Source organism: Bacillus sp. FSL M7-1020 (assembly GCF_038050415.1).
GTDB lineage: Bacteria > Bacillota > Bacilli > Bacillales > Bacillaceae_G > Bacillus_A > Bacillus_A toyonensis.
Window position 1 is genome coordinate 2,029,261 of record NZ_JBBOTW010000001.1, and the last position, 922,746, is coordinate 2,952,006.

Genomic DNA, 922,746 nt, shown 5'->3' on the forward strand with positions numbered 1-922,746 from the left:
ATACAATATATACTTCAGGCTCAACAGGAAACCCAAAAGGTGTAATTGTTCCTATGAGAGGTTTAAGTAACTTTTTAATGGCTATGCAACAAAAGTTTTCATTAAATGAAAATGATCATTTATTAGCAGTTACAACTTTTGCGTTTGATATTTCTGCTCTAGAAATTTATTTACCTCTTATTAGTGGCGCAAGTTTAACAATTGCGCAAAAAGAAGACATACAAGAGCCATCAGCATTAACGACACTTTTACAAGAAGAAAGAGTGACCATTATGCAGGCTACACCGACGCTTTGGCAGGCGTTAGTAACTGATTATCCAGAAAAGCTACAAGGGCTAAACATACTTGTTGGTGGTGAAGCTCTTCCAGCGTATTTAGCAAATAAATTAAAAGAATTAGGTTGCTCAATAACTAATTTATATGGACCAACTGAAACGACGATTTGGTCTACTTTCATGAACATTGATGAAAGTGAAAAGGGTATACCACCTATTGGAAAGCCAATTTGCAATACAGAAGTGTATGTATTGGATGCAGGATTACAACCTGTTCCACCTGAAGTTATCGGTGAATTATATATTGCAGGAGAAGGAATCGCAAGCGGATATTTAGGAAAACCTGCGTTAACGGCTGAACGATTTGTTGCAAATCCATATGGAGAACCAGGGAATCTTATGTACCGCACAGGTGATCTTGTGAAATGGCGTAACGACGGTGTGCTAGAGTACATGAGTCGCGCAGATCATCAAATAAAAATTCGTGGTTTCCGAATTGAATTAGCTGAAATTGAAACGGTATTACAACGACATGAAAATATTCAACAAGCGGTAGTGATGGTACGAGAAGATCGTCCAAATGATAAACGCATCATTGCGTATATCGTTGCAGAAGAAAAGGAACCGATTAATCTTTCAGAAATTCGTTCTTATGTTTCAGAAAGTTTAGCGAATTATATGATACCATCGGCATTTGTTGTGCTAGAAGAATTACCATTAACGCCAAATGGTAAGGTTGACAGAAAGAAATTACCTGCTCCTGATTTTAATGGAATGAACAATGAGAGAGTTGCTAGAAATCCGAAAGAAGAAATATTATGTGATTTATTTGCAGAAGTACTTGGTGTTTCTCGAATTAACATTGATGATAATTTCTTTGAAATGGGTGGACATTCACTTCTCGCATCTCGTTTAATGGCAAGAATTCGTGAAACGTTAAGTGTGGAATTAGGAATCGGGAAACTATTTGAATCACCAACTGTTGCCGAACTGGCGAAACAATTAAACCATGCAAAAAGTGCAAGACCAGCTATTCAGAAAGCAAGTAGGCCAAATGAAGTTCCACTTTCATTTGCACAGCGTAGGTTATGGTTCTTAAATTGTTTAGAAGGTCCAAGTCCTACTTATAATATTCCGCTAGTCATTCGTATGAATGGAATATTGAATCGGCAAGCATTACAAGGTGCTTTTTATGATGTAGTTGAGAAACATGAAACACTTAGAACAATTTTCCCTAACGTATTAGGTAGTTCCTATCAGAAAATTTTAGATATGGAAAACTTAAATCTAGAAATGGTTATAACTAATACATGTAAAGATGAATTAGAAAGTGTACTTTCAGAGGCGGTAAGATATAGCTTTAATCTTGATGTTGAGCCAGCAGTTCGTTTACAACTTTTTAAAGTGAGTGACAGCGAACATGTTTTACTAATTCTTTTACATCATATTGTAGGTGATGGATGGTCATTACAACCGTTAACGAGAGATTTTACAGCGGCGTATAAAGCACGATGTCAAGGTGACAGAGTTCAGCTGGAGACACTACCAGTTCAATACGCAGATTATGCACTTTGGCAACAGCAATTGCTAGGTGATGAAACGACACCAGAAAGTCTTATTTCAACACAATTAGATTTTTGGAAAGAAGAACTTAAAGGTTTACCAGACCAAATGGAGTTGCCTACAGATTACCAGCGTCCGGTGGAAACGAGTTATCGCGGGGAAACAATTCATTTTCATATAGATGAAGGTATGCATAGTAGGTTAGTAGAGCTTGGTCGTAAAAATGGGGTTAGTTTGTTTATGGTATTGCAAGCAGGACTTAGTGCACTATTTACAAGATTAGGTGCAGGCACTGATATACCAATTGGAAGTCCGATTGCTGGAAGAAATGATGATGTACTTTCAGATATTGTTGGTTTATTTGTAAATACATTAGTGTTACGTACAAATACGTCAGGAGATCCAAGTTTTAAAGAATTATTAAATAGAGTGAAGCAGGTAAATCTTGCAGCTTATGAAAATCAAGATGTTCCATTTGAAAGGCTTGTTGAAGTGTTAAATCCAGTACGTACTCGAAACAGCCACCCGTTGTTTCAAGTTATGTTGGCTTTTCAAAATACACCAGAAGCAACGTTTAATGCACCAGATTTAGAAGCGAGCCTTGAAATTCAAAGCGTTGGTTCTGCAAAATTTGATTTAACATTTGAAATTAGTGAGAGTAACGAGGTTGATGGTACTCCGAACGGTTTACATGGATTACTAGAGTTTAGTACCGATTTATATAAACGTGAAACGGTTCAAAAACTAATAGAACGATTCATTTTGTTATTAGATGATGCAGCTACAAATCCGAATCAATCAATTGGCAGATTAGAAATATTAACTGTAGCAGAGAAAAATACAGTATTAGAAAAGTGGAATGGTGGTTTTCAAATTGCACCAGAAATGACATTGCCACAATTGTTTGAAAAGCAGGCTCATATAAATCCAAATTCTATAGCTGTTGTCTTTGAAGATAAGAAATTAACTTATGAAAAGTTAAATAGAAAAGCAAATAAAATAGCTCGATTCCTAATAGCAAAAGGGGTTGGTCCGGATCAACTCGTTGCTTTAGCGATGCCAAGATCTTTAAATATGGTTGTAAGCTTACTTGCTGTTCTTAAAGCAGGTGCCGGATACCTTCCGTTAGATCCGGATTATCCGTCAGATCGTATTTCATTTATGCTACACGATGCAAAACCATCATGTGTGTTAACAAATTCAAGTGTAGAAATTGAATGTGATGAGGCACTAAAGATTTTAGTTGATGATGTGAACGTAATAGAAGAAATTGAAAAATATAGTGAAGACAATATTGATGAAATGGAGCGCATGAAGCCGTTATCTCCTTCACATATTGCTTACGTTATTTATACGTCAGGCTCAACAGGTAGACCGAAAGGGGTTATGATACCTCATCAAAATGTAGTAAGACTTTTAGGAGCAACCGATCATTGGTTCCAATTTGACGCAGACGATGTGTGGACGATGTTCCATTCATACGCTTTTGATTTCTCGGTTTGGGAAATTTGGGGACCTTTATTATATGGAGGGCGTTTAGTTGTAGTACCACATACTGTAAGTCGCTCGCCGAAAGAATTTTTACAGCTTCTTGTTAAGGAAAAAGTTACTGTTTTAAACCAAACTCCATCAGCGTTCTATCAATTGATGCAAGCAGATCGTGAAAATGAAGAGGTTGGTCAAAAATTATCTTTACGATATGTTGTTTTTGGTGGAGAAGCACTTGAACTAAGTCGATTAGAAGATTGGTATAGTCGTCATCCTCATAACGCACCGAAACTTATTAATATGTACGGTATAACGGAGACGACGGTACATGTTAGTTATATTGAGTTAGATGAGAGTATCGTTTCTTTACGAGCAAATAGTTTAATCGGGTGCAGTATACCAGATCTTAAAGTATACGTATTAGATAACTATTTACAACCAGTGCCACCAGGAGTAGTTGGAGAAATGTATGTTGCAGGTGCTGGACTAGCTCGTGGATATTTAGGAAGAGCAGGATTAACGGCTGAACGTTTTATCGCAGATCCATTTGGTAAACCTGGTACAAGAATGTATCGCACAGGAGACTTAGCGCGCTGGCGTCAAGATGGGACGTTAGATTATATAGGACGTGCAGATCATCAAATTAAAATTCGTGGATTCCGAATTGAATTAGGGGAAATAGAAGCGGTCATAATGAAACACGATAAAGTTGAACAAGTGGCAGTTATTGTCCGGGAGGATCAACCAGGGGATAAACGATTAGTTGCTTATATCGTCGCATCAAATAATGAAACGATTGATACGAATGAAATGCGTCAGCATGCTAGTGGTAGTTTACCAGATTATATGGTTCCATACGCTTTTGTAGTAGTAAATGAGTTACCTTTAACTCCAAACGGTAAATTAGATAGAAAGGCATTGCCAGCTCCAGAGTTTATTGCATCATCATCTAGCCGCGGACCGAGAACACCGCAAGAAGAAATGTTATGTGACTTGTTTACAGAAGTTTTAAGTGTGTCTCAAATTGGAATTGATGATGGATTCTTTGATCTTGGTGGTCATTCACTTCTTGCAGTGCAGCTTATGAGTCGTATGAAAGAGGCACTTGGCGTTGAACTGAATATTGGAACTTTATTTGCAGCACCTACTGTTGCGGGGCTTGCTGAAAGGCTTGAGATTGGGAATGGTCAAAGTGCACTTGATGTGTTGCTTCCATTACGAGCAAGCGGGGATCAATTACCACTATTTTGTGTACATCCAGCAGGTGGATTAAGTTGGTGCTATGCAGGACTTATGAAATCTTTAGGAACAGATTATCCAATCTATGGTGTACAAGCACGTGGTATCGCTGAAAATGAAGAACTTCCAAAAAGTTTAGAGGAGATGGCGGCGGATTACTTGAAACATGTTCGTGAAGTACAGCCTCATGGACCATATCGTTTATTAGGTTGGTCGCTTGGAGGAAATGTTGTGCATGCAATGGCGGCGCAACTACAAAATGAAGGAGAAGAAGTAGAATTACTCGTTATGCTTGATTCTTATCCTGGACACTTCTTACCGAATACGGAAGCGCCTACTGAAGAGGAAGCGTTAATCGCATTACTTGCTTTAGGCGGATATGACCCAGACAACATGGATGGTAAACCACTGACTATGGAAAGTGCGATTGCAATACTTCGCAAAGATGGAAGTGCATTAGCGAGTCTTGAAGAAGAGACTATTTTAAACTTGAAAGAAACATATGTAAATTCGGTAGGGTTGTTAGGGAAGTACGTACCGAAAGTTTATAACGGGGATATTTTATTCTTTAGGTCTACTGTTATACCAGACTGGTTTGATCCCATTTCTCCAAATACATGGCTAAATTATTTAGATGGAGATATCGTGCAACATGATATTGATTGTAGACATAAAGATTTATGTCAGCCAGGGCCGCTTACAGAAATTGGGCAAGTACTAGCGAAATATTTACAGAATAAGAAAGGGGTAAATAGAGTATGACGAATCCATTTGAAAATGATAATTACACATATAAAGTATTAATGAATGAGGAGGGCCAGTATTCTCTCTGGCCTGCCTTTCTCGATGTACCAATTGGATGGAATGTCGTACATGAAGAAGCTAGCAGACAAGTTTGCTTAGAATACGTTGAAGTAAACTGGAATGATTTAGAGCCAAAAAAAAATCAAATTAGCGAAAAAATATTAGTAGGAAAACAATAATGAAAGTAAAAATAAATCCAAAAGTAGTTATAAGCATCGTGTATATAACAGCGATGTTTATGGCTGCGATGGATGCAACAATTGTGAATGTAGCATTGCAAACGATAAGCAAAGAACTGCAAGTACCCCCATCTGCAATGGGGACAGTAAATGTTGGGTATTTAGTTAGCTTAGCTGTTTTTCTTCCAATTTCCGGTTGGTTAGGCGATCGTTTTGGTACGAAAAGAGTATTTTTAACTGCTCTTTTCGTTTTTACAATTGCATCTGCATTATGTGGAATTGCGAATGATATTACTTCATTAAATATTTTTCGTATCATTCAAGGTGCAGGTGGCGGACTTTTAACACCGGTCGGGATGGCGATGTTATTCCGAACATTTTCACCAGAGGAAAGACCAAAAATTTCTCGATTTATTGTACTGCCAATTGCTGTTGCACCAGCGATTGGACCAATTATTGGTGGTTTCTTTGTAGATCAAATGTCTTGGCGCTGGGCATTTTATATTAATTTGCCGTTTGGTATTATTGCGTTGCTATTTGGACTTCTATTTTTAGCAGAGCATATTGAAAAATCAGCTGGTCGTTTTGATTCTCTCGGTTTTGTTCTTTCAGCACCAGGTTTTGCGATGCTCATCTATGCACTCAGTCAAGGGCCGTCAAAAGGATGGATTTCTCTAGAAATAATAAGTACTGGGATAGCTGGGATTGTATTCATTTCACTGTTTATAATAGTAGAATTGAAAGTAAAGCAACCGATGTTAGATTTACGCTTATTAAAAGAACCCGTTTTTAGAAAAATGAGTCTCATATCCTTGTTTTCATCAGCTGGTTTACTTGGAATGCTATTTGTTTTTCCGCTTATGTATCAAAATGTAATCGGAGTTTCTGCGCTGGAATCAGGTCTTACGACATTTCCAGAGGCGATTGGATTAATGATTTCTTCGCAAATTGTACCATGGACGTATAAGAAATTAGGTGCTCGAAAGGTAATCTCTATTGGACTAATAAGTACCGCGGTTATATTTGTATTATTAAGTTTTGTAAATCATGATACGAATCCATGGCAAATACGGGCATTATTGTTTGGCATAGGTATTTTCTTAGGGCAGTCTGTCGGTGTAGTTCAATTTTCTGCTTTTAACAATATCACACCACCTTCTATGGGTAGAGCAACTACTATATTCAATGTGCAAAATCGATTAGGATCTGCCATAGGAGTTGCTGTTTTAGCTAGTATACTGTCTGGTTTTGGAAGGAATAACGCACAATCAGATTTCTTACCATATCAAGCGGCATTAATTGGATCAGCACTATTTTTACTTATAGCATTACTATTTTCTTTACGTATTTCTGATAAAGAGGTAATGTCAAAGAAGAAAGAAAAAATGTTATCCGTATCACAAAAAGAGAAAGAACTCGTCAATGAATAGCAATATATGTATGCTACTTTAATTGAAATTGATATTAGTAGTAAAAAGGAGATTTTACATGATAGAAAGTAAAGTTGTAGATTCTATACCAACTTTGAATGAGAATGATTGTCAAATATGGTGGGCAAGAATTTCAGATTTACAATCATGGCATTACAATTTACTAAATGATGTAGAGCAAGAGAAAGCAAATTCATATCATCATTCGGCAGATCGTGCACGTTTTATAATAGGTTGCGTAATTAGTAGGTTAGTTCTTGGAAAGATACTTTCTATGTCGCCAGTTCAAGTGCCGATTGATCGATTGTGCCCAGTATGTAAGTTACAACATGGTAGGCCGCAATTACCAGAAGGTATGCCACAATTATCAGTTTCACATTCGGGTGAGTGGGTTGTCGTTGCATTTACAAAATCTGCATCTGTCGGTGTTGATGTTGAACAAATGAATCCAAATGTAGATGTGATGAAAATGGCAGAGGGCGTATTAACAGATATTGAAATAGCACAAGTTATGAAATTACCTAATGAACAGCGATTAGAAGGATTTTTAACGTATTGGACTCGAAAAGAAGCTGTGCTGAAAGCGACAGGTGAAGGACTATTGATTCCACCAGTTGAAATTACTGTATCAGCTCCAAATGATCCTCCTAAATTGTTGGTTTTTAGGGATAGACAAGAGTTAGCAGAAAATACAAGGATGGAAGATGTAAGGCCTAGTTTAGATTATATGGCTTCCATTGCAATATTTAGTAAAGAAGTAACTGAAATTACGCAGTTAGACGCGGTAGCGCTATTAAATTATAAATAAGTTTAATAAAATATTTTATAGAAGAGGTGTTCCACATGTTAGTGGCGGAAAGTAGAACAAATGAATTCACTTATAATGTACAAGCAATTAAAAATATTTTATTTTCTGGAGATACATCATCTATTCTTGCTTTAGAAAAGCTTTTGAATGATACAGTTCAATTTGATGTTCTAGAACAAGAGGTAATAGATAGGCAGTACATTCCGAAAGAAGCAAAAAATTTCTTTGATAAAAACGGAACATTTCTTTATCGTGTATCTAATGTTAGTTATAAAGGTAAGGTGTTATCTGAAAATCTAATTTTTGCGGATACTTCTTTTTTACCGGATACAATAAAAAGTGAATTAGAAAGTGGAACTATTCCTGTTGAAAACCTGATAGAAAAAATGGAAGTAAGAAGAAACGTATTATATGAAGGATATCAGCCATCTGGAAATATTATCGAATTGTTTGATGGATGTTCAGTTGCGGCGAATGTGTATCCAACTAGAAAATATCAAATTGTAAGTAACTGCAAATGTGTATTTTATATTTGTGAAGTGTATCATGCAGAAAATATAAAGGACTTGCTTAAATAAGAAATAAACAAGAAACCAGCCTATAAAATGGCTGGTTTCTTGTTTATTTAACAGCTTCTTTTAATTCTTTACCTGCTTTAAATGCTGGAACTTTACCAGCCGCAATTTGAATTTCTTCCCCAGTTTGTGGGTTACGCCCTGTACGAGCAGATCTTTCACGCACTTCAAACGTTCCAAAACCGATTAATTGAACTTTATCGCCAGATTGTAATGCGTTAGCAATTGTGTCAAATACGGATTGTACAGCTGCAGAAGCATCCTTTTGAGAAATATCAGCTGTTTGTGCCACATTTTTAATTAATTCTGTTTTATTCATGTTTTCACCTCATAAAAATTTTTTTAGAATGAATGTTTTAGTATAATGGATAGTAAAGATAAAGCTAGTTTTATGGTTGGAAAGAATACTATATAGTTATGTTAATTTCGTTGCAAGAGACTGAATCCCTGCTAATAATTGGGGATTAATTAAGAATTGATGCATACAAAAAGCAATAGTATGAGGATGAGGGGGAATATACGTATGATTTTTCGTGAAAAGAGTGAGAAAGAGAGTATATTAATTCGTCAACATGATCATGGTTTTTTGGCTGGAGAGATTGCTAGGCATATAAAAGAATGTTTTTTTGAAGATACAACATACTTAAAAGAGACAATTGATGCAATATATGAACATGATAGAGGATGGATAGAACTTGATAAAGTACCAATTTTGAATGATGCTAAAAATATTCCGTATACATTTATGGATTGTCCAAGCCCATTACGTTTTGTTTTTTATACGATTGGTTTGAATGAAATTGAAGATTCTAATCCATACGGGGCATTACTGTGTAGTAAACACTTTTTATCATTCCCATTAAATGAGGAAGATGAAGAGATGCTTTCTTTTTATAAACATGAATTAGAACGACAAAAAAGAATTTTGAAAACGTTAACAAAGGAACAGTTTGCGATGTTCGATAAACATTATAGATTATTAAAGTTTTGTGATGAACTTTCTTTATACGTATGTATGAATAAGCCTGGTGTCAAAAAGAAAGATGAAGTTGATTTATTTAAAGATGGTTTTGAAGGAACAGAAATGTTTAATAGTAAAGAGGAGAAACTTATTCAAGCTGAATGGGTGGACGAGGAAACAATTCGGATTACACCATTTCCATTTCAAACAGAATTTTATACATATGTAAAATATAAAACGATAAATAAACATGAAATTGAAGAAAAAGGGATTGTAAAAGCTGATAGAGAATCGGAAATGAAGGAGCAAAACATTCGTTTTATACAATAAGGAGGTAATATAAATTGAAAGATTATATATTAAAACAGTGTGATTACCATGCTTGGGCTAATACTAGATTATTCAATCGATTAAAAGAGTTACCAGATTATGAGACAATTTTTAATGAGCAGATACAGAGTGTATTCCCATCCATTAAGGATACTTTTGCGCATATTTATATTACAGATCAAGTGTGGTTACACATATTACATGGCAGAAGTATGAGTGAAGCAATACAAGATCGTGAAAAGTTAAAAAAACAAATCGATACAAAATCGCTAAATGAATTAGAAGAAATGTTTTTAAATATAGCTAATCAGTATAAAGAATTTCTAAGTACACAACAAGATGTACATGCTGAATTTGTTATTAAGAATCCATATGCAGGGACACTACATACTTCAATTTTAGAATTAGTGCAACACGTCGTAAATCATGGTACATATCATAGAGGAAATATAACAGCAATGATCCGTCAACTTGGTCATTCATCGACAATGATGGATTTTGTACTGTATTTACATATGATTCAGAAAAAGGGGGAGTAATATAGTTTGTAAGAAGGAGAGACTTTAATTGTAAAAGTCTCTCCTTCTATTTTATCCTGCATGAACTGCCTATAAAGTACCGATTAGTGTGGGAAAATAATCATTTGGGATGTACAAAGCCTCCAATAATTAAAGTTTCACTGTATTTCTTACGAAGCTTTATTTTCTTGTAATTGCTTAGCGTATTGTACAGCCTTATATGCATTGACTCTACCGTTTTTCCAGTACGTACCTGTACCACTAATTTTATCAGAAGTTGACTCAATAATTTGGCGGATTTGTGTATTGCTATATCCTTGATTTGCTAAAAGAGCAGCGACTCCTGCAACATGAGGTGTTGCCATAGATGTACCACTTAATGATTGATACGTGCTCCCTTTATATGTTGAATATATATTTGAACCTGGTGCTGCAACATCTACCCAGCTACCATAAGTAGAAAATGAAGATTTTCTATCTGATTGATCTGTAGAAGCAACTGCAATTACTTCGCTGTAATAAGCAGGGTAATTAGCTTTTGTATTTCCAGCATTTCCAGCAGCTGCAACTATAACAGAGCCTTTATTCCATGCATATTGAACTGCTTGTTGTAATGCAGTACCACCATTTGGAGCTCCTAAACTTAAACTAATTACTTTTGCACCCGAATCAGCAGCTTCTCGAATACCTTGCGCTACAGCATCAAGAGTCCCGCTTCCTTGATTATCTAATACGCGAACAGCGTAAATGGAAGTCTGCGGGGCAACACCAGCAATTCCGACGCTATTATTCGTAAGTGCTCCAGTAATTCCAGCGCAATGTGTACCATGACCATTACCATCATCAGATGTATTGTCGTTATCAACATAATCATGTCCGTAAATTACTTTAGAAGCTAAATCAGGGTGTGAGCCTTGAACTCCAGTATCAATGATAGCTACTTTTACACCAGGATCACTTCGTTGGCTATCCCAAGCTTGTGGAGCTTGGATCTTTTGTAATCCATATTGATTTTTAAAATATGGATCGTTTGGATTCCAAAAGGCGTGAACGTAATAATTCGGCTCTGCATATTCCACATCTGGATTGTTTTTATAACTCTTTATTTTTTCTTTTACAGTACCTTTTGAAAATTGAACGACTTCAAAACCTAATGTATCATCTTTAGATAAAACGTTAGCACCGACAGATTTGTGAAAAGATTGCACATTACTTAAAGTGGCGTTTTGTTTGAACTTAACGATTAATTGGTTAGGGACGTAATCAGTAGATGATGTTTCAGCACTTGAAGTATTCGTGTTAAAGAAGAAACCACCAATAATAAATGATAAAACGGATAGGAAAACAATGATTTTGTTTTTCAAAAGATTTTTCCTCCTTTTTCTTGGATGAGTTTTTCAGCGACACTTTAATGTCGCATTCCTTTTCAACTATATAGTTAGACCATACGATTTATGACATTTATGTGAAAAACTTTTATTGGAATAAAAAGGGGGGAAGATTGATATAAATTTATTTTAAATGATATTGGTTGAGTAAGAGAACGAAAAAAGGAATGCTCATTATGCATGAATCATTCCTTTTTTCATAGATTAATTGTGATTTCCAAATGAAGTTATACCATTTATAAATAGTTGTTACGTTTTATCCATCTTGATAAAAGAAATCTAAGTGGTTAAGAGGGAGTGACTCTATTTCTTGTCTATTAGAAACTTTGTTTCACATATCTTGTTGTGTTATTTGTTTCTGTATTTAATAATTGTAAGGTCTTACCATCGAAATTCTGTACCATATAAGGTATGTCTTTCTTAGAAACAGTGACTTCTTTACCGTTGTCCATTCGCTTCGTTATATGTAATTCAAAAGTCATAGAGTTTTTATCGTAAGACCATGTTCCTTCCGTTATATTGTCCTTGTTTGGGTAAGTTCCTGCTGTATATAACTCAAAAGTATTTCCACCTTTTATGATAAATGTTACTAGGAAACCACTAGAAGTTTCAAGTCCCCAGTCAGCAATTAACTCAGTTCCGTCTGTTACTTTACTCTTAACGTTTGCTTCGTTAACACCTGAATTAGTGTCTATTCCTGTTTTCTCACTAGCAGATATTCCGCCGCCGTTCGCCTTCGTTACTTCGTTACTTCGTTTTTCATGTTGTTATATACTTCAATCCAGTATTTGTCGCCTTCTTTAACTAACTTTTCAGCGTTTTCAATTACTTCTTTGTCAGTTTTACCACCAGTATTTTTCTCTGTGTTTTGTGAGAAAATACGTTCTACTCCCTCAAAGGCTTTTCTGTACTTAGCGGTTGCTTTCTCAATATCCTTTTGAGCATCTATATACTTGTTCGGTGGGTCGATTTCTTCAAACTTATCAATTGCTTTAAAGATGTTTTCGACACTAACTAATACGTCTTTTCGTGTCTTATTGCCTTTGCTAGCTTCCCCAACTATATTATTGTACTCTTTGAATAATCTATCAAACTCATTTCCTAAATCAATTAAATACATAGGATAGTCGTCTGCTAATACTCTTACTTTCTTCACATCAGAAGTTGACTGCTTTGAAGTACTAGAGTCAGCTTCTTTAGAAGTCTTAACTTCAGAATCCGTCTTAGCGGTTTTAGACTCTTCTGTCTTAGCGGTTTTAGACTCTTCTGTCTTAGCGGTTTTAGACTCTTCTGTCTTAGCGGTTTTAGACTCTTCTGTTTTAGCAGGTTTAGACTCTTCTATTTTTATGCAACCGTTCATTAACAACATAACTGGTATGGTTAATCCTATTAGTTTCTTTGCTTTCATGATTAAATGCCCCTTATCCTTAGTTAATAAATTAGCCGTATCTATTTACCTTGATTTCAGCCTTACTGTGTTTTTCTAGAAATACTATCTGTTGCTTCCTCAAAAAGCTTTGAACCATCTTTAGCTTTCGTTAATGACTGATTCATCTTACTTTCGTTTTGTTCTTCTATTGCATCAAAAAGAAGTGCAAATACTTCATTATAAAGTTCCATTGATTGTTTTATATTTTCTTGTTCTACTTTTAACTCAGGCGGTGCTTGGAGGTTTCTTAACTTTGTTACATATGCTTTTGCTCCACCTATACTTAATTGTACTTCACTTTTCTTTTGACTATATGACTTAACATCTGAACTTGCTACCTTTTCCATTAATTTCAAAACATCATCAACTTTAGTAGCATTTTCTACTATTTCTGACTTGTATTTCTCAACTTCTGAACCACTTAACTTTGCAGTGGATGAACTAGAGGAAGTAGATGATTTTGAATTGTTAGAAGAAGAACTTGGTTTACTACTTGATGAGTTACTGTTTGCATCTTTACCATTCGCTGCAGATAAGCTATCATCTTTTTTACTATCGGTTGACTTACTCTCTTTCTCCATCTTTTGCGTTTCTTCTTTCTTTGGTTCCGCTTTCTTACTATCAGTTTCAATTGTAATACAACCACTTAATAACATAACTGGTAATGCTAAACTTACTAATTTCTTTGCTTTCATGATTCTTAATACCCCTTTATTTGTAAGATTTAGTGCAAACAAGTTAACATACTTAACTAAGAAGTTTTCTCCGAATAACATCTTAGAATCGTCTATCTATAGATTACCTTTATATTACATAATCTTCAAGAGTTTTCCTTTTGTAATTTTCTGGTTATTAAGTTGTGATTTGTATTGATTTGTATATAATCAACTGGACTTTAAAGTTTTTTGATAATACTGCTTAAAAAAAGAGGGGATTCTTACAGAGATATTTATGTTGAGTTTTGTTCTATTTTAGCATTACTTCACTATAATTTATGTGTGATGCTAATGATTTTTAGAGTAACCAACACTGATCAATTTAAATGAAGTTTACTTAAAAAATAAAAGAATATGCTAAACATATTCTTTTATTTACTTTAATGGAATTTTTTTAATAATATAAAATAAAAAGCCCTACATTTTGACCAATTTCTTTTTCAAAATGTAGGGCTGTATTCTATATAAAATTAATATTTATAGTGAAATTTGAACTGCAGTTATTTTAAACATAGATTAACTTGCCTGTTTTTTATGATTTTCTTTCAATTTTTCTGCTTGTAAAAAGCGATTTGTTTCAGCGACAACGATACCACTTAATCCGATTAATCCGATTAAGTTTGGAATTGCCATAAGTCCATTTGCAATATCAGCAAATGTCCATACGATACCAAGTTTTAAATTGGCACCAATCGCAATCATCACGATAAAGATTGCTTTATAATATCGAACAGCACCTTCTCCAAATAAATAAGCGACACATTTCTCACCGTAATATGACCAGCCTAAAATAGTAGAGTAGGCGAATAAAATTATGGCAATACCAAGGATCATACTACCAGCGGTGCCGAATACAGATTGGAATGCAAGTGTTGTAGCTTCAACACCGGTTTTACCGGATTTCCATGCTCCAGTTGTAATTAATACAAGTCCTGTAATTGTACAGACGATAAATGTATCAAGAAAAGTACCAGTCATAGAAACTAAAGCTTGTTTTGCAGGTGAATCTGTTTTTGCTGCAGCGGCCGCAATAGGAGCACTACCTAAACCAGCTTCGTTCGCAAATACACCGCGCGCCATTCCGATTTGAATAGCTGATGCGACTGTTGCTCCAATAAAACCACCTGCGGCTGCTGTACCTTGAAATGCACCAGAAAAAATAAGTGAAAATGCTTCTGGAATTTGATCAAAGTGATAGAAAATAATAATAAGACCAGCAATTATATAAAAGAAAGCTTTAATAGGAACGATAAATCCCGTTACTTTCCCGATTTTTTTTACACCGCCTAAAATAACAATAGCGATTAAAAATGACATTAATATACCAGTTAAAGCAGGGGGGAAAGAGAAATTAATTCGCATTGCCTCTGCAACTGAGTTAGATTGCACCATATTACCGATCCCGAAAGAAGCAGTTGTACCGAATATAGCGAATAAAACAGCAAGCCATTTCTTACCTAAGCCACGCTCTAAATAATACATTGGTCCACCTGAATATTCACCATTTTCATTACTAACACGGTATTTCACTGCTAGAATTGCTTCGGCATACTTTGTTGCCATTCCGAATAAAGCGGTAATCCACATCCAAAAAATTGCACCAGGACCACCAATTGTAACAGCTGTTGCAACACCGGCGATATTTCCCATACCAATCGTTGCGGCCATAGCTGTCATGAGTGCTTGGAAGTGGCTAATATCTCCAGAAGATGACGTATCTTCTGACTTTTTAAATGCTATTTTGTGAGCGTATAATAGTTTACTAAACTGTAAACCTTTCAAACGCACTGTGAGAATGATACCAGTACCAACGAGTAGCAACAAAGTTGGCAATCCCCACACGTAATGATTCATTTGTTCTAATACTTTACTTACTGTCTCCATCTTTATTCTCCTTTTTTAGAAAAAATAAAAACCACTTCAAGTAAATGAAATGGTCTCTGGAGAAACAAGGAATAGAAAAATAAACCGATACAAATCGGCATTTTCCTTCGCTTGTCTCTGTCCTTTTTACCTGAGAGATTATCCGCTAAAATAGCGGATTTGCTCCTTCGGCGCTCTTTTTCCTCCGCGCTATTAAAAGCGAGAGGGAGTCTCTCCAGAGATTCGTCCCCATGCAGTTCTACTTGTAACCAAGACCTGAGAGTTTCAAAGTTGGTATTACAACTTTTTGCCCCGTCGGTAGATCAATTGACCTTCTCCTGAATGGTTCATCCGAATTATAAAATTAATATACACATTGAATGTAAATCAATAAAAATATTATAGACAGATAAACTGTGAATTGCAATCTTTTTTTATTTTAAAATAGTAAACAGTTTTATTTTTTAGAAATTCCTAATTTATCTTTAATTTCATTTAAAGTAGATAAAGCGATGACAATATGTTGATCGGCAAGCCCTAAAGCCTGTTTTGTATTTTCAATTATTTCATTGGCAGGAGTAGAATTATTGTATTTATCAATAATTAAATCTGCTGCATTTTTCATGTAATTTGATGCGGATTTAAACTGAGTTGTGAATTGGATTAGTTGTTTTTGTATATGTATATCCGTTATGTTTTCTTCGATTTTTATCGTGTCTATTTCGTTCATAAGTGTTTCATACTGTTTGGAAACAGCACTCATTGTAACTAATAGTTTATTTCTATCCACTGAATCTCCGTTCGTGTTCATCTCTTCCCAGGCAGGCAACCAATCTTTTTCGATAATGTCATTATAATTAGTAGTCAATTCCTTAATTTTAGGTTGTAATTTAGTTTTGAAAGTTTTTGTATCCACTGTTTCTACAGTTTCTTTTTCATTATCAGTTTTATTTTTACCATTAGTTACGTAGAAAATCGTACCGAAAATGATGAAAATAGAAATAACTACTGTCCATTTAGTAAAAAGAATTTTCTTCAATATGTAACGCCTCCAAAATTTAAAAACTTATAATTATAATATATAACAATAATGTTGTTTTAAATAGAGAAAATAAAGTTAGAAGTGATTTGAATTACATCTTTTTTATACGTAACTAATTAAAATTAGTAAAAAGATGAAAGGAATATGTAAGAAAGGGGAATCTTAGTGAAAGTGAATAAAAGAAAACTAGTTTTAAATATTGTAACGGCTATGTTATTAATTGGTGTATCTCGCATTAACGGGCAGTAAGACCCCCACTTCAAAATGCAGCGAAAGCAAAGAAGTTAGGTGGGGGATGAAGAATCCCAAAATGAGTAAAGTTTCACTTTATTTGCACTCATTTATGTAGACAAAGAATCTAAAATTGAAAAATTTCCAGTACCAATGTCAGCAATCCATATTAATGATGATAATGAAGAGGTTTATACATATATAAGTGTAATGCTTATTATAAAGGCAAGTGGATGGGAGCCAGCCTAGTTAGTTTTAAAAAAGTGGAACGAAAGGTAAATGTAAAACATTATCCGAGAGAAATTATGTATTATTTATTTGAGCAATAGATATACAAGGGAGAAAAGATTTCGATGTAATTCCTATAGAGCTACATTTTTTATATTCCGAATTATTTGAAATGAAAACAGATAGATGGTTTGATAGATATAGTGCAAAAAAATGATTATTTGTACAAAAGTAGAAGTTTTTAGTTACCATAGTTTTATTATGTAAATTAATTGTTGTAAGAGAGAGATTGTATAATAAGGGGGAAGTAGAAATGTTACTAAAAACAATATTTTGCAAAGTGGGAGAAGAGAAAAGGGAGATGTTTTCGGCTGCTCAAGAAAAATGGCGTGATTTACAACATTTAGATGGTTTTCATGGGCAATTTGGTGGATGGAATGAAGATGAGGCATGTGTATATACTTTATGGGAAGATAGAAGTGCATATCAATCATTTATGAACGGTGCTCACGATACAATTTATTTAAATAGTAATCAAAAAGATACGTTTCTTTCATGTGAAATTGAACTATTTCAAACGTTGTATGATATAAATGATAAGCCTTTGCAAAACGTTGTTACAGAAGGATCATTCGTAAGAGTTGCCATATGTGATGTAAAGGGAGAAAAAGAAAATCATTTTTTACATAAGCAAGAAACAATTTGGAATAAAGGAATGGAGAATGCAAAAGGGATGTTAGGTGGAGTAGTTGCGAAGTCTTTAAAAAATGAAACTCGTTACATAGTATTAACTTATTGGGAAGATGAAATGGCGCATCAATATTATGTGGAAGAGGGTTTTCCCATGTTGTATAAACTGGCTAACATTCATGAAGATATAGAAGAGATAAGAAGTAAACAAGCTGTATGTAAGGAAGAATGGCTTGTATATTAAGTGCAGAAAAAGTGTATAAATGAATGTATAATAAAGATAATTTCTTGTAAACAAGAAATTAATAGAAGACGTCATATACCCTTTCATGTTAATATATTTAAGTTAAAATAGGAGGCTTACCCTTTTGTATTGTACGGTAGAAGCAGTGTGAGCTTGAAATTTTTTATGAAAAGGATGTGCCTAACTTGCGTATCAATAAATTTATTAGTGAAGCTGGAAAAGCGTCTCGACGCGGAGCAGATAAATTAATTAATGAGAGAAGAGTAATTATTAACGGTAAGGTTGCAAAAATTGGTGACCAAGTAAATCCAGGTGATGATGTACGAGTGAATGGAGAGCAACTTCGTATTGCTCGAGACCATGTGTATATCGCTTTAAATAAACCAGTAGGTATTACATGTACAAGTGAAAAAGCAGTAAAAGGTAATATTATTGATTTAGTGAATCACCCTTTACGTATTAGTCATATTGGACGTCTCGATAAAGACTCAGACGGTTTAATTTTGTTAACGAATGATGGCGATATCGTTAATGAGATTTTACGTGCTGAAAACAAGCATGAGAAAGAATATATCGTTTCAGTGGATAAGCCAATTACACCTGATTTCTTAGAGAAAATGGCAGCGGGAGTTAAAATTTTAGGTACAAAAACACTTCCTTGTGAGGTTACACAGTTATCAAAATATGAGTTCCAAATTATTTTAACACAAGGGCTGAATCGTCAAATTCGCCGTATGTGTGAAGCTTTAGGTTATCAAGTATATACGTTAAAACGTACGAGAATTATGAATATAGAATTGAATAATTTACCAGTTGGGCAGTGGAGAGATTTATCGAAGAAAGAGAAAAGACGTCTATTTTCAGATTTAAATTACGAACCACAAGATTGGTAAAATTGTGAAGTGAAACCAAAAAAATTTGGTTTCACTTTTTTAAATTAAATAAATAATTTTTTTAAACACTTGCAAAAATAAAATGAATAAGATATATTAAATAACAATAAATGGATGTTTTATAAAAGCAAAGAAAAGGACACGAGTTATTTTACCCGGTTATACAGAGAAGGAAGGAAAGCTGAGAACTTCCTAACGCAGAAAAATAACTTACCACCTTAGAGCTGCACTGGGGAAATGAAGTATCTAGTGCCGTGTATGCGACGTTATCGCAAAAGAAGCCATTATGTTTTTTGTGATGGGAATCTGGGTGGAACCACGGATATAAGCATATTCGTCCCTATTTTAGGGATGAATATGCTTTTTTGCATTCAATTTCATAATAAGCGAAGAAAAGGACACGAGTTATTTTACCCGGTTATACAGAGAAGGAAGGAAAGCTGAGAACTTCCTAACGCAGAAAAATAACTTACCACCTTAGAGCTGCACTGGGGAAATGAAGTATCTAGTGCCGTGTAAACGACGTTACCGTAAAAGAAGCCATTGTAGGTTTACAATGGGAATCTGGGTGGAACCACGGGTAAAAGCACGCTCGTCCCTATTTTAGGGATGAGTGTGCTTTTTATTATGAAATGGAGAGATGAAAAATGAAAGAACAGATGATTGAAATTAAATTTCCAGATGGTAGTGTTAAAGAATTTGTAAAAGGAATTACTTTAGAAGAAATTGCTGGATCAATTAGTAGTAGCTTGAAAAGGAAAGCAGTCGCGGGGAAAGTAAATGATCAGTTATATGATTTACGCCGAAATATTGAAGAAAATGCGGAAGTAGAAATCATTACTATAGATTCAAATGATGGAGTAGAAATTGCAAGACACTCTGCGGCACATATTTTAGCGCAAGCTGTAAAAAGATTATATGGTGATATAAATCTTGGGGTAGGGCCTGTTATTGAAAATGGATTTTATTATGATATGGATCTTCCAAGTAGTGTAAACGTAGAAGATTTACCAAAAATCGAGAAAGAAATGAGAAATATTATAAAAGAAAATATAAGTATAGAACGAGTTGAGGTTTCTCGAGAAGAAGCAGCAAAACTGTTTCAAGAAATGAACGATCGCTTGAAATTAGAACTTTTAGAAGCAATTCCTAGTGGGGAAAGTGTAACACTATATAAACAAGGTGAATTTGTAGATTTATGTAGGGGGCCACATGTACCATCTACAGGTTATTTGAAAGCATTTCAATTAACTCACGTTTCCGGTGCATATTGGCGAGGTGATAGTAATAACCAAGTGCTTCAGCGTATATATGGTGTTGCATTCTCTTCTCAAAAAGAGTTAGAAGAGTATTTACATTTTGTTGAAGAAGCAGCAAAAAGAAACCACCGTAAGTTAGGTAATGAACTTGAGTTATTTATGTTTTCTGAAGAGGCTCCGGGAATGCCATTTTATTTACCGAAAGGCCAAATTATTCGGAATGAATTAGAAGCATTTTTAAGAGAAATTCAAAAAGAATACAATTATCAAGAAGTACGCACTCCGTTTATGATGAACCAAGAAGTATGGGAGAGATCAGGGCACTGGGGCCATTATAAAGATAATATGTATTTCTCAGAAGTAGACAACAAAAGTTTTGCATTAAAGCCAATGAACTGTCCAGGACACATGCTTATGTTCAAAAATAAATTGCATTCTTATCGTGAATTACCAATTCGCATGTGTGAGTTCGGTCAAGTGCATCGCCATGAATTTAGCGGAGCGTTAAACGGATTATTAAGAGTACGTACTTTCTGCCAAGATGATGCTCATTTATTTGTAACACCAGAACAAATTGAGGATGAAATTAAATCCGTAATGGGGCAAATTGATTACGTATATAAAACTTTTGGATTCGAATATGAAGTGGAGCTGTCTACTCGTCCAGAAGATTCAATGGGTGACGATAAATTGTGGGAGCAAGCAGAAGCCGCATTAGAAAATGTATTACAGTCATTGAATTATAAATATAGACTAAATGAAGGTGACGGCGCATTTTATGGACCGAAGATTGATTTCCATATTAAAGATGCCTTAAATAGAAGTCACCAGTGCGGAACAATTCAGCTTGATTTCCAAATGCCAGAGAAATTCGATTTAAATTATATAGATGTGAAGAATGAAAAGAAAAGACCAGTTGTTATTCACCGAGCAGTTTTAGGTTCGTTAGACCGCTTTTTAGCAATATTAATTGAACACTTTGGAGGCGCGTTCCCGGCATGGGTAGCACCAGTTCAAGTGAAAGTAATTCCAGTTTCAAATGCAGTTCATGTACAATATGCAAATGAGGTTGCAGATAAATTAGCACAAGCTGGAGTTCGTATTGAACGAGATGTGCGAGACGAAAAGTTAGGATATAAAATAAGAGAAGCACAAATGCAAAAAATTCCTTATGTTCTTGTTATTGGGGATAAGGAAATGGAAAACGGATCTGTAAATGTACGTAAATATGGGGAAGAAAAGTCAGAAGTTGTTGCGCTAGATGTATTTGCGGCAAGTATGGAAGAGGAAATAAAGAATAGAAAATATTGATTAAAAAGAAAACACACCATTAGAATTTGGTGTGTTTTCTTGTTTACCTTACAAAAATGTAAGGTAAATGTAAGAGAAATCGAATGAACGAGTTTTAGAAAAGTGAGAATATGAAGGAGGAAAAAGGTTCATGTTACTTGTGCATCTCTTTCTGTTTGAAAAGCTAAAAAATAGTAAGATTTTACATGAGTGAAAAATAAGGATTATATGAAAAAAATAATACTATACAAAAGGGATGGAGTGAAAGAAATGTCAACAAATGTAGTTACTGTAGAAAGTGTAGAAAAAACGTATGGGAAAAGAAATGAGAATCAGTCAAAAGCATTAAGAGGCGTATCATTACATATTAAGGAAGGGGAATTCGTCGGGATCATGGGTCCTTCTGGATCTGGAAAAACGACTTTACTTAATGTGATTAGTACACTGGATCAAGCGACAGGTGGTAGTGTGACGATAGCTGGTACAAATATTACTTCTATGAAGGGGAATGCATTATCAGATTTTCGTTCTCAAAAATTAGGATTCATTTTTCAAGATTTTAACTTACTAGAAAACTTATCAATTTATGAAAATATTGCTTTGCCTCTTTCTTTGCAAGGTGTACCGTCAAGTGAGATTACAGGAAAAGTAAATGAGGTTGCGAAGAAATTAGGAATTACTGAAATTTTAACAAAATATCCGACTGCTGTTTCTGGTGGGCAAAAACAAAGAACAGCGGCAGCACGAGCTTTAGTACATAATCCGGCAATCGTATTAGCAGATGAACCAACAGGAGCACTTGATAGTAAAAATGCAAAAAGTTTATTAGAAGCAATGCAAGATTTACATGAAAATCACAATGTAAGTATTTTGATGGTTACACATGATGCGTTTAGTGCAAGTTACTGTGAGCGTATTTTATTCATTCAAGATGGTCTTCTTTATAAAGAATTAAATCGTCAAGGCACTCGAGAGAATTTCTATCAAGACATTTTAGGTGTGCTCGCTCATATGGGCTCAGCTGCTGAGTCTAAGTAGGGGGCGAAACAATGTTATTTAAATTATCACGTCATAGTATGAAAAAGATGTTAAAAGATTATATGGTTTTACTGATTGGTCTCGTTATTAGTATTAGTATTTTCTATATGTTCCAAACGATGGCGATGAACAGTGAATTTACAAAAGATAATAGTCTCATTAGTAGTATTAGACTCGTCTTCTGGGTAGGTGCAATATTACTTTCTTTCATAACTGTATTTTATATTATATATGCCAATTCTTTTTTACTTACATTAAGAAGAAAAGAACTTGGTATGTATATGATGCTTGGAGCGAAAAAGAAAAAAGTAGCACAGTTATTATTTATTGAAACATTCGGTATGGGTATTGTCAGTATTATTATCGGTATTTTAGTAGGAATGTTACTTGCAAGTGTAGCAGGAAATTTTTTAATGAATGGCATGGAAATTTCAGCAAAAGGTAGTTACGCATCTGTATACACACCAGCTATTTTAGTTACATCTATTTTCTTCTTAATACTATTTTTCATTACGGGTATAATGAATAGCATTCGATTGTTACGTAAAACAGAACTAGAGTTAATTCGTGAAGATGAAACACTAGATGAAGTAAAGAAAAGTAAAACTCGCATTATTATAATGACAGTACTGGGTGTATTACTAGTAAGTACAGGGTATTATTTTATGGTAAATATAAGAACATATGCTGAACTTGGTTTTATAATAGCGACGATTGTTACAACACTTGGAACGTACTTTATTTTTAGTTCATTGCTCCCATTTTTTGTGATGAAAATTAAGGGAAATAAAAAACGAAATGAAATGGGCTTAAATAGTTTTACATATGCACAGTTACGCTTTCGAGTAAATAGTTTATCGAGAGTATTAGGAACTGTAGCGATGTTAATTGCATTAGGTGCAGGGGCAATGACAGCAGGTATGGCATTTCAAAAAAATGTAGGCATTATGACAGATTTCTCACGTGTATATGATGTCGTAATTCATGATCCAAATGATCAAGATACAGCAGCATTAAAGGAAATGGAAATAGTTGAAGAAAGCAAGTATAAGTATAAAGTAGATGGAGAAGCGGTGTATTACTTACGTGACGATTTAACTGCGAAACCGCCACTTATTTCCGACCGCTTTAATATGGAAACTTTAAAAGAGCCTGCGCGTAAACGGGTGGCTGAACCTTTAACTGAACCTGTATATTCTGCTTTGGAAGCTCCCGAAGCAGTGAATAAACTTCCTCGTATGCCAAAAGATTGGGAAGATGCGGTTGTAAGAGAAATACAAATTACACATAATCAATTTAACGGAAAGCCTGTAAGAATTGCTGATGAAGAGCATTATAAAGGAATTCAAGGAACAGAACATACTGTAACATTAGCAAAAGTAGATGATATGAAAAAATATAAACCATTATTGATCGAAATAGACAAGAGACAAAAAGAACAAATTGAAAAAACAACAGGTGCAAAAGTAGACTTATTTACGAAAATGACAATTTATCAGTTTATGAACAGTTTCATGAGTGGGACAATGTTTATGGGGTTTTTCCTCGGAATTGCCTTTCTAGCAATGATGGCAAGTTCGCTTATGTTCAAAATATTAACGGGTGCTTCTCGTGATGTACGACGTTATGAAATGTTACGAAAAATAGGTGTTAGACGTAGTATGCTGACAAAAAGTATTTATAAAGAAATTTCATATTTATTTATCTTCCCAGCAATCATTGGAATTTCCCACGTTTTAGTAGGGCTTAACTTATTCAGTTTTATTTTAGTTGACCCGTTTGTAAAAGTGTGGGTGCCAATAGGGATTTTTTTAGTCATTTATTTCATCTATTACTGGATAACTGTTCAACTTTATAAAGGGATGGTAATGCCGAAAGAAGAAGTAGCGAAATAGTTTATGAAAAAAGTCCTTGTTTTGAAAACAAGGGCTTTTTTCTATGTTTGTGATACATAAATACGGTATGCAAGACGTTATTAAGTCTTCATAATAATAAAATATTGAAAATTAAGAAAATATTAAGAGTTTATATAGCGGAAAGTTAAGATGTGTATGGGACATTAGTAATGTACAAAAACATTGAGATGAAATTGGAAAGTGTACTGGTTTAGTACTTTTATTTTCTTGAGGTAGTTTTGCAGAAATAAATTGATATTTTATAAATTTAACAGAAAGGAAGCGTATTATGAAAAAGATAAAAAAATCAATAAAACTTATTGGAGTCATTACTATACTATTACTAACCATAGCACTAATATTTCCTACATGGACTTCGCAAATAAAGAGTAATAACAGTATAAGTACATTAGAACAAGTAGAGATAAATGGAAGTGGTCATGAGATTATGATACGTGGCAAAGATAAGAGGAATCCAGTAATTATCTTTGTTCATGGTGGACCAGGTTCTTCGGAAATACCATATGCTCAAAAATATCAATACTTATTGGAAGAGAAATTCACAGTTGTTAATTATGATCAAAGGGCAAGCGGGAAATCGTATCATTTTTTTGAAGACTATTCGAAATTATCATCAGACCTACTTGTAGAAGATTTATTAGCTATGACAGATTATGTTTCAAAACGTCTCAGTAAAGAAAAAGTAATATTGATTGGGCATTCTTACGGTACATATATTGGAATGCAAGCTGCCTATAAAGCTCCTGAAAAATATGAAGCGTATGTTGGTATAGGGCAGATGAGTGACACAGTAGAAAGTGAGATGGATAGTTTAAAATACGTTATTGAACAGGCGCAAAATGGGGGAAATGCGGAGGAGGTTTCATATTTAAAAGAGTTAACCGAAAAAATTAAAAACGGCGATACATACACTCCGAGAGATTATGTTACAAAATATGGTGGAACATCAAGACTCATTGAAAATCCAGATGGTGATAACATTCAGATGTTACTTAGTAATGAATATAACTTGTTAGACGTAATTCGTTATAACGTTGGATTATCACATTCCCAAACGGTCTTATTAGAAAAAGATTTAAAGAATCCATTACCTACTAAAGTAACTAAGCTAAAGCTACCATTTTATCTTCTTATGGGTAAATATGACTATAATACTTCATTTCATGCAGCTAAAAAATATTTTGATTTGATTGAAGCGGATCAAAAGGAATTTATAGCTTTTGAAAACTCAGCACATTACCCTCAATTTGAAGAAAAGGAAAAGTTTTATGAGTGGATGTGTGATACATTCGTAAAATAGAATTAAATACAAAAAGCACTTAGTTTAAAAATAAGTGCTTTTTTATAGTATGGAATTGATTAGGAAGGAAAATATTGGATAATGATCGAAAGATATAATACAACTTCCAAAAAATGACGGGAATTGCTATGTTTTTTAGAAAGAGGAGTTAATTTGTTAAAAGGTATAGGTACTATACATGGATTTTATTTCTGAATATTCATTTAAATAGAAAGGATAATAGTTATGTTCATTCGAATTGGTAAGTGGTGTGGAGTTACATGTTTACAATTATTTGCGGCACTTATTTGTATCCTTTTTTTAGGGGCACTTCCGCGTTTATTTAAAGGACTGCAAATTGATTTAATCGGTTTTTGGGACACAGTTCTGTTTCTCGGGGAGAAGTTACTAAAACCGGGTGAAATTACGTATGGATTTCGGAACTCAAGAAAGTTATTTCCACAAATATGGATTCATTATGTAGAGACAATGTTTGTATTTATTTCGGCATTTATACTTTCTTTACTCATTGCGTATGTTATCGTTGTGTGGGTATTGCAGCGCTCTCAATCAAAGCAACGTATATGGAATGGAGTTTTCGTCGCACTTGAAAGTATCCCGGACATTTTATTAATTTTATTATCTCAACTTCTAGTAGTAATTATCTTTCAAAAAACAGGATTTATGCCAGTGAAACATGCGGGATTTGGTGAGGATAGAGCTCGTATGTTACCAATAATATGTCTTGCTATACCTACAACGTTATTATTTATGAAGCTACTATTATTACGTTTTAGAGAAGAATTAGAGAAAGATTATAGCATATTTGCAAAGAGTAAAGGACTGAGTTTAAGACATGTTTTGACGCACCATATTTCAAGAAATGTCTTGTTAACAACAGTCTATTATGCAAAAACAAATATTTTATTTATGTTATCAAATTTATATATTATTGAATGGCTATTTAATACGTACGGCATGTTTGTTTTTTTAAAAGAAAATTCCAAATTAGAAATATTTACAGTGAGTTTAGTTATATTATACGTACCGCTTTTTATACTATTTCGTTTATTACATACGCTTTTAAAAAATGTTATAAAGGAGCGTGTGTAACATGTGGCAAGTTGTAAAAAGAGATGTGAGATTTTGGCTAGGTGTTACTTTTTTGAGTGTATTAATGATTGTTAGTATTGGAAATACGGTGTTTTTTGACGGAAATATTCGTGAATTAACAATGATGTATAACGAAAAAGGAGAATTAGAGGCTGCTCCGTTTTCACCATCGAGTAAATTTTGGTTTGGAAGCGATGAGAAAGGACGCGACCTTTTTCAGTTAATAATAGAAGGAGCGAAATGGACAGTTGGTGCTAGTATCGTTATCGCAATTTTACGTGTAGTAATTGGCGGAACGATTGGTTTATTGCTTGGTATGTACAGTAAACGCTCATTTTCAGTTATCTCATCTTTTTTTGATCCGTTTAGTATTGTACCGATGATTATGATTTCCTATTTTATGTTAAATGAAGTTTTAATGTTTGAAAGTGGAGAGGAGGCTGCTCCGTTTCACTTACGGGTTACGTTTCAAATTATAGTTCTTGCGTGCCTTGCTGTACCAACTGTTATGTTGTATACGGCGCAAGAAGTAAAGCGTATTAAGAATGAAGAATTTATGTTGGCTGCTACTGTGCTCGGAGGGAGTAAGTGGCAGCGGTTGAAACGCCATGTATGGCCACATATGTTACCATCATTTCTTTTATTAGTAGCCCAGCAATTTGTAAGCACCCTATTACTTCTCTTACATCTTGGTTTGTTAGAACTGTTTTTCGGCGGAACAATAATCTTTGGTATAGAGGCGGATAGTGTAACAAAAGAATGGACAGGATTAATTGGTCAAAACTTCCGTCATTTAACTACTCATACTTGGATCGTGGTCATACCAATTCTTTTTTATAGTATGACAATCTTATCTGGAAATTTGATTAGTAATAGTATGCAAGATGCAATTAAATTAGGAAATGTGAGAAGGCCAAAGGGGGAAAAGAAAAAAGGGAAAGTAGAGAAATAAATACAACCAACTATGAATGATTTTTCATTCTATAGAGAGGTACAAAAATAAAAAAAGATAGCTGAAGACAAATCGTTTTCAGCTATCTTTTTTCGTTTAAAGTGGAGGTAAATCAATTTTACCTTCTTCAAATAATTCTTTTATCATATGTTTCGTATAACCAGCTGCTTGACCAAATGTGATTTTTGCTGGCATTGGTGCTTCGTTTACATCTACAACTACATCAATAATACACGGCCTGTTTTGTTTTACTGCACTTTCGAAAGCAGGTAGTAGTTCATCTAATTTCTCAATACGGTAGCCAATACCGCCGCACGCCTCTGCATATTTTGCGAAATCTGGATTCGTTAAATCGGTGCCGAATTCGATATTACCCATAACTTCTTGTTCGAATTTAATCATGGCAATTTTATTATTGTTCAATACGACGACAACGATTGGTAGTTTATATTTTACAGCTGTTACAAAATCGTTCATAGTCATTCCAAATCCGCCGTCACCACAAACTGCAAATACTTGTTTATTCGGGAACGCAATTTTTCCAGCAAGTGCACCAGGTAAACCGCAGCCAAGTGTTGCGAGCCAGCTTGAAATGATAAATTGCTGGTTCGTCATACGGAAGTGCCTTGCTGTCCAGACCGTTACATTTCCGACATCAACTGAAAGAATGGCGTCATCTTCTGCTACTTGCTGCAATGCATGCATAACGCGTTGTGGTTTAATTGGAGTAGAGGAATCTTCTTCCTGACCGTGTAATTTTTCTTCCCACTTTTTCATCATTTCTTGATGATCCTCTAAGAAGGAATGGTCCTCGTGTTTTTCTACATTTTCAATTAACCATTTTAATGTTTTATCAGCATCACCGGCTAAGCCGATATCTGTCACATAACGCTTCCCGATTTGGGCAGGATCTGTATCGATATGAATTGTTTTTGCCTTTTCAGGTAAGAAACCAGTGAACGGATAAGAAGTACCCACCATAATTAAAGTATCCGCGTGTTTCATTGCTTCATAAGATGGTTTCGTTCCAATTAATCCTAATCCACCGATGCAAAGTGGGTGTTCATCAGGAACAATTCCTTTAGCTGGCAATGTAAGTACGATTGGAGCGCCGATATGTTCTGCGAATGCAAGTAAAGATTCTCTTGCATGTTTTGCGCCTTTACCTGCTAAAATAACAGGTTTTGTCGCTTCATTTATTGCGAGTTTCGCTGCATCTAAATCTTCTTTTTGCGGAAATAGCTCAGGCAATGTAAAAGAAGTGTTTGTAACACGAGCCCCATTTTTCACTTCGAATTTCGGAACGTCATCCGGAATAGTGAGAACAGATACACCTTTTTTCGTATAGGCCATACGAATCGCTTGATTCACTACAGCAGGTAGTTGCTCCGCTGACATAATGCGCTGGTTATACACTGCAACATCATCAAACAATCTTTCTAAGTTTACTTCTTGGAAAAAATCCGTTCCAAGTAAATCGGTTTCTACCTGTCCTGAAATTGCTAGCACAGGAGCCTTATCGAGTTTCGCATCATATAAACCGTTTAATAAATGAATAGCTCCAGGTCCTGCGATTGCCATACAAACACCGAGTTTCCCTGTTAATTTCGCATAAGCGGCCGCTGCTAATGCGCCAGCTTCTTCGTGGCGAACTTGAATGAATTTAATTTTATCTTGTTTTTTTCTTAAAGCTTCAATTATAGAATTAATAGAATCTCCAGGCATACCGTATATATGTTCTACTCCCCATTCAATTAATAAATCAACTAATGCTTCACCAGCTGTTTTCCCAAACATAATTGTTCCTCCTCATAATAGGTAGATAACATTATGTTTTGAAGAAAAAGGAAAAATATACAAATAATAAATTTTTTAGCTTTAATGATGAACAGCGAATAAAGTAAACACTGTTATTAGTAAAAAACCACTAGTTGCCCACATGAGAAATATAAGGAAAGAGAGCTGTTTCTTAGCTTTCCAAAGCATTTCATGAATTGTGACATAACCAAGTGAACCGATAGCGCTTCCCATAATGAGACCTTGTAAATGAAGAGCTTTTCCTTCCATTAAAATGCCAAACACCGTACCGGTACCGAGAATAAGAGAAAGTAATAACGTTGTTAATAGAAATGAAATATATTTATGTTTTGTAAAAAGAAAGGGGATAATTAAAGCTAATCCTTCTGGAATATGGTGAACGACGATTGCTATTAAAAAGGGGATGGCTGAGTCAGCATGATTAATAAAAGCTGTGCCTAACGCAAATCCACTCGGTATATTATGAATAAATATAGCGAAAGAGAGAAACAGGAATGTTTGCCATGCTTGTTGATCCTTTTTATGTATCATTGGATGGTGACAATAGTTATCTAATAAGCTCATAACTAAAATACCGATAGCTATACCAAGTATAGGACCAATCATTTCATAGCTTGAAAATGTTTCAGGAATAATTTCAAGGGATAAAAGGCCAAGCAAAATACCACCACATAATGCATATAAACGATGCATCTTTTCTTCAATTAGTTGACGTGTTGCAACTCCAACAGCACCTCCTAATAGTAATCCACCGAACGAAAAAAATGTTACAATCATTGGAATCCATAAACGCTCCATAATATCACACTCCGATTGTAGTCCCTTATTTTTAACTTACGAAAAGTTAAGTTGGATTAGTCCAAGTAATTGTGTTTGAGTATAGAGAAAAAACTAGCAATTCGTTATAATTTATATATTAAATTTAAGTGGGAATATGAAAAGGGGAATTGATTATGCAGCAAATTAAAAAAATAGGAAACTCATTTTGGTATATGACACCTGTTTCTGAAACAGATAGACCTATATTAGGAATGGTCGTTGGAAAAGAAAAAACTTTAATGATTGATGCAGGGAATTCAGAAGAACATGCACAATTGTTTTTAGAAATGCTAAAAGAACAGAATGTATCGAGTCCTGATTTCGTAGCACTAACGCATTGGCACTGGGATCATATTTTTGGATTACCTGTACTACAAGAGGCATTGTCTATTGCACATTCTGAAACGAAAAAAGAGATGAGTACACTTGTTTCTTATGAATGGACAGATGAAGCGTTGGACACACGTGTAAAAGAGGGTACTGAAATTGAATTTTGTGCGGAGTGTATCAAAAAAGAGTTTAATGAAAAAGCGAGAAATATTAAAATTATTCCTCCAACTTTAACATTCCAGAATCAACTTGAATTAGATCTTGGTGAAGTGACATGTGTGCTAAAGCATGTGGGCGGAGATCATTCACATGACTCTGTTGTTATGTATATAAAAGAAGAAAAGATATTGTTTTTAGGAGACTGTATATATGCAGATATTTTTTCTTCGAAGTGGAACTATACGACGAAACGAACGGTTACATTAATAGATGAATTAGAAAAATTTGATGCTGAGACATATATTCTTTCTCATGGGACAGCTATAAATCGGGAGGAGTTTTTAAAAGAAATACAATTGCTAAAAACAGTAGGAACATACACAGAAGCTCATAAAGGCGATGAAGAGAAGATAAAGGCAGCGTATAAACAAGAGCTAGATAGAGAATTAAATGAAGATGAGTTAGAAACAATAACGTATTTTGTAAATGGTTATGAAATGGTTAGCCAGTAAAACGCAACTCTAATCAAATAGCCTTAAACTGTACAAAAAGAGTATTGAAGTTTACTTCAATACTCTTTTTAATAAGTAAATATTAAGCCGCAACCAATTTGAGTTTTTTTGCAGGCTTATCATCTGAAGTTATACGACTTTATTTATTTTTCGTATAGATAGAATTTCAAGTGGAAGCTTTCTTTGCTAAGTCAGTTATATAGTTGAAAAAAACATTGTGGTTTACATTATAAACGACATTTACAGGTCGCCCATCATCAGTTTCCACTGTACGCCCTTGGCTAGGTCCGTATGTATGAACAATACTTTTAATCGTTTGTACCTTTGCAAGGTCAGCTTTCCCAACAAACGCAGCGGTTAATACATCCCACAAATAGTAAGTAGAGTTCGTTGAAAAGTGAACGAGAGGAGGAACCATCGCATAGCATTGACCAAGGAAATCAACACCAATATATCTACGCTCTTTTGCCCACTGTTCACGGATGTCTATTGTTAACGGAACTTGATTTGTACTTTCTAGTGTTACTAAGTCGATTTCAATCTTCGCCTCCCATACACGATCTACTGCTTCAGGGTCCCAAAACGAATTCCACTCAGCCGTTCCATCGTGTTCCGGCTCATGTACATTGCCTGCGGTCCGAAATGTACCGCCCATCCAAACGAGACGTTCAATTTTATCTTCGATTATAGGAGCCTCATATAATGCACGGGCTAGGTCAGTTAGCGGCCCTGTAAATAATAAAGTTGTTTTTCCTTCCGTTTGTAGAAGAGTTTCTATTAAATGATGATGCGCAGGTTTGGCTGCTGCAGGTGTTGCAACTTTTCCATACTCATTTAAAATGGGTAAAGCATCTACATAAAATGCATGCATTCGCCAGTCTTTCGGAAATGGATTTTTTCCACGAGAGTTTGACGCTGCTACTTCGATATTACCTTTGCCGAAGCGATCAATAATTTTACGACTTGCAGACATTGCGGGTTCTAAATAACAATCTGCAGGGATAACTGAAACACCTGTAAGTTCGACATTACCCATCTGGAGTAATAAAAATAGTGAAATTAGATCATCTACACCACCATCATGATTGAAGTACACCTTTTTCATCATTGTAATCTCCATTCTCTAATATTTAGCCAAGAATTAAATTTTAATTTTGGAAAAATCATCGATAATTTCCACCACCTGAATTTTCCCATTAATCAGTAGTTCAGGTAATTCGCTTTTGCTATTTCCTTTCCAATAGTCTCTAGCCTGTTCAATTTTTCTGGAGAAAGAAATACCATCTTCTTTTGGTAAAAGATTTCCGTCGCTTTCAAAAGAATTTCCACTCACTAGTAGCTTAACAATCTGTAAAACATCTCGGTTGTAAGAATCAAATAACGCTTTCCATTTCAAAGCATCTTCATAGCTTTTAGAAGCATATAAGCAAGATAACCTTGAAGGGTATTCAGGATATTCTTGAAGCCTAACCATTTCGACAATCGTTTCCCTAACGGCTCTAATTGTTTGATCCGTATATTTCATAACTACTTGAGCGTTTTCATTATTTATATGTAGTTCGTTATTTATATAATTGCTTTTTAAAATTTGAATAGAATCTTCGCCAGTAGCATTTAAGTGTTCTCTTTCAAAAAAGAAGTGATATAAAGTGTTAGTTTGATTATTATCAAAATGAATGATTTGTCCGATATTCATTTTTTTCTTTGTAACGATGTGATATGCGTAAAATTCTGCTTCATTCATAGTTATCCTCCTAGTAGTAATATATTTCAATGTTAAATTTAGTAATTCAACATTGAAATATATAAAACCTTTATAAGCATACAGTTATAGAATGGGAAGATTAGAGTGAAGAGTGAAAGAAATAAACGTAAACGCTTTCGAAATGTTCACAAAATGTTCACTTACGAAGGAGTTTCCAATATCGATATAATGGCAAAGACTCAAAGAGAAGGGATGATGAAAGTTGCCAACAACAAGAAAGGAAAACCTCCAATTCGGTATGATGATGTGCCTAGGGATGGTTATCGTAATGACATTTTACAATTTATTATTGAACGGAGCAGGAGGGCCAATTCATATTAAGGAGATCGCATTAGAACTACTAATTGGATTTATGATTGCGTTATTAATTGAGATATGTATCGTTGGACCTTGTGCGAAAAAAATTGTATTCGCGATACCGTTTAATAAATCGAAGAAAATAAATATTATAGTAGCGATGGCTACAGCTATGGTAATCGGAATGGTTTTCTTTATGTCATTTTACGGAATGGCTATGATGTATTTACATGGTGGACTACAAGGGGAATCATTTGTTTCAAGTTATTTTTCAATTTTTATTAAAAATTTCATTATGGCTTATCCATTACAATTAATTATTATGGGGCCGCTTGTGCGTTTCTTATTTGCGAAGTTTGTTATGAAGAAGACTGTTAATGTAGCGTAGTTATAATATGTAAAAAATTATATATTAATAAAAATATAAAAACACATCTCAAATTTTTGAGATGTGTTTTTTGTTCATTTCTAATTATTTTCATAGTGATGTGATATTTGTCCTTTTGCCTTTTAGGGTCATAGCTTTTAATTAAGTTAGAAATAAAAAATTAGGAGATGATTTTTTGAAAGGCATTGTATTTGCTGTTTTTGCTGGTGTATGTATAACACTTCAAGGAACCTTTAATGCGAAACTTAGTTCACATATCGGCATATGGTCAACGAGTATTATAACGCATTTAATTGGGTTCCTTATTGCAATAACTATATTTTTGTTAAAGAAAGAAGAGAAAGTAACGGATTTAAAGGGTGTGAAAAAAACATATTTAGTAGCCGGTGCATTTGGTGGATTCATTATTTGTGCAGAAACTATAGCGATATATTCAATGGGGGTTACATTGACAGCTGGCACACTTATGGTTGCTCAATTGTTAACAGCAACTTTCATTGAAATAAAAGGACTGTTCCATATAAAAAAGATACAGATGGAGAGATATCATATTGTGGGAACAATAGTAATGATTATAGGGATTGTAATATTTAATATGTGAATAGAAGGAGGAAATGAGAATGGAGAATAGATCAGATTTAATTATTCATTATTTGAAAACTAATAAAATATTTGAGATTTTTTCAGAAATAGATACAGCTTATTTTCAAATAAATCATTTTGAAAAAGGCAAGTTTATTTGCAATATAGATGACGAAATGGATCGTTTATATTTTGTAGTGAAAGGTAAAGTAAAAGTTTATACGATTACACCAGAAGGAAAGAAACTAATTCTTCGCTTTATCAATCCATTGGCGGTTGTTGGTGATCTTGAATTGATACAAAAAAGCAAGACTCATAATGTCGTTGAAGCTTGTTCAGATGTTGTAGCTATCTCCATTTCTAATACGGTTATTAGAAACAAGTTATTACATGATCCTATATTTATGAACTTCTTGCTTGAAAACATTGCGAACACGTTAAAAATATCGACCCGTTTTACAGCTCTAAATTTACTTTATCCAGTAGAAGTGCGTGTAGCTAGTTATTTACTATCAATTTCAACAGATAGTAACGGAAATATGTATAAAGAGGATTTAGATGCAACTTCCATATCAAGTATTGCTGATTTTATAGGAGTAAGTTATAGGCACGTAATTCGGGTGTTACAAAAATTAAATAAAGAAAAATTAATTGAAAAGAAAAATGGAGTTATCGTAATTAAAGATTTTTCTAGAATGAAGGAAGTTGCTAAAGATAATATATATGAGCAATGAAAGGGAGAGGAATATTTTGATTGGATTTAGTTTAGCTATATTTGCTGGAGTATTAATTAGCTTACAATCTATTTTTAACACAAAGGTCAATGAATGTGTAGGACAGTGGTTAACAACTGCATGTGTTCTTGGAATAGGTCTCATAAGTTCTGGTCTATTTTATATCATAACAGAGAAAAGTATTAGCATTAATTTTTACACTACAAATTATTTGTTTTATATAAGCGGATTGTTTGGCATTGGATTAATTATTTGTATAATGGGTGCAATAAAGAGTTTAGGTCCAGCGTATACGGTGTTAATTAGTCTTATTACACAATTAGTTGTTGCATTATGTATTGATACATTCGGATTGTTTGGAATGGAGAGCGTTCCAATACAAATAAATAAATTAGTTGGAATAGGTGTATTAATTGTAGGGGTAGGAATTTTTAAAAATCTATTTTCGAATAAGAAAGCTATTCATATAAACAAGGATAGGGTCTAAAGAATTTAAAGGAAAAAGGTGTTAATGATTAGAATAATTACACTTAGCTCGAATGGCTGAGGAACAATTAACTGGCCAATATAGATTAGACTAAGTTAAAGAAATGAAAAAAGAAACTATATATAAAACGGGTTCTTTTTTACATAAATTTCAAGAATTTTGATGGTGAACTAGAAAAATGGCTTCTCAAATTCTTTTAAAACGATCCTTTAAAGTGGAGTTAATAACATAGTATCATTAGGGAAAAAACCTCATATGAGTAGTCAGAGGGTGTTTAAATAGCATTTTGTTTTTATTTATAGTATTTAATAAACTATAATATAACTTCATTTAAAGGTATTTTGATTCTTAATTAAAAATAAAGTGGAAAATTAAGAATATGTTGATGTGGTGCGGTATGAAAGCTAGGTAGCATAAAGATTAATAATACAAAGATGAACAACATATAAATAAAGTTTATTCATATGTTCTATCTCCCCTGCAATTCCTAGTATTTTTGAAATCTATATATTTCTTCCTCATTTGTGGAAAATAAAACTAATGTTGGGACCAGTAATATTGTGGGGATTAGATAAAAATAGTTGTCCCTATATCGCCAGAATTTTAAATATTCCATTCGTTTTTTATGTTTTCTTTTTTTATTTTTGTACTGATGATAAGATTCTTTTCTCAATTAGATCTTTAAATAACGTAGATCTATTTGGTGCTTGAATTTCTTCCAACGTGTACTTTCCGAAGCATAGTGGTTCATAAATAGTCTTATCATTGTCCTCTGTCGTTAATTTCCCGACTTTTTGTTATCTTTGTCTAAAATTTGAAACACAGTAGGTTTTCAGTTTTACATTTAAATTAGCATTATCTATTTTTGGAATTCAATTTGTACAAGTAATTGAATTGAAATTTTGATTGTTGGTTTTTGTGGTGGTACAGTATCTCTTGTTACTTTCGCTGTATTTTGAATCTTTTTTCCAGCTTGGTCCTCGCATGGAGTACCACTGTATTTTGTATGTTCTTCACTGTTTTCTCAAGTGTAATGATTAGATCTTGTAGAATTAAGAAATGACCTTCATTCATTTCATTTTCTTATCTACTCTGATATTTAGATGCTAATTACAATTAAATAATATATGATTTTCATAAAAAAGATATAGTAATATTTTGTCGTGAATTGTACTAATTTGATATTTTATAGTATTATTTGTCGTGAATTATACCTAGCAGAATATATATTATGAAACTATAAAAGGAACAATGAGGAAAATTATCAAATAATTTACTTAAAAGGAGAATGTAATGAATACTTCTATCGATATACAACACTTGTGTGATCTTGCACATAAAGCATTTAATGCCCCTGTACATATTTTATCTACAGACAAAAAAATTTTATATCATTCTACATCTGATGATGTTTATAGTCCTTTTTATTCTTCAAAAGAAGAACATCTTAGTGATATTTATCAAGAAAACGATCCCTTTAACTTACCACTTTTCAGATGTAACAGCTATCTTGAAAATTTTGTTCTAATACATATAGAAAATCATGATCACATTAAAGGGACTATTATTATCGGTCCCACTATACATCCAAAAGGTTCAGATGATATGACCATAAAACTTCAAAAAGAATTTAAATCAAGTGATAAAATTCAAGAAAGACTAGCCTATTATCAGTGTTTATCTGAGATTGAAAAAACTACATTAATTGATATGGGAATTTTATTACATTACATGATTTTCAATGAAAAGTTAGATGTGGGTATTGTTTTAGAAAAAAATAAAGTACTAGAGGAAGTTCCTAATAAAATTGTGAAACCTGATTTATATATTTTAAAACGCCGACAAAACAAACCTAAAACTCACAACATGGCATTAGTAAATGATTTCTTTTTGACTATCAAAGAAGGAAATAAAAAAAAGTTAATACAGTATATGTATGCAGTTTCACAAGAGGATGTTGAACTGATGTTAATAGAGGATCCGCTCAGGAACCAAAAAAACCTTGGAATTATTGCGATTACCTTAGCTACTCGATATGCGATAGAAGGGAACCTGCCACCAGATATTGCTTTTGCTCATAGTATTTTATATATACAAACTCTGGAACAATTAGATAACGTAGAATCTGCAAAGCGATTGTCAGGAGACGCTTTACGTACCTTTGCAGATCGTGTGAAAGAATTCAATGCACAAAAGTATTCATACGCGGTTACTACATGTATGAAACATATTAATAAAAATGTTTACGATGGAATAACTCTCAATGAACTTGCTAATCATTTGGAAATTACCCCTACTTATCTGTCTAAACTATTTAAAAAAGAAATGGGAATTACTTTAAGCGAATATATTCAAAGGGAACGAGTGGAAGAAGCAAAAAAATTATTAACTCTAACTACTTATTCGCTATCAGATATCTGTGCTTGGCTTAACTTTAATGACCAAAGTTATTTTACGAGGGTTTTCAAAAAAATTACTAGCATGACCCCTAGACAGTACCGTGAAAAATATACAATAATATAGGCTTGTTATCTGGTCTCAATGTAAAAACTTAAAAATAGGTGTAAGTAATCTCTAAAACTTGAAAATACTGAGCTTATTACTCTAGAAAAAGTGTGTGATTTGTTTAGATAAGGAACTTGTATTCAAATAGACGTATGATCAACCTGATATTATCTTGTTAGCGGAACAGTTTCAATTTTCAGGAGTTGGCAAAAATAATGGAGAAACGAAGCTTATCTATTTTTTAAATAATAATTAGGCGCTGGATTTATCAGTATAGTTCTGAATTAGACAAATGAGTCTGACGTCAGCTCAAACAAATAGCTTTTGAAGAGTCCATGAAACATATATCCAAGCAAAAGCACAATGGAAATGTTTATACCATATTGTTAACTTGAAACACTATTTTTCTAAAGAAAACAAAAAAACAGAAGGCTGCAAAGGATTTTTAAGAAAGCTTTGCAGCTATTTTATATTTTAAAATCTATGGTTATAACGATGGATAAGTTTATAGATTAATATCTCCATTTTAAATATTTATTAATGTTGATATTAGGGTATATTTCGTAAAAATTAATAATGTAACATATATCACATGATATATCTATGTTTTATGCAATTATAAATAACTAAATAAAGGTAAAAAAGTATAAAAAAACCTATTAAATTATTCTATAAGTATTTTTTCTAAAATATAATTTCTTGGTTAAGCTAAAATAGTTATTTTGTAACCTTATATATATTAATTTGTAATCATTACAATTACAGAGGTGAAATTTTTAATTAATTATATTTGTATAATATTTTTGGCTCGTGTTTTTACTTAACAGTTAAATTATTGAGTACAATCGACAAAATTTTGCTATTTACGCATTAAAAATTTAATGTTTTAATGAACAACATAACTGGTATGACCAGAGAGAAAGGAGAAGATGACGCTAATAGGAGTATAGCGAAGTTGTAAGTAACATTATGTCGAAAATAATTCTCTTAATAATCAGTTAATTAACGAGAGACCTAGAATCTCAAAATGATCAAGTTTGTAATAAAAGTGTTCTAAGTTTTTGCATAACAAAAGTGAATTTATTCCGCAATAAAAGTATAAGCAATGTACAGTATAAGTTCATCTTTTGTAGTCTTGTAAGGCTCTTGCTGACAAAACTAAGAGACATATTATGTAATTGATATTAAACAAGGTCAAAACAGGATTAACTGTCAGCATTGGTTTATCTATCCTCGCGGTTCTGTAAGTTAAACCGCAACTCTATGGGAGAATTAATATTTTACTACCCATTGGGTGTCTAATTCAAATATAGCTGATGAATTTTTATTGTTTATTTTTGAAAAATAGAGTATCTAAATGAGAGATGAGTAAAATTCTTACATCCTATTAGAAGTAAAAAATAAGGATAACACCCTATCTGAAAGACTTCTCTTTCCTCATCCGTGTACAAAGAGAGAGCCTAGTGCTAGGTCGTACAAGTTATATGAATCAATTTATAGAAAAAAATGGTAAAGGAGTGTACGGAATGAAGAATAAAATAATGACAGGATTTTTAATAACATCCATTGTAACTGGAGCGACTATTCCTATCAATACTCTCGCAACACCAATCGTTCAAGCAGAAACTCAACAGGAAAACATGGATATTTCTTCATCATTACGAAAATTAGGTGCGCAATCTAAATTAATCCAAACGTATATTGATCAATCTTTAATGAGTCCTAATGTACAGCTAGAGGAAGTCCCAGCTTTAAATACAAATCAATTCCTAATCAAACAAGATATGAAGGAATGGTCATCGGAACTCTATCCACAGTTAATTCTATTAAATTCAAAAAGCAAAGGATTTGTAACAAAATTTAATAGCTATTATCCGACATTAAAATCGTATGTAGACAATAAAGAAGATAGAGAAGGTTTTGTGGATAGACTTGAAGTACTTCAAGAAATGGCTATGACGAATCAAGAAAATGCGCAACGACAAATTAATGAGTTAACTGATCTTAAATTACAGCTTGATAAAAAATTAAAAGATTTCGATACTAATGTGGCAACTGCGCAAGGCATATTAGGTACAGATGGAACAGGAAAAATAGATCAGTTAAAAAATGAAATATTAAATACCAAAAAAGCAATTCAAAATGATTTACAACAAATTGCATTAATACCAGGAGCTTTAAATGAGCAGGGATTTGCTATATTCAAAGAAATTTATAGTCTTTCAAAAGAAATTATTGAACCGGCTGCTCAAGCAGGGATGGCAGCGTATAACAAAGGAAAAGAAATTAACAACTCTATTCTAGAAGCTGAGAAAAAAGCAGCGCAAGAAGCGACAGAGCAAGGTAAAACAGCTCTAGAAATTGAATCGGCAAAAAAAGCAGCTCGTGAAGCAATTGAGAAAAGCAAACAAGGTGAAATAGCTGCAGCTGCAGCTGCAAAAACGCAAGAATATGACCTGATGAAAGCCATTGATACTGAAAAGATTAAGAAAACATTTGGTGTCTTCGCAGAAGTAAATAAACTAACAGCAGAGCAGCGATCATATTTAGATGACTTAGAGAAACAAAACCAAAAAATATATGATTTAACAACGAAACTATCAATAGCAGATTTGCAAAAATCAATGCTTCTTCTTTCACAAAATGATTTGCATACGTTTGCAAATCAAGTAGATGTAGAACTTGACCTACTAAAGCGCTATAAAGAAGATTTGGATCTAATAAAAAATAATATTACAAAATTATCTACTAATGTTGATGCAACTAACGAGCAGTCTCAAAAAGATACATTAAGACAATTAAAAAATGTAATAAGTTACCTTGAAGAACAGGTATATAAATTTTGATATTACGTTTTTGGAAAAACTATGAAAATTCTAGGAATCTAGCGAAAAAAGGAGAAAAGTGATGAAAAAATTCCCATTCAAAGTGCTAACTTTAGCCACTCTGGCAACGGTTATAACTGCTACTACTGGTAACACTATTCATGCATTTGCACAAGAAACGACCGCTCAAGAACAAAAAGTAGGCAATTATGTTTTAGGTCCTGAGGGACTGAAGAAAGCATTGGCTGAAACAGGGTCTCATATTCTTGTAATGGATTTGTACGCAAAAACAATGATTAAGCAACCGAATGTAAATTTATCTAATATCGATTTAGGATCAGAAGGAGGAGAGTTGCTCAAAAATATTCACCTTAATCAAGAACTGTCACGAATCAATGCGAATTATTGGTTAGATACAGCGAAGCAACAGATTCAAAAAACAGCTCGTAATATTGTAAATTACGATGAACAATTTCAAAATTATTACGACACATTAGTAGATACTGTACAAAAGAAAGATAAGGCAGGTCTAAAAGAGGGCATAAATGATTTAATTACAACAATTAATACAAATTCAAAAGAGGTAACAGATGTAATTAAGATGCTACAAGACTTCAAAGGGAAACTATATCAAAATTCTACAGATTTTAAAAATAATGTTGGTGGTCCAGATGGGAAAGGTGGATTAACTGCAATATTAGCAGGTCAACAAGCAACGATTCCACAACTTCAAGCTGAAATTGAGCAACTTCGTTCTACTCAGAAAAAACATTTTGATGATGTATTAGCATGGTCAATTGGTGGTGGATTGGGAGCAGCTATTTTAGTTATTGCAGCTATTGGAGGAGCAGTTGTAATTGTTGTAACTGGTGGTACAGCAACACCGGCTGTTGTTGGTGGACTTTCAGCTCTTGGAGCAGCTGGTATCGGTCTAGGAACTGCGGCTGGTGTCACGGCATCTAAGCATATGGACTCCTATAACGAAATTTCTAACAAAATCGGGGAATTAAGTATGAAAGCAGATCGTGCTAATCAAGCAGTTCTTTCGCTTACTAACGCGAAAGAAACATTGGCATATCTATACCAGACTGTAGATCAAGCGATATTGTCTCTAACAAATATTCAAAAGCAATGGAATACAATGGGCGCAAATTATACAGATTTACTGGATAATATCGATTCTATGCAAGACCACAAATTCTCTTTAATACCGGATGATTTAAAAGCTGCTAAAGAAAGTTGGAATGATATTCATAAAGATGCAGAATTCATTTCAAAAGACATCGCTTTTAAACAGGAATAGAACTGAAAATGAAAACTTATATTGGAGGAATATAAAATGATGAAAAATATCCCGTACAAACTAATCGTCGCATCGGCTCTTTTAACTATGACAGCAACTTCTGTAGTCTCACCAGTAGCAACTTTTGCAAGTGAAATTGAACAAACGAACAATGGAGATACGGCTCTTTCTGCAAATGAAGCGAGAATGAAAGAGACCTTGCAAAAGGCTGGATTATTTGCAAAATCTATGAATGCCTATTCTTATATGCTAATTAAGAATCCTGATGTAAATTTTGAAGGAATTACTATTAATGGATATGTAGATTTACCTGGTAGAATCGTACAAGATCAAAAGAATGCAAGAGCACATGCTGTTACTTGGGACACGAAAGTAAAAAAACAGCTTTTAGATACATTGACTGGTATTGTTGAATATGATACAACGTTCGACAATTATTATGAAACATTGGTTGAGGCGATTAATACAGGGGATGGAGAAACTTTAAAAGAAGGAATTACAGATTTACGAGGTGAAATTCAACAAAACCAAAAGTACGCACAACAATTAATAGAAGAATTAACTAAATTAAGAGACTCTATTGGACAAGATGTTAGAGCATTTGGAGGCAATAAAGATCTTTTGCAGTCGATTCTAAAAAACCAAGGTGCAGATGTTGATGCAGATCAAAAGCGTCTAGAAGAAGTATTAGGATCAGTAAACTATTATAAACAATTAGAATCTGATGGGTTTAATGTAATGAAGGGTGCTATTTTGGGTCTACCAATAATTGGCGGTATTATAGTGGGAGTAGCAAGAGACAACTTAGGTAAGTTAGAGCCTTTATTAGCAGAATTACGTCAGACCGTGGATTATAAAGTAACATTAAATCGTGTAGTTGGAGTTGCTTATAGTAATATTAATGAAATGCACAAGGCACTTGATGATGCTATTAACGCTCTTACTTATATGTCAACGCAGTGGCATGATTTAGATTCTCAATATTCGGGCGTTCTAGGCCATATTGAGAATGCAGCTCAAAAAGCGGATCAAAATAAATTTAAATTCTTAAAACCTAATTTAAATGCAGCGAAAGATAGTTGGAAAACATTACGAACAGATGCTGTTACATTAAAAGAGGGGATAAAGGAATTAAAAGTGGAAACTGTTACTCCACAAAAATAGGGAAATATTTATTCTGTTGCAAAGTGACCCATAACATAGAGAGTCTATGATTACACTGATAAACAGTAAAGCGGTAATTAATAAATCCTTATATATTAAAAAGGCGGAGTCTCATTAAAGACTTCGCCTTTCACTTATATATAAGTTGTATCCAAATAAAAAGATAGCCATGTAGTTTACTTGTTTTTAAAAATTTGTAACAGAATCGATCAATAGGAGACAGGTTATATAGATTTGCTTAATAATATCGAATCTATGCAACAACATCTTCTTTTAATAAGAATAGGACTTGAAATCATACTCTATACAGGAGGAATAAGAAAAGATGAAAAAAAAACCTTATAAAATACTGGCTGTATCAGCATTTTTAATTATGACAACTACCTATGCACTCACACCAATAGCAACCTTTGCAATTGAAACTGAACAAACGAACACTGGAGATATGTCTCTTTCAGCAAATGAAGAAAAGATGAAAAAAACTGTACAAGATGCTGGGTTATTTGCAAAGGCTATGAATGAATATTCTTATTTGCTAATTAATAATCCGGATGTGAGTTTTGAAGGGATTTCTATTAATGGGTATGCAGATTTACCTAGTAAAATTGTACAGGATCAAAAGAATGCAAGAGCACATGCTGTTACATGGAATACAAAAGTAAAAAAACAGCTTTTAGATACATTGACCGGCATTATTGAATACGATACAAAGTTTGAAAATTATTATGAAACATTAGTAGAGGCGATCAATAATGGAAATGGGGATACTTTAAAAAAGGGGATTACAGATTTAAGGGTGGGGATTCAACGAAACCAAAAGTCCGCAAAAGCGTTAATAGAAGAATTAACTAAATTTAAAAACGCTATTGGAGAAGATGTTAGAGTATTTGGAAGCCATAAAGAGACCTTGCAATCGATTTTAAAAAACCAAGGAGCTGATGTAGAGACTGATCAAAAGCGTTTAGATGAAGTTTTAGGACAAGTAAACTATTATAAGAAATTAGAATCTGATGGGTTAATAATGGTGAAAGTCCCTTTTATCCCCACGCTTATTTCTGGTGGCATAATGATAGGTACTGCTAGAGATAATTTAGGTCGATTAGAGCCTGCTTTAGCAGAATTACGTAAAACTGTAGATTATAAAATTACATTAAATCGTGTAGTCGGAGTTGCATTTCATAATATTAGTGATATGCATAGTACGATTGATAGTGCTATTACTGCTCTTACTTATATGTCCACACAATGGGATGATTTAGACTCTCAATATTCGGGCGTAATGGGGCATATTGATAAAGTTGATGAAAAAGCTGATCAAAATAGATATAAATTTTTAAAGCCTAACTTGAATTCAGCTAAAGACAGTTGGAAAACATTAAGAGCAGATGTTGTCACATTACTAGAAGGTATAAAAATTGCAGAGAAGAAAGAACAAGATTTTATGAATCTACTTCGTCCATCAAACGTTTTTTACTTTTATAAAAAAATCCATAACGCATATACTTTTGAAATAAAGACTGGAACAAATGCACCAAATGCGTCTTATAAAGTTATGAATTTAACTAAAAACACTGTTCATCATATGTGGAGTGGAGGTGCTAATACAAGCATGTGGGCTGACTGGCTTTCATTCAATCCAAATGATGAATTTGCGGTGGTAGCAGTAGTGGATGGAAAAGAATATGTTGTATATAAAGACAAAGTAGAAAATATAATGAACTGAACCCGAAAAAATGTATTAATTGGAGATGGTACACTAAACTAGACACCAAGTTAATTGAAAAATTGACCGGCATATGGCTCCTTATTTCCTAGAACCCCTAGCTAAAGCAAAGGAATTCGTACATAGATTAGTTGACATTTATGTAGGTTTCATCCATTTTCAAAGATAGTTTTTCTTTTTTGTTTTATTTTTCAAAAATCACGAATGAAATTTCCGCATTTACGAACTCAGCACATAATGGTTGTTAGATGAATTGACATACCACGTCCCTTTAGAATTTCAGGCATATTATGATAACTTAAAGAAAAAAATAATAGTAGCAAATGGCTACTATTATTTTTCTTTAAAATATCACATCTATCATGTTCCTTATTTGCTTTCCCAGAATTTATTCTAGTTAAAAAAACCTTGCACCAGAACACATATTGTTCTGATGCAAGGTTCGCTGCAATATAAAATACACGACAGTAAGGGCAAGACATAAAATGTGATTTCAAATGAAACATATGTATATGTGAAGTAAGGTAAAAGAGGGGCTGCTCATAACCAGTAGCCCTTCTTTATAACGTTATTTTGCAGGGGAATGTTCAAATATACGTTATATATCATATTCCTCTTTTTCGGAAGAGCAACAAGAACATCTAGCTTAAAAATTTTCACAACAGAGCCAGATAACGTGTTAAAGTATTAATTACTGTGCATGTAAAGATAAAAAAAAGAGCCTTACAAAAAGATGTTTGTAATAGTTTAGCTTATACGATTTTAGGGGATTAATAGTACTTTGTGCCGTTATTATTAACCTAATTTCCAAGAAAAAGAGGTGAATGTAGGATGACTAAACCTTTTAAAAAAAATAGTCGTTATATGGTTGGATTGGACAGTCTAAGGGGCCTAGCTATACTAGGTGTTATTTTGTATCATATTAATTTTAATTGGATGCCTGGAGGATTTTTAGGAGTTACTGTATTTTTTGTACTTTCAGGTTATTTAATTACAGATATTCTAGCCATAGAGTGGAAGAGAAATAAGAGAATTGATTTAAAAAAATTCTGGCTTAGTAGGGCAAGGAGATTGCTTCCAGGAATGCTTGTTATGCTCGTTATAACGTTGGCATGGATTACAGTTTTTCATAGCTCTTTACTTGAAAAAATGCGCGGAGATTCATTAGCGGCATTATTTTATGTTAGTAACTGGTGGTATATTTATCATAAATTATCGTACTTTGATAATTTTAACCAGCTTTCTCCATTGAATCATTTTTGGTCGTTAGCAGTTGAGGAACAATTCTACGTTGTTTGGCCGTTTATCATTAGTTTAGGGCTTTACTACATAAAAAAACAATCCCGTATGATTTTATTAATTTGTCTGGGAGCCGTTGCTTCAGCTTTAGCGATGGCAATTTTGTATGAACCTGGAGCTGATCCGAGCAGAATATATTATGGTACAGATACGAGGGCCTTTTCCTTACTTATCGGAGCGGTACTTGCCTTAGTTTGGCCAAGCAATAGACTTGCAAATAAAATTATCCCAAAGGCGCGTTTCATTCTTGATGTAGTGGGGGGCATTGCCCTTATTATTATTTTGGTTATGTTTTGGAAGACCAATCAATATGATCCATTTCTATACAAGGGAGGAATGGTTCTCTTATCAATTGCAACAGCATTGTTAGTCGCAAATCTAGCTCATCCAGCTAGTCGTATTGCTCAATTTTTACGATTTAGACCTTTACGTTGGATAGGGATAAGATCGTATGGCATATACCTCTGGCATTATCCAATTCTTACATTGACGACTCCAAAGGTAAATGCTGGGGATTTTTCATTAATAAGAGCAATCCTTCAATTTCTTTTGATTATATTGATTGCGCAAATTTCATGGAAGTTTATTGAAAAACCAATCCGACAAGGTGCGCTCCGGAACATTCAGTTTAAGAATTTAAGAATTCAAAATGTCACTTTAGGTGTTAAGTTAGCTTTAATTTGTACATTATTCGTTTCGTCGATAGCGGTCGTAGGGTTATCAAAAGCTAGTAAGGCTAAGGAGAACTCTCAACAAGATAAGGTAAAAGCAGCACAAACACAACCGGCGCCACATCCAGTTGCAGTTTGGGAAAATCCAAATCAAGAGACGCCTCAAAAACAAGGGGAATCAAGAGAAGTAAATTCTGCGCAACCTAAAAATTCACTCACAGTTACTGCGATAGGCGATTCCGTTATGATTGATATTACTCCGTATTTAAAAAATACTTTTCCTGATATTAGGATTGATGCCCAAATTGGTCGCCAGCTGTCAAAAGCGATTCCGGTAGTTGAACAGTTAAAATATGAAGGTAATTTAGGAAATTATGTCATTATTGGATTAGGTACAAATGGAGCCTTTACTACTGAACAACTTGTTTCATTAATAAAAGTAATTGGAAACGAACGTAAAATCATATTTATTAATACGAGAGTACCACGTCCGTGGGAATCAATCGTGAATGAGAGACTGAAAGTAACGGTATCTGAATATCCGAATGTAACTCTAGTTGATTGGTATGCAGCAAGTGCTGGAAAGAAAGACTACTTTGCACCTGACGGTGTGCATTTAACCAAAGTAGGTGCAGAAGCATACGCAGCACTTGTAGCCAAAGCGGTGAAGCAATAATTAAATATGTTTTATTAACTTCTGTTGGGTAAGGAAATGGTTCTGAGTATGAGGTGCCACTCTGAGGTTTAATTACAATTCAAAAAAGAATATTATTCATGTTCTTCTAATCTAAGATTTAGAGTGGCCTGACTCACTTCTGTAATTTGACATGAAATATATGCAAACCTGAAAAAAAGAAAAGGAACTAGAAGAGGCAACAAAGAATACAAAATATGAAGTTGAAATATTAGGAAGAGACTCCGCAGGTAGAAGCACTGCAAATACATTAAAAGAACGACTTGCAATGAAAAAAATTAATTCAAATCCACAAAGAATAGTTCTAACGAGAATACCAATGACAGATTCTTGTTGACCCAAAGAAGGTGGCTAGGAATGGAACTCTTGTAGCAATTCATTATTTTAAAAATAATAGAACAGGCGAATTTAATGATTTTAAATTTAAAAATTAATTTTTTGTTGATAGGAGCTTGTATGTGAAGGTAATGTGTATAAAAAATTCAGGAGATACATTTTCAGAGGTTTTATTAGATCAAGGATATAATCGAGACTCTATTATAAATTTAGAAACCGATAAGGAATATGTGGTTTATGGTATTAGTTCATTGAATGGAGCATTAGACTATCTAATCTTGGGTGAAAATGAAAACTTGCCTTCATGGTACCCAGCAGAATTGTTTGAAGTATCGAACCCTTTACAACCTTTAGAATGGTATTTTGCGGATCATAAACATAGTAAAGCGACAACGATACAATATATATGGGGTTATAAAGAATTAGCTTTAAATGATAGACATGCTCTTGGTTTAATAGAAAGGGAGAATAAAGATATTGCAATATTTTTAAAGCGAAAAGCCGAAATTGAGGAATTAGAAGAATCGTAATAGTGAAGGAATTGATTAATTTATAAAAAACGTAGGAATTAAATATTCCTACGTTTTTTTGTACATAACATTTAAATAAACACCTTATTTTTGGGGATTTACAGGTTCAAATGGAAGATGCCCTGATTTTCGATTTGAATCAATATGATACTATTTACATGTATTGTCATGTACGGAATTATATTTTTTTGCACCTGAACTGTGTATATTATTTGTAGGATTTTCTGTTTTTATGTCGAATATATCTTTAATGCAGGGAGGGACATTACATGATTATTAAAGACTATTTCATCAATCTTTCTATTTTTTCTTTATTAGTTAGCGCAGCGATATTTATTCAAGTGTTTTTGATTCATTCCAGGCGATATTTCGAAAAATTCTATGGAGGGATTATTGCAGTTACTTTGATGCTCTTTTCTTTTCCATACATGGGATTTTCCTACGATCTTCGAGTTGTTCCTCTTATTCTATCTTTTATTTACTTTGGTCGCATTGCTGGTTGGATTACACTAATTAGCATAATTATAATGCGTATCTTTTTCATTGGTGGGTATTGGGAGCCACCTGTGATTGCATATTTAAGTATGAGTGTTCTATTTTTTACTTTTAAAACATATTTTAAAAACCTTCATCCTTTTAAAAGTGCATCTTTATATTTTTCTATTTTTGTCGGAATAAAGTGGTTAGTTGGTGTATTATTTAATACTACATTACTTTACACAGGAGGCTTATTATATATAGCGTTAGGACTTTTAATTGGGCTATTTCTTATGGAAGCCTACCAGAGATTGTATTATTTAACACAGGACTTATCTAAAATGAACCGGGAATTAAAAAAATCCAAGCAAGAACTTACAGATACCGTACATGAGCTTCAAGGAGGGATTTTTAAATTTAAAAAAGTGGGTAAGCACTTTATACACACTTTATGTGATGGACAGTTTTATTATCAAAAAGGATTTTACTCTGAACAGGTGGTAGGGAAAAGCTTACGGACTATTGATGCCTCTATTGTTCCACCACATTTAGTTTCACAATTGATGAAGTATTATCTTCAGGCATGGGAAGGGAAAGAAATTATATTCGAATTACCCTGGCCAGATGATAAAACAATTATTCTTATTGCACTTAGGCCGATTAAACGAAATGGACAAGTTATTGAAGTTGTTGGTTCTACAGTCGATATAACCGAAAGGAAAAAGGTAGAATCAGAATTAAGAGCTACCAAAGAATTACTAGAATCATTTATAAAGCATAATGTAGATGCTATTACCATATCTGATCGAGAAGGGCATATTTTACAAGCAAATAAAGCTTATGAAAAGATATTTGGATGGTCATTAGAAGAAATCATAGGTAAGAGATTACCTTGTGTACCAGATTTCTTAATGGAAGAATCACTCGAAAATATTCAGAAAATTCTAACGGGAGAATCCGTAGTTACTAGATTAGAAACTGTTAGACGACGTAACGATGGAAGTCTTCTTGATGTCAGTCTGACAGTTTCTCCTATATTAGACGTAAGAGGAAATGTGATAGCTTTATCTGCAATATGTAGAGACATCTCTGAAAGAAAACAAGCAGAAAGAGAGCGACATCAATTACATCAACAATTAAAAGATAGTGAAATGAAGTACCGTGCACTAATCGAACAAGCAACTGATGCAGTATATGTAGTAGAGCTGAATGAAAATTATGTTCCCAGTCGATTCATTGAGGTAAACCCTGTTGGTTGTAAAAGATTTGGATATAGTAGAGAAGAGCTGCTCTCGTTACCATTTCCAAATGTAGTACCACAAGATTCTAAAATGATTGTAAGGTTGTTAGAAAAAATTAGAGAGGGAGAAACTTCCTTCACTTTACAAGATGAATATGCTTTTCCAACAGGAAAAATAATAACAACTGAGTTTAGTGTCCGTGTTTTTAACTTAAATGGTAAAAAGGTTTTCCTGAGTATTTCTCGTGATATCACTGAACGGCTAAAAACAGAAGAATTACTACGGAAATCTGAAAAACTTGCTGTCGTAGGACAATTAGCGACTGCAATGGCTCATGAAATTAATAATCCATTAACCGCAATGAAAGGGTTTATGCAATTACTAAAATCAACGGAAACTGAGAATAATCAGGGGTATATAAATATAGTATCATCAGAGATTGAGCGTATAGAAAGTATTACTAATGAATTTATGGCGGTAGCCAAACCACAGGTGGTAAAGATACAACCTAATGATATTAGTGTGCTAATGGATCAAGTTTTAATGCTACTGCAACCTCAAGCAATGATGAATAATATAAAAATTAGAATTGATTTTACACCCGGTATTCCATTGATTCCATGTGAAGGAAATCAATTAAAACAAGTATTTGTTAATATTATAAAAAATGCAATTGAATCCATGCCAACAGGAGGAGAAATTTTGATTCAATTTGATAAACTTGATAATAATCAAATAAGGATTCGCTTTATCGATCAAGGATGTGGGATTCCAAAAGAACGTATACCATACTTAGGAGAACCTTTTTACAGTATTAAGGAAGAGGGAATCGGCTTAGGATTAATGGTATGTTATAAAATTATTGAAACACACCAGGGGAAGGTATTTATTGAGAGTGAAGTGAATAAGGGAACTATAGTTGAAGTCACTCTTCCAATTTGCACGCTTCAAAATTAAAACATTCTTTTACTGAAATTTTATAAATTAGTAAGCAGTTAGCTTTGGCTAGCTGTTTTTTTGTATATATTGTAATCGATTCTTCATATTACGGCTTTTTAATGTTTCATATATAGATTTTAAAAACTCTGTAAGTGTTTTGTAACATTTACGAGAGACTTTTTTAACAGTTATGAGAGAGAAAAGAAAGATTTGTTATATATGATGAAATTAATCTTACTAGTAGGTGTTCTAATTGACCTAGAAACCAAGGAGGAAAAATAACAATGAAACAATTGAAGCCAGCAATTAGTGTATTAGGTAGTGTATCGATGGCACTGACTTTAGCATCTCCTGCTTTAGCAGATGTAAAACAACCGAATCCAGGAGGTACAGTTGAAATATTCAAAGAGAATGTAAATGTAAAAAAAGAAGATAAGAATTTCACGCTCGGATCTGATGGGGAAATAGGTTCACTCATTACACAAAACATTGAAATGGCAAACAACGATTGGGATAAAGATGGTATTTCTAACGACTTAGAGATGAATGGATATAAAATTGAATTCAATTCACAAACTGGAAAAAATGAAGCGAAAGCATGGGATCCCGAGAAGGATAAAGGGAAACCAAAATTTATATCGAATCCTATGAATGCAAATACGGATGGTGATCCTTTTACTGATATGTATGAGGTTGAGAATTATAACAAAGATTCTGATACTAATTTCAATCCGATAGTTGCCAACATGCCGAATTTGCAAATTGGTGTCAAACGAATTGAAGTAATTCCTATTGCGACCATTACGGATAATAATGGCGGATCAGTCAGCAGAGGATGGGAAAAAAGTGTATCTACACAACATTCATTTAATGTAGGTTTAAGTGGTTCAGGTGGTGTAGAAGGCTCAGCAGCCGGTCCTGTTCCTTCCGGAAGTGTTTCAGCAAATGTGGGATACGGATATTCAAAAACAACTACGGAAACGGAGAGTTATACAAATAATTTTGATTGGTCTACTGCAACAACTGTGGATACAGCGAACGCAGCAAAATTACGGGTACATTTGGAATATAAGAATGTAGGAACAGCATCCGCTGAAAATGTTTCGCCTCATTTTAATATTCGTTTAGGAAACAAAATTATTAATACTGTAAAGGCAACACAAGATCGTTATAAAGCAAACTATTTAAGTACAGAAAAAGGTGGACGGAATAAAACAGAAGTAGTAATTGACAGTTTAGAAGGACAAGCAGATGCGAATATTGTCTTATCTTTGGATGAATTGAAAGCTGTTGAACAAGGGGAACTTCTTTCGATTGAAGTTTTACCTACAAGTACAATGGATTTATCTATTGAAAAAGGTGAAGAAATTATGCATTTGGGGGATTCAGGGAGATATGAGTCTAGAGTAAATGCAGCTACTGAACAATTAGAAACAGATATAGGAAATATACCAAAGTTTAGGGTATATACTCCTAAAGACAAATCCCTTGCTGATACGCCAGTTTTATCCTATAACGAAGTTTTTCAACATGTAAATATAGATACGAAAAAAGTAAATCATATTGTAAACAAGGCTAAAAGTACTAATAACGTATCAGTAGTTTCAGCTAATAATGGAACTGATGCATTGAACGATTTAAAAGCGGGACAGGGAAATCGCGGTTATTTACATAAAGACTCTGTACACGGTGCTTTTGCAAAACTACAGCAACCAACATTAGTAGAAGGTAGTTTTGATTCTGTGACGCAAAAGATTAGGGCAACAATTTTACCTGGTTTATTTGGTGTGAGTAAAGAGATTCCTACTACTTATAGTAAGAAATGGAATGCTCCGTCACAAACAGTAACACTAGTTAAACGTGAGAATGGATTTACATATGAGTCTAGAGAAAATATACACCCTATTAAATCTGAAATTGCTTCGCACAGAAAAGTTACATTTGAAATCAATGACGCACACAATCTAACCCCTACACAAAAGATTGATACTGAAATTAAAGCTAATAAAGAATTTGAAGATTATGTAGTAGATAATTCAGGTGAATTTGTTACAGAAGGGGTTCCTTATACCGTAGCTTCATATGGAAATACAGCTTATTGGGGAAGTCATCATGCCGGGAATAAATGGGAGTATCTTTGGGCTGAAAAATCTAGCGATGAAAAAGTGAATGTAATTATTGAAAGAGTAGGTCAACCTAAACCTGGAAAACCAATTAAAAAGGATGAAGAGGTATTAATTAAATTTCGAAATCCTATTTATTCAGATTATGCATATTTAAAACTTCAAGATAGTTATATCCATTTAGATCAAAAACAGAATGCAAGTACTTTTAAATTTAATCATGCATATCCAAAGAATTTCACTGGATACCATAAGCAATGGAACATACTATCTAATGGTAACAAGTTAAAGGTAGGATATTTAATCGATTATATGAAATATGGTAATGGAGAGAATGGGACTGATACTATAGCATGGAATCTATCAAGAGTTCAGTAATCGGTAACAGTTCTGTTGCTAAGTTTGAAAAGAGAACCGGAAATGAATTGAATCCGTAAAGTTAGATACAATAATTTAGGTTACTAATAAGGAATGAGTTCGATGTTGAATCGGACTCATTCCTTTTAATTTATATAATTTAGTAACTACTATTTTAAATACTTATCTAGTCATATAAGTAATCAAATGTTAAGATTACTATCTGTATTACAAAATTTATTTTCTGAATTTTCATTGGATAATAGAAACAATAAATTTTGCATTATTGGTGAAAAAGAAGTGAGGATAGTATATGAAGAAAAGAATTTTAATCGTAGAAGATGAAGAAAATATTCGAGAAGTATGCAAACGGTATTTAGAAAGAGAAGAATATGAAGTTTATACCGCTGTAAATGGTAAAGAAGGTTGGGATTTATTTCTTACACATCAACCAGATTTAATTATATTAGATTTGATGATGCCAAAAAAAGATGGATGGGAATTATGCGAGGAAATTCGTCAACAGTCAAATGTCCCTATTATTATGTTAACTGCTAAGGGAGAGGAAAGGGATCGAATTTTAGGCTTAACAATGGGGGCAGATGATTATTTAACAAAGCCATTTTCCCCTCGTGAATTAGTATTAAGGGTTCAAATTATACTAAGAAGAGGAAGCCATGTACCAATACAAGCGAAAGAATCTCTATTGGAAGTGATAGAGTTTCCAGATTTAAAAATATATCCAAAGACAAGATATGTACTTGTTTGTGATAAGGAAGTGGAGTTAACGGTGAAAGAGTTTGAGGTACTTTATCTCATGGCAAAGCATCCAAAACAAGTATTTTCTCGCTCGCAGCTTCTTGAATTAATTTGGGATTTTGGACATGAAGGAGCATCAAACACAGTTACCGTGTTAGTGAGTCGTTTACGTGAAAAGCTCGAAAAGCATACGATAAAGAATCGTTGGATTCATACGGTTTGGGGTATAGGATATCGCTTTGAGCCAAATGGAGGAAATGAAACATGAGATTACGTATTCAATTGTTACTCATGAATCTATTAAGTACTAGTATTATGGTAATTGCTATATGGTATAGTGAGACGAAAATGTTACTTGAACCGGAACAAACGCGGTTATTAACAGTAATTGCATTTGTGGCATTCATTATTTCAACGTTTATTTATTGGTTAATGACACGTCCTATCATGAAATCTATACAAAATTTAATAAAATTGACGAAACAATTTAGTGATAGACACTTTGAAACGATGTATATAATTGGGCAAGAACCACGTGAGTTTAAAGAATTGGCAACAGCTTTTCAACAGATGGCAAAAAAATTAGAAGAAGGGTTTACTAAGTTAGAGGAACAGGAAAACTCTCGTAAGGAGCTAATTACCAATATCTCACACGACTTACGAACACCTATGGCGAGCATGCAAATGATGATAGAAGCATTACAAGATAACCTGATTGAAGATCCTGAAATAAAAAAGCAATACTTGGCAACGGTTTTAAAAGAAATAGAAAGATTAAATGGATTAATTAACGACTTATTTGATCTTTCAAAGTTAGAGTTTGAGCAAGTAGATTTTCACCCAAGTTTCACACATTTAGATAAAGTTCTATTAGATGTATTAGAGTCACATTCTGTCTTATTAGGAGACAAACAAATCCATGTGCAATTGGATGTCCCTGATACATTACCTCGACTTTTGATTATGCCTTGCAAAATTGAAAGGGTCATAGGTAATTTATTACATAATGCAATTCGATATTCTCCTATCTCTGGAACAATTGAATTGACTGTAGTGGAAAATAAATCAACTCAACAGGTCCAATTCACTATGCGGGATGAAGGAATGGGAATTTCTCCAAATGATCAATTACGTGTATTTGAACGTTTTTTTAGAACAGATCGATCAAGAAGTTCACAATCTGGAGGTTCCGGACTTGGATTAGCTATTGCAAAATCATTAATTGAAATGCACAAAGGGGAAATTGGTGTAAGGAATCGCGCAGATGGTAAGCAGGGAAGTGAATTTTGGTTCACTCTTCCCATCACATCAGTAAAAAATAAGATGGCTGAAAGACTTTTGTAACATTTACGTTAGAAAAATGAAAGACCTTCTTGTTAACATACTACTACACAGTATGTTACAGGAGGTTTTTTACTTTATGAAAAGAAAATATGTATGGCTTATAGGTGGTTTAATAATTGTATTGGGGATTTTATGGTCATTGTTCCGACCAGAGAAATTATTTATTGATAAGCACGTAAATGAATCATTGCCACAAGCAGAGATACAATCAACTGAAGTAAGGCAACAAAGTGATCGAGTAATAAGGGAAGGTCAGTTTCAAAACGGTGTCCATGAAACAACTGGAACGGCAAAAATTCACCAATTAGCGGATGGAAAACGTGTTTTACGACTTTCTAATTTTGCAACATCAAATGGGCCAGATGTACGAGTTGTATTAGTTCCTACAAATCGTTTGAAAAATAATGAAGACGTAAAAAACTATCAGTATATTGAATTAGGAAAATTAAAGGGAAATAAAGGAGACCAAAACTACGAAATTCCTGAAGGGTTAGATGTAAATGAATATGGTTCGGTTTCTGTTTGGTGTAAAAGATTTAATGAAAACTTTGGTGCGGTTTATTTTAATAATTAAATATGAACTTAAAATTTCCTCTTACAGACGAAATTCATATGGGTTATGGTAAAAGCTGCAGCGGACTTAGTTGCTAAGAAGGGCACTCATAAGAGTGTCTTTTTCATATTTCTCAATTTTTGTATATTTTAGTGCAATTGGACGTTTACGAAGAGATTTTATTCGTGCATAAATAATTTTAAGAGTATGCCAGGAAATCTTTGATTTATCAAGAAAAATTAAATTTAAAATGTATTATATACAGAAGCTACTTGAGGGGTGTTAAGATGCTAAATTTCTCATTTTGGGGTAGTTGCTTTTCATAGCTATATGACTATGTATCGGTACCCCATAAGAAAAAGGCAGGAACATATCAAATATGTTCCTGCCTTTTTCTTAAGTTTAACATGTATAACCTAAATATAAATGTATTGCGGCCTTCTTTATTTATTATTTTTCAAACCGCAAATGAACAAACTTCAACATCTTTATTACGTTTACAATTCGCATCATAATACGTGTACTACCATCCCAATCTTTATTTGTAGGTATACCTTTAAAGAAAGGGGAGCAACTTAATACTTTTATGGAAGAAGACCATTTTTCTATTGATTTTGGATTGTTTACATAAAAATACATCATCGCGCCGTTATTACCAGATTTTTTTACGGTTGCATTCGAAAGGTTCAGTGCGAATTTTGATTCAGCATCAAAATATAGCTCTCCTCCAGGAAAACGTTTTGACATAGCAACTATGATCTCTTTTAAATCTTCTTCTTTAAAGTAATAAAATACACCTGCTGATATAAAAAGAATACCGTCGTTTGGATCATATCTTATATCGTCAAACCAAGAAGTATCAAAAAATGATTTAGTGATGCTAATATTCCTAGGTGTATCTTCAATTAAAGTCTTGCGAAAAGAGATTGCATCGGGTAAATCAAGGTTATACCAATGTATTGTACCGTTATCAATTCTTGAAAAAGTAGTATCTAGTCCTGAACCGATATTTACTATAGTGGCGTTCGGGTGTTTTGCTATAAATTGTTTTATCGTATCATCAATTTTTCGTGCACGGGTAATGTATGTGATACATCCGTATTCGCCAAATGTATTTGCTATTGTTGAGAAGTCAAAATCGCATTCTTTAATTATTCGAATAGCCTCTGTATCATCTAAAATATCCTTATTTTTCTCACTGCCATATGCTCGTCCCCATAGGGGAATAAGCATCGTACCTTGTACTGATTGTAAATCTAACTCTTTAACCATGAAACATCCTCCGTTGCATAATAAAACAATATATTTAGTCGTTATGTAACATTTTTGAGAGCATTGTATTTGTTTTATATAGTCCGTAAGTTAAATCCCGCCTATCTTCTTCAGATAACTTTTCGAGGTTTACTGTGAAATTTTTATAAATTTGTTTCCATCTCTCATAATGTACCTTTTCAGCCTTTTCTGTCAGAGAAATTAATACAGCTCTTTTGTCTACCGTATCTTGTTTTTTTACAATATAGCCGTTTAGTTCTAAATTACGTAAAGTTACACTTAATTGTTGCTTAGGAATGTTTAAATAATTAGCAATCATCTTTGAATTTACAGGTACTTTTTGCTGGGCGAGATACTCCACTACGTGTTGTTCTAAATGTGTAAATTCAGAGGATTTTTCTGATAGAAATTTGAAAGTACCTGACATATTTAATAATAAATTCATGTATTCGTTTAATAATTCTTTATGAGACATTATTTTCGCTTCCTTTTTGGATTTAGTCATTATTTTATTACTAATTTAGCTATAAATCAAATGTTTAAACTTATTATAGTAAATTAATATTTACTAATTTGTTATTTTGAAATTATATGAACTAAAGAAGAGGAGGATGAGAAGTGATTTTAGAAAAGACGAATATGGCCAAAAATAAAATATTACTAAATATACGTAACTAATGAATGCAATGTCTTTTTCAGTTATTATGTTGTAAATAATTTTATGATAAAATTTTTTACATAATGAAATAAAGGGGTAGTATTCTATGGGTTATTTCTCAAACAGTTTATTAGTTTTGTTCGTTCTTATTGTATGTAGCTGCATAATTTTTGGGTGATAATATAGTGGTAGATTTATATAAAAGAAGTGATCTCAGGTGAGGTAACTTCTTTTTATTTTATGTTGAGAAGGAATTCTATTTTTCTTATTGAAGTTTGTTCAAGTTAAGTTGATGATGGTTTAAAAATTTTAATAGAGCAATGTAAAAGAGGATACAAATAAATAGGAGAATAGGGAGGCGTTTATGAAAACTAAAATAAGCTACACAATTGAACATCCAACAAATTTCAATGAATTAGTAGCTTTATATGAATCTTTAGGATGGAATTCTCTAAAATTAACGGTTAATGAATTGGAACAAATGTGTAAACAAAGTTGGTATGTGATATATGCTTTTAAAGAGCAACAATTAATTGGCATGGGGCGTGTTATATCTGATGGTGTAATAACAGGCGTTATTTGTGGTGTATGTGTATTGCCAAAATATCAGTCCATTGGCATTGGAAAAGAAATAGTAGAACGATTAATCCAGCACTGTGAACAAAAAAAGGTTATTCCCCAACTGATGTGTGTGGAAAAATTGCAATCTTACTATGAATCTATAGGGTTTGAGGTATTCTCTGTTGGGATGACAAAACATATTAAAAGATAGTGGCGCTTTATATTTTCAGTTTACTCGTACATATTTTCAAACTTCAGTATAAAGGAGAATTGCTGTATGGAGATTGCTAAAGGGGTAGAAATGTTACAACTTGAATTACAAGAATTTATTATTCACCTAATTCTTTTATGGGATGATGAAATGGCAGTATTAATAGATACTGGCTTCCCTGGACAAATTGAAGATATACAAGTAGAGATGGAGAGAGTTGACGTATCGTTTGATAAATTAAAAGCAGTGATTTTAACGCATCAGGATATAGATCATACAGGTAGTCTTCCAGAGTTGTTGCAGAACTGTGGAAGTAATATTAAAGTTTATGCGCACGAGCTAGATAAGCCGTATATTGAAGGGGATTTACCTTTATTGAAAGGTGGAAATGTGGAGAATCTACCAAAAGGAAAAGTGAGTGATACTGTGATTGATGGACAAGAACTTCCGTATTGCGGTGGCATACTAATTCTCCATACGCCAGGACACACGCCGGGTCATATTAGTTTATATTTGAAACAAAGTAAAACTCTTATCGCTGGGGATTCAATGTATAGTGTAAATGGAATGTTAGGAGGAATTCATGCTCCAACTACTTTGGATGTTCAGGAAGCACAACAGTCTTTGAAGAAGTATTTAAATCTAGATATTGAATCCGTAGTTTGTTACCATGGGGGATTAAGTAAAGGGAATATAAATGCACAAATTCAAAATTTGTAAATAATAATTTTTTGCTAATTGGTGCTAAAGAATAATCTAATTGTAAGTATATAAATAAAACACGTAATTGATAAAAGAGCATGTTTGAGAAAAATTCAAATATGCTCTTTTATTAAAGGAAATCTATTTAATACGAATGACCTAACCCGTTCCAATAAAAAGAAACGATTTCTTGTGCTAATTCATCTATATTTGCAAGAATAGGATTGTGATTTTCATCCTTAAAATTCCCAATTGATAATAAAGATACAAAAGCATGGGCAGCAAATTTAGGATTGCCTTTACTTATTTCTCCAAGTTGCATCGCGTTATGAAGTGCTTTTTCCAACACTTCATACATGTTATCTTCGGCATTTTTTAATTCTTTCAACTGCTCTTCAGATAAAGAGTGTTTTGCATCTTTCATAAAGTTCTTCATGTCAATATCCATCGTTGCGTGTAAGTATACTGTAGCGAAGTCTAACAACCTTTCTTCCAAAGTTTTATTCGTGGAAAGTATTTGATCCATATTCTCTCTTATACGTATCATCATTTGAATCATAGTAGCGGTAAATAAATCAGCTTTTGTAGAATAGTAATAGTAGACGGTTGCTTTCGTAACACCGCATTCTTTCGCGACCTCATCCATAGAAACGACTTGATAATTTTGAGTAAGAAATAATCGAGTTGCAACTTCTAAAATTATTTCTTTTGTAGATTTTGTATTTTTATTTTGACGAGGTCTTCCGAGAGGACGTTGTTTTTGTTCCAAATACATTCGCTCCTGACATTTATTATTGAGATAATTATAACATAATTTTTAATCTTTCTTGATTAATTAACTGACCAGTATATATAATTAATATTGTAGGAAAAAAGGAAGGTGGGTTTTTATGAAAAAGCACCCGTTACATATGTTAGGGAGGATTGTAGCAGGGAAGAATACGCAATGGATAACTTTATCAGTTTGGATCCTTATTACATTAGTACTTTCATTTACGTTGCCACAAGTAAATAGTACGAAAGAACCGAATCCGAAAAATTTACCTGAAACAGCTATGTCACAGCAAGCGGAAGAACTTATGAAAAAAGAGTTTCCTAATAATGCAGGAAATCCGTTGTTAGTAGTATGGCATAGAGATGGTGGATTACAGTCAAAAGACTATAAACTTATACAGGACGTTTATAAAGAGTTAAAAGCTAGCCCTTTAAAAGAACAATCAATGTTACCACCATTTGATACAATTCCAGAGCAAGTATTATCAAAAAGTGCATCAAAAGATGGTACATCATTTGTCACATCGATATTCTTTAATAAATCAGCTGGTACGGATATATTAAAGGGAAATCTTGAAGATGTAAGAAAACTGGTGAATAGTAAGGTGGATGTTGATCCATTTAAACAAAAAATAACGGACTCTGGTTTACATGTTCGATTATCTGGCCCTGTAGGTATTCAAACAGATGCGGTTAGTTTATTTAGTCAAGCTGATGTGAAATTATTAGTCGCTACTGTACTATTAGTATTGGTTTTATTAATTTTACTTTACCGTTCACCAATTTTAGCAATTTTACCTATACTTGTTGTTGGCTTTGCATACGGTATTATTAGTCCTACACTTGGTTTTTTAGCTGATCATGGGTGGATTAAAGTAGATGCCCAAGCGATATCAATCATGACCGTATTATTGTTTGGCGCGGGTACAGACTATTGTCTATTTTTAATTTCAAGATATAGAGAGTACTTGTTAGAAGAAGAAAGTAAATATAAAGCGCTGCAACTTGCGATTAAAGCATCTGGCGGGGCAATTATAATGAGTGCATTAACTGTCGTACTTGGATTAGGAACATTATTACTTGCTCATTACGGCGCCTTTCATCGATTTGCAGTACCATTTAGTGTTGCTGTATTCATAATGGGGGTTGCTGCTTTAACAATTCTTCCTGCATTTTTATTAATTTTCGGCAGAGCTGCATTCTTTCCGTTTATACCAAGAACAACTGCGATGAATGAGGAGTTTGCAAGAAAGAAACAGAAAGTAATAGAAGTTAAAAAATCAAAAGGCTCCTTTAGTAATAAACTTGGAGATATTGTCGTACGAAGACCGTGGACAATAATTATGCTAACTATGTTTGTATTAGGTGGATTAGCTTCATTCGTACCACGTATTCAATACACATATGACCTTTTAGAATCGTTTCCGAAGGATATGCCTTCACGTGAAGGGTTTACGTTAATTAGTGATCATTTTTCAGCTGGAGAACTAGCGCCAGTAAAAGTTGTTGTTAATACGAAAGGAAAAGAGCTTCCTATTAAACAAGAGATAGAGAAATTTTCTTTTGTAAATACAGTGAAAGAGCCAAAAGAGGGAAAAGAAAATAAACAAATACAAATGTATGAAGTTTCTTTAGCGGAAAATCCGTACGCAATTGAAGCGCTAGATCAAATCCCTAAATTGAAAAATAGTGTAGAAAAAGTATTAAAAGATGCGGGGATTAATGATGTTGAAGGTCAATTGTGGATTGGTGGAGAAACAGCGTCACTATATGACACAAAACAAATTACGGAACGTGATGAAGCAGTTATTATTCCAGTAATGATTAGTATAATAGCTTTACTATTACTTGTCTACTTACGATCAATTGTAGCGATGATTTATTTAATAGTAACAGTTGTTTTATCATTCTTCTCTGCATTAGGAGCAGGATGGATATTACTTCACTTTGGTATGGGAGCGCCGGCAATACAAGGGGCGATACCGCTATACGCATTCGTATTTTTAGTTGCTTTAGGTGAAGATTATAATATCTTTATGGTTTCAGAAATATGGAAAAACAGAAAGACACAAAATCACTTGGATGCAGTAAAAAATGGTGTTATACAAACAGGAAGTGTCATTACATCCGCAGGTTTAATTTTAGCAGGAACTTTTGCGGTGTTAGGTACGTTACCAATTCAAGTTTTAGTTCAATTTGGTATTGTGACCGCAATTGGAGTTTTACTTGATACGTTTATCGTAAGACCGTTACTTGTACCGGCAATTACAGTTGTTTTAGGTCGCTTTGCTTTTTGGCCAGGGAAACTTTCAAAAAAGAGTGAAGAAATACAAAAAGTGGATGCATAGTTAAAAAAGCCGAGGATATTTTCCTTGGCTTTTTTCTATGTAGTTCATTAATTTTTTGAAGTCAAATCATCAGTTACAGCGTGATCAGCATCTTCAATGGTTGTTTCGGGCATTCCGTATAAGCCGTTCATTGCTTGTTCTTCGCTAGTTAGATTTGCAGTATTATTATTGTGAATAGATGTAGTGTTTTCGATAACATTTACTTTTTTATTTTCATTTTTATCATGCATGTTTGAATCCTCCAAACGTCATTTGATTTATCCCGCATTAACGGGCAGTAAGACCTCCACCTCAAAATTCGGCAAAAACAAAGAAGGTTAGGTGGGGGATCAACTGCCCCCCACTGATTAAAGTTTCACATTATTAATAGTATGTGGATGGATTGCAAGAAATATGTGAATGGATTTTTGCAAATGTTATATAATTAAATAAAAACGTGAGTATAAATGTAAACTATAAGGAGTGAACAAGTGTGGTGAAAACAAGGAAATTAGCCTTCTAAAATAAAAATGAAATTTTAGGAGGCTAATGAAATGAAGTTTCATGTAATTGACAGAGAAAATTGGAATAGAGAGCAGTATTTTGAACATTATTTAAAATTAAAGTGTTCGTTTAGTATGACAGCGAATGTTGATATTACGATGATGCTAGAGAAAATACATCAAAAGGAAATAAAATTTTATCCGACTTTTATTTATATAATTTCTAGAATGATAAATAAACATAAAGAATTTCGAACATGTTTTAATGATGAAGGAGTTTTAGGGTATTGGGAGGAAATGATACCTAGTTATACAATCTTTCATAAAGGTGATAAATCTTTTTCAAGTATATGGACGGATTATTCTAGTGATTTCCACATTTTCTATAAAAACTATGAAGAGGATATGAAATGTTTTGCTAATGTTCATGGTCTCTTCCCGAAAGAAAATATTCCGCCAAATGTTTATCCGATTTCTGGGATACCTTGGACTAGTTTTACAGGATTTAATTTAAATATTAATAATGATGGTGATTTTCTATTACCAATTATAACTTGCGGAAAATATTTCAATGATGGAAGCAAGGTAATGCTACCTTTTTCATTGCAAGTACATCATGCGGTTTGTGATGGATATCATGCGAGTCGTTTTATAGAGGATTTACAGGAACTAGTTAATACATGTAACGAATGGCTTTAAGTAATATCAAATTTTTAATTATATAAAATTGAAAATGAATAAGCGTAAAATAAAAAGAAGAGAACATGTGTATATTACATGTTCTCTTCTTTTTATTCATTCATACTAAGTAACAGTGGAAAATATAGGTTGATTTGTAGTTTAATAGTAAAGAGAGTGATTGATTTTAATTTTCTTTATTTTATAACTATATAGATTACAAAAGTTATGAGATTGTAACAATGAAGGGGAACACAAAAATGACAATAATATCTATAGAAAAAGCTACAATTTTAGATGCTGAAAAGTTAACAGAAATAATGAAAAGAACATTTGACGAAGAAGCGAAGCGGTGGTTATGCGGCCAATATGATGTAATTGATTATAACATTCAACCGCCAGGATATTCTTCAGTTGAAATGATGAAATATTCAATTGAAGAATTGGATTCTTACAAAGTGATAATGGATGAAAAAATAATCGGGGGAATTATAGTTACGATCTCTGGTAAATCGTACGGAAGAATCGATCGTATTTTTGTAGAGCCTTTTCTTCAAGGAAAAGGAATTGGATCAAGGATTATTAAGTTAATAGAAGAAAAATTTCCGAACATAAGGATTTGGGATCTTGAAACATCTAGTAGACAAGTTAATAATCATCATTTTTATAAAAAAATGGGCTATGAAATCATTTTTAAATCTGAAGATGAGTATTGCTATGTAAAAAGAAAAAATGTAGGTGCAGGTGAAGAGAACCTAATTAAAAATAAAGATATGAAAAATGGTCAATACGAAAACTGTAATTTGGTTCATACAGAATATTATCAAGTAAATTTAAAAAATAGTGCATTTGTTGGTAGTAATATAATGCATATGAATATGAGTAATTGTAATGTAAGTCAATCAAAGTTTAGGAATATAAACTTTAGAAGGTCTTCATATGCAGATTTAAATCTTTCTAGTAGTACATTTAATTTGGTGACATTAGGTGGAGTGCAATTCAAAAATACAAGTCTTGGAGATGAGAAGGAACCTCTTTCATTTGAAAACTGTGATTTGGAAGGTAGTACAATGCATAATAGTAACCTGAAAAATATTGAAATAGTAAATTGTGATGTAACTGGTATGAAAATAAATGGTATTCCAATAGAGAATTTGCTTGAGCTATATAATAAGGTGAAAATTTAAAGTATAGGGTTATTAGGTTGTTAGGATAAGGTGTTTGGAAACTAAGTGTTATACCAAAATAATTATGTAGAAATAACATAAAGAAATACAGGTGGGGAATGATTTAATATAGGTTTCTAGAATGATAATATAATTCTATTTATATGGAGGGTGAGGAATATGGAAATCAACATACGAGCAGTAGAAATACAAGATGCTAGAGCAATTCATCGTATATGTATACAGGATGAGGTTTTACCTTATATGGTTTTCTTACCTAGCATGCGTGTAGACGCTATGGAAAATAGAATTCGAAACTTAGCACCAAATCAATTTGAATTTGTTGCAGAATATGACGGGGAAGTAGTAGGGTTTATTGGCTTAACACAAAGTCCGGGACGAAGATCTCATTCAGGCGATTTATTTATTGGGGTAGACAGTGAATATCATAATAAAGGTATTGGCAAAGCACTTCTTACAAAAATGCTTGATTTAGCTGATAATTGGTTAATGTTAGAGAGAGTAGAACTTGGTGTATTAGAAACGAATCCGAAAGCAAAAGATCTATATGAAAAATTGGGGTTTGTAGTAGAAGGGGTAAAGGTAGGGAATTTAAAGGCTCACGGAAAGTTTATAAATGAAATTATGATGAGTCGTTTTAGACCTGATGGTTTAATTGTACATAATTAATATGTAAAAGCATGACAAATCAATGTCATGCTTTTTTAATTGTCATTTGCGATTCGCTAGTTTCGGTTGTAATAAAAATAATGTTAATCCAATGAAAATAATTGAAATTCCTAGTGCTTGTTGTAAAGTAATGGTTTCACTCAAAATAAAATATGCTAGAACACAAGTACCAATTGTTTCACCTAAAATACTCATTGAAATAACAGTAGCGCTCATCCATTTTAATAACCAATTGAATATCGTTTGTCCTAAAATCGTTGCAATGAAAGCTAGTCCAATAAAGGACAACCAAGTTTGTGTAGCGTAATGAATGAAAGATTGTTGCTGCATATAAGCAAATATACCGAGAAAGCATGCGCTACTTCCATAACTAATTACCGAATATGGTATAAGAGATAAATCTTTACGAATGTGTTGACTAATGAAAAAGTAAGCTGTAATAATGCCGGCCGCCATAAATGCTAAAATATCTCCGTATAAAGCGTCGCCACTAATTTGGAAATCTTGCCAACCGATGACGATACTTCCTGAAATGGCAATGAAGCAACCGATAACCGCTCCTTTCGTAAATCTCTCTTTAAATAAAAAGTAACCACCAACCATTGAAAATAAAGGTTGTAACGTTACGATAACTGTAGAACTTGCTACGGAAGTATATCGTAAGGATTCAAACCATAGTACATAATGTGTAGCTAAAAATAGCCCGGATAGAAATCCGAATCCCCATTGTTTTTTCGATAATGTTTTTAGTTCGTTTCGATTCCTTTTATTAAATAGTAATAACGGTAACAAAATTACTGTAGCAAATAATAATCGATAAAAAGCAATAATTGCCGCAGGAGCATCTGCCAATTTCACAAAAATTGCTGAAGTTGATAAGGCGAATACACCGAAAAATAAGATGAAATATGAAAAAATAGATGATTTCAAAGTCTGTCCCTCCGATAGAGTGTTTATTATAATATACTTAATGCGATATAATGCACAAAGGTAAGTATATAAGTCTCGAAGACGATAGAAAAGGATTATTTGCCCTTGTTTAGTAAGTCAGCACAAAGGGAATGAAACATACATTATGATGGACGAAAGGGAGTAGTTATTTTGATTCACTATCGACTTGGACAAACTGTTTTAAGTTATCGTAAGAAAAATAATATGACAATTCGTGAGTTTGCTGAGTATGCAGGGATCAGCACGTCACTGATTAGCCAAATTGAAAGAGGACATGCTAATCCTTCTTTAAATGTATTGGAATTAATTGCGAAAGCATTAAATGTGCCGCTATTTACACTTTTTATTAATGATATTGATACAGACTCACTCATTTCTAAGAAAAAAGATCGAAAAAAAGTATATCGGGAAAATAATGATCACATTGTATATGATGTATTAACACCTGATTTTATGAAAGCACGTATTGAAATGTTAATGATGGATTTAAATAAAAAAGCAAGCACAACGGAAAGTCACTATTCACATGAAGATAAGGAAGAGATTGCGGTTGTCATGAAAGGGGAAGTTTATGTGGAATTAGAAGGAAAAGAATATTTTTTAGAAGAAGGTGATGTTGTACGTATCCCACCAAACGTGAAGCATCGATTTTTGAATAAAAGTGATGAATCGAATCACATTTTATTTGTATTAACGCCATCTTTAGGATGAATATAAAGTGAGTTTTATTATGGGGGATAGAAAATGGAAAATAAAAGTTTGTTAAAAGGCGGCCTTTCAATTATTTCTCAATGCAAAAAACAAACAAAGGATATTTGGCATGCACATTACGGGGCAGCTGCAATTGCTAGTTATTTTTTCATGAAGGATAATAATATTGAAGAAGAGATAGCTCGTAATATGCATTCTCATACAAAAATGATGCTGAACAAGAAAAACTTAGATGAAATCATCGATAGTAAAGAAGAAATTGATTTTCAAAGTGCTGAAAAAAAGATAATAAAATCATTGGAATATACAATTGATGAACTTCATTGGGTCGGGCATAACGTCATTTATGCGGCATTAAGTTTATTAGCTATGAAAGAGCTACAAAAATGGGGAAATAATCAAGCGATAGAAGGGATAACTGATCTTATATTATCATTTCAAAAAACAATTCCTGGTAGATCGTGGATTGGTTTTACGACGAAAGAAGTTAAACAATTAAGTATATATGACGAGATACAAAGTGAATTAAGAAATCCAAAACAATTATCTAAGTTTATTTTAAATGAACTATCGGAGTTTAAGGTTATTTATAGAGCAGAATCACATCATGATTTAATTGGCCATATGCTTACTTTTTCCCACGCAATTAATATAATGTATGATTTAGGACATAAAGATGTATTTCAACGAGGGATACGTCCGCTTTTAAAACTAGTATACGTACTGCGTGCTAGTAAAAAACTTATGCTGAATACTAAAATAAATCTACATTCTCCTATAGATCATTTGCCTTTAATTGAATCTAAACGTGCTCACGTATTACCAACTGAAAATCAATTTTGGCTAAAGGACTATAGTGAATTTGATTGGGATTTTGGACATGTTTTCAAATTCTCATATAGTTATTTTGATCATATAAAGAGAGCTCCGGAATATAAAGGTATAACCTTAGAACAATTCCGGTATGTTATTCATTCGTAATGAATTTTAATAATCTGTAAAAAGGGAGGATATAAGTTTCTTTTTTTGTTAGTAGCATATTGTTTTTTCAAATATGTAAGATTTTACATGTGTATTTTACTTTTACTAATTATGTAAGTAGGCTATACTAAATAACATACATTTTATGTTTGGAGAGAAGTAAATCGACATGGAACTAGTAAAATTGGAAAAGGTAATTGAAATAAAAAAAGAAGAACTTTTATATTTAGTATCGGATTATGGAATTCAACATGAAAAAGTACTGGCATTAAGTCAAGAAATAGACAAACTGATCAATTACTTTATGTTTTTAAAATAGAGAGAACTATGACGTGATTTGTAAATGTTATAGTTCTTTTTTATATATTCATTTACAATGATGGTTATGTACGGATTAAATGTATATAAATGTATTTGTATATAGTGTCAAATTTTTTACAGAATGCGCAAGCCGCTAGTCGAATGTAAGGAGTATTGGGTATAATAAATAAAGGAATGATTAATTGTATCGGTTAGGAGCGCAGCACATATGAAAACAGTTGTTGTTATCGGTGGAGGTATAACGGGACTTTCTACTATGTTTTATTTAGAAAAATTAAAAAAGGATTATAATATCGATTTACATTTAATCCTTGTCGAGAAAGAAGAGTCTTTAGGTGGTAAAATCCATAGTGTTGAAGAACAGGATTTTATTATGGAATCAGGAGCGGATTCTATCGTTGCTCGCAATGAACATGTTATGCCGCTTGTAAAAGATTTAAACTTAGAAGAAGAAATGGTATATAACGAAACGGGTATTTCATACATATATTCTGATAATATTTTACACCCAATTCCTTCTGACAGTATATTTGGTATTCCGATGAGTGTCGAGTCGTTGTTTAGCAGTACGCTAGTCTCAACGAAAGGGAAAATTGTTGCTTTAAAAGATTTTATAACGAAAAATAAAGAGTTTACGAAAGATACATCACTTGCTCTATTTTTAGAAAGCTTTTTAGGAAAAGAGTTAGTGGAAAGACAAATTGCGCCGGTACTTTCAGGCGTGTATTCTGGTAAATTGAATGAGCTTACAATGGCATCAACATTACCGTATTTACTTGATTATAAAAATAAATATGGAAGTATTATGAAAGGTTTTGAAGAGAATAAAAAGCAATTTCAATCAGCAGGAAATAAAAAGTTTGTATCATTTAAAAGTGGACTATCTACGATAATTAATCGCTTAGAAGACAAGTTAACTGAAACTGTCATAAAAAAAGGTGCTGTAACGACGGCTGTAAGTAAACGAGGAGATCAATATGAGATTTCTATTGCAAATCAGGAATCAATCCAAGCTGATTATGTTGTTTTAGCAGCTCCGCATGATATAGCACAAACTTTATTACAATCTAATGAGTTAAACGAGCATTTTAATAAATTTAAAAATTCATCACTTATTAGTATTTATTTAGGTTTTGACATTCCAGATGAACAACTACCGGCGGACGGTACAGGGTTTATCGTAACAGAAAACAGTGATTTACATTGTGATGCTTGTACATGGACAAGCCGGAAGTGGAAACATACATCGGGTACACAAAAGCTTTTAGTAAGAATGTTTTATAAGAGTACCAATCCGATATATGAAACGATCAAAAATTATAGTGAAGAAGAATTAGTACGAGTCGCTTTATATGATATTGAAAAGAGTCTTGGAATTAAAGGTGAACCAGAAGTAGTTGAAGTTACAAATTGGAAAGATTTAATGCCGAAATATCATTTAGAACATAATCAAGCGGTTCAAGCATTAAATGAAAAATTGACTGCTCTATATCCTAATGTATATTTAGCTGGCGCTTCATATTACGGTGTTGGAATTGGTGCATGTATTGGAAACGGGAAGAATACGGCCAAAGAAATAATGACTACATTAAGTGAAGAGTTAAAATAATAATATAGAATACATATGTAAAAACTGTCCATTCAGTCTACTGGAGGGACAGTTTTTTATTTATTTCACTTGAATGGAAACTTTTTTAGTTCTTCCATTATTCTCTTTTATTGTTAATGTAATATTTCCAGACTCTTTAAATGAGTATGGTGAGAGTTGATAAATTTCTTTTATGTTGTGTTTTTCTTTTAGTTTATTTGTGGATATTGATACTATACTTGCCCTCCAAAATTCTTGTTTGCCTGAAGGATAATCTATGAATATTTCTGGATTTTTAAACTGTAATGTTTCCCAAGAGGCGAAATACAGTTCAACTTCTACATCTTTTTTCGGTAAGTTCGCTGAGAAATAACCGAACTCGCCCACATTACCGAAAACGGTGTAGTTTTGGTTATGTAATTTAATATCTAAATAACTAGGTTGATATGTTGCTGCGTGATAGATTCCATATGAAAGAGAGAGTGTGGCAGCGATTAATATACCAATTGAAAATGTCTTAAAGCTATTTCCTTTAAAGTTAGTCATCATGGATGAGTTTGGTGTGAATTTTTTTGCGAATAAAAAAATAAGCAAAATGAGTAAGAGGGCTAAGCTGATGAATATATACATAGAATTTTTACACCTCCATAATAGAATGGAATATTTTCTATATTTTAACATTAATGTATGAATTAGTATGTTGTTTTAGAATGGAAATTATTCTTATAATGAGCGAACGGATGTATCTGGAGGGATATTGGTATTATGTAAAGCGAAATAAGCAAAATATAAATTACATTATATGACCAAGGCGGTAATCAACAAGTAAGAAGGTATACTCTTACTTGTTATAGAATAAAAAGGAAAAGAGTCATTAGAAATATTTGATTAGTGGGACATTGAGGACTTGCCTAATTATGAATATTTTTTCTGGTATAATAAATTAGTAGAGAGAAAGGAGTGATCCTGTGGTATTCCCTATATTAGAAACAGAGCGCTTGCGTTTAGTTGAAATAGAACAATCTTATTGTCAAAAAATATATGAAATCTTTTCATTGGATGAAGTTACATGTTATTACGGTATGAATTCTTTTACGGAATTTGGCCAAGCTTCACGTATGATTGAATCTTTTTCGAAAAATTACTTTGAGAAAAAGGCAATACGATGGGGGATTGTGTTAAAAGAAACAAACACTTTAATTGGGACAATTGGGTTGAATAATTTACAATTATGGAGTAAACGATCTGAAATAGGGTATGATTTGCATCCGCGTTATTGGGGGCAGGGATATGCTTCGGAAGCAGCCGGGGAAATCATTCATTATGGATTTCAAGATTTAGGTTTATATAGAATTGGAGCTATTACATATCCTGAAAACGTTACTTCTTGTAAAATGCTATCTAAAATAGGTTTTCAAAAGGAAGGTTTGTTACGCGGCTATATTCATCAAGGAAATAAACAACACGATGCATTGTTATATTCTATAGTGCGAACAGATGTAGAGGAATTAAATATTTAATAAAAACCCCTCTTATTAAAAGAGGGGTTAAGTAAAATTAACCTAACTTAGGTAATAAACGTTCTCCGCTTTTCATGCTACTTTTACATAAAGGGCATTTAGGTTCTTCTTCAAATGAAAAGTTCTTTCTCATCCATCCTAAACAATCCTCTGATTCACATTCCCAAACAGGTGTTTGTTCTGGTGGTACTTCTGCTACATCGTTCTTTCGATTGCGATACATGTAACCACTCCTTTTATGTAAAAAATTTTAGTTATATATTAAAAAGGTTGTTAACCGAGCTGGTAACAACCTTTTTATTGTTTGAATTATAGCTTTACAACGTTTTTAGCTTGAGGTCCACGGTTACCGTCTTCAACTTCGAAGCTAACTTCTTGACCTTCGTCAAGAGACTTGAAGCCGTCGCCAGTGATAGCTGAGAAGTGAACGAATACGTCGTTACCGTCTGCAACTTCGATGAAACCGAAACCTTTTTCGCTGTTAAACCATTTTACTTTACCTGTTAATGTCATGGTAATGCCTCCTAAAATTTAAAAAGATTACAATATGATCGGCCTTATTTGAATGAAAATAAAAGTTCACATATTATCAAAAACCCATAAGGAGTACGAAATGGTCCTGATTGATACTTGATAATATGCAAAGAAAATATATTGTTAAATTGACCTTAATTACTATCTTACAACAAATGGTGTGAAATAGCAAGTGCTGGTAATACCAGTGAGTAATTTGGGCGATAATGGTAAAACGCACAAAGACATCTCTTTTATTTATATATTATTCCTAATCTGAATGTATTCCAAACAGAAATCATTTATATAAAAAAGTATGTTTAAAGGAAACGGTATATTTTTTAAGAATAAAGATGATTACAATAATTAGGAGGATGAATATTGCAAAATAAACAATTTAAAATAATCGAAGCAGCAAAAGAAGGAAGAAGGAAAGTTCACCCTGTCTTTGCTGTTATACTTGCAATTGTATTTTTGACTTTAGGTGAATTGTTTATGTTATTTATGCTGTTTTTACCGAAAACAGAAACAACTTTTATGAAGGCAATTTATAGCAATATTGAGATGATATTAACGTTTGGCGGGGCTATATTTTTTGTGTTTTTATGGATTAAATTTGTAGAGAAAAGGTCGTTTTCATCTATTGGTTTTTGGAATGAGCAATGGATGAGAAAGTATTTGAGAGGGGCACTAATAGGGTGTATTTTCATTTCGATACCAGTAATTTTACTCATATTAACAGGAAATGTAAAACTACAAATGCAAGAAATTACGATGACAGTTATATTTGGTATTGTAGGATCTTTAGTCGCATTTTTAATACAAGGGGCCACTGAAGAAATTGTTGTAAGAGGTTGGTTATTCCCAGTTCTTTCTGTTAGAAGCCGTATATGGATTGGAATTGTTGTGACGTCCTTTTTATTTGGTTTTCTTCATTTGCTTAATCCAGGAATTACAATTCTTTCAATATCGAATATAATATTAGTTGGCGTATTTGCAGCTTTTTACGTTTTAAAGGACAGTAGTCTTTGGGGGATTTGTGCATGGCATTCCATTTGGAATTGGGCACAATATAACGTTTATGGCTTTGCCGTTAGTGGAATGACGATATATTCAACACCACTATTTAAACCTGTAAAAAATGGCAATGAAGTCCTTCATGGAGGCTCATTTGGGATTGAAGGTAGTATTATTACAACAATAATGCTTTCTATCGCTTCAATTGTTTTATGGAGACAGTTATGGGGGAGAAGAGCGAAACAACGAGATTTTAGTTAATGAAAGTGGGAGAAACTATGGGGATTATAGCGTTTGAGGGAGCGAGTGCTGTTGGGAAAAGTACAACATGCCGTGAACTAGAAAACAATTATGGAGCCTTCATTATACCTGAAGTGAATTTTTTATTTGAAAGACCAAAAAATGAACATAGAACATGGTATTTTGAAAAACAAGTAGAGCGCTGGAATATGGCAGTGCAAAAATCGCAGCAATATGAATTAGTAATACTTGATGGGGATATATATCAGCCACTTAGTTATAATTGGTGTTTTCATTTTGATATATTTAATCAGCCTTTATCTTTAATAGAAAACTTTTATAAAGAAAAGATGATAAATAGGGAAATTGGTTTTCCAGATCAATATTTTTATTTGTACACGAATGATGAAGAACCTAGAAAACGAAAAGAATTTGATGAGACGAGAAGCAGAAGAAACTTTGAAAAACATTTACATATATCAAAATCGTTGCAGTGTTATTATGAAAATTTAAATACCGTCACAGACGGGTACTGTAAATTGATTGAAGCAAAAAGTATAAAGTCGAATGAATTAGAAATTGTGAAAAGTTTAAACAGCTTAAACGTATGTGAAGATAGACGTTTTGATGTTTCGAGGTTAGATGCTATTACGGAGTGGTTAAAAGAAAATCGTGCATAAAGTAAAAACAACGAGTGTTGTAGAAGGCGCTCGTTGTTTTTTGTTTCCATATAAATATAAAGGGAAATTTTGTAGAATATTTTTGGATTTTGACGGAATAATCTTTCAATTTTACAAAAAAAGAAATACAATATAAGGAAATATATATAAATAATATGGTAGGGGATGGGATGAACTATTTTGAATGAAGGAACTGTTTTATATAAGAAATAATGAGGTAGTAAGAACAGAGATATTTGGGAGGAAATAAGCGAGATGAAAACACTATTTAAAATAATCGGTATTATAGCTGGTATGGCAGTAATCGGAGTAGGTTTAACATATGGTATGCTTTATTATTTGAATAATAGTAAACCAGTTGCGAAAAAGTCAACGCCAGCAGCTCCGGCAGTAGAAGTGCTAGCTGATAGTAATGTAAAAGCCGAAGATGCGAAGCTTTTAGAAAATGGCAATCATTCATTACCTAATAGTGGTTTTAATAAAAATTTTAAATGGACAGATGAGAACATACAGACAGCGTTACATGAAATGGCACACCAAAAAACGAAAGCTGAACAAAAATGGGGCTATATTTTTATCACACAAGAACGTATTGAAAGTTTACTTGAAATTATAAATAGTAATGATGTTGCACAAAAAAATACATATGTGGATATTTTAGAACGATGGAAACAAGGGAAATATGAAAAGGTTGATGTGGATCATAATAAAATTTGGAAATTGCAAAGTGGGAATTTAGGAGAAGGAAAAGGAATAATGTCGCAAGCTGAACAAAAAGAATTAATTAATCAAGTGTTTATGCAAAAAGGTACATATTCAGGTAGTAAATTAATTGCAGGTGGGGGACAGGCTAACAAATAATATACTTATCAATGAAAAAGAGTAAGTGCTTTTTAGGCAGTTACTCTTTTTTTGTGCACATTTTTAATAATTTAGCCTCGCTCTAGTAAGGAAAGAAACGACTGTAGTACCGGGGAAATCCATCTAGATTTATGATAGATTACATGACTTTGAATAACGGCTGGAGTTTCGATAGGTTGAAAACGTATTTGTTCCTTTTGACAATTCTCTTGTACAACGATGTAAGGAAGAATTGAAATTCCTAATTCACACATAACAGCTTGTTTAATGACTTCAACATTAGAAGTTTCAAATGTTTTTTCTAGAATATTTCCACTTTGACGCAAAAAACGATCGACCATTGGTCGATAACCGCAGCTTTGTTCTGTAAAAATAAACTGAGTATCCTGTAATAAACGAAATGGATTTTCCTGTACGGGGGAATGAATAGGTAAAATCCATCCGAATGTTTCATTACAAAAAGTACGTATAATAAAATCGTTATGTGCTATACTTTCACCAATTAAGAAGATAACATCTGTTTCTCCTTCATGTAGCTTTTTCAGTGCATGTTCATTTGTAGTAGTCTCAAGAACGATATTTACTTTCGGATTTTGCTGTTTGTAAGTACGTAATAATTGTGGTAAACGGTACACTGCTAACGATTCGTTAGATGTAATACTTAACGTCCCTTCCAAATAATCATTATTTTGAGGGATTTCTTGTGCTTTTTCATAAATAGCAAGTAATTCTAATGCATAAGGATGAAATTGATGACCTGCTTTTGTAAGAAGTACTTTTTTCCCTAATCGATCGAAAAGAGGGATATGTAAGTCGTTTTCTAATGCTTTTATATGCCCTGTAACAGTAGATTGCGCATAACCTAATGCAAGAGCAGCTTTAGAAAAACCGCCATGCTTAACAATGGCACAAAATGTTTTAACATGTCTCATTTCCATAAGTGACCCCTCTTTTAATATCATGATTTGTGAATGATTATATCATGTATTTCAATTTTTCAAATGATTAAATTTCTTTTAATATTATGTTGTGGGGAAATTCATGTAAGCAGTATTGGAGGAGAAAAAATGAGTAAAAAGAGCTATCATGTAGCTGTTGTTGGAGCTACAGGTGCAGTAGGTCAGAAAATTATTGAACTGTTAGAACAAGAAACAAAGTTTAATATAGCTGAAGTTACATTCCTTTCGTCAAAACGATCTGCTGGTAAGAAAGTACAATTTAAAGGGCGAGAGATTATAATACAAGAGGCAAAAACAACTAGTTTTGAAAGTGTAGATATTGCCTTTTTCAGTGCTGGAGGAGAAGTGTCTAGACAATTTGTAAATCACGCAGTTTCTAGTGGCGCAATCGTAATTGATAACACAAGTGAGTACCGAATGGTGCACGATGTACCGCTCGTTGTTCCAGAGGTTAATTCACACACTTTAAAGGAGCATAACGGTATTATTGCAGTTCCGAATTGTTCAGCATTACAGATGGTAACAGCTCTTCAGCCAATCCGAAAATCATTCGGTTTAGAACGAATTATCGTTTCCACTTATCAAGCTGTATCAGGTTCTGGAATTCATGCGATTCATGAATTAAAAGAACAAGCTAAGTCGATGCTTACAGGTGAAGAAGTGAAGAGTGCTATATTACCAGTGAAAAAAGATAAAAAGCATTATCCAATTGCGTTTAATGTACTGCCTCAAGTAGATATATTCACTGATAATGATTTCACTTTTGAAGAAGTAAAGATGATTCAAGAGACGAAGAAAATTTTAGAAGACCCAAACCTGAAAATGGCAGCTACTTGTGTACGTGTTCCAGTTGTATCAGGTCATTCAGAATCAGTTTATATAGAACTTGAAAAAGAAACAACTGTTATAGAAATTAAAGAAGTACTGCTCGATGCACCAGGTGTTATTTTACAAGATAATCCTAGTGAACAGCTGTATCCAATGCCATTATATGCAGAAGGGAAAATAGATACGTTTGTCGGAAGAATTAGGAAAGACCCTGATACGCCAAAAGGATTCCATCTTTGGATCGTTTCCGATAATTTGTTAAAAGGTGCGGCTTGGAATTCAGTTCAAATCGCAGAGACGTTGGTGGAAAAGGGAATCATTTAGCATAATAGAGTTACACATGTATTATAAGAACTAGGAAACTATTGATTGTAAAAGTATCCTAGTTTTTATTTTAGTGAGAATTTAAAATGAATTAGTTTTTATAGTGTTTTTATAAATATCCATTAGTTTTGTAAAGAATGTACTGTTATTTTTAGTTGCTCAATAAATTCTCGAGTTGCAGCGCACATATATTTATCTTTTCTATAAATCAGTCCTATATCTATAGTTGGAGTAGGATCTTCTATTTTAATAGCTTGAATGTTTTCGTTTTGCAAAAAGTCTATATACGGTTTGGGTAACACTGTAATTCCCATACCTTTTGAAACCATTTGAATTAAAGATTCCATCGTACTAATTTCTAAAATTGGTTTTGGTTTGAAGCTAAAGTTTTGACAATAGGTCGTAAGTAGTTCTGTTAAATAAAAGTTTTTTGGTAGAAGGATTAAAGGGTAGTTCTGTAATTCTTTAATAGACACGTGATCAAGCTCACTTAAAGGATGACCGATTGGAATAACTAATGTAAGTTCACTTTTATATAGCGGGATAGAAACAATTTCTTTATCTTGTACCGGGAGAAATGTAATACCAATATCTAATTCGTTTTGAAACAATTTTTCGCGAATTTCTCCTGTGCGAAGTCCTAACACAGAAAGCTCAATGTTTGGATAAAGAGTATTGAAGTGTAAAAGGGTTGGCGGTAGTAAATAATTTACAACGGTTAACAATGAGCCGATTGTTAAGGATCCGTACTGTAATCCATTTAAGTCCTGGATAGCAGAACGGGCTTGTTCGACTTCATGAAAAATGGTTTTACTATGTGATAATAAAATCTTTCCTGCTTCAGTTAAAGATATCTTTTTACCAATTCGATCGAAAAGTGGCATTCCTACTTCATGTTCTAACGCACGTATTTGTTGACTTAGTGAAGGTTGGGAAATGTTTAATTTTTCGGCTGCCTTTGTGAAATGCAATTCTTTCGAAACAGCTAAAAAGTATTCTAATTGTCGTAATTCGATTGGAATCACCTCAAATTTAATCATAGGATATACCTATCATTATTATATAAATAATTGAATTGAACAATGGTTTTGTGCGATTTATAATCACTTTATTAGAAATAGATTGATGATAAAGATTAGATGAGGTGAAGAGGAATTGTTGAAATCGAGCGTATTACCAGGCAGTTATTCAAAAGTACTTCAAAAAAGGTATGAGGAGGCTGTACCGACAGGAATATATCATTTAACACCTTTATATGTAAAAAAAGCTAGCGGAGCGATCATTACAGATGTAGATGGGAATCAGTTTATTGATTTTGCTGGTGGTATTGGAATGCAAAATGTTGGTCATTGTCATCCGAAAGTTGTAAGAGCGGTACAAGAACAAGCAAAGTCATTTATTCATCCTTGTTTTCATGTAACTCCATATGAAAACTATATTGCTTTAGCAGAGAAAATTAATGAAAAAATACCAGGAACAAGTAAGAAAAAAACGATGTTTGCAAATAGTGGTGCGGAAGCGATTGAAAATGCTGTAAAAATCGCACGTAAAGTAACAGGGAGAAGTAAAGTAATTTCGTTTGAACGAGGATTTCATGGGAGAACATTAATGACGATGTCTTTATCAACGAAAGAAAACCCATATAAAGCAGGATTTGGCCCGTTCGTTTCAGACATGCATATATTGTCGTATCCGTACTATTACAGAGCTGCAGAAGGAGTTTCTTCTGAAGAAGTGGATTCTCAAGTCATCTATCAGTTTGAAAAATTTTTAGAGGAAGTATCACCTGAAAAAGTAGCGGCAATCGTAATGGAACCAGTACAAGGAGAAGGGGGATTTATTGTTCCTTCCATTTTATTTGTAAAACGAATCCGGGAAATTTGTGATCAATATGGAATTTTAATGATCATGGATGAAGTGCAAACTGGATTTGGCAGAACTGGAAAATGGTTTGCAACGGAACATTTTAATATAGAACCTGACATTATTGCATTATCAAAATCAATAGCTGGAGGCTTACCATTAAGTGCGATTGTTGGGCGCGCTGAGTTTATGGATGTTCCTGGAAGGGGTCAAATCGGTGGGACCTTTGCAGGAAGTCCGTTATCATGCGCAGCCGGTCTTGCTGTATTTGAAATTATGGAAGAAGAAAACCTAGTTGAAAGAGCTCAACAAATTGGAAATAGAATAATGTCACATTTACATGCAATGCAATTAAAATACGAAGTCATAGGTGACGTTCGTGGAATTGGTGCAATGGTTGCAATGGAACTTGTAACGGATCGTATAACAAAAGAACCAGCAAAAGAACTAACAGTACAATTAATTGATGAATTCTGGAAGAATGGGCTTATAAGTATTGGGGCAGGGATATTTGATAATGTACTACGTTTTTTACCGCCTCTAGTTATTTCAAATGAAGAAATTGATAAAGGTTTTGAAATAATAAATCAATCTTTTAAAAAATTGTGCGGAAAGTGAGAGAGGCAATTATGATGAATAAATTATATGAGGTATTATCACTAAATATAGGATTCCCAAAAGAAGTTATGTATGGAGGAAAATTAATTCATACGGGTATAAATAAAACGAAAACAAAGGAACCTATATATTTATCATTTTTAAAATTTAAAGGTGATGGTCAGGCGGATTTAGTTCATCATGGAGGGGTGGATAAAGCGGTTTGTGTGTATTCGGGTGAACATTATAGTTATTGGGAAGAAACATTGAATCAAGACCTTGAATATGGAGCATTCGGAGAAAATATAACAGTAAGTGGTATGCGTGAAGAGGATGTTTGTATCGGTGATACGTTTGAGCTCGGAGAAGCGATAGTACAAGTAACGCAACCAAGGCAACCTTGTTTTAAGTTAGCTAAGAAATACAATATTCCAAAGTTACCACTGTATTTTCAAGAAACAGGATATACAGGATTTTATTTTCGTGTATTAAAAGAAGGGTGGGTATCGCCAGTTGATACGTTAAAGTTGCTGAAGTCTGATCCAATAAGTATTACAGTAGCGTTTGCTAATCGTATTATGCATAAGGAAAAACAAAATATAGAAGGGATAAAGAGAATTTTAGAAGTACATGCACTTTCTACTAGTTGGAGAAAGACATTTGAAAAGCGACTGAGGGGAGAAGAAATAAATACGAAGGAGAGGCTTGAAGGAATAAAAGAATAAAAAAATATTTTTATAAATAGTGCATTTCTAATAGTAAAAACTAACTAGAAAGCACTGTTTTTATATAATAACCTTATTAATATACAAAAATCTTAATATTTTTTTATTCGACTTTTTTTCTAATTGTGAAAACATAAAATTAATTGGATTATTTTTTTATATTTTATGATAGTATATTGATTTGTAAGACCTATTATTTTAAGGTCAGGTCATATAACCATATATAATTTTATGGAATTGAAGTATGGAGGGACAACATGGGGAATGTTGAAAAATTTGCAAATCTTCTAATAGAAGAACCGAAAAGAGAGCAGTTATTTCCTTTATTTGAAGAAGTGTTTGGTATTGAGAGTCAAACATTACGTGATTTTACGGAGAAAGGATATTGGGATTATACATATAAAGCTTTATCATTTTTACAAGATAACAAAGTGATTGCGAATGTTGCTGCATTTTCACTTCCGCTTTTAATGAATGGTGAAAAAATAAATGCAGTGGGTATTCAATCGGTAATGACACATCCGAATCATCGTCGACATGGGTTAATGAAACAATTGTTTAGTAAGATGATAGAAGAAATTGATGAGCAATGTGAGTGTGCGCTTTTATTTACTGAAAATCCAGAACTATATAAACCATTTGGTTTTCAAATTGTGCAAGAATATTTGATGGAACTATCATACGAAAACAAGAGTGATAAAGATTCTCAACTTAAAAAGTTAGATTTTTATAATGAAGAGGATAGACAATTAATACATGAGATGATTGAAAATGGCCAAAGGCTTTCTAATACATTTTCAACGTTAAATTACCGCTCTTCGTTTTATTTAAATATGTATGATTCAACATGGAATGAAAACCTATATTATTCAGAGAAATTAGATACGTTGATTGTTTTTACAATAGAAAATCAAAAACTAAAATTATATGGAGTGTTTGCTCCGGTACTTCCGATTTTAGATGAATTATGTGAGGAAATCTCTGGGGAATTTAAGGAGATTGAATTTTATTTTTGCCCAGATCAATTAGGAATTGATGATGTACAATATACAGAATTACAGACTAGTAAGTATTTAATGGTTCGAAGTAATAAGGAATTAGATTTTAAAGGTTATAAATTCCCGGTGTTAACCGAGTTTTAAATATTAATTTAATTGCTTTTTTATGGAGGAATTATGAAAACATCATATATACCAAATCATATTGAGCAACTTACCGTAATGAATGTACCTAAATATTACAAACTGGAAGAAAATCATACATTCATTGTCCATTCGAAGGCAGAAACAGATTTTTGGCTGAAAACACATTATGGCTTTGAAATAATGAATGGTCATGTATTTTATAATGAGATTATGACAGATTTTCAGGCTGAAGTTCAGTTACGTATGAGTCCAAATGCGACATACGATCAAGCAGGTCTTTTTGTTATGATTTCGGAGAACTGTTGGTTAAAAACTTCTTTAGAGTATATCCCTGAGGGGCCATCTCATTTAGGTGCTGTCGTAACGAATAATGGATATTCTGACTGGTCAACGCAAGATTATCCAACTGAAGCAGCTAAGCAACAACTTCGTTTTCGAATTATTCGAAAACGCGGTGATTATTCAATATATGTGAAAATAAGTCAGCGATGGGAACAAATAAGAATCGCTCATTTAATGGAGGATATAGGGAATGAGCCTGTTAAAATAGGCTTTTACACGTGTAGTCCTTCTAAAAATAAAGGATTTGAGACTGAGTTTTTCGATTTTACAATTGAAGAAATATAGATAAAAAACCGCATTCTTTTCATTAAGAATGCGGTTTTTGTATTTGTATATTTATAAAGCACATTTATTGACCGAAAAGTCATTAATGCTTATCATTTAATAATGTTAAATATTAATTTGCATAATATAATAAAAGTAAAGAAGAAATTACAAACTATAGGGTTTAAATAAGGAGGGGTATGAATTACTCAGTGGTAATTTCATGGAAAAAGGAGATTATGTATGAAATCATTTCGCAAGCTATTACAGTATTTAAAACCATACATGTTCTTCGCTATTATTGGACCGCTATTTATGGTACTTGAGGTTGCGATGGACTTAATTCAACCGACTATTATGCAACATATTATTGATGTTGGGATTGCAAATAGGGATTTGAATTATGTAATAAAAATGGGGCTTCTTATGATAGGAGCAGCGGCACTTGGGTTAGTTGGAGGACTTGGGTGTATGATGTATTCTACAAAAGCAGCTGTAAATTTCGCTACAGACATACGAAAAGATGTGTTTACAAAAATAGAAACATTTTCTAGTAAAAATCGGGATACATTTGGAACCGGAAAATTATTAACGATTGTGACAAATGATATTACATCAATTCAATCGGCGATGACGATGACTTTACGTGTTCTCGTTCGTGGCCCTTTGTTATTTATCGGAAGTATAATTATTGTTTTTGTAACAGCGAGGGAGTTATTTCCAATATTACTTGTAGTTGTACCAATTTTATTACTTGCGATTATTTTAATTGCAAGTAAAGCGAGTGGAACGTTTAAAAAGGTGCAAGAAGCATTAGATAAAGTGAATACAAAGTTACAAGAAAATTTATCTGGTGTACGTGTTATAAAAGCGTATGTAAGACAAAAATATGAAATTTCTCAGTTTGGAAATGTGAATACAAATTTAACGAAGATAAATATTCGAGCTGTGCAACTTATTTCCTTAATGATGCCAATTATTATGCTAGTTGTAAGTGGTGGGATTGTCGCAACACTATGGATTGGTGGAGAAAAAGTATTTAATGGAACTCTTCAAGTAGGTGCGATTTTAGCATTTATAAACTATTTGAATATCATTTTAATGGCACTTATGTCTATTAGTATGGTATTTATTCAAATTGCTCGAGCTTTTCCATCTGCGGATCGTGTACAACAAGTCTTAAATACTGAAGTTGATATTATGAACGAAGCTAACGCAATTGAACCTGAGAAAATCGAAGGAAATATTGATTTTAAAGATGTTAGTTATAGTTATACGAAAAATAATGAATACGTTTTAAAAGATATTTCATTCAGCATACGTAAAGGTGAAAAAGTAGGAATTATCGGTTCTACAGGGAGTGGTAAGTCTACTTTAGCTAAACTGCTACCACGCTTATATGATATTGAGCAAGGTGAAATTTGTATTGACGGAATAAATGTTAAGAGGTACGATTTACAAAAATTGCGTGCTTCAATAGGTTTTGTACCTCAAACGGCATTGTTGTTCTCAGGAAGTATAGAAGAGAATTTACGTTACGGTAAAGAAGATGCAACACACGATGAATTGGAAACAGCAGCTTCATCTGCGTGTGCGACTGAGTTTATTAACAAGTTGGAAGAATCGTATCATTATAACTTAACACAAGGTGCGACGAATTTATCAGGTGGACAAAAACAACGTGTATCCATTGCGAGAGCGCTTGTGAGAAAACCATCTATTCTTATATTAGATGATTCTACATCAGCAGTTGATGCGAAATCAGAAGCGAACATTCAATCGGCATTAAGAACAGAATATAAAGGAACAACGACATTATTAATTGCTTCTAAAATCTCATCTATAATAGATGCTGATAAAATTCTCGTATTAGATAATGGTGAATTAGTTGGTGATGGTACACATGAACAACTGCTAGAACAATGTGAGGTATATCAGGAAATTTATCTTTCCCAAGGTGGTAATTTGCATAAAGAAGGTGGGAAAGAACATGCGTAATTTTCAAGGACAATTTGCTAATAAAGGTGGACGTAACTCGCCTAAGAGTGGAAAAGTTAAAAATACTAAAGGTACTGTAAAGCGGATTTGGAACTATATGGGGTATGAAAAGGCTGCTCTAATGTTCGTTATATTTCTAGTATTTGTTACGACATTACTTGGGTTATTAGGTCCATATTTTATGGGAGTAATTATAGATCAATATATTGTACCGAAAGATTTAAACGGTACGGCAAGAATGTGTATGTTACTTATTGCAATTTACGGTGTAACGGTGCTTTTAACGTGGTTACAAACGTATGTCATGATTAATGTTGCATTAAAGACAATTCAAAAAATACGACAAGATATATTTGAGAAAATCCAAACGCTTTCTTTACGGTTCTTTGATGTACGTTCTCAAGGTGATTTAATGAGCCGTGTGACAAATGATATTGACAATTTAAATCAAGCGTTGACGCAAAGTGTCGTACAGATTATTTCATCAGCGTTAACCTTTATAGGTGTGACGATTGCGATGTTCTCATTAAATTGGATTTTGGCACTTGTAACTTTAATTACAGTACCTATTATGTTTTTCGTTACAAAAAAACTTGTTGCATATAGTGGTAAAAACTTTGCAAAGCGTCAAAAAGATTTAGGAGAATTAAATGGTTTTATTGAAGAAGCTATAACAGGCGCGGATGTTACAACGTTATACGGGAAAGAAAAAGAAACCGTACAAAATTTCAATAAAATTAATGAACAACTAAGAATTTCAGCAACGAAGGCTGATACATTTTCAGCTTTTATTTTTCCGAGTATGAACTTTATTAATAACTTAGGAATGGGGCTTGTAATTGGGACTGGATCCGTTATGGTATTAAACGGTATGACAACAGTAGGTGTCATTGCGGCGTTTATTAATTATTCTCGTCAATTTTCAAGACCACTAAGTCAATTTGCAACGTTAATGAATACGATTCAAGCGGCAGTTGCGGGTGGAGAACGTGTTTTTGAAATTATGGATGAGGTACCAGAAATTCAAAATAAAAAAGACGCATTCGTTGTACAAAATATACATGGGCATGTTGAACTTGAGAATGTTTCGTTTGGTTATGTGGAGAATAAAACAATTTTAAAAGAAGTAAGTCTTAAGGCACAGCCTGGAGAGACAATTGCTTTAGTTGGTCCAACGGGATCGGGAAAAACAACAATCATAAACTTATTAACTCGATTTTATGATATACAGCAAGGACAAATTCATATTGATGGAAAAGATATAAAAGATTATGATATCAATTCTTTACGAAGTAAAATAGGAGTAGTTTTACAAGATACGTATTTATTTGCTGGGACAATTATGGATAATATCCGTTATGGACGATTACATGCAAGTGATGAAGAAGTAATCAATGCAGCAAAGGCTGCATCGGCACATTCTTTTATTAAACATTTACCGAAACAATATGAAACAGAGATTGCTTCAGAAGGATCGAATTTAAGTCAAGGACAAAAACAACTTCTTGCGATTGCAAGGGCAATTTTAGCAGATGCGGACATATTAATTCTTGATGAAGCGACATCTAATATTGATACGAGAACAGAATTGCAAATTCAAGCAGGATTAAACAATTTAATGAGAGGTAGAACGAGTTTCGTAATCGCTCATCGACTCAAAACGATTGAAAAGGCAGATCAAATCCTAGTTATAAAGGATGGGAGTATTTTAGAAAGAGGGAATCATGAATCTCTCATGGAAGATCGAGGATTTTACTTTGAATTGTATACGAGTCAGTTTAAAATTTAATAATAATATTCATGTGGTGCGGTTTCTGTAGAAAAGAGAAACCGCATTTTTAATGATTGTAAACATTGCTAAACCCAATAGTCTTTCATTAAATACTTTGACAGTATCACCTTGAATCTCTGGTAAAACATATGAATAGCGTTTGAGGTTGCAAAAATGCGGATTAAACATAGTTAAGTTACAAAAAGGGTAGAATATACAGTTGTTCAGGTATGTAATTTATGTGTTTTTTTAGAATTACGAGTTGTTAGCAAAAACTAGCGGCCTCAGTGACAGATGGTAGAAATAGTTTACGTGGTATTGTAATAATCTCAAGCGCTATCTGCGTTGAATATAGGAGTACTTGAGTTAAATCTAAAGCGAGTGTTAAAAGTATTATGAAGCTTGTAAGAATTACAAAACTACCCCAAAAGAAACTTTTTGAAGTGTTGCGGAAATCTTTTATTAAGGAAAAGAAAGAAAAAAATGCGGTAACAATAAGAATGAAAATTTTATACTTATCAGACATTATAACCCTCCCAAAGAACAGTAACTTATATTATACCGTATTTTTCAGTATTATTATAAATAGACTTTAAAGTGAATATTACGAAAAAAGAAAACCACAACTAATGTTTTAAGTTGTGGTTTTCTTTTTTGAGTACTTTGTTTTAGAAGATAGATAATCTAGAATTGAAAAAACTTTAAAGGGATTACCATACTTTATTTCCGATCCAGCATCAGGTGCTCAATGAAACGGTATGAAAGGTTATAGGCTGGTAATACGAGAATAAATAAGGGCGGATCTGTGTACAACAATATTCCCATATCAAAGTTCTACTAGAGAAAAGTAGTTAGTTAAGGGCAGTATGTGAATAAAAAACAGATGGGTGTGGAAACTAAATATTTATGACATTAAGGACAAAGATTAGGAAATATAGATTGGTATGAAAAAGTACAAAAATCTAAAATTAGAATGAGCATTGAACTAGTGTATAACGATTGAAACGGCACTGAAGACTAATAAAACGGCCATAATGATGTTAAATAATTGGTTATGTTTTATTAATAATTTTTGGAATATTGAACCAAATAAACTCCAACTACATGTACTCATTAAACCGACTACACCTAGAAATAATGAAAAAAGTAGAAAACTTGAATATGAATTGTAGTAAGGGAGTATGAAAGTCGATACTACAGTCAGTCCGAATAATATCCCTTTAGGGTTAACGAATTGAAGAGAAATCCCCACTGTAAATAAGTTTTTATTATCTTTTTCACTGGGATTCGTACTGCCTTTACTAGTGAGTATTTTAAAAGCTAAATATAACATGTATGTTACACCTAAAACTTTTAAAGGGAATTCGATTATGGGTAAGATATTAAGTAGTACTACATTAAAGAAACTACATAAAGAAGTGAGGATGAAAAAGCCGAAAGCTACTCCAAAGCAAAATTGCATGCTCCTCTTTAACCCGTATTGATTGGCGTATGTCATAGCTAAAAAATTGTTAGGGCCGGGTGTGAAACTACTTATAAAAACAAATAATAAAAAAGAAAATATAGGCATTTCAAAACCCCCTTATTATTTTTGTGTGTTATAATGACCGAAAAGAACAATATAACGTGTACTTTTTATTATACATAACGGTCGTTATATTGTATATAGTGTAGGGGTGTTTTTTTATGGAAGAAATTCAACTTATTCTAGCGAAAAATTTAAAAACAATACGAGAAAAAGAAAAATTAAGTTTAGAAAAGGTTTCTCAATTAACAGGAGTGAGTAAAACGATGATTGGACAAATTGAAAGAGGAGAATCAAGTCCGACACTAACAACAATATGGAAAATTGCTAATGGATTGAAAGTGTCTTTTACTTCTTTAATCAATAATCCACAACCCGATATAAAAGTTGTTTTACGGGATGATGTTCAAGTATTGTCTGAAGATAATGGGAGATATAAAGTGTATCCTTCTTTTCCTTTTCAAGATGATAGAAATTTTGAAATGTATACAGTTGAAATAGAAACAGAAGGGGAACTGAGTTCAGAAGGGCATAAAGAAGGAGCAGAAGAATTTATAACGGTATTTGAAGGAGAATTGACAATAAAAGTGAATAATTGTCAGTATAAATTAAATAGTGGAGATTCCATTCGTTTTAAGGCCGATAGATCACACTCTTATCATAATTTAGGGAAATCGTTGACTCGATTAAGCATGACAATTTATTACCCAGCTACATAAGTGTGCATTTATATATATAAAAGATAAAACCATCTATACAAGGTGGTTTTTATTTTGTGTTAAATTACAAAAAAAGACACTCGTTTGAGTGTCAACATAGTATTGCTCTCGCGTATAGGATTGGAGTACGTTTCTCAAATACGTATTGAGAGATGGTTCGTAAAGGAGAAACTGTCTTCATATTTAATGTAACATCGGTAAGGGTGAGTGTAAATTGATAATGTATATACGGAAAATTTAGTATAGATAGTTTCTACTATAAATATAGTGCAATTTGTTCTGTGTTACGTAATCAACGCCATGAAATAATTGAGTGGTTCTTATTATTATGACAGACTTGGTATTTAATAATGTGTATTAGAAAAAGAATGAATCATTTTTTAATCGATTCGTATAATTGTTAGAGAGGCACCTGTTGAACCACCTCCAACTAAATTAACAATGGATAATATACCGAATAATTGAAGTGAAATTGTATTACCAGCAATTAAATTAGTAATTAAATTATTATTATAATTTGAAGTTGATATAGCGGGAGAAAAAATAGAGCCAGAAAGTGGAGTTGAAGCGTTTAATAGTAACCTTGTTCCAGCGAGTAGAGAAGTTGTCGTATTAACTTGATAGGTTAAATGATATCTTCCGGTTACAGGAATTGTAAATACATCGTTTGAAGCGTTAACTGTAAAATTACCGAGGCTTTGGTTATTAGAAAGTGGAATATTAGTTCCACCTAATATAACTGAGATGGGACCACCTAATGTATTATTAGCGAACATAGAGTTTGTTGTAACTATTGACCCAGTACTTCCGGTAGGTCCAGTACTTCCGGTAGGTCCAGTACTTCCGGTAGGTCCAGTACTTCCAGTAGGTCCAGTACTTCCGGTAGGTCCAGTATTTCCGGTAGGTCCAGTACTTCCGGTAGACCCAGTATTCCCAGTAGGTCCTGTAAGTCTGTATGGAAGAATTATTTCAAGAGCCATTGATAGTAGTTCTTCTTTTATTTTTTCATTTTTATCTTGCATATAAATCACCTCATTTTTAAATTAGATACCAATAAGTGTAGTATTTTTAGAATGGAACTATCATTTTATTCTATTAATAGTAGTAGTTTATAGTAACGGTAAAATGTTTAATAAATATATGAATCATTTGGAAAGAAAAAGAATAGTTATGAAGTTATTTCTTAATAATAGAGTCATAATAATGTATGTTAGTTAAAAACGTGTGGAATGAGGTATTGAATTGAAGCGGAATGATAAATTATCAATGAATAAAGGTAGGATAGGACCTGAGAATATTGGACCTACATTTCCAGTTCTTCCACCAATTTATGTTCCGACTGGAAGTACAGGGCCAACGGGAGCAACGGGAGTAACAGGAGCAACGGGAGTAACGGGATCAACCGGAGTAACGGGGGCAACCGGAGTAACCGGAGCAACCGGAGTAACAGGGGTAACAGGAGCAACCGGAGTAACAGGGGTAACCGGAGCAACAGGAGTAACAGGGGTAACCGGATCAACCGGATCAACCGGATCAACCGGATCAACAGGAGTAACCGGAGCAACAGGAGTAACAGGAGTAACGGGAGTAACGGGATCAACCGGAGTAACGGGGGTAACGGGAGTAACCGGAGTAACCGGATCAACCGGAGCGACAGGAGCAACGGGAGCAACAGGAGTAACAGGAGTAACAGGAGCAACGGGAGCAACAGGAGTAACAGGAGCAACAGGAGTAACAGGAATAACCGGATCAACCGGAGCAACCGGAGTAACGGGAGTAACAGGGCCAACGGGAGCAACCGGAGTAACAGGGCCAACGGGAGTAACAGGAGCAACCGGAGTAACAGGAGCAACGGGAGTAACAGGGGTAACAGGGGTAACAGGAGTAACAGGAGCAACCGGAGCGACAGGAGCAACAGGAGCAACAGGAGTAACAGGAGCAACGGGAGCAACAGGAGTAACAGGAGCAACAGGAGTAACAGGAGTAACCGGAGCAACCGGAGCAACAGGAGTAACAGGGCCAACGGGAGCAACAGGGCCAACGGGAGCAACAGGGCCAACGGGAGCAACGGGAGCAACGGGAGTAACAGGGATAACAGGGATAACAGGAGCAACAGGTCCTACTGGGGGGATTGGCCCCATAACAACAACAAATTTGTTATATTATACTTTTTCAGATGGAGAGAAACTTATATATACAAACGCAGATGGGATAGCTCAATATGGTACAACGAATATATTATCACCTAGTGAGGTTTCATATATTAATTTGTTTATTAATGGGATTCTGCAACCACAACCATTTTATGAAGTTAGTACAGGTAAACTAACTTTATTGGATAATCAACCACCATCGCAAGGGTCTTCAATTATTTTGCAATTTATCATTATTAATTAAAAAAGACAGATTCTTATTATAAAAGGAATCTGTCTTTTTTGTTTTAAATTACATTCGTTAACATTAAGTGACGATAAATTCGATTGTGATTGGAATTCCGCCGTCTAATGCATCTCCACCAGGGATTGTAATAGCGCCAGTAGGGCCAGTAGTAACACTGGAGTTCACACTGGGCTGAAGGATACCGTTTACATATAGGTTGTAATACGTGAAAGTCGGAAATGCAGTTGCAGTAGTACCCGCATCGTTTAAGCAAGCTGTGGCAGCAACCGCAAAGGCTGCGCCTGTGCCAGTCCCAGCTCCTAGTGTAGATGTGAATCTTCTAGATGCCATAAATGGTTGAATGATAGGCAATTAATTCTCACTCCTATTCATATTTTATTGGAACGAAGTATTGAATAACTTGTCCACTATATTGTATGAGAGTTTTCTAGAATAGAAACGGCTTTAGGATTAGAAGAGTAGCATAATTTTATTAAAGGTATAACTTTTACTACAATTAAAAAGCGATGTTGGTATTTATGGAATATATGCTAAGGGTTAATTTGAATTTTTGTATTCAAATTAATATGTATTCTTTGGTTTAAGAGATAAACGTGGAAAAATAAAATAAACTCTTAAGTTTAGGTGTTTAATCTAAGCACTCAATTATTAAAAACATATAATTAATATGTGAGTCATGAACATAATTAAATAGCGTTTGCAAGTTTAATTATATTTCATGTTTCCTATTTTAAGTCAATATATAACACATACTCTTTTACAACTTTATGATCCTTATAATAGGAAAAACTCAAATATAAAACAAGTAAGGAGGACATAAATGACAAGTAATAATTGTTTTGGTCATAACCACTGCAATAATCCGATTGTTTTCACTCCAGATTGTTGTAACAATCCACAAACAGTTCCAATTACTAGTGAGCAATTAGGTAGATTAATTACTTTACTAAATTCTTTAATTTCGGCTATTGCAGCATTTTTTGCAAATCCAAGTGACGCAAACAGATTAGCTTTACTCAATTTGTTTACTCAACTATTAAATTTACTAAATGAATTACCACCTTCTCCAGAAGGTAATTATTTGAAACAATTAATTCAAAGTATTATCAATGTACTACAATCTCCTAATCCAGACTTAAGCCAATTGCTTTCCTTATTGCAACAATTCTACAGTGCTCTTGCACCATTCTTCTTCTCTTTAATTATTGACCCTGCAAGTTTACAACTTTTATTAAACTTATTAGTTCAACTAATTGGTGCTACTCCAGGAGGAGGCCCAACAGGAGCAACAGGAGCAACGGGAGCAACAGGAGCAACAGGCCCAACAGGAGCAGGAGCGACAGGCCCAACAGGTCCAACGGGAGACACAGGAGCAACAGGCCCAACAGGTCCAACAGGTCCAACGGGAGACACAGGAGCAACAGGTCCAACGGGAGATACAGGAGCAACAGGAGCAACAGGCCCAACAGGTCCAACAGGAGACACAGGAGCAACAGGCCCAACAGGTCCAACGGGAGACACAGGCCCAACAGGAGCAACAGGTCCGACAGGAGCAACAGGTGGCGGAGCTATTATTCCATTTGCTTCAGGTACAACACCATCTGCGTTAGTTAACGCGTTAATAGCTAATACAGGAACTCTTCTTGGATTTGGATTTAGTCAGCCAGGTATAGCATTAACGGGTGGAACAAGTATCACATTAGCATTAGGTATAGGTGATTATGCATTTGTAGCACCGCGCGATGGCATTATTACGTCATTAGCAGGTTTCTTTAGTGCAACAGCTGCATTAGCTCCATTATCACCTGTTCAAGTGCAGATACAAATATTAACTGCACCTCCAGCAAGTAATACGTTTACAGTACAAGGCGCACCTCTATTATTAACACCAGCATTTGCTGCAATAGCGATTGGTTCTACAGCATCAGGGATCATAGCTGAAGCTATTCCAGTAACAGCTGGAGATAAAATACTGTTATACGTTTCATTAACAGCAGCAAGTCCAATAGCTGCAGTTGCTGGATTTGTAAGTGCAGGTATTAATATCGTCTAATTTGTTACAATGTTTAATTAGAAATTAAACAGGGATTTGTATATAGTCCTTCCTAATAAAATTAGGGAGGACTATATTTTTGTAGAAAATAAATAATGAATCAATTGAACAATTACTCTTTGTTAAGTTCGTATAAAAAAAGTATAATTTACCCTTCCTCATTTGAGGAATAAGTTATGTAACTTTAAAAATTTCTGATCAGCAAAAAAAGATGAATTCTTTTAAAAAAGAATTCATCCATAAAATAAACTATTTATTTTTATTGCAGTTACATCCTTTTTTCTTTACATAGCCTTGCTCGGCTAAGTCTCTTTGCGATTGGGAATTGGAAGATTGGGCATTGGAAGATTGAGAGGATGCTGACGAGCTACTATTTTTATTATTTGAGTAGTTTTTTCGATAGTTATAATTACTCATAGTACTATCACCTCCAATTAATTATATAAATATTATATGTATGAACTCTATTATTTGTTACGATAAAAAATCTCCTTGGTATTTTCCAAGGAGATAAAGGATGGTTCTATTAAAATGATACTAATTAATACCCCCAGTAAAGAGGGAAGTAATAAGAATCTTGGTAATATAGATTTTGTTGTTGAGTAGGGGGCTGAGTTGACTGATTTATCATGTCGCGGTTTTGATTACAGTTTGCTGGAGGACCAATTACAGTAGTGGATTGAATTGGGGATACTGCTTGTTTCCATTGTTGTTCATTGAGACAATAAGTATGAGCCATCATATGAGCCGGAGTTAATCTTAAAATATCAGAGCCGAAAATAACTTCTGGGATAGGGGCATCAAAAATAGCTAATAAATGAGTATTATCTGCTGTAGCAATTTCATAATGCCACCACGCTTGTGGAATGTTGGCAACTTGCCCCGGTTTTATCGGTAAGTTTAATATTTGATTCGTAAATGGATTAAGTAAAGAAACAACAGCAGACCCTGAAATACAATAAACAAGTTCAGCTGCATTTTGATGAATATGTGGTTCTACAACATTGCCTGTACTTAAATAAATATCTAATAAAGAAGTATTTTCTAAAGTATTTAATTGTTTAATGCCAAGTACATTTATATAATTTTGGGCATCTTTCCGAAAAAAATTACTTTTATTTACATCATAAGTAAAATTGGTTGAGGGGGAGGTATAGTCGATGTTGGCAGTCAATTGTATTACCCGCCTTTCTATAGGTAAGTTAGGTTACAAAATTAGGATATGTGTCTAGTCTTTGTTTTGTGCTGTTGTCGGTAGTTTAATAAATTCACTTATTTCATAAAGAATAAGGTGTTAAGACTAAACTATATTCGTATTCCCATTCATACTTTGGATTGATGGAAAAAAGTAATGAAAATGTTAATTTAAAAGTACATCAATCATTTATAAGGAGTGAATGTTCATGTCATTTAGTGAAATGATTAGAAATGAAGTGCTCAGCTGGACGGGTGTTTCTGAAAAACCGCACCGATTTGGTGGTATTGAAATAAATTATGGTAAGAAAGAACTTGGCCATCTTCATGGTGATAAATTAGCTGATTTACCATTTCCGAAGTTAAAGCGAGATGAATTAGTGAAGCAAGGATTGGTAAAACCACATCACGTATTACCTGAATCAGGATGGATCAGTTATTATATAAAGAGTGAAGAGGATATTCCATTTGCAATTGAGTTATTTCGAATGCAATATGACCGAATAAAAAAATAATGAAAGTAAGTAGATAAATAAAAATATATTTTCATGTCACATCCCTCCTTAATCGTTCGTCTTGTATGTAGAACGATAAGGAGGGATTTTATTATGAAGAAATTTGATGTAGCAATTGTTGGCGGTGGGCTTGCTGGATTAACAGCATCTATATATTTAGCGAAAGCTGGAAAGAAAGTGATTGTATTAGAAAAGTCCAGGCGATTTGGTGGTCGAGGGATGACTATAAATAAAAATGGGATCTGCATGAATCTTGGTGCACATGCCTTATATAGAGGAGGAGCAGCATTTTTAACTTTTAATGAGCTCGGTATGAATCTTCCGGGTGGAATACCGACTACAAAAGCACATGGAATATGGAAAGGGGATATATTCACTATCCCAACAGATTTTCGCTCTATTTTATCAACACCACTACTTTCGTGGTCTGCAAAAGTACAATTCTCACGTCTTATGATTCGTTTAGGGAATTTAGATGTAGGAGAAGTTCCAAAAATGAGCCTAACTGCATGGGCGGAAAATGAAATAAAAGATCCAATGGTTCGCAATATATTTTATGCGCTATGCCGAACAACAACATATACGTTTGCTCCTACAATACAATTAGCTTCTTCAGTATTAAAGCAAATACAACTATCTATGAAAGAAGGCGTACTTTATGTAGATGGTGGTTGGGAGACGATTATAACAAAATTAAGAGATATAGCGAATAATGTCGGGGTGCAATTTTTGGCTAAAAAGCATGTTTTGGAGATAGAGCATTACGAAGATAAACAAAGAATACATTGTTTTGATGATGAGGTTTTTGAAGTAGGCACAGTCATCGTGACGACTCCGCCGAAAGAAGCTTGTAAAATAATAAAAGGTGCAGAAGGAACAAGTTTGCATAGATGGAGTGAACAATCGGTACCGGTTACTGTTGCTGCATTAGATATTGGCTTGAGACGATTACCCAATCCTACACATCAATTTGTAATAGGACTAGATCAACCTATATTTTTCACAAATCAATCGAGAGCAGCTAAATTAAGTGAAGATGGATCCATTGCAGTGAGTCTAATTAAGTACCATAATACTGTGCTAGAGATGAATCATATTCATGAAGATAAAGAACAGTTAGAAAGTACGATGGAGTTGTTACATCCAAATTGGAAAAGAGAAGTTGTTGCACAGCAATATTTACCGAAAATAACAGTAGCATATGATTTTTCTCATATTGAACGAGTTGAAACTCCAGGTCCTAATATCCCTGAAATGCCAGGTGTTTATGTTGCAGGTGATTGGACTGGGCAGGATGAATTATTAGCTGATGCTGCAGTAGCAAGCGGAAAACGTGCAGCGTTACACATTTTAAAGCAATTAGAAAGTGAGGGTGTTCATCATGGAAACGGAGCAGTTATATGAAGCGTATCAACCATTATTATTTTCGTTAGCATATAGAATTCTTGGGAGTGTTATGGATGCCGAGGATATCGTTCAGGATGTATTTATCTCGCTGAATAACATAGAGAATATTCAGTCTATCGAAAATATGAAAGCATATTTGTGTAAGATGGCAACAAATCGTTCAATTGATAAATTACGTTCGGCAGCGCATAAACGTAACGTGTATGTGGGGATGTGGTTACCAGAGCCACTTGTAGAAGAGAGTGATGAGCCATCAGAGTCATTTGTAATGAAAGAATCCCTTTCCACGGCATATTTATTACTTTTACAACAACTGTCTGAAGTAGAAAGGATTGTTTTCATATTAAGAGAGGTTTTCAGTTATGAATACGAAGAAATAGCTTCAATTGTTGATAAGAGTAGTGTGAACTGCAGGAAGATCTTTCAACGTGCACGAAAAAGCATTTTGGAGAAACCGAAGCAATCAAAATTAAGCACAGAGAAAATGGCTGCTTATGTTGAAAAGTTTGTATCATCATTACAGTGTGGGGATGCGGAAGGCATGCTAGAAGTATTAAAAACAGATGCTATACTCAAAGCTGATGGTGGTGGTAAAGTTACGACTGCGATCCATCCGATTTATTCTGCGGATCGAATTATACGTTTGTTCTTTGGAATTGCACAACGATTGACTGAAGAGTACACTGTTGATTTCAAAATGGTAAATGGTATACCAGGAGTTATAGTTACAATAAATAATAAAGTAACTTATGTTCTTTCGTTTGCATTTGAGGATGAGAAAATTTCAAATATTTATATGATGGTTAACCCTGAAAAACTTATGCATTTAAATGTAAAAATATAAAAAAGCGCATTTCTTCAGAAATGCGTTTTTTATTATTTTTCTAACATTTCAAGAGGTACATCTTTTTCGCCAGCTACCTCAAATTTAATTTCCCCGTCTTCTTCATAAATACGTGTAATAATCGGTATAGTAATCATTAATTTTTTATGCTGCTTTCGTTTTCGAGCAGCATCTAAGCTAATCACGTTCATTTGTAAGCATCCTTTCTTCTGGAAATATAATAAACAAAGAAAATGCGTCCGAAAAGGGCGCTTAATTGAATTTGAAATACCGATTCATTTAAATGGGGTTTATATAATTTAATAACTGCAATTTTAATGTGAAATAATATGAATGGAATAATTGCACGTAGAAATTAACTTTACCAAAAAACGAAACAATATGCTATAAAAAATTATAAATCTTTGTCATATAACAGGAAAAAGGTTTTTGTTTCGCATATAATAAAAAGTAGACGGGCAGCAAGAGCTTTTTCATCATATTGCTTGGAAAGGCGATGAAAAGAATGGATACAGTAGATTCATTATTATTGCAACTTGAACAATATGGAGAAGAGCATGATCGAAATAAAAAAACAAGGGAAGAAAAATTACGGAATGTTTCTCGTGAAATGGGGCAATTTTTATCAATTTTAGTAAAAGGGTGTAATGCAAAAAAAATTTTAGAAATTGGAACTTCTAATGGCTATTCTACATTGTGGTTAGCGAATGCGGTAGAAGAAACAAATGGAAATGTAACAACTGTAGAGCTTTCTTCAGAACGAGTTGGAGAGGCACTTGCCAATTTTGAAAAGGCACACCTGTTACAAAGAATCGATATTCATAATCAAGAAGCAGGGGCATTTTTAGATTTGCAATTAGATCATTCATTTGATTTTATTTTCCTAGATTCAGAGCGTACGCAATACATGTGGTGGTTTGAGCATATAAAACGTATGTTACAACCAAAAGGTTTTCTTGTTGTTGATAATGCAACTTCTCATGCGAGTGAATTAGGTGAGTTTATAAAAATGATTGAAGAAGATGATACGTTTGAAACGGTGTTATTAGCTTTTCAAAAGGGGGCATTTGTAGCGCGCAAGAATAAATAGAAGTGAACGTAATATAATTATCACATTGAAAGCGGGCAAATGTCAAAAGATTGACTACAGCATGACAGAAAGAATGTAAATTATATAGATAACATACGAAGAATCCGCCTTCAGCATGTTCTTCTCTAGGTCTTAAGTCTGAGGAAAATAATGTGGATAACAGGTATACTTATACTAAGAAACAGGGAATGACTGCATAAGCAGATATTTCTTGAAAAATCGATTTCAAACAGACTGATTGTACATGAAATACGATAAATGAAATGAAAAATAGTGCATATAAATTCGCACATATAAATAAAGGAGCGATTTTGTTGACTGAACTCGAGAAAAAAGAACCCGTATCAATTGTGAAAGATAATAATGTAGGAGTAGTAGTTGATACAGTTATAAAAGATGAAGAACTTGATGAATTGAATAAAGAAGCTGATCTTTATGTACACAAGTTAAATAGCGAGCAAAATACAGATTTATCAAAAGTATTGTCTCAGCTAGGAGATTTAGGGGATAAAGAGCAACAAGCGGCAGGACAAACGTTATCGGCGTTAAAACGTCCTGTAACAGCGATGATGAATGGGAAAAATGAAGAAATTCCAAATACATTGTTAGAGTTACGAAAAGTGGTATCAGAGCTTGATCCGAATTCATTAAAAGCAAGTGGTATGAAGAAAATAATGTTTAAAGTATTCAAAAAAAATCCACTTGAAACATATGTGCATAAATACCAATCTATAGATAAGCAAATCGAGGAGATTATTAGATCCCTTCTAATTGGCCGTGACAATTTGCAAGAAGATACGGTTGGCCTTGAAATGTTAAAAGAGCAATCGCATGATAAAATTCATGCTCTTGATAAACAAGTATACTTAGGGAAAAAACTTGCTGGGATGCTTGAAGCTGAGAAGCAAAACCCAGAGCGTCAAAGAGATATTCCATTAATAAACGATGCATTAGAAAAGATACTTGTACGTACACGTAATATGCAGCAAGCGAAAAGTGTACTATTACAATCGATTGCATCTGTAGATATCATTAAGAAAAATAATGAAAAGTTAACAGAGGCAATTCGTAATGCAATTACGATGACGCAAAACGTTGTAACAGTTTCAGCTGCTATTCAGCTAGCATTAACGAATCAACGTAAAACAATTGATGCTGTTAATGCGACAAATGAAGCAATTGAATCAATGGTATTAAGTAACTCTCAAGCATTGAAGCAAAATACAGAAGAAACAACAAAGTTGCTTGAAAATCCTGCTATTAGCATGGATAAATTACGTGAGTCATTCCAAAATGTATTCGCAGCGATTGAAGCTTCTGAGAAATCGTCAGAACGTATTATTGAGTCTAGTAAGAAATTTGTCATTGAATTAGACACATTTAATGATGAGATGAAGCAGAAACTCATTCAACGTCCAAGAAAATAACAGATTATTAGAGGAGGTGAAAAAATGAGTTTCATTCAAACAGTATTAGTACTATTAGGTACATTACTTTTAATCGCATTTACTGTCGTTGTTTTAGTAGTATATTTCGGACGTAAACTGTATTTTTCATGGACGAAACCATACAAGAGGGCGCAAGATTCTATAGAAAAGTTATCGAATAAATCGACACCGTTTTTACAAGAGTTTACGCAACATCCACTCTTTTATCGATGGATTCGTACAGAAGGAAAGAAAGAACAACATACATTGAATACTCTTTTCTGTACATCAAGTCAACGTACGAGAGAGCAAGTATTTTCAATGTTACCGAAAGAAAAACAGAAAAAAGTGCATGTAATGGCAAAAACAACGAAAAAGCTTACAAATGAAGATATCGATGTGGCCGCGATGAAAGTGAAAGATTTCTTAAGACAAGAAACGCAGCAAACTGTAAAACCGTCAGACCTATCGTTTTATAAATTGTATTTTTATGATCGATATCCAGATGCATTGAATACAATTCAAACGTATAAACGCTCGATAAATCCTTCATTACAAAGAACAGTTGATGATATTACAATTTCAGTATTAAATGCATTGCCGTATTATCAAGAGCAGCGTATGTATGAACAACAACATAAACTTGAAACGTTCTTAATGAAAGATTTAACTGCGATGTTATCTTTAGTGGTGCAATTACCTCCGTCACAACGACCAGAAAAAGAAGAAGAGTTAAAAGTCTACTTGCAAAATTTCAAAAAAGAAATGGAAGTAGTAGAGCGTGATATTCGGGACTCCATTGATCATGATTTGAATGTGAAGATGAGAGCAGCGACTGAGAAGTTTAAGAATAAATAGAAAAAGCGCCTTAAAAGCTAAGTGTTTCTCAGCTTTAAGGCGTTTTTTTGAGATTTTATTTTGCCTTAACGGTAGTATAACTAGAAGCACCACTTTCGTTATGCAATCGATCAACTGCAGTTACCACATACGTATAAGTTTCTCCAGAAATAGCCGTTTTATCTACGTAAATTTCTCCAAGTTTTGTTTTTCTTACAGTGGTAAGTAAATGTTTTGGGTTGTGTATATCCACTTCATTTTTTCCATTCACACGGTAAATGGCGTAATAAGCAGAGTCATTATCTCTATTGTCAATTATTCCTACAGCAATACCGTCATCTCTTGGAATGGCACCTTTTAAAGTAGGTTGTTTTGGTGGATCATGATCAAGCCAAGGCATGGGCGGGATTAATGCAGGATGTATATATATGTCTTTGGAGAGTCTATCTTTTATTCCAAGTGGATTGTTATTTATATCTTTTAAACTGAAATGCATACTACCTTTTATTTGTGGATATTGATGGTTTAATGCGATTTGCTTCGGATATTCTTCTGGATTAGACCAAGCAGGGACAGAGTTGTTATTAATTTTATAAGCCGCTTGACCGATGTAAAGGTGAATCGGTTTGTTATTTGTTTCTTTTACCCACCAATCTACTAATATGTCATATGCAGCAGGTGTGAAACCGATATTCCAATATATTTGCGGTGTAATGTAATCAATGTACCCTTTTTGTATCCACTCACGTGTGTCAGCATAAAGATCATCGTAGTTTCTTTGACCTGCGGCTGTATTAGAGCCAGTTGGATCGTCAGCTATATTTCGCCATACGCCGAACGGACTAATGCCAAACTTTACGTATGATTTTTCTTGTTTTATAGCAGTATTTAAACCTTTTACGAGTTCATTTACATTATTGCGACGCCAATCTTCGATAGTTGAAAAATTCCCGTTATTATATAATTCAAATGTTTTTTGATCAGGAAATTCTTCGCCAACTACTTTATAAGGATAAAAATAATCGTCCATATGAATTGCATCAACATCATAATTTTTTACGATTTCTAAAGCGCCTTCTGTTATAAAGTTTTTCACTTCTGGAATACCAGGGTTGTAATATAGCTTCCCGCCGTAAGGTACAACCCAATCGGGATGTTGTCTTGCAGGGTGATTTTCTGATAATCGATTTATATCAGTGTGATTCATCGTTATTCGGTATGGATTAATCCATGCGTGGAATTCTATATTTCTTTTATGTGCTTCTTCAATCATAAATGCGAGCGGGTCGTATCCAGGGTCTTTTCCTTGTGTACCTGTAATGTATTCAGACCAAGGACCGTAATTTGAAGGATAAAAAGCATCAGCGGTTGGTTTTATTTGTACAACGACTGCGTTCATACCAGTGTTTTTTACATCGTCTAATAATTTTATAAATTCTTGTTTCTGCTTTTCGATAGGTAAGCCAGTTTTTGAGGGCCAATCAATATTAAGAACAGATGCTATCCATACAGCGCGTAATTCATGCTTTTTGTAAGTAGTATTTACTTCAGCATAGGTAGAGTGAGGGGAAATGAAAGAGAAAGGAGTAAACAAGATGATGATACAACACATCATTAATAAACGTTTCATAATCATTTATACGCCTCCCTATTATACGATTATTTAAAATAATATATGATGTGAGGTTGGCCTTGCAATTGAGAAAAATAAATATTGAAACATTAATTTAATAGGAAAAATATTTTTAGTGAAATTTACTTTCAGTATAACTAAATCGTTTCATGTCTTCATATGCTTGTTAGTAAAGTGAAACTTTCTTTCATTTGAAGGAAATAATTTATAAGTATAGGAGGCTTCAATAATGAAAGTTTTATTCGTTTGTTCTGGAGGAATGTCCAGCGCAATTGTTGTAAACGCTTTAAAAAAAGAAGCGGAGAAAAAAGGTGTGAGCATGGAAGTGCATGCAATTGGAACGAATGAGGTAGAGGAAGAAGTGAAGAATGGTTGGGATGTTGTAATGGTTGCACCTCAAATAAGACACCGATTTGATTCTGTAAAAAAATTTGCAGAAGAGGAATCCATTCCGTGCGGCATTATTCCACCGCAAGCATACACACCGCTTGGTGGACCGACTTTGTTGAAAACTGTAAATGAATTAATTAGTTAGGGGGAAGCGTTATGAATAAGTTTGTCACGTTTCTTGATAAAAACTTATCTGGACCGATGGCAAGGCTTTCTGAACAGAGGCATTTACAAGCAATCCGTGATGGAGTTATTTCGGCGTTACCATTTATTATTGTAGGGAGTTTCTTTTTAATAGTAGCATTTCCCCCATTACCGAAAGATAGTTTCATATCAGTATGGGCATTGAAAAATCAAACAAGTATATTAATACCATATCGGTTAACGATGTTTATTATGTCTTTATATATAGCATTTGGAATAGGATATAATTTAGCAAAAAGTTATAAGTTAGATGCTTTATCAGGAGCACAGCTTGCGGTATGTTCACTGCTATTAACGTTAACCCCTGAATTAATTGATAAAAAAGGATTTATGCTTCCGATGACAAATCTCGGAGGTCATGGATTATTTGTGACGATGATTGTTTCTATTTTATCCGTAGAGATATTAAGGTTTTGTAAGACGAAAAATGTAATGATTAAAATGCCAGAACAAGTACCGCCATCTGTATCACGTTCATTTGAAGCACTTATACCTGCTGCATTCGTTATTATTATAATGAGTCTAGTAACTGTCGTTTTTAGCATTGATTTACACCATGTTGTTGATAAATTAGCAGCACCATTAGTAAAAGCTGGTGATAGTTACTTCGGTGTAATCATTCCAGTGTTTTTAATTACATTTTTTTGGTCATTCGGAATCCATGGTGTGTCGGTTGTTGGAACTGTTGCTCGGCCATTATGGGAAGTTTACTTAGGGAAAAATGGTGAAGCAATTGCTAGTGGAGCAGATCAGTTGCCATTCATATCACCAGAACCGTTATATCAATGGTTTATATGGATTGGCGGTTCTGGTGCGACGTTAGGGCTTGTATTAGCTATGATTGTATTTGGTCGATCAAAATATTCGAAAGCATTATCAAGAACTTGTATTGTTCCTGGTATTTTTAATATTAATGAACCTGTTATTTTCGGATTACCGATTGTACTAAATCCAATTTTAATTATCCCGTTTATCATTACACCACTCGTAACAGCAACTGTTGCATATTCAGCAACTGCGATGGGATTTGTAACGCCAACACATATTATGCCGCCGTGGACATTACCAGCTCCAATTGGCGCGTATTTAGCCACAGGTGGGGATTGGCGTGCAGTGGTATTAGTTTTTATAAATATAGCAATATCATTTCTTATTTACCTACCATTCTTTAAAATGTATGACAAAAATATGATTGAAATTGAAAAGAATGGTGACGGGGAATCTGTTAGTCCTTAAGCTTTATACGGTTATTTTGAGTGATAGACTTTATGTCTATCACTTCTTTCGTATTAAACTGAGAGAAGGTGTAAAGGAATGAATATAAAATTTAGTTATAAAGGTGTATTTATATTATTGTTTGGAGTAATATGTGCAAATTTACTCTTAGTACCTGTATTAAGAATACTAAATCTATCACAAATGCATAGTATATGGCTCGTTACAAGTATTGCGGCAAGTGTTTTGCTTACGATCGTTGTTTCTTTTATTGATGGCACATTTGTATCGAAAGTCCAGTTGTTTATTAGATTTGTATTGTTTTCTGTAGGTTGTACGTTGTTTACTTACATAATTGTTTTTTAGTGAATAGGGGGCATGCATAGTATGTATATTGCAGGGATAATGTCCGGTACATCGTTAGACGGAATAGATGTAGCGCTCGTTCATATTGAAGGAAACGGTGTAGATTCTAAAGTTGAACTCATTCATTTTACTACTGTTCCATTTTGTAAGGATATAAAAAATGAGATACAGCAGGCTTTATCAATTGATACATCTAATGTTCAATTGATATGCAGTTTGAACTTTAAGCTTGGTTTATGTTTTGCTAATGCTGTAAAGGAAGTTTGTAAAAAGGCTAATTTGTCATTGGAACGATTAGATTTAATAGGTTCTCACGGACAAACGATTTATCATCAGCCAAAACAAGAAGGCAATTTTATTTCTTCGACATTACAAATTGGAGAACCAGCAGTTATAGCATATGAAACGGAAACAACAGTAATCTCTAATTTTCGAACGATGGATATGGCAGCAGGAGGACAAGGCGCACCACTTGTACCATATTCAGAGATTATTTTATACCAGCATCAAACTAAAAATAGGATACTGCAAAATATTGGTGGGATTGGTAATGTTACAGTCATACCAAGTAAACGAAGTAATAAAAGTGTTATTGCTTTTGATACTGGTCCAGGAAATATGGTAATTGATGAAGTGTGTCAAAGATTATTTCATTTACCATATGATCGAAAGGGTGAAATTGCAAAACAGGGGGTAGTTGTAGATGAAATATTAACATACTGTATGAACCATCCATTCTTAAAAATGAAACCACCAAAATCAACAGGTAGAGAACAATTTGGAAAAGAGTTTGTGAGTGAATTATTAAAGCGATTTGAAAAGTATAGTAAAGAAAGTATATTGACGACTGTCACGATGTTTACAGCAAGTTCAATTGTTCAGCATTATAAGGAGTTTATTTTTCCATTGTATGAAATTGATGAGGTAGTTCTAGGTGGAGGCGGAAGCTATAATGACACACTTGTCGAAATGATACAGAATAAATTAAGAGAAGAAAGATGCAGAATATGTATTCAAGAAGATATTGGGTATTCTTCAGCGGCGAAAGAAGCAATCGCATTTGCAGTTTTAGCAAACGAAACGTACCATCGTAATCCGAGTAATGTGCCGAGTGCTACAGGTGCTAAGGAACCGGTTGTTTTAGGGAATATAACTTTCCATACGACTAGAAGATGAAAGTAGGGCAAGTAAATGAAGTATATGATTGGAGTAGATGGTGGGGGGACGAAGACAGAAGCAATTGCATTTGATCAAGACGGAAATGAGCTTGCGAGAGGTACAAGTGGATTTGGAAATATAGTAATAAATTATGAGAATGCACTCACACATATTATAGATGCGATTAATCAATGTTGGGAACGTTTAATAAATGAGCATTGCGTTTGTATTTGTTTAGGATTAGCAGGTATAAGTGGAGCAAATACAAATGAATTAACAATACGTCTAAAAAAGAAGTACGGAACACAAATTGAAGTTTTTAATGACGCAATGATTGCACATGCAGCTGCTTTAAAAGGGAAGGAAGGAATTTTAACAATTGGCGGTACAGGTGCGATTTGCCTAGGAAAGAAAGGGACAGTATACGAGTATAGCGGTGGATGGGGACATATTTTAGGGGATGAAGGAAGCGGATATTGGATTGCATTACAAGCTTTAAAGAAAATGGCATTACAATTCGATCAAGGAGTTAGCCTTTGTCCATTAAGCTTGAATATTCAAAGGCAGTTTCAACTTTTGACACCGTCTCATATAAAAAGCCTAGTATATACTTCTTCAAAAGATAAAGTTGCAGCAATCGCACCATTAGTTATTCAGGAAGCGAGAAATGGGAATGAGGGTGCACATGAAATTATGATGCAAGCTGGTAAGGAATTAGCGAGAATTACAGTAGATGTTTATAATAAGATGCAATGTAAGTTTTCAACTCCAATTGCAGTAAGTGGTAGCATATTACGTTTAGTTCCTGAAATATATGATGTATTTAAGAAGTGCTGTGAGGAAAGGATTGAAGAACTTACATTTGTATCACAATCAGAAATGGCAGTGAAAGGAACATACTATTTAATGAAGGATTTATATTTTAAAGTGTAAATAGATAAATGAGAATTTTTGTATGATTTGTAAAAATATGATGTTAAAATGTACAAAGGGATGTAGATTAAAAAATGTACAATATACGTAGTAATTGAATAGTGTATATGTATTCCCATGTAGAAAGTGAATGATTACATGATTAATAGTATGCAGTTTTTGTATTTGGTGGCTTCTTATTTATTTGGTAACATCTTGACCGCTTATATAGTAACAAAGTTGAGACATAATGTTGATATTAGGGATGAAGGAAGCGGAAATCCTGGCGCAAGAAATATGGGGCGCGTATATGGAAAATGGTATTTCGTCGCTACATTTTTAGGTGATGCCATTAAAGGTGCAATTGTAGTTTGTATAGCAAAATATCTTTTTGAAGATGCTACATTCGTAATGTTAACATTATTGGTCGTTATTATTGGACATATTTACCCAATGTTGTTTAAAGGTAAGGGCGGAAAGGGCATTTCAACATTTATCGGAGGACTCATCGCATTTGATTATTTGATAGCGCTTACTCTCATAGGTATTTTTATTGTTTTTTATTTAATATTTAAAGGATTTACAAAGCCAGGGTTAATTACAATCGCTTGTTTACCAATTTGTATGGTTTTTTATTCTTACTCTATTGGTACGAATATATTAAGTGTACTTATTATTGTTCTTATTTTATATGTAAATCGAGAATAAAGTGGACCTTTTATCCCGCTATTTGCCGGGCAGTAAGACCCCCACCTCAAAATTCAGCGGAAGCAAAGAAGTTAGGTGGGGGTCGGGCTGCCCGTAAAAGCCCGATTGGTGAAGGTTAATAATCAGTGGGGGATGAACAAAACCCCCACTGATTAAAGTTTCACTTTATAAGTGGGGGTATCTCCACTTATAATTTTTATGAATTAAACAACGAGCAATAAGTAGAGAGAAAGGGGATAGGACATGGGGATAATTTATAAAATTGCTGATCAAGCTTGGGAATTTGAAAGTATACATAAATTGAACTATAAAACATTTGTAGAAGAAATTCCGCAACATGAAGAAACGGAGGAACGTTTTCGTATAGATCGATTTCATGAAGAAAATACATATTTAATTTGTTTAGACGGTGTGAAGTTAGTAGGTATGGTCGCGGTAAGAGGAAAACGCCCATTCTCATTACATAATAAAATCTCAAATTTAGATGTATATTTAAACAAACATGGTGAAAACGTATATGAAATTCGTTTGCTTTCAGTAGAACGTGAATATAGAAATGGTAGAGCGTTCTTAGGATTAATTCGCTTTTTACATCGTTATTTGCTTCTAAATGGATATGAATTGGCACTCATTTCAGCTACAACACGTGAGCTGCCTTTATATGAGCAAATGGGGTTCAAATCTTTCCATACGTTAGTTGGAACAGAAGAAGCAGCTTTTCAGCCAATGTATGTTACACCTACTATGTTCGAAGAATCGAGTGTTGGAGGTATTATGACGAAAGAATTTACGTTTTTACCTGGTCCAGTAGACATGGAAGAGAATGTTCAAAAGGCGTTTTCTACTAAGCCTATTTCGCATCGTTCTAAGTCATTTCAAGTGACAATGGACAATGTAAAGAAACGATTACTTCAAATGACAAAAGCAAAACATGTACAAATTATGTTAGGAACAGGGACGTTAGCGAATGATGCGATTGCTTTACAGATACGTTCTTTAAAAAGTAAAGGGTTAGTTTTAGCGAATGGAGAGTTTGGTAATAGATTAATTGAGCAGGCAAAACGAGCACATTTAAATTTTGATACGTATAAAAAACAAATGGGAGAGTCGTTTAAACAAATCGAATTAGAAAAAATAATTGTAAGTGGAAATTATGAATGGCTTTGGTTTGTTTATCATGAAACATCAACTGGAATGTTAAATAATTTGGACGAGCTAAATGTCTTTTGTAAAAAGTATCATATGAAACTATGTGTAGATTGTATTAGTTCAATTGGAGCAATACCGATAGATTTGAAGGATGTATATTTTGCAAGTGGCGTTAGCGGGAAAGCGATTAAATCATTTACAGGATTATCTTTCGTTTTTCATAATCACAATATAGAGAAAAACGAAGCAATACCTGCGTATATGGACATTGGTATGTATGAAATGAATGACAGCATTCCATATTCACATTCATGGAATTTAATTTACGCACTGCAAGAAGCATTGAAGAAATTTGAGGATGAAACGGCGTTTGTAAAAATAAAAGAGACATATGCTTATATGGAAGAAGCTATTACTAATATGGGTTTAAAGCTTGTTTCACCTAAAGAGCACACCGCGCAAATTATACTCACCATTCAGTTAAATGAAGGGTATTCTTCTAAAACAGTAGGCGATGCATTAGCATTGCAAGGATACATTGTTCATTATGAGTCATCTTATTTGCAAAAAAATAATTGGATCCAAATTGCATGTTTAAATCATTATAAAGAACGTGATAGGAAGAGGATGTTGAATTGTTTGCAGGTGTGTGTTACAGAAAGTCCTTTTAGCGTAAATAATTATTTATAAATTTTATAAAGTTATAATTTACACTTGCTAAGCGAATAGAAGTACATGTATTGACAACAGTCTAAAAGAGAGCGAAAGCCCTCTTTTAAACTTACTTAAATGGACTACTCACAGATTGGAATACCGAGAACTCTCAAAGCTAGTGCTACTTGAAGAGTAATTTCCAATCTAGCAATTTCGATGCCAGCAACTGTGAGTACTAAAAAAGGTTGGCCGTTTACGAACACGATACAACTTTCCATATATACGCCTCCTTTCTAGTAATCTACTACAGTATATGAATAAAACTATAATACGTTATAGTCAGATTCGTGAATTTTATGAAAAATAATAGATTTAAACTATGTTCACGAAATAAATGGGCTCATAGTGTCAATCATATAATAAAAAGCATCTAAAATAAGATGCTTTTTACTATATGTACGTTTTCAGCGTGACAATAAATAAAGCGAATCAATAATCAATAGAGAGGGAAATGTATTGATAAATATTTGTATGAGGTAAACTAAGAAGGTTTTAGAAAAACAAAAAGGAATTTTTATACTTGTAACATAAAAATTCTAGGGGGATGTTAATATGGAAAAAACTATGATGGTAGAAACAACAAACATGATGATGTCTATGGAAAAAATGATGTGTGAAATGAAGTGTATGAAAATGATGATGAATAACATGATGCAAATGGATGTAGAAATGGATAAGGCAATGATGGTAAAAATGAACGAATGTGATGAAATGATGAAGACAACTATGTCTATGATGAAAGCGATGAAAGAGAAATGTTGTTGAAGTAACAAAGTATAGCGTAAAATGATGCGGATTTTGCAAATTTGAATTAGAAAAGAGCCTGTATTAGTTGGTACACTAAAATAGGCTCTTTTTAAAGATTGTTCAAAAATAAATTGATTTGATAAAAAAAGAACTAAAGATTATTTTAGTTCTTTTTTCTGTTTTAACACTGTTCAAATCATTGGATTAAAAGCTATAGAAGATGGATAAGTAGTGAACAAAGACAAGTGAGAGCCTATCTTTCTTCGTTAAATGTGTGCTGAAGTAAACAAGGACTCCATTTTAATTTTACTCTTTTCACGAATTTCAGCGTCTGCATGCCTCATAACGTATTTATGCGCTACAGCAATTGCTAAAACATCATCTAATAAGCCAATCCCGATAATAGCAGCTATATCTGGAATGAAATCGATTGTTAATACGTAATAGGATAAAGCAGCTAATATTATGAGTTTTGCTTTAGTAGGTAACGTTTTCTTTTTCATTGTGTAAAATAAAATAATACTTTCATATACGCTGGATTTTCCAAGGTTTGCGGAGCTTTTTTTGAATTTTTTCCAAAGCGTCTGTTTCTCCATATAAACACTCCTTTTACAAAAACATATATTTTTTAAAAGGATGGACAAAGAAGTGAGGGAATAATCCATTTTATTTTTGTTTCTTAATTTATAATTCCATAAGAATAGGAAATTACCTGTTCAAAATAATATAATGTTTATGATGCAACGACCTACAGTGTTTCATTACATAGTATGGATAATAAAATTTATGTAGTCAAAAATGGTGAGGTTGCTGATATTGTAAGAAAGGCTATTTTTCATGGGCATGGATTTGATCCGGTTCATTGTTTAGGAGAAGAGAACGGCAATACTTATAGGTTAGCTTTAGAATTGGGTGACATTATGTACTATAATCTCTATCACGGCTCATGAGGTGGAATATACGTTAGATGACATCGCTCAAATGAATATATCTAAATTAGCAATAAGATACCCAGACGGATTTAATCGAGAAGCTTGTCGGAAATCTGTTGATGGGAAGTGAGACCAAGTTTGAATTTTGTACAGAAACTAAAGAAGCCCATACTTCAATTCGTGATATGTATAGTAAAATGTATGTGGATGATGCAGTTATTATTAAACATTTAATAAACGGTATGGGGGAAGGGAAATGAAGATAATAGAATTACCAATTGAATTTGAATGTAACGGGCGAAAACAATGGATTTATCCGAGCTTAATTGTATTAAACAATGAATTAACTTTAGTAGATACAGGTTATAAAAATTTTTTACCTTTAATTGAAAATGAAATTTTAAAACATGGATATGAGATGAAAAACTTAAAAAATATAATTATTACTCATTATGATGATGATCATATAGGGTCTTTATACGATTTCAAAGTGAAATATCCTCAACTTCATGTTATTGCTAGTGAAATAGAATCCAACTACATTAATGGTGAAATAAAATCAGAGAGACTAGTTCAAGCTGAAGAAATGTTAGAACATATGCCAATTGAAGAGAAAGAATTTAGTGAATGGTTTATACAACAGTTAAAAAATATAAGACATATTTCTGTCGATGAAAAAGTATATGATGGTCAAATGATTTTGAATGATAAATGTCAAATAGTAGCGACGCCAGGACATACTTCGGGGCATATTTCATTATATTTTCCGGACTTAGACTGTGTAATTACAGGGGATGCGGCCGTTCAAGATAATAATGAATTAGTAATAGCTAATCCAAATTTTTGCTTAGATACAGAAAAAGCGGAAGAATCTTTAAAGAGAATTAAAAACCTTAAAGCAGCAAGTTATTATTGCTATCATGGAGGAAAACTCATTATATAAAATATATAAAAAAACCGATCTTTCTTATATTGAAAAGATCGGTTTTTTAATTCATAGATTCCGCAATTCTTATTAAATCAGTAACATTGTATTTTCTTTTTATGTATAGTTTGTTACCAAGGGCGATTTTATATTGAAAACCGTCCTTCTGAAAGATAAGTTCGTATGCTAAATCAAAATGAGGATTATATACTGCCTTTATATTATGTTTTAAAATGTAAAATTTAGTGCCCTTATGTACATATTGATCTAATTTATGTTGAACTGGTGAAACAGTGATTTTAAAAATCCCATTACTATCTTTATTGTAGTATCGTAGTTCTAAGTAATCGTTATAGATGTACCCTTGAAATTCATGAATTTCGAACGGGAATTTTGTAGGAGTAAGTATATGTTCCTTACACTTCATTTCATATTTTTTTACAATAGTAGCTTCTCTCATTAGAGGATTAGTTCCATCATAAATTTGATTAATTTGAGATATTTTATTGTTTTTTGTTATTATTTCTAAAATGTAACCGATAGTAAATTCATCATCAGTGTCTTTGAAATAGGAAATAAGAATTGTAGTATCCTCTTTTGGAGATGGTATTATTTTAATTTCATGAATAGGTTTTTCCTTTTGGAATGTAGGTAGTTCAATCCCTTCTGTTACATATGACCGCATAAATTTTTTATCATTTTGGAGTAAAGCTTGTTTAAATTCACTTATCACATTTGTTTGAGATTTCGCCATAATAATTGAGGTCGATTGAAAATATAGTAAGAACAATATACAAAATATCTTTATGAATGTATTGGTCAATTTTATCACCTTGTAACTATGTTTCCTTAACATTGAAATATATATGTATAGGAGGGGAAAAGATGAGTTTATTGCTTGATGTAATAATGGCTATAATTACATTTTATCCTCGAAATGATATGAAATTAAAACATCATATTGCAAAGTTAAGTGAATTCGAGTGGTTTCGAAAGCTACACGAAGATACAAAGTATACAAGACTAATTTGGAGTAATAGAAAAATTAAAATGTTCATTTTGTCTACTACTAACATGGAAGCATTAATAAATTCCGAGACAAAACAAAAAGAATTTGTCCACCTAGTACATGATGAATATAAAAAAAGAAGGTAAGAATTTTTTTATTTTTCATATTTGGCGAAACAAATGGTACAATGAAAGCTAATGTGAAAAATAAGGAAAAGAAGTGGTCTATTTGAAAAACTTTTTAGAATTAGGAATTAGTGAAACTTTTAATCATACATTACGTGAAAATGGAATTACGGAAGCAACACCAATTCAGGAAAAAGCAATTCCTGTTATTATGTCAGGTAAAGATATTATTGGGCAAGCGAAAACAGGAACGGGTAAAACATTAGCATTTGTCTTACCGATTTTAGAAAAAATCGATCCAGAGTCTAGTGATGTTCAGGCTTTAATTGTTGCACCAACAAGGGAACTAGCATTGCAAATTACAACTGAAATTAAAAAAATGCTTGTTCAAAGAGAAGATATTAATGTACTAGCGATTTATGGCGGGCAAGATGTAGCACAACAATTGAGAAAGTTAAAAGGTAATACACATATTGTTGTAGCAACACCAGGACGATTATTAGATCATATACGACGTGAAACAATTGATCTAAGTAATCTTTCAACGATTGTACTAGATGAAGCGGATCAAATGCTTTATTTCGGTTTCTTATATGATATTGAAGATATTTTAGATGAGACACCTGGTAGCAAACAAACGATGTTATTCTCAGCAACGATGCCAAAAGATATTAAAAAATTGGCGAAACGTTATATGGATGAGCCGCAAATGATTCAAGTACAAAGTGAAGAAGTAACGGTAGATACAATTGAACAGCGTGTCATTGAGACGACAGATCGTGCAAAGCCAGATGCACTTCGTTTTGTTATGGATCGTGATCAGCCATTTTTAGCAGTTATTTTCTGTCGTACAAAGGTTAGAGCAAGTAAGTTGTATGATAATTTAAAAGGACTAGGTTATAATTGTGCTGAACTTCATGGTGATATACCTCAAGCGAAACGTGAAAGAGTCATGAAGAGTTTCCGCGAAGCTAAAATTCAGTACTTAATCGCAACGGATGTAGCAGCTCGTGGACTTGATGTAGATGGTGTAACGCACGTATTTAACTATGATATCCCTGAAGATGTAGAAAGTTATATTCACCGCATTGGCCGAACAGGACGTGCAGGTGGATCAGGTCTTGCAATTACGTTCGTTGCAGCGAAAGATGAAAAACATTTAGAAGAAATTGAAAAAACGCTTGGTGCACCAATACAAAGAGAAATAATCGAACAACCGAAGATAAAACGTGTAGATGAAAATGGAAAACCGGTACCAAAGCCGGCTCCAAAGAAATCAGGTCAAAATCGTCAAAGAGATAGCCGTGAAGGTTCAAGACGTGATTCGAGAAATAGCTCAAGAAGTGATTCGAGAAATGGTTCGAGAAATGAAAATAATCAATCATTTAATAAGCCAAGCAATAAGAAAAGTAGTACAAATCAAGGTCAGAAAAGACGTGGGCGTTAAAATATGAAGTGGTAATTGGGATGAAGAGATATATTGTTTGTTAATAGAGAAATCGATATATAATAAAAAAATCCTGATACAATTATGAATGCAGAAGGAGTCACAAAAATTTGTGGCTCTTTTTGTATTTTAAGATTAGGTTGGTATGCATTTGCTCAATGCGAGTAAAGTTGATAATTTCATTTACCGTATTTAAAGTGAATTGAAAAATAAAGAAAGAATAAAATGTGGAGTTTCATTTGTCTGAATGTTCAGGAGGTTATATAATGATTTTCTGACTATTAAAATATGGAGGAGTGCAAATGAAAAATGAAACGTTACACACACAAGAAGACATTTTAAAAATGCTTGATTCATTATTAAGACCTGCAGAACCATTTTGGAATGAATTTTATGCCAATAGAGAAAAGGATGTTCCGTTTTTTGAAAATATTCCAGATGAGAATCTAGTTTCGTATATACAAAAAGAGAGAGTTTCAAAAGGGAAAGTATTAGAACTTGGATGTGGTCCAGGTAGAAATGCCATTTATTTAGCGAATGAAGGATTTGATGTTACAGCAGTGGATTTATCTGCAGAAGGCATTCAGTGGGCAAAAGAGAGGGCGTTGGCAAAAGGGGTACAAATTCACTTCATTTGTGATTCAATTTTCAATTTAGAGATTCAAAATGAATTTGATTTTATATATGATTCTGGTTGCCTTCATCATATTCCACCACATAGAAGAATGAATTATATAGAGTTAATTGATAGATATTTAAAATCAGGTGGTTATTTCGGATTAACATGTTTTGCAGCAGGTGATTTGGATGAACGAAATGGATCAGAAATAACAGATTGGGACGTATATAGAGGTTGGAGTTTACAAGGTGGTCTTGCATATTCTGAAGAAAAATTGAGAGAGATATTTAAAGAGTTTAAAGTAATTGAAATTAGGAAGATGAAACAAATGAAACAACCGAATGATATGTTTGGGGAATCATTTCTTTGGACAGCATTGTTTAAGAAGAAATGAAAATTAAATAATTGACAAATTTACCGTTTTTATAGACAATACATTTATAAGAATGTACGTTCGGTTTTGTTGAACGATGTATGTTTTGCATAAATACATAACAAGGGGCTGTCTCTATATGAGTAACACAAATCAAAAAATTACTACATTTTTAATGTTTGAAGGAAAAGCTGAAGAAGCGATGAATTTTTACACATCCCTATTTGATCAATCAGAAATTGTAAGTATCTCTCGCTACGATGAAAATGGACCTGGTAAAGAGGGAACTGTAATTCATGCAACTTTTACGCTAAACGGACAAGAGTTCATGTGTATTGATAGTTATGTAAATCATAATTTTACATTCACTCCAGCTATGTCTCTTTATGTAACTTGTGAGACAGAAGAAGAAATTGAAACGGTCTTTCATAAACTAGCGCAGGATGGAGCAATTCTTATGCCTTTAGGTGCCTATCCATTTAGTAAAAAGTTTGGTTGGTTAAATGATAAGTATGGTGTATCTTGGCAGTTAACGCTTGCTGAATAAAAAAGAAGCATCGCTTATTTGTATAATGTGTTTAGTTAAGAGTTTGAAAAATTAAATAACTTTAAAAAGCGTTCCAACTGTCAACAGGTTTGGAACGCTTTTTTGTTGGTATATCATTTTTGGGGAATTGTTAATTAATATCGCTTATTTTAAATGAATTGAATAGTTGTCTAATTTCATGTTTATTTAGAATGTTTTTATATTTACGGTCGATTATTTGTTAAGATAAATATATACAACTAAGTATTTACTATCTGGTAGGTTAATAAAAAAAGAAATGTATAAATAGTTAATAATCTTACAATTAAATTGCAACTAGGTAGTTAGGAGGAAAAATCGCAATGGATACTACACAACAAAACAGTAATGCATGGGATAAGAAGGTGGAAGAAGGTTCTAGATACACGCAGCCTGTAAGTAGCGAGATTATTGAGAAAAGCAAATCAGGTGAATGGGAGATTACAGTCACTACGGAAAAATCAGTTCCTAGAGAGTGGTTTCCAAAGTCATTAGATGGATTAAAGATACTTTGCTTAGCATCAGGTGGCGGACAACAAGCACCAGTTCTAGCTGCTGCTGGAGCAGATGTAACAGTTACTGATATATCTAAGAAGCAATTGGAACAAGATGAAAAGGTAGCAAAACGGGATGGTTTAACTTTAAAAACCGTACAAGGAGATATGTCAGACCTTGGTGATTTTGAGGATGAATATTTTGATATTGTCGTAAATCCTGTCTCTAATTTGTTTGTAAAAGATGTTCATCTTGTATGGAATGAAGTTTCTAGGGTTTTAAAGAATAAAGGTATTCTTATTGCTGGATTTACAAATCCGTTACTATGGATTTTTGATGATAACCAAGAACAAAAAGGTATTCTTGATGTTAAACATTCAATTCCTTCATCAACATTGGATTATTTACCAGAGGATGAAGTTCAAGATTACATCGATTTAAATCAAACAATAGAATATGCACATACTTTAGAAAACCAAATCCAAGGTCAAATTGAAGCTGGTTTTGTTATAGTGGGTTTTTATGAGGATGATTTTGGTGGAACAAGGATATTAGATAAGCATATTAAAACCTTTATTGCCACTAAAGCTATAAAGTTAAAGGTTGATTAAAAATTTTAGCTTGTTACACAGGGTGTTAGTCGAAGAAGGGATTTATAAATAGTAAAAGTTCAATATACAAGGAAAAGGATGGCACTTACGATCCTTTTCCTTGTATATTTTGAGTGGCAAAACAAGTTTTACAACTTGTAGCTGAACCCGTTATGATTTTTGTAGCGACGCTTTTTCTTTTTAAGAATTTTGGATGCCGAATCTTTTTCTAAGTTTAGCTAACAATTCAGGCTGATCCCCTTGGCTCATTACAACTTCAATAAAGATAAGTCGATTCATATTAAAACTTATTTTATTTAAGACTTCTGCTAACTCTATTTCATTTTCTACTTTAAATGTGAGACTTTTTTCTTCTGATCCGAATACATTTGGCAGTTTATTATAATCCCACATTTGTATGTCATTATATGGTTGGTCTCGTCCATGAATCGCTCGTTCAACAGTATATCCGTTGTTATTAATTAAAAATATGATTGGTTTTAAATTATGACGTAACATAGTGGATAATTCTTGAACAGTTAACTGGAAAGAACCATCACCAATAATTAAAATGTTACGCCGTGTTACATTAGCGAGTTGTGTTCCTAATAGAGCGGGAAGTGTATATCCGATAGATCCCCATAATGGTTGTCCTACAAATGAAGCGTTATTAGGTAAAGGGATAGCGGCACTACCGAAGTATGGTGTTCCTTGCTCTGCAATTAAGACGTCGTTTTCTTGTAAGAAGTGGTACAATTGTTGCCAAAAACGTTGTTGTGTAACGATTTGTGCTTTTGGATTGAACTCTTTAGTAATAGATGATGATTCTGAAATAAATGGCTTAATTTCAAACGTTTCTTCATTACGATGCTTGATTGAATTACTTAAATATTGTAATACGTCTTTCATTACAACCGGTCCGTATTTTTTATCTATAATTTTCACAGTATAGGGATGGATTTCTATAACTTGTTCTTTCGTAAAACCTTGTGTAAAGCCACCGGTAATAGTATCAGTTAATTTCACACCGATACTAATGATACAGTCAGATTCATCAACTCTTTTTCGCAAGTATGGAGGACTAACATCGCCAGTGTAAATTCCTATAAATTGAGGATGTTTTTCTGGGAATATGCCCTTGCCCATACTTAGTGAAGCGATAGGGAAGCCAGTTTTTTCTACGAGTTGATGTAAATCTTCTTCAGCATAAAAACGATTCACTTCAAAATCAGCTAATATAACCGGTTTTTTGGCGCTATTTATTTTTGAAATGGCATGTAGAAGCATTTTATCTAATGCGTCTTTATTACTTACTATGGGATGATTTAAGATTGGTTCCGTAGGTTTATTAATTGGTTTATTATATACATCGATCGGTAAATTAATATGGACTGGACGTTTTTCATTCCAACATGCACGGAGTACACGGTCAATTTCCTCAGCGGCATGCTCAGGGATTAAAGTTGTTTGTGCTATAGTAATTTCTCGATACATATTGGAAAAGTGATCGAACTTTCCATCACCTAATGTATGATGAACGAGTTCTCCATTTTCCATTACAGTTGTTGTTGGTGTACCGGTAATTTTTATAACTGGTACGTTTTCGGCATATGAGCCGGCAATGCCGTTTATGGCGCTCAATTCCCCCACACCAAAAGTGGTAATAAGAGCAGCAACACCTTTTATGCGAGCATATCCATCTGCTGCATATGCCGCATTTAATTCATTACAGTTGCCAATCCACTCTAAATTTTTATGTGCAATCACATCATCTAAAAAGGCAAGATTATAATCACCAGGAACACCAAATATATGCTCAATTCCTAATTCGTATAATCGATCTAATAAATATGTACTTACAGTATATTGCGTTTTCAAGAGAATCATCTCCTAATTATTTTAGTTCGTGTAGCGAATGCTTCAATGGACTACAGAAGTTCAAGTGCGTTGATTAAAATATTCATTACTGGATTGTGGTATAATTTACATACAGGGGGAAAGTAGATGACACAACATAAAGAAGAACAGATGAATGAGGCATTGGCATTATTTTATTTTGCATATAAGACATTTACTGAAAAGCCAGATGAAATTATAAAAGAATATGGTATACAACGAGTGCATCACCGAATTTTATTTTTTATCGCACGTTTTCCAGGGATAAGTGTAAATGAGTTACTATCGCTATTAGAAATAAGTAAACAAGCTCTTCATGGACCACTGCGTCAACTTGTGGAAAAGGGACTAATTGAAAGTAATGAAGCTACTCATGATCGTCGAGTAAAACAATTATCCTTAACAGAAGAAGGGACAGATTTAGAGAAAAAACTAAGTGATGTTCAAAGAAAGCAAATGGGTGCTATTTTTTCAAAATTTGGTGAATCATGTGAAGAGAATTGGCATCAAGTTATGAACGAAATGGCGAATAGCCGTTCAGGTCATGATGCATGGATAGCGAAAAGAGAAATTCCAGTTGATCAAAAATAATGAGAAATAGGCCTTTCTTTATAGTTTGAAAAAGAAAGAATTTTATCCATGCATTTGGCAACTATGGATAAATCATAGAGTGAATGGATAAAAAGGTGCATTACTAGATACTTTATACGTGTACGCGATGGAACAATAAAATTCACATTTCCGAGAGGGGAATTATAATGATAAAACTTGTACTAATTCGTCACGGACAAAGTTTATGGAACCTTGAAAATCGTTTTACTGGATGGACGGATGTAGATCTATCAGAGAATGGATTAAGTGAAGCAAGAGAAGCAGGAGCAATATTAAAGGAAAACGGTTATACTTTCGATGTTGCTTACACATCTGTATTAAAACGAGCAATCCGGACTGTATGGATTGTTCTTCATGAAATGGATCTTACTTGGGTGCCTGTACATAAATCATGGAAACTAAATGAAAGGCATTATGGAGCGCTACAAGGATTGAATAAAGAAGAAACTGCAAAAAAATACGGTGAAGAACAAGTTCATATTTGGAGAAGAAGTGTCAATGTAAGACCACCGGCTATTACTGAAGAAGATCCTAGATATGAAGCGAATGATCCGAGATACAAAACACTCAAAAAAGGTGAATTTCCATTGACAGAATGTTTAGAGGATACGGAGAAGAGAGTGCTGGAGTATTGGCATTCAGAAATTGCACCATCATTAAAAAGTGGTGAGAAAGTAATTATTTCATCGCATGGTAATACAATTCGATCGCTAGTGAAATACTTAGACAACCTTTCAAATGATGGTGTGGTTTCATTAAATATTCCAACTAGCATTCCGCTCGTTTATGAATTAGACGAAAATTTACGTCCGATTCGCCATTATTATTTAAGTATGGATGGAGAAGTACCTGAAGGGGAAATTCCGAAACATATTTCTTTTTAACATGAAAATTTGAAATGCATGCTTGTCTACATATACAATGTAGACTCATGATAAAAGACGTGGCCTCCTTCTAATGTATATGCGATGTAGCTAAATTTAGAAGCTTGTCCACGTCTTTTGTCATAAAGAGAGCTGCTTGCGCATGTAATGATATCGTGAGTAGTTTTTGAATGGAGGGTGATGTAATTGACGATCTCTAACATTCGAATTGGCTTATTTATTTTAGCAATCGTTTTTGTAGTTCTTGTTTTCTTTTATTGGAGAAATGAAGAGTTGTATGAAGAGAAAAAGCAGCGAATTCGAAAAACTTGGTATGGATTATTCATAACATCAGTCACAGTTTATTTCATGATTAAAGGAATCGATTTAACCCTCTGGAAAAATTTATTAATGTTCACTGCGATGGTCATTTTCGTTGATATTTCATTTATTTTAACACCTAACATTTCGGAAATATGGGGAGCGAAATTTAGCGATATCGGTAAAACTGTTCAATCCATAAAGCGGTCATTAATCGCTTCAAAAGCAAGAGGGGAAATATATACGAACATTATCCAAAATATTAATCCAGCAGCATTTGGGACGATGGAATGGCATACGGAAGAGGAATATACAAAAAGCTTAAACACATTTTTAGATTCATATGGGGAAAAAATCGGAGCGAAAATTGTTGTATTTGAAGCAGCGAATGAATTAAATACGGGCTTTCGTGGTATTCGTTCTCAATTTAGTATTACAATACCTATAGAGCATATAGAGCAATTGAATGAACAAAAAGCAGTACAAGTAGAAAACGTGGGAATTATACCAGCAAAAATAATGAATGATGTTTTTATCGTTATTGATGGGAAGAAGAATAGCCTGCAAGATCGAGATTTTGAAAATGTATATAATTTAACAATACATCATAGTTATTTTAGTAAGTAGGACAGAATCGTTTTTCTGTCCTTTTCTTCTATACATAAATTCAAAACAAAATTCGACAAAGTTGAATAAAATAGGACAATCATTCCTACACTAGCAGGTAGAGGTGATTGTAGTGATAAAAGATTATGACAATGATTTTTTTAAAAAAGAAAATGAAGATACAACAGATTTCTCTTTAATCAAAGGAGATACGTTGCAGCAAGTAGAAAAGTTAGAAGAAGAATTAAAAAGAAAATGATTCGTGTACACTGTGTCTTTATTTGCTATATAATATAAATAGAAGGTTGTATCTTTTTGAAAAGGGGGAGAAGAGATGGCTGAAATAAATGTACAAAAGTCTTCGTTTTTTAAAGAAAAAAAAGAAGAATCAAATACAGATTTCTCTCTAGTGAAAGGTGCATTAACGGAAAATATAAATCGGTTAGAAAAACTTATGAATAATAGCAGTTCAAAATATATACGAGTACAAAAAACAAAAGAAAATGCATAGAGCATTTTCTTTTGTTTTTTATTCCGTTATTTGCGGGTTAGTTTCAAGTTAGTTAACATTTAATTTTTCTTTTACTTTTCCGGGTAAATCTACTTTCTGAATTTCTTCATAGGACTTCACTTCAAAAGATGATATTTCATTTTTATCTATATCATCTTGATCTACATAAAGACGTAAAAACGCATTATCATTTAATTTATGGTCGTTTTCTTTTTTTGTACTTCTAAATGTAATTTGTTTTTTTCTCCGTCTTCATCATATGCGGGCAACGTATAGTTCCGTAAGCTTCTGCCTTCTACTTTTTCAATAGCGCCTTCACCTTTTATCTGTACGTAATATACATCCTTACCAATTCTATTTAGTGATGCTCTCTCACATCCAATAGTAATGCTTGAAAATAATAAACATAGTGTCATAACAGCAAAAAGCTTTTTCATATTATTTATCTCCTTCAATTTGTTTCTTTAAAAAGTATACAACTATTGTTAAATTAGAAAAATCGATATAGATTACAACATTCTTACAATGATGTAAGAGTATAAGGTATAGAGCGCAGAAGGATTAAATTGAACTGTTCATAATAAATTTTTAATACGTTTAAAGAAAGGTAAAATAATGAATCATGGTATAATGATAAAAGACTTACATACTATTTTTTCATTTTGAGAGGAGCTTGAAAAATGTATTCTACTTTAGAACAATTAACAAAGCACCCTGTATTTTATCATTTTGCAGAAATTTCAAAGATTCCTAGAGGATCAGGTAATGAAAAGGAAATTAGTGATTATTTAGTGCGCTTTGCAAAAGAGCGTAACTTAGAAGTGATTCAAGATCAAGCATTGAATGTCATTATTAAAAAAGACGCAACTGCTGGCTATGAGAGTGTACCAGCTATTATCATTCAAGGTCACATGGATATGGTTTGTGAAAAAAATCAAGCAACAGTACATGATTTTGAAAAAGATCCAATTGAGTTACGAATTATTGGAGACATGCTATATGCGAATCAAACAACTTTAGGTGCTGATAACGGTATTGCTGTTGCATATGCATTAGCTTTATTAGATTCAAAAGATATTCCGCATCCAGCACTTGAAGTAGTAATTACTACTGAAGAAGAAACGACAATGGGAGGAGCTTTTGCTGTTGATGCAAACCACTTTGATGGAAAGATCTTTATAAATATTGATTCTGAAGAAGATCATAAATTACTTGTAAGTAGCGCAGGTGGTGCGAAAGCAGTTGAAACAATTGCAGTAATTTGGGATGAGGCACCTGCACATATGGACGCATACCGTCTATATGTTGGTGGACTTAAGGGCGGACATTCTGGTATGGAAATTGATAAACAACGCGGAAATGCGAACAAAGTACTAGGACGAGTTTTACGTGATTTATCAATAAATATTCAATTTGATATATGTGAGGCTCACGGCGGATTAAAAACGAATGCAATTCCACGTGAAAGTGTAGCTACAATTTTATTACGTCAAGAAGATGTAGAGCAAGTTGAAGAAAAGTTAAAATCATGGACACGAGTATTACAAGAAGAAATGCGTGCTGTTGATCCAGATGTTCATGTTACACTGACAAAATTAGATGAGAAAGTAGAAAAAGTATTTGCTAAAGAAACACAAAAACAGCTGATTTCATCATTATTCTTAATTCCAAATGGCATTCAAAGTATGAGCATGGATATTAAAGGCCTTGTAGAAAGTTCAACAAATTTAGGGGTTATTGAAACGCTGCAAGATGAAATTAAATTGCGAAACGAAGTAAGAAGTTCTGTAAGTAGTTTAAAACGACATATTGCAGATGAAATTAAATATATTGCTGAATTAGTTGGAGCAACATTTGAATTAGAGTCAGAATATCCGGAGTGGCCATACAATCCAAACTCACAAATTCGTAATTTGTTTGAAAAAGTACATCAAGAAAAATACAACAAAGATGTTGAAATCTTCGCTGTACATGCAGGGATTGAATGCAGTGTATTCGTTCAAAAGATGCCTGAATTAGATGCAATTTCATTCGGGCCAGATATATTCAACGTCCACACTCCAGATGAGCATATTAGTATTTCTTCTGTTGTGAACAACTGGGGATTCTTCGTTGATGTAATGCAGGGAATGAAAGAATTAGCCAAATAATAACGATAAAATGAAAAGTAGCCTATAAAAATTTATAGGCTCTTTTTTTGTGTTGGAATTTATCCCGCATTAACAGGTAGTAAGACCCCCACCTCAAAATTCAGCGAGGGCAAAGAAGTTAGGTGGGGGTCGGGCTGCCCATAAAAGCCCGATTGGTTTAACTAATAATCAGTGGGGGATGAATAAAACCCCCACTGATTAAAGTTTCACTTTATGAGAAGTCATTTTTCGTTAGTATGTAATATTAAGCTTGAACAATTAATAAGGATGAATTGTTGATGTTTTTTAATACTTATGAAGGGGTGAAAAAATGAAGGGAAGAAAGCAATGTATTGTTTGTATGTTTTTATTGTTCTTTACATTTAGTTTCATTGGTGTTCACAAAATAATAGCAGAAGAAGTTGAATTTTCAGGAACAACTGCTCCATTGAATGTAAATGTTAGAGAAGAAAAAAGCTTGAATGCAAATATTGTAGAGGTGATTCCCGGAAATACAAAAGTATCCTTTAAAGGATGGGAGTATGGTGAAGCGGTTAAAGATTACTGGACAGGAAATTTAGATAATCGTTGGTTTTATTATTTTAAAGATGGGAAAAAAGTATATGTAACGTCAGCTTATATTAATGGGAATCCTCCAAATACATCAACAGATCGTAAATTATCTGTTCCTAACATATTACAAGAAAGATCAAATTGGTGTTGGGCGGGCACTTCGGTTTCAGTTTTAAATTATTTTGGGAAAACTCCTTCACAAGATCAGTATGTTAGGTATGTCAAAGGTGGATCATATAATAATCCTGCAACTTCACGTGAAATACAATATGGATTATCAGGATATGGTGTTAGCTCAGCTATAAGTTCTGGAGCAAAATCGTATGATTGGTTCAAAAATCAAATTAATAGTAATCAACCGATGATTGCACTCATTATGTGGCAAAATGGAGCTAACATCGGACACTTTCTAGTACTTGATGGATTCTATAAAGGTACAAATGGAACAGACTATATAACTTACATGGACCCTTGGTATGGTGATCATTATAATCATAATTTCAGTACGTTCCATAACAATAATAATTTTTGGTGGAATGAAACTGTTTATAATATCCGTGCAAATTAATAATATTAAAAGTGTGGGGGTTCATGAATGGGAAAACTACTTAGGCTTGTGATACCATGCATTTGTTTAATGACTGTTATTATTTTCGCTAGTAAAATTAGTTATGCATCAAAAAATAAAAGTGAGCCAGTACAATCGATCGCATTAAAAGATTATCAATATAGTAAGAGTAGTTCTTCTGAAAATGTAAGTTTTGAAAAAATAACAACCTCACCATTTTCGTTACCAATCTATGAAACAATTCCAGCACAGCAAATGTTAAATAGCTCTGAATTTAAGCATATACTATTACCAACAAATGAAAAGTTGTGGTTTATTATGAAAGGTGAGCAGCCGGAGGGACTAATTGTTGCGAATGATACTGAACCGATTCGAACGGGTGGAGAAAATAGAAGTAAAGATTTATATGGGCTATATAAAGCAATAAAAAATAATACAAATGAAACAAAAAATATTAGTTATTTTGAATTTGAAGGGCAAGGAATATTGGTAGTAAATCAAAATAATGACCAAGAAATATATCTTAGTAAGGGTGCTGCTGCTATATTAAAACTTCCTGCTGGTCAAAAAATAGTAAGCAGTGAAGTAATACAGAAAATGAAAGAGAGAATCGTAACTGCTTTTGAATAGTTAATTATAAACTGAATAAATATATACGTATGTAATATGAAATTTCATGTACTGTATTAGTTTTAGAAATGAATACATTCATAAAAAATACAGTAGACGGAGCAGAAAAGATAACAAGTGAAAAAAAGCGCGAGATGTTATAGGGGTCAATGGTGATTATAGTAGGAATTGTTGATTCTTATTTGTTATTTATATGAGGTTGAACAGGCAAAAGGATTGATGTTAGAGGTATAAACATAATAGTGCATATAAAAAGGTTAGAGAAGCTAATTCTTAAACCTTTTTATATGCATTCCAATTATTAGTTTTTATAAATGGTGGAGTTACACATGCTCATCAAGTTAACATTTCATACCACCCCCGGAGTGGATTTTTTGCACAGAAAGATATTGTTCGATTTAAATCGTGCTTCATACGTAATAATTTAATTAAAAAAGCTTGACCTTAACACTATGTAAAGGTTTACAGTGGAACAGAAAAGGAGGTTAAGAAATGCAAAAAATAACGAAATTGTGTATGAGTGCTGTACTAACCACATCTATTATTAGTGGTTATGCTCAAATTAAGGGAATTGAGAAAGTCCAGGCGAAGGAAATTGAAAAACCGCAGAGAGAAGATAGGAAGAAAGTAGAGGCGCAAAAAATAGTAGGAAAGTATACAATGCCAGATGAAAAAAGCAAACATGAAGGAACATGGCTACAATGGCCTCATGAACTTACATACGGGTCAAAATATCAGCAAGAAGTAGAACCGATTTGGATTCAAATGACAGAATCTTTAAGCAAAGGAGAAAAAGTTCATATTGTTGCATATGATCAAGAAGAGAAAGAAAGAATTATTGAAGTTCTAACGGATCAAGGGGTAAATATGGAGAAAATTGATTTCTTTATCGCACCTACTGACGATGTATGGGCTAGAGATACTGGACCAATTTTTGTTTACGATAATGACAAAAATTTAAAGATATTAGATCCAGGCTTTAACGGATGGGGAAAGAAAACGCCATATAAGAAAGATGCTCGTCTTCGTGAGAATCTTAGCAATCAGTTAGGCATTGAAAGAATAAATTGGAATAAATTTGTTCTTGAAGGTGGCGCATTTGAATTGGATGGTAATGGAACTGTTTTATTAACTAGAAGTGCTGTGACGAATAAAAATAGGAACGCTAAATTGTTAGAAAAGGATATTGAAAAATATTTTAGTGAACTTGGGGTAACAAATTTTATTTGGTTAGATGGAGCACCTAACTTAGATATTACTGATTTTCATATTGATGGATTTGCCAAATTCCACGATAAATCTACTATTATAACGTTAAAAGAAAAAGATTTGGCTGAATGGGGAGCGTCTGGCAAAGATATTAACAAGTTGCTGCAGGCAAAAGATGCTACAGGTAATAAGTACAAGTATGTATATCTACCGCTAAGTAAGAATAATGTTACATTAAAAAATGGGAAGAAGCTTGATTATAAAGGTTCCTATATTAATTATTATATAGCGAATGAAGTCATCTTAGTTCCAAACTATAATGATCCTAATGATAAAATAGCAAATGAGATGATTCAAAAACTTTATCCTGATCGTAAAGTGTTGGGGATAGATGTAAGAGAGCTGTATAAAAATGGTGGTATGATTCATTGTATTACTCAACAACAACCAATTAATTTAAAATAATATATTTATAATTCTTTGGGAAGTTGTCTATTTCTTATGAGAATCTGTTTATCCATAGGATAGGTAAAGACGCGATAGCATTTTTACCTATTTTATTGTATTTTTTTATGAGTTTAGTATAACTTTCCTATAAACTGAAGAAACCTACCCTTTTTGAAAAAATCTTAATCAAAATGATAGGTTTTTTAAATGAAAAGCTATACTTGCTGTTGCGGAAGAAACATTGTTTAAAGGTATGTTTTCACCTTTTAAAAGTTTCTAGTACAATCATTCTTACTAAAATATCTATAAGAATAAGATTTATATGTTTTTTTTAACAATCCATACATGCCCATCAACTTCAGAATGCAGAATTACCATAAATAATAAAAGTTCAGCGGTTTTTCTGTTTTTATTTGTAACTTAAACGAATTATACTTGGACAATTATTGTGCAATCTTTTCAAATAAATGACTTTCTTTATTTGAAAATAAGGGTGCATCTATAAACCCAAAATGATAAACTAAAATACCTAATTCCACTCTAGAATGAATACGCCATTTTTCTTTAATATGATTAATTATCGTTGAAATTCTTCTAGGGCTAATATATATCTTTTTGGAAATTTCTGCATCTGTTAATCCTTTTGCTACATAAATAGCCACTTCTAACTCTCTTTCGGTTAACATTCTTTTCATAAAATAAGCTCCTTCGAAATTATTCATATAAAAATCAAAAGAAACTATTATTTGAAATAAAGCTGAAAAATCATATCCAATACTCTTTATTCCCTTTAATTGTAATAATTTCTCTCATTTTAATACAAGTTTGTAAAAGAAACTATAAATCAATATAATTAGTAATTGTAACTATATTAATTTTACATCACATTAAAAGTTGGAAAATATTCTTATACTCATAAATTGTTACATTTGAGGGGGAGAAATGGAATTCTATAATCTCGGTATTATTATTAAAGAACTTAGAAAGAAAAAAAATATATCACAATCTGAACTATGTCGGGGAATATGTTCACAAAGTCAGATTAGTAAGATAGAAAAAGGTATTATTTATCCATCTAGCATATTGTTGTATCAATTATCTGAAAGACTTGGTGTTGATCCGAATTATATATTTGCGCTAACTCAAAATAAAAAATTAAAATATGTAGAAAACGTAAAATATGTAATAAGAGATTGCATAAAACAAAAACAATATGAAGAACTTTATGAAATAGTGAAAAAAGAGAAAAACGAAAATAATTTCGAGTCAAAAGAAAATAAACAATTTCTACTATGGCATGAAGCAATTGCTATATTTATGGTGAACAGATCAACAAAAACTGCTTTAAATCTTTTAAATCATGCATTAAAACTAACTGTAACCAATGCTGATTTTTTATCAGAAAGAGAAATAGATATTATGCATACAATGGCAGTAATCTATGCGGAAAATGGAGAATATGAAAAAAGTATAGGCATATTAAAGAAATGTTTAAGTAATTTTAATAAGATAGAATTTCCTAGAAATAAAGAAATTAAATTAAGAATTATTTATAACTTAACAAAATGTTTACATCTTACATATGAACATGTAGAAGCAATAAAGTACAGTGATATAGGTATTAAATTAGCCATTAATATAAATAGTTTATACTTATTAGGGGAACTAAATTTCGAAAAAGGTTCAAATTTATTAGAACTTCAGCAATCTAGTGAAGATGGTTTTAACTATATTAATAAGGCTTTATTTATTTTTGAACTAACAGAAAGAAAACAATATATTAAGATAATCAAGGATAAATATTTTAAAAACCAGAAATAAACATGAGAAAGCTTTAATATGAGCTATTCCTTATTGGAATTTCCTGTTAAAATAAGTGCTGTAATACGAACTATTCCTTATTGCTGTTTATTGCTAAAATAAGTCCTGTAATAGTAGATAAAAATAAAGGGTGACATTTTATGAAATCAAGAGGGAGTACTCGTAAAGCAGATAGTATGGGGCGTATTGTTATTCCAATGGAAATAAGACGGAGTTTAGGAATTGTAGAAAAAGATGCGCTAGAAATGTTTGTGGAAGATGATCAGATTATTTTGCGGAAATATCAATCTTCGCAAGCTTGTGCAATTACAGGTGATATTTCAGATAAGAATATTTCGTTAGCGAATGGGAAGATTATTGTAAGTCCAGAGGGAACAGAACTGTTAATAAAGAAGTTACAGCAATATCTTTTAAAATAAAAGATAAGTAAGAACATTAAAATAAAATATACTTGTAAAGAAGGTCCTCTATCATTCAGGGGACTTTTTTTATTGCAAAGACAGGTTGTTTAATTGTTATAAATAAAATAGAGGGGAATAGCTGGTCCAATGAAATGCGAATTATCCTAAAAGTAGTCTGACTATTTTTTATAAAAAATCCTAACTATTTACATTTTTTGGTTTCGTGTTATATTTTTACTGTTAGTATGAAGAAAATTCTGATTTCGATTTTCGGAAAGTTTTAGAAAATGAATTAGATTTTTAAATTAAATATGCTAATTCAAGGGGAATTCGTTGGAGAAATGTAACTAAGAGGAAATCTCGTATCATTCACGTTTAGTATCTGTAAATTGGTGGTTCTAATAGTTCTGACGAAAAGCAAAGGAGCAAAAAAGAAGTGGGTAGTTCATTTAACAGGAGATATGGTGTAGAAAAATAAAATAACGGAGGTTTTATAATGAATAAAGGAATACTGCAGATTACGGAAATTGAAGAAATTACTATTCCTAATGTATTAAAGGATAAAATCAAGAATCTGATAGACAATGAATTAAAAACTCATAATCCTTATACTTGTGATCAAGAAATAGCTGCAAGCTTTTCAAAAGAGTGGCTCATTTGTTTGATTGACTATTCAAAGAAAACTCCGAATTCAGATGTAAAAAAACTACTTCATATGATAAAAGAAGCGAATTGTGGTGGAAACGTACCGCCTATCCTTATTAAAAATATTCCGTGTGATCCTATGGAAACCCTATTACCTGGAGAAAATCGCAAAGGCTTTAATTATGGTGAAAACGAACACGATAGAATGAAAAAATATTTTTATGCTGAATGGGTCACATGGCTTTTTGCCACACTTTTTAATTATGATGCTTTGATTCATCCGTCCGAACATGCAGGGAAAAATAGATTTCATCTCATTTCCCCTTTAAACAATGATGAAGTTTTGCGAAATGTCGGTGCAAGCACTGGTGGCGGAAACTTTTATCAACATAACGATGCGACAGTGTATACAGATATGAAAGATCAATTACATATTGAAGAAAGATTGAAATCGTTCAATACGAATTTAGACATTGTATCGAATAGACTTAATAAATCCGTCGAACTAATAGTTTCGGAAATTACTTGCGGCAAATTTACGAGGGTTGATGCTCTTTTATTAAAAGGAGTGTTAAATTTAAAAACCAATACTCATATTGGAACACCAAAATTACTTCAAAAGCATCTTGAAGAAAATCACTTCAGTAAAGATGATATATTGGCGATAAGTAAAATGCCTATTGCTCATATCGCAGGAATGGCGGATGGTGAAATATCGGGATTCGTAGGGGAAATAAACCAAATTATATTTTTGGATGATAATGGTGATATTATTGCAACTTGTTTGAATGGAGCAGAAAATAGATTGATTTATGTGGGAGGAAGTGAAGAAGAAAAGTTAAAATTCGACATGTTTTTGGAACTGTTACGGACAATGCCTACTTATAAAGTCCCGCTTACATCTGAAGATTTATTGATTATGCCAAATTCATACTATGGTAAGCAAACAAATGTAACCCATGGTAGAGAAAGGTTATCGGAGGAAGAATATAAAATTCCGATTGGTGATAATAAGTATGGACGTAGAATTGTTTGCAGGCAATACGTTTCCAGCCGATTACGCGACCAGAAAGAGAGTTACTTTACAGATATCATAAACTAGTTTAAAGAGAGGAGGGAGAATGGGAAGGTTTGGGCTGTAATAGCTCAAACCTTCCCATTTCCTTTATATGGATTTTACTATTGAATTACTCATATTACTATTTTTAGTAGCTATTTTAGCAGGATGGATAGATACAATTGCTGGGGGCGGTGGTATGATAACTATCCCAGTAATGTTATTAGTAGGTATGTCTCCTTCTGTAGCGATAGCAACTAATAAACTACAAGGGAGTAGCGGAACCCTCATGGCAACTGTGATTTTTATTAAGAAGAAAGAAATTAATCTCAAAGAAATGCGTTTGTCCATCTTAATGACCTTTTTTGGATCTATTTTGGGTGGATGGCTTATTTTACAGATACGAGCAGAATATTTAATCATGATATTACCTTTCTTACTTATTATTATTGGTCTTTATTTTCTATTATCTCCAAATATAGCAAACGAAGATCAACCGAGAAAAATAAGTATGTTGTTATTTGCGTTAACAGTGGCTCCATTCCTTGGATTTTATGATGGTTTCTTCGGCCCAGGAACAGGTAGCTTAATTGCTTTAGCTTTCATTCTTTTATGTGGATATAGTGCTACAAGAGCAACTGCAAATGCTAAGATTTTGAATTTTACTAGTAATTTCGCTGCTTTGTTATATTTTATTATTTTTGGCCAAATTGATTGGACAATTGGGCTGATTATGATGCTTGGTCAAATTATAGGGTCATATATTGGGGCAAAGATGGTGCTTACAAAAGGGACGTCATTAATACGACCAATAGTGGTTATTGTTTGCTTTGTCATGGCAATTAAAATTTTTTTACAAAATATGAACTAAATGTAATCAATATATTATTTGTATCAAAGTCAGAGTGTTTTAATGTTCTTATTACAGTATTACGCTGTTTAAGATGTGTTCAAAATTAAACAATTTGACTAGTGTAATGTATTGCGGTATGCTTTTTTTAGTATAAAAGAAAGGCTTGAAGATAATGATTCGTCGTTTGAAAAAGTTTAAAAATGTAGCTGTCGTATTAAGCTTCTAAGTAAATTATTAAATCTACCATACTTAGAAGCGAGGAATGTAATTATGAAGCATCCATTATATAATCATTGGTCTGAAACGAAGTATTTAAAAGATATAGTAACAAATCCACTTATTGAAGTAGGAGAGTACTCCTATTATTCAGGATATTATGGCGATCAAAATTTTGAAGATGGTTGCGTTAGATATTTATGGGGCGATGCTAAGTCTCGAGTACTGTTCAATCCAATTGAACAGATGGGTTGGCAACTTGATAAACTCATTATTGGAAATTATGTTTGTATTGCAAGTGGAGTTGTCATTTTAATGGGTGGGAATCATAATCATCACCCTGAATGGATTACAGTTTATCCATTCATTGAGCAAATAGAACAATCATATGAACCGAAGGGTGATACAGTCATTAAAAGCGATGCCTGGATTGGTATGAATGCTATAATAATGCCTGGCGTTACAATCGGTGAAGGTGCAATTGTTGCGGCAGGATCTGTCGTAAGTAAAGATGTTCCGTCGTATACAATAGTTGGTGGAAATCCTGCTAAGGAAATAAAGAAACGATTCACTGATATAGAAATAAACATGTTAATGGAAATGCGTTGGTTTGATTGGGATAGGGAATTGATTGAGAAGGCAATTCCTCTTTTATCTAGTCCATCCATCGAACCATTATTTGCTTTTTATAAAAATGAAGTGAAAAATAAATAAATCAGTTAGAAAAACTACATCCAGTATAGGGTGTAGTTTTTTTATTACAAAAAACTAATAGTTTAGACTAAAGGAAATTTATCTCTAATTTAAGTCTAGCAAATAGCTGAATTGAATAATTAAAATCCTTGATAGCTAATAAACGAATGCTTGATTACCAGTGTGTCTCGATATTTAATCGGGACACACTTGTTTTATTTTTTGTAAATGTGGAACAAATGTATTATTTAGATTGTCTATTAAGTGTAATCCTAAAAAATATGAAAGTACGGATCATTTTGAAAAATACGAAGGTATTAAAAAGAGGGATGTGTGTGGGAGTACGAAGTGTCATTGTCCTAAAAGGGTTTGATGAGATGGTCTATATGAAAGTTATCCTAACGTCTTATATGTATATAGAATTTGATAACACTGTCTATTTTTTGAGGATTATGTTAGAAGAACGTTTTTTGAGTACAAAGATATTGGAGGTAACAGAAGTGAAAGGTATGTTTTGCAAGAGATTTATTGCAATAGTAACAGTGCTTGCACTATTTTGTAGCATTGTTGTTACATCTGGAAGAGCATCAGCGGAAACAGTTCCTGCTATAGACGTTGAAGCAGGATCAGCAATTTTAATAGAGGCAAATTCCGGAAAAATTTTATATCAAAAAAATGCAGATGAATCATTGGCAATTGCTAGTATGACAAAAATGATGAGCGAATACTTAGTGCATGAAGCGGTAGATAAAGGAAAACTTAAATGGGATCAAAAAGTTAAAATCTCTGAATATGCACATAAGATTTCGCAAGATCGTTCATTATCAAACGTTCCATTAGAAAATGGTGGCTCTTATACGGTAAAAGAGTTATATGAGGCAATGGCAATTTACTCTGCAAATGGTGCAACAATTGCTTTAGTTGAAGAGATTGCTGGTAAAGAAGTCAATTTTGTAAAAATGATGAACGATAAGTCAAAAGAGTTTGGAATGAAAGATTATAAATTTGTAAACTCTACAGGCTTAACAAATCAAGATTTAAAAGGATATCACCCAGAAGGGACAACTCTAGACGAGAAAAATAAAATGTCTGCAAGGGATTGTGCAATTTTAGCACAACGTCTTATTCAAGATTTCCCCCAAATATTAAATACAGCAAAAATTCCTAAAAAAACATTCCAAGAGGGTGGTAAATATCCAATTGATATGGCGAACTTTAATTGGATGTTAAAAGGTTTAATTAAGCAATATGAAGGTGTAGATGGTTTGAAAACAGGAACGACTCCAGAAGCGGGAGATTGTTTCACTGGTACAGTAGAAAGAAATGGTATGCGCCTAATTTCTGTAGTGATAAAAGCAAAATCTCATACAGCACGTTTTGATGAAACAAAGAAATTATACGATTATGGATTTGCGAATTTTGAAGTGAAGAATGTCTACGGAAAAGATGCAGTAGTAAAAGGACATGAAACAGTTCGAGTAGCAAATGCAAAAGATAAAGATGTAGTAGTTCAAACGAAACAAGCTGTTGCACTTCCAATGCCGAAGGGCAACAATGACGTTTATAAAAAAGAATTTAAAGTATCGAATAAAGAACAAGAAGCGCCTATTAAAAAAGGTGTAACAATTAGTAAAATGATTATCTCGCCTAAAGATAATATAGATCCTGGGTTCTTATCAGGTAAATCATTACAAATAGACCTTGTAACAAAATCTGATGTAGAACAAGCAAATTGGTTTACACGTTTTATGCGCCAAATCGGATCTTTCTTTAGTGGTATGTGGGATAGTGCGGTTGATATAGTAAAAAGCTAACTTTATAGGATAAAACTAAATAGTAATCTGGAACAAAAAGTTTCAAAGTACTATAGATTCTTATGAGGGTAGCTTGGAATGGAAGATTGTATTAATTCTCAAATTTGGTTCTTCGGAACTTTTCGTATTGCAATTAAGCTAAAATAAATTTGTATCCATATAATCAAAAAACGCTATTCTTTTTGTAGAAATATACAGTGGTCTGGCCCCATTTGGTGAGACAAAGAAAAAACACCTAGATAACATGTTTCCTATAAGCTATAGGTGACATATTATCTAATTTTCTCTGAATCCGTTCATTATTATAGTAGTGGATGTATTCATCCACAGTTTGTATTATACTAGCATTATTCGATTGTTTTATATTTTGCGCATAGAATCCTTCGGATTTCAAATGAGAATGAAAGGATTCTATGAGGGCATTATCATGGCAGTTTCCTGTACGAGACATGCTTGTGATAATGCCTTTTTCTTTGGCATATGTTTGAAATTGTTTTGATGTATACACCTTTCCTTGATCCGAATGTAAAATCGTATCAATCACATTTCGCTTTTTTAAAGCCTCTTTTAGAGTATCTAATACAAGAGAAACATCCTGTGTCTCAGCTATTTTATAACTTACAATTTCATTGTTAAACCCATCTATAATAGATGAAAAATAAAGAGTCTTATTGCCGAACATCAAATATGTGATATCAGTGAACCATTTTTCATTAGGCTTGGTAGCTTTAAATCTCCGTTGTATTCTATTTCTAGCTACCACTGGTTCATGACCGAGTACAAATATCTTTTTCTTTTTTCTAACCCGAGATAATACGTTGTATTTTCTCATGATACGTAATACTTTTTTATGATTCATTACGATGTTAAATTGATCACGTAGACAAGCTGTAACCCGACGATATCCATACCGATATTTATGATGTTGACATATTTCTATTACGGTTTTTTCTTCATGGTTAGTTACTGTTTTCTCCTGCTTTTTCCAACGATAATAAGTAGCACGTGAAATATTAAATATGGAACACAGTTCTGCAATTGTAAAAATTGATTGCCATTCCTTTATCATTTTCATTATTTCTTCTTTTCCTCCCACCTCCTTAAGATTTCTTGGCACTTTTCCAGCAATATAATCTTTGCCTTTAAATAACGTATTTCTAATTCTTTTTGTTCAAGTTCTGTTAACCTTTTTAAGCCTTTTCCATGTGCAGATTGTCTTCCAATAGATTGTTCAAACCGATAGGTTTCGCCTTCACGATACCATTTCATCCAAGTTTTAATTTGAGCTACATGTCTAATTCCTAAGGCATCCATAATTTCTTTATTTTTGAATCCTTGGTGTTTCATTTCAACTACTTTCCACTTTATTTCGGCGGGATAATGCACCTTTTTCCCCATACGAAAAACACCTCCATTAAAATCATAACTGATACTTACGATTTAGAGAGGTGTTTTTTATCGTCTCATTCTCAGGGTTCACTCCATACAGGAAGGATGGCGTTTATTATGAATATTTAGATTCAAAGGGTTCTGATGCAAGGTTAGTTTAATAAAGTTACATGATGAAAGAACATTCATTATTCCATCAGGTGAAAATAAAAATTGATACCTGGTACTTATTTCTGTTATTAAATTTTATAAAAATTTAATAAAATCTTTTCTTTCTATTAAATATTTTGTTTTAAATTAATTATATAAAGAAATGGAGGCTAGAAAATAGATGCATAGATTGAGTTTGTACTGCTTATATTAGAGATTTAAAGAAAGAATATGTACGATTCTCCCACTACACTAGTATAGTGGCCTTTATTAACAGCAAAATTTACAATTTACAAGGAGAATATTTTATGAGTAAGAGAATAAAAGAATTAGATTCCATACGAGGGTTAGCGGCACTTACAGTGGTATTTGGACATTTTTGTTTAATGCTACCATCGTTGCCTAATTCTATTAAATTTTCCCCGCTTAGGTTTTTATGGGCGGGTGGAGAAGCGGTAATCGTTTTTTATGTACTGAGTGGTTTTGTGTTATCTATGGCACTTTATCATTCAAAAACAAATTATTGGGGATATTTAATTAAGCGATTTGTAAGAATTTATATTCCTTACTATTTTTGGATAATCATTACCTTTGCGTTATTTATTTTGTTTTCACCGTATGAGGTGGCAGGACTACGGGATTGGTTCTATGATAGGTGGCAAGGGTCTATAACAAAAATAGATATTATAAACCACATTGTGCTTCTTAATAACTTTTTTACGGAAAATTACAATCCAGTTATTTGGTCATTGGCTCAAGAAATGCGTATATCGATTGTATTTCCTTTGTTATTCCTTCTTTTTTATAAACTGAGTTGGAAGAAAACGATATTAATTGCTTTGAGCTTTTCTTTAATTAGTGTTTTCCTTAATATGTTGCATATTGGGAAAGCAGAGGGATTTTATAATGGTTATGCCGATACACTGCATTTCACATCTATGTTTATGGTTGGAATGTTACTTTTTAAGTATCAGGAAAAACTTATTTACTTATATCAAAATATGAAAAAATATAAAAAAGGATTTCTTATTGCATTAGGGATTATTCTATATTTATATTCCATTTTAATTTATGGTTTTTTCCGTAATGATACTACTTTCTTATTCAAAGATTGGGGTGTCGTAATGGGGGTTAGTATATTTATTATAATGGCTATGAGTAACCTAAAAATAAAAGCATTTTTAAATAAGAGTGTATTTGTATATTTAGGAGAAATTTCATACAGTATCTATTTGTGTCATTTTCCAATCATGATGGTACTATTTAAACTTTTGTATACAAAGATACCTATTTTTTTCCTGCTCACTTTGTGCATTATAATGTCACTACTTTTTTCTATAGTTTCGTATCATTTAATCGAAAAGAAATGTATCAACTGGGCAAAACAAAGAACAACAAATTTTTTGAAAAAAGTATAATTCCTAGAGAGATTTTATTTCTTTAGTAAATATACGAATATGACTGATTCCTAAGTATACTTAGGAATCGGTCAATTTAGGATTCTAAATGTAAATATAGTAAAGTGGAATATAATTGAAAACGAAAACGAAAACCACTTAGAAATAACAATTACGGTGTGAGCTATTGTATAGTATAGATATGGTTAATAATAAAGGGGGAATACATATGTGGAAGCGATTTGTAGCAATTGGTGATAGTTTTACAGAGGGGATAGGGGATGAAGTTGAGGGAATAGCATTAAAAAGCTGGGTAGATCATTTTGTTCAACTGTGTGAAAACGATATAGAATATGCTAATTTTGCAAAGCGTGGGTTAGTAACTGAAGAAATTCGCTCGCAGCAATTGGAAAAGGCATTAACTTTTAATCCAGATTTGGTTAGTCTCATTGCAGGTGCAAATGATGTTTTAAAAGGACGTTGGAATCATGATGCATATAAGAACGATATGGAATTTATGATAGACACATTAAGTAAAACAGGCGCTGATATTATGATAGCAAACCTTCCAGATTTTACTGTTAGGCTTCCATTTCCTTCTGAAAAAAAACAAGTAGTAAAAGAACAATTATTAGAGGCAAATGAAGTTATACTTTCACTGAGTAGAGAGTATAAGCTTCATCATGTTGACTTTTGGAATCATCATTTAGTTAATGACAATACGCTTTGGTCTACGGATTTCATTCATCCAAACTCAAAAGGATATGTAAAAGTTGCTGAATTGATTTTTAGTAGTTTGCATGTACATGACTCTTCTAAATAAGCTATAGAATGAACTATGATGATACCGTCAGAAATCCCTGTCGCATACAGCGCAGGGGTTTTTAATGAGAAAAAGAAGGATGTAGGGCACCTATAAATTATACTTACCCGCATTAACGGGCAGTAAGACCCCCACCTCAAAATTCAGCGGAAGCAAAGAAGTTAGGTGGGGGTGGGGCTGCCCGTAAAAGCCCGATTGGTGAAGGCTAATAATCAGTGAGGGATGAACAAAACCCCCACTGATTAACGTTTCACTTTATTGTTTATATTTTTATTATTCTCTGCTAAGGAATCCTTGCTATAAGGATTCCTTTTTTGAATGCAGTTTAACAATAAAGTTAATTCTTTTTGCAAATGTGGAACTATTTCATTACTTACACTGTCTATTAAGCGATAAAACATTTTTTATTTAATATTTTAAGAAAGGAATAATCATTTTTAACTAAGGGAGAAGATTGAATTGAAAAAATTATGGATGCTGTTTTTCATTTGTTTCGCAGTTATGTTAGTAGGGTGTAATAAAAACGAACCGCCAAAACAGGCGTTTGAAGAATATATTAATTTATGGAATGATAAAAAATTTGCAAATATGTATGAACATTTATCAGAACATGCAAAAAAGACGATCTCTAAAAAGGATTTCACCGAGAAATATGAAAAAATCTATGAAGGTATTGGAGTTCAGAATTTAAAAATTAAAACGAAAGGAGAGAATACGAAAGATAAAGAACGTTTTCTTTTTGAAGTTAAAATGGATACGGATGGAGGAACAGTTTCATTCATCCATGAAGCAGAACTTGTGAAAGAAAAGGAATCTTGGAAAATAGATTGGACGCCAGACTTCATTTTCCCAGGAATGAAAAAAGATTACAAAGTACGTATGCAAATAGAACAAGGAAAACGCGGAGAAATATATGATCGAAATGGAAAAGGGCTCGCAACGAACGGTAAAGCGTCTGAGGTTGGAATAATTCCAGAGAAACTAGGTGAAACGGCAGCGCAAACGAAAGAAATAGTAGCGCAATTACTTGATATGTCTATAGAAGAGGTCGATCAGAAGCTCGCAGCGAAATGGATAAAACCAGATTCCTTTGTACCAATTGGTATTTTAAAAGAGGGAACCAGGCAGAATGATTATATTGAATTAGAAGGAGTTTCATCTCGTCCAGTAAATATTCGTACGTATCCATTAGGAGAAGCAGCGGCACACTTAACAGGATATATAGGAAAGGTGAATGCAGAGGAGTTAAAATCGCTTCAAAAAAAAGGTTATCAAGCAGATGATTTAGTGGGTAAGACAGGTTTAGAAAAAGTATTAGAGAATAAATTGCGTGGTGAAAAGGGTGGACGCGTATTTATGGAAGATGAGAACGGTAAAGAGATTAAAAACGTAGCAAAAAAAGAAGCAAAAGAAGGAGAAAATGTTACGTTAACAATTGATGCTGCAATTCAAGAAAAAATCTTTAATGAGATGAAAAATGAAGCAGGATCTAGTGCAGCGGTCAATCCTAAAACGGGTGAAACAATCGCACTTGTAAGTAGCCCTGCTTATAATCCAAATATAATAGTTAGAGGAGCGTCAAAAGCCCAAAGAGAAGCATGGAATAACGACTCGAAACTGCCAATGATGAATCGCTTCACAAAAGCATTTGTACCAGGTTCTGTATTTAAAACGATTACAGGTGCAATTGGTTTGGAAACGAAAACTATAAATCCTAAAGAAGAATTTAAAATTCAAGGATTAAAATGGACAAAAGATTCATCGTGGGGAAATTATTATATAACACGCGTGAAGGAAGCTAGTCCAATTGATTTTGATAAGGCAATGAAGTACTCTGATAATATTTATTTTGCTCAACAAGCTTTGAAAATGGGGAAAGATCAGTATGTAAGTGAATTTAAGAAATACGGATTTCATGAAAAATTACCAATCGAATACGAATTTCCTATTTCAACAATTGCAAAAGATGGGATAAAAAACGATATTCAACTAGCAGACACAGGATATGGACAAGGACAAGTATTAATGACGCCACTTCATTTAGCATTAACATATGCACCGATTGTGAATGAAGGGAATATTCCGTCGCCTCATCTGTTAAAAGAAGTAAAAGTAGCGGGGAATTGGAAAGAAAATGTACTTTCTAAAAAGAATCAAGAGATAGTAAAGAGTGCATTAATAAAAGTCATTAATGACCCTGATGGCGCTGGGAGAATTGCAAAGGTTGATGGTGTAACTCTTGCTGGTAAAACCGGTACAGCAGAACTGAAGGAGTCGAAAGAAGCAGACGGAAAAGAACTTGGATGGTTTGCAGCGTTTGATGCAAATGCACCAGACATGATTGTTACCATGATGATTGAAGACGTAAAAGGAAGAGGGGGGAGTAATGTTCCCGGCGAAAAAGTAAAACATATTTTTCAGAAATAACACTTAAGTATAAGGTGAAATCTATTACTACATTTATTATATGTATGCTTAACTCAAAGGTATAAATGGGGCAAAACAAAGAACAATTAAGTTTCAAAAAAAGCATTCTCCCTAATTGAGAATGCTTTTTCTATGTTATTGTGGCTCTAGAAAGTTGATATCGCATCATTTTCATTGTTTGCAAGTACGGGCTGATTGGTAGTTTGCCCTAAATACTGATTTAAAACTAGAGGATTCAGTCGGAAGTGCAAGTCTGATTGGGACAGGTACTAATACAGCTGGTGATAAAAAACTTGTTCATTTTTATTTTCATATTTGAAATCTTGGTGTTGCTAATAGTAAATATAAGAGAAGAACAAATTGAAATAGACAAACGAGGATGATTGTAAGCTTTAATAAAAGAGTTATTTAGAAAAAAATAAATAGAGCACACCAATAAGTATGCTCTTAGAAAAAATAGGTGATACAAATCGGGTGTTGCGTGAAATTTTAAAAATCATAATCAGATTTTTACGAGTGAATTTTTAACATTGTATGCATTACTTGTTTTTTGGAGCCTGTCATAAAAAAGAATGTAAAGGTGATTAAGTAATGAAATGTATTGCACACCTTTACATTTTTCAGGAGAATTCTTCTAGCAAAAAAAGATAAACAATGGAACAAATGAATCTTGTATCATGTCTATATATTGAAACCATATTAAAAGTGAGGGCAGTTTTATGTTTATTCAAATAAGTTTGAGGTGTGGAAATGGAACAGAAGTTTATTGAAAAATGTAATCATGATGAGCTTGACTATGTTATTAAAGACTATTGGCAAGATGTATGGAATTATTCATTTATTATTACGAAAGATCCACACTTATCAGATGACATCACACAAGATGTCTTTATAAAGGTTTTTAAACATTGGCATTCGTTTCGAAAGGAGTCATCTATTAAAACGTGGATATTAAAAATCACAAGAAATACAGCAATAAACTATTTGAAATCCTCTTATTTTAAAAGGATATCTTTAGTGGGGTTTTTTAGTGACGATAAGCAGTCTGCCTCGGCAGAACAAGAGTTTTTTAAGCAAGAGGAACTAAATGAAGTGTGGGAAGTTGTATTAAAACTACCTAAAAAACACCGTGAAATACTAATATTGGACGCGAAATATGAATTATCTTATGAAGAAATGGCTGAAACATTAGGTGTATCAATTGGAACAGTAAAATCTAGATTAAGCCGAGCGAGAAGTAAAGTTTCAAAACTAATAGGGGAGGGTAGAAGTGATGAACAGTAAAAAAAATCCTGACTGGTATAGTAAATTGAAAAAAGGCCCAATGGAGCATCGGAAAGATGAAGAAGAATTTATTTATAAAATTAAGCAATCGGTATATCAAAATAGTGAAGTAGATTCTGTAACAAATAAGAGACCATTTCGTAAAAAAGCATTGCCTGTTGTAGTTGTTTTGGTTTGTACAATGTTATTTTTTATTGTTCAACAACCTTGGCTTGATGATAATAAATCACCGGTACAAAGTAGTACTCAAATTAAGCCGAAAACAAAAGATGAATCTGCTCAAGATCCATCATTAAAACCATTTATGAATGATTTATATCAAAGCACAAATTCAAAAAATGAAAATGATTTGTATAGAGCATTAAATGATGAAGTTCTATTTAAAGGGAAGAGTTATAAGAAGGATGAATTGAAGTTTGATGAAGATATTTTTCATGAGTTGCAAGTCGCTCTTACAATGGGAGGAGAATTTGCAAATGATACAAAAAAAGTATACAAAGTACCAAGTGGATTGACAGAAAGTAACCAACCAAAGCAAGCGCATTTTATATATGCAACTATTACTGGAAATAAAACAAAAATTTTTGCTGAACCAAAACGAGAATCACAAGTTTTATATGAAGTATCTAATGAAATGGTAAAAGCTTGGATTCCAGAAAAAGTGCAAAATGATGGATATATAAAAATATCGACAATTAACGGCAATACTGGATATGTGCAAAAAGAGTATGTTTTAACTGATATTAAGTATTCATTTATGTTCGAAAAGAATGATAATGGTGAATGGAAAATAATAAATATAGATTCTATATGGTAAAAGAGGAAGGTTCACTTTAATGAACCTTCCTCTTTGCTATTATTTTCTTTTTGAAGTGTATGCCAAGAATCTAAAATTTCTGATGTCACGAGAGCAGCGATGTTTTTTTCTGAATTACTACCAGGAATAACGACAGAAATGGCGATTTGTGGATCTTCAGTAGGAGCATATGCAATGAAAAGAGAATGATTTATCATTTTTTCTTGCTCATTCGGAAAACCTGTAATACCCGTTTTACCTGCGACATGAAAGGGTAAGTTTTTAATCTCCTCTATATTTTGACTCATTCCGCCTTGCACGACACTCCAAAACTTCATAGGATAACGATTTGAGCTTTCTAAAATTGGTTTAAACTTTTTTGTTTCCTTACCGTCTGGACTCATAATAGCACTTACGATTTGAGGTTTATATTTATCACCTTTACTCGCCAAAGTTGCTGCATATTGAGCGAGTTGAAGAGGGGTATGCACTTCATTTCCTCCCCAAGAGGCATTTAATAAAGCGGAGATTCCATTTTCAAACTTATTAGATGGATGGAATTCATATTGTCCGTCTTCTTCAAAGGGTAAATCAATCCCGGTTTTAGAACGTAGGCCGAATTGCATTAAATAATCTGTCCATATATGTGCCACTTTTTCTATATTCCCATTATTTTGGTTGAATAAGGGCAGAGCTACTTTTGCTGTCATAAATGTATTAGATGAATTAATGATAGCCTGCCTCGGTGTAATTTCACCTGTTGGCGTTCCAGGTGCATTCGTAATGTTATTTTGATTATCATACTGAAAAGTACCCTTATCTAAATAAGTATCTTCAGGTTGAAAAAGCTTTTCGTTTAATCCAATTAAAATAGTAAGAGGCTTTATAGTAGAGGCCATATTTACATAAGATTCACCGTACTTTAATTTTTGAATTGCTTTATTTTGCGAAAGTGATTTAATGTTTTCATTTTTAGATGATACATGTGTATGTAATGTATTTGGATTAAAAACTGCCGAGTTGGCCATAGTTAAAATTGCGCCAGTTTTTACATCGGTTACTACAACATAACCAGCTTTAGCAGCAGGTATTTTCTTAATTTGAGATCTTAATGCTTCTTCTGTTTTTTGCTGCAATTCAGTGTCTAAAGCTAGCTGGACATCTTTTCCTTTTTGTACTTTTTGAATGTTCCATAAGAACTTTTTATTATTCATTTTAAAAATCAGAGTTTTTCCGGGTTTTCCTTTTAAATCATTTTCATATTGAAGCTCAATCCCACTTTTCCCAACAGGTCCATACTTAGAATTAAGGTCATTTTTTACATACCCAATTAGCTGTGAACCAATTTCGTGTTTAGGATAATATCGAATCCATTCATCTTTAATTATTACATTATCGGGTTTGTTCTTGTTTATGAATGTAAGTTCACTCTCATTTATGTCAGAGTATAACGGTATATCATTCATAGTCTGCTTTTTACAAGATTGTTGTAAGTGTGATTTTACGTCCTCTGCAGAAATGTCATGTTGAAACTCGTTTGAAAATTGATTAAAAAAAGCTAATGTGTTTGATGTATCTTGATTTGATAGCTTTTCATCATTAGAAGTGCAATATAGAGACTTAACTTTCTTATTTGTAGCTAGTATTACACCATTTTGATCAAAAATTTTTCCTCTTTCAGCTGAAGAAGTTGCGATAGTAATTGAAATGAAGTTGATTTTTACTAAAAGTAGTAAAATCAAACCTACAATAGAAAGAACCGCAAAAAATCTCCATCTTTTTGTATGTAACATATAACCCTCCCTTATGTAGCCTATTTCATCTTATAGTTAATTATTTTTTTTGTAAATGTGGAACAATTTTATTATTTAGGTTGTCTATTAAGTATTACAGCATGAAGAAAGGAATAATTAGTATGAAAAGTTACTAGCAAGTCTATGTGTAAGCTTAATATGAGTCATTATACAGTTTAGCATTTCTAATGCAAGTGATAAAAAAAGATAGAAAACAGGAAAGGAGATGTATCAATTACGCGGCTAAACGAAAGGGACTTGACGCTTACAAGGATGTATAAAAAAAGATAAGGCACTATTTATAACTGAATGGTGGTTTCTAATATATAGGGAACGTATTTATTTACTAAGTATTAGTGAGGAGTTCCGGAAGAATTATATGGAGGGTTTATGAAAAAACAAAAAGAAAAGAAGCTGCAGACATATATATCTATACGATTGAATATAATGTTCCTTTGCATATTTCTACTATTCTCAGCCATTATTATGCAGCTAGGAAAAGTACAAATCGTTGAGGGAGAGGCTTATAAGAACCAAGTGGAAAGCAGTCAAAATGAAACAACTAGTATACCCGTTCCACGTGGACAAATTCTAGATCGAGAAGGGAAAGCAGTCGTTAATAATAAATCTCTTCGCACAATTACGTATACAAGGGTGAAGGGGATTACGAGTGAAGATATTTTAAAAACAGCAAAAGACTTGGCGAAAGTACTTGAAATGCCCGAACAAGATATAAATAAGTTAACCGAAATCGATAAAAAAGATTTCTGGATGCAGTTGAATAAGAAACGCGCGGAGACAAAGGTTACTAAAAAAGATATAGAAAAGTTTAAAGAAAAGGGAATAGAGGGAAAAGAGTTAGATAAAAAAATTGATGACTTAAGACGAAGTCGCGTTACAGAAGTAGAATTGGCAGAATTAACAGCACAAGATTTAAAGGTGTTAGCTATTAAAAGCAAAATGAATGCAGGTTATCAATTGACACCACAAATTATCAAAAAAGACGTAACAGATGAAGAGTATGCGCGGATAAGTGAAAAGCTTGAGGAGTTTCCGGGAGTAGATGCAACGGTTGATTGGGAACGTAATTATGTAAATGGTAATTTATTTCGTTCCGTGTTAGGTAATATTACAAGCAGTGAAGAAGGATTACCGAAAGAAAACTTAGATTCTTATTTGGTACGTGGATATAACCGTAATGATCGTGTAGGAAAAAGCTATATTGAACAACGATATGAAGATGCATTACACGGTACAAAAGAAGAAGTGAAAAACATTACTGATAAATCCGGAAATATTGTTAGCACAGAAATAATCTCTAAAGGAAAAAGTGGTAATAGTTTAACATTAACGATTGATATGGAATTACAAAAAAAAGTGGAAGAAAGTATAGAGAAAAACTTGAGAGCTTTTAAGAGTTCAGAGCCACTGTTGGACCGAGCTTTTGTCGTCATGACGAATCCAAATAATGGACAGATTTTATCTATGGCAGGCAAAAAGATTGTAGAAAAAGAAGGGAAAATAGAGATTGAGGATTTGGCTTTAGGTAACATGACAACTTCGTATGAGCTAGGGTCAGCTGTAAAAGGTGCTACTTTATTAACTGGATATGAGACAGGGGCAATACAGCCAGGAGATCAATTTTATGATGCACCGATGAAATTTAAAGGTACACAAGCTAAGAAATCGTGGAATGTATCTGGATTTGGTAATGTAAATGATTTAAGAGCTTTACAAGTATCTTCGAATGTATACATGTTCCAAACGGCTTTACAAATCGCAGGGGTTAATTACGTACCAAATGGTACGTTGGATATTAAACAAGAAGCATTTGATACGATGCGCTATTATTTTAAACAATTTGGTTTAGGTGTCCCAACAGGTATTGATTTACCGAATGAAATAACCGGACAAACGAGAACGGTAGATAGTCAACCTGGGTTTTTACTAGATTTTTCTATCGGTCAGTATGATACGTATACGCCATTGCAATTGGCACAATATATTTCAACAATTGCGAATGGCGGTTATAGAATGCAACCTCAAATTGTACAAGAAATACGAGAACAATCAATAAAAGAAGAAGAGGTTGGCAAAGTTATACGCTCTATAGAGCCTGTCGTATTAAATCGAGTTGATATGAAGACAGAACATATTGATCGGATAAAAGAGGGGTTTAGATGGGTATTCCAAGAAGGTGATGGAACTGGCGTGAAACATTTCAAAAATGCTCCATATAAACCAGCAGGAAAGACAGGGACAGCTCAAACTGTATATGGAGGAGATGATCCAATTGGTAGAAATGCAAAAGGAGAACGTATGGAATGTTACAATTTAACATTAGTTGGATATGCTCCATATGATAATCCAGAAGTAGCATTTTCTATAGTAGTCCCATGGCTTCATGATGATAAAAGTGGAATTAATTCTATAATTGGAAAGGAAGTTTTAGATGTATACTTTGATTTAAAAAAGCAACGTATACATGGTGAAGCTACTAATACAGATAGTTCTAAGCAAAATTAGAGTACTTTTCTCAGGGAAGAGACCCTGTTTATATAAAGCCATTTATAAGTAAAAAAATGAAATGTGAAATAAGAGATAGCGGCGATCATAGCTACTATCTCTTATTTGTTAATAACTCTCATACTAGCTATAAATTTTTTTCGGTTTATGGAACAAATTTGGTTCCGTGATTGTCTATTATGTGTACGTATAAAAAGGTGCTGAAAATTTGAAAGGAATGATGATTTTGAAAAACAAGAGGATGCTAAAAATAGGAATGTGCGTTGGTATATTAGGTTTAAGTGTTACAAGTCTAGAAGCTTTTACAGGAGGGGCATTGCAAGTTGAAGCGAAGGAAAAGACTGGACAAGTGAAACATAAAAATCAGGCGACGCATAAAGAGTTCTCTCAACTTGAGAAAAAATTTGATGCTCGATTAGGTGTATATGCGATTGATACTGGTACAAATCAAACAATCTCTTATCGACATAACGAAAGATTTGCCTTCGCATCAACCTACAAGGCTTTAGCGGCAGGAGTATTACTACAGCAAAACTCAATTGATACATTAAATGAAGTCATAAAATTTACGAAAGAAGACTTAGTGGATTATTCACCTGTTACAGAGAAACATGTAGATACTGGAATGAAACTAGGAGAAATTGCTGAGGCTGCTGTTCGTTCAAGTGATAATACTGCAGGGAACATTTTATTTCATAAAATAGGCGGACCTAAAGGATATGAAAAAGCGCTTAGACAGATCGGGGATCGGGTTACTATGTCTGATCGCTTTGAAACAGAATTAAACGAAGCTATTCCAGGAGACATTCGTGACACTAGTACAGCAAAAGCAATTGCTTCGAATCTTAAAGCTTTTACGGTCGGAAATGCACTTCCGGCTGAAAAACGTAAAATTCTTACAGAGTGGATGAAAGGAAATGCTACAGGAGACAAACTTATTCGTGCAGGCATGCCAACTGATTGGATAGTTGGGGATAAATCAGGAGCTGGAAGTTACGGGACACGAAATGATATTGCTATCGTATGGCCACCAAATAGAGCACCTATTATCATCGCAATTTTATCTAGTAAAGATGAGAAAGAGGCTACCTATGATAATCAACTAATTGCAGAGGCAACTGAAGTGATAGTAAAGTCTCTTAAATGATAATTCCTCAATTCTTTATGTAACGTAATTGAAAATATGAACCTAGAAAGCGATTCTTTTTCATGTGAAAAGAATCGCTTTTTTGTATTCCTAGAATGAATAGTAAGTATATAAGCAAAAATTATTATTTCATGGATAATTTATCCCCTAAAGTGCATGAGGGGAGTTTTCTCCTGTGATGTTCGTAGTAACAAAAATATTATTTATACGATAATAATATTTTTGGCGTATGTATGCTAGTTACTCCTAGATGGATATGTAATTTTACATATCCATCTAAAAGACACATATGCGTCAATCACTATTAAATTATATTAAAATCATTTTCGGATGAGGGATTCATATAGGTTTTAGGGAATAAAAGGATTTTTATGTTTAATTATCATAGTATAATTATTTCACTTTATGAAATGAAATTTGGATTTAACTTTTTTAAATATAATATTTTATAATTTGAACAATGAATATCTGAAAAATCAAATTTAATAAAAGCGATTTTCTGGTTTACTTATGAAAAACATAGTGTTTAAAATGAGGGGGAAGTAAGGTCCTTATATTCTTTCAAAAATAAATAAAAAACGAGATGTAATTACTTTTTTGAAAAAATCTCAATCCTCAAGTATGTGTGAAGAAATCCTAACGTTATGTTGTACAACATTTACGATTAAAACTGTAAAAAACAATAGTGAAGAGGTGTACGGAATGAAGAATAAAATTATGACAGGATTTTTAATAACATCAATCGTTACTGGAGCGACTATTCCTATCAATACTCTCGCAACGCCAACCGTTCAGGCAGAAACGAAACAAGAAAATATAGATATTTCCTCAGCATTACGAAAAATAGGTGCACACTCCAAATTAACACAAACCGTTATAGATGGAGCCTTAGCAAATCCGAATGTGCAACTTGAAGAAGTTCCATCTTTAAATACAACTCAATTTCTAATTAAACAAGATATGAAAGAGTGGTCATCAGAACTATATCCAAAATTAATTCTACTAAATTCAAAAAGTAAAGGATTTGCAACCAAATTTAATAGCTATTATCCAACATTAAAAGGATTTGTAGATAATAAGGAAGATAAAGAAGGGTTTTTAGATAGACTGGAAGTTCTTCAAGATATGACTATAACAAACCAAGAAAACGTGCAACGTCAGATTAATGAGTTAACAGATCTTAAACTACAGGTAGATAAGAAACTGAAAAATCTTGATACAGATGTGGTAAAAGCACAAAGTGTACTTAGTTCAGAGGGAACAGGAAAAATAGACAAATTAAAAAATGAAATGCTAAATACCAAAAAATCAATTCAAAATGATTTACAGCAAATAGCATTATTACCAGGAGCTTTAAATGAACAAGGGCTAAAGGTATTCCAAGAAATTTATAGTCTATCAAAAGATATCATTGAACCGGCTGCTCAAACCGCAGTAGTGGCGTATAACAAAGGAAAAGAAATAAACAATGCTATTGTAGAAGCAGAGAAGAAAGCAGAGCAGGAAGCAACAGAAAAGGGAAAATCAGCTATAGAAATTGAAGCTGCAAAAAAAGAAGCACGTGAAGCGATAGAGAAAAGTAAAAAAGGTGAAATTGCTGCAGCTGCAGTTACAAAAACGAAAGAGTATGATCTTATGAAAGTGATTGATCCCGAAAAAATTAAAAAAACATATAGTACCTTTGCCGAAATTAATAAACTAACAGCAGAGCAAAGAGCATATTTAAATGATTTAGAGAAACAAAATCAGAAATTATATGAATTAACAACTAAATTAACAGTAGCAGATTTACAAAAATCAATGATTCTTTTCATGCAAAATGATTTGCATACATTTGCTAATCAAGTAGATGGGGAAATTGAGCTAATGAAACGTTATAAAGAGGATTTGAATTTAATAAGTAATAGTATTACAAAATTATCGACTGAAGTTGATACTAATAACACTCAGTCTCAAAAAGATACATTAAGACGACTAAAAAATGTAACAAATCAACTCGAAGAACAAGTTTATAAATTTTAATATTAAGAAATTAAATTTAATAAAAAATTATAATGCAACTGAAAATAAGGAGGAGAATCAAATAATGAAATTTCCATTTAAGGTCATAACTTTGGCCACGTTAGCAACGGTTATAACTGCTACGAATGGTAGTACTATTCATGCACTTGCACAAGAACAGACAGCACAAGAACAGAAAATAGAAAATTATGCGTTAGGACCTGAAGGGTTAAAGAAAGTGTTGGCTGAAACAGGCTCTCATATTCTTGTAATGGATTTGTACGCAAAAACAATGATTAAGCAACCGAATGTAAATTTATCCAACATTGAATTAGGTTCAGGAGGGGGAGAATTAATCAAAAACATTCACCTGAATCAGGAACTGTCACGAATCAATGCAAATTACTGGTTAGATACAGCGAAGCCAAACATTCAAAAGACAGCACGTAATATTGTAAATTATGATGAACAATTTCAAAATTATTACGACACACTAGTAGATACTGTAAAAAAGAAAGATAAGGCAGGCCTCAAAGAAGGAATAGGGGATTTAATCGGTACAATTCATACAAATTCAAATGAAGTTACGGAAGTTATTAAGATGTTAGAAGCTTTTAAAACAAAGTTGTATACAAATACTGTAGATTTTAAAAATAATGTTGGAGGTCCAGATGGACAGGGGGGATTAACGGCTATATTAGCGGGAAAACAAGCGTTAGTCCCACAACTTCAGGCCGAAATTGAGAATTTACGTTCTACGCAGAAAGCACATTTTGATAATGTATTAGCCTGGTCAATTGGTGGTGGATTAGGAGCAGCTATTTTAGTTATTGGAACGATTGCAGGAGCGGTAGTAATTGTTGTGACTGGTGGCACAGCGACACCAGCTGTTGTTGGTGGTCTAGCAGCTCTAGGGGCAGCTGGTATTGGTTTAGGAACAGCAGCTGGTGTTGAGGCATCGAATCATATGAACTCCTATAATGAAATTTCGAATAAAATTGGAGAATTAAGTATGAAAGCGGATCTAGCTAACCAAGCAGTTATTTCACTTACTAATACAAAAGACACTTTAACATATTTGTATCAAACAGTTGATCAAGCAATTATGTCTCTAACAAGTATTCAGCAACAATGGAATACAATGGGAGCAAATTATAAAGATTTATATGATAATATCGATCAAATGCAAGAACATAAACTTTCGTTAATACCTGACGATTTAAAGGCTGCAAAACAAAGTTGGAATGATATTCATAAGGATGCAGAATTCATTTCAAAAGACATTGCATTTAAACAAGAAAAAACAAACTAAAAATATATATGTATAGGAGGAATTAAAGTGAATAATAATTTTCCATATAAACTACTTGCTGTATCGACGTTTTTAACTCTGACAACAACTACTGTAGTTTCTCCAGTAGCAGCTTTTGCAAGTGAAAGTAAAATAGAACAAACGAGTGCTGAAGATATATCTCTTTCTGTAAACAGCGAAAAGATGAAAAAGGCTTTGCAAGATGCTGGGATATTTGCAAAATCCATGAATGATTACTCTTATTTGTTAATTAATAATCCAGATGTTAACTTTGAAGGAATTGATATTAAAGGATATACAAATCTACCTAGACAAATTCTACAAGATCAAAAGAATGCTAGAGAGCATGCTTCAAAATGGGATTCACACATAAAAAAACAACTTTTAGATACACTGACGGGGATTGTAGAGTATGATACTAAATTCGACAATTATTACGATACATTAGTAGAAGCGATTAATGAAGGAGATGCAGATACATTAAAAGAAGGCATTACAGATTTACAAGGTGAGATTAAACAAAATCAAGCATATACACAGAATTTAATACAAGAACTAGCTAAGTTAAGAGATAGTATTGGAGAAGATGTTCGAGCATTTGGAGGTCATAAATATATCTTGCAATCGATTTTAAAAAACCAAGCATCTGGAATAGATGAAGATGAAAAACGCCTAAATGATGTTTTAGAGCAAGTAAGACATTTTAAACAAGTAGAATCAGATGGAATAATAACTGTATCAGTTCCTTCAATCCCTACATGGATTGCTGGCGGTATTATGATAGGGGTAGCAAGAGATAATTTAGGTACGTTAGAGCCGTTGTTAGCACAATTACGTCAGACTATAGACTATAAAGTAACGTTAAACCGCGTAGTTGGTGTTGCGTATAATAATATTAATGAAATGCACGATGCAATTGGATCCGCTATTAATGCTCTTACCTATATGTCTGCACAATGGCATGATTTAGATTCTCAATATTCAGGAGTGCTTAGTCATATTGACAAAGCGTCCCAAAAAGCAGATCAAAATAAATTTAAATTCTTAAAACCAAATCTGAATGCAGCGAAAGACAGTTGGAAAACATTAAAAGCAGATGCGTTTACATTAAAAGAAGGTATAAAAACATTAAAAATGGATCCTGTTTCTTCAAAAAAATAGGGGAATACGGTTTTTGTTTCAATGGCATTTATACAGTCATAAAATGATTTTTTGTTCTTTATAAATTGAAAAGACAGAGGTGTAATTGGGCCTCTGTCTTCTATTTTTATTGAAATATTTCTTAGTGTAGTGAAGGCTCTTACATTAAGAGTAAATAAATATATGTATAACTCTATCCTATATGTAAAAAGTAGTTATACAAGTTTAAACTTTTAAGGTAAATGATTTTTATGAATTTTTCCATAAATAATAATCTATGATTAGTAAGCTTTATATTCTTATTTTACTAATTGAATACTTTTATACAATTAGATGGAAGTTAACAATACTGAATCAAAACATAATAGGTTGTTATTGATGAGTTTATCGCAAAGTTGTTATTTTATGTGTCATCAAATAACATTTATAAACAATTAGAAATAAAGAAAAGGAGATTAGTATGAGAAAAAATAGAGTATTAGATACAACATAAATAGCGTAAATAATTTTTGGTGTAAAAAAATAATAAATAAAATAATAATCCTTACATGCACTAAGGAAAAATGAGGGAGATAATATGGGGAATAATTCAAAATATAAAACTAGAAAAATACTTGCAGCTACTGCTACAGTAACTATGCTTGCGACTGGAATGATTTCTTCATCGGATGTCTTTGCAGAGGAAAGGCAGCAGCAAAAAAAAATATCAACATCACTGCAAGAAGAAAAATCAGTTAAATTAGAAAATAGAACATATACAGTCCCAGGAAAAGGGGATGTTGAGGCACTAAAACAACAGGAAAGAAAAAGTATGGCATTTAGCCCATATGAACCAACTGGTTTATATGCAAAGCCAAATGAACAAATAACGATAAATGTAGAAGGAAATCAAAATATTCAAGCATACATTGGAACGTATTCGTATGATGCTTCTTGGAGAGAAGATTCTAAAATAAAATCATTTACATTAAAACCTGGTACAAACACAATCCAATCTCCAAATGGGGGGATGATTTATTTTTATAATAAACAACAAGGTGGCACTATTCGAACAACAGTCACAACAGGTGGAACGACTACTCCTTTCTTTGAACTAGGCAAGCATACGAAACAAGATTTAATAAACATGCTGGACCAATATCCAAATGCACATGCAGTGGAGTTAAAAGGAGAACGTGTATTAATTACGGCCAGCCCGGCACGTGTTAAGAGATATTTGTTAGGTTCTAATACAGATCCTGTACAACTCTTAAAAAAGATGGATGAAGCTACTCGAATTCAAGACAAAGTGGCTGGATTATCTGAAGAACAAGTAGATAAACATTATATTCATTACGTAGAAGAAAATCATTCTCCTGATTATTATATGTATGCAACTTCTTATCGAACCGCATATGTAGGAGACGCAATCCAATACGTGTTAGATATTAATAAATTTATAAAAGATGGTTGGGGTCCATGGCATGAGGCAGGGCATTTGAGACAGCAATCACCTTGGAAGTTTTATAATATGACAGAAGTACAAAATAATATTTACAGCCTTTCTGTAGAAAAAGCATTTACATCTAATCAACCTTTTAGATTACAACAAGAGGGTGCTTATACTAAGGCATTTCAATACTTAGAACAATCTAATAAAAATTATGATGAAATTAGTGATGCTTTTGTTAAGCTTGTTATGCTTTGGCAACTACAGTTAGCATATGGAGAGGATTTCTATCCTAAATTGCATCAATTGTATAGAGACATGCCTTCAAATGAACTTCCACAAACTGATGAAACTAAAAAACAATTATTTATGATTTCAGCATCAAAAGTAGCTAAACAAAATTTGATTCCTTTCTTTGAGAAGTGGGGATTACGTCCAAATAACGATACCATTCAAAAAGTGACTGCATTAGGATATCCAGTTTTAACAGCAGAAATTTGGAAGGGTACGGATTCTAATCCAATTAAACCAGATATGCCTAATGGAATTAATATTTTAGAAGGAAAACAGTTTGCATGGTCACTAAAAGGAATTAGTGATTTCGAGTTTGCTAAAATCAATTTCAATAAGTCGACAGAAGAAATGCAAGTTGACTTAAAAACAGGCGTACCACATTATTATTTTAATGAAACATATGCGAGTATTAAAGTACAAAATGCATCAGGGAAAGTGATATACAAGAAAGACATTTATGGAAACAAACAACAAAGTGCTGAATCGCAAAAAGTCCCAGTCAAAATAGGAGATTATATTGAGTTAACACATCTAGAAGGTGTGCATAGAGCTACTCTCATAAATGTAGATAATAGTAAACAAGAGAGCTTTGGAAAAAAAGCAATGTATGAAGTTACAAAAGAGGGCTTGAAAAAAGTAAAAAAATGCCAGAAGTAACAATTTTAGATGGAAATCAATTTGCATGGTCACTAAAAGGAATTAGTGATTTCGAGTTTGCTAAAATCAATTTTAATAAGTCGACAGAAGAAATGCAAGTTGACTTAAAAGCAGGCATACCGCATCATTATTTTAATGAAACATATGCGAGTATTAAAGTACAAAATGCAACAGGAAAAGTAGTATACAAGAAAGACATTTATGGAAACAAACAACAAAATGCTGAATCGCAAAAAGTTCCAGTCAAAGTAGGAGATTATATTGAGTTAACACATTTAGAAGGTGTGCATAGAGCTACTTTCACAAATGTAGACAACAGTAAACAAGAAAGCTTTGGAAAAAAAGTTATGTACGAAGTTACAAAAGAAGGCATGAAGAAAGTAGAAAAAATGCCAGAAACAACGGTTTTAGACGGAAATCAATTTGGTTGGTCTTTAAAAGGATATAGTGATAGAGAAATCGCAAAAGTAGATTATAATAGGGCAACTGAGAAAATGCAGGTGAAGTTAGAAGCAGGCGTACCACATTCTTACTTTAATAATACGTATGCAAGTATTAAAGTACAAAATTCATCCGGTAGTATTGTGTACAATAAGGAAATAGTGGGAAATAGACAACAAACTGCCGAAAGCCAAACCGTGCCCGTAAAAGTGGGAGATTACATTGAGTTTACCCATATAGAAGGGGAAGCAGTAAAGGAAAAGACACGCGCTACACTTATTAACCTTGAGAATAATAAACAAGAATATATAGGCAAAAAAAGAACCTATCAAGTTACTTCAACGGGATTAAACAAAATAGATTAACATGAAGAACATTTAAATTATTAGTAAGAAGCCAAATAGTCGTTCATTATGAACGGCTATTTGGCTTTTGGAGCACTTTAAGTTTAAGTGTAAGCAATAGAATAAATATAATGCTTATACTGGCATGGATGATGTTGTTATTAATTGGAGGATTATTTCCAAAAAAACGAAGTAGTACAAAGAAAACGCTAAAGTTTGAAGCTGTTTATTATAAACGAAAAGGGAATTAAACGGATAGTTGGTTTAAATAAATATAAAACTAGTTAAGTTTGGATAGATACATAGGGTAAACTGAATTTATAAGAGGAAAAATAGCTAAAAATTATGTTGGAGAATAGAGCAATGTCTAGGAGCTATAAATTTGAGAAAAAAGAAACAGAATAATAAGGTAAATGAAGGAACTTATTCATGAAATTGATGAAAATGCCTTTGTCACTGTATATGATGTTGCGGAAGTAAAAGGAGAAAACTTTAAAAAGCAAGATATCCATTAAGGGTATTAACAAAGTTAAATATTTTATACATAGTTGATTATTGAAAAAGATGAAACCCACATTTAGATAGAAATCTGATACGTAATAAGGGGGACAACAGTAAGGCATAAGGGCAGTACTTTTTGTTTTTTAATAATTGATTATTATTTTTTGTAACTTTTTATGGATATGATATCTGATAATAATTAGTTATTGATATAGAAAAGCAAGAAATTTGAAATAATCTAAGGGGAAAAGTAATAAAATTTAATTGATAACAGGATAGGATATTTAAACTAACAATGATTTATTAAAGTCACATTAAACGAAAACATTATGCACAAATATGTTAATGTGTATCTATTATATCAAGGTACATAAAACAAAAACTAAGATATTCGTACGAACTCGAAAAGCTGAAATTCCTTAATTTAGGAATTTCGGCTATTATGTCATGGAGTTACAATTGGAATGGAATCTGGCATATATACTGCACTAGAGTTAAAAGTTCTTCAGTTCCTTAAATTAGAAACTTGTACTTGAATAGGCTAGTCTAATTTCTAATGGTCCCAGTATCTTTTATTTTGACGTGTGTCTTTACATTTATTTTAGCCTCTGCTAACGCTTGCAACCAATCTTCTTTTCGTTTTTTCCACTCTTTATATTGAAATGCTCTAGCATATAGGGATAATCCGATTGGATCAATTTTATTCTGCTGTATTTCATTCAACATATTTTGTAAATTCTTATTAATTTCTTTTTGAATAGCACTTTCTAAATTATTTATATTTTTTTTATTATCATAATGCTCCTTAATTAAATTCACATTGGTTTTTTCTATTAAAGCTACATTAGCATTTATATGGAGATTAAATACAAACTTTCCGTTTTGAAAATTAACATCCACCTTCCGTGTCGCATTTTGTACCAAGATAGAAGTGTTTGGTTTTTTGTTGGATTTTTTAGGAGGAAGCACAAGGTGTAGTATCATTCGGCCGCTATTTTTCGACTTATTTATAAGATTGAAAAATTTAACGTCTTTTTTAGGGATATGAGTTAAATATTTTCCTTGTCGATTTAAAAATGCAATGCCTACTGTGTCGATTTCATTCTTTGTTTTCTTGATAATCGGAACAGTTTGTGTCATTCCTTCTTCATTTCGTTCTCTCATTAATTGTTGAATTGTAGAAGAGACGGATTGATTATTTTGAATTGAAGATTCAATTACACCATTTATATAAGATGGCAGTGATGGTTTACTAGGCTTATGAACTTTAAAAATTTCTTCTGTAGGTCCATCTACAAGTACTACTTTAGCATTAATGGTAGCGTAAGGATCACGGTAAGAAGAATCAAGTTCCTGTAACCAATTTGATTCTTGTGCTAATTTTTTCCCAATTAAAATAATTTCAGCTTTTGAGGCTGTCATATAGCCCGTTAACTTCGTATCTATCTTACTGAATCCATTATATACAGTGGATGCCTGTGTCCAATGCTCTATAGTACTTTGTTGCTGTTTATGATGAAAGAGTGGGATGCTTGTGCCAACTTTTATGTCTCCATTAGGGGTTCTATCTAAGCCAATTAATAGGATTAATGAAACCTTCTCAAGAGGAATTCTCTGACTACAACCAATCAAATATACACAACAAATTACAATCCATATCCATTTTCGAATCAAAGTTGTTTCCTCCTAGTAACCCAAGCAAAAAGAATGCTGTAAGCGAAAAATAAGATTGGTAATAGAATAAAGAAAATGATATTTAAGATATCCATAAGAGAATATATAAATAAATATTGATCCACATTTGGATTTAGAAAAATAAATAAGCCGACTATTAATACCATAAAACCAACCAACGCCCAATTGCGAGCGTTTTTTTGAAGTGAAATGGTCACAGACTCAAAACTGAAAAATAAATATGGATATATTGTAGTGGAAAATACAATTAAATAGTAAGCGATATATATAATTTCTAATCGTTCTATGAAAGAAAAACGAACTCCTTTTAACAGATGAAATACTGGCCAAATTACGTCTTTTATCCCCTCAGGACTAAAGTATATATAAGAAAGAATAGTCACATAGAGATAGAAAAACATGCTTCCAGTATTCGCTATTAGTAGTCCCTTTATAGCTTGTTGTTTTTTTTGTAAGAATGGATATATATAATATGCAATTTCTAAGCCGGCATAAGGGGTAATGGTTTCTTTTGTTGCCTTTACAATAGGGTATAAGCCATCTTTAAAAATAGGTAGTAGATGTAAAGGAGCATACATACTCTTTAATGAAAAAAGAAGAAATAGTGGCATCCAAGTAGTGAAGAAGAAAACAAGCATAGAATAACTAGTAAGGGCCCTTAACCCACTTAGGGCTAAAATAATAAAAGGCAATAGTAATAATATGGTGATTTGATAAGCAGGAGTGGAAGGGAATATCCACACTTTTACAATATCAGTTGCCTTTAATAAAGTATTAAAGCCAGCAAAAAATAGATAAAAAGCATATAAAAGAAAAAAAATTGTCCCTAGCCATTTACCAAAGTATGTTTTTAAAATCTGTGAGAAATTTTTGTTAGGATTTTTTTGTAACATTAATATAGTAAATACGCCAATTATAGAAGTAGTTATCCAACCCAGAATGATAGAAATCCAGCCATCTGTGCCAGCGGTAGTAGCAAGTGGGCTCGGCATAATTAACATACCTGAGGCTAGTTGCAGTGAATGAATGAAAACAATAAATTCAAATAAAGTTATGTTTTGGAATTTAAGATTCCCCATGCGAACCACCTTCTTTTTTCTTTTTTTGTTTCGGCTGTCCAGTACTCGAGCGGGTGGTGATCATAGAAATAGGAAATCTTACAAATGAATCTTTTAACTCTTGGAGACGAAATGGTGCTATTGGCAATCCGTATGGTGAACCATAGGAAGTTAGTGAAACAAAATGAGCAAATAAGAGCATTAATCCACTAACAATGCCTACAATGCCATAAAAGTATGCCAATAACATCATTGGAAAACGAATAAGGCGTATAGAACTTGATAAATCGTAATTAGAAACAATAAATGATGCAATGGCTGTAATAGATACGATAATAACCATAACGTTACTCACAAGACCAGCTTGAACAGCCGCCTGCCCAATTACAATTCCTCCAACGATCCCAATAGTTTGTCCAATTGGTTGTGGTAAGCGAATACCAGCTTCACGTAGCATTTCAAGTGTAATTTCCATTATAAATGCTTCCAGCAGGGGAGAAAAAGGGACTTTGACTCTTGACGTTGCAATAGAAGTGTATAAATCTAAAGGAATGATTTCAAAGTGAAAAGAGACGATAGCAATATAAATTGCGGGTAAAAAAATCGCTATAATAAAACCAGCAAATCGTAATAAACGAAAAAACGATGCAATGAGCCAATGAATATTATAATCATCGGGGGTTTGAAAAAATGCAATTAAATTCATTGGAACAATCATTGCACCAGGGGATCTATCCATTAAGACTGCTACTTTTCCATCAAGGATATGATTTGAAATCGCGTCTGGGCGTTCGCTTAAATAGGCCTGTGGAAAAGGAGTCCAATTTTGATCTTTTGTATAATTAGATAGTTCTCCAATGCTCAATACCGCATCCGTTTTAATATTACAGATTCTAGTTTCTATTTCTTGGACTACGTCTACGCTTGCTACATCACCTAAGTAAATTAAATAGACTAAAGAAGTGGCTCGTTCTCCAATCGTCAGCTTTTTGATTTTTAACTCTGTAGAAGGAATATATCGACGAATTAGGCCTATATTTTTTGTGGCATTCTCAATAAAACCATCATGTGAGCCTTTAATAGTAACTTCTGAAATCGGTTCTTGAATGGATCTCTCTGCCCAGCCTTTTGTATTTATTAGAAGTGACCGCTTTTCTCCCTCCATAAACAGTACACATTGACCCTCAAGTAATCCTTCTTTAATTTCATTCCATGTATATACTATTTTGGTATGAGTAGCAATAATATTAGAATTAAATATTTGACTGTCTTCCTTTACTTCTTGTAATAATGGTGTAACAACATTGCTTTTTAATGCGACACCATCTGTAAGGCCTTCAAAATAATATAATAAAATATTCGTTTTTGTTTTTAATTGCAAAGGATGTTCAATCAAATCTGCACTAATATCAAAGATGTTATTTAGTGTATCTTTAAGTCTTTGTAAGTTACTCGTTTGGATCTTTTCAATGGTTTTATCTGTCTTCGTTTCTAAGGTCTCTTCATTTAAGGACAAAATTGACACCTCTTTAATATATAACGATTAGTTGTATTTATTATTTTTATATGATTGAATTTTATTCACTAATTTAAACTGATTGGGAACAAGAATAACTAAATTTGATGTGCAATATTATAAATGCAATAATTGAGAGCCAAAAAGTAGATGTAATCTGTGTGGAAATCTAAGTATCAAGATAGAATTGAAATTTGAATCATTATAATAAAAAAGAACCTTCGATAGGTTCTTTTTTATAGTTGGTAAATATATTGTCAACAATAGATGGCGTTAAAGGAAGTAATTTAGATGTTTTTATGCTACTCAGCTGAATTTTGTAGGAAGAATTCTTTTTTCATACCTCAATGCTCAATAAAAAAGGACATTTCATTTATTTGGGTGTTCTAGTGTATTTGAATTTTGCGTGCTAATAAATTTTGTTTAGGGACAAAATGTGTTTTCTTAATTATCAGAAAAATCAGCGCAACAAAATTCTTATTGGTTATTTTGGTAAGTATCAAATATTTCTTTGGCCTTATTTTCTTGAAAGTACCGTACGTTTATATGTTTCTAAGGGAAAGAAATACTATCATTTTTATTACCATCTATTGTTTGATTAAGATGTTAACATGAAATTGAAACGTTTACAACCAGAAAATAAAGAAAAAATAGTAAAATACGACTTTTTTCGACAATTATTCTTTACTTATATAATATTTTTATAGGAAAAGGCATAGGGAAACGTACCTTTTCCTATAAAATGTATTGTTAGAATTAGAAATAACTAAAGTAGTAATAATAGCCTAAAATTAAAATGAAATTCTGTGATAAAGTTATAATTTTTATTTTTGGAACCCAAGTGTTTTAAACTTTAATCCATTTTGCGTTTCTTCCTTTTGTAACCAGCTTAATATGGCCAAATAATTGCAATGAATTTAAAGCTTTACTGATTGTACTCTCTGCAATGTCTGGATATGTGTTACGAATACTCTCCTTAGTAAAGGGTTGTTTTTGTTTAAGTATATAACCCTGAATTCTCTCAACTTTAGTGTGTTTACATATAGAATCTAGAACTGTGTTATGAAGATCTTTGTAAGCCTCTAAAATAATAGTTAAAAACGTTTTTAACCAAAAGCTACTATTATGTTCCTCGCAATACCAATTCACAGAAGATTTATAAATCGAATTGTAATATTCAGATTCGTTTTTCTTAATATATTTATCCAAACATACATATTTTACAAATGTATGTCCACTCTTAATTAACAGCAATTGCATTAACATAAATGCCAGCCTACCATTACCTTGATTGAAAGGGACTATGCAATAAAAATTTAATATAAAACGAGCTATCAATAAAAGCGAATGGAGCCCCTTACTAGTATTTAATGAGTTGTATTGATCACATAATTGCTCCATAAACTGTGGAATAAGTTCATGCGGAAGAATGCGGTAACTATTCAAGTGCATTCCATGTTCTGGAATTCCTGGAATAATAAAAGGTTTTTCACGCCATTTGGCACTGTCCGAGGTAATGTAATGTATAAGTTGAAAATGCAATTCCTGTATAGTTGCTGGATTGATTAATAAAGTACAGGAATTTTTATGTACAAAAGAAAGTGTTTGATAATAACAAAAAATAGCATCTTCCGAAATATTTTGAGGTACTATATCATCTAAAATAAGTTCTTTTAATCTTTTATTAGGAACTTTTATATCCTCATAAATAGTAGTGAAATTTTTTATGTAATGTAGTGGTATAGTTTTTTCTAAACTATTAAATATGTCAGGGTTTTGTTCCTGATAAGCAGCTAATTTTCCTTTCAATTCGCTAATTTCACTTATTAAATGTATTAACCTCCTTTTTAATTCAATATTCTTATACTTATCATCAAAAAAGTCTCTCATTTTTGTTCCCCCTGTAACCCCTTAACACGTTGTTGCATACATCTGTCCATTCTAAAGGTATTTCACGACATTATTATAAAATAATGACATTTCCGTTCTGATTTTGAATATATTTCAGAATCTATAATTTTATTTAACAATTAAAATATGGAAATTATAAAGAAGAATCATTAGGATTCAATTTTAATAGGCATAATCCTAACATCAAATGTACAAATGTACAATAAAAAAATAAAAAATATAAAACTATCGACTCTTTTGAAAGATTATTTAAAAGAGTTTTAAGTAATTGTTGGTATAGATGCACTTTAGTTTAGGAGTAAAGATTGAAGTGGTAATAAAGTTTTTCAAAGGTAATCAATAAGTAGATAAACTATTAATTTGTGACAATTATGTGCCTGATCTATTATTTGCTATTATGAGAATTCTAAAATTAAATCCTAACGAGCTGAATTTTCTATATTTAGCATATGGATTAGGAGAGACGTGTTGATGAAATGTATCATTTTATATAGAAAGATGTAACGTTTAACACTTGTATTGTAAAATATTTTGACATACGTTAATTTAAATATTAGGTACAGGAACATTTAATAAAAACTCAGTACTAAAGTACCCTTTAAACGTTTCACCCTAAAAACGTTTATTTTTATATTTCAAGCACACTGAAGTTTACCCTTTGTTTCTGTACCTTATTAGATAAAAATAATATAATAAATTAGTGGTATTTGATAGGAAATGTCTATAAATGTATTACAAGAAATTATGTTAAGATGAATATTTTAAGTTATTTTATGGATAGTTAAGGTTTAGTTTGAATTAGTAGGGGGATATGTCTAAGATTAAACGATCTATGTGCATTAACCATATAAATCAAACCATATTATTTATGGTGTTTTTTAAGGTTCAGAAACTATGTGTCAACTTAACATTGGAAATGTCGTATTTGTATGTTGTATAACAGAAGTGTGAAGTCTGGAAGAAACTGATATAATCGGTGTCTTCCAGACTTCTTTTACTTTTTGGTAACATAAAAAGTTAAATTTTTCCTACATGAGATAATTCTCTAAAATAATATTTGAATTTTTTGTGAAATTAAACGAAGTTTTTATTCTTCTTTTAATACATAATGTTACAAAATAGAGTTATTGTATTTACTTTATTTTTATAAGAGATTAAAAATATTAATAAATGTACCAATTTATGAGAGATATTAATATATTAATTAGCGATTTGTTCGTTTATCCCTATATTGCTATTATATTAGCGTAAACAATATATTGGGGGGACAATAATGAATTTGAAATTAATATCTAAATTAGAAAGATTAAGAAAAAGTAAAAAAGGAATTGGTGCTTTTGTTCTGGCTGCAGGGGTGACGGCAATTACAATGGTTCCTCAAAGTGCGTATGCACATGGGTTTGTTGAAAAGCCAAGTAGTCGTGCTGCTTTATGTAGTCAGAATTATGGGGCATTAAACTTAAATTGTGGAAATGTAATGTACGAACCTCAAAGTCTAGAAGCACCTAAAGGATTCCCAGATGGTGGACCGATTGATGGAAAAATTGCTTCGGCAGGAGGATTGTTTGGAGGAACTCTTGACCAACAAACATCAAGTCGCTGGTTCAAAAACACAATTAAGGGTGGAGCAAATACATTTACATGGAAATATACAGCGGCACATTCTACAAGCAAATGGCATTATTACATTACAAAAAAGGGATGGGATCCTAATAAACCATTAACACGTGCTGAATTAGAACCAATTGGAACTGTGAAACATGACGGCTCGGCCGCATCAAATAATTTAACACATACAATTAATGTACCAACTGATCGTAATGGTTATCATGTTATTTTAGCTGTATGGGATGTAGCAGATACGTCAAATGCGTTTTATAATGTAATTGATGTAAATTTAGTAAATAATGAAACTCCTGATACAGTAGCTCCAAGTCAACCAACTGGATTAAATGCGTCTAAAGTTGCTGCCAATAGTGTTGAAATAACATGGAAGGCCTCTACTGATAATATAGGTGTAAAAGAATATCAAGTGTTACGCAATGGAGAAGTAATTGATACGGTACCAGGTACAACTTTTATTGATAAAAAACTAAAAGCAGATACGGAATATACCTATACAATAAAGGCATTAGACACTGCTGGAAACATATCAAAAGAAAGTGAAAAACTAAAAGTTAAGACAACAAATGAAACTCCAGATATAGAGGCTCCGACTCAACCGAAAGGATTACATAGTATGGGTACAACAGCGACAACTGTTGATTTGATGTGGAGTCCATCTGAAGATAATGTAGGTGTTGACCATTATATTGTATATAGAGAAAGCGCTGGGGTTATGAATAAAATTGGGACAGCGGATAATACATCCTTTATGGATAAAAATTTGAAGGCTAATACATCGTACAAATATGTAGTGACGGCGGTTGATTTAGCTGGAAATGAATCTAGTAGAAGTGATGTTTTGAATGTAACTACAAAGTCAGAGGATTCCACATATGAAAAATGGGATGCAAGAAAAGCATATACTAAAGGTGATAGAGTAGTATATGAGGGAAAAGTATATGAAGCGGTTCAAGATCATCAAGGAAATGGCGACTCAAATTGGATTTTTGCCCTATCGCTTTGGAAGCCAGTTATGAATAAATGATAAGCGGGAAAAGGTAGTTAACATTTTTGCACTTCTTTTTGAAAAGTAAGGGTCGTTTTAAGTATGGATTATCTAATGGTTTAAATGATATGTGAATAAATTTAATCACTTAATGTTTACGAAATGAAATCAAAAAAGAATCCCAATGGTATTCCATCAAAAAGGAATTCAGTTGGGATTCTTTATTTTCTAATTTGTAATAGCGTATATTTTCACTGTAAATTTGTTAGTGGCACCAATTGGACTTGCAATATAATATTTAGTATTTGTGTAAGCTTCAGTCCTAGATCCATGTGAAATATTTTTCCAACGAGTAGAATCTGTACCTAGGGAAACATCAATCATTACATTGAAAGAAATAGTAGAAGGATGATCTTTTTCTGAAGGCTCAATAATCCATTTTAATTCCTTAGTACCTACAGGTAAATTATCAATTCTAAAGTTTTGACTGGATCGATTTTGTTGTCCGGATAAAGGACTAGATTCGGATGAAATTTGCGAAATTAATAGTTCTTTTTCATTTGAATGTATACCATTTAATTTAATGATACTATCAATTAAACCTGGTCCAGGAAAATCAGCTGCGATGATACCAACATGTTTTATTTCACCTTGATGCAAGAGTTCGGTCCCAAGTGTATTCATTCCACCATAATATATTTGCCCACTTCTATCGCGAGGGAAATCACTCCACTCATGAGTGAAATTCGTTTGAATTAACTTAGGACTACTATCAGTATTTCTATTCTCTTTTCCGCTTGCAACAAACCAAGGATATACATTATTTAAAAATGCGGCTGCACCACCTGTACCACTAAAATGGTTGAGATATATTTTTCCGTTATTAAAGTTAGTATTTGCATTTTGTAGATGGCTTTTTACCGCATTCCATTTTCCATATATTTCGTCTGGACCACTTCCAATTTCAAATTTATCTTGTATATTCAAACTTTCGTAATCAATACCGTACAATTGAGAGGATGTAAAGTTTTGTAAGATTACAATTTTACCCCGGATATCTCCTAAAGTAGGGTTGTTTCTATCAGAATTTTGTACGGAATTAGGATCCCAAAAATATGAAGCATTAACGTTTTTATATTTTAAAAATATCTCTTCAAATGATAGTGATCCACTTTCAGGAGTAGTTTCTTCTTTTAAGCGCATTAAAATTGTTTCTGTCGGATAATCTTTTAAAAATTGAATTGCCTCTTTTAATACATCTTCAAACATTGCTTTTTGATTTACAATCCCATGGTACATTGCAAAAGAATCTTTTACACGTTTAACACGCATATCTACATATCGAATTCCAGAATTTAATTGTTGAGGTAGACTCATAGTTTGATTTCTTGTCAAATTTTCATCAAGAAAACTTGCTCCATGTAAAGCCATTGTACCGTGAGTCCCTGGAATAGATATTTTACTTAGTTTTGTTGAATCTTCTACTTTCGACATCCACGATGGATTTTGATATCCTATATTGGATTCATAGGAATAACCTGGATGACTATCAGCTAAAATAGGAGATGGTGTACTTAAACTTGCTAGTGTAAAACATGTGAGGATGCTAATTTTAAAGAAATTTATTATTTTTATTTTGTTCATTTTATCTCTCCTGACCTTTAAACAATAGATTAAGATGATTTTGTACTATATTTATTGTTTTCATTTTAAAGTAATGAAATTTTGTGTTTGAAAATAATTAAAAACAGGGGGAGTAACTTATTTGAGACTTTAATAATTTGTTGTTATGAATTGTACTTAATAACCAAACGGATTCTTAAAGAATCGAAGTATAGATTCGAAAAAACAACCTTTTATCGTATTGTATACAAACAAAACAGAAGCCTTAAAAAAGACTTCTATTCTGTGACATATAATGAATGATAAGGTGGTTAACAAATCAAGATAATGTGACTGAGTGGTAAAAATCTATTTATAGCTGTTTCAGAATCTCTTATAACAAGGTTACCTACGAAAAATGGGCCTCTGCAAGGCTAATAAAAATTAAAAAGTTCTACTCATTAAAACTTAAACTAACTACAGTTGCGATAGATTGGGCTGCATGTTCCCAGCTTCCATCTATAACTTTTCCAAGCTGCTGACCAAGTGCATTTAAATCATTTGGGTTAACTGGAATCCCATTATAGGCAGCAAGAATTGATAAAAGTGGAGCAGCAAATGGTGTCCAACCACCTCTATCAATATTAAATACAGGCTTATCTATTACCTTTCCATCTTGCACTGTAAACTCATAATAAAATTGATCATCTGGACGAAAACTTAAATGATGAGAAATTTGTCCCTTAACATATTTTTTTCCAGCACCTAGATTTACTACTTCTATTTCTTTTACATTAAATTCATGCTCAAATACTTTTATTTTTTTGACTTCTGGGCCATTTAAGGCAGCATTAACGGCTGTTTCCAAATTATTTTGTGCAAATGGTTGAATACTCACTTGTGCCTCTTTTTGTTGGATAGGAGCCTCTTTTTCAGCAGCAAACACCGATGTAGTTGGTAGTGCACCTGTAGCTAATGTAGCCGCAAGTGCTGTTGTCATCATGATTTTTCTTTTCATCTTCATAGTTTTCCTTCCTCTCTTAAAGTTATGATATATAATCTTTTAAAGACTGACACGGTGCAATATATTATTTCATAATGCACGCAAAAAATAGTTTAAGAATTATGTGAAACTGTGTCAGAAAATTAAAGTTAATTATATATTCATTTACAATGATATCTATCTACACGCATTTTTTCAATTTTCTAATAAATAATATAATAATAACTTTTCATAAGGGAATTTAATGTTTTAATTCTCTCTATATACGCTTTAAACAAATTAAAATCGTAGTGGTAATAATATATTTGCAAGCAAATGTCATATATACTTCGAGAAAAATACACAATTTTTTTATAAAAAACTTTAGGAATTATCATTATATCGTTATTAACTAAATAAGATAAATGATAATATGATGAAGAGCTTCCAGGGATTCGCTATAAATTCACTAGAGAATGAGCATGATATCATACACTCATGCAGGACGCCTAGGATATTAAAGCTCCACTTTATAGTAAGTTAATACGAAGGAGATTGGAAACAGCAGTAAGTGTTTATTAGAGACGTATAACACTATGAAAAATACTTCAAATTAATTGGAAAGTTTCAGTTTTTTGAATTCAAAGGGCACGGAATGTTTATTAGAATTGTAGTTCTGATTAAGATTTTAGGAGGAAAAATGAACAAGAAGACTAAAAGAATCATATTACTTATCGGTACAATAGTAGGTATTTGTATCTTTTTATATTTACAGAACAATTTAATAAGTATAACTGAGGTTAAAATAACCTCTAGTAAAATTCCCTCCGCTTTTAAAGGGTATAAAATTCTACAAATTTCAGATTTACATAATAAAAAATTTGGTGATAATCAAGACATTTTAATTCAAAAAGTAAAAAGCATAAATCCAGATATTATTGCTATTACTGGTGATTTAATAGACAGTAAATCGTACGATGAAGAAATTAGTATGCAAGTAATACGAGAACTTGTAAAGGAGTATCCGGTATATTTTGTAACAGGAAACCATGAAAAATGGTCAGGAAAATATAACAGTTTAGAAAAAGAATTAAAGAAAAACCATGTTACTGTTTTGAGAAATGAACATGTAATAATACAAAAAGGCGGACAAGAAATAAACTTGTTAGGTATTGATGATCCGGAATTTAATAACAGAGATATTAATGAAGGAAGTATTGTAAAAGATGCAATTGTAAAAGCGAAAATTGAAACGCAACCAAATAGATATAATGTATTATTATCCCATAGGCCAGAATTTATTGAGGAGTATGCAGAGGAGCGAATAGATTTAGTTTTCTCAGGGCATGCTCATGGTGGGCAAGTTAGGTTACCATTTATCAGCGGATTAGTTGCTCCAAATCAAGGTGTTTTACCTAAATATACAGCAGGTTTATATGAAGAACAAAATACATCAATGGTGGTTAGTAGAGGATTAGGCAATAGTATCATTCCGCAAAGAATTTTGAATAGGCCAGAAATTGTAGTCGCCCAGTTAAATTAAATTGGGCGACTTTTTATGTACAGAATGAGTAAAGGGGCTTTATGTATTTTGCAGGAGTTAACATTACAATTTTGTTAAAAATTTTCTACGTTACATAAAGTAACAAAATTTGACCTGAAGAGTTTGTTATAGTGTAAATAATCAAAAAACTTAAAAATTAGTCGAGTGAAAAGTGTGATAAGGAATTTATGTAAAAAACTTAAAGGGGTGTACACATGCATAAAGAATATGAAATTGAAGAGTATACGGCGATTGAGGAACAAATACATTATTATTGTCAATGTTTATTAGTGAGCCATCCTGAGCAAATTATAAAATATTTAGAAAAAAGATTAGAAAAATATGCAGAAACATTACAATATGCACATTTATATCCCGATACAGTTATTTTACCGTTACAGCAATTAGTTATCGAATATTCTTTAGACCTTGCTAGAATTAGGAAGTATATGAATTTAGAAACATAAAGTAAAATGCATAGTTTAAATGAAACAGAGTCGACTTTAAGAAATTATATTCTAATGTCGATTCTGTTTCATTGTTTAATATTGTTGATTGAAAATAAATACTAATCAATGAAGTTTGACATATAATTACGCAAGAGTAAAATAAAAGTGAGTACTCACTCATTTTATAGAAAAGAGGGATAATACATGCAAAAACCTTCAATTGTTTTACAGAATGTATCGAAAAGTTTTGGAAAAAAAGAAGTTTTACACGATCTTTCATTACAAATTGAAAAAGCAGAGATATTTGGTTTAGTTGGGCCTTCAGGATCAGGGAAAACGACGCTTATTAAATTGATTGCAGGTATTAATCAGGCATCTAAAGGTGATGTATTTGTATACAACATTAACATGCCAAATTTAAATGAGATGAAAAGAATTGGCTATATGGCTCAAGCTGATGCATTATACGAAGAACTATCAGCATATGAAAATGCAGATTTTATTGCAACGATGTATGGATTAAAGGGAAAGCATAAAAAGGAAAGAATCAAAGAGGTTTTTGACCTGGTACAATTATCACAACATATGAAAAAGCAAGTACAGCATTTTTCAGGTGGGATGAAAAAGCGTCTATCATTAGCAATAGCACTTCTTCATGAACCTGAAATATTAATTTTAGATGAGCCAACAGTGGGGATAGATCCGCTTCTTAGAAAAACAATCTGGGGAAAATTTTATGAACTTAAAAAGAAAGGCACAACTATTATTGTAACGACGCACATTATGGATGAAGCAGAGTTTTGTGAGCGTCTAGGGTTGATTAGAGAAGGGAACTTAGTTGCGGTTGGAACGCCAGAGGAATTGAAAAAACGTGTATCATCAGGACGAATTGAAGATGTCTTTTTGTTAGAAGAGGGGGTTGAATCGTGAGAGTTAATGGTGTAATCATTCGTATTATTCGTCAATTTTTTCGAGATAAACGTTCGTTAGCCATGATGTTTGGGGCACCAATGTTATTACTTTGGCTATTGTCTTTAGTATTTACACAAAAAGATTATAAACCACATATTGCTGTAGTTGATGTGCCCGCTTCTATAGTAAAAGTGATGAAAAATCAAGAAGCCTCAATTTATGAATATAGGAAAGAGAAAGCGATTTCTGAGTTGGAAAAACAAAAGATCGATGCAGTAATTCATTTAGAGAATGGAAAAATAAATCTTTTGTTAGAAGGCAGTGATTCGTCGAAAAACCGTGCTGTACTCCAAGTATTGCAAAAGAGCACAGAGAAGAATGATGTATCGATTATGAAACCTGAAGTGAATTATTTACATGGCTCTAAAGACTTTACGATGTTTGATGGGCTCGGTCCCGTGTTAATTGGATTCTTTACATTTTTCTTTGTATTCATTTTGTCAGGAGTTTCTTTCGTAAGAGAACGTTTAAGTGGTACATTAGAGCGATTATTGTCCACACCAGTTAGACGATGGGAAATAGTTGTTGGATATATAATTGGTTTTGGAATTTTTGCATTCATACAATCTGTTATAATTGTAAGTTTTTCAGTCTATGTTTTAGATTTATATGTAGCAGGTTCTATATGGCTAACGCTACTTATTACATGTATGCTCTCTTTAACGGCACTAACATTAGGGACGTTTTTATCAGCATACGCAAATAATGAATTTCAAATGATCCAGTTTATACCGCTAATTATTGTGCCACAAATCTTCTTTTCTGGCTTGTTTCCAATTGAATCTATGAATAAGTGGCTACAAATGTTAGGGAAATTATTTCCACTCACATACGGTGCTGATGCAATGAGGCAAGTGATGATTCGAAATCAAGGATTTACAGAAATTGCATTGGATCTTACTGTATTACTACTTTTTTCACTATTATTTGCAGTAGGGAATGTATTTGCTTTAAAGAAACATCGCAAAATATAATAATGACAAAAAGGAGCTTTGTACATGAAGAAGGATTGGCTTGAGGAATTGATTGCTGCAACTAATACTGATAATCGAAATGAACGTCAAATGCGTATTTTAGAAGCAGCTGTTGATATGTTTGGAGAAAAAGGATATGCTTCAACTTCAACAAGTGAAATTGCAAAGCGTGCTGGTGTAGCGGAAGGAACGATTTTCCGCTACTATAAGACGAAAAAAGATTTATTGTTAGCGGTCGTAATGCCAACTTTAACAAAGTTTGCTGCACCATTTTTCGTACAAGCTTTTGCGAAAGAGATATTTAAAACTGATTATGAATCGTATGAAGGGCTTTTAAGGGTAGTCATTCATAATCGATTTGAATTTGCCAAAAAGCACTTTCCAATGATTAAAATATTAATTCAAGAAGTGCCGTTTCAGCCAGAGCTAAAAAGTGAAATACAACAATTAGTAGAAACAGAACTGCTTTCACATTTTAAAAAGTTAATTGTAAAGTTTCAAGAAGAAGGGGGAATTATTGAGATGCCACCACCTTCCGTGTTACGGCTTACATTATCAGCTGTTTTAGGATTTCTATTAACTCGGTTTTTATTATTACCTGAAGAGAATTGGGATGATGAATTGGAAATTGAAAATACGATTCAATTTATTTTGTACGGACTAACGCCACGGAGGTAATGAAATGCGACAATTTGCAAAACCTACAATCGTCGTAAGTAAATGTTTAGAATTTGATGCTTGTCGTTATAATGGAGAAATGATTCCGGATGTAACAATACGAAATTTGCAGCCATTTGTTACATTTATACCTGTTTGTCCAGAAGTCGAGATTGGATTGGGAATTCCTCGTGAAACGATACGAATCGTAGAAGAAAATGGTGTGAATAAACTTGTGCAACCGTCGACAAGAGAAGACGTTACTGAAAAAATGGAGCAATTTTCAAATGGATTTTTACAAACGATATCCGATGTGGATGGATTTATTTTAAAGAATCGCTCGCCAAGTTGTGGTACGCGTGATGTGAAAATTTATTCTGGTTTTGAAAAAGCGCCAGCAAAAGGAAAGGGACCAGGCTTATTTGGCGGAGCAGTATTAAAAAATTTTTCGCACCTTCCAATTGAAGAAGAAGGTAGATTGTCGAATTTTATTATTAGAGAACATTTCTTTACAAGGTTATTTACAATCGCATATTACAAAATGATTAAACATAATAAAAATATGAAAGACCTTGTATCGTTTCAGTCGGACAATAAATATTTATTTATGGCATATAATCAGGTAAAACAAAAAGAATTAGGGCGTATTATTGCAAATCAAAAAAATGAAACGATTGAAATTGTATTTGATAATTATGAGAAGACTTTATATGAATTATTTTTGCGCGCGCCCCGCTATACATCGAATGTAAATGTATGTGAACATATTTTCGGATATTTTAAAACGAAATTAAAAAAACAAGAAAAAGATTATTTTTTAGAACTGATACAAAAGTATGCAGAAAAGAAAATACCACTTAGTAGTTTGCTTGCAATTTTAAAATCATGGGCCATTCGGTTTGATGAAAAGTATTTATTAAGACAAACATATTTTGAGCCATATCCTGAAGCGTTAGTAGAAATTTCTGATTCGGGAAAAGGTAGAGATTATTAAACAATAAATTACATAATTCGACATGAAACTTCCTATGTTGTTGTAGAACAATGTAGGAATTTTTTTGTGCATTAGTACAGAATCTGTTTTAAAATTAAGTTATGACAGAATTGTAGCAATTGTCTAACTAATATTCTTGTCTTTTAAGAAGTAATGTTTGTAGTAGAAACTCGCACGCTGTCGAAACTCAATATTCGATAAGGGGTGTGTAGCGGAATGGAATTTACTCTAACTCGCGAAAAACAAATGATTAAAGAAATGGTACGTGACTTTGCTGAAAAGGAAATCGCACCGAAAGCTGTGTATTATGACAAAACTGCAGAGTTTCCATATGAAACATTTCAAAAAATGGGCGAACTAGGATTATTAGGCATCCCATTCCCAGAAGAGTATGGAGGTTCAGGTGGCGATACAGTATCGTACGCGCTAGCAGTTGAAGAAATTGGTCGTGCTTGTGGTGGTACAGGCTTAAGCTACGCTGCAACAATTTCATTAGGTGCTTCTCCAATTTATTATTTCGGTACAGAAGAACAAAAACAAAAATATTTAGTTCCAATGGCATCAGGTAAAACGTTAGGCGCTTTCGGATTAACGGAGCCAAACGCTGGATCAGATGCAGGAGGCACACAAACGAAAGCTGTATTAGATGGTGATGAGTATGTAATCAGTGGTGAAAAGTGCTGGATTACAAACGCAGAGTATGCAAATACAATTATTGTAACCGCTATCAACGGTGTTGAAGAGAATGGTAGAAAACGTATTTCTGCATTTATCGTACCGACTACAAGTGAAGGATTAACGATCTCAAGTCCTTACGATAAGATGGGTGTTCGCGCTTCTAATACTTGTGAAATCGTACTTGATGGTGTGCGTGTACCGAAAGAAAATATTCTTGGTGATGTTAATAAAGGATTTAAACAATTCTTATATACACTTGATGGAGGACGTATTTCAATTGCAGCATTAGCAGTAGGTATTGCACAATCTGCATTTGAACGTGCATTGCAATATGCGAAAGAACGTCAACAATTTGGAAAAACAATTTCTAATTTCCAAGCGATTCAATTTAAATTAGCGGATATGGCGACTGAAGTAGAGTTAGCACGTAATTTAGTACATAAAGCAGCTTGGTTAAAAGATAACGATAAACCTTTCGGTAAAGAAGCGGCTATGGCAAAACTATTTGCATCTGAAGCAGCTAGTCGTATTGCGAATCATGCAGTACAAATTCATGGCGGTTATGGCTATATGCGTGAATATGAAGTTGAAAGACATATTCGTGATGCAAAACTGTTAGAAATTGGTGAAGGAACTTCTGAAATTCAACGTCTCGTAATTGCTAGACATTTAGGATGTAGATAAAAAGGAGGAATCACTATGTTTCAAAAAATATTAATTGCCAATCGCGGGGAAATCGCAGTTCGCATTATGAAAACTTGTCAAAAACTTGGAATTCGTACTGTCGCTATTTATTCTGAGGCTGATGAAAATGCCCTTCATGTAAAAATGGCAAATGAAGCTTATCTAGTAGGTGGTCCACGAGTTCAAGAAAGCTATTTAAACCTTGAAAAAATTATTGAAATAGCTAAGAAGACAAATGTTGAAGCAATCCATCCGGGGTACGGATTATTATCAGAGAATCCATCTTTTCCGATTCGCTGTAAAGAAGAAGGAATCGTATTTATTGGTCCTTCAGAAGAAATCATTACGAAGATGGGAAGTAAAATTGAGTCACGTATAGCAATGCAAGCAGCAGATGTACCAGTAGTTCCAGGTATTACTACAAATATTGAAACTGCTGAAGAGGCAATTGAAATTGCAAAACAAATTGGTTATCCATTAATGCTTAAGGCATCCGCGGGTGGCGGAGGCATTGGAATGCAGTTGATGGAAACTGAGCAAACGCTCACCAAAGCATTTGAAAGTAACAAAACAAGGGCACAAAATTTCTTCGGTAATGGAGAAATGTATTTAGAGCGTTATATTGCAGACGCGCATCATATTGAAATTCAGCTTTTAGCAGATACACATGGTAACACAGTGTACTTATGGGAACGTGAATGTTCTGTACAGCGCCGAAATCAAAAAGTAATCGAAGAAGCACCTTCACCTTTTTTAGATGAAGGTACACGAAAAGCAATGGGAGAAGTGGCTGTACAAGCTGCTAAAGCTCTTGGGTATACAAATGCAGGTACAGTTGAGTTTCTTGTAGATGATCAGAAAAATTTCTATTTCTTAGAAATGAATACGAGATTACAAGTAGAGCATCCCATTACAGAAGAAATTACGGGGTTAGATCTTGTAGAACAACAACTTCTTATCGCAAGTGGAGAGAAACTATCATTTACTCAGGATGATGTAAAACGTAGTGGTCATGCCATTGAAGCACGTATTTATGCAGAAGATCCGAAAACATTCTTCCCGTCACCTGGGAAAATTACAGATTTAACATTACCATCAAATATACGTATGGATCACTTTTTAGAGAATCATGTAACAATTACACCGTTTTATGATCCAATGATTGCGAAAGTCATTGCTCATGGTGAAACTCGTGAAGAGGCAATTTCAAAATTAGAAAATGCTTTAGAAGAGTTAAAAATTGAAGGTATTAAAACAAATACACCGATGCTACTGCAAGTGCTCGGAGACGATGTGTTCAAAAGTGGTATTTATACAACGGGTTTCGTAACGAAACAGCTTGTTAAAAAATAAGATTTATGAATATTAAGGGGGAAAAAATGATGACGAAAGTATATGCATCGATGGCAGGAAATGTTTGGAAGATAGTTGTAGGAGTAGGAGATACAGTAGAGGAAGAGCAGGATGTCGTCATTTTGGAATCTATGAAAATGGAAATTCCAATCATTTCGGAAGAAGCTGGCACAGTTATGAAAATTAATGTGCAAGAAGGCGATTTTGTAAATGAAGGAGATGTATTACTAGAAATTGAATAGGGAGATATAGGGGGAAGCGAATTGAAACTACCTAATTTTGCTGTCATTAAAGAAGTAGGGCCACGTGATGGCTTACAGAATGAAAAAAAGATTGTTGGCACAAAAGATAAAGTAAAATGGATTCAACTACTTACAGAAGCCGGATTGTCGTACGTTGAAGTTTCCTCATTCGTTCACCCAAAATGGGTTCCTGCCTTAGCGGATGCAAATGATGTCTTTTCTGAGCTAAAAAGGGATCCCAATGTTACATATGCTGCGCTTGTTCCAAATCAAAATGGTTTGGAACGAGCTTTTTTGCAAAATGTAGATGAGGTGAATGTTTTTTTATCAGCGAGTGAATCTCATAATAAAAGTAATATTAATAAATCAATTAAAGAAGCATTAACTGTTATTGAAGATATAACAAAACAGGCAATATTCGAAGGGAAAAAGGTTAGAGGTTATGTTTCTACTGTATTTGGATGTCCGTATGAGGGAGATATAAGTGCCACAGCAGTTGATGAAATATGTAATCAACTATTTTCATACGGCATTTATGAAGTTTCTCTCGGTGACACGATTGGTGTAGCGAATCCATTACAAGTAGAACAAGTATTAGAACATCTATTAAAGAAATATGATGCTTCGCAGTTTGCAATGCATTTTCATAATACGTATGGGATGGCACTTGCAAATGTAGTGAAGTCTTTAGAACACGGTATTACAACGTTTGATAGTTCTTGTGGTGGACTCGGGGGATGTCCATATGCACCGGGAGCATCAGGAAATGTTGCAACTGATGATTTAGTGCATATGCTCCATAAGTTAGGTGTCCAAACAAATATAGACGAAGAAAAGTTATGGAGAGCTAGTCAATTTATTCAAAGTAAGTTAAATATCCAATTACCGAGTCATGTGTATAGAGCGCTTCAACATAAAACGATAAGTAGGTGAGAAGATGCTACAATTACAAAATATTTCAGTTGACTATGTAACACCGCATGTTGTAAAGATTTCGTTATATCGTGAAAGACAAGCAAATTCTTTATCTTTAGCGTTATTAGAAGAATTGCAAACAATATTAACGGAAATAAGTGAAGAGTCAGATACACGTGTAGTTATTTTAACAGGGGCTGGTGAAAAAGCGTTTTGTGCTGGCGCAGATTTAAAAGAACGAGCTGGTATGAATGAAGAGCAAGTTCGCCATGCGGTTGGTATGATTCGTACTACTATGGAAATGGTGGAACAATTACCACAACCAGTTATTGCAGCTATTAATGGAATTGCTCTTGGTGGTGGTACGGAATTGAGTTTAGCCTGTGACTTTAGAATCGCTTCTGAAAATGCAAGCCTTGGTCTGACTGAAACTACCCTTGCAATTATACCTGGAGCAGGTGGTACGCAGCGTTTACCGAGATTAATTGGTGTTGGTAGAGCGAAAGAATTAATTTATACAGGAAGACGTATTTCGGCGCAAGAAGCGAAAGAATATGGTTTAGTAGAATTCGTCGTACCAGCTGATTTACTAGAAGAGAAAGCGATTGAAATTGCAAATCAAATTGCTAGTAATGGTCCTATTGCAGTTCGATTAGCAAAAGAAGCAATTTCTAATGGTGTTCAAGTAGATTTACATACCGGATTACAAATGGAAAAACAGGCGTACGAGGGTGTAATCCATACGGAAGATAGATTAGAAGGATTACAGGCATTTAAGGAAAAACGCAAACCGATGTATAAGGGGGAGTAAATGTGTTAGAACAAAAACAACAATCAAATAATTTTGAAGAACGAGTTGAAACGATTAAACAAGGTGGAGCACCGAAATATCATGAACAAAACAAAGCAAAAGGAAAACTATTTGTTCGAGATCTTTTAGCTCTTCTATTTGATAATGGCGAATATGTAGAAGATGCATTATTTGCAAATTGTGAGCAAACAGGGTTACCGGCTGATGGTGTTGTAACTGCAACTGGTAAAATACATGGGCGTACTGCGTGCGTAATGGCAAATGATTCAACTGTGAAAGCCGGATCATGGGGAGCTCGTACAGTTGAAAAGATTTTACGTATCCAAGAAACGGCTGAAAAGTTACGTGTTCCATTATTTTATTTAGTTGACTCTGCTGGAGCGCGTATTACAGATCAAGTAGAAATGTTCCCAGGGCGCCGCGGTGCGGGAAGAATCTTTTATAACCAAGTGAAATTATCAGGTAAAGTTCCGCAAATTTGTTTATTATTTGGTCCTTCTGCTGCTGGTGGTGCATATATTCCAGCTTTTTGTGACGTTGTTATGATGGTGGAAGGTAATGCATCTATGTATTTAGGATCTCCACGTATGGCTGAAATGGTTATCGGTGAGAAGGTAACTTTAGAAGAAATGGGCGGGGCTCGTATGCATTGCTCAGTATCAGGATGCGGAGACGTTTTATGTAAGACAGAAGAAGATGCAATTACACAGGCTAGACAATACATTTCATATTTTCCAAGCAACTACTTAGAAAAAACTCCATTGATGACACCTCAAGAACCGAAACAGTTCGATAAAACGTTAGAACAAATCATTCCAGAAAATCAAAATGCTCCTTTCAATATGAAAGATCTGATTAACAGAATTATAGATGACGGCTCATTCTTTGAAGTGAAAAAATTATTTGCTCAAGAACTCATTACAGGTTTAGCACGCATTGATGGTAAGCCAATAGGTATTATTGCAAATCAGCCGCGTATGAAAGGTGGCGTTTTATTCCACGATTCAGCTGATAAAGCAGCGAAGTTTATTAATTTATGCGATGCATACCATATTCCATTATTATTCCTTGCAGATGTACCAGGATTTATGATTGGTACGAAAGTAGAGCGCGCTGGTATTATTCGTCACGGTGCAAAAATGATTTCTGCAATGAGTGAAGCAACTGTACCGAAAATTTCTATCATTGTTCGAAAAGCATATGGTGCTGGTTTATATGCAATGGCAGGTCCGGCATTTGAACCAGATTGCTGCTTAGCATTACCGACAGCTTCTATTGCTGTAATGGGTCCAGAAGCAGCGGTCAATGCTGTATATGCAAATAAAATTGCGGCTTTACCAGAAGAAGAGCGTGCAAGCTTCATTGCTGAAAAACGTGAAGAGTATAAGAAAGATATTGATATTTATCATTTAGCATCAGAGATGGTGATTGATGGTATTGTTCATCCAAACAATTTACGTGAAGAGTTAAAAGGGCGTTTCGAAATGTATATGAGTAAATATCAAGTATTCACGGATCGTAAACATCCTGTATATCCAGTTTAAAAGCCCTATTTAGGGCTTTCTTGCTCAAAAAGTCAAGGAGGGGAAAACATTGAAACAAGCAGTTTGGTTTCCAACAGAAGAGTATAAGGAAAAAACACGTTTATATGGTTGGATGAAATCATTGGGATATGAAGACTATGAAACTTTTTATAATAAATCTATTGAGGAAACAGCTTGGTTTTGGGGAGAGGCAGAAAAAGCAGTTGGCTATCAATGGATGAAACCTTATACAGAAGTGTTAGATTTAGAAAATGGTACGCCATTTGCACAGTGGTATAATGGTGGAACATGTAACGTTGTAGAATCAGCTTTATCCCGCTGGATTGCGGATGAAGTGACAAGAAAACAGCCAGCACTTCAGTACGAAGGGGAAAATGGAACTTCAAAATCATTTACATATGAAGAGCTTGACAATTGGGTAAGCCGTGTTGCCAATGGTTTGAAACAAGCGGGTATTGAGAAGGGCGATCGTGTAACAATTTATATGCCGATGATTCCGGAAACAGTTGTTGCGATGCTAGCTGTAATGAAAATCGGAGCAATTATTTCACCAATATTTTCGGGATTTGCTTCGGATGCAGTTATGACACGCGTACAAGCAGCTGGTTCAAAAATGATTATTACCGCAGATGGATTTTCACGCCGCGGGAAAATTGTTTCTTTAAAGGATGAAGTAGATAAAGCTTGTGAACATTGCCCGACTGTTGAAAAGGTGGTAATTGTTCGTCATGCAGGAAATGATTTTACACCGCATCATTATGACTTTTCATGGAGTACGCTAGAAAAAGAAAAACCATTCATACATGCCGAAGAAATGCATAGTGATGATCCTTTAATGCTCATATATACATCAGGAACGACTGGTAAGCCGAAAGGAACGGTACACACGCATGCAGGATTTCCTTTGAAAGCAGCTTTTGATGCAGGATTTGGAATGAATATTAAACAAGGTGATCGTGTATTATGGGTAACTGATATGGGCTGGATGATGGGGCCATTTTTATTATTCGGTTCACTCATAAATGGTGCAACGATGGTTATGTACGAAGGTGTTCCAGACTTTCCAGAAGCAGATCGCTTATGGGAGACAGTTGATAAATATGAAATTACTCATCTCGGTATTTCGCCAACGTTAATCCGTGCATTAATGGCAAAAGGTGATGAGTATGTGAATAAACATTCTTTAAAGAGTTTAGAAGTATTCGCATCAACAGGAGAGCCTTGGAATCCTGATCCATGGATGTGGCTGTTTGAAACAGTTGGAAAAGGAAAAGTGCCAATCTGTAACTATTCAGGCGGAACTGAAATTTCTGGTGGGATTTTCGGTAATGTTCTGATTAAGCCAATCGCACCAATTAGTTTTAACGCATCGTTACCAGGTATGGCTGCGGTTGTACTTGATGATCAAGGTAAACCAATCCGTGATGAAGTTGGAGAATTATGTTTAGAGAAACCTTGGGTTGGAATGACGAAAAGTTTCTGGGAAGACGATGAGCGTTATGTGAACACATATTGGTCACGATTTGAAAATAAATGGGTTCATGGTGACTGGGTTATTTATGATGGTGAACAATATATCATTACAGGGCGTTCAGATGATACGCTAAATATTGCTGGTAAACGTATTGGGCCTGCTGAATATGAGTCTATTCTTGTGAAACATATTAATGTAATAGAAGCAGCTTCCATTGGTGTACCTGACGATGTAAAAGGTGAGGTTTGTCATTGCTTTGTAGTATTACGAGATGGTGTAATATTTACAGCAGAATTAAAGAAAGAATTAATGAGTTTAGTAAATTCTCATATCGGAAAAGCATTATGTCCAAAGGATATCCACGTTGTAGAGGATTTGCCAAAAACACGTAATTCTAAAGTAATGCGACGCGTCATCAAAGCGGCTTACTTAGGAAAAGAATTAGGAGATTTATCATCACTTGTAAATCCAGAAGTAGTTCCACATATTCAGGGTCTACAGTCTAGTAAATTATAAATGTAGGAATGAGCTCTATGTAAATGGAGCTCATTTTTCATGTTTATAAAAAGAGAAGAAGTAAATTTGAAGTAGTAAAATTCTACTTGTATTATTACGACGTATGTTTGTTTTATAGTTTTTATCAAAATAGGATTGTGGCATGTCTATTCATTGGAGTGATTGAATTGTGTTAAGGATGAAAATTTAGTGAAGCGAAAAGTAATGAATAAAAGGAGAAATCCCTGGGGGACAGGGATTCACTAAGGGAGAAAGTATTGTCGTGCAATGTCGAAATTTGGCGTATTCGACAAATTAATATTATCACGAATTTTCAGGAGATTGTGATAGGGAATGTGTCAAAAATGTGTACGTATTTCCTATTAAAGTGTTATGTAAATAGGAAAAGGGAAAAAATTAAGTTCACTCGTTCTTAAGAATTTTTCCCCTTAAAATTTAGTATTTGTTCGTTATTCTATATACGTCTTAATTTGGTAAATCTTCAACATGTAAAGATTGAGTATTGCCCTTTTTGTTTGAATTATGTGCCTTCTGAGATGTTTCTTGCATTTGCTCTTGGGCTTTACTAGGAGTATTCAGCGCATCAGATGATACATGATCAAGTTGTTGACTTAATAAATCTTTTTTATCCATGTTATGTAGCTCCTTTTTGAACTTTGATATAAAAACGAAGTGTTTTTAAATAGTTACGTGGGTATTATGTATCTTTGAATGGAATTATATACACAAACTACATTGAGAAGTTAACTACTTATAAAAATTACCTGTGATGACAAGCTGAAGAAATATAAAGATCATTAGTGATTAATAAAAGCATTATTTTAGTAGGGTGTTACGAAATTTCATTTAAAAAGAACATCCCAATGATAAAAAAGAGCACTGTAAATCAGTGCTCATCTTATCAGAAACTGCTTAGTCCTTAAAAACAAAACCATTACGGACAATTCACAATGGTAATAGTGACGCTAGCCATTGTTCCAGGAGAATCAAGAAGTGAAGCAGTAACGGTTACTGTTCCAGGCCCATTAGCGGCTAGAAATACAGCGGTAAAGTTACCTGAAGCATTGGTAATGACAGCAAGAGGAACCATGAAAGCAAGAGAAGGGTTACTAAATGAAAAACTGACCACTACCCCTGGAGTAGGACTACCGTTTACTAATACTTGCCCCGAAAAAAATAAAGTATTATTTCCTTGAGTGGATACACATGCTGTGGTTTCGTTAGAAGTCAAGGTAATAGATGCAGGTCCAGCAGGAAGATTAAATCCAGTTGGTCCAGTTGGTCCGGTTGGTCCGGTTGGTCCGGTTGGTCCGGTTGGTCCGGTTGGTCCGGTTGGTCCGGTTGGTCCGGTTGGTCCGGTTGGTCCGGTTGGTCCGGTTGGTCCGGTTGGTCCGGTTGGTCCGGTTGGTCCGGTTGGTCCGGTTGGTCCGGTTGGTCCGGTTGGTCCGGTTGGTCCGGTTGGTCCGGTTAGTCCGGTTGGTCCAGTTGGTCCAGTTGAACCAGTTGGTCCAGTTGGTCCGGTTGATCCGGTTGGTCCAGTTGAACCAGTAGCTCCTGTAGAACCTGTGGGACCAGTAGGGAATTGAAAGGGTTGAACAGGTGGAAGTGTAGGTCCAATAGAACCGGGATTATGTGCAACAAAAGATAAAAACTCGTCCATAATTTATCACCTCTAAAAATTGTATTACTATTAGTAAATGTACTGACAGAGCAAACTGAAATGGACAAGCGGTTGTATTTTAATAAATTAAACAAAATAGTTATTTGATAGAAAGAGAGAGTAGTATGATTCCTTTAGAAATTAAATATAAAAAGGCGATTATCTTCAAATCGCCTTTTGGGTAATGCAGTGTAATTTTATTCAGTTATTTGAAATATAGTTTCATTCGGTTTAGAAAATCCATACAATTTCCTTGCGAATTTTAAAATTTCTTCTTCACTACTTGTTAAAGCTTTAACATCATTCTTAAGGGAATGGCCATCCTTCTTTACAGAAGATAATTTTTGTTGTTCCGTATTCAGCGTGATTTGTTTTTCTTTAATCATTTCTTGTTGGTTATTCAGAGAATATTGAAGGACAAAAATTATAGGTAACATAATAGCCAAAGTAGTTATAATACGGCGTCTTGTTTTTTTTCTATTGCCTTGTTGTGTATTAGGGTTCACTTGCTGTGAGGGTATATTAGGACTTGATTGATGTGATGATACTTTTGGGATGTTTCCCATTAAAATGCCTCCATTACTGATTGTAGAATTTAAACCGTTTAAAAGTATTATAAATGTTTAATGGGAATTTTAGAAGATATTTTAATATAGTTGCATATCGTAAAGTTTAAACAAAATCCTTATTTACATAAAAGAAACACCGATTGTCTGCGAGGCTCCTAAGGATAATCATCAAGTAATGAAGTACTCGACTAATTAACGATATCACGAATTTTTGGGTAAAAACACTGAAAAATCCGTTTAAATTAATAGGAGTATCATTTGAAATAAAAACGCTATTTTAATAGGGAAGGGAATAATGATGATTCCATGGGATAAGCGAGTATACATTGTATCAAGGTGATCATTTTATTACAGAGGGGACAATTGTAGAGGTTAGTGAAAAGGCAAATAAATCATTATATTGGCTCCAGTGCATGATAGCTCCAAGTTATGAAAAAGTGTGCGGGAATAGTATAAAGCGACTTCGGTTGATTCGGATAGATAATGACGAAGAATGAGATGATTAAGGATAGGTATTGAATATGCCATATTTGTATGAATAAAGAGCAAAATATAGCCAATATATAGGTGCTGAAATTGTTCTAAAGGTAGGAATATCTGAAATATAAATAATTGAGGGGAGTGAATTAAAAATGGAAACTAGCACTTTTTTAGGATTGTTTTGGGGATGGATCACGGTTATCGTATCGGGAATACTTTTCGTACGCCCATCGGTATTACGTGAATTGAAAAAATTAGTGGTTGAAGACAGAGGGTTTGGTATTATGTACGGTTTTTTATCGATTTTCCTAGGGCTAGGTACTGTAATCTTACATAATGTATGGGCATTCAACTGGCAGGGGTTCCTAACGGTTATTGCATGGCTTGCATTATTAAAGGGAATTTACATAATTGCATATCCTGAACCCTCCAAGAAAACTGATTTTGAATTAAGGATACTATCTACACGTATAGCGCTCGCTATCATTGGCGCCTTGGCTTTATGGATGCTTATAGTAATCTATATAAAATAATCTTTTTCTAATGAGAAATATACTAAAATATGAGAAAAGGCTATAATAATAATTATAAATTTAGTCCTACTGGAAGAATCCGTGGACATCAAACTAAAAAGGGAGTTGTTATATTACTCTGTAGTTTGGTGGCCACTTTTTTATTTTTTATTAACAAAATAGATCAGGGTTATTTTTATAAATGACGCAATTAACTTCCGAATTAAAACTGACCGGAAAGAAATGTATGTTTGTTCGGGAGGGGTGTTAAAGAAATTATTACAACTGTGTAAGGTTAATGTAATATTAATCGATAGTAAATCAAGATACTTAAGTGTATTTTTAATAGGATTTGAAAGTACTGTTTTTAATATATTGGGTTAAATAAAATTTAATTAGGAAGTGTAATACAATGATTGAGATTAAATCTATGATTTATTCGTACAAACTAAAAAGAAGAATAGCTAAAGATTTATATGGCAGCAGAGATGAGTTGACGATGTTATTAAATGAATTTAATAATATGAAAAGTAAACTGAAGTCTGACAAAAAGAAAAATAATATGTTATCTCGTTTACAATTAATGTACCAAAATATGAAATTAGACAAGCAGTATTCTCTTCCGTTTGCTCTTAATAGTAGGTTATTGGAGCGATTAGAAGATGAATCTATTCAAACAACTGAAGAATGTGTATCATGTCTACACGTAATGTTAGAAATAAATTATGAGAAAATAAAACATTATGGATCTAATACAAGTAGGTCATTTGTTCCTTTATCACAGTCTTCCATTTGTCTTGCTGATTTTGTTTGTTTGACAGGATTTGTTTTATTAGGCTTACTAGGAACAATTACATTTGGAGGGATAATGTAATCTTTTTATTCACTTACATAAAAGACCACCCATTTAAGGTGTATTTTTTAGTTACATAGAAGAGCTCATGCGATAGACAGGGAAGAATGACACGGATGCTAATTTCTAGTTGCTCATTGTTAATGCATTGTGTAACTAGAAAGATAAAATGTTATGATGCTATGAATAACAAGGAATTTAGCGTTTGGGCTAGTTACACAAAATATAAGATATGGGTAACTCATAATAAACGTGAAATGATAAACCCTATGTTGTCGCAGCGATTAAGTGAGTATGCTGAGGGTTTGTTATTGATGCAAAATTAAGTGTTACAGGACTTAATTTTGCATCAATAACAAAAGGAAAACTTACTACTGTAAATAAAGTGTATGTGAAATAATTACAAAGTCGATTTATAAGAGTCAGCTTATATTTCGACACTCCACTCAACTTGTAACTATAGATGGCAGTATAAATCTTTATGTGTTAATATACAAAAAGCCGACTATACTCAGTCAGCTTTTTGTATATTATATTCTAGTATTTATCGATCCCAAAAGACATATTCTTTCCGTTAAGTTGACATTAAAATCTTACCAATGTTTTCTTTTACAATGACAACAAATAAAGAAACATTTACAACGACACTTATTTCGTTTAGAACTCCAATCATCATCACAATGATGCTTTTCTTTAGATTTCCACCAATCATCATTACAATGCTTTTCCTTAGAACTCCAATCATCATCACAATGATGCTTTTCTTTAGACTTCCACCAGTCATCACAACAATGCTGTTTCTTAGAACTCCAGCAATCATTATTCCAGGACATTTTTTTATACCTCCCTTCAATAGGATTACTATCATTCTATGTTTTAGTGAAGAAATGGCTTGTTTATAAACCTATTATTTTACCTTTATATGATAGAGTGCTTTCTACTACATATAGAATTCATAAAAACTATGCTAATTTCCAAGAGATAGTGGAGAGAATTACTGGTTATGACATTTATCAATAAACACATGTTGAAGAAAACATTCTGATTATAAATAATATCTTATTTTGGAGTACGTTTTTCTGAATGTATATTTCAAAACAGCGGAGAAAAAATATACTATATTGCTACAAACAAAGCCTATGTATATGTAAAGTAATAGGAAAAACAGCTAACTCTTAAAGGGGCTGGCTTATTAAAAGAAAAAAAGATTCTTTTGATAAAGAGGTTATCTAAACTTTAAATTCAGCAGAATTAAATCCAAGTCCCCTCACTAAACAAGCCGCTAACTGTTAAAGAATTGTTTTTATAATTAATAAAGAAAAAAATGTTTAGTACAATTGTTTGTTTTTTTCTTTCTATGTGTTTGCCTCGTACACTTTTAAGCTAGTGGACATACTTTACTAATAGAAAGGATTAGGGGGTGAGGTTTTGGGTTCTCGATTTAATAATTGTAAAAAGAAATGTACATGTAAACAGGATGATTGTTGGGAGATATTCGAAGAGTGTAAAAAGGAAAAGCATGAGAAATGTGATAATTCTTGTGTACAAGGAATTAGAGATGAGCTTAAGAAATTAATTAATCGAACAGTTCAAATTAATACAGAGGGACGTACTTATGTAGGTACTGTTGCGTCTGTAAGTTGCGATGTAGTTAAGCTTGCAGCTATTCCTGGATCTGTTGCAGTAATTATCTCCATTTGCAAAATTGAAGCAATTTTCCCTCCAGTTACAACGATTACTGCAGAGTTTGATTTTAATGGTGTTGACGTAGCAAATAAAGCATAATTATGCTTTGTTTGTAAAGCCATTCTGATGAATGGCTTTATTTTAATTTCGTATAAAAGGAGAATATATTCTTTATATAGAAATAAGTTTGAGGCTATAAAGAGTGATGTACGAAAGGAGAATGAGAGTGATTAAATTAGTGCCCTTTAAAAGATCTGATTTCAAACAATTAATAAATTGGATTCATTCCGAACAATTTTTAATACAGTGGTCAGGAAATGCATTTACATATCCTTTAAACGAACAGCAATTAGAGAAATATATAGAAAGTGCAAATACACTCGCTTTCAAAGTAATAGATGAAAAGACTGAAGAAGTACTTGGTCATATTTCACTTGGTCAAATAGACGATATAAATAAGTCTGCGAGAATTGGAAAAGTGTTAGTTGGTAATACGAAAATGAGAGGGCGTTCAATAGGAAAACATATGATGAAAGCAGTACTTCATATTGCGTTTGAAGAATTAAAACTACATAGAGTAACTCTTGGCGTGTATGATTTTAATACGTCGGCCATTTCTTGTTATGAAAAAATAGGATTTGTAAAAGAAGGTTTATTAAGAGATTCAAAAAAAGTAGGAGAAACGTATTGGAATTTATGGGAAATGAGTATGCTAGAATATGAATGGAATAATAAAAAATAATAGTTTCTTATAATTTTATTATGTTAATTAAAAGGGATTGGTGGGAAATTATGAATAGAAAGACTATAGTAATCACAATTGCAGCTGTTTCAGGGGGAGGTAAAACTACTATTACAGAAAGTTTAACTCATGAGTTAACAAATTCAAAAGCGCTATTTTTTGATAGTTATAACTTTGATAACTGTCCTGCTGATATTTGTAAATGGATTGATGATGGAGCGAATTATGACGAGTGGGTACTTACACCATTAATTCATGATATTCAGCATCTTATACGAGATAGTAAATTAGACTATATTATTGTAGATTATCCTTTTGCATACTTAAATAGAGAAATGGGGCAGTTCATTGATGTAACTATATTTATTGACACACCTTTAGATATTGCAATGGCTAGAAGAATTTTACGAGATTTTAAAGAAGATACTATGAGTGAAATACATAATGATTTAAAACATTACATGGCACATGCGAGAAAAGCTTATTTAGAGGCAATTCATACTGTTAAACCGAATTCAGATATCGTATTGGATGGATCTTTTTCTGTAAGTGAAATAATTGATCATGTTGTTGAGGAACTTGACCGAAGAGAAGTGATTGTCAATGGTTAAATGTATAGAGGAATATGTACAAGTTGATGATTTTAAAATGTATACGAAAGTATTTCAAGGAAAAAAGCGGCAGCCTGTTATTATAATGGAATCAGGCTACGGGGATTATTCAAAGGCATGGGATTATATTGCTGAAAGACTGACGGAATTTGGGACGATACTTACATATGATCGAGCTGGATTAGGGAAAAGTGGGAAGAGTTTCAAGCAACGTATTAGTTCTGAAATGGTCAAAGATTTAAGAACATGTTTAAATCTTTTACAACTGAAGCCACCTTATATTTTTGTAGGGCATTCTTTTGGTGGTATAAATGCACGGTTATTTACGGTTTTTTATCCCGAGGATATGTTGGGAACAGTTTTGGTTGATTCGACACCAGAAAATTATAAAGAAGTATTTTTGCCAATCATGTCTCCAGAATTTCAAGAAGCTTACTATAAACAATTTGCATATGAAAGTTCATATGAAGAGTTTATGTTTAGTCTAGGTGAAGCAGATAGACATTGTAAATCAATGAACGATATTCCCCTTGTCGTGCTAGCTGCTGGTAAAAAAGCTTTTTATTCGCAAGCTGCACAACTGAAATGGTTACAATTACAAAGAGAATTATTACAATTATCCAGTAAAAGTAAATTTATAATTGCAGAACATAGCGGTCACTATATTCAAAAGGATGAGCCACATTATATTATAGGTGCTGTTAAGTGGATACTTGGGGTAGGGGAGAGATAAATGTGTACACTGTATTTCAATATAACTGGCAAGTAAGAGAAGATTGGTTTAAGTGGTGTGAACAACTTACAGTGGAAGAATTACTTCGCAAACGTGTTGGTGGTGTTGGAAGTATATTAGAAACATTATTTCATATTGTAGATGTTGAGTATAGCTGGATTTGTGATTTGAAAGGAAAAGAAGTAGATGAGCCGCAATTTAAGGATTATCAATCTATTCAAAAAGTGAAAGCATTATCTCATTTGTATAATAAGGATTTAGAGGGATTTTTACAATCGTGGACAGAAGACTTAGAGAATAAAATATTAAAAGTTTCATGGACGGATAAAGAGTACAAGTATGGTGAAGTGTTACGACATGTTGTCGTACATGAAATTCATCATATAGGTCAGCTATCAATATGGGCAAGAGAGTTAAATCTTCAGCCCGTTTCAGCGAATTTAATTGGAAGAGGATTATAGACGTAAAAACCGACTTGTACTGTAAACGCAAGTCGGTTTTTATATGTAAGAAGATTTCTTAGTTGAAATCCTCGGATTTTCTTTGACGTAAATGTAAAAACATTAAAATTGTAATAATGAAAAAGATCATCATCGTTTGTATGATTAAATTTTTAAACTGTAACAATATTGCCCAAGATGTAAGAGTATCTTTAAAAGCTTGGAGTGCAGAGTACGAGGAAGGTTCAAAACCGTACTGAAGTAATTTTTTTGTTTCAATAAAAGTAGTGTTTTCTTCATCGGATTCTAATATTACTGAAATAAGCCTAGTATCTCCTAGTTTTGCAGTACCGACAAAACTATTATTACCGTTAGTTGAAAAACTAGTTTGCAAGCCATCAACACCTTGGAATTTAATGTTTTCATTGAGGGAATAAATCATTTTATTTGTGTTGAAAACTTGAAAATTTTTGAAGGTAAATTGGTAAGAGGTTAGTTTCGTCATATTCAGTACATTAGGGAAATCTTTTACTAAATGCGTTGCTAGTTTAGCTGCATCTTTCGCTGTTGTATTCGATTGTTTATTTGTATCTTGATTAGCTCCAGTAGAGTTTAGAAAAGGAGATGGCTGTGATAACTGTAGCTGTTTTGCTTTTTCATTCATTAACGTTGTAAAATTATCTTCATTGCCACCAATGTGTTCTGCCAGTGCGAGTGCAGAACGATTATTTCCTGTTAAAAGCAATGCATGAAGTAAATCACGAACCGTCGTTTTATCCTTTGCTGTTACTTGCATAGGAGTCGTTTCCGCTTGGAATAATTCGTTACTTATTTTTACGGATTCATCTAACTGTATTTTGCCGTCATTTAGTTGTTCCAATACGATATACTCTGTCATTAATTTAGACAAAGTAGCTGATTGTATAGGGGTTTCTTCATTTTTTTTATAAATAACTTCACCTGAATTAGCATCTATTAAAATAGCTGATTTAGCTTGAATAATTGGACCATTTACATAAAGATAAAAATATAAAACGATAAGTGCAGTAATAATAAAAGATAATAATAAAATTGTGAATTTTTTCAAGAATTGCATAAGCGATCCTCCTACTATGACATCAATAATAATATTGTAAAAAGGAATGCTTAATTAGGAAGAAAGAAAAGGTAAAGAATTTCTAAAGAATTATAAAAGATTATTAAACTTTGGATATTGATGGAAAATAAAAGGTTCAATTTCTTATCATATTAGAAATTGAACCTAAAATTATGGTGTATTAATTTTTATATGGTAGTAGTTTTACAGTGAAAGTTGTTTTCTTGTCATCACTATATACTTCAATCGTTCCTTTATGCAGTTCGACAATACTTTTTGCAATTGCTAATCCGAGTCCTGATCCACCAGTGTTTGTTGAACGTGATTTTTCAACACGATAAAAACGTTCAAAAATATGAGGTAAATCTGTACTAGGAATAGGTTGTCCGTAATTTGTTATATCAATTGTAATCATATTATTGCTTTCATAAGCGGTAAGGTCAATATAACCACCTTCGTTTCCATAAGCGATAGCGTTTATAATAAGATTTTCAAATACACGCACTAATTTGTCTCCATCAGCTAATACCATGAGTTTTTGAGAGGGGAAAGAAGGACGGCATTGAATATTTGCTTCTTGCACTTGTATTCGGAATTGAACAGTTAATTGTCCAAGTAGCTCTACAATATCAATGGGAGCAGAATATAAACTTAACTCTTTATTTTGAACACGGGTGTATTCAAACAAGTCATTCATTAATGCATTTAGACGTGTTACTTTACCATAAATGACTTGTATGTAATGACGTAATTCCACTTCATCTCTATAATTATCATGATGGATTAAATTCACGTATCCAACTATTGATGTAAGGGGAGTACGTAAATCATGTGATACATTTGTAATTAGTTCGCTTTTTGCTTGTTCTGCCTGTCTTTCTTCGTCAATTGACTCTTTTAATTGTTCAACAATTTGATTGACCCCAGTCGCTAACTCTTCTAAATAATTATGATTTACGATGGAAACTTTATGATTGAAATTTCCATTTGCAATATAACGAATCTCTTCTATCATTTTTTTTATACAAGTTTCATAGTAAAGCTTTCTCTCGTGACGATAAAAAATATATAGATAGGATGAAAAAATAGAAAATAAAAATAAATAAGAAACAATCATCATCCATAAAGATTCTTTAATCCCTTTATACTTTTCATAACCAAAAATCCGAATGAATTCTTTACCGAGTTCGGTTAGAGTAAGTGAACTCTCGATTACACTCGTAATGAGGCGATATATAATTAATTCAGTAATAGGTGTAAGAGTGATAGCTAATAAAAACCAAAAAATTATCTTCCATTTTGGGATATCTTTTAAAATATCAAATGCTTCATTTCTCAATTTTATAGCCTACTCCCCATACAGTATGAATAAATTTTTCTCCATTCATTACTGTTTCAAGTTTATCCCGTAAATTACTAATATGAACCATTACAGTTTTATTTGAACCATAACCATCTTCATTCCAAACACGTTCGAATATTTCTTCGGAACTAAATACTCTTCCTGTATTGCTCGCTAGTAAATATAAAATATCAAATTCAATAGATGTAAGTTTAATATATTCATTATTTACTTTAACAGTATGATTATGCTTATGGATTTCAGCTGTTCGAATACGAATGATACCATCGTCTTTCTTTTGAGTAGCAGCGTTTTGGAAAGTGGATCTTCTCAGCAAAGCTTTCACTCTAGCGACTAATTCTAGTGGATTAAACGGTTTAATCATATAATCATCTGCACCTGTCATAAGCCCTAATATTTTGTCCATGTCTTCAGCCTTTGCACTCAGCATAAGGATAGGTACAGTATTATTTTCACGCACTTCCTGACAAACTTCTAATCCATTTCGCTTTGGCATCATAATGTCCAAAATCATGAGGTCAACTTCATATGCAGATATCATTTGTATTGCTTCATCACCGTCATAAGCTTTAAAAATGTTATATCCTTCATTTCGTAAATAAACAGCGAGTAACTCTACAATATCTTTATCATCATCAATAATTAATATGCTTTTATTCATTATATAGTTAGTTCCTTTCCTTACAAATCATCAACACTACTATAATAACAAACATTTATGTACTTTGTAGCAATGATTTTATATAAAATTTCATGTAACGTATTAAAAAGGAATTAAAGCATTCATAACGAATTAAAAATAGAAGAATTATTTGAATTTCCTATTATATTGAAGGAACGTAATAAAGAGGAGATTAACGTGTTATATAATGAAAGATGTTCATTTACTCCAACTGGGAAAATAGAACACTCTATAAAAGAGTTTCTATTAAAGTACGATAAAGAATTTACATATCACCATTCAATTCGTGTGGCAAATGAAGCGCGAAAAATAGCGATAATGTTTCATGAAAATGAAGAAAAAGCAGAAATTGCAGGGTATTTACATGATATAAGTGCAATCTTTCCGAACGAGGACCGGATTAAAGTTGCTGAAGCAGTTGGAATCGAAATATTACAAGAAGAACGGAAATTTCCAATGATTATTCATCAAAAACTATCGAGAGTAATCGCAAGAGAGATATTTAAAGTGGAAGATGAAGAGATTTTAGGTGCAATTTGTTGCCATACTACATTGTGTAAACATGCAACGAAGATGGATTTAGTGTTATTTGTTGCAGATAAAATAGAATGGGATCAAAATGGGACACCATCATACTTAGTAGGTATAAAAAATGGATTAGAAAAATCTTTAGAACATGCTGCTTTTGTATATATTTCATATTTGTGGGAAAGAAAAGATACATTGAAAGTTATACATCCGTGGCTAGAAGAAGCTTATTGGCATTTAAAAGAACTTGTAGAGTAGAAAGGATACGAAAATGCAGTTAAAAGAATATATGAATCAAACATTTCCAGGAGTTACGTTAGTACCGTCCATATACTCTCAGTGGGAAAATCATCTACATTTTAATTTTGGGAAAGATAAATATCAAATTGTAGAAGGAACCGACGATTTAAATATGGAATACTTCTCTCAACTATATACATATAATAAATACTTATTTGAAGATATATTTTTAAAAGAAGATGTAGTGTTTATAGTAGCAAATGTTTATCGGTTTAAAAAGGAAAATATAAAAACTCCACAGAAAATAAATATATACAATAAATATATTAAAAAGAGAGATTTAAAGTTTCGTATAAGACAAGAAATGTTACCTTTTCTATTTGAAGATAAAGAAGCAGATTTATATTGTACATCTCAATTTTCTTTAAAATGTCTTGCGGAAGATATCAAATATGAACCACTTATTCAAGCTGTTAATCATGAGGATTTTCCAGATCTTTATCCTCGTTTTGGACGCAAAAAAGAGGTTTCTTATCCTGACGTATTTCTCATTAACGCAACGAAAGATATTGTCATGTTTATTTATGATGATAGAGGATGTGAAGTCATTGCGAAGAATAAAGAAATAATACGAGGCTTATATGAAAAATACAAAGAGTGGATTCCAGATTATGAACGAGAAAGTATAGATAGCTTATTTAAATGACAGTAGGGGAAGTGAAGTGTGTAATGAAACGTATCGCAATCGTATCCGCATGGGAACCAGAACTTACGCATTTGCATCAACATTATCCGAGTGAACGCATTGAAAAAAGAGCAGCTTGGGAATTTCATTTTCATTATATAAATGATCTGGAAATTATTTCTGTAATAACTGGTGTTGGCAAAGTAAGTTGTGCTAGTTGTGTACAATTATTAATAAGTGAATTTCAGCCGGACGAGCTATTTATGACAGGAATATGCGGAAGTTTATCAAATAAGGTGAAAAATGGTCACATTGTAGTAGCACTTAATGCAATACAACACGATGTTACTGCTGCTGGTTCAGGGGAAGATGTTTTTAATTTATATGATGGTAGAACAGCACCTATTGAAACAACAAAGTCAATTGTAAGAAAAATAAAAAAAATACGATCTTATGATCCAGTTCACTTCGGTACGTTCTTATCTGGAGATCAGCGTATTCGTAGTTCCGAAATGAGATATTTACTGCATACTGTATACGGAGCATTGGCGGTTGATCAAGAAGTCGCTGCTTTCGCTTACGTATGTCATATAAATAAAAAACCATTTTTATGTTTAAAAGCTGCTTCAGATCAAGCGAATGATAAAACGAAAGAAGAACAAAAGGTTTTTAAAATGTTAGCATGTGAACGAGCATGTGAGCATTTAATTGCTTTTTTACGTGTTTATGAGATTACTGTAGTAAATAATAGATAGTTAAAAGATTCAGGTGAAAGGAATTCATTTCATGTATTTGAATGTAGTATATAACAAGCCAAAGCGGAGGATTATATTTATATGATTCAATATAAAAGATGTAGTGAAGTAAGTATAGATTTAGTGTATGGAGCTTTTAAGGATGGATTTTCAGATTACATTATTAAAATGGATGTTTCAAAAGAAGATTTTATACAAAGATTTTTTGGACCAGAAGGTAACTCGCTAGAACACTCTTTTCTTGCTTTAGATGGTGACAAATCTGTTGGCATAATACTTGGTGGTATAAAGGTTTATGAAACTATAAAAACAATGCGTTGTGGAACATTAGCTGTTCATCCAGAGTTTCGCGGCATTGGAGTAAGTCAAAAGTTATTTGAGCTACATAAAGAAGAAGCGATACAAAATGAATGCCAGCAACTTTTTCTTGAAGTTATTGTAGGTAATGATAGGGCGATTCATTTTTATAACAAATTAGGTTATGAAAAAGTGTATGATCTTTCTTATTATAATTTATATGATGTAACTAAATTAACAAATAAAGATAATAAAAATATTGAAGTGCAAAGATTAGAATTTCAAACATTTAAACTTGAAATTCAGAAATGGCTTAACTTCCATATAAATTGGCAAAATGATATTGATTACATTGAAAAAACAAATAATACGTATTACGGTGCATATGTTGATAATGATTTAAAAGGCTCTGTATGTGTAAATGAACAAGGTAAAATTAGTTATATTTTCGTAGATAAAGATTATAGAAATATTGGGATTGGGATGAAATTATTACAAGTAGCAAGAGTAGAATCGAATTTATCAAGTTTATCTATTGGTTTTCCAAACAACAGTTTACTGGAAGGGTTTTTAAAGAAATCTGGGTTTAAAAAGAATTCTTTAGCACAATATGAAATGTATTTATTGTTATAAAAAGCGGAAGGAATTATTCTTTGCGCTTTTTATTTTTGCACTATGAGCGTAAAATGGTTCACACATATAATCCCCACATACTATATGTGCGTTTTTTTTATTAGAGGCTTATTTATAAAGTGACAGTAAAATAACGAGAGATTACATATTGAATAAGAAACGAGGAAGCAGGTTAGAAATTATATAACAGTTCCAGAAAGCAGGGAATAGTTTTTTGGAAATTAGATTTTTTTGAAAATAAAAAGGCGGTTGTTTCCGCAACCACCTTTCAGTAAAACAAAGCACTTTTTCAGAAATAAATTATGGATGATTCTAAAAAAAGTTATAGGATATAATCCCATTTTTATAACCGAAGTGACGAGCTTAATTTATAAGAAAGGAATGACTATATTATATGAAAATTTGTGTATAATGGTTACAAAGAAAAGAGCAGCTAGCAAAAGTGAACTGCTCCATTAAAGGCATATGGTTAAGAAATGGGTGTTTACAGTATTGATTGAATAGTAAGGTTTATCGAGACGAGAGGAATTATATAAATTAAATTATGATAGTCGATATTCTCCATATTGACCAGAAAAAAACTAAAAATTCTAGTGAAATTCCAAGCGTTCTTTTCTTAGGTTTTTGAATTTCTTTTATTAGATAACCTGCAGCACTAATTGCTATAAGTATGAAAAGAATGAGTTCTAATGTTTCTGGCATTACATCTACTCCTAATTATATATTTAGTTTATTATATAACAATTAAGAGATTATTTGAAGATTAAAAGTAAGGATTGAAAAGTTTGAATTTGTTTCTTCTTTCGTTATCTTTTTAAATGTCACTTTCATAATAATATTTTATTTTGTAAAATATTATTATTTTATGTAGAATAGATAGGATGGGAGGGAATGAAATGAATTATGGTTTAAAGTTTAAGATTCTTGAATTACAATGCTTCATTCAAAAGACTTATTCTGATATTAAAACAGCATGTGATATTGCTATTTATCAAGAAAACACTTCTAAATATTTAATTTCATTAGGATTTTTAAATAAATCATATATGACTTATATAGAAGCAAAAAGATTTTATCGTGAAAATGACGAGCTTGTAAGTGTAGAATTTGATAATTTCTTTGATGCGTATGACAAATTAGAACACGAATTAAAACAAGTTATTGCAAGAGAAGATAAAAATCCTTCATTGCTACATAGCAAATTTGATCAGTTTCAACAGAAAATTGAAAATATAAATGACCTAATAAAAGTTTTGGAAAATGCTCGTTAATAAATTATTTTTCTTTGTTACATAGAAATTATACATTATAAACATTTTTGGGGTAATATGTATTGCGAATCTATTGTAAGAAGGTGACTTTTGTTGATTACAGAAGTCACCTTTTTATAATATGCTTTATATCTGTAATTAATATATTGTGTTACACAATTCACTTTTATATGACTTCATTTATTGATGAAAATTAAAATAGAAAGATCTGAAAATAGAAACCTACTAAGGCTTATTTGCTATGCTAACCTTAAAAAACTCAAACTGGATCTTTAAAAAAAGAGAATTTACATGTGAAATTTAATTTATCGAATCTTATATATAGCGATGTAGTGCAACCATTATATATATCTATAAAAGAAAAGTTCATTAAAAGTAGTGATTTTTCTAGAATAACTATATTTAAATAATGAATTAACATCATTGAATTATACGATTTTGTTTAATTTTATATACTTTTTATTTTCTTTTTTTTGATACGAATGAATAGTATAATTTTTAGCAGTTTTATATTTTAGGAAATTATAAGAGGTAAATATCATGAAAAATAAAAAAGAAATAGCTATAGTTGCATTAACAACAGGATTGGCTTTAACAGCTGTAGCGCCATACGGAATAGGTCATGCAGAGGAAACAGATCAACTACAAGTTCAAATGCAGGAGGAATCGTTCCGCTCAGGTGAACTTACACAACCGTCACAAAAGGCACCAGAAAATGTAGTAAAGGATGCACTTAAGGAGAAAACAGAACAAGCGCTTTCTCCAAAGCAAGTCAATGGAGAAACAGGAGTAGATTATAAAGTCCTTCAAAAACGTGGTTCGTATGATGGGACTACACTCGTACGTATGCAGCAAACATACGAAGAAAAAGAAGTATATGGCCATCAATTAACTGCACACGTAGATAATAAGGGTGTTATTAAAAGTGTTTCAGGCGATAGCGCGCAAAATTTAAAACAAGAAGAATTGAAAAAGCCTATTAAGCTATCAAAAGAAAAAGCCAAACAATATATTTATACGAAGTACGGGAACGATATCAAGTTTATATCTGAGCCAGAAGTTAAGGAAGTTATTTTTGTTGATGAAAATAATGGACAAGCTTCAAATGCATATCAAGTTACATTTACTGCTGCAACACCAAGCTATGTATCTGGAACTTACTTAGTGAATGCCGATAATGGTGAAATGTTGAAGAATATGGTACAAGAATCAGGTTTAAAAGTAAGTGAAGAGTATGTTGAACCTTTAAAGGAAAGTAGAAAAAACAATTTCGTATCACTAACTGGAACAGGAAAAGATGATTTAGGTATAACTCGCACTTTTGGTATTTCTGAACAAAGTAATGGGAAATATTCGCTTGCTGATTACACAAGAGGGCAAGGAATTGAGACATATGATGTAAATTATAGAGATATTACAAATGAAGAAAAATATTATCCTGGTATATTAGTAACTAGCACTTCACCAACATTTACTGATCCAAAGGCGGTAAGTGCTCATTTTTTAGCAACAAAGGTATATGATTTTTACAAAGATAAATACAAGCGCAATAGTTTTGATAATAAGGGAAAAAAAGTAGTATCAGTTGTACATGCATGGGATTCTGGAGGAACAAATAACCCTAAAAATTGGGAGAATGCATTTAGTGCTAATATTAATAATATTAGTATGCTTATATATGGTGACCCCATGGTGAAAGCGTTCGATATAGTGGGCCATGAATTTACACATGCGGTTACCTCTAGCGAATCTAACCTTGAATTTTTCGGAGAATCTGGTGCAATTAACGAAGCGTTATCTGATATTATGGGAACGGCTATTGAGAAATACATAAATAACGGGGAATTTAACTGGACAACAGGAGAACAAACTGGATCGGTTTTCCGTAATATGAAAAATCCATCTTCAATCAATTATTCAAATGGAGTACCATATCCAGATGATTATAGTAAATATAATGATTTAAATGGAGAGGATAATGGAGGCATTCATTTCAACTCAAGTATTATTAATAAAGTTGCGTATTTAATTGCTCAAGGTGGTACTCATAACGGTGTAACTGTAAATGGTATTGGTGAGGATAAAATGTTTGATATTTTCTACTATGCAAATACTGATGAATTGAACATGACTTCTAATTTCTCAGAATTGAGATTAGCGTGCCTTAAAGTTGCAACAAACAAATATGGAGCGAACTCAATTGAGGTTCAAGCGGTCCAAAAAGCTTTTGATGCAGCAAAAATTAAGGGAGCAGTGACAGAAAACGAAAAAACTGCCGAAAACCAAGTCCCTGAGTTAACTGTACCGTCTACAATTACATTACATGTAGGTGACACGTTTGACCCGATGAGAAATGTAACAGCTGCTGATAAAGAAGATGGTAATTTAACAACTAGAGTACAGCATAAAGGTGATGTAGATACATCTAAACCAGGTAAATACATTGTGGACTACTTGGTTGTCGATTCCCAAGGGGGTAATGCAACGGCTACGCAGACTGTAATTGTAGAGGAAAATGGAGAAATATTAGATATAGAGCCTAAATTAACAGTGCCTGTTGGAGTGACTATTAATGTAGGAGATTCATTTGTTCCAATGACAGAAGTGTTAGCTATTGATAAAGAAGATGGCGATCTTACTTCTAAAGTAAAAGTAGATGGTAAAGTAGATACATCTAAAGCTGGTACTTACGTATTAACATACACAGTTACCGACTCTAAAGGTCATGAAGTAACTGCGAAACAAACTGTAACGGTTAAAGTTAGAGAAGAAGTTAAAAATGAAAAACCAATACTAAAAGTACCTGCTACAACTACAATTAATGAGAATGATCAATTTGACCCAATGGTAGGAGTATCAGCTACTAATAAAAAGAATGATGACCTTAGTTCTAAAGTAAAAGTAGATGGTAAAGTAGATACATCTAAAGCTGATACTTATGAAATAATATATAGTGTCAGAGATTCCGTAGGTAATGAGGTAAAGGCAATACAAAAAGTACTAGTGAAAGATAAAGACACTAGCAAAGCTAATGGCCTTGCTAATAATAGTAATATCTCAAACAATAGTAATTCAGATAAAAAAGAATATACATATAAAGAGCTTCCAAAAACGGGTGCAAGTACAACTAACAGTGCAGTAATGGGCATGTTGATGGTTATTGCAGGTACAGTACTCACTTTGATTCGTAAATTTAGAAAGACACATAAATAATAGTAGGTATAGGTATCATTCGTTTGAGGAAAAGAATTCATAATCCAGAAAAAACAAAGTGAAAAATATGTGAAACAAAAAAGGGAGTGTGTCTTAGGCGTAAATTATATTATCGGTACCGAAGGGCGAATGTCACTAGCTGATAAATAGTTTGGAATTTTGTACACACAATAATTATTAGATAAGGTTTTTACTTACTAAGATTTTAGTAGTTAGGAGGTACATTTGGCTTCCATAAAACTTTGCGCTTGGATGCGATTCTGTCTACAGAAATACATTACATATAAAACACGTTACTATTCTCATTAAAATAAAAGAATAGTAACGTGTTTTTTGTTTAAAAATGGCCTGAATAGTAAAGTTCATGAATGTTGGGGTAGTTTTAATTAGCCATGCATTAATTACTGAAAGCACTTTGTATTAATGGAAGTTTCACTTATATGACAACATGAGATTTCCGGTATTTACCAGGTGTTTCGTTAGTGAATTTTTTGAAAATTTTAGTGAAGTAGCTTTGATCAGTGAAATTTAGTGAAGCACAGATGTCAGATAAGGAAGAGGTTGTGAAAGTTAATAATTTCTTTGCTTCTTCAATTCGTTCACGCTGAATATATTCACTTAATGAAATACCAACTTCTCTTTTAAATAATATAGATAAATAATCCGAATTCACGTTTGAAAATGTAGCAAGTTGTTTAACTGATATTGGATTGTAAATGTTTTTGAAAATGTAGTTTTTGCAAATAGCAATAGTCTGTGAATGTTGCTGTGCTTTTTGTGCCTTTACACGGTCTGCAAAAGTACAGAAAACATTTTTTAAAAAATCCCAAACAGATTCTTTGTCTTTTAAATTTTCTGTTCTTTGGATATGTAGATCATAAATCTTGTAAGCAATTCCAGATGGAAGCCCTCCTTTTATCGCATATCTAGTAGCGAGTGTAATAGATGAAATACAAATGTTTTTATGACGTCTTAATTGATGGAATGAAGATAATGATGAAAGAGTCTCTTGTTGGAATACATAATAATATTTGAGTACTGTTTCTTTATCCCCGTTTTCTATAGCTCCAAGTAGTTGTTGCTCTAAATACAAATTATGACAGATAGATTCGTTTTTTTGCATTGAAGTATATACATCTTCGTTTAAGATACTGCTATGACTTACATGAAATGAGTCACTTTTATTTGCAAATGTACTTACATTTGAAATTTTTTTATAAAGAATGTTATGGAACAAAATCGCCATATTTACAAAGAAATATTGATCTTTGAGTGACAATGAAAAGTAATAGTCTCTTGTTTTTTTATAATTCGGCATAAAATGAAAGCTGCTATCCGTTTCGTTTTTAGAAAAGCTTACATCTGTTACAGGTCCAATAATAACAGTGCCGTTCACCATATAATCGCTCTTTATGTGAATTAAAATGAAGTGCCCTAGATGTTGATGAGTCCTGAAGATGGGAGAATTATATGAATCATTTCTCTGATAAAGCATATGTAACTGTTCTATTTTTGATGTATACAATGAAAGTGAATCATTTTTTGATGTAAAAGCTAAAAGAATATTTTTGTTGCAATCTAAAAAACAAACTGGAACTTCAAAAGATTGGAAAAACATATTGCAAATGTACTCTATCTCAACTAGACTGAGCTTTTTAGTCATATTCTTCCTCCTTACAGTTGTGCGTGATAGTTGAATAAACACATATTCCTTTTTTCATAAGTAGAAACGGAAAAACTTTATCAATAAAAATTATAAACTTCTAAGAATAATACCATAATTTAACATGGATAGCACATATTATTTGAATATACAGGTAATAGTTTTGGGGAGTAGCATAAAATATGAATCATCACACTTATTTGCTAGTTACTGCTAACATGTATCAAAAAATGTTTAAGATTGGATTCAAATAGAGATAAGAGGGGAGATTAACGAATTGGCGCCTAAGTAATTAGTAAAAATTAGCGATGAAAGCTACTATGTAACAATAATAATTATTTTTGAAGTAGAGACATAAGTGAAATGTAGGAGAGAAAATTACATATATCATACGGGGAGACGACGTAATAGTAGAAATAAGAACAGTGAATCAGTGATTGTAAACAATGGGGTGTGGGGACAACTATGTTTTATGTTATTCGTTCAAGGCTAATACTTTGTACACAATTTTATTTTTAGATGGTAATAGTAAAAAATAGATTTTTAAAATGATAGAAGTAGTAAAGGGGATAATAGAGAAATGAAAAAAATATTAAGTGTGCTTCTAGTTGTATTCTTAACATTTTCAGCGTGGTCTAATGAATTAGTAAAGGCAGCTTCACCAACCAAAGGTTCTTTAACAATTCATAAGTACGAACAAGAAAAAGAGGGAACAACAGGAGTAGAAGGTGATGGTTCCGCAAATCAAGAGGTGCCAACAAATGTGAAGCCGTTAAAAGGTGTAACGTTTGAAGTAAAAAAGGTTGCATCGTTTGAAAAAATTTCAAATGATGGGAAAATCGTGAAAGAAGATGTGAAACCTGTAACGGGGGCAACTCCATCTCAAGTAGTAACTGATGATAACGGACAAGCTGTATTAAAAGATCTTCCGCTAGGACGTTATGAAGTGAAAGAGGTGGCAGGCCCTCCACATGTTAACCTAAATCCAAATACGTATACAGTAGATATTCCATTAACGAATAAAGAGGGTAAGGTGTTAAACTATGATGTTCATATGTATCCAAAAAATGAGATTAAACGCGGTGCAGTTGATTTAATAAAAACTGGTGCAAACGATAAAGCATTAGCGGGTGCAGCATTCTCTGTATTTAAAAAAGATGGAACAGAAGTGAAAAAAGATTTAGTAACGGATGCTAATGGTCATATTCGTGTGCAAGGATTAGAGTATGGAGAATACTATTTCCAAGAAACAAAAGCTCCGAAAGGCTATGTAATAGATCCAACTAAACGCGAGTTTTTTATTAAGAACTCAGGAACAATTAATGAAGATGGAACAATTACTTCTGGTACAGTAGTTAAAGTAGAATTGAAAAACTATGAAGAACCAACTATTGATAAAAAGATTAATGGTAATTTGGAAGCGTTACCAATAAATCCGTTAACTAATTACAATTATGATATTAAAACATTAATTCCAGAAGACATTAAAGAATACAAAAAATATGTGGTAACAGATACTTTGGACAATCGATTAGTGATGCAAGGAAAGCCAATCGTGAAGATTGATGGAGCGGAAGTAAATGCAAGCGTTGTAGATGTAGCTGTAGAAGGTCAAAAAGTAACAGCTACAGTAAAAGATTTTACAAAATTAGATGGTAAAAAAGAATTTCATTTACAAATTAAATCACAAGTAAAAGAAGGAGTACCATCTAGTTCGGAAATTTTAAATATAGCAAAAATTGATTTTACAAATAAAAATGATGTAATTGGAGAAAAAGAATCTAAACCAGTAGTTGTTGTTCCGACAACTGGAATTATTGAGTTATCAAAAATTGATGGTGATAATAAGAAGAAATTAAAAGGTGCAGAGTTTGTACTTAAAGATAAAAATGGGAAAATAGTTGTTGTAGCAGGAAAAGAAGTAATAGGTGTATCAGATGAAAATGGTGTTATTAAGTGGTCTAACATTCCATACGGAGACTATCAAATTTTTGAAACAAAAGCACCAACATATACAAAAGAAGATGGTAAAACAGCTTCTTATCAATTATTAAAAGACCCAATTGATGTAAAGGTTAGCGAAAATAATCAAACGGTTAAATTAACGATAGAAAATAATAAAAGTGGATGGATTCTTCCAGTAACCGGTGGAATAGGAACGACTCTTTTTACTGTACTAGGCCTTACGTTAATGGTTACAGCAGCGTTTGTTTTCTTTAGAAAAAAATTTGCTAATAAATAAAGTTTTAGGAACATGTAACCATGTGATGTGAAAAGGGGAGAAGCAAAATGCTTTCCTCTTTTCGGTATTTTAGTATATACAGAGGTGGAAATATGAAACGAAATCTTTTTTTAGGAGGTATTTTTTTATTTGGATTAGGTATTTTTTTATATCCTACTATTAGTAATTGGTTGGCGACTCGTGCTCATTATTCTGAGATTAGTTCTTATGATAAGAAGATTAAAGCGCTACAAAAGAAAGAAATTGAACGTAGGGAAAAAGAAGCAGCCGACTATAATAAACAAGTTCAAACTTCCACGAAAACATTTGCAGATCCATTTGCTGAGGAAAATAGAAATCAACAAGCGTATGCCGATGCGTTAAATTTAGGTGATGTAATGGGGTATATTGAAATATCGAAAATTAAAATAAAACTGCCAATCTATCAAGGTACCTCTGAAGAAGTATTGAGTCGGGGGATAGGTCATTTAGATTATTCGTCACTCCCGGTAGGTGGTGAGAATACGCACACTATTTTAACCGGACATCGTGGTTTACCATCAACAAAGTTATTTTCAGATTTAGATAAGTTAAGTGAAGGAGATCTTTTTTATATTCACTCTTTAGACAAAATTCTTGCTTATAAAGTAGATCAAATTAAAGTAGTTTTACCACACGAAACGGACGATTTGAAAATTGTGGAAAATAAAGATTATACAACATTAATTACATGTACGCCTTATGGAGTAAATACAAATAGATTGCTCGTTCGAGGTGAGCGTGTAGAGTTCAACCAGAAAGAAAAACAAGAAATAAGTACAGAGGTATTTATGTTTAATAAGTGGACGGTAATAGTTGTAATAGTTCCAATCCTATTGTTATGTGCGTTTCTAGTCGTAATTTATAAGAAAAAAATAACTAGATAAATTGCATGTATCCCGCAATAACGGGCAGTGGATCCATTAATTTAGGGATAAGTAAGGAAGGTATAGAAGGGATGAAGTAAATCCACACTGATTAATGTTCACTTTTTTTGACAGTAGAAAAATACGGTAAAGGTGGGAACAAGGAAATTGAGGCTACGATTAAAGCTGGTAAGTATTCATTTAATGGTTTTGTTAATGATATGTGTAAGTTTTGTCATATATGTACCAAAAGAAGTTTATGGATCCATGGTAGACTTAAAAGGTTTAGGTGACATATCGCGTTATAATGCAGTTATCTTTGGTAACCATAAAGCAGTTGGTGGAGACGTTGAAGGTGCAATCGCAGTTCAAGGTGATATGGATGCATCAGGTTATACGATTGTAGGTGCAGCGGCAGGTACATCTAATATAGTTGGCGAAAAATGGAGTGATGAAGGATATCCGTCTTTGTTATTGTCTGGAAAATTTAAAAAATCAAGAGAGGAATCTTTTATCATTCAAAACGGAATAGTCGTTATGACAAAAGAGAGTGATCCAGATCGTACAATACAATCTTCTTATGATCGTATTGTTTTTAAAGAAAAACAAGAAATTGATGCGAAATTCAATGAGTTTCGTAACATAGTGAACCAAGTCAATCAAGATGCAGGTCAATATAAAACGAATACCCCAATTCCAAACATGAGTTTTGGCATTGGAAAAGAGATAAACAATCCTAATATTTATGTTTCATCAGAATTGACAGGGAAAATAAATTTAGAAATAAGAGATGTATTTTTACCCAATGCTAAGGACAAAGATTTTATTGTTATGTATTCGGATGCAAGAGAGATTACCTTTAATAAGGGGTCTATTTTATATGACACGAACGATATAGGAAGGGCTACGGATATAATTCCTACATCACAACCCTATTCTTCTGATTCACCATTTACTGAGCTATATGGGAAAGTGGTTTGGGTTTTTCCTAATGCGAAAAAAATCACAGCAGAGGGGTATGGTGTTGTTGGAAGTGTATTTGCTCCAAATGCTGTATTAGAAACAAAAGGCGGTTCAATTAATGGACAAGCATTTGTCGGTACAGTGCAACAAACTGGTGGATTCGAATTTCACAATTTCAAATTTAACTGGAAACATTGGAACAAGCCTAGTACAGGAAAAATAAAAATAAAAAAAGTAGATAGTAATAATGATGATAAAAAATTAGTGGGAGCAAAGTTTTATATAGAAGATTCAAACGGAAAAGTAGTTGGGGAGTTAATAACAGAGGAAAAAGGAGAAACGATATCTAAAGATTTACCAATAGGAAACTATAGCCTAGTGGAAATAGAAGCGCCTAAAGGTTATGAATTATTGAAAGATAAAGTAGCTGTAAAAGTAGAAAAAGATAAAGTAATAGAAATGAAAATAGGAAATAAAAAATTGCCAGATCCAATAGGGAAAATAAAGCTGGTGAAAGTAGACACAAATGATAAAAATAAAAAGCTAGCAGGAGCAAAGTTTTATATAGAAGATTCAAACGGAAAAGTAGTTGGGGAGTTAATAACAGAGGAAAAAGGAGAAACGATATCTAAAGATTTACCAATAGGAAACTATAGCCTAGTGGAAATAGAAGCGCCTAAAGGTTATGAATTATTGAAAGATAAAGTAGCTGTAAAAGTAGAAAAAGATAAAGTAATAGAAATGAAAATAGGAAATAAAAAATTGCCAGATCCAATAGGGAAAATAAAGCTGGTGAAAGTAGACACAAATGATAAAAATAAAAAGCTAGCAGGAGCAAAGTTTTATATAGAAGATTCAAACGGAAAAGTAGTTGGGGAGTTAATAACAGAGGAAAAAGGAGAAACGATATCTAAAGATTTACCAATAGGAAACTATAGCCTAGTGGAAATAGAAGCGCCTAAAGGTTATGAATTATTGAAAGATAAAGTAGCTGTAAAAGTAGAAAAAGATAAAGTAATAGAAATGAAAATAGGAAATAAGAAATTGCCAGATCCAATAGGGAAAATTGAAATTGAGAAAGTTGATGACAAGGATATCAATTTAAAACTAAAAGGTGCTGTATTTCAAGTGTTAAATAAAGAAGGGAAAGAAGTTGCTAGATTAAAAACAGATGAAAAAGGAAAGGTGATTTCCAGGCAATTAGTACTAGGAAAATATACGATTAAAGAAATAAAAGCACCAAATGGATATATGTTACTTAGAGATCCAATAGAGGTAGAAATTACAGAGGCAGTAAGGACACAAAAAATAACAGTAAAAAATGCGAAGAATAATTGGATGATTCCTAATACTGGTGGCAGCGGTACAACAATTTTTTATGTGGTTGGTATTTTGGTAATGTTTGGTGTGTTATATTTCTCTAAGAAAAATCATGTGTAAATAGTTATGAAAACAGTATATATAATGAACTGTTTTCATAAAATTAGACAGATTTTGCATTAGACAATTTTAATGGCATGAATTCGGTATTGTACCGGGCTCATGCTACTGAATTTCCCCTTAATTCGTTTGTTGTGATAATAATCATTATATTTTTATGACGTTTAACAATTTATTTTTTCGCTAAAGTACCACATAACGGAATAATAGAAAAGTTACATTCGACTGAATGGTTTTATTTAATAAATCCAATTTGCTTCTTAGTTCATTCGGAAACAACTTTAAACTTTTCTTTCATATTAGAGGAGGGATATATGTTTCTTAATTTGTTGAAGCAGGAAAGGTTATAGTAAACATAGAATATATTAATAAATCAAAATGTTTACGGGGTGAAAATGATGGTAATAAAACAAGATGAAATTAAAGTAGTAGTTGGAGCTGGAGTGTTTAATAATAATCCAGGTTGGATTCAAACGCAAGAAGAAGAACTTAATTTACTAGACAATACCACTTGGGAAGAAAGATTTGAATACAATTCCATTTCAGCTATTTTAGCTGAGCACGTATGGGAACATCTTACGTTTGAAGAAGGTGTAAAAGCAGCTGAAATTTGTTATGAATTTTTAAAACCATCAGGTCATATTCGATGCGGCGTCCCTGATGCATTTTTTCCGGATGAAACATACCAAAATATAGTTCAAATAGGCGGACCTGGGCCGAAAGATCATCCTGCTGCAAGTCATAAAATAGTTCATAATTACAAAACATTAACGAAAATGTTTGAAACGGCTGGATTTGAGGTAGTTCTACTTGAGTATTGTGATGAAAATGGTCAATTTTATTACAACGACTGGGATGCGAATGACGGGGTTATTTTCCGTTCGAAAAGGTATGATTCTAGGAATCGAGGCGATAAACTTGGTTTTCCATCGTTAATTGTTGACGCAATTAAAAGATAAGTCATTCAAATAAAGTAGGTATTAGTTCATGAGTCGCAAATGCGGCTTTTTTATTTATAATAAATCAATTTTCAAAATGTCATCTACACATTAAATTAATATTTAGTTGCCATATAGATTTCTTTTATGTATAAATTCGTGTAAAATAAGAACATATATTCTGCGCGAGAGTGAGGGGAATAAATATGTTAGCTGAGATAGAGAAACAATCTAATGGGTATATTGTAAAATTTCAACGCCAATTTCCTTATACGATAGAGGAAGTTTGGTCTGTGTTAACTGAAAACAGTAAGCTTAAAAAATGGATGTCTAATTTGCAGATTGAAAACCTTAAAACAGGTGGAATGATAAAGTTCGATATGATGGATGGTTCATTTTTAAATATTGATATTTTAGAGTGTCAACTAAATGCAGTACTTGAATTCAAATGGGATAAAGATCGTGTCCGATTTGAAATACATAAAGCAGGAAATGGATCCCTATTACTTCTTAAAGAATTCATTCATGAATTAACAGATCATACACCGAAAGATATTGCTGGTTGGCATATTTGTTTAGAACTTTTTTCTTCCGTGTTAGAAGGAAAAGAGAAAGAATTTCCAAAAGATGAGTGGCAACAATGGTTTGAAAAATACAAGGTCAAGATTCATGAACTGAAAGGATAATTACATAATAGGTAATATTAATTATGTAATTATTATATTATAAAAATGATTTTTTAAGAAGATAAGAATAGAGGTTAATATGAAAGTAAATCAATTAATTGCAAATAACATAAATAAATTGGATGCAACTATACCATTTAATAAATCGTTAGGAATTGCTGGTTTATCTGGATCAGGTAAAACAACTTTTTGCCAAACAATTGGTGAAGAGTCAAAAAAACGATTAGTTTCTTTATTACCAAAGGCTGAATATCAATATTTATTTCCTAACATTATGGAAACAAATTTTAGTGCTATTAAGATGGAAGAAATGCCATTAGTACTTTTTCTAGGAAAATCATCGATTTCGTCTAATCCGCGTTCAACGATTGGTACTCATACTGGTGTTTTTACAGCGGTTCGGGAAAAACTTGCTGAAGTATTTAATCTTTCTCCAGAGGTCTTTTCATTTAATAATCAACTAGGGTGGTGTACTGGTTGTAAAGGTCGTGGTACTACAAAAAATGTTGAGTGTAAAAAATGTAAGGGAAAACGTTATAGTGAAGAAATTGAACAATATGAAATTGATTTGTTCGCTAATCCGCATTCAATTTCAAATATTAATGATTTAAGTGTTGAATCTATTCTTTCACTAGCAAAAGAATTAAATATTAGTGAAGAAAAACAGCATATACTGCAAAATATTATTAATATGAACATTGGCTATTTAACATTAAATCGAATTATGGGTACGTTGTCAGGTGGAGAATTAACACGACTTTACTTAGCTGAATTCATGGCAGTAAGTGAAAATGCAGTAATTATTATTGATGAGATTTCTGTGGGGCTTGATCACGTAACATTATTACAAATATTAGAAGAGATCAAAAAATTAGGGTGCAAAAATCAAATTTGGCTCATTGATCATTCAGATACAGTACTGGATACAACTGATGAGCAATTATTCTTTGGACCTGGTAGTGGAAAATATGGCGGGAAAATTGTGAAAGAATCACCAAGGCCAAAGCCATTACTATCAGAACGAAATAACGAAATGCCAACAGAATATTATACATTCCATGAATTATATTGTCGAAATATCCAAATGACTAAGTTTCAGATTCCTAGAAATAGACTTGTAACTGTTACAGGGGAATCAGGATGTGGAAAATCTACACTTGTTAATGAATGTATCGCTAAAGATTTTCAAAAGCGATATCCAAAAGACAAACTTGTTATGGTAGGACAAGATCGCAATCAGTCAATTACAAGTCGATCAACCGTTGCTACTTTCCTTGATATTAAAAAGAAACTGACAAAGTATAGTGAAGAAATTGATGATATTTTTGAACGTTCAATTGAGGATATTATTGATGACCTTCCAAATGAAGATATCGCATATAAACGCTTGAGTTTACTAATCAAATTAGGACTCGGCTATTTAACATTAGAAAGAAAAACACAAACATTATCAACAGGTGAGTTTCAATGTGTTCATTTAGTGTCGGAGTTATTTGCCAACACAAGAAACCCACATACTTTATTTATTTTTGATGAGCCTTCAAAAGGTTTATCACAAAATATTTTAAATCAATTTATAGATAGTGTCAGAGGGATTTTACAAGATGAATCAGTCTCAATCATAATGATTGAACATAATAGTTACATGCTAGAAAGTTCGGATTACATTGTTGATTTTGGGAAAAGACAGCTTGAATCTGTAGAACATCTTGATGTTATTAGTCATAATGATTATTATCGTCAAAAGAGTAGTGTGAAAAAGGCTGCGCAAATACATATTTCTTCAACGCTAAAGCGTAAAGAAGGAATTCACTATGTAAAAGAAAATCATAATAACTATTTTAAAAATGCTGAAAACGTTTATAAGGGTGGTATTTTAAAAAGTTTATCATCAATGGCCCGATTAATTTATGGCGAATATGAATCTGATACAATTGCACCAATAATTGCTATTGATCTTGAAAGACATTTGTATAGTCAATATAGTTTCTTATATGAGATTGGTGGATTAATTAATCAAATTATAGCTTCCCATCCAACCAATAAAGATACGAGAAGTTTTGATTTTTATTCACAGGATAATCACTGTCCGTCTTGTTCAGGTCGCCTTAAGATTGAAATCTTTAATAAAGACATTACAATACAAGATAAAAATGTTCCATTTTGGGGTGGTTTATTCGATCCGGAAATCATGAAAGTATTGAAATTTTATCAATATGAAAAAATAGAATTTTTATTTGAAGAAATTAAAAATGAACTCGGTCATGATTTATCAAAGAGCTATAATGATATGTCAGAAGAGGAAAAACATACATTTTGGTACGGGTATTTTGAAAAATCATTTTATGATAAGAAAGGTAAGACACGTAGAACATGGGTAGGATTTAATACGATCATTGGTGGATATATTGTGATTTCTAAAGCAGCTATTAAAGAACAAATTAAGGAATCTAAAGAAATCGTGACATGTCCAATTTGTGAGGGGACGGTTTTAAATCATCATAAATCGCTTAAGTTTGGAAACTCAGATATTCGTGAAATAATTAATCAGCCTATGGATGAAGTGTTGAACACAGTTGGTAATTTACCGGCACTCGTTAAATTGAAGTCTATAATAGGTGGAGATATGAGATTGACGGAAGATGTTTCTTTATTGCCAAGAAAAGTGCAAGTTGCACTGAAAATGTTCGAATTAGAACAAGCAAGTTTTTCAAATTATGAAATAGTGTTACAAAATGTTTTACCATTCTGGGACGAAATTAAAGGGAATATAGAATCCATTAGCGCCAATAATCAAGTAACTATTTGTGATTTTTCTAATGTGTATGAAACAAGAGAAACCATTATAGATCAGTATTTCACAAATGGAAAATATAAAAAACTAACATATGTTTACGAAGCATTTGGTTACAAAAAATTAGTTACACAAATTAATAAAATTAAAAAAAGCAACCCATGTCCATTCTGTAACGGAAAGAAAGTTATAACTGAAGATAACCTACATGATGGCGTGTTTAAATTAACAATTCCATGTGTCACTTGTAATGCAAGTGGTATTAATGATGAAGGGCTTAAAGAAATTGTTGATGGCATAGATGTGCAAACATGGTTAACTGGAACAGTTAGTGATGTTGTGGATGAAAGTTTATTAACGGAGGCCGTTGCACAAATACCGATTTTTAATCGTATTCGTGAGTTGGATAAACGAGATATGATGGTGGTTTATGAATGTCTGGAGAAAAATAATTAAGTTGCACTACTTGTATTTAGTTGAACTGATCTGTTTTAAATTGATAATACGTGATTTTAATTATGTAAATATAATATATTTAATTGTTGTTTTAATCGTTAAAAGTAGTTGACTCTCACACGATGTCATTGTTTAAAATAAAGTTGAGATTCGAAGTAGACAGAATTTTTAGGAGGAAACCATGTTTAAAATTGGAGATTTTTCAAAATTATCTTCCATTAGTATACGTATGTTGAGACACTACGATAAAGTGGAGCTATTACAGCCAGTAAAAGTCGATGAGCAAAGTGGTTATCGATATTATTCAGCGGCTCAACTAAAGAAAGTAAATCAAATTCAAACGTTTAAAGATATGGGGTTTAATATCGCTACCATTAAAAAAATAATAGAATGCGATAATATGGATAGTATAAAGGAGCAATTTCTAAATCGTAGTACTCAAATTAAAGAAGACATGAATAACCTCCAAAAACAATTACGTCTCCTCGGAAACTCAATGAAAACGATGAGAGAGGATGTTGTTGAGATGAACTATCATGTTTCAATAAAAGAAATTCCAGAAAGAAATGTAGCTACTGTTAGAAAGGTTATTCCATCGTATAATTGTGAAGGCGATTTATGGAGTATTTTAATGCAAGAAATTCATATGAAAAATATTAGTATGGCTCACCCGAGTTATAGTATCGCTGTCTTCCATGATCAAGAATACAAAGAAAATGATGTGGATATAGAAATACAGCTAAATATCTTAGGAAAGCATGAAAATACAAAAGATGTTCATTTTCAAAAAATAGAGCCAATCAAAGTAGCTTCTATAACAGTAAGCGGAAGTTATGAACAAATGACAAACGTAAATGAAGCAGCCGCAAAATGGATTGAGACGGAAGGTTACGAATTAGCAGGCCCAATGTTTAATATTTATCATGTGAGCCCAGCGATGGAAACGGATCCTAATAAGTGGGTTACAGAGGTTTGTTATCCAATCAACAAATAAGCAAAAAAAGGCATATTTTATGCCTTTTTTATTTTATTGTACTCAAAAGTGTATAGAAAAATGGTGTGTCTGTTGGATTCATTCACTATAAGTTTGAATGTGAGAATAAATGAGGTACTTAAAAATATTTTTCATCTAATTGAAATTGTGTTTTAAGTAAAGCCCTTAAGATAATATACAGGTGAATAAAATTAATTTAATGATATGTGTATCCTCCATCAGGAAATAATACACTACCCGTAGTAAACTCATTTTGCATTAAAAACAGGACAGTATGTGCAATTTCATCATTATGCCCAGGTCTTTTTACAAGAGAAAGAGACTTATAATCTTCATAAGCAGCTAGTCTTTTTTCGTTTTGTTCATTCTCTCTTTGTATCGTTCCAGGAGAAACAACATTAACTCTAATCGAAGCTAATTCAACAGCTAAAGCTTTTCCTAAACTTTCAATAGCACCATTACAAGCTCCATAAGCAGGAGCACCTTTAAGTGGCCTTTGGCTAAATGCACCAGACATTAACACGATAGATCCTGATTTTGAAAGAAAAGGAATGGCATATTTCACGGCATAATATTGAGGCCAAAACTTTCCGATAAAGCTACTTTCAGCAATTTCCTCTGTAGTGGTTATTGGTCCAAGTGTGTAAGAAGCCCCCGGTGTAAATAAATGATCAAATTTCCCGACATCTTTGAAAAAATTTTGTAATTGCTCTTTATTTTGATTATCCAATACATAAGTTTGAAGGTGATTGTTATTTATTAATTCTTGAGCAGCCTTTAGCTTTTCTTCCGAGCGTCCGGCAATAATAACATGTGCGCCTTGTTCAACTGCTTGTGTTGCTGTCGCTAATCCAATACCAGAACTTCCACCAATAATAACGATTTGTTTATCTTTTAATGTAGTAAAAGACATGATTAAGCCTCTCCCTTAATATAAAATTAAAAATAAATATGTGTTGCTTTTATTATTCGTTAAAAAATGGTTATTGAAAAGTAGGCACTTTACTTGTACTTAGTCGCAACTTTCGTACTAATGAAGTAGTGAACGGAGAAATAAACATGAAAAATGATTTATTATGATCTATGATGGGATGGGAGAGGTGAGAAGATGGATTTACAAGAACCTAAATTAAAAGGGGTAATAGCGACATTACAAATAATCGGTGGGAAATGGAAGCCATTGATTTTATTTATTTTGCTAACAGATGGAACGAAACGGTTTGGTGAATTAAAGAGATTAATACCCGATATATCTCAAGGAACATTAGCGAAGCAGCTTCGTGAATTAGAGCAAGATCAACTAATAAAACGTGAAATGTATCAAGAAATACCACCTAAAGTAGAATATAGTTTATCTGAGCATGGAAAAACGGTAAGCACGGTGTTGGATAGTATGTGTGGTTGGGGTAGAGGACATTTAGAATTCATCGATAAAAATAGACTATAAAATTATTATGTAAACTAAATGATTTTGCGGAAAGGTATTTTTTTGATAATTTATATTTTATTATATATAATTAAACCATGTTATTATACATAGAATCTTCGAATTGAGATGGGGTAGATGAAATCCTATATTATTCGAAGTAACTAGTTGTTCGGGGCTGAAAAAATGCATACTAGATATAAAAGAAGCTTTACGAGAATATAAACTATGAGTCTATATCGAGGATCGTCAGTATTAAACATTTCATGCATTTTACAAAGGGGAAATAATAAAATGAACGAATTAGAATACAAAAACTTTTATGATAAAGTAGGAAGATTAAATGGGTGGGATTTCAGTAAGCTGAAATGTGAAACGGTAGGAGACACTTGGGACTTTTATGGCGAAGTGAAAGAAAGATGCAAACCATCAGACATGCTACTTGATGTAGGTACAGGTGGAGGAGAGAATGTACTTAACATAGCATCTTCAGCTAAATTGTTAATTGGAATAGATAATTCTAATGGCATGATTGAAACAGCACATTCCAACTTGAAAAAAGTAGGTGTACAAAATGTTGAGCTTCTCCAAATGGGTTCTGAAGCTTTAACGTTTCCGCATGCTTATTTTGATATTGCTTCTAGTTGTCATGCACCGTTTCTAGCATCTGAGTTAGCAAAAGTAATGAAAAAAGGTGCTTTTTTCTTAACACAACAAGTTTGTGAACATGATAAATTAAACCTTAAAGAAGCATTTGGCAGAGGACAATGCTTAGGTGAAAGAGATGGCACTTTAAAAGAAAAGTATATGAGTGAACTTATTAGTGCAGGATTTGAACTCGTGCAAGTACGTGAATATGATGTTACCGATTATTACAGTACACCTGAAGATCTCATTTTTTTATTAAAACATACGCCTATTATTCCTAATTTTGGAGAAGAGGAAGAGGATTTTACTATTTTACAAAAGTTCATCGACGCGAATAGTTCTGAAAAGGGGATTCGTACGAATTCAAAGAGGTTTATGATTATTGCTGTTAAATAATAATATACATTAGCGTAAAGGCAGATTTTCTTTTAAAGAAAATTTGCTTTTTTGTATAGAAAAAAGCAGGGTAAACTTGAAAAAAGTAGAAATAATCATAATGTAAATTTGAAAATTAAAATATGGAGGATAACTGTTTTGAAACGTTACTATATTAACAATGAAAAATTAAACGTACATATTACTGAGTGGGGAGAAAATGATAAACCCGTTATTTTTTGTTTACATGGATTAGGTAGTACAAGTTTAAGTTTTATATAAATCGCAGAAAAACTAAAGGAAGAGTATAGACTTATATCCATTGATGCACCTGGGCATGGTAAAACACCGCCATTTGAAAGAACAGAAGATTATGAGATGCAAAACTTAGCAAATTGGTTAAATGAAATAATAAATGAACTGAAAATTGAACATTTTTATTTTCTATCACATTCGTGGGGAAGTTTTGTAGCGCTATTTTATTTGTTACATAATCCAGAAAAGGTATTAGGGAGTATTCTCATTGATGGAGGGTACCAAACGAAAAGGCTTCAAGAAGAAACGTTGGAAGAAGAAATTGCTTATTATGAAAAGGACTTTGAAGAGTATGTATTTAATAGTTGGGATGATTTCTTTAAAAGTGAAAAAGAAGTGTATACAAGATGGTCTCCATTATTAGAACTTGCAGTTAAGGATCTTGGTATAGAAATAGATAATAAAGTATGTTGGCATGCGAGGGGTACAACAGCTGGTAATATCGTAAAGGGTATGCACAAGGATGAAATAATGGATATATATGAGGAGTTACCATCTAATATAATATTACTTCGTGCTACAGTACCAGAAATTTGGGATGAGTATAGAGGGAAGACAGCGAGTATTTTTAGTGAGAGAACAAAAGCGACAGTAAAACTAATCCCGAATTCTACCCATCTGTTACATTGGGATTATCCGGAGGTTATAGTAGAAGAAATAAGAAAACATTGGTAAAGTCCAATATAATTTAAAAAGGTTGATTCTTGTAATGTATTAGAATCAACCTTTTTGAAGTGGATGTAATAAAACGTATTGAGCAAGTTGTTTGCTTAAAGTGTTATTTTTTTGCCGGTGTATTTCCCATCGCGATAGAAATTCTATTCCAACTATTAATTTGATTAATAATCAAGACAAGGTCAATATATTGTTTTTCATCATAATGTTCACATACTCGTTTGTATAGGGAATCAGGAACTCTTTTAGTAGGAATAAGTGTAATATGCTCAGCTAATTCAATTGCGATTTTTTCCTCCGCTGTATAAAAAGTACATTCACCCCAAGTACTTAAGCAATAAATTCTTTGTTCAGTCTCTCCCATTTTTCGTGCATCAGATGTATGTAAATCTATGCAGTAAGCACAGCCATTGATTTGAGAAACTCTAATTTTAATAAGTTCTCTAGTCGTTCGATTAATCGTGGATTGTTTTGTGTACTTTTCCATGTCCATCATAATTTTCATAGCATCAGGTGCAGCATCATAGTAAGAAATTCTTTGCGTCACAACACAACACTCCTTTTAGCTTAAAATATTATTCATTATATCTTGAAGTGGTCGTTCATACTAATTATTTGTACTAAAACGCAAACTGCTTAAAGCTTAGATTGTATTAGCTGAAATGTTAACGCAACAGTTCTAATACAAAAGTAGTAGTTTGTTAATTAAAGTTTCAATCTCCAGATGGATTTTTCCTGTTAGTTTTTGAAATACAATACTAATAGAAATAATGAATTTGGAGGTTTATTATAATGATTACACACATTTCAGATATTAAACTACAAACTGTTTCTATAGAAGGAGTAAAACAAGTATACAGAGATATATTATCTTTTCCGATAAAAAAAGAAACAGCATCATTTATTCAATTTGAAGTAACGCCATACACAACAATTAGTTTTCAGGAAGTGTATGAACCAATTGCACCTGCGCATTTCGCTTTTGAGATTCCATATTCAAAATTTCAAGAAACAGCAAACTGGCTTGAAGGATCTGGTTTACTCATTGTGAAATGGAAAGATGGTCATACAATTGACGAGGAGAGCGGTCGATTCAATTTATACTTTAAAGACGGTGATGGAAATCTTCTTGAAATTATCGCACATAGTTATATTAATGAAGAGGTATTAGTTTCACATTCACCGTTAAACGTTTTATACGTAAGGGAAATTGGTCTTCCTGTTAAAAGTGTACCTGTATTTACGGAGTGGTTGAAATCAAATCTAAATATGAAAACGATGGAAGATGGGGACATTTTTAACTTTGTTATAGGTGGCACTGCATACATTGTTGCAACTTGGTGGCAGCGAGCTTGGATTCCAATTGCTATGAAAGCTTTACCACCAAAAGTACATGTTTCTTTCGGAACACCAGATCAAGCATTTTTACAACGAATACAAAATAATTTGAAGAAAAATAGTGTTCCATATGAATGTAAACATAATGAAGTATTATTTATTGAGCAGGGATATACGTTTACTGTCTTGTATACACCAGAGTTCCGTTCTGATATTGCTAGTAAATTACACTTACCACTTTCTATTTAGTTATAGAGAGCGGTAAGTTTATATTGTTTTAAAGAATATAAAATCTAGTTATTATGTTGATGTAACATTTGAGCTATTCCTTGACCAAATGACCAGTTCTCAATTGATGTCTCATGTAAAGTAATGAAAACATCAGCACTAGAGATGTGTAATATAGTAGCCGTGGTAGTTGCTATAGCATTATACAAATCCTTTTTTTGATTCATTGTTCTTCCTGGTCCACACGTAATTGAAACATAAATCATATTATTAGATCGTTTTGTTGAATCCTCTAATAGATAAGAAGAATCATAAAACAGCTGATGGGATGCATAAGGTAAAAACATTTGGAAATAATCGTTTTCGGGGATATTAAAATGTTCCATTAATGAATGATGGATTTTGATACTTACATTTTTTAATAACTTATTATCGGATAATTCTTCAGGATGATAAACAGTAACAAATGGCATATTAGAGCACTTCCTTTCTTTTGAATTCATTTTACTTCCAATCATTTCATTTGTATAATTGAAAATATATTAACTTATTATCAATAAAATCGATAAAGATGGTGTGTCAAATGGAAATAAAAGAATTAATTACATTTAAAAAAATTATTGAAGAAGGAACGTTTTCACAAGCTGCTAAACAATTAAACTATGCCCAATCAACTGTAACAGCACATATAAAAAAGCTAGAGAATGAAATAGGTTTTCTATTATTTGAAAGAGGATGGGATGCGAGATTAACAGAAGAGGGAAAACTCTTTGCAGAGGAAGTAGAAAACTTATTAACACATTGGGAGTATTCCAAATCTCAAGCACAACGTATTAGTAATGAAGAGAGAGGGAGTTTAAGGATTGGTCTATTAGAATCTTTTGCTAAAAGGTTAATTCCAATAATATTAAAGTTTTTAAACGATGAAAAACCATATATACATTGTGATTTTGTAGTGGGAAATACTGCACTTTTAGCAGAGATGATTAAACAAAATAAGGTCGATTTTGCGGTGTGTGGACATAATAATAGTTCGAATATAAAATTCACTCCAATAAGTGATGAACAAATTGAATTTATAGTAAACCATCCGAATCATCCTTTACTACAAAAAGATTTTGTTGAAGTATTTGATATTATAGATTACCCCATAATTGTAGGTGAAAATAGTTGTTTTTCATATCAATCTGTAAGTTCTTTATTAGCGGAAAATAATTTGTCTTTTAAGAGAGTATACAATTGTAGTGCTTTGAACCTTATTCCACAAATGCTCTTTGAGAATGCTATAGGAATTATACCAAAAGGTACAATTTTGAATGAAGAAGTACTATCTTTTAAGATTAAGGGTTTTAATTCTAACATTCCGATTGGTATATTAATATCTACTAAAAATAAAAATTATTTAAGTCAAACGAAACAAAAAATTATGAACATCATTAAAGTAGCCCTATAATTATGCAGAAAATAATTATATGGCTATTTTTAATACGTATTTTTCATTTATTATTTCAAAGGTTTTATAATGACAGGATTTATATGAGTAGAAGGATTCCCTAACATTACAGTGAATTTAAAATAAAGGTGTAGTAATAATACTATATAGTTTAAGGAGGAGAAGATTTGAATTTAGGTGAGTTGATAGCCAAAGGAAATACAGCGAAGATATATCTTCATGAAAATAAAGTTATTAAATTATTTGAGGAATACCTTCCAAACACAGAGTCTACAAATGAAGCAAAAAAACAAAAATATGCTTATTCATGCGGACTACCAGTTCCGAACGTATTTGAAGTGACAAAGATACAAAATAGACAGGTAATTATTATGGAATATGTAAAAGGAGAAAATATTGGCGAACTCCTGCTTAATAATCTAAATAAGGCAAAACATTACATCAATATTTGTGTTAATGAACAAAAAAAGATTCATGCTATACGTGTGAATATAGATGAAATGGAACCAATGAGAGAAAGGTTAGAGCGTCAAATTAAATCTGTTCATAAATTGGATGAAAACAAAAAGAAAAATATTTTACAAAAATTAGATTCAATTGTATTTGATTCTAGGCTATGTCATGGAGATTTTCATCCGTTTAATTTGATTTTGAGTAACGATAACGTAAAAATTATAGACTGGATAGATGCAAGTTCAGGTGATATCCGTGCAGATGTATTTCGTACATACTTATTGTACGCTCAGGTCTCAGTAGAATTAGCTGAAATGTATTTACATATGTATTGTAGAAATACTGGCCTATCAAGAGATGAGATTTTTCAATGGGCTCCAATTATTATTACAGCTAGATTTGCTGAGAAGATATCTCCGCATAACGCAGTTTATTTAAATGGAGTGTTAGATCAGTATGTATAATTAAAAAATAAATAAAATCCAGTAAGTAATTATCCTTATATAGGATGTGGTTTAACTATTGTAGCTAAACCACATTTGCTTTACATTTTGATTAATGAATCTTTATTTTCAAGTTTCATTCTATAAAGATTCATTATCCGTACTTGATTCTCAGTTAATTCTTCTTTATTCCAATACATGTGCATTAAACTATATTCAAATATCTCTTTTAATTTGATAAACAACGGAAGCTTGTCTATCATTTCTTTAGATAGTTCTCTTTCTTCTTGATACCCGTCAAGTATCGCTTTTGTAATAGAATTCTCATAGTCAACAATATTCCCATTTCCAGCAAATGAATATTCTATTGCACTATAAATTGGAACTGCTAAATCGAATATGTAAAAGTGTTTTTCACAGTCTTGAAAATCAATCATGGATAAGTTTGAATCGCTATCAACTAAAATGTTTTCTAACCATAAATCTCCATGGATCAGGCCATAGTTCGTAGATGTTTTTGGTAGGTTCTTAATGGAAGATAAAACATCGCATGCAATTTCTCTAATAATAGTCTCTTCATTAGGGATATATTTAAGGAAATTATATTCTTCATTTTCATACCAAGCGTTAATATGTTTAACTCGTTCAATACTTTCAAAGTCTTGAGATATCAGATGTAATTTGCCAATTTCTTGACCCAATTGTTTAAATACATCGGGATTCCATTCACTTCTTGGTAAGTGAATGCCAGGAGCAGCTTTATAAACTACAGCAAATACCTCCTTGTCTAATGTTAAATTTTCTACTAAATTCCCCTGTAAAGAAGGTATGATTGGTGGAACACCTAATCCAGTTTGATATAAAAAGTTTGTATATTTAACTTCTTCTAACTGTTCTTCATATGTTTTATAGTTTGTAATTCTAATGAAGTAATTCCCTTGTACTGTATTACATTGATACATTTCGTTTGTTATGGGTTTAATGTTAATAAAATGTAATGGATAACGTTCGTTTACTAATGTGAGTATTTCTTTTTCTAATTCCTTCATTTTGAATTCCTCTCTATATTTAAATTTTTTCAACCTAAAAACTAAAAGTTCCTTAATTTACAAAATTCGTGTTTTATTTTATGAAATCCTTTAAAAAGATATATCCTGTAATTTACGTGTTAATAATTAGTAGGGTAGGAACACTCCACAATGATTAAAGTTAAATTGAAAAGTGAATAGAATATATGACAAAATAAGATAGCTGAAAAAATATAAAACAAAGTATTTAAGGATTTTAGAGAATGGTTCGTGTTATAAACCACAAGAAACATCAAAAAAAAGAAACGTATCCCTCTTATAATTTTTAGTGGGGAGTGAAGTAAATGAATGAGTATATACAGCAAATGATTGATTGGATTGAGAAGAATTTGAGGAAGGGATTCTCATTGGAAAAATTATCGCATTACATGGGATATTCCCCTTATTATTGTTCTTTCAAATTTCATCAAGCAACAGGTGTCAGCATTAGGCATTATGTTCTTCTTAGAAGATTGTATTTATCTACGGAGGAATTGACGAACGGTAGAAAGATAATAGATATCGCAATGGATTACGATTACTCTTCGCAAGAGGCTTATGGTAGAGCTTTTAAAACTGTTTTTGGTATAACCCCAAAAGATTTCCAACTTAACAAGATGCCAGTTCAATCATTTGTTAAACTCAATATAAATAAAGAAGAGGAGTTTAAAATGAATATTTCTAGAAAAATAGAGGTTGAGCAGTTACGAAATAGGAAATGTGAACTGTTCGATAAAGACGTACTAAATATATTAAATGGCCAATTTATGTATGAAGAATTTAAAAACGAAAAATTAATGGGAGAGTCTGATTATGCCCCATTTAATGAAGCAATGTGTGTAAATGCTACTAGTACACAAGTTTTCGATGAAGAATTCATTGAAGTAAGAGCAAGGGGGCATAATAGTTCAGTAGAGAATTATATAAAAAAGGTTATAGATCCATTAGAAAAGTTTTTTAAGAATAATTATGAATGTATTGTTTTATGGTTTGGTGAAGATATGTTTTGCCAAATGAACCTAGTAACAATACTTTCTTATCTTGAGCAGTCAGGCTATGAGGGGAGAGTGATTTTAAATAGCTTTAGGGAAGATGAATTCAAAGTCAGTCAAACTGAACTTAAGTTAGGTAACTATTGTTCTGTATACAAAGAGGTATTGGTAAACCATAGAAAACCATCTGTGGATTTACTCCCAGTGATGTATCAGGCTATAAAGTTATATTTAGAAATGTTAAAAGAAGATAATGCTGTAACAAAATTCATCTACAAAAATAAAGAATTATCAAACCAAGAATTATTAATAAAGTTGTTCCATCTTTTTCACGCAATCGGATATGGAGATTCTCAGTACATAGAACTTATTAATAAAATAAAGAAGAAAGCTGCACCTAAAATATAGGTGCAGCTTTCTATTTATATACGTTCAAGTGAATCTAACTCTGCTTCTACAAATGTCATTAATTCTTTAATAGTTTCACCAGAGAAATCAAAACGAATACCAGCTGCTTCATACACTTCTTTTATAGATTTTGAGCTTCCTAGTGATAATGCCTTCCTATAATTATTTAGTGCTTGTTTAGGATTTTTTTTATATTGTTTATACATTTGCAGTGCACCAAGTTGTGCGATTGCATATTCAATATAATAGAATGGTACTTCAAAAATATGAAGTACTGGCAACCAACTCGTTGCTATCCAGTTTTCGTAACCATCAATATGTATGACGCTAGACTGATAATGTTTTTGAAGTTGTAAGTATTTTTCATTTCTTTCCTCAGTAGTATGATTAGGGTTTTCATACAGCCAGTGTTGGAACTGATCTACGATAAGCATAACAGGTAAATATGAAATAACATCTTTAAAGTAGTTGATTTTTGCTTGTTTTAAATCTTCTTTGTCTGTATAGAAAGTATCCCAATAGTCTATTGTGAATACTTCCATTGTCATACTAGCTAGTTCAGCCGTTTCAGCGGGAATTTCTATATACTGTCGTAATTCTAATGGTTTTACGCACTCGTTATGAATGCTATGACCCATTTCATGTATGAAAGTAATAATATCATCTTGTGTATAGTTTAGGTTCATAAAAATAAAAGATAATTGAGAAGCAGGTAAGTACTCACAAAAACCACCAGCTGCTTTTCCTTTACGACTTCCTAAATCTAAGCAATCATGAGTATACATTTGGTTTAATAAAGCTGAAAATTCAACATCTAGTTTATTGAAGATATAAGTGCATTTTTCAATTAAATCTTTTTCATTTGCAATTGGTTTAAGCACTTTTTGATCAGGTGCTACAGCTGTTACATCCCATGGGCGAAGCGTATCTACTTGTAGTTTCTCTTTTTTCTCTTGTAATATTTTATCTTTAAGTGGTACAACGTACTCTCGTATTGATTCGGCTAGTTCATAGCAATCTTTCGCTGTATAATCAAAACGCTCATATTTTTTAAACATATAATCACGATAATTCTCTACTTGAATGTTTTTTGCTTTTTGGTGGCGAATGTTAATTAATGTATTTAAGATGCTTTGGAGTTCTTTTTCAACAGATAAAAACTGTTCAGAAATAATTGTTTTTGCTTTTTTACGGATGTCACGATTCGGATTTTGTAAATAGGATTGTAATTCCGTTATCGTTTTTTCTTCGCCGTCCCAATTTCCACTTAGTCCTCCTGTAATTTCAAAGTACTCTGTTACTAATTGGTCTTCTTTAATTTCTAATTCGATATTTTCCTCGCAAAATAAAGTTTGAGCATTTTTTATTTTTACATCTAATAAACCATATACTTTAGAATCTAATTCCATTCGAAATGGTGACTGTAAGTATTTATTATTAAATAAATTTTGATAACGTTTTAAAAGTGGCTTTACAAATTGTTGATCATGTTCAAAAGTATCTTTTATTTCTTTATTATCTGTATTACTTTGAAAGGCGATATAGTGTAATCGTAATTGTTCTTCGATTTCCCAAATTAATGTAGATTGTTCTTTTAACCAGTGTTCAAGGTCTAGTTTTGAAGAAATCTTTTTATTTATTAAAGTTGAAAGAGCTTGTTCCAATTCAAGTATATTACTAATATCAATCGTATTTACGCGCAGCATTATATATCCCTCACTTTTTATTTACTTAAGGAAGTATTCTTTTTCTTTATTACAATCCCTTTTTTTCCTAAAAAGTTTGTGCCCACTACTCCAAGAACAATCAGAATTGTGCCGATGATATGGTAGTATGCGATTTGTTCATGTAAGAATGCAACTCCTGCGATAATGGTAATAAGTGTAGATAAATTGCTGAAAACACTTATTTTAGCTGCTTCAATATAAGATAATGAATAGTTTAATAACAATGCGGTCAGTAAAGAAGATAGTAATCCTAAATATAAAATGGAAATAAGAAATGTTCCATTCATAAATGGCTTAAAGAATATAGTTAATGTACCTTTGTTTATATGGCTAGTGATAGCAATTACATTAAAACTAATAAAACCAATCGCTGTCATTGTGTAAGTTAGATCCATTAGCCTGAAATTCTTTGTCATTTTTCGAGCTAACACATTATAGCAAGCAGATGATAATGCCGATAACAAAATAAGAATAACACCGATGAGACTAGTTTCATGTGCCTCTAAACCATTCATGATAAATATATAAATAACACCGATGACAGAAACGAGAACAGAGGTTTTTTGCCATATATTCGTATATTCTTTTAAAAAATAGGAAGCTAATATCATCGTAAATATAGGAATTGCCGCTTGGATAATTCCAGCTTCAGATGAACTTGTATACACTAAGCCAAACGCTTGGAAAGCAAAAAATAGTGCTGGATAAAATATTGCAATTGGTAAAAGGGCAAGTATGTTTTTAAATGATATATTTAACTTTACAAAACCGAAAATAACGGGAATGCTTGCAGCTACGAAAGCAATTGTAAAACGATGAGCAAGAGTATCGAGGGGACTCGTAACTGTTAGTGCTAATTTCACAAACATAAAGGAGAATCCAATAATAAATGAATAGAGTAATGCTGATAAATATGCCTTTGTTGTATGTTTCATAATTTCACCTCATAGTAGTTGATTTCATACTGGCCAGTATACGTACATAGTAATCTTTCTGATCTAGTGCTACAATGTGAACAAATACAAACTGTACCGGTACAAATTAAATGTTGAGGTGGTAATGATGTATAAGTATTTACATGTTTTAAACGACTTAGAAAGTATGATTCAAAATGGAGAGGTAAAAGAAGGGGAAAAATTACCGTCTATTCGGGCTTTAGTTACGCAATATGAATGTAATAAGGCGACAGTTATACGTGCACTTCATGAATTAGAAAAGCGTCATATTATTTATTCCGTCCCTCAAAGTGGATACTACGTTGTTAAGAAATCCGGGAGTATCATAGAAACTAACGAGATAATTGATTTTGCTTCCTCAGCACCAGATCCAGATGTGTTTCCGTATTTAGATTTTCAACATTGTATTAATAAGGCCATTGATACATATAAAAACGACTTGTTCATATATGGAACGCCGAAAGGTTTACCAATTCTAATTCCAGTTATTCAAAAACAGCTGACAAACTATCAAGTTTTCACAAAAGAAGAAAATATTTTTATAACGTCAGGTGTGCAGCAAGCGCTTGCTATATTAACATCAATACCATTTCCGAATGAAAATGAAACGATATTAATTGAACAGCCAACCTATCATCTATATATTGAATATCTAGTAATAAATAAAATTCCTGTAATCGGTATTAAACGTACGAATGAAGGTATCGACTTAAATGAATTGGAACGTATATTTCGAACAGAAAAAATAAAATTCTTTTATACGATACCGAGATATCATCATCCGCTTGGAACTTCTTATTCTAAAGATGAGAAAGAAAAAATAGTGCTATTGGCTAAGAAGTATAATGTATTTATAGTAGAAGATGATTATTTAGCAGATTTAGAAACTGATTCAAAAGCAGATCCGTTATATAGCTTGGATAATTGTAATCATGTCATATATTTGAAAAGTTACTCGAAGATTATATTTCCTGGTTTACGAGTCGGTGTGGCGGTTATTCCACCAGCTATTGCAAATGCTTTTCATAAATATAAAAAGATTTTAGATATCGATAGTCCAATGATATCCCAAGCTGCATTAGAAATTTATATAAAGAGTGGCATGTTCGAACGCCATAAAAATAAAATTAAATCTTCCTATTACGATAGATCAAAAAAACTAGCAGAAATATTAGAGAAAGTGCAAAATGAAAACCCACTTTTATTTACATATAAAAAGCATAGTACGATAGGAATTCATACTTGTTTAGAAATACATAAAACAAGTATTTCGGAAATGTTTTTTGAGAAATTGAGTGACATTCAAATAAATATTGATTCTATTGATAAAAATTACGTCAAAGGTTTTCCTAAAGAGAGATTGTTAAAGTTAAACGTATCGAATGTAAAAGAAGATAAGATTGAAGAAGGAATTCGCAAAGTAATCGAGGAAGTAAAGCAATCGGCACGTCTAGATTTTCAATTTAAAAAAGAATAATACGAATAAGGAGGTTTATTGTGAGAGGGAAAATAATAACCTTGTTTGTATGTATTGCTATAGGTATTGGAGCAATGGTAGTTATTAAATATTATATAGATGATGATCAGTGCATAGCAGTTGCAAAATATTCAAGAGGTATTATCGTAGATCAAAATAACGAACCTATATCTAATGTGAAAATTTATGAAGATTCTATTGAAAGTGAGGAACGTAGTATTTCAAATGCACAAGGTGAATTTGAGATACCACATGGTGTTTGTGGTGAAATTGCGTTACAAGTGGTTACTCCAGATGGCGGAATTTATACGAGAAAATATGATAGTGAACATATACCAAAAGTAATAAAGATGGAGTATAAAAAGTAAGAAGAATCATTTTAAACCAATGCAAGGTGAGTATGTTAAATCAAAATTGATAATTTTTTAGAGCACTCAATAGCTAAGTGCTCTTTTTGTGTATGACATAAGTGCATTGTATGGAAAAATATAACAATAAATGATATCCTTAAAATATAGCTTTTATTTTGAATAGGAGGGCGATGGAGTCTATGGCGGTACGTATAGTCGATGATTTACAGCAATTATCTTTGCTCCTTATGTTTTTAAGTACATTAATATTTTACAGATATTTAAAAAAGATTAAACGAGAGAGAAAATTGAGTTGTTTCGAATGGACAATGTATTTTGTCACTCAATTTGCGACATTAATTTGGGCAATTACTTATTTTATTAAACACTTAGCAGAATCGTAAATTCTAATCATTCAATCTAGCTTACTGTTATCTATTAGGTGTATAAATATAGTCTGTATCTAAATCGATGACAACATCGCTTATGACGTCTTCCTGTAATAATTTTGGAATTTTTTCGTATTGATATCGTACACAAAATAAGCTTAGAAGGTCCTCATTAGATATCTCTTCATTTTTTATATTTAAATACATTGTTATTAATTCGTTAATAGAACAGTTATGGCCAATAACATACTCATTTATTCCATATCCATCAAATTCAATTATCATGTTATCACTGCTGGGTGCTAGCCAACGTTTTAGCTTAAAATTTGGATAAAACATCCACATGAAATATATTATACTTCACTCACACAATGTTTTGAAGAATTGAGATCAGGGGTAATTAAACAAAAGTATATGTTTCATATGAATAACGAAAAAATAGAGAAAATATTTGTCACAAACCTCACATCTGTTTCGTCACATTTATGATTACTAAATGAGGAGGAACATATATGAAAATATTTGTAGCAGGTGCAACAGGTGTTATAGGACGTTCTTTATTACCTATGTTAATAAAAGAGGGGCATACGGTATTTGCAATGATTCGTAATGAATTACAAGTAGAAGCAATGAAGAAAATTGGTGCTATACCAGTAATAGCCGATGTGTTTAATCGACAGGCTGTATTTTCTGTATTGGAAGAAACAACTCCCGATGTAGTTATACATCAATTAACGTCATTGTCTACATGGAATTTTGAGGATAATGCAAAAATTAGAACAAAAGGCACTCGTAACCTTGTCGATGCCGCAAAAAATGTAGGGGTAAAGAAAATAATCGCTCAAAGTATTTCATGGGCGTATGAAGCAGGGGATACATTTGCGACAGAAAAAGATTCACTACATATTACTGCTCCTATGCCTCGGCAAATCACTGTTAATGGCATATTAAAATTAGAATCAGCTGTTTCTGAGTTACCAGAATCGATTATTCTTCGTTACGGTACACTATACGGACCGGGAACATGGTATGCGGAAAACGGCTTAGTTGCAAATCAAGTTCGTAATAATGAAATGATTGCAACAGATGGGATAAGCTCTTTTATACATGTCGAAGATGCCGCTAGAGCAACTATGTTAGCTCTTAATTGGCCTCCAGGAATCGTAAATATTGTAGATGATTCCCCAGCAACTAGTAAAGAATGGTTACCAATATACGCAGCTGCAATTGGGGCACCGGCTCCTAAAGCTCAAGCTGGGAAAAATAGTTGGGAAAGAGGAGCCTCAAATTATAAGGCACGTAAAGAGTATGGATGGACACCTTTATTTCCATTATGGTCTGAAGGATTTAAAAATTTGATAAGTATGTAAAATAATCCTTTAATGGGAATGCTAATAACATTCACCGTTAAAGGATTGGGCTATTATGAATATAATTTGGGAAAGTATTATTTTAACCCTTACTGGAATTATTGTTTTAAAAATGACAGGTAGTACATCTGTTAGCCAAATGACGAGAGCTGAAATAATTATAGTTGTATCAATTGGACGTATTATTGTAGAACCTGTATTAAGTAGGAAAGTAGTTCCATCTATCTTTGCCGCTATCATATTTTCGGGCATACTACTTATCATTCATTTCTTTGAATTGAAATCAAGGAAGGTGGAGCAATTCCTAAATGGAAGTAGCATTGTAATTGTTGAAAACGGAAAGATTGTAAAAGCAAATTTGATACGGGCAAAAATGTCAGAACAACAACTTTATATGCAATTAAGAGAAAAAGGGATTCATGATGTAAAGCGTTTACAGCAAGTTACAGCGGAACCGAATGGGCGTATTGGCTATCAATTAATAAAACAAGCACAACCAATAACTTTAGAAATGTTAGAAAAAGTATTAGATCAGTACAATATAAAAAGATAATTTTTCATGAGAAACAGCCAATACTACAATAAAAATATTGGCTGTTTTTTTATTTTCTATAAACGTAAGGATTAATAAAATAGGGGAGATTTTTAACCAATCTTTATAATAGATATAGGCTTATTATTATGCTATATTCAATGGGCTACGATGACTAAGGTAAGTCGTATGAATAGAAGAAAAAACTATATACCAACAATACAAAAAATTTACCTTTACTTTGATACTAAAAATGGATTGAAAATAAGGAGATAGATACATAATGGAATTTTGGGAATCAAGTTTTATTGAAAAACAAACGATGTGGGGATTTGAACCTACAGAATCTGCAATTATGACGAAAGATTTTTTTCTTGAAAAGAACGTTAAGGATATATTAGTTCCGGGTATTGGATATGGAAGAAATGCAAAGGTTTTTATTGATAATAGGATAAATGTAACAGGTATTGAAATTTCAAAAACAGCCATCGATTTAGCAAAGCAAAACGGACTAGAAAATATTAGTATGTATCACGGTTCAGTAAATGATATGCCTTTTGATAACAATCTTTATGATGGGATATTTAGTCATGCACTTCTTCATTTGTTGAATAAGCATGAGCGTGAGAAATTTATTAAAGATTGTTATAATCAGTTAAAACCAGGCGGATATATGGTTTTTACAACGGTTTCTAAAAAAGCGCCAATGTACGGAAAAGGGAAACAGTTGGACCAAGATTATTTTGAGATAATGGAAGGTGTAAAAATGTTCTTCTATGATTCTGAATCTATAAAACATGATTTTAATGAATATGGACTAGTACAAGTTTCGGAAATTGACGAACCAAATAAGAACATGGAAAATAAGCCTTCAATCAATTTTTTAATGATAAAATGTAAGAAAGAACAATAAATAAAGAATTGTAAGCATTACTAACAATCTCTATATGTTGAATATGAACCAATAAAGAGGACGAGCATATATTATAAATACCTCTTAACTTTCGTTAATAGGATATCTCAAAATCCCCGAAAAGAGCACTTGCGGAAACGAGTGCTCTTTTATTTATGTGATAATAGATTTTTATGGGTATTCTATTTGGAATTTTAAACCATAAATATAGAATGTAATGTTAAACTTAATGTAGCACTTGTTGAAATTAATAGTTGTGCTGTAATAGAGAATAAAGTACTTGAATGGAGTGTTATTGAATGCAAACAAGAAAAGCTTATTTATATGTATTTCATACGATGTCAGATTGGGAGTACGGACATTTAATTGCCGAACTGAATACAGGAAGATATTTCAAAAAAGGTTTAGCGCCTTTAAAAGTAATTACAGTAGGAGTAAATAAAGAAACGGTTATTTCAATGGGAGGCTTGAATATAAAGCCAGATATTTCCCTAGATGAATGTGTGTTTGAGAGTAACGATCTATTAATTTTACCTGGAGGAAATACTTGGAGTGAAAATATACATAAACCTATTTTGCAAAAAGTTGATGAAGCTTTAAAGATGGGCGTAATTGTTGCTGCGATTTGCGGTGCAACTATAGGGCTTGCAAATTACGAATTCTTAGATGATAGAAAGCATACAAGTAATAGTTTAGATTATATGAAAATGGTTTGCCCGAATTATAATGGAGAAAATTTGTATGAAATGGGACCTGTAGCATCTGACCAAAATCTCATTACTGCATCTGGAGTAGCCCCTCTGGAGTTCGCAATGGAAGTACTGAAAAAATTGGATGTACTTGCGCCGGATACACTTCATTCATGGTATAACTTACATAAGACTCATGAACCTGATTATTTCTTCCAGTTAATGAATTCTCTTAATAATTGAGTAGTTTTATAGTATCTCGAATAGGAACCATGCTTTAGATAGACAACGTCAAAGCATGTTTTTTTTGTTTTATTTCATGAATATTTAAATATACAAATCTCGTATAATAAAAATGAATTCGAGAGAAATATTCTTCTCTTTTTATACGATTATTGCTGAACGACAAAAGTAATAGCATTTGTTTTTAATTGAATCTTTCTTTCATTTCGAACTATATCATATAATTCTTTTATTTCAAGTTTTATTTCTTTCCATCCAGTATAAATGCTTTTTAATAGATGTATCATTTCTTCGGTAGGGAGATTAATTTCAATTAAAGCATCTAATGTTTGATTCGTTTTCTTGTCTATTTCTCGTATGTTCGAGTTGATAATTAAACAATTGATACCATCATTCTTTATGTCTTTTTTCGTAGATTGGAGCACGTTTTTAAAATCTTCTTCTGATTTAACATGCTCTAAACTTGATACTGCAACGATATAGTCATAAGTGTTAGGAACAAATAGTAGTTTTCAATTACTATTTGTTCCGTTTTTATTACTTCAAATACACCATGTACTTTGCTATAAACTTGTAACTTTGTTAAAGCAGAATGAAGTAAATCAACACAAGTAACAGTGCCGCTACAATTTTTTATTTTTTGTGCAATTGGAATACTATTTCTTCCAACGCCAGATCCGAGGTCAAGTACTTGCAAGTTGTTTTGTCCTTCGAAATAGTCCATCATGTCCATAACTGTTTTAACTGGTTTGTAAAGCCAAGATCCAGTCTCAAATAGTTTATATTGTTCATAACAAAGGTCATGATATTTCTTTTCTTCTTGTCTTATGTAATCGATACGATTCATATTGTTTCAGCTCCAATATGTTCACTGCAAAATGAATAGGTAGGACAGCCTTTTATATTCGTTTGAATTCGAAAGATACCACCAGCATGTGGGTACTTTTTTAATTCTTCATTCGTCATTCTTGTTCTGGCTGTCGTAACATATAAGTCAGTTGAATTATGGCCTCCAAATGTACACGACGTTACATATAATGCAGGAATTGGAACACTTAATATTTGTTCTCCAGTCAAAGGATTCCATCTAGTAATCTTCGAACCACCCCAATGTGCAATCCATAAGCAACCTTCTTCATCGATTGTCATCCCATCAGGTAAACCATCATTTTCAGGAAAAAGGATAACATCAGTTGGATTACTAATTTCTCCAGTACGTATATCATAATGAAAACGAACTACTTTTTTAGTAGGTGTATCAATAAAATAAAGGTATGTATGATCAGGTGACCAAGCGATTCCATTTGATGTATTTACATATGAAACTTTTTTCTCAACGCTCAAATTATTATATAAACAATATAAGGAACCTGCAGCATTTATTCCATTTAAATCAGTAGTACCCGCCCAGAAGCGACCAGCTGGATCACATTTCCCATCATTAAAACGATTTTCTACTAAATGTGGTTCAGGATCATAAATATGTGTCAGTTTTTCTGTTTTCAGGTTAAGAGAGTAAAATCCGTTTTCCGTTGCTAAAAGTACTACATCCTCTACATATGGAACAACACAGCCGATTTGCTGATTAAGGGCAATTACCCGGTTTGTATTGTTAGTGGGATTATAGATGCATAATGTTTTCTCCATAATATCAACCCAATATAAAAGTTGCTTTTTTTCATTCCAACATGGTCCTTCAGCTAAAGTTGCTTTAGCATCTAAAACTAATTCTATATTACTAAACAAGATGTTCACCTCGCATTATAAGATATTTATATAATTCGATAAAAATAGAGGTAAACCTTTTAGCGAGAGAATCTTAAGATTTGCAATGTAGAAAACAGACCTTTTCATATTAAAAAAGTGTATAAACACAGAGAGGAAAATGCATATGATGTTTTATGAGGTTGTTTGCTTTTCTTGTAAAAATATATTCCGAGTATATGAAGGTAGTGAACAATATAAGCGGTTTAAAGAGAAATCGAAAGGGATATATTGTTGTGATGAATGTAGCCACAAGATTCAATTAGAAGCGATAAAACATTTTTTCAGATAATTATATGTAATGTATTACCGTTCAGAAAAATTTGACAATAAACGTGTAATAAATTATCATATGTAAAAATCAACATTTAAAATGGCATGGAAGAGAAGAGTAGTTAAGAAAGAATACGTACAGAGAGCTCTGGTAGCTGAGAAAGAGCGGTATACATCTTAATGAAAAAAGACTTGGAGCTGCGCAAGGAACTAATTTATTTAGGGATGGTGCGACGGGTTCTCCCGTTATAGAGATAGGGTATAAGCATATTTTGCCGTACCTGAAAAGGTTAATATGGTGACGTATTAACAAACTGAGGTGGTACCGCGAAGCTAATAACTCTCGTCCTCAAGATGAATAATCTTGGGGGTGGGAGTTTTTTTGTTGTATAAAACTGAAAATGTGAAAACAAAAAATAATTGAGGTGAGTGACATATGCATTGGGCGTATGAAGTAGCACATGAATTAATTAGAAAACATCCAAATAAAGAAACTTTTGTTTGTGCATCTGGAATTAGTCCATCTGGTTCTGTTCACATTGGAAACTTCCGTGAAATAGTAACGACTTATTTTGTTGTAAGAGCTCTGCAAAATTTAGGGAAAAAGACTCGTTTTATCTTTTCATGGGATGATTATGACAGGTTTAGAAAAGTTCCTAAAAATATTGATCCATCTTTTGCAAGATACATTGGTATGCCGTACTGTGATATCCCTGATCCGCATGGGTGTCATAACTCATATGCAGAGCATTTTGAAAAAGAGTTTGAGAAATCGCTTCAAGCATTTGGGATTGAAGTGGAATTCATATATCAACATGCTGAATATAGAAGCGGAAGGTATAATGGCAATATATTAGAGGCTTTGCATAAAAGAAAAGAAATATATGATATTTTAATGCGTTTTAAAACAGGAGTTCACTTTGAAGAAGATAGAGAAAACTTTTATCCAGTTACGTTATATTGCGAGAGGTGCGGGAAAGATGCAACAACGATTACACAATTTGATGAAGTATTAGAAACAGTACGGTATGCATGTGAATGCGGAAATGAAAATGAATTATCGGTAGTAAATACAAATAAAATGAAACTGAATTGGAAAATTGATTGGCCGATGAGATGGATGATAGAGGATGTTATTTTTGAACCAGGCGGAAGAGATCATTCATCGGAAACAGGTAGTTACAATGTATCAAAAGAAATTGTAAGGGAAATATTCAATCGTGAAGCGCCTTATTACGTTGCTTATGATTTCATTGGTCTTAAAGGTAATCATGAAAAAATGTCTAGTTCTTCAGGAAATAGCATTACACCTAGCGACTTATTAAACGTGTATGTACCAGAAGTAATTCTTTTTATGTTTGCAAAATATAGGCCAGGCGCAGTTTTTCATATTGGCCTTGATGAAGATGTGATCCGAAATTATACAGAGTATGAACGATTGAAAGATAGTTATGAAAATGAAGCACTAAAAAATGAAGATTTATTTGATGCAATTAAACTTTCTAGAGTTGATAACCGATTTAATGAATATCCAAAGTTTAATCAAGTTGCAAGTACTTTACCACTATTAAATTTTGATTCCTCTATTTTACAAAATATATTAGAGAAAATAGATAGGAGTTATGCATTACCTGAAATGATTGCGATAAGTAATCGTGCAGAGTATTGGATAAGAAATTTTCAATCTGAAAAATTGATTACGGTAAATAAAGAGAAGAATACGGAGTTTTATAACACATTAGAAGATAGACAGAAAAACTGGGTGGAAGAAGTTTGTAAAACACTTCGTTCTAATAAAGAATATTCTAATTTAATGGAGCAACTGTATACGATTTGTCATCATGAAAATAAAAAAATAATGAAAGGAAATCAAAAGCTATTATTCACCATTATATATAGGCTCGTTATGAATCAATCAAGTGGCCCGCGTATACCGTTATTAATACATGTGGTAGGCATCAAAAAAATCATCACTTTATTAGATTTCTAATATATAGCTAAAAGCAACGCAAGTACTCAAAGATCTAAGTGCTTGCGTTGTAAATTTTACTACCGTGTATACAGTTTTGGACATTCATCACCACTTGGCTCATAAAAACAATGGCTTTTAAATTGCCCTACAAACGGCTGATTATACCATTCAGGTGGGCAAGCTCCAACTGGACGGAAATACCAAAGAGCCCATCGTGCTGGCCAGCGCCATTCACCTTGTAAAACCTTTCTTGCAATTTCTTTTTCTGACTCACGAGCGCGTTGATAAAAATATCCATATTGTACCGCTTCAAATCCACCGGGGCTTTGATATACAGCATCACGAACGGTACGGAGTTGTTTGAAATCTAAGCAATCGCAAAATACACGATTCACAACAACGCAGCCAACAAGCTGTTCACCTTGTCGGCCTTCTCCTTCAGCTTCAGCACGAATTAAACGAGCTAGTAAATCAACATCGCTTTCGTTATATGGAATAAGGGGCATAGTGATACCACCTTTCTGTTATAGTAAAGAGTGTATGTTATAAAATAAGCTACGTGCTTTTTTACATAAAAATAATATTTGATTTTAATAGGAGTTTGTATAAAAAAAGTTAATTAGTAATAGTAGATAAATAGAAAAGGGGAGAGGTATTATGTATCGAATTCATAAAGATGACATTATTTACGCAATGTCACCAGAAAATAAGCCGTGTATGGAAGTGGAAATTGGGAGCCGTCTTGTATTTGAAACATATGACTGCTTTGAAAACCAAATTGATTCTGAAGATGTTGTGTTCCAAGAATTAGATTGGAACCGAATTAATCCAGCGACTGGGCCTGTATATATTACAGGTGCAGAACCGGATGATATATTGGCCGTAACGATTGAAAAGATTAAAATTGCAGAGCAGGGTGTTTTAACTACAGGTGCGAACCTCGGTGTAATGGGTGAAGTGCTAAATGAAAATACAGTGAAAATCGTGCCAATACATAATAAACATGTTTTGTTTTCAAATGAACTGCAAATTCCGATTAATCCAATGATCGGTGTGATTGGTACTGCGCCGAAAGAGGAGAGTATTTCCTGTGGAACACCGCATGACCATGGCGGAAATATGGACTGTAAAGAGATAAAAGAAGGGACAACATTGTTATTACCTGTAAATGTTCCTGGTGCTCTATTAGCATTAGGCGATTTACATGCAGCGATGGGTGATGGTGAAATTGGTGTTAGTGGAGTAGAGGTTGCTGGTGAGGTGACGGTAACAGTTCAGATTATAAAAGGAAAGAAATGGCCACTACCAATGGCTATCCAAAAAGAAAAAGTAATGACGATTGCTTCAGAGAAATTGTTAGACGATGCAGCGAATCGTGCTGTACATAATATGGTGACATTTTTACATGAGGAATTAGAAATGTCTAAAGCAGATGCAACTCTTTTATTATCAGCAGCGGGTAATTTAAAAGTTTGCCAAGTAGTGGATCCACTAAAAACGACGCGGATGGAACTAGGAATGGAATATGCGGAAAAGCTAGGTTTTAATTGGAGTAAATTTAATATTAAATAAGAATACTAGAAGAAGGATGCTGTTTTTTAAAAGTATCCTTTTTTAATTTACGGATGAAATAAAAAGAGGTAGTATTTACTTTGTATAAGTATATTTGAGATTGTGAATTAAAAGGAGTTTAAGAATGGTCAAAATTATGATTGTTGAAGATGATATGAAAATTGCGGAGCTATTATCAACTTATGTTGCGAAATACGGTTACCAAGGAATTGTAATATCGGATTTTCAAAATGTGTTAGACATATTTTTAGAAGAACAACCAGAGTTAGTTTTATTAGATATTAATTTACCAAGCTTTGACGGTTACTATTGGTGTCGTCAAATTCGCGGAGTTTCCACATGTCCAATTTTATTTATCTCGGCCCGTGAAGGTACGATGGATCAGGTTATGGCGTTAGAAAATGGTGGCGATGATTTTATTCCGAAGCCTTTTCATTATGAAGTTGTAATGGCAAAAATTCGTAGCCATTTAAGACGTGCTTACGGTGATTATGCACCGAAACTAGAAGAAAGAATGGTTGAGCAACAAGGACTTAGTTTATATCCCGAAAGGCTTGTATTGAAGTTGCGGAATCAAGAGATTGATATAACGAGAAACGAAGCCATTTTATTAGAAATGTTAATGAAAAATTATCCGCGTGTTGTGAGTAGAGAAGTGTTACTTAATAAGTTATGGGATAGTGAATCTTACGTTGATGATAATACATTAAGTGTAAATACAACACGTGTGCGTAAAAAGTTAAAAACATTACATATTGAGGATGCGATTGAAACAATTCGTAGTGTTGGATATAGGTTGCATATTACTTGGGAAAATGGTGTGGAAAAATGATAAGGCTGTTTATACGTGACCATATACCACTTATTTGTTTTACAGTGCTCCAACTACTAGCCATATTCCTCGTATATTGGTTTGATGGACATAATCATATTACAACAGCATTATATGCAATGTTTTTAGGTGCTTTTTTTATGGTAAGCTACTTAATATTTCGTTATTTTACACATCGTTCTTTTTATGAGCGTTTAGCAAATCCATTGCAATCTTTGGATGAATCCGTTCAAAAATCTGATTTTGCAGTTGTATCTACTGCTCTCCAAGATTTGCTTGATGCACAATATCGTCATTATCAAAATCAACTGCAATTACAAGAAAGAAAAAATAATGATCATTTAACCTTTATGAATCAGTGGATTCATCAAATGAAAACACCTCTATCTGTAATAGAATTAATTACACAGGATGAAGTGGATTCGCGTTTTGAAAGTATTAATGAGGAAACAGATCGCTTGAAAAAGGGATTAGAGATGGCATTATATGTCGCGCGTTTAGAAGCATTTACACAAGATTTTTATGTAGAAAGAGTCCAACTACATAAAGTAGTAAATGATTCCGTGCATGAACATAAACGCTTCTTTATCCGGAATTTTGTATATCCAGAGCTTGAAATTGATAAAGGTATTACTGTAGAAAGTGATGCGAAATGGTTGCAATTTTTAATAGGACAAATTATATCGAATGCGATTAAATACTCATCAGGTAGTAGAGAAAAGATTAAAGTGAAAGCATGTAAGGAATGTAATACTGTTGTACTTGAAATAGCCGATAGTGGCGTCGGGATACCGAAGCAAGATTTACCAAGAGTATTTAAACCGTTCTTTACAGGAGAAAATGGTAGAGATTTTAAAGAATCAACTGGAATGGGGTTATATCTTGTATATGAAATTACGAAACAATTAGGGCATCGTGTAGAAATTCATTCAGAAGTTGGTAAAGGTACCATTGTACAAATAACATTTTTTAATGTGTAAAAAAGTGATCTAGGCTAAAGAACTTTGGAGTTAAGTTTTTTAGCCTTATTTTATAGCGAGTAAATGAAATGATAATAAATACGACTGTTAAATTAGAAGGATTTAATAATAAGTTAATTGATAGATAATTTTTTGTAAGAAACAAGCTACCCCTTTGAAAGAGCTAGCTTTATGAATTGTAATTAAGCAAACAAACTTAATAATTTATATCCAATTAAACCTAAAATAATGATAGGAATCACCACTAAAAAAGAAGAAATTCGATTAGCATTAGAGCGTTCCAATACAAGAATCAAGATAATTCCGACTATCACTTCGGTATATCCAACAGGTAACATGTGACTGTAGTCTTCAAAATTTAAAAGAATGTGAAGCCCATCCGTTACAAAAACTCCACTTATAAGTGCGCTTCCGAATTTATGAAGAGGATTTGTAGTATCTTTCCATAGAAAACCTGCAATTCCGAAGATAGTTCCTCCTATACATGCACATACAATCCATACAGATATAAAATAAATAGAGTGAGCTACATTTTTAATAATTATTGCATAACCATAATAGCCTAAAACCATACCTAGCAGCGCAAGTATACCGGAAAGCATAGCTGTACGCTTAGAATAACTAAGACTAGCCACAAAAAAGGATGGAACTAACCAAACACTTCCTAGGTTAGCTAATGAATTCCAATTTCCTGGAAGTATACCTTGACCCAATTTAGTTAGTATACCAACAATAATCCCTACTATAATCGGGATGAGAAAAATCTTTAAAAACATATTTGATTTTGTGATTTTTAATGTCTTGTCCATAAATTCAATCCTTACTTTCATATTTTCTGCAAACTTATAATAGCTTATTAAGGGAGAATAATCAATAAAATTTTATTGAAAAACAATAAAATTTTATTGAATAATAAATGATACTTTGTTTTTACAATTAGGTGAATACAATATCAAAAACTAGTTACTCAACTAAAATGGTAAATGAAATAATATATGCAAGTAATAAAATTGCTGAAAACATATAATTCAACTTATCATAAGATGCTCTTGAGGATAACATTCACTCTTATACTTGTAATTTAGAATTTTTAATGATTTTCATCTCGTATTTACAATGAAATGATTTATGATAAAAAAGAAAAGGGATTGATATATTTTCCTCCTGTTTTTTATTTACGATTTATTAGAAGGAGGGCTTCTTTGCTAGTTGTTAATAATAGGGGGGATTGCAATAGATATTCGGAAAATGAGATATTTTATAACAGTGGCAGAAGAATTAAACTTTAGTCGTGCAGCAGAGCGTCTTATGATGGCACAACCGCCTTTAAGCCAAGAGATTCGTAAATTAGAAGATGAATTAGGGGTTCAACTTTTTTACCGGACAAAGAGAATGGTTGAGCTTACCGATGCCGGGAAAATATTTTTAGAAGGTGCGCGACAAACGCTGCTTCAAGTAGATAGAACGATTAAAGAAACACAGCTTGCGGATGAAGGAAAGATAGGACATTTAATAATTGGGTTTGTCGATTCTACAGAAACCGTTATAAATGTATTAAAAAAATTTCGGGAACGGTTTCCTAAAATTAAGCTCATATTACGCGAAATGACAACAGATCAACAAATAAAAGCACTCTATGAAAAACAAATTCATATTGGATTTATTCGTTCCAAGCAGAATAATGAAATTTTAACTTCCGAAGTTTGTTCTGTAGAATATTTAAAATTGGTTTTGCATGAAGAGCACCCTTTCGTTATGTTACGTAACATTCCAATTAAATCATTAGTGGATGAACCATTTATTTTATTTCCACGTCATTTTGGTACAAACTTTTATGATGTAATTATTAGTTACTTTTGGGAACATGGAGTAAGTTTAAATATTGTTCAAGAAGCGATTCAAATGCAAACGATTGTGAATTTAGTTGCAGCAGGAATGGGGATTTCTTTCGTTCCATCATCAGTGGAAAGTTATAAAAAACCGGGAGTTACATATAAAGAAATTCAAGAAAATACCCCAAAAATAAATTTATATGCTGGATGGAGACTAGATGAACAGTCCGTTGTGTTAGAGAACTTTTTAATAGTTGTTAGAGAGGTTTATACAACTTCACAATGTGAATGTAAAAGATAATAACCCATCTGTATAGGATGGGCAGTGTAGATTTGAAAAGGAAAGCTTCTTTATAGGTAGAACAAAAAGGTGTTTTAACCTGTTTTGCTCGGATCATACTCAATGAAATCTTTTAGTACACCATCGATTTGATCAATAATTTTAGGTTGTAATTTAACGCTAGAAGCAATTACGTTTTCTCTTATTTGCTCTGGATTTGATGCACCAATAATTGCAGAGGAAACAGCTGGATTTTGTAATACCCAAGCAACTGCAAGTTGAGGTAAGGTAAGATTAGTTTCTTGCGCGATGGGATTAAGTTTCTGAATTGCATTGAGTACATCATCGCTCATCCAGCGTTGCACGAGTTTTTGGAAAAATGGTTTACCAGCATCAGAGTTAGCACGTGATTGATTCGGCAATGGTTTACCAGGTTGATATTTTCCTGTGAGAATACCTTGTGCAAGGGGAGACCAAACAACTTGACCAAGTCCCTCACGTTGACATGTTGGTATTACATCAGTTTCAATAACTCGCCACAACATCGAATATTGAGGTTGGCTAGCGATAAGTGGAATGTTCAATTCTCGTGCAAGTGCTGCACCACGGGTAATTTGTTCTGATGTCCACTCACTTACGCCTAAGTAAAGGACTTTACCTTGTCTTACAAGATCAGCAAAAGCTAACATCGTTTCTTCAAGGGGAGTTGTTGTATCAAATCTATGTGCATAATAGACATCAATGTAGTCTGTCTGCAACCGTTTTAATGATGCATTACAATTTTCAATAATATGTTTCCGCGACAATCCACGATCATTTTTTCCAGGTCCGGTCGGATGACATACTTTTGTACATAGTTCTATACTTTCTCGCCGTATGCCTTTTAAAGACCGGCCTAGTACTTCTTCGGCTATCGTGTCCGAATAAACATCAGCAGTATCAAACGTTGTAATTCCGACATCTAGTGCGGTTTTCACACAATCATTTGCAGTATCTTCATTTACCTTTCCGCCATGGTTTATCCAGTTCCCGTATGCAATCTTACTTACTGTTAACCCACTGTTTCCGAGTTTGCTAAATTCCATTGTAGAATCCCCCCTTAAAAATGATACCTTTATTATAAGAACTGAAATTTAGTATGTATAATATATGATTTATGATGAATCTATATAAAAATTATATAAGAGGGAGATGTTTAGAATTTTATTGTTAGGGGAATCTAAAGCAAGTAGTACAACAAATGTGGTTTATGCTTGCTTAATATGAAGTTTAGAATTGATAAATAGACCTTAAAAAAAAGCAATCTTTTTAAAAGCACATATAATTGCATTTACTCATACAGTACTATTATGGTACAATATGGTTACTAACGACGGAAAGGAATGATGGGTGGACGATGATTAACTAATCTTATTTTTAAATGTTGAAATTAAATAAATTTCAATTTGTAAAAAATAGGATTAGTCTGCCCAATTCCATTCAACGGTATTGCTATTTGATTTGCGTAATAGCTTATTTGGGTATAAATAATGTAATGACTAATCCTGCCAAAATTACTTTGGGAGGATTTTTTTGTTCTCCCTTTATGAAAGGGATCGGTAATATGAAAGAGCTTTTAAAATTAAATGATGTGTATGTTGAAATAAAGGAAAATACTTTGTTAGAAAAAATGAATGTAGTAGTAAAACAAGGGGATATAATCGGATTAATTGGTAAAAATGGTGCTGGTAAATCAACGTTACTTCAATTAATAAATGGGAAGATTGAGCCATCAAAAGGAATTGTTGAGTGGCAGCAAATGAATATGACAACAGCATATGTTGAACAAGAAATAGAATCTTTTATTAGTAAGGATGTGATTGCAAAAGAAGCAGAGCTTCTTGCAAAATGGGGCGTGCCAACGAACGATTTTCATACTTTAAGTGGTGGTGAAAAGCTGAAAGTTCGCTTAGCGAAAGGATTTGCGAAAAATCCTAATGTCTTAATATTAGACGAACCGACAAATCATTTAGATGAGATGAGTACGGAATTTCTCATTAAACAAATAAAAAATATGAAAGGTACAGTTATCGTTGTATCGCATGATCGATATTTTTTAGATGTTGTCGCAACAAAAATATGGTCAATTGAGGATAAAAAATTAATTGAGCATAGCGGTAATTATACGAGTTATATGAAAGCACGTGAGCAAAAAAGACTGACGCAACAACGTGAATATGAAAAGCAGCAAAAAAAGATTGAACAAGTAGAAACACATATAAAAGAATTAAGTTCATGGTCACAAAAGGCACACGCACAGTCTACAAAACAAGAAGGTGTTAAAGAATTTTATCGTGTAAAAGCGAAGCGAATGGATGCGCAAGTTAAGTCAAAACGAAAACGTCTCGAAAAAGAGCTAGAGAAAACGAAAGTAGAACGTGTGAAAGAGGAGTACTCAGTTGAGTTCTCTATTCAAGCGAGTAAAAAAGTAGGAAAACGCTTTTTAGAAGTAAAACAATTAAAAAAAGACTTTCATGGAAAAATATTATTTGAAAACGTTAATTTTACAATTCAGCACGGTGAGAAGGTTGCGATTGTTGGACCAAACGGTAGTGGGAAAACAACATTACTAAAGATGATTATGGGAACGGAAACTGTGGAAGGAGAAGTATGGGTTTCACCATCTGCAAACATCGGTTATTTAACACAAGAAGTATTTGATTTACCACTTGATAAAACGCCAGAAGATTTATTTTTTAAAGATTCATTTGAAAAAAGAGGGAAAGTCCAAAATTTAATGAAACATTTAGGGTTCCAAGCTTCTCAATGGAAAGAGCCGATTGAACATATGAGCATGGGAGAACGAGTGAAATGTAAGTTAATGGTTTATATTTTAGATGAAAAAGACGTACTCATTTTAGATGAACCGACAAATCACCTTGATCTGCCTTCACGTGAACAGCTTGAAAATACATTAGCGGAGTATAATGGAACACTAGTTATCGTTTCTCACGATCGATATTTTCTAGAGAAAACAACTAACACAAAACTCGCGTTTTCAAATCATACGATACAAAAACAGCTAGAAGAACCTCCTAAAACAAGAGATGAAATTGAAGAGCTACGTTTAACGTTAGAAACAGAGAGACAAGAAGTATTAGGAAAATTAAGCTTTTTAACTTCTAATGATAAAGAATATAAAAAACTTGACGAACGATTCATAGAACTTACGAAACAGATTAAGGCGCTATAATTATTTAGGGGGATTAACATGGGAGCAGAGAGTTCAACTAAGTTATTTAGAATAGACTGTGGAGATATATACCTACAAGAGTTTACTATGAAAGATGCTGAGAGTATTTATAAAATATCGAATCAACCGGAAATAGAAAAATTTTTGCCAGACTGGAAATCAACGAAAGAACAGAGGGTTAATTGGATTATCAATGATGAAATACCAGCAAACAAAGCATTTCTTGAGGCAGTGAAAACTACGAATAACATAGATAATCATATGTTAAAGCTAGGAATATTTAAGGAAGCTACAAATGAATTCATTGGATGGTGCTGCACAGGTATTAAAGAAGAACTCCCTACACCAAACAGAGAGATAATGTATGCTATCTCAAGTGAATATCAAAATACTGGCTATGCTACAAAAGCGACTAAAGGCTTAGTTGACTATTTGTTTAAAAACACCACTTTAGATGTCTTAAATGCGATAGCTTTAATTAACAATGTACCATCAAATAAAGTTATTGAAAAATGTGGGTTTACTTATATGAGTGAACAGACGATAGAAAATCAACTATATAATCATTATGTATTGAGTAAATCAGAGTGGATAAAAAATATAGCTCTTTGAAGGGAGCTATATTGCATATGAAATCAGTAAAAAGGCTTAGAGCTAAAACTCTGAGCTTTTTTTCGTACTATATGATAAGTTGTTATTCATTGTTTTGAAGTTGTATAGTTATTCTTTATAATATATTGCATGTTGCTAATAAAGAATACAAGTTGTTTCAGCGACTAGAAATAAGAAGCATTGTATTCCATACCACTATACAAATATTATAAGATAGATATACATTGATTATATATTGGAAATAGATTTGTTATCAGTTTTTTTAGAAATCTTACAAGCGTGTAAGATAAATGAAAGATGAATCAATATGTGCTATAAGACAATTCATTTACACTTTATAGTGAGCAGTGGAAATGAAGGGAGAATATAAATGGAAATTTTACATGCAAAAAGTATTAGTAAAGTATATAAAGGGAAAATACCTTTTAAAGCATTGGTAGATATTGATTTATCAATTCAAGAAGGTGAATTTGTAGGAATTATGGGACCATCAGGTAGCGGGAAAACAACATTATTAAATATGGTATCTACTATTGATTCTCCTACATCGGGAGAAATATTAATAAATGGTACAAATCCTTTTCAGTTATCATCAGACAGTTTAGCTTTATTTCGTAGGAAACAATTAGGATTTGTTTTTCAATCATTTAATTTACTTAGCACACTTACAGTGAAAGAAAACATTGTATTGCCGATGACACTAGATGGTGTATCTGTACAAGAAATGAACAAACGAGTGGAAGATATTGCAGAGAAATTAAATATTGCAGATATATTGAGTAAAAGAACGTTTGAAATATCAGGGGGGCAAGCTCAAAGAACTGCAATTGCTCGTGCTATCGTTCATAAACCACAATTATTACTTGCAGATGAACCGACAGGGAATTTAGACTCTAAATCTTCAAATGATGTAATGGAGATGCTAGATACTCTTAATAAAGAAGAAAAAGCAACGATGATGTTAGTTACACATGATCCGTATGCAGCGAGCTTTTGCAGCAGAGTTATATTTATTAAAGATGGTCAATTATATAATGAAATTTATTGTGGTGAAAGCAGGCAAGCCTTTTATCAAAAGATTATGGATGTCCTTTCTTTGTTAGGAGGCAAAAGGCATGACTTTTCGTCAGTTCGCGTTTAATAATATTTTTCGTAATAAGCGTACATATGCTGCTCATTTTTTAAGTTGTACATTTTCTATTATGATTTTCTTTACGTATGCCCTTTTATTATTTCATCCTGATTTACAAGGGGAGTTGAAATCGACAAGTGCAACAATAAGTGCATTTGGTACATTAGGATTTACAGTTTCGCAAGGCTTGATATTTGTTTTTTCATTTTTCTTTATTCTATATTCAGTAAGTTCATTTTTAAAAACGCGTAAGAAAGAATTTGGCATTTTAATGATGCAAGGTATGTCAATGAGGCAGCTAAAGAAATTATTATTAATTGAAAATATGTTAATTGGACTTGGGTCAATTTGTATAGGGATTTTCATCGGTCTCATATTTTCTAAACTAGTATTATTGATTAGTGCAAGTGTATTAATGATTAGTAATGGCTTACCTTTTTATATACCAGTGAAGGCCGTACTATTAACAGTCATCACATTTCTTTTCTTATTTTTAATCGTTTCGCTTGTTACTTTTAAAATGATAAAAGTAACGGAACTTGTGGAACTTATTCAAGCAGAGGAAAAGCCAAAGCCTGAACCGAAATTTTCCATTTTATTATCGCTACTTTCTTTAATTAGTATAGGCTATGGATATATTTCAGTATTTCGCTTTATCCCAAGTATTAATTTTATTACGCTCGGAATAGGTGTACTTCTAGTCATTATTGGAACGTACTTTTTATATACACAGTGTAGCGTGTATATATTGTATCTTGCTAAAAGGAGAGAATCTTTCTTTTTAAAGAGAACAAATATATTAACATTTTCAGAATTGATTTACCGTATGAAAGATAATGCAACGATGTTTTTTATAGTATCTATTATTTCAGCAGTTGCATTTACAGCAATAGGTACAACAGCCGCTCTTGGTAATAGGAATTTAGTGTGGATGACAAACCCATATACATTTCTGTATGAAAGCTCTGAAAACAACAAATTAGTAGATAAACATCTCTCTATTATAAAAAAACATCTCTCTGATGCAAATATTCCGTACCGAATGGCTTCATCTTCAAGTAAATTTACAGAAAGTAACGTAAATGTATTGAAATTAAGTGAATATAACGAACTTACGAGAGCACTAGGGTACCAACAAGAAACAATTGAAAAAGAAGATGAAATTTTACTAATTCCTGGGAGGGTGTCACAAAAACAAGAATTTAAAAATGGTGACTATAAAAAAAATATTGAAGTTATTCAAGGTGATTGGACAAAGACATTTCGTGTGAAAAAAACTGTTGGGGATTTAGTTTTACCACATGATTCTAGTAGTATTTATATTGCTGTTCAAGATCATGTGTATGATGAAATTCCTCTGACGAGTAATCCACAAGATGAAAATATTCAACATCGTACTTATGGATTTGTTGTAGATGATTGGATAAAAACGAAAGAGATTTCAAATCAATTAAAGAGTATACTCGATAAAGATATCAGGGACAGAGATTTCTACTTTGAAGCTTTAACATTAAACTTGTTGGAGGCAAAGCAAAAGAATGGTTTATTACTCATGGCAAGTGTTTTAGTCGGAATCGTCTTCTTTACATTTGCTGCTAGTTTTATTTATTTCCGATTATATACTGATTTGGACCGTGATCAACAACAATATAAAATGATTTCGAAAATGGGATTAAGTAAACGAGAGTTAAAAAAAGTTGTAACGAGACAGTTAGTATTAATGTTCTTCTTACCAATTATCATTGCAGTGATTCATACTGTAGTTGCGTATACGGCACTGCAACAATTAGTCAGTTTTTCTATTTTAAACAGCTCGATCTTTATTTTAATTTCATTTATATGTATACAAGTTTTATATTTTTTTATCACTCGTTGGCGTTACCTACAAAAGCTTTATAAGACTATGGAGCAATAAAGTGAAACTTTAATCAGTGGGGGTTTCCTTCATCCCCCACTGATTATTAGCCTTCACCAATCGGGCTTTTACGGGCAGTTGAGCCCCCACCTAACTTCTTTGCTCTCGCTGAATTTTGAGGTGGGGGTCTTACTGCCCGTTAATGCGAGATAGAGGATATTAACTAATAAAATTACAAAAAAACATGTAAAAAATGATATGAATTATGAAAGGAACCGTGATGAAAAGAACTTTAACTATTTTTATGTTAACTATAATACTTTTAATAAGCTTTAGTGCATGCTCTAAAAAGGACAACGCATTCCCTGCAAACGGTGTATTAATTATTGGAGATGAAAATAATATTTCACCAATTATTAATCGTTATCAGGAAATTACGAAAGAAAATGAAGTGTTTTCTGTGAAAAAAAGTGAAGTTGGAAATGGACATGTCTTAATTTTAAATGAATCTACAGCACTAGCGTTGATTAAAGAAAAAGTTTTTCGTAAACGAGATAATGACTCCGATTATATTATAGATACGTTACCGAAATTCCCAAAAGAAGGATCGCTACTGTTTACAAGTGAAGACGAAAAGACTATGAAAAGTATTAAAATAGAAGGAAAAGAGATTCCTGTTACATACGATAGTGACGCTTGGATAGGTAACACTCGTAAATATCCAACGCAATCGTATGTGATTGTAGCAAAAAATAGTGTATATAAGGAAATAAAAGCAAATGAAACGAAAATGCATCTTCTTCAATTTAAGAAATCTTTAGGTGACGAAAGGCCTAAAATGTCGACAGATAATACAATGGTTAATGAAAATGTCAAAGTAAAAAAGCTAATTAAAGGTTTGGAAGGAGAAGTATCTTTTCAGTTTGTAACGATTGGAGAAAAATCTTAAAAAAGAGTTCGAGGTTGATAGAAACTATATCAACCTCGAACTCTTTTTAGTTATATGCCATTTAGATTACATTACTTCATTTAATCGAGTCTCGTTTGTTTCCTCAATCACATTTGGGTTTTGAACCGAATTACTTTGAGCTTCTTTTTCTTTACGAGACTTTTGTAGCATTTCAAGAATGATCCATAATGGAACACCTTTATCCTTTAACATCTTCCATAAATCTAATTCGTTAAATTTATGCTCAGGCTGTTTCATTTCTTTTTCAGATGAACGAATATCGAACTTGATAGGATCATTTGCTTTCTTACCTTCAAGTTTAGTAGAAGAGATAGTATTATGCTCAAGGTTAGATGGAGTTATTTTAGTAGGTTGAGCTAATGTATGAATGTTTGATCCGATTTGCATGCTTTTTCCTCCTTTTCAAGCAATAAAATTAGTTTTCTTATGATTGTTAAATTCATGTAACATGAGGAAACTACATTCAATTATAAATTCAAATAATCAGATTTACAAGTTGTATTGTAAAAAGTAAATGTTTACTTGAATTAATATTTATCAACATTTGTGTATGTTTTCTATATATACAACGTATATAAAATACTTTACATTATGTGTAAGTTAAAAACTGAATGTGTCAATATTTTTCACGGAAAAATGAAAGCGTTTAATTAGGGGGAGAAAGTATGGGAAAGTTATTTTTAAAAGTATGTTTTTTCACATTAGTGACTGTTTGTTCATTCATAGCGAAAACAACTTACGCTGAAGAGAGGCAACAAAATAATTATCCTATCATTTTAGTGAATGGATTTGCTGGATGGGGTAGGGAAGAAATGTTAGGGGTAAAATATTGGGGTGGTGTTCATGATATACAGGAAGATTTAAAAAGAAATGGCTATACAGTACATACGGCTGCTGTTGGTCCTGTTTCTAGTAACTGGGACCGTGCATGTGAATTATATGCACAAATTAACGGTGGAATTGTAGACTATGGTGCGGCACACGCTGAGAAACATGGACATAATCGTTTTGGTAGAACTTATAGTGGATTTGCACCAAATTGGAGTGAAACAAATAAAGTTCATTTAGTTGGGCATAGCATGGGTGGACAAACGACAAGAACATTAGTGCAGTTATTAAAAGAAGGCAGTTATGAAGAAAAAAACTATGTGAAAAATCATCCGAACGCAAAGATATCACCACTATTTGAAGGCGGTAAATCGTATGTTCATAGTGTTACAACTTTAGCAACTCCTCATAATGGCACAACACTCGCGGACGGAAGTCTTCTATTGCCGTTCGTTAAAGATTTACTCATTACAGCTGCGAGTTTAGGAGGAAACAATAATTTATCATTATATGATTTTAAATTGGACCAATGGGGTATGAAAAAAAATGCTGGAGAGTCCTTCTTCCAATATACTGATCGGATTTTAAATAGTTCAATTTGGGAAAATACAAAAGATATTAGTCAATGGGATTTAAGTACTGATGGAGCAAGGGAGTTAAATAGTTGGGTAAAGACGCAATCGGATGTGTATTACTTATCGTATAGTGGACATGCATCACAAGCAGCACCTATAACAGGTTTACAACTACCTCATATTACAATGAACAAAGTGTTAATGGGGAATGCATTTTTCTTAGGTTCCTATGCAAGATTTGAAGAAAATCGCCCATTAATTGATACATCTTGGTGGCAAAATGACGGTGTAGTAAATACAAATTCTATGATTGCGCCTTCAACTAGTATTGCTGTAAATAATAATGAGTTTTTACAGGTTGGAAAATGGAATCATATTGAAACGAAAGCAAATTGGGATCATTTAGACATGGTAGGACTAAGCGTTTCAGACACGTTAGGTTTTTCTAATATTCAAGAGTTTTATAGAACAGTTGCAGAAAAGTTATCGCGGTTACCGCAATAGTTAATAATAAAGCGCTCTCGATGGAATTCGGGAGCGCTTTATATTATATTGAAAGAGGGATATGGAAGAAAAATATGGGGGGATATTATGAAAATACAAGTTGTTTTATCAGGATACGGGACAGTAGGAAGAGAGTTTATAAAATTAGTAAACGAAAAATATTTATATATATACGAAACATATGGAATCCATTTAGTTGTAAGTGGCGTATTAGGTAGAAATATTGCAATACATAATGAGGAAGGTTTGTCTATTCATCATTTATTAATGTATGGTAGCGGTACTGCATCAATTGAAAAGTATATAGAACATCACCCGAAAGACCGTGCAACAAGTGGGATAAGTGGTACTGTATTGGTAGAATCAACAGTTACAAATCTTAAAGATGGAAATCCGGGAAAAAAATATATAAAACAAGCGATTGAGAAACATATGGATATTGTTGCAATTTCAAAAGGTGCACTCGTTACTAACTGGAGAGAAATAAAGGCAGCAGCAAAAGAAGCGAATGTACGAATTCGCTATAGTGGCGCAACTGCTGCAGCACTACCGACATTAGATATTGGACAATTTAGTTTGGCTGGCTGCAATATTGAAAAAATAGAAGGAATATTAAACGGGACAACTAATTATATTCTTACAAAAATGTATGAAGAAGATGTTACGTTTGAAGAAGCACTGAAAGAAGCGCAAAATAAAGGAACTGCTGAGACGAACCCAATATTAGATGTAAGTGGTTCGGATAGTGCGTGTAAATTATTACTTTTGGCAAACAGCTTGATGGGTGTTGAGAATATGCTTACTGATATGCATATAAAAGGAATCGAAAATGTTACAAAACAACAAATTCGACATGCTAAGGAACAAAACAATTATATTAAATTAATAGCTTCAGCATATAAGGATATGGATGGTAAAGTGAATCTTAATGTAGAACCGCTTGAAATAGAAAAAGACCATCCACTAGCAAAAGTAAATGGAACTGAAAAAGGAATAACATTCTTTACAGATACAATGGGACAAGTTACTACAATTGGTGGAGCTTCTAATCCACGCGGAGCCGCAGCAGCTGCTTTAAAAGATGTAATTAACTTATATCGTAGAGATTTATAGAAGTAAAACTCACACCTTCAAAATTCGGATGGAGAAAAAAAGTTAGGTGGGAGCCTTTTTGCCCATATATGTCCGATTCGGGCTAAAAATCGGTGGGGGATGAATAAAATTCCCACGGATTAAAGTTTCACTTTATAAGACCGTACCGCTGTTAATAAAAAATACATATGTAGTGGACCTTTTGAGAATGAAATAAATATGCAAAAATAATTGCAGGGGGTAAGAAATTGTTTAAAGATTTTAAAGTTGTAAAAGATCGTCCCGTTTATATTCAATTAAAGGATTATTTTAAAAAGATGATTATGAAAGGGCATTTGCTCGGTGATCAAAAGATCCCATCAACAAGGGAACTGAGTGAATTATTATCAGTGAGCAGAAATACAGTACTCTCTGCTTATGCGGATTTAGAACAAGAAGGACTCATTTATGCAGTAAAAGGAAAAGGGAATTTCGTTGCGAAGGTGGATATATCTAACACTTCGTCTGTTGAAATAGATTGGAAAAATAAACTTAATACAGTTACCACATTAGCGGATGAATTAGACTTAATGAAGCATGGAGTCCGCTGGGAAAAAGGAATGGTTGTTTTTAATAGTATAGCCCCGGACGAAAAGCTATTTGATGTTGAAAATTTCAAAAGAGCTTTTCTTACTCGTATGTCCATTGAAGGGGATATCGTATTGAACTACGGATATGCAAAAGGTTACCGCCCGTTAATGAAATATCTACTTCATTACATGGAAATAAAAGGTGTAGATATTTCGAACAAAGATATTTTAATTACAAATGGATTTACAGAAGGATTAGATATTGTACTATCTTCCTTAGCGAAAAAATCAGGGCGTGTGATTTGTGAGAATCCAACTCACCATGCTGCATTGAAACTTTTTCGCTTACATGGACTTGAAGTTCATGGGATAGATATGAATGATGATGGTATTGATACGACTGAAGTAGAAAAAAGTTTACGTGAAAAGGATTTTGATTTTGCGTATTTAATTCCTTCTTATCATAATCCAACTGGTATTGTTACAAGTTCGGAAAAAAGAACGGAATTGATGAGGTTATTTTCGAAATATAAGGTTCCTATTATAGAGGACGGATTTAATGAAGAATTACGTTATTCAGGTTCACATTTATCGCCACTATTAACTTTTGCAGGGGCTGGTAATAATGTGATTTATATTAGTAGCTTTTCGAAGGTACTTTTCCCTGGTTTACGTGTAGGGTGGATTATTGCCGATAAAGAACTGATTCATTATTTAGAAAGTGTTAAAAGAGCAAGAACCATTCACACATCTACGTTAGATCAAGCTGTTTTGTTTCAATATTTACATGAAGGATATTTTGAAAAATATTTAAAAAAGGCAAGATCTGTTTACAAGAAAAAATATGAGTTAGCCGTTGGGGCTTGCAATCAGTATATTCCGTTTAAAAGGATGACTGGAGATGGCGGACTTCATTTGTTTATAGAGTTGGAAGAGAAAATTCACGCTCGCACACTTTTACAAAAGTGTTATGAGAAAGGTGTAACGTTTTCTCCTGGAGATGTTTTTTATTCTGATGGAGGGGGAGCGAATACATTCCGCTTAGGTTTTTCACGTTTGAAGGAGAAAGAAATAGTTAGTGGGATTCAAATAATTGGTGAAACTTTAAAAAATGAAACTTGGAGTTGAGAAAATGAGAATTGGCGTTATTATGGGAGGAGTATCCTCTGAAAAACAAGTATCAATTATGACTGGAAATGAAATGATTGCACATTTAGATAAAAATAAGTATGAAATCGTTCCAATTACGTTAAATGAAAAAATGGATTTAATTGAAAAAGCGAAAGACATTGATTTTGCATTGCTAGCATTACACGGAAAATACGGAGAAGATGGTACGGTTCAAGGGACGCTTGAGAGTTTAGGTATTCCATATAGTGGCAGCAATATGTTATCTAGCGGTATATGTATGGATAAAAATATTTCGAAAAAGATTTTGCGTTATGAAGGAGTAGAAACACCAGATTGGATTGAACTTACAAAAATGGCGGATCTAAAGCTTGATGATTTAGATAAGTTAGGATTTCCGTTAGTGGTAAAACCAAACTCTGGCGGCTCGAGTGTTGGCGTAAAGATCGTCAATGATAAAAATGAATTGATCTCAATGCTGGAAACTGTATTCGAATGGGATTCTGAAGTAGTAATTGAGAAGTATATAAAAGGTGACGAGATTACTTGTTCAATTTTTGATGGTAAACATTTACCTATCGTTTCAATTCGACATGCAGCTGAGTTTTTTGACTACAATGCAAAATACGATGATGTTAGTACAATTGAAGAAGTTATTGAACTTCCAACTGAAATTAAGGAACGTGTAAATAAAGCGTCATTGGCTTGTTATAAAGCATTAAAATGTAGTGTTTATGCAAGGGTTGATATGATGGTGAAGGACGGAATTCCATATGTAATGGAGGTTAATACATTACCAGGGATGACCCAATCAAGTTTACTGCCAAAAAGTGCAGATGCCGCGGGGATTAATTATAGTAAACTATTAGATATGATAATTGAAACTTCATTAAGAGTGAGGAAAGAAGAAGGTTTTTAAGATAATTATACAATTAAAACTTTTGATAGTTCCACGAAGTATGCTATGATAATTACAATACGACAACTAAATATTTATCCACTAGGGGGGCCTTTTGTAGGCTGAGATCAAACATAATTTTGAGACTCTTAGTACCTGATCTGGTTAATACCAGCGTAGGGAAGTGGGAAGACGATTATATTTAAAGAATACATTAATATTGTCTATTTCACTTTCTTTACGCCTGTAAAGAAAGTTTTTTTTGTTTTACAGATTTAATAACTGTGGATAAATACATATATTTTATACATTATTGGAGGAATTTAAATGACTTTTTCACAAATATTACGTAAAGAAGTAGATTCTATTTGGGAGGCAAGTTTTCATCATCCTTTTGTAAAAAAACTTGGTGAAGGTACGTTAGATTTGGCAAGTTTTCGTTATTACGTACTTCAAGATTCATATTATTTAAGTCATTTTGCTAGAGTACAAACTTTAGGAGCTGCAAAGGCTCTTGAATTAGAAACGACAGCTCGCATGGCACACCATGCTCAAAATACATACGAGGCAGAATTATCATTACATGAGAATTTCGCAAAGAAATTAGGAATTACGGAAGAAGAAAAAGGTCATTTTATCCCTGCCCCAACTGCATATGCGTATACTTCACATATGTACCGTGCGGCGTATGAAGGGCATTTAGGGGATATTATCGCAGCAATTTTACCTTGCTACTGGCTATATTATGAAATTGGTGAACGTTTAAAAGAATGTCAGCCAGAAGAGCCGATTTATAAAGAGTGGATTTCTGCTTATGGATCTGATTGGTTCCGTACTTTAGTTGAAGAGCAAATTACACGATTAGATACTATCGCTGAACAAGTGACAGAGTCTGATCGGAAGCGTATGAAACAGCATTTCATTATTAGTAGTCAATATGAATATTCATTTTGGGAAATGGCTTATACATTAGAAAAATGGCCAGTGGATACAGAAGTAAAAGATGTAATTAGATAAAGAGTAGAGGTATTGTTATACATATGTATGGATAAGACCTCTTTATATGATTTCAAAAAAGGGGTATCGCAAAAAAGACGTATCAATCTAAGTGCGTCTTTTTTTCAATTTTCTTCAATTAGCAATTTCATGGAGAGCTTGCTGAAAAAGTAGAATGAAAAGCCCTAATCAGGGCTTTTTTTGTAGGAATTTCTTAACCGTCATTGAGTCCTGTCACTAGTAGGTGTTTTGACGCTACGACGGACTAAATCGATTATTCGGCTAGTGAAGTATATAAAAAAGTTAGGAATATCTGAAGGTGCTCTCAGAAAGTATATGGAAGTGTTATAACGAGAGGCATTTACAGTACAGAAAAATCTAAGCGGCATACGGGAATACGTAGGATACGGCATCATGGTTATTGAGAAATGAATTGAACTTAGTAAGCATGAAGATATGACGCAAGCATTCACATTTTATAATTTCTATTTATAAAAATGAGCCCATAGTAAAAATAGGTATATGAACAAGGTGCACCGTCTAGTGATAGGTCATACTTTATAGGTGTACGTATTGAACTTAGTTTATAGCGTTATTTCTACTTAGATTTAACGAACAGAAATATTGGAAAGCATCGATGAGGTTAAAGTTTATAAACGGAGGTCATGAAAATGAATAAGTTTCAACAAGAACTACAAGCGTTAAGCCTTAATGATTACCAGTCTGGAAATATTGTGTATTGGGACCAGCAAAACCAATATCCATACTACTATTTTGAAGATGCTGCTCGTCGCTGTGGCGGTTGCGGTCGTTGTGGCGGTTGTGGAGGTCGTTGTGGTGGTGGTGGTGGTGGATTCCGTTGTGGTGGATTCCGTTGTATTGGTTGCTTCGGTTGTTTTGGTTGTGGCGGCTGTGGCGGTTGTGGTGGTTGTGGTGGTTGTTCTAATTGTTTTAATGGTACCACTGATACTACTGGTACTATTGTAACATATGAATATTGATAAGAGAGAAAAGGAATCTACTTTGTAAAGCGTTATACAATTTTATAAAAGAGATAAATCAAAACACACGTAGCATCTTTTAATTTAGAGAGATAATTTATCCAACCTTTTATAAACATTGTGACTTTATTTCAAATCAAAAATCGAATGTCTTTTTATGTTTTATACTCTTGACGCACTCTTTGACTTTTATAAGCAGATTTATTGCACCAGAACCAAAAAGAAGAGCTGCTATCAGCCCTTCTTTCTCTTTTCTTTTTAAGATTGTAATTCTTATAGCCTGTATAATATCTGTCCATAAATGCAACCATGTCACCAAAGAATCCCCATTTACCTACATTTATCCAACCTTTAACAACTGCCGATTTTAATGCTTTTTTCCCCGCATCTTTACGATCTTTTGCTGTTATATCTGATTTTCTGCTCATTCTCATACTTTATATGAAATATGTGAAAATCAGTATGAATGGTGGAAGTGAGCGCAACTTTAAAAGCTATTTATTGGGATTAACAAATTTAATAATCTATTTTTATTACTATTGATTAATTTTGAAACGTAACAAAACTACGTAACTGTTTGTATAAAATGCACTGCTCTAGTATTGAAAATTTAGAACATGGAATAGGGTGCTTTGTTTCTACAAGCTGTTTTTGTTTTACTTTTACTTCATATTACGATTTATAGACCGGGAATTACACTTTAAATGTTTATTACTGTAGCAGTTATGTTTCTTTCACTAATAGCGTTAGTGGATGTACCAATTCCCGTGGCATTCAGAGATAGCCTGTATACATAAGTACCAGGGGGAGGCGTATCTATCCAGACTATTGAAACGTTGTGTGTTAAATTTGTTGAAACATTTACTGGTTTTTAAATATCTTCTTGAAGCTCCATCTGAACCGCAATAGTAAAGACGCCTCTTTTTAGAGCGAGAATTGAAGATACAGTAAATTCTGTAAGGGGACTTAGGGAAACATAATCAGATCTGAAAACTCCTTCTAACTTTACTATTTGATTAACGCCTACACTAATAGCTGGTAATACGAGGTTAGTTGGGCTAGTTGCAGGAATATGACTTTGGTTAAATGTAACTGAAACAATGCCAGGTGGTCCGGTGTTACCGGTCGGTCTAGTAGGGAATTGAAAAGGTTGCATAGGTGGGAGTGTTGGTCCAATCGAATTCTGGTTTAATGCAGCAGAAGATAAAAACTCGTCCAATATAATTCACCTCTAAAAAATTTATATTACTGATAGTAAATGTAGGCGTTGAGCAAAGTGACATGGACAAGCGGTTGTATGTTAAAAATTAAACAAAATAGTTATTTTATTAAAGAAAAAACATGCACAAAAATTGCGCATGTATAATAAAAAGCTATTTCTTGTCTATGTAAATATATGATTGGCTTATACAAACCGTGAGTGTGTTTGAGAAAAATGGTTATTTATTAACAAATATAAAGAGCGCTTTTAAGGCGCTCTTTAACCAAAACTAATATTAAAAAAGAATACCGCATGATATTTTATGTATGTTCTTAATAAATGTGCGGTTTTTAAACAAAATCCTTATTTTATCTTAAATAAAAAGAGCACACATATAAGCGTGCTCTCAAATAAGAAAGGTAGAATGCTATGAATGGAAAGCCTCGATAGAATAACATATGCTTGTCCGGTTTAAATGTGAGAAGTTTTTAATAAAAACGCTATTTTAGTAAGGAACAAGTTTAAAAGGCCCTGATTGACACAGGACCTTTTAAAAGGGAACAACACTTGACATGTTAAAAATTATGACTGAAAGGTATTTTCATATTACCATTAGTGGGGTTTTAATTCCAATAATGGTTGTTGAGAAATAAAACCTTTATTTTGCACAACAAAGCAGCTAGCTGAAGTAGCTAATTGCTTTATTGTACAATTTTAGAAGTTCACTGGATACAGATATATGTTGTAACAAATAGTTACATCTATGGTATAAACAAATACCAAAATATTATGCAGGAAAGAAAACTAAATTAAAACTTCATTTTATAAAGAGAGAAGCACAAAATATTATATGTGTATCCAGTCAATTGAGTGCGTTTTTACTAACAAAGAGCATCTAGCAAAAGCTAACTGTTCGGTTCTCCAAGGGGGAACAAGGAGAAAGTAACTTAATGGGTTGTCTACATTATTGACGGAATCTGGAGGCTTATTCGGTCAAATAAAAAAGGTACTGTATATAAGTGCACTTTGGACCAAGTTTTTTATGGTAACAGTTATTGGTATTATGTGTAAGAACTAACGCGTATCTTGAAAATAATGATTATTTATTTAAATGTAAATTCATAATTAGAGTAGAATCGCATCAATACGCTCGCAGTTAACTACAGTGATATCTCCGTTTTCATCTATAAATGTAGCAAGGCGGGATCTATTATGGAATCCTACAAATATAGAAGCTTTTAATATTGTGCCGTTAACTAACAGCTGTTTTATTTTTTTTCCTAAGTAATATGTTTCTAAAAGATAGCAAATATTTTTAGAACTCTCTTTTTGGGTTGGGATAAAAGAACGTCGGTTATTTGGAAGATATGTTAGATTAGGATTGAATACTTTGGGAGTAATAGCATAGTTGATGAAAACTGACATTTTTCCGGCTCCTCTATTTTATAATTTATATTGAAATATGCTGTGTGAAATAGGGCTTTTTTCAAAGCCCCATCTTTACTCTACTCAGCTTCAATTCTAAGCGCTTGAATATCACGACAGTCCAAAACAATTATAGAGCCAGGTTCTGTTGTGTTATCCACAAATGTTACACAAAAATTATCTGGATTAAAGTTAGTAAAAATAAGATCCTCTAGTGTTGTTCCTGTAAGGAAAACATCTACTTCTGTACCTAACTGTAATCTTTCTAATTGTTCGCAAACACATTTTGTATGCTCAGCCATATAAAAACACCTCCTTTTCTCAAATTACTATTAATATATGTATAAATTAAATAGAACGATTGGAGTAATAGCTTAGTAATATTAATTATTTTGCTAGTTAATATTTTTATAAAATAATCCTTTGAAATGAATATCGTCCGGCTAGAAAACTAGAGGACACCAATTCATTAAAGCTGTTTTAGGAATAGGTGTCCTTTTTATTTTGAAAAGGGAGATGGGGAAATGAATGTGTTAAGAGATCAATTAAGTGAATAGAAAAAGTAATCGAAACAAATAAGGAAGAAAAAAATATAGAGTTCAAGTGGTTGTGAGATAAATTGAAAATAGAAATTGATAATTAAAAAGATAAATAATTAAAAATTTGGATGTAGTGAATGCAAATGAAATTAAAATTAAAAAGGTATAATTTTAATTTTTAAGTTAAGTATAGAAAAGAAATGAATCATCTAGATATAAAGAAAGGATGGATTTTTGCAATGAGCTCAAATGAATCAAATTTCAGTTTTACCAGTAACAAAGATATTGTAAAGTACCTTAATGTAAGAAAAGACCCTGTTGATTTAAGAGACAAAATATTTCGGAGTTACTTGTTTAGTAATGAGGCGGATTTGCCAACGCAAGTCGATCTTCGTCCTAAAATGTCAGGTATAGTAAAACAATGGAATATAGGTTCTTGTACGGCGAATGCAATTGTTTCAGGGTTAAGAGAATACCTATTATTACAATCAGGTCGTCCATTTACTTGCTTATCTCGTTTGTTTTTATATTATCATGAGCGAGAAATAGAAGGACATATTCAGGAAGATAGCGGAGCGAATGTTCGTGATGGTATGGATGTTCTTAAAAAAATTGGGGTATGTCCTGAAGAGGATTTTCCTTATACTGAGAATTTTAGAGATAAGCCATCACCAAAGGCTGAATCAGATGCAACGCTTTATAAAATTGGAACCTACCATCGTATTCAAGATTTATCGGGATTAAAGGCTGCACTTGCCCATGGATTAGTTGTTGTACTTGGATTTGCTGTGCCAAAATCTTTTATGTCAGAAGAAGTTAAAAAGACTGGTATAGTTCCGGTATCAGGAACAGATGATGTAATTGTTGAAGATGGTCAACAGGCAGGACATGCTGTTTGTGCTGCTGGATATGATGATAATAAGAAAACTGTTATTATTCGAAACAGCTGGGGAGAAGAGTGGGGAGATAAAGGATATTGTTATTTCCCATATGAATTATTTGAAAATGGAATTGTACAAGATATGTGGACAGGTCGTTAATTAGATAAAGAAGTGGAAGTATGGAAACAATAAAACACGTTATACATGTTACGGGTAGTATAAAAGAGCTTGAAAAAGATGTGGAAATAAAGGGAGTCAGGTTTGTTACCTACAACGGAAAAAGATATGAGTAATATTTTTATACAAGCTGGTATTTTAAGTGAACGAAAAACAAATATAGTCCGGCTAGAAAACTAGAGGACACCAATTCATTAAAGCAGCAATTCAAGCTGCTTTAGGAATAGGTGTCCTTTTTTTTTATTTTGGAAAGGGAGATGGGGAAATGAAGGTGTTAAAGAATCAGCTACGTGAATGGAAAAACCAATCGAAAAAGAAAAATAAGAAAAAACGAAAAGAGAAATTTAGTACTCGTGAAATTGAGGATTTGATGGGGGTGCATAGACCTTGTTATGAACGCAGACGTGGAGCATTAAGACAAAAGTAATTTAAAAATAAAAAGGAGTGGTCTTACATGACTAAACAATTATCTTTCTTACCAAAAATTGATAGAACAGCGACACAAGAGGAATTAGAAGGTGTGTTGGAAAGTGTACGTATACATAGACAATTTGGGATGATGCGTAAAGAAATGAAAGTCACTCCTTCTTATGAAATACGTGAGCACGGTCCTACACATACAGTTGGTAAGCTGTTAGAAGATGTTGCTATAGCAAATATTCAACAAAGCAAACGAGAAGAGTGGCTTGAAAGAATGTCAGTACGTATTGATCAGTTTCTAAATCGATTAGGGAACGGACGTGCAGGAAGCATTCAAAGAGATATTATTTATAAACGTTATTTAGAAGAAGAAGACGTATGTGATTACATGGTTTATAACGAAATAGGGATGTCTGAGCGTACTTATCGACGTTGGAAGTATAAAGCATTTTATAAACTTGCTTTTGCACTTGGGTTAGAAGTTTACGAGGCAGAAGAAACCGGAGGGAATGAATAATGAATTTTGTTCAGCCAATACGTGATCCAGAGCAAATACAACAAATTAAAGGGTATTTAAAAGAAAAGAGTGAGCGTAATTATATCTTGTTTGTAATAGGAATTAATACAGGTTTACGTATTAGTGACATTCTAAAACTGAAGGTTGGAGATTTAAAGGGCAGCCATATCTCAATGCGTGAAATGAAGACAGGTAAGCAGAAACGAATTCAGATTACAGCAGCATTGAGAAGGGAATTGAAATGGTACATTGAAGAGATGGAAAATCATGAATATTTAATCAAGAGTAGGCAAGGAAAGAATCGGCCAATAGGAAGAAGTATGGCATATAAAATACTTAGCACAACAGCAGCAGAATTTGGATTAGACGAGATTGGGACACATACATTACGCAAGACATTTGGGTATCATATGTACATGCAGACAAAGAATATAGCTTTGCTAATGGAGATATTCAATCATTCAAGTGAACGGGTAACATTAAGATATATAGGAGTAAACCAAGATGCAATGGATAAAGCAATGACTAGGTTTAAAATCTAATCATTGCTTTTTCTTTTTAGTTCGAGGATAGCATCACATACCTATCGACTTAAGAACAGAAACTTACGCTTGAACATAATATCAAATCTAGATGAGCAAAGCTATTTCATGTGAATAGAATTCACTCTTTAAGAATACATAAAATATATACATACAAGCTTAGTCTGATCACTACATCATTAATAAAAGTAGAATTCTATAAATTTTGGAGGAAGAGATATGCAAAAAAAGGTTCTCCTGTTCACAGATTTGGGGATTGATGATGCGTTTGCTATACTGTACACCTTTTTTCGTAAAGACATTCAACTTGTAGGAATTGTAGCCGATTATGGGAATGTATCAAGAGAAAATGTAATAAGGAACATTAACTATTTGAAGTACATTTCGGGAAGAGAAGAGATACCTGTATTCCTTGGTGCTTCTGTACCGTTGACAGGAATATTGATTCAGTATTTCCCTGAGGTACATGGAAAAGTCGGATTAGGACCTATCATTCCCCCTGAAATTTCATATCCAGTTTATCCTTTAAATGATATTTATCAAATTATAGAATCAAATTTAGAAGATCTTACAATTATCAATTTAGGAAGACTCTCTTCGCTAGCTACGACTTTTGTATTGAATTTAGAAACAATGCGAAACGTAAGAGAATGCATTTGCATGGGGGGAGCTTTTTTCTATCCAGGTAACGTAACTGCTGTGGCTGAAGCTAACTTTTACTCAGACCCTTATGCAGCAAACTTAATTCTGCAGCATGCAAAGAAGTTGACGGTTATTCCTTTAAATGTGACTCAACATGCGATTGTTACACCCGAAATGGTCCAGCAAATCGATGCATTTCATCGGAATACACAGGATCTTGCAGGACTCATCATCAAACCTATGTTAGATTATTATTATAATTTCTACTCCAAGTCTAATCCTGGTATAAGTGGAAGTCCTATGCATGATTTTGTAACGGTGTGGTATTTGCTGAATCAAGAGGCTGTTAGCCTGTCAAGGGTACCCATTAAAGTAATTCCTGATCAAGGGGAAGGATTTGGTCAAAGCATTGCAGACTTTCGTTTTGTTACTAATCCAGGCTATAAAACGCATGATGTAGCTTTTCAGTTTGATTATGAAAAGTTCAAGAAGGATATTATGGAAACGTTCCTAAAGAAGAGAGTGTAACAGACTTTATTAACCTCAGATAATATGGATTATATGAATGAAATATTACTGCACTTCACGTACAAGAATTCGACTTTTTTAGGTTAAAATTCGTCTAACATACAAAGCTTCCAAAATGTTGGCTGTATCCTATCACTATCAAGCTAACAGAATAAAATCTTCCTAATTGCTGGTACATTAAACTTTTAACTTGATGACCATGTGGTGCTACCCTATTCTATACGGTTACTCATTTTTATTATGTTGTGTAACTCAAAAGAGAAAGTGCTATGAAGCTATCAATATCAAGGGCTGTAACGTTTGGCTTAGTTACACAAAATATAAGATATGGGTAAGTGGCAGTATCAAGGTATCAAATGGTGTATATACATAAATATAAAATGTAAGGGGGAGGTAATTGTGATTCATGCTAAATGAAGAACTATTAGAAGTAATAATTAAATATAAAAGGAATACTGGAAGAAATCCTTATATGTTAAAGTTAAATCCAACTTATTTTAGAAATATTCTAGAAGAATTGAATTATCCACAGTGGATTATTAAAAAGAAAATGACAGAAATGAAAAAAAGCATATTCGGTGTACCAGTGGAATTAACAGGTGCAGTGGAAAAATTTGAACTATGAAGACGTTGGCAGAGTCGTGACCGCTTTTTGGCAGGAAATGTGTCGGTTATTTTGGAATTAACGTGTTATATTTGTATTGTGGGAAGTGGTGGGAAACACAACTCACTATGTTGTTCCTAAAATTCTAAACGGTTCATAATGACGGCACATAAAATCCGAAACCAGCAGATGGTAGTGATTGAATGATACCGCTATTAGGGAGAGCTTTTGCTCTTCTTCTAGTTACTTAGTATTGTGCAAACAGATTGTTGTAGCAGCATTAGGTGACTGGAAGAAGACTAAAACTTCATTTACCGTACTTAAAATACAAAATAATAATTGATAACAAAGCATCCAGTAGGGTGTTTTTTATTTTGGAACAAGAATAAAAGAAAGAACATTACCAGAGGATTATCTGTGATGAATAGTGCTGTTTTACCTTACAAAAGTGTAATGTAATGGCGCTAGTTATTTTTTTGTGTACCATCTATAATAAAGTTTGTAAGAGAACGGATGTACCCGCTCTTACAAAATATAAATAGATATATTGATTTAATAAGGAGATTAAACATTATGAATGTTACACATATTACCTTCGGGGATTCGGCACATGGAAATTTAAAGTATGTTTTTCAAAAAAATAATGAATACAAAAATGAAAAAGTTATTTGTATTAATGAGGATTTTTCAATAGGTCCTATTTATAAATTAGAATCTACAGAAGGAATGCAAGAAAGAAAACAATGGCTAAAAGAAGTACTAACAACAATAGGTCCAACTTCAGAATTAGATTATTTAGATTGGATTGAAACTACACTTAAACAAAATCCACAAATTGTAGAAGAAATCCCTAGTGGTAGTAAGGTAATCTTATGGCATGGGGAAAACGTATCTGATGCTATCGGTTTAAGGTTTGTGTTATCGCTTCTTCAAAATAAAAATATTCATTTTGAAGAAGTGAATGTTACAGATTTTAGCCATCATATCAAATATATAGTACAGGATTTACAAGACAAAGAGATTCCGTATGTACTAAGAAGTTTAAGTGAAATGCCTTCGGAATTAATTTTAGAAGCTCTTCAAATGAAAAAAGAATTATCTCATGTACAAGTTCACAGTCTAATACAAGATTGGGAAAAATGGTCTCAAACTAATGGTGTATTAAGAATAATAGAAGATGGACAAATAACTACTGTATTTGAAGATTATTATGATGTGTCCATCTTAGAAAATACATCAAATGAATATCAACGTGTATCTCGAATTGTTGGAGAGATAATGGGGAAAAATGAACAGCGTATAGGTGATACTTACTTAGCTTTCCGAGTACATCAACTAATTCAACAAGGAAAATTAAATTACCAAGGTGAAAGACCGAAGATGGAGATTCGATTACCATAAATAATCGACTATCTAGAACAGATAAAATACACTATTTCTTTTAGATGTTTTTAATTAAAGAAATAGTGTTTTTACTTTTGTGCGGAGAGTCAAACTTCATTTTCTATATTCAGAATAAAAGTATAGCGTTTCGAGAAAGGAGCATCCAATTGGATGCTTTTTATTATATAAAAATTACAAAGATGACGAAGAGGATGTGTGAAAGTAAATACTAATGAAAGAGTTTAAAACAAAAGAACAGAAGCGTAAGTTCTATGATAGTGGAGCTTGGAAACAATTACGTGAACAAGTAAAGAAGCGAGACAACTATGAGTGTCAGGAATGTAAACGAAATGGTCGTGTTCAAACAGACACCAATGAATACAGTGAGAGTGCAAAGCGTAAGAAGATACAGCTTGTTGTCCATCATATCAAAGAGCTTGAGCATCATCCTGATCTTGCATTAGAAATAGATAACCTTGAAACCGTCTGTGTTAATTGCCATAACAAAGAACATGGAAGAGTTTACGAAAAAAAACAAAATAAATGGGAACATGATGAAAAATGGTAAAACAATTTAAAAATAACACCCCCCTTAAAATATTTCATGAAAAATTCGTCTTAGGGGCACCGGAGGAGGGGGTCGATTTTCTAAATTTATAAGTAAATTCGCGCGTTATATCAAATTGGAAAACGATGTAAATCAGAAGGGAGGGATATTGTGGCTAGAGTTAAGCGTGAAACAATGAGAAAAAGGATTGAAAAGGATTTAATAAATCAATTGAAAGAAAAAAAGATTGTAGGTAATCATTATGCTGACTTAATTCAAGATTATTTATCGCTGTGGGATTTAAAATGTATTCTTGTTGATGATATTGAAGAAACAGGAATAAAAGTATCCGGCATGCACGGTCCGAAATCCAATCCTTCTATTAATGATTTACATAAAACTAACGATCGAATGATAAAGATTTTAGATGCACTTGGATTAGAAGCATCGGCAGAAGAAAAGAAAGTTCCTTCAAAACCTGTGCGCTCTGCTAGAGATTTAACATGATTCAAAATGAATATGTAACTGAATATATTGAAATGTATCGAGCGGGAAAAATTAAGCTAAATAAAGAGCGCATAATGCTAATTGATTACCTAGAGAAATACATTTTAATACGTGATGATCTGTATTTCGATAATGAAATGCATGATGATTATATAAAGTTTACAGAGAAATGGTATTTTGAATTACAAACATTTCAGAAGTTTTTAACCGCTTTTGTTTTTCTTTTTTATGAAGAAGACGATTCGGTTTTTTACGAGCAGTTTCTAATTATGATGGCTCGTGGTGGCGGTAAAAATGGTTTGATTTCATCATTATGTCATTTCTTTATTAGTCCACTACACGGGATAGAAGGCTACAATGTTTCAATTGTGGCTAACAACGAGAAGCAAGCTAAAGTTTCTTTTCGTGAAGTCTATGATGCTATTAAAGGAAAAGAAATACTAGAAGATATGTTTTATCGAACTAAGGTAGAGATACTGAGTAACGATACTCAAAGCATTATGCAATATCATACATCTAATGCTGGTTCTAAGGATGGACTTCGTGACGGTTGTGTTATTTACGATGAAATACATCGATATGAAAACTTTGATGTAGTAAATGTATTCTCTAGTGGACTTGGAAAAGTGCCAAATGCTAGAGAATTTTTTATTGGTACAGATGGTTTTGTTCGCGATGGGTTCTTAGACAAGACGAAAGAGCGAGCGATGAATATTCTAAAAGGCAAAGATTTAGAAGACCCATTGTTTCCCTTCATCTGCAAGATCGATAATCCAGAAGAAATTGATAATCCTGATGTGTGGGAAAAAGCAAATCCTATGTTCAGCGAGCCGAGAAGTTCTTACGCTAAACAATTATTTAAAAAGGTATTAACTCAATATAAACAATTAGAAAATAATCCTTCAAACCGTGAAGAATTTATAACAAAACGGATGAATTATCCCGAAACAGATTTAACAAAGTCTGTAGCTTCATGGGAAGAGATAATGCGTACTGGTTTTGAAGAAGATGGAGAAACGCGTTCGTTCATTATGCGGTTGACTGGAATGGAATAATCCAAATCGCAGATACAAAGTCCATTGCTTATGGTGGAGGTACTGCTGCTAATAAACGATTTGTACATGTAGAGTTATGCGAAACAGTGGACTATACAAAATTCAAACGCAGCTATGATAAATATGTTAAGTTACTAGCTAAAATCTTACGTGACCTTAGATTATCTGTAGAAAAAGGATTATGGACTCACTATGATGTAACGAAATACCTTGGTGGAACAGATTATGAAGATCCACTTGACTACTTAAAGTTTCATTTATTTTGTGCGGGCTGAAAGGGATGGTTGGTTAAATCTTGGTGGGGATCAGTGGATTAAGAACGATCCATCTTATGTGCAGTTTAATAAGAAAAGTACAGTTGATTCATCTATTGTAGGGAAGCGTGTGGTTTCTAAGGTTAATAATCTACGTTTCTATGATGCTCCATCTTGGCAGGTTTCGTAGATGCAGGTGAGGGATATACAATTGAAGGAAAGGTAAATATGGACGGTTCACTACAATTTAAGGTGCACCATTGTATAGGGAAAACATATTATATTACGATTAATGAAGTTTATGTGTATGTAAGATAACTGTATTACTACAATATAGTACAATCATAGGAGGTAGTTATGTGTTTGATAAAAATGAAATACAAAAGATAAATGGGATACTTCAAGCAAATGCATTAAATCCAAATGTAATTGGCCCTACACTTCCCCCAATCCCACCATTTACTTTACCAACCGGTCCCACGGGGGACAGGCCCAACGGGAGGAACGGGTCCAACAGGAGGGACAGGCCCAACGGGAGGAACGGGTCCAACAGGAGACACAGGCCCAACGGGAGGAACGGGTCCAACAGGAGACACAGGCCCGACAGGAGCAACTGAAGGTTGTCTTTGTGATTGCTGTGTTTTACCTATGCAAAGCGTTTTACAACAACTTATTGGAGAAACTGTTATTCTTGGCACTATTGCAGACACACCCAACACGCCCCCACTTTTCTTTCTATTTACTATCACTTCCGTGAATGATTTTTTAGTTACAGTTACAGATGGCACTACAACCTTTGTGGTCAATATTTCTGATGTAACAGGAGTAGGTTTTTTACCACCAGGACCACCTATAACATTACTTCCACCTACCGATGTAGGATGCGAGTGTGAATGTCGTGAACGACCAATTAGACAGTTACTGGATGCGTTTATTGGATCTACAGTGAGTCTTTTAGCAAGTAATGGTTCTATTGCAGCGGATTTTAACGTGGAACAAACGGGACTTGGTATAGTACTAGGGACATTACCTATAAATCCAACTACAACTGTTAGGTTTGCTATTTCAACTTGTAAAATTACAGCTGTGAATATAACTCCTGCTACGATATAGTGGATTTCTTTCAGAAGTATCTGTTCCTAATAGATTAAAAAGCAGAGTAGACAATCTACGTTTCTATAATGCTCCATCTTAGCAGGATAAAGATGGAGCTGGTTCTGTAGATACAGGATTGGGATTTATAATTGATGCAAAAGTGAGTGTCAATGGTTCGCCACAGTATAAAGTACATAACAGTAAAGGAAAAACATACTATACTACTACAAATGAAGCCTATGTATTTACTCATCTAACACAATGTATCTTCATGATTAATTAGCTGTGTCCTCTTGCTCTTTCTAAATCCTCTATCTGTAAATTCTCCACAACTATATTATTGGCGTACAATAATTAGGTAAATGTGTCTAAATGGTTTTCTAAGCGTACAAAATTCCCAAATTGATATGGTAAGTTTATGAAAATAATAGTGAAAAATAATATATATGTCTAATACACTATCGAGTTTTATCCATATTATCTTATTAAGAATTACAAAAGGAGGTGGAAAAAGAATGGACGAGCATATACAACCTCAACTTTCACCGCCATGGATCACATATTTTAATGAACTTAGAAATTCAGTAGGAGCTGATCCAACTGTAACAGTAGGTCCGCTAATACCGACTGATGGAAATTTTATTATTTTAGTACAAACTACGGATTTTGAAAAAGCGATTACATTAGCTACACTTCTTAAACCTACAGTGCAATTTGGCAATGTAACTATTATTGTTAGTGTTATTGGGGATGGGATTGTAAATCCAATTCCTTATCCTTTAGACGCTTTTGAACTTGTACAAGTTGTTGTACAGCCGCAGTTCTCGGGTGGAGCGAATGTTGTTTTTCCAGTTTTTTCTGCAGAAGTAATACAGTTTTTTAATGATGATATATCTAATCTGTGTCAAACTTTCACAGAAGTCGCTGCAAAAGTTTTTCGTGATGTAATGAATGATGCAATATGCGGTATACCGATTTTATACTCGACAAGTTGTAGTACAAGTACTGAAACTACATAATTTATTGGTGAAAAAACTGATCAAAATAAAGAAATACAACCAAAATTGTTTTATTAATTTAAAAGAAACATTTCCAATTTTAGGAGATGTCTTCTTTCATTTGTAAAACGAATACATGTCCTAAGAAATTTACTTCATTTATAAAAATTCTTATATATGATTAATAGAATAATTATAAAAAGTGCTAACAAGTTTGCAAACGAACTTACTAACACATATAAGAAATAGATAAAAAATATCGCTGATATGTCACCTTCAAATATAGACTTAATCATATAGAAAACACTAATACTGAATACTCATAAAATCATTCGTGATATCAAAGATAGATAATGTATTCAAGGAATTTTGATACCCGATATATCTAGAAGTCCATAATAAGTTTTTGAGAGTGTACGTACTAAAAAATATAGGCTGGTTAATAAAATTTTATTAAAATGCTGAAACTTCGATAGTCGCGGTTGTTATTAAAGTGATTGGGATAGTAAAGGTAATTGTATTTGTTGCTCCACCAGAAATAGTAAGTACGCCAGTGTCAATTACCCTATCGGTAAGAATTAATGTTGGTAGATCCGTATTACCGGTAGGTCCAATTGAACCTGGATTTAATGCGGTGGTATTGGTTTTAACTCGACTTCAAATAATTCACTTTCAAGTTCATTAAGTGCAAACATTGATACAGGGTATGGAGATGTATTAGACAAAATTTGTGATGAAATAGGTTCTCCTAATGATGAGAAAAATGTAACAAACACTTGTGAAAGTGGAGGGACCATAATGATAATACGATCAGTTTTTTGTAACGTATGAACCAACTCCAAAATTATATAGTTTATAAGAATTCAAAACTATATTCGATAAATATGAAGATATTTTTATTAAGGTTTTTCCATTAGTGAATTGAGAAAATTAATACATTCTATCTTTCTATGAGTGGGGGGTATACAATAGCGTATGCTTGTCCAATTTATATGTGAGAAGCTAACTAAAATTTTACTGGTTTCAGGATTTATATGAGTGATTATAGCATTATTAGTCATACTAATAAGGGTAAGACCGCATGTCCATCAACTTAATTTTTAAGTAGGTCAATTTTGAACAATAAGAAATTCTATTAGTTACAAATGGCTAGTTTAATTCTGTAGGACAAGGTGAAATGTCTAATTCGAAAAATTGAGCGCTGACTAATTCACAATACGGTTGTTCGTTATAAAACACTGTATTTTCGAAGAAGTATTTGTCTAAACGTGGTAAATCACCATTTTTAGGCTTAATAAGGTGAGACGTAATTGGATAAAGAATAGAGGAATTGCTAGTAAGTATAGGCAATACTTTTTTTATATTTGTTTTTTGTAAAATTATTGTAAAATATAAATACAGTATATAAATATATAGTATATAATGTGTACGTAATATGTTTGAGATGTTAGGGGTGATGTATATGATAATTACGTGTAACTTTTAAAAGTGTTTCTTTAATAACGTATTATTCTAATAAATAGTTTTAAATTCTTCTTTTAGATAGTTAGTTTTAAATTGATTAGATTAAGTAATTGTTATTTCTCATTTTTTGATAATCAAGACAAATGAAGAGAGGAAGTACTCAATACATGGAAAAATTACGGTTATTAACATTTAAAAATATAGTAGAGCCACTTTTAAAGGAACATGTCTCATTTATATATTTTCCTATTGAATGGCTAGACATTGTAGAGATACATTATAAGACATTTTTATTAACTAGTAAGTTAAAGCGTTTAAATGAAAGATTGTATGATATGTTTTCTGATATATTGTTTATTCAGCATAATCCGTATGTATTAAATGAAAATACGCCATGGATTGTGTCAAAAGAACCAATTAGGCAAGAACAACTTGATTATATATTTCAAAGTTGGTATGAGGTCATTCATGATTGGAAACCGAATCAATTAATGGAACCGCCAAAATATGAATGGCATGACGATTTGATTTCGAATGTAACAGTATTACATGATAGTGAAACGTTTTCTAAATGGGTACCCGCATTAATTTCACATGTTTTTTGTGTACAACCTATACGAATTGAGAATAAAAATGAAGAAATCTATTTTTCTCCACTTCGATCACAAAATATTTGTGAGGCAATGTCAGAGCCGATTAAAGATGAAAAAACACAAGACTTTTTCGCCTATGTATACCGATTTGAATGTATAACTCGTGGTGGTGAGAATATTCCATTATTAAAGGTTACAGTAGGTATTCGGAGATTCTACCAAGAATATAACCATCCCGATATCCCTTTACTTTTGCGACGAAAACGAGGCATGATATTGATTTCTACTTCAGAATTTGCATCAGATAATAAAAAAATGCGGTTTGTAAAGTTAAAAGTACAACAAGCTACAAACGGTATGAAATGGATTAAGTTATTTAGAACATTAAAAGATGATTTTCAAATAGGTGGAGAAATTGAATTAGACCATATTGTCCAATATCCGAAAGATTATATTGTCGGAACAAATAGAAGAGTATTACTTCCGTATAATGAGAGAATATATAAAGTGCAAGGTACTAAAAAAAAGCTAGGTATAAAAGTAAAGGAGAAAGGATATCTATTTAAAGAATTTCAGCGGAAATTCTCTCATTTCACATTACTGCCAGAATGCAAAAGGGTAGCAACAAATAATGAAAATGAATTATTTCCTTTATTTGCACCAAAAGGATTAGAGACCATAACATTAGAAATTTGGTCCGAAAATATAGTATTGGAAATAGAACAAGCATTATTTGATAGTGAAATAGTTTTAGCTAAAATAGGAGAAACATCTTATGTAGTAAATGCAGATTCACCAGTATTATTAAAGATTGTAAGATTTAATATGGAAAAAGTGTTACAAAATCCATATAAAATGCAGTATTGCCAAAAATATAAAACAAATCTTGTAGATGATGTTGTAAAAGCAGTTCATGCTACGGCAGGTAAGCGAAGTGATACGACGTTAGCATTAATTGCAATGAAGAAGTGTGATGGAAGAGAGAAGATTGATCCGAAACAAATTATTCGTGAAGGGTTTGCACGAACAAAACGTATTTCAACATTTATTAATTTATTTATAGGTCAAAGTGTATCTCGTGAAACAATTGTAACTAGTATTTTTAATTTATTAGAACAAAAAGGATTTTTGAAAGGCAATTGGAATAAGAGGAATTTACCTTGTACATATGTCAATTTATCAGTTGAACGAATCTCGAAGTTTGATTTCTTACCTATTATTTCAAAAATAAAAGGTAAAGAAATATCATATAAATTATATGGGGATACGGATTCGGAGTGGCAACCGATCGACTATATGTTATTACAAATAAATAAACATAATGTATTTTTACCACAACCATCAAAAAGAAATGATGTGGGTGCCCGTTTTAAGGAATTTGTATCTGAAACATTAATGGGAATGTTACAACATGCGCAAAAGGGAAATGAACAAGTTTATTTCATTGTAGATGCGAATTTGAGAAAATATTGGATTAAAGAGTTGCAAAATGAAAAAATTAATATAGATATTGCACCTGAGATTATTCCAGATATATTAAAGGTTCCGAATTTAAACGTTATAAGAATAAATACTGCTTTTGATGTACCAAGCTTTGTTGTAATAGATCGTGAAAATGATATGGATAGAACTGGATTATATGCGGATCAAACAGGGATGTATTATAGCACTGGTGAATATCGATTAAATTGTAGTGACACAATTCAACAATATATACTTGAAATTCTACCATTAGGTGTAAAACATGTAGAAAGGGAATATATCGCTAAAATGATACATTTCATGTGTTGTAATTCAAGTATACTTCCGGAAAAAAATGTGCATATGCCATATTCTATGCATATGGCTAAAGTAATAAAGAGTTATGCCACTGATATAGATGCAAGAGAGTTTAAAGAATTCGATGATGAATTAGATGTTGATGTAATAAAGAGAGAAAAGAAAGATTCAATAGTGCTAATTTAAATAATAGTAAATAAATCCTGTTCGTTATACTGATCAGGATTTGTCATTTGTTCATGTAAATATAGCTATCCTTTGTCATGTATCTTTTCTATTTTGTATTTACTTTATAAACATTCAGGATTAAGATGTTTTTTAGAAATACAAAAACTGAATCACATGGAAAATTAATTTTAAAACTTAATAGAAATTTGAAAGGAATGGGGAATTGTGAAGAAATTAGATGTATTATTAATGCTACTGAGCGGCCTCTTTCCAATTGCAGGAATGTTAAAGCAAATCCCTCTTGAACAATCTTTATATATTGGAGGACTTTTATTTTTTACTAGTTTCGGTAGTTACTTTGCAAAAAAGATATATTCACGTATTTGTAGCTGGATAGCATATGCACCATTTATAACACTACTGTTAGTTATTTGGAATCAGGATATTTCAACAAGTGCTATAATAGCAAATGCCAAAATTGCCGCCTGTATCGCTTTAATACCTTGTATATTTCGCTTTCGTACATACGGGCTTACTTTAGGTTTATTCTCATTATGGGCCGCTTTATTATGGGATATAAAAGAAGTACAGTCGTTAGTCATACTTGAGCGTATGACGAGTTTAATGACAAGCAATTACGTATATCTTCTACTCTTAGCTGGAGGACTTATATTAGGTGGATTACTTGCGACGTTTATACACCGTAAAGAGAAGGATGATAATAAAGAAAATATAAATCTATTTCAACAAAAAAAGAAACGCAAAAAACTATCATTTAAGATGCCACTTCCAAGATTACCGAAATTTAAGATGAAATTATTTAAGTTTGGTGGAAAAGGTTCTAAACGTAAAACGCCAGAAAAAATACGTAAGCATAATTACGAAGAATCAGCTCCAGCTGCAACATATGAAATGTCGGAGCAAATAGATCAATATAAAGAAGATACTGTTCAAGGACAAACGAGGATGGAACGTCGTAGAAATAGGTATAATGCATAATAAATTTCAGTAAACCTTTAATGATTTATCGTTAAATTGATAAATTATTAAAGGTTTTTTATGTAATTAAATATAGATTGCCAATGAGAAATTCATAGCATATTCTAAAGTTGAGGACTTAAATAAAATAATGGGAGGACAAAATGCTTATTATTGCATATATTTCTGTCTGTATATTATTTTCAGTTAGTTTTTTACATATTTATTGGGCTTTCGGGGGTAAGTGGGCGACAAATAGTGTCATTCCAACTAAAGCTGGAGAAAAGGCGTTTACACCAGGTACAGGAATGACATTGTGCATTGCGTTATTATTAAGTATGGCAGCAATGATTTTATTACAACAAGCAAATATTGTTCATTTCGCAGTTCCAAATATTTTTGTTCAAATGGGATCCTGGGTTTGTATGGTTGTTTTTTTCATAAGAGTAATTGGTGAGTTTCATTATTTTGGTATCTTTAAACGAAAAAAAGGTACGCAGTTTGCTAGAATGGATACTGTTTTATATATACCACTTTGTGCATTTTTATCATTATCCTTTTTATTATCAATTATAAAGTGAACTTAGGAAAGATAATCATGTAATGTATTTAGTAAATAAAGATGCGGATATTAAATAAGAGGTTTCTGTGCAATCAGAAACCTCTTATTTTTTGTGATTGTAAACATCGGTTATTAGGGAGCTTATTTATTTAATTAAGATAATAGAATGTTTATATTTGAAAGAAATGAATTGGGATTTAGTTATTACTTCTATGAATGATGCATTTTCTTCATTTTTTTGGTCCCTAAAATACAACTAATAATTGCGAGTAATGCATTTGAAGAAATAAAGTTTACGGTCCAATAAATTCCTGTTCCAGCGATTATATCGATAATTATAAATCGTTTAATTGCCGAACTTTTGACTACATGAAAAACAAATTGATTGTTATTGTTATCCAATGTTATCACATCCCTTATCTAATATATGACAAGGCATGCTTGTTCTAGTCTCGATGATAGATAATACACAAAAGAGTAATTAGCAGAAGCATATAAAGTAGTTATATATAAAGGATAACTTATTGGAAGTTAAATTCTTAAATTCAGTGAAAAAAATAAAAATCATAATTTATCCTGCGTTATTGATGGAATATTATGTTTTACTTAAGAGGTTATGCGGAAAGTTTGAAGAAGAATTCTTTCATTAAAAGTACGATTCCCAGCAGAAACAAGACTTCAATTGAGAACCAAAACATACTTTTTTGAGGTTTTTTAAACTCCATAATAATTGATGAAAATAAAAAAATTGCAATCAGTATGATGATTAAGAGTCGGATTATATCAACCATTCATAACACTCCTATTATTTAATCAATACTATTATATAATCTTTTCCAAAGATATAGAATGCTAGAAACATTTTATTATAATTTCAATAAATAGAACAGACGGTGTATAGTATCTGTTTTTCTGCAAATTATTTCAAACGTGTAGTGGAAAGTAATAAAAGTGATAAATCCACGTTTTAATAAAAGGATGTAAGCGTATTCTTAGCGAATTATAGATAATTAAGAGAGGCGGTGACACTATGAAATATGTAAAAGTTAGCATGAATGGTGGAAGTGAGCACAAGTTCTCAATGACTTTAGAACGATTTGAAGAGCTTATTACTACAGAGAATGGATTATTAGAAAATAAATTAGTTTGTATTGAAAATGTAATGATTAACCCAACTAATATATCTTCCGTAGTTGAAAAAATTGGTGTACCTGCTAAATTTATGGAAGTTTAAAGGTAATTAGATAAAAAACATCCATGGGGATGTTTTTTGTTTATAAATAAAGTAATTGTACAATGAATATATGAGCAGATTTTAATAGTAATCATGTAGGCTATCAAGAATGAATGGATATAGAAAGGTCTTTTCTACTACATACTCAGAAAAAACCTCTAATCACATTAGAGCATCCAATAGCAGGGTGCTCTTATTTTTTATGAAAAATGTAGCTTCATAAAGGTTTCGTTTCAATTATAGTTTTCATTAACTTTTGATTTTAAACTTATCTTTAACGTTAATAAATATTATGGTTAATATAATAGCAATAATTAAATTAGACAAATAGAAATTTTGGTGAATCAGTAGTTCGAAGATGACATCGAATGTATACAATAAAGCGACAGCAGGTAATATACAAATAAATATAAATCTCCAATTTTTTAAATAATGTTTATAATTAGTAAGTACTTTCTCCATTCATATTGCTCCTGTATTTTTTATTTTCTATATAATTATACATTTAAATAAAAAGATTTACAAAGTATTTAAAAAATATTTAGCAACTAATGTGATTTTGGGAGATAGATAAGGAGAAAGCAAAAAACATTATAGATCTATAGATTGAGAGAAATATAGAGAAAGCTTTTGTTAAAAACTTAGATGGTTGCAGCAATATGTGTAATAAACGATTTGGCTTTAAAAAGACTTTTAAACATCTAGACTAAAATGATACACTATAATCTACGTTATTTTAGAAATGAATAGAGGGATTTATATGATAGATAAAATTAAAAATGTTGTTGAGGATATGTATGAAGATGAAGCAAAACATTTACTTCAAAGTATTCTCATACAGTTAGATGTATTAGACGGTAATTATAGCGAAGATATGCTAAAAAATTTAACGAATATCCCTAAGCAATTGACGAGTCATACAACTCAGGAAAAGAATTTAGAAGAAAGTACACACATTCATATTGCCTTTGATGATTCAACAGCTGGATGTTTAAAATATATGTTGAAACAAGAAGGATTACACGAGGAGAATGTTGTTTCATACTCTGAATTCTTTTCAATTGGTCCCATACATCAATTACATACGAATGAAGGTCAATTAGAAAGGTCACAGTGGTTATTAAATAACTTAACTTCTTATGATTGTTATTTTGAAGAAGAGTATTTACCAAGATTTAAGGAGACTTTAGAAGAGCTACATTCAATTCCGAATGAAACACCGATTACCATTTGGAAGGCGGATAATGCCCATGAGCATGTAGGACTTTGTTTTGCAATTGCTCAATTAAAAGATAAGAAAAATATTCGTGTTATAAATACTTCTGAAGCGAGTAGAGAAATATTAAAACAAGATTATGATATTCGTGGAACTGGAGAATTATCTCCTGAAATTTTAGCTCTTTTTCTAAAACGTTTTGTGGAATTTCCGTATTTAACTGAAGAGAAGCGAATGAAGTTTGCACATGAGTGGGATATATTATCGCAAAGCATGGAGTTTTTAAGAGTTTGGAAAGACGATGAAGTGCATTCTGTACAAGAAGGTTATTTTGATCAATTCATTATTGAGTGTGCAAAAAATGTAGGAGCAGATAAAGAATTTCATAAAGCTCCGAGAGTAATAGGTGAAGCACTTGGTCTTGCAGATCAATTGGTTGGGGATACGTTTTTGGAATATCGCTTGAAAGAATTAATTAAGCAAGAAGTATTTGAATATGAAGGTTCATTAGATCAAATGCGTTTTTATAGTGTGAAGTTAAAAAAATAATAAATATATCCAGTGTATGAAAAAGTTCGTATTTTTAAAATGCGAACTTTTTTCAATTGAATTTAGGCTATACATAAGCTTCCTATAGTTAACGAATTACATATGAATGTTAAAGGAAATGAAAAGAAGGTGATTTGTTAATATGTATAATCAACAAAACTATCCATATGATCAAGGGATGTATTATAATCCACAAAACTACGGTTATGAATCTACAAATGAAGTGAGAGATATTGAACAAGAAGATTACAGACCAGATGATGCGGAAGATGCTCCAACGTCACCACCACCGTCACAAGCTCCGTCGTTACCGTCCACATTTGCTTCTCCTGCACAAGCAGGTAATATGAAATCATGGATGTGTAACTGTCTAGGAAGATGGGGCTATTTACGTTTACATCGATCTGGGCCTTTCGGAAGAGATTTATGGTTCTTTCCAACTGAGGTAAGAAGAAACGGGGTTTCAGGTTATACTTGGCAAGGTGGTCGCCGTCGTAAAGTAAGTTACCGATATCAACAAATTAGTAACTTTATGTGCTTCGCATAAAGAAAAGTGAGCGAGTAGAATACTTTTACTCGTTCACTTTTTTATTTTTCAATATACGAAGTAAGATTTTAATTAAAAATTTACAATTTTCACGTTTTTATTAGAGTATAATGCATATGTTGGTTGATTTTCAAAAACAAGTGAGAGTGAGGGAATGCAATGTCAATGAAAAACAAAGTGGGCCTAAGAATAGAGGATGGCATTAATTTAGCTTCAGCTCAGTTTAAAGAAGATGCGTATGAAATTTATAAAGAATCGAGAAAAGTGCAGCCTATATTATTTGTAAATCAAATTGAAATCGGTAAAGAATGGCTCATTACAAGATATGAAGATGCTTTGCCGCTTTTAAAAGATAATCGCTTAAAAAAAGATCAGGCAAATGTGTTTCCTCAAGATACAAAGAACATGTATCTTTCCGTTGACAATAGTGATCATTTAACAACGCACATGTTAAATTCGGACCCACCTAACCATAGTCGTTTACGATCTTTAGTTCAAAAAGCTTTTACACCGAAGATGATTTCACAGTTAGACGGAAGAATTCAGAGAATAGCGGATGATTTAATAAGTGAAATAGAGCGAAAAGGTACATTAAATCTTGTGGATGATTATTCATTCCCATTACCGATTATTGTAATAAGTGAGATGCTTGGAATTCCAAAAGAGGATCAAGCGAAATTTAGAATTTGGTCTCATGCTGTCATTGCATCGCCAGAAACACCTGAAGAAATAAAAGAAACCGAAAAACAACTATCTGAGTTTATTACATATCTTCAATATATAGTTGATGTAAAACGAAAAAATCCAAAAGAAGATTTGGTTAGTGCGTTAATACTTGCAGAAAATGAAGGGCAGAAACTTAGTGCTCGAGAGCTATATTCAATGATCATGTTATTAATTGTAGCCGGACACGAGACAACAGTGAATTTAATAACAAATACGGTATTAGCACTTCTTGAAAATCCGAAGCAATTACAGTTATTAAAAGATAATCCGAAATTAATTGATTCAGCTATTGAGGAAGGATTGCGTTATTATTCTCCAGTTGAGGTGACAACTGCAAGATGGGCGGCTGAGCCGTTTCAAATTCATGACCAAACAATCCAAAAAGGAGATATGGTTATTATCGCATTAGCTTCCGCAAACCGTGATGAAACAGTATTTGAAAACCCAGAAGTATTTGATATTATGCGTGAGAATAACCGTCACATTGCTTTCGGACATGGTAGTCATTTCTGTTTAGGAGCTCCACTTGCTAGATTAGAAGCAAAGATTGCTATTACTACTCTGTTTAAAAGAATGCCTGAACTACAAATAAAGGGCGATCGTGAAGATATTAAATGGCAAGGAAATTATTTAATGCGTTCTTTAGAGGAATTGCCTTTGACTTTCTAGAATAGTTAAAATGAGACATGCATACATTGAAAATGTTTTACATAGAGTATGTATGTGTAATTTAAATTCGAAACGGAAGGGTGAAACTATCCCAATGATCAACTAATTCTATTTTTAAGAGATCTTCGTTAAAAAACGAAATATTCTTCTGAATAGGATTAGTATGTACATATATAGAAAAGGGATGTGTTTCGCACTGCGAAAAATATAGTCTTTTCATATGATTTGTGCTGCCTCCTGTTCAGAACATGAAATAGGAGGCTTTTTTATGTCGACGACTATAGAACCGAAACAAAATCATGGGGTATCACAAGTATTGAAAAATCGATTTGTACAGGGAATTCTTGCATCAGCATTATTTTTACAAATAGGAATATGGGTTCGAAACTTTGCGGTATTATTGTATGTTATGGAAATGACGAAAGGTGATGCTTTCGCTATATCAATGATTTCAGTTGCTGAATTCGCCCCGATTTTTATATTCTCATTCATTGGTGGAACTTTTGCTGATAGGTGGAAGCCGAAGAGGACAATGATATGGTGTGAAACGTTAAGTTCTATTTCAGTATTCGCTGTATTAATTACACTTATGTTTGGAACGTGGAAAATTGTGTTTTTTGTGACGCTAATCTCTGCAATCCTTTCGCAGTTTTCTCAACCATCTGGAATGAAGTTGTTTAAACAACACTTATCGACGGAACAAATTCAATTAGCAATGTCGATATATCAAACGATTTTTGCGATATTTATGGTGTTAGGACCAATTCTCGGAACATTTATTTTTCATAGTTTTGGAATTTATATTTCAATCATTATAACAGGTATCGCGTTTTTACTTGCTGCAGGTGTATTGTTATTTCTTCCAAAAGATCTTGAAAACGAAGCAGAAAAGAAAGACATCACGCTGTTGCAGGAAATGAAGGATGGTATTAAATACGTCAAAAAGAAAAAAGCATTAACTTTACTTGGATTATGTTTTATGGCAGCAGGACTAGGAATAGGCTTAATTCAGCCACTAGGCATATTTATTGTAACTGAGCAGTTAGGGTTATCAAAAGAGAGTTTACAATGGTTACTAACAGTAAATGGCGCAGGGATGATTGTTGGCGGAGCTTTAGCGATGGTATTCGCAAAAAACGTTGCGCCGCAAAAAATGTTAATCGTAGGTATGCTTGGTCAGGCTATTGGAATTGGTATAATTGGTTACTCCACAAATTTATGGGTGACACTTACGGCACAACTTTTTAGTGGGTTAGCTCTACCGTGTATTCAAATAGGTATTAATACACTTATTATACAAAATAGCGATACGGATTTTATTGGTAGAGTAAATGGCATTTTAAGTCCACTGTTCACCGGTTCAATGGTAGTAACGATGAGTATTGCTGGTTCATTAAAGGAGATGTTTTCGTTAAGTATGATGTACGAGGGGACGGCTCTACTATTTGTTATTGGATTATTGTTTATTTTACCTATATACAATTTAAAGCCAGTAATAGCAGTAGAAAGTGAAATGAATGGTAAAGGAAGTGCTGTGCAACATGAATCCTAATCCAAACGTTAAATACCCAATTGAAGGAAATCAAAACGTTCATTTTATAAAAAATACAATAACGAAATCTAATATACTTGTTGGTGACTATTCTTATTATGATGCGAAACATGGGGAAACATTAGAAGATCGAGTATTATATCATTATGAATTTATCGGAGATCGTCTCTTCATTGGCAAGTTTTGCTGTATTGCATCTGGAGTTACCTTTATTATGAACGGAGCGAATCATCGAATGGATGGATTTTCAGCTTATCCGTTTAATATTTTTGGGAATGGATGGGAGAAGTTTACACCAGATTTGTCTGATTTACCGTATAAAGGAGATACAGTTATAGGAAATGACGTTTGGATTGGTATGGATACAACGATTATGCCCGGAATTAAAATAGGAGATGGTGCAATCATTGCAGCGAAATCTGTTGTGACTAAAGATGTCGCACCATATACAATTGTTGGTGGAAACCCTGCAAATAAAATAAAAGAGAGATTTTCAAATGAAATAATAGAAGAATTATTGCAAATTCAATGGTGGCATTTTGACATTGAAAAGATAACTGAAAATATCGATGCTATTGTACGAGGGCATATAGAAACATTAAGAAAGCTAAAAAGGTAATAAAAAATAGATGACAAAGAGTATCATACCTCCGAATTTTGTTAATGATAATAGAACAAGGAGGTGTGATACTATGGCACAAGACGTTTTATGTGAAGTAAACAATTGTAAATTTTGGGCTAACGGTAATAAATGTAGTGCAGATGCAATTTATGTAGTTAGTCATAAAGGGAAACAAGCATCTACAACGGAAGAAACAGATTGCAAAACTTTCGATCCAGAATTGTAAATTTTTGAAGGGTAGCCAAATCGTGGTTGCCCTTTTATTAATACTAGTATTGATAATAAATCTCATTTTCATTCATTATTTTTAACTTTTTCTGTTATTTTTTTATATTTTCTTCATAAGTGATGTAATCCAACGTAGTTCATGCTCAATACGTGATTTAGTAAATTCAACAACTTCTGTAATAAAAGGTGAGACAACGTCACGGGATTGGATGGCTGTAAGTTGTTTTTGAAGAACGTTTTGGCGCGTAGTTAAAATTTTTATTCTAGCCTCGTAATCAAGTTTGTCGAAAAGCGCGATACGTACAAGGACCTCAGTGTTGTTTGTCGCAATCTTTTCGGGGAATTCTCTTAACATTTCATAAAAAATTTCTTCTCCTCTTTCTGTTATATTGTACATATTTCGGTTTGGTTTTCCGACTTGTTTCTGTACATTTTTCATTATGGCTCCCATGTTTTCAAAACGCCGAAGAGTAGGGTAAAGCATGTTATGATTTAATTCAAAATTATTGCCTAACCGATTTTGAATATTTTTCTTTATTTCATAGCCATGTTTTGGCCCTGTTGTTAATTCTGCAAGTAATAAAATATCAACATACATAAAAAAGCCTCCTCATATATTTCTCAAGTTTTCATTTGAAAAGTTTTGCTATGTATATGTTAAAATAACATATGTTAGTTTATACAACTTTGAATTACCTACCTATCACTTTTATTGTAAAAGAAAAGGGAGGAAAGAACTATGGATTCACCTGAAAATGTTATTTTAGTTCATGAAATTTCAAAGCTAAAAACAAAAGAAGAGCTGTGGAACCCGTATGGATGGTATCAATTTATGAGGGATAATCACCAAGTACATTATGATGAAGAGCAAGATGTTTGGAATGTTTTTTTATATGAGGACGTGAATCGTGTTTTATCAGACTATCGCTTATTTTCAAGTAGAAGGGAGCGGAGACAATTCGCAATCCCTCCTTTAGAAACTAGAATAAATATAAACTCTACAGATCCGCCAGAACACCGTAACGTACGTTCAATTGTTTCTAAAGCATTTACTCCAAGAAGTTTAGAACAGTGGAAACCTCGTATACAAGCTATTGCAGACGAACTTGTAAAAAATATAAAAAAGTATGATGAAGTTAATATTGTTAATCAATTTGCTGCACCTTTACCTGTTACCGTTATATCAGACCTATTGGGAGTACCTACTACAGACCGTAAACAAATTAAAGAATGGTCTGATATTTTATTTATGCCGTATAGTAAAGAAAAGTTTAATGATCTGGATGCCGAGAAAGGGATCGCATTAAATGAATTTAAAGCATATCTTTTACCGATCGTTCAAGAAAAAAGATATCATTTAACCGATGATATTATTTCAGATTTAATACGAGCTGAATATGAAGGTGAAAGATTAACCGATGAAGAAATTGTAACTTTTTCATTAGGTTTATTAGCAGCTGGTAATGAAACGACTACAAATTTAATTATTAATAGTTTTTATTGCTTTTTAGTGGATTCACCTGGAATTTATCAAGAATTAAGAGAAGAACCTAAATTAGTTGCAAAAGCGATTGAGGAAGTATTACGCTATCGCTTTCCTGTTACATTAGCTCGGAGGATTACAGAGGATACAAACATATTTGGTCCTTTAATGAAAAAGGATCAAATGATTGTTGCATGGGTTAGTGCAGCAAATTTAGATGAGAACAAATTCTCACATGCTTCTAAGTATAATTTACACCGCATAGGAAATGAAAAACATTTAACCTTTGGTAAAGGTCCGCACTTTTGCTTAGGGGCACCGCTTGCACGTTTAGAAGCGGAGATTGCATTAAGTACCTTTATAAATGCTTTCGAAAAAATAGAGTTATCTCCATCTTTTAATTTAGAAAGATGTATATTGAAAAATGAGCAAACTTTAAAATATTTACCTATTCGCTTAAAAACTCAATAAAACGTTCAACAAGGTACATTGTATTGTACCTTGTTTTTTTATTTCTCAATTGTAAAATTTTGGTGTGTTTTATAGTATGGAGGTGTGTGAAAAAAGCGTAGAGGAGGATGCTTATGTTAACGTGCAATGGGAGTAAAACGTTTCAAACATTTATTAAAGCTGTAACTGATTTAATAAATGGTGATTTATTAGAAGAAGAAATCGTGTGTAAAATTGAAACATTACTAGAAGAACTTTTAGAAAAGAAAACATGGCTTCCGTTAGATAAACAGAAGTCAAATTCGGCTCAATATGCACGACACTTACTGTATGAAGATCCATTAAAACGTTTTGAAGTATTAGCTCTCGTATGGAAAGATGGACAATCTACACCATTACATGATCATGATGGTACATGGGGAGTAGAAGGCGTTTTTTCAGGAAGGATAATGGTGCAGAACTTTGTTCAAACGAAGCAGCTTGGAAATTCACTTTCTTATTTAACACATACAGGAAATCTTTATTTGGGAGAAGGCGAAACAGATAAAGTAATTCCACCAGCTGATTGTCATATTCTAGAAATACCCGAAAATGAAAGCGTAATCACTATTCATATATACGGAAAGCGTTTAGAAAAGTTTAAAGTATATATCCCAACAGAAGAAAAAAATGTATATATGTGTGAGACAAAATATATTAGTTATAATTCATAGCATAAAATCCAAAGCTTTTCTATAAAAAGAACAGCTTTGGATTTTATTTTTAATTATTTCTTGACCTGAAACGCTTTTCATAAATTATAAATAAGGAGTACTTCACGAGATTCGTATGAAAACGATACCTTTTATTTAATAAAAACTCGTGTATTTATAGAAAGTGGTGAAGAAATAATGAAATTAATCGCAATTGATCTAGATGGAACTCTTCTTTCAGGGAATAAAATGATTAGTAAAGAGAATGCAGAAGCAATTCGAAAATGTCAAGAAGCTGGCCATGTTGTAGCAATTTGTACAGGACGTTCTATTGTGGATATTGAACGACTATTGTTAGAAGTTGGTTTGGAGTGTCCGATTATCGCAGAAAATGGTGCGCTTATATATAAAGATAAAAAAATGATGAAGAGATATCCAATTCAAAATATGCAGGCACTTGAGATTGTAGAATATCTTGAAGAGAATGGTTTGTATTATCAGCTCTATACTAATAAAGGTGTGTATGTACCCGATTATGGAGTAGAGAGTGTACGTAATGAAATCGAGTATGTGAAGAATGCAAAAGGAAATTTCGATTTGAAAGAGTTAGAAACGATTGCTGCATTATACCTTGAGCATACAGCATTTCATAGCACAGAAAGTTGTAAACCAATTGTAGAAATGGATATACATGTGCATAAACTTTTACCGTTTTCTTATGACATAGAGAAATTAAAAAAATTAAAAGAAACGTTTCTGCATAATACGGATTTAGCTATTACATCTTCCTATTGGCATAATTTAGAGATTAATCATCGAGATGCTCAAAAAGGAAATGGATTATATACTTTAGCAGAACATCTTAATATTCCAGTTGAAAACACTGTAGCAATAGGCGATGGCTTAAACGATGTTTCTATGATGGAGAAAGCAAATATATCAATTGCAATGGGAAATGCAGTTGAAGAAATAAAAGCGATGTGTAAATACGAAACGTTAACAAATGAAGAACATGGTGTCGCACATGCTTTATATAAATATGTAATGTAATAAAAAGAAAAAAAGAATCCAAAAAGATTCTTTTTTTCTTTTTATTAGGGGTAAGGTATTCTATGAGATTCATAGAAGCCTTATTACACCTCATTATATAGAATATATTGGAATAAATGTTTATATTTTTCATGAAAGTTGTGAATTTTTTGTGAATTTTATGATTATTATATTTTTATCCCGCATTAACGGGCAGTAAGACCCCTCACCTCAAAATTCAGCGGAAGCAAAGAAGTTAGGTGGGGGATGAACAAAACCCCCACTGATTAAAGTTTCACTTTATACTTCTACTAGCAGCGCATAACATTCCCATATTATTTTCTGTTTTTAATTGAAAAATAGAATTTGTTTGAATAATTATTCTACAGCTATATACCTAGGAGCACTTTCTTCGTATAATGAAGAAGTATGAATTTTGAATTTGTATAAATTTTACATATTGAGGTGAAAAAGGAATGAATGCGCGGCTAATGGAACTTATTGATGTGAGTACAATAGAAACCATGGCAGAACAATTTTATAAATTAACCAACATATCACATCAACTTCTTGATGCTGAAAACGAATGTATATTTTCATTTGGAATTAATGAAATGAAAGTATGTAAACTTCCAAAAATTGAAATCCCCCTTTTCTTATACAATCAATATTTAGGATCTTTTGTTGTATGGTCCAAACGAAGCGAAATTTTCAATTGCCAAAAATATTTTGAAATGCTTTCTAACCTTATTATAACTGGGGTGAAAAAAGAAGTTCAAAGTAAAAATATATCGTTACTTTCTCGAAAAGAGGAAGAACTACATACGATCTTACAAAACATGCCTGTTATGGTTGATGCGCTTGACTATAATGGAGATTTTGTTTTGTGGAATCGAGAATGCGAGATTGTAACAGGTTATACTGCTGAAGAAATAATTGGGAATCCAAACGCTCTTCAATTACTGTATCCTGACCATAATTATCGCCATCAAATACAAAATAAATTTTTGACTCGTGGAAAAAATTTTAGAGATTGGGAAATGAGTTTAACATGTAAAAATGGAGAAATTAAAACGATAATGTGGTCCAATATATCAGAGCAATTTCCTGTAACAGGATTTAGTTACTGGGCTGTTGGGGTAGATATTACACATTTAAAAGCAATAGAAGAGCAATTAAAACAACAAACCTCTGAATTAGAATTAATTTTCAAAGCTTTACCAGATTTATGTTTTTTAACAAAAGATGATGGGACAATTATAGATTATAAAGCAGGATCCCCTACAAAATTTTACGTGCCCGCAGAAGCTTTTATGGGAAAAAAGTTTTACGAAATATTACCGTCTCCAGTAGCACAGCAATTTCAAGAAGCAATTCGCCAATTGAAAGATGAAGGAAAGAATGTAATTGTAGAATATCCTCTAACAATTAATGGAAGTATTGATTTCTTTGAAGCTAGATGTTTACCATTATTACAAGATAAAATTATGATCATTGTCCGCGATATTACAGAGCGGAAAAAGGCAGAAGAATTGCTAAATAAATCAGATACACTTGCGGCAATTGGTCAATTAGCAGCCGGTGTAGCTCATGAAGTGAGAAACCCATTAACTGTAATTAAAGGATTTATACAGTTATTCCAAATTAATAAAGAGGATCAAGAGAAATACTTTGACCTTATGCTTTCCGAAATAGAAAGAATAGAAGCAATTCTCCAAGAGTTTTTGTCGATTGCTAAAACTGATGAAATAAATACAGAAAAGAAAAATATTTATCAAATTTTTAAAAATGTCGTATCACTAATTAATACAAAAGCAATCATGACAAATATTCAAGTTGAACTATTTACAGATTCCGAAGAGATAATCATTGAATGCTCAGAAAATCAATTGAAACAAGTTTTTATTAATATTTTGCAAAATTCAATTGAAGCAATGCTAAATGGTGGGAAAATTTCAATTCATATAAAAGAAATACATAAAAATGGTGTCATTATTAGTGTAATAGATGAAGGAATAGGAATACCTGAAGAAAGAATTAAAAGATTAGGTGAACCTTTTTATAGTACGAAAGAAAAAGGTACCGGTATTGGATTGATGTTAAGTTATAAAATTATTGAAAGTCATCAAGGAACAATAAGTATAATGAGTGAGGTTGGTGTCGGGACAACTGTAACGATTTACTTGCCAAAAATGCAGAGTAAACAATCTCTATCAAATTGTGATGATAGATGTATTTCAATACGTTCTAATATTAAATCTTAAAATACTTAATACCCAATAACAAAGCTAAGCTTTTGTTATTGGGTATTTTTATATTTAATTTAGTAAACTTTACCTTTTCTTTATGTTTGTTTTAATTTCTATTAAGTTTTGAACGTTATATTTATATGCGTACAAAGTAATGTGTGGAAATTGTACATTACTTTTAATATAGAAAGCCTAAAAGTATTAAAAATGTTGTAAGGAGGAGATTATGACGAGGTGAAAAAGAAAGAGAAAAAGAGTGGTAGAGCAATACCGATGCGCTTAAATATTTTATTCTTTTGTGTATTTTTATTATTTTCTGCCATGATTATACAGTTAGGTAAAGTACAAATTGTCGATGGAGAGACATATAAAAATGAAGTAGAGAAGAGAGAAAAGGCAACTGTGAGTCTTTCTGTCCCGCGTGGGAAAATATTTGATCGAGAAGGGAATCCAGTTGTTGATAATAAGTCTTTACGCACGATTACGTATACAAAGATGAAAGGTGTAAAATCAGAAGATATACTAAAAACTGCAAGACAACTTGAGGAAATAATTGAAATGCCGCAAGAAGATATAGACAAGTTAACTGAGACGGATAAGAAAGATTTTTGGATGCAATTAAATCCAAAACTCGCACAAAATTTAATATCAAAAAAAGAAATAGACAAGTTTAGGGAAAAAGATATTACGGGTAAAGACCTAGATAAGAAAATAGAAGATTTAAGAAGAAAGCGTGTTACAGATAAAAATCTTCAAGAGTTAACAGCTCAAGATATAAAAGTGTTAGCTATTAAAAGTAAAATGACTGCAGGTTACCAAATGGCTCCTCAAATTATTAAAAAAGATGTGAGTGAAAAGGAATATGCAAAAGTTAGTGAAAATTTAGGAAATCTTTCAGGGGTAGACGCATCGGTTGATTGGGAGAGACACTATGTAAATGATGGCTTATTTCGTTCAGTCCTTGGAAACGTTTCGAATGCTGATGAAGGATTGCCACGTGAACGATTAGATTATTATTTAGTGCGTGATTATAGCCGAAATGACAGGATAGGGAAAAGTTACATTGAGCAGCAATACGAGGATGTGCTTCACGGCTCGAAAAAAGAAGTGAGAAGTGTAGCTGATAAGCAAGGAAATACAATGAGAATGGAAACAGTTTCTGAAGGGAAAAGTGGGAAAAATTTAACGTTAACAATTGATATGGAATTACAGAAAAAAGTTGAAGAGAGCATAGAAAAAATATTAAAGGCATATAAAGGTTCAGAATCAATGTTAGACCGTGCTTTCGTTGTAATGATGAATCCGAAAAACGGCCAAGTATTATCAATGGCTGGGAAAAAGCTTATAGAAAAAGACGGAAAAACGGAAGTAGAAGATTATGCTTTAGGTACGATGACAAGTTCATATGAGCTTGGATCAACTGTTAAAGGTGCAACAGTATTAACAGGATTTGAAACGAAAGCTATAACACCAGGTACATATTTTTATGATGCACCAATGAAGTTTAAAGGAACTAAGGAAAAAAAGTCTTGGAAAGAGTTCGGAAATATTGATGATCTAAGGGCGTTACAAGTTTCTTCAAACGTTTATATGTTTAATACAGCATTGAAAATTGCAGGTGTAGATTATGTGAAAAATAGTTCGTTAAATATTAAACAGGAATATTTTGATAAAATGAGATATTATTTCAGGCAATTTGGATTAGGTGTTCCAACTGGTATTGATTTACCGAACGAAACAGCTGGACAAATTGGTAAAAAAGATAATCAACCTGGTTTCTTACTAGACTACTCGATTGGACAGTATGATACGTATACACCACTTCAGCTTGTACAGTATATTTCGACTATCGCAAACGGCGGTTATCGAATGAAACCACAAATTGTTCAAGAGATTAGAGAACAAACCGCTCAAAAGGATGAAATCGGTAAAGTGATGCATGCAATAGAACCTGTTGTTTTAAATAGAATTGATATGAAAGAAGAATATATCAATCAAGTAAAAGAAGGGTTTAGAAGAGTATTCCAAGAAGGGGATGGAACGGGAGTAAGGGCGTTCCAAAAAGCACCGTATAAACCAGCTGGCAAAACAGGAACTGCACAGACTGTATACGGTGGAGAAAGTGATATTGGGAGAAATGAGAAAGGCGATCGTAGAGAATGCTATAATTTAACATTAGCAGGATATGCGCCATATGATGATCCAGAAGTAGCATTTTCCGTTGTAGTACCATGGGTTATAAATGATAAGTCTGGTATTAACTCTGATATTGGGAAAGAAGTTTTAGATGCTTATTTTGATTTGAAAAATAAGCGATTAACTGGCGAAGCACCAAAAACTTATGACTCTAAAGAGAATTAATATATACGAAACGTCTCTAGCATTTATATGAACTAGAGGCGTTTTTACATACGAATAGGTTAGAAATGAGGTATATATGAAGCAATTAATTCTAAAAGATTGGAGAAAAATATGCAGCTATATTTTAATTATAATAGGCATTCTTTTTATTAATAAGTCATTTTTATTTTGTATGGTAGAAGGAATTTCAATGCAACCTACTTTGAATGAAAATAATCGAATACTAGTTAATAAGGCTAGTATCTATTTTTCTTCTTTTCATCATGGTGATGTTGTAATAATAAAAAAAGAAGACGAGCCTACATACTACGTGAAACGAATTATTGGATTACCAGGGGATAATGTACAAGTAAGAAACGATGTGGTATATATTAACGGCAAAAAACGAGATGAGTTGTATATACAGTTAGATATGTCACAAGTATCAAATCGTTTTTCAAACTTTAGAGAAATGAAAGTTCCCACGCATAAATTATTTGTGTTAGGTGATAATCGAAATCATAGTAAAGATAGTAGGAATACGCTTGGACTAATTGATGAGTCAAATATAATAGGTAAAGTAAAAATGGTATATTATCCATTTGATCAAATAAAATGGTTAAAATAATTCTATTAACTATTCACGTTTTATAAAATAATTCATATATTGATAGCATAGGACAAGCAGAAAAGCTTATCCTAACCTCACAGAACACTCCTTATCACAGTTAGGCATCTACTTATGTAGATGCCTTTTCCGATGAATAATAATTATTTATCAACCTAAAGTAGTAAGCAAATTGGGACTATTAGGGGAAGATTGCTTGTAATAATTACAGTACGATTAATAAGAACATTGAATTGTAAGGAGTGAGAAATACGTGTTGAATATTTTAATAGTTAATTTTCCTGCAGAGGGACATGTAAATCCTACATTAAGTTTAGTAAAGGCTTTTACTGAAAGAGGAGATAAGGTACACTATATTACAACGGAAAACTTTAAGGAAAGGCTTGAAGTTTTGGGAGCTATTGTACATACTCATCCGGATTTATTAAAGGAGATTTCTATTGATAATGAAACTTCCTATGGATTAACAACTTTCTTTCATGTACATGTTCAAACTTCTTTATATATATTAGAAATTACGAAAGAATTATGTAAAAGCATAAATTTTGATTTCGTAGTTTATGATATATTTGGTGCTGGAGAGTTAGTAAAGGAATATTTACAAGTTCCAGCCATAGTTTCCTCTCCTATATTTTTAATTCCACCAGAAGTATTGGAAACCTTGCCTTTTCATCCAAATGCAGAAAAACAATTCCAACCCGATGAACTCTCTGAAAAATTACTGTATCAAATGGAACATGAATTTGGAGTAAAGCCCAAAAATCATCTTCAATTTATGCAAAATAAGGGAGACATTAGTCTCGTGTATACAAGTCGTTATTTTCAACCTAATAGCGATTCGTTCGGAGAAAAGAATGTTTTTATTGGGCCGAGTATGATAAAGCGCAAAACAAATATAAAGTTTCCACTTGAATTGCTTTCAAAAAAGAAAGTTATTTATATTTCAATGGGAACACTTCTTGAAGGGCTCGAACCATTCTTTAATACTTGTATTGATGCTTTTTCAAATTTCGAAGGGATTGTAGTAATGGCGATCGGTGATAGAAATGATATTTCAAAAATTAAGCAAGCTCCAGACAATTTTATTATATCCCCTTACGTACCTCAATCAGAAATATTAAGTGAAGCAAATGTTTTTATTACACATGGTGGAATGAATAGTGTACACGATGCAATTCATTACAATGTCCCATTTGTGATAATACCGCATGATAAAGATCAACCAATGATAGCGCAAAGATTAACTGAACTTGAGGCAGCACATAGATTATTGAAAGAGCATGTTAATGTGCAAACTTTAAAAGAGGCGGTAACAGACGTTCTTTCAAATGAAAAGTATAAACATGGCATTCGAAAACTGAATGAAAGTTTTTTAGGGTGTGGTGGTTCCAAAAGAGCCATTGCAGTTATTGATGCTCTTTTAAATAAATAGTTCGGACAATATACAAGCATAGAGGCTCTACCTTTATGCTTGTATATTATTATCCAGCAAATTGTACAGCAGTATTTGCATGTAAAAAAGCAGTATCAAAAACAGGAACAGTAAGGTCATTTTGGGAAATAAGTAATGGTATTTCAGTACAGCCTAGTAATATACCTTCCGCACCGTTTTGAATTAATGAATTGGTAATTTGTATTAGTTTCTCTCTTGAAGTTTCTGAAATAATGCCTCTACTTAATTCGTTTAATATGACGTGATGGATAAAAGTTCTTTCTTCGTCATTTGGGATAATTGTCTCAATGTTATATTTTGCTAGTCGTGATGTATAAAAATCTTGTTCCATCGTTTGTTTCGTTCCTAATAGTCCGATACGTTTTATATTCTGTTCTACCATTTCTTTAGCACTTACATCACCGATATGAAGAAGTGGAATTGATATTGCTTGTTCTACTTCCTCAGCAAATAAATGGACTGTATTTGAACACATTAATAAACATTCCGCCCCGGACTTTTCAACCTTTTTAGCAACTGTGACTAATTCGTTTTTTACTTCTTCATATTGATGGTTTTGTAATAAAGTAGTTACTTCTCCAAAATCCATACTATATAAAACGAGCTTCGCATTTTGATCGTATTGAGAGAGTGTTAGCGTATTAATATGTTTATAGTATAGTGATGTAGATTCCCAGCTTAACCCACCAATTAAACCAATTACTTTCATCATACATTCCCCCTTGTAACAATTTCGAATCCATTATTTCATAATTCCGATAAGAATACAATGATTTAAATACACTATTTAATAAAAAATAAAAATAATTAGAAAAGTGTTGAAATTTATCTTTCTTAGTGCCATAATACGAATTACAAATTAATACTTATCCAGAGAGGTGGAGGGAACGGCCCTAAGAAACCTCAGCAACCCCTATGTGCATTCATAGGAAGGTGCTAATTCCGCAGAGGACACGATGTGTTTTTTGAAAGATAAGAGGATTCTTGCACGTGAAAGAAAATGACCTCTTATGTAAGAGGTCATTTTTTGTTGTATAGAAAGGGAGTGTCGATGCATAATTCATTATTAAAATAAATATAGAGTAATGAAAGCTGACTAATTTGAGAGGAGAATTGAAATGAACAAATTATCAACAAAGTTAGTAGTAGCAATCGGAATCGGAGCAGCTTTATATGGGATATTAGGACTTTGGGGATTTACTATTGCACCAAATACATTTATTAAACCTGGATTAGCTATATTAACCATTTTTGGAGCGTTATTTGGTCCAGTAGCAGGACTGTTAATAGGACTTATCGGTCATACCGTAACAGATACGATCTCTGGTGGGGGGATTTGGTGGGGCTGGGTTCTGAGCTCAGGAATTATTGGTTTTGCGATGGGGCTCATTCAAAAAAGAGGTGGGTTTAATGTGAAAAATGGGTCGTTTAGTAAGGGAGATATTTCTTATTTAGCAATTACTGGTTTAGTAGGTATTGTCATTGCTATTATATTTGCTGGGGTATTCGATATTATCGTGATGGGAGAACCGTTTGACAAAATTGTTATACAAGTATTAGGGGCAACCATTGCTGATGTTATTGTTTTCTTAGTTCTTGGATTACCGATTACAATTGGCCTAGCAAAATCGAATAAAAAACATACACATTTAAAAATTGAAAAGTAGGGATGTTAACATGCAACCAATTATTTCGTTTGAAGAATTCAGCTTTCAATATAAGCATGCTGCGCAGCCTACTTTGAAAGATATTACATTTCATATCAACCCTGGAGAAAAAGTACTAATTGCTGGACGAAGCGGTTCTGGGAAGTCGACATTAGCTCATTGTATTAATGGGCTAATCCCATTTTCGTATGAAGGGATTAGTACTGGTAACGTATTAATTGCTGGTAAAGACCCGAGGAAAGGCAGTATTTTTGAACAGAGTAAGCATGTAGGAACAATATTACAAGATCAAGATGCTCAGTTTATTGGCCTTACAGTAGAAGAAGATGTCGCTTTTTATTTAGAAAATGAATGTGTAAATCAAGATGATATGAAAAAGAGTGTTGCAGACTCATTAACAAAGGTAAAGATGCATACTTTTCGTAAACAAAGTCCGCATGAATTATCAGGAGGACAAAAACAAACGGTTTCTCTTGCAGGTCTCTTAACAACAAATGCGGATATATTATTGTTCGATGAACCTTTAGCAAACTTAGATCCGCTAAGCGCCATACATACGATAGAACTTATGAAAGATATACATGCACAAACTAATAAAACAATTGTAATTATTGAACATCGAATAGAAGAAATATTAAAATTGGATTTAGATAAAATGATTTTAATTGATGAAGGTAAAGTCATTACGGTAGGGACTCCGGAAGAAATATTAGCATCAAATATATTGCCTCGTATTGGCTTAAGGGAGCCGATTTATATTGAAGCATTAAAGAGATTACATTTTGATAGTAATAATGCTGTAATATATCCACTGGAAAAAATTCAAAAGGAAAAAATTAGTGGCGTTTTAAAAGAATGGATGCAGAAGCAAGTTTTTTTAAAAGATGCTACTAAAAATAAAGAATTATTAAGAGTAGAGAATTTATCATTTTCCTATCCTAATAGACAAAGAGTATTGAAAAATATAAATTTTTCGATAAGTAAAGGAGAACTTATCGCTCTTTTAGGACACAATGGAGCTGGAAAATCAACATTAGCTCACAGTCTTATTGGTATAAATAAAACAAGTAATGCAGGGATTTTATTAGATGGAGAAAATATTAGTTCTTGGTCTATTCGTAAGCGTGGGGAGATGATCTCTTATGTGATGCAAAATCCAAATCATATGATTACACAACCTACTGTTTTAGAAGAGGTTTCATTCACATTAAAATTAAAAAAGTTTTCTAAGGAAGAAGTTAACTATAGAGCTGAAGAATCATTAAAAATCTGTGGTTTATATCCATTTCGTAATTGGCCAATTCAGGCATTAAGCTATGGGCAGAAAAAGAGATTAACTATCGCATCTGTATTAACAACAAATCCTAAACTTATCATATTAGATGAACCGACGGCTGGACAAGATTATTATCATTATAAACAGTTTATGTCATTTATTAGAAACCTGGCTAAAAAGGGAATATCCTTTATTTTCATAACACACGATATGAATCTAGCATTAGAATATGCAGACCGAGCGGTAGTTCTACATGAGGGAGAAATCATTGCGGATAATACTGCAACTACTGTATTAGGACATAAAGAAACGTTACAAAGAGCCAATCTAAGAGAGAGTTCTTTATTCGAGCTTGTTACATTTAGTGAAATTTCATGTCCAGAAAAGTTTATGGAACTTTATTGCGATGTTAGTAGGAGGGAGGAAAATGCATAATACGTATTTTCGTCGTATGGATGGGGCTGTGAAATTAGTTTTGTTTATATTTTGTATGACGCTTACTTTTATGTTTTTTGATTTTCGCATATTACTAATTTTATTTATGTTTGGATGTATCGGACTCTTACTTGCTAAAATTCCACTTCGTAAAATTTTACTTATTTTTACTGTTATATTTACATTTAGTTTATTAAACACTGTTATGATTTTATTAATTACACCGACTCATGGATCTGAATTAACTGGATCGTATACTTCGTTTTTACATATTGGTTATGCAACAATTACATATGAAACATTATTTTATGCAGTTACACTTTCATTAAAATATTTTACGTTGTTACCATTTACACTTATCTTTATTTACACGACAGATCCAAGTGAATTTGTAAGTGGCTTAAGTAAACTTGGTATTCATTATAAGATTACATATGCAATAAATATTGCACTACGTTATATACCTGATATTCAGTCCGAATATAAAATTATTAAACATGCGCAAGAAGCGAGAGGAGTAGCTTTTGAAAAAGGGGAAGCGAGCTTATGGATTCGTATGAAAAACCGTATTTTAATTTTCTGGCCGCTAATCATTCATTCTCTAGAAAGAATCGATACCGTTTCAAATGCAATGGATTTAAGAGGGTTTGGAAAGAAGGATAAACGTACGTGGTTCTATACAAGTAAAGCGGAAAGTGGTGATTTCATTGCTTTATTTACAGGTGTTTTTATTTTAATGGTTGCAGTATATTTAAAACTAAATGTATTTCAAAACTTTTGGTATCCATTTTAAAGCACTCGCAATCGAGTGCTTTTACTTATTTTTAAGTAGACATGCTCAAAAAAGGGATATATACATAATGTATAATACGAACCAGTTAAAATGATCAACTACCTATTAGTTTTCAAACCAAAAGGAGGAAAAAATATGAGTTACGGTGGTTCTTGTGGTTTTGGTGGAGGTTTCGCTTTATTAGTTGTGTTATTCATTTTATTAATAATTGTAGGATGCAGCTGTTGGGGCGGAGGATACTAATTTTTAATTAGTCTTCACAAATGTAAACTTAAAAAACATAGAAGATACTTATGTATCGAGACAAAGAAAAAAGGAGCTATTATGCTCCTTTTTTCTTTGTTATATATTTTTATCTTTTGGGAATGTAATCGTTAAAGCCGTTCCTTTACTAACGGTACTTTGGATTTTTAAATTACCATGCATCGTTTCAATAATTTTAACAGCAACCATCGTACCTAAACCAGTACCTTTTGATTTTGTACTAAAATAAGGTTCGCCAAACCTGTTAATTTGCTCTTGTGACATTCCAATTCCGCTATCTTCAATTCGTATTATAACTTTATTATTGCTTATAGTGGAGGATATATTTAAGGTACCACCATTAGGCATTGCTTCAATACTATTTTTTATTAAGTTTAAAAAACATTGTTGAAAGTGTTGTTTATTACCAACAATGGTTGCCTTTGAGAAATCTTTTGTAATATGTATCGTATTCATATTACATAATGGCAATATCATATTAATAGCTCGATTTAACTCTTGGTCTATTGAAATATGATCTAGTTTTTCTGGTGCTGGTTTAGCAAACGTTAAATAGTCATCAATAATCTCTTGCGCACGATTTAATTCTTCAAGTATATGTTCAATGTATTCGTCCCTTGATTCAGGAGATAAATTTGGTGTTTTTAAAAGTTGTGTAAATCCCTTTACGACAGTTAAGGGATTTCTTACTTCGTGCGATATACTAGCAGCAAGTTGACTAACGATCTCCATCTTTTCCATTTTAATTAATTTTGAGCGCATAAATACTGCATCTTTTAAAACTTCATTAAAATAAACAATAAATAACATTAAAGTAGTCGGTAATAATATGAAATAAATAATATATAAATTATTTACTTCAAATTCTGATAATGTTAGTACAATCACAGTTGTAAATATTGCTAGGAAAAAAGTTAAAAACATAGCAAAAGCTACTTTAACCTTTCTATTGTATCTATTAAATTTTGTAGATGCGAATGCTGTTATGATGAACATTGTGCCATAAACGATAACTGTTAACATGTTAAATCCATAAAATAAAACTCTTGTAATTAATAAAATAGTAAACAATATAATGCCGACAGGGAATCCACCATAAAGTGTACCTATTATTACTGGGATTTGTCTTAAATCATGAATACAACTTTCATCCATATAGATAGGGTATCTCATACATAAAATAAGTGGGATACTCGTACAAAGAATAATAAGCAGTCTTTTATATTTCTTCAAATAGCGCCTGTTATCATATATAAAATAAAAAATAAATATACTACTTAAAATGTAAAGAAGATTATTTAATACATTTTGATTAATATAAACAAAGTCCATAATATTAGCCTCGTCATTCTGAATTTCCATTTCATATGTATTATACATGATAAAAGTATAAACTCTATATTTGTTTTAAAAATATAAGCTTATATCATTTTAGCACTAGATACTTTTAACCATGCTTCATAAAATTCTTTTACTGATGTATACCGTTCTGCACGGTTTTCATTCACAGCACGAGAGGCAACCTCATATAATTCTTTACTTGCATCCCATTTTATAAAGGAACGATCTTTTTCACCACCTAAAAGTGCGAAAGCTACCGCGCCCATATTAAATACATTTGTTTTTTCATCAATTATAGCGTTTAACTCAAATTCTTCAGGAGACATAAAACGAGAGGAACCCCATAGTCTTCCCATTTTATTTATGTATGGTTTTTTAGAGTATAAATCAATATCACAAATCTTCGTCTCATTTGTACTAAAATTATGTAAAATACTACCGTCATAAAAATCTATAGCCACATAGTTTTTCTGTTCTACATGAGCATGGAAAGAAAAAATCGCATTTAATGAATAAATTCGTTCCACAACAGTTAAATGTCTAAATTTATAAAATGGAGAGTTTGGATTTTTATATTTCTCAGAAGGTGGGAAACTCCAATGTGGGTGAAGCGATTCCCCATCAAACCAATCAAATATTAAAACATATCCATTATGTACTGGAAAGTGTTCAATTAAAGTTATTAGTGATTCATGTTTTAATTCATCGTAAAGGGAAACCGATTTTATTAATGTTTCAATAGCGGCCTCTGGAGTTCCATTATATGCAATTGTTTGTGCTCCTGCATATTTAACAAATTTCTTATGACCATCCTTTTCTACACCAAAACATATATTACCCGAATCTTGTTGGTCAAAAACGGCAAATACAGTTCCTAATTTCAAAAGCCAATCAAAATTATGATGTTCTTTTAATTGTAATGTTACTTGATTCAACTGAATTTCAACTGGAATATCTTTCATAATGTACCTCGCATTTATTATAATAAAGTTGTATGTTTTAATATTCGACATATTTTGTGAAAATCCTATATTAATAACATGAAATTTTATAAATATAATGATAAAAGCTTTTTAGGAGGCAAATAAAATGGATCAAAAAATTATTATAAAATCCTATCAAAAAGACTGGCATGAAGAATACTTAAAGGAAAGATACAAATTTAATTCTTTATTAGGGGAAGAAATTGTTGCTATTGAACATATAGGAAGCACTGCCGTAGAAGGGTTAGGCGCTAAACCTCTTATTGATATGATGATTGGCGTAACGGATTTACAAATTACCGAAAAGTGGACTCATATCCTTTCGGAAATTGGATATGAGTATGTCCCAAAAGAAACACCAAGTTGGCGGTTTTTCAGAAAGGGGAAATGGAGAGGGGGTACTCATCATTTGCATGTTTATATTTATAATAGCGAGGAATGGAGAAATAATCTTTTGTTTCGAGACTTTCTAAAAAAACATGAATGGGCACGTAAAGAATATAGAGAACTAAAAGAGGGGCTTGCAGCTACATATCCTTTTGATCGTGTGTCGTATACAAATGCAAAAGCGCCATTTATTCGAAATATAATAGAATTGGCTAGAATCAATTAAAGTTAAATTTACAGTTTTTTATCTAAATAGTTTTGAAAATAGTACTGATAAATCCTTCTTTTGCTTTTTAAAAGGAAGGATGTTCTGTTTTGTCATAAAAATATACTTTCTTTCTATTTATTGGAGACAGATTGTTTTATTTATTTCAATGTTTCTAGTACATTAAAAATATTAAGGGGGAATGAAACAATGAAAGCAATTATACATCAATATAAAAAAGGATTAGAGGGGTTAGAATATAAAATTTTATCTGAATTAACTCCTAATGCTGGTGAAGTAAAAGTAAAGTTAAAAGCTGCAGGGTTAAATCATAGAGACTTATTTATAATAAATAATAGAAAAGAAATGGATATACCATTAGTAATAGGATCAGATGGATCGGGCATTGTTACAGAAATCGGAGAAGGGGTTTCAAATACTTCACTACATACCGAGGTTATTATTAATCCTAGTATTGGATGGGATAGTATTGCTAATGTGCCAGAGTTACCTGAAGTGTTAGGTGGACCGAAAGATGGAACGTTTGCTGAATATGTAATTGTACCAGCTGAAAATGTAGTGGAAAAGCCGTCATATCTTACTTGGGAAGAATCCGGTGTTCTATCATTACCGGCATTAACTGCATATAGAGCACTTTTTACAAAGGGGAGATTGAAGTGCGGTGAACATGTTTTAATTCCAGGAATAAGCGGTGGTGTGGCAACCTTTTCCATGTTATTTGCAAAAGCAATTGGCGCAAAAGTAAGTGTTACTTCAAGGTCAGAGAACAAAAGAGTGATTGCTGAAAAATATGGTGCAGACTGTTCTTTTAATAGTTCTGGAAATTGGGAAGAGAGTTTGCAAGGAGAAAAAGTAGATTTAATTATAGATAGTATTGGTCCTGCGACGTTCTTAAAATATTTTGATGTATTAAAACCAAATGGAAGAATTGTTAATTTTGGTGCAAGCTCAGGAGAGAAAATTGAATTGCCATTACGTGCATTATTTTATAATCAAATCGATATTATGGGAACATCTATGGGAAGCCGTGAGGAATTTAATGAAATGATTCAGTTTATAAAAAAACATAAAATTAAACCAATTATGGATAAAAGTTTTTCGTTAGAAGAAGCAGTTCAGGCATTAAATCGTATGGAACAAGGCGAACAATTTGGTAATATCGCTCTACGTATGGAATAAAAATATGATTTAACAACTAATATTTTTATATCAATATGGTATGTATTTTATGCATGTATAGATTTTTAATTTTGTTATTTAGAAAGGTTTTTTAACATTATATATTTTTAACGTATGTAAATAGTTACATAATTGTAAAATGAAAAATAGTAAAAACAAATAAAGTGAAAATCCAAATGTGACTAAATGTTGTATACTGTGTAAATCAAGTAAACTCGTATCTTTATTTTAAGTACGATGAGAAAAATTAAGGAGAGAGTAACGTGAATTACACAGTATTTCAATGGATAAACAATTTAGCTGGTACATCTACACTATTAGATAAGGTAATGATTGTTATTACAAATAGTGCTGCATATGTGGCGATTCTATTTATGTTTATCTTATGGTTTCATAATGGAAAAAAAGAGAAAGCGATAAGAAAACAATACACAGTGTTATATACGACACTTTCTGTAATGATTGCATTATTAGTAAATGTTTTCATTCATGCGGTATATTACCATCCGCGTCCGTTTATAGCACATGATGTGCATCAATTAGTACCACATGCAGAAAATTCATCATTCGTTAGCGATCATTCTGTACTTGTATTTTCGATTGCGTTCGTCTTTATGCTTAGAGGAGAAAAACTTAAATATATAGCGCTTATTTGGGCGGTATTAGTTGGCATATCACGTTTGTATGTAGGTGTTCATTTCCCGTTAGATGTAATTGGTGCCGCTGTAATAACAATTATAACAAGCAGCTTGTTGTTGCAGAATAAACGAATATTTGAACCAATCGCAAAAATCGTTTTCAAAATGTATGCGTTGGTAGCAAAACGAATTCCTTTTTTAGCAAAATATAACCATATAGCTTAGGGTTAAAATCTACTATTTATAAGTTTGGTTTAAAAAAGTTCCCACCTTGGGTATCAATAGGGGGAACTTTTTTTATTGAATAAAAGAATGGTATTGGAAATGAAATGTAGAAAAAACTGATGATTGTCAACAAGTAGTTAGAGTAAATAATGTAGGAAATATGAGTACAGTAGGGGGTGTAATAATAACATTATTATCGGTAATCTCAAATTTTTTTATTTAGGAGAGCTTTACATTATATATAATAACAGCCAGGTTACGAAAAATAGTTAAAAAGATACGGTATCGATAATATAAGGATTACACCTACAACAGTCACGGCTATAATTTTAATTACTTCGCTCTTTACTTCCTTCTCCAAAACAACACCTCCCGACGCGTTTAAAAATCTATTGTAATAATACTATCATTAGACAACCTTATTTTTCCAATTATAATATTCATGTTAAACACTTGAAGAAATTACTTATCTATATAGCAAATAAAGGTTTTTAGTCTCTCTTTACACGATAAAGGAAAGCTAACTTTAAAAAAAGTATTTTTATTTGAATATTCATTAATTTCACATACCGTACTATAAATGAATAAAATTAAACCCAAAATAATAATAGTTGGTTTTGTTTTAAAGGGATTAAACAGAAAACTTCGAAACATATAGTATCGAAAATAAAACAAAAACTACATATTTTAAAGCGCATCTTCGCAGGAATCAATTACAAATGAAAGGAGATAAATATGCATAAACTTCAAACGAATAAAGGTGCTCGTTATATGATGGTTGCTTTTATTGTTTTGTTTCTTACTATGCTTTTGCGTATATTCTATATACAAGCAGTAGGAGTCGTGCATAATGTGGATGTAAAAGATCTCGCGAATGAACAACATAATAAAAATGGAGTATTAGAAGCAAACCGTGGCACAATTTATGACCAAACTGGAAAGGTACTAGTACAAGATTCCGCAACGTATCGAGTTGTTGTGAATTTAAAAGGAAAAGATAAAGTGAAAAATAGTGATGAAACGGCACAACAATTAGCTGATGTACTTGAAATTGATAAAGAGGAAGTAATAAAAAATTTTCATGAAGGACGCACACAAGTTGAAATTGGAAAAATTGGTCGGAACTTATCTAGAGAAACGAAGGAGAAAATTAGGAAATTAAAAATACCGGGTGTATCTTTTATGCCTGAAAAAGCAAGAGTGTATCCAAATGAAGATTTTGCATCCTATATACTTGGTTTTGCTAGACCAGATGATAAAGGAAATACGGAAGGGAAATTTGGACTTGAAAAAAGTTTGGATAAATATTTGCGCTCTACGAACGGGAATATAGAATATGTAGGAACACGAAAAGGTATCCCACTTACAAATGACATAGGTAAAGTAGAACCTGCTAAACATGGAAATAACGTATATCTTACGCTTGATAAGCAAATTAATAGTTTTTTAGAAGAAGCGATGAACAAAGCACAACAACACTATGATCCTTCTATGTTAATAGGAATTATTGCAAATCCAAAAACTGGTAAGGTTTTAGCGATGTCTAGTAAGCCTAGTTATAATCCTAATAAAGGCGATATCGAATACTTTTTAAATGATCCAATTGCAAACGCATATGAACCAGGTTCAACAATGAAAGTGTTTACGTTAGCTGCTGCTATTAATGAAGGTGTATATAACGGGAAAGAATATTTTCAATCAGGAAAATATTCGGTTGGTTCAACAGATATAAAGGATCATAATGGTGGATTTGGATGGGGCTCAATTACATTTGATGAAGGCTTTGAAAGATCGTCAAATGTAGCTTTTTCTATTTTAGAAGATCAGTTATTAAAACCCAATAAATTTAAGCAATATATGAATAAATTTGGTTTCAATCAAAAAACAGGAATAGATTTACCCGGAGAAAGTAAAAATACATTATTATTAAACACACAAATCCAACAAGTTACAACTTCTTTCGGGCAAGGTTCCACTGTCACTCCTATTCAATTAATACAAGCCGCTACGGCAATAGCAAATGACGGGAAAATGATGCAACCATATATCGTTGATAAAGTTGTAAATCCAACAAACAAACAAGTTATTATGGAAAATCAACCGAAAGAAATTGGGAATCCGATAAAAAAAGAGACAGCGGACAAGGTAAGAAGCTTAATGGAGCGCGTTATTACGTCTTCAAAAGGAACTGGTACAATGTATAAAGTGGATGGTTATCCAATTGGGGGTAAGACAGGAACAGCCCAAATTCCGAACCCTGAAAATGGACGATATATGGAAGGGAAAGAAAATTATATTTTTTCATTTTTAGGAATGGCTCCAATTGATGACCCAGAGTTAATCGTATACTTAGCTATTAAGCAGCCAAAATTAAAGGGAGACGAGTATGGAGCTCAGCCTCTTGCTGAAATATTTAAACCAGTTATAAAAAATAGTTTAGAATATTTAAAGGTGAAACCATATACAGAAAAACAAATTGTCGATGCAACGAAGCAATCTCAATTAAAAGTACAAAGTTATGTGAATCAATCCATGGGGACAGTAGAAAAAAGTGCAGAAAAAGAGAAGCTACAGCCGGTTATTTTAGGAGAAGGAAAAATAATAAAACAATACCCACAGTCTGGTGAGGTAATGAGTGAAGGAGATCGTATATTTCTATTAGGAAATAACGCAAAAATGCCAAATATAAAAGGTTGGTCCATGCGTGATGTTATGTATTTCTCTAAGCTTTTGAAATTAGATTTAAAAACTTCAGGGACGGGTTATGTAACAAATCAAAGTATTGAAAAAGGGAAAGATTTACAAGAAGGTGATACGTTAAAACTAGAATTAGAACCACCGCTACAACCGTTAGTAGAGGCAAATACGAATTAATTTGGACATTGTGAAGGGCCTATATATAAGAGGCTCTTTTTTTAGAGATTCTAGTAATTTCACGCACCGTAATTTTTAGAAAAAATAATAAATAAGACTGTTAACATTGGCATAACTTGAAATATGTAATTATTTATTATTTACAGTTAAATATATATGTGATAATATGGAAAAAATCAAATGCAGTGAAGAGAAGAGTAAATAAAATGAATTTTTCACAGAGAGCTCCATAAAGCTGAAAAGGAGCAAAAATTCTTTATTGAACCAAGCCTCTGAGCAGTACATCGGAATCTTTTATAAGAGGATGGTGTGACGGGAGCTCCCGTTATAGAGCTACGGTATAAGCATGAAAACAATGCAGTACCTGATAAGTTTAATATGGCGACATATTAATAAACTAGGGTGGCACCGCGATGATAAATCTCGTCCCTAAGACTATAAGTCTTGGGGGTGGGATTTTTTTATTGTTTTAAAACAATATGGAAAGCGGGGACCTAAAGTGAAAAAAATACTTAAAGATTGGAAATATCCTTTATTACTACTGTCCGGAGTTGGTATTGCGAATTTAGGTGCATGGATTTACTTGATAGCACTGAATGTACTTGTCTATAATATGGGTGGCTCAGCCTTAGCTGTTGCTACTTTATATGTAATTAAGCCACTAGCCGCTTTATTTACAAACGCTTGGTCAGGAAGTATGATTGATCGTTTAAATAAACGAAAATTAATGATACACCTTGATATATATCGTGCAATATGTATTGCTATGTTACCTGTACTTCCATCACTTTGGATTGTTTATGTATTCGTATTCTTTATAAGTATGGCCAGCGCGATTTATGAGCCGACTACTATGACGTATATGACGAAATTAATTCCAGTAGAGCAAAGACAACGTTTCAATTCACTACGTAGCTTAATATCATCCGGTGCATTTTTAATTGGTCCGGCGGTAGCGGGAGCTTTATTAATAGTGAGTACACCAGAGTTTACTATATATATGAATACTATAGCATTTCTCTTATCAGGATTAATTACACTACTTTTACCTAATCTTGATAAAAAAGAAGATTCTCATTCACCTAGTAATACAATATCTATTTCACTATTAAAAAAAGATTGGAACACTGTTATAAATTTTAGTAAAAAACATGTGTATGTCGTATGTGTGTACTTCTTATTCCAAGGAATGATGGTACTAGCTACCGCAACTGATTCACTTGAATTATCATTTGCGAAAGAAATTTTATTGTTAACAGATAGTGAGTATGGCTTTTTAGTAAGTATTGGTGGAGCGGGCTGTATTTTAGGCGCCATAACAAATACAATTTTATCAAAAAGATTAGCACCTTCATTTCTAATTGGGATAGGATCATTATTCATCGCACTCGGATATTTAATCTACGCTTTTTCAAGTGGATTTTTAATAGCTGCTACCGGATTTCTTATTTTATCTTTCTCTATGGCATATGCAAATACAGGGTATTATACATTTTACCAAAATAACGTTCCTGTTCATATGATGGGACGGATTGGGAGTATATATGGGCTCTTTATTGCAGTAGTAACAATTTTTATTACAATATTGTCCGCTGTTGCAACGCAATTCATTTCTATACAACTTGTAGTCATTGTAGGAACATTAGGAATGCTGTTTATAACTATCGTATTGTGTGTATTTACTTTATTACCATCACAATTTAAGTGGGGTTCCGATGAATCAATAAATTCGAAATGAATTTTGTGTTCTTATTAATAATTTATCGTATTCAATTAAAGGGTTCTTTCCCCTTTATATGGAAAAATAATAAGGGGAAAGAACAATAAGGAAAGACAAGGGTGGTTGTCGTGATAAAAACAAAAGGGGAAATAGACAAAATTGTAAAAGAGATGTATCGGAATATAGATTTCTCTGGGGTAGTTTTAGTGAAAAAAGAAAAAAACTTAATCTATGAAGAGGCGTTTGGTTACGCAAATAGAAGTGAATGTATAAACAATACACTACAAACAAAATTCGGAATTGCTTCAGGATGTAAATTATTCACTGCAATCGGCATCTGTCAACTTGTTGAAAAAGGTGTAATTACTTTTCATACAAAGTTAAAAGATTGTCTACATATTAAATTTCCAAACTTCAATGATGATATTACAATACACCAACTTTTAACACATAGTTCTGGTATTCCAGATTATTTTGACGAAAGTATAATGGATAACTTTGAGGATCTTTGGAAGCAAACACCTATGTACCTTTTAAAAAGTTTAAAAGACTTTTTACCATTATTTCAAAACAATAATATGATGTTTGCACCAGGAAGTAAGTTTCACTACAACAATGCAGGCTTTATCTTACTTGGATTAATAATAGAAGAGCAAACAGGACTTGAGTTTGCGGAATATATAGAGCAAAAAATATTGAATCCAATTGGCATGAATGATTCCGGCTATTTCTCTTTAGATACATTACCAAAGCACACCGCTCTTGGATATATAAAAGATGTAAATAGCCAAAAATGGAGAACAAATGCATATTCCATACCGATAAAAGGTGGTTCTGATGGCGGTGCTTATATTACCGCACCAGACATGCTTAAGTTCTGGGAAGCATTATTTAACTATGAAATATTAAGCCAAGAATATACTAATTTACTTTTAATTCCTCACATTCAAGTAAATAATAATCAGTTTTACGGCTATGGAATATGGATTGAAACAAGACAAAATAATATTTTTAAATATCATATAATGGGCTATGATCCAGGTGTTAGTTTTCGCTCGGCTGTTTATCCAGACTTAGGAATTACATTAGTTATTCCTTCGAATAAAGGAGCAGGACCTGAAAAATTAATGAAAGAACTAGAAAAATATTTTTGAAAAAGTTAAAAGAGTTCATAATTGCATCTGCCTTGAAATGTACTCTGTATAAGTCTTCATTTTAATTATTAAATGAAGACTTTCTGTAATTGATTAACACTGTTTTATGATTGTATATCGATATTTATATGTAATATTAAAGAGGCGGGAAAAATTTGTATATATTAAACGGTAGTATGTTTATTGTTTTTGGAGTCATCTCCTATTTAATTGTACGAAGTATTTTAATTGGGATGAAAAATAAAAAACATGTAAATTGGTGGAAAGAATTAATTCGTTTTCTATTCGTAGTATACATTTGTATGGTTGTTGCCGTAACTTTATTTCCTTTACCAATTGGTTTTCCTTCTAGTGCTGAAAATCTTAGTCGTTCAGTTAATATTATTCCCTTTGCATCAATTTTTAAGGATATTGGTCAAATAGGAAGTGCTTATGATGGTGATGTCCTATTTATGATCGGTCTAATCGTAAGAAATGTTGGTGGGAACGTTTTATTATTAATACCTTTAGGTTTTTTAGCACCAATTATATGGGATACATATAAAAAGATTAAAAATACTATTTTATTAGGATTTACCATATCAGTTAGTATTGAATTATTACAACTAATTGAGTCTTTATTTAGTGGATGGGCACGTATTACTGATATTGATGATGTGATCTGTAACGTTCTAGGTTCTATTGTTGGTTATTTTATTTATAAAATCACTTTAAAGCTAGCTGCTACATTTAACATGCAAGTAGTAGATAAAACTAGTTCTAAAGATGTTAAGTAATGATAAAGGTTAAACGAGTTTATGAATGTAATAATAAAGACGTACGAGTAATAAGTATGTCTTTTTATTTTTATAACTAATGAGTAAGATTGATGGGAAATTACATTCCACATTATACACTTTAAAGTAGCTATCGTATTTCAAGTATGGGATGAAAAGAGGCGAATATAATTTTCAAAGGCAAACAAGTATATAGGAGGACTCTTAATGGATATTCTATTTGTTATTCTACTTGTTATTCTTATAATTATATTAATGCAAAGTAAGGAATATAAAGTGAATATTAATCGTATTTGGATCATTCCGGCTTTGCTGTGCTTCGTAACAATCCAGTCCATTATTCATATGGGACAATTAAATATATTACAAGTACTACTATTTGTTGCAATGCTCGGTATTGGATTGGGTCTTGGGGTTATTAGGGGAAAAGCATTAACATTTCGATTAGATAGTGAAACAGGTCATGTATTACGAAAGGGAAATTGGTTAAGTACAATTATTCTACTTGTTATTTTAGGTGCAAAAGTTGTGATTAAGCAGAGTATGTTTTCTGGCAGTACGCATCAAACATTAACGATTGTAACGAATGCCTTTTTATGTATCACATTAGGTACTGTAATCAGTAGAAGATATTATATTTGGAAAAAATATAATGATTTAACACAAAAAGCGTAATTTCATTCTTCCCTTGTTTAACAATGCTATGAACGGTAATACTAAATAACATTGAACATTTACAACAAGGGATGATAATATGATATTCATTTACACAGACTTCGGTGGTACACATACAACTTCACTAGCTGCAGCGTATCATTTAAATAAATTACCAACTGATCGGAAGTTAACGAAAGAAGAAATATTAAATGTAGAGTACTTCAATAAATTAAAAACAGAAGATATGGGGAAAATTATTTTTCATGGATTAGACGAAAATGGCAATCCTGTATATACGATTGGATGCGGCGCATCAAAAGTCGTTGTACCTGCGATGAAGCATTTAGGAGAGATTCTACAAAAACATTATGAAAGCCATGAAAAGATTATTTTTTCTAATACATCACCAACAGTGCCTTTACCAATGACTTTTGGTGGTCTGTTTTCTAGGAGGTTTCATATCGATTTTATCGGCGTACCCTTACTCGTATGGGGAGCAAAAATTTGTTGTGATAACATACAAAGGCTTGTCAGTTATACGAAAGAAGCTGGGCGATTGACGAATGATTATGTTGTAATTTTAGATAATGAAAATTTTAAATAATGTATGGAAGAAGAAAATCGGACATATGCTCCGATTTTCTTTTTTTATTGGTGAAACAGACAAGAAATAGTCACATTTAATTTTCATCTACTATAGCCAAAACAATAAAGTCCTGTTACTATTACAGGGATATTCTCTTTTCATAGCATAAATATATAGAAAAATTAGAAAAGAGGAATTGAATTAAGGGAGGAACAACATGAAGCGTGTTGCTTGGATTACTGATAGTACAACTGCGAGTTTTACAACAGAAGGAGATAACTTTGTTATCCCAATCGAGGTTATTATTGATGGTGTGTCGTACAAAGATTGTGAAGAAGGTGTACGTGAACGTGTTTATAATGCGTTAAACGAAGGTAAGACAGTCACTACATCACAACCTAACATTGGGGAAATGGTAGAGTTATTTACGAAATGCAAAGAAGAATATGAAGAAGGATTTGCAGTTGCTATTAGCGGAAAAGTAAGTGGAACCTATCAAAACATGAAATTAGCTGCAGAAATGGCTGGGTTCCCATTAACGGTATTAGACAGTGAAACGACAAGTTATCCAATGGATGAACTAATTAGAAAAGCGAAATTGTTATACAATGATGGTATGACTTTACAAGATATACACAAAACATTAGTAGATGAAAAAAGAAGACCTTTTCATGTATTTCCAAAGAGCTTAAAAGGTTTGTATGCAAGTGGACGTGTAAAGGGAGTTCAATTTTTACTTGGAAGTTTATTAAGTGTCAACTTAATATTAGAAGTAAAAGGCGGCGAACTTTTACTTGAAAAGAAAGTTCGTAAAATCCAAAAATGTCGAGAATATATTAAAAATGAGCTTGAAAAAGAATTACCTAAAGTACTTCATATGTTCCATGCTAATGACAAAGATGGAGCTGAAGAATGGATTTCAGATATAAGACAAGCATTCCCTGAAATGGACTTCAAACTATATCCATTACCGATTTCATTTGCTGTTCATGCAGGTGAGGGAACAATAGCAATTAGTTATTAAATAAAAAACCCGTGAATGATTCACGGGTTTTTTATTTAATTAAAATGAAATGGACCCCTGCCAAATCTCCATCGAGCTTAGAAATCGATAATTCCTCAATACCTCATAGAAAACTGTGGAATGCTCTTTTATGGCTTATCCGATTATTTCTTACAAGATTTAGGGAGGATCGAGTTGAAAACGGGATTATTTTAGTGTAAAATTACACTAAATAAAACATTAGTTACTTTTGGAGGAGAGAAAGTGAATAAAGATCATACAATTGAACTCATTTCAACGAAAATAAAGTTAATACGTACTGAAAAAAGATATACGCAAGATAAAATGGCTGAAATTCTCGGGATATCCAAAAAAACGCTTGTTCAAATTGAGAAAGGGAGAACGAATGCAGGCTGGACCAACACCATTGCTATTTGTGCATTGTTTAGAGATAGTGAAGTTTTACAGAATGCTCTTGGGGATGATCCATTAGTAGTAATCGAAACAATGGCCCACAGTAGCACTAGCAATTTCAAAGAAAAAACATTGGGAGGAAAAGTCTGGTGGAAACAGATTCAAGAAAAAGGGAACTTTCGTTTACAACAAAATCTGATTAGTCAGCATTATCGTATTTTAGACAAACAGGATTACCGTTGGTTTAATTCATTTGATTTAGAAGAAGCGCTAAATCAAATGAATCAATTAGCAACGAATTCAGACAGTCAAATAACCCCTTAAAATTATAGAGAATGCAGAAAAATTGGAGGGAATTACATATGATCATTTTGAGTTTACTTTGGATCTACTATATGCCTTATCTCGTGTTATGCGGATTTTTTGGAGGATTGTATTTAATTATTAATGGGATTAAACATCGTAACTTACTCGTAAGTATACTAGGATTACTTAGCCTTTCCTTTGTCGTACTGCCTTTTATTTTTTGGGGAATGGGGATTTCTGAGAATAAACTTCTTGATATTCCTACAGAATTATACTGGATTCTATTTTCTTTAACTGGGCTATTAGCTGGAATCATTGGATTACGGTCAAAAATTAAAGGAATACGTAATATGGGATTTATTATTTTTACTAGTGGAATAGTAGGAGACCTTTTTTATGTTTTAATGTCTGTACCTGATTCCATGTATATCAACTAGTTTTTTAAACTAAGCTCATTTTTATTTACTGCTACATGGTGACTTAATCCAAAAAAGATAGCACAACAAAGGTAGAGGAAGAATCGCTGTCTTTCTTTATGAATCAGTACATAAAAAGGAGATGCTATAGTACCTATAGCATCTCCTTTTTCACATGAATCATTTCCCTATTAGCTGGATTGCACATAAACGTTTGATTTCATCCAGTACGTAGTAGGTAGCATATCGATAGCTATCTGTAATTTCTACACCCTCTGACTTTAAATGATAAAGGTAATGTTATCACAGTTGTTCCTGCAAGGGAAAAAGAAAAAATAAATAGTGTAGTAAAAACATTCTAGAATAAAGAAGCTTAGGAATATGGGATATAAAATATGGTAAATACGAGTTGTTAGAAATTTTCAAGAATGAACGGAAGAATACAAAGCATAAGCGAGTTTACAATTTGCATGCCAACACTACAAACTTGACATGCTTATTGAGAAAGAGTGAGAATGAGTAATATAACACTTATCTAATACATTCAGGTGATATTAGTATTGGATTTATTTTTAAGGGGGATGTTTAATGAAACCAGAACTAATTGTTAGAAATTTCTTCAAAGAAGTGCGTTCAGGGAATAATCCAGACTTTTCAAATCGATATATGGCAGATAAAGTATTGGCACATCAAGTTATATCTGAAGAGGAACAAACAGTATACAGATCGCCAAAAGATTATGCTGAGCATGTAAGAGAGATGATAGAAGTATATGGAAATTTCTCTTTAGAAATTCAAGAATTATTAGTACAAGATAGTAAAGTATATGTACGCTGGAAGCAAGTAGGTACACACATAGGAGAAATAGATGGATACGAACCTACAGGCCTCCCTATAACTCAAATAGCAAGTGCGGTATATAGAATTGAAAACGGGAAAATTTCAGAGTATTGGATTCAAATTGATAGATCAGGAATTCAAAATCAATTAGAGTACAATAAGAACATTCAATAAATTATCTTTAAGAATAATAGTAAAAAGCACAAAAACAAGATTTTTAAAACGAGTATTTCTATTACATAAAGGATACTAAGTAATAGAATTGTAGAAACATATAATAGAATATTCGCACTAATATTTATACAGTTACAATCTATTTACATATAAGATTATTAGGATTATATTGGCAATGAAAGAGAAAACAATAGATGGAAGGGGATGTTTTTTATGTTTAAAAAAGCAGCACTAGGGATTTCATCGTTAGCAATCACAGCGTTCGTTGGGTTAGGAATGGCAACAGAAGCTTCGGCTGGACCTGCAGCTCCACTTACTTCACTAAACGTCGTACAAGTAGAGTCTGAGCTGGGCGGAGTAGAAACAATTAACCAAAACAGCTTTAGCACAACACGTAACCACGGGGGAAAATACTTATATATTACAACGAAAGAGATGGGATACGGTCAAAATCCATTTACTAAAATGAATGGTTCTAATGTAAAAAGTATTGGATCCACAATAATCGGCGGAAAACCAATCGTTGGCTGGTATTACAAATGGGATGCGTCTGGACATCAACAAGGAACATTTGAATACCAAAAAACATCTATAAACGCACCATTTAATACAATGCGTACGTCAATTTATATTCAATAATTTTTGAAAACGTTCGCACAGCAAGAACACTTCCCATAAAACAACATCCTAAACGTCTATGAAATTGATAGGAACGGGTAGTACAAGTCCTCTATAGTTAAAGTACGTAACCTTGCATATTCCAATTCAATGAGAACAGAAAAAGACTGTAGTACTTACGCCAAAATTCAAGATTAAAAAAGAATAGCTAAACTTATATAAGCTTAGCTGGATGAGTATGTGACGGAACCCTAAAATGAATTACATCTTTTTCATACCATAAATAATTTTGTATAGGGAGATGAAAGGATTTTTTAAAATAATAAAGAAGTATGTATAAACAAATATATAAATGGTAGTGATAGTATGAAAATCAGTAAGTTTGCAGAAGTAAATACTGTAAGTGTAGATACGATTAGACATTATATAGACCTCGGTCTCATTATTCCTGAAAAGAAAGGTGGGCACTATTTTTTTGATGAGTATTGTCAAAAAGATATGGAACTTATTTTAGAGTACAAAAGGCTAGGATTTAGCTTAAATGAAATTAAAGATCTTTTTCTTTATAAAAATTTAGGGAAATCTATAGATTACGAAAAAAATACTTTTTATCAATCTTTATTTAAATTGAAATATGAAAAGATTGAACAGGAAATAAAAAATTTAGAGGAACAAAAAGATAAATTAAAGAAAGCGTTAAATAATTTATCTATAAAAACTAAAATTTCGAATTCAATTTTAGGGATAGATTTAAACGTACTTAATGTATTTAAGTGTTTTAAGTGTAACGGAAATTTGATTCTTGAAGATGGCATTATCAATAAGAATCAAATTGTTGAGGGAAAGTTAATTTGTAATTGTGGTGAAGAATACGCGATTATTTCAGGGGTTTTAACAGCGGGAAACTCATGTAAAGCATATGAAAAGACATCACTTGAAGATTCTATTTCGGATTATATCCATGAAACTGATACTGCTTTTTTGGAAAATGTTCAAAGAGGAGGGGAATGGGCGAAAAAGAAACTAATGCAACTAGATTTAAATGAAAAAATACTACTTGATTTAGGATCTGGTATTGGGTTCTTTTTACGAAATATTTATGAGGAACTACCAGGAAATTGCCTATATATTGCTGTTGATCGAGATTTGAATAAACTTTTATTTTTAAAAGATGTAATTGAAAGAAGAAACCCGAAAAGAAACATTCTATTTATCTGTGCCGACTTTTTAAACATACCTCTTCAGAATTATTCTGCTGATATTGTCATTGATCAGTCTGGTACAAGTAATTATAGTTTTGAGCATAAAAACTTTTTGTTGCATGAATTAAATCCACTTTTTAAGCCAGAGTGTTATATGCTAAGCTCATATATTTTATTTAAAAATTTCAGCATACATAGTCATATATCAATTAGATTACGAGAGAATTTTACCTCTTCAAAAGTTAAGGGAGAAATTCAAAAACTACAGTTTCAAACCATTGATGAAAGAACTTCTAATTATTTGGAAAGAGGCGGGAAATACGAAAATTTCTTCGTTCAAGGAGAAGAAATTTATACATATTCATTTTTCGGAAGAAGATGGGGTTAACCCCATCTTCTTTTATTTTTCTTTTAAAACTTTTTAATAATAGCATATTGATATTGGGTTGACCCGAGAACTTACACTGTATGTAATACAAAGTTAAACGGGAGGAAAGAGGTATGGGACGTTTACGAATACATTCACAAAATGAGCAAAGTACTCAAGAACTAAGAAATATTTATCTCTATTCATTTGGGAAAACAGTATCAATATTTGGTAGCTCTATTTATAGTTTCGCATTAGGATTATATGTGTTACAAATAACCGGATCAGCATGGAATTTCGCAATTACGCTTATTTTAGGAACGATTCCAATGATTGTTATGAATCCATTTGCAGGTGTAATCGCAGATAAAGTTGATAAAAAGAAACTGGTCGTTTGTATGGATTTACTAAGTGGAGGCTTATTAATTACTGTTTATACATTGAGCAGTAATTATGGATTAAACTTATTCATCATTTATACTACTACTTTTCTTTTAACAGTATTTACAACGTTTTTTGGAATAGGATTAGAATCCGCAAAACCGAATATCGTCTCTAAAGAGAGGTTAATGAGTATTAATTCTATAAGTAAAATTATTGATTCTGTATCTTTAATTCTCGGTCCTATGTTAGGTGGTATCGTTTTTGCTGTTGTAGACATAAAACTTTTTATAATGATAAACGGTATTTCATTTATCCTTTCTGGCATATCCATACTGTTTATTCACTTTAAATTGTTCGGGCACGATATAAAGGAGGAATGTTCAATAAGAGAAATTAATTTTATTAAAGATATAAAAGAGGGATACTTTTACTTAATGGAGAGGGAAAGCTTAAAGAATACGTTTCATATTTTAATTTCGCTTAATTTCTTCTTAGGATTTGCTGTAACTGTTCCATTACCATACATTATTAACACAGTTCTCAATCTTAGTTCGAAGCAATTTGGTATCATTCAAGGAACTTTTCCAGTAGGGATGATAATTGGTGCAATTTTAGTGAAAAAGATAACTAATCGTTTTTCTTACTCTTATCTTTTGAAAAAGCTAAGTTCAATGTTGGCAGTTTTTATGATTATTTCAGGAATTCCAGTTTTATTCAAAAGTTTTGAAGCAAATGATTTTGTATGCGTTATTACGTATTGTGTTGTTATGTTCTCTTTCGGGCTAATAATAGCGTTAATTGATATTCCTTTAATTTATTTCATGCAAAAAGAAGTTCCTGATGAATATAGGGGAAGAGTGCTCAGTATTGGATTAAGTATAGGTAAAATGATGCAGCCGATAGCACTGGCATTATCAGGTCTATTATTAAATTATATTCCAGCCTACACGCTTCCAATTGCAGGAGGAATAGTATTTCTTATTTTGAATAAAGCTTATTCAAATAAGTTCAATTTAGAAATTCATTCCAAAGATTATAGTGTTTAACGTAACTATTTGATATTGTTACAGATAAAAAAGCGCAGGATCATCATCCTGCGCTTTTTTATCGTAATTCAGCTGTCTTTCTAATAACAATCTTATCAATATCATCTTCTTCATCACCAATAAATAATCCACGCTCTTTTAAATACATTTCAAAGTATAAATCTGCTTCTGCACGTTCATCATACGGTTTTACAGAAAGTACGAAACCTAATTTGTTTTGCTCATCTAAATGAGAAGTGGAGATATAAGCCGGTACATTATGGCGTAAAAAGAGTTCTTTAACGGGAATAATCATATCTTTCATTAACTTTGTTAACATACCCATTTCAAACTCAAAATTAAAGCGATCTATACTAGATAAATCGGCGAATACTACACCGATAAAACCTGTATTAAATACTTCTTGGTATTCTACATCTTCGTTACCATAAAAATTCTTTTCGATCAAATAATTTATAAAATAAGACACACCATCACTTTGTTCAAAAGGTTTTGTTGAAAGAACAAAGCCGATTTTCTTTTGGTTATGTAAATACACACATGACATATATGCAGTGATATTATGTTCTTTAAATAATGCGCTCATTGCTCCAGATAGACCATCAAGTACATGATGAACAATTTGAAGTTTTTTACGAGCGAAATAATAGGATTTCTTTTGTAACTCCAATGTATCAATAAAGACAGAGCCGATAAAGCCTGTATTTGAAATAATAGGTGTTTGCTTTTTTCTTCCTCTGCGCTTTGCTTGAGCCATTGTAAAAATCATCCCTTCATGTACAATTAAAGTAAAAGAACATTTGTTCGTATATGTATATTTTACTATTAAAACACTCTAAAGTAAAGGGTTTTTGATGAAAAAAACAACAAAAAAGACACCTGTAAAAGGTGTCTTAAACGCTGTAGGGAATAGGGTTTATCCCGTTTATTTATATTATGATACAGAAACAATCTCTTCTGTATCTTCTACATCTAAATGACAGTCCATAGTACGTACATCTTGATCTTCATGACTTCCGAAATAAATAGTAATTTTCATATGTATCGCTCCTTTATTCTAGGAATACCTAAAATAATTACTAGTAATGTTAATGTTTATTATATACCACTTTTTTCATTCCGACAACGTTATATCATTTTTAATTCTTTTAAGCTATCCCGCATAAATTAAAGAGATATTTTTATAGAAAAAGGTAAATAACTTATGTGTTATATTTAAAATCAAAGAGTTCGGATACTAATTTTTATGAAAGGAGCACAATTTATGAATTATAAACAGTTACTATTAGATAATTTTACATTTAAAATCTCATATATTGCTAGACTTGTGCAAGGAATGAATGTAAAAGAAACGAAGGATTACATTGCTGTCGACTGTGGTTTACCTGCAGATACATTTAATATCATTACTTTACTTAACAATAATGTAACAGATAGAGCTAAGCAATTAAATAAGGAGGTAGAATACTATAATCAAAAGAAGTTTCCAATGTGTGTTTGGCTTTGGGATGAAGAACAAGGGCAGACTATTAAGAGCGAGTTATTAAAATTTGGTTTAAAAGAAGCAGAACATAGTATTGCGATGGTTGCAGACTTAAAAACAATTTCTCCAACAATAGACACGCCAGTAGGCTTTACAATTCAACAAGCATCTTCGCTCGGACAAATACAAAGATTTGGAAAAACGCTAGCTGATCTATTCGGTACATCAGAGGAAGGTATACATGTACAATCATTCTATAATCAAATTTCTTCTTTCGATTTATGGAATAGTGAAAATATGAAGCTATACTTAGGTATGTATAAAGATGAAGTTGTAACTGTTGGTTCGTTGGTCTGTACAAAAGATAGTATTGGTATTTATGACATAGCAACTCAAGAAGAGATGAGAGGACGAGGATTTGGTTCTACTATGTTTAACTTCTTGCTGCAAGAAGCAAAGAAATTAAAAAATACTTATTGCGTTTTACAAGCTTCACCTGATGGAATCAATATTTATAAAAAGTCGGGCTTTCAAGCTGTTGGACGAATGACTGTTTTTGAAAATCGACATTTATTTGAGTAAATCATACAAGTCAAATTGTTTTAAATATAGGAGTTAACATACCGTTATGAAAAAAATATCTCTAATTACAATCATTTGTTTTTTCATAGTAATAAGTATCTTTGTTTTTCGGCAAATAAACGAACATAAATACACTAAAGCTATTAATCAATCAAATCATATAAAGAATATTGCACATAGAGGCGCTTCTGCGTATGCACCAGAACATACAATAGCAGCATATAAATTAGGCCAACAATTGAAGGGGGATTACATAGAAATTGATCTCCAAATGACAAAAGACGGACATTTACTAGCTATGCATGATGAAACCGTAAACCGTACAACAAACGGTAAAGGGTTAGTAAAAGAACATACATTAGAAGAAATGAAGCAACTAAATGTAGGCTCTTTTTTCAATGAAAAATATCCGAATTTAGCAAAGAAAGAATTTGAAAATGCTAAAGTTCCAAAGTTAAAAGAAATTATAGAAATGTTTGGGCATAATGCTAATTATTATATAGAAACAAAGTCACCAGATGAATATCCGGGTATGGAAGAAAAGCTATTAGAAATTATAAAGTACTACCAAATAAGTGATAAAGTTATTATTCAATCCTTTAGTGAAGAAAGTCTGCAAAAGATTCATAGTTTACATGCTAATATCCCACTAGTACAATTATTATCATATCAAAAGTCAGTTCAATTAAATGAATTAGAGATAGAAAAGTATAAAACATACTGCATAGGTCTTGGTATGAATTACAAATATATTGATTCAGCTTACGTAAAGAAAATAAAGAAACACGGATTAGAAGTTCATCCATTTACAGTAGATAATGAAAAAGATATGAAAAAGTTACTTTCATGGGGAGTCGACGGGATGTTTACTAATTATCCGGATCGTTTACATTCAATATTGGATTTAAAAAATCATAAATAAAAAGAATTACCCGGTAGGAAATGATATATGGCTGTTTTCATGATGGTAATATCATTGAATACATTGAGCCGAAGTTTAAATAACTATGCAAAAGAGAAAATAAAAAGAATCCAATAACTTTATTGGATTCTTTTTATTTAGTTCTATGCACCCATCGTGAAACAATAGGATAATGAAACTCTTTATTTTGTAATTCATATAAAATCCCTTTAATTGGTCCTAAAATTATAGCAGCTAAAAGTATTATATATAGTGGAATTGTTCCAAAAATAACAAACAAGGAATTTGTACTCAAGTCAATGTGTAATAAGGAAAACATGAGCGTACGGACTACTACGAAGTTCCAAAGAAATACAGCGAGCCATACTCCAAATTGAAAAAGGGCTGATTCTAGATTCACTTCTTTTATACTTTGTGATTTGAAAACGAAATAAAGTATGAGCGGTATAAAGAAAAGTGTATTACCAAAGAGGAAAAAGGCCAAGAAAGATAATAAAGTAATTCCATGTATCGCTAGTTTAATGTTTTTATCTTGTGATAGTATCATCAAAATCCTCCTATATTTAATGTAGATGGTAAAAAACAATACAACCCATTATATCATAGGAAACATGGAATAAAAATGAACTAGAAAGTAATCAAAATGTAACTAATTTTAACTACGCTTTTTATATTTTTTTGATACACTGACTACGAGAGGAATACCGATTAAAGTAGGTAAAAACCAAAACCATATAGGCGGCAGTAAATTAATAATAGGAATATGAATTCCGACGTTTACTAAAAGTGCGGTAACGGCACCGATATAGGAGCCTAACATGCCTCTAATATGGTGGCGAATCCAATTTTCCCAACGCTTTTTTCCTGCAATATAGCCATAAATCGCAAATGAATAAGAGAAAATTGCTACATAAAATAAATATGCGCTTTTATCCCAATTTATTATGGACAATATGATTGCAGTAAGGGTGATAACAACATAAGATGCATGATATATTTCGCCCCATTCTGTATGTTTACCTTTCTTCTTTTGAGCAACCATCGCTACAATACCGGTAATTAAGCATATTGTTCCAAATAAAATGTGTATGGATAAAAGAATGTTGAAAATGCTCATAATAATTCCTCCTTTTTTATTTTTATAGTATTGCAGTATAGGAGAAAAGTTGAAACATATTGTTTATTCGTCTTAATATATTGAAATAAAGGTACTCTTAGAACAAATTTAAACGGACAAATTTTCTTGAATTTAGTGAGTCACGTATTACGTGAAATGAAGGAGAGACTTCCATGTTTACATCTATTACATATTTACAATCAGGGAATGACAAGCAACAAAAAGTATATGATGTTTTGAATACATTAAACATAATGGAGGATTTAGCTTTGTATAGTCCCGTTCTTTGTGGGACAATACCTATAAGAATTGATACTCTTCAATCTGACTTAGATATTGTAATGGAAGTACATAACTTTGATGTTTTTGAACAGGAAATGAGATCTTTATATGGTTCTTATGAAGGATTCAAAATAAAAAAGAAAAAAATTAAAAATACTGAATCAATAAAGGTGAATTTTAAATTTGAAGGTTTTGAATTTGAATTATTTGCCCAACCTAAGCCAGTGCGTAGCCAAAATGCATATAAACATATGATTGTTGAGCACATGATATTAATGCAGAATCCACATATAAGGGAAGAAATTATTCGCTTAAAAGAACAAGGGATAAAAACAGAACTAGCTTTTGCTCAAGTATTAAAAATTGACGGAGATCCTTATGAAGAACTTATTTTATTGGGACAGGAAATGCGTTTGTGGTAAATAAGGTACACAAAAAATCCTCTTATAAATAAAAGAGGATTTTTGTTATATCATTAACTTACGGATTAATCCACTTAACAATTTTATCCCGGTAATTATTTGTTCTGGAGAAGCATATCCATACGATAAACGTATACATTGATCTGATTCTTCTTCATAAATACGTCCTGGGTTTAAAAGAATCCCTTTTGATAGTGCCTCTGAAAATAGTCTCTTCATCGGAATGTTAGGTACAACCTTTAGCCATATAAAAAATCCACCACTAGGAATATCCCAAGTTGCTATGTCTGCACAATACATATGTAAAGCTTGTACCATCATTTTTCTTCGTTCTTTTAAATGCGTTCTTACGTTCGCTACATGGTCTTCATAAAAACCTTTATTTATCCATTCAGCAGCAACTCTTTGAGATAAAGAGCTCGATCCATAGTCTGTTTGCATTTTTATATCTGATAATCTATCAATCACAGGTTCTGGTCCGATAATCCATCCAATTCTAAGTCCTGGAGTTAGTGTTTTAGAGAGGCTACCAACATATAATACATGTCCATGTTTATCTATCGATTTTAAAGGAGCTGGAGGTGGTTCATCAATCCATAACTCACGGTAAATATCGTCTTCGATGATAGGTAACTGTTCTTTTTCACATATTTTTAATATTTCTTTCCGGCGCTTTTCAGACATTAATATCCCTGTTGGATTTTGAAAACAAGGAATAGAATATAAAATATTTTTCTTTTGACTATATTTAGTGCATGTTAATAAATCGCTAGGTAAAATCCCGTACTGATCCATCGCTATACCAGATAGGTGTATATTTGCTGATTGAAAAACATGAAGTGAATATAAGTAAGAAGGTTGTTCGAGTAAAACGGTTGATTTTCTATGTAAAAGACCAATTGATATTAATTGTAATGCTTGTAATGCACCGGAGACGATTAATATAGAGTTAGGCGATACGTGTATTCCAAACGATTTTACGTAATTACTTATTGCTTTACGTAACGGAAAAAAACCTTTTTGTTCCTCATATCCGAAATAATCTAATTCCTCACTAACGTTTTTCATAATGGATTGCATCGTTTCTAGTGGGAAAAGATGCGGGGCAAGTTCGCCTTTACTAAGATGGATAAGTGTTTTATTTGATTCTGCTTCATTTATTTCACGTACCATTACCTTACTTGGTTTATGAATACCAGCCTTTACATATTCACTCCAATTAGGCGGGGGATTCGTTGCTAATAAGGACCACGTATTATTCATAACAATTGTTCCTGCCCCGATTTGCCCTTGAATTAAGCCGTCAGCCATAAGCTCTTCTAGCGCAGTTATTACAGTACTCCGATTTACATGAAATAACTTTGCTAACTGCCGCTGGCTAGGAATCTTACTTCCGATTGGCCATTCTCCGTTTTCAATTTTTTCTTTCATATAGTCTATTATCTGCCGATATTTGGGCACCTTTTTATCGATTGTCATATAAAAACTCCCTCGTTTATTTAAAAATGAAAAGTGGTTGGTTTTTTCGATAAATAACTGGTTGAAGACATTGTATCAACTATTAAATATGATGAAAAGAAATAATTGGCAATTTGAAAATGGTTGGTTTATTGGAGAGGAAGAGAAAACATGCTTAATAAAAAATGGGATTTACAAATCATATGTGCTCACGCTTTTACGATTCTAATATGGGGAACTGCATTTCCGACAATTCGTATGGGGCTTGAATCATACACACCTGAACATCTTACTTTACTACGCTTGTTAATCGCTTCATTCATACTTCTTGTGTTTTCCTTTATATACAAACTGCGATTACCTGATTTGAAAGACATTCCAGCGATTTTTATATTCGGTGCTTTAGGGTTTACTATTTATCACATTGCATTAAACTACGGCGAAAAAACAGTAAATGCTGGATCTGCAAGTTTAATAATTTCAGTCACTCCAATAGTGACGGCAATTCTTGCTTCTGTTTTTTTGAATGAAAAAATGAAATTAAATGGCTGGATCGGTGGTGTAATTAGTTTTATTGGAATTGCTCTCATATCATTTAGTCAAGGAGGTTCTATTCAATTTAATAGTGGAGGATTATTTATATTATTAGCAGCCGTTTCAGAAAGCCTATTTTTCGTTTTCCAAACTTCTTACTTGAAAAAGTACGGCTTTTTGCCATTTACCATATATACAATTTTATCTAGCACTGTATGTATGCTTATTTTCTTACCGGGAATTTATACAGAAACACTAGCAGCTCCTCTTGAAGTGAATGTGAGTGTTATATATTTAGGCTTATTTCCAACAGTACTCCCGTATCTTGCCTTAGCGTATATTATATCTCGTGCTGGTGCTTCCGAGGCAACAAGTTCTCTATATTTAACGCCAGTCACTGCGTGCTTTATAGCTTGGGTATGGTTAGGTGAAGTACCGACTTTTATTTCTGTAATTGGAGGTGGGATTACTATACTTGGGATATTGATTGCTCATATACGAGTAGTAAGAAAAGAAAAACATAGGAATCTAGTAAACAATAAATCGATATAACTTAATTAGATAATGATTTTATGATACTTTTTGATATAGTTTCTTTCTTATGTTGATAAATATAATATTTTGTATTTCAGTTAAATATTGTATGTTACATTTTATGTAGTAAACATTTTAAAAGGAGATGACAACATAATGAATAGAAAAAGAAATATTTTTATATGCCTTTCTATTATAGGTATCGGATTAGCTAGTGTTTCTAATTCTAGTTTTGCAGCAAATGTAACGGATAGTTCAGTACAACATTCTATCCCTGTCATGAATCAACAAGTAGCTGTTGCAACAGAAATGAAACCATTTCCTCAGCAAGTTAATTATGCAGGTGTTATAAAACCGAATCATGTTACACAGGAAAGCTTAAATGCTTCTGTAATAAGTTACTACGATAATTGGAAAAAGAAATATTTGAAAAATGATTTATCTTCTTTACCTGGTGGTTATTATGTAAAAGGAGAGATTACGGGTGATGCCGATGGGTTTAAGCCACTTGGAACTTCAGAGGGACAAGGGTATGGGATGGTAATTACAGTATTAATGGCTGGTTATGATTCGAATGCCCAAAAAATCTATGACGGTTTATTTAAAACAGCAAGAACTTTTAAAAGCTCTCAAAATCCTAATTTAATGGGGTGGGTTGTAGCAGATAATAAAAAAGCACAAGGACATTTTGATTCTGCTACTGATGGAGATTTAGATATTGCATATTCACTTCTCCTTGCTCATAAGCAGTGGGGATCAAATGGATCAGTTAATTATTTGAAAGAAGCACAAAACATGATTACAAAAGGTATTAAAGCTAGTAATGTTACGAATAATAACCGACTAAATTTAGGAGATTGGGATTCTAAAAGTTCACTTGATACGAGGCCATCTGATTGGATGATGTCACACCTTAGAGCATTTTATGAATTTACAGGTGATAAAACTTGGCTTACTGTTATTAATAATTTGTACGATGTATATACGCAATTTAATAATAAGTACTCTCCAAATACAGGGCTTATTTCAGATTTTGTTGTAAAAAATCCACCACAACCCGCACCTAAAGATTTCTTAGATGAGTCAAAATATACAAATTCATATTATTACAATGCTAGTCGGGTACCATTAAGAATTGTAATGGATTATGCGATGTACGGCGAGAAAAGAAGTAAAGTCATCTCTGATAAAGTCTCTTCATGGATTCAAAATAAGACGAATGGAAATCCTTCTAAAATTGTGGATGGCTATCAATTAAACGGATCAAATATTGGTAGTTATTCAACTGCTGTATTCGTTTCACCATTTATTGCTGCAAGTATAACGAGTAATAATAATCAAAAGTGGGTAAATAGTGGTTGGGATTGGATGAAGAATAAGCGAGAAAGCTATTTTAGTGATAGTTATAATTTATTAACGATGCTATTTATTACGGGAAATTGGTGGAAGCCTGTACCTGATGATAAAGAAACACAAAATCTAATAAATGATGAAATGTATGAAGGATATGATAAATAATAGAATTTGATAATGGTTAGCTGGGAGAAGGAATTAGCATGCGCTAGTTCCTTTTTAATATCCCGTAACACATTATCCATTCTAAAATTTGCATAGATATACTTGCATTTTTCATATACATAACTATTGTTTGCTTTATTTTTTTATGGAAGGAGAGTATTTCTTGGAAAAAGTATTATTTTTTGGAGATCCAGGAATTGATGACTCATTTGCCATTATGTATGGTTTACTGCATCCCGAAATTGAAATTGTCGGTATTGTAACTGGATATGGAAATGTTGAGCATATACATGCTGCACATAATGCGGTGTATATTTTACAGTTAGCAAATAGGCAAGACATTCCTGTCATTAGCGGCGCAACAAAACCACTTACTGAAGAAATTTCAACGTACTATCCTGAAATTCATGGATTAGAAGGATTAGGGCCCATACATGTTCCAGAAAGCGTATTATCTATTCCGATATATAATTTTGGTAGTATTGCTGCAATTCTTGTAAAGTATGGAAAAGATTTAACAATTGTTGATGTAGGAAGATCTACTTCATTAGCGATTGCTTTTAATTTATGGAATGACTTAATACTAAATGTAAAAGGAATATATTTCATGGGTGGTGTCTTTTTAGAAGTAGGAAACGTTACTCCATTAGCAGAGGCAAATGTGTATGGAGATCCTATAGCAAGTAAAATTGTTTTTCAGCAAGCAAAGAATTTATTCATATTCCCTTTAAATGTAACAAATAAAGCTGTGTTAACTCCAAATGTATTTAATTATATCCAAGCTAATTCAAAGAATCCATTTCATACGATAATGAAACCGATGTATGATTACTATTTATCTGCATACCAAAAACTTAATCCATCTATCGAAGGGCCTTTGCTACATGATGTGGTTGCTATAAGTGGATTAGTTAACCCAAGTTTTTTTGAATTTGCGCATCGTACAGTGAATGTAGATACATACGGAGATACGAAAGGACAAACATTTGCTGATTTTCGCCCTAGCTCAATATCTAAAGGGGCCCGTATAGCATTAGAAATAGATGAACAAAAATTTATTCAAGATTTTATAAAAATCATGTTATAAGCTGTTGTCGAAAAAGGGAATTATTTCACTACGTTGAATATAAAAATATATCCTCTTTATAAAGGAGCTTACAATATTGAATGTCCAGTTAAAGGTTGTTACGAGAGAGAATTGGGAAGAGGCATTACAGTTACAAGTTAAAGAAGATCAAAGGAAATTTGTCCCCGCCGTAGCAGTTTCACTTGCTAAAGTATATATAAAGCCAGATGGTGACAATGTAGAGTACATACCATTTGCTATATACGATGGTGACCTTATGGTTGGTTTTGTTATGCATGCTGTTGTAATAGAGACATCGGATATGTATTGGATTAACGGATTTATTATTGATCAATCGCAGCAAGGTAATGGTTATGGAAAAGCGGCATTACAAGAAAGTATTTATTTAATAAAAAATACGTTTAAGGCGTGTAAAGAAATAAGATTAACAGTACATAAAGATAATATATGTGCAAAGAAATTATATGAAAATTACGGTTTTCAACCATTGGGACATGATTATGATGGCGAGGAAGTATATCGTGTATTTGTTTAACTTTTATTAAGTATTGGCGTGAAATGAAAATGACTACTTTAATCAAGGGAATAGCGAATGACTAGGAGGAATATCAATTGAAAAGTAAATTCCATCATATTGTACGAGCAGTCGTGATAAAAGATGAGAAATTATTGGTTGCTGAATATATTGGGCATCATTATTTTTTACCAGGTGGCCATGTTGAAATCGGGGAATCAGCAGAGCATGCATTAATAAGAGAGCTACGAGAAGAACTTGGAGTAAACTGCAGTATAAAACAATTTTTAGGAGTTATAGAAAACCGATGGCAAGATAAAGGAATGCTTCATCATGAAATCAACCACATTTTTGAAGTATCTTCAAAAGAGTTGTATATTGATTTATCACCAAAGTCTAGAGAATCTCATTTAGCATTTCATTGGATAGATTATAGTAAAGAATCTTTAAAAACTTATAAAATCATGCCAATGCCCTCCGTTAAAGAATTACTAGAAAGAAAATTAAGTGATGAACTACTAAATTGTTGGATAAGTAATTTTTAAATCACTCTATTTTATAGTAAATACGTCCATCGAAAGGATATAAAGAAAATAGGCTAAAAAACAAGGTACATCACCTAGTGTAAGTTCATATTTTGTTGATGTACGTATTTAGTCTGTAGCTTTGTTTCTATTTGGTTTACAAAAATATATAAACTTTTTACATTTGGGCGGAATTACTTATAAATGGAGGGGTTCGTAATGAATCAGTTTCAACAAGAACTACAATCATTAAACCTTAATGATTATCAATCTGGTAATGTAGTTTATTGGGATCAACAACAAAATCAATATCCATACTATTATATTCAAGACGATGGACGTCGTTGCGGTGGCTGCGGAGGTTGTGGTGGACGCTGTGGTGGATGTGGCGGCAGATGCGGTGGTTGTGCAGGACGTTGCGGCGGATGTGTAGGTTGCGCAGGATGTTTCAGCTGCTTTAATTGCTGGAACTGGTGGATTATTTAAGTATAGAAAATCAATAATATTTCACATGAAAGAAAGGTGTTTATAGTAATACTTTTCTTTCATGTTGTGATTTTTTATGAGTATTAAGGGGGATTTATTTGTATACATACGATAAGTTGATTTCTTGGGTAGAGAGTATAAAAAAGAAAAACGATAGTTCTGCTACAGCGCTATGTATTATAAAGGATAACAAAATTGTACTAGAGCATTATAGTGGATATCATTCAAATACATCTACTAGTAAAAAAGTAACAGCATCTTCACAGTTCAACGTCGCTTCTGCGAGAAAAAGTTATTTAGGATTCATGGTAGCGTATGCGCTTTATGATGGGAAAATAAACTCTATTGATGATGAAGCGATAAAGTATTTTAAAGAATTTGATCCTACATTACTTGATAAAACAACGATTAGACATTTAGTAACTCATTCACACGGTCTAGGAGAAACGGATGACGGGACAATTTTCCGTGAATTTGAAGCTGGACAAGATTGGGCGTATAGAGATATTAATGTAAGAATGATGACGCAGCTCATTTATCGGCTTTATATTAAAAGTTTTCCTGAATTGTTAAAGGAGCGTGTATTTACTCCTGCTAATTTCCAAGAAACAGGATGGAGAATACAGCAAAATGAAAATTTAGTTAACGTTGTTAATAATCCAAATGAAGACGCGATCAGTGAGGTCGGTACAGTAGATGACGGTACCGAAAAAAATCTGTTTGTCTCAGCTAGAGAGTTTGCTTATTGGGGCAACCTTCATTTAAATCAAGGCATGATAAATGGTAAACAAGTTGTTCCAAAAGAAGTTATAAAAATTGCTACTAGCTTGCAGAGTCCAGCTTATAAAAATAATGAACTACCACAAAACGGGTTGTTTTGGTTCGTTCAAAATGAACCAAAACAATTAAGTGAACTTGGTGAACGTGTTCCAAAAGGTTCGTATCAAATATTAGGAATTACTGGACCAACCATTTTAGTAATACCTGAGTATAATGTAGTTGTTGCGAAAATGTACAATAAAAGATATAACTACGGCGGTGATAATTACTTATATTATTTACGTGAATTTAGCAATTTAGTCGCCGATACATTTACTAGCTGTAATAGGGCATAATTACTCCTATAACAAAAAGGAGGGAAAGAATTTGAAAGATAAAGTGAGTAAAGATAAAAAGCAAAATATTAAAGATGTAAATACAGAGCAAAATGCAATTTTTAGCGATCCGAAAGATGCAGCTAACATGCAAACTGTACCGCAGCCGAAAGATTTTGATGAAATCGAATATTAATTTCTCATCCGACTATATGACGAATAAAAAATACGTCTTAAGTCCCATCACATGTAAGAAAATATTTGATAACATATATACATAAGCACTTGAAAATGGCTTATCTTAACAAAGCTTTCTTTAAATGTATCTGATATAACCTGCGAAAAGACACTTCATTATGAAGTGTCTTTTTGTGTACATAAACTTAATTTCCATTTTCCGTACAGTATCTTGTATTTTTCAATGGAGATACTAACTGTGAAAATTCATGTCAAGATAAAAGAAGGGGACAGTTAGTATGAAACAAACTTCTATAAATCCGCTATTAATTGTTCTAGGTACAATCATTGTTCAAATTGGCCTTGGAACAATTTATACATGGAGTTTATTTAATCAACCCCTTGTAAGTAAGTTCGGATGGAATCTCAATTCAGTTGCGATAACTTTCTCCATAACAAGCTTTTCTTTATCATTTTCAACCTTGTTTGCAGCAAAGTTGCAGCGAAAATTAGGACTTCGTAAACTTATCGCTACTGCAGGAATTGTTCTAGGACTCGGTTTAATACTTAGTTCACAAGTTTCTTCCTTACCATTACTATATTTATTAGCTGGTGTTGTTGTTGGATATGCGGATGGAACAGCTTATATTACGTCACTATCTAATTTAATTAAATGGTTTCCAAATCGAAAAGGACTTATTTCTGGAATATCTGTTTCAGCATATGGAATGGGCAGTTTAATTTTTAGATATATAAACGGAAATCTTATCGATAGCCTTGGTGTATCACAAGCATTTTTATATTGGGGCATTATCGTCTTACTTTTAGTATTAATCGGATCGTTCTTCTTACGTGAAGCGATTGTAAGTAATACGGTAACAGAAACATTACACAATGACTATACGCCACGTGAAATGATGAGAACGAAACAAGTATATCTGTTGTTTTTCATGTTATTCACATCGTGTATGGGTGGTCTGTACTTAATTGGTATGGTAAAAGATATCGGCGTACAACTCGTTGGACTTAGTGCAGCAACCGCCGCTAACGCCGTCGCAATGATTGCAGTCTTTAATACAGTAGGTAGAATCATTCTTGGAACGTTATCAGATAAAATTGGTAGAATGAAAATTGTCTCTGCAACATTTATTATTATTGGAGTGTCCGTCTTTACTCTTAGTTTCATTCCATTAAATTACGGGATTTATTTTGCTTGTGTAGCAAGTGTCGCCTTTTGCTTCGGCGGTAATATTACAATATTCCCAGCTATTGTCGGAGATTTCTTCGGTTTAAAAAATCATAGTACAAATTACGGGATTGTATATCAAGGTTTCGGATTTGGTGCACTTGCAGGTTCATTCATTGGAGCATTACTTGGTGGGTTTCAACCAACCTTTATTACAATAGGTGTTTTATGTGCGATTTCTTTCGTTATTTCTATATTAATTCGTCCACCAAATATAGAGAAGAAAAAAGAAATCAAGCAGTTACATCGAAAAATAGCTTAGTTTTAAAAAGAGTCCTTATGGTAGGGCTCTTTTTCATTACAACGTTAACTATGCTCCTTTCATTATTTAGTAAAGACAGGACAATACAATTATGAAATGGAATAGATAAAATAAAAGGAGCGTGATATGTAAAATGAAGATAGTAAAACAATGGGTTCAAGAAGATAGTAATTACATACGAGAAAAAGTAATTGAATATAATCAAAAGCATCTTTCAAATGAAGAGAAAACACCTTCAGAAAAGGTTAGTTTTATAGTGAAAAATGAAAAAGAGGAAATAGTAGGAGGGATAACAGCTATAACATTTTGGCACCATGTACATGTTGATTTCCTATGGGTTTCTGAAGAATGCAGACACGAAGGATACGGAAGTAAATTAATAAAACTTATCGAAGAATTTGCAATTGAAAAAGGATGTAGGCTAATCAACTTAGATACGTTTAGCTTTCAAGCTCCGGATTTTTATAAAAAACATGGATTTAAAGTAATTGGAGTGAGTGAAGATCATCCAAAAGGACATAATCATTATTATTTAGAGAAAAGGTTATAAAGTGTATGGAATTAATTAATCTCAATATATAAAATTCAATAAATTAAAAAGAACGTATTTTGAATCATCTATATCAAAATACGTTCTTTTTAATTTGTATGTATCTGGTAAAATGAAATAGAGGCAGAAAATTCTTATTAATAAAGGGGTAAATATGAAAAAGGTTAATGTTACATACGCGCTTTTGTACGATAAAACGAACGAAAAAATCTTAATGGTAAAAAACAAAGGAAAAAATGGGTCTTATTACACATTACCAGGTGGCTCAGTTAAATTTGGGGAAACGTTAGAAGAGGCAGTCATTCGGGAAGTAAAAGAAGAAACAGGGCTACATATAACTGTAAAGGGGATTTGTTCCATAAGCGAAGCCTTTTTCGAGGAGAGAGGCCATCATGCCATTTTCTTTAATTTTTTAGGTGAAATAATCGGCGGAGAGACATATATATCCCGTCCAAAAGAAATCGAAGAGATTACTTGGATGGAATTACATATAGCAGCACCGTATTTACGTATACCTGAACAGTTACTAGATTTTTTACAAAGGAAAGAAACAGTACCTTACTTTTTTAACGGAACAATCGTTCATCAATCTTTATAAATAAATTATTTCATTTAAGGCGGGGAAAAAATGGAGTTTATCGTTAGTCACAAACATTTCACTCAAGCACTTTCAGAAGTAAGTAAAGCTATATCTACAAAAGTTTTAATTCCTATATTATCTGGTATCAAAATAACAGCCGATCAATCTGGAATTACTTTAATCGCAAGTAACTCGAATGTTTTTATTAAAAAATTCATACCTAATTCAATCGAAGACGAACAGATTGCAACTATATTACAAGCAGGAACTATTGTTGTACCTGCAAAATATTTCATTGAAATTATAAAGAAAATGCCAAGTGATATAGTAATAAAAAGTAAAAATGAGCAAATCATTACGATACAATCAGAAGAAATCACATTAAACTTAAATGGACTTCCAGCAAATGAGTTTCCGAATGTACCACTTATAGGGGATCATGCAGAAATACAAGTAGAAACAGAACAATTGATTGAAGTGTTTAAACAAACTGTTTTTGCAGTAGCTAAAAATGAATCCAGACCTGTTCTCACCGGAGTACATATAGAGTTAGATCACAATAAATTAGTTTGCGCTGCTACTGACTCACATAGACTAGCTATACGTGAAACGCCAATTTCTTCAGATGCGAAAGCAAATTGTATCGTACCAAGCGCAACTATTAGTGAACTTCTAAAATTAATGAACAGTAATACGGAATTCGTATACATATACCTTTCAGACAGTCACGTTATTTTTACATTCGGAACAACTACGTTATATTCAAGACTCATTGAAGGGAAATATCCTAATATATCTAATCTCATTCCAAATGAATTTCAAACGGTTATTAACGTAGAAAGAAAAAAGATTTTACAAGGTGTAGATCGATCGAGCTTATTAGCAAGTGAATGGGCAAATAACAACGTCAACTTAGAAATCATCAATGAATCCACAATTAAAATTTCTTCTAACGCTTCTCAGATTGGTAAAATAGCTGAAACACAACAAGTAGATGCGATTCAAGGTGAAAAACAATTAAATATATCTTTCGACGGACGATTTATGGTAGATGCTTTAAGGGCAATAACAGAAGAAATGGTTACTTTAAGTTTTGGTGGTTCAATGAGACCGATATTAATCGAAGCAGGAGAGCAATCTGCCGCAGTACATCTTATATCGCCAGTAAGAGCTTATTAGGAACAAAGGAAGGACTTACATTATGCACAAGCACACTTTATGCTTCATAAAAAGAAATGAAGAAATACTGGTGCTGAATAGAGAATATGACCCTGTAAAAGGATTATGGAACGGGGTAGGAGGGAAGATAGAACCGGGAGAAACACCTTTAGCAAGTGCAATTCATGAAATAAAAGAAGAGACTAATATAGATGTTAAGCTAAATCAAATTCAATTTAAAGGGATTATTAAGTGGGAAGACTCCTCATACTCTGGTGGCATGTATGTTTATGTGATAGAACTACAAAATGAAGTTACATATGATACACCTAAAAAGGTATCCGAAGGGATTTTAGATTGGAAAAGTGTGTCTTGGATATTAAGCGACTATAATTACGGTGTAGGAGAGATGTTACCTAAATTATTACCTGAAGTACTTCATAATGAATTCATATTAGAGCACAATTTTGTATTATCTAATCATAAATTAATAGATTATAGGAATGAAGAATTGGTTATTATTTAAGAAATATTTTTAAAGAAGTAAATCTTTTAACATAAAAGAGCGGATAATTTTTAACTAATAGGTGCGCTTAAATGCAAAGAAACCTAATTACAAAAAGAGCGAATCCCTTATAAAAAGGTTCGCTCTTTTTTACATATACAATTAAACTTCGCGCCACCAAGCTGATGAAAGATAGTTTGTAGGTTTTAATGTAATTGATTCACCAATTTGCGGCGTTGCAACTGTAACTCCTAAACGTTTTGCTTCTTTCGTAACACGTTCAATTGGATCGCTCCATTCATGCAACGCTAATGTAAAAGCACCCCAATGAATCGGAAGTAGTAATTCTCCTTTAACGTCAATATGAGCTTGTACCGTCTCTTCTGGCAACATATGAATAGCAGACCAACGTGTATCATATTGCCCGCATTCCATTAAAGTAAGATCAAATGGACCGTATTTATCACCAATCTCTTTAAAGTGAGGAGCATATCCGCTATCACCACTAAAAAAGACTTTAGTTTCTTGACCAAGAATAAGCCATGAACACCATAACGAACGATCTCTATCTGTCATACTTCGTCCAGAGAAATGCCTTGCAGGAGCGCATACTAACTTAATAGTATCAAACGTAATTTCATCCCACCATTTATGCTCACTAATCTTACTAGGTGAAACACCCCATTTAATAAGATATTGTGCAACTCCCGTCGGAACGTAAAAATGCTTCGTACGATCTTTTAACTCCATAATACTTTTATAATTTAAGTGGTCATAGTGATTATGTGAAATGATAATCGCATCAATTTCTTGAAGGTCTTCACGTTCTAAAGAAAACGCACCACTATACCGCTTACTATTAAAAATAGGAAATGGGGAAGAGGCATCACCAAGCATAGGATCTAATAACAGCTTTTTACCTTCTACTTTTAAAAGAGACGCAGAATGGCCAAACCATGTAACACTCTCTAAAGATTCATCGTCTTTATTTGATAAAACGATAGGTAAATCCTTTATAGGACGTAGCTTTGATTTCATTTTAAAATAATCCGTCATTAAACCTATAATATCTTTCGGTTTAAAACTCATATCAGTATGAATTTGATTTGTATATTTCTTATTCATTGGTTCTCCTTTTTACGTTTAACAATATACGTATGTTGTTATTGTAGCTATTTGTAGTTTAAACTATATCATTTTACCTTTCATCTTACATGCAGTACATTTCATAAATTCGTCAAATTCGTTATTCGTATATATAAAATGAAATTTATTCAGCAGCAGATAAAACTAATATGAAGTAAATGTAAATTATTTTAATTTAGTAAAATTCCTCTTATAAGAATAGAAGAACATATGTTTCGTTGTATGTTATAGAAGAGAATATGTCTCTAATGAACAATAGGAAGGAGAGGATGTAGATGCAAATAGAGAGAAAAAAGAAGTCAAAATGCAAACTATCAAAATCTGAAATCATCCAGCTGTATGCAGAAGGGAAGAGTACCTCAGAAATTGCTATACTTGCTAATGTGTCTGCAAGGTATATTCGTATGGTTCTAACAGACAACAACGTTCCAAGGCGCGCTATAGGGAGCTGGAGGAGAAAGTATGACATAACAGAAGATTATTTTAAAACGTGGTCAAATAACATGGCTTATATTTTAGGGTTTATAGCAGCAGATGGTGTAATCCAAAAAGAAAACCAATGTGTCAGTATCTCACAAAAAGAAAGTGACATTTTAGAAGATATTAAAAAAGAATTAAACACAAACCAGCCACTTTACCAAAATAAAAAAACTGGCGTATATATGCTAAACATTAATAGTAAAACAATAAAAGACGACATTATGAACATACACGGAATCATGCCGTGTAAATCATGTAACATCGAATTTCCTTTTGTACCAGAAGAATATTTACATCATTTTGTTCGTGGGTATTTTGATGGGGATGGACATGTAAACTCTCATAAATACTTTGTTAGCTTCGTTGGTGGATCATATAATTTTATGAATTCTTTTAAAGGTATACTTGAGAATAATAAATTCCAATTGAGTTTTGTTGACAAAGTAAAACAATATCGCATATACCTTAGTGGTAAAGAAAATGTTAATAAATTTTCAAAGTGGATTTATAAAGATAAAGGATTGTATTTAGAGCGTAAAAACACTATTTTTCAGCAAAAAGAAGAATAATATACTAATAAGTAAGAATTCTTTTATGATATAACATATTAGAAGATTGTTTATTGCAAAAGAAATTTTTGAATCCAGAAACGATGCCAGCCACTTTTGGATATTCACATATAGTCGAGGTTAGCAACACCAAACGGACCGTATATATCTGGAAAAATCGCTATAAATACTGATGGTCGAATAGTTGGAATTAACGATTTAAGTTTACAAACAAGACAAGTATTTGAAAATATAAAGACTACTTTTGAATCTTCCGGATTAAACTTTAATGAGGTTATAAAATTAACATTTTTTCTAACAGTCATTTCAAAAATGGCCATAGATAGAGAAATATGTAATCAATATATCAATACAAACAATCCACCAGCAAGTTCAGCTGTAGAAGTTAACAAACTAATTCACGACGAATTAGTAATTGAAATCGAAGCAATTGCTGTAGCAAACTAATAAATAAACATATATTAATCATTCTCAAAGCAACTTGTTCTTTAATTAAAACAAGTTGCTTTTTATTTGTTGTTTAATTAAAAAGCATTTTCAAGAACATATAAATTATAAATGCAAAGTCAAACAAATTGCACTGATTTAAAAGTAACGAACTAATCAATCACGTACAAACAAAGAAAAGGGGAGTATAAAAATACTAATATTTAATAAGTTTATTACTTTTTATTAGTTGACATAATATATATTATAGGCAGTTATAGAAACAAAGTGTTTACAGGTATCAAAAACCAAGTAAACTATACTTAATGAGACAAAACGGAGATTTTCAGTGAGATTCCCATAAAATCTAATCTATATGAATTTCTACAGTTTTATCGTTTATTTTGCTTTAAATGAATCATAGCAAATCCTAATCAATAATTGCTTAAGATTTAACGAATCCAAATCATTTTTAATCGACAAGAAATTTTTCTGCATAAAAATTATTTCTATACAAAATATAAATTAATAATTTTATTTTATGTTTTACTTATTCAATTTATTGCTATTTACACACGTTTTACAGCTTTACTTTATTTGTTGTTATTTCTATCATTTACGCTTGACTTTTAATGCGCTTATTGTTCTATACGCTAGTTAACATAACGTTTATTTGTAACATAAAAAAATCCTCCTCGCCTTCAGGAAGATTTTTTAACTTGCTATTAGATTATATATATCTTTTTAGTAGCAATCCCAATTGTAAATAACATTGGAAAAATCTAGATTTAACAAATCATCTTTCTTTATAAAGAAATTAGCAACACCAGAATCTCCCCACATAATATTTAATGAGTCGTCTGTATCGATTTGCAGCAATAACACATCATGCTGTTTGTATTTTTCTTGCCATTCTCTTGGATCTGTCTGTGTAAAAAATGGATAACCACCAATTTTATGCCCTTGATCTTCGCATAAATCATCATACAGTTCGCCTAATTCTGTATTGTTTTCTTTATCAACGATTTCTTCCCAATCAATGTTATCGTTAAAAATCATTTCAAATCGATAATCTCTAGATGTTACTGGTTGATAATTCAATTCAAACTTTAGTTTTGCTGCTTCAGGTATGATAAAATCCTCTGAATCTAAAGTGTTTAAATAACTGAAATCAGTAATAACCTTAGTTAAATCTTCTGTAATTGTAGAATGATGCATAATTCGAAAGTCTTTTTGGTCAGTTGGATGATCAAAATCTGCTCCAAAAAGCTCATCATCAGCACTTACGAAAAACTGTAACATACCATTTTGAGGCATATATTCAATATGAGGCATTTCTTCAAAGTTTAATTGAGCAAGTAGCATCATCGGTTGCCCATTTGAGTCTTTAGGATGCTCTTGATCTATAGGTAAATACGGATGACCACCAAACTTACTCTCAAAAAGAGTTGTCTCTGCTAATGTTCCAGAAACTTTAACATACGGTTTCACACTTTCTTCTAAAATACTACGATACTGTTCTAGTTCTTTCGGAATTTGAAGTTGATACGTATTCTTCATCACATTTGCCTCCCTTTAATAATGAATTGAAAATGCCTTACTTAATTATATAGTAAGAGATAGCTTCATTGAAAATTGTTAAAAGTCCGTTTTCATCCTCGTTTTTTGCGCACTTGGTGGACAAAGTAGATTATGTTCTAAAACCTTTTTATTAATAGTTCGAATTAAATCCGCTGCTTCTGCAGTATTTGTAGTTTCTTTTAGCCTTTCTTTTAAATCATCAATTTCCTTTGAAAGCTCAATCCACCTAGGTAAAACATGATTATTTTTCAAAGTTCTATACAGTTGTTTTTCAGGATTATACGAAAGATCTTTATCTAGATTTAGAGGTTTCCCTTTACCTGGCAAATTATCAAAAGACCCTTTCTTTTCTGCTTTTTTAACGATAGAACTAATATGATCCTCATACGTATAGGACCAAATTTTCTCATCTTTTACTAAAATCTCTTGCTTTTTTAGTTTTTTATCTAGTTCTTCTTGATTCATAAAATCTCTCTCCTTTATATTTTATAGTAGCGTTTTTGCAGGTTTTTACGCTTTCAATCCATCAAATAACTTTTCTCGCCACCAAACACCGTCATGACCGCCTTGAAATTCTTCATAAGTAATTTGGTATCTTTTTCTTTTAAAGCTTTATACAGGCGTCTATTGGCTGTTAAAAGAGGTTTGTTTTCAAGTTCTCCTGCTGCTATATAAAAATGAGGTTGCATCGCATTTGAATCTATAGATGAAATTTGATTTTCAATCCAAGGAATTATATTTTCATAACCATCCTTTTTCCAATGTACGGATCCAGACATTGACAACACGTTCCCGAAAACATGTGGATTTTGAAGCGCTGCATAAAAAGCTGCTAAGCCACCAAGACTGAAACCGGCAATTGTTGTATGTTTCGCGTCTTTATGCACACGATACTTAGCATGAATCCACGGCAGTAATTCCTCTGTTAAAAATATATTCATTTTATCGTTATAAGTTAGCTCTTCTAGCCGATCAACTGGTTCTATAGCAACAGCAATACAAGATGGGATTTCTTTTGTGTGAATTAAATAATTGAGTGTTCTTGCGATTGAAAGGTTATTAATGAATGAATTCCCATCAAATACAATGAGAAGTTCTTGAAGATGTGAAGTGTGAGAATAATCATGAGGCGTATAAATATGAATTTTACGTGTGTTATTTAAAATCGTACTATGAAAAGAATATGTTTCAATTTTTCCGGATGGATAATGTTTTGAAGGAAAACGACTGCTATACTGCACTTCCATTCCTGTGTTTAACATAGACGCTTTATTGGCACCTTCTCCAAATGTATTTCCATTAAATTGGTCTAGTTGGTACTGTCCACTACGCTTTATCCAATCATTTTTGAAAAAATCGTTTACTGAAAAATAGTACGTTGAAATAAAACTCTTATCCGTCCTAAACGTTTCATACCAAATATCTGTCTGTAACAATCGTTTTAATTGATTTACAGACAGATCCCAACCAGGAAAACTGCCGAATACATAAACATTTTCAGTTTTTCGGTCCCTTAACCAAATATACGTTATAAGCTTATACTGATTAGCTACAGGACATTGTTCTATTAGTGGCGTATTATTCGACTTTATTTCATGCAAAAAAGTATAAAAAGCTTTCTCGTTTCCATTTTTTAATTGATTATTCAGTTCCTCTAACTTAGGACTAATTATTGAAGTCACCCCCACTTCCTCCTTCGTTGTAGTTCTTTCTTTTTATTAGGAAAGTTTATCATTGCCTGAACAGATAGTTCCAACGCTTTTATTCTTCTTGTTAAAAGAGTTCTTTGCGGACTACCTACTTTAGACTTATCATAAGCCCTCTCCATTGATGGAAGCAAACCAACAAGGACATTACGAGCTTCTATTAACTCTTCTTGACTATACTGATGACTTTGTTGATTCCAAGCGTTTTCTAGCGCTGCTAACCCTATGCAAACAGCTTTAAATCGTTTTTTCACTAATGTAGTATTTGCACCTTTTTGAGTCATTTGTGACAGTGCATTTTCAAGTTTACGAATTGTTGATTGTAAAGATTTTATTGATTCCGATTTGTCTAGATTTGATACGTTTTCCATTTTACTGTTGTTCCTCCTGGCTTAACTTATTTAATACTGGATATAATAAGTACTTAATTTCACTCGAAATATTTTATCATAAATAACTAACTATATTCGAGGTGGATAATGGATTAAAGGAAAACGGTATCTAAGCGCCTCTCCCTCCCTTACATCATTCTATATGTACTTCTTCCTTCGTATTAGAATCCCTATATAAACAAGGTATTAAAATTGTATTTTTTATGAAAAAAAACGCACAAGCAGCATAACTTGTACGTTTTAATTTTTATTCAGTAAGATAATATAGTAATAGTTTTCGCGCTTTCTCATAATTCATGAAATTTCTATACAAAACGGGATACTTCACAATTTCTGTTTCTATAAAACGATATTGCGGAAACCATTCGAAAAATGATTTTCTCAGCCACTTTATTTGCTCAAACGAAATCTCCTTTTCGTTTTCATTAAGTACGTAACTCAAAGTCCCTGCTGTATGCATCCAATAATAATTTAAATCAGCGCTTATACAATCATCTTCTGTGAACATATTTTTATAATCTTTCCGTATTTTTTGAATGTCACAATTCGGAAATGGTTTATATAGAGGACTATGCATTTTTTGCAATTCATTAAACATAATTTGTTTTCCTAACTTCAAATACCCACTCCTTTATTTCTCTATCCAATTTAATAAGTTTTCATAGTGATATTGAGCATCGATATACCCAAGATTATATAGATTAACAAGCTTTTCCTTATTTCTTTCTATTCCGCTTATAGGAAGTTGTACGCTAGGCTGAATAACATAAGAATTATCTTTTTGTTCTTTTTGATTCATATAAGATATCGTCTCATTATAAAAACGATAATGCTCTACTAAAGTCTCTGCGATTTTCGGATATTTTCTATATAAAATTTTAGCCAGGCCAGAAAATTTATTTCGCTGCTTCTCATATCCTTCTGGTTTTGTCATAATAACAACGTTCTTTTCATAACCATCATTTTGCGCTTTAAAAACTGGTATAGGATCTATAATCCCTCCATCTAACAACTTTCGATTATCGTATTCTACAGCAGGTGCTATAAACGGGACAGAGCTTGATGCACGAATGATTTTTAAAATATCATTTCCATGTTCCTGTTTATTATAATAAACAGCCTGTCCTGAATCGCAATCGGTCGTTCCAATTACAAACTGTTCATTTGAATGTAGGAAAGTTTGAAAATCAAACGGTACAATTTTGTTTGGTACTTCATCAAATAGAAAATCCATACCAAATAATTCACGTTTTCTGATTAAATTTCGATAAGATATATATCTGTGATCTGCTACTAGCTCTGTATTCACTTTCTTATTCCTTCCTTTTTGACGTGACAAATAGGTTGCTCCCATACACGCTCCAGCAGATACACCGACTACATACGGAAAGAATAAGTTTTGTTCCATGAAATATTCGAGTACTCCTGCAGTATATAAACCTTTCATTCCTCCGCCCTCTAATACTAAACCAATATTCTTCATGCTATATCCCTCTACTCCTTTTTTCTTACTTACATATTAGCATAAGATTTTAAGATGAGGTTATATAATCGAATTGCAACAATAACCAGAAACTACTAAAGTAATGTCATAATTTCTTAGTAAGTAGCATGGTACAATATAAGTAACACATCCCACATATATTAAAGGAGGAATTTCATATGGGTTTATTTAGCGGTATTTTAGGAAATGCATCGAATGCGAGTACAGAAAGTGTAGAACGTGATTTAGAGAAGATTATGCTAGACGATGAGAAAGTTGAGCATGCTTATAAATTAATTCGCGATTTAATCGTATTTACAAATCGTCGTCTTATTTTAGTAGATAAACAAGGAATATCAGGTAAAAAAACAGAGTATCATTCTATTCCTTATAAAAGTATTACACAATTTAGCATTGAAACAGCTGGGCATTTTGATTTAGATGCAGAGCTTAAAATTTGGGTGTCTAGTATGGATGATCCAATTGCAAAAGAATTTAAAGGTGACGATAGTATTTTAAGCATTCAAAAAGCGTTAGTAACATATACGACAAAATAGTTATTTTGTATTTTTATTCATTTATGAAATTACTAACCCGAATATTTTGGAAGTATATACAAAGTATTTGTATATTTAATCTCTATTAACATAAAAAGGTAAAGCGTATTTCTAATGCTTTACCTTTCTTTTTTGTAATAAATAAGTGTAGCTTTATCATTTAATTTCTTTATAACTTCTGTTCTTTTATAACCTATCTTTTCATATAAAAAACAATTTCTCTCTTCTTCTAAAATAGTAGCAAGTTCCCAACTTATCGCTTCAGGAAACATCTCCTCAATTAATAATAATACTTTTTGAGCAATTCCTTTTCCTTGAAACTCTGGATGTATGAACATAGGACTTATCCAAAATTGATTTGTTTTTTCTTTGTAATATATACATATTGCCCCGACAAACTGACCATCTACGATAATTTTATAAAATCCACCATTCGGGTATTTAATTCTTGTCATCGTTCGTTGAATCGGCTCATTCGCTGGACTCGTCTCATAGTCTTGGTACTTCTCTAATAACGGATAAAATGATGTAACTTGCATTGTGAATATGTCCACTGCATCTTTCTCAGTTGCTCTTTTTAGTATAATATTCATCTTACCAATCTAGGCGCTTTCTTAATGAAGTAATATGTGCTGTATGATGACGACCGTGCCATGCGTATAATCCAATTGCAACAGCAAGTTTTGTTTCACCAGATTCAGGATGATTAAATGTCTTTTCTAAATCAGTAGGTTCTAATGAATATAAAAGGTTAACCCATCTTTTATGTAATGAATCTAGCATTACTAGTGAAACATCTACAGGTAGTTTCGAATCTGGCAATTCTGCCCACTTTTCTTCTTTATACGGTTTAATAGTTGGATTCTTTTCTGTTAGTGCTAATTTAAAGCGTATGTAACTATTCATATGGCTATCAACAACGTGATGAACAACTTGACGAACTGTCCATCCGCCAACGCGATACGGTGTGTCTAACTGCTTCTGATCTAAATCTTTAATTGCCTTTGCTAAATCAGTAGGTACATCCTCAATTTCTTGAATCCATTTATCAATCATTTCCTCAGTAATAGGACGCTTGTATGTAAATTGGCCAATTGGATAACGTAAATCATTCATGAATAAGTCCCCCCTATTATTTTGAACACAAAGTAGTTCTACAAATATAATGTACAAAATTTACACGTTCTCCGTTTAATTCTACAGAAGTTGTATCTGCTTCATTTTTAAAAGAAAATCCGCTTTTTTCTAGTACAATTTGTGATGCAAGATTATTAGTCGTTGTTTTAGCATGAACCTCATTAATTTCATTATTTTTCGCTACGTCTAAAATTAATTTTACAGCTGCTGTTGCAACTCCTTTTTTAGTGAATTTTTCTCCGACTCGATAACCTAACGAACTGATTCGAGTTTCGGTATCTATATTTACTAAGTTAATTCGTCCTACAATTTCTTTTTCTTCATTACGAATTAAATAAAAATAAGAATTTCCATCTGCCTGTTCTATTAATAAATCGTCTAATAGTTTTTGAAAATATTCAAAATCGAAATATTGCGAACCACGATTTGGTACCATCGTTTCAAAAAAAGATTTATTCGTAAGTTCAAACGTAAATAAATCCGCAGCATCTTGTTTTTTTAGTTGCTCGATGTATATTTCCATCCCGTATTCTCCTTCTTGATTTACTAACTGTTATACATTCTTTTTTAATCAATTATATTCCTGCTATTTCTTTCGATTAAGTAATACAGCTAGTAGCACTTTCGGATGAAAAAGGTGAAATGGACTACGAATTAAATTCATCACTCGTACTAACCGAATATAAACATCAGAATCACTTGCGGAAAGTCGATATATTTGTTTCGTATACCATAGCTGAAATTTTTGTTTCGTAGTTAATTCTCTCTTTAGCTGCGGGTGACGTGATATTTCCGTTGTTGTCATATCCCAAGGGATTTCTATTATGTCAGCTGTCTTTTTATAAAATTGTTGTGTAAATGTTTTATCGAGCTGTTTTCTACTTTGCAAAAGTAATTGCAATTGGTGAGCTTCCATAGCAGCAACTGAAACACCTTGACCGAAAACAGGATCAAAACGACATTGTGCATCTCCAACTACTAACAACCCTTCTGGTACATTGTTAACTAAATCAAATCGCCGGCGTACTTGATAGGGAATTTTGTATGTCTTTATATCAGTAATTCCCTCAGCCTTGTTTAGGAAGTCTGTAACATTAGAAATTGATAGGTTTTCAGCAAAATCATAAAACTCATCATCTGTTTGTGGTGCTTTCTCATTTGCGTATCCACTGAAAGTAACAAAATAACGATTATCTTCAATCGTTTGAATAAGAACGCCATAAGGGTTTTCAGGGAAACTCGGAGACATTAGCATATTACAACAGTCTAATTCCTCATTTTCTTTAAGTTGGAACATTTTCGTTGCGTAAAATAAATCAATACGAACCTTCTCTTCTTGTACTTCAATTTCATATTCTCGTAGCCACTCTATACTTTTCGAGCCAAATCCACTCGCATCAACTACAATATCTGCATGAACTTCTTCTTGCATGCCTGTCTCTAAATATTTAACTTTTACTCCACACACTTTGTTAAGCTTCCCATCTACTAATAACCCATTAACCAATGTTTTATATGTAATAGTAATATTTGAAATTTGATCAATTCGTTTTTGAATATGCCATTCTAATAAAGGACGACTTTGTTGAATTATATGAACTTCCCCTATGAATGGTTGTTTCCATAGACCAAATTGATGCCATTTCAAATCACGCGTAAAGTTATTTATAATACTGCCCGCTTTTATTAATTCATTCGTAATAGTAGGAAACAATTCTTCAATTGCTTTTTCTCCACCTTTTAATAACACGTGAGGATGATCGCTTTGTGGAACTCTTTTTCTTGAAGCTTTTCCATCCCATTTGTCACCGACTTCTAAAATGATTACTTCTTTAAAAGAAGTTGATAATGCCTTTGCTGCAAACTTTCCCGCCATACTTCCACCAATAACAATAGCCTTATTAAACATATTCTCCCCCTTAATAAAAAGAGATCCTGTCGTGTATAAATGAAACAGGACCTTAATTACATTGCTTCTTTATCATTATAATTAAAATACATGAGTAAATTGCAACGTTAAAATTAAAATACCTAATCCCCATACGTAATACGCGAATACTTTTAAGGAATGACGTTTTAAATATTGAATCATCCATGAAACTGCTATGTAACCAAAGAAAGCTGCTGATAACGTTCCGACAATTAATGATGTACTAGAAATAGATTCTGCTTTCCCTTGAAAAACATCTATAAATTGCAAGATGATTGCTCCGACTATTGCTGGCGTAGATAATAAAAAAGAAAAGTATGCTGCTGTTTCACGGTCTAGTTTTCTCCATAAAGCAGCGACAATCGTCATTCCAGAGCGAGAAATTGCCGGGAAAATAGCAGCCGCTTGAAATGAACCAATGATAAATGCATCTTTATATGTAATGTCGTCCATTTTTTTACGACCATCCTTTTGTTTATCGGCCATATATAGAAAGAAACCTGTCACTAAAAACTCCCAACCGATGGTAATGCCTGTTTTTGAAATATCTTCAAAGAAGTCTTTAAATAATAAACCGATTACAACCGCAGGTATCGTCCCAACGATAAGTAATAACATAAGCTTTGAAAATGGATTTTTCATTAAATATATAAATTCTTTTTTGTAATAAATAAACACGGCAAGCAAAGTCCCAATATGCAGCGTCGTATCTAAAAACAATCCCGCTTCATCTAATTGAAACAAATGCCGTCCTAAATAAAGGTGCCCTGTACTACTAATCGGTAAAAACTCTGTTAACCCTTGAATTATACCTAAAATAAATGCTTCTAACCAATTCATGATGGTCTCCTTTCTCGTTTGCTTGTACCAATATATGAAGGTTAAATTTTCGATATGAAAAAAACTATATTTCTCTATGAATTTACTTTTAAATTATGGATATATATGTAAAGAGAGTCGAGGTGGGTTAATATGTGGAGGCACACAAAATTCGGTAATGTATTACTTTGGGTGGGACCTATCCTTGTGTTTTTAGGATTATGTATGACTAATGTTATTTCAGACATTCCTTTCTTTGAAGGAAAACATAAAACGCTCGGAATAATAATTTTATTTATAGGGGTTTTCTGTTTAATTGCTGCTAATTATTTTAAAAAAGGAGAAAGAAATGAAGAATAAAGCTAAATAAAAAAACAATCCCAGTATAAATGCTAGGATTGTTTTTCGTTTATGTTGCTTATTTATAGAATACTTTATCAACGTTATATTTTGCTTTGTATTCATTAATGATATATGTTTCGTAAATTTCTCTTTCTGTTGGATCTTCTACGATACATGCATCAATACGGTATACTTCGTCACGATGATTTTTAATTGGTGAAACATTGTCTTCAAAGTGTTTTTTAATACGTTGTCTAATTTTACGAGCTTTACCTACGAAAAGCAGTTCGTCATTAATATTGTAAAACATAAAAATGCCGCCTTTATCTCTAGGGAACAAGTGGAAATCGATAAAACCATTAATTGGAGTAATGATTGCCTCGTCTCCTTTAATAACTTGTTTACGTTCAGTAATTGAAACATCAGCTTCAGGAATATTAATTTTAATCAAGTTCATTCACGTCCTCTTTTATTATAAAGATAAATAATAGCATACATACGTAAGAAAAGCTATGTCCAGAGGCATATTTCATTTTATAATTCAAATATTATAGGTGTATCATGTAAACTCTTCTTCCAAATCATATGATCACTTGATTTTCCCCAATAACCCTTCAGTACATAACTAGGTTCTCCAAACTTCTTTGTCCATATACTTTGTGCTTTTTTGTATCCACTATCTAAACAGTATTCTGTTATTCCTCTGCTAAGTAATGTAAGATACATTGCATGTAATAGTAAACTCCCTATACCCTTTCTTTGATACTCAGGAAGTATAAATACAGTTCCTATTTCATACAAATCCTTAAGTACACCGCCTGTACAACTAGTAATCAATGTACTTGCTGGACCAATTTCAATTGTTCCAATCATTTTATCGTTATTTGTATCTATCGCTAATAAAAAGTAACGATTTTCTCCATTACTATCAAAATCATCTTTTAAATATTGCTTTTTCAAGTTAATTTCATTTTCTATGTCACCCAATAATTGTGATAATCCTTCATTTTTATATGTATCCGTAATAACTATACGGAAAAACAAGTGAAGTTCCTCTAAATCATCCGAATTCGGTCTCCTAATTTCAACGTTATACATGTTTTAAATCTCCATTCTATACGATTGTTAAAACCAGACTTTATATACTCTATTCAACAATATTCTACAAAGCCCTGCATAGATCCAGCAGTATAGAAAGCTCAGTATAAATATTGATAAAATAATGTTTATATCCATAGTTGTATGAATAATAGGACCAAGTACGGGAAAACGGAAAATATCTAGAACAATCATAATTCCTATAAGTAGACAAATCGCAGAAAAGGAAACCACCCAAATTCTTCTCTTGAATTGTTTAAAGGAAAGCCCTAAGGCTATACCTAATAAGCCTGTAGTAAAGGGAAATACAATTAGTTCACTCGGCTCAATAATAAATAATAGGAGAATAGTAAGAAGATAAGAAAGTACTCCCTCACGAATGGAGTAGAAAATAGCAAAAAAAATTGGTAACGTCGCAAAAGGACTAATGAATAATCCTATACCTGGAATTAAATTACCCGCTGCTTGAAACATGGTGGCCAAAGCGCTCATTAAAGCTGTAATGACTATCTTATTTGCAAGGGACAATTTTCTTTTATGAACATAGTTCGCATCATTCTCTATCATAAGTTGACACAAATAACGTACAAACCGATTCATCGAAATACCCCCTAAAGATATCTAATTTATACACTTATTGTTTATTTGTTACCTTCTTCTAGAAAACAATCACTATACAATAGCCAATTCTAAAAAGAATGAATCTGAGAATTTATATCGTATCAAGGAACAATTTCAAAAATAGTACCTTTGTTAAAATCAGTTACTTTCATAGAACCGTAAACTCCTAAATATAACCTAGTTTGATCCAAATTTGTTCCTAAACTCATATAATAAGCTGCTTGCGTACCAAAATCATAATTAGTTTCAATAACATGAAAGTCATTATGTTTACCGTCTGTACCGGCTCTAGTATATGCTAAAACACCTTTAACTGGAGGACGAGACTCTTCTTTCCTAGCAAGGTCACTAAATACAACACTACCATTTAAATTCGGGATTGCAGTTCCCATATATGGCTGAACGCCTGTTAGTGAAGTTCCGCCAAACTTATCTGGTCTGGGGTCTTTATGAAAATAACTAATTAGTGGCTGAATACGCTTGGCGGATAATTCTATTGTTTCATTATAATAAGCAATTGTTCTCTCATCCAAAGTAGGATTCTCAGAACAGTGCCTTATAAAAGAAGTAGGTAATTCTCCTTCCCATCCTCTCCAACCAAAATTAATAAACCCATCTTGATTGGGAGTGAATCTCATTGCATGCGTTTGAACAAGTTTGGTAACCGGTATCGGTTTATATTGAACAAATGAAAAAATAGACTCTACAATATCCTGTCCGACATTACCTGCATATTTAATATATTGATTATAAAACCTTTGGAATGAAATACCGGTTATATTACGAATACCTTTCGCAATTACTGTAAGTGTTTCTTGTATAGATAAAGGAAGTTCATTAAAGCGCGAAACTACTGGAGGATTATTTATGACTGTATTTTTACTTACATCGACTTCAATTATTTTACCTGCTATTTCTAAATCATCTTGGCTTAAATTAAATGGATCATATCCCGATCCACCATCTCCATTTGTAAAAACAAGTTTTCCCGTTTCAGGAGAAAAGTTTAAAGTGTTTACTCCGTTATGATTAAAAAATGGGCGTTTTATATTAAGTAATGTTCTGCGTTTTTGAGGTTGACCATTTGATTGTAAAACCCATTCTTCAATTGTATCAATATGATCATATTGCGTATTTCTATTAACCCACTTTAAGTTTAACGTTTTAGGGTCACACGGATTCGGTTTAAATTGTTCAGAAAGTGCACCAGGTCCTTGAGTTCCAGCTACTGAATAATGAAGATAAAATAAACCGTTATGATGAAATTGAGGATGAAACGCAAGTCCTAGCAATCCTCGCTCATCATATCCACTACTAGCAACACCTTCTTCAAATGTACCTAATTTAATAATTCGTGGACGAATATTTAAAAATGTTTTTATAACACCGTTTCCTATGTAAAAAACCTCTCCTAATTGAGTTGCGATGAATAATCTTTCGGTCGATTCACCTGGAATTATGGCTGTTTTTATTACAGTTGGTAAATTTATATTATGAACAATGGGCCGTAAACGAATCTTAACTTTAGTCAATTAACTGTCCACCCCTTTTTCTTTTATTTAATAGAAGAGTATGATTAGAGTAGTCTTATTAGTATCAATTAACTCATATTCCTTTTTATTACAATTTTACATATAATATAATTATAAATAAACTAGGGGGACTACTTATGACACTTTTACTACAAATCATAGTACCACTTATATTTGCACTATATTTATTTACCATCTATCGTAATAATACTATTGGAAAAGCTGCTTTTCTTTTAGCGGTCATAATTGGGATTTTCGGTTTAGAGAATATTTTTCAATATGCTAGTTTAACAGATCATGCTGTTTATCCATATTGGGGCAGTTTGAAAGCTGTTGTTATCATTTTATCAGTCGTATTTCTATTTAAAAAAGGTGGTCTGACAGGAAAATACTAATTTGTAAAGCTATACATATTTTCTTGTCAGATTGCTTTTATTTTATAAAAGAAGAAATGTCCATGTAAAAACAAGAAGGAGTGTGTTACATATGTCTATAAATATTATTTCTATAGTTTCTATTATAATATGGATTGTGTTGATTACAGAACTTATAAAACCTTCAAAAGAACAGAATGGACGAAAAATCGTAACTTTATTATCTGCTGGTTCCGCATCGACAATTATTTTGACGGTTTCATTTATTCAAAATATCCCGTTTTGAAATTGGTAGTGATATAATTACAAGAAAATATTTATAAATAAAAAAGATTAGGATTCGCTCCTAATCTTTTTTATCATTCAATTGCACCAGCAACATCATAATCATTTAAATCCAATTCAATAGGCTGTCCGAGCGCTAGTTTAGCAAGTTCTGCTCCTAAGTATGGACCAGCTGTTAAACCTGAAGCTCCTAATCCATTCGCAACGAGAATTCCTTCAAAGTTAGGTATTGGTCCGATAACAGGTAAGAATCCTGGTGTGAATGGTCTGAATCCTACTCTCGTTTCAAGCATTGTAGCATCTTCTAAGCCAGGTGCAACTGCTAACGCTTTATGGAATACTTCATGTAAACCACCTGCAGTTACACGGTGATCGAAACCAGTATCATTCTCATGTGTTGCACCAATTACAACATGACCATTATCAAACGTTAATATATATTGATCGTTTGGTGGCATAACAACAGGCATATTTTCTGTTGCTGTATTTTCCATTTGCAGGTGAACAATTTGTCCTTTTTGGAACGTAACTAAGAAATTAATTCCTAATGGGTTTAATATTTCGTTCGCCCATGCGCCAGCAGTTACAATAACCTTTTCTGCTAAAATTGTCTCGTCATTTACTTTAACTCCAGTAATATGATTCCCTTCACGGACTAATACTGCATCTCCTTTTATGAAAGTTGCACCATGTTTTTTCGCAGCGCTTATTAATGCGTTGCGTAATAATCTTCCGTTTACTCTTGCAGCACCACTAATATGAACAGAACTATATTCTTCTGATAATGCCGGGAATAATTTTTTCGTTTCTTCAGCTGATAAACGCGTAATTTCACCAATCTCTGGTGCATCTTCACGTCGTTTATAAGCTCGCTCTTCCATTTGATCTAGTTTTTTCTCGTCAGTATGTAAACTAATTGCACCTACACGGTTGTAACCTGTATCCGTTTCACCGTCTTCTTCTAATTGTTGAATTAACGAAGAATAGTAACGTGCACCGCTTTTAACGATTTTATACCACGCTTTATTACGACGTTGTGAAAGCCATGGACATACTATACCTGCTGCTGCATCAGTTGCTTGCCCTAATTGTTGGCGATCCATGATAGTAACATTCGCACCAGCCTTAGCCAGATGATAAGCAGTAGACGCTCCTAAAATTCCAGATCCAACTACAATATACGATTTCATTTCAAACACCTTTTCTCTTTACTAATTATATAAATATAAGAACATTCTTAAGTATAATAGAAGGAATCCTTTTTTCAATGTACTCATCGCAATTAATTGTTTCATCATTGTGACTTTCCTAATCGTTATTTTTTCTTCTTACGGAATAATTCAATTGTTTTATAGCCTTGTGAAAGGATTTCAATCATTTTCTCAAAACGTTTTTCACGTGTTTTTTCTTGTTTCACAGAAAATAAATTACGTGCCCAATCTTTTTGATATCCAGGAGTTAAACTTTGATAAAATTTAAGTTCATTGGGATGATTAGCTAATAAAGCTTCAACATCTTTAATTCGATCTGCATAATCGGCAACACATTGACTCATAGCAGGCGTTTTCGTCGCTTTTTTCTTTTCACGCTTTAAGCCTACAACAGTAAAGACGTCATCCATACTTACCATTCGAGCAAATTTAATTTCGCTTTCTCCTACATATCCATCTTCACCAACGCTTAATGCTGGAAACATCTCATCACGGTGAATAAACGTACTGTAACGAGCATTACCTTTTTTCGGATATGCGAAAAACACATAACCTTTTTCAAGTAATAATGCTTCATTACTAATAATAAAATTCGTTTGTTTCACCATTTCATCAAGCGTTTCAACAAAAATAAAAATAGCATCGTGTTCTTTTGAAAATGCAGTTTCTTTACCTGTGAAAATGTCATAATCACTTGGTTCGTTAATAACAACCATATTCGTATACTTATCAAGTTTCAATTTATCGATAACTGACATAATAATCTTCCTTTACATTCGAAATTCATTGTACATACTTTTTTATACTGTTCTAGTGTATTATATCTAGTTAGAAAATCAAACTTTAAATAGTATTATTCTGTTTCAAAAGAACAAAAATCTTTATTTGAAGAGCTGGTTTTACAAGAGGATGATGGAAAAGAACCAGTTTTTAATTCATATGAAGAGGCTGCAGAAACATTAAAAACATTAGAAGAAAACCTTTTAAACCAAAAATTATACAAATAGCCGATTCCGAATAAGAACAGGCTATTTGTATAATCACAACTCAATAGCAAATAAAGTATATAAAAGCTCTCTATATTGATCTTCTGTAATTTCACGCTTAGTTTTTGCTCCATACATCATTTCAGTTAAACTAGAATTCGTTAAAGAGATATGGCCAGCGTTCGTCAACTTTACTGCAATTGGTCCTTTATTGAAAATAGACTTTTCATCTTCTACCACTCTTCTTTGAACATCGTTTACTACTGTCTCGTCAATAATATGAGTATAAAAAGCATGACAAATTTTCCATTCTCCATCAACATCTATTCTTTCTAGAACATAATTGCCTTTACTCGTATCTTTTCGTCTCACCCGGTACGAACCGTTTTTTGAAGAAACAGACTCACCAGTAAAAGGTACAAGAACGAGAGGTACTAACGAAGCTATACCTACATCAATTAAATACTGTACGTTATCTTTATTTAAAATAATTGTTATATGTCCGTCCTCAAGTGCCCAAGCATTTATATCATTTTTATATACAGTACCTAGTGCGAGTTGTACATCATAACCACTATCTTTTAAAAAATAATAAAAAAGAGTATTTAATTCATAACAAAGCCCACCGCGGGAACTAGTTAAAATTTTCTCTTGTAAGTTTTTCATAGAAATTGCATTTATATTACCTGCTATAACATCTAAATTCTCAAACGGTATTGTGTGAGCAAATGCAAAGAGTATTGTACTTAATTCTTCAAACTTTATTTCAGTACGTTTTTCAAGGTTTAATCTTGTAAAGAGTTGGTCTTGTAAATCTGTCATATTCAGCACTCCTTAATAAGTTATAAGTTAAAATAATATATGCTGATTGTATATGTGATGAGGTACTGTAACAATGTACATTTCGATTAACTGTACCGGTACAAAAATTCTAATTCACAAGATAACCTAATATAAGAAATTAAAATAAGAGGCATCATTAAAATGCCTCTTATTTACTCTGGGATGCTACGAATATAAATGTAATAGTTTGTCTATGGATACACTATTAATATTACTTAAATCAATAAAATATTGAAGTTGCCACATTTGGCTCTTTTTAGCTTGATTACTAACAGGGTTATCCCATATAGGATAAACTCTCATAGCCATCTTTCCTTTTTGACTTTGAGTTTTTAATATTTTTTCTTCAAGAAGAATCTCTTTCGGGAAAATAAATTGTCCTAGTTTATGATCATTAATACATGTGATAACTAATAAGTCAGGAGCAGCGTCATAAGAAAACGCTTGATTTTGCATGTTTTCATTTTTCTCCCAAAAAGAAACAAATTGACCAATTTTGTTAGGAGTAATTTTTGATACTCTAAAACGTATCGTTTTGTTATTTAAGTGAAATAACGCCCCAGCATACTCTGAGTTTTGTCTTTCTTCTTTTAGATTAGTGATTATTAAGTTATTAGGTTTATATACTATGTCATTTAAATTTTGAATGATATCATTAAAGTTGTTCAAGTAAACTCCCCCTTTATCCACCTTTTAGTTTATCACAAACATTAGTTCTTATATATCGTGTAGATAATATATAGTAATAACGACGTGAAAAAGAGGGTTATTTTAGTGGAATATGATTATGCAGGTTGACTAGATTATTTCAATGTACCCAATTTTTCAATTGCTTGTTGTTCAGTTGCTAAATAAAAAATATTATTACCTTTATTACATTCATAAATGAAGTCTTTTAAGCTTTTACTAGTGTACATAGAAAAATCCCCAACGATAGCAATCTTTACCTTGTAGTTTATAAACTTTTGAAGGATATCGCCCGCAAGCCGTGTTTTTAGATCAAAGAAATCTTCACTTATTAAAGATTTATGGATAATAATATGTTTCGCATCTACATCATATTGAACTGTTGCCATAGTATCTAATGCAGACTGAACATCCGATATTAATATCTTATCGTTTCTAATGACCGCAATATTGATTCCATCGATTACTACTTTCTTTATTTCCATAGTCCCACCCCTTTATAATTTACACAGTATGAGTAAAATTGTTTTACAAAACTTCGTATTAATCATAGATTAAATTAGCCGCAGCTATTAAAATCGCCTCTATTTTTTATTGTAAATATCTATTTTTTATTACTAATACGGTCAATGAAATTAATGATAGTTTCTTTTTTGTATTTTTGAATATATATATAATTTCTTTTACTTGTTATAAAAATATTGTGGAGTAACATAACTTAACAAACTATCCAAAGTGTTAATCTCGGCATATGGTTGTATTTTGGTAGTATTCTTGATTTTCTGAGGGTTAAACCACACACCTTTTATATTTGCATTTTGAGGACCAGCAATATCCTTTTCTAAGTCATCCCCAACAAATAAAGTATTTTCCGGTTGTAAATTTAGCTCATTTAATGCTAGTTCGAATATACGTTTATCAGGTTTACTAAATCCCACTTCTTCAGAAATAATAATTGTTTCAAAATACCTATTTAAATTCGTGTTAAATATTTTAGCTTTTTGCCTCTGAGTTGATCCATTTGTTATAATTCCAACTTTAAAGTGCTTCTTTATTTGATTTAAGAAATGAATAGTATTTTGGTCTATTGAAAAACATCTAGGGAAATTATTATTCCAAAAATCTTGGATGTAATTGCGTGGCAATCTATACCTTGGTGTGAATTCATCAAACAATGATTCTAAAACTGTCGTTTTATTACTTATGCCATATTCTCTTTTATCGTATTCTTTGAATTTCTGTAACATGTTGCTTTTAGCCGCACCATCTACATTTTCATAACACTTTTCTAACACAATTAAAAATAATGCCTCTACTGCTTTATCCCTATCAAGTAATGTATCATCTAAATCAAACAGCATCGCTTTATAACCCATCAAATAATTTCACAACCTTTCTCGCATGATTTAAATAATCCTTAGTTCACACCTTAAGCGTTTACTAAATTAGCAAAAAAACTCTAAAGTTTGTGACGTACACTCTATAATTTCGCTAGCTTTTTTTTATTGAAATTCATTTCCGTTTCCCCTTCTAGTAAGTAGCGAAAGTATATGTTCACACAGTTTAAGAAATCACATGTAGTTCCCAATATTATACATTAGTTTTTTAGAAATATAAATCGTTCAGCTTTTCATACGATAAGTTTTTTCAAGCATACAATTATTTTTTCATAAAACGGAATATGGCTAATAATATTTTTTTGGAGAATACACATTCTTGAAAATGAAGCTAATACGTTAAACGTCCTATGAAGTTCCTATTGTATCTCCACATAAACTCCAGATAGTACGGCTATAATGACTACCAGAGGTGATATTATGAAAAACTATCATATTCTCGTGGTAGAGGACGATCAAGAAATTCAGGAATTAATTAAACAATTTTTAATGACACAGCATTATACAGTGGTAGTCGCTTCAGATGGACTAGAGGGTATGACACAATTTAATAATCAATCATTTGATTTAATTCTTCTAGATGTCATGATGCCCAATCTTAATGGGTTTGAAGTTTCTAAAATGATTCGAAGTCAGTCAAACGTACCAATTATTATGCTAACTGCGTTGGAAGAAGAGGAAGATCAAATGAAAGGATTCGACCTTGGGATCGATGATTATATAACAAAGCCCTTTTCATTTCATGTTTTGATTAGACGAGTCGAAGCTGTACTTAGAAGAAGTTATGATAAAAATGTAAATAATCATTTGATATTTAAAGAAGTGCGTATTGATGTGGATGCATATAGAGTATATGTAAATGACGTTGAAATTATATTAACGACAAAAGAGTTTGAAATTCTACAACTACTATTTCAAAATGAGAGAAAAGTACTCACAAGAGAAAATATCGTTGAAAAGGTTTGGGGTTACGATTATTTTGGAGAAACACGAATAATCGATACACATATTAAAAACCTACGCAAAAAATTAGCTATCCCTTATATTAAAACAATAAAGGGTATTGGATATAAAATTGATGAATAGTATTGTGAAACTCATGAAAATGAAGCAAATTACTTATAAACTCTTTATGACTACATCTCTCATTTTATTATCCTTTGCAATATTGATTTATTTAACTTTATACTTCTTTCTTCCGACGTTTTATGAGCAATATAAAACAGATCAACTTCAAACAGGGATAAACGAAATCATTGATAAATCTAAAAATCTTACGTTTCAAGATGCGATACCACTTTTTGATGAATACGCCAAAAAAAATAATGCGATGCTTTATCTTCAAAATAAAGAAGGAATAATTATTTACTCTCCTTCATTTTCTTTTATTCAAAGTGGTACGCAAAAAACAGTAGTTACTAAAGCAACACGATTCGAGAATGCAAGTACCCTTAGCAATTCATATAACGTTACGAAACCAATTCAATTTCAAGATGGTAGTTTAACGCTTGTAGTGTTTGCTACATTTCAACCGATTGATGAAGCTTCACAGGTTTTAGTACGCTTTCTCCCCTATATTAGTATCATTGTGCTCGTTATTGGTATAGGGAGTGCTTATTTTTATTCCAGGTTTATTACAAATCCACTTATTTATATTAATGAAGGTGCACAAAAGATGGCAAATTTAGATTTCTCCGAAAAAATTGAGGTTCGCTCTACAGATGAGTTAGGAGAATTATCTAATAGTTTGAATGACATGTCTATTAACTTGCAACAAGCTATGTTTGATTTAAAAAAAGCAAATGAACAATTAAAAAATGATATTGAAAAAGAAAGAGAAATAGAAACAAAACGCAGAGAGTTTTTTGCGATTGTAGCACATGAATTAAAGTCCCCTCTTACTGTAATGAAAGGATACTTAGAAGGAATGATATACAATATTGGCCCTTATCAAAATCGCGATCAATATTTAAAGAAGAATCATCAAATTATTGAAAGTATGGAACAATTAGTTCGTGAAATTTTAAGCGTATCGAAATTAGAACAACACACCTTTAAACTAAAAGTAGAAAAAGTTAATCTTTCAAAGTTAATAAATACAATTACAAAAGATCTCGAATTTTTCGCTTCACAAAAAAACATCCAAATAATAAAAGAAATTGATTCTGACCTTTCCGTTTATACAGATTATGTTCTTTTAGAAAAAGCATGTAAAAATATTATCCATAATGCGGTTATGTATTCACCACATAATGAAAAAGTTTATATACAGTTAAGTAAGGATCCTAAACAAGGTCAAATTAAAATGCAAATTATGAATACAGGTGTCAATATTAAAGAAGAAGATATACAACAAATTTTCAAACCGTTTTATCGAATTGAAAAATCAAGGAATCGAAATACTGGAGGAAGCGGTTTAGGACTATATATTGTGAAACAAATTCTTGAAACGCTAGATATAAAGTATTCTATAAAAAATATGGAACATAGTGTGCAATTTTGCATGAACATTCCATTATCTAAACAAAAAACAAACAAACTCCCCTCTTAGTAGGACGAGTTTATTTGTTTTTGTAGTAAGTATAAACTTATGATGAAATCATTATAGTGGAAATAGATTATGAAATTGATTCAAGTTTAGGATAGTTCATTTTATAATTTGATTTTGGAGTTAGCATAACAATTGTATATATAAAATTTTTAAATGGATTTGATCACTAGTTGGTTTTAGAAAACCTATAGTTATTACCGTTGATGTTGAGGTACAGACCGCACATCAAAAAAACCACAATAAGAAAAATAAAAGCCTTGCTGCATTTGAAGTGTGGCAAAGCTTTTTTAAATTGCTCAATTGTTGTTCCACTAACGTCTTTGTTAGCTAACACTTTAATTGTTTTAATAGCCTTTTGTTTAATTCCCACAATGCTGTTTTGTTGCTATCCCATTTCAAAAGGGTTACTGCTTCCTCAAAGCATAACCATTTATAATTGAAGTGTTCCTTAGATAATGAAATATTTTTTGTAGGAACTTTAACTCCAAAAGAAAATTCTTTTATTACATAAACTTCTTCTCCCCAAAGGAATCCGTCAACTACATCCTCTACTGGTAATGACGACACAGAATCTAATGTTATATATGGGCATTCTCTTATAATACCAGCCTCTTCAAACTCTTCCCGTTTTGCTGATTCAATAGGAGTCTCACCATCTTCTCCACCACCAGCTATTCCTTGCCAATAACCATAATCACTTCGGTTAAAAATGGCATATTGAATGGAATCATCCGTTTTTATATAAGGAAAAATCAATACTTGATATGGTGCTCTCATTGTTTAAGCTCCTCCCGAAAATAAGCTTTAAATACATATGAACAATTTATTCACTAACTTGCCGTTTTAGTGAATAAAGAGCCGGCATCACAATTCTACATTAATAATGCAGGTTTATGGTCGCGGCTCTCCATTTTTAAAGAATTTTATTTTTCATAAACGGGGGTCACCATACATGTCCATCAACTCAAGAGGTTTTAATACCCTCAAATACTCAAAAGCGTCATCCTTTCTAATGAATCCCTCGATTCAAGATGAACTACTACCATTTGCAGAAGAATTAAAATGATATCACTCGTACGGTTTCCAAATCCATCATATTCATACGCATTGATCGTTCCATCTGCTATCGTATTCATAGGAAACAGTTCGTAAAGATTCGCCCTATATTTCTAACGCATCAAGATTTATAAAAGTTTTTTACAATTTTATATTTGATTTTTTAGTAACTCAACATATTATATCGTTAGAACTGAGTTACATATTTAAAAATCATAATCTGGAAAATCTGCAGATGTGCGGGTTCTTTTTTGTAACATAACATCAGAAAGTAGAGGTGAAACGAATAGGAACTTTAAAGTCTTTAAAACGTGATGCATATCTTTTTATTGCGATGTTAATTTATTTTTATGGCATCTTCATCTCAATACTTATTATGGACAGTACATTTAACTGGTTAAGCTTTATACTTGCATTGCTATCCCTATGTGCCTTAGTTTTCACCATACAAGACATTAAAAATAAGAATTACAGAATAAAATAAAAAAGCATCTGATTCAGATGCTTAACTCTCAATTTTATAAAATATTGACGCCCATGACCATACAGCTACCAAATACAATACATAGTAAACCTAACAGGATTAAAAACTCTGGTAGATCAAAGTGGTCTAGTAGCGCACCTATTAATAATCCAAAGGGATAGAATACAATTTCGATCCAGGTTACGCCCCCTGCTTTTTTTATTTCTCGGTAAGATACAATGCTAACAATTAAAATGCCTAACACAATCAATCCTATCCCTAACATCATTCATCAATTCACTCTTTTTAAAATTTAAAAATCTAGCTTTTCACTTTCATATACTGCTCTTTTACACGTGCCAGTAAGTCCCGCAGCTTATTTTCTACAGGATGTTCTTGATTTTCTGGTACTTCTCTTCCATTTGATGAAAAGCTTTGTGAGCATGCACTTTGTGTAACTTCAAATTTTGCATATGGGAAAGTGTGCTCATTTTCTTCACCAACGTTTTCAGTAGTGCTTCCATTTGAACCAGCGCGTATGCAGTTCTCGTCAAGTTTTGTGCGCTTCCCTTCCTTGTTTACCGTGTAATAGGTATCGTTGACCGTACCATATTTCATATCGGCTGTAGATGTTACTGCGGTTCCGTCTGCGGTGAATGTAACTACACGAAAACCATCTTCTTCTGGCAACAATTCCGCTCCAGGTACATTGTATAGTATCACTAAATCTCCTTCGTACGCTTCAGGAATGAGATAAATCGTATTTGTGGTGTCTTTTCCAAATCGGATACAACCGCTTAATACAATCATAAAAAAGATTCCGAAATAAATTATTACGTTTCTCATAGAGTCTCTCCCGTTATTTGTAAGAATGGTATAGTATTTATTATATAATGCAATATATTTCCTTGGATAGAATAAGTTTCTGGTTTAAAGACAGCTTTCCTTAGCTTGATGGTGATGTGGTATTCCCTAAAAAGAAAGACTAAGGAAGGTCCCATAAACTAAAGCTCTCCTTTAGTTGAAAAAAAGGAATCCTCTCATTGTTTCTCACTTTGTAAATCTTATTGTTTACTAAAGATAAAGTGGTCACGTGCAGATGGTCAGCAATGTATCTGCGTAGCCACAACATGACATTAATTCGTCTAGGATAAAAGCCATTTGAAAAATCATCGTCTTTAGATAATATTTCCGATGATATTGTGATGGAGCTTGTTGTTTTTGTGATTTTTATAAATAAAATTAATGGATATATTAAAAACCGTACTCATAAATGGAACAAATGTGTTACTTAGATTGTCTATTACGTATAAAAAGGTGTTCTTGGTAGTTCTCTCCTTTTGTAATGCAAGAAATACAAGATGAGTCCTATCCTGTACATTTGTTAATTGTATTGGTATGTAAAATACCAATACAAAATCCATAAATTCTTGAAAGAGGTTGAAAATGTATGATCGTTCCAAAGAAGTTTTTTCACATTTCGCATTATAAAAAGATGCTACCTGTAGTATTACTTTCATGTGTAACGCTTATAGGCTGTTCCAATAGTAATATTCAATCCGAACCTCCGAAACAAACAAAACAAGAAAATACAAGTAATCATTCTTTTGTTAAACTTGAAAAAGAATATGATGCTAAACTTGGTATTTATGCATTGGACACAAGTACGAATCAAACTGTTACTTATCGTTCAGATGAACGTTTTGCATACGCATCTACCCACAAAGCACTTGCTGTTGGAGCACTGTTACAAAAGAAATCAATAGAAGATTTAGAACAAAGAATTAAGTATACTAGCAAAGATCTTGTGAATTACAATCCAATTACTGAAAAATATATAGATACAGGTATGACTTTGAAAGAACTTGCGGATGCTTCCATTCGATATAGCGATAATACTGCACAAAATCTTATTCTTAAGCAATTAGGTGGGCCAAGTGAATTCAAAAAATCACTGAGAGAAATAGGAGATACTGTCACAAATCCTGAACGTTTTGAACCAGAATTAAACGAAGCGCAGCCAGGAGACACTCGTGACACTAGTACCCCAAAGGCATTAGCTACTAGTCTTCAAGACTACGCGCTAGGCGATATACTTTCAATTGAGAAACGAAACTTTTTAATAGATTTGATGAAAAGAAATACTACGGGGGACAACTTAATTCGTGCTGGAGTTCCAGGAGAATGGGAAGTAGCCGATAAGACTGGCTCTGGATCTTATGGAACAAGGAATGATATCGCAATCATTTGGCCACCAAATAAGAAGCCAATTATTCTTGCGATACTTTCTAATCATGCGAAAGAGGATGCGAAGTACGATGATAAGCTTATTGCAGATGCAACGAAAATAGTGTTAGATGTTTTAAAAGTAACGAATAAATAATAATAGTCATGAATGTAAGCTGCTCCTACTTTACGGTACATATCGTTTGAAAGACATTTACGTATATAAACGCTAAGAAGTATCATTGAATGTATTTAAATTATTCAATACCAAATAATAAGCATCTCTTGTTAAAAGGGTGATTATGTTTTAAATGAGCAAATACTTTATATATAGCTTTTGAGTAATCCAATTTTAGTTTTTTGAAATTTAGTATGCAGCACTGGAATACACGTTTATTCACTATAGTTGTCGAATATTCTGTGCTTAATTATCTCCAGACTGATATACTATAAACACAATTGTTCTTGAAGGGTGATGATATTATGTATGAACAACAAAATAATAGGGATAGAGATCAAAAAATGATGTTTTCTATGCAAGGAATTCCCACAAATAAAGTTAACATGAATCAATTACCTAAATGGATTAGAATTTTCGGCTATTGTGCGTTTGGTTGGATGATAGTATTTAGTTTCATTATGATTGTAGGTTTAATTCTTCAATAACTATACAGATAAACAATTAAACAGGACGGTATTTAGATCATATATCTAGGTAATGTCCTGTTTTTCATATATAATTCCTCATTGATATAGTTAACCGGTCATAACAAAAAGAACCTGTAGAATATTCTACAAGTTCTTTTTTTAATATTGTTAAAAAAGGAACAACAAACTATCTTAACATTCAATACAGGGAGACCATTTTGATTATGGCTTGGTTTTATTGTATATCAATTATTAATATTTGAAGAAATATTTTTTTAATATTATGTGAATTAAAAACCTAGAGTGTTTATTTTAAATTTCATTTACTACTAACTTCTTCTTACTTAAATAAACTGCACGATCAGATTTTTTAGCAACTTCCTGTGAGTGCGTCACAACAATAATACATTTATTTTCTTTATGTGCAAGTTCTTGAAACAGTTCTATTATATCCATTGCCGTTTCTTCGTCGAGGTTTCCTGTTGGCTCATCCGCAATCAGTAAATCAACATTACAAGATAATGCTCGAGCAATTGCTACACGCTGTTGTTGCCCGCCACTTAGTTGCAGAACGTTACGTTTCGCTTCTACTTCTGTGAGTCCTACCTTTTCTAATAATTCTAATGCCCTTGCAGTTTTATTTTGCACTTTAACACCTGTAATTTCCATTGCTGTTAGGACATTTTGAAGAGCAGTCATATAGGTAATCAAATTATAAGATTGGAAAATTACAGATACATGTTGATTGCGGTATCGATCCAAACCAATTTTTCGAATATCTTTTCCATTATACAGGACATAACCATTTTTAGGGACATCCAGTCCGCAACCTAAGCTCAGAGTTGTGGTTTTACCAGATCCAGATGGTCCTAAAATTGTGTAGAAATGCCCTTTTTGAAAAGAAAAATTAACATTATCTAGTATCGCTACATTTTTCCCATTACTTTCATAATAATAATCCAAATTTTTAAATTGTAAAATCGTTTCCATATCGATCCTCCTTATTCATCTTTTAAAAGAATTTGTTTTGGATTTAAACGTAGAATTGATAATGCTGGAAGAAGCGTTGCTAATATAGCAATAGCTAGTCCTATCCCTCCCATTTTGCCTACATCTTCTCCTGTTACACTTACATCAATTTTATCAATCGGATCCTCTTTTTGATTTTGTACAGTTCCACCAGGTCCAGACATCATTACAGTCCCATTTTGCGGGTTGTTTGTTTCTTCGCTTGCTGTAGCAACTTCACTTGAAAGTAAATTATCCCCTATATATTGAGAAACTTTAGCTCCTGTTGTTATGGATAATCCAAAAGCTAAAATAGCGATACATACTACTTCTACTACGAACTGCGCCATCAGCTTCCACTTTTTTTCTCCAATGGACAATAGAATCCCCATTTCTTTACGACGTCCTTTAATCGATAACATAATGATTAATCCTAATATAATCGCACCTGCAATTGATACAATATAAATAATCATTTGAGAAGTAGATGAGATATTTTCGATAGGCCCAATCATTTGTTTGTACAATGAATCATGTGCATCTAATTTATAGTAATTAAAATTAATTTTAGATTTTTTTGCTTCTTTTTTAAATGCTTCAATGTTTTGTGGGTCTTTCAAGAAATACACGACTTGAATGCTACTTATACCTTGATCTACTTCAAATTTTTTCATAGTTGAATGCGGCATATATAGTTTATTAGCTGGATCCATTATAGGAGGGGCCTGTTGACCCATTGCTTGCTCATTCGTTTCGTAAATACCGATAATTTCAACCTCGAGGGTTTCCTTCTTATCCCCTGATTGCACTTTAACTTTGTCTCCTACTTTCAAATTGTTTAATTCCGCTAATCGTTTTTCCATTAAAGCTACATTCTGATCTTTCATCTGTTCTGTAATTGGTTTCCCATCAATGATTTTACTTTTTCCGTTCTTAAAGCTTTCTTGTAATGCAGTCTTGCGAACTCCCTCAATCATAAAAGAAGCATTCATATCTATTTCTGTACCGGAGCTTGAACCGCCTCGTACAGCCGCCATTCCCGCTTTACCCTTTCCTTCTTCTTCTCCTTCTGAAGCTCCTACTAGTTTAAGTCCATCCGAGATTCCGAATGTATTGCTTATGTAATTATAGTCTTTTACATACTTTGACTTCGCTAACTGATCTGCTTCTTTCGTGTTGAGCTTCGGTGGATTAGGCATCTCTCCAGTTTCCTGAGCCTGTTGACCTAATTTGTCAAAATCAAGACTTAAAGTAACATCTGCACCTAGTTTTTTTCTTGCTGCATCCGCAGCTTTTTTTGATGCATTTTGGATTGTAAATCCTGCCAACACTAAATTTGTAACAATTAGGAAGACTGCCATCAAAATTAATGATGTTCCTACTCTTTTTTTCATACTGAGAATTGCTCTTTTCATAAAGTTCATTTTTTTCTTACCTCCTTGATAACTTATATTCTATATAGGTTATCTAGAGTCTATATGGAGCTAATCGGTAGTTTATCTAGAGATATAAGGAGTTTATGTGTAGTTATTCAATGACTTTGGTGAAGAATATTGGTAAGGAGCTAGTCCATATATATTAAGATTCATTGAATGAGAGCTTACAAATCTATGCTTATTATGTAATTTCTATAGAGCTAATTAAAAGCACCCTATTTGAATGGTTATATGTGGTTTGTTAAATATGAAAATCCATTAATGAATATGGCGTTTTATTGAAGTTGGTCGGATTTTTTAATAATAATATTGTGTTAAAAAGCCTAATATATCATTTTATAAGTTAGGCTTTTATGTTATCTATAAGAAAAAGTTATAGAGACTCATAATATTTTATAATTTAACCTATTGTATTTAAACAAGTAAAATAAAAGTAACAAGTGCATACATTAAGGAGGTTTTTTAATAGTGACAGAAACTATAACATTTAGGATTGCTACGGCAGATGATTTAGATGATATTGTAAAAATGCTTGCTGATGATGTTTTAGGCAATAAAAGAGAGCGCTATGAAACACCACTCCCTGATAGTTATATAAGAGCATTTCATGCTATTGATTGTGATCCAAATAATGAGTTGATTGTAGCGTGTGATGGGACGGAGATTGTTGGTCTTCAACAAATTACATTTACGCCTTACATTGCACGTCAAGGGGGTTGGAGAGCTACTATTGAGGGGGTACGGACAGTCTCATCAAAACGTGGTAAAGGTATAGGAACTAAACTTATTAAATGGGCTATTCAACGGGCTACATTGCGGGGATGTCATTTAGTACAGTTAACAACAGATAAAGAACGACAGGAAGCGTTGCAATTTTATAAGAAATTAGGATTTAAAGATTCTCATGAAGGATTAAAACTTTTTCTTTAATGAATATTGTTATTTATATACCCAAAAGATGCATATTGTAAGGTTCATTGACTACCGGCTTCGAAAACTATAGTAACTATCACTGAATAAAATATATTAATTGATACATTGTTCATCATTTAAATTACATTACTTCAAACGGTGTATCTTTTGATACGAAAATAAGCAAGTTAATGTTCTCTCATATAAATGAGAATATTAACTTGTCTTTTAAATTGTAGTATAAATTATTTATGGTTTTATTTTATTGTTAGTTTTATAATATAATATACAAATTTATCACCTGGCTTTATAATTCAAGCACGTACTATTAGACGAAAAAAATATTTTAAATTTAATTTACAGTATAAATAAAACATAAATTTTGTCCATGTTTTAAACAATATGTATTTTGGAGGAAGTTAATTTGATTTTTTCAAAACTCATTGATCGATACGCCTTGTATGATTTGCACAAAAAAAGAAGTGGAGAGTTTCAATATACTTCTCTTTCTAACACCGCACTAGATATAAAGGATATAGAATTTTTTTATAAAGTACAACCATCTAATATTCATTTTAACATTAAGCATGCAAAGCAAGAAAAGGAATACATGGTTGGACAGTTCAAATATAAAAGCTCGGTTCAATCTGGTGATTCACGCAACGATTCTGTAACTGGGGAATTATTTTTACATGAAAACGAAGATGCACCTCATGTCATCTTCGTTCACGGTTGGAGAATGGATTCTAACGAACGTGTAAAAAAAATATTTCACGACCATATGACTAACTTGAAGTGGAATATGTATTATTTTACTCTACCCTATCATTTTGAAAGAAAACCCAACCAATCCCTATTCAGTGGAGAGTACATGGTAAGTGCTAATATTGAACGAACTGTACAAGCCACTAGACAAGCGGTAGCTGATTTACGAACTTTGATTAAATGGATTAAAGCAAATAAAAATGGTCCCTTGATTTTAATAGGAATCAGTTTAGGTGGGGTTATTACAAACCTAACAGCTCTTGTTGAATCAGACATTGATGTATTGGCATCCATTTTCTACGCGAATCGACTTTCATATTCAATTTGGAAGACAAATCCAGGTAAATTCATTAGAAAAGATTTGGAACATCATGGTGTAACGTATAATGATTTAATAGATTATTGGAAAATCACTGAACCGAGTCAAGCATTACCAAAAGTGAAAAAAGAAAATATTTTATTAATTTCAGGCAAGCACGATCTATATGTGCACCGTGAGGATACGGACTACTTGTGGGCATCTTGGGAAAAACCTACTCGATATATTTATACATGTGGGCATGCTGGGATTGTTCTTAAACGTAAAAAAATTGCAACTGATACTATCAATTTTATTCAGAATCGATTGAACTCCCCACACTTTCCCAATGTCATGCTTTAATACAAGAGATTACTAAGTACAGGATTTTATACTTATAATGTTTTATTTTATACTGAGCTCATTTTTAAATCTTTCTATTGTCACCTCCCTTAACCTTGCATGATTGGAAAATGATATAGAATTTAAGAAGAAACTATGAAATAAACTCGCCATATGGAAAAGCGCTACTTATTCACCAGATATTATTGTTGTTTAGCTTGTTTATGCAATATTACATATAAAATGCTTTATTTGTTCTGTTATAATTTTAAGAGTAAGTTATTCATCCATTCATTTACACCATCCATATCTACAATTATGGAAACCCTAATTACACATAAAAAAAGAGAAGAACATTGGTGAGTTCTTCTCTTTTTTTATTTTTTTAAGATTCCTATCCAAAGTAATTATTGCAATTACTTCAAGCTGGCTTTTGAATTATAAATTCTGATTTTCATACTTCTTCATGATTCTATATAAGGAAAAAAGAATTTACTCCTTTTCTAACCAAATAAAAGGAATTTTTTTAAACAGTTATTTTAATTTGTACTGTTCTCCTATATTAATGCCGGCCCATGAGTATTTTCTTAAATTATATATTAAGGAATACAAATTTACTAATCCTTTCCGAATATGAATTCGAACATGTATCCGTTGCAATATGCCATTAAAATAAAACGGATCACCTCTTGGTTCAATTAGAAAACTACTTGTAAATAACTACAACGACATGAAAACACTTTACTCCTAAATTAATCACTTGTATTACTGGTTGCATGAAACTCCTTCTTGAGAAAGCTTCTAATTTCCGAATATTCTGTTGACTGCTAAGACATATTCAATTTACAATTTAATTGTGATGTTTTTTCACAATTAAACTACTTAGAATACACTTCATTTTTTTCGAAAACAATTACAAATAGAGGTGCTAAAATGAAAACAAGAGTAAATCCAGAGTTATTACAAGGGTTAGAGATGTTTCCAGATCTCGATTTACGCCCGGAAAACTTGCAATCAATCAGAGAAGGAATAGCTCAAATGAGACCACCTACCGTTGTTGATGAATCCCTTTCGTTAACTGATGAAATCATTATTGGACCTGATGATAATCCGTTACCATTAAGAATTTATCGTCCAAAATCAAATAATGAATTTTTACCTGTCTTATTATGGATACATGGTGGTGGTTATATCTTAGGTTCTATAGATGATAACGATGATACTTGTATGAGATTTGCAAAAGAAGCTGGCTGTGTGGTCGTATCTGTAGACTACCGCTTAGCACCTGAACACCCTTACCCAGCACCAATTGAGGATTGTTATTCAGCTTTAAAATGGATCGCTGATAATGCAAAGTCATTAAACATTGATTCGAATCGAATTGGGGTTGCAGGAGTAAGTGCTGGCGGTGGACTAACAGCAGCATTATCATTATTAGCGCGAGATCGAAAATATCCTTCAATTTGTTTACAAATGCCACTATATCCAATGATTGATGACCGAAATAATACACCTTCAGCGAATGAAATTAAAGAGGGATTTGTTTGGAACCAAAAAGCAAATGAAGCTGGGTGGAAAATGTATTTAGGAGAAATGTATGGAACGGATAAAATCCCTGCCTATGCAGCGCCTTCCCGAGCGGAGGATTATAGTGACTTACCATGTACTTACACATTTGTTGGCCAATTAGATCCATTCCGCAGTGAAACATTAACCTATGTAAGCAAACTAGCGCAAGCTGGTGTTGATGTCGAGTTTCATTTATATCCAAATGCCTATCACTGGTTTGAAGGGTTAAATCAAAATGCCGATGTATCTATTTACGCTGTAAACGAAATGGTACAAGCAGTAAAGACCGGTTTCAAAAGAGTCTCTAAGGTTGAGGCTTAATCCCTATACAAGAAAAACACTCGTAAATAGTATAATAGCCGATTCTCATTTAGAATCGGCTATTAATGTGTAAAATTCACCTAATATATCAAGGTTGAGAAACGGATATAAGATGTTTAGGCGATGTGTTTATTTCCTCTGCCAATGCTTTTATGTTCATCATGATTTGAATTATTTCTTCTTTTGTTGTCCTTGGGTTGATAGAGCAAAGTCGAATTACTACTTTTCCTTTTAATTTAGTCGTACTTAGCATAGCAAATCCTCTTTGATTAATTTCTTCCACCAGTTTTTTGTTTATTTCATGAATTGTATCTGTAGATGTTAGCTCACATGGAATATAACGAAAAGTAACAATTCCTAACTGTGCAGGTGTTACCACTTCCCAATCTTTTTCTTTCCTTAAAAACTCTTCAACTTGTTCAGCCAACATAATGCCATGATCAATTGCCTCGCGAAAAGCTGTGACTCCAAATACTTTAAAAGAAAGCCATACCTTTAATGCCCTAAATCTACGAGAAAGTTCAATTCCACGCTCCCCAAAATTCACTTTTTCTTCTATATTAGTTTCTGTATCCTTAATATACTCTGGGATCATACGGAATGTTTCACTTAAATATTGGCTATTTCGAATGAGTACACAACCGACATCATAAGGCTGAAAAAGCCATTTGTGCGGGTCTAACGTCAAAGAATCGGCACGATGAATTCCACTTAACAACTCCCTTCCTTTTTCGCTAAGAATTGCTGCAGCCCCATAAGCCCCATCCGCATGCAGCCATACATCTTCATCACTACAGAGATCAGCCAATTCATTAAGAGCATCAACTGCTCCGCAATTCGTTGTCCCTGCATTAGCAATAACACAAAATGGTTTTTTTCCTTTTAATCGATCTTCTTTTATTTGCCTTCTTAAAGTACTAACTGAAATTTTTAAATCTTCATCTGTTTCAATTCGGCAAATTTGAGAATTTTTAAAACCTAATACTTTAAGTGCTCGATCTACAGAAAAATGAGTTTGGTTAGAAAAATACACAACCGCATTTTCTATGTCATTATTCAACTTGACCTGTCTCGCTACAGTAAGTGCAGTCAAATTAGCCATGGAACCGCCACTGACAAATAGCCCTTCAGCTGAATCAGGGAATCCTAGCATTGATTTTAACCAGTTGATTGTCGTTAATTCAATTTGTTCCGCACCTGCACCTACTATCCAAGCTGTAGGGAATACATTAAACCCACTTGCTAAAAAATCTGCTACTACACCAACATAATTATTCGGACCTGGCACAAAAGCCATAAAATGAGGATGGTCCACATGAGTAATTTGATTAAACACATTGTTATTAAGAAAATGAAGTAACTCTTTTGGGTTGGATCCGTTTTCTGGAATTGTTTCAATTAGCTTGTCTCTAAAAATATTACTATCAATTGTTTCCGAAACTGGTTTACTTTTTAAATGATTCATATGATCAACAATCAAGTCCACAGCTTGATATCCTAACTGACGCATCTCTTCGGCTGATAACTGCAAGTTTTTTGTCATTTGGTTTACTCCTATTCTATTTAAAAAGGCGAGTTCTTGCTCGCCTTTTTATTTTTTATAATTTGTAATCACCGATTGCCTGTATTGGATTTTGAAGAATTGTGTTGATTAACTGATGGATGTGATTCAATATTTCCTGTATTTTTTCCGCTTCATATACGGTTTGATCATATCCAAACTTTATTGTAAGTTTCTCTTCAGGGAAGCACATAATTCCAAACTTTACATGCGGCTCATCAACAACTTCATAATCTGTGATGGCAAAATTTCTGTTTTCATTTGAAGAAAAGATAGCTGGGTTAGTCGGATAGTTTTCAAAAACCCAAAGATGGTCAGTCAACTGATTTTTTAATTCACTTTGTTTTTGTATATCAACAAATGAATAGTATGCATACTCATTACATTTCAATGTTTCTAGTTGTACTTTTTGCAGGAAGTCCACAAAAGATTGCGTTTCTGTCCATGCTAGTCGGATAGGCAAAACATTTGTGAACAGACCGAACATATTTTCAATCCCTTCTACTTCGGGAGGTCTGACTGATACTAGATTAGGTAATACTACTTCTCTCACTCCGTTGTATTTGCCAAGCAATATTCCCCATACAGCCAGTAATGCCGAATTCATAGTTATATTGTTTTTAGTTACAAATGTCTGTAACTGATTAGTCAAATCCTTATCTAATGTTAAATCCTTAAATGTGAAATTTAACCCTTCACTTTGAGTTGGTACTTTCTTTTTAGGAATGCTAATTTTCCGATTGTATCCTGATAAATAATCCCGCCAAAAATGACGTGCTTTTTCATGATCACGTGTTACAGTCCAATCTATGAATGTCTCAAAAGGTTTCACCATAGGTAACTCTGCCGTAGTTCCCGCATTTATTGTTTCATAGAGCTGGAATAATTCGTCTATCAAAATGCTGACGCTCCAACCATCACATAATAGATGATGGGAACTCCAAACCACCTTATGCTCATTATTACCTAGTTGGAATATACAGAGACGGGTCATGAGTTCATCATTTTTGAATCCTTGACTTAAATTTTCATTCATCCACTGGTCTAGGAATTCTTGCTGTTCTTGTTTCGTCATCTCAATCAAGTTTTTTATCTCTGAAATCATTTGAACATCTTGTAGAACAGCTTGCCAAGGTTGTGCTTGTTCATCTTGCACAATTATGGTTCTTAGAGAATCATGACGAGCAACTAATTGTTGGAAACACTGAATAAAGAGATTAATATCCAGCTCCCCCTCAAGTGCCCAAATTGTTTGTTCGAAATATGCATTTGTATCAGGTTCAGTCGCAGCATGCTCATAAATAACTTCCTGGAAAGGTGCCAATGGGTAAATACGTTCTATTTTTATTTCGGGCATTTTTTCTTGTAATTTGATGAGTGTATGTTGATTAAGCTGTTTATCTTTAACATCTAGTGATGTAACTTTATTATCGTTCATTTTGTTTACATCACTTGTTTGCGAATTTGGAAGATATTCTAGCTTTTTAACAAATTGAACCATGTCTCCTAATATAGGAAATGAAAATAAATTTTTTGGTTCTAGCTCAAATCCTTGTCTATACAGTCTGACGGAAACTTGAATAGCTTTTATCGAATCTCCACCTAAGGCAAAGAAATGATCATTTATTCCAATCCGATCTACTTTGAGTACTTCTTGCCAAACACTAGTTAATATTTTTTCCATTTCAGTTTTTGGAGCAATAAATACTTCACTTTTTTGTTTCGCCGGAGTAGGGAGTGCTTTTCTATCTAATTTCCCGTTTGGAGTCAAGGGCAATTGTTCCAAATAAACAAAATAAGAAGGAATCATGTAATCTGGCAAGTGATCTCGCAAATGCTTTCGTAGTTCTGTTGTGCTAATATTTTGCTCAGTTACCACATATGCGACTAAAAATTTTATTCCATACTCATCTGTCTGATCAATCACTACTGCATGTTCGACTTGTTTGTAAGTGAGAAGACAATGGGCGATTTCTTCTAACTCTACTCGATATCCTTGAATTTTGACTTGATAATCTTGTCGGCCTAAAAATTCAATATATCCCTCAGGATGCATTTTTCCACAGTCTCCTGTCTTGTATATAAGACCAAAATCAGGATGTGATACAAATGCTTCATTTGTTTTTTGTTCATCATTTAAATATCCTTTAGCAAGGCCCACTCCCCCGATATATAAATCCCCAATTACACCAACAGGGCACATTTTCTTTTCATAGTTCAACACATAATACGTTTGGTTTGCCAAAGGCATCCCGTATGGAATACTATTCCAATGTGATGCCACCTGATTGACCGGATAATAAATTGACCAAATCGATGCTTCTGTTGCTCCTCCTAGTGAAATTACTTCTGCAATTGGAAAATGTCGTTTTATTTTTTCTGGTAAAGAAAGTGGAATCCAATCTCCACTATGTAAAACTAAACGCAAGGAAGAATGTTCAAAATGAGAACCTACTTGCTCCAATGCCAAATCCATGATTGCAGGCACTGTATTCCAAATTGTAATTCCTCTACGTTCGACAGTACGGATTAATTCTTGCATGTCTCTTGGATCACGAATCATTACCAACATTGCACCTGTGCTCAAAGTTCCGAAAATATCGTATACAGATAGATCAAAACACATGGAAGAAATACCAATAGTACGATCATCTTCATTTACCTGATATTTTTGATTAATATCTTGAATTGTATTTGAAACCGCTTGATGAGTAATAATTACTCCTTTCGGTTTTCCAGTACTTCCTGAAGTGTAGATAATATAGGCAAGATCTTCCGGACCAGCAATGGCAGGCATATCTTCTGTTGTATATAATGACAAATGCCTTTCTTCATAAAGACTAGCTTCTAATAAAAGTTTGCATGTGCTATTTTCTAAAATATATGTTTGACGATCTAAAGGATGGTCAGGATCAATCGGTACATACGCGGCACCCGCTTTTAGAATACCTATCATATTAACAATTGTCTCAACTCGTCTTTGTGCTAAAAGACCAACTTTGTCACCTAGACCAATTCCTTGTTCTTTTAAAAAGTGCGCAACTTGATTGGAACGCTTATGAAGCTCCGAGTATGTTAACCAATCTTGTTCAAAAACCACTGCTACTTCATCCGGTGTGCGTTTTACTTGGTCTGTAAATAATTGATACAGAGTAGTTGAAGGTATTTTTTCTGTTGTCTCATTGTATTGCTCAGTTAAAGTTTGATCCGATTCTTTCATCTGCAAAGATGTTACGTCGCTTTGTTTCACCAATTGTTCCAATAAGTCAACAAATTGGGCGAACATTGCTTCTATCACATCAACATCAAACAATTCTTCAACATAGTTCCAGCTAATTAATAACTCTCCATTTTTTTCAATTACCACATTATCCAAATACACTTGTGGAGTCCGAGCATGAATATGGCGAAGTGAACCAAGCTGTTCCCAAGCAAAAGCACCCGCACCTGCTAGCATCGAGGTGAAAACAATTGGCATAACTGCTTTTGGCGTCATTTGATGATATCGAGTAAAATCTCGAATGAAATTAACTCCATCGTAATGGCGATGTTCAAGGCCATCTAATAAAGTAGATTGCGTTTCTTTTACTCTAGTAAAGAAAGATTGCTCTGGTTTTACATCAATATCCAACAAGATGAGTGAAGTGAAATCTCCCACAATTTTCTCTACTTCTTCATGAACAGGATAACGGTTAAATACAGTCAAATTAATTGCCAATCGATGTTGATTACTCCAATATGCCAACACATCACCATATATTGTACAAAGCAGAGCAGAAGGAGTTACTTCTTTCTCTTGTGCTAACTTTCGTAGCTTTGTCCATTTTTCATTGTCTAGGATTTTAGTAAGTGATTGGAATTTAGGAATAGCAATCTCTATCGGGTCCTTTTTTAACAGCAAGGAAGGCGCAAATGGAAAATCAGGAAGCTTACTTGTCCAATAATCTTTTGCTGTTTTATATTCTGTGCTTTGTTCCATTTCATTATAAATAAACATGTAATCTTGAAAATCAAAAGATAGAGGTCCTAATCTTTGCTCTGGTTTATAATAATAATGAAACAAATCCTGTCCAACAATGTTCATACTAGCTCCATCCATTAATAAAGCATCGTATCGAAAACATAATAAATACGTGTCTTCTTTTACAAGAAAGGCTTTTAATTCAAACAAAGGCCATTGCCCCAAAGGGAATACATGGTTAGTCATTCGAGAACGTTCTTCTCGCAAGCGAGCATTTTGTTTCCCATCATCTAAATCTATGAGGCTCACTATTTCAATCTCGTAATCAGGAACACTTTCTAATATTTGCTGTTTTCCCTCTGATAAAATTACAGCTCGCAACATTGGATGACGATGAATTACCTTTTGAAGACTTTTTGAAAGACGATTGATATCCAATTCTGTTTCATATTCAAAATATGTTTGAGGTGAAATACCACTTAATTCAAACTGTGAATTCCTTCCTAACATATACGCTGTCTGAACTTCTGTTAAGGGAAATGGCTTAGACAAATTTTTAACATGAGTTGGTCTATTTTCAAACCTTTCCTCTTTATGCTCTACCTCTATACAAGAACTAAGTTGAGCAATCGTAGGGTGCTTAAAAAAATCTGTTGTACTTATTTTCAAACAGTCTTTTCTTAATAAATTTATTACCTGTAATGCTTTAATCGATTCTCCTTTTAGTGCGAAAAAATTATCATGAATACCAATTCCCTCAATCTCCATAACTTTTTCCCATGCATGCACCAATTTTTGTTCAATTTCATTGCGCGGGGCAACGTATGGAATTGATACATAATCAGTTTGTGTTATATCCAATAACCTTTTCCTATCTACTTTCCCATTTGGATTCAACGGAATCTCTTCCACCTGAATCATTTTTTCAGGAATCATGAACTCAGGTAATTTATCACTTAAATATTTTCTGATTTCACCAAAAGGGACCTTATTATCCGATACATAGTAAGCAGCTAATAATTTCCTATTTCCATATACTTGATCAACAACAATAGCTTGGTTTATTTCTGGATACTCCCTTAACTGACTTTCGATTTCTCTTAATTCAATCCGATACCCCCGAATTTTCACTTGATGATCCATTCGACCTAGATATTCAAGCTCCCCATTAGGCAACCAACGAACAAGATCACCCGTATGATACATCATTTCTCCTACCATAAATGGACTCTGTACAAACTTTTCATCTGTCAGTTTAGGTTTACCAAGATACCCTCGTGCTACCGCCACGCCAGCAATGCAGAGTTCACCCGGAATTCCAAATGGTTTTAATTGACCATACTTATTCAATATATAGGAATGATAATTCGGATTGGGATTTCCAATCGTAACTTCTTTGGCAGTGCTTAAATCCTTTACTGTTGCACAAATAGTTGTTTCTGTAGGACCATAAATATTTAAAATCGTTGCTTCACTAATACATCGAATCTTTTCAACCAAATCAATGGAAAATGCTTCTCCAGCTAACAAAATAGATTTTAAATCTTTTAGAAAATTTGCCCCTTCTGGATCACTCAAAATAACTTCCATTCGCGATGGCGTTGACTCCCATAGATCCACATTATGCTCTTTGACCAAATGAGCCAATTCTTTTGTTGCAAACTGGTCCTCTGTAGCAATAACTACTTTCGAACCTTGAGTTAAAGGAAGACATATTTCTAACAGGGAAATATCAAAAGATACACTAGCAAGAAACAAGAATGAATGATTATCTTTTACTTTTTCTCTCATTACACTTAAAAAATGGACAAGAGATTTCTGTTCCACCATTACTCCTTTTGGATTTCCTGTCGATCCTGATGTGTAAATAACATAAGCCAAATCATTAGGATGACTTTCTCGAACTAAATTACTTTCTTCACCTTGGAAGAAATGCCCCTCATCAAGATACAGCACTTCACCCGCAAATTGTGGCAATTCTACTTCTGTTCGCTTGCTCAGTAAACATTTTGCTTGACTATCTTGTAACATATATTCAATTCGTTCATTTGGATAATTAGGATCGATTGGTAAATATGCTGCTCCGGCTTTCAATATCCCCACCATACCAATGATCATTTCTAATGACCGATCCACCATAACCCCAATAATACTTTCTGTCGAAACATCTTTACTTTGAAGAATAGAAGCCAATTGATTTGCTTTCTTATTCAATTCTCTATATGTCAAAGGTTGATCATTACAAACAACAGCAATTTGATCTGGGGTTTTTGATACTTGCTTCTCAAACAAATCTTGAAATGATTGAGACAATTCTATGTCCGCCTGACCTTGATTCAATTCTTTTAGCAACTCTTTCTCTTCTTCTGAAATGATACAAATATCTTTCACAGCCAAATTCGAATTTGTTGACACTTGCTTTAAAACATAAAGATATGAATTTGCAAACTGTTGCAAAGAAGAGAATGAATGAGACTTGAAAGAAATTTGAAATTCAAATTCATTATGTATTTCATTCCATTTTCTTCGTATCCATATGGCTAAATTATTCTCTGCGTATTCTTCTATCGAATTTTTATTATGTAATCCTTCCATCCCAATAACAATTTGAAAAGGAGTTAAATGGTGTTTCGCTAATAATTCAGAAAGTGGATAACTCTGATTGTCATACCCGAATAAAGTCGCTTGTTCAATCTGATTTACTACTTCTTTAAAGCTGTGATGAGGATGGATTTCACTTCCTAAAGGAATCAATTTATTAAGATTCTCGCTTTGTTCAAGATTTTTTTCAATTACAGGAATACCAATAGTAATTTTTTCTTGATCTGTATAGTGTGCCAAACAAATCCTTAACGTGGCCTGTAACCAACTAAATAATAATAAATCTTGAGACTTACTTACTTTTTGTATACTTTTACTAAACTCTACATTCATTATGACTTGAACGTGCTCGCAAGGATTTTCTTTATTTAGTTGGTAACCGCTATTAAATACAGAAAAATCGAGAACCTCGGAAGATAACTGCTCCTTCCAAAACGCCTCTACCCCTTTATTTTCATGAATCGAACTTCGATCTTTAATGTGCATTTTTATCTTTATCCCCCTAATATTCATTTCATCTATTCGTTAATTTTCAAGCCAACTTCAAGCCCATGGAGAAATACTTGATGGCTATCCAAACATAAAAATTGCTCAATCTCTTCAAATTTCATATGACCAACTGAACAAACGCCTAAATTCAAAGTCTCAGCCACCATATTTAAGGTAGCAGTGATAATACCAGACTCAATACAAGCAAATAAATATCCATCTGAACCGTATTTTGGGATGGAAGCGTTCGCATTATAAACCAAATAAACTGAAAAGGCAGACTGAGTAAATAAATCTTGGTTAATTAACTCATGATCACTTTTGATTACTTGATCAATATTATTTACAATCACAAGACAGTTTTTTGATGGGTTATAATAATAAAATCCAGCTTTCATACCTTCTATACGTTTTGGTTTTATATAAATAAAGATATCAATAGGGTAGAGCCCGCCTGCACTTGCGTAATGATAGTATATATTTTCTTTCCTAACCTGTTTTAGAGTTGATATGAATTGGGAAAATTCTAAAAAACTAATATGTTTTTTCATATCGAATTGGCGACAAGACCTACGCTCCTTGATTATAGTTGGTAGCTCATTTGTTGTTTCAAGTTGAATTTCGGCTGGTCGCGCAGAAACGTGCGTTCGATTCAATTGTTCACTCATATACATATCTAAATATTCTTTAGAAAAGCGAATCTGGTCGCTATATGGATTTGGAAAAATCTTTTCTTGTGTGGAAAATACTTCTCTTGGGTGTAATATGTTACTTACTAACACACGATTTTTTATCATAAGCTCTATTGTTTTTTGTGTCTCTTCTACATTTCCTAAAGAAAAGCGTTCTACTAGTTCACTAATTTTCACACCTTTTTGAGTCAAAAAATAAAACTCAGGAAACCACTCAGACAGAATACCTGTAAATCTCATTTCCCCTATCAAAACTTCATTATGCAACTTCTCCCAATGTTTAATAGGAGACCAATAATAAATTTTCTCGCTCATATAACCCTCCATAAACTTTTAACTTAATTTTCAAATACACTTTTCTAATCTACAAAAATAATTTTTAGATTCTTCCTCTTGTCTCGAAGTGATTATAAATACATGTACTTCAATAAAGCTTGAGAATAATAAAATAACTTTTTCTTCATTAAAATTTTTTATTTCATCATAAAAAATATTTTTTTATTAGACATTTCACATCCTTTCCCATAGTAATCCTATAAGGTATAAACCATTTAGAACATTGAGAATATTCGTGTATTTCCAATGTGAAATTATTGTAATGGATTGGAAAGCAGATGGATATAGTTATTAAACACAATAATATTGAGAAAGTTTTATTTGTTATAGCAATAAAATTTTCTAATGAGATTTATTACATATAGATTAAGAAAAGAATTTAATATTTTTCTTTTGAAGTTAGTGTGAAAATGCAACTTACTTTTACATACAAGTTATTTACTAACATATCGTATTTAAAATAGAGAAAAGACACCTTAAATGGTGTCTTTTCTCTATTTTAATTCCATATACTTTTTCATCTTTGCTATTTTTTAAACGATTTGTAGGAATTAATACAAAGATATCTTCTCCTCCTACTGTTACAATAGAAATAATTTCTTGTCTATTTCCTTTATTAAATTGTAATATAATTACAGTATGTGAAATTATATTAATTTAATTTTAAAAGCGAAGTGAAAATAACCGTCACTTCGCTTTTTGCATGTACAATCCTTATTACATGTACTCAATTCAGTATATACTTCCACATGACTTGCTTTTATTTAATCGGTTTCGCTGTTTTTAAAACGAATGAACTTAATGCAGGAACTTTAATTTTATTATTATGGACAACATAAAGTGTTTTACTACCTGCCTGCTTACCATCTACTAGTACTTTCCAAGGACCTTTCGATGGCAAAGTTATGTCAACGGATTCTCTATTTGCATTGTGAGCCACCATAAAGTTTTCATTTTTATTCCCATTGCCCTTTCCATCTATTGAATAAGCTATAACATTTTTGGGAGCATCTATAAATGATATATGCTTTTTAATTTGCTCAGTAGATGTCATTCGAAAAGCTGGGTACTTTTTGCGTAAATCTATTAAGCCCTTCATATAATCTACTTCATTATTATATGCTGCACGGCGTAACCAATCCATCTGGTTAATTGAATCAGGAGATTTGTAACTGTTATGATCACCATATTTCGTGCGCATAAACTCTTGCCCTGCATGTAAAAATGGAATTCCTTGTGATGTTAATAAAATTGAAGAAGACAATTTGTGCATTTGTTTTCGCACTTCTGCACTGTCACCTGGATTAGTTAACTCAAGTTTATCCCATAATGTATGATTGTCATGAGCTTCCACATAAGTTAATACCTGTTCCGGATCTTGATAGGTAGACGAATTTGTATCATAGTCAATGCCTGCTGTAATGCCTTTTTTAATACGGTCTTCCATGTTTTGCTTTCCATTTACAAAACCATTTTCTTTCTCTTCAAATACACTACCTTTCAATCCATCACGTATATTATCGTTAAAATGAGCAATCCCTTTCATTTTCTCCGCGTTTTTTTGATTTGCTTTCAACTCAGCTGCAAGAGGTGTATTTAAATCCCAGCCTTCTCCATGCAGTATAATGGAAGGGTCAATTTGATCAACAGCTTTACGTATCTCATTCATTGTTTCATAATCATGAATGCCCATTAAATCAAAACGGAATCCATCTAAATTGTATTCTTTTGCCCAATATGTGACAGAATCAACCATAAACTTCCTCATCATTTTTCGTTCTGAAGCAGTATCATTTCCTACTCCAGTTCCATTTGCAAATGTTCCATCTTCATTGTATCGGTAATAATAACCTGGAACTAACTTATGAAAATTAGATTCAGCCGCATTATACATATGGTTATATACTACGTCCATTACAATACGAAGATTATTATCATGTAGCACTTGAATCATTTGCTTTAATTCAGTTATTCGAACAGTCGGCTCATATGGATTTGTAGAATAGGAGCCCTCTGGGACGTTGAAGTTTTTCGGGTCATATCCCCAGTTGTATTGTGGTTCATTTAAAGTTTCTTCATTGACTGATGCATAATCAAATATCGGTAAAAACTGAACGTGCGTAACACCAAGATCTTTCATATGATCAAGTCCTGTTTTTACACCTTCAGGCCCTTTTGTTCCTTTTTCTGTTACCCCTAAATATTTTCCTTTCTGTTTAATGCCACTTTCAGGTTGGATGGAAAGATCGCGTACATGCAATTCATAAATAATAGCATCTTCCGGTTTTTTAAATTCCGGTTTTTTATTTGCTTTCCATTTTTTCGGATTTGTTTCGTTTAAATCAATGACTACACCTTTATCTCCATTTACAGAAGCAGCACGCACATATGGATCAACTGCTTCAGTCCATTTATCCCCAATTTTCACCTTATACGTATAAAAGAGACCTTTTTGGTTCCCTTTAATTTCTGCTTTCCAAGTTCCCTTTTCACCTTGTTGCATGTTTATTTCAGTACCTATTTTATCGTTCCATTTTTTATATGTAACTAACTTTGCTTCACTCGCAGTAGGAGCCCATACACGGAATTTTGTATGTTGCGGGGAATATAAATTCCCTAGATCGTTACCACTATAATAAAATAATTTATCAAACTCTTCGCTACGAATGACTTTACCGATTTCAGTATTCATATAAGCTAAGTTTTCTATTTTAACTTTGTATGTCTGTTTTAAATCAATTTTCTGTTCTGTAATTATTTTCACCTTATTAGTAATATCTCCACCATTTTTATCAAAAGGATTAATTTCCTTAATTTTAATGCCCTCAATTTCAATTTTCTGTTCCTTACTATTAAAAGGAACATTAGTCGTTACAGTGATTTCATTAAAACTATCAATAGTAGCTTTTTGAATTGTGAGATCTGAAGAAGGCTTAGAGTTATATACTTTTTCATCACCCGAAAGAATCCATACTTCAGCACGACCGTCCTTTATATTTTCAATCCAACGATCGCCACCATCTTTTTCCCACTCATTCGTACGAATAATAAATCCTACACGATTATAGTCACCATCTATTTTAATCTTTGCGTACTTTCCAAATTCATCTTCACCAGTAAATTCATATGATTTACCATTTGCATTTTCTCCCCACATCCAAAGATTCCAGTCTTTTGTGTTTCCAGACTGCTCTTTGTAATGAACGATAATTTCAGTTGTTTTTGAATTTGAAACTGCCTTCACATTCTGAAAAGAGAAAACAGATGATAACATAACGATTATAGTAAGTAATAAAACTGATTTGTTAATTAATCTTTTTGTTATTCGCACCACATACACCCTTTCTTTAAATAGTACGAGCGATTTATTATGCTCGTATAAATTACACTGCTTAAATTAAACTAGAAATCTCTTTTACTTCACCTCCATATTGGCTATTTTCACATATGTATTTCAATGACCTTTTAATACGAAAGCGTTTGCATTAAAACTTAAAAAAATAGATTTTTTATGCCTTTATATACTTATAAATACTAAAAGATCAGGGAAATCATTTTAAAGCAATCGTTTGTTATCGTTTTCATTCTATAGCACTTTCTATCAAGAGGTCAATATATTATTAATTTTCTGTTTTTATATACATTTAACCTTATATATTATTCGCAACGTATTGAAGATAGACAGCCTAATTATCGCTTAGTAAGTTTATTATCAATAATGCATTGCTGTGTAAAAAAACAGCTAATATCCTTAAAGTGACATTAGCTGTTTTTCATAATGTATTAATATAAGAATGAAAATAATACTTCTAACTTACTTAATTTTTGCTGCATCAAATGCCTTTTGAACTGCTTGAACTTCAGCTGTATTCGCTCCATATTTATTAGTTGCCACTCGAATACATGCAGACTTCAATTCTTTGAAATTAGAAGTCATGTTTAACTCATCTGTATTTGCATAATAGAAAATATCAAACATTTTATCTTCACCAATTCCTTTAACAGTTACTCCGTTATGAGTTCCACCTTTTGCAATGAGATACGCAACTTTATTAATAATGCTTGAATTAAAATGAACGCCGCCTTGATCCCAGCCATTAAAATCGTTAAATTCACTGTAATCATCTGGATAAGGTACTCCAAGTGAAGATTGCACAGAAGCTGGGTTTTCCATATCACGGAAAACAGATCCGGTTTGTTCACCCATTGTCCAGTTAAATGTTCCGTTATTTACGTATTTCTCAATAGATGTTCCCATAATATCAGATAGTGCCTCATTGATTGCACCAGATTCACCGTAATATTCAAGATTAGATTCGCTAGAAGTAACAGCATGTGTAAATTCATGTCCAGCTACGTCATATGCTTTAACGATAGGATCGCCATATACAAGCATACTTCCATTATTAGCACTTAATGCATTCTGCCAATTTTTCGGATCGTTCGTATCTTCAGAATCCCAAGCATGTACAACTGAAACTACCTTTTGTCCCTTATTATCAAAACTATTACGCTTGTATTTATCTTTGTAAAAATCAAATACCTTTGTTGCTAAGTAATGAGCACTTACTGCTTTTGGATCGTTAAATGTTGTTGAAGTACTAGTTGCTAATGTACCAGGATAATAGCTTTCTTCTTTAGTAATATCTTTGTAATTCACATCATAAGTTTCAATTCCTTGCCCTCTTGTATAATCAGCAAGCGCATATTTGCCATTACTTTGTTTAGAAATACCAAATGAACGAGAAATACCTAAATCATCTTTTCCTGTTCCAGTTAATGATGTAAGACTGCTTTTTTTACTTTCCTTTAAGGCCCCAACTAGTTTTTCACTTGCTTTTAAGTTAGATTCTTGTACCATATTTTTTAACATATTGCCATTTTGCGCATTTACTAAATAAGTTCCAGAAACATAGTTTGGTGTTGCAGCTTCAAATGTAACTTGGTATGCATTGCTAGCTTGTCCATTATTTTCATCAACAAAAATAACTTCCTTAATTTCTGGCTCAGAAATAAACTTGATATCGTTCCCGTACTTCGTAAAAATATATTGTTTTGCTTCATCTTTTGATAGATTAATAGTTTTTTTCAATTCTTCTTGTTTTAAATTTTGCGCGCTATCACCTGAAACACTTTTAATAACCCCCTTATTATCTACGTGTGCGGTTAATTGATGGCCATATACTTCTTTTCCTTCATATGTTTGCTGGATACGTACGAGTGTAGTCCCATCATACGAATCACGTTTTTGAAGAACTTTATAATCTACTCCTGTTTCTCCATTGACTTGTTTTTGGGACAGAGCTTGTTCTGTTTTCTCCTTAAGTGCATCCTTTACTACATTTTCTGGTGCCTTTTGTGACGGTTGTGTAAGTTCACCCGAACGGAACGATTCCTCCTGAATTTGAACTTGTAGTTGATCTGTTTCCTCTGCATGACCTATTCCGTATGGTGCCACAGCTGTTAAAGCTAATCCTGTTGTTAATGCTACCTTAGTTAATGTCTTTGTGTTTTTCATTTTTTCACCTCGTATAATTTTTGAAATAGAAAGCTTGTACAAAGTATACTGTCTATTTATGTCGAAAAAAAGAGAAAATACAAAATTTATGTAATATTATGCAAAATTACATAAATTGTGGTCAATATTGTAAATAATTAACGGAACACATAAGTACATTAATTTGAATAAAAAAAGAATCCTTTTTGGCAGCGCTCATCCAATTGGTTAGTTATTAATTACCTATATTTATTCTAATAAAAGTACACTTACATCTAAATAACAACATAAAAACCCACTCTTTACTATTGTAAGAGTGGGTTTAATGCTATTAAAATAACAATTACTATAAGAAACCTTATAATTTATATTTTTTTAGTAATCCTACTAAGTTTTTTATAAAATTCACCTTTTGTCTTTGTATGATTAAACTGATTTGGATTAATATTAGCTTTTTGCGAGAGTGCTACAATCTCTTCTTTTGTAATTGAATCTTTAGTATTTATAGATGCTATATTTGTATATTTTCCATCTTCTGTTTTTGGAATTTCTAAAATCCCTTTATTTACAAGATCAACTACAGCTTTATGCTCTGAAGAATGTGTATCTACACCAGTAATTTTCCAATTACGCATAACTTTTGGCGTATATACACCGTTCTTTACCTCTTTTAAATACGTAATAGCAAGGTTACGAATGGTTCCACCTGTTTCTCCGAATGCATTCTCTTGTTTAGATGACCAAGTTTGTTCAAATTTACGTCCCTCTAAAGCTCCCCCTTTTGCCTGTAGAGCCTCCATTCTATACGCATTCATTCCTAGCGTCATAACATCGCTCATTTTAATCGGTTTATTTGTACGAATAGAGCGTAAATTTGTAATTCTACTACCATATGGCTTTGTTAAATCAATTTCGTATTTTACGCCTCCAAAGAAATCATTCGTACTGTATTTAGACGCGCGACGGTTTTTATCAAAACTAACTGTTACATCTCCGGCACGAGATGAGTTAAAATATCCTGCTGCCCATTCCATATAGTCTTTTAAATCTTTTCCAGTTATCTTGTAAACTGTAATTTCTCCCAAAGCATATTGATAATTATACGCAATATCTTTCTTCTTTATAGGCCCTATATCCAAACGGGCAGAATCATTATCAATTTGATGGGCTACTACATCCGCTTTACTGTAATGGAGCATAACTTCATGAAAGAAATCTGATAAAGGTGTCTCTTGAATCTGCACACTTGGAATACCCTTTATTTCATTTTCAGGAACAAGGTTTCTCCCTTTTAATTGAGCAACTACAACATTTGCATCTCCTCTTGCATACTCATGAAAAGGTGTTAATGTTTCTTCAAGTGCAGAATCAGATAATACTGTTGTTCCATCAGCATTTTTTACAGGTATAGCGGTAGCTGTTTTATCTTTTAAAACAAGCTTTCCATCTTGCTTTGTAAAAGTAAGGTCAATACGTGAAATATGCGTTCCATATTTATCTGGTTCTGTAATAATTACGCCATTTACAACTTCTTTTTTTACAAGTTTATGCATATGAGCCGCAAAAATAGCGCTTAGTTCCGGACAAGCATTCGCAATATCTTGAACACCAGTACCTGGGATTCCATTCTCATTTTCTAGTCCCATATGCATAACCCCTACCATTACATCTACTTTACCTTCTAATTCTTTAATTGCCTTTTTTGTCTCTTCTACTGGATTTTTCACTACTAAACCATCCAAATGATCTGTCCCTTTTTCAAAATCACTAATCATTGGTGTATTCATACCAATAATCCCGACTTTAATTCCACCTTTTTCAACAATCGTATATGCAGGAAGAAAACGCTCTCCATTTTCCTTATAAATATTTCCTGCTAACGTCTTTCCTTTATATTGCTCACTAACTTTTTTCAATGTATCTAATCCAAAGTTGAATTCATGATTTCCAAATGCCCAGGCGTCATATCCCATTGTATTCATCGCTACCATCATTGGCGATTGTGGCTTATCGTTGAATAATTCTACTGAGTTTCCTTGAATTGTATCCCCGGCATCTACTAATATGGTATTTGGATTTTCTTGACGTACCTTCTTTATAACCGTATAAAGCTGCGTCAAACTTCCACTCATATTTGCTCCATCAAGCGCATAATCCCAAGGCATAAATCTACCATGAATATCTGCAGTACCTAACAATGTAATGTTAACATCAGATTCCTCAGCCTTAGAAATAGCTGGTTTGACTGTTACTGCTGTTACAAGAAGCATAAGAATAATAAAATAGCATACATAGTTCTTCCATTTCATTTTTTGCATAATAACAATATTTCTCCCCTTTTTGTACTGGCATAAAGTTGCTTGAACTTTAAAAATGTAACTTATTATTCGGAAAAATTCAACTACAAAAGATAATTTTGGAGGTGGTTTTACTGTGAAAATATAGAGAATCAAATGCATATTTCCCCTAACAGAATAGTATGTTATCGTTTTCTAACAAAATACTTCTTCCTCCAACGTGTGAAGAGCGCTAAACCAACGGTAGATGTATATGTGCTTTCAAAATTTTGGACATATAACTCATTTTCGGATTTCATTACCAATTTACTTCCTTCTATATGAAAATACTGAGATCACTTCCAAAAATAATAACCCCGCTCTTCATTTAAGACGGGGTTCCACTTATACAGCAAATCGGATTCAGTTTTTTTTCGAATGTTCGTTTCCTCTTCAGGAGTAAGATCTGCTAGTTTCGTATTTTCTTCTGCTTATTAGTTGCGTTCAACTACATTCATCATAATTTTAATCAGGATTTGAATTTTATCACTCGAACCCTTGATACTATCCCAAATCGCCCAATAAAAAGATAATGATTTTTACTTTTCAACTTCACAAAGCAATTTTATCTCTTTAATTTGTTCTATATGACGCTGTTCATGCAAATAGATCAGTTCTATCCACTGATCTAGAAGTAATTCTCCAAGAGCTGGATGCATCACTGATTTTTTCGCTAATATAGATTCATCTTCTATTGTACGCAGGAAACGCATCAATTCTTTTCTAGCGTTGTTTAACAAATCAATCATTTGCTGTACTTCAAATGTTTCTATACTTGGTTCAATCATTTCTGGAGCTATAAATTTTATCGATCTATCTAATACAATAGCGTGAATTTCTTTACGCTCATTTTGGATACTATCCATCTTTTTTAATCCTGACGAAATAACTGTTATAACTCTCTCGTCTAATAAAACTAAGTGATGACAAACTTGTGCTATACTCCATTTATCCTGATCTGGTTTTCTATTAAATTGAGCATCACTTAACAAAGTAATTTCCTCAAATAATTGCTTTCTCGTTTCATCAAACTTGTCATTTACAAATGTATTCATGTGAATTCTCCTTTCATTAGAACCTACATACTTAGATTCCTACGTTAGAAATATTCTCTATAGAAAAAAGATTTTCCTTCACTACTATTTCAATCAAATCTTTTCTTGCTTTAATAGTTTCTCTAATTCACGACGAAATATATGCGTTTTCTCAAAATCCTTGAGGTTTTCATGTGCTACAGTTACACCATAATACTTTCCACTGAATCCTTTCGATACAACTACGTAAAACGTTCCTAATTATCAATCTAGCATTAAGTAAATGTAAAAAATCACCCTATTTATTCATTTTTCATGCGTATGTATGTACATTTGTTAATTTATTCGATATATTATGGGTATTGAATGATTACGAAAAGATAATAGGTCGCTCGTATAACACCTTATATTTTTATATCCGTGAAAACTGCAAAATGTATGAAATTCCATTTGTCAAATGAATTTAATGCGGAAGGAGGTTTGTGGTTACTTCATCGGGATATAATAATCAGTTTTGAACTGATAAAAATATAGGAGGCGACATAATGTTTCGTACGATTTCAAATTTCATGAGAGTAGCTGAGATAAGAAACAAAATTCTTTTTACACTAGCGATGCTAATTGTTTTTCGAATTGGCACATTTATTCCAGTTCCTCATACTAACGCAGAGGTATTAAAGGTACAAGATCAAGCCAACGTTTTAGGTATGCTAAACGTATTTGGTGGAGGAGCATTGCAACACTTCTCGATCTTCGCTGTAGGTATTACACCATATATTACAGCTTCCATCATAGTACAATTACTACAAATGGACGTTATACCTAAATTTTCGGAATGGGCAAAGCAAGGTGAAATGGGCCGTAAGAAGTCAGCTCAATTTACTCGATACTTTACAATCATTCTTGCATTCATACAATCCATTGGGATGTCTTATGGTTTTAATAATATAGCAGGTGGACAATTAATAACAGATCAAAGCTGGACTACATACTTATTTATTGCGACAGTTTTAACTGCAGGTACTGCATTTTTACTTTGGTTAGGTGAACAAATTACCGCTAATGGTGTTGGTAATGGGATTTCAATGATTATCTTCGCAGGACTTGTTGCGGCAATTCCGAATGTTGCTAATCAAATTTACTTGCAACAATTTCAAAATGCAGGCGATCAATTATTCATGCACATAATAAAAATGGTTTTAATTGGACTCGTAATTTTAGCGATTGTTGTTGGTGTCATTTACATTCAACAAGCTGTTCGTAAAATACCCATTCAATACGCTAAAGCTGTATCAGGAAACAATCCATATCAAGGAGCAAAAAACACTCATTTACCACTTAAAGTAAATAGTGCTGGTGTAATTCCAGTAATCTTTGCTTCAGCCTTTTTAATGACGCCGCGTACAATTGCGCAGCTCTTCCCTGATTCAGGCGTATCCAAATGGTTAGTCGCAAACCTTGATTTTGCACACCCAATTGGAATGACGCTTTATGTCGGTCTTATCGTTGCTTTCACATACTTCTACGCATTTATTCAAGTAAATCCTGAACAAATGGCTGAGAATTTGAAAAAGCAAAACGGTTATGTTCCTGGTATTCGTCCTGGTAAAGCGACAGAGCAATATGTAACCAAAATTTTATACCGTTTAACATTTATCGGTGCAATTTTCTTAGGTGCAATTTCAATATTACCACTCGTATTTACGAAAATTGCTACGTTACCACCTTCTGCTCAAATTGGTGGTACAAGCTTACTTATTATCGTCGGTGTAGCACTAGAAACAATGAAGACGTTAGAAAGTCAACTTGTGAAACGTCATTACAAAGGGTTTATTAAAAAAGTGAATTAATTATAAAAACACAGTTGGTTATTTTCCCAGCTGTGTTTTTGATTTTACTAGCCCGATAATATACAGGGCCGTTACATTATCCAACTACATTTCCTTCTCTAATAACCGTCCTTGTTTGAAATAAGTCCGTAGTGTTGAACGATTGGCCAAAAATACACCTATCAATATGAAACAAGCACCTATACCCATTGCAGGATTTAATGGTTCTCCTAATACAATATATCCTACAATAATTGCTATTAATGGTGATACATATAACCACGTCGATGGGAATACAGGATTTGTTTTTGATAAAAGCCAGTAATATAATCCGTGCCCACCAATTGATCCGATAAATATGAGGTATAAAATAGGCCACTGTACGCTCCATGAGGTTAATACAGTTACATTCGGCTGCTCTACTATGAATGATACGATTAGTAGCAAAATCCCTCCATAAAACATTTGAATACCATTAATAAGAAATGGTGATACACTTCGTAAATCCGAAAGTATTTCTTTTGAGCGAATAGAACCTATTCCGTAAAATAACTCCCCTACTACTAAAATAATACAAGCAATACTCCATATGAAACTTACTTCTTGATGCATTCCTGGTAAAGAAACAAAAACAACGCCTATTAACGCAATAATTAAAGCGAAAAATTGCTCCTTTTGCAATTGTTTCTTATTTCTTCTTGCTTGTAATAATAAAATCATCATAGGACCTGTTGCAGAAAGTACAGCAGCTAACCCAGAAGAAATATATTGTTCAGCCCAGTACAAAGATGCGAATGTCATGAACGTTAAACAAAAGCCAGCATACATAATACGTTTTGAAAATACATGCGGCATAATTTCTTTTCGCTTCAACTTAAATATAAACATCAAGATTACTCCTGCTAAAAAGAAACGAATTCCTGCTGAAAATAATGGAGGCGCTCCTGCTTCAATTCCGATTTTTATCGTTAAAAATGTTGTGCCGAAAATAATACATACTAAAATATAATTGAAAATGACCATTTTTCTTCCTCCTTTTTACTCTTAACATGAGTATAGAGGGTTTCGTGTATAACAGTGTATCTATGCTTATAACAGTTACATCAAATTGTAGTTGATTCTCTTTCTTTTTTTCGCTTTAATTAAATAAAAAAGAAACAAGGTGAAGCCATGAAGATTGTAATACGGAAAGAATCCAACATACCGTATTATCAACAAATATATATGCAAATTGTTGAAAGAGTACAAAGTGGCATGCTTTCATATGGTGACTCCCTTCCATCATTACGTTATATGGCCGAAGATTTACAAATTAGCTTATTGACTGTTCGTAAGGCGTATAAGCAGCTAGAAACGAAAGGATATATACGCATCGAGCAAGGAAAAGGCGCTTATATATATAAACGTGTAAAGAAAGAGTTCAAAACTATTCCTTATAAATGGCAACAAACGAAAACTATTAATGTTATGCGTTCTCAATATGCAATGAATCAACACCGAAAATATTATGATTTTTCACAAGCGATTTTATATCCACGTCTATTACCAAATCCATTTCTAGCAGACGAAATGCACAAATTGCTGGATAAAAATCCGATGTTACTAGTAACTTATGGACCTATTCAAGGCGATTATGAACTTCGAGTTGAAATAGTTAATTATCTAAAAGAACATCAGAAATTAGTGACAGACCCCTCTCAATTATTAATTACAAGTGGTGCCCAGCAAGGAATTGATTTGATCGCTCAAACATTATTAAAACCTGGAGATATAGTATTAGTAGAAAGCCCTTGTTATGGCGCAGCACTTGATGTTTTTCTCAACAAAGGAGTGCAGATTATACCTATTAGTCTTGATAAAAACGGCATTCGCTCAGACTTAATAGATGACCTTTGTCAAAGAAAGAATCCTGTTTTGTTATATGTGAATCCTACTTTTCAAAACCCAACAGGTACAGTAATGAGTAAAGAACGGAGATTGGAACTTATAGAACTAGCGGAGTTATATGAGTTTTTTATAATTGAAGATGATTCTTTCGGAGAAATATATTTTGAGGATGCTATAGTTCCTCCTCCAATCAAAAGTTTTGATACGAATGGTCATGTAATATATTTAAAAGGTTTTAGTAAAACGTTAGCACCTGGACTACGTATCGCTGCACTTATAGCCGATGGGCCTATTTTTGAATGGTTATATGCTGTGAAGGGTTCGATGGATATCGGTAGCCCGTTATTAACGCAAAAAGCACTACTTCCTTTCTTACGTGCAGAACGTATGAAAAATCATTTAGAAAAATTACGCACCGCTTTACAAATTAGACGCGATTTAACAATCGCTATATTATCGCCACTAAAAGAAATACACTTTAAAATACCAAATGGCGGCTTTAATTTATGGATTACACTTCCTAATACAATTGATCCTTTTAACTTATTACAAAAAGCAAATGAAGCAGATGTCTCTTTTTTACCTGGAACAGCTTGTCTATTAAATAACGATACAAATAATAACCAATTAAGAATTAGCTATTCCATGTTAAATGAAAAAGATATGGCGATTGGATTAGAGAAATTACATGATACAATACGAAACTTTAATTTTTAAAAGTATGTTCACTAGCCCATCAAACTAAGAAAAGCTAATACCCCAAAATAAAAGTACTTTGGGGTATTATAAAATTATGGAGTACTCCAATTTATCTTTATTCACTACAAGTCAATATACAGCGGCTATCATCATTCCACTTTAATTACAATCTTACCTCTAACATGTTGCCCTTCACTCAAAATATGAGCTTCTCTAACCCCTTCTTCATTAAGTGACACAACTTTACTTATGATCGGTTTGATTTTTCCATGTACAATTAAATTTGATAACTCTTCTAATTGTTTTCCACTTGGTTTTAGCCATAAAAATCCTGATTTTATCCCTTTCATTTTATAATTTGGTTCATGAACAATCGAAACTAGAACACCGCCAGGTTTAATAATTTGAAAACTTTTTTCTTGTACTTCGCCACCGATTGTATCTAATACAATATCAAAATCTGATAGTAGCTCTTCAAATTTATCTTTTTTATAATCAATAACGAGATCCGCTCCTAAATCCTTTAAAAATTCTTCATTTTTACCACTTGCAGTAGTTGCAACAAAAGCTCCAAATGATTTTGCAATTTGGATTGCCAAACTTCCGACACCACCAGCTCCAGCGTGAATAAATACTCGGTCATTTTCTTTTATTTTTGCGTAATCTACAAGACTTTGCCAAGCAGTAAGTCCTGCGAGTGGAATAGAAGCTGCCTCTTCAAAACTTAGGTTAGTAGGCATATAAGTTACTAAATCTGATTTTACCGCAATGAATTCAGCATAAGATCCCTTCCCTATATTTTCAGGTTTCGTAAACACTTTATCTCCTATTTTGAAACCTTCTACCTCTTCTCCAACCTCTTCGATAACTCCAGCTACATCTAACCCTAAAGTAATTGGAAATGAAAATTGCAATTGTTGTTGTAAGTCTCCTTTTCTAGTTTTCCAATCAACTGGATTAACAGATGTTGCGAGAATGCGTATTAATACCTCGTTATATGTAACAACTGGTTTTAAAATTTGTCTTTCTTTTAGTTCTTCAACACTACCATATTCATCAATAACAATTGCTTTCATTTCCTCTCCTCCTTGCTGTTTATTTTAATAACTTACAATTATTTTTCAAATTTTTTTGCTTTGAATGACAATAAACATGTTTAGAGGTGGTATTTATGCTACGCTATTAATTAATGTGAGTTCCAAATTCAATTTTGTGTACATCTTAGAATCATACAGAATTTTATTTTCTATGTTTGTAATAAAATCCAAAAGAAATGGAGATAACACTATGACCGAAAAGATGATTAAAACAAACGGGACTGATATTTGTACAGAAAGCTTTGGAAATCCTAATAATCCAGCAATTTTATTAATTATGGGAGCTACGTGTTCAATGGTTTATTGGGATGAAGAATTTTGTGAACAGTTAGCTAGCACAGGGAAATTTGTCATTCGCTTTGATAACCGTGATGTAGGACGCTCTGTTACATACGAACCTGGAACTTCCAATTATACGGTAACAACTATGGCTGAAGATGCAATTGGGGTGCTGGATGCCTATCATATTGATAAAGCGCACTTATTTGGTATGTCATTAGGTGGCATGATTGCTCAAATTGCCGCTGTAAAACATCCTGAAAGAATTTTAACGTTAACTTTACTAGCAACAAGTGTTATAGGCTCAGATAACAACACTCGCGATTTACCTCCGATGGATGAAAGAATTTTAATACATCACGCAAATGGTGCAAATTTAGATTGGTCAAATCAAAACGCTGTGACAGAGTATTTAGTTACAGGCTCTCGTCTATTGTGCGGCTCAAAACGTTCATTTGATGAAAACAGAGTTTATACACAAGTAAAACTCGAAATAGAAAGGGCTAACAATCTATTAAGTATGTTTAATCACGCTTTACTTCAAGGTGATGATGCTTATGAAGGTGTACTTAGCTCCATACAAGCACCCACATTAGTAATTCACGGAACTGACGATACAGCACTACCATTTGAACATGGTCTCGCACTTATTGATGAAATTCCAAACTCAGCACTTTTAACTCTTGAAGGAGCAGGACATGAAAATCATCCTGATGACTGGAAAAACATTATTCAAGCAGTAACAGAACATACATCTAAAATATAGATAAATAATAAATAGAAGGGGCACAAATTTGTATTGTGCCCCTTCTATTTATTGGACTAGTGGTACACTAACAAAAACCCATCACTGTATCCATATGTATAGTGATGGGTTTACCTATATTTTTCTATGTTTAAAAAAATGGACAATCTAATTGATCAACAGATTCCCATGATTTTTTTTTTACACTTTCGGTGGATTTATTCGCTTCTAGTGGTACGTTTTTAAAAGGATTTACTTCGACTTTTAATAAGGATGAGGGCTCCATATATAATGAGAAAACATGGCTATTTGGTAAAGTTTTTGACACATCAATATCTCCTACTTGTTTAAATAATTGCTGTGCTGCAAAGAAAAAGAAATTAGTTGGGTTTGATTGTTTATTAAGCCATGCAAGCATTTCAGGTGATACTGATTTATGAATATTGATTTTCACTCGATCACCACGTTTATATCGCCTAGATCGCATGTTGCCACCAACTAACTTATCGTTAAGTTTGTAAACCCTAACTCTTTTTGTTTATGTTCTCTATACTTTGGCGAACAAGTGTAGACCAATAATCCTCTTGCATTTGTAAATAATGGATTATCGACAAAGATTACATTTGTTAAACGCCCTTTTTGTTTTAAAATCATTTTCAAGCTATTTTTAATGATAACTGCGCCCCCGCCATAAATAAACACGTATGGATCGTCTTTCATATCATCAATTTTGTTAATAATATCTGTTGCGACACGCGCCGCTAATCCTAATAGTGCTGGTTGTGATTCCTCAACTAATAATGCATTCCTAGGATGTTTATCATTTAAATAAATTTGATTGAATTCTGTAATACTGTCAATCGTCTTTGTTGGATACTTCCGGTTCCATCTCGTAATAATTTGTAGTAACGTTTCTTTTACACCGTACGATAATCCTTTACTTAATTGCGGACGGAAATTTACCCCTAACGAAACAACTTCTTCTGTTGTCCCCGCTCCAATATCAAAAGACAATAAAGTTTTATCAACAAAATCTATTTCTGAAATTTGATTTTGTTCACATTCTATTTTATGTTTCACAACATTTCCTTCTTCATCATATACAATGCCCCACGTCCCAGAAGCGCCCTCAGGCAGACATTTACAAAACTCAATAGAAACATTAATGGTAACATCACGACCGTTCGGATAATGGAAAACAACTTTATGATTTCCCATATAACGTTTTGCATTTTCGGCAGCTATTTCTTGTGTAATAAGCTGCATAGGAAGAGCGACAGATAAATCATATCGAATGTTAATATGACTAGAAGTTGGACTTTGACGCATAGCACTTACTGCTAAACCCGATAGTATTGTAATAACCATTAGCTCATCCGTCGACTTATTCGATTTCTTCTCCACTTCAGTACCTTTTAATTGATCTTGAATGACTTTTTCTCCAACGATGTACCGTACATTATTTAACATTAGCGATGGAGAACTAATGGTCACATCGATATGATTTTCTAATTCAGATAATGACACATCCCCCTCATCTAACAATCCTGTAGGCTCACCTATATATAAAGAATAAATACTCGGAATAAAAATAGGGTCTTGCCCTTTCACCATTAACTTCAAACCGTTATTTCCTGCATCTGCACCAGCTTTTAAAAGTATAGACATAACTACCCCCTAAATTAATCTGACATCCCTTCCAAATATATGCGAGCCTATTCTTTTACATTCAAATGTAATGTAATTTTTTATTTATCATTAAAACAAAATACTATATACCTTCGCCTTGCTTGTAAAAAGTATTTGACATGAACCTTTTCCAATTTTATACTATAAATGGAAAGAGTTTTTTACAATCGTGGGGGTGTTGTTCTAATATGAATCGTAAAAAATTCATTTTAATAACAATTGTTTTATCATTAGTCGGAGTACTTATACACGGAGCTTATAAATACATCAATGGAGGTGTAATTTTAGGTGGAACAATTTTTACAAGCGCTTTAATACTTAGCTACCTCATCAATCATATTACATGGGGAGATCCCCACGGTGTATCAGAAGAAAGTCAGGATGAAATGGGACAGCAAATTACATATAAAAGCTTTAAAATCGCGTATTTTGTACTTGTAGTTGTATTGTTCCTTCTATTACTCTTCTCGGAAGGTTTTTCTATGGGTTCCAATTTAGATGGAGTTAAAAACCTACCACTGTTTATCGCACTTTGTTCTTCATTCTTTATTTATCCTATTGTCGAACTCATAGTTGCAAAACAATATAAATAAAAGATGAGGTTTTCTATATATAGAAACCTCATCTTTTTATATTTACATACCCTCTACAATTGCTTTTAATTTATTAACAGTTCGCCAATTCCTTACTGTAGCTGGTGTATGTAACTTCTGAAATTGGTTCATTAATTTAGAATTCCGAATAGTATTTTTGAAATACAAATATACAACCTTCTCATCTATATAGCAATCTTCAAGTTCACTTTTGTACATAAGTAACTGCTTCCTCTCATCTTCAGAAAATGGATGAGCTAAAAAGGCAACGTGTATACTTTCTCCTTCTAACAAAGCATCCGCCTTATAAGGGGAATATTTTATAGTATTTATTAATTCTTCATTTGTTTTTAGGATGACTTGAACATCAAAATTAAATTCCTTTTTAATTTCAAATTCAATTTTTACTTTTAGAGCGTTTATATCTTCCTTAGATTCAAACACGATATTACCGCTTTGAATATATGTTTTCACTTGTTTTAATCCTATTGATTCAAACAATCGTTTTAAATCTGCCATTTTGATTATTTTATGTCCACCTACATTGATTCCCCTTAGTAACGCAATATAAATTGTCATATCATTACTCCTCGCATATTCATTGACCTTTCAACTATATATATTGAAACCTTTATCTTTTTTGATACCGACTTTCGTTTTTACTAACATAGCACAAAATAAAAAAAACTTACTACAAGAATGTTCAAGAGTAAGTTTTCTATCCCGTTATTTTATTATAGGTAAATGCATTATTATTTGTTGACCAATCGGTCCCATTCTTCTAAAGCCTCTATCTTCGAAGCCAACTTTTTCATATAACTTTTGTGCTGGCATATTTTTTTCATTTACAGCAAGTACAACTTCATTTTCTATTGGAAAATAACGTTTTACAAAATCTTTTAATAATGCCAATGATTTTTTAGCGTATCCTCTTCTTTGTTTATTATAATTTATAGAAAATGATGTTAAAAGTAAAGCATCTTCATTCTCTGTGAACTCTTGTACTCTTTCGCCTGTTTGTAATGCGAAAAGACCAACAGGTACCCCGTTGTAATCTAAAATAACAATTACATTTTTTGTGCGATCGCTTTTTGCTTTTTTCAATAATTCGCCTGGATCTGATGTGAATTGAACTTGTTCACTTGGTAAAGTAAATGATTGTATAATTTCTTTATACGTCTCCTTATACGGAACTAATTGTATTTCCCCAGTATGTATGTTCATGCTATACTCTCCCATTTTTATCAAATTAACTTAAACCTTGCTGTGATTTAGAATGCACTTTTCCATCCAAAAATGTAATTTCAACAAATGAATTTGGATTATTCCCCTTCCAAGCAAAAATTTGTTTAATTTGTGTAGAATGTTCTACCCCTTCTTCTATAAGTAAATTTCCTTCAAAACCGATTAAATCTTTCACTTCTGTATAAGTCATTCCTTCATCTATTTTTGAGAAATGATTTATATTGATAAATTCTTTCTTCTGACTTTCCATCACAGTAGAAGAAGTCGCTGTTTGCTTTTTCACTTCTTTCTTTTGTTCACAGGCTGTCATACTGAAACTTAGGCAGAAACCACATAAAATAAATGCACTTTTTTTCATCATAACAGTTGTCCCTCCCACAATAATTAAACCATATATTCCCTTAAAAATAAACTGAATATTTAATATTATATTTAAAAAGCCTCGTACAATTTAGTACGAGGCTCATTTTACTTATTCAAATGATTATTAGATTGGTCATTCTGTTCTTTTCTTAGTTCATGTTCTTCATCTTTTGGTAATTGCTTGTCATTATCTTTAATTGGATTCGTTTCTCTATTTTCAATCATATCATTCGGAACTTGTGGCATCACGCGGCCAACAATTGCTGCTAATTCATCCAGTATACCTTCGCCAGTTTTCCCTTTTTTAATTTGCTTTCCAATTTGTTTCAGCCGTTCATACGTATCAACATCAGCTACAACGACTGCATTCGCACCATCCGGATCGTTTTTTAAACTTTCTGCAACAGAGTACTTAATTGACTCAACACGAGTTCGGTCTAGTTTCGCTTTTACATCAATACCTACAATAGCATATTTTCCAACAACTACTGCTGTTGCATCATTCACACCTGGCACACTTGCCGCTAAAGATGCTAAATGATCCGCTGCTTTTTCATTTGGCTTATTTGATTTGTTTGTATAATTAACATTTTTCATTGAGACATTTTTTTGTTCTGGCTTTTCATTTGGATTGTCTTTTTTTCCAATACTGCATCCAGTTATAAAAAAGCAAAGCATCAACACATATATTAGGATTTTCATTCTTTTCACCACTTTACTATTAAGGTTTAATCATAAATTTTTTCAACAGCTTGCATTTTTTTCACTTTTTCTTCTGCTCCGCTATTCGCATTGATGAAAATTTGATACGTATCTTTCCCTAACGTTCCAACAAATTCATAGCAAAGTACTTCATTATGCAAATCATTTACTACAACTGCTTTTCGCTCTTCCATCACTTTCACATCAGGGTTAATTTTCTTCCTTGCTTCTGCTGCAGTTAGCTTGGCAGACGGAATTGTTCGTTTTTGATGTGATGCTAAATATTCTTTTGCAGAAAATCCAACGATAGATCCGTCGTCTAAAGCAATTTTCATTTGGATTGCTTCCGGATAAATCCGTACGCCATTCTCATTTACTACATAAGTAAACACGCCGATAGTATCATATTGAGAACTATCATAGAGCTCCATATTATTAAACTTATGATCCTTTAAAAACGTCAATCCTTTACTTCCTGCATCATTTAAACTAATTTTCTGTTCTTTAATTTCTCGATTATTCATTACCCAAATTGGATATCCGCCTTTTCCGGTAATATCCATGTAAAACTCATTATTCGTTGCAGAGTCTTTAATCTTCACACTATAGAATGATTCTTTCGCACCTTTTCCACTTTTCTCTACATCGACTTTTTCATTTCCTTTTAAATTTAAAAATGATTTTGCGATTTTTGCTGCTTCATCTTTAGAAATTGCCTTTCCTTCTGCTTCAAATCCACCTTTTTTATTTTTTTGTGCACTTGTAAAGGTCGGTCCGAAGTTTGTAGAAGAGTATGATGTTACGTTTTTCTCTACAGTTTTTAATCCATCAATAATTGTGTTATCTGCTGGATCGCGATTTGATGCAAGTGCCATTTCAACATCCATCCAGCGTAAATTATTTTTCAAAACAAGATGTTGTACTTTCCTTAGTTCATCTTGTATATTTCCCGCATTTGAATATAAAGTTTGCAACGTTTTATATTCTTGTTCATTTAACGGCTCTTTTTCTAAATCACGAATGGCTGCACGGTAACTAAAATCACCGATATTTGCTAAAAACTCTTCCGTTTTATTAAACGGCATTAATGTTAACGGGAGTTGTCCTACATCTGAACGAGCTTCAGATGTTAAACGCCATACATCTGCTAATGCAGGTGATAAAGATGAGCGTGAATTCATCGCAAGTGTTGTACCAATTTTATCGTGTAATAAATCAACTTCGTATGCTAAATCATGGAATGCTCGTTGATAACTATTTTCCGCTCGAATTAAAACCGCATTTTTCTCTTGGTGCTCTTTATAGCCCCAATATCCTGTTCCAACTACACCAACTGTTAATAATACAATGATAATACCTCTTAACATTGTCCCACCTCCGCTCTATTTACAGAAAATATGTTTACCAATTTTTTTAATTTGTGGACGAGTCCAAATCCATTTACTTGTCGCAGTATCTGGGTTGAAATAATATAAAGCATTTCCTGTTGGATCCCAGCCGTTTATCGCATCTAAAACCGCTTTTTTCGCTGTTTCATTTGGCGTTAAATATATTTGTCCATCAGCCACCGCTGTAAACGCTCTCGGCTCAAAGATTACACCTGAAACGGTATTTGGGAATGATGCGCTTGTAACACGGTTCAAAATAACTGCAGCTACTGCAACTTGTCCTAAATACGGCTCACCACGTGATTCTCCATATACTGCATTTGCCATGAGCTGAATGTCATTTTGGGAATAACCGTTCGGAACATTTGTCCCTTTATTTTGTGGTGGTTTATTTTCTTGTGCAGTGCCACCACTATTTCCTTTATTCGTTGTCGTCCCTTTATTCGCAGTCGACTTATCATACTTTGTTGCCTTTACGAGCATCTGCTTCGTTTTAGCACCCGCTAAACCATCAACAGGTAGTCCAAATTTCTCTTGAAAATTCCGAAGTGCCCAATATGTACCCCATCCGAAAACACCATCTACTTTTCCTGTATAAAATCCGTTATATTTCAAACGAGATTGTAGTTCAATGACATCTTCACCGGATGCTCCTCTTTGAATGACTTGATTAGAAAAAGCTTCTACATTCTTTAGTTGTATACTACTGACCATTAAAGACAGTCCTATGAACGCAAGTAAAACTACTATTTTAAAAATAGCTTTTTGGCGCATAATTTTCCCTCCTTAATTACAGAAATGATTTCTTGGTTATGTTTTGTAAAAGCCTCGCTTTTATGTAAAGAAGACAAAAAAATCCAAACTTATATCGTTGAAAGAATATGTAAACAATATACAAAAAGGAGAAAAGGAGTTCATTATGAAGCAATTGTTAAAGCGTATCGCATTCGTCATTCTTTTATTAACAACATGTTTAAATATATATACCGGGTCATCGATTGTTCATGCACAACCGCCTTATGCAAAATGGGGTAAACTTGCTGTAGAAAAGACGAAAGAACAATATCCGAAAGCAGAGATTGTTGATTATCTTCATATAGGTAGAAAACCAAAAACGGTTCAAATAACTGTTGAAAAGTTTAAATTGTGGCTACGTGAAGATGGAAAAGAATATGGTGTTTTTGTTGATGTAGAATTTGAAACGAAGACAGAGAAATTTATAAAGTTGTCGTTTCAGAAGACGAGTAGATAAAGTAAAACTTTAATCAGTGGGGGGTTTGTTCATCTCCCACTGATTATTAGTTGAACCAATCGGGCTTTTACAGGCAGTTGATCCCCCATCTAACTTCTTTGCTTTCGCTGAATTTTGAGGTGGGGGTCTTACTGCCCCGTTAATGCGGGATAAAATGAAACCCCACTATTAAAAACGGAAACAGTGGGGCTCCTTGCATTTCTAAAATTCTTTCCTAAAGTTTCGATTCCCTAAAAATCTTACCAATATACAAATAGCGCCAATTACAACCGCTATCCCTATACTGTATAAAAGTACTTTACCATACCCACCTATTCTTGGATCTAAAAACGGATATGGATACCAATTCACGATTGGGCCACGTATTAAGCTATATACAACGTAAAAAAACGGGAATAAGAGCCAGCTTGTAGATTGTTTCCAAGTGATTTTCTTAATAGGTGGATTTAAAATCCAATCTAAAAGCATTGCAATCGGCATGATATAATGTAGCACTGTATTTACCCATGGTATTGCCGTTTGAAGTGACTCTTCTAATCCTCTTAATAGCAAAAAATAAATGAGTCCTGTCGTAAGTATGTATACCGTTGCCGCACCTCGAAGTATACTAAATTGTTCTGAGCGACCAAATGTAGCTGTTCCGATACTGCTTAAAAGGAGAATACATACAACTAAAATGTTACTTTCAATCGTAAAGAAACTAAAAAAATTAACTGGATTGAACGGTTTCAATTGTGCCCTGATTATGAATTGCGTAATAATGGCACTACATGCTAGAAGACTTAAACATAGTCTAAATAAAGATAAAGTTTTTTCATCCCTCATACATTCCCTCCTTTTCTTATATATAATTGGAATTTCCCTGTACATGCTCAATAAATAATTTTAATGGAACGAGCCCACGTTTTGGCATATGACTACTTATAATAGCTACTACTTCTAACTGAGGAATGATAACGATGTATTGTCCGCCGTACCCCATAGCGAAATATATACAATACGGTATGTGAAATCTTTCGTTATGTAATACCCACCAGTGATATCCATATGCGCCAACATGTTCATATGTTTCAAATTGCGCCCTACTTGACTCTTCTAACCATTTCGCTGATACAATTTCTTTCTCATTCCAATATCCATTTTGCAAACATAATTTTCCTAATTTTAATAAATCGGTAGATTTCATTTTCATACCGAAGCCGCCGACATATATACCTTGCGGATCTTGTTGCCACTCATATTCGCTAATTTCTAATGGCTCAAATAAATATCTTTTCGCAAACTGCTCTGTCGACATCCCAGTAGCTTCTTGAATAATATAGCTAAGTAAATGTGAAGAACCTGAATTATAATTCATTTTTGTAGCAGGTTCTTCAATTATTGGCTTTTCTAATATGTACTGTACCCAGTTCTCTGATTCTACAAAGTCGTTTGGGAATACTACTCCATTCCCAAACTCTTTCCAATCCTCACCAGTAGTCATTGTTAATAAGTGATACAGCGTTAAATCATGTTTCTCCCCAGGTACATTTTCAATCCACTCTGTAATCGGTGTATGTATATCATTTATATAGCCCTTATCAATTGCAATACCAATTAATAAAGATACGATACTTTTTGTAATCGAATTTATTTTATATAAGTTATTTGCACATTCTGGTGTTTTATAATACTCAGTTGTTAATTCCCCTTTTTGATAAATAAGAAATGTGTTCACTTTTTTCTTTTCAAATTTATTTTGTAGTTGCTTAAAATCCAAAAATCTTACCTCCATTAAAATAGTTACTTCATTTATTATATCTTGTTCCTTTTATTAAAACATAATTGTGCTCAAATAAAAAAATAAGCTTATCAGCTATAATTAGCTGACAAGCTTATTCCTATAATTTCGTACGAACATTCCAAAGTTCAGGGAAGAACTGTTGATCAAGTACTCGTTTTAAATAAGATACACCTGAAGATCCGCCAGTTCCCATTTTATTTCCGATAATGCGTTCTACCGTTTTCATATGACGGAAACGCCATTGTTGTAGCCAATCTTCGATATCAATTAATTTTTCAGCAAGCTGATATAAATCCCAATATTGCTTCACGTCCGCATACACTTCTATCCAAGCCGCTTCTACAGTTGCATCTTCTTCGTAAGGCTGCGTAATATCACGATTTAACACATCTTTATGAATTGGGAAGCCTTCTTTAACAAGCGCCTGTATCGCAACATCATACAAACTTGGTGCGTGTAGCGCTTTATGAAGACGAGCGTGTAATTCTGGATCTTTTTCATAAATCTTTAATGCATGTGGTGTTTTATAACCAAGTGCGTACTCAATCATTCGATATTGATACGATTGAAAGCCTGAAGCTTGACCGAGTGAATCACGGAATTCAATATACTCAGATGGCGTTAATGTCGCAAGAATATCCCAAGATTGAATAATTTGCGATTGAATTTTTGATACACGTGCTAACATTTTAAATGCCGGTGCTAATTTATCGTTTTTAATCGATTCAATTGCTGCATTTAGTTCATGTAAAATAAGCTTCATCCAAAGCTCACTAGCTTGGTGAATAACGATAAATAACATTTCATCATGATGGTCTGATAATCTCTTTTGAGAAGATAGTAAACTATCTAATTGTAAATACTCACCATACGTCATATTTTCCTTAAAATCCGTGTGAATCCCTTTTTCCATAATTACCTTTTCATTTTCTTTCATATTAGTCAAACACCCCTTTTATATGTTTCTACTTATATTGGTCTAATGACAGCTCGAACTGGACTTCCATCTGCATCTGTTAACGCAAGTGGTAATGCAATTAATTCGTAATCGCCGTCTGCTACATGATCTAGTACGACATTTTCTAAAATATGAATTCCATATTTAAACAATTGATGATGTGCTGCTAGTTCTTTATCATCTAACGGATCAACTGATGGTACATCCACTCCGATTAAACGAATTCCCTTATCAGAAAGAAACGGTGCAATATCAGCACGTAAATGCGGGATCACATCTGGAAATTCTTCTACTTTACCATGTGAAGATGTACGTAATAATAGTCGTTCTACACCTTCTAAATGAAAACTTTCTAATTCTTTTTTTCCGATGCTTTCAAGATTAGAAACGTCAATGATTCGCGTAGGTCCGACATAAACTTGAACATCTAAATCTATTACTTTCTTTCCGTCATTATCAAAATGAAAAGGCGCATCAATATGAGTACCTGTATGAATACTCATCGTTAACTTTCCGACGTTTACTGAACCGCTCTCTTCTTTTGACCATGAAACTTCATACGAGAACGGTGTATCTCCTGGCCAAGTTGCAATATCATTATTTAATGGCTGTGAAATATCAATCCACTTTGATGTTTTCATTCTTATGCCACAACCTCTCGTTTATTTTCAAATTGTTTATACTCTTCCTCTTTCATAACTTTCTTTAAAATTTGAACAGACTTCCATACTTCTTCATACGTATTGTATAAAGCTACTGGCGCAAGTCTTATCCCATTTGGTGCTCTGAAATCTGGAATTACTCCATTTGCCTTTAGTGCTTTACAGATACGCGCTGCTTCCGCATGCTCTAAATAAATATGTCCACCTCGTTTTTCATCCTCTAACGGGTTTCCAATTGTAAATCCGAAATCTTTTAATTCATGATCAATTAAATCCAGCATGTATCTCGTAATATGTAAAGACTTTTTACGTAAACGTTCCATACCAGCATCTTTAAAAATTTCAAGAGAACCGATTAACGGTGCTGTACTTAATACGTGAGGTGTACCAATTTGATAAGCACCTGCATGATCAGCTGCAGTTAATGTATGCTCCATATCAAACTGTTTATCTTTTCTAGAACTAAACCATCCAGACAATCCTGGCAGTCTATTAAAATGTTTACTATTTACATAAAGACCTGCAACACCACCCGGCCCTGCATTTAAATATTTATAATTGCACCATACAGCGAAATCAACATCCCACTCTTTAAAATGATGTGGAATAGAACCAATTGAATGACATAAATCAAATCCGATATGAATGCCACGTTTATGAGCTTCCACTGTTAAACGTTTCATATCAAGAATTTGACCACTTCTATATAAGACTGAAGGTAATAAAATTAAAGCGATATCATCTTCCATTGCCTGAATAATATCTTCTTCAGAAAGTGTTCGACCATCTTGGCTTTTCACCCTTACTAAATGCTCATCTGGCTCTAAGCCTTTTAAACGAATTTGACTTTGAAGTGCATAAATATCTGACGGGAAAGTTAATTCATCCGCAAGAATTTTTGTACGTATTCCTTTCGGCTCATAAAACGTCGCAATAACTTGGTGTATATTCGCAGTCGTGGAACCGGTTACAATAGTTTCTTCTGGTAAAGCTCCAATAAGAGGTGCCGTCAGTTCACCTAATTTCTCCGAAAGGAAAAACCATGGATGTTCGCCTTCTGTCCAGCCATCAATGCCATACTCTTTCCATGAATCTAGTAAAGTAAGTAACGATTTTTCTGCTCTTTTCGAAAGTAGTCCTAATGAGTTTCCATCTAAATATATAGTTCCTTCTTTTTTATAGAATTCAGTTTGAAAATCTTTCAGTTCATCATGTTTATCACACTCAAGCGCATACTCATAAGTTGGTTGAAATGGTTCTTTATACATGGTGTCACCTTCTCTTAATTTTCTTTTTATTCTAACTAATTGAAATATATCACCTTAGTTGATATAACGTCAATGATATTATGTCAGTTGACTTTACATACTATCTTCTTTTACAATACAATTATATTTTCAGATATTTCAGTATAAAGAGGTGATTCTTTGAAAAACACTACTCTTTCAACAAGAAAACACCGCTCCTTAGAAACAAAAAAGAAACTATTACATTCGGGTTACACTATTTTTATTACTAATGGATTTCAGAAAACGACAATCACGCAAATTATTAAACATGCAGAAACTGGTTATGGAACAGCATATGTATACTTTAAAAACAAAGATGATCTCCTTATCGTGTTAATGGAAGATGTTATGAATCGTTTTTATAATATTGCTGGGCGCTCTTTCTTCCCTCAAACGAAAGCAGCAGCACGTGACTTGATTCAAAATCACGTTAGAGCATTCCTACAATTAGCAGAAGAAGAACGAGCTATTTTGCAAGTTGTCGAAGAAGCAATCGGATTATCAAAAGAGATACGTCAAAAATGGGGTGAGATTCGCGAACGCTTTATAAAAAGTATTTCGCAGGATATTACTTACTCTCAAGAAAGTGGATTAGTGCATCCTGAATTAAATAAAGAGCTCGTGGCACGCGGTTGGTTCGCAATGAATGAAATGTTTCTTTGGACTATTGTACAAAATAACAAAGAAGTAAAACTAGAAGAAATAGTGTATACATTAACGGAGATGTATACAACGGGATTATATAAATAGCGCACTTCACATATTTAAAGTGTGCTATTTTTTCTTAAAATCATCATTCTAACTATAAATGGAATAGCCTATTATAATAATTGCGAGTATGTATGTGATTATTATAATCATAAGAATACAACCTGTTTTATTTTATTGTTTTAACCTACTCACAATTCCAATAATAAACTTATACTCAGCTCTACTTTTCCTTACTTTCTTAAAGCCCTCTTTCGTATCAAAAATAAAACACGTTTTCCGAAACCAAACACGGACATAAAATGATTCAAAATAAATAGGTCTCACAATTCCTTTTTCCTCAAATTCAGTACCGTCTGTATTTTCGGTCTCTGTTCGAACGAACCATCTATTCCCGATACCAATTTCAATATACTTCACATACTAACCTCCTTTAGGGAATTTCCCGTCTAACTACTTTATTATTTCCCTGGGAAGCGCACATTCCGACAGAACATGAGCTCAAAAAGAAAAAGCAGATTACAAAAATCTACTTTTATAGATTAAATTTTTGCATTCGTTTATAAAATGTACTACGGGGTACATCTAATAGTTTTACAGCTAACGAAACATTTCCGTTTGTCTTTTGTAATGCTTCAATCATGCTATCACGCTGTATTTTTTCGCGAAAATTCAATGTATGTTCTGTTTTATTTTCAACTTGTAACTCAAGTTGTTGTTGATTTCCCATCATTGTTTGTAACAAAAAAGCGACTTGTTTTTCGCATATTTCCCGCCCTTGCGACAAAATGTAAATGCGTTCTAATACATTTACTAGTTCTCGAATATTTCCGGGCCATGTATGTTGTAAAAATTGATTGCAAATACTCTTTGGAAATACAACATTCCAATTCTTCCGTTCGCAAAAGTGTTGTATAAAATATGGAATATCCTCTTTTCTTTCTAGTAACGATGGAACATATAACGGATAAACGTGCAAACGATAATATAAATCTTGACGGAATTTCCCTTCTTCTACTAACCGTAGTAAATCTTTATGTGTGGCAGTAATAATACGAATATTTACTGGTACCTCTTTTGAACTTCCTATTGGAGTTATTGTGCGTTCTTGTAAAACACGCAATAATGCTACTTGCATCTCTGATGGTACTTCACCAATTTCATCTAAAAACAATGTTCCTCCATTCGCTTGTTCAAATTTCCCTTTATATCCTTGACGTCGCGCACCTGTAAACGCACCTTCAGCATAACCGAACAATTCACTTTCCATTAATTCTTTAGGCAAAGAACCGCAGTTAACAGCTATAAAGGGCCCGTCTTTTCTTGGACTATTTTCATGAATCGCTCTCGCAACATATTCCTTTCCTACTCCTGTCTCACCACATACATACACACTAGCATCAGTCGGTGAAACAAGCTTAATTTCTTCTAGTGTGTGTTGAAATGCTTTGCTTGTCCCGGTAACTCCTGAAAAAGTAATTCCTTTTATAAATGTGAAAGCAGAATATGTATTCATTTGTTTGTTTTCCTTTAAATACATACATTTCCCGATCATTCTTTCATTACTATATACTGGTATCTCTAATTTAGTTTCCAATCCATAGCGCATTAAATCTTCAAGTTTCATTCTTGACCAATTAGTTACTCGTTCCCGAACGCTCTTACTCGCAGAAACGATAACATCACGATGATTACAAATAACTACTTGTTCATCACTATCAATGACATCTAAAAAACGATGAATTAAGTGTAATTCATTTTGATGAACTCTTATGCTACATTCACGTTCTATCGCATGTGCAATTGAAGTTACCATACCGAGCATATATGGATGCGAAAATTCAATTGGACAGGAGAAATCTAGAACACCAATTAATTTCCCGTCATCGTTATGAATGGGAGCAGCCGCACAACTCCAGCTATGAGATGCCACGGAGTAATGTTCAGTACCACTTATCATAATAGCTTCTTCAATTTCTAATGCTGTTCCTATTGCGTTTGTCCCCACAGCTGCTTCCGTCCATTTTACACCTTCAATAAAATTAATATGTTTCGCTCGCTTTAACGTTTGTTTATTTCCACTTAAGGATAGAACATAACCATCTGGATCGATTAATAATGCCATCATTTGTAGTTCATCAATGGTTTTTCTCATATTTTGTATTTGAGGTAATGCTATATCAAGGAAAATTTCACTCTTTTTCTTTTGTTCTTGAAAAATGTTAGAAGACAAAATTTTCTGACCTTTATTCATATGAGGATTCACATTTGCTTGTTTACATCGATGCCATGACTCTGAAATTCTTTCGTTTATACGGTTCGAATCAAGGACTCCTTTATCAATAAACTTTTTCCATGTGTGTAAGTAAAACGGTGAAGCTAACATTGTATCATCTCCCTTTTAATTGTTTTGGAGATTTATTCCGCATTAACGGGCAGTAAGACCCCCACCTCAAAATTCAGCTAGAGCAAAGAAGTTAGGTGGGGGTCAGGCTGCCCGTAAAAGCCTGATTGGTTTAACTAATAATTAGTGAGGGATGAATAACACCTCCACTGATTAAAGTTTCACTTTATAAAACATACTTTTATTATAAAACTGAATAAAAGCGTTTTCAATACAACTAGAAAGACGACACAAATATGTTAATAATTTGAATATCTTAATGCATTTCTTTATTCTTTTTTAGTAGCACTATATTTTGTATAATGGACGCAAAGAAAATACATAACCAAAACCATTTTTGTGGATTACCATTTATAAAGAAAACAATCACGGCTGCAAAGAAAATAGTGGATGCTAAACTAAAATATAATTTTGTTTTAATTTCTATTATCCCTCACCCCTCTGTTACTTTACAGTACATACTAACTCTTCATTTTTCATCTCTACTATGTACTCCTGTAAAACATATTCTTTCCCGCCATGGTTTTCATACCATTCATGTATTCTTCTAACATGCCTCTCGTCACTTCTAATTTTCGATTCTATTTCTTTATACTGTTCATAACTATCATATTCCCATATGGCAAATACTTCAGACGTACCATTCTTATTATCTTTCATCCAGCGTCCTATTAGCCTAGAACCATGCTTTAATTGATTAGGTAAGTTTGTGTTATTGAAATGATCATTAAATACTTCTATGAATTCATTTTTCACTACATAGTACTTCCTTCTGTAAAACATACTTCTTCACCTCTTTTATGAAAAGTATCAGTAAACCTTCCCATCACTACCGTATTATAATACTTTCCATCCGATAGTCTTTTGTCATTTTTCAAAATGCCTTCTACTTCAAAACCTAATTTTTTATAAAGATGAATAGCTTTCTCGTTTGTCTCTAATACTTGTAAAGATATTTTATTTACTGCATTTTCGTCAGCCCATTTAATAGATTGTTGTAATAGGCTCTTACCCATTCTATATCCCCAAAACTCTTTTAAAATACAAACGCCAAACTCCACTTTATGAGATAATCTCTTAAAATTTGATCCTTCACATCTTGAAAATCCAACAATTCGATTGTGCACTTCTACAACTAAAAAGAGATTCTTCGTCTCTTCAATATCTGTTTTTATTATTTTTTGAAACCCTAGATTATCTATAAATCCCTCTCCAGCATCTCTATCCATATTTTCAGTTTCTCCATCAATCTGAACTCTAATTTTCGATAACTGCTCAGCATCTTTCTCAGCTGCAGAACGAATTGTATAAGTTAATCCATTTATATGAAACTTTTGCTCTTTTACAATCATGTCAAACTCCTTTCAAATGAATATAATGGCGCTATTACAACTTGTTTACCTTGTTTCTCAAAGTCCTGAACAGTTTCTTTACTAGCCTCTTCGTCAGTTATAATAATGTCAATTTCTTTTAGAGACTCTCCTCTTATAAAACAATCTATTCCAAGTTTATTATGCGGAACTAAACAAATATTTCTTCTAGCAATTTCACTTACTCTTTTACTAAAATAAGCAACTTCAGGTGTTGCAGTACTAATACCTTGTAATGAAATGCCTCCACCTGTAGAGAAATAAAGATCAATAGAAAATCTACTTATCAATTCAGAGGCAAGTGTATCAGTAATATTCCCTGAAGGTTTTACTTTTCCGCCAATTAAATACGTATCAATATTCTTATATTCTCGTAGATAACCAGCTATTTCTATAGAATTCGTAATAACCGTAAATGATACTTCCGGTAAATATTTCAGCATCGCATTATGAACGGAAGCCCCACCAATAAAAATTGAATCACCTTCTTTTATATAAGATACCGCAACTCTTGCAATTGTGTCCTCATATATTGAGCTATCACTATAACGTTTAGCTGGTTCCGCAGCTAAGTTTCTCACTCGCGTAAGTTCAATTGCACCTCCGTGCGTTCTTTTTAATAAACCATCCTTTTCCATAATAGACAAATCTCTTCTTATAGAATCAATAGACATATCAAATCTTTCCGCAAGATCTTTTACGATTACTCTTCCATCTGTACTAAGTAGTTCTAAAATTTTCTCCCGACGTTCTTCAGTAAACATGTTATCACCACCGTTATTGAAGATTCAGAAATTTGAACTTTATGTTAATTATATGCACGTTTCTTCCGTTTCACAATATTTTCAATCCTTTTTCTTCCGTCTTTATGCAGGTTTTCTCTCTTTTTCTATTTTGTTAACTTTACATAAAATAAATGCACATTTGTATATTCTACTAAAAGACTTCTATTTATTTCCTTATTCATGTAAAATTATTCCTATGTTTTACTTTTTAATACAGAAAGGAATTACTATGAAATCATTAATCAAAACGACATGTACAGCATTATTATTTACAGGAATATTAACAGGATGTAATAGCAATACTACACCAAAACAAGAAAAGAGCGCTCTCGAAAAGAATGCAATGCACTATGGAGAAATAGTTAAAAACGAATACTATAGAGCAACAGTTGAAAATGCAAAATTTGAAAAAATAGACAAAGAGTGGCGCCTTACTACTCGTGTTATGATTAATAATGTTCGAGACGATGGACAAACTATTGATCTTTCGAAAATAAAATATTTCATACAAGATGAAAAAACTGGTCAGAAATATGAAAGTGAAGCTCATCCGATAGATGACGAGCACTATAAAAATGTTCCACACAAATTTTCTTTAACTACTGACGTTGTATTTGAAATGAAAACTTCTCCTAAAGACTTAAATAACATGTATTTGTATATTGATAGTAAAGTTGCTCCATTAACAAATACATATTGGAAGCTTGGGAATCTAGCATCAAAATAAAAAAACAGTCTTTATTGACTGTTTTTTTATTGTTGAACTTGTAAATACCATCTAAAGGAACTCTCTTTATTATTAGTTAATATACATGTAACTTAATCATTTTTTCTCAAGGAATACATCTGCTGCCCAAATCGTCACTTCTCTAAATGGACAGTCAAATAAAACACCTAGTTCAAAACCATCTTCAGTAAGAGCTATTTCATGATATAGCCACCAAGCACTTTCAAAGTTTTCTGGCATAGAACACTTGGTTACTCCTATAAAAGTTACTTCAAGTTTATCAAATTCACTAAAAGTACCACTGCAATCTAATACGATAGACAAAGTATCTTCTGATTTTCTCTTTACTACTTTAATCACACTATCATGTAGTGACATCTCATGTAGCTGAGCAACATGAGACGGAAGTTTTTTCTTAATGGAATTAAAATGTTTTAAGTATGATTGATCTAATTGTGCCATTCTTGCCTCATAATCTGCTGTCCACTCTAACAAAAGTTTCTTTAATTCATTAGGTAGATATACTGAATCAAACATGTTGTTATGAATGTATGGATGTAGTGTTTCAGGAAGATAGTGTAATAAATCTTCTTTCCTTTCTTCTACTTCGTCTTTCAAACTTTGTATATAATCGGGATCTATGTCTTTCCATTCTTCTATTGACTCTATGAAATGCACAAATCCTGAAATTTGCATTTCTTTATACCAATCTTTTGTGAAATATTTCAATTACATCTCTCCTAAAACATTTTATCATCCAAGAAAAGCAATGTATCCGCTTATTATATCATTCCAATAATCATTTTTTCTAAAAAAAAAATGTAAAAATGTAAATATTCCGCCTATTTTTTCTAAAACTTCAGAATATTTACAAAAATAATAAATTAGAATACATTTTAGTTGTACAAGATTCACCTGTACAAAAATCTAAACAAAAAGGGATGGTTATATGTTGAAGAAATTAGTAGCAGGAACATTAGTAGCGGGTTTTGCATTAACTGGCGGACTAGGCGTAGCAAGTGCTGAAGAAAAAGGTAACACAATTAAGTCATTTGATTATTTAAAAGTGGATGAACAGAATGTTACTTCATTTGCAAAATTAAGTGATCAGGATAAGAAAGACATCCAAATTACTATGGTATTACCAGAGCAAAATGAAAATGGAGATTGGCTAGCTTATGGTTTTACTAGTAGAGAAACATTGGATGCTTATATTGAAAAGGATAAAAAAGTACTTAAAAATAAAATTAATCCTTTAGGTAGTGGTGCTGGTAGTACTGATTTTTATGAACATAAAGATAAAGGTGGCCAATATATTTACTGGAGTAGCGGCTTTAAAAACTTACCATCTAGCTGGAACGACAGAATTTCTTCTGTAAGTACAGCGTCACCTTCTGCAAGTTATTCAACGACACTTTGGGAGCATACTTCTACACAAGGATATGGAAAAGGTGTTTTATTTAAACACGCTGATTGGTATGGTAAAACTGCTAATTTAGCTCCTGATTGGAACGATATAACTTCAGCTATTGAAATTAAATAGTAAAAATTCAAACCACTATTCTCTCATTCATTTAGAGAATAGTGGTTTATTATATTTTCATTTAAGCATGTACAGCATGTCCTATCGCCTGCAATAAAGCTTCATGAATTGCCTCAGATAAAGTTGGATGTGCTGCAATATAACCTCTCATAATATCAGCGGTAACTTCTGTATGAATCATTACGGTGCCTTGACCAATTAGTTCAGTTGCACGAGGACCGATAATAGAAATCCCTACAATTTCTTGATATTTAGGTTCCACAATGACTTTTACTTTCCCCATTTGTTCTCCTAAAATAAGAGCTTTTCCATTCGCTGTAAAAGGAAATTCTCCGATAATAATATCACCATATTGTTCTCTTGCACCTTTTTCACTTAAACCGACGCTAGGCTAGCTATTTCTGGAGCTGTGTATATACAACGAGGCACAGCACGATAGTTTACTTTCACATCTTCTCCGCTCGCATGTAATGCCGCTGTCGTTCCTTCATGAAAGGCTACGTGAGCAAGCTGTATTCCTCCAATAATATCACCGGCTGCGTAAATATGTGATACGTTCGTTTGCATATGCTCATTTACAGTAATCCCTTTATTTGAAAATTGAACTCCAGCTTTTTCTAATCCTAAATCTTGCACACGAGGTTTTCTACCAACAGAAACGAGAACAAATTCTGGAGTTACTTCGTGCATACTTCCTTCGTATTCAAACGAAGCCTGTTTCTTATAATTGTTTAATCCTTTTAAAGCTGCTCCTGTGAAAATTTCTACACCATCTTTTTCTAGTTTCTCTCTTAAAATGCTTGCGATATCTTCATCCTCACCAGGTAGTAATTGCGGTGCCATTTCAACAATCATTACTTTCGTTCCAAGACGACTATATATACTGGCAAATTCGCAACCTATTACGCCACCGCCAACAATAAGTAATGAAGCTGGTATGTTTTCAAGAGACATCGCATGACTACTATTTAAAATCCATTTCCTGTCGAATGGAGCAAAAGGTAATTCAGTAGGTTCTGAACCTGCCGCAATAATGAATTGTTCTCCAACCACTATCGCTTCCTTATTCCCCTGCATAACTCGCAGACGATGATCCGTTTCAAATTTCCCTTTCCCCTTTATAACTTTAATTTTATTTTTCTTCATTAAATATTGTATTCCTTGTACGAGCTGCACAACAATTTGTGATTTTTTGGTCTGTATTTGATTCCAATCAATTGATATACTTTGCTTATCTACTAATACACCAAAACGTTGCGCATGATTAACAATATTGTATACTTCAGCACTTTCTAACAAAGATTTCGTAGGCATGCACCCGACATTTAAACAAGTTCCACCAAGATCAGCTTCATCAATAAGAGTAACATCTTTCCCAGTTTGAGCTGCGGTAATTGCCGCCACATATCCAGCGGGTCCGCCTCCAATAACTACTAATTTATTCATTCTCCCACCTTCTCTTTATAAAAGAATTGTTACCGGTTCTTCTAAGTATTGTTTAATTGTGCGTAAAAATGCAGCTGCTGGTACACCGTCTAGTACACGATGATCAAATGTTAAACTTAAAGGTAACATACTACCTTTTTTTATTTTCTTTCCTTTATATACTGGAACATGTTCAATTGCACCTACACCTAAAATACCAGTTTCAGGTGTATTTAATACTGGCGTAAAATATTCGATACCAAAGCTTCCTAAATTACTAATTGTAAATGTCGTTCCTTGCATATTATCACTATTTAAACTACCTGCTCGTGCCTTTTGTGCCACATTTTTAATCTCTTTAGATAACTCTACTAAAGATAGATTATTTGCAAAGCGAATAGCCGGAACGACTAAGCCGTTTTCTAACGCTACTGCCATACCTAAATGAACATGTTCAAATTGATGGATTGCATCATCTATATAAGCACTGTTCATTTCCTTATGCTCCTGAAGCGCTAATACAACAGCACGAGAAACCAAATCAGTAATGGTTAGTTTGTTATCGTACCGTTTTTGTACAACTTCCGCTATTTCTTTATGTAAAGCAACTAAATCCGTAACATCTACTTTCATCGTTAATGTCAATTGTGCGGTATTTTGGAGGCTTGCTTGCATCCGATTTGCGATCTCTTTCCGCATACCGGTAACAGGAATTACTTTACTTTCTTCTTTTACAAACGTTTCTGGGGTAGCAACTTTTTCTTCAAGTACTTTTAATACATCTACCTTTGTAATTCTCCCACCAGGACCTGTTCCTATTAATGTGGAAATTCCAATATTTTCAACTGTTGCCATTTTCTTTGCTACAGGAGATATTTTTATTCTTTGTTTCTTTGATCTTTCTTCCGCGTACGGTTCAGGATGTTGTACATTTTGAGGTTCTACTTTCGGTATTGATTCTTCTGTAGCATTTACGGTTTCATTTACCGATACCTGTTCATTTGGTTTTCCGATGTAACATACTACAGTACCAGGTGGAACTCCTTCATCTTCACTTACAGTTATATCCAGTACCATTCCATCAGCGGGTGCTTCTATTTCTGTTTCGATTTTTTCAGAATTAATACTAGCAATTAATTCACCTTTTGCTACATTATCACCAGCTTTAATATTCCAACTCGTAATAATACCTTCTTTCATCGCCATTCCTAATTTCGGCATTACAACTTCTACAGCCATATTTCTCTCTCCCTTCTCATCGTTTCATTACACATTCAATAAAGAACGGTCCCCAATCATTTCTGATACAGTTTCAATTACTTTCTCTGGCGTTGGTAAATATAGTTTTTCAAGTGGTGGTGAGAACGGAACTGGTGTATGTGGTGCTGTAATTCGTTTAATAGGTGCATCTAATAAATCGAACCCTTTATCCGCTACAATTGCTGCAATGTCTGTTGCGATACTACATCTTGGGTTTGCTTCATCAATAACGATAAGACGATTTGTTTTTTCAACAGATGCTAAAATTGTATCTTCGTCAAGCGGTGATAAAGAGCGTGGATCAATAACTTCTACCTCAAGTCCTTTTTTCGATAATTGCTCCGCAGCCGCAAGCGCAGTATGAACTTGCTTCCCAATTGCGACAATCGTTATATGAGAGCCTTCCCGTTTAATATCTGCTTTTCCTAAAGGAATTGTATAATATCCTTCTGGCACTTCACCTTTCATATTGTAAAGTGTTTTATCTTCAAAGAAGATTACTGGATCATCATCTTCAATTGCCGCTAATAATAAGCCTTTTGCATCATACGGGGTGGACGGAACGATAACTTTAATACCTGGAATGCTCGTAAATAACGCGTATAAACTTTGAGAATGCTGAGCTGCTGCGCTAAATCCAGCACCATGCATCGTTCGAATTGTAACTGGTACTTTTGCTTTTCCACCAAACATGTAACGGAATTTTGCACCTTGGTTTAAAACTTGATCAAGACAACTACCGATAAAATCATTAAACATTAATTCAGCGATCGGACGTAATCCCGTTGCCGCCGCTGCCATCGCAGCTCCCATATAACCAGCTTCAGAAATTGGTGTATCTAAAATACGATTTCGGCCAAATTCTTGTACAAGCCCTTTCGTAACGCCAAGAACACCGCCCCACGCTTCATCATCTTGCAAATGATCAACTTGTGCACCACCCGCAACGTCTTCACCTATTAAAATTACATTTTCATCACGGTGCATTGATATTTTCATCGCTTCATTGATAGCAGTTGACATACTTACTGTTCTAGTCATTATTTTTCCCCCTCCTCTTATTTGTAAGAAACGTATACATCTTTTAATAATTCTTCATCCTCTGGATATGGACTATTTTCACTAAAATCAATTGATCGTTGCACTGCTTCGTCTACTGCTTTTTCCATATCAACAAGTTTAGATTCCGTTAATAAACCTTCATGAATTAAATGCTTACGGAAATTCACAATCGCATCTTTTTCATTTAAATGTTCTTCTTTTTCTTCTGAGGTTTTATACGTTTGTGCTTCCCCTTCGAAATGGCCGTAATTACGATATGTCATACATTCAATTAAAGTTGGGCCACCGCCATTACGTGCACGTTCAACAGCCTCTTCCGCTGCTTTATATACCGCTAGTAAATCTTTTCCATCTACTTGAACTCCCGGAATGTTATATGCTTTTGCACGATCAGCAATAGAATCACAACTTGAAGCATATTCAAATGTAGTTGCTTCACCGTAACCATTATTTTCAGCGATAAAAATAACTGGTAACTTCCAAATCGCCGCTAAATTAACCCCTTCATGGAATGTTCCTTCATTATTTGCTCCGTCACCGAAGAAGCAAACACTTACATCTTTCGTTCCTTTATATTTAGCTGTTAATGCTGAACCGCAAGCAAGTGGGAAACCCCCGCCTACAATGCCATTCGCACCAAGCATTCCTTTATCTAAATCGGCAATATGCATGGAACCGCCTTTACCTTTACATAATCCTGTCGCTTTCCCGAAAAGTTCAGCCATCATACCATTTAAATCACAACCTTTTGCAATACAATGTCCGTGACCTCTATGTGTACTTGTAATACTGTCACTATCCGTTAAGTGGGCACATACACCAACTGCTACCGCTTCTTCTCCAGCATATAAATGAACGAAACCTGGTAAAACACCTTGCGCGAACAATTCATGTACCTTATCTTCAAATTTACGAATCTCTAACATTTTTTCATACATCCAGCGAGCTTGTTCTTTCGTAATTTCATTCCCTTTACTTTCAGTTGTTTTTAACATGTCCAGCCCTCCTATTTTCTTGTTCATCTATTATATTGCAAGAAGCGTGCCAAATTCTAACCTTGATTTAATAGACTTTCTCTTCTTTTTAAAAATAAAAAAGTGGACAAAGCGAGACAGCTGTCTCGTTTTGTCCACTCTTGTTCACCTTACTAGAGAATCATTCGCTTATTCACTATCAAAACTTTTTTGTAGTTTCCGGATGTAAATAATTTGACCAATATGATACGCATTATGAGTAGTTACATTACCTAGCACTTCCCACCACTTCGCGGATACAGGAAATCCAACTACATCACTTTCAACCTTGTCTTCATTAATGAGATTTTGCCATTGCAACAATTTCTCTAATAATTTTCCCCTTAACTCTTCGAATGTTTGATTATCTGATAGCATAAAGCTTTTGTTATTGTCACCAATAGCGGGTACCGCATTAACATTTGATTCTTTATACCTAGTTTGCCACGTTGAGTTCCAATACAGTAAATGTTGTACAATTTCTGCTATACTATTACTCTCTTCATTCGGTTTCCAGAAAGCTTCTCTCTCTGATAAATCCTTCACTGCATCTGAAAATGGCATATACCAACTAGGATCATTCGCATTTGCTAACAACTGATCTGCTAATACGTCTTTCACATGGACCATTTTTTTCCCCTCATTTCATTGGCTTATATAATACTTACTTCTCTATATACGCTGAGTCTACACAATTCCCTTTTTAAATCATTCCAATACATATATAAATGAAGAAACTAAAGCACTTTATCATATAATCTTATTAAAACAACATGTATCATTAATAGATTTTATTCCTATAACTCGTTATGATAAAAGAAAAAGAAAGCGAGCGACCAATGAATAAAAAAATCGCGGTTATTACAGGAGCATCAAGTGGATTCGGACTATTAACGACACTTGAACTAGCAAAAAAAGACTATATTGTCATTGCTACAATGCGAAACCTTGAAAAACAAGTAAACTTACTATCTCAAGCTACTAAACTAAACTTACAACAAAACATAAAAATTCAACAATTAGATGTAACAAATCAAAACTCTATACATAACTTCCAAGTGTTTTTAAAAGAAATTAATAGAGTAGACCTCCTTATAAACAATGCAGGATATGCAAATGGAGGATTTGTAGAAGAAATTCTAGTAGAGGAATATCGTAAACAATTTGAAACGAATCTTTTTGGCGCTATATCAATCACTCAGCTTGTTTTACCATATATGAGAGAACAAAAAAGTGGAAAAATCATTAATATAAGCAGCATTAGCGGCCAAGTTGGATTCCCTGGTTTATCTCCTTATGTATCTTCAAAATATGCATTAGAAGGCTGGAGTGAATCCCTTCGCTTAGAAGTAAAACCTTTCGGAATTGATGTTGCTTTACTTGAACCAGGTTCTTATAACACAAACATATGGGAGGTTGGTAAACAACTAGCTGAAAACCAATCTGGTACAACATCTCCTTACAAAGAATATATGGATAAAATACAAAAACATATTAATAGCGGTAGTGATACATTTGGTAATCCGATAGATGTTGCTAATAAAATCGTTGAAATTGCTGAAGCAAAGCGTACTAAATTACGATATCCAATTGGAAAAGGTGTAAAATTTATGATTTTTGCGAAGAAGATTCTTCCTTGGAGATTGTGGGAATTTCTTGTTTTGAGGAGTTTTAGGAAGATGTAAATAAAAAGAGTAACTATCAAGATAAATAATGGTAGCTACTCTTATTAAATATTCATCATTAAAAACCCAAACGATATCAATATGTAGAAAGAGGATCAAAATAAAACAACATTGAAACCATAAAAACAAATGCAAAGAATCCAATTATAGAAAGAATATATTCCTTTGTCTCTCTGTTATACTTCCATTCCATCCATACGCGTAATAAGGAAATTGCTCCAAAATAAATAAGTACAACAATTCCTATATTAGCATTTTCTGCTTTGAACAGATAAATAAAACTTAATATAAGATATACGATAAAAAGACCTATTTCTAATTTTACATGTAAACTATTTACATGCTTATATATCCAAACATTGCCCTTTGGCATATTTAATTTTCTTCTTAAAAACTTTTCTAAAAAATATCCTCCAATTATCATACTAATAACTATAATCCAAATAGTAGAGTTGCCCATTGCATTCCCTCCTATTAAATTAATTATATTTTTAATAAAGTAGACTATATAATTTTTCCATGTTTCGATAATGTTTTCATTTTCTTTATGCTTAAGTAGTAGTTTTATCAAGACATGTTTTATGTATTGTACAACAACAATCTATTTCTCATCCTTTTTGTTTCAGGATGTTTAACTTTTTTCTTGCTATTCTTTCATAAGCGAATATGGATAGTACCTATAAAATTAATAGAGCCATTTTTATAATTGACGGACCCCCCTCCTTTTATTTTCTTACTTTCATTTTCTCCGGCTGATCACTCGGATACGTAGCATTCTTTTTATTTTCAACATCCCAACTAATAATTGTTGCACTATCTCTCCCCAATTGATGATGCACGTGTTCTAAAACATTGTGAACATTTTCTTTAAGCTCTATCTTATTTTCATTCATATCGTTATACAGATTTAATGGCGTTTCATAACGACGTTCCCCACATTCTAATACCCCATCTGTCACCATTACAATTCGATTGTTGCCAGTACGTAATTCACGAATTCCTGATGAATAGCAAGGTACAGGTAATTCAAATGTATTTACATTGCCAATCCATTCGTAAAAATGACGTTGATTTAGTGCGTATTGCCCTAATTTATGTAATTCATCATGAAATACATAAACGAGACAGTCTCCAATAGATAGCCACCATATATAGTTTTCTTTTCTTACACATAGTAAAAAAGCTGTTTCACCTTTAACTCTTTTGCACTTTTCTTTAAATGAGGAGGATTGAAAAATTGTAAGTATATGATTTGCAACTGATTGAAAAACTGTTTCAATTCGTTCATTCATCATTATTTTTATATTTTCATATTCTTTTTCGATTGTATGTATAACTAAATCAACACTTTCTGCGCTATTATGCCCGTCTAAAATAGCTGCAAATTCCCAATCATCATTTGACCAAACTAACGCACCGTCTTCATTCTTTTTTGCTCCGGCACTTATATTCCCACCGTATTTACCAAGTACAATGTCATCATATTGCTTAACTGAGATTTCCCCTAAACACATTTCCGTATTTCCAACCCATGAATATTGGTTATTATTTGTTGTATGCATACTCATTTACCATATACTTTCGTATTCTTTCACATAGTTTTTTAATTTCTTCAGAACCTCCATATGGTGCACCAGTCCAATTTGCTACTTCAGTAGGCGACCAAAATTCTCTTGGTGTATCCGGATAACGGGGAATAATATGCATATGTAAATGCGGTACACCATTACCCGAAACAAACGTGTAAATATGTTCTGCACCTTCGTTTTCTGTTAGCGCTTTACTTATTCTACTTGTTATAAGTCCAAATGCTTTCGCCTCATCTTCATTTAATTCAGCAAGACCAGGTACATGTCTTTTTATATCAATCATTACGTAACCGAGATATGTTTCTTCTGTATCCCAATGGACATGTCCAACGTATATAAGATCGTCTTCATAAATAGCGTCACCTGGAACTATAATGTTTCCTTTATGTTTTTCACAAATGAAGCAGTTTTGTTCTGCTGGATTGTATATTGACATATCCATCACCATCCTTTTTATATATAATATCATAAAAAAAGGAAAAAACAGGTTTTTTATTCCGAAAATTCAATCTTTTTAATTAGGAATTTTTACATTATTTCATTTTAATAATTTGCACCTCATTCCTTCTTCAAAACCGCAATCCCCATTCCAATTACAATCCCAATCGCAATTCCAATTACTACATTATCAGTAAATAAGCCAGGTACTACGCCGATTACAACGCCTATAGCGACACCAATTGTCATTGCATTATTTCTTTTTTTATTATTAGCCAAAATAGCATCTCCTCTCATCATTTCTCCCAATATAATATTTACATGAATGTTGCTATTTCCTAATATATTTTCTATCCCACTTGAAAATTTCCAAAAAATGTACTTTATTACTTTTCCATTCCCCCTATTTAATCCTCTTTATATGAAAGAATTTTCAAGTCACCATTACATCTACATAGGCATTTACTATAAGAAAGATCAGTTATTCATTGAAGGAGGAACGATTCAAATGTATCCTCATTGGAATCCAAATATAAATCAACAATATGCTTACTCCCCCCATCCCGTAAGAAATACACTGCATCACGATTCTCAATATATGATGCAGCGCATCGCAAGTCTTGAAAGCCAATTAGCGAAATTAATCTCATTAATCGAAGAAAATAATCAATTAATAAAATCAATGGAACAAGAAAAAAATCAAGTTTGTGCACCAGCTGGCGGTTCTGTTATTGTTCGTATGTAATCTTTTCGAACAAAAAACACACTTTGTATAATAAAGTGTGTTTTTTTTTGTTATTTTCTTTTTTGGTGAAATCCTTGTGTAATGCGGTCTAATATAATCGCGATGACAACAATGGCTAGTCCCGCTTCAAATCCCATTCCGATATTAACTTGTGTTACAGAACGGTACACATCTACTCCTAGTCCTGGTGCTCCTACAAGTGACGCTGTTACAACCATCGATAACGAAAGCATAATACTTTGATTCACTCCGGCCATGATCGTCCCAGTTGCGAGTGGTAATTGTACTTTAAATAGTTTTTGTGATGCTGTGGATCCAAATGCATTCGCTGCTTCAATTAAATCTTCCGGAACTTGTCTAATTCCTAAGTCTGTAAATCTGATTGTTGGTGGCATCGCAAAGATTACTGATGCAATTATGCCAGGTACTACACCTACTCCGAAAAATGTAATCGCTGGTATGAGATATACGAATGCGGGCATTGTTTGCATAAAATCTAATGTTGGTTTTAAAAACTTTGAGAAACGCTCATTTTGAGATGCTAAAATACCGATTGGAATTCCGACAATAATCGAAATAATAACAGACGTAAGTACGAGCGCTAATGTTTGCATCGTTTGTGCCCAATAGTTAATATTTAAAATAAATAACAATCCGATGAGTGTAAAAATAACTAAAGATAATTTTCTCGTTGTGTACCAAATGAGGAAACATAGTATAATAATCATCAATATAGCTGGTATTATTGTTAAAAAATTAGTGAGTAAATCAACGAATCCACCGATAATATAAGAGAATCCTCGGAACAAGCCTTCAAAGTTCTCATATAAACTTGCAACAAACGAGTCGACCCATTCCCCTAATGGAATACGCGGTATACTATTCATCGTCTTTCACCTCTTCCTCAATGTTACCTGCAAGAGCTTGAATGACACTTTCACGTTTAATAATTCCTCTTAACCTTTTCTTCTCATCAATAACGGGTAACGGATATTTCATCTCTGCCATTTTTGCATACGTCTCTTCAAGTAAAGTATCTAAATAAACGTGCGGAATATCGTTAAGTAATAAATCAGCAATCGGCCACTGTTTTTGTACTGCTTTACTTGCATCATCTGCGGTTAATATACCTAAAAACTCATACTTTTTGTTTACAACATATACTGTAGAAACGCCCGCATTTCTCATAATTTGCAGTGCCACACGAGGTCCACGGTCAATTAATAAAGTCTCCGGTCGTTTTAATATAGACTCCGCCGTAATTACTTTTCCTAAATTCACATCCGCAACAAATTTCTCTACAAATTCATTAGCAGGGCTCATCATAATTTCTTCAGGCGTTCCAATTTGAACAATTTCTCCATCTTTCATTAATGCAATACGATCTCCAATTCGAAGTGCTTCATCTAAATCATGAGTAATAAATATTATTGTTTTCTCCATTTTATCTTGTAGCTCTAACAATTCATCTTGCATTTCTTTTCGAATAAGCGGATCTAATGCACTAAATGATTCATCCATAAGTAAAACATCCGGATCATTCGTAAGCGCTCTCGCAATACCAACTCGCTGTTGCATCCCACCACTAAGTTGACTTGGATAATTGTCTTTATGATGATCGAGTCCCACTAACTTAAGTGACTCTAACGCTTTTTTCTCTCGTTCCTCTACTGGAACTCCTTGTATTTCTAATCCGTATGCAACATTTTGTAAAACAGTACGATGCGGAAATAGAGCAAACTTCTGAAACACCATACTCATTTTCGTTCTTCTTACTCTTCGTAATTCTTCTTTTCCCATCGTTGCGATGTCTTCACCATCTATGTATATATGCCCCGCTGTCGGTTTGATTAATTGATTTAGCATTCGAACTAGCGTTGATTTCCCGCTACCGGATAAACCCATAATAACGAAAATTTCTCCGGTGTATACTTCAAACGTTGCCTTTTTCACACCAACATTCATTCCGGTCTCTTTTAAAATTTCGGATTTGCTTTTTCCTTCTTTTAATAAAGAAAGGGCTCTTTGCGGGTGTTTCCCAAATACTTTTGTTACGTTTTCAACACGCACCTTTGTATTATCCATGTCACTACTCCTTTTCTACCCATCTATTTACATAGTGTTGCGATTTTACAAAGAAATATTACATAAAAATGACATTCATAAGATTTCTTTAAAATTCTCGTTTCCGTTCATAATAAGAATGCTTACTTATACATTTATTTAAAAAGGCAAACGTTTCTTAGGAGGTTTTCAATGAGAAAGAAAATATGGCTTATATGCCTTGCATTATTTATTACTATGATTTTCACCTCATGTAATGCAACAAATGCAAATTCGAAAGGGAAAATTAAACTTGGTGTAACAAGTTGGAAAGAAAATATTGCAACTGCAAACATGTGGAAAGTGTTATTAGAACAAAAAGGCTACAAAGTTGAACTCATGTATTTAGAAAAAGCGGCAATTTGGACTGGTGTCGCTCGTGGTGATGTTGATGCAAATTTAGAAGTATGGCTGCCTGTTACGGATAAACCATTAAATGATCGATATAAAAATGACATTGTCTTAAAATCAAAATGGTATGAAGGTACAGGGCTTGGCCTTGTCGTTCCTTCTTATTTGAAAAACATAAACAGTATCGAGGATTTAAATGCACATAAAGATGAACTAGATAACAAAATTGTCGGAATCGAACCTGGCAGCAGCCTAATGAATTTAACAAATAAGGCGATGAAGGAATATGATATTAAACTAAAACTTGTCCAATCTTCAGAAGCTGCGATGATGAGTGAATTAAAAAAGGCATATACGAAAAAGAAACCAATCGCTGTTACGCTTTGGAATCCTCATTGGGGTTTTTCAGAATTTGATTTAAAATATTTAAAAGACCCTAAGAAAGTATATGGTGAAAAAGATGACATTTATTACTCCGTTCGTAAAGGTTTCGAAAAAGATCATCCGGATATTGTGAAATACTTTGATAAATGGAAAATGAACGATGAGCAGCTTGGTACATTAATGGTCATGCTAAATAAAACGAAAGATCCAGAAGAAGCAGCACGAAAATGGATTGAAAAGAATCAATCGTTAGTTGATGAATGGATAAAAGATTAATAAAACAGGCTAGAGAATTCGCATATTCTCTAGCCTGTTTTATCTTATTTTTTCGTAACAACATCATCTACAATCCCATATTCCTTCGCTTCTTCTGCAGTCATAAAATAATCTCTTTCTGTATCATGTGCTACCCTTTCAATCGGTTGCCCTGTTTTTTCTGCAATCATTTTATTAATATCATGCTTTAGCTTTAAAATTCTTTTTGCTGTTATTTCGATTTCAGTTGCCTGCCCTTGCGCACCACCAAGCGGTTGATGAATCATAATTTCACTGTTAGGCAATGCAAATCGTTTTCCTTTTGCACCTGATAAGAGTAACAACGCACCAAATGATGCTGCAAATCCCATACAAAGTGTTTGCACGTCTGGTTTAATTAAGTTCATTGTATCTAATATTGCAAAACCTGCTGTCGTTGATCCGCCTGGGCTATTAATGTATAAATATATATCTTTCTCTGCATCTTCCGCTTCTAGAAATAATAATTGAGCTACAACACTACTCGCTACTTGATCGTTAATTTCTGAACCGATAATAATAATTCGGTCTTTTAATAACCTTGAATATATATCATAGGAACGTTCTCCTAATTTCGTTTGCTCTACTACATATGGAATTGCATTCATTTTAAATCCCTCCAATAATTGTTATGCCGCACAAAGCATACAACTGTAGGAAGAAGAGTTTTTCGCACTGAATAATAAGACAGGTTGTTTAGTTGGTAACTTCGTAAAATCTATTGTTGGAAGAAGCTTAGTTAACAATTCCGGCCTTTCTTCACGAATAGACGTTACAACAATATCAATATCTTCTGTGAATTCAACGATTTCAAGCCCTTCTTCACTTACAGTTTTCAGCCTATTTCTACTCCGAAATAAAGAAGCTTTCACTGCTCCTTCCGATACAGAACATACTTTAGCGATATCAGCGATACTATATTGAAAAACATCCTTTAATAATAAAATTGTGGATTGTTGTACATTTAATGAAGATAATACTTTCCCTACCATTTCATGCAAATCTGCAATTTTTTCATGTGGTTCTTCGAAAGTAACTTGTTCCCTTATTTTTTCATGAACTGATTTTGACTTTATCTGGTCTAACCAACGATTTCTAGCTATTTTATATACAAGTGTCATGCAAATATCTTTATTACTATATTTTTGAAGAACTTTACAAACTGTTTCTTGGGCGAGATCTTCCCCATCCCATCTGTTTTTCGTTAAAAACGTACAATACCTTTTTAACTCTGCATAATTTTCAATCAAAAAATTTATATTTGAATGATTCATATCGATATGTTTCTTAAACAATTGCGTTACTTTTGTGCACAAAATAACCACTCCTTTTCAGCGCTTACTTAATAAACGATTGATGAAACGAAAAAGTTACGGGACTTATAAAAAAATAATGTTTATGTTCAATAATTCGCGGTCATAAATATGTTATGTACAATTTTACGTGAGGAGGAACAAATTTGCCAAAATTAACAATTGAAGGTGCTGGCACTTTTGATGTGAAAGAAGGAACAAAGTTAGTATTAGCAATTGAAGATAACGGTGTAAACATTCTTCATCGTTGTGGTGGAAATGCACGTTGCACAACTTGTAGAGTAGAAATTATAGCGGGTGATTTCTGTGAAGCGAGTGCGAATGAAAAAAATGCGATGACAGAAAAAGGGATTGAAGATCATTTACGATTATCTTGTCAAATGCGTGTACATAAAGATATAGTCGTTCGTCCGGTACTTACAGTTGAAAATTCAGGATTAGCTGCCGGTCCACGCCCAGCGGAGTAAAATGATGAATTTAAAACAACTTGTTGGCGAATATGCTGCTAACTTTGTAAAAGATGGAATGAACATTGGACTAGGTACAGGATCTACCGTATATTGGACGATACAAAAATTAGGTCAACTTGTACAAGAAGGACTATACTTTCAAGCTGTTCCAACATCAAAGGAAACTGAAGCTTTAGCAAAGCAACTAAACATCCCCCTGATTTCTTTAAACGACGTACAAAGTCTTGATCTTACAATTGATGGAGCGGATGAAATTGATTCCGATTTACAGCTCATAAAAGGCGGCGGTGGCGCATTACTTCGTGAGAAAATTGTTGCCTCCTCCTCTAAAGAACTCATTATTATTGCTGATGAATCAAAACTTGTGGCTCGTTTAGGTAATTTCCCATTGCCTGTTGAAATTATCCCTTTTTCATGGAAACAAACCGAAAGTAAAGTTCAATCTTTAGGGTGTCAAACAACGTTACGTATAAAAAATAATGAAACCTTTATTACCGATAATAATAACATGATTATCGATTGTATATTTCCTAATCATATATCTAACCCTGCTAATTTACACGAACAATTAAAAATGATTACTGGTGTAGTTGATTCAGGATTGTTTATAAATATGACAAGGAAAGCGATTATCGGTACTAAAAACGGGATAAAGGAACTATAATGAAAGCTGACTTTTTAAAGTCGGCTTTTTATTATTTTCTTCTTCTCTTTATAGCTATTTATTATGATATACTATGAAAACAAAAACTGATTACACTAGAAAGGACTGAACAATTTGCAATCCAAACTCATAACAAAACTTACAGATTTAGAAACTGCCTTTCACATTCGAAAAGAAGTATTTGTAAAAGAACAAGGTGTTCCTCTTGAAGATGAATTCGATACATTTGATGAAATTGGTGAAGAATGTAAACATATTTTAGTTTATTATAATGAACTTCCTGTAGGTACAGGTCGTATACGATTTGTTGATGGTGCCGGAAAATTAGAACGCATTTGTATTTTAAAAGATTATCGTACATACGGATTAGGTAAAGTAATTATTCAAACGTTAGAAGAAATTGCCCGTAGTAAAAAAGCTACAAAAGTGAAACTACACGGGCAAACACAAGCTGAAGGATTTTATAAAAAATTAAACTATCAAACTTCTTCCAATGTATTTATGGAAGATGGCATTCCACATATACTTATGACGAAAGTATTATCATAATAGAAAGGTTACTATATGAATTTACATGAAGTATTCTTATAGTAACCTTTTTTGTATCTTATTCGTTTTGAATTATTTTTGGTGGATATTCTAATATCATATCTATAAACCTTCAATTTGCTGGCAGTATAATGTTCCTACCGCTTTCGAGTTATTAAAACCAACGACCCGCAAGATGAAATTCTTGTACAAAAAATTTAATCCCCATGTATTGAGAGTCATACATTCATGTACCTAATAGTGACTTCTATATAAAATTAAAAATTGATACTATTACACCTACCCCTGTATTGCTGGCCAATTTCAAAATTTTTCAAGAGGACTATTTATATAGTTTTTATAATATATAACCTTTACAATTATTTAGATTGCATGATTTGGAATGCGGTATGCTATATTTTTTTCTTTAATGGTATTTGAACCCTCTGAATAAAGATCTATATCCCGTCAATATTCTCCTGTTTTCTCTTTAAAAACCTACCAAGTAGTTTGCTAATTCGGCTAGCTGCTTTTTTTCTATATAAAATTAAAAATTATCCGTAATAGTAACACTTCTGCACTTTGTACTATAAATTTTCATATATTGTATTATGCTTGTCCAAAACGTGAGATTATTACTTACGTTATCTAAATGAAAGAAAGGAGTGAAAATATGCTCTCATCTAGTCGTAAATTCACGCACTTTAATTGTGGTGCACAAGCCCCTAGTACACTACCTGCCCTTGGTTTTGCTTTCAATGCTACTTCACCTCAATTTGCAACATTATTCACCCCACTACTATTACCTAGTACAGGGCCAAATCCTAATATTACCGTTCCCGTAATAAATGATACAATTAGTATTGGAACTGGTATTAGAATTCAAATAGCTGGTATATATCAAATTAGTTATACACTAACAATTAGCCTTGATAATGTTCCCGTAGCACCGGAAGCAGCACGATTTTTCTTGACACTAAACTCATCAACTAATATTATTGCAGGATCTGGAACCGCAGTCCGTTCTAATATTTTTGGCACTGGTGAAGTTGATGTATCCAGTGGTGTCATTCTCATTAACTTAAACCCTGGTGATTTAATTCAAATTGTACCCGTTGAAGTAATTGGTACTGTAGACATTCGTTCGGCAGCGTTAACGGTTGCACAAATTCGGTAATAAAAACGCAATGTGAGCCGAAATATATTATTATAGATTCGACACACATTTATATTAAATAAGCATATTTTATTGTATGGTGACTATTTAGTCATACAAATTTAAAGCTTTCATAGGAGCACACTTTAATGTGTGCTTTATTTTTACTTAAAAACTAAAACATTCTCAAATTATATACATATCAAATAGCGTTTTCAATTATTTACGATAGCGGATGTTAACCTTTTGTACAAGCACTTTTTCCTTTTGTTTAATAATATATATTGATATCTCAAAGAAAGGAGAGTAACATAAGTATGGCAAATTATTTTTATAAAGATGGTAAAAAATATTATAAAAAACAATCACATTCGGACGATCAAAAAAATAACTGTTTTATTGAAACCCATACAATTGCTGGTTCTGCAGAAAATGCAAATGGAAATATACCTGTATCTGTTTTCCTTGAAACCACTGCTCCACAAACTGTATTCGAGGATTTTACAAACAATCATAATAAAACATTAATTCAGTTATTCGTCGTCGGCATGAGTGCACCCGTTCAAGTAACTATTCTCACAAGAAAATCTAGCCGCCCAATTACTACAACATTACAACCTGTTCAAACAAAAATATTTCAAGTTGAAGATTTTCAAAGTCTTACTCTTACAAAACAGGAAGGTTCTACTAGTATAGTTAGTTTATTTGTCCAAAAAACATTTTGTATTTGCTGTAACGAGAATAACGATTCATGTGATGAATATTATCAAGATTGCAATTAATAGATTCACTCACCAGAAGAACCCCTTTTATAAAGGGTTCTTTTTTTCACTCACCACATTTTTAAAAACATTTTAGAATCATACTCAACGATTTTTCTATACATTTCTCATTTCTCCTTTTTTATTATATTAACGCTTTTGTTTAATTACGGGACTTATCATCATTTAATGGAGGAAAGTAAAATTTATAAAAAAGACGACGCTGAATACGTCGTCTTTTTTATAAGCAGAAAAGTGAATTCTCAAGCTTCCTTTTTTTGCATCAAAGCCCATTATCTTTTATTTCATTTTGAGGTAAAACTTACACTGCTCTCCATAAGGATAAAGCATAAATCCAGTTTGGATCCCCATTTCCTTGATGATTTTGTACGGCTTCATACACTTTTCCTTCGTATAGGACTCTATCACCCTTTTTATACGCTTTCTTTGCATCCCACTCTCCATATGAAACGCTTTCAGTTTTTGTAGTAATTGTGAATATATCACTTTGTACGGATTCATTTCCAGCTACATCAACAGCTTTCACTACATATTTATAAGTCTTATTAGCGAGTAAATTATTATCCATATAAGAAGTCGTATTAGATGTTGCGATTTTTTTCATTGTTCCTTCTATTTCTCTATAAATATCGTAATGGTCTACACCAACATTATCGTCAGATGGACTCCACATTAGGTCCACACTTGACGCTGTCGTTCCCATACTATGTAATCCTTTTGGTTGTGTTGGTGCTTCTGTATCAGGAGCCTCAACTGTTGTTTTTGCTGTAAGCGCTGTACTTTCTTTCGATACATTGCCAGCTGCGTCAATTGCTTTTACAGTATAAGAGTATTCTGTACTTGGTTGTAATTTCTTATCAATAAAATGAGTGCCTGGTACGGTGTCAATCATCTCTCCGTTACGGAAGATTTGATACCCTTTTACTCCTACATTATCCGTAGAAGTGTTCCATGTTAGTTCTATACTATTCGCTGTTACTTTTTGTGTCTGAATTCCATTTGGAATACTTGGCGCTTCTGTGTCTGGTTTCACATTATTGATGAGATTTACATCAATTACATTATAGAACGCATTTGCTGTATCAGCTACATCCCATACAGCTAAAATCACATGGTAGCCACTACGATCCGTAGGTACATTGATTTTGTGTGCTACATTATTTGAAGCTGCGGAACCATCATGTTGTACAGTTCCAATTGGCTCAAAGTCTGCTCTTGTTAGTGCTTTATTTGGATTCCAGCCTATTTTAGTAATGTAGTAGTGCCATTTGCTTGTTAAATGTGGCGCTGTAAACTTCCAAGTAAACGTATTTTCTCCGCCAGTGATTGTATTTTTAAACCAACGATCCGCTGTTTGTTGATCCAAAATACCACCAAATTTTCCGCCTGCAGAAGCGATTTGTCCATCAACTGGACCAGCTTGCGGGAATCCTTTTGGTGCTTCTAAGCTTTGTGGTTCATACATAACACTTCCGCAGTTTACATTTAGTGCACCATAAGTTGGACTACATAAAGCGGAACGGCTGCCAGGCTTTTCAACAAAACCATGCGCGTAAGCATTTTGAGGAATAAGTGTCGTGCCGATAATTCCCGCTGTTAATGCAACAGCTCCTAGACTTTTTTTGTTCATTTTCATGTTCTGTAGATGTTTTAAAATTCGATTATTCATGTTCATGTCCCCTTCTTGTTATACTTCGTAGTGTAATGTGGGCTTTGATGTAAAAGAATAACACGAGACAATATTGTAGTGATGTATGCATAAGTTATGCATACACCGTAGTAAAGAAATATTTCATTCCATGTGATATATTTCACTTACTGAATATATCATGACATAGAAATTACCTAAACACGTGCAGAAGTTGTGCAGAAACAGTGAAATTATTACTAACACATAAAACTACATCTTAAAATTATAAAGTAAAAGTTCGCAATAGCAATTATAAATCTTGTAAAAAAAGGCCATATAAAAGCATTTTGTATAAGCGGATGGATTGCACCAAGTCTTCTCGAAATATTTCTTAATCAACTTGATATGCATAGTAATGTGAGATTAAATTTTTTGAAACACCCTTCCATTTCCATATTCAATATATATCTCTATTGGGTACGTGAAATTACTTATGTATTGCGAATAATCCTTAATGTTTCAAAATAGTCTCATAAAACTTGTCATACTCTTCATAGTATTGGATTTTTAATTTTTCTATTAAACTTGTATCTGGTGAAATAATGTCAATTACGTCTGTACTTATATACAGCAAATAAGTATCGTTATAAAAAGAAATATACGCTTGCTGACCACCACTAACGACATACTTGCAATATTTATATACTTCATCTTCATTGACACCTTTAATCGTAGTAAATATGATTGTACTTTCAAGATCATCAACGTCTACTTGCGTTTCGGTCCAATTTTTAATCTTCATGAACCTTCCAATTTTTGTTTTCTCATTTACTCTCTTACTTTTACCATATGTTATATAACCGGAAGTAAATGAAACGTCAATTGTATCGGGGCTTTTAAAAAGTTCAGTCAGTAGTCCTCTTAATTTTCTCAAATTCCCCTCAAATAATTCTATATCGAATCTAATTCTATTTTTTGCCTCCACTTGAAAAAATGGTGTAGCTGTCATATCTTCAAAATTCACATTTAATACTTTCATTCTTTCCATATAATTAATTCCTCGCTTCATATAACATAAAAGTGTCTACATCATTTAATATAGACACCCTTTCACATATATAGTTTTAATACCGGCCAGTAAATTTAAAAACTTCATCAACTGCTTGCGTATACCCACCTGATTTTCGGAGAGACTCCTTCAAATTCAAAGCAGCTTCTTTATATGATGGATTACTTAATACTATTTCTACACTTTTACTAAGTTTATCCGCAGTTAATCCTTGCATTTGCAATTTAACTCCTGCTCCGAGACTCTCTACTCGCTTTGCGATTACTGGCTGATCTGCATTTTGCGGAATTACAACGAGTGGAACTCCGTTATATAGTCCTTCATGCGTACTGTTCATCCCGCCATGTGTAATAAATAATTTTGTATATGTAAGTAGTTCAGTTTGCGGTACATAGTTTTTCACAATGAAGTTTTTAGGAATATCACCTAAATCACTTATTTTCGTTTTACTACCAATAGACATAACAATTGTATGTTTACTATTTTCGAATGCCTTCATACAAAGTTTATAAAAATTAATTGCTTCATTAAAAACAGTACCTAGTGAAATGTAAATCAGGCTTTGTTCTTCAATTGAAGTATAATCAAAATCTTCATTTTCCCCTTGTGCAGAAATAGATGGACCTACAAATTTAAATGTTTCATTAAACGTATTACCAAAAGGTTGGAACTCCTTAATCGTATACACAATAGTAAGCGGTGCTGGATTACAGAAAACTTCATACGGTGAATTTATTTCAACACCATATTTCCCTGCAATTTCTCTAGTTAAGTTTTGAAAATCATTATATATTCTATTCTGCACTTCCACTGGGATATTTTTAGAGAGATGGTCTAACATTTGTTTAAATGATTTTTCATCCTGCGCAAAAGATGTACAGGAATTTATGGCCGGAAGATTAAGAATTTGGGCAATTAAATGACCACAACCAAACATAGAATCGTGGATCATGTAATCAAAATATTCTCCTTCAATTTGCTCTAAAACACTAGGTATTACAATATCTGCTGTATGTAGAAGGCCGTTTATTCTTTCCTGTAAATAATTTCGACCACCGGAAAGAAATGCTTGTATAAATTTTTGATCATCTATTGTTCGTACAGTAGCACCTGTCTTCTCAATACGCTCCCTGAAAGCCTCTATTGAAAAATAAACGACCTCTTCACCGCGAGAAATCAGTTCTTCTACAACTTGTAATGTTGGATTTATATGTCCTTCTGATCCAGCGTTAATGAATAAAATACGTGCCATTCAAAATACTCCTTACATTTTAAAATTTCTATGTTGTAAAGAGTATGGATATTTTCCATACTCTTCACGGTATTTTATGTATCATTTTCCTGCTCAATTGACCTAGCAAGCCTAAAACCGAGATCGTCTATATGAAATGTAGGATGGCTACGACGGCGACAAGTCGCACCGCAACCTCTAGCTGCTTCAGCCCAACTACCACCACGAAAAATTCGGTACGATCCGTACACTTTTTCATCATACAAATCATAGCACCATTCCCAAACGTTTCCTAACATATCATAAAGTCCCCATGCATTCGGCTCTTTTTTACCGACGTCATGAATTTGTCCAATTGAATTTTCATTATACCACGCTATTTTCTGAAGTTCCCCATATGTATATCCCGTCGTACCTGCTTTACATGCGTATTGCCACTCTGCCTCATATGGCAATCGGTAGCCGTCAGATTCTATATTACAACTAACCTTTTTTCCATCATCACTAATAGAATAATACGCTGTTAATCCCGCTTGTTTAGAAAGTAAATTACAAAAAGCAATTGTATCATTCCATGAAATATTTACAATTGGTTTATTACTATCTTTATCATTATTTAATGTAGGATTTGTAATGGCATTATATATTTCCATTGTTACAGCATACTTTGCAAGAAGGAATGGTTTTATTTGAACTTGCCATTCTTTTTTTATTCGATCATCTCTTAATACTACCTCTCCTGCTGGAATTTCCATCATATTAGAATCAATCGAGCGAATGAATGTATTCAATAGTATCCCCCCATATTACTTCTTTTTAAAATCTAACTACTTATCGTACTTCTTCAAAAACCGTTTCACTTCATTTGGAGATTTTAAAATAATCACTTCTTTTCCTTTACTTAATTGATCTAGTCTTTTTAAAATGGCAGGTTTTTTCTTATTCGGATACTCCCATATCCATTTAAAGAATTGTAAATCTAGTCTTTCTTCACATCCGGCACCCATATCCGGTCTTGTTTTATTTCGATATTGTACAATTCTTTTAAAAGCACGATAAACACAAATCGTTCTATGAATATCAAGAAAGATAATTGTATCCGCTGCATTCAGTCTTAAATCCATCGTCCCGCCATAATTCCCATCAATAATCCACTCTTCTTCTTTAATTAAGTTTTTTTGAACTTTTCTTTGTTCTTCTCGAGGAACACCTTCCCAGTTCGCTTTCCAAAACAATGCATCAAGATGATGCACCTTAATATTTAGTTTATTTCCTAACTGCTTTGCTAATGTAGATTTTCCTGAACCACCAGAACCAATTAATATGATTTTTTTCATATTCATACGGTCCTTACTATAGATTCTTCAATATCTTCCTTATTTGCAAAAATCCAGAAGAACATCTCTTCATTCAACTTTAATAAATTTGGTAACTGAACAAAATAAGTAATAAAGATAACTTGAATAGAAAGCATGACATACCAAATAGATTGTAGTTCTTCTCTCGTTAAAATGCTTTGTTTATAATATCCTTCAAAGATTTTGCTGACAATATGTAACCATTTCCCTCTTCCTGTTTCATCACTAAATAGCTCACTTAATATACTTGTACAGCAGTAGCATAAATCGAATACTCTTACATTGCTTTCTAAAAGTTCAAAATCTATAAATCCTTGAAATTCATTGTCATGAAAAATCACATTCGATAAGTGCATATCACGATGAATAATTTGTTTTGGTAGTGGGTGAACCGTTTCTTTCAAAACTGTACGTATTTGATCCATTTTTCGAACGACATTCCGATGGACAGATGCATTCTTTTCTAAAATTGGTAAGGCCCATTTGTATACCACTTTATACAATTCTCTTTTTATTAACTCGTTAGCACTATTCATTGAATATAGTGCTTGATGTAAATTAGCTATCTTCTCTCCAATTGTACTTCCTAGCTCTTTTAGCTTTTCTGTATCTTTTATTTCTAGTACACTTCCACCAATATATTCGTACAAACAATAATACTTCTCTTTATAAAATACGTACCTTTCATCATTTCTCATTTTTACTAGTTTTTGTACTTTAACTCCTTTTTCATCAAGCTGTTCTAATACATTTAGTTCAACTAGAAAATGTTTTATCGATCCCTTTTCCTTTAAAATATACGCTTTATTATTACAGTAAATCTTCGTTACGTTTGGTTGAACTTCAATAGTTGTGATATCTTCATCTTCAAACCAAAACTTTGCAATTTCTAATATATCCTCCATATACAAATACCCCTTTTAAAATTCACTTATTTCTTCCGTAACATAAATTCACAAAGCATTCCTATCCCAACACCAATTGTATAAGCAACTACATCACTCCACAAAAATCCGTAACCTAAAACGAGTCCCCCTATAGTCGTTGCACGAATATTATCAATCCAAGGTGCATGGTACAATTGGCTAATTTCAATCCCGTAGCAAAATATTAAACTTATAAAAGCTAATTTCTTCGTTTCTATTTTAGGAAACAAAAATCCGAATCCAACGAAAATCATTAATGCCCATAAAGCATCACCTAAGTAATCATTTAATAAATGAGGTAACGCAAAAGCAAATTTTCTAGAACTAAGACCTAACATAATAACGACTATAGTAAACATTACATATAGTAATTGATTTCGTTTTATATTCATTTCAAAAGCTCCTAATTCATCATGTAAAACTGCAAATAGCTAGTAAAATACAATCATTTTACTAGCTATTTATTACTTGCTTTCATAATAAGAAAATGTGGATTTGTACTTAAATAATGATATGATTTTCTGTCTACTTCTCTCATCTTTTCAATCGGCTTCGGTTCCACTATTTTTTCTAATACAAAATAGTTTGTTGTTTCATTGATTATGTCTTGGAGCGACCTCCTAAAAAAACTAACTTCTATTGTAATATTTGGTTTAACCCAAGTATCTACTAATAATTGTTTTTCAAAATAATCTTCACATGTAAACTTTGTGAAATCCATAAAAGGATGATGAACGGAATATATAAGTTCTCCACCCGGCTTCAATACGCGCTGAAACTCTTGAAATACTTGCGTCCAATTTTCTAAGTAATGAAGAGTTAACGAACTTACAATGATATCATACGTATTATTTTCAAATGGCAATGTTTCTTGCAAATCGTGACAAAGGAACGTTGCTTTTTCTCCCATACTTTCTTTTACGGCTTTTACCATTTCAGGACTTATGTCAATTGCTGTAACGTTAGCCCCTCTTCCTACGAATTGAGAAGTATACCATCCAGCGGCACATCCAGCATCTAGTATTCTCTTCCCTTCTAGTTCCCTTGGAATAATCTCCATCATCGCAGGTCTTTCATAATAACTATTATATGGATTTGCCAAATCTATATTTTCTTTATATGTACTCGCTAATTTATCATACGTATCTTTGACTGCGTCTTTCATTATATCCACCCCTAATACATATTAATCCATTAACTCTTGCTGCTTTTTCTTTGAAAATGATTGTAGTACTAACTCATACGACCAATCGATCATTTTATTAATTTGCTCCTGTTCTACTCCCTTATGTATATACACTGTATTCCAATGTTTCTTATTCATATGATACCCTGGAATTATTGTGTCTGGATAATCTTCTCTTATTCGTAAAGCGAGCTCAGGATCACATTTTAATGTAATCGCAGCTTTTTCACCTTCTTCATGGTTCACTATCGCAAATATTTTATTATTGAGTCTCATACATGTTGCACTCCAGCCATTTGGAGAATCCTCTGTCGCTTTTCTTTTTGATAAACAATATGCTCTCGTTGCATTCATTTTAAATGGCACCTCTTATTTTTTCACTATTTGATTACGATGCATCACAATTTGCTTCGTCGTTTTAAATTGCTGTTCCCCATAAAACTTTATGAGTTTCTCTCCGCAAAATAGACTAACAATATCAATATGAGATATCTCTTCCAGTAACATTGTAAGCATATTCTCTCCAATGCCTTTATTTCTTACACTTTCATGTACGACAACATCTTCTATGTACGCTCGAAAAACACCATCTGAAACGACTCTAGCAAACCCAATTAACTCATTTTCTTTCCATACCCCAATTGCTATGCTATTCTTTAACATTTTTTCAATATCGATTTCTTTTCTTTCTGGCCACCAACCGACAGAGTCGTAAAGCTTCTTTATTTTCTCTGCACAAATTGGTCGTTCATGTTGTAATTTATACGTGTACATATTCTTTCTCCCATCAACTAGTATACATAATATTATTATAATCTCTTTTCTAAAAAGTGTTGACTATACCCTTTCGGATGATCTTCAACGACACCATATTCTCGGTAGCCGTGCTTTTTATAAAATTCCGGTGCTTGGAAACTAAATGAATCTAGTAATATGAGTCTACATCCTTTTTCCTTCGCAATGTCTTCGATTTTATGTATCAGTTGACTTCCATAACCATCATGACGAACGGATTCATCAACCCATAAAAAATCGATATGAAGATGATAAAAATACATCGTTCCTGTTACGCCGCCAAAGATTTTTCCTTCCTCATCTTTCACTACAAGGCTTACTTGTTCCATCGGCTGCTTTACTTCATCTGTTAAGATGGACATATTATATTGAATGACTTTATTTCTAATGTATTCTCCTTCATTACGAGTACCATTCTCTATGTGTTTCATATATATTTCTTCCTTTCAACTTAGTAAATTACATCTAATTTTTATTCCGCCTTTTTAAAATACTAATGAATACAAATCCACCATATGTAACAAAACACGAAAAACCAATTATCCCAGGTACAGAGACATAGCCTGTTCGTACATAACTTATAACTGCAAAACTAATAATTAACATTATTATAGATGGCCAAAATATTAGAGCCGTTTTTCTTCGTCTCTGTTTCGATGTACGTTCTTTCTCTTCAGAAACACGTGTACCAAAAAGCAATACAATACAAATAAGAATCGCTGCAAAGTAAATGGTATCTAATGACAAATTGTGATCATATAGTGCGATTCCAACTTCAAGAGCAATAATCGTTACAATTAAAATAATAATTGTTGAAGTCTTTAAGTTTCGTTTCAATCGCTCACTCCTAGCATGCTTTCACTATATGCTTTGTAAATGTATTTCAAAGCTGTTGCAATAGTTTCATCAACCTCTATATTATGAACTCGCTCGGGTAAATCTTTTCCCCCAATTACATAAAGAAACGGGAATTCGTTAAACATTCCCATTATACCAATATTTATTGTAGCTGTGGGCAATCCACCTGTCATATGAGCTAAATGAAAATACGGTATACTTTCATAATCCCCTTGTTGTCTTACCATTCCATTGATAATTGGTTCCCATACTGCTGGTTCTACTTTATAGCCTTGAAAAATATGTACTAAAAGCGAAAGAACTTGATTTAATTCTCCAACATTTTTCTCATCTCTAGCATTCTCTTGTATATAAATTTTTGAAAAATACGTTTGAGCATTTATTTTCACAGCATCCCATCCACCGCAGTGCTTTACAACCGAGTGAGCAATATAACTGTCGTGACAAGCTATCATCACTTCTACTGCTTTACTAAGTGTTAAAGTACTTCTTCCTTGTAGATGCGGATATAACTGTGCACTATCTTCATGTGGATGAAATTTAATGTGATGAAGTATATCATTCCAATTACGTTTATTTTCCTTCACCATTTGTGCTGCTACAAATCCAATTACTACTTTTGCTGCCGATGCTAATGGAATATATAATTCACTATTATATGAAATAATTATACATTCGTTTTTTGTAGAATAAATAGCTACTCCTACATGACCAACTTGTATCTCTTTCATTTTTTGAATGACAGTTTCCATTTCCATTCCTCTTTTCGCATCGTTATATCACCTTCTAATAATTCAATATGGAATATAAAAAACCTTTTTTGACAGGTTATATTTGTAATGACAATTAGAAAAAGGTAGCATGAATTACTCCTTGCTACCTAAAACATTCATTTTCACGAAAAACTTCTAATCTTCTATAGGATTTTCAGGCCCGTTAAGCTCCAATTGATAAAAGGCTAAATCTAGCCATCTATTAAACTTATAACCAGCTTTTTGTATTGTTCCGGCATGAACAAATCCATAATTTTGATGCAAGGCTATACTTTTCTCGTTTTCCGCATCGATTCCAGCAATTAAGGTCATATATTCTCTTTCTTTTGCGGTTGCGATTAATTTTTCCATCAAAGAGGAGCCAATTCCATTTTTTCTATATTCCTTATCAACATACACAGAATGTTCAATTGAATATTTGTAAGCAGGCCACGCTCTAAATGAGCCGAATGTCGCAAATCCTACTACTTTATTATCTAGTTCGTATACGAAAATTGGATAGCCATCAGCCTTTTTTTGTTCATACCAATCTATTCTATTTTCAAGGGTTACAGGTTTATATGCATATACAGCTGTTGTATAAAGTATCGCATCGTTATAAATGTCTAAAATATATGCTACATCTCTTTTCGTTGCTTCCCTGATCATCGTTTTCTTCCTTTCCTAATGTTAATCTTCTTTCGCTATCTTTTTAATAATTTTATTTTACCGAAATTTCTGTTTTATTTCCACATACGAATACTTGCTTTTCGGAAACCATCAAATATATTAATCGCAGCGGACAACGTATAAATGATAATTCCACCGCCAACTAACCACGTTTTAAATCCTTCTGGGGAAATAGTAAACACATTTGCCAAATACGTAATAAATCCTTCGTTAAATATATGTGGATTTACTACAATTACAATGAATACTATCGTTCCGACTACTTGAAGAATACCATTTCCGATTGCCAATCTTTTCGTCCATTGTCCTTGTACTAACTTATAAAGAGATATAGCTACTTCAAAAACGATCATAACCAAAATAATCGGCCAATATTGAAGTAAAACATCTTGATTAAACGTTGGCGCGATAAACTTCAGTCCGTTTTCCGTACCATTATATACGCCTACAAGATGGTTTGCATAAAAGTAAAGGGTAGCCCATATTGCTGTCCACATTAAACCTCCAAAAACTTCAAACTTTGAGATTGCCTTTTTCTTCGGGATATACGAGATATTTTTCAAATCATCTGGCGTCCATTTTTTTAAACTTGTTGTTAATGGGTGTGGATCCTTTTCTTTATCAGTTCTTTCTAAAACAGCAAATACAAGTGTCAACCAGAAAAACACATGGAGGCCTACTTCAACAATTTCCCCAATGCCTTTACCTATCAATTTTAAAATAACATCTAATACTACTTGATTACCAGTATAGCCTATAAAATTTTCTGCAACCATTGCAATGAGTGCGATAACAGCTGCAATTGGTATAATCATTTTTAATAACGTCGTATATACATCAAAATAACGTGGTCCAATTAAATGCATCGGTCTATCCAAATACCCATTAGCCAATGAAACCGGACTTCCCAATTTTTCGAGAACGCTCTTCACATCATCTTCATTATAATCGTCTGGTAACATATCCTCTATTGTCGACCGTAGCTCAAGCGTAATATCTTCACGATTTTTTTCAGGTAATCTCTTCGCCACTTCTTGGACGTACATATCAATCAAACTCATTCTCGTCCTCCTCCTTTAATAGGTTATAAAGTTCTTTCGAATCCTTTATCCACTCCTTTTTCAATTGTAAAAATATCTCTAGTCCATATTCACTTAAAACATAATACTTACGAGGTCTACTCTCCGTTTTATCCCAACTACTCGTAACTAGTTTCTGCTTTTCTAATCGACGAAGTAGTGGATATAAAGTACTTTGATCAATTGTAATCCCTGATTGCTCCAATAATTGGACAAGTGAATATCCATACTGCGGCGTTCTTAATTGACTTAAAACCGCTAATGTCAATGTCCCTCTTCTTAACTCAGTAATTAATGAATTTAATAAAGTATCCATTCACCCACCTCATTTTTATTACTATATGTCATACAGTATGTGTTTTATACTATGTATCGTACAGTATTCGTGTGACAAAAACAATTATCATTTACCAAAAAACGGATAAAAAAAGCACAAACTATACGATTTGTGCTTTTCTAGCTAACTTATATATTTATAACACGCTTAACTTTGTACCTCTGGTAATATAAACTCTCCTTTTTCTTTAGGAAATGGGATAACCCCTACAATCGACTCAACATTGATTACTCCATATACATGCGGGTATTCTTGACCATTTGAAGCAAGTTCATATTTTATTTCTGCTTTTAACAAGGATGGATTTATTGTAAGTAATAAAACCTCTTCTTCATGAAAGAAATGTTTTTCTGCAACCTTTAAAGCTTGTTCAAATAATGAACAATGAATAAACCCCTCTTTTATAAGTGACTCTTCATGAATTTCTCCAGTTGTTTTTGCGATTTCCCATTTTCTTTTTGTTATTACTTTTGTAATCATAGCTTTTCCCCTTTTTTAATATATGTAATGATATAATAACACTAAAATTTCCAACAAATGATTAGTTGATTGGAGAATCTTAATGGATAAAAAATTAGAAGAGATCATTGTAAAATCATTTTTTACTAAGCGCCTTCAAAATAGAGTACTATTTGAGCTTTCTTCTTCAAAAAAACGTAAAGATGCGATCGGTCGACTTTGCCATAATTACAGAACTACGTTACGTGAAGAATATATGATTGAAATTCCTAAGCCTAATTCTTGTCCAATTGATATAGGAGATCTGTTAAAAAAACATGGGGCTGTTGATTCTTGTTACGCCATATCATAGGACACAAAAATCGATGGAAAAACACTCCCTTTGCTGGACGCATTAGAGGCTGCTGTTGGAATGGGAATGCCTTCTATTCTATACTCAATTACAAATCAAGTTGCGTATTTTGAAGCAGAACAAGAAACACTTCCATCACCAAGATTTATACTTAAACGCACATATTAATGCATATAACTCCATTGCACTTTTTTTACTTTATTATATTATTTAAATAACCGCTCAGGTCGTTAATTCATCTAGCTTTTAAATATAAAAAAGAGGATTTTCATACCCTACTAGAAAATCCTCTTTTTACATTTATTTTAATCCTTTAATTAAAGGCGACGCTTCACCGCTATGGAAAATCCATAAATCATGCAGTGATCTCGTACATGCGACATACATTAACTTCGCATCATGCTTTGTATTTTTATAATGTTCTTCATCAACATCCATTAGAATTACAGCGTCAAATTCTAAACCTTTCGCTAAATATACAGGTACTACTGAAATACCACCTTCATATTTACTTTGATTTGCTTCAATGACATTTACCGTCAATCCTGCATTCGTTAATTTCTCATACATATCGTGGCATTCATCATCTGTTCTACCTATTACTGCAATTGTTTTTACATCTGCATTTTGCAAATGCTTTATTGTCTTCAAAACTTCAGTGAATTGATCTTCTGCATGGATTACTTTTACGTCTTCACCGCTACGGAAAACTGGTGTTGCGAGCCCCACTGGTATTTCTGCATTTTTAATTATTTCATTTGCGAATTCAATAATTTCTTTTGTAGAACGATAACTTCTAGTCAATTCAAAATAACCTGTTTCTTGGAATACTTCCTTAAATGCGTTCCAATCTTCAATTCCTTGGTAATCATAAATCGCTTGCGATAAATCACCTAATATAGTGAAAGAATTACCTAGTGTAATTTCTTTTAATACATACACTTGAAATGGCGAAAAATCTTGCGCTTCATCAATAACGACATGATGAAACTTCTGACCGATTTCAATACCTGTTATGCGATGATGGATGTAAATTAAGGCAGGTAAATCTTCTACATACACTTCTTTTTTACGACAACTCTTTTCTGTTTCTTTAACAAGTTCTTCAGGTAAAACTTCGAGTATTTCTTTACTTTTCAATATTGAACTATACAGTGAAAGAGCACTCATTTTTGGCCAAAACTTCAGATATGTGTTCAATCTCTTAGTCGCTTCTTTTTTGAGCAATTTTTTCTCGTTCGTTTCCCCAAACTTTTTAAGTTCAATTTCAATCCAGCGCTTCATGCGGCCTACTAAACGTTCTCTTCTTTTCTTTAGTGGATACTGTTTATATTCAACTTGCATCCATTTTTTAATGTCTTCTACTGGAATAATCGCTTTATCCCACGCCTCAAAATCCTTTGTCGGAACTAAGTCATTTTCAAATTGAATCATTCTCTCTTCAATAAACGCCTTAAATTCCAGTGTACCCTTTAATTTACCGAGCATTACCTTACTTTCATCACGATTAATTGAAAATGCTTCTTTCAATTTCTCTTCTGTTTGCTTTAGTTTCACTGAATCATCTAACGTACGCAATGCCCAATCTGGAAACGTTGTTTGACTAATATTCCCTACCCCTAATTCAGGCAGTACACTCGAAATATAATCTAAAAACAAGCTGTTCGGAGCAAATACAATCATTCTTTCTGCCTCTAACTGTTCACGGTATTCATAAATTAAAAAAGCAAGGCGATGTAAAGCGATTGTTGTCTTTCCGCTCCCTGCAACCCCTTGAATAAGTAATGGTAAATTTCTTTCCGCTCGAATAATATCATTTTGTTCCGATTGAATCGTTGAAACAATATCCTTTAGTTTATTATCTTTATTCTCACCTAATCGATATAGAAGAAAATCATCGGCATGCGATACATCTTCATTTCCTTTCACATATGTATCAACAACACGTTCAAGTTCTCTTTTACGAATGGAAATGTTTCGTTTTAAATACACATCACCTTCAACTAACCCATCTGGTGATTGATAAAACGCTAGTTCTTCTCCACCGGTAAATGAATAAAACATACTTGCGACAGGCGCTCGCCAATCGATAACAATTGGTTTCATCGTGTCCTTATCTGAAACACCTACTTTACCGATATAAATCGGCATAACTTGTTCTTTTCCATCCTCTTGAAAGTCTAGTCTTCCAAAATACGGCTCTTCCACACCGATACGTAAGTTCTGTCTATTTGACTCCCTCATGCTTTCAAGAATTTGCTCTTTAAAATCTTCTCCATAATAAACCGGGATTTTTTCAAGCTGTTCTAATTGATCATCCATCGTATGTAAAGTATCCCTCATTTTTTGTAACTCATCTTCAAATATGTTGCTCATTTCGACGATTCCCTCCTGTCCGTTCTAATTTTTCAGTCGAAATACAATTGTATTAAAAATCCATTCGCAAAGTCAATAGTTCTAGTGAGAATTTTCTAAAATATAAAAGAGTAACCATTAATCCCTACTCTGCTTTGCTTTAATTCGATATAACATATTTAAAACATTCTTTATTAATTTGAGAAGTTCAATTAAAAGAAACAATAAAAAGCAGATAATGAAATATTTCATTATCTGCTTTCCAATTTTATATAGTTACTTTTATTATACTTTTTGATATAAAAGCCAATCCCCAGAATCAATCACTTTCTTTAACATCTTTTTATCCTGAGCAATATACACATACGCATGTATTTCCGTATCAGCAACATACACTGTTTGCGTTATTCGGTCATATAAATCAGTCTCTGCATTACCTGTATATTCTTCTAGTTCATCTAACTTATGCAAAACATCATCATTTACTTCATAAACTTCCCCATATACCTTTACTTCATTAGAACAAATCATGGCCGGATATCCTTCGTTTGTATCAAATAATTCCCCATACGTCCATGCTCCGTCTGCGATGCATGTTGCACCTTGCATATAATGAGCATTCGTTTGCCCTCTTCTTAACGTGCCATAAACGAAAACATGATACATAAATCCCTATCCCCTTTATATGTCTCTACTTTCTTATTTGTAAATAAGCACGGATCATAAAGTAACTCACTTCATTTGGAAGCTGTTCTTTAATAGATTTCAAACCACCTTCTGCATTTTGTACAGCAGTTTCTATAAGAGATTCATACTCTTTTGGTACAAAACTTTGCCAATCTACTTCCATCCCATCCTCAAAAGAGCGAATTAAATGGTTTTCAATTGTTTGTCTTGATAGATCACGTTCTTTTGCAATCTCATTTAGGTCAATTCCTTGTTTATACATTTCATACGTTTCCAAATGAGAATTCACTGAAGCTTTTCCTGATTTTTTACGCTCAGAAACAACTTCTGTCTTAATTGTTTCTACATAGTTTGGATTTTCATCAATAAAATGCTGAACTGCTTGTAAGAAGTGCGAGCCATACTTCACAAGTTTGTGTTCTCCAATACCTTTTACTGTTAACAGTTCGGAATCATTTCGCGGCATTTTGGCACACATATCTTTTAATGTTTGGTCAGAGAAAATAACGAACGGAGGTACACCTTCTCCTTGTGCGATTTCTTTACGTACTTCACGCAACACTTCAAATAAAGGATGATCTTGGACGATTTGTCTCGTCTCTACTCGTTCTTTTCGTAGAACATTCTCATTACCAAGTAATACTTCTTTCCCTTTTCCCGTTACTTTTAATGTCGGATACGTACCATGTTCAACTACAATTAACTCATCTGAAATTAAAAACTCTATAAAGTCACTCACTTCTTTTACACTACGGTTTGATAAAAGGCCATACGTTGGTAAAGTATGAAAATTAAATTCAATAACTTTCTTATTTTTCGATCCAGTTAATACTTGTGCAATCATTTGTTTTCCAAATCGTTGGTTCGTTCTAATCATACAGGATAAAACCATTTGTGATTCTCTCGTCACATCGATGCTCTCACGGTCATCCGTACAATTACCGCAGCGTCCACAATCTTCTTTCGGTTCTTCTCCAAAGTATTGCAAAATGAATGATTGTAAACATTGTTCTGTATGACAGTAATCAGTCATATTTTGCAATTTTTCAAGTTCATTCGAAAAACGTGATTCTCCTGTTGATTGATCAATTAAAAAGCGTTGTACTTGCACATCTTGAGAAGAATATAACAAAATACATTCACTATCTAATCCGTCACGACCAGCACGTCCTGCTTCTTGATAGTAACTTTCCATATTTTTTGGCAGCTGATAATGAATAACGTAACGAATATTCGATTTATCAATACCCATTCCGAATGCAGATGTCGCTATCATTACACTTACTTCATCTCGTAAAAAGAGTTCTTGTTGCTCATTTCGATCATGATCACTCATACCAGCGTGATATTTTGATACCGAAACTTCCGCTTTCATTAAATCTTCATACAACTGATCAACTACTTTTCTAGTAGCTGCATATATAATCCCTGATTCCTTTTGATTTTGACGAATATAATCCGCTAAATAAGCATTACGATCCTGTCCTTTAATGACAGAAAATGATAAGTTCTCACGCTCAAAAGTTGTCATAATTGTATTTTCTTGATTAATTTCAAGCGTTTTGCAAATATCATCACGTACTTGCGGAGTTGCTGTCGCTGTTAACGCTAATACGAGCGGTTTTTCTGGGAGATAATCTAGTATACGATGTATATGTAAATAACTTGGACGGAAATCATGTCCCCACTGCGAAATACAGTGCGCCTCATCAATCGCAATCATCGGGATTTTCATATCGATAAGTTGATCAACAAACTCCATTGAATCAAGACGCTCAGGAGCGACATAAAGTAACTTATAATGCCCTTGTTTCGCTAATTGAATTCTATGATTAGCTTCTGTCATTGAAATAGAACTATTAATATACGTAGCGGATATACCGTTTTGTATTAGTGTATCTACTTGGTCTTTCATAAGTGAAATCAAAGGTGATATTACTAACGTCGTTCCTTCGAATACTAATGCGGGAATTTGATAACAAATTGACTTACCTCCGCCCGTAGGCATAATGCAAACTGTATCTTTCCCCTCTAATACATTTTTAATTGTTTCATCTTGCCCTCTTCGGAATGACGAATAACCGAAATAAGACGCTAAAAGTTCTTGTGCTTTTGTAAACAAAAAAGATTCACCTGCTTTTCTTTATCTTTCATCTACTTCTATTATATCATCACTTATGCGACTTGAAAGCGATGAATAAGTGCTTATTATTTTTTCATTATTCTATATTTCACCTCGTATTTAATATTAATTAGCATCGGTGTTTTGTATGTTTCACAACATTTAAAACATACATCCATTACACATGAAGAAAGCATTTCAATTTAAATATTCATTTTATTGCCCTTTCTTGAATACTACTAATCGTATACATATAAATGCAGGAGGTTATTATATGAAGCATCGTAATATGAGTTCCATCAAAGCAAAAACAAAACAACTCCAATTCTCTAATAATGATGCGTGGAAATATGAATCATATTATAAGTACCAGCCATTATTTTCTTATAGAAATTTTTTTGATTTTCTTTCTCAACTTTTTAGACGTTAATATATGCGCAAAAAATAGATCATCCACAGAAGTTTTCTCAATATGAAACGTATAGACTTACTACAATTCAGTTGCTATCATATATAATAATCTGTTGGATAAACCCCTTAAGTTGACCTGCTCATAATAGCAGGTCTTTTTCATGATTACATATTTCTGTGCACTTCAATTTCACTTCCAAGTCTTTTCTCCATTTTATAACCAGATTTAAATCCCAACAATTCATGATAATCATAAAAAGTAAAATATAAATTGTTCACATGTAATTATGCAATTCTTTTTTCTCAATACACAAAACGCATTTTACTTGTTACTATAAAAGTAATCCAGATGAGTTTTTGCTCATCTACATTATCTAGTTAATGGGGCCTGCCGCGGGAAGCAGGTCCCTTTGACTTTATTAAAGTTCCATTTTTATTTGGACACATTTACCAGGTTTTTTTAAAAGAATTTTATGATAATATTACGTAGTCGAGTCCGACATCTCGGCAATACCCTTTAGAGGCTCTGCAACTTCCCTTGCAGAGCCTCTTTTACTTTATATTCAATTTATTTATATATATCACAACATCATTTATCGAATTTCTCCATTTCAAATTACCTGAAAATTATCTAGGACACGTAACTAAAAATAAATCTTTATCATACTTTGAGTTATACATGTTCAAAGGAGTGTTACTTTTTATGTATTCTTATTGGCAATCGTATTACTCCCCCTATCATAACCCTTATGTAAACTATGATTTATCCGTACGTAACTACCGAATAAGTAAAAACGAGAATTTTTTAAAAGGATATATGCGTTCTTTATGGGAACAACACGTCGCTTGGACGAGATTGGCTATTATAAGTATTGTCTTTAATTTACCCGATGTTAACGTTACTGTTGGACGGCTTCTACAAAACGCAACACATATGGGACTATCACTTGAGCCCTTCTATGGCGAGGATGCAGTAAAGAAATATAGTGCATTAATTAAAGATCATTTAGTAATTGCAGCCGATCTTGTGAAAGCCGCAAAAGCTGGTGATCAAAATGCAGCTGCCGCTATAGAGAAGAAATGGTACGCTAATGGTGATGAAATTACTGAATTTCTTCACAGTATCAATCCATATATAGATAAAGAGGAATTTAGAAAAATGTTTTATGAACATTTAGCACTAACGAAAGCAGAAGCGCTTGCCTTCCTAAATAAAGATTATGAAGCAGGAATAAAACTTTACGATAAAATTGAAAAAGAAGCATTAGAAATGGCCGACATGATAACAAACGCAATCGTAAAACAATTCCCGCAAGTATTTCAATAAACTGAGACGTTAACCAGTGATGGGTTTGTACATCCCCACCGATTACTAACCCAGACCAATCAGGGTTTCACGAGCATTTTATCTCCCGCCTAACTTCTCTACTTAAGCTGAATTTCAAGGTGTGATTCTTACTTCTCGTCAATGCGGGATAAAAATAAGCATAAGCCGATTTCAAAAAAAAATCGGCTTATTTAGCTTTCTCTCAATGTTATTTCGCCTCTCCTCTTTACATTTAACGTATATCGATATATTTTATTTATATCCGTTTTTTATAGGAGGAAATAGTTTGATTAACGCCATTGGTCTCGTATTTATACTCACAAATAAACACGAGAAAAAGAAGAAAGTGTATTTGAATGAAAAATTTGCATTAATAGACATTATTAATTCTAAAGAGGTAATTGATGATGAAGGTAACTCATTAGTAGAACTCACTTGTAAATACAGTATATATTTAGATGAAAAATACTACTGTAAATCTCTCGATGATTATACTGGACAAGTATTCCCCTTTTTAAGCGCTAAAATAGGAAAAGGACTTCTTAGAAATTTAAATTATTACTTTTCTTACGTTGATGCCTATGATAAAAAACCACCTGTTAAAGAAATAAGACCGCTTATGAAACAAGTAACGAACAGATAACAATAATCATTCAAAAAAGAAAACATCTAACTTCTGATGTTTTCTTTTTTGAATCAACAACTTGTTGCCTTCTATCCTCTTCTAAATGTATGTATCCAGGCATACTTTAAATTAAAAACATTGGAGGATTAGACTGAATGAAATACTCAGAAACAATTGTTAGTAAAAGACTTCGAACACTAAAAATGTCTAGTATGTTTATCATGCTAGTTTTAATCGCCTGGCTTGGATATACAAAATTACTTTATGAAAATGGATTTCTTCAAGAAAAAAAGAATTCAGTAGAAGTAATGAATACTAGCATTACAGGAGAAATTGAACAGATTTTCCATGTGAATTTACAAGGTTATCGTAAAACAAACATTGATGCCGTTATAGCTGAAAGTAAAACCGACCCGAGCGAACTATCCTTACTTGAGCTCGTTAATACATCTTGTTCACGAGATTGCATAAGTGAACCAATAACATACGTAAACGCAAACAATGGCTATATTTTTTATAAAGAATCTGGCGGAACTAATGTAGCTATAAAAATTAAAAAGCGAGATACATGGGAAATTGAAAAAAAATTAGTTCAAGATGGAATATAAACTCATAAAATAAAAGAGTACGTAAAGTACTCTTTTATTATTAATACCCTTCCTGTTTACAATGGCATTTTTCGCAATCACACTTCGGCTTTTCCTTGCAACGACACTCGTCACAATCACATTTCGGTTTCTCTTTGCAGCAACATTCGTCACAGTCCCTGCGTTTACATCTACATCTTCCAAACATTAAATCATCCCAAAATGAACGTCCACAATGACAATGATTCCCCATGAATATGCTTCCTCCTCAATAGAATTCATAATATTCTATGTTTAAAAGTAGAAAAAGGCTTGTTTACTAGTCTATTTTCTACTTTTAAACAATAGTTTTTTAAGTATTACACTTTCTTAAAAATTTTCTATTAAATATTCGTAGGAAATATTGCAAATAAAAAAGCCCAATGCTTGGGCTTTACATTCATGTATATTTTCTTACTTCTCGTTCATAATAATAGGTAACTACTACGTTAACTAAATATGAAACACCACTACTATAGTTCCTTTACCTCCGCCACAGCTCCTTTCAACCTCTGCAGCATATACCCGATCCCTTTACATCCTTCTAACGGATATGTAATGATTTCTTCTGGATATAACTTTGTGACTACTTTTTTATGCTTCTTTCCCGCAAGCAAAACAATTTCGTCAAACTGTATTAAACCTTTATCAATCATCTGTTTTTGTAGTTGCTCTATACTAATAACTTCATCACTCTTCGAATCAAATGCAAGATCATAGTTTTCTTGTACAATATCATTCGGCTTTAAAAATCCATGCTTTGCTGATAAAATAACCCAATCATCAAAAAACTCAGTTGCGTACGCCTGACATGCTTTCCCGAAAGGACTAATATATACATTCTTCGCCTCAGTAGGTCCATAATCTACATACTTATCCCAGATTTTCTTCTTTCCACATGGGATTATACATAATCTTTTCATCTATATTTTTTACCTCTTTTCTTCCTTATGTTAAATCAATTATTTCATACATTTCCCTCGCAAAATACTATATAATAATTCCAAACGTCACAATTGAATATTTTACCATATTTATATCGATTTCCACTCATATTTCACTTCTTTTCAGAAGCATAGTCCAATTTTTTTCGTTCTACATCTACGTAGTACACTGCACTCTTTACAAATATAATACTACTTCATAAACATTTTGTGAGCTTAATCTTTAAAACGAATCACAAAAATTTTAATATATGAATATGTTTATTTTATTGTTTTTTAAAGGAGGTGAACAATAATGAAAAATATTATCCCTGCACTATTCGTCTATTTTATCGTTTGTGTTATTGTTATGATTGTTCCAGCATCTGAAGGCTATAATTCTATTAGTTGGAAGTTGTTTGTTGGGCAAGCGTACGCAATACCCATTTTCCTCATTACTGCTGTTTTTACATTTTATATAAACAGGAAAAAGTCTTACGAATAAAGTGAAACTTTAATCCGTGAGGGTTTTCTTCATCCCCCACGGATTATTGGCCTTCACCAATCGGGCTCTTACGGACAGTTGATCCCTCACCTAACTTCTTTACTTTCGCTGAACTTTGAGGTAATGCTCTTACTGTCCGTTAATGCGGAATAAACAGTTATAAGGATAGCTAATGCTGTCCTTATTTTCATACCAGTATCCTATGTAACAAATAAAAAAGACAAGTAGCCATCCGACTACTTGTCCTTTTTGTTAATCAGTACTGAATAGTATTAAGCTTGGAATGCTTCAGTTAATACTGGTACGATTTGTTTTTTACGAGATACAACACCTTTTAATGTAGCTGTGTTGTTTTGTAATGTTACGTTGTATGCTTTCTCAACAACGTTTGCTGCTTTACCGATCGCAAGACCGACAGAATCGTTAGTTAAGATATCAGTTACAACGAATAAGAATAGGTCTAACCCTTTTTCTTCTACTACTGCAGAGATAACTTTTTCAAGTTCCGCTTGGTGTACAAGAACGTCGTTAGTATCGACAGCGTTTACTTGTGCAATTTCAACTTTCGCGTTAGCCATTTGGAATTCTTTAGCATCAAGAGAGATTAATTGCTCCATTGTTTTTCCGCTTAAGTCAGCACCAGCTTTTAACATTTCTAAGCCATAGCTATCTGCATCTACACCAGCGATTTCCGCTAATTCACGAGCTGCTGCTACGTCTTGTTCTGTGCAAGTTGGAGATTTGAATAATAAAGAATCTGAAATGATTGCAGATAACATTAAACCTGCAACTTCTTTACGAATTGTAACGCCATTTTCTTTGTACATTTTGTTTAAGATTGTAGCTGTACATCCAACTGGCTCACAACGGTAGTAAATAGGATCGCTTGTTTCAAAGTTAGCAATACGGTGATGATCGATTACTTCTAACACACGAACAGATTCGATATCGTTAGCACTTTGTTGACGCTCGTTATGGTCAACTAAAATAACGTTGTCCACTTCGCTTGCAACTGTCTCAACAAAACGCGGTCCTTCTACTTTAAAATAGTCTAACGCAAATTGAGTTTCACCGCTGATTTCGCCTAAACGTACAGGCTCAGCATTCATTCCTAATTCTTTTTTCAATTCTGCATAAGCAATTGCAGAACAAATTGCATCTGTATCTGGGTTTTTATGCCCGAAAACTAGTACTTTTTCCATGTTTTCCACCTCTTCATGAAAAGGATATCTTAAAGAAGCAAATATGACAATATTTAAACCCGAATTTTTTATAAATAATTGTACTTTCCTCTATATTTTTCATAAAAAAGATCATCTAAAATGAATTAGATGATCAAAATGTATATTTAATTTAAAATAGTGTAGGAACTTGCACTGCATTGTTAAATGCAAAATTGGAATTTAAACCATTATTCACAAGGTTCACATCAATAACTTGATAAAATGCATTTCCAGTGTCCGCAATCTCCCAAACAGCTAAAATAAGATGGTAGCCACTACGATCAGTTGGTACATTTGCTTCATGCGTTACTGTTGTCCCCGGTCTAACTCCGCCATCATTTTTCACATAGAACGGCACTATATCTAAACTAGACCTTGTTAAAGGCATATTTGGATTCCAATCCTTCTTTGTAATGTAGTATTTCCATTCTTTCGTACTATGAGGAGCCGTTAGTTTCCACTTGAATGTATTCGTCCCGCCGTTTAACGTAACTTTCTTCCACCTATCCACTGATTGAGCGTCTAAAGCAGGAAAATGACCAGCACCTGCAATTTGTCCATCAGAAGGTCCTAATTGCGGAAAGCCGCCTATTCCTTCTACACTTTGTGGTTCATATTGAACTGGACCGCAATTTACATTTACCCCTTGCTTACATAAATAAGATCGGCTCGCTGGTGATTCTACATACCCATGAGCTGAAGCCTTTTCTGAAAATCCAAATGTTAATAATCCCGTAAGTAATATCCCACCACTTAACATAACCTTTTTCATCTTTTGTAAACTTGTCTTTTTCATTCTTTCATCCCCTTCCCAAAAATGAAACGAAAATAACTATAGTTGCCTAGTCATCTTCTCTACATCCATTATAAGTGGAAGAGCATTACTAAAAGAACCCTCTAAAAACTTTCTCAAATTCGTTTAACTACAACAATATCAATTCTTCACGTATATTAATTACCAGTTATCACATCTATTATTTATTTTGTCGTTTTATTGTTAACTACTTACAATTATATATCACAGTGTAGCGCTTAAAAAAGTTTGATTACATTAACTCTATAAACCTAGATAAAATAATAAATAGAAAAAGTGGGTTTTGAAAAAGATTGATTATTACTTGATCCTTGTGCCATTAAAGCGTGCAATTACGAATTTGGCAAAGGTAGTCTAGTTATCAAATAGCCCTCTCCCTCTCAGATTTGCGGAAACTGGCTCCTTTCCTATCTCACGTGCCCATATAGATAACTGGCCGATATGATGGATTTCGTGGACAATGACATGACGTATTAACTCTCCGTTTGTACATTCAATGACTCGGCGCCTAATTGGTGCGTCTCTTGAGCTAATCGGCTCTTCCTTGAAGTCAGCTTTTGAAAGTTTCCGAGAATCCATTTCATTTGTCCAAGAAGTCACAAACGGCTTCACTTTCTCGTGGTATTGAGCTGAAAGATTTTTCACTTTTTGTAAGCTGGCATACTCTTCAAACACTGGTTCCTCAGGGACTGATTCACCGCGCAACCCTAAGATCCACATATATTCCACATCTACAATATGAAATAGGGTATGTAGTATACTGCCGAACCCACCGACCCGTTTCTTTACTAGTTCTTCAGCCGATATGTCTTCGCACCATGTAAACCAATCATCACGAACTTGCCAGTTATATTGAAACAGTTTCAACATCACAGCAACCTCCATCTTTTAGATTAACATTTACTATTCACCAAATGGCTTCAAAATCCCTATTTTAATACTACCTCTTAAAAACCTGTTAAACTCTTATATAAACTGGACTTCAAATTGAACGTTCAATTTGAAGTTAAAGAATGAAAAGAAAAAACTAAATCATTTTATAATAAATAACCGTTGCATCTAACTCACCATCCGGAGAAATTGCATACCCTGGTATTTTACCGGATTCTTGAAAGCCTAATGACTTGTACAATCTATTGGAAGGGTCTCCTTCTCTAGTATCTAATACTAAAAGAGATCTGTTTTCTAGTTTCGCTCTTTCCTCTGCTTTTTGCATAAGTGAACGTCCAATACCGTTACGTCTAAAATTCGGATGAGTCATTAACTTGCAAATCTCAGCTCTATGGGTCCCGTTAGGCTTTGTAACTAAATGTAATTGAACACTTCCTGCCACTTCATTGTTTATTTTAGCAACATACAATATTACTTCTGGTGCTAATACCGCTTGCCAATAATTTGTTGCTTCTTTTTGTTCCAGTGGAGGTAAAAAACCAATTGATGCCCCATCATCTACAACCGTTGTCAAAAGTTTAGAAAGATCTTCAATCTCATTTTCTAGTTGCTTCATTTCTTCAATTACTAAATTTCGCATTACTTTTCCCCCTTTTGTTTTCATTTTAACAATTTTTATAGCAGGAATAATTAAATATTAAGATGAAATTAATTAAGATACGATTTTTTAGAGAAAGGATCACTATATGAAATATATATTAGACAGGAAATACGCAAGAAAATTACTGGATTGGGCATATGAACAAAACCCAGGTCCTTGGTTCGAACATTCAATTCATGTTGCCAATGCAACTGAAAAAATAATTGTAGAACTTATAAAAAATGGGTATGACTTAGATGTTGATATAGCATATAATGCCGCTCTCCTGCATGATATAGGAAGATATAAAGGTTTTACTAAATCTGTTATTCATTCCTATGATGGTTACATGTATATGAATGATTTAGGGTATACAGGAAACGCCGTTATATGTGTGACGCATTCATTTCCTTGCAAAAATGAGCATATAGATATCGCAGCAGAGTGGAGCCTTGTTCCTGATTATATGAAAAGCCGGTTAATTGAAATATTGAATGAACATAGTGACTATGACTTATACAATAAAGTAATTACTCTTTGCGACGCTCTCGCTGATGCAGATGGTTTTACTACGCTTGAAAGAAGATTGGTTTCTGTTGGTTTACGTCATGGCACAACCTCTCATACTTCTTTACATTGGAAAGGATTCTATACAATTAAGAATGAATTAGAATCTTTAATTGGGAAGAGCATATACACCCTTCTCCCTGATGTAGAGAAATCAATTTGCAAGAATACAGAATATTAAAACAATCATAACTTAAAAACGATACAATTTGTAAGTATGCTTCTAAAAAACTCATTTAAAAGTGGAGGGATTACTTATTAGTAAAATAGGATTTGACTTAATAAATCATGAAGGTAACTTAAATATTGGATATGAAGATATAGTTGATATCTCTAGGAAATGTAAATTTTCTAACTGTTCACATACAAATGAACCACAATGCGCGGTTAAAAAAGCCATGTCTGATGGAATTCTTTCTGAAGAAATATTTAAAAATTATTATAGACATTTAAACGAGGCACAATATGTTTCTAAGCAAAGAAATAAAACAAAAGCTATCGACTATATGAAGCAATTGAAACTTTTTCAAAAAAATTAGGATAAACTAGAAAACCCTCCTTAAAATAATATTTTAAGGAGGGTTTTCTAGTTTAATGACTTTGATTTTTTAATTCCACCATACACTCTTGTACTAAAGTTACTGCTTGACTCATTGCAGCTCCGCCAGCAAACGCGGTCGAAACACCACAAGCTTCTAAAATTTCTTTATCAGAACATCCTTGATCAATACATCCCTTTGTATGATAAATCGTACAGTATTCGTCTTGTGTTGCTAAACTAATCCCTAATGCAATAAGCTGTTTTTCTCTTTTAGTTAATGCACCCTCCTGAAAACACGCTTGTGTAAAAGCGTTATAGGTTTCTGCAATTTCAGGAATTTGTTGTGTGAAATTCCCAATACCTTCTTTGTAATGAAGTAATACATCATTTATAGAGCCAAATTGTTGATTTTCCATCGTATATCCTCCATTCATTTTATTTACACTTACTTTAGTATGAGATAAAATGAATGATATATACAAATACTCACTTTAAAAACAGAAAGAATTTTCAGTTTATTAAACTTTTAAATTTACACGTTTACAGTTTCAGCCCATCATCCACCGACATTTTTTCTTTAGAACTTTTCCTTTCTCCCTCTTTACTTCGCTCCTCCCAAATCGTTAAACCTTCCATTCCTACTTTTTTAGGATCAAATACTGGATCTTTCCCTTCTTTTTTCTGCGCCTCATAATCTTTTAACACTTTTAATGCGGTTTTGCTTAATAATAGGATTGCAATAAGGTTTAACCATGCCATACTACCGATTCCTAAATCTCCAAGATTCCATAAAAGTGAGGCTGATTCTACGCTACCGATGTATACCATAATTAAAAATCCAATTTTTAAAACTGGTTTTAACCATCCATATTTCAATCCACGATCTAAATAAGTGAGAGTCGTTTCTGCGATATAGTAATAAGCAAGCAAAGTTGTAAATGCGAAGAAGAAGATTGCGATTGAAATAAATATTGGACCAAATCCAGTCATAACAGTTTCAACTGCTTGTTGTGTATAAATAGGACCTGCTTCTACATTGCCTATATTTTGTACAATTGCACTTTTCCCTTCAGGTATAACATTGTACATACCTGTTATTAATATCATAAGCGCTGTCGCTGTACAAACTACAATTGTATCGATATATACAGAAAACGCTTGAACTAACCCTTGTTTTGCAGGGTGCGATACTTCAGCAGCAGCCGAACTATATGTTGCCTCTCCAACACCTGCAACGTTTGAAAACACCGCTCGCTTTACACCCCATGCAATTGCTGCACCAACGATCCCGCCAAACATTTCATTTACACCAAATGCACTTGAGAAAATTAAAGCAAACATACTTGGAATTTCTGTTACATTTGAAATTAAAATGATGCATGTAACAATTACATAGCCAATTGCCATAAAAGGTACTAACATTTGTGACACACCAGCAATTCTTTTTACTCCCCCAAAAATAATCGCTGCTAGTAACACAACTAAAAATATACCTGTTACATATTTACTAATACCGTTAGAGTTTTCAAATCCAACAGCGATACTACTCGATTGAATACCTGGTAATAAAACGCCGTATGAAAGTGTTACAACTACCGCTACAATGACTGCAAACCATTTCATTTTTAAACCTTTCTCAATGAAATATGGTGTACCGCCACGATATTCATTTCCTACTTTACTTTTATATACTTGAGATAATGTTGATTCAACAAATGCGCTAGCGGCTCCAAAAAGTGCCATCACCCACATCCAAAATACAGCGCCCGGTCCCCCAAAAGCTATTGCTGTTGCTACCCCTGCGATATTACCTATTCCAACCCTTCCTGATAGAGCCAAACAAAATGCTTGGAAGGATGATATTCCAGTCTCTGAACTTTTCCCTTCAAAAAGTAGCTTAATCATCTCTTTAAAATAACGAATCTGTAAAAAACGAGTCGCAATGGTAAAATACACTCCTGCTCCTAATGCGAAAACAACTAAACCTATACTCCATACTTGCCCCACTAACCACTCTACTAACTTTTCCATCCAAATCCCCCTTATCATTCTTTTGAAAAAGTAATTTTTTATATAAGAAAACGGACAACCTTTATCCCACATTCCAGTTGTCCGCTTCTCATACTATTTTATCATTCTTTTATCTCACTATTAATCGTCTGCAAGACTCTCACAAACTAGTTTTTCACTTAATATTAACCCAAACACTCTTCACTTCTGTATAATTATCAAGCGCATAGGAACCTAGTTCGCGCCCAATACCAGATTGCTTATATCCACCAAATGGTGCAGCTGCATTTTCTAAGTTATAATCATTAATCCATACTGTTCCTGCCTTTAATTTATTGGCAACTTGATGTCCTGTTTTAATATTTTGTGTCCATACGCCTGCTGCAAGTCCATATGAAGAGTGATTTGCCCTTTCGATTACCTCTTCTGTTGAATCGAATGGAAGTACAACGACAACCGGTCCAAAGATTTCTTCCTTAACAATTGTCATATCATCAGTAACATTTGTGAATACGGTTGGCTGAACAAAATAGCCTTTTTCAAATGCACGTTCACCACCAGCTGCAACAGTAGCACCTTCCTTCTTTCCTTGTTCAATATAATGCAGCACACGCTCTTGTTGTTTTTTAGATACGAGTGGCCCCATTTCTGTATCAGTTTCCATCCCAGCTCCAAGTTTAATATTATTTGCCCTTTTTACTAACTCTTCTACTACCGTTTCATAATGCTTCCGATGAACGAATACGCGGGATCCCGCACTACAATTTTGGCCATGATTATACATAATCCCTTGGAATGCACCATTAATCGCTTCTTCTAAATCAGCATCTTCTAAAATGATATTTGGTGACTTACCACCAAGCTCTAACGTTACATGTTTAATTGTTTCTGCAGATTGACGCATAATATATTTTCCCGTAACAGTAGATCCTGTAAAAGCAACTTTATTAATATCATGATGATTTACTATCGCAGCTCCTGCTTCAGGGCCGAAACCTGGTACAAAGTTTACAACACCGTTTGGAAAACCAGCTTCTTTAAAAAGTTTTGCTGTATATAGCAACGATAAAGGTGTTTGTTCTGCAGGTTTTAATACAATCGTACAACCAGTTGCAAGTGCAGCTCCCATTTTCCAAGAAGACATAACGAGCGGAAAATTCCACGGAATAATTTGACCTACAACACCAACTGGTTCATGGCGTGTGTAATTTAAGTAATCTTTTGAAATCGGAATTGTTTGTCCGATAATTTTTGTAGCCCAACCTGCATAATAACGGTAGTTTTCAACCGTCGCTGCAATATCATCTTCAAGTGCTACTTGATATGGTTTTCCATTATCTAATGCTTCTAGCTGTGCTAATTCTTCTTTATGTTCTTCAATTAAATCCGCTAGTTTATATATAAGATGTGCTCTTTCAGCAGTAGTCATTTCTGTCCAAGGGCCTGATTCAAAGGCCAATCTCGCAGCTTTTACTGCGACATCAATATCTTCTTCTTGTGCTTCACATACGACAGCTAGAACATCCTCTGTTGCTGGATTATATGTTTCAAACGTCTTCCCGCTAATAGAAGGAACAAATTCACCATTAATAAACATTTTAATTTCTTCATTTAAAAACGCTTTCACTTTTGATTTTAGCTCAATGTTTGTCGTTAACATATATACACGCCTCCCTATTTAAACAGCTGCATGAGCTGCGATTTCGGATAATATCGTTTGAAGCTTTTGATCTTCTACTTCAGTTAATCCTAATCTCGGATAACGAGAAGGTCCTCCAACTTGCCCGTGTAATTCCATTGACCGTTTAACAATTTGTACATATTTCCCTGATCCTTCAAGAAATTCACAAAGCGGTAAAATCGCATCGTTTATCTCCCATGCTTTTTCTAATTCACCATTTTGAAAATGCTCATACATTTTCGTAACGAGTCCTGGTACGATATTTCCTGCAACTGAAACCCATCCCGAGGCACCAACTAAATAAGACTCCATAACTAAATCTTCAGATCCGCAGAAAACTTGAAAAGCACCTTCGCCTTGTCTTACTAAATCTCTTGCTTTACGAATATCTCCACTAGACTCTTTAATATGTGTAACATTTTCACACTCTTTTCCAATTCGAAGCATTAGCTCTGTACTCATATCAACACCAGAAGTAAATGGATTATTGTATAACATAATTGGTATATTTACAGCGTGTGAGATTTCTTTAAAATGAAAATAAATTTCCTCTTCCTTTGGTTTACAATAGTAAGAGTTTATAATTAATGCGCAATCCGCTCCGTGTGCTTCTGCATGTTTCGTATATTCAATCGTTTCTTTCGTCGTTTCTGCTGCAGTTCCAACAATGACTGGAATACGGCCATCGACTTCTTTTAATACTGTTTCTACCATGTTAAATCGTTCTTCTTTTGATAAACTAACAAACTCCCCTGTACTTCCATTAATAATAATTCCAGCTACCTTTTGCTCAATAAAGTAGTTTACGTTTTGTTTTACACCTTTCCAATCAATCTCTTGAAATTCATCCATTGGTGTTATTAATACTGGAAATGCTCCTTTAATTTTTTGCATATTTATCTCTCCCTTTAACATTTTATTTTAATAAAAAACCTGTTGGAAATGGATCAGTAGGGTCTAATAGAAACGTCTGCATCCCTGTAATAAAACCTCTACTCTCAAAACGGAAAATATATCCTAGTTCTTCTTTCTTCACTTTTTCTACTGTTATAAAGCTATTAAATATGCTTTCATTTTTAAAAGGTTTATCCGTTATATACTCATTATTAAATAACGCATGTACATAGGACACAATAGTAGAAACAAAGCCCGGAGAACGGACAATAAAGTTATCTTCATGAAATGTAATCGACTTTATATGTTTCTCTTCTGTTTGCGAAGAATCTACTAAAATAAGTCTTTTTATAAGCGACTGTTTTTGTATCGCTTGAAGTGTAGCTTCTCCCCATTTCTTTAATTCAGAGATATTTTTAATACCAATTTCTGGTGAGTACGCATCCTTTTCTACAACTGCATATACTTTATCAGCCTGTATAAGAGAGTAACGTATATTACCAATCTTCAAATCTTTCTCAACCATATAACATAGTTTACTTTCAAACGACACCGATATCACTTCATCATCCACTACATAGGCATGAACTGAAAATATTCCAGATAGCGTTTCAATTTTGTATTGATTAGACTCTTTCTTTTTTAAATATCCACTTTCTAGTAACATCGTTATTACTGCGACAATACCTCCATAATGAAGAGGAATGGTTCCTTCATGATTAAAAAATAACACAGCTGCATCAACTTCCTTATGAATAGAAGGAACGACAATACATCCATTTAACCCAATAAAACCACGTGGTTCATTTAATAAAAGCTGCATTTCTTCTGCTAATTCGCCTGAAAATTGTTCATTTAAATGTTCTAAACTGTAGTAGTATTTGCATGGTACGTCCTTTATTACACGAAACGCTTCGCCAGCTACGTGCACATCTACTGCTGTATACATTTTTTGAATGTTCATTTTACATCCTCCGTTTCATGTTCCATCGGCGGAATTAGCAAAAAGCCTTCTTTCAGTGAATCCTTTTCATTGTAGAAAAATCTATGCATCCCCATAAGCCAAGCTGAGCCGGTAATCTTTGTTACTACCGCTTCAATATTTTCTACATATGTTGTATTCATGACACACCCTTTAAATAGTGAACCTACAATACTCTCATGAACAAATTCTTCATCGATGTCGATTTTTTTATGAGCGTATAATACAGCTAACTTCGCTGATGTTCCTGTACCACATGGAGATCGATCAATTCCTCCTGGCGGAACAACAACTGTATTTTTCACATGCGCACTTTTATGAGTAGGACATGTGTAAAATTCAACATGTGTTAATCCTTTTATAAACGAATACTCTGGATGAATAATTTCAAACTTCTCATTTATTGAGTTTCGAATATGAATCGCCTTATCAATAATTATGGATGCATTTTCTGGTACTAACTCTAAACCAACTGACTTCGCATCGATAATGGCATAAAAATTTCCTCCATACGCAATATCAGCCTCTACAGTTCCAATTCCTTCGACTTGTACAGTAATATTTTTCAGTAAAAAAGCTGGTATGTTACAGAATGAAACTTCTTTCGCCTTTCCATTTTGAACAGTAATATCCACTTCAACTAAGCCGGCTGGTGTATCAAGCTTTAAAGAAGTAATCGGTTCAACTATTGGAATTAAACCTGATTCAATTAAAGCTGTACACACACCAATTGTATCGTGACCACACATCGGTAAATATCCACCTGTCTCTATGTATATAACGCCTATATCAGCTTCAGGATGACATGGATCTGTTAACAATGCTCCAGACATTACATCATGACCACGCGGCTCATTCATTAACAATTTGCGAATCCAGTCATATTCCTTTTTCATATGTAACATCTTCTCTGCCATCGTCTCTCCAATTAGCTTAGGAAGTCCGCTAATTAATGTCCTCGTTGGATTCCCGCCCGTATGTGTATCAATCGTCGTAAAGACTTTTTGTGACCTCATCCGTTTAACACCCTTTCTGTAAAACGACTCAAACGAAGTGGTTCAATAGGAATAATTGTTTCTTTTTCATTTAATAACTCTTCAATCACTTTCCCAGTAACTGCCGCAAGACTAATTCCATCACCTTCATGTCCAGCTGCAATATAATAATTTGGAATATGATCCACTCGTGAAATAATTGGCAAATGATCTTCTGTCCACGGACGTAAGCCGGCATATGAACGAATCACCATCATATCTGCCATTTTCGGATAAAAACGAATTGCTCTGTTCGCAATGCATTTAATAACCTCGTTGTTAATTCTCGTATGAAATCCTACAAACTCTCGACTACTACCAATTAAAAAATTTTGGCTTTCTGTCGGTTCAAATACAAGAGCTACCCCGTATTTTTCAGTTAAAGCATCCACTTTTCGTTTTCCGCCAAATTTAGAAATTAAATAACCAAATTCCATTACTTTACGGCAACCTACATGTTGTTGCCTTGAGGCTACAATAATATGCCCTTTTCTCGGTTCGATTGGAATATTTACATCTAACATCTGCCCGATTTTAGGAGCCCACACACCGGCTGCGTTCACAATTTGCTTCGCAGTAAACGTCCCATTTGTCGTTTCTACAATAAAGGAGCCGTCTATATCTCTTTTCATTTCTTTTACTTCTGTATGATTAATCGCTTTCGCACCCATTTTTTTCGACTCTGCTAGAAGTGAAAATGCAAGGAGATATGGATTTACAGTAGAATCAGTTGCGCATTCTAAACCACCCAATAAATCATCCGCAAAAAATGGTGATTCCTCTCTTATGTCTTGCCTATCAAGCATTCGAAACGGTAACCCAGCATCTTTTTGACGATTCACCCATTGCTGCGCTGCCTCCATCTCTTCGTCTGATTCACAGACTAGAATACTTCCTGGCGCCCTATATTCAAATGAGTGCTCCAACTCCTCACTTAAATTTGTTACTAATTTTTGACTTACTAATGACATTTGACTATCAAACCCTGGGTCTTTATCAATCGCCAAAATGTTTCCGTCACATCGTGAAGACGTCCCACTGACAAACTCACCTTTTTCAATGATTGTTACGTCTCTTCCGTATTTTGAAGTGTAATATGCAATAGAACATCCTATAATTCCACCACCTATTATTAAAACGTCACAGTGCCTCACAAAACACCCCTCCTTTCACTTACATCTCTCATTTTCTTTTATGCAATTGACGTGCCAACTCTACATATATACACTTTTTATAAATAATATTTTTATTTGTAAAAATATTTTAAATTTATCGTAAATAGGTGTATTATTTTTTTATCACTGTCTAAATTTTTATACATATCAGGAGGACGCTATGACATTTTCATTTCCAACAATCAAAGAGTTTATGAAAATTTTGTCTATCGATTGTACAAGTAGCATGAAACACATTAACACAGTAGATGGGACATTTTATTACCTCCCTTCTACTACAGAAGAATATAGTTGCGGCTATATATATGAGGACGACTCGTTCACTACTTTAATTGATGCACTTTCACATGCATTAGCCGTTGTCATCATTAACAAAAACGAAGAGCCAATATGTTGTATAACGGCTCAGCAAATGATTCCGTTTCTTTATAAGTCTTACACTGAGCTACAATCTTTTTATAACACTGTAATTCAAACGACTGATTCTTCTGTTACAGTCATTGATGAAAAAGAATGTGTCCGTACGTGGACAGATGGTGCTGAAAAAATCTTTTCGGTTAATCATAATGAAATTATTGGACAACCAATTACTCGTTTTTTTGATTATAAAGACTTGGAAATCTTGCAATCATTGCATGACGGAAAAAGTATAATCGCTCAATTCCATCAGCCTCGTCCTGATTTGTTCGTATTAATAAATTCAAACCCCGTTTACTGTAACGATGAAATTATAGGAGCAGTCGTTTCAGAAACAGATGTGACAAATCAAGTTGTATTGAATGAAAAACTATTTAATATGTCACATGAAATGCACCGATTAGAGCAAGAAGTAGCAAAATATAAAGATACATCCGATCCTTTCCTCGCGATGAATGGAAAAAGCCCTGTTATACAAAGGACTATTCAATTAGCTAGAAAGGTCTGTTCAGTGAAATCAACCGTTTTAATACTCGGCGAAAGCGGTGTCGGAAAAGAAGTATTTGCGAAAGCAATACATGAAGCAAGTGAGGCAGCAAAGGCGCCTTTCATTTCAATTAACTGCGGCGCAATTCCAGAAGCTTTATTTGAAAGTGAATTATTCGGATATGAACGTGGGGCGTTTTCTGGAGCGAATAGTAAAGGAAAAAAAGGTAAAATAGAGCTCGCTCAAGGTGGTACTTTGTTCCTTGATGAAATAGGTGAAATGCCTCTCGATATGCAAGTGAAACTTTTACGTGTATTGCAAGAAAGAAAGTATTATCGAGTTGGTGGAGAGAAAGAAATAAATATTGATTTCCGTATTATCGCTGCTACAAATCGTGATTTACAAGAAGAAATGCGAAAAGGAACTTTCCGAGAAGATTTATACTATCGTTTAAATGTAGTTAGCTTACAGATTCCACCGCTGCGAGAAAGACGAGAAGATATTATTGAATTAACATACTCTTTCTTAAACGATTTTTCGATTAACTATAACAGACCTATTCGTGACTTACCTTCAAGCATTATGCATGAACTACTTCATTACGATTGGCCTGGTAATATTCGTGAACTTCGAAATGTAGTTGAGAGACTCGTCGTATTTGCGACAGACGGTATTATAAAACAAGAATATTTACCATTTCATACAAATGATACTATAGACAATCATACGTCTCATTCCCTATTACTCAGCAATAATCATACGATTCTTTCTTTACAAGAAGAGATGGTTGAGCATGAGAAAAAAGTAATTGAAAGAGCTTTACACATTTTAAAGGGGAATAAATTAGAATGTGCGAAACAACTTGGGGTAACGCGAGCCACTTTATATAATCGTTTAAAAAAACTTGGGTTACAATAAAGTGAAGCATTAATCAGTGGTGGTTTTGTTCATCCCCACTTGATTATCAGCCCTCACCAATCAGGCTTTTACGGACAGTTGATCCCCCTCCTAACTTCTTTACTTTCGCTGGATTTTGCGGTGGGGTCTTACTGCCCGTTAATGCGGGATAATTCTTAACTCCTCTATATTGGCATAGTTTTTGCATTATAATTTGTGCAAACCGAACTAGAGGAGGAATACATATGACGAATAAAGAGAACTTAATTGTTTGTCGTTGTGAAGAGGTTACATACGGACAACTTCAATCGACAATTGCTGAATATAAATGCTCGGCAAGAGAATTAAAATTAAGAACACGTGCCGGTATGGGATTTTGCGGTGGCCGCACATGTAGAATGATGTTAGATCGAATGATTGAAAGTGCAAATCCTGACGTAACTCCTAATGAAATACCGTTAAAATATCAACCACCAATACGTGCTGTTACCTTTGGAGCGGTAGGTGATAATAAATGAGTAGAATTACACATCACCCTATTTTAGGTAGTTTACATAATAGTCAGCGCATCACTTTTCAATTTAACGGGCAACAATATGAAGCATATGAGCATGAAACAATTGCTGCTGCCCTGCTAGCAAATGGAATACGAACGCTACGCGTACATGAAGATAGCGGGAACCCGCGAGGTATTTATTGTAATATCGGTCATTGTTCAGAATGCCGTGTGACAGTAAATAATCAAACGAATGTACGCGCATGCTTAACAGTTGTAGAAAACGATATGATTGTTGAAAGCGGAAAACAGCATCCAAATATCGTGAGAGAGATGGTGAAAAAGCGATGATCGATGTAATTATTATTGGTGCAGGGCCGGCAGGATTATCAGCTTCCATCTCTTGTGCACGTTTTGGACTTAACGTACTTGTTATTGATGAATTTATGAAACCTGGCGGGAGATTGTTAGGACAGTTACATCAAGAGCCTACTGGAGAATGGTGGAACGGAATTGAAGAAGCAAAACGTCTTTACGAAGAAGCCGAATCACTGTCAGTCGATATTCGGTGCGGTGTTTCCGTCTATAATTTAGATAAAGATGATAGTTCTTGGTTCGTACATACAAATATCGGTATGTTAGAAGCTCCGTTCGTATTAATTGCTACTGGCGCTGCGGAGTATTCTATCCCCCTTCCTGGCTGGACACTTCCAGGAGTTATGTCAATTGGAGCGGCTCAAGTTATGACAAATGTTCATCGCGTGCAAGTCGGAAAAAAAGGAATCATTATTGGTGCTAACATTTTATCATTCGCCATTTTAAATGAATTGCAATTAGCTGGAATTAAAGTAGATCATATCGTACTACCTGAAAAAAGTGAGTTAAGCCAAAAAGCGGGTGAACCAGAAGAAGTTTTGAACTCCCTTTTAAATGCAGCTCATCTCGCTCCTTCTGCTTTTTTGCGTATAGGTAGCCGTTTTATGAAATATGATTGGATTCGAAAAGCCGGATTAACCTTCTATCCAAATAACGGAATGAAAATAAACGGGACACCACTTCATCTTCGGAAAGCTGCACTTGAAATTATTGGAACAGATCAAGTTGAAGGTGTTCGTGTTGCTACTATTGATTCTAAAGGAAACATTATGAATGGATCAGAGAAGATATATGAGGCAGATTTCGTTTGTATCGCTGGAGGTTTATATCCGCTTGCTGAGCTTGCTGCTGTAGCTGGATGCCCTTTCCATTACATCCCAGAATTAGGTGGACACGTCCCTCTTCATTCCGAAACAATGGAAACCTCTCTTCCAGGTTTATTTGTAGCCGGAAATATTACTGGGATTGAAAGTGGGAAAATCGCGATGGCGCAAGGGAGTGTCGCTGGATATTCAATCGTAAAACAAGCTAATATAAAATCAAATTCAGTTGAACAACACTTACAACAAGCAATCCAACATGTTCACACCGTACGCCATCATGCTGCGATTCAGTTTAATCCAATGATTGATGCTGGTAGACGAAAGATGAATGAAATTTGGCGTGATTATTCCACCACATATGCACATACTAAAAAGAGCTGCTGAGATTACTCTCAACAGCTCTTTTCACTACTCATCCGAGTTATTAAATTTCGCTAATGCATAAATGCCTTCTTCATCATCTAATTCAAGTTGTAATCTTGCTGCGAATGAATTGACATTGTATTCTCTGTCAAGTAATAAGCGTAGTGCCTCGATTAAGTTCGCTTGAATTAAAATTTGTTGACGACCATTTACCTCTACTTCAGCAGAGAAACCATACTCATCATCATACATTAGTTCAACTAATACTTCTTCTGGACCCACTTGTCTTTTTTCAGCGATATATACGCAAAGCGCATTTATAAGCTCTTGCTCAGAAATTTTTATTGTTTCCATGCTACTTCATCTGCCTTTTTCTTACGTTGATCTTTGAAGTATTTAAATGCACGAACTGCTAACATTATGATACCAGCCATTACTAACATATTTACCATAAACGCTAATACAGAACCAAGAGCTCCCATATTTGCAAATAAGCTACCCATTAGTAAACCACCAAGACCACCTAGTAATAAACCTTTCATAAAGCTTCCTTTATTACTTTTTGGCGCTGTGTTTGCTGCTTTTGTTTTTGAATCTGGATTCGTTTTTTGAGAATTCACGTTTGAGTCTTTTTTGTTTAAATCAACTTTTGACTTTTGACCTGAACTTGGTGTAAATGATTTTTTACCAGATTTGTAACTCTTCGCTGCTGCGTGATCTACAAACATGAAGCTACTAGCTCCAAAGATAACCATGAATGCTGTCATTACTGCTACAAGTTTTTTCAACATATTATATCCATTCTCCTTTTATATAGATATATGTGAAATCTATCTTTCTTGTAAATTTAGAATGATAGATTTGTTTTTAAGAACATTTTAAAGGTTCTTATGAACTTATTATATGAACTTTTGTCGAAATATGCAAGTATTATTTACTTTCAACAGTTTGGTCACAAAGGAAAAATTAAGCAAAACAGAATTGACTTTAAATGAAACAAAACATATTATAAGTTCATAAGAACTTTTTATTATTTTGGAGGTGAAAAGATGGAAACATTTCATCTCACACGAAACGAAATGGCTACCCTTCTTCTATCACTAAGAGGATGGAATACGAAAAAGCCTCTCGGTATTTTACAAGAAGCTTGGGCAAAGTCACATAAAAAAGATATTGAAAGCGGACAAAGCGTTACAGCTTTTATTACTACCGCACTTTCACCTATTTTTGAAAAGCTGATTAAAATTGACGATACTGATGTCGGTTTTTCTTTAAATGAAATAGTTGCGCTTGGCAATCAGATTGAAAACACAAGTTTCTCTGTAACTGCTATGCAAAACTGGGTGAAACGAGATATAAAAGAAATGATTGGCTCTCCTCAAAAAGGGAAAAAATATTCAATTGAACAAGCAGCCTTACTATTTATTGTCGAAGATTTAAAAACAGCACTTGATTTTGAATCCATTCGTAAGCTATTACGCCTTATTGTAAATGACCCAGCCGATCGAAGTGATGATTTAATCAATCCTGTTCATTTATATGTAGCATACTCTTCTCTATTTGAAGAACTCAATCAAGGGAATTGCTTACAATTAAATGCAACAGATACCGTTCATACAATTGAAAATATCGTAAAAGAAAAAGCTGATAAAATCGCAAGCAAGTTCGATCAAATTAATAACGAACAACGCGAAGCAATTCGTAACGCTATTATTATTGCGACCCTTTCTGTACATACCGCATATGTACAAATGTTAGCGAAACGTTACGTAACAGCAACGTTATTTTTACAAAACTTAGATGTGAAACAGTAAAAAACAAGCATCCCCTGTCCTACGTATATGACAGGGGGATGCTTGTTTTCAATCAATATAAACTACACAAATCATTTTACATTTAAGTTTCGTTCTACAATAGCTCTTGATTATGTAAAAATCATTACTAACCTAACATTCAACAATGTTCATTTCTTTCTATTAAATTCCTATCAGATTTTCTCGATAAACTTAATTACTTCATTTTTATAATTATATTTATCATTAATTTCTTGTAATAATTCAATATCATGCGTATGAGTTTTTCCTGTCTCTAGCAGCTCACGGTATAAATCAATATAAGGAAGATTTTTATTAGTGGCATTTTTATATTCCTTTTCTACATCGTAAAAAACCTTTTTAAACCTCACGTCAGTAATCCCTGCCTCATCAATTTCAAGAATTGCATACTGAGCACGTAAGTCAGAGTTTAGCTTATTCCACTTGTAAAAAGGTTGTCCAACTGTTCCTGGGTTAATAATTAATTGATCATTGCTACTATAGCGCAACAATTGATGGTGGGTATGAGCGTAAATCGCAATATCATAATCACAATCAAATAACCGATCAAACTGTTCTTGATTATTAGTGGGCCATAAATCCCCTCCGTAATTTTTATTTTGTAGATTATGACTAATACTTATTGATAAATCATTAACCTGTTTTGTTATATGTAATGGTAAATTTTTAATATGATTAATATAGTTTTTATCCAAGTTTTCACATTGATACTGAACTAATCTAGAAACATAAATATCGGTTGCGTTATCAATATCAATGTTTTTATTAAGAACATCAAGAAAGCTATCTTCCCAGTTTCCTTGTACATAAGTATCAACGTTAACACTATCTAACATTTCAAATAAATCATTCGATCCAGGACCAGGCATAATTAAATCTCCTAAAAACCAATAATCAGTCACACCTTCTTTCAAAGAATCTTCGATAACTGCTTTTAAAGCAGTTGCATTTCCATGTACATCTGCCAGTACAGCAATTTTATGTTTCATGTATTTCATCCCCCTAAATTAACATTATATTCCGAATTAACTGCGTGTATTTTTCTATATTGTTTCTCCTTTCTTAACTCTGTGCATATCATACACTTTCACTTGATTCTCTATATACGATTTTTCTTTTTTAAATCCAGCTTTCTCATAACAACGAATGGCCCTCTTATTATCTTCCCTAACTTGTAATACAACAGCTTCTATATCAGGATCTAAAAATGATTTACTAATAAAATACTTTGTAATCTCTGTTCCAAGCCCTTTTGAATATAAATTCGAAACACCAATGAGGATAGAGTATTCCATCATGTACGCATCTTCATATTTCTTCTTTTTTAATCCGACTCTCCCTATTACTTCATCTTCTACTACTATTACATGATAGCTCGCATAAGACCGCGACAATTTTTCAGTCCAATACTGCCGAAGCTCTTCAATTGTATATCGCTTAAATGATTTCACATCTGCTATATTTTGTAATTCCTCATTGTTATACCATTCTAATATAATTGATAAATCATCTATTTGTAATAAACGTTCATGCCAATCCATATTTTCACCTCATCTACATTTCAAATTACTACACCTAATTAAAAAAAATACGCATATTCTTTTTTAGGCAATTTTACTATCTCTTGAATGAAATTCGATTTTTCTAAAATGTCATCTAGCTACCCCTCACTATAAACATAAATACCACCTACGTATGAACTGTAAGCCTTTTTCTCAGTTATTACCACTGCGGTGCTATTTTCCTTTTTATAATCGCCCTCTATTCCTTTTTCAAATGACAAACTTTTAGTTGCTGAGAAGTAAAGATGGATTAATTCTGCTATTTCTATGTCATCTGATTTTGCAAAGCACTTTATTTCATTTATAATCATTTCATCTTGTAACGGAAGAAAGTCCTCTATCTCTATCTGCTTTCTTTTATAAAAGAAATTTTGTATCTCAGGAGTATGGAACGAAAGATTTTTCTCCTTTATCTTTTGAAAAATGGATTGCAACAATAAGTCTTTCCCTACTACAAACGGATGGCCAAAGCCATTATTGTAAAGCCCTTTTTTCATTTTCATTAGTTGTTCAATGTACGGGGATTCCTTGTTCTGCAATAACCAGTTTACCGTTAATAAAACGCATATTAGCAATCAATCCTTCTATTCGCAAGCACTCGAATTCAAGCGAGGAATAATATAAATCTCTATTCCAAAAATCTAATTGATCCATTCCTAATGAATTAAATAATAGTTCATCTATAATTGGAAAAACTCCATCTTCTGTTAAAGCTTTCATTACATCATCTAATAATCCAGGAGTTTGGTTTAAAATCGCGCGTATTTTTTCATCCTCCTGAATGATTCGTATCGTCCACTCACCATGATCTTCACCTGATATTTGCTGAAAACAATGTGAATACGGACCATGTCCAACATCATGTAGAAGAGCTACAGTAGATACTAGCTTTCGTTCATATTTCGATAAATGTATATCACCAATCTCAGTAAGGTGTTCGATCACTTTATTCACTAGTACATATACACCTATCGAATGTTCTTCCCTCGTATGTATTGCGTTCTCATGTAAAAAATAAGTATGTCCTTGTTGTTTAATATAGGCCAACCTTTGAAATGCTTTTGTATCTATCAATTGAAGGATATCTATATCATGAATAGAGATTGGGCCATAAATTGGATCTGCAACATGCATACATTCTCCTCCTATTTTGTAAATTAAAACCTATATTATTATACTTAATTTTCAGTCTATTTTCATTAATATATGAGAAATTTTTAATGAACTTTTCATTATTTCCGCATGAAAATTTGGCTTATATCCTTTACTATAATACTTATACGAGACATAAAAGAATTGAAATAGCAATCCCCTATATAAATAAGGTATAATCTACACATAGTGAACCTTTTATATCATTAAGTAAAAGGGCGTATATTCAAAAATCCATACATTAGAAGGTGCAACAATGTTAAGTAGTTTTATTCACTCAGTATTAACGTTTTTTGAAGGATTAGGTTATTGGGGCATTATGCTTGGACTTATGATCGAGATTATTCCAAGCGAAATTGTTCTCGCTTATGCAGGATACTTAGTATTCAATGGTAGCATCTCATTTATAGGCGCAGTTGTATTTGGTACTATTGGCGGCGTTATTGCTCAAATCTTTATTTATTGGATTGGACGATACGGTGGACGCCCTATATTAGAACGTTACGGAAAATATATTTTCATTCATAAAAAACAAATCGATGCTGCCGAAGATTGGTTTAATCGTTACGGAACTGGCGTAATTTTCACAGCTCGCTTCATTCCGGTAGTGCGTCATGCGATTTCAATCCCTGCTGGTATTACAAAAATGCCATTACTACGTTTCACTACGTTAACGGCACTTGCAATCATCCCTTGGTCTATTATTTTTATTTATTTAGGTAAAAAACTAGGTGAAAACTGGGAGAATATTAATGATATTGCTGGACCGTATGTGAAATCATTCGCTATCGGTGGCGTCGTACTTATTCTTTTATATTTCGTAATAAAAAAGTGGACAAAAAAACGTAAAAAACTTGCTTAAGATAATAAAAAAACCGCTAAAAATTCATTCAGAATTATAGCGGTTTTTATTATAGGCTCGACTATGTATTAAAAATTGTATTATTTCCTCTTTATGCTTCAAGTCATGCTGAATGAGTAATGAAAAGTAATTAATTAATCTTACTTTTTTTGTATCAAATTAGTAGTCATTATAAAAATATCGGGTGGGAATCCGCTCAATTTGCTCCACTAATTGTTTATGAGTAACACTAAATTGATCTAATTGTTCTTCTTTTGAAATACATGATCTCGCATATCTTTTTGCACCCTTATTCATTTGCTCTACATCTATCGAAACATTAGGTACAGATTGAGTACTTAGAAAATAAGAAATTCGATATTTCATTACAAACTCGTCTCGAACGATAAAATGTGAAATCACATCCCTCTTTCAATGCTTAACATCATTCTATTAAACTTAACTTTTCATCCATAATATTTTCTTTCTTCATTTTTCATTCCTTTCCGCCATTTATAACCCACTCCTAATAACACCTTCTAGAAATTGTATGAAAAGCCCCCATATTTACATGGATAAGCAACAATTTAGGCATTCCTTTCGTATATTATCCCAAAAAGGAGTGACTCCCCCAATGCACTGGCAACAAAAAATACCATACTTAATTGGACGCCCTATCGGCATTTCCTTCATGAATGGGCAAGGAACTACTGGGGTATTATGTTCAGCACATGATGGCCAATTATATGTGTATGAATACCTTTACCAATCTCAGTTCGCGATGAAACATTATGATTTCAGACAAATTCAAGATATACACGCATTTCCGAATTGCCCACATCAAAATCCTCTTTATTAAGAAACAGGAACAGCTCATAGCCGTTCCTGTTTCTTAGTTGTTATTTCTCAGAATAAAACTTCTGCACAGCTTCATCAAAATAGATCCAGCCTTTCCAGCCTAGATGAATCGTATCTTTTAAGAAATACTTATCATATTCATGGCTAGAGAAATCGACTACTGGATACCCTGCTTTCTCAACTTGCTCTCTAACCTTTATATAATACACTTCACGGCGTTCTTTCGGGAAACCAGCGTAATCATACCAAGGTCCATTTACAGGTACAGAGATAAAGAGTGGCTTAACATTTTTTTCTTTGAAAAGATCTAAAACAATTTGTAAGTCATCATATTCTGGTGATTCATCATACGATTCATTTGCTCTAAAATTTTTTAGGCCTTTTAATTTTTTCTTTAAATTATGTTTATAGTAATACGGGTTTTCAATTCCAAATGTATTTGTAGTAGACTCCACTTGCCCTTCTTGTTCCGCATGTTTACGTGCATTCTCCCAAGAAATTGAACGTAGTCCCATATTTGTTTTCTCTTTCATCGGTTCAATCTTAAATAAAGAATTAAATAAATCTCTATGATCTAAAATGTTTCGGTACATATAAGCAAGTGGTTTGGCTAGACCTGCTTTTATGTTATGTTTCGTATCATTATAAACAATACCTTCTAATGAATTTTTTAATATATCATCTTTTTGCACAACTTTATAATCTAATAGTCGTTTCGCGATCTGCTTCTTCATTTCAGGTTTAATGTCATCATTAAAAATAAAATGATATGCTTGTTGTTTGGAGAAATTATTAGTAAAATCTCCTTGTGATACACCCGTTTTTGTAAACCATTGTGGCGAAAGAACAAAGACGACTTTTTTACCTTCCAAATCATCCATTGTAGACGTCATATTTAAAATATGAGCTAAACTTTGCGTACCGCCAGTTCCAATTAAAAATGGTGTAAAACCTGCTGGATTTACTTTGAAATAGTTAGATGGATGGTATGCATCCATTCGTAAAAATTCAGATGAACCGTACATCGGTAAATACTGCGAATTCTCTAACATTTTCTGTTGTAAGAAAACACTTTGTAGTTTTTCTTTTTGTAAGGACGTTGCCGCATCTTCTATCTTTTTATCACTAATTAGCGATACTAAACTTTTAGACGGAATAAGCAATACAATGAAAAAAAGTACACAGGCTAAAATAATTGGTCCGAAAGCATGCTTCATCTTCATTAAATATTCCTCATTCCATTACTATTAAATTGTAACCCTTGTTTTTGACACGTCATCTTTTCTCTCCTTTTTCTCTATACATGTTCCATTCTATTTATCTATTATATACATGTATGTATTTCCTTCCTTGTTCTATTAAGTCCTATACAAATAGCGCAAGCAAATGTTTCCATAGAAACACGTTAATTATACAAGATTCTACATAAATTTCACACTGGAATTTTAGTAATAATTTTATTTTTAAACGTCGAAAAAACAAATGAAATGTCTATAATTCATCCGATTATGTATTACATAAGAAAAAAACAGACCACCACATACGTGAAGTCTGTTTCTTCATCACTTTATTTTTGTACCTCTGCCCATTTTAAGCTTGTAGCTGGACCGAATTGATGCACATATAAGTCTTTCACATATGGTTTTTGTAAGTAAGATAGACCGCGCTGGAATACCGGTGCAATTACTGCATCATCCAGAAGCATTTTTTCAGTATCTTGCAGTGCTTTCCAACGTGCTTTTTCATCGTTACCTAATTCAGTTTTAATCTTCTTAATTAACGCATCATATTCTGGATTTGCATACCCTGTATTATTTACAGTACTTCCTGAAAGGAATACTTCTAAGTAAGTCATCGGATCTGGATAATCAGGTAACCAGCGTGATAACGACATTTCATATTCTTTTTTCTTCTCTAACGCTAGTTTTTGCGTATGTGGTTGTAATTTCACATTTACTTTAAGCCCAGGTAAGTTTTTCTCAAGCTGTTCTTTAATATATTCGCCTACTTTTTTAAAGTTTTCTAAGTCATAGTTTAATAACTCAAGCGTTACTTCATTCGTTCCTGTTTCTTGCTTTGCCTTTTCCCAATATTCTTTTGCCAGTTTTACGTCTGTCTTATTAAATTCGCCTGCTGTACTTCTAAAGTCTTTCTTGTCTGGACCTTTTAAAAAACCTTTTGGTACATAGTAGTTTGCAGCAACAGAACCATCATTTAAAAATGAAGTCGCAAGGCCCTTCTTATCAAACACTGTACTTAGTGCCAGACGCGCATTTTTATTTTTAAGAATCGGTACATTTTCATTGAAACGGAAGAAATACATGACTGGATCTGTATATTGTTTCAGTTCCTTATTCGTTTTATATTTATCTACAAATTCTGTAGAAATGACCGCTCTATCAACCTTATCTGTTTCATATAAATTTACCGCAGTTGAAATTTCTTTAACAATTTGATAGTTTACTTCATCTAACTTCACTTCTTGTTTATCCCAATACTTATCATTTTTCTTTATTGTAAAGCTAGCTTCATGTTTCCATTCTGATAATGTAAACGGTCCATTATATACCGTTTTATTTGCTTCTAATCCGTATTTATCACCTTGCTCTTTCGCATATTTTTCATTAATCGGATAGAAAGATGGCAAAATGAGTAGTTTCGTAAAATACGGTACAGGATGTTCCAGCTCTACGACAAATGTTTTATCATCCTTTGCTTTTACTCCTAATTCATCTAATCCTAGTTGTTTCTTATTTATTTTCTCCGCATTTTTCACATCATACGCAATATATGCATATTGAGAAGCTGTATCTGGATTAATAAGCTGCTTCCAAGCATATACGTAATCGTGAGCCGTTACTGGATCTCCGTTAGACCATTTCGCATCACGTAAATGAAATGTATAAGTCTTTCCATCCTTACTAACCTCATATTTTTGCGCTCCAGCTTCAATTACTTCATCATTTTTCGATAATCGGAATAGCCCTTCCATTACGTTATTCAAAACGTTAAATGATATCGCATCTGTTACTTTCCCTGAATTTAATGATGGAATTTCACCCGTTTCTAGTAGCTGCAATACTTTTTTCTCATCTTTCGGCTTTGTAACTGTTTTTTCTTTTGCGCAACCAACTAAAAATGAAGAAACTAATAGAGTACTAACTAACGAGTAGCGAACTACCTTTTTCATTTCCAAACCCCCTCTATTTTTTACGGTAAGTAACGGCGAGCACCAGCGTATTCTTCTATATATCCTGGTGTATTTAACGGGATTATTTCAACTGATCTTTCAGCTCTTGGTGAGTGAATCATATTACCATCACCAATATACATCCCAACGTGATGGACACTACCTTTCCCTTGATCATGCGCAAAGAAGATTAAGTCCCCTTTTTGTAAGTTTTCTTTATCAACGGCAACCCCCGCTCTTGATTGCGGTCCAGAATCGCGCGGTATTGTAATACCGTGCGATTTATAAATCGTATGTGTGAATCCAGAGCAATCAAATCCAAACCCACTTGTACCAGCCCATATATATGGTAAACCTAAAAACATTTTCCCTGTGTTGATTAAATCATCGGCTGTCGGTGTTGGAATATCCTCTTGAGAACGGTAAACCGCTCCATCATTTTTTCGTAGCCATGCTTTCTGTCCATTTGGCAACAATACGCGGTATGAAATGCTATCTTCACTTAGTAGCGGCAGTCGCGTATTATAGCTAACTTCAAGTGCTTTTTGTTTTTCAGAAGGATTTATATATAAAATTGCGGTCGGTTTCGTTACTAATACGAACGGTTCGTTTGTTTTATCTGCAAACTCTTGATTATACGTTAATTGTTTTTCCGGCATCCATCCCGGATAACCTTCTTCATTTCGCGGTGTCGGTTGTCCGTGTACTAACACTTTTACCCAGTCACCTTTCTTATCAACAACCGTTACTTCTTGACCGAGTAGTGCTTGCGTTTCTAATTTATTTGCATTTGTTAACCATAGTTTTTCATCGAGCGTCATTGATTTCGTCCATTTCCATAAATCAACTGGATTTGTTGCACTCGGTGCATCAATTGGCCGTAACGAATCAGGTGCAGTCCATAACGTTGCGGCAGATACATCTATAAACGCTTTGCTATCTTTCTTCTCTTCAGCATTTGCCGATGTAAACGATGAAAATATAAATAGAGTTGTTAATAATGCAGTTCCTACTTTTTTCATATATATCCTCCTTAAAAGGTAAGTTACTAGTCATTTCTTCTAAGATTACATATTCACTTTAGAATGAAGGTTTACCTTTGAGCCGGAGTAAGTCATTCCTTCCGGTTCTTCCATTAACCATAGCGGTGCATCAAGATCGAAATAATAAATATTTGGATGTGCAGCAGCTAAGTGTGCTACAGCACTAACGGAAAGTGAAGATTCCATCATGCTGCCAACCATACATTTCACACCTGCCGCTTCTGCAATATCTGCAATACGCCACGCTTCACGTATACCACCGCATTTCATTAATTTAATATTGATTAAGTCCGCATAGCTTCCTTGCACGAGTTTTAATGCGTCACTTGCTGAAAATATACTTTCATCAGCCATAATAGGCGTTTGTACATTTTCTTTTACGTACTTTAATCCATCCAAATCTTTCGCGTGAACTGGTTGTTCAATGAATTCTATATTTAAATTACGATTTTCCATCTCTTTAACAATAGAAACCGCTTCTTTTGGATTCCATCCTTGGTTTGCATCTAATCGTAACGTTGTATTTTTTGGTACGCTATTTCGAATCGCCTCAATACGCTCTAAATCTAAATGCACAGATTTACCAACTTTAATTTTTAAAGTTTGAAATCCTTTTTCTATATGTTGCTTTGCCTCTTTTGCCATAATAATAGGATCATCTACACTTACTGTAATATCTGTATAGATTTCTTTCTTACCGCCTAATAATGCGTAAAGTGGGACGTTTTGATATTGGCAATACACATCATATAAAGCGATATCAACCGCCGCTTTCGCACTTGTATTTCCTATACAACTCATTTGGATATGCTGTAATAACTGCTGAAATTGAATTATATCTTGACCAATTAAGCATGAACGCAGCGGCCCTAATATAGCTTCCTCAATCCCACTAGCGAAATCTCCCGTAATAACCGGTGTTGCGGCCGCAGCTCCTTTTCCAACAATTCCTTCATCTGTATGAATAAACACATCAATACTTTCAATTTCAGTTACGGTACGAAGTGCGGTTTTAAATGGAGTATGAAGCTTTACACAACGACGCTTCACCTTTATATCCGTAATTTTCATTTCGCTCATCCTTTCGTTGTCCAATAAAAAAATCCAGCCGCAAGAACTTCCTTACGGCTGGATTTTGTCTATGATTGAGTAGACAAAGCAGCAATCTGATTATATTTTTTTTTCGCATCTTTTAGCGCTACTAATAATGCCTTTTGAGATGAACCGAAATAACGATCTTTTATTTCTGTTACTAGCGCTGGATCATTAATATTTTTATGTAGAAATAAATATTTAACGAATTGAGATGTTAATGCAATTGTCGCTGAGCAATCTGCATCTACAATTTCCCCTGTCTCCTTCACAAGTACAAAAGCTACAAAATAGCTTTTAAACTTTTCCGTAATGGGATTATTTTGAGGCGCTTTCGCATCCCCTACGACATAAATTGTATTTGAAGCATACACAGCTATCTTCCTTTCTTATACAAGGATAACGGGTTTCTTAATAGTCGTACGAGCGATAAACTCAACATTCATTAAAAAATGTATCCGCTTACGAATATTATATAAAATTATCAGAATTTTAACAACATTTATCTTTACACATATTTCATAATTATGGATAATTGAATTCCATTGATGTAATGGCTTCAACTGTACATCTTACATTATGTTAGAACTCCTTGTACCATGCAAAAATTTAGCTTTTTTGTTTTCGTACTTCATTTACAAATAAAAAACAGTTAGCCAACGCTAACTGTTTCATTACTTTGGTAATACGAAAATCGTTTCATTTGACTTAGAAAATTGGTACTCTTTTCTCGCAAACTTCAAAATTTCCTCTTCATTATCCGTTAAATTCTCAATGTTAGTCTTTAGAAACGATTGATCCTTCTTTAATGTAACTAATTGTTTCTTTTGATTTGTAATCGTATCTTTTTTATTCATTATTATCTCTTGCTGTTTCGTTAAAATATATTGAACATACAAAGTAGTCGCTGCAATAAAAAGAACCATTAAAATAAGTCGTCTTAACTTCTTTTTGTTTATAGTACGATTGTCACTAGGTTGTGATAGTTGCTCTGGTATATTAGGAACATTTACTCTTTTGAGTTTCCTCATTTCAAGTCCCCCCAACCCATATTTTTCACTACCATAGGCACGTTTTCTTACTAAACTAAATTCTATTCTTATAAAATAAGTTCCTTCACAAAAATATCTCACAAATTAACCAATTAAAGATAGCATTCGACGACATTTCCATATTTACATCGAGATTTTTTATGTATGCTGCAATAAAATAGTAGTTTATGTTATTCTTTTTCTACTATTGTAGAAGAGTTTTTTTAATTAGCACTTTATTTTATCTCCTCAACATAAGGATTCGCATATAAATCAATATCAAAATCAGCTTTAATACTGTTAGCAAAATCAATTACTGGATTATCTAAATGAACAGCTGGTGTATGGCCATCATTTATTTTAATTACAATAGTGAATCTACATTCTAATCCAAATTCTCTTTTTAGTTCATTAATAATGGCTGACTTATCTTTTAGTTTTAGAATTACTTGCTCCATTACATCTCCTACATCTAATGATTCCTGATATCCTGTACTTATTTGCCAAGATGTATAGTTTCTTGTTATGTTTTCAGTTTCGTTTGTTTTTCTAATTATGTCCCCTTTTTTATAACTTATAGTTGGGCTTACTTGCAATCTTTCAGAAACAACCTCTACTGGAAATTCATCTCCGGACAGATTAAAATAAACCATTACTTGCGTTTCATCCATTAATCTCACACCTTTATTAAAAATAAATTATTATTTAATTCAATCGTTCCATTTTACTACAGACTACAAGTTGAATTTTATGCCAACCTATAACTAATATTAATATGAATCATTCTACAATTACATCTTTTTATTAAGATATAACATTTTTATTTTTATAAAGTAAAACTTTAATCAATGTAGGTTATGTTCACCCCCACTGATTATCAGCCCTCACCAATCGGTCCAGCCCCACTCCCACCTAACTTCTTTGCCCCAGCCGAGTTTTGAGGTGGGAGTTTTACTTCCCGGCAAATAGCGTGATAAACTCTATTACTAACGGCGCATTACTTCTCCATTTAAAATTGTTTACATAATACTATTATTTTTATAATTTATTATCCCAATAAAAAAACAATCCATCTAACAAATGGATTGTTTTTATGTTTCATTTTTATAATTCTTTAAATAATTTAATCGTTTTTACCTTAACTGAATTTGATTTATAATAATGAAATAAAAATATATATTAAAAAACCGAGCACATTATGCATATCAAAAAATAGCTGCCTAATAAACATTTATCATTTGAAAGGTTAAAATGTATTTTAACCTTTCATTTGAAAAAAATACGTATAAACCCTCTAAAATGAGCAGACTTATCATACTAATCTATAACAATTTTGCCTTCTCCCCTTACCTGTTTCCTTTAACACATATGATTTTAAAACAAGGGCAGTTAATGAATCCGTTAATGTTTTATATGATAAATTAGACAATGCCAATAGATCGTTTGTATATAACATTCTATGCTTCTCTAATAATAATAGTACTAATCGTTCTGACGGTTTTAATGTCTCATCACTTTCTAGTATAAAGTCTATATTTTTCATTTCTCTAATTATTGCTCCTTATATAAAAAAATACTTTAAATGATTATTTAATATAAAAATAATACATAACAAAATTTGAAGTATACTAAAATAACATCATTTTAAAACACTATTATACTATAACATAGAAAAAGCATTTCCCAAAATAGGAAATGCTTTTCTTAATTCACTTTCTTATATTGCTTATATGATTGTTCCAAACCTATATTATATTTCGTGTTTTTATCCGTCCAGTCTTCTCCTAAATTACCTGGCCATCCTGATGTATTAGCGACATATTTTAATAACTCCCAATCTTTTAATCCTTTTTTCACACCGCGCTCATATGATTTGACCATATTAGTGATTGCTATTTTTGCATTGATTTGTGAATCCATTAAACTTTCTTCAGATAAAGAGGCTGGTGCTAATCCGCCCCGATGCAATTGGAATAATCCAAATGATGTGCCATTATCCCCTATCGCTTTTCGATTCAATTTTGTTTCGTGGTCTGCGATAGATAGTGGAATCCAATCTGGAATACCATACCTCTTAGCAACTTCACCAATTATTTGTTTATTATTGTCAATCTCTTTATACTTCTCATATTTTGAATAAAGGGCATTCGTTACTGTTACTAACGTAAGTAATATGAATATATATTGCAACGCTTTTTTCATCATTTCATCTCCTGCTTTGTGTATGTTTCACTTCCTACTCACACTATAAAACCTTTATGTGACATTCATTTGACGAAATGATATGAATGATGCATAAGTTAATAATAAATTAAGTTTTTCTAAAATCACTTAAACAAATAAAAACGGTTAGTCACTCATGTTTTAAACATGAGTGACTAACCGTTTTCAAGTGTCTTTTTAATTAACACGTTCTACCTTATATATTTCTTGCAATATGTGGTTTGCTGTAATGACTCGTTCCGCCGCCACCTACTACTACTTTACCGCCTTTTCCAAAGATTAATAATTTACTTGAACCATCTGCAAGAAGTACTATTACTTCCGCATGATCACTTGTAGCTACATAGATTACATAACCGCTTTTTGAAATACACGTTTCCCAATTCTCATCAAATTCTGATCTAACTACCCGATTAGAATACACTTGATTTTCAATTCTTCCTTGTTCTTCGTTTTCCAAATTTATTCTCCCCTCTTCCTTGAATAGTTGTATATATTAAAATAGCAGTCCTGTTTAAAATAGTGACCGATTTTAACATAAATAGTATATGTAGGTAGTAGGAGAATGCTTGGACAATGAAAACGTATCAGCATTTAAAAATTTTACAATCGAAACTTCTCTTTAATCATTTCCGCTACTTCTTTTGCACTCAAGTAAGTATTATTAATTTTTATATACTCTTCTTTTTCAATTTCACCATGAAGAGAGTTTAATCTATGCTTTTTCATCGTTTCTTTTAAATTATTTTCAGACCATTCAATATCTCTTTTTTTCGGTTTATGTTCTAATCTATGCGGGCTTTTATTCCGTTCTAACCTTTCATCTAATTCCGCTTCCAGCTCTACAAAATACACCGTCCCACCTTTTGATTCAAAAATACTTACTACATGATGTATATAATCCCAATCGGATTGGAGGTCAAATGCCCATACATAAGTAAAAATCATTCCAGATAAATCACTTTTAGATACTTCTTCAAATATTTCATTACGAAATAAACTTACTAGTCTTTTTGCTTCTTTCGTACTGTAATCAAAAATTAGACTTACTAAATCAATTGTCATATGGTTATGAAAAAGTTTTAAACCGGTTAATGTTGCTAATTCTTGCCCCACTGTCATTTTCCCAACTGCTTGTGGGCCAAATATTAATATGAATTTCATTTATTTCCCTCCTATCGCTCTCTATAAACAATTACACAAAATAGAAAATAAGGCAGTCGATTTCGTATCGATTGCCTTATTTTTATTAATAGTTTCTGTACTATTTTTTTCGCACAGCTTCAAATGTAACCATTTGATTTGCATTTGACGGCTCTTTTTCATATACATAGTCAGCAGAGCAAGTAATGTTAGAGAAACCAATACTTTCTAAAAGGAGTTTAAACTCTTCTATACCATACCACCGCATTGCAAAACGTTGTAGTTCTGTTTGCGTTAACTGTCCTTTACTCCACTTTTCATATTTTAAATATGATACAGTAATTTGGTTCAGCCAATCTATTTCAATTGATTTATTTTCTAATGTAATTCCGTCACCACTCGGCAAAGAAAAATTTGATGTATGAATCTCTCCAGTCTTCCAGTCATGCGGAAGCATAATATCGACGATTAACCGACCACCTAGCTTAAGGTGCTCATAAAAACATTTCAATGCGTTTATAGAATCCACACGATTTTCAATTAAACAAAAAGATCCAGTAGGAATGATAATTGCCTCATATTTATGTGGCAGTGAAAATTTTTGTAAGCTTCCTTCATATAGATTAGGATGTAATCCTCTCTCTTTACATCGTATACGGCACGATTCTAGCATTTCAGGTGAATAGTCTATCCCATCTACTTTAAATCCAGCCTCTAGAAGTGGGATGATGACACGCCCTGATCCTACCGCTGCTTCGAGAATTCTTCCTCTACAATTTTTTAAACGTTCTTCATAATACTCAATATCACCATTTAAAGAATAACCGACAGGCTTTGTGTAATCATAAAGTTCCGTACAAAGTGTACTATAAAAACTAAACATTTATTTTCTCCTCCGTTTTATACGTACGGAAGATTTCAATTCAATTAATCTTCCTGTACCTTTAATTTTAATGAAAATTCGAAAGAGCTGACTGTCATACTATATCACTCGCTTTCCATAGAATATAATCACATTGTATAATATTTCCTTCAAAATGAATATATATAAATTGAAAATTCAGACTTATTTCGAAAGGATGATATGATGAATTCATTAATTGGATTTCTTTTTCTTCTTATCACTTTTAATGCTCTAATTTTCTTTATTGCAAAGAAGTATAGGCGAATATGGAAAATTGCCAGTGGCATTTTCATCCTTTCTTCCCCCATCATTTTCTTCGCGACTATGCATGTAATTGGTGAAAAAGTTGGAGATGGTTTCGCTGGAGGTGCTGCTGGGCTTATCTTTAGTGGAATTTTAATCCTAAATGCAATTGTTTTATTTGTTGTAAGTATTTTTAATAGAAATTCATAATCGCCTCCTCGTATTGATAAACAATTACACCCCAAAATTTAAAGAGCTTACTATATAGTAAGCTCTTCATTAAAAATCATTTATTTCACAATCGGTAATATTACTTCGCTTAATTTTACTGTAAGCTTCGTACCCGCTTTCGGTCTAATTGTATAATCATAGTCGCTAGCAATTAAAACCACTCCAATTTGATGCCCCGCTTTAAAGACATATTCATCTGGCTGCATGTCCCATGTAAATGTATAATCTTTTCCAGGTTGAAGTGCTGTTGAATTTTTTATACTATTTAAGTTTTGCGGGTCCATCCAGCCTCTCGTGACGATTTCAGGCTTTGCTCCACCGTAATCAACAAGTAAAGCTGTTAAATTCGCTACAGAACGGTCAATATTTCCTTTGAATGAAACTTGTGCTGTACCGCTTATTCGTGTATCTTTTTGCAATACTGGCATTGTATACACTAATCGATTTGCTACTTCTAATTCCGGGTTTGCTACTAATTGGTTTGATTTCATTTTTGCATCATCTACGAATGAGAAAGTCTTATTAGCAGATCCCATACTTAATGGCAAATTGACTGCTTTATTACTTAAATACATTCGGATTTTTGACGGCACAGCCGCTGGATCTGGCCAATTTTTTAACTTTTCCCATGTTTTATTTTCTCGTTGTACATCAACCATTGGTTCATCCATAATTCCATTTTCAATTCCGTACAACCAATAATCTAACCATTTATTTTGTGTTTGCTGCCAGTTATTACTTGATGTTCCGCCGTGTCCACCTTGATGTAACCACATTTTACGAGGTACATCATTTTCTCCAAGTGCATCCCACCATTGCGCGAACTGCTTCGTTTTTACGTTCCAATCGTTTAAACCGTGAACGACAAATACGCTCGCTTTTACATTTTTAGCATCTTTCACATAGTTACGTTTATCCCAAAAATCATTATAATTACCAGTTTTCCGGTCTTGTCCATCAGTGAGCTCTTTTATAACTTGTCCGCAAACTTCAGGGTTTTCCCTTGTTAGTACTGCTTCTGCCATATTATCTGTATCTTCCCCTTGATACCCACCTGGCGCAATGACTGCGCCATTTGCACGATAATAATCATACCAACTACTAATCGCTGCGATTGGAATAATTGTTTTTAACCCTTCAACTCCAGTCGTCGCAACAGCATTTGGTAACGTACCATTATAAGAAACCCCTGTCATACCTACATTTCCAGTAGACCAATTTGCATTTACTTCTTTTCCATCTTCTGTATATGCTTTCGCACGCCCATTTACCCAATCAATGACAGACTTCGTCCCCAATATTTCCTGTTCGTCTCCAGTCGTAGGACAGCCATCTGATTTTCCAGTACCGATACTTTCTCCTAAAATAACTGCATAACCTCTTGGCACGTAATAGTTTCCGTACGAACCAAGATTAACCGCTCCATACGGTTTTCCTTCATACGCATACAATTCTTCATCTACATTATATACAGGAACATCTTTTAATCCAGCTCGATATGGACTCATTTCATAAATAACAGGAACTTTCACATTCGGATCAGTTTTTGGACGCATAACCTTTACTGATACACGATCCTTTTTACCATCGCGATCACTATCAACTTCTGTTTCTACAAACAAATTTTCAATAATCGCTTCATCAAGTGAGTAAATAGGTTTTGTCATCCCATTTTCTAATTCAATTTTTGTGTTCGAATGTAATGCTTCTGAAACTTTTCCATTTAACTTAACGCCATTTTCATTTCTAGTGTTTGTTTCCTTATTTTCTGCATACGCAGTGATAGTAGAAACTCCTGATGTAATTGATAAAGATAAAATAGCTGATAGTGTAATTGCAATTTTCTTTTTCTCCATGCCCTTCCCTCCCCAATACTTCTCTTCTTACTATACAACAAAATTACTGAAAATTCAGTTTATATTTTATACAATAACTTGAGAAATTTGTATAACATTCTCCCTACGAGCTTTCAAAATTATATAGTTCCACTTAATACTGTCTTATAATCATAAAAAAGCATCGTCTCCTATTGAAAATAGACGATGTTTTTTAGTTTTTAATTAGCCCTTCTTCATATAAATATCAAACTGTATCTCTCCATCTATAGTAGAGACTCCATATTCAAAACCATGTCTTTCTAAAATACTTTTCACTATCGCTAATCCTAATCCTGTACCTGATTTTTCTTTACTACGAGAAGATTCTAATACATAAAATGGTTCCCAAATTTTATCGATATCTTTAATTTGTTCAGCATGAATACCATTTTGAATTTGAAAATATATACCATCGTTTCTATTTTGTAAATAAATTTCCACATTTTGATTCGTTGTATATTTAATCGCATTAGAAATTAAATTTTGAAACACCATTCCCATTTTATTTAAATCTGCATAAATGATTGTATCACCAACAGTATTGTTCACTTGCAAATTGATTTCTTTCGATTCCAGTTCAATCTTATGTTTATCTATTATACTTTGGACTAGTGGCTCAATAGGGAATTCTTCTTTTTGTAATATATCTCTTTCTAGTTTAGAAAATCGTAATAACTCTTCAATTAGATTTGAAATTTGATCAGTTTGTTTAATAATTGTATCTACGTACGTACCATCATCTAAACCATCTTTTATTCCCATAGAATATGCTTTTACTAATGCGATAGGTGTTTTTAATTCATGAGTCATATCACCCATAAATTGTTTTAAATGTTCATTACGATCTGTTAAATCTTGATGTGCTTCATGCAATTTATCACTCATAATATTGATACTATTGGCTAAGTCTCCTATTTCATCGTTCGTTTTCACTTTCGTTCTTTTAAACTTCAAACGTGAAATTTCTTCTGCGACATCACTTAATTCTTTCAATGGTGTCGTGATTGTTTTTGAAAGTATCCACACAAGTAAAATAATGAGAAGGATTGAGAAACACAAAATGTATAAGTAGAATGTATTTAACGTATTAATAATTTCATTTGAATTTGCAATAGAAGTCCCAATTAAAATTATCGTATCATCTTTCGCAATATATTTAGCAAAAAAGCTTGCTTTTACCTTTCCTTGATCATATAGTTTATTCGATTGCCCTTCCGTTTTCACTTTTATGACTTCGTCTTTCGTAATCCACAGTTTATTTAATGTTACCTTCTTTCTCATAAGTTTTGTGTGTAGTGCTTCGTTCATATCAACTATTGACTGGTTGATTGGCGTATACACAATTGAAACATTACTTTCATTTTCAATTGTATGGATAACATCTTCTAAATCTTTTACTGATGTATTTTGTATTTGCATTGTAAATTTATTTAAGTTTTCACGTGTTTTATAAATATTATATTTCGGTAAAAGATAATTAATTAATAATAAAGAGATCATAAAAATAAGAATAACCGTTAAAGAAATGCTGAAAAATAGCTTTTTTCCAAGTTTATTCACTTTGTTCCTCCAGACTATAACCTAAACCACGATGCGTCTTTATAATATTCTCTCCGATTTTTTTACGCAATCTCCTCACATGTGTATCAACCGTTCTCTCTTCTCCAAAATAGTCAAATCCCCATACGATATCTAACAATTTTTTACGCGTTAAAATCATTCCTTTATGATTTAAAAAGCACTTTATTAATTCTAGTTCTGTTTTTGTAATATCTAATTCTATATCATTTTTATATACTTTATTTTTGGCGAAATTTATCTTTACATCTTGCACTTGAATTACATCATCCTGTTGTACAAGCTTTTTCGCTCGGGTAATTAGTACTCCTGGATGAAATGGTTTTTTCACATATTCATCTGCCCCGCTTTGAAGCGCTGCTAATTCATCTTCACTTTCACTTTTTGCCGTAAGCATTAACACTCTTACACTTGAATTCTTTTTTATTTCCTGACAGACTGTAATACCACTATGTTTCGGCATCATCCAATCTAAAATAGCTAAATCTATTTTCTCATCATAAAAAATTTGAAGTGCTTCCTCTCCATCTTTTGCTAATAAAACTTCGAAGCCTTCTTTTTCAAAATAAGCTTTTAAAATTTTCAACATATCTTGTTCATCATCTGCAATCAATACTTTCATAATTTATCCTCCATTACTTTTAAACAAAAACCAATTGTATCATACAACTTCTTTGTTACATGTATGTGACAGAAAAATATTTAAACCTTTTGAGGGTATAGTAAAGATGAGGTGTTGTATTATGAAAAAAAAAATCGGGTTCATTTCTCTTCTTTTCTTCCTATTATCAACAAATGTGCTCGCAAATACAAATCAACAAATTGAAGTGTTTGATTGCAAAAAAGAAATGGTCATTCAAAAACAATCTTTAGATCCAGCAATCCAAAAAGAAGCAGTTCAATACGCTAAAGCAATAACTGGACCATTTAAAAACTTAAACGTCGTTCCGAAAGATGGACATATGATAAAAATCCCTTTATCTAAACCTATTTCTATTACGAATCAATGGTTACATACTACAATAGACGAAGTACTTATACTGCTCCCACAAAATGAAAAACCTTATATTATGCTATATGATGATGAGAATAATCCGCATTTTTATTATGTAAAAGGTAATCCAAATAGATTATTGAAACAAATGAATGTTACATTATAATTTAAGAAAGATCCCACAAATATCATTTGCAGGATCTTTCTTTATCGGTTAACAACTTGATTTTCATTAAAAAAATGCATAACCTGTCTTTTATGATGTTTATCATGATCTACAAATTCTTTAATAATATATATAAGAGAATACGGCGTTCCAGTATGAGGACAATGTGATACTCCATTGGCAGTTACAGGTTTCTTTAGATTTCCAGCAGGCAATAAACTAAGTTCTTTTACGAGTAACTCTCTTTTTGTTTTTGCTTCTTCAAGAAGTTTCATCTTAGATATACCCGATTTGGCATAACTAGAGGCTATTTTATTATATGTATTAAAGTCAGGGAACTCCACTCCCTGTCCTTCTCTCACTGATGGTAAGACCTTACTTAAAAGACATTCATCCCAATTCATAATATGAGATACAATCTCACCAATAGTCCATTTCCCCTCTGATATTGATGCCACCCACAATTCTTCTTTCATACCTTTCAATGTATTTAACCAAATTGAATATTCATTGAAATCATGAATAATTTTATTTTCTTCCATCATCCAATTCCCCATTCTAATAATAGATTCAAATGAATTATATCATCAATCCACATAAAAATAGAACAAAAGTTCTGTCAAAGTGGATAAATAATAATTCACTACATCCTTTTATATAAGTTCAAATAATGGCTCGCTCCTACATATTTTTTCCCTTTCACAAATCCACCCGAAGTATAAAATTTGTCACCCTGTTCCGTATCTGTATTTAAGACAACGATATTAAAATATTTTTTAGCATCACTTAAAATTCGCACTAACAGTAACCTCCCTAATCCTTTCCTTCGGTATTCTTTTGCAATATAAAATCTTCTTACCCTACCAATCTTATTATTTTCTGTATATGGATCCTCATTTAGCCCTCCTATTCCAATTAACTTTTCCCTTTGAAAAATACCATATAAACATTCTCCAGTTTTATTAAATACATTTATTTTGTTTTCATATTCATTTATTAATTTTATTAGGAAGTTAAAACCTCCTTCCTTACTGTCCTGAACGAGATGACTAATTTCATATTTCATTAAATTTTCTATTTGTTGAATATGTATATCTTTCAAGTAAATTCCCTCCCTTAATATAAAAATATATAAAAATGCTCAAGAATCATTTATTCTGAGCATTTTTATGGTTGTTACCTTATTCAATTCGTAGCATGCGTATTCTGCACTTCAGACAATATTCCCTTCAACTCCATTAAATCATCTATTACTATATCGGCACGAGCCAGTTCATCTTCTTGTGCAAAATCAAAATTGCATCCAATCGCAATTAAACCGTTATCTTTCGCTGCATTTATATCAGATAGTCGGTCTCCAACTACGGCTGCCTCTTTTATATCATATTTGCTCAAAATGGTTTTGACTAAGTCACTTTTATTTAGCGATTGTATTTGTTCAATACTACATGTTTCAGTAACCCACTGATCCAAAGCATAATAAGATACGATTGCTTGTAAGTATTCTTTTAAGCCATTACTAGCAATGTATATTGAACAATTATTTTCTTTTATGTGCGTAAATACTTCTTTTACATTCGGATATAAAGCACCTTTTCCGCTCTTTATGTTTTCAATTAATCTTTCCAAAAAATATGCGTCTGTTTGTTCTCTCACTTCAATAGAATGGTCTGGTAATAACGTCTCCCAAACTTTCGGTAACGGCACACCCATAATTTCACGATACTTATCAATTGGCGTTACTGCATCCCATAATTGTAGTGACCGCAAATGATTAAAAGTATCATCTAGCGATACTTCTAAAATTTTATCTGTTTGAAATAACGTTCCGTCCATATCGAAAATTAGTGCTTGAAACATGTCATCCTCTCCTTACATAAGCTGCAAATATTCATCAATATCTTTAGAAATTTGTATAAAAGCTTTATCCCAAAATTCATAGCTTGTTATATCTATTTGAAAATGTTTTTTCATGAGCTCTTCTACTGGAGCTTTTCCTGTTTCTCGTAGAAATTCTTTATACTTTAAATGGAATGTACTTGAGTTTTGCTTCGCTATTTCTAATAAACTAAAACTTGCTAAATATCCAAATGTGTACGGATAATTGTAAAAAGGAACATCCGCAATATAAAATTGAATATATTTAATCCACACGAACGGCTGATATTCACTTAAAGCATGTCCATATGCTTCTTCTTGTGCCAATATAGATAACTTCTCAATTTCGTCAGCACTTATGGGACCTTCTTTACATTTTTCATAAAAATTCTTCTCAAATTGAAATGATGCTCGAATGGCCATAACATAATTAAAAGTATTTCTTATTTTCCAGCTAAGTAATGACTTTTTCATATCTATACACTTTGTTGTTTCGATTAAATAGTTTATGAGTACTGTTTCAAAGAAAATAGACGCTGATTCAGCTGTACTCATTGGCAAATAATCATCTAAAAAAGAAGTAGAGTGTTCAAAACTCATATTATAAAAATGCCAAGCATGTCCTAGCTCATGAGCAAGTACTCTTACACTATCTATACTCCCATCATAACGCATGGAGATTCGTGATTCTTTCTCAATGAAAAATGGAGCACAAAAACCACCTGGTGGTTTATTCTCTCTCGGTTCAGCATCTACCCATCCACTTTCTATCGCATTACGTGCAAATTCTGCCAATTCTTCATTAATATCTTTTAATGCATCATATATGTTTTGTACTGCTTCTGAAAAAGGAATAATAGCCTCATTATTTTTCTTTACTGTCATAAGTTCATGCCATGTAATGAAAGCTTTTCCGTTCTTATACACTTTTAAAACGCTGGCTAATTTATCTAGATTTTCTTCTGTCGCATCCCACATTTGTAATAATACAGTTTCAGAGATTTCATTCGCTTGGAGAGATTGTGTTAAAATCTCTCTATCCCCTATTTCGTTACTTTTTGTATTACGTAATCGCCCTATTTGATTTAATACAGTAGCAAAGATTTCTTTTTCCTTATGCAAAGCACTTGTAAGTAACTCGAATACTTCTAACCTTTCCTTTTCATTATCACTATTCATTGCAATATGATTTGCTTGACCAAATGATAATTGTTTATTATTGTGCTCTATTTCTATCTTATTTCTTAATTGTATGTACATATTTTCCCACGCATTTAGTTCATCTTTTATGAACCTAGTATTAATATTATCAGAAATTGCCACCTCACTTTGTTGTATTACTTGCTGTACTTCACTTTTTAGTTCCTTTACTTTCACAGTCAATATAGTATTGTCAGATGAAACACTTTCTTCAGCCGATCGGCAATACAAATAGTATTCTGCCTTTTCAATAGCCTGTATAAGTTTTGAAAGGATTTCCACATCCTTTGTCACTATATATTGTTCTTTCAACTCTAATATCGGAAATATAATATCTTCACACGAATATAATCGATCTAAATCCCACCTAGCAATTTCATGCATTTTTATAGCCGCCTCCTATTTTTACAAATAGTTACAGATATTTCTCCCTACCCAATTATATATGAAACTACAATTTTTTAATATCTTTAAATATTTCGTTTTTTGATGAGCAGGACTAGATTTATATTCGTTTCTTTCACCACTCAATCACAAATAGCATAAACACATGAATGATACGATGTGTAAAAAAGACAATAAAGTTATTTACTTTTAAACCTAAAACAAGCATAACCCCGTTCTAAATTTAGGACGGGGTTAAAATATAGATGTATAATTTTCGATATAAGATACTTCACTGTACTTAAAAATATAACAATAAAGTCGTTTGAAAATCTAATTTTTATTCAACAATAGCGCCTATTGTTGAATAATGTTCAATTTTAAACGAATAAAGCCATTAATATTAAATTTTGATAGCCGTCATCCAATTTTACACCCTTTGCTTTTCTACCCTCTTCAAAAAATCCTAGATTCTTATATAACTGGATTGCACCTAGATTATCTTCCATTACCTCAAGACAAACTTTTTCAATCTTACTGTTATTTTTAGCCCAATTGATTAACGTTTCTAGAAGAGCTCTTCCAATACCATAATTTCGATATTCAGGTAGTATGGTCATCGCAAAAGCCCCTTGATGACTAATTTTTTCTTTGTTTCCGTTCTTAAAATCGATTGCACCGACTAACTTACCATCAACTTCAGCAATAAACTGTACATAATTTGGATTTTCATGATAAGCTTTTAACGTTTTTTGAATAGCATCAACACTCATCTTTTTTACACCCTCAACCGTACTTAGCATGTATGGAGCATTTATTAAAGCTTTTGAAGCAGCATTTAGCATTCTTTCTGCGTCCTGTTCTTTAGCTTCTCTAATTATTACTGTTTGTCCATCCTTAAATTTATAAGTAAAAACATTAGTTGATAATATATTATACACACCCTTTCGGAATATAATTAATCGGATTCTTTAACTATTCCACAATTCTTAAGTAAGAGAAAGTCGTATCACCTTTTCTGTAATCGCCCTCCTTTAACTTAATAACAATTATTTCAAACATTTTTAATTTTGACAAGAAATCGTTTCGTTATATAGTTCGATTGTTGAATAACATGACTGGCGTTTTTAAACAACTTTATTATCTCTGTACACGATTACTGATATAAGTATCACTTCACCAATACCATATCGACCAATTATCACAGATTAAAAATAAAAAAGGATTGATCAAAAGATCAATCCTTTACTCTACTTCATTTAAGAAAAATAATGTTATAACGCCAGGTCCTGTATGTGCACCGATTGCTGCTCCAATTGTATTTACGATAAATACTTCACAGCCGAATCTTTCCGTAATTAATGCTTTTAACGATTCAGCTGTTTCTAAGTCGTCGCCATGAGTCATTGCGATTGTTTGACCTTTAAGTTCTTTCCCACGCTCTTCCATAATATCTACAATTCGGCCAAGTACTTTCTTTTTCCCTCTTACCTTTTCAAGTGGTACAAGTTTTCCTTCTTCCACATTTAAGATCGGCTTAATGTTTAATAAACCGCCGATAAAACCTGCTACTTTACTTAAACGTCCACCTCTAACAAGGTACTGTAAGTCAGCCACAGTGAAGATATGTTCCATATGGTTCATTAAAAAAGCGACACGTTTTAAAATATCTTCTTTTGATGCGCCGTCTTTCGCCATTTTAGCAGCTTCTAAAACGACAAGCCCTTGACCAAGCGAAGCACATTTCGTATCAATAATCTCCAAATCTAAATCTGCATATGTTTCTTTTACTTCCTCTTTAATGACAATTGAAGATTGATATGTACCAGACAGTTCAGATGAAAAAGCTAAATATATACAAGGGTTACCTTCTTTTGCATAAGAAACAAATTTTTCTTGGAAAGTTTCAAGTGAAGGCAATGATGTTCTATAAACAGCGCCTTCTCTCATTTTTTGCAATAATGTAACTGACTCTAATGTAACTCCATCTAAATACTCTGTTTCTGCTTCATCATATACACGGAGTGGAATTAAATCAATATCATATGCTTGCAGCAATTCTACCGGTAAATCCGCCGCACTATCCGTAATGATTTTAACACCCATTTTTAAACCTCTATTCTGTTATAAATATAAAATAATAAAATAAAAATAGTACTTTTAAATTATATACGTAAAACTTAAATGAAGAAAGGAAAACACTTTATATTGTATGCACTATTCTCCAAAACTTGAACTGTTAATAAAAATCATGCCATTTTAACCACTTTTTCCTGAAAATATATTATGTATAATGGAAATAGTAAAAGTTTTCTGAAGGAGGATGCATATGAGTATTCAACTGGCTACATATAATGATCTAGAATGGATTAATAATCAATACGAATCAATAGGATTTGTACGGAGCGATTTAAAGCGAGATAAAGTTGCAATCATTACATACAACAATGAGTACGCAGGTGTTGGACGACTAGTCAAAATAGATGATAATACTATAGAAATGGGTGGGATTTTTATTCTCCCAAAATTTAGAGGTCTACAATTAGCTGGGGAACTTGTTTCATTTTTAGTAGAAACTGCGAAAAAATTACAAGTACAAAATGTGTATTGTCTTCCTTTTGAGGAACTAGAAAACTTTTATAAGAAATATGGCTATACTGAGGTCGATACTACGAAAGAAGTTGTCCATCCAATTATTCTAAAAAAATATAATTGGTGTTTAAAACATTATGATAAACATGTATTACTGTTTAAATTGTAAGTTTTCTATAATGGGGGTGGATACACTTTGTGTTACACCTCATGTTTTAACAAAGATTTATCCATTTCATCTATTAAAAGAATTAGTTTTTTAAAGCGATCCATCAATTGTATTTCATATCTTTCCCAAACGCTTATTAGCAAGCTCATTTACAAACTTGCTAGCATTATTTTTAAGTTTCTCTAATACATTTTCCTGAAGAAATTTTTAACTAATTGATGTAGAGATGATTAATTATCTAATCCGCACCCAAACTTCCTGTTCTTGTAACAATTGCACAGTTAATTCCAATACAAGGTTTTGTATTAACTGATACGCGTTATCATGCGGTGTACTTCGTTCCGATATAAATTCAATACATTGAAAAATATAACCTTCTACGAGTAAGCTCCCTTTTTCAATTTTAGATGGATTATTTCCTTTCCTTATTATTTTTGGTAATAAAAACTCATTTTTTGTTAAAATAATTTCCTGTGACACCTCTTTTATTTCTATAACTTTTTCTTTAAATACCACTTTTTCTCGTAAATTAATTTCACCTTTATACTTCCCTATTTCTATTGGTAATTTCGCAGGTATATAATTATTTACTCCTCCTTCATCTTCCTTATCTAAAATTATTCCGTGTATAGGAATCCACGAAGATGTTCCTACCCAATTCTCTTCCATATTACTTTTTATTTTTTGATTAGAAAGTTCTAAAAGCACTCTCTTTTCATAAAGGTTTGAAGAAACTAAATTACAATTAACTTCTCCTTGATAATGTTGCACTGTAGTTAATAACTTAGTATCCAATTCACAACCCCTTTCATCTTTTTGATTCCGAAATACAAATACTTCTTGATTTTTCACATTCATATTAGGGAATTTTATAAAACTAGTCACATCTGAAATAATAGAAAATGGGGTTTTTACTACTTTTGAACGTACTAAGGTCTCTATTTTTGATTCTGAATCTTGACGTTTTTTCTGTGACTCTGTTTCTTTACTTTCTTTCTCTGATTCAATTGTTTCTTCTTCTTTTTCCGACTCTGTTTCTTTACTTTCTTTCTCTAATTCAATTGTTTCTTCTTCTTTTTTCGACTCAGTTTCTTTACTTTTTTTCTCTAATTCAATCGCTTTATCTCCCTTTTTTGATTCTGTTTTTTTACTTTTTTTCTCTAATTCAATCGCTTTATCTCCCTTTTTTGATTCTGTTTTTTTACTTTCTTTCTTTAATTCAATTGCTTTATCTTCTTTCTCTGATTCTGTTTCTTCAATTTTTTCCTTTTTTCTTATTTCGCGTGCATCATCTTGAACATTCAGCTTTTTCCCTTTATAAACTTTGTTCCATATTTCCTGACCAACCCATGGATTTTTCATCACCATCCCCCCGTCTAATGAAATTCATAAAAATATGTTTTTTGTACGCGACCATTTCATCATTATATATGTTTTATAATAATAAAAAAGACATTGTCTTTTTATCAAAGACAATGCTTTTTTAGTTTTATACTTGTACTTGTTGTACTTGTAAAACTTTTAAAGTAAGATCTAGTACAATTTTTTCACGAAGAGTATCAAATGGTTCGTTTAGGTCTGTTGGACAAGGTGAAAAGTCTAATTCAAAAAATTGAGCGCTGACTAATTCGCAATACGGTTGTTCATTATAAAAAACTGTATTTTCGAAGAAGTATTTGTCTAAACGTGGTAGATCACCATTTTTAGGATTAATAAAGTGAGAAGTAGTATCTGAGGAAGCAGCCACTATAGCTTGTGATAGAAAATCACCAGCTGTTAAATCAGCAAAACCAGAAAATGGAACATTAGCAATGCGGTCATATAGCACACCATTACACTCGTCATTTGCATATTCAATGTTTTTACGAATATATCCTTGTACAAATAATTTTGCTCTTGTAACTCGGCGGTAAGGTGTACCTGGTACTGGAGTAAATGCTACAGGAACTAACTTACATTGTGTTAAAAATGCATTTTTTAAGATACGTTTAATTTCAACCGCTGGAGGATCTAATGAAATATCAGATTCTACAACAATTTGAATTGTTCTTTCTGCTAATACAACCGGTATTTTTACAATTGGCGCTCCCGGAGTAGTAATTGGCGTTACAGGTGCATCACTTAATGGTGTTTGGGTTTGTCCTACTACCTGACATGGTACATTAATTGGACATTGTTCACTCATATTTTATAATCTCCTTTATAATAAAATTTAGAGTTTTTTAACTCTCTTTACTGTATATGTACTTTTTCTATTAATGCGTGGGTTTGTATCATAGTCACTTTTATCAATTGCATAGTAAAAGCTTCAATTCCTCTTGATAGTTAAAAATACATAAATTAATATATGGAGCCTATACTGATATCTACCTATATAAAATAGAATTTCTCGACTTTTTTATGATAAAGCTAATAGGTGTTCCAAAATTAATTTTTCAAGAGTCTTTTATTCTATCTAACAAAGAATACATTTAATAAGAACCATCTGCCAACTTAATACTATCCACAAAACAGAACATCACGACTATTGTCCCCTTTATAAAAAATAAAAACCGGCTAAAAAAGCCGGTTTTTGTACTCAATAGATTATAAAATCTCCTTATTATTGAAATAATCATTTTATCCCCTAATATTTCCATAGGAGTTTTTAACAATGCTATCGAAACATTCCAGTCATTTGTCTTTCCCTTTTTAAATTCTTTATTTTGTACAACTCTTACAATCTCTGCTCATTCATCTATTATCCACAAAATAAGTATCATACGCCTTATCAAAAACATATCCTAGCTTTTCTGCTAGTTTGGCAGATGTCGTATTCGCTGCATCCCAGTTTGGGTATTTTCCCTTTTCTAAACAATCCAATATTAACGCTGCACTCACTACGGTCGCCAAACCTTTTCTTCTATGGTTCAGATCCGTCGCAACTTCAATTTCTATCCCCTTATCGTAAATACTATACGAGGATGCACCGCATATAACTTCTCCATTATACAAAATGCTATAACCTATACCTCGATTTAAATAATCTTCTACCGATTGAAATTGACTTGTAAAGTCTTCAGAAAGCTTATGTAGTGTAGAATTATTTGCAATATGCTCATCTATTCTTCTTAACTCGTATCCTTTTGGAAGTGTTGATATAAAAGATTGTAATTTTGAACGGTCAAAAACTTCCGAATTACGTTTGAATTTATAGCGTAAAAACTTATCTATTTTTCTTTCATAAAATGTTTCTAAACGCTTTTTCCATTCTTCACTATTTACGATTACTAACATTTTTTCAGGAATATTACGTAATAACTCTTCTGTTTCTTTCACATTTGGATCTCCAGTATAAAATGTGAAAATCCCTACTGTAACTTGTGCTACTGTTGGATTTTCAAGATCGTTTACCCAGGCTCTTCCCATATGTCCTTGTAAATAAGAAAGTAATATAACATTATTAAAATCTTCGAACATGGAAACTAATTTTCTTCTAGTATATATATTCGCTTCATATATCATTTACATTCCTGCTTTCTACAAATCAATATAACTCTACATTTTCATGAGGTAACTTATACCCTTTTTACACATCCATTTATTCGGCATATAAGCAAACACCCCTTAGACTTAACTTTCATATAATTATAAATTATTCACAAATACAAAATCATTATAACATCAAATCAAAAAATAAAAATTCACTTTTTCAATTTTAAAATATATATATCTTATTATCCAAATAAAACATATTTTTTGATAAAATTTTAACATATACCCAATCCAGTCGAATCACTGTAAGATTGATTTATAAATAAGCTTTTTAAGGGGGATTATAAAACGACTGATTTCTATTCTCGTCTTTCAAAAAGTGATGTCGCTCTTATGCGTATGGCTCATGGCGGGGTTCAACTAATGAACTGGTTTAGCATTGCAGCAGAATTACAGTGTGACTGGCGAAATGATGTTGAAGGCTTTGGAGCTTTACTTGCTAAACACCTTCCAAGTTATCAAAATATCATAGGAAGCTATATGGGAGCTCAAAAGGAATTTAGTAAATAAATTACTCAACTTTTGATTAAACATGCTATCAAGTTTGGATAACTATGTAAACACAATAAAAATAGCAACAGCTATGTACATAATTAAGAAAAGGGCTGCTTCAATAGCCCTTTTCTTAATTGCTTTATCAATATTGTATGCTCTTCCGTCACTTTATTTAAATCAATTACATACTATTCCCCTAGCTTTTCTGTAATAGCTTCTTTCATATTTTGCTGCAAAAGACCGCATTATAGGAGATTATCCATAACAAATCATAGTACAACTAACCACTCTATTTACTTCTAACACCGTACATACGACAAAAGTGATTTTCCCGCCGCTATAACGCTCCTATTATATGTAAAAACCCTCCTGTATTTTAAGAGGGTTAATCAATAGATACGTTATAACTCCTTCTTAGAAATAAAGGATTCCGTCTCACCATTTTTATATACTTTAGTCAATTTAACAACTGATTTGTACGTGTTATCATCATCGTTTATCATTTTTTTTAGCTCTTCTATTTCAGCATTACCAGTTCCACTCTCTATTTTTAAGCAGTTCGAAATGGAAAGGTATCCGCTTGATGCCAATATAAAAATAAAAATCGTATCAGGAAAATTAATAAATAACAACCCGTAGTTTAAAGGATCTCCAGCTGGATGTGATAAAAGCAGTCGAAAACCTACCAGTTCAGGCACTTGAACGAAATCTTTAGAAACAATTGCCTCACCTACTATAGTAATTTGCTTTACTACATTCCCGAGTTCATCTGTAAATTCAGTACATCTAGGTGGATTAATTGTGGTTGCTTGGAAAGACACATTTAATTCAGGATTGTTAAAATCAAAAAAGATTGTACTACCCTCCGTTAAACATTGCGGGCAAACATTTCCTAGCAAGCTAAAGTCCTCTTCAATAAATTTAACTTTCGTTTTACAACTACACACTTTTCCTATTCGAATCGCATCAATTTTTGAACAGTCTACAAATATTACCTCATTGTCTTCTTGTACAAATGATACAATGCCCTTCCTCTTGTTAAATGAAAGAAAATAAGATACATCGATTTCGTTTCCAGCTATTACGATACTTTCAACTTGAGTAAAAGGTTCTAGACTTTGTAAAAATTCACATATACTATTTTGGCAACACCCACAATTTCGTTTCGGCTCGCAATCCACTTACATTCAATCCTTTCCCTATATGTTTTTATCTAATACATATAATATGAGCGGAAGATAAGAAAAGGTTGGACAATATAATATTAACGTAAGGAGATAGTTAGCTACTCATTAGGTTAATAAGGGATTTACACCAATAATAAGTAATAACACATATTTTTTACTATAAATACATATAACAATTTCATCTTTCATGAAAAAAACGTTATAATAAGGTGTAGCCTCTACGATTACGTTATAAAGGAGATTAAAACAATGGCTAAAATTAAAGTATATCAAGCAAAAGAAGAAAATATGGACGCAGTAAAAAACATCATTGATGTTGAGGAACAAAACCCAACTGCTGAAAACTTACAAAATCTATACGCATGTGTATTAGAAACTGAAGATATGGCATTGCCTGAATCATACATTGAAGAAGATATCTTAATTGATTCTATGGAAGTTATGGTTAATGCTTCTCAAAGCAAACTAAGAGACTTAGGTACATATGATGTAATCGAAGTTCAAAACAAAGGTAAAAAAACACAAATTTTATTATTAGCAGACGAAGAATACGAAATCATCGAAGGCTAATCTAACACCGTACATACGACAAAAGCTCCTTTCAAATTTGAAAGGAGCTTTTTCATTAAGATTTTGATGCTTCACTCTTTATATTCTTTTGTTCTTTCTGAAATACCATGCGTTCATTTCCCATAAAGAAAATGAATACGAATGCTAAAACAGCTGGTACCAATGCCCACATGAATGTTTGAACAATTGAACTAGAAAGAGCGTCAATAATTTTATCTAATATTTGTGGCGGAATTTGAGATCTAGCCGATTCTGATAAAATGGCTCTTGAATCTCCTACAGCATTTGAATTCATTCCCCCGCTCATACCTTTAAATGCTTCTTCTAATTGATCTTGGAAACCTGTTCTTTGGATCATTCCGAAGATGGTAATACCAAGTGTCATACCTAATGAACGAATAAAGTTACTCGTTGAGGTCGCAGATCCGCGCTGTTCCATACCGAAGTTGTGAATTGAAGCCATGCTTAGTACAGAGAATGAGAAACCAACTCCGAATCCGATAATAATCATGTAAACCGTTAATAATGCCCGACTTGTTTCTGGCGTTAACGTGCTTAATAAGAATAATCCGATTAGCATAATAACAGCAGAAATAATCATAATGTTTCGGTAGCTAAGCTTTGTCGTTAAAAATCCGCCTAACTGTGCTGTTACGACTGACCCTAACATCATCGGTAAAAGTAACAATCCTGAGTTTGTTGCAGTCCCACCATATACACCTTGAATAAATAACGGAATGTACACAGTTGCTGACATAAATGCAGCTCCGTAACATAATGCAATAATTGTACTCATTCCAAACAGACGTTGTTTAAACATCTCAAATGAAATGATTGGCTCTTCTACTTTTCGTTCGATATAAATAAATGCGATTATTAAAATAGCGAATCCAGCAAATAAACTTAAAATAAAGCTAGAATCCCAATCATATTTTTGTCCGCCAAGTTCAAGTGCAAACATTAAAGAAACTACTGCACCAACTAAAGTAATTGCGCCGAACCAATCAATTTTTTGTTTTTTATGAACTCGTGATTCTTTATAAAAGAATGTAATAAAAATAAGTGCTAAAATGCCAAGCGGTAAGTTAATATAAAATACCCAGTGCCAACTAATATAATCTGTAATATATGCGCCAAGTAATGGCCCGAAAATACTTGATAATCCAAATACTGCTCCGAATAATCCACCCATTTTCCCACGCTTTTCAGGTGGAAAAATATCAAACACGATAGTAAACGCGATCGGCACTAATGCCCCGCCGCCAATACCTTGAATGGCACGATAAATGCCTAATTGTGTAATATTTTCAGCAGTCCCACAAAGTGCCGAACCAATCATAAAGACGATTAAACCGAAAATAAAGAATCTCTTTCTTCCATACATATCTGATAGTTTACCGAAAATCGGCATACCTGCCATTTCTGCGACCATATAGGCAGAAACGACCCATACAAAGTTTTCAAGACCTCCTAAGTCACCAACGATCGTTCCCATCGCTGTTACGACAATGGTATTATCCATTGATGCCATTAAAATACCTAGCAATAAGCCCGCCACAATAAAGCCAAGCTTATTATTCTTCTCAACCATATCTCTTGCTCTCCCTCGCATTACTTATATTTGTTTATGTTCTTTTACGACTGCATTACCTTTTTGGTTAAAACTAGTATGATATTCCACAACACTAATTTCACAGCCAGGACCAATGGTAACGTTGTTTCCTCTTACTACTTCAGCAATTGTATGTTCTAAATAAATATCATCCCCTTCAACAATTGAAGTTTGGAGGTTTCCAGCATGACTAGTAAAAGGAATAAATCTTGATTTCTTACGCACTGTAATCTTTTTGCCACCGATTTCTCTTACTTTACTTCCTTCATAACGAAGTGAGATTTCAATATGTTCAGCATTAAGCAAACCATCACTTTCAAGACCACCAGTTAGTGATAATTCTTCTACTTCAATATCTCCCTTCACATTTAAAGCACCTTTCACATCTACGAAATCACCTGAAAACTTCCCTGTAACATCAATCATACCTCTAATTTTTGTTTTTTCAATATGAGCATCACCATGCATTTGTGTATTACCATATACTTTTACATATGCTGCATCTACATTTCCTTGTACTTCACTATCTCCATACACGACATAGTTTTTAACTTTCATATTGCCACGCACATCACTTGTGCCATATGTTTTAAACTCATTACAACTCATATCATTCGCAATTGTCCCTTCACCGCGAATCTTCACTTTGTTATAATCTCCGCCCGCTGAATTACCAGAACCATTTACTGTGAGACTATGTTGATGTTCCATACTGATTACCCCCCTCCGTTAAACTTGCTTAATTTCTTTTACATTTGCGCTTTTATCAACAGTAATAACACCGCTATATTCAATCAGTTCAATCTCACAGTTCGGTCCTACTGTTACATTGTTTCCTCTTACTGTTTTTATGTGAGCATAATCAATATCGATATTGTCACCTTCTAACAATTCAGCTTCTAACTGCAAGCCAAATACTGATTTAAATAGTCTACTAAATGTACTCAATCTATGTCTTACTTTAATCGTTTGGCCACCAATTTCTTTCGCTCTACATGTACCGTGAATATTTATATTAATCTCATCTGCGCTTAATAAACCACCGATTGTAAATTGTCCTTCTGAAGAAAAAATATCAACTTCACAATTCCCATCAATCGTCGCTTGACCGTTGATTTTAAATTCTTCACCCTTAACGTTTCCACCTATCGTACCTTTTCCTGCAATTTTTAAACTATTCGCCTTTACATCTTGTGTAATTGTTGCTTTCCCATCAATTCGCATCGTTTCTGTATTAACTGTACCATCGACTTTACCTGATCCACTAATTCTTGCGTTGCTACTGTTCAAATCACCAGTTACTGCACCATAACCATTACATTGAAATTCATCACATTCAACATTTCCGTTCACAGTGCCTTTTCCATTTAGTTGTACTTTATGAAATTCACCGCCATTGGATGAACCGTAACCATTTATAATTAAATTTTCTGTACGCATTATTTCTCCTCCACTACAACAGTTTAGTTTTTAATGCTTCGGTATACTTCATAATCGCTTCTCGTAAAATAATCTTCGTTCCCTTTTCAAAAATTAAATCCTCAATATTCGATACTAAGAAACATGTAGAAATCCCTATTTTTCGAATCATAACTAAATCACAATTTTTATGTTTGATTGCTTCATAATTTTCTCGTAAAACTTGCAGAACCATTTTACCTTCTTCTAAACTAACTTCTCCTGATTGTAGTAACTCTTCTAACATATACACATAAAGAATATCTACAAATCGAAAGTCTGCCGTTTTGTTCGTTTGCTCAATAAAAAATTGTAAAACAGGTTCTGATGTAATCCCTTTACGGATGAGATCTTCTTTCGTTAAAAGGATTTCTGTCACACTCGGTGAAAACATATTTGCTAATTCATCTAGTGATAAATCTTCTTTCATCGTTTGGATTTTATCAATACGCTCTAAAATCTTTTCTTTCGGAAAAAATGTCTCTTGACCAGTAAATGTTGACTTTCGTACAAACCAATCTTCCGGAATTAAATTTTTTCTCTTCCACCTATATAACTGTCCGTATGAAATACCTGTAAGCTCTAATAATTCTTTTTTTGAAATTAAATTTGTACTCAACTGTGTAACACTCCTTCCTAATAACAATGTAACATAACACTGTTACGCTGTAAATGGAATTATACTACAAGTAGCGTAACAATGTGTAAAACAAACTTCTTTCACATAGAAAAAAGGCTCTGACACATCTTCTGAAAAATGCGTAAGAACCTATATATATCAAGACTTAAACCATATTTCATAAAAATCAATCCAACCTTGCGAATTAATCATTATATTTTGTACTTTTTCATGAGTACTTACCTCTTGTTTGTTACGATATAAAGGAATAATATGAATTTGACGTAACAATGTGTCCTCAAGATCGCGTAACAGTGTAACTCTTTTCTCTACTTGTTCTTGTTTAAAATAAGGGGACAAGATTTCGTGAAAGTTCATGCTGCTATGCCCATGAATAAAACTGTTTTTTGTCAGAAACATATATAGCAAACTATCTTCTATTCGTTCACTAATTGTTGCGCTATCATGCATGATATCAGCTTTTTGTATCGTACTTATTTGCAATAGTTCTTCTATTTCAAGAAAATTAATCTCTACACAAATTCCATACTTCGCGCACTCTTTTTGTATCCATTGTGCATCTTCAACGTGATCTCGTCCTTTAAATGTATACAGTTGTAGCACTTCATTATGATAAATACTTCTTTTCATTAAACTTTCTATATCTTCCTCTATCTCTACTATGCTGGCCTTTGCTGATATTAGTTCCTTTGCCACTTCTCCACGTTCTCCACCGAGTTCTTGAACGATTATATCGCCATGAATGATTTTATATAACGCTTTCCGAAATAACTTATCTTGCATTGGTCCTTCTTTCGTAAGATTGCATGTTACATAAGTCACGTTCGACTCAAGTCGAGACAGTTCTTTATTATGTTTCTCTTTATCTTTATACTGTGCCTTTACTAAAACATCATATGTATCTACACTTTGTTCTACATTCCACAACTCAACGCGATCTAGAAAAGGTCTCTCACGAAAATATAAATGATGCGCTTCCAGTATAAACAGATCTTCATTACTTTTGTATAACTGAAAAGGTCCTGTCCCCATTAATTTTCCTGCTTCATCTTCACTTACGATAGAACACTGTTCTAAACTTAGCATATGTAAAAACATCATATTTTCCGTATGTAATTTAATTTCTAAAACATATTCACCTACTGCATGAAAACTTTCCACATGCTGTAACATCCATGCGTGCGGGTTGTCTACAGCTGTCATAAATCGATTCAATGAATATATAACATCATGTGCAGTAAGGCGTTTTCCATTATGAAAGTGAACTCCTTTTCGTAAATAAAATGTCCATATTTTTTCTTCATCATTATATTCCCAGTGAAAAGCAAGTCTCGGTTCAATAGCAGTTCTTTCTTCATTGATATATACGAGTGTATCAAAAATATGTTTAACCATATGACATTCCGAGCGCATTGTAGCGTAAACTGGATCTAAAGCGATGTCCAGATTCATTTGTACTTGTAAACGGAGTACATCTTTTCTCCCTTCAGAAGTCATTTCAATTTTATGACCAAACATAGAATCAACCCAAGACTGGTATTCTCCCTTTACTGATGGAAAATGTGCGCTATAGCGTTCCACAAATGAGATCCCGCTTTTCACATTCCCTTTTTTCGTTATTTCTTTTCCTCTATCTAAAATCAATGGTGCCGGATTCTTTTTAAATATTAATTTAGAACGATTTCCTCTCCCGCGACCTGGAAACCAAGCGATCCAATGTAACTCTTCTAATTTTTTTATAATTAATTTACTATTACGCTCTGTACAAAATAAAGTTTCAGATATATTTTGCACTGTTATCTCTAATTGTTCTCCTTCTCGTTTCCCTTTCCCATAGGCAAACCATAATTCAATGTATTGATCTAAAATAAACATCATAATCCCCCTAAAAGGTGAAAAATACTCCCTTTTATTTCTACCCTTTTTCCATTTCTCCTTTCATCTTATCATTTCAATATAGAAAGGAGGAAATCAAATTGAACCATCTCTTACTACGTTACAATAAACCTATTATCATTAGACTGTGTGGTGAATTATTAACCCGAACAACGGAATCAATGTTAACCCTCATTATGATTATATACGTTAATAAGATGTTAAACGGCAATATAATGATGACTATGCTTATTTTCGGACTACAACCACTTTCAGACATTGTCTTTACACTTATTGCTGGAGGCGTTACTGATAAATATGGGAGAAAAAAAATTATGTTACTCGGCCTATTGCTGCAAGGTGTTGCAATCGGTAGTTTTATTTTTGCTCAATCCATTTTTATATTTGCACTGTTATACGTCATTAATGGTATTGGTCGTTCTTTATACATTCCAGCTCAACGTGCGCAAATTGCCGATTTAACAAAACAAAAGCAGCAAGCAGAAATTTTTGCTCTCCTGCAAACGATGGGAGCAATTGGATCCGTAATCGGTCCTTTAATTGGTGCTATCTTTTATACTACTCACCCTGAATATTTATTTATGATGCAAAGTATTACACTTATGATATATGCAATAGTTGTTTGGACGCAGCTCCCAGAAACTGCTCCAGCAATTACAACGCCAAAACAAAAACTTGAAGTAGCATCATCTCCAAAACAATTTGTACGCAAACATTACGCTGTATTTGGACTTATGGCTTCTACACTTCCTATTAGCTTTTTCTATGCACAAACGGAAACAAATTATCGTATTTTCGCAGAACATGTATTTCCGAATTTCGTATTCATACTCGCATTTATTTCAACTTGTAAAGCCATTTTGGAAATCATTCTACAAATTTTCCTCGTAAAATGGTCTGAACGATTTTCCATGACGAAAATCATCCTTATTTCTTACGCCTGCTATACGATAGCCGCAATTGGCTACGGGCTTTCAGCAACAATCTCGTCACTATTTTTCACATTACTCTTTTTAGTCATTGGAGAAAGTATTGCTTTAAACCATTTATTGCGATTCGTTTCAGAGATCGCTCCTACAGATAAACGTGGATTGTATTTTTCGATTTATGGCATACACTGGGATATATCTCGAACGTGCGGTCCTGTTATTGGTGCAGTATTATTAAGTAAACTAAACGGTAATATGCTATTTTATATTTGTGCATGTTTCTTAATAGTTGGAGGTATTGTTCAGGCACTTTTTGTTCAAAATTTAGAACGTAAAAAAATAAAGGGAAATGTCCAAAAAGATAATTCGCAACATACCCCTCAAGTTTTATAGGATGCTACTTTTTTAATAGATCGATATCTCTTATTGGATGAATTATAAAAAACGTTATCCTTCCCTATAAATCTATAGGTAGATAGCGTTTTTTTACTTACTTTGTATTTTTTTCAAAAATATAATTGAATTATTTCGCCATATGAAAGTATGTATCATAAGGTCGGAAACATACCTTGTTTACAATTGAATACACCTCACTTTTAAAATAATTGAGGTGTTCTGGAGATTATTTGATTTTTTATCCTGCCATTTTATTAATACTATCCTCTGGCGAAAATACCGAAATATGATATACCTTACCGATCAATTTTGGAATGATGAATTTTAACTCGAACTGATTGTTTACTTTATATACATATATTTGATCTTCACCATTTACTTTAACTGAAGTTGGTTTTCCTAACGCCTTTTCAATTTCTTTTAATGTAATTGACTTTAGTTCTGTTTGATATGAACGTACATCAAAAACTTGTGATCCTTTATTAAAACCGAAGACAACATTTTTATTTGTAAAGGTTGCGTACATTCCGCTCCCTGCTTGTTCTGTTTTATCTGCTTTCCCCCATGCTTTTTCTATTTCTTCGATATCTCCTGTATGAGCAGCAAATGGAACATTAGGTACTTTCCCATCTTTCGCTAGTTCAAATAATTCTTTAACATAGTTAATTGATTTTTGGTTAAGAGTTGGACTTTTTGAATCTGGCCCTGTTGAAGGTTTTGTTGAATCTTGATTTTTGGGGTTATTCGCTGACTCGTTCTCTTTTTGAGGTGCAGTTCCTTCATTCTTTTGTTCCGTATTTTTTTCAGATGTTGGGTTCGTCTGTTTCTTTTCCTCATTATTCGTACAAGCCATCAATGTTAATACACATGTTAAAGTGAACAATATTCTCAAATGCGCTTTCATATTTTACTACCTCCCATTCGTAAACACTCTATAACATGATTTTTATCTCACATTGATTTCAAACAGGTTGAGATGTGTTGTTTTTCCTTACTATACACCTTCTCTTCTTACATGCTTTATCCTTCTTCTATCACCTTGAATAAAGTACGTCACAAAAACGCAAAAAACCAACAGAAACTACGTAACATTTCCCTGCTGGTCTCATATTTTTAAGGTTTGAAATTTAATTACATCATTTCTTATTAGTAAACATATGATTCTCTCTACTCTTGTTTTAATGAAGTTGTATAATTTTTCTTTATAATATCTTTTATATGTATGATAAACGATATAAGGAATATCACTGCTAATACACCATTTATCCAATAATATGTATTTTCTTCTGTGTATTTATTATAAAACGATTGAACATTAAATAATAACAGAAACAGAGAAAACAAAGCAGAGCTTGCTAGCATGCCAAAACTTTTCACGAAATTCACCTCTTTTCTAAAATTTATGACCTTTATAATAATACATTTATATAAAAAGATTTTCAAATAGCAGATGAACTTATCTATACTTTAGTATAAATTAAAAAGAACCTGAAATAATACAGATTCTTTCCAAAATAACATATGTAGATAAGCTTTAAAAGCAAAACTAAGAGGTAAGCCTTACTTTCTTTACGTATGTAGAAATCGTACTTTTTACAGTTTCAAAATTATGAGCAAATGTATTATCTCCACTCAGTGCCGTTATACATGTTAAACTTGCCGCTTTAATAAAATGTTTTACATCTACAAGCATTGAATTAGCCCCCATGAATTTAATTATGCTTATTATAACAGATGTATTCCGATTGAAACATGGAAGAAATAAACAACCCTTCGGAAAATTCCATTTCCCCTCAACTTTTTAGCACACAACATACATGTACCTTTATTATATAATTAAAAAGCTGTCCAATATTGGACAGCTTCAAATATGTATATTACACTTCGATTGACTTACCATCTTCTACAATATGATAAAGTAAGTGCGCTAAATGATGAATTGGACCATATTCTTCCTCTTCTTCATTTGTTTCACCTTGGAATTCAAGATCATTTAAGTATAATGCTAAAAATTGATAGTATAATTGCAAATCAAATCCGTAGCAAGCACTTGGCTCTTCGTGATCTCCTTCATATTGTAACATTAAGTATTGATCATTTCCTTCTGCATCTTCTGCGTCAAAGAATACGAAGAAACCAACGTTTGTATCTAAATCAAATAGATGACGAGTACCTTTTTCTGTTGCTTTATTGAAGTCCTCTTCACTTAATTTATGTACTGTTGTCGCTTTTGCATTATCTTCTTGATGGAAATTTACTGTATATGATTTCAATGCTGACACCTCCTGATTGTATAACAGTAGCATAACAGATTAGGCCATATAATTCAAAGGGACTGCTTACAAATGTAAACAGCCCCCTGTATTCATTTTCGCATCGCCCGGAATATAAAGCTTACGATGAAAATCAAAATAATCGCACCTATTAAGGCTGGAACAATCGCATATCCACCTATAATAGGTCCAAATTTACCAAGTAACGCTGTACCAAGCCAAGAACCGACAATACCAGCAATAATATTACCAATTACACCGCCAGGTACATCCCTTCCAGTAATTAAGCTTGCAAACCAACCTAATATACCACCGACAATTAAAGACCAAATCATATGATAACCTCCTTTATAATTCACCAATCAAACTATAATCAGAAACAATTGCTTACCATTAGTTATGTTTCATTTTTCATAAGTTATTCATACAGCTCAACTATTAGATTATTTGAGAACGAAGCTCACTGGACAAATGATTTTACAACTTCACATTTTACATATTAGGGACAATCAGGCTTTAATATCGTCCTCATAAATTCTTCTTTAAAAACTGGATAATTAAAACCAACCGCAATTTTTTGTACAGGCCTATTATCAAACGTGATTGGCTCAGCTATTTTTCTAAAATCCGCAACACTTTGTCCTCTCGTTACATCATTCGTCGTACTAATCCAAACTGCTGATTTTTTATATTCAAAAATATCATCATTTATAAACGAAATAAACGGCAGTAAATCATGAATAGGACTCCCAGTAATACCCGGGTATTCCTTTTTATAAAAGTTCTCATAATAAAAATCGATCATTGGTTTAATGAGTTTCGCCTGCCCCGTTCCTTCTTTATTAATAATATCAAGCATTTCAGGAGTAATAAGCGCAGCCTGTGTTACATTTAACGGATATATAGTAGCGTTCTGCGCATACTTCATAACAATATTCGCCGCAATTGGATCGCCATAAAAATTCGCTTCAGACACGGGTGTAACATTACCTGGAAATAAGAAAGCGCCTCCCATAATATAATAAGAACAAATACGATTCATTACATTTGGATATAATAAAAATAACGTTGCAAGTGTTGTTAATCTTCCTGTCGCCACAATAACTATATCTTCTGGACAAGGCTCAATTAATTTAATTAATTCACAAAAATTTTCCCGTTTACAAATTCTCATTTCAGGTGGAATAATTGGCCCTAAACCGTGATCCCCATGAATTTCCGGGAAGAATAAAGGCTCTTCAGCTGTCATTGGTCTAGCTGCACCTTCGATGATTTTCACTTCTGTAGCATAGTATTTTTCTAAAAAATATACATTCTCTGTAACGATTTCTCGCGATACATTCCCATACTCTGCGACAATTCCTATAATATCTAATTTACAAGTTTTATTTGCATAAATTAACGCAACTGCATCGTCAATACCAAAGTCTCCAAAAAAGATAATTTTCTTATTAACAATCCTCACCTCTCTTCAGCATAATCTACTATTATTATTATGTGAAAAAGACAAGGCGGTGAAACGATGCAAACTAAAAAAGCCGCCTATTTATTGGCGACTTCAATCTTTTTATAAGACAAATATGCTAATACATTCTTACTTGAATCGTATTTTGGATTGTTTCCTTTTCTCGGTTCTCTCATATGCGTTTTTTCAAATCCAGGAATGTCCGGCATTTTCTCCATAAATTCAAGCATTTCTTCTTCAGTTCCTTCAATACGTACGCGAATCATTATTGCAATTCCTCAATTCTCATTTTCTCAGTACTAAGTATAACGCACTTTGAAAAGACTTCAAGAAATTTATCTTTTTAATGTTGTACTTTTTTTACAAATAAACATAGCCATTTCAGTATAGAACGACTTTACTTTATTATTTTCAAATAGAATATGAAAGTATTCCTTCATTTCGTTTGGTGTTTTCATCATACACTCTGTTAATTTTTCACGCTTTTGCATAGGTACTTCCAGCATGTCACACCACCAGTCGAAATCAAACTTTTTATCGAAAGTGAAGCATGACTGCATTTGCAAACCATTTTTTTCTAATAAAGTAATCCATTCTGTCTTTTTCAAAGCTCTTTCATGACTCGGATCACGCTTTTTTTCTATAAAATTATAAAATGTATCATATTCATTATTTTCTGGCGAAACATTATCTATTAAAATAAATAATCCATCATCTTCTAACGTTCGATTTACTTCATAAATAAATCGCGTCGGATTTGTAAAATGATGTGCTGCAATCCTGCATGTAATTGTATCAAATGCTTTATCAGCAAATGGCAATTTTTCAGCATGTCCAACGATAAAAGATACATTGTCATGCCCATTACCTAAAATGAATTTTTTCGCATTCTCTAACATTTTTTCAGTTAAATCTAATGCAACTACTTCTTTAAACAATGGTGCTAATAAATTTGCAACATGTCCACCACCAGTAGCAATATCAAGAAGACGATTATTATGACGAGGTTCAACTTGTTGAACTACATATTGTAAATCCAGTCCTTTAGCATGAATTTTACTTTTTACATACTTTTCTGCATTATTACCAAACTGTTGTTTCATAAGCTCTTCCTTACTCATTTTATCATCTTCCTTCTATTGTTATTAATATATATGATTCATATAATAATTAAAGTTCTCTTTATGTATTTTCAAATCCTCTTTTCAGCTCACCTCTTGTAATACAGACAGACCATCGTCAAAATGATATGAATATTACTTTAAAACAAAAAAGGTTATGGGAACTAATCCCCTAACCCAACTAAATATCTATTACATTTTTATTTCCTCATATATATCTATGTAATATAAATCCTCTTTCAACTTCATAATAACTTCTACTTCATTATAAGTAGCCTCTCGAGCATGTAAACCAAATTGATTCATGCCAATCCATATCCATCCAGGTGTATGATGAAGTATATCGATATTAAAACCATCTAACTTAGTAAGCTCCGATTTAATAAATGTATCTTTAATAGCGATTTGTTTGTCTATTAAGCCATATTCTTTTCCATTTTCAAATAGCGATATAATTTTCCCTAAAATCGGATGTTCCCGAACAATAAAATGATATTCCCTTTCATCTACATTCGCCACAATCAAACGAAAATCAGATACATCAGTCCCAAAATTCGGCATATTCATTTTTTCACCCCCTTAATTAGCTTCACTAATATCATAACAAATGAATATTTAAATAAAGTTAATAAAATGTAAAAAATAAAAAAGCTGACTTCCCTTTAGGAATCAGCCTTTATATTTTAGTTACCTTTATACTTTTACAACCTATTACAATGTTTCCTTTTCCTCATCATTTCCAGAAACTAAATTTCCTATAGCATCTGCCGTTACTTCTACCACAAATTCACAAATACCTGCTACAACTTCTCCAATTACTTCATCCATCTTTTTCCCTCCTTATTTTATGTAACTTATTTGTAGTATAGAAGAGATTGGTTATTTTTAACTATCGGAAAAGGTGACAAAAACATTACAGATTTGTAAGCTATTTCAACATGTTAACATTTTTACTTCTACCTTTTGAAACCCAAAGTATGATTAACAGGTATATAGGCCACCATAATATAAAGCAAGTAATACATTCGATAGAGGAGGCGTGCAAAATCTATTACGTAAAATTAATTAAAGGAAAATCATTCTATGCGTTTGATCATCGTTACTTAGTGTCTGAAGAAGAAGAGGTTTCAGAAAAAATTTATAATTACTTACTACGTAATGAATTTTTCGAAGTTCGTAAAGAAGAATATTCTGCTTAATGTAGGAAGGGCATCAAGAAATAAACCACATACTCGTGGTTCTCTTCTTGATGCTTTTATATTATTCCCCTATATTCAACCCTATTCTATTACTATCTTCTAATATACGTCCAATCTAATCCGTCATTACCTTCATATTTTAATATATGAGGAGGTGACAACCATAACTCATATCATTGATTACCAAGCTATTCAGCCAATAAATAAAACTGACGCAACTACTTTTACAATTCCCGATTCCCCAAACAAAGCAATTCTAGCAAATATTGAATTAAAAATTCCAATAAAAGATTCACGTGATAATCGAGTAGAATTAATTGCTACAGTTGGAGTTAAAGGTATAACTGATATATCACAAATATTGTTTAGGGTTTTCCGTAACAACATTGAAATTTTCAACACACAAGTAAGTATTAGATCTACAGATTCTGAACAATATTACGTTGAAACATTTCAAACAATTAATAAAAATATAAGCTGTGGGATTCACGAATACACTTTAACTGTGGAAAATTTAACAAGTGCTGCAAGTGCAGATGTTATTGGCCCCCTCACCTTTAGTGCATTAGCAATTGGACAAGGTCATAATAGTTATTAAGCAACTCTATTTACAATAGTGTATTTTAGAAAAGTGAGACGTACTATTACGCTCTTGCTTTTTTTATTTTTTATATGTAATTAATTCAAAGTTCATTTTATTTTTAATGCTTATTTCATCAACTCATAAATCCAATTTTCGCCAAATCAAAAAGATTGAAATCCACTAATGAAACACGTAATATAGACTCTGACTCTAAAAAAGTTCGTAAAAAAATACTACATAAATAAGGAGGTTTTATATACGAGTTTTTCACTTTAAAAGACGGAGAGGTTTTACATTATGTGGCGTAATAAAAATGTTTGGATCGTTTTAATTGGGGAGTTTATTGCTGGTCTAGGTTTATGGCTTGGTATTCTTGGCAACTTAGAATTTATGCAAAAATATGTCCCTTCTGATTTTATGAAATCAGTTATATTATTTATCGGACTATTAGCAGGTGTTATCGTTGGTCCAATGGCTGGTCGGGTCATCGATCAGTATGATAAGAAAAAAGTTCTTCTTTATGCTGGGTTTGGTCGGGTTTTAAGTGTTATTTTTATGTTTTTCGCTATTCAATTTGAAAGTATAGCCTTTATGATCGCCTTTATGGTTGCACTTCAAATTTCAGCCGCATTTTATTTCCCTGCATTACAATCTGTAATTCCACTCATCGTACGTGAACATGAGTTATTACAAATGAACGGTGTACATATGAATGTTGGTACAATTGCTCGTATTGCAGGTACTTCACTAGGTGGAATTCTTTTAGTTGTAATGAGTTTACAATATATGTATGCCTTCTCAATGGCTGCATATGCTCTATTGTTCCTTTCAACTTTCTTTCTACAATTTGAAGATAAAAAATCAACAGTGCCAAGTAAACAGGCTGCAAAAGATAATAGTTTTATGGAAGTATTTCGTATTTTAAAAGGAATTCCTATTGCTTTCACAGCACTTATATTAAGTATCATCCCACTATTATTTATTGCTGGTTTTAATTTAATGGTTATTAACATTAGTGAAATGCAACATGATCCAACGATTAAAGGATTCATATATACAATTGAAGGTGTTGCATTTATGTTAGGTGCCTTCGTTATTAAACGTTTATCTGATTATTTTAAACCTGAAAAATTACTATATTTCTTCGCAGTTTGTACCGCTTTTGCACACCTTTCATTGTTCTTTAGCGATATAAAATGGATGGCTCTTACATCATTTGGTTTGTTTGGCTTTAGTGTCGGCTGTTTCTTCCCTATTATGTCGACAATTTTCCAAACGAAAGTAGAAAAAAGCTATCACGGCCGCCTCTTCTCATTCCGTAATATGTTTGAGAGAGTTATGTTCCAAATTGTCTTACTTGGAACTGGCTTCTTCTTAGATACGATTGGGTTGCAATATATGGTTCTCATCTTCGGAGTCGTTTCGTTGTTGATTATTTCTATTTCCCTTTCTAAACAGAAACATTATGAAAAACAACCTTCGCAATCTGCGAATTTATAACGTAAACATTATTGGGCATGGATTCAGTTTTATACTGGGCCATGCCTTTTTGTTTTATAAAAAACCATTTAATATGTTAAGTGAAACGATTTAAAGGAGTCCCCCTTTCGCTTTCGAATATAGTATATAAATAATAAATAAAGGAGTTGCGAAAATGTATGATGGCATGCAGTTATTTATTATCTTTATTTTTGTAATAGTTATATTTAGCATCCTAAACTTTTTAACCATTTCCCTTTCTCAACATAGCTTTAAAAGGCGAATTGTGGCAGGTTTCGTTTTCTTATTGTTAACTCCCATTGTCTTTTTGACTACTACAGCATTCGCTTCTATATTCGATAAAAGTGGATTTAGCGTAGGTACGTTAGCCTTTATTATTGCAAGTGTATATATTTTAAATGGAATAGTCATCCTACTTTCCTCCTCATTTATCCTCAAAAAGGCATAGCAAAAATTATACTGATAGGCATGAAAAACTAGTATTACGGTAAATTCATGTCTTTTATTTTTGCTATGCTTTTCCCAATTTTTATGTGAAATTAAGTAATTCTTTAAAAAAATTTAAACTTTATTTATTACAATATTTCTATCGTATTCGCACGTTTATTAGCCATAATAAGAAAGGAGCACAAAATGAAAAAATATCTACTTATATTTCCTATACTGATCGTTTTACTTAGTGGCTGCAACAAGAATGATATATACGGTTCTTGGGAAGTCGTTGACAATAAAAACGGTGAATGTCCTGTATATTATAAATTTGAAACAGTTGTCAAAAAAGAAAATAAAGAGGAAATTGTTCAAAATTTAGTAGAAATGCAAACTACAAATAAAAAAGAGGATTTATATAAAGGTTCATTTGTCAAAAATTCTAATGTATATCACATTGATTATGGCAACTCATTTACATCAGATCAAACTTTAAAGGTTGTCGATGATACATTATTAAATGTATATTTTTTGACAGCTGAAAAATTATGTACATATAAAAAGAAATGATTACATTTCAGATGAGACGCAGGAAATATTTTCTGCGTTATTTCACTTTAGAAAGCTTTCTCAAAAACATTTCCCTCTTTTTAATCTTTTAATTTGAATGTATAATTGCTTAATAATCTAAATAATTTCACTGTGAGGTGCTTATTATGAGAAGTTTAAGTTCCTTACTTATATCAACAATTTGTCCCGTCATCCTAATCCGCGTAGAAAGATATAATAGACATTTCAATTAACCATTCTAGCCTATATACAGCTTCCTCTTTCAAAATAGACTAACCCTTCCTCTAAATTTGTCAATCGTTTTAATTTTCATAAAAAAGTGATAAAATGTAAACATGTGTTTTCAGAATAATTAAATACGTAGAAAGAAAGCACTGTTTTTAGGAGGGGTTTTGATGACTTACACGTTAGCAACTAGAATGAAAGCATTCCAATCTTCTATATTTAGTGAATTAGGGGCCTATAAAAAAGAGAAAATTGCAGCAGGTCATAAAATGATTGATTTAAGTATCGGAAATCCTGATATGCCTCCTGCTGATTTCGTAAGAGAAGCAATGGTACATACAGCAAGTGAAAAAGAAAGCTATGGATACACATTAACAGGTATTCAAGAATTTCACGAAGCTGTAACTGAATATTACAATAACACTCATAACGTTATATTAAATGCTGAAAAAGAGATTTTATTATTAATGGGTTCACAGGATGGACTCGTTCATTTACCGATGGTTTATGCAAATCCAGGAGATATTATATTAGTTCCTGATCCAGGATATACAGCTTATGAAACAGGTATTCAAATGGCTGGTGCAACATCGTACTACATGCCATTAAAGAAAGAGAATGATTTCTTACCTAACTTACAAGTTATCCCTGAAGAGATCGCCGATAAAGCAAAGATGATGATTTTGAACTTCCCAGGGAATCCAGTTCCAGCAATGGCACATGAAGATTTCTTTAAAGAAGTAATCGCATTCGCGAAAAAACATAATATTATTGTTGTCCATGATTTTGCTTATGCTGAATTTTATTTCGATGGCAACAAACCAATTAGCTTCCTCTCTCTACCTGGTGCAAAAGAAGTTGGCGTAGAAATAAACTCTTTATCAAAAAGTTATAGTTTAGCAGGTAGCCGCATTGGTTATATGATTGGAAATGAGGAAATTGTCGGAGCGCTTACGCAATTTAAGTCTAATACAGATTACGGTGTATTTTTGCCTATTCAAAAAGCAGCATCTACAGCACTAAGAAATGGTGCGGAGTTTTGCGAGAAAAACCGCACCATTTATCAAGAACGTAGAGATACTTTAGTCAATGGGTTCCGAACGTTTGGCTGGAATGTCGATAAGCCAGCTGGCAGTATGTTCGTATGGGCTGAAATACCGAATGGATGGACTTCTCTAGAATTCGCTTATGCATTAATGGATCGTGCAAATGTCGTTGTAACACCAGGTCATGCATTCGGACCTCACGGAGAAGGCTTTGTACGTATTGCTCTTGTTCAAGATAAAGCGGTATTACAACAAGTCGTTGAAAACATTAGAAATAGCGGCATTTTTTCTCTTGAAATAATAGAGGAATTAGTTAAAAATTAGTTACTACTCCCCTGCTTAACTTTAGCAGGGGTATTATTTATTGGAGGTACTTTCATATGCACATTAAAGATACACTACCCCATCGTTATCCATTTTTAATGATTGATAAAGTAACAAGTATAAAACAAGGTGAATCCGTGACAGGATACAAACTCATTACAAATAACGAATGGTTTATAAATGATACGCAAAAACATATGCCTCATATGTTAATTGTAGAAGCACTTGCGCAGCTTAGTGCATTTGTAAATACAAGTGACTCTGAAGGATTAGGCTTTCTCTCCTCATTAGATGGAGTTGAGTTCCATGAGAAAGCATACCCTGGTGATAAACTTGATTTACATTATGAGCTAACACGTAACCGTCGAGGGTTTGTTCTCGGTACAGGTACGGCAACAGTTAACAGCCACCCTATTGTAACTATAAAAAAACTATTAATATATCAAGCAGATTAATCACTATTTGATCCGCCCGGGATATCTATCCCACGCCAATTGGGCTTATAAGATAAATATATTACGTAGTTAGGAGTAGGAAAATGGAAAGAACTATCGGTATCGATGCTGGAGGAACATTAACGAAAATTGCTTATATTAATGAAAAAAAGGAATTAGCTTTTGAAAAGTTTTATTCACATGAACAAGATAAAATTATGGATTGGCTTCAGAGCAATAATAGAATGAAACAAATATGTATTACAGGTGGTAAAGCGAAACTATTACAACAACTACTTTCGGATGCATATACAATAGTAGAGCTAAACGAATTTGAAGCTACTCTTGCAGGTGTACGATACATATTAAAAGAAGAAAAACATTCTATAAACAACTTTATTTTAACCAATATCGGTACAGGTACTTCTATCCATTACGTTTATAATGACCATTATATTCGAGCTGGAGGAACTGGAGTTGGCGGAGGTACTATTATGGGACTTTCAAAATTATTAACAAATATTGATCATTTTGAAGATGTAATCCCTCTTACAAACATAGGTTCTAGAAAAGAACTAGATATTACGGTGGGAGATATTTATGGTGGTATTCTCTCTCCTATTGATAATAGTTTAACTGCAAGCAATTTTGGTAAAGCCGCTATTACAGACTCAAATTATAATAGCTCAGATATAATCGCTACTGTACAAGGACTTGTCGGTGAAGTCGTTACTGCATTAAGCCTTCAATTCGCCGAAGCAAAAAACATTGACCATATTATTTATATTGGTTCGACTCTATGTAATAATGTACACCTTCAAAATATTATTAGTAGCTACACAAAATATCAAAATAAAACACCAATCTTTTTACAAGATGATGGTTATAGTGGTGCGATTGGCGCTTTACTTCATGCTACAAAATAAAGAGGCTGACTTTTGTCAGCTTTTTTGCAATGGTACTTCAAATTCAATAATTGACTCTTCGTTCTCTCCAATTCGCTCCACACTAATTCTATTAATCACACAATTTAATTTCTCATGAAAACTAGGAATACTTTTAACTACTTCAGCAGCTAGCTCAGCACTTTCTTTTCTCCCGACTGTTACATGCGGGATGTACGGAATGTCTTCTTTCAAAAACTGTAATAAAGGTCCTGTATACAGGATATTACGTAGATCTTCTATTTGTTCTTTCCCTTTTTCAACTCGTAAAAACAAATATGCTCCTTCACTCGTTATTTGATTCGCAAATTCAATTTCTATATTATATATCTTTTTTGACACATTCAAAATATGTAATTTCAACTCATCATTTGAAATAGGACTTTCAAACGGAAATACAATTGTAACATGCGGTGGGATTAATCCGAATAAAGGATTATGCTCTAGTCTAATGTCCTCTATTTCATGGATGGACATGTTGTTTAGAAAAAGTACAATGGTACGCATTTTTATATCCCCTACTTCCCCTTAATTTTTTATATTTATCATATTGTATGGCAGCCTGTACTTCAACAAATTGTTTTGCTTACATCTAAAAATAAAAAACTTCTCAAATGAGAAGTTTTCATATAGCAGGATTATTATTTTCCCGCCAAACTTTCCTAAATTTTATATAACAAGCAATTCTCCATGGAATAATATACGAAACGGCAACGACATAAAATAATAAACCAATCGTTTGTGGATCCAAATCAACAATATATTGCCTTGAACCGTATCTTAAAACAACAAGTGCAATAAAAGTAATTAGAAAAGCTGTGCTTTTTTTCGTATAAATATTCCCATCATCTCTTCGTTCGTAATTTGTTAAAATTATAAGTGGTACGGCGAAAAGAATCCCAATGCATGCTGCTAAAACCACTTGTAAAATAGCTGGATGTACGGGACCAAAAAACCATATTATCCCTGGCGTTAAAAATAGTAATGGCCACAAAATTCGTTTTCCTGTTCCTTTTATCGGTTTGTACATAGAACGGTAACGACGCCAAAATATTAGTAGTGCAATGCATACAAAGACGGTTATTAGTGAAGAAGTGTCTCCCATTTGTTTTTCCTACTCTCCCAAAATATATATTTAATTACACTTTAAATGGTTTGCTCAAATGATACTTTTCGAATAAATATACCGCTAGTCACGATATAGACGATAGTTAAAACAATTGAAATGACAATAAAGTATGGGATATCTATTAAAGATAGATTAGATGTAGAATTTAAATCCTGTATTCCTACTTCTGCATAAAGTACACTATTCAATGATATAAAAAATGTTCCGCCTATCATAAGACCAATCCACTTAAAACGTTTCTTAATCACTACTGCTACTTGAAAAAAAGTTGCAATTGTAACATACAATAATAGTTGTACAATAAACTGTTTAACTGAGTGTTCTCCTAAACTAATATTTACTGTTCTATACAATGTATTTTGTAAAATAATCACTTGAAGGAATGAGAAAACCGCAGCTTGTAATATGATATAGCAAACTGATCCAATGAAAAACTGTAATCTCGTTACTCCAAATGAAACTGCTAAACGAAACACATCATCCTGTATAATAAAAGTACTTACTACTATAAACAATGTAATTACAATCGAAGGATTATTTAATATATGTTGTAAAAATCCTTCTCTTATTTCTTTTAACTCCATTACACTTGTGATTCCTTTTATAAGTAAAGCTGTAATCCAAAATATTAAAATTGCTTTATAATGAAATTTTATATGTAACTTTAACTGCTTCATTATCATCGTCATTTCACTTCACCACCAGTTATATGAATAAATAGTTTTTGTAATGTAATTCTATCAACTACTAATCCCTCTTTTTCAACAGAATAATAATCTTCATTAGAAAGCTCTTCCCATATAACAGTAATACCTTTGTTCCCATAAACTTCTCGATTTAAAACTTTTTTATTAATTGAGAACTCATCCACTTTATCTTTTTTCCCCGAAATAATATGTCCTTGTTGTAATAAATCTTCCACTGATGATTGAACAACTAATCTTCCTTCTTTTATGATGATTATCTCTTCAATTACATGAGTTACTTCTTCTACTAAATGTGTTGATAATATAATTGTTCGAGGATGCTCACCATAATCTTCTAATAGTAAACTATAAAACAACTCACGATGCGCTGCGTCTAAACCTGTAGTTGGTTCATCAAAAATAGTAATTGGTGCTCTACTTGCTAGTCCTTGTATTATTCCAACGACTGTTTGCATACCATGTGATAGTTTATGGTATTTCTCTGTCATATTAAGCTGAAACTTATCAGCAAGTTTTTCAGCGTACTCTCCATCCCAATTTTTATAAAACATGCTACACATCTTAAAAATTTCTCTTACTTTATAACTTAAATGAGCTTCTTCTTTCACTCTAACAAAACAAATATTTTGCATCGCTTTACTATTTTCAAATACATTTTCACCTAATATTGATACATTTCCACTACTTGAAATAATTTGTCCTGCGAGTAAATTTAATAGTGTCGTTTTCCCTGCTCCGTTCCTTCCAAGCAAACCATATATTTTATGCTCTTCCAATGAAATAGTTACTTCATTTACAGCTATTTTCTTTTTATATTTTTTCGTTAAATCTTTCGTTTCAAGTGCAAACATTACGCTTTCCCCTCCTTCGTAATTTTTTGTATCATATCCATCAATTCGCCTTTTGATATTTCTAGTACTTTTGCTTCTTCCCACACTTTAGGTAAATACTCTGTCATAAAAGTATTTTGTCTTTTTTTTAGTACGACTTCTTTTGCTCCCTTTGCAACAAACATCCCGATCCCTCTCTTTTTATATAGAATCCCCTCATCTACTAATACATTTACCCCTTTAGCTGCAGTAGCTGGATTTATTTGTAACATCTTTGCAAATTGATTTGTCGATGGAACTTGTTCTTCTTCAAGCAATATATCTTTTAAAATATCAGATTCAATAGTTTCCGCAATTTGTAAGTATATTAACTTATTTTGTTCTAGAGTAGGTTTCACAATTTCACCACCTTAGGTTCATAGGTTCATTACTTATGTAATTAACCATATCACATTACAAATGTTTTTTCCATAAATTTCTTATACATAAAAAGGAATCATTCATTTAAGAATGATTCCCTAAAAAAACTCGTAGTTTCAACAATTATTCCAACTGCTTCACTGGATATTTAGCAAATAAAGATTGCCTAAAATCTTTATCATTCACAAGCATTTTAATTTTTTCTTCATTGCCCTTAAAAAACTTTATAACTTTATTTTTATCCCATATATCTTTTTCTTTTGGAAAATCATCGAATTTCCTATGCAAAATTGATAACATTTCTTCCCTCGTTATCTTAAAGTTTTTATTTTCTATTTGAAACTCATACGCTTTTGCATTTGGTACTAAAATCACTAGATATATAGCATTAAAGAGAAAATTCTTCTTCATCGTATCCTTCCCATCAAACCAATACGTCTCAATCATTTCTTCTGTAAGAGTCCCACTCTCTTTTACGCCATAGTTCACTTTTATACTTTCATTTTCTAAACTTATACTTTGAACTGTTCCACCACCGGGTAAATTTTTAACAATTGCAACCACATCTGAATTATTACCAACGTACGTTCCAGTATATTTCTTAAAATCATCTGACCTAACATCAGATATATCTTTTATTCTTTCTCCGTTAGAACAAGCCGTCATAAATAAAAAAATTGTTAGCATAACGAGCACATTACGATGCATATATTTCATTTAGCATCCCCCATTTTTATCGATATTTCGTTACTTACTATACTGCTTTTCAAATCCCTTTTAAATATAAGCATTTTAATCAAAATTAAAAATTTTCAATTTTTAGGTTTACAATTATCCATTAATTGTATATAATTACTAACGTAAGAAAAAAATTCTAAAAGGAGGTCGAAGAAAATGATGAAATTACAATTACATGCATTAACTTTTGCGTTAGCTGCACCTTTGTTTTTCGGACAATTGAATATGAATTCGACCACCCTAATGGAGAATTGAAGATCGTATATTATTTCTTTTAATTCATAAATTCGCCACAGGAGGTCGTATACTTTCCTGTGGCTTTTTCACGCCCAGCCGTAGGAGAACTGTATCTTCCTGTGGTTTTTTTGTGCGGTTTTTTAGTCTCTTACATTATTTTTTAAAGAAAGGAGCAACATTCAATGACTATTAGCGTATTGTTTTTAAGTATTACGATTCAAAGAAATAGACGTTCCAATACGGAACTGCTTCATAATGCGCGAATTCAAAAAGCTATGGATGATGTTAAGGAGCGCCAAGTGCTTTATTGTGATCACCTGTAATTCCTTTTCGAAAGGAGGAATTCATTTATGACTTTTCATGTTTTCTTTTTTACGACTGCACTTCAGAAAAACACTTTATCTGAAGATGAAATCATTCGTAAACAACAAGTAAAACAAACAACTGATAAAATAACTGACATTAAAATTTCATACTATACACAAATGTATTAAAAATATATTTTAAAGGAGCAATATCTTCATGAAATTTAAAGCATTCTTTTTAACCATTACCATTCAAAAACGTAAGCTTTCACAAAATGAGGTTTTACACGATCAACACGTTCAAACTACTATGGACGAAGTAAAAGAGCTTCAATCTTCTTTTTACAATCGTCTGTTCTAAATAAATCCTAAAGGGGTAATAATTCAATGAAATTTAAAGCATTCTTTTTAACCATTACCATTCAAAAGCGTAAACTTTCACAAAATGAGGTTTTACACGATCAACACGTTCAAACTACTATGGACGAAGTAAAAGAGCTTCAATCTTCTTTTTACAATCGTCTGTTCTAAATAACTTATAAAGGGGTAAAAATCTAATGAAATTTAAAGTATTCTATTTAACCATTACCATTCAAAAACATAATTTTTCTGAAACTGAAATGCTTCACGAACGTCAAATTAATCAAGCTATGGATTATGTAAAAGAAAGACAGAGTCATTACTGTAGTCATTTGTAATTCCCATTTGAAAGGAGGAATTCACATATGAAGTTTCACCTTTTCTTTTTAACTATTACGATTCAAAAAGAAACGATTTCTCAAAATGAATTAAAACAAGAGCAACAGTATAAACAAATTATTGATGAAATTCGTGATTGTAAAAGTAAATATTACACTCACCTATAGTTTATATGAATTAACTTGAAAGGAGTCGATTATGATGTTGATAGTACGGTGTAAAGAAATGATTTGGATAGTTCAGAGGGATTCCACATAGTTTTATAGACCTTAAATCCCACAAGTTTACCGTTAAATTTGATATATAAAAAACATATAATAAAATCGCATTAATACACTTTTTTATATTGATTAACAAACGAAAGATACACCACTTAAAAAGCGGTGTATCTTCCTCAACATATACTATTTTCGATTATTTCGTTTCGTTTTAAACAATCTTACTAAGTTTGAAACAACTGTTTTTGTTACTGCATAAACTGGTACTGCTAAAATCATTCCGATAATTCCCGCGAAATTACCTACCCCTAAAATTAAGATAATAATTGTTAACGGGTGAATATTTAATTTCGAACTCATAATACGTGGTGAAATAATATTACTTTCAAACTGTTGTACTATTGTAACAATAATAATTACGTACAATGCTTGCATCGGAGATACGAACAAACCTACAATAACAGCTGGTGCCGCACCGATAAATGGACCTAAGTTAGGAATGATATTTGTAAATGCTGCAATAATTCCTAAAACAAAAGCGTACGGTAAATCGATAATTAAATAACCGATGAAAGTAAAAGCACCAACAAATATACAAACGAGCGCTTGCCCTTGAATATATGCAGATAACGTTTCATTCGTTTCCTTTATGATACGAAGTCCTTCTTCACGGTAAGACTCTGGTAATAAGCTAACCGCTTTTCCTGGAAAGGCATGCCCATCTTTAAACATGTAAAATAAAATGAACGGTACTGTAAAGATAACTAACGCAACGTTCGTGATGATACCAAATAAAGCCGTTGCACTCGACGTAATTGTATTTGGTATATCCTTTAAGTATTCAATTGCATTTTTTTCAATTGTTTCAATGGAAACGTAATTTTGTGTAGATAACCATTCAAACAATCTGTGATGTGATAAATCTTGTATGTATACTTTTCCCTCTTTTATATACCCTGGCATATTTTTCACTAAATCCATTAACTGTTGTGAAATCGTCGGAACAACTACTCCAACGCCAACCGCAGTTAATGTGATGATAAAAAGATATAACAGTAGAATCGCTAAATTTCTAGGTACTTTTTTATTCTCCAAAAAGACTAATACAGGATTAAATATGAAGTATAAAAAAAGCGCGATTAAGATTGGGAAAAACAATGTTGATATGAAGATACCAATCGGTTGAAATAGAAACGATATTTTTGTGCAAATAAATATGATTCCTACAACCATTAGCACTTCTAATGTCCAAAAGTGCACTTTCGATTTCAAACAAACGTCCTCCTTTAAACTAGCACTTCTCTTTATTGTACCAAATTAAACTTTAATTTCACATAATATTTTCCTTTACAATATTCCAAAATACCAATAAATACACTACAATGAGAATACATACAAATTTGCAGGTAAAGGTGATAAAAATGACACAATGCATCATTTGCAGAAAAGATACGAAAGAACTGAGTGAACAATATGTCATCCCAGAAATATTATGTGGCTATTATTTCACAAACTCAATTTGTGATACTTGTCATGAACAAATGACAACAAATATTGATCGCCCTTTAATTAGGCATAAATTAAGTCAATTTAAGATTGAGCAAATGAAAAAACAAATCGACTCCCCTCTCTATACAAATGAGCATGGTGAGGAACTTGCGGCGGCTGAAACAGATGTTGTTGAAGTAAGTGATGAAATACTTTATTCCAATGCATTAATTATGAAACTATGTAAAAAGCACGATATTTCTCTACATAATGAAATTTGGAAAGAAGAACGTGTAACGAAAGTAGCTAGCTCTATTCAACGTGAATTACTTTTAGATAACCGTAAATACAAAATGAGCGTATTAAAAATGGCTTACGCTTTCGCTGTACAAACAATTGATGGCTACTTTGAAGATCCAGATGCAATTGATATTTCTAATATTCTATCAAATGCCGATTTCATGGAATTAAAAGAAAAGAGTATTGTTCGTGACTTAAGCAAAAGTTCATTATGGAATACATTAAATACAAATAGTGAAAACCATTACTTTATTTTACTTAGCGATAAAGACGGCCTATTCTGCTTCATTCGTTTGTTTGACATCTTTGATGTTGTCGTTCATTTATCAGAAAAGCGATATGAACTTGCATCGCCAATTGTCGGCGTAAATAATGTGAATAAGCAAGAATTTTATGTCCAAACTTTAAAACAGTATATGGATGGGTTATTTAAAGAAACATCATCTACTATTTAATCAAAATCAGAACATACGGTCTCCTTTCTTCATGAAAAGACACTGTGTTATAATGAGTATGAAAAGAACAATACAATCACATAAACTAATTATAAATTGTATATAAATAAAAAAGACTAGTGTGCGGCTACACACTAGTCCACGTAACTTAGCAGATTGGATTGTTCACTTATCCTATTTGTTTCTTACAAACAAAACAACCCACATTCTATTGGCTTAGGTGGGTTGTTATTTTTTGAGCTTGTCTATTAAAACAACGACGAACGTTAACAATGCAACGAGAAACAGTCCACCCTGCAGTAGCAACGCTATTTCACTCATGTATTATCACCCCCCTCCTATTCGGAGAAGTGATAATTGAACAGCCAACCGTACCTTAAGTTACTATTTAATTTTACCATATTTTCTGATAGTTTACGATGAAAACCCGCATGCGAATCGCTTGCGGGTTTTTTCTCATTATTTTTTTAATGCAAATGCATCAGCTATCATTTCACCAACAATTTTATTTTCTTGTTTCTTCTCATCTTTCAATAAAGGGAATAACAGTTCTGCCACTTCATATGCCTCTTCTAAATGAGGATATCCCGATAAAACAAATGTATCAATTCCTAACGCTTCATATTCTTTTATTCTTTCCGCTACCGTTTGCGGATCTCCTACAAGTGCAGTGCCTGCACCACCTCTTACAAGTCCGATTCCAGCCCATAAGTTTGGGCTTATCTCTAACGACTCCCTTGTTCCTTTATTTAAATATGTCATCCGTTTTTGGCCAACTGAATCATATCTTGCAAATGTCTTTTGAGCAAGCTCAATCGTTTGATTATCTACATATTGAATTAAACGTTCTGCCTCTTCCCATGCTTCTTCTTCTGTTTCTCTTACAATTACGTGCAACCTGATACCGAATCGTACCGTACGCCCCTTCTCTTCTGCAAGTTTTCTTACTTCCTCTATTTTCTCTTTTACTTGCTGAGGTGGCTCTCCCCACGTTAAATATACATCACTATGTTCAGCTGCAACTTCTTTTCCAGCAGCTGATGACCCTCCGAAATATATAGGAGGATACGGTGTTTGGACTGGCGGGAACACGACTTTACTTTCTGTAACTTTAATATGTTTTCCTTCTAATGAGATCGTTTCACCTTGCAAGGTCGATTTCCAAACTTTTAAAAATTCATCCGCTGCTTCATACCTTTCGTCATGTTCAAGATACAATCCATCTCCTTGTAGTTCAACGGGATCTCCTCCAGCTACTACATTAATAAGTAATCGACCATCTGAAATTCTATCAAATGTAGATGCCATCCTCGCTGCAACTGTAGGTGACATTAATCCTGGTCTCACTGCTACTAAAAATTTTAGTTTTTCTGTTTCAGCAGCAAGAGCTGAAGCTAACACCCAAGGGTCTTCACATCCTTGACCAGTTGGAAGTAAAACACCCGTATATCCTAAATAATCAGCCGCCTCAGCAACTTGTTTATAATAACCATACTCAGCTGCTCTTCCTCGTTTTGTCGTTCCTAAATATCGACCATCTCCATAAGCCGGAATAAACCATAATATTTCCATACTCTTGCACACCCCTTATTTATTTTGAAACGCAAACTAAAAATCTGTATATAAATTACCCCTAATAATTTACATATTAATTCCCTGTCTCACCTTTAAAACTATCTCGCCACCTTAAAAACTTCACTTCTAGTAAACGGAAGAGTGAATCAGAAAACTTCCCGACGAATGCAAAGATTATAATACCGACAAATACGATATCTGTATTTGAAAATTGCCTTGCATCCATAATCATATAACCGATACCTTCTGTAGATCCCATAAGTTCTGCTACTACTAAACTCACCCATGCAACACCTAACGATAACCTTGCTCCTAGTAAAAGGTTAGGCAATGCAGCTGGTAAAATTAGTTTCGTAATTAATTTTCGTTTATTAAACTCTAATACTCTCGCAACATCAAATAACTTTGAGTCTACACCTCGTATCCCTAAAAACGCATTTACGTATAAAGGAAAAAATGCACCGTCCGCAATTAATAATACTTTCGATGTTTCGCCAAAACCAAACCATAATACGAAAAGCGGCGCAACAGCTAAATGAGGTACAGTTCTTAACATTTGCACAGATGGATCTAAATATTGCTCACTTCTCGTTGAAAATCCAACAATCGTTCCTAAAATAACCCCTAAGCCCCCGCCAATAAAGAAACCAGCTGCGGCCCTGAATACACTAATACTTAAATGGCCGAATAACTCTCCTGTTTTAATAAGCTCTTGGAAAGCTAGAAAAATATCTAATGGTGTTGGTAAAACTGTTTTAGTGACAAGACCGAATACGCCAGCCAACTGCCAAATTATTAATATAATAACCGGTATAGTAATCGCCCTTACTAAAACTTTTATATTTAACTTCCGCACCTTCTTTACGCTGTTTTTCTCAATCATTATACTCGCTGATTTCATAACAGCTTTCGTATTTTCCACTTTACAAAACCTCTTTTCACTTCGCTTTCAACGCTTTTTCTACGAAAGAATTATCTACAACTTTTTCCGTCTTAATTTCTTTCTTTATAGAACCGAGCTTATATTGAAATTTCGCTGTCTTTTGTTGCTCTGCTATTATTTCCTTCGTTACCGGAACTAAAATTGGTTTGTCGTGATTAAAAACTTCTTTTACGATTTCCGCATCTATCTTTTTTACAGAAGTGTATACTTTTATTGCTTCATCTAAGTTAGCATCTTGCCATACACGTGCTTTCTCATAAACTTTGAGAAATTTCTCAACTAATTCTGGATGTTCTTTCGCAAATTTTGTTCTCGTAATTAAAAATTCTGGTGAAGAGACATCTAATGTTTCACCATCTGCAATCACTTTCGCGCCCTTATTTACCGTATGTAACGAAATAAATGGATCCCAAATCGCCCATGCATCTACTGATCCTGATTCGAATGCAGGCTGCGCTTCATCTGGTTGTAATTGAATGACATTTACATCTTTTGCATCAATACCTTCTTTATCAAGTGCTCGATATAATAAATTAAAGGCACTACTTCCTTTTGCTACTGCAATTTTTTTACCTTTTAAATCTTTTATACTCGCAATCTTGCTATCTTTTTGAACGAGAATTCCAGTTCCTTTTCTCGCATAACTTGTATTGGCGATTTCGGTAAATCCAATACCTGCTGCTTGCGCTGAAATGACTGGAGAATTCCCTACTTCACCAAAATCTAATCGGTTTGATGCGATTGCTTCAAAATAAGGAGGTCCACTTTGGAACTCTGTCCATTTCACTTTAACTCCTTCTTTTTTAAACTCCTCTTCAAACCACCCCTTTTTCTTTGCTAGTAATAGTGGACTTAATCCTTGCTGTATACCAATTTGTATTGTTACATCTTCTTTCTTACTACTTGCTGTACTTTTTTCGCATCCTAATAAAAATACTGATATAGCTAAAGCAAAAGAAAGAACTATAAATTTTTTATACATATAAAATCACCCTTTTCCTATATACTTGTTTGAATCAATCCCCCATATTCAAACTGCTGTAATACTTTCGTTCGAAGTTGTTGGAACGATTGTGAAGTTTTATTTCGCGGATAAGGCAACTTATTTTCAATCACTTTATGTATTTCCCCTGGTTTTGCACTCATAATGATGATTCGGTTTGAAAGATATATCGCTTCATCTATATCATGTGTAACGAATATCATTGTTGTTTTCTTCTGCTCCCAAATATTTAGCAATACTTCTTGTAAATGACTTCGAGTAAACGCATCCAGCGCTCCAAAAGGTTCATCAAGTAATAATACATTCGGATCTCTTAACAAAGCTCTTGCTATCGCAACACGTTGTGACATCCCACCTGAAATTTCTTTCGGATACGATTTTTCAAAGCCATCTAACCGAACGATTTCAACCCATTCTCTCACTTTATCTTTCACATACTTATCTTTTAACGACAAATCTGCCGCTATATTTTCTTCAACTGTTAACCATGGAAAAAGCCTATGTTCTTGAAAAATAAAACCTTGTTTCTTACTTGGTTTTACGATGCGCTCGCCATCAATAGCAACTTTCCCTTCAAAATCATTATCTAAACCTGCAACAATTTTTAATAATGTACTTTTTCCGCACCCACTCGGACCAATTATTGTAACAAAATCCCCTTTCTCTAATTGAAAATTAATATTCTCTAATACTTGAACACTACCTACCGCTTTCGCAAACTTCTTAGATACCCCTTTAATTGAAACTGTCACACGTTCACCCTCCCTACTATGAATCATTTGGATTAATTGATTATGCTGTTATGTAACTAATAAAAAAACCAAAGGCATTTTATCAATAGATAAAATGCCTTTGGTTTCTCCAATCAGCCACTTGTTATAGAATTAACTACATATTATACAAATATTTCCGATGAGTCAACTAGGTTTTAATGAACATTATTTATTTTTAAAGATAGTAGCAGTTTCTATTATAATTTTAGGAAGCAACTCTTGAATGGTATCCGTCAATGTATGAAGAGCTTCTTTTACAAATCCATCTTCAAAGTTTTCTATCGGCTCCGGTAATTCATCCTCATCTAATATGAAATATTCTCCATTTGGAAGTACCATAATATCGATAATTAAATCTTCGAAGGAAACTACTTCTTCTGTTATTTGTGTATTTTTTACGATATTAAAATAGGCACCTACATAATTCCCTTCCTTATCTCTCCATACGTATAAATTGTAAGGACGATCTTCCCAGTAGTATGCAATTGTGTAACTTCCTTTTTGAATAGTTAACTTTGTATCGTGTGCCGTCATTGTAAATGAATACTGGACCTCGTGAAATAACACGATACTTTCCGATTGTTTTTTCAGCAATAAGCAATCGTAATCCACTATTGTCGAATCATACCGAATTTTTCTTTCTGTAATTTCAATTTTTGATGTACGTAATTGATTCATTATTTTGTTCCCCTTATGCTATTTCTATCCTTAATTATATCCATTTATATAGCAATTAAGAAGTATATAGTTGTTTATATTGTTGTCTACAATTACACAATAAAACTCCCTCTTATTTTAGAAGGAGTTTTTCACTATTCATGACTTATAAGTTTTAACCTTTCAGAAATCGCATTATAAAATTTCCGTTCCTCATCAACATTTAAGTGCACACGATTTACTGTTTTAGAAAAACCATATAACACCTGCGCTTTTACTGGCTCTTTTAACGTTATTTCAAAAGTAGCAGGTTCTTTTATGAACTCCATAACAGTTGCATCCAATACCTCTTTCTCTTCTTTTGCTGTTAGTGATTCCCCCTTGTAGAACGTAATATTATCAATTTGTGTAAATGGCAAAACGATTTTCTTTCCTAATCCGATTTGAATCATTACTTGTTTTTCTGTTATGATAATTGGATTTTTACGTATCGCTTGTATTTCAGCTATAAAATAAATCATCGCATATACGTTTAAAATAAGTAAAATCCAAGCTATTACTGGATTCCATTGATGAAGTAAATAATGAAAACCGATACTTTCAATTGCTGTTGCGTGAATTATCATGATATAAACACCTATAGCACCGGTGTTTTTATGGTAAGAATAGGTAAATTCGTCATCTGGTACTTTTGCACGCCAAGATAATAACGCATAATAGATTAGCTTACACTCAGTAAGCATGATATTTATAACCTTACTTCTTTTCATAGTGTCATCAAATGCTGCATCAATTGAATAAGAGAATGAAGAATACTCTTTTTTATGTGCTTTATATTTATTAATTATTTTAGGAAGCATTGTCACGATTTTATATAGAAGGAACAATTGTAAAGCTACAAATGCAATTTCCCTCGTCACTACTATATAAGAAACGAATGAAAAAGCTTGTAAATAGTCGCTTGGAATTATAAATCTCGCAAATATATATCCAGCTATTACGACAGGAAAGATATACGTTAACGAGTATCTTTTTCGAATAATAAAGAAATACGTAATGACTGGAATTACAAACATACAATCTAATAATGACCCAAGCACTACTTCTTTTGGAGCAGCTGGTACAATGGGAAGGGCATACAATAAATAGTTGGATAACATAATGCAAGATACGAGTCCAATCCAAATGCCTTTTCGCCTTCGCGATAGTGTGACACTCATACGTTCACTCCTTTATTTAAACACCTCGTTTAAGTGGTCTTTATAAAATGAAATAGCACGTTCAAATTCTTTTACTTCATCTACTTTCACGACTGTTTCAAGTAATAATTTCATTGCGGATTCATGTTCGTTTACATTATACTTTGCTAATGATAAAAATACTCTCATCGGATCGTTCTCAGGGAATTTCTTTACTCCAGCTTCTAGTACCACAATTGCCTTTTCATACTCTCCAATGCAACGATATGTACTCCCTAAACCGATATAGGCACCGCAAAGGGATTCACCATCAAGTCCATTTGCGATCGCCTGCTCATAATACGGAACTGCTTCTGTTTCTAATCCCATGACATCGTGTATCCATGCACATTGGTACAGTACTTCTGCATCTTTTGTAAAGTTTGTTAATCCTATAAGTATTTCTCTAGACTGCGCATATTTCTTTTCATTTCTAAGTTTAATAGCTTGCTTTAATAAATGTTCCATAGAATCCACTCCTCACCAATTATTCTGCGTATAGCTCTTGATTGGTTTATGCTTCACATTCGTGTAAAAGTAAAATTCCCACTAATTAAAGTTTCGCTTACCCATATACTATGCGGATTCATTCTTATCTAAAAACTTAATTTTACAAAGCAGTAATACGATTACATAATATCTCTAAGCTTTTGACAATTTCTTTCGCTGTTTCATCTTTCCCTTTACATAACTTTCCTTTACCATCTTGTCCAATTACATAGTGTACAGCCCCGCGCGAATATAAAGAATGTGGTGAATTTGCTATCATTACATTCGCCTTTGCTTCTTTCATTCTATTTTTCGCTCTCTCAAACAGTTCTTCTTCACTTAAATCACTTTCAAGCTTAAAACCAACGAGTACTGTTTCCGGATCCCATTGTTTTATTTGCTTCAAAACTTTTGGAGCTTTTTGAAAATGTATAATTGGTGCTATATCACTTGAAATTTTCCCATTCATATTAAGAACATTGCCATCTTGATCACAAATCTTTTCCACAACCCAATCTGATCCAGCCGCTGCCATAATAACCGCATCGACTTTTTCATGCGTAATGATACTTTTCATTTTATCTTGCAAATCAACAATTCCCTCAAATGGATGTAATTCTAATCCTCTATTTACATCGTTCGGTTTCTCAGCGAAATAACCGTGTAAATATATAACGTGTGCCCCTTTAGCTATAAGTTCTTCTGCGATTATTCTTCCAATCGTACCTTTAGCCATATTCGTATGTCCGCGTACTTGATCCCATTTTTCTAAACAACCACCGCTTGTAATTAATACCTTTTTCCCCTTCATTGTAACCATCCCTTACTGATTTTTCTTAAGAAACCATTCTGTTCCAAAGTCAACTATATCACCTTGCTTCATAAGACGGCTCGTTGCATTACCTATTTTCCCCATTGTTACAGTTCCTTTTCGCTCAAACTCTACACCAATTTCCACAAACGTATCTGATTCGTAATCCATTTCAACAAATTCTTTCCATACTCTTTCACCGTTTTCTATAATTGGTGCTCCTACTTTTATTAATTCACATGCACCAGAACGTACTTCAGATAAATGAACAGACGTATTCGAGTCATAGCCAACACCAATTAATAATATGTACCCATCAAAATCGTATATTTTTTTTAATGGTGATTCCTCTCCCAAACTCATCGATAGCGAATGATTCATTGTTATTTCCTCTGCATGTTTCCCCCATGCAGCAAAACTTCCTAATGGATGATTACTTCGTACTACATTCGGGTATGTACGAAAACATTCAACTATTTTCCCCATTCCTCTTGTTGGTGTTATACGTGGATCAAATGCTGGGACGCTATCACGTATAATTTGCCACCAATCTTCAGGTACAGGCGGCCTTGACCAATGTTTCGGATCAGATAAATCCGAAGATTGTGTTGGCATTATAATTGTTCCTTCTTCTGTAACGACTTTCATTAAAGCTTCTACTACTGCAACCACTCCGCCAGATATCCAGCCGATAGAACTTAATGATGAATGAACAATAATTGTCATTCCTTTTTCGACTCCTAGTGCTTTTAAATCGTTTGTAATTGTTTGAATTGTATTCGGAAATTGTGTACTCTCAACTATTTCATTCATTTTCATAACGGTTCCCCCACTAACCACGTATATTAAAATTTAAACTTTTATATAAATATATTATCATATTTTTCTTAATTTTTAACTTGATCGTATTCAATACTACAAAAAAATGGTAGTATTATTACGTAAAAAATAGTTAAATTATGGTATATTCATTTGAATTACTAAAAGAAGGTGAACAAATGAAAAAAATTCTATTTCCTTTTCTACTATTTGGGCTCATTTCTTTACATGCATGTGTTTCTATTAACAATGACTATGAGGGGTATTGGGTATTAGAAAAATCCAGATATAATGAAGGCGGATATGGGCCATTAAATTTATATGAAAAAGCACAAAAAGATCCAACTATGATTCATTACTCAAATGGTAGTATTAGTGAAGGAAAAAGAATGGTGTATGTAGCATTTGGAAAAAAGTATAAAAACGATAAAATTACAGTAAAAGAAGTACAAGACGAAAAAGACACATCTGTTATCGTATTACATATTGAAAAAGATAAAGGGCAAGATGAAAATCCCGTTTTATATATTGGTGTACCAAAACTTAGAAACACTATTAAAATTGTAGATGAAGATGGAAAGAAAATCTTTGAAATGAAGAAAGATGAAAGTGTTACATCACAGCAATAAAAAGTTACCATTTCAATTTACACTTTATAGATAGACGAAAAAGCCCATCAAAAATGAAGTGCACCCCAATTGTTAGACACATAATTAACAATTGGAGGTGCATTTTTTATGGCTAAATTTTCTTCAAAAGATAAAATACAAGCAGTAAAACGATATCTAGAAGGTACGGAAGGCGGAAAAACCATTGCTAATTCTATAGGGGTTCATCCTAGAGAACTTTATCAATGGATTAAACGGTTTGAATTTTCAGGGGAAAAGGCGTTTGAAAAACGCTATACAACTTACTCTCTCGAGTATAAACTAGATGTAATTCATTATATGAATGAAAATGGGACATCTCTGAGAGAAACAGCTGCTTTTTTTAATATTCCTTCTTGCGAAACACTCCGAAAATGGAAAGTAGCTTATGAAACAGAAGGATTAGATGCCCTAAAATCAAAGAAAAAGGGGCGTCTAACCATGGCCAAAGAAAAAGCTAAGCTACAACATTTAAAACAAAACGAAGTATCTCTTGAAGGTTCTATAGAAGCGCTACAAGCAGAGAATGAACGTCTGCGTATGGAAAATGACTATTTAAAAAAGTTGAATGCCTTAGTTCAAAAGAAGAAAACATCACAGACCAAGACAAAGCGCAATTGATTTATGAATTAAGGCATAAATACAAGGTCGTTGACCTTGTGAAAGTCGCTAATATCGCTCGTAGTACGTACTATTACTGGATGAAACAAGCGAAACGTCCAGATAAATATAAGAAAATTAAAGAATTAATTAAAGAGATCTTTAGTGAGAATTTTGGGAGGTATGGTTATCGTCGTATTACATTGGAATTACGTAATCGAGGCCATGCATTAAATCATAAAACCGTTCGACGTTTAATGAATATCCTGGGATTAAAATGTCTTGTTCGATTAAAAAAATATCGTTCATATAAAGGGACTGTCGGGAAATTCGCTCCTAATATTTTAAAACGTAATTTTCACGCATCAAAACCAAATGAAAAATGGGTAACAGATGTGACGGAGTTCCACTTACATGGTAAAAAACTATATCTATCACCCATTTTAGACTTATATAACGGAGAAATTATAGCTTACAATATAGAACATAGACCTGCCTATTCCCTTGTTTCTAAAATGTTGAATAAGGCGTTTCAACGTTTGAATGATAAGGAAACTCCTATTTTACACTCGGATCAAGGTTGGCATTATCAAATGCGACAATATCATCAGTCGCTTAAAAAACATAACGTTATCCAAAGTATGTCCCGTAAGGGAAATTGCTTAGATAATGCAGTCATGGAAAATTTCTTTGGCTTATTAAAGTCTGAATTACTTTATCTTAAAGAGTTTGAAAGTATGGAACAATTTAAGCAAGAACTAGAAACTTATATTCATTACTACAATCACAAAAGAATTAAAACAAAACTAAAAGGATTGTCCCCTGTGCAATACAGAGTTCAATCCTTAGTAGCTGCTTAATATATTTGTCTAATTTTTTGGGTTCAGTTCAAAATGATGGGCTTTTCTTTTCATTTTATCCTTCAATCGTAACCCCAGTAAACATCGATAAGTTTCCCGTTATTTTCTCACCAACTCGTAAAAATAACCCTGCCGCTCTCCCACTAATACAATGTGAGCCAATTAATAATTTACCAGTATACGGACCATCCCATGTATCAATGGTATAGTCAGGCATTTCTATGTATTGCTGATATATTTTCCGTTGTTCAAAGTAATGTTCCGTTTTATCTTCAGCTAATAGTTCATCATTTTCGTATATAGATACGCCCCCACCTTCACGTCCATATAAAGGTTTAGAAACAAATGATTCATTTCTTTCTTTAAATGGCTTATTTGTAAAATATGTTGGTAAGAAGTATTTATTAATAATAACACGCTCTTCTTCTTCAAAGAAAACCGCTTTTTCATAAAGCTTCCAAATTAATGCAAGCACATTTTTATTTTGCATTACGAATGCGGCTGGTGGATTAATAATTTTCACTCTTCCTTGCGCTATATGATTTAAAAACTGCAGACCAATTCTTTTTCCATTTTTATCAACATCTGTAACTAAATATTCAATTGGATACAGTCGATATAAATAATGAATTCGCTTGCCATTTGGCGTATATATTCCATCATCTGTAACTACAATATCTTGAATTCCTATATATTCCGTGGGCTGATTTAGGCAATAACTTCTTAAAAACTGGACTGTTTGATGGTCTTCATCGTGCCAATCATAGCTACTAAAATATATCGTTTCTTCAGGATCAATATTATAGTCATGTTTAATTTGTTCCCATGCCTGTACAATATGCTCCTCAATATGATTCGGGTGATTCACATCGTGATAACGGCACAACACTTCATTTGCAACAGAAGGTTCTAAATATCCTGTTGGTGTATCACAATTCACTTCTATTAATTTAATAACATCACCATTTACAATAAAGTCGAGCCTTGTAAAATAAGAAAACAAACCAGTATGTTTCATTCTCGCAATCTCCCACGTTTCAGGCGGGAATCCGAGCTTTTGAAAATCTTCTGTCGTATGTACAATATATTGATACGTTCTATATAACACATACATTATTTCTTCTGTCGCTTTCGAAATAGCAGTATATGTGTTTACCGACATACGAAACATCCCTGTTGCCATATACTGATTCCACTCTTCATTCTCTAATAGACTCGGCCACGTAAAACCATTCCTACCAGCCTCTTCCGCAAGTGAAAACCATATTTTCATATACTCTTTCTGTTCTTGTTCTGTATACATGTCTCTATTATCCTTTCTCTTTATGATCCGGCCGGCGCTTTTGCGTTCCCAATTCCACTTGAACCAGAATTTACTTTCGGCGTTTGTGTCGTAGATGATTTAGATGTATTTGTATCTGGCGTCACTTTATTTGATGGATTGGGCTGTTGTTTATTTAAATCCACTTTCTTTGAAGAATCGTTGTTGCTAGTAGTTCCGCCGTAATAACCTCCGCCACCGCTGCCACCAGTTCTCCGTTCATCTTTTTCACGATAAGAAAGAACATTGTTTGTATATGGTTTCTTCATTACATTTGGTTTGGCTGTATAGTTCATATTTGAGGTTTTACTTGCTAATAAATATCCTGCTACGAACGGTAATATCGGTAAGTGAGAGTTTTCTTGATACGATGAAAATGATGGATTATTTTCCTTGCATAACTCATCTTTTTCTACATTTTCAGTAGTTGGGGCTTTATCATCACAATTTAATGGTTCTTGTTCGCTCCCTTGTTTCCCACCATCCGTTTTAACAGCGGTATTTTCTTGTTGTACATTTTCTTCTTCATAGTCACCACAACCTGTTAATAAAAAAGATGACACGCCAATTGAAGCAGCGACTTTCAAAAATTTATTTTTTTCCATTCTCATGTGCTATACACCTAATTTCTTTTATCTATATTTTTCCATTTAACTATATTATATAATGCAAATATCACTTTTTACAAACTATACTCAATATGCATATTTATATATTTTCATGCTATTTATTCCCTAAATGAAAATGAAATATTATAATAGCCGAATTGTCTATCTGTACACCTAAATAAAGTGAAAGACGATTTTGTATTATGTCGTCTTTCACTTTATTTATTTTTTATATACTAAACGTCTCAATAAAATTTCTAATGGTCCATTAAGATTATTTTTTTCCATTATTAAAGCTACTATGACAGACGATATCCAAATACATATTGCTATCAATGCAGCAAAAGCGTTACTTACATGCCCTCCTAAATCAAATGCTACTGGTGATAAAAATATAACAAGCAGTGCTTCATTTAAAACAAAAAATGTTAATGAACGTTTTCCTAGAGCGATTAACGCAAGGCTAAAGTACCCTGGATTTTTCAATCTACTCCCTATTATCCCGAAACCTGTTGCATATGCTAATCCTCCAGCAATTCCAGTTAAAATATGGATTCCATTTATCATTCCAGCTGTAAATACAGTTGGATACCATATAGTCCCTATAAAAGATAAAGGCAAAGCACCTATTAAAGAAATTGCTAATCCTATAGTTGTTATAAAATATAATTTTTTTAACTGTTGCTCTGGTTTTATTAATAACTTATATTTAGCAATCCACAAACCAAGAATTACAGAAGGAAGAATTGGGAACATAAAATGGATGAGTACAGGTATAATAGGAAAGAAAAGTAATCGTGTCATTGTAGTACTAAGATACGTGTCTTTTGCCGAAACATCTGGTGAAAAACCATAATCACCTATTGATTGCATATTAAGTCCCCATATTATTGGAATAAAAATGGTATACAATATAGCGATAATTATAAACGTTCGAATTAATGTTTTCATTTTACACTTTAATAGTGGACTAACAAAAATACCCGCTAAACCATAGGCCATAAGAATATCTTGCCCTCCAATTAAGACCGCTAACACAATCCCAAACAGTATTAAATACAAGGAGCGTTTTCTTACTATTTTTACAGCCTGAATTTCATTTTTCCCTTTTGATATTTGCCCTTCAAATGCTAGAACTAAACCGTAGCCTAATAATACGGCAAACATTGCTCTTGCACGGTTATCAATTATGAATATACCAAAAAGATTTACAATTTGATCAAAGAAACTACTGCTTTCCACTCTATGCATAATTCCAGGATCTGCTGCATACAAGTAAAGCGGTGCATGAGCAAGTACGATTAACAGTAGCATAGTGCCTCTTGCTAAATCCAATGAGACTGCACGCTTTTTTTCAATTGTTCTATCATTTATTGATCTATCCATATTTTACTTCCTTCCTTAACATCAAATGAACATTCCAATCTTTCTTAAGTTTTCGTCAAAAACTAAGAAAGATCTTCTATTAAAAATAGAACAGATAAATAAAAAACGAACTATCTCTTCAATTCCTATTCCGGATATTATATTCTCAGATTATTTCAATATGTTTTATTTTTAAAATACAAATGAAATCTTTCTATCCCTGGATATTTTTCTCCTAAACTTTTAACCTTAAAACCAATTTTCTTATAAAATTCTACTGCCTCATTGTCTGTCTCAGCTTCGACATAAGTCAATTGATGCATTCTTACTACTTCCCTTATCATTTGAAACGCAATTCCTGTATGACGATATTCTGGAACGACTGCTATGTGGCATATTCTCGCTTCATTTGCTCCGATTATTTCAATACCTATACAAGCCTTTTTTTCATATTTATATAATCTACCTTTATTGCTTTGATAAAATACTACCGCTTTCTTTAAGCTTGTTTCACTTGGACCGACTGCATACTGTAGCACATTTAAAATTGAATCCCTTCCAATTTGTTCAACACGTTGCAAATTCATATCTTCATCCCTTTCTATGAAAAAAGATTAGCTCTTTATAAAAAAGAGCTAATCTCATTACGCTGTTATCTTTTCTTCTTTTTTCACAACGACCGCCACATAACTATGCAGTATCATTCCGACAATAACGAGACTCATTCCAACCCAAGATAAAGATGATGGAATTGGAGCAGAAAGCCAAATAAGCTCTCCTACTAAAGCAAATAAAACTTCACCGGATTGTGTCGCTTCAACCGTTGCTAGCTTTTGCGGATCATCTTTCACAAGATCTGTCGCAAAGAAAAATAATACTGTCGCGATTAAACCTGAACTAACTGCTACAATAAAACATTGAAAAACTTGGCTACTTGACGGTAATCCACCTGTTGATACTTCGTAACCAGATAGTAAAAACCAAAATGGTAAACTTGCTAATGTCATCCCGAGAACTCGCTGGAATACATCTAATTCCCCTTTACATACTTGCATCATTTTTCGATTTCCAAGTGGGTACGCAAACGCCGCAATGAGAACAGGAACTACACATAAAATGGTTTCACGAATTCCTAAAGAAGAAGCATGTTCTACTTGCATGAGTACAACACCGAATAAAATAATACCCGACATTACTAATTCTTTCATCGGAAGTTTTTTATGTAATGGGTCTACCGCAAAAAATGGTGTTAACAAAATCCCTGCGACTATCGTAATTTGCCATGTTGATGCAACAAGCCACCCTGGTCCAAATGCGCCAGCAAAACTAAGTGGTGCATAAAAAAGACCAAAACCTACAATACTCCATACCAACCATTCTTTCGGATTGTTTTTCATATATTGAAAGAGTTGCTTTAAGTTGCCTCTATACATGACAATAAGTAGTAGCATTGGTACCATAAAGTAATACCGTAATGATGCACTCCAAATCCAACTTCCACCTTCTAAGTCCATCGCCCGGTTTAAAACAAAGGTAAAGGCAAAGAAAAATGATGCCAATATCCCTATTGCAATTGCTTTCATTATAAAACCCCTTGTTTAGTTTCTTCTTAATACTATACAACAAAATGAATATAATTAAAATTCACGCACTTTAACTTACATGTAATCTAGCTCTATATAATTTTCTTAACTGACCAATATGCGCTTGATGATACCGATTATGATCAGCTATATGCCATATGCCCCATCTTATTGTCGCATTTTCGCCCTTTTCATAAAAAACCTCCCGTGTTAAATCATTTTCTGTTAGTTTCATACATTCTTCATAAAGTGAAACTTTAATCAGTGGGGGTTTTGTTCATCCCCCACTGATTATTAGTTTAACCAATCGGGCTGCCCGTTAATGCGGGATAAAACAATTGTTGCACTGCTTCATAATCTTGCATTAACTCTTGTAACGTGTGTTTTCTTAAAACTGGCAGTTCTCCCACTTCATTCAACATAGGCCCATATTTATTTTTTAGTGCAGTGGAACTTCTTCTCCCTTTAAGCGATACACCCAATGTAAATCGACAACTGCTAAATGCTGAAGTAGCTGTCCGATGCTATTTTCATTATTTTCAGACCCTTTAAAAGATAATTCCTTCTCTTCAGTACTTTCTACTAAATTTCGCAATCGTATATATGTATCTCGAACCGTTGCATACAAAATTGCTACTTGCGGATTCATGTTTTTTTCTAAATAAAGATCTTTCATGATAAACTCCGTCCTTTAAAGGAACAGCACCATATGTTCATCATCACTGTACGCACCATTAATCTTTATAGCCCTTTTTTCAATTCCATATGTTTTAAAGCCCATTGATTCGTACAAATTTTTTGCTGGTTCGTTTGTAGATACAACACCTAATGTCAATTGCTCTAGTTGTATATCCCGCGCTCTTTGAATTGCATTTGCAATTAGCTCACGTGCCAACCCGTTTCGTCTGTTTTGTGCGTCTACATACATCGCAACGATATGGCCTTTATGCTTATATGCTACTTTCTCTTCCGTTAGTAAAGTGACTACACCAATTAATTTTTCTTCATTAAACGCGCCAAGTGTACAACTAATAGTAGATGTTAAATTCCCTTCAACTCGCTCAATAGGATTTTCCTGACGAATCGCCTCTTCATAAGTTGTTATAAACGCCTCTGGGTTTACTTGTAATGCTTGTAAACGTAAATCCCAATATTTTTTTGCATCTTCTTTCGTAAGTAATCGAATCATGTATCTCTACCCCTTTTTAATTTACATAATATTTTTATAAACCACTAATTATAGATTGATATTCTTCTTTTAACATACTATAACGATAGCGATGAATGAACTTCTTTTGACGTAACCGATCATTTCTCATTAGTCCTTCACAAACAAAGCCAGCCTTTTCATAACTCTTTCTAGCTTGTAAATTATCCTCATCTACACGTAGCCAAACTTTCTCCAATTCGAAATCAAAGAATCCCAGTTGTAATATACTATATAGAGATGCTATTCCATACCCTGTTCCCCAATACTCTTTATCCCCAATCGTAATTCCTAGTTCCGCATTTTTATTTGTTTTGTCAAAATTTTTAAGGTCTACCCAGCCAATGTGTATATTGTTTTCTGTAACGATAGCCCTTTGTTCATAACCATTCTTTCGACTTATGCATGCTTCAATCCATTTTCTCGTATCTTCACGAGTGAACGGAGGATATTGATCTGGTACGACTAAGTGTTTTGTCACTTCTGTATCTAATGACCATTGATATCGATCTTCTACATCCTCTAGTGTCAATTCCCTTAATTGAACGAATGGTATTTTCATTTTACTATCTCCTTTTTATTTGCCAATAGAAAATCCTTCGAACACTCTTCCTCCGTATAGTTCTAACGTCTTTTCTGTAAAATTAATTAATACATTTTTATCACCGTTTTTATAAAAATGATCAAAAGCCGCTACAAATTGTTCTGCATAATGGTCATCATATCTTCTTAAAACTCTAATAAACCATTTTGAATTTCCAAGCCATTGGCCATTTACTCTTAATACATATTCATGTATTAATTCCGCTAATAAATTAGCAATGAATAGTTCTTCTTCTCTTTTTGATGCACCAATGAAGTCATCCAAAGTATCCGAAATAAAATAGCGCTTCTGTTTCATCGTTTCTTCGGTCCATTTATCTGGTCCTTTAATTAGTAAATCGTTCGCTTCTTTTTTTAATTTCTCAACAATTTCACTTTCCCCTTTTAATACAATTCCTTCTGAAACTAATTGAGGTAGAGAAGGTCGCCCGCGATCACAATCCATTTTAAAAAAGGTTTTATACGTTACAAAATTATGTACAAATACTTCAACGGGCCATCCATTACTATAGAAGGATTCTCTATAACAAGATGACAAACTTTGATCGACTATAACAATATCAAGGTCAGATGTTTTTGTCGCTTCTCCTCGTACAACGCTTCCTCCCAGTAAAGCTACATCACAATTCGGAAATTGTGATGTAATTATGCTTTGTGCCGCTTCAATTGGTTTCATTTTCTTTTCTCCTTCGCTTATTTTACTTTCTTTTTTCTGCTCTTTCTCGAGCCTTTTTTATATACGGTTCTGCATCTGGTGTTTTACATGACGTTGCACCGTGATCAATTTTTACTTTTCCAATTTCACGAGCAATTTCAATTGCTTGTTGCTCTAAAGCTTCATTTCGAATCCCTATCGCAATTAAAGCGCTATTCATTGCTTCTCTTTTTCTATTTTTTTCATTATGTATATGAACTTTAATCTCTTCTAAATACGGCATGAAGAAGTTATCGTCTAACTTTTTATTTTTTATTGCGATATTCGCTAATAATGACCAACCTGCTCTCCCGATCCATTCATCATCAGATTTCGTCCATTCGTCCATTCTTTCTATTGCGATTGGCGACGTACATATAGCTGTCATAAGAACGTCCATTAAACAATAATAATCAACATCCCTAATCCAACTATTCAGCTGTTCTGATGTTACATTCTTCGGTTCTAAAATATACGTTGCTAAAGTCATTGCATCCATATTTTTTGTTTCCCATAATGAAATTGCTAAATCATGATCTTTTTTTATCTTCTTTTTTAATAATTTTAAATTTGCAAAACTGACTCCGAATAGCGGCTCTTTCGCCCCATGATTTTTATACGTTTTTCGATTTTGTTCCGTTCCATATTTCTCTAGTTGCTGCATGACCTCTTCAAGTAGCATTTGTCCACCTCTTTTATGTTTTCTGTTGACTTCATATAGGTATGTACGATATATTCTACATTATTTTTTGATTTTCCTATATTTATTTTTAAAATACGGTATGTGAAATTTTAAATATACTACGCAATCACACCATGAAAAACCTACACATTGTAAACATGCAGGTTTTTCATGGTATCAAATTTCCATAAAATAAGAAATAAACGAAGGAACCACCTTTGGTTCGTTCTCTCAATAATTTATCTCCGCTATATTTTGGCTAAACTCTTTACATCTGACCACTCTTCTATAGAACCTGCATCCGGAAAAACGGTAACTACATTAAAATTCGCACCTTTTTCTTTTCCTAATTGTTTTGCAGCTAATAAGTTTGCTGCCGCAGACGTTCCTATTTTCATACCAGTAGCCTTATAAAAACGGGCCATTTCATACAAGGTTTCTTCATATGAATAAGTCCATTGCTTTTCTATCAAATTGTCTTCCTTTTCTATGAAATGTTGTTTCCGTCCTAGACCGAATCCACCTGATCCTGCATATTTCTTTAAAGCATTTGGCGGTTGTTCAGATCCATATGGTAATTCGGCAGGCATTACTAAATGTAGCTCAACATTTTTTGTATACTTCTTTACTGCTTTATAGACCCCAATTAGAGTTCCACCAGTACCAGCGGATGCTACCCATGCGTGTATTGGTTTTCCGTTCATTTGTGCAATAATTTCTCGGCCTGTTCCTTCTATATGACTTAATAAATTTGCATTATTATAATGTTGGAACAAAAAGTATAACTCTTGTTTTTGTTTGCTAATCTCTATTGTCTTCTCAATTACAGCGTAAAATCCCTTACATTTATCAACTAAGATTACGTTAGCACCATAATATTCGAGTTCATTTAATAGAGATTGACCAGTTGCAGAACTTAACACTAACGTGCATTCAATCCCTAAATAATAACAAAGATAGCCAATTGACCTCGCTAAGCTTCCACCACTATACTCTAAAATATGTTGTTTTTTGTTCGCTTCTTGTAAATATTTATTGATCATTCCAAGTGCTGCTCTATCCTTAATCGATCCTGTAGGGTTGTGCCATTCACATTTAGCATAGATTGAAAGATTCTTCGTTTCTTCGCATTCTAATTTAATGAGAGGGGTATTTCCAACATTTTTAGAAAACTCTTCAAAATGGTTTACTATCATACTTTTATACCTCCGTCATACATCATATTTATAACATTTGTTCTTAGTCAAAATACTTTCTATATTTCAATTACGCTATTAACTATATTTTCCTATAAAAAATCCCTACAAACGTTGTAGGGATTTTTGTCTAAATCATTTTGTTGCACTCTATTACATACGAAAAGAACTTCTTTATTCAAATGCATTCATAAGCACAATTCTCCAGCCATCTGGATCCTCTATTGTAGTACCTTTCTCTATCCAATACGGATTTTCCGGTTCCACCTCATGGTAGCCCATTTCACTTAACCGATTCGCGATTATTTCAATTTCATCTTTATTCGGCATATAAAAAACTAGTAAATTATCTTTTGTCGGTGCTGGGCATGGGCTTCCATTTACATGCGTAGTAAACTCCAAATGGTACTCTTCACCCGGTAATCCAAACATAACCCCGTCATATCCTTCATGATTGTGAAATTCCCCTATACGTTTTAACCCTAATCCTGTTTCGTAAAAACTTATAACTTCTTCAAATTTATCTGTTGGTCTTGCAATTCTAAATTGAACCCAATTCTTCATGCAAATCTCCTCCTTTTCATTTTCCAAAGCTTTATAGTAGCCATTATAAGTTACATATATTTAGTTTAATATCCCTCATTAGTGTGAGAACTGCTTAAGTTGAAAGACCTATTCGTTCATACATAGTAGGACTTTAGTATAAAATTCATATAAACTTAGTTATACAAATATGGAGATAAAATAACGATTTCTTCCATATATATTATTACGTATGAAATAATTCTCCTTGTAGGGCCTTTATATATCGATCAGCAGATCTTTGTACAGCCCTATTCGCATCTTCCATCACAACACCATGAAACGCATTATACAGTCGACTAAATTGGATTCCTTTTACTTTCTCTGCCATTTTTCTAACTTTATTCGCTGGTAATGGGATAAGATTGGGATAACTATACATAAAACTTACCCATTTTCGATCCGAAACTACTTGTATAATATCACCTGATAACAAAATACCTTTCCCCTCATTACCGTCTTTCCAGTGCATAACAGTTCCACCTTTAAAATGGCCACCTAACCGATGCAATGTAAGTTCTTCCGATAATATCAAATGTTCCCCAGACCAAAATTTAATTTGCTTACTCGGGCGGACCACCCATTCTTTATCATCTTCATGAATATAGATAGGTATATGAAATGTTTCCGCCCATTTTACTTGTGTAGAGTAATAATGTGGATGAGAAAGTGCTATTGCTTGAATACCACCTAAATCATATATACGTTGTATCGTTTTATCATCTAAATAACTAATACAATCCCACAAAACATTTAGAGTTTTACTTTGTATTAAAAATGCTGTTTGTCCAATTGCAAACTTAGGTTTAGTAGTAATGCTATACAAACCAGTTTCTTCTTTTATTATTTCATTTTTGTATAAATTGCTATGTTGCATTGTTTCTAATGTTGTCCATGACTGCCCCATTGGATTCATATATTGCCTTTCCTCATTACAAATTTTACAACGCGAAGGTGCCTCTTTATTTTCGGGATACTGAACTCCACATGTCGTGCAAATATAATGAACCATATTCCCACTCCCTTTTTAAATGTAATTGATTCTTTACCAATATTTTAATAAAAAACGAAAATAATTAAATCAATAATTGTGACTAAAATGAAGTCATACGAAAGTACGATTATTCCCCTTCTATTTAAGAATTTAGTCTAAGTACTATATTTTATATTTCTTCTTTCTGGGAAGTTAAATTTTTCAATCATTACATGAAAGAGTAACTCTATACGAAATAAATGAACCTATTCATAGTTTTTGTCACAAGTTTGACACAGTAGTATAAACTAATACACATCTGGGGTATAGTATATTTAAAGTAACGATAAAAAAGAATATTGAATAAATTCTTTTTTAATCGTTACTAGATTACATTTGTAATAACTTAAGGGGAGATTATAATGGAAATCGTTATTATGCTCTATGAAGGGATTACTGCATTAGATGCTATTGGTCCGTACGAAGTATTTGCAGCAGACAGCAATAACAACATAAAGTTTGTTGCTAAAACTACGGGCTTAATTAAATTAGATTCAAAAATGGGCTATTTACATGCCGATTATAATTTTACTGAAGTTAATTCAGCTGATATCCTTATTATTCCTGGATGTCGCCCGCCTAACTTTAAACAACTTATGGAGGACGAAGAAACTCTCAATTGGATTCTCCAAATACATGAAACTACTAAATGGACTACAACTGTATGTACAGGTTCTTTAATCTTAGGTGCTACTGGCCTACTAAATGGTGTTAAAGCCACTAGTCATTGGAGCTCTTTTGACTTGCTTCGTTCTCTCGGGGCTATTCCAACTGAAGAGAGAGTCGTTCGCCATGAAAAAATCATAACAGCAGCTGGTGTATCTGCAGGTATTGATATGGCTCTCCAGTTGATGGCTTGGGAATTCGGAGATGAAAAGAGTAAAGCAGTTCAGCTCATGTTAGAATACGACCCACAGCCTCCTTTTGATACAGGTTCACCAAAAAAAGCATCCGCATCATTATTAGAAGAATTAAATTTGATGCTTGAAGATTTTCATAATAAAGTTTAAAACCTTCCAATTTTTCAAGAATGCAGTTGATACAAAATCTTGCATATTTTTGACCAAACTTTTTTACAGTTGTAAAAAAGTTTTTTTGCATTTCCCTACCTATAATTGCTAATATAGTAGAGTAGAACTTTTATAGAGAGAAGGAAAATTATGCACAATGGAATTCGAATGACAACTTTAGTAAAAAGGGCTATGTTGATTTGCGCTGGGGTATTATTTACATATGAGGCCGCTTTAGGATCGGTACATACTGCTCTAGCAAGTACAGAAGATGAAGCAAAGTCTGTTCAATTTGTAAGTGAAATTCAAACATCTCTTGCACCGAAAGAAGCTCCAAAACACTATAATGGGCAAGTTAGAAAAGTCGCTTACTTAACATTTGATGACGGTCCTGGAAAATACACAGCTGAGCTTTTAGATATGTTAAAGAAAGAAAATGCAAAAGCAACATTCTTCCTAATTGGTTCAAACGTGAAAGCTTTCCCTGATCTTGTGAAACGTGAAGATGCTGAAGGCCACTATGTTGGGATGCACAGTATGACTCATAACTATAAGAAACTATACACAGAAGGACATTACGTAGATGAAATGAAAGAAGATCAAGGCTTAATCGCTGGCGTTCTAGGCAAATCACCCGTATTAACTCGTCCATCATACGGCTCAATGCCAGGATTAAACGAAGCACTTCGCAACAAAGTGGTGGAAAACGGGTTGAAAGTTTGGGATTGGACAATTGATTCTTTAGACTGGAGATACAACAAAATGCAAGTTGATGCTGCATCAGCTAAAATTGTAGAAAACGTTCTACATGGTGCTACAAATCCAACAGAAGTTATCCTTATGCACGATATTCACCCACAATCAGTTAAAGCAGTACCTGGAATTATAAAAGGACTGAAAGAAAAAGGATATGAATTAGAAGCCTATAATGAGAACGAACACTTCCCATTAAACTTCTGGCATGATAATCGTATGTAATGAAAAGACTTGATTCCCTCTAGTAGGATATCAAGTCTTTTTTTAACGTTTTGGAAAGTTTCTTTGTTGCTCTTCAATAAAACGAATAATCTTTTCTCTGTCCTCATGCGTAATACTTATAGAAAATTCGTACTCCTCTTCCTTACACCATGAAGGGGTAAGTTCCTGAGATAATCGGACTACAATTTGAAACTCACCTTCATTTTTCCCCATTAATTCAAACGCTATATTAGGCTCTAGGAAATCTAATTCGGTATATGTAGGATTCGGTAATGATTGAAACCATTTTTTCATATGCTGTAAGTCGAAAGTTTGTAGAAAAGGATCCATCGTTTCAAAAACTTTATTTCCTTCTGACAGTTTCGCTTTTACTATAAGCCAATTTCTATCACACTCCTCTTTTGCATCTTTAAATTGGTATCTCACCACCTCTAAATGTAATGCTACTTTTTCATTTTGAAAATCCATAAATTGCTCCCCTTCTTGCTATAAAACTTTTACTTTATAAATTTGAAATATATAAGCCTTTACTTGCAAGACAATTATTTTTCTATCTCCTGTTAATTTCAATTCTTAAATATAATGATTTTCGTTTATTAATACACATGACTGATTCTAACATATCATTCTTTATACATTAAATATATTTGATTTGCTATATAATCTGAACTAAAGTGAAGTCCATTCCTTATCCACCACATGATAATACCTACCAAAGAGGCTGTTTTAATATCAACTGCAACATAATCATCAGGTAATTTATTTTTCGTATTCTCTCTTCTCGTTTCTATTAATTGCTTTAAAAATAAAAATAATTGCTCTTCAAATTGATTCATTTTAAATAATATAAATAAAAAATTCCGGTGGATATATAAATAATCTAGCAATTGTGTTAGCTTTTGTTTTTCTGATAAATCTTTTGCATGTATTAAATCAACAATTTTATTAGAAAGCTCATTTAAAATCTCGCTATTGATTTGGTCTAGTAAATCTTGAATATCTTGATAATGTAAGTAAAATGTTGTTCGATTTAATCCTGCTTTTGTTGCGATTTTCTGAACCGTTAAGCTTGAAATAGTAGGATTCTCACATAAAAGAGAAAAAACAGCATTTTTAAACATTTCTCTTGAACGAACTGTACGAGGGTCCTCTTTTTTAAGTGTAGACATTTTGAAACTCCTTTATAGATTTTCTCTTTACTTTCTCGACAGTACATATCTTCTCTGTCGAGTAGTGAACATTTTCAACAAAACTGTTCATGGTCAGAGAAAACGTATTTTGTTACCATTAATTTTATCGACACAATGTCGATAAATCAAGGTAACAATGAAGGAGATTACCAATGCAAAAGGAAATATCAGAAAGAAATAAAAAAATTATACTAGTTGTCCTCATTACCGGCTGTTTTTTATCAACCTTAAATCAGACGCTATTAAATGTGGCAATGAGTAATTTAATGAAGGTATTTGATGTAACAGCTGCAACAGTGCAATGGCTATCAACAGGCTTTATGCTCATAAATGGTGTTCTAGTTCCAATTACTGCATTTTTAATGAAACGATTTACAACAAGGCAGCTATTTATTAGCTCAATGCTCTCTTTGTTTATTGGGACCGTTCTCTGTGCATGCGCCATGAATTTTAGCATTTTGTTAACAGGAAGAATGATTCAAGCAGTTGGAGCAGGAATTATTATGCCACTCATGATGACTATTATTTTATATTTGTACCCTAGTGAAAAACGCGGAAGTATTATGGGGACCATCGGATTCGCTATAATTTTTGCGCCAGCTATCGCTCCAACTTTATCTGGCTTTATTATTGAATATGTATCATGGAGATGGCTATTTATTGGATTAGCTCCATTTATATTCATCGTAATTATTCTCGCGATTAAATATTTAATGAATGTTGCAAATACAACAAAAGCAAAATTAGATATCGTAAGTGTCATTTTATCAACAATTGGCTTTGGTTGTGTTATATCCGGATTCAGTAGTGCAGGAAGTAAAGGATGGAATCATCCCGTTGTTATTATAACAATTACTATCGGTATCATCGTTACAGCTTTATTCTGTTTACGTCAAATAAAGTCTAATGATCCATTATTGAATTTATCAGTATTTAAATATAAAGTTTTCACTCTTACTTCAGTCATTAACGTACTCATTACGATGATTATGTATGCAGATTTAATTCTATTACCCATTTACTTACAAAACGGACGAGGTTTTACTGCATTTGAATCAGGTTTACTTCTATTACCTGGAGCTGTCATTAACGCCTTCTTATCACCTATCACAGGCAAAATGTTTGATAAATATGGAGCGAAACCACTCTTTATTACCGGTTTAATCTGTGTCATTATTTCGATGTGGGGTGTAATTGATTTGACCGACTCCACAACTTATATGTATTTAATGGTTCGTACCATTATTTTACGAATTGGGTTAAGTTTCATTTCAATGCCTTTAAATACAGCCGGCTTAAACGCTTTGCCAATAGAACTGGGTTCACATGGTTCAGCAGTAAATAATACAATTCGCCAATTAGCAGGTGCGATTGGGACAGCAGTTATCATCACGGTATATACAATTCAATCTACTTCACACATATCACAGTTATCTAGTGGGAATGGAAATATAACAGCTACACAAGTAACAAAATTATCTTCTATCTTCAGCTCAAGTGATGCATACGTGTTTATGTTAGTCTTATCTTTTATAGCTTTGATTATCGTAAGTTTCATGCCCAAAAAAGTAGTAATCAAAAGATACGAAAGTAAATCTTCAAACATAAAATGATTGTTAAAAATTAAGCACTTAAAAGATGGCTCCGGAATTATACCGAAGCCATCTTTTTGAGTGCTTACGACTATAATTATAATCCTCGATTACTATTTGAAGAGATTATATTTTACAGTTATGCTTTTAAATAATCGTTAGAATTCTTAATACTGAATAGCTTATAAGTACATATTAATCATAAGGAGTGATATGTATATGGATTTTCTTTCATCTGAATATTTGTCAGCCTTGCTTGCCATTATTGTAATTGATCTAGTGTTAGCTGGAGATAATGCCATCGTAATTGGATTAGCAGCAAGGCGATTACCGAAAGATCAACAAAAGAAAGTTATTATATGGGGAACTGTCGGGGCTATCGCTATTAGAGCCCTCGCTACCTTAATTGTCGTTTGGTTATTAAAAATACCAAGATTACTTCTAATTGGTGGTGTACTCCTCATATGGATTGCTTACAAATTAATTGCTGAGGGTAAAAATCATGATATTAAAGCTGAAGAAGGATTTTGGTCTGCTATTAAAACCATTATTATAGCGGATGCATTAATGGGAATTGATAATGTACTCGCTGTTGCGGGAGCTGCGCATGGTAATTTTTCTTTAGTAATCATCGGATTATTAGTGTCTATTCCAGTAGTCGTATGGGGCAGTACATTAATTTTAAAATGGGTTGACCGTTTCCCTGTCATCATTACGATTGGAGCAGCTGTTTTAGCTTATACTGCTGCAAAAATGATTGTAGATGAGAAATGGTTCGCTGGATTTTTCGAAAGTAATCCTTTCATAAAATGGGCATTCATCATTATTATCATCATCGGTGTGGTATTCTTCGGAAAGATGAAACAAAAAACTAAAGATGGTACTATGTAATGTTAATGTAATTATAGTTACAAACAAAAGCGCTACTCATATGAGTAGCGCTTTTTCATATTTATTTAGCTTCCCCGTCTTCAGTCGTTTTTACCTTCGTTTTATTTTTATCACGATGGTTATAGTTATACTTCGAACGATCTACTGGAGTGAAGCCTTCTGGTGTGTAGAATCGTAATAAGTCACCATTTACGACTTGGTCAGAGTATTTTAGTGATTTTTGAACCATTTGTTCATTTTGTTTTATTTCATCTGTTAATTCTACAGGTTTTCCAGTTGTTGTATCATAATATTTTCCGTTCAATGCCGTAACTGTTGGGCTTACATAATTACCGTTACGGAATGGAACAACTTGTTTATGATCTGGTGATAATAAATCTGAACCGAATTGAACATAATTTTTCGTATCTGTACCTAGTAAGTGTAATAACGTAGGAAGAACGTCAATTTCACCGCCATATTGATGTTGTACGCCACCTTTCACTCCTGGTACACGAACTATTAATGGTACACGTTGTAACTGTGCATTTTCAAATGAGTTCATTTCTTTACCCATTACTTGTGACATTGCTGCATTATGGTTATCTGAAATACCGTAATGGTCACCATACATAACGATAATCGAGTTATCGTATAAGCCAGATTGTTTCAAGTAATCAATGAACCCTTTTACAGACTCATCTAAATATCGTGCTGTTTGGAAATACGTATCTACTGATGAATCACCTGTAGTCGCTGGTTCAATTGTTGCTTCCGCTTTATCAATAGGATAAGGGAAATGGTTTGATAACGTAATGAACTTCGTATAGAACGGTTGTTTTAACGTTTGTAATAATGGAATTGATTCATTAAAGAACGGTTTATCTTTTAAGCCATAGTTTACTACGTCTTTTTCGTTCATATCATAGTATGACGCATCAAAGAATTTGTTAAAACCAAATGATTTATAAATATCGTCGCGGTTCCAGAATGTTTTATAGTTACCGTGGAATACCGCTGATGTGTATCCTTGTTGTCCTAAAATAGCTGGTGCTGATTGATACGTGTTATGAGCCTTATTTGTAAAAACAGATCCTTGTGGTAATCCGTACATTGAGTTTTCTAACATGAACTCCGCATCAGATGTTTTACCTTGTCCTGTTTGATGGAAGAAGTTATCAAAGTATAACGTATTCGCATCTTTTGTAAATGAATTTAGAAATGGTGTAACTTCTTGCCCATTTAATTTATAATCGATTAAAAAGTTTTGGAATGACTCTAAATGAATATAAATTACGTTCATTCCTTTTCCTTTACCGAAGTATTCAGGATTTGGACTTGCATATGTTGATGCAAGATAATTTCTAACTTCTGTCATATTATCTCCATCAGCTAACGCTCGTTCTGTTGATGCTTTCGCACTTTGAATACCATCATAAATCGTATAGTTGTATGCCCCTAAATATTTCACAATATAATTACGGTCAAATGTTCTTGTCAATAATTCAGGACGATCAGATTCTGCAAGCCCTAGGTTCACACTGAATAATAAAATACCTGCTACAAATACTAGTGATAGTTTATGTTTCGCAACACGAATAGGTTTTGGGTTTGCAAATTTTGTTGCGACTAAAACAATTAAAATGATTGTATCTAAGAAATATAGTGGATCATATAAGTGTAGTAACGCGAAAATACTACCACCTAAATCACCAAAGTTATTCGTTTGTGTTAATGTCGGGAACGTAATAAAATCACTGAAAAAGCGATAATATACTACGTTTGCGTATAAAAGTATCGACAATAACAAATTAATAATAATTACCCAAATATAAGATCGTTTCCCTTTTGCAAATAATGCAAGTCCTAAAAATAGAACTGCTGAACTAAGCGGGTTAAAAAACAGCAAGAATTTTTGGATTGTGTTTGAAATTCCTAAATTAAATTCCGTTACATAGGCTGTATATGTTTTGAGCCATAATAAAATAACGGCAAACAGAAAGAATCCAAAATGATTACTTAACACACTTTTGCTCTTTAATAAAAACTGTTTCATCTCTCCACCTCTTTTAATCATCCAAGGCTTATTTTTTATAAGTCCGTCTCTGTATTTAATTTTCTTCTTCAAATAGATTTTATTTGTTTAACTACATGAAGAATATTAGTAATTATAAATTGAAGCTTTTATTTATTCAACTATTTCTTTTTAAACATTGTGACCTTGGTTTCTATTTAACAAAATTAATTTGTAACATTTCCTGTTTTCTCCCAAGTTCCATCCACTACTTATGACTCCACATACTATAAACCTTTATTCACTACTTCGCAAACTAATCTATCTCCATTTTTGGTACATTTTTCACATAACAAAAAAGTGTAGTTTGACCTTATTACTCAAACTACACTTCTCCTGTTACAATTAACTCCTTCAATCCTATACACATTAAATCTCATCTATGTGCCAAAAAACTATGCAATCATAACATTACAATTTCTTACCACCGTTAATATTATATTTGAATAATTATTCATTTAATACCTTAGTCTTCATCTCTTTTCAACAAAACCCCCGCTCTAACAAAGAGCAGGGGTTTTCATCATATATTATTGACCTTTATACATTGCATCTACTTGTTTTTGAAGTTCTTCATTTTCTAAGTACTCATCGTAAGTTGCCTCTTTATCGATTACACCGTTTGGTGTTACTTCGATAATGCGGTTTGCAATTGTTTGTACGAACTGATGGTCATGAGATGTGAATAACATTGTACCTTTGAATGCAATTAAACCGTTGTTTAATGCAGTGATAGACTCAAGATCTAAATGGTTCGTCGGATCGTCAAGTGTGATTACGTTCGCACCACTTAACATCATTTTAGATAACATACAACGAACTTTTTCGCCTCCAGATAATACAGAAACGTTCTTCTTAACTTCTTCACCTGAGAATAACATACGGCCTAAGAAACCACGTAAGAAGCTCTCTGACTCATCTTGTGGAGAGAATTGGCGTAACCAATCAACTAAGTTGAAGTCACTGTTCTCAAAGTATTTAGAGTTATCTCTTGGGAAATACGATTGAGATGTTGTAACACCCCATTTGAATGAACCGCTATCTGGCTCCATTTCACCCATAAGGATTTTAAATAATGTTGTCATCGCAATATCGTTACGACCGATAAATGCAACTTTATCACCTTTATTTAAAGTGAAGTACACATTATCTAACACTTTTTCGCCATCAATTGTTTTAGAAAGTCCTTCAACAGTTAATAAGTCATTTCCTATTTCACGCTCAGGTGTGAAACCAACGAATGGATAACGACGTGATGATGGTCTAATATCATCCAATGTAATTTTATCTAATAATTTTTTACGAGAAGTGGCTTGTTTCGCTTTAGATGCGTTTGAGCTAAAGCGTGCAATGAAGTTTTGTAACTCTTTTACTTTCTCTTCTTTTTTCTTATTAGCATCTTGTGTTAATTTTAAAGCTAATTGGCTTGACTCATACCAGAAGTCATAGTTACCAACATAAAGTTGAATTTTACCGAAATCAAGATCAGCCATGTGCGTACAAACTTTATTTAAGAAGTGACGGTCATGGGATACAACGATTACTGTATTTTCAAAGTTCATTAAGAAGTTCTCTAACCATTGAATCGCTTTTAAGTCCAAGTGGTTGGTAGGCTCATCTAGTAATAGAATGTCAGGTTTACCGAATAAAGCTTGAGCAAGTAATACTTTTACTTTCTCTGCCCCAGTTAATTCTGACAATTTCTTATCATGAAGATCTTCACCAATACCAAGTCCTTTTAGTAAGATTGCAGCTTCTGACTCAGCTTCCCAACCGTTAAGCTCAGCGAACTCACCTTCAAGTTCAGCAGCACGCATACCATCTTCATCACTAAAGTCTTCTTTCATGTAAATAGCATTTTTCTCTTGCATTACTTTATAAAGTTGCGTGTGACCCATAATTACTGTTTCTAATACTGGGAACTCTTCATATTCGAAGTGGTTCTGTTTTAATACTGCTAGACGCTCACCTGGCGTAATATGTATGTCACCTGTTGATGGTTCGATTTCTCCAGATAAAATCTTTAGAAATGTTGATTTACCAGCACCGTTTGCTCCAATTAAACCGTAGCAATTACCTGGCGTGAATTTTATGTTAACATCTTCAAACAATTTGCGATCCGCGAAACGCAAACTAACGTTACTTACTGTAATCATTTGTGTCCTCCTACTAATACCGCTTATTTCAGCGTTTTCTCACCGATTGTCTTAAAAAATCGCATATTACGACTCAATTATTGTAGACTATAGCTATTATATAGTAGAAGCTGGATGAATAGCAACGGTTGATTACCTTTCTACAATGAAATCGGATAGTTTTTATCGATTCTCACTCTGTAATACATTGGATTAATTTCCTATTTTTAATTTTTATATACAGAAAAAACTGTAGGGAAAACATTCCCTACAGTTTTTTCTTATTTCGTATTTATTATTTTCTCTTTATAACTCTTCAATTTACTCGTTAATCCTATTAAAGCAGGTAACAATATCGGTATCACGATTAAAGCTAATAGTAATAGTGCAACGCCAACAACTGATGCTACTTGTATAAGTGTCAATACACCTGATGGAATTAATGCGGCAAATGTCCCGCCTAAAATTAGCGCCGCTGATAATACAACTCCTCCTATATGACGAGATGCAGTTACAATTTTCGTTACCGAATCCCCTTCTATCTCGTTATAGCGCATCATTACGAAAATACTATAATCCACTCCTAAAGCGACAATCATAATGAAGCTAAAGAATGGAACATTCCAGCTTAATAAATCTACATGTAATACATGTGCACTAATTTGTTCGCTTATACCAAGTGATGCAAAGTACGCTAATAGTAATGAGCCAATAATAAATATTGTGTTTAGTAATGAGCGTGTAATTACGATTAATACAATCGCAATTCCAATCAACATAATCGTAGCTGTACGCAAGAAATCTTGCCCGGTTACTTCTTTTAAATCAACATTTCTAGCTGTTGTCCCGCCGATCGCTTTTTTCGCCGTTTTTAATTCAGTACCATTTAGCGTACCATCTATCGTTTTATTAATTTCTTGAATGATTGGCATCGCTTCTTTTGAATACGGATTTACGTCTAAAATGATTGTCATTTTAGCAGTCTTTCTATCATGTGACATGTACGTATTCAATGCTTTTTGGAAATCTTCTCCCGCTAACACTTCTTTAGGAATATAAAATTTCTCAGAGCTTTTTGACTCATTAAGCTCGCCTAAATATTTCTGAGCATCCCCTAGGCCGTTACTTACTTTTCCAAGCCCTTCTGTACTTTTAGATAAGCCGGATTGTAATTGCCCCATCTTTTCTTGCAGGTCTTTCAATCCAGTTAAAAGCTGCCCTTGCCCATCATTTATTTTTGTTAAGCCGGATTGTAGCTCAGATGATTTGTTTGCAATTTGTTTTGAACCTGTAGCTCCTTCGTTTAATCCAGTTTTTAGTCCGGCAGCTCCTTTTTGTAACTTGGTAACGCCATTATTCATTTCCTTTATGCCGTTATCTACTTTCAGTAATGATTGATTCGCTTCTTTAAATGAATTCACCGCAGCTTTATGTTGCACTGCTAATTGATTTAATTCTTTTGAAAGTCCACTTAATTGCTTTTGAGCTTCCTTCGCAATTCCTATCGTTTGCTGTACATTAGGATCATTTGCTACTTCTGGTTTCGTTTGAATGAAATTAGTCATTAACACTTCAATTTGTTCATATCCTTTTTTCGCACCGTCAATCGCTTGAGAAATACTTCCGAAGTATTGATCGTAAGAACTTAAACCCTTTTCTAACTGTGCATAACCAGCATGAAGCTGTGACGTTGCACCCGATAGGACATTTATATTTTCATTTACTGAAGTTAACCCACTCTCAATTTGCTGCGCTCCTTGTGCACCTTCGTTTATGCCAATGGATAATTGATTTAAAGCTGTTCCTAATGCTGATACTCCATTTTTCGCTTCGTTCGTTCCATCAATTAACTTTTGAACATTTGCAAGACTATTTGAGTCATTACTACCCATTTTATCTTTCGCATCCGTTAAGCCATCATTAATTTCCTTTATGCCACCATTGGCATCGCCTAAACCAGTATTTAGTTCTCCCGCTTGTTTATTTAAATATAATTCTTTTATCTTATCACCAGTTGGACGCGTCGGTGCATATACTTCTGAAACACCTTTAACTTTCGAAATTTTATCAGTTAATTCATCTAAAGTTTGTAGAGACGTTCCTTCATCTAATTTTTTGTTAGATTGAATCACTAACGTACTTGGTGAAGAAAATCCTGGTGGAAAATGTTCTTCTATCACATTAATACCCATTTTTGATTCATACTTATTATCCACTTCAAACAAATCATTGTAATTCAGTGTATTAGAGTATTTTAATACGAAAGGAATCGATATCACGAATACGATGATTAAAGCAACAAATGGTCTTGCTACTGAATTTTTAGCAAAGAATCCCCATAAACGGCTATCCTCATGACCTTTAAATGTTTTAACTGGATAAAACATTCCTTTTCCTAAAAGCACCATAAAAAATGGATTTAAAGTGGTTATTACGAGTAGTAATACTAAAACACCAATTGCTACCGCTGAAGTAGATTGATATAATTTAAAACTCGCTAAAGCAAGTGATGCAAAACCAATTAGCACCGCTATCCCGCTATATAAAACGGTTTTAACTGCCGATTTAAATGTTTCTTTCGTGGCCAAAAATACATTTTCTTGTTTACTTAATTCTTCTTTAAACCTCGTATATAATAAAATGTTGTAATCTGTTCCTACTCCAAACAGTACGACAACTACAAACACTTGCGTAAAGTTAGAAAACGGAAAATTAAATTGATCTACAAGATGAGCAATAATACCCATTGAAACTAAATACGATATACCAACTGTAAGAAGAGAAACAATTGGAACAATTGGTGAACGGAATACAATGATTAATACTATAAGAATGAAAATAATTGAAATAACTTCAGTCTTTTTCACTCCCTCTTGAGAGGATGTAAGAAAATCACCCGCTATTAAGTCACTTCCTGTTAAGTACGTTTTTACTCCTTTCGTTTGCACTTTTTTATGAAGATTATTTGCAACTTTTGATATTTCACCATGCTTTTTATCTATTGATATTTGCGTTAAAATAGTCGTATTATCTTTAGAAACTAATTGTTTCTCCAATTCTTTATTATCTAAATGTGAAACAACTTCCTTAATTCCTAATTGCTCTTTTTCATTTTGCAAAGCGTTGATTGTTTTTGTTATTTCCTCTTTTTGCTCAGTAGTTAAAGCTGTTTTATTGTCACTATTAAATACGGCGATAACTTCGTATTTTTCAACTCCTTCTTTATCCATTTCTTTGATCATCTTGTCAGCAATACTGCTTTGTTCTGTATTAGGGATTGTAATTTTCCCTTTTTCCTTCACTAGTTTATCCATATTAGGCATCGTTACGACCATTGTAATAGTAATAACTATCCATAATAGAAAAGATAAACTTCTCCAACTTTTTAACTTGCTCATTTGAATCATCTCCCGTTTTTAGCGTTTCATGTTAAGTTCGGAATGAACATTCATTCCTATCACTCTATTAAATTATTTTTAAAACTCTATTAAATTATTTTTAAAACTCTATTAAATTATTTTTAAAACTCTATTAAATTACCTTTAACGGAATGAATGTTCATTCCTGTCCTTATAAAGCTATAGAATCAAATGATTCTAATAGCATTCCAAGAGCTTTCTTCCAATTCTTTTACTAATTCTTTTGAGTATTCTAATTGCCCCGTTGCCATTACTTTAGTTAATTTTTCTAGCGGTTGGTATACAATGATAATTAATGCAACTGGAGGCAATGGACGGAGAAACCCTTTTGCGATTCCATCTTCTATAATATTCATAAAGAAGCCTATAAAATCGTCAAATATTTTCTTACTCTGTTCATCAAGAAAATAACTATCACAGTGAGAATTTGTAAAAAGAAAAGCATCCACATTGTTTCTCGCAAATTCAAATAAACGGTTGTACGTATGACTAAACTGTTCACGAATATTTGCTGCAACAGGAAAATCTGTTTTTATCATTTCAGATAGTTGCAACATACTTTTTGAAAATAATGAGTTAACGAGTGCCTCTTTATTTTCAAAATAGCGATAAATCGTACCAGCGCCGACATTGGCTTTTTCAGCGATCATCGGAATTGTCGTACCATCGTAACCACGCTCTGCGAATAGTTGTATAGCTGCTTCAAAAATGTCTTCTTGTTTATTTTTAGCCATTTTTCTCACCTCAATTTTCAGGAATGAAAATTCATTCCGTTTTTAATTATAAATTAGATGGATTAAAAGTCAAGTGTGTGACTACGCAAATGTAGCATTTTCAAATAACACACTCACTTAGATTTCAATGCATTTTTTGAATTAACACTTCAAAAAAATTCTTTGTATCATCGTGACTTAAAATGCTCAATATATCTTGTGTTTTAAAAAATTGAACTTGACTTATTTCATTATCTTTTGGATTCAAATCTGTTCTATCACCTATATATTCTACATAAAACATAGTTGTTTCTTGTTTTTCAAATCCAGTTTTCACTTTTAATTCTTCAGGAAACTCAAAGCAAATTTTATCTTCCATTTGTTTCATAACTATAAACTTTTTTGAACCGGTTTCTTCTTCAAGCTCTCTCAATATAGCACTTTCTAAGTCATTATCTGTATGTTTTAATCCGCCTTTAGGAAAATCCCACTCCCCCTTTGACAAATTGTATTCTCCTTCTATATCGCTTATTTTTACCTTATGTACCAATAAAAATTCACTATTTTGGAATATGATTGCGCCTACAGCTTGCCTAATCATTCTATTTCCCCTCCTAAAATAATGCTTTCATTCTATTAATAGAAAAGTACTATAATAACTGTTTTTCATTATAGTACTTTTTTAATGACACATTGCACAGTGTATTAATTAAAAGAAATCATAAATAAACGGCTTACGCACTGGTACTAAATTCTCAAATGACCGCATTGCCTCTTCGCTTCCGCTAATTAATTCAAGTTCGTTTAGTTCTAATGGACGTTTGTATCCAAACATTATTGTCGATAGTGCATTTATATCCAGTTTGATTCCTTTTTCCGTTGCTTCTTCTACAATTGTTAATTCATGATTTGCAAGTCTCACTACTACGTTATTCCACGGAGCAAATGAATCTGTAATATGTAAGATCACTTCTTGCTGTACATCGTTCCAGTTAAATTCATATTGTTTTAAGAACTGCTCTACATCTACAATTCTGCCCATAAAATATGGTTTCACTTCTGTCTTCACGCGTGGCTCTTGCAATGTATATAACAACGGTTCGTTTTCACTTACTGTCATTTCAAGTTCTTTAATCATAGAATCATGCTGGCAAATAAAGTTCCACAGACCATTTCGTGCTTCATTATGCAGTGGTACAAATTCTTCTACTGTCATTTTATAGTTTTCTATTTTATATAACATGTAACCAGCTGCCGTTTTATTTTCATCATAGTAAATCGCTAATGCTAAATCATCATAAACTACTTGTAACCACCAGTTCTTCTCTCGAACTAACATACCTGAAACACGTTCTGCAAAGGTTTCATATAGCTTCTCGACTTCTTCTGGATGATTTTCTTTATTGAAACGTTTCACGGTGCCATTTACTTGTTTTTTCATAACTAAATCGCTCTTAGTCATATGACATACGAGAAGATCCGCACAAAGTTCCCAGCCGTATTTACGGTAAAATGAAACAGAAAATGGATGTAACATCGATACTGTATATCCATCTTTTTTCATCGTTTGAAGAGAATGCTGAAGTAGCTCTTTTACATACCCACTTCTTCTATACTCAGGATACGTCGCTACCCCTGCAACGCCGCCCATTTTAAATGTTTCTTTTCCTATGTATATATGAAATGGAATAAGATGTAGTTTTGCTGCTAAGTCTTCCCCTTCCATAATGCCGTATATTTCATGACTTTCTTTCATTCGAGTGATTTGCTGCTGCAATCGTTCCTCATTTACTTTATATTGAAAAGCGTATTCTGATAAACGTAATGCTTCTCTAAATTTATCTTCTTGTAATTGTATGACATTCATATAATTCTCCTCCATTCCCTGATTGAATTGTATCATAATTCTTACTATTGTAGTTCTGTAAGTGAAATTACACAGACGTTTCAACAAAAAATATCGATTTTACAACAACTAACATAAAAAAGCAGATACATAATGTATCTGCTTCTCATCACCTTATTTTGCTAACTTTTGAAGTTCTTCAAAGAATGTAGGGTATGATACACCTACTGCTTCTGCATCTTCAATTGTTGTTTTTCCCTCTGCTAGACAGCCAGCAATCGCAAGCATCATTCCGATGCGGTGATCACCGTAACTATTTACTGTACTGCCTTTTAGAGCTGATTTTCCGTATATAATCATGCCATCATCAGTTGCTTCTATGCGAGCTCCTAGTTTCGTTAACTCCGCAACGACTGTATCAATACGGTTCGTTTCTTTTACTTTTAACTCGTGTGCATCTTTAATAACTGTAATACCTTCTGCTTGTGTTGCCGCTAAAGCGATAACTGGAATTTCATCGATTAGTCTTGGAATAATATCCCCACCAATTTCAATTCCTTTTAATGAAGATGTTTCAATCGTAATGTTTGCAGCTGGTTCTGATGCCCCTTCGTTAATCGGCTCTACAGTAAATGTAGCACCCATTGTCTCTAAAACATCAATAATACCTGTACGAGTTGGATTCATTCCTACATTTTGTAATACTAGTTTACTATTTGGAATAATTGCTCCCGCTACTAAGAAAAATGCTGCTGATGATACGTCACCTGGTACTTGAACGTCTGTCGCTGTTAACTTCTGTCCACCTGCAAGTTTCACTGTTTTTCCCTCACGAGTTACGTTAACACCGAATGCTTCAAGCATTCTTTCCGTGTGATCACGCGAAATATGTGGTTCTGTAACAGCTGTTACACCTTCTGCCCGAAGACCTGCAAGTAAAATAGCTGACTTTACTTGTGCACTTGCAACAGGAGAAATATACTCAATTGCTTTTAAATCTCCGCCACGTATTGTGAGCGGCGTAAACGTTCCTTCTTCTCGGCCATCAATTTTTGCGCCCATTTGTTTTAATGGATTTGTAACACGTTTCATCGGTCTTTTTGCGATAGACGCATCACCTTGTACGCAAGAGAAAAATGGTGTATTTGCTAATATTCCTGACATTAATCGTATCGTTGTACCAGAATTACCAACATCTAATACAGCTTTCGGTTCTTGTAAGCCTTCAATTCCTTTTCCAACTACAGTTACTTCATCACCATTTTGCGTGATTTCTACTCCCATTTCCTTAAAGCACGAAATCGTACTTAAACAGTCTGCACCGGGCAAGAAACCTTTAATTGTCGTTTTTCCTTCTGCAATTGCGCCGAACATAACAGCACGATGTGAAATGGACTTATCACCTGGAATTGTAATGTTGCCGTTCAATCCGCTATTTATAGGTTGTATCGTTCTTTCTTTCACGTTTTCACCTTCTCATTTAAATTGTTTCATAAGTTTGGTATTCTTCTTCTCCAAGCGCTAGTTTCGCTTTCATACGATCTTCTTCTCTTTGGAAGCTAATGCGTAATACGCCAAGCAATCCTTCTCGCGCTTCTAATATTTGCAAGTTCGTAATACTAATTTCTTCACGCGCCAAAATACTCGTAATATGAGCCAATGCCCCTACTTTATCTAAAACATCGACGTATAAGTCGTGATAGGCAGGAATTGCCCCTCTTTTTCGTACTGGTAAAGAATCACGGTATTCTTTCGCATCTGCAAAATAGTTTTGAATCTCGCCTGCATCTCCAGTAGAAACAGTATCATATAATTCTTCCATTTCAGAGATCCACTCTTTTAATAATACCATTAAATGCTCACGATTTTGCTTTACAATATCACTCCACATTTTCGGGCTACTAGATGCAATGCGTGTAATGTCTTTAAATCCGCCAGCAGCTAGCTGATGAATGAGCGGATTATCTCCTGCATGTTTCTCCACTTGCTTGACTAACCCTGCTGCGATAAGATGCGGAAAATGACTAACGATTCCTGTTACATAATCATGCTCTTCTGTATTTAAAACGAGAAAATGAGACCCCGTTCCCTTTAACCAACCTTTTAGTTCTTCCACTTGTTCATTTGGCACATGGTTCATCGGTGTTAAAATGTAAAATGCATTTTCAAATAAATGTGCTTTTGCACTTTCAACCCCAGTTTTATGAGAACCTGCCATCGGATGTCCACCAATGAAAGAAATTTCCTTTGAAAATAAAGCTTCCGCTTCGTTCATAATTGTTCCTTTTGTACTACCAACATCGGTCACTATCACATCTTCTCGTAAACGAAATGACGCTAATTTGTGTAATAACTTCTTCGTTTCTTCAACTGGAGAAGCAAAAACAATTAAATGTGCCTCTTCACATGCACGCTGTAAATCTACTGCTACTTCATCTACTACGTGTAATTCTTTCGCACGCTCTACTTGCTCTTGAAATATGTCATAACCTGTTATCGTTACATCGTGCTCTTTCTTAATTGCTAATGCGAGAGAACCTCCTATTAAGCCTGTTCCAATTAATACTACCTTTTTACACATTTGCCTCATCTCGAGACTTATTTTTCTTATTTTCAAAGTGTTGTTTTAACACTGAAATCACTCCTTCATTTTGCTCCCTTGTGCCGACTGTAATACGGACACCATTCGGGAACGGACGAATAATAAACCCTGCGTGTGCACAAGCTTCATAAATCTCTCCACCATTCTCTACCGGTAAGAAGATGAAGTTTGTTTGTGACGGATAAAATGGAAATTCGTTTTCCTTACAAAAACTTTCGTATTGTTGTATTCCCTCTGTATTAACACGTACAATTTCTTCAATAAACGCTTCATCGTTAAAAGCAATCGTTGCTGCTTTTTGCGCTAATGAAGATACGTTAAATGGCAAACGTACGACATTTAATTTCTCGATTAACTCTTCCTGTCCAATCGCATAACCAACGCGAAAAGATGCTAATCCGTACGCTTTAGAAAACGTTCTAAGTACAAGAATGTTGTTATGTTTTTCTAGAAGCGGTAATGTCTCAGGGAAATCTTTTGCTGTTACGTATTCATAGTACGCTTCATCAATGACAATTAACGTATTTTCACTAATGCTTTCAATGAACTGAGTCAATTTTTGCTCATTCACATATGTGCCTGTAGGGTTGTTCGGATTACAAAGCCAAATGATTTTCGTATTGTTATCAACTGCTGACGAAATTTCATCTAAGTCGTATACACCGTTATTTAAAGCAACTTCTTTCACTTCACAACCTTCAATAATTGCATGATGACGGTACTGTGGGAATGTTGCACCTGCCGTTACGATGTTATCTCCAGCTCGAAGTACGGCGCGACTTATTATTTGAATGACCTCATCTAAACCACTACCGCAAAGTATTTGTTCCATTTGGACTTGTAATTTCTCTGCAATTGTTTGACGGAGCGTTGTAGCACCTCCGTCAGGATATAAAGCATGTTCTAACCACGATTTTTGCAACTCTTCTAACACTCGTGGCGAACAACCGAATGGATTTTCATTTGATGCTAATTTCACAAACGAATGATCTCCGTACACTTCTTTCATTTGTTCTGGTGATTTACCTGGTTTATATGGTTGTAAGGATGATAGTTGATCTTTTACTTGCATGTTAAACCCACCTTTTTTAAAATTCTTTTGCGTATTTGTTATGTTCTGTAATGTTTTGCTTTAATAATTCCATACGATCTTTTCCGAATTGTTCGACTAGTGCATCTGCAAGTTCCCATGCCACAACAGATTCAGCTACTACACCTGCTGCTGGTACTGCGCAACTATCAGATCTTTCAATACTCGCTTGGAATGCTTCTTTCGTATCAATATCAACGCTTGCTAACGGTTTGTATAATGTAGGAATCGGCTTCATAACACCTCTTACAACAATCGGCATTCCCGTTGTCATACCACCTTCTAAACCGCCGGCATTATTCGTTTTTCTCGTGTATCCTTTTTCTTCATCCCAAAGGATTTCATCGTGCACTTTACTTCCTGGCTGTCTTGCCGCTTCAAAACCAACACCAATTTCAGCACCTTTAAATGCATTAATACTCATAATAGCACCAGCGAGTTTTGCATCTAATTTACGATCGTAATGAACGTAACTACCAACACCAATTGGCATACCTTCTGCAATGACTTCGACAATACCACCGATTGAATCTCCACTACTTTTTGCATTATCGATCGCATCCATCATCTCTTGTTCTACTTCTTTATCTAAACATCGAACAGGTGAATTTTCAGTTATCGTTTGAATCTCTTCAATTGATAAGTTGGAAATATGCTTCGCTTGCACCCCACCAATTTCAAGCACATGCCCTGCAATTTCCACACCTAACTCTTTCAAAATTTGTTTCGCAACTGCTCCAGCAGCTACACGAACTGTCGTTTCTCTTGCAGATGAGCGCTCTAATACGTTTCTTATATCACGATGACCGTATTTAATAGCTCCGTTTAAATCTGCATGTCCTGGACGTGGTTTTGTAATTGTGCGTTTCATTTCTTTACTTTCTTGCTCTGAAATCGGGTCTGCACCCATTACTTTCGTCCAATGTTTGAAATCATCATTTTTTACGATTAACGTAATCGGTGAGCCAAGTGTCATCCCGTGACGAACACCACTTACAATTTCAACTGTATCTGTTTCAATTTGCATGCGTCTTCCGCGCCCATGTCCTTTTTGTCTTCTTAATAATTCCTTATTAATATGTTCCGCTGTTAATGTTAAACCTGCCGGTACACCTTCTAAAATAACTGTTAACTGCGGACCATGTGATTCTCCAGCTGTAATGTATCTCATTTCTTTTGCCCCTTTACTATTTTTTTGTACAAAAAAGTCCCTACTGAGCGCTCAGTAGGGACGATGTTTATCGCGGTACCACCCTAGTTGTAGACAACTATCGTCTACCTCTCTTCTTCTTTAACGATCGTTTGACCGTCCTCCCCTCCAAAAGTTGTCGGGAAAGATGCTCCAAGGCTGTAATTCATGCTTATCTTTGTACTGATTCACACCGACCATCAGCTCTCTTTAACAGTGAGATAAGCACTACTGTTTCCTCTTCAGCGCATATATGATATGGAATTAAGATAATTTATTTTTGAAACCTTTTAACTCATCCATGAATCTATGGAATTCTGGAATGTCCATTTGTTGTGCAGAATCTGATAATGCAACTGCTGGATCTGGATGAACTTCAGCCATTACTGCATCAGCTCCAATAGCAAGTGCCGCTTTCGCTGTTGGTAATAATAAATCTCTACGTCCAGTTGAATGTGTTACGTCAACGATAACTGGTAAATGTGTTTCTTTCTTTAAAATCGGTACTGCAGAAATGTCTAATGTGTTACGTGTTGCTCTTTCGTATGTGCGGATACCGCGCTCACAAAGAATAATTTGGTCATTACCTTGCGCAATAATGTATTCTGCTGCATTAATGAACTCATCAATTGTTGCTGCTAATCCACGTTTTAGTAATACTGGTTTATTAACTTTACCTACAGCTCGTAGTAAATCGAAGTTTTGCATGTTACGTGCGCCAACTTGAATTACATCAACGTATTCTAATGCCATTTCAACATCGTTCGGATTTAAAATTTCACTAATAATCGCTAAGTCGAACTCATCTGCTACTTGGCGTAAAATTTGTAACCCTTCTACTCCTAAACCTTGGAAATCATATGGAGATGTTCTCGGTTTGAAAGCACCACCGCGCATTAATTTTAAGCCTTGGTCTTTCATAGCTTGCCCTACTTGGCGAACTTGCTCTAAGCTTTCTACTGCACAAGGCCCCATGATGAACGTTTGTGTTCCGTCCCCAATCAATTCACCTTTTACATTAACGATTGTATTTTCTTGTTTCTTTTTACGTGATACTAATAACGCCTTACGGTTATCATCTTCTTGTAATTCTAAGCTAGCTTTGAAGATTGTTTTGAAAATATGTTGAACTGTTGACGTTTCGAATGGTCCTTCGTTGTGCTCTGCGATCATATCAAGTACTTCACGCTCACGTACTGGATCAAAGCGTTTCGTACCTTGTACTTGCTTTTGCTCCCCGATTTTTTGAACGATTTCACCACGTTTGTTTAAAAGGTGTAATAGTTGTAAGTTAATTTCATCTACCTGTTTACGTAATTGATCTAATTCATGATTTGCCATTTGGAAATCCTCCTCTAATGTTTTAAAAGTATAGTAAGAGAATGAAAAATTCTCTATTTTCTGAACTGGTTAATTATACAAATTTAAAGTGGAATCGATACCTCTTCTTATCTTAAACTAATAATTACCACAAAGACACTAGCTACTAGCTGAAAATCACTTTTTTTGTACAAAAAAGCCCTACTGATCCAATCAGTAGGGACGATATTTATCGCGGTACCACCCTAGTTGTAGACTTCTTTCGTCTACCTCTCTTCCTTGTTAACGATCAATGTGACCGTCTTTCCCTTCATAAAGACAATACTATCTTTACTACGAAAAAGATGCTCCAGGACTGTAATTCGCTCTTGTTTTTGTACTGGTTCGCACCAACCACCAGCTCTCTGTTACAGGGAAACAACAACTACTGCTTTTCCTTTCAATGCATGACTATTTTATTTTCAAGTTGGACCACTAAAATACAAAAAGTCCCTACTGAATAAATCAGTAGGGACGATATTTATCGCGGTACCACCCTAGTTGTAGACTAACTTTCCGTCTACCTCTCTTCACTGTTAACGATCAATTGACCGCTCTTTCTTCATAAAGACAATCCTATCTTTACTACGAAAAAGATGCTCCAAGACTGTAATTCATGATTATCCCTGTACTGGTTCACACCAACCACCAGCTCTCTGTTACAGTAAGACTAACCACTACTGTGATCTCTTCATTGCACTTTGTTTATTCAAATGTTTTTGAAATTGAATAAGTATGATTCGTATTATAGAACGCTTTTCAAAACACTGTCAATATGTTTTTTATATATTTTTTAAAATTCCACTTTCGTCCTATATTTCTTCTTGTAAATTCCCCATTACAATTCCGATGCGAATCATCTCATTTTCTATTAAGTTTAATACGTGTTTTTCTATTCCAAACTGGGCTAATCGTTTTTTTATTTGTATGATTTCATTTTCAAGAAAATCAGCTTCCTGACGTGTTTGCAGTAAAGTGAAAAACACATTTGCATACATTTCTTTATACGCTTTCATACTCTCTTTCTTTTCAAGCATTTCAATAAATAACTGTTTCATTTCCTCTCCTGCACATTCTCCATTTACATCTATAAATGTACGCGACAAAATACGTAATCCTTTTTCTAAAATCTCATCCATGTATAAAATAATACGTAAAATCATTACATATTCTCTCGTTGTTATCTCACCCATTTTTGGTCGTTCTCGTAAAAATATACTGAGCCAAGCTGTCCAAAATTTTTGTTGTTCTTTTACACTTAATGTTTTAACGTAATAGCATAAATGTTGCATAAATTTAATTTTATTCTCTTCATTTTCTCGTATAAGCAACGGATATAGCCAATCTGTTTTTTGTTCCCAATACAGCACACATTTTATAAATACAAAACTAAGCCACTTCAAGAAAGCTTCCCTCGTATGCGGGTGTAAAACTTCTAAATGCTCTACTGCATACTTAATAAACCTCTTCATTTCAGTAAATAAAGGTAAATTTATTTGCGTATAACATAGACCTGCCCAAGCATATTTCGTAATCTCATTTTCTTTCTTTAATTCTAAGTAAGGTAACAAATATTTTCGGCACCATTGTTTCTCAATATGATATAAAAATGTAATATCTGCTATTAAACGCGCAAACATAAAGTTTGTCCGTTCAGAACTTACTCTTACTTGTTCTTCAAATAAAAATAAATATTCATACACATTGCGATCGTATAAATGATCATATGATAACAGTTTTAATAATACAGCTGTCATTTTTCCAACAGGATGCTGAATCGACTCATTATAAAAGTCTTGTTTTCCAATCTTAAAATCTGTATCGCTTTTCATAACTTGAGGAAATACCGAAAAAGCAAAACGTTTTACAAACCGTATACTATTCTCCTCTAACTCTTCTAATCGATTACTAATCTCATATAGAAAACTACTAATTAACCAATGAAACGCAGTGTTTCTAACAAATTTCTGTAACAGCGGAATAATTTTTTGGATTTGCCCATTTGTCAGTCTCCGGTTATTTCGCCACTCTCTAATACAAACAAACCACACTTCGTTACTTATTTCATGCATGCCTACTAATTGGTACGCAAATGAAATACTCCACTCTGTATTCAATTTACATGCCTTTGATAACATCTCTAAAAAATGACGTTGTTCAAAAACACCGTCATTCGAAAATTGCCGAATTTGGTTCATGATTTCATCGTCTTTCAGCTGCAGTAATCCATCGGCAGTTACATTACAAGTAATACTTTGTTCGATAGCCTTTTTTTTAGGTACACTGTATAGAACAGAATGAAAATGCGGATGTTTCTGTTTCATTAGCTCGTATCCTTGTGCTGTTGATGGACTATTTGAATCACAAGTGAATAATAAATCTAAGACTAAACAAACATCAAATGCCCTCTCCTCTGCAAGGTGCTTCGTTGCAGTTTGAATGACTTCTTCCTTTGTTTTTTCTAAAGAATGTGCGTAATGATTTTTTAAAAGTTGAAACACCTCATGTTTATATGTGACATCTAAAAGAAGCCCTTCCTGTAACAACCATTTCATTTTATCATCTACGCTAACAAATAAATTTTTATTCATCGCATCAATTGCAATTCGCTTTTGAAGCAAACTATTTGCTTCTATCATTTCTGTAATATAATAATTCGCTTTTTTCTCATTGTTTTCACATAAATAGATTAGACACTCTTTTACAATTTGAATTAAAAATGCAAGGTCATTTTGATGAAACTCTTTTTCTACATTTTCCTTATTTCTTTTTTTCAGTGCCGTTCGTCTTAATGACAACATTCGCATCTTCTCTAATCCCATCATCAAAATGGGAACTGCGTAATAAGAAATATGCGGTCTCATCTTCTCATTCCAAATTTGCTCCACATGAGAAAATGTAGACACCGGTAACCGACGCGATTCCTCGAGTTCAATGGATTCTTGCGTATCATTTCCTAACTTTCTTTCACGCTTCAACTTAAGTTTTCCGTCCAAAATAAACGTTAGTAACAATAAAGCAATTTCTTTATGCTCAGGAAAAGAACACTTTTGCAATAAGTAAGAGATTTTTTCTATAGATTTACTATCTTTTTCAGCTGTTTCTAATAAAAGGAGTGTCCATCTTGCAAACAACAATGGGTCCATTTTGATCTTCGTCTCGTTTAAATAGCTGCAAATTGTTCTCCATAATAACGGGGATATTTTAGAATGATTTTTAAAAATCAATTGAAATAATTCTTTCTGATGACTAAAAAGAAATTGTTCCACCAACCATTCTGCAAGCAATTCATCTACTTCATCATAGGTTGACGTAAGCAAAAATAAATTTCGTAATTTCCCCTCTGCTTCAAGCCATTCCACCCATTCATAATCTCGGGCAAATTCAACAAAATATCGAACAGTTTCAATTTTTTTAATGGACTGTTTTATGTAGGATAATTGTTCCTGCTCTACTGATGGTGGCACTGTTACAATGTCACGAATACGCATTCTTTTTGTAATATAATTATCCCCCATTAATTCCGCCCAGCGTTTTACCGCTTTGACGAGGGACTGGTGATTATTTGATTTATTCGGATACACAATCGGCCTTATCCCTAAATGTTCCCAGTGATACGTATTTTCTCCTTGTGCGACAAATGCATAGCGCCTTGTACTTGGTGGTAAACCAGTTGCTAAATATTTCATTACTGGGTCATTATGGCTATACCCAACGAATAAAACGGTGTAATTGGAGAATAAATCAACTAAAAATCTTCTCGCCCATCCTTCCGTTAAGTAAGCCCTTCCAAAATCACCATCTGTTAAAATTAAAGCTTCCTTTTCTTGTTCTATATTTCCATGTATGTAAGCAAGCCCTTTAAACGCTCTACCTGTAGGTAAAGCAGGTGCATAATAAACATTTAATTCTCTATTCATTTCGTTCATCGCAGTTGTAAAATGTCGATCAAAATTCGTCGTTACAATGCGAACTTCTGTATCTAAAGGAAACAACCTCGGAATTGCAAAATGAAGCGGATTTGGTTTTGACGTTTCTATATGAACTAGGTCTTTTGCAACTTGATGTACATCTTTTGTTTTCGCAATTTTACCAAGATAATAATCATGAGGTTCTGTTATTTCACGCTTTTCGACATATAAAGTTTTTGCAATTTCATCAACTAAATCATCAAAATTCGGTAAGTTTGATTTCCCTTTCATAGAAACTCCCGCTCCAACAAACAATACTAACTTTCCTTGTTCAAGATGATCGATTAGCTCATCTGGAATTTCTACTTCTGAAGTAATCCACATTTGGATTCACCCCTTACCTAAAAATGTCATATACTCTCATTTTACTATAACATTTTTTTGTTATTTTTTTAATATTTAGACATAAATTCGAACATGAAAAAGTTTTATTTAAATATATTAGTTACAATGTATGAACTCCTGAGTTTATTGCAAAACTATGTATAAATCGGAGGTGTAACTATTGAATGGTTTTACTGTAGTACTTATCAAATTCATATCATGCATTATCGCATTTAGTATCGGACTAGCTTTATTTTTCCCTGCAACGTTCGTCCAAATTATTTCATTCAGTCTTTTTGTGACAATCGTATCTTATATGTTCGTTGATAAAATTATTTTAAATCGCATTGGCAATACTGGTGCCATTATGACAGATTTCTTATTAGCGTATTTAAGCGTTTGGATTTTCGGTAATATTTTATTAGACAACTACATGCAAATTGCATGGGGAAGTATCCTTTCAGCGATTGTCTTCACATTATCAGAAGTAATTGTACATCGCTTCTCTAACTCACACACAAGACATCACAACGATAATATTCATATTAATCGCCGATTTGCATATGGTACGGAGTTTGCTGAAGAACAGAATGTATTGGATAAAGATAAGAAGAAGTAACATCTTGATGAAGGAGCTCCCTTTTTAATCATGTGGGCTCCTTTTTCTGTACTATCATTTCGGTACATGAAATTATATAGACTTACCAACAATATTTGATATGTTATCTTCAAATAAAAAACTGCCTCTTATTTAGAGGCAGCCACTTTCAAATCTTTTAACGTCACAACATCAGCAAACGCTCCAAACACTACGTTATGATGCTTCACAATATCTTCAGCACGTAACACATCTGTATCAAATGTACTATGTGCATCACTTACTAACGTTACTTTATACCCTTCACTACATGCTCTGCGCGTTGTCGTATCCACACAGTACTCTGTTTGCATGCCTGAAATAATAACATGTTCAATTCCTTTTTCTTGTAACACTTCGTTTAAGTTTGTTTTATGGAATGAATCTGGCGTCGTCTTTTCAACGATACTATCACCCTCTTTTGGTGCAATTGCCGCATGCACCTCCCAGCCATCTGTCCCTTTTTCTAACGGGTGATCTTTTGGCCCGTTATGTTGGACATACATAACCGGAATATCATTTGAGCGACATTCCCCAATGAGTTCTTGTAATGTTTCTAAAAACTTTTCCCCATTATGTACTGGTATTCCTGCTGTATACATACCTGCTTGTACATCAATTACTATTAATGCTTTTTTCATTTCGCTCATCCCCTTTGTTTGTATAAGCCATTGGATATTCACTATAGTTGTTTATATTCTATCATCCAACAATCTTCTAATTTCCCCTCATGCAGTTCATGTTCCTTTAAAATCTTCACTTTTTTAAATCCGCATTTTTCATAACACTTTATCGCACGTTCATTATTTACTTTTGGATCCATTGCGATTGCTTCCGCCCCCACGTTCTCTACAATATATGTAATCGCTGCTTGAACGAGTTTTGTTCCGATTCCCTTTCCCCAAAAGGTCGGTTCTCCGATAAATTGATCCATCCCCCATATATTTTGCGATTCTTCATATCCATATAACGCTTTCCATTCAGAATCAACTTGGTACATTTGAATGTATCCGATCGGCACTTCATCAAATTCTATTAAACATCTTTTTTCATGGCTGTTTGGATTATGTATAAAATGAGTAAGCACCATTTCTACAGATTGCGGATTATCGCGTCCTTCGTAATACTGCAAAACTTCTGGGTCTGTTAACCATTTAGACATGATAGGTGCGTCATCTTCTATTACGTACCTAACCAATAAATCTCCTTTTTGAAAAAGCATGTGACACCTCTATTGTTCCTGTATATTTTTCTTTACTATTACATCTTTACTTGCACCTACTAGTGCATATGGTAGTAATGTTATCGCAAAAAATATTGTAAATACATTCAATTGCGAGATTTTATATGGTGTGAACCATTCCGTGAAAAATTGAGAATGTAAAACTCTATTAAAAAACTCTCCGCCCAGTCTAAAGTTTGGTTTCCATTCAGTAACATCACAAATAATAAAAATGAATTGTACAATTAAAAATGCCCCTAAATACCGAAACCAAATTCAATTCCAAATCGGCTGCACTTTATTTAATGTATCTTCCATCTAGCTCTCACCTTTTTTATTTCTATCATATTGATTATACACTTTCCTCACTTTATTTGTTAAAATTTTCTATACAATCAAAGATGTTGGGGGAAATATATGATGTCTAATCCTATACAAAAATCAACTTTAATTATCCTTCGGGGAAACTCCGCAAGTGGCAAAACAACAATCGCAAAGGAACTGCAAGAACATTTCGGGCAAGGTACACTATTAGTCTCACAAGATGTCGTGCGTAGAGATATGCTAAAAGTACACGACACAATGGGTAACTTATCTCATGATTTACTATTTGAAATTACAAAGTATGGAAAAGGAAAATGTGAATTTGTTATTTTAGAAGGTATTTTAAACAGTCGTAGATACGGTAATATGCTGAAAGAATTAATACACCACTTTGATGGAAACGCGTATACATACTACTTCGATTTATCATTAGAAGAAACGATCAGACGCCATAATACAAGAGAAAAACGAATTGAGTTTGGAGAGGATTCATTACGAAAATGGTACAATCCTCACGATACAATTGTAGTGAATAGGGAGACTGTTTTTACAGATGCTTTTACGCAAAAAGATATATTTCATGCGATTCTTAATGATGTAACGATACAAAAATAAGACCGACAGAATATGTCAGTCTTATTTTCGTTATGTACTTTATATTTTGGTTTTTATAATTGAACAATCTTTACATAAATAAAAATATATATTCATTTCCCCGAACTGGAAATCAACTACTGAAATAAGTTTCCGTTCCTTAATATCTTGTGTAATTGTAGCAACATACTTCATTTCTTTAGAGCAAGTTGGACATGCAAAATCCTCTGGAAGATCTTCATATAATGGTGCCCCTAATAATCTACAAACATATTCTGAACCGAACAAGTCAAAAGCTTCCCAGTAACTATTCTCATCAGTAGGTATATCTTCATTTTTCATATTTATAAGCTTTACAGTTGTTTTTGGTAATGAAACTGGAAGCTTATCTTCCTCTTCCATTACCCATTCTTCTGTATTTTCTTGCCGTATAATTTGAACTGTTTTACCTCCATTACTTAATTGGAAATATTGTGGCTCCCACACCATTGCACAATTCAAGCATGAAACTAATGGTAAAATATTTAGTTCTCCACTTTTAAGTTCAGCAAGCCGCTCATCATTCAAATCAAAACAAATGATTTGGTGCATCTTCTCACCACATAACTTACATACTGGTAAATGACAATCTTGATCGCCGAAATAATGATTATACAAATCTTTCCCTTCGATTACTCTATACCCTTTCTTTTCATTGCAATATGCGCCATATAATTCCGTTGTCATATTCCATCCTCGCTTTATATAAATGTGATCCACCATATTATATTAATTAACACTAAAAAGCATCGTCTTCCTGCATAGTTTCTATAATAAATCCTTTTAAATTTCGGGCTATTTCTTCCCTTTCCGCATCTTCGTGATACCAAATATATATTTCATCACAAACTATTCCGTTATGTATTTTAAAGCACAATTTATCCCCTGAACCATCGTCACCAATTATCATAAGGTCTTCAGATATATATTCATCTCTCAACTCAATATTTTGTCTAACTACATCATCCCAAGTTTTTGCTACATTTTTATTATCTTTAATAGGATATAATATCCATTCCCCTATTTCAGCGTTATTTACTAATTTAAAAAGATCTCTATATTGTGCTGGGAAAACAACACCTAACTTTTCTTCGGTTTCTTTTATATACAATTCAAATACACCTTGTTTCTTTGTTTCAATAATTTCTCTTACTTCTTTCATACAATACACCTATCCTTTGAACTTAATTACACGAATATGAGTGAAAGTGCTTAGCAAATAATTTAATTTATATATTTCATTATATATTAACCCTTCGTTGCCATCATACTGTTCTTGTCAATTTCTCAATGAATCACACTAACTCAAAAAATAAAAGCCAGCCTCAATAAAGAGAACTGACTTCTATCTAGATAACTATATATATTATAGAATTTTCACTTTAACGGTTTGTCTTCCCCAATTCATAGCTTTACTTTTTGACCCCATTAAAACATCAATGCGATTACCTTTAATTGCACTTCCGGTATCTCCAGCGATAGCTTCTCCATAACCTTCTACCCATACTTTAGATCCTAAAGGAATTACTTTCGGATCAACTGCAATAATTCTCATATTCGGATTAGCCGTTAAATCATGCCCCATCGCAGTTAAAACGCGTCCACCATATGTACCATTTTCACTTGGATCAGCAGTATATGCTGTCGCTACTACCGTTAATTCACGTTTAGCAGACTGTGTGTTATTTTTAGATTCTTCTTTTGCTTTCGCTTCTTCTTTAGCCTTTTCTATTTCTCGAGCTTTCGCTTCTTCCTTAGCCCTTGCTATTTCTTGGGCTTTCGCTTCTTCCTTAGCCCTTGCTATTTCTTGGGCTTTTGCTTCTTCCTTAGCCTTTGCTATTTCTTGGGCTTTTGCTTCTTCTTTAGCCTTTGCTATTTCTTGGGCTTTCGCTTCTTCTTTAGCCTTTGCTATTTCTTGGGCTTTCGCTTCTTCCTTAGCCTTTGCTATTTCTTGGGCTTTCGCTTCTTCTTTAACTTTTTCTACCTCTTTTACTTTTGCTTCTTCCTTAGGCTTCGCTATTTCTTGTACTTTTGTTTCTTCTTTAGGCTTCGCTATTTCTTGCACTTTCTTTTCTTCCTTACCTTTTGCTACTTCTTGTACTTTTACTTCTTCCAGCATTTTTGTTGTTTCTTTTGTTTTTGCTATTTCCTGTATTTTTGCTACTTTCTGCGTTTTGGCTTCTTCCTTAGCTTTTACCGCTTTTTGTACTTTCGCTACTTGCTTCGTTTTCTCTCCAGCTTTCTTTTCACTTGGTGCTGTACTTGATAGGAAAGAAACATTTGCATAAGCTGTTTTTCCTTTATACTCAAATTGTAGCCATCCGTCTTTTGCTTGATGCGTTGATTCAATTACATCATCTTTTTTCAGTCTACCAAGAATTTCTGATTCTGTGTTTGCTTCAGAGCGTACATTTAACAAGTTTGCTGTTACATGATAAATATCTTTTGTAAACTCCGAACTTACAAACAATTCTTTACCATTTAAATCAATTTTTGACCATCCTTCTTCGGTATTTATTACTTTTAACTTTTGTCCTTCTTTTACTTTTTCGATAACTTTTGATTCCGTAGTTGGCTTTTCACGTACGTTGAGTACATCCGCTGTTACGATCGTTTCTGCGATAGCAGATGTAGTAAAAGCCCCCAATCCAAAAACTGTTGCTGTTGCTGCGCCAATTATTTTTTTCATATTAGCCTCCATTGCTTTTTTTGGGTTTTATGAAATGCTCCCATAAAATTAGGTAATTTCACGGAATATCAAAACATTTGCAATGATATATTTACACTGCCTAATATACCGTTATTAAAACCCTTTACTCCAATAGTATCAAATTCTCATTTTTAATTCTATAAATTATCAATCTCTTTATCTTATATAAACGTTTCTAATCCTTTTTCTTTTTACTAAATAGTCGTTGCAATTCCTGCCAGAAATAAACTTACAATTGCTAAAAATGAAGTACCGACTATAGCCCCTCTTAAATGGAACATGTAATCTTTATATCCCTTCATCCCATCCGTACAAGGAATAACAACAAACCTCGGAGTAATCCAGCAAAAAATAAGCCAATCAATTATAATTAAATCTACTAAATTGAAGATCATTAAAATGCCTAAAGTATGTAAATAAGCTTCAATATACAATAATTTTTCTTGTTGATGTAGTATATATGTAGAAACGAAAGGAGTACCGAAAAGAATTATATTGTATGCAATATTAAAGTAAATCGTTTGCTTTTTTTCATGAATTGATTTCGGAAGAACTACCTTTTGAATATCTTTCGGATAATCATTTAATGATAGACGAGGATTATAATATACAGACCCCAATATCATTACGGAAAGTACAATAGACATAATGACACCAGCGTACATCATTTGCTCAAATTGACTCATAAGCCTCATTCATCCTTTTCTGTAATTCCTATGTAAGTCATTCACTTAATTACACATTGTATGTACGGACACAACTAAAAATTAAAAATTATCTTTTTTGCCAAATCAAATCCCTTGTAATATAAATACAGTTTTTATACAGTGAAAGCCTAATTAGTACAGATAGGATTGGTGGAACCTATGAAAATTGAACATATCGCAATTTGGGTAAATGATTTAGAATTAATGCGTGATTTTTATATAAAATACTTTAACGGTAAATCAAACTCTTTATATCATAATGAAGCGAAACAATTTGAATCTTATTTTATTACGTTCGAATCTGGAGCAAGGATCGAACTAATGCGTAAAAAAGGTATAGAAAACCAGCCTAACCTTCATATAACTGGCTATGCACATATGGCTTTTTCTGTCGGTAGTGAAGAACGTGTAAATACATTTACTACAACATTACAAGATGATGGTTACCCTTTATTAAGTGGACCTCGTTTCACTGGAGATGGATATTACGAAAGTGTGATAGGCGATCCGGAAGGTAATCAAATTGAAATTACGATTTAGCTTACTTTTTCTTTTCTGAAGAACAAATAAAAATTGGTTTGGAGGAATATTATGCAAAAGCTATATTTTACTAAATATGGAGCAACAGATTTCAATCAATATTTCCAACTCGTATCAAATGAAGAAGTGATGGCGCAAATTACCGAGCGTGCCATTCCGTTAGATGAGGCACAAAATGACTTTGAAAAATTGTTAAAGCGCAACGAAAAGCATCGGCTATTTGGCTCCTATAAAGTGTATGACTCTATTACAAATGAATATATCGGCCTTGGACACGTTACACTCAGTGAGGAAAATGAAAAAGAGGCTGAAATTGGTTATATGATTTTGCCAGGATACTGGGGAAAGAGATATGGTAGTGCGATTGCAAAGGAATTAATGCATATAGCGAAGCAAACAGAAGTAAACGTATTAAAAGCAATTATTGATCCGAATAATATCCCCTCTCGTAAAATATTATTAAACTTCGGTTTTACATCTGAAAAAGTTTGCGAGATTGATGGATTGCCTGGGGAGATTTTGAGTACATATATTTAACTATATAAAAAAGCAGTGCTACATTTGAACTAACCGTAGCATTGCTTTTATCTTTTATTATTATAAAAGTCCATTTTCACTTTAATACGAACTAAATCATTATTTCTTTATCTCGTCTACTACACTTTGAACTAAAGAGATAAGAGCTTCCTTTGTATCCTCATCTGTTACCTTTGCATCATTACTAAATTTAGTGCGCGCTGATGAGATTAATAGCGAACCATTTTGAACGACAATTGTATCTAGCATACCTAGCGTAAGTAATAATGATTCATGAGCTTTATCCCCTCCAGCAATCGACGGTGAAGCTGTTATAATAGCAACTGGCTTTTTATAAAGTTCCGCTGATGAAACAAGCCATTCTAATGCATTCTTCAAAACTCCTGGAATACTTTTTGCGTACTCTGGTGTACAAATAATAAGTGCATGTGCCTCACTTAATGTCTTTCGAAATTTTTCAACAACAATCGGTGCTCCAACTCGATCTACATCCGGATTAAAATGAGGTAGTTCCCCTATCCCATTATAAATAGTGTAATCTATACCTTCTGGAATAAATGCTGCTAAAGTTTTTAATACGTTTGTGTTGGATGACCCTTCCCTAATACTTCCTGAAATCGCTATGACCCTTTTGTATTTACACATATGATCCCCCTAAGAACATCATACTGATACAGCCATAGAAAAATCAAAAATATTGAATCATTTAACAAATGTACATCCGTTAAATTTGTTTACATAATAATATTATGAGTATAAAAAACGAATCAGTTATTACTTTCACCGTTTTTCATTTAGTCTCTACATACCACGCACTATTCCACCACCGAAAGTAAAACTTTCTCAAGCTCTTTTTTAGACAACATACTATCGTTTATATACACTTGGTATGCATTTCTTCCTTCTTTTGCAGGTACTACTATTTTTTTATTTTAACATGCTGGATATGCATTAGAACCCAAATAACGTTCTTTTATAATTTGACGATGATGAAGCTCATGACCAGCGATAATGTTTGCTAATGCAAGAACCGTGACTTCAGAATTGTTCGCGATTCCCCTTTGTAACCAGGCTTCTTTATCTAAACTTTTAAGCAAATGCACAGTAGATTGGCGAACAACTATTAAATTCTCAAGAAGATCTTGCATAGATTGCTTATCAAAAGCTGCTCTAAGAACATACATATCATCGTTATATCCAGGAAGTTCTGCTGTCTCGCCTCTTGCTATGGAAAGCAATCGATATGCCATAATACGTTCAGTATCCACAATATGACCGATTACTTCTTTTATACTCCATTTATTAGGAGCATATCGAAAATGTCCCTCACTATCAGAAATATCTTTCAATAAAAGATTTGTTTCCTTCATTTGTTGCTCTAGAATACGTATGATATCTCCATTTGGTATTAAATTTATGTACGTTGAATAATACGGATTATATTCATTTGCGTCTGGTCTCTTTTGCATGCTTATCATCCTTTTTATCTTATCTTTATATACAACTTATCATAAAGTATTATCATATTAATCAGATAATTTAAATTCTAAAACAAAAGGTCCCCTTCCTATAGAATTACATTAACAAAGCGACTCATCCCCAAGCTTCCAACTAAACCATCTCCCATGCCCTTCCGTTTCCCCAACAGTTTCACGATATTCGTTTCCGTTAATATAATAATCAATATGAAGATCACGATCCCACATGTTGTTATATAGGTGGAATACATCACGTTTTGCACCAATTTCTTTCATTTGTTTTTCTAGCGTATGTTTTACATTTTCAGGTATTTGGTTTGCCACATGTGTATGGAAAATACAAATAACAGCATCTTCCCTTATTTGATTTACAATGGCCGGAAGAAGCGCTACACCGTCCCCTTCAATTAATTGCACTGATTTTTCTTTTACAAGCGTCGCTGCTTGGTCAAACATTTCAAGCCTTTCTTTATGTTCTGGCCAAATGAGTGCACGTAGCCATAAATAATTTTCCTCATTATGTAAATCATTCACATGTAAATCAAGCCCGATTCTTTCTACGACAGGCGGACTTTGTTTTAGAAAACGCGGCACATTCTCCCCTCTTATTTCAGAAGTTACATGCACATTTGAATTTACATTTCCGTACATTTCATCCGTTCCGTACGAATAACGGTATTGGTCCCAGAACAATTGTAATCCAGAGCTTGTCCCAATTTCAATTAATGCTACTGGTTTATTCACTTTGTTAAATATGTAACAGAAACTTGGGTATAAGTATGCACACCTCCTTACTTCATTTGTTTGAACGAGTTTTGTTTGTAACAAAGTAATGATTTCTTCTCGGTATTCTTTACAGAAACCTTTAAAATAATCAAAAGCTTTATCTAAATTTGTTTCGGCATTTTCAACTAAACTACTATAATACGTTTTTAAATGATGTTCTTTCCCTGCAAGCAATAAATAATGTACTGCACCTAATAATAAGTTTGGGACTGGTTGACCTACCTGAGCATAGGACGATAGTGTAAGTACTTCCTCATCTTCAGCAATTTTCATTGATAAATATTCATATAAATCACTTGACCCTTTACATTCCTTTATTGAAAAGTTTCGAAATAAGTTTGAAATTTGCTCTTTTGTACGCATTAAAGTCCCTCCTTTTTTTCAGAATAATCTTACCATTACCGAGAGAAAAACCCCATAAAAAGGTACTCGATTTAGTCACTTAAGGATACGTAAGCTTTTTCGAGATAATTTCAAACTGTAATTTTTTTCTATTCATTAACTGAAAAGTGCTTGTTAAATAAGAATTTTGGCAAATAAAACGTTAAATAGTTTAAAATTATCAGATAACACTAGATATTTTAGTCTATTAATTATTATAATAGAGTATGAGATGGTTATATAATTGAGACAAAAAAGGTATACACCTAGGTGGGGCCTAGGCGGTGTTTCTCTTTTACGGCTTAGACATAGAAAACACCTACTCTTTTTTGCCAATATAGGGGATGGAGAGATTATCATGAGCAACATGCAGCAAAAAACAGACGTTATCTTAATTGGTGCAGGAATTATGAGTGCAACGTTAGGCTCATTACTAAAAGAATTAGCACCTGAATGGGAAATTAAAGTTTTTGAAAAACTCGCAAGTGCCGGGGAAGAAAGCTCTAACGAATGGAATAATGCAGGTACAGGGCATTCTGCGCTATGCGAACTGAACTATACTTCCGAAAAATCTGACGGATCTATAGATATTAGTAAGGCTGTAAAAGTGAATGAGCAATTCCAGCTTTCAAGACAATTTTGGGCATATCTTGTAAAAAGCAAATTAATTCGTAATCCACAAGATTTTATTATGCCACTTCCTCATATGAGTTTAGTAGAAGGGGAAAAAAATGTAGAGTTTCTAAAAAATCGTTTTGAAGCGCTTTCAAAAAATCCACTGTTTCAAGGAATGGAGTTTTCTGATGCTCCTGAAACATTAAAAAAATGGCTTCCTCTCATTATGGAAGGTCGTACATCTAATGAACCGATGGCTGCAACGAAGATTGACTCTGGAACAGATGTTAACTTCGGTGCATTAACACGTATGTTGTTTGATTACTTACAAACGAAAAATGTCGAGCTAAACTACAAACATAGTGTCGAAAATATTAAACGCACGAAAAATGGTTTGTGGGAAGTAAAAGTACACGATATGAATAGTGGTAAAATTGAGCATCATACTGCAAAATTTGTCTTTATCGGTGGCGGTGGCGGTAGCCTACCTCTACTACAAAAGACAGGTATTCCTGAATCAAAACATATCGGTGGATTCCCAGTAAGTGGACTATTTATGGTATGTAAAAATCAAAAAGTCATTGAGCAACATCATGCAAAAGTATACGGTAAAGCTAAAGTTGGTGCTCCGCCAATGTCTGTACCTCATCTGGATACGAGATATATAGATAATAAAAAAGCTTTACTGTTCGGACCGTTCGCAGGGTTCTCACCTAAATTCTTAAAAACTGGTTCAAATCTTGACTTAATCGGTTCTGTTAAACCGAATAACGTCTTAACGATGTTAGCTGCTGGTGTAAAAGAAATGGGACTTACAAAATACTTAATTCAGCAAGTTATGTTATCACATGAAAAACGTATGGAAGAATTACGCGAATTCATTCCGAACGCGAAAAGTGAAGATTGGGATATTGTAGTTGCTGGGCAACGTGTACAAGTAATTAAAGATACTGATGCTGGCGGTAAAGGTACACTTCAATTCGGCACAGAAGTTGTAAGTGCAGCTGACGGATCAATCGCTGCATTACTAGGTGCTTCACCAGGTGCTTCTACTGCCGTTCACGTCATGCTTGAAGTATTAGAAAAATGTTTCCCTGATCGTATATTAGGATGGGAAGAAAAAATAAAAGAAATGATTCCTTCTTATGGCATTTCTCTTACTGAAAATCCAAGACTATTCCAAGATTTACACACTTCAACTGGACGTACACTTGGATTAAACGAAAAAGAAACTGTTCATAATTAATGAATACATTCACAAAATGACATAATAAAAACGTCCGATATATTCGGACGTTTTTTCTTCATTAAAAATTATACTTATCAATATTATCTTTCGTAAAGACAACTCGCTCTGGTAATACGATAATTCCGTTTCCTTCTGCCTCATAGTCATATCCTTGTATGGAGTTAGGCTCTACTTTCACTTTTCCGATACCTTTTACTTCGAAGCTATCCCCTACTTTTAACTTCTTCCCTTTTACAACAATTTCATTTGCTACATATGTTGCGAGAGCCCCTTGCTGTTTTACATCCCATAATCCAAATTGTTGTACTGTTCCTCGTTTTACATAATCACGCATAACGTTCGGCGTAGAAAATCCAGTTACAACTACTTTTTTATCCATTTTTAAATTTTCTGCTGCTTGTGCCATTGCTGGAAGTGCTGTTGCATCTGGACAAATGACTGCGTTTATATCAGGATACGTTTTTAATATGTTCTCCCCTACTGACAAAGACTTTTGCGCATTATTTTCACCATACTGAGTCGTTACAATTTCCCAGTTCGGATATTTCTTTTTAATTATTTCTTTCGCCTTCGTTACCCATTGGTTTTGATCCGTTACAGTTGGACTTGAATAAAAGAATGCTACTTTTCCTTTATCTCCAATTTGCTTTGAAGTCATTTCAATCAATACATTAGCAAGTTGATCTGGTGTTCCTTGACTTATATAAAAAGAACGATCTTTCGGATTCACATCAGAATCCCACGTTAACACTGTCATCCCTTTTTTCTTAGCACGTTGCAGTGATTGTGATAGGCCGTCCACCGACGTAGAAGAAACCATTAGTGCATCATAGTTTTGGTTAATAAAATTGTTTATATATTTTACTTGTCCTGATACACTCGCTTCAGACGGTCCATCATATTTTACTTGTACACCTAGCTTATCCCCCATCTCTTTCGCGCCTTCACCACCTGATGTGAAGAAACCAACTCCAGTTAATTTCGGGATGAATGCAAATTTTACATCATCAGCCTTTTTCTTATCTGCTGTTTGACTAGAGCAAGCAATTAAACCGATTAAACAAATACATACAATAATAACAATCCCCAGTTTTCTCTTCATGACATTTCCCCCTTATGCAAATTTCTTCTTTTTCCCGCTAAGAATGGATGTACTTTGAAATGTCTCATAATAACTGAAAGAATAAGGATAATACCAATCACTACATTGGATTGTTCATTAGTTAAGCCTGTCATTTGCAAGCCATACTGCATTAGTCCTATAAATACACTCGCTAGTACAGTACCGATAATACTTCCTTTTCCCCCTGTAATAAGTGTCCCGCCTAATACGACTGCTGTAATGATCGGTAAAATTGTTTCACTTCCCATATCAGCACGTGCGGAACCAAAATATGCAGTTAAGAAAGCTCCCCCTAATCCACCTCCTAACCCAGAAATTATATAAGCGATGATGACTACTTTCTCCGTTTTGATTCCGGTGTATTTCGCTGCATTTTCGTTTGCGCCTGTTAATTTTACGTGGCGCCCATATATGGTACGATGAAACAATACAGTGCATAAAACAGTTAATACGATTAGGATCCATAATAGATTAGGTATTCCTACTAAACTACCATTTGCCAGTTGCACATACGCATCAGGTAAACCACTTATTCCTTCGTATCCAGAAGCGCCCGCACCTCCTGAAATGACGAGTGCAATTCCTCCGTATAAAAACATCGTTCCGAGTGTAACGACAAGTGGTTCTACACCTGTCATTTTTATAATGATTCCGTTTAAAGCGCCTGCTAAGCAACTTATTATTAGGGCGATTATGACAGCAAACAAAATAGGTATTCCGCTCATCCAAAGTACACCAATCAAAATCGAAGTGAGCCCCATTATTGAGCCGACCGATACATCAATTCCTCCTGTTACAATAACGAAAGTCATTGGTATCGCCGCGATTGCGATAAATAGGAAATCATTTGTACTAAAAAGGAGATTACTAACGTTGAAGAAATCACTATTTAGAAAACTAAAGAGAATGAATTCTATAAGAAGGAATACGATTAGAACACCTTCCCATCTGTAAACATGCTTCATATATTCATCCTCCTTTCTGCTCTCCACTTTTTCATTACACTATCTAATATAATAATAAGTAATAGTAAAAATCCTGAAATAGCATTATTCCAAAATGCTGGTATTTTTAAAAAGACGAGTGAACTGCTTATTGCTTCTAAAAATAATGCACCTAATGCGGCCCCAAATATAGAACCTGTTCCCCCTTTTAAATGAATTCCTCCTAGCACAGCAGCTGCGATAACCTGTAGTTCTATTCCTGTACCTGTTTGATTTGGAACGAACCCGATATTCATAACAAAAATGCAACCAGCAAGTGCCGCACTTAAGCTCGATATAATAAACGCATTTATCTTCACTTTATTAACAGGTATCCCAATGAGTCTTGCACCATTTTCATTATCACCTACCGCATAAAAGTATCTTCCGTACGGCACTTTCATTAAAAAGAAATAGAGTAGTAGTAAAATAATAAGAACAATCCATACAGTTATCGGTAGATCAAGTATGACGATAGATGACAGCTGCTTAAAATCGTTTGGAATATCTTCAATCCACTTCCCGCCTGTGAAGATTAACATTGCACCTCTAATAATTCCTAGCATGCCTAATGTCATAATAATGGCTGGTACCCGAAACTTCGCAACGCCAATCCCGTTTAAGAAACCGATAATAGTGCCAAGTATCATAGTAGCAACAATTGAAAAGAATGCACTATACCCGTTCGTTAACAACATTCCGCAAACCGCTGCGCTTAATCCCATAATCGAGCCAACTGATACGTCTATATTTTTCGTAAATAAGACGAAAGATTGGCCAATTGCTAGAACGACTAAAATAACGCTTGATTTCATCATTAAAGATAACGAGTTAAACTGAACAAAACTAGGATTTATCATTCCGACAATGGCTATATACATAAGTAGTAACAGTATGATAGACGTTTCGTGCATTTTATACATGCGTTTCATTCCGTTACACCCCCGTATGCAAGACGTGTAACTTCACCTACACTCATTTGTTCTTTCTCTAAATGAGAAACAAATTGACCATTTCGCATTACATATACACGGTTAGAAAATTGGACAATTTCCTCAATATCTGAAGAGATCATTAATATGGCGAGTCCTTCCCCTTTCATTTTTTCTATCGCCCCATACACTTCAAGTCTTGCTTTTGCATCAATTCCGCGCGTCGGTTCATCGAGAATAATAATTTTTGGGTTACATGCTAAATATTTCGCAAGCACGACTTTTTGCTGATTACCTCCTGATAAAGATGCCAGTTCTTCATTCATGTTTGGCACAACAATTCGAAACTGGTCTATATACGACTTCACTAAAGCGCTTTCTTTTTCTCGACTAATAAAAAAACGATTATTTTGCTGTAAACATGCTGCTGTAATATTTTCTGTAACAGATGCGATTGAGAAAATCCCATTCCTCGCCCTATCCTCTGGCACATAAACGATTCCTTCGCCTAGCCTTTTATGCAAAGAAAATGTATCAATAGATTTTCCTTCTAATAAAATAGACCCTGTTTTTATAGATTTCAATCCAAATATCGCTTCTGCTAATTCAGTTCTACCTGATCCAACGATGCCAGCAATACCTACAATTTCTCCAGCGTGTACAGCGAATGATATATTTGAAAATGCGTGGCCAGTTACATTCGTTACTTCTAATATTTTTTTCGTCCTTTCTATCTCTTGAACTACTTCTCTTTTTTCTTCCTGTTTATATCCTTTTGGCAATAGTCCCTCCATCAGCATGTCATAAGTATAGTCACATACATCCCCTTGGCTTATAATCATTCCATCACGTAATATCGCTACTTTATTAGCAATTTCAAAGATTTCTGGAAAACGATGCGTAATGTATATCATCCCAATTCCTTTTTCTTGTAAACTTTTCATCAACACAAAAAGACTCTTCATTTCGTGAGTTGTTAATGTCGATGTTGGCTCATCTAAAATAAGAATCTCGGCTTCTCGTATTAATCCCCTAACGATTTCTACTAATTGTTGCTGCGCAATGGATAACGATGCTCCTAGCTCATAAAGGGCAATATCCCAACCTAAACTGTCCATTAATTGCTGAATCTTTACTTTCAGTTCCTTTTTCTTTCTGTTTAGCCCAATACATATATTTTCTTCAATAGTCATATGCGGAAAAATGAGTGGTTCTTGTGGTATTAAATACATACGTTCTCGATGTGCTTCTGACGGATTTGAAAATTGTTGCCTCTTTCCTTTTACATACATTTCTCCACTATCATACGAATATAACCCCGTTAATATTTTCATTAATGTTGATTTTCCAGCACCATTTCCCCCAACTAAAGCGTATATATCTCCACGCTCTACTTGTAAGTTCACTTCTTTTAGCACAAGTTGATTTGAAAACGCCTTACTCATTTTCTTTACTTGTAATAAGGGTATGTTCTCCACATGATGTCACCTGCCTTTATCCCGCTATTTACTACCCGTTCATGCCCGATTGGTGCGGGCTGAAAATCAGTGGAATGAATAAAACCCCCACTAATTACAGTTTCACTTTATGCAGAACATTTTTTGAGAAAATGATTATTTGTTCTACTTGTTTTGTAGCATTGTATATTCCTTTTTTCATATCTAGAACACTTTTTTCACCAGACGTTTCATCGTTTCAACTGGAATAAACAACATATGTGGCACATATGTTTAAGCATTGGTCAATTGTTGAAAGGGATGAAGAGTATGCCACAGCTGAACTTTGAAGAAAATTTGTTAACAAAAGTCGCTTGGTACTATTATAAAGATCAATTAACACAACAAGAAATCGCTTCACTTCTTCACATTTCAAGAAATAAAGTGGTTCGGTTATTAGATAAGGCGCGCAGTGAAGGAATCGTTACTTTTCACGTAAAAGGGACTGGTTTACACTGTTTGAGCATTGAGCGTGACCTAATGAAAAAATTCAACCTAAAAGATGCTTTCATTATCCCTACTCCAATAGACAATTATGCCACTTCTCTCGGAAAAGCTGCTGCACAATATTTAGAGACTCAGCTCCAGCAAGGCGATTTACTCGGTATTGGCTGGGGAGAAACGATTAGCAAAATGCTAGAAAACATTCATTTTGAAAGTTCTATTAATCTTTCAATCGTAACGCTAACAGGCGGAGTCAACCACTATCTCCCAAGAAAACAAAATTATTTACATTACATGCAAGGTGATCTTCATATTATCCCCACTCCTTTTCTTGCATCTACTACTGAAATGGCAAAAAGTATTTTATCAGAACCGAGTGTGAAAGATATGCTTCATGTCGCTTCACTTGCACAAACGGCAGTTGTCGGTATTGGAGGGTTATCTCAAGATGCTACCATTGTGAGAGAAGAAAAATTAACACTACGTGAAATGACATATATTCGTAGCCAAAACGGTACTGGCGATATTTTAGGACAGTTTTATAATACGAATGGCGATTTATTGGAGCTTCCGCATCACAATCGTCTTATTGGCACGCCGCTCTCTATTCTTCGCAATATGAAACATGTCATTGGTGTTGCTGGAGGTACAGAAAAGATAGATGCAATTTATGGTGCCTTAAAAGGAAAGTTCATTCATACATTAATTACAGATGAGGAAACAGCCCTCTCCTTATTACGAAAGGATGGTGATTGTTAATGTCTACTTTATTAGCTTTTGATGCTGGTACGGGAAGTATTCGAGCTGTACTTTTTGATTTACTCGGTAATCAAATTGCGGTCAGTCAAAAAGAATGGGTTCATAAAACCGACCCTCTTTACCCAGGCTCTATGAATTTTGATGTAATTGAAAACTGGGAGCTAGTACAACAGTGCACGAAAGAAGTTCTACAAAAAAGTAATGTCTCTCCTTCTTCTATTCAAGCTATTAGCGCTACTAGTATGCGAGAAGGTTTTGTTTTATATGATAAAGATGGGCAAGAAATATGGGCTTGTGCAAATGTTGATGGGCGCGCATCCGCTGAAGTTAGTGAACTAAAAGAAATTCGGTCACATCTTGAAGAAGATTTATATACAAGATCTGGGCAAACTTTTTCATTAGGGGCTTTACCTCGCCTACTTTGGATTAAAAAACATGAACCTGAAGTCTATAGCAATATTCATTCTTTTACGATGTTAAATGATTGGATTTTATATAAATTAAGCGGCGTACTGCAAATCGACCCTTCAAACGGTTGTACGTCCGGAATTTTTGATTTACACAATAGAACTTGGGATAACGATGTCGCTAAAGAGTGCGGGATAACTTTACCGTTTTCACCAAAAGTAAATGAAGCTGGCACCGTGATTGGTAATGTTACAAAAGAGTGTGCAGCATTAACTGGTTTACGCGAAGGAATTCCTGTAATCGCCGGGGGCGGAGATGCTCAAATGGCATCACTCGGAACTGGAGTCGTGAAGCCTAATCAAACATTAATATGCGGGGGCAGCTTTTGGCAACAAGAAGTGAATATTACTAAACCAATAACAGATCCGCATGCTGCGATTCGCGTAAATTGCCACGTCGTTCCAAACCTATGGCAATATGAAACGATTGCCTTTTTCCCAGGTCTCGTTATGCGCTGGTTTCGAGATGCCTTTTGCCAAGAAGAAAAGAAACTTGCAGAAAAACTCGGTGTAGATGCTTATGAATTGTTAGAAGAACAAGCGAAAGACGTACCGGTCGGTTCACATGGCATTATCCCTACTTTTTCAAACGTCATGAACTACATTTCTTGGCGTCATGCCGCACCTTCTTTTTTAAATTTAAGCTTAGATGCTGACAAATGTGGAAAAAAAGAAATGTTCCGCGCTATCGAAGAAAATGCCGCCTTCGTTACACTTGGTAACTTAAAATTAATAGAAAATCTAACTGGTACGTTCCCTTCTGAAGTTATTTTTGCTGGTGGCGCCGCTAAAGGAAAACTTTGGCCACAAATTCTTTCAGACGTACTCGGAATTCCTGTTAAAGTACCTGTTGTGAAAGAAGCAGCTGCTTTAGGAACTGCGATTGCTGCTGGTGTTGGTGTTGGCATATATTCATCTATAGGAGAGACTGCCGAACAGTTTGTACAGTGGGAAAATACATTCGAACCAGTTACTGAAAATCACGAACTGTATAAGGCGTTCTATGAAACTTGGAAAACTGTGTATGACAGTCAGCTCACTTTAGCTGATATAGGACTTACATCACATATGTGGATCGCACCAGGTGCACTGTAACACATTACATAAAGGAGTGAAATGTATGCGAAAAGCGAATGAAAATGATTTCTCCTATCGCTTCGGTGATAACGGGCCGAAATATTTAATACAAGGTCCAAATATTGATCTTGGGCTTGTTGTCATTCAGCCTGGGCAAGAGTTTCAAAATCATTACCATACAACATGCGAGGAAGTCTTTTATGCATTAGAAGGAGAAATAGACTTCTATGTAAATAATGAAAGAGTTCCAATTAAACAAGGTGATGTCTTACAAGTTCGTCCTCATGAATCTCATTATCTTATTAACCATTCTGACAAACCTTTTAAAGCTGTTTTTATAAAGTCACCACATTTACCAAATAAAGATACTGTACAAACGGAAAATCCAACATTAACGAAGGAGTGATTTCGAATGACTTGGGGATTTAAAAATCGATTAAATACAATTTTACCTGATGGAAGAGCGGTTATGTTAGCGATCGACCATGGCTATTTTTTAGGACCGATTCACGGACTAGAACAACCATTAGAAACAGTTAAAAACTTACTTCCTTATACAGATTCCCTTTTTTTAACGCGAGGTGTACTTAGCTCTTGTATTCCTGAAAACTGCAGCACACCGATGGTTATACGTGTATCTGGCGGAGCTACTGTCGTCGGTAAAGATTTAGCGAACGAAACTATTGTTACACCTGTGAAAGAAGCAGTAAAACAAAACGCAATTGGCGTCGGCGTTTCTGTCTTTGTTGGATCAGACTATGAAACACAAACGGTTTCAAATCTCGCAAACGTAGTTTCAGAAGCTCATGATTACGGATTACCAGTTCTCGGCATTACCGCGGTCGCAAAAGAACTACAAAAACGAGAGGCACGCTTCCTCGCACTCGCTTCCCGCGTATGTGTTGAAATGGGTGCTGACATTATTAAAACGTACTACTGCGAAGGATTCGAAAAAATAACGAGCACATGCCCTGCCCCAGTCGTCATCGCCGGTGGACCGAAACTAGATTCAATCGAAGACGCATTAAACATTACGTACAATGCACTGCAAGAAGGTGCAATTGGCGTAGATATGGGCCGAAACATATGGCAATCTGAACATCCAGCTGCAATGATTCAAGCAATACATGGTATTGTGAAGAACGGATTGAATGTGAAAGAGGCGCTGGAATTATATGATGATGTAAAAAACTAAGATAATAGATAGACTATTACACTTAAATATATACAAAATCAATATTTACTATAAGGAAAAGCCCATATCTAACATATGGGCTTTCTTTTACATTTTTAATTGTTCCGAATCTAATCCGATTTCTACAGATCGCGTACGTTCCAAACAATCTCACCTCGTTCACCAAACGTACTGCGATGCCGCTTAAATCCTATCTTTTCTAATACCCGGAAGGACGCCGTATTCCAAGCACCTACAGTTGACCAAAGTCTTTTGCGACCCGTAGCAATCGCAGCCTCCAGTACTGCTGATGCCGCCTCTGTCGCATAACCCATGCGATGAGCACTGCGGAACAACTCATATGCAATCTCCGGCTCTTCAAGCGTGGAACGACCGATAATTAAGCCACAGTATCCGATGAAATCGCCTTCGTCTCGTCTACGAATCGTGAGAAGGGATATGCCATTTTCGGTTGCTTTCTTGCGCTTCTCAATAAGATCGTTACGAACAGATTCAACGGTTGGCATTTCCACTCCACGTTCACCAATTAGTTCTCTAAGCCAGACTGCATCCGATTCCTCCCACATATTCAGGTCGAGTCGTTCCGTTCTTAGATGGAACGCCATATCTTTAAATACAGATGTCATAGTAGTAACCTCCTATTTATATCACTGTACTACTTATAATAGTTTTGTACTGTACCATATGGGAAACCTGCTTGATTCTCTAGATTTTTTGCATTAAGAAACATTATTGCTATTTTATGCATAAGCAATTCCTTTGCAAAATAGACTTTGTTATGAAACTTTATTTCAAATCTATAATATTTAGTTTAAGAGGAATACCCTCTAGTTTATAAACATTTTGATGTTCACTTATCATACAAATAAAATGCTCAAGCCCCTTTCCAAACTGGATAAGGGGCTATATTCACATCTTCAAAACAATTTCTCTTATTGCTATCGAACTTTCTTACCATCTTTATAGTCAAGGCACGATACTTCAATTAACAATCCATTAAACATTGTAAAATAAAAACCATAACTACTACCTCTCATCACATAAGGTGCCTTGTCTATTTCAATGCCCCCAGCTACTAAACGATTATATGATTTATCAACTTCATTTGTAGTTTCCACTAAAAAACCAATATGAAAAGCTTCTGGATACGTAACGTCCTTATTCCCCTTGAATGCTTTTGGATCACTTAATACAAGTATAAATCCACTCTCATCGCTCATCACTACAAGTGCCTTTCCTTTTTGCTCCAAAAATTGAAAATCAAAAAAAGTTTCAAAGAAATGTCTCGCTTCTAATAAATCATCAACACATAAATTCAAATGATTCAACTTCATTCACACATCTCCTTTTAAACAGGGGCTATACAGAAGTATATTGACCCATATTAATAACACCCGAATGTTTAAGGGTGTATTCAAGTGTTCATTTTTTAATAGTTTAATACTTTTTTCTATCGTCTAGAACGTTTTTTCAATGCAACTTTTAAGATACAGTGAATGAAATTATACGAACGATTCGAAACGGAATATCTATTTACCAATAAAATTTAACAATCGTATTCTATTGTTTATTCTCCAAATGAATTAAAATCCACTCAATCAAGAAAACTGCTGAAGAGATTCGCTCTGTCGTGTCACCTAAAAACAGTTTATTTATAAAATCTTCAAAGTGAGTTGGTACTTTGGATAATGTTTCAATATACTTCAAAACAGATCCAGCTGAAGATACTGGCTTGTTATTAATAGCCCATATTCCCTCTAACAATGTCCAAGTTGATGTTTGAACTATATATGATGCTTTTAACTCATCTTTTGCTTTCAGAGCAGTCTTAATTTTAATTAGCGAACTATGTAACCAATGAGAAATGCCCTTTACTTTATCACTAGCAACTCGATAGTTTTCAAATTTTTGTTTTGCTATTGCCTTTAATTCTTTCAATTCACCGCTTTTATCAAACAAAATTTTCCCTTCTAAAAATGAATATAGTTCCATCTGATTATTTTTAAAGTTTACTTGTATTTGATTAAAATCAGCATACTTATATTCAACTAAAATATCTTCTCTCATTTCAGAATAAAATCGCTTCTTTTGTCCGTCTTCTAAAAGAATATATAAGTCTAAATCCGAATCAGGATATGCATCACCTCTTGCGACAGAACCGATGAGCATAAATCCGGTTACTTTTTCTATAGATAAACATTCGTTTAAAATTATTTCCACTATTTCTTTATGTTTTTCATATGTAATAAATGAAAGGTTTTCTACCACTTACATCCCTCCAGTACTAAAAAAGAGGATACATGTTAATTTCTACAACATGTATCCTCTGCTTATATTTTACGACTGCTGATAAGCCGCTTTCGATGATTTCACATAATAAACACCGTGTTCAACGTTAATGATATGATCTGGTTTTGGTTTACCACGGCCCGCTCTATGTCCAGCTAAATGTTCTTCACTCGTTTCCCAGTTTTTCCATGCCTCTTCAGATTCCCAGCGAATCATAACGACAACTTCTTCATCGCCGCGTCTTACTTTTTTCACAAGAACACTTAAGTCAATGAAGCCTTCAAATTTTTCAATTATACCTTCTCCAGTGAAACGTTCTACAACTATATTTGATGTACCTTCTTTTACAGTAAATGTTTTCGTTTCGATAAACATATATCCCACTCCCTCTTTGTAATTCGAATACTAGTATTCTTCTATTATAGTTGATTATGATAATTATTTTCAATTATAAAGTTTTAAATCTTTTGAATTATGCTGTTTTCTCTTCAACTGCCTCATCTAAAAATTTAAAATATGGGAGTAATATTCCTATTAAAGAAGTGACACATATAATCGCACCGATGATAAAGTATAGTGCTCTAACTCCCCACATTTCACTTAGTATGCCTCCTACTAACACACCTAACGGCATAGCGGATCGTATGAAAAATAGTCGAACTGAAAATACTTTTCCTATCATATTGTTCGGGACAGTTTGTTGGCATATTGTTGTGTTATGAACATTGAAAAATGCGATGCAAACACCTGCAATCACTTCAGTTATTACCGCAATTATTATACTATGATTGAACCCTAGAGAAATGTATGTGAGCCCTCCTATAAACAATCCACCAAGCATAAGTATACGCCGGCTTTTATATGTTACTTTTCCGACTAGTATAGATCCAACTACATAGCCAAGCGGGAAACCAGCCATAAAATAACCAAACTCCGCATATCCTGCGGACAACTCGTCTTTTATATAAGGAAGATTTGTAACCATCGTTACCCCTACTCCAAACTGTACGAAAGTAAGAAATACACCGAGCCAAACGATGATTGGTTTTGTGAAAAAGTATGTAAAACCGTGAAGAAACTGTTCTAGCCACGTTTTTCTCAATTCTTGTTTTACTCTTTTTTCTTTTATGAAAAGTAACAATCCCCCACTAATGAATAGACAAACACAAACGAACAACATTGTTAATTTGATTCCAATGAATGTAATAACGATACCACCTAATAGTGGCGCAAGAAACATCATAAGACGAGTCATTCCATCAATATACGCATTTGCATCTTGAAGTTGTTCTTTACTTACAATGCTCGGTGTAATTGCTTGACTTGCAGGTGTATAAAGCGGTGTAATGAGCCCAACTATAATTTGAACGACATACACGTGCCAAACTTCTATATTACTAGTAACTACCATGACTAAAGGTAGTAAGAAAACAGATGCCCGCATCCATTGCGAAAAAATCATAATCCACTTTCGGCTCCATTTATCAATAAATGGTCCGCTTATTAGTTGCAGTATGAGAGATGGGATAAAATATAATAACCACATACTACTTAATGCTGTTTTTGATCCCGTTAACTCATAAACAAGAATTGAATTACACAACGTCCCGAAAGCTCCGCCTAATTCCGAAATTGCGCTACCAATCCACATAAAAAAGAATGAACGATTTTTCAATACACTCTTCACTATAGCTCACCAACTTTTCTATTTAATTCCTCCCTTTATGTACATTCTCGTTGTATATTATCTATTTAAAAATACATCTAATTCTTTCGCTAACGACTGCACTGCTTTTTTTCTCAATACATATTTTCCGTCATGTATATCAACTAACTTAGCCGAACGTAATAATTTTAAATGATGATGCACTGTCGATTTACCAAGTTGCAGTCTTTCCGTAATTTCCTGCAATGTACGTTCTTTTTCAAACAACATTTTTACAATTCGTAATCTCGCTTCATCCCCAAGTGCTTTATGTTTTTGAACTAAAAAATAATTCGGCTCATACGGATCTTCTGGATGTATACTTTCATTTGCGACAGGATAATGAAACACTTTCGTATCTTCAATATCAGCTTCTATATTCCACGGCCTGTACGTCAGTTGCGGGATAAGAAGTACGTAATGAACACTTGGCTCTGGCATATAGTTAACGCCACCAGTCGCCCACTCGACAAACTCTTCCGGTTTCATCTTTTTATTCATTTCATTCTTTGCTTCATAGTCTCGCTCTAATATAGAAAGTAATTGCTCTTCCTCTTTTTTAATAACACTCTCATACCATCCTGTCATAACGGCGATAAAATGGTCCTTTAGTTCTTGTATATCACTATTACATATAAAGCTAATATACGTAGAGAAAAACTGATGATCCTGTGTCAGTTCCTTTAATTTTTGTATTGCAGTTACGTCTCCATTTCCTGCTAAACGTCTTTTTTCTTCATATTTCTCTCCTACAAAGGGTAAACATATATACTTTAAATCTTCTTCTGAAAGCGAATCGATATTCGCAATAAACTGTGATAGATTTTGAAAATCTCCTTCATACAACAACTGAAGCAGCGCTTTCCACGTATTATGCTCTTCTACAAACTGTAAGTGCTCCCTCATTTCTTCTGTTAATGATTGTCTAATTTCTTCCCATTCGCTTTGGGATTTTTCAAGTGTGTCTATTAACCTTTTATGAGTAATTGCCGCAATGCCAAGTGCACATTCGAAAAGTATCGAATACTTCATTTGAATATGGTACGTTTCCCTCTTTCTACTCGTTACATGAAAGACTTCCATTTGATCCCCTCCTTATTTGCTATATATTGAATTCTATAATTATCGAATTATACCTTCTATATTTTTAGAATTATATTACAATTACCGAAAATTAAAGACTATGATAATCTTTTTAATCCTTACTCCATTAAAACGCCGATTGTTAAATACCTTATTAATAATGGAGGTTCCTTTTTTTAGCTCTTTTATACGTTGCAGTTCATATTCTTGTTCTACTATAGGGCAGGCATATTGAAGAGAAAGGAGAATGTATTACATGGAGAAAAATAATGTAGAAAGCGTATGTTTATTTTTGCAATTACTAAAGTTAAGAGTACAAAAGATGTTTATTAAAAAAGAATTAAAAAAGTATACTTGGCAACAAACAGTAAAGCGAACGCTTCAAGTACATGATGCCTTACAATCTTCATTAACATCTCTTCAAGAAGCAGAACTGGATCAACCGATTCCTTCTCTACCTGTTTGGCAACAATATATGAATATCCTTTTGCACGATGCTTATCATACAGGACAAATTATACAACTTCGGAAACTCCAAGGTTCATGGCCAACTCATCGTTCTTATTTATAAATAATGATTAAAATTGCTTAAGTTTAACATGCCACAAAACAATTGAACGCAGTTAACTGTTACATCAACTTCTCTCCCGTAATTACTACTATTACCCAAGATAAAGTAATAAGAAAAATAGCATCGTAACAGACATAGTCTAGATACGAACCGAAAGAAGTGAAAACGTTAGGTTTTATAAAATTACTTTTATTGCTACAGATAATAAGTGGGAATCTACCGAAGGACCTTTTTATATCAATGTCCCACATTACAAAGAACTAAATGGGCCTGCTGTAGATGATGAACAATTATTTGATTTTACATTAGCTGAATAGATTTTCAAAAAGCAAATGAGATGCTAACTCTCATTTGCTTTTTGAAAATCTATGTTTATTCATATTAAGTATACATTATTAGCCCAAACCAATTGGGTATTTCCAGACCGTTATCTTCCATCTAACCTCTTCACATTCGCCGCTTATTGATTCATTTGCGCATCGTTCAATAGCTCAATTATTTCACTTAACATTTCTTCTGTAAATGCGCCTGCACTAAAGTTTACTAACGCTCGTAACGGCATGTAATTTAGCATAGCATCCATCATTTCAGAGGCATCACTATCCCCTTCAGCCATACTTGCAAACGGGCTGTCTTTTAATGCTTTTTCCATAAGCTCTTTTGCAATTGGTGCTAACATTCGGTCCGCAAATATGTCCCCTAGTAACGTATTCCGATGCACTGTTTTTTTAATTATAGTCGTTGATTGAACGAATATTTTATCTTGTAAAACAATCTCTCTTGAAGACTTTCCTACTAAAATTTCGAATTCACCTGTTTCAACATGCCAGTCCTTCAATTCAACATTATAATAAGCAAATGACCTGTTATTTAAAGTAAAACTAACCGTTTTTTCTTCTCCCGGTTGCAACTCTACTTTTTCAAATCCTTTTAATTCTTTTTCAGGACGAATCATACTACTTTCAACATCTTTTATATACAGCTGAACAATTTCTTTCCCAGCTATACTACCAGCATTTTTCACGTTTACAAGAACAGAAACAGTATCCGTATCCTTTATCTCGTTTTTACTTATTGAAAGTTTACTATACTCAAAGTTTGTATAACTTAACCCAAAGCCAAATGGGAACAATGGTTCAATATTTTTTGCATCATAATAACGGTATCCAACGAACACACCTTCTTTATATTCTACTTTATCACCTTCACCCGGGAAGTTTAAGTAAGAAGGATTATCGCTTAAAATTTCCGGGAATGTTTCTGCTAGCTTCCCACTTGGATTCGCATCACCAAATAATAAATCAGCAATTGCTCCGCCTAATGCTTGGCCACCTAAATAGCCTTCAAGTATTCCTTTTACTTTACCTATCCATGGCATTTCAATTGGCGCACCATTACTTAAAACTACAACGATATTACTTTGAACTTCAGCAATAGCCTCAATTAATTGCACGTGATTTTCTGGCATTTGTAAATGTTTTCGATCAAAGCCTTCTGATTCATAACGATCTGGAAGCCCAACGAAAAGGACAGCTGTATCTGCGCTCTCAGCTATTTTTTTTGCTTCATTAATCAAGTTTTCATCTACGTCATCGCTTGCAAGATCATAGCCTTGTGCAAATAAAATGTTCGTTTTTTCACCTGATACCATTTCAAGTTCTTCAAAAATACTTGCAAGCTTTGTTGGATTAATATGAGAGCTTCCGCCGCCTTGATAACGTGGTTGCTTTGCAAATTCTCCAATTACCGCTACCGTCCCCTCTTTTTTTAGCGGAAGAATGGAATCTTCATTTTGTAACATAACCATACTTTCACTTGCAACTTCCCTTGCAAGCTGATGATGCATGTCCTTACTATACGTAGCGTTTTCTAATTGATTATCATAAGCTTTAAAAATAATGTAAAGAAGACGCTCAACTGCTTGATCAAGCTTTTCTACACTTAGCTCACCACAATGAATTGCATCAATAATTTTCTTCTCACCAATTCCAAAACTTGAAGGCATTTCTAACTCTAAACCGTTCGCTAAACTTGCAACACGTTCATTTACTGCGCCCCAATCAGATACGACAAAGCCTTCAAATCCCCATTCATCTTTTAAAATATCATGTAACAAATAGTTATTTTCCGAAGCGTATTCACCATTTACTTTATTGTAAGCACTCATTACTGTCCAAGGCTGTGCTTCCTTAATAACATCTTCAAAGCTTGCAAGGTAAATTTCACGTAAAGTTCTTTCATCAACAATTGCATCTACAGACATTCTGCGATGCTCTTGATTATTAGCTGCGAAATGCTTTAATGACGTTCCAATGCCTTGACTTTGGACGCCTTTAACATGATTTATAGCCATTTGCGATGATAAATACGGGTCCTCTGAAAAATATTCAAAATTTCTTCCGCATAGCGGTGAACGTTTAATATTTGCACCTGGTCCAAGGAGAACACCTACATGTTCAGCCTGACATTCTTCTCCTAATGCAACTCCTACTTCATGTATTAAGTCTTTATTCCATGTACTTGCTAACCCTACTGCTGAAGGGAAACAAGTCGATGGAATACTGTTATAAATCCCTAAGTGATCTGCTCCCTCTGCCTGTTTTCTTAGACCATGTGGTCCATCAGTTACCATAATTGATGGAATCCCTAATCGTTCAATCCCTTTTGTATTCCAAAAGTCTAATCCAGAACATAGACTTGCCTTTTCTTCTAGCGTCATTTCAGAAATGATTTTCTTAATATCTCTTTTCATGATAGCCCTCCTAAAAAACATATAAGTAAACGCTTTCTTAATGATATTATAGTTATTATCTTTCAGATATTATGGTATATTTTTTAGACTACTTGTAAAAATTTTAGCTATTTTTTAAAGAATAGAGGTTAAAATAATGAATTGCTCCAAACGAGAAGATCTATATTATATTTGTAAGCTAGTCTTTGATCTACATAAAACACCTATCTATTTTCTTACTAACAAAGGAGATTTAGTATTTGAAATCTCGTCCAATATTCTGCATAACCCTATGTATTCTTCCAAAGAGGCAATACTGAATGAACTATATAAGGAACAGCCTTCCTATACTTTTCCGTCACTAGTAGAGACCGCCTTTCTCGAAAACTTTTTCGCAATTCATCTGCGTTTGAACGACCAAATTAGTGGGAATATAATTGTTGGACCAGTCCTTTATTCCAGGCTATCAGAAACATCAATTAATGGCATTGTTAATGATCTTCAACTAAAAATAAACAAAGAAGAAATGATTCGATATTATCGTTCTCTACCCGTATTAAATAATATGAGTTTTTTAAATGTAAGTTTAGTGCTTTATTACATGCTATATCAGAAACAGTTGGACATAGCTGATATACTGCAGAAAAACATGCTAATAAAAAAGGCGGAATTCGAAATTGAACAGCCTGATGTACATATATCAGAGCAACGACAAAGTACATTAACTCATATCGATCCACTAGCCGAGAGGAAAATATTTGAATGTATTAAGCAAGGGAAAAAGGAGGAGTTAATTAAAAATCTAAGGAGATTACCTGAATCAGGAGAACTTGGGGTGTTATCAAAGACAAGTCACCTGCGAAGCCAAAAGAATTCTGCCATTGCAGCTATTACACTTGCAACTAGATCTGCTATTGAAGGCGGAGTTTTCCCTGAAATCGCATATACTATTAGTGATTTATTTATACAAAAACTCGAAGAAATACATAAAAATGAAGCAATACCCCCTTTTTTAGAGAATGCTTTACTTGAGTTTGCAGAACGTGTCAAAAATAGTACAATGCAGCAACATTCAAAACATATAAACGTATGTCAGAATTATATATTCACTCATCTTTATGGTGATATTACACTAAATATCCTTGCAGAAATAGTCACATTAAACCCTAGTTATTTATCTTCCCTTTTCAAAAAAGAAGTTGGAATTTCTTTAAATGAATATATTCAGCGTGCGAAAGTCGATGAGTCAAAAAAGTTAATGACATATACGAGACATTCTATATCCGAAATTTCTACAGTACTAAATTTTCACGACCAAAGTCATTTTACAAAGGTATTTAAAAAACATACTGGTATTTCGCCTAAACAATTTAAAAATGGATGCAGTTATTAGTTATCCTCCGTTCCGTCAATAGATTTAATTTGTTGCTTTACATTCCTAATACATATACTTTATAAAGCGAAAACATTAATTGTTAGTACATTAATTGAAATAGATGAATGCTAAACATAATTCACATTCTTCATAACTCCTGATTATAATCCAAATTTGGAAGAATAGAGGCTTTTTTATATACAAATAATAAGCCTCAAGGAGTTGTTGACATGCATTTCATATTAAATATGTTAGGGATTTTTGTTGTAATATTAATCGTCTTCCTTTGTTCGCCTAATAAAAGAAAAATAAAATGGAGACCAATCGTTATTCTAATCATATTGGAGCTTTTTATTACGTGGTTTATGTTAGGCACCAAATTGGGCAGTATTATTATTAATAAAATTGCGTCATTTTTCAGTTGGCTACTATCGTGCGCGAATGAAGGTATTCGTTTTGCATTTCCTTCAGCTATGGAAAATCAAACAGTTGATTTCTTCTTTAGTGCCTTACTTCCTATCATTTTTGTTATCACTTTTTTTGATATCCTTTCCTACTTTGGAGTCTTAACTTGGATCATTGATAAAGTTGGTGCACTTATTTCTAAGATTTCTCGTTTACCAAAGTTAGAAAGTTTCTTTTCCATTCAAATGATGTTTTTAGGAAATACGGAAGCACTTGCGGTTGTTCGTGATCAATTATCTGTTTTAAAAGAAAATCGTTTGTTGACTTTTGGAATTATGAGTATGAGTAGTGTTAGCGGATCCATTCTTGGTGCTTATCTATCAATGGTTCCAGCAACATATATTTTCAGCGCTATTCCTTTAAACTGTATTAACGCATTAATTTTAGCTAATGTTTTAAATCCTATTGAAGTTACGAAAGAAGAAGATGTTGTTTATAAACCTTCAAAAAATGAAAAAAAAGATTTCTTTTCTACTATTTCAAACAGTATGTTAGTCGGAATGAATATGGTAATCGTTATTTTAGCTATGGTAATTGGATATGTAGCTTTAACAGCATGTTTAAATGGTATTTTAAGCTTTTTTGTAGCAGGTTTAACAATTCAAAAAATCTTCTCCATTATCTTTAGCCCCTTTGCTTTTTTACTCGGTTTAACAGGTAAAGATGCTATGTATGTAGCTGAATTAATGGGAATCAAAATCACAACGAATGAATTTGTTGCCATGATGGATTTAAAATCAAACTTAAAGTCTTTACAACCGCATACGATTGCTGTTGCAACTACATTTCTAGCCTCTTTTGCTAACTTTAGTACAGTAGGTATGATATACGGAACTTACAATTCATTATTTGGCGGAGAAAAATCATCAATAATCGGTAAAAATGTTTGGAAGCTTCTTGTTAGCGGAATGGCTGTTTCCTTGTTAAGCGCTATGCTCGTGGGGCTTTTTGTGTGGTAAATCAATACTTATAATAACGAAAGACACCTAAATGAAATTGGGTGTCTTTCGTTATTATTTCACTTTTTCCTTTATAATTTTTATCCCCGAATCTGTCCATTCCCACGAATCACATATTTTGTAGAAGTTAATGCAGGAAGTCCCATTGGTCCCCTTACGTGTAGCTTTTGCGTACTGATGCCAATTTCTGCGCCAAATCCGAATTCAGATCCATCCGTAAAACGAGTCGATGCATTATGATAAAGTGCTGCGGCATCAACGGATGTGAAAAACTTGCTGACGTTTTCCTCGTTCTCTGTAATAATCGCTTCGGAATGCATAGATCCATACGTATTTATGTGATGAATCGCTTCTTCTACTGTAGAAAGGACTTTAACTGCTAGCGTGAGAGATAAAAACTCAGTTTCCCAATCCTCTTCTGAAGCTAATGCAATAGAAGAATCAATTGCCAATGCTTTCTTATCACCACATAGCTCCACGCCTCTTTCCTTCAATAAAGAAAACAGTTCGCTACCAAATTGCTGCGCCCACTTTTCATGAAGTATAATCGTTTCAATTGCATTACATACAGATGGACGCTGCGTTTTTGCATTTATAATAATATTAAATGCCATTTGTTTATCCGCTGTTTCATCAATGAAAATATGACAATTTCCCGCACCTGTTTCAAGTACTGGAACAGACGCTTCTCTTACTACAGTATCGATTAATTGCTTGCCACCTCTTGGGATAAGAACATCCAAGTAGTCATTTAATGTAAATAACTGCTTCGCGCTATCTCGCGTCGTATCTTCTATGAGCTGTACACTTTCTTGAGGCAAGCTCGTTTGTTTGAGCGCTCGGTGAATTACAGCAACGATCGCTTTATTAGAATGGATAGCGGAAGAACTACCACGCAATATGACTGCATTTCCTGTTTTCAAACAAATTGTAGCAGCATCTACTGTCACATTCGGCCTTGCCTCGTAAATCATCCCGACAACACCAAGTGGTACTCGCATCTCCTGAATAGATAGTCCATTTGGTCTTTCCCATGCACTTACACATTCCCCAACAGGATCACGTAAATCAATTAGCTGCTTAATTCCCTCAGTCATATCAATGATACGTTGTTCATTCAGCATAAGACGATCAAGGAGTGACTCAGAAAATCCTTTTGCATTACCTTCTTCAATATCCCGTTTGTTTTCCTCTACAATATAAGCTGTTTCTACTATCAACTGATCAGCAATTGCGGTAAGTGCTTCATTTTTTTGATTTGTAGATGTAAGCACAAGTTCTCTAGCAACCTCTTTCGCTTTTTTCCCCTTTGCCAACACTTCATTCATTTTTATTTCCTCCTTTTTAAAGGTTAATCAGTATATTATTTGAGAACCATTTAACACGAGTATCTAAAACTTACCTGCCCATTCAAATTTGCGTGCTCTCTTTTCTTAAAATGAAACCCAATGATCTCTATGGATGACTTCATAATTATGCCTTTCGCCTCTTGCTTGAATATCTTGGCTTTTCATACCTTTTAAATTCCTTAGTTCCTCCGCGCTATATGTGCATTGTCCTTTTCCTATTACGCGCCCTTGTTGCGTAATTACTTCCACGACTTCACCCACTTGGAAAAATCCTGACACATTTGTAACACCAGCAGGAAGAAGGCTCTTTCCATGTTGAATGATAGCAGTAGCTGCCCCGGCATCTACTTCAATTTGACCGCTAACAAGCGAATGCAAGGCGATCCATTGCTTGTTCATTTTAATTACTTTTTGAGGAGCATTACCGATATACGTTCCATCACCTTTGCCCTTCAAAACATCTAAAAACTTTTCCTGTCCACGTCCTGTTCCGATAAATACACTCACTCCAAGAGATAGTGCCGTCTTTGCAGCATCGATTTTTGATTTCATACCGCCAGTTCCAAGTTTTGAACCAGCATCTCCAGCAAGAGAAGCGATTTCTTCCGTAACTTCAGGAAGAAAATAATATTTTTTCGCATCCGTATTTTTTTGAGGATTTTTGTCATATAAACCGTTCACATCCGTAAAAATCATAAGCATATCTGCCGACACAAGTCCGCTTACTAAAGCTGACAGCATATCATTATCACCGAACGTCAGCTCCTCTAAAGAAATGGAATCATTTTCATTGATGATAGGAAGAGCGGAACGGTTTAGTAGCTCTCCTAAAGTAGCGTACGCGTTACTGTATTGTTCTTTTCTAGAAAAATCACTTCTCGTTAATAAAAGTTGTGCAGTAACAATATCATATTTACGGAACTCCTCTGTGTACGCCTGCATTAATAAACTTTGTCCGACAGCTGCTGCAGCCTGTTTCCCTTTAGTTGTCACTGGTCTGCTAGGATACCCAAGAGCAGAAAAACCTGCTGCGACGGCTCCAGATGTAATTAACAAAACTTCATGCCCTTCCTGTTTCAGTCGTGCCAATGCGGCAACGTGATCTGAAAGTTGTTCTTTAGAAATGCCTCCATGACTATCTGCCAAGGAACTACTCCCTATCTTTACAACAATTCGTTGTTTTTTCACTTTTGTAACCCCCAAGTCTAAAATCAAAGTTTTTATACATTACACTTCTATTCATTCAGTTTGCAGCTATATTTATTCTCATCCATGCTGCCCTGTAGTATGAAAGAGCAAAATAAAAATGACCGCTTCGCCCTTAATAAAATAATAAGGACGAAACGGTCATTGTTCCGCGGTACCACCTTGATTGATATACATAGATATCCACTTGACGCCTATAACGCAGGCGAACGCCTAAACTTTCATTTAAGACTCAGGGATAGGTTCGATACATTCTATACGAGGAATCTTTCAGCCGGTGAATTCCACTCTCTTTCGTAAGAAGACATATGTACTAATTCCCTTCAACGATTTTCGATCTGATTTTTTTATATTATGCGATATAGTTCGATTCGGTGTCAAGAGGTGTTTTTAAAAATAAATAGAGCCGCAAGTTACTTGTATGAAATTATCGCCCTACTGAATGAAAATAAAAATTGATATAAGTTTAACTCATATTCATAAGCATAAAACCTTAAATTATAGTGTATATATTTACATAATGTCGAATATAATTAATTTTTATCTTTTAGTGTTGCAAAAAGGAATATATTCTCTTAGAATGTTTCTTTATATTGCACAGGGATGTTATTCTTATTCTAAGATAATAATATCAAACCGATATAATTAATTATAAAAGGAGCAAGATCGAGTTATTATGAACAAACAAATTGGATTCATCGGATGCGGAAATATGGGGATGGCTATAATTGGCGGTATGATAAACAATAATATAGTATCTTCAAATAAAATCATGTGTTCAGATTTGAACACTATGAATTTAAAAAATGCTAGTGAAAAATACGGGATAACTACAACTACTGACAACAATGAAGTAGCTAAAAATGCTGATATTTTAATTTTATCAATCAAACCAGACTTATACTCCTCCGTAATTAATGAAATAAAAGAAGTAATCAAAAACGACGTTATCGTCGTAACAATCGCTGCAGGGAAAAGCATTAATAGTACTGAAGATGCCTTTGATAAAAAATTAAAGGTTGTGAGAGTAATGCCTAATACTCCTGCTCTTGTTGGAGAAGGAATGTCTGCTTTATGCCCTAACGAAATGGTTACAGAAAAAGATTTAGAAGATGTACTAAACATTTTCAATAGTTTTGGTCAAACAGAGATCGTAAGCGAAAAATTAATGGATGTTGTAACATCTGTAAGTGGTTCTTCGCCAGCATACGTATATATGATTATAGAAGCGATGGCAGATGCTGCTGTACTAGATGGTATGCCAAGAAATCAAGCATATAAATTCGCAGCTCAAGCTGTGTTAGGTTCTGCAAAAATGGTATTGGAAACAGGAATACATCCAGGTGCATTGAAAGATATGGTTTGTTCCCCAGGCGGAACGACAATAGAGGCTGTAGCAACATTAGAAGAAAAAGGCTTGCGAACAGCCATCATTTCAGCTATGCAACGTTGCACGCAAAAGTCTATTGAATTATCTAATCAAACTAAAAAGTAAACACTAATTACAAACTGTTTTTGACTATATACACATGTAGTTTACATACCCCTATTTTCGCCAAAAGATAAACGGACAAATTCATAAATGATTGAGTTTGCCCGTTTTGTTTTTATTATATTAAAATAATTATATTCAAATCCTCTTTTTGGCTTCTATTTCTATACCTTCTGAATGTTATGTTTTCCATTCATTCACTTTTATACACACCTAACTATGACTGAGTAATTTTATTAGATACAAGTAATTTTTCAATACATATCGGTAACATATCGAATAGCGTTTCAAATGCGTAATTTACGTCTAGACGCTCTGTCCATTGATGTGCATCTTTTCCTACCGGCCCCATATTTAATACTGGAACGTCAAACTCTTCTAATTCCTGAAGTGGAATTGAATAGCCTTTATCCCATAATGGCATATTGTCTACAAGAGAACTCATTGAATCCAATGGGTTCTGTAAGCCCACATAGCTTAAATCTGAAATTCCTCCAAAATAATTTTGATTTTCAAATGTAATGCTATGATTGTATTGGGCATACTTTTCCATTTCTACAACTACCTCTTTAATGAAAGGATTGTTGCGTGAACTCACAGCTGGATAGTACGGCGGAGCGAAGAAAAGTACAATCATCGGCGCTTTTTCTTTACATAATATAGCTAATTTATCAACTAAATCGATTGTTACTGCACGATCATCTTTATCTTCTCTATTTTTTATAATATTAGATTGAATATCATTTATTGTCTCTTTTCCATGTTGTTCAATTGCATACGCGATAAGCTCTTCATACGTTAATACATTTACTTTAAGATTAGGAGGTATGAACGGATTATATTTAGAAAAACGATATGCTTGCTTCTCGTAAGACTCTTCGATTTTCTCTGCTACTTTCGTTACTTTTTGACGCAGCAACGAAACGACATCTGTCATCGATTTTTCTAGTAAAAACAAATTAAATAGTGTGACTGCACGATGCGGAATTTGTACAGAATAGTCCTCTTTTAAGTCTCTTTGAAGCAAGTTAGTTGGTGGAGGACTCGCTTCACCATCTACAATATCACAAAGGTCCGTATTCAACTCTAATTCTGCTGTTAATAATGCAGCCATATAACTCCCATTTAAGCCTGCAAAAGGTTCACCTACATGTGTCTCTTTTCCATAGCAAAGGAAACCAGGTAACACCTTCCCAATAGAACCAGTATAAATATACTTATTTTGGTCCCCAGGATGCCTTGAAAACATAGGCTCTGAATTTAGAACCGTTTTAAATTCTAAATCATGTTCTCTTGCTAAATCTAATAATCTCGGAACAGCTGCTCTCATCCCTACGGAGTTCACTTCTTCATCTGGAACAGCTAATAAAAGAACATTCCCATCAAATCTTCCTTCACAAGCTTGCTCAACCATTGCCATTTGTAAAGCTAGACCACATTTCATATCCATTGTCCCTCTACCAAATAGCCAATCTCCCTGTTCTATATCTTCACGTACATGATCTGGTAGTTCATCTTTATGAGAGTAAAACATAGATGTTAACTTTTTAGGATGAAATGCATCTTCTTTCCACACTCCATAATCTTGTACATCTACAACATCAAAATGACTAACAAGAATTACAGTATTTTTCGTACTATCACTTTTCTTTACTAGGGCGGTAACAAAATATCGTCCATCCCCCGTCGGATTTTTTTGCAAATGATGCGGATTTTGTTTGAAATACTGTAAGTCAGATAATTGTTCTACAACAAAGTCTGGTAATATAACTTCAGCTTCTGAACCTGTAATACTAGGAATTTCAACAAGATTGCTTAATAACTGAATCAATTGTTCTTTTGATTGCCACTTTGACATAGTAACCCCCCCTATTTTTCCGCATTATGAAAATCAATTCCAATATATGAATAAAAAATAACGACAGTTATCAAAATTATAATTCTGATGTACTGCCGATTTTTATTGAAATTTCATGAGCTGCTTCTTTTACCTTACTAATAAGAAAAGATAGTCGATCATCATTAATACGATGACTAATTAACCCAACACTTAATGCTCCTACTACTTTATGATTGAATCCGATAATAGGTGCAGCTACTGAAGCTGTCCCTTCTGTTTTTTCACCATAACTTACAGCATATCCTTCATTTTCTATTTGTTTTATTTGATTAAGAAGAATTTGCTTTTGTTCTGGTAAAGAAGAAAGTAATTGTTCTACAATGTATTCCATTTCATTCGTTTTCATATTGGCAAGCATCGTTTTATTTGCGGCGCCAATCGAAAGTGGAATCTGTTCCCCTAAGTTATCGATAACCCGAATTTTTAAAGGGCTATCAATTCTTTCAATAATAATAGAATGAGTTCCATTTGGAATGTTCAAATAGACACTTTCTTCCACTTCAGCGGCCAATCGCTTCATCACTTCCCTTGCAACAGATCTATAGTCTACCTTCTCCAATTGACGTAATCCTATTTCCATCCACATTGGCCCAATCTTGTACTGCTTTGTTTCTGAAATTTGTGTAACTAACCCATGCTCCATTAGAGAATTAAGTAATCTATGTACTGTACTAACCGGAAGATGTGTTCCATCAGCTATATCAGAAATAGCCCAATACTCTTTTTCATTTGTAGAATTTAATAGCTTAATAATACTTATCGCTCGATCAATGGACTGTACCATAATTCGCCTCAACTTTACTTGTAGTATGTTTAGCCTAATTAACTATCAATTTATCAAAAATTCAAACTGAAATCAATCAATTTATTTAATTTTCAAAATAAACAAAAGATACGCTATCAACATTTTGAAAACGCAAACAAAAAAATATTGACTTTTCTTTTTAATTATCTGAAAATTATAACAATATTTCACATCACGGAATACATTCCATAATACGGAAAAACATCAATTTTCATACTACCAATTTTGAAAGTGAGGAAAACAATGACGCAAGTAAACAATACAAACAATGAATTAAAGCGCACAATGAAAAGTAGACATTTATTCATGATTGCACTCGGTGGTGTGATTGGAACGGGGTTATTTAACGGATCTGGTTTTATTATAAGTAAAGCTGGACCTGGCGGATCCGTACTTGCCTTTATGGCCGGTGGATTATTAATGTATCTCGTTATGCTATGTCTTGGTGAGCTTGCTGTAGCCATGCCTGTTTCAGGTTCTTTCCAGGAATATGCCACCAAGTTCATTAATCCTGCAACTGGGTTTACAATCGGATGGTTGTATTGGTTAAGCTGGGCGAATACGACCGGTCTTGAATTTACAACTGCCGGAATTACGATGCAGCGCTGGTTTCCTGATATTCCTGTCTGGGTTTGGTGTTTAATATTTGGTGTTACCATATTCACTATAAACGCATTATCTGCTCGTAGTTATGCAGAAACAGAGTTTTGGTTTTCAAGCATTAAAGTATCTGCCATTATCGCTTTCATTATTCTTGGCGGCGCCGCTATGTTCGGTTTTATTGATTTAAAAGGAAACGAACCAGCCCCGCTATTTTCAAATTTCATAAATCACGGTGGTTTATTCCCAAATGGACTTGCCGCTATCCTATTAACAATGGTTACAGTCAATTATTCCTTCCAAGGTACAGAACTTGTCGGAATCGCAGCTGGTGAAAGTGAAGATCCAGCAAAGACTTTGCCTCGTTCTATTAGAAATATTATATGGCGCACGATGTTTTTCTTCGTTTTAGCAATTTTTGTTCTCGTAGCTTTAATTCCTTGGGAAGAAGCAGGATTAACAAAGAGCCCATTCGTTGCTGTTTTTGATAATATCGGTATTCCGTATGCAGCTGATATTATGAACTTTGTTATTCTTACCGCTGTTCTTTCTGTCGCAAACTCAGGACTGTACGCCGCAACTCGCATGCTTTGGTCATTATCAAAAAATGAAATGGCGCCAGCCTTTTTAAAGAAATTATCATCACGAGGAATACCACTAAACGCTTTAATCTTGACGATAGCTATTTCTGCTTTTTCTCTTTTGACAAGCGTGGTAGCTGCTGAAACGGTTTATTTATGGCTTATTTCAATTTCTGGAGTCATTACAATCATTGTTTGGATGTCAATTTGTGTTTCTCAATTCTTTTTCCGTAAACGCTATTTAGCTGAAGGTGGAAAATTAGAAGACTTAAAATTCAAAACTCCACTTTATCCACTTGTACCCATTCTTGGTTTTGGATTGTATGGCATTATATTAGTAAGTCTTATCTTTATCCCCGATCAAAGACTAGGAATCTACTGTACTGTACCATTTATCATCTTTTGCTACACTTACTATCACTTTAAGATTAAGAAAAAAATCACCAGTAGCACTCATAAAGAAGGTAAAATTAGCGAACCTTTGTAGTACTGTACGATACAGAGAAGACCGCGCATGGATTTCACCTCATGTGCGGTCTTTTATCATTCCTTCATTCATTTTCTCAGGAACAATTCCCCTATTTCTTCTATACTATTGAAATGATTATTTATAGCACTTCGTGTTTTGAATTGTTCAGGAGGTTTTTGCGTTCAAGTGTTATCCTCAAACGGGTCAGTATTGCTACACTCCTTTCCTTTACTTTGGTTTCAAAGATGATGTCGGTATAATTAATGTAGGAAATGCTGTTAGCAATTATTATTTTTTTATTGTTCATAAGTTGATGCTTTTCCTTACTATTACCACTTTGTTTTGATATATTAAATTTATACTACGTCACATTAAAAATTTTAAAATAGACAGGAGTTATATAAGATGATCAAAGGATTCGGAGGAATATTTTGGAGAACTAAAAATATTGATGTTATAAAAAAATGGTACAGCGAAGTATTGAAGATTGAAATAGAAAATTGGAATGGGACTGTGATTAAACCCGAATCAGGAACTGAGACTATCTTTTCTTTCTTCAATGAAGATGACAATTATTTTCCAACAGAACAACAAGTGATGTTAAATTTCCAAGTACATAATCTACATGAGACTATTCACCATCTTGAACAAATTGGTATACCTCTTGAAAAGAAAGAAGAGGTTAGTGAATTTGGAAAGTTTATTTGGATTAAAGATCCTGAAGGACGACTCATCGAGCTTTGGGAGAAATAGTCGATTGTAATCATTCGCTATTAAGATAACGGATAATTTCGTTCAGCCGATGTCTTCGGCTATCCATAATAGATTCCTGTTGCAAATTTGTAGCAGGCTCTATTTTCACTTCATCATTTTCATTTAAACGAGAATCAATTATCCTTAACGACATTTCCTAATCCTTCGTAATTACAATTTGAAATCCCCTCCTCATCAATCATCTACTATTTAAACAAAAACTCCCCTTAAATCAAAAATGATTAAGGGGAGTTTTTCATATGCGATGAAGTTATAGTTCAGATTTCACTCGAACAGAAACATTATTTTTAATTATATTTTTGACATCTTTAAAGCTAACAAAATTGTTACTTTTCTCATCCCAAAGACGGAAACGTAGTGATTGTAAGCTTGTAGCAAGCGTAATCGTTGGTACATTTTTTAACGGAAGCGTATTATTATGTGCCTCTTCTAGTTTATAGTTAGGTACTCTTGGGCTTAAATGGTGAACATGATGGAATCCAATATTACCAGTTAAGAATTGCAAAATTTTTGGAAGCTTATAAAAAGAACTTCCTTCCACTGCCGCTTTCACATATTCCCAATCTTTATCCTCTTCAAAATAAGAATCCTCAAATGTGTGCTGTACGTAAAACAGCCAAATACCTATTGAGCCTGCTATTAAGAATATAGTACCATGTACGAAAAGGAACGATTGCCATCCGATTGCCCAGCAAAGTACCCCTATTAAAGCAACGATTAATATATTCGTCAAATAAGTATTCATACGTTCTTTCTGTCTTGCACCTTTTCGGTTAAATCTATTTTTAAGCAAGAAAACATAAATCGGACCTAATCCAAACATAACGAATGGATTGCGATATAAACGATATGCTAAACGAAGTCTAAATGGTGCAGCTACATATTCATCAACTGTAAGCGTCCAAATATCCCCTGTACCCCTCTTATCCAAATTACCACTCGTAGCGTGGTGAATAGAATGCTCATGCCCCCATTGATCAAATGGGAATAAAGTTAAAACACCCATACATGTTCCAACTATTCTATTTGCACGTCGACTTTTAAAAAAGGAATAATGGGTGCAATCATGAAAAATAATGAAAATTCGTGTCATAAATCCAGCGGCTAACAGAGATGGAACTAATGTTAACCAATAAGAAACTGACAAACTTTTATAAGCAAGGTACCATAAAATAATAAATGGAACTATTGTGTTGATAAGTTGCCAAACACTTTTTTTAATCGTTGATTTTTCAAAAGGAGCAACTTGTTTTTTTAAATTTTTAGTATTTTGTAAGGTCATTTTTCTAATTCCTTTCCTGTATGTTGCTAATTCATATTATAGCATACTATTAGTATCAGGTGTTATGTGTAGATATAATAAATATTTTATACAATGAAAATCTCTTTTTTCTTACTCATTTCTTACAAATTTCTTACGTCCAAAATAGCTTCTATAATAAGAAAGAGGGAGCATTTGTGCCGAGAATTCGAGTTTTTTTCCAATAAATACATAAAAAAAACACAGTGCTTTTTCACATCTGTGTTTCTTATTTTCATTCCAATGAAAACCAAGTAAATTTAGGATTTATACTTTTTTGATAAAAATAAGAATTACATACATGCTATACTATATAATCTATGCGTTTACCATATTACTCACTATTTTCATTTTTACAAACTAAAAATGGTTCGTACATCATTATAGCGTGATTCTCCGTTACATATTGATCTTCTATAAACTGCTTCTGTTGATTATATACTCTGCGTTGAATCACATTATGTCGTATATAACCACCCCAGTATGCAGGCTGAATGGCGTGTTCTTTTTCATAAACTTCATATTGATAAAGTTGCGGATACATTGTTCTCCATTCACCAACTAAATATTTCTCTGTCATATAAAGGTGAAGTTGATATGGTTGATCCGTGTCATTTTTAATTTGCAAATCCAAATAATTATAAAAGCACGTCGCTCCACTTCCAAACGGCTGCGTTCGCCTGGAATCAGGAAAGACATCAAAGCTATGACGATATCGCTCCGTTACTGTCAGCGGTGTATGTAAAGTCATCCAATATATTAAATTTGAAAGCTGACAAAGGCCTCCTCCAATACCTGTTTGAAAAGATCCGTAGTGTAAAACCATACCTTCTACATACCCTTTTTTCCTCGTAGGCTTACCTATTAAACGCCAGTAAGAAAATGTTTCTCCCGGTCTAATGACGATACCATTAATTTTTTTAATAGCAATTTTTAAATTAACAACCTTATTGTTTTGATACCACATATCTACATCCTTGAGCTTCCGAAGTAGTATTGTTCGGTGCTGAATTGCTGTACATGGCAGCTGTTCTTGTTGGAACCTTTTTGCATATGTTTTTCCGTCTACTAACCACTGAATGTACCTCTTTGTAGAGTAATACCATGTCCCTACTATAATGCGATACTTAGACCGCTGCTTAGGACGTAATTTCACTATATTCATTTTATTCCCTCTCTCTTTCATATGCTGCCATTTCCGTTATTACCCCGACAATTGGTTTCCATATTCACCTGCACAGCATTGAAATACTAATTGGTGCATTCTCTTTTTCTTCAAATAAATTCTAATATACCTCTATTTCAATAAATTGCACTTTTCTTAGTTGCATAATCATTTTTTTCAATAAATAAAGAGTAAATGTACTCTAGTGAAGATTTTATTTTTTGGATTTCTTTATAATTGTGTGAAACTGCGTCGCAATACGATAAATTGAAATAAACACATTATAAATATAACGGATAATTTTAAACAAATAATAATGAAAATTAAAGGAATTCTAAAGTATTAATATATTTTCTGTAAATATTGAGTGATCATACATTACTTATTAAAACTTTACTATATGTATCAATTCTCTATTCTACAAACGAACTTCTTTATTTTAAGAGAAGCATTTTTTTCCTTTCTTGTTTTTATAAGTCTCTTCTGGAAAACTTTGCGGCAGAATCCAAACATCACTATTTACAGGACAAAACACAAAAAATTGCCAACCAGTTAGCTTAGCAAGGTTAACTAGTTGGCAATTTTTTAACGAGAATGCTTTACAAATAATTGAATTGCTTCTTCCGGTACATAGAACTTCCCATTACTCTCTACAATAATACTTTCTAATTCATACTCTTTATCATTAATACGAATTATATTTTTATTAACACTTAATTGAGCTTCCACTTTATTATGATTTACTACGAGCACTGGGTTTGCTACATCGGTTTTGTCGATTGATACAGTGGCACCAATTCTCTTAAAGGCTTGTTCACTCTCTAAAAATATTTTATTTGTTACTTCTTCTAAGTTAAAGCCCATTGCTTTCGCCATCGTCTTCGCAATGTCTATATTTTGGATTAAGCCTTCTGGTTTTTGTGGTCCATAAGAGTATAAGAATACATCCTCACCTGTATGTCCTCCTGTCGTAAAGCCAATATTTGCACGATTAGCCAATAACGTAGTAAGGATTCGACCTACATCCATTTTCTTTTTTGCCGCTTTTAACTTTTCTTTTTCATCATGAGTTAGATTGTCCAAACCGTATAGTTTAGCTACACCTTCTACATTTGATAAATCAGATTTCAGTTTATTTGTAGTCCCTTCAAGTGTCATTTTCGCCTTTTTCAATGGGGCAATGTATGCAGATACAGGTGTAGTATTATATCCCTTTGTCGTATTCATATTGCCAATAGAGATACCACTGTTGCCATGGTCAGCTACAGCAATGAGCATCGTATTACCGTCTTTCTTCGCAAATTTTAATGCTTCTGCAACCGCATTATCAAATGCCAATACATCACTAATAATCCCAATTGGATCATTCGCATGGGCTGCCCAATCTGGCTTACTTCCTTCTACAAATAAAAAGAAGCCATCTTTATCTTTTGATAATGTTTGAATTGCTTTTTCCGTCATTTGAGAAAGTGTTGGTTGCTCTGGATTTGTTACTTCACGATCCATATCGAACGCAAGGGCATTATGTGAGAAAGAGCCCCAAATTTTATCAGATTTAGAGTTCAATAATGCATCTTTTGTTTCAACTAAGTCGTATCCTTTATCTTGAATCACTTTAACTAAATCTTCACCATCTTTACGGATTCCATTTCTTTTCACAGGCTGTAGTGCTGCTTTTCCCCCGCCTAATACGACATCTATATTTTGATACACTTGCTGCTTCGCAATTATGTCAAAATGCTTGCGGTTAGCATGATGGGCAGAGAACCCAGCAGGAGTAGCATGTTGAATTTCAGATGTAGCAACAATTCCAGTTGCGCGACCAGAGCGCTTTGCACCTTCTAGAACGTTCGCAACTGGCCGCAGCTTCTCCTCTTCTTTAATTGGTTTTAAGCTAGGTGAATTCACAATTGATGGCAATACACCTACATATCCTGAATTTGATTTATTCCCTGTTGCTAAAGCTGTAGCTGCTGGGGCTGAGTCTGTAATAGCGGATTCTGCTGAATATGTGCGAACACCTCCCGTTATGATTTCATCTAATGCAAGCGGTGCCCCTTTATACAAGCGAGCTAACGTTGTTGCTGAAGAGCTCGTTCCATCCATAACCATCATAATTATATTTTTTGGTTGATGTTCTACTTGTTTCACCTTAGCTTCGGCCGCCTGATAATTCATCATGCTTTCAGTACTTAATACACTTAATGTTACAGTTGATACTAATAATATCCCCTTCACTTTTTTACTCAATTTCATCATTTTTGTTCCTCCATAAACTTCACATTCTTTTATATACAAGATCCAATTTTCCATTACGTTTATACAAACTTATATATGTTCTTTTTTATTAGTTCCCTATTGTCATAAAGCTAACAACAATTACCGTCACTTTCGTTCATTAATTAAATAATGTTATATGTCACAGCCCTAAATTCTCTACTATTAAAGTGTCATCATTCTCTTCATCATATAAAAATTTGTTTATCAATAAAAACACGATTAAATGAAATAAAAATTTATTGTTAAACAATAAATTACATGTTAAATTATATAGATAATAATTAAATGAGGTGCTTTTTATGAAACAAGGATCAACACTCTTTTTAAAGACGGCTGTTATTCTTATGGGAATTCCTGTTCTTGCTATGTGCATTTTTTTAGTTCCTAAAATAGGGAATTTCGCTGCAGAATTATATCCTGATATTGCATATATTAAATATCTTGTATTTATCAACTTATACGCAACAGCAATACCTTACTATTTCGCACTGTACCAAACGTTTAAGCTGTTAAACTATATTGACAAAAACAACGCATTCTCAAAATTGTCTGTAAAAGCGTTAAAAAATATTAAGAACAGTGCATTAACAATTAGTGTATTATATGTATTAGGCATGCCACTTTTCTATCTCGTGGCAGAGAGAGATGACGCCCCGGGCATTATTATTATTGGAATGATTATGATTTTTGCTTCATTGGTTATCGCTGTCTTTGCTGCCGTTCTCCAAAGACTATTAAAAGATGCTATTAATATAAAATCAGAAAATGATTTAACGGTCTGAGGTGAATAATATGGCAATAATAATTAATATTGATGTAATGTTAGCGAAAAGAAAAATGAGTGTAACAGAGCTTTCGGAGAAGGTTGGAATTACAATGGCTAACCTTTCTATTTTGAAAAACGGAAAAGCAAAAGCGATTCGATTTTCAACTTTAGAAGCAATTTGTAAAGCATTAGAATGCCAACCAGGGGATATTTTAGAATATCAACCTGAAGATACCGAATAAAAAGAGTCCTTCTCACATGAAGGACTCTTTTTATTGCATATTACGGTGCGAAATTAATTTGACCAGTAAACAATAAGATAATCGTGATGATCCAAAATATAAAAAATGATGAGGACAGTATGAATGAAAGAATACCTATCCCCTTCTTCTCTGTTTTTTTCGTCATTATAATTATTGAAAGTATGATACCTACGCCTGTAAGAGCAATAGTAATATAATCTCCCACTATATTACCCGCATTCGCTATCCTCGTTGGAGTTATAAAAACGAATAAAAAACACAAAATTCCAATAAATAAAGATATATAGCTTATTATACTGTACTTCTTTTTGAGGACTATTTCGGTTTTCATCATAACCCACCCCTTCTGTATAGCTATGATTTCATACTAGCACGAATAACTATAATTTGGTTTTATTTTACCGCCTATAGCACTTTTATTGAGTTAATTTCTTTTTAATACTTTTTTTAAAAAATATATTGGACCTACTACCAAATATGCTGGGTTTGATAAGAAAGTCGGCTTCTTACCTTCAATTGCATGACCTACAAATTGAAAAATCCATCCTAATATAAATAATGATAGCCCTAATTTCCAATTCACGAATAAAATGAATATAGAAATGATAATTGTAGGAATACCAATAAAGTGAAAAAATTTATTCATTGGATGTTGATGGTCGTCTCGATATTTTTTAAACATTTTTTGAAAGTCCATATTTTAACCCCTCTCCATTATTAAAAATCTTATTTTAATTTGAAACTAACGAAAGTAAATTTTCTTCTACTAATATATATGCAGGTGTACCATATATAACCTGTAAAGCCAATCCTTTTAAAGAAACTAATAAAGCTCTTGAAAAAGCTTCCCAAAATAATTGACCTACTACATATAAAATAACCTCTACTTTTTGTATGAAAAGTAAAGGTTATTTTCAAACCATTTATAAAGAAACCTCTCTATCAACCACTACCTTAAAAAATTCCGAGTAATGTGCCAAAGAATAATCCGCTACATCACAAATCCCTTGAAACATGCATGTTGAAATACCTAATTCCTTTGCAGGTAATAAATCTAACTCTCTATCTCCAATAGCTAAATCAATATTGTACTTCCTATGTAAATGATCATACGCTAAAGAATTCGGTTTTCGAGGGAAACCATCGTCAATTGTAACCATATCGACGAAGTATTTATCCCATCCGTAATATTTTAAAATTTCCATAACCCCTGCTTTATGTTTATGGGTCATGATTACATTTTTATCTGCAAATTTCAAAACCTTTTCGACACCAGCAAAAGGCTTCATATCTTTTGGAGTAAATTTCTTCTTCAAAATTTTAATCTTTTCTTCCTGCTCACATGAAATATTATAATAATGAATTGCGTGAGAATATGATATTTTCAAGTTTTTGTATATTTCTTGTTCATCTACTGTATCACCTAATATTTCAGAAAGCATCTTCGTATATGCAGGATACGTATCAAATAACGTCCCATCAAAATCCCACAAAATATTCATTGTATTCACCCTTCTATTTTCGAATCATTGTATGACTAAATCCGCCCTATCCTTCGGCAATTCCATTTCTAAATAATACTCCTCTGCTTTCCAATACCTGTTTTGAAACTTTGAAAGTTTCTTTTGTGTCTCTTCGCTTTCACGCTGAAACCTTGTTTCCCTTGGACAGTCCAAATACACCATATAATGAAAGAAATCTCTCCATTCTTTTCGCTGTAGAAAAACTCCTTCAATTACAATTACACCTACAATAGGGATCTGGACTTTTTTCATTTCACATGAATCTGTATCATCATAATAGAAAGGCAATTTCAATTTCGTTTCATGTTGTAACTTTTGAAAAAATTTCTGCCGCAAGTATGCAATATCCCACTGTAAATGATAGTACTCATACCATTCTTCATATCCTGTTTGATATCGTTTATTACGCTCCACTATATGATCATCAATATGGAAAATATGAAACGGAATGCCTTCTTGTTTCATATTTTCTTTTAATTTTGTTGCGAATGTTGTTTTTCCTGAACGACTTAAACCATCTATTCCGATAATGAATCGGTTTTCTTTATGTTTCTTCATTATACTTATAATTTCACTCGTACTCATTGCTTCTTCCACTCTTCTTTTAATAAAGAAAATAAAATGGTATCATGAGCAACTCCATTTTGAATCATATGTTTTCGAAGTAATCCCTCTTCTTGAAACCCTGCTTTTTTTAGCAATTTTTGAGATGCCTTATTTTCTACATATACGACAGCTGCGATTCTTATAAGTTGCAGCTTTTCAAATCCGTAAGTTAAGATGGCTTGTAATGCTTCGGATGCATATCCCTTTCCCCAATATATATCATCTAATTCATAACCAATTTCAGCTCGTTTATGATGATTGTTAATTAAATGAAATCCGCACGTTCCGATTAATTGGTCCGTCCCTTTTTTCTCTATTCCCCAGCGAAACACATTGCCTTCTTCATAACGATTTTTAAACGTTTGAATCGTTGTTTTCGCTTGCTCAATATTTTCGAAAGAATCCATTCCGAAATATCGTATAACAGATTCTTTCGAAAAATATTAGAACATCATTTCTGCATCTAATAGTGTAAGTTCTCTTAAAAGTAAACGTTCTGTTTCTAGTTTCGGAAATTCCATCTCTTTTTCTCCCTCTATTCTAATGAACTGCAAATTTCAATATAATTTCCATCTGGATCAGCAATGTAGGCAATTGTTTGTCCCCATGGTTTCACAATTGGTTCTACTAAAACTTTAATACCTTGCTCTCTGAATTGCTCAATTGTTTCTTGTACATTCTCAACTACGAATCCTAATTCGAAGTGAGAAGATTGTAATTCACCTTCTGTAAGCGGTAGTCCTGTTAATTCTTTCACGTCTTCTCGTGTATTCATCGCTAATATTGTAGATCCAGTATTAAATTCAATATATGTACCATGCTCAGCTTTTATAGGTAACTGTAAAGTATCTTTATAGAATCTTAAACATTCTTCAAACTTTTCTACATATAAAATGATGTATTTCATTTTTAAATTCATGTTACATCCCCCTTTTGTATTCATCCCTAAAAATTCGACAAAAACTACAAAAAAACCTTGTTCTTCCTACAAATGAACATAAAAAAATGAGGCCGATTTCTCGGCCTCCCAGCTTATTGGCATAAAACAGGAGATTTGGTTTGGACATAACCAGTTCGTACTTTTATTATATTTTATTTTTTCTGAATTTTAAATACTTTAAACACCTATTTATATTGAGAAAGTTTTTTTACTTGCATAAAATTATACTGTTTAAGAAATGCTACAAATGGAGGTGTATACATATGGAACCAATGCTTTGTCCAAGCTGTAAAACAAATCGTACTCGCTTTAACATTCTTGAGCAACAAGTAAAACCAGTAAAGTTAAATCCTCAAACTGGTCAAGTAGAAGAAGAGTATACTAATGAAACGATGAATGCTTTTCATATGGCTTATCAAGGACCTACATACCGAGTCCAATGCGCTGTATGCGGACTTGTTGAAAACCCTGAACAATTTATTAAACCTGCTCAAAATCAGTCTTTCTCATAAAGTGAAACTTTAATCAGTGGAGGTTTTGTTCATCCCCCACTGATTATTAGCCTTCACCAATCGGGATTTTACGGGTAGTTGATCCCCCACCTAACTTTTTTGCTTTCGCTGAATTTTGAGGTGGGGGTCTTACTGCCCGTTAATGCGGGATAAAATATTGTTAATCAGTAGTTCCTTATTTATGATTTTTTAGGTATTGTTACGGGATATCTCCATCTACAATTGTTCGTTCTATACCTTGAATACACATATTTTTATTGTGTAAAAAATAGCGAACAAAAATAAAAAATATATAAGAATTAAAGAAGATAATTCCCATATCCCCCTTCTTTAATAATTCCACTCTTTGTTACAATATTTCCTTTTTCAACTGTTTAATCTTCCAAGTTATATTAATAAATATATATAAATACATACAACCTATAAACCCTACCATACCTTTAAATATATAAGGAATTCTAGATTCTGATGGTCCAAGAAAACATAAGTAAAACGTTGGCATTATCGTTACAAACACAATTACAAAGAATAGTAATAACTCATTTAGTTTTTGTATCCTCGTATCCTTTTCTGAATATATATCAGGCAACTCATTTTCTTCTTCTACTTCTTTACAAAAATAATTCCATTTTGCAAAACTCGTTACATGTTTCCATCCACACATTTCATATATATCAATATTTTCTTGTTGCTTTTCTTTTGAATCTTTATAATCCAATCTAAAATCCGCTTTATATACTACATCTTTCGGCTCAGTTTTCTTAAACGTATACATTACATTATACTTTTGTAAAGCCCAACCTTTTTGATGCATTTTTCTTAAAAAGTCTTCTTCTTTTTCTAAACTCCATACCGCGAAAGGTTTGAATATCTTCTTTGTCCCCATCTTCCATTCACTCCCCTAATATACTGTTTCCATTTCTTACAGATCTCTGTAACCTGTTATACTCTAGCTCTAAAACTTCTCTTCCAAACGGCGTTAACTCATAGCACTTCTTTCTATCTGTAGAGGCCACTTCAACAATTAACTTCTCTTTTAGTAACTTCGTCGTATTCCCATATAAAGTACCAGGACCGAGCCTTACTTCCCCTTTTGTCATCTCTTCCACCATTTGCATAATTCCATATCCGTGCATTGGTTTCACTAATGACAAAAGTATGTAATACGTCGCCTCTGTTAACGGAATATATTTTTGTGCTTTTGCATTCATTATACCTACCTCCGATACATCGTCTTATGATATATCGATTAACGATACATCGTATAACGATATTGCATAATCATATTCCAAAATATACAAGTATAATTTAATAATTAAATATCCATTTCTTTAAATTGAAAAATCATACCTATTTTCAGAATAATTTGTTAAAATATAGAAACATTAACTCTTTTATAATGAAAGGAATGATACATATGATTCATACATTAAAAGAAAATATAGGGTGTGTGTTTGTTGGTAAAGAAAATGTTATTGATCTACTACTCGTTTCTCTACTTGCTGATGGACATGTACTGCTTGAAGACGTGCCTGGTACCGGGAAAACGTTGCTGGCGAAAACAATTTCAAAAAGTATTGGTGGTAATTTCTCTCGTGTTCAATTTACCCCTGATGTACTTCCGAGTGATGTAACAGGTATTGAATATTTCAATCCGAAAACGAGTGAATTCGAATTAAGACTTGGACCAGTTATGACGAACATTTTACTAGCAGATGAAATTAACCGTGCAATGCCGAGAACACAGTCTAGTTTGTTAGAATCAATGGAAGAACGACAAGTAACGCTTGAAAAACAGTCTACTCCTCTTCCGAAACCGTTCTTTGTTATTGCGACGCAAAATCCAATTGAATCACAAGGAACTTTCCCTCTTCCTGATGCACAGCTCGATCGCTTTTTAATGACAATTGCAATTGGTTATCCGGCCCCAGAAGATGAGTTACAAATGATGCGACGTTTTCGTAACGATACACCATTAGAAAGTGTTACATCTGTTATCTCTTTAGAAGACATTTTAGAAGCGCAGAAACAAGTAAAAGAAATTTTCGTATCAGAACCGTTAGAACATTACATAATTAAACTTGCGCAAGCTACTCGAAATCACGATTACATTGCTAACGGTGTAAGCCCACGTGCCACTTTAGCTTTAGTGCGCGCAGTTCAAGCATTAGCCTTTTTACGTGGCAGAGAATATTGTACGCCTGAAGATATTCAATTTTTAGTTCCTTCTGTTTGGAATCACCGTATCGTCTTATCAATGGAAGGTGCATTACGCACGACAAAGAATGAAATTATGCAAAGAATTTTAAAAGAGATTGATGTACCAGTGGAGATTGAGCAAGCATGAATGGTCAACGCGTTGTAACTGTACCTTTATTTTTTCAGCTTCATATTATTCAATTAACTGTGCCCGTCGCGTTACTTTTCACATTCTTTTTCCCGCAACGCATGCTTATGTTTCTCTTTTTCTTCTATTATTTATTTGCGATTTTCATTTATAAATACGTCGCTTTCATAGAGAAAAAGTTTCAAGTTATAAATGAGAAACAAACGACTCGGCTATTTCCTGATGAATCTGGACAGTTTTTTATTCATTTGAAAAACGGGGGAAGCATACCACTCGTTAATGGTGTTTGTTATTTTCATTTACATTCATCTCTTATACCGCATAAAGATCAAGGAATTGAACAAATATCAAAGACGTTATTTTCTTTCCCATTTTCACAACCTGCACATTCAGCGCAAAAATGGGATTTAACATTAACTGCAACGAAGCGTGGTGTGTTTCAAATTGAACAGTTCGAATGTGTATTAAAAGATCCATTTCATCTATTGACTGTACATTTACCTGTTTTTGATAAATTAAGGACAGAAATTATTGTGTACCCTTCTCCTAAAGAAGTAGCAGGTTTGCAAGAACTTCAGCAACTATTAAATGGTTCATATCGAACGAATTTTTCTTTTTACAATGATGAAACATCTATTATCGGTGTGAAACGATATGAACGTGAATCATTCCGCTCTATTCATTGGAAAGCATCTGCTAAAATGCAGGAATTACAAGCAAAGCAATATGAACCCGTAAAAAATTATAGCTGGACGATTTGTCTTTCTTTAGCAGCGAATCGCGGGTTTGGTTGGAGAGATAACATAGAAGAACTTATTTCATATGCAACATACATTTGCCAATACGCAACGAAGCATCAAATACCGTTTGAATTGTTTATAAGTGTATTAGCAGAAGGCGGTGCATTACATTTACCGTTAAATGAAGGACAAGCACATTACGGAAAGGCATTAGAGGAATTGGCGCGTATTTCAGATGATAGTACGCTTCTTCCGAAACAAGGATTTCTTCACTATGTGACGAGAAAAAGAGAACGCTCGTCTACGATGATTTACATCGGTATACAGAAGAATGAGCTCCCTCTTCTAACGCAACCTACATTTCTCATAAATATTGAAGGGATGGTGGAAGCAGTTGAAAACTTGGCTCTATCACGTTAATGACTTTATTCTGCTGCTTCTCCTTTCGTTATTAACGGAAAGAGATGAAATAGTTGGTATTGCTATATTTTTAGCGACCGGTTATGTAGGAGTACTTCTTATTAATAAATTAATGAAGAAAAAAACAACAGGATTTGTAATACTGTTAGTTGCTCAAATAGTCGGTTGTTCTTTCATCCTACCTTTTTCTCTTTTTGGCACAATTATGTTACCGCTTTTCTTCTTTATCGTACATGCAATTGGACCTGGGTATCCGGTGCAAAAGTCGTTAAGCGGTATTTTATGGTTTGTATTTTCAGCTATATTTCATGCCCCTTTTCCACCGTTATGGAAATTGTTATTATTAGTTTTACACATTATGATTACATTTTGGCAAACAGGTTCAAATCGTAATCAACAGCTATTACGTTTCACTTCTATTATTGCTATTGGAACAATTAGTGCTTTACTTATTCCGGTATTCCCTTATATTCGTCTTGTTTTTTCTTATATCGTTCAAGTAGTTGCGTTAGGATTCGGATACGCTATCAATCCGTTGTTTTCGGCAGCTGCATTAAAAGAAACAGATGATTTTTGGTCGAATAAAGGGAATCTAAAAGATCCTACTATTAAAGATGATCTGGAGCCACTTCCTTTTGATCCAACTCTTATAAATAGCATAACCATAATAGTCTGTACCACCATCGCCATTTATATCGTTTGGAAAATAATAAAACATCGAAAACATTTAAGTTTACCAAATATACCAGTCTTCGAATCTACAATCATTACTGATAAAGAAGGTATGAGCCAAAAACAAATGAAGCGAAATAAACCACCACATAATGAAATTCGAAAAGAAATTTTCAAACTTGAAAGTAAATTATCCCCTACTTTAAACCGGGAACGAGGAGAAACAGTTGAAGCGTGGTTAGAAAGAATTCATGATGATGAAGGTATACATATTCAGAGGGATATTATTATAGATGCGTATAATGCAGTACGTTATTCAAATGATGAAAACACTGTACTTCTGAATGAATTTAAGGAAGAGGTTCATAAGCTTTATGCGTATGAGAAGAGTTTGAAGAAAAAGAGAAAATGATGTATACAAAAAGACTCCTATTAATGAACTGAACCCCAAAAATTAGACAAATATATTAAGCAGCTACTAAGGATTGAACTCTGTATTGCACAGGGGACAATCCTTTTAGTTTTGTTTTAATTCTTTTGTGATTGTAGTAATGAATATAAGTTTCTAGTTCTTGCTTAAATTGTTCCATACTTTCAAACTCTTTAAGATAAAGTAATTCAGACTTTAATAAGCCAAAGAAATTTTCCATGACTGCATTATCTAAGCAATTTCCCTTACGGGACATACTTTGGATAACGCTATGTTTTTTAAGCGACTGATGATATTGTCGCATTTGATAATGCCAACCTTGATCCGAGTGTAAAATAGGAGTTTCCTTATCATTCAAACGTTGAAACGCCTTATTTAACATTTTAGAAACAAGGGAATAGGCAGGTCTATGTTCTATATTGTAAGCTATAATTTCTCCGTTATATAAGTCTAAAATGGGTGATAGATATAGTTTTTTACCATGTAAGTGAAACTCCGTCACATCTGTTACCCATTTTTCATTTGGTTTTGATGCGTGAAAATTACGTTTTAAAATATTAGGAGCGAATTTCCCGACAGTCCCTTTATATGAACGATATTTTTTTAATCGAACAAGACATTTTAATCCCAGGATATTCATTAAACGTCGAACGGTTTTATGATTTAATGCATGGCCTCGATTACGTAATTCCAATGTAATACGACGATAACCATACCTCCCAAAATTCTCACTAAAGATCTCTTTAATTAATTCTTTAACTTTCTTATATTTATCTGGACGTTTCGCTTGTTTCATCCAGTAATAATACGTACTACGAGCGATATTAGCGACTTTCACAAGGTCAACGACCTTGTATTTATGCCTTAATTCATAAATCAATTGCGCTTTGTCTTGGTCTGTGATGTTTTCTTCTTTTGAACTAAGGCATTTAACTTTTTTAAATAGTCATTTTCCATACGCAGACGTTCATTCTCTGCTTGTAGCGCTTCTATAGAACCTTCAAGAGATACTTCGTTTTGTTTTAAATGTTGTAGCTTAGCTTTTTCTTTGGCCATGGTTAGACGCCCCTTTTTCTTTGATTTTAGGGCATCTAATCCTTCTGTTTCATAAGCTACTTTCCATTTTCGGAGTGTTTCGCAAGAAGGAATATTAAAAAAAGCAGCTGTTTCTCTCAGAGATGTCCCATTTTCATTCATATAATGAATTACATCTAGTTTATACTCGAGAGAGTAAGTTGTATAGCGTTTTTCAAACGCCTTTTCCCCTGAAAATTCAAACCGTTTAATCCATTGATAAAGTTCTCTAGGATGAACCCCTATAGAATTAGCAATGGTTTTTCCGCCTTCTGTACCTTCTAGATATCGTTTTACTGCTTGTATTTTATCTTTTGAAGAAAATTTAGCCATAAAAAGTGCACCTCCAATTGTTAATTATGTGTCTAACAATTGGGGTGCACTTCATTTAAACTAGGAGTCTTTTTGTAAAAGTCCACGTTGCTTTTCACAAATTATGCTTTTTTTCCTGCTTCAATTTCTAAAGATTCTTCATGCCACCAAAGTGTTTCTTCCGGATCCTCTTTAGCGATTTGGCGTGCTTCTTTTTTCGATTCTACTGTAGGATATGAACCTTTTAGCGCACGTCCTGATGTTGTAACGAATAGTACACTAAATACGACTAATCCAATTATACTTACACCTGCTAAATAAAATGCTGGTGCGAGCGGATTACCGGTTGCATGAACTAAGTATGAACATACGAGCGGTGTTGTTCCACCGAATATAGATACAGAAATATTAAAGGAGATCGAGAGTGCTCGATAACGTACATCGGTGAAAAAGAGTGATGGTAATAACGAAGGTAGTGTTCCTTCATACACACTTAGGAAGAAACCTAATACGAAAATACCTGCAAATATAGCTACAATATGTCCGTTACCTATTAGTAAAAATGCTGGAATTGCAAATACGCTTAAACCAAGTAAACCAATTTGCACGACGCGTTTATTACCAATTTTATCACTTAATTTACCGAAATAAAGTGCCAATGGAATCATAAGTGCCATCGTAATCGAAATAATTAATAAGCCAGTTGTTTCTTTGACTTTAAGTACTTGAGTTAAATAAGAAGGAATATACGAAAGAATCATATAATTCGTAATATTAAAGAAGGCGACAATTACTGTGCTTAATAAGAAGTCTTTTTTGTGATATTTAATAATATCCATAAATGAAAATTGTTCATTGTCTTCAGATTCCTCTTGTGCTTTTTCCATCTCTTCAAAGATGGGAGATTCATCTAAATGACGGCGTAAATATAAACCGACCAAGCCTATTGGTGCAGCTATTAAGAAAGGAATACGCCAGCCCCAGCTGAGCATTTGCTCATCTGTTAACAATAACGTTAAAATGGTAACAATTACCGAAGCAGCAATGTAACCTGAGAGTGTTCCAATTTCAAGACCACTACCGAGTATACCACGCTTTTTATCTGGAGAAGATTCTGCGATATAAACCATTGCTCCTGAATATTCGCCGCCTGTAGAGAAGCCTTGAATCATTCGGGCAACTAAAAGTAGTATTGGTGCCCATACACCAATTTGTTCATAGGTTGGTAGTAATGCGATGAATAATGTAGAAAGTGCCATTAAAATAATAGTAGTACTTAATACGATTTTTCGGCCATACTTATCTCCTATTCTACCAAAGAATACACCTCCGATTGGTCGAACGAGAAAGGCCGCTGCAAATGTACCAAATGTAAGCACAAGCTGCAAACCACTATTATTAACACCTGAGAAGAATAATTGACTTAAAATTACCGCTAAATACGCGTATAATCCGAAGTCAAACCACTCCATTGCATTCCCTATACCAGTAGCAACCACTGCTTTCCTGGCTTGTTTAGGATTGACAATATTAACGTCTTGAGGTTCAAAATTTAAATCAGTATTTTGATGCATATAATAAAACAGCTCCTTGTTTAATTTAACTTCTTTAAGCACACCTTCTCTTATTGAATAAAATTAATTCGAAGCACTTAAGGAAAATTAATGTCTCCTTATCTGTTATTATTGTTTCACATAATTAATTATTTGTCCAATGAGATGCTCTCTATGTTAAGTAATTTACTATTTTAAAAAGCTGAAGAAGGCGCTAAAATAGCGCCTTCTTCAGCTTTTTATATTTTTTTATATTTTTTTATATACTTGCTGTAGCTGCTATGCTATGAACACAGGAAATAAACTCATAAGTGAATGCGTCAATTTCCTCTTTCGTAATAATATACGGCGGAAGTAATCGAATAATATTCCCTTGTGTTACATCGACTAACATTCCTTTATTCATTAACTCAATCTGTAATTTCTTCACATTTTCATTCGTGTCATTCACACTTATCCCAAACATCATCCCCGCATGACGCACTTCCTGAATATAATAAGAATTTTCTTTCTGAATGTCTTGCAGTTTATCATTCAAATATAGTGACGTTTCATAAGCTTCTTGCATTAACCCATCATCAAGTAATGTATTTAATACCGTTAAACCTAAAGCTGTTCCCATTGATGAATGAGCAAATGTTGTGCCATGATCTCCTGGTGAAAATACATCGCATAGCTTTTCACCCACAATAATTCCCCCTAGCGGTATCCCTCCTCCTGCGCCTTTACCAATTTGAATAATATCCGGTGTAATATTAGAATTTTGATAAGCGAACAATTTCCCCGTTCTACCCATACCACTTTGTACTTCATCAACGATAAGCAGCACATTATACTTATCACAAAGATGTTGAACACCATATAAATATTCCCTTGATAAAGGATATATCCCGCCACTTCCTAATACAGGCTCTAACATAATTGCAATAGGCTTTTCATTTAAAATTGTTTCTTCTAATTGCTCTATATTCTCACGCTCTACTTCGTATACAGGAATAGATGTTTTAGGGAAACTTTGATATACATTTTCTTGTCTCGTAAAATGAAGTGCCCCTAACGTTCGCCCGTGGAAACTACCTTTGAGCACAACGACACCTTCTCGCTCTTCATTCGTAATAGATCTATATTTATCAATTAATTTCAACGTTGTTTCTGTCGCTTCCGTACCAGAGTTTGTAAAAAATACTTTGCCGTTTTTTAAAGAGTACTCAACTAATTTCTTTGCATACTCAATCGCAACTGGGTTTAAAAAGTGAAATGGAAGATGCAACGATTTCGTAACTTGCTCCATTGTCGTTTGCACAATTTTAGGATGATTGTATCCTAATACATTTACTCCTACGCCAGAAAACATATCTAAATACTCTTTTCCATTCACATCATACAGTTGACAACCTTCTCCTCTTTCTATTGCAACCTCCGTACGGCAATACGTAGGCATCATATATTCTTTATCTAATTGAAACCAATCCGACATGTTCATTTCCTCCTAGTTATTTTTACTATTTTTTTAATGACCATTATCTATAAAGTTATTTATCAATTAATTTTTAAGATTAAAATTTTAATAGTGTGTTTTCTCTTTCCGATATTCATTTTTCCATAATTTCTTCTATTTCAACAGGTCCACTCTATATGCGTTTTTTTCATCTAGCGGTATGTTACTACTTTGAACTTTGTATGTAATACATAATCAAGGCTATAGAATCATATTTAGTAACAATCGAAGAAAAAATTTGGAGGCTATATCGATGAATGAAAAATATAATAAAAAGAGGCAACCCTTATTAGGAGAAGACCTTAATCAAAATCGAGAACTTAATGAACAAGCTACACTTCACTCTCAAACAGTCGGTTCACGTGGACCTGTTCTCAAGCAAGATAGTGTACTGCATGAAACGTTACAAGAATTTATACATGAAAAAATTGTAGAAAGACCTGTTCATGTAAAAGGTTTTGGGGCATTCGGTTATTTTCAAACGATCTATCCGATGTCTGAACATACAAAGCTAAGTTTTTTACAACATTCTAATGAGAAAGTTCCTGTTATGGTACGGTTTTCGTTAGCTGTTAGTACGAAAGGAACACCAGATACTTCTAGAAATGTACGCGGCTTTTCCACAAAATTTTATACAAAAGAAGGCGTTTTCGATCTTTTATGTAATCACATTCCTGTCTTTTCCGTTCGTGATCCGATACGTTTCCCTGAAACGATTAAAGCGTTGTTGCCTTCACCTAAAAATAACTTAATAGATCCGGATAGATTTTGGAATTTTGTCGCTAAAGCACCCGAATCCATTCATTTTGTTGTCCGTTTATACTCTAATGTCGGTACGGTAAAAAGTCTTCGTCACATCCCAGGACATAGTGTAAATACATACGTTTGGATAAATGCTGAAGGCAATCGAAAGTACGTAAAGTATCATTGGTATCCTTTTGAAGGTGTACAATTCATTACTAGTAAGGAAGCTACTAAACTAGCTGCTGAAAATCCAGATTATAGTGGGAAAGATTTATATGATGCAATTGAGGCTGGTAAATCAGTGGAGTATGGTTTATATGTCCAGCTCATGGATCCAAAAGATGAAGTACATCTTTCTTATGATCCGCTAGATGATACAAAAGTATGGGATGAAAAGATGTACCCTCTTATACCAGTAGGTAAAATGGTATTAAATAAAAACCCTGAAAATTATATGGAACAAGTAGAAAAAGTCGCCTTCTCCCCTTCTAATTTACTAGATGGTGCAGAACTATCTGATGATAAAATGTTGCAAGGGCGTGCTAACATTTATAGCGATTCTCAAAGAAGAAGAATTGGACCCGAATTTCGAAAATTAGCGATTAACCAACAGCAAAATTGGACACCTGCTAATCAAATAACAAGCGGTGATGGAAGGTATGTTGAAGGTAAACTTGAAAGAGCTCCTATAACGAAACAGGATGACTTTACGCAGGCTGGTGAATTTTATACGCAGTTAAAGCCAATAGAAAAAGAATATCTTGCTGAAAATTTAGCTAATGATTTGAAAGGTAGATCTGATGATATTAAAAAGTTGGTTATGGGGTATTTCGATAAGGTATCAACTAATTTGAAAGCAAGCATTGAGGCTAAAATGAAAGAGCATTAAGAAGATGAATTCATACATGGTTTACGGGCAGAAATTCAAATTTATATGCATTGTTTTCTTTTCAAAACCAAGTGAAGTTATGAAAATTAAAAAAATGAAAAATACATATACCCCCGTTCTCAAATTAAAACGGGGTATATGTAAAGTAGTTTAATATTTAACATTACATGCTTTACTTCGCTAAAAAATACAACTAGCAGTCTCTTAAACTAGCTATAGTAAACTATTTTACTTCCACTGTATAATTCCCTGTTCCCCCGCCATATTTATATACACTTAAATAATATTTTCCTGGCTTCGCATTATAATTTCCAAGCAATTTGTTTCCATCACGTTTTGTTGCGTAAGTTACGTAATTGTTTAGATCTGATTCAGAATATAATACCCAGTTTAGTCCAATGTTTTGTTCGTTCGTAACAGAAATCTGTAAATCTTTTTGATCCTTTACATCGATAACAAATTTATCTCCCTGATCTTGATCACTTAAGTTTCCTCTTAATAACGTATTTAAAAATAGTGGATTGGCTGTTTCAAATGAATTATTCGGCTCTTTTTCTACAGCCGTACCTTCTTCCGTATTTACTCCGCTAAACACAACATCATATTCAAATTGTCCAGCATGATTAACACGGTAATTTATAAAATAAGCAGTCAATGTTTTATATCCAGTCCACTCTTTTCCTGAAATACGTTTCAACATATCATCTGTTGCTTCATTCATTACTTTCCAATCCTCAATCTCTCCTTTTGCTGAACTTCCAGTATATGTCCCCTGTAGTGTAAATGTATTAAAGAATTGTGATTTATTCTTTGTTACTTTCACATCTTTTAATTTCGCTTCATTCGTAATATCTGAAGTAATGTCCGAAAGCGATTTTGGATCATGCTGCGCTAAGTACTCATCTGATACTTGTGGGATTGTATACTTATCGCGATTATCTATAAGCATTTGCATATAAGATTGATATTCTTCATTTAAGTTATTATCTTTGCTTAATGCAGAACGGTATGCGTCGTAACTTGAAACATCATTTGCACGAATTAAATCATGCACTTTATCGAACATTTCAGGACGTTTATTATACATATATGATTGCAATGCAAACGAATAGTTATAAAAATCCCACGTTCCATATTTCGCATTTAATGTTTGTGATGCTGTATAACGTTTTGCAGGATCATTAGATAACCCACCAATTATACTTTTTCGCGGTACTACACTATTTAATCGCGTTGAACCTGCAAAGAACTCTGCATTTCCTTCTTCAAACCATGTTAAACGTTCATTTTGATACATTTCCCCTTGGCCCCATAATCCCTGAACCTCGTACCTTCCTTGTAAGTAGTGTGTAAATTCATGGCGGAACAATTCTTCCAAACTATAAATACTTTGCTCTGGTGTACGTTCATATGTAAAGAAAGTTCCCGTTCCTTCAATATAAATTCCACCATTATTCGTTTCATATCCGTACAGTTGACGATTAAATTGATACTCATCTGGACTATTATAAATAACCATCGTTAGCACATCATCCGCATGTCCATTTTCAAGTGGTTTATCGCTACCAACTGTACGATAAAATTGAGAACGTACTTCTTTCGCTGCCCAGTATAGTCGCTTAATTTTCTCTTCACTAACCTTATCCCCAGCTTTAAAGACAATTGCTCCATCATCAAACGTATATGTTTTCGGTAAATATTTCTTTTTACCATCGTCTCGAATTTGATCTAAATTTATTGTTTTTCCGTTCGCATCTACTCCTCCGTAATTTGTAGTAATTTGTTCTGCCGCAACAAAGTATTGCTCTCCTAAATATGGATAAATTCGCATTGCGTCTGTAACAACTTGCTGTCCTTTTGTCGGCGTACTATGAAGCTTGCCCAATCGGCCAGCATAGTAAATTCCGTTATTAATTAACCATCCATTTTTATCTGTTACAGTACCAATTAGTGCGAAACGACTTACTTCATTAATAAAGGTATCGATATTTCGATACCACATCGTATCTTTCGGCTCTTTTCCAGTCGTGTACATATCCGTCTGAATATCAAAGTCAATTCCCTTCATCAACTCATATATTGCGTCTCCTTTTGTTCGGTCTTCAATGAAAGTTGCAAGATTATCGTTATATTGTTTAAAAATTTCACCTGCATATAAAACCGTTTCAACATCAGCCGATGCATTTCCAATTAATTTTCCATATGATGAAATAACTTTATTTTGTTCCGATGTACCAAGTTTGAAATTTGGATTTTTTGCAATTGTTTTTAAAGCCGGTAAACATTTATCATGGTAGCTACGCTCATTTAGTTTGCTTAATTCATCATGGTAAAAACCTAAATAAAATGCTGCACGTAGAGCTTCTACTAATGTTTCAATCCCTTTTGAATCATCTTTCGTATAAGCTTGTCCTTGTTCTGCTAGTTTATTAATAATCGCTTGCATTCGACTATCATCTTGATAGAATTTAAGACTATCACTATTAAACTGAAATAATTCTGGAATTTGATACCATTTAATTGTCACAAGAAGATCAGTTAATTGTTTGTTATTTAATTGATTTAACTCAGCCATCGAATACTTTTTTTCTTCAGCTAACGGTTTAATATTATCGGTTGGTGCTAGTGGACGCTGCGATAAATCCGCTAATTTTAACCGTTTTGTAAAAGATGCATTTTCTTGTACTTTTGAAGGATGCGCCAATTCATCAACAGATTTCTGTATTCCTACCGGCTCCATTTGTAATACTTTCTTCACATTTTTCTCTTTTGTCTCTGCTTGAATTTGCAAACCATTACATGTTATTGTCACTAATCCAACACCAAGAATCCACTTAGAAATTTTCGAATATTTAACCATATCATTGCCCCCTAATAATTTAAAAGAAAATTCTGAATTTTAAAATCAAAAAAACACTTATTTGTATGTATTTACAGTTCCGCTATAAATACAACTATGATCAATAATGCAATAGTAGCTTGTTTTATACTATTACGAGTACAGATTCCTTACATACAACCTCCCTTCCTTACATGTAATACAAGCAAAAACTGTGCCAATCATATTTCTTATGAATAGCCAATATTCTTTTATAAATACTGTAGAATAAAATATACATAGGTGGTTCGACAATGTATAAATCATTTGACACAAAATCTAATTTTTATGAAGAACAAATTCATTGAATGTTATAAGTTCATTAGCAAGTACATAATTTTCAACTAACAACATCGCAAATTTTTAAATCTCTCAAAAAAGGTAAACAAACATATTCCATAAAGCTAATATGTTTGTTTACCTTTTCCGATTTCAAATCAATAGCAAGATATCGTTGAATAAAAGCAGCATTAATACGTATTTTGTTATTCATTTCTCTTTTTCATATAATCTTTTTCACATTGTAACGGTTTGAATTTCACTTTTTTCCCTTTCTTCTTTTTCGTTTTTATAACGAGCCATTCCCCTTTTTCAACGTCTAGTTTTAGGCGTTTCATTACATTGATATTATCGTTTTCTTTATAAAGTAAAAATGCCTCTTGCGCCCTTACAAATAAGCTCGGCTGCTCGCTAAATCCACCACTATCATAAATTTTAGTTAGCGAATTATAATAAGAATCATTTTCCTTTCCACCATACATCAAATGGGCAGCCTCCAAATCTCTTTTACTTACTTCCCAAAAACTATGTTCATCAATATTTAAATTAAATGTGGATTTAATGTCCTGTATTATATTCTTCACATACTTTTCATCTCGAATTTTCCTTTCTTCAAGACAATCCGAAGATAACCTTGGTGCATCTGATTGGGAATGTACAACGTGTTGTATCGATACACACAGAATAAATATGCTTAAAATGTAAAATATTTTTTTCATATTTACATATCACCTCAAATGATTTAGATACTATATCATTTGAGGCTTACAATATTCTTATGCTAATAATAAGAAAGATCCTATAAAATAAAATTTTTATAGGATCTTTCCTTTTAATATTGCTTTATCAAATTCACGGGCGGGGCAACTACCTTACTACTTTTCACATCATATAATCCTATAGGTGTTACTCGTATAAAAGGTAAGTGCGTCGCAGAAAAGAATAAAATGGTAAATGCCGGATCGTTATAAACATAGCCTCGCTCTTGTAGTAATTTCACCATCTTTTTCTCTTCTTGTATTAATTCGCTCATTTTTAAATCGGACATAATCCCGAGTAAAGGTAATGCAATTTCGTGTAACACTTCATTGTTTTCTGCTATGACCATTCCACCACCGAGCTCTTTTACTCTACGAAAAGCTGTAAACATATCTTCTTTCCTTTTTCCGATAAGAATGATGTCGCCTGTACCAGAATAAGAACTTGCAAGACCTCCTAATTCATTTACAAAACCTTTCACAACTGTATTCACTCGCCAAGTACCATCGCGGGCAATCATCATTAGAAAACATTCATCATGTTCCATGGAAAGTTCATCACAGTCTAAGTCGATTTCGCTAACATATGGTTTTGTTATAACATTGTTTAACAAGTGTATACCCGTTTTATTAGAAAAAATCATATGTTCTTTTTCTATAGACCAGTCTAATGATAATGGGGTTACTTTAAATTCACTCCAGTTTATATGTAATGATTTATTTTTGTTTACTCCGTCACGCTTCACCCATTTTCCCTTTGCAATTACACTAATTGGCACCGGATTTTCTTTACTTTCCAAAATATTAATATTGGCGATTCTCCCTGTCGCAATGGAGCCATGTAAATGCTCCATATTATAATAACGAGCAATGTTATAGCTTGCCATATGGTAAGCATCTATTGCCGGAATTCCTTGCTCAATCGCTATTTCTATCAATCTATTCGTCATTCCGTTTTCATAAAATGACGGATGTGAACCATCTGTTGTAAAAATGAATCTATCAAATTGCTTAACACCTAATTCTAGTAATTCTTTCAATAAAACTTCTAAATCTGGACGGATTGAAGAATTTCTAAGGGAAACAGTGTAACCTTGCATAAGACGAGTGAAAGCTTCCTGTCCTGTCATCGCTTCATGATCGCAATCCGTACCTAACAACTTTAACTTCGCTAAAGTCGTTTCAGATGCCCCTGGAAAATGTCCTTCTACTTTTTTCTGTAACCGCTTCGTTTCCTGCACCCAAGTTAACATTTCATCATCGCCATGTAATAGTTTTGGCCATGCTGTTAACTCACCGCCTTGAAGAACTGCTTCATGCTTTAGCCACTCTATTATTTCTTCACTATTAAATACAGATTCCCCGTTTTGCAGCTCAGTTTGTCCATCAAAACGACACCACCAATACATACTTGCCGGAATCTTTTTAAATTCATCTAATAAACGAAATGCTTCTTCACGTTGTAATGTGAAAAATAAAGTTAAATTATCATTAATAAAAGTTGTCGTCCCAAATTGCATCGCATGATTCGCTAACGTCTCTGGATTATACAATTGATATGGATGTGCATGTGGTTCTATGTAACTAGGAACTACATACTTTCCATCGCAATCAATCACTTCACATTCACTTAGTTGCTTTGGCAGCTGCTCTCCTACGTATACAATTCGATTATTATATATCCAAATATTCGCTGTCATCCACTCGCGCATATAGGAATTTAAATATGTTGCATTCTTTAATAATATGTGTGGACTTCTCTTATCATCTAGTACTTCAACATGTTCTCGTAATTGCTTATTAGTCCATTTAAAATGATTTTGTTCCATTTTATTCAACTCCAAATCAACTCATAATTATTTTGATTAAAACGAGAAATACTTAACTAACTAAAGTATTTTCTATTCATAACTCCCCTATTGGTGCCCCTATATCCTTCATTATATGGAATAATTTCAAAAATAACAATTTTCAGAATCATACACATACCTCTTTTATCCAAAATAAAAAGAATGTCATGTAACTGACATCCTTTTTATTTTTATCGTAAGCTATACGATTGATTTTCACTTTGAAATATACTTGATGCCCTATCATAAATGCTACTACTGTCCATAGTTGCGCATTTAACAAAGTACCTCTTTTATATACAACTATAACAAAATTCCATTCATTTTCTTTTCATCTATTTATTAAATTCAATTTGCATCATTTTATTAAACTGCGAAACAATATCGACCTCATCTAAAGAGTTAATACTGACAGCCAATGTATGTTTACCACCAATTACTCCGCCAGCAAAAGTTGTAAATCCGGGAATTCCTCCTCCGTGACCCCAAACTGAAACACCGTTTGGAAGTTTAGTCTCATAGATTCCAAGACCATACCCATCACCAACCGCTTTTCCTTCTACAGGAACTGTAGTAAGCATTTCTTTTAGCTCTCGTTCCTTCAATAACTTACCACTGAGTAAAGATGAAAAGAATTTATTTAAATCATCCGCATTAGAAATCATATCTCCAGCTGAATTAGCTAAACTCGGATTATAATACGTAATGTCTTTCAACTCGCTCGTTCCTTCGGTTTTCACATACCCACGAGCATGATTCTTTCCTGGGATGACAGGTGAATTACCTGGTAAAAACGTATTTGACAAGTCCAAAGGTTCAATAATTCGCTTTTCGATTTCTTCCGCATAACTATTACCAGTTATTTTTTCAATAAGCATTCCTAGTATTACGTATCCTGTGTTTGAATACGACCAGCCTTTACCTGGCGAAAAATCTGGAGGCAGAGAAAGGCCTATTTTCACTATTTCTTCTGCTGTATACGTTTTTTTCGAATTCATTATGTCAGCATCTTTTGACTTTAAATATTCAGCTATACCACTCGTATGATTCAAAAGTTGGCGTATCGTAATTTGATTACCATCATACCCATTTCCTTGAATGAGGCCCGGTAGCCACTTTTCAATTGAATCGTCAAGTTGAACGCGATTTTCTCCAACTAATTGTAGAACAGTCGTGGCAGTAAAAGTTTTCGTCACACTACCAATCCGAAAGCGATAATCTGATTTCACCGGTTTCTTTGTACTTAAATCTGCTACGCCAGCAGTATAACTACTCGTTTTTCCGTTATTATACGCCTTAGCTAATATCCCTGGAGCGCCAAGCTGTACTGTTTCCTGCATTACTTGTTTCCAGCCATTACGATTCTTTTGATCATGTACTTGTGACGAACTAGAAATATTTTGAGTTGACTCTGCAGTCACAGTAAAATCAGGTGTGAATAGAGCAGTACCCGCTAATAAAACTGCAAAACTTGCTAACTTAATTGAATTACATTTTTTCATAAGGCTTTCTCTCCTCCATTAATATCGGATTGATTCAAGCTATACTTTCATCCTATATGATAAATCTCTCTTTTTTCTTATCCATTCCTTACGAAATACTTACGTTTAAATTTAAATACGGTAAACTGAGGAAGAGTTATGCATGCAAATAAAAAGAGAACATGTTTTCATTTTTCATGTAAACACGTTCTCTTTTTATTTAAAATTCTATATCAACTTTTTATTCTATTCTTTAAACAACTAATCTTTTTTCACTTTTACCATCCTGCACTGGCGTTCATACCATTTCCGATAATAGTAAGAAATAATGGCCACAGTACTGGCCCTAACGTAAGAAATATATTTAGAAGTATAAGTATTCTATATCCCACGGTAAAATTATTATTTTTACGATTTACCAATACTAAAATAAATAATAATATTATGGTCGTTAAAAATAAAAATAGAATTAGCAACCAATACCAAACCATTAAACTGAGACTCCATGGTGTTAATAGCTCGTGTATTATACCAAATATGATTCCTAATACCCCAAAACTAAAGGTAGTAACTGTTGATTTTATAAGCAATTTATTTAATGTTTTTTCATATGTATTTTTACAATATAAATCTATTAAAGTGAATAAAGATAAATATGCCATTAATACACCTACCCAAGACAATAACCAGTCCCCGCCACCTCTAAATAACAAGAACATCAACCAACACATACCTACTGCAGAAAAAATAAAGGAAATAAGTATGCTTTTTAATACCAGTTTCATTATATTTTCACATCCTTAAAAAATCAAAAATTAATTATAATTTATAAAAATTAAGTATAGGTTAACATGTAATAAAGTATAAGTAAATAAAGTTAATTTTGTTTACCTATTTGAAGACGGTTTCATATAAGAAAATAATTCATGTTAATCAAATTTCCGTATAAAAAAAGAAAAGGTGGATATTTATGTATCCACCTTCCCATCTCCCTCTATCCACTTCATTATTTCTTCCACATCTAAATCCGTATACGTCTTTTCACCATAACGAACAGACTCATATAACGAGATAATATCCCTTGTTCTACAAATTCTTTTTAGCCACTGTTGCATCGTTTCATAGGACCTTCTCTGTTCATGAAACGGTAATGTTCTTTCCCATTCAACTAACGTTTTTCTTATCTTATCTGTCGGTAACGGGTGTTCTAACTGATGCCTCACTTTCTCGTTCTTTTCGGTTCTTACCGTATTTTCTTTTGTTACCGTTTGTTTCTCTTGTTCTATTTCTGATTTCGTTAACTTTTTCCGAACTAATTTATAAAGAAAATATATAATTATTACTGCAATAACTACATAAAAAGCTACAGTAATCCATGAATTTGAAAGTACAGAGAATATGGCTCCCCATGAACTTTTCCTTTCGAACTCTTTCATTTTTTTACCCGTTGTTGTTCTTATCCCTTTATCTCCTACTTTTTTATCTTCAATAGGTGTCCCATACTCTTCAATATTTTCATAGTTTATTGTTTCTTTATAATTTTTTTCAGATTTTTTCTCACTAAAAAAACGCTCTTTCACTATGCCTTGTACATGCACAACACCTTGCGATAACGCTATCGCACTAATCGAAAAGAAAAGTATAATTATTACTTTTACACTCCAAAACTTCACTTTCGTATGCTGCTTTTTATTCAACATGACATAAGCCCTTTCTTATTCTTTAATTACAATCCATTTATTCGTTCTACTATATTTCTTTGGTGAAGTACCAAGAATTAAAGGAACCGCATCCAATTCCTTAAGACGAAAGCCAGCAGTGTAAAAATAAGAAGACGATACAGGCGTATCTTGGTCCGATATTGAGGCAAGTACCTTTAATATATTTTGCAAATGTTTCCGATTATCCCCATTTTTTATATGTAGCAAACCGTTATCTTTTACACTATTGATCCATACTTCAAATGAACAGTTTTGCATGAGCAATTGTTTACATATACCCGCCGTTAATTCAATTAGTTCCTCTGTATCATTTCGCAAAGAAACACCACTTTTATTTTGCAAGTTGAGATAAATCGCGTATTTATCACATTGTGTTCGCTCATACTTTTTCGCAGTTATCGTCCCTGTTTTCGCCGTTGCACTCCAGTGGATGGAACGAAAATCTTCATTTTCATAAGACTTTACTCCCATTACTTTCGTTTCATCATATAAGGGTGAAGACATCGCTTTTCGAAATCCTCGTGACCATTCTTGTAATTCAGGAACTTGTATTTTCGGAACAGCTGGTAAAACTAAATAAGACGGCGTATCAACTTGTTTATATGTTATATTGTTCGTTATAAATCCAAAGAGATCGGTAATCACAATTTCAACTTCTTCCCATTTCGCGATGCCTCTTTTTAACGCTACAGCTTGCAAATCAAATGAAACTGACTCCTTTCCTTTTAAATTAAAATTCATATAATAATTTGAACCTGTACTATGATTTTTGTTTATTTCATCATGATTCCAAGTTAGCTTATTTTCACATTTAAATCGAAATACGATATTAAGAATAGGAAATATCGACTTGTTTGAAATTTTCATTTTGCACATATTCGTTTCACCTATAAAAACGTTCGAATTCCCTTGACTGTATTCCCATTGAACACGAGATACTTTACGTATATATACACGCATAGCACCTATTAAAATTACATATAAAAATACGAGAGATAAAAACAGTAGATTACTTGAAAATACACTTAAAATAACGGCTACAACTGACATAACCCCCATTACGAAAGGCTCCGCTAAAGGTGTATACACAAGCTGTTGATTCATCGTACATTCTCCACTGGCACACTAATCGTATGAAGAATTTCTTTCATGATTTGTTCTTTCGTCGTTTTCATCTCTCCTTCAATCGTTAACGTTAAACGATGAGCACAGACAGATGCAGCGAGTAGTTTTATATCATCTGGCGTACAATAATCTCTTTCATTTAAAATTGCCCGTGCTTGAATCGCCCTCATAAATGCCAACGTTCCCCGAGGGCTTACACCAATTTCAATTAACTCATGGTTACGAGTTACTTCAATAATTTCAAGGAGATAATCTTGCACATCATTCCCTACTAACACTTCTCTTGCACGCTTTTGCATCGTAATAATTTCTTCACTTGAAATAATAGAATGTAACGTTTCTAACGGATCATTCATTTGAAACCGATTCATCATTTCCTTTTCAGCTTCTCTCGTAGGATAACCTTGGCGTATTGTGAGTAAAAACCGGTCTAACTGAGCATCTGGTAACGGAAATGTGCCCGCTGATTCGAGTGGATTTTGCGTTGCTATAACTAAAAAAGGTTCTGGTAATGAATGTGTCTGTTTCGCAATTGTAACAGTACGCTCTTCCATAACCTCAAGTAACGAAGATTGTGTTCTCGGTACAGCTCGATTAATTTCATCCACTAATACGATATTTGCAAAAATGGGGCCTAACCTCGTTTTAAAATCCGATTCCTTCACATCAAAATATTCAAGACCAATAACATCTCCAGGCAAAGTATCCGCTGTAAATTGTATTCTTTGAAATTTAGCGTCCACACTTTTAGCCAAACTTTTCGCTAACGTTGTTTTTCCTGTCCCAGGTACATCCTCTAATAAAATGTGTCCTCTTGCTATTAGAGCAATGGCTGCTAGTTCTATCGATTCGTCTTTTCCTATAATAACTTTCGAAATATTGTTAGTAATTTTCTTTAATGTACTCATATAGTAATCTAGCACCTTTTAATCATCTAAAAATTAAGAATATATTTTTTCCAAATTATAACATGTATTTCAAAGATGAAATAGAGTGAAAATGAATCTTTTATTTTTTCTTCATTGCACGCAAAAAAGCACCTATTGTCGTATATTGACAATGAGGTGCTTAACTCAATCCAACAGCTTTCTTTCCCTCTAATTTTTAGTAACAATACATCCTTTTTTCTCCCACGCATGCATTGTTTTCAATTAACTAGTAAAATGCATTCTAATATTACATATAATGAAAACCATTTCTATTTTATCGTTATAGAACTTCCTCTACATCGACACTCTCTATCTTTACTTCATACATATTTGGGATGTTTGCTTCTTTTGGTACCCATGCATAATAATTTTGATCATTTTCTAACATAAATTGAACTAACTTTGTTTCTGAAACATTCCAGAAATTTTTAAGATTATCAATGTAGTCCTCTAAATCTTCTTTATAGTCCAATTGTAATATATAATCTCTTAATGTCAGGGCAAACACAATTAAACTTCCTAATAGATTTTTTTGCTCGTTTTCTTCTTCATACTCTTGTGGTAAGAACCACACTTGACCTATTCCTATCGTTTTTTTGTATTTTTCATAAAAACTACTATCACCCATATTCTCATAGTCATGGATCAATTCATTGACCAATGAATGCCATTTTGGAGGAATAATGTTTTCCAATGCAGGATTATTTTCAATTCCTTCTACTATATCCTCGATTTCTTCTGTCTCATCTTCATAGTGATATTCACTTAGGTCTATATGCTTGTATTTCATTTCATTTTTATAATGTGCCAAATCATATGGATAATGGTTATTATCTTTTAAACTTGTATCATCAAGTTCGAGTATCTTTACTAGTGCAGCTGTCTCAAAGCTCCAGTACCCTACATATCCAGGTTCTTTATGTGCATTTTTCCATTCATAATCATAATGGCCTTTAAACCATTCTTTCTCCATATACGTTTGTAATCTTTTAGACGCTTCTTTTTTATCTGTTTGTGCAAGTTCTATAATCTCTCTCGTTTTTGCATATGGATTTTCTTTATAATATCTGTTCGTCATTTTTATGTATCCGATATCACTAGCGCATAAGAGGAAATCAATTACTGCGTCGTTCATATTTTTTGTATCAACTATCTTTTTTAATCTTTCTATATTCTTTTTATCCGTTTCTAACAAAATTCCTAAGGAAATCATCCAAATTAGACTTAAATATCCAATTTCCCTACTCCCTGTATTCTCTAAATCATAAATTGCATTATGAAAATCTTCTTCTATTACACTAATTTCTTCCCCTAAAGAATACTTTGCCCTAATATCCTCCATCTCATATCTAAAATTGGCTAGATAGGTCCCTTCTATAATACTCTTATTATCTTTAGAATATCTTTGAATTCCATTTTTAGTATCTTCTTCTAAACTTTTAATATCTTCTCTATTTTCCTCTATAAACTCTTTATTATATTCAATTCCTTCTCTACATTTTTCTTCTATACATAAATAATTTCTCATATCATTCAATTCCTCCTCGCTTCTAAATTATGGCCACTCTCCAACGATGTTACCCTTTGCATCTATCTTAAATGTTTTAACCTTTCCACTACTATCGACTTTTGATAATACTCTTTCTACCTTATCTCTCTCCAACGCTTTCGTAATCTTATCTGCTAATCTTTTATCTCCATCAACAGCTTTCAATATTCTACTTTTTTCAGTCTTCACACCTGTCAACCAATCATCCGACATTTGTCGTCCATCTTTAGTTTCCCTAATTGTGAACTGCCAAATTTAGCTTCATCAATAACATATTTGATCTTTGATTCTGCATTTGTATTTTCGTATAATCCATCAATTCCTTTTACTATTTTATCATTTATGCCTGATGTTGCACTTTTTCCGACTGGCTTTAAATCAAATCCAGCATCTTTTAAACTTTGATTATTCAATAAATTGTCACTTGATTTTATTTCACCATAATTACCTTTTTGCTTATTTGTAGCTGTTTTTGCATCAAAATTATCTACAGTTGTATTTTTACTACTGCTAGGTTTACCGTTAGCCGTATCCTAAGTATCATCCTTAGCCCCTTTAACTCAACCAATTTCTTCCTAAAGCTTTGAAATCTTACTTTGAGTATAGGCTTTCGTGTCTTTATGACTTAGGGTGATTGCCTCTTCAAATATTAACTACTATAATTACAAGTAAATTAAAACAAACTTAAAAGGAATGAATTCTTTACTATACAGAATTCATTCCTCACTAGTTGCTTAAAATATTTATCTAACTCTTTAGTTTCAATTCACATTCAATATCCCCTAAACATACATTAAATTTAAATTTCCCTCCATATTTTTAAATTCCTAAAAATGATGGAAAGCTACCATACCCTGCAAGCTTATGCTGAATACCACTCTTCCGTAGAAAAATTATCAGCATTTGAATTTCCTTCTAACTCCCATTCGCTAATAAAATTAATTATTTCTCCTAAAATTAGATTTATATCATGATTTTTTATAATCAAACCTCTATGATTATTCCAAGTCAAATCAATTTCGATATTTATATTCAACTCATCCTCACATTTACTTAAAAAGTCATTCATTACTAAGGTAAAACATAAATTTACAAAATTATCAGAAACCCAAATTACGGATGAATCATCATTAACCTTCTCTATTCTAAATCTTAAATTATTGTATGCAATCCACTTTATATTACCTTGTATTTTTTCTTCTTTCATAATTAATTTCCTCCCATACTATGAAATAATCCTGTCAAGACATCCATTGCTGGATTTGTTTTTAAACTGCCATATATCACATCTTCCCATGAACCATACTTTTTATAAAGTTGTTCAGGTGTAGGTCCTTCTGCCCTGCCATATTCAAGAATATTTCTTTCTTTCATTGCATTCAATCCATCTAAATTATTAGATTTTATATACGTTTCCATTCTTCCTTGATTTCGCTCTTCAACTTTCAATCTAGCAATTTCCTCCATAGATAGCCCATCATTTTGAAGATTTTTAATATCTTGTTCTAGTTGTATTCTTTTTTGTTGTATTTTTTCATGATACTTTATTCTTTCGCTTCTTGCATAACCTACTTCATCACCATTTGTCCAGTCTACCCCAAACTTATTTAAGGCAGATTCCTTCTTAGGTGAATATCCATATACAGCTTCAGTATTTCCCTCAATCTCCTTTGCTATCTTAGGATTATCTAATGGATTTCGAAGTTTAGAATTTATTTCTATTCTGGTACCACCAGCCTCGACTATATCATCAAGATAATTGCTTACAGTTTTACCCGTACCCTTACCACCATCTTTAGACTTCGCAAACTTATAATAAGCTTCTATTAATTCGCCTTGAGGTATTTTGGTTACAATAGTTCCACCAACACTAGAGAATGCATAGGAAGCATTTCTCTTAAATGATTGTAACATTTCAAACGTAGGCTTCAATTCTTTTTCCAGTTTTACTGCATTAGCAAATGTACTTACTCCACTTGATGCTTTTGCTCCTTTTGTGATATGGCCTACTTTATTTAGTGCCCTATCGCCTAATATTGTGGTAGCTATTTGTGTTAATCCATAGGTAGTCAATTCTGTACGACTCTCTGCATCTCCCTCTATCATATCTCGTTTTATTTTATTTGAAAATGCATGCCACATATTTTTTGCAGTTTCATCCAAATGGAAAAGTGCATAGGTTACATTAATAAAAGTTCCTATGTCCATATTACTTAAAGCTATTGCGGACTCGATTTCATCACCAATAGCTTTCCCCGCTCCTCTTTGAATAGCTTCCCACATCTTTTTCGCTGTTTCAAACGTGCCAACTATACTGTCTGCCGCATCGTCCCAAGCATTTCTAACCGGAGATTTCTCCTCAATTATGTTATTTGTTTCTATATCTTTAATTGACTGATCATTTTTTCGGGCTGTTTCTTCTATAATCCCCTGAATAGAACTCACCCAATCCATATTCAACCCTTGTGTACTAAACGTACCACTCACAGGACTAAATCCTTTCCCGCTTTGCACTTCAGCGAGTCCGGCTGTGATGCTAGCTGCTAATTGGAGGGCGGTACTGTAGTTGTTGCTGGATGAATGATTGAATTCATATAAATGCTCAAGTTTTTCTTCCAGTTTTTTTCTCATTGCACCAAATACCGTTACACTCGCATTTACTCCGGGCATTGGTGTAAGTACTTCTATTGCTTCTATACTTGTAATCGATTGATTAATTCCCCGTATTTGTTCTCTTATTTCTTGTTCGATCACATCTGTCGAAGCAACTTTTGCTTGAAAATCATTTGGAAATGCTTCGTTTTGGCGAATTAATTCTTCACATAAGCATATGATTCCTTGTGCTAATGGCCGAAATGTTTGGACAAGGTAGGCTTTTGCACTACTGTATGTTTGTCCTTGTAGTACTGTATCTACCGCAAATGCATCAATAGATTGAATGGCTTGTTCCATACTTTCAATCGTAGCATTACATATAGCGTTCATACTTTGAGTTTGACTTTGTACTTCTCCCAAATACATGTTTAAACTCATGTATTTGCCTCCCTTTGTAGTTGCTGCTGTTCATAGGAAAGGTCGTTTTCTTTCTCACTGAGATGCCGTTTTTCTTTAAGCAACGTCTCTTTTTCATTTTCTAATTCGAATGTAAGTTTTCTTTCATACTGTCCGATTTCTTGCCGCATATTCGTAAAAAGATGAAACACTTCTTTGTCGCCGTGCCAAGTTTCTAGTATTCGGTTAAATAAACGATTGCTTCTATTTTTCCATTCATGAAAACTAGCCTCAGCTCGTTCTTGATTTTGCAGCGCAATTCGGTTTTCATTTTGTTCTTCAAATATAATTCGTAATTTTTGATTACATTGACTCATTCTCGTTTCAATTTCTTGACTCATCTTTTCTCCCTACCTTTTCCCCTTTACGTAGGCTGTTACATTATTGAAAAGTCTTTTGAAGTCCTGTATCCATTTTCTCAAATTCATTTGCTACGGAATGGATATTATCAATTGTTTGTTGAAAAGCAGCACAAAATTGTTTCGTGATCTGCAAATTTTGTTGATTTGCTTCTTGTGCTTTGAAGTTCACAGATAGTGTAGTACGCGTTGCCTTATTTATAGAGCGACTAGTAGCACTTTGCATTCTATTTGAAGCAGTTCTCATTTTCGTTGCAAGTTGCGTTGCTCTATGCAAATTACTTTGAAATTCTCCCATCACTTACTCTCCTCTACCTTTTATCCACAAGAAAATTATACCATGGAAAAATATTCTAATAAACTGAATGTTCGAACTTGACATTCAATTCATCGATGTTAGTAAGGAGAAAAGCAACACTTATCTTTCAACATAACTGTTTCGAGAGTCGCTTCCACTTATACAAAAAAAGATGACCTCAGCCATTCGCTAAAGTCATCTTTTTCTAACTTATTATTTCACTAACTCTCCATTATAAGCTTTTATATCAAGCGGAGCAGTTAAAAATTGTGCTGCTTTACTAACGAAAGATGTGAAGTGTTCACTCGTATTATGGCTCGCAACTGCCGCTTCATCTTTCCATACTTCTACCATCGTATAAACACTTTCTTTTTCTGAATCTTTATATAAGTCATAAGATTCATTTCCACTTTCTTCTCTTGAACCGTGAATGAGTGGCTGAATTTCTTCTAAAAATGCTTGTTGTTTCGCTGGATCTACTTGAAATATTGCGTGAATAATAATCATGGTGCTTCCCCTCTCATCTTTCACTTATTGAAGTTCTTTTATAAAATTATTTCCACTCTGCAACTTTTTCAATTGGAAGACGCACTGATTGGTAACCACTGTCAGCAGCTTTCCCGATTGAAATTAGCATTACTGGTACGTAGCGTTCTTTATCTAATCCGAAAGCTTCTGCAATTTGGTCTTTTTCAAATCCACCAATTGGACAAGTGTCATAACCGTGCGCACGAGCTGCTAGCATAAATTGCATCGCTACAAGACCACCATCAATTAATACTGTATCTTTCATTACTTCTGGTGTAACCATAGAGAAGTAAGCTGAAAGTTTTTTCATTTGATCTTCTTTTACTTCTGCTGGCATAAGTCCACGCTCTACTGCTGTACCGTAAATTTCTTCTGCGTTATCGAAGTTGTTTAAATCACCAAATAAAGCGATCATTGCTGAAGATGTTTCTACTTGAGATTGATTGAATTTCGCAAGTGGCGCAAGTGTTGCTTTCGCTTCGTCACTTTCAATCACTACGAATCTCCATGGTTGCATGTTTACTGAAGATGGTGCAAGTGTTGCTTCTGTAAGAATTTCTGTCATTTCTTCTTTGCTAATTTTCACTGAAGGGTCGTACTTACGAATTGAACGACGTCCTGTTAAAATTTCGTTAAAATCATTTGTTTTTACTGAGTTAGTCATAGTTGTATTCTCCCTTTTTTATAATTCTTTTATATTTTCTTGAATGTGATTTAAAATATTTAAAAGATTATCGCGTTCTTCCTCACTTAATCCTTTAAATGCAGATGCTGCAAAACGTTCTTTTTCCTCTTGAAACGCCTGAATTTTATTTCGTCCCTCTTCAGTAAGAGAAACTAACGTAATTCTGTTATCATCTGGATTTTTACGTCTTACAATCATTTCATTGGCCTCAAGCTGCTTTAAATGCCTTGTTATCGCAGCATTATCAATATTCACTTCTTGTTGAAGCGCTTTTTGACTAATTTCACCTACTTCATATAACTGAAGTATAAGCTCTAATCGAGACTGGCTCATACCCGTACACCCTTCAAACTTCGAACTTACTTCTTTATTTAGAAAGTGTAATTTATATAAAATAATCGCTTCTTTTGAGCATGAACTTGTCAAATTACCCCTCCTTTACATCCAAATCAAAAACATTTGATGTATCAATAGTTGATATGTCAATTAATATAATCTATATCGATTTAGAATGCAAGCATTTTGTTTTCATTCTATTTTTTCCAAAATAAGGCGCTTTGTAGCGTTACAAAAAATGTAAATTACATTATAATAGTAATAATTTAAATGACTGGAGTGTGATTGTAATGCGGCAATACACAAATAGAAATGAGGAAATGAAAATTGAAAATGAAATGAGGATATTTATATATGACAACAATAAATATAGGGATTGTCGCGCACGTAGACGCTGGCAAGACGAGTTTGACTGAGCGTATTCTTTATGAAACGAATGTGATTAAAGAAATTGGCCGAGTTGATAGTGGTAATACGCAAACTGACTCAATGGAATTAGAAAGACAGCGCGGAATTACAATTAAAGCATCTGTCGTTTCTTTCTGTATTGATGATGTAAAAGTAAATGTCATTGATACACCTGGACACGCTGATTTTATCGCTGAAGTGGAGCGATCATTCCGCGTTCTAGACGGTGCGATTTTAGTTATCTCTGCCGTTGAAGGTGTGCAAGCACAAACAAAAATTTTAATGCGAACATTACAGAAACTAAACATACCGACAATTTTATTCGTTAATAAAATTGATCGTAGTGGCGCAAACACTGAAAAAGTTATGAAACAAATAAAAGAGGTTCTTTCAAATGAAGCATTCCCCTTCTACTCTGTTCTAAACGAAGGAACGAAAGAAGCCCGGATCATTGAATACAAATCATATGACGATTGTATGGAACGAGTAGTACCATATAATGAAACGTTGCTTGAATCATATGTAAATAATGAAGTAGTACCCGACGTGCGATTAAGAAAAGAACTAGAAAAACAAATACAGCAAGCAAATGTGTATCCAATCTTTTTCGGCTCAGCAATGACAGGTATGGGAGTAACTGAACTACTTGAAAATATTTCAGCCCTAATTCCAGCTGAAATATCGGCACAAGATGGAACATTATCTGGTGTTGTGTTTAAAATCGAACGTGAATCTTCTGGTGAAAAAATCGCTTATGTAAGAGTTTTTTCTGGTAGTCTACACGTTAGAAAATATGTTGATATTCAGCGAAGTAAGTCTCAATCACATAAAGAAAAAATTAAAAAAATGTGCATGTTTCATAACGGAAATGCAGTTCAAGCTTCTACCGTTCCTAGCGGAGAATTTTGTAAAGTGTGGGGACTGAGTGATATTAAAATTGGTGATATTATTGGGGAACGGACGGATTATATAAAAGATATTCACTTTGCCGAACCGCAAATGGAAACTGCCATTGATGCAGTACCAAAAGAACGAATTCATGATTTATACGCTGCACTTATGGAACTATGCGAAGAAGATCCGCTCATTAAAGTGTGGAAAGACGATGTTCATAATGAACTATACATTCGCCTTTTCGGTGAGGTGCAAAAAGAAGTGATTGAAACGACACTTCATGAGAAATATAATTTACAGGTTACTTTTTCAAATACACGAGTTGTATGTATTGAAAAACCAATTGGCATAGGAAATAGTGTTGAAGTAATGGGTGAAAAAGAGAATCCATTATACGCAACAATCGGTTTCAAAGTTGAACGTGGGAAGCATAACTCTGGCATAACGTACAACTTAGGTGTTGAACTTGGATCACTACCTTTAGCATTTCATAAAGCGATTGAAGATACGGTATTTCAAACGTTAAAACAAGGTTTATACGGATGGGAAGTTACGGACATTATCGTCACGTTAACACATACTGGTTATGCAAGCCCTGTTACAACAGCGAGTGACTTTAGAAACTTAACACCGCTCGTTTTAATGGATGCTTTACAGCTAGCTGAAACATGTGTATTTGAGCCATTAAACGAATTTGAATTAACTGTACCAGAGCACGCAATTAGTACCGCAATGTATAAGCTCGCAGCCATTCCAGCAACTTTCACAGAACTTATATTGCATAATGATTCTTATCACTTAACTGGATCGTTACCTATTGCGAAAACAGAAAATTTTAAACAAATGCTCCATTCATTTACAGAAGGAGAAGGAATCTTTACAACGAAGCCAGCTGGTTTCACAAAGCTTACGGCCCCCTTCCCTACTCGAAAACGCGTTGACTTTAATCCGCTGAATCGAAAGGATTATTTGCTTCATGTGTTGAAGGCTTATTAAATAAAAAAGAGGTGCAAATTGCACCTCTTTTTGCATGTATTGAAACTTAAATTAGTTTGTCCTAACAACTTCTTTAAGTGTTTCTATTACTTTCGCTATAGCTTCAATTGAATTCTCTGTTTCATATTCCCCAACATGTAAAGAATGGTTTGCATTATTGACAATTTCAATCTTTAGATTCGAATGATCTAATTGCTCAATTTGATCTGCATTGTATTGATGATCTCTATCCCCAATTACCAACAGCCCTTCGTGTCGACTATGTAAGATAGAATCAAAAATCGAATTAAAAGTTAACAATGGTGTAAGTAATATCATTTTTGACTGTGAAAATTCTTCTCTCTTCATTAAATCATTCGCAATTGGAATTGTTCCAAGTGATTTTCCTAAAAACATCGAATCGTTGTATTGTCCACTTTTTAGCACTTCATTAATGATAGGGTTAATATCATCCATCATTACTTTCGTTACTACTTCCATTGGTTTTTCCATTAATTGTCCATCGTAGGAATAATGAATATATACTACATCTATTTTATGTTCAAGCATTAACATTGTTGCATAATAAAATAAAGGCTTGTCATAATTATAGCCTGAACCTGAGAACATAAAGCATACCGCACTGGAACCCTTTTCGATATGTGTGTAACGAATGACTTTATCATCTATATGTATCTCTTTTTTAGTCCCCTTCACCGTTTTCCCTCCAGATACGTTTACTTTTGTAAAACGATATGTTCTGTCTGAACTGGTAAATCCTTTACTTTCTCTTTTATAAACGCTGGCTGTAAGTTGTATGCATCTAACTCTTCTATCGGCACCCACTTAAACATATATGTTCTATCCTCTTCATTCAGAATATATTGATCTGCCCCATTTGCAGGTAATTCTTTCAGCTCTACTTCATAGTAAAAACTAATTTCATGGAACTTTCGCTCAGAAAGTGTAAAGAAATTTTCTACTGACCATATTAATCTCTTTACTTCAATTGGAACAGCTAGTTCTTCAGCAAGCTCTCGTTTTAACGCATCTTCACTATTTTCTAGCATTTTCACTCTTCCGCCTGGTACATACCAAAAATCTTCACCGTCACCTTGCAGAATGAGTATTTTATTATCATGTTTACAAATTGCTCCGACTCGGTAATTAAAACATGTTTCCTCTACTTTAAACGTAAGGTCCATCCCGAATTCCCCCTATTTATTAAATATCGAATTATTGCAAAACAATTATGTAATTACTGTAAAGATAAGGTTACTAAATTTATCCACTTCATTCAATCATTTTCGAATTTTCCAAACGCTTATTTTTCATCATTACAAGTGTATATACATATGTTACAATCACATTGCATACTAGAAAAATATGATGGGGGTACGAATGGAAACGTTATTAATCCAGCAAACTGAGAAATCAAATAAGTTTTGGAAAATCGTTGTGAAAGAAAGCGACTACGTTGTGTTTTACGGGAAAATTGGCACAGCTGGTAGCGTGAAAGCGAAAGAGTTTGAAACAGAAGAAGAGTGCATAAAAGAAGCTAACAAACTAGTTGCTTCCAAACGTAAAAAAGGATATACAGACCCGTGCCCTGGGGAAGATTATATAAAAGAACAAACGATAACAGAAGAAGAATTTTGGGGGCTACTCGCTCGCGCTAAAACGAAAGGTGAAGACCAGGAAGAACAAATAGAATGGCTTACTTCTCATCTCTCTAAGCGTACAGTACATGAAATTGTTGCTTTTGATACACATATGCATCATATATTAAAAGCTTCCTATACATCTCGCTTATGGGCAGCAGCCTATATTATTTTAGGCGGTTGTTCGGATGATTGTTTTGATTATTTCCGCGGGTGGTTATTATATCAAGGAAAAGAAACTTACGAAGCGTGTATTGAAGATCCAGAACGGTTAATACATGTATTAGAAAATTTGAGTGAGTATGACGTACCAAACATTGAAGAACTTTCTCTATATTTCGGTTTCACTGTATATGCAGAAAAAACTGGAGATGAAGAAGACACTTACTTTACACTTTACCATGTACTAACTGATGAAAGAGCTCATAATGACGACATTGAATTCGACTGGGATCAAGATGACGAAGAAGGTCTGAAAAAGATGTTTCCTAAGCTGTGGGAACTGTACGGAGAAGAACCGATTGAGTGGTAGATTTACATACGAAAAACGCCTTGTTTTTTTAGTAACAAGGCGTTTTTTATTGATACTATGTTTAAATTGTTATCTTCCCACTCTCCCACCACTCCATAAAAGGCTTTAAAGAAGGAGCAATCCACGTTCTACTATCATTTTCATGATTCCACACATATATATCATCTCTTTGTACCATTCCATTCAAAATAGAATAGCCAAACAAATCACCATTTCCGCCATCAGCAAAAAATAATAAACAGTCAAAAGGCATATATAAATCTTTAAAATCCACTATATTTCTCATATTCATATTTTCAGTTTTAATTTTTGAAGCTGACCATATAAAGTCCCCGTACTCACCTTCTATACCGTTTGTTTCCTGTAATAATTGATATAACTCATTAGGTAACTCCACGTGTAACCATTTTTGTATATCAGCAAGTTCATCCTTCGTTGCTGGGTTTTTCATACTTAAGTTTAAAGAAATACTTCGAATGATATTTTTCCACATAACCTTTTATCCTTCCTATAGTCCTTCATGTTCAATCAAGTTTATACCAATAATCAAATTGGGTATGTACTTGGATTATATATGTTATTATCTCTGGATCACTAGGTTGTTTTTCCTTCTTTTTATCTCTAATATCATATTCATTTACATAACGAGTATCTCCTATCTTATCTCGGTAATAATTCCCCTTTTCGGTTTCTACTACTGTACTATCATCTAAAAAATAGAGCTGAATTTCTACACCAGCCTCGTTAGAATTTGGATACTTTAACTTCCCTTTTTTTTGATAGAATGAGATTACTTCTGCCTTCGATTGCTTCGTTTCTATAACACGATTCGCTACCACTTCCCAATATCCGCCATTTGCTAATTCAATCCAATTCTTCTCATCTGCTTCATAATCTTTAATTAGCTTACTATCCAAAGGCATCGGCAATTGAAAAAATTCAGAAGAAAAGGAATGAGAGATATACCACGTACTATTTCCTACGAGAATGACCGTTAGCAAGAGCATTATAACTGTTGAAATTGTCGTCCTTTTTCTAACCTTTTTTAATTGACGTATCATATTTCTCTCCATTCCTATTATCTATAAAAACTATCCATTCCACTTTTCTAATAATTCTTTCTCCCTTTCAACTGAAATACCTGCCTTTAATCCCCTCTCTTTCATTTCATTCACCCAGTCATACACATCTGTAACAGTATCTTCTAATCTTCTAAAAGTAAGCCCTGCTTTAACAGCATTCTCAATACTAATAGAAAATCCACCTTTCCACGGCTTCGTTTCCCCTTCTAATGGAAAAGTTTCCGGAAGCCATAAAGGCATCTCTGTCCAAGGCTGTACTTTATGTTCCTTCATAAAAGATTCATCGACCCAAACGAATTCAGCATCACTATTCGTAACCTTTTTACACGTATTTAATAGCTCTTCCATCGTCAATTCATCATTTGGACCTGTTATATTGAATGTACCGGCTTTATTATTTTCTACCATGTTTAGTCCAAAGCTTGCGACGTCTTTTATATCAACTAATTGCACTGGACGATCTTTTCTTCCTGGTACTAACACTTTCCCGCCCTTTGCTACACGCTGAACCCAGTATGGAAGGCGATCTGTATAATCAAACATTCCCGAAAGAAGTCCTGCTCTTACATGTAAAACACGCCCCGGCCAATACTTCTCTGCTTCTTTTTCACATAATACCTTTAGCGCACCATAATGCTCATAAGGCGATATTTCACCATTCTCTACAGCCTTTATCCGATCACTTGTTGGTTCAGGTTGTAATATATAGTCTTCTTTTATATGATGCAGAATCCAATCTTTATATACGGAAAGGCTTGAGATGAATATATAATGCTTTACATTATCTTTTAATACTTCGCCAACATTCCGAATATGGTGCGGAGAAAACCCACACGTATCTATGACAACGTCCCATTTTCGATTTTCTAAACTTGAGACATCATTATTTCTGTCACCGATTAACTGCTCTACTTCAGGAAAAATTTCTTTATTTGTTCCGCGATTAAATAATGTAACTTCATGCCCTCTTTTTAAAGCCTCTTCTACAAAAGCTCTTCCTAAAAATCGCGTACCACCTAGAATTAAAATCTTCATAGTTCTCCCCCATTCGTGATTGAAAATCCTTTCTTTTGTTAAACGAATTTTTGTTGTGAAAAGTTACGGGATTGGTCTAACTTTTTCCACAAGTTCAACATATGTAATTTCCATTTCATATATAATTAAAATATCGGATATTTGATTAATCACTTATACATGTAAGTAGGTGAAAAATATAAATAGAAATATAGTTTATCATTCAACTCTATGTATTTATTTTCTTACATCGTTTGTATATATCATCTTACTGAACATAGAAAATGGTCGTAATTATTTAGGGTTTACGATGGTTATTCCGCTTTTAGCTGCTATTTTATATCAGAAATTATATAAGAAACAAAAAATGGTTCATACATTTGGAATTTCACGTCCAAAAATAAAACCATTAATTTTCTCCATATTATTGCCACTACTTCTAGGGCTATGTCTACATTTCTATTTTTATATTTATAATATAAAATTCTTATTTAATCATTGTAATGAATTGGGATTTCTCCTACTCATTGGTCTTACAATTGCTGCTTTGTCTGCATTTTTAGAAGAAATCATATGGCGCGGAAATTTTCATTACCATTTACGAAAAAAATATTCATTAAAACAAACAGCAATCATTACTGCATCGCTTTGGTCTTTATGGCATTTACCAGTATCAATCTTTTATAAAAACTATGAATTATGGTTTGTAGGAATATTAAGCTATCTCTCGTTATTATTTATTTTATCTATAATTTTGACGTATACGAGAGAGTATAGCCATTCTGTGATAACACCTGCAATTTTACATGGCATGTTCAATGTATTTTATTTAACAGATGGAGTAGAAACAAAATACGATATTAGCCTAATGGAATTAGTTAAATTTAGCTTGCTGGCAATTATGTTTTGCATGATTTATCTAATACATCGAAAAGTTAAAAAATAGTTAAAAGTGCCTAAACAAATTATAAAGCACTTCAACACCTTGCAATTATTCAATAATCGTATAGGTGTTGAAGTTTTCTAACTATAGTTGAACAACTTTGTTCTCACAACACTTATTTCAATCATGGAGAATATAACAAGTATAACTTAACCTTTTATTCTTATTTTTATAAAAATAACCATATTAATCTTTTAAATAAGGAAATATGGACTCTTTAATTAACTTCCATCTATCCTCTGCATTCGGTATGACTTCAGAAGCAATCACCACAACCAATTCCTTCTCCGGTACACAACAAATCACATTTCCATCATCGCCCATGGCACAGTATGAAAAGATACCACCCTCTTCTCGTAACCACCATAAGTAACCATATCGATTTGGATTCATCGCCGTTGATTCTTGTATCCACGACTTTGAAAGAATTTGCTTTCTATTATAAGTACCTTCATTCAAATACAAACGTCCAAACTTAGCCATATCCCTAACCGTTAACGTCAGTCCCCATCCGCCAGTTGTAATATCGTTTGGATCGTGAACCCATCCTTTTACATCTTTTCCGAATAAGTCATCAAATCCAAATGCTTTCATATTGTAGTTTGGAATTTCTCTCATACCGAGTGGCTGAAATAGCTGTTCATTCGCAAATTCACGCGCACTTTTTCCTGTTGCACTCGAAATAATTGCTGATAGTACATGTGCTCCTGCAGAAGAATATTTAAAAGATCCAATTTCTCCGCCGTTCCCCATTCTATTAAGTGTATACTGTACCCAATTCTGTTGTGTGCATAGTTCTTCTAACGGTTTCTGCCAGTCTACAAAAGGATATGGAGCTGTCATTGTAAGTAGGTGTCGCACTGTTACTTCTGATGACTTAACGTTATATTCAGGAAAAAACTCTATTACTTTTTGATCAACACTTTTTATATAGCCTTTATCTATACATATCCCAATGAGCGCAGAGATTACCGTTTTTGTGACAGACGCTACATGGTATGCATCATCTGGACCGTAACCATTATAATAGTTTTCAAAAACAACATTACCTTTATGCACTACTAACATACCGTTTATATTTTTATAGTCTTCTTTTATCTTGTAATCCAACTCTTCAAAAGTTTTCATCATTTTTCCCCCTTAATCTATGATTAAAAAGGTTCGATCGGTACATATATATCCACTATATGTTTATGTTCTGGATGCTTTCTTGGATCATTTCTATATACTTCAAAAGGATACGCATCTCTCGGTTTATATCCGCTATTTGGGAGCCATTCGCCGTATAAAAAGTCCCATGCACCTTTATATTCATCTTGACGTATTTCAAAATGGCCTACCGCATATTTCCCTGAAGGTATTACCATTATTCCAATATCACTCGTTCCTACTGCGGATTCATCTGGAATTGTTATACATAAACTTGTTCTTAAATGATAGTCCTCAGTAAATTCATGATGGTCATGGTAAATTGTTAATACTTTCGTATCCCCAAATATATGATAGTTTTGCTCCGCTGCATAACGAAATAATTTCTCTATCATTTTTGGAAAAACTATAGTTAACTCTTCATATGTACCGATATGTCTTATGTATGCGACGTTTCTATCGTCCGCTGTTACAATTTCAACATTTCCTCGAACCTTCTTACATTCATTGTATTGAGAAGGTTCACTTACGTCTTTGCAATTCTTGCTATTGTAGTTTCGATATTGAGATGGACTTACTCCGTAATAATTTTTAAATGTACGGGAGAAAACTGCTGAATCTGTGAAACCGAAGTGATACGCAATGTCTGTGATCGTCATATCCGGACGATATGTAATAAGGTGAGTTGCCCTTTCTAGTTTCAAGCGATTTACATACCGAGATAACGGCTCATCTACTATCCCTTTAAAAATTCTATGAAAATGAAACTTTGAAAATCCTGCTACATCGGCTAACGCTTCAATTGAAAGTGCATCATTTATATGTAATTCTATATAATCTTGCACTTTATAGATGCGACGTAAGTACTCATCTTTACTTTGAACACTCTCCATATACTTTCCTCCTCACAACAAAAAGGCTAACTTCGCGCTAGCCTACTTTACACATGTTTTAAAAATAAAACTCTACTCCCGCCATTCCCATCATAATTTGTATGTACGGATACACCTTCTATTTCATCATCCCCAGCCTCAATTCGAAAGCCGATTTCTTGATGAAATAGTATCGATTTTTTATTTACTGGTGACGTGATTGCTTTTACAACTTTACGGTTGCTTGCACGAGTGACATCAAAGAAATAAGAATACAATGTCGATGCAATTCCTTTTCTTCTATATTTCGGATTGACACCGATAAAATGAACGTACGCTTCCTCTTTATGTGTTTGTGAAAAGAATCCGCATAAGAAACCTAACGTTTCGCCATCTTCTTCAATGATAAAACTCGTTTCTTGAAAATGAACGAAAAATAATTTTGGCAACATAGCAGCCATGTCTCTCCCGCCCCACCATTCATTTAAAACAGAATGAATCTTTACATAATCTTCCCCTTGGATGTTTCTTACTCGCATATGTTTCTCCCCCTCACTCACTTCATTTTTTCATAAATTTTAACGACTGTTTCTACTAATAGGATGAATACCCATATCCCGCAAAATACAAGAACAGACTGGAATATCGATCCAATTATCATAACACCAACTGCACCTGTTATTGAAAATGTTATTCCGCCAAGTCCTGGATCCTGTATAAGTGCTCCGGCAGAAAAAGCTGTTATAATAGATACGATTAAATAAATAACACTCATTATTTTTAATATTTTTATAGAAAGATAAGAATTTTGTCCTTTCTCCACTTGTGATAATTCGATTTCCCCGCTCGCAATTCCTTTTTGAAGACAATCTTCACACAAAAATTCTTCCTTAATTTTTTTACCCCCATGTATTGTACCCGTTATTTCTTTACACCTTGAACATTTTCGATTTATCATTTTGATATCACTCCAATCAACAAGGATTACCTTAATACAATTCGTCATTTACCTTATTATCCCTTTTATGTATTTTATAGAGAAAGGTCGTGTTTTATGATTTCAAAGCTTACATTTGGTTCTAAAAATCCCACTGTTCATTATGTATTACAGCCTAGTTGCTATGCGGTTATTTTCCATTCATCTTCTTTAATGATTGCTGTTATCCAAAAAGGAGACCGTTACTTTTTACCTGGTGGCGGTATGGAAGGTAATGAAACAAAAGAAGAATGTTTGCACCGCGAACTACTAGAGGAATTAGGATGGACAATTGAAATTAATCAATATATTGGTAATGCAGCTCGATATTTTTATGCAGAAAAGGAAGATACATATTATTTGAATGATGGGTTCTTTTATATTACAAACATGGTGCAGAAACAAACTGAAAACTGTGAGGAGGATCATGTTCTAAGGTGGATATCTCCATTGCATGCTGTAGAATTTCTACTTCATAATCATCAAAAATGGGCCATTGAACAAGCTCTTTTATTACGAAAACAAAAATGATCTCCTTCTATATGAAAGAGATCATTTTTACTGTTAACTTACTTTTTTCAAATTGAGAGCTGGCTTTTTGATTCCGCCTTTTTTTACAACATATAAACCCACAAATATTATAAGTCCGCCAACAAGTTGCATCATATTGATTTGCTCTCCAATTGTTACAGCTGCAAAGATCACTGCGAATAATGGTACGAGATACATATAAACCATTACTTTTGTTGAGCCTATTTTACTAATGCCGACATACCACATCGCAAGTCCGAAGATTGTCGCAAAGATGATTGAATATGCTAGTGAACCCCAGCTTGGCATGTCTACTGGCCACGTTAATGTGTTTACGTTGAATAAACAATATATAACTAGTGGTACAATTCCAATTAATGTAGACCATGATGTAACTCTCATTGCAGAGTATTTTGTAATAAGAGGTTGTGCTAAAATTGGATACCATCCCCACGCAATTGCTGCGACTAATCCAATTATATTTCCAAGCCACGCATACTCGTAAGTAGCTCCTCCTGTATGCCCTGTTAATAAAACGAATGCTGCACCAATAAACGCTACTATTGAACCAATTTGTACTTTCATCGAAAAACGTTCTTGTTTGTGTAATACCGCTAATATCCCTGTAAAAATAGGTGACATCGCAATTAATAATGAGGCGTTCGTTGCTGAAGTATATTTCACAGATAACATAAACATCGTTTGATACATTGTCGTTCCAACGATGCCGACTGCTACTAATCGTAACCAATCATTTCTTTCAATACGTAATGAGCGTTCCATTAAAAATGTAATAAGTAATAATACCGGTGATGCTACTAAAAATCGTAAACTATTAAATTGAATGGATGACATAAATGCCACGCCATACTTTCCAATTGTATAATTTGCTCCCCATACTAATGCTACTGATACTAGGAGCCATTCCATTTGCCATCTTTTCATCCGAATCTCCCCTTCCATATTTAGCATAGTAAAATTGGCTGGATATAACACCGTCCAATTGGCTGTTTTTTTACCCAGCCAATTTGCTATACTGGATTTATATAAAAGATACGGAGGCATTTTTATGGAATGGAAGCTAGATAGTGACAGTAAAATCCCTATTTATCAGCAAGTTGTTGACTTTATTGAAAAACGTATTACATATGGAGAACTTCCTCCAGGTAGCTTCCTCCCTTCCGAACGGAAATTAGCTACACAGTTAAATGTAAACCGAAGTACAGTAACGACTGCTTATAATGAACTACGTGCTATGGGAATTGTAGAAAGTACAACTGGTAAAGGTACACGTGTAAGTACACATATGTGGGGTGTTTCTCCAACATTAACACCAAACTGGAGAAACTTCGTAGAAGGTGGTACGTTTTTACCAAACTTACCGTTACTTCGCCATATTCGGGCAGAAGTACAACAAAATGAAAATATTATAGATTTTGCAAACGGAGAACTCGGTTGTAATCTCTATCCTCATGATCAACTACAAGCGATTTTGCGAGAACAACCGTTAACGCATTCATTAAGTTATGATCACCCGCAAGGTTATCTCCCATTGAGACAAGCGGTAGTAAAATATATGAAGGAATATTTAAAAGTGGAAGCGACTGAACAATCCATTATGATTACATCCGGCGCTCAACAAGCACTTCATCTTATCGTACAATGTTTATTAAATCCAGGTGATGCTGTTGCTTTCGAAAGTCCTTCACACTGTTATTCCCTGCCTCTATTCCAATCAGCAGGTATTCGTATTTTCCCATTACCTGTCGATGAACATGGGATTAACCCAGATGATGTACAGGAGTTATATAGAAAACACCGTATTAAAATGATCTTTTTAAATCCAAATTTCCAAAACCCTACGGGAACGATGCTTCATCCAAACCGTAGAAAAAAACTATTATCACTTTGCGCAGATTTACGAATTGCAATCGTTGAAGATGATCCATCCAGCTTGCTTACGTTAGAAAAGAAACAACCTTGCCCTACTTTGAAATCGATTGATGAAAATGGAACAGTCATTTATGTACATTCCTTATCAAAGATGATTGCACCAGGATTACGAGTCGGCTGGCTCGTCGCCCCGCAGTCTGTAGTAGAAAGGTTATCCGACGCAAGGCATCAAATGGAATTAGGTATGAGCATTTTCCCGCAGTGGCTTATGCAGCAATTTTTCGAAACCGTACCATTTCAGTCTCATATCGTACCGTTACGAAAACAATTATTGGAAAAAAGAGACGTTATCGTTCGCGCCTTAAATGAGCAACTTCACGACAAAATCTCTTTTTCTAATCCTACTGGTGGTATATACATATGGGGAAAATTAAAAGAATCGATAAACGAAAAACAACTTATTATGCAAAGTTTAAAACAAGAAATCGCCTTTATGCCCGGTAGTATTTTCGGTGCGAAAGATGGTTATATTCGTTTATCTTATGGAAAAGTGAATATTAATCAAATTGAGGAAGGTATTTCTCGTTTGCGAGAAGCTATTTTAGTTTGTGGAAAATGACTTTACATAAAGCTTTATCGTTTGACAAAAGAAAAATCTACCATTATTATCAACACGAACCTAGTTATAGGAGTGATAAAAATGAAAATTTACGTTGATGCAGATGCTTGTCCTGTAAAAGATGTAATTATTTTTGAAGCTACGAATGCAGAAATCCCTGTAACCCTCGTTACTAGCTTTTCTCATTATTCTAATGCGGAACAACCAAAAGGTGTGGAAACAATATATGTTGATTCCGGAGCAGATGCTGCAGATTACCGAATTATGCAATTAGCAAAAAAAGAAGATTTAATCGTAACACAAGATTATGGTCTTGCTTCGCTTGCATTAGCAAAAGGCTGTATCGTTCTACACCATAAAGGCTATAAGTATACGAATGATAACATTGAACAATTGTTACAAACACGATATTTAAGTGCAATGGTTCGAAAAAGTGGTAAGCGTACAAAGGGACCGAAACCATTTACAGCAGAAGATAAAGAGAAATTTAGAGAGCTCTTTAAAAGTATAATTTCACTTTAGAAATGAACCTTCTATTTGTAGGGAAAGCTTTGTAACAAAAAGAAGAGAATATCAAAATGAACATTCTCTTCTTGGAGTTTACCCGTTTAAAATGATGGTAAATTATCTAAGTTATTTTCCTTTATACCATCAGGTTCACTACGTATAATATCTCTGCCATACTTATGAAATACGTCCACATGAGCTAACTTCCCTGATTTTGCTTCACTAAGAGCAGTCATATAATCTAACTCTCTCCCGCTACTTGTTTTAAACGCTATTAAATCACCATCATCATTTTTACGAACGGCAACAATTTGTTCTGCTCCTGAATTGACTTCATTGTCTACTTCAAATTGAGCTTGCTCTTCTCCTTGATGTAAGTAATCATTATAAACTTTTTCAAAGTCTTTATTGTCCATAACATTCACCTCCAACACATTTTTTAGTATGGTTGGGAGGTGTTGGTTTTATGTAATTTGCTCTAAACTTTTGTATTTTCAAATGAAAACATAGTACCCTCACTATTTGATTGTAAAGTGTATTTTATATCGAACATCTTTGATATATCTTCAATATTTTTCAAACCAAGTCCTGTACCTTTACTATTTATATCAAACCCAATCCCATTATCTCTAAAGGAAACAATATCTTCATCTATAATAATTTTGAGTTTTTTAGCTTTTGAATGTTTAAGGACATTTTGAAAAATATTATCAAATAACCTTTGAATCCATAACTCATTACTATTCCATATCAACTCTTTATCTTGTGGATTATATACTAATTCAATTTTATGAATGCTATACAAATAGCTCCATTTTTTAATCATATTTTCTATTAAATTATGTATATTCACTTCATCATTCACAATATAAGTATTCTCTAAGGTCTCTGTAGATTGAATATTAAATTCGTTAGTTAAATCACTTATATATTGTATCTGCTCATACAGTGATTCAAGTACTGGCGCTTGTGCTTTGTATTCGCCTTCTAAATAATATAATTGTAATCTAACTGCAGTTAAGGGTGTATTAATATCATGCCGTAATTTATTTAATAGCTCTTTTTTTATTTGTTCCTGTTGTTGTAGTTCTAATTCTCGATAAGTTGTTCTTTCTATAAGCAGGTTTACTGACCTAATCAGTTCTCCCATCTCATCATCACTTTTGACATCTATTATATTAGGGATTTTTTTATCACTAGCTAAATCTCGAATCGTTTGATTTAATACATTAATTTTATTTAATAATGAGTTTATCGATTTTGAAAATACAAAAGCTAATACTAATAGTAATAATAAAAATATGATTAACATAGTAGGATATGCAAAGGATTCGTGAAAAGGAATGTTCTGATTTTTAGTTTTAAAGGCAACATTATAAATAACTGATACAAAAATACTAATCGACAACAATAACAGAGGTACGCTAACAATAGCGGAGAATAGTAGTAACTGATATTTTTTCTTTAAGTTCATTTCTTCATATAGGTATTTAGTCTATACCCTTCTCCATAAATATTTTGAATAATATCACCTGTTTTATCATCAATTTTGGTTCTGATTTTCTTTATATGTACGTTCATGATATTTTGATTTCTATCTTCGAGTTGCCATAGGTAATCATAGAAGTGTTCTTTAGATAAAGTTCTATCTCTATTTTCATATAAATAGAAGAATATTTTTCGTTCAATTGCTGTAAAAGCAACTTCATTACGCAAATCATTAATAAAAACTCTTTTATATTCTGCATCTATAAATAAATGGTTAATTTGCGTGAACGTACCATATTGATTATCTAACATTTTCTGAATCCTTAACAACAACTCTCTAGGGTCAAAAGGTTTTATCATGTATTCTTCTCCAATAGTCAAACCTTTTAGTTTACTATCCATATCATTCCTTGCTGATAGAAATATAATTGGAATATTTAATCCTAGATTTTTTATTTTCTTTGTAATTTGATAACCATCTTCGCCTGGTAACATAACATCCATTACGACTAAATCTATTTCATGAATTATATCAAGAACTTTCCTTCCCTCTTTCTCCCAACACACATTATACTTCTCACGCTGTAAAATTTTTTGTAATAAATCTCCTATAATCAAATCGTCTTCAACAATTAATATGTTATATACTTTCATTATGTAAGCCTTTCATCGCTAAAGTTACAATTGTTTAGTTCTTCACTACTTTATTCTTAACAAAATCCATAGCAATTTTGTATATTTCATCAGGAGCATATAAATAAATACTATGTGTACCTTCAATTATTTTTACATCAGCTATTAATAACTTGCTAGCAAACTCCTTATAATCTTCGTTTTTTTGCTTTGTATACTTCGAATCTTTATATTGCCTAGCAATCGCATCTATAAATAACATAGGTGTTTCTTTTGGGATCGATAAAGAATTTGATTTTTTACCGTTATTGTAGCTTTGTAAAAGTTCTTGCTTCATATCATCATTAAAAGCCCTCTTATACGTAAGCGCTTTATAAATATCTTTTTCCTGTTCGTTTAAAAAGGATTGACGAATGACTTCGGGATTATAAGTAATAGAGGGAGCTAATCTCTGAAAACCAATTTTCGTTAAAATATTCATCCCTTTTATTTTTAATGAATCAACCATACCTATTTTATGAGTTACGTACTGTTTAGGTAAACCAATATCTAACGCAATAATCCCTTTTACTTCACTTGGATATTTTTGTGCCCAATAAATAGCCTCTATACCCGATAGAGAGTGTGGTATTAAAATGTAAGGTGGTTTATTTCCACTTCGAATAAGCGCTTCTCTCGTTTGTTCTAATATCGTATCAATATCTCTATCATCTTGAAAAACATCACTGTATCCATAACCAGCTCTCTCAATTACAGAAATCTTGTTTTCTTTTGAAAATTCACTATATAAGCCTTTCAATTCATACACAGGAGCGGCAATTCCAGATCCGGCCATAAATACAAACGTCTCCTCCCCGCTCCCCTCATTATAAACATTCACTTTTTTATTATTGAAATTAATAAGTTTACCTTTATTGTTCATTAATTTCGATTCCATTTTTAATTGATAGTTATGATATATGAATACAGCGCCAGTTCCAAGAAAAATCATACTAATACAAACAAAAAATATTATCTTTCCTATCTTCAATATTTTTTTCATTTGACACCCCTTTCAGCCTATACTGAAAGGGTACAATGTAAAAATAAATTTCTAATAAATTTTTCAATATTAATATCTACTTATTTTTTCTAAGTATGGACCTTTTTAATACCTACGTGCTTCCTTCAAAGTCTCCAATATATCATCTGTAAAGGCATTGCTTCCCTCCTTCTCTAAAGCTATGAAATATAAACTTCTTAGGAAAGTTCTAATATTTTGTACTAAAATAGCATGCTGTGGATGTCGGATGTCTTCAACAGTTGCTATACTATGTAGCCAATTGCTCCACTCTTCTTCAGTTAATAGATTTTGGCTACGTAAAGACATAATTGGCTTTACTAATCTCTCATCCTCAAAGTGTACATATACGTAATCATTCAATCGTACCTTCTGACGAACGGCAGCTAGTATTGCATATGAAAACTCACGATTTCGTATTGTACGTGCTAAAGCATCTAGCGCATCAGCCGCATGCGCTGTAGAATGTGCCCAGCCTTTTCCTTCTATGTAGCCTCTTACATCTTCTTCTAAATATACATATTCCAGTACTTGTTCTGCCACACTGTACAGTTGTTCTTCAGATAACAGCGGTTCTCTTTCATGAACAGATAAAATAAGTGGTGGAATTAAAACGGAGAACGCGCGTTTAAACACAGAGTCTGTTCCTTTTTCTCCAATTTTATAAAATAAATAATCAGGACTAATTGCTTGTAGCATTAATCCTCGTAACTCTTTTTGTCTAAATACATCATTTGTAATCCATGTGTGAAGCGTACTATAAATCAAATCATCGCGTAATTCAGCATCTGGTGATCCGATATAATCTAGCATCCACTGTGCATATGGATATGCGTCCACATCCTCTGGTACAGCATAATTATTATGTTTAATTTGTAGTAGTTCTTCTTTTAGTTCTAGTACTTCATTCATTATATTTCTTGTCCCCTTTTTGCGTTTTTTATTGTCTTATCCCCTTTTATTTGCTTCATAAAATTAATTTAATTATAACAATAAACAAAAGGCTATACATATATTTCTGATTATGTATTACGCTCTTTCATGAAATATAACTTCTGGATTTCCTAAATCACTATTCTGAAATATAACATCCGTACACTCTTTCGGATTATGCTCATCTATATACATCTTACAGGCCGCATGATATCTGTTTAAAAACATCTTCTCTGCTTCTTCATAACCTCCAAAAGCTTCAGTTTCCCGCTTAGCACCACGTTTTCTCGCAATCTCAAAATCTGTATCTACGAAAATTTTATAGTCAAATAAATGCGCAACGTCTTTTTTCAATAGAAACGTTCCATCTACTATTAATATCATATTTTGTGTGGCCAATAGCGGCTCATTATGTACAGGCATATCCGTTATTAAGTTATGAGAAATCGTTTCATATTGTAAATTCCCGTTAGGTCCTAAAGGATTTAATAACCTTTCTTTGAAAGCTGTATAATCGTGTGCATCTTCATAATACCCTCTTGCTGATTCTTTGCCTTGCGTATAACGAATCACTCTTGGATTATGAAAATCATCAATGCTGGCGCGTGTTACTGGTAAACCTCGTTTTTTTATTTCTTCCGCTAGTTCGTTTGCAAATGTTGTTTTTCCTGATGCTGTAATACCACTTACTCCAACTCTTGTTGGATAGGTTAAGTTTAGCTTTACAATATGATCTGCAATTTCTTTGATTCGTTGTTTTCGGTTCATGATATCTCCCTTTATAATTAGTTTACATAATATAATTATAAGTAATAATCCGTGTCACTATTTGTCGGTAAATCGATATCCTTTGTCGAATCGTTGATATATTTTAAGTTATGATAGATATATTTGAAAAATCGTTGATATATTATTAGCTTACTTCCCCTTAAACCCTCGATATAAAGCAGTCCGTAATTCTTGTTTGTATTCTTCAATTTCTGGCATATCGAGTTCTTCTGCTAGCCTGATAGCTAATTCAATATCATACGGTACTCGTACGAATTGGATGGAAAAGCTCGCTGCTTCTTTGTCATTGTAAGTTCCTTCGAATATTAAATAAGAAGCTTGTGTAATTTCAAGAGGATTTCCTACACTACCAGCGTTACATAACGTTTTCCCTCTGAAATTTTGAACGAACGCTTGGTGAACGTCACCATAGCAAACGACATCTGGTTTTCTTTCCCCTTCTATATTTTCCGTCAGATCACTATTTTCGAACATACTAATACGTTCTTCTCTTGAAGCGTGTGGTTGAATTCTTTCATATAAACTTCTCGGTGAAGCGTGAAACATACGAATGAGTTTTCCGCTCATAAAAAATTCGATCGAAAATGGTAAGCTTCTTAAATAGTCATTTTGTTCTTCTGATAATTGTTTTTGATGCCATTTTAATGCTTCAAATTCAGTCGGTTTTGTAATGAAATCATCCCAATTCCCCATTACAACGCCTTCGCATTCTTTACGAATGATTTCAATTACTTCGCTTGAATGAGGGCCTTTTCCTACTAAATCTCCAAGACAAATAATGCGCTCGATTCCTCTTAATTTAATATCTTTCAGCACAGATTCTAATGCCGGAATATTACCATGAATATCTGAAATTACCGCTATTTTATCCAAATGAATCCCTCCGTTATTTATTTTTCATTATATCCATATGATAGGATTGATACCATCTTGGAACATAGGACGAAAAATGATTATGTTCTTCTAAAATTCCATTTAGTCTTTCCTTCATATCATCTACTAGGTGCGGTGTGCTTCGGTTTGTCCAAACGATATCAGCCGGGAATGTCATTGCTGCATATAAGGAGTACAGCTGCCAAAAGTGAAGTGACGGTTCGCCTCCGCAATAACCGTGAACTTGTCCAACCGCAAATGGTTTGCTTATTCTTGTAGTAAAAATCGCTACATTATAAAAATCGTGTATTGGATCGCCAAAATCATATCCACCAAAATCGATAACGATAAACTCCTTGTTATGAATCATACTATTTGCTGGATGGAAATCATCGTGTAAAAATGTGATTGGACGATTTTTTAATAAGTCTTTATGGTTTTCTACAAAGGTTAATACTGGCTTCAAATCCAGAAAATTCACCTCGTAGTCTGCTAGTGCCTCTATGTATCTTTCGTATTTATTCCATCTAAATGTTTCCCATTTATTACTTGCACTTTCTCTTTCAATTGAGTGAATTCTCCTTAATACTTCTCCTGCTTTTCTTCCTACATCATACTGTTCTTCCACCGATAACTTCCGTAAGCTCTCTTCACCATTTACTCCGTCAATCCATTCAAATACTTGAACACATTTATTTAATTCTTCAAGTTTTATAAAATGAATTAACTTGGGCGTTGGAATATGTAATAACTCTATTTGTTTCATATACGTATATTCTTCTAGTTTTCGTTCATAATTAGCAGAATCACACACTTTTACAAAATACGTTTCACGATTCTCTAGTTCAATTTTATATTTTTCCTCATGCGAAAAACCTTTTGTAATGGCTATACATTTTACAATACAGGGCCACTCTAGTTTTCTTTCTATCTCTCTTACTATTTCTTCCAAAACATCCCCTCTATTCATATATGTACAAACTACCTAACACTTCATACTCTCGTTTATTCTCCCCTTTAAACTCCACTGCAAAAGGATATTCACCATTCCTAATCAAGTGTTCTTTCACTAGCCCTTCCCCAATCGGTTCACAAAACTGTACATGAATGTCACCAAACGCTACACTTTGGCACTCAGCATTCCATTTTTCATTTTTTGTGACTGAACTTGCAGTTAGCCCCATTACTTCTTTCCACTTTCGCACTGTGTCTCGAACATTTTTCACTGCATAATGGATCACTTCAATGTGTTGCACTTTGTTTTTATGTTCCGTGATCGTCCCTATGTTGCGTAAGTCGTTTCTTCTTTCTTCATCGGTTTCATTCCACTGTATAAAAAAAGGTAATCTCGGCCCGCTTTCTTCTTGCTTTACAAATAACATTTTCCATTCTAAAAGCCGACCATCTTTTCTCATACGTTTCCCTTCAAATGGTCCTATTGTTTGTAAACCGTATTTACTAAATTTATCTGCTAATTCTTCAATGGCATCTGTTCGAATTGCAATTTGTAGCATTCCTTCTCCATTTTGTAATTTCACCACCGTTTCTTGTACTAATGGATTTTCTGCTTCTTTCGCTTTTTCTTCATGCTGCACAGCTAAAAATTCTATGTATGATAAATCAAAATAACATAAACTATTCCAAGTTCCCCAAGTAGTATGCTCTCCGCCTAATACAGTATGAAATCCACTCGCTTGCATTTGTTTTGCTGCTTCCTTCGGTGTACAAGGCACTGCGTGAACGAGATGATCAAATCGTAACATAGTCCTTCTCCCCTTTCTCTCCATCCTTTTATTGTATATTTTATTTTTCTTTCATTCAATTCAAAAAACTTCAAAACCTAGTTGATTTATATGATTAATATGTATTATAATGAAACAAATTTAATTATTGCTGATTGGAAAAACCAAAGGCACTTTTCTCATACGGGAAAAGTGCTTTTTTCATTTATTATTACAGGGGGATTATTTATGCAGAAATTAATTGTCTTTGCTATTATTGGATTTTTCGCTCAATTGATTGATGGGGCACTTGGAATGGCGTATGGGGTAACATCTACCTCACTATTATTAATGTTTGGTATTGCACCAGCTGTAGCATCCGCATCTGTTCACTTAGCTGAAGTCGTTACAACCGCAGCTTCTGGTGCATCGCACATCAAATTTGGAAACGTTGATAAATATACAGTTTCCAGATTAACATTACCCGGAGCAATTGGGGCATTTGTTGGGGCATGTTTTTTAAGTAATTTACCTGGCGATGTGATTAAACCGTACATTTCAATATTTTTATTCACTTTAGGCGTTTATATTTTATTACGATTCATTATTCAAAAACAAATTGTTACTTCCAAAAAGCGTATGTCTGCCAAACAACTTGTGCCACTCGGCTTATTCGCTGGATTCGTCGATTCAACTGGTGGCGGTGGCTGGGGTCCAATTACGACACCTGTACTGCTAGCAAGAGGAAATGAAGCTAGAAAAGTTATTGGATCTGTAGATACGAGTGAGTTTCCTGTTTCGCTCGCTGCAACAATTGGTTTCTTCATCTCACTTGGCTGGGAACAAGTAAGCTGGGTTTGGGTATTCGCCTTAATGCTTGGCGGTATTGTCGCAGCTCCAATTGCCGCATGGTTAGTACGTATCGTTCCACCTCATTTACTTGGGGTATTAGTTGGTGGCCTTATTATCTTTACGAATATTCGTACACTACTTACAACATTTAAAGTGGATCCAACTATTATTTCACTTTCTTACGTGGCAGTTGGTCTTGTCGTTATTATTTCTATTTTCATTGCTGTCCGTAATCATTCCAATCGTTCTAACCCATCAACAGGCGGCTATCCGAAAGATCAAAAACAAATGCTACCATAATGATAAAAAATGCCACTCGAACTATATCGAGCGGTATTTTTTATTTTTCTATTTTCCAATTAATCATCGTATCTGTTGTATCTACTCTCTTCATATGTAATTTCTCTAATACACGAATCGAACTAGCATTTTCAAGGAGTGTCTCCGCAATAATTGTATCTACCTTTCCTGTCTGGAAAGCCCACTTTATTAATTCATCTACAGATTCTGTAGCATACCCTTTATTCCAATATTTCTCAATAAAACCGTAACCAATTTCTACTGTACGTTTCTCGTTCGGTTTCCCTTTAAATCCTATATCCCCTAGTACGATGTCATCTTCTTTTCGAATGACATACCACGCACCCCAAGGTAATAAAGCTGCGTCTTGTTTTACACTTTCTACATGCCCTGCAATATGCGGGCCGCTATTGTATCCTTGATTCTTCGCAATCTGAACCCATTCTTCCGTACACGGGATAATATGTAATCTTTCTGTTTCTAATTTCATAACGATGTCCCCTTTTTAATTAAACAGTACTTCAATTTTACTACAAAAAAGAAAGAATATTCAATCTTTTAATTTGCACATATGTTTTTTCTTTAGAACAAAATAAAAGAAGTGATACCCTTCAATCGTTATGTCGAATTATATTTTCTGAATTTTCTTTTAATTTTAAAGGGTTTTTCATTATTTTTTGCGAAACATTTGTATAACAATTTTTTCTTTGTTTATTGCTACATAATAGTAGGTTCGGGTGGAGTTATGCAAGCGTTTCCTATACAATAACCGATATTTTTTGACTTTTCCTAACAAAATTCCTTGCAATATATTCAGAAACTCATTACAATTGCCATATATTAAATATCTTAGCAATATATAAATCCTCATCAATCCGATGAGGTAGAGGTTGCGACTTTTAAAAGTAAAACGGACGAGACACAGAGAATGTCACTGACTCCGTTTGAAAGGAAAAGTTGCCGAAGTTTGTATTTCTTCTCTGGAAGTATGAGCTGGGGCTGTCTCCGAAAGGAACAGAACTGTCACGTTTACAAAATTACCGTGTAAACGTGGGGTGCTATCTTAACGGAAGGGTATGATGGGGTGGTTATTTGTGAAACGTTCCGCCTAATTCCTTTGGCGGTTTTTTGTATTTTTCTCCCCCGCTCCTTCCTAACCTACAAGAAAAGGAGTGTTGAACATGAATAGCGCAACAAATCAATCTACCTCTAAAACGCAAACTACACAAGGACAAGGTGAATTAAAACGCGGATTAAAATCTCGTCACCTTACGATGATTTCTCTCGGTGGTACAATCGGTACCGGACTATTTCTTGCCAGCGGTGGTGTAATCCATTCAGCTGGTCCTGGCGGTGCACTAATCGCATACGCCGCAATTGGAATTATGGTGTATTTCTTAATGACAAGCTTAGCTGAACTTGCAGCTTACATGCCTGTTACTGGATCTTTTAGCACGTATGCAACAAAATTTGTTGATCCATCACTTGGCTTTGCACTTGGATGGAACTATTGGTATAACTGGGCGATTACAATTGCGGCAGAACTAGCGGCCGTAACATTAATTATGAAATTTTGGTTCCCTGATACCCCTTCCCTCATTTGGAGTGGATTATGCTTAGCTATTATTTTTCTCTTAAACTATTTATCTGTTAAAGGTTTTGGTGAATCTGAATATTGGTTCGCACTTATTAAAGTAGTTACTATTATTATCTTCTTAGTTGTCGGCTTCATGATGATTTTTGGAATTATGGGCGGCGAATCTGTCGGCTTTAAAAACTTCACTGTTGCAGATGCTCCATTTAACGGCGGTATCATGGCAATTATCGGTGTATTTATGGCTGCTGGTTTCTCCTTCCAAGGAACTGAATTATTAGGTGTAGCTGCTGGTGAAACGTCTGATCCAGAACGCAATATCCCAAAAGCAATTCGTTCGATCTTTTGGCGCATTCTTTTATTCTATATCCTTGCAATTCTCGTTATCGGTTTATTAATTCCTTATACAACTGAAAGTCTTGCAGCAAGTGATGTTACAGTAAGTCCATTTACACTTGTATTTGAAAAAGCGGGCGTTGCCTTTGCTGCTTCTGTTATGAACGCTGTTATTTTAACGGCAGTTTTATCTGCTGGTAACTCTGGCATGTACGCATCAACTCGTATGCTTTGGGATTTAGCTCGTCAAGGAAAAGCACCGAAGTTTTTAGGCAAATTAGATAGCCGTGGTGTACCTGTTAACGCTCTAATCGCAACATCAGTAGTTGGTAGCGTCGCTTTCATCGCTTCTTTATTCGGTGACGGTGTTGTATATATTTGGTTATTAAACGCTTCTGGTATGTCTGGCTTTATCGCATGGGTTGGTATTGCAATTAGTCATTACCGCTTCCGTAAAGCATATATCGCACAAGGAAAAGATTTAAAAGACTTACCATATAGAGCAAAATGGTTCCCATTCGGTCCAATCTTCGCATTTACACTTTGCGTCATCGTAATTTTAGGACAAAACTACGGCGCATTTATGGGTGAATCAATCGATTGGAACGGCGTACTCGTTTCTTACATCGGTTTACCGCTCTTCTTAGTACTATGGTTAGGATATAAATTTACAAAGAAAACAAAAGTGATTCCACTTGATAAATGTGAACTAAAATAAAGTAGAGCGAGCAAACAATTTTGTTTGCTCGTTTTTTTTACAATTCTCTTTACTTCCCTATTTCTTTTGTTTTTGCAATAATAAAAGAAATAAAAATAAAGGTTGGGATACAATGAACATTCGTATTACTGATGAAGCAAAGGCAGCTATACATAGATTAGAACGTGCAGATAAAAAGATCATTCGCATTAGAGGAACAATGACAAACTCTTGTAGCATTTTCGTTGATGTTGATTTAGTTTGGGATACATACAATGCAGATGATATTGTATATGAGGATGAAATGCTTATTGTACAAATGGAATCATTCACGAAAGATTACACTGGTGATACAGTGAAACTTGATTATAAGACGACTGGTTTTAGTATTACGACTCCTAGTGAGACGTTAGTTTATGGATTGTCGATTAAAAAATAAAAATTATTTTCAACTGACCAATGAGGTGGAAAAATGGGTAAATACGTTCCATTAAAATTTTTATTTAATGATGAATTAGCAGAAAAAATGGCTGATTCTATTTGTAAACACGATTCTACTTTCTCTAAAAAAAACTTTATAGCCTCCGTAACATGTAAAGCTGAAGGTTTAGAGTTAAAGCAACGGATTGAAGTAATAGCAGATGAATTACACAATGCTTTACAAAAAGATTTTAATGAAGCAATACATATATTACTGAAAACATTGGGACCAGAAAATACAACAGAAGTAGGTACATTTACAAACGGCTATATGTACATGCCTATCGCAAAATACGTTGAAAAATATGGGCTTAACGATTTTGACTCCTCATTCCATGCAATGTATGAAATAACAAAAAGGAATACTGCTGAATATGCCATTCGGCCTTTTCTTGAAACGTACCATGAAGACACACTAAATATTTTACAACAGTGGATTCATGACGAAAACAGCCACATTAGGAGACTAATTTCTGAAGGTACAAGACCAAGACTTCCTTGGGCAAAAAAAACAGGAGCTCTAAAAGGTAACTTTAAGAACAATTTACAGCTTCTTGAACCATTAATGAATGACCCTTCTAAGTATGTTCAAAAATCTGTAGCCAATCATATTAACGATATTACGAAGGAAGATAAAGAACTCGTTTTTCAATGGTTGCAGCAATTACGTGATAAACAGCATCCTGTTAACCCTTGGATTATAAAACATGGGTTAAGAACGGTGATAAAAAATGGTACTTTACCAAAAGATTTTTATTTTTAAGTATTTTTAAATGAAAACGGCCAAAACAAAAACGCTTATGCTTCAAGAATGAAGTATAAGCGTTTTTTCTCTTTAAAACATTATCCCTGCCTTAAAATATTTTGAAACATTTCCGGTTTATTTTGTTTAAAACTCTCTATTATTTCTTTTCCAAATATCGTTATACTCTTCTCCCAAGGATGGCCTAAATACCCCCACTTAAAGTCTTTCTGAATAAAGAAATAGTAATCACCATTCGGAAATATTGGTATACGCCACTCATAAAATTCATTTCTTTCAAACTCTAAGTGTGGATTTACCCAATAACACTCATGTTGCCAATCTAGTGCCATCATATATTCATTCAATGCTGTATTCTCTTTGAAAACTTTTAATGCTTTTTCTTCAAGTTCATCATATACATTTAAATCTACCGATTCTCCAAAATAATGAGAGATGTCATATGTGATAAACGGTCCTGGTACTTTAAACGATGGAAATATTGAAACACTTGGTGAAAATTCATAGTCACTATATACTTTATCCCAAATTCGATCGTACTCTTTATCTGTAAACTCAATCCAATTTTCCATTAAATATCTACCTTCTCTTTATATTTCAAAGGAATTCCACTCAAAAATCCCGAATATATAAATAATCATTCTCGCAAGGAGCGAATTTATATGCATCTATTCGAACACGAAACGTAAATCCGTTTCACTTTTATAAGAGGTCCTCCTTTTTACTTTTCTCATCATATCATTCATTTACAAAATAGGAGGGTACAATTATGAAACGTGATCCATTATTTTTAACTTTATTAGACAGTGCAAATACAAATTTTAGCGGCTGGGATTTTTCTTTCATTTCAGAAACGGGTCGAATGAAAAGTGAGCCTTTATCGTGGTCGTACGGTAGCACTGCTTTCCAGCTTATACAACACGCAAAATCAATGCTAGATATGGGCACTGGCGGTGGAGAGCTTTTATCTATGTTACAACCGTTCCCGCCAACTATTTATGCTACTGAGGGCTACGCTCCAAACGTGCCAATTTCCCGAAAGAAATTAGAGCCTTTAGGGGTTATTGTTGTAGAAGTAAAGGATGATGCTGCCCTACCGCTTCAAGATGCTCAATTTGATTTAATTGTGAACCAACATGAATCCTATGCTGCTTCTGAGGTAAACCGAATCCTTTCTCCTAATGGAATATTTCTTACACAACAAGCTGGTGGTCTTGATTGCGCAGAACTTAATAAGCAGTTTGGCACACCACTAAATAGCGAATTTGCAAGTTGGTCACTCGAAACTGCCTGTAATGAGCTAAAGGAAAATGGATTTACTATTTTAGATGCAAAGGAAGAATTCCCTCTTCAACGCTTTTATGATATTGGCGCTATCGTCTATTATTTAAAAGCGATTCCGTGGCAAACTCCTGATTTTACTGTCGAAAGGTATTATGAGGAATTATATCGCATACATGAGATTATGTTGCAAAAAGGCTATTTTGATGTGAAGCAACATCGCTTTATCATTAAAGCGATTCGCAACTAATCATGGAGCATACGAAAACAAAAAGAGATGGATATGCCATCTCTTTTTTGTTTTAATTTAAGTAACGAAAGTTTGTGTTACAACTTTGGCTAATAAAGTATATTTTTTCAGCATGTAATCACCTAACATATATATTTTTTCAACTAAAGTATAAGTGTAGTTTTTCATCCTATCTTCTATTGAGAAACGAGTTGTTTTTCATATCGTTTGTTCGCATCATCTTCTGTCAAAAATGCAGTTGTGTAATTAATAATATTCCGGTTATCGTACGTGAATATATGCTCTAACATATTTTCTTCTGTTAATATTAGCGGTAAGTATTTTGGTAAATTACTAACTACACCTCTATTATTCTCATCTAATATCCATCCAATTTCCTTCCACTCTAATATACCTTCATCAGTACTTAACGGTGTATCCATTTGTACTCCCTCTGGCAAATCAGCAAGGAATACATACATTCCTTCACTAGCCAGAGGCTCGTCTTTATCTTTAAAACCAACATTCCCCTTATACGTTACACTTTGGAGATCTATGCCCGTTTCCTCAAGCGTTTCTCTAATTATTCCTTCATATGGCGTTTCATTATCTTCAATTTTTCCCCCAACACCATTCCACATTCCCATATTCGGCTTTTTATTTCTATTTAGTAAGAGTATTTTATTTCGTTTTCTAATGAAGCAAATTGTGTATGTATACATACTATCATTTCCTTTCAATTACACCTTCTTTTGTAAGCAATTGATTTTCCACATGAGTTATTTTGCTTATTTTCAAGTGAAAACACTCGCCTTACAATTCCTTATCACATAATATATAGTACAACTTTCATACGTAAATACTTTACGTCAAACGAAAGAATCCTTTTTAGAAAGGAGCATTTAAAATCGATACTACAAGCAGTGAATTTTTAAAACAGTATTACGACAGCCACGTTTGGTTAAAAGATACCTACTGGTTCGGTGTTCCCATCTGCAAACTTCCCTCTGATCTCTTTTTGTATCAAGAAATCATTTATGAATTAAAGCCCGATTTAATTATTGAATGCGGGACTTTTCATGGTGGTAGTGCACTGTATTTAGCTTCTATGTTAGATTTAATCGGAAAAGGTCACGTACTTACTATCGATATAACTCCGCAGCCAAATCGGCCATCACATAATCGGATTACGTATTTAACAGCATCTTCTGTTTCTGTGCAGGCCGTCCAAACAATAGTAAGTATGCGCAAACCTGATGATGTGATTTTAGTTATTTTAGATTCTGATCATAGTAAAGAACATGTATCAAAAGAACTCTTACTTTATAAATCTATTGTAACCACTGGTAGTTACATTATTGTAGAGGATACATGTATTAACGGAAATCCTCTCCTTCCAGATTGGGGCCCTGGCCCGATGGAAGCCGTGGAAGAGTTTTTAGCTAAAAATAACAATTTCATAATCGATGAATCTAAACATAAATTTTTCATATCTTTTAATCCAAAAGGTTTTTTAAAGAAAATAAAGTGAAACTTTAATAAGTGGGGCTTTATGAATTCCCCACTTATTCTATAATTTTCATTTTTGAAAAAGGATAATACACAAATTCTACTTTTCCTATCACGTTATCTTCTTCAATATATCCTAAGCCATTGCGACTATCCCTACTAAGTTCACGGTTATCTCCCATGACAAATAGCTTATTTGGTGGAATCTTTGTCTTTTGGAAATTGTAAAATACTTGTGTATTGTTGAATAAATCTTTATTTGTATACGGCTCTACTTGTTTTTTATCATTTACATATACAGTTCCATTCGTTATGTTAATTACGTCACCAGGTAGCCCTATTACCCTTTTCACATAATATTTCGATTCGTTCTCTTCTTTAATAATGACAATTTCCCCGTGCTGTATGTTAGAAAAATGTACTGCTGCTTTATTTACAAATACGTAGTCTTCTTCATTTAAAGTCGGCTGCATGGATTTCCCTTCTACCTTACATAACGTAAAAGAATGATAGGCTATTACCATAACAAGTATAAATAGTATGTACTTCCCCCAACCTCTCTTAATCTCCTCTTTCATATCCATTCCCACCTTATAAAATAACTCAAAAAATATATCACTGCACAATATATTCCTGTGCAGTGATATTATTTTTACTGGGCCTTGTTCGGCTGTTCTACCGGGACTGAATTTGCATTTGATCTTTTCGCTTTCAAGTCAAAATACGCATCCAAAATTTCTTTACCAATCGCGGAATTAACCCCTGATTTATCATTATTCACCCATGGTACAACAACTGAAAAAGCTACTTCCGGATCAGCATCATATGGCGCATAGCCGGCAAGAGTTAAATTATAACATTTTTTTCGGTTATAGTTCTCATCTCTTCCAATATCACTTTCTCCACCATATACCGTCTCAGCTGTTCCTGTTTTTCCAGCTGGTTTATACGGTAAGCCTTTAAACGTTCCTGTACCTGTTCCGTCAGCTTCTTGAAAAACTCTTCTAAACCCTTCTTTTACATGATTAATGTATGACGTGTCCATATCCACTCGATTTAAAACAACCGGTTCAATTGATCGAATAACTTTTCCGACATCCTCTGGGCGGTTTGGCTGCTCTCTAATTTCTTGCACAATTTGTGGTTTCATTCGGTAACCGCCATTTGCAATTGTTGAAATATATTGAGCAAGCTGTAGCGGTGTATATGTATCATATTGTCCAATTGCATAATCAAGTAAAAAGCCTGGTATATTATCAGTTCTACCCATTTGACCAATTGATTCATTTGGCAAGTCAATACCAGTCGATACACCTAAACCAAATTGTCTAAAATAGTAACGCATTTTATTAAATGTCTCTTGTTTAATATCTAACGGATTGTTTGGCACATAATTAATCCCCGCCATTTTTAATACTGTATTAAACATATAAACGTTCGACGAAACTTGTAAAGCTCTTAAATCATCAATATCACCAAAATCTTTCCATGATTTTTTCGGCTTAGTACTTCCTTTAAAGTACATTGGCGCATCAAAGAAATGCGTAAACGGTTTAATCGCTTCTGCTTGGTATCCAGATAATAAAGTAGCCCCTTTCACAGTTGATCCTAACTCATAGGAACTTGTCATCGTCCCTAATGCGTAGTCTTCTATTTGCATCACGCCATCTTTATTTACAATTTTCTTTCCTGCCATTGATAAAATTTGACCGTTTTTCGGATTCATCATTACAACGAAAGCACGATCCATCATCGGTTCTGAAGAATGAAACGCTCGTAAATTTTTTTCAAGACTTTCCTCTACCTTTTTTTGCAAATCCATATCAACCGTTAACATTAAGTTATTTCCACTTTTTCCTTCAGTCACTTTTTCAGTCCGAATAATATTCCCTGCTTTATCTGTAATATTTCTAGATTGTTCTTTCATTCCATGTAATGCATCTTCGTATTGCTTTTCGATGTAACTCTTACCAATACGATCATTTCGGTTGTAATCACGAACTAAATAATACTCTAATTGTTCTCTTGGCAATCCCACATTTTCATTAGAAACGCTACCAAGTATAGAACGAAGGATTTTATCATTTGGATATTCACGTTCCCAATCTACTGTCGTATCTACCCCCGGCAAGCTTGCTAATCTTTCACTAACGATTGCATATTCATTTTGACTTACATCTTTTTTAACGATTTGCGGCGTCATTTTATATCCCGTATTCATTTTACTTTTAATTGCTAATACTTCTAAATCATCTTTTGAAAGCTCCTTTAATTCTTCTTGTGTAATTCTCTCCCGACGCAACTCTTCTACTTTTTTATCTAATTCTTTCCCTTCTATTTCCTGCTTCCTAAATTTACTCTCATCTGCTTTCGTTACTTTTTCTGCAGCCCTTTTTTCATTTAACTGCATCCAAAAATCTTTTTTATCTGTCTCTGTTAACTTATCCATATCCTCTTGCGACATTTCAATTAGCCCTGCTAACTCTCTCGCTACTTTTAAAACTTCTTTCGAGTCTACTCCTTTCATTTTCGTATATGTAACGGTTCGTAGCGGTTTGTTATTTACAATCACTTTGCCTTCTCGATCAAACATTTTCCCTCTAGGAACAGGCGTGCTCACCGTCACATCTTCCTTTTTATTCACTTCATTTCGATACGTTTCTCCATCAATGATTTGCACTTTACCTAGTTGAATAATAATAGCTGAAAATAAAAGAAAGACGATAAAAAATAGTACATTTAACCGAAATGGAATATGAGTCTTTTTCTTTTTCGGCTGTTTCTTTTTTTCCTTGTTCTGTCTCATTTCGCTCCCTCGCTTCATTCTATTAACTTCTACGCATAAATTGAAACTTTAAACAGAGTGGTTCTCTGTTTATTAGCCCACAGCAATCGGGCTTTTACAAGCAGGTAATCTTCCCTTCCACCTAACTTCTTCGCCTGTGCCGAATTTTTCAGATGGGAGTCTTACTGCTCGCAAATAACGGGATAACTCATTATGTATCAAATTTATTTATATGATATATATAGAATTTTATATTAGTTACAAAAGAAAGAAAAGATTTAATTTTCAGTTTTCGGATTTTACATCCTATTTATTACCATTCCCCTTACAATACAATATCATGAATACAAAAAACTGAGGTAGATACATTGCACCTCAGTTTTTTTACGATAACTTATTTATTTGAAGATAACCCTTCAACAAATTCACCAATCTTTTGTCGAAAAACAAAATCAAAGTTATATTCCTGCCCTGTTAACTCTTCATTTACTAAAATGGTTGTTGCTCCAATTTCCCTCTTTGCAATTTCCGGGAAAGATGCGACAGGCTGTACTTTTAATGACGTTCCCATAACAAGAAACACATCTGTTTCATATAAACGTGTAATCGCATTTTGATATTGCGGCAGTGTATCTCCGTATAAAACAACATCTGGATTTAAAATGAAATTACACTTCTCGCAGCGCGGTACTTCATGATCAATCATATATTGTAAATCATAACCCGTTTTACACTTCGGACAATGTGCTGTTTGAAGTGTTCCGTGTAAATCAATGACATGTTTACTACCACCTAATTGATGTAAACCGTCGATATTTTGCGTTAAAATTGTTATATCTTTTCCTTGTTCTTCTAGCTCAGCTAAAAAGCGATGTCCACGATTAGCTTTATATTGATGAAACGTATTAATTTGAAATATTTCTTTATAATGCTTCCAAAACTCTTTCGGACTTCTGTTATAGTACCCTCTCGATAAGTACATCTCCACATTCACATCAGCATACAACCCATTTGCTGAACGGAAATCTGGGATGCCACTTTCTGTACTGGCTCCTGCGCCTGTTAATACAGTAATTTTCTTCGCTTTTTCTAAAATTGAACGAACTTCTTCAAATTGCACAAAAATCACCTCTATGTATATTCCTATACTTATTATACCAGTTGTTTACAGGAGGTGTTGTACATTTCACTTTACTTAATGCGTCGCGCCCCCAATTTCTACAATATCTACCTCTACTTCCGTCGTTACTTCGATTGCCAACTCTACCCCTTTACTAATAGTAGAAAGTGACATACTCGGTTGCCCTGGGTAGCTACTCGCTTGTTCTGGTAAGAACGGAATGTGAATGAATCCGCCTTTTATTTTCATATCATGTTTTTCTAGTTCATACATAAGTCCATAGAATAAGTGATTACAAACGAATGTACCTGCCGTTTGTGAAACAGATGACGGTATGCCTTCTTCGCGAAGTTTTTTTACGATTGCTTTCATTGGGAGCGTGGACCAATAGGCAGCAGGTCCTTCCTCAACAACCGGTACATCCACCGGCTGATTCCCTTCATTGTCAGCAATTCTTGCATCATCAATATTAATTGCGACACGCTCTATCGTAATATCTGGTCTACCCCCAGCTTGTCCGATACATATAATCATTTCCGGCGACAGTTCTTCTATATATTCTTTTAAAACTTTTATTGATTTATGAAATACAGTTGGAACTTGTTTACTTATAATCTTGTACTCTCCGATTGTTTTTTCATGTAAGCTTTTTGCGACTTCCCAAGCTGGATTGATACTTTCTCCGCCGAACGGATCGAACCCTGTTAATAATACTGTTTTCATCGTTTTCCCTCCTAATTAGAAACGATATACTAAGCCGTACATAATAAACATATTTATGATAAAGATAGAAAGCGCGATGGGTACTTGCGCTTTAATAACAGCATTTTTATCTTTTAACTCTAAAAGCATTGCTGGAACGATATTAAAGTTTGCTGCCATTGGCGTAAGCAGTGTTCCGCAATATCCAGCAAACATGCCGAGTGCGGCCATAATCGCTGGATTCCCGCCGTGCATTTGAACAATTAAAGGTAATCCGATTCCGCCAGTGATTACTGCAAACGCTGCGAATGCATTCCCCATTACAACTGTGAAAAGCATCATTCCTAAACAGTACGCCATAACAGCAACGAATGGATATTCTGTCGGTAACACTTTTCCAACTAAATCAGAAACGACTTGTCCAACACCAGACTTCGCAAAAATGCCGCCAAGTGCTGCTAACATTTGTGGTAAAATAACTGCCCAACCAACAGCTTGTAATAATCTACTTCCTTCTTGAACAGGCGTCGTTATTTTCGATTTTGTAATACGCATCGCCGCAACGAATGCGAGTAATGCTCCTAACGCTAATGCAACTAACGTTACTTTATCTGGATCTACAAGGGATACATTTCCCCATTTGATTTTCCCTAACGTTAACGTACCGATAATTGTAAAAATAGGAATTAAAAGTGCAGGCATGAAAATTTTATTTTTTAATTTCTCAGCATGTTTCACACGTTCTTGTACAGGTACTTCTTTCTCCTCGGATTTTGTTACTTTATTCAATGAAGCTAACACGACCATAGCGAGCACGATACACCCAACGTAAAACGAAGGTATTACATTTCCGAATAAAAATGTAACTGCGAATAATGCCCAAAATAAGCTAGAACCGAATCGGTTTGGATGTTCACGATCGAATGCGATACGCACAGCGATAAAGGCAACGATTATACCTAATACATAATAAATTGTATCCATAGTTATGATGTTCATCTTATATAGCCTCCTTCTCTTGTTTTCCTTCTGCCTTCATTGTTTTCGCTATATATTTATCAAACCTTCTGAATCTAATCCAACTTACGATTAGTGCGGATATTGCTGTTGGAATACCCCAAAGCGCCATATCCCATACTCCGACATGCATACCTACTGAATCGAAGAATCCTTTCATTAATAAAATCGCACCAGTTGCGATAAAAATATCTTCTCCGAAAAACCAAGCTGTATTTTCTGCAGCAGCTGCGTTTGCTTTAATCTTTTCTCTTAATTTTTCCGGAAGTTTACCGTATTTACCTTGTGCCGCTCCTTCTGCCATTGGTGCAACGAGCGGTCTTACTGTTTGCGCATGACCACCAATATTCAGCCCTAGTGCCGCTGATGATTCTCTTATTGTAAAATATGACATTAATACTCTTCCAGTTGTTGCCCCTTTTGATTTCGTTATAAGTGCTTCTGCTCTTTCTTTTAAACCATAACGCTCTAAAATTCCGATTACAGGTAAAGTTAGTATAATAGGCATAGACATATATCTATTTTCTATAAAAAATTTACCGAACATGCTGATGACGTCATAAAAACTTAATCCTGAAACCATACCAGTAACAATTCCTGCAACCATTACTACTAATAGTGTATTTAACCTAAATAGAAAGCCAACTGCAACAAGTAGTATCCCAATTAATTTAATCATTTCCAGCACTTCCTCTCATTTTTTATTTCGGTGCACATATAGAAACACCATTAAGTTCGAATGTTCTGTATATTCTCTCCGCAAATTGTACCGCTTTCTCTCCATCGCCATGCAAACAAATTGTTTGCGCCTGAACTGTTACTTTCTCTCCATTCACCGTTTCTACATATCCTTCTTTTACCATTTGAAGCACTTGTTTTATCGCTTCGCCTTCATCTGTTATAAGTGCATTTTTTTCTGTACGACTTGTTAATGTCCCATCTTGCTTATACGTACGATCAGCAAAAACTTCTTGCATGAATGTTACTTTATATTTTTCTGCAGCTTGTATAAACGCCTCGCTATTTGCTAATCCGTAAAGTAATAGATCCGGGTTCATATGAGAAATTGCCTTTACGATTGCATCTGCAATTACTGGGTCAGTTGCCGCCATATTATATAGGGCACCGTGCGGTTTCACATGATGCATCTTCGCCCCTGCCGCTTTCACAAACCCGTCTAATGCACCAATTTGATATAAAACGTAATCATATACTTCACTTGCTGAAACATTCATGTTTCTTCTTCCAAATCCAATTAAATCAGGAAATCCAGGATGCGCCCCTATTGCTACGTTATGTTTCAAAGCTTTTTCAACTGTTTGACGCATAACGAACGGATCACCCGCATGAAAACCACAAGCAACATTTATAGAGGAAACGAACGGAAGAATCTCATCATCATTCCCCATTTTATAAGCTCCAAAACTTTCTCCTAAATCACAATTCAAATCGATTGTCGTCACGATATTTCCCTCCTACTCTCAGCTTCGTAAAGCGATGAACTTCTTTAATAGTTTCACATTTTCTTCCTGCTCTATGTACAATCGCTCCGCTTCTTCTATAGAAACTTTTTCAAAAGTTACATAGTCCCCTGGTTTCAGCTGGGCAAGCAGAGGTAAATCGACTGAAATGACATTTCCGATTCTCGGATAGCCACCTGTCGTTTGCCTATCTGCCATTAATATAATAGGCTGCCCACCATTTGGAACTTGAATGGTTCCAAATGTAACAGGACTTGATAGAATTTCTTGTTCTATTTCTCTATTTAAAACTTCCCCATCAAACCTATATCCCATGCGATCAGCATAATTGGACACTTTATACTCTTTCATAAAAAATGACTCTTTACTTTTTTCTGTAAACTGATTATATTCAAAATCTGTTATGACGCGAAGCGTAGGATGCTTCTTATATTTTGGTAAGACGTTATTTCGAATTGCCCATTTTGTTTTTATTCGCTCTTCCTTTTGTAAGTTCTGAATGAAACGACTCGCCATTTCTGCGTGCGTACCAATTTGAAAATAGTCACCCTTTTTGAGCATCCTTCCTTCAATCCCGCCAATAGCAGCTCGCATATATGTACTTTTACTTCCCATTGTATGATCAATATGAATACCACCAGCAAATGTTACATATGCTCTGCACCCACGTTTCGCTTTTCCAAAACAAAGCATGCTGCCTTCTTCTGCTAAAATAGGACGCCATAACGGAATTCGTTCTCCATTCAATAACGGTTCCAAATCCGCTCCGCCAATCGCGAGCAAAGTCGTTTTCTTTAGTAACAATTTAGGTCCCATTATCGTCATTTCTAAACCTGCTTCATTTTCTTCATTACCGACTAACATATTGATTAGCCTAAGTGCATTTTTATCCATCGCACCGCCAACTGGTACACCATACTGTTGATAATGAAATCGTCCTAAATCTTGGACTGTTGTAAGCATCCCCGCATGTAAAACCTCTACATCCATTCTTTAGCCCCCTCTAGCGATAAGTATTCTTCCTTTGTTACCGGGATAAAACGTAAATACATACCACTTTGAATATAGGTAGGTGATTCTTCTCTTGGATTAAATAATGAAATCGGTGTTCGGCCGATAATATTCCATCCACCCGGTGTTTCAAGCGGATAAATACCTGTTTGCTTTCCACCAATCCCTACCGAACCAGGAGCAATTTGTAACCGTGGTGTTTCTTTTCTAGGTGTTTCTAATTGTTTTGATAGTCCCCCTAAATATGGGAATCCTGGTGTGAAACCTAACATATACACAAAATATGTTGTTTCGCTATGTATACGAATAACATCCTCTACTTGCAAACCTTGATAATGTGCGACCTCTTCTAAATCCGGCCCATATTCGCCTCCGTAGCAAACTGGTATAGAAATATGTTTCACTTTCTGGTTCACTTCTTCTTTATATGAATCACACAGCTCCTGTATATATTGGCAAACGTAATCATATGACCTTTCACCTCTCTCATTTTGCATCCATACTTCGTACAAATTATAGTAAATTGCTAATGAAGTAAACGATGGCACACATTCAACCATTCCTGTAAATGGATGTTGTTTCAACGCTTGAAATAATCGCTGCACTTTTCCGTATATATCCATCCTAATTTCTTCACCAAACGTAACAATAATTGCTTGATCCCCTAACGCAGAAAATTTCATCCCATTCCCTCTTTCTATGCCAAAAAGCCGAGTTCTTTCGAAATGCGGTATGCTGTTTCTTTCACTTTCGCAGTAAAATATGAAATGTTACTTTCGCCATACTCAATTGCTAAACCTGAAACACTAATACCTGCTACAACCGTTCCATCATTCGCAAAAATCGGAGCTGCTATAGCTGCTGTATGATTTTCTAATTCAGAATAACTAATTGTGTAACCTTCCTTTTTCGCTAGTTGTAATACTTCTAGCAAATGTTCCTTATTCACAATTGTTCCATCCGCAAACTGTTTTAAATCGGTTTCCTCTATATACTTCCTTTTCTCTTCCTCAGAAAAATAAGATAGTAAAATTCTCGGACATGCCCCCGCATAAAGAGGTGCTCTTCTTCCAACCGCTGTATAAACACGTACCGGCTGAACTCCTTCCATCTTTTCAACGTAAATTGCATCATTACCATCTTGAATAATTAAATTAACTGCCTGCCCTAAACTATCTCTAAGCTCTTTCATATATGGAATCGCAATATTTCTTACTGATAATCTTTGTGAAACAAGTTGCCCAAACCTTAAAAAAACGACTCCAAGACAATATTTCCCCTTCTCATTTTTTTGTAAAAGCTCCATTTCTTCTAGCGAACCGATTAAACGATAAACAGATGTTTTTGGCATATTTGTAAGCTGAACCATCTCTGTTAAACTTAACTCTTCATGCTCATAAAATAACTCTAAAATATCCATTGTCTTCACTGCCGTTTTATTTATACTCATCCTATCTCCTTTTTGTTCCGAATTTCGGAACTTTAATTCCATTTTTCGAAACAAAGATATAATTTAAAATTATAAAATATTCTTTCAATTCTATCAATATTTTTTTCACGTACATAATCCGATATATTTTGTCCGCTATTAAAAAAACACAAATAATAAGTGATTTATATAAAATAAAAGGCTCTTGAATGATTGACAAAACTTTAACACTTGAAGAACGAACTATTAGAATAAAAGTTACAATAAAAAAGTACGGAAGTTTAGATTTGAAATAAAATTTGATCACTTTTCATTAATAACACTGCTATAAAAGAAAATATAAAGAGCATGTTTGAATCAATTTTTGATCAAAACATGCTCTTCTCATTGTTATTCACAGTATTCTTTTTTAACTTGATTGATTGATTGTTCCTTCGTTCAACTAACAAGTCTATTAGGTACATATTACTTATTTTTCAAAATCGTTCTTTTAGCTTTTTTAATAATTCTACTAGTTGATTTTATATCAGTATCCTTTTCCCATTCTTCACACAGGTTCATTACCCAATCCGGTTTCGTTTTACTTGTATCATTTAACCAGTTTCCAACCGAATCTTGGACATATTTTGATGGATCTGATTTAAGTAAATTAAGAATAGGAAGTGCTTTTTCAGGTTCTTGTTTTAATATTTCAATATGTTTACTCCATACACCTCGAGGACGAATAGATTCTACAGAGAACCTACGAATATTCTCATCTTCACTTTTTGCCCATTCTACTAACAACTCCACACTTTTTTCTATATTCTGTGAAAGATCTTCTCTAATAGACATCCAAGCAATTTCTCGAACACCAAAATGATGATCCGCTGCAAAAGGTCGAATGTACGTTAATGTATCTTTTAATGTGTTATTTGATTTTTTATTCATAAACGCTGCCCAACATCGTACACTATCTGAAATATGATTAGATAATTTTAACAATACATCTTCCTTGTTTCCTTCATTCTCTTTGAGTATAATTTCATCCAATAAAGTTCCTGTTATTCGTATGACTTTCATTCCTGTTTCCACGTTCTGTTTTTCTAATTCAGCTACTATGCTTTCCAAACTATTCTTGAGTCCTATTGAAGGTAAGACATTTTTGAGTAGTTCAATATGATTTATAGCTAGCCATTCTGTTAGATTAATACTTTCTAATTTCCCTTGCTGTAGTAATTGTAAGACCTCTTTAGGAATTTCGTTTACTTTCCTGGCTCCTTTCCTGTTTAAGATAACTTCTGCTTCTTTCGTTATCATTTAAATTCCCTCCTTGCAACACTATTTTCAAATAAACAGAGGTCATTTTGAAAAATAATAATCAAAATGACCTCTGTCTTTCTTAAATGAACATTCAGTTTTACAAAAAATGTGATTTAAATCCACAAGAAGAACATTTCTCCCATACTTGCTTTATAACGCTCTTACTTGTTTCAATGGCCAGAAAACAGCTTGTCCTTTTCCAACAATTTCATCTTCTGAAATAAAGCCAAACATGCGACCGTCCTTAGAAACTTCACGATTATCTCCTAAAACAAATACTTGGCCTTCTGGCACTTTCGTTTTCCCTGTGATTTGTTCTAATGTAAAGTCTGGAGTTAATACACGGCCAGCTGCTTTTTCTTTAAACTCTTTTAAATACGGTTCTTCCATCGCTTTTCCGTTTACGTATAAAACATCGTTTTTATACTCAACTGTATCACCTGGTAAACCAATTACTCGTTTTACTAAGTCGTACCCTTCTTTTCCGTGGAAGACGATAACATCGAAGCGATCTAATCCACTTATACTATAACCAATCTTATTCACGAGAACGCGCTCATTATTTTCTAACGTTGGCATCATCGATTCACCTTGCACTAAAGAAGGTGTAAATAAAACACCGCGAATAATTACAATTAGTACAAGGGTAAACCCTATTGTTTTAACCCAAGAGAATAATTCTTTCTTCGTATTTTCCTTCATCGTTTCTCCTCTTTCTTATGCACTTATTTTATTATTTCAACTAATTCTCGCACTAAACTTCGATCAATTTCAGAAAAACATGATTTACCTTCTCTTACCGCTGTACCGACATGAGCTTGCGAAATTCCAGTTTCATCTAATAACTGCTTTATATTTTCTTTCGTTACACCACTTCCAGCTACAAGTTGAATTTGACCATCGCTTACCTTTTGCATATCTTTAAGCACTGGAATATTATCTACTATATTTCCTTGTCCACCTGAAGTTAACACGTGAGTCACTTTATGGAATTCCTTTAAAGTTCTCATCGCTTCTACTAGGTTTTCTATATCATCTATCGCACGGTGATACGTTACATTTATTCCATCTACAACAGATAACAAATCTGCTAGCTTCTCTTTATCAACTTCTTTTTGTTCGTTTAATACGCCTAATACAACGCCTGCTGCACCTAACTTCTGCGCAACGCTAATGTCTTCTTTCATCATTTCAATTTCTTCTTCCGTATATGTAAAAGACTTCGCATGCGGACGAATCATAACGTGAATCGGTATATTTACTGCTTCTACCGCTTTTTTAATAAATGCATAACTCGGCGTTAATCCACCTTCTGTATAAGATGAAATTAATTCAATCCGCTTCCCACCCGCGCTTTCAATTCGTTTCACATCTTCTAAACATGTTGCAATAACCTCTAGCATGAGATAACCTCTTTTCGTGCTTTTTTCTTATTATACATTAGTAAAAATAAGAAACCTAGCTTTCTCCTATAAAACTATAAAAAGAAGAATGAAAAGAAAGATTTTTTCAATTGATAACACTTATTTGTAATGTGCTATTTTTCATGAACAATACTACTAAAAAGAGAAAAAGATATACATCTTACAAAAGAACATTCCATTATCTCTCGTTCAGATGTATTTTTTAGAATTGAGTTCTTCGAAGCTATTCAAGGGATGCTGCCCATTGCTATCAAGCTAATATTTTGGAGCATCCTCAAAACAAAAAATTGTACATCCTCATCTGGAGATGTCAATTTTCTCGCTTTGGAGTAGTTGCTCTTCTTAGTTTGATGAGCATAGGGTAGCTCAGGAAAATACGAATTTACAACGGTAAAGAAATTCCAAAATTAAAAGCCAAATTTCTCAATATTAAAATTAAGGAAATTGGCTTTTTTGTCGCTCTGGAGAAGAGCCCTTTTATTGAATAATAAATTTCTTCAAATTGAGAAGAATTAGCATATAACGTTTTCACAGAGATGTTGCCTGAATCTCTTCCCTGCTTCTTCCCCGGCGACCAAGTGGTTCGGAGAGTCCTTTCGCTTGCATGTTATGTTATATGACGTACCCTACTTCTTAAAGTTACTTTCACACTACTATTCTGTTTCAATTTTCACTTCAGTAATATATTTCAGTAAAGTTTTTTTATAAAACGTCACTTTCTTATTTGTTACCGAGTTGTTCCGCCAAACCGATTAGAAGCCCTTCGGTTCCACGAATGTAACAGAGTCGATACGAGTCCTCGTACTGAACCACTTCGCCAACGAGCTGAGCACCACACTTAGTCGTGAGTCTGTATACCATTTCGTCAATGTCTTCAACAGTGAACATGACGCGTAAATAACCAAGGGCGTTTACAGGAGCAGTCCGGTGATCTGATATAGTAGGTGGGGTGAGAAATCGCGAAAGTTCAATTCGGCTGTGGCCATCTGGCGTAACCATCATAGCAATCTCTACGCACTGGGAGCCCAGTCCGGTTACGCGACCAGCCCATTCACCTTCGACAGTAGCTCGCCCTTCGAGTTTCAAGCCAATCTCCTCGAAGAAAGAGATTGCGTCATCAAGAGATTCTACAACGATACTGACATTGTCCATTCTTAGTAATTTGTTCTTTTCCATAGTTTTATCTCCTTATGTGTAAACATTTATTATCTAATCATCTTCATAAATTATTCTATTAAAAGTTACAAATTCCTTCCCAACAAAAAACACCTTATCACCGTTTACATCCAAACTGGCATTACAATAAATATTTTTCATCTAGGAACATTCATCAAATCATGATAATCATTTATATGAAAACACTACATTTCAAACTAGGATGGCAAACAAATAAAAAGCACGTGTTCGATTACTAATCAAACACGTGCTTTCAAAACAACTATATTGTCCATAAACAATAACATTTAAATTCATAAGCTCTATTCCTAAAACATCACGACCGAAATGCTACATCCGCCAGTATAGACAATGTTGCATCATCCATCGGCGGATTGTGTAAACCCGCTCTGACATTTAAGTAATAACGATGAAGTGGATTTTTTTCTGATAAACTTTTTGCCCCTACGATACGCATTGCTTTATCTACTATAGATATCGCCGCATTTGTTACTGCGTATTTCACTGCCGCTAGTTCTGCTTGTAGTGATAGTTTATCTTCTGCCTCATCGTACTTTTTCGCAATTTGATATAAAAAGACGCGAGCTTGCATAAGCTCAAGCTCTATTTCTCCAACTAATCTTCTAACACTCGGTAATAAACTAATAGAATGGTTTAAACTATTTGGCTTGTATGATTCCGCAAACTGAACTGCATAATTTCTTGCTGATTGTGCGATTCCTAAATAACATGCTGGTATATGTAGCAACCAGCCAATACCCTTTTGTTTCACTTTCCCGCCCAATACATTCGTAAAGAAGCGGTTTTCTATCTCCACATTTTGTAAGACAAGGTCGTGGCTAGCAGTTCCTCGCATCGCAACGCTATCCCATGTTTCTTCAATTGATACACCGAGCGTATTTCTTGGAATGACAAACTCACCAACTTCTTCTCGGCCTTCCATACTTGCTGAAATAATAAAATAATCAAGTACTGGTGCCATCGTTGTAAAAGTTTTCCTTCCATTTATAATCCACTTCTCGCCTTGTTGCACCGCGATTGTTTCTGGTTTACCACCACGCGTCGGACTTCCTGTTTTCGGTTCTGTTGCTGCCCGATTAAAGAGTGCACCATTACGCACTTCTTCGCAAAACCATTTGAACATTCCATCATTCCAAGAGCGATTTTCAGCTAGCTCTTTTACAATACCGATATGCCATCCAATCGATAATGCAGTAGCTCCACAGCCTTCTGCAATTTTCCCTTGAAATAAAACGAAGTCATATAAAGAAATCGCACTACCACCAAATTCCTTCGGTAACGTTATTTTCGTATATCCGATATCTTTTAAATTATTAATATTTTCATACGGAAATGATCCTAATTCACTTAATTGATGCTCCCTTTCCATGAACTTCGGAATCAATTTATTTATTTGTTCAATAATGAAAGATTGTTCTTCTGTTTCAACAAATGAGAGTGCCATACTATAATCTCCTTTATCCCGCTATTTGCGGGCAGTAAAACTCCCACCTCAAAATTCAGGTGGAGCAAAGAAGTTCAGTGGGAGTCGGGCTGCCCGTAAATGCTCGATTCATAAACCGTTCATTTTGTCATTATGATTATATGAAGCTACCTCTCTATTGTTTCACTATTCCGATAAAAATACAATGTTTTTGGATTATAAGAAAAATACCTATAGAAAAACAGGTCCTTTTCTTATATTAATCCCCCTTCAATGCCTTTAGCGGCAAAGAGGTTACATATCCGATATACGAGAATAATTCTTTAAAAAAGAATGGAATTTCTGTATCTAACGTTTTATATGCTGATGTTGGAGTCGGTGAAGCATATGCCTCAATGTTAATATGTTTTGCGATTCTCATTGCGCGTTTCATATGAAGTGGATCACTTACAATCGTGTATGAGTGTATTCCGTTCTCTATTCCAACTTCCTTCGCATTCTTTAAATTTTCTTCAGTGAAAAGGGATTTTGTTTCAATTAAAATATCCTCCTCTTTTACACCTTGTTTCAATGCATATACTCTAGCAGTGCGAGCTTCCTCAAGCTCGGCTTCAAACTTTGTACCACCTGTAAAAATAATTTTCTTAATGTTTCCGTTTTTATATAGAGAAATCGCGTGATTAATTCTTTCCTTAAATACAGGAGATGGTTTTCCGTTCCATGAAGCTGCTCCTAGCACGATACCAGCATCTGTCTTCACATCATCATCCGTTTTAAAGCGATAACTCCAAATATCGTAAGCTGCATAGCTCACATACAAAATAGCAGAACAAATCATTAATAAAAACACTTGAAAGATTCGTCTTTTTTTACTCTTCTTATTTTCTTTCATTTGTAATTGCCTCCGTACATCATCCATACTTCTATAAAAAAACATTTATATCAAATCGTTTTGTTTGAGTTTGTTTAAAAGAAGGTATTTTACTTATTATATATAAAAGGGTTTTCATTTAAAATTGAGGATTATCAATTCATTTTTCATTTGCGGTTTTCATTACAATTTTAATTCATTAGTTTATTACCATACAACTACATTGTAACGAATTTTTTCTCAGAAGGGAATGATGAAACAAAAGTAAATTAAATAAGTTAGTGTTTTGTAAGAAAAAAAGGTATATTATTCGCAAATTACGATCATATACCTTACAAAATACGAATTATAGCTTTTCTTTGTATAACTCTAATTTTTCTAACAATTCTCCTTTCACGCCTGACCATTCACTCGCAATAATACTGTACACAACTGCATCTCTCACATGACCGCTCGGCAATCTTCTTTCATTTCTTAGCACACCTTCTTTTACCGCGCCTAACCTTTCAATTGCTCGTTGTGCTTTTTCATTTCTTACATCCGTCTTAATTTGCACTCGTAGCATATGCAGTTTTTCAAAAGCATACTGGAGAAGCATATACTTACATTCTGTATTTATACTCGTACGTTGCACAATTGGATGGTACCACGTCTGCCCTAACTCCACTGTTTTATCTTCTACTGAAATATTATATAAACGTGTACTCCCTACAATCTTGTTCGTCTGTTGATCCACTACAGCGCAAGGGATTTGTGTACCCTTTCCATAACTCTTTATCGCTTTTTGAACATATTGCTGCATATCTTGAACAGTTTCCATTTTAGAGATTAAATACGCCCAAATTTGCCTATTTCCTTCTACAATCGAAAACAAAGTTTCGACATCACCACTATCCATTAACCGTAACTTCGCTCTTTCGTGAATGATTTCCATTTGTAAGCCCCCTTCTTTTGTTACTATAACATATGAATAAATATCTCAAAATTTATATATAATGATTTTAACAACAAAAATCCTCGCTCACATAGAAAGCGAGGGTTTCCTATTAAAGCACCAAATAAGCAATCGGCGTAATAATAAGCAACGTTAATATCGTTCTCTGCACGTACAAAATAATAAGTTCAGATACTTTTAACGGAATATCTGTCGATAATATACAAGGGATTGAAGCGGAGAAAAACAAAATAGATGATACCGAAATAACCGCAATGACAAACTTTGTCACGAGCGGCGCACTTACAACTAATAATGATGGTAAAAACATTTCTGCAATACCAACTGATACCGCTTTAGCAGCTAAGTCTGCTTCTGGTAATTGTAAAACCCATGTAAATGGATAAAAAATATAACTGATCCAATCAAATATTGGCGTGAACTTCGCTAAGACGATACCAATTAACCCTACTGACATAATAGATGGTAAAATTCCCATCGTCATAATAAAACCGTCTTTTAAGTTCACTGCAATATTTTTCATAATGCTCGGTGCAGATCTTGATACTTCTAATGCATCTTCCCAAGCACGTTCTAACATTTTTTCCTTATAAACGGGCTCTGGGAACCCTTCTTTCGTAATATATGTATCGGGCTTTCTACTAAGAGGTGGGATTCTTACGGTGATAGCAGTCACGATGAATGTTACTACAAGTGTAGTCCAAAAATAAACATTCCATAAATGCATAATGTCTAATGTTTTTGCGATGATGATCATAAATGTTGCGGATACTGTAGAAAATCCTGTAGCGATAATGGCTGCTTCTTTTGTCGTATACTTTCCTTCTTTATATACGCGGTTCGTAATTAATAAGGCTAGTGAATAACTTCCAACGAAGGAAGCAACCGCATCAATTGCCGATCGTCCCGGCGTATTCCATAAAGGTCTCATAATCGGACGGCAAAATGTACCGATAAATTCAAGCAACCCATATCCGACTAATAACGCTAAAAACGCCGAACCAATCGGAACGAGTAAACTTACCGATATAACTAGTTTCTCATACAAAAACGGCCCAACATCTGGTGCAAAAAACCAAGCTGGTCCCACTTTAAAACAATATAATACGCCAAAAACAACACCAACTACTTTTAAAATAGAAAAACAAATGTCTACGATAGATGCATTCCATTTCTTCGTATAAAATGGATAAATCGCACCAATCACCATAACAAACAATGCATAATAAGGTACTACGCCCGGAACTGAAGTACGGATCCACGATACGATATGATCAATCATAATAGAAGAAGCTCCATTTATCGTAACAGGTACGAAAAACATAAACACCCCAACGAGACTAGCGAGTATAAACCGAAGAATCATACTCCTCTCTCTTCCTGTCTTAATTACATTACTTTTTAATTCAATTTCACTCAAAATCCGACACCTCCTATTATCTAAATATTCTGTATAATATAGTTTTATTCCTTCTTTTGATCTTGAATATTTAATCATATAAAAAAGCCTAATTTGAAACATTTAGATCAAATTAGGCTTTTTATATACTTTTTAGATATTCTCACTTAAAGCACAAAGTAGAGTTTAAAATCATTGCTCGAAGTAGGAGTCTTTCTTACTATTCTTCAATATAAAACTCCCCATCTCAATCGCTAAATCTTCACTTTGAGGATAGACACCTACATTATCTCCATACGCGTGCCCTAAACCACGATAGAGAATCGTTTCAGTATCCACTCCTTGTTTCTTCAATTTAGCTGCATACGCTAAACATTCAATCATTAAAAAATCATGTTCTCCTACCGTAATAAATGTACTTGGATAATCTGAAGATACATCAACGTATGGACTTAAATACTTCGAATGAATGTCTTCCGTACCAAGTATTTCTGCCATCCCTCCGACCATTGCATGCATCATATTAAGCATTTTTTCTAATCCTTTTTTATATTTCGGAGCAATCTCATATTTATCTATACTCCAAGAATAAAACTCGTCTTCATAGTCACACATGTTAAGTGTAGGGTACAGAAGTAATTGCCCTTTAACGAAGTTTCTACCATCTTCCATATCTCTCGTTGTACAATACTGTGCTAAGTTCCCTCCAGCACTATCACCCGCAACAAAAATATTATTCTTATCACCGCCGAATGCTTCAGCATTCTCATAAATCCATTTTAAAGTAGTGTAACAATCTGTATGTCCATTTGGAAAAGGATGTTCTGGAGCTAATCGATAATCTACAGAAAAGGCTAGTATATCTGTTTTTTCTACTATTAATTTCACAAGTTCTTCTACCACATCTGGTGATCCTGCCATGAATCCGCCACCATGAATAAAATATAAAATTGGCGCGTTTTCTTGTTTTGAAATACTATTATAAATCCTTATCGGAATGTCATATCCATCTTCCGCTTTAACCGTTTCATTCGTAATATTTATATCTTTCGTTACGATTGGAACGCTTTTAATACCATTAAACTGCTTTCTCATATTCTTTACCGATTTTTCAGAAGCGTCCATTTTCATCATATTTTTAGGCATAAACCTCATTATATTCATTTGAACCTTCATATCTTTATAAAGACGTGGATCCATTGCTCCCTTTTCATCGCAATCTGGTATGTTTTTCACTATTACTTCTGCGCCTTGTACATTGATGGTTTCTTGTTTTTCTTGAATCTTTTCTAATAAATCTAAGCTATATTTTCTAGACATTCACTATTCCCCCATCTCTTTTTTAACGCTTTCATTTTCCGAATAATTATATAACCGTATACATTTCCATTTACTAAATAAAAATACGTTCCATGTACAAAATGTAACATGGAACGTATTTTTATTGTTGTTCATATTTGATTCAATTATTGTCATTTTTTGATATGATATTTTTTCTATACTGTAATGGTGTATCCCCATATTTCCCTTTAAACTGCGAAATGAATGACTTCACATTGGGAAATCCATGTTTCACTGCTATATCTTGTATAGAATTCGTACTGCTAATAATATCTTCATACGCTTTATGAAGCCTGTATCTCGTTAAAAAAGAGATGAAATTTGATCCGAAAGATTTTTTGAACATCCGAGAAAAATGTTCCTCACTTACAAAAAAGTGTTTCGCTACATCTTTCATTTTAAGCTTTTCATCATAATGTTCATACATATATGTAATTATCTCTTTTTGTTTATTTCCAAATTGAAAATCATTATCTTCTTTTTTTCTATCTTTACAGTGGCGCAATAGAATATAAACAATCTCATAAATTAAACTATTCATTTTTATATAACTTAACTCATCAAAATTTGTGACTAACTCCTTTAATTCATAAAATATTTGTTGGAGCTTTTCTTTCTGCACAAATGATGCTTGTAGAGTAAATCTATATTTATCAAAATCAGCATTTAGCTCTTTAAGAAATTCATACGAAACTATTAACATCATTACTGCACAACTTGCATTCTCAACTTTTTCAAATTCGTGCACATCTCCACTGTTTACAAAAATAAACTCGCCAGCTGATACTTTCTTTTTTTGCCCATTTACATACAAAAAAACGTCTCCATATATTACTAAACTAATTTCAATACTTCTATGCCAGTGTGGAGGGATATAGTAGTGAAAATCAGCCGGAAGTCTTGTGCTATCTATATATTCAACCATACCTGGAATTCTATCACGCAATTTTATTTCTTCATATTTCCCTTGCCTGACTTTCAATTATGTTCCCTCCTTTTTATTGCATAGTAAACGTCAAATAACTTCAATCAAAACTTGTGCTACACATTACTATTTTCATCTCATTTTATAATCATCCACAATCACTTGGATTACACGATATGCTTCCTCAGCTACTTTTTCATTACTATTTCTATTCGCATCATATGTAATTAACGCCTTCCAAAGCGCCCATCCTCTCGCTCTATCCCACGTTTCCTCATCCATCCTCAACACTTCTTTAAATACATTTCTACTATTTTCATCAAAAAATGTCCATGCCATCGCCGCGTCACACGACGGATCACCTACTCCTAGTATACCAAAATCAATTACGGCACAAAGCTTTCCATCTTTAACGAGTAAATTCCCTGGCGCAACATCTCCATGAATCCAAACTGGTGTGCGTTCCCATTTTGATCGGAGCGCTAAATCCCAAAGGTGCTTTAACAATGACTCATCAAAAGCGTCTTTATTGTTTTCAATAGCTACTCTCGCTTCTTCATCGTATACAGATATAAACCCGCCTCGGTAAAAGTTATGCGCTCCAGCTATTGGTCCGTTACTAGAATCAATGGATTGCAATTCTAGTAGAAATGATCCTAAGTCCGCTGCGAATTCATGTAAGTCACGAACATTTTCTTTCTTAACTGTCTCTCCCTCTATCCACTTATTAATAGACCATGGCCACGGATACTCTTCAGACGAATGCCCTTTTGCAATTGGTGCAGAAATTGGTAAAGAAAGTTCCTTATTTAATATAGGAAGCCACTTGTTTTCTTTCTCTACTTGCGGTGCATATGCTGCATCACTTGGTAATCTAACACTCATCTGATCTCCTAAGTGAAACGTTCTATTATCATGCCCACTAAACTTTACAGGTTTCACTTCTAAATGTGCCCATTCAGGAAACTGTTTCTGTATTAACTTCTTAACTAAACTTACGTTAATTGGATTCATTTATTTGCTCCTTTTCTTTTGAAACTTACTAAGCCCATCCGTACTGCCCACATACTCAAAATCATTTTTCTTATAAAAATCATTCAACGTACGATTATGTCCCACACAATCTAACTTCAAGTACTCTTTATCACACTGTACATTTTCTTCTACCCACTGCAAAATCGATTCTCCTATTCCATTCCCCTTATACTTCCGTCTCACCGCAAATCTATGAATATATACTGAATCCGAAACTTCCTCTTTACCAAAAATATGTTCATCCCATTCATTTTGTTTAGGAGATGCTGTAATCGTACCAACAATTTCATCTTCTTTCATAACAATATACGTATATTTATTTCTTATACATTCTAATATTTCAGCTGTAGCCTCTCCTCCTAACAGATACTGCCATTGATCTACTTCTTTATGTTGTAACCACTCTGCTACTTCTCTTAATAGAGTAATAATAGTATCGCTCTCCTCTTCAGTAGCAGTTCGTATTGTATATTCTTTAACTGTATTTCTCTCCATATTGCCGTTCCCCTTTCAAATTACTACTATACTGACAAACGCGTTCTACCGTCATTTTCGTCTGTAACGTATTCAACATAAAAACCTTGATTCAGTGCGTTTTCATACATCAATTCAATCGCTTTTGGGTCTTTAGCGTAAATGTGTATATAATCACCGTCCGCTACTAATACGACTACTTCACACTTGCTCTCTGTGAACTCTTCATATGTTTCAATCTCTTCTAATACTTCTCCTTTTGGATACGCTTTTAAATCTGCAAAAATGAGATAATATATGTTGTCTTTTATTAATTTTTTCAATTCTAATCCACTCATTACCTTGTTATCTTCTGAGAATAATTCTGATCCTAATCCATCAGGTAATCTGAAATAAGATTCCTCATTTTCCACTCGCCAATCAAATAACGTAATATCGATCGGCTTTAACACTTTCCAAAGTAGATTATCATATTCATTTGGAATATCTACAATAATTCCTCTTTTCATTTATTTGCTCCTAGCTTATTTATTTTCGCTTTCATTTCATACATTATATACCAAATTCAACTACTATATTTTGTCGATACCTATGTAACTTGTATTTCACCGCGAAAAACCGTCCCACTACTTATGAAACGGTTTCTTTCTGCTTATATTTAAGTTTTTCATTCAATTGTTGCACTACGCTTTAAAACAATTTCTAATATATTCATCACATCAGCCACTCATTCTTTATACTCACTTCGACTTCACAAAATAATATAAAAACCAAACCGCATGATTTTGTTCATCTGCAGCTATTCTCCGTAACAAATCTTTCACAGATGCATCCGATGTTTCATCTGAAATTTCCAAATAAAAATCTACTGTCCTTTGCTCATCCTGTATAGCGAATTCTAATCCTTGTAAGTACGTATTCGGGCATTCTTCGGTAATCTGTGGTTTAGGCTGCCTGCCAGTTAAGTTCGTATAAATTTGGACAAAGTTTTGGAAATGCTTTATTTCATCATTACGAATTTCAAGAATCTGATTTCGTTCTACTTGATTTGGAGCCATGTTAGCTAACTTTGCGTAGCAGCTTATAGCGCTATATTCTCCGTTTATAGCTTTTTCAATATCACTTATCAACTTATCATTTTGCCTATACCAATCATGATAATTCGAATTATACATCGTATCCCCTCCATAATTTCGCATAACATTTTATGCACTTTGAAATAGTAGGAGCATGTATACAAAAAAATTACTGCAAACACGAATACTTCAATCACGTATAACATATTGTAAAACCCTATCTATCGCTGCTTAATTTCCTTAACGATTCCTAATGATTTCATCAAAAAACGCTTCACTACGAGTGAAACGTTTTTTATCTTTTAAGCATTCAATTCCATTTTATGTCCCTTTACTGCACTACGCTTCAATGCAGTTGCTAGTATAACAACCATACTTACCACACCAATCCAAACGAGCACAGTAACAGGTGTATTCCAGCTTAACCCTTTTCCGAAGAAGAAGATCTCCCTGAGTCCTTCGATCATAAATTTCATTGGTAACCAAGAATAAACCCAATTTTGATAAAATGGCGACAACATTTCAGGTGCTAATGATAATAACGGTGCCCCGAAGAATAGTAAGAGTGCGAATAAACCGATACCTTTTAGCCCAACTAATGAAAGTACCGCCGATATCATTAAGAAGAAGCTAAAAGACGTGATGGATAAGAACAACGCTGTCTCCGTGAAATTCGAAATATTTAATCCTACCATCCCATCTGCAATCCACGTAAGGCCAAAACCAATTACAAGTGTCGCAACTGCTCCAGCTACTATTTGTTTTAGTTTTAATCCAAAGTTTTCTTTTCTTGTACGTACCGGCATTTTACTAAGCGCAATAAAAATAATTGCTGCGTTAGCTAAACTTGCAATCCATAACGGCTGAAATAATGACATTGGTGAGTTACCGTTCGCACTGTTTTTTCCGACCTCATTCACATTTTTCACGTGCTTTACAATAGGTGTTACTAATTTCGAAGCTTGATCTGTTGTTAAAGTAGCTCCCCTTGCTTTCAATCCATCTAATATTTGTGTGCGAACATTGTTGCTCATATTATCCACTACACCATTTAACATTTGCCCTGCCATAGTTGATGCAGCCATATTCATTCCTTGATTAATTAATATTTCTACTTCTGGTGAAGATGGCTGCGGTGTTCGTAATGAAGCCTGTTTCATACTAAATTCTTTCGGAATGACGAATGCGGCATAATACTCTTGATTATTTAAACCTTTTTGAACTGCTTCCTTATTTTTCACTTCTACCCACTTCACCGCAGGTTCTTCATCTGATTTCGCTGTTTTTTTGATATTATCAACAATTGTTTGCCCCATATTCATTTTCGGTTGATTTGGAACTTCTACACCTTGATCCTCATTTACAATTGCTATTGGCAAGTTTTTTGGCTTTGGTTGAACAGTTGGGAATAATGTTAATGAAAAAATAAAAACAACAAGTAGTGCAATAACTGGTGCTAACAATAAAAGTTTGTTTTTAAACATTTTCTTTTCTCCTCCTTTAATTTTCGTTACAATAAATGAACAACGTGTTGTTTATTTATATTTTGAATTATATGTTTGAGCTAAATCTTATTCAATAATCAAAAATCGTGAATGTGTCGGTTATAAGACACTTTTTCTAAATGTGTTGAGTAAAATTAAGGAGGGACATGCTTTGCGTGATAGTAATTTAGATTTACGTGTTATTCGTACGAAAACGGCCATACGAAATGCACTAGTGGAGCTTATTGAAGAAAAAGGTTTTGACGCCATTACAGTAAAAGATATTACAACGAAAGCGAACATAAATCGCGGTACATTTTATGCACACTATCAAGATAAATTTGATTTAATGACGAAATGCCAAGAAGAAATTATGCATGAGTTTTCTAGCATTGCCAAACAAAAATTCCCTGAAGTGATTGCCGATCTTGGCTCAAACCCTTCCCCAACGACGCCATTTGTACTTATCGCTTCTATTCTTGAATTTCTAAATGAAAATAGTGATTTTATGAAAGCTGTGTTAAGTCCAAAAGGAGATTTATCTTTCCAAACAAAACTGAAAGACTTTATGTGGAAAACACTATTTGAAGATACGAATGGGGCTCTTATTGATAAAGAGAGTTTGCTTGTTCCAAGCGAATACCTAACTTCTTATATGGCATCTGCTCATATAGGTGTCATTCAGCAATGGTTAAATAATGGCCAAAAAGAAACACCTAAGGAAATTGCTCGTATTTTATCAACTATCGCAGTTCACGGCCCGTTTTATGCGGCTGGTTTAAAGAAGTAAGCCAACCTGTATAGAAATATATTTTAATCAATCTGGACATCAACTAATTGCTTAATGAAATTTATGTTTCTATGAAAAAAGCTGTTGAAAGGAATCCCCTTCAACAGCTTCTCCATTATTAACGATATAAACGAACTGCACCTGCAGAATTATCATCTGCTTGTCCAACTACTTCAAATTTCAATCCAAACTTCGGTAATTTACGTCCTGCATCTGGGATTAAATCATTTATATACAATTTAGAATCATCAAACTTCGTTACACCTGGTAATCCTTTGTAATCATATGTTCCGCGTGTTGGAGATACAACTTTCCATGCTGGCGTCTGGTTAAAGGAGAATGCAGCATCTGCGATTTGGTATCGTGTACTACCTTGAACAGTTGGTTTGCCGTTTAGCGTTCCAACAATTGCCTCTGGGTGAGAGTCAACAACCCCTAAGAAACCTTCGCCTGGATGAATACCAACCCAATTATCTGTAAAGCTAGAGTCTGCATACCATACAACAAGACCTGTATTATACGGTACACCGCTGCTATATTTTAATGCTTGGTCAGCACCAGCGTAGTTTCTCCACTCTAAATAGTAGTTATGTTTCTTCTTATCAAAACCGTTTGCTACAACGAAACCATTTAATTTTAATTTCGATTCGCCTTCTGCATCATCAGAGAAGACAACATTTCCATCTACAGTTAATGTAGCGTTATCAAAAGTAAAACCGTTCGGTGCTAAGCCACCATCTGTAATGTATTCAAATACTAGTTTTACTTTTTGACCTTTAAATTTGCTTAAGTCATATGACTTATCTACCCATTTACCATCCGTTGTATCTAGACCATTTTTCACATTCTTTTCGCCAATTCGATCGACTAACGTTTTCTTATTATCCTCTGTCACTGCATATACTTCAAGGAAGTCATAATCTGTTTCAATTTCATACAATGACTTGTAATCAAACTTCGCCAGTGTTGCATTTGTTAAATCAAACACTGGTGTTTCTAATGTTGTATGAAGATTATCGCCTTTTGTACTATAGTAATATTTCTTACCGAATGCAGGCTGAATACCTTTCACTTCTTTATCTGGTAAGTTAACGCGAATTAGACCAGGACGAGCTGATTTCGTTACACTTTGGTCTAAGTACGTTGCAAAACCGATACCACGATTTAATTTATCATAGTCTACCTCTACAATATTTGCCCAGTTTCCACCCATGTTCTTTTGAAAGAACTCTTTGTTTTGCGGAGAGAAACTCGGTGGCGTTGTACCTGCAATTTTACCAGCCCAGCTGCCGCCACTCATAACAGACCAAGAGTTAATTGGCTCCCCTGCTCCTGAATACTTCGTATCATACTCATCCGGAAGGCCTAAATCATGACCAAATTCATGTGCGAATACACCAACTGCTCCGTCTTCTGGCTCAATTGTGTAATCGTACGCTGCCATTTTACCGCCCCAGTTATCAACTTTTGCTTTTGTTCCTTCAATTGGATATGGTGTTCCAAGGTGCCAACGATGCGACCAAATTGCATCATCACCTAGTCTACCACCGCCTCCATCTTGCCCAACTCCAGCGTGAATGACCATTAAGTGATCAATCAGACCATCTGGTTCATTTTTATTGCCATCACCATTATTGTCATATTGATCGTATTCGTCAAATTCAGATAAATCAATACCACTTTCTACAGCCGCATTTAATGCTTCTTTTACAAAATCACGAGGTCCTTTTGGTCCTTTATTATCATGGCCGCCATCTCCTGCATCTGCGCCATAATCTGCCGCATTACCAGGAACTGTCAACCACTTTGTTACTGTGCCATCTACTGTATAACTACCACCAGATTGCTCTTCATAATATTGTTTAAATGTTGGTACTTTTGAACCATCAAAGAGTGTAAATGGCTCATTACCAAATAACATTTTTTGATAATGTTCTGGATTAAAATCATTTGAATACATATAACCTGGTACTTGATCAATATTGTTATGCTTAAAGTCAGCAAACTCCACCAACAATACAAGCACTTTATCTTTACGGACATCACCATTATATTGTTTTTGCTTTGCTGAAGTAGTTGGTACTTTGCCGTTTAATCCCCCTTTAACCGGCTCTTGTCCAACTACCGGGCCACTAGCAGGTTGATCAGCTTTTTCTTTCGCATCTGCTTTTGCATCTTTCACTTTTTTCAAAAAGTCAAACGCTTCTCTCGAGACACTATCCCCTGTTGCTGGTTCTTTCCCAGCATTTTCGCCTTTTTTCTTCTCTACGTATTTTTCAACAGCTTTTAATGTGTCTTCTTTCGACGCAGAATTATTAATTACACCGCGTTTCTTGAGCGCATCTGCTAGACGGTCCTCTTGAATTAAATTTTCATCAATCGGACTTAAAGATCCTACATTAGACGGCGTTGCCGCATAAACAGATTGACTACCTACCCCAAATGTGCAACTAAGCACTGCTGCCGCCGCAAGCGTAGACAGCACTTTAAAAGGCTTTTTCTTCATCCCTATTCCTCCCCAATATTAAATACGTTATAACGCTTATATAATAATGAAAATTCAGATAATTTACAATATGTTGTCTGAATTTGTAATATTTTTGAAAATATTCTTTGTTTTAGATTGATGTACATTCTAATTCATCAATCTTCATGGTTGCTTCTTGCATGTGAATGAGTATCGTAGCATGTATGTCTCCTTCTACGACAGGGGCATTCAAAGAAATCCAATTCATATGCTCATTTTTATTTTAATTTTCAGTTTCAGATGGGTGATAGCAGCAAGCTTACAATCATAAAAAGATCGTCCGCTATATTTAGTGGACGATCTTTTTATTTAAAATATAACTACACTATCTCAATATATCCTTCTGTTCCATGTACCCGAATTCGTTGCCCGTCTTTTATTCGTTTCGTAGCATTCTCTACCCCGACGACTGCTGGTAATCCATATTCACGCGCAATCACTGCCCCGTGTGTCATGAGTCCGCCAACTTCCGTAACTAACCCTTTTATAGACACAAACAATGGCGTCCAGCCAGGATCAGTAAATGCCGTAACTAATATATCTCCATCTTCTAAACTTGCATCTTCCATGTTTAAAATAACACGAGCTCTCCCTTCTACCACTCCAGAAGAAACAGGCAAACCTACTATTGCTTCGGTAGGGAGATTTTCTCGTTTATATTTACCTATAATAATTTCACCATCAGAAGTAATAACACGCGGAGGTGTTAGTTTTTCATATAATTTGTACTCATTTTTTCGTTTATGAATAACTTTGTAATCTAGTTTATTCGTGCGGACGACTTCGTGAAGTTCTTCAAAAGTAAGATAGTATATATCTTCTATTTCAGTAATAACGTTATTTCGCACGAGTTGCTCGGCTTCTTTTAGTAATGCCTGCTTATATATGAAATAGCGATTAATCATTCCGTATTTTGGGTATTCACGATAGCCAGCGAAATTCCGAATTATACTGATCATTCGCTTCGTCTCTTCTACTTTTTGTTTGCCATCTGCTAAATACTGCAATTTGTCTAATAACTCTTCTTCTCTTTTTAAAGCCTCCTGCAGCCCTTCTTCAAACTTCCGCTTACTAGCACCAGCTTCAAAATCTCTTATATTATTTAAAATCATCGGGATAATTGTAGTTGGTTTTTCACTCCAGCGCGTTTTCGTAATATCGATTTCGCCGCTGCATCTCATTCCGTATTTATTTAGAAACGCCTCGATTGCATCTCGAACTTTTTCCCCGTCTTTAAACTGAACTAGTTCATCTAAAAAGCTGTCATCTTCTATATGCTGTAAATACGCAATGACTTCTGGATACGGACGAATCACATCTGCGACATCCAATAATGCTAAACCCATTTCTGAAGTAATATTATTTTGTACAGATTGAGAAAGTGTGTCTGCTGCATTTTTTTCTCCTAGCCATTGCTCCATCTTTTCATTGATCCATGATAAAGCATTCATACCTGCCATAATGACAGCCATACTTTGCGGGTGAAATAATATTTTCTTTAATTGCTGAATATCTTCTAAAATAAAATCAAGTACATCTGATCCTGATTTCGTTTGAATACTTTGTTTTAACTCTTCTATCGATGCTTGACTGTTCTTGATTAAATCCGTAACGATTGCTGGGTCGTTTTCGATTTGTGGTTGCGAGCTTGCAGGTGGCATACTTTTTCCAAGACTTTTTTCTTCTTCATCCGGTAACAATTTAATAAAATTATCTCGCTCTATTACAGTCATTAATGCATCTTTAATAAGCGGCTCTGATTCTCCTATTGTATTTAATAAAAATTCTCTACTAGCAGGTGAGGCCAATCTTTGTGCAACATCAACAAACAGCCTTCCCCCAGCTTGAAACCTCGGTCCAAAGGATGTTAACTGGAATAAAGACATTCCTAATGGCTTCAAAGGATCCGTCATCATTTGCTGGTGACCGACCGATACATACACATGATTTTCCTGATCATTCGCTTCTGGAATTGGATACAAAGTCGTTATCGGCCTACTTTGAACAATATAAAATGTATCATCAACTAAACACCATTCAATATCTTGCGGACAACCAAAATAAGCTTCAATCTGTCTTCCGATGCGTGCTAATTGTAAAATTTGTTGTTCAATAAGTGTTTGAACTTTTTGCTGATTAGGAGCAATTTTCTTTGTCTCTGTTCCGCCTTCTTTTCGTCCATAGATGGCTAATTTTTTCGTTGCGATGACCTTTTCGACGATTTCGTCTTCTTTTACCTTATAATTATCGGCAGAAACCAATCCAGATACTAGCGCCTCGCCAAGTCCAAAGCTGGCATCGATTGATAACACCTTCCTATTAGAAGTAATCGGATCCGCAGTAAATAAAATCCCTGAAGCCACAGGGAAAACCATTTTTTGAACGACAGCACCTATAGAAACTTGATTATGATCAAAGCCGTTTTGCATTCGGTATATAACCGCTCGATCTGTAAATAAAGAAGCCCAACACTTTCTTACATGCTGCAAAACCGCTTCTTTTCCGATGATATTTAAATACGTATCTTGCTGACCAGCAAACGAGGCATACGGTAAATCTTCAGCAGTAGCACTAGAACGCACTGCATATGCATGTTCATTTCCAAAACGCGAGAGATAATGAGCTACTGATTCCACTACATCAACTGGAATTTCCACTGCCATAATGGCTTCTCTAATTTTCTTACTAATTTCACTAATTTGATCTCGGTCCTCAATTTTTAGTATGGCTAGTTGATTCAACAAAGTATGAAACACTTCAATTTGTTCAATGGCTTTTTCATACCCTACTGTTGTAACACAAAATCCTTCTGGCACTTGTATACCTTGAATGTTTGATAACTCCCCTAAATTCAATCCTTTTCCACCAACGAGAAAAAGCTGCGTTTTTTCTATTTCCTGAAAATCGAGAACGAAAGAACTCATTTAACATCTCTCCTTACTAGTCATGTGTTCTTGATTTTAGCAGTAGTAAATAAGAATAAACAGTCTATTTCGAACGTTAATTACATGATATAATTAAGTTAGGAAGAGATATAGAAAATAAAAATGGATTCACCTAAGCTGACTTACTATTATTGATTTAAGAAGCTTCTTATTAAAATATAAAGTTACTAAAAGAAAAAAAACAATCCAGACAGATTGATAATGTAAAAATATCTATTGAAATAAAAATTCAGGATAACACATCTAATTTTGCTCAAGGAAAGAATCCTATATTTAGGCTAATCCCTTCAAATAACTGTATCGCACAGATTACTTCGATTTTTCAATTCATTAGTTAGCAAAAAGGTTTTTATTTTAGTTAACTCTCTTTAACCTTCTATATAAATAAGCTCCTATCAACATTAATCCCCCACCAAAAACGGATAACCAATTCGTATCATGTCCTGTAGCAGGTAATATCTGTTCCTTCTTAACAATTTGTTTATTCAATGCGTTATTTTTAGTAATTTGCGAGTTCACTCGATCTATTCCTTCACCTTTTGGATCTGTCACTTCACTTTTTGGATCTGTCACTTCACTTTTTGGATCTGTCACTTCTCCTTTTGGTTCTGTCACTTCTCCTTTTGGTTCTGTCACTTCTCCTTTTGGTTCTGTCACTTCTCCTTTTGGTTCTGTTACTTCTCCTTTTGGATCTGTTACTTCTCCTTTTGGATCTGTTACTTCTCCTTTTGGATCTGTTACTTCTCCTTTTGGATCTGTTACTTCTCCTTTTGGATCTGTTACTTCTCCTTTTGGATCTGTTACTTCTCCTTTTGGATCTGTTACTTCTCCTTTTGGATCTGTTCCTTCACCTTTTGGATCTGTTACTTCACCTTTTGGATCTGTTACTTCACCTTTTGGATCTGTTACTTCTCCCGATACTTTATCCACAACATTTTGTATTACTGTACCAGTGTAAAAGATGCCTGTATCAGCAAATGGATCTTTTACTCCAAACTCATATACTTTCTCACCTAACGTATTCCATGTAATTACACCATTATTGTAAGTGCCGCCATCACTTTTTAAACGGATTTTTGTAGAGATTTCACCGTCTTTTTCATAAATAGGTACTTTCACTTCTTTATGTACTTCTACGTCCTCTAAAAAGACTTTTTGATTTTGAATATTAATGTATGCTTGCTTACTTAATTCGATAACAGGTCTAACGTCACGAATTTCGTTCGCTACAAGGCTTAAAAACGTTAGTTTTTTCAACTGACTAATTGGTGATAAATCAGAAATATAATTTGCCTCTAAATCAAGTTTTTGCAAGTTTACTAAATTTGATAATGGAGTAATATCCTTTAACTCATTATTAGGTACATCTAATACTTTAAGATGAGTCATTTTAGTAAGTGGTGTCACGTCTTCAATTTGATTTTTCCCAATCCATAATTCATCTAATTGATTCAATTGGTCAATGCCCGATACATCTTTAACCTTATTACGCGTTAATACTAAATCTTTTAAAGGTAATGCATATAACGGTGTAATATCTTCAACTTGATTACCCGCTAAAGTTAAGTATGTTACATTTTTTAACGAGCTTAATGGAGCAACGTTCGTAATTTTATTATTTGCTAAATTCAAGTAATCTAATTGTCCCATTTTTGCTAATGCTGTTACATCTTCAATTTGATTGCCTGCTACATATAAACTTTTCACATTCTTCATTTCAGTTAGTGGTGCAACGTTCGTAATTTTATTATTGCTTAAATCAAGAGATTCTAAATTATCCATTTTAATAAGCGGTGTTACATCTACAATTTCATTACCGCGCAAAGCTAAATGGTTCAATTGTTTTAAGTTCGCAAAGAACGACGGATCTGTTATCTTTGCATTAGCAACTGTTAAAGACTTTAAATTAGGCATATATTTCAATCCACTATAGTCGAGGATCTCATTCGTATTTAAAAATAAGTTTTTTACTTGTAATAACTCTTCTTTCGTAATTGGTGTATTTAAATCTTTTCTATTAAATACTTTTTTATTAACAAGTTCCCTTAATTTTTTGTCCGTTATCATATTTTGACTATCAATTTGATGATCCGTTTCCTTATCACCTGCATTAGAATTATCATCTGGTTTCTCAGTTTCTTTGTTATTTGCTGTCGGATCTGAAATTTCAAATTGAACTTGATATTTATGATCATATCCAATAGCAGGAATGAGAATATGCATTTGCATATTATATCTCTTCGAAAATTCTCCTATTTCAAACTGAACTACTTTCGTCCCATTTTTCCTCTTATCTTCTGACAATACTTTCACATCGTGAAATACACCTGGTTGATTTCTATCTTCTATTCTAAGATATTGGAAATAATCGCTATCTTGTACTGTTGCAGTAACAACTTTTTTCCCATTTTCAATCTTAACTTTGGGATCTTTTATGTATTGAGACACCATGGATGGCTCATCTTTTTGATCTTTATATATTTTGATTTCAACATTATATACACGATCTGTTACCATAACTCCTGCTTTATTTTCTGCTATTTTTTCCGCTGCTTGCACTGGGCTAGAATAAACAGCAAAAGGAATAGCTAATGTTGTAGCTACTACTAACGCTCTCATATTATTTTTTTTCAAAGCAATATCTCCCTTTATACAAATAAATTATCTCTCAAATAAATGATAATGATTTTCATTATCATTGTCAATGGGATTTTTTCTTTTTATTTCTTGAAGTCCACACTTTAAACAAACCGTTAGAGTGTTTAAAGTGTGGCCCTCCATGCTAAAAAAGCTATTCTATTCCATTTCAATTAAATCACCGAATTTAAAAGTACGTTTATGCCCAAAAGCATCTGTACAAATAATCGTCTCATTTAATGGATTAATATCAACTACTGTTATGTAATTTTTATATAAGTAGCCACCTTTATAATATGTAAGTAAAATCTCTTCCTCACCTAAATAGGAACATAACAACTTATTTTCAAGCACTTCTTTTGCATCCTCTGTTAAGATCGGACGCGTGACTTTCGTTTTCACATGTATCATTTCTTTAATAACTGCGAATTGCTCTGGCATACTAGCGAACGGTTGCCACTTTACCATCCCTCTTCCTTTTGGCATATTAGCATTCTTCACGATTTATGTCCTCCTAATAATGTGTTTCTATATCTTGATGTTGCGACGCTTGTGTAGGAAATCCCACGTAAAATACTGTTCTTACCAAACCGTGTTCGAATTTCATCCATAACTTTCGTTAATCGGATTTCTTTTTCCCTTTGTACAATGTTATCGAAAAGCGAAATTTGCTCTTCACCTTCATTAATAAGGTTTGTTAATGAGACACTTAACGATCTAATCGGTTCTCCTGTATAGCGCTCATATAAAAAATATGTACAAACATTGTAAATATCCATCGTTACATTTGTTGCCCGATTTAACGTATGCGCCTTTTTTATTCCCCCACCGTATTCCTTGCTATATCCAATTGAAAAATGAATTGTTTGTGCATATTTCTTTTCTCTTCTCAACCTATAACAAACTTCTTCTATATGCTCTAATAAAATAACTACGAACTCTCCTATCGAATAATCCCGTAATAATATTTGGCTTTTCGCTATAGATGTTGTAGCTGGAACGTGTTTCTCTGCTATTCTGCTAAAATCAATCCCGTTACTATGTAAATGTAATTCTTCCCCTATTACACCGAAAGATTGCTTTAAATATTTCAAAGGATACTGAGCTAATTCTCCAATTGTATGTATACCTTTTCGATTCAATTTCATTTCAGTTTTGTACGATATACCCCAAAATTTACTGAGTGGTCTAATACTCCATAACTTCTCGGGTATATCGTCATACGTCCAGTGCGCTATTCCATCTTTACTCTTTTTCGCTTCAATATCCATCGCTACTTTACTCAATAATAAATTAGGCCCTATACCAATCGTACTTTCAATCCGTGTACGTTCATATATTTCTCGCTTGAGCTTTAATGCGAATTCGCGCGGATTACTCGCAAACAAATGAATACTTGCAGTCATATCCATGAAAAACTCATCGATACTATATTGATGAAAATCTTCCGGCGCAACATACTGCAAAGCTAAACTAGTTATGAAAGTTGAACATTTCATATACGTATGCATAATCGGATTTACAATAATAATATCTGGCCGATTCGGTATTTCGTACAACCTTGCCATTTTCTTAATCCCTAACGCTTTTAATGGCGGTGTTGCTGCTAATACGATTGATCCACTCCGATTTACATCTCCTACGACAGCCAATTTTGTATAACGTGGATCCAGTCCTTTTTTAATACATGACACACTTGCATAGAAGCTACGAAGGTATACACAAAGAATAATACGATTCGGTAAAAGAGAATAATCATACAAGGTTATCACCCTCAATAAGGAACATTTGTTCTTATTATATACGAACTAATGTTCTTTTAAAAGGTATTTCTATGAAAATTTTGGTTAAAATAACCGTAATTTAATAATTTGTTTAAGAAAAACATAAGGAATTCCCTTCTATATTCATAAGAGGTTTTTTCTATACTTAAAAATATAAATAGATACAAGGAGAAACAACTGAATTCTTCTTGTATAAGCAAGGTATTTTAGAACCCATTCTTTTGTATTCAAAAAAGTCTTGTTTTTAAATAGATATGTTCATAGTAGCAATATACTTATATAAGAAAGACTTATTTCGAAAAAAATACTATTTAGCAGTACTTTTTATAGAAAATAAAATATTATTGGTTATTTTCTCACCGTTGTTTTTCTAGTTTTATCATTCAAATTTAGACACATATTTATCTTACCTACATAGACTAAAAGCGTATAATTACATACTTTATAGATTTTTTATAACAATATCTCGAACGGACTATCATGAATCATAAATTTAATAACTCGAATATACTAATCATTTTCGAATAAATTCTAAATATTTAAATAATATAGCGTGCATTTCTTTTAAAATAAACATTGAATAAATTAAAATTACAGCCTGTTTTTTTAATGTTGAAGAAAGATTGTTTATCTGTATTTCATCAATCAAATCTCTAATTACATAATTTTGTACGAGAAAGGGATTGAATTTATGCAAAATTTTAATTTCATTTGTGAACAATTTGCTACAATACTTAAAGGGAAAAGTAAAATAAGTCAAGGTGGTTGTTCGGTGTCTTTTCACCGCGATTTTAGGGTGCTTGTTCAAGGAAAACCGAGTACCTATGTAGTACCCGTCGGAGTAAGTTTTGAATCGTTGGATCAAAATGGTAATGCATTAAATTTAGGCGAAATCGCTATTCTACAAGAAGAGACTCCTGCATTTATGAAATCAATTGTACAACAAGGAATTATTGTAAGTGCTTTACATAATCACTGGCTTTACATGAATCCCTTAATTATGTATATTCATATCCAATCTGTAGAGCCTCCATTACATTTTGCACAAAAGTTAGCCAATTCTTTTTTGTCCTTAAGTAGCTATCCTATCGCTAATAATGAGGGGCAATAATTGGTGTTTAGGATATATTTACACATTACACTTTTCATATGTGCGAACATAATAAAATCATTTCACTTTTTACTCAAAAGAAAACAACTGCCTATCAAATTTTTAGATAGGCAATTGTTCAATCTATTAAAATAAAGCACCCTACTATTTTATAAAATACTATTCTCCAAACAAAAAATACAGATTTCCAATTCACTTTAGCCTTCTTATCTCATATATTCCCCTAAAGTTAGTTTTTCCTTGTATATTTTTTCAGCATCATCCCCTACATAGCGAATGTGCCAAGGTTCATACGCATAACCAGTTACATTCTCTTTTTCCTTTGGATAGCGAATAATAAATCCTGCACGATGCGCATTTTCTTTCAGCCATTTCCCCTTCCTTCGTCTTAGCAAATGATAACTCTAGTTCATTATTTATACTTTTAACATCCATCGTTAAGCCGTTTGATGTTCGCTATGTCCCGTTTTTTCAAAAAAAGACTCCCTGTACGTCCAGGATATCGACTTTTGTTTATTTCAATTTTTTTCGGCACTCTGCATCTAGACGGTATACCCATTGGCCACAGTTAGACTATTTCAAATCAAAAAAATAGATTACCTGCACACTAAAAAGTATAGCGCACAGGTAATCTAGTTGTTTTTGAGATTAATAAAAAACTAATTTATTTTTTGAATTCTTCCATCAATAATAGACTGAATTGGTTCTTTTGATTTTTTTATATAATCTACTAGTGCTTCAAAATCGGTTGGTCCTGTTTCAGCATCTTTACCGTTTTTAAAGGATACAAATCCATCTCCACCTGAAGCTAGAAATGCGTTCGCAACGACGCTGTAAGTTTTAGAAGGAATGATTTCTTCTCCATTTGTTAAGCGAATACTTGTTACTTTTTCTCCATTAGGCTTATTCGCATCCCAAGTGTATTGGATCCCTGAAATTTGAAGCATTCTTGTTATGTCTTTTTGCCATTGTTGATTTAAAATATCACGAATGTCTTGACCTGTTAAATTTACCTTTATTAATTGATTTCCGAATGGTTGAATACCATATATCTCTCCCCATGTAATATCACCAGCATCTAAGTCATTACGAATACCACCAGGATTCATAAGTGCAATTTGGGATTGCATTGTTGTACGCTGGGCATCAGCAACTAAATTTCCAAGAGTAGATTCACCAGCCGTATTTAGTTTGCGATCTAGTGGAGCAATAGACTTACCTACAACTTCATTAACAAGAGGTGCGATTTTTGCTTGATATTTCTCCATCTTCTTCTTGATTTTTTTATCAGGCTCTATCCCTTCATGATAAGTTGTAACAATTTCTGCTTTTTTCTCAACAATATCTTGTGTTTTACGATCAATCTTTACATCAACATCAGCAAAAGCCATACCATAAGAATTTGCTTGTACGACAAGTTTATTATTGACAGTTCCATTTACATAGGTGTGGCTATGCCCACCAAAAATAACATCGACTTCTGGATCAGTCTCATTTGCTAATCGAACGATATCACCATTTGTTACGCCGTTTCCATCTGTTGTACCTCCGTTATGCGCAAGAACAACGATAGATTTAACGCCAAGTTTTTTTAATTGCTTTACGGATTTGTTAATAGCTTCAACTTCATCTGTAATTTCAACATTCTTTAGCATAGTAGGCATAACAAGGTTAGGAACATCCGTTGTTACGACTCCGATAAATCCAACAGGAACTCCTTGCACCTTTTTTATAGTGAATGGTGGTAAAAATAAACGACCAGTGGATTTATTATAAAAATTTGCGGCAACATATGGGAATTTTGCTCCTTTAAAATTGCCTGTTTTCTCATGGTATCCACCATAAATAAGGCGGTTCATTTCCTCAACACCTTCATCAAATTCATGATTTCCTATAGTTCCAACATCGAATTTCAAATCATTTAGAAATTCAATCGTAGGTTCGTCTTGTAATAATGCTGAAACAGGAGTACTTGCTCCAACAACATCGCCAGCATGTACCTTTAATGTATTCGGATTTTGTTTTTCACGATCACGTAAATAAGCCCCTAAGTACTCGATTCCCCCTGCATCTTTATTGTTAATTTTTTTTACAGTGTCTAGTTGCCCATGAAAATCGTTAATACCGAGCATTTGCACATCTATGTAGCGGTTTTGTTCTGTACTTGCTTGGGCTGAAGGCGCAGCAAATACACTAGTAAAAGTAACTGTACTTAATGCTAAAGCAACTGGAATGATTTTTTTCAACATAAAATTTCTCTCCCCTAATTAAAATCTGACATAATACGATGTTATTTTAATATATTAAGAGGATTATTTCTATAAAATTCTACTAATTATAAAAAATAATAAGATTTTATTGTTTTCTGATAAAATACTCCTTCCTCAAAAATGTGAAGGTGTAAAACGACAATTTTAAGTGGGAGATGAATATTTGTAGGCTTAAGCCTACACTTTTTGATTAAGATATAGGGGCCCCCACTCAACTTAAGAGGCTTCACTACCCAAAATAAGAAAATGTGCATTTCTTTGTTTTGAGGATTATTCAAAATATTATCTTGATAGTAATATAGCAATCCACCTAAGAGACCTAAAAAAACTCTAATCCATAAATTTTAGCTGTTAAGAAGAATATTCAATTCGAAATTAATGAGTATTTTTTAAGTTAACATCTCAATATCAAAATTTAAAAATAAATAGAAATCTCGTAATGGAAGATTACGGTGGTGCACTACTCCGCATTTAAAAAGATGCTCCTGGATTTATCCAAGAGCATCTTTTATAAAGTTTTATTTTTACTTGTTTATAATTTATCAATTAACAATTATATAGTTGTAATCAGTCCTTTAAAAATAACAGGAGTGCTTCATTAAATTCTTTGGCATGCGTTGCATTTAGCCCATGTGGACCACCCTTTATTAACGTTACTTTAGAATTAGGAATTGCTTCGTGTGTTAATTTCCCACTATATTCAAATGGTACAGTTGCATCTGAATCACCATGAATAATAAGGGTAGGTATATTAACCTTAGCTAAATCGCCTCTGAAGTCTGTTTTGCTGAAAGCAGCGATACAATCTAGTGTTCCTTTAGGCGATGCACCCGCAGCGATATCCCTATTGTAAATTCGAAATGGTTCACTAACTAAGTCAGTTCGATCTCCAGCAGCAAAAAATCCTTTCGTAAACTCATCAAGGAATGCTAGGCGATCACTTTTTACTCCATTTTCAAAACTTTGAATTGCTACATCATCTAATACACCCTCAGGATGGTCTGCTGACTTGTAAAGGAATGGTGGTACAGCTCCTGCAAATACAGCCTTCTCTACTCTATTAGTTCCATATTTCCCAATATACCGGGCTACCTCGCCTCCACCCATAGAAAAACCAACAAGTGTGACATTTTGAAGCTCTAACTGTTCTAATAGTTGATGTAAATCAGAAGTAAAGGTATCATATTCATACCCTTCCCACGGCTGAGATGATTTTCCAAAACCTCGACGATCATATGTTATAACTCTGTATCCAGCCTCAACAAGAGCGGGAACTTGGTATTCCCAAGATCGACCGCTTAACGGCCAACCATGAATTAGTACAACTGGTTTTCCTGTGCCATGATCCTCATAATATATCTCAATTGGTGCTTGATTTTCGGTTCCTACAGTAATTTTCGCCATTCTTCTACCTCCAAAAATATTCTAATATATATCCTTTTCTTCAATAATCCGGATGAATCTCATAGCCTATTTATGCATGTTTATGTTGTGAACTCTACTGTTCCGATGAATTCATTTTCTGTTTATGGACAATTCCCCATCTCCTACCTTTTTCATCACGAAGTATTTGCTGAAAATTCCTCCTATTCAATTCTAATAACAAAAATAGGTGACTATCAATATCGTTCTATCTATAGAATGTATAGGTAAAATCAATCTATTTTATAGTGAAAACAACTATAGTTACGACCTATACGAATTATAGATAATTTAGAATTGATTAACGAATCAGTTTTCAAATACTATAAATTTGTATAGCACTTCATGTTCTGTGAATGCTGCTATAACTAATATTATTGGTCAGCTTAGTTATAAACGAATCGTAACAAACGAAGAAACTTATGATAGTATTCGACTATTTAACTTTTCTTCGATTACTTAATTTTTAGGAGGAATACATAATGACTGATCTCTATTCTCGTATTAACAAAGATGATGCTGTCGTGCTTTTAGTAGATCATCAAACTGGTCTTATGTCCGGACTAGTACGTGACTATGGTGTTGATGAATTTAAGAACAATGTTTTAGCTCTTGCTCATACTGCTAAGTTTTTTGATTTACCGGTTATTTTAACAACAAGCTTTGAAAACGGACCTAACGGACCTTTAATGCAAGAATTGGTTGATCTCTTTCCTCACGCACAAAAAATAGCTCGCCCTGGACAAATTAACGCATGGGATAATGATGATTTTGTAAAAGCAATCGAAGAAACTGGAAAGAAGCAACTTATCATCGCGGGCGTAGTTACGGACGTTTGTGTTACTTTCCCAGCACTTTCCGCTATAAAAGCTGGATATGAAGTATTTGCTGTTACTGATGCTTCGGGAACTTTCAGTAAACAAGTTGCAGATGCTGCAAATACTCGCATGGCACATAGTGGCGTGCAACTTATGAACTGGTTTAGCGTAGCTTGCGAATTACAACGCGATTGGCGCAACGATGTCGAAGGTTTTGGCAATTTGCTTGCTAGTAATCTTCCAGGCTATCAAAATATAATTGGAAGCTATATGGGCGCGCAGCGAGATCTTAGTAAACAAAATGCATAAATGTATTTCAAAGTAATGACTTTAAATCACTTTCAAAAAAATGGATAGTATACATTTAGTGCTGATTAAATCAGCACTCTCTTTTAAATTAAAAGGTATAGCAAAAATTTTTTTTACAATTAAAAAAAGGAGCGTTTTATTATGAGTAATTTAGAATTGTTAAATCCAGAGAACAGTGCCTTAATTTTAATTGATTTTCAGCCTCAAATGACTTTTGGAGTTGCAAGTATTGATAGACAAACATTGATTAATAACGTTATGTTACTTGCTAAATCAGCAAAAACTTTTAACGTACCTACTATTCTTACTACAGTTGAGACACGTAGCTTTTCTGGTTATTTTTGGCCACAAATTCTTGACATATTCCCAAACCATGAAATTATAGAACGCAGTTCAATGAACTCTTGGGAAGATCCAAAATTTGTTGAAGCAGTTAAAGCAACAGGTAGAAAGAAATTAATATTTGCAGCACTTTGGACTGAAGTTTGCCTTGCATTCCCTGTGCTTGAAGCAATTAAAGCTGGCTATGAGGTGTATGCAGTTGATGATGCTTCAGGTGGTACTAGTTTGACAGCACATAACGCTGCTATGCGTCGTGTAGAACAAGCTGGTGCAATTCCAGTGACAGCAATTCAAGTTTTACTTGAATACCAACGCGACTGGGCACACAAAGATACTTATGATGCTGTAATGGAGATTGTAAAGGAACACACTGGTGCTTATGGTCAAGGTGTAGAATACGCATATACTATGGTGCATGGTGCGCTTCCAAGCAGGAAAATATGAAACAAGAAGGAGTAGCTGTCGAAGAGACTTATACAGGGAACGCGATGGATGCTGCCGATCCAGTAACAACGATTGTTACATGGGAAATTCAACAGGGTAAAGAAAAACAGTTTGAAACATGGAGACATGAAATCGAAGCTGCCGCTACTAAATTTCCAGGGCATTTAGGTGTAAATCTAATAGTCCCAAATAACGAATTCAGAGAGTATACTGTTATTTTTCGCTTTGATACGTATGAGCATCTACGTGCTTGGCAAGAATCAGATGTTCGCCGAGATTTGTTAAAAACGGCAGAACAATTTCAAGTTACTAATCCAAGTTATAAAACTGAAAGCAGTTTGGCTTATTGGTTTGTTACTCCGAAAACGCCAGTCCCACCGCAAAAATGGAAAATGTCTATCGTTACCCTTCTGGGTGTATGGCCTCTTAGCATGTTAGTTCCTAAATTGATAGGACCTATCATAAAACATATGAACCCTATTATGTCCGCTTTTTTTGTTTCTGTATGTATAGTGTCCTTGCTATCATGGGTAGTTATGCCGATTTTCGGTAAATTATTTCATCCATGGTTACAAAATAATAGGAAGTAGACGAGGTGTGAATATGAATTTACCGGATATGATCTTATATAACGGAAAAATTACTACCCTTGATCCCTCTCAACCTGAGGTATCTGCTATCGCCATAACTGATGGTTTAATAACTGCAATAGGTGGAGATGAGCTTCTTGATAGCGCCACAGAAAAAACAAAAAAAATAGACCTTAAAAGAAAAAGAGCTATTCCAGGTCTGAATGACTCTCATATACACGTTATTCGTGGCGGTCTTCATTATAATATGGAATTACGATGGGAAGGTGTGCCTTCAATTGCCATTGCTCTCGAAATGCTCAAAGAACAGGCAAGGCGTACACCTGCTCCTCAGTGGGTAAGAGTAGTTGGAGGTTGGTCTGAATTTCAATTTAAAGAGAGACGGATGCCAACTTTGGAAGAGATTAATGCTGTTTCTGAAGACACACCTGTCTTTGTGCTACATCTTTACAATAGAGCACTTGTAAATCGTGCAGGGCTGCGTGCACTGGGATACACAAAAGATACCCCAGACCCTCCAGGTTGTTTAATTGAACGGGATAAACGAGGTAATCCAACGGGCCTTTTAATTGCAAATCCTAACGCTTCTATTCTTTATTCAAGTTTGGGTAAAGCTCCAATACTTAATTTTGACGACCAGATTAATTCAACTCGCCATTTTATGCGCGAATTAAATAGATTAGGTATTACAAGTGCCATTGACGCAGGTGGTGGTTTCCAAAATTATCCTGATGACTACAAAGTTGTTGAACATTTAGCCGAGAAGGAACAATTAACTTTGCGTATTGCTTATAATCTATTTACACAAAATCCAAATCATGAATATGAAGACTTTGCTTCATGGACAAAAATTGTTTCTCCAGGTCAAGGAAATGATAAGTATAAAATGAATGGTGCCGGAGAAATGTTAGTATTCTCGGCAGCCGATTTTGAAAAATTTCAAATGCCACAGCCCGAACTAGCTACGATGATGGAAGCTGACTTAAAGAAAGTAATTTCTCTATTGGTAGAAAACCGTTGGCCATTCCGTTTACATGCAACTTATGACGAGTCAATCACACGATTCTTAAATGTATTTGAGGAAGTCAACAAAGAAATTCCTTTTAATGGTCTACGATGGTGGTTTGACCATGCAGAAACAATCTCAGATCGTAGTATGGAACGTGTTAAGGCTTTAAATGGCGGTATTGCTATCCAAGACCGCATGGCTTTTCAAGGTGAATACTTTGTTGATTTATACGGAAAGGAAGCTGCAAAGCGTACTCCTCCGATTTATCGTATGTTAGACCTAGGTATACCTGTTGGCGCAGGTAGTGATGCAACTAGGGTTTCCAGCTATAACCCTTGGGTCGCTCTTTACTGGATGGTTGCCGGAAAAACCATTGGTGGTCTTTCGATATACGACGAAAAAAATAAACTTGATAGAAAAGTAGCCCTGGAATTATATTCAAAAGGAAGTGCGTGGTTCTCTGGTGATGAAGGTAAAAAGGGAATCCTTGCAGTAGGTCAATTTGCTGATATTGCTGTATTGTCTGCTGACTACTTTACTGTGCCAGAAGAAGAAATCAAGAACCTTGAATCATTACTCACTATTATGGGTGGGCAGGTTGTTTATGGAAATGATGAATTTAAAAGGCTATCACCTGAATTGCCGCCAGCATCACCTAATTGGTCACCGACGGGAGTTTATGGTTATGGTGGTGCTAACCTAGCCCACACTCTACTTTCTCACGATGCCCATGATCACAAGTTACATAGTTGCAGTAACCCTCTCCATCAACACACTCATACCATAATAGGAAAAGATGGAACTAAATGGGGTATTGGTTGTACTTGCTTTGCTTTCTAAGTCAAAACCACCGGTATAATGCCCGGTGGTTTTCTTTATGCAATAAGAATATGTAAAAAGAAATAGCAGTATATCCCTAATGGAATCTATTACTATGCGATAAGACCGAAGAGTTAATTGATTAACTTGACTTGTTTTTAACAGCCTTCTCCCCTTAAGTAAAATTCCATGGTATTCCCTTTTGAAGCGACTACACCACACATATAAATCTACTTGCCCTTTAACTGTAATTTAGGTCTTATCCTAAGAATTATGTATCATTTTTAATTCCCACACTATAATCATTATTATTTCTATTATACTAATACTTTTTTAGGTTCATTTAACTTCTGCATAAAGATACGTGCTGCAAAACTTAAAAATTTATCATCAAAGTGAATAAGATTAATATCTTGACTTGGTGTTGGTTCAATAATACGAACTATGCTCAAAGTATCATTATTAACGAAGTTAACCAGTGAAAGAGGTATTATGGCAACCCCATGTCCATTGTATACAAGACTCAATAGAGAAATAGAAGATTTTGTTTCTATATTTGCTTCAGATAAAGATAACCCTAAACTCTCACAATATATTTTAATAGATTCACGACAACTACATGAAACCATTATTCTACTCAGTCCTACTAATTCTCGAAAAGAAACAAATGATGTTTCATTCAAAGGATGATTTTTTGGAATGGCAAGGACAAGCTCTTCGCTATACAAAAGGGTGCTTGTTAATGTGTCTGGAATTTGAGCACTACGCGTGATGCCTATATCAATATTTTTATCAACGATTTGATTTACAGCAACTTCAGATTCTATAATTTTTACTACGATGTTGGGATAATGTTGTTGAAACTTCATAATATAAGGTGTTAAATAGGTGAGATCCTCTAATAAACCTCCTATAGTAATTACACCTCTTTGTACACCCTTTAATTCAAAAATTTCATTATAAACGTCATCAAATTGTTGCATGATAAATTTTCCTTTATCAAATAGCAGCTTACCCGCTTCTGTCATTTTGATACCTCTTCCAACTCGATGAAACAAAGGTGTATCAAGTTCACCTTCTAACACACGGATTTGTTGACTTAAAGTCGGCTGTGAAATACCTAGAACTTCCGCAGCTTTAGTAAAACTATTATTATTACAAACTTGAATAAAATACTCTAAATGACGTAATTCCATTCTTGATACCCACTCTCCGCTTTATGAAAGATTTATAATGAAAAGGACGATATGTATACGTTAATATAACAACTTTATTCCATACTGTACTGATTGAAATAATATGATTTATTCATTTTGTATTATAATACATTTACTACCACTTATTAATTTTTCCTCCTATTTATTTAATTTATATGTAATTAGGATATTACTAAACAGAAATAGCCTCTACAAACTTACAATTTCTGTGCGTAATATCCTAACTTTTTCAACCGTTTCATTATCATTTTTTTCTCAATATAGTCCAAACTACCAAATATTTGCCGAATCCCCTCTTTATGCTGAGGAAAAATAGTATCCATCAATCCAATACCTTCTGAAGTAATTGATGCATACGTGACACGGCGGTCTTTAGGACATAGTTTTCATCTCTTCTTTTCCCACCTATCCACTACATACGTGATACTACTACTTGCAAGTAATATTTTGTCTCCAATTTTTTGTATAGGCTGATCGCCTTTACTGTATAGTAGCTTAAGCACTGCAAATTCAGTTGGATTAAGTCCATAACTTTTTATATCCTCTTCAATACGCTTAGTGATTGACTGTAAATCCCTTGATAATATAACAAATAGCTTTAAAGATAAGCTCTCATCGTTAATCACGCTTGTAATTACCAATCCTTTACAACTTATCTTGAATTCGAGATTCATTATATTATCGTCAAAATATTATGTCAATAATTCATTTTAGCTATATCAAGCCACTTATAATTTATTTCTCAACATAAGACATATGGAATTTGAAGAAAACAATTGTTACTATATAAGTATCTCAATTACGTTATTTCTTTTAAAGAGAGCTTGTTTTCTAACGCAAGTTCTCTTTTGTTATATTCTAAATTGAATCCGGACAAATTTCAGATAATGATTCTGCCCATGTGTATGATATAGTTTTTAAACAAAGATTAGAGCCCTCCTACAAGAAGAAGAGCTCTAATCTTTCATATAAATATTCACCATTTTTATCATTGCGTGAACATCAAAACTTTAACTTGATGGGGATATGATACTACCTCAATTAATAAATATTACTAAACATATATCTATCATATTTTTTATAAAAAGGATTAATTGGATTTAAAAAAAGATTTCTTTTTCTTTACTCGTAATAAATCACCTGTCCATCCCTTCACTCGCATATACAAATACATACCTCCTGTTGTGAAAATAATAAATAAGAGAGCGATTAAATAGCTATATTTCCATTCTAGTTCAGGCATGTATTTAAAATTCATCCCCCACAATGCTCCTAAGGCTGTCAAAGGCGTACTCACAGCAGTTAATACAGTAAGAGCTTTCATAATTTCATTCCCACGATGAGAAGAAACAACTTCTTGTAAATGAATCATCGTGTCTAATTCTTCTTGGTACTCTTTAACGAGTTGTAATCCACGCTCTAATTTTACGTGTGTTTGTTTATAACAAAAGGTGTTTGTTAGGTTTTCTAACCAAGCTTCTTTCAGGCCTTGTAACACTTCTTGTATTAAGCGGAACACGTGTGTGTTCATAAATAATTCATGACGAATATGATAAATTTTTTCTAAAACTGCTATGTTATTATAATGATAAAAATCCCATAATACATTTCTGAAATTGTTTTCGAAATAGTCAACCTTTCGTAAGTAGTGAGATATAAACATTGATAAGATAGCACATAATCCTTCAGCGGAACTATTACAATTTTTTACACTAAAAGAGGAATTATGTATTAATTTTTGAAAATCCTCTTCCTCTTTTTCTTGGACCGTTATCAGTATTCCATGAGCTACGAAATAATGAAGAAAGTTTTGAATTTTGGCGTCCTTTTTATCTTGATCATATAAAAATGAACCATATACACAAGTTTGACTTGGTGATAACGTATAAACATATAATCCATTTTCACAGGGGGAACTTATTTTCTTTACAAATTGAGAGAAATGAGATGTTACATCACGAGGGATTATAGAAGAAAGATTTTCAAGCTCACTAGTTTTCACATGATACCAACTCCATTTCGGCATTTTTAGGCATTCCATATTATTCTTCCTTTCTAAATAGTTTTATGTTTGATCGAATCATATCCGTAATATGAAATTTGTATGTAGGTATTCATGTCTTGGAGGAAAAGTTTTTTGATCAACTAAATTACAAAATAAATGGCATAGGAGGTCTTATTCTGTTAAAAGGAAGACCCCCTATATATTAGCTATTTTTATTCTCAATTTTAAACATTTCCTCTATACAAGCACTTTTTATCTTTTCTTATAAAGAATTTATTATATGTGGAAAAGAAGCAACATAATTTGGCACGTCCATTCAACGAACTCCATTTCGGTCGTTATTATAATTTAGATTCATATGCAGATTGATTGGTGATGTCCTCAAATACTTGACTTCCAATAATATAGTATCCATGAAGTGCAGCCTCTTTCGAAGCGTCTACCATACGGAAAGAAGAAATTTCACCTTGCATTTTTTCAATTCGTTTTTTGTGGAGATCTACTATTCCTCCTGTCCAAATAATAGTATCGTACTGTTCTAACTTAAATTGTTCTTGTAATACACGCATGACGTCTTGGAAGTGTGCATCCAACTCTTTTTGAATCAAAGTATGAACCTGTTTTGTCTGAGGATTTTCTTCTCGACATTCATATCTTTTTTCTAATATTTTTGGCATGTCGTTAATATGCAAGTGATTACTTTCACCCCCATGATTCTGCATGATATTCTTAATGTTTTTCAAAGGCTTGCTACATCCTAGTTCTGTCTCATAATGATTTAAAATGACATTCTGTTTCATATCTGTCATTTCTAATGTACGAAATCCACCATCAATAATTAAGATACGATCTCGTTCCTGAATGATTCCCTCTTTTAAGAAATAGGCATGTAAAGCGACTGGTTGCTGAAGAATCAAAGCATTTTCCACCGTAATATTAATAAATTTCCCATCAATTTGCACGGAAGTTTCTTTTTTTAGTGCACGTTGTAATTGCTCATGCTGACTACCAAAACAAGTAACGGGAAGCCCGGTAACAACTAAAGGTAACACGACATTTTCTTTATAATCCTTTGCAATGCAACCAAATATTTGTTGTTTAAACCGTTCGCTTTCATAATAATTTTCTATTTCTTCGTCAAATGGAGGAAGAAATGATGCGTCAGATTGATGTGCTTCATTTCCCATGTAGTATGCAAAGTCTAAGTCTATAAAACTTACCTTTGTTAAATCTTCACTTTCAGCATGATTAGGTACAGGGGCTAGTGTGGAAGCTTCACTCTTAATCGTCACCTCAGAATCTACATCCTGTCGATATGCCCGCTTGGTAAAACCAATTCCTACATCAATCGCATACAGAGATCTCATACTTTTTTCCTCACTTTCTCTTTTTAGAATTAAATCTAAGCACTCTCTTCTTTCCCTTCTTTCATATATTTCTTTTCATTTTTCGTTTTTTCTCCATCTATGTCCTTACTATTTTCATTTATTTCGTAATCCTGTTCATCTTTTTTCTTTTTGTTATTTTCGTTTTCTGTTAAATCTTTAATGGTAGAAATGACAACCGGTGTGGCTGTAAGCAGTTGTGGTAATGTTTGTTTTGCAACATTAGCTGCAGTTACAGAGAATTGTTTACTTGTCTCAGTTACCTTCTCTAATGTTTCCTTTATGTTTCCTTCTTGTAGTTTGTCTTTTACGCTTTTTCCTGTTGTTTGTATAGCTTTCCGGTTTTCTTTTTTTAATAGGGAGACCATGACTCCGGTCGTAATCCCAATCACAGCATATTTAAATATCGTATGTTTCATTTTCCTCATCCTTCTCTACTTTTATTTTTTTCAATGCTACAACCTAAAATAATTACCTTACCTATTTATCAGATGTTGCAATCTATTAGAGAGAATGATAGTTTTGCGGCTGCCTATCACTCGCCGTTGGTGTTTCAGCTGTTACTAGGAGTAAAATTCTCCCTTGATCTAGTTTTTCTTCATATAAGTTAACTTCCTCCTTCGACAACCCTATTTCCTCCATTTGATTTCGGAGTTCGTCCCCTTTTTGGGAGAAAAAGTTAATAATACTTATGCCCAATCCTTGTTCTTTTACTCCAATCGTATTTGTGTTTGTATCATCCGCAATCTTTTTTGTTAGATGTTTTTCATGTGTTAAGACGTAAATATCATCTTGGCGAATCCCTTGCAATTCTAGCTCTTTTACTTTCATAACTACTTCCTGTTCATTTTCAAATTCATGAACCACCGGTTTTCGTTCATTCTTATGCATGGTATTTTTCCTCCTTTAGATTTTTATTTTTTTATTTAGTTGTTATGTAATATGTAATACACCTATTTTAAAGATGTTAAACCTAAATTTCCGAAAAATTTCATACAATAGGTTATTAATGTTTTTGAATATCAAAGTGATGTCACGAGAACTTTGCTTTGATAAAAGTGTTACAAATAACGATTTATTTGGAAGGCAAGCCCTTTATTTTATAGAAAATTTCTATATAGAAAAAGTTACAAAAGGAGTACAAGATACTTTTTTCGGTAATTAAATCAAAAGAAAAATAAAAAACCAAATAACCTACCATCAAAAAATAAAGAAAACAGGTTATTTGGTTATTCATTCCGTAAGCTTAATGCTCAAGTTAGTCTTTTTTCACACGGTCAAACTTTATTAAGAAAATATTAAGGAATTTCCCTCTATATTCATAAGAATTTTTTCCTATACTTAAAAATAAGTAAATTAACAAAAGGAGAAACAATCATGAAGAAATTTTTACTCTGCATATTAGGAATAGGCCTCCTTATATACTTACTACTGTTCATATTACGCGGGGATGTGGACCGATTTAATCCACTTGCTGAAGAAAAACATGTATATGCCGTTGCGAAAGGGTATGGTGTTCCCGATTATCATACGAACGGTAGAGCTATGTACTCGTTAAAAGGCATTGATGAATCTGGCAATGAAGAAGAGTATACAGTAGGAACGAATACTCCTAATGATTTTATAAGAAAAACTTACTTGAAAATTCATGTGAAAGGTAGGTATGTTTACTCGTACGAGGCTATTTCTGACAAGGATATTCCGGAGAAAATAAGAGGGAAATTGGAGATAGAAGTTAAATAAAAGAGCCCACTCGTATGAGTTGGCTCTTTATTACCTCTCCCGTCTATCATTGTTTTAACAACCATTCTTCCATTACTTTAACTGTTTCATCTTGTTGTGCTTTTGACGTAATTAAGCTAGCATTATCACCTTTTTGCTCGCCATACATGCCGAAATTAGCATGATTCCCCCCTTTTATCATGTGCATAGTTGTATTCTTTGACATTAACTTTTTATTGTTCTCTATTTTTTCTACAGTTGCTAAAGCATCTACTTCTCCATAAATAGATAACATTGGAATCGATTTGGTAGAGAAATCATCTGCGGGATAAGAACCTAAGAAAATGATTCCGTCTACCTTTTCTTCATGCTGAAAAGCATATTTAGAAATCATAGCTCCGCCCATTGAATGCCCTGCAACATACCATTTCTGAACTTCAGGATACTGTTCCATTACACTGTCTACTGCATTGATTCCAAGTATCGCTAAATTTAATGGTAACTTAGGCATTACTACAAAATGCCCATCTTTTGCAAGAGCTTCTCCTAAATAACTATAAGCTTCAGCTTCTACTTTAGCTCCTTGATAAAAAATAACTCCTATTTTAGCATCTTTCTCTCCAAAAACTATATTCTCTTCATCTTTTTTATTATCTACTAGAGACAAAGCCTCTTTCGTTGGTTTATAAGTAAACTGAGACCAAGTCAAAAAAGTAATACTTCCGATAATTAAAATACCTAATACAGAGTACAGAACAATTTTTATCCATTTCTTCACATATATGACCTCCCTAAGATGTGTATATTCTATACTTTAGATTATCATTAATAAAGTGAAAATTTAATCAGTGGGGGTTTTATTCATCCCCCACTGATTATCAGCCCTCACCAATCGGGCTTTTACAGGCAGCCCGATCCCCACCTAACTTCTTTGCTTTCGCTGAATTTTGAGGTGGAGGTCTTACTGCCCGTTAATGCGGGATAAACATAAAAACTCGAGCATTTTTATTATGCTCAAGTTTTCATTTACGTCTTTAATTTATACTATAAATTGTCCAAGATAAATATGTAGCAAATGCAGCCCATAAAAAATATGGGATTAGCAACCATGCCGATACTTTAGATAAATTGGAAGAAAACATAATGAGAAGTAACGTAGTAATAGCGACTAGTAAACAATCTACTGTTGCTAAAAACAAATTCTTTTGGCTAAATTGAAAGTAGCTGAACGCTTGATTGAATATATAATTTAAAAAGAATAAAAACCAAAATGTTTTTGGCTTGAATCCATAGTTGTTGTAAATAATTGCAACTGATAATGCAATAAGTCCAAATAATACAGCCCATATCATTCCGATTGTCATACCAGGAGGTGTCCAAGACGGCTTTTCTAACGCATTATACCAAGTACGATCAATAGGGAATAAAACACTAGAAACATAAAACAAACCATATGTTAGTAAGAACACTATAATACTAGATTTTTTCATAAACATTCTCCTTTTTTACTAGAAGGTTTTAGAAACTCTATATGATTCGTATGTTCTTTCAATGAATACAACTTTAATACACAAATAGACATTCTTATACTTTTCATTATACCCTTTACATATCAAATTCATATTGACTCGTGTATTTTATATAAATTCTTTCATACTTTTATATGCACAAAGTGCTCTCTCCCGCGCTGCCTTATGATCAACAACTGGCAAAGGATATGTATGACCAAGCTGTATATTGGCCTTTTGTAAAATATGCTCAGGTGCTTCCCACGGCTTATGTATATATTTATTCGGTATATCTCTTAATTCTGGCACCCATCTTCTTATATACTCCCCATTTTTATCAAACTTTTCTCCTTGTGTAATCGGGTTAAAAATACGAAAGTATGGTGATGCATCCGCTCCACTTCCAGCAACCCATTGCCACCCCATTGTATTATTTGCAATATCAGCATCTAATAGTGTATCCATAAACCATTTTGCTCCTTCTTGCCATGGGATTAATAAATGCTTTACAAGAAAAGAAGCTACAGCCATTCTTGCTCGATTATGCATAAAACCTGTTTGCCACAGTTCCCGCATTCCCGCATCAATAAACGGATAACCAGTTTCACCTTTCTGCCATACTGTTAATAACTCCTCTTCATTATTCCACGGAAAATGTTCAAAGCTCTTATTAAGAGGTTTATATACTGTAAACGGATAATGATATAGTAAATAATAAGAAAACTCTCGCCAAATTAATTGACGTATAAAGCTATTCACTTGTTTTTCAAAAAGACTACATTGTCTTTCGGTACTTTTATTTATTAAGTAATGATACATCAACCTCACTGATATTTGACCAAATGAAAGATACGGTGCCAACATCGAATGTACATTTTGATCTGGAAAATCTCTTCCTTCACTATAAAAGACTAATTTGCTAGAGAAAAATTTCTTGAATGTTTTGTATGCCCCTTCTTCTGTCGGATCCCATATTGCTTCCATATGAGATGTCCACGGTATAGTCGGCAACAAGTGTAATTCTGAAACAGATAAGCTTGCTGGTAAAGAGTTTCCCCACTTTATACTCTGCACTTTACTAATAGGTTTAGGTATTATCTGCTTTTGAAATGCATTGTAAAAAGGCGTAAACACCTTATATTCAGTGTTATCTTTCTTTTTAATAATCCACGGTTCTAATAATAAATGCGAATTAAATTCCTTACAAATAATGCCTTTACCTTCTAACATCATTTTCATTTTTTGATTAGATTGTAATCTGTCCGGATCATAGCAAATATTCCAATATACAGCCGTTATACGTAATTGTTCTATGAGAGAACGTATTTCTTCCTCCGTACGTCCTTTACGAATTATTAAAGTAGAACCCAATGCCTCAAGTTGCTTCTTTACATCTATTACAGCATGGTGCAACCACCACTTTGATGCACTTCCCATTGAAAAAGTTTCGTCATGTACATATACCGGAACAACCTCACCGGACTGAGCAGCTTCAAATAAAGCTGGGTTATCATATAAGCGAAAATCTTTTTGAAACATAACAATAATTTTGTTTTGCATAACTATCCCTTCTAATTCTTAAAACATATTAAATTTTATTATATAACAGTAATTTATACCTAAGAATTTATTTGTCCCTAATAGATTAGTTAATGTATTCAACTACTTTATTAGCAGAAACTTTTGCAACCGTTTCTTTTCCACCTGTTCTATCAATCATGAAACCATGAACTTTAATATCAGAAGGTACTAACGGATGCTGACGAATCATATCTATACTCTTCTTAATATTTTCACTAACATTTTCTTGTCCACTTAGCCATGCATTCAGGCTACCACTTGAAAATTCAGGCATGCAATGTTTAAAGAGATAGTCTAATTCTATATTATCTTTTATGAAATCATGTTGAGTTTGTAGATTAACTGAAGAAGTTTCTTTATCCTCTATTCCTACAACAAAAATTTCTTCAACATTTTCTTGATAAATAGCAATAATAATAGATCTCATTATATCTCCATAAGGATGTACAATTACAGAATCGTAGCTGTGTATAGTCAACATGTTTTCTTGTTGAATGTTAGTTACTTGTTGGATAATAGGCTCTATTCCATGTTCAATGTCTGTTAACAATAAAACTTTTTTATTCTTTGAATTCATATGGAGCACTCCTTCTTCATTATTGTATTTATGAAATTTTTAAGCTAGTAACAATAGTTGATTATGCATTGCATGATTGTTACCAGTTTTTCCAGCGTCCCTCTGGATCAATACTTGCAAGTCTAACCCATCTATTTTGAACTTTTTCTCGAAATGCGAAATCATTATTTAGCAAACGCTCTATATATTCAATAGGCGCTTGAATTACAATTAGTAAACGAAGTGGTGAGTGATACGTCTCACTATCTGACTGCATAACGGATTGCCAAGGTAAGCCTGGCAACAAATCACTTGCATTTCCCTGCATAACACCGAGACCTGCCGTTACGGTTTGTGTTGTTTTGTTTCCACTACCATAATAATGTGGAGCTACAGTTGAAGCGTAATATTGTAGATTTATCCACTGAGCTACTGTTCCTGGTCCTGCAATAATGTTAGCTAATATATCGCCACTTTCATCCTGTTTCCAATCATAATTATGGAGGAAAGCCCTACCTTCTAAATCACAATCCTGAGTTAATTCTCGTTGCCCGATAATAAAAGATGCATTACGGGCTAATCCCCATTCTGGACGTATTTCACTCCAATCTTCTGCAAATCGATGTGCCTCTTTACTCGCATTTTTTATTTTCGTTTTAAAATTTGGTAATTGTGTTAAACGCTCTCTATTTGCATGTTGGCTCACATTTGGCATAATCGACTCGATACAATCAAATGCTTCTTGTGCAGTTTCCGAAAGTTCCGGGACGTAAATCCATTCCAATTCGTCCACTGTTGTTTTATGTTCAGCTGCTGCAAAAATGGTATCCTCAGGAATTTTAATACCTTCAGCAAACAACGCCTCTCGCACTTCTGGCAGATTGCATAAAGTAGCAAAAACTCTTGCATTGAATCCTCCTGCTGCTCCGCCACAAGCACCACACTCAAGTGCTGCAGCATAAGGGTTGTTCGTACTTTGACTACTGTGTCCGCACATTACAACTAAAGGAGCAAATTTTTCTGTCAGTCCCACCATTTTTAAAGCTTGACGCACATAGTTCACTTTTTCTTCTTTCGTAAAACCGATAGGTATCTCACCTTTTGTGTCATGAACATGATTAAGCGAGAATGTTGTATCAGGTTTTTGTAACATAGTTTTACGAAGGTTACGAATGAAACCACCAACTCCTCTTGGGACAAAGCTTCTTGTCACCATCTGTAGACCAAGTAATGGACCACTTAACTCAGGTAGCGCCATACTTGTCAGTACGTTCTGTTTCATCGTTTTAAATGTATAACGCACCGAACTACCTATCCTCTTACGTTGCTCATAAGATTTAAGTTCATTTTCATTTGTGAGCTCTTTTATTTGATGTTTCGGTTTGAGTATAACTGGCAAAGAAGGATGGTTGTTATTACTACCTAGTTCACTAGTTGCAATTGGTAATCCAAAGAAACCAGCTATTCCAAATGTTTCAAACGGACCTAATTTTTCAAGGTGGCGACGAAACGGTTCTGAACGTACATCAATACAGAATGCTAATTGAGCTAATACACGCTTTTTATCATTAGTTGCACATTGTTTAGAAGCAATCTTCTCCCTTAATTGCTCTGTATGCGTCTGTTCCCAAGCTTCGAGCCAAAGTTTCTTGCGAATATTTTCATCAAAACGATAAGCAAATGTTAATAATTCGCTTTGTTCAGCTGCAGGCATTTGTAGCCATTCCTCTATTGAAATATTCCCCCAATAGATCCAAGAAGCTATAAGTGGGACGATCGAAACTTTTTTCTCAACCTTTTGATTTTTTAAAGGTAAATAAGGTTTTGCAATAGCCAACTCCATAGAAATTCGAACTGCTAAATATTCTATTAAGAGCCTCTGTTCCTGAATTGATTGTTGTGAGCGCCATCGTATCATTCCTGCCCACCCAGGTAAAGAAAGTAAGTGCCCTTCAAGGTAAGCTTGCATGTTAGATTCAGAAATTCCTAGTTCAGATAATGCTCTCGCTAAAGCAACTTGGGCATCCTGTGGCCAATCTTTTAAAACTTTACGCTCATTTTTACTGAGCGCTGGATCAAATTTAATAAGGTGTTGCCATGCCCGATAAAAACCTTTCTCTCGATTTGGCATCGTCCAACTTAACCCGGATTCATCAAGATATAATTTACACCATTTAATGATATGATAATTAAGAATATCAGATAGGTTTTCACTATTTTGATTCTCTATAAGCAAACTTATTGGCTGCATAACAGAGGCTTTCATACTTCCTGTATTTATATAACTCATTTCTTCTGCCAATTTATTTAATTCTGGCGATGATAATAGACTAGAAGGTAATTTTTCTAACTTTAAAGCTGCTTGGCAAAATCGCTCTGCTTTCTCTCGCGGAATATGAAAAGATTGTGAATCCAGCCAACGAGACAAACTCATTTGTAAAAATGATTCCTCAATCTCACCTTTCGCTTTTGCCGAATGAATCATGGAGGCACTAGGATAAATATCCACATTACGAGCTTCTTTTAACCAATTTGCGACTTGTTCAAATGATTGCTTTTCAAGTCCCATCCAAGGGTGATGAGCTGCAAACGTAGAGATAGGCCAAAGTGTCGCAATAACACGGCTAGCAGATGCAACTAAATCATTTATAGTATTTTCTTGCATATCAATGTTTGTATCTTTCTTTAATATTGACGGTATGCTCATCACGAATTACCTCCCTTTGATACATAATGTTTAAGATAGCTTGGGTGACTTTCTACTGACTTTCTTCTCGCCTCACCTACTCGAACTAACCAAAGATAAAGTACAGCGAATAAAGTAGAAGATTGATTACGAGTAACGAAAGTACTAATAGCACTACTAAATAGTAAAATACATATAACAAAGATAGCGGCTGGAGCTGAAGGTTGAACACTTTGATAAATATCAGTATGCAACCATTTATAAAGAGAATTATGAACGGTAAAGTAAATGAGAAAAAATCCAATCAAAACAATTAAGCCAGCAATTCGTCCCATTCTTCCCTCTCCAAAAACAACAAGTTGTTTCCACGAAAAGTATAGTGAACATCCTAAGATTAACGCACTAACTAGTTGATACCCCTCTCCAGAAGTCATAAACCAAAAAGTAATTGCTATAAATAATCCTAAACCACGCCCGACTATCATCCATAAATTGGACATCTTTTCATTAGACTGCTTCACTACCCCAAAACGTTCTACTGAAGAACCAGCTTGTAAAAACAGTGTAGCTTTAAACAAACCATGTAAAATTAAATGAATAACAGCCGCTACATAGGCGCCTAATGCACATTGAATAAGCATAAATCCCATTTGCGCAATAGTTGAACCTACTAGCTGACGTTTATAATCAACTTGGACTAAACTAATTCCTGTACCTATTAAGACAGAAATACTAGAGAAAATTAGTAAAATGATTTGTGCAATATCATCATGAAAAAGAGGTGAAAATCTAGTTAACATGATACCGCCAGCATTTACTAAACCCGCATGCATAATAGCAGAAACAGGAGTTGGAGCAACAGCAGACTCAATTAACCACCTTTGAAAAGGCCATTGTGCTGCTGGAATCATCACAGCCAATATAATTAATAAATTGATTGCTGTTCTTTCCAATGTTCCATGTTGCACTACATTTTCATTCGCTAAAACTGATGTTAACTGCCACTGTCCAGTTATTTGAAACAGCCAAATGATAGCTGATAGCAAAGCAATCCAACTTATTGTAAATAAATAGCCAGAGATTTTTGTTGCTTCACTAACTACTTTCCACCCTTTATTTAGCCCTATGAGTAGAACCAATCCTATAAGAGTTGCGCCCCAACAAATAATCATGAAGCGAAGATCATCACTTAACCATGCAACCGAAGATACACCTGTAGTAAATGTAAAAAGTGCAAAGTATTTTCGATATGAGCGATCTCCCATTAAGTAACGTACAGAAAAACGCTGAATGATTAAACCAATTGTAAGAACAAAGAAAGCCATTAACCAAGCTAAAGTATCTAGATGCCAAGGCCCCACAGCTCTATCTCCATTGTTATTAACAAGTGCGAGTAAAGAAACCAATGAAGGCAAAGCAGCGATACCAATATGGATATGAACAAAACGTAAAGGTATCCTTGCATTTAAAAACAATAATCCATTTAGCCAAGAAGCACTAAGTGCCATAAAAAATAAAGTTAACAGTGTTGATGAACTTAGCGAAATTAACATGTAAAATACTCCCTTCCAAACGAAAATAACCTATAAAAATTCCTTTTAATTACGATAGTTTTTTAATTTCAATTTTTATTCACTCTTTTTAGTACATCGTTTTTTCCATAAAAAAAACCGACAACTTCCATAATTCAATGATTTTATATCATCATTGAATTATGGAAGTTGTCGGTTTCACTTCAACTAACTTCAATAAAGTTTTTTGAAGAGCTCCCATTTTATAGAGGATAGTAATGTATGTATTACTCCTATTAAAAATAACAGTATATCTCTGATCTCCTAGATTATGCAATCAATATATCAATTTATGTTATGCGCTATCTTTCAATTAAGAAACTTTTTCATTTAGTCAATATTACATATTAAAAAAATGCTAAAGCCTTAATTATAGCAAACAGTTAAAATAAGCATCTATTAATTTTTTAAAACAATTATAAGATAAACTATATTAAGCAGGTTGTCAATTTATTTATCCATTTTTTAAAGCGTTATTTCAATCAAAATTCATTATACGTAAATAATTTCAAGTTTTTAATTATTATCATGTTAATAAATATAAATAAAGTGCAAAACTTTTAGGTTTCTTAATTATCTCCCACTAACACTACGGTGGTTTTAATTTTTAAAACTTTTCCTCAAGATTATGAAACAATTTAAAAATCATTACTCGTTCACCTGTACGGGAGCTTATATCTGTATGAAAACTCTTCACTTTTTCTCCAGTTAATTCCAGTATAATCTCTTTAAGATCTTCAATTCCAGATTCAACTAGCTCCGAACGATTTTTCTTTATAGTTAGCATACCTTCTTTTGTTTCGCAAACAGTATATTCAGCTGGCGTTAAAATACCTTGTAAATTTACGATAATCATATCCCGTAATATATCTGTCTTAACGGATATAGACCCGCGTCCTAGGTAGTCCTTTTCCCAATGAGTAATTGCTTTGCTTATCTCTGATTCAATAGAGCCTTTTGAGTTTTTCATCTATGTAGTATCCTCCTTAAATAAAATAAATTTACAATAACAATATAATAATCTGGATTGATTTTATTTTCAATTATTGAGAAGAATTTATTAGGATTGCAAAAAAGAACTCTTATAAAATTAAGAGTCCCTTTTATATTGTTTCGATAAAAAGAAAAACAAGTAACCTCAATATTAGATTACTTGCTTTTCTTTCAAGTTTTTGAGTCGCCACTTTTTTAGGCATGAAACATGCAAAGATTAATTTATCTTGCATAGCTATCCCTTCTGATTGTAAAAAATAGATTATTTATATTATTATAAGAATAATTGTTTGTAATCACAAACGAACTTTCTCATAGTTATAAGATTGCTACGTATTAAATATTTCACTACCACAAGCAATTAATAGCGGCATTACAATGAAAAGAAATAAAAACGTAATCATTTTCTTCCTAACACACCTCAAATGCGCTTTTCCTTAGTAATGTAACGCAAAATAGCACTTAGGCATTTGTAGATTTATACAACATATTTCGAAGCAGAATACAAATAAACCCTAATACTAATGCAAATATGCCTACAAATAAAATATATTTCGTTCCAATTTGTGCAATAATTATCCCTGCGACCCCAGTACCAATTGTAGTCCCTAAATTACAAGAAGTTAAAAATAAGCCATTAGCAAAATCTGGTGAATTAGGTGCTGAAGACATCATCCAATATTGATTGACATTACCACCAATCCCGCCAAGAACACCCCAAATTACAATAAAAATTGCAGTTGGTATCGCAAGATCTGATACAAAGAAAAAGGCAAAATATAATATCATTAGAGCAATGGGATAAATGATTACCGTACGGACAGGGGCTATTGTCAGTAATCTCCCTGCAAGAATATTCCCGATAATATTTGCTAACCCATAAACAAATAGCATGCTACTTATCATATACGGCGACATTTTCGTAACTACATCTAAATATTCAGCTAGATAACTATAAATTCCAAATACCGCTCCATTTAAAAAAGTTACAGCAAGTATGGATAGCCATGTGATACCTTTCGTTAAAATCTTAAGCTGCGAACCATAAGAAAGCTTTTCCTGAACAGGCATAGAGGGAATAAATACGATTGTCATAATAAACGCAAAAATATTAACAAGTGCAAAAAATGTTAATGATATTTCAAGTGTAAATACATTTGCTAAAAAGTTGACAATCGGTACACCTAAAACCATACCAGCTGAAACCCCAATAAACACTTTGGCAACTGCTTTTGGAGCTTCTTTTGCACTAACTGAAGTTGCTGCTACTGATAAAGCCATCGATACGTACACTGGATGAAAGAAAGCCGGAATTACTCGTGCAACTAAAGCAACTGTATAATTCGTTGTAAAAATTGAAATAACGTTGCCGATAATAAAGATTGCTAGTACAAGCAACATAACCGTTTTTCGATTTACACCCGAAAAAACTAAAGGAAGCGTTGGAGCCGCAATGGCAATGGCGAGCGCGAACAAACTAACCATTAAACTTGCCTTCGAAACACTTACATCAAAATGATCTGATAATGCCGGAAGCAGGCCAATATATCCCATTTCAGTATTAAGAATACCGAAAACCCCTACTGCTAATATAAAAATTAATACACTTGTTGAATTCTTCATAAAAAACACTTCAACTCCTTTTTCACTTCTCATCAATGCTTTTGGTAATGTGATTATAAAATGGTATTATCGAGATAACAAATACCTATATTGAATACATTCCTATAACAAATAGGCATACAAAGGAGAAGAGTTTTTTGGACATACGTGTATTACGCTACTTCATTGCGGTAGCAACGCAAGAGAATATATCTGCTGCTGCAAATGCATTGCATTTATCTCAACCTACATTATCAAGACAGTTAAACAACCTGGAAGAAGAGCTTGGAACTACTTTGTTTGTACGAGGAAATCGAAAAATCACTTTAACAGACGAAGGTATGTTTTTATTAGATCGAGCAAAAGAAATTGTGGATTTAGTAGAAAAAACAGAAGCTAATTTTAACCAACAATCTGAAATTATTCGTGGAGAAATTCATATTGGAGCTGGAGAAACAGAGGCAATGCAGTTCATTGCACAAACTATAAAAAAAGTTGTTGCCCATCACCCTAACATTAAATTTCATTTATATAGCGGCAACGCTGATGACATTACAACAAAATTAGATAGTGGTTTATTAGATTTTGGTATCATTATTGAGCCAGCAAATAAACAAAAATATGACTACTTAAAGTTGCCAGCTACTGATGTATGGGGCGTACTTATGCGAAAAGACAGTCCCTTAGCGGCAAAAGCTTATATCCATCCAACAGACTTACTAAATACACCTCTTATCATATCAAGACAAACGGCTGTAAGTAATGAATTATCAGGGTGGCTTGGAAAGGAAATTGAAAGCTTGAATGTTATAAGTACATATAATTTACTTTATAACGCATCCTTACTCGTAAAAGAAAATATAGGCTACGCATTGTGTATTGATAAGCTGATTAATACGTCTGAGGAAAGTACACTTTGCTTCCGCCCCCTCTCTCCTAAACTAGAGGCAGGACTAAATATCCTTTGGAAGAAGCATCAAACATTTTCAAATGCTACAAAAATTTTTCTAACATATTTGCGGGAAGGTATGTAAATGTTTTTAATAAACGGTATAGACTTATTTCAAGGACACAGCTAGCTAAAAAAAGAGAAAATCTTAGATTTATTCTTTTTTTAAGCAATGTGGTGGTCCTCATCACCATCAAACTATAAAAACCAAATACCCCAGAACGAAAAAACACACGGGATTTTCGTTCTGGGGTGCTATAAATGTTTTAAGTTGATAGGTACGGGGGCTACCAGAAAAAGAAGCCTATACATGTACCATAAGCTTTTTATCTGTTGGCCGTTTGTTTGATTGATTCACTTTTACTATTTCTTTGCAGCATAATTCTCCCCATCGCTATAAGAATGGTAATAATTGAAGTGCAAAGAAGAATATTCATATCGTGTGATAGATTTCCCCCGCCAAAAATTATTGTTTGATATCCGTCAGCTACATAAGTTCCAGGGAAAAGAGAACCTACAGTCTGATAAAAATTTGATAGTAACGCTTTTGGAACAATTACCCCACAAGTAACTAATTGTACTGACAGTGATATGATATTAAACATCATACCAGCAGGACCAAATAGAACGATGAACATTTGTGTTACGCTTAAGAAAGAGAAAAAGACAAGAGTTTGGAATACCCATGTTTCAAACAAACTTGTATTTAATTTAACATTAAATAAGGTCATTAATAATAACGTGATAATAGCTAAAATAACAGATACGACAATATTAATAACTTGTCTTGATAAGAATATAGACCATTTTCCGTGAGTGTTTTTTAATATTGTTGCAACAATATTAAGATTTAAACTCATAAGCATAGCTCCACCCCATGAAGCAAGAACAATTAAAAATGGAATCATAGTTGCTGCAAAGCCATCTGTATTGTTTGTTTTTTTGACAGATGATTGCACAGAATCAATGTTTAATGAACTCAAAGCTTTCGTGATGTTTCCTGATAACTTTTGGGCCAATTCTTCTGACGGCATCACTGTACTTAGTTCATTAGATAAGTTGGAAGAAATAAGTTTTTGTTTATACGTATAAACATTTTTATTAATTGTTTGCGTAATATCTTTTGTTGCGCCTTCCATAATCTGTTTTGTCAAAGATGCATTCGCTTGATTGATGAAATAGTTAATCTCTGTAGTATTTTTTTCTTTCAATAGACTTGAGAAATTTGCAGGAATTTGGATAACCATATCTAAGTTACGGTTATTCATATCTTCTTTGGCATGTGTTACAGAGCTATAGCTTTTAACTTTAAAGGGCAGATTTTCCTTCAAGTTTTTTTCAATATTGGCTCCTATTTCATTATCTTCATTAACTAACCCAATTTTTAATTTGTTTATCCGATCAGTAACACCATCGTATGCAGTCATCCACACACAAAAGAAAATTAACAGAAAGGCAAATGCTGTTGCAATTCCAATGAATGTTGGGGGGAATTTAAAGAAATTTTTTAAAGTTTTCATTGTCGTACTCCTTGTTGTTTTATTATAGCAAGTACTTACTTGCATTGGGTGTAAAAAAAGACCTAGGGAGTTAGCCCCCTAGAAAATAGTTGGACACTATGTTTTAGAAAAGTCTCTTTTGAATTTGAAAATAAATTGTCACCGAAGCGTGAGTTAGAAAGAAAGTAACCGAAATTCATCCAAATAAAGTTCATCGCCTGGGCTTCCATATCAGTTTCAATAAGCTTTCCCTTTTCTCTCATCTCAATGAAATATGAAACCAAATTATCTTTTAATTGTTTAGGAATTAATGCAATTTTTTCTTTGAGCTCTGGGAACATTTCAGCTTCCTGAAAACTAATCAAAATTAAATCCTTTAACTTTTCTATATATGCAAGATATCCTTCTGCAATAGATAGCAAGTCATCTTCAAGATTCCAAGTCATCTCTCCAGGCATTAATTTATTCAATTCCATATCATGCGATAAAGATTCGACGGCTTTTTCCATAATATTCTTTTTGCTCCCGAAATTCCGAAAGATTGTTACTTCGTTTACGCCCGCTAATTCCGAAATCGAGCGTGTAGTCGTTCCCTTATAGCCATGAGTGCGGAATAGTTCTAAAAAAGCCTCAATAATACGTTCTGATGTATTTGTCATTTCATTCACGTTTCATCCAACTTTCACATAATCTTTATCCAAACCCGAATGCAAGTTGTTACTTGCACAAGTAGAATAAACCCTTTTGATAAAAAAGTCAACTTTATAAAAAAAGCCGATTTCTTTATCGTATAGGAAATCGACTTTTGGCTTAATTATTGATTTAGTAATAAAAACACCTTTTAAAATAACTATGTTTATACTATAGACGTTGATCTTTTTGGAAGTTTAGACGAAAATGATCCTCATCATTATATACCCCAAATTCATACCCTTTCTCTTTATAAAATTTAATAATTTCAGGAAGAGCTTGTAATGTTTGCGCCTTTTCATGCATTAAAACAACTTCTACTTCTTCTGTTGTCTGTTTCTTTACATTATCGATAATCTGAGTTGGATTATCTTTTAATTTCCAATCATTTGAGTCTATTGTCCAATCCCAAACTTTTATTGCTGCTTCTACAATTTGATTACGAATTTCCTCACCCTTTAATCCTGGTGCAGATCCATATGGCGGACGAACTAGTTTAGGCGTTGTACCCGTAATATTATGGATAAGAGCTAACGTTTCTTTCATCTCCGATACAAATTGTCCTTTTTTGTATAGCTTATCACTATTATGTGTCATACTATGAGCACCAATATAATGTCCTTCTTTTACTGCTCGTTTTACGTTTTCCTGAAAACCTGTATTTTGTAAATTGCTACCTTGCATAAAAAATGTCGAAGCAACATTTTGCTCTTTTAGTACATCTAAAAATTTTCCAGTTAATTCGCTAGGACCGTCATCGAATGTTAAATACACAACCTTTCCTACCGGTTTTCCATCAGGTCTTTTCTGTTTTGCTGGTGGTGTTTCTTTTTTCTTTTCTTCTTGTTGCGTATTAACTTGTTTACTACTTTCATTAGCTACTCCCTTCGCTGGGGTAGAGTTCCAATTTCCAATTATGAAGAATGTGAAAAAGGTCGTCGCTAAAACAACTCCTAAAGATATGATTGCCTTCGTTACTACACTTGTTTTTTTCTTACTTTGCGATTCTTTCATTATTTTTCGATCCTTTCCCTATTAATTTTCATATTCATTATTTATAAGGCTGAGCCTTTATTCGACTGAATCGTTAGTTTCAACCGGTGTTTACAATAAATAGATTAATAGAGATGGATAAAGATAAAATGCAGATAATGTCGAAATCAGTTAAAGAATAGCGTATCGCATCCACTCTTTAGAAAACATTTGTTTCTAATTTAAAAACTGGATATACACCCAAAATAAAAAATACTACTCTTCCTAATTAAGATTTAGAAAGAATAGTATTTTTCTATTTGCCTATTTTATTACATCGTAAAATAATTAATAATGCCATCCACAATACCTTGTTGCGATTTCGCCTGGAATTCTTCTAAATTCATTCTTTTTTCATCACTCGCATTAGATGTAAATCCTAATTCAATTAAAATAGACGGAGAAGGATTTTCTCGTAAGACAAGAAAATCACTTCCATGAACACCTCGATCTCGGCTGTCTATATTTTGATCAAAAATAGCTTCTTGTACGATCTTAGCTAACTTTTTATCTTTCCTTTTATTAGATCCATAATGAGTTGTTATTCCCTTTACATTCGTATCTTCAAAAGCATCATGATGAACGCTAATATAAAGATCCGCCGCATGGTCTTTCGCTACTTTAACACGAGCTTGCAACTCTTCCTTTTGCTTTGTTTCTGGAAGTAAACTCGTATCTTTTTCACGTGTTAATATAACTTTAGCATCCGTTCTTTCTTCTAATTCTTTCTTTATATTTTGTGCTACTTTTAAATTGAGTTCTTTTTCAATCGTTCCAAATTTCTTTCCTTTCGTCCCTCTATCTCCTCCACCGTGCCCCGGATCAATTACAATAGTTTTTCCTTTTAATCGTAAATCCTCTTGTGATATATTTTTATGCCCCTTAGCATGTATGAAACTAACTCCTGTGCCCATTATTAATATTATAAATAAAAGCAATATCGCTCTTTTTTGCATTTTAACAATCTCCTTATCAGCTTTTCATTCCGTTTCTAATGAAAATAGTAATAAATACTGATAAAGATAAAATGCAGATAATGTCGATTTTGTTTAAAAATGATAAAAACGTGTAGAACAAAAATTCTACACGTTTTTATTTAAATAGAAATAAAATAATACTCCATCTTCTGTATTCGAAACACCATACTCCGCATCATGCAGCTCCAATATATTCTTTGAAATAGCAAGGCCCAATCCTGTTCCACCTTTTGAACGTTGACGAGACGTATCTCCTCGATAAAAACGATCCCATATTTTTTCTAAATGTTCTGGCGCGATATGAGCCCCTTTATTTTCTATACATACTTTTACACGTTCATTCTCTTCTATTGTAGAAATAATAATATTCTCCTGTTCTGGTGTGTAACGAATCGCATTCGTAATAAAGTTCGTTATAACTTGTTCTATGCGATTTGGGTTTGCAACAACTTCAATTTTAGAAAATTGTTTATGAACATATAATTGCTTAGCTGTTATATCCGAAGTTAATTGCTCACATATATAATCAATCATCTCATCAATATGGAAGACATCCATCTCCATTTTATACGTACCAGATTCGAATTTTGCTAACTCCAGCATATCAATAATGAGCATATCCATTTTATCTACTTCTTTTGACATTGCTTTAAAGTAATAATCCTTTTTATTACTAGCAACGCCATCCTCCAAAATTGAAATACAGCTCTTCATAATACTTAAAGGTGTTTTTAACTCATGTGAAACACCCGCGATAAATTCTTTACGTGTATTTTCTAATTGCTTTTCTTTCTCTATATCTTGCTGTAATTGATGAATATACGAATGCAAAGCTTTAGAAAGAGTATTAATATTTTGTGATAAATCACCTATTTCATCCTTTGTCGTAATAGGTATCGTCTCTGAGAAATCTAAACCCGCAATTTTTTTTGTAGTATCATTTATTTGTAATAGTGGTTTGGCGATTTTTTTTGAGTAATAGAACGATATCAAAACAATTAAAATCAGTACAAAGATAATTAAATATACATAATAATCCTTAATCATTTGCACCGCTTCATCAACTGGTTGCAATGATGTCATAGCAAAAATATAGTTTGTCTTACCCTCTGCATCTATTGTTGGCTTGATTAAAAGTTTATATTTAATATCATTTTCTTCGTAATCCAATATTTCTGTAGAAGTAACCTCATTAAATTTTTGATCCAACAATAAATCCACCTGAAATTGCTTTATTCTATCTATAAGCACACGATTTCCATATATAAAGTTCGTTCCTACAGTCCCCTCAGGTAATTGTACATTCTGAATGCTTCCTGCTAAATATAATTGTGAACTTTCTTTTGAAGATGCGGCTTTTGGCCCATACAACCTTTCTGACAGTTGCTTGTTCTCCAGCCCAACATTCTTCTCTTTTATCGTTAACATCGCAGGGATTACTATATCCCCCTTCTGTACTCCGTCGATAATAATATGACTCCCTTGTTCTAAACTATATTTCATCCTTTGTATATCTTCTAAATTGATAAAACTATACAACGGTATATGAATGGAACGTTCAGAAAATCTCTTATCTTCGTTAGGGTCTAATTGAATTTCTACAGAAAAATCATTTGCATATTTTATATTTCCTACACGATCTAACGTTGTAATCCATGTCGCATTCTCTTGATAGAAATTTTGTTCCAATTCTTGAATTGCTTTCGCATCATCTCCAGCTTTTACATATCCTTTTTCAAAGGATTGAATATTTGTTTTAATATCATTCACTTTTCGATTTGCGTAGTATTGTTTAAAAAATATAGTTTGTCCGATAAAAATAGTTACTAAAATAAGTGTGCATAATGCTGTTGTTAAAATAAATAACTTTAATACAATTCCTTTTTTCATACTTGTCCCTCAAATTTATAACCAGCTCGTACAACAGTTACAATACAAGCTGCTTTTTGTCCTAATTTATGACGCAAATTACGAATATGACTATTAATAGTGCGATCATCCCCGGCAAATTCATAACCAAAAATTTTATTGATTAGTTGTTCTCTTGAAATTACAATTCCTTGATTTTGCATAAAATACGTTAATATTTCAAATTCTGTATGCGTCAAACTTATGTCTTCCCCATCTATGGTTACTGTACGAGAAGGAAAATGTACATGGATACCACTACTCGTTAATGTGTCTGCAGTTAATACTTTAACAGCGGAAGAATATCGGCTTTCCATTAATCGTTTTGCTCTTGCTAATAAAATAGGAGGACTATATGGCTTTGTAACATAATCATCTGCTCCTAGTTCAAATCCGAGTAAAGTATCATCCTCATCTACCCGAGCCGTTAACATAATAATAGGTACATTAGATTTCTTTCGAATTCGCCGACATACCGCCCAACCATCTAATTCCGGTAACATAATATCTAAAATAATTAAATGCACCTCATACTCTTCAAATATAGATAACGCTTCTTTCCCATCAATCGCCTCTAAGATGTTATACCCTTCGTTTAATAGGTAATCCTTCATAATCTCACGTAAAATATCTTCATCTTCTACGATTAAAATTGTTCTTTGCATCTTTTATCTTCTCCCGATTTATTTTATTGTTAGGAAGAAATAGTTCATTTTATATATTAACCAATTAGCAATCTTTCACTATTTCCGTCACTACTACATACAACATAGTTATATCAAGATAATAGCATGACGATATAAAGATAAAATGCAGAGATAGTCTTACAATTGAAATGCTATTATAATTTTGTAATTGGAATGAATTTGATTTACATAAAGAACCAGGAGAAATACTATTATTTGGAGGTATCACGATGAGCCTTTTAATTAGAGAGTTAAAAACAAATGATTTAGACAATTTCCCAGAGATTGATGACAGTTTTATAGTGAATGCTCGGTTAATTCTTTCTCTTTCAAAAGTAAATAGACGCATAGAATATACAATAGAAGACGTTCCGAGTTATGAAAAAAGTTATTTACAAAATGATAATGAAGAACTGGCGTACAATGAGTATATAAATAAGCCTAATCAAGTAATTTACATAGCACTGTTACATAACCAAATCATCGGATTCATAGTATTGAAAAAAAATTGGAATCACTATGCTTACATAGAAGATATAACGGTGGATAAAAAATATCGTACACTCGGAGTTGGTAAAAGATTAGTTGATCAAGCAAAGCAATGGGCAAAAGAAAGCAACATGCCCGGGATCATGCTTGAAACGCAAAATAATAATGTTACAGCATGTAAATTTTATGAAAAATGCGGATTTGTAATTGGTGGGTTTGATTTTCTTGTTTATAAAGGTTTGGATATGACAAATGATGAAGTTGCAATTTATTGGTATTTTCACTTCGAATGAAAATGTTCTTAACGTTAAACAAACTCAAAATAAAACCCCAATCTCTCCATATTAAAATTAAGAAATTGGGGTTAAGTTATTTAGAACAAGTAACTAATTAATAATCCTGCTGATAATAAGAAGCCGAAAATCGTATTTGTCATCGCTGTTGATTTCATTGCGATGCGCATATACCCGGGATCCTTTGCCCCTTTTTGGAAACTTTGAATTGCAGAGATTGGCTTTCTCAAACCTAAGAACATCACTAATGCCCAAGGGCTTATATAACCCATCAATACAATTATAGCGATCCATAAATAAGCAATGAAAAAGGCTACCGCTAGTGTTACTATTGCTTTTTCTCTCCCAAGGAGGATTACTAATGTCTTTCTTCCACCTTTAATATCTTCTTCGATATCTCGGATGTTATTCGACATGTTGATTGCACCGACTAAAATTCCAATTGGAATGGAAATCAATATACTTTCAACTGTTACAGTATTCGTTTGAATAAAGAAAGCAATGAGTACAAAACATGTCCCCATTAATAACCCAGAAACTAATTCTCCAAACGGGGTGTACGCAATAGGTAATGGACCACCTGTATATAAATAGCCAACCGCCATCCCAAATAAACCAATGACCACTAACCACCAGCTACTATTCATACAAATATAAATACCAATAAAAGCTGCTACTACGTACAATAAAAGCGCAACTGTTAAAACATTTTTCGGCTTCAATCCATGACGGACAATCCCGCCACCAATTCCAACAGAATCAGCTGTATCTAATCCACGTTTGAAATCATAGTACTCATTAAATAAGTTCGTTGCGATTTGCAATGCTAAACATGCAACCATCATCGCAATAAATAAAAGCCAATCAATTTCGGCAACATAAAGTGATGCCACCGTCCCTAAAATTACAGGAGAAAACGTCGCCGTTAATGTATGCGGGCGCGTCATCTTCCATATTAATTTAGCGGAACTAATTTCTTTTTCTGTCCCCATAACTCTGTTCAATCTCCCTACATTATAAGTATAAAATTGCTAGAAGTATCTTTCTATCTATTGCCTACTTCACATCCATTAATTATATCAAACAAATGATTATCCTTTCTAATAAATTCTACTATTAATAAAGTGAAAGATTATGAAATAAAACTTTAATCAGTAGGAGTCCATCCCCCACTGATTAATAGCCCACACCAATCATGCTTTTTCGTGCATCCCGATTTCCACTTAACTCCCTCGCATTCGCCTAATTTTAAGGTGAGATTCTTATCATCCAGCAGCAAAGGGCGGGATGAATAAAAGAGCCTACTCGTATGAGTTGGCTCTTTCTTTTCTTATTTTATAAAACTTCAATAGTTATGCTACATAAAAAAACAAATTTTACTTTTGTAACCCATTAATAATTGTATCTATATTCCATTTCATCATTTTTAAATAAGTATCTCCATCCTCACCTGATTTACCTAGTGAGTCTGTAAAAATTGTACCGGCAATCGGTACGTTTGTTTCTTTTGAAACAGTTTCCATGCTACGTCGATCTACACTTGTTTCCACAAATAAAGCTGGCACTTTGTTTGTTTGAATTACACTTACAACATCTCTAATTTGATCTGGAGTACCTTGGTTTTCTGAGTTAATTTCCCAAATGTATCCCGTCTTAATATCATATGCTTTTCCAAAGTATTTAAAAGCACCTTCACTAGAGATTAAGAAACGTTTTTCCTCAGGGATTTGATGAATTCTGTTCACTGTCTCATCGTGTAACTTTTGAAGTTCTGCTACATACTTGTCGGCATTTTTAGTATAGAATTCTTTATTTTTAGGGTCTTCTTTAATTAATGCCTTTTTCACATTTTCAGCATATAAAATGCCATTTTTAATATTCATCCATGCATGTGGATCTGGGTCTTTTTCTAATCCTTTTGTCTCTAAATAAATAGCTTCTACACCTTCACTTACTTTATACACAGGTGCATCTTTCTCTGATTTATTTGCCGTTTTTAATAGCTTTTTAAACCACGCTCCACCTTCTTCTAGGTTTAATCCATTGTAAAGTACCATATCTGCATCTGTCATTTTCATAACATCTTTTGGTAGTGGATCATATTCATGCGGGTTAGCCCCAATTGGAACAAGACTATGAATCTCAACTTTATCCCCGCCAATTTGCTTCACCATATCATATATAATGGAGTATGTAGTTACAACTTTTAATTTTTCACTGCCCTCTTCTTTTCCATTTGTGTTACTAGAACACGCTGTTAATGCAAATACGAAAATACAAAGTATTGAAAGTATAACATTTTTAAATTTCATTTTTATCCTCCAATCAATTATGACAACTTTGCTCTATTTTTTCTAATTTTGATAGCTCTCCAAAACAAACCTTGTGACGGTGAGAAAAAGAATGCCAATGCGAACAAGAATGTTGCAACGAGAACAATTGTTGCACCTGAAGCAAGATTATAAGAGAAACTAAAATATAGCCCTACTACAGATGAAAGTGCACCAATACCTGCTGCTAAATAAATCATGACCCATAAACGGTTTGTTAATAAATACGCTGTAGCCGCCGGTGTAATAAGCATAGCGACAACTAGAATAATTCCTACAGTTTGAAGTGAAGCAACTGTAACCATTGTAAGAAGAATCATTAAGCCGTAATGAATCCACTTATTTGGCAACCCATAACTTTGCGCCATCGTTGGATCAAAAGTGGATACGAGTAGTTCTTTATAAAACAAAATCACAAGACCAATAATGACAACTCCGATAATAAGTGTCATCCACATATCGGAAGAGCGAACTGATAGAACATTGCCGAATAAAATATGATACAAATCCGAACTACTCTTCATAAAAGTAATTAAAATAATCCCTACGGCAAAAACAGATGTAAACATAATCCCTATTGCCATATCATGTTTAATTCGACTGTTTTGACTTACAAACCCAATTCCAACTGCAGTAATAACACCAGTTAAAACAGCCCCTATGAAATAGTTCATCCCAATCATATAAGAAAGCGCTACTCCGGGAAGAACAGCATGTGAAATAGCATCTCCCATTAAAGCCATACCTCGTAAAATAATAAAACAGCCAATTACGCCACAAATAACGCCTACCATAACGGAAGTTAATAACGCTTTCTGCAGAAAACTGTACTGCATTAATGCATCTATAAATTCTACAATCTTCATGATGAATGTACCTCCGCTGCATTATTAAACAATATGCCGTGATTCACATATGCTTTTGACATAACAGTTGGTTCTAATACTTGCCTTACTTCTCCGTAATGAATTAAGCTCTTATTCAATAATAGTAATTTATCAAAATAGGACTCTGCTTTACTTAGGTCGTGATGTACAACAACAATCGTTTTTCCTTCTTTGCGTAATTCTCTAAGAATTTTAATAATTGTCTCTTCACTTGTCACATCAATTCCAACAAACGGTTCATCTAAGAAGAAGATTTCCGCCTTTTGCGCTAAAGCTCTCGCTAAAAAGACACGTTGTTGTTGCCCTCCTGAAAGCTCACCAATTTGACGATTCTTAAATTCCTCCATACCGACTTTTTTTAGACATTCAAAAGCCCAATCTCGATGCTCTTTCTTCGGTCTTTTCATCATCCCTAAAGATGGATACGTTCCGATTAGCACCACATCTAAAACTGTAATCGGGAAATCCCAATCTATATCACTTCTTTGTGGTACATAAGCAACATGTTTTCTAGCGCTCCGAATATCCTCTCCAAGAACTTGAACGTATCCCTTATCATTTGGGATTAAATCTAGAACAGCTTTCATTAAAGTAGATTTTCCCGCTCCGTTTGGACCAATAATTCCAACGAGTTTCCCTTTTTCAATATCGAAGGAAACATTTTGAACTACTTGATTCCCTTGATAAGATACAAACAAATCTTTGACAATTATAGCCTCATCCATTTTTTATGCATTCCCCTTTCTTTTTTTCATCTATATAATTATTTTGCACTAAGGCAACTTTTAAACAAAAAAATATAATGCGAATGGAAATCCGCACTTAAGTTTCCTTAAGGAAACTTTTTTATATGAGTCAAATTATATAAGCTGTACGCAAATTTGTAAACCGCTTTTTATTACTTTATGAATATATCGTGAAAACTTGCCTCTAAAAAACAAAAATATCAAACTTTTCTCAATTCATTTTGACACACATATTAGCCAATGCTAATATGATTAAAGAATAACATATTAGTAATTACTAATACGAATGGAGAGGATACAATTGTGCAACTCAAATGATTCAGATGTAAAAGCCAAGTTCATCCGTGGCTTTGCTGATAAAACAAGATTACAAATTCTTCAATGTATGATGGATGGTGAAAAAACAGTATCTGAAATTGTGGAAATCACGCAAGGAAATCAGTCAAATATATCTCAGCACTTAAACTGTTTAAAAGGATGCGGAATCATTCTAGGTAGACAGGAAGGAAAATACGTCCACTATTCCTTACGCAATAAGCAAATTGAACAGTTACTCACTATGTTTGATGTCGTTTTTCATGAAGTACAAAATGAAGTAGCGTCATGTGATAAAAACGATGCTTGTTTATCTCAAAAAGGAGAAAACTGTCATGACAAATAAGAACGGGAAGGAAAAACAAACTTCATCATGTTGTTCTTCAAAAAAAGAGATTCTGATTGTTCCTATTGCTAAGGAAACCTCTTGTTGTAGTACTGAAAAAGAAATAGAAGATTCGTCATGTTGCTCCTCTAAAAAAGAGATTCCAATTATCCCTATCACGAAGGAAACCTCTTGTTGTAGTAGTAACAATGATTCTATAAAAACAGAAAATAGCTCTTCCTGCTGTTCATCTGAATTAGCTCTAGAAAAAGAACAAACGACATCAAAGTCTTCTTGCTGTAGTGACAACTCATGCGAAGATCCATCTCCTCCTCGTGCTACTCAGAAAATAGTAGGAGACGGTGTACAAACATACGTAGTGGACGGAATGGATTGCGGTGCGTGTGCCTTAACAATCGAAAAGCATCTACAAAATGTTTCAGGCGTAGAAGAAGTTCGAGTAAACTTTGCTACTGGAAAAATGCATATTCGTCATGACCGCGATGTGGATGACATTATAAAAGAAGTGTCTAATGCAGGGTTTGGGGCTTCCTTAGCAGGAGCCCGCAGAGGGTCCGCTCCTGTTCAAAAAGCTAAAAATACAACTTTAATTCTTTCAGGATTATTTTTAGCTTTAGGGTTTGGAGGAAGTTTTACAAACATATCACCTCTTCTTATTACACTTCTCTATGCGGCGAGTATCGGTATCGGTGGTTATAAACCTGCTAAAAGCGCCTTTTATGCAATTAGAAGTAAATCACTTGATATGAATGTTCTTATGATCTCAGCTACAATTGGTGCTGCATTAATTGGTCAATGGCTAGAAGGTGCAACCATTGTTTGGTTATTTGCATTAGGTGCAACTTTGCAAAATAAATCAATTGAACGTACACGAGAATCTATTCGCGGATTAATTGATTTAGCACCGTCAGAAGCTTGGGTACAAGTTGGAACTGAACTTATAAAAAAATCTGTAGATGATATTGCAGTGCGTACAACAATTGTTGTAAAACCTGGTGAAAAGATCCCATTAGACGGCACAGTTACAGGCGGTACTTCTACTGTAAACCAAGCTCCGATAACTGGTGAATCTATCCCAATTGATAAACAAATTGGTGATTCCGTATATGCGGGGACGATTAATGAGGAAGGTTCACTTGAGATTACAGTAACTAAACTCGTTGAGGATACTACGTTATCTCGAATTATCCACCTTGTAGAGGAAGCACAGGAAAAGAAAGCACCGACAGAAGCATTTTTGGATCGTTTCGCAAAAATCTATACACCTATCGTTTTTGTATTAGCAATCGGTGTCATGATCATCCCTCCCCTTCTTGGTATGGGCGAATGGATGGAATGGATTTATAAAGGGTTAGAACTTCTTGTTGTTGCGTGTCCTTGTGCTTTAGTTATCTCAACTCCTGTTGCAATCGTATCTGCAATAGGAAATGCCGCAAGAAACGGTGTACTCATTAAAGGTGGTGCTGCACTAGAAATTGCAGGTGCATTAAATGCTATTGCGTTTGATAAAACAGGTACATTGACTGAAGGAAAACCAAAAGTAATGCATGTGCGAAGCTTACATTGTACGGAAGATGAATTATTATCAATTGCCGCAACAATTGAAGAATATTCTAATCATCCCATTGCAAAAGCCATTACAGCATATGCTAAGGAGCATCAAACTTCTATCCAAAGTGGAACGGACTTCCGCGCTATTGTAGGGAAAGGTGCGCAAGTCACAATAGATGGCGAAACATACTACGCTGGAAATAAAGCATTATATGAAGAGTTTGGAATTTCGCTTCAAATGTGGAATGAACCAGTTCGAGAGATGCAAAGAATTGGTCAAACCGTGATACTTGTTGGAACGAACAAAGTTATTTTAGGAATGATTTCAGTAGCAGATTCCATTCGCTCTACTACTTATGAAACGATTCAAGAATTAAAACGAGCAGGTATTCAGGAAACTGTTATGTTAACAGGAGACAACGAAGGAACAGCTGAACATATTGCACAGAAAGCAAAAATAGATCGTTATTTTGCTAACTTACTTCCAGAAGACAAAGTGCATGCTGTAAAACAACTTCAATCTGAAGGAAAAACAGTAGCTATGATTGGGGACGGTATTAATGATGCCCCTGCCCTCGCTACTGCAAATCTAGGAATTGCTATGGGCGGTGCTGGAACTGATACAGCAATGGAAACGGCAGATATTGTATTAATGGCAGATAATCTTGAAAAACTTCCGTATACGATGAAACTTAGCCGGAAAGCATTGTACATTATTAAACAAAATATATGGTTCTCATTGATTATTAAATTTATTGCCCTTTCCTTTATCTTCCCAGGCTGGCTTACTCTTTGGATGGCTGTACTAAGTGATACAGGCGCTGCGCTTATTGTAATCCTAAACAGTATGCGTTTATTACGAAACAAATAATAAGATGCGGGGCTACCTAGTAGCTCCGTACCTTAAATAAATTTTGAAAGGATGTACATATGAAAAAAATGCGTGTCATTACATTACTCATGCTTATTTCTATCATTACGATTTTAGGAGCATGTAGTGATAGTAAATTAAGAGATTCACTCGATTGGGATGTAGAAAAGTTTACATTTACAGATCAAAATGGCAAAAAGTTTGGTTCATCTGAATTGAAGGATAAAGTTTGGGTAGCCGATTTTATTTTTACAAGTTGTGAAACCGTTTGCCCTCCTATGACAGCTAATATGGCAAAACTTCAAAACATGTTGCAAAAAGAAGGTATTAAAGATGTAGAGTTTGTATCGTTTAGTGTAGATCCTGAAGTGGACACACCTGAAAAAATAACAGAGTTTATGAAAGTATATGAAATGGATGCGAAGCGAACTCATTTTTTAATAGGGTATACACGACCAGAAATTGAAAAGTTTGCAAAAGATAACTTCCAAACACTTGTAACGAAACCAGAAAACAATACACAAGTTATACATGGTACAAGCTTTTATCTTGTAGATAAAGATGGGAAAGTTGTAAAGAAGTATTCAGGTCTTCAAAACACACCGTATGAAGATATGATCCGTGATATTAAAAGAATTCGCTAATTAAAAACTACTTATTATGTTTCTATTAAACTTAAAAAATCCGAGGTGTTTATATGAAAAAAAGCAAAGTTCTCACATCAAATTATTGTTCGTTGCCACATTGATCATTTTCGCTGCTGTTACAGCTTTCGTCGTGTTAAATAAAGAAGATAAAGTTGCGACAAATAAAGTAATAAAAGATTTACCCCCTATTGGCAAGCAACCTACTTTAGGAAAAGAAGATGCACCAGTCTCTATTATCGAGTTTGGCGACTTTAAGTGTCCTGCTTGTAAAGCATGGGGTGAGCGCATCTTCCCTCAGCTTCAAAAAGACTATATCGATACAGGGAAAGTTAAATTTTCATATGTAAATGTTTTATTCCACGGAACGGAATCTAAATTGTCTGCTTTAGCTGCTGAATCTGTTTATAAACAAGACCCACAAGCCTATTGGAGCTTCCATAAAGAATTATTTAACGCACAGCCAGCAAATCACGATGATCCATGGATTACTCCTGAAAAACTATTAGAAATTGCGAAAACATATACACCAAGTATTAATACCGTTCAACTTGAAGAAGATTTGAAAAAACAAACAGCGCAAGAAGAAGTAAATAAAGATGAAAAGCTAACGCAAGATTACGGTGTAGAACAAACACCCAGCATTGTCATTAATGGAACGATGTTGTCTGATCCTTATGATTATGAACAAATCAAAAATTTAATTGAAAAAGCATTAAAGGACAAGAAATGATGAATACAACAAATAAGCATTTTGAATGGCGTAATTACACTTTATATTTTGCATGGATTGTATCAATGATAGCGACACTAGGTAGTCTATTTTTCAGTGAGATTCTTGGGTTCATACCGTGTGAATTGTGCTGGTACCAACGAATTATGATGTATCCGCTCTGTATTATTTTAGGCATTGCAACGTTCTATAATGAAAAGAATATGAAAAAATATGTATTACCAATTTCTATTATCGGCGGGAGTATTTCACTTTATCACTATGCAATACAAAAAATCCCTGGCATTTCAGAGATTAACCCGTGCGTGCAAGGTGTCCCTTGTAATGTCGATTATATTAATTGGTTAGGTTTTATAACGATCCCCTTCTTAGCGTTAATTGCTTTTTCTTTCATTACTTTGTTTATGTTGTTAACGAGATCGAATTAATAAAAACATTATGTAAAGGTAGCTCTACAGAGAGGAGACCGTATGATGTCAAAGATCGTACCGATATTTTTATTAGTAAGTCTATTAATTGGCTGTATTTCCATTAATGATTCATCACCTACTAAGAACAACAACACACAAAATCAATTACAAGAAACAAAAAATAATGATACACATTTTAAAGGTGATACGCTAGAAACGACAGCTACTGTAGAAGCTCTTCCTTCTTTCTTATCATCAACTAAAAACGGACAAGTCTCACAAATTTATGGAATGGTAGGAAAAGATATCGAACTCTTACAATGGATTCCTTGTTATTGTGGGTGTGCTGAAAACTCAGGACATACAAGTAATAAAGATTGTTTTATCCGGGAGATGAAAGAAAATGGTCAAGTTACATGGAATTCACACGCTATGAATCACGCAGAGTGTGTAGATATCGCTTTCCAAGCTGTTTTAATGAAACAAAACGGAGCGTCTCCTTTAAAAATTCGAAAAAACATCGATAAACAATATAAAAAAGACGGTGTAAAAGCTACTCCAACGCCGATGCCAAGTGCTTAACATAATAAAATTATTTATTACTAAAAAACAGCCATCAATATGGCTGTTTTTTAGTAATTGATTGTTGTTATTTTCCCAAACGATAAAGAGACTTCTCTAGTCAGGTACATAAAGTTTATTTGTTTCATATTCAATTCGTATTATGCAACAACCTCAAATTTCAATGTGTTTCGATTTACTACGATATATTCACCTTTTGATTTATTCATTACTAGAGAGACTTCGTTAGTATGTGTTATTTCAAAACTATCATTTTGTATATCCACCAATAATTTTACTTCCATATCACTATTTCCATATTTCAAGCCACTATAAGATAATTTCGTCATTGTTATCCTCCCTTTTTTATATTAACCTATCTCTATAATACTATAAATTATAACCTTTACGAAAATAGTCTGTTATTACGAATGCATTTGTGCAAAAGACATTCCCGAAAAAATAATTGGTATATAACAAAAAAACCTACTTATATGAATTGGCTCTTTCTCTACTTACTAATACAGATAGATTTTCTCCTCTTATTTTATAAACTCTCAAATGTTTCTCTAATTCACTCTCATCACCTAATAGACTCATTGTCTTTTTAACAAAGTTCCAATTTAGACTGCCGGATAACCATAGTAGTGAAGAAAGTCTTTTATAATCATTTATAGTTAAAATGTTATTATCTCCATACCCTTTTAAAAATGCTCTAGTAACTTCCGAACATACTACATGTGACCCTATTCCTTCTGTCCGGGAATACCACTTTATTAAAAAGGCTAGTCCTTCCATACGATCAACATATCCAATCGATTCAAAATCTATAATTCCTTTTACACATTGATTTGCATCCCATATGACATTTAAAGGATTTAAATCTGTTTGTACTATAAACTCTAAATCGCTAGTATGTGCGCATTCTATATGGTACTTAGCGAGATCTATATACCCTCTTAATTTCTTACATGTACCACCCTTATTTTCTAATAGCTTTATAAACTCACCATATCCATCTAAATGTGATTTCTTTTGAAAAGTCGAGCTTTGAAACATACTAGAAATATCATGTATCTTTCTTGCTTCCTTTCCAAAGACTTCTGCCATCGTTTCTGTACAATAAGTAACATGCTCCCCTTCCATCCAAGTAGACAATACAAACCGGTACTGTTCCTCATTCCAAGTGAGTAATGTAAAGCAATCCCCCGCCATATTCTCCTTAATCTGCATAAACGGAATTCCATGCTCTCGTAAATAATACGTAAACCGTACTTGCTCTTTCAATTGTTCATTTGATAACGCCCCAAAGGCCGAATTGATTATTCGATCGCTATTTATAAACCGTGCGGAATACCGATTCCCATTCACCATGATTTTATAGTGTAGATCTGTATGCCAACTGTTCTTATGTAGTTCTTCTTCTACTACTAATGCATGAATTTCTTTAAAATAATTTATTACTACGTCTTTTATTATATGTTTCATCCTATTCTCCTTACATGTAAAAACTTTTGATGATAGGTTTGTAACATACACTTAATTTACTCAAAAGGAAAATAATATCCTACATAATTAAACACATTTGTAAAACCTACATTTTCTACAACAGCCACAGAAGGCTTATTTAATTCCATGCAGTCCCAATATGGAATGATCTTATTCTCCAAACACTCTTTTACGAAACTATGAACTATCGTTTGCGCTAATTTTCTACCTTGGTGACCTTCTATCGTTTCAATATCTATGCAATGTATATTTTCAAAAACGAACCCTGAAAAACATACACTTACAATCAGGTTGTCAAAAACTATACAATAGCCTATTCCCTCATTAAAAAATTCATCAAGCGAGGACCAAAACTCTAAAATTTTTGATTGTAAAAATTCAATATTCTTCAATACATTCCCCTGATTTTCATAGAGAGCTTTACTCATTTTTATCACTGTATACCCTTGTTCAATTTTAGGTTCATAATTACCCTCATAATCCTCTTCCTTTAGCGTATACACCCTTTGATTCCAACTCTTTAATTTACGATATTGAAATATTTTTTCGATTGTTTTATTCCACTTTGAATGATTACCAATTGCTTCAAAGCAATCTAGTCCAGCCTTTCTCGCCTCAGGTTCTATCACATTATCAATAAAACTATTCATTTCATTATTAAACTTTTCATTTTCTGCACTTCCTATAAAAAGAAGCCATCATTATTCCCTAACCAGATAAGTCCTGAATTAGGAGAATAGATGTTATCTACAAATATACGACCAGGGTTCACCCCTGCAATTACAGCCTTTACTTCTAATTGACCTTTTTCATTTACTAAACCGTTACATTTATAAAAATCATTCATGTTTAATTCAGAAATCATATGTTAAACCACCTTCCTGAAACCGCTCTATTCTAACTTTACCACCATGACAGAATATTCTCTATTCATTTTAACAGTTGTTTAAATCAATAAAAAAGAGCCAATCCCTATAAAATAGAAGATTGGCTCTTTCCTTTATTTACTCCCCTGTATCAGAAAATCGCTTTATACGTTCTCCAATTTCATCGCGAACACGTTGAAATTCAGACCACTCTTTTCCTGCTGGATCATCGAATCCCCAGTGAACACGATTTACGTGCGGAGGTGTCGAAGGACAAACAGAATCTGCATGACTACAAAGGGTAACAACTAAATCAGCGTTATTTAAAATATTTACATCAATTATATCCGAAGTTTGATTTGTTATGTCGATATTTACTTCTTTCATCGCTTTAATAGCATTTGGATTTACTCCGTGTGCTTCAATACCTGCAGAATATACATTCCACTTATCACCTACATATTGTTTGCCCCATGCTTCTGCCATTTGGCTTCGGCATGAATTTCCTGTGCATAAGAAATAAATTGTCTTTTTGTTTTCCATGTTGTTTTCCGCCTTTGTTTTTAAATTATACTGGCTGATCACTAAAATATTTTCTCTTAAACCAAAAAGCGACGTTTACAAGTGCAATCATTACAGGTACTTCCACTAACGGCCCGATAACAGCTGCAAATGCTGCGCCTGAATGAATACCAAACACACCAACTGCTACAGCAATCGCTAACTCAAAGTTATTACTACCTGCTGTAAATGCTAACGTTGTCGTTACCGGATAGTTTGCACCAATTTTTCTTCCCATAAAGAAAGAAACAAAAAACATCACAATAAAATAGATTAATAACGGAATTGCTATTCTTACCACATCTAATGGTACGCTAACAATCATTTCCCCTTTTAAAGAGAACATAATGATAATCGTAAATAGCAATGCAATCAATGTAAGTGGACTAATTTTAGGTATAAACACCTTTTCATACCACTGTCTTCCTTTTAACTTAACGAGTACAAAGCGTGTCAACATGCCTGCTATAAAAGGAATTCCTAAGTAGATAAATACTGATTTCGCTACTTCTATCATTGTAATATCGACAATAGCTCCTTCAATCCCTAACCATTCTGGAATGACTGTTACAAACACGTATGCATAAACGGAGAAGAATAACATTTGGAATACTGAATTAAAAGCCACTAAACCTGCCGCATACTCTTTATCCCCATCTGCAAGATCGTTCCAAACAATCACCATTGCAATACAACGTGCTAAACCAATCATAATGAGCCCGACCATATACTCTGGCTTATCAGGAAGAAAAATAATTGCTAAAACAAACATAAGTACAGGTCCAATAATCCAGTTTTGTACTAAAGATAAAACCAATACTTTTACGTCTTTAAACACTCGGCCCATTTTCTCGTAACGAACTTTCGCTAATGGTGGATACATCATGACAATTAAACCAACAGCAAGCGGGATAGACGTTGTTCCAACTTGTAATGTATTCAGTCCGTCTACTACACTAGGAAACACAAACCCTAAACCAATCCCAACAGCCATAGCTAGAAAAATCCATAGTGTTAAATATCGATCTAGAAAAGATAAACGTTTCATTTTATTTTCCATCTCCTATTAACAACAAGAATTTTTAGCTACCTCATTTGAAGTCGTGCAACAAGATGCCTCTTCTATTGTATGAACATCACTCTGTGCTTTCGTATAAAAGAATTCCCACTCGTTCCCATCAGGATCTGTTACCCAAAACTTATCCTGAACCGCATAGCAACAAGTCGTATCCATCTCATCACGCGCAAAGAAACCTTCTTTTTCTAATCTTTCTTTATGCAATGTAATTTCTTCAGCTGTATCCACTTGGAAACCGAAATGATTTACTTGATTTCCCTTCACTTCATCTCTTACGTTCAGTGTAAAATTAAGTCCTGGCGTCTCTAATAAAAATTTTGCATAATCCACTTTCACCTTAACTGGTGACACACCAAATACCTTTTCGTAGAATTCGATAGACTTCTCTAAATCCGTAACATTTATACCGACGTGAACATATCTCATAGCTTATTCCTCCTCTTATATATTATTAATCAATTTTTTTTGATTAATAACGCAAAATTTTAACAGCAACTACCTTTGCCTGTTTTTCTAAAGATACAGCACAATTCTTCTGATAATAAATTATTTACTTCCACATCATTTAAATCATAATAACTCCACGTACCTTTTGTTTCTTTTATAATTAAACCTGCATCTAATAAAATCTTTAAATGATAGGACAACTTAGATTGCGTCATTTCAAAAACCTCCGTTAAATCACATACACACGTCTGGCCTCGCTGACAAAGCTCATACATAATCTCTAAACGCTTTTGATCCGCCAACGCTTTAAACTTTTTCTCATAGAGCTGAAAATCTTGCGCCACTGTAGTTCACTCTCTCTTCATCAATTTTTTTTGATGTTTATAGTATATATGCTGATTAATTTATTATGCAACTAATTAATCAAATTTTTTCGATTTATAAAAACTTCCTCACGTCATATCTTTGCTACAACTAAAAAGGACCATAGCCTTTTCAAAAATAAAAAACTACGGTTCTTTTTACAACTTAATAGTTACAATATTTCCGAGGAATGGAGTCTCTATAACCGTTTTAAATTTTAATTTGACCATTATAGAGTAGTGCTTCATCACTATCAAGCTAAGAAAAACAAATACCCCCAAATGAAAAAAATCGATATAACGCTTCGGCAAATAAAGATAACTCTTGTTTTTGTTGCATATTCATAAAAAGCACATTACTATTCTCATTAACATAAGAGAATAGTAATGTGCTTTTAATTTCAAAAATAGTCTAAATCCTTAAGTTGATGGTTGTGGGGCGGGCCCCCAATAAGAACGGTATCTAAGGTTGTATGAGAGCTGTTAGTTCCATTCCAAAGGCCTCAGCCGATGATTAACTCAAGTACCGATTTCGGATGACCCCCATGTGATGAAGTTCGTGTCCTGCGATGCCGTACGCGAGGGCGCGCACCGTAATGCTTAGGTTGTTGGCTGTGCCCTTGCGGGTCCACTCCTCCGCCGGTAGCCCGCGCAGCAATGTGATCGTTGATTGCCGTACGGCCCGGTAGTCTTCGGCCAATTGCTCGGTTGTCCAGCTTCCGAAAGGAGGTATGAACAATTCCTGATCGAAACCGGTCAGAGGCGTCTGGTCCCCTCTTGCGAACCGGAGCAGGCGGTAGGTCATGACGCGTTCCGCGTCTGCAATGTGGCCCACGACTTCTTTCAGCGTCCATTTTCCTTCCGCATACCGATATGCGGCCTGGCTTTCGGTCAACGATGCCAGGAGCTCGGTCATTTGCTTTTCCTGGGCGAGCAGAATATCGATGATGTTACCGTCCGGTACCAAACGGATATATTCGCCAGAGTTCCCGGCGTACTCTTCTTCTGACGGTCTTTGATTCATGCGTAGTCACCTCTTTATGTATATATAGAAAATTATAGCACTCGTCTATGTCTAATAAATTCTCGAAATGATAGAGCTTTCCTTCTAATAATTGAGGATAAGCAACTATTTAGTTTGTCGGTCGCCACACTATCCTGATTCGTTAGCACCATAAGCAATGCTAATCAATAATGCATAAAGTGAAACTTTAATCAGTGGGGGTTTTCTTCATCCCCCACTGATTATTAGCCCTCACCAATCGGACTTTTATGGGCAGTTGATCCCCCACCTAACTTCTTTGCTTTCGCTGCATTTTGAGGTGGGGGTCTTACTGCCCATTAAAGCGGGATAAAAATTATCTGTTATACAATATTTCGAAGTTATTTATATATAAAGGTAACACCTTCTTTTTTAATTTAAAGGTGGATTTTCAATTATATTTTGAAATGAATCGGAGTAAAACACACTAGTATAACTACTTTTTTATACAAGATTTTATGCAAAAAAGAATAGCGAAGATCCCTAGAATCTCCGCTATATCAATGATGTATAAAATCTTGTATAAGTGATAGATAGACATAGAGACAAAAGATTTAGTAAAAACAAGGATTCTATGAAAAACTTGCTACCGATAATGAGACGTTATGTTAACCGAATATGTATATCATATACAAAAAAATTACACGATGTATTACTCCTCGCTAATGGTATAATAAGGAAAGACGGAAGGAGAATCTCAATGAATTTCATACAATTTTTTGATGTTACATTTAATATGCTGTATACGTTTTTTTCAAAAGGAATTTGGATAGTCCTCTTCTTCTTTTTCTTGAATAAGTTATACGAGAACCAAAAATTGATGGCAACATCACGTGTAATTACTGCCGTTCTTCTTGGGCTTTATCTCTTATACATTATTTTAGGACCCCTATTCTACTTCCAATAACGAGAATTATGTAAATAAGCTGTCCATGTGGACAGCTTATTGTTTTTTTGCTTAGCATGCAAAATTCGTGTCTTGTTGGCGGTACCACATTGCCATCAACCTAAGCTTTTGAGATACCCCCCATAACGAAATTTCCACCTTTTTACAGTTATTTATGAGAATTCAGCTCATTTTTTCGTTTTGGGGAACAATCAATTTCTTAAGTTGATGGGTATGTGATAATGCTTCCATTTGAACAAATTTTCCTTTTCCATACCGATCACACATCTTTTGTAGAGTAATAGTATCAGCATATCCCAGTTTAAGAGGTTACTTACAAAATATTCGAAATTTTTTTGCGAGAATCCTCCGAAATGTAATACGGACTTTAAATATTTTCATTTATAATTCTCTATTTGTCTATACTTTTCATACCGCTGTTGTATAAGCTCTTCCGAGGATAATAGTATCAATTTTTTTAGAGATGATTCGATTACAGATTCAATCATTTTTGCCTGTGATTTTATATCATTTTGTGCTCCACCTTTAATTTCAGGAATGATTTCATCAATAATTCCTAAATGTTTTAAATCTTTTGCTGAAATTTTCATATGTTCAGCAGCTTCTGGAGCATACTTAGCGTCCTTCCATAGGATAGATGCTGCTCCTTCTGGCGAAATTACCGAGTACCATGAATACTCTAACATATGGATATGGTTACCGACACTAATGCCAAGAGCTCCACCACTTGATGCCTCTCCAATTACAATACAAACAATCGGCACTTTAAGTGTAGTCATTTCAAATAGATTTCGAGCTATCGCTTCAGAAATTCCACGTTCTTCAGACCCTATCCCTGGATAGGCGCCTATTGTATCAATAAATGTAATAATAGGGCGATTAAATTTATCAGCTTGTTTCATAAGTCTTAGCGCTTTTCTATAACCTTCTGGATGTGCCATTCCAAAATTTCTTTCTATACTTTCCTTTGTATTTCTACCTCTTTGATGACCAATAACCGTAACGGGCATTCCTTTAAATTTTGCAATACCACCCATCATTGCTTTATCATCACCATATAATCGATCACCATGAAGTTCGAGAAAATTTGTAAACAATAAAGGTATATAGTCCAATGTCGTGGGTCGGTTACGTAGCCTTGCAATTTGAACTCGTTGAAAAGGTGTAATATTAGAATAAATTTTATCTTGCATTTTATTTAAACGTTTTTCTAATTCATGAATTTCTGACGATAAATCTACATTATTTTCTTTCATAATTTTCTTTAATTCATCAAATTTCTCTTTTAATTCAATAATAGGACGTTCAAAATGCAAACTCATTTTATCCTCCAAATGTTATGACTTACCTCACTCTAATCAAAAGGCTTAGAAATAGAATCAATAAATAATTCAAAACCATCCACAACTATTTTTTGTTCTGATTCTGATAAATTATTGAGAATACTTTGATAAAATGTAATGGATTGCTCTCTTAAGCAATTAACAGTTATGTGACCTTTTTCTGTGAGATGCAGAAAAAGTTCTCTTCTATTTTTTTCATTTACTTCACGATAAATAAGCCCCTTTTTTACTAACTTATCTACCAATCTACTTACAGTTGAAGTCTCTAATCTAAGTTTATTGGATAGTTGCCAAACAGTTAGTTTTTCCACCTCTAGTTCCTCTAACGCCATCATTTGAGAAGTTGGTAAAGGTTTTTCAAATGGTCCATTGGGCAAATTTTGAGATTCAAAAACCCCAGTTATTATAATCATTTTCTTAATATCTGTCCTTAGTTTTAAGGCATCTTCTCTTTTCAAAAAGGTCACCCTCCTACAACTAATGTATCATACATCAATTGTATTATACATGAATATGTTTTTTTCACAAGCTTAACGTAAGCCAATATTACAACATGGACGAGATATTTCTTCTTGTTAAAATGGTATAAGTGGATTGTTTTCTACAAATGGCAGAACATCAATTATGTATCAGGGGCCTTTATGGGGTACCGCTCATCGCAATCAAGCCAAGAAAATAAAACTACCCCAAAAACGAAACTTTGTGATAACTTGTAACAAAAAACTCATAATTTTTTGGGGAGTTCTAAATTCTTAAGTTGATGGGCATGGGGTAGCACCACATCGCCATCAAGCTAAAATTTTATAGCACCCCCAGAACGAAATTTTGTACTATCTTGTAACAAAATGCTCATTTTTTCGTTTTGAGGTATTTGCGTTTCTTAGTCTGATGGTGATGGGGTGGGGCCCTAAACAGTACGATTTTATTTCAAAGACACAACGATCTTACTACACACTTTTTATTTATCCCACACTCTCATCTGCTAGTATTACTATTTTTTATTACTAATGTTGCCGTTTCACTCGGATGGCTAAGAGGAAAATGATGGCCATATGGAACAAAATCAACCTTACCAAGATGCGATGGAGCAGAATAGCCTCTGTCATAATCCCCCCAAATAATGTGAAGATTATACTTTGTTACTTCATTGAAATCACCTTGATCGTTTTTCAGTAATAAACTGTTAAGCTGAACCGTAGTATTTAAAATTCTAGGAGAAGTAAAACTTTTACTTATTTTTTCAATATACTGTTCAGGGATGCTCTCCATACTTTCAAACAAACCATTACTTAATAAATAACGCCCTATCAAATTAGTAGTTGCCAATTTTAATGTCCATTTGTTCATAAATTGAGGAACATTTAGCAATTTAGCATTTTTTTTAGCAACAGGTGGCTGAAGTAAAGTGATTGAATACTTCTTATCTATGTACTCTTGTACCAATGCTTCCAGAAGAATAAACGCACCGAATGAATGGCCAATTAGATGTGCACCATTAGTAGCTTTCTCCAATAACTTTTTCACTACATTCAAATAGATATCTAGAAGATTTTTCTCTTGTTTAAAAGGAGAACGTCCCAAACCTGGAAGGTCCAAAATCCATACAGGTTGACCAGTTTTTTCATGAAGCTCTTGTGCTAAAGGAAATAAATCCTCTCCATCACTCAATAAACCATGTAATAAAATAAACGGTTTACCCTCTCCTTGTAATTGGTAAAGGGTGGTGTTATCGCATAATGTTCGTTTAAATAAATGATTATGTTGGCCATTTTGATACATCATTCGATAATCCAGATCAGCTACTACGGCAGGGAAAAATTTCATTACACTCGTCTTCTTAAACCAATCTCCTCCCATAATTTTTTTCGCTGAAACATTTGAAAATTTTCGTTTTGTAATAAAATTCAGTCCATCAGAAGGCATTTTTGTTATTTTACTTACTCCACTATTCATAATTGCTTTCATAAGTGGCATTGGGACAGAGATTTTTGGTGCCTTCATATTCATACTTTCCGACATAATACTTAATAATTCAGCAATGTTCTGATCGTGCTGTTTGTCTTCAACAAGTGTATATGTTTGAATAGTCGGTTGTTCCAATCTAAAAACCTGCACAATAAACTTCGCAAGCTCATCGTTTGAAATAAGTGGTAACCTATATCCCTTACCTCCAGGAATCACTGGCATGAGCCCTCTTCGCATACTCATCACAAGCAAACCTAATCCTGCTATCTGTTCTGTACTCCCTGTTTTACTACTACCGACTACAGTTGGCGGATTAATTACAGAAAGCGGATAACCTACTGCTAATGCCTGATGACGGATATAAAGATCTGCTAAAAATTTTGTTCTCTCATATGGATTTTTTATTTTCAAATAATTGTTTCCTTCTTTAAACACATCAATTGCAATCTTGCTATTTTTATCATCAAAGGGACTCATATAACCTACAACATGAATAAATTGTTGCAAGCCCTTCAATTGATGAATACTTTTAGCTAATTCACTAATATGTTTGGCGCCATTTAAAAATACGGAAGCTGCCTCTTTACTTGTCACTTGAATGTCCATGGGGCCTCCTGCGTGAATAATCACATCCGTTTTCAATACCCTCTCCTTATCTTCAGCACTTAGACCTAAATCTATTTTCGTCAAATCACCTTCAATAAAGTGCATAACTGCCTTTTTTAAGATGCCTCTTTCTTGAAAAAGGCGTGTTGCTTTACTTTTCGACCTCACTAAAAGAAGAATTTTAACATCCTCTTTGGCTAATTCTTTCACTAATTGCTTTCCAATAAAGCCTGTTCCACCAATTAAAAATACTGTTCTCATATAAAATCCCCCTTTTAGTACTATTTAGTACTAATTTGATGTAAAAAAAAAGCTTCTTTTATCGAAGCAATTTTAAAAAATGATCTGCTGTTTTCGTAATTACAGTTGCATCCTTCAATGTTTCTGAAATAAATAACGCTCCTTCAAGATTTGTAATAAACAGTGATGCAACCTCATCAATATGAATCGTATTTCTGAATTCTCCATTCTCTACCCCTTGTTTAAGTAATAGAGAAACTTTCTTTTGTAATCCTGTAAAAAAAAGACCTATTTTTTCTTTTATTTGCGTGGCCTGTTTAGGACTTTGAATATAAAGAGTAATAAATGGACAGCTCCCCTTATACTCTCTCGATTGAACTCCTTGTGATAATTGCTTTAAAAACAGTTGGATACGATCTTCAACTAAAAATTGGTTCTGAGAAAGTACGTCATCAATTGCAGATTGATACATTTCAATCCAATAATCAACGACCCCTTCTAATAATACTTCCTTATTAGAAAAGTGATAATACACATTAGACTTTGAAACTTTGCTTACACGTACTAATTCATCCATACTTGTATAAGCAAACCCTTTTTCTAAAAATAATGTTGCAGCTACTTCAATCACACGTTTTTGATTCATTAATTTTACCTTTGTCATAACTAGAACTATATAGTACTAATTTAAACATTGCAAGTATTTATGTTAATTTAGAAAAAAATTTGATAAAAAATTTCCACTAACATTGATTTTACTGCAAAAAAATCTTATTTTGAATAAAGTTGAACTGAACCCCGAAATTGTTAATTCACTATCGTCTAATAGAGGTTGCAATACATACCCATCAACTTAAGAAAAAGAAATGCCCCCAAAATAAAAAAATGAGCGGCTTCTCAGAATAGCTATCTGTAGAGAAAGAAAATTTTAATTAGGGGGATATGAAAATATTAGCTTGATGGTGATGGGGTGCTCCCCCATCGCTATCAAGCTAATATTCTGAAGTACGCCCAAAATGGGAATTTTATATTTCTATGGTTAATTAGATCTTAGTTATTTTAGGAATCCTAAATTTCCTCAGTCCAATTTAGAAGTTCTTTTCAAAAAATAGGGTTCTTAAGATACTTATCTTAAGAACCCTATTTTTTGATTTAGCATGGAAAGTATAATCTTTTCTAATTCAGCTTTATTTAAAACATCCTCAATAATTACAACTTGATAGGCATTGTCCTTTCCTTTTGCAGGAACAATCATTTTCATCCCCTTTATATTCCTTCCAGTTCATAATTTTCTATCTTGTCATTGTCATTAATCATAAATAAAATGGATCTTCTCCTCGTTCTATAGTGATGGTTTTTTCCTTTTTCTAAAATAGCGGATTGATAAATAAATTTTCTTAAAATTAAAGAAGTTGAGTGCGAAAGCAATGAAAATAAACTATTCTTTTCATAGAAATATATAGAAAGTTCGACAATCCTAATTATAAAAATTCACTCCTTTATCATTGACAGAAAATTCAAATTCAATATATAATTTTGGTATTACCAATGCCTTGAACATGTATTACCATTAAATAAAGGAGACGATGACTTGAAAGAAAAGGAACGCACCTCAGATAAAATTGTGAACGAATTAATTAAATCCATATTGGCCGGTGTTTATTCTATAGGAAGCACTTTACCGCCGGAAAGAGAGCTTGCGAAAGAATTTGGTGTTGGTCGCCCAACTATTCGTGAGGCGCTTCAACGTTTAGGAAGAAGTGGCTGGATAACAGGAAGAAAAGGAATGCCATCGATCATTAATGATTATTGGAGCAATGGTAATCTAACGACACTTATTAATATTGTTGAGAATCATCATACCATTACAGATGAATTCATTATGTATTTATTAGAATTTAGAAGTTCGTTGACTCCGACTTATATTCGTAATGCTGTTACGTTTAATCAACCTAAAGTGGTTGCTCTCCTTGCTAATCTTGAGCAACTTGAAGATAGTGCAGAAAGCTATGCAGCATTTGATTGGGATTTGCAAAAAAGGTGTGCTGGGCTTGCTGCCAATCCAATCTTTCTACTCATTTTAAATAGCTTTGATTCCATTTATGTAGATATGGCAAAAAGGTATTTTTCTGTAAAAGATCATCGTGAGTTATCCTTCAACTATTATCACGATTTATTAAAAGCTGCATTAAAGGGAGATGCAATTGAAGCAGAAAGATTGTGTAAGACAACATTGGAGAAAAGCTTGGCTCTTTGGAAAGATAGAAAAAAATAAAGAAAGCTGGAGGCGTGATAAATGAAACTAAAATATTTTAAAGAATATTTTTCCTATCCTGATATTTTGATTATGAGCTGTCTTTTCCTCACTAGCTTTGGATTTATGATTTTACATTTAACCTCTATCGGAATTTGGGGTGCTTTTATTTTGGGAATGATTATGTATTCCTTAGCTGAGTACGCTACTCACAGGTTTATTTTTCATCTAAAGCCACCAAAGAATGCATTTTTATTAAAAACGCTTAAGCGCCTACATTATGACCATCATACAAATCCGAATGAATTACATTTATTATTTTTACCCTTATGGTATAGTGTGCCAAACATTGCAATTTCAGGAGCGATTTTTTATTTTCTTTCATCCAGCTTTGTCATGACAAACGCATTTATTGCAGGTATTATGCTCTTTTTATTATTTTATGAGTGGAAGCATTATATCGCGCATCGCCCCCTTCAACCAATATCACCATGGGGGCGATGGATGAAAAAAGTTCATTTATGGCATCACTTCAAAAATGAAAATTACTGGTATGGTGTTACGAATCCAGCCTATGATTTTCTCATGGGAACCTTTAAAGACCAAAAAGATGTTGCCCAAAGTAAAACTGCTAAAAACCTAGAGAAACGTGGTGACCAGAAAATAGAATTATAAAAATAATCTATTGTCATCATCCTGGAAATGTTGAATGAATTTTGCAGATTCGACATTTCTCAGGGAGTGGCAGGCATTTTTTCCTATTGAGTAGTACGCATGGTAATAGATTGCGTAAGGATCTTTTGAAAGTTTGTTCTGATCATTTACGAATTTATGTTCTTTTTAGAGGTATTTGTTGGAATGTCTATTAATCAATGAAAGATGAAAAATGAATGTGAAAATAAAAAAGAACTCTTTCATCTGTTGAGGAGTTCTTTTCATATAAATTACGATTGGGGTACCGTCACATCACCATCAAGCTAAGAAATGCAAATACCCCAAAACGAAAAATAAGCTGCCTTCTGTCAAAAATACACGAAATTTTTAGCTTGAGGTGTTATAAAATTTTTAAGTTGATAGGTAGGGTCAATACCCCATCGCCATCACCTTAAGAATTCAGAATTACCCCAAGACGAAAAAATGAGCGTTTTTGTTACAAGTTAACACAAAATTTCGTTCTGGGGGTACTATAAAATTTAAGGTTCATAGCGATGTGACGGTACTCCTATTAAAGACATTTCTCCTTCTAAAGTAGACAGTACTTGCAATCTTAGTACGAATCACAGTTGAATTCATGTTACTTAATCGTACCCATTCCGGAAATTTTAATGTTAACCTTGACGTTTACATCGCCTTTTGCTAATTCGTTATTCCATTTATTTTGGACTTTTTTCCATTCTGGATATGTGTAAGTTCTTGCATATCTCCCAAGCCCAATAGGATCAATATTGGCAGTTTGTATTTTCTTTATTAATTGTTTGAAATCAGCTTCCAGCTTAGTTTCGATCGCCTTTTGTAATTTTGCTGCATTCTTTCTTGTATTGAACGAAAAAAGCCGTTCTGTAATGCCGACCCTCATCTTTATATCTGTATTAAATATAAACTTATTATCATATCTTACCTTTGTCTTTACTTTAATATTATATGCAGTAAAACTTATCCAATCTTTATCCTGGCTATTAGACTTTAGTTTAATTGCAATTGTAAATGGAAAATCGCCTGTAGTTCTTTGTTGCAGAATGCGTAATAATTTATTTTCATCGTATTTTAGTGTTAATTTATACCGTCCTTTTTCATCTAGCAAAGCTGTACCTGTCACAAATATTTTTTTCGTTTTTTTCATCTCAGTCATATTTGCTGTTAACCCTTTGTCTGCTATTTGTTCATGTAGTTCTTGAAGATTTGTTTTTACTGTTATATTTCTTAAAGAGGCGGTATCAACTAGTTTTGTTAAATATAGAGGAAGACGCGGCTTATCTTTTGGATTGTAATAGATGACGTCTGAAACAGGTCCATCTACAGCAACAACCCTTGTGGTAACTGTATTTTTGGGATCTCGGTAAAATGGATCGAGATATTTCATCCAATTTTTTTGTTTCAGTAACCGTTTTCCAACTAAAATAACCTGTGTTTTGCTTCCCGAGGTAAGTGCCATAACAGTAGCATCAAATTGGTCTCTAGATTTTCGAACCGTAGCAGATTTTACAACAGTAGTTTCTTCTTTTACTTTTGCTTCTTTATTAAAAACAGGGCTTGATATATACACTAATAAATTATCATTACGATCTAAATCAATACCAAGAACAAGAGTAAGAGAAACGTCTTCAACATTTGTTTGATCAAAGCATCCAGTCATCATGAATACCGATAACAAAATACAACACAGTACTTTTCTTTTCAATGTATCCTCCCCTGGCGAAACTTCTCATATAGACAGCAGTACAGCCATAAAATGATAGGTAATATATAGGTTAATCCTAATCCAGCATTCGATAATACCTGTTGCCAAATTTCGGCTTCATTCCAACTAGGATGAGTCCAAAATATGAATCCGATAATGAGCAATAAGAGAATAACTACATGAGAGCTATGGTCTTGTTTTCCAAGTAATTGGCTTGAACAAAATACAGCGCAATATATGGTGGGAATCCATGCTGTGGAAACAACGGGTAAGTAAAGAGCCAATAAAATCATGTCAAAACGTTCTAAAAAACGAAACTCAATTACTTTCAGTAAATTTAGTACTGGTTGGTTAAATTGCGTAATGCTATCAGGGCTAAAATAGGCAAAGCAAACAAAAGTAGCAAATAAATAAAATAACATCGTTAAAGTATTTGCAATAACCATTCCATGGACTGCATACTGTTTTTTTTGTAAAAAGGGATATAAAAAGAACGCAATATCAAATCCTAAATAAGCAAAAATAGTGGTCGGTACAGCTGTAAATATAGGTTTCCACCCATCTTTTAAGAGAGGAAAGAATGGCATCCAACTTCCGTTCTCTTTAAGAGGTATCAAAAAAAATAACGGAATCCAAAGCATCGTATAAAAAGTAAGTTCGGAGTACCGCCCTATAATACGAGGGCCGTTACGTGCGACAAGAAAGGTAGGAATCGAAAACAAAAAGATAACGAGATAGTCAGGCGTTTTTGGAAGAAGCCATCCCTTAAGATAAAGCATAGCGTTCACAAGAACTACACAAGAATAAAAAGCGAAGTACATCATGTAAATAACAACGAATGCTTTCCCTACTATTTTTCCAAACAATCGTATAAGAATATCATAAATCGTATCCTCAGGATATCTTGCAGCTGTTTTCACTATAAACACACCTGATATTGTGGAGAAAATCCAACCAATCAATATAGCTATCCATCCATCTGTTCCAGCCTTTTCTGCAAGCACACGTGGAAGCGATAGAACGCCAGTGCCCACCTGCACTCCATTAATTAAAATAATATACTGCATAAGAGTGATTTCATTATAGGCATAATTTTTCATAATTTCACCTTTTATTACGATTCTTTCCTTGTCGAATAGTTTGATTGGTTCCATTCCCCTTAGGACGCCTTCTTATTGTCCATAAAGGAAAGCGTATAAAAACATCTTTCATATCTGCAAAACGAAAGGGTGCTAATGGTGTTCCATAAGAAGTGCCTAGCGATTTAAGACTACTTAGATGCCCAATTAAAGTCATCCACCCGATAACAAGTCCTACAATTCCAAATAAGGCAGCTGCTAGCATCATTGGAAAACGTAAAAGTCTTACTGACGCTCCCATATCATAGTTAGGAATAACAAAAGAAGAGATAGCGGTAACAGCGACAACAATAATCATAATATTGCTTACAATTCCTGCCTGAACAGCCGCCTGACCAATGACAATACCACCTACAATTCCAACTGTCTGACCAATCGGAGTAGGTATCCGCAAAGCCCCTTCTCTCATCGTTTCCAATGTTATTTCCATAAGTAATGCTTCCATAACTGGAGAAAAGGGTACGCGCGTTCTTGATTCAGCAATAGATAAATATAGCTCTACAGGAATAACTTCAAAATTAAAGGAAATAAACGCAACATAACTCGCCGGCAGAAATAAAGCAACCATAAAGGCGATAAAACGAAGCAACCGAATAGACGAAGCAACTAACCACCTTGTACCGTAATCATCAACTCCTTGAAAAAAGGAAATAAAATTTGTTGGAGTAATTAATACATTAGGTGAATGATCCATTACAGTTACAAATCTGCCCTGTAAAATGTGAGATACAGCCAAATCAGGTCTTTCAGTTAATATAAATTGCGGAAACGGCGAGTAAGGGTGATCTTCAATGAATTCTATAAGTTCGCCATTACTAGTCACAGCATCGATTGTAATATTTTGAATTCGTGTTTCTAATTCCTTCAGCACATCTTCAGAAGCTACATCTTTCAAATATAAAATAGAAATTTGGGTTTTGCTCCGTACACCAATTACTATTTCTTTTATCGCTAATTCACGATGGGGAATATATCTTCGAATCATTGCGATATTTTGACTTCCAGTTTCTATGAATGCTTGATGTGCACCTTTTAGAGCTATTTCGTTATGTGCGTCTTCAACACTTCTTTGTGGCCATCCTTTTGTATCCAATTGATGTGCTGTTGTTCGACTGTGAATTAATAAAACACTATCTCCCCCAAAAATAGCATTTTCAATCTGACTCAATGTATTAATAATCTTAATTTGTCCTAATGGAATTGGAAGTTCTATATTGGTATTAAAATCACTATTCATCAAAGGACTTAGAACATGATTCTGAATCAATTCTTTATCTGTTAATCCAGACAAATATACTAAAACTGCTTCTAATCCATCTACTGTTATTTGAAACCGCCGAATTACTAAATCAGGCGCTTGACGAAATATATTCTGAATATTAGCTATGTTTTTGGTTAAATCAGCGTCTAAGAGGGCGTCTTCAATATTTTTTTCCTGAAAATGAGTATTGTCTCGTATTGGAAATGACTTAGGATTATCTCTATATTTTAAACGCCTCAAAAATTTAGCCATGATTCTCTCACTTTCTATGTACTTTTTATAATATGTTTAGTATGCATATATTAAGAAAAAATATCCTACTAACTAGAGAGGTAACATTAGAATTATTACTATAAATTTTCGGGTGCATATTTCATAAAAATCAAGTTCAAAAATAGTCCTTTAAGTTGATGGATGTGTGATACTACCAAGCTAGTAAAACTAAATTTCCTTAAAATGAAAAAATACGCTATTCTTTCTGTAGAATCATAGGAAAGGATGGCGTACTTGCACTTGAAAAGCCTGTGACATTTGTAAAGATCGGAGTGAAATAACTAAATGCTGCAAACGTACCACCAATAATGAACATACTTGTTACGTACGCTGCCCAAAGATGAATATTCTTAAATCGCAGAAGTTCGTCTTTCCAATTTAATTGCTCTTTATTTGAAGATGATGGTAACAACCGTTGAATCATAATCCCTGATACTAGCACAAGAACCGAAACTGCCCCAAAACTAATACGCCAGCCAAAATATTGCGAAATAACGGTTGTTATAGGTAAACCTAATACAGTTGAGAACATTAAACCTGCAAGTACAATTGATGCAGCTTTTCCCCTTGAATCAGAGTGAACCAATGTTGCAGAAAAGGAAATCGCAACTCCAAAAGCTGAAGCAATACCAGTTATAATACGTGAAATCATCATAATATTATAGTTCCAAGCAATAGCTCCGAGCGATTGACCAATTAAAAATACGAACATTAAAAACAATAATGCTTGTTTGCTGCGCATCCGTAAGAGGATTGCAGTTAAAATGGGGCCTCCTATTACCATTGCTCCTGCATAAGCTGAAATTAAATACCAATAGATGATACAGAAACCTGGAATGCAAGAGCAAGTTCATTCATCATACCTGCAACCATAAATTCTGATGTAGTCATACAAAAGATTGCTAAAGCTAATAAATAATCGATGGCATAAAAACACTCCTTATTCATAATTGTAATGATTGGTACAAAAATAATGCGAAAAAAGAGCGCACTAAGCGCCACAAATAGACTCTACTGTTCCTTTGATAACTTGTTCAGACTGAAACAAGGATCGTTTCATATCTAGTAATTTACTTGATTAGCTTGATGGGTATGGAGTAGTGCCCCTATAAACAAAACCCTCCAGAAACATCTATAATCTGCCCCGTTACCCAGCGGCTATCAGAATAAGCAAGGAATGCTACTGCATCTGCAATATCTTCAACTTGCCCTATTCGTCCAAACACAGATGAATTCGTAGCAAAATTTCGTATTTCCGGATTGTCTAGCAATTTCACATTCATATCAGTCTTCGTATATCCAGGCATAATTGTATTCACTGTTATACCTCTTTCTCCAAGATGTTTAGCTAGAGGAAGTGTCATCGTATTGAGTGCACCTTTACTTAAACCGTATGCAATGGATCCTGTAAAACCAAGTCTTACTTCAGCTGATGAAATGTTAATAACGCGCCCCTCTGCTCGTAGTAACGGTAATGTTTGCTGAATTAAAAAGAATGGCGCCTTAATATTTACGGCCATAATTTCATCAAAAAATTCTTCTGTCGTATTTTCAATCGTTCCTTGTGTACCTATCCCTGCATTGTTTACTAAAATATCAATCTCTGATGTACCAACTCTTATTTGTAATTCATTTTTTAATTGTTCTACTAGCTTTTTGACACCATCCATTGAATTGAACTCAGCTTCAATTAAGAACGCTTTTCCTCCATTACATTCAATCTCACTAATCGTTTCATCTGCAGCTGTTTTATTTCGGCCGTAGTGAATCGCAACTAATGCACCATCTTTCGCCAATCTCATTGCAATGGCACGGCCAATGCCGCGACTCGCTCCTGTTACTAACGCTACTTTCCCATCAAGATTCTTCATTTTTTCCATCCTTCCTAAATTTCCGTTTGATAAAAACCTATACTTATATTTTCATGCAAACACCAATCATTTTAAATATAGATTTATAGGTAATTTAGTTCATTCACTTATGATATTATAGTTATAATTTGTGATTCACTAAAAAAACAAAATAAGGAGGCTACACAATGCAAAACGCAGTAAAATTGGATGAAATTGACCATAAAATTATGAACTTGTTGTATGAAAATGCAAGAATTTCTGTTTCAGAAATAGGACGGATTATATCCATGACACAGCCTGCTGTAAAGGAACGTATGAATAAACTTGAAGATCAAGGAGTTATCGCAGCTTACCGAACAAAATTTGAGCCTTCCAAAATTAATAAAAACATTCAAGCATTCATCATGTTTAAAACGAGCCAATGCTCTGATTTTATCCAATATTGTAATGCCGCTCCTGAAGTAACAGATTTATACCGAATTAGCGGGGAATTTAATTATATGATGAAGGTCATGAGCGATTCGATGGATTCTCTCGCTACATTTTTAGACTCGTTAATGCAATTCGGATTATCATCTCCTTTAATTGTTTTAAAGAGTGAGTTTGAGGAGAAATTGTCGTTCTGATAAAGGGATACGTATTATCTCCCGCTAACAGTAAAAGTTTTTCCTTTATGAGAAAAACCAACAAAATCAATGATTAGTAAACAAAAAAGAACATTGATATTTCAATGTTCTTTTTTTATATCTCTACTTATTAATTAGATTGCTATTCGAAAAGAGCACCTTAATCCCCTTATCCCTGATTCCTCTGCGCCTCTCTAAACTCTTCCTTCACCTTCTCTAACAACCCTTCTTCCGTAATTAATCGATACGCCGTATTTGCTAATGCTTTTGCCGATGTAATTAACGCTTTGTCTCCTAATTCTGAACGGGCTGCTTCTCTAAATTCATTCGTATGCGCAATTAAGTCATCTGGACCTATTTTAATGTACGGGTGAATGGTCGGTACGACTTGGCTGACGTTTCCGGCGTCGGTTGAGCCGATGCCGATTCTTTCTTTACGATTTACTTCTTCACCAAGTAGTTCTAGTTCTTCCGCTACGATGTCGTTATATGTTTTTGTTACGAGTAGTTCATCGATTTCATTTTGGAATTGATGAATTTTTACTTTTGCACCTGTTGCTAACGCTGCTCCTTGTGCTATATTTCTTACTTTTTCTGTTACTTCCGCACATCTTTTTCGCGTAGCTGCACGGATGAAGAACCTTGCTGCGGCGTAGTCAGGAATAATGTTAGGTGCTTTTCCGCCTTCTGTAATGACGCCATGAATTTTCACGTCTGAAGGAAGTTGTTGGCGAAGTGCATTAATACTATTGTAAAGCTGAATCACCGCATCTAATGCGTTAATCCCTTCTTCAGGTGAAGCTGCGGCATGAGCTGTTTTTCCGTAAAAATGAAAATCAAGTGGATCGACTGCTAGTGAAGGGCTCGTCGTCGCTGTCTTTCCGCTCGGATGAATCATAAGCGCCGCATCAATGTTTTTAAATAACCCAGCTTTTACATAACTCGACTTTGCGCTACCATTAGGCCCGCCCTCTTCTGCTGGTGTTCCAAACACGACAACTTCTCCGCCGATTTCTTCAAGCGTTTCTGATAATGCGATTGCTGCTGCAACGCTAATTGTGCCAATTAAATTATGACCACACGCATGACCGAGTCCTGGTAAAGCATCATATTCCGCTAAAAATGCGATAACTGGTCCTTGTTTTCCTGAACTTTTTCGTGCGATAAAACCTGTTTCATGCCCAGCTATATTATGCTGCAGCTGAAAACCAGCACTACCTAGTAATAAACTTAACGTTCTTGATGCATAAAATTCTTGATTACCAATCTCTGGATTCGCATGAATATCATGACTTGTTTTTATGTACTTTTCCTTATTTCTTTCTATGCTCTCTTCAATTGTTTTTCTTTGTGACGTTACTCCTGTCGCTCCCATTTTTCTTCCTCCTTTTATTTTCACGTAAAAAAGCCTCTTTCTAAAAGATAGAAAGAGGCTTCTGTATATACAGTCAAAATGAGCTTCTTTCTTATCTTTCAAGTTACCTTGCTGGAATTGGCACAGTATTCGTAAAGAATCCGCTGCCGAGGTGTCATAGGGCCAGTCCCTCAACCTCTCGTGATAAGAATTTTCATAAAATTGTATTAAATTATTTTCATTCTAAGTTCATTCCAAGTAAAAGTCAAGGAATTCCTATCCGAATTTACCGAATATCTAAAAATCCTTTTAATACACCAATTGTCTCAGGTGCTTGTAGTCTTGCACATATGTACGGAAATTCCGTACTACCTTCAAACATCATTTGAGATGTGAGAGGTGCCCCTGCCCAAAAGATTTCATCATCGATTAATACAAATGGGAATGCTTTATTTTGTCTTTGTAACTTTATGTTTTTTAATGGAACTGGTCCATCACTATAAACCGTTATTTGTGCATTTGTACGCATTAACGCTTGCCATACTCGTTTATCTACTTGCTTCGTACTTGGAAGTGAAATAATGATTTTTCGTTTTGCGGCTAAAATATCTTTTAATAGCCCTTTCGTTTCCTCCAGATTCATTTCCATAAACCAGCGTAATCGTTTCGATATTTTCCGCTCCCATAATTGTCTGGATGTCGTGCGATCATACACATCCCCGTGACGTTCTATATGAGCTGTTAATTGTGATAACGCTTGTTTTCTAGAAAGATTTTTACGCATATAATGGCAATCCGATAATTGAATGAACTTCCCTCTCGCTCTCGTTACTGCTACATTGACGAGGCGATGGTTTTTATGGTCAAAGAATAACACACCAGGTCGTTCTTGTGGATAACTATCAACTGTATCAAAGATCATCATATCTCTTTCAGAACCTTGAAACTTATGAACTGTCGCCGCTAATACTGGTATGTTTTGATATTTCGTTCTCTGCAACATTTCCCTGATACATGTTGATAAAAAGCGTGACTGCGCCCTGTAAGGCGTAACCACACCGATAGATTGCACACCATCTAGCAGTCCGATTAACATCATTTGCATCGCTACTAAACCAGACATAATATTAAAACGAGAACCCGAAGCAGCATCTTTTAACGAAAATGCTCCCATTAAACTCGTATCAAATAAAACACTCGCCTCATTTGCGAACGGCTGTAACTGTGCCAGTTCTTTACGCTCTGAAACAGACGGATGATCGTATACTCTATTTTTATAAATAAATGAATTCGTAAACTTCGATATGTCCGCATGCATACGTCTTTGTTCCTGCAACATAAAAAGGTTGGGATGTGCTTCTGATTTATTTACAGAATCAACAATGCCGGCATGATAAAACATATCTTCGCCGAGCCATTTGCGAACGAGTTCATGGTTCGCCATCGCAATCGGAGGTAACTGTAAAAAGTCACCACAAACGACGATACGTTTTCCGAGTGAAGCAGCTAATGCGATTTGCGGAACGAACGCCATACTCACTTCATCTACGACAACTAAATCAAATGTACGCTCATAAATAAGTGAATCAATTGCACATTTTGATAAAGTCGCACCAATTACTTTCGCATTTTCAATATATTCTTTTTCTACTTCTTTAATTTTCGCTTTTTGCTTTCGAAGATCACTTTCAATCTCTTGTATACGCTTCTTATCAGCAGATGTTGCTTTATACGATAAAATTTTTTCACGAAGTTCTTGGCGTGTTTCTTCTAAGTAGAGTCTTTCCTCACCCCATGATCCGTTCGTCGTTTCAACTAACTTCGACGCAAGTAACGTTTCATGATTTCGTATATGTTCATGTTGACTATAACCGTAACGAACAATTTCGCCAGGCGTCCATTTCTTTTTCTTTTCAATTTGCTTCGTTACTTCACTCATTAATACGTCCACTGCCGCATTACTATGAGCTAACACAAGTACCGATTTTCCTTTTTGGTAATGAGCCGAAATAATACGTGATAAATTGTACGACTTCCCTGTTCCAGGCGGTCCCCATACGTACGTTGTCGGATTGTAAAATGAACGATACGCCAATTCATTTTTCGGATTTTTCATCTTCTCAATATGTTTCGGACTGCTCGTCCCATCAACAAGACGCTTTATACGATTACGTTTTAGCTTATCTTTATGTGCCTCTTTCAATCGCTCTTGCAGTTGCTCTAACAATTGCCACGGTTCACTATATAAAACCGCTTCTCTTATTTCACCTTGTATATAATCATTTAATTTCAGTTCTATTTCTAATCCATGTACAGATAATACTTCCCCTGTCGCTTCCTCACCATCGAACTCAATTCGAATTGGTGAACCTTCAGGTAAGCTTACTTCCGAAATAAGCTGAAATACATACACTGTATTTTCATAATCTGTATATAAAAAACGACCGTTCATAATAGAAATTTTACTACCACCTATCGTTTTCCAATGTTTAATTTCATATGCTAATGCATAATGCCACTCTTTCATCGTTTCCGATAATGAAGGAGTTTGAGTAGGTGTATTCATCGTATAATCTCCTTCCTTCTCCCCAAACATACTTTCTCACTATACCATATAACACGCTAAAATTTGTAAGGTTTTTATCTTGATTATTTTCTTAATTTTCAATATCATTTTACATATAAAATTTTCAGAAAGAAGGAATCTACATGCCAGTTAGAAGAATAGAACACGTTGGACTTATGGTTGCAAACTTAGAAACATCTATTACTTTTTATGAAAAAGTAGTCGGCTTACAGCTCATTAAACGTATGGGGCACCCGAATCCAGATTTAAAACTCGCCTTTTTAGGTGTGGAAGAATCGAAGGAAACGATACTGGAACTCATCGAAGGTTATAACTCTTCTCTTCCAGCAGAAGGAAAAGTACATCATATTTGCTTTAAAGTGGATTCATTAGAAGATGAAATTGAAAGAATTCAAAAACACAGCGTAACATTTTTACTAGGAGAAGAAATCGAAACATTACCAGATGGAACACGTTACATATTCTTCGCTGGCCCTGATGGGGAGTGGATTGAGTTTTTTGAGACGGAGAGATAGAAAAGGAAAAGGAGCCGGAATTCTGTCTCCTTTTTTCCCAAGTGCAGAAACGGTTTGAACACCATTAACTTTCACCCTGAAAATTCACCAAGATTAAGAAAAAATCGTTTTGTTAGGAGTATAGAGAATGATCAATGCTGTTTACATTCTTATTTTTTGGGTGCTTATACTATTTCCAACCCTTTATATAATAAAGATAAAGAAGTGGACTATAAAAGCAACTGCCTTATTTCTTGGAAGAATCCTATTAAGCATTGTCTATTTCATAAATGGAATGGTGTTAGGACTGCAACGAAATTGGGTAGAGCCTCCCTATGAAACAGAATGGGATTTCTTTGTAAAGTCTTTACTAAACGGAAAAACTGATGCACTTATACACTTGTTACTTCTAATTATTATCATTACTTTGGATCTATTCGTTACATTTTATTATATTAATAAAAAGAAATAGGATATTCTCTCCTATTTCTTTTTTTATGAGTAGCGCCATATCGCTATCAAACTAAGGTTTTATGCTGCCCCTAAACAATAATTTTTTACATTTTTACTCTGGGGATGTCAATTTTACTATTTTTAGGGTATTTATTTTTACTAGCTTGATGGACATGGGGTTGATTTATTTTCTTAGGTTGATAGGCATGTGGTGCTATCCCATTGCTATTAAGCTAAGAATTTAAGTGTAATATCATTTAAGGTAATACTTAAGATACAAATAAAATATCTGTTCCATGTCGCACTGTTTTATTGAAGTCTATCCCGAGTTGTAGCTAGTTCAATGCAACTGTAAATTCAGAGTTCGGTGCGCCAGCAAATACAACCGTTCCGTTCTCTGGTAGTTTCACTTTGTTATTGTCACTAACGACGGTAAAATTGACGCATACTCCATTCTCATCATACACCGCGAATGAACTTCCTGATGGCAACTCCACAGTCATCGTTTTCCCTGCTGCCGTTTGCGGAATCGTAAACCATTTGGCATGCCCATTTTCTTGCAGTGTAACTTTCGATAATTGACCTGCATCAAGGGATTTTACGTTAGATTCACTGACGTATAAAAAGCTGGCCATCTCCATATATTCATTACCATTCTCTGTATAGAAATGAGCTTCCGTCGTATCCCGCCCATTTATCACGGGAATCTGAATTTGATGCGTCGCCGAATTTGGACCTGTAATTTTTTTGCCGTCCCAATACCCATCCTTGAGCGTAATTTGTGTGTTTAGAGGCATTAGTAGTCCTAGATAGTTCATTGAATTAAATTTTTCGTTAACGAGGTAGAACTTGCTACCCTCACGCTTCACCCATGCAGCAGCTGTTTTCTTCGGTAACACATTGTTTTCTAATTTTTGGGCTAAATATTGAGTCAACACATTTTGCCCCAATCCCGGCGATAATTCATATGTGCTCTCTCTCAAATAAACTTTTCCATTCTTCTCAGTAACGAAGTTAAGCTTGGAGGTACCCTTCTCATTTATAAAGCTTCCATCCGCCGTATATACATATTTTTCTTCCGGTTTAGTTGGTAAAAACAGTTCTCCCTTCTTCGTAATTTCTATTTTGAAATGGCTGCGGCTATTTCCATAAAAACCCGCTTTTTTTACCACGTCTTGAGGTACTTTAGCCTTGACTGGCTTGCCGAAGGATTTATCTGCTTTTATATCCTTAATTGTCCCTTTCTCTTTAAGCCTAGCTAGCAGTAATTTGTTTGCCAACAGTTGATTTGTCGTGCTGCTGCCGCCGGAGGATAATACAGCTGCTGCCATCTTCTGTTCTGGAAGCACGACCAATGTAGCATGTTGCAGTACCGTATCCCCACCCTTAGTCAACGCTTTTATCCCATATTCACTGAATGGGTATAGTTTCACACTATCCCAGCCAAGACCATAGTTGAACATGTTTTCGCTATCTTCCGGCCACATGCCTCTTTTATATTCTTCTTGTTCCATCGCCTTGACTGCTCTATTAGAGAGAATTTCTTTTCCCTGTCCCATAAATATTTGTGAGAATCGCACCACATCTTCTGCAGTAGAAGAGATTCCTCCCGTACCAATCGCATTTACCATTTCACTTGGAAGCTGTCCCTGGTATTTTGGAGAATACTGTCCAGCCCGCTTTTCGTCTTCCCATTTGTCTTGCGATGTTATCGTATGATTCAGTTTTAATGGCTCTGTAAACTTTTGATGTAGAAATTCAGTAAAACTCATACCACTGACTCTCTCTACCAAGATCTCAGCTAGCGTAAAACCATCATTACAGTATACTGAGAACGCACCAGAGTCTGCCTTCAAGTTTTTGTTGGACAATTGCTGCAACAAGATATCATGGGCATAAGCATCATTATCTTTAAATAAAAATACATTATTGTACGAGGAACCTTGCAAACCCGAGGAGTGATTCAACAGCATACGCGGTGTAATGCGCTTGTATCGTTTATCTTTCATTTTGAACTCAGGAATATAGCGGGCAACAGGAGCATCCAAATCAACTTTTCCTTCGTCTACCAGTTTCATAACAGCCGCAGCTGTATATACTTTACTGGTTGAACCAATTCCGTATAGAGTATCTTTGGTTAGTGGCTCTTTCCCTTCTATGTCGTTCTTGCCTGTCTGCCCCGACAAAATAAGTTTACCATTATCAATCAGCGCATACTGCACGCTAGTAGTCTCATAGGACTTCGTGAGTAGTTCAGCGTTCTCTGCAGCAATCTTCTCCAAATCTTGGCTAGCAACTTCTTGACTAGATACAACTGGAGCCTTACTGCTAGAAGACGCTAGCGCTCCTGTTGGTAGGCTCATCGTTAGAGCCAAGGTAGCGGCTAACACCCCAGATAATTTATTTTCCATAAGAAAAATACTTCCTTAGATAAATGATCGATTTCATCTTTTATTTGTACAATTACAAACATCACATAAACTACTATTCCGCCTTTATCCCTACTGTCTAAATTCAACAAGTAAAATACTTTTAAAAAGACCAGGATTTTCGGCTCTACCCATACTGTTCAAATTGCCGTCAACATATGCCTCCCTCCATGTGTCCCTCCAGCAAAAGTATTAAATCCTGGAATAACACCTGTATGTCCCCCTATCGAGACAACGTTAGGAAGTTTTATTTCATAGATTCCTAGACCATATCCATTGATTCCTCCCTTTCCTGTAGAAACTGTAGTGAATATTTGTTTTAGTTGCTGTTCTTTCAGTAATTGCCACCAAGCAAATAAGAAAAAAATTTGTTTAAGTCGTTACACTTCCAATGCGAAAGTAAAAATCTGTTTTCATCGGTTCTTAGTTCTTATATCCTATACACCAGCTGCATACCCCTACGTTTTTCTACCCTGGGAAGTTTTAGCGAGTACCCCGGGGTATCCAAGTTGCAATGTATCTCGCATTACTTGTTCGACGGAAGTACGATCTCGTTGAGTACTTATTTGTAATGAACTAAGTATATTTTGAGTGGAGCCTGTTTTTATCATTGCGGTTGGTGTTAGGTATAATTAAGAGTTCCGGCAATGAAAAGTGCTAAATCTGCAAATGGGAGTTAATTATATATTTTCATAAGACACTCTTCCCCTCTATTCATATAGTATCGGCGGTTGTATATTATTTCTTACTAATTACACAGAAATCATCTTCATATTGTTTATTTTTACAAGCACCATACTGTCGTAACAAACGGTAAAACCTCTCTTTTTCACATATATGTTAGTACCATAAATGATTTTTTTATTTAGAATGTGCTTATTACTAGTTTGGTTTTCGTATAAATAAATCCTATTTATCCTCCCTCTTTTGTGCTTCTCTATATTTGTATCCTACATAATAAAAATTTCTTTTTTCTTATGCATTTCTTACAATTTCCTTACGTTCAAATCACTTCTATAATTAGGTAGGTTTTATTTTAAAATCTCCAGGATAATAAATGCTTATATAATCCCACGATTTCATAGAAGATGGATTAATAACCCTGCGCCAAATCATCATGCACATCTCTGATATTTCCTTGGATTCCCCCCTCAACCTTTACAACAGTTCCAAACGGCATCAACACTTCTTCACGTTCTTATAACTAGTAATAACTAATCAACTCCTTACCTGAAAATAAATTAATATAGAAAAAGAGAGATAAGGTTAAAATACCTTTATCTCTCCTTTTCTCTCACAAATTTTGCGAAGGATTTTTTTGTTTTTGGGTTCATCTGTTTTCTTAGCTTGATGGGCATGAGACGTTAAGGAAAAGCAGACTGAAAGAATTAAAGGAGAAGAAATTATTTCAATAAATTTTCTTTAAAGTACTTTTACGTCACTTTCACAAATGTAAGAACTCTCATATATTACACTTCATACATCCTTTTCCAAGGAACAATATACCGATACACAAATCCCTATTTATATAGGGATTTTTTTGTGCAAGTCCCCTCACCATCAATTCAATAATTTAAAAAAGAGGGGATTATCCCCCTCCTTTTACGCTTGCTCCGACTGTCGAAATTATTTAATATACCCACGATTCAGTTCCGTTAACTTTTCATTGATGTTAAAAATTCTTACTCTAATATCTTTAACACCAACTGCTTCAAGTCTGTTCTTGTGCATTTCAGCGTATTTTTCAGCATCTTGTTTTTCCTCAAATACATAAATGCCTCCAGCTTCTTTTGTTTCTTCATTCTCAGTCCATATTTTCCAGTGGAATCCTTCTTCTTCGTTAATACTATTTGCTAAATCCCAAAATGCTTCTTCCATTTCTTCACCAAAAGGACCTTCAAACGGAAAATCAACTTGTAATAAATACGCCATTTTCACTCACTCCTATTTTTAATATAAAATTCATCAGGAATTCCTTTGTATAAAAATCCTTCCCATTCTTTTACTGATTATGATTCGAATGATAGTAATGTCTAAATTCGTATTGCTATTATTATTCAAGCATTAATTTGAGAATCCCCCTATTTGTAAAAAAACTACAAAATGTTAGCAACTTGAACGCATACAGTTTAACGGCTTCAGGTTATGTTTAAAAAATATGATAACAACTTATTCCTATACTAAGGACAAACAAAACAAGTGCAGGTATCGCTTTCTTAAAGGAATCTCTCGCTAATACAATAAGAGTTAATGCAGCTGCAAGCATCGTACCGCCTAACAATAATCCTGCTAATAAAGCTACTATTGGAATCCAAATTCCTATCAACATTCCAATTGCTCCTACAATCTCAAAAGCTCCAGTTAAGAAATTAAAAAACGAAGGTAAACCAAATCGTTTGAACTCCTCTGCCATTTTCCCAGATATAATTTTCGTACCTGTCATTAAAAAGAACACAAACAACAAAACTTTTACAATATTGATGAAAATTAAAATAGTAATCACACCTTTCTTATTATTTGATCAAAACTCAGTATTGTTCAGGTAGTAGTCACTACCTATACCCTATTTCCTGAGATTGATCATAGGGAAATTGCTTCAATATTTAAAGGGGTAAAAATTATATGCTATAGCATATATAATACATAAAACAAAGTTTGTTCCTTATGAATAGCATAGTATTAATAAGGAACAAGTATTAATAGCGTGTATCATACAATTTGTTTAATAATGATTGTAATACTTTAATCTCTTCCTCGCTCAAATTACTCGTAACGAAATGGTGAGCGTCTGTCACTACAGGCAAGATGGTTTTCTTTAACTCGTCACCTTTTTCAGTTAAAAAAAGGTTATGTGAACGCCTATCTTGGTCATTCAAAGCCTTCTTTACAATCCCTTTTCTCTCCATTGACTGTATCATTCTTACGACAGTAGTTTGATCTTTATCAATAGCTTCTGCTAACTCTTTTTGAGTAGTGCCCCTTTGGCTACAAAGAACACTAATAATTCCCCACTGCTCTGGTGTAACTCCATAAGGCTTTAATTTCTTAGTAAAATAATTAGTCATTTTCACATCAGTACGATGAACAAGATAGCCTATTAAATCATGTAAGTTCATGGATCACCTCTATAAATTAAGATATAAAAGGATATAGCATACCAGTCAATTATTCACAGTGAATGTATTTGTTTCACTATTTATATGCTATGACATATATATTAAATTAGGTCATTTTAATTGTCAAATGAATTACCTATTGTTTTCAAAGTCAAAATCTATTCCATACATTCCTCCGGTGTGATTTCTGCTGACTATTTCTTCTCCATTCTACAGAAGTTCCGTAGATCTCCCAGCTTAATATGACCACAGTAATTTTTAGCGCTTCATCCTCTTTCTTTTTATGATGTTCTTATAACATTTTATAAAATTTGATATCTACAGGCAGCCACACATTTTCCACCGACGAATCTTTCTTGTCCGCCGATAATTCTTGCAAACTGTTGACAAATTGATTCCTCATTAATCGCCATACCTTTCATCATCACCCCTTTTACTGTTAGGTTATGAATGAATACATAGGTCTGAAATGGTAATGAATCTATGCTATTATAAAAAAGATGATGGGAATCTAACGAAATCTATTAGCTCAATTATTCTTGATCATTTGTATTGTTACCAGAGTTTAAATGGTGCAGAATTTTTATTTTATCCCGCAGTAACGGGCAGTAACGCTCCCACCTCAAAATTTAGTGAAAACAAAGAAGTTAGGTGGGGGTCGGGCTGCCCGTAACAGCCCGATTGGTGAGGGCTAATAATCAGTGAGAGATAAACACCCCACTGATTAAACTTTCACTTTATGAGGTGTTTTTCCTTTTATGCTTGCTGGGCGACTGAAGATAAAACTCGGCTATTATATGTTAAGATATTTTTAGAGGGCATAAAAAAACACCCTAAGGTGCCATCCTCTGACTTGAGAATCATATCTATGTATGGAAAAAATCAGAAAAGACAAATACAAAAGAGAAGCTTCTAACTATAATTTATAGAGTTCTTATGGCATTAATTACTTACATACATATTTCATTATTTACCGGAAGAAGAATCCCCGTTATATTACTTTCTAATCAGTCTCGTTAAAGCCATCCCAAGAAATCCAGTACCCATTCCTATTAGCCATCCAGTTTGAGTACTTCCTAACATAGATCCCACTCCTCCACCAAGAAACATGCAGCCAACGAATACTAATCCTCCAATTCCCCAATTCGGCCTTTCCATAATTCAAACACACCCTTTCAATAAAACATATGCTATTAGCTACCTAAACTTTCTTGCATAGGATATGTTAATTATTTCTCTAGAGAGGGTATAGTTATTTAGCTTAAGTTTAGCAACTTTCAGGAAATTCAAAAGACGCGGAGATTGACCGATTTGAAGGGATTACAGGAGAAGAATTTTTTGTATTATAATAACTTAATGGTTGTGGAACAAATTCTTCTTCAACTAACCAGCTAATAAAAATCTGGAGGTTTTCCACAATCGAAGCTCATCGCCATCAAGTTAACATACCTCACCCAGTTCTTATTGTTGCAAGATAAGCAGCATATAATCAATTAAAATAATGTAACAGCCGACATTAGCAGCAAAATTATTAAGAAAAGACATTCCAAATATGGAACGCCTTCTTTTTTATAAAATCATTCACTTAAATCTATTCCAAAAAATTCTAATTAATAAAGTCAAACATTTAACGAAAGAAATTTGTTACTTGCATAACGCTCTTCTAACTTTTTTTGCGAAAATTAGTGGATCATCAACGTCTTCGATATTAACGTAAATCAAATTCGGATCATCACATAACCATTCATTGTGTATAGACGAAACAATTATACCTTGTTTAATAATTGTAGCAACAAATTCAGTAACTTCCTTTTGCAAGAGTGCTACTCGGCCTAGACATAATGCCCGTCCAGTTTTATGATCTCTTGATTCAAATGAGAAGGAAGTTGTTACTCTAAAACGTTTTCCTAAGATTGTTGCTCGTATTTCCTCCCGATTTATTGTTGCTACACATTTTCCACCGGCGAATCCTTCTTGTCCACCGATAATTCTGGCAAACTGTCGACAAATTGATTCCTCATTACTCGCCATATTTTCAATCATCCCCCTTTTACTGTTAGGTTATGAATTCATACATAAGTCTGAAACGGTAATGAATCTATTCGGTTACAAAAAAGATAATGGCACTCTAATAAAATCTGTTAGCCCAAGTATTCTTGGTTATATGAATTATTACTAGATTGTAAATGATGGGAGTTTTACTACCCGCAAATAGCGGGATGAATTTCCAAAAGTAAAACCCCAGAAATCCAAAGGTCTCTGGGGCTTCATTATATATTTAGCTCTTTTTGCTTTTTATTTTGTTTATGTCTATAAAGCAATTTTCGACTTATGAGAGAAATCAGTAATAAGATCAGTACTAGTACGAAAAGTTGCATATATGATAAATTAAAATATTTAGCACCTGTAACAAGTAAAAGTGTAGAAATCGTACCTTTTACAATGAAAAAAATAATAATCCATAATCCGCCTTTTTTCCAGTTCATTTTTACTTACCCTTTCCTACGTTTAAATTCATAAAAAAATTAGTGATAGTTCTTGAAAGTGACATTTTAATTGAAATCTATTACATTAATAAAAAAGTAGACTTTTTTTCACAAAAATCATATCCAATTACATGGGACGATTCCATAATAAATGCAAATGATATTCATTGTCAATTTTATTCGACATTTTTAATTCCGATCGTCTACATTGTTCTTTCAGATAGTGACATTTCTTTTTTGTTTCTACAACCGCGACACATCTTTGCAGAAGGAAATCACTTATCTATTTTCACAAGCTGTTTGCCTTGTTCTTGTAGCTTATACGCTAATTATACTTCATTACATTGCTTGGAAATATTAAAAATCACAAGAAAAAGAAGCTAACAATAAATTGTTAACTTCTCAGCTTAAGGAAAAATAGTATCTTTCCTTATTTTTTAATATCTAGGTTGTGATTTAATATTGGTAAGATGAGCATCAAACATATCAATGATTTCAAGAAATCTATCCGCTTCACGAAATACATGATCTGCTAATAATGGATGAATGATACTCTTTACTTTACATTGCTCAATTAAATCACGTGCCGTTTTCTTAAAATCCCGAAGAGATGTGACTGACACACGATTTTGATCTAAAAATTGATCTAAAAGAGGAACTGTTTGAGATTGTGGTTTCATAGATTCTAAGTCAATTGCTTGATACATTAATTCATCAAAATCATTGCTAAAATTCCGTGCTGTATCTACAAGCTTTCTTTCCGATGGATCAAGAAGATGACCAATAAATTTAGCATGGTCTGCCATAATCCTTAAAAAGAAAACATTTTCTTTAATAATAGCATCCGGAAGGGCATCTAATTTACCTTCATTTAATTCAATTAAACGTTTTCTAAAATAATCAGCTTCCCTACTTGTATGGTCAACTAACAGTGGAAAATTATTTTGCCCTGGCAATTTACACGTGAGAATTAATCCTAAAATTTTTCTTTTAAATCCCCAAATATTAGTTGCAGCTTGTTGTACTTCTGAATTAAATCTTTTTATTTGCTCAGGATCTGTTTCATTTGTATAGGAATACGCTATTTGTTCGATATGTTCAAACAATCGATAAAATTGATTAGCTTCTTCGATTAGTTGGGTATCCTCACATCTAAACCCCAATCGAAGAAAAAAAGAATGCTCCTTCATGATTCTAGACCAAAAACGAATTTCATTTAATGATCGTTCAACAAACATGACAGACGTAACACCCGTATCAGGATGTAATGAGGTCTCATCCCTATTCATTCTTAATCCCCCCAGTAAATACTAAGCTAGTTCTATTCTTATGAGTAAAAAAATATATAAATGCCATCAATAAAAATTCATGATGATATTGAGCAAGTCCTTTTGGAAATAAAGAAAAGATACCATCAGATGCCTTTCTCTGAATTGATAACCACATGTTATGTTTAAATGTACCTAGATAACAGTTCCCCCCGCACACGAGAAGTACATAGTATACATAATAAAAAAGAAGCAGAAAATCACTCACGATTTTCTGCTTCTTTTTTTAATTTAAGTTCTTCATACATACATCGCTTCACGCAAGATTGCTATTTTCTAGTACACAATAACTGGATCATACGTGTTCAAATTATCATACACAGTTTTTGCAACATTAGGAAGAAGGTTAACACACCCACCTGATCCCCCTGTTAAATAGGCATTATTCGCCCAATTTGTTCGCCAGCCAGCATCATGGAATCCTTGACCGCTATTTGTGAATGGTACCCAGTAATCTACTTTAACTGCATAATCAGCTTTACCTACTGCGCTTCCTTTCAACGTGTATGGTGTTCGTTTATACAGAACGTACCACACACCTGGTGATGTATCTTCACTCGTGCTATGTTTACCAGTTACTACATTTGTTGTGACTGCTAATTTGCCATCTTTATAAATCCAGATTTGTTGATCTGCAATTGAAACTTCCGCATACGTGTCTCCAATACCGTTATTCGCTGTTGTTTCATAACCGATACCTTCCTTCTCCCAACCATTTCCGTGAATATTAGAAGCAGATAGCGATTTTTCACCCTTTTCAAAAGCTTGTTGAACTTGTTTTGTTTCTTTTTCAACATCTAGTGCCCAGCCGTAGCCTTGTCCTTTTACTGATATAACCGAACCGGAATGGGTTTTAAAGCTGAAATTTTTATTTAATGTTGATTTAGCATTATTAATTTCAGTAATCTTTTTCTTAATGTCACTCGCATCGATTGTCACTTTCATATCCTTTGACATAGAGGCATTTTGAATTAAATCTTTCGCTTTTAAAGGATACACTTCATTCTGTACTTTATATTCAACGGACTGCCCAAGAAGATTCTGTAGTGCTTGCTCCTCTTTTTTGATAATTGGATCGTCTTCTTTAATAGGCTGTATGTATGTAGACTTCAGATGAATTTCGCTTTTATATTTCTGCTTGTCGTAATCTTTCAATAGACTAGTAACGTCATACTGTTTTCCATCAACGCTCTTCGAAATAACAATTTTTCCTTGTTCAAGCTTCGCCATAGCATCTTGAGGTGCTTTTAATTCTTTATTCATAGAAACGAGCTTTTCTTCTACAAGTTTTTTCATCGTTTCACTACGATACTGATCCGCCTTTTTCGGTAGCACTGAATAATTTTTTTCCTTTGAGGAAGGGAAAAATGTCCACTGGCTTTTTAATAGCTTCTTAACTTGAGGCAAATCTTTTTCCGTAAGTTCTGTTTTTGTCTCTTTTTCATCTAAAATTTGTTGTTGATCGACATAAACTTTATTTGCTAGTCCAGATGTTTTTAATTTCTGTATTGCCTGATCAGCACTCATACCACCAACTTTGGTGTCATTAATCGTAACATTCGAATTGAAGTGAGTTACCTGATAATAACTCACTCCCCCAACGAGAAGCGCAATTATACCAACACCCGCTGCGATAAATTTCCAATTTGGAAAACGTTTTCTTGATCTTACTCGTTTTTTATGAACTTCTTCAACTGATTCATTTACTGTATTGTTGTTCATCAATTTTTCCCCCATAGACATTAACGTCAATCGATTTTAAACCAAAACCATTGACTAGTGTACCTTATTTTTCCTAAAATTTCATTATTTTTGACAAGATTTTATCGCATTTATTTAATCAAACTTAGTTTTTTAATAGAACGGCCCTACTCTATGTGTAACACTCTAATTTAGTTTCATATGAGATTTTTTCTTTTTCTACAATATCAGTCCAGCTTATTAAAAAATAGAAAAATCCCGTATTCCATAAAAAATACGGGATTTTTATCAATACGTTTATTTTGTAAAGTAACACTTAGTCGAAAGAAGTTCATTCGTTACATATTACTTATCTAATTAAGGATAATTTATATTCCAGTCCAAACATCTTTCCCGTATCGTCCTTCATGTTGCAAATAATCCAACCAATTCCTTGCTTCTTGTTCACTAACTTCATGAATTTCTTCATATGCTTGACAAAGGGTATCTTCTACATCCGGAGCCATTTTACTTCCATCACCACATATATAAAGATGAGCTCCATTATCTAATAACGAAATTAAATTGATTCTATCTTGTTTTATTAAATGCTGTACATATGTTTTTGGATGTCCCTCTAGACGAGAAAAAGCTGTGTGTAAAGAGATTAATCCATCTCTTTCATCATTTTCTAGTTCTGTACGATAAAGATAATCTTTTTCAGGATGACGACAACCAAAATATAGATGCGCTTGTCCTAAGTTAATACCTTTTTGCTTTTGAACACGACGCGCTTGTAAGAATCCACGGAATGGTGCAATTCCAGTACCTGGCCCCACCATGATAATTGGTGTTTCTGGATTTTCAGGCAATTGAAAGTTTGATTGTGGCGTTCGAATGAAACAGATAATTTCATCTTTATTATGACGCTGAGCTAAATAATTAGAAGCGACTCCTTCATATGTCCCTTCCCCACTCCATGCAGGTGCATTAACAACACCAACCGTAATGCTCAGACGATCCTGTGCAACGAGTGGCGAGCTTGAAATAGAATAGTAACGCGGTTTGAGTGCAGGAAGAAGTTCTAAAAATCGTTCAAATCGGATTTCACAAGCCTCATACTTTTCAAGAAGATCCAACATTGAAATACGTTTCTTTAATATTCTTTCATGATAAACTCCTTCTTCCAATAATGATTCCAATTCCTTTTTATGAGGAGGGCATGCTGTGAATGTCACCATTTCTCGTATTTGTGCTCGAGTGGCTGCTTCTTGCACTTCGACACTATAACTAATAAGGTCAAACAAACTAACAGGACTGTCTAAAGGTATGTGATTTACACTGCGCCCACTTGCGCTCAGTATGACTTGATCCTTCCCATTTAATCCAAAGCGTTTTAAAATTCGGTTAACATTTTTCTCGCTATTAATTGGCAGCACTCCAAGGTGGTCTCCTTCTTGATACGTAGCCCCTTCTGGCAAGGATACCTCGATATGCCGCGTATTCCTATCACTGCTGGATGATTGGAGTTCACGATTTTCTAGTATAGATGCATAAACTGCTTCATATGTTCGGGCAAGAGGAGATCCTCCAAGACGACTAACAAATTGCAGACTCAAAGTACTGCGCTCTTTTTCCATATTTTTGTTAAGTTCTAGTCCAAATGCCCTCATCGCATCAGACCACATGCTTTGTTTCCATTGCTCGAGTTGTTCCTCAAAATCACCACTTGCATCTGCTTCTCCGCGTGTAGAAAATCTTGTTGCTCCTTTTTGAGCCATTTGCTCATCAATGTATCTTGGAATCCGCTGATAAGTACTAGCCCAATTGTGATCTCCACAACCAAAAACTGCGTATTGAACACCTTTTAGCTCATCCGGTTTTAATTCCTCCAACCACTGCACAAACTGCCCTGCATTACTTGGCGGCTTTCCATTATAAGAAGAAGTCACAATAAGAACTGCTCCTTCTTTTGGCAGACTTCCAATTCGCTCGTTAAGAGCTACCACTTCCGTTTGAACACCTTCTAAACTAGCTGTATCTGCTAGTTCTCTTGCAATACCTTCTGCTACCCCTGTATCCGAGCCATACAGAACAAGCAGCGAAAGATTATCAGCTCCAATAATAGAAGGAGTCTTCTGAACTTGCTGCTTGATTTCATGGTCTTTCTGCTTCTCTTCTATAGGTGCAAGGACAGTAGGATGGCTGATCGTTTGATTTCGGGCAAGGATCCTAATCTTAAAATCACCGGGCTTTAGCGTTAATGTTTGTTTTACGTCCAGCTGATAGTTTTGATAATCGATTAATTCAAAATGTTGAAGAAGCATTCCCATTACGAGAGTGGCTTCATGAAGTGCAAACTGCATACCGATACATGCTCGTTGACCATTTCCAAATGGCTTATAAGCATGATGAGGAACCTTATCCGGCTCTTCAAATCGTTCAGGTTGGAATTCTTCCACATTGTCTCCCCATGCGTCTTTATCCCTATGTAGCTGTGGAATAAGAACAGAAATACGATCTTCTCCTTTCTTAATTGGATATTTCCCACCAATTACTGTATCTTCTTTTGCATAGAGACTGAATGCTGGAGCAGTAGGCCATAGACGTAGCGATTCATTTAAAATCATCCGTATGTACTTAAGTTTCATAACTTGTTGATATGTTGGAGTAGGATCTGTCAATACCCGATCTACTTCTTCATAGGCTTTTTTCAACTTATCCGGATTCTTTAATAAAAAATAGATTGCAAAAGATAACAATCCACTTGTTGTCTCATGCCCAGCTATTAAAAAAGTGATAATTTGAAAACGAATATTTTCATCATCTAATTTTTCACCAGTTTCCGGATCCTGCACATTTAACATACGGGCAAGTAAATCATTTTCTTCTTGATTTCCATTACTTTTACGTTCAGCAATAATATTATCTACTAAAGAAAACATGGATTGGATATCATGCTGAAATTGACGTTTCGTTCTCCACATGAGTTTGTCTTCTATATCCAGTCGCTGTAATTGGTGCATCGCTTCATCTAGAGCACGGCTCATGCTAGTGATAAAAGGATGAGAGGTCTCACGATAAAAGCTATTAAATCGGTAATTAAAACCACATAGACCAATTGTATCCAATGTAAGGCGGGTCATATCCTCCGGAACATCTACGTTTTCATTCGGATTCAGTCTTGCCCATTTTTGAACGAGTTGTACAGCAATATCAACCATCATGCCATGATAATCTTTCATTGCCCGTTGGCTGAATGTAGGCATCAAAATATTATGAGCTTTTTTCCAGTTAGGCTCGTCAGTCTCACTTGTAAATAACCCGTCCCCAGCAAAGGCGCGAACTTTTGCTAAAGCACCATCTATACTTTTATCGAACCGTGTTTCGTCACAGACTTCTGCTACCAGTTCATGTCCAGAAACGACAATGATGGTATCACTTAAAGTTTGAATTTGAAAAATAGGACCATACTCTTCCGCTATCTTGATAAAAGATAAGGTCGGTTTATCTTTGTCGATTAATGGGAGATTCCCCAGCGGTCCATATGTTTTCGGCTGAGGAATGGCAGATACTTTTTTATCCATTAAAAACACCCTTTCAAAAAGCATGAAATAAAGTGAAACTTTAATCAGCCCTCACCAATCGGGCTTTTACGGGCAGCCCGACCCCCACCTAACTTCTTTGCTTCCGCTGAATTTTGAGGTGGGGGTCTTACTGCCCGGCAAATAGCGGGATAAAATATCCCATTCAATAAAGAGAAGATAGCAAGTAATCGCCTGGGATAAAGATATGTAATTGATTACCTTATTTTATCTTTTCCCTAACTATTCATGATTATGATATTGCTTATAAGGTTGGTAATCTAAGTTGTTTGTTGACATTAGATTTATAACTTGCAGAAAAAAATACTAACTTACAATGAAGCGAATTATTATAATTGGAGCATTATAATGTTGGTGTTAAAAGATAATCTAAAAACTCCCCACATATTTTGATCACACTTTATTTTACAGCTACAGTTGCACTACATATCCGTCAAGCTAAGAAAAGCGAATACCCAAAACAAAGAAGTTGATGAGCTTAAGATTGTAGTATTTGGAAAGCCCATAGTTTTTAATGTCCAGTCAAACAAATACGATAAGTAATGTTTGACTAGTGAAACTATTTCCAGAGAGTTCAGATGCTAAAAAATAGTTTGTCTCTTGCTTTATAGTAAATTTATCCAACAACATTTATACGTAGTGCTTTCCATGCTACAATTTACTATAAGTGAGGAAAGAAGGTGTCTTATGAAAATATCCGTTTATGTTGCAAGTGCATTTAGCAAGGATCATAAAGGCGGAAATAAAGCAGGAGTGGTATTTATGGAGAATACATTGACCACTACTCAAAAAATGGCAATAGCCAAACAACTGGGCTATGCGGAAACCGCATTTATATCAGAATCTGAAATTGCTGATTATAAAATTGAGTATTTTACACCAAAAGAAGAAGTTGATTTATGTGGGCATGCCACAATTGGCTCTTTCACGATACTGATGCATTTAAATAAACTTTTCAAGAATCGCTATACGATTGAAACGAACAGCGGTGTTCTTACTATTACCATAAAAGAGGACATCATATTCATGGAACAAAACGAACCGATATTCTATGATGTTATATCTCCAAATGAGTTTATCGACTGCTTTGACATTAAAGATATAGACAATAAATACCCAATTCAAATTGTCTCCACGGGCTTAAAAGATATTTTAATTCCTATAAAAAGCGAAACACAATTACATACAATGCAACCTAATTTTGAAAAAATTAAAGAAATCAGCAAGTATTATAATGTTGTCGGGATGCATCTATATACTTTTAATGACAATCGAATTATATGCAGAAACTTTGCTCCACTATACGATATCAATGAAGAAGCAGCGACTGGAACTTCAAACGGTGCATTAGCTTGCTACCTTTATAAACAGCACTACTTGCAAAAAGAAGTCTATGTATTTGAACAAGGTTATTCTTTACACTCGCCTTCCGAAATATTAGTTAAATTAGCAACCAATAGCAAGAATGAAATAGAAAAAGTTTATGTTGGCGGCAAAGGATATTACTGTGAAACTAAGTGTTTACATGTAGAAAATATTGAGTGAAAATAAAAAAACACCGCATAAAAAGCTTGAGAAGGATAGAGAAATAGATAAAAAGCAAACACATTATTTAATTGAACAATGTGTTTGTCTTCAATCTGAAAGGATCTGATATGAATATCAGATCTTTTTTACTATATGTAATTATTTCACTGGTTCTTTTCCAGCTTTAAATACCGGCGCCTTAGCAGCGGAAATTTAGATTTCTTCATATTCGAACTAATAAGCAAAAAAACTTGTAGGAATCATTAGCAAGAGTTTTGTTTTGCTCTAACGATTTAACCTATCGACTGCTTCCGCACTTGTATCTACACGTTTAACGAAAAAAACTAATAGCAGTGCAACAACATTCATGCCAAGCGCTACATAGAATGAATGCTGAATTCCGGACAATAAAGCCTTCTGAGTTACTATTGCCTTCGTAGCTGCTGTGAAGGTTGTTGGATCTACATCAGACATTAGACTTTCAGCTTTTGTTGTTGTTACAGAATTCATAATCGTAACAAGAATAGCAGTACCAATCGAACCGGACACTTGTTGAGCTGTATTATTAACAGCCGTACCGTGCGGATTTAAGCGAGTCGGCAATTGATTAAGACCATTTGTCATAAGTGGCATCATCACCATTGCCATCCCAAACATCCGCAGTGTGTAAATAAGAATAATATGTGTGTGACTAGAGTCAATTTGCAGGTTTGCCAACATATAAGTTGAAACAGCTGTAATGGAAAGTCCTACTATGCCAAGAATCCGAGGGCCATATTTATCAAATAGTTTACCTGTAATTGGTGACATAACCCCCATTATTACCGCACCCGGAAGCATCATCAGCCCAGAGTTCAGCGGCGAAATACCACGGACGTTTTGTACATAAGCTGGTGTTAAAATCATACCTGAAAACATGGCCACCGCATTGACAATTGCAATTACAGATGCAAGTGCAAACATTGGGTACTTGTAAACACGTAAATCCAATAACGGTTCATTCATTTTTAATTGACGGATAATGAAAGCAATTAGGGCAATAGCGCCTATGATTAAAGTTGTTACGACAACTGTATCCATCCAACCATCGGAGCTTGCAGAACTGAATCCATATAACAAACCGCCAAAACCGACAGAAGATAATAGCAATGAGAGATAATCAAGTTTTGCATTTTTATTTTGTTTCATGACATTTTCAGATTTCCAAACCCCTAATAGTAAGCTAATGATTGCTAATGGTAAAATCATTTCAAAAAGCAAACGCCAGTCATAATACTCTACAATATAACCTGATAGTGTCGGTCCAATTGCTGGAGCTGTAATCATAACTAGTCCAAAAATCCCCATTGCTGTTCCCCTTTTTTCTCTCGGAAAGCTTACTAGCATAATATTCATTAACAAAGGTCCCATAACTGAAGAGCCTGCCGCTTGAACCATCCGACCAGTAAGTAATAAACCAAAGTTCGGTGCTACAGCCGCTAAGGTAGTCCCAAGAATAAAAATCACCATAGATGTAATAAATAAGCTCCTATTTGAGAAGCGGGTTATTAAAAATGCTGATGCCGGAATTAATATACCACTAACAAGCATATATCCTGTAGAAAGCCACTGGATCGTTGAATAATCTTGAATGTCTAAATCTTTCATTATTGATGGCAAAGCTACATTTAAAAGCGAGTTATTTAGAAATGAAACAAAGGCCCCAATAAAAAGAATTACAAGCATTAAATATGGTGGTTTTCTTTTATGTAATGTTTCACTCATATATTTGTTTGCTCCCTCATTATAAATTTCATTGATTCGTTTAAATCGTTTGCATATCTGCACAAGAATACTTTATCCTTGCAGTATTTTGCCAAACTCTTCGAATAGATATTCTCTTTTTAGCAATTCCCTTTTCTCACCATAACATTTTAAATCTTCTTTATTGACTAAATCCTTTATACACATGTGAATAAGATTTTGAAGGAATATATAAATGAACTTTTTTTGAAAATGACAAAATATTTAAGTAGACCACATAAAACGATCAATCTTTTTTATAAAAATGTAAAGAATCTAAAATTAAAACCCAAACATTTTGATTAAATTGTTTGGGTTTCTTCTATTTATAAAGTCAATATTTGTAGCAATACTTTAATCAAACTAACACCTATAACTTTTTAAAACTTATTGAATTTATCACTTGCTAATCTAGTAATAAAATACTGAACATCAAACAAAACAGTAGCAAGCAGAACGAACTTTATACATACTAGGGCCCATCTCATAATATTTTTAAACAATCGATTATAACGATATCCGAATCACTTTACATTTGAACCCATGTAATCCACTTCTCACCTTCTAACAATTCCGCTATATAACAAAAAAAAGCATTGGATACCCAATGCTTTTTACACTTACGCAAATAGAGATGTGTTCGCATATAAAGCTGGCGAGCCACCTGAATGTACGAATAAAATGTTATCTTCTTTATTAAATGTACCTTTTCTAATTAAGTCAATTAGTCCCGCTACTGCTTTACCTGTATACACTGGATCAAGTAAAATACCTTCAGTTTTCGCAAGTAACTGTACTGCTTCAACCATTTCTGGTGTTGGTAAAGCGTATCCTGGTCCTACATATTCATCAAAGCATGTAACGGCTTCGCGTGAAATAAAGTTTGGGATACCAACGTGAGCTGAAGTTTCATCTACAAGTTTTGCTACTTTCTCTTCTTGCTCAGCTTTTCCTCTACTTACGTTAATTCCGATTACAGGAATCTGGCTTTGCGTTCCAGAAAAACCAGTAATTAAACCAGCATGCATACCCGCGCTACCACTTACACAAACAACTGTACTGAAATCAATTCCTTGCTCGAATGATTGCGCCATAATTTCTTGCGCACAAGCAACGTATCCCATTGCGCCAGTAGGGTTTGATCCACCAACTGGTATTACATATGGTGTACTACCTTTTTCACTTACTTCTTTTGCTACTTTCTGCATCTCTTCCATAAGATCTGCTCCGTTTGGTACAACAATTACGTTTTCAGCACCTAATAAGTGATATAAGAAATAATTTCCGTTAAAGTCTGGCTTCTCTTCTGGCTCAAGCCCTTCCTCTAATACAAGGATACATTTCATTTTCTCTTTTACCGCAGCTGCCAGTGTCAGGCGGCAATGATTAGACTGAATACCACCTGCTGTAATTAACGTATCTGCACCCTTTTCCTGTGCATCCGCAACTAGAAATTCTAACTTTCTCGTCTTATTACCGCCAGCTGTTAAACCAAGTAAATCATCTCGTTTAAAATAAATAGTCGGCCCACCAAGTACTTCAGAAAAATTGTTTAACTTTTCAATTGGTGTATATGATTCTGTATATTTTTTTCTCGGGAATTTAGCTAAATTCATTGTAACGCTCCTTTTGTACTTCTTTCACAATATATGTAACGATACTATTATTACATGTAAAAATGATGAAGTCACCTTTCTGGGTTAAAAATGTATTAGAATTTCATTTTGATAAGTAAAACCGTATTAATGATTTTAACTTAATTACGGTACATGAAATTTATATCAACGATTTTTTAAATATATCGTTCATTACTTACAATATATCAACGGTTTTTCAAATATATCGATCGTAACTTGCAATATATCAACGATTTTCTTAATATATCGATCTATCGACAAAAAACGACAGACAAGCACCCATTTCTCATCAACAAAAAAAGAGCCCACACATTCAAATGCGGACTCCCTCCAATCACTTATTTACCGAAAAACGAAGTAACTGCGTTAATCCCGGCTCTAAATTCATTTCACCTTTATGACGTACGTATACAGTTTTATCTCCATCAAAATTCGGAGGATTTGCTTTATTATACGTATACCACTCATTCGTTCCTTCTATAGAGTACTCCATGTATTCAGTTGCACCGGCAATTACGTTTTTACTATCATCAGCTGTTACATCTGGTGCCATTTGCGCAACTTTTGAATCACTAACTAATAATTTCTTAATATCCTTATCACGTTTATAATCGTAAGCCGTTACGACAACATCGTTACCGTATGCTTTCACTTGCAGTCCTTGTTTAAATGAATATCCATCAGGAGCAGTTTTCTCTCCACCATTTGGTCCTGCTGACATCCAGCCTGTTTCAATCCCGCCTGTATTTACAACAGTGAAACCTTTTTCATCTCCGCCTTTAATTTTCTTTTTACCAGCCCAGTCAGGTAAGTTTAAATCCCAATGCGTATGACTCGTGAAGAAAACAACTTGCGGATAGTCTTTTAATATATCATACAATTTATCCACGTTTAAATAATCTTGTAAATATGGTGATTGTTTCGATCCGGATACCGTATCAGGTAAAACGTGATGAGAGAAAATGAAAATTGGTTTATTTTTATCTTTTTGACTATACTCTTCTAAATTTTGTTTAAGCCAACCTAATTGCTCATCACTCATATATACTTCGTCCCACATTTTTGAATCGTGGTATTTCATATATTTTTCAGTTCCTAAAAATAAAAGCGGATAACCGTCTAATTCTTTTTTATGATATACCTTTTCTTGCCCACTGAACTTCAGATAACGGTTAAATAGCGTTTCCTCAGTTACACCATTTGGCCATGTATTTTGAGAAAGTTTCCCATCAGCTGTCCATTTCCCAGCATAAAACTCATGATTCCCAACAGTTGACCATACATTTTCCGGATGTTTATTTTTGTTTAACACACGCTTCACATCATCATATTGTGACTGCTGTCCAGTTGGCGTTATATCCCCATTCATAATAAGCGCTCTAGAAAGTGGCGTCACTTTGCTCATATCTTTTAACACGTGATCAAAGTCCCCTAAATCCCCTTGAATATCACTAATAACGTTAAAAGTTGTAGCTGATTTTCGGACTTGCTCTTTCCCTTCCGCATGCACTGAAAACGTCGGTAATAATGCTGCCATAACTGCTAACGAAGCAACTGTCTTTTTCATACAAATTCTCCCCCTAATAATAGAATGTACAAACTGACATATTCTGCTTTCTCTTAGGTGCTTGTCCAATTCATATTATAGGGAGAGATTGTAAAGGCTAATGGAGTGAAAAATTAATTGTTTTTTAAGAGATTTTGTCTTTTCATTGCACTCCACAATTCGAGATTCGCGCCAATCTAGCTTTCTAGCCTTTAACATTACATACATGTAAATTTTGATGTTAAATCTTTTCGTTTCATACGTTGTTTTTTATTACTTTTAATTTTCGGGAAAAATCCACTAATTAATAATGTTATAATCCATACCATTATTAGAATAAAATTTATTGTATTACCGGAATTCAAGCTGAAAACTCTCCACAAATAGGCAGCACAAAATACGAGGATAGCAGTAATAATAAGTAAAAATGTCCTAACTACTAATCCGATGTAGGATCTCTTCTCTTGCTTAAAAATGAAAGTTCTTCTACCTTTGTACAATCTAATCACAAATAGCAGCAAATATAAACCAAGTGTGGCTCCAATAACAATTGATGTAATAGAGTTGTTTTTTCTCTGCTCAGCTAGAGAGAAGTAACTTTCAGGTAATTTTCCCGTTTCATATTCAATCCATGCGTGGTAAATATCCTGTCGTAAGTCTATACCACCTTCACCATTTGTAAGGATTACCAATCCATCCTTTGTATTAGGAATGAAACCATAAAAAGAATGCCAGCCTCGATTGTCACCAGAATGATAAAGTAATTTCCATTGATTAGATAGTTTTTTTTCAAATATACCTAAACCATTCTCCCCTAATACTAGCTTTTGCATTTCTTCAACATGTTCACTTTTGATGACACCATTCCCCTTATTATTTGCATCCATGCTTGCAAGTATCAATGTCATCATATCCGTAACATTTGTCTTAAGACCTGCAGCAGCCTGTTCGGTAAATTGGTAACTAGGGAGCTCCTCTCCAAAATATCCATAAGCTTTCGAAAGGTTATGGTTTTCAGGACGTTGTAAGAATGAACTAGATTTTATTCCTAAAGGTTTCATAATTTGTTCTTCCATATAACGATCAAACGGTATTCCGGTAACCTCTTCAATTACAAGTTGTAAAATTGTATATCCGCCACCAGAGTAAATTGTTTCTGAACCTGGTTTATTGGTAACCTCCACTGGTTCATTAAGCCATCCTTTTCCAGACAGAGATTCCTCAATAGAGTCAAGATGTTTCCCTGGTGCAACCCCGAGGTATCCTTTATGTGCAGACAGCCCTGCTGTATGACTTAACAATCTTCTTATCGTGACTTCATTATTATTAAACTCTGAATTAGGTAATTTCCATTTGGTCAGATATTTTCCAACGGGATCATCTAGTAATAAACGTCCTTCATCTACAAGATGCAAGATTCCCCACGCTGTAAGGCTTTTAGATATAGAACCAGCTTGAAACAATGTATCATCACTCACCGCTTTTTTTGTCTTTTTGTCTACATAACCGTAGTTAAGTGTATAAGCAATACGCCCCTCATGTACGATACCTATTGCAACCCCTGGTACCTCATAATTCTCCTGCCATTTTGGTACCTGTTCATCCATCTTTTTTTTGAAATTCTCTATACTTCTATTAGTCAACGTGCCCGATTCTGCCCTCACCACATTTGTAAACCATGCTTCATTCATAATGAATATACAAATCATTAAACATAAAATACTTTTGCATATTATCGATGCTTTTTGTCTATTCTTCATTTGCTACACCCCTTTTTTTCAGAATATTCTACCCATCGATTAGAATATCCCATTCTAATATCCTATTCTATCGATTTTTATTACTTAACCTTACAAAATTGTAATAAAAATCAAAGTTCTACATACTTAGGGGTTTTACTGTTCTTTATTCGAGGGCAGGAAATTTAATACAAAAAAGACACAGAGATTCCTCCCCATGCCTACTAATTTCTTACCTTTTCACCACATGCACATAATGTACCGTCTCAAAAGCTTCTAAATAATCGTTTCTTCCTTCAAAATACAATTTATTTATGTCCACTGGTGATAAGTGCTCATAAATGAGTAAGCCCGACTTTTCTAACAGTGCTTCTATTTCGGTATAAGAAAAACATGATTTCATCGGTTCTCCGCCTACCGCAGCCATTTTCACCATGTTTTCAACTCGATTGGACAACCCTTTTTCTATAAATAAGTTTTCATCAGGATAATCGAAAACGATGGAACTCCCTGCTGGAACCAAATCGAATAAACATTCTATTAAACTGGAAAGTTCCTCTTTCGTTAAATAGTACGTAACACCTAAAAGGCTAAAGAAAGTCTTTTTATTTTCAAATCCTTCATTGCGTAACTGTTCATAGGAAAATCCTTTCGTAAAATCCATGGAAACAAAATGAAGGTTATTTGGAATTTCAAATTCTGCCTCTTTCACTCTTATTTTCTTAAACGCTTGCGTAGAAGGGTGATCCACTTCAAATATTTCTATTTTATTTTCTAATTCTCGGTGCCTAAAGCTAAACGTGTCCAAACCTGCACCGAGTATGACATATTGTTTTGCTCCTAGTGTAATTTCATGTAGTAATACCTTTTCACAATATGCTGCACGTGCTAAAGGTGTTGGTGATAACTGAACTTGTGTAATCCATTTTAATATTTCTTTCGGATTATCTTCAAACTGCTCTGCAATATCTTTATTGAAAAAATGTATTCCTTGAACCATATTCATTTCAATATTGTTACGTTCTTTTTGTGAAAGAAAATCTTTAGCTACATAATCATCAAAGATTTTAGGACTATCAAACTCACTATGATATGCCCTTCCAAAAGCTGATACTAACGACGTTACACTTGCTTCACCTTGTTTCACGCACATACACTCCTTCATTTTCACAACAAAAATAGGGTCCCCCTGGCCAGGAGAACCCTATTATACACTTTATTTTTATATTGGTAAATTATAGCATAAATAAGTTTTTTTATCAAGTTTTCAGCTCGCCCTCACTCTAGCAATTTGTGTATCTTCTAGCAGGAATACTCCTTCTCGCATAGAATATTCCAGTTTATAACAGTACCAACGGAGGCTGTCATGAAAAGATTAGTTATCATTACAGTAGGGAAAACCCACAGCGAAAAAACTACATTCGCTAGAGCGCTAGAAAAAGAGTTACGTAACTCTTTCATAATGGATCAAGACAACCAAGCTGCATTTATTAACACGCATTATAAAAAATTACAGCCGACTGAAGGGCCAAATACACTAAAGCATGGTCTTTCAAAATTCATTGTTGATTATGCAAAAGCATATACAAATTTACACCTTATCATTTGTAATTCCAATCGCAGTAAAAACAGAAGAGTATATTTACTAAATGAATTATTTCCACAAAACGAATATATACGCATATTAGTCCATTTTGACATTCCTGTTGATGTCCTATATAAAAGAGTGGCTCATAGTAAACGAAGTACAAATATTTTTAGGGGTAACTATTCTAGTTTCAAAGAAATGCTCAATCGCCAACAGGCTAAATCACTGCATGAGGATACAATAGATCCTATAGAAAACGAGGCTGATCATTTGTTTATTATTCGCAATAGTAAGGATGTAAACCTTAGTATAGAAGAAATTGTTCATCTTGCTGAAGATTTGTCCCCTCCCCCTAAATAAGAGATTTTAAAAATTACATATTCTTAGATTAATATGTAAATACTTCCTCTAGTCACCGCACATGGTATATAATAATAAAATAATCTACTTCTATATGCTCAATTCTACACAAAACAGCTCATGCATATGAAAGAAAAGAGGTACAAAAATATGAAAACAAAACAAACAATCGCTGCGTCTACACTAGCTTTAGCTATGATTGCAGGCGCAAACTCGGCCCATGCGGAAGTAAACGATACTACTCCACAGCAAAATACAGGAGATCGATTAGCTGAAATTAAGCAACATAGACAAGAGTTAGATGCGAAATTACAGCAGCACAAAGAAAATGTGGATCAAACATTAAATGAACTTAACCAAGTTAAGGAAAATGTTGATACTAAGGTGAATGAACTACATGAACGTAAGCAAGTTGCTGATGAAAAAATTAACGAAATGAAACAACATAAACAAGAGTTAGATGCAAAACTTCAACAAGACAAACAAATCGTCGATGAGAAAATCAATGAGATTAAAGAGCATAAGAAACAAGTAGATGATAAAGTTGCTGAAGTAAAAGAACATAAGCAAAATATCGATAACAAGGTTAATGAGATTAAAGAACATAAACAAACTGTCGATGAAAAAGTGAATGAAATTAAGCAACATAAAGAGAACATTGATCAAAAGGTTAATGAACTTAAGGAAGTTAAAAAACAAGTAGATGAAAAATTAGCTGAGTTAAAGAAAGCGAAACAAACTGCTGAGGACAAACTTGCTGAGTTAAAAGAAAACAAGCCGAATACTGGGAATACGTTAGAGGAACTTAAGAAAATTAAAGGCAATTTAGATAGTCTTTCCGCTAACTTAGAACTAGCTAAACAAGATGTGAAAAATAAGCTAGCTGAATTACAAAAGGCTAGACAAGACTTACTAAATAAAATTAACGAAATTAAACAAGCGAAACAAACTGTTTCAGACGATTTAACAAAGAAAAAACAAGACTTAGATATTAAAATCAACGACTTTAAACATACTGAGAAAAAAATTGATGACAAATTAGCTGAGGTACATACAACGAAGCAAAATGTTGATAACAAAATTAATGAAATATCACAATCGAAACAAACGCAAGCAGATAATAGTGCTAAAAACAATAACGCTAGAGAACTTCCTAACGCTGGTAGTGAGCAATCAAATAATATGGCTTTAGGTATGTTATCTGTATTAGGCAGCGTTTTATTAGTAACACGAAATAAAATTAAAACGTTATTCTCAAAATAAAGCCATTATACTTATTAAAAACAATTATACAAAGGCCAACCGCATGTGCGGTTGGCCTTTTTCTTTATATTAACTGTCCATCTCTAAGCGTCAATATACGATCACATACATCAAGCATTCTTTCATCATGCGTAATCATAATGGCTGCTTTTTGACTTTCTTTCACTTCGCGTTTCATCATTTCAACGACTTCACGCGCACGTTTTGAATCTAAGCTTGCCGTTGGTTCATCTGCTAGTATTAAATCTGGGTTGTTCATGAACGCACGAGCGATTGCCACCCTTTGTTTTTCTCCACCAGATAGTTGATTTGGATAATGATTTTTTCTTTCTCCTAATCCAAATGCCGCTAATAGGTGATCCGCACGCTTTTCAGACTCTTGTTTGTTGTCTTTTTTCAGCTTTGCAATATAGAGTAACTGTTCTTTCACATTTAAATACGGAACAAGGTTTGCGAACTGGAAAATGAAACCGATCTTTTTCAAACGTATATCTGTCATTTCCTTTTCGGATAACTGCGTAATATTTTGTTCACGAATGTATATATCCCCTTTTGACGGCGATAATAAAGCACCCGCGATTGATAATAACGTACTTTTCCCTGATCCAGAAGGACCGACGATTCCAATAAATTCTCCGGCTTTCACATCAAGCGATATCGGATGAAGGGCTGTTACTTCCGTATGCCCTTCTCCGTACACTTTACTTACATTGTCTAATTTTAATAATGAAGTCATTACATCCCGCCTCCAATCGCTTCTAATGCATCAACTTTTAATACTTGATATAACGAAATAAGTGTTCCTAAAATACTAATGACGATAAAGATTGCTGCATATTGTGCAATCATCGGTGTTGTTAATAAGAACGGCATACCTGCTGGTAAAATTTGTTCTAATCCTTGTACAAGAACAATACTGATTACCATCGCAACGACTGATAAGAATAACGCCTGCACGACTAAGCTATTTGCTAAATAAGAGTTTTTCGTACCGATTGCTTTTAATACACCTAATTGCTGTGTTTTTTGCAACGTAATGACGTAGAAGAATACACCGATTAATAACGCAGCGATAACAAGTAAGAATGCAATGATCATCGTTAATGTTCCTTGCTCTTCTTTAAATCCTGGAATACTTTGCAGTACTTCTTTTTTATCAATAACATGAGCATTTTTAATCTCTTTATCTGTATTAAGTGCAATCGCACTATAATCTTTTTGATTTGATTGCGAGATAGCGCCCCATACATCTTCGTTTACATATACAACTGGTGTATGGCTAAACATTTGGTCTTTCGTAAATCCAACGATTGTAAATTCTTTCTTTGAAACAGGATCGATAATTGTATCCCCAATATCGATTCCTTTTTCTTTAATTGATTCGTCAGCAACCATTTCATTATTCGCTGTACCCAATTTCTCACCTTTTACAATGTTCGGTTCTAAAAATGTATCACGTTCACTTGAAAAAATAGCGACATCAACCTTTTTCGAACTATCCTTCTTTTCATACGTTGAAACTTTTACACGAAACGGAACTGCTTCTTTCTCGCCTACTTGATTTACTACGTTATCTACATCGTCTTTCTTAATTTGTGAACGAAGTAATTTATTTTCCGCATCATCTGCTAAAACGAACTTATTTGCCTCCATATTTTGAATCGATGACGCATTATCATATGATAATCCATTTGCTAATCCTGAAATAACAAGGACTAAAAATGATAATAACACCATAATAAGTCCGATTAATCCGTATCTTAATTTTGATTGTTTCAATTCACGCAGAGCTAAAAACATTTTGCTCGCTCCTTCCTCTTTCTTTCTATGCACTTATCATAAAAAAGAAATATGAACGGAATATGAACAGAAGATTACAGCGGATACTTTTGAGCTTCGGTTTAAGGAAGAACAGGTGAAAGGTACTGCCTTATAGCAAAAAAAGAAAATATTTTCTTTTTGCTATAAGGCTCAAACAAGCATAACCCCATTCTAAATTTAGGACGGGGTTATGCTTGTTTACTTTTGGATGTAAGATACTAAAATAAACATATAACAATAAGTTCATTTAAAAAATCTAAATTCCATTCAACAACAGCGCCCATGAACGGAATAACTAAAACGTTCAGTTAACGATTTGATGGCCATGCACCCTGCATTTTCCTTAATTGAATAATTTGGCCAGTATGATAAGCATCGTGAAGCATAATATCCAGTAACTTACCCTCAAGTGAATTTTGTTCAAGTTCTTTTTCAGAAATTGCACTTAATACCAGTCTTAAATTACATTGAGCATTTTCAGAACGTTCAACGACCTCCTTCCATTCCTTATCACCATTAGATTGCTTAGTAAGATAAAAGGTTTCATCACCGTCGAGATTATGTGTCCATTCACGGCCTTCCAAGTTTGCAGCAAGCCTCTCTTTGTAATAAATGAGATGATTAACGTTCTCCCAAATGGTATTCGTTGCCTCACCAGATGGTTTCCACATAGCCTGTTCGGCTGTAAGTCCTTCTATAGCATGTTTAAACGGTGCATACCAACTCTCTTTATCGAATGTTGAATCTAGTGCATTTAATAACAAATCAATTCGTTTCAAAGTAATTTCCTCCCTAAATAGCTAAAGTTTCAATAAAATCCTTATAACTCTGTAGAGATTCTACATTTTCAAATAAACTTCCTCCTGATTTCACGCTACAAACTCGTCCGATTATGCAATTAAAATGACTCATATTTTTTCACTTTACACGTATACTAGCGATAAAAAAAGAAGAGGCTGCTCCCAAACAGCCTCTTCTATCTATTTAGGAAGTTCAACCCGAACAGTCGTCCCTTCCCCTTTCGTACTATACACTGAAACGTTTCCATGATGCAGTTCAACAATCTTCTGCACAATCGATAACCCTAATCCGCTACCTTCTACGTTTCTTGCCCTTGCCGTATCTACTTTATAAAAACGATCAAAAATACGTTCCATCTCCTCTTTTTCCATGCCGATTCCGTTATCGGATATAGAAATTATAACGCTAGACTCTAACTCTTCCACGAAAAACTCAATCGTTCCAGCATCGTTTGAAAACTTAATGCTATTCGTAAAAATGTTACTCCACACTTGATGTAGTAAATTTTCATCACCTTTTATAGTAATGTCCGGCACATCAAATTCAACAGCGATATCTTTCTCACGCCATTTCCATTCGAGCATAAAAATGACGTCTTTAATTTGCTTTTGTAAATTGAATTCTTTTATTTGCAACACTTTCTCTTCTTTATCTAATGAAGCGAGCGTAAGTAACTGTTTACATAAACTAGACATTCGCTTACTTTCACCTTCAATAATTTGTAAGTAATGATTTCTTTCTTCTTCACTCATCTTTTCTGTTTGCAATGTTTTCGAAAAACCTTGTATGGAAGAAAGCGGTGACTGGAATTCATGTGAAACGTTCGAAACAAATTCTTGTCTCATTTCATCTAACTCTTTTATACTTTTCGTCATCTTTTGGAAGCTTGTAGATAACGTTCCTATTTCATCTTTTCGTTTTACGTCTAATTCAATTTCATATTCACCACTTGCAATTTTTTGCGTAGCTTTCGTAAATTTACGAATTGGGCGAACGATATATCCTGCTGCAATCGCAATAAAAATAATACTTAATAACACGATAAAACCAAGTAAAACCGCTAAGAAAATTCTCATTTCACCAAATTGTTGCTGAATGTCAGGACGAATAAATAAAGCGTATTGTTTATCACCGTGTTTTAACGGTACACCGACACTATTAATTAATTCATTATCGAAGAATCCTGTAATAAAGAGCCTCGTTGGATATGTGGAAACACCATTAAACGTTTCCCCCTGCAATACTTTACGAACCGTATCATCACTTATCGTTATTTTACGAAACGCGTTGCCGATACGCTTTCCATTCATTTGGTCGTCTACAATATAAATTTCATACCCTAACTTCGCAATAGATTGTAAATAATCATATTTATTTTCTTCATTTTGCTTTTCATATAACGATTTAACTTCCTCAGCATAGTTTAAAATCTTTTCACTATTATACGGTTTTAACTTCACTTGATAATATACATTCGTTAATAAAAAACCGATAATACTACTAAGAAGCATAATACCTACTGTCATAAAAACGAATCTAGAATATAGTGATTTCATTTTATTTCAACTCCAACTTATAGCCGAGTCCGCGCACTGTCGTAATTTGAAAATCATCTGTTCTTTTTGAGAAACGATCTCGTAGTCTCTTCACATGAACGTCAACCGTTCGTTCGTCCCCTTCGAAATCCATTCCCCATACTAATTCAATTAACTCTTCTCTTGAAAATGTTCTTCCAGGATAACTAGCTAATTGCGATAATAATTCAAATTCCTTCAGCGGAAGCAAAATCGTTTGACCGTTACACTTTACTTCAACACCTTTACGATCAATTGTCGTCCCGTGAAGTGTAATAATGTCTGCACTCAACATTTGATAACGGCGCAACAAAGCTTTCATTCGAAAAATGACTTCAGCTGGCTCAAACGGTTTTACAATATAATCGTCCGTACCAGAAATGAATCCTTTTTCTTTATCAACTAACTGATCTTTCGCAGTTAATAAAATAACCGGTATATCATGATACTTCCGGATTTCTTCACATAACGTATAGCCATCAACAAACGGCATCATAATGTCTACTATCGCAAGATGAATATTTTCCTTCTCTAAAACGTCTTGCGCTACCTTTCCATCTTCCGCTTCAAAAACTTTAAACCCCTCTTTTTGTAAATGGTAATGCAATAATTCTCTAATATGCTTATCATCATCAGCTAATAAAATATGTATCATCTTCATTAAACCCTCTCTCGTTCATCCTTCTACATCCTTACATTAAGAAACAATTGGATTTTTTGCAAGAAAAAGAAAAACAAACCAACATTTTAAGATAAATAAAAAAGAATCTATTTTGAAAAAAGATTATTCAAAATAAATTCTTACGTTTTAGTATTAAGATTATTTTAATGAAAAGTAATTTCTATGCTTTAGAAATATCAACAAATCCTTCTCCGAACACATCACGAACATCGTGTATAGCGATGAACGCAGCCGGATCTGTAGTTTGAACAATCCGTTTTAGCTTCACTACTTCTTGCTTATTAATAACAACATAAAGAATTTCCTTCGGAGTTTTCGTGTAATAGCCATGACCTGAGTACACAGTAACCCCTCTGCCCATTAAGGTAGTTACCTTCCCGGCAATTTCATTCGGGTTATCAGAAATAATCGTAATGGCTTTCTTCGGATTTAAACCTTCAATTACAAACTCCATCACTTTCGTTGCTACATATAGCATAATAATTGTTATCATCAGTTTTTCTGCACCAATGATGAAATAAGATGAAAACGCAACAATTAAATCGAAGAACAGTAAACCATAGCTAATGCTCCATCCTAAATATTTATGCGTCATCCTTGCTAAGATAGTAGTACCTGCAGTTGTTCCGCCAACGCGAATAATAAGGCCAATCCCGCACCCAATAAATATTCCTCCGAAAATGGCATTTACGAGCATTTCATCAGAAGCAATCGTCCAACCTTCTGTTAAATGAAGAAATAGCGAGTTCGTAACTACAGCGATAATCGTATAAATTGTTGTGATCTTGTTTAAAAATTTATAACCAGCTATTAACAAAATCGCATTTAAAATTAAGTTGACTAAACCTGGTGACCACTCAAATAAATAGTACGTAATAATCGTGATACCTGTTACCCCGCCCTCACCAAACTCGTTCGGGATAACAAACAAATTGACACCTAACGCAAAAAGAAATGCACCAATAATAATAAAAATAATGTCTGTCGTTCTTTTTTTCATACAGTACCTCACTTCTTATGTAAATATTTATTCTGCTATAAACTCTCACCATTATATCGTGGAATATTCAAATCGAACAGTGGTTTATTTTTATTTTAATATAGGGTAATAAATCAACTTTATCCTATATCCACATGTAATTTAAAAAGTAAAATAACTGTATTTATTATGTACTACAAATAAAGTTTTGATTTCACATGCAGTTCACCCTAAAAAATGTATATGAACACTCTCACTCGCACAAACTTCAAATACAAAGCAAATAGGCGAAGCTATAGAATAGACTTCGCCTCAAGCGTGTAATCATAGAGATTTATATGAGATTTTATATTCATAAATTCCAGAAATAAATTTACTTATCTTTCTCCATATATTCTTTAATCTTTCGTTCTTCCCACTCTTTTCCGAATATCCCAAATGGAAAAGTCGTCAATCCGTGTATAACGATACCAATCCCCCAACCTGCAAGTGGATATAAAAACCATAATTTACTTGAATCAGAACTTATATTTATAATAAAAAGCATTAAGTTCACTAGTATATAAACCGTTAAATGAATGTAAAATGCTTTTAAATTCTCCATTCTTTTTTTAGCTCGTAAATAAACATCATCTCGCTCCACCCTTAAACACCTCTTTCAATATTGTATTTTTAACCTTCGCTCCAGTGTTAACATCATATTCTAATCGGAAATCCAGTATTCTCAAAAAAACATAAAACAAAAAAGTACCCATCGAATTATCATACATATGATGATTCGATGGGTACTGCATGATACATTTGTTATTTACAAGCGTCTAATTAAGACCAAATCCAAACATCATCATTATTTTCAACGTCGCTCTTTACCTCATGAACTTTTTCAATGTTGTCCGTTGTGTTCCAGTTAATAGAACTTCCGCCCCATCCTACAAACTTCATATCAATTTTTACTTTCTCACCAGTATGAAATACTTGTCCCTTTGTTAAGAAAACGTCAATACTATCTTTCTTCCCATTTAGTGATGGATACTCAACTACGACATACTTAGTAGAACCGTCTCCCTCATCTTCCATCGTTCCTATTTTTGATACTTCGCCAATTACATAATCAGGTGAGCCATCTTCTTTCATGTGCATACCTAACTTGTTTGTTGTATTTTCAAATGCAGTTGCAACCATATATTCTGTAAAATTACGCATCATAGATCCAGTCGCTTTTACTTCGTCTCCTACTTTCACGTTTGAAAGTGAATCCATATACACACTAACAGGTTCCTCATATTGCTTAGATTTCACAATAATTACACCGTTATCTACTTCCACTACGCGTCCTTCTAACGTCGAGAAATTCGATTCGATAGAAGCTGCACTTGCTTTTGTTACTTCTAATCCTGGTACATTCGTTCCTGATAATGCTGCGATACCTAAAGCACCTGCTAAAATTATTTTTTTCATACCCATTATGTACATCTCCATTCATGATGATTTTATTTGTTTGATTGGCTACGACCAACCTGTAATCATTATAGTTACAGGTTGTAGAAATAACAACCACTTTTCTCATGCAATGTTGCATACTGTAATTTTCAAATATTAATCGACTATTCCTATATTCAGCACTACTGCTAAATTCTTGAATAACAGCAGGTAAACGGATTGATGATGAAGAAACTACTGTCATGCATCATATTTTTCAATGCTACGGTTTGTATAATCGTAGTTCATTACATTATGTAGAGGCGGAGTTCATATGTTAATAAAACCAAACAGATTACAGGCAGGAGATATTGTAGCAACAGTAAGTGCTTCATGGGGAGGAGCGGGTGATTCTAAGCTAAGATGGCGTTATGAGCAAGGAGTAAAGAGATTAGAAGAAGTATTCGGGCTTACAGTTATCCCAATGCCAAATAGTTTAAAAGGTAGCGAATACCTTTATAACAATCCAGGGGCTCGTGCGGAAGATTTAATGACAGCATTTAAAGATACGCGTGTTAAAGCAATTATTACGAATATTGGTGGCGAAGATAGTATCCGTTTACTACCTTATATTGATTTTAATGTGATACGTGAAAATCCGAAAATCTTTATGGGGTACTCTGACGATACCGTGTCACACTTATTTTGTCATAAAGCAGGAATTTCCTCTTTTTACGGTCCAGCAATCTTAACCGATTTTGCTGAAAATATAGAGATGGATTCATATACGATTGAAACAGTGAATCGAACTCTCTTTTCAAATGAGATTATTGGTGAAATTCAACCAGCTAACGAATGGACGAGTGAGCGTTTAGAATGGATAGAAATAAATAAGGATACAAGACGTACGATGCAGCAAAACAACGGATATGAGGTCCTTCAAGGATCTAGGACTGTACGAGGGCGTTTAATTGGTGGTTGTATTGAAGTATTGGAATTCGTAAAAGGAACGGAACTTTGGCCTGAGAAAAAGCATTGGGAGAATAGTATTCTATTCTTTGAAACATCTGAAGAACATCCAGAACCAAATTATATAAAGTATTGGTTGCGAAATTATGCAGCGCAAGGCATTCTGCAAAAAGCAAAGGGAATCATCTTCGGTAAACCGAAAGACGAAACATATTATGAAGAATATAAACAGGCAATACTTAAGATTATGAAGGAAAATAATTTAGAAGATTTGCCGATTCTTTATAATTTAAATTTTGGCCATACTGAACCGAAGTTTATTTTACCTTACGGTGCGATGGCAGAAATTGATTGTGAAAATGGATCTTTCTCTATTTTGGAAAGTGGAGTGGAGTGAAACTTTCAATAAGTAAAGCCATAAGTTTTATAATTATGTTTTCCTGATCCTAGCGTATTTTTATTTTATTAGCTTGATAGCGATATGGCAGGACTCAAATCAATAAAAACACTCCTATGAGATATGACTGTGAATTGTTACTTTTTAAATGATATGGAGATTACTTATCTAATGATAAAGGGGGATTTACGTGTATGGAAGTAACATTTACAGTAAGGAAATGGGATGAAAAACCAATTGATGATACTAGAAAAGATTTCCCTATTAATATTGCCCATGTTGAATATGATATTGATGGGGAATTAAAAGGAAAAGCTTTTGTTGAATACTTATTATATTATTTAGACTCAAATATAAATGATGGTCACTTGGCTACTGCTAAAATTTCTGGATTTTTACACTTTGAAGGAATTTATAAGGGGCAACAAGGAACATTTACAGCTATAGAGCAAGGAATATTTGATAAAGGAAATTTAGATTCCCCAGGAACAATTATTAAAGCTACCGGTAACTTAGAAAGTCTGAGAGGGTCCTATAACTATCAGTTTACAGGTCAAACTAGTAAACTAATTTTAGAATTTGAAATTTAGCAAAATACCCTATAATTTAGTGGAAAGGACATTTCTTGTAATACTAAGAATGTCCTTTTTATTGACGAGCTTATCCAACTATTTTCTAATCGTTAAGAAAAGAACAGAGTATAATACATAAAATTTTCGTTATGGGTGGGAATTAAAACTCTAAGCCTGAGAGGCATGGGCTCCCACTTATTCATTACTTCTCCTACCAATTAAAGAATAATCCCTGAAAAACTCCCCTTCAATACTTCTTTTTCAAGTTGATTCATACATGTAAACATCGCAATAATCTTCGTACGATTTTTTTCATCGGGTTCAAATTTTTCAATTGTTACGTCACATCGAATCGTATCCCCACTAAAAACGGGACGTAAAAATTCAAAATCCATCTTGCGAGCTAATACGTTATAATCACCGCCAACTTTCGTAGGCAGTGTTGATGTTAAAAGTCCTTGTACAACAAATCGCCCTTGTTCATCAGGTGTAACATGATGAACTCCCTCATCCTTAGATACCTCTGTAAATAAAACAACATCTTCTCTTGTAAACGTTCGCTCAAAGGTGATTTTTTCGCCTACTTGCAATTTCATTGATACCCCTCCTCGAAAACACTTTTAAAATAAGAAAAACCGAAACTAAAAATCATTTCGGTTTTTCAATCTAAAGAAGTCTATATTTACTTTAAAGAATGTACAAACAACCCACTGCGCAGTTTCGGTTCAAACCACGTCGATTTTGGCGGCATGACTTCCCCAGCGTCTGCGATTGCTAATAAATCTTCCATTGACGTTGGATATAATGAGAACGCTGCTTTATATGCACCGCTGTTCACAAGGCGCTCTAGTTCTTCTAACCCGCGTATTCCGCCTACAAAATCGACGCGTGAATCAGATCGCGGATCATGTATTTCAAGTACTTGGCTTAATAGATGGTCTTGCAGAATAGACACATCTAAACCTTTCACAAGATCGTTCGCATCAAACGTTTCCTCTTTCACAGTGAGCTTATACCACTTCTCGTTTATATACATACCAAATGTTTTCGGCTCATTCGGTTTATACGGAGAAACATTTGCTTCTTCTACATAAAAATACTGCGTAATTTGCTTTAAAAACTGTTCCTCTGATAAGCCATTTAAATCTTTCACAACTCGGTTATAGTCCCAAATTGATAATTCATCGTGAGGGAATAGAACGGATAAGAAGAAATTAAATTCCTCTTCTCCTGTATAATTCGGATTTTGTTCTCTTCGCATAAGTCCTACTTTTGCTGCTGATGCAGAGCGATGATGTCCATCTGCAATGTACAAGTTCGGAATATCTTCAAATGCGTTTACTAAAGTGACAATTACACTTTCATCTGCAACCTTCCAAGCAACATGCTCAACACCATCTTCTGCTGTAAATGTATAAATTGGCGCATGTTCTTCTTTCCAGCTGCTAATGAAACGTTTCACTTCATCTTTTGTACGGTACGTTAAAAAGATAGGGCCCGTATTTGCATCACACACATCAACGTGACGGATGCGATCTAATTCTTTTTCATGACGCGTTCTTTCGTGTTTTTTAATTGTATCATCATCATACTCATCAATAGATGTACAAACGACAAGTCCTGACTGCGTTCTTCCTTGCATCGTCAGCTCATAAATGTATAATGCTGGCTCCTCATCTTGAATGAACACTTCTTCTCGTATAAATTGCTTTAAATTTTCACCCGCTTTTTCATATACGCGATCATCGTACGGTGAAAATGCCGGATCTAAATCGATTTCTGCTTTATCAACGTGTAAGAAAGAATACGGATTGCCTTTTACAACTTCTCTTGCCTCTTCACTATTTAATACGTCATACGGTAAAGCCGCAACTTGTGCTGCTTTTTCTTCTACTGGACGAATGGCCCGAAACGGTCGGATTTTTGCCAACTTCCTCTCTCCTTTACACAATCATTCGAACGGCTACAACACCTGAAATTTTGCTTATATTTTCCACAACATTCTCTTTAATTATATCATCAATTCCGTTATCAATATCAATCATTGTATACGCCCAAGAATGTTTACTACGATTAATCATATCCGCAATATTTATATGATGTTCTGCTAAACATCCTGTAATTTGTCCTACCATGTTCGGAACGTTTTGGTGCATAATTGTAATACGTTTCTTTCCGATATACGGAAGTTCTACGTTAGGATAGTTGACTGAATTACGAATATTTCCTGTCTCTAAATATTCACGTAATTGACGTGCAGCCATTACTGCACAATTTTCTTCCGATTCAGATGTAGATGCACCAAGATGGGGCGTCGCTGTTACATTTTTCATCTTAATCACATTTTCATTCGGGAAATCCGTTACGTAATGTGTAATAACATCTTCTTCTAATGCTTTTTGAAGAACATTTTCATCTACAAGTTCCCCTCTTGAGAAATTGAATAGACGTATTCCTTTTTTCATCGTCTCTATAGCATGTTCACCAATAAGCCCCTTCGTTTGATTCGTAAGAGGAATATGAAGTGTAATATAATCACACGTTGCAAAAATTTCATCTAGGCTAAACGCTCTTTGCACATGTGTAGAAAGGCGCCAAGCTGTTTCAACTGAAATGTAAGGATCATATCCGACAACGTCCATTCCTAAAGCTAGCGCATCATTCGCGACTAAAGCACCAATTGCACCAAGGCCAATAACCCCTAGACGTTTCCCCGCAATTTCTGATCCAACAAATCGTTTTTTCCCTGATTCAACAAGCTGAGGTACTTCTTCACCCTCTAGATTTTTCGTCCAGCTTACCCCATTAATAATGTTACGTGAAGACATAATAAGACTTGCGATAATAAGTTCCTTTACGGCATTCGCATTAGCCCCTGGCGTGTTAAATACTACAATTCCCTTTTCCGTACATCGATCGACAGGAATATTATTTACACCCGCACCAGCTCTTGCAATCGCCTTTAAATCTTTTGAAAACTCTTCTTGATGTAAAGAATAGCTGCGAAGTAAAATGCCGTCTGGATGATCCATTCTATCCCCTACTTCATAGCGCTCTCCGCCAAGAACTTGCAAACCTTTTTCTGCAATTTGATTTAACGTTTGAACACGAAACATATCCCCATCTCCCTATCTATTTTCAAGCTCAAATTCTTTCATATAATCTACTAATTGCTGTACACCTTCCACTGGCATCGCATTGTAAATACTAGCGCGCATGCCACCTACTGAACGATGTCCTTTTAACGTAACGAACCCGCGTTCCTTCGCTTTTTGTAAAAACTGATTATTTAATTCTTCTGACGGTGTTGTAAACGGAATGTTCATAAGTGATCGATACGTAGGATCAACTGGTGAAGTAAACAATTTAGATTCATCTAAGAAATGATAAAGAAGTGACGATTTCATTCTATTTTGTTCTTCAATCGCAGATACCCCGCCTTGTTCTTTTAACCACTCTAGTACAAGCTTCGTTACGTAAATACTAAAGGATGGCGGTGTATTATATAAGGAGTTATTTTTACTATAAGTTTCATAGTTTAACATTGTAGGACAAGAGCAATCTGCCCCGCCAATTAAATCTTTTTTTATAATAGCAATCGTTAAGCCCGCTGGCCCTAAATTCTTTTGTGCTCCCGCATATATGAGGCCAAACTTCGTAACATCATATCGTTCTGATAAAATATTTGAGGACATATCCGCAACTAGCGGCACTTCTTCGAGATGTGGAATATCCACATATTTTGTCCCCTCAATTGTATTATTCGTTGTTATATGTACATAATCTAGTTTTTCATTACCGAGTAAACCATCCAATTTAGGAATCGTAGTAAACTTCTCTTGTTCAGAAGAAGCAATCACTTGTACTTCCCCTACTTTTTCTGCTTCTTGCAGTGCCTTTTTAGACCATGAGCCAGTCAGTACATAACCTGCTTTTTTGTACGTATTCATTATATTTAACGGTATCATAGAAAATTGTAATGATGCACCGCCCTGTAAAAGTAAAACTTCATACCCATCAGGAATGTTCATTAATTCACGAAGCAGGCTACTCGCTTCATCAATAATACTTTGAAAACAAGAAGATCGATGACTCATTTCCATAATAGACATGCCTGTCCCGTTATAATTTAAAAGCTCCTTTTGCACCTTCTCTAAAACTGGCAAAGGGAGTATTGATGGTCCTGCAGAAAAATTATACACTCTCTCCATCACCCGGATGACCTCCCTATTTCTCATTTTGTTATTTTTTAAACTTTCTGAATTATAACCCACAATACAATATACGGTCAATTTCTTTTCTATTATTATGTCTCAAGACGCGATGGAATCGCTTGCACGTGCATACTATATGTAAACATATAAAAAAGTGTTAAGTACATAATCGTACTTAACACTTTAATAATAGAAGAATAATAGCTAATTGTCCGTAAAGAACCGATCAAAAATTTGATAAATAGCAGAAAGACCAAAGAGCCAATAAATAGTGTCCACAAGCGCCGGCATAGAACCAAACCATTTCTCAACTACATTGTAATCTAACGCTACAAACAACCAATTCAAACCGCCAAGAATCACCAAAATTACTGTAAGGTAAGACAAAAATTTCATTATGATTGCCCCCTAGGTGATAAGATGGTGAAAGGCCTTTCACTAGAAATATATGTAGGAAACTTCAAAACTTACCTATTTTATAAAATTTATTTTCGATACCATCCGTTAATAACTGCCTCTGCTTCTTTACTATGTATTTGATACGCATGTGTACTATCATTAGAGCCAATAAACCAAATTGAAAAACCTTTAAAATATGGTTTCGGTTCTAATACATCTCGGTAAGCGCGCCAGCCATTTAATTGTACATCTTTTGAAAATACATTTGAAACATCTGGATTCCATGGATTTTGTAGTCCTAGTTCACGCGCTGGTACGTTAAATCCACCAAAATAAACTGGCTTTCCTGTTGCATTATGTAATTGTTCCAGTTGTTGAACAACATTTTGTCCACGATTATATACTGTTGTCGCGAATAAACTTTGCTTCACTTCTTCGTATGATGGATTCCTTTTTCCTGAAACTTCAAACCAACTATCGATACTAACAATATCCACCTTTTTTAAATACGGACGATTTATTTTCTCTTTAAACTTCGCTTCATACGAAGGGTCCCAGCTTGCTGTTAACCACCAGTTCATTTGATACAAAACATTTCCTTTATACTGCTGACGGACAAAATTAATCGTATCGTTCCAATATCCTTCTGCATATTCCATATTAACGAAATTAGAAGCAATCTTTAGTCCATACACATTGTATTTACTTGTAATAGAATTAAAAATATCTTGTAGAATAACCGTTTTCCAATTCCAGAAGAAATCATTAATATTACTTGGATTCCATTCTGTTTCTCCAACATTCCCCTGCTGAATATATGGGAACGGTTCCACTATAACTTGAATATTACGCTTTAATAATTCTTGAATTAAAATGATAGCCTGTTTCTTTTGCGCCTGATTAATTACCATGTTAGTAGAAGTCACATTCGGAATATCTACTTGAATCGGTACATTTACTGTATTTAAATTTAAGCGCTCTACATCAGCTAACACTTTCGCTACATTTCCAACTTCCCATACCGTTACGTTTCCTGATTTTATTTTTCCAGGTTGAACAGTATTTACATCTGCCTGTACGTTTCCTTGAAAACAAAAAGAAAACAACATAATAAACACTCCTAAAAAACTTATTAAACTCTTATTTTTCTTCACAACTTTCCCCCTATAATTTTTGACTTTCTTGATTATTTTATACAATGTTTCACATATATTCCAGAAAAAATTACATGAAGTTTTCATTAATAAAAGCATTATTCATATAATTCTCCTGAAAATAGTAAGATAAATAAAAAAGAGCGGATTTCCGCTCTTTTTTATCCTTTTACAATTGAAATTATTGAATCCCTTCTGGTAACTTAATTGAATCAAACTTTTCATATGAATCAATCTTTATACTCACAACTGCATCCAACTTTTCCTTATCTGTACTAGCTTTTTTATCTGCGTTACTTTCACTCACTTTTATAGTTGTTCGCATCTCTTCAAATTTATAATCTTTTGTTATTATATATTCAATGTTAAAAGCATCCATATTAAACCCTTCCGTTAATTTTTTCATATCTCCATTAATTTTTTGTAACGTATCTACTGCTTCTTTTCCTTTTAATTCAAGTGTAAGTTTATATGTGTCCCCATCCTTCTTTGCTTTCATTTTCTTAGCCAAAGCTTCCGGTAAATCTAACTCATTCAGTAAATTTTTACTGACCATTACATCATTTACATTAAATTGATCATTAGGTATTGTAACTAACTCTCCTGTATCAGGGTTTTTCACTTGAGCAGCGACCTTTCCATCTACTTCATACGTTACAATATCTGTACCACTTATTTTCATTTCAGCTCTAGAATTCTTCAGTTTCGGCTCCATCTGTATTTTCATTTTAATCTCTTCTGATTGGCTGCTCCCCTTCATTGACATAAGAGATGTCAATGTAAGATATTCCTCTTGTTTTAATCCGTCAGCTGCTTTTTTAAAAATATCCTTCGCTACTAACTCTTTTTCTTTTTTTACAGATACTGTTTTAGGTCCACTTGTTTTTTCACTGCTACAACCAGTTGTTAAACCTACTATTAGAGCCAAACTAGATATTACAACCATTTTCTTCATACTGATTCTCCCCATTTCCCGCTTAAAAATATTTTCATTTCATGTATAGTAAATCAACTGAAATAAATATATATACAATAATTATTTAACCTCTAAACTAAACCAGTTATTCAATCCGTATACTAACGTAACTAATGCTCCTATTACACCAAAAACAACAATATTTATACCAATTGATGAACCTAATAAAACAGCCATCATTGACACCATCAGTAATAGCATGGCGATACTATTTATCTTAATTTCTACTATGTCGCCATCCTTTACTTTCTTTTCTTTACTTCCAAAAAAAAATTGTTTTACTTTAATATTCGCTTCATCTAATTCAAAAGGAAACGTATATTCTTCGTTATTCTCAAGTTTCATTACTACTTCGTTATCTACCTTTACTGCAACTCTTGCTGCTCCGCCCATTATCCCTGTTGCTCTTATTACTTTAATGCTCATATTAAATCCCCCTATTAGATTTCACTGCAACTATTAAGAAATTCCCCTTGTTGCACACTACTTCATCCTCCGTTTAATAAACATAATATTCCAAAAGGTATTATAACAAGTCCCAGTACAATTTTTTGTCAAAATTTGTCGTTTTTCTACAAAAAGGATATTTTATCCATTACCGTAGAAAAAAGACTCTTACAATAGTAAGAGTTTTTTTTCTAAAGTAACACTTTCATTAGCGGAAGGATTATTACTTCATTAAGCAGTCTCACCCGCAAACAAAAACATACTATCACTTCGGCTGTAAAGTTAATACTTTCCCTTCAATTCCATCTGTATTTAAAGTAGTCATATGATACGTGCCATTTACCCAATCATCTATTTGATCATGATACCAATCGCTTCTAAAATGTCCTGACTGTCCTGGCCCTACGATATGATAACCGTTTGACATATCTTTCGTATCTATGACAAATCGCCAAGAAGCACCATGATTTACAATACCGTTATCTCCATAACTCGCTGCTTGAACGGTAACTTGGCTTCCGCCAATTGGAACTGGCTTCTCACGATTAAAAGCAAATAACGCTAACATACTAGATGATTTCGAAATTGGATGTGTAAAAGCAAGTTGATGGTAATCGCCCCACTTCCACTCTGCAACATCGGTTCCATACTCCTTCTGCAATTTTTTCATTACATTCTCGTACGATGTATGCACAACTTTTGTGAAGCCTCCATACTTAGAAAACCATAAACTATTTTCCCCGGCTACTTGTTTCCGAATTAATTCATCAACAACTTGTGACTTTCCTTCAAATAACTCCATCACATCTTTCGGTATTTCTTTTGAAAATAACGTATTCGAAATCTCTTTCATTAACAAATGAAAAATTAATGGTGCCGCTTCATCTTTACTATCGTAAAAGTTCCACTTTGTTAATTGTTTTACGCCTTCTTTCTCTACTTCATTTAAAGTTGTTTTATGTAACTCTTTTAAAAATATTGAAGTAAACTCTTTCCCGTATAAATTCTTTTGGTCCATCTGTAATTCTTCTAAATCTTTCACCGTATACTTTTCCTTCTCTTGCAAAAACTCTTGAATACGCATTTGTCTATATGGCTGCGCCCACGTATTGCTAATATGGTATGGATAATTATCATCAACAATTTTATTATTCGCAGTTGAAATAAATCCTTCTTTCGGATTTATTACTTTTGGCAGCTGATCAAACGGGATATATCCTTCCCATTCATATTCATCTGTCCATCCTGGAACTGGCAAACTACCATCACCTTTTTTGCGCACTGGTATATTTCCATTCGCTTTATAAGCAATCGTGCCATCGTTTGATGCAAACACAAAGTTTTGAGTTGGTGTATGAAAATCTTGTAGAGCCGTTTCAAACTCATTCCAGTCTTTCGCTTTATTCATATTTAATACAGCCTTTAATTCAGCTGAAGGCTCCAAAGCAGTCCATTTCAAAGCGAATACTGTTTTCGTTTTTCCCTTCTCCTTATCCGCAAACTCTGAAATGACTGGACCATGCCTCGTAACAGTAACGTTATACGGAATGGTTCTCCCGCCTTTTACTTTAATAGATTCGTCAACAACAGTAGCCTTTTCCCACTTATCGTTATACAAAAATTCATTTTCATTATTAGGGTTTCTCTTTTCAATATATAAATCTTGCACATCAGGACCGGTATTCGTAACGCCCCATGCTATTTTGTCATTGTGTCCTAATATAACACCTGGCACTCCAGCGAAAATAACGCCACTCACATTTAAATCTCTCATTTCAAGTCTCGTTTGATACCATATAGAAGGTGTCGCAAGAGATAAATGAGGGTCATCCGCTAAAATTGGCTTACCTGACGCACTCTTCTCACCGCTCACAACCCAGTTATTACTACCGTTAAACTCCGGCGGAATTATTGTTTTTGAAAAACTTTGTGCTACGTCCACATTTGTATTTTTCAGTTCAGCGAGCAATCTAGGGGCATCTTTCGGATATGTAGGAAATAGCTCATTTGCTTGCTCTTTCGGAAGATTTTTCAGCACCCAATAACGAAACGCTTGTCCGTGCCAATGTCCTCCTAAATCAAACGCCATATACTTCCCAATCGTTAAAGTATCAACAATTGACCATTCAGCAGGTTCATAACCTAATATAGTAAATTCAACTTGCAATCTCTTTTCCGCTTTCGCTTCACGTATAAAAGCGTTCACCCCATCAGCAAATGACTGCAAAGCAAATTTTGCTTCCCCATCATATTGACTAACAGACGCTTCTGCTGCTCGCCGTAAACCGAGCGTTCGAAACAATTTATCTCTATCAACGGCTGCTTCTCCAACAACTTCACTTAACATACCAGAAGCTTGCCTTCTACTTAAATCCATTTGAAATAAGCGATCTTGTGCTTGCACATACCCTTGCGAAAAATATAAATCATGTGCATTTTCCGCTTTAATATGCGGTACCCCGTTACTATCTCGTTTCACCGTAACAGCATGTTGTAAATCCTCTAGCTTTATCGTTCCATCTATCTTTGGCATAGATCTCAGCGTATATACGTTCAAAAAAATCACACTGCAAATAATCAATAAAAGAACGATACTACTAGACCAAATAAAAATTCTCTTACCTCTAGTTCGTTTCTTCTTTATAACAACTTCCATATAACCCCTCCTTTCTCAAACTATTCGCTTCTATTTTGAAAGAACCTTTTAAAATAGAAAAATCCTTATATGCTACGGATCATACAAAATGAATCCTTCCTTTTCTTCACTTAAATCTACTTGCCCTTTCTTACACCAATTCCTCAAAATCCCCTTCACATAAGCGAACGTTCGCTTATTATGTTCAAACGCAATTTTAAGTGCTTCTAGTACTACCTTTCCTGAAACTCTTTGTATCCAATCCTTCAATTCTTTCACGATATATGGGGATAAGCTACTAATATGTTGTTCATAAAACTTGTACACTTTACTATTGGGAACGGCCTCTTCTATACTTTCTACCTCTTCTACTTCTTTCTCTTCAATAACTTCTTGTAAACTACTAGTATCCTCTTCTTCAGGCATACCAAAATGCTGCAATAACAATGGGATCTTCCATTCTTCTTCAAGACATCTACGTAAATACATATGTATGAACTCTTTATTTTTCACAGTCTTCAACTCACGTAACACACATTTTTCTACATTCGTATTTAAAATAGGGTTATAACGTAGCCAATTTACTATGAATAACTCTTTCGTTTCCATATCATAAAAAATCTTCCCATATTCAACAAACCGGTTTAATAGCTTCTCAACAGTTGCCATACTGTAACCTGTTTCAAGCTCTGCCACTCGCTTCGGTAATATGTAAATACCACATTGCTTCGTTTTCGTTCCAGTTAACAAATATATGTAAAAATAACGCTCCTCTGGCGTTAAATCTAATATGAATTCATCTTGCCAAAAGTTCACCTGCACATTACGGTACACCGCCATCTATTTCCCTCCACTCTTTGCTAGCAAATAAGAAATCCCAATCCTTCAATATAAATATAGGAATGTGGGAGCCGTTTTGGCATTCGAATTACAATTTTTTTTACTACTTACTGTAAAGTAACAAAAAGGTTATTTAATCTTGCTACCAAAAATACAATAGACATCTGTCTATGTAAATGACAGATGTCTATTAAAGTCGTTTAAAAATCTAGTTGTTTCATAGACAATGGATTTTTAGGTGAATAATAAAGTTTCTTCATTTGAGAACCAAATAATGAAAATGAACCCTCATAATAAACATAACAAATAGAGTATTTGCATTTAAACTTTATAAAACTCAAATGTATTTTTTTCTAGACATATTGCTTCATCGGAACTTTTAATAATAATATCAAAACGTTGACTGTATGGATGCATAAACACTTTATACTGAATCCGACGTTCTGCATGAGACCGCCTTAAATAATTGATATCGGCTCCCCTTTCAGCAATATCTCGGCTAGACCTTCTCATTAATTCCGTTTCATCATCTGTATAGAAGTAAATTTTCAAATCAAATAGATCGGGATTAATAAATGCGACACACATTCCTTCTACAATTGTCACTTTGTTTTTTGAAGAAATTAACTCGCTTTTCATATAATGCGTATCTATCGTATAAAAATCTAAACCAGCCCTTACCATCTGAACATCTCTTTCTAAAGCAGACAAATGATGCGCTGATGGATGACAAGCCGTCATTTTATAATGATGATTTTCGTTTTGATATGTATAGTCAATAATTGCATGCTTTCGTATGTCTGAACTAACAATATATGGATCTGTATTAATATAATTCACTTCATTTTGATCTAGTAGGTCTACAAGCATATTAGCAAACGTTGTTTTTCCAGCAGCGCCATGTCCTGAAACACCAATAACAACCTGTTCATTAGTCCTACTAATCCAATTTATGATTTCTTGCAATAACTTATCCATCCTTCTCCCCCTTTTACTGATATACTGCCCTTATTTTAATTAGTTAAATATTGAGATGTCCCCTCATCTTATTATACATGAAAGAAAAAATAGCATAATTATCCATCGTACCATCTCTAATTTTATACAACTATATTATTTGTGAACACTTACAACGACGTTATTATGTTTTCGCGCTTGTTTTGTTCTTGTAGTTGTTTTTGTTTTTGTTTTGTTTTTTCTTAGTGATTTATTACTTGGTAGGTGCTTATGAGGGGCTTGGAAGGGGCTATATAGCGTTTTATTCCCGTCTAATTTTTAATTACACACGCCTCCTACAATCTTCTTATACTGTGTACACCTATAAAATTATATTATTTCCGAAAATAAAAGCACTGAATTTTCTTCGTAGATAATCCAGTACTTGACGATTGAAACTTATAAATGAAAGTGGCTACTATTAATAAGGTTAGTTGGAATACACTTCTACAAATCATTTTAGTAGCGATACGATTATACATACCGAATTATCTATAACGGAACGTTCTGGGCGTGATTTCATTAGTACTGTTAATCCTATTAAAGAGGTGACTAATGTTTGCGCTACTGCTTTAGCGTTCAAATCACTTTGCAGTTCTCCGGACTGAATTCCTTTCGTAATTAATTCTTGAAATATAACTGAGAGATACATTTGATGTTCTCTAGTTAGCACTTCAAACTTTTCATTATGAGGAGCCAGCTCAACCATTGTGTTAATACAAAAACAACCTTTACTTAATTCTTTTTTATATTCCTCTTCCACTATATTTTCAAAAAATGTCCGAATTGCTTCTTTCACAGATTTTCCGCTTTGAAGTTTTGTTCGTATACGAGCCGCATGTAAATTTGTGTATCTCCTTAATGCAGCTTCAAATAAACCCTCTTTATCACCAAAGGCTGAGTATAAACTCGGTTTTTGTATTTCCATTTTAGCAGTTAGATCACTTAATGAAGTAGCAGCGTATCCCTTCTCCCAAAAAAGTTGCATAGCAGCATCCAAAGCTTTTTCTTCATCAAATTCGCGTAGTCGAGCCATTTAAAACCCTCTCCTTCTCCATCTATTTTTTAAGACTATACATTATCACTTTATGTACCGATCAGTATATTATATATCGTATTAAATTATAAACGATGTGTCAAAAGAAAACGTTATTAATTCAAAATAAACTTGACATATCTATTTCTTCGAGATTATATTTTACTTACAAAATAACATACCGTTCGGTACATTATTTTCAATCACACAAAAAGGAGCTGATTTTATGAGTAGCAAAGAAAAAATGATGACCACTCTAAAACATACTCATATACATTCACCTGTTCATGCAACCATGTCACGCTATATGACTCTATTATTCGCAATAGCTTGCGGGATGGCTGTGGCGAATATATACTTCGCTCATCCACTACTTGATTCTTTATCAAATGAATTTAAGATTAGTCATTCAACTATCGGTATTGTGATTACGATTACTCAAGTTTGTTATGCACTCGGATTACTTTTATTCGTTCCACTTGGTGACTTATTAAGCCAAAAGAGACTCATTATTGTTCAAATGCTTTTATCTGTTTTCGCTTTAATTGTAATCGGGATCGCTCCCTCCAGCACCATACTTTTTATAGGTATGGCCTTAGTAGGACTTCTTGCAACTGTTACGCAAACACTCGTCGCATACGCATCAATTTTAGCTAATCCAGCAGAACGTGGACGCATAGTAGGTTTCGTGACAAGCGGCGTTGTAATAGGTATTCTCCTTGCTCGTACATTTGCAGGCACATTAACAGATTTAGCTGGATGGCGGTCCGTTTATCTCACCTCCGCTACCCTTTTACTCTTCGTATCTTTTTTATTACATTGGAATTTACCTACTCTTGAACAGAAAAGAATGACAACTATGCCTTACCGAAAATTAATACGTTCTGTTCTCTTATTATTTGTAGAAGAACGACTCTTACGCATTCGCGGAATATTAGCATTGCTCATTTTCACTTCATTCAGTATTTTATGGACTTCTTTAGTATTACCTCTAAGTGCTACACCTCATAATCTATCACATACAGCTATTGGTGCATTCGGCCTTGCTGGAGTTGCAGGTGCATTAGCTGCTACGAAAGCGGGACAATTAGCTGATAAAGGATTAGGACAACGAACAACTGGCATAGCCTTATCTTTATTAGTACTTTCATGGCTCCTAATTAAATTTATTAACTACTCTCTATTGTTACTAATTTTCGGCATTATCCTTTTAGATTTAGCTGTGCAAGCTGTACATGTCACCAATCAAAGTATGCTTTTCACAGTGCGCCCTGAAGCAAGAAGTCGAATCACTGCCAGTTACATGATTTTTTATTCTATCGGTAGTGCAACGGGTGCAATTCTTTCAACAAATGTTTATGCAAAATACGGATGGAATGGAGTATGCCTATTAGGTGTATCTATTAGTGCTTTTGCTCTTTTATTTTGGGCAATGACCTTACGACGATCATCACAACTAAAAGAAGAATAATTCATTTGTATATTTTCTAATTCGTATTTTTCTACAAGACTATAAGAATAGCATTTATTTTTCAAAATAAATCAACGGCATTTTCATATTAAAAATGCCGTTGATTCCAAACTTTTATGTATGCGATTCGCCATTTCATGATAATTGATCATAGACTAGTGAAATACCTCTATTTCAAATTACCTTTAACTTGTCCAACAATCTCATTTATCGTATTTCGATCAAACTTATCACTAATTTCGTATGGCTTACGATCTTCTACTAATTGTACCCCTACGATGTCTTTTCGGTTCTTACCATATTGCACTTCAATAATAGATCCGCGCTCTATTTGTTTCCAAATGTGGCTTGCTTCATCTTTATTATCTAAAATAATACAGTCCTCAATAGTTTCATCAATCCCAATTAACTTGTTATCATCCATATATCCTACCTCGTATTGTAGACGTTCTTTCGCTTTTCCGCTTACTAATATACCTTTGCTACCATATGAGTAATCCGTATAATCCTTTTTCTCCACTTGTACCGCTTTCGGCTCTTTTGCTTCAGTTTTTTCAGCAGTTCCACAACCCGTAATAAGACCAATCGGCATAACCACCGTTAATACTACTCTAGTAAATTTCTTTATCATTTGTAACCAACCTCACATGTTTAACTTTAAATTCCATTTATCCCCTTACCAAATAATAACATAACACTACAGAGAAAATGCCAAAGATAAAATATTATTTACATTCTCCCACTTTAAAAACCGATGCGGAAAGTTATACATCTATTTTGTCTCTTTCCCGTTTACCTTAATGTAATATTCTCATGATTATAATTAGATGGAAGGTCAAAATCACAAACTGAATTGCCAAGGAATTATAGAAAGTAGACATCCTACTCACATACGATTAGTATTAAATTTGAGAGGTATGGAAAACTCGATAAAAAATATAAACTATATCATTAAAATTAAAATGGTCTTTATATTAAGGAAGGAAGTGCACAGCTATGGATTTTAAAACAGTTATGCAAGAGCTTGAATCCCTCGGTAAGGAAAGAACGAAAAAAATATACATATCTAACGGTGCACACGAGCCAGTTTTCGGCGTAGCTACGGGCGCTATGAAACCGATCGCTAAGAAAATAAAATTAAATCAAGAGTTGGCTGAGGAACTTTATGCCACAGGTAACTACGATGCTATGTACTTTGCAGGCATTATTGCAGATCCAAAATCTATGAGTGAGTCTGATTTTGATCGCTGGATGGACGGGGCATATTTTTATATGCTATCCGATTATGTAGTGGCAGTAACTTTATCAGAGGCAAATATTGCACAAGATGTTGCTGATAAATGGATTACAAGTGGGGATGAGCTTAAAATGTCTGCAGGCTGGAGTTGCTACTGCTGGCTTTTAGGGAATCGCAAAGACAATGAGTTTTCTGAAAGCAAAATTTCCGATATGCTTGAAATGGTGAAAAATACAATTCATGATTCACCAGAACGAACAAAATCCGCTATGAATAATTTCCTAAACACTGTGGCAATTTCATATGTACCGCTACACGAAAAGGCAGTTGAGACTGCAAAAGAAGTTGGTATAGTTGAAGTAAAACGTGATAAGAAAAAAAGCAGTTTACTAAATGCTTCAGAAAGTATTCAAAAAGAACTTGATAGAGGCAGACTTGGTTTCAAACGTAAATATGTAAGGTGTTAAAAGTATGAAGGTGTCAATCTAAGTGAGATTGACACCTTTTTTTATGGACATTACTAGATTAATCGGACTCAAAGTTAAAGAGAACCAATCATTCATTTCCCTCTATACATCTAAAACTTCTTCTTTCAATTTATATACTCTATCTCTTTTCTCATCATCTTTGATAAAAATAAGTTTTCCTTCTTTAACAAAACCTTCTAATATTAAGCATACTTGACCATATGCTTTAGGCTTATTTGTTGTGAATCTTTCATCGGGTATTTTACCAGATCGTATTAATCGTTCGCATAGCTCAAGTGCACTTATTTCTTCAGAATTAAGTAATTCCAAAATAGCTTTTTGCAATGGCGATAACGGTACGGGTATCTCAGCTACCTCCACCTTCTCTTTTTCTTCTTCAAATAAATCTTCAAATGAAATTTGATTCATTACATCTTTTCCTTTCTCACAATTGATTTATATAACATGAACTGAATCCTATATGTACTGGAACTTTAAATATTATGTATTGTTATGTAGTACTTACCTTATTACATGAATTTCAAACTCATGTCCGTAATTCCATATAGTATGTTTCGATTATACCAAATATACGTTCTGTCTTCTATTGTAGAATTTTTTATAACAGGAATGAGAGTAATAGTGAATATTTATCTTCTTTTTAGTTTTATAAACCATGTAAAAAAGAGAAAAAGTTTACATAACAAAATTATAATTTCCTATAAATTTTCTATGCTAAAACGCAAAAAAGCACTTGTTGCCTCAAATAGACAATCAAGTGCTTTAAGTTTCATCTTTTTTAAATAGCATAAATTTGTAAGTTTTATAGTAACAGTATAACGACTTTTATATGTCGTGATAACTACTACGTTAAAACTTACGAGCTTGTACGAGTTCATTAGTTTAATATACATTCCATGGTTTTTATATTCATCGCCCAGTAAAATGTCATCTTATCTAAGCTCGCACTTCGTTTTCTATTCTATCATTGCACATAGTACCCTACGATGGTCCAACCATCATGAAGTACGTACTTTCTAACAGCCTATTCTTTTTTTCACTGCAAATATACTTTATTTTTTACTCATCTATATATATGCTTGTTATCTTTAACCATGCTCCACAACTTTTGACATTCTCATATGTAAAGTCACTGTAATTCATTTCGTATATTTGCTTAACCTCTTAAATTATTAATTACAATATACAAAAGTTAATAATTAAGGATTCTTCAATCCATTAATAAAACCCTTAAAGCTATCAGCTATTTTATACGTATTTTCTTCTTCACTAGATTGCGGGAAATAAAAAGAGTGATCCCAATAATACACACCATAGTTTTCAGTATCTGTAATAAGTACAATTAATCCTGAACCCGGATCATCTCCTATTATTAAACTGTTCGGTAACATATCTTCTTCAAACTCTTCATAGCATTCACTTAAATCAAAAGTTTTTTTTACACCTATACCATACAAAACATCTAAAGAGATTTCCTGATTTAATTCTTTAACAAAAAACTTACTATACCTAACTTTCGAAGTCCCTCCGTTATATTCACTTAAAAAATTTTTATAATCTTCCGGGAGTAAAAATCCTAAAAACTCTTCTAATTCTTCAATTGATTCTTCAGTTGCTTTACCAAAAGCATTTAAATTCATCTATTTCACTCCCATTTCATCTTTTAACTTCTTAGCTAATGACATTCCACCCATATGTCGAAATCTTCTGTGCATCTCTTTACTAACTTCTTGCATTGTTGTTAAATCTTGATGGTGGTGCCATGTATTTTCATCTAATTTCGGTCCATTTGGAGCTAATTCATCAGCTTTAGCAAAGTCAATGTCATATCTATTAAATTCACCTATCGGAACTTCTTGTCTTACCAACCCAGCAGATTTAAAGTCCGGAAAACCTTCAGGATAAGAAACTCGATTGGGAGGAATCTCCCAATCAATATAAGTCCATGTTCCTTCCTCGCTAATTTCGATTTTCCCACCTTTTTTCTGCCATTTTTCAGAATCTCTAGAATATAGGGGTTTAGTAGATAATTGTTCCTCTGTAAACTTCACTATTTCTGGGTTTTTCCCCGTACCCTTAACCCCACCACTCTCCAAATTCGAGATCCTACTCTGAATACTCGACTTTGAGGCATCATGGGCTTCTTGTAATTTCCCGCTATAGTTCGTTCCAGTTCTAGCGACACTTCCATCTGGCAGTATTTCTACACCTTTAAAGATTTGGGATACGGAGTCCACACCTTTTGCTAATTTTCAATTATATAATACTAGCAATTTATGTTAGCCTTAATTCATAAAAAATTACTTTTTATAAATTCAACCCAAGTTTCTCGTTACCACATTTCTATATTATAACATTAACTCAATCGTATCTTTTAAAGCTTCATTTACATTAATAGCCTTTTAAATAAAAAAACTGAAAGAGGATTTATCCACCTTCCAGTTTCTTCGTTCATTATTCTATCGGCCCCATAAATTGAGTAATTAAATAAACATGCTCGATAAGTTTGACTTTTTGTAAGTTTTCTACTTTTTCTGGTCCACCTAGTGCAAGTAAAGGTGTGTAACCAAAACATTCATCAATTTCAAGCTTTCCGTATTTATTTAATGCCTCCTGATAATGCTTCCAATCCAATGCTTTCTCTAAAAAATAATCATCTTTCGTATTTTTAAAGAAAAACTTAAATTTTCCAGCTACTACATCTACCGTACCTTTTCGATACTTAAGTAATAATAAATAGTTGTTTTCCCACACAAGAATATCTCCCATACCTGTTGTAAAAATTGGGATAGCTTCTTCATAACGAATATAACTTTCCTTTAATATATCTAAATATTTTTCTGGGTTTATTGCTCTTAAGTATCCATTTAACATACTCCCAAACCCATAGCATTTCCATAAATCTATTATTTGATCTGGAACTTTCCCTGTATACTTTTCAATAACCTCTGTTGATGGTTTTTCGAAAGATATAAAATCATTTATATTTTCCATAGTATCCCCCTACTCCGATTTCAATCTAACATTAAGATATATCAATTTTTTTTCTTCCTCTGATAAGGTGTCAGCAACTCGTCTAATTTCCTTATCCACATTACCAATCCTGCTTTTCCACTGCGAACCTATTGATGAATTAATTCTAGAATCACCCATGCCAGTTATTTTTAATGGATTTCCACCCGCAATTTGATCTGGGTCATGTAATGCAGCTTTATCCTTTATCCACTTTAAAGCTTGCTCTTCTGCTTCCCTAAATGAAAAACCTTCTTCCATAAATTCATCTATTTTATCTTGCACAGCTTGTTTTCGTGCTAATCTTTGAGCTGAATTTGCTTGTTTTGATCTTCCATATTTTAAAAATTGGTTCCGATTCTGAATAAACTCATCAACTGTCAATTTTCCCAGCCCATCTTCTTGGTTTTTTAATTGTCGTATAAACTCATCTTCATTATGTTTTGGATTACGTTTAAATTCGATTCCAATTTCGTCAGTACGCGAGCTATTATTACCCACTCCGCTAGTTTTATTACTTCCTTCTAATTTACTATGCCCATGAACAAGTTGATAAGCGTCATCCTTAGCTGCCGTACTTGCCTTTGAAAACTTTCCAGCTACTTCTCCAACAGTTGAAGATTCTATATAAGGAAGCTTCATTCCTATTCCAGTATCCACCGTCCTAACTGCTACTGGAATAGGAGTATTTTTCATAGCATCTAGTGCATTTTTTAAAGTCTTATTTTCCTTAAGCGATTGTACCACATTTTTACCCAAATTTGGATTAAAACCAGGCATTCCTTCTTTGAATTTTAATAATTTGGCTAAATCAGCTAATTCACTCGTTCCTTTGAATGCTTTTACTCCTTTTCCTACTGCTCCAACAACTGGGATTGCATCTAATCCGCCAAAAATGATGTTTCCTACCCGCTCTTCTTGGCTCAATTTCCGGTGTGTTCCCCAGTCTTCTCCGTCGATACCGCTTTTTATTTGTACAGCGCCGTATACAACTGCGGCAGCGGCCCCAAGTGGTGGACAAAGGATTGTTGTGATGATGATTCCTGCGCCTATTCCTATGTCTCGTATCATTTCTAGTTTTTTCTGTTCATCTTCTATCGATTTGTATTCAAATCCTCGTGTGGATGGGACTACTTTCTTGTATTCTTCATAATTTAGTTTTGCATCTGGGTTTTGTTTTTTTAGTTCTTTGTACTCCGCTTTCAGTACGTTATCAAATGCAGGTGAATCTTTAAAAATATCTTCTACAGTTATTTTATCTTTTTTTGTTTGTATTGTTTGCGGTACACTTCCGTATCCCGCGTGCTCATCTGGTAATACTGTCGTTGTTGTAGAGCCAATTCGGTTATTTGTTTCGAAGCTAAGAATAGATGTATCTCTCATTTTTTGAGCGAATTTATCCATTTCTACTAAAAAAGGTTTATCTATATGTTCAGACACCAATCGCCCTGCTTCTCCGCAATATTTTTGTAATGTCGAATAGCTATCAAGTAATTCCCCTATTTTTTGCGATTGATCTTTTGGGCTAAAATGTATACTACCATCTGAGTCTAAATCTCGTATTCTTCCATCAATTCTTTTTAATGATTCATTTGCGTCCCGTAATTTCATGAGTGCATCTTTTGTAATTCGATTCATACCATCTCCCATGTTTTGCCATGGTTCAGGTCTATATTTCACATCCATTTCGTTTTCATCCCCCAGCCGTATGGTGATTTCTACAACTTACTTAATCTTTCACGTAATTGTTCGTCCTTTTCAAGCATTTCTACACATACATTTCCTACAACTTTCGCCGACCTCAAATAGTGTTCAGACAATTCAAGTGTTTTGTGTAATATATCAGGATATTTTTCAATTACTCTCATCGCTTCACCTTTTTGATAAAAATCACTGCTTAATAAACTCTCAATATTTGTTCCAATGACGTCTAAATGGATTTTATATATATTTTCTAACTTCATTACTATATCAAGTAGTTCTTGAAAATTAACTAATACTTCTTCTCCACCACCAGAACCACTATCTCCCATTGATACTTGCATTATTGCATACCTCCTAACGAGAATTGTCTCGGGTCAATTAACTTTTTATATGGCATTTTTAACACGTCATACAATTTCTTATTAACCGCATAGAGGCTCACCCAGTCATATCGATTACGATCTACATCTATTTGAACGAAATCTTCTCCTTCAGTGAAATATAAGAAACATTCCCATTTTCCTCCTCTATTACTTCGAGGCCTCGTATACGTTTCTATCGCTATAACGTCTTTATTTGATAAATCTTTCCCCTCAAATGTTTGTTGTTCTGTTTCTGTCATTCTCTTTGAGAAAAATGTATCTTCTATTTCTCTCAGTTCTCTCAATAAGAAAGGGATGCGTGTTAATAATGAAAAATATACGTCTGGCTTTGGTATGTAGTCGATCTCGTATTTTTTATTTGGCTCTACTTCTGTTAATACAGCCACTCGGTCTTTATCATGTTTCAAAAAGCCAATTAATACATTATTAATTCTCGTGTATTCATGACAATTTTCATATTCCTTTAATAGCTCAATCATTTGAAAAGCTGCAGAGGTAATTCCATTTTCACTTGTAAGCAAGCCTTTTTCTTTTAAACTCATAGTTGCTTTCGTGACACACTCTTCATCAAGTAAAATAATTACGTCACGGTTTGGCAATCCAAATATATCCGTAACCCCGGCTGCACCTGCGAGAACATATAATTCAGCTGGTGCAAAATTCCTTTCTTTTTCCATTCTTTTATCCCTCATTTCTCCATCACAACTGTTTTATCGCCCTTACTTCCGATCTATCTCCGTACGTTTGAATACTTTTATCTAACTCTTTCAAAGCTTTCGTATGTCCTTCAAATGCATCTACCAGTTCTGAGTTATATTGAATGATTAAATCTAGATAACTTAAAAAGGCATCTCTCGTTTTTCCATTCCAGTTCGCACATGTAACGTATGCTTTTAAGTTTTTCGCTTCGTTTAAAGAATCCTTCATACCATTTTCTATGTTTTGTGCGTAAGAAATGGCACTTGCAGTGTTACTTCCTATAATTTCAACCTCTTTACCACTCATGTTGGTTCCCTCCATTCTTTGTATGCTTAATGGATAAGTTTTTCAATTTCCTTTTTCTTTTCTTCAAAAGCCTTAGTCGCTGCAGCGTATGCTGACGCTTTCTCCGCTTCTGCTTTAGCTTTATATTCCAAATACTTTGCATAAGCTGTACCTTTTGCAGATCCAACATCGCTTAATGCACTTTTAAAATAGGATACTAATGTATTTAATTCTTCATCCTTTTCATGACGTTTTTGTTCAAATTCAACTGCCGGAATTTTATTAGCTTCCAAGCCATTACTTTTACTCTCATAATCTCTCTTCGCTGATTCAGCCTCTTGAATGAATTGCTTTAACTCTCTTTCTTTATCTTTTAAATAATCATGTAAATCATCATACCGATCTCGTTTCCTCGCACTTTCTGTAAAACCAGACGCATTTAAAAAAGCATTGTACAATTCATCTAACATCTTTCTCCCCCTTTATTACAATAATTATGTAGTTAAATTCGTATATATAAACATAAATATTCATTACATTAAGAATTAACAAATAATTATTTTTGCATATTGCTATTTTATCAAAGGGGTTTTAACATTTCCATATTTTATAAATAGCTTTCGCATTTTTCTTCAATTGTAATACCTCAAAAGCAGGCAGTCTTTAAGGCCTAATTAAGTAAGTATTCTATGTTACAAATGAAAAAGGATCTGATATAAATATCAGATCCTTTTTCACTGCTTCTTTTATAAATTTAATTTCTTGATACATACATCGTTTCATACGATAACTGGTTCATACGTGCTCAAATTATCATACACAGTTTTTACAATACTAGGCGGAAGGTTAACACATCCTCAGATCCACCTTTTCCTGTGGCAGTGCATAATTTTTAATAGAATCCAAGTGTATTTTTACTTGCCTGACTTAATTTTTTCGCTATACTCTTCTAAAGTTAACCCTGTTTCTTTTAGATACACAGCAACTTCTTTTCCTACATAACGATAATGCCATGGCTCATACTTAATACCAGTAATATTCTCTTTATCTTTCGGATAGCGGAGAGTAAACCCATACTCTGCAGCATTCTTATCTAACCATTTGAATGCATCAGTCGTTTCAAATTTTGCATTTAAATCTTCTACCGTATTCTGCCATTCAACTGAAATAATGTCTAACGCTAATCCCGTATGATGTTCACTTGCACCAGGATACTGAAGATATTCCAATGCCTTAGCACTAGCCTCTTTATCCGACAAACCTTGAGATTTATAGCTTTTAACTGAAGCATCATAATAAGTTTGTTGTAATTTTATAGCTCGATAACCTGATCTTAAATAAAGATTGATTCCCTCTTTTTTTGCAGCTGCTACCATATCCTGATAGGAAGTTGCAATTCTACTATCTATTTTCATATTTGGCTTCGCATTTTGGGTAATACTTGTTAATTCAATTCCTAGTTCCTTTGATAACATATGCTCTCTATTTACAAGGATAATTCTCCAATCATTAACATCAGAGATAGGTAAAACATCTTTTTTATTCGCATTTATCTCATTTTTATTTTTATTTTTATCGTTATTATTAGTAGTTTCCTGAGATGTTTGCTTTCCACTACAAGCAGCAAGGCTCCATCCCATTGCCAATACCAATGCTAAAATTATAAATTTTTTAATTGTATCTCATTCCCTTTTTGTTTATTAGTCTTTATACCAATTTCCCAACACATCTCTAGGAATCTCCTTGAAATTCTCTAAAGAAACGGGGCCGACAAATTTTTTAATCCCATGATTTTTAGAATCTTCATCCGAATAATCTTTTAAAAATTGAATTTTAAATTGTTTCTTACCATCAGCATAGTCGGTTACTGTCGGTACGAGTGCCGCTTGTCGTATACCAAAAGTTTTATCTTCATACTTAACAAATTGTATATAAGATAATCCTCCTACCAATGTTTCTAATTTTTCTTGAGCAGAAATAAGATTTCCAAGAGAATAATAGATTAGCGTTTCATGTCCATCTTTATTTTGTTTCCACTCAATTGGTTGAATTACATGTGGATGATTTCCAATTACTACATCTACACCTAAATCTGTTAAATATTGAGCAACTTCTTTTTGTTGCTTTGAAGGTGTAGAGGTATATTCTACTCCCCAATGCACCATAACAATCACCATATCAGAGCTACTCTTTGCCTTTTCCACATCATTTTGTATCGCTTTTTTATCCATTACATTTAATGCCCAAGACTTATCAGCTGGAATTTTAATTCCATTCGTACCGTATGTATAATTTAGTAACGCAAAACGAATACCATTTTTTGTAATCGTTTTTATTTCATTACGCTCATTTTGATTCTCATTAATGCCTAATGGGATAACATCTGGATATTTCTTCCAGTATTCTCTTGTATTCGCAACACCTTTAATACCCATATCCATAGCGTGATTTGTCGCTTGCGTCACTATATTGAATCCAGTGTCCACTAAAGATTGACCTACTTCTTCAGGTGTATTGAAAGTCGGATATCCCTGTACTTTTAGATTATTTCCTGCTATTGGAGTCTCCTGGTTCACTATAGCAAGATCACTTGATTGAACAGCTTTTTTGATATTTTCATAAATATAGTGATAATCATATGAACCGTCTTTTTGTTTGCCATCTTTAATTACTGCATCATGATATAAATTATCACCCGTTGCCATTACATTCACAACCGATTTTACTTTTTTATCTTCAATAAAATTAGGAGACTGTTGAATAGAACTTTTCTCTACCCAATTTGGTGCTTTTAATGATGTATCTGTATTTGATTGAGCCGGTGGTGATGAAGCTTTAGATGACTTAACATCTGTATTATCACAAGCGGTTAAAAGTACTAAAAAAATAAGACATAATAAAAATTTATTTTTACTTCTCTGTAAATTATGTAACATGTAATCCTCTTTTCTGTTCTATTACTTATAACCAATTTTAACAAATAACTTTTTAAACAACGTATTTTGGTTTTACACTTCATTATGGAAGGACACTCTGTTACATCTGCTTCGGAATATACGGATAACCGTTTTCCACTTTCTAACAATCTATCGATTCTATTAGAATTGATAGATTGCTAAAAAAGCATTATCCACCAGGATGCCGACTAGATTCCAATCAACATCCTCCATATATTGAATTTGATATACCTGTTCCAATTGTAGTAGCTGGTTAATCTAAACAAGAGAGGAGATATAGCCTCTTCTCTTGCTTTACATTTGTGAGTGGCTCCAAAAAGAGGGAATCGTTGACGTCCCCTCTTTAGATAGTGCAAAATTTTTGTACCTATTTTCTTTAAGTCGAGCGACAATCATTATACGAATCACAATAAGTAAGACCCAAGAACTTATTTTACCAATATATTAAAAAAGTAGCAATATCACCTGCGATTCATATAAAGAAGACAATTAGGAGAAATGAAAAAGGAAGTCGTTATCTCTATCGTACAATTGATAAAGATGATGTAGCTCAAGTATTAAAAAAGTTAATCTGTACTATTAACAACAGTTAAAAGAAAAAAATAGTTATTTCCTATATCGAAAATTATGTAAATGAATACTGGTATGAAACGACTATACGATGGCACCGTTATATTTCCATAAAACTAACAAACTAAAATACCACGTAACATTACAAGAGTTACGTGGTATGTAAACGATGAAATATTAAATTTTCACTGATTGTTCTTCTTGATAAATAATTTCACCATCAATAATAGTTATTTCTACTTTTAAATCTTTAATTTGGTTTGGATTCACACTTAAAATGCTGTCATTTAATATAACTAAATCCGCCAACTTTCCGACCTCTATGCTTCCTTTTATCTCTTCTTCAAAACTCGCATAAGCGCCATTCCATGTGTATAGTTTAATAGCTTCCATTACACTTATAGATTGATTCACACCAACCTCTATTCCAGACTTCGTTTTTCTATTGACAGCAACATGAATTCCTAATAAAGGGTTATAGTCGGTAACTGGTGCATCCGAACTACCTGCTGCAATGATGCCTCGATCAATATAATCACGAGCAGCGTACATATGATTAACACGATCACCATAGTGCCGTAAATATATCTCTCCGAATTCATATGGAAATGGAGGGTTTGGAATTGGAACTATCTCAAGTTTTTTCATTCTCTCTTGTAAATCTGGTGAAGAAATTCCCGCGTGCTCGATTCGATGACGATGATTTTTTCTTGGTGATTCCTCTAACGCCCTTTCTACACAATTTAAATACATTTCAATAGCTTTATCACCTTGTGCATGCACAGTGATTTGATAACCTTTTTTGTGTGCTTCGCCTAACACTTGATAAATTTCTTCCTCATTATAATAAAGAATGCCATAATTGTTACGATCACTCGAATACGACTCACGGGTTGCAATTGTAGGTCCAGTACTACTTCCATCTGTAAACAGTTTAGCTGGTCCAACCTTGAACCTCTCATCTCCCGTACCAGTTATCACACCAGCTTCGACCATTTTATTAACAAATTCATGGGAGTTATTCATTTGACATATCATTGCATATATTCGGACACGAATATCCCTACTCTTCACAGCTCGTTGTAGTAAACGAAAACTCTCAGGTCCATCTCCACCTGCGTCATGTATACTCGTTATACCAGTTGCAACGAAATGATCTGATGCAATTTTCACAGCCTTCATCATTTCACTTTCTTTATAACTTGCAACTTCACTCATCTCCATATTTGCTACTTCAATTAACCTTCCTGTAAGCTTTCCTGCCTGATCCTTTTCAATAACTCCCCCACTCGTGTTCGGTGTGTTCTCGTTAATTTGCGCAATTTCTAATGCTTTGCTGTTCACTACGCTTATGTGGTGACAAGTACGAGTTATAATAATAGGATGGTCAACTGAAATGTCATCCAGCTCAGTAATTGTTGGATAACGCTTTTCCTTCACAGCGGTTTCATTAAAGCCCCAAGCACGTATCCATTCACCTTTTGGCGTTTCTAATGCCTTCTTTTTTAGGTCATCTAACAAAGCTTCGATAGAATCAATATGTTCAGCTTTACAACTGACAGCCAACTGATTTTGTCCATAAGAAATGAGGTGAAGATGGGAATCAATGAATCCAGGAAGAAGCGTTTTTCCTTGCAAGTCAATTACATCCGTTTTTTCTCCTATAAAACTCTTAACCTCCTCATTTGAACCAACAAATGCGATACGATTATTTTGTATTGCCACAGCTTCGACTACTGTATTCTTTTGGTCGACTGTAATAACTTCTCCATTTAACAAGACAACATCAGCTTTCATAAACTCAACCCTTTCGGAATTACCCTTTTCGAGTAATTCATTCCGTATTTACAGTTACATCTCTCAATAGGATCTTCCGCCTTTTAACAAATTAAAGTTGAGCTAAACACTCTTTTATTGTTGTAACGATAAAAGTAAAGTCTTCCTCTGTAATGCTTAATGGCGGTGCAAGTTGCAAAATATTATTGTAACCGGCAACAGTGTCACCATTTTTACCGATAATTAGACCTTTTTCTTTACAAGCATTGATGACTTTGTTCATCTTTTCAATGGAAGCCGGTTCTTTTGTTTGCTTATCTTCCACTAGTTCAATACCTAAAAGAAGACCTTTTCCGCGAACATCTCCTACGTTTGGATGTTCTTTTACATCCTCTAGTTCATATAACAGTCGTTCACCCAATTCCTTGGAACGGTCAATGAGTTTCTCATTCTCCATAATTTCTAAATTTTTCAAAGCTAAGGCGCAAGCTGCAGGGTTTCCTCCGAACGTATTCACATGGCGAAATCGATCATAATCTTCGCTGCCTACGTACGCCTCATAAATCTCTCGTTTAACTGCTGTTGCCGACAAAGGAAGATACGCACTTGTAATACCTTTTGCCATCGTAATGATATCTGGTTTGACACCGTAATTCATAAATCCAAACGGCTTCCCTGTCCGCCCAAATCCACATATTACTTCATCACAAATGAGCAACGCACCGTGCTTCTCGCAAATTTCTTTTACTTTTGCCATATATTCATCAGGAGGCATCAAAATGCCGCCCCCAGTAATAATCGGCTCCATAATTACGCCGGCTACTGTTTGACTTAACTCCCATGTCATGACACGATCGATTTCATCAGCACTTGCCAGTGTACGAACATCTTCTGGATTACGATACGTATCAGGCGGTGCTACATGCAAGAATCCTTGCCCAAGTGGTTCATATTTATACTTTCTTTGTGCTTGTCCTGTTGCCGCAAGAGCCCCCATTGAGTTACCATGATAAGCACGATAGCGTGAAATAAACTTATAGCGTCCATGATCACCTTTTTGCTGATGATATTGACGAGCAATTTTAAACGCTGTTTCATTTGCTTCCGATCCACTGTTAGAGAAGAAAATAACGTATTCATCATCAAGCCATTCATTCAATTTCTCTGCTAATTTAATAGCAGGAACATGACTTTGTGTCAGAGGAAAATATGGCATTTCTTCCAGTTGTTCAAAAGCCGCTCTTGCAAGCTCTTTACGGCCATATCCAACATTCACGCACCAAAGACCGGACATGCCGTCTAAATAACGGTTTCCATCAATATCCGTCACCCATGCTCCTTCTGCTTTTGTAATAATTAAATTCGTTGGATTAGGGGATGCTCCTTTCATTGCATGCCAAAGGTACTTTTCATCTGCTTGTTTCAAACTTTGTGTTTGCTCTGTCACTTGCACAATCACCAACTCCATTCTATCCGTTTATGATTTTCTATCACTCTATCAATAACGAGCCGTAAGCATTTTCTTGCGCGTATAAAATTCTACGCCATCTTTTCCATTTGCATGGAGATCACCATAGAAGGATTTCTTATAACCTGAGAATGGGAAGAATGCCATTGGAGCAGGAACCCCAAGATTGACCCCAAGCATACCTGCATCAATTTCTTCACGGAATTCACGAATTGCTTTCGCGCTATCGGTGTATAGGCATGCACCATTTGCGAACGGTGATGCATTAGCAACATGAATTGCTTGCGCCAAGTCTTTTACGCGTATAATAGAAAGAACCGGTGCGAAGATTTCATCTTGCCAGATTTTCATTTCCTGTGTCACATTGTCAAAAATCGTTGGACCGACAAAATAACCGTCACCGTTTGCTGCATCATCTTCACGTCCGTCACGAATAAGTGTCGCTCCCTGCTCTATACCAGATTGAATGTATCCGTGTGTACGCTCTTTATGGCCGTCACGAATAACGGGACCAAGAAAAACATCTTCTTCCAGACCATTACCAATCGTAATTGCATTCGCCTCTTGAAGCAGTCTATTAACGAGCTCATCTGCAACGTCTTCTTCCACGACAACAACAGCCGCCGCCATGCATCTTTCACCCGCTGAACCGAAGGCAGCACTTGTAATTTCTTTCACTGCAAAACTAAGGTCCGCATCTTTTAATACGATCGAATGATTTTTTGCACCTGCAAGAGCTTGTACACGTTTGCCGTTTGCTGCTGCTGTTTTATATATATACTCAGCGACAGGTTGAGAACCAACGAAAGATACAGCCTTCACATCCTCATTGTCAAGAATGCCATTCACGACGTCATGTGCACCATGTACAACATTTAGTACTCCATCTGGAAGACCTGCTTCTGTAAACAGTTCAGCTATGCGATTCGCCAGCAACGGTGTTCTTTCAGATGGTTTTAATACAAACGTATTTCCGCATGCAATCGCGAGTGGGAACATCCAGCATGGCACCATCATCGGAAAGTTAAATGGCGTTATTCCTGCGATTACTCCGATTGGATAACGATACATCCCTGATTCAACACCAGTAGCAATATCAGGAAGTTGCTCTCCCATCATTAAAGTAGGTGCACCTGCTGCAAATTCAACACATTCAATCCCTCGCTGTACTTCACCGTAAGCTTCTTTATAACTTTTTCCATTTTCCAAGGTAACGAGTTTCGCTAACTCCTCCCAGTTTTCAATCAAAAGCTGTTGGTAGCGAAATAGAATCCGAGCACGCCGAGGTACAGCAACCTTTTTCCATGTTTGGAATGCTTCTTTCGCAGTTGCTACAGCTCTATCCAAATCTTCTTTAGTCGAAAGCGGCACACGAGCAATAGTCTCTCCTGTTGCTGGATTTGGTACATCTTCTACTTGTTTACTTTTAGATTCTATCCATTGTCCACCAATATAATTTTTTAACGTTTGTACATTTTTGGTTACTACCATGGTGAAACCTCCTAATTTTAAGATAGCCGTCCTATGTATGTATTGCATTCACAAAAAAAGAAAGCGCATTCATTAGACGGTATATAAACTTATTTATATACATTTCTCTAACATTACTAATCTTACTCTTATCGATTGCATATGCAGGAGCAGTCATCTGCTTAGCATTTGTCCACTCTCCAGTTCACATTATTTCAGATTAATCTCATGGTTCATCTTATAATTCTTTTTCAAAAATACTGGGCAATCCCATTCACAAACAAGGTCCTTATCCAAGGAAACAACCCAGCCCTTTGTAACATGATACTTTTTTCCATCAACAGTAATAAACACTTCACCGTCTGTCACATAGAAAACTTCCTGTTCTTCTACATGCCACGTTCCTTTATTTGGTTCACCTACCCATGGTTCCCATGTGTTGGCACCTAGTTGCTCTGCTTCTTCTGCTGTAATTTTTTTCGCAAAAAACATGATGATACCCCTCTCTCTTATTAGTAATTTTGACGGAATACGTTCCTATACATCTACTGTTTTAACATTGGTAACCTTTAAACGTTTGAACTCTTTTCTCATAAAGTATATGGCAATGAGAACGCCTGGAATTTCGGCAGCAGGAGCAGCGTACCATACACCTTCTACACCCCAGAACTTCGGAAAAACAAATAGAAACGGTATCATGAACAACAATATTTTGCTAACACTAATAAACGTTGCGGACCAGTTTCTCTCCTGTGATTCAAAATAACCAGAGACAAGCAAGCTAACTGCACTAAGTGTAAACAAACAATTGAATACAACCGTCGTCCAAATGCCCAGTTTTTGCAATTCAGGATTACCACCGGAAAAAAATGACACAATTGGATCTGCAAAAATGATTAATATAGCTGTCACAATTACAAAGAAGGAAACTGTAAAAATGAGTCCCATCTTAATTGCTTGTTTCACACGATCAAGGTTGCCTGCACCATAATTATAACTAATAATCGGTTGAAGCCCTGTCATTCCACCGAGCGCCGCTAAAGCGAGAAGATTTGTAATGTAACCATTTTGAATCGTGAAAGCTGCAACGTGCAGACCACCTCCGTAGCTTTGCAGTAAATTGTTGGTGAAAATAATTGCTATAAACATCATGAACTGACTAGAGAAAGATGCAAACCCCGTCCAAACTACTTCACCAATCTTCTTAAGATCAATCATCACATCTTTCATTTTTGGCTTCAGTTTTGTTTTACCAAACCAGAAATAAAAGATTAAGAGAACAGGAATCGATTGCGAAATCGTATTAGCCCATGAAGAACCCATCATCCCCATGTCATACTTCACTACCATAATCCATTCCATAACTCCAGCAACAACTGCTGCGACTAACCAACTGTTCATTGACAATATAGGTTTTTCATCGATATTAGCTAAAATACTTAATACAACGGCCAATATCGTTAATGGCAACGAAATCCATAGTAGTCGGCTATATTGCACCGCATACGGAAGTGCTTCATCACTTGCTCCAAATAGAATCATAATATCAGTTTCAAAGACCAATCCAAGTACAGCTATCAAAGTGGAAAGGAAAAGAGTAAACCATAAAGTTTGTCCCATAATACTTCTAGCTTCTTCTATCTTCCCTTTCCCCATTCGAAGTGAAATGACCGCTCCGACTCCTATCCCCAAAAGAACCCCAATCATACGGGTAATAACCATGACCGTAAATCCAATTCCGATTCCTTCGATTTCTAGCTCCTGAAAGCCACTGACGAAATAGCCATCAATAACCGATACAACTCCTAGAATTACATTAGCCATAATTCCTGCCAAAGCAAACCGTAAATATAGTAACGGAATACTTTTGGTTCCGAGCACTGAATCATCCACCGACTTATTCATTCCTTCTGGCTTCTCTATGTTCGATGACGGACGGTTGTCCACTATTTTCATGAGCATATCCCCTTACAAATAATTTATATAGCAAGTTAAGCTCAATTAATTCACATACCAACCTACAGGCTTGGCATGCTGGTGGATATTGATTTGCTTCGTTTCCATAAAGTGCTCCAGCCCGGCAACACCTAAAGCCCTACCGATTCCACTTTGCTTATACCCGCCCCAAGGACCTTCAACATAAGCAAGATGATAACTATTAATCCAAGTAATTCCCGCACGCAATTTACTAATGACACGTTTTGCTCGGTCCATATCTTCAGTAAATACAGCACCGGCTAATCCATAAATGGAATCATTCGCTTTTTGGATCGCATCTTCCTCATCTTTAAATTTCTGTACAATAAGGACTGGTCCAAAAATCTCTTCCTTAACAATACGCATATCTGCATTTACATCAGCAAAGATTGTTGGTGCGATAAAAAAACCTCGATCAAGCCCATTTTCTGTTAAACGTTTACCACCACAAACTAATTTTGCACCTTCTTCCATTCCACTCTTTATATAATGTAAAACGTCATTCATATGAGACTCGGTTGTGAGAGCTCCCATTTCAATATTCTCGCTTTCTCCGTTTCCAACTACAATTTTGTTCGCACGTTCGGCCAATCTTTCAACAAACTTATCGTAAATGGTCTCTTGTACAAGTAAACGGGATGCAGCTGAACAAACTTGCCCAGCGTTGTGGAAAATACCAAACATCGCATTATCGACAGCAGTTTCAAAATCCACATCGTCGAACACAATAAGTGGAGATTTCCCCCCTAGTTCCAGTGTAATTTTTTTCATATTGCCCGCGGCTGCTCGCATAATACTTTGACCTGTTTTTGTTCCACCTGTAAAGGCAATTTTGTCAACATCATGGCTCTCTGCAAGCTCATTCCCAACCTTTGAACCAGGTCCCAACACTAAGTTTGCCACTCCGTCTGGAAGCCCAATCTCTTCGATAATTTCAAATAACTTGAATACGCTTACAGGAGTGACGTCAGCAGGTTTAATTACAATTGTATTCCCTGCGGCAAGTGCAGGAGCAATTTGCCAAACAGCTAGCATAAGCGGGAAGTTCCAAGGTACAATCAGTCCACAAACACCAATCGGTTCATGAATAACAATCGTTTCTGAAGAATCATCACGATTGTAAGATTCCTTTTTTATACCTTTAATCAAGTCAGCATAATAGCGGAAGCATTGAACCGATACTGGAATATCTACATAGGTTGTTGCACGAATAACCTTACCGTTATTTGTAGTTTCCAAACGGGCAATTTCAGCTGTCTTCTCTTCAAGACGATCTGCAATCTTATATAGATAATCAGCTCTTTCATCAGCCGATAAATCTGACCAAATTCCGCTGTCAAACGCTTTACGAGCCGCCTTTATTGCTAGTTTCGCATCATCTGCTGATCCATGAGCGGACGTTGCAATAACCTCTTCAGTTGCAGGATTGATAATATTTCGTCTAGCACCCGATAATGCTTCTACCCATTTTCCGTCAATGAACATGTTTATTTCCATAAACACCTCTCCTTTACGCAATAATATCTACCAACTTGAAACCAATATGTGCTATATTGACCAGCATCGTTTTCTGATTATAGAATGGAAATGATTTGAGACGTTCCTTTTCAAATCGATATCCACCTGCATTCCCCGTAACGATCCATTGTGCCAATAACTTACCAAACAATGTTGAGAGAGACGCGCCGTGGCCTGTATAACCAGTTGCAAAATATGCACCTTCTTTAGATTTACCGATAACCGGGAACGTATCAATTGTCACACCGATAAATCCACCCCACCTGTAATCTATCTTGCTTCCTTCTAGTTTTGGCATTATTTTAACCATAGCATCGTACACACTTTGATAAACGGCATCACCTAAGTTCGGACGAATATCACCACCGCCAAATACGATTCGATTATCTGGTGTACGCCTGAAATAGTAAAGGAAACTACTCGTATCAAAAACCATGCGATCTTTAGGAATAACGCTATTCAAAAGTGTTTCTGAAAGCTGTTCAGTAGCAATAATGCGTGCCGAAATTGGCAGTACGCCTTTATTCAGTTCAGCCATGATTTTTCCAGAGTAACCATCTGTAGCAACAATAATGTCTTTCGCTGTAACAGTACCTTTTTCTGTAACAACTTTCACACTATTTCGGCCGTACTCAATAGATAATGCTTTCGAATGCTCAAAGATTTTTGCACCAATTGATTTCGCTGCTTCTCCCAAACCAATTGCATAGTTCAGTGGTTGGAATGAGTAACTTGAGTTGTCGACTAAGCAACCATAATATTGAGGGGAATCAATTTCTTGATGCAACTGACTTCGATTAAGCACGCTACATTCATATCCAAAATTTTTGTTTAAGTACTCACTTTCATGTTTCAATCCTTCAAAATGTTTGGCTTTGTAAGCTGCCACAATGTGACCTGTCTTTCTAAAATTACAGTTGATTTGATGCTCGTCGATAATGTTTTTAACTAATTCAACACTAAGCAGAGAAAGATCGTTAAGCTGTCTCGCCTCTTCGGCACCATACTTTTTAGCAAGCTCCTGCATCGTTGACTTATAGCCCGGCAATACCATCCCGCCGTTGCGACCGCTTGCGCCATATCCGATTGTTTCCTGCTCAAGGACAATGACACTCTTTCCTAATTTTTGCAAATGATATGCAGAAGAAAGACCTGTGAAACCTGCGCCAATAATGACAACATCCGCCTCTTCATTTCCTTCAAGAGGTTTTCCTTTGTCATAGCTGTTTGCAGTCGCTGTCCACAGAGAGAGCGTATCCATTCGATCCATCTTTTCCATAGCTAATCCTTCTCCTTTCGTGACATGTATGTTACAATACAGTCAAAAATATTCGAAATATTCACTCTTATTGAATTAATAATATGATTTGGAGTTTCCTCCAAGTCAATAGTCATTTAAGAGTTTTTTGAATTCATTTTGCGAAAAAAGTGGAGTAACTCCACTTTTTTCATCGGAGGGACACATCTATGAAAATTGGTGCATTTGCAAAACTTTTTCATGTTACGACTGATACCGTTCGTTATTACATTGAACTTGGATTATTAATACCAGACAAAAAAAACACCCAGTATCAAATGAACCAATTGTGTTTCGACGACATGGCTTTTATTACCGAGTTGAAAAAATTTCATTTTTCATTGTTAGAAATCCAACGAATTTTATCGTATCGGCGTGTTACAAGCTTCTCGGACCATGAGGATATCGACTACTACAACAACTTGCTCACTGATAAAAAGAACGAACTGATCCAAAAAAAAGAAGACATATCAAAAGCTATCCAATTGATTGAAAAGGCGGTTCAAACCAGTTCGCCTTCATCCAAAGAAGAGAATATTACAGGAATCCCGCTTGACTTTGTAAATCTGCTCTATTGTCCGAAATGCCAAATTCCCCTTGAAATGAAAGATGTAACGATTAAAAAAGTTTACATTCACACGGGAAGTTTAACTTGTACCTGTGGATACGAAGCAGCTATCGAGGAAGGTATTATCATTACCGCGAACTTGTATGAGACGTCTCCTTATCCATCTTATTTTTACGATAAAGAAACGATTAAAGAGATTAATCCCAAAATGATTAACTTATTTGAAAAAATTAATTTTCAATTTCAAAAAGTTCTACAAAATATAGATTTGAAAAACAAATTAATTGTGGAAACAAACGTTGACGCTTTCGTGTCACTACCTAAATATATCGATGTTCTTGAAACGAGCGCATCCTATGTATTCAGTGGCTATTCACTTGAGATGCTCAAGAAGGTTCGAAACAGAATTGAGCGTATGAATCCGAAGCCACGCGTCCTTTATATTTTGAATTCCGATTTAAATTTGCCATTGAAACCGCTTAGCATCGATGTTTTTGTAGATAGTTTTTCAGTAACTGATTTTTCATTGCTCAATCCGCAATTCCCCATTCACGTTCTAAAAAACTATTTACATAACAGTTCAACAATTGTCGGCGGATACTCGTATTATGATAGCTCGGCCAAATCCTTGAAAAACATTTCAGGCTTATATCCAAATTCCAACGAGCATATTTTGTATCCCAAATACTTAGAAGAAAATTTATCAGTCAATGGATTTCAAATTACGCAAAGTGAAAATATCGGTTACTGTACAGATCCAGGACCTTATTTCGATTATCATGTAATAGACGAAAAATTCCACATGCTCATGTATTTGGCTAGTACGAACAAATAGCATACAAAAAGTATTTGTCCGAAAAATATGCTATTTCACAAATGAGTAGCACCTTTGTAGCTAAAATGGTAGTGCGGGTATCAGCACCCGCACTACCATTTTCGATTTGCCAATTTCATTCTACAACGTTTACATATCAATCTTATTTAAATGAATTATAGTCACGGCTCTATAGTTCCTGTCCCAACTCCAAAACTCTATACGTTTAGCATTCTTCGGACTACTATTAGATTTTTTTATTTAGTGAAGGTCTCACAGTACTACCTTTACTAACGAAGACAGCGCAACTCATTTTTATTCGTTCTTCCCAGAAAATATCTCTTCATTCTATCCCCCTCCTAAAATCCCTTTTCCTCCATTGACCAGTCGTAAAAAAAGCCATCCAACTCGAACGAATTGGATGGCCTTATACTAGAAAGAAAATGTTCTATTTGTATTACTTCAATTTTCCCTCAAAAACAATTTTTCTACCACACGGTTCAACTACTGTTTTTCCGTCTTTCTTCACTTCATGAAAGATTGGCTCTTCCATACGACGAGACGGGGCGTATCCTTCTTGTTCCATGCGAGCTAAGCAGTCTGTAATTGCTTCGTTTTCGAGTACTTCAAATTTCTTTTTATTAGGTTGTTTTGTCATGCCCTAACCTACTTTCTATTTTTCTTGATGCGAATTGATTCTTCATGTAGATCATATATACCATTGCGAGAATCCCTATTATAATCATAACCGCAATAAAAAAGCTTGTATACTGTATTTTTTCTATAAATACGCCTCCTAATACAGGCCCCATAATACTTCCTAAACTAAAGGCGATTCCAGATAATATATTACCTGCTGGTAGTAAGTGTCTCGGTAATAAATCTGTCATAAATCCAAGTCCTAAAGAGAAGCAAGATCCAATGACCATACCAGCTAACAGCATGCAGGCAAAGACTATCCAGTAATATTGATCAAATACGGCCGCAAGTAGAAAAATGCTCGTACCTATGCTGAACGTCCACGTTAATATACGGTCCCTTCCGTATTTATCACTTAATATACCGAGAGGAATTTGTGTAATAATGCCCCCAACTGCAAACGCTGGCAATAAGAAGGAAACTTCCGATACAGACCACCCTTTACGAAGTGCGTATACTGGTAAGTTACTATTTAACATTGCTTCAAGCACACCGTATGCAAGTGGTCCCAGTAATGCAATCCACCCTAATCCAACAACTTGTTTATAACGAGAAAATGATGATCCACTCTTCACTTCTCTTTCATCTTGTGCTGGGAATGCATTTTTCGTTGGGAGTAGTAAAAGCCAACCTATTAAACAAAGTATAGTAGATATGATAAATGGTGTTGCAAGACCGTACTGAACAGTGCTTGCTAAATACGGACCGACGGCAAAACCAATTCCGAAGAATACACCGTATATCGATACTTGTCTACCTATTTTACTCGGATCCGATGTTGTCGTAATCCACGTTTGCGTTCCAACATGAAGCATATGATCGCCGACTCCAACTAGAAATCTAAGGATAAACCATACCCAAAATGAAAATGTTTGTGTAAAAAAGAATAATGAAATAATGACGAGAAACCCACCAATGACGATAATTGGCTTCATTCCAAACTTTTGCATCGGTTTTTCAAGAAACGGTGAAATAACTAATATCCCAATGTATAATGCCGTCGCATGAATACCATTAATACTTGAACTAACCCCTTCTTGTTCAAAAATCATTGCAATGGCAGGTAAGAGCATCCCCTGTGATAAACCTGAGATTGCCACAATCCCAACCATAATCCAAAAAGTAAAACGCATCGACATCCTGTTCCCTCTCCTTCTCACGCTTTCCACTTTTCATTATAAACGGTTTCTTCAAATGCGTGTACGAATATTAACAATAAAAAGAAGCTAAAAGAATGAGCCTTTTAGCTTCTTATCCTTCCCAAACTTGTGCTTTCACATTGTAATGAAAATGTTTAAAATATGGATTTTCATAAAATGAAGGGCCATATAAGTACGGATGTGAATGAGCGATTGGTGGCTGCTGTATTTGTAAAGGAACTACAGCTGGTGAAACTTGCAAATACATCGGGCTTATCATTATTTTTGCATATAAGTGATGATTATATGGCGAATGCGCAATTAAAAACGGTTGATGCACTAGTAATCTCCCCTTTTACCTACAAATGTTATAGTATATGCAATACTTTTGCTTTCGGGGACTATTTCTGTTCTAACCAATTCTCTACATGATTTATAAATACATCTAAACAATCAATAAACGGTGAGTGCCCGCAATCTTCTAACACCTGCAACTTTGCATTTGGCAAATGTTTTGCTAATTCCTCACCGACTACTTGCGGTACGACGTAATCCCTGTCACCTTGTATGACGAGTGTAGGAGTTTTAATACGATGAATTTGTTTATTTCCCTCTACCACACCATTATGTTCATCCGAAATATTAAATGTGATGAGCGCATAATTCACATCTACGAAATTACGCTGCGTTAACATATCATCTAAATACTTCTCATAACGATCCGGTTCCGGTTGATTGTGTGTATATATTAATAGATTCCACACTGTACGATAATATAATTTATTCATATTTTTTATCGCATCTAGTACTGGAGCAATTTGTACGGGATCTTGCGCGATTTCTTCTTTCGTCTTTACTAAACTTGATACGATCGGTTCCCCGTTAATATCTTTTTTAAAGATTGGATAGCCTTTCATCCCTACTGATTCTACTAAAATTAACTTTTCTACAAAAGTTGGGTGATTCGCTGTAAATTGCATCGCAACACCACCGCCCATTGACCATCCCATTAACGAAAACTTCTCTAGCTTTAATTGATCAATAAATAATTTTACATCTTCTGCGAAGTCTTGTAATGAATCTATCGACTTATTATACGTCGATTGTCCAAATCCTCTTAAATCAAGAGCGTAAATATGGTATTGATTTTGCAGCTTTTCGATAACTAAATCAAAGTGTTGTGACGATGTCATGTTCCCGTGAATGAGTACGAGAGTTTCTGTATTTCGCCTTCCAACTTCCTGATACGCAATCGTTTCTCCATTCGATAGTGCAACAAACTCCATTGTTGCAGGCTTAATCATCACAAGTTCCCCCATTCTTTTTAATAGAAAGAAAATTCTTTATATAATTAAAGAATAACATACAGAATATATGTTCTCAACATAAAACCTATGCGAAATTTTTACATAAAACAACATGCCTATTACTAGACAACTATAATAAAAAAAGATATAGTTAGCTAGGTAACTAATTTGAAAGGATCAAAATATATGGACGAAAAACAACATTTTTTTCACATCGTCAGCCAGACTTCTCGAAAGTTTACGAAGAAATTTAATGAACGCGTATCTCCAACTGGGTTATTTAGTGCGCAGTGGGCTGTTATTTTTCGTATTAATCAAACCGGTTCTTGTACACAAACAGAATTATGCCAGTATTTAAATGTTGAATCACCAACAATGACTCGTACGTTGACACGTATGGAAACGATGGGCTGGATTATTCGTACAGAAGGAAAAGATCGCCGTGAGAAGCTTATTTCTTTATCCGAAACAGCTATAAAAATGATTCCAGTATGGCAAGAAGAAGTGGATACTTTCGAAGAAAAGACGCTAGATGGTATTAACGAAGATGACTTACATCAAGCATTTCAAGTGTTACAACAAATTATTAAAAACTTAGATTAAATTGGAGGGATGACGATGCAAAGTGAAAAACTTTGGACGAAGGATTTCCTCGGAACTTGTTTTAGTAGTCTATTTCTCTTTTTAACATTCTATATGCTTATGACTACTTTACCTGTCTATGTAATAGACGGCCTAAAAGGAAAACCTGAGGAAATTGGTTTAGTTGCAACTGTTTTTCTTATTTCTTCTGTTTTATGTAGACCATTTACAGGAAAATGGCTCGATGACTTAGGAAGAAAGAAAATATTATTTATTTCACTTTCACTATTTTTAGCCGCTACTGTTATGTATTTCGGTGCGCAAAGTTTATTTTTATTACTTGCCCTTCGCTTCTTACATGGTATTGGCTTTGGGATGGCGACGACAGCAACTGGTACGATTGTAACTGATGTTGCGCCAGCTCATAGACGAGGCGAAGCACTTGCTTATTTCGGCGTATTTATGAGTCTACCGATGGTAATTGGTCCTTTTTTAGGTTTAACAATTATTTCTCATTTTTCGTTTACTGTACTATTTATCGTTTGTTCCGTATTTTCATTACTTGCATTTTTATTAGGATTACTTGTAAATATTCCACATGAAGCACCAGTGAAAAAACAAAAACGAGAAAAAATGAAGTGGAAAGATTTAATTGAACCATCTTCTATTCCAATCGCTCTGACAGGATTTGTTTTAGCCTTTTCTTATAGTGGTATTTTATCCTTTATTCCTATATATGCGAAAGAGCTCGGTTTAGCCGATATTGCAAGTTATTTCTTCATTGTATACGCACTTGTTGTTGTAATTTCTCGTCCATTTACAGGAAAGATTTTTGACCGCTACGGCGAAAACGTACTTGTTTATCCAGCTATTATTATTTTCACAATTGGGATGTTCGCATTAAGTCAAGCACAAACTCCATTTTGGTTCCTAAGCGCAGGTGTATTAATCGGTTTAGGTTATGGAACATTAATTCCAAGTTTCCAAACGATTGCAATTTCTGCGGCGCCAAATCACCGACGTGGTTCTGCGACAGCTACGTACTTCTCATTCTTTGATAGTGGTATTGGCTTTGGTTCTTTCATTTTAGGTATCGTCGCGGCGAAATCAAGTTATCATAATATGTATTTTATCGCAGCTATTATCGTTGCGTTCACTTTACTTCTATATTATGGATTACACGGTCGAAAACAAAAATTCAAGAAACAACGTACAGACGGACAAATTTCCGCTTAACGTTAATAAGGAAAGTAAACTTCCCCGTTTACTTTCCTTATTTTGTATTTCTTTCAAGACGAGCGTATACTTATAGTAGCAAATAAAGGAGGGACCTATATGAAACTAAAAAAATCTCCCCTACTCTTACTTATACTAACATGCATATTTGTAATTACAGGGCTTGGTTTTACATACTTCAAACATAATAAAACAACCCCATCAAAAAATAACGTGACAAAGGAGAATTGGTTAGATGATCCTTACTTACGTTGGTCGTACACACATATGAAAGAATTCACTTTAATTAATGAAGTCAAAAACAATCCCGACCAAGTGGCTCACTTCCCTACTTCGTTACAAAAATTAGATGATTTTGCTGTGGAACGTGGATTTGGAACTACGACTCCTTTAAGAAAACTTTTAGACGATAACAAAACAGATGCTTTTGTCGTTGTACATAATGGGCAACTTGTATATGAACGATATTTCAATGGATATAACGAGAGTGAACCGCATGGTATGGCTTCATTAGCAAAGGTCTTTACTGGGGCAATGATACAATCTCTCGCTGAAGAAAATCGTATCGATTTAGAGAAAACAGCTGACACTTATATAAAAGAATTAAACAATACACCGTTCGGTAAAGCGACACTCCAGCAATTAATGGACATGCAAGTTTCTGTAGAGTACCCTACTCATGGATATGAACATCCAGCGTTAGAAAATCAAGATGCACAACTATATTTAGCGAGCAATATTTTACCCCGAGGTAAAAACTACGACGGTCCGATGAAAATTTATGATATGTTACGAGAAGCAGAAGAAACTGCACCGCCTGGTTCCGGTTTTTCTTACGATAACGGATCAGCGGAAACACTCGCTTGGGTTATTCGAACTACCACTGGTAAATCATTAGCTGAAAATGTTAGCAAACGAATATGGTCTCAAATTGGTATGGAAGAAAATGCGTATTACGTTACAGACGAAACAAAAGTAGAACAAGCAAGCGCTGGTTTAAATGCAACTGCTAGAGATATGGCAAGATTCGGTCAACTACTATTAAATAACGGGGAATATAACGGAAAACAAATCATCCCTTCCTTCATTACAGAAAGTGTGGAAAATGTACAAGAAGGTGAACTCGCAATTGGCAATGGCGCTTCTATTTCTTATCATAATCAATGGTGGATTCCGCACAATGGACAAGGTGCTTTCGAAGTGTTAGGCAGTTACGGACAAACGCTTTATATCGACCCGAAAGCAAATATGGTAATCGTCCACTTCTCTTCTAATGCTACACCTAGTAATGAAATACATTCGGTTTATTCCAATATGTATGTTGATATTGCCCATCATTTGGAGAAGCTTTCACAGTAGTGGAAGCAGGATTTTAATCCTTGCATGAATGACTATTTGATTAATCAATCGATATGTTGTGCTGAAACGTCAATATAGTAAAAAAGGATCTCTCTTAATATAGAGAGATCCTTTTTTTACTTCTTCTTCTTTTCTGTCGGTTGGCTTTGTTTAGCGAAATTAGATGAATCATCGAAATTTGGTTGCTTTTTACCAGCATTATTACTTCTACCTTTTCCCATATGTAATGCACCTCCCTCCTCCTTACTATTCCCAATAAAAAAATCCTCTTGCATCCAAGAGGATTTTTTGTTGTGCTATTATTAATAATGCTCAACTGTTACCGCAGTACTTCCAACACCGTCCTATCATAACTTTTAACCATGGTGTTGATCGTGGCCATCAGGCCTATGATTATCTATCCGTCTTGGCGTTTTCCTTTAAACGATACCCTAATCTTCGATCGCTTGGTAGGCCGTGGTCCAGAAGTCTTGGATAAGATGCGATGGGGCTGGAGTGGACATCCCAACCTGTGTGAACAGAATTCCAATAAACTGTTTATCTGGATCAGCGTAAGCTGAAGTGCCGGTTCCGCCATCCCAGCCGAATTGACCGATAGACGCGTAGTCTCCAAGATAGGTACGCACCGCCATCCCAAAGCCCCAGCCACCTTGGATCCCTTGTCCGAACGACAAATGGATGTTATTTTTGGCCAAATCGTCTCGGTATACTTGTTGTTCAGGAGTAAGACGGTTGGTGGTCATCAGCTGGACTGCGGGCCTAGACAGGATCCGTTTAGTACCGTGCATCCCTTTATTCAAAAGCATCTGCAAATACGCGTGATAATCGTCGACGGTTCCAAGCAGTCCACCACCGCCTGCTTGGAATGCTGGAGGTTTGCTGTAACGTCCGCCCACACCTTCATCCCACACGATGAATTCACCTGTCTGCGGATCGGGGTTGAAGGCTGGTGGAAGCCGGTCAATCTTGAGCTCAGGTACGTAGAATCCAGTGTCCTTCATTCCTAGCGGATCGAATATGCGTTCGCGCAAGAACGACTCGAAAGTCTGACCCGTGACCCTGGCAACAAGAACGCCGATTACTTCTAAACTGATATGATACTGCCACCGCTCTCCGGGCTGATAGCTTAGCGGAAGTGCACCTAGGCGACGCATAAACTCATCTGGATCGGGCATATCCTGCCCTGGCGTGTCGAATATCCCACTCTCGAAGAACGCGTTCATGATGGGAGAACCCATCAACGTGAGATCCACTCCGAGCCCGAATGTGGAGGTCAACAAGTCTCGTACAGTGATAGGACGCCGTGCTGGGACGGTCTCTTCTAGCGGGCCATCGGGCTGTTTCAACACTTGCCGGTCGGCGAGTTCCGGTAGCCATTTGTCTACTGGGTCGTCTAAATGCAGTTTGCACTCATCGAGCAAAACCATTACTGGTGAAACTGCGATTGGCTTGCTAGTGGACGCCAATCGAAAAATCGTGTCCCGACGCATTGGTGCACCGCCATCATGCCTCATTGTTCCAAGCGCTTCGACGTGCGTCTCGCCGTTTCGGCTGACTAAGGCGACGAGCCCAGGAATCTTTCCAGAATCGACATGCCGCGCCAATACATTGCGCATTTTGCGCAATCCTGTTTCAGAAAAGCCCTTATTGTTTTGTCCCATTTTGTTCTCCTTTAGTTTAGATTGAGATTTCTAATACATATTGACAATCAATTATTAGTTCTTCAAATAGAAAAATTCCCCTTTTTAATAATTTCGACAAAATGCATTTATATACATGGAGGCACCATGCATCACTATCAACCTAAGATAGGCTACATTTATGGGGATTTAATAATGGAGAATGCAATCATTAAAAACATTGATACATCCATTTAAAAATATGATTACAAGATTTGCGAATTGATTATGATACATCTAAAAACACCGATATACTTTCAAACAAGTAAAAAAGCGCCCTGTACACAGGGCGCTTTGCTCCAACCTAATGACTAATATTAGCAGTTGGGTATAATGTCGTTCCTCCAATTGAAACCTTTATTTCATTTGTTAAAGGAACATTTTGCTCATTAATAATTGTTCTCCACCATTCCCATGCAAGACCTGTACATTCTCTCGCTACGACTTTTACATTTTTTGAATTCGGTGGAAGTGGTATAACTGTAGAGAAGTGAGCAGTTTTATCTCTGCCGCTTCCTTCCCAAGTTTTATGTGTTAGTACTTCTTTCCCATTTTGATCATATGAGAATTCATCCCAAGATACATCAAATTGAGCAACATATGCACCGTAATGATCAAGCGTCATTTTCGCACTTGAATATTCTGTAGTTGTAGTCTCAACATAATCTGTATTGTTATGAACAGCAGCAGTTGCATTATCTTTTAAGAAAGTGCTCGTATATGAAATTGGGTATGCTGGATTTTTTTTACTTAACTCTGCATTATCTTTAATGATATTTCGGATTTCATTAAAATCTTTTGTAACAACCTTGTTATGCTCTTTTGCATCTCCGCCTAATACTACAGCGGTAAAGGTACTTTCTTCAAAAATATCTTTGTACTGTCCACTCGTTTCGACGCTGTTATTTTTAAGTAACGCTTTAAAAGCAGCTTGTACATCTTTGCTCTTAGATGTTGTTTCTAATTTCACATAAATGGTTCTGCCATAGGCTACATTTGACACCATAACAGGCGGAGCCGCATTACTTATCCCTTTACGAGTTAACTCACCGAAAGTAACACTATTATCAAAAAGATCTGATGGATTGTTAGGTAGTTCAGCACTTACGGTATAAAATATTTGCTTATATGCCGCAACCATCACTTTTTTCTCTCCATTTGCAACTGCATTAAAGTCAATGTTTAGACTGTTATCAAGATATTTAGCGTTGACATTAAGAGCACTTGCGATTTGTGATTTACTATACACCATGGACTCTGTATACTGCATTCTTGCAGGTAACGAATGTGTTGATGCATACTTCTCATTCCAAGTAGATACTAAATCATCTACTGCTCCAGACACATTACCATATGTCGGATTCTGGACAGATATCGTATTTTCTTTCCTCATTCCAGGTAAGTCTATACTAATATTTAAAGGTTTTCTCTTAGCCACTAATAAACTAGGTTGATTATCGGCAAAAGCTTTATTTGCAAGTTGTACTGCTCCTGGATACGTACGATTAGCTACAGAATCAATAATGGAAATATCAACCGGTGACGTTGTAAGTGATTTTTTTTCACGCTCAACTACTACAAATTTACCATTTGAATTGATACTTTCTTTCGGAACAAAACTCTCTACTTTATCACCATTTACTGCTAAAATATCTCTACTATCATACTTTAAATTTGCTATACCATTATTAATGTCACTAGCATTTTTTGCTGCATCAGTTGCATTACCTGTTTGCGTTTCCGCGAAAGAAATAGATGAATAATGAATAGTGCATAAACTAACTAACACACATGCTAGGAATTTTATTTTTTTATTACTTTTCTTAATTTTCAGAAAAATCACCCCATTCTTTTTTTATATTAAATATGATAATGATTGCTAATTAATAAACTTACATAAATGCTTTTAAAAGTTCTTGAACTAACGGAATTACCCCACCTAAAAATTTCAAAACTGCCATTGCGATTTCCATATTGCTTCCTCCTCTTTGTTGTATTAAAGATGTGTTGAATATTTATGTCTTCATTATAATAAGCTTTTACATTTGCATCAATTCATTTTTATATGCAATATTACATATTGGATGAAGAACATTTTTTTGCTAGATTGATGATGGAATAGAACCATATGCCCATCACCCTGAAGTTTTGGTGTCCCCCACAACGATAAAAACAAATCACTTCATGTGACACCTAAATCCAACGTTAAGATTAGTGCACAATTTAATAGAACTTGGAGATAATAGTGTCTAGTATTCAGCAAATGATTTTGAAACAAACAGACGCACAATATTAGCCATTGTGGGATAAACAGCATAAGTGAATCACTTTATTTTGAAGTTCCTCTAGTTATGCTCCCTTTAATAAATGATCAGCACACAATCGCTGGACGAGTATACGAACTTGGTGCAGGGTTTATGTTACATATTCAGCAATTATCGGTCGAGGATTTAAAACATGCCGTCAATGGGGTGTTGCAGAGCCCTTTTTAACTAAGGTGCTAGTCTGACAAATTCATCTATAAATTCCATAATCAAAGCATAAATGATAAGACTTATAGGTAATACATTTACAACTAAAGCGAAAATTCTTTTACTTAATTTCTCTGTGCTGAACATTGAAAGAATGCTTACAGGTACATTAAATATAGAAAGATAGAATGTGAGTAATACTAACATTCTTATCATATAATTCCCACTATCGTCTACACTACTTAATAAATTGTAAATTGGTAAGATAATAATCGTAGCAATCGCTGGCAAAGAGGATATTTTAGTAAATACATTCAAATTTCTCCTTACCAATCCTTTCACCTCTCTTTTATATTCATTACAATGCTCCTATAAGTTCATTCATTTTTTTACAGGTAGAAATAAGCATTTGCTCCATTCGTTCCTCTTATATTGAAAGGCATGTAGTACTCCCCCTCTTAAAAATATTTCAAATCAAAATGAAAAAACGTTTTGAAATATAAATTCAATCTATCAATACATTACAACAAAAATCTATAAATATCAGAATTTTCTATTTATTAAAGGTTATCCTCCAAACAACCTCGAACATTGTAAGAAACATACATAAGGAGGTTGATCTATTTTGTTTCGTTCCTTTACAAATGGTTGCGTCGCCTTAGTGCAACGTTTCTTGCCAGAACCGTTTATTTTATCATGTTTATTAACTGTTTTTGTTATCTTCTTCGGCATGTTTGCAACTCACCAAACACCGGTCGAAATGATTAATCATTGGGGTAATGGCATTTGGGGACTTCTCGCCTTTTCTATGCAAATGGCACTAGTACTTGTCACTGGATCTGCTTTAGCGAACGCTCCTCTTATTAAAAAGGGGTTAACGAAAGCTGCCAGGCTACCGAAAACGAATGGCCAAGGTATTATTGCCATTTCAATTGTAAGTTTACTTGGTGCATACATAAACTGGGGATTTGGTATTGTTGTATCTGTTTTATATGCAAAAGAAGTTGCAAGACAACTTGAAGGATTAGATTACAGATTAGCAATTGCTTCTTCTTACTCTGGATTTCTCATTTGGCATGCGGGTCTTTCCGCTTCTATCCCTCTTACGTTAGCTACGGGCGGTGAAACGTTAATTAAAACGACAGCTGGAAGTATTAAAGAAGCGATTCCAATAACAGAAACGTTATTCTCACCATACGCTCTCGTTCCAGTTATTATCTTTCTCATTACGATGCCACTCATTAACAGGGCAATGCATCCCGATGAAAAACATACGGTAACAGTAGATCCTAGCGTATTTCATGAAGAAGCTGCTGCTATAGAAGTAGAGCCAAAAACAGTCGCTGAAAAAATGGAAAATAGCATCATTATTACACTTTGCGTTGGGTTATTAGGTCTCATTTATATTTTCAATTACTTTTATACGAAAGGTTTTAACCTTACACTCGATATCGTTATTTTTATATTATTAATTGCTGGTCTTATTTTTCACCGGACTCCGATTCAATATATTCGTGCTTTTTCAGACTCTACAAAAAGTGCTTCTGGCATTCTACTTCAGTTTCCGTTTTACGCAGGAATTATGGGTATGATGATTGGAGTAAATAGTGAAGGTCTTTCTCTTGGAGGAGCTATTTCTAATTTCTTTATTAGTATTTCAAACGAAACGACTTTCCCGCTCTTTACTTTTTTAAGTGCTGGCATCGTTAATATTTTTGTTCCATCTGGTGGCGGTCAATGGGCTGTACAGGCACCCATTATGATTCCAGCTGGTGCTGAACTTGGTGTACCTGCTGCAAAAACAGCAATGGCAATTGCGTGGGGCGATGCTTGGACGAATTTAATTCAACCTTTCTGGGCATTACCAGCGTTAGCGATAGCTGGTTTAGGTGCTCGTGATATTATGGGATTTTGCGTTGTGAACTTACTATATGCAGGATTTATCATTAGTTTATGCTTCTTATTTATTTAAACGAAAAGCTAGTTTTATACTAGCTTTTTTACATAATAAATCATTTACCCCGCATTAACAGGCAGTAAACTCCCACCCATACCAGCTAGAGCAAAGCGGTTAGGTGGGAAATCAACTGCCTGTAAATGCCCGATTGGTGAAGGCTAATAATCAGTGGGAAGAACAAAACCCCCACTGATTAAAGTTTCACTTTATTTCCCACGCAATTTATAATCGTCTTCCACTCTATCTCCGTAAGGTTTAATGCCTCAAATGCAAAAAAATCTTTACATATCTTTTCAATCAGATATGGATTTTCCCTCAAGAAATTCCACTGTAACGCTTTAGGAAGAAAATACGTTTCATACTCTTTACTTCCTCTTACTACCTCATCGACTTCTCTTTCACAAATCCCTCTTATTAAATAATCATTTCTTAATCGGATCTTCATTTGTTGAAACGTTTCACTATATTTCTTCAATTGGATTAAGCAATTAATATAGGTACGAAAAAGTTCGTTATCATACTGACAACAATTTATAATACGATCAATTTCATTCATAATGTACGAGCCTTTTCTTCTATTTGTAATAACCACTTTTCCCGCTTCTCTCGTTTACTCGTTTTCACAGATTGAAAAACAGATCGTTTTATATCGCGAATGCCGCAAAAACGTAAAACACCTCTCTTCATCATAATCCAATCTGCTGATCGATATAATAGGGCGACGTACCATAACGGTGAATCTAACGTATTAATTACCCACGCCTTCTTTCCTTTCAATAAGCCCTTCGGCAAGGCACCTTCATATTTATAAGCAAATCCAGCTACGAAAATGCGATCAATAAACCCTTTTAAAATAGCAGGCATCCCCCACCACCATATCGGATATATGAATAAAAGAGTATCTGCTTCTGCCACTAACGTTCTGTACCAAGCTGTTTCTTCTTCATTTACTAAATCACGCCTTTTCTTCTCTTCATTAAATACGAGCACCGGATCAAATTGTTCCTTATATAAATCAAGTACTGTAACAGAATGATTTTTCCCCTGTAGTCCTTTTTGCACATGCTCTAAAATCGCCGCGTTAAAACTGGAAGGACTAGGATGAGCGTATACAATTAGTACATTCACTACAAAACAACTCCCTCTATGGTTAAAGTTTCCCCTTCTTTAACACCTTCTCTACAATTTGTAAGTTTTTCGAACTTTGTAATAAACGGTTTAATACGGTCAGTAACTCTTCCTTGTCTAAATCTTTCAGTTTCTCTTTCACCGTACTCTCACCAGCACCTTGAATATCATAAACAACTGCCGCCATATGCTTGCAAAGATTCTCATAAGGACACTCGCAGCTACTTTCTGTAAAATCTTCAAGATCAATAATCACTTCATAATTTCCTGCATTTCCAGTAACGAAAGCAATTACTTTCTTGTCTTGTATTTCAACATCTTCTACATGTCCATCTTCATAATATTCATATCCCTTATCTATAATGTACTTTGGGATCCATTTCGTTATATCTTTTAATAAGTAAGCGTACATATTTGCACCTCTTCCTTTAATTCCCTTTTGACTTCAAAAAACCTGCATGTTATTCTAATAACTGTCAAGTAGCGAGTCTACGTGACAAAACGACTGACACCTATTCGGCGGAGGTGTCTCTTTTCATTTGCAGCCGATATGAATTGCCTCTTTCAGGCACATTCAATTTTTGACACTACACACTCAACACCATTCCCTGTATCAGGCTGCATTAGCAGTCTTTTACTCTACATACTTCGCTATTTCAAGAAAAAAAGAGAGACTAGCTCCCTTTTCTCGCCTTATAAAATACCCCTTTTTCAGTATAGAGATATTCATCATCAGCTAATGTAATTTTCCCATCCAGTTTGAGTTCATCTAATAGTCTTGATAAATAAAATTGATGTAACATTTTTTTCGTGAATTTTCCTTCATGATGCGAAACGATATGTTCTTGAATATCTAACAATGATATTGGCTTATCTTGCTCTATCATATATTCATAAACTGTACTACGCAGTTTTACGTATTTTTCGAGTGTCACAGTAATCCGCAACCCCTTTCTTCTTAATATAAATTTTCGTAATCGGTTTTTTTGCAACAAAAAAACCTCTCCGATAAGAAGAAGTTACGTATATATCTTCGTCTTATCTCCCAGAACAAATATGTTCTGCTGGAATTAGCACCTGCATCGCGGTTGCTGGGTTTCATCGGGCCAGTCCCTCCACCTCTCTGGATAAGAAAATATTCACTTAAATCTTACTATACGTAATTTCATTTCAATTGTCAAACAAATACAACAAATTATATTTTCTTTCTTCCTGTTCATACTATACATATATGAATATGCAAGGAGGATTATGAAATGCACGAAAATGCTCGCGGATATGTACAAGATTCTTTTCAATCATTACAAGAAGCAAAACATTGTTTAGAAGAAGCATTACAGACTGTCGAAAAAGATTTTAATCGTGCTCGTATTGAGCAATCTCTTTATGCGATCGAACAAGCTATTCAACGCTGCGATTACACGGTTCACATTTTAGAACAAGATTGAAAAAAACTTCCCATCATAAGGTGGGAAGTTTTTTCAAATGGCATACTTCATAATTATTGCCGTTATGATTAAAAAATATACAGAATTAACAATTTCTAAAATCCCTACTTTTATGATAGAAATTTTTTTGCCATACAACATAATTGCCCGAATGACACTTGGTATAAAAATAAGAGAGCACCATGGATTGGTAGCAAATATAATTATCGTTAATACGATATGATAACCCCATGATATAATACGATACTTCGGATTATTTTTTTCACGAATCATTGTCTTCACATAAAACGTACTTCCTAAAAAATATAAAAATGAAATAATCGCAATAAATAAAGCTGTTTTATCTATGAGTTTCATTGAAAAATAATAACTAACTAAACCACCTATACAGAAAACGATAATTGCGCAAATGTCATTTAGCAGTGCTCTTTCATTCTTTTGACGAGCGTAATACATATTTACTATAAATAATGGAATCATTGCTGCTACGAATAAAAGAACTCGCCATTCATATAATAGAGAAATCATCCCAAATACGAACGCAATAATAAAATATACAATTGCTGCATGTAAAAACTCTTTTTTTCGTTTTTGTTTTATGTACATGAGAAATGGATACGTAGCTAAATAGATAAAGAACCAAGCTAAAAACAATGGAATATGATAAAAAGTAGGTTTCCCAAGTATGACACTTAATAGAAATGGGATAACAAGCATGGCCCATGCACCATGTTGCTTCGGAATAACTAACTTCATTAACTATACACCTCCCTCTTGAAAGAAGTTCTCACCTACTATTATACAAATAATTTTATATAATAACGGATGTATATTGGATCTATTTTTTGACAATAAAAAATGCTCCTTACAATATGTAAGAAGCATGAAAGAGGCAAACGAATATGTAAGTCGCGACCCTACCTTATATAAGTATGCTTTTCTATGTCATGTTATGCTCCTCTAATATACCGTATTTCTTTTTAAACCTTGTGAGAATCGTAATCCATGACGTACTAAATAGTAGTAGGAAAATAACATTTGAAATCGCATGACTTAAGTCAAAGTAAAAACTCGCGACATAGTACGCAATGACGGTTTCCCACGTTGCTTCTCGTATAAAACCGAGAAGTCCCCAGAAGTTCATAATCCAACCAAATAAAAATCCAACAATTAATCCGTATAGGAGTCTTCCCCATAGCTTTTTCATGAAAAATGTATTACGTAATAGTCCAGCTATAAAACCAATCATACCCCACGAAAACATTTGCCACGGTGTCCACGGACCTTGTCCTAAAAAAATGTTCGATACGATAGCGGCTGTTGCCCCGATCATAAAACCAGTTTCACTCCCAAACACGATTGCAGAAACGATAATGACAAAGGAAGTTGGTTGTACACTTGGTAAAATAGAAAATGGTACGCGGCTAACCGCAGCAATTGCTGCTAACACGGCAACGAGAACAATTTCACGTGAAACAAACGCCTTCCTTTCAAAACGGATATAGAAAGGTAACATAATAACAGCTAATAAAAACAAACTACTTACCATGTAATAGCCGTCCATGAGGAGTGTAGTAAAGAGTAATGTGCCTATTATAAACGCAAAAATACATATTATGAATGCAATATATCGTTTGGACACGCTTCGTACACATCCTCCCACGTTAATGCATATGGCAATTCTTTTCGAATGAATCGATTAATAGATGTTGTATAAAAGAAGTTACCGCTAAAAAATTCTTTCGGTGCATCATTCATAATGACTGTTCCATCAAATAACATCATGCACTGATCAACATATTTCGCTGCGAACTCAATATCATGCGTTGCCATTACAATGGTTGTACCTTCTTTTTGTAATTTCCTAAATAGCTCCCCTACTCTTTCTTTCTTCCATGGGTCTAACCCCTTTGTCGGTTCATCAAGTAGTAATAGCGTTGGTTTTGATAATAACGTTGTACATAATGCAAGTAGTTGTTGCTCTCCCCCGCTACAATCATGTGGATGGCGCTCTTTAAGCGAATGTAACCAAAACTGTTTCAACATATCTTCTGCTATTTCTTTTCCTTGTTCTCCATATAATTCACGAGCACGTTCATAAACTTCTTGCCACACTGTATCAAATGTAAAATGATAATACGGATGCTGTGATACATACCCGATCCTTTTAAATCGTTCTTTCGAATCAATTTTATGTATCACTTTACCATGCCACTTTACTTTCCCTCTTCTCGCTTTTTGCAATCCTGCTAAAATCGTTAACAGTGTAGACTTCCCAGTACCATTTTTCCCAACGAGCGCTACCCATTTTCCTTTTTCAATCGCAACTGTTAATTCTCGTAAAATAAGCGGACTATTTTTTTCATATTGAAAAGAAATATGTTCTGCACTTAACATTACTTCTTGTTTTTTACGTTGTACCATCTGCTCATTCACATATGATATCACTGAAAAATCATTCATTTTTATTTGTGCTTCTCGCACTGTAAACGGAATATCTCTCGCATTCCATTCTAAAAACAACCTTGGAATTTGCGGAATAAATGGACGGAAGTTTTCCACTTCCCACATTTTCGCTATAACTGTTTTAGGACTACCATCATAAACAATTCGGCCGTTATCCATACAAACAACGCGTGTTGCAAGTGGTATCACTTCATCTAAACGATGTTCACTTAAAATAATCGTAATTCCAAGTTCTTCATTAATACGTTTTAACAACCCTAAAAACTCTTTCGCAGCAATCGGATCTAATTGCGCCGTTGGTTCATCTAATAATAATAGTTTCGGCTGCATAACTAATACCGCAGCTAAATTGACAAGTTGTTTTTGCCCACCAGATAACGTATGAACAGATTGATGCAATAAATCTTGAAATCCTAAGAAGCTAATGAGCTCGGCTATTCGTTTTTGAATAATATGTGATGGTAATCCGATATTTTCTAAAGAAAATGCTAATTCTTGAATCACTGTATCCATTACGAGCTGATTTTCTGGGTTTTGAAATACCATCCCAATTTCTTGGGCAGATAATAAGTCAGGTACTTCCTCTAATAATACATCTTCATAAAACATCTCTCCCGAACGCGTGCCAATTGGAAGTAACTCCTTTTTAAAATGTTTTAATAATGTCGTCTTCCCAGATCCCGATCCCCCAGCTAGCGCTATAAACTCTCCTTTTTGAATAGAAAGAGAAATATGCTGTAACGCTTTTTCATTTTCATCAGCATATACAAATGATAAATTGTTTATTTCTGCATGCGCCACCATATCCATTCCCTTCCTTCCATTATGATTGGTAAATTAATAAACAGCATAAATGCTACAAACATCATTCCATCGTATTGCTGGAATAGAATAGATTCGACTTTCGGATAAATGATCAATTTTCCTCCGCCATACTTACTACATATGATAGCAGTTATAAATAAAATCATTAAATAACTGAGCGTATACCAATCACGTTTTTCCATTCTATACCGAATATACGTCGTACGTTTCGTTACACCAAATCCACGAGCTTGCATAGAATCTGCCGTTTGAAGTGCATCTTCTAACGAGCAAATTAATAATACTTGCAGTAACTGCATGCCATTTTTCACTCTTTCAACAATTGAACCTGAATCTACCTGCACACCTTTTGTCTTTTGGACGAGTGTTATTTTCTGTAATCGTCTAATAAACAAAGGCACAAACCTCACTGTAATCATCGTTAACAATGCAACTTTCGGTGAAATTCTCGAAAACAAATATAAAAATTTATGACTTGAAATAATATCATTATACGAAGCAAACGTAAACATAATCGCAACTAGTAATAACCCCATTACTAGTCCAAACATAATTGCCTCCAGCTTAATACGGCTATCACCTAACCAAAATAACGTTGTTCGACCTCTATGCGTTAATAACGAATTAAATAAAATTACCATAAAAAAGAATACGATTGTGCTCGGTAACATTTTTCTTATCTTTTCGCTATTCCCTTGCATCACATTTAATATAACGATTAATAAAATTGCACCAATTAAAAAAAGAGGATGAAGACACATCATACATAGTATCATCACCCCAATATAATAGAAAAAATTCACAAAAGGATGTAAAGAAGAAAAACTTATTTTCATAGTCCTTTACCGAATGCCTTTCTTATTTTAATACATATACCCACTCAATTGTATCTCCTGGTTTTACTGTAACTACACCAGCACTACGGTTCGGAAATGCACCATTCACACGATATTTCCATCCACTAGTATCAGCAATATCTTTTTCATATAAATCATTAATACCTTTTACATAAATACTTTCTTTTGATCCACTTGCATCAACATCTAATCCTGTACGCTGCAACACTTTATAAACAGTATCGCCTTCTTGTACATCAACCTTTTTCGCACCTAATAAGTACCCTTCATGTCCTTTTACGGAGATAGTAACTTGTTTTACCTGTGGTTTAGGTACCGGTACTGTATCTATTTTTGGTGGTACAGGAGTTGGTACGGGCGGAGTCGGTATCGTTTTATTCTCTTTATTCGGATCTACCTTTTGCTCCTGCTTCGGTGTTTCTTTCGGCTGATTGACAACCTTTGCTTCTTCTTTTACTTCCTGTGCTTTCGGTTGCTGTTGTTTCTCTTCGTTTGCTTTTTGTTGTTCTGGTTGTTTAGTAGCAGATTGCTCCTGAGGTTTCTCTTCTTTCTTTACTTCAGGTTGTTCCTGCGGCTTTTCCTCTTTCGGCTTCTCTGCTACTTTTTGTTCTTGTTTCTCTTCTTGTTGTTTCTGTTCCGGCTCAGCTTGTTTCTCTTCCGGTTTCACTTCTTCTTTCGGTTCTTCTTGTTTTGCTATCTCTTCTTGCTTTGGCTCTACTTTCTTCTCAGGCTTTACAGCCGCCTCTTCACATCCGGCAAGTAGGCCGAGTGAAAGCATTAAAGAAATGAACCACTTCATCTTACTCATGTTCTCTCTCACCTTTCATATAAAAATTAGGAGCAAATCATTGCTCCTAATTTTTGTTAAGCTGCTTTACGTCTCCATAATACATATGCAGAAGCAATACATAATACACCCATACCTACTTCTGTAGCTGTACTATGAGAAGATGCTCCTGTTTTCGGTAGCATGTTTTCATTTTTAACTGGTTTATTATCTATAACAACTTTTACATCTTCATCTTTTGTTTCTTGTTGTATTTGTTTTTGTTCTTTCGGTTCTTCAGTAATTTCTTTTTCTATTACCTTATTTTCTGGCTCTTCAATCGGTTTCGGCTTAATTACTTCATCATCGCCTACATTAGACCAGTCATAAATAGACTTTCCGATTTCTTTAAATTGAACTAACGCTAAAAGAGCTTGCTCTGTAGCCATTCCGTTACCATTTTGATCACTTGGTAACCATTTAAATTCACCATTTGGAAGTTGATATGACAGCAGACTTTGCACTGCCTTATGAAGACGATTTTGATCTACATCTTTAACAAGTGATAATCCAATAATTGCTTGCGCAGTACTATTAGAATTCTCTTGTCCATCAGCAGAAAAACCACCATTTTTTAGCTGTTCGTTATATAAATACGCAACAGCTTTTTGTACAGCTGGTTTCACATCTGATCGATCTTGATAAGGTGCTAACGCGGATAAAACCATACCTGTTACATCGACGCTACTAGCACTATCTTTACTACCTGAACTAGTATAAGTCCAGCCACCATCTGTATGTTGCGTGTTTAAAATTGCATCTACTAAAGCAACTCGATTCCACTTTGCTTCGACTGGAATTTCATATTTATTCGTATCAAAGGCAAGTAACGCAAATGTATAACCTGTAACAGAATTTACTTTATCAGATTCATACAATTTTTGAACTAAGTTATGTCCGCCTACCTTTTTAGGGTCTGCACTCATTGCATTCATCATAATAATCGTTCTAGCTAAATCTGTTGCTGAAAAACGATTTATACGCTTTTCCACTTTTTCTGTTACTGCCTTAACATAATTTAATTGCGCCTCAATTGGTACATTCTTTCCAGAACGAGAAAGCCCTAGAGCTACCCAATCACTCTCTATTCCATCTTGTAACATCTTTTCAGACGTTTTAGAAATTGCTTCTTTTACTTGCGCTGCTGGAACTTGAATGTTCTCTTGCTTTGGTTGTTCTGGTGTTTTTGTTCCATCTGGATTTTCCTGTTTTGGATCATCTGTTTTTGGCTCTTCTGGTTTCTCTTGTTTTGGATCATCCGTCTTTGGTTCTTCTGGTTTCTCTTGTTTTGGATCATCCGTCTTTGGTTCTTCTGGTTTTTCTTGTTTTGGATCATCTGTTTTTGGTTCTTCTACCGTTTTACAAGTACCAAATTTATCTAATGTTTGTTGTAATGTTTCTTGACTCATATTGCTCCAGTCTGAAACAAAACGGAAAACAACAACATCTCCAGATTTTAATTTATAACTATCCGCTCCAACTTCTGCAGATTTATCATTTACATCATACAGCCAGCCACTTGTAGCCCCGGCCATTAGCCCATCAATGCCTTTTACATACGTTCCAAACGACATCGTTTCAGCTTCTACTTTGTCCCCCATGACTTTTTGCAGCAAACTTAAAGCTGTTTCCCCATCTTTAATTTGCTCTTCTTTCGGACATAACATAATGCCATTTTGTGATTCACCAACAATTGCAAGTTTTGCTGTATTTCCTTCAGCAAACGTAATATGTACTGTATTCGCAAAAGAAACAAATACAAGTATAACTGCCATTAACGACGTAAGCAGCCATTTTTTTAACATTGCCATCCCAAAATTTCCTCCCTTACTACTATTCACACAAAAAAAGACCCTTCAAGGGCGTGCAATTGACACTCTTTTTTTGTAAGTGTCGAACAAACTGTGCAACACCTCCTACCCGCATCATTCACGGCTATATTTGTATAGGAAAAATAATTTTGTTCATGAACGTATCATTGTGATAACATTCACTTTTTTAGGCACGACTTACTTCCATTTAAGTTATCGTAAAACGATAAACCTATACATTCTGTTAATTTTAAATTTCTGTATTATTTTACTATTGACAAAGAATTTTGTCCATGCTTTATCGGATTTATTTTCTAAGAATAGTAACTTACTAACCTTTAACGACGCAAACTTTTTTCACTAATAATGACGCCATCTTCATCCACATAAACATAATCATTTGGCTTCCATTCTACTTGTCCAAATTGCAATGAAATATTTCGTTCTCCTTTCCCTTCTTTTACACTTCTATTTGGCATCGTCCCTAACGCTAAAATACCAATATTAATATTCTTTAGTTCACTAGAATCACGAACATATCCATTTACAATAATTCCTGCCAGCTTTCTTTCCTCTGCAATAGCTGCCAAATTATCACCAAGTAACGCACAATTCGTAGACGCTCCACCATCAACAACTAATACCGTTCCTTCCGGTAATGTTTGTAATCCTTCCTTCACTAGTACATTATCATCCTTCACTTTCACCGTTGCAATTTTCCCGTGGAATTGTTCTTTCTTCCCAAAAGATCGAAAAGACTGGCGACATATTTGTAACTCCTTTTCAAACTCATCACATAGATCCGTAGTTTTCCACATCTTGTTCCCTCTTTTCTTTTTTCTTTCTATTTAACATATTCTTGGATTATTTTCGTTTCCCTGTCTAATGTTGCAATAATTTGTATGTGTAGGAAAAGGATACAGAAACTATTGCCTTAAGAAGCAAGCTTTATTATAATCTATTTCACAGATAAATTTCAGAATATTAAAAATTAACCAAGTGAAAAAGGAGGAGTTTTATGCAATTACAGACCGAGGCACAAAAACAGACTAGTAAACGAAAGTTTAAAATGCCTGACGCGTACGTACTACTATTTTTTATTGCCTTACTTTGTGCCATAGCTACTTATTTCGTCCCTGCTGGAGAGTTTAAAAGAGTTACAAACGGTACTGTTACAACGACAATACCAGGAAGTTATCATTCTGTTCCACAATCGCCAGTAGGGTTTGTTTCTTTTTTTACCGCTATTGAAAAAGGAATGACACTTGCTGCTCCTATCATCTTCTTAATTTTATTTACAGGTGGAGCCATTGCCATTCTTGAAAAAACAGGTGCTCTTGACGGTTTAATCTATCATGTGATTAACAAATTTCGGAATCAGCAATTACTTTTCATTTGTATTGTCGCCGCACTCTTTTCTCTTCTCGGAACGACTGGCATTATCGTTAACTCAGTTATCGGCTTTATCCCCATCGGCATCATCGTTGCACGCACATTGAAATGGGACGCTATCGTTGGCGTAGCAATTATTTATTTAGGCACTTATGCTGGTTTTAATGCTACTATATTATCTCCCTCACCTTTAGGCATTTCACAAAAAATCGCAGAACTTCCGATGTTTTCAGGGATTGGGTTACGTACAGCAATCTATATCTCTTTTTTAATTGCTACCATTTTGTATATTAATTGGTATATAAAACGTTTAAAAAAATCGAATAAAGGAAGCATACTCGGCGATAACTGGTTTCCAAGTAATGCTCTTTCAAGAGAGAGAGAAATAGAGAAAACTGAAGTTCCTTGGACAATACGTCACAAATTAATTTTACTCGTCTCAGCTTTATCATTAATTGTATTTTTAATAGGGGCTTTTCGACTACATTGGACAGATGCAGAAATGACCGCTACTTTTATTTTCATCGCAATTACAGCAGGAATTATAGGCGGTATGAAAGCGAACGATATCGCTTCTACTTTTCTAGCAGGCTGCCAAAATCTCATATACGGTGCTTTGATCGTCGGAATGGCCCGCTCTATTTCAGTCATTCTAGAACAAGGCAAATTACTTGATACAATTGTTAATCAACTCGCACAGTCTCTCGAAGGACATAGCCCTGTATTTGGCGTTATCGGTATGTATGTAAGTAGTGCCGCATTACATTTCCTCATTTCATCCGGGACAGGAGAATCTGTTATTTTCATTCCGATATTAGCTCCATTAGCTGATTTCATGCACATTACACGCCAAGTTACAGTACAAGCTGTTATGCTCGGCGAAGGTGTAGTGAACTGTTTAAATCCAACTTCCGGTGTTTTAATGGGGGTACTCGCAGCGAGCGGCATTTCTTACGGAAAATGGATTCGATTTATGGCTCCTCTTGCATTCATTTGGTTTATTATTGGACTTATTTTTCTTATTATTGGAGTGAATATTGAGTGGGGACCGTACTAAAAGGTTTACACTATACTTAACTTGATGATACAAAAACATCTATTCTATTTTCCTCTCCAATCCTATGAAAATTATTGATTCTAGTATAGATGTAAGAAGGGATTGATCATTATGATCAATCCCTTCTTACAAAATATAATACCTTTACAAATCTTAGTTCCAAATTTTATTTACCCATTCCGGATGATCAATAAAAGGATTGCGATTATGTTGATATTTTGTAAAAATTATTTCATTACGCTTTCGCTCTAAATCATCGACCGGATCTTGTTCATTCCATTTTAGTAATACAGAGAGTTTCCCCATGTACGGATCTTTATTGTTATTCACCTTTTCATTTAGTTCCAAATCTATTTCACCGCTATCCCCTTCGTAACGAACAGCCATGTAAAACAGCATTCTAGCGATGTCTCCTTTTACGCTATCACGAGGTTCCCAAGAATCACTATCATATTTACATTCTGTCGCTTCCAAATGATTCACACCACCATTATCAAAATCCAGATTTCCACGTGAACTATTTACAGATACATCCGTCGCTCTTAAATGATGCAGATCTGTTCCAGGTCCTGCAGCCGTTCCAAAATCACCATGAGATTTTGCCCAAACATGCTCTCGGTTCCAGTTATTAACTCCTGAACCATTCGTAAGTTTCCCTTGCGAACGCCCAGTATATAAGAGTATTACATTGTTTTTATTATTTGGATCTTCATCCGTATCTCTTAGCGCTTCCCAAACCGCACTGTATGATAACTTTGTATGATCATCAATAATATTATGAAGTTCCTTCTTTAGTTCCAAACCCGTTTTTCCTATTGCATTATTATAATATGTATCGTCATAGCTTTTTACAGTCATCTCTTGTGGTGATACAGAAGCTACTTCACCATGTATAGTATCTGTGAATGATAGAGATGCAGAACCTAAAATAAAAAATGAAGATAGTGTAACCATAGCAAGCTTTGTATTTCGAAACTTCATATACCCATTTCCCCTTTAAAATATAATTTGAAGTCATTTACTAAAAATGTTCTCCCTAAAACTACGAAAACGTTTAAAACTCCATTCCCCTTCTCTTTTTATTTAATACAAAACCCTAATCAGTCTGTATCATTTCCATACTTTTGGTTTATCTACTTTTCAAACAAATTCACTTTTCACAAGGAATATCCTTCCCTAGTAAAGATTATTAAACTATTCTTTACAATTAAAAAGTAGTTTAATGTTAACTTATAAATTTCTATTTTTTTATGCAATTATGCATATTTAATAAATTTTTCAAAGAAAACCGTGCAATAAAACAGATAGAGTCTAGGACAGCAATCGTACAAATCGAGATGATAGCTCGGCTCTTCCTTTTTCCATAACTGTCTTTATTTTTTGTGTAAAACTCTTCTTTCTCTGAAAAATAAGTACAAAAATAGATTGGATACCATGTAGGCACCAATCTATTTCTATTAAAGAAACTGTGTTAATTCTGCATTGACAACACGTTGTGCAGTAATGATAACACTTTCAGCTGTTATTCCATAAACACTATATAGTCCACCAGGTTGATTCGGAACAATTTGAACTTCATATTCTAATGCTTGTCCAAAAGCAGGATGAACTAAACTTAGAGTTTCAATAGTAGAAGCATTAGAATTCACATTGAAATTCACCTGTTCAATTAATACTATTGAACCGTCAAGTCTAAAAACTCTAGCTACTCCAGTAAGCGGGCCAGCAGTACGGTTAAGGATTTTCACCCTAACTCTATTTGCATTAGCAGGTTGATTTCCCAAGTTTTCAATAGGACCTGTAGTAAAAGCCATTTTACATTCACCTCCATTATATTATTAATATATTCAATATTACACATTAACGCTATAAACTAATTATTCAATTTTCTCTAAATAAAAAAGCTCATTTCTTATATTTTTCAATAAGAAACAAGCTTTTCTTTTTCAACTATCATTCCTAAGGTAAATCTATCTGTCTCGGAAACTTTTGGAGCTAATTGACATTTATGTTGAGCATACAACTACTTCTATTTATTTGGCATCGAAGCTATATACTTTTTAACTACTTCATATACATATTCTTGATTTGCCGCTGCTGTATTTGGATTGTATTTTCCGCCGTTTGTTTTATTGTTAGATAATACTCTAATTCCTAAAAATGGTACGTCATAAGCTTTTGCGATTTGCGCTGCAGCAGCGCCTTCCATTTCTTCTACAGATGTACCGTATTTTGTATGGAACCACTTAATTCTATCAACTTCATTATTCCAAACGTCTGCTGAACCTATCGTACCCTCAACCACTTTACCTTTTGTATATGTATCTTTCACTGCATTAGCTGCTGCAAGTAAATCCTTATCTCCCTCGTAGTATCGGATTTTCTCAGCATTTGGATCTTCTCCTGCACTTCCTTCAGAAGCCATTAAATCCATAGATATCCATTTTGTTGGCTCAATCCCTTGATTCTCATCCATATTTGTTGTTTTTAATGAACCTATATTTGCAACTTGTTTTCCTAACACAATATCAAATACGTTTAAATTAGGATCATGGCCACCCGATGTTCCTTGGTTAATAATCGCTATAGGCTTATATTTTTCAATAGCCACTGCTGTAGCAGCTGCTGTATTTTCCATTCCTTTACCTGTTTTCGCAACGATTACAGGATAATTGTCGACAGTTCCTTTATAAAATACAAATGTTCCAGACTTTTCTTCTTTCACATTTTTTAACCTTTTCGCAAATTTTTCTGCTTCTATCGGCATTGGACCTTGAATTAAGATAGGCTTTTCGTTGCTTTTTGCCTCAACAACTTGTTTTGGACTCGCATTACATCCCGCAAGTATTAAGGATGACAATGCAATAGTAGTTACTAGGGCAACACATTTTTTTAACATATTGTTCTTCATAAATAATCTCTCCTCTTTCTCTTGTTGTTTCATATACTCGATGTTTTCGCCCAAAGAAAAAAGTTCTAGAAATTGTAGAAGAATCTCTACTTTCTAGAACTACGGTAGTCAAAGTTAATGAAGCAAAAGACGAGGTCAATGCTACATTATAGAACGGTAGCGGCTCCATACACAAACCGACCGAATACTTTAACCCGTAGTCCAGTTCTTTCATTGGGAACTAGGTAGAAACGCTCGGACCATATTACCGAGTATATACGAGTGATGTTATTCAAAATTATTATATGGATAATATAACAAACTATTAGTATGCACGCAATATAAATATGAACATTTTTTATAATCATTTAATAAATGTTCGTTTTTCGATGGGTTTCACAATGAAAAAATCTGTTTTTTTAAGTTTTATACCACGAAAAACAGATTTCGTATACTTAATTAGATCATCCTACAACAACCGTTAGGAAACATCTATCTAAAATAAAAAGAAGTTCCATAATAGTTAGAACTTCTTTCCCTATGTATATTTACTTCGTTATCTCACCAAACTGCGCTCTCGTCACTTTCGCTAAGTCATCCACTTTAAGTTCAATTTGTATACCAATTTTTCCGCCGCTTACAATGATTGTTTCAAGCGATTGAGCACTTTCATCGATACATGTAGAAAATAACTTCTTCATTCCGACTGGTGAACAACCGCCGCGAATATACCCTGACACTTTCGTAATATCTTTAACAGGTATCATTTCAATCTTCTTTTCACTTACTGCTTTTGCGGCAGCCTTTAAATTCAGTTCCTCATCTACTGGAATAATAAACACATGATAATTTTTACTATTCCCTTGAGCGACTAACGTTTTATATACTTCTCTTACTTCTCGTCCAATTTTCTCGGCTACTGACACGCCATCAATTTTCCCATCGTCTGGATCATATGACATCATCGAATATTCAATTTTTTCTTTATCTAATATTCGCATCGCATTTGTTTTATCTTTTTTCATGTGCTTCTCCTTAAAAGGTTATTTCATATTATTAAGTTTTCTTTTATTATACACCCTTTTCCATTTCTCCTACATAACTTCACGCATTTTTCAAAACTGAAAATATTGATATTTCAAAAATCATCTGATATAATTTGGAAAAACTTATGTTAAGGAGAGATTTGTAATGCGAAATTTTAATACTTCTTTCCAACTTCATCATCATACGTAACGCCGTGTATCCGAAGAAAATTTTTCTTCGTGGGTACAGGGCTTTTCCTGTTTACCCACGAAGCGTTCATAAAGCTATGTGGGTATTTTTATACCCGCATAGCTTTTTTTAATTTAAAAAAGGAGTGATTACAGTGGAAATGAAAAATGTAAAAGGAACAAAGGACTATTTACCAGAGGAGCAAGTGCTGCGAAATAAAATTAAAAGAGCGTGTGAAGATACGTTTGAACGTTATGGCTGTAAACCGTTAGAGACACCTACGTTAAATATGTATGAACTTATGTCTTACAAGTATGGCGGTGGTGATGAAATTTTAAAGGAAATATATACACTTCAAGATCAAGGAAAACGTGAGCTTGCTTTACGTTACGATTTAACAATTCCATTCGCAAAAGTCGTGGCGATGAATCCAAATATTCGCCTACCTTTTAAACGTTATGAAATTGGGAAAGTATTTCGAGATGGTCCGATTAAACAAGGGAGATTTCGTGAGTTTATACAATGCGACGTTGATATAGTCGGTGTTGAGTCTGTCATGGCAGAAGCTGAACTTATGATCATGGCGTTTGAACTGTTCCGAACGTTAAACTTAGAAGTAACAATCCAATATAATAACCGAAAATTATTAAACGGTATTCTTCAGGCGATTAACATCCCTACTGAATTAATGAGTGACGTAATATTATCATTAGACAAAATTGAAAAGATTGGGATTGATGGTGTACGGAAAGATATATTGGGGCGCGGAATTACTGAAGAAATGGCTGATACGATATGTAATACCGTATTATCTTGTCTAAAGCTTACAATTGCTGACTTTAAAGAAGCTTTCAATAATCAACTCGTTACCGATGGAATAAACGAATTACAACAATTACAGCAATATTTAATTGCTCTTGGAATAAACGAGAATGCTATATTCAATCCGTTTCTAGCACGAGGACTCACAATGTACACAGGTACCGTATATGAAATCTTTCTAACAGACGGCTCGATTACATCCAGCATCGGTAGTGGTGGTCGTTACGATAATATTATCGGAGCATTCCGTGGTGATAATATGAACTATCCAACAGTCGGTATTTCATTCGGTTTAGACGTTATTTATACAGCACTCTCACAAAAAGAAACAAAATCCTCTACAGCGGACTTATTTATTATCCCACTCGGGACAGAATTACAATGCTTGCAAATTGCCCAGCAATTACGATCCACTACTTCATTGAAAATTGAACTTGAACTAGCAGGACGCAAACTAAAACGCGCCCTTAATTATGCCAATAAAGAGAACATCCCTTATGTACTTATTATTGGTGAAGAGGAACTTAGTGCAGAAACCGTTATGCTAAGAAATATGAAAGAAGGTAGTGAGGTGAAGGTTCCTCTTGCTTCTTTAAGTAATTATTTATAATAAAAACCACCCTCGTTTGGGTGGTTTTTCTATTTTATAGATAACCTATAATTAGTTTACATAAAATAATTATAATCTACTCAAAACTACAAATATATAATATCCAATTACCTATTATTTTTGGTAATATATAGATATAGATTGTTTTAGGAGGATTAACTTTGAAAACCTACATCCAAGCACTAAAATGGACTACAGGGATCTATCATCTTTTATTACTTCCTTGTTATTATTTATTTCCAAGTCTTGTTAACCTATATGGGATACCTTTACTACTATTGATTGTTTTACATATCACTACTTTTTTATTAGCTAAAAAAGAAGGCATGAATACGTACCCTCATTATATCGGTATTATCGTTACTCTAGTTGCCTTCTTTCCTTATATAGCAATCGTTCTACATATTATAGCAGCAATCTTCCTTTTATTAGACGCTACTTCCACTACTAAAAATGAAGTTTGTAATTCATAGTAGGATAAATCGAAATTTTTATTACGGATGGTGTTGTCTATATTAGCACACACCAAAGTCTTTTTCACAAGTAGCACGCCTCCCGCTAACTCCTTTGCTTCAGTAAAGTTTTGAGGTGAATTGGCAAAGAGCAAAATCAGTAGCACACTTTAGCCTTATTGCTAATATCCAAAAAGGATTTACTTTTTAAATAGATCCTTTTTTAATAGAAAAGCGAATTTCTTACTTTGGATTAATGAAAGAATATCCCGATTTATTTTTTGAAATTCTAAATATTTACAATAAACTCAAATTAACATACATTTTAGTTACACAAAAAAATCTAAGTTTAAAGGAGATGAATTCATGCTTAAAAAGTTGGTAGTAGGTGCAATGTTAGCTGCTTCATCATTAACTGTAGGATTGGGATCAGTATTAGCTAGTACCGAAAAGGATTATACGATTGCCTCTTTCGAATATGTAACTGTGGATGAAAAGGCTGTAGATTCGTTTCACAAATTGGGTGCTCCATCAAAGGAAGACGTAAAAATAACTTTAGTTCTACCGAAACAAAGTCAAAATGGTGACTGGTTATCTTATGGATTTTCGAACAAAGAAAGTTTAGAGTCTTTTATTGAAAAAGATAAACAAAGGTTGAATCATACAATCACTCCCCTTGGTGTTGGAGGGAGCGGACCTGGTAGTACAGACTTCTATAAACGTACAGGTAGCGAGTATTTTTCTCTAAGTAGCGGTTATAAAAACTTGTCTCCTAGTTGGCAAAATCAAATTGTTTCTGTACGTACAGCTGCTCCTACTGCTAGCTATTCAACAACGCTATGGGAACGTACTTCAACTGAAGGATATGGAAAAGGTGTTGTTTTTAGACACGCTGATTGGTATGGTAAAACTGCAAACTTGAGTGACTTTTTAACTTCAGCAGTTGAAGTTAAAAAGTAAAAAACATAGAAATAAAGTGAAACTTTAATCAGTGGGGGGTTTGTTGATCCCCCACTGATTATTAGCCTTCACCAATCGAGCTTTTACGGGCAGCCCGATCCCCACCTAACTTCTTTGCTTCCACTGAATTTTGAGGTGGGGGTCTTACTGCCCGTTAATGCGGGATAAAAGGTGTTTCCACATATGGAAACACCTTTTATTTCTACAACTATTTCACATATCTCTCCTATATCCATTTCAACTCTTAACTTTTATTTTGTGTATTTCTACTTTCCAAAACTTTCTCCATATTATGAGTTGCCCATTCCATCATTAATAGAATCATTGGACGAAGTGATTCACCGAGCTCAGTTAACGAATATTCTACTTTTGGAGGTACTTCGCGGTACACTTCGCGATGTATGATGCCATCTGCTTCAAGTTCTCTAAGCTGCAGTGTTAACATTCTTTGTGTGATATTAGGTTTTAATCTTTTTAATTCATTAAACCTCTTTGTACCATCTAATAAATGATACAAAATAACCCCTTTCCATTTCCCTCCAATGACCTCAACCATCGCTTCCACTGGACAAGAATATTTATTTAAAAATGGGTAATTTATATTATTTTCTTTTGAACAATCCATAATAAATCCCTTCCCTTAACATTAGTATCTTTTTTGATACTATACCACATAAATGTGCGTACTTGTTTCCATGTTACTTTAAAAATATAATTTACTTACAAAATAAATTAATGAAAAGAGGAACTTTTATGACAAATACAAACCAAATGACAAAAGAAAAAATTATGGAGGCTTTTCATTTCAGACATGCATGTAAAGCGTTCGATCCTATGCAAAAAATTTCAGAAGAGGATTTTAATTTCATTTTAGAAACAGGCAGATTATCTCCTTCTTCTTTTGGATATGAACCTTGGAAATTTGTTATCGTACAAAATAAAGAAGTAAGAGAAAAACTACAACCATATTCATGGGGTGCTGGTGGGCAACTTGCAACAGCTAGTCACTTTGTTATTGTTCTTTCAAGAAACATTAAAGATATGCATTATGATGCAGATTATATTAAATATATGATGAACGATATTATTGGATTGCCTGAAGACACTCAAAAAATTAGATATGAATTCTTCAAAAAGTTCCAGGAATCAGATTTTAACTTATTACAATCCGACCGTGCTGTATTTGATTGGGCATCAAAACAATCTTATATCGCTTTAGGTAATATGATGACGAGTGCAGCTCAAATTGGTATTGACTCTTGTCCAATAGAAGGATTTGATAAAGAGAAAGTAGATTCTTTACTTCGTCAAGAAGGCATTGTAAAAGACGATAATTTTGAAGTATCTGTTATGGTTGCCTTTGGTTACCGTAAAGAAGAGCCAAAGCGTGATAAAACAAGACAGACTACGGATATAATTGTTGAATGGATTTAGTAACATAGCACGCAAAAAATAATGCTCCTTATAGCTGTATACTCATACTAAAGAAGAATCAGTTGTTTTCTTACGTATGAATTTGTTTTTTCATGGAAAGATATGTTAGTATGTATACAGTTTGAGTGCTCTATTTTTAGAGTCGAACAGGAGGAGAATGAATATGTCTGATATTGAAGTTGGCGAAGTGTTTACTCTTAGTGATGAGAATAATGAGGATCAGGAAGTAGAAGTACTTGGAGCGATGGATGTCGAAGGTGCAGAATATATTGCAGTTGCCTTCGTAGAAGACATTCAAACAGAAACTGAGGAAGACATTGATATCTTCTTTTTAAAAGTAGAAGAAGATAATGAGTTTTCATACATCGAAAATGACGAAGAGTTTGACAAAGTATCGGCTGCTTTTGATAAGATTTTGGATGAGCAAGAAGAGCAAGAGTAATATTCGTTAAAAAACTCGAGGGGGATGCATATCCGCCCTCTTTTTTTATTCATCACTTACCAAGCTACATGTATTAAAGAGACTTATGCAGCCATTCCAGTACATCTTTCATCGCAAAAGGACCATCTTTTTTTACATGCTCCGCAAATTCCGAAACGAGACGTAGTGTTCTCACACTTTCGATTGGATGCTCTCCTGATGCACTTTCAGCAGAAAGCATCACTGCATTCGTCCCGTCTAGTACAGCTTGAAAAACATCGGTGACCTCTGCCCTTGTAGGAATAGAATGATCTACCATAGATTGAAGCATTTGTGTTGCTGTAATAACATATGTATTCGTTCGATTACATTCACGAATCATCATTTTTTGTAAAAGCGGAATAATTTGATACGGCAATTCCACTCCTAAATCCCCCCTTGCAATCATAATTCCATCTGCTTCTTTACATATATCTTGAAAATTCTCGATTGCTTCCATCGTTTCTATTTTTGCAATTAAACTTGGGGACGTTTCTTTATGCTCTTGTATAAAATTTCGTATTTCCTTTATATGACTAGGTTTTCGTACGAAAGAACACGCGATAAAATTAACATCCTCTTCTAAAAGAAATTGAATGTCTTTTTTATCTTTCTCTGTAATAGCCGGTAAACTAACTGTCGCACCTGGTAAATTCACCCCTTTATGAGATGAGATATTACCACCTGTTTTGATCTTTGTTTCTATTTTTTCCTTACTTACCTTTTCAACAATTAATTCAACCTCTCCATCATTAATCAAAATTCTACTGTCTACTTTCACATCATTCGCAATACCTACATAATCCACACTTGCTTCTGTATTACTCCCTATGACTGGTTGCGTATGTAAAAGAAAAGAATCCCCGGCCTTAAGTGAAATTTGATCTTCCTTCATTTCACCTAATCTTATTTTAGGACCTTGCACATCACCTAAAATTTTAATAGAGTCATCTAAAGATTTCACTAAACGAATGATGTCTTTATGACTTTCATGCGTGCCATGTGATAAATTTAGCCGAACAATTTTCATACCATTCTTTATTAACTGCACTAACGTTTCTTTATTATTACTTGCTGGTCCTATTGTACACACTCGATCAATTGTCATTCTTGCCACCATCCTTTTCAGATAGGTTTCCCACAAAAATTAAAAAATAACATAGGGAATACAATAACAGCTTTAAACTTTACAAACGAAGTAATCCTACATACAAACGTAGAATTGCTTCGTATATGATTGATTTATACCGTGTTTCGTTTTTACCGTTAATGCTCTCCTTTACTATCTTTTCTTTTTCCGCCGCTACAATTAATGAATACATAATCCGATTGTTTTGTATTACATTGTTTTGTATTACATTGTTTTGTATTACATTCTTCTAACTCTCTTTCATTACCACCCTACTTTTCATTCATGTGCTCTTCTATAAGTGTAAATCTACATTTACATGAATTTCATATTGGTAACCCTATTTCCATGTTCGCTAAGCAGTTAAAGCTATATTCAAATTATTAAAATGAAGATAGGTTAAATCAAAAGTAAAAGAAAAGTTAAGTATCGGATAGGTTGTTGAGAGTTTCGAATTTTTCGTATATTGTATGAGTTGAGTTCGAACTCAAAAATTAAAAAAGGTGGGAAAATTAGTGAATATGAAAAAATCTTTAGCGGTGACAACTTTAGGGTTAGCGGTTTTAGGTTTTGGTTTTACTAATAACGCAAGTGCCTCAGAGGTGGGTGCTGCAGACAAGCAGCCTGTTTTAGTTGACTTTGATACAATTCAATCAGCAAAAACATCCAATGTTTCTAGTTTGACTGTTGCAGCTGCACCTAAGAATGATTCTAACATTAGCGTCTATACTCCCTTTTTTGGTAACCCATATGCAGTTGCTAAATCGAAATCAACTACGACCGAAGACTATATTTATGCAAAAGCAAGGACTTTCAATGGCGATGGCTCATTAGTGAATACGAAAAGTAATAATGCAAAAAAATCATCTTATGTAAGTGCTACAGCGACCAACACAAGCGTTTATTATGGAGATGATTACGCTATTGGTAATCATACCTATAAATTAAATGGTTATAATGATGTGAATCACGAAACAAAAGCTTCCTGGTAAGAAAGAGAAAAAAGATATGCATCTTGCATATCTTTTTTCTCTTATATTTTAAATATATTGAGGTGTTATTTATGAAAAATATATATATCATTATCGGTTTTTTACTTATTTCTTTCTTTACAATGTATGTTTTGTTCCATACTTCAATTATACAACCTTATACACCTTCCAAAGAAAATAAGAGAGAGAAACAAACCAATACTATTTCATACGGCTTGAAGGATAATCAAGGCCAACATATTAACAACGGTAGTGAAATTACTAGTGAGAATAATACAATTAACGTATCGTTATCCTTTATACATAATATTGACGAAGACCGAAAGTATGGATTAATTGTTCTAGAAGATTACGTACAAAAACCTTTCAAAATAGAAAATACTGTAAATGAACTATCACACTACTCTTTCGATATGAAACCAAATAGTTCGATTACTACGAAAATCTCTTTACACACTTCTCCTAACGCAAGCGAATTAGCCTTTTTAATTATTAAAAAACCTGAATATAAGTTAAAAGATAATGACTTACATAAAGCGTCTATACTAGAAGAGATTTTAAGTATGCGATATTCAATACATCATCCTCATAAAGAAAGTGAAACATTAAAGTCTACCCCTATACAGCCAAATACTATTTTAAAAGATGGTCTTTATGAGCCATTATTTGTTACGAGCAATGAAGAGAAATTACAAACGGTATTTTCTGAAAAGGAAGGTGAAACATTAACTCTATCTAACGGAAATGAAACAAAAGATGAAATACCTTATGCAATCGTGGCCTTTAAAGATTGGGAACAAGTTGAATTATTCCATAATAAAAACGTCGCTTATACTACAGTGGCACCAGAAACGAGACAAACTTTTACTTTCACACTACCTACAGTGGAACAGGAAAGTAATTTTCAACTAGTCGCATTCCCATTTCCTTATAAAGTTAGTGAAGATCATTATGTCAGTCAACAAGCATACGGTTCATTTCGTATCGTAATTGAAAATAAAAAATAAATATGTTCCCACTTTATACAATTACAACAACGTAAAAAGCCTACTCACACAAGTAGGCTTTTTCATACTACGATAACTTCGTCAATAACTGATTTAAATCTTTTTTCGTTTTCGACGTTAACGACTTCATTTTCGTAATATCGATCTTTTCTTTTTCCGCTCCTACAATTAACGGATACATACTTTGACCGATTGTTTTAGAATCCGTCGGATGTGATGCTTCTAACTCTTTTTCAATGACATCCCACTTCTCATTAATTTGTTTTCCAAGTTTATTTACTGTTTCTAATTTAGGGTTAGCAGCTAATTGCTTGTCTAAGCTTTCAATTAATGTAACGACTTCTTTTACGCTCGTTTTCACAGCAACATTTTTCTTCGAATCTTTAGTAGTCTTTCCACTTGTCGTTTGGTCTGTCGTTTTCCCGCTAGTAGTTTGATCGGTTGCTTTGCCACTTGTAGTTTGCTCATTCGTTTTTCCTGTCGTTTCTTTTTCTTTTGTCGTTTTGCCGTTATTTTCTGTTCCAGATGATTCTTTTGTATTTTTTGCATCCTTATCTGTTTTTTCATTTGAAGAAGTATTTGTTTCTTTTTCAGTATCTTTCGTTGTTTTTGACGCTTCATCTGTACTTGTCGTTTTTGTTTCTCCTTCATTTTGTGCTGTTACTTGCTCTTTCTTTTCTGCCTCTTTATCTGCTGATGGACTACAAGCTGCCATAGTAAGCATTGTACCAATTGTTATCGATGCGATAGCGACCTTTTTCATTTTCATATAAATCCCCCTATGTTTACTTAATTTATCCTCCCCTTTACGATTCTATTTCCCCTTAAAAAATCCCTTTTCATACGAATCATCATCTTTCCGACAGTAATCTTCATAATAATACGTACAAAAACTGATAAACCGATTTGAATATTCGAGTTTCTTCTACTTCATTTTTCCTCTCTGCTGTAAAAGAAAAAGAGTATATTGTCACATCAAGAATTACTATCCTCATATGACAATATACTCTCCTATCAAATTTTTCTCTTTCTTGACATTTTATTTATACAAAAAAATATAAATATCTTAATTTTTTTGTTTCTCAACAATTGTTAACATAATGTTTTATGAGAAACCACCATTCGAATGAATGACTTGCCCAGTAATCCACTTCGCTTCTTCACTTACTAAAAAAGATATTAGGCGCGCAGCATCCAATGATTCTCCAACTCTACCTTGCGGGAATTTCCATACTAAATAATGTTCTAATTCCTCTGTAATCCACCCCGTATTCGTCGGTCCTGGATCAACGGCATTAACGGTAATCCCCTTCTCCATCGCAACTGGTGCTACTGATTTTGTAAATGCTTCAATTGCTCCTTTCGTTGCCACATATGCTAGTTCATCTGGCATTGGATCTAATGACTGCCCTGAAGTAAGATTAATAATACTTCCACTCTTCTTGTATGCATAATGTTTTATAAATAATGAACTTAATAACATAGTTGCCCGAACATTCACTGTATAATGTTTATCTAACTGTTCTACATTTAATTCCTCAATTCTCGTATGAGTAGCATACGCTGCATTATTAATTAAAATAGATGGATCACCTAATCGTTCTGATACCATATAAAACAAACGATTTGGTGAATAAGACTGTGATAAATTGATTTCTGCCATTTCACATCGAACACCGTAACTTTCAATCTCCTTCTTCAACAAAAAGGGGTCTTGATCATTCATTCCCCATGGCATCGCTTTATCATACTGAGACCAGTATGTGAAAAAAATGTCTATCCCTTTTTGAGCAAGCACCTTGCATACAGCTGCACCAATTCCATTCAGACGAGTTGCCCCTGTTACAATTGCTATTTTCTTCACCTTTTCTCCTCCATCTATGGATAAATCCCCTGCACGAATACAGAGGATCTACCTTCTTAATTAATATTTGACAATATACGTTCTGCACCTAATTTTAAAATTTTAATAAAGATATAATTTACAATCGTAAACATTGCAAATAAAACGATAAACATAACCCAAAGTCCGACTTGAAGGAAGAAGTATAATACACTTACTCCGGCTACAATAATTAAAGCTATTAAAATATTAGCTAAAAAATTCCACAAAGTTGTATATCGACTTTTAAATAATTTCTGCTCTGTATCCCAATGAATATCTGCAGTTTGTGCGTCCCAGCGTGTTCCAATTAAATTAATTAATAACAACCCGTTCGCACTTAGTAAAAACCACAGTATCATGAAGACTGGAGAAATTCCAGCTACAACTGCCATCGTAATACCAAATACTGCTAAAATAATCACATTAATTAACCAAGCAGTGATCGCTTTCGCAAAAAAGATATCCGAAGCTTTTACTGGTAAATATCGATTCACAAACCATGAGCTTCCATCACGTGAAAATGACGTCGTTGCAATGACGTTACTACCCATCAAAAATAACGATGCACAAAGACCAACACCGATTGCAAACCCCGTTGTCTCTGGATTGTTAATATACTCTGTAATAAACTTTAAATTCCCATCTTGTACAAATAAAATAAAGAACAACATAATCGGCATAACGAAAGTTTGTACGATACAATTTAAGAAAAATTGTGGTGTACGGAATAACGTTTTAAATTCTTTTTTCACATACGCTTTCAAATGTGAACTTTGTACGGTTGATTTCTGTAAACCTTCTGCTGAAATGACCTCTTTTTTTGCTGTACTCGTTGAAAGTCCAATAACCCCTTTTAAATATGTACGCTCTGCAATGTAATAAAACAACACAAAGAAGACAAATGAAATAAGGGCAAAGATCATTACATATAAAGGTCCCTTCCAATTTGCACTTTCTACTAATGCCACTGCTCCAAAATATGTAGTTGGAAAATAATTTGTCATTTGTACTATAAGAGAAGATTGATTATTTACAAGATATTCCGCAGCCCCGTCTCCAGAAAACGCACTTTTATTTCTCCACTGCATAAATACGTTAATTCCTACAATAAATAGTATACTTACGATTCCAATAAATATATTTCCTCGATCTTTATTTTTTGCTATATTTGTATACCTCATGATTACTGTCATCAGTAACGAAGCTAATACTAACGGCACGATCGGGAAAAGTAAGTAAATAAAAATCATATATATGTAATATGTAATAAATGCGCCACTTTTTAAACCGTACGTAATGAAGATGGGTAATAAAATGAATGAACTCATTACGTATTGTGTAATTAATACCGTTAAAAATTTTGCCGAAATAATTTGCGCTGGTTTTAATGGTAACGGCAATAACATTTCAATATCATTGCTGTAGTAAAATACAGTTAAAATGTTCGTAATACTCATTAAAAATACCCATATACTCGCAATCGCAAGTCCCATTGCGATAATCATTCCTGGGTCTTGCCCTAATTGTTTCATACCTTCATACATTCCATGCGTCATCGAACCAAATATTAAAAAACCAACAAATAAAATAGCTGCAAATGAAAATACATATGCCCATCGCTTCTTCTTATCTGTTATGAAATCTGCATAATTTAATTTCAATAATACTTTCGTTAACGTCCAAATTTTACTCATTGCCCGTCATCTCCAAGAACATTTTTTCAAGTGATTCATTGGATTTAAAATGATCTCTCATTTCATTTAAATTTCCTTTAAACTGCAAATTCCCCTTATTAATAATAGCAACCCGGTCACATATTTTTTCCGCTACTTCTAATACGTGTGTAGAGAAAAATACAATCTTTCCTTTATCCGCATGCTCTCTCATCATTTCTTTTAAAATATAGGCAGATTTCGGATCAAGCCCTGTTAACGGTTCATCTAAAATCCATACATCTGGCTCATGCACGAGCACACCAATAATAACAATCTTTTGTCTCATACCGTGTGAATAACTTTGAATTTGATCAGATAAAGCATTATAAAGGTCAAATTTCTTCGCTAAAGACTCTATTCGTTCTTGGCGTACTTCTTTCGGCACTTCATACATATCTGCCATAAAGTTTAAATATTCAATTCCCTTTAATCGTAAAAACATATCTGGGCTATCAGGAACATAACCAAACGTCTTCTTCGCTTCCATCGGCTCTTCCATAATATTTTTGCCGTTAATCGTAATAGTCCCTTTGTCCACCCCATGAATACCAGTAATCATCTTAATTGTCGTTGATTTACCAGCACCATTCGGTCCTAAAAACCCAAAGATTTCTCCGCTAGGCACAGATAAACTTAAATCTTTTACTGCATAGGTAGACCCATTATAACTTTTTGACACATTCGTAATTTCAATCATTCCATCCAATCCTTTCCTTAATTACCAAATAACTATACTGATATTATAGCATACTTCTATTTTGAGATTTTTACATTTTTCAGTTTATTTAACCTTTAAAATAAATGTACACCCCTAATCCAACAATTAAAACGACGGCTAATATAATATAAATCATCGTAAGACGTTTAATATTTCCTTTTGTCGCTTTACTATAATTCGCATCACCATTTCTCCCAATTAACACCGTCGCAATTACAGTAATCACTACAAGTAATACAACAATCATGATCCAAGTTAGCATTCCTTCCTCCCCTTCCTTACAATCATTTTACAATATTATCCTCTTTATTTCGCAGTATATTTCCTCTTTTTACTATTATTATGAAAAGAATTGGAAAACTATTATTACCATACATTTCTATACGTGATATATTTATAACATAATGTGATTTTTTTCTAACATGATAAGGAGGATATATTTATGAAAACAACTTGGATTAAATATTTAGGATTTCTCGGTTTCTTCGGTTTTCTCGGATTTTTTTATGAAAAAGGATTTTTTACTATGTTCTGTTTCTTCTCCTTCTTCACATCGTATAGAACGGTTCAACACGATGAACTGTTTGGACAAATTGTCAATAAATCGTGCCGCAATGCATTTATCGTTACATTACTAACTACCGCTATCATTCTGTTTATTGAAATGTTATTTCCAAACCCTACTTTACAAGAGATTGATATTGCTGTTATTTTCGCTACACTTATTCTTACGTTCGGTTTCTCTATGTTCTTTTACGATAAACCAGTTGATGAAATGGAAGATGTACCATGGCGTTCGTAACGAAAATAAAAGAATACCGCGCCAAGCTACATATGACACAAGAAGATTTAGCAAAGAGCGTTGGTGTACGCCGTGAAACAATTAGCCATCTTGAAAAAGGAAAGTACAATCCTTCCTTACAACTTGCTCACGATATAGCGAGAGCACTTCATAGTAAGATTGATGAGATTTTTATTTTTGAGGATTGATTAAAGGCATCCTGTCACCATAATCACATAAAAAAATACCATCATTCTTTCCAAAAAGAATGACGGTATTTCTCATTGATTATCCATATAAAACTGCATGAAATACGCCTAACAGTAAGTATTGATCCTCTATATAATCATCATCATACACATTCATCTCGATGTAATACATATCTTCCTCAAGACGAATATTCCAATCTGCGATTACATAGCCCTTTCGTAATAACTTTCCAAGCCCAATTGAAGTTTTGTGAACAACATATTCTTCTCTCTTATATGTAAAGGTAAATAAGAAATTTGCGTCTAATAACTTTCCGTCACATACAAGTATTTCATGCTCTGCATCATTATTATCTTTGTACGTTACTAAAATCTTTCTTTGGCGCTGCCTACTTACATCCTTTGCAATGACGCGAATATTATCCTTACTATCCTTTATTTCATAAATGATATTACTACCGATTTTTGGAATGAAGTCTAGTACTCTCATCAACGTATTTTTATAGTAGCCCCGTACTACGCCTACTTGTTTGCTTTCATTATAAACTTCTATTGATATTGTATCCGCTTTACTATCACACGGTCGTTTGTAAGAAAGCTGCATCATTCGCTCTCCTCTTAAGTACTGATCAAACGTCACAGGATATTCTATCGCACGCAGTTCCTTATTTAGCTCATATAAACAACGCCCAACGCTCTCTATTAATGCTGTAGTAGATATACGTTCCTGAAGTTCAAATTGTTGCCAACTGGAATAAATTCTCCACTGATTTTCCTCTTCATAGGAAAAACCAAGAATTATCTCATCACGGTCAGCCGTTTCATAATTCATATGTACGTTCTGCCCGTATTGAACTTGTTCCATCCACTGTCCTAAATAAATGCCGAGCTCTGCAACCTTCATGCATGACTTTTGAAAAAGTACTCTTTCACTCGCGCAAATCGTTACATCTCCTTCGATAAAGCCCTTTGAATAAGCATCATACCGTGACTCATCCTTCTGCGGGAGACTTTTGTCTAACTCAAATAAAAACGTTAACATCCTTTATTCACCTCTAGTTGTTACACTAATCATACATGACATCGCATTACTCTGAGAAACTATTTATATATGTATATTTAATTCACGCATTATAACACGTGAATGACCTTGTATAGTAGCGCTATTTTTTATTCTATATCTTAGTATATGAACTTATATGAGCGATTTTTCTAATATATCTATCGTAACTTACAATATATCAACGATTTTTTCAATATATCTATCGCAACTTACAATATATCAACGATTTTTCTAATATATCTATCACAACTTACAATATATCAACGATTTTTTCAATATATCGATTTTTCGACAAATATCAGCACAATTAAAATGAAGCTACCTTTTCTTCCGCCACTTCCCCAATTTCTAAAATTTGTAGCAGACTCTCCACTTCATAAGTCGGCTTAACACCCGTCATATTTTCTTTCAAACTCGGATTATACCAACACGTATCAATGCCGTAATCTTCTCCGCCTTTCATATCAGAAGTTAGCGAATCTCCAACCATTAGTACACTTGATTTATCCGTAATCCCAAACTTTTCAAACGCATAATCAAAAATCTCACGTGCTGGTTTTTGATGCCCCACTTCTTCAGAAATAATAATATGTTCAAAGAAGTTACGTAAAGGCGAATTTCCAATTCTCGATTGTTGCACCTTCGTATATCCATTCGTAATAATACCTAGCTTGCAATCTTGTAGATTTTCACATAATTGCACTGCACCTTCAATAAGATGTATTTCTTTCCCTAAGTTTTCAAGGTATACATCACTAAATTGCTGCGCATCTACTTCTATATGATGAAGTGCAAATAATTGTCTAAATCGATCTACCGCTAATTCACTTAGCGTAATCATTTTATTCTCTAAATCTCTCCATAACCCATTACTAATCTCTTTATAACTTGCAAGATAATCATTATACCCTGTAGGCATGCCGAACTGTACAAACGCGTTATGTAATGCGTTTCTTTCCGTTTCAGGGAAATCTAATAATGTATCGTCTACGTCGAATAATATAACGTTGTATTTCATGATGTTCTCCTCAATTCCTATTTTCAAAACTTCATTTTCATAGCTTCATTATAAACTTTTATATATTTCATTATAAAGTGCTTTGACTCGCTCTTTATAGAATACACCTTTATCCTTTATTTTCAAATGTGCTATAAATAAGTTTGCTAGCATGACCGCTGTATCTAGTCTATAAAATAAATTAACAATATGAGGGGTAGCATTAAAGATACTATCATTCTTATATCCATCTTTAAATTCATCCCAACTAACCTCATTTGTTTCAGCTATTCTCATAAGCTCCAATAACGGATGACCAATTAAAGCGTTATCCCAATCAACTATTGCTTTAACTTCTCCATTATACCCAATTAAATTGGCTGGTCGAATGTCCATATGTAATAAACACTTTACATGATTAGCTGTACTAAGAATATGTTCAATTGTTTGTGCATCTGGAAGTTTAATACCACAATTCGTAATTGTATTAAAACCTTCTACTCGTTTCACAATGCGTTCCGCTATATACTTACTAATTGGCTCTTTAATATTCTGCTCGTAATGTAAACCTTCAATTGGCATACTATGAAGCTTGCTGACTAACTTCCCTATTTCGTATGCCGAAATTGGCATATGATCCGTAGCCACATAATCCGATATTAAAAAATCAAGTTCGGTAGAAAGATGCAATCTGTGTATACTTGGTACTGGAATACTTTTTGAATGACAATACTTAGAAAGCTCTGCTTCCTTTTGCAACGAAATCCGACTATTAAATAAATCTTCATTTATATTTTCTACTTCTCTTTCCCACGGCACTCGAAATGCTAAAGGTCCCTTTCCTGAATCTCCGCGAAAAACAATATTTTGCACTCCCGTTCCAATCACCTTTAAATCCTGCACAGCTAATTCCTTATATTCTTGACTTAATATTGTTGTTAAACTTTCCCTTAACTCCTCTGCTTTTAAACGTGTATGGATCATTTTATCCCCCGATTCGTAAGTTCTTTTCATCCATTTTCTCCTCGGTGCACAACATCCTCATAAACAAAATTATAGCAATAATAATAAAAGGAGGCTAATCCAAATCAGCCTCCCTTCTTCTTATTTTTCTTCTAACAATAACATTTTCATTTCCTCTAACGACTCTTTCGTAAAGCCAAGAGCTTTTTCAGCGTATGCTTCAACTGATCCGTATTGCTTATGGATTCCATCAATCGCAGCTTGTAAATATTCGGCGCGTGCTTCAAACATTGCACCTAATATCGCTCTACTCTCATCGTTTTGTAGTTTTGCACCTAAAAAGACCATCATTTTTTCATTTAATTTTTCACGGAAACCGTTACTTAGTAAATAATCTTCCATTACTGTTTTTTCTGGCACACCTAATAGAAGTAGTAATAATGCTGATCCAAATCCAGTACGGTCTTTTCCAGCTGTACAGTGGTTTACTAATGGTAAGTTTTCCGGATTTTGTGCAAGTTGTAAGAAGCTCACGAACGCCTCGTTACCACTTACGAAATCTTGGTTCATTTTCACAAGATATTCACCTGGTTTCCCCAACAGAGAAAGGTCACCAACTTGGAAAAACTCATTTATATTTAAGTCTTTCGCCAAGTCTTGCATAACTGGTAAGCATACTTGACGAGCACCTGTAATCTCTGGATTTGGCTTATGCTTCACTTCAAAGTCTGTACGATAATCACAGATTAACTTTAATCCAGACTTCTGTAAATACGCAATATCCCACTCTGTTAGTCCCGCTAATTCTTCAGAACGGTACAATTTGCCCCATTTTACTTTACGGCCTTCTGTCGTTTCATATCCTCCCATATCACGGAAGTTAAACGCTCCTTGTAGTGGCAATCTACGCTCAGCTACTGTCACTGCTTGTCCATTATTTCCTACTAGTCTAAAATATGGGCGTTCATTTTCACTCGGGTTTTCAATAGTGCATGATGATTCCCCGTTTACAGTTACAAGTAATTCTCCATTTTCTTCAATATAATCTGGTGAAGTACTCCAATAAATGCGTACTTCTTCTATATTATTTTCCCACTTTATATGTAACATATTATCTTCATTTCGTTCTACAGTTGCTTGTAGCCAATTTTCTTGCTGCTCCATTCTTTCACCAACGCTTTCTCTTATAATCGAATCTTTCTCTATTGTATTATAGGAATATCTACTTTGTCGTTCTCATTTTTCTTTTTATCTTACAAACAGGCAAAAAGTTCTTTTACTTGTTCATAATTTGTACACGGATTGCCTCGAAATGAGTTCGAGAGAGTACATCATTCATCCTCCTAAAACTTCCTCACATATCGCTCAGTAGAACTAAGCAGCTGACATCCATTCTTCCCAAAAACATCCTTCATCCACTCATTTTGTACATTTGTCTCGCCAATATAATAAGATGCACCTATTTCCTTTAAGACAAACATTGCACCTGTAAAGAATGCTGCTTCGTACCCTTTATTTCGCATATTTGGAGCCATTACGAAATACATAAGTTTCCCTTCTTCTAACGTACCTTTCTCAATATGCGGGATTACAATTCCTATTGGCTCTTCGCTTGCAACTGCTGTTAAACAATGTTCTTTCCATTGCTCACCAATTTCTTGTTTCATCATATGTACAAATTGATTATAGTCGACTTGTTCTTTCGTCATTTCGTTCCAAAAAGAATAAAAAGTATCCTCTCCTACTTCTTCAATCAGCTTAAAATCAATTTCACTTTCTACATCTTCTACTTCATATATATCCTTAAATACAATCATGTTTTCAGTAACATATTCAAATGAATACGTTTCAAAACATTTCTTATACACATCATAATTTGGACTTTTTGAAGAGATCTCAAAATGTAATTTTTCTACCCCCTCTTTTTCAGCCTCAGCAACGCAATATTGCATGATCTCTTTTAATTGCTCTTCTGTAAAAGCCTCTGCATTATTTTCTTTTATCATGATAGAAGAAGCACTTCTTCTTATTTTAAAATGTTTTTCTAACTGTTCTATTGTCGTCATATTCTTCCCTCATCTATGTCATACTCGAATTTCTAATGGTTCTCCTTGCATGAGCAGGATTGTCCTTGAATATATAGAATACTAGAAAAGATCGCATCTTTAAAGTGCGGAGGAGGTTCTCCATTGGATATTACAGCATTGCAACAACAATTAGAGCTTATACAACAAAATGACTATACGCAACTGCATCATATAAATGTAAATGAGTTAACTTTGAACATGCTTCAGTACATCGGAACGACTGATAGTTACGTTCGTTACCAACTTATATATAAATGTTTTGCGCATTTCATTCATCATGAATTCCTTATGGACGATCAGCTGAAATTACTGTTACAAACATGTTTAAGTGATGAGTATTTATATTGTGACATTTACTCCCCACATACAGATGGGGTTTTCACACGTTCTTACACTGTTTCTTTAATTGCGTTAATACTTCAATTCGCTAACTCTCACTACTTTTTTACAGAAGAGGATATTGAAGAGATAAAAAATAAACTCATTACATATACAAACTTAGAAATGGACTTTCGAGGATATATCGAAAATAAAGGATGGGCTCATTGTATCGCCCACGTATCTGATGCTTTCACTGAAATTGTTCATAATTCACATACGACTTTTGAGTGGTATGAAGAGCTCATTCATTGTTTATTAAATAAAATCTTCATTCCATCTGATATTTTTCATAATAACGAAGATGAGCGTATTGTTACGCCATTAATATCCATGCTGTATCATGACTTCCAGCAAGATGAGTTAATTTCAATTATTTATAAAAAAATAAAAAGGCTTCCTCAAATTAGAAAACGCCTTTCGCTTAATGAGTATTGTATTTTATGTGCCAACATTAAAACCTTTTTACGTACATTATTTTTTAGAACAAAAGATGATCATAACTTAGCCTATACAGCACGTAAAACAGAAAAAATGTTAAAAGAACTTCCAAACTATTATTAAATACAAGGAGAAAAATTATGGGTTATATTGAAGACGTAAGAAATCTAGTAGGAAATCATCCACTTATATTAATAGGCTCACACGCCATTATATTAAATGAGAAAAATGAAGTATTACTACAGCTCCGAACAGACTTTAACCGTTGGGGTATTATTGGTGGTGCCTTAGAATATAACGAGACGTTAGAAGATGCTTTAAAACGAGAAGTATTTGAAGAAACTGGGCTTATCATTAAAAATCCAGAACTGTTCCGTACATACTCAGGACCAGATTTTTTTCAAATCTATCCAAACGGCGATCAAGTACACGGTGTACTCGTTATTTATATTTGCCGAGAATTCCACGGTGAACTTATATGTGATCAAGCTGAGTCAAAAGAATTACGCTTTTTTCCGCTTGATAGGTTGCCTATTACTCTTCATCCAGTCATTGAGCGGATTATTAAAGAGTTTCAGCACTCTAATTAAAAAACATTACAAAATAAGTACCTTATATTTTATATAAAAATATAACAACCTCATTTCTCGTCATTACAACGTGAAATGAGGTTGTTATCGTTCACCGTAAATCCCTATTTCCCCAAAAAATAATTAGATGATTTAACGTTCTTTTTCTACAGCTTTATATCCCTTTACAAATAAAATAGTTATATAAGAAATAATGAATGAAAAAACAGTATACATGCCCACCCAAAAGAAAAATGATGGATCGTACAATGTAACATTGAACATAAGAAAAATAAGAAATGTTACCATTGGCATCGCGTAAAATGTACCTATTTTATATGTCACAGCTATTGAAAACATACAAATAAGCAATGGATATATACAGAAAATAAAAATTGACTCACTCAATGTTATGTCCCCCTTTCTGAAGAAATAATAGCTTTCTCTTAAACATTTTGGGGAACAACAAAGTTTTATATTTTTTATTCGTTATTAGTAAATAAAATGTTAGATTGTTATCTCGATCTGATTTCCTTCAGGATCACTTACTACACTTTCATAATAACCATCTCCTGTAGTGCGTGGGCCATTTAACAGAGGATATCCTGCTTCTCTTAACCTATCCGTTAATTGGTCTACTTTTTCTTTGCTACCTACAGAAAATGCCATATGCGCATATCCTACTGTTTGTTTTTTTATTACATCGTCTATCCCTACCTGTCTCATAAGTTCTAGACGCGCACCACCTTCAAAAGTTATAAAGTAAGATTCAAACTTTTTTTTCGGATTGTGATACAATACATTCGCTTCACCATTGAAGTACTGTTTATAGAAATCACGCATGCCTTCTAAATCATTCACCCAAATTGCTACATGTTCAATTCTCATAATCGACACCTTTTCTTTTTATGGTATTCAACCAACAATTTGATATTTAATTTTCTTTGCTTGTTCTTGTAATCATAAGATCAAGTCCAAGGCTTTTTAATCCATATAAATAATCTTCTTCCCAATCGCTTACTGTTATTTTCGGAATATGTTCCGCCGGAATGTACTGTGGACAACTTTTTACAATTTGATCTATTACAAATTGATTCACTTCATCATCACAGAAAATAAACGCATGTGGATTAATAATAGCTATACATGTAGAAATTAATCGAGTAATAGCATCTATATTATATTCCTCTGGATTATTCGAATCTCTCACTTCATCTCCACTTCTCAAAGCTTGTAAGAAATTTTTATTATCATACTGCGGAACAAAAGATATCTCTCCCGAGAAAAATGTACTTCCTCGGACTACATCCCCATTTATCATAATACCCGCACCTGGACCATTTTGACCTGAATACAAATATACAAGAGAGGAATTGTCATGGTTTCCAGTGTTTTTATAATAACCAAGCACTGCGGCATTCATATCGTTCTCTATTACTACAGGTATAGAGAACAGATCCTCCAAATGACTTTTTAAATTAAAATTTTGGAACTTTTCATAACCAGGTATATAAAAAATACGACCATTATCTACCGAACCGGGCACACCAATTGATATAGAGCTTATTTTCGGGAATTTAGCGATAAGACTTTCAATATGTTTAGATAATAGGTTTACGCCAGTATCAATTAATACACTTGAAGTACTTCCTTTTTCTTTTACTTCCCCTAAACAGTTAAAAATCGTATAGTTTGTCTCATTTTTTTCTAAAAATATCGCTAAACCTAACATATATTCCGGATTATAAGCATATCGTTTCGCTCTTCTTCCACCACTTGAATCATCTAAACCGACTAAAGTGACTTCACCGTCTTGTTTCATATTTTCTATAAATTTACTTATCGTTGGAAAACTGATTTCTAATATATTACTAAGTTCAACTTTCGTTGCACTACCTCGCTCTAAAAGAGCTGTACGAATGCCGCGAAGGATCGTCTCTTTAATCGATTTTTGAGTAACAAATTGTTCACTCAAATCGCTCACCACCTTAATCAACATACTTATTAAACACTTTTAATAAGTTGCGTTGACAATATATCACACATCATTTTCTAAAGCAATAGAGATGATATATTTCCACTGCATGCACTCCTTGTTTAGCTCGATTTATTCTCTCTCGTAACAGACGATACAATTCCAGATAAGAGAACAAATAATAAAACAGCTAGCAAGGCATTACGTATTCCGAACGATTCCCCTAGTATACCTAAAAATGGTGGTCCGACTAAAAAAGCTGTATAACCGATGATAGAAACTGCAGCAACATTAGAAGTCGCATTTTCACGATCATCTCCAGCAGCAGAAAGACCAATTGGGAAACCTAGCGCCGCACCACCCCCCCACAGCACTACACCAACTGCTAGAAAATACGAGTTACTCCCAAATATTACGATTAAAATTCCTATAATCGCCACCATAATAGTAGCACGTACGACAGCGACACGACTGAATCGATCAAGGAAATAACTACTACACATACGAGCTAACGTCATTGCCAATACAAAAATTGTGTACATAATAGAACCTGTCACTACACTTTGCTGATGTCCATCTACCATCACGATAGGCAGCCAATCATTTGCACTTCCTTCTGCAAATGCCATTCCAAGCACAAAAAGACCAATTAAAAGCACCTTTTTTTCCATACGTAAGGAAGTACGCTTCGCTCGCTTTTTGTTCTGCGATTTCTCTTTCTTTCCTGTTCCGTGCGGAAGAAAACGATACACCATACATACAAGTAATAAAAACACGGCCGAAATCGCAAGAAACTGATACAGGATTGGGATGTGAAGCGAGGCGGCGACAGTGCCACTGAGCGCGCCTACTAAAGTTCCTACGCTAAAAAACCGTGGAATTTCGGTAGAAGTGCCATTCCTAATTTCTGCTCTATTGAAGAGCCTTCTACATTCAATGAGACTTCTGCCAGCCCATATCCTACTCCAAATACTAGCAAGCTACCAAAAGCCCCTATGCTAGAAACAAAATAAATATTAATACTTAAACAAAGTAATCCAACAATTATTAAAAACATACTGCCTATAATAACGTCTCTAGCTCCCTTACAGTCAATAAAATGACTTGCACTCAGTAAACCAATTATTGAACCGACAGATAAACCGAACAAAATCCAGCCCATTTCTGCATTTGAAACTGCTAAAATATCTCGCGCCGCTGCTGTTCTAGAAATCCATGTAGCAAACGCGACACCTGGCAAAGCAAATAAGAGAAAAAGAGCGTTTCGAGAGGCAAGTAATGTCTTTGTATGATTGTCCGCACTATTTTTCTTCATATGAAACACCTTTAACATTGTCTATACAATACGACACCAGTTTATTCAATCATCCGTGAAAAACGATTTCTATAAGTCTATCATTTTCATAACTTTGGCTGGGTTACCACCAACAACTACATTACTAGGTACATCTTTTGTCACAACTGCTCCTGAAGCAATTACAGCATTGTCTCCAATTGAAATACCAGGGTTAATTATAGCTCCCCCGCCAACCCAAACATTGTTACCAATCTTTACAGGTTTCCCATATTCTTTGCCAGAATTCCGTTCTACTGGATGCAACGGATGCGTAGCAGTGTAAATGTGAACACCAGGTGCAAACATACAATTATCACCGATTCGAACTTCACAAACATCTAAAATCACACAATTAAAATTTGCGAAAAAGCTCTTTCCAACATGGATATTGTAACCATAATCACAACGAAAATCAGGATTAATGTGGGTTTTCCCATCAGCTGAAGAACCTAAAAGCTGATTTAATAACGTAAAACGTTGTTCATCTCCTGTCTCCATTGCCTCGTTATAAAGGCGTGTTAAACGTTTTGCCTCCACCCTATCAGCCACTAATTCTTCGTCATCTGCAATATACATTTCTCCCGCCAACATCTTTTCTTTTTCCGTTTTCATAGAATCATCTCCTTTGTAATCAAATGAGTCCTACTTATTAAACCTCTTTAATAAGCGACTTTAATTACACTTATTAAACACTTTTAATAAGTATCCCTATATTAACATACTTTTTAAAATGTGCAATTAATAAATTTAGAAAGACGATGCGAATTCCTCATTTTGCATGTAGATATAACGAATAAATAATTAAAATTCATATAGAAAAAACAAGGGAACGCTCAGCGTTCCCTCTCAAATCCAATCCGTTTTTTAATTTCCACCAAATTCACCTTCGCAATAGTCCCTGCCCTCTCAGCACCTTTTTCTAACGCTTCATATAGTAAATGCGGTTCATTCATATACGTTGCGTATTTTTCCCGAGGTCCTGCTAACTCACGATCTACAACGCGAAATAACTCTTTTTTTACATCGCCCCATCCGATTCCAGTTTCATATTTTTCACGCATTGACCGAATTTCATCTTTTGTCGCAAATTCTTTATAGATTGTAAATAACGTTTCTAGTTCTTTCGGTTCATTTGGAAGTGAAGAATCTGTTTTTATTTTTAAAATAAGCTTTCGTAGTTTTTCTCGCTCTGCAAATAACGGGATAACATTCCCATAACTTTTACTCATTTTTCTTCCATCAAGACCAGGTAAAATTGCCCCTTCTTCTTGCACTACATACTCTGGAAGCGTAAATGTCATGCCAAATGTATGATTAAAATGCGTCGCAATATCACGAGCAATTTCAATATGCTGAATTTGATCTTTTCCAACAGGTACATGAGTAGCTTGAAATAATAATATATCAGCCGCCATTAAAATCGGGTACGTATATAACCCCATATTCACACCTGCATCAATTTCTAATCCCGCTTCTTTATTTTGCTCTACCTTCGCTTTATATGCATGGGCACGATTCATAAGCCCTTTCGGAGTTAGACAAGCTAATATCCAAGCTAATTCCAAAATCTCTGGCACTTCTGTTTGTCGATAGAAAATAACATCTTCTCCAAGTCCGAGTGATAACCATGTAGCTGCTACCTCTTTTGTATAACTACTGAACTTCTCTGGATCATGCACTGCATTTAACGCATGATAATCAGCTATAAAGTACAATGCTTTTCCTTCATTATTTTTTGACATTTGCAATGCAGGTTTAATTGCACCAATATAATTTCCTAAATGCGGATAACCCGTTGGTTTAATTCCTGTTAACATTATTTTTTCGCTCATACTAACTCCTCCTTTCTCAAAATAAAAAACAAAAAGAGTCTCTCATCCTTAAAAAGGACGAGAGACTCCCGCGGTACCACCTTTATTAGCTATCATTAGCTCACTTCATACTTCGATAACGTGAAGTAACCGTCTTTACCTACTCATTTCAGTTAGAAGCTCCAGAGCCCATTCCATATTCATCCCTTACTGATTCCCACCACATATCAGCTCTCTGAAAAGTTTTGAACATGTACTCTTCTCTTTCATTGCTTTTTCGTTTTTTACAGTTTATCACATTCCCTTTCCAATTAAACCCTAATTTTCTGTTTTATATAGCAGGAATTTCCACCTTAATTGTCTAATAATATATAGGTTTGCAGAAGTAATCGAAACAACTTTGGAGGTTTTTTCATGGTAAAATATATATCCATTTTAGGTTCAACAGGATCCATTGGCACATCTGCATTAGATGTCGTTTCCGCTCATCCTGAACATTTTAAAATCGTCGGTTTAACCGCAAATTATAATATCGATCTTCTCGAAAAACAAATTGAATCGTTTCAGCCTCGTATTGTAAGCGTAGCGACAAAAGAATTAGCGGACACATTACGTTCTCGTATTTCAACAAATACAAAAATTACATATGGAACTGATGGTTTAAATGAAGTATCTACCCATCCTGATACAAATCTTGTATTAAGTTCAGTTGTCGGTGTTTCAGGTTTACTCCCAACAATTGAAGCATTAAAGGCGAAGAAAGATATCGCCATCGCTAACAAAGAAACTTTAGTTGCCGCTGGTCATATCGTAACTGAACTAGCGAAACAAAACGGATGCCGCCTAATTCCAGTCGATAGTGAGCATTCAGCTATTTTCCAATGTTTAAACGGAGAAAATAATAAAGAGATTGAGAAGTTAATTGTCACAGCTTCTGGCGGCGCTTTTCGTGATAAAACACGTGAAGAAATGAAAACATTACAAGCGAAAGATGCTTTAAAACACCCAAACTGGTTAATGGGAGCAAAACTAACGATAGATTCTGCCACGTTAATGAATAAAGGGTTTGAAGTGATGGAAGCTAAATGGCTGTTCAATATTCCTTATGAAAAAATTGATGTTATGATTCATAAAGAAAGTATCATTCACTCCTTAGTGGAATTTATTGATGGATCAGTCATGGCACAGCTCGGTGCTCCTGATATGAGAATGCCGATTCAATATGCGTTTCACTACCCTACTCGACTACCTTCATCCTATGAAAAATTAAATTTATTAGAAATTGGTAGTTTGCATTTTGAAAAACCAAATTTAGAGAAGTTCCCCTGTCTACAATACGCATTTGAATGTGGCAAAATTGGCGGTACAACTCCAGCCGTATTAAATGCAGCGAACGAAATTGCAAATGCACTATTTCTTAAAAATGAAATTGCATTTTTTGATATCGAAAAAACAATTTACAATACAGTTGAAGCTCATCATAACGTAAAAGATCCTTCACTCGATGCTATATTAGAAGCTGATCAATGGGCACGCCAATACGCAAATCAATTATTAATAAAAAAGAGCTAAAACAGTTTTCTCTGTTTTAGCTCTTTTTTTACGTATTCAATTTTACAAATCTATAACCATGTGTAACTAACACTTTTAATATCGCATATCCTGGAATTGCTAAAACTATCCCCATAATACCGAATAAATTACCAGCAGTTAAAATGATAAAGATTATTGTAATCGGATGGATATCTAGCTTTTTCCCCATTACTTGCGGGGAGATAAACTTACCTTCTGCTAATTGCACAACCATCATAACGATAATTACCTTTAAAACCATTCCTGGCGAGTCAATAAATGCGATAATTAACGCTGGAGTTATTGCAATAACTGGACCTACGTACGGAACGATATTTACAATCATCGCTAAAATAGCAAGTAATACCGCATATTTAATACCAATAATAAGATAGCCAATTAATAGCATGATACCGATAAACAAGCTAACGATAATTTGCCCTCTTATATACGAACTAATCGCATAATGCATATCATCTAGTATTCTCATTGCTGCCGGTTGTCTTTGCTCTGAAATAAACTTCAAAAAGTGATTCGGTAATTGTTCACCATCTTTTAATAGATAGAACAATATAAACGGAACCATGACAAATGTTAAAACAACTTCTGTAAGTGTACTTAAAAATCCAGTTACATTTCCAGTTACTGATGATAATGACTTTGTAAAATCAACTGTATAGTCTTTTACTATATTCGCTACATCAATATTTAAATTCTCCTGAATTTTACCAAGTAGATTACTTTCCCCAAATCTACGTGCTGCTCGTTCGATTTCATGACCGAAATACGGTAAGTTATCTATTAATGCATCAATTTGATCTTTAATAATAGGGATAACCGTTACAACTAAAAACACAAATAATCCTAGTACTATTAAATATATCGAGGCTATCGATACGATTCTTGAAACACCTTTCTTTTCTAAAAGTGAAACGAATGGGTGCAAGATATAAAATAGCACTCCGGCTAATAATACCGGGAAGAATATTGTTTTTAAAAAGACGATAAACGGAGTAAAAACGAAAGAAATTTTTGTTAGCAATAATATGTTAATGAACAATAATGCAAATCCAAGTAACACTGCTAAATAATTTTGTTCCCTAAAAAACTTTTTTAACTTGTCTCTTTTTCTTATATTTACTTTTTCCAATGAAACCACCTCTTTGAATGATGAAAAGCCCTTACTCAGGGCTTTTCATCATTATCTATATCTTTATTTCCTTGCAGCTTTCACTACAAATGATACAATAAGAATTAATACGATTGCTCCTAATAATGCTGGCACGACATGAATTCCACCAAATGATGGCCCAAAAGATCCAAATAATCTACCACCTAACGAAGCACCTATAATAGCACCAACTATTAATGTGATAATCCATCCCATTTTTAGTCCTCCATTTCTATTATAGTTTGTATGATCAAATACAAGAGTAACAAAACTCTCATATAAGATTACTAATTCATTTACACTAACCATATTCTGCTATAAAAATAAACGCAAGGACATTATATGTATGGAGATACATATATTATATGCAAAAAAGAAAATCATTGTCAAACTTACCCAAAAATCAATTATATTAATATACCATATTCAAAGGAGGCTTCATTATCTATGATTCTTAATTTAAATGCCACTTCTTTTGAAGTTGCATCATCCATTTTACAAGTTCAAATTCCATCTTATAAAGTTGAAGCAGATTATTTAAACAGTACTGCAATCCCCCGTTTATATGATACTGTAAACGATATTCAAAATTGCGGTGAAACATTCTATGGATATTTTTCTGAAAATAAACTTGTCGGCTTTATTTCTTTTATGCAAGAAGAACAGCTAATTGATATTCACCGACTAGTTGTATCGCCTGATTTTTTTCAAAAAGGAATTGCAACGAAACTCTTAAGTTATATATTTAACATGTTCCCTTCTTCCATGGCATATATTGTACAAACAGGTAAAGCGAATACCCCTGCTATTGCATTATATAAAAAACACGGCTTCATTGAAGTAACCGATATAACAATTACCGATCGTATGATTCTTACACAACTGAAGAGACAGAAAACATAAAATAGTTTGACTTATTAGTTTATTTATGTTATCTTTTACTTTATAATACCTTTTGCTGAGTCCAAATTTTGGAGCGGGGGAACCATTTTTGTAGCAATGCTACTTGGGGCGAATCTTTTTTAAGTAGGGATACTCTCACTTCCCGAGTCCGACAGCTAACCTCGTAAGCGTAATGGGAGAGGAAGGTGCTTTTTGCCTATGTTACACAGTATACCTCCTTAACTATAAAATCTGGAATCGATATCATTTTAGAGACCTATATTTATAGAAAAGGAGAGATGTATTATGTTACGTTTATCTGATCACGCAATAAAAATGATGGAGCAAAGACTTCGACTCGAACAACACCGCACATATCAAGCAAATAAAGTTGTAGATAACTTACATCACAAATACTTTTTCCAACATATTTTTCAACCAAAAAGATAAGTACTGACCTTTAACAAAATACAGCGCACACTAAAAAAGCGTGCGCTGTATTTTTCATTTTCTTGCCTTCACAATAAAAGTAGTCGGCACCATTCTAGCTTTATATAAAGAATAATATTTCGTAGACGGCTCAGCTAGTTCTTCATCAAACGAGCTCGATGGTTCAGGCTCTTCTATTCTCTCAATTTTAAATCCCACTCTATTTAACTCATTTATGTATGTACTTATTTTTCTCTTATATAATGTCGCTTGTACATTTTCTCCTTTAAATGTTTCAAACGTAATAGGCGCTCATGATAAGAAGACTTTATAGCAACTTCTTCTGTACCCTACTGTAAGTTTGAATATACTGGGTGCTCCCAACTAAAAATAAAACTTCCTCTTGGCTTTACATATGAATAAATCAGTTCCAACGTTTTTCTTAAATCCGAAGTCCAACCTAATGCATAAATGGAATATACAATATCAAAATACCCTTTCGGAATATCTCCTTCCTCTTCCATTGCTCCGCATATTAACTTTGGATTCCAATCCTTTAACGTCTTATTCACTATTTCAATTTGTGCACTCGAAAGATCAAGCCCCCATAATTCCTCTGCCCCTTGTTCCGCCATATATTACAACGAATGCCCACTTCCACATCCAATATTAAGTACCTTTTTATCTTTAATTGAATCGAACAAATGAATCTCATCTTCAGACGCCGTATACGGTCCATATTTCGGTAAACAATCCACTTGAAAGAAATAAGGTGCAACTGTATCCCAACACTTTTTATTTAAAGCTAACATTTGCGTACCTTTCATATTCTACATTCCCCCATCCATTTTGCTTTCTCTAATATTAATTACATATCATAACCAGATCGTCCTTTTCTCTTCGCCCGGTAGTTTTTCACTTTCGCAATCGTACCGCATGCTCTTCCTCCTTCTTCTCCAGCATACATACCGCACCATCTTTTACTTCCATTTCGCGAATGATCATAAAATACCCAGCGACAATCCGGACATGCTTTTAACCTTCCCCACACATTTTCTTGAATTGACATTAACACAATGTTTAATACTTTTGTATACACATTCTCTTCATATACTGGTTCATATGTAATACCTTTCATATCTTCCTTTATATGTACATGAAATGGGTATTTTTCTAACCATTTTTGCAATGATCCTTCGCCTTCAATTGTCATCCGAATATCTTCTCGAAAACCTCTTAATTCCTCTATCGTATGAAACGGAAACTCTTCATGAAAATATTTATTCATAAATTGCTTTATATTATCTTCTGTTTGCAGCAAATCAATTGCTTCTCTCGTATCATTTGGTATTCTCCATGTATTTAAAAATTCTCGAATATATTCTAATTCATGTGGTGCGTTCTGATTCAATTCCATTCACCTTCTTCTTAAAATTTACTTTTTTCTGACTTTATGTATAATTATAATATAAAATAGTTAACCATTAAATAATTTTACCGGTTACAATATTAGGAGGAGTTTTATGAAAAGTTTCTCAATACCGATACGTTTCATGCTTATTTCTTCATTCTTTATGTCTTTTGGGTATTTTGCAGTATACGCATTTTTAGCTATTTATCTATTAACCTTTCTTCATTTTTCTGCTGTCCAAGTAGGAACAGTATTGACGGTTATGACCATCACATCACGAGTTATCCCATTATTCTCAGGGTTAATTGCTGACAAAATAGGCTATATCATCATGATGATAGCCGGATTATTTTTAAGAGGAATCGGATTTATCGCTTTAGGAATATGCTCTGATTTCTATACAATTTCTATTTCTTCTGCACTTATTGGCTTCGGAACCGCATTTTACGAACCTGCTGCTCGCGCCATATTCGGCTCACAACCAGCTCATATGAGAAAAAATTTATTTACATATTTAAACCTGAGTTTTAATTGCGGTGCAATAATTGGACCAATTGCAGGAGGATTCTTACTCTTACTCGATTCCATCTATGCTTTCTTTCTAACAGGATCACTTATGCTGTTATTCGCTTTTATCTTTTACTTACTTAAAAATCACTTCCAAGTCACTACTGAAAACACATCTATTACATTAGGAATACAGGCTATCTTACAAAACAAGCCTTTTCTTCTGTTTTCATTTATCATGATTTTCTTCTATATTATGTTTACTCAGCTTACTGTCGCACTTCCACTTCATATGAAAAACATTAGTAATAGCAACCAGCTTGCTACACTCGTTATTACGATAAATGCAATAACAGGCGTTATATTTATGGTGTTATTTCGAAGACTATTTCACAAATACAACACGCTGTCGATTATTAAATACGGTATTTTATTAATGGGCATTTCCTTTTTACTCATCCCTTTATTCCAGCACCCCTATTGGTTATTTATTTGTGTAATTTTATTTACAATTGGTGAAACACTCGTATTACCTAACGCTGATATCGCTATTGCAAATTACAGTAACGAATCATATACAGCTACTTACTTCGGATTCTATCAACTATCACTCGCATTTGGTTTTATCATCGGTAATTATACCGGTACATCTTTTACATCCAACTTAAACGGAATGTATACACCATGGCTTATTTTCAGCGGAATAGGACTTATTGGTTTTATTTCACTACATATTTTAAATATAAAAAAAGGATTACCTAAGGAGGATATATACCTATGTAATGATACGAAACATCTTTAACAAATTTCAGTCGAGATGGTACCTTTAGACAAGCAACCTATAATAAAAAAATTCGACCGTCATGTTTGACAGTCGAATCTCTTTATTCTTCATATTCAAGATGATTATGTCTTTTACAACCAAATAAATAGCCCCCCTATATGACAAGTTTCAAATTCTAACCCTGGAACATATCCAGATTTGATACGTTCTATCATTGTTTTATAACAATTATTCTCTTCTGTATATTCCTCAATTAACTCTTTCTTATCTTTT

General features: G+C 33.7%; 893 protein-coding genes, 35 pseudogenes, 8 riboswitches and 9 other annotated features (2 of these 945 cut by a window edge). Of the genes and pseudogenes, 399 read left to right on the forward strand and 529 right to left on the reverse strand.

What is annotated here, in order from left to right:
- The 5 genes in view from MHB70_RS10400 to MHB70_RS10420 are tightly spaced (at most 58 nt apart) and all read left to right on the forward strand, a layout consistent with a single transcriptional unit that may run on beyond the window.
- Nucleotides 1-5,327 carry the 3' portion of an amino acid adenylation domain-containing protein gene (locus tag MHB70_RS10400; protein ID WP_061529955.1) on the forward strand. The gene continues 1,831 nt to the left of window position 1, outside the view, so 5,327 of the gene's 7,158 nt are visible here — the last part of the coding sequence; its start codon lies beyond the left edge, outside the window; the stop codon is at nt 5,325-5,327.
- Nucleotides 5,324-5,548, forward strand: coding sequence for an MbtH family protein (locus tag MHB70_RS10405; RefSeq protein ID WP_000184075.1), 225 nt, complete (start codon nt 5,324-5,326; stop codon nt 5,546-5,548). The genes MHB70_RS10400 and MHB70_RS10405 overlap by 4 nt, the downstream gene beginning before the upstream one ends.
- A complete protein-coding gene (locus tag MHB70_RS10410) occupies nt 5,548-6,978 on the forward strand; it encodes an MDR family MFS transporter (RefSeq protein ID WP_061529956.1) in 1,431 nt (476 codons plus the stop codon). Before MHB70_RS10405 ends, MHB70_RS10410 begins: the two co-directional genes overlap by 1 nt.
- Nucleotides 6,979-7,036: 58 nt before the next feature.
- On the forward strand, nt 7,037-7,786 hold the full coding sequence (gene sfp / locus MHB70_RS10415) for a 4'-phosphopantetheinyl transferase Sfp (protein ID WP_000573008.1): 750 nt from the start codon (nt 7,037-7,039) through the stop codon (nt 7,784-7,786).
- 35 nt (nt 7,787-7,821) lie between these two features.
- Nucleotides 7,822-8,364 (forward strand): hypothetical protein, encoded by a 543-nt coding sequence (locus tag MHB70_RS10420; protein WP_000959149.1) that lies wholly within the window; start codon nt 7,822-7,824, stop codon nt 8,362-8,364.
- A gap of 43 nt (nt 8,365-8,407) precedes the next feature.
- On the opposite strand, the gene MHB70_RS10425 is transcribed toward MHB70_RS10420, so the two are convergent.
- Nucleotides 8,408-8,680: an HU family DNA-binding protein gene (locus MHB70_RS10425; protein WP_001043908.1), complete on the reverse strand. Its 273-nt coding sequence runs from the start codon at nt 8,678-8,680 to the stop codon at nt 8,408-8,410.
- A 204-nt stretch (nt 8,681-8,884) separates the two neighbouring features.
- On the opposite strand from MHB70_RS10425, the gene MHB70_RS10430 reads away from it, so the two are divergent.
- The gene (locus tag MHB70_RS10430; RefSeq protein WP_000577310.1) at nt 8,885-9,652 is read left to right on the forward strand and encodes a DUF3891 family protein; all 768 of its coding nucleotides are present in this window, start codon (nt 8,885-8,887) and stop codon (nt 9,650-9,652) included.
- A gap of 14 nt (nt 9,653-9,666) precedes the next feature.
- On the forward strand, nt 9,667-10,191 hold the full coding sequence (locus MHB70_RS10435; protein ID WP_000656259.1) for a DinB family protein: 525 nt from the start codon (nt 9,667-9,669) through the stop codon (nt 10,189-10,191).
- Nucleotides 10,192-10,340: 149 nt separating this feature from the next.
- Here MHB70_RS10435 and MHB70_RS10440 read toward each other — a convergent pair whose 3' ends face one another.
- The 5 genes and pseudogenes from MHB70_RS10440 to MHB70_RS10460 all read right to left on the reverse strand — a co-directional run bounded on the left by MHB70_RS10440 (nt 10,341) and on the right by MHB70_RS10460 (nt 16,605).
- Complete coding sequence (locus MHB70_RS10440) at nt 10,341-11,534, reverse strand: S8 family peptidase (protein ID WP_000790952.1); 1,194 nt, start codon at nt 11,532-11,534, stop codon at nt 10,341-10,343.
- A gap of 341 nt (nt 11,535-11,875) precedes the next feature.
- Nucleotides 11,876-12,966: pseudogene (locus MHB70_RS10445) on the reverse strand (DUF3994 domain-containing protein).
- Nucleotides 12,967-13,028: 62 nt separating this feature from the next.
- A complete protein-coding gene (locus MHB70_RS10450) occupies nt 13,029-13,682 on the reverse strand; it encodes a DUF7018 domain-containing (lipo)protein (RefSeq protein WP_061529958.1) in 654 nt (217 codons plus the stop codon).
- A 537-nt stretch (nt 13,683-14,219) separates the two neighbouring features.
- On the reverse strand, nt 14,220-15,587 hold the full coding sequence (locus MHB70_RS10455; RefSeq protein ID WP_000451042.1) for an alanine/glycine:cation symporter family protein: 1,368 nt from the start codon (nt 15,585-15,587) through the stop codon (nt 14,220-14,222).
- A 107-nt stretch (nt 15,588-15,694) separates the two neighbouring features.
- A riboswitch (glycine riboswitch) is annotated at nt 15,695-15,815 on the reverse strand.
- A gap of 208 nt (nt 15,816-16,023) precedes the next feature.
- Entirely contained in the window at nt 16,024-16,605 is a 582-nt protein-coding gene (locus MHB70_RS10460; protein WP_000721822.1) for a hypothetical protein, read from the reverse strand.
- A gap of 342 nt (nt 16,606-16,947) precedes the next feature.
- Here MHB70_RS10460 and MHB70_RS10465 point away from each other — a divergent pair.
- The 9 genes and pseudogenes from MHB70_RS10465 (at nt 16,948) to MHB70_RS10505 (ending at nt 27,741) form a co-directional block, all read left to right on the forward strand.
- Nucleotides 16,948-17,168, forward strand: a pseudogene (locus tag MHB70_RS10465) (hypothetical protein).
- A 212-nt stretch (nt 17,169-17,380) separates the two neighbouring features.
- Nucleotides 17,381-18,001: a DUF4937 domain-containing protein gene (locus MHB70_RS10470; RefSeq protein WP_000925134.1), complete on the forward strand. Its 621-nt coding sequence runs from the start codon at nt 17,381-17,383 to the stop codon at nt 17,999-18,001.
- Between the two features lie 185 nt (nt 18,002-18,186).
- A complete protein-coding gene (rluF, locus tag MHB70_RS10475; RefSeq protein ID WP_001222161.1) occupies nt 18,187-18,894 on the forward strand; it encodes a 23S rRNA pseudouridine(2604) synthase RluF in 708 nt (235 codons plus the stop codon).
- A gap of 121 nt (nt 18,895-19,015) precedes the next feature.
- Nucleotides 19,016-19,239 (forward strand) — a binding site (T-box leader).
- Nucleotides 19,240-19,274: 35 nt separating this feature from the next.
- Nucleotides 19,275-19,497, forward strand: a binding site (T-box leader).
- 44 nt (nt 19,498-19,541) lie between these two features.
- Nucleotides 19,542-21,464 (forward strand): threonine--tRNA ligase, encoded by a 1,923-nt coding sequence (gene thrS / locus MHB70_RS10480; RefSeq protein ID WP_000663078.1) that lies wholly within the window; start codon nt 19,542-19,544, stop codon nt 21,462-21,464.
- A gap of 249 nt (nt 21,465-21,713) precedes the next feature.
- Nucleotides 21,714-22,481, forward strand: a complete 768-nt coding sequence (locus MHB70_RS10485; RefSeq protein ID WP_000106414.1) for an ABC transporter ATP-binding protein — start codon at nt 21,714-21,716, stop codon at nt 22,479-22,481.
- A gap of 11 nt (nt 22,482-22,492) precedes the next feature.
- On the forward strand, nt 22,493-24,376 hold the full coding sequence (locus MHB70_RS10490) for an FtsX-like permease family protein (RefSeq protein ID WP_000897866.1): 1,884 nt from the start codon (nt 22,493-22,495) through the stop codon (nt 24,374-24,376).
- Nucleotides 24,377-24,665: 289 nt separating this feature from the next.
- Nucleotides 24,666-25,697 (forward strand): alpha/beta hydrolase, encoded by a 1,032-nt coding sequence (locus MHB70_RS10495; protein WP_061529959.1) that lies wholly within the window; start codon nt 24,666-24,668, stop codon nt 25,695-25,697.
- Nucleotides 25,698-25,922: 225 nt separating this feature from the next.
- Nucleotides 25,923-26,789 (forward strand): ABC transporter permease subunit, encoded by an 867-nt coding sequence (locus MHB70_RS10500; protein ID WP_000470649.1) that lies wholly within the window; start codon nt 25,923-25,925, stop codon nt 26,787-26,789.
- Nucleotide 26,790: 1 nt separating this feature from the next.
- The gene (locus MHB70_RS10505) at nt 26,791-27,741 is read left to right on the forward strand and encodes an ABC transporter permease (RefSeq protein WP_061529960.1); all 951 of its coding nucleotides are present in this window, start codon (nt 26,791-26,793) and stop codon (nt 27,739-27,741) included.
- Between the two features lie 96 nt (nt 27,742-27,837).
- On the opposite strand, the gene MHB70_RS10510 is transcribed toward MHB70_RS10505, so the two are convergent.
- Nucleotides 27,838-29,538, reverse strand: coding sequence for a pyruvate oxidase (locus MHB70_RS10510; protein WP_000467253.1), 1,701 nt, complete (start codon nt 29,536-29,538; stop codon nt 27,838-27,840).
- An 81-nt stretch (nt 29,539-29,619) separates the two neighbouring features.
- Complete coding sequence (locus MHB70_RS10515; protein ID WP_000440622.1) at nt 29,620-30,357, reverse strand: ZIP family metal transporter; 738 nt, start codon at nt 30,355-30,357, stop codon at nt 29,620-29,622.
- A gap of 155 nt (nt 30,358-30,512) precedes the next feature.
- Between MHB70_RS10515 and MHB70_RS10520 the strand changes: the two genes are divergently transcribed.
- Nucleotides 30,513-31,379, forward strand: coding sequence for an MBL fold metallo-hydrolase (locus tag MHB70_RS10520; protein ID WP_001184102.1), 867 nt, complete (start codon nt 30,513-30,515; stop codon nt 31,377-31,379).
- A 166-nt stretch (nt 31,380-31,545) separates the two neighbouring features.
- Here MHB70_RS10520 and MHB70_RS10525 read toward each other — a convergent pair whose 3' ends face one another.
- Nucleotides 31,546-32,487, reverse strand: a complete 942-nt coding sequence (locus MHB70_RS10525) for a nucleoside hydrolase (protein WP_061529962.1) — start codon at nt 32,485-32,487, stop codon at nt 31,546-31,548.
- A 33-nt stretch (nt 32,488-32,520) separates the two neighbouring features.
- Complete coding sequence (locus MHB70_RS10530) at nt 32,521-33,123, reverse strand: DUF2441 domain-containing protein (protein ID WP_001001042.1); 603 nt, start codon at nt 33,121-33,123, stop codon at nt 32,521-32,523.
- A gap of 223 nt (nt 33,124-33,346) precedes the next feature.
- On the opposite strand from MHB70_RS10530, the gene MHB70_RS10535 reads away from it, so the two are divergent.
- The 16 genes from MHB70_RS10535 (at nt 33,347) to MHB70_RS10610 (ending at nt 56,496) form a co-directional block, all read left to right on the forward strand.
- The gene (locus tag MHB70_RS10535) at nt 33,347-33,829 is read left to right on the forward strand and encodes a hypothetical protein (RefSeq protein WP_001143399.1); all 483 of its coding nucleotides are present in this window, start codon (nt 33,347-33,349) and stop codon (nt 33,827-33,829) included.
- A gap of 175 nt (nt 33,830-34,004) precedes the next feature.
- A complete protein-coding gene (locus tag MHB70_RS10540) occupies nt 34,005-34,430 on the forward strand; it encodes a DMT family transporter (RefSeq protein ID WP_000676418.1) in 426 nt (141 codons plus the stop codon).
- A gap of 19 nt (nt 34,431-34,449) precedes the next feature.
- Nucleotides 34,450-35,145, forward strand: coding sequence for a Crp/Fnr family transcriptional regulator (locus MHB70_RS10545; RefSeq protein WP_000431587.1), 696 nt, complete (start codon nt 34,450-34,452; stop codon nt 35,143-35,145).
- 16 nt (nt 35,146-35,161) lie between these two features.
- A complete protein-coding gene (locus MHB70_RS10550) occupies nt 35,162-35,632 on the forward strand; it encodes a DMT family transporter (protein ID WP_000578999.1) in 471 nt (156 codons plus the stop codon).
- A 1,293-nt stretch (nt 35,633-36,925) separates the two neighbouring features.
- Complete coding sequence (locus MHB70_RS10555; RefSeq protein ID WP_001097927.1) at nt 36,926-38,155, forward strand: helix-turn-helix domain-containing protein; 1,230 nt, start codon at nt 36,926-36,928, stop codon at nt 38,153-38,155.
- 1,508 nt (nt 38,156-39,663) lie between these two features.
- A complete protein-coding gene (hblC, locus tag MHB70_RS10560) occupies nt 39,664-40,983 on the forward strand; it encodes a hemolytic enterotoxin HBL lytic component L2 (RefSeq protein ID WP_002093759.1) in 1,320 nt (439 codons plus the stop codon).
- Nucleotides 40,984-41,044: 61 nt separating this feature from the next.
- Complete coding sequence (gene hblD, locus MHB70_RS10565; RefSeq protein ID WP_061529963.1) at nt 41,045-42,265, forward strand: hemolytic enterotoxin HBL lytic component L1; 1,221 nt, start codon at nt 41,045-41,047, stop codon at nt 42,263-42,265.
- 36 nt (nt 42,266-42,301) lie between these two features.
- Nucleotides 42,302-43,429: a hemolysin BL binding component B gene (hblA, locus tag MHB70_RS10570; protein WP_000977258.1), complete on the forward strand. Its 1,128-nt coding sequence runs from the start codon at nt 42,302-42,304 to the stop codon at nt 43,427-43,429.
- A 325-nt stretch (nt 43,430-43,754) separates the two neighbouring features.
- On the forward strand, nt 43,755-45,152 hold the full coding sequence (hblB, locus tag MHB70_RS10575) for a hemolysin BL regulatory component HblB (RefSeq protein ID WP_000730117.1): 1,398 nt from the start codon (nt 43,755-43,757) through the stop codon (nt 45,150-45,152).
- Between the two features lie 831 nt (nt 45,153-45,983).
- Complete coding sequence (locus MHB70_RS10580; RefSeq protein WP_000165414.1) at nt 45,984-47,798, forward strand: acyltransferase family protein; 1,815 nt, start codon at nt 45,984-45,986, stop codon at nt 47,796-47,798.
- 476 nt (nt 47,799-48,274) lie between these two features.
- Nucleotides 48,275-48,682, forward strand: a complete 408-nt coding sequence (locus MHB70_RS10585; protein ID WP_000866989.1) for a hypothetical protein — start codon at nt 48,275-48,277, stop codon at nt 48,680-48,682.
- Between the two features lie 269 nt (nt 48,683-48,951).
- A complete protein-coding gene (locus MHB70_RS10590; RefSeq protein ID WP_000584266.1) occupies nt 48,952-51,357 on the forward strand; it encodes a PAS domain S-box protein in 2,406 nt (801 codons plus the stop codon).
- 266 nt (nt 51,358-51,623) lie between these two features.
- Nucleotides 51,624-53,840, forward strand: a complete 2,217-nt coding sequence (locus MHB70_RS10595; protein WP_061529964.1) for a binary toxin-like calcium binding domain-containing protein — start codon at nt 51,624-51,626, stop codon at nt 53,838-53,840.
- 292 nt (nt 53,841-54,132) lie between these two features.
- On the forward strand, nt 54,133-54,846 hold the full coding sequence (locus MHB70_RS10600; RefSeq protein ID WP_000746049.1) for a response regulator transcription factor: 714 nt from the start codon (nt 54,133-54,135) through the stop codon (nt 54,844-54,846).
- Entirely contained in the window at nt 54,843-55,922 is a 1,080-nt protein-coding gene (locus MHB70_RS10605) for a sensor histidine kinase (RefSeq protein ID WP_001239398.1), read from the forward strand. The genes MHB70_RS10600 and MHB70_RS10605 overlap by 4 nt, the downstream gene beginning before the upstream one ends.
- A 76-nt stretch (nt 55,923-55,998) precedes the next feature.
- Nucleotides 55,999-56,496, forward strand: a complete 498-nt coding sequence (locus tag MHB70_RS10610) for a DM13 domain-containing protein (protein WP_000824734.1) — start codon at nt 55,999-56,001, stop codon at nt 56,494-56,496.
- Nucleotides 56,497-56,925: 429 nt separating this feature from the next.
- Here MHB70_RS10610 and MHB70_RS10615 read toward each other — a convergent pair whose 3' ends face one another.
- Together MHB70_RS10615 and MHB70_RS10620 are read right to left on the reverse strand one after the other, a co-directional pair.
- Entirely contained in the window at nt 56,926-57,747 is an 822-nt protein-coding gene (locus MHB70_RS10615) for a class I SAM-dependent methyltransferase (protein ID WP_000237904.1), read from the reverse strand.
- A 34-nt stretch (nt 57,748-57,781) separates the two neighbouring features.
- Nucleotides 57,782-58,222, reverse strand: coding sequence for a MarR family winged helix-turn-helix transcriptional regulator (locus MHB70_RS10620; protein WP_000018437.1), 441 nt, complete (start codon nt 58,220-58,222; stop codon nt 57,782-57,784).
- A gap of 547 nt (nt 58,223-58,769) precedes the next feature.
- Between MHB70_RS10620 and MHB70_RS10625 the strand changes: the two genes are divergently transcribed.
- The gene (locus MHB70_RS10625; RefSeq protein ID WP_000850348.1) at nt 58,770-59,177 is read left to right on the forward strand and encodes a GNAT family N-acetyltransferase; all 408 of its coding nucleotides are present in this window, start codon (nt 58,770-58,772) and stop codon (nt 59,175-59,177) included.
- Nucleotides 59,178-59,243: 66 nt separating this feature from the next.
- Nucleotides 59,244-59,897: an MBL fold metallo-hydrolase gene (locus MHB70_RS10630; protein ID WP_000401510.1), complete on the forward strand. Its 654-nt coding sequence runs from the start codon at nt 59,244-59,246 to the stop codon at nt 59,895-59,897.
- Nucleotides 59,898-60,024: 127 nt separating this feature from the next.
- Here the strand turns inward: MHB70_RS10630 and MHB70_RS10635 are convergent, their stop codons facing one another.
- On the reverse strand, nt 60,025-60,648 hold the full coding sequence (locus MHB70_RS10635) for a TetR/AcrR family transcriptional regulator (protein ID WP_000436003.1): 624 nt from the start codon (nt 60,646-60,648) through the stop codon (nt 60,025-60,027).
- A 121-nt stretch (nt 60,649-60,769) separates the two neighbouring features.
- Between MHB70_RS10635 and MHB70_RS10640 the strand changes: the two genes are divergently transcribed.
- Complete coding sequence (locus MHB70_RS10640; protein WP_000716533.1) at nt 60,770-63,001, forward strand: MMPL family transporter; 2,232 nt, start codon at nt 60,770-60,772, stop codon at nt 62,999-63,001.
- Between the two features lie 47 nt (nt 63,002-63,048).
- On the opposite strand, the gene MHB70_RS10645 is transcribed toward MHB70_RS10640, so the two are convergent.
- Nucleotides 63,049-63,231 carry a DUF4021 domain-containing protein gene (locus MHB70_RS10645; RefSeq protein ID WP_000543745.1) on the reverse strand — a complete coding sequence of 61 codons (183 nt, stop codon included), beginning with the start codon at nt 63,229-63,231 and terminating at the stop codon, nt 63,049-63,051.
- A gap of 303 nt (nt 63,232-63,534) precedes the next feature.
- On the opposite strand from MHB70_RS10645, the gene catA reads away from it, so the two are divergent.
- From catA to MHB70_RS10660, 3 genes are all read left to right on the forward strand, one after another.
- Nucleotides 63,535-64,182 (forward strand): type A chloramphenicol O-acetyltransferase, encoded by a 648-nt coding sequence (gene catA / locus MHB70_RS10650; protein WP_000668560.1) that lies wholly within the window; start codon nt 63,535-63,537, stop codon nt 64,180-64,182.
- A 221-nt stretch (nt 64,183-64,403) separates the two neighbouring features.
- On the forward strand, nt 64,404-65,348 hold the full coding sequence (locus tag MHB70_RS10655) for a GNAT family N-acetyltransferase (RefSeq protein WP_002043377.1): 945 nt from the start codon (nt 64,404-64,406) through the stop codon (nt 65,346-65,348).
- Nucleotides 65,349-65,507: 159 nt separating this feature from the next.
- On the forward strand, nt 65,508-66,017 hold the full coding sequence (locus tag MHB70_RS10660; protein WP_000405103.1) for a GNAT family N-acetyltransferase: 510 nt from the start codon (nt 65,508-65,510) through the stop codon (nt 66,015-66,017).
- A 42-nt stretch (nt 66,018-66,059) separates the two neighbouring features.
- Here MHB70_RS10660 and MHB70_RS10665 read toward each other — a convergent pair whose 3' ends face one another.
- Nucleotides 66,060-66,947 carry a DMT family transporter gene (locus MHB70_RS10665; RefSeq protein ID WP_000842529.1) on the reverse strand — a complete coding sequence of 296 codons (888 nt, stop codon included), beginning with the start codon at nt 66,945-66,947 and terminating at the stop codon, nt 66,060-66,062.
- A 171-nt stretch (nt 66,948-67,118) separates the two neighbouring features.
- Here MHB70_RS10665 and MHB70_RS10670 point away from each other — a divergent pair, with 171 nt between their 5' ends.
- The 4 genes from MHB70_RS10670 (at nt 67,119) to MHB70_RS10685 (ending at nt 70,590) form a co-directional block, all read left to right on the forward strand.
- The gene (locus MHB70_RS10670; RefSeq protein ID WP_000582250.1) at nt 67,119-67,679 is read left to right on the forward strand and encodes a helix-turn-helix domain-containing protein; all 561 of its coding nucleotides are present in this window, start codon (nt 67,119-67,121) and stop codon (nt 67,677-67,679) included.
- A gap of 33 nt (nt 67,680-67,712) precedes the next feature.
- Nucleotides 67,713-68,660: a hypothetical protein gene (locus tag MHB70_RS10675; RefSeq protein WP_000428913.1), complete on the forward strand. Its 948-nt coding sequence runs from the start codon at nt 67,713-67,715 to the stop codon at nt 68,658-68,660.
- A 169-nt stretch (nt 68,661-68,829) separates the two neighbouring features.
- Entirely contained in the window at nt 68,830-68,979 is a 150-nt protein-coding gene (locus MHB70_RS10680) for an aspartyl-phosphate phosphatase Spo0E family protein (protein WP_000424361.1), read from the forward strand.
- A 210-nt stretch (nt 68,980-69,189) separates the two neighbouring features.
- Nucleotides 69,190-70,590 carry a protoporphyrinogen oxidase gene (locus tag MHB70_RS10685; protein ID WP_000860341.1) on the forward strand — a complete coding sequence of 467 codons (1,401 nt, stop codon included), beginning with the start codon at nt 69,190-69,192 and terminating at the stop codon, nt 70,588-70,590.
- Nucleotides 70,591-70,650: 60 nt separating this feature from the next.
- Here the strand turns inward: MHB70_RS10685 and MHB70_RS10690 are convergent, their stop codons facing one another.
- On the reverse strand, nt 70,651-71,199 hold the full coding sequence (locus tag MHB70_RS10690; protein WP_000275259.1) for a hypothetical protein: 549 nt from the start codon (nt 71,197-71,199) through the stop codon (nt 70,651-70,653).
- A gap of 338 nt (nt 71,200-71,537) precedes the next feature.
- Between MHB70_RS10690 and MHB70_RS10695 the strand changes: the two genes are divergently transcribed.
- Nucleotides 71,538-72,089, forward strand: coding sequence for a GNAT family N-acetyltransferase (locus MHB70_RS10695; RefSeq protein ID WP_000231763.1), 552 nt, complete (start codon nt 71,538-71,540; stop codon nt 72,087-72,089).
- A gap of 37 nt (nt 72,090-72,126) precedes the next feature.
- Here the strand turns inward: MHB70_RS10695 and MHB70_RS10700 are convergent, their stop codons facing one another.
- On the reverse strand, nt 72,127-72,312 hold the full coding sequence (locus MHB70_RS10700) for a cold-shock protein (RefSeq protein WP_000286203.1): 186 nt from the start codon (nt 72,310-72,312) through the stop codon (nt 72,127-72,129).
- 86 nt (nt 72,313-72,398) lie between these two features.
- A complete protein-coding gene (cspD, locus tag MHB70_RS10705) occupies nt 72,399-72,602 on the reverse strand; it encodes a cold-shock protein CspD (RefSeq protein WP_000176365.1) in 204 nt (67 codons plus the stop codon).
- Between the two features lie 381 nt (nt 72,603-72,983).
- On the opposite strand from cspD, the gene MHB70_RS10710 reads away from it, so the two are divergent.
- From MHB70_RS10710 to MHB70_RS10720, 3 genes are all read left to right on the forward strand, one after another.
- Entirely contained in the window at nt 72,984-73,880 is an 897-nt protein-coding gene (locus MHB70_RS10710) for a CPBP family intramembrane glutamic endopeptidase (RefSeq protein WP_001180195.1), read from the forward strand.
- A complete protein-coding gene (locus MHB70_RS10715) occupies nt 73,880-74,539 on the forward strand; it encodes a hypothetical protein (protein ID WP_000862575.1) in 660 nt (219 codons plus the stop codon). The genes MHB70_RS10710 and MHB70_RS10715 overlap by 1 nt, the downstream gene beginning before the upstream one ends.
- Before the next feature lie 255 nt (nt 74,540-74,794).
- Nucleotides 74,795-75,400, forward strand: a complete 606-nt coding sequence (locus tag MHB70_RS10720; protein WP_000853589.1) for a PRK06770 family protein — start codon at nt 74,795-74,797, stop codon at nt 75,398-75,400.
- A gap of 71 nt (nt 75,401-75,471) precedes the next feature.
- Here the strand turns inward: MHB70_RS10720 and MHB70_RS10725 are convergent, their stop codons facing one another.
- Entirely contained in the window at nt 75,472-76,362 is an 891-nt protein-coding gene (locus tag MHB70_RS10725) for a LysR family transcriptional regulator (protein ID WP_002038649.1), read from the reverse strand.
- A 105-nt stretch (nt 76,363-76,467) separates the two neighbouring features.
- Here MHB70_RS10725 and MHB70_RS10730 point away from each other — a divergent pair, with 105 nt between their 5' ends.
- Entirely contained in the window at nt 76,468-77,511 is a 1,044-nt protein-coding gene (locus tag MHB70_RS10730; protein WP_061529965.1) for an aspartate-semialdehyde dehydrogenase, read from the forward strand.
- Between the two features lie 122 nt (nt 77,512-77,633).
- Here MHB70_RS10730 and MHB70_RS10735 read toward each other — a convergent pair whose 3' ends face one another.
- The gene (locus MHB70_RS10735; RefSeq protein ID WP_079519513.1) at nt 77,634-78,536 is read right to left on the reverse strand and encodes a LysR family transcriptional regulator; all 903 of its coding nucleotides are present in this window, start codon (nt 78,534-78,536) and stop codon (nt 77,634-77,636) included.
- Between the two features lie 130 nt (nt 78,537-78,666).
- On the opposite strand from MHB70_RS10735, the gene gabT reads away from it, so the two are divergent.
- The 6 genes from gabT (at nt 78,667) to MHB70_RS10765 (ending at nt 86,234) form a co-directional block, all read left to right on the forward strand.
- Nucleotides 78,667-79,992 (forward strand): 4-aminobutyrate--2-oxoglutarate transaminase, encoded by a 1,326-nt coding sequence (gabT, locus tag MHB70_RS10740; protein WP_000920471.1) that lies wholly within the window; start codon nt 78,667-78,669, stop codon nt 79,990-79,992.
- 11 nt (nt 79,993-80,003) lie between these two features.
- Nucleotides 80,004-80,696, forward strand: a complete 693-nt coding sequence (locus tag MHB70_RS10745; protein WP_002038647.1) for an MOSC domain-containing protein — start codon at nt 80,004-80,006, stop codon at nt 80,694-80,696.
- A 257-nt stretch (nt 80,697-80,953) separates the two neighbouring features.
- Complete coding sequence (locus tag MHB70_RS10750; RefSeq protein WP_000528654.1) at nt 80,954-81,838, forward strand: GNAT family N-acetyltransferase; 885 nt, start codon at nt 80,954-80,956, stop codon at nt 81,836-81,838.
- Nucleotides 81,839-81,871: 33 nt separating this feature from the next.
- A complete protein-coding gene (locus tag MHB70_RS10755) occupies nt 81,872-82,468 on the forward strand; it encodes a DUF1349 domain-containing protein (RefSeq protein ID WP_000858459.1) in 597 nt (198 codons plus the stop codon).
- Between the two features lie 222 nt (nt 82,469-82,690).
- The gene (locus MHB70_RS10760; protein WP_000834798.1) at nt 82,691-84,445 is read left to right on the forward strand and encodes an ABC transporter ATP-binding protein; all 1,755 of its coding nucleotides are present in this window, start codon (nt 82,691-82,693) and stop codon (nt 84,443-84,445) included.
- Nucleotides 84,438-86,234: an ABC transporter ATP-binding protein gene (locus MHB70_RS10765; protein ID WP_001243546.1), complete on the forward strand. Its 1,797-nt coding sequence runs from the start codon at nt 84,438-84,440 to the stop codon at nt 86,232-86,234. The genes MHB70_RS10760 and MHB70_RS10765 overlap by 8 nt, the downstream gene beginning before the upstream one ends.
- A gap of 247 nt (nt 86,235-86,481) precedes the next feature.
- On the opposite strand, the gene MHB70_RS10770 is transcribed toward MHB70_RS10765, so the two are convergent.
- On the reverse strand, nt 86,482-86,742 hold the full coding sequence (locus MHB70_RS10770; protein WP_061529966.1) for a hypothetical protein: 261 nt from the start codon (nt 86,740-86,742) through the stop codon (nt 86,482-86,484).
- 459 nt (nt 86,743-87,201) lie between these two features.
- Entirely contained in the window at nt 87,202-87,786 is a 585-nt protein-coding gene (locus MHB70_RS10775; protein ID WP_001121301.1) for a LysE family translocator, read from the reverse strand.
- A 116-nt stretch (nt 87,787-87,902) separates the two neighbouring features.
- On the opposite strand from MHB70_RS10775, the gene MHB70_RS10780 reads away from it, so the two are divergent.
- Nucleotides 87,903-88,460 carry a helix-turn-helix domain-containing protein gene (locus MHB70_RS10780; protein ID WP_000391306.1) on the forward strand — a complete coding sequence of 186 codons (558 nt, stop codon included), beginning with the start codon at nt 87,903-87,905 and terminating at the stop codon, nt 88,458-88,460.
- 380 nt (nt 88,461-88,840) lie between these two features.
- Here MHB70_RS10780 and MHB70_RS10785 read toward each other — a convergent pair whose 3' ends face one another.
- Nucleotides 88,841-89,482, reverse strand: a complete 642-nt coding sequence (locus MHB70_RS10785) for a BclA C-terminal domain-containing protein (RefSeq protein ID WP_061529967.1) — start codon at nt 89,480-89,482, stop codon at nt 88,841-88,843.
- 220 nt (nt 89,483-89,702) lie between these two features.
- On the opposite strand from MHB70_RS10785, the gene MHB70_RS10790 reads away from it, so the two are divergent.
- Complete coding sequence (locus MHB70_RS10790; protein ID WP_341343685.1) at nt 89,703-90,857, forward strand: DUF4183 domain-containing protein; 1,155 nt, start codon at nt 89,703-89,705, stop codon at nt 90,855-90,857.
- A gap of 63 nt (nt 90,858-90,920) precedes the next feature.
- On the opposite strand, the gene MHB70_RS10795 is transcribed toward MHB70_RS10790, so the two are convergent.
- Nucleotides 90,921-91,211 carry a DUF4183 domain-containing protein gene (locus MHB70_RS10795; protein ID WP_001121652.1) on the reverse strand — a complete coding sequence of 97 codons (291 nt, stop codon included), beginning with the start codon at nt 91,209-91,211 and terminating at the stop codon, nt 90,921-90,923.
- 469 nt (nt 91,212-91,680) lie between these two features.
- Between MHB70_RS10795 and MHB70_RS10800 the strand changes: the two genes are divergently transcribed.
- Nucleotides 91,681-92,913: an exosporium glycoprotein BclB-related protein gene (locus tag MHB70_RS10800; protein WP_061529969.1), complete on the forward strand. Its 1,233-nt coding sequence runs from the start codon at nt 91,681-91,683 to the stop codon at nt 92,911-92,913.
- Between the two features lie 541 nt (nt 92,914-93,454).
- Here MHB70_RS10800 and MHB70_RS10805 read toward each other — a convergent pair.
- The gene (locus MHB70_RS10805) at nt 93,455-94,087 is read right to left on the reverse strand and encodes a cupin domain-containing protein (RefSeq protein WP_000126318.1); all 633 of its coding nucleotides are present in this window, start codon (nt 94,085-94,087) and stop codon (nt 93,455-93,457) included.
- 229 nt (nt 94,088-94,316) lie between these two features.
- Here MHB70_RS10805 and MHB70_RS10810 point away from each other — a divergent pair, with 229 nt between their 5' ends.
- The 3 genes from MHB70_RS10810 (at nt 94,317) to MHB70_RS10820 (ending at nt 96,873) form a co-directional block, all read left to right on the forward strand.
- Entirely contained in the window at nt 94,317-94,622 is a 306-nt protein-coding gene (locus MHB70_RS10810; RefSeq protein ID WP_000010328.1) for a luciferase domain-containing protein, read from the forward strand.
- Between the two features lie 93 nt (nt 94,623-94,715).
- Nucleotides 94,716-96,026, forward strand: a complete 1,311-nt coding sequence (locus MHB70_RS10815) for a phytoene desaturase family protein (RefSeq protein WP_000712983.1) — start codon at nt 94,716-94,718, stop codon at nt 96,024-96,026.
- Nucleotides 96,004-96,873, forward strand: coding sequence for a sigma-70 family RNA polymerase sigma factor (locus MHB70_RS10820; RefSeq protein ID WP_000447155.1), 870 nt, complete (start codon nt 96,004-96,006; stop codon nt 96,871-96,873). Before MHB70_RS10815 ends, MHB70_RS10820 begins: the two co-directional genes overlap by 23 nt.
- A gap of 32 nt (nt 96,874-96,905) precedes the next feature.
- Here the strand turns inward: MHB70_RS10820 and MHB70_RS10825 are convergent, their stop codons facing one another.
- Nucleotides 96,906-97,064 (reverse strand): hypothetical protein, encoded by a 159-nt coding sequence (locus MHB70_RS10825; protein ID WP_001100984.1) that lies wholly within the window; start codon nt 97,062-97,064, stop codon nt 96,906-96,908.
- 305 nt (nt 97,065-97,369) lie between these two features.
- Between MHB70_RS10825 and MHB70_RS10830 the strand changes: the two genes are divergently transcribed.
- From MHB70_RS10830 to MHB70_RS10840, 3 genes are all read left to right on the forward strand, one after another.
- Nucleotides 97,370-97,963 (forward strand): O-methyltransferase, encoded by a 594-nt coding sequence (locus MHB70_RS10830; RefSeq protein WP_002093755.1) that lies wholly within the window; start codon nt 97,370-97,372, stop codon nt 97,961-97,963.
- 314 nt (nt 97,964-98,277) lie between these two features.
- A complete protein-coding gene (locus MHB70_RS10835; protein ID WP_000137413.1) occupies nt 98,278-99,390 on the forward strand; it encodes a toxic anion resistance protein in 1,113 nt (370 codons plus the stop codon).
- Nucleotides 99,391-99,414: 24 nt separating this feature from the next.
- The gene (locus tag MHB70_RS10840) at nt 99,415-100,248 is read left to right on the forward strand and encodes a DUF3974 domain-containing protein (RefSeq protein ID WP_000008389.1); all 834 of its coding nucleotides are present in this window, start codon (nt 99,415-99,417) and stop codon (nt 100,246-100,248) included.
- A gap of 55 nt (nt 100,249-100,303) precedes the next feature.
- Here the strand turns inward: MHB70_RS10840 and MHB70_RS10845 are convergent, their stop codons facing one another.
- On the reverse strand, nt 100,304-101,863 hold the full coding sequence (locus tag MHB70_RS10845) for a glycoside hydrolase family 10 protein (RefSeq protein ID WP_000605561.1): 1,560 nt from the start codon (nt 101,861-101,863) through the stop codon (nt 100,304-100,306).
- 226 nt (nt 101,864-102,089) lie between these two features.
- On the opposite strand from MHB70_RS10845, the gene MHB70_RS10850 reads away from it, so the two are divergent.
- The 7 genes from MHB70_RS10850 to MHB70_RS10880 all read left to right on the forward strand — a co-directional run bounded on the left by MHB70_RS10850 (nt 102,090) and on the right by MHB70_RS10880 (nt 108,652).
- Complete coding sequence (locus tag MHB70_RS10850) at nt 102,090-102,395, forward strand: PTS sugar transporter subunit IIB (RefSeq protein ID WP_000865901.1); 306 nt, start codon at nt 102,090-102,092, stop codon at nt 102,393-102,395.
- Between the two features lie 11 nt (nt 102,396-102,406).
- A complete protein-coding gene (locus tag MHB70_RS10855) occupies nt 102,407-103,690 on the forward strand; it encodes a PTS sugar transporter subunit IIC (RefSeq protein ID WP_001032297.1) in 1,284 nt (427 codons plus the stop codon).
- 78 nt (nt 103,691-103,768) lie between these two features.
- Entirely contained in the window at nt 103,769-104,035 is a 267-nt protein-coding gene (locus MHB70_RS10860) for a hypothetical protein (RefSeq protein ID WP_001021949.1), read from the forward strand.
- A 21-nt stretch (nt 104,036-104,056) separates the two neighbouring features.
- On the forward strand, nt 104,057-105,211 hold the full coding sequence (gene anmK, locus MHB70_RS10865; RefSeq protein ID WP_000274948.1) for an anhydro-N-acetylmuramic acid kinase AnmK: 1,155 nt from the start codon (nt 104,057-104,059) through the stop codon (nt 105,209-105,211).
- A gap of 15 nt (nt 105,212-105,226) precedes the next feature.
- Entirely contained in the window at nt 105,227-106,126 is a 900-nt protein-coding gene (locus MHB70_RS10870) for a BadF/BadG/BcrA/BcrD ATPase family protein (RefSeq protein ID WP_000876608.1), read from the forward strand.
- A 138-nt stretch (nt 106,127-106,264) separates the two neighbouring features.
- Nucleotides 106,265-106,813, forward strand: coding sequence for a glycerol-3-phosphate 1-O-acyltransferase PlsY (plsY, locus tag MHB70_RS10875; protein WP_000610842.1), 549 nt, complete (start codon nt 106,265-106,267; stop codon nt 106,811-106,813).
- A 243-nt stretch (nt 106,814-107,056) separates the two neighbouring features.
- Nucleotides 107,057-108,652: an aminotransferase class V-fold PLP-dependent enzyme gene (locus tag MHB70_RS10880; RefSeq protein ID WP_061530062.1), complete on the forward strand. Its 1,596-nt coding sequence runs from the start codon at nt 107,057-107,059 to the stop codon at nt 108,650-108,652.
- Between the two features lie 104 nt (nt 108,653-108,756).
- Here the strand turns inward: MHB70_RS10880 and MHB70_RS10885 are convergent, their stop codons facing one another.
- Nucleotides 108,757-108,894, reverse strand: a complete 138-nt coding sequence (locus MHB70_RS10885; RefSeq protein ID WP_000443202.1) for a DUF3956 domain-containing protein — start codon at nt 108,892-108,894, stop codon at nt 108,757-108,759.
- Nucleotides 108,895-109,228: 334 nt separating this feature from the next.
- Between MHB70_RS10885 and MHB70_RS10890 the strand changes: the two genes are divergently transcribed.
- Nucleotides 109,229-109,441: a hypothetical protein gene (locus MHB70_RS10890; protein WP_000416118.1), complete on the forward strand. Its 213-nt coding sequence runs from the start codon at nt 109,229-109,231 to the stop codon at nt 109,439-109,441.
- 248 nt (nt 109,442-109,689) lie between these two features.
- On the opposite strand, the gene MHB70_RS10895 is transcribed toward MHB70_RS10890, so the two are convergent.
- Nucleotides 109,690-110,019 (reverse strand): YkvA family protein, encoded by a 330-nt coding sequence (locus MHB70_RS10895; protein WP_000415068.1) that lies wholly within the window; start codon nt 110,017-110,019, stop codon nt 109,690-109,692.
- 204 nt (nt 110,020-110,223) lie between these two features.
- On the opposite strand from MHB70_RS10895, the pseudogene MHB70_RS10900 reads away from it, so the two are divergent.
- From MHB70_RS10900 to MHB70_RS10910, 3 genes and pseudogenes are all read left to right on the forward strand, one after another.
- A pseudogene (locus tag MHB70_RS10900) lies at nt 110,224-110,485 on the forward strand (hypothetical protein); the annotation flags it as partial.
- On the forward strand, nt 110,475-110,615 hold the full coding sequence (locus tag MHB70_RS10905; protein ID WP_000534382.1) for a hypothetical protein: 141 nt from the start codon (nt 110,475-110,477) through the stop codon (nt 110,613-110,615). The pseudogene MHB70_RS10900 and the gene MHB70_RS10905, both read left to right, overlap by 11 nt.
- Nucleotides 110,612-111,298 (forward strand): MBL fold metallo-hydrolase, encoded by a 687-nt coding sequence (locus MHB70_RS10910; protein WP_000691129.1) that lies wholly within the window; start codon nt 110,612-110,614, stop codon nt 111,296-111,298. Before MHB70_RS10905 ends, MHB70_RS10910 begins: the two co-directional genes overlap by 4 nt.
- Nucleotides 111,299-111,344: 46 nt before the next feature.
- Here MHB70_RS10910 and MHB70_RS10915 read toward each other — a convergent pair whose 3' ends face one another.
- The gene (locus MHB70_RS10915; protein WP_073990678.1) at nt 111,345-112,136 is read right to left on the reverse strand and encodes a hypothetical protein; all 792 of its coding nucleotides are present in this window, start codon (nt 112,134-112,136) and stop codon (nt 111,345-111,347) included.
- A 29-nt stretch (nt 112,137-112,165) separates the two neighbouring features.
- On the opposite strand from MHB70_RS10915, the gene MHB70_RS10920 reads away from it, so the two are divergent.
- From MHB70_RS10920 to MHB70_RS10940, 5 genes are all read left to right on the forward strand, one after another.
- Complete coding sequence (locus MHB70_RS10920) at nt 112,166-112,435, forward strand: hypothetical protein (RefSeq protein ID WP_000054889.1); 270 nt, start codon at nt 112,166-112,168, stop codon at nt 112,433-112,435.
- A gap of 73 nt (nt 112,436-112,508) precedes the next feature.
- Nucleotides 112,509-113,861, forward strand: coding sequence for a DEAD/DEAH box helicase (locus MHB70_RS10925; RefSeq protein ID WP_002038674.1), 1,353 nt, complete (start codon nt 112,509-112,511; stop codon nt 113,859-113,861).
- A gap of 302 nt (nt 113,862-114,163) precedes the next feature.
- Nucleotides 114,164-114,874: a class I SAM-dependent methyltransferase gene (locus MHB70_RS10930; RefSeq protein ID WP_061530061.1), complete on the forward strand. Its 711-nt coding sequence runs from the start codon at nt 114,164-114,166 to the stop codon at nt 114,872-114,874.
- Nucleotides 114,875-114,992: 118 nt separating this feature from the next.
- Nucleotides 114,993-115,400 (forward strand): VOC family protein, encoded by a 408-nt coding sequence (locus tag MHB70_RS10935; RefSeq protein WP_000072494.1) that lies wholly within the window; start codon nt 114,993-114,995, stop codon nt 115,398-115,400.
- A 341-nt stretch (nt 115,401-115,741) separates the two neighbouring features.
- Complete coding sequence (locus MHB70_RS10940; protein ID WP_000381781.1) at nt 115,742-116,524, forward strand: class I SAM-dependent methyltransferase; 783 nt, start codon at nt 115,742-115,744, stop codon at nt 116,522-116,524.
- A 180-nt stretch (nt 116,525-116,704) separates the two neighbouring features.
- On the opposite strand, the gene MHB70_RS10945 is transcribed toward MHB70_RS10940, so the two are convergent.
- The gene (locus tag MHB70_RS10945; protein WP_000857157.1) at nt 116,705-118,381 is read right to left on the reverse strand and encodes an alpha-keto acid decarboxylase family protein; all 1,677 of its coding nucleotides are present in this window, start codon (nt 118,379-118,381) and stop codon (nt 116,705-116,707) included.
- A gap of 126 nt (nt 118,382-118,507) precedes the next feature.
- Here MHB70_RS10945 and MHB70_RS10950 point away from each other — a divergent pair, with 126 nt between their 5' ends.
- The 5 genes from MHB70_RS10950 (at nt 118,508) to spoIISB (ending at nt 121,312) form a co-directional block, all read left to right on the forward strand.
- Complete coding sequence (locus MHB70_RS10950; RefSeq protein ID WP_000191892.1) at nt 118,508-118,990, forward strand: MarR family winged helix-turn-helix transcriptional regulator; 483 nt, start codon at nt 118,508-118,510, stop codon at nt 118,988-118,990.
- A 167-nt stretch (nt 118,991-119,157) separates the two neighbouring features.
- Complete coding sequence (gpmA, locus tag MHB70_RS10955) at nt 119,158-119,895, forward strand: 2,3-diphosphoglycerate-dependent phosphoglycerate mutase (RefSeq protein ID WP_000594132.1); 738 nt, start codon at nt 119,158-119,160, stop codon at nt 119,893-119,895.
- Between the two features lie 186 nt (nt 119,896-120,081).
- The gene (locus tag MHB70_RS10960; protein WP_000155917.1) at nt 120,082-120,822 is read left to right on the forward strand and encodes a type II toxin-antitoxin system SpoIISA family toxin; all 741 of its coding nucleotides are present in this window, start codon (nt 120,082-120,084) and stop codon (nt 120,820-120,822) included.
- Between the two features lie 112 nt (nt 120,823-120,934).
- The gene (locus tag MHB70_RS10965) at nt 120,935-121,060 is read left to right on the forward strand and encodes a hypothetical protein (protein ID WP_061530060.1); all 126 of its coding nucleotides are present in this window, start codon (nt 120,935-120,937) and stop codon (nt 121,058-121,060) included.
- Between the two features lie 75 nt (nt 121,061-121,135).
- A complete protein-coding gene (gene spoIISB, locus MHB70_RS10970) occupies nt 121,136-121,312 on the forward strand; it encodes a stage II sporulation protein SB (protein ID WP_000808012.1) in 177 nt (58 codons plus the stop codon).
- Nucleotides 121,313-121,360: 48 nt separating this feature from the next.
- Here spoIISB and MHB70_RS10975 read toward each other — a convergent pair.
- Nucleotides 121,361-121,749, reverse strand: a pseudogene (locus tag MHB70_RS10975) (YxeA family protein).
- A gap of 243 nt (nt 121,750-121,992) precedes the next feature.
- On the opposite strand from MHB70_RS10975, the gene pepD reads away from it, so the two are divergent.
- The 4 genes from pepD to MHB70_RS10995 all read left to right on the forward strand — a co-directional run bounded on the left by pepD (nt 121,993) and on the right by MHB70_RS10995 (nt 126,886).
- A complete protein-coding gene (gene pepD, locus MHB70_RS10980) occupies nt 121,993-123,462 on the forward strand; it encodes a beta-Ala-His dipeptidase (RefSeq protein ID WP_000287565.1) in 1,470 nt (489 codons plus the stop codon).
- A gap of 310 nt (nt 123,463-123,772) precedes the next feature.
- The gene (locus MHB70_RS10985; RefSeq protein ID WP_000678381.1) at nt 123,773-124,582 is read left to right on the forward strand and encodes a papain-like cysteine protease family protein; all 810 of its coding nucleotides are present in this window, start codon (nt 123,773-123,775) and stop codon (nt 124,580-124,582) included.
- Between the two features lie 27 nt (nt 124,583-124,609).
- Complete coding sequence (locus tag MHB70_RS10990) at nt 124,610-125,212, forward strand: hypothetical protein (protein WP_000517300.1); 603 nt, start codon at nt 124,610-124,612, stop codon at nt 125,210-125,212.
- 492 nt (nt 125,213-125,704) lie between these two features.
- Nucleotides 125,705-126,886 carry an agmatine deiminase family protein gene (locus MHB70_RS10995; protein WP_001169635.1) on the forward strand — a complete coding sequence of 394 codons (1,182 nt, stop codon included), beginning with the start codon at nt 125,705-125,707 and terminating at the stop codon, nt 126,884-126,886.
- 425 nt (nt 126,887-127,311) lie between these two features.
- On the opposite strand, the gene MHB70_RS11000 is transcribed toward MHB70_RS10995, so the two are convergent.
- Entirely contained in the window at nt 127,312-127,563 is a 252-nt protein-coding gene (locus MHB70_RS11000; protein ID WP_000827556.1) for a response regulator transcription factor, read from the reverse strand.
- Nucleotides 127,564-127,810: 247 nt separating this feature from the next.
- Between MHB70_RS11000 and MHB70_RS11005 the strand changes: the two genes are divergently transcribed.
- The 6 genes from MHB70_RS11005 to MHB70_RS11030 all read left to right on the forward strand — a co-directional run bounded on the left by MHB70_RS11005 (nt 127,811) and on the right by MHB70_RS11030 (nt 134,368).
- Entirely contained in the window at nt 127,811-128,689 is an 879-nt protein-coding gene (locus tag MHB70_RS11005; RefSeq protein WP_000397971.1) for a helix-turn-helix domain-containing protein, read from the forward strand.
- Nucleotides 128,690-128,829: 140 nt separating this feature from the next.
- Nucleotides 128,830-129,108, forward strand: a complete 279-nt coding sequence (locus MHB70_RS11010; RefSeq protein WP_000842219.1) for an AbrB/MazE/SpoVT family DNA-binding domain-containing protein — start codon at nt 128,830-128,832, stop codon at nt 129,106-129,108.
- 478 nt (nt 129,109-129,586) lie between these two features.
- Nucleotides 129,587-130,837, forward strand: coding sequence for a hypothetical protein (locus tag MHB70_RS11015; protein WP_001032371.1), 1,251 nt, complete (start codon nt 129,587-129,589; stop codon nt 130,835-130,837).
- A 67-nt stretch (nt 130,838-130,904) separates the two neighbouring features.
- A complete protein-coding gene (locus MHB70_RS11020; RefSeq protein ID WP_061530059.1) occupies nt 130,905-131,663 on the forward strand; it encodes a TSUP family transporter in 759 nt (252 codons plus the stop codon).
- Between the two features lie 252 nt (nt 131,664-131,915).
- Nucleotides 131,916-132,575: a CatB-related O-acetyltransferase gene (locus MHB70_RS11025; protein ID WP_000682552.1), complete on the forward strand. Its 660-nt coding sequence runs from the start codon at nt 131,916-131,918 to the stop codon at nt 132,573-132,575.
- A 479-nt stretch (nt 132,576-133,054) separates the two neighbouring features.
- Nucleotides 133,055-134,368, forward strand: a complete 1,314-nt coding sequence (locus MHB70_RS11030) for a D-alanyl-D-alanine carboxypeptidase family protein (RefSeq protein WP_033658416.1) — start codon at nt 133,055-133,057, stop codon at nt 134,366-134,368.
- A gap of 235 nt (nt 134,369-134,603) precedes the next feature.
- Here the strand turns inward: MHB70_RS11030 and MHB70_RS11035 are convergent.
- Nucleotides 134,604-135,766, reverse strand: a protein-coding gene (locus MHB70_RS11035) for an IS3 family transposase (protein WP_097927303.1) whose coding sequence is annotated in 2 segments (ribosomal slippage) — nt 134,604-135,499 and nt 135,499-135,766 — 1,164 coding nt in all. Because the reading frame shifts where the segments join, the coding sequence is not laid out codon by codon here.
- Nucleotides 135,767-136,215: 449 nt separating this feature from the next.
- Between MHB70_RS11035 and MHB70_RS11040 the strand changes: the two genes are divergently transcribed.
- The 5 genes from MHB70_RS11040 to MHB70_RS11060 all read left to right on the forward strand — a co-directional run bounded on the left by MHB70_RS11040 (nt 136,216) and on the right by MHB70_RS11060 (nt 142,655).
- On the forward strand, nt 136,216-137,325 hold the full coding sequence (locus tag MHB70_RS11040) for an acyltransferase family protein (RefSeq protein ID WP_000044180.1): 1,110 nt from the start codon (nt 136,216-136,218) through the stop codon (nt 137,323-137,325).
- 181 nt (nt 137,326-137,506) lie between these two features.
- Nucleotides 137,507-138,127: an SGNH/GDSL hydrolase family protein gene (locus MHB70_RS11045; protein ID WP_141543699.1), complete on the forward strand. Its 621-nt coding sequence runs from the start codon at nt 137,507-137,509 to the stop codon at nt 138,125-138,127.
- Nucleotides 138,128-138,586: 459 nt separating this feature from the next.
- Nucleotides 138,587-140,554 (forward strand): penicillin-binding transpeptidase domain-containing protein, encoded by a 1,968-nt coding sequence (locus MHB70_RS11050; RefSeq protein ID WP_000737734.1) that lies wholly within the window; start codon nt 138,587-138,589, stop codon nt 140,552-140,554.
- A 750-nt stretch (nt 140,555-141,304) separates the two neighbouring features.
- Nucleotides 141,305-141,838, forward strand: a complete 534-nt coding sequence (locus MHB70_RS11055) for an RNA polymerase sigma factor (protein WP_000435490.1) — start codon at nt 141,305-141,307, stop codon at nt 141,836-141,838.
- Complete coding sequence (locus MHB70_RS11060) at nt 141,828-142,655, forward strand: SH3 domain-containing protein (protein ID WP_001086152.1); 828 nt, start codon at nt 141,828-141,830, stop codon at nt 142,653-142,655. Before MHB70_RS11055 ends, MHB70_RS11060 begins: the two co-directional genes overlap by 11 nt.
- A gap of 11 nt (nt 142,656-142,666) precedes the next feature.
- On the opposite strand, the gene MHB70_RS11065 is transcribed toward MHB70_RS11060, so the two are convergent.
- Nucleotides 142,667-144,427 carry a peptidoglycan D,D-transpeptidase FtsI family protein gene (locus MHB70_RS11065; RefSeq protein WP_168388021.1) on the reverse strand — a complete coding sequence of 587 codons (1,761 nt, stop codon included), beginning with the start codon at nt 144,425-144,427 and terminating at the stop codon, nt 142,667-142,669.
- A gap of 390 nt (nt 144,428-144,817) precedes the next feature.
- Between MHB70_RS11065 and MHB70_RS11070 the strand changes: the two genes are divergently transcribed.
- A complete protein-coding gene (locus tag MHB70_RS11070; RefSeq protein ID WP_061530549.1) occupies nt 144,818-146,953 on the forward strand; it encodes a peptidoglycan D,D-transpeptidase FtsI family protein in 2,136 nt (711 codons plus the stop codon).
- Nucleotides 146,954-147,173: 220 nt separating this feature from the next.
- Entirely contained in the window at nt 147,174-148,100 is a 927-nt protein-coding gene (gene bla, locus MHB70_RS11075; protein ID WP_061530550.1) for a class A beta-lactamase Bla1, read from the forward strand.
- Nucleotides 148,101-148,107: 7 nt separating this feature from the next.
- Here bla (MHB70_RS11075) and MHB70_RS11080 read toward each other — a convergent pair.
- Nucleotides 148,108-148,197, reverse strand: a pseudogene (locus MHB70_RS11080) (undecaprenyl-diphosphatase); the annotation flags it as partial.
- Between the two features lie 605 nt (nt 148,198-148,802).
- Here MHB70_RS11080 and hblC (MHB70_RS11085) point away from each other — a divergent pair.
- The 5 genes and pseudogenes from hblC (MHB70_RS11085) to MHB70_RS11105 all read left to right on the forward strand — a co-directional run.
- A complete protein-coding gene (hblC, locus tag MHB70_RS11085; RefSeq protein ID WP_000791006.1) occupies nt 148,803-150,122 on the forward strand; it encodes a hemolysin BL lytic component L2 in 1,320 nt (439 codons plus the stop codon).
- Between the two features lie 61 nt (nt 150,123-150,183).
- Nucleotides 150,184-151,413, forward strand: a complete 1,230-nt coding sequence (gene hblD / locus MHB70_RS11090; RefSeq protein ID WP_080119703.1) for a hemolysin BL lytic component L1 — start codon at nt 150,184-150,186, stop codon at nt 151,411-151,413.
- Nucleotides 151,414-151,440: 27 nt separating this feature from the next.
- On the forward strand, nt 151,441-152,574 hold the full coding sequence (gene hblA / locus MHB70_RS11095) for a hemolysin BL binding component B (protein WP_001063465.1): 1,134 nt from the start codon (nt 151,441-151,443) through the stop codon (nt 152,572-152,574).
- 556 nt (nt 152,575-153,130) lie between these two features.
- Nucleotides 153,131-155,739: pseudogene (locus tag MHB70_RS11100) on the forward strand (putative mucin/carbohydrate-binding domain-containing protein).
- 392 nt (nt 155,740-156,131) lie between these two features.
- A pseudogene (locus MHB70_RS11105) lies at nt 156,132-156,233 on the forward strand (DUF2179 domain-containing protein); the annotation flags it as partial.
- Nucleotides 156,234-156,765: 532 nt separating this feature from the next.
- Here the strand turns inward: MHB70_RS11105 and MHB70_RS11110 are convergent.
- The 4 genes from MHB70_RS11110 to MHB70_RS11125 form a co-directional block, all read right to left on the reverse strand.
- Entirely contained in the window at nt 156,766-157,893 is a 1,128-nt protein-coding gene (locus MHB70_RS11110; protein ID WP_061530677.1) for a Ger(x)C family spore germination protein, read from the reverse strand.
- Complete coding sequence (locus tag MHB70_RS11115; RefSeq protein ID WP_341343686.1) at nt 157,890-158,993, reverse strand: GerAB/ArcD/ProY family transporter; 1,104 nt, start codon at nt 158,991-158,993, stop codon at nt 157,890-157,892. The genes MHB70_RS11110 and MHB70_RS11115 overlap by 4 nt, the downstream gene beginning before the upstream one ends.
- Nucleotides 158,980-160,488: a spore germination protein gene (locus MHB70_RS11120; protein ID WP_000055710.1), complete on the reverse strand. Its 1,509-nt coding sequence runs from the start codon at nt 160,486-160,488 to the stop codon at nt 158,980-158,982. The genes MHB70_RS11115 and MHB70_RS11120 overlap by 14 nt, the downstream gene beginning before the upstream one ends.
- 846 nt (nt 160,489-161,334) lie before the next feature.
- The gene (locus MHB70_RS11125) at nt 161,335-162,378 is read right to left on the reverse strand and encodes a Fic family protein (RefSeq protein WP_001204202.1); all 1,044 of its coding nucleotides are present in this window, start codon (nt 162,376-162,378) and stop codon (nt 161,335-161,337) included.
- 1,294 nt (nt 162,379-163,672) lie between these two features.
- Here MHB70_RS11125 and MHB70_RS11130 point away from each other — a divergent pair.
- Nucleotides 163,673-165,049, forward strand: coding sequence for a lytic polysaccharide monooxygenase (locus tag MHB70_RS11130; protein ID WP_001049730.1), 1,377 nt, complete (start codon nt 163,673-163,675; stop codon nt 165,047-165,049).
- A 189-nt stretch (nt 165,050-165,238) separates the two neighbouring features.
- On the opposite strand, the gene MHB70_RS11135 is transcribed toward MHB70_RS11130, so the two are convergent.
- Together MHB70_RS11135 and MHB70_RS11140 are read right to left on the reverse strand one after the other, a co-directional pair.
- Nucleotides 165,239-166,654 (reverse strand): phosphatidylinositol-specific phospholipase C, encoded by a 1,416-nt coding sequence (locus MHB70_RS11135; protein ID WP_061530236.1) that lies wholly within the window; start codon nt 166,652-166,654, stop codon nt 165,239-165,241.
- 412 nt (nt 166,655-167,066) lie between these two features.
- Nucleotides 167,067-167,636 carry a hypothetical protein gene (locus tag MHB70_RS11140; RefSeq protein WP_000782800.1) on the reverse strand — a complete coding sequence of 190 codons (570 nt, stop codon included), beginning with the start codon at nt 167,634-167,636 and terminating at the stop codon, nt 167,067-167,069.
- Nucleotides 167,637-168,294: 658 nt separating this feature from the next.
- Between MHB70_RS11140 and MHB70_RS11145 the strand changes: the two genes are divergently transcribed.
- From MHB70_RS11145 to MHB70_RS11205, 13 genes are all read left to right on the forward strand, one after another.
- The gene (locus MHB70_RS11145; protein WP_001036669.1) at nt 168,295-169,137 is read left to right on the forward strand and encodes a metallophosphoesterase; all 843 of its coding nucleotides are present in this window, start codon (nt 168,295-168,297) and stop codon (nt 169,135-169,137) included.
- A gap of 215 nt (nt 169,138-169,352) precedes the next feature.
- Complete coding sequence (locus MHB70_RS11150) at nt 169,353-169,604, forward strand: hypothetical protein (protein ID WP_000548627.1); 252 nt, start codon at nt 169,353-169,355, stop codon at nt 169,602-169,604.
- Between the two features lie 186 nt (nt 169,605-169,790).
- Complete coding sequence (locus tag MHB70_RS11155) at nt 169,791-170,516, forward strand: ABC transporter ATP-binding protein (protein ID WP_001171599.1); 726 nt, start codon at nt 169,791-169,793, stop codon at nt 170,514-170,516.
- Nucleotides 170,513-171,532, forward strand: a complete 1,020-nt coding sequence (locus MHB70_RS11160) for an ABC transporter permease (RefSeq protein WP_061530235.1) — start codon at nt 170,513-170,515, stop codon at nt 171,530-171,532. The genes MHB70_RS11155 and MHB70_RS11160 overlap by 4 nt, the downstream gene beginning before the upstream one ends.
- 24 nt (nt 171,533-171,556) lie before the next feature.
- Nucleotides 171,557-172,210: a TetR/AcrR family transcriptional regulator gene (locus MHB70_RS11165; protein WP_000711180.1), complete on the forward strand. Its 654-nt coding sequence runs from the start codon at nt 171,557-171,559 to the stop codon at nt 172,208-172,210.
- A 4-nt stretch (nt 172,211-172,214) separates the two neighbouring features.
- Nucleotides 172,215-173,183, forward strand: coding sequence for a YbgA family protein (locus MHB70_RS11170; RefSeq protein WP_061530234.1), 969 nt, complete (start codon nt 172,215-172,217; stop codon nt 173,181-173,183).
- Nucleotides 173,184-173,399: 216 nt separating this feature from the next.
- Nucleotides 173,400-174,545: an acyl-CoA dehydrogenase gene (locus MHB70_RS11175; RefSeq protein ID WP_000397277.1), complete on the forward strand. Its 1,146-nt coding sequence runs from the start codon at nt 173,400-173,402 to the stop codon at nt 174,543-174,545.
- A gap of 15 nt (nt 174,546-174,560) precedes the next feature.
- Nucleotides 174,561-175,898: an acetyl-CoA carboxylase biotin carboxylase subunit gene (locus tag MHB70_RS11180; RefSeq protein ID WP_061530233.1), complete on the forward strand. Its 1,338-nt coding sequence runs from the start codon at nt 174,561-174,563 to the stop codon at nt 175,896-175,898.
- Nucleotides 175,899-175,924: 26 nt separating this feature from the next.
- Nucleotides 175,925-176,140 carry an acetyl-CoA carboxylase biotin carboxyl carrier protein subunit gene (locus tag MHB70_RS11185; protein ID WP_001987345.1) on the forward strand — a complete coding sequence of 72 codons (216 nt, stop codon included), beginning with the start codon at nt 175,925-175,927 and terminating at the stop codon, nt 176,138-176,140.
- 21 nt (nt 176,141-176,161) lie between these two features.
- Nucleotides 176,162-177,073 carry a hydroxymethylglutaryl-CoA lyase gene (gene mvaB / locus MHB70_RS11190; protein WP_000775420.1) on the forward strand — a complete coding sequence of 304 codons (912 nt, stop codon included), beginning with the start codon at nt 176,162-176,164 and terminating at the stop codon, nt 177,071-177,073.
- A gap of 4 nt (nt 177,074-177,077) precedes the next feature.
- On the forward strand, nt 177,078-177,866 hold the full coding sequence (locus tag MHB70_RS11195) for an enoyl-CoA hydratase (RefSeq protein ID WP_000939820.1): 789 nt from the start codon (nt 177,078-177,080) through the stop codon (nt 177,864-177,866).
- 2 nt (nt 177,867-177,868) lie between these two features.
- Complete coding sequence (locus MHB70_RS11200; RefSeq protein WP_061530232.1) at nt 177,869-179,410, forward strand: acyl-CoA carboxylase subunit beta; 1,542 nt, start codon at nt 177,869-177,871, stop codon at nt 179,408-179,410.
- Between the two features lie 49 nt (nt 179,411-179,459).
- The gene (locus tag MHB70_RS11205; protein WP_000806477.1) at nt 179,460-181,400 is read left to right on the forward strand and encodes an AMP-binding protein; all 1,941 of its coding nucleotides are present in this window, start codon (nt 179,460-179,462) and stop codon (nt 181,398-181,400) included.
- 465 nt (nt 181,401-181,865) lie between these two features.
- Here MHB70_RS11205 and MHB70_RS11210 read toward each other — a convergent pair whose 3' ends face one another.
- Nucleotides 181,866-182,033: a hypothetical protein gene (locus tag MHB70_RS11210; RefSeq protein ID WP_000358199.1), complete on the reverse strand. Its 168-nt coding sequence runs from the start codon at nt 182,031-182,033 to the stop codon at nt 181,866-181,868.
- Between the two features lie 317 nt (nt 182,034-182,350).
- Between MHB70_RS11210 and MHB70_RS11215 the strand changes: the two genes are divergently transcribed.
- Together MHB70_RS11215 and MHB70_RS31140 are read left to right on the forward strand one after the other, a co-directional pair.
- Complete coding sequence (locus MHB70_RS11215) at nt 182,351-182,596, forward strand: hypothetical protein (protein ID WP_000237381.1); 246 nt, start codon at nt 182,351-182,353, stop codon at nt 182,594-182,596.
- Between the two features lie 15 nt (nt 182,597-182,611).
- Nucleotides 182,612-182,986, forward strand: coding sequence for a hypothetical protein (locus MHB70_RS31140; protein ID WP_445684675.1), 375 nt, complete (start codon nt 182,612-182,614; stop codon nt 182,984-182,986).
- Nucleotides 182,987-183,003: 17 nt separating this feature from the next.
- On the opposite strand, the pseudogene MHB70_RS31145 reads toward MHB70_RS31140, so the two are convergent.
- Both MHB70_RS31145 and MHB70_RS11225 read right to left on the reverse strand, forming a co-directional pair.
- Nucleotides 183,004-183,060 (reverse strand): annotated as a pseudogene (locus MHB70_RS31145) (exosporium leader peptide-containing protein); the annotation flags it as partial.
- A gap of 197 nt (nt 183,061-183,257) precedes the next feature.
- Nucleotides 183,258-183,626, reverse strand: a complete 369-nt coding sequence (locus MHB70_RS11225) for an FtsB family cell division protein (RefSeq protein WP_061530471.1) — start codon at nt 183,624-183,626, stop codon at nt 183,258-183,260.
- A 635-nt stretch (nt 183,627-184,261) separates the two neighbouring features.
- Between MHB70_RS11225 and MHB70_RS11230 the strand changes: the two genes are divergently transcribed.
- Both MHB70_RS11230 and MHB70_RS11235 read left to right on the forward strand, forming a co-directional pair.
- Nucleotides 184,262-184,642, forward strand: coding sequence for a hypothetical protein (locus tag MHB70_RS11230; RefSeq protein WP_000450239.1), 381 nt, complete (start codon nt 184,262-184,264; stop codon nt 184,640-184,642).
- A 391-nt stretch (nt 184,643-185,033) separates the two neighbouring features.
- Nucleotides 185,034-185,495 (forward strand): hypothetical protein, encoded by a 462-nt coding sequence (locus MHB70_RS11235; RefSeq protein ID WP_000569861.1) that lies wholly within the window; start codon nt 185,034-185,036, stop codon nt 185,493-185,495.
- A 553-nt stretch (nt 185,496-186,048) separates the two neighbouring features.
- On the opposite strand, the gene MHB70_RS11240 is transcribed toward MHB70_RS11235, so the two are convergent.
- Nucleotides 186,049-186,327, reverse strand: coding sequence for a hypothetical protein (locus MHB70_RS11240; protein ID WP_172101613.1), 279 nt, complete (start codon nt 186,325-186,327; stop codon nt 186,049-186,051).
- 575 nt (nt 186,328-186,902) lie between these two features.
- Between MHB70_RS11240 and MHB70_RS11245 the strand changes: the two genes are divergently transcribed.
- From MHB70_RS11245 to MHB70_RS11265, 5 genes are all read left to right on the forward strand, one after another.
- Nucleotides 186,903-187,259 carry a hypothetical protein gene (locus tag MHB70_RS11245; RefSeq protein ID WP_000535569.1) on the forward strand — a complete coding sequence of 119 codons (357 nt, stop codon included), beginning with the start codon at nt 186,903-186,905 and terminating at the stop codon, nt 187,257-187,259.
- A gap of 103 nt (nt 187,260-187,362) precedes the next feature.
- On the forward strand, nt 187,363-187,902 hold the full coding sequence (locus MHB70_RS11250) for a GNAT family N-acetyltransferase (RefSeq protein ID WP_073990635.1): 540 nt from the start codon (nt 187,363-187,365) through the stop codon (nt 187,900-187,902).
- Nucleotides 187,903-187,952: 50 nt separating this feature from the next.
- Entirely contained in the window at nt 187,953-188,513 is a 561-nt protein-coding gene (locus MHB70_RS11255; RefSeq protein ID WP_001080627.1) for a hypothetical protein, read from the forward strand.
- Entirely contained in the window at nt 188,506-189,246 is a 741-nt protein-coding gene (locus MHB70_RS11260; protein WP_000237661.1) for an alpha/beta fold hydrolase, read from the forward strand. The genes MHB70_RS11255 and MHB70_RS11260 overlap by 8 nt, the downstream gene beginning before the upstream one ends.
- A gap of 2 nt (nt 189,247-189,248) precedes the next feature.
- Nucleotides 189,249-189,707 carry a DinB family protein gene (locus MHB70_RS11265; protein ID WP_000288861.1) on the forward strand — a complete coding sequence of 153 codons (459 nt, stop codon included), beginning with the start codon at nt 189,249-189,251 and terminating at the stop codon, nt 189,705-189,707.
- A gap of 58 nt (nt 189,708-189,765) precedes the next feature.
- Here the strand turns inward: MHB70_RS11265 and MHB70_RS11270 are convergent, their stop codons facing one another.
- The 3 genes from MHB70_RS11270 to MHB70_RS11280 form a co-directional block, all read right to left on the reverse strand.
- On the reverse strand, nt 189,766-190,782 hold the full coding sequence (locus MHB70_RS11270) for a D-alanyl-D-alanine carboxypeptidase family protein (protein WP_001160069.1): 1,017 nt from the start codon (nt 190,780-190,782) through the stop codon (nt 189,766-189,768).
- Nucleotides 190,783-190,963: 181 nt separating this feature from the next.
- Nucleotides 190,964-192,121 (reverse strand): sensor histidine kinase, encoded by a 1,158-nt coding sequence (locus MHB70_RS11275; RefSeq protein WP_001243280.1) that lies wholly within the window; start codon nt 192,119-192,121, stop codon nt 190,964-190,966.
- Complete coding sequence (locus MHB70_RS11280; RefSeq protein WP_001043192.1) at nt 192,111-192,806, reverse strand: response regulator transcription factor; 696 nt, start codon at nt 192,804-192,806, stop codon at nt 192,111-192,113. Before MHB70_RS11280 ends, MHB70_RS11275 begins: the two co-directional genes overlap by 11 nt.
- Before the next feature lie 198 nt (nt 192,807-193,004).
- On the opposite strand from MHB70_RS11280, the gene yqeK reads away from it, so the two are divergent.
- The 4 genes from yqeK to MHB70_RS11300 all read left to right on the forward strand — a co-directional run bounded on the left by yqeK (nt 193,005) and on the right by MHB70_RS11300 (nt 195,965).
- Nucleotides 193,005-193,613, forward strand: a complete 609-nt coding sequence (gene yqeK, locus MHB70_RS11285; protein WP_061530470.1) for a bis(5'-nucleosyl)-tetraphosphatase (symmetrical) YqeK — start codon at nt 193,005-193,007, stop codon at nt 193,611-193,613.
- A gap of 13 nt (nt 193,614-193,626) precedes the next feature.
- A complete protein-coding gene (locus MHB70_RS11290; protein WP_001176123.1) occupies nt 193,627-194,301 on the forward strand; it encodes a DUF3885 domain-containing protein in 675 nt (224 codons plus the stop codon).
- Complete coding sequence (mtnN, locus tag MHB70_RS11295) at nt 194,298-195,035, forward strand: 5'-methylthioadenosine/S-adenosylhomocysteine nucleosidase (RefSeq protein ID WP_016108466.1); 738 nt, start codon at nt 194,298-194,300, stop codon at nt 195,033-195,035. Before MHB70_RS11290 ends, mtnN begins: the two co-directional genes overlap by 4 nt.
- An 81-nt stretch (nt 195,036-195,116) precedes the next feature.
- Entirely contained in the window at nt 195,117-195,965 is an 849-nt protein-coding gene (locus tag MHB70_RS11300; RefSeq protein ID WP_000617088.1) for a GNAT family N-acetyltransferase, read from the forward strand.
- A gap of 537 nt (nt 195,966-196,502) precedes the next feature.
- Here MHB70_RS11300 and MHB70_RS11305 read toward each other — a convergent pair.
- On the reverse strand, nt 196,503-196,667 hold the full coding sequence (locus MHB70_RS11305) for a hypothetical protein (RefSeq protein ID WP_001115305.1): 165 nt from the start codon (nt 196,665-196,667) through the stop codon (nt 196,503-196,505).
- Between the two features lie 194 nt (nt 196,668-196,861).
- Between MHB70_RS11305 and MHB70_RS11310 the strand changes: the two genes are divergently transcribed.
- Nucleotides 196,862-197,236 carry a hypothetical protein gene (locus MHB70_RS11310; protein WP_001106150.1) on the forward strand — a complete coding sequence of 125 codons (375 nt, stop codon included), beginning with the start codon at nt 196,862-196,864 and terminating at the stop codon, nt 197,234-197,236.
- Nucleotides 197,237-197,776: 540 nt separating this feature from the next.
- Nucleotides 197,777-200,449, forward strand: a complete 2,673-nt coding sequence (locus MHB70_RS11315) for a M4 family metallopeptidase (RefSeq protein ID WP_079519325.1) — start codon at nt 197,777-197,779, stop codon at nt 200,447-200,449.
- A 436-nt stretch (nt 200,450-200,885) separates the two neighbouring features.
- Here the strand turns inward: MHB70_RS11315 and MHB70_RS11320 are convergent, their stop codons facing one another.
- Nucleotides 200,886-202,112, reverse strand: a complete 1,227-nt coding sequence (locus tag MHB70_RS11320) for an AraC family transcriptional regulator (protein ID WP_061530008.1) — start codon at nt 202,110-202,112, stop codon at nt 200,886-200,888.
- Between the two features lie 580 nt (nt 202,113-202,692).
- Here MHB70_RS11320 and MHB70_RS11325 point away from each other — a divergent pair.
- The 3 genes from MHB70_RS11325 (at nt 202,693) to MHB70_RS11335 (ending at nt 207,641) form a co-directional block, all read left to right on the forward strand.
- The gene (locus MHB70_RS11325; protein ID WP_016108471.1) at nt 202,693-204,354 is read left to right on the forward strand and encodes a SpaA isopeptide-forming pilin-related protein; all 1,662 of its coding nucleotides are present in this window, start codon (nt 202,693-202,695) and stop codon (nt 204,352-204,354) included.
- A gap of 92 nt (nt 204,355-204,446) precedes the next feature.
- Entirely contained in the window at nt 204,447-205,259 is an 813-nt protein-coding gene (locus MHB70_RS11330) for a class C sortase (protein WP_080451852.1), read from the forward strand.
- A gap of 147 nt (nt 205,260-205,406) precedes the next feature.
- Nucleotides 205,407-207,641, forward strand: a complete 2,235-nt coding sequence (locus MHB70_RS11335) for a SpaA isopeptide-forming pilin-related protein (protein WP_341343687.1) — start codon at nt 205,407-205,409, stop codon at nt 207,639-207,641.
- A gap of 59 nt (nt 207,642-207,700) precedes the next feature.
- Here the strand turns inward: MHB70_RS11335 and MHB70_RS31150 are convergent.
- Nucleotides 207,701-207,784: pseudogene (locus MHB70_RS31150) on the reverse strand (IS3 family transposase); the annotation flags it as partial.
- A gap of 252 nt (nt 207,785-208,036) precedes the next feature.
- On the opposite strand from MHB70_RS31150, the gene MHB70_RS11340 reads away from it, so the two are divergent.
- The 4 genes from MHB70_RS11340 (at nt 208,037) to MHB70_RS11355 (ending at nt 213,509) form a co-directional block, all read left to right on the forward strand.
- A complete protein-coding gene (locus tag MHB70_RS11340) occupies nt 208,037-208,600 on the forward strand; it encodes a class I SAM-dependent methyltransferase (RefSeq protein WP_098643492.1) in 564 nt (187 codons plus the stop codon).
- A 185-nt stretch (nt 208,601-208,785) separates the two neighbouring features.
- Nucleotides 208,786-209,265, forward strand: a complete 480-nt coding sequence (locus MHB70_RS11345) for an SRPBCC family protein (RefSeq protein ID WP_000879008.1) — start codon at nt 208,786-208,788, stop codon at nt 209,263-209,265.
- A gap of 79 nt (nt 209,266-209,344) precedes the next feature.
- Nucleotides 209,345-212,515 carry an ATP-binding cassette domain-containing protein gene (locus tag MHB70_RS11350; protein ID WP_061530004.1) on the forward strand — a complete coding sequence of 1,057 codons (3,171 nt, stop codon included), beginning with the start codon at nt 209,345-209,347 and terminating at the stop codon, nt 212,513-212,515.
- A gap of 181 nt (nt 212,516-212,696) precedes the next feature.
- A complete protein-coding gene (locus MHB70_RS11355; RefSeq protein ID WP_000472652.1) occupies nt 212,697-213,509 on the forward strand; it encodes a MerR family transcriptional regulator in 813 nt (270 codons plus the stop codon).
- A gap of 196 nt (nt 213,510-213,705) precedes the next feature.
- Here MHB70_RS11355 and MHB70_RS11360 read toward each other — a convergent pair whose 3' ends face one another.
- Nucleotides 213,706-214,422, reverse strand: coding sequence for an SDR family oxidoreductase (locus MHB70_RS11360; RefSeq protein ID WP_000011251.1), 717 nt, complete (start codon nt 214,420-214,422; stop codon nt 213,706-213,708).
- Nucleotides 214,423-214,617: 195 nt separating this feature from the next.
- On the opposite strand from MHB70_RS11360, the gene MHB70_RS11365 reads away from it, so the two are divergent.
- The 3 genes and pseudogenes from MHB70_RS11365 (at nt 214,618) to MHB70_RS11375 (ending at nt 216,948) form a co-directional block, all read left to right on the forward strand.
- The gene (locus tag MHB70_RS11365) at nt 214,618-214,956 is read left to right on the forward strand and encodes a winged helix-turn-helix transcriptional regulator (RefSeq protein ID WP_000365532.1); all 339 of its coding nucleotides are present in this window, start codon (nt 214,618-214,620) and stop codon (nt 214,954-214,956) included.
- Between the two features lie 273 nt (nt 214,957-215,229).
- On the forward strand, nt 215,230-215,979 hold the full coding sequence (locus MHB70_RS11370; RefSeq protein ID WP_061530003.1) for a class I SAM-dependent methyltransferase: 750 nt from the start codon (nt 215,230-215,232) through the stop codon (nt 215,977-215,979).
- A 138-nt stretch (nt 215,980-216,117) separates the two neighbouring features.
- Nucleotides 216,118-216,948: pseudogene (locus MHB70_RS11375) on the forward strand (alpha/beta fold hydrolase).
- A 103-nt stretch (nt 216,949-217,051) separates the two neighbouring features.
- Here the strand turns inward: MHB70_RS11375 and MHB70_RS11380 are convergent.
- Nucleotides 217,052-217,495, reverse strand: coding sequence for a carboxymuconolactone decarboxylase family protein (locus MHB70_RS11380; RefSeq protein WP_000194102.1), 444 nt, complete (start codon nt 217,493-217,495; stop codon nt 217,052-217,054).
- 245 nt (nt 217,496-217,740) lie between these two features.
- Between MHB70_RS11380 and MHB70_RS11385 the strand changes: the two genes are divergently transcribed.
- Complete coding sequence (locus tag MHB70_RS11385; RefSeq protein WP_000627950.1) at nt 217,741-218,535, forward strand: VOC family protein; 795 nt, start codon at nt 217,741-217,743, stop codon at nt 218,533-218,535.
- A 44-nt stretch (nt 218,536-218,579) separates the two neighbouring features.
- Here MHB70_RS11385 and MHB70_RS11390 read toward each other — a convergent pair whose 3' ends face one another.
- Nucleotides 218,580-218,987, reverse strand: a complete 408-nt coding sequence (locus tag MHB70_RS11390; protein ID WP_001117403.1) for a tautomerase family protein — start codon at nt 218,985-218,987, stop codon at nt 218,580-218,582.
- Between the two features lie 110 nt (nt 218,988-219,097).
- Here MHB70_RS11390 and MHB70_RS11395 point away from each other — a divergent pair, with 110 nt between their 5' ends.
- Nucleotides 219,098-219,967, forward strand: a complete 870-nt coding sequence (locus tag MHB70_RS11395) for a LysR family transcriptional regulator (protein WP_000403088.1) — start codon at nt 219,098-219,100, stop codon at nt 219,965-219,967.
- Between the two features lie 167 nt (nt 219,968-220,134).
- Nucleotides 220,135-220,884 (forward strand): aminoglycoside phosphotransferase family protein, encoded by a 750-nt coding sequence (locus MHB70_RS11400; RefSeq protein WP_001048444.1) that lies wholly within the window; start codon nt 220,135-220,137, stop codon nt 220,882-220,884.
- A gap of 80 nt (nt 220,885-220,964) precedes the next feature.
- Here the strand turns inward: MHB70_RS11400 and MHB70_RS11405 are convergent, their stop codons facing one another.
- A complete protein-coding gene (locus tag MHB70_RS11405) occupies nt 220,965-221,912 on the reverse strand; it encodes a phosphotransferase enzyme family protein (protein ID WP_061530002.1) in 948 nt (315 codons plus the stop codon).
- 323 nt (nt 221,913-222,235) lie between these two features.
- Between MHB70_RS11405 and MHB70_RS11410 the strand changes: the two genes are divergently transcribed.
- Nucleotides 222,236-223,330 carry a helix-turn-helix domain-containing protein gene (locus MHB70_RS11410; protein WP_001008133.1) on the forward strand — a complete coding sequence of 365 codons (1,095 nt, stop codon included), beginning with the start codon at nt 222,236-222,238 and terminating at the stop codon, nt 223,328-223,330.
- Nucleotides 223,331-223,344: 14 nt separating this feature from the next.
- On the opposite strand, the gene MHB70_RS11415 is transcribed toward MHB70_RS11410, so the two are convergent.
- Nucleotides 223,345-225,036: a M3 family oligoendopeptidase gene (locus MHB70_RS11415; protein WP_000946792.1), complete on the reverse strand. Its 1,692-nt coding sequence runs from the start codon at nt 225,034-225,036 to the stop codon at nt 223,345-223,347.
- A 17-nt stretch (nt 225,037-225,053) separates the two neighbouring features.
- The gene (locus MHB70_RS11420; RefSeq protein ID WP_000683321.1) at nt 225,054-225,992 is read right to left on the reverse strand and encodes a DMT family transporter; all 939 of its coding nucleotides are present in this window, start codon (nt 225,990-225,992) and stop codon (nt 225,054-225,056) included.
- Between the two features lie 127 nt (nt 225,993-226,119).
- Here MHB70_RS11420 and MHB70_RS11425 point away from each other — a divergent pair, with 127 nt between their 5' ends.
- The 3 genes from MHB70_RS11425 to MHB70_RS11435 all read left to right on the forward strand — a co-directional run bounded on the left by MHB70_RS11425 (nt 226,120) and on the right by MHB70_RS11435 (nt 228,244).
- The gene (locus tag MHB70_RS11425) at nt 226,120-227,490 is read left to right on the forward strand and encodes an aminotransferase-like domain-containing protein (RefSeq protein ID WP_061530001.1); all 1,371 of its coding nucleotides are present in this window, start codon (nt 226,120-226,122) and stop codon (nt 227,488-227,490) included.
- Between the two features lie 20 nt (nt 227,491-227,510).
- Nucleotides 227,511-227,858 (forward strand): hypothetical protein, encoded by a 348-nt coding sequence (locus tag MHB70_RS11430; protein WP_001214245.1) that lies wholly within the window; start codon nt 227,511-227,513, stop codon nt 227,856-227,858.
- Nucleotides 227,859-228,040: 182 nt separating this feature from the next.
- Nucleotides 228,041-228,244: a hypothetical protein gene (locus MHB70_RS11435; RefSeq protein WP_061530000.1), complete on the forward strand. Its 204-nt coding sequence runs from the start codon at nt 228,041-228,043 to the stop codon at nt 228,242-228,244.
- A gap of 27 nt (nt 228,245-228,271) precedes the next feature.
- Here the strand turns inward: MHB70_RS11435 and MHB70_RS11440 are convergent, their stop codons facing one another.
- The gene (locus MHB70_RS11440) at nt 228,272-228,514 is read right to left on the reverse strand and encodes a hypothetical protein (RefSeq protein ID WP_000582705.1); all 243 of its coding nucleotides are present in this window, start codon (nt 228,512-228,514) and stop codon (nt 228,272-228,274) included.
- Nucleotides 228,515-228,741: 227 nt separating this feature from the next.
- Between MHB70_RS11440 and MHB70_RS11445 the strand changes: the two genes are divergently transcribed.
- The 4 genes from MHB70_RS11445 (at nt 228,742) to MHB70_RS11460 (ending at nt 231,976) form a co-directional block, all read left to right on the forward strand.
- On the forward strand, nt 228,742-229,599 hold the full coding sequence (locus MHB70_RS11445; RefSeq protein WP_000689422.1) for an NAD-dependent epimerase/dehydratase family protein: 858 nt from the start codon (nt 228,742-228,744) through the stop codon (nt 229,597-229,599).
- Between the two features lie 55 nt (nt 229,600-229,654).
- Nucleotides 229,655-230,152, forward strand: coding sequence for a DUF421 domain-containing protein (locus tag MHB70_RS11450; RefSeq protein ID WP_001021705.1), 498 nt, complete (start codon nt 229,655-229,657; stop codon nt 230,150-230,152).
- A gap of 262 nt (nt 230,153-230,414) precedes the next feature.
- Nucleotides 230,415-231,044, forward strand: a complete 630-nt coding sequence (locus MHB70_RS11455) for a class I SAM-dependent methyltransferase (protein WP_000397623.1) — start codon at nt 230,415-230,417, stop codon at nt 231,042-231,044.
- Between the two features lie 299 nt (nt 231,045-231,343).
- A complete protein-coding gene (locus tag MHB70_RS11460; RefSeq protein ID WP_001194786.1) occupies nt 231,344-231,976 on the forward strand; it encodes a type 1 glutamine amidotransferase family protein in 633 nt (210 codons plus the stop codon).
- A 149-nt stretch (nt 231,977-232,125) separates the two neighbouring features.
- Here the strand turns inward: MHB70_RS11460 and MHB70_RS11465 are convergent.
- Both MHB70_RS11465 and MHB70_RS11470 read right to left on the reverse strand, forming a co-directional pair.
- A pseudogene (locus MHB70_RS11465) lies at nt 232,126-232,823 on the reverse strand (class I SAM-dependent methyltransferase).
- On the reverse strand, nt 232,820-233,722 hold the full coding sequence (locus MHB70_RS11470; RefSeq protein WP_061529999.1) for an SMP-30/gluconolactonase/LRE family protein: 903 nt from the start codon (nt 233,720-233,722) through the stop codon (nt 232,820-232,822). Before MHB70_RS11470 ends, MHB70_RS11465 begins: the two are co-directional and overlap by 4 nt.
- Nucleotides 233,723-233,861: 139 nt before the next feature.
- On the opposite strand from MHB70_RS11470, the gene MHB70_RS11475 reads away from it, so the two are divergent.
- Both MHB70_RS11475 and lysS read left to right on the forward strand, forming a co-directional pair.
- Complete coding sequence (locus MHB70_RS11475) at nt 233,862-234,032, forward strand: DUF2197 domain-containing protein (RefSeq protein ID WP_044810524.1); 171 nt, start codon at nt 233,862-233,864, stop codon at nt 234,030-234,032.
- A gap of 78 nt (nt 234,033-234,110) precedes the next feature.
- Nucleotides 234,111-234,367: a binding site (T-box leader), on the forward strand.
- Nucleotides 234,368-234,449: 82 nt separating this feature from the next.
- A complete protein-coding gene (gene lysS / locus MHB70_RS11480; protein WP_000558628.1) occupies nt 234,450-236,003 on the forward strand; it encodes a lysine--tRNA ligase in 1,554 nt (517 codons plus the stop codon).
- A 59-nt stretch (nt 236,004-236,062) separates the two neighbouring features.
- Here lysS and MHB70_RS11485 read toward each other — a convergent pair whose 3' ends face one another.
- Complete coding sequence (locus MHB70_RS11485; protein ID WP_001128414.1) at nt 236,063-236,491, reverse strand: cell wall hydrolase; 429 nt, start codon at nt 236,489-236,491, stop codon at nt 236,063-236,065.
- Between the two features lie 151 nt (nt 236,492-236,642).
- Here MHB70_RS11485 and MHB70_RS11490 point away from each other — a divergent pair, with 151 nt between their 5' ends.
- From MHB70_RS11490 to MHB70_RS11500, 3 genes are all read left to right on the forward strand, one after another.
- Complete coding sequence (locus MHB70_RS11490) at nt 236,643-237,557, forward strand: acetamidase/formamidase family protein (RefSeq protein ID WP_000285646.1); 915 nt, start codon at nt 236,643-236,645, stop codon at nt 237,555-237,557.
- A 124-nt stretch (nt 237,558-237,681) separates the two neighbouring features.
- The gene (locus MHB70_RS11495; protein ID WP_000239006.1) at nt 237,682-238,389 is read left to right on the forward strand and encodes a response regulator transcription factor; all 708 of its coding nucleotides are present in this window, start codon (nt 237,682-237,684) and stop codon (nt 238,387-238,389) included.
- Entirely contained in the window at nt 238,386-239,369 is a 984-nt protein-coding gene (locus tag MHB70_RS11500; RefSeq protein ID WP_000620173.1) for a sensor histidine kinase, read from the forward strand. Before MHB70_RS11495 ends, MHB70_RS11500 begins: the two co-directional genes overlap by 4 nt.
- A gap of 182 nt (nt 239,370-239,551) precedes the next feature.
- On the opposite strand, the gene MHB70_RS11505 is transcribed toward MHB70_RS11500, so the two are convergent.
- Nucleotides 239,552-240,178, reverse strand: coding sequence for a DUF6518 family protein (locus MHB70_RS11505; RefSeq protein WP_000361818.1), 627 nt, complete (start codon nt 240,176-240,178; stop codon nt 239,552-239,554).
- A gap of 424 nt (nt 240,179-240,602) precedes the next feature.
- Between MHB70_RS11505 and MHB70_RS11510 the strand changes: the two genes are divergently transcribed.
- The gene (locus tag MHB70_RS11510; RefSeq protein WP_306472776.1) at nt 240,603-241,502 is read left to right on the forward strand and encodes a LysR substrate-binding domain-containing protein; all 900 of its coding nucleotides are present in this window, start codon (nt 240,603-240,605) and stop codon (nt 241,500-241,502) included.
- Between the two features lie 74 nt (nt 241,503-241,576).
- On the opposite strand, the gene MHB70_RS11515 is transcribed toward MHB70_RS11510, so the two are convergent.
- A complete protein-coding gene (locus MHB70_RS11515; RefSeq protein ID WP_061530552.1) occupies nt 241,577-242,566 on the reverse strand; it encodes an aldo/keto reductase family protein in 990 nt (329 codons plus the stop codon).
- 518 nt (nt 242,567-243,084) lie between these two features.
- Between MHB70_RS11515 and abc-f the strand changes: the two genes are divergently transcribed.
- From abc-f to MHB70_RS11540, 5 genes are all read left to right on the forward strand, one after another.
- The gene (abc-f, locus tag MHB70_RS11520) at nt 243,085-244,713 is read left to right on the forward strand and encodes a ribosomal protection-like ABC-F family protein (protein ID WP_061530554.1); all 1,629 of its coding nucleotides are present in this window, start codon (nt 243,085-243,087) and stop codon (nt 244,711-244,713) included.
- Between the two features lie 18 nt (nt 244,714-244,731).
- Nucleotides 244,732-245,325, forward strand: a complete 594-nt coding sequence (locus MHB70_RS11525) for a GNAT family N-acetyltransferase (protein WP_000500621.1) — start codon at nt 244,732-244,734, stop codon at nt 245,323-245,325.
- A 370-nt stretch (nt 245,326-245,695) separates the two neighbouring features.
- Nucleotides 245,696-246,466, forward strand: coding sequence for an ABC transporter ATP-binding protein (locus MHB70_RS11530; RefSeq protein ID WP_000404264.1), 771 nt, complete (start codon nt 245,696-245,698; stop codon nt 246,464-246,466).
- Nucleotides 246,441-248,372: an ABC transporter permease gene (locus MHB70_RS11535; protein WP_061530551.1), complete on the forward strand. Its 1,932-nt coding sequence runs from the start codon at nt 246,441-246,443 to the stop codon at nt 248,370-248,372. The genes MHB70_RS11530 and MHB70_RS11535 overlap by 26 nt, the downstream gene beginning before the upstream one ends.
- Before the next feature lie 220 nt (nt 248,373-248,592).
- Complete coding sequence (locus MHB70_RS11540) at nt 248,593-249,261, forward strand: lipoprotein BA_5634 family protein (RefSeq protein WP_061530074.1); 669 nt, start codon at nt 248,593-248,595, stop codon at nt 249,259-249,261.
- A 66-nt stretch (nt 249,262-249,327) separates the two neighbouring features.
- Here MHB70_RS11540 and MHB70_RS11545 read toward each other — a convergent pair whose 3' ends face one another.
- Nucleotides 249,328-249,669 (reverse strand): DUF3914 domain-containing protein, encoded by a 342-nt coding sequence (locus tag MHB70_RS11545; RefSeq protein WP_001165487.1) that lies wholly within the window; start codon nt 249,667-249,669, stop codon nt 249,328-249,330.
- Between the two features lie 278 nt (nt 249,670-249,947).
- Between MHB70_RS11545 and MHB70_RS11550 the strand changes: the two genes are divergently transcribed.
- The 6 genes from MHB70_RS11550 (at nt 249,948) to MHB70_RS11575 (ending at nt 256,873) form a co-directional block, all read left to right on the forward strand.
- Entirely contained in the window at nt 249,948-251,189 is a 1,242-nt protein-coding gene (locus MHB70_RS11550) for an esterase/lipase family protein (protein WP_061530073.1), read from the forward strand.
- 87 nt (nt 251,190-251,276) lie between these two features.
- Nucleotides 251,277-252,302, forward strand: coding sequence for a homoserine dehydrogenase (locus tag MHB70_RS11555; RefSeq protein ID WP_000701778.1), 1,026 nt, complete (start codon nt 251,277-251,279; stop codon nt 252,300-252,302).
- Nucleotides 252,303-252,529: 227 nt separating this feature from the next.
- Nucleotides 252,530-253,978, forward strand: coding sequence for a MocR-like pyridoxine biosynthesis transcription factor PdxR (gene pdxR / locus MHB70_RS11560; protein ID WP_000471599.1), 1,449 nt, complete (start codon nt 252,530-252,532; stop codon nt 253,976-253,978).
- Nucleotides 253,979-253,982: 4 nt separating this feature from the next.
- Entirely contained in the window at nt 253,983-254,897 is a 915-nt protein-coding gene (gene ddlB / locus MHB70_RS11565; RefSeq protein WP_002038752.1) for a D-alanine--D-alanine ligase, read from the forward strand.
- 73 nt (nt 254,898-254,970) lie between these two features.
- Nucleotides 254,971-255,076: riboswitch (TPP riboswitch) on the forward strand.
- A 127-nt stretch (nt 255,077-255,203) separates the two neighbouring features.
- Entirely contained in the window at nt 255,204-255,893 is a 690-nt protein-coding gene (tenA, locus tag MHB70_RS11570; protein ID WP_061530072.1) for a thiaminase II, read from the forward strand.
- A 650-nt stretch (nt 255,894-256,543) separates the two neighbouring features.
- Nucleotides 256,544-256,873, forward strand: coding sequence for a heterocycloanthracin/sonorensin family bacteriocin (locus MHB70_RS11575; protein ID WP_061530071.1), 330 nt, complete (start codon nt 256,544-256,546; stop codon nt 256,871-256,873).
- A 155-nt stretch (nt 256,874-257,028) separates the two neighbouring features.
- On the opposite strand, the gene MHB70_RS11580 is transcribed toward MHB70_RS11575, so the two are convergent.
- The 4 genes from MHB70_RS11580 to MHB70_RS11595 all read right to left on the reverse strand — a co-directional run bounded on the left by MHB70_RS11580 (nt 257,029) and on the right by MHB70_RS11595 (nt 259,801).
- Nucleotides 257,029-257,301, reverse strand: a complete 273-nt coding sequence (locus MHB70_RS11580) for a hypothetical protein (RefSeq protein WP_000088127.1) — start codon at nt 257,299-257,301, stop codon at nt 257,029-257,031.
- 443 nt (nt 257,302-257,744) lie between these two features.
- Entirely contained in the window at nt 257,745-258,092 is a 348-nt protein-coding gene (locus tag MHB70_RS11585; RefSeq protein WP_000343263.1) for an exosporium leader peptide-containing protein, read from the reverse strand.
- Nucleotides 258,093-259,199: 1,107 nt separating this feature from the next.
- The gene (locus tag MHB70_RS11590; protein WP_000110272.1) at nt 259,200-259,499 is read right to left on the reverse strand and encodes a hypothetical protein; all 300 of its coding nucleotides are present in this window, start codon (nt 259,497-259,499) and stop codon (nt 259,200-259,202) included.
- Between the two features lie 80 nt (nt 259,500-259,579).
- On the reverse strand, nt 259,580-259,801 hold the full coding sequence (locus MHB70_RS11595; protein ID WP_000807684.1) for a hypothetical protein: 222 nt from the start codon (nt 259,799-259,801) through the stop codon (nt 259,580-259,582).
- A 476-nt stretch (nt 259,802-260,277) separates the two neighbouring features.
- Here MHB70_RS11595 and MHB70_RS11600 point away from each other — a divergent pair, with 476 nt between their 5' ends.
- From MHB70_RS11600 to MHB70_RS11665, 14 genes and pseudogenes are all read left to right on the forward strand, one after another.
- A complete protein-coding gene (locus MHB70_RS11600) occupies nt 260,278-261,078 on the forward strand; it encodes a C1 family peptidase (RefSeq protein ID WP_061530070.1) in 801 nt (266 codons plus the stop codon).
- Nucleotides 261,079-261,361: 283 nt separating this feature from the next.
- Nucleotides 261,362-261,523 (forward strand): hypothetical protein, encoded by a 162-nt coding sequence (locus MHB70_RS11605; protein WP_000866207.1) that lies wholly within the window; start codon nt 261,362-261,364, stop codon nt 261,521-261,523.
- 27 nt (nt 261,524-261,550) lie between these two features.
- Nucleotides 261,551-262,033, forward strand: coding sequence for an ArpU family phage packaging/lysis transcriptional regulator (locus MHB70_RS11610; RefSeq protein WP_061530069.1), 483 nt, complete (start codon nt 261,551-261,553; stop codon nt 262,031-262,033).
- Nucleotides 262,033-262,575 carry a site-specific integrase gene (locus MHB70_RS11615; RefSeq protein WP_061530068.1) on the forward strand — a complete coding sequence of 181 codons (543 nt, stop codon included), beginning with the start codon at nt 262,033-262,035 and terminating at the stop codon, nt 262,573-262,575. Before MHB70_RS11610 ends, MHB70_RS11615 begins: the two co-directional genes overlap by 1 nt.
- 219 nt (nt 262,576-262,794) lie before the next feature.
- Entirely contained in the window at nt 262,795-263,745 is a 951-nt protein-coding gene (locus tag MHB70_RS11620) for a nucleoside hydrolase (protein ID WP_061530067.1), read from the forward strand.
- A 406-nt stretch (nt 263,746-264,151) separates the two neighbouring features.
- Nucleotides 264,152-264,370, forward strand: a complete 219-nt coding sequence (locus MHB70_RS11625) for a hypothetical protein (RefSeq protein ID WP_061530066.1) — start codon at nt 264,152-264,154, stop codon at nt 264,368-264,370.
- A 552-nt stretch (nt 264,371-264,922) separates the two neighbouring features.
- On the forward strand, nt 264,923-265,750 hold the full coding sequence (locus MHB70_RS11630) for a DUF1835 domain-containing protein (protein ID WP_061530065.1): 828 nt from the start codon (nt 264,923-264,925) through the stop codon (nt 265,748-265,750).
- A gap of 214 nt (nt 265,751-265,964) precedes the next feature.
- Entirely contained in the window at nt 265,965-266,300 is a 336-nt protein-coding gene (locus MHB70_RS11635) for an HNH endonuclease (RefSeq protein WP_061530064.1), read from the forward strand.
- A gap of 150 nt (nt 266,301-266,450) precedes the next feature.
- Entirely contained in the window at nt 266,451-266,786 is a 336-nt protein-coding gene (locus tag MHB70_RS11640; protein ID WP_000124841.1) for a P27 family phage terminase small subunit, read from the forward strand.
- Nucleotides 266,783-267,805, forward strand: a pseudogene (locus tag MHB70_RS11645) (terminase large subunit domain-containing protein); the annotation flags it as partial. The gene MHB70_RS11640 and the pseudogene MHB70_RS11645, both read left to right, overlap by 4 nt.
- Nucleotides 267,790-268,413, forward strand: a pseudogene (locus MHB70_RS11650) (N-acetylmuramoyl-L-alanine amidase); the annotation flags it as partial. The pseudogenes MHB70_RS11645 and MHB70_RS11650, both read left to right, overlap by 16 nt.
- A gap of 41 nt (nt 268,414-268,454) precedes the next feature.
- A pseudogene (locus MHB70_RS11655) lies at nt 268,455-269,208 on the forward strand (exosporium leader peptide-containing protein).
- 37 nt (nt 269,209-269,245) lie between these two features.
- Nucleotides 269,246-269,473 (forward strand): annotated as a pseudogene (locus MHB70_RS11660) (hypothetical protein); the annotation flags it as partial.
- Between the two features lie 232 nt (nt 269,474-269,705).
- Nucleotides 269,706-270,209 (forward strand): hypothetical protein, encoded by a 504-nt coding sequence (locus MHB70_RS11665; RefSeq protein ID WP_000343310.1) that lies wholly within the window; start codon nt 269,706-269,708, stop codon nt 270,207-270,209.
- Between the two features lie 1,131 nt (nt 270,210-271,340).
- Here MHB70_RS11665 and MHB70_RS31155 read toward each other — a convergent pair.
- Nucleotides 271,341-271,496 (reverse strand): annotated as a pseudogene (locus tag MHB70_RS31155) (DUF7852 domain-containing protein); the annotation flags it as partial.
- Nucleotides 271,497-271,819: 323 nt separating this feature from the next.
- Between MHB70_RS31155 and MHB70_RS11670 the strand changes: the two are divergent.
- The 3 genes from MHB70_RS11670 to MHB70_RS11680 all read left to right on the forward strand — a co-directional run bounded on the left by MHB70_RS11670 (nt 271,820) and on the right by MHB70_RS11680 (nt 275,751).
- Nucleotides 271,820-274,210 (forward strand): RNaseH domain-containing protein, encoded by a 2,391-nt coding sequence (locus MHB70_RS11670; protein ID WP_061530063.1) that lies wholly within the window; start codon nt 271,820-271,822, stop codon nt 274,208-274,210.
- Nucleotides 274,211-274,417: 207 nt separating this feature from the next.
- On the forward strand, nt 274,418-275,191 hold the full coding sequence (locus MHB70_RS11675) for a DUF3959 family protein (RefSeq protein ID WP_000732193.1): 774 nt from the start codon (nt 274,418-274,420) through the stop codon (nt 275,189-275,191).
- 143 nt (nt 275,192-275,334) lie between these two features.
- Complete coding sequence (locus MHB70_RS11680; protein WP_000905313.1) at nt 275,335-275,751, forward strand: DUF3995 domain-containing protein; 417 nt, start codon at nt 275,335-275,337, stop codon at nt 275,749-275,751.
- Nucleotides 275,752-275,942: 191 nt separating this feature from the next.
- Here the strand turns inward: MHB70_RS11680 and MHB70_RS11685 are convergent, their stop codons facing one another.
- Nucleotides 275,943-276,134: a hypothetical protein gene (locus MHB70_RS11685; protein ID WP_000369809.1), complete on the reverse strand. Its 192-nt coding sequence runs from the start codon at nt 276,132-276,134 to the stop codon at nt 275,943-275,945.
- 628 nt (nt 276,135-276,762) lie between these two features.
- Here MHB70_RS11685 and MHB70_RS11690 point away from each other — a divergent pair.
- The gene (locus MHB70_RS11690) at nt 276,763-276,966 is read left to right on the forward strand and encodes a hypothetical protein (protein WP_000878374.1); all 204 of its coding nucleotides are present in this window, start codon (nt 276,763-276,765) and stop codon (nt 276,964-276,966) included.
- A 249-nt stretch (nt 276,967-277,215) separates the two neighbouring features.
- On the opposite strand, the gene MHB70_RS11695 is transcribed toward MHB70_RS11690, so the two are convergent.
- Nucleotides 277,216-277,428, reverse strand: a complete 213-nt coding sequence (locus MHB70_RS11695; protein ID WP_000416832.1) for a hypothetical protein — start codon at nt 277,426-277,428, stop codon at nt 277,216-277,218.
- Nucleotides 277,429-277,726: 298 nt separating this feature from the next.
- On the opposite strand from MHB70_RS11695, the gene MHB70_RS11700 reads away from it, so the two are divergent.
- The 6 genes from MHB70_RS11700 (at nt 277,727) to MHB70_RS11725 (ending at nt 283,073) form a co-directional block, all read left to right on the forward strand.
- On the forward strand, nt 277,727-278,731 hold the full coding sequence (locus tag MHB70_RS11700) for a DUF1835 domain-containing protein (RefSeq protein ID WP_000565713.1): 1,005 nt from the start codon (nt 277,727-277,729) through the stop codon (nt 278,729-278,731).
- 142 nt (nt 278,732-278,873) lie between these two features.
- The gene (locus MHB70_RS11705; RefSeq protein WP_000282699.1) at nt 278,874-279,278 is read left to right on the forward strand and encodes a hypothetical protein; all 405 of its coding nucleotides are present in this window, start codon (nt 278,874-278,876) and stop codon (nt 279,276-279,278) included.
- A 159-nt stretch (nt 279,279-279,437) separates the two neighbouring features.
- Nucleotides 279,438-280,673 (forward strand): cytochrome P450 family protein, encoded by a 1,236-nt coding sequence (locus MHB70_RS11710; protein ID WP_000062110.1) that lies wholly within the window; start codon nt 279,438-279,440, stop codon nt 280,671-280,673.
- 268 nt (nt 280,674-280,941) lie between these two features.
- Nucleotides 280,942-282,225 carry an MFS transporter gene (locus MHB70_RS11715; protein ID WP_000108180.1) on the forward strand — a complete coding sequence of 428 codons (1,284 nt, stop codon included), beginning with the start codon at nt 280,942-280,944 and terminating at the stop codon, nt 282,223-282,225.
- A complete protein-coding gene (locus MHB70_RS11720; protein ID WP_001069238.1) occupies nt 282,215-282,844 on the forward strand; it encodes a Vat family streptogramin A O-acetyltransferase in 630 nt (209 codons plus the stop codon). Before MHB70_RS11715 ends, MHB70_RS11720 begins: the two co-directional genes overlap by 11 nt.
- Before the next feature lie 73 nt (nt 282,845-282,917).
- Complete coding sequence (locus MHB70_RS11725) at nt 282,918-283,073, forward strand: DUF1540 domain-containing protein (RefSeq protein ID WP_000046090.1); 156 nt, start codon at nt 282,918-282,920, stop codon at nt 283,071-283,073.
- A gap of 102 nt (nt 283,074-283,175) precedes the next feature.
- On the opposite strand, the gene MHB70_RS11730 is transcribed toward MHB70_RS11725, so the two are convergent.
- On the reverse strand, nt 283,176-283,673 hold the full coding sequence (locus MHB70_RS11730) for a PadR family transcriptional regulator (RefSeq protein WP_000289114.1): 498 nt from the start codon (nt 283,671-283,673) through the stop codon (nt 283,176-283,178).
- A 141-nt stretch (nt 283,674-283,814) separates the two neighbouring features.
- Here MHB70_RS11730 and MHB70_RS11735 point away from each other — a divergent pair, with 141 nt between their 5' ends.
- The 7 genes from MHB70_RS11735 (at nt 283,815) to MHB70_RS11765 (ending at nt 293,378) form a co-directional block, all read left to right on the forward strand.
- Nucleotides 283,815-285,029: a cytochrome P450 gene (locus tag MHB70_RS11735; protein ID WP_000378115.1), complete on the forward strand. Its 1,215-nt coding sequence runs from the start codon at nt 283,815-283,817 to the stop codon at nt 285,027-285,029.
- Nucleotides 285,030-285,142: 113 nt separating this feature from the next.
- Nucleotides 285,143-285,721 (forward strand): cysteine dioxygenase family protein, encoded by a 579-nt coding sequence (locus MHB70_RS11740; RefSeq protein WP_000954447.1) that lies wholly within the window; start codon nt 285,143-285,145, stop codon nt 285,719-285,721.
- A 177-nt stretch (nt 285,722-285,898) separates the two neighbouring features.
- A complete protein-coding gene (locus MHB70_RS11745) occupies nt 285,899-286,750 on the forward strand; it encodes a Cof-type HAD-IIB family hydrolase (RefSeq protein ID WP_000766360.1) in 852 nt (283 codons plus the stop codon).
- 455 nt (nt 286,751-287,205) lie between these two features.
- On the forward strand, nt 287,206-288,993 hold the full coding sequence (locus MHB70_RS11750; RefSeq protein WP_000994069.1) for a PAS domain-containing sensor histidine kinase: 1,788 nt from the start codon (nt 287,206-287,208) through the stop codon (nt 288,991-288,993).
- 219 nt (nt 288,994-289,212) lie between these two features.
- Entirely contained in the window at nt 289,213-291,339 is a 2,127-nt protein-coding gene (locus MHB70_RS11755) for a peptidoglycan D,D-transpeptidase FtsI family protein (protein ID WP_000726031.1), read from the forward strand.
- A gap of 76 nt (nt 291,340-291,415) precedes the next feature.
- Nucleotides 291,416-291,946 carry a signal peptidase I gene (gene lepB, locus MHB70_RS11760; RefSeq protein WP_000811461.1) on the forward strand — a complete coding sequence of 177 codons (531 nt, stop codon included), beginning with the start codon at nt 291,416-291,418 and terminating at the stop codon, nt 291,944-291,946.
- A 253-nt stretch (nt 291,947-292,199) separates the two neighbouring features.
- Nucleotides 292,200-293,378 carry a macrolide family glycosyltransferase gene (locus MHB70_RS11765; protein WP_061530093.1) on the forward strand — a complete coding sequence of 393 codons (1,179 nt, stop codon included), beginning with the start codon at nt 292,200-292,202 and terminating at the stop codon, nt 293,376-293,378.
- A gap of 49 nt (nt 293,379-293,427) precedes the next feature.
- Here MHB70_RS11765 and MHB70_RS11770 read toward each other — a convergent pair whose 3' ends face one another.
- On the reverse strand, nt 293,428-294,111 hold the full coding sequence (locus MHB70_RS11770; RefSeq protein ID WP_000978599.1) for an aspartate/glutamate racemase family protein: 684 nt from the start codon (nt 294,109-294,111) through the stop codon (nt 293,428-293,430).
- Between the two features lie 151 nt (nt 294,112-294,262).
- A riboswitch (SAM riboswitch) is annotated at nt 294,263-294,378 on the forward strand.
- Nucleotides 294,379-294,517: 139 nt separating this feature from the next.
- Between MHB70_RS11770 and MHB70_RS11775 the strand changes: the two genes are divergently transcribed.
- The 4 genes from MHB70_RS11775 to MHB70_RS11790 all read left to right on the forward strand — a co-directional run bounded on the left by MHB70_RS11775 (nt 294,518) and on the right by MHB70_RS11790 (nt 297,813).
- Entirely contained in the window at nt 294,518-295,066 is a 549-nt protein-coding gene (locus MHB70_RS11775; RefSeq protein ID WP_001038218.1) for an ECF-type riboflavin transporter substrate-binding protein, read from the forward strand.
- 10 nt (nt 295,067-295,076) lie between these two features.
- Nucleotides 295,077-296,777, forward strand: a complete 1,701-nt coding sequence (locus tag MHB70_RS11780; protein ID WP_001182464.1) for an ABC transporter ATP-binding protein — start codon at nt 295,077-295,079, stop codon at nt 296,775-296,777.
- Nucleotides 296,770-297,570, forward strand: a complete 801-nt coding sequence (locus MHB70_RS11785; RefSeq protein ID WP_000552028.1) for an energy-coupling factor transporter transmembrane component T family protein — start codon at nt 296,770-296,772, stop codon at nt 297,568-297,570. The genes MHB70_RS11780 and MHB70_RS11785 overlap by 8 nt, the downstream gene beginning before the upstream one ends.
- A gap of 135 nt (nt 297,571-297,705) precedes the next feature.
- Nucleotides 297,706-297,813: a YjcZ family sporulation protein gene (locus tag MHB70_RS11790; protein ID WP_000120182.1), complete on the forward strand. Its 108-nt coding sequence runs from the start codon at nt 297,706-297,708 to the stop codon at nt 297,811-297,813.
- A 99-nt stretch (nt 297,814-297,912) separates the two neighbouring features.
- Here MHB70_RS11790 and MHB70_RS11795 read toward each other — a convergent pair whose 3' ends face one another.
- Nucleotides 297,913-299,214, reverse strand: coding sequence for a sensor histidine kinase (locus MHB70_RS11795; protein ID WP_002106283.1), 1,302 nt, complete (start codon nt 299,212-299,214; stop codon nt 297,913-297,915).
- 41 nt (nt 299,215-299,255) lie between these two features.
- The gene (locus MHB70_RS11800) at nt 299,256-300,137 is read right to left on the reverse strand and encodes a protein kinase domain-containing protein (RefSeq protein ID WP_000651961.1); all 882 of its coding nucleotides are present in this window, start codon (nt 300,135-300,137) and stop codon (nt 299,256-299,258) included.
- Nucleotides 300,138-300,264: 127 nt separating this feature from the next.
- Between MHB70_RS11800 and MHB70_RS11805 the strand changes: the two genes are divergently transcribed.
- The 16 genes from MHB70_RS11805 (at nt 300,265) to MHB70_RS11880 (ending at nt 317,350) form a co-directional block, all read left to right on the forward strand.
- Nucleotides 300,265-300,771 carry a GrpB family protein gene (locus MHB70_RS11805; protein ID WP_061530094.1) on the forward strand — a complete coding sequence of 169 codons (507 nt, stop codon included), beginning with the start codon at nt 300,265-300,267 and terminating at the stop codon, nt 300,769-300,771.
- A 189-nt stretch (nt 300,772-300,960) separates the two neighbouring features.
- On the forward strand, nt 300,961-301,950 hold the full coding sequence (locus MHB70_RS11810) for a zinc-binding dehydrogenase (protein WP_000643938.1): 990 nt from the start codon (nt 300,961-300,963) through the stop codon (nt 301,948-301,950).
- A gap of 263 nt (nt 301,951-302,213) precedes the next feature.
- Nucleotides 302,214-302,813 carry an undecaprenyl-diphosphatase gene (locus tag MHB70_RS11815; RefSeq protein ID WP_001110144.1) on the forward strand — a complete coding sequence of 200 codons (600 nt, stop codon included), beginning with the start codon at nt 302,214-302,216 and terminating at the stop codon, nt 302,811-302,813.
- Nucleotides 302,814-303,548: 735 nt separating this feature from the next.
- Nucleotides 303,549-305,687 (forward strand): penicillin-binding protein, encoded by a 2,139-nt coding sequence (locus tag MHB70_RS11820; protein ID WP_000549377.1) that lies wholly within the window; start codon nt 303,549-303,551, stop codon nt 305,685-305,687.
- Nucleotides 305,688-305,863: 176 nt separating this feature from the next.
- Nucleotides 305,864-306,121 (forward strand) — a binding site (T-box leader).
- Between the two features lie 65 nt (nt 306,122-306,186).
- Nucleotides 306,187-307,425: an MFS transporter gene (locus tag MHB70_RS11825; protein ID WP_000722090.1), complete on the forward strand. Its 1,239-nt coding sequence runs from the start codon at nt 306,187-306,189 to the stop codon at nt 307,423-307,425.
- A 110-nt stretch (nt 307,426-307,535) separates the two neighbouring features.
- On the forward strand, nt 307,536-308,561 hold the full coding sequence (locus MHB70_RS11830) for a serine hydrolase domain-containing protein (RefSeq protein ID WP_000598072.1): 1,026 nt from the start codon (nt 307,536-307,538) through the stop codon (nt 308,559-308,561).
- 155 nt (nt 308,562-308,716) lie between these two features.
- Nucleotides 308,717-309,337 carry a VanZ family protein gene (locus MHB70_RS11835; RefSeq protein WP_000275660.1) on the forward strand — a complete coding sequence of 207 codons (621 nt, stop codon included), beginning with the start codon at nt 308,717-308,719 and terminating at the stop codon, nt 309,335-309,337.
- 207 nt (nt 309,338-309,544) lie between these two features.
- A complete protein-coding gene (locus MHB70_RS11840) occupies nt 309,545-310,012 on the forward strand; it encodes a DUF1453 family protein (protein WP_000353192.1) in 468 nt (155 codons plus the stop codon).
- 79 nt (nt 310,013-310,091) lie between these two features.
- On the forward strand, nt 310,092-310,598 hold the full coding sequence (locus MHB70_RS11845; RefSeq protein ID WP_000576345.1) for a DUF3189 family protein: 507 nt from the start codon (nt 310,092-310,094) through the stop codon (nt 310,596-310,598).
- A gap of 199 nt (nt 310,599-310,797) precedes the next feature.
- On the forward strand, nt 310,798-311,604 hold the full coding sequence (locus MHB70_RS11850; protein ID WP_000831953.1) for a DegV family protein: 807 nt from the start codon (nt 310,798-310,800) through the stop codon (nt 311,602-311,604).
- Between the two features lie 243 nt (nt 311,605-311,847).
- Nucleotides 311,848-312,321, forward strand: a complete 474-nt coding sequence (locus MHB70_RS11855) for a helix-turn-helix transcriptional regulator (protein WP_001030626.1) — start codon at nt 311,848-311,850, stop codon at nt 312,319-312,321.
- 38 nt (nt 312,322-312,359) lie between these two features.
- Nucleotides 312,360-312,740 (forward strand): hypothetical protein, encoded by a 381-nt coding sequence (locus MHB70_RS11860; RefSeq protein WP_000584988.1) that lies wholly within the window; start codon nt 312,360-312,362, stop codon nt 312,738-312,740.
- Nucleotides 312,741-313,307: 567 nt separating this feature from the next.
- Nucleotides 313,308-313,733: an ester cyclase gene (locus MHB70_RS11865; RefSeq protein ID WP_000801762.1), complete on the forward strand. Its 426-nt coding sequence runs from the start codon at nt 313,308-313,310 to the stop codon at nt 313,731-313,733.
- A gap of 213 nt (nt 313,734-313,946) precedes the next feature.
- Entirely contained in the window at nt 313,947-314,372 is a 426-nt protein-coding gene (locus tag MHB70_RS11870; protein WP_000472921.1) for a DUF4879 domain-containing protein, read from the forward strand.
- 345 nt (nt 314,373-314,717) lie between these two features.
- Entirely contained in the window at nt 314,718-315,941 is a 1,224-nt protein-coding gene (locus MHB70_RS11875; RefSeq protein WP_000703296.1) for a methyltransferase domain-containing protein, read from the forward strand.
- 113 nt (nt 315,942-316,054) lie between these two features.
- Nucleotides 316,055-317,350, forward strand: a complete 1,296-nt coding sequence (locus MHB70_RS11880) for an MFS transporter (protein WP_000533145.1) — start codon at nt 316,055-316,057, stop codon at nt 317,348-317,350.
- A 58-nt stretch (nt 317,351-317,408) separates the two neighbouring features.
- Here MHB70_RS11880 and MHB70_RS11885 read toward each other — a convergent pair whose 3' ends face one another.
- On the reverse strand, nt 317,409-318,119 hold the full coding sequence (locus MHB70_RS11885; RefSeq protein ID WP_002038924.1) for a hypothetical protein: 711 nt from the start codon (nt 318,117-318,119) through the stop codon (nt 317,409-317,411).
- Between the two features lie 495 nt (nt 318,120-318,614).
- Between MHB70_RS11885 and MHB70_RS11890 the strand changes: the two genes are divergently transcribed.
- On the forward strand, nt 318,615-319,415 hold the full coding sequence (locus MHB70_RS11890) for a GNAT family N-acetyltransferase (protein ID WP_061529775.1): 801 nt from the start codon (nt 318,615-318,617) through the stop codon (nt 319,413-319,415).
- A gap of 46 nt (nt 319,416-319,461) precedes the next feature.
- Complete coding sequence (locus MHB70_RS11895) at nt 319,462-320,337, forward strand: glycerophosphodiester phosphodiesterase (RefSeq protein WP_000724033.1); 876 nt, start codon at nt 319,462-319,464, stop codon at nt 320,335-320,337.
- A 133-nt stretch (nt 320,338-320,470) separates the two neighbouring features.
- Here the strand turns inward: MHB70_RS11895 and MHB70_RS11900 are convergent, their stop codons facing one another.
- Together MHB70_RS11900 and MHB70_RS11905 are read right to left on the reverse strand one after the other, a co-directional pair.
- On the reverse strand, nt 320,471-320,884 hold the full coding sequence (locus MHB70_RS11900) for a DUF4870 domain-containing protein (protein ID WP_061529776.1): 414 nt from the start codon (nt 320,882-320,884) through the stop codon (nt 320,471-320,473).
- A 108-nt stretch (nt 320,885-320,992) separates the two neighbouring features.
- Complete coding sequence (locus MHB70_RS11905) at nt 320,993-321,454, reverse strand: DUF2306 domain-containing protein (RefSeq protein ID WP_061529777.1); 462 nt, start codon at nt 321,452-321,454, stop codon at nt 320,993-320,995.
- 173 nt (nt 321,455-321,627) lie between these two features.
- Here MHB70_RS11905 and MHB70_RS11910 point away from each other — a divergent pair, with 173 nt between their 5' ends.
- The gene (locus MHB70_RS11910) at nt 321,628-322,158 is read left to right on the forward strand and encodes a DUF4269 domain-containing protein (RefSeq protein WP_000495195.1); all 531 of its coding nucleotides are present in this window, start codon (nt 321,628-321,630) and stop codon (nt 322,156-322,158) included.
- A 45-nt stretch (nt 322,159-322,203) separates the two neighbouring features.
- On the opposite strand, the gene pdxR (MHB70_RS11915) is transcribed toward MHB70_RS11910, so the two are convergent.
- Nucleotides 322,204-323,637, reverse strand: a complete 1,434-nt coding sequence (gene pdxR, locus MHB70_RS11915; protein ID WP_000151000.1) for a MocR-like pyridoxine biosynthesis transcription factor PdxR — start codon at nt 323,635-323,637, stop codon at nt 322,204-322,206.
- Nucleotides 323,638-323,787: 150 nt separating this feature from the next.
- Between pdxR (MHB70_RS11915) and MHB70_RS11920 the strand changes: the two genes are divergently transcribed.
- The 13 genes from MHB70_RS11920 to MHB70_RS11980 all read left to right on the forward strand — a co-directional run bounded on the left by MHB70_RS11920 (nt 323,788) and on the right by MHB70_RS11980 (nt 334,406).
- Entirely contained in the window at nt 323,788-324,702 is a 915-nt protein-coding gene (locus MHB70_RS11920; protein ID WP_000932797.1) for a DMT family transporter, read from the forward strand.
- Nucleotides 324,703-324,840: 138 nt separating this feature from the next.
- Nucleotides 324,841-326,202, forward strand: coding sequence for a glycosyl hydrolase family 8 (locus MHB70_RS11925; protein ID WP_001080598.1), 1,362 nt, complete (start codon nt 324,841-324,843; stop codon nt 326,200-326,202).
- Nucleotides 326,203-326,365: 163 nt separating this feature from the next.
- Nucleotides 326,366-327,289, forward strand: coding sequence for a nucleoside hydrolase (locus tag MHB70_RS11930; RefSeq protein WP_061529778.1), 924 nt, complete (start codon nt 326,366-326,368; stop codon nt 327,287-327,289).
- A 76-nt stretch (nt 327,290-327,365) separates the two neighbouring features.
- Nucleotides 327,366-327,824, forward strand: coding sequence for a GNAT family N-acetyltransferase (locus MHB70_RS11935; protein WP_001102692.1), 459 nt, complete (start codon nt 327,366-327,368; stop codon nt 327,822-327,824).
- Nucleotides 327,825-327,901: 77 nt separating this feature from the next.
- Nucleotides 327,902-328,348, forward strand: a complete 447-nt coding sequence (locus MHB70_RS11940) for an NUDIX domain-containing protein (RefSeq protein WP_000836843.1) — start codon at nt 327,902-327,904, stop codon at nt 328,346-328,348.
- A 198-nt stretch (nt 328,349-328,546) separates the two neighbouring features.
- A complete protein-coding gene (locus tag MHB70_RS11945) occupies nt 328,547-328,813 on the forward strand; it encodes a heterocycloanthracin/sonorensin family bacteriocin (protein WP_001071378.1) in 267 nt (88 codons plus the stop codon).
- Nucleotides 328,814-328,911: 98 nt separating this feature from the next.
- Nucleotides 328,912-329,928 carry a serine hydrolase domain-containing protein gene (locus tag MHB70_RS11950; RefSeq protein ID WP_061529779.1) on the forward strand — a complete coding sequence of 339 codons (1,017 nt, stop codon included), beginning with the start codon at nt 328,912-328,914 and terminating at the stop codon, nt 329,926-329,928.
- Nucleotides 329,929-329,959: 31 nt separating this feature from the next.
- Nucleotides 329,960-330,103: a hypothetical protein gene (locus MHB70_RS11955; RefSeq protein ID WP_000653682.1), complete on the forward strand. Its 144-nt coding sequence runs from the start codon at nt 329,960-329,962 to the stop codon at nt 330,101-330,103.
- A 280-nt stretch (nt 330,104-330,383) separates the two neighbouring features.
- Entirely contained in the window at nt 330,384-331,592 is a 1,209-nt protein-coding gene (locus MHB70_RS11960) for an L-lactate MFS transporter (protein ID WP_000815140.1), read from the forward strand.
- A gap of 133 nt (nt 331,593-331,725) precedes the next feature.
- Complete coding sequence (locus MHB70_RS11965; protein WP_061529780.1) at nt 331,726-332,142, forward strand: GNAT family N-acetyltransferase; 417 nt, start codon at nt 331,726-331,728, stop codon at nt 332,140-332,142.
- A gap of 154 nt (nt 332,143-332,296) precedes the next feature.
- Nucleotides 332,297-332,740: an NUDIX hydrolase gene (locus MHB70_RS11970; protein ID WP_000757645.1), complete on the forward strand. Its 444-nt coding sequence runs from the start codon at nt 332,297-332,299 to the stop codon at nt 332,738-332,740.
- A 30-nt stretch (nt 332,741-332,770) separates the two neighbouring features.
- Nucleotides 332,771-333,901 (forward strand): DNA polymerase III subunit beta, encoded by a 1,131-nt coding sequence (gene dnaN / locus MHB70_RS11975; protein WP_000394495.1) that lies wholly within the window; start codon nt 332,771-332,773, stop codon nt 333,899-333,901.
- A gap of 22 nt (nt 333,902-333,923) precedes the next feature.
- Entirely contained in the window at nt 333,924-334,406 is a 483-nt protein-coding gene (locus tag MHB70_RS11980) for an NUDIX hydrolase (RefSeq protein ID WP_061529781.1), read from the forward strand.
- 141 nt (nt 334,407-334,547) lie between these two features.
- Here MHB70_RS11980 and MHB70_RS11985 read toward each other — a convergent pair whose 3' ends face one another.
- Nucleotides 334,548-335,510: an MBL fold metallo-hydrolase gene (locus MHB70_RS11985; RefSeq protein ID WP_001037056.1), complete on the reverse strand. Its 963-nt coding sequence runs from the start codon at nt 335,508-335,510 to the stop codon at nt 334,548-334,550.
- A gap of 296 nt (nt 335,511-335,806) precedes the next feature.
- On the opposite strand from MHB70_RS11985, the gene MHB70_RS11990 reads away from it, so the two are divergent.
- Together MHB70_RS11990 and MHB70_RS11995 are read left to right on the forward strand one after the other, a co-directional pair.
- A complete protein-coding gene (locus MHB70_RS11990) occupies nt 335,807-336,580 on the forward strand; it encodes a helix-turn-helix domain-containing protein (RefSeq protein ID WP_061529782.1) in 774 nt (257 codons plus the stop codon).
- A gap of 53 nt (nt 336,581-336,633) precedes the next feature.
- Nucleotides 336,634-337,027: pseudogene (locus MHB70_RS11995) on the forward strand (RidA family protein).
- A 723-nt stretch (nt 337,028-337,750) separates the two neighbouring features.
- Here MHB70_RS11995 and MHB70_RS12000 read toward each other — a convergent pair.
- The 6 genes and pseudogenes from MHB70_RS12000 to MHB70_RS12025 all read right to left on the reverse strand — a co-directional run bounded on the left by MHB70_RS12000 (nt 337,751) and on the right by MHB70_RS12025 (nt 342,168).
- The gene (locus MHB70_RS12000; RefSeq protein ID WP_061529783.1) at nt 337,751-338,566 is read right to left on the reverse strand and encodes a YwqG family protein; all 816 of its coding nucleotides are present in this window, start codon (nt 338,564-338,566) and stop codon (nt 337,751-337,753) included.
- 78 nt (nt 338,567-338,644) lie between these two features.
- Nucleotides 338,645-339,052 (reverse strand): DnaJ family domain-containing protein, encoded by a 408-nt coding sequence (locus tag MHB70_RS12005; RefSeq protein ID WP_061529784.1) that lies wholly within the window; start codon nt 339,050-339,052, stop codon nt 338,645-338,647.
- Nucleotides 339,053-339,097: 45 nt separating this feature from the next.
- Nucleotides 339,098-340,269: pseudogene (locus MHB70_RS12010) on the reverse strand (alpha/beta hydrolase).
- Nucleotides 340,266-340,664, reverse strand: coding sequence for a hypothetical protein (locus MHB70_RS12015; RefSeq protein WP_061529785.1), 399 nt, complete (start codon nt 340,662-340,664; stop codon nt 340,266-340,268). Before MHB70_RS12015 ends, MHB70_RS12010 begins: the two are co-directional and overlap by 4 nt.
- Nucleotides 340,665-340,932: 268 nt before the next feature.
- Nucleotides 340,933-341,304 carry a YxiJ-like family protein gene (locus MHB70_RS12020; RefSeq protein ID WP_000765928.1) on the reverse strand — a complete coding sequence of 124 codons (372 nt, stop codon included), beginning with the start codon at nt 341,302-341,304 and terminating at the stop codon, nt 340,933-340,935.
- Between the two features lie 12 nt (nt 341,305-341,316).
- Entirely contained in the window at nt 341,317-342,168 is an 852-nt protein-coding gene (locus tag MHB70_RS12025) for a patatin-like phospholipase family protein (protein WP_061529786.1), read from the reverse strand.
- A 179-nt stretch (nt 342,169-342,347) separates the two neighbouring features.
- Between MHB70_RS12025 and MHB70_RS12030 the strand changes: the two genes are divergently transcribed.
- On the forward strand, nt 342,348-342,725 hold the full coding sequence (locus MHB70_RS12030) for a PH domain-containing protein (RefSeq protein ID WP_000522467.1): 378 nt from the start codon (nt 342,348-342,350) through the stop codon (nt 342,723-342,725).
- A 119-nt stretch (nt 342,726-342,844) separates the two neighbouring features.
- On the opposite strand, the gene MHB70_RS12035 is transcribed toward MHB70_RS12030, so the two are convergent.
- The 5 genes from MHB70_RS12035 to MHB70_RS12055 form a co-directional block, all read right to left on the reverse strand.
- On the reverse strand, nt 342,845-343,318 hold the full coding sequence (locus MHB70_RS12035; protein ID WP_001021462.1) for a GNAT family N-acetyltransferase: 474 nt from the start codon (nt 343,316-343,318) through the stop codon (nt 342,845-342,847).
- Between the two features lies 1 nt (nt 343,319).
- Nucleotides 343,320-343,841 carry a YfiT family bacillithiol transferase gene (locus MHB70_RS12040; RefSeq protein ID WP_000999060.1) on the reverse strand — a complete coding sequence of 174 codons (522 nt, stop codon included), beginning with the start codon at nt 343,839-343,841 and terminating at the stop codon, nt 343,320-343,322.
- A 16-nt stretch (nt 343,842-343,857) separates the two neighbouring features.
- Entirely contained in the window at nt 343,858-344,385 is a 528-nt protein-coding gene (locus tag MHB70_RS12045; protein ID WP_000409226.1) for a GNAT family N-acetyltransferase, read from the reverse strand.
- 63 nt (nt 344,386-344,448) lie between these two features.
- On the reverse strand, nt 344,449-345,771 hold the full coding sequence (locus MHB70_RS12050; protein WP_061529787.1) for an NAD(P)/FAD-dependent oxidoreductase: 1,323 nt from the start codon (nt 345,769-345,771) through the stop codon (nt 344,449-344,451).
- Nucleotides 345,772-345,852: 81 nt separating this feature from the next.
- Nucleotides 345,853-346,632, reverse strand: a complete 780-nt coding sequence (locus MHB70_RS12055) for an undecaprenyl-diphosphate phosphatase (protein ID WP_001104286.1) — start codon at nt 346,630-346,632, stop codon at nt 345,853-345,855.
- A gap of 132 nt (nt 346,633-346,764) precedes the next feature.
- Here MHB70_RS12055 and MHB70_RS12060 point away from each other — a divergent pair, with 132 nt between their 5' ends.
- A complete protein-coding gene (locus MHB70_RS12060) occupies nt 346,765-346,971 on the forward strand; it encodes a hypothetical protein (RefSeq protein WP_000269008.1) in 207 nt (68 codons plus the stop codon).
- 58 nt (nt 346,972-347,029) lie between these two features.
- Here MHB70_RS12060 and MHB70_RS12065 read toward each other — a convergent pair whose 3' ends face one another.
- The 4 genes from MHB70_RS12065 to MHB70_RS12080 all read right to left on the reverse strand — a co-directional run bounded on the left by MHB70_RS12065 (nt 347,030) and on the right by MHB70_RS12080 (nt 350,204).
- Nucleotides 347,030-347,410 (reverse strand): nucleotide excision repair endonuclease, encoded by a 381-nt coding sequence (locus MHB70_RS12065; RefSeq protein WP_001048938.1) that lies wholly within the window; start codon nt 347,408-347,410, stop codon nt 347,030-347,032.
- A 77-nt stretch (nt 347,411-347,487) separates the two neighbouring features.
- Nucleotides 347,488-348,051, reverse strand: coding sequence for a GNAT family N-acetyltransferase (locus MHB70_RS12070; RefSeq protein WP_000282924.1), 564 nt, complete (start codon nt 348,049-348,051; stop codon nt 347,488-347,490).
- Between the two features lie 27 nt (nt 348,052-348,078).
- Complete coding sequence (locus tag MHB70_RS12075) at nt 348,079-348,651, reverse strand: hypothetical protein (protein ID WP_001079202.1); 573 nt, start codon at nt 348,649-348,651, stop codon at nt 348,079-348,081.
- Nucleotides 348,652-348,773: 122 nt separating this feature from the next.
- Nucleotides 348,774-350,204, reverse strand: coding sequence for a PQQ-dependent sugar dehydrogenase (locus MHB70_RS12080; protein WP_061529788.1), 1,431 nt, complete (start codon nt 350,202-350,204; stop codon nt 348,774-348,776).
- 137 nt (nt 350,205-350,341) lie between these two features.
- Between MHB70_RS12080 and MHB70_RS12085 the strand changes: the two genes are divergently transcribed.
- Nucleotides 350,342-350,599, forward strand: a complete 258-nt coding sequence (locus tag MHB70_RS12085; protein ID WP_000173573.1) for a hypothetical protein — start codon at nt 350,342-350,344, stop codon at nt 350,597-350,599.
- 91 nt (nt 350,600-350,690) lie between these two features.
- Nucleotides 350,691-350,864 carry a hypothetical protein gene (locus tag MHB70_RS12090; RefSeq protein WP_000026324.1) on the forward strand — a complete coding sequence of 58 codons (174 nt, stop codon included), beginning with the start codon at nt 350,691-350,693 and terminating at the stop codon, nt 350,862-350,864.
- Between the two features lie 73 nt (nt 350,865-350,937).
- Here the strand turns inward: MHB70_RS12090 and MHB70_RS12095 are convergent, their stop codons facing one another.
- The 6 genes from MHB70_RS12095 to MHB70_RS12120 form a co-directional block, all read right to left on the reverse strand.
- Complete coding sequence (locus MHB70_RS12095) at nt 350,938-352,053, reverse strand: NAD(P)/FAD-dependent oxidoreductase (RefSeq protein WP_000844376.1); 1,116 nt, start codon at nt 352,051-352,053, stop codon at nt 350,938-350,940.
- A 125-nt stretch (nt 352,054-352,178) separates the two neighbouring features.
- Nucleotides 352,179-352,832: a YdeI/OmpD-associated family protein gene (locus tag MHB70_RS12100; protein WP_000110838.1), complete on the reverse strand. Its 654-nt coding sequence runs from the start codon at nt 352,830-352,832 to the stop codon at nt 352,179-352,181.
- 282 nt (nt 352,833-353,114) lie between these two features.
- Nucleotides 353,115-353,882: an arylamine N-acetyltransferase family protein gene (locus MHB70_RS12105; protein WP_061529789.1), complete on the reverse strand. Its 768-nt coding sequence runs from the start codon at nt 353,880-353,882 to the stop codon at nt 353,115-353,117.
- Nucleotides 353,883-354,068: 186 nt separating this feature from the next.
- Entirely contained in the window at nt 354,069-354,572 is a 504-nt protein-coding gene (locus tag MHB70_RS12110; RefSeq protein ID WP_001058755.1) for a MepB family protein, read from the reverse strand.
- 134 nt (nt 354,573-354,706) lie between these two features.
- A complete protein-coding gene (locus MHB70_RS12115) occupies nt 354,707-355,075 on the reverse strand; it encodes a DUF4180 domain-containing protein (protein WP_061529790.1) in 369 nt (122 codons plus the stop codon).
- 198 nt (nt 355,076-355,273) lie between these two features.
- Nucleotides 355,274-355,966, reverse strand: coding sequence for an HAD family hydrolase (locus MHB70_RS12120; protein WP_000540715.1), 693 nt, complete (start codon nt 355,964-355,966; stop codon nt 355,274-355,276).
- A 441-nt stretch (nt 355,967-356,407) separates the two neighbouring features.
- Here MHB70_RS12120 and MHB70_RS12125 point away from each other — a divergent pair, with 441 nt between their 5' ends.
- Together MHB70_RS12125 and MHB70_RS12130 are read left to right on the forward strand one after the other, a co-directional pair.
- Complete coding sequence (locus tag MHB70_RS12125) at nt 356,408-357,073, forward strand: response regulator transcription factor (protein WP_000800729.1); 666 nt, start codon at nt 356,408-356,410, stop codon at nt 357,071-357,073.
- Nucleotides 357,066-358,538 (forward strand): sensor histidine kinase, encoded by a 1,473-nt coding sequence (locus MHB70_RS12130; RefSeq protein ID WP_061529791.1) that lies wholly within the window; start codon nt 357,066-357,068, stop codon nt 358,536-358,538. The genes MHB70_RS12125 and MHB70_RS12130 overlap by 8 nt, the downstream gene beginning before the upstream one ends.
- Before the next feature lie 327 nt (nt 358,539-358,865).
- On the opposite strand, the gene MHB70_RS12135 is transcribed toward MHB70_RS12130, so the two are convergent.
- The 4 genes from MHB70_RS12135 to MHB70_RS12150 all read right to left on the reverse strand — a co-directional run bounded on the left by MHB70_RS12135 (nt 358,866) and on the right by MHB70_RS12150 (nt 360,903).
- Nucleotides 358,866-359,315 (reverse strand): NUDIX hydrolase, encoded by a 450-nt coding sequence (locus MHB70_RS12135; RefSeq protein WP_001202614.1) that lies wholly within the window; start codon nt 359,313-359,315, stop codon nt 358,866-358,868.
- Nucleotides 359,316-359,521: 206 nt separating this feature from the next.
- Nucleotides 359,522-359,674, reverse strand: a complete 153-nt coding sequence (locus tag MHB70_RS12140) for a hypothetical protein (RefSeq protein ID WP_002038895.1) — start codon at nt 359,672-359,674, stop codon at nt 359,522-359,524.
- A gap of 438 nt (nt 359,675-360,112) precedes the next feature.
- Entirely contained in the window at nt 360,113-360,346 is a 234-nt protein-coding gene (locus MHB70_RS12145) for a hypothetical protein (protein ID WP_000979111.1), read from the reverse strand.
- Nucleotides 360,347-360,378: 32 nt separating this feature from the next.
- Complete coding sequence (locus MHB70_RS12150; protein ID WP_061529792.1) at nt 360,379-360,903, reverse strand: DUF6843 domain-containing protein; 525 nt, start codon at nt 360,901-360,903, stop codon at nt 360,379-360,381.
- Nucleotides 360,904-361,507: 604 nt separating this feature from the next.
- On the opposite strand from MHB70_RS12150, the gene bla (MHB70_RS12155) reads away from it, so the two are divergent.
- Nucleotides 361,508-362,440, forward strand: a complete 933-nt coding sequence (bla, locus tag MHB70_RS12155) for a class A beta-lactamase (protein ID WP_061529793.1) — start codon at nt 361,508-361,510, stop codon at nt 362,438-362,440.
- A gap of 326 nt (nt 362,441-362,766) precedes the next feature.
- The gene (locus MHB70_RS12160) at nt 362,767-362,949 is read left to right on the forward strand and encodes a hypothetical protein (RefSeq protein WP_000273228.1); all 183 of its coding nucleotides are present in this window, start codon (nt 362,767-362,769) and stop codon (nt 362,947-362,949) included.
- A 294-nt stretch (nt 362,950-363,243) separates the two neighbouring features.
- Here MHB70_RS12160 and MHB70_RS12165 read toward each other — a convergent pair whose 3' ends face one another.
- Together MHB70_RS12165 and MHB70_RS12170 are read right to left on the reverse strand one after the other, a co-directional pair.
- Complete coding sequence (locus tag MHB70_RS12165) at nt 363,244-363,921, reverse strand: ABC transporter ATP-binding protein (protein ID WP_000447845.1); 678 nt, start codon at nt 363,919-363,921, stop codon at nt 363,244-363,246.
- Between the two features lie 11 nt (nt 363,922-363,932).
- The gene (locus tag MHB70_RS12170) at nt 363,933-365,363 is read right to left on the reverse strand and encodes an ABC transporter permease (protein ID WP_001010237.1); all 1,431 of its coding nucleotides are present in this window, start codon (nt 365,361-365,363) and stop codon (nt 363,933-363,935) included.
- 480 nt (nt 365,364-365,843) lie between these two features.
- Between MHB70_RS12170 and MHB70_RS12175 the strand changes: the two genes are divergently transcribed.
- From MHB70_RS12175 to MHB70_RS12185, 3 genes are all read left to right on the forward strand, one after another.
- Complete coding sequence (locus tag MHB70_RS12175; protein ID WP_000140903.1) at nt 365,844-366,305, forward strand: GNAT family N-acetyltransferase; 462 nt, start codon at nt 365,844-365,846, stop codon at nt 366,303-366,305.
- A 406-nt stretch (nt 366,306-366,711) separates the two neighbouring features.
- Nucleotides 366,712-367,713 (forward strand): alpha/beta hydrolase, encoded by a 1,002-nt coding sequence (locus MHB70_RS12180; protein ID WP_000577691.1) that lies wholly within the window; start codon nt 366,712-366,714, stop codon nt 367,711-367,713.
- A gap of 912 nt (nt 367,714-368,625) precedes the next feature.
- Nucleotides 368,626-369,582 (forward strand): alpha/beta hydrolase, encoded by a 957-nt coding sequence (locus MHB70_RS12185; protein ID WP_000857947.1) that lies wholly within the window; start codon nt 368,626-368,628, stop codon nt 369,580-369,582.
- An 88-nt stretch (nt 369,583-369,670) separates the two neighbouring features.
- Here the strand turns inward: MHB70_RS12185 and MHB70_RS12190 are convergent, their stop codons facing one another.
- The 7 genes from MHB70_RS12190 to MHB70_RS12220 form a co-directional block, all read right to left on the reverse strand.
- A complete protein-coding gene (locus tag MHB70_RS12190) occupies nt 369,671-371,125 on the reverse strand; it encodes a pyridoxal phosphate-dependent decarboxylase family protein (RefSeq protein ID WP_061529413.1) in 1,455 nt (484 codons plus the stop codon).
- Between the two features lie 55 nt (nt 371,126-371,180).
- The gene (locus tag MHB70_RS12195) at nt 371,181-378,191 is read right to left on the reverse strand and encodes a non-ribosomal peptide synthetase (protein WP_061529412.1); all 7,011 of its coding nucleotides are present in this window, start codon (nt 378,189-378,191) and stop codon (nt 371,181-371,183) included.
- Nucleotides 378,192-378,223: 32 nt separating this feature from the next.
- Entirely contained in the window at nt 378,224-379,201 is a 978-nt protein-coding gene (locus tag MHB70_RS12200) for a SagB/ThcOx family dehydrogenase (protein WP_001290973.1), read from the reverse strand.
- A 781-nt stretch (nt 379,202-379,982) separates the two neighbouring features.
- Nucleotides 379,983-382,553 (reverse strand): type I pullulanase, encoded by a 2,571-nt coding sequence (pulA, locus tag MHB70_RS12205; RefSeq protein ID WP_061529411.1) that lies wholly within the window; start codon nt 382,551-382,553, stop codon nt 379,983-379,985.
- A 483-nt stretch (nt 382,554-383,036) separates the two neighbouring features.
- Nucleotides 383,037-384,740: a M4 family metallopeptidase gene (locus MHB70_RS12210; RefSeq protein WP_061529410.1), complete on the reverse strand. Its 1,704-nt coding sequence runs from the start codon at nt 384,738-384,740 to the stop codon at nt 383,037-383,039.
- Nucleotides 384,741-385,084: 344 nt separating this feature from the next.
- Complete coding sequence (locus tag MHB70_RS12215; protein ID WP_002038889.1) at nt 385,085-387,037, reverse strand: bifunctional metallophosphatase/5'-nucleotidase; 1,953 nt, start codon at nt 387,035-387,037, stop codon at nt 385,085-385,087.
- Nucleotides 387,038-387,594: 557 nt separating this feature from the next.
- Nucleotides 387,595-388,110: a DinB family protein gene (locus MHB70_RS12220; protein WP_001091625.1), complete on the reverse strand. Its 516-nt coding sequence runs from the start codon at nt 388,108-388,110 to the stop codon at nt 387,595-387,597.
- Between the two features lie 524 nt (nt 388,111-388,634).
- Here MHB70_RS12220 and secY point away from each other — a divergent pair.
- Complete coding sequence (secY, locus tag MHB70_RS12225) at nt 388,635-389,939, forward strand: preprotein translocase subunit SecY (protein ID WP_000490108.1); 1,305 nt, start codon at nt 388,635-388,637, stop codon at nt 389,937-389,939.
- An 84-nt stretch (nt 389,940-390,023) separates the two neighbouring features.
- Here secY and MHB70_RS12230 read toward each other — a convergent pair whose 3' ends face one another.
- Complete coding sequence (locus MHB70_RS12230) at nt 390,024-390,941, reverse strand: DMT family transporter (RefSeq protein ID WP_000234345.1); 918 nt, start codon at nt 390,939-390,941, stop codon at nt 390,024-390,026.
- A gap of 147 nt (nt 390,942-391,088) precedes the next feature.
- Here MHB70_RS12230 and pdxR (MHB70_RS12235) point away from each other — a divergent pair, with 147 nt between their 5' ends.
- Nucleotides 391,089-392,522 carry a MocR-like pyridoxine biosynthesis transcription factor PdxR gene (gene pdxR / locus MHB70_RS12235; RefSeq protein WP_061529409.1) on the forward strand — a complete coding sequence of 478 codons (1,434 nt, stop codon included), beginning with the start codon at nt 391,089-391,091 and terminating at the stop codon, nt 392,520-392,522.
- Between the two features lie 131 nt (nt 392,523-392,653).
- Here the strand turns inward: pdxR (MHB70_RS12235) and MHB70_RS12240 are convergent, their stop codons facing one another.
- Complete coding sequence (locus MHB70_RS12240) at nt 392,654-393,580, reverse strand: NADP-dependent oxidoreductase (RefSeq protein WP_000644551.1); 927 nt, start codon at nt 393,578-393,580, stop codon at nt 392,654-392,656.
- 211 nt (nt 393,581-393,791) lie between these two features.
- Here MHB70_RS12240 and MHB70_RS12245 point away from each other — a divergent pair, with 211 nt between their 5' ends.
- The gene (locus MHB70_RS12245) at nt 393,792-394,646 is read left to right on the forward strand and encodes an alpha/beta fold hydrolase (RefSeq protein ID WP_000136875.1); all 855 of its coding nucleotides are present in this window, start codon (nt 393,792-393,794) and stop codon (nt 394,644-394,646) included.
- A 130-nt stretch (nt 394,647-394,776) separates the two neighbouring features.
- Here the strand turns inward: MHB70_RS12245 and MHB70_RS12250 are convergent, their stop codons facing one another.
- On the reverse strand, nt 394,777-395,112 hold the full coding sequence (locus MHB70_RS12250) for a hypothetical protein (RefSeq protein ID WP_001257765.1): 336 nt from the start codon (nt 395,110-395,112) through the stop codon (nt 394,777-394,779).
- A gap of 11 nt (nt 395,113-395,123) precedes the next feature.
- Nucleotides 395,124-396,293, reverse strand: coding sequence for a ParM/StbA family protein (locus MHB70_RS12255; RefSeq protein WP_000025612.1), 1,170 nt, complete (start codon nt 396,291-396,293; stop codon nt 395,124-395,126).
- Between the two features lie 209 nt (nt 396,294-396,502).
- Between MHB70_RS12255 and MHB70_RS12260 the strand changes: the two genes are divergently transcribed.
- Nucleotides 396,503-396,907, forward strand: coding sequence for a hypothetical protein (locus MHB70_RS12260; RefSeq protein WP_001080326.1), 405 nt, complete (start codon nt 396,503-396,505; stop codon nt 396,905-396,907).
- A gap of 42 nt (nt 396,908-396,949) precedes the next feature.
- On the opposite strand, the gene MHB70_RS12265 is transcribed toward MHB70_RS12260, so the two are convergent.
- From MHB70_RS12265 to sleB, 6 genes are all read right to left on the reverse strand, one after another.
- A complete protein-coding gene (locus MHB70_RS12265) occupies nt 396,950-397,486 on the reverse strand; it encodes a DUF1697 domain-containing protein (protein WP_000158250.1) in 537 nt (178 codons plus the stop codon).
- A 147-nt stretch (nt 397,487-397,633) separates the two neighbouring features.
- Nucleotides 397,634-398,131, reverse strand: a complete 498-nt coding sequence (locus tag MHB70_RS12270) for a GNAT family N-acetyltransferase (protein ID WP_001020893.1) — start codon at nt 398,129-398,131, stop codon at nt 397,634-397,636.
- Between the two features lie 25 nt (nt 398,132-398,156).
- On the reverse strand, nt 398,157-398,513 hold the full coding sequence (locus tag MHB70_RS12275) for a hypothetical protein (protein WP_000976449.1): 357 nt from the start codon (nt 398,511-398,513) through the stop codon (nt 398,157-398,159).
- A 107-nt stretch (nt 398,514-398,620) separates the two neighbouring features.
- Nucleotides 398,621-399,217, reverse strand: coding sequence for a YhcN/YlaJ family sporulation lipoprotein (locus MHB70_RS12280; protein ID WP_061529408.1), 597 nt, complete (start codon nt 399,215-399,217; stop codon nt 398,621-398,623).
- 26 nt (nt 399,218-399,243) lie between these two features.
- The gene (gene ypeB / locus MHB70_RS12285) at nt 399,244-400,584 is read right to left on the reverse strand and encodes a germination protein YpeB (protein ID WP_000943731.1); all 1,341 of its coding nucleotides are present in this window, start codon (nt 400,582-400,584) and stop codon (nt 399,244-399,246) included.
- Between the two features lie 15 nt (nt 400,585-400,599).
- Nucleotides 400,600-401,379, reverse strand: a complete 780-nt coding sequence (gene sleB, locus MHB70_RS12290; protein WP_001249060.1) for a spore cortex-lytic enzyme — start codon at nt 401,377-401,379, stop codon at nt 400,600-400,602.
- A 145-nt stretch (nt 401,380-401,524) separates the two neighbouring features.
- Between sleB and MHB70_RS12295 the strand changes: the two genes are divergently transcribed.
- Complete coding sequence (locus MHB70_RS12295; protein WP_000811610.1) at nt 401,525-401,857, forward strand: YqzG/YhdC family protein; 333 nt, start codon at nt 401,525-401,527, stop codon at nt 401,855-401,857.
- A gap of 201 nt (nt 401,858-402,058) precedes the next feature.
- On the opposite strand, the gene MHB70_RS12300 is transcribed toward MHB70_RS12295, so the two are convergent.
- The 5 genes from MHB70_RS12300 to kynU all read right to left on the reverse strand — a co-directional run bounded on the left by MHB70_RS12300 (nt 402,059) and on the right by kynU (nt 406,528).
- A complete protein-coding gene (locus MHB70_RS12300; RefSeq protein WP_001204118.1) occupies nt 402,059-402,682 on the reverse strand; it encodes a Pr6Pr family membrane protein in 624 nt (207 codons plus the stop codon).
- A gap of 16 nt (nt 402,683-402,698) precedes the next feature.
- Complete coding sequence (locus MHB70_RS12305; RefSeq protein WP_000346271.1) at nt 402,699-403,616, reverse strand: serine hydrolase domain-containing protein; 918 nt, start codon at nt 403,614-403,616, stop codon at nt 402,699-402,701.
- Between the two features lie 121 nt (nt 403,617-403,737).
- Complete coding sequence (kynA, locus tag MHB70_RS12310; RefSeq protein WP_000661948.1) at nt 403,738-404,577, reverse strand: tryptophan 2,3-dioxygenase; 840 nt, start codon at nt 404,575-404,577, stop codon at nt 403,738-403,740.
- A 32-nt stretch (nt 404,578-404,609) separates the two neighbouring features.
- A complete protein-coding gene (gene kynB / locus MHB70_RS12315; RefSeq protein WP_061529407.1) occupies nt 404,610-405,239 on the reverse strand; it encodes an arylformamidase in 630 nt (209 codons plus the stop codon).
- Between the two features lie 2 nt (nt 405,240-405,241).
- A complete protein-coding gene (kynU, locus tag MHB70_RS12320; RefSeq protein WP_000276279.1) occupies nt 405,242-406,528 on the reverse strand; it encodes a kynureninase in 1,287 nt (428 codons plus the stop codon).
- 159 nt (nt 406,529-406,687) lie between these two features.
- Between kynU and MHB70_RS12325 the strand changes: the two genes are divergently transcribed.
- Nucleotides 406,688-407,299, forward strand: a complete 612-nt coding sequence (locus MHB70_RS12325; protein WP_061529406.1) for a TetR/AcrR family transcriptional regulator — start codon at nt 406,688-406,690, stop codon at nt 407,297-407,299.
- Between the two features lie 132 nt (nt 407,300-407,431).
- Here MHB70_RS12325 and MHB70_RS12330 read toward each other — a convergent pair whose 3' ends face one another.
- The 5 genes from MHB70_RS12330 to MHB70_RS12350 all read right to left on the reverse strand — a co-directional run bounded on the left by MHB70_RS12330 (nt 407,432) and on the right by MHB70_RS12350 (nt 411,795).
- Nucleotides 407,432-407,677, reverse strand: coding sequence for a DUF3977 family protein (locus MHB70_RS12330; protein WP_000873854.1), 246 nt, complete (start codon nt 407,675-407,677; stop codon nt 407,432-407,434).
- Nucleotides 407,678-407,792: 115 nt separating this feature from the next.
- Nucleotides 407,793-409,643: a sigma-54-dependent Fis family transcriptional regulator gene (locus tag MHB70_RS12335; protein WP_000881390.1), complete on the reverse strand. Its 1,851-nt coding sequence runs from the start codon at nt 409,641-409,643 to the stop codon at nt 407,793-407,795.
- 462 nt (nt 409,644-410,105) lie between these two features.
- Nucleotides 410,106-410,444: an NIPSNAP family protein gene (locus MHB70_RS12340; protein ID WP_000499990.1), complete on the reverse strand. Its 339-nt coding sequence runs from the start codon at nt 410,442-410,444 to the stop codon at nt 410,106-410,108.
- Nucleotides 410,417-411,013 carry a GNAT family N-acetyltransferase gene (locus MHB70_RS12345; RefSeq protein ID WP_000635700.1) on the reverse strand — a complete coding sequence of 199 codons (597 nt, stop codon included), beginning with the start codon at nt 411,011-411,013 and terminating at the stop codon, nt 410,417-410,419. Before MHB70_RS12345 ends, MHB70_RS12340 begins: the two co-directional genes overlap by 28 nt.
- On the reverse strand, nt 411,010-411,795 hold the full coding sequence (locus MHB70_RS12350; protein WP_000493650.1) for a DeoR/GlpR family DNA-binding transcription regulator: 786 nt from the start codon (nt 411,793-411,795) through the stop codon (nt 411,010-411,012). Before MHB70_RS12350 ends, MHB70_RS12345 begins: the two co-directional genes overlap by 4 nt.
- Before the next feature lie 250 nt (nt 411,796-412,045).
- Between MHB70_RS12350 and MHB70_RS12355 the strand changes: the two genes are divergently transcribed.
- Nucleotides 412,046-412,543, forward strand: coding sequence for a hypothetical protein (locus MHB70_RS12355; RefSeq protein ID WP_061529414.1), 498 nt, complete (start codon nt 412,046-412,048; stop codon nt 412,541-412,543).
- 96 nt (nt 412,544-412,639) lie between these two features.
- On the opposite strand, the gene MHB70_RS12360 is transcribed toward MHB70_RS12355, so the two are convergent.
- Entirely contained in the window at nt 412,640-413,272 is a 633-nt protein-coding gene (locus MHB70_RS12360; RefSeq protein ID WP_000873423.1) for a DUF4085 family protein, read from the reverse strand.
- Nucleotides 413,273-413,492: 220 nt separating this feature from the next.
- On the opposite strand from MHB70_RS12360, the gene MHB70_RS12365 reads away from it, so the two are divergent.
- Complete coding sequence (locus MHB70_RS12365) at nt 413,493-414,086, forward strand: hypothetical protein (RefSeq protein ID WP_000914452.1); 594 nt, start codon at nt 413,493-413,495, stop codon at nt 414,084-414,086.
- Nucleotides 414,087-414,147: 61 nt separating this feature from the next.
- On the opposite strand, the pseudogene lpdA reads toward MHB70_RS12365, so the two are convergent.
- From lpdA to MHB70_RS12390, 5 genes and pseudogenes are all read right to left on the reverse strand, one after another.
- Nucleotides 414,148-415,532: pseudogene (gene lpdA / locus MHB70_RS12370) on the reverse strand (dihydrolipoyl dehydrogenase).
- Between the two features lie 15 nt (nt 415,533-415,547).
- Nucleotides 415,548-416,750: a dihydrolipoamide acetyltransferase family protein gene (locus MHB70_RS12375; protein ID WP_061529405.1), complete on the reverse strand. Its 1,203-nt coding sequence runs from the start codon at nt 416,748-416,750 to the stop codon at nt 415,548-415,550.
- 27 nt (nt 416,751-416,777) lie between these two features.
- A complete protein-coding gene (gene acoB, locus MHB70_RS12380) occupies nt 416,778-417,812 on the reverse strand; it encodes an acetoin:2,6-dichlorophenolindophenol oxidoreductase subunit beta (protein WP_000198878.1) in 1,035 nt (344 codons plus the stop codon).
- Between the two features lie 17 nt (nt 417,813-417,829).
- A complete protein-coding gene (acoA, locus tag MHB70_RS12385) occupies nt 417,830-418,828 on the reverse strand; it encodes an acetoin:2,6-dichlorophenolindophenol oxidoreductase subunit alpha (protein ID WP_061529404.1) in 999 nt (332 codons plus the stop codon).
- Nucleotides 418,829-418,996: 168 nt separating this feature from the next.
- Nucleotides 418,997-419,476 carry a DinB family protein gene (locus tag MHB70_RS12390; protein ID WP_000233796.1) on the reverse strand — a complete coding sequence of 160 codons (480 nt, stop codon included), beginning with the start codon at nt 419,474-419,476 and terminating at the stop codon, nt 418,997-418,999.
- 209 nt (nt 419,477-419,685) lie between these two features.
- Here MHB70_RS12390 and MHB70_RS12395 point away from each other — a divergent pair, with 209 nt between their 5' ends.
- Nucleotides 419,686-420,531 carry an oxidoreductase gene (locus MHB70_RS12395; RefSeq protein ID WP_001034821.1) on the forward strand — a complete coding sequence of 282 codons (846 nt, stop codon included), beginning with the start codon at nt 419,686-419,688 and terminating at the stop codon, nt 420,529-420,531.
- Nucleotides 420,532-420,607: 76 nt separating this feature from the next.
- Here MHB70_RS12395 and MHB70_RS12400 read toward each other — a convergent pair whose 3' ends face one another.
- The 4 genes from MHB70_RS12400 to MHB70_RS12415 all read right to left on the reverse strand — a co-directional run bounded on the left by MHB70_RS12400 (nt 420,608) and on the right by MHB70_RS12415 (nt 422,855).
- On the reverse strand, nt 420,608-420,991 hold the full coding sequence (locus tag MHB70_RS12400; RefSeq protein ID WP_000528453.1) for a DUF4181 domain-containing protein: 384 nt from the start codon (nt 420,989-420,991) through the stop codon (nt 420,608-420,610).
- Nucleotides 420,992-421,256: 265 nt separating this feature from the next.
- Nucleotides 421,257-422,099: a PP2C family serine/threonine-protein phosphatase gene (locus MHB70_RS12405; protein WP_002093707.1), complete on the reverse strand. Its 843-nt coding sequence runs from the start codon at nt 422,097-422,099 to the stop codon at nt 421,257-421,259.
- Complete coding sequence (locus tag MHB70_RS12410; protein WP_002093704.1) at nt 422,077-422,562, reverse strand: HIT family protein; 486 nt, start codon at nt 422,560-422,562, stop codon at nt 422,077-422,079. Before MHB70_RS12410 ends, MHB70_RS12405 begins: the two co-directional genes overlap by 23 nt.
- Nucleotides 422,563-422,678: 116 nt before the next feature.
- Nucleotides 422,679-422,855 carry a hypothetical protein gene (locus MHB70_RS12415; RefSeq protein ID WP_001213777.1) on the reverse strand — a complete coding sequence of 59 codons (177 nt, stop codon included), beginning with the start codon at nt 422,853-422,855 and terminating at the stop codon, nt 422,679-422,681.
- Nucleotides 422,856-423,066: 211 nt separating this feature from the next.
- Between MHB70_RS12415 and MHB70_RS12420 the strand changes: the two genes are divergently transcribed.
- On the forward strand, nt 423,067-423,303 hold the full coding sequence (locus MHB70_RS12420; RefSeq protein WP_000283217.1) for a hypothetical protein: 237 nt from the start codon (nt 423,067-423,069) through the stop codon (nt 423,301-423,303).
- Between the two features lie 50 nt (nt 423,304-423,353).
- Here the strand turns inward: MHB70_RS12420 and MHB70_RS12425 are convergent, their stop codons facing one another.
- On the reverse strand, nt 423,354-424,190 hold the full coding sequence (locus MHB70_RS12425) for an ABC transporter permease (protein ID WP_001084772.1): 837 nt from the start codon (nt 424,188-424,190) through the stop codon (nt 423,354-423,356).
- Nucleotides 424,183-425,388, reverse strand: a complete 1,206-nt coding sequence (locus MHB70_RS12430; RefSeq protein ID WP_000370617.1) for a quaternary amine ABC transporter ATP-binding protein — start codon at nt 425,386-425,388, stop codon at nt 424,183-424,185. Before MHB70_RS12430 ends, MHB70_RS12425 begins: the two co-directional genes overlap by 8 nt.
- A gap of 171 nt (nt 425,389-425,559) precedes the next feature.
- Here MHB70_RS12430 and MHB70_RS12435 point away from each other — a divergent pair, with 171 nt between their 5' ends.
- Nucleotides 425,560-426,417 (forward strand): glycine betaine ABC transporter substrate-binding protein, encoded by an 858-nt coding sequence (locus MHB70_RS12435; RefSeq protein ID WP_001227651.1) that lies wholly within the window; start codon nt 425,560-425,562, stop codon nt 426,415-426,417.
- 44 nt (nt 426,418-426,461) lie between these two features.
- Here MHB70_RS12435 and clpP read toward each other — a convergent pair whose 3' ends face one another.
- Nucleotides 426,462-427,043 carry an ATP-dependent Clp endopeptidase proteolytic subunit ClpP gene (clpP, locus tag MHB70_RS12440; protein WP_000991620.1) on the reverse strand — a complete coding sequence of 194 codons (582 nt, stop codon included), beginning with the start codon at nt 427,041-427,043 and terminating at the stop codon, nt 426,462-426,464.
- Nucleotides 427,044-427,064: 21 nt separating this feature from the next.
- Complete coding sequence (locus tag MHB70_RS12445) at nt 427,065-427,751, reverse strand: RNA polymerase subunit sigma-70 (protein ID WP_000337532.1); 687 nt, start codon at nt 427,749-427,751, stop codon at nt 427,065-427,067.
- Nucleotides 427,752-427,894: 143 nt separating this feature from the next.
- Between MHB70_RS12445 and MHB70_RS12450 the strand changes: the two genes are divergently transcribed.
- From MHB70_RS12450 to MHB70_RS12470, 5 genes are all read left to right on the forward strand, one after another.
- The gene (locus MHB70_RS12450; RefSeq protein ID WP_001125383.1) at nt 427,895-428,215 is read left to right on the forward strand and encodes a 2Fe-2S iron-sulfur cluster-binding protein; all 321 of its coding nucleotides are present in this window, start codon (nt 427,895-427,897) and stop codon (nt 428,213-428,215) included.
- Nucleotides 428,216-428,219: 4 nt separating this feature from the next.
- Nucleotides 428,220-428,882, forward strand: a complete 663-nt coding sequence (gene rpiA / locus MHB70_RS12455; RefSeq protein WP_001050008.1) for a ribose 5-phosphate isomerase A — start codon at nt 428,220-428,222, stop codon at nt 428,880-428,882.
- A 114-nt stretch (nt 428,883-428,996) separates the two neighbouring features.
- Nucleotides 428,997-429,431, forward strand: a complete 435-nt coding sequence (locus tag MHB70_RS12460; protein WP_061529403.1) for a GNAT family N-acetyltransferase — start codon at nt 428,997-428,999, stop codon at nt 429,429-429,431.
- A gap of 652 nt (nt 429,432-430,083) precedes the next feature.
- Entirely contained in the window at nt 430,084-430,587 is a 504-nt protein-coding gene (exsF, locus tag MHB70_RS12465) for an exosporium protein ExsF (protein WP_000953228.1), read from the forward strand.
- Nucleotides 430,588-430,883: 296 nt separating this feature from the next.
- The gene (locus MHB70_RS12470) at nt 430,884-431,348 is read left to right on the forward strand and encodes a hypothetical protein (RefSeq protein WP_000024959.1); all 465 of its coding nucleotides are present in this window, start codon (nt 430,884-430,886) and stop codon (nt 431,346-431,348) included.
- Nucleotides 431,349-431,649: 301 nt separating this feature from the next.
- On the opposite strand, the gene MHB70_RS12475 is transcribed toward MHB70_RS12470, so the two are convergent.
- The 17 genes from MHB70_RS12475 to MHB70_RS12555 form a co-directional block, all read right to left on the reverse strand.
- Nucleotides 431,650-433,017, reverse strand: coding sequence for a lytic polysaccharide monooxygenase (locus MHB70_RS12475; protein WP_001065212.1), 1,368 nt, complete (start codon nt 433,015-433,017; stop codon nt 431,650-431,652).
- A 472-nt stretch (nt 433,018-433,489) separates the two neighbouring features.
- On the reverse strand, nt 433,490-434,026 hold the full coding sequence (locus MHB70_RS12480) for a hypothetical protein (RefSeq protein ID WP_000440724.1): 537 nt from the start codon (nt 434,024-434,026) through the stop codon (nt 433,490-433,492).
- A gap of 76 nt (nt 434,027-434,102) precedes the next feature.
- Nucleotides 434,103-435,299 carry a macrolide family glycosyltransferase gene (locus MHB70_RS12485; protein WP_000101094.1) on the reverse strand — a complete coding sequence of 399 codons (1,197 nt, stop codon included), beginning with the start codon at nt 435,297-435,299 and terminating at the stop codon, nt 434,103-434,105.
- Nucleotides 435,300-435,373: 74 nt separating this feature from the next.
- Nucleotides 435,374-436,069 (reverse strand): formylglycine-generating enzyme family protein, encoded by a 696-nt coding sequence (locus tag MHB70_RS12490; RefSeq protein ID WP_001091311.1) that lies wholly within the window; start codon nt 436,067-436,069, stop codon nt 435,374-435,376.
- Between the two features lie 36 nt (nt 436,070-436,105).
- Entirely contained in the window at nt 436,106-436,615 is a 510-nt protein-coding gene (locus MHB70_RS12495) for a DNA topology modulation protein (protein WP_002106312.1), read from the reverse strand.
- Nucleotides 436,616-436,617: 2 nt separating this feature from the next.
- Nucleotides 436,618-437,541: a phosphotransferase enzyme family protein gene (locus tag MHB70_RS12500; RefSeq protein ID WP_000389476.1), complete on the reverse strand. Its 924-nt coding sequence runs from the start codon at nt 437,539-437,541 to the stop codon at nt 436,618-436,620.
- Nucleotides 437,542-437,567: 26 nt separating this feature from the next.
- Entirely contained in the window at nt 437,568-437,954 is a 387-nt protein-coding gene (locus tag MHB70_RS12505; protein WP_001022590.1) for a ribosomal maturation YjgA family protein, read from the reverse strand.
- Nucleotides 437,955-438,019: 65 nt separating this feature from the next.
- Nucleotides 438,020-438,727: a class I SAM-dependent methyltransferase gene (locus MHB70_RS12510; protein ID WP_000650683.1), complete on the reverse strand. Its 708-nt coding sequence runs from the start codon at nt 438,725-438,727 to the stop codon at nt 438,020-438,022.
- 21 nt (nt 438,728-438,748) lie between these two features.
- A complete protein-coding gene (locus tag MHB70_RS12515) occupies nt 438,749-439,102 on the reverse strand; it encodes an MmcQ/YjbR family DNA-binding protein (RefSeq protein WP_000994632.1) in 354 nt (117 codons plus the stop codon).
- A gap of 15 nt (nt 439,103-439,117) precedes the next feature.
- Nucleotides 439,118-439,522 (reverse strand): GNAT family N-acetyltransferase, encoded by a 405-nt coding sequence (locus MHB70_RS12520; protein WP_061529402.1) that lies wholly within the window; start codon nt 439,520-439,522, stop codon nt 439,118-439,120.
- Nucleotides 439,523-439,557: 35 nt separating this feature from the next.
- Nucleotides 439,558-439,974 carry a GNAT family N-acetyltransferase gene (locus MHB70_RS12525; protein WP_000680421.1) on the reverse strand — a complete coding sequence of 139 codons (417 nt, stop codon included), beginning with the start codon at nt 439,972-439,974 and terminating at the stop codon, nt 439,558-439,560.
- Nucleotides 439,975-440,008: 34 nt separating this feature from the next.
- The gene (locus tag MHB70_RS12530; RefSeq protein ID WP_000828014.1) at nt 440,009-440,380 is read right to left on the reverse strand and encodes a hypothetical protein; all 372 of its coding nucleotides are present in this window, start codon (nt 440,378-440,380) and stop codon (nt 440,009-440,011) included.
- Nucleotides 440,377-441,153: a serine hydrolase gene (locus tag MHB70_RS12535; protein ID WP_000450777.1), complete on the reverse strand. Its 777-nt coding sequence runs from the start codon at nt 441,151-441,153 to the stop codon at nt 440,377-440,379. The genes MHB70_RS12530 and MHB70_RS12535 overlap by 4 nt, the downstream gene beginning before the upstream one ends.
- 156 nt (nt 441,154-441,309) lie before the next feature.
- The gene (locus tag MHB70_RS12540; protein ID WP_000617533.1) at nt 441,310-441,822 is read right to left on the reverse strand and encodes a GNAT family N-acetyltransferase; all 513 of its coding nucleotides are present in this window, start codon (nt 441,820-441,822) and stop codon (nt 441,310-441,312) included.
- A gap of 74 nt (nt 441,823-441,896) precedes the next feature.
- Nucleotides 441,897-442,904: an HAAS signaling domain-containing protein gene (locus MHB70_RS12545; RefSeq protein WP_000052360.1), complete on the reverse strand. Its 1,008-nt coding sequence runs from the start codon at nt 442,902-442,904 to the stop codon at nt 441,897-441,899.
- Complete coding sequence (locus MHB70_RS12550; protein ID WP_000380297.1) at nt 442,891-443,238, reverse strand: PadR family transcriptional regulator; 348 nt, start codon at nt 443,236-443,238, stop codon at nt 442,891-442,893. Before MHB70_RS12550 ends, MHB70_RS12545 begins: the two co-directional genes overlap by 14 nt.
- Before the next feature lie 168 nt (nt 443,239-443,406).
- The gene (locus MHB70_RS12555) at nt 443,407-443,739 is read right to left on the reverse strand and encodes a DUF952 domain-containing protein (protein ID WP_000629053.1); all 333 of its coding nucleotides are present in this window, start codon (nt 443,737-443,739) and stop codon (nt 443,407-443,409) included.
- 82 nt (nt 443,740-443,821) lie between these two features.
- Here MHB70_RS12555 and MHB70_RS12560 point away from each other — a divergent pair, with 82 nt between their 5' ends.
- Together MHB70_RS12560 and MHB70_RS12565 are read left to right on the forward strand one after the other, a co-directional pair.
- Nucleotides 443,822-444,070 (forward strand): hypothetical protein, encoded by a 249-nt coding sequence (locus tag MHB70_RS12560; protein ID WP_000358553.1) that lies wholly within the window; start codon nt 443,822-443,824, stop codon nt 444,068-444,070.
- Nucleotides 444,071-444,100: 30 nt separating this feature from the next.
- Complete coding sequence (locus MHB70_RS12565; protein WP_000882914.1) at nt 444,101-444,238, forward strand: hypothetical protein; 138 nt, start codon at nt 444,101-444,103, stop codon at nt 444,236-444,238.
- 132 nt (nt 444,239-444,370) lie between these two features.
- On the opposite strand, the gene MHB70_RS12570 is transcribed toward MHB70_RS12565, so the two are convergent.
- From MHB70_RS12570 to recQ, 3 genes are all read right to left on the reverse strand, one after another.
- Nucleotides 444,371-446,446 carry a HelD family protein gene (locus MHB70_RS12570; RefSeq protein ID WP_061529401.1) on the reverse strand — a complete coding sequence of 692 codons (2,076 nt, stop codon included), beginning with the start codon at nt 446,444-446,446 and terminating at the stop codon, nt 444,371-444,373.
- A 264-nt stretch (nt 446,447-446,710) separates the two neighbouring features.
- Nucleotides 446,711-447,091: a gamma-glutamylcyclotransferase family protein gene (locus MHB70_RS12575; protein ID WP_000274911.1), complete on the reverse strand. Its 381-nt coding sequence runs from the start codon at nt 447,089-447,091 to the stop codon at nt 446,711-446,713.
- 25 nt (nt 447,092-447,116) lie between these two features.
- Entirely contained in the window at nt 447,117-449,234 is a 2,118-nt protein-coding gene (gene recQ, locus MHB70_RS12580) for a DNA helicase RecQ (protein WP_000494300.1), read from the reverse strand.
- Nucleotides 449,235-449,508: 274 nt separating this feature from the next.
- On the opposite strand from recQ, the gene MHB70_RS12585 reads away from it, so the two are divergent.
- The 4 genes from MHB70_RS12585 to MHB70_RS12600 all read left to right on the forward strand — a co-directional run bounded on the left by MHB70_RS12585 (nt 449,509) and on the right by MHB70_RS12600 (nt 452,205).
- Nucleotides 449,509-449,664, forward strand: a complete 156-nt coding sequence (locus tag MHB70_RS12585; RefSeq protein WP_000682737.1) for a hypothetical protein — start codon at nt 449,509-449,511, stop codon at nt 449,662-449,664.
- Between the two features lie 684 nt (nt 449,665-450,348).
- Nucleotides 450,349-450,972, forward strand: coding sequence for a hypothetical protein (locus MHB70_RS12590; protein WP_000287721.1), 624 nt, complete (start codon nt 450,349-450,351; stop codon nt 450,970-450,972).
- A gap of 286 nt (nt 450,973-451,258) precedes the next feature.
- Nucleotides 451,259-451,615, forward strand: a complete 357-nt coding sequence (locus MHB70_RS12595; protein ID WP_061529400.1) for a hypothetical protein — start codon at nt 451,259-451,261, stop codon at nt 451,613-451,615.
- Between the two features lie 137 nt (nt 451,616-451,752).
- A complete protein-coding gene (locus MHB70_RS12600) occupies nt 451,753-452,205 on the forward strand; it encodes a hypothetical protein (RefSeq protein WP_000877597.1) in 453 nt (150 codons plus the stop codon).
- Here the strand turns inward: MHB70_RS12600 and MHB70_RS12605 are convergent.
- Together MHB70_RS12605 and MHB70_RS12610 are read right to left on the reverse strand one after the other, a co-directional pair.
- Nucleotides 452,185-452,388: a hypothetical protein gene (locus MHB70_RS12605; RefSeq protein WP_033658376.1), complete on the reverse strand. Its 204-nt coding sequence runs from the start codon at nt 452,386-452,388 to the stop codon at nt 452,185-452,187. The genes MHB70_RS12600 and MHB70_RS12605 overlap by 21 nt on opposite strands.
- A gap of 308 nt (nt 452,389-452,696) precedes the next feature.
- Nucleotides 452,697-453,146 (reverse strand): DUF6884 domain-containing protein, encoded by a 450-nt coding sequence (locus MHB70_RS12610; protein WP_000824892.1) that lies wholly within the window; start codon nt 453,144-453,146, stop codon nt 452,697-452,699.
- Between the two features lie 316 nt (nt 453,147-453,462).
- On the opposite strand from MHB70_RS12610, the gene MHB70_RS12615 reads away from it, so the two are divergent.
- Nucleotides 453,463-453,651 carry a DUF4017 family protein gene (locus MHB70_RS12615; RefSeq protein WP_000789480.1) on the forward strand — a complete coding sequence of 63 codons (189 nt, stop codon included), beginning with the start codon at nt 453,463-453,465 and terminating at the stop codon, nt 453,649-453,651.
- A gap of 272 nt (nt 453,652-453,923) precedes the next feature.
- On the opposite strand, the gene ppaC is transcribed toward MHB70_RS12615, so the two are convergent.
- The 4 genes from ppaC to MHB70_RS12635 all read right to left on the reverse strand — a co-directional run bounded on the left by ppaC (nt 453,924) and on the right by MHB70_RS12635 (nt 457,219).
- On the reverse strand, nt 453,924-454,853 hold the full coding sequence (gene ppaC, locus MHB70_RS12620) for a manganese-dependent inorganic pyrophosphatase (RefSeq protein WP_000416867.1): 930 nt from the start codon (nt 454,851-454,853) through the stop codon (nt 453,924-453,926).
- A 151-nt stretch (nt 454,854-455,004) separates the two neighbouring features.
- A complete protein-coding gene (locus MHB70_RS12625; RefSeq protein ID WP_000753783.1) occupies nt 455,005-455,670 on the reverse strand; it encodes a lytic polysaccharide monooxygenase in 666 nt (221 codons plus the stop codon).
- A gap of 372 nt (nt 455,671-456,042) precedes the next feature.
- On the reverse strand, nt 456,043-456,558 hold the full coding sequence (locus tag MHB70_RS12630; RefSeq protein ID WP_000915556.1) for a DinB family protein: 516 nt from the start codon (nt 456,556-456,558) through the stop codon (nt 456,043-456,045).
- A gap of 157 nt (nt 456,559-456,715) precedes the next feature.
- Nucleotides 456,716-457,219: a GNAT family N-acetyltransferase gene (locus MHB70_RS12635; RefSeq protein WP_001245264.1), complete on the reverse strand. Its 504-nt coding sequence runs from the start codon at nt 457,217-457,219 to the stop codon at nt 456,716-456,718.
- A 106-nt stretch (nt 457,220-457,325) separates the two neighbouring features.
- Between MHB70_RS12635 and MHB70_RS12640 the strand changes: the two genes are divergently transcribed.
- Together MHB70_RS12640 and MHB70_RS12645 are read left to right on the forward strand one after the other, a co-directional pair.
- On the forward strand, nt 457,326-457,967 hold the full coding sequence (locus MHB70_RS12640; protein WP_000874097.1) for an HD domain-containing protein: 642 nt from the start codon (nt 457,326-457,328) through the stop codon (nt 457,965-457,967).
- A 61-nt stretch (nt 457,968-458,028) separates the two neighbouring features.
- Nucleotides 458,029-458,325 carry a hypothetical protein gene (locus MHB70_RS12645; protein ID WP_000398687.1) on the forward strand — a complete coding sequence of 99 codons (297 nt, stop codon included), beginning with the start codon at nt 458,029-458,031 and terminating at the stop codon, nt 458,323-458,325.
- 52 nt (nt 458,326-458,377) lie between these two features.
- Here the strand turns inward: MHB70_RS12645 and MHB70_RS12650 are convergent, their stop codons facing one another.
- From MHB70_RS12650 to MHB70_RS12680, 7 genes are all read right to left on the reverse strand, one after another.
- On the reverse strand, nt 458,378-458,743 hold the full coding sequence (locus tag MHB70_RS12650) for a carboxymuconolactone decarboxylase family protein (RefSeq protein WP_000431413.1): 366 nt from the start codon (nt 458,741-458,743) through the stop codon (nt 458,378-458,380).
- A 124-nt stretch (nt 458,744-458,867) separates the two neighbouring features.
- Nucleotides 458,868-460,358, reverse strand: coding sequence for an alanine/glycine:cation symporter family protein (locus MHB70_RS12655; RefSeq protein ID WP_061529399.1), 1,491 nt, complete (start codon nt 460,356-460,358; stop codon nt 458,868-458,870).
- 154 nt (nt 460,359-460,512) lie between these two features.
- Nucleotides 460,513-461,997, reverse strand: a complete 1,485-nt coding sequence (locus tag MHB70_RS12660; protein ID WP_000958339.1) for an aldehyde dehydrogenase family protein — start codon at nt 461,995-461,997, stop codon at nt 460,513-460,515.
- 18 nt (nt 461,998-462,015) lie between these two features.
- Nucleotides 462,016-462,912, reverse strand: coding sequence for a 4-hydroxy-tetrahydrodipicolinate synthase (gene dapA, locus MHB70_RS12665; RefSeq protein WP_001169442.1), 897 nt, complete (start codon nt 462,910-462,912; stop codon nt 462,016-462,018).
- Nucleotides 462,913-462,934: 22 nt separating this feature from the next.
- The gene (locus tag MHB70_RS12670; protein ID WP_001025533.1) at nt 462,935-463,876 is read right to left on the reverse strand and encodes a proline racemase family protein; all 942 of its coding nucleotides are present in this window, start codon (nt 463,874-463,876) and stop codon (nt 462,935-462,937) included.
- Nucleotides 463,873-464,910: a proline racemase family protein gene (locus MHB70_RS12675; protein WP_061529398.1), complete on the reverse strand. Its 1,038-nt coding sequence runs from the start codon at nt 464,908-464,910 to the stop codon at nt 463,873-463,875. The genes MHB70_RS12670 and MHB70_RS12675 overlap by 4 nt, the downstream gene beginning before the upstream one ends.
- Nucleotides 464,907-466,082: an NAD(P)/FAD-dependent oxidoreductase gene (locus tag MHB70_RS12680; protein WP_001215280.1), complete on the reverse strand. Its 1,176-nt coding sequence runs from the start codon at nt 466,080-466,082 to the stop codon at nt 464,907-464,909. Before MHB70_RS12680 ends, MHB70_RS12675 begins: the two co-directional genes overlap by 4 nt.
- A 181-nt stretch (nt 466,083-466,263) precedes the next feature.
- Between MHB70_RS12680 and MHB70_RS12685 the strand changes: the two genes are divergently transcribed.
- The 4 genes from MHB70_RS12685 (at nt 466,264) to MHB70_RS12700 (ending at nt 469,983) form a co-directional block, all read left to right on the forward strand.
- Nucleotides 466,264-467,925, forward strand: coding sequence for a sigma-54 interaction domain-containing protein (locus MHB70_RS12685; protein ID WP_000144295.1), 1,662 nt, complete (start codon nt 466,264-466,266; stop codon nt 467,923-467,925).
- Nucleotides 467,926-468,149: 224 nt separating this feature from the next.
- Nucleotides 468,150-468,422 (forward strand): (2Fe-2S)-binding protein, encoded by a 273-nt coding sequence (locus MHB70_RS12690; RefSeq protein ID WP_000182286.1) that lies wholly within the window; start codon nt 468,150-468,152, stop codon nt 468,420-468,422.
- Nucleotides 468,419-468,751 (forward strand): (2Fe-2S)-binding protein, encoded by a 333-nt coding sequence (locus tag MHB70_RS12695; RefSeq protein WP_000087053.1) that lies wholly within the window; start codon nt 468,419-468,421, stop codon nt 468,749-468,751. The genes MHB70_RS12690 and MHB70_RS12695 overlap by 4 nt, the downstream gene beginning before the upstream one ends.
- Complete coding sequence (locus tag MHB70_RS12700) at nt 468,748-469,983, forward strand: NAD(P)/FAD-dependent oxidoreductase (RefSeq protein ID WP_000567614.1); 1,236 nt, start codon at nt 468,748-468,750, stop codon at nt 469,981-469,983. The genes MHB70_RS12695 and MHB70_RS12700 overlap by 4 nt, the downstream gene beginning before the upstream one ends.
- A gap of 24 nt (nt 469,984-470,007) precedes the next feature.
- Here MHB70_RS12700 and MHB70_RS12705 read toward each other — a convergent pair whose 3' ends face one another.
- Together MHB70_RS12705 and MHB70_RS12710 are read right to left on the reverse strand one after the other, a co-directional pair.
- Entirely contained in the window at nt 470,008-470,316 is a 309-nt protein-coding gene (locus MHB70_RS12705) for a YxcD family protein (RefSeq protein WP_000447764.1), read from the reverse strand.
- Nucleotides 470,304-470,753 (reverse strand): hypothetical protein, encoded by a 450-nt coding sequence (locus MHB70_RS12710; RefSeq protein WP_000914474.1) that lies wholly within the window; start codon nt 470,751-470,753, stop codon nt 470,304-470,306. Before MHB70_RS12710 ends, MHB70_RS12705 begins: the two co-directional genes overlap by 13 nt.
- Before the next feature lie 258 nt (nt 470,754-471,011).
- Here MHB70_RS12710 and MHB70_RS12715 point away from each other — a divergent pair, with 258 nt between their 5' ends.
- Complete coding sequence (locus MHB70_RS12715; RefSeq protein ID WP_000447232.1) at nt 471,012-471,776, forward strand: DUF1836 domain-containing protein; 765 nt, start codon at nt 471,012-471,014, stop codon at nt 471,774-471,776.
- A gap of 173 nt (nt 471,777-471,949) precedes the next feature.
- On the opposite strand, the gene MHB70_RS12720 is transcribed toward MHB70_RS12715, so the two are convergent.
- From MHB70_RS12720 to MHB70_RS12730, 3 genes and pseudogenes are all read right to left on the reverse strand, one after another.
- Nucleotides 471,950-472,786 carry a metallophosphoesterase family protein gene (locus MHB70_RS12720; RefSeq protein ID WP_000680864.1) on the reverse strand — a complete coding sequence of 279 codons (837 nt, stop codon included), beginning with the start codon at nt 472,784-472,786 and terminating at the stop codon, nt 471,950-471,952.
- 54 nt (nt 472,787-472,840) lie between these two features.
- Nucleotides 472,841-473,338 (reverse strand): GNAT family N-acetyltransferase, encoded by a 498-nt coding sequence (locus MHB70_RS12725; protein ID WP_000383784.1) that lies wholly within the window; start codon nt 473,336-473,338, stop codon nt 472,841-472,843.
- 38 nt (nt 473,339-473,376) lie between these two features.
- Nucleotides 473,377-474,493 (reverse strand): annotated as a pseudogene (locus MHB70_RS12730) (HD domain-containing protein).
- A gap of 274 nt (nt 474,494-474,767) precedes the next feature.
- On the opposite strand from MHB70_RS12730, the gene MHB70_RS12735 reads away from it, so the two are divergent.
- Nucleotides 474,768-475,373 carry a DedA family protein gene (locus tag MHB70_RS12735; RefSeq protein ID WP_000952909.1) on the forward strand — a complete coding sequence of 202 codons (606 nt, stop codon included), beginning with the start codon at nt 474,768-474,770 and terminating at the stop codon, nt 475,371-475,373.
- Nucleotides 475,374-475,532: 159 nt separating this feature from the next.
- Here MHB70_RS12735 and MHB70_RS12740 read toward each other — a convergent pair whose 3' ends face one another.
- Nucleotides 475,533-475,739: a hypothetical protein gene (locus tag MHB70_RS12740; RefSeq protein WP_002093687.1), complete on the reverse strand. Its 207-nt coding sequence runs from the start codon at nt 475,737-475,739 to the stop codon at nt 475,533-475,535.
- Nucleotides 475,740-475,986: 247 nt separating this feature from the next.
- Here MHB70_RS12740 and MHB70_RS12745 point away from each other — a divergent pair, with 247 nt between their 5' ends.
- Nucleotides 475,987-476,211 carry a hypothetical protein gene (locus MHB70_RS12745; RefSeq protein WP_000558696.1) on the forward strand — a complete coding sequence of 75 codons (225 nt, stop codon included), beginning with the start codon at nt 475,987-475,989 and terminating at the stop codon, nt 476,209-476,211.
- A 40-nt stretch (nt 476,212-476,251) separates the two neighbouring features.
- Here MHB70_RS12745 and dltD read toward each other — a convergent pair whose 3' ends face one another.
- The 12 genes from dltD to MHB70_RS12805 form a co-directional block, all read right to left on the reverse strand.
- Complete coding sequence (dltD, locus tag MHB70_RS12750; protein ID WP_061529397.1) at nt 476,252-477,433, reverse strand: D-alanyl-lipoteichoic acid biosynthesis protein DltD; 1,182 nt, start codon at nt 477,431-477,433, stop codon at nt 476,252-476,254.
- Between the two features lie 344 nt (nt 477,434-477,777).
- Complete coding sequence (locus MHB70_RS12755) at nt 477,778-479,400, reverse strand: peptide ABC transporter substrate-binding protein (RefSeq protein WP_061529396.1); 1,623 nt, start codon at nt 479,398-479,400, stop codon at nt 477,778-477,780.
- Nucleotides 479,401-479,420: 20 nt separating this feature from the next.
- On the reverse strand, nt 479,421-480,422 hold the full coding sequence (locus tag MHB70_RS12760) for a C40 family peptidase (RefSeq protein ID WP_000755463.1): 1,002 nt from the start codon (nt 480,420-480,422) through the stop codon (nt 479,421-479,423).
- A gap of 45 nt (nt 480,423-480,467) precedes the next feature.
- Entirely contained in the window at nt 480,468-481,514 is a 1,047-nt protein-coding gene (locus MHB70_RS12765) for a dipeptide epimerase (protein ID WP_000704542.1), read from the reverse strand.
- Nucleotides 481,515-481,582: 68 nt separating this feature from the next.
- Nucleotides 481,583-481,909 (reverse strand): DUF3870 domain-containing protein, encoded by a 327-nt coding sequence (locus MHB70_RS12770; RefSeq protein WP_000271325.1) that lies wholly within the window; start codon nt 481,907-481,909, stop codon nt 481,583-481,585.
- Nucleotides 481,910-482,209: 300 nt separating this feature from the next.
- A complete protein-coding gene (locus MHB70_RS12775) occupies nt 482,210-482,566 on the reverse strand; it encodes an FtsB family cell division protein (protein WP_001228732.1) in 357 nt (118 codons plus the stop codon).
- Between the two features lie 236 nt (nt 482,567-482,802).
- On the reverse strand, nt 482,803-483,237 hold the full coding sequence (locus MHB70_RS12780; protein ID WP_000344618.1) for a DUF4279 domain-containing protein: 435 nt from the start codon (nt 483,235-483,237) through the stop codon (nt 482,803-482,805).
- 641 nt (nt 483,238-483,878) lie between these two features.
- Entirely contained in the window at nt 483,879-484,109 is a 231-nt protein-coding gene (locus tag MHB70_RS12785) for a hypothetical protein (protein WP_000789036.1), read from the reverse strand.
- A 161-nt stretch (nt 484,110-484,270) separates the two neighbouring features.
- Complete coding sequence (locus MHB70_RS12790; protein ID WP_002048324.1) at nt 484,271-484,771, reverse strand: hypothetical protein; 501 nt, start codon at nt 484,769-484,771, stop codon at nt 484,271-484,273.
- Nucleotides 484,772-484,985: 214 nt separating this feature from the next.
- On the reverse strand, nt 484,986-485,249 hold the full coding sequence (locus MHB70_RS12795) for a hypothetical protein (RefSeq protein WP_000426647.1): 264 nt from the start codon (nt 485,247-485,249) through the stop codon (nt 484,986-484,988).
- Nucleotides 485,250-485,392: 143 nt separating this feature from the next.
- Nucleotides 485,393-485,953, reverse strand: a complete 561-nt coding sequence (locus MHB70_RS12800; RefSeq protein ID WP_000668770.1) for an AAA family ATPase — start codon at nt 485,951-485,953, stop codon at nt 485,393-485,395.
- Between the two features lie 100 nt (nt 485,954-486,053).
- Nucleotides 486,054-486,815 (reverse strand): class I SAM-dependent methyltransferase, encoded by a 762-nt coding sequence (locus MHB70_RS12805; RefSeq protein ID WP_000490896.1) that lies wholly within the window; start codon nt 486,813-486,815, stop codon nt 486,054-486,056.
- Nucleotides 486,816-487,019: 204 nt separating this feature from the next.
- On the opposite strand from MHB70_RS12805, the gene MHB70_RS12810 reads away from it, so the two are divergent.
- Nucleotides 487,020-487,289: a hypothetical protein gene (locus MHB70_RS12810; RefSeq protein WP_001086637.1), complete on the forward strand. Its 270-nt coding sequence runs from the start codon at nt 487,020-487,022 to the stop codon at nt 487,287-487,289.
- Between the two features lie 80 nt (nt 487,290-487,369).
- Here the strand turns inward: MHB70_RS12810 and MHB70_RS12815 are convergent, their stop codons facing one another.
- The 3 genes from MHB70_RS12815 to MHB70_RS12825 all read right to left on the reverse strand — a co-directional run bounded on the left by MHB70_RS12815 (nt 487,370) and on the right by MHB70_RS12825 (nt 491,387).
- Entirely contained in the window at nt 487,370-489,166 is a 1,797-nt protein-coding gene (locus MHB70_RS12815) for a Xaa-Pro dipeptidyl-peptidase (protein ID WP_000412268.1), read from the reverse strand.
- Nucleotides 489,167-489,370: 204 nt separating this feature from the next.
- Nucleotides 489,371-490,747, reverse strand: coding sequence for a HAMP domain-containing sensor histidine kinase (locus tag MHB70_RS12820; protein WP_001037230.1), 1,377 nt, complete (start codon nt 490,745-490,747; stop codon nt 489,371-489,373).
- The gene (locus MHB70_RS12825) at nt 490,740-491,387 is read right to left on the reverse strand and encodes a response regulator transcription factor (RefSeq protein WP_000865955.1); all 648 of its coding nucleotides are present in this window, start codon (nt 491,385-491,387) and stop codon (nt 490,740-490,742) included. The genes MHB70_RS12820 and MHB70_RS12825 overlap by 8 nt, the downstream gene beginning before the upstream one ends.
- Before the next feature lie 121 nt (nt 491,388-491,508).
- Here MHB70_RS12825 and MHB70_RS12830 point away from each other — a divergent pair, with 121 nt between their 5' ends.
- On the forward strand, nt 491,509-491,925 hold the full coding sequence (locus MHB70_RS12830) for a hypothetical protein (RefSeq protein WP_000726753.1): 417 nt from the start codon (nt 491,509-491,511) through the stop codon (nt 491,923-491,925).
- A gap of 41 nt (nt 491,926-491,966) precedes the next feature.
- Here MHB70_RS12830 and MHB70_RS12835 read toward each other — a convergent pair whose 3' ends face one another.
- The 6 genes from MHB70_RS12835 to MHB70_RS12860 form a co-directional block, all read right to left on the reverse strand.
- Nucleotides 491,967-492,467 carry a DinB family protein gene (locus MHB70_RS12835; RefSeq protein ID WP_000392137.1) on the reverse strand — a complete coding sequence of 167 codons (501 nt, stop codon included), beginning with the start codon at nt 492,465-492,467 and terminating at the stop codon, nt 491,967-491,969.
- 101 nt (nt 492,468-492,568) lie between these two features.
- Nucleotides 492,569-493,027, reverse strand: coding sequence for a GNAT family N-acetyltransferase (locus MHB70_RS12840; protein ID WP_000651690.1), 459 nt, complete (start codon nt 493,025-493,027; stop codon nt 492,569-492,571).
- 83 nt (nt 493,028-493,110) lie between these two features.
- Nucleotides 493,111-493,785, reverse strand: coding sequence for an HAD hydrolase-like protein (locus MHB70_RS12845; protein ID WP_000484700.1), 675 nt, complete (start codon nt 493,783-493,785; stop codon nt 493,111-493,113).
- Between the two features lie 12 nt (nt 493,786-493,797).
- Nucleotides 493,798-495,387 carry a M3 family metallopeptidase gene (locus tag MHB70_RS12850; RefSeq protein ID WP_000544325.1) on the reverse strand — a complete coding sequence of 530 codons (1,590 nt, stop codon included), beginning with the start codon at nt 495,385-495,387 and terminating at the stop codon, nt 493,798-493,800.
- 380 nt (nt 495,388-495,767) lie between these two features.
- Nucleotides 495,768-496,328, reverse strand: coding sequence for a GNAT family N-acetyltransferase (locus tag MHB70_RS12855; RefSeq protein ID WP_000282372.1), 561 nt, complete (start codon nt 496,326-496,328; stop codon nt 495,768-495,770).
- A 304-nt stretch (nt 496,329-496,632) separates the two neighbouring features.
- Nucleotides 496,633-497,493, reverse strand: coding sequence for a DegV family protein (locus MHB70_RS12860; protein WP_061529395.1), 861 nt, complete (start codon nt 497,491-497,493; stop codon nt 496,633-496,635).
- Nucleotides 497,494-497,716: 223 nt separating this feature from the next.
- Here MHB70_RS12860 and MHB70_RS12865 point away from each other — a divergent pair, with 223 nt between their 5' ends.
- Nucleotides 497,717-498,148, forward strand: a complete 432-nt coding sequence (locus tag MHB70_RS12865; RefSeq protein ID WP_000027173.1) for a GNAT family N-acetyltransferase — start codon at nt 497,717-497,719, stop codon at nt 498,146-498,148.
- A gap of 234 nt (nt 498,149-498,382) precedes the next feature.
- On the opposite strand, the gene MHB70_RS12870 is transcribed toward MHB70_RS12865, so the two are convergent.
- The 3 genes from MHB70_RS12870 to MHB70_RS12880 all read right to left on the reverse strand — a co-directional run bounded on the left by MHB70_RS12870 (nt 498,383) and on the right by MHB70_RS12880 (nt 501,652).
- Complete coding sequence (locus MHB70_RS12870) at nt 498,383-499,510, reverse strand: BC_2427 family protein (RefSeq protein ID WP_000795521.1); 1,128 nt, start codon at nt 499,508-499,510, stop codon at nt 498,383-498,385.
- A 127-nt stretch (nt 499,511-499,637) separates the two neighbouring features.
- Entirely contained in the window at nt 499,638-500,333 is a 696-nt protein-coding gene (locus MHB70_RS12875) for a CsxC family protein (protein WP_001295000.1), read from the reverse strand.
- Between the two features lie 548 nt (nt 500,334-500,881).
- The gene (locus MHB70_RS12880; protein WP_000638747.1) at nt 500,882-501,652 is read right to left on the reverse strand and encodes a GNAT family N-acetyltransferase; all 771 of its coding nucleotides are present in this window, start codon (nt 501,650-501,652) and stop codon (nt 500,882-500,884) included.
- A 348-nt stretch (nt 501,653-502,000) separates the two neighbouring features.
- Between MHB70_RS12880 and MHB70_RS12885 the strand changes: the two are divergent.
- Nucleotides 502,001-502,192, forward strand: a pseudogene (locus MHB70_RS12885) (isochorismate family cysteine hydrolase YcaC); the annotation flags it as partial.
- A gap of 386 nt (nt 502,193-502,578) precedes the next feature.
- Here MHB70_RS12885 and MHB70_RS12890 read toward each other — a convergent pair.
- Nucleotides 502,579-503,358 carry a BC_2878 family exosporium-associated protein gene (locus tag MHB70_RS12890; protein WP_000340387.1) on the reverse strand — a complete coding sequence of 260 codons (780 nt, stop codon included), beginning with the start codon at nt 503,356-503,358 and terminating at the stop codon, nt 502,579-502,581.
- Nucleotides 503,359-503,613: 255 nt separating this feature from the next.
- Here MHB70_RS12890 and MHB70_RS12895 point away from each other — a divergent pair, with 255 nt between their 5' ends.
- Nucleotides 503,614-503,934 (forward strand): hypothetical protein, encoded by a 321-nt coding sequence (locus MHB70_RS12895; protein ID WP_001062729.1) that lies wholly within the window; start codon nt 503,614-503,616, stop codon nt 503,932-503,934.
- Nucleotides 503,935-503,989: 55 nt separating this feature from the next.
- Here the strand turns inward: MHB70_RS12895 and MHB70_RS12900 are convergent, their stop codons facing one another.
- The 5 genes from MHB70_RS12900 to MHB70_RS12920 all read right to left on the reverse strand — a co-directional run bounded on the left by MHB70_RS12900 (nt 503,990) and on the right by MHB70_RS12920 (nt 509,519).
- Nucleotides 503,990-505,525, reverse strand: a complete 1,536-nt coding sequence (locus tag MHB70_RS12900; RefSeq protein WP_000229598.1) for an MDR family MFS transporter — start codon at nt 505,523-505,525, stop codon at nt 503,990-503,992.
- 24 nt (nt 505,526-505,549) lie between these two features.
- Complete coding sequence (locus MHB70_RS12905; protein ID WP_000401015.1) at nt 505,550-506,257, reverse strand: hypothetical protein; 708 nt, start codon at nt 506,255-506,257, stop codon at nt 505,550-505,552.
- An 18-nt stretch (nt 506,258-506,275) separates the two neighbouring features.
- The gene (locus MHB70_RS12910) at nt 506,276-506,986 is read right to left on the reverse strand and encodes a polymer-forming cytoskeletal protein (RefSeq protein WP_001258574.1); all 711 of its coding nucleotides are present in this window, start codon (nt 506,984-506,986) and stop codon (nt 506,276-506,278) included.
- Between the two features lie 13 nt (nt 506,987-506,999).
- Nucleotides 507,000-507,623 (reverse strand): YhbD family protein, encoded by a 624-nt coding sequence (locus MHB70_RS12915; protein WP_000106212.1) that lies wholly within the window; start codon nt 507,621-507,623, stop codon nt 507,000-507,002.
- A 159-nt stretch (nt 507,624-507,782) separates the two neighbouring features.
- Nucleotides 507,783-509,519 carry an ABC transporter substrate-binding protein gene (locus MHB70_RS12920; RefSeq protein ID WP_000470187.1) on the reverse strand — a complete coding sequence of 579 codons (1,737 nt, stop codon included), beginning with the start codon at nt 509,517-509,519 and terminating at the stop codon, nt 507,783-507,785.
- A gap of 101 nt (nt 509,520-509,620) precedes the next feature.
- Here MHB70_RS12920 and MHB70_RS12925 point away from each other — a divergent pair, with 101 nt between their 5' ends.
- The gene (locus tag MHB70_RS12925) at nt 509,621-510,862 is read left to right on the forward strand and encodes an MDR family MFS transporter (protein ID WP_001016147.1); all 1,242 of its coding nucleotides are present in this window, start codon (nt 509,621-509,623) and stop codon (nt 510,860-510,862) included.
- Between the two features lie 241 nt (nt 510,863-511,103).
- Here MHB70_RS12925 and MHB70_RS12930 read toward each other — a convergent pair whose 3' ends face one another.
- From MHB70_RS12930 to MHB70_RS12970, 9 genes are all read right to left on the reverse strand, one after another.
- Nucleotides 511,104-511,769 carry a YjgB family protein gene (locus tag MHB70_RS12930; RefSeq protein WP_000643632.1) on the reverse strand — a complete coding sequence of 222 codons (666 nt, stop codon included), beginning with the start codon at nt 511,767-511,769 and terminating at the stop codon, nt 511,104-511,106.
- Between the two features lie 263 nt (nt 511,770-512,032).
- Nucleotides 512,033-512,242 (reverse strand): hypothetical protein, encoded by a 210-nt coding sequence (locus MHB70_RS12935; RefSeq protein ID WP_000834516.1) that lies wholly within the window; start codon nt 512,240-512,242, stop codon nt 512,033-512,035.
- Nucleotides 512,243-512,411: 169 nt separating this feature from the next.
- A complete protein-coding gene (locus MHB70_RS12940; protein ID WP_000959555.1) occupies nt 512,412-512,558 on the reverse strand; it encodes a hypothetical protein in 147 nt (48 codons plus the stop codon).
- 184 nt (nt 512,559-512,742) lie between these two features.
- Nucleotides 512,743-513,138, reverse strand: coding sequence for a hypothetical protein (locus MHB70_RS12945; protein WP_000844594.1), 396 nt, complete (start codon nt 513,136-513,138; stop codon nt 512,743-512,745).
- 92 nt (nt 513,139-513,230) lie between these two features.
- Nucleotides 513,231-513,473, reverse strand: a complete 243-nt coding sequence (locus MHB70_RS12950; protein WP_000638302.1) for a GlsB/YeaQ/YmgE family stress response membrane protein — start codon at nt 513,471-513,473, stop codon at nt 513,231-513,233.
- A gap of 164 nt (nt 513,474-513,637) precedes the next feature.
- On the reverse strand, nt 513,638-514,603 hold the full coding sequence (locus tag MHB70_RS12955) for a nucleoside hydrolase (RefSeq protein WP_001223668.1): 966 nt from the start codon (nt 514,601-514,603) through the stop codon (nt 513,638-513,640).
- Nucleotides 514,604-514,680: 77 nt separating this feature from the next.
- Nucleotides 514,681-514,869, reverse strand: a complete 189-nt coding sequence (locus MHB70_RS12960) for a DUF3970 family protein (RefSeq protein WP_000621879.1) — start codon at nt 514,867-514,869, stop codon at nt 514,681-514,683.
- 69 nt (nt 514,870-514,938) lie between these two features.
- Complete coding sequence (locus MHB70_RS12965) at nt 514,939-515,724, reverse strand: class I SAM-dependent methyltransferase (protein ID WP_000031294.1); 786 nt, start codon at nt 515,722-515,724, stop codon at nt 514,939-514,941.
- A 192-nt stretch (nt 515,725-515,916) separates the two neighbouring features.
- A complete protein-coding gene (locus MHB70_RS12970) occupies nt 515,917-516,285 on the reverse strand; it encodes a hypothetical protein (protein WP_033657361.1) in 369 nt (122 codons plus the stop codon).
- A 485-nt stretch (nt 516,286-516,770) separates the two neighbouring features.
- Here MHB70_RS12970 and MHB70_RS12975 point away from each other — a divergent pair, with 485 nt between their 5' ends.
- The 8 genes from MHB70_RS12975 (at nt 516,771) to coaW (ending at nt 522,960) form a co-directional block, all read left to right on the forward strand.
- A complete protein-coding gene (locus MHB70_RS12975; protein WP_073990761.1) occupies nt 516,771-516,923 on the forward strand; it encodes a YqbF domain-containing protein in 153 nt (50 codons plus the stop codon).
- Between the two features lie 163 nt (nt 516,924-517,086).
- Complete coding sequence (locus MHB70_RS12980; RefSeq protein WP_033657360.1) at nt 517,087-517,521, forward strand: hypothetical protein; 435 nt, start codon at nt 517,087-517,089, stop codon at nt 517,519-517,521.
- 282 nt (nt 517,522-517,803) lie between these two features.
- Nucleotides 517,804-519,006, forward strand: coding sequence for an MFS transporter (locus MHB70_RS12985; protein ID WP_000269231.1), 1,203 nt, complete (start codon nt 517,804-517,806; stop codon nt 519,004-519,006).
- A 154-nt stretch (nt 519,007-519,160) separates the two neighbouring features.
- A complete protein-coding gene (locus tag MHB70_RS12990) occupies nt 519,161-519,454 on the forward strand; it encodes a hypothetical protein (RefSeq protein WP_002093668.1) in 294 nt (97 codons plus the stop codon).
- Between the two features lie 185 nt (nt 519,455-519,639).
- Entirely contained in the window at nt 519,640-520,005 is a 366-nt protein-coding gene (locus MHB70_RS12995; RefSeq protein WP_000760383.1) for a hypothetical protein, read from the forward strand.
- 395 nt (nt 520,006-520,400) lie between these two features.
- Entirely contained in the window at nt 520,401-521,600 is a 1,200-nt protein-coding gene (locus tag MHB70_RS13000) for an LL-diaminopimelate aminotransferase (protein WP_000222655.1), read from the forward strand.
- Between the two features lie 56 nt (nt 521,601-521,656).
- Nucleotides 521,657-522,055, forward strand: a complete 399-nt coding sequence (locus MHB70_RS13005) for a 3-hydroxyacyl-ACP dehydratase FabZ family protein (protein ID WP_000547668.1) — start codon at nt 521,657-521,659, stop codon at nt 522,053-522,055.
- 83 nt (nt 522,056-522,138) lie between these two features.
- Nucleotides 522,139-522,960, forward strand: coding sequence for a type II pantothenate kinase (gene coaW / locus MHB70_RS13010; protein ID WP_000442513.1), 822 nt, complete (start codon nt 522,139-522,141; stop codon nt 522,958-522,960).
- Nucleotides 522,961-522,975: 15 nt separating this feature from the next.
- Here coaW and MHB70_RS13015 read toward each other — a convergent pair whose 3' ends face one another.
- The 6 genes from MHB70_RS13015 to MHB70_RS13040 form a co-directional block, all read right to left on the reverse strand.
- Nucleotides 522,976-523,485 (reverse strand): 2'-5' RNA ligase family protein, encoded by a 510-nt coding sequence (locus MHB70_RS13015; protein ID WP_001259265.1) that lies wholly within the window; start codon nt 523,483-523,485, stop codon nt 522,976-522,978.
- 118 nt (nt 523,486-523,603) lie between these two features.
- Nucleotides 523,604-524,083, reverse strand: a complete 480-nt coding sequence (locus MHB70_RS13020) for a CcdC family protein (RefSeq protein ID WP_000502991.1) — start codon at nt 524,081-524,083, stop codon at nt 523,604-523,606.
- Between the two features lie 41 nt (nt 524,084-524,124).
- Nucleotides 524,125-524,796 (reverse strand): DUF4052 family protein, encoded by a 672-nt coding sequence (locus tag MHB70_RS13025; protein ID WP_000177830.1) that lies wholly within the window; start codon nt 524,794-524,796, stop codon nt 524,125-524,127.
- Entirely contained in the window at nt 524,793-525,665 is an 873-nt protein-coding gene (locus tag MHB70_RS13030) for an ATP-binding cassette domain-containing protein (RefSeq protein ID WP_000457684.1), read from the reverse strand. The genes MHB70_RS13025 and MHB70_RS13030 overlap by 4 nt, the downstream gene beginning before the upstream one ends.
- Nucleotides 525,665-526,042 carry a GntR family transcriptional regulator gene (locus MHB70_RS13035; RefSeq protein ID WP_000805198.1) on the reverse strand — a complete coding sequence of 126 codons (378 nt, stop codon included), beginning with the start codon at nt 526,040-526,042 and terminating at the stop codon, nt 525,665-525,667. The genes MHB70_RS13030 and MHB70_RS13035 overlap by 1 nt, the downstream gene beginning before the upstream one ends.
- A gap of 145 nt (nt 526,043-526,187) precedes the next feature.
- A complete protein-coding gene (locus MHB70_RS13040; RefSeq protein ID WP_000876550.1) occupies nt 526,188-526,781 on the reverse strand; it encodes a DUF4825 domain-containing protein in 594 nt (197 codons plus the stop codon).
- Between the two features lie 440 nt (nt 526,782-527,221).
- On the opposite strand from MHB70_RS13040, the gene MHB70_RS13045 reads away from it, so the two are divergent.
- From MHB70_RS13045 to MHB70_RS13070, 6 genes are read left to right on the forward strand one after another with little or no spacing between them, the layout of a single operon-like run.
- The gene (locus MHB70_RS13045) at nt 527,222-527,362 is read left to right on the forward strand and encodes a YrzI family small protein (RefSeq protein ID WP_000156182.1); all 141 of its coding nucleotides are present in this window, start codon (nt 527,222-527,224) and stop codon (nt 527,360-527,362) included.
- Nucleotides 527,363-527,389: 27 nt separating this feature from the next.
- Entirely contained in the window at nt 527,390-527,533 is a 144-nt protein-coding gene (locus MHB70_RS13050) for a YrzI family small protein (protein WP_000142746.1), read from the forward strand.
- A 28-nt stretch (nt 527,534-527,561) separates the two neighbouring features.
- Nucleotides 527,562-527,705, forward strand: coding sequence for a YrzI family small protein (locus tag MHB70_RS13055; RefSeq protein ID WP_000668979.1), 144 nt, complete (start codon nt 527,562-527,564; stop codon nt 527,703-527,705).
- A 26-nt stretch (nt 527,706-527,731) separates the two neighbouring features.
- Entirely contained in the window at nt 527,732-527,875 is a 144-nt protein-coding gene (locus MHB70_RS13060; protein WP_000668979.1) for a YrzI family small protein, read from the forward strand.
- Between the two features lie 26 nt (nt 527,876-527,901).
- Nucleotides 527,902-528,042, forward strand: coding sequence for a YrzI family small protein (locus MHB70_RS13065; protein ID WP_000669820.1), 141 nt, complete (start codon nt 527,902-527,904; stop codon nt 528,040-528,042).
- Between the two features lie 27 nt (nt 528,043-528,069).
- Nucleotides 528,070-528,210: a YrzI family small protein gene (locus tag MHB70_RS13070; RefSeq protein ID WP_000668494.1), complete on the forward strand. Its 141-nt coding sequence runs from the start codon at nt 528,070-528,072 to the stop codon at nt 528,208-528,210.
- A 237-nt stretch (nt 528,211-528,447) separates the two neighbouring features.
- Here MHB70_RS13070 and MHB70_RS13075 read toward each other — a convergent pair whose 3' ends face one another.
- Nucleotides 528,448-529,533: an AI-2E family transporter gene (locus MHB70_RS13075; protein WP_000837897.1), complete on the reverse strand. Its 1,086-nt coding sequence runs from the start codon at nt 529,531-529,533 to the stop codon at nt 528,448-528,450.
- Between the two features lie 149 nt (nt 529,534-529,682).
- Between MHB70_RS13075 and MHB70_RS13080 the strand changes: the two genes are divergently transcribed.
- Entirely contained in the window at nt 529,683-530,504 is an 822-nt protein-coding gene (locus MHB70_RS13080; protein ID WP_000189690.1) for an HNH endonuclease, read from the forward strand.
- Between the two features lie 228 nt (nt 530,505-530,732).
- On the opposite strand, the gene MHB70_RS13085 is transcribed toward MHB70_RS13080, so the two are convergent.
- The 10 genes from MHB70_RS13085 to MHB70_RS13130 form a co-directional block, all read right to left on the reverse strand.
- Nucleotides 530,733-530,825, reverse strand: coding sequence for a putative holin-like toxin (locus tag MHB70_RS13085; RefSeq protein ID WP_001289320.1), 93 nt, complete (start codon nt 530,823-530,825; stop codon nt 530,733-530,735).
- Nucleotides 530,826-530,963: 138 nt separating this feature from the next.
- Nucleotides 530,964-532,076, reverse strand: coding sequence for an FMNH2-dependent alkanesulfonate monooxygenase (ssuD, locus tag MHB70_RS13090; RefSeq protein ID WP_000404867.1), 1,113 nt, complete (start codon nt 532,074-532,076; stop codon nt 530,964-530,966).
- 76 nt (nt 532,077-532,152) lie between these two features.
- A complete protein-coding gene (locus tag MHB70_RS13095; RefSeq protein ID WP_061529394.1) occupies nt 532,153-533,001 on the reverse strand; it encodes an ABC transporter permease in 849 nt (282 codons plus the stop codon).
- Between the two features lie 16 nt (nt 533,002-533,017).
- Nucleotides 533,018-534,004, reverse strand: a complete 987-nt coding sequence (locus tag MHB70_RS13100) for an aliphatic sulfonate ABC transporter substrate-binding protein (protein ID WP_000276900.1) — start codon at nt 534,002-534,004, stop codon at nt 533,018-533,020.
- A gap of 17 nt (nt 534,005-534,021) precedes the next feature.
- On the reverse strand, nt 534,022-534,777 hold the full coding sequence (locus MHB70_RS13105; protein WP_061529393.1) for an ABC transporter ATP-binding protein: 756 nt from the start codon (nt 534,775-534,777) through the stop codon (nt 534,022-534,024).
- 186 nt (nt 534,778-534,963) lie between these two features.
- The gene (locus tag MHB70_RS13110; RefSeq protein ID WP_001072802.1) at nt 534,964-535,476 is read right to left on the reverse strand and encodes a DUF402 domain-containing protein; all 513 of its coding nucleotides are present in this window, start codon (nt 535,474-535,476) and stop codon (nt 534,964-534,966) included.
- A gap of 134 nt (nt 535,477-535,610) precedes the next feature.
- Complete coding sequence (locus MHB70_RS13115; protein WP_061529392.1) at nt 535,611-536,675, reverse strand: hypothetical protein; 1,065 nt, start codon at nt 536,673-536,675, stop codon at nt 535,611-535,613.
- A 12-nt stretch (nt 536,676-536,687) separates the two neighbouring features.
- Complete coding sequence (locus MHB70_RS13120) at nt 536,688-537,161, reverse strand: tetratricopeptide repeat protein (protein ID WP_000400640.1); 474 nt, start codon at nt 537,159-537,161, stop codon at nt 536,688-536,690.
- Between the two features lie 142 nt (nt 537,162-537,303).
- Nucleotides 537,304-537,993 carry a phosphopantothenoylcysteine decarboxylase domain-containing protein gene (locus MHB70_RS13125; protein ID WP_000676697.1) on the reverse strand — a complete coding sequence of 230 codons (690 nt, stop codon included), beginning with the start codon at nt 537,991-537,993 and terminating at the stop codon, nt 537,304-537,306.
- 12 nt (nt 537,994-538,005) lie between these two features.
- A complete protein-coding gene (locus MHB70_RS13130; protein ID WP_141555875.1) occupies nt 538,006-538,806 on the reverse strand; it encodes an aminoglycoside N(3)-acetyltransferase in 801 nt (266 codons plus the stop codon).
- 185 nt (nt 538,807-538,991) lie between these two features.
- On the opposite strand from MHB70_RS13130, the gene MHB70_RS13135 reads away from it, so the two are divergent.
- Together MHB70_RS13135 and MHB70_RS13140 are read left to right on the forward strand one after the other, a co-directional pair.
- The gene (locus MHB70_RS13135; RefSeq protein WP_016108610.1) at nt 538,992-539,441 is read left to right on the forward strand and encodes a hypothetical protein; all 450 of its coding nucleotides are present in this window, start codon (nt 538,992-538,994) and stop codon (nt 539,439-539,441) included.
- 108 nt (nt 539,442-539,549) lie between these two features.
- A protein-coding gene (locus tag MHB70_RS13140; protein ID WP_284556908.1) for an IS3-like element ISBth167 family transposase occupies nt 539,550-540,919 on the forward strand; the annotation gives its coding sequence in 2 pieces (ribosomal slippage) (nt 539,550-540,015 and nt 540,015-540,919; 1,371 coding nt in all).
- Nucleotides 540,920-540,974: 55 nt separating this feature from the next.
- Here MHB70_RS13140 and MHB70_RS13145 read toward each other — a convergent pair.
- The 13 genes and pseudogenes from MHB70_RS13145 to MHB70_RS13205 form a co-directional block, all read right to left on the reverse strand.
- Nucleotides 540,975-542,222, reverse strand: a complete 1,248-nt coding sequence (locus tag MHB70_RS13145) for a glutathionylspermidine synthase family protein (RefSeq protein WP_000287858.1) — start codon at nt 542,220-542,222, stop codon at nt 540,975-540,977.
- A gap of 20 nt (nt 542,223-542,242) precedes the next feature.
- Nucleotides 542,243-542,851 carry a hypothetical protein gene (locus tag MHB70_RS13150; RefSeq protein ID WP_001242215.1) on the reverse strand — a complete coding sequence of 203 codons (609 nt, stop codon included), beginning with the start codon at nt 542,849-542,851 and terminating at the stop codon, nt 542,243-542,245.
- A 219-nt stretch (nt 542,852-543,070) separates the two neighbouring features.
- Nucleotides 543,071-544,234, reverse strand: a complete 1,164-nt coding sequence (locus tag MHB70_RS13155) for a DUF418 domain-containing protein (RefSeq protein ID WP_061529529.1) — start codon at nt 544,232-544,234, stop codon at nt 543,071-543,073.
- Between the two features lie 155 nt (nt 544,235-544,389).
- Nucleotides 544,390-544,800, reverse strand: a complete 411-nt coding sequence (locus MHB70_RS13160; protein ID WP_001053326.1) for a GNAT family N-acetyltransferase — start codon at nt 544,798-544,800, stop codon at nt 544,390-544,392.
- Between the two features lie 57 nt (nt 544,801-544,857).
- On the reverse strand, nt 544,858-545,796 hold the full coding sequence (locus MHB70_RS13165; RefSeq protein ID WP_000643649.1) for a DMT family transporter: 939 nt from the start codon (nt 545,794-545,796) through the stop codon (nt 544,858-544,860).
- Between the two features lie 70 nt (nt 545,797-545,866).
- Nucleotides 545,867-546,472 (reverse strand): annotated as a pseudogene (locus MHB70_RS13170) (DinB family protein).
- Nucleotides 546,473-546,487: 15 nt separating this feature from the next.
- Nucleotides 546,488-546,985 (reverse strand): GNAT family N-acetyltransferase, encoded by a 498-nt coding sequence (locus MHB70_RS13175; RefSeq protein WP_000620331.1) that lies wholly within the window; start codon nt 546,983-546,985, stop codon nt 546,488-546,490.
- Nucleotides 546,986-547,019: 34 nt separating this feature from the next.
- Complete coding sequence (locus MHB70_RS13180; protein WP_000701132.1) at nt 547,020-547,565, reverse strand: GNAT family N-acetyltransferase; 546 nt, start codon at nt 547,563-547,565, stop codon at nt 547,020-547,022.
- A 15-nt stretch (nt 547,566-547,580) separates the two neighbouring features.
- On the reverse strand, nt 547,581-548,282 hold the full coding sequence (locus MHB70_RS13185) for a nucleotidyltransferase domain-containing protein (RefSeq protein ID WP_000802436.1): 702 nt from the start codon (nt 548,280-548,282) through the stop codon (nt 547,581-547,583).
- Nucleotides 548,283-548,304: 22 nt separating this feature from the next.
- On the reverse strand, nt 548,305-548,982 hold the full coding sequence (locus MHB70_RS13190; RefSeq protein ID WP_000923467.1) for a DNA alkylation repair protein: 678 nt from the start codon (nt 548,980-548,982) through the stop codon (nt 548,305-548,307).
- A gap of 248 nt (nt 548,983-549,230) precedes the next feature.
- Complete coding sequence (locus MHB70_RS13195; protein WP_000636772.1) at nt 549,231-550,178, reverse strand: PLP-dependent cysteine synthase family protein; 948 nt, start codon at nt 550,176-550,178, stop codon at nt 549,231-549,233.
- Nucleotides 550,179-550,352: 174 nt separating this feature from the next.
- Nucleotides 550,353-550,742, reverse strand: a complete 390-nt coding sequence (locus MHB70_RS13200; protein ID WP_000800673.1) for a VOC family protein — start codon at nt 550,740-550,742, stop codon at nt 550,353-550,355.
- A 205-nt stretch (nt 550,743-550,947) separates the two neighbouring features.
- Nucleotides 550,948-551,772, reverse strand: a complete 825-nt coding sequence (locus MHB70_RS13205; RefSeq protein ID WP_000233816.1) for an MBL fold metallo-hydrolase — start codon at nt 551,770-551,772, stop codon at nt 550,948-550,950.
- Between the two features lie 383 nt (nt 551,773-552,155).
- Between MHB70_RS13205 and MHB70_RS13210 the strand changes: the two genes are divergently transcribed.
- Both MHB70_RS13210 and MHB70_RS13215 read left to right on the forward strand, forming a co-directional pair.
- The gene (locus MHB70_RS13210) at nt 552,156-552,803 is read left to right on the forward strand and encodes a DJ-1/PfpI family protein (RefSeq protein WP_061529528.1); all 648 of its coding nucleotides are present in this window, start codon (nt 552,156-552,158) and stop codon (nt 552,801-552,803) included.
- A gap of 150 nt (nt 552,804-552,953) precedes the next feature.
- Nucleotides 552,954-553,781: a peptidoglycan-N-acetylglucosamine deacetylase gene (locus MHB70_RS13215; protein ID WP_000551438.1), complete on the forward strand. Its 828-nt coding sequence runs from the start codon at nt 552,954-552,956 to the stop codon at nt 553,779-553,781.
- Nucleotides 553,782-553,823: 42 nt separating this feature from the next.
- Here the strand turns inward: MHB70_RS13215 and MHB70_RS13220 are convergent, their stop codons facing one another.
- Both MHB70_RS13220 and MHB70_RS13225 read right to left on the reverse strand, forming a co-directional pair.
- On the reverse strand, nt 553,824-554,249 hold the full coding sequence (locus MHB70_RS13220) for a WapI family immunity protein (protein ID WP_053446582.1): 426 nt from the start codon (nt 554,247-554,249) through the stop codon (nt 553,824-553,826).
- Nucleotides 554,250-554,404: 155 nt separating this feature from the next.
- Nucleotides 554,405-554,950 carry a TetR/AcrR family transcriptional regulator gene (locus tag MHB70_RS13225; RefSeq protein WP_000105642.1) on the reverse strand — a complete coding sequence of 182 codons (546 nt, stop codon included), beginning with the start codon at nt 554,948-554,950 and terminating at the stop codon, nt 554,405-554,407.
- Nucleotides 554,951-555,123: 173 nt separating this feature from the next.
- Here MHB70_RS13225 and MHB70_RS13230 point away from each other — a divergent pair, with 173 nt between their 5' ends.
- Both MHB70_RS13230 and MHB70_RS13235 read left to right on the forward strand, forming a co-directional pair.
- The gene (locus MHB70_RS13230) at nt 555,124-556,584 is read left to right on the forward strand and encodes a DHA2 family efflux MFS transporter permease subunit (RefSeq protein ID WP_001168362.1); all 1,461 of its coding nucleotides are present in this window, start codon (nt 555,124-555,126) and stop codon (nt 556,582-556,584) included.
- 198 nt (nt 556,585-556,782) lie between these two features.
- On the forward strand, nt 556,783-557,454 hold the full coding sequence (locus MHB70_RS13235) for a TerC family protein (RefSeq protein WP_061529527.1): 672 nt from the start codon (nt 556,783-556,785) through the stop codon (nt 557,452-557,454).
- A gap of 61 nt (nt 557,455-557,515) precedes the next feature.
- Here MHB70_RS13235 and MHB70_RS13240 read toward each other — a convergent pair whose 3' ends face one another.
- From MHB70_RS13240 to MHB70_RS13295, 12 genes are all read right to left on the reverse strand, one after another.
- Nucleotides 557,516-559,489 (reverse strand): LTA synthase family protein, encoded by a 1,974-nt coding sequence (locus tag MHB70_RS13240; RefSeq protein WP_000808783.1) that lies wholly within the window; start codon nt 559,487-559,489, stop codon nt 557,516-557,518.
- 548 nt (nt 559,490-560,037) lie between these two features.
- Nucleotides 560,038-561,663 (reverse strand): ABC-F family ATP-binding cassette domain-containing protein, encoded by a 1,626-nt coding sequence (locus MHB70_RS13245; RefSeq protein ID WP_000633859.1) that lies wholly within the window; start codon nt 561,661-561,663, stop codon nt 560,038-560,040.
- 260 nt (nt 561,664-561,923) lie between these two features.
- Nucleotides 561,924-565,040 carry an MMPL family transporter gene (locus tag MHB70_RS13250; RefSeq protein WP_061529526.1) on the reverse strand — a complete coding sequence of 1,039 codons (3,117 nt, stop codon included), beginning with the start codon at nt 565,038-565,040 and terminating at the stop codon, nt 561,924-561,926.
- Between the two features lie 188 nt (nt 565,041-565,228).
- Nucleotides 565,229-565,795, reverse strand: a complete 567-nt coding sequence (locus MHB70_RS13255; RefSeq protein ID WP_061529525.1) for a TetR/AcrR family transcriptional regulator — start codon at nt 565,793-565,795, stop codon at nt 565,229-565,231.
- Nucleotides 565,796-565,919: 124 nt separating this feature from the next.
- The gene (locus MHB70_RS13260; RefSeq protein WP_000620963.1) at nt 565,920-566,375 is read right to left on the reverse strand and encodes an NUDIX domain-containing protein; all 456 of its coding nucleotides are present in this window, start codon (nt 566,373-566,375) and stop codon (nt 565,920-565,922) included.
- A gap of 108 nt (nt 566,376-566,483) precedes the next feature.
- Nucleotides 566,484-567,641 (reverse strand): GNAT family N-acetyltransferase, encoded by a 1,158-nt coding sequence (locus MHB70_RS13265; protein ID WP_001100940.1) that lies wholly within the window; start codon nt 567,639-567,641, stop codon nt 566,484-566,486.
- A 153-nt stretch (nt 567,642-567,794) separates the two neighbouring features.
- Entirely contained in the window at nt 567,795-569,084 is a 1,290-nt protein-coding gene (aroA, locus tag MHB70_RS13270; protein ID WP_000664599.1) for a 3-phosphoshikimate 1-carboxyvinyltransferase, read from the reverse strand.
- Nucleotides 569,085-569,100: 16 nt separating this feature from the next.
- Nucleotides 569,101-570,201 (reverse strand): prephenate dehydrogenase, encoded by a 1,101-nt coding sequence (tyrA, locus tag MHB70_RS13275; RefSeq protein ID WP_000335164.1) that lies wholly within the window; start codon nt 570,199-570,201, stop codon nt 569,101-569,103.
- Nucleotides 570,194-571,294 (reverse strand): histidinol-phosphate transaminase, encoded by a 1,101-nt coding sequence (hisC, locus tag MHB70_RS13280; protein WP_001197267.1) that lies wholly within the window; start codon nt 571,292-571,294, stop codon nt 570,194-570,196. Before hisC ends, tyrA begins: the two co-directional genes overlap by 8 nt.
- Before the next feature lie 16 nt (nt 571,295-571,310).
- Nucleotides 571,311-572,483: a chorismate synthase gene (gene aroC, locus MHB70_RS13285; protein ID WP_001269419.1), complete on the reverse strand. Its 1,173-nt coding sequence runs from the start codon at nt 572,481-572,483 to the stop codon at nt 571,311-571,313.
- A gap of 53 nt (nt 572,484-572,536) precedes the next feature.
- Nucleotides 572,537-572,756, reverse strand: a binding site (T-box leader).
- Nucleotides 572,757-572,765: 9 nt separating this feature from the next.
- On the reverse strand, nt 572,766-573,842 hold the full coding sequence (locus MHB70_RS13290; RefSeq protein ID WP_001273577.1) for a bifunctional 3-deoxy-7-phosphoheptulonate synthase/chorismate mutase: 1,077 nt from the start codon (nt 573,840-573,842) through the stop codon (nt 572,766-572,768).
- A 194-nt stretch (nt 573,843-574,036) separates the two neighbouring features.
- Nucleotides 574,037-574,273: a binding site (T-box leader), on the reverse strand.
- Nucleotides 574,274-574,327: 54 nt separating this feature from the next.
- Nucleotides 574,328-574,564 (reverse strand) — a binding site (T-box leader).
- A gap of 108 nt (nt 574,565-574,672) precedes the next feature.
- The gene (locus MHB70_RS13295) at nt 574,673-578,155 is read right to left on the reverse strand and encodes a DUF4020 domain-containing protein (RefSeq protein ID WP_097927338.1); all 3,483 of its coding nucleotides are present in this window, start codon (nt 578,153-578,155) and stop codon (nt 574,673-574,675) included.
- Nucleotides 578,156-578,336: 181 nt separating this feature from the next.
- Between MHB70_RS13295 and MHB70_RS13300 the strand changes: the two genes are divergently transcribed.
- The gene (locus tag MHB70_RS13300) at nt 578,337-578,774 is read left to right on the forward strand and encodes a YndM family protein (protein WP_001013100.1); all 438 of its coding nucleotides are present in this window, start codon (nt 578,337-578,339) and stop codon (nt 578,772-578,774) included.
- Between the two features lie 128 nt (nt 578,775-578,902).
- Here MHB70_RS13300 and MHB70_RS13305 read toward each other — a convergent pair whose 3' ends face one another.
- From MHB70_RS13305 to MHB70_RS13315, 3 genes are read right to left on the reverse strand one after another with little or no spacing between them, the layout of a single operon-like run.
- On the reverse strand, nt 578,903-579,433 hold the full coding sequence (locus MHB70_RS13305; protein ID WP_000709520.1) for a cysteine hydrolase family protein: 531 nt from the start codon (nt 579,431-579,433) through the stop codon (nt 578,903-578,905).
- A 41-nt stretch (nt 579,434-579,474) separates the two neighbouring features.
- On the reverse strand, nt 579,475-580,014 hold the full coding sequence (locus MHB70_RS13310; RefSeq protein WP_000898791.1) for a GNAT family N-acetyltransferase: 540 nt from the start codon (nt 580,012-580,014) through the stop codon (nt 579,475-579,477).
- Between the two features lie 9 nt (nt 580,015-580,023).
- Nucleotides 580,024-580,290 carry a YfzA family protein gene (locus MHB70_RS13315; RefSeq protein WP_225988035.1) on the reverse strand — a complete coding sequence of 89 codons (267 nt, stop codon included), beginning with the start codon at nt 580,288-580,290 and terminating at the stop codon, nt 580,024-580,026.
- Between the two features lie 141 nt (nt 580,291-580,431).
- Here MHB70_RS13315 and MHB70_RS13320 point away from each other — a divergent pair, with 141 nt between their 5' ends.
- Entirely contained in the window at nt 580,432-580,953 is a 522-nt protein-coding gene (locus MHB70_RS13320; RefSeq protein WP_000987481.1) for a kinase, read from the forward strand.
- 39 nt (nt 580,954-580,992) lie between these two features.
- On the opposite strand, the gene MHB70_RS13325 is transcribed toward MHB70_RS13320, so the two are convergent.
- The 4 genes from MHB70_RS13325 to MHB70_RS13340 form a co-directional block, all read right to left on the reverse strand.
- A complete protein-coding gene (locus MHB70_RS13325; protein ID WP_000206092.1) occupies nt 580,993-581,658 on the reverse strand; it encodes a hypothetical protein in 666 nt (221 codons plus the stop codon).
- Between the two features lie 52 nt (nt 581,659-581,710).
- Nucleotides 581,711-582,133, reverse strand: coding sequence for an SMI1/KNR4 family protein (locus MHB70_RS13330; RefSeq protein ID WP_000665933.1), 423 nt, complete (start codon nt 582,131-582,133; stop codon nt 581,711-581,713).
- Between the two features lie 204 nt (nt 582,134-582,337).
- Nucleotides 582,338-583,660, reverse strand: a complete 1,323-nt coding sequence (entB, locus tag MHB70_RS13335; protein WP_061529523.1) for a cell wall-binding protein EntB — start codon at nt 583,658-583,660, stop codon at nt 582,338-582,340.
- A gap of 215 nt (nt 583,661-583,875) precedes the next feature.
- Nucleotides 583,876-584,367, reverse strand: a complete 492-nt coding sequence (locus tag MHB70_RS13340; protein ID WP_000077241.1) for a hypothetical protein — start codon at nt 584,365-584,367, stop codon at nt 583,876-583,878.
- 180 nt (nt 584,368-584,547) lie between these two features.
- On the opposite strand from MHB70_RS13340, the gene MHB70_RS13345 reads away from it, so the two are divergent.
- On the forward strand, nt 584,548-584,928 hold the full coding sequence (locus MHB70_RS13345; protein WP_000687538.1) for a VOC family protein: 381 nt from the start codon (nt 584,548-584,550) through the stop codon (nt 584,926-584,928).
- Between the two features lie 51 nt (nt 584,929-584,979).
- Nucleotides 584,980-585,465 (forward strand): GNAT family N-acetyltransferase, encoded by a 486-nt coding sequence (locus MHB70_RS13350; protein WP_001171007.1) that lies wholly within the window; start codon nt 584,980-584,982, stop codon nt 585,463-585,465.
- Nucleotides 585,466-585,564: 99 nt separating this feature from the next.
- Here MHB70_RS13350 and MHB70_RS13355 read toward each other — a convergent pair whose 3' ends face one another.
- The 3 genes from MHB70_RS13355 to MHB70_RS13365 all read right to left on the reverse strand — a co-directional run bounded on the left by MHB70_RS13355 (nt 585,565) and on the right by MHB70_RS13365 (nt 588,092).
- A complete protein-coding gene (locus MHB70_RS13355; RefSeq protein ID WP_000335421.1) occupies nt 585,565-586,110 on the reverse strand; it encodes an NADPH-dependent FMN reductase in 546 nt (181 codons plus the stop codon).
- Nucleotides 586,111-586,397: 287 nt separating this feature from the next.
- Complete coding sequence (locus tag MHB70_RS13360) at nt 586,398-586,934, reverse strand: DinB family protein (RefSeq protein WP_001172119.1); 537 nt, start codon at nt 586,932-586,934, stop codon at nt 586,398-586,400.
- A 111-nt stretch (nt 586,935-587,045) separates the two neighbouring features.
- On the reverse strand, nt 587,046-588,092 hold the full coding sequence (locus tag MHB70_RS13365; RefSeq protein WP_001259294.1) for a DUF2332 domain-containing protein: 1,047 nt from the start codon (nt 588,090-588,092) through the stop codon (nt 587,046-587,048).
- A 376-nt stretch (nt 588,093-588,468) separates the two neighbouring features.
- On the opposite strand from MHB70_RS13365, the gene MHB70_RS13370 reads away from it, so the two are divergent.
- Complete coding sequence (locus MHB70_RS13370) at nt 588,469-589,971, forward strand: malate:quinone oxidoreductase (protein WP_000069153.1); 1,503 nt, start codon at nt 588,469-588,471, stop codon at nt 589,969-589,971.
- Nucleotides 589,972-590,032: 61 nt separating this feature from the next.
- Here MHB70_RS13370 and lsrB read toward each other — a convergent pair whose 3' ends face one another.
- Genes lsrB through MHB70_RS13390 form a run of 4 tightly spaced genes read right to left on the reverse strand, consistent with a single transcriptional unit; the run spans nt 590,033 to nt 594,490 of the window.
- Complete coding sequence (gene lsrB, locus MHB70_RS13375; protein WP_000823645.1) at nt 590,033-591,076, reverse strand: autoinducer 2 ABC transporter substrate-binding protein LsrB; 1,044 nt, start codon at nt 591,074-591,076, stop codon at nt 590,033-590,035.
- Nucleotides 591,073-592,062 (reverse strand): ABC transporter permease, encoded by a 990-nt coding sequence (locus MHB70_RS13380; RefSeq protein ID WP_000683486.1) that lies wholly within the window; start codon nt 592,060-592,062, stop codon nt 591,073-591,075. The genes lsrB and MHB70_RS13380 overlap by 4 nt, the downstream gene beginning before the upstream one ends.
- On the reverse strand, nt 592,059-593,012 hold the full coding sequence (locus MHB70_RS13385) for an ABC transporter permease subunit (protein WP_061529522.1): 954 nt from the start codon (nt 593,010-593,012) through the stop codon (nt 592,059-592,061). Before MHB70_RS13385 ends, MHB70_RS13380 begins: the two co-directional genes overlap by 4 nt.
- Nucleotides 593,009-594,490: a sugar ABC transporter ATP-binding protein gene (locus MHB70_RS13390; protein ID WP_000427975.1), complete on the reverse strand. Its 1,482-nt coding sequence runs from the start codon at nt 594,488-594,490 to the stop codon at nt 593,009-593,011. Before MHB70_RS13390 ends, MHB70_RS13385 begins: the two co-directional genes overlap by 4 nt.
- Before the next feature lie 270 nt (nt 594,491-594,760).
- On the opposite strand from MHB70_RS13390, the gene MHB70_RS13395 reads away from it, so the two are divergent.
- From MHB70_RS13395 to lsrF, 4 genes are read left to right on the forward strand one after another with little or no spacing between them, the layout of a single operon-like run.
- Nucleotides 594,761-595,711 (forward strand): sugar-binding transcriptional regulator, encoded by a 951-nt coding sequence (locus MHB70_RS13395; protein ID WP_002048403.1) that lies wholly within the window; start codon nt 594,761-594,763, stop codon nt 595,709-595,711.
- The gene (lsrK, locus tag MHB70_RS13400) at nt 595,711-597,273 is read left to right on the forward strand and encodes an autoinducer-2 kinase (protein ID WP_000105708.1); all 1,563 of its coding nucleotides are present in this window, start codon (nt 595,711-595,713) and stop codon (nt 597,271-597,273) included. Before MHB70_RS13395 ends, lsrK begins: the two co-directional genes overlap by 1 nt.
- Before the next feature lie 25 nt (nt 597,274-597,298).
- On the forward strand, nt 597,299-597,661 hold the full coding sequence (locus MHB70_RS13405) for a cupin domain-containing protein (protein ID WP_001224016.1): 363 nt from the start codon (nt 597,299-597,301) through the stop codon (nt 597,659-597,661).
- A gap of 6 nt (nt 597,662-597,667) precedes the next feature.
- Nucleotides 597,668-598,450 (forward strand): 3-hydroxy-5-phosphonooxypentane-2,4-dione thiolase, encoded by a 783-nt coding sequence (gene lsrF, locus MHB70_RS13410; protein ID WP_000219766.1) that lies wholly within the window; start codon nt 597,668-597,670, stop codon nt 598,448-598,450.
- 122 nt (nt 598,451-598,572) lie between these two features.
- On the opposite strand, the gene MHB70_RS13415 is transcribed toward lsrF, so the two are convergent.
- The 6 genes from MHB70_RS13415 to MHB70_RS13440 all read right to left on the reverse strand — a co-directional run bounded on the left by MHB70_RS13415 (nt 598,573) and on the right by MHB70_RS13440 (nt 603,527).
- Nucleotides 598,573-599,076 (reverse strand): GNAT family N-acetyltransferase, encoded by a 504-nt coding sequence (locus tag MHB70_RS13415; RefSeq protein ID WP_016514003.1) that lies wholly within the window; start codon nt 599,074-599,076, stop codon nt 598,573-598,575.
- Nucleotides 599,077-599,388: 312 nt separating this feature from the next.
- On the reverse strand, nt 599,389-599,784 hold the full coding sequence (locus MHB70_RS13420; RefSeq protein WP_000773071.1) for a VOC family protein: 396 nt from the start codon (nt 599,782-599,784) through the stop codon (nt 599,389-599,391).
- Between the two features lie 226 nt (nt 599,785-600,010).
- Complete coding sequence (locus tag MHB70_RS13425; RefSeq protein ID WP_061529521.1) at nt 600,011-600,718, reverse strand: nucleotidyltransferase family protein; 708 nt, start codon at nt 600,716-600,718, stop codon at nt 600,011-600,013.
- Nucleotides 600,719-600,787: 69 nt separating this feature from the next.
- Nucleotides 600,788-601,114, reverse strand: coding sequence for a heme-degrading monooxygenase HmoA (gene hmoA / locus MHB70_RS13430; protein ID WP_000469501.1), 327 nt, complete (start codon nt 601,112-601,114; stop codon nt 600,788-600,790).
- Nucleotides 601,115-601,211: 97 nt separating this feature from the next.
- Nucleotides 601,212-602,426 (reverse strand): MFS transporter, encoded by a 1,215-nt coding sequence (locus MHB70_RS13435; protein WP_061529520.1) that lies wholly within the window; start codon nt 602,424-602,426, stop codon nt 601,212-601,214.
- A 57-nt stretch (nt 602,427-602,483) separates the two neighbouring features.
- Nucleotides 602,484-603,527 carry an ArsR/SmtB family transcription factor gene (locus tag MHB70_RS13440; protein WP_000451627.1) on the reverse strand — a complete coding sequence of 348 codons (1,044 nt, stop codon included), beginning with the start codon at nt 603,525-603,527 and terminating at the stop codon, nt 602,484-602,486.
- A 256-nt stretch (nt 603,528-603,783) separates the two neighbouring features.
- Between MHB70_RS13440 and MHB70_RS13445 the strand changes: the two genes are divergently transcribed.
- A complete protein-coding gene (locus tag MHB70_RS13445) occupies nt 603,784-604,098 on the forward strand; it encodes a hypothetical protein (RefSeq protein ID WP_000414474.1) in 315 nt (104 codons plus the stop codon).
- 460 nt (nt 604,099-604,558) lie between these two features.
- Here MHB70_RS13445 and MHB70_RS13450 read toward each other — a convergent pair whose 3' ends face one another.
- Nucleotides 604,559-606,850 carry a glycoside hydrolase family 3 C-terminal domain-containing protein gene (locus tag MHB70_RS13450; protein ID WP_000817448.1) on the reverse strand — a complete coding sequence of 764 codons (2,292 nt, stop codon included), beginning with the start codon at nt 606,848-606,850 and terminating at the stop codon, nt 604,559-604,561.
- A 136-nt stretch (nt 606,851-606,986) separates the two neighbouring features.
- Between MHB70_RS13450 and MHB70_RS13455 the strand changes: the two genes are divergently transcribed.
- Together MHB70_RS13455 and MHB70_RS13460 are read left to right on the forward strand one after the other, a co-directional pair.
- Entirely contained in the window at nt 606,987-608,222 is a 1,236-nt protein-coding gene (locus MHB70_RS13455; RefSeq protein ID WP_016514006.1) for a helix-turn-helix domain-containing protein, read from the forward strand.
- 212 nt (nt 608,223-608,434) lie between these two features.
- Nucleotides 608,435-609,628 (forward strand): nucleoside transporter C-terminal domain-containing protein, encoded by a 1,194-nt coding sequence (locus tag MHB70_RS13460; protein WP_000545491.1) that lies wholly within the window; start codon nt 608,435-608,437, stop codon nt 609,626-609,628.
- Between the two features lie 80 nt (nt 609,629-609,708).
- On the opposite strand, the gene MHB70_RS13465 is transcribed toward MHB70_RS13460, so the two are convergent.
- Nucleotides 609,709-610,956, reverse strand: coding sequence for a glutamate-5-semialdehyde dehydrogenase (locus tag MHB70_RS13465; protein WP_061529519.1), 1,248 nt, complete (start codon nt 610,954-610,956; stop codon nt 609,709-609,711).
- 105 nt (nt 610,957-611,061) lie between these two features.
- Nucleotides 611,062-612,165, reverse strand: coding sequence for a glutamate 5-kinase (gene proB, locus MHB70_RS13470; RefSeq protein WP_000744732.1), 1,104 nt, complete (start codon nt 612,163-612,165; stop codon nt 611,062-611,064).
- Between the two features lie 143 nt (nt 612,166-612,308).
- Nucleotides 612,309-612,519, reverse strand: a binding site (T-box leader).
- Between the two features lie 340 nt (nt 612,520-612,859).
- On the opposite strand from proB, the gene proC reads away from it, so the two are divergent.
- On the forward strand, nt 612,860-613,678 hold the full coding sequence (proC, locus tag MHB70_RS13475; RefSeq protein ID WP_001041316.1) for a pyrroline-5-carboxylate reductase: 819 nt from the start codon (nt 612,860-612,862) through the stop codon (nt 613,676-613,678).
- Between the two features lie 214 nt (nt 613,679-613,892).
- Here proC and MHB70_RS13480 read toward each other — a convergent pair whose 3' ends face one another.
- Complete coding sequence (locus MHB70_RS13480) at nt 613,893-615,533, reverse strand: M20/M25/M40 family metallo-hydrolase (protein ID WP_000049536.1); 1,641 nt, start codon at nt 615,531-615,533, stop codon at nt 613,893-613,895.
- 76 nt (nt 615,534-615,609) lie between these two features.
- Entirely contained in the window at nt 615,610-616,359 is a 750-nt protein-coding gene (locus tag MHB70_RS13485; RefSeq protein ID WP_000250754.1) for an IclR family transcriptional regulator, read from the reverse strand.
- Between the two features lie 264 nt (nt 616,360-616,623).
- Between MHB70_RS13485 and MHB70_RS13490 the strand changes: the two genes are divergently transcribed.
- Both MHB70_RS13490 and MHB70_RS13495 read left to right on the forward strand, forming a co-directional pair.
- Nucleotides 616,624-618,048: an amino acid permease gene (locus MHB70_RS13490; protein ID WP_000195517.1), complete on the forward strand. Its 1,425-nt coding sequence runs from the start codon at nt 616,624-616,626 to the stop codon at nt 618,046-618,048.
- Nucleotides 618,049-618,435: 387 nt separating this feature from the next.
- Entirely contained in the window at nt 618,436-618,783 is a 348-nt protein-coding gene (locus MHB70_RS13495) for a VOC family protein (RefSeq protein ID WP_000589583.1), read from the forward strand.
- Between the two features lie 10 nt (nt 618,784-618,793).
- Here MHB70_RS13495 and MHB70_RS13500 read toward each other — a convergent pair whose 3' ends face one another.
- From MHB70_RS13500 to MHB70_RS13515, 4 genes are all read right to left on the reverse strand, one after another.
- On the reverse strand, nt 618,794-618,937 hold the full coding sequence (locus MHB70_RS13500) for a hypothetical protein (protein ID WP_000058621.1): 144 nt from the start codon (nt 618,935-618,937) through the stop codon (nt 618,794-618,796).
- 117 nt (nt 618,938-619,054) lie between these two features.
- A complete protein-coding gene (locus tag MHB70_RS13505; RefSeq protein ID WP_000174972.1) occupies nt 619,055-620,086 on the reverse strand; it encodes a fatty acid desaturase in 1,032 nt (343 codons plus the stop codon).
- 352 nt (nt 620,087-620,438) lie between these two features.
- Nucleotides 620,439-621,269, reverse strand: coding sequence for a VanW family protein (locus MHB70_RS13510; RefSeq protein ID WP_001028384.1), 831 nt, complete (start codon nt 621,267-621,269; stop codon nt 620,439-620,441).
- Between the two features lie 585 nt (nt 621,270-621,854).
- Nucleotides 621,855-623,528, reverse strand: coding sequence for an alkaline phosphatase (locus tag MHB70_RS13515; RefSeq protein ID WP_000977075.1), 1,674 nt, complete (start codon nt 623,526-623,528; stop codon nt 621,855-621,857).
- Between the two features lie 320 nt (nt 623,529-623,848).
- Here MHB70_RS13515 and MHB70_RS13520 point away from each other — a divergent pair, with 320 nt between their 5' ends.
- Together MHB70_RS13520 and MHB70_RS13525 are read left to right on the forward strand one after the other, a co-directional pair.
- Nucleotides 623,849-624,331, forward strand: coding sequence for a DUF2975 domain-containing protein (locus tag MHB70_RS13520; RefSeq protein ID WP_000809100.1), 483 nt, complete (start codon nt 623,849-623,851; stop codon nt 624,329-624,331).
- A 10-nt stretch (nt 624,332-624,341) separates the two neighbouring features.
- The gene (locus MHB70_RS13525; protein ID WP_000974611.1) at nt 624,342-624,557 is read left to right on the forward strand and encodes a helix-turn-helix domain-containing protein; all 216 of its coding nucleotides are present in this window, start codon (nt 624,342-624,344) and stop codon (nt 624,555-624,557) included.
- A 40-nt stretch (nt 624,558-624,597) separates the two neighbouring features.
- On the opposite strand, the gene MHB70_RS13530 is transcribed toward MHB70_RS13525, so the two are convergent.
- The 6 genes and pseudogenes from MHB70_RS13530 to MHB70_RS13555 form a co-directional block, all read right to left on the reverse strand.
- A complete protein-coding gene (locus MHB70_RS13530; protein WP_000845544.1) occupies nt 624,598-624,909 on the reverse strand; it encodes a hypothetical protein in 312 nt (103 codons plus the stop codon).
- Between the two features lie 93 nt (nt 624,910-625,002).
- On the reverse strand, nt 625,003-625,275 hold the full coding sequence (locus MHB70_RS13535; RefSeq protein ID WP_000347330.1) for an Mpo1-like protein: 273 nt from the start codon (nt 625,273-625,275) through the stop codon (nt 625,003-625,005).
- A 226-nt stretch (nt 625,276-625,501) separates the two neighbouring features.
- Nucleotides 625,502-626,080, reverse strand: a complete 579-nt coding sequence (locus MHB70_RS13540; protein WP_001024225.1) for an HAD-IA family hydrolase — start codon at nt 626,078-626,080, stop codon at nt 625,502-625,504.
- A 24-nt stretch (nt 626,081-626,104) separates the two neighbouring features.
- Nucleotides 626,105-626,686, reverse strand: coding sequence for a kinase (locus MHB70_RS13545; RefSeq protein ID WP_000107735.1), 582 nt, complete (start codon nt 626,684-626,686; stop codon nt 626,105-626,107).
- A pseudogene (locus MHB70_RS13550) lies at nt 626,683-627,228 on the reverse strand (GNAT family N-acetyltransferase). The gene MHB70_RS13545 and the pseudogene MHB70_RS13550 overlap by 4 nt, the downstream one beginning before the upstream one ends.
- A 14-nt stretch (nt 627,229-627,242) precedes the next feature.
- The gene (locus MHB70_RS13555) at nt 627,243-627,626 is read right to left on the reverse strand and encodes a VOC family protein (RefSeq protein ID WP_001049858.1); all 384 of its coding nucleotides are present in this window, start codon (nt 627,624-627,626) and stop codon (nt 627,243-627,245) included.
- Between the two features lie 284 nt (nt 627,627-627,910).
- On the opposite strand from MHB70_RS13555, the gene MHB70_RS13560 reads away from it, so the two are divergent.
- Complete coding sequence (locus MHB70_RS13560; RefSeq protein ID WP_000433610.1) at nt 627,911-628,159, forward strand: hypothetical protein; 249 nt, start codon at nt 627,911-627,913, stop codon at nt 628,157-628,159.
- 349 nt (nt 628,160-628,508) lie between these two features.
- Here the strand turns inward: MHB70_RS13560 and MHB70_RS13565 are convergent, their stop codons facing one another.
- Nucleotides 628,509-629,045, reverse strand: coding sequence for a DUF2812 domain-containing protein (locus MHB70_RS13565; RefSeq protein ID WP_000536846.1), 537 nt, complete (start codon nt 629,043-629,045; stop codon nt 628,509-628,511).
- Nucleotides 629,046-629,052: 7 nt separating this feature from the next.
- Nucleotides 629,053-629,370, reverse strand: coding sequence for a PadR family transcriptional regulator (locus MHB70_RS13570; protein ID WP_000991888.1), 318 nt, complete (start codon nt 629,368-629,370; stop codon nt 629,053-629,055).
- A gap of 188 nt (nt 629,371-629,558) precedes the next feature.
- Between MHB70_RS13570 and MHB70_RS13575 the strand changes: the two genes are divergently transcribed.
- The 3 genes from MHB70_RS13575 to MHB70_RS13585 are packed head-to-tail and all read left to right on the forward strand — an operon-like array spanning nt 629,559 to nt 632,750.
- The gene (locus MHB70_RS13575) at nt 629,559-630,506 is read left to right on the forward strand and encodes an AAA family ATPase (RefSeq protein WP_170960690.1); all 948 of its coding nucleotides are present in this window, start codon (nt 629,559-629,561) and stop codon (nt 630,504-630,506) included.
- Nucleotides 630,503-631,666 carry a DUF58 domain-containing protein gene (locus MHB70_RS13580; RefSeq protein ID WP_001014408.1) on the forward strand — a complete coding sequence of 388 codons (1,164 nt, stop codon included), beginning with the start codon at nt 630,503-630,505 and terminating at the stop codon, nt 631,664-631,666. The genes MHB70_RS13575 and MHB70_RS13580 overlap by 4 nt, the downstream gene beginning before the upstream one ends.
- Nucleotides 631,641-632,750 (forward strand): DUF4018 domain-containing protein, encoded by a 1,110-nt coding sequence (locus tag MHB70_RS13585; protein ID WP_000860516.1) that lies wholly within the window; start codon nt 631,641-631,643, stop codon nt 632,748-632,750. Before MHB70_RS13580 ends, MHB70_RS13585 begins: the two co-directional genes overlap by 26 nt.
- Before the next feature lie 55 nt (nt 632,751-632,805).
- Here the strand turns inward: MHB70_RS13585 and MHB70_RS13590 are convergent.
- From MHB70_RS13590 to MHB70_RS13600, 3 genes are all read right to left on the reverse strand, one after another.
- Nucleotides 632,806-634,175 (reverse strand): IS3-like element ISBth167 family transposase gene (locus tag MHB70_RS13590; RefSeq protein WP_087963639.1). Its coding sequence is split into 2 segments (ribosomal slippage): nt 632,806-633,710 and nt 633,710-634,175, totalling 1,371 coding nucleotides; the frame shifts between segments, so codons are not numbered across the junction.
- Nucleotides 634,176-634,276: 101 nt separating this feature from the next.
- A complete protein-coding gene (locus tag MHB70_RS13595) occupies nt 634,277-635,728 on the reverse strand; it encodes an MFS transporter (RefSeq protein ID WP_016514010.1) in 1,452 nt (483 codons plus the stop codon).
- Between the two features lie 238 nt (nt 635,729-635,966).
- A complete protein-coding gene (locus tag MHB70_RS13600) occupies nt 635,967-637,184 on the reverse strand; it encodes an aspartate aminotransferase family protein (RefSeq protein ID WP_001286450.1) in 1,218 nt (405 codons plus the stop codon).
- 274 nt (nt 637,185-637,458) lie between these two features.
- Between MHB70_RS13600 and MHB70_RS13605 the strand changes: the two genes are divergently transcribed.
- Nucleotides 637,459-638,838 carry a catalase gene (locus MHB70_RS13605; RefSeq protein ID WP_001003629.1) on the forward strand — a complete coding sequence of 460 codons (1,380 nt, stop codon included), beginning with the start codon at nt 637,459-637,461 and terminating at the stop codon, nt 638,836-638,838.
- Between the two features lie 223 nt (nt 638,839-639,061).
- Here the strand turns inward: MHB70_RS13605 and colA are convergent, their stop codons facing one another.
- The 17 genes and pseudogenes from colA to MHB70_RS13690 form a co-directional block, all read right to left on the reverse strand.
- Nucleotides 639,062-641,698 carry a collagenase ColA gene (colA, locus tag MHB70_RS13610; protein WP_061530487.1) on the reverse strand — a complete coding sequence of 879 codons (2,637 nt, stop codon included), beginning with the start codon at nt 641,696-641,698 and terminating at the stop codon, nt 639,062-639,064.
- Nucleotides 641,699-642,201: 503 nt separating this feature from the next.
- Nucleotides 642,202-642,714, reverse strand: coding sequence for a hypothetical protein (locus MHB70_RS13615; RefSeq protein WP_000719364.1), 513 nt, complete (start codon nt 642,712-642,714; stop codon nt 642,202-642,204).
- Nucleotides 642,715-642,827: 113 nt separating this feature from the next.
- Nucleotides 642,828-644,582 (reverse strand): adenine deaminase, encoded by a 1,755-nt coding sequence (locus tag MHB70_RS13620; protein WP_000437101.1) that lies wholly within the window; start codon nt 644,580-644,582, stop codon nt 642,828-642,830.
- 356 nt (nt 644,583-644,938) lie between these two features.
- Nucleotides 644,939-646,105 carry a serine hydrolase domain-containing protein gene (locus MHB70_RS13625; RefSeq protein ID WP_000710625.1) on the reverse strand — a complete coding sequence of 389 codons (1,167 nt, stop codon included), beginning with the start codon at nt 646,103-646,105 and terminating at the stop codon, nt 644,939-644,941.
- A 257-nt stretch (nt 646,106-646,362) separates the two neighbouring features.
- Nucleotides 646,363-646,869, reverse strand: a complete 507-nt coding sequence (locus tag MHB70_RS13630; protein ID WP_000780146.1) for a DUF3902 family protein — start codon at nt 646,867-646,869, stop codon at nt 646,363-646,365.
- A 183-nt stretch (nt 646,870-647,052) separates the two neighbouring features.
- On the reverse strand, nt 647,053-647,784 hold the full coding sequence (locus tag MHB70_RS13635; RefSeq protein WP_000932780.1) for a hypothetical protein: 732 nt from the start codon (nt 647,782-647,784) through the stop codon (nt 647,053-647,055).
- Between the two features lie 15 nt (nt 647,785-647,799).
- Nucleotides 647,800-648,909: a DUF58 domain-containing protein gene (locus MHB70_RS13640; protein ID WP_061530627.1), complete on the reverse strand. Its 1,110-nt coding sequence runs from the start codon at nt 648,907-648,909 to the stop codon at nt 647,800-647,802.
- Nucleotides 648,906-649,838, reverse strand: a complete 933-nt coding sequence (locus tag MHB70_RS13645) for an AAA family ATPase (protein WP_061530628.1) — start codon at nt 649,836-649,838, stop codon at nt 648,906-648,908. Before MHB70_RS13645 ends, MHB70_RS13640 begins: the two co-directional genes overlap by 4 nt.
- Nucleotides 649,839-650,139: 301 nt before the next feature.
- Nucleotides 650,140-651,387 carry a PoNi-like cognate immunity protein gene (locus MHB70_RS13650; protein ID WP_061530629.1) on the reverse strand — a complete coding sequence of 416 codons (1,248 nt, stop codon included), beginning with the start codon at nt 651,385-651,387 and terminating at the stop codon, nt 650,140-650,142.
- A gap of 27 nt (nt 651,388-651,414) precedes the next feature.
- Nucleotides 651,415-651,941, reverse strand: a pseudogene (locus MHB70_RS13655) (cytoplasmic protein); the annotation flags it as partial.
- A gap of 329 nt (nt 651,942-652,270) precedes the next feature.
- Complete coding sequence (locus MHB70_RS13660) at nt 652,271-652,615, reverse strand: hypothetical protein (protein WP_000656836.1); 345 nt, start codon at nt 652,613-652,615, stop codon at nt 652,271-652,273.
- Nucleotides 652,616-652,617: 2 nt separating this feature from the next.
- Nucleotides 652,618-654,441 carry a T7SS effector LXG polymorphic toxin gene (locus MHB70_RS13665; RefSeq protein ID WP_061530630.1) on the reverse strand — a complete coding sequence of 608 codons (1,824 nt, stop codon included), beginning with the start codon at nt 654,439-654,441 and terminating at the stop codon, nt 652,618-652,620.
- A complete protein-coding gene (locus MHB70_RS13670) occupies nt 654,438-654,800 on the reverse strand; it encodes a DUF3958 family protein (RefSeq protein WP_000076600.1) in 363 nt (120 codons plus the stop codon). Before MHB70_RS13670 ends, MHB70_RS13665 begins: the two co-directional genes overlap by 4 nt.
- 40 nt (nt 654,801-654,840) lie before the next feature.
- Nucleotides 654,841-655,116 carry a TIGR04197 family type VII secretion effector gene (locus MHB70_RS13675; RefSeq protein ID WP_000503631.1) on the reverse strand — a complete coding sequence of 92 codons (276 nt, stop codon included), beginning with the start codon at nt 655,114-655,116 and terminating at the stop codon, nt 654,841-654,843.
- 213 nt (nt 655,117-655,329) lie between these two features.
- Nucleotides 655,330-655,623, reverse strand: coding sequence for a putative quinol monooxygenase (locus tag MHB70_RS13680; RefSeq protein WP_000583802.1), 294 nt, complete (start codon nt 655,621-655,623; stop codon nt 655,330-655,332).
- Between the two features lie 46 nt (nt 655,624-655,669).
- On the reverse strand, nt 655,670-656,308 hold the full coding sequence (locus tag MHB70_RS13685; RefSeq protein ID WP_000185391.1) for a nitroreductase family protein: 639 nt from the start codon (nt 656,306-656,308) through the stop codon (nt 655,670-655,672).
- An 18-nt stretch (nt 656,309-656,326) separates the two neighbouring features.
- The gene (locus MHB70_RS13690) at nt 656,327-656,755 is read right to left on the reverse strand and encodes a MarR family winged helix-turn-helix transcriptional regulator (protein ID WP_000204170.1); all 429 of its coding nucleotides are present in this window, start codon (nt 656,753-656,755) and stop codon (nt 656,327-656,329) included.
- A 264-nt stretch (nt 656,756-657,019) separates the two neighbouring features.
- Between MHB70_RS13690 and MHB70_RS13695 the strand changes: the two genes are divergently transcribed.
- Nucleotides 657,020-658,963 carry an elongation factor G gene (locus MHB70_RS13695; RefSeq protein ID WP_061530631.1) on the forward strand — a complete coding sequence of 648 codons (1,944 nt, stop codon included), beginning with the start codon at nt 657,020-657,022 and terminating at the stop codon, nt 658,961-658,963.
- A 51-nt stretch (nt 658,964-659,014) separates the two neighbouring features.
- Here MHB70_RS13695 and MHB70_RS13700 read toward each other — a convergent pair whose 3' ends face one another.
- Nucleotides 659,015-659,659, reverse strand: coding sequence for an alpha/beta family hydrolase (locus tag MHB70_RS13700; protein ID WP_000679122.1), 645 nt, complete (start codon nt 659,657-659,659; stop codon nt 659,015-659,017).
- A 20-nt stretch (nt 659,660-659,679) separates the two neighbouring features.
- Entirely contained in the window at nt 659,680-660,147 is a 468-nt protein-coding gene (locus MHB70_RS13705; protein ID WP_000366234.1) for an NUDIX hydrolase, read from the reverse strand.
- 196 nt (nt 660,148-660,343) lie between these two features.
- Here MHB70_RS13705 and MHB70_RS13710 point away from each other — a divergent pair, with 196 nt between their 5' ends.
- On the forward strand, nt 660,344-661,135 hold the full coding sequence (locus tag MHB70_RS13710; protein WP_061530632.1) for a DUF4240 domain-containing protein: 792 nt from the start codon (nt 660,344-660,346) through the stop codon (nt 661,133-661,135).
- A gap of 61 nt (nt 661,136-661,196) precedes the next feature.
- On the opposite strand, the gene MHB70_RS13715 is transcribed toward MHB70_RS13710, so the two are convergent.
- The 3 genes from MHB70_RS13715 to MHB70_RS13725 are packed head-to-tail and all read right to left on the reverse strand — an operon-like array spanning nt 661,197 to nt 663,252.
- Nucleotides 661,197-661,628, reverse strand: coding sequence for an SMI1/KNR4 family protein (locus MHB70_RS13715; protein ID WP_000265757.1), 432 nt, complete (start codon nt 661,626-661,628; stop codon nt 661,197-661,199).
- 31 nt (nt 661,629-661,659) lie between these two features.
- Entirely contained in the window at nt 661,660-662,196 is a 537-nt protein-coding gene (locus MHB70_RS13720) for a hypothetical protein (protein WP_000621041.1), read from the reverse strand.
- 30 nt (nt 662,197-662,226) lie between these two features.
- A complete protein-coding gene (locus tag MHB70_RS13725; protein WP_000697709.1) occupies nt 662,227-663,252 on the reverse strand; it encodes an SDR family oxidoreductase in 1,026 nt (341 codons plus the stop codon).
- 169 nt (nt 663,253-663,421) lie between these two features.
- Between MHB70_RS13725 and MHB70_RS13730 the strand changes: the two genes are divergently transcribed.
- Entirely contained in the window at nt 663,422-664,177 is a 756-nt protein-coding gene (locus MHB70_RS13730) for a CPBP family intramembrane glutamic endopeptidase (protein ID WP_061530633.1), read from the forward strand.
- 183 nt (nt 664,178-664,360) lie between these two features.
- On the opposite strand, the gene MHB70_RS13735 is transcribed toward MHB70_RS13730, so the two are convergent.
- From MHB70_RS13735 to MHB70_RS13750, 4 genes are read right to left on the reverse strand one after another with little or no spacing between them, the layout of a single operon-like run.
- Nucleotides 664,361-665,302, reverse strand: a complete 942-nt coding sequence (locus tag MHB70_RS13735; protein WP_061530634.1) for a serine hydrolase domain-containing protein — start codon at nt 665,300-665,302, stop codon at nt 664,361-664,363.
- 23 nt (nt 665,303-665,325) lie between these two features.
- The gene (locus MHB70_RS13740) at nt 665,326-666,216 is read right to left on the reverse strand and encodes an AraC family transcriptional regulator (protein ID WP_000446743.1); all 891 of its coding nucleotides are present in this window, start codon (nt 666,214-666,216) and stop codon (nt 665,326-665,328) included.
- 47 nt (nt 666,217-666,263) lie between these two features.
- Nucleotides 666,264-666,734: a GNAT family N-acetyltransferase gene (locus tag MHB70_RS13745; RefSeq protein ID WP_001266068.1), complete on the reverse strand. Its 471-nt coding sequence runs from the start codon at nt 666,732-666,734 to the stop codon at nt 666,264-666,266.
- Nucleotides 666,735-666,751: 17 nt separating this feature from the next.
- The gene (locus MHB70_RS13750; RefSeq protein ID WP_002106358.1) at nt 666,752-667,153 is read right to left on the reverse strand and encodes a DUF3980 domain-containing protein; all 402 of its coding nucleotides are present in this window, start codon (nt 667,151-667,153) and stop codon (nt 666,752-666,754) included.
- A 96-nt stretch (nt 667,154-667,249) separates the two neighbouring features.
- Here MHB70_RS13750 and MHB70_RS13755 point away from each other — a divergent pair, with 96 nt between their 5' ends.
- Nucleotides 667,250-667,702: an NUDIX hydrolase gene (locus MHB70_RS13755; protein WP_061530635.1), complete on the forward strand. Its 453-nt coding sequence runs from the start codon at nt 667,250-667,252 to the stop codon at nt 667,700-667,702.
- 33 nt (nt 667,703-667,735) lie between these two features.
- On the opposite strand, the gene MHB70_RS13760 is transcribed toward MHB70_RS13755, so the two are convergent.
- Complete coding sequence (locus MHB70_RS13760) at nt 667,736-668,647, reverse strand: DMT family transporter (RefSeq protein ID WP_000832950.1); 912 nt, start codon at nt 668,645-668,647, stop codon at nt 667,736-667,738.
- A 124-nt stretch (nt 668,648-668,771) separates the two neighbouring features.
- Between MHB70_RS13760 and pdxR (MHB70_RS13765) the strand changes: the two genes are divergently transcribed.
- Together pdxR (MHB70_RS13765) and MHB70_RS13770 are read left to right on the forward strand one after the other, a co-directional pair.
- A complete protein-coding gene (gene pdxR, locus MHB70_RS13765) occupies nt 668,772-670,214 on the forward strand; it encodes a MocR-like pyridoxine biosynthesis transcription factor PdxR (RefSeq protein ID WP_016514018.1) in 1,443 nt (480 codons plus the stop codon).
- Between the two features lie 81 nt (nt 670,215-670,295).
- On the forward strand, nt 670,296-670,736 hold the full coding sequence (locus tag MHB70_RS13770) for a YaiI/YqxD family protein (protein WP_000708763.1): 441 nt from the start codon (nt 670,296-670,298) through the stop codon (nt 670,734-670,736).
- Between the two features lie 86 nt (nt 670,737-670,822).
- Here MHB70_RS13770 and MHB70_RS13775 read toward each other — a convergent pair whose 3' ends face one another.
- From MHB70_RS13775 to MHB70_RS13815, 9 genes are all read right to left on the reverse strand, one after another.
- Complete coding sequence (locus MHB70_RS13775; RefSeq protein WP_000368864.1) at nt 670,823-671,137, reverse strand: DUF3892 domain-containing protein; 315 nt, start codon at nt 671,135-671,137, stop codon at nt 670,823-670,825.
- A gap of 62 nt (nt 671,138-671,199) precedes the next feature.
- Nucleotides 671,200-672,195 (reverse strand): sensor histidine kinase, encoded by a 996-nt coding sequence (locus MHB70_RS13780; RefSeq protein WP_001049599.1) that lies wholly within the window; start codon nt 672,193-672,195, stop codon nt 671,200-671,202.
- Nucleotides 672,192-672,863, reverse strand: a complete 672-nt coding sequence (locus MHB70_RS13785) for a response regulator transcription factor (protein ID WP_000870356.1) — start codon at nt 672,861-672,863, stop codon at nt 672,192-672,194. Before MHB70_RS13785 ends, MHB70_RS13780 begins: the two co-directional genes overlap by 4 nt.
- Before the next feature lie 34 nt (nt 672,864-672,897).
- A complete protein-coding gene (locus MHB70_RS13790; RefSeq protein ID WP_000722104.1) occupies nt 672,898-673,884 on the reverse strand; it encodes an alpha/beta fold hydrolase in 987 nt (328 codons plus the stop codon).
- 105 nt (nt 673,885-673,989) lie between these two features.
- Nucleotides 673,990-674,814, reverse strand: a complete 825-nt coding sequence (locus MHB70_RS13795; RefSeq protein WP_016514019.1) for a DUF2785 domain-containing protein — start codon at nt 674,812-674,814, stop codon at nt 673,990-673,992.
- A 117-nt stretch (nt 674,815-674,931) separates the two neighbouring features.
- Complete coding sequence (locus tag MHB70_RS13800) at nt 674,932-675,603, reverse strand: hypothetical protein (protein WP_016514020.1); 672 nt, start codon at nt 675,601-675,603, stop codon at nt 674,932-674,934.
- A 150-nt stretch (nt 675,604-675,753) separates the two neighbouring features.
- Nucleotides 675,754-676,497 carry a metallophosphoesterase family protein gene (locus tag MHB70_RS13805; protein ID WP_016514021.1) on the reverse strand — a complete coding sequence of 248 codons (744 nt, stop codon included), beginning with the start codon at nt 676,495-676,497 and terminating at the stop codon, nt 675,754-675,756.
- A 13-nt stretch (nt 676,498-676,510) separates the two neighbouring features.
- A complete protein-coding gene (locus tag MHB70_RS13810) occupies nt 676,511-677,449 on the reverse strand; it encodes an aminoglycoside phosphotransferase family protein (RefSeq protein WP_002038986.1) in 939 nt (312 codons plus the stop codon).
- Between the two features lie 10 nt (nt 677,450-677,459).
- Nucleotides 677,460-678,260 (reverse strand): VOC family protein, encoded by an 801-nt coding sequence (locus MHB70_RS13815; protein WP_000943366.1) that lies wholly within the window; start codon nt 678,258-678,260, stop codon nt 677,460-677,462.
- Nucleotides 678,261-678,359: 99 nt separating this feature from the next.
- On the opposite strand from MHB70_RS13815, the gene MHB70_RS13820 reads away from it, so the two are divergent.
- The gene (locus MHB70_RS13820) at nt 678,360-679,370 is read left to right on the forward strand and encodes a sulfite exporter TauE/SafE family protein (protein ID WP_016108694.1); all 1,011 of its coding nucleotides are present in this window, start codon (nt 678,360-678,362) and stop codon (nt 679,368-679,370) included.
- Between the two features lie 40 nt (nt 679,371-679,410).
- Here the strand turns inward: MHB70_RS13820 and MHB70_RS13825 are convergent, their stop codons facing one another.
- Nucleotides 679,411-679,860 (reverse strand): GNAT family N-acetyltransferase, encoded by a 450-nt coding sequence (locus MHB70_RS13825; protein ID WP_000764586.1) that lies wholly within the window; start codon nt 679,858-679,860, stop codon nt 679,411-679,413.
- Between the two features lie 386 nt (nt 679,861-680,246).
- Nucleotides 680,247-680,439, forward strand: a riboswitch (Lysine riboswitch).
- A 112-nt stretch (nt 680,440-680,551) separates the two neighbouring features.
- Here MHB70_RS13825 and MHB70_RS13830 point away from each other — a divergent pair.
- The 3 genes from MHB70_RS13830 (at nt 680,552) to MHB70_RS13840 (ending at nt 683,240) form a co-directional block, all read left to right on the forward strand.
- Nucleotides 680,552-682,018 carry an amino acid permease gene (locus MHB70_RS13830; protein WP_001083390.1) on the forward strand — a complete coding sequence of 489 codons (1,467 nt, stop codon included), beginning with the start codon at nt 680,552-680,554 and terminating at the stop codon, nt 682,016-682,018.
- A gap of 112 nt (nt 682,019-682,130) precedes the next feature.
- Entirely contained in the window at nt 682,131-682,436 is a 306-nt protein-coding gene (locus MHB70_RS13835) for an iron-sulfur cluster biosynthesis family protein (RefSeq protein WP_001026169.1), read from the forward strand.
- Nucleotides 682,437-682,469: 33 nt separating this feature from the next.
- Nucleotides 682,470-683,240, forward strand: a complete 771-nt coding sequence (locus MHB70_RS13840) for a DNA alkylation repair protein (protein ID WP_061530636.1) — start codon at nt 682,470-682,472, stop codon at nt 683,238-683,240.
- A gap of 80 nt (nt 683,241-683,320) precedes the next feature.
- On the opposite strand, the gene MHB70_RS13845 is transcribed toward MHB70_RS13840, so the two are convergent.
- Nucleotides 683,321-683,812, reverse strand: coding sequence for a DUF2716 domain-containing protein (locus MHB70_RS13845; protein WP_000432847.1), 492 nt, complete (start codon nt 683,810-683,812; stop codon nt 683,321-683,323).
- 197 nt (nt 683,813-684,009) lie between these two features.
- On the opposite strand from MHB70_RS13845, the gene MHB70_RS13850 reads away from it, so the two are divergent.
- Nucleotides 684,010-684,771, forward strand: a complete 762-nt coding sequence (locus tag MHB70_RS13850) for a class I SAM-dependent methyltransferase (protein WP_000817559.1) — start codon at nt 684,010-684,012, stop codon at nt 684,769-684,771.
- A gap of 176 nt (nt 684,772-684,947) precedes the next feature.
- On the opposite strand, the gene MHB70_RS13855 is transcribed toward MHB70_RS13850, so the two are convergent.
- A complete protein-coding gene (locus MHB70_RS13855; protein WP_141543680.1) occupies nt 684,948-685,490 on the reverse strand; it encodes an NUDIX hydrolase in 543 nt (180 codons plus the stop codon).
- Nucleotides 685,491-685,657: 167 nt separating this feature from the next.
- Between MHB70_RS13855 and MHB70_RS13860 the strand changes: the two genes are divergently transcribed.
- Nucleotides 685,658-686,281 carry a cephalosporin hydroxylase family protein gene (locus tag MHB70_RS13860; RefSeq protein WP_073990597.1) on the forward strand — a complete coding sequence of 208 codons (624 nt, stop codon included), beginning with the start codon at nt 685,658-685,660 and terminating at the stop codon, nt 686,279-686,281.
- Nucleotides 686,282-686,315: 34 nt separating this feature from the next.
- Here the strand turns inward: MHB70_RS13860 and lepB (MHB70_RS13865) are convergent, their stop codons facing one another.
- The 25 genes from lepB (MHB70_RS13865) to MHB70_RS13985 all read right to left on the reverse strand — a co-directional run bounded on the left by lepB (MHB70_RS13865) (nt 686,316) and on the right by MHB70_RS13985 (nt 710,710).
- Entirely contained in the window at nt 686,316-686,837 is a 522-nt protein-coding gene (gene lepB, locus MHB70_RS13865) for a signal peptidase I (protein ID WP_000656827.1), read from the reverse strand.
- A gap of 74 nt (nt 686,838-686,911) precedes the next feature.
- Nucleotides 686,912-689,065, reverse strand: a complete 2,154-nt coding sequence (locus tag MHB70_RS13870; protein WP_061530673.1) for a peptidoglycan D,D-transpeptidase FtsI family protein — start codon at nt 689,063-689,065, stop codon at nt 686,912-686,914.
- Nucleotides 689,066-689,438: 373 nt separating this feature from the next.
- The gene (locus tag MHB70_RS13875) at nt 689,439-690,164 is read right to left on the reverse strand and encodes an NAD-dependent protein deacylase (protein ID WP_001159151.1); all 726 of its coding nucleotides are present in this window, start codon (nt 690,162-690,164) and stop codon (nt 689,439-689,441) included.
- Nucleotides 690,165-690,239: 75 nt separating this feature from the next.
- The gene (gene pcp / locus MHB70_RS13880; protein WP_000859721.1) at nt 690,240-690,887 is read right to left on the reverse strand and encodes a pyroglutamyl-peptidase I; all 648 of its coding nucleotides are present in this window, start codon (nt 690,885-690,887) and stop codon (nt 690,240-690,242) included.
- A gap of 15 nt (nt 690,888-690,902) precedes the next feature.
- Nucleotides 690,903-691,865, reverse strand: a complete 963-nt coding sequence (locus MHB70_RS13885) for a DUF979 domain-containing protein (protein ID WP_001021657.1) — start codon at nt 691,863-691,865, stop codon at nt 690,903-690,905.
- A 1-nt stretch (nt 691,866) separates the two neighbouring features.
- Nucleotides 691,867-692,562 (reverse strand): DUF969 domain-containing protein, encoded by a 696-nt coding sequence (locus tag MHB70_RS13890; RefSeq protein ID WP_000593386.1) that lies wholly within the window; start codon nt 692,560-692,562, stop codon nt 691,867-691,869.
- Nucleotides 692,563-692,584: 22 nt separating this feature from the next.
- On the reverse strand, nt 692,585-693,346 hold the full coding sequence (gene pxpA / locus MHB70_RS13895; protein ID WP_000207306.1) for a 5-oxoprolinase subunit PxpA: 762 nt from the start codon (nt 693,344-693,346) through the stop codon (nt 692,585-692,587).
- 18 nt (nt 693,347-693,364) lie between these two features.
- The gene (locus MHB70_RS13900; RefSeq protein WP_000382263.1) at nt 693,365-694,354 is read right to left on the reverse strand and encodes a 5-oxoprolinase subunit C family protein; all 990 of its coding nucleotides are present in this window, start codon (nt 694,352-694,354) and stop codon (nt 693,365-693,367) included.
- Nucleotides 694,345-695,058, reverse strand: coding sequence for a 5-oxoprolinase subunit PxpB (gene pxpB / locus MHB70_RS13905; protein ID WP_000672291.1), 714 nt, complete (start codon nt 695,056-695,058; stop codon nt 694,345-694,347). The genes MHB70_RS13900 and pxpB overlap by 10 nt, the downstream gene beginning before the upstream one ends.
- Before the next feature lie 14 nt (nt 695,059-695,072).
- Nucleotides 695,073-695,825 (reverse strand): IclR family transcriptional regulator, encoded by a 753-nt coding sequence (locus tag MHB70_RS13910; RefSeq protein WP_000026373.1) that lies wholly within the window; start codon nt 695,823-695,825, stop codon nt 695,073-695,075.
- A gap of 444 nt (nt 695,826-696,269) precedes the next feature.
- Nucleotides 696,270-697,103, reverse strand: coding sequence for a DNA alkylation repair protein (locus MHB70_RS13915; RefSeq protein ID WP_000628824.1), 834 nt, complete (start codon nt 697,101-697,103; stop codon nt 696,270-696,272).
- A gap of 153 nt (nt 697,104-697,256) precedes the next feature.
- Entirely contained in the window at nt 697,257-697,808 is a 552-nt protein-coding gene (gene lepB, locus MHB70_RS13920; protein ID WP_000662506.1) for a signal peptidase I, read from the reverse strand.
- 23 nt (nt 697,809-697,831) lie between these two features.
- Nucleotides 697,832-698,509, reverse strand: a complete 678-nt coding sequence (locus MHB70_RS13925; RefSeq protein WP_000895104.1) for a copper homeostasis protein CutC — start codon at nt 698,507-698,509, stop codon at nt 697,832-697,834.
- 741 nt (nt 698,510-699,250) lie between these two features.
- On the reverse strand, nt 699,251-699,706 hold the full coding sequence (locus MHB70_RS13930) for a VOC family protein (protein WP_000414361.1): 456 nt from the start codon (nt 699,704-699,706) through the stop codon (nt 699,251-699,253).
- Nucleotides 699,707-700,022: 316 nt separating this feature from the next.
- On the reverse strand, nt 700,023-701,171 hold the full coding sequence (locus MHB70_RS13935) for an acyl-CoA dehydrogenase family protein (protein ID WP_001218351.1): 1,149 nt from the start codon (nt 701,169-701,171) through the stop codon (nt 700,023-700,025).
- Between the two features lie 238 nt (nt 701,172-701,409).
- Nucleotides 701,410-702,042 carry a YdcF family protein gene (locus tag MHB70_RS13940; RefSeq protein ID WP_000662220.1) on the reverse strand — a complete coding sequence of 211 codons (633 nt, stop codon included), beginning with the start codon at nt 702,040-702,042 and terminating at the stop codon, nt 701,410-701,412.
- Nucleotides 702,043-702,367: 325 nt separating this feature from the next.
- Nucleotides 702,368-702,955, reverse strand: a complete 588-nt coding sequence (locus tag MHB70_RS13945) for a GNAT family N-acetyltransferase (protein WP_000402592.1) — start codon at nt 702,953-702,955, stop codon at nt 702,368-702,370.
- A 112-nt stretch (nt 702,956-703,067) separates the two neighbouring features.
- Nucleotides 703,068-704,396: a YjiH family protein gene (locus MHB70_RS13950; protein WP_001289430.1), complete on the reverse strand. Its 1,329-nt coding sequence runs from the start codon at nt 704,394-704,396 to the stop codon at nt 703,068-703,070.
- 171 nt (nt 704,397-704,567) lie between these two features.
- A complete protein-coding gene (locus MHB70_RS13955; RefSeq protein ID WP_000088547.1) occupies nt 704,568-705,695 on the reverse strand; it encodes an alpha/beta hydrolase in 1,128 nt (375 codons plus the stop codon).
- Between the two features lie 142 nt (nt 705,696-705,837).
- Entirely contained in the window at nt 705,838-706,698 is an 861-nt protein-coding gene (locus MHB70_RS13960) for an AraC family transcriptional regulator (RefSeq protein ID WP_000868380.1), read from the reverse strand.
- A 75-nt stretch (nt 706,699-706,773) separates the two neighbouring features.
- Nucleotides 706,774-707,655 (reverse strand): aminoglycoside phosphotransferase family protein, encoded by an 882-nt coding sequence (locus MHB70_RS13965; protein ID WP_001068238.1) that lies wholly within the window; start codon nt 707,653-707,655, stop codon nt 706,774-706,776.
- A complete protein-coding gene (locus MHB70_RS13970) occupies nt 707,656-708,171 on the reverse strand; it encodes a GNAT family N-acetyltransferase (protein WP_000440855.1) in 516 nt (171 codons plus the stop codon).
- Between the two features lie 26 nt (nt 708,172-708,197).
- Nucleotides 708,198-708,659 carry a DUF2691 family protein gene (locus MHB70_RS13975; RefSeq protein WP_000820174.1) on the reverse strand — a complete coding sequence of 154 codons (462 nt, stop codon included), beginning with the start codon at nt 708,657-708,659 and terminating at the stop codon, nt 708,198-708,200.
- A 231-nt stretch (nt 708,660-708,890) separates the two neighbouring features.
- Nucleotides 708,891-709,325, reverse strand: a complete 435-nt coding sequence (locus MHB70_RS13980; RefSeq protein ID WP_000282814.1) for a ferritin-like domain-containing protein — start codon at nt 709,323-709,325, stop codon at nt 708,891-708,893.
- A 203-nt stretch (nt 709,326-709,528) separates the two neighbouring features.
- Entirely contained in the window at nt 709,529-710,710 is a 1,182-nt protein-coding gene (locus MHB70_RS13985; protein ID WP_000475853.1) for a YhgE/Pip domain-containing protein, read from the reverse strand.
- A gap of 172 nt (nt 710,711-710,882) precedes the next feature.
- Here MHB70_RS13985 and MHB70_RS13990 point away from each other — a divergent pair, with 172 nt between their 5' ends.
- Nucleotides 710,883-711,500: a TetR/AcrR family transcriptional regulator gene (locus tag MHB70_RS13990; protein WP_001205673.1), complete on the forward strand. Its 618-nt coding sequence runs from the start codon at nt 710,883-710,885 to the stop codon at nt 711,498-711,500.
- 118 nt (nt 711,501-711,618) lie between these two features.
- Here the strand turns inward: MHB70_RS13990 and MHB70_RS13995 are convergent, their stop codons facing one another.
- The 3 genes from MHB70_RS13995 to MHB70_RS31160 form a co-directional block, all read right to left on the reverse strand.
- The gene (locus tag MHB70_RS13995) at nt 711,619-714,006 is read right to left on the reverse strand and encodes an immune inhibitor A domain-containing protein (protein WP_000728984.1); all 2,388 of its coding nucleotides are present in this window, start codon (nt 714,004-714,006) and stop codon (nt 711,619-711,621) included.
- 341 nt (nt 714,007-714,347) lie between these two features.
- A complete protein-coding gene (gene ppsA / locus MHB70_RS14000) occupies nt 714,348-716,951 on the reverse strand; it encodes a phosphoenolpyruvate synthase (RefSeq protein ID WP_061530637.1) in 2,604 nt (867 codons plus the stop codon).
- A 375-nt stretch (nt 716,952-717,326) separates the two neighbouring features.
- The gene (locus MHB70_RS31160) at nt 717,327-717,608 is read right to left on the reverse strand and encodes an LPXTG cell wall anchor domain-containing protein (RefSeq protein ID WP_400563452.1); all 282 of its coding nucleotides are present in this window, start codon (nt 717,606-717,608) and stop codon (nt 717,327-717,329) included.
- On the opposite strand from MHB70_RS31160, the gene MHB70_RS31165 reads away from it, so the two are divergent.
- Nucleotides 717,499-717,930 carry a hypothetical protein gene (locus MHB70_RS31165; protein WP_445684677.1) on the forward strand — a complete coding sequence of 144 codons (432 nt, stop codon included), beginning with the start codon at nt 717,499-717,501 and terminating at the stop codon, nt 717,928-717,930. The two genes, MHB70_RS31160 and MHB70_RS31165, sit on opposite strands and share 110 nt — an antisense overlap.
- Here MHB70_RS31165 and MHB70_RS14005 read toward each other — a convergent pair.
- From MHB70_RS14005 to MHB70_RS14015, 3 genes and pseudogenes are all read right to left on the reverse strand, one after another.
- Nucleotides 717,843-719,606, reverse strand: a pseudogene (locus MHB70_RS14005) (leucine-rich repeat domain-containing protein); the annotation flags it as partial. The gene MHB70_RS31165 and the pseudogene MHB70_RS14005 sit on opposite strands and share 88 nt — an antisense overlap.
- 162 nt (nt 719,607-719,768) lie before the next feature.
- Entirely contained in the window at nt 719,769-720,110 is a 342-nt protein-coding gene (locus MHB70_RS14010; protein ID WP_000786246.1) for a YolD-like family protein, read from the reverse strand.
- Nucleotides 720,107-721,372, reverse strand: a complete 1,266-nt coding sequence (locus MHB70_RS14015) for a Y-family DNA polymerase (RefSeq protein ID WP_061530639.1) — start codon at nt 721,370-721,372, stop codon at nt 720,107-720,109. Before MHB70_RS14015 ends, MHB70_RS14010 begins: the two co-directional genes overlap by 4 nt.
- A 712-nt stretch (nt 721,373-722,084) precedes the next feature.
- Here MHB70_RS14015 and MHB70_RS14020 point away from each other — a divergent pair.
- Nucleotides 722,085-722,504, forward strand: a complete 420-nt coding sequence (locus MHB70_RS14020) for a DUF1259 domain-containing protein (protein WP_001178952.1) — start codon at nt 722,085-722,087, stop codon at nt 722,502-722,504.
- Between the two features lie 206 nt (nt 722,505-722,710).
- Here the strand turns inward: MHB70_RS14020 and MHB70_RS14025 are convergent.
- From MHB70_RS14025 to MHB70_RS14035, 3 genes and pseudogenes are all read right to left on the reverse strand, one after another.
- Nucleotides 722,711-722,977, reverse strand: a pseudogene (locus MHB70_RS14025) (M15 family metallopeptidase); the annotation flags it as partial.
- Between the two features lie 186 nt (nt 722,978-723,163).
- Nucleotides 723,164-724,753, reverse strand: a complete 1,590-nt coding sequence (locus tag MHB70_RS14030) for a bifunctional metallophosphatase/5'-nucleotidase (RefSeq protein ID WP_061530640.1) — start codon at nt 724,751-724,753, stop codon at nt 723,164-723,166.
- 588 nt (nt 724,754-725,341) lie between these two features.
- Entirely contained in the window at nt 725,342-726,178 is an 837-nt protein-coding gene (locus tag MHB70_RS14035) for an alpha/beta fold hydrolase (protein WP_061530641.1), read from the reverse strand.
- Between the two features lie 500 nt (nt 726,179-726,678).
- On the opposite strand from MHB70_RS14035, the gene ycaC reads away from it, so the two are divergent.
- From ycaC to MHB70_RS14055, 4 genes are all read left to right on the forward strand, one after another.
- Nucleotides 726,679-727,323, forward strand: coding sequence for an isochorismate family cysteine hydrolase YcaC (gene ycaC, locus MHB70_RS14040; RefSeq protein ID WP_000131223.1), 645 nt, complete (start codon nt 726,679-726,681; stop codon nt 727,321-727,323).
- Between the two features lie 141 nt (nt 727,324-727,464).
- The gene (locus tag MHB70_RS14045; protein WP_000067162.1) at nt 727,465-728,109 is read left to right on the forward strand and encodes a hydrolase; all 645 of its coding nucleotides are present in this window, start codon (nt 727,465-727,467) and stop codon (nt 728,107-728,109) included.
- The gene (locus MHB70_RS14050; RefSeq protein ID WP_000806845.1) at nt 728,106-728,699 is read left to right on the forward strand and encodes an antibiotic biosynthesis monooxygenase; all 594 of its coding nucleotides are present in this window, start codon (nt 728,106-728,108) and stop codon (nt 728,697-728,699) included. Before MHB70_RS14045 ends, MHB70_RS14050 begins: the two co-directional genes overlap by 4 nt.
- Nucleotides 728,700-728,712: 13 nt before the next feature.
- A complete protein-coding gene (locus tag MHB70_RS14055) occupies nt 728,713-730,548 on the forward strand; it encodes an amidohydrolase (protein WP_001052841.1) in 1,836 nt (611 codons plus the stop codon).
- A 296-nt stretch (nt 730,549-730,844) separates the two neighbouring features.
- On the opposite strand, the gene MHB70_RS14060 is transcribed toward MHB70_RS14055, so the two are convergent.
- The 6 genes and pseudogenes from MHB70_RS14060 to MHB70_RS14085 form a co-directional block, all read right to left on the reverse strand.
- Nucleotides 730,845-731,723, reverse strand: coding sequence for a LysR family transcriptional regulator (locus tag MHB70_RS14060; protein ID WP_000423209.1), 879 nt, complete (start codon nt 731,721-731,723; stop codon nt 730,845-730,847).
- A 218-nt stretch (nt 731,724-731,941) separates the two neighbouring features.
- Nucleotides 731,942-732,418, reverse strand: a pseudogene (locus tag MHB70_RS14065) (MarR family winged helix-turn-helix transcriptional regulator).
- A 416-nt stretch (nt 732,419-732,834) separates the two neighbouring features.
- The gene (locus MHB70_RS14070; protein ID WP_061530642.1) at nt 732,835-733,785 is read right to left on the reverse strand and encodes a magnesium transporter CorA family protein; all 951 of its coding nucleotides are present in this window, start codon (nt 733,783-733,785) and stop codon (nt 732,835-732,837) included.
- Nucleotides 733,786-734,090: 305 nt separating this feature from the next.
- The gene (locus tag MHB70_RS14075; protein ID WP_001257274.1) at nt 734,091-735,116 is read right to left on the reverse strand and encodes a ParM/StbA family protein; all 1,026 of its coding nucleotides are present in this window, start codon (nt 735,114-735,116) and stop codon (nt 734,091-734,093) included.
- Nucleotides 735,117-735,151: 35 nt separating this feature from the next.
- Nucleotides 735,152-735,553, reverse strand: coding sequence for a hypothetical protein (locus MHB70_RS14080; RefSeq protein WP_016108727.1), 402 nt, complete (start codon nt 735,551-735,553; stop codon nt 735,152-735,154).
- An 85-nt stretch (nt 735,554-735,638) separates the two neighbouring features.
- Entirely contained in the window at nt 735,639-736,025 is a 387-nt protein-coding gene (locus MHB70_RS14085; protein WP_000549418.1) for a general stress protein, read from the reverse strand.
- Between the two features lie 118 nt (nt 736,026-736,143).
- Here MHB70_RS14085 and MHB70_RS14090 point away from each other — a divergent pair, with 118 nt between their 5' ends.
- Both MHB70_RS14090 and MHB70_RS14095 read left to right on the forward strand, forming a co-directional pair.
- Nucleotides 736,144-736,299, forward strand: a complete 156-nt coding sequence (locus tag MHB70_RS14090) for a hypothetical protein (protein ID WP_002093610.1) — start codon at nt 736,144-736,146, stop codon at nt 736,297-736,299.
- 212 nt (nt 736,300-736,511) lie between these two features.
- Nucleotides 736,512-736,877, forward strand: a complete 366-nt coding sequence (locus MHB70_RS14095) for a YxeA family protein (RefSeq protein WP_000714079.1) — start codon at nt 736,512-736,514, stop codon at nt 736,875-736,877.
- Between the two features lie 46 nt (nt 736,878-736,923).
- Here the strand turns inward: MHB70_RS14095 and MHB70_RS14100 are convergent, their stop codons facing one another.
- From MHB70_RS14100 to MHB70_RS14135, 8 genes are all read right to left on the reverse strand, one after another.
- Nucleotides 736,924-737,634, reverse strand: a complete 711-nt coding sequence (locus MHB70_RS14100; RefSeq protein WP_000758850.1) for an alpha/beta hydrolase — start codon at nt 737,632-737,634, stop codon at nt 736,924-736,926.
- A gap of 256 nt (nt 737,635-737,890) precedes the next feature.
- A complete protein-coding gene (locus MHB70_RS14105; protein WP_000749758.1) occupies nt 737,891-738,346 on the reverse strand; it encodes a TspO/MBR family protein in 456 nt (151 codons plus the stop codon).
- Nucleotides 738,347-738,493: 147 nt separating this feature from the next.
- Nucleotides 738,494-739,924 (reverse strand): cryptochrome/photolyase family protein, encoded by a 1,431-nt coding sequence (locus tag MHB70_RS14110; RefSeq protein WP_001179960.1) that lies wholly within the window; start codon nt 739,922-739,924, stop codon nt 738,494-738,496.
- An 85-nt stretch (nt 739,925-740,009) separates the two neighbouring features.
- A complete protein-coding gene (locus MHB70_RS14115; protein ID WP_001086237.1) occupies nt 740,010-740,522 on the reverse strand; it encodes a hypothetical protein in 513 nt (170 codons plus the stop codon).
- A 79-nt stretch (nt 740,523-740,601) separates the two neighbouring features.
- Nucleotides 740,602-743,208 (reverse strand): DUF2309 domain-containing protein, encoded by a 2,607-nt coding sequence (locus tag MHB70_RS14120; protein ID WP_061530643.1) that lies wholly within the window; start codon nt 743,206-743,208, stop codon nt 740,602-740,604.
- Nucleotides 743,208-744,740 (reverse strand): NADH dehydrogenase subunit 5, encoded by a 1,533-nt coding sequence (locus MHB70_RS14125; protein WP_061530644.1) that lies wholly within the window; start codon nt 744,738-744,740, stop codon nt 743,208-743,210. The genes MHB70_RS14120 and MHB70_RS14125 overlap by 1 nt, the downstream gene beginning before the upstream one ends.
- Before the next feature lie 625 nt (nt 744,741-745,365).
- A complete protein-coding gene (locus MHB70_RS14130) occupies nt 745,366-745,728 on the reverse strand; it encodes a DUF2294 domain-containing protein (protein WP_000798167.1) in 363 nt (120 codons plus the stop codon).
- Between the two features lie 485 nt (nt 745,729-746,213).
- Nucleotides 746,214-747,407: an MFS transporter gene (locus MHB70_RS14135; RefSeq protein WP_061530645.1), complete on the reverse strand. Its 1,194-nt coding sequence runs from the start codon at nt 747,405-747,407 to the stop codon at nt 746,214-746,216.
- A 104-nt stretch (nt 747,408-747,511) separates the two neighbouring features.
- Here MHB70_RS14135 and MHB70_RS14140 point away from each other — a divergent pair, with 104 nt between their 5' ends.
- Entirely contained in the window at nt 747,512-748,387 is an 876-nt protein-coding gene (locus MHB70_RS14140; protein ID WP_061530646.1) for a LysR family transcriptional regulator, read from the forward strand.
- A 241-nt stretch (nt 748,388-748,628) separates the two neighbouring features.
- Here MHB70_RS14140 and MHB70_RS14145 read toward each other — a convergent pair whose 3' ends face one another.
- The 6 genes from MHB70_RS14145 to MHB70_RS14170 form a co-directional block, all read right to left on the reverse strand.
- Nucleotides 748,629-749,822, reverse strand: coding sequence for a YhgE/Pip domain-containing protein (locus MHB70_RS14145; protein WP_080451928.1), 1,194 nt, complete (start codon nt 749,820-749,822; stop codon nt 748,629-748,631).
- Nucleotides 749,823-749,884: 62 nt separating this feature from the next.
- Nucleotides 749,885-750,469 carry a TetR/AcrR family transcriptional regulator gene (locus MHB70_RS14150; protein ID WP_001004643.1) on the reverse strand — a complete coding sequence of 195 codons (585 nt, stop codon included), beginning with the start codon at nt 750,467-750,469 and terminating at the stop codon, nt 749,885-749,887.
- A gap of 193 nt (nt 750,470-750,662) precedes the next feature.
- Entirely contained in the window at nt 750,663-751,505 is an 843-nt protein-coding gene (locus tag MHB70_RS14155; RefSeq protein WP_000665183.1) for a polysaccharide deacetylase family protein, read from the reverse strand.
- Between the two features lie 290 nt (nt 751,506-751,795).
- Entirely contained in the window at nt 751,796-752,479 is a 684-nt protein-coding gene (locus MHB70_RS14160; RefSeq protein WP_001171851.1) for an N-acetylmuramoyl-L-alanine amidase family protein, read from the reverse strand.
- A gap of 126 nt (nt 752,480-752,605) precedes the next feature.
- A complete protein-coding gene (locus MHB70_RS14165) occupies nt 752,606-754,390 on the reverse strand; it encodes a sensor histidine kinase (protein WP_000715390.1) in 1,785 nt (594 codons plus the stop codon).
- Complete coding sequence (locus MHB70_RS14170; protein ID WP_001189868.1) at nt 754,387-755,073, reverse strand: response regulator transcription factor; 687 nt, start codon at nt 755,071-755,073, stop codon at nt 754,387-754,389. The genes MHB70_RS14165 and MHB70_RS14170 overlap by 4 nt, the downstream gene beginning before the upstream one ends.
- Nucleotides 755,074-755,324: 251 nt before the next feature.
- Here MHB70_RS14170 and satA point away from each other — a divergent pair, with 251 nt between their 5' ends.
- Nucleotides 755,325-755,876: a streptothricin N-acetyltransferase SatA gene (gene satA, locus MHB70_RS14175; RefSeq protein WP_000054747.1), complete on the forward strand. Its 552-nt coding sequence runs from the start codon at nt 755,325-755,327 to the stop codon at nt 755,874-755,876.
- An 80-nt stretch (nt 755,877-755,956) separates the two neighbouring features.
- Here the strand turns inward: satA and menA are convergent, their stop codons facing one another.
- From menA to MHB70_RS14195, 4 genes are all read right to left on the reverse strand, one after another.
- On the reverse strand, nt 755,957-756,868 hold the full coding sequence (gene menA / locus MHB70_RS14180; protein ID WP_061530647.1) for a 1,4-dihydroxy-2-naphthoate polyprenyltransferase: 912 nt from the start codon (nt 756,866-756,868) through the stop codon (nt 755,957-755,959).
- A gap of 384 nt (nt 756,869-757,252) precedes the next feature.
- Nucleotides 757,253-758,188: a manganese ABC transporter substrate-binding protein/adhesin MntA gene (gene mntA / locus MHB70_RS14185; protein WP_061530648.1), complete on the reverse strand. Its 936-nt coding sequence runs from the start codon at nt 758,186-758,188 to the stop codon at nt 757,253-757,255.
- Nucleotides 758,189-758,205: 17 nt separating this feature from the next.
- Entirely contained in the window at nt 758,206-759,072 is an 867-nt protein-coding gene (locus tag MHB70_RS14190) for a metal ABC transporter permease (protein WP_000706180.1), read from the reverse strand.
- A complete protein-coding gene (locus MHB70_RS14195) occupies nt 759,069-759,818 on the reverse strand; it encodes a metal ABC transporter ATP-binding protein (protein ID WP_000343002.1) in 750 nt (249 codons plus the stop codon). Before MHB70_RS14195 ends, MHB70_RS14190 begins: the two co-directional genes overlap by 4 nt.
- A gap of 322 nt (nt 759,819-760,140) precedes the next feature.
- Here MHB70_RS14195 and MHB70_RS14200 point away from each other — a divergent pair, with 322 nt between their 5' ends.
- From MHB70_RS14200 to MHB70_RS14225, 6 genes are read left to right on the forward strand one after another with little or no spacing between them, the layout of a single operon-like run.
- Nucleotides 760,141-760,500: an ArsR/SmtB family transcription factor gene (locus tag MHB70_RS14200; protein WP_000336202.1), complete on the forward strand. Its 360-nt coding sequence runs from the start codon at nt 760,141-760,143 to the stop codon at nt 760,498-760,500.
- Nucleotides 760,490-762,922, forward strand: coding sequence for a heavy metal translocating P-type ATPase (locus tag MHB70_RS14205; RefSeq protein WP_061530649.1), 2,433 nt, complete (start codon nt 760,490-760,492; stop codon nt 762,920-762,922). The genes MHB70_RS14200 and MHB70_RS14205 overlap by 11 nt, the downstream gene beginning before the upstream one ends.
- A gap of 59 nt (nt 762,923-762,981) precedes the next feature.
- On the forward strand, nt 762,982-763,566 hold the full coding sequence (locus tag MHB70_RS14210) for an SCO family protein (RefSeq protein WP_000738794.1): 585 nt from the start codon (nt 762,982-762,984) through the stop codon (nt 763,564-763,566).
- A gap of 16 nt (nt 763,567-763,582) precedes the next feature.
- On the forward strand, nt 763,583-764,299 hold the full coding sequence (locus MHB70_RS14215; protein ID WP_000479383.1) for a DsbA family protein: 717 nt from the start codon (nt 763,583-763,585) through the stop codon (nt 764,297-764,299).
- A complete protein-coding gene (locus MHB70_RS14220; RefSeq protein ID WP_000982254.1) occupies nt 764,296-764,727 on the forward strand; it encodes a disulfide oxidoreductase in 432 nt (143 codons plus the stop codon). Before MHB70_RS14215 ends, MHB70_RS14220 begins: the two co-directional genes overlap by 4 nt.
- 45 nt (nt 764,728-764,772) lie before the next feature.
- Entirely contained in the window at nt 764,773-765,291 is a 519-nt protein-coding gene (locus MHB70_RS14225) for a PCYCGC motif-containing (lipo)protein (RefSeq protein ID WP_000036751.1), read from the forward strand.
- 140 nt (nt 765,292-765,431) lie between these two features.
- Here MHB70_RS14225 and MHB70_RS14230 read toward each other — a convergent pair whose 3' ends face one another.
- The 8 genes and pseudogenes from MHB70_RS14230 to MHB70_RS14265 all read right to left on the reverse strand — a co-directional run bounded on the left by MHB70_RS14230 (nt 765,432) and on the right by MHB70_RS14265 (nt 771,117).
- Nucleotides 765,432-765,620: a hypothetical protein gene (locus MHB70_RS14230; protein ID WP_000164171.1), complete on the reverse strand. Its 189-nt coding sequence runs from the start codon at nt 765,618-765,620 to the stop codon at nt 765,432-765,434.
- A 136-nt stretch (nt 765,621-765,756) separates the two neighbouring features.
- On the reverse strand, nt 765,757-766,758 hold the full coding sequence (locus tag MHB70_RS14235; RefSeq protein ID WP_000680486.1) for a phosphotransferase: 1,002 nt from the start codon (nt 766,756-766,758) through the stop codon (nt 765,757-765,759).
- 56 nt (nt 766,759-766,814) lie between these two features.
- Nucleotides 766,815-767,644: pseudogene (locus tag MHB70_RS14240) on the reverse strand (GNAT family N-acetyltransferase).
- A 139-nt stretch (nt 767,645-767,783) separates the two neighbouring features.
- Nucleotides 767,784-768,188, reverse strand: coding sequence for an arsenate reductase (thioredoxin) (arsC, locus tag MHB70_RS14245; protein WP_000428368.1), 405 nt, complete (start codon nt 768,186-768,188; stop codon nt 767,784-767,786).
- Between the two features lie 25 nt (nt 768,189-768,213).
- A complete protein-coding gene (gene arsB, locus MHB70_RS14250) occupies nt 768,214-769,254 on the reverse strand; it encodes an ACR3 family arsenite efflux transporter (protein ID WP_000826584.1) in 1,041 nt (346 codons plus the stop codon).
- Between the two features lie 18 nt (nt 769,255-769,272).
- Nucleotides 769,273-769,710 carry an ArsI/CadI family heavy metal resistance metalloenzyme gene (locus MHB70_RS14255; RefSeq protein WP_001270995.1) on the reverse strand — a complete coding sequence of 146 codons (438 nt, stop codon included), beginning with the start codon at nt 769,708-769,710 and terminating at the stop codon, nt 769,273-769,275.
- A gap of 59 nt (nt 769,711-769,769) precedes the next feature.
- Complete coding sequence (gene arsR / locus MHB70_RS14260) at nt 769,770-770,075, reverse strand: arsenical resistance operon transcriptional regulator ArsR (protein WP_000046017.1); 306 nt, start codon at nt 770,073-770,075, stop codon at nt 769,770-769,772.
- A 532-nt stretch (nt 770,076-770,607) separates the two neighbouring features.
- The gene (locus MHB70_RS14265) at nt 770,608-771,117 is read right to left on the reverse strand and encodes a DinB family protein (RefSeq protein WP_001076297.1); all 510 of its coding nucleotides are present in this window, start codon (nt 771,115-771,117) and stop codon (nt 770,608-770,610) included.
- A gap of 718 nt (nt 771,118-771,835) precedes the next feature.
- Here MHB70_RS14265 and MHB70_RS14270 point away from each other — a divergent pair.
- The gene (locus MHB70_RS14270; protein ID WP_001009379.1) at nt 771,836-772,042 is read left to right on the forward strand and encodes a hypothetical protein; all 207 of its coding nucleotides are present in this window, start codon (nt 771,836-771,838) and stop codon (nt 772,040-772,042) included.
- A gap of 377 nt (nt 772,043-772,419) precedes the next feature.
- On the opposite strand, the gene MHB70_RS14275 is transcribed toward MHB70_RS14270, so the two are convergent.
- The 5 genes from MHB70_RS14275 to MHB70_RS14295 form a co-directional block, all read right to left on the reverse strand.
- Nucleotides 772,420-773,364 (reverse strand): acetyl-CoA carboxylase carboxyltransferase subunit alpha, encoded by a 945-nt coding sequence (locus tag MHB70_RS14275; RefSeq protein WP_000052091.1) that lies wholly within the window; start codon nt 773,362-773,364, stop codon nt 772,420-772,422.
- Nucleotides 773,365-773,396: 32 nt separating this feature from the next.
- Nucleotides 773,397-773,843 carry a MarR family winged helix-turn-helix transcriptional regulator gene (locus MHB70_RS14280; RefSeq protein ID WP_000817662.1) on the reverse strand — a complete coding sequence of 149 codons (447 nt, stop codon included), beginning with the start codon at nt 773,841-773,843 and terminating at the stop codon, nt 773,397-773,399.
- A 517-nt stretch (nt 773,844-774,360) separates the two neighbouring features.
- Nucleotides 774,361-776,217 carry an alpha/beta fold hydrolase gene (locus MHB70_RS14285; protein ID WP_061530650.1) on the reverse strand — a complete coding sequence of 619 codons (1,857 nt, stop codon included), beginning with the start codon at nt 776,215-776,217 and terminating at the stop codon, nt 774,361-774,363.
- 58 nt (nt 776,218-776,275) lie between these two features.
- The gene (locus MHB70_RS14290) at nt 776,276-776,842 is read right to left on the reverse strand and encodes a TetR/AcrR family transcriptional regulator (RefSeq protein ID WP_001072318.1); all 567 of its coding nucleotides are present in this window, start codon (nt 776,840-776,842) and stop codon (nt 776,276-776,278) included.
- Nucleotides 776,843-777,322: 480 nt separating this feature from the next.
- On the reverse strand, nt 777,323-777,451 hold the full coding sequence (locus MHB70_RS14295) for a hypothetical protein (RefSeq protein WP_002093597.1): 129 nt from the start codon (nt 777,449-777,451) through the stop codon (nt 777,323-777,325).
- Between the two features lie 336 nt (nt 777,452-777,787).
- On the opposite strand from MHB70_RS14295, the gene MHB70_RS14300 reads away from it, so the two are divergent.
- Together MHB70_RS14300 and MHB70_RS14305 are read left to right on the forward strand one after the other, a co-directional pair.
- Entirely contained in the window at nt 777,788-778,471 is a 684-nt protein-coding gene (locus tag MHB70_RS14300) for a GntR family transcriptional regulator (protein ID WP_000659655.1), read from the forward strand.
- Between the two features lie 21 nt (nt 778,472-778,492).
- Complete coding sequence (locus MHB70_RS14305) at nt 778,493-779,125, forward strand: sterol desaturase family protein (RefSeq protein WP_061530651.1); 633 nt, start codon at nt 778,493-778,495, stop codon at nt 779,123-779,125.
- Between the two features lie 619 nt (nt 779,126-779,744).
- On the opposite strand, the gene MHB70_RS14310 is transcribed toward MHB70_RS14305, so the two are convergent.
- The 5 genes and pseudogenes from MHB70_RS14310 to MHB70_RS14330 form a co-directional block, all read right to left on the reverse strand.
- Nucleotides 779,745-780,848, reverse strand: a complete 1,104-nt coding sequence (locus MHB70_RS14310) for a Ger(x)C family spore germination protein (RefSeq protein WP_061530652.1) — start codon at nt 780,846-780,848, stop codon at nt 779,745-779,747.
- Nucleotides 780,845-781,948 (reverse strand): GerAB/ArcD/ProY family transporter, encoded by a 1,104-nt coding sequence (locus tag MHB70_RS14315; protein ID WP_061530675.1) that lies wholly within the window; start codon nt 781,946-781,948, stop codon nt 780,845-780,847. Before MHB70_RS14315 ends, MHB70_RS14310 begins: the two co-directional genes overlap by 4 nt.
- Nucleotides 781,949-781,952: 4 nt before the next feature.
- Entirely contained in the window at nt 781,953-783,500 is a 1,548-nt protein-coding gene (locus MHB70_RS14320; RefSeq protein WP_061530653.1) for a spore germination protein, read from the reverse strand.
- A 247-nt stretch (nt 783,501-783,747) separates the two neighbouring features.
- Nucleotides 783,748-784,469, reverse strand: a pseudogene (locus MHB70_RS14325) (MFS transporter); the annotation flags it as partial.
- Between the two features lie 158 nt (nt 784,470-784,627).
- A complete protein-coding gene (locus tag MHB70_RS14330; RefSeq protein ID WP_061530654.1) occupies nt 784,628-785,392 on the reverse strand; it encodes an SDR family oxidoreductase in 765 nt (254 codons plus the stop codon).
- Between the two features lie 167 nt (nt 785,393-785,559).
- Here MHB70_RS14330 and MHB70_RS14335 point away from each other — a divergent pair, with 167 nt between their 5' ends.
- Nucleotides 785,560-786,000 carry an Lrp/AsnC family transcriptional regulator gene (locus MHB70_RS14335; protein WP_001178574.1) on the forward strand — a complete coding sequence of 147 codons (441 nt, stop codon included), beginning with the start codon at nt 785,560-785,562 and terminating at the stop codon, nt 785,998-786,000.
- 169 nt (nt 786,001-786,169) lie between these two features.
- On the opposite strand, the gene MHB70_RS14340 is transcribed toward MHB70_RS14335, so the two are convergent.
- Both MHB70_RS14340 and MHB70_RS14345 read right to left on the reverse strand, forming a co-directional pair.
- Entirely contained in the window at nt 786,170-787,375 is a 1,206-nt protein-coding gene (locus tag MHB70_RS14340; protein ID WP_000501381.1) for a M20 family metallopeptidase, read from the reverse strand.
- A gap of 88 nt (nt 787,376-787,463) precedes the next feature.
- A riboswitch (SAM riboswitch) is annotated at nt 787,464-787,565 on the reverse strand.
- Nucleotides 787,566-787,640: 75 nt separating this feature from the next.
- Nucleotides 787,641-789,950: an AAA domain-containing protein gene (locus MHB70_RS14345; protein ID WP_002048553.1), complete on the reverse strand. Its 2,310-nt coding sequence runs from the start codon at nt 789,948-789,950 to the stop codon at nt 787,641-787,643.
- A 113-nt stretch (nt 789,951-790,063) separates the two neighbouring features.
- Between MHB70_RS14345 and MHB70_RS14350 the strand changes: the two genes are divergently transcribed.
- Both MHB70_RS14350 and MHB70_RS14355 read left to right on the forward strand, forming a co-directional pair.
- Complete coding sequence (locus MHB70_RS14350) at nt 790,064-790,456, forward strand: VOC family protein (protein WP_001145292.1); 393 nt, start codon at nt 790,064-790,066, stop codon at nt 790,454-790,456.
- A gap of 127 nt (nt 790,457-790,583) precedes the next feature.
- Nucleotides 790,584-790,907, forward strand: a complete 324-nt coding sequence (locus tag MHB70_RS14355) for a hypothetical protein (protein ID WP_000606341.1) — start codon at nt 790,584-790,586, stop codon at nt 790,905-790,907.
- Nucleotides 790,908-791,223: 316 nt separating this feature from the next.
- Here the strand turns inward: MHB70_RS14355 and MHB70_RS14360 are convergent, their stop codons facing one another.
- The 13 genes and pseudogenes from MHB70_RS14360 to cypD form a co-directional block, all read right to left on the reverse strand.
- On the reverse strand, nt 791,224-793,299 hold the full coding sequence (locus MHB70_RS14360; protein ID WP_061530655.1) for a serine hydrolase domain-containing protein: 2,076 nt from the start codon (nt 793,297-793,299) through the stop codon (nt 791,224-791,226).
- 90 nt (nt 793,300-793,389) lie between these two features.
- A pseudogene (locus MHB70_RS14365) lies at nt 793,390-793,966 on the reverse strand (serine hydrolase).
- 977 nt (nt 793,967-794,943) lie between these two features.
- Nucleotides 794,944-795,249: a monooxygenase gene (locus MHB70_RS14370; RefSeq protein WP_000323747.1), complete on the reverse strand. Its 306-nt coding sequence runs from the start codon at nt 795,247-795,249 to the stop codon at nt 794,944-794,946.
- 217 nt (nt 795,250-795,466) lie between these two features.
- Nucleotides 795,467-795,817: a DoxX family protein gene (locus tag MHB70_RS14375; protein ID WP_044810070.1), complete on the reverse strand. Its 351-nt coding sequence runs from the start codon at nt 795,815-795,817 to the stop codon at nt 795,467-795,469.
- Between the two features lie 196 nt (nt 795,818-796,013).
- Nucleotides 796,014-796,433: a MarR family winged helix-turn-helix transcriptional regulator gene (locus tag MHB70_RS14380; protein ID WP_001048562.1), complete on the reverse strand. Its 420-nt coding sequence runs from the start codon at nt 796,431-796,433 to the stop codon at nt 796,014-796,016.
- A gap of 326 nt (nt 796,434-796,759) precedes the next feature.
- Nucleotides 796,760-796,885: pseudogene (locus MHB70_RS14385) on the reverse strand (DUF1259 domain-containing protein); the annotation flags it as partial.
- A gap of 544 nt (nt 796,886-797,429) precedes the next feature.
- Nucleotides 797,430-797,591 (reverse strand): hypothetical protein, encoded by a 162-nt coding sequence (locus MHB70_RS14390; RefSeq protein ID WP_000441014.1) that lies wholly within the window; start codon nt 797,589-797,591, stop codon nt 797,430-797,432.
- Nucleotides 797,592-798,077: 486 nt separating this feature from the next.
- On the reverse strand, nt 798,078-798,464 hold the full coding sequence (locus MHB70_RS14395) for a DUF1259 domain-containing protein (protein ID WP_000157863.1): 387 nt from the start codon (nt 798,462-798,464) through the stop codon (nt 798,078-798,080).
- Nucleotides 798,465-798,703: 239 nt separating this feature from the next.
- Nucleotides 798,704-798,919, reverse strand: a complete 216-nt coding sequence (locus MHB70_RS14400) for a hypothetical protein (RefSeq protein WP_001104095.1) — start codon at nt 798,917-798,919, stop codon at nt 798,704-798,706.
- A gap of 209 nt (nt 798,920-799,128) precedes the next feature.
- Nucleotides 799,129-799,248: pseudogene (locus MHB70_RS14405) on the reverse strand (RNA-guided endonuclease TnpB family protein); the annotation flags it as partial.
- A 108-nt stretch (nt 799,249-799,356) separates the two neighbouring features.
- Nucleotides 799,357-800,208 (reverse strand): DUF2935 domain-containing protein, encoded by an 852-nt coding sequence (locus MHB70_RS14410; RefSeq protein WP_001078037.1) that lies wholly within the window; start codon nt 800,206-800,208, stop codon nt 799,357-799,359.
- A 315-nt stretch (nt 800,209-800,523) separates the two neighbouring features.
- Nucleotides 800,524-801,969, reverse strand: a complete 1,446-nt coding sequence (locus MHB70_RS14415; protein ID WP_001064111.1) for a L,D-transpeptidase family protein — start codon at nt 801,967-801,969, stop codon at nt 800,524-800,526.
- Nucleotides 801,970-802,316: 347 nt separating this feature from the next.
- On the reverse strand, nt 802,317-805,514 hold the full coding sequence (cypD, locus tag MHB70_RS14420) for a bifunctional P-450/NADPH--P450 reductase (protein WP_000359053.1): 3,198 nt from the start codon (nt 805,512-805,514) through the stop codon (nt 802,317-802,319).
- Between the two features lie 705 nt (nt 805,515-806,219).
- Here cypD and MHB70_RS14425 point away from each other — a divergent pair.
- Nucleotides 806,220-807,077 carry a PhzF family phenazine biosynthesis protein gene (locus MHB70_RS14425; protein WP_000704337.1) on the forward strand — a complete coding sequence of 286 codons (858 nt, stop codon included), beginning with the start codon at nt 806,220-806,222 and terminating at the stop codon, nt 807,075-807,077.
- Between the two features lie 267 nt (nt 807,078-807,344).
- On the opposite strand, the gene MHB70_RS14430 is transcribed toward MHB70_RS14425, so the two are convergent.
- The 5 genes from MHB70_RS14430 to MHB70_RS14450 all read right to left on the reverse strand — a co-directional run bounded on the left by MHB70_RS14430 (nt 807,345) and on the right by MHB70_RS14450 (nt 814,916).
- Complete coding sequence (locus MHB70_RS14430; protein ID WP_000005107.1) at nt 807,345-808,823, reverse strand: DHA2 family efflux MFS transporter permease subunit; 1,479 nt, start codon at nt 808,821-808,823, stop codon at nt 807,345-807,347.
- 638 nt (nt 808,824-809,461) lie between these two features.
- Nucleotides 809,462-810,457, reverse strand: a complete 996-nt coding sequence (locus tag MHB70_RS14435; RefSeq protein ID WP_001046631.1) for a D-cysteine desulfhydrase — start codon at nt 810,455-810,457, stop codon at nt 809,462-809,464.
- A 355-nt stretch (nt 810,458-810,812) separates the two neighbouring features.
- On the reverse strand, nt 810,813-812,045 hold the full coding sequence (locus MHB70_RS14440; protein WP_000754301.1) for a DUF4073 domain-containing protein: 1,233 nt from the start codon (nt 812,043-812,045) through the stop codon (nt 810,813-810,815).
- Between the two features lie 197 nt (nt 812,046-812,242).
- Nucleotides 812,243-813,784, reverse strand: a complete 1,542-nt coding sequence (locus tag MHB70_RS14445) for a serine hydrolase domain-containing protein (protein ID WP_000797443.1) — start codon at nt 813,782-813,784, stop codon at nt 812,243-812,245.
- 211 nt (nt 813,785-813,995) lie between these two features.
- The gene (locus MHB70_RS14450) at nt 813,996-814,916 is read right to left on the reverse strand and encodes a class I SAM-dependent methyltransferase (RefSeq protein WP_073990643.1); all 921 of its coding nucleotides are present in this window, start codon (nt 814,914-814,916) and stop codon (nt 813,996-813,998) included.
- Nucleotides 814,917-815,129: 213 nt separating this feature from the next.
- On the opposite strand from MHB70_RS14450, the gene MHB70_RS14455 reads away from it, so the two are divergent.
- Both MHB70_RS14455 and MHB70_RS14460 read left to right on the forward strand, forming a co-directional pair.
- The gene (locus tag MHB70_RS14455) at nt 815,130-815,711 is read left to right on the forward strand and encodes an AAA family ATPase (protein WP_000826965.1); all 582 of its coding nucleotides are present in this window, start codon (nt 815,130-815,132) and stop codon (nt 815,709-815,711) included.
- Nucleotides 815,712-815,861: 150 nt separating this feature from the next.
- Nucleotides 815,862-816,974, forward strand: coding sequence for an LPXTG cell wall anchor domain-containing protein (locus tag MHB70_RS14460; RefSeq protein ID WP_061530656.1), 1,113 nt, complete (start codon nt 815,862-815,864; stop codon nt 816,972-816,974).
- Between the two features lie 64 nt (nt 816,975-817,038).
- Here MHB70_RS14460 and MHB70_RS14465 read toward each other — a convergent pair whose 3' ends face one another.
- The 8 genes from MHB70_RS14465 to MHB70_RS14500 all read right to left on the reverse strand — a co-directional run bounded on the left by MHB70_RS14465 (nt 817,039) and on the right by MHB70_RS14500 (nt 824,295).
- Nucleotides 817,039-817,710 (reverse strand): ABC transporter ATP-binding protein, encoded by a 672-nt coding sequence (locus MHB70_RS14465; protein ID WP_000202614.1) that lies wholly within the window; start codon nt 817,708-817,710, stop codon nt 817,039-817,041.
- Nucleotides 817,710-818,774, reverse strand: coding sequence for an ABC transporter permease (locus MHB70_RS14470; protein ID WP_061530657.1), 1,065 nt, complete (start codon nt 818,772-818,774; stop codon nt 817,710-817,712). Before MHB70_RS14470 ends, MHB70_RS14465 begins: the two co-directional genes overlap by 1 nt.
- Before the next feature lie 329 nt (nt 818,775-819,103).
- On the reverse strand, nt 819,104-819,574 hold the full coding sequence (locus tag MHB70_RS14475; RefSeq protein ID WP_000820988.1) for a DinB family protein: 471 nt from the start codon (nt 819,572-819,574) through the stop codon (nt 819,104-819,106).
- A 201-nt stretch (nt 819,575-819,775) separates the two neighbouring features.
- Nucleotides 819,776-821,152, reverse strand: a complete 1,377-nt coding sequence (locus MHB70_RS14480; protein WP_061530658.1) for a sensor histidine kinase — start codon at nt 821,150-821,152, stop codon at nt 819,776-819,778.
- A 1-nt stretch (nt 821,153) separates the two neighbouring features.
- Complete coding sequence (locus MHB70_RS14485) at nt 821,154-821,831, reverse strand: response regulator transcription factor (RefSeq protein WP_000781961.1); 678 nt, start codon at nt 821,829-821,831, stop codon at nt 821,154-821,156.
- Nucleotides 821,832-822,012: 181 nt separating this feature from the next.
- Nucleotides 822,013-822,852, reverse strand: coding sequence for a YitT family protein (locus MHB70_RS14490; RefSeq protein WP_000747488.1), 840 nt, complete (start codon nt 822,850-822,852; stop codon nt 822,013-822,015).
- Between the two features lie 352 nt (nt 822,853-823,204).
- Nucleotides 823,205-823,474 (reverse strand): 2TM domain-containing protein, encoded by a 270-nt coding sequence (locus tag MHB70_RS14495; protein ID WP_000438987.1) that lies wholly within the window; start codon nt 823,472-823,474, stop codon nt 823,205-823,207.
- Nucleotides 823,475-823,653: 179 nt separating this feature from the next.
- Nucleotides 823,654-824,295: an ATP F0F1 synthase subunit alpha gene (locus tag MHB70_RS14500; protein ID WP_061530659.1), complete on the reverse strand. Its 642-nt coding sequence runs from the start codon at nt 824,293-824,295 to the stop codon at nt 823,654-823,656.
- Between the two features lie 289 nt (nt 824,296-824,584).
- On the opposite strand from MHB70_RS14500, the gene MHB70_RS14505 reads away from it, so the two are divergent.
- Nucleotides 824,585-825,616: a S66 family peptidase gene (locus MHB70_RS14505; RefSeq protein ID WP_000905883.1), complete on the forward strand. Its 1,032-nt coding sequence runs from the start codon at nt 824,585-824,587 to the stop codon at nt 825,614-825,616.
- A 194-nt stretch (nt 825,617-825,810) separates the two neighbouring features.
- Nucleotides 825,811-826,206 (forward strand): DUF3224 domain-containing protein, encoded by a 396-nt coding sequence (locus MHB70_RS14510; protein ID WP_000454076.1) that lies wholly within the window; start codon nt 825,811-825,813, stop codon nt 826,204-826,206.
- A 200-nt stretch (nt 826,207-826,406) separates the two neighbouring features.
- On the opposite strand, the gene MHB70_RS14515 is transcribed toward MHB70_RS14510, so the two are convergent.
- The 12 genes from MHB70_RS14515 to MHB70_RS14570 all read right to left on the reverse strand — a co-directional run bounded on the left by MHB70_RS14515 (nt 826,407) and on the right by MHB70_RS14570 (nt 838,885).
- A complete protein-coding gene (locus MHB70_RS14515; protein ID WP_000776365.1) occupies nt 826,407-826,784 on the reverse strand; it encodes an enoyl-CoA hydratase in 378 nt (125 codons plus the stop codon).
- A gap of 86 nt (nt 826,785-826,870) precedes the next feature.
- Nucleotides 826,871-828,118, reverse strand: a complete 1,248-nt coding sequence (locus tag MHB70_RS14520) for a DUF1015 domain-containing protein (protein ID WP_061530660.1) — start codon at nt 828,116-828,118, stop codon at nt 826,871-826,873.
- A 13-nt stretch (nt 828,119-828,131) separates the two neighbouring features.
- Entirely contained in the window at nt 828,132-829,304 is a 1,173-nt protein-coding gene (locus MHB70_RS14525) for a 3-phosphoglycerate dehydrogenase family protein (RefSeq protein ID WP_061530661.1), read from the reverse strand.
- Between the two features lie 12 nt (nt 829,305-829,316).
- Nucleotides 829,317-830,399 carry a 3-phosphoserine/phosphohydroxythreonine transaminase gene (gene serC, locus MHB70_RS14530; protein ID WP_053445828.1) on the reverse strand — a complete coding sequence of 361 codons (1,083 nt, stop codon included), beginning with the start codon at nt 830,397-830,399 and terminating at the stop codon, nt 829,317-829,319.
- A gap of 207 nt (nt 830,400-830,606) precedes the next feature.
- Nucleotides 830,607-830,798 carry a DUF378 domain-containing protein gene (locus MHB70_RS14535; protein ID WP_000670800.1) on the reverse strand — a complete coding sequence of 64 codons (192 nt, stop codon included), beginning with the start codon at nt 830,796-830,798 and terminating at the stop codon, nt 830,607-830,609.
- A gap of 89 nt (nt 830,799-830,887) precedes the next feature.
- Nucleotides 830,888-831,955, reverse strand: a complete 1,068-nt coding sequence (locus MHB70_RS14540) for a glycoside hydrolase family 113 (protein WP_000739752.1) — start codon at nt 831,953-831,955, stop codon at nt 830,888-830,890.
- A gap of 181 nt (nt 831,956-832,136) precedes the next feature.
- A complete protein-coding gene (locus MHB70_RS14545; RefSeq protein WP_000738997.1) occupies nt 832,137-832,910 on the reverse strand; it encodes a DUF6612 family protein in 774 nt (257 codons plus the stop codon).
- 81 nt (nt 832,911-832,991) lie between these two features.
- Complete coding sequence (locus MHB70_RS14550; RefSeq protein WP_000025017.1) at nt 832,992-833,357, reverse strand: hypothetical protein; 366 nt, start codon at nt 833,355-833,357, stop codon at nt 832,992-832,994.
- Between the two features lie 286 nt (nt 833,358-833,643).
- Entirely contained in the window at nt 833,644-836,034 is a 2,391-nt protein-coding gene (locus MHB70_RS14555; RefSeq protein WP_061530662.1) for a penicillin acylase family protein, read from the reverse strand.
- 72 nt (nt 836,035-836,106) lie between these two features.
- Nucleotides 836,107-836,853 carry a DnaD domain-containing protein gene (locus MHB70_RS14560; RefSeq protein WP_016091203.1) on the reverse strand — a complete coding sequence of 249 codons (747 nt, stop codon included), beginning with the start codon at nt 836,851-836,853 and terminating at the stop codon, nt 836,107-836,109.
- A gap of 321 nt (nt 836,854-837,174) precedes the next feature.
- Nucleotides 837,175-837,831 carry a uridine kinase family protein gene (locus MHB70_RS14565; protein WP_000359525.1) on the reverse strand — a complete coding sequence of 219 codons (657 nt, stop codon included), beginning with the start codon at nt 837,829-837,831 and terminating at the stop codon, nt 837,175-837,177.
- 472 nt (nt 837,832-838,303) lie between these two features.
- Nucleotides 838,304-838,885, reverse strand: a complete 582-nt coding sequence (locus tag MHB70_RS14570; protein ID WP_016091205.1) for a TetR/AcrR family transcriptional regulator — start codon at nt 838,883-838,885, stop codon at nt 838,304-838,306.
- A gap of 226 nt (nt 838,886-839,111) precedes the next feature.
- Here MHB70_RS14570 and MHB70_RS14575 point away from each other — a divergent pair, with 226 nt between their 5' ends.
- Nucleotides 839,112-840,356 carry an MFS transporter gene (locus MHB70_RS14575; RefSeq protein WP_061530663.1) on the forward strand — a complete coding sequence of 415 codons (1,245 nt, stop codon included), beginning with the start codon at nt 839,112-839,114 and terminating at the stop codon, nt 840,354-840,356.
- Between the two features lie 169 nt (nt 840,357-840,525).
- Here MHB70_RS14575 and MHB70_RS14580 read toward each other — a convergent pair whose 3' ends face one another.
- Entirely contained in the window at nt 840,526-840,987 is a 462-nt protein-coding gene (locus MHB70_RS14580; protein ID WP_000591655.1) for a hypothetical protein, read from the reverse strand.
- Nucleotides 840,988-841,352: 365 nt separating this feature from the next.
- On the opposite strand from MHB70_RS14580, the gene MHB70_RS14585 reads away from it, so the two are divergent.
- Entirely contained in the window at nt 841,353-842,060 is a 708-nt protein-coding gene (locus MHB70_RS14585) for a DNA alkylation repair protein (RefSeq protein ID WP_000346354.1), read from the forward strand.
- 102 nt (nt 842,061-842,162) lie between these two features.
- Here the strand turns inward: MHB70_RS14585 and MHB70_RS14590 are convergent, their stop codons facing one another.
- The 18 genes from MHB70_RS14590 to MHB70_RS14675 all read right to left on the reverse strand — a co-directional run bounded on the left by MHB70_RS14590 (nt 842,163) and on the right by MHB70_RS14675 (nt 861,179).
- Nucleotides 842,163-842,489, reverse strand: a complete 327-nt coding sequence (locus tag MHB70_RS14590; RefSeq protein WP_001071903.1) for a DUF3895 domain-containing protein — start codon at nt 842,487-842,489, stop codon at nt 842,163-842,165.
- 791 nt (nt 842,490-843,280) lie between these two features.
- Nucleotides 843,281-843,721: an SMI1/KNR4 family protein gene (locus MHB70_RS14595; protein WP_001052208.1), complete on the reverse strand. Its 441-nt coding sequence runs from the start codon at nt 843,719-843,721 to the stop codon at nt 843,281-843,283.
- The gene (locus tag MHB70_RS14600; RefSeq protein ID WP_000378751.1) at nt 843,722-844,318 is read right to left on the reverse strand and encodes an HNH endonuclease; all 597 of its coding nucleotides are present in this window, start codon (nt 844,316-844,318) and stop codon (nt 843,722-843,724) included. It lies immediately after the preceding gene.
- A 217-nt stretch (nt 844,319-844,535) separates the two neighbouring features.
- Nucleotides 844,536-845,075, reverse strand: coding sequence for a T6SS immunity protein Tdi1 domain-containing protein (locus MHB70_RS14605; RefSeq protein ID WP_000427863.1), 540 nt, complete (start codon nt 845,073-845,075; stop codon nt 844,536-844,538).
- A gap of 9 nt (nt 845,076-845,084) precedes the next feature.
- Complete coding sequence (locus MHB70_RS14610) at nt 845,085-846,779, reverse strand: polymorphic toxin type 15 domain-containing protein (RefSeq protein WP_061530664.1); 1,695 nt, start codon at nt 846,777-846,779, stop codon at nt 845,085-845,087.
- A 32-nt stretch (nt 846,780-846,811) separates the two neighbouring features.
- On the reverse strand, nt 846,812-847,138 hold the full coding sequence (locus tag MHB70_RS14615; protein WP_001198200.1) for a hypothetical protein: 327 nt from the start codon (nt 847,136-847,138) through the stop codon (nt 846,812-846,814).
- Complete coding sequence (locus tag MHB70_RS14620) at nt 847,138-847,857, reverse strand: DUF5081 family protein (protein WP_061530665.1); 720 nt, start codon at nt 847,855-847,857, stop codon at nt 847,138-847,140. Before MHB70_RS14620 ends, MHB70_RS14615 begins: the two co-directional genes overlap by 1 nt.
- A 22-nt stretch (nt 847,858-847,879) precedes the next feature.
- Nucleotides 847,880-848,185 (reverse strand): WXG100 family type VII secretion target, encoded by a 306-nt coding sequence (locus MHB70_RS14625; protein ID WP_000014533.1) that lies wholly within the window; start codon nt 848,183-848,185, stop codon nt 847,880-847,882.
- 26 nt (nt 848,186-848,211) lie between these two features.
- Complete coding sequence (locus tag MHB70_RS14630; protein WP_000883458.1) at nt 848,212-848,634, reverse strand: hypothetical protein; 423 nt, start codon at nt 848,632-848,634, stop codon at nt 848,212-848,214.
- A gap of 444 nt (nt 848,635-849,078) precedes the next feature.
- A complete protein-coding gene (locus tag MHB70_RS14635; RefSeq protein WP_080451931.1) occupies nt 849,079-849,816 on the reverse strand; it encodes a M15 family metallopeptidase in 738 nt (245 codons plus the stop codon).
- 48 nt (nt 849,817-849,864) lie between these two features.
- Nucleotides 849,865-851,100 (reverse strand): CapA family protein, encoded by a 1,236-nt coding sequence (locus MHB70_RS14640; protein WP_061530666.1) that lies wholly within the window; start codon nt 851,098-851,100, stop codon nt 849,865-849,867.
- Between the two features lie 768 nt (nt 851,101-851,868).
- A complete protein-coding gene (locus tag MHB70_RS14645; RefSeq protein ID WP_061530667.1) occupies nt 851,869-853,488 on the reverse strand; it encodes an amidohydrolase in 1,620 nt (539 codons plus the stop codon).
- A gap of 91 nt (nt 853,489-853,579) precedes the next feature.
- A complete protein-coding gene (locus MHB70_RS14650; protein ID WP_165406227.1) occupies nt 853,580-854,935 on the reverse strand; it encodes an aspartate aminotransferase family protein in 1,356 nt (451 codons plus the stop codon).
- A gap of 30 nt (nt 854,936-854,965) precedes the next feature.
- Nucleotides 854,966-856,426 carry a CoA-acylating methylmalonate-semialdehyde dehydrogenase gene (locus tag MHB70_RS14655; RefSeq protein WP_000261824.1) on the reverse strand — a complete coding sequence of 487 codons (1,461 nt, stop codon included), beginning with the start codon at nt 856,424-856,426 and terminating at the stop codon, nt 854,966-854,968.
- A 189-nt stretch (nt 856,427-856,615) separates the two neighbouring features.
- Nucleotides 856,616-856,897: a cupin domain-containing protein gene (locus tag MHB70_RS14660; protein WP_000464526.1), complete on the reverse strand. Its 282-nt coding sequence runs from the start codon at nt 856,895-856,897 to the stop codon at nt 856,616-856,618.
- A gap of 45 nt (nt 856,898-856,942) precedes the next feature.
- Nucleotides 856,943-858,361: an MATE family efflux transporter gene (locus MHB70_RS14665; protein ID WP_061530668.1), complete on the reverse strand. Its 1,419-nt coding sequence runs from the start codon at nt 858,359-858,361 to the stop codon at nt 856,943-856,945.
- A 45-nt stretch (nt 858,362-858,406) separates the two neighbouring features.
- The gene (locus MHB70_RS14670) at nt 858,407-859,879 is read right to left on the reverse strand and encodes an aldehyde dehydrogenase family protein (RefSeq protein ID WP_061530669.1); all 1,473 of its coding nucleotides are present in this window, start codon (nt 859,877-859,879) and stop codon (nt 858,407-858,409) included.
- 13 nt (nt 859,880-859,892) lie between these two features.
- Nucleotides 859,893-861,179 carry an NAD(P)/FAD-dependent oxidoreductase gene (locus MHB70_RS14675; RefSeq protein WP_000413844.1) on the reverse strand — a complete coding sequence of 429 codons (1,287 nt, stop codon included), beginning with the start codon at nt 861,177-861,179 and terminating at the stop codon, nt 859,893-859,895.
- Nucleotides 861,180-861,367: 188 nt separating this feature from the next.
- On the opposite strand from MHB70_RS14675, the gene MHB70_RS14680 reads away from it, so the two are divergent.
- Nucleotides 861,368-862,600, forward strand: coding sequence for a MerR family transcriptional regulator (locus MHB70_RS14680; RefSeq protein WP_000689568.1), 1,233 nt, complete (start codon nt 861,368-861,370; stop codon nt 862,598-862,600).
- A 436-nt stretch (nt 862,601-863,036) separates the two neighbouring features.
- Here MHB70_RS14680 and MHB70_RS14685 read toward each other — a convergent pair whose 3' ends face one another.
- From MHB70_RS14685 to phaZ, 4 genes are all read right to left on the reverse strand, one after another.
- Nucleotides 863,037-863,237 (reverse strand): NETI motif-containing protein, encoded by a 201-nt coding sequence (locus MHB70_RS14685; RefSeq protein WP_000166300.1) that lies wholly within the window; start codon nt 863,235-863,237, stop codon nt 863,037-863,039.
- Nucleotides 863,221-864,417 (reverse strand): MFS transporter, encoded by a 1,197-nt coding sequence (locus MHB70_RS14690; protein ID WP_000062789.1) that lies wholly within the window; start codon nt 864,415-864,417, stop codon nt 863,221-863,223. The genes MHB70_RS14685 and MHB70_RS14690 overlap by 17 nt, the downstream gene beginning before the upstream one ends.
- A gap of 112 nt (nt 864,418-864,529) precedes the next feature.
- Nucleotides 864,530-864,757: a hypothetical protein gene (locus tag MHB70_RS14695; RefSeq protein ID WP_000554163.1), complete on the reverse strand. Its 228-nt coding sequence runs from the start codon at nt 864,755-864,757 to the stop codon at nt 864,530-864,532.
- 61 nt (nt 864,758-864,818) lie between these two features.
- Nucleotides 864,819-865,721 (reverse strand): intracellular short-chain-length polyhydroxyalkanoate depolymerase, encoded by a 903-nt coding sequence (gene phaZ / locus MHB70_RS14700; RefSeq protein ID WP_000594846.1) that lies wholly within the window; start codon nt 865,719-865,721, stop codon nt 864,819-864,821.
- Between the two features lie 189 nt (nt 865,722-865,910).
- Between phaZ and MHB70_RS14705 the strand changes: the two genes are divergently transcribed.
- The 3 genes from MHB70_RS14705 (at nt 865,911) to MHB70_RS14715 (ending at nt 868,901) form a co-directional block, all read left to right on the forward strand.
- Nucleotides 865,911-866,327 (forward strand): MarR family winged helix-turn-helix transcriptional regulator, encoded by a 417-nt coding sequence (locus MHB70_RS14705; protein ID WP_000343676.1) that lies wholly within the window; start codon nt 865,911-865,913, stop codon nt 866,325-866,327.
- Nucleotides 866,328-866,342: 15 nt separating this feature from the next.
- Nucleotides 866,343-867,542: an MFS transporter gene (locus MHB70_RS14710; RefSeq protein WP_001190323.1), complete on the forward strand. Its 1,200-nt coding sequence runs from the start codon at nt 866,343-866,345 to the stop codon at nt 867,540-867,542.
- A 99-nt stretch (nt 867,543-867,641) separates the two neighbouring features.
- A complete protein-coding gene (locus MHB70_RS14715; RefSeq protein ID WP_061530670.1) occupies nt 867,642-868,901 on the forward strand; it encodes a serine hydrolase domain-containing protein in 1,260 nt (419 codons plus the stop codon).
- A gap of 431 nt (nt 868,902-869,332) precedes the next feature.
- Here MHB70_RS14715 and MHB70_RS14720 read toward each other — a convergent pair whose 3' ends face one another.
- Together MHB70_RS14720 and MHB70_RS14725 are read right to left on the reverse strand one after the other, a co-directional pair.
- Entirely contained in the window at nt 869,333-870,562 is a 1,230-nt protein-coding gene (locus MHB70_RS14720) for a serine hydrolase domain-containing protein (RefSeq protein WP_016108807.1), read from the reverse strand.
- A 322-nt stretch (nt 870,563-870,884) separates the two neighbouring features.
- A complete protein-coding gene (locus MHB70_RS14725) occupies nt 870,885-872,423 on the reverse strand; it encodes a thiol-activated cytolysin family protein (protein ID WP_000576517.1) in 1,539 nt (512 codons plus the stop codon).
- A 448-nt stretch (nt 872,424-872,871) separates the two neighbouring features.
- Between MHB70_RS14725 and MHB70_RS14730 the strand changes: the two genes are divergently transcribed.
- Together MHB70_RS14730 and MHB70_RS14735 are read left to right on the forward strand one after the other, a co-directional pair.
- A complete protein-coding gene (locus MHB70_RS14730; protein WP_106080652.1) occupies nt 872,872-873,072 on the forward strand; it encodes a glycosyltransferase in 201 nt (66 codons plus the stop codon).
- Nucleotides 873,073-873,676: 604 nt separating this feature from the next.
- Nucleotides 873,677-875,023, forward strand: coding sequence for a short-chain fatty acid transporter (locus tag MHB70_RS14735; RefSeq protein ID WP_000490016.1), 1,347 nt, complete (start codon nt 873,677-873,679; stop codon nt 875,021-875,023).
- Nucleotides 875,024-875,201: 178 nt separating this feature from the next.
- Here MHB70_RS14735 and MHB70_RS14740 read toward each other — a convergent pair whose 3' ends face one another.
- The 4 genes from MHB70_RS14740 to MHB70_RS14755 all read right to left on the reverse strand — a co-directional run bounded on the left by MHB70_RS14740 (nt 875,202) and on the right by MHB70_RS14755 (nt 877,131).
- Complete coding sequence (locus tag MHB70_RS14740; RefSeq protein ID WP_001002314.1) at nt 875,202-875,564, reverse strand: hypothetical protein; 363 nt, start codon at nt 875,562-875,564, stop codon at nt 875,202-875,204.
- Nucleotides 875,561-876,136, reverse strand: coding sequence for an NAD(P)H-dependent oxidoreductase (locus MHB70_RS14745; RefSeq protein WP_001101660.1), 576 nt, complete (start codon nt 876,134-876,136; stop codon nt 875,561-875,563). Before MHB70_RS14745 ends, MHB70_RS14740 begins: the two co-directional genes overlap by 4 nt.
- A 22-nt stretch (nt 876,137-876,158) precedes the next feature.
- Entirely contained in the window at nt 876,159-876,548 is a 390-nt protein-coding gene (locus MHB70_RS14750) for an SWIM zinc finger family protein (protein WP_053445839.1), read from the reverse strand.
- 262 nt (nt 876,549-876,810) lie between these two features.
- Nucleotides 876,811-877,131, reverse strand: coding sequence for a hypothetical protein (locus tag MHB70_RS14755; protein ID WP_073990648.1), 321 nt, complete (start codon nt 877,129-877,131; stop codon nt 876,811-876,813).
- 40 nt (nt 877,132-877,171) lie between these two features.
- Nucleotides 877,172-877,270: riboswitch (SAM riboswitch) on the reverse strand.
- Between the two features lie 122 nt (nt 877,271-877,392).
- Between MHB70_RS14755 and MHB70_RS14760 the strand changes: the two genes are divergently transcribed.
- Complete coding sequence (locus MHB70_RS14760; protein ID WP_000545000.1) at nt 877,393-877,584, forward strand: hypothetical protein; 192 nt, start codon at nt 877,393-877,395, stop codon at nt 877,582-877,584.
- A 33-nt stretch (nt 877,585-877,617) separates the two neighbouring features.
- Here the strand turns inward: MHB70_RS14760 and MHB70_RS14765 are convergent, their stop codons facing one another.
- The 7 genes from MHB70_RS14765 to rraA all read right to left on the reverse strand — a co-directional run bounded on the left by MHB70_RS14765 (nt 877,618) and on the right by rraA (nt 885,187).
- Nucleotides 877,618-878,340 (reverse strand): YwiC-like family protein, encoded by a 723-nt coding sequence (locus MHB70_RS14765; protein WP_053445840.1) that lies wholly within the window; start codon nt 878,338-878,340, stop codon nt 877,618-877,620.
- Between the two features lie 184 nt (nt 878,341-878,524).
- Entirely contained in the window at nt 878,525-879,226 is a 702-nt protein-coding gene (locus MHB70_RS14770; protein ID WP_053445841.1) for an ECF transporter S component, read from the reverse strand.
- Entirely contained in the window at nt 879,199-880,860 is a 1,662-nt protein-coding gene (locus tag MHB70_RS14775; protein ID WP_053445842.1) for an ABC transporter ATP-binding protein, read from the reverse strand. The genes MHB70_RS14770 and MHB70_RS14775 overlap by 28 nt, the downstream gene beginning before the upstream one ends.
- Nucleotides 880,833-881,711, reverse strand: coding sequence for an energy-coupling factor transporter transmembrane component T (locus MHB70_RS14780; RefSeq protein ID WP_053445843.1), 879 nt, complete (start codon nt 881,709-881,711; stop codon nt 880,833-880,835). Before MHB70_RS14780 ends, MHB70_RS14775 begins: the two co-directional genes overlap by 28 nt.
- 22 nt (nt 881,712-881,733) lie before the next feature.
- Nucleotides 881,734-882,540, reverse strand: a complete 807-nt coding sequence (locus MHB70_RS14785; protein WP_053445844.1) for a DUF4430 domain-containing protein — start codon at nt 882,538-882,540, stop codon at nt 881,734-881,736.
- A gap of 56 nt (nt 882,541-882,596) precedes the next feature.
- Nucleotides 882,597-884,369 carry a DUF4430 domain-containing protein gene (locus MHB70_RS14790; protein WP_061529475.1) on the reverse strand — a complete coding sequence of 591 codons (1,773 nt, stop codon included), beginning with the start codon at nt 884,367-884,369 and terminating at the stop codon, nt 882,597-882,599.
- Nucleotides 884,370-884,707: 338 nt separating this feature from the next.
- A complete protein-coding gene (rraA, locus tag MHB70_RS14795) occupies nt 884,708-885,187 on the reverse strand; it encodes a ribonuclease E activity regulator RraA (protein WP_000266041.1) in 480 nt (159 codons plus the stop codon).
- 200 nt (nt 885,188-885,387) lie between these two features.
- Between rraA and MHB70_RS14800 the strand changes: the two genes are divergently transcribed.
- Nucleotides 885,388-886,818 (forward strand): YfcC family protein, encoded by a 1,431-nt coding sequence (locus tag MHB70_RS14800; protein WP_053445846.1) that lies wholly within the window; start codon nt 885,388-885,390, stop codon nt 886,816-886,818.
- A 153-nt stretch (nt 886,819-886,971) separates the two neighbouring features.
- Here MHB70_RS14800 and MHB70_RS14805 read toward each other — a convergent pair whose 3' ends face one another.
- The 4 genes from MHB70_RS14805 to ybaK all read right to left on the reverse strand — a co-directional run bounded on the left by MHB70_RS14805 (nt 886,972) and on the right by ybaK (nt 890,733).
- Entirely contained in the window at nt 886,972-887,799 is an 828-nt protein-coding gene (locus tag MHB70_RS14805; protein WP_002039134.1) for an endonuclease I family protein, read from the reverse strand.
- A gap of 476 nt (nt 887,800-888,275) precedes the next feature.
- The gene (locus MHB70_RS14810; RefSeq protein WP_000896124.1) at nt 888,276-888,632 is read right to left on the reverse strand and encodes a hypothetical protein; all 357 of its coding nucleotides are present in this window, start codon (nt 888,630-888,632) and stop codon (nt 888,276-888,278) included.
- Nucleotides 888,633-888,847: 215 nt separating this feature from the next.
- Nucleotides 888,848-889,729: a 5'-methylthioadenosine/S-adenosylhomocysteine nucleosidase gene (locus tag MHB70_RS14815; RefSeq protein ID WP_053445847.1), complete on the reverse strand. Its 882-nt coding sequence runs from the start codon at nt 889,727-889,729 to the stop codon at nt 888,848-888,850.
- A 177-nt stretch (nt 889,730-889,906) separates the two neighbouring features.
- A riboswitch (purine riboswitch) is annotated at nt 889,907-890,010 on the reverse strand.
- A 246-nt stretch (nt 890,011-890,256) separates the two neighbouring features.
- Nucleotides 890,257-890,733 carry a Cys-tRNA(Pro) deacylase gene (gene ybaK, locus MHB70_RS14820; RefSeq protein WP_061529477.1) on the reverse strand — a complete coding sequence of 159 codons (477 nt, stop codon included), beginning with the start codon at nt 890,731-890,733 and terminating at the stop codon, nt 890,257-890,259.
- Between the two features lie 344 nt (nt 890,734-891,077).
- On the opposite strand from ybaK, the gene MHB70_RS14825 reads away from it, so the two are divergent.
- The 3 genes from MHB70_RS14825 to MHB70_RS14835 all read left to right on the forward strand — a co-directional run bounded on the left by MHB70_RS14825 (nt 891,078) and on the right by MHB70_RS14835 (nt 893,767).
- On the forward strand, nt 891,078-892,355 hold the full coding sequence (locus MHB70_RS14825) for a histidine--tRNA ligase (protein WP_061529478.1): 1,278 nt from the start codon (nt 891,078-891,080) through the stop codon (nt 892,353-892,355).
- Between the two features lie 161 nt (nt 892,356-892,516).
- Nucleotides 892,517-892,828, forward strand: a complete 312-nt coding sequence (locus tag MHB70_RS14830) for a hypothetical protein (protein WP_061529479.1) — start codon at nt 892,517-892,519, stop codon at nt 892,826-892,828.
- Between the two features lie 345 nt (nt 892,829-893,173).
- Complete coding sequence (locus MHB70_RS14835; RefSeq protein WP_061529480.1) at nt 893,174-893,767, forward strand: hypothetical protein; 594 nt, start codon at nt 893,174-893,176, stop codon at nt 893,765-893,767.
- A gap of 244 nt (nt 893,768-894,011) precedes the next feature.
- On the opposite strand, the gene MHB70_RS14840 is transcribed toward MHB70_RS14835, so the two are convergent.
- Nucleotides 894,012-894,392: a winged helix-turn-helix transcriptional regulator gene (locus MHB70_RS14840; protein ID WP_061529481.1), complete on the reverse strand. Its 381-nt coding sequence runs from the start codon at nt 894,390-894,392 to the stop codon at nt 894,012-894,014.
- 128 nt (nt 894,393-894,520) lie between these two features.
- On the opposite strand from MHB70_RS14840, the gene MHB70_RS14845 reads away from it, so the two are divergent.
- A complete protein-coding gene (locus tag MHB70_RS14845; RefSeq protein ID WP_061529482.1) occupies nt 894,521-895,201 on the forward strand; it encodes an NAD(P)H-dependent oxidoreductase in 681 nt (226 codons plus the stop codon).
- Nucleotides 895,202-895,358: 157 nt separating this feature from the next.
- Nucleotides 895,359-895,643 (forward strand): DUF1292 domain-containing protein, encoded by a 285-nt coding sequence (locus MHB70_RS14850; protein WP_002039126.1) that lies wholly within the window; start codon nt 895,359-895,361, stop codon nt 895,641-895,643.
- 73 nt (nt 895,644-895,716) lie between these two features.
- Here the strand turns inward: MHB70_RS14850 and MHB70_RS14855 are convergent, their stop codons facing one another.
- The gene (locus MHB70_RS14855; RefSeq protein ID WP_061529483.1) at nt 895,717-896,769 is read right to left on the reverse strand and encodes a pyruvate kinase; all 1,053 of its coding nucleotides are present in this window, start codon (nt 896,767-896,769) and stop codon (nt 895,717-895,719) included.
- Between the two features lie 536 nt (nt 896,770-897,305).
- On the opposite strand from MHB70_RS14855, the gene MHB70_RS14860 reads away from it, so the two are divergent.
- Entirely contained in the window at nt 897,306-897,782 is a 477-nt protein-coding gene (locus MHB70_RS14860) for a hypothetical protein (RefSeq protein WP_001056341.1), read from the forward strand.
- Between the two features lie 71 nt (nt 897,783-897,853).
- Complete coding sequence (locus MHB70_RS14865; protein ID WP_061529484.1) at nt 897,854-898,789, forward strand: hypothetical protein; 936 nt, start codon at nt 897,854-897,856, stop codon at nt 898,787-898,789.
- Nucleotides 898,790-898,856: 67 nt separating this feature from the next.
- Here the strand turns inward: MHB70_RS14865 and MHB70_RS14870 are convergent, their stop codons facing one another.
- From MHB70_RS14870 to MHB70_RS14890, 5 genes are all read right to left on the reverse strand, one after another.
- Nucleotides 898,857-899,558 carry a hypothetical protein gene (locus MHB70_RS14870; protein WP_061529485.1) on the reverse strand — a complete coding sequence of 234 codons (702 nt, stop codon included), beginning with the start codon at nt 899,556-899,558 and terminating at the stop codon, nt 898,857-898,859.
- A gap of 336 nt (nt 899,559-899,894) precedes the next feature.
- Nucleotides 899,895-900,653 carry an SDR family oxidoreductase gene (locus MHB70_RS14875; protein WP_000716977.1) on the reverse strand — a complete coding sequence of 253 codons (759 nt, stop codon included), beginning with the start codon at nt 900,651-900,653 and terminating at the stop codon, nt 899,895-899,897.
- A gap of 56 nt (nt 900,654-900,709) precedes the next feature.
- Nucleotides 900,710-902,368: a putative ABC transporter permease subunit gene (locus MHB70_RS14880; protein ID WP_000036866.1), complete on the reverse strand. Its 1,659-nt coding sequence runs from the start codon at nt 902,366-902,368 to the stop codon at nt 900,710-900,712.
- Nucleotides 902,361-903,086 (reverse strand): ABC transporter ATP-binding protein, encoded by a 726-nt coding sequence (locus tag MHB70_RS14885; RefSeq protein ID WP_000570205.1) that lies wholly within the window; start codon nt 903,084-903,086, stop codon nt 902,361-902,363. Before MHB70_RS14885 ends, MHB70_RS14880 begins: the two co-directional genes overlap by 8 nt.
- Before the next feature lie 88 nt (nt 903,087-903,174).
- The gene (locus tag MHB70_RS14890) at nt 903,175-903,369 is read right to left on the reverse strand and encodes a hypothetical protein (protein WP_000958861.1); all 195 of its coding nucleotides are present in this window, start codon (nt 903,367-903,369) and stop codon (nt 903,175-903,177) included.
- A 180-nt stretch (nt 903,370-903,549) separates the two neighbouring features.
- Here MHB70_RS14890 and MHB70_RS14895 point away from each other — a divergent pair, with 180 nt between their 5' ends.
- Nucleotides 903,550-903,909, forward strand: coding sequence for a DUF3796 domain-containing protein (locus tag MHB70_RS14895; protein ID WP_061529486.1), 360 nt, complete (start codon nt 903,550-903,552; stop codon nt 903,907-903,909).
- Nucleotides 903,897-904,097, forward strand: coding sequence for a helix-turn-helix transcriptional regulator (locus tag MHB70_RS14900; RefSeq protein WP_000896289.1), 201 nt, complete (start codon nt 903,897-903,899; stop codon nt 904,095-904,097). The genes MHB70_RS14895 and MHB70_RS14900 overlap by 13 nt, the downstream gene beginning before the upstream one ends.
- Nucleotides 904,098-904,176: 79 nt before the next feature.
- Here MHB70_RS14900 and MHB70_RS14905 read toward each other — a convergent pair whose 3' ends face one another.
- The 5 genes from MHB70_RS14905 to MHB70_RS14925 all read right to left on the reverse strand — a co-directional run bounded on the left by MHB70_RS14905 (nt 904,177) and on the right by MHB70_RS14925 (nt 909,186).
- Nucleotides 904,177-905,139: a tubby C-terminal domain-like protein gene (locus MHB70_RS14905; protein WP_000955128.1), complete on the reverse strand. Its 963-nt coding sequence runs from the start codon at nt 905,137-905,139 to the stop codon at nt 904,177-904,179.
- Nucleotides 905,140-905,467: 328 nt separating this feature from the next.
- Nucleotides 905,468-906,178 (reverse strand): YjjG family noncanonical pyrimidine nucleotidase, encoded by a 711-nt coding sequence (locus tag MHB70_RS14910; protein WP_000876835.1) that lies wholly within the window; start codon nt 906,176-906,178, stop codon nt 905,468-905,470.
- Nucleotides 906,179-906,226: 48 nt separating this feature from the next.
- Nucleotides 906,227-907,171, reverse strand: a complete 945-nt coding sequence (locus tag MHB70_RS14915) for a phosphotransferase family protein (protein WP_000831898.1) — start codon at nt 907,169-907,171, stop codon at nt 906,227-906,229.
- A 90-nt stretch (nt 907,172-907,261) separates the two neighbouring features.
- Nucleotides 907,262-908,284 carry a tyrosine-protein phosphatase gene (locus MHB70_RS14920; protein ID WP_061529487.1) on the reverse strand — a complete coding sequence of 341 codons (1,023 nt, stop codon included), beginning with the start codon at nt 908,282-908,284 and terminating at the stop codon, nt 907,262-907,264.
- Between the two features lie 179 nt (nt 908,285-908,463).
- A complete protein-coding gene (locus MHB70_RS14925; protein ID WP_000207397.1) occupies nt 908,464-909,186 on the reverse strand; it encodes a hypothetical protein in 723 nt (240 codons plus the stop codon).
- A 123-nt stretch (nt 909,187-909,309) separates the two neighbouring features.
- Here MHB70_RS14925 and MHB70_RS14930 point away from each other — a divergent pair, with 123 nt between their 5' ends.
- A complete protein-coding gene (locus tag MHB70_RS14930) occupies nt 909,310-910,149 on the forward strand; it encodes a DUF2785 domain-containing protein (protein ID WP_000355436.1) in 840 nt (279 codons plus the stop codon).
- Nucleotides 910,150-910,166: 17 nt separating this feature from the next.
- Nucleotides 910,167-910,616 carry an NUDIX hydrolase gene (locus tag MHB70_RS14935; protein WP_000540494.1) on the forward strand — a complete coding sequence of 150 codons (450 nt, stop codon included), beginning with the start codon at nt 910,167-910,169 and terminating at the stop codon, nt 910,614-910,616.
- Nucleotides 910,617-910,748: 132 nt separating this feature from the next.
- Here the strand turns inward: MHB70_RS14935 and MHB70_RS14940 are convergent, their stop codons facing one another.
- The 6 genes and pseudogenes from MHB70_RS14940 to MHB70_RS14965 form a co-directional block, all read right to left on the reverse strand.
- Complete coding sequence (locus MHB70_RS14940; protein ID WP_000004285.1) at nt 910,749-911,003, reverse strand: YbeF family protein; 255 nt, start codon at nt 911,001-911,003, stop codon at nt 910,749-910,751.
- Between the two features lie 99 nt (nt 911,004-911,102).
- A complete protein-coding gene (locus MHB70_RS14945; protein ID WP_001217527.1) occupies nt 911,103-911,483 on the reverse strand; it encodes a VOC family protein in 381 nt (126 codons plus the stop codon).
- A 46-nt stretch (nt 911,484-911,529) separates the two neighbouring features.
- The gene (locus MHB70_RS14950; protein WP_061529488.1) at nt 911,530-912,570 is read right to left on the reverse strand and encodes an ROK family transcriptional regulator; all 1,041 of its coding nucleotides are present in this window, start codon (nt 912,568-912,570) and stop codon (nt 911,530-911,532) included.
- 122 nt (nt 912,571-912,692) lie between these two features.
- Nucleotides 912,693-913,885 (reverse strand): annotated as a pseudogene (locus MHB70_RS14955) (MFS transporter).
- Between the two features lie 69 nt (nt 913,886-913,954).
- The gene (locus MHB70_RS14960) at nt 913,955-914,518 is read right to left on the reverse strand and encodes a maltose O-acetyltransferase (RefSeq protein ID WP_000845607.1); all 564 of its coding nucleotides are present in this window, start codon (nt 914,516-914,518) and stop codon (nt 913,955-913,957) included.
- 221 nt (nt 914,519-914,739) lie between these two features.
- The gene (locus MHB70_RS14965; protein WP_061529489.1) at nt 914,740-915,738 is read right to left on the reverse strand and encodes a tryptophan--tRNA ligase; all 999 of its coding nucleotides are present in this window, start codon (nt 915,736-915,738) and stop codon (nt 914,740-914,742) included.
- A gap of 50 nt (nt 915,739-915,788) precedes the next feature.
- Nucleotides 915,789-915,996: a binding site (T-box leader), on the reverse strand.
- A 135-nt stretch (nt 915,997-916,131) separates the two neighbouring features.
- Here MHB70_RS14965 and MHB70_RS14970 point away from each other — a divergent pair.
- Nucleotides 916,132-917,289: a 1-deoxy-D-xylulose-5-phosphate reductoisomerase gene (locus MHB70_RS14970; RefSeq protein ID WP_000241778.1), complete on the forward strand. Its 1,158-nt coding sequence runs from the start codon at nt 916,132-916,134 to the stop codon at nt 917,287-917,289.
- A 28-nt stretch (nt 917,290-917,317) separates the two neighbouring features.
- Here MHB70_RS14970 and MHB70_RS14975 read toward each other — a convergent pair whose 3' ends face one another.
- The gene (locus MHB70_RS14975; protein WP_000416922.1) at nt 917,318-918,439 is read right to left on the reverse strand and encodes an AI-2E family transporter; all 1,122 of its coding nucleotides are present in this window, start codon (nt 918,437-918,439) and stop codon (nt 917,318-917,320) included.
- Between the two features lie 63 nt (nt 918,440-918,502).
- The gene (locus MHB70_RS14980; RefSeq protein WP_080451797.1) at nt 918,503-918,676 is read right to left on the reverse strand and encodes a GlsB/YeaQ/YmgE family stress response membrane protein; all 174 of its coding nucleotides are present in this window, start codon (nt 918,674-918,676) and stop codon (nt 918,503-918,505) included.
- A gap of 231 nt (nt 918,677-918,907) precedes the next feature.
- Between MHB70_RS14980 and MHB70_RS14985 the strand changes: the two genes are divergently transcribed.
- Both MHB70_RS14985 and MHB70_RS14990 read left to right on the forward strand, forming a co-directional pair.
- Complete coding sequence (locus MHB70_RS14985) at nt 918,908-919,363, forward strand: GNAT family N-acetyltransferase (protein WP_000602698.1); 456 nt, start codon at nt 918,908-918,910, stop codon at nt 919,361-919,363.
- A gap of 43 nt (nt 919,364-919,406) precedes the next feature.
- Nucleotides 919,407-919,549: riboswitch (cyclic di-AMP (ydaO/yuaA leader) on the forward strand.
- Nucleotides 919,550-919,648: 99 nt separating this feature from the next.
- Nucleotides 919,649-919,792, forward strand: a complete 144-nt coding sequence (locus tag MHB70_RS14990) for a hypothetical protein (RefSeq protein WP_000945246.1) — start codon at nt 919,649-919,651, stop codon at nt 919,790-919,792.
- A 54-nt stretch (nt 919,793-919,846) separates the two neighbouring features.
- Here MHB70_RS14990 and MHB70_RS14995 read toward each other — a convergent pair.
- Both MHB70_RS14995 and MHB70_RS15000 read right to left on the reverse strand, forming a co-directional pair.
- Nucleotides 919,847-920,598, reverse strand: a pseudogene (locus tag MHB70_RS14995) (class I SAM-dependent methyltransferase).
- Between the two features lie 41 nt (nt 920,599-920,639).
- On the reverse strand, nt 920,640-921,182 hold the full coding sequence (locus MHB70_RS15000) for a CGNR zinc finger domain-containing protein (RefSeq protein WP_002093554.1): 543 nt from the start codon (nt 921,180-921,182) through the stop codon (nt 920,640-920,642).
- A gap of 112 nt (nt 921,183-921,294) precedes the next feature.
- Between MHB70_RS15000 and MHB70_RS15005 the strand changes: the two genes are divergently transcribed.
- A complete protein-coding gene (locus tag MHB70_RS15005) occupies nt 921,295-922,491 on the forward strand; it encodes an MDR family MFS transporter (protein ID WP_061529491.1) in 1,197 nt (398 codons plus the stop codon).
- Between the two features lie 82 nt (nt 922,492-922,573).
- On the opposite strand, the pseudogene MHB70_RS15010 reads toward MHB70_RS15005, so the two are convergent.
- A pseudogene (locus MHB70_RS15010) lies at nt 922,574-922,746 on the reverse strand (tetratricopeptide repeat protein); it runs 740 nt beyond the window's last position.

Coding starts and splice junctions, on each gene's coding strand:
- MHB70_RS10405 (WP_000184075.1), top strand. CDS start 5,324: ATGACGAATCCATTTGAAAATGATAATTACACATATAAAGTATTAATG.
- MHB70_RS10410 (WP_061529956.1), top strand. CDS start 5,548: ATGAAAGTAAAAATAAATCCAAAAGTAGTTATAAGCATCGTGTATATA.
- sfp (WP_000573008.1), top strand. CDS start 7,037: ATGATAGAAAGTAAAGTTGTAGATTCTATACCAACTTTGAATGAGAAT.
- MHB70_RS10420 (WP_000959149.1), top strand. CDS start 7,822: ATGTTAGTGGCGGAAAGTAGAACAAATGAATTCACTTATAATGTACAA.
- MHB70_RS10425 (WP_001043908.1), bottom strand. CDS start 8,680: ATGAATAAAACAGAATTAATTAAAAATGTGGCACAAACAGCTGATATT.
- MHB70_RS10430 (WP_000577310.1), top strand. CDS start 8,885: ATGATTTTTCGTGAAAAGAGTGAGAAAGAGAGTATATTAATTCGTCAA.
- MHB70_RS10450 (WP_061529958.1), bottom strand. CDS start 13,682: ATGAAAGCAAAGAAATTAGTAAGTTTAGCATTACCAGTTATGTTATTA.
- MHB70_RS10455 (WP_000451042.1), bottom strand. CDS start 15,587: ATGGAGACAGTAAGTAAAGTATTAGAACAAATGAATCATTACGTGTGG.
- MHB70_RS10470 (WP_000925134.1), top strand. CDS start 17,381: ATGTTACTAAAAACAATATTTTGCAAAGTGGGAGAAGAGAAAAGGGAG.
- thrS (WP_000663078.1), top strand. CDS start 19,542: ATGAAAGAACAGATGATTGAAATTAAATTTCCAGATGGTAGTGTTAAA.
- MHB70_RS10485 (WP_000106414.1), top strand. CDS start 21,714: ATGTCAACAAATGTAGTTACTGTAGAAAGTGTAGAAAAAACGTATGGG.
- MHB70_RS10490 (WP_000897866.1), top strand. CDS start 22,493: ATGTTATTTAAATTATCACGTCATAGTATGAAAAAGATGTTAAAAGAT.
- MHB70_RS10495 (WP_061529959.1), top strand. CDS start 24,666: ATGAAAAAGATAAAAAAATCAATAAAACTTATTGGAGTCATTACTATA.
- MHB70_RS10500 (WP_000470649.1), top strand. CDS start 25,923: ATGTTCATTCGAATTGGTAAGTGGTGTGGAGTTACATGTTTACAATTA.
- MHB70_RS10505 (WP_061529960.1), top strand. CDS start 26,791: ATGTGGCAAGTTGTAAAAAGAGATGTGAGATTTTGGCTAGGTGTTACT.
- MHB70_RS10510 (WP_000467253.1), bottom strand. CDS start 29,538: ATGTTTGGGAAAACAGCTGGTGAAGCATTAGTTGATTTATTAATTGAA.
- MHB70_RS10515 (WP_000440622.1), bottom strand. CDS start 30,357: ATGGAGCGTTTATGGATTCCAATGATTGTAACATTTTTTTCGTTCGGT.
- MHB70_RS10520 (WP_001184102.1), top strand. CDS start 30,513: ATGCAGCAAATTAAAAAAATAGGAAACTCATTTTGGTATATGACACCT.
- MHB70_RS10525 (WP_061529962.1), bottom strand. CDS start 32,487: ATGATGAAAAAGGTGTACTTCAATCATGATGGTGGTGTAGATGATCTA.
- MHB70_RS10530 (WP_001001042.1), bottom strand. CDS start 33,123: ATGAATGAAGCAGAATTTTACGCATATCACATCGTTACAAAGAAAAAA.
- MHB70_RS10545 (WP_000431587.1), top strand. CDS start 34,450: ATGGAGAATAGATCAGATTTAATTATTCATTATTTGAAAACTAATAAA.
- MHB70_RS10555 (WP_001097927.1), top strand. CDS start 36,926: ATGAATACTTCTATCGATATACAACACTTGTGTGATCTTGCACATAAA.
- hblC (WP_002093759.1), top strand. CDS start 39,664: ATGAAGAATAAAATAATGACAGGATTTTTAATAACATCCATTGTAACT.
- hblD (WP_061529963.1), top strand. CDS start 41,045: ATGAAAAAATTCCCATTCAAAGTGCTAACTTTAGCCACTCTGGCAACG.
- hblA (WP_000977258.1), top strand. CDS start 42,302: ATGATGAAAAATATCCCGTACAAACTAATCGTCGCATCGGCTCTTTTA.
- hblB (WP_000730117.1), top strand. CDS start 43,755: ATGAAAAAAAAACCTTATAAAATACTGGCTGTATCAGCATTTTTAATT.
- MHB70_RS10580 (WP_000165414.1), top strand. CDS start 45,984: ATGACTAAACCTTTTAAAAAAAATAGTCGTTATATGGTTGGATTGGAC.
- MHB70_RS10590 (WP_000584266.1), top strand. CDS start 48,952: ATGATTATTAAAGACTATTTCATCAATCTTTCTATTTTTTCTTTATTA.
- MHB70_RS10595 (WP_061529964.1), top strand. CDS start 51,624: ATGAAACAATTGAAGCCAGCAATTAGTGTATTAGGTAGTGTATCGATG.
- MHB70_RS10600 (WP_000746049.1), top strand. CDS start 54,133: ATGAAGAAAAGAATTTTAATCGTAGAAGATGAAGAAAATATTCGAGAA.
- MHB70_RS10605 (WP_001239398.1), top strand. CDS start 54,843: ATGAGATTACGTATTCAATTGTTACTCATGAATCTATTAAGTACTAGT.
- MHB70_RS10610 (WP_000824734.1), top strand. CDS start 55,999: ATGAAAAGAAAATATGTATGGCTTATAGGTGGTTTAATAATTGTATTG.
- MHB70_RS10615 (WP_000237904.1), bottom strand. CDS start 57,747: ATGGTTAAAGAGTTAGATTTACAATCAGTACAAGGTACGATGCTTATT.
- MHB70_RS10620 (WP_000018437.1), bottom strand. CDS start 58,222: ATGTCTCATAAAGAATTATTAAACGAATACATGAATTTATTATTAAAT.
- MHB70_RS10625 (WP_000850348.1), top strand. CDS start 58,770: ATGAAAACTAAAATAAGCTACACAATTGAACATCCAACAAATTTCAAT.
- MHB70_RS10630 (WP_000401510.1), top strand. CDS start 59,244: ATGGAGATTGCTAAAGGGGTAGAAATGTTACAACTTGAATTACAAGAA.
- MHB70_RS10640 (WP_000716533.1), top strand. CDS start 60,770: ATGAAAAAGCACCCGTTACATATGTTAGGGAGGATTGTAGCAGGGAAG.
- MHB70_RS10645 (WP_000543745.1), bottom strand. CDS start 63,231: ATGCATGATAAAAATGAAAATAAAAAAGTAAATGTTATCGAAAACACT.
- catA (WP_000668560.1), top strand. CDS start 63,535: ATGAAGTTTCATGTAATTGACAGAGAAAATTGGAATAGAGAGCAGTAT.
- MHB70_RS10655 (WP_002043377.1), top strand. CDS start 64,404: ATGAAGGGGAACACAAAAATGACAATAATATCTATAGAAAAAGCTACA.
- MHB70_RS10660 (WP_000405103.1), top strand. CDS start 65,508: ATGGAAATCAACATACGAGCAGTAGAAATACAAGATGCTAGAGCAATT.
- MHB70_RS10675 (WP_000428913.1), top strand. CDS start 67,713: ATGGAAAATAAAAGTTTGTTAAAAGGCGGCCTTTCAATTATTTCTCAA.
- MHB70_RS10680 (WP_000424361.1), top strand. CDS start 68,830: ATGGAACTAGTAAAATTGGAAAAGGTAATTGAAATAAAAAAAGAAGAA.
- MHB70_RS10685 (WP_000860341.1), top strand. CDS start 69,190: ATGAAAACAGTTGTTGTTATCGGTGGAGGTATAACGGGACTTTCTACT.
- MHB70_RS10690 (WP_000275259.1), bottom strand. CDS start 71,199: ATGTATATATTCATCAGCTTAGCCCTCTTACTCATTTTGCTTATTTTT.
- MHB70_RS10700 (WP_000286203.1), bottom strand. CDS start 72,312: ATGTATCGCAATCGAAAGAACGATGTAGCAGAAGTACCACCAGAACAA.
- cspD (WP_000176365.1), bottom strand. CDS start 72,602: ATGACATTAACAGGTAAAGTAAAATGGTTTAACAGCGAAAAAGGTTTC.
- MHB70_RS10715 (WP_000862575.1), top strand. CDS start 73,880: ATGAAAGTGGGAGAAACTATGGGGATTATAGCGTTTGAGGGAGCGAGT.
- MHB70_RS10720 (WP_000853589.1), top strand. CDS start 74,795: ATGAAAACACTATTTAAAATAATCGGTATTATAGCTGGTATGGCAGTA.
- MHB70_RS10725 (WP_002038649.1), bottom strand. CDS start 76,362: ATGATATTAAAAGAGGGGTCACTTATGGAAATGAGACATGTTAAAACA.
- MHB70_RS10730 (WP_061529965.1), top strand. CDS start 76,468: ATGAGTAAAAAGAGCTATCATGTAGCTGTTGTTGGAGCTACAGGTGCA.
- MHB70_RS10745 (WP_002038647.1), top strand. CDS start 80,004: ATGATGAATAAATTATATGAGGTATTATCACTAAATATAGGATTCCCA.
- MHB70_RS10750 (WP_000528654.1), top strand. CDS start 80,954: ATGGGGAATGTTGAAAAATTTGCAAATCTTCTAATAGAAGAACCGAAA.
- MHB70_RS10755 (WP_000858459.1), top strand. CDS start 81,872: ATGAAAACATCATATATACCAAATCATATTGAGCAACTTACCGTAATG.
- MHB70_RS10760 (WP_000834798.1), top strand. CDS start 82,691: ATGAAATCATTTCGCAAGCTATTACAGTATTTAAAACCATACATGTTC.
- MHB70_RS10765 (WP_001243546.1), top strand. CDS start 84,438: ATGCGTAATTTTCAAGGACAATTTGCTAATAAAGGTGGACGTAACTCG.
- MHB70_RS10770 (WP_061529966.1), bottom strand. CDS start 86,742: ATGTCTGATAAGTATAAAATTTTCATTCTTATTGTTACCGCATTTTTT.
- MHB70_RS10775 (WP_001121301.1), bottom strand. CDS start 87,786: ATGCCTATATTTTCTTTTTTATTATTTGTTTTTATAAGTAGTTTCACA.
- MHB70_RS10780 (WP_000391306.1), top strand. CDS start 87,903: ATGGAAGAAATTCAACTTATTCTAGCGAAAAATTTAAAAACAATACGA.
- MHB70_RS10785 (WP_061529967.1), bottom strand. CDS start 89,482: ATGCAAGATAAAAATGAAAAAATAAAAGAAGAACTACTATCAATGGCT.
- MHB70_RS10800 (WP_061529969.1), top strand. CDS start 91,681: ATGACAAGTAATAATTGTTTTGGTCATAACCACTGCAATAATCCGATT.
- MHB70_RS10810 (WP_000010328.1), top strand. CDS start 94,317: ATGTCATTTAGTGAAATGATTAGAAATGAAGTGCTCAGCTGGACGGGT.
- MHB70_RS10815 (WP_000712983.1), top strand. CDS start 94,716: ATGAAGAAATTTGATGTAGCAATTGTTGGCGGTGGGCTTGCTGGATTA.
- MHB70_RS10820 (WP_000447155.1), top strand. CDS start 96,004: ATGGAAACGGAGCAGTTATATGAAGCGTATCAACCATTATTATTTTCG.
- MHB70_RS10825 (WP_001100984.1), bottom strand. CDS start 97,064: ATGAACGTGATTAGCTTAGATGCTGCTCGAAAACGAAAGCAGCATAAA.
- MHB70_RS10830 (WP_002093755.1), top strand. CDS start 97,370: ATGAAAAGAATGGATACAGTAGATTCATTATTATTGCAACTTGAACAA.
- MHB70_RS10840 (WP_000008389.1), top strand. CDS start 99,415: ATGAGTTTCATTCAAACAGTATTAGTACTATTAGGTACATTACTTTTA.
- MHB70_RS10845 (WP_000605561.1), bottom strand. CDS start 101,863: ATGATTATGAAACGTTTATTAATGATGTGTTGTATCATCATCTTGTTT.
- MHB70_RS10850 (WP_000865901.1), top strand. CDS start 102,090: ATGAAAGTTTTATTCGTTTGTTCTGGAGGAATGTCCAGCGCAATTGTT.
- MHB70_RS10855 (WP_001032297.1), top strand. CDS start 102,407: ATGAATAAGTTTGTCACGTTTCTTGATAAAAACTTATCTGGACCGATG.
- MHB70_RS10860 (WP_001021949.1), top strand. CDS start 103,769: ATGAATATAAAATTTAGTTATAAAGGTGTATTTATATTATTGTTTGGA.
- anmK (WP_000274948.1), top strand. CDS start 104,057: ATGTATATTGCAGGGATAATGTCCGGTACATCGTTAGACGGAATAGAT.
- MHB70_RS10870 (WP_000876608.1), top strand. CDS start 105,227: ATGAAGTATATGATTGGAGTAGATGGTGGGGGGACGAAGACAGAAGCA.
- plsY (WP_000610842.1), top strand. CDS start 106,265: ATGATTAATAGTATGCAGTTTTTGTATTTGGTGGCTTCTTATTTATTT.
- MHB70_RS10880 (WP_061530062.1), top strand. CDS start 107,057: ATGGGGATAATTTATAAAATTGCTGATCAAGCTTGGGAATTTGAAAGT.
- MHB70_RS10885 (WP_000443202.1), bottom strand. CDS start 108,894: ATGGAAAGTTGTATCGTGTTCGTAAACGGCCAACCTTTTTTAGTACTC.
- MHB70_RS10890 (WP_000416118.1), top strand. CDS start 109,229: ATGGAAAAAACTATGATGGTAGAAACAACAAACATGATGATGTCTATG.
- MHB70_RS10895 (WP_000415068.1), bottom strand. CDS start 110,019: ATGGAGAAACAGACGCTTTGGAAAAAATTCAAAAAAAGCTCCGCAAAC.
- MHB70_RS10905 (WP_000534382.1), top strand. CDS start 110,475: ATGGGAAGTGAGACCAAGTTTGAATTTTGTACAGAAACTAAAGAAGCC.
- MHB70_RS10910 (WP_000691129.1), top strand. CDS start 110,612: ATGAAGATAATAGAATTACCAATTGAATTTGAATGTAACGGGCGAAAA.
- MHB70_RS10915 (WP_073990678.1), bottom strand. CDS start 112,136: ATGTTAAGGAAACATAGTTACAAGGTGATAAAATTGACCAATACATTC.
- MHB70_RS10920 (WP_000054889.1), top strand. CDS start 112,166: ATGAGTTTATTGCTTGATGTAATAATGGCTATAATTACATTTTATCCT.
- MHB70_RS10930 (WP_061530061.1), top strand. CDS start 114,164: ATGAAAAATGAAACGTTACACACACAAGAAGACATTTTAAAAATGCTT.
- MHB70_RS10935 (WP_000072494.1), top strand. CDS start 114,993: ATGAGTAACACAAATCAAAAAATTACTACATTTTTAATGTTTGAAGGA.
- MHB70_RS10940 (WP_000381781.1), top strand. CDS start 115,742: ATGGATACTACACAACAAAACAGTAATGCATGGGATAAGAAGGTGGAA.
- MHB70_RS10950 (WP_000191892.1), top strand. CDS start 118,508: ATGACACAACATAAAGAAGAACAGATGAATGAGGCATTGGCATTATTT.
- gpmA (WP_000594132.1), top strand. CDS start 119,158: ATGATAAAACTTGTACTAATTCGTCACGGACAAAGTTTATGGAACCTT.
- spoIISB (WP_000808012.1), top strand. CDS start 121,136: ATGGCTGAAATAAATGTACAAAAGTCTTCGTTTTTTAAAGAAAAAAAA.
- pepD (WP_000287565.1), top strand. CDS start 121,993: ATGTATTCTACTTTAGAACAATTAACAAAGCACCCTGTATTTTATCAT.
- MHB70_RS10985 (WP_000678381.1), top strand. CDS start 123,773: ATGAAGGGAAGAAAGCAATGTATTGTTTGTATGTTTTTATTGTTCTTT.
- MHB70_RS10990 (WP_000517300.1), top strand. CDS start 124,610: ATGGGAAAACTACTTAGGCTTGTGATACCATGCATTTGTTTAATGACT.
- MHB70_RS10995 (WP_001169635.1), top strand. CDS start 125,705: ATGCAAAAAATAACGAAATTGTGTATGAGTGCTGTACTAACCACATCT.
- MHB70_RS11000 (WP_000827556.1), bottom strand. CDS start 127,563: ATGAAAAGAATGTTAACCGAAAGAGAGTTAGAAGTGGCTATTTATGTA.
- MHB70_RS11005 (WP_000397971.1), top strand. CDS start 127,811: ATGGAATTCTATAATCTCGGTATTATTATTAAAGAACTTAGAAAGAAA.
- MHB70_RS11010 (WP_000842219.1), top strand. CDS start 128,830: ATGAAATCAAGAGGGAGTACTCGTAAAGCAGATAGTATGGGGCGTATT.
- MHB70_RS11015 (WP_001032371.1), top strand. CDS start 129,587: ATGAATAAAGGAATACTGCAGATTACGGAAATTGAAGAAATTACTATT.
- MHB70_RS11020 (WP_061530059.1), top strand. CDS start 130,905: ATGGATTTTACTATTGAATTACTCATATTACTATTTTTAGTAGCTATT.
- MHB70_RS11025 (WP_000682552.1), top strand. CDS start 131,916: ATGAAGCATCCATTATATAATCATTGGTCTGAAACGAAGTATTTAAAA.
- MHB70_RS11040 (WP_000044180.1), top strand. CDS start 136,216: ATGAGTAAGAGAATAAAAGAATTAGATTCCATACGAGGGTTAGCGGCA.
- MHB70_RS11045 (WP_141543699.1), top strand. CDS start 137,507: ATGGTTAATAATAAAGGGGGAATACATATGTGGAAGCGATTTGTAGCA.
- MHB70_RS11055 (WP_000435490.1), top strand. CDS start 141,305: ATGGAACAGAAGTTTATTGAAAAATGTAATCATGATGAGCTTGACTAT.
- MHB70_RS11060 (WP_001086152.1), top strand. CDS start 141,828: ATGAACAGTAAAAAAAATCCTGACTGGTATAGTAAATTGAAAAAAGGC.
- MHB70_RS11065 (WP_168388021.1), bottom strand. CDS start 144,427: ATGTTACATACAAAAAGATGGAGATTTTTTGCGGTTCTTTCTATTGTA.
- MHB70_RS11070 (WP_061530549.1), top strand. CDS start 144,818: ATGAAAAAACAAAAAGAAAAGAAGCTGCAGACATATATATCTATACGA.
- bla (WP_061530550.1), top strand. CDS start 147,174: ATGATTTTGAAAAACAAGAGGATGCTAAAAATAGGAATGTGCGTTGGT.
- hblC (WP_000791006.1), top strand. CDS start 148,803: ATGAAGAATAAAATTATGACAGGATTTTTAATAACATCAATCGTTACT.
- MHB70_RS11115 (WP_341343686.1), bottom strand. CDS start 158,993: ATGGGGAATCTTAAATTCCAAAACATAACTTTATTTGAATTTATTGTT.
- MHB70_RS11125 (WP_001204202.1), bottom strand. CDS start 162,378: ATGAGAGACTTTTTTGATGATAAGTATAAGAATATTGAATTAAAAAGG.
- MHB70_RS11130 (WP_001049730.1), top strand. CDS start 163,673: ATGAATTTGAAATTAATATCTAAATTAGAAAGATTAAGAAAAAGTAAA.
- MHB70_RS11135 (WP_061530236.1), bottom strand. CDS start 166,654: ATGAACAAAATAAAAATAATAAATTTCTTTAAAATTAGCATCCTCACA.
- MHB70_RS11140 (WP_000782800.1), bottom strand. CDS start 167,636: ATGAAGATGAAAAGAAAAATCATGATGACAACAGCACTTGCGGCTACA.
- MHB70_RS11145 (WP_001036669.1), top strand. CDS start 168,295: ATGAACAAGAAGACTAAAAGAATCATATTACTTATCGGTACAATAGTA.
- MHB70_RS11150 (WP_000548627.1), top strand. CDS start 169,353: ATGCATAAAGAATATGAAATTGAAGAGTATACGGCGATTGAGGAACAA.
- MHB70_RS11155 (WP_001171599.1), top strand. CDS start 169,791: ATGCAAAAACCTTCAATTGTTTTACAGAATGTATCGAAAAGTTTTGGA.
- MHB70_RS11165 (WP_000711180.1), top strand. CDS start 171,557: ATGAAGAAGGATTGGCTTGAGGAATTGATTGCTGCAACTAATACTGAT.
- MHB70_RS11170 (WP_061530234.1), top strand. CDS start 172,215: ATGCGACAATTTGCAAAACCTACAATCGTCGTAAGTAAATGTTTAGAA.
- MHB70_RS11175 (WP_000397277.1), top strand. CDS start 173,400: ATGGAATTTACTCTAACTCGCGAAAAACAAATGATTAAAGAAATGGTA.
- MHB70_RS11180 (WP_061530233.1), top strand. CDS start 174,561: ATGTTTCAAAAAATATTAATTGCCAATCGCGGGGAAATCGCAGTTCGC.
- MHB70_RS11185 (WP_001987345.1), top strand. CDS start 175,925: ATGATGACGAAAGTATATGCATCGATGGCAGGAAATGTTTGGAAGATA.
- MHB70_RS11195 (WP_000939820.1), top strand. CDS start 177,078: ATGCTACAATTACAAAATATTTCAGTTGACTATGTAACACCGCATGTT.
- MHB70_RS11210 (WP_000358199.1), bottom strand. CDS start 182,033: ATGGATAAAAAAGATTTATTAAGTCAACAACTTGATCATGTATCATCT.
- MHB70_RS11215 (WP_000237381.1), top strand. CDS start 182,351: ATGGTAATAGTGACGCTAGCCATTGTTCCAGGAGAATCAAGAAGTGAA.
- MHB70_RS11225 (WP_061530471.1), bottom strand. CDS start 183,626: ATGGGAAACATCCCAAAAGTATCATCACATCAATCAAGTCCTAATATA.
- MHB70_RS11230 (WP_000450239.1), top strand. CDS start 184,262: ATGGAAACTAGCACTTTTTTAGGATTGTTTTGGGGATGGATCACGGTT.
- MHB70_RS11235 (WP_000569861.1), top strand. CDS start 185,034: ATGATTGAGATTAAATCTATGATTTATTCGTACAAACTAAAAAGAAGA.
- MHB70_RS11255 (WP_001080627.1), top strand. CDS start 187,953: ATGAATAGAAAGACTATAGTAATCACAATTGCAGCTGTTTCAGGGGGA.
- MHB70_RS11260 (WP_000237661.1), top strand. CDS start 188,506: ATGGTTAAATGTATAGAGGAATATGTACAAGTTGATGATTTTAAAATG.
- MHB70_RS11270 (WP_001160069.1), bottom strand. CDS start 190,782: ATGCAATTCTTGAAAAAATTCACAATTTTATTATTATCTTTTATTATT.
- MHB70_RS11280 (WP_001043192.1), bottom strand. CDS start 192,806: ATGAATAAAAGCATATTAATTATTGATGATGATAAAGATATTGTAGAG.
- MHB70_RS11290 (WP_001176123.1), top strand. CDS start 193,627: ATGCAGTTAAAAGAATATATGAATCAAACATTTCCAGGAGTTACGTTA.
- mtnN (WP_016108466.1), top strand. CDS start 194,298: ATGACAGTAGGGGAAGTGAAGTGTGTAATGAAACGTATCGCAATCGTA.
- MHB70_RS11300 (WP_000617088.1), top strand. CDS start 195,117: ATGATTCAATATAAAAGATGTAGTGAAGTAAGTATAGATTTAGTGTAT.
- MHB70_RS11305 (WP_001115305.1), bottom strand. CDS start 196,667: ATGCCAGAAACATTAGAACTCATTCTTTTCATACTTATAGCAATTAGT.
- MHB70_RS11310 (WP_001106150.1), top strand. CDS start 196,862: ATGAATTATGGTTTAAAGTTTAAGATTCTTGAATTACAATGCTTCATT.
- MHB70_RS11315 (WP_079519325.1), top strand. CDS start 197,777: ATGAAAAATAAAAAAGAAATAGCTATAGTTGCATTAACAACAGGATTG.
- MHB70_RS11320 (WP_061530008.1), bottom strand. CDS start 202,112: ATGACTAAAAAGCTCAGTCTAGTTGAGATAGAGTACATTTGCAATATG.
- MHB70_RS11325 (WP_016108471.1), top strand. CDS start 202,693: ATGAAAAAAATATTAAGTGTGCTTCTAGTTGTATTCTTAACATTTTCA.
- MHB70_RS11330 (WP_080451852.1), top strand. CDS start 204,447: ATGAAACGAAATCTTTTTTTAGGAGGTATTTTTTTATTTGGATTAGGT.
- MHB70_RS11340 (WP_098643492.1), top strand. CDS start 208,037: ATGATGGTAATAAAACAAGATGAAATTAAAGTAGTAGTTGGAGCTGGA.
- MHB70_RS11345 (WP_000879008.1), top strand. CDS start 208,786: ATGTTAGCTGAGATAGAGAAACAATCTAATGGGTATATTGTAAAATTT.
- MHB70_RS11350 (WP_061530004.1), top strand. CDS start 209,345: ATGAAAGTAAATCAATTAATTGCAAATAACATAAATAAATTGGATGCA.
- MHB70_RS11355 (WP_000472652.1), top strand. CDS start 212,697: ATGTTTAAAATTGGAGATTTTTCAAAATTATCTTCCATTAGTATACGT.
- MHB70_RS11360 (WP_000011251.1), bottom strand. CDS start 214,422: ATGTCTTTTACTACATTAAAAGATAAACAAATCGTTATTATTGGTGGA.
- MHB70_RS11365 (WP_000365532.1), top strand. CDS start 214,618: ATGGATTTACAAGAACCTAAATTAAAAGGGGTAATAGCGACATTACAA.
- MHB70_RS11370 (WP_061530003.1), top strand. CDS start 215,230: ATGAACGAATTAGAATACAAAAACTTTTATGATAAAGTAGGAAGATTA.
- MHB70_RS11385 (WP_000627950.1), top strand. CDS start 217,741: ATGATTACACACATTTCAGATATTAAACTACAAACTGTTTCTATAGAA.
- MHB70_RS11390 (WP_001117403.1), bottom strand. CDS start 218,987: ATGCCATTTGTTACTGTTTATCATCCTGAAGAATTATCCGATAATAAG.
- MHB70_RS11395 (WP_000403088.1), top strand. CDS start 219,098: ATGGAAATAAAAGAATTAATTACATTTAAAAAAATTATTGAAGAAGGA.
- MHB70_RS11405 (WP_061530002.1), bottom strand. CDS start 221,912: ATGAAGGAATTAGAAAAAGAAATACTCACATTAGTAAACGAACGTTAT.
- MHB70_RS11410 (WP_001008133.1), top strand. CDS start 222,236: ATGAATGAGTATATACAGCAAATGATTGATTGGATTGAGAAGAATTTG.
- MHB70_RS11415 (WP_000946792.1), bottom strand. CDS start 225,036: ATGCTGCGCGTAAATACGATTGATATTAGTAATATACTTGAATTGGAA.
- MHB70_RS11420 (WP_000683321.1), bottom strand. CDS start 225,992: ATGAAACATACAACAAAGGCATATTTATCAGCATTACTCTATTCATTT.
- MHB70_RS11425 (WP_061530001.1), top strand. CDS start 226,120: ATGTATAAGTATTTACATGTTTTAAACGACTTAGAAAGTATGATTCAA.
- MHB70_RS11435 (WP_061530000.1), top strand. CDS start 228,041: ATGGCGGTACGTATAGTCGATGATTTACAGCAATTATCTTTGCTCCTT.
- MHB70_RS11440 (WP_000582705.1), bottom strand. CDS start 228,514: ATGATAATTGAATTTGATGGATATGGAATAAATGAGTATGTTATTGGC.
- MHB70_RS11445 (WP_000689422.1), top strand. CDS start 228,742: ATGAAAATATTTGTAGCAGGTGCAACAGGTGTTATAGGACGTTCTTTA.
- MHB70_RS11450 (WP_001021705.1), top strand. CDS start 229,655: ATGAATATAATTTGGGAAAGTATTATTTTAACCCTTACTGGAATTATT.
- MHB70_RS11455 (WP_000397623.1), top strand. CDS start 230,415: ATGGAATTTTGGGAATCAAGTTTTATTGAAAAACAAACGATGTGGGGA.
- MHB70_RS11460 (WP_001194786.1), top strand. CDS start 231,344: ATGCAAACAAGAAAAGCTTATTTATATGTATTTCATACGATGTCAGAT.
- MHB70_RS11475 (WP_044810524.1), top strand. CDS start 233,862: ATGCATATGATGTTTTATGAGGTTGTTTGCTTTTCTTGTAAAAATATA.
- lysS (WP_000558628.1), top strand. CDS start 234,450: ATGCATTGGGCGTATGAAGTAGCACATGAATTAATTAGAAAACATCCA.
- MHB70_RS11485 (WP_001128414.1), bottom strand. CDS start 236,491: ATGCCCCTTATTCCATATAACGAAAGCGATGTTGATTTACTAGCTCGT.
- MHB70_RS11490 (WP_000285646.1), top strand. CDS start 236,643: ATGTATCGAATTCATAAAGATGACATTATTTACGCAATGTCACCAGAA.
- MHB70_RS11495 (WP_000239006.1), top strand. CDS start 237,682: ATGGTCAAAATTATGATTGTTGAAGATGATATGAAAATTGCGGAGCTA.
- MHB70_RS11500 (WP_000620173.1), top strand. CDS start 238,386: ATGATAAGGCTGTTTATACGTGACCATATACCACTTATTTGTTTTACA.
- MHB70_RS11505 (WP_000361818.1), bottom strand. CDS start 240,178: ATGGACAAGACATTAAAAATCACAAAATCAAATATGTTTTTAAAGATT.
- MHB70_RS11515 (WP_061530552.1), bottom strand. CDS start 242,566: ATGGAATTTAGCAAACTCGGAAACAGTGGGTTAACAGTAAGTAAGATT.
- abc-f (WP_061530554.1), top strand. CDS start 243,085: ATGAAAGAGCTTTTAAAATTAAATGATGTGTATGTTGAAATAAAGGAA.
- MHB70_RS11525 (WP_000500621.1), top strand. CDS start 244,732: ATGGGAGCAGAGAGTTCAACTAAGTTATTTAGAATAGACTGTGGAGAT.
- MHB70_RS11530 (WP_000404264.1), top strand. CDS start 245,696: ATGGAAATTTTACATGCAAAAAGTATTAGTAAAGTATATAAAGGGAAA.
- MHB70_RS11535 (WP_061530551.1), top strand. CDS start 246,441: ATGACTTTTCGTCAGTTCGCGTTTAATAATATTTTTCGTAATAAGCGT.
- MHB70_RS11540 (WP_061530074.1), top strand. CDS start 248,593: ATGAAAAGAACTTTAACTATTTTTATGTTAACTATAATACTTTTAATA.
- MHB70_RS11545 (WP_001165487.1), bottom strand. CDS start 249,669: ATGCAAATCGGATCAAACATTCATACATTAGCTCAACCTACTAAAATA.
- MHB70_RS11550 (WP_061530073.1), top strand. CDS start 249,948: ATGGGAAAGTTATTTTTAAAAGTATGTTTTTTCACATTAGTGACTGTT.
- MHB70_RS11555 (WP_000701778.1), top strand. CDS start 251,277: ATGAAAATACAAGTTGTTTTATCAGGATACGGGACAGTAGGAAGAGAG.
- ddlB (WP_002038752.1), top strand. CDS start 253,983: ATGAGAATTGGCGTTATTATGGGAGGAGTATCCTCTGAAAAACAAGTA.
- tenA (WP_061530072.1), top strand. CDS start 255,204: ATGACTTTTTCACAAATATTACGTAAAGAAGTAGATTCTATTTGGGAG.
- MHB70_RS11575 (WP_061530071.1), top strand. CDS start 256,544: ATGAATAAGTTTCAACAAGAACTACAAGCGTTAAGCCTTAATGATTAC.
- MHB70_RS11580 (WP_000088127.1), bottom strand. CDS start 257,301: ATGAGCAGAAAATCAGATATAACAGCAAAAGATCGTAAAGATGCGGGG.
- MHB70_RS11590 (WP_000110272.1), bottom strand. CDS start 259,499: ATGTCAGTTTTCATCAACTATGCTATTACTCCCAAAGTATTCAATCCT.
- MHB70_RS11595 (WP_000807684.1), bottom strand. CDS start 259,801: ATGGCTGAGCATACAAAATGTGTTTGCGAACAATTAGAAAGATTACAG.
- MHB70_RS11600 (WP_061530070.1), top strand. CDS start 260,278: ATGAGCTCAAATGAATCAAATTTCAGTTTTACCAGTAACAAAGATATT.
- MHB70_RS11605 (WP_000866207.1), top strand. CDS start 261,362: ATGAAGGTGTTAAAGAATCAGCTACGTGAATGGAAAAACCAATCGAAA.
- MHB70_RS11610 (WP_061530069.1), top strand. CDS start 261,551: ATGACTAAACAATTATCTTTCTTACCAAAAATTGATAGAACAGCGACA.
- MHB70_RS11615 (WP_061530068.1), top strand. CDS start 262,033: ATGAATTTTGTTCAGCCAATACGTGATCCAGAGCAAATACAACAAATT.
- MHB70_RS11620 (WP_061530067.1), top strand. CDS start 262,795: ATGCAAAAAAAGGTTCTCCTGTTCACAGATTTGGGGATTGATGATGCG.
- MHB70_RS11625 (WP_061530066.1), top strand. CDS start 264,152: ATGCTAAATGAAGAACTATTAGAAGTAATAATTAAATATAAAAGGAAT.
- MHB70_RS11630 (WP_061530065.1), top strand. CDS start 264,923: ATGAATGTTACACATATTACCTTCGGGGATTCGGCACATGGAAATTTA.
- MHB70_RS11635 (WP_061530064.1), top strand. CDS start 265,965: ATGAAAGAGTTTAAAACAAAAGAACAGAAGCGTAAGTTCTATGATAGT.
- MHB70_RS11665 (WP_000343310.1), top strand. CDS start 269,706: ATGGACGAGCATATACAACCTCAACTTTCACCGCCATGGATCACATAT.
- MHB70_RS11670 (WP_061530063.1), top strand. CDS start 271,820: ATGGAAAAATTACGGTTATTAACATTTAAAAATATAGTAGAGCCACTT.
- MHB70_RS11680 (WP_000905313.1), top strand. CDS start 275,335: ATGCTTATTATTGCATATATTTCTGTCTGTATATTATTTTCAGTTAGT.
- MHB70_RS11690 (WP_000878374.1), top strand. CDS start 276,763: ATGAAATATGTAAAAGTTAGCATGAATGGTGGAAGTGAGCACAAGTTC.
- MHB70_RS11695 (WP_000416832.1), bottom strand. CDS start 277,428: ATGGAGAAAGTACTTACTAATTATAAACATTATTTAAAAAATTGGAGA.
- MHB70_RS11700 (WP_000565713.1), top strand. CDS start 277,727: ATGATAGATAAAATTAAAAATGTTGTTGAGGATATGTATGAAGATGAA.
- MHB70_RS11705 (WP_000282699.1), top strand. CDS start 278,874: ATGTATAATCAACAAAACTATCCATATGATCAAGGGATGTATTATAAT.
- MHB70_RS11710 (WP_000062110.1), top strand. CDS start 279,438: ATGTCAATGAAAAACAAAGTGGGCCTAAGAATAGAGGATGGCATTAAT.
- MHB70_RS11715 (WP_000108180.1), top strand. CDS start 280,942: ATGTCGACGACTATAGAACCGAAACAAAATCATGGGGTATCACAAGTA.
- MHB70_RS11720 (WP_001069238.1), top strand. CDS start 282,215: ATGAATCCTAATCCAAACGTTAAATACCCAATTGAAGGAAATCAAAAC.
- MHB70_RS11725 (WP_000046090.1), top strand. CDS start 282,918: ATGGCACAAGACGTTTTATGTGAAGTAAACAATTGTAAATTTTGGGCT.
- MHB70_RS11730 (WP_000289114.1), bottom strand. CDS start 283,673: ATGTATGTTGATATTTTATTACTTGCAGAATTAACAACAGGGCCAAAA.
- MHB70_RS11735 (WP_000378115.1), top strand. CDS start 283,815: ATGGATTCACCTGAAAATGTTATTTTAGTTCATGAAATTTCAAAGCTA.
- MHB70_RS11740 (WP_000954447.1), top strand. CDS start 285,143: ATGTTAACGTGCAATGGGAGTAAAACGTTTCAAACATTTATTAAAGCT.
- MHB70_RS11745 (WP_000766360.1), top strand. CDS start 285,899: ATGAAATTAATCGCAATTGATCTAGATGGAACTCTTCTTTCAGGGAAT.
- MHB70_RS11750 (WP_000994069.1), top strand. CDS start 287,206: ATGAATGCGCGGCTAATGGAACTTATTGATGTGAGTACAATAGAAACC.
- lepB (WP_000811461.1), top strand. CDS start 291,416: ATGAAGCAATTAATTCTAAAAGATTGGAGAAAAATATGCAGCTATATT.
- MHB70_RS11770 (WP_000978599.1), bottom strand. CDS start 294,111: ATGATGAAAGTAATTGGTTTAATTGGTGGGTTAAGCTGGGAATCTACA.
- MHB70_RS11775 (WP_001038218.1), top strand. CDS start 294,518: ATGAACAAATTATCAACAAAGTTAGTAGTAGCAATCGGAATCGGAGCA.
- MHB70_RS11780 (WP_001182464.1), top strand. CDS start 295,077: ATGCAACCAATTATTTCGTTTGAAGAATTCAGCTTTCAATATAAGCAT.
- MHB70_RS11785 (WP_000552028.1), top strand. CDS start 296,770: ATGCATAATACGTATTTTCGTCGTATGGATGGGGCTGTGAAATTAGTT.
- MHB70_RS11790 (WP_000120182.1), top strand. CDS start 297,706: ATGAGTTACGGTGGTTCTTGTGGTTTTGGTGGAGGTTTCGCTTTATTA.
- MHB70_RS11795 (WP_002106283.1), bottom strand. CDS start 299,214: ATGTATAATACATATGAAATGGAAATTCAGAATGACGAGGCTAATATT.
- MHB70_RS11800 (WP_000651961.1), bottom strand. CDS start 300,137: ATGAAAGATATTCCAGTTGAAATTCAGTTGAATCAAGTAACATTACAA.
- MHB70_RS11805 (WP_061530094.1), top strand. CDS start 300,265: ATGGATCAAAAAATTATTATAAAATCCTATCAAAAAGACTGGCATGAA.
- MHB70_RS11810 (WP_000643938.1), top strand. CDS start 300,961: ATGAAAGCAATTATACATCAATATAAAAAAGGATTAGAGGGGTTAGAA.
- MHB70_RS11820 (WP_000549377.1), top strand. CDS start 303,549: ATGCATAAACTTCAAACGAATAAAGGTGCTCGTTATATGATGGTTGCT.
- MHB70_RS11840 (WP_000353192.1), top strand. CDS start 309,545: ATGGATATTCTATTTGTTATTCTACTTGTTATTCTTATAATTATATTA.
- MHB70_RS11845 (WP_000576345.1), top strand. CDS start 310,092: ATGATATTCATTTACACAGACTTCGGTGGTACACATACAACTTCACTA.
- MHB70_RS11850 (WP_000831953.1), top strand. CDS start 310,798: ATGAAGCGTGTTGCTTGGATTACTGATAGTACAACTGCGAGTTTTACA.
- MHB70_RS11860 (WP_000584988.1), top strand. CDS start 312,360: ATGATCATTTTGAGTTTACTTTGGATCTACTATATGCCTTATCTCGTG.
- MHB70_RS11865 (WP_000801762.1), top strand. CDS start 313,308: ATGAAACCAGAACTAATTGTTAGAAATTTCTTCAAAGAAGTGCGTTCA.
- MHB70_RS11870 (WP_000472921.1), top strand. CDS start 313,947: ATGTTTAAAAAAGCAGCACTAGGGATTTCATCGTTAGCAATCACAGCG.
- MHB70_RS11875 (WP_000703296.1), top strand. CDS start 314,718: ATGAAAATCAGTAAGTTTGCAGAAGTAAATACTGTAAGTGTAGATACG.
- MHB70_RS11880 (WP_000533145.1), top strand. CDS start 316,055: ATGGGACGTTTACGAATACATTCACAAAATGAGCAAAGTACTCAAGAA.
- MHB70_RS11885 (WP_002038924.1), bottom strand. CDS start 318,119: ATGATTTTTACAATGGCTCAAGCAAAGCGCAGAGGAAGAAAAAAGCAA.
- MHB70_RS11890 (WP_061529775.1), top strand. CDS start 318,615: ATGAATTATAAACAGTTACTATTAGATAATTTTACATTTAAAATCTCA.
- MHB70_RS11895 (WP_000724033.1), top strand. CDS start 319,462: ATGAAAAAAATATCTCTAATTACAATCATTTGTTTTTTCATAGTAATA.
- MHB70_RS11900 (WP_061529776.1), bottom strand. CDS start 320,884: ATGATACTATCACAAGATAAAAACATTAAACTAGCGATACATGGAATT.
- MHB70_RS11905 (WP_061529777.1), bottom strand. CDS start 321,454: ATGAGCATTTTCAACATTCTTTTATCCATACACATTTTATTTGGAACA.
- MHB70_RS11910 (WP_000495195.1), top strand. CDS start 321,628: ATGTTTACATCTATTACATATTTACAATCAGGGAATGACAAGCAACAA.
- pdxR (WP_000151000.1), bottom strand. CDS start 323,637: ATGACAATCGATAAAAAGGTGCCCAAATATCGGCAGATAATAGACTAT.
- MHB70_RS11920 (WP_000932797.1), top strand. CDS start 323,788: ATGCTTAATAAAAAATGGGATTTACAAATCATATGTGCTCACGCTTTT.
- MHB70_RS11925 (WP_001080598.1), top strand. CDS start 324,841: ATGAATAGAAAAAGAAATATTTTTATATGCCTTTCTATTATAGGTATC.
- MHB70_RS11945 (WP_001071378.1), top strand. CDS start 328,547: ATGAATCAGTTTCAACAAGAACTACAATCATTAAACCTTAATGATTAT.
- MHB70_RS11960 (WP_000815140.1), top strand. CDS start 330,384: ATGAAACAAACTTCTATAAATCCGCTATTAATTGTTCTAGGTACAATC.
- MHB70_RS11965 (WP_061529780.1), top strand. CDS start 331,726: ATGAAGATAGTAAAACAATGGGTTCAAGAAGATAGTAATTACATACGA.
- MHB70_RS11970 (WP_000757645.1), top strand. CDS start 332,297: ATGAAAAAGGTTAATGTTACATACGCGCTTTTGTACGATAAAACGAAC.
- dnaN (WP_000394495.1), top strand. CDS start 332,771: ATGGAGTTTATCGTTAGTCACAAACATTTCACTCAAGCACTTTCAGAA.
- MHB70_RS11980 (WP_061529781.1), top strand. CDS start 333,924: ATGCACAAGCACACTTTATGCTTCATAAAAAGAAATGAAGAAATACTG.
- MHB70_RS11985 (WP_001037056.1), bottom strand. CDS start 335,510: ATGAATAAGAAATATACAAATCAAATTCATACTGATATGAGTTTTAAA.
- MHB70_RS11990 (WP_061529782.1), top strand. CDS start 335,807: ATGCAAATAGAGAGAAAAAAGAAGTCAAAATGCAAACTATCAAAATCT.
- MHB70_RS12000 (WP_061529783.1), bottom strand. CDS start 338,566: ATGAAGAATACGTATCAACTTCAAATTCCGAAAGAACTAGAACAGTAT.
- MHB70_RS12005 (WP_061529784.1), bottom strand. CDS start 339,052: ATGAATCAAGAAGAACTAGATAAAAAACTAAAAAAGCAAGAGATTTTA.
- MHB70_RS12015 (WP_061529785.1), bottom strand. CDS start 340,664: ATGGAAAACGTATCAAATCTAGACAAATCGGAATCAATAAAATCTTTA.
- MHB70_RS12025 (WP_061529786.1), bottom strand. CDS start 342,168: ATGAAGAATATTGGTTTAGTATTAGAGGGCGGAGGAATGAAAGGTTTA.
- MHB70_RS12030 (WP_000522467.1), top strand. CDS start 342,348: ATGGGTTTATTTAGCGGTATTTTAGGAAATGCATCGAATGCGAGTACA.
- MHB70_RS12035 (WP_001021462.1), bottom strand. CDS start 343,318: ATGAATATTATACTAAAAAGAGCAACTGAGAAAGATGCAGTGGACATA.
- MHB70_RS12040 (WP_000999060.1), bottom strand. CDS start 343,841: ATGAATGATTTACGTTATCCAATTGGCCAATTTACATACAAGCGTCCT.
- MHB70_RS12045 (WP_000409226.1), bottom strand. CDS start 344,385: ATGGAAATATACATCGAGCAACTAAAAAAACAAGATGCTGCGGATTTA.
- MHB70_RS12050 (WP_061529787.1), bottom strand. CDS start 345,771: ATGTTTAATAAGGCTATTGTTATTGGTGGAAGTATGGCGGGAAAGTTT.
- MHB70_RS12055 (WP_001104286.1), bottom strand. CDS start 346,632: ATGAATTGGTTAGAAGCATTTATTTTAGGTATAATTCAAGGGTTAACA.
- MHB70_RS12060 (WP_000269008.1), top strand. CDS start 346,765: ATGTGGAGGCACACAAAATTCGGTAATGTATTACTTTGGGTGGGACCT.
- MHB70_RS12065 (WP_001048938.1), bottom strand. CDS start 347,410: ATGAACTTGATTAAAATTAATATTCCTGAAGCTGATGTTTCAATTACT.
- MHB70_RS12070 (WP_000282924.1), bottom strand. CDS start 348,051: ATGTATAACGTTGAAATTAGGAGACCGAATTCGGATGATTTAGAGGAA.
- MHB70_RS12075 (WP_001079202.1), bottom strand. CDS start 348,651: ATGAATCGGTTTGTACGTTATTTGTGTCAACTTATGATAGAGAATGAT.
- MHB70_RS12085 (WP_000173573.1), top strand. CDS start 350,342: ATGACACTTTTACTACAAATCATAGTACCACTTATATTTGCACTATAT.
- MHB70_RS12090 (WP_000026324.1), top strand. CDS start 350,691: ATGTCTATAAATATTATTTCTATAGTTTCTATTATAATATGGATTGTG.
- MHB70_RS12095 (WP_000844376.1), bottom strand. CDS start 352,053: ATGAAATCGTATATTGTAGTTGGATCTGGAATTTTAGGAGCGTCTACT.
- MHB70_RS12100 (WP_000110838.1), bottom strand. CDS start 352,832: ATGTCAGTTATCGATAAATTGAAACTTGATAAGTATACGAATATGGTT.
- MHB70_RS12105 (WP_061529789.1), bottom strand. CDS start 353,882: ATGACAGATTTACAAGACCAACTCTTTACAAGATTAAACCTTGAAAAA.
- MHB70_RS12115 (WP_061529790.1), bottom strand. CDS start 355,075: ATGGAAATAAAGAAAGTAGTAATCGATGGAATCAATATTGCGGTCATT.
- MHB70_RS12120 (WP_000540715.1), bottom strand. CDS start 355,966: ATGGGTTATAAAGCGATGCTGTTTGATTTAGATGATACATTACTTGAT.
- MHB70_RS12125 (WP_000800729.1), top strand. CDS start 356,408: ATGAAAAACTATCATATTCTCGTGGTAGAGGACGATCAAGAAATTCAG.
- MHB70_RS12130 (WP_061529791.1), top strand. CDS start 357,066: ATGAATAGTATTGTGAAACTCATGAAAATGAAGCAAATTACTTATAAA.
- MHB70_RS12135 (WP_001202614.1), bottom strand. CDS start 359,315: ATGAGAGCACCATATCAAGTATTGATTTTTCCTTATATAAAAACGGAT.
- MHB70_RS12140 (WP_002038895.1), bottom strand. CDS start 359,674: ATGAATACGATAGCAGATGGAACGATCAATGCGTATGAATATGATGGA.
- MHB70_RS12145 (WP_000979111.1), bottom strand. CDS start 360,346: ATGATGTTAGGGATAGGATTGATTGTGTTAGGCATTTTAATTGTTAGC.
- MHB70_RS12150 (WP_061529792.1), bottom strand. CDS start 360,903: ATGAGAAACGTAATAATTTATTTCGGAATCTTTTTTATGATTGTATTA.
- bla (WP_061529793.1), top strand. CDS start 361,508: ATGATCGTTCCAAAGAAGTTTTTTCACATTTCGCATTATAAAAAGATG.
- MHB70_RS12160 (WP_000273228.1), top strand. CDS start 362,767: ATGTATGAACAACAAAATAATAGGGATAGAGATCAAAAAATGATGTTT.
- MHB70_RS12165 (WP_000447845.1), bottom strand. CDS start 363,921: ATGGAAACGATTTTACAATTTAAAAATTTGGATTATTATTATGAAAGT.
- MHB70_RS12170 (WP_001010237.1), bottom strand. CDS start 365,363: ATGAACTTTATGAAAAGAGCAATTCTCAGTATGAAAAAAAGAGTAGGA.
- MHB70_RS12185 (WP_000857947.1), top strand. CDS start 368,626: ATGAAAACAAGAGTAAATCCAGAGTTATTACAAGGGTTAGAGATGTTT.
- MHB70_RS12190 (WP_061529413.1), bottom strand. CDS start 371,125: ATGACAAAAAACTTGCAGTTATCAGCCGAAGAGATGCGTCAGTTAGGA.
- MHB70_RS12195 (WP_061529412.1), bottom strand. CDS start 378,191: ATGCACATTAAAGATCGAAGTTCGATTCATGAAAATAAAGGGGTAGAG.
- MHB70_RS12200 (WP_001290973.1), bottom strand. CDS start 379,201: ATGAGCGAGAAAATTTATTATTGGTCTCCTATTAAACATTGGGAGAAG.
- MHB70_RS12210 (WP_061529410.1), bottom strand. CDS start 384,740: ATGAAAAACACAAAGACATTAACTAAGGTAGCATTAACAACAGGATTA.
- MHB70_RS12215 (WP_002038889.1), bottom strand. CDS start 387,037: ATGCAAAAAATGAAATGGAAGAACTATGTATGCTATTTTATTATTCTT.
- MHB70_RS12220 (WP_001091625.1), bottom strand. CDS start 388,110: ATGAATACATTTGTAAATGACAAGTTTGATGAAACGAGAAAGCAATTA.
- secY (WP_000490108.1), top strand. CDS start 388,635: ATGTTTCGTACGATTTCAAATTTCATGAGAGTAGCTGAGATAAGAAAC.
- MHB70_RS12230 (WP_000234345.1), bottom strand. CDS start 390,941: ATGGTCATTTTCAATTATATTTTAGTATGTATTATTTTCGGCACAACA.
- pdxR (WP_061529409.1), top strand. CDS start 391,089: ATGAAGATTGTAATACGGAAAGAATCCAACATACCGTATTATCAACAA.
- MHB70_RS12240 (WP_000644551.1), bottom strand. CDS start 393,580: ATGAAAGCAATTGTTATTGATGAATATGGTAGTGTTGAAGAACTAAAA.
- MHB70_RS12245 (WP_000136875.1), top strand. CDS start 393,792: ATGACCGAAAAGATGATTAAAACAAACGGGACTGATATTTGTACAGAA.
- MHB70_RS12250 (WP_001257765.1), bottom strand. CDS start 395,112: ATGCGATCTAGGCGATATAAACGTGGTGATCGAGTGAAAATCAATATT.
- MHB70_RS12255 (WP_000025612.1), bottom strand. CDS start 396,293: ATGTCTATACTTTTAAAAGCTGGTGCAGATGCAGGAAATAACGGTTTG.
- MHB70_RS12260 (WP_001080326.1), top strand. CDS start 396,503: ATGAATCGTAAAAAATTCATTTTAATAACAATTGTTTTATCATTAGTC.
- MHB70_RS12265 (WP_000158250.1), bottom strand. CDS start 397,486: ATGACAATTTATATTGCGTTACTAAGGGGAATCAATGTAGGTGGACAT.
- MHB70_RS12270 (WP_001020893.1), bottom strand. CDS start 398,131: ATGAACATACATACTGGGGAAATACAATTAGTTCCGTATAAGGAGACG.
- MHB70_RS12275 (WP_000976449.1), bottom strand. CDS start 398,513: ATGATGAAAAAAAGTGCATTTATTTTATGTGGTTTCTGCCTAAGTTTC.
- MHB70_RS12280 (WP_061529408.1), bottom strand. CDS start 399,217: ATGAAAATCCTAATATATGTGTTGATGCTTTGCTTTTTTATAACTGGA.
- ypeB (WP_000943731.1), bottom strand. CDS start 400,584: ATGTTAAGAGGTATTATCATTGTATTATTAACAGTTGGTGTAGTTGGA.
- sleB (WP_001249060.1), bottom strand. CDS start 401,379: ATGCGCCAAAAAGCTATTTTTAAAATAGTAGTTTTACTTGCGTTCATA.
- MHB70_RS12295 (WP_000811610.1), top strand. CDS start 401,525: ATGAAGCAATTGTTAAAGCGTATCGCATTCGTCATTCTTTTATTAACA.
- MHB70_RS12300 (WP_001204118.1), bottom strand. CDS start 402,682: ATGAGGGATGAAAAAACTTTATCTTTATTTAGACTATGTTTAAGTCTT.
- kynA (WP_000661948.1), bottom strand. CDS start 404,577: ATGAAAGAAAATGAAAAGGTAATTATGGAAAAAGGGATTCACACGGAT.
- kynB (WP_061529407.1), bottom strand. CDS start 405,239: ATGAAAACATCAAAGTGGATTGATATTTCACAGCCATTAAATAATGAT.
- kynU (WP_000276279.1), bottom strand. CDS start 406,528: ATGTATAAAGAACCATTTCAACCAACTTATGAGTATGCGCTTGAGTGT.
- MHB70_RS12335 (WP_000881390.1), bottom strand. CDS start 409,643: ATGTTAGCTTCACCGTTTTACTTACACACATGGAAAAAGTTTATTGAT.
- MHB70_RS12340 (WP_000499990.1), bottom strand. CDS start 410,444: ATGTTTTACAGAAGGAAGTACTATGTAGTGAAAAATGAATTCATAGAA.
- MHB70_RS12345 (WP_000635700.1), bottom strand. CDS start 411,013: ATGATTGTAAAAGAGCAAAAGTTTCATATAAATGGATTAACTTATACA.
- MHB70_RS12350 (WP_000493650.1), bottom strand. CDS start 411,795: ATGTTTACTGAAGAACGTCGGGAGAAAATTTTAGAACTACTTAGTACA.
- MHB70_RS12355 (WP_061529414.1), top strand. CDS start 412,046: ATGAAATCATTAATCAAAACGACATGTACAGCATTATTATTTACAGGA.
- MHB70_RS12365 (WP_000914452.1), top strand. CDS start 413,493: ATGTTGAAGAAATTAGTAGCAGGAACATTAGTAGCGGGTTTTGCATTA.
- MHB70_RS12375 (WP_061529405.1), bottom strand. CDS start 416,750: ATGGCTGTAGAAGTTGTAATGCCGAAATTAGGAATGGCGATGAAAGAA.
- acoB (WP_000198878.1), bottom strand. CDS start 417,812: ATGACTAGAACAGTAAGTATGTCAACTGCTATCAATGAAGCGATGAAA.
- acoA (WP_061529404.1), bottom strand. CDS start 418,828: ATGTTAAAAACAACTGAAAGTAAAGGGAATGAAATTACGAAAGAACAA.
- MHB70_RS12390 (WP_000233796.1), bottom strand. CDS start 419,476: ATGGTCCATGTGAAAGACGTATTAGCAGATCAGTTGTTAGCAAATGCG.
- MHB70_RS12395 (WP_001034821.1), top strand. CDS start 419,686: ATGAATAAAAAAATCGCGGTTATTACAGGAGCATCAAGTGGATTCGGA.
- MHB70_RS12400 (WP_000528453.1), bottom strand. CDS start 420,991: ATGGGCAACTCTACTATTTGGATTATAGTTATTAGTATGATAATTGGA.
- MHB70_RS12405 (WP_002093707.1), bottom strand. CDS start 422,099: ATGAGTATGCATACAACAAATAATAACCAATATTCATGGGTTGGAAAT.
- MHB70_RS12410 (WP_002093704.1), bottom strand. CDS start 422,562: ATGGATATGTCAATATACAATCCAGCAGAACAAAACTGCTTCATTTGT.
- MHB70_RS12415 (WP_001213777.1), bottom strand. CDS start 422,855: ATGAGAGGAGATGCTATTTTGGCTAATAATAAAAAAAGAAATAATGCA.
- MHB70_RS12420 (WP_000283217.1), top strand. CDS start 423,067: ATGTATCCTCATTGGAATCCAAATATAAATCAACAATATGCTTACTCC.
- MHB70_RS12425 (WP_001084772.1), bottom strand. CDS start 424,190: ATGAATAGTATACCGCGTATTCCATTAGGGGAATGGGTCGACTCGTTT.
- MHB70_RS12430 (WP_000370617.1), bottom strand. CDS start 425,388: ATGGATAATACAAAGGTGCGTGTTGAAAACGTAACAAAAGTATTTGGG.
- MHB70_RS12435 (WP_001227651.1), top strand. CDS start 425,560: ATGAGAAAGAAAATATGGCTTATATGCCTTGCATTATTTATTACTATG.
- clpP (WP_000991620.1), bottom strand. CDS start 427,043: ATGAATGCAATTCCATATGTAGTAGAGCAAACGAAATTAGGAGAACGT.
- rpiA (WP_001050008.1), top strand. CDS start 428,220: ATGAATTTAAAACAACTTGTTGGCGAATATGCTGCTAACTTTGTAAAA.
- exsF (WP_000953228.1), top strand. CDS start 430,084: ATGCTCTCATCTAGTCGTAAATTCACGCACTTTAATTGTGGTGCACAA.
- MHB70_RS12470 (WP_000024959.1), top strand. CDS start 430,884: ATGGCAAATTATTTTTATAAAGATGGTAAAAAATATTATAAAAAACAA.
- MHB70_RS12475 (WP_001065212.1), bottom strand. CDS start 433,017: ATGAATAATCGAATTTTAAAACATCTACAGAACATGAAAATGAACAAA.
- MHB70_RS12480 (WP_000440724.1), bottom strand. CDS start 434,026: ATGGAAAGAATGAAAGTATTAAATGTGAATTTTGAAGATATGACAGCT.
- MHB70_RS12485 (WP_000101094.1), bottom strand. CDS start 435,299: ATGGCACGTATTTTATTCATTAACGCTGGATCAGAAGGACATATAAAT.
- MHB70_RS12495 (WP_002106312.1), bottom strand. CDS start 436,615: ATGAAAAAAATCATATTAATTGGTTCTGGTGGTTCAGGAAAATCTACA.
- MHB70_RS12500 (WP_000389476.1), bottom strand. CDS start 437,541: ATGGAGGATATATTAGAAATTGCAAAGTTTTGGTTTGAAGATGAAGAT.
- MHB70_RS12505 (WP_001022590.1), bottom strand. CDS start 437,954: ATGAATATAAAACGAAATCAATTACTATATGTAATGTTTACTATAGTC.
- MHB70_RS12510 (WP_000650683.1), bottom strand. CDS start 438,727: ATGAAAGACGCAGTCAAAGATACGTATGATAAATTAGCGAGTACATAT.
- MHB70_RS12515 (WP_000994632.1), bottom strand. CDS start 439,102: ATGAATGCAACGAGAGCATATTGTTTATCAAAAAGAAAAGCGACAGAG.
- MHB70_RS12520 (WP_061529402.1), bottom strand. CDS start 439,522: ATGTACACGTATAAATTACAACATGAACGACCAATTTGTGCAGAGAAA.
- MHB70_RS12525 (WP_000680421.1), bottom strand. CDS start 439,974: ATGAAACACATAGAGAATGGTACTCGTAATGAAGGAGAATACATTAGA.
- MHB70_RS12535 (WP_000450777.1), bottom strand. CDS start 441,153: ATGGAAACTGTCATTCAAAAAATGAAAGAGATACAAGTTGGTCATGTA.
- MHB70_RS12540 (WP_000617533.1), bottom strand. CDS start 441,822: ATGATCAGGGAAGCAACGAAAAGAGATGTAGCATATATTTTAGACATT.
- MHB70_RS12545 (WP_000052360.1), bottom strand. CDS start 442,904: ATGAGTTTGATTGATATGTACGTCCAAGAAGTGGCGAAGAGATTACCT.
- MHB70_RS12550 (WP_000380297.1), bottom strand. CDS start 443,238: ATGGATACTTTATTAAATTCATTAATTACTGAGTTAAGAAGAGGGACA.
- MHB70_RS12555 (WP_000629053.1), bottom strand. CDS start 443,739: ATGATTACAAAAGTAATAACAAAAAGAAAATGGGAAATCGCAAAAACA.
- MHB70_RS12560 (WP_000358553.1), top strand. CDS start 443,822: ATGGATAAAAAATTAGAAGAGATCATTGTAAAATCATTTTTTACTAAG.
- MHB70_RS12570 (WP_061529401.1), bottom strand. CDS start 446,446: ATGAGCAACATATTTGAAGATGAGTTACAAAAAATGAGGGATACTTTA.
- MHB70_RS12575 (WP_000274911.1), bottom strand. CDS start 447,091: ATGTATCATGTTTTCGTTTATGGCACGTTAAGAAGAGGGCAAACGAAT.
- MHB70_RS12585 (WP_000682737.1), top strand. CDS start 449,509: ATGAAGCATCGTAATATGAGTTCCATCAAAGCAAAAACAAAACAACTC.
- MHB70_RS12590 (WP_000287721.1), top strand. CDS start 450,349: ATGTATTCTTATTGGCAATCGTATTACTCCCCCTATCATAACCCTTAT.
- MHB70_RS12600 (WP_000877597.1), top strand. CDS start 451,753: ATGAAATACTCAGAAACAATTGTTAGTAAAAGACTTCGAACACTAAAA.
- MHB70_RS12610 (WP_000824892.1), bottom strand. CDS start 453,146: ATGAAAAGATTATGTATAATCCCATGTGGAAAGAAGAAAATCTGGGAT.
- MHB70_RS12615 (WP_000789480.1), top strand. CDS start 453,463: ATGAAAAATATTATCCCTGCACTATTCGTCTATTTTATCGTTTGTGTT.
- ppaC (WP_000416867.1), bottom strand. CDS start 454,853: ATGGAAAAAGTACTAGTTTTCGGGCATAAAAACCCAGATACAGATGCA.
- MHB70_RS12625 (WP_000753783.1), bottom strand. CDS start 455,670: ATGAAAAAGACAAGTTTACAAAAGATGAAAAAGGTTATGTTAAGTGGT.
- MHB70_RS12630 (WP_000915556.1), bottom strand. CDS start 456,558: ATGTTGAAACTGTTTCAATATAACTGGCAAGTTCGTGATGATTGGTTT.
- MHB70_RS12635 (WP_001245264.1), bottom strand. CDS start 457,219: ATGCGAAATTTAGTAATTGAAGAAATGAAGCAACTAGAAAATGAGATT.
- MHB70_RS12640 (WP_000874097.1), top strand. CDS start 457,326: ATGAAATATATATTAGACAGGAAATACGCAAGAAAATTACTGGATTGG.
- MHB70_RS12650 (WP_000431413.1), bottom strand. CDS start 458,743: ATGGAAAATCAACAATTTGGCTCTATAAATGATGTATTACTTCATTAC.
- MHB70_RS12655 (WP_061529399.1), bottom strand. CDS start 460,358: ATGGAAAAGTTAGTAGAGTGGTTAGTGGGGCAAGTATGGAGTATAGGT.
- MHB70_RS12660 (WP_000958339.1), bottom strand. CDS start 461,997: ATGTTAACGACAAACATTGAGCTAAAATCAAAAGTGAAAGCGTTTTTA.
- dapA (WP_001169442.1), bottom strand. CDS start 462,912: ATGCAAAAAATTAAAGGAGCATTTCCAGTATTAATAACACCAATGGAT.
- MHB70_RS12670 (WP_001025533.1), bottom strand. CDS start 463,876: ATGAACATTCAAAAAATGTATACAGCAGTAGATGTGCACGTAGCTGGC.
- MHB70_RS12675 (WP_061529398.1), bottom strand. CDS start 464,910: ATGAGGTCACAAAAAGTCTTTACGACGATTGATACACATACGGGCGGG.
- MHB70_RS12685 (WP_000144295.1), top strand. CDS start 466,264: ATGACATTTTCATTTCCAACAATCAAAGAGTTTATGAAAATTTTGTCT.
- MHB70_RS12690 (WP_000182286.1), top strand. CDS start 468,150: ATGACGAATAAAGAGAACTTAATTGTTTGTCGTTGTGAAGAGGTTACA.
- MHB70_RS12695 (WP_000087053.1), top strand. CDS start 468,419: ATGAGTAGAATTACACATCACCCTATTTTAGGTAGTTTACATAATAGT.
- MHB70_RS12700 (WP_000567614.1), top strand. CDS start 468,748: ATGATCGATGTAATTATTATTGGTGCAGGGCCGGCAGGATTATCAGCT.
- MHB70_RS12705 (WP_000447764.1), bottom strand. CDS start 470,316: ATGGAAACAATAAAAATTTCTGAGCAAGAGCTTATAAATGCGCTTTGC.
- MHB70_RS12710 (WP_000914474.1), bottom strand. CDS start 470,753: ATGTTGAAAAAACTTGTAGCAGTAATGACAGCATTCATGGTTATCTTT.
- MHB70_RS12715 (WP_000447232.1), top strand. CDS start 471,012: ATGGAAACATTTCATCTCACACGAAACGAAATGGCTACCCTTCTTCTA.
- MHB70_RS12720 (WP_000680864.1), bottom strand. CDS start 472,786: ATGAAACATAAAATTGCTGTACTGGCAGATGTACATGGAAATGCAACT.
- MHB70_RS12725 (WP_000383784.1), bottom strand. CDS start 473,338: ATGGATTGGCATGAACGTTTATTACAAATAGATGATTTATCAATTATA.
- MHB70_RS12735 (WP_000952909.1), top strand. CDS start 474,768: ATGTTAAGTAGTTTTATTCACTCAGTATTAACGTTTTTTGAAGGATTA.
- MHB70_RS12740 (WP_002093687.1), bottom strand. CDS start 475,739: ATGAAATATCGAATTTCTTATTTTCTAAGTACTCAATCTGTACCTAAT.
- MHB70_RS12745 (WP_000558696.1), top strand. CDS start 475,987: ATGCACTGGCAACAAAAAATACCATACTTAATTGGACGCCCTATCGGC.
- dltD (WP_061529397.1), bottom strand. CDS start 477,433: ATGAAGATGAAGCATGCTTTCGGACCAATTATTTTAGCCTGTGTACTT.
- MHB70_RS12755 (WP_061529396.1), bottom strand. CDS start 479,400: ATGAAAAAGGTAGTTCGCTACTCGTTAGTTAGTACTCTATTAGTTTCT.
- MHB70_RS12760 (WP_000755463.1), bottom strand. CDS start 480,422: ATGAAAAAAGTAGGAACTGCATTATTAACAACTCTATTTATATTTTCA.
- MHB70_RS12765 (WP_000704542.1), bottom strand. CDS start 481,514: ATGAAAATTACGGATATAAAGGTGAAGCGTCGTTGTGTAAAGCTTCAT.
- MHB70_RS12775 (WP_001228732.1), bottom strand. CDS start 482,566: ATGAGGAAACTCAAAAGAGTAAATGTTCCTAATATACCAGAGCAACTA.
- MHB70_RS12780 (WP_000344618.1), bottom strand. CDS start 483,237: ATGGATGAAACGCAAGTAATGGTTTATTTTAATCTGTCCGGAGATGAA.
- MHB70_RS12785 (WP_000789036.1), bottom strand. CDS start 484,109: ATGAAAAATATAGACTTTATACTAGAAAGTGATGAGACATTAAAACCG.
- MHB70_RS12790 (WP_002048324.1), bottom strand. CDS start 484,771: ATGATGAAAAAAGCGTTGCAATATATATTCATATTACTTACGTTAGTA.
- MHB70_RS12800 (WP_000668770.1), bottom strand. CDS start 485,953: ATGAAATTCATATTAATATTTGGCCCACAAGCAGTTGGGAAAATGACA.
- MHB70_RS12805 (WP_000490896.1), bottom strand. CDS start 486,815: ATGTTTAGTTTTTATAGTACACTTTGTACGGAACTTTATGATTACACA.
- MHB70_RS12810 (WP_001086637.1), top strand. CDS start 487,020: ATGAATTCATTAATTGGATTTCTTTTTCTTCTTATCACTTTTAATGCT.
- MHB70_RS12815 (WP_000412268.1), bottom strand. CDS start 489,166: ATGGAGAAAAAGAAAATTGCAATTACACTATCAGCTATTTTATCTTTA.
- MHB70_RS12825 (WP_000865955.1), bottom strand. CDS start 491,387: ATGAAAGTATTGATTGCAGATGATGAACAAGATATGTTGAAAATTTTA.
- MHB70_RS12830 (WP_000726753.1), top strand. CDS start 491,509: ATGAAAAAAAAAATCGGGTTCATTTCTCTTCTTTTCTTCCTATTATCA.
- MHB70_RS12835 (WP_000392137.1), bottom strand. CDS start 492,467: ATGGAAGAAAATAAAATTATTCATGATTTCAATGAATATTCAATTTGG.
- MHB70_RS12845 (WP_000484700.1), bottom strand. CDS start 493,785: ATGTTTCAAGCACTAATTTTCGATATGGACGGAACGTTATTTCAAACA.
- MHB70_RS12850 (WP_000544325.1), bottom strand. CDS start 495,387: ATGCATGAAATTGCTAGGTGGGATTTAGATCGATTATATTCGTGTGAA.
- MHB70_RS12860 (WP_061529395.1), bottom strand. CDS start 497,493: ATGGGTGTTAAAATCATTACGGATAGTGCGGCGGATTTACCGGTAGAA.
- MHB70_RS12865 (WP_000027173.1), top strand. CDS start 497,717: ATGAGTATTCAACTGGCTACATATAATGATCTAGAATGGATTAATAAT.
- MHB70_RS12870 (WP_000795521.1), bottom strand. CDS start 499,510: ATGAAAAATCCATGGGTTGGTCAGGAAATATGGAACAAAGTTTATAAA.
- MHB70_RS12875 (WP_001295000.1), bottom strand. CDS start 500,333: ATGAGTGAACAATGTCCAATTAATGTACCATGTCAGGTAGTAGGACAA.
- MHB70_RS12880 (WP_000638747.1), bottom strand. CDS start 501,652: ATGATATATGAAGCGAATATATATACTAGAAGAAAATTAGTTTCCATG.
- MHB70_RS12895 (WP_001062729.1), top strand. CDS start 503,614: ATGGCTAAAATTAAAGTATATCAAGCAAAAGAAGAAAATATGGACGCA.
- MHB70_RS12900 (WP_000229598.1), bottom strand. CDS start 505,525: ATGGTTGAGAAGAATAATAAGCTTGGCTTTATTGTGGCGGGCTTATTG.
- MHB70_RS12905 (WP_000401015.1), bottom strand. CDS start 506,257: ATGGAACATCAACATAGTCTCACAGTAAATGGTTCTGGTAATTCAGCG.
- MHB70_RS12910 (WP_001258574.1), bottom strand. CDS start 506,986: ATGCGTACAGAAAATTTAATTATAAATGGTTACGGTTCATCCAATGGC.
- MHB70_RS12920 (WP_000470187.1), bottom strand. CDS start 509,519: ATGTTTATTTTAGATCAATACATTGAATTATGGTTTGCCTATGGGAAA.
- MHB70_RS12930 (WP_000643632.1), bottom strand. CDS start 511,769: ATGAAAGCGCATTTGAGAATATTGTTCACTTTAACATGTGTATTAACA.
- MHB70_RS12940 (WP_000959555.1), bottom strand. CDS start 512,558: ATGCTTGTAGATGTAAAACATTTTATTAAAGCGGCAAGTTTAACATGT.
- MHB70_RS12950 (WP_000638302.1), bottom strand. CDS start 513,473: ATGATTTGGTCTTTAATTGTCGGTGGTATATTAGGTTGGTTTGCAAGC.
- MHB70_RS12960 (WP_000621879.1), bottom strand. CDS start 514,869: ATGATTCGCGTACGTATTGAAGGAACTGAAGAAGAAATGCTTGAATTT.
- MHB70_RS12965 (WP_000031294.1), bottom strand. CDS start 515,724: ATGAGTAAGGAAGAGCTTATGAAACAACAGTTTGGTAATAATGCAGAA.
- MHB70_RS12970 (WP_033657361.1), bottom strand. CDS start 516,285: ATGCCGAATTTTGGGACTGATGTATCTGATTTTCGTTTGATTGTGGCG.
- MHB70_RS12985 (WP_000269231.1), top strand. CDS start 517,804: ATGTGGCGTAATAAAAATGTTTGGATCGTTTTAATTGGGGAGTTTATT.
- MHB70_RS12990 (WP_002093668.1), top strand. CDS start 519,161: ATGTATGATGGCATGCAGTTATTTATTATCTTTATTTTTGTAATAGTT.
- MHB70_RS12995 (WP_000760383.1), top strand. CDS start 519,640: ATGAAAAAATATCTACTTATATTTCCTATACTGATCGTTTTACTTAGT.
- MHB70_RS13000 (WP_000222655.1), top strand. CDS start 520,401: ATGACTTACACGTTAGCAACTAGAATGAAAGCATTCCAATCTTCTATA.
- MHB70_RS13005 (WP_000547668.1), top strand. CDS start 521,657: ATGCACATTAAAGATACACTACCCCATCGTTATCCATTTTTAATGATT.
- coaW (WP_000442513.1), top strand. CDS start 522,139: ATGGAAAGAACTATCGGTATCGATGCTGGAGGAACATTAACGAAAATT.
- MHB70_RS13015 (WP_001259265.1), bottom strand. CDS start 523,485: ATGCGTACCATTGTACTTTTTCTAAACAACATGTCCATCCATGAAATA.
- MHB70_RS13020 (WP_000502991.1), bottom strand. CDS start 524,083: ATGGGAGACACTTCTTCACTAATAACCGTCTTTGTATGCATTGCACTA.
- MHB70_RS13025 (WP_000177830.1), bottom strand. CDS start 524,796: ATGACGATGATAATGAAGCAGTTAAAGTTACATATAAAATTTCATTAT.
- MHB70_RS13030 (WP_000457684.1), bottom strand. CDS start 525,665: ATGTTTGCACTTGAAACGAAAGATTTAACGAAAAAATATAAAAAGAAA.
- MHB70_RS13040 (WP_000876550.1), bottom strand. CDS start 526,781: ATGAAATATATGCATCGTAATGTGCTCGTTATGCTAACAATTTTTTTA.
- MHB70_RS13045 (WP_000156182.1), top strand. CDS start 527,222: ATGACTATTAGCGTATTGTTTTTAAGTATTACGATTCAAAGAAATAGA.
- MHB70_RS13050 (WP_000142746.1), top strand. CDS start 527,390: ATGACTTTTCATGTTTTCTTTTTTACGACTGCACTTCAGAAAAACACT.
- MHB70_RS13055 (WP_000668979.1), top strand. CDS start 527,562: ATGAAATTTAAAGCATTCTTTTTAACCATTACCATTCAAAAACGTAAG.
- MHB70_RS13060 (WP_000668979.1), top strand. CDS start 527,732: ATGAAATTTAAAGCATTCTTTTTAACCATTACCATTCAAAAGCGTAAA.
- MHB70_RS13065 (WP_000669820.1), top strand. CDS start 527,902: ATGAAATTTAAAGTATTCTATTTAACCATTACCATTCAAAAACATAAT.
- MHB70_RS13070 (WP_000668494.1), top strand. CDS start 528,070: ATGAAGTTTCACCTTTTCTTTTTAACTATTACGATTCAAAAAGAAACG.
- MHB70_RS13080 (WP_000189690.1), top strand. CDS start 529,683: ATGACACAATGCATCATTTGCAGAAAAGATACGAAAGAACTGAGTGAA.
- MHB70_RS13085 (WP_001289320.1), bottom strand. CDS start 530,825: ATGAGTGAAATAGCGTTGCTACTGCAGGGTGGACTGTTTCTCGTTGCA.
- ssuD (WP_000404867.1), bottom strand. CDS start 532,076: ATGGAAATATTATGGTTTATTCCGGCTTATGGAGATGGTCGATATTTA.
- MHB70_RS13100 (WP_000276900.1), bottom strand. CDS start 534,004: ATGTATAAAAAATTTATAGTTCTTTCTTTTGCTTTAGCTATATCAGTA.
- MHB70_RS13110 (WP_001072802.1), bottom strand. CDS start 535,476: ATGAATCAATTACGTACATCAAAAATTGAAATTACAGAAAGAAAAATT.
- MHB70_RS13115 (WP_061529392.1), bottom strand. CDS start 536,675: ATGAGTGTCACACTATCGCGAAGGCGAAAAGGCATTTGGATTGGACTC.
- MHB70_RS13120 (WP_000400640.1), bottom strand. CDS start 537,161: ATGGAACATTTATTAAAGCAAGCTATTAAACTTAGAAATGAAAAGAAA.
- MHB70_RS13125 (WP_000676697.1), bottom strand. CDS start 537,993: ATGAAGGGGAAAAAGGTATTAATTACAAGCGGTGGTTGTTTAGAAAAA.
- MHB70_RS13130 (WP_141555875.1), bottom strand. CDS start 538,806: ATGAATGAAATAGTTGAGAGTACACAATTTCCGAATACAATTCAAACA.
- MHB70_RS13135 (WP_016108610.1), top strand. CDS start 538,992: ATGAAAAAAATTCTATTTCCTTTTCTACTATTTGGGCTCATTTCTTTA.
- MHB70_RS13145 (WP_000287858.1), bottom strand. CDS start 542,222: ATGTATACAGAACAAGAACAGAAAGAGTATATGAAAATATGGTTTTCA.
- MHB70_RS13150 (WP_001242215.1), bottom strand. CDS start 542,851: ATGAGAATGGAAAAAAATAAATTTTTGAAAGTCGCTGCTTCAATTGGC.
- MHB70_RS13155 (WP_061529529.1), bottom strand. CDS start 544,234: ATGGATAGATCAATAAATGATAGAACAATTGAAAAAAAGCGTGCAGTC.
- MHB70_RS13160 (WP_001053326.1), bottom strand. CDS start 544,800: ATGAATTTGCAACGTGTTGAACAAATTGGAAGGGATTCAATTTTAAAT.
- MHB70_RS13165 (WP_000643649.1), bottom strand. CDS start 545,796: ATGAAAGCAATTGCAATAGGGATATTGGCATCATTTTTCTTTGCCTTT.
- MHB70_RS13175 (WP_000620331.1), bottom strand. CDS start 546,985: ATGATTCGATTACTTACGAAAGAAGATGCAAAAAAATATTGGGATTTA.
- MHB70_RS13180 (WP_000701132.1), bottom strand. CDS start 547,565: ATGAAAATACCATTCGTTCAATTAAGGGAATTGACACTAGAGGATGTA.
- MHB70_RS13185 (WP_000802436.1), bottom strand. CDS start 548,282: ATGAAACCAATTGAAGCGGCACAAAGCATAATTACATCACAATTTCCG.
- MHB70_RS13190 (WP_000923467.1), bottom strand. CDS start 548,982: ATGCTACTTGAAGAGGTCATGCAGCAACTAGAGAAATATGGAACGGAA.
- MHB70_RS13195 (WP_000636772.1), bottom strand. CDS start 550,178: ATGATAGTAAACCATTTTGAAGAGTTTTCTAAAAATGTTGGAAATACC.
- MHB70_RS13200 (WP_000800673.1), bottom strand. CDS start 550,742: ATGAAGAATTGGGTTCAATTTAGAATTGCAAGACCAACAGATAAATTT.
- MHB70_RS13205 (WP_000233816.1), bottom strand. CDS start 551,772: ATGGTTCATTATATTTGCACGACATGTGGAGTTCAGTATCCCGAAAAT.
- MHB70_RS13210 (WP_061529528.1), top strand. CDS start 552,156: ATGGAAATCGTTATTATGCTCTATGAAGGGATTACTGCATTAGATGCT.
- MHB70_RS13215 (WP_000551438.1), top strand. CDS start 552,954: ATGCACAATGGAATTCGAATGACAACTTTAGTAAAAAGGGCTATGTTG.
- MHB70_RS13220 (WP_053446582.1), bottom strand. CDS start 554,249: ATGGATTTTCAAAATGAAAAAGTAGCATTACATTTAGAGGTGGTGAGA.
- MHB70_RS13225 (WP_000105642.1), bottom strand. CDS start 554,950: ATGTCTACACTTAAAAAAGAGGACCCTCGTACAGTTCGTTCAAGAGAA.
- MHB70_RS13230 (WP_001168362.1), top strand. CDS start 555,124: ATGCAAAAGGAAATATCAGAAAGAAATAAAAAAATTATACTAGTTGTC.
- MHB70_RS13235 (WP_061529527.1), top strand. CDS start 556,783: ATGGATTTTCTTTCATCTGAATATTTGTCAGCCTTGCTTGCCATTATT.
- MHB70_RS13240 (WP_000808783.1), bottom strand. CDS start 559,489: ATGAAACAGTTTTTATTAAAGAGCAAAAGTGTGTTAAGTAATCATTTT.
- MHB70_RS13245 (WP_000633859.1), bottom strand. CDS start 561,663: ATGATTACAGTAAGTAACGTTAGTTTGCGTTTCGCGGATCGCAAATTG.
- MHB70_RS13250 (WP_061529526.1), bottom strand. CDS start 565,040: ATGAGCAAGTTAAAAAGTTGGAGAAGTTTATCTTTTCTATTATGGATA.
- MHB70_RS13255 (WP_061529525.1), bottom strand. CDS start 565,795: ATGGCTAAAAATAAACAAGAAGACATTTTTGAAGCAGCTATACAACTA.
- MHB70_RS13260 (WP_000620963.1), bottom strand. CDS start 566,375: ATGATTAGGCAAGCTGTAGGCGCAATCATATTCCAAAATAGTGAATTT.
- MHB70_RS13265 (WP_001100940.1), bottom strand. CDS start 567,641: ATGAATGTCATACAATTACAAGAAGATAAATTTAGAGAAGCATTACGT.
- tyrA (WP_000335164.1), bottom strand. CDS start 570,201: ATGTGTAAAAAGGTAGTATTAATTGGAACAGGCTTAATAGGAGGTTCT.
- hisC (WP_001197267.1), bottom strand. CDS start 571,294: ATGCAAGTAAAAGATCAACTATCATCCTTACAACCATATAAACCAGGT.
- aroC (WP_001269419.1), bottom strand. CDS start 572,483: ATGAGATACATTACAGCTGGAGAATCACATGGTCCGCAGTTAACAGTT.
- MHB70_RS13290 (WP_001273577.1), bottom strand. CDS start 573,842: ATGGCAAATCATGAATTAGATCAATTACGTAAACAGGTAGATGAAATT.
- MHB70_RS13295 (WP_097927338.1), bottom strand. CDS start 578,155: ATGTGGATTACTTCAGAAGTAGAAATTCCAGATGAGCTAATCGATCAT.
- MHB70_RS13305 (WP_000709520.1), bottom strand. CDS start 579,433: ATGAAAAAAGCATTAATAGTAATTGATGTACAAGCAGGTATGTATACA.
- MHB70_RS13310 (WP_000898791.1), bottom strand. CDS start 580,014: ATGCTTTTTCAAAAAGGAGATTTATTGGTTAGGTACGTAATAGAAGAT.
- MHB70_RS13320 (WP_000987481.1), top strand. CDS start 580,432: ATGATGTCTAATCCTATACAAAAATCAACTTTAATTATCCTTCGGGGA.
- MHB70_RS13325 (WP_000206092.1), bottom strand. CDS start 581,658: ATGACAACGGAATTATATGGCGCATATTGCAATGAAAAGAAAGGGTAT.
- MHB70_RS13330 (WP_000665933.1), bottom strand. CDS start 582,133: ATGAAAGAAGTAAGAGAAATTATTGAAACAAAGAAACAAGGTGTATTT.
- entB (WP_061529523.1), bottom strand. CDS start 583,660: ATGAAAAAAATAATTGGCGCAGCAACAGCAACAGTTTTTGGATTGGGG.
- MHB70_RS13340 (WP_000077241.1), bottom strand. CDS start 584,367: ATGAGTCAATTTGAGCAAATGATGTACGCTGGTGTCATTATGTCTATT.
- MHB70_RS13345 (WP_000687538.1), top strand. CDS start 584,548: ATGAAAATTGAACATATCGCAATTTGGGTAAATGATTTAGAATTAATG.
- MHB70_RS13350 (WP_001171007.1), top strand. CDS start 584,980: ATGCAAAAGCTATATTTTACTAAATATGGAGCAACAGATTTCAATCAA.
- MHB70_RS13355 (WP_000335421.1), bottom strand. CDS start 586,110: ATGTGTAAATACAAAAGGGTCATAGCGATTTCAGGAAGTATTAGGGAA.
- MHB70_RS13360 (WP_001172119.1), bottom strand. CDS start 586,934: ATGCAAAAGAGACCAGACGCAAATGAATATAATCCGTATTATTCAACG.
- MHB70_RS13365 (WP_001259294.1), bottom strand. CDS start 588,092: ATGCGTACAAAAGAGCAAATTTCAAACTTATTTCGAAACTTTTCAATA.
- MHB70_RS13370 (WP_000069153.1), top strand. CDS start 588,469: ATGAGCAACATGCAGCAAAAAACAGACGTTATCTTAATTGGTGCAGGA.
- lsrB (WP_000823645.1), bottom strand. CDS start 591,076: ATGAAGAGAAAACTGGGGATTGTTATTATTGTATGTATTTGTTTAATC.
- MHB70_RS13380 (WP_000683486.1), bottom strand. CDS start 592,062: ATGAAGCATGTTTACAGATGGGAAGGTGTTCTAATCGTATTCCTTCTT.
- MHB70_RS13385 (WP_061529522.1), bottom strand. CDS start 593,012: ATGAAACGCATGTATAAAATGCACGAAACGTCTATCATACTGTTACTA.
- lsrK (WP_000105708.1), top strand. CDS start 595,711: ATGTCTACTTTATTAGCTTTTGATGCTGGTACGGGAAGTATTCGAGCT.
- MHB70_RS13405 (WP_001224016.1), top strand. CDS start 597,299: ATGCGAAAAGCGAATGAAAATGATTTCTCCTATCGCTTCGGTGATAAC.
- lsrF (WP_000219766.1), top strand. CDS start 597,668: ATGACTTGGGGATTTAAAAATCGATTAAATACAATTTTACCTGATGGA.
- MHB70_RS13415 (WP_016514003.1), bottom strand. CDS start 599,076: ATGACATCTGTATTTAAAGATATGGCGTTCCATCTAAGAACGGAACGA.
- MHB70_RS13420 (WP_000773071.1), bottom strand. CDS start 599,784: ATGAAGTTGAATCATTTGAATTTATGTGTTGATGATTTATTAGAAGCG.
- hmoA (WP_000469501.1), bottom strand. CDS start 601,114: ATGTTTATCGAAACGAAAACATTTACTGTAAAAGAAGGTACATCAAAT.
- MHB70_RS13440 (WP_000451627.1), bottom strand. CDS start 603,527: ATGGAAGTCTTTCATGTAACGAGTAGAAAGAGGGAAACGTACCATATT.
- MHB70_RS13445 (WP_000414474.1), top strand. CDS start 603,784: ATGGAGAAAAATAATGTAGAAAGCGTATGTTTATTTTTGCAATTACTA.
- MHB70_RS13450 (WP_000817448.1), bottom strand. CDS start 606,850: ATGAAAAGAGATATTAAGAAAATCATTTCTGAAATGACGCTAGAAGAA.
- MHB70_RS13455 (WP_016514006.1), top strand. CDS start 606,987: ATGAATTGCTCCAAACGAGAAGATCTATATTATATTTGTAAGCTAGTC.
- MHB70_RS13460 (WP_000545491.1), top strand. CDS start 608,435: ATGCATTTCATATTAAATATGTTAGGGATTTTTGTTGTAATATTAATC.
- MHB70_RS13465 (WP_061529519.1), bottom strand. CDS start 610,956: ATGAATGAAGTGTTGGCAAAGGGGAAAAAAGCGAAAGAGGTTGCTAGA.
- proC (WP_001041316.1), top strand. CDS start 612,860: ATGAACAAACAAATTGGATTCATCGGATGCGGAAATATGGGGATGGCT.
- MHB70_RS13480 (WP_000049536.1), bottom strand. CDS start 615,533: ATGTCAAAGTGGCAATCAAAAGAACAATTGATTCAGTTATTAAGCAAT.
- MHB70_RS13485 (WP_000250754.1), bottom strand. CDS start 616,359: ATGGTACAGTCCATTGATCGAGCGATAAGTATTATTAAGCTATTAAAT.
- MHB70_RS13490 (WP_000195517.1), top strand. CDS start 616,624: ATGACGCAAGTAAACAATACAAACAATGAATTAAAGCGCACAATGAAA.
- MHB70_RS13495 (WP_000589583.1), top strand. CDS start 618,436: ATGATCAAAGGATTCGGAGGAATATTTTGGAGAACTAAAAATATTGAT.
- MHB70_RS13500 (WP_000058621.1), bottom strand. CDS start 618,937: ATGTCGTTAAGGATAATTGATTCTCGTTTAAATGAAAATGATGAAGTG.
- MHB70_RS13505 (WP_000174972.1), bottom strand. CDS start 620,086: ATGACCTTACAAAATACTAAAAATTTAAAAAAACAAGTTGCTCCTTTT.
- MHB70_RS13510 (WP_001028384.1), bottom strand. CDS start 621,269: ATGAATATAGTGAAATTACGTCCTAAGCAGCGGTCTAAGTATCGCATT.
- MHB70_RS13515 (WP_000977075.1), bottom strand. CDS start 623,528: ATGATGAAATTGAGTAAAAAAGTGAAGGGGATATTATTAGTATCAACT.
- MHB70_RS13520 (WP_000809100.1), top strand. CDS start 623,849: ATGAAACAAGGATCAACACTCTTTTTAAAGACGGCTGTTATTCTTATG.
- MHB70_RS13525 (WP_000974611.1), top strand. CDS start 624,342: ATGGCAATAATAATTAATATTGATGTAATGTTAGCGAAAAGAAAAATG.
- MHB70_RS13530 (WP_000845544.1), bottom strand. CDS start 624,909: ATGAAAACCGAAATAGTCCTCAAAAAGAAGTACAGTATAATAAGCTAT.
- MHB70_RS13535 (WP_000347330.1), bottom strand. CDS start 625,275: ATGGACTTTCAAAAAATGTTTAAAAAATATCGAGACGACCATCAACAT.
- MHB70_RS13540 (WP_001024225.1), bottom strand. CDS start 626,080: ATGAATATTTTGTGGGATTTTGATGGGACGTTATTTGATACGTATCCT.
- MHB70_RS13545 (WP_000107735.1), bottom strand. CDS start 626,686: ATGAGTACGAGTGAAATTATAAGTATAATGAAGAAACATAAAGAAAAC.
- MHB70_RS13555 (WP_001049858.1), bottom strand. CDS start 627,626: ATGAATTTAAAAATGAAATACATCATTTTATATGTAGAAAAGTTTGAA.
- MHB70_RS13560 (WP_000433610.1), top strand. CDS start 627,911: ATGGAACCAATGCTTTGTCCAAGCTGTAAAACAAATCGTACTCGCTTT.
- MHB70_RS13565 (WP_000536846.1), bottom strand. CDS start 629,045: ATGGGGACAAAGAAGATATTCAAACCTTTCGCGGTATGGAGTTTAGAA.
- MHB70_RS13570 (WP_000991888.1), bottom strand. CDS start 629,370: ATGAATGCAAAAGCACAAAAATATATTCCGTTAACAGAGGCGACGTAT.
- MHB70_RS13575 (WP_170960690.1), top strand. CDS start 629,559: ATGAAAGGAATGATACATATGATTCATACATTAAAAGAAAATATAGGG.
- MHB70_RS13580 (WP_001014408.1), top strand. CDS start 630,503: ATGAATGGTCAACGCGTTGTAACTGTACCTTTATTTTTTCAGCTTCAT.
- MHB70_RS13595 (WP_016514010.1), bottom strand. CDS start 635,728: ATGCATCAAAATACTGATTTAAATTTTGAACCTCAAGACGTTAATATT.
- MHB70_RS13600 (WP_001286450.1), bottom strand. CDS start 637,184: ATGTCGGATTGGTTTCAATTAGATAAAGAATATATGATGCCTACGTAT.
- MHB70_RS13605 (WP_001003629.1), top strand. CDS start 637,459: ATGAATGAAAAATATAATAAAAAGAGGCAACCCTTATTAGGAGAAGAC.
- colA (WP_061530487.1), bottom strand. CDS start 641,698: ATGGTTAAATATTCGAAAATTTCTAAGTGGATTCTTGGTGTTGGATTA.
- MHB70_RS13615 (WP_000719364.1), bottom strand. CDS start 642,714: ATGAAAAAAATATTTTACATTTTAAGCATATTTATTCTGTGTGTATCG.
- MHB70_RS13620 (WP_000437101.1), bottom strand. CDS start 644,582: ATGGAACAAAATCATTTTAAATGGACTAATAAGCAATTACGAGAACAT.
- MHB70_RS13625 (WP_000710625.1), bottom strand. CDS start 646,105: ATGAAAAAATGTAATTCAATTAAGTTAGCAAGTTTTGCAGTTTTATTA.
- MHB70_RS13630 (WP_000780146.1), bottom strand. CDS start 646,869: ATGAAACTGGTATTAAAAAGCATACTTATTTCCTTTATTTTTTCTGCA.
- MHB70_RS13635 (WP_000932780.1), bottom strand. CDS start 647,784: ATGTTGAATAAAAAGCAGCATACGAAAGTGAAGTTTTGGAGTGTAAAA.
- MHB70_RS13640 (WP_061530627.1), bottom strand. CDS start 648,909: ATGAATCAACAGCTTGTGTATACACCTTTAGCGGAGCCTTTCGTAATG.
- MHB70_RS13645 (WP_061530628.1), bottom strand. CDS start 649,838: ATGAGTACATTAAAGAAAATTACTAACAATATTTCGAAAGTTATTATA.
- MHB70_RS13650 (WP_061530629.1), bottom strand. CDS start 651,387: ATGAGAAATTATTTATGTATAGAAGAAAAATGTAGAGAAGGAATTGAA.
- MHB70_RS13660 (WP_000656836.1), bottom strand. CDS start 652,615: ATGAAAGAAGAAAAAATACAAGGTAATATAAAGTGGATTGCATACAAT.
- MHB70_RS13665 (WP_061530630.1), bottom strand. CDS start 654,441: ATGAGTTTAAACATGTATTTGGGAGAAGTACAAAGTCAAACTCAAAGT.
- MHB70_RS13670 (WP_000076600.1), bottom strand. CDS start 654,800: ATGAGTCAAGAAATTGAAACGAGAATGAGTCAATGTAATCAAAAATTA.
- MHB70_RS13675 (WP_000503631.1), bottom strand. CDS start 655,116: ATGGGAGAATTTCAAAGTAATTTGCATAGAGCAACGCAACTTGCAACG.
- MHB70_RS13680 (WP_000583802.1), bottom strand. CDS start 655,623: ATGATTATTATTCACGCAATATTTCAAGTAGATCCAGCGAAACAACAA.
- MHB70_RS13685 (WP_000185391.1), bottom strand. CDS start 656,308: ATGACTAACTCAGTAAAAACAAATGATTTTAACGAAATTTTAACAGGA.
- MHB70_RS13695 (WP_061530631.1), top strand. CDS start 657,020: ATGACAACAATAAATATAGGGATTGTCGCGCACGTAGACGCTGGCAAG.
- MHB70_RS13705 (WP_000366234.1), bottom strand. CDS start 660,147: ATGGACCTTACGTTTAAAGTAGAGGAAACATGTTTTAATTACCGAGTC.
- MHB70_RS13710 (WP_061530632.1), top strand. CDS start 660,344: ATGGAAACGTTATTAATCCAGCAAACTGAGAAATCAAATAAGTTTTGG.
- MHB70_RS13715 (WP_000265757.1), bottom strand. CDS start 661,628: ATGTGGAAAAATATCATTCGAAGTATTTCTTTAAACTTAAGTATGAAA.
- MHB70_RS13720 (WP_000621041.1), bottom strand. CDS start 662,196: ATGATACGTCAATTAAAAAAGGTTAGAAAAAGGACGACAATTTCAACA.
- MHB70_RS13725 (WP_000697709.1), bottom strand. CDS start 663,252: ATGAAGATTTTAATTCTAGGTGGTACGCGATTTTTAGGAAGAGCTTTT.
- MHB70_RS13735 (WP_061530634.1), bottom strand. CDS start 665,302: ATGAAAACTTTTGAAGAGTTGGATTACAAGATAAAAGAAGACTATAAA.
- MHB70_RS13740 (WP_000446743.1), bottom strand. CDS start 666,216: ATGGAGAGTGTTCAAAGTAAAGATGAGTACTTACGTCGCATCTATAAA.
- MHB70_RS13745 (WP_001266068.1), bottom strand. CDS start 666,734: ATGCGAGTAAGAAACATCCAAGGGGAAGATTATGTAAAGATTCATTCT.
- MHB70_RS13750 (WP_002106358.1), bottom strand. CDS start 667,153: ATGATAAATCGAAAATGTTCAAGGTGTAAAGAAATAACGGGTACAATA.
- MHB70_RS13755 (WP_061530635.1), top strand. CDS start 667,250: ATGATTTCAAAGCTTACATTTGGTTCTAAAAATCCCACTGTTCATTAT.
- MHB70_RS13760 (WP_000832950.1), bottom strand. CDS start 668,647: ATGAAAAGATGGCAAATGGAATGGCTCCTAGTATCAGTAGCATTAGTA.
- pdxR (WP_016514018.1), top strand. CDS start 668,772: ATGGAATGGAAGCTAGATAGTGACAGTAAAATCCCTATTTATCAGCAA.
- MHB70_RS13770 (WP_000708763.1), top strand. CDS start 670,296: ATGAAAATTTACGTTGATGCAGATGCTTGTCCTGTAAAAGATGTAATT.
- MHB70_RS13775 (WP_000368864.1), bottom strand. CDS start 671,137: ATGGACAATAAAGACTTTGAAAAAGTTTATAATGATTACTTACATCAA.
- MHB70_RS13780 (WP_001049599.1), bottom strand. CDS start 672,195: ATGAACTTAAAGAAAAAATATCAGTTACTACTATTCTCCGCTATTGTT.
- MHB70_RS13785 (WP_000870356.1), bottom strand. CDS start 672,863: ATGAAAGTATATAACATATTAATTGTTGAAGACGATTTGATTATAGGA.
- MHB70_RS13790 (WP_000722104.1), bottom strand. CDS start 673,884: ATGAAAAAAATATTGAAGATAGGAAAGATAATATTTTTTGTTTGTATT.
- MHB70_RS13795 (WP_016514019.1), bottom strand. CDS start 674,814: ATGAATGAAGTACTAGAACTAAAAGAAGAACTACTACAAATTAAACAT.
- MHB70_RS13800 (WP_016514020.1), bottom strand. CDS start 675,603: ATGAACCGAAAACAACGAATCAAAGAAATTGCAGATCATATTGTAAAG.
- MHB70_RS13815 (WP_000943366.1), bottom strand. CDS start 678,260: ATGTTACGATTTGATCATCTCGTTCACGCAGTGCCTTGTACACCGAAG.
- MHB70_RS13820 (WP_016108694.1), top strand. CDS start 678,360: ATGTATTATAATGAAACAAATTTAATTATTGCTGATTGGAAAAACCAA.
- MHB70_RS13825 (WP_000764586.1), bottom strand. CDS start 679,860: ATGAAATTAGAAACAGAAAGATTACATATTATCCCGTGTACGGAAGAA.
- MHB70_RS13830 (WP_001083390.1), top strand. CDS start 680,552: ATGAATAGCGCAACAAATCAATCTACCTCTAAAACGCAAACTACACAA.
- MHB70_RS13835 (WP_001026169.1), top strand. CDS start 682,131: ATGAACATTCGTATTACTGATGAAGCAAAGGCAGCTATACATAGATTA.
- MHB70_RS13840 (WP_061530636.1), top strand. CDS start 682,470: ATGGGTAAATACGTTCCATTAAAATTTTTATTTAATGATGAATTAGCA.
- MHB70_RS13845 (WP_000432847.1), bottom strand. CDS start 683,812: ATGGAAAATTGGATTGAGTTTACAGATAAAGAGTACGATCGAATTTGG.
- MHB70_RS13850 (WP_000817559.1), top strand. CDS start 684,010: ATGAAACGTGATCCATTATTTTTAACTTTATTAGACAGTGCAAATACA.
- lepB (WP_000656827.1), bottom strand. CDS start 686,837: ATGAAAGAGGAGATTAAGAGAGGTTGGGGGAAGTACATACTATTTATA.
- MHB70_RS13870 (WP_061530673.1), bottom strand. CDS start 689,065: ATGAGACAGAACAAGGAAAAAAAGAAACAGCCGAAAAAGAAAAAGACT.
- pcp (WP_000859721.1), bottom strand. CDS start 690,887: ATGAAAACAGTATTATTAACAGGGTTCGATCCGTTCGGCGGAGAAAGT.
- MHB70_RS13885 (WP_001021657.1), bottom strand. CDS start 691,865: ATGAACATCATAACTATGGATACAATTTATTATGTATTAGGTATAATC.
- MHB70_RS13890 (WP_000593386.1), bottom strand. CDS start 692,562: ATGATTAAATTAATTGGGATACTACTTGTTGCAGTTGGCTTTCTATTT.
- MHB70_RS13900 (WP_000382263.1), bottom strand. CDS start 694,354: ATGGATGTAGAGGTTTTACATGCGGGGATGCTTACAACAGTCCAAGAT.
- pxpB (WP_000672291.1), bottom strand. CDS start 695,058: ATGAAATTTTCTGCGTTAGGGGATCAAGCAATTATTGTTACGTTTGGT.
- MHB70_RS13910 (WP_000026373.1), bottom strand. CDS start 695,825: ATGAGTATAAATAAAACGGCAGTGAAGACAATGGATATTTTAGAGTTA.
- MHB70_RS13915 (WP_000628824.1), bottom strand. CDS start 697,103: ATGATAACGAAAGAAGCAGAAGTTATCTTAAACAGGAAAGGAGCCAGG.
- lepB (WP_000662506.1), bottom strand. CDS start 697,808: ATGAAGGAAAATACGAAGAAAGAATTATTCTCTTGGGTTAAAACAATA.
- MHB70_RS13925 (WP_000895104.1), bottom strand. CDS start 698,509: ATGCTAGAGGTTATTGCAACATGTTTAGAAGATGTGAAACGAATTGAA.
- MHB70_RS13930 (WP_000414361.1), bottom strand. CDS start 699,706: ATGGAAAAGAACAAATTACTAAGAATGGACAATGTCAGTATCGTTGTA.
- MHB70_RS13935 (WP_001218351.1), bottom strand. CDS start 701,171: ATGGCACTCTCATTTGTTGAAACAGAAGAACAATCTTTCATTATTGAA.
- MHB70_RS13940 (WP_000662220.1), bottom strand. CDS start 702,042: ATGAAAGAAAATAAGAAGAGTAAAAAAAGACGAATCTTTCAAGTGTTT.
- MHB70_RS13945 (WP_000402592.1), bottom strand. CDS start 702,955: ATGGAAATCATTCACGAAAGAGCGAAGTTACGGTTAATGGATAGTGGT.
- MHB70_RS13955 (WP_000088547.1), bottom strand. CDS start 705,695: ATGTCTAGAAAATATAGCTTAGATTTATTAGAAAAGATTCAAGAAAAA.
- MHB70_RS13965 (WP_001068238.1), bottom strand. CDS start 707,655: ATGAATCCAATTAACGTAAGTTTAGTTAAGAAGTTAATACAGAAACAG.
- MHB70_RS13970 (WP_000440855.1), bottom strand. CDS start 708,171: ATGGAGAGAAATACAGTTAAAGAATATACAATACGAACTGCTACTGAA.
- MHB70_RS13975 (WP_000820174.1), bottom strand. CDS start 708,659: ATGAAAAGAGGAATTATTGTAGATATTCCAAATGAATATGATAATCTA.
- MHB70_RS13980 (WP_000282814.1), bottom strand. CDS start 709,325: ATGTATAATTCGAATTATCATGATTGGTATAGGCAAAATGATAAGTTG.
- MHB70_RS13985 (WP_000475853.1), bottom strand. CDS start 710,710: ATGTTTAAAAACAAACTTTTATTGTTAGCACCAGTTATTGCACTACTT.
- MHB70_RS13995 (WP_000728984.1), bottom strand. CDS start 714,006: ATGAAGAAAAAGCCTTTTAAAGTGCTGTCTACGCTTGCGGCGGCAGCA.
- ppsA (WP_061530637.1), bottom strand. CDS start 716,951: ATGAGTTCTTTCGTTCTCGATTTTCAGGAAATAGAAAAAACGCAGCTT.
- MHB70_RS14020 (WP_001178952.1), top strand. CDS start 722,085: ATGCAAAATTTTAATTTCATTTGTGAACAATTTGCTACAATACTTAAA.
- MHB70_RS14030 (WP_061530640.1), bottom strand. CDS start 724,753: ATGTTGAAAAAAATCATTCCAGTTGCTTTAGCATTAAGTACAGTTACT.
- MHB70_RS14035 (WP_061530641.1), bottom strand. CDS start 726,178: ATGGCGAAAATTACTGTAGGAACCGAAAATCAAGCACCAATTGAGATA.
- ycaC (WP_000131223.1), top strand. CDS start 726,679: ATGACTGATCTCTATTCTCGTATTAACAAAGATGATGCTGTCGTGCTT.
- MHB70_RS14045 (WP_000067162.1), top strand. CDS start 727,465: ATGAGTAATTTAGAATTGTTAAATCCAGAGAACAGTGCCTTAATTTTA.
- MHB70_RS14050 (WP_000806845.1), top strand. CDS start 728,106: ATGAAACAAGAAGGAGTAGCTGTCGAAGAGACTTATACAGGGAACGCG.
- MHB70_RS14055 (WP_001052841.1), top strand. CDS start 728,713: ATGAATTTACCGGATATGATCTTATATAACGGAAAAATTACTACCCTT.
- MHB70_RS14060 (WP_000423209.1), bottom strand. CDS start 731,723: ATGGAATTACGTCATTTAGAGTATTTTATTCAAGTTTGTAATAATAAT.
- MHB70_RS14070 (WP_061530642.1), bottom strand. CDS start 733,785: ATGGAATGCCTAAAAATGCCGAAATGGAGTTGGTATCATGTGAAAACT.
- MHB70_RS14075 (WP_001257274.1), bottom strand. CDS start 735,116: ATGAGATCTCTGTATGCGATTGATGTAGGAATTGGTTTTACCAAGCGG.
- MHB70_RS14080 (WP_016108727.1), bottom strand. CDS start 735,553: ATGAAACATACGATATTTAAATATGCTGTGATTGGGATTACGACCGGA.
- MHB70_RS14085 (WP_000549418.1), bottom strand. CDS start 736,025: ATGCATAAGAATGAACGAAAACCGGTGGTTCATGAATTTGAAAATGAA.
- MHB70_RS14090 (WP_002093610.1), top strand. CDS start 736,144: ATGTTTTTGAATATCAAAGTGATGTCACGAGAACTTTGCTTTGATAAA.
- MHB70_RS14095 (WP_000714079.1), top strand. CDS start 736,512: ATGAAGAAATTTTTACTCTGCATATTAGGAATAGGCCTCCTTATATAC.
- MHB70_RS14105 (WP_000749758.1), bottom strand. CDS start 738,346: ATGAAAAAATCTAGTATTATAGTGTTCTTACTAACATATGGTTTGTTT.
- MHB70_RS14110 (WP_001179960.1), bottom strand. CDS start 739,924: ATGCAAAACAAAATTATTGTTATGTTTCAAAAAGATTTTCGCTTATAT.
- MHB70_RS14115 (WP_001086237.1), bottom strand. CDS start 740,522: ATGAATTCAAAGAATAAAAAAGTTTTATTGTTAACAGACATTGAACAT.
- MHB70_RS14120 (WP_061530643.1), bottom strand. CDS start 743,208: ATGAGCATACCGTCAATATTAAAGAAAGATACAAACATTGATATGCAA.
- MHB70_RS14125 (WP_061530644.1), bottom strand. CDS start 744,740: ATGTTAATTTCGCTAAGTTCATCAACACTGTTAACTTTATTTTTTATG.
- MHB70_RS14130 (WP_000798167.1), bottom strand. CDS start 745,728: ATGAAAAACTCAAAAGGCTCTATTGAATCAGAGATAAGCAAAGCAATT.
- MHB70_RS14135 (WP_061530645.1), bottom strand. CDS start 747,407: ATGAGAAGTGAAAAAGGAGTTGAAGTGTTTTTTATGAAGAATTCAACA.
- MHB70_RS14145 (WP_080451928.1), bottom strand. CDS start 749,822: ATGAAAACTTTAAAAAATTTCTTTAAATTCCCCCCAACATTCATTGGA.
- MHB70_RS14155 (WP_000665183.1), bottom strand. CDS start 751,505: ATGAAAGAATCGCAAAGTAAGAAAAAAACAAGTGTAGTAACGAAGGCA.
- MHB70_RS14160 (WP_001171851.1), bottom strand. CDS start 752,479: ATGCAAAAAAGAGCGATATTGCTTTTATTTATAATATTAATAATGGGC.
- MHB70_RS14165 (WP_000715390.1), bottom strand. CDS start 754,390: ATGAAAAAAGGAATTGTATTAAAGTTATTTATTTTAACAACAGCATTA.
- MHB70_RS14170 (WP_001189868.1), bottom strand. CDS start 755,073: ATGCAAAGAACAATTTTAATCGTAGAAGATGAAGATATTTTACGTGAG.
- satA (WP_000054747.1), top strand. CDS start 755,325: ATGAGCCTTTTAATTAGAGAGTTAAAAACAAATGATTTAGACAATTTC.
- menA (WP_061530647.1), bottom strand. CDS start 756,868: ATGGGGACAGAAAAAGAAATTAGTTCCGCTAAATTAATATGGAAGATG.
- mntA (WP_061530648.1), bottom strand. CDS start 758,188: ATGAAATTTAAAAATGTTATACTTTCAATACTTTGTATTTTCGTATTT.
- MHB70_RS14190 (WP_000706180.1), bottom strand. CDS start 759,072: ATGAAGATTGTAGAATTTATAGATGCATTAATGCAGTACAGTTTTCTG.
- MHB70_RS14195 (WP_000343002.1), bottom strand. CDS start 759,818: ATGGATGAGGCTATAATTGTCAAAGATTTGTTTGTATCTTATCAAGGG.
- MHB70_RS14205 (WP_061530649.1), top strand. CDS start 760,490: ATGACAAATAAGAACGGGAAGGAAAAACAAACTTCATCATGTTGTTCT.
- MHB70_RS14210 (WP_000738794.1), top strand. CDS start 762,982: ATGAAAAAAATGCGTGTCATTACATTACTCATGCTTATTTCTATCATT.
- MHB70_RS14215 (WP_000479383.1), top strand. CDS start 763,583: ATGTTTCTATTAAACTTAAAAAATCCGAGGTGTTTATATGAAAAAAAG.
- MHB70_RS14220 (WP_000982254.1), top strand. CDS start 764,296: ATGATGAATACAACAAATAAGCATTTTGAATGGCGTAATTACACTTTA.
- MHB70_RS14225 (WP_000036751.1), top strand. CDS start 764,773: ATGTCAAAGATCGTACCGATATTTTTATTAGTAAGTCTATTAATTGGC.
- MHB70_RS14230 (WP_000164171.1), bottom strand. CDS start 765,620: ATGACGAAATTATCTTATAGTGGCTTGAAATATGGAAATAGTGATATG.
- MHB70_RS14235 (WP_000680486.1), bottom strand. CDS start 766,758: ATGAAACATATAATAAAAGACGTAGTAATAAATTATTTTAAAGAAATT.
- arsC (WP_000428368.1), bottom strand. CDS start 768,188: ATGGAAAACAAAAAGACAATTTATTTCTTATGCACAGGAAATTCATGC.
- arsB (WP_000826584.1), bottom strand. CDS start 769,254: ATGAAACGTTTATCTTTTCTAGATCGATATTTAACACTATGGATTTTT.
- MHB70_RS14255 (WP_001270995.1), bottom strand. CDS start 769,710: ATGAGATATGTTCACGTCGGTATAAATGTTACGGATTTAGAGAAGTCT.
- MHB70_RS14265 (WP_001076297.1), bottom strand. CDS start 771,117: ATGAATCAAAGACCGTCAGAAGAAGAGTACGCCGGGAACTCTGGCGAA.
- MHB70_RS14270 (WP_001009379.1), top strand. CDS start 771,836: ATGAATTTCATACAATTTTTTGATGTTACATTTAATATGCTGTATACG.
- MHB70_RS14275 (WP_000052091.1), bottom strand. CDS start 773,364: ATGAGTTTGCATTTTGAACGTCCTATTATTGAATTAAAAGAGAAATTT.
- MHB70_RS14285 (WP_061530650.1), bottom strand. CDS start 776,217: ATGAGAACAGTATTTTTAATTGGTGGAACAGGCTTTATTGGAAAGCAA.
- MHB70_RS14290 (WP_001072318.1), bottom strand. CDS start 776,842: ATGAATCAAAAACGTGTGATTGAAGTAGCTGCAACATTATTTTTAGAA.
- MHB70_RS14295 (WP_002093597.1), bottom strand. CDS start 777,451: ATGATTGTTCCTGCAAAAGGAAAGGACAATGCCTATCAAGTTGTAATT.
- MHB70_RS14305 (WP_061530651.1), top strand. CDS start 778,493: ATGAAACTAAAATATTTTAAAGAATATTTTTCCTATCCTGATATTTTG.
- MHB70_RS14315 (WP_061530675.1), bottom strand. CDS start 781,948: ATGAAAAATTATGCCTATAATGAAATCACTCTTATGCAGTATATTATT.
- MHB70_RS14320 (WP_061530653.1), bottom strand. CDS start 783,500: ATGGCTAAATTTTTGAGGCGTTTAAAATATAGAGATAATCCTAAGTCA.
- MHB70_RS14330 (WP_061530654.1), bottom strand. CDS start 785,392: ATGAAGAATCTTGATGGGAAAGTAGCGTTAGTAACAGGAGCGAGTCGC.
- MHB70_RS14335 (WP_001178574.1), top strand. CDS start 785,560: ATGCAAAACGCAGTAAAATTGGATGAAATTGACCATAAAATTATGAAC.
- MHB70_RS14340 (WP_000501381.1), bottom strand. CDS start 787,375: ATGGGAGCGACAGGAGTAACGTCACAAAGAAAAACAATTGAAGAGAGC.
- MHB70_RS14345 (WP_002048553.1), bottom strand. CDS start 789,950: ATGTTTGGGGAGAAGGAAGGAGATTATACGATGAATACACCTACTCAA.
- MHB70_RS14350 (WP_001145292.1), top strand. CDS start 790,064: ATGCCAGTTAGAAGAATAGAACACGTTGGACTTATGGTTGCAAACTTA.
- MHB70_RS14355 (WP_000606341.1), top strand. CDS start 790,584: ATGATCAATGCTGTTTACATTCTTATTTTTTGGGTGCTTATACTATTT.
- MHB70_RS14360 (WP_061530655.1), bottom strand. CDS start 793,299: ATGGAAAATAAATTATCTGGGGTGTTAGCCGCTACCTTGGCTCTAACG.
- MHB70_RS14370 (WP_000323747.1), bottom strand. CDS start 795,249: ATGGCGTATTTATTACAAGTTGATTTTCCGTTTGAAGGTCCTTTTGGT.
- MHB70_RS14380 (WP_001048562.1), bottom strand. CDS start 796,433: ATGAACTTACATGATTTAATAGGCTATCTTGTTCATCGTACTGATGTG.
- MHB70_RS14390 (WP_000441014.1), bottom strand. CDS start 797,591: ATGGAAAGGCCGAATTGGGGAATTGGAGGATTAGTATTCGTTGGCTGC.
- MHB70_RS14395 (WP_000157863.1), bottom strand. CDS start 798,464: ATGGCGAGTAATGAGGAATCAATTTGTCGACAGTTTGCCAGAATTATC.
- MHB70_RS14400 (WP_001104095.1), bottom strand. CDS start 798,919: ATGAACTGGAAAAAAGGCGGATTATGGATTATTATTTTTTTCATTGTA.
- MHB70_RS14410 (WP_001078037.1), bottom strand. CDS start 800,208: ATGAATAGGGATGAGACCTCATTACATCCTGATACGGGTGTTACGTCT.
- MHB70_RS14415 (WP_001064111.1), bottom strand. CDS start 801,969: ATGAACAACAATACAGTAAATGAATCAGTTGAAGAAGTTCATAAAAAA.
- cypD (WP_000359053.1), bottom strand. CDS start 805,514: ATGGATAAAAAAGTATCTGCCATTCCTCAGCCGAAAACATATGGACCG.
- MHB70_RS14425 (WP_000704337.1), top strand. CDS start 806,220: ATGAAAATATCCGTTTATGTTGCAAGTGCATTTAGCAAGGATCATAAA.
- MHB70_RS14430 (WP_000005107.1), bottom strand. CDS start 808,823: ATGAGTGAAACATTACATAAAAGAAAACCACCATATTTAATGCTTGTA.
- MHB70_RS14435 (WP_001046631.1), bottom strand. CDS start 810,457: ATGAATTTAGCTAAATTCCCGAGAAAAAAATATACAGAATCATATACA.
- MHB70_RS14440 (WP_000754301.1), bottom strand. CDS start 812,045: ATGAAAAAGACAGTTGCTTCGTTAGCAGTTATGGCAGCATTATTACCG.
- MHB70_RS14445 (WP_000797443.1), bottom strand. CDS start 813,784: ATGAAGAATAGACAAAAAGCATCGATAATATGCAAAAGTATTTTATGT.
- MHB70_RS14450 (WP_073990643.1), bottom strand. CDS start 814,916: ATGTGCGTGAAACAAGGTGAAGCAAGTGTAACGTCGTTAGTATCAGCT.
- MHB70_RS14455 (WP_000826965.1), top strand. CDS start 815,130: ATGAAAAGATTAGTTATCATTACAGTAGGGAAAACCCACAGCGAAAAA.
- MHB70_RS14460 (WP_061530656.1), top strand. CDS start 815,862: ATGAAAACAAAACAAACAATCGCTGCGTCTACACTAGCTTTAGCTATG.
- MHB70_RS14465 (WP_000202614.1), bottom strand. CDS start 817,710: ATGACTTCATTATTAAAATTAGACAATGTAAGTAAAGTGTACGGAGAA.
- MHB70_RS14470 (WP_061530657.1), bottom strand. CDS start 818,774: ATGTTTTTAGCTCTGCGTGAATTGAAACAATCAAAATTAAGATACGGA.
- MHB70_RS14480 (WP_061530658.1), bottom strand. CDS start 821,152: ATGAAATCACTATATTCTAGATTCGTTTTTATGACAGTAGGTATTATG.
- MHB70_RS14485 (WP_000781961.1), bottom strand. CDS start 821,831: ATGAAGATGATACATATTTTATTAGCTGATGATGATAAGCATATTAGA.
- MHB70_RS14490 (WP_000747488.1), bottom strand. CDS start 822,852: ATGAAAAAAAGAACGACAGACATTATTTTTATTATTATTGGTGCATTT.
- MHB70_RS14500 (WP_061530659.1), bottom strand. CDS start 824,295: ATGGGTATGAAAAAAATAATTTTAGCAGGTGCTTTAGGTATCGCAGCA.
- MHB70_RS14505 (WP_000905883.1), top strand. CDS start 824,585: ATGTTAATAAAACCAAACAGATTACAGGCAGGAGATATTGTAGCAACA.
- MHB70_RS14510 (WP_000454076.1), top strand. CDS start 825,811: ATGGAAGTAACATTTACAGTAAGGAAATGGGATGAAAAACCAATTGAT.
- MHB70_RS14515 (WP_000776365.1), bottom strand. CDS start 826,784: ATGAAATTGCAAGTAGGCGAAAAAATCACCTTTGAGCGAACGTTTACA.
- MHB70_RS14525 (WP_061530661.1), bottom strand. CDS start 829,304: ATGTTTCGTGTTCAAACGTTAAATCAAATTGCAGAAAAAGGTTTGCAA.
- serC (WP_053445828.1), bottom strand. CDS start 830,399: ATGGAGAGAGTGTATAATTTTTCTGCAGGACCATCAATACTCCCTTTG.
- MHB70_RS14535 (WP_000670800.1), bottom strand. CDS start 830,798: ATGAAATTTTTGTCTTACCTTACAGTAATTTTGGTGATTCTTGGCGGT.
- MHB70_RS14545 (WP_000738997.1), bottom strand. CDS start 832,910: ATGAAGAAAATGGTTGTAATATCTAGTTTGGCTCTAATAGTAGGTTTA.
- MHB70_RS14550 (WP_000025017.1), bottom strand. CDS start 833,357: ATGAGCATTAAAGTAATAAGAGCAACAGGGATAATGGGCGGAGCAGCA.
- MHB70_RS14555 (WP_061530662.1), bottom strand. CDS start 836,034: ATGGAAGTTGTTATAAAGAAGAAACGAACTAGAGGTAAGAGAATTTTT.
- MHB70_RS14560 (WP_016091203.1), bottom strand. CDS start 836,853: ATGGCGGTGTACCGTAATGTGCAGGTGAACTTTTGGCAAGATGAATTC.
- MHB70_RS14565 (WP_000359525.1), bottom strand. CDS start 837,831: ATGGATAAGTTATTGCAAGAAATCATAAATTGGATTAGTAGGACTAAT.
- MHB70_RS14570 (WP_016091205.1), bottom strand. CDS start 838,885: ATGGCTCGACTACGCGAATTTGATGAAGAAAAAGCTTTGGATGCTGCT.
- MHB70_RS14575 (WP_061530663.1), top strand. CDS start 839,112: ATGAGTAGCAAAGAAAAAATGATGACCACTCTAAAACATACTCATATA.
- MHB70_RS14580 (WP_000591655.1), bottom strand. CDS start 840,987: ATGATAAAGAAATTTACTAGAGTAGTATTAACGGTGGTTATGCCGATT.
- MHB70_RS14585 (WP_000346354.1), top strand. CDS start 841,353: ATGGATTTTAAAACAGTTATGCAAGAGCTTGAATCCCTCGGTAAGGAA.
- MHB70_RS14590 (WP_001071903.1), bottom strand. CDS start 842,489: ATGAATCAAATTTCATTTGAAGATTTATTTGAAGAAGAAAAAGAGAAG.
- MHB70_RS14595 (WP_001052208.1), bottom strand. CDS start 843,721: ATGAATTTAAATGCTTTTGGTAAAGCAACTGAAGAATCAATTGAAGAA.
- MHB70_RS14605 (WP_000427863.1), bottom strand. CDS start 845,075: ATGGAAAATATAAATGATTTTATATCTTTCGAAAAACCATCAACAGAG.
- MHB70_RS14610 (WP_061530664.1), bottom strand. CDS start 846,779: ATGGATGTGAAATATAGACCTGAACCATGGCAAAACATGGGAGATGGT.
- MHB70_RS14615 (WP_001198200.1), bottom strand. CDS start 847,138: ATGCAAGTATCAATGGGAGATAGTGGTTCTGGTGGTGGAGAAGAAGTA.
- MHB70_RS14620 (WP_061530665.1), bottom strand. CDS start 847,857: ATGGAAAAAGAAAGGAATTTTGCACCAGCTGAATTATATGTTCTCGCA.
- MHB70_RS14625 (WP_000014533.1), bottom strand. CDS start 848,185: ATGAGTGGTAAAGAGGTTGAAATTATAGGAAGTAACACTGCAAGTGCC.
- MHB70_RS14630 (WP_000883458.1), bottom strand. CDS start 848,634: ATGTTAGATGAATTGTACAATGCTTTTTTAAATGCGTCTGGTTTTACA.
- MHB70_RS14640 (WP_061530666.1), bottom strand. CDS start 851,100: ATGTTACATAATTTACAGAGAAGTAAAAATAAATTTTTATTATGTCTT.
- MHB70_RS14645 (WP_061530667.1), bottom strand. CDS start 853,488: ATGAAAGCTGATGTTGTCTTGTTAAATGGAGAAGTTATTACAGTCGAC.
- MHB70_RS14650 (WP_165406227.1), bottom strand. CDS start 854,935: ATGGAGTTGGTGATTGTGCAAGTGACAGAGCAAACACAAAGTTTGAAA.
- MHB70_RS14655 (WP_000261824.1), bottom strand. CDS start 856,426: ATGGTAGTAACCAAAAATGTACAAACGTTAAAAAATTATATTGGTGGA.
- MHB70_RS14660 (WP_000464526.1), bottom strand. CDS start 856,897: ATGTTTTTTGCGAAAAAAATTACAGCAGAAGAAGCAGAGCAACTAGGT.
- MHB70_RS14665 (WP_061530668.1), bottom strand. CDS start 858,361: ATGAAAATAGTGGACAACCGTCCGTCATCGAACATAGAGAAGCCAGAA.
- MHB70_RS14670 (WP_061530669.1), bottom strand. CDS start 859,879: ATGGAAATAAACATGTTCATTGACGGAAAATGGGTAGAAGCATTATCG.
- MHB70_RS14675 (WP_000413844.1), bottom strand. CDS start 861,179: ATGGAAAAGATGGATCGAATGGATACGCTCTCTCTGTGGACAGCGACT.
- MHB70_RS14680 (WP_000689568.1), top strand. CDS start 861,368: ATGAAAATTGGTGCATTTGCAAAACTTTTTCATGTTACGACTGATACC.
- MHB70_RS14685 (WP_000166300.1), bottom strand. CDS start 863,237: ATGACAAAACAACCTAATAAAAAGAAATTTGAAGTACTCGAAAACGAA.
- MHB70_RS14690 (WP_000062789.1), bottom strand. CDS start 864,417: ATGTCGATGCGTTTTACTTTTTGGATTATGGTTGGGATTGTGGCAATC.
- phaZ (WP_000594846.1), bottom strand. CDS start 865,721: ATGATTAAGCCTGCAACAATGGAGTTTGTTGCACTATCGAATGGAGAA.
- MHB70_RS14705 (WP_000343676.1), top strand. CDS start 865,911: ATGGACGAAAAACAACATTTTTTTCACATCGTCAGCCAGACTTCTCGA.
- MHB70_RS14710 (WP_001190323.1), top strand. CDS start 866,343: ATGCAAAGTGAAAAACTTTGGACGAAGGATTTCCTCGGAACTTGTTTT.
- MHB70_RS14715 (WP_061530670.1), top strand. CDS start 867,642: ATGAAACTAAAAAAATCTCCCCTACTCTTACTTATACTAACATGCATA.
- MHB70_RS14720 (WP_016108807.1), bottom strand. CDS start 870,562: ATGGGACAAAACAATAAGGGCTTTTCTGAAACAGGATTGCGCAAAATG.
- MHB70_RS14740 (WP_001002314.1), bottom strand. CDS start 875,564: ATGAATGAAATTGATCGTATTATAAATTGTTGTCAGTATGATAACGAA.
- MHB70_RS14750 (WP_053445839.1), bottom strand. CDS start 876,548: ATGTACGCTTACTTATTAAAAGATATAACGAAATGGATCCCAAAGTAC.
- MHB70_RS14760 (WP_000545000.1), top strand. CDS start 877,393: ATGCACGAAAATGCTCGCGGATATGTACAAGATTCTTTTCAATCATTA.
- MHB70_RS14765 (WP_053445840.1), bottom strand. CDS start 878,340: ATGAAGTTAGTTATTCCGAAGCAACATGGTGCATGGGCCATGCTTGTT.
- MHB70_RS14775 (WP_053445842.1), bottom strand. CDS start 880,860: ATGGATATGGTGGCGCATGCAGAAATAAACAATTTATCATTTGTATAT.
- MHB70_RS14780 (WP_053445843.1), bottom strand. CDS start 881,711: ATGAAAATAAGTTTTTCTTCTTTACATCCTTTTGTGAATTTTTTCTAT.
- MHB70_RS14785 (WP_053445844.1), bottom strand. CDS start 882,540: ATGAGTAAGATGAAGTGGTTCATTTCTTTAATGCTTTCACTCGGCCTA.
- MHB70_RS14790 (WP_061529475.1), bottom strand. CDS start 884,369: ATGGCAATGTTAAAAAAATGGCTGCTTACGTCGTTAATGGCAGTTATA.
- rraA (WP_000266041.1), bottom strand. CDS start 885,187: ATGTGGAAAACTACGGATCTATGTGATGAGTTTGAAAAGGAGTTACAA.
- MHB70_RS14800 (WP_053445846.1), top strand. CDS start 885,388: ATGCAATTACAGACCGAGGCACAAAAACAGACTAGTAAACGAAAGTTT.
- MHB70_RS14805 (WP_002039134.1), bottom strand. CDS start 887,799: ATGAAGTTTCGAAATACAAAGCTTGCTATGGTTACACTATCTTCATTT.
- MHB70_RS14810 (WP_000896124.1), bottom strand. CDS start 888,632: ATGGCTTTTACTACAGGTCCTATTGAAAACTTGGGAAATCAACCTGCT.
- MHB70_RS14815 (WP_053445847.1), bottom strand. CDS start 889,729: ATGAAGAACAATATGTTAAAAAAATGTGTTGCCCTAGTAACTACTATT.
- ybaK (WP_061529477.1), bottom strand. CDS start 890,733: ATGAAAAAAGATAAAACAAATGCGATGCGAATATTAGATAAAGAAAAA.
- MHB70_RS14835 (WP_061529480.1), top strand. CDS start 893,174: ATGCTTAAAAAGTTGGTAGTAGGTGCAATGTTAGCTGCTTCATCATTA.
- MHB70_RS14840 (WP_061529481.1), bottom strand. CDS start 894,392: ATGGATTGTTCAAAAGAAAATAATATAAATTACCCATTTTTAAATAAA.
- MHB70_RS14845 (WP_061529482.1), top strand. CDS start 894,521: ATGACAAATACAAACCAAATGACAAAAGAAAAAATTATGGAGGCTTTT.
- MHB70_RS14850 (WP_002039126.1), top strand. CDS start 895,359: ATGAATATGTCTGATATTGAAGTTGGCGAAGTGTTTACTCTTAGTGAT.
- MHB70_RS14855 (WP_061529483.1), bottom strand. CDS start 896,769: ATGACAATTGATCGAGTGTGTACAATAGGACCAGCAAGTAATAATAAA.
- MHB70_RS14865 (WP_061529484.1), top strand. CDS start 897,854: ATGAAAAATATATATATCATTATCGGTTTTTTACTTATTTCTTTCTTT.
- MHB70_RS14870 (WP_061529485.1), bottom strand. CDS start 899,558: ATGAAAATGAAAAAGGTCGCTATCGCATCGATAACAATTGGTACAATG.
- MHB70_RS14880 (WP_000036866.1), bottom strand. CDS start 902,368: ATGAGTAAAATTTGGACGTTAACGAAAGTATTATTGAAATTAAATTAT.
- MHB70_RS14885 (WP_000570205.1), bottom strand. CDS start 903,086: ATGATTGAAATTACGAATGTGTCAAAAAGTTATAATGGGTCTACCTAT.
- MHB70_RS14890 (WP_000958861.1), bottom strand. CDS start 903,369: ATGCTAACTTGGATCATGATTGTTGTATTACTTGTAGTGATTACTGTA.
- MHB70_RS14895 (WP_061529486.1), top strand. CDS start 903,550: ATGAAAACAACTTGGATTAAATATTTAGGATTTCTCGGTTTCTTCGGT.
- MHB70_RS14900 (WP_000896289.1), top strand. CDS start 903,897: ATGGCGTTCGTAACGAAAATAAAAGAATACCGCGCCAAGCTACATATG.
- MHB70_RS14905 (WP_000955128.1), bottom strand. CDS start 905,139: ATGTTAACGTTTTTATTTGAGTTAGACAAAAGTCTCCCGCAGAAGGAT.
- MHB70_RS14910 (WP_000876835.1), bottom strand. CDS start 906,178: ATGAAATACAACGTTATATTATTCGACGTAGACGATACATTATTAGAT.
- MHB70_RS14915 (WP_000831898.1), bottom strand. CDS start 907,171: ATGAAAAGAACTTACGAATCGGGGGATAAAATGATCCATACACGTTTA.
- MHB70_RS14920 (WP_061529487.1), bottom strand. CDS start 908,284: ATGGAGCAGCAAGAAAATTGGCTACAAGCAACTGTAGAACGAAATGAA.
- MHB70_RS14925 (WP_000207397.1), bottom strand. CDS start 909,186: ATGACGACAATAGAACAGTTAGAAAAACATTTTAAAATAAGAAGAAGT.
- MHB70_RS14935 (WP_000540494.1), top strand. CDS start 910,167: ATGGGTTATATTGAAGACGTAAGAAATCTAGTAGGAAATCATCCACTT.
- MHB70_RS14945 (WP_001217527.1), bottom strand. CDS start 911,483: ATGAGAATTGAACATGTAGCAATTTGGGTGAATGATTTAGAAGGCATG.
- MHB70_RS14960 (WP_000845607.1), bottom strand. CDS start 914,518: ATGAAAACGGAAAAAGAAAAGATGTTGGCGGGAGAAATGTATATTGCA.
- MHB70_RS14965 (WP_061529489.1), bottom strand. CDS start 915,738: ATGAGCGAAAAAATAATGTTAACAGGAATTAAACCAACGGGTTATCCG.
- MHB70_RS14970 (WP_000241778.1), top strand. CDS start 916,132: ATGGTAAAATATATATCCATTTTAGGTTCAACAGGATCCATTGGCACA.
- MHB70_RS14980 (WP_080451797.1), bottom strand. CDS start 918,676: ATGGGATGGATTATCACATTAATAGTTGGTGCTATTATAGGTGCTTCG.
- MHB70_RS14985 (WP_000602698.1), top strand. CDS start 918,908: ATGATTCTTAATTTAAATGCCACTTCTTTTGAAGTTGCATCATCCATT.
- MHB70_RS14990 (WP_000945246.1), top strand. CDS start 919,649: ATGTTACGTTTATCTGATCACGCAATAAAAATGATGGAGCAAAGACTT.
- MHB70_RS15005 (WP_061529491.1), top strand. CDS start 921,295: ATGAAAAGTTTCTCAATACCGATACGTTTCATGCTTATTTCTTCATTC.